This window comes from Nocardiopsis sp. iso_237 (assembly GCF_056173345.1).
The window spans coordinates 2,971,663-3,873,465 of sequence record NZ_CM149669.1 but is presented as its reverse complement, the minus strand read 5'-3'; the positions used below and the strand labels follow the sequence as shown (position 1 = coordinate 3,873,465).

General features: G+C 71.4%; 835 protein-coding genes, 8 pseudogenes and 4 CRISPR repeat arrays (2 of these 847 cut by a window edge). Of the genes and pseudogenes, 429 read left to right on the top strand and 414 right to left on the bottom strand.

Annotated features, from left to right (window positions below; genetic code table 11):
* On the top strand, positions 1-368 hold the 3' portion of the coding sequence (locus AC0VYM_RS17800; protein ID WP_475463093.1) for a TetR/AcrR family transcriptional regulator. Its footprint begins 199 nt before the window's first position; the window shows 368 of its 567 coding nt (coding positions 200-567); its start codon lies beyond the left edge, outside the window; its stop codon occupies positions 366-368.
* Positions 369-374: 6 nt separating this feature from the next.
* Here the strand turns inward: AC0VYM_RS17800 and AC0VYM_RS17795 are convergent, their stop codons facing one another.
* From AC0VYM_RS17795 to AC0VYM_RS17780, 4 genes are all read right to left on the bottom strand, one after another.
* Positions 375-602: a hypothetical protein gene (locus AC0VYM_RS17795; RefSeq protein ID WP_475453572.1), complete on the bottom strand. Its 228-nt coding sequence runs from the start codon at positions 600-602 to the stop codon at positions 375-377.
* A 293-nt stretch (positions 603-895) separates the two neighbouring features.
* Positions 896-2,653, bottom strand: coding sequence for a hypothetical protein (locus AC0VYM_RS17790; protein WP_475453570.1), 1,758 nt, complete (start codon positions 2,651-2,653; stop codon positions 896-898).
* Positions 2,654-3,376: 723 nt separating this feature from the next.
* Positions 3,377-5,068 carry an SLC13 family permease gene (locus AC0VYM_RS17785; protein ID WP_475453568.1) on the bottom strand — a complete coding sequence of 564 codons (1,692 nt, stop codon included), beginning with the start codon at positions 5,066-5,068 and terminating at the stop codon, positions 3,377-3,379.
* A gap of 173 nt (positions 5,069-5,241) precedes the next feature.
* Positions 5,242-6,408, bottom strand: a complete 1,167-nt coding sequence (locus AC0VYM_RS17780; protein ID WP_475453566.1) for an enolase C-terminal domain-like protein — start codon at positions 6,406-6,408, stop codon at positions 5,242-5,244.
* A gap of 117 nt (positions 6,409-6,525) precedes the next feature.
* Here AC0VYM_RS17780 and AC0VYM_RS17775 point away from each other — a divergent pair, with 117 nt between their 5' ends.
* Positions 6,526-7,227 carry a GntR family transcriptional regulator gene (locus AC0VYM_RS17775; protein WP_475453564.1) on the top strand — a complete coding sequence of 234 codons (702 nt, stop codon included), beginning with the start codon at positions 6,526-6,528 and terminating at the stop codon, positions 7,225-7,227.
* 138 nt (positions 7,228-7,365) lie between these two features.
* On the opposite strand, the gene AC0VYM_RS17770 is transcribed toward AC0VYM_RS17775, so the two are convergent.
* Together AC0VYM_RS17770 and AC0VYM_RS17765 are read right to left on the bottom strand one after the other, a co-directional pair.
* Positions 7,366-8,340 carry a phosphatidylinositol-specific phospholipase C gene (locus tag AC0VYM_RS17770; RefSeq protein ID WP_475453561.1) on the bottom strand — a complete coding sequence of 325 codons (975 nt, stop codon included), beginning with the start codon at positions 8,338-8,340 and terminating at the stop codon, positions 7,366-7,368.
* A 422-nt stretch (positions 8,341-8,762) separates the two neighbouring features.
* Positions 8,763-9,536 carry a nucleotidyltransferase domain-containing protein gene (locus tag AC0VYM_RS17765; protein WP_475453559.1) on the bottom strand — a complete coding sequence of 258 codons (774 nt, stop codon included), beginning with the start codon at positions 9,534-9,536 and terminating at the stop codon, positions 8,763-8,765.
* Positions 9,537-9,788: 252 nt separating this feature from the next.
* Here AC0VYM_RS17765 and AC0VYM_RS17760 point away from each other — a divergent pair, with 252 nt between their 5' ends.
* Both AC0VYM_RS17760 and AC0VYM_RS17755 read left to right on the top strand, forming a co-directional pair.
* Entirely contained in the window at positions 9,789-10,592 is an 804-nt protein-coding gene (locus tag AC0VYM_RS17760) for an SAM-dependent methyltransferase (RefSeq protein ID WP_475453557.1), read from the top strand.
* Between the two features lie 28 nt (positions 10,593-10,620).
* Positions 10,621-12,048, top strand: coding sequence for a serine hydrolase domain-containing protein (locus AC0VYM_RS17755; RefSeq protein ID WP_475453555.1), 1,428 nt, complete (start codon positions 10,621-10,623; stop codon positions 12,046-12,048).
* A gap of 50 nt (positions 12,049-12,098) precedes the next feature.
* Here AC0VYM_RS17755 and AC0VYM_RS17750 read toward each other — a convergent pair whose 3' ends face one another.
* Positions 12,099-12,905, bottom strand: a complete 807-nt coding sequence (locus tag AC0VYM_RS17750) for a sulfite exporter TauE/SafE family protein (RefSeq protein WP_475453553.1) — start codon at positions 12,903-12,905, stop codon at positions 12,099-12,101.
* 89 nt (positions 12,906-12,994) lie between these two features.
* Between AC0VYM_RS17750 and AC0VYM_RS17745 the strand changes: the two genes are divergently transcribed.
* On the top strand, positions 12,995-13,768 hold the full coding sequence (locus AC0VYM_RS17745; RefSeq protein WP_475463091.1) for an AraC family transcriptional regulator: 774 nt from the start codon (positions 12,995-12,997) through the stop codon (positions 13,766-13,768).
* Between the two features lie 62 nt (positions 13,769-13,830).
* On the opposite strand, the gene paaK is transcribed toward AC0VYM_RS17745, so the two are convergent.
* Positions 13,831-15,189, bottom strand: coding sequence for a phenylacetate--CoA ligase PaaK (gene paaK, locus AC0VYM_RS17740; RefSeq protein ID WP_475453551.1), 1,359 nt, complete (start codon positions 15,187-15,189; stop codon positions 13,831-13,833).
* A gap of 289 nt (positions 15,190-15,478) precedes the next feature.
* On the opposite strand from paaK, the gene AC0VYM_RS17735 reads away from it, so the two are divergent.
* From AC0VYM_RS17735 to paaI, 10 genes are all read left to right on the top strand, one after another.
* A complete protein-coding gene (locus AC0VYM_RS17735) occupies positions 15,479-16,714 on the top strand; it encodes a thiolase family protein (RefSeq protein WP_475453549.1) in 1,236 nt (411 codons plus the stop codon).
* 86 nt (positions 16,715-16,800) lie between these two features.
* A complete protein-coding gene (locus AC0VYM_RS17730) occupies positions 16,801-17,538 on the top strand; it encodes an enoyl-CoA hydratase/isomerase family protein (protein WP_475463089.1) in 738 nt (245 codons plus the stop codon).
* The gene (locus AC0VYM_RS17725) at positions 17,535-18,419 is read left to right on the top strand and encodes a 3-hydroxyacyl-CoA dehydrogenase family protein (RefSeq protein WP_475453547.1); all 885 of its coding nucleotides are present in this window, start codon (positions 17,535-17,537) and stop codon (positions 18,417-18,419) included. Before AC0VYM_RS17730 ends, AC0VYM_RS17725 begins: the two co-directional genes overlap by 4 nt.
* Entirely contained in the window at positions 18,416-19,204 is a 789-nt protein-coding gene (locus AC0VYM_RS17720) for an enoyl-CoA hydratase/isomerase family protein (RefSeq protein WP_475453545.1), read from the top strand. The genes AC0VYM_RS17725 and AC0VYM_RS17720 overlap by 4 nt, the downstream gene beginning before the upstream one ends.
* A gap of 107 nt (positions 19,205-19,311) precedes the next feature.
* Positions 19,312-20,277: a 1,2-phenylacetyl-CoA epoxidase subunit PaaA gene (paaA, locus tag AC0VYM_RS17715; RefSeq protein WP_475453543.1), complete on the top strand. Its 966-nt coding sequence runs from the start codon at positions 19,312-19,314 to the stop codon at positions 20,275-20,277.
* Entirely contained in the window at positions 20,274-20,585 is a 312-nt protein-coding gene (paaB, locus tag AC0VYM_RS17710; protein WP_049568999.1) for a 1,2-phenylacetyl-CoA epoxidase subunit PaaB, read from the top strand. The genes paaA and paaB overlap by 4 nt, the downstream gene beginning before the upstream one ends.
* A 36-nt stretch (positions 20,586-20,621) precedes the next feature.
* On the top strand, positions 20,622-21,500 hold the full coding sequence (paaC, locus tag AC0VYM_RS17705; RefSeq protein WP_475453540.1) for a 1,2-phenylacetyl-CoA epoxidase subunit PaaC: 879 nt from the start codon (positions 20,622-20,624) through the stop codon (positions 21,498-21,500).
* On the top strand, positions 21,494-22,000 hold the full coding sequence (paaD, locus tag AC0VYM_RS17700) for a 1,2-phenylacetyl-CoA epoxidase subunit PaaD (RefSeq protein WP_475453538.1): 507 nt from the start codon (positions 21,494-21,496) through the stop codon (positions 21,998-22,000). Before paaC ends, paaD begins: the two co-directional genes overlap by 7 nt.
* Before the next feature lie 2 nt (positions 22,001-22,002).
* Positions 22,003-23,106, top strand: a complete 1,104-nt coding sequence (paaE, locus tag AC0VYM_RS17695; protein WP_475453536.1) for a 1,2-phenylacetyl-CoA epoxidase subunit PaaE — start codon at positions 22,003-22,005, stop codon at positions 23,104-23,106.
* A gap of 41 nt (positions 23,107-23,147) precedes the next feature.
* Complete coding sequence (gene paaI / locus AC0VYM_RS17690; protein ID WP_475463088.1) at positions 23,148-23,525, top strand: hydroxyphenylacetyl-CoA thioesterase PaaI; 378 nt, start codon at positions 23,148-23,150, stop codon at positions 23,523-23,525.
* Positions 23,526-23,630: 105 nt separating this feature from the next.
* Positions 23,631-24,635: direct repeats of the CRISPR family, unit length 29 nt; unit sequence GTGAGCCCCGCGCACGCGGGGATGGACCG.
* Between the two features lie 131 nt (positions 24,636-24,766).
* Here the strand turns inward: paaI and AC0VYM_RS17685 are convergent.
* Positions 24,767-25,585, bottom strand: coding sequence for a peptidoglycan recognition protein family protein (locus AC0VYM_RS17685; protein ID WP_475453534.1), 819 nt, complete (start codon positions 25,583-25,585; stop codon positions 24,767-24,769).
* 599 nt (positions 25,586-26,184) lie between these two features.
* Between AC0VYM_RS17685 and AC0VYM_RS17680 the strand changes: the two genes are divergently transcribed.
* The gene (locus AC0VYM_RS17680; protein ID WP_475453532.1) at positions 26,185-27,201 is read left to right on the top strand and encodes a LacI family DNA-binding transcriptional regulator; all 1,017 of its coding nucleotides are present in this window, start codon (positions 26,185-26,187) and stop codon (positions 27,199-27,201) included.
* Here AC0VYM_RS17680 and mmsB read toward each other — a convergent pair.
* The 8 genes from mmsB to AC0VYM_RS17640 form a co-directional block, all read right to left on the bottom strand.
* A complete protein-coding gene (mmsB, locus tag AC0VYM_RS17675) occupies positions 27,173-28,336 on the bottom strand; it encodes a multiple monosaccharide ABC transporter permease (RefSeq protein ID WP_475463086.1) in 1,164 nt (387 codons plus the stop codon). The genes AC0VYM_RS17680 and mmsB overlap by 29 nt on opposite strands.
* A 47-nt stretch (positions 28,337-28,383) precedes the next feature.
* Entirely contained in the window at positions 28,384-29,949 is a 1,566-nt protein-coding gene (locus tag AC0VYM_RS17670) for an ATP-binding cassette domain-containing protein (protein WP_475453530.1), read from the bottom strand.
* On the bottom strand, positions 29,946-31,037 hold the full coding sequence (chvE, locus tag AC0VYM_RS17665; protein WP_475453528.1) for a multiple monosaccharide ABC transporter substrate-binding protein: 1,092 nt from the start codon (positions 31,035-31,037) through the stop codon (positions 29,946-29,948). The genes AC0VYM_RS17670 and chvE overlap by 4 nt, the downstream gene beginning before the upstream one ends.
* Before the next feature lie 36 nt (positions 31,038-31,073).
* A complete protein-coding gene (locus AC0VYM_RS17660; RefSeq protein WP_475453526.1) occupies positions 31,074-32,510 on the bottom strand; it encodes an L-fucose/L-arabinose isomerase family protein in 1,437 nt (478 codons plus the stop codon).
* A 9-nt stretch (positions 32,511-32,519) separates the two neighbouring features.
* Positions 32,520-33,227 carry an L-ribulose-5-phosphate 4-epimerase gene (locus AC0VYM_RS17655; protein WP_475453524.1) on the bottom strand — a complete coding sequence of 236 codons (708 nt, stop codon included), beginning with the start codon at positions 33,225-33,227 and terminating at the stop codon, positions 32,520-32,522.
* The gene (gene araB / locus AC0VYM_RS17650) at positions 33,224-34,969 is read right to left on the bottom strand and encodes a ribulokinase (RefSeq protein ID WP_475463084.1); all 1,746 of its coding nucleotides are present in this window, start codon (positions 34,967-34,969) and stop codon (positions 33,224-33,226) included. Before araB ends, AC0VYM_RS17655 begins: the two co-directional genes overlap by 4 nt.
* A 266-nt stretch (positions 34,970-35,235) precedes the next feature.
* Positions 35,236-36,453 carry an MFS transporter gene (locus tag AC0VYM_RS17645; protein ID WP_475453522.1) on the bottom strand — a complete coding sequence of 406 codons (1,218 nt, stop codon included), beginning with the start codon at positions 36,451-36,453 and terminating at the stop codon, positions 35,236-35,238.
* Positions 36,454-36,866: 413 nt separating this feature from the next.
* A complete protein-coding gene (locus AC0VYM_RS17640) occupies positions 36,867-37,850 on the bottom strand; it encodes a LacI family DNA-binding transcriptional regulator (protein ID WP_475463083.1) in 984 nt (327 codons plus the stop codon).
* Between the two features lie 147 nt (positions 37,851-37,997).
* On the opposite strand from AC0VYM_RS17640, the gene AC0VYM_RS17635 reads away from it, so the two are divergent.
* From AC0VYM_RS17635 to AC0VYM_RS17580, 12 genes and pseudogenes are all read left to right on the top strand, one after another.
* Positions 37,998-40,394: a serine/threonine protein kinase gene (locus AC0VYM_RS17635; protein WP_475453519.1), complete on the top strand. Its 2,397-nt coding sequence runs from the start codon at positions 37,998-38,000 to the stop codon at positions 40,392-40,394.
* 398 nt (positions 40,395-40,792) lie between these two features.
* Complete coding sequence (locus AC0VYM_RS17630) at positions 40,793-40,987, top strand: hypothetical protein (protein WP_475453517.1); 195 nt, start codon at positions 40,793-40,795, stop codon at positions 40,985-40,987.
* A gap of 228 nt (positions 40,988-41,215) precedes the next feature.
* Entirely contained in the window at positions 41,216-42,319 is a 1,104-nt protein-coding gene (locus AC0VYM_RS17625; RefSeq protein WP_475453514.1) for an LLM class flavin-dependent oxidoreductase, read from the top strand.
* Entirely contained in the window at positions 42,316-42,933 is a 618-nt protein-coding gene (locus AC0VYM_RS17620) for an FMN reductase (RefSeq protein WP_475453512.1), read from the top strand. Before AC0VYM_RS17625 ends, AC0VYM_RS17620 begins: the two co-directional genes overlap by 4 nt.
* 187 nt (positions 42,934-43,120) lie before the next feature.
* Positions 43,121-44,419, top strand: coding sequence for an extracellular solute-binding protein (locus AC0VYM_RS17615; RefSeq protein ID WP_475453509.1), 1,299 nt, complete (start codon positions 43,121-43,123; stop codon positions 44,417-44,419).
* A 95-nt stretch (positions 44,420-44,514) separates the two neighbouring features.
* Positions 44,515-45,384, top strand: a complete 870-nt coding sequence (locus tag AC0VYM_RS17610; protein ID WP_475463081.1) for a carbohydrate ABC transporter permease — start codon at positions 44,515-44,517, stop codon at positions 45,382-45,384.
* Complete coding sequence (locus AC0VYM_RS17605) at positions 45,381-46,220, top strand: carbohydrate ABC transporter permease (RefSeq protein ID WP_475453507.1); 840 nt, start codon at positions 45,381-45,383, stop codon at positions 46,218-46,220. Before AC0VYM_RS17610 ends, AC0VYM_RS17605 begins: the two co-directional genes overlap by 4 nt.
* Positions 46,217-47,038, top strand: a complete 822-nt coding sequence (locus tag AC0VYM_RS17600) for an IclR family transcriptional regulator (protein WP_475453504.1) — start codon at positions 46,217-46,219, stop codon at positions 47,036-47,038. The genes AC0VYM_RS17605 and AC0VYM_RS17600 overlap by 4 nt, the downstream gene beginning before the upstream one ends.
* 458 nt (positions 47,039-47,496) lie before the next feature.
* Positions 47,497-48,767, top strand: a pseudogene (locus tag AC0VYM_RS17595) (glycoside hydrolase family 6 protein); the annotation flags it as partial.
* A gap of 79 nt (positions 48,768-48,846) precedes the next feature.
* Positions 48,847-49,866 carry a glycoside hydrolase family 5 protein gene (locus AC0VYM_RS17590; protein WP_475453502.1) on the top strand — a complete coding sequence of 340 codons (1,020 nt, stop codon included), beginning with the start codon at positions 48,847-48,849 and terminating at the stop codon, positions 49,864-49,866.
* Between the two features lie 58 nt (positions 49,867-49,924).
* Positions 49,925-50,584, top strand: a pseudogene (locus AC0VYM_RS17585) (lytic polysaccharide monooxygenase auxiliary activity family 9 protein); the annotation flags it as partial.
* Between the two features lie 76 nt (positions 50,585-50,660).
* A complete protein-coding gene (locus tag AC0VYM_RS17580) occupies positions 50,661-51,332 on the top strand; it encodes a maleylpyruvate isomerase family mycothiol-dependent enzyme (RefSeq protein WP_475453499.1) in 672 nt (223 codons plus the stop codon).
* Positions 51,333-51,357: 25 nt separating this feature from the next.
* On the opposite strand, the gene AC0VYM_RS17575 is transcribed toward AC0VYM_RS17580, so the two are convergent.
* The 3 genes from AC0VYM_RS17575 to AC0VYM_RS17565 form a co-directional block, all read right to left on the bottom strand.
* The gene (locus AC0VYM_RS17575) at positions 51,358-51,930 is read right to left on the bottom strand and encodes a hypothetical protein (RefSeq protein ID WP_475453497.1); all 573 of its coding nucleotides are present in this window, start codon (positions 51,928-51,930) and stop codon (positions 51,358-51,360) included.
* Positions 51,931-52,075: 145 nt separating this feature from the next.
* Positions 52,076-53,938, bottom strand: a complete 1,863-nt coding sequence (locus AC0VYM_RS17570; RefSeq protein ID WP_475453495.1) for a hypothetical protein — start codon at positions 53,936-53,938, stop codon at positions 52,076-52,078.
* Positions 53,939-54,347: 409 nt separating this feature from the next.
* On the bottom strand, positions 54,348-54,941 hold the full coding sequence (locus AC0VYM_RS17565; protein WP_475453492.1) for a flavin reductase family protein: 594 nt from the start codon (positions 54,939-54,941) through the stop codon (positions 54,348-54,350).
* Positions 54,942-54,991: 50 nt separating this feature from the next.
* Here AC0VYM_RS17565 and AC0VYM_RS17560 point away from each other — a divergent pair, with 50 nt between their 5' ends.
* Positions 54,992-55,948 (top strand): threonine ammonia-lyase, encoded by a 957-nt coding sequence (locus AC0VYM_RS17560; protein ID WP_475453490.1) that lies wholly within the window; start codon positions 54,992-54,994, stop codon positions 55,946-55,948.
* A gap of 6 nt (positions 55,949-55,954) precedes the next feature.
* On the opposite strand, the gene AC0VYM_RS17555 is transcribed toward AC0VYM_RS17560, so the two are convergent.
* Both AC0VYM_RS17555 and AC0VYM_RS17550 read right to left on the bottom strand, forming a co-directional pair.
* Positions 55,955-56,308, bottom strand: a complete 354-nt coding sequence (locus tag AC0VYM_RS17555; protein ID WP_475453487.1) for a hypothetical protein — start codon at positions 56,306-56,308, stop codon at positions 55,955-55,957.
* A 263-nt stretch (positions 56,309-56,571) separates the two neighbouring features.
* On the bottom strand, positions 56,572-56,727 hold the full coding sequence (locus AC0VYM_RS17550) for a hypothetical protein (protein ID WP_475453485.1): 156 nt from the start codon (positions 56,725-56,727) through the stop codon (positions 56,572-56,574).
* A 181-nt stretch (positions 56,728-56,908) separates the two neighbouring features.
* Between AC0VYM_RS17550 and AC0VYM_RS17545 the strand changes: the two genes are divergently transcribed.
* Entirely contained in the window at positions 56,909-57,214 is a 306-nt protein-coding gene (locus tag AC0VYM_RS17545) for a hypothetical protein (RefSeq protein ID WP_475453482.1), read from the top strand.
* 84 nt (positions 57,215-57,298) lie between these two features.
* On the opposite strand, the gene AC0VYM_RS17540 is transcribed toward AC0VYM_RS17545, so the two are convergent.
* Both AC0VYM_RS17540 and AC0VYM_RS17535 read right to left on the bottom strand, forming a co-directional pair.
* Positions 57,299-58,195, bottom strand: coding sequence for a transposase (locus tag AC0VYM_RS17540; RefSeq protein WP_475453480.1), 897 nt, complete (start codon positions 58,193-58,195; stop codon positions 57,299-57,301).
* Between the two features lie 62 nt (positions 58,196-58,257).
* Positions 58,258-59,715 carry an alpha/beta fold hydrolase gene (locus AC0VYM_RS17535; protein ID WP_475453477.1) on the bottom strand — a complete coding sequence of 486 codons (1,458 nt, stop codon included), beginning with the start codon at positions 59,713-59,715 and terminating at the stop codon, positions 58,258-58,260.
* Between the two features lie 278 nt (positions 59,716-59,993).
* Between AC0VYM_RS17535 and AC0VYM_RS17530 the strand changes: the two genes are divergently transcribed.
* Positions 59,994-61,244, top strand: coding sequence for a sensor histidine kinase (locus AC0VYM_RS17530; RefSeq protein WP_475453475.1), 1,251 nt, complete (start codon positions 59,994-59,996; stop codon positions 61,242-61,244).
* Between the two features lie 75 nt (positions 61,245-61,319).
* Here AC0VYM_RS17530 and purB read toward each other — a convergent pair whose 3' ends face one another.
* Positions 61,320-62,750 (bottom strand): adenylosuccinate lyase, encoded by a 1,431-nt coding sequence (gene purB, locus AC0VYM_RS17525; protein ID WP_475453472.1) that lies wholly within the window; start codon positions 62,748-62,750, stop codon positions 61,320-61,322.
* 137 nt (positions 62,751-62,887) lie between these two features.
* On the opposite strand from purB, the gene AC0VYM_RS17520 reads away from it, so the two are divergent.
* Both AC0VYM_RS17520 and AC0VYM_RS17515 read left to right on the top strand, forming a co-directional pair.
* Positions 62,888-64,303 carry a sensor histidine kinase gene (locus tag AC0VYM_RS17520; protein WP_475453470.1) on the top strand — a complete coding sequence of 472 codons (1,416 nt, stop codon included), beginning with the start codon at positions 62,888-62,890 and terminating at the stop codon, positions 64,301-64,303.
* A complete protein-coding gene (locus AC0VYM_RS17515; RefSeq protein WP_475453467.1) occupies positions 64,270-64,959 on the top strand; it encodes a response regulator in 690 nt (229 codons plus the stop codon). Before AC0VYM_RS17520 ends, AC0VYM_RS17515 begins: the two co-directional genes overlap by 34 nt.
* 16 nt (positions 64,960-64,975) lie before the next feature.
* Here AC0VYM_RS17515 and AC0VYM_RS17510 read toward each other — a convergent pair whose 3' ends face one another.
* Positions 64,976-65,689 (bottom strand): nuclear transport factor 2 family protein, encoded by a 714-nt coding sequence (locus AC0VYM_RS17510; RefSeq protein WP_475453464.1) that lies wholly within the window; start codon positions 65,687-65,689, stop codon positions 64,976-64,978.
* 190 nt (positions 65,690-65,879) lie between these two features.
* On the opposite strand from AC0VYM_RS17510, the gene AC0VYM_RS17505 reads away from it, so the two are divergent.
* Together AC0VYM_RS17505 and AC0VYM_RS17500 are read left to right on the top strand one after the other, a co-directional pair.
* Entirely contained in the window at positions 65,880-66,827 is a 948-nt protein-coding gene (locus tag AC0VYM_RS17505) for an oxygenase MpaB family protein (protein WP_475453462.1), read from the top strand.
* 46 nt (positions 66,828-66,873) lie between these two features.
* On the top strand, positions 66,874-67,095 hold the full coding sequence (locus AC0VYM_RS17500) for a DUF3099 domain-containing protein (RefSeq protein ID WP_475453459.1): 222 nt from the start codon (positions 66,874-66,876) through the stop codon (positions 67,093-67,095).
* A 45-nt stretch (positions 67,096-67,140) separates the two neighbouring features.
* On the opposite strand, the gene AC0VYM_RS17495 is transcribed toward AC0VYM_RS17500, so the two are convergent.
* Complete coding sequence (locus tag AC0VYM_RS17495; RefSeq protein ID WP_475453457.1) at positions 67,141-68,238, bottom strand: pyridoxal-phosphate-dependent aminotransferase family protein; 1,098 nt, start codon at positions 68,236-68,238, stop codon at positions 67,141-67,143.
* 162 nt (positions 68,239-68,400) lie between these two features.
* Here AC0VYM_RS17495 and AC0VYM_RS17490 point away from each other — a divergent pair, with 162 nt between their 5' ends.
* The 3 genes from AC0VYM_RS17490 (at position 68,401) to AC0VYM_RS17480 (ending at position 71,913) form a co-directional block, all read left to right on the top strand.
* Positions 68,401-68,934 carry a GNAT family N-acetyltransferase gene (locus AC0VYM_RS17490; RefSeq protein ID WP_475453454.1) on the top strand — a complete coding sequence of 178 codons (534 nt, stop codon included), beginning with the start codon at positions 68,401-68,403 and terminating at the stop codon, positions 68,932-68,934.
* Positions 68,935-69,097: 163 nt separating this feature from the next.
* Positions 69,098-70,591, top strand: coding sequence for an aminopeptidase P family protein (locus AC0VYM_RS17485; RefSeq protein ID WP_475453452.1), 1,494 nt, complete (start codon positions 69,098-69,100; stop codon positions 70,589-70,591).
* A 320-nt stretch (positions 70,592-70,911) separates the two neighbouring features.
* Positions 70,912-71,913 (top strand): hypothetical protein, encoded by a 1,002-nt coding sequence (locus AC0VYM_RS17480; protein WP_475453449.1) that lies wholly within the window; start codon positions 70,912-70,914, stop codon positions 71,911-71,913.
* A 259-nt stretch (positions 71,914-72,172) separates the two neighbouring features.
* On the opposite strand, the gene AC0VYM_RS17475 is transcribed toward AC0VYM_RS17480, so the two are convergent.
* The 3 genes from AC0VYM_RS17475 to AC0VYM_RS17465 are packed head-to-tail and all read right to left on the bottom strand — an operon-like array spanning position 72,173 to position 75,263.
* Positions 72,173-73,093: an LLM class flavin-dependent oxidoreductase gene (locus AC0VYM_RS17475; protein WP_475453447.1), complete on the bottom strand. Its 921-nt coding sequence runs from the start codon at positions 73,091-73,093 to the stop codon at positions 72,173-72,175.
* A gap of 33 nt (positions 73,094-73,126) precedes the next feature.
* Positions 73,127-74,038 carry a patatin-like phospholipase family protein gene (locus tag AC0VYM_RS17470; protein WP_475453444.1) on the bottom strand — a complete coding sequence of 304 codons (912 nt, stop codon included), beginning with the start codon at positions 74,036-74,038 and terminating at the stop codon, positions 73,127-73,129.
* Between the two features lie 46 nt (positions 74,039-74,084).
* Positions 74,085-75,263 (bottom strand): saccharopine dehydrogenase family protein, encoded by a 1,179-nt coding sequence (locus AC0VYM_RS17465; protein WP_475453442.1) that lies wholly within the window; start codon positions 75,261-75,263, stop codon positions 74,085-74,087.
* A 128-nt stretch (positions 75,264-75,391) separates the two neighbouring features.
* Here AC0VYM_RS17465 and AC0VYM_RS17460 point away from each other — a divergent pair, with 128 nt between their 5' ends.
* Positions 75,392-75,958 (top strand): TIGR03086 family metal-binding protein, encoded by a 567-nt coding sequence (locus AC0VYM_RS17460; protein ID WP_475453439.1) that lies wholly within the window; start codon positions 75,392-75,394, stop codon positions 75,956-75,958.
* A 21-nt stretch (positions 75,959-75,979) separates the two neighbouring features.
* On the opposite strand, the gene AC0VYM_RS17455 is transcribed toward AC0VYM_RS17460, so the two are convergent.
* Positions 75,980-77,386: an aminotransferase-like domain-containing protein gene (locus tag AC0VYM_RS17455; protein ID WP_475453437.1), complete on the bottom strand. Its 1,407-nt coding sequence runs from the start codon at positions 77,384-77,386 to the stop codon at positions 75,980-75,982.
* 37 nt (positions 77,387-77,423) lie between these two features.
* On the opposite strand from AC0VYM_RS17455, the gene AC0VYM_RS17450 reads away from it, so the two are divergent.
* On the top strand, positions 77,424-78,362 hold the full coding sequence (locus AC0VYM_RS17450) for a DMT family transporter (protein WP_475453434.1): 939 nt from the start codon (positions 77,424-77,426) through the stop codon (positions 78,360-78,362).
* An 84-nt stretch (positions 78,363-78,446) separates the two neighbouring features.
* On the opposite strand, the gene AC0VYM_RS17445 is transcribed toward AC0VYM_RS17450, so the two are convergent.
* Complete coding sequence (locus AC0VYM_RS17445) at positions 78,447-80,075, bottom strand: BCCT family transporter (RefSeq protein ID WP_475453432.1); 1,629 nt, start codon at positions 80,073-80,075, stop codon at positions 78,447-78,449.
* Between the two features lie 213 nt (positions 80,076-80,288).
* Positions 80,289-81,329 carry a LacI family DNA-binding transcriptional regulator gene (locus tag AC0VYM_RS17440; RefSeq protein ID WP_475453429.1) on the bottom strand — a complete coding sequence of 347 codons (1,041 nt, stop codon included), beginning with the start codon at positions 81,327-81,329 and terminating at the stop codon, positions 80,289-80,291.
* 315 nt (positions 81,330-81,644) lie between these two features.
* Between AC0VYM_RS17440 and AC0VYM_RS17435 the strand changes: the two genes are divergently transcribed.
* The 5 genes from AC0VYM_RS17435 to AC0VYM_RS17415 all read left to right on the top strand — a co-directional run bounded on the left by AC0VYM_RS17435 (position 81,645) and on the right by AC0VYM_RS17415 (position 86,303).
* Positions 81,645-82,688, top strand: a complete 1,044-nt coding sequence (locus AC0VYM_RS17435) for an extracellular solute-binding protein (protein WP_475453427.1) — start codon at positions 81,645-81,647, stop codon at positions 82,686-82,688.
* Positions 82,689-82,768: 80 nt separating this feature from the next.
* Positions 82,769-83,599 (top strand): ABC transporter permease subunit, encoded by an 831-nt coding sequence (locus tag AC0VYM_RS17430; protein WP_475463079.1) that lies wholly within the window; start codon positions 82,769-82,771, stop codon positions 83,597-83,599.
* A complete protein-coding gene (locus AC0VYM_RS17425) occupies positions 83,596-84,357 on the top strand; it encodes an ABC transporter permease (RefSeq protein WP_475453424.1) in 762 nt (253 codons plus the stop codon). The genes AC0VYM_RS17430 and AC0VYM_RS17425 overlap by 4 nt, the downstream gene beginning before the upstream one ends.
* Entirely contained in the window at positions 84,354-85,457 is a 1,104-nt protein-coding gene (locus AC0VYM_RS17420; protein ID WP_475453421.1) for an ABC transporter ATP-binding protein, read from the top strand. Before AC0VYM_RS17425 ends, AC0VYM_RS17420 begins: the two co-directional genes overlap by 4 nt.
* Positions 85,458-85,526: 69 nt before the next feature.
* On the top strand, positions 85,527-86,303 hold the full coding sequence (locus AC0VYM_RS17415) for an MBL fold metallo-hydrolase (RefSeq protein WP_475453419.1): 777 nt from the start codon (positions 85,527-85,529) through the stop codon (positions 86,301-86,303).
* Between the two features lie 82 nt (positions 86,304-86,385).
* On the opposite strand, the gene AC0VYM_RS17410 is transcribed toward AC0VYM_RS17415, so the two are convergent.
* Positions 86,386-86,853, bottom strand: a complete 468-nt coding sequence (locus tag AC0VYM_RS17410; protein ID WP_475453416.1) for a GNAT family N-acetyltransferase — start codon at positions 86,851-86,853, stop codon at positions 86,386-86,388.
* Positions 86,854-87,025: 172 nt separating this feature from the next.
* On the opposite strand from AC0VYM_RS17410, the gene AC0VYM_RS17405 reads away from it, so the two are divergent.
* Positions 87,026-88,378: a carboxylesterase family protein gene (locus AC0VYM_RS17405; RefSeq protein ID WP_475453414.1), complete on the top strand. Its 1,353-nt coding sequence runs from the start codon at positions 87,026-87,028 to the stop codon at positions 88,376-88,378.
* A gap of 62 nt (positions 88,379-88,440) precedes the next feature.
* Here AC0VYM_RS17405 and AC0VYM_RS17400 read toward each other — a convergent pair whose 3' ends face one another.
* Complete coding sequence (locus AC0VYM_RS17400; RefSeq protein ID WP_475453411.1) at positions 88,441-88,701, bottom strand: PLD nuclease N-terminal domain-containing protein; 261 nt, start codon at positions 88,699-88,701, stop codon at positions 88,441-88,443.
* 456 nt (positions 88,702-89,157) lie between these two features.
* Here AC0VYM_RS17400 and AC0VYM_RS17395 point away from each other — a divergent pair, with 456 nt between their 5' ends.
* The gene (locus AC0VYM_RS17395; RefSeq protein ID WP_475463078.1) at positions 89,158-90,933 is read left to right on the top strand and encodes a calcineurin-like phosphoesterase C-terminal domain-containing protein; all 1,776 of its coding nucleotides are present in this window, start codon (positions 89,158-89,160) and stop codon (positions 90,931-90,933) included.
* A gap of 52 nt (positions 90,934-90,985) precedes the next feature.
* Here the strand turns inward: AC0VYM_RS17395 and AC0VYM_RS17390 are convergent, their stop codons facing one another.
* The 3 genes from AC0VYM_RS17390 to AC0VYM_RS17380 form a co-directional block, all read right to left on the bottom strand.
* Positions 90,986-91,549, bottom strand: a complete 564-nt coding sequence (locus AC0VYM_RS17390) for a snapalysin family zinc-dependent metalloprotease (RefSeq protein ID WP_475453409.1) — start codon at positions 91,547-91,549, stop codon at positions 90,986-90,988.
* A 150-nt stretch (positions 91,550-91,699) separates the two neighbouring features.
* Positions 91,700-95,035: a P-loop domain-containing protein gene (locus tag AC0VYM_RS17385; RefSeq protein ID WP_475453407.1), complete on the bottom strand. Its 3,336-nt coding sequence runs from the start codon at positions 95,033-95,035 to the stop codon at positions 91,700-91,702.
* Between the two features lie 188 nt (positions 95,036-95,223).
* Positions 95,224-95,604 (bottom strand): hypothetical protein, encoded by a 381-nt coding sequence (locus AC0VYM_RS17380; RefSeq protein WP_475453405.1) that lies wholly within the window; start codon positions 95,602-95,604, stop codon positions 95,224-95,226.
* 254 nt (positions 95,605-95,858) lie between these two features.
* On the opposite strand from AC0VYM_RS17380, the gene AC0VYM_RS17375 reads away from it, so the two are divergent.
* Together AC0VYM_RS17375 and AC0VYM_RS17370 are read left to right on the top strand one after the other, a co-directional pair.
* Positions 95,859-96,572, top strand: a complete 714-nt coding sequence (locus AC0VYM_RS17375; protein ID WP_475463077.1) for a class I SAM-dependent methyltransferase — start codon at positions 95,859-95,861, stop codon at positions 96,570-96,572.
* Positions 96,573-97,056: 484 nt separating this feature from the next.
* Positions 97,057-97,380: a hypothetical protein gene (locus AC0VYM_RS17370; RefSeq protein ID WP_475453403.1), complete on the top strand. Its 324-nt coding sequence runs from the start codon at positions 97,057-97,059 to the stop codon at positions 97,378-97,380.
* Here AC0VYM_RS17370 and AC0VYM_RS17365 read toward each other — a convergent pair.
* Both AC0VYM_RS17365 and AC0VYM_RS17360 read right to left on the bottom strand, forming a co-directional pair.
* Positions 97,367-97,987: a GNAT family N-acetyltransferase gene (locus AC0VYM_RS17365; protein WP_475453401.1), complete on the bottom strand. Its 621-nt coding sequence runs from the start codon at positions 97,985-97,987 to the stop codon at positions 97,367-97,369. The genes AC0VYM_RS17370 and AC0VYM_RS17365 overlap by 14 nt on opposite strands.
* The gene (locus AC0VYM_RS17360) at positions 97,980-98,603 is read right to left on the bottom strand and encodes a TetR/AcrR family transcriptional regulator (protein ID WP_475453399.1); all 624 of its coding nucleotides are present in this window, start codon (positions 98,601-98,603) and stop codon (positions 97,980-97,982) included. Before AC0VYM_RS17360 ends, AC0VYM_RS17365 begins: the two co-directional genes overlap by 8 nt.
* A gap of 132 nt (positions 98,604-98,735) precedes the next feature.
* Between AC0VYM_RS17360 and AC0VYM_RS17355 the strand changes: the two genes are divergently transcribed.
* Both AC0VYM_RS17355 and AC0VYM_RS17350 read left to right on the top strand, forming a co-directional pair.
* Complete coding sequence (locus tag AC0VYM_RS17355) at positions 98,736-99,662, top strand: UTP--glucose-1-phosphate uridylyltransferase (RefSeq protein ID WP_475453397.1); 927 nt, start codon at positions 98,736-98,738, stop codon at positions 99,660-99,662.
* A gap of 91 nt (positions 99,663-99,753) precedes the next feature.
* Entirely contained in the window at positions 99,754-101,943 is a 2,190-nt protein-coding gene (locus tag AC0VYM_RS17350) for an NB-ARC domain-containing protein (protein ID WP_475453395.1), read from the top strand.
* Positions 101,944-102,007: 64 nt separating this feature from the next.
* On the opposite strand, the gene AC0VYM_RS17345 is transcribed toward AC0VYM_RS17350, so the two are convergent.
* Positions 102,008-103,711, bottom strand: coding sequence for a translation initiation factor IF-2 (locus tag AC0VYM_RS17345; protein ID WP_475453392.1), 1,704 nt, complete (start codon positions 103,709-103,711; stop codon positions 102,008-102,010).
* A gap of 109 nt (positions 103,712-103,820) precedes the next feature.
* On the opposite strand from AC0VYM_RS17345, the gene AC0VYM_RS17340 reads away from it, so the two are divergent.
* A complete protein-coding gene (locus AC0VYM_RS17340) occupies positions 103,821-104,381 on the top strand; it encodes an AAA family ATPase (protein WP_475453390.1) in 561 nt (186 codons plus the stop codon).
* Here the strand turns inward: AC0VYM_RS17340 and AC0VYM_RS17335 are convergent.
* Positions 104,362-105,714 (bottom strand): PepSY-associated TM helix domain-containing protein, encoded by a 1,353-nt coding sequence (locus AC0VYM_RS17335; RefSeq protein ID WP_475453388.1) that lies wholly within the window; start codon positions 105,712-105,714, stop codon positions 104,362-104,364. The genes AC0VYM_RS17340 and AC0VYM_RS17335 overlap by 20 nt on opposite strands.
* A gap of 150 nt (positions 105,715-105,864) precedes the next feature.
* Entirely contained in the window at positions 105,865-108,126 is a 2,262-nt protein-coding gene (locus AC0VYM_RS17330; protein WP_475453386.1) for an ATP-binding cassette domain-containing protein, read from the bottom strand.
* Between the two features lie 71 nt (positions 108,127-108,197).
* On the opposite strand from AC0VYM_RS17330, the gene AC0VYM_RS17325 reads away from it, so the two are divergent.
* Positions 108,198-109,280, top strand: coding sequence for a helix-turn-helix transcriptional regulator (locus AC0VYM_RS17325; protein WP_475453384.1), 1,083 nt, complete (start codon positions 108,198-108,200; stop codon positions 109,278-109,280).
* Here AC0VYM_RS17325 and AC0VYM_RS17320 read toward each other — a convergent pair.
* Positions 109,174-111,474 (bottom strand): penicillin acylase family protein, encoded by a 2,301-nt coding sequence (locus AC0VYM_RS17320; protein WP_475453382.1) that lies wholly within the window; start codon positions 111,472-111,474, stop codon positions 109,174-109,176. The genes AC0VYM_RS17325 and AC0VYM_RS17320 overlap by 107 nt on opposite strands.
* 264 nt (positions 111,475-111,738) lie before the next feature.
* Here AC0VYM_RS17320 and AC0VYM_RS17315 point away from each other — a divergent pair, with 264 nt between their 5' ends.
* On the top strand, positions 111,739-112,485 hold the full coding sequence (locus tag AC0VYM_RS17315) for a thioesterase II family protein (RefSeq protein WP_475453379.1): 747 nt from the start codon (positions 111,739-111,741) through the stop codon (positions 112,483-112,485).
* A 52-nt stretch (positions 112,486-112,537) separates the two neighbouring features.
* On the opposite strand, the gene AC0VYM_RS17310 is transcribed toward AC0VYM_RS17315, so the two are convergent.
* On the bottom strand, positions 112,538-114,367 hold the full coding sequence (locus tag AC0VYM_RS17310) for a glycoside hydrolase family 13 protein (RefSeq protein ID WP_475453377.1): 1,830 nt from the start codon (positions 114,365-114,367) through the stop codon (positions 112,538-112,540).
* A gap of 214 nt (positions 114,368-114,581) precedes the next feature.
* On the opposite strand from AC0VYM_RS17310, the gene AC0VYM_RS17305 reads away from it, so the two are divergent.
* The gene (locus AC0VYM_RS17305) at positions 114,582-115,103 is read left to right on the top strand and encodes a GNAT family N-acetyltransferase (protein ID WP_475453375.1); all 522 of its coding nucleotides are present in this window, start codon (positions 114,582-114,584) and stop codon (positions 115,101-115,103) included.
* A 91-nt stretch (positions 115,104-115,194) separates the two neighbouring features.
* Here the strand turns inward: AC0VYM_RS17305 and AC0VYM_RS17300 are convergent, their stop codons facing one another.
* Positions 115,195-116,073 carry an aldo/keto reductase gene (locus tag AC0VYM_RS17300; protein ID WP_475453373.1) on the bottom strand — a complete coding sequence of 293 codons (879 nt, stop codon included), beginning with the start codon at positions 116,071-116,073 and terminating at the stop codon, positions 115,195-115,197.
* Between the two features lie 158 nt (positions 116,074-116,231).
* Entirely contained in the window at positions 116,232-117,089 is an 858-nt protein-coding gene (locus tag AC0VYM_RS17295; protein ID WP_475453371.1) for an NAD(P)H-binding protein, read from the bottom strand.
* Between the two features lie 113 nt (positions 117,090-117,202).
* Here AC0VYM_RS17295 and AC0VYM_RS17290 point away from each other — a divergent pair, with 113 nt between their 5' ends.
* A complete protein-coding gene (locus tag AC0VYM_RS17290) occupies positions 117,203-117,781 on the top strand; it encodes a TetR/AcrR family transcriptional regulator (RefSeq protein ID WP_475453369.1) in 579 nt (192 codons plus the stop codon).
* Here AC0VYM_RS17290 and AC0VYM_RS17285 read toward each other — a convergent pair whose 3' ends face one another.
* A complete protein-coding gene (locus AC0VYM_RS17285; RefSeq protein WP_475453367.1) occupies positions 117,782-117,940 on the bottom strand; it encodes a hypothetical protein in 159 nt (52 codons plus the stop codon).
* Between the two features lie 26 nt (positions 117,941-117,966).
* Between AC0VYM_RS17285 and AC0VYM_RS17280 the strand changes: the two genes are divergently transcribed.
* The 5 genes from AC0VYM_RS17280 to AC0VYM_RS17260 all read left to right on the top strand — a co-directional run bounded on the left by AC0VYM_RS17280 (position 117,967) and on the right by AC0VYM_RS17260 (position 123,690).
* Positions 117,967-118,515: a CGNR zinc finger domain-containing protein gene (locus tag AC0VYM_RS17280; protein ID WP_475453365.1), complete on the top strand. Its 549-nt coding sequence runs from the start codon at positions 117,967-117,969 to the stop codon at positions 118,513-118,515.
* Positions 118,516-118,574: 59 nt separating this feature from the next.
* The gene (locus tag AC0VYM_RS17275; RefSeq protein ID WP_475453363.1) at positions 118,575-120,467 is read left to right on the top strand and encodes a helix-turn-helix domain-containing protein; all 1,893 of its coding nucleotides are present in this window, start codon (positions 118,575-118,577) and stop codon (positions 120,465-120,467) included.
* Between the two features lie 120 nt (positions 120,468-120,587).
* Entirely contained in the window at positions 120,588-121,856 is a 1,269-nt protein-coding gene (locus tag AC0VYM_RS17270) for a hydroxymethylglutaryl-CoA reductase, degradative (RefSeq protein WP_475453361.1), read from the top strand.
* Positions 121,856-122,305, top strand: coding sequence for a hypothetical protein (locus tag AC0VYM_RS17265; protein WP_475453359.1), 450 nt, complete (start codon positions 121,856-121,858; stop codon positions 122,303-122,305). The genes AC0VYM_RS17270 and AC0VYM_RS17265 overlap by 1 nt, the downstream gene beginning before the upstream one ends.
* Positions 122,302-123,690 (top strand): tripartite tricarboxylate transporter permease, encoded by a 1,389-nt coding sequence (locus AC0VYM_RS17260; protein WP_475453357.1) that lies wholly within the window; start codon positions 122,302-122,304, stop codon positions 123,688-123,690. The genes AC0VYM_RS17265 and AC0VYM_RS17260 overlap by 4 nt, the downstream gene beginning before the upstream one ends.
* Positions 123,691-123,753: 63 nt before the next feature.
* Here the strand turns inward: AC0VYM_RS17260 and AC0VYM_RS17255 are convergent, their stop codons facing one another.
* A complete protein-coding gene (locus tag AC0VYM_RS17255) occupies positions 123,754-124,557 on the bottom strand; it encodes an IclR family transcriptional regulator domain-containing protein (protein ID WP_475453355.1) in 804 nt (267 codons plus the stop codon).
* A 179-nt stretch (positions 124,558-124,736) separates the two neighbouring features.
* Between AC0VYM_RS17255 and AC0VYM_RS17250 the strand changes: the two genes are divergently transcribed.
* From AC0VYM_RS17250 to AC0VYM_RS17215, 8 genes are all read left to right on the top strand, one after another.
* Positions 124,737-125,603: a CoA transferase subunit A gene (locus AC0VYM_RS17250; RefSeq protein ID WP_475453353.1), complete on the top strand. Its 867-nt coding sequence runs from the start codon at positions 124,737-124,739 to the stop codon at positions 125,601-125,603.
* Complete coding sequence (locus AC0VYM_RS17245; RefSeq protein ID WP_475453351.1) at positions 125,600-126,355, top strand: CoA-transferase subunit beta; 756 nt, start codon at positions 125,600-125,602, stop codon at positions 126,353-126,355. Before AC0VYM_RS17250 ends, AC0VYM_RS17245 begins: the two co-directional genes overlap by 4 nt.
* A gap of 39 nt (positions 126,356-126,394) precedes the next feature.
* The gene (locus AC0VYM_RS17240; RefSeq protein ID WP_475453349.1) at positions 126,395-126,583 is read left to right on the top strand and encodes a hypothetical protein; all 189 of its coding nucleotides are present in this window, start codon (positions 126,395-126,397) and stop codon (positions 126,581-126,583) included.
* A 50-nt stretch (positions 126,584-126,633) separates the two neighbouring features.
* On the top strand, positions 126,634-127,386 hold the full coding sequence (pcaH, locus tag AC0VYM_RS17235) for a protocatechuate 3,4-dioxygenase subunit beta (protein WP_475453347.1): 753 nt from the start codon (positions 126,634-126,636) through the stop codon (positions 127,384-127,386).
* The gene (pcaG, locus tag AC0VYM_RS17230) at positions 127,383-127,964 is read left to right on the top strand and encodes a protocatechuate 3,4-dioxygenase subunit alpha (RefSeq protein WP_475453345.1); all 582 of its coding nucleotides are present in this window, start codon (positions 127,383-127,385) and stop codon (positions 127,962-127,964) included. The genes pcaH and pcaG overlap by 4 nt, the downstream gene beginning before the upstream one ends.
* A 34-nt stretch (positions 127,965-127,998) precedes the next feature.
* Positions 127,999-129,372, top strand: a complete 1,374-nt coding sequence (gene pcaB, locus AC0VYM_RS17225; protein WP_475453343.1) for a 3-carboxy-cis,cis-muconate cycloisomerase — start codon at positions 127,999-128,001, stop codon at positions 129,370-129,372.
* Positions 129,362-130,501, top strand: a complete 1,140-nt coding sequence (gene pcaDC, locus AC0VYM_RS17220; RefSeq protein ID WP_475453341.1) for a bifunctional 3-oxoadipate enol-lactonase/4-carboxymuconolactone decarboxylase PcaDC — start codon at positions 129,362-129,364, stop codon at positions 130,499-130,501. The genes pcaB and pcaDC overlap by 11 nt, the downstream gene beginning before the upstream one ends.
* A 97-nt stretch (positions 130,502-130,598) precedes the next feature.
* Positions 130,599-131,432, top strand: coding sequence for an isocitrate lyase/PEP mutase family protein (locus AC0VYM_RS17215; RefSeq protein WP_475453339.1), 834 nt, complete (start codon positions 130,599-130,601; stop codon positions 131,430-131,432).
* Between the two features lie 18 nt (positions 131,433-131,450).
* Here the strand turns inward: AC0VYM_RS17215 and AC0VYM_RS17210 are convergent, their stop codons facing one another.
* The 5 genes from AC0VYM_RS17210 to AC0VYM_RS17190 form a co-directional block, all read right to left on the bottom strand.
* Positions 131,451-132,287, bottom strand: coding sequence for an SAM-dependent methyltransferase (locus AC0VYM_RS17210; protein ID WP_475453337.1), 837 nt, complete (start codon positions 132,285-132,287; stop codon positions 131,451-131,453).
* A gap of 109 nt (positions 132,288-132,396) precedes the next feature.
* Positions 132,397-133,140 carry a hypothetical protein gene (locus tag AC0VYM_RS17205; protein WP_475453335.1) on the bottom strand — a complete coding sequence of 248 codons (744 nt, stop codon included), beginning with the start codon at positions 133,138-133,140 and terminating at the stop codon, positions 132,397-132,399.
* A complete protein-coding gene (locus AC0VYM_RS17200) occupies positions 133,137-136,145 on the bottom strand; it encodes a DEAD/DEAH box helicase (RefSeq protein WP_475463075.1) in 3,009 nt (1,002 codons plus the stop codon). The genes AC0VYM_RS17205 and AC0VYM_RS17200 overlap by 4 nt, the downstream gene beginning before the upstream one ends.
* Positions 136,146-136,218: 73 nt before the next feature.
* Complete coding sequence (locus AC0VYM_RS17195; protein WP_475453333.1) at positions 136,219-137,616, bottom strand: MFS transporter; 1,398 nt, start codon at positions 137,614-137,616, stop codon at positions 136,219-136,221.
* Positions 137,617-137,625: 9 nt separating this feature from the next.
* Entirely contained in the window at positions 137,626-138,441 is an 816-nt protein-coding gene (locus AC0VYM_RS17190; protein WP_475453331.1) for a glycerophosphodiester phosphodiesterase family protein, read from the bottom strand.
* Between the two features lie 158 nt (positions 138,442-138,599).
* Here AC0VYM_RS17190 and AC0VYM_RS17185 point away from each other — a divergent pair, with 158 nt between their 5' ends.
* Entirely contained in the window at positions 138,600-139,061 is a 462-nt protein-coding gene (locus AC0VYM_RS17185) for an Rv3235 family protein (RefSeq protein WP_475453329.1), read from the top strand.
* A 34-nt stretch (positions 139,062-139,095) separates the two neighbouring features.
* Here AC0VYM_RS17185 and AC0VYM_RS17180 read toward each other — a convergent pair whose 3' ends face one another.
* Positions 139,096-139,719 (bottom strand): YdcF family protein, encoded by a 624-nt coding sequence (locus AC0VYM_RS17180; protein ID WP_475453327.1) that lies wholly within the window; start codon positions 139,717-139,719, stop codon positions 139,096-139,098.
* A 244-nt stretch (positions 139,720-139,963) separates the two neighbouring features.
* Between AC0VYM_RS17180 and AC0VYM_RS17175 the strand changes: the two genes are divergently transcribed.
* From AC0VYM_RS17175 to AC0VYM_RS17160, 4 genes are all read left to right on the top strand, one after another.
* Positions 139,964-141,862, top strand: a complete 1,899-nt coding sequence (locus AC0VYM_RS17175; protein ID WP_475453325.1) for a S9 family peptidase — start codon at positions 139,964-139,966, stop codon at positions 141,860-141,862.
* Between the two features lie 477 nt (positions 141,863-142,339).
* A complete protein-coding gene (locus AC0VYM_RS17170) occupies positions 142,340-143,347 on the top strand; it encodes a C40 family peptidase (protein WP_475453323.1) in 1,008 nt (335 codons plus the stop codon).
* Positions 143,348-143,430: 83 nt separating this feature from the next.
* Positions 143,431-143,607, top strand: a complete 177-nt coding sequence (locus tag AC0VYM_RS17165; protein WP_475453321.1) for a hypothetical protein — start codon at positions 143,431-143,433, stop codon at positions 143,605-143,607.
* Between the two features lie 181 nt (positions 143,608-143,788).
* The gene (locus AC0VYM_RS17160; protein ID WP_475453319.1) at positions 143,789-145,468 is read left to right on the top strand and encodes a glycosyltransferase family 2 protein; all 1,680 of its coding nucleotides are present in this window, start codon (positions 143,789-143,791) and stop codon (positions 145,466-145,468) included.
* A gap of 162 nt (positions 145,469-145,630) precedes the next feature.
* Here the strand turns inward: AC0VYM_RS17160 and pstS are convergent, their stop codons facing one another.
* Positions 145,631-146,770, bottom strand: a complete 1,140-nt coding sequence (pstS, locus tag AC0VYM_RS17155) for a phosphate ABC transporter substrate-binding protein PstS (protein WP_475453317.1) — start codon at positions 146,768-146,770, stop codon at positions 145,631-145,633.
* A gap of 301 nt (positions 146,771-147,071) precedes the next feature.
* Between pstS and treY the strand changes: the two genes are divergently transcribed.
* The 7 genes from treY to treZ all read left to right on the top strand — a co-directional run bounded on the left by treY (position 147,072) and on the right by treZ (position 155,736).
* Positions 147,072-149,441: a malto-oligosyltrehalose synthase gene (treY, locus tag AC0VYM_RS17150; protein WP_475453315.1), complete on the top strand. Its 2,370-nt coding sequence runs from the start codon at positions 147,072-147,074 to the stop codon at positions 149,439-149,441.
* A gap of 167 nt (positions 149,442-149,608) precedes the next feature.
* Positions 149,609-150,490, top strand: coding sequence for a TetR/AcrR family transcriptional regulator (locus AC0VYM_RS17145; protein WP_475453313.1), 882 nt, complete (start codon positions 149,609-149,611; stop codon positions 150,488-150,490).
* Between the two features lie 49 nt (positions 150,491-150,539).
* On the top strand, positions 150,540-151,439 hold the full coding sequence (locus AC0VYM_RS17140; protein ID WP_475453311.1) for a beta-keto acid cleavage family enzyme: 900 nt from the start codon (positions 150,540-150,542) through the stop codon (positions 151,437-151,439).
* A 30-nt stretch (positions 151,440-151,469) separates the two neighbouring features.
* Positions 151,470-152,459 (top strand): 3-hydroxyacyl-CoA dehydrogenase NAD-binding domain-containing protein, encoded by a 990-nt coding sequence (locus tag AC0VYM_RS17135; RefSeq protein ID WP_475453309.1) that lies wholly within the window; start codon positions 151,470-151,472, stop codon positions 152,457-152,459.
* Positions 152,456-152,908, top strand: a complete 453-nt coding sequence (locus tag AC0VYM_RS17130) for a thioesterase family protein (RefSeq protein ID WP_475453307.1) — start codon at positions 152,456-152,458, stop codon at positions 152,906-152,908. Before AC0VYM_RS17135 ends, AC0VYM_RS17130 begins: the two co-directional genes overlap by 4 nt.
* A gap of 94 nt (positions 152,909-153,002) precedes the next feature.
* Positions 153,003-153,851, top strand: a complete 849-nt coding sequence (locus AC0VYM_RS17125; protein ID WP_475453305.1) for a putative RNA methyltransferase — start codon at positions 153,003-153,005, stop codon at positions 153,849-153,851.
* A 67-nt stretch (positions 153,852-153,918) separates the two neighbouring features.
* Positions 153,919-155,736 carry a malto-oligosyltrehalose trehalohydrolase gene (gene treZ / locus AC0VYM_RS17120; protein ID WP_475453303.1) on the top strand — a complete coding sequence of 606 codons (1,818 nt, stop codon included), beginning with the start codon at positions 153,919-153,921 and terminating at the stop codon, positions 155,734-155,736.
* 408 nt (positions 155,737-156,144) lie between these two features.
* Here treZ and AC0VYM_RS17115 read toward each other — a convergent pair whose 3' ends face one another.
* Positions 156,145-156,729: a hypothetical protein gene (locus AC0VYM_RS17115; protein WP_475453301.1), complete on the bottom strand. Its 585-nt coding sequence runs from the start codon at positions 156,727-156,729 to the stop codon at positions 156,145-156,147.
* A 30-nt stretch (positions 156,730-156,759) separates the two neighbouring features.
* On the bottom strand, positions 156,760-157,635 hold the full coding sequence (gene erm / locus AC0VYM_RS17110) for an ErmE/ErmH/ErmO/ErmR family 23S rRNA (adenine(2058)-N(6))-methyltransferase (RefSeq protein WP_475453299.1): 876 nt from the start codon (positions 157,633-157,635) through the stop codon (positions 156,760-156,762).
* A gap of 532 nt (positions 157,636-158,167) precedes the next feature.
* Between erm and AC0VYM_RS17105 the strand changes: the two genes are divergently transcribed.
* Positions 158,168-158,869 (top strand): class I SAM-dependent DNA methyltransferase, encoded by a 702-nt coding sequence (locus AC0VYM_RS17105; RefSeq protein ID WP_475453297.1) that lies wholly within the window; start codon positions 158,168-158,170, stop codon positions 158,867-158,869.
* Positions 158,870-158,885: 16 nt separating this feature from the next.
* On the opposite strand, the gene AC0VYM_RS17100 is transcribed toward AC0VYM_RS17105, so the two are convergent.
* On the bottom strand, positions 158,886-159,713 hold the full coding sequence (locus AC0VYM_RS17100; RefSeq protein WP_475453295.1) for a phosphotransferase enzyme family protein: 828 nt from the start codon (positions 159,711-159,713) through the stop codon (positions 158,886-158,888).
* Between the two features lie 69 nt (positions 159,714-159,782).
* A complete protein-coding gene (locus AC0VYM_RS17095) occupies positions 159,783-161,060 on the bottom strand; it encodes an MFS transporter (protein ID WP_475453293.1) in 1,278 nt (425 codons plus the stop codon).
* 90 nt (positions 161,061-161,150) lie between these two features.
* On the opposite strand from AC0VYM_RS17095, the gene AC0VYM_RS17090 reads away from it, so the two are divergent.
* Positions 161,151-161,699, top strand: coding sequence for a helix-turn-helix domain-containing protein (locus AC0VYM_RS17090; protein ID WP_475453291.1), 549 nt, complete (start codon positions 161,151-161,153; stop codon positions 161,697-161,699).
* Between the two features lie 33 nt (positions 161,700-161,732).
* On the opposite strand, the gene AC0VYM_RS17085 is transcribed toward AC0VYM_RS17090, so the two are convergent.
* Positions 161,733-163,982 (bottom strand): DUF6351 family protein, encoded by a 2,250-nt coding sequence (locus AC0VYM_RS17085; protein ID WP_475453289.1) that lies wholly within the window; start codon positions 163,980-163,982, stop codon positions 161,733-161,735.
* A gap of 240 nt (positions 163,983-164,222) precedes the next feature.
* Positions 164,223-164,783: a pyridoxamine 5'-phosphate oxidase family protein gene (locus AC0VYM_RS17080; protein WP_475453287.1), complete on the bottom strand. Its 561-nt coding sequence runs from the start codon at positions 164,781-164,783 to the stop codon at positions 164,223-164,225.
* A gap of 279 nt (positions 164,784-165,062) precedes the next feature.
* Between AC0VYM_RS17080 and AC0VYM_RS17075 the strand changes: the two genes are divergently transcribed.
* On the top strand, positions 165,063-165,719 hold the full coding sequence (locus tag AC0VYM_RS17075; RefSeq protein WP_475453285.1) for a response regulator: 657 nt from the start codon (positions 165,063-165,065) through the stop codon (positions 165,717-165,719).
* A gap of 16 nt (positions 165,720-165,735) precedes the next feature.
* Here the strand turns inward: AC0VYM_RS17075 and AC0VYM_RS17070 are convergent, their stop codons facing one another.
* The 6 genes from AC0VYM_RS17070 to AC0VYM_RS17045 form a co-directional block, all read right to left on the bottom strand.
* The gene (locus AC0VYM_RS17070) at positions 165,736-167,508 is read right to left on the bottom strand and encodes a sensor histidine kinase (protein WP_475453283.1); all 1,773 of its coding nucleotides are present in this window, start codon (positions 167,506-167,508) and stop codon (positions 165,736-165,738) included.
* 222 nt (positions 167,509-167,730) lie between these two features.
* Positions 167,731-171,012 (bottom strand): NACHT domain-containing protein, encoded by a 3,282-nt coding sequence (locus AC0VYM_RS17065; protein ID WP_475453281.1) that lies wholly within the window; start codon positions 171,010-171,012, stop codon positions 167,731-167,733.
* Between the two features lie 130 nt (positions 171,013-171,142).
* Positions 171,143-172,444, bottom strand: a complete 1,302-nt coding sequence (locus tag AC0VYM_RS17060; protein ID WP_475453279.1) for an FG-GAP repeat domain-containing protein — start codon at positions 172,442-172,444, stop codon at positions 171,143-171,145.
* Positions 172,445-172,807: 363 nt separating this feature from the next.
* Positions 172,808-174,169 carry an MFS transporter gene (locus AC0VYM_RS17055; RefSeq protein WP_475453277.1) on the bottom strand — a complete coding sequence of 454 codons (1,362 nt, stop codon included), beginning with the start codon at positions 174,167-174,169 and terminating at the stop codon, positions 172,808-172,810.
* Between the two features lie 702 nt (positions 174,170-174,871).
* On the bottom strand, positions 174,872-175,555 hold the full coding sequence (locus AC0VYM_RS17050) for a nucleoside/nucleotide kinase family protein (protein ID WP_475453275.1): 684 nt from the start codon (positions 175,553-175,555) through the stop codon (positions 174,872-174,874).
* Between the two features lie 140 nt (positions 175,556-175,695).
* Positions 175,696-176,232 carry an NUDIX hydrolase family protein gene (locus AC0VYM_RS17045; RefSeq protein WP_475453273.1) on the bottom strand — a complete coding sequence of 179 codons (537 nt, stop codon included), beginning with the start codon at positions 176,230-176,232 and terminating at the stop codon, positions 175,696-175,698.
* A 459-nt stretch (positions 176,233-176,691) separates the two neighbouring features.
* Here AC0VYM_RS17045 and AC0VYM_RS17040 point away from each other — a divergent pair, with 459 nt between their 5' ends.
* Positions 176,692-177,045: an STAS domain-containing protein gene (locus AC0VYM_RS17040; protein ID WP_475463073.1), complete on the top strand. Its 354-nt coding sequence runs from the start codon at positions 176,692-176,694 to the stop codon at positions 177,043-177,045.
* A gap of 132 nt (positions 177,046-177,177) precedes the next feature.
* Here the strand turns inward: AC0VYM_RS17040 and AC0VYM_RS17035 are convergent, their stop codons facing one another.
* Complete coding sequence (locus tag AC0VYM_RS17035; protein ID WP_475453271.1) at positions 177,178-178,980, bottom strand: PH domain-containing protein; 1,803 nt, start codon at positions 178,978-178,980, stop codon at positions 177,178-177,180.
* Positions 178,977-179,474 (bottom strand): PH domain-containing protein, encoded by a 498-nt coding sequence (locus tag AC0VYM_RS17030; protein WP_475453269.1) that lies wholly within the window; start codon positions 179,472-179,474, stop codon positions 178,977-178,979. The genes AC0VYM_RS17035 and AC0VYM_RS17030 overlap by 4 nt, the downstream gene beginning before the upstream one ends.
* 120 nt (positions 179,475-179,594) lie before the next feature.
* Between AC0VYM_RS17030 and AC0VYM_RS17025 the strand changes: the two genes are divergently transcribed.
* Both AC0VYM_RS17025 and AC0VYM_RS17020 read left to right on the top strand, forming a co-directional pair.
* Complete coding sequence (locus tag AC0VYM_RS17025; RefSeq protein WP_475453267.1) at positions 179,595-180,503, top strand: SPFH domain-containing protein; 909 nt, start codon at positions 179,595-179,597, stop codon at positions 180,501-180,503.
* A gap of 16 nt (positions 180,504-180,519) precedes the next feature.
* Positions 180,520-180,768, top strand: a complete 249-nt coding sequence (locus AC0VYM_RS17020) for a type II toxin-antitoxin system antitoxin (RefSeq protein ID WP_475453265.1) — start codon at positions 180,520-180,522, stop codon at positions 180,766-180,768.
* A 53-nt stretch (positions 180,769-180,821) separates the two neighbouring features.
* On the opposite strand, the gene AC0VYM_RS17015 is transcribed toward AC0VYM_RS17020, so the two are convergent.
* Both AC0VYM_RS17015 and AC0VYM_RS17010 read right to left on the bottom strand, forming a co-directional pair.
* Positions 180,822-181,481, bottom strand: coding sequence for a Uma2 family endonuclease (locus tag AC0VYM_RS17015; RefSeq protein ID WP_475453263.1), 660 nt, complete (start codon positions 181,479-181,481; stop codon positions 180,822-180,824).
* A gap of 158 nt (positions 181,482-181,639) precedes the next feature.
* Entirely contained in the window at positions 181,640-183,304 is a 1,665-nt protein-coding gene (locus AC0VYM_RS17010) for an FAD-binding dehydrogenase (RefSeq protein WP_475453261.1), read from the bottom strand.
* 239 nt (positions 183,305-183,543) lie between these two features.
* On the opposite strand from AC0VYM_RS17010, the gene AC0VYM_RS17005 reads away from it, so the two are divergent.
* The gene (locus AC0VYM_RS17005; RefSeq protein ID WP_475453259.1) at positions 183,544-184,410 is read left to right on the top strand and encodes a hypothetical protein; all 867 of its coding nucleotides are present in this window, start codon (positions 183,544-183,546) and stop codon (positions 184,408-184,410) included.
* A gap of 43 nt (positions 184,411-184,453) precedes the next feature.
* Here the strand turns inward: AC0VYM_RS17005 and AC0VYM_RS17000 are convergent, their stop codons facing one another.
* Complete coding sequence (locus AC0VYM_RS17000; RefSeq protein WP_475453257.1) at positions 184,454-185,548, bottom strand: alcohol dehydrogenase catalytic domain-containing protein; 1,095 nt, start codon at positions 185,546-185,548, stop codon at positions 184,454-184,456.
* A gap of 246 nt (positions 185,549-185,794) precedes the next feature.
* On the opposite strand from AC0VYM_RS17000, the gene ddaH (AC0VYM_RS16995) reads away from it, so the two are divergent.
* Together ddaH (AC0VYM_RS16995) and AC0VYM_RS16990 are read left to right on the top strand one after the other, a co-directional pair.
* Positions 185,795-186,634, top strand: coding sequence for a dimethylargininase (gene ddaH, locus AC0VYM_RS16995; protein ID WP_475453255.1), 840 nt, complete (start codon positions 185,795-185,797; stop codon positions 186,632-186,634).
* 208 nt (positions 186,635-186,842) lie between these two features.
* A complete protein-coding gene (locus AC0VYM_RS16990) occupies positions 186,843-187,466 on the top strand; it encodes a TetR/AcrR family transcriptional regulator (RefSeq protein WP_475453253.1) in 624 nt (207 codons plus the stop codon).
* 45 nt (positions 187,467-187,511) lie between these two features.
* On the opposite strand, the gene speB is transcribed toward AC0VYM_RS16990, so the two are convergent.
* Entirely contained in the window at positions 187,512-188,471 is a 960-nt protein-coding gene (gene speB, locus AC0VYM_RS16985; protein WP_475453251.1) for an agmatinase, read from the bottom strand.
* A 144-nt stretch (positions 188,472-188,615) separates the two neighbouring features.
* Between speB and AC0VYM_RS16980 the strand changes: the two genes are divergently transcribed.
* On the top strand, positions 188,616-190,178 hold the full coding sequence (locus AC0VYM_RS16980; protein ID WP_475453249.1) for a PucR family transcriptional regulator: 1,563 nt from the start codon (positions 188,616-188,618) through the stop codon (positions 190,176-190,178).
* A 465-nt stretch (positions 190,179-190,643) separates the two neighbouring features.
* On the top strand, positions 190,644-191,939 hold the full coding sequence (locus AC0VYM_RS16975) for a GAF domain-containing protein (RefSeq protein WP_475453247.1): 1,296 nt from the start codon (positions 190,644-190,646) through the stop codon (positions 191,937-191,939).
* A gap of 305 nt (positions 191,940-192,244) precedes the next feature.
* Here the strand turns inward: AC0VYM_RS16975 and AC0VYM_RS16970 are convergent, their stop codons facing one another.
* Complete coding sequence (locus tag AC0VYM_RS16970; protein WP_475453245.1) at positions 192,245-192,859, bottom strand: hypothetical protein; 615 nt, start codon at positions 192,857-192,859, stop codon at positions 192,245-192,247.
* Between the two features lie 556 nt (positions 192,860-193,415).
* Between AC0VYM_RS16970 and AC0VYM_RS16965 the strand changes: the two genes are divergently transcribed.
* A complete protein-coding gene (locus AC0VYM_RS16965; protein WP_475463071.1) occupies positions 193,416-194,648 on the top strand; it encodes an aminotransferase-like domain-containing protein in 1,233 nt (410 codons plus the stop codon).
* 25 nt (positions 194,649-194,673) lie between these two features.
* Positions 194,674-195,654 carry a D-alanine--D-alanine ligase family protein gene (locus AC0VYM_RS16960; protein ID WP_475453243.1) on the top strand — a complete coding sequence of 327 codons (981 nt, stop codon included), beginning with the start codon at positions 194,674-194,676 and terminating at the stop codon, positions 195,652-195,654.
* Between the two features lie 115 nt (positions 195,655-195,769).
* Here AC0VYM_RS16960 and AC0VYM_RS16955 read toward each other — a convergent pair whose 3' ends face one another.
* Positions 195,770-196,513 (bottom strand): SDR family oxidoreductase, encoded by a 744-nt coding sequence (locus AC0VYM_RS16955; protein WP_475453241.1) that lies wholly within the window; start codon positions 196,511-196,513, stop codon positions 195,770-195,772.
* Between the two features lie 56 nt (positions 196,514-196,569).
* On the opposite strand from AC0VYM_RS16955, the gene AC0VYM_RS16950 reads away from it, so the two are divergent.
* Entirely contained in the window at positions 196,570-196,917 is a 348-nt protein-coding gene (locus AC0VYM_RS16950) for a MerR family transcriptional regulator (RefSeq protein WP_475453239.1), read from the top strand.
* 76 nt (positions 196,918-196,993) lie between these two features.
* Here AC0VYM_RS16950 and AC0VYM_RS16945 read toward each other — a convergent pair whose 3' ends face one another.
* On the bottom strand, positions 196,994-198,010 hold the full coding sequence (locus AC0VYM_RS16945) for an FAD binding domain-containing protein (RefSeq protein WP_475453237.1): 1,017 nt from the start codon (positions 198,008-198,010) through the stop codon (positions 196,994-196,996).
* On the bottom strand, positions 198,007-200,616 hold the full coding sequence (locus AC0VYM_RS16940; protein WP_475453235.1) for a molybdopterin-dependent oxidoreductase: 2,610 nt from the start codon (positions 200,614-200,616) through the stop codon (positions 198,007-198,009). Before AC0VYM_RS16940 ends, AC0VYM_RS16945 begins: the two co-directional genes overlap by 4 nt.
* Before the next feature lie 219 nt (positions 200,617-200,835).
* On the opposite strand from AC0VYM_RS16940, the gene dctA reads away from it, so the two are divergent.
* Positions 200,836-202,266: a C4-dicarboxylate transporter DctA gene (dctA, locus tag AC0VYM_RS16935; RefSeq protein ID WP_475463070.1), complete on the top strand. Its 1,431-nt coding sequence runs from the start codon at positions 200,836-200,838 to the stop codon at positions 202,264-202,266.
* Between the two features lie 93 nt (positions 202,267-202,359).
* Here dctA and AC0VYM_RS16930 read toward each other — a convergent pair whose 3' ends face one another.
* The 5 genes from AC0VYM_RS16930 to AC0VYM_RS16910 form a co-directional block, all read right to left on the bottom strand.
* Entirely contained in the window at positions 202,360-203,802 is a 1,443-nt protein-coding gene (locus AC0VYM_RS16930; protein WP_475453233.1) for an NCS2 family permease, read from the bottom strand.
* Positions 203,803-204,018: 216 nt separating this feature from the next.
* Positions 204,019-206,454, bottom strand: a complete 2,436-nt coding sequence (gene pucD / locus AC0VYM_RS16925) for a xanthine dehydrogenase subunit D (protein WP_475453231.1) — start codon at positions 206,452-206,454, stop codon at positions 204,019-204,021.
* A complete protein-coding gene (locus AC0VYM_RS16920) occupies positions 206,454-207,812 on the bottom strand; it encodes an 8-oxoguanine deaminase (RefSeq protein WP_475453229.1) in 1,359 nt (452 codons plus the stop codon). The genes pucD and AC0VYM_RS16920 overlap by 1 nt, the downstream gene beginning before the upstream one ends.
* Positions 207,809-208,327, bottom strand: a complete 519-nt coding sequence (locus tag AC0VYM_RS16915; RefSeq protein WP_475453227.1) for a (2Fe-2S)-binding protein — start codon at positions 208,325-208,327, stop codon at positions 207,809-207,811. Before AC0VYM_RS16915 ends, AC0VYM_RS16920 begins: the two co-directional genes overlap by 4 nt.
* Positions 208,318-209,187 (bottom strand): FAD binding domain-containing protein, encoded by an 870-nt coding sequence (locus AC0VYM_RS16910; RefSeq protein WP_475453225.1) that lies wholly within the window; start codon positions 209,185-209,187, stop codon positions 208,318-208,320. Before AC0VYM_RS16910 ends, AC0VYM_RS16915 begins: the two co-directional genes overlap by 10 nt.
* Before the next feature lie 293 nt (positions 209,188-209,480).
* On the opposite strand from AC0VYM_RS16910, the gene AC0VYM_RS16905 reads away from it, so the two are divergent.
* Complete coding sequence (locus AC0VYM_RS16905; RefSeq protein ID WP_475453223.1) at positions 209,481-211,064, top strand: PucR family transcriptional regulator; 1,584 nt, start codon at positions 209,481-209,483, stop codon at positions 211,062-211,064.
* Positions 211,065-211,266: 202 nt separating this feature from the next.
* Positions 211,267-211,971: a pentapeptide repeat-containing protein gene (locus tag AC0VYM_RS16900; RefSeq protein ID WP_475453221.1), complete on the top strand. Its 705-nt coding sequence runs from the start codon at positions 211,267-211,269 to the stop codon at positions 211,969-211,971.
* Positions 211,972-212,056: 85 nt separating this feature from the next.
* Here the strand turns inward: AC0VYM_RS16900 and AC0VYM_RS16895 are convergent, their stop codons facing one another.
* Both AC0VYM_RS16895 and AC0VYM_RS16890 read right to left on the bottom strand, forming a co-directional pair.
* Entirely contained in the window at positions 212,057-212,917 is an 861-nt protein-coding gene (locus tag AC0VYM_RS16895; RefSeq protein ID WP_475453219.1) for an NAD(P)H-binding protein, read from the bottom strand.
* Positions 212,902-213,765, bottom strand: a complete 864-nt coding sequence (locus tag AC0VYM_RS16890; RefSeq protein WP_475453217.1) for an SDR family oxidoreductase — start codon at positions 213,763-213,765, stop codon at positions 212,902-212,904. The genes AC0VYM_RS16895 and AC0VYM_RS16890 overlap by 16 nt, the downstream gene beginning before the upstream one ends.
* Positions 213,766-213,847: 82 nt before the next feature.
* On the opposite strand from AC0VYM_RS16890, the gene AC0VYM_RS16885 reads away from it, so the two are divergent.
* Positions 213,848-214,855, top strand: a complete 1,008-nt coding sequence (locus tag AC0VYM_RS16885) for an AraC family transcriptional regulator (RefSeq protein WP_475453215.1) — start codon at positions 213,848-213,850, stop codon at positions 214,853-214,855.
* Between the two features lie 50 nt (positions 214,856-214,905).
* Here the strand turns inward: AC0VYM_RS16885 and AC0VYM_RS16880 are convergent.
* From AC0VYM_RS16880 to AC0VYM_RS16870, 3 genes and pseudogenes are all read right to left on the bottom strand, one after another.
* Positions 214,906-215,187: pseudogene (locus tag AC0VYM_RS16880) on the bottom strand (aminoglycoside phosphotransferase family protein); the annotation flags it as partial.
* Between the two features lie 219 nt (positions 215,188-215,406).
* A complete protein-coding gene (locus tag AC0VYM_RS16875) occupies positions 215,407-216,447 on the bottom strand; it encodes an endo-1,4-beta-xylanase (RefSeq protein WP_475453213.1) in 1,041 nt (346 codons plus the stop codon).
* A 90-nt stretch (positions 216,448-216,537) separates the two neighbouring features.
* Positions 216,538-217,791 (bottom strand): cytochrome P450, encoded by a 1,254-nt coding sequence (locus AC0VYM_RS16870; RefSeq protein ID WP_475453211.1) that lies wholly within the window; start codon positions 217,789-217,791, stop codon positions 216,538-216,540.
* A gap of 308 nt (positions 217,792-218,099) precedes the next feature.
* On the opposite strand from AC0VYM_RS16870, the gene AC0VYM_RS16865 reads away from it, so the two are divergent.
* Entirely contained in the window at positions 218,100-219,914 is a 1,815-nt protein-coding gene (locus AC0VYM_RS16865; RefSeq protein ID WP_475453209.1) for a serine/threonine protein kinase, read from the top strand.
* A 69-nt stretch (positions 219,915-219,983) separates the two neighbouring features.
* Here AC0VYM_RS16865 and AC0VYM_RS16860 read toward each other — a convergent pair whose 3' ends face one another.
* From AC0VYM_RS16860 to AC0VYM_RS16840, 5 genes are read right to left on the bottom strand one after another with little or no spacing between them, the layout of a single operon-like run.
* The gene (locus AC0VYM_RS16860; RefSeq protein WP_475453207.1) at positions 219,984-221,312 is read right to left on the bottom strand and encodes a transporter; all 1,329 of its coding nucleotides are present in this window, start codon (positions 221,310-221,312) and stop codon (positions 219,984-219,986) included.
* Complete coding sequence (locus AC0VYM_RS16855; RefSeq protein WP_475453205.1) at positions 221,309-222,004, bottom strand: hypothetical protein; 696 nt, start codon at positions 222,002-222,004, stop codon at positions 221,309-221,311. Before AC0VYM_RS16855 ends, AC0VYM_RS16860 begins: the two co-directional genes overlap by 4 nt.
* The gene (locus tag AC0VYM_RS16850) at positions 222,001-224,181 is read right to left on the bottom strand and encodes a hydantoinase/oxoprolinase family protein (RefSeq protein WP_475453203.1); all 2,181 of its coding nucleotides are present in this window, start codon (positions 224,179-224,181) and stop codon (positions 222,001-222,003) included. The genes AC0VYM_RS16855 and AC0VYM_RS16850 overlap by 4 nt, the downstream gene beginning before the upstream one ends.
* A 53-nt stretch (positions 224,182-224,234) precedes the next feature.
* Positions 224,235-225,857: an FAD-dependent oxidoreductase gene (locus tag AC0VYM_RS16845; protein WP_475453201.1), complete on the bottom strand. Its 1,623-nt coding sequence runs from the start codon at positions 225,855-225,857 to the stop codon at positions 224,235-224,237.
* Between the two features lies 1 nt (position 225,858).
* Complete coding sequence (locus AC0VYM_RS16840; protein WP_475453199.1) at positions 225,859-226,944, bottom strand: LacI family DNA-binding transcriptional regulator; 1,086 nt, start codon at positions 226,942-226,944, stop codon at positions 225,859-225,861.
* A gap of 210 nt (positions 226,945-227,154) precedes the next feature.
* Between AC0VYM_RS16840 and AC0VYM_RS16835 the strand changes: the two genes are divergently transcribed.
* The gene (locus tag AC0VYM_RS16835; RefSeq protein WP_475453197.1) at positions 227,155-228,204 is read left to right on the top strand and encodes a hypothetical protein; all 1,050 of its coding nucleotides are present in this window, start codon (positions 227,155-227,157) and stop codon (positions 228,202-228,204) included.
* Positions 228,205-228,283: 79 nt separating this feature from the next.
* On the opposite strand, the gene AC0VYM_RS16830 is transcribed toward AC0VYM_RS16835, so the two are convergent.
* A complete protein-coding gene (locus AC0VYM_RS16830; RefSeq protein WP_475453195.1) occupies positions 228,284-229,225 on the bottom strand; it encodes a sucrase ferredoxin in 942 nt (313 codons plus the stop codon).
* Positions 229,226-229,667: 442 nt separating this feature from the next.
* Between AC0VYM_RS16830 and AC0VYM_RS16825 the strand changes: the two genes are divergently transcribed.
* Genes AC0VYM_RS16825 through AC0VYM_RS16805 form a run of 5 tightly spaced genes read left to right on the top strand, consistent with a single transcriptional unit; the run spans position 229,668 to position 234,618 of the window.
* Entirely contained in the window at positions 229,668-230,615 is a 948-nt protein-coding gene (locus AC0VYM_RS16825; protein WP_475453193.1) for an ABC transporter substrate-binding protein, read from the top strand.
* Positions 230,612-231,430, top strand: a complete 819-nt coding sequence (locus AC0VYM_RS16820) for an ABC transporter permease (protein WP_475453191.1) — start codon at positions 230,612-230,614, stop codon at positions 231,428-231,430. The genes AC0VYM_RS16825 and AC0VYM_RS16820 overlap by 4 nt, the downstream gene beginning before the upstream one ends.
* Positions 231,427-232,305 carry an ABC transporter permease gene (locus tag AC0VYM_RS16815; protein WP_475453189.1) on the top strand — a complete coding sequence of 293 codons (879 nt, stop codon included), beginning with the start codon at positions 231,427-231,429 and terminating at the stop codon, positions 232,303-232,305. Before AC0VYM_RS16820 ends, AC0VYM_RS16815 begins: the two co-directional genes overlap by 4 nt.
* Positions 232,306-232,347: 42 nt before the next feature.
* Entirely contained in the window at positions 232,348-233,133 is a 786-nt protein-coding gene (locus AC0VYM_RS16810) for an ABC transporter ATP-binding protein (protein ID WP_475463068.1), read from the top strand.
* Positions 233,134-233,157: 24 nt separating this feature from the next.
* A complete protein-coding gene (locus tag AC0VYM_RS16805; protein ID WP_475453187.1) occupies positions 233,158-234,618 on the top strand; it encodes an aldehyde dehydrogenase family protein in 1,461 nt (486 codons plus the stop codon).
* Here AC0VYM_RS16805 and AC0VYM_RS16800 read toward each other — a convergent pair.
* Positions 234,615-235,400, bottom strand: a complete 786-nt coding sequence (locus tag AC0VYM_RS16800) for an SDR family oxidoreductase (RefSeq protein WP_475453185.1) — start codon at positions 235,398-235,400, stop codon at positions 234,615-234,617. The two genes, AC0VYM_RS16805 and AC0VYM_RS16800, sit on opposite strands and share 4 nt — an antisense overlap.
* A 71-nt stretch (positions 235,401-235,471) precedes the next feature.
* Positions 235,472-236,602: a WD40 repeat domain-containing protein gene (locus AC0VYM_RS16795; RefSeq protein ID WP_475453183.1), complete on the bottom strand. Its 1,131-nt coding sequence runs from the start codon at positions 236,600-236,602 to the stop codon at positions 235,472-235,474.
* 138 nt (positions 236,603-236,740) lie between these two features.
* On the opposite strand from AC0VYM_RS16795, the gene AC0VYM_RS16790 reads away from it, so the two are divergent.
* Positions 236,741-237,883: a hypothetical protein gene (locus AC0VYM_RS16790; protein WP_475453181.1), complete on the top strand. Its 1,143-nt coding sequence runs from the start codon at positions 236,741-236,743 to the stop codon at positions 237,881-237,883.
* Positions 237,884-237,900: 17 nt separating this feature from the next.
* Here AC0VYM_RS16790 and AC0VYM_RS16785 read toward each other — a convergent pair whose 3' ends face one another.
* A complete protein-coding gene (locus AC0VYM_RS16785; protein WP_475453179.1) occupies positions 237,901-238,833 on the bottom strand; it encodes a LysR family transcriptional regulator in 933 nt (310 codons plus the stop codon).
* A gap of 69 nt (positions 238,834-238,902) precedes the next feature.
* On the opposite strand from AC0VYM_RS16785, the gene AC0VYM_RS16780 reads away from it, so the two are divergent.
* Positions 238,903-240,135 carry an MFS transporter gene (locus AC0VYM_RS16780; protein WP_475453177.1) on the top strand — a complete coding sequence of 411 codons (1,233 nt, stop codon included), beginning with the start codon at positions 238,903-238,905 and terminating at the stop codon, positions 240,133-240,135.
* A gap of 11 nt (positions 240,136-240,146) precedes the next feature.
* Here AC0VYM_RS16780 and AC0VYM_RS16775 read toward each other — a convergent pair whose 3' ends face one another.
* Positions 240,147-240,923, bottom strand: a complete 777-nt coding sequence (locus AC0VYM_RS16775) for a thioesterase family protein (protein ID WP_475453175.1) — start codon at positions 240,921-240,923, stop codon at positions 240,147-240,149.
* A gap of 202 nt (positions 240,924-241,125) precedes the next feature.
* On the opposite strand from AC0VYM_RS16775, the gene AC0VYM_RS16770 reads away from it, so the two are divergent.
* On the top strand, positions 241,126-241,623 hold the full coding sequence (locus AC0VYM_RS16770; RefSeq protein WP_475453173.1) for a hypothetical protein: 498 nt from the start codon (positions 241,126-241,128) through the stop codon (positions 241,621-241,623).
* A 129-nt stretch (positions 241,624-241,752) separates the two neighbouring features.
* Here AC0VYM_RS16770 and AC0VYM_RS16765 read toward each other — a convergent pair whose 3' ends face one another.
* Entirely contained in the window at positions 241,753-241,956 is a 204-nt protein-coding gene (locus AC0VYM_RS16765) for a hypothetical protein (protein ID WP_475453171.1), read from the bottom strand.
* A gap of 296 nt (positions 241,957-242,252) precedes the next feature.
* Here AC0VYM_RS16765 and AC0VYM_RS16760 point away from each other — a divergent pair, with 296 nt between their 5' ends.
* From AC0VYM_RS16760 to AC0VYM_RS16745, 4 genes are all read left to right on the top strand, one after another.
* On the top strand, positions 242,253-243,203 hold the full coding sequence (locus tag AC0VYM_RS16760) for a ring-cleaving dioxygenase (protein WP_475453169.1): 951 nt from the start codon (positions 242,253-242,255) through the stop codon (positions 243,201-243,203).
* Positions 243,200-243,838, top strand: coding sequence for an alpha/beta hydrolase (locus AC0VYM_RS16755; RefSeq protein ID WP_475453167.1), 639 nt, complete (start codon positions 243,200-243,202; stop codon positions 243,836-243,838). Before AC0VYM_RS16760 ends, AC0VYM_RS16755 begins: the two co-directional genes overlap by 4 nt.
* A 236-nt stretch (positions 243,839-244,074) precedes the next feature.
* On the top strand, positions 244,075-244,842 hold the full coding sequence (locus AC0VYM_RS16750; RefSeq protein ID WP_475453165.1) for a sulfite exporter TauE/SafE family protein: 768 nt from the start codon (positions 244,075-244,077) through the stop codon (positions 244,840-244,842).
* A 207-nt stretch (positions 244,843-245,049) separates the two neighbouring features.
* A complete protein-coding gene (locus AC0VYM_RS16745; RefSeq protein WP_475453163.1) occupies positions 245,050-246,111 on the top strand; it encodes a DUF6924 domain-containing protein in 1,062 nt (353 codons plus the stop codon).
* A gap of 21 nt (positions 246,112-246,132) precedes the next feature.
* On the opposite strand, the gene AC0VYM_RS16740 is transcribed toward AC0VYM_RS16745, so the two are convergent.
* Positions 246,133-247,137 (bottom strand): ABC transporter substrate-binding protein, encoded by a 1,005-nt coding sequence (locus AC0VYM_RS16740; RefSeq protein WP_475453161.1) that lies wholly within the window; start codon positions 247,135-247,137, stop codon positions 246,133-246,135.
* Positions 247,138-247,297: 160 nt separating this feature from the next.
* On the opposite strand from AC0VYM_RS16740, the gene AC0VYM_RS16735 reads away from it, so the two are divergent.
* From AC0VYM_RS16735 to AC0VYM_RS16725, 3 genes are all read left to right on the top strand, one after another.
* On the top strand, positions 247,298-248,332 hold the full coding sequence (locus AC0VYM_RS16735; RefSeq protein WP_475453159.1) for a FecCD family ABC transporter permease: 1,035 nt from the start codon (positions 247,298-247,300) through the stop codon (positions 248,330-248,332).
* A complete protein-coding gene (locus AC0VYM_RS16730) occupies positions 248,329-249,420 on the top strand; it encodes a FecCD family ABC transporter permease (RefSeq protein WP_475453157.1) in 1,092 nt (363 codons plus the stop codon). The genes AC0VYM_RS16735 and AC0VYM_RS16730 overlap by 4 nt, the downstream gene beginning before the upstream one ends.
* A gap of 61 nt (positions 249,421-249,481) precedes the next feature.
* Entirely contained in the window at positions 249,482-250,300 is an 819-nt protein-coding gene (locus AC0VYM_RS16725; protein ID WP_475453155.1) for an ABC transporter ATP-binding protein, read from the top strand.
* Positions 250,301-250,372: 72 nt separating this feature from the next.
* Here AC0VYM_RS16725 and AC0VYM_RS16720 read toward each other — a convergent pair whose 3' ends face one another.
* Positions 250,373-251,251 (bottom strand): alpha/beta fold hydrolase, encoded by an 879-nt coding sequence (locus tag AC0VYM_RS16720; RefSeq protein ID WP_475453153.1) that lies wholly within the window; start codon positions 251,249-251,251, stop codon positions 250,373-250,375.
* Positions 251,252-251,414: 163 nt separating this feature from the next.
* Between AC0VYM_RS16720 and AC0VYM_RS16715 the strand changes: the two genes are divergently transcribed.
* The gene (locus tag AC0VYM_RS16715) at positions 251,415-253,406 is read left to right on the top strand and encodes a BTAD domain-containing putative transcriptional regulator (protein WP_475453151.1); all 1,992 of its coding nucleotides are present in this window, start codon (positions 251,415-251,417) and stop codon (positions 253,404-253,406) included.
* Between the two features lie 149 nt (positions 253,407-253,555).
* Here the strand turns inward: AC0VYM_RS16715 and AC0VYM_RS16710 are convergent, their stop codons facing one another.
* The 4 genes from AC0VYM_RS16710 to AC0VYM_RS16695 are packed head-to-tail and all read right to left on the bottom strand — an operon-like array spanning position 253,556 to position 257,361.
* On the bottom strand, positions 253,556-254,137 hold the full coding sequence (locus AC0VYM_RS16710; protein WP_475463067.1) for a GTP-binding protein: 582 nt from the start codon (positions 254,135-254,137) through the stop codon (positions 253,556-253,558).
* A 7-nt stretch (positions 254,138-254,144) separates the two neighbouring features.
* Entirely contained in the window at positions 254,145-254,513 is a 369-nt protein-coding gene (locus tag AC0VYM_RS16705) for a DUF742 domain-containing protein (RefSeq protein WP_475453149.1), read from the bottom strand.
* Positions 254,510-254,962, bottom strand: a complete 453-nt coding sequence (locus AC0VYM_RS16700) for a roadblock/LC7 domain-containing protein (RefSeq protein WP_475453147.1) — start codon at positions 254,960-254,962, stop codon at positions 254,510-254,512. The genes AC0VYM_RS16705 and AC0VYM_RS16700 overlap by 4 nt, the downstream gene beginning before the upstream one ends.
* Positions 254,962-257,361: a sensor histidine kinase gene (locus AC0VYM_RS16695; RefSeq protein WP_475453145.1), complete on the bottom strand. Its 2,400-nt coding sequence runs from the start codon at positions 257,359-257,361 to the stop codon at positions 254,962-254,964. Before AC0VYM_RS16695 ends, AC0VYM_RS16700 begins: the two co-directional genes overlap by 1 nt.
* Before the next feature lie 634 nt (positions 257,362-257,995).
* Between AC0VYM_RS16695 and AC0VYM_RS16690 the strand changes: the two genes are divergently transcribed.
* Positions 257,996-258,304, top strand: a complete 309-nt coding sequence (locus AC0VYM_RS16690) for a 4a-hydroxytetrahydrobiopterin dehydratase (protein ID WP_475453143.1) — start codon at positions 257,996-257,998, stop codon at positions 258,302-258,304.
* A 158-nt stretch (positions 258,305-258,462) separates the two neighbouring features.
* Here AC0VYM_RS16690 and AC0VYM_RS16685 read toward each other — a convergent pair whose 3' ends face one another.
* On the bottom strand, positions 258,463-260,079 hold the full coding sequence (locus AC0VYM_RS16685) for an AMP-binding protein (protein WP_475453141.1): 1,617 nt from the start codon (positions 260,077-260,079) through the stop codon (positions 258,463-258,465).
* Between the two features lie 192 nt (positions 260,080-260,271).
* Between AC0VYM_RS16685 and AC0VYM_RS16680 the strand changes: the two genes are divergently transcribed.
* On the top strand, positions 260,272-261,282 hold the full coding sequence (locus AC0VYM_RS16680; protein ID WP_475453139.1) for an acyltransferase domain-containing protein: 1,011 nt from the start codon (positions 260,272-260,274) through the stop codon (positions 261,280-261,282).
* A gap of 396 nt (positions 261,283-261,678) precedes the next feature.
* On the opposite strand, the gene AC0VYM_RS16675 is transcribed toward AC0VYM_RS16680, so the two are convergent.
* On the bottom strand, positions 261,679-262,212 hold the full coding sequence (locus AC0VYM_RS16675) for a hypothetical protein (RefSeq protein WP_475453137.1): 534 nt from the start codon (positions 262,210-262,212) through the stop codon (positions 261,679-261,681).
* 170 nt (positions 262,213-262,382) lie between these two features.
* Here AC0VYM_RS16675 and AC0VYM_RS16670 point away from each other — a divergent pair, with 170 nt between their 5' ends.
* A complete protein-coding gene (locus tag AC0VYM_RS16670) occupies positions 262,383-263,432 on the top strand; it encodes a hypothetical protein (RefSeq protein ID WP_475453135.1) in 1,050 nt (349 codons plus the stop codon).
* A gap of 1,868 nt (positions 263,433-265,300) precedes the next feature.
* Here AC0VYM_RS16670 and AC0VYM_RS16665 read toward each other — a convergent pair.
* Complete coding sequence (locus AC0VYM_RS16665) at positions 265,301-266,119, bottom strand: sugar nucleotide-binding protein (RefSeq protein ID WP_475453133.1); 819 nt, start codon at positions 266,117-266,119, stop codon at positions 265,301-265,303.
* A gap of 105 nt (positions 266,120-266,224) precedes the next feature.
* Between AC0VYM_RS16665 and AC0VYM_RS16660 the strand changes: the two genes are divergently transcribed.
* The 3 genes from AC0VYM_RS16660 (at position 266,225) to AC0VYM_RS16650 (ending at position 268,885) form a co-directional block, all read left to right on the top strand.
* On the top strand, positions 266,225-267,223 hold the full coding sequence (locus tag AC0VYM_RS16660) for a tyrosine-type recombinase/integrase (RefSeq protein WP_475453131.1): 999 nt from the start codon (positions 266,225-266,227) through the stop codon (positions 267,221-267,223).
* A gap of 61 nt (positions 267,224-267,284) precedes the next feature.
* The gene (locus AC0VYM_RS16655) at positions 267,285-268,085 is read left to right on the top strand and encodes an exodeoxyribonuclease III (protein WP_475453129.1); all 801 of its coding nucleotides are present in this window, start codon (positions 267,285-267,287) and stop codon (positions 268,083-268,085) included.
* An 8-nt stretch (positions 268,086-268,093) separates the two neighbouring features.
* On the top strand, positions 268,094-268,885 hold the full coding sequence (locus tag AC0VYM_RS16650) for an alpha/beta fold hydrolase (RefSeq protein WP_475453127.1): 792 nt from the start codon (positions 268,094-268,096) through the stop codon (positions 268,883-268,885).
* Between the two features lie 69 nt (positions 268,886-268,954).
* Here AC0VYM_RS16650 and AC0VYM_RS16645 read toward each other — a convergent pair whose 3' ends face one another.
* From AC0VYM_RS16645 to AC0VYM_RS16635, 3 genes are all read right to left on the bottom strand, one after another.
* The gene (locus AC0VYM_RS16645; protein WP_475453125.1) at positions 268,955-269,749 is read right to left on the bottom strand and encodes a class I SAM-dependent methyltransferase; all 795 of its coding nucleotides are present in this window, start codon (positions 269,747-269,749) and stop codon (positions 268,955-268,957) included.
* Positions 269,750-269,827: 78 nt separating this feature from the next.
* Complete coding sequence (locus tag AC0VYM_RS16640; protein WP_475453123.1) at positions 269,828-270,511, bottom strand: response regulator; 684 nt, start codon at positions 270,509-270,511, stop codon at positions 269,828-269,830.
* Complete coding sequence (locus tag AC0VYM_RS16635) at positions 270,508-271,761, bottom strand: sensor histidine kinase (RefSeq protein ID WP_475453121.1); 1,254 nt, start codon at positions 271,759-271,761, stop codon at positions 270,508-270,510. The genes AC0VYM_RS16640 and AC0VYM_RS16635 overlap by 4 nt, the downstream gene beginning before the upstream one ends.
* A gap of 281 nt (positions 271,762-272,042) precedes the next feature.
* Between AC0VYM_RS16635 and AC0VYM_RS16630 the strand changes: the two genes are divergently transcribed.
* Together AC0VYM_RS16630 and AC0VYM_RS16625 are read left to right on the top strand one after the other, a co-directional pair.
* On the top strand, positions 272,043-273,521 hold the full coding sequence (locus AC0VYM_RS16630; RefSeq protein ID WP_475453119.1) for an amino acid permease: 1,479 nt from the start codon (positions 272,043-272,045) through the stop codon (positions 273,519-273,521).
* 220 nt (positions 273,522-273,741) lie between these two features.
* Positions 273,742-274,281, top strand: a complete 540-nt coding sequence (locus AC0VYM_RS16625) for a hypothetical protein (protein WP_475453117.1) — start codon at positions 273,742-273,744, stop codon at positions 274,279-274,281.
* 97 nt (positions 274,282-274,378) lie between these two features.
* On the opposite strand, the gene AC0VYM_RS16620 is transcribed toward AC0VYM_RS16625, so the two are convergent.
* From AC0VYM_RS16620 to AC0VYM_RS16590, 7 genes are all read right to left on the bottom strand, one after another.
* Positions 274,379-276,052 (bottom strand): hypothetical protein, encoded by a 1,674-nt coding sequence (locus AC0VYM_RS16620; protein WP_475453115.1) that lies wholly within the window; start codon positions 276,050-276,052, stop codon positions 274,379-274,381.
* Positions 276,053-276,204: 152 nt separating this feature from the next.
* Positions 276,205-277,452 (bottom strand): tyrosine-type recombinase/integrase, encoded by a 1,248-nt coding sequence (locus AC0VYM_RS16615; RefSeq protein WP_475453113.1) that lies wholly within the window; start codon positions 277,450-277,452, stop codon positions 276,205-276,207.
* A gap of 58 nt (positions 277,453-277,510) precedes the next feature.
* Positions 277,511-278,041 (bottom strand): hypothetical protein, encoded by a 531-nt coding sequence (locus AC0VYM_RS16610; protein ID WP_475453111.1) that lies wholly within the window; start codon positions 278,039-278,041, stop codon positions 277,511-277,513.
* Positions 278,042-278,051: 10 nt separating this feature from the next.
* Positions 278,052-278,375, bottom strand: coding sequence for a hypothetical protein (locus AC0VYM_RS16605; RefSeq protein ID WP_475453109.1), 324 nt, complete (start codon positions 278,373-278,375; stop codon positions 278,052-278,054).
* 328 nt (positions 278,376-278,703) lie between these two features.
* Positions 278,704-282,291, bottom strand: coding sequence for a TM0106 family RecB-like putative nuclease (locus tag AC0VYM_RS16600; protein ID WP_475453107.1), 3,588 nt, complete (start codon positions 282,289-282,291; stop codon positions 278,704-278,706).
* A 260-nt stretch (positions 282,292-282,551) separates the two neighbouring features.
* Positions 282,552-283,292 carry a septal ring lytic transglycosylase RlpA family protein gene (locus AC0VYM_RS16595; RefSeq protein ID WP_475453105.1) on the bottom strand — a complete coding sequence of 247 codons (741 nt, stop codon included), beginning with the start codon at positions 283,290-283,292 and terminating at the stop codon, positions 282,552-282,554.
* 218 nt (positions 283,293-283,510) lie between these two features.
* Complete coding sequence (locus AC0VYM_RS16590) at positions 283,511-284,701, bottom strand: dual specificity protein phosphatase family protein (protein WP_475453103.1); 1,191 nt, start codon at positions 284,699-284,701, stop codon at positions 283,511-283,513.
* A gap of 181 nt (positions 284,702-284,882) precedes the next feature.
* Here AC0VYM_RS16590 and AC0VYM_RS16585 point away from each other — a divergent pair, with 181 nt between their 5' ends.
* Positions 284,883-285,776, top strand: coding sequence for an ADP-ribosylglycohydrolase family protein (locus AC0VYM_RS16585; RefSeq protein WP_475453101.1), 894 nt, complete (start codon positions 284,883-284,885; stop codon positions 285,774-285,776).
* 9 nt (positions 285,777-285,785) lie between these two features.
* Here AC0VYM_RS16585 and AC0VYM_RS16580 read toward each other — a convergent pair whose 3' ends face one another.
* Positions 285,786-286,412 (bottom strand): hypothetical protein, encoded by a 627-nt coding sequence (locus AC0VYM_RS16580; RefSeq protein WP_475453099.1) that lies wholly within the window; start codon positions 286,410-286,412, stop codon positions 285,786-285,788.
* A gap of 63 nt (positions 286,413-286,475) precedes the next feature.
* Between AC0VYM_RS16580 and AC0VYM_RS16575 the strand changes: the two genes are divergently transcribed.
* Both AC0VYM_RS16575 and AC0VYM_RS16570 read left to right on the top strand, forming a co-directional pair.
* The gene (locus AC0VYM_RS16575) at positions 286,476-286,616 is read left to right on the top strand and encodes a hypothetical protein (RefSeq protein ID WP_475453097.1); all 141 of its coding nucleotides are present in this window, start codon (positions 286,476-286,478) and stop codon (positions 286,614-286,616) included.
* Positions 286,617-286,740: 124 nt separating this feature from the next.
* Positions 286,741-287,217, top strand: coding sequence for a DUF6194 family protein (locus AC0VYM_RS16570; protein WP_475453095.1), 477 nt, complete (start codon positions 286,741-286,743; stop codon positions 287,215-287,217).
* Positions 287,218-287,250: 33 nt separating this feature from the next.
* Here the strand turns inward: AC0VYM_RS16570 and AC0VYM_RS16565 are convergent, their stop codons facing one another.
* Positions 287,251-287,646, bottom strand: a complete 396-nt coding sequence (locus AC0VYM_RS16565) for a winged helix-turn-helix transcriptional regulator (RefSeq protein WP_475453093.1) — start codon at positions 287,644-287,646, stop codon at positions 287,251-287,253.
* Between the two features lie 88 nt (positions 287,647-287,734).
* Here AC0VYM_RS16565 and AC0VYM_RS16560 point away from each other — a divergent pair, with 88 nt between their 5' ends.
* From AC0VYM_RS16560 to AC0VYM_RS16550, 3 genes are all read left to right on the top strand, one after another.
* A complete protein-coding gene (locus tag AC0VYM_RS16560; protein ID WP_475453091.1) occupies positions 287,735-287,881 on the top strand; it encodes a hypothetical protein in 147 nt (48 codons plus the stop codon).
* A gap of 11 nt (positions 287,882-287,892) precedes the next feature.
* Complete coding sequence (locus AC0VYM_RS16555; protein WP_475453089.1) at positions 287,893-288,531, top strand: DsbA family oxidoreductase; 639 nt, start codon at positions 287,893-287,895, stop codon at positions 288,529-288,531.
* Positions 288,532-288,654: 123 nt separating this feature from the next.
* Entirely contained in the window at positions 288,655-289,782 is a 1,128-nt protein-coding gene (locus AC0VYM_RS16550) for a hypothetical protein (protein WP_475453087.1), read from the top strand.
* A 64-nt stretch (positions 289,783-289,846) separates the two neighbouring features.
* On the opposite strand, the gene AC0VYM_RS16545 is transcribed toward AC0VYM_RS16550, so the two are convergent.
* From AC0VYM_RS16545 to AC0VYM_RS16535, 3 genes are all read right to left on the bottom strand, one after another.
* On the bottom strand, positions 289,847-291,478 hold the full coding sequence (locus AC0VYM_RS16545; RefSeq protein WP_475453085.1) for an OmpA family protein: 1,632 nt from the start codon (positions 291,476-291,478) through the stop codon (positions 289,847-289,849).
* Between the two features lie 185 nt (positions 291,479-291,663).
* On the bottom strand, positions 291,664-293,427 hold the full coding sequence (locus AC0VYM_RS16540) for a S8 family serine peptidase (RefSeq protein ID WP_475453083.1): 1,764 nt from the start codon (positions 293,425-293,427) through the stop codon (positions 291,664-291,666).
* 95 nt (positions 293,428-293,522) lie between these two features.
* Complete coding sequence (locus tag AC0VYM_RS16535) at positions 293,523-296,447, bottom strand: ATP-binding protein (protein ID WP_475453081.1); 2,925 nt, start codon at positions 296,445-296,447, stop codon at positions 293,523-293,525.
* Between the two features lie 174 nt (positions 296,448-296,621).
* Between AC0VYM_RS16535 and AC0VYM_RS16530 the strand changes: the two genes are divergently transcribed.
* Together AC0VYM_RS16530 and AC0VYM_RS16525 are read left to right on the top strand one after the other, a co-directional pair.
* On the top strand, positions 296,622-297,110 hold the full coding sequence (locus AC0VYM_RS16530) for an anthrone oxygenase family protein (RefSeq protein WP_475453079.1): 489 nt from the start codon (positions 296,622-296,624) through the stop codon (positions 297,108-297,110).
* Between the two features lie 64 nt (positions 297,111-297,174).
* Positions 297,175-298,164, top strand: a complete 990-nt coding sequence (locus tag AC0VYM_RS16525; RefSeq protein WP_475453077.1) for a GNAT family N-acetyltransferase — start codon at positions 297,175-297,177, stop codon at positions 298,162-298,164.
* A gap of 12 nt (positions 298,165-298,176) precedes the next feature.
* On the opposite strand, the gene AC0VYM_RS16520 is transcribed toward AC0VYM_RS16525, so the two are convergent.
* Positions 298,177-298,632, bottom strand: coding sequence for an Lrp/AsnC family transcriptional regulator (locus AC0VYM_RS16520; protein ID WP_475453075.1), 456 nt, complete (start codon positions 298,630-298,632; stop codon positions 298,177-298,179).
* A 110-nt stretch (positions 298,633-298,742) separates the two neighbouring features.
* On the opposite strand from AC0VYM_RS16520, the gene AC0VYM_RS16515 reads away from it, so the two are divergent.
* The gene (locus tag AC0VYM_RS16515) at positions 298,743-299,153 is read left to right on the top strand and encodes a DUF2000 domain-containing protein (protein WP_475463065.1); all 411 of its coding nucleotides are present in this window, start codon (positions 298,743-298,745) and stop codon (positions 299,151-299,153) included.
* A 52-nt stretch (positions 299,154-299,205) separates the two neighbouring features.
* Here AC0VYM_RS16515 and AC0VYM_RS16510 read toward each other — a convergent pair whose 3' ends face one another.
* Positions 299,206-299,727, bottom strand: a complete 522-nt coding sequence (locus AC0VYM_RS16510; RefSeq protein ID WP_475453073.1) for a GNAT family N-acetyltransferase — start codon at positions 299,725-299,727, stop codon at positions 299,206-299,208.
* A gap of 340 nt (positions 299,728-300,067) precedes the next feature.
* Here AC0VYM_RS16510 and AC0VYM_RS16505 point away from each other — a divergent pair, with 340 nt between their 5' ends.
* Entirely contained in the window at positions 300,068-300,553 is a 486-nt protein-coding gene (locus AC0VYM_RS16505; protein ID WP_475453071.1) for a hypothetical protein, read from the top strand.
* Between the two features lie 13 nt (positions 300,554-300,566).
* Positions 300,567-302,843: a tetratricopeptide repeat protein gene (locus AC0VYM_RS16500; RefSeq protein WP_475453069.1), complete on the top strand. Its 2,277-nt coding sequence runs from the start codon at positions 300,567-300,569 to the stop codon at positions 302,841-302,843.
* Here AC0VYM_RS16500 and AC0VYM_RS16495 read toward each other — a convergent pair.
* Together AC0VYM_RS16495 and AC0VYM_RS16490 are read right to left on the bottom strand one after the other, a co-directional pair.
* Positions 302,803-303,501 (bottom strand): GNAT family N-acetyltransferase, encoded by a 699-nt coding sequence (locus tag AC0VYM_RS16495; protein ID WP_475453067.1) that lies wholly within the window; start codon positions 303,499-303,501, stop codon positions 302,803-302,805. The two genes, AC0VYM_RS16500 and AC0VYM_RS16495, sit on opposite strands and share 41 nt — an antisense overlap.
* Before the next feature lie 47 nt (positions 303,502-303,548).
* The gene (locus AC0VYM_RS16490) at positions 303,549-304,859 is read right to left on the bottom strand and encodes a DUF2716 domain-containing protein (protein ID WP_475453065.1); all 1,311 of its coding nucleotides are present in this window, start codon (positions 304,857-304,859) and stop codon (positions 303,549-303,551) included.
* Positions 304,860-305,271: 412 nt separating this feature from the next.
* On the opposite strand from AC0VYM_RS16490, the gene AC0VYM_RS16485 reads away from it, so the two are divergent.
* A complete protein-coding gene (locus tag AC0VYM_RS16485; RefSeq protein WP_475453063.1) occupies positions 305,272-306,081 on the top strand; it encodes a thioesterase family protein in 810 nt (269 codons plus the stop codon).
* 239 nt (positions 306,082-306,320) lie between these two features.
* On the opposite strand, the gene AC0VYM_RS16480 is transcribed toward AC0VYM_RS16485, so the two are convergent.
* The 4 genes from AC0VYM_RS16480 to AC0VYM_RS16465 form a co-directional block, all read right to left on the bottom strand.
* Positions 306,321-306,743, bottom strand: a complete 423-nt coding sequence (locus AC0VYM_RS16480; protein ID WP_475453061.1) for a DNA-binding protein — start codon at positions 306,741-306,743, stop codon at positions 306,321-306,323.
* A 65-nt stretch (positions 306,744-306,808) separates the two neighbouring features.
* The gene (locus AC0VYM_RS16475) at positions 306,809-307,705 is read right to left on the bottom strand and encodes a metal ABC transporter permease (RefSeq protein WP_475453059.1); all 897 of its coding nucleotides are present in this window, start codon (positions 307,703-307,705) and stop codon (positions 306,809-306,811) included.
* Positions 307,693-308,439, bottom strand: a complete 747-nt coding sequence (locus AC0VYM_RS16470) for a metal ABC transporter ATP-binding protein (protein ID WP_475453057.1) — start codon at positions 308,437-308,439, stop codon at positions 307,693-307,695. The genes AC0VYM_RS16475 and AC0VYM_RS16470 overlap by 13 nt, the downstream gene beginning before the upstream one ends.
* Before the next feature lie 13 nt (positions 308,440-308,452).
* The gene (locus AC0VYM_RS16465; RefSeq protein WP_475453055.1) at positions 308,453-309,388 is read right to left on the bottom strand and encodes a metal ABC transporter substrate-binding protein; all 936 of its coding nucleotides are present in this window, start codon (positions 309,386-309,388) and stop codon (positions 308,453-308,455) included.
* A 399-nt stretch (positions 309,389-309,787) separates the two neighbouring features.
* Here AC0VYM_RS16465 and AC0VYM_RS16460 point away from each other — a divergent pair, with 399 nt between their 5' ends.
* The 5 genes from AC0VYM_RS16460 to AC0VYM_RS16440 all read left to right on the top strand — a co-directional run bounded on the left by AC0VYM_RS16460 (position 309,788) and on the right by AC0VYM_RS16440 (position 315,350).
* Positions 309,788-310,261, top strand: coding sequence for a GbsR/MarR family transcriptional regulator (locus tag AC0VYM_RS16460; RefSeq protein ID WP_475453053.1), 474 nt, complete (start codon positions 309,788-309,790; stop codon positions 310,259-310,261).
* Positions 310,258-311,124 carry an alpha/beta fold hydrolase gene (locus tag AC0VYM_RS16455; protein WP_475453051.1) on the top strand — a complete coding sequence of 289 codons (867 nt, stop codon included), beginning with the start codon at positions 310,258-310,260 and terminating at the stop codon, positions 311,122-311,124. Before AC0VYM_RS16460 ends, AC0VYM_RS16455 begins: the two co-directional genes overlap by 4 nt.
* Before the next feature lie 130 nt (positions 311,125-311,254).
* The gene (locus tag AC0VYM_RS16450) at positions 311,255-312,838 is read left to right on the top strand and encodes a serine/threonine-protein kinase (RefSeq protein WP_475453048.1); all 1,584 of its coding nucleotides are present in this window, start codon (positions 311,255-311,257) and stop codon (positions 312,836-312,838) included.
* 67 nt (positions 312,839-312,905) lie between these two features.
* On the top strand, positions 312,906-313,871 hold the full coding sequence (locus AC0VYM_RS16445; RefSeq protein ID WP_475453046.1) for an exonuclease domain-containing protein: 966 nt from the start codon (positions 312,906-312,908) through the stop codon (positions 313,869-313,871).
* A 198-nt stretch (positions 313,872-314,069) separates the two neighbouring features.
* A complete protein-coding gene (locus AC0VYM_RS16440) occupies positions 314,070-315,350 on the top strand; it encodes an aspartate aminotransferase type Ic (RefSeq protein WP_475453044.1) in 1,281 nt (426 codons plus the stop codon).
* A gap of 72 nt (positions 315,351-315,422) precedes the next feature.
* On the opposite strand, the gene AC0VYM_RS16435 is transcribed toward AC0VYM_RS16440, so the two are convergent.
* The 5 genes from AC0VYM_RS16435 to AC0VYM_RS16415 form a co-directional block, all read right to left on the bottom strand.
* On the bottom strand, positions 315,423-316,475 hold the full coding sequence (locus AC0VYM_RS16435; protein WP_475453042.1) for a right-handed parallel beta-helix repeat-containing protein: 1,053 nt from the start codon (positions 316,473-316,475) through the stop codon (positions 315,423-315,425).
* 112 nt (positions 316,476-316,587) lie between these two features.
* The gene (locus AC0VYM_RS16430) at positions 316,588-317,232 is read right to left on the bottom strand and encodes a response regulator (protein WP_475453040.1); all 645 of its coding nucleotides are present in this window, start codon (positions 317,230-317,232) and stop codon (positions 316,588-316,590) included.
* Positions 317,220-318,452, bottom strand: coding sequence for a sensor histidine kinase (locus AC0VYM_RS16425; RefSeq protein ID WP_475453038.1), 1,233 nt, complete (start codon positions 318,450-318,452; stop codon positions 317,220-317,222). The genes AC0VYM_RS16430 and AC0VYM_RS16425 overlap by 13 nt, the downstream gene beginning before the upstream one ends.
* Before the next feature lie 9 nt (positions 318,453-318,461).
* Entirely contained in the window at positions 318,462-319,250 is a 789-nt protein-coding gene (locus tag AC0VYM_RS16420; protein ID WP_475453036.1) for an ABC transporter permease, read from the bottom strand.
* Positions 319,247-320,164 (bottom strand): ATP-binding cassette domain-containing protein, encoded by a 918-nt coding sequence (locus AC0VYM_RS16415; RefSeq protein WP_475453034.1) that lies wholly within the window; start codon positions 320,162-320,164, stop codon positions 319,247-319,249. Before AC0VYM_RS16415 ends, AC0VYM_RS16420 begins: the two co-directional genes overlap by 4 nt.
* 150 nt (positions 320,165-320,314) lie before the next feature.
* Between AC0VYM_RS16415 and AC0VYM_RS16410 the strand changes: the two genes are divergently transcribed.
* A complete protein-coding gene (locus AC0VYM_RS16410) occupies positions 320,315-320,674 on the top strand; it encodes a VOC family protein (protein WP_475453032.1) in 360 nt (119 codons plus the stop codon).
* Positions 320,675-320,732: 58 nt separating this feature from the next.
* Here AC0VYM_RS16410 and AC0VYM_RS16405 read toward each other — a convergent pair whose 3' ends face one another.
* The gene (locus AC0VYM_RS16405; protein ID WP_475453030.1) at positions 320,733-321,896 is read right to left on the bottom strand and encodes a baeRF2 domain-containing protein; all 1,164 of its coding nucleotides are present in this window, start codon (positions 321,894-321,896) and stop codon (positions 320,733-320,735) included.
* 64 nt (positions 321,897-321,960) lie between these two features.
* A complete protein-coding gene (locus AC0VYM_RS16400; protein WP_475453028.1) occupies positions 321,961-323,388 on the bottom strand; it encodes an MFS transporter in 1,428 nt (475 codons plus the stop codon).
* Positions 323,389-323,572: 184 nt separating this feature from the next.
* On the opposite strand from AC0VYM_RS16400, the gene AC0VYM_RS16395 reads away from it, so the two are divergent.
* Positions 323,573-324,442, top strand: a complete 870-nt coding sequence (locus tag AC0VYM_RS16395) for an AraC family transcriptional regulator (RefSeq protein WP_475453026.1) — start codon at positions 323,573-323,575, stop codon at positions 324,440-324,442.
* Positions 324,443-324,466: 24 nt separating this feature from the next.
* Here the strand turns inward: AC0VYM_RS16395 and AC0VYM_RS16390 are convergent, their stop codons facing one another.
* From AC0VYM_RS16390 to AC0VYM_RS16380, 3 genes are all read right to left on the bottom strand, one after another.
* A complete protein-coding gene (locus AC0VYM_RS16390; RefSeq protein WP_475453024.1) occupies positions 324,467-325,321 on the bottom strand; it encodes an alpha/beta fold hydrolase in 855 nt (284 codons plus the stop codon).
* A gap of 267 nt (positions 325,322-325,588) precedes the next feature.
* The gene (locus AC0VYM_RS16385) at positions 325,589-326,827 is read right to left on the bottom strand and encodes an MFS transporter (protein ID WP_475453022.1); all 1,239 of its coding nucleotides are present in this window, start codon (positions 326,825-326,827) and stop codon (positions 325,589-325,591) included.
* A gap of 148 nt (positions 326,828-326,975) precedes the next feature.
* The gene (locus tag AC0VYM_RS16380; protein WP_475453020.1) at positions 326,976-327,614 is read right to left on the bottom strand and encodes a TetR/AcrR family transcriptional regulator; all 639 of its coding nucleotides are present in this window, start codon (positions 327,612-327,614) and stop codon (positions 326,976-326,978) included.
* A gap of 119 nt (positions 327,615-327,733) precedes the next feature.
* Between AC0VYM_RS16380 and AC0VYM_RS16375 the strand changes: the two genes are divergently transcribed.
* Both AC0VYM_RS16375 and AC0VYM_RS16370 read left to right on the top strand, forming a co-directional pair.
* Positions 327,734-328,684: an NAD(P)-dependent alcohol dehydrogenase gene (locus AC0VYM_RS16375; protein ID WP_475463064.1), complete on the top strand. Its 951-nt coding sequence runs from the start codon at positions 327,734-327,736 to the stop codon at positions 328,682-328,684.
* A 389-nt stretch (positions 328,685-329,073) separates the two neighbouring features.
* Positions 329,074-330,672 (top strand): alkaline phosphatase D family protein, encoded by a 1,599-nt coding sequence (locus tag AC0VYM_RS16370; protein ID WP_475453018.1) that lies wholly within the window; start codon positions 329,074-329,076, stop codon positions 330,670-330,672.
* A 48-nt stretch (positions 330,673-330,720) separates the two neighbouring features.
* Here AC0VYM_RS16370 and AC0VYM_RS16365 read toward each other — a convergent pair whose 3' ends face one another.
* On the bottom strand, positions 330,721-331,416 hold the full coding sequence (locus tag AC0VYM_RS16365) for a metal-dependent transcriptional regulator (RefSeq protein ID WP_475453016.1): 696 nt from the start codon (positions 331,414-331,416) through the stop codon (positions 330,721-330,723).
* A 97-nt stretch (positions 331,417-331,513) separates the two neighbouring features.
* Positions 331,514-331,720: a hypothetical protein gene (locus AC0VYM_RS16360; protein WP_475453014.1), complete on the bottom strand. Its 207-nt coding sequence runs from the start codon at positions 331,718-331,720 to the stop codon at positions 331,514-331,516.
* 105 nt (positions 331,721-331,825) lie between these two features.
* On the opposite strand from AC0VYM_RS16360, the gene AC0VYM_RS16355 reads away from it, so the two are divergent.
* The 3 genes from AC0VYM_RS16355 (at position 331,826) to AC0VYM_RS16345 (ending at position 334,757) form a co-directional block, all read left to right on the top strand.
* Positions 331,826-332,737: a LysR family transcriptional regulator gene (locus AC0VYM_RS16355; protein ID WP_475453012.1), complete on the top strand. Its 912-nt coding sequence runs from the start codon at positions 331,826-331,828 to the stop codon at positions 332,735-332,737.
* Positions 332,738-332,813: 76 nt separating this feature from the next.
* The gene (locus AC0VYM_RS16350; RefSeq protein ID WP_475453010.1) at positions 332,814-333,569 is read left to right on the top strand and encodes a class I SAM-dependent methyltransferase; all 756 of its coding nucleotides are present in this window, start codon (positions 332,814-332,816) and stop codon (positions 333,567-333,569) included.
* Between the two features lie 225 nt (positions 333,570-333,794).
* A complete protein-coding gene (locus tag AC0VYM_RS16345) occupies positions 333,795-334,757 on the top strand; it encodes a bacteriocin fulvocin C-related protein (protein WP_475453008.1) in 963 nt (320 codons plus the stop codon).
* A gap of 16 nt (positions 334,758-334,773) precedes the next feature.
* On the opposite strand, the gene AC0VYM_RS16340 is transcribed toward AC0VYM_RS16345, so the two are convergent.
* The 3 genes from AC0VYM_RS16340 to pabB form a co-directional block, all read right to left on the bottom strand.
* A complete protein-coding gene (locus tag AC0VYM_RS16340; RefSeq protein WP_475453006.1) occupies positions 334,774-335,409 on the bottom strand; it encodes a DUF4291 domain-containing protein in 636 nt (211 codons plus the stop codon).
* Between the two features lie 67 nt (positions 335,410-335,476).
* Positions 335,477-336,172 carry a type 1 glutamine amidotransferase domain-containing protein gene (locus tag AC0VYM_RS16335; protein ID WP_475453004.1) on the bottom strand — a complete coding sequence of 232 codons (696 nt, stop codon included), beginning with the start codon at positions 336,170-336,172 and terminating at the stop codon, positions 335,477-335,479.
* A gap of 269 nt (positions 336,173-336,441) precedes the next feature.
* Positions 336,442-336,714: direct repeats of the CRISPR family, unit length 29 nt; unit sequence ATGCTCCCCGCGCACGCGGGGATGGTCCC.
* 60 nt (positions 336,715-336,774) lie between these two features.
* Positions 336,775-338,778, bottom strand: a complete 2,004-nt coding sequence (gene pabB, locus AC0VYM_RS16330) for an aminodeoxychorismate synthase component I (RefSeq protein WP_475453002.1) — start codon at positions 338,776-338,778, stop codon at positions 336,775-336,777.
* Positions 338,779-338,926: 148 nt separating this feature from the next.
* Between pabB and AC0VYM_RS16325 the strand changes: the two genes are divergently transcribed.
* Together AC0VYM_RS16325 and AC0VYM_RS16320 are read left to right on the top strand one after the other, a co-directional pair.
* Positions 338,927-339,154, top strand: a complete 228-nt coding sequence (locus AC0VYM_RS16325) for an SHOCT domain-containing protein (protein ID WP_475453000.1) — start codon at positions 338,927-338,929, stop codon at positions 339,152-339,154.
* A gap of 275 nt (positions 339,155-339,429) precedes the next feature.
* Entirely contained in the window at positions 339,430-341,097 is a 1,668-nt protein-coding gene (locus tag AC0VYM_RS16320; protein WP_475452998.1) for an ABC-F family ATP-binding cassette domain-containing protein, read from the top strand.
* Between the two features lie 25 nt (positions 341,098-341,122).
* Here AC0VYM_RS16320 and AC0VYM_RS16315 read toward each other — a convergent pair whose 3' ends face one another.
* From AC0VYM_RS16315 to AC0VYM_RS16290, 6 genes are all read right to left on the bottom strand, one after another.
* Entirely contained in the window at positions 341,123-341,521 is a 399-nt protein-coding gene (locus AC0VYM_RS16315; RefSeq protein ID WP_475452996.1) for a VOC family protein, read from the bottom strand.
* Positions 341,514-342,401, bottom strand: a complete 888-nt coding sequence (locus AC0VYM_RS16310) for an AraC family transcriptional regulator (protein WP_475452994.1) — start codon at positions 342,399-342,401, stop codon at positions 341,514-341,516. Before AC0VYM_RS16310 ends, AC0VYM_RS16315 begins: the two co-directional genes overlap by 8 nt.
* Before the next feature lie 9 nt (positions 342,402-342,410).
* Complete coding sequence (locus tag AC0VYM_RS16305) at positions 342,411-343,769, bottom strand: sugar porter family MFS transporter (RefSeq protein ID WP_475463063.1); 1,359 nt, start codon at positions 343,767-343,769, stop codon at positions 342,411-342,413.
* A 783-nt stretch (positions 343,770-344,552) separates the two neighbouring features.
* Positions 344,553-346,031 carry a VTT domain-containing protein gene (locus AC0VYM_RS16300; RefSeq protein WP_475452992.1) on the bottom strand — a complete coding sequence of 493 codons (1,479 nt, stop codon included), beginning with the start codon at positions 346,029-346,031 and terminating at the stop codon, positions 344,553-344,555.
* Positions 346,032-346,107: 76 nt separating this feature from the next.
* On the bottom strand, positions 346,108-348,375 hold the full coding sequence (locus tag AC0VYM_RS16295) for an APC family permease (protein WP_475452990.1): 2,268 nt from the start codon (positions 348,373-348,375) through the stop codon (positions 346,108-346,110).
* Between the two features lie 326 nt (positions 348,376-348,701).
* On the bottom strand, positions 348,702-349,250 hold the full coding sequence (locus AC0VYM_RS16290) for a M23 family metallopeptidase (RefSeq protein ID WP_475452988.1): 549 nt from the start codon (positions 349,248-349,250) through the stop codon (positions 348,702-348,704).
* 308 nt (positions 349,251-349,558) lie between these two features.
* Between AC0VYM_RS16290 and AC0VYM_RS16285 the strand changes: the two genes are divergently transcribed.
* Together AC0VYM_RS16285 and bioB are read left to right on the top strand one after the other, a co-directional pair.
* On the top strand, positions 349,559-350,038 hold the full coding sequence (locus AC0VYM_RS16285) for a GNAT family N-acetyltransferase (RefSeq protein ID WP_475452986.1): 480 nt from the start codon (positions 349,559-349,561) through the stop codon (positions 350,036-350,038).
* Between the two features lie 94 nt (positions 350,039-350,132).
* Positions 350,133-351,206: a biotin synthase BioB gene (gene bioB / locus AC0VYM_RS16280; RefSeq protein ID WP_475452984.1), complete on the top strand. Its 1,074-nt coding sequence runs from the start codon at positions 350,133-350,135 to the stop codon at positions 351,204-351,206.
* Positions 351,207-351,266: 60 nt separating this feature from the next.
* Here bioB and AC0VYM_RS16275 read toward each other — a convergent pair whose 3' ends face one another.
* A complete protein-coding gene (locus AC0VYM_RS16275; RefSeq protein ID WP_475452982.1) occupies positions 351,267-352,391 on the bottom strand; it encodes an NAD(P)/FAD-dependent oxidoreductase in 1,125 nt (374 codons plus the stop codon).
* A gap of 140 nt (positions 352,392-352,531) precedes the next feature.
* Here AC0VYM_RS16275 and ddaH (AC0VYM_RS16270) point away from each other — a divergent pair, with 140 nt between their 5' ends.
* The 4 genes from ddaH (AC0VYM_RS16270) (at position 352,532) to AC0VYM_RS16255 (ending at position 355,852) form a co-directional block, all read left to right on the top strand.
* Positions 352,532-353,317: a dimethylargininase gene (ddaH, locus tag AC0VYM_RS16270; protein WP_475452980.1), complete on the top strand. Its 786-nt coding sequence runs from the start codon at positions 352,532-352,534 to the stop codon at positions 353,315-353,317.
* Positions 353,318-353,389: 72 nt separating this feature from the next.
* Positions 353,390-354,367 (top strand): helix-turn-helix transcriptional regulator, encoded by a 978-nt coding sequence (locus AC0VYM_RS16265; protein WP_475452977.1) that lies wholly within the window; start codon positions 353,390-353,392, stop codon positions 354,365-354,367.
* 71 nt (positions 354,368-354,438) lie between these two features.
* Entirely contained in the window at positions 354,439-354,822 is a 384-nt protein-coding gene (locus AC0VYM_RS16260; protein ID WP_475452975.1) for a DUF2784 domain-containing protein, read from the top strand.
* Between the two features lie 103 nt (positions 354,823-354,925).
* Positions 354,926-355,852 (top strand): GNAT family N-acetyltransferase, encoded by a 927-nt coding sequence (locus tag AC0VYM_RS16255; RefSeq protein ID WP_475452973.1) that lies wholly within the window; start codon positions 354,926-354,928, stop codon positions 355,850-355,852.
* Here AC0VYM_RS16255 and AC0VYM_RS16250 read toward each other — a convergent pair.
* Positions 355,830-356,846 (bottom strand): Gfo/Idh/MocA family protein, encoded by a 1,017-nt coding sequence (locus AC0VYM_RS16250; protein ID WP_475452971.1) that lies wholly within the window; start codon positions 356,844-356,846, stop codon positions 355,830-355,832. The genes AC0VYM_RS16255 and AC0VYM_RS16250 overlap by 23 nt on opposite strands.
* 125 nt (positions 356,847-356,971) lie before the next feature.
* Here AC0VYM_RS16250 and AC0VYM_RS16245 point away from each other — a divergent pair, with 125 nt between their 5' ends.
* Positions 356,972-357,361 carry a hypothetical protein gene (locus tag AC0VYM_RS16245; protein WP_475452969.1) on the top strand — a complete coding sequence of 130 codons (390 nt, stop codon included), beginning with the start codon at positions 356,972-356,974 and terminating at the stop codon, positions 357,359-357,361.
* Here AC0VYM_RS16245 and AC0VYM_RS16240 read toward each other — a convergent pair.
* The 3 genes from AC0VYM_RS16240 to AC0VYM_RS16230 are packed head-to-tail and all read right to left on the bottom strand — an operon-like array spanning position 357,358 to position 360,494.
* Positions 357,358-358,329, bottom strand: a complete 972-nt coding sequence (locus AC0VYM_RS16240) for a DUF4097 family beta strand repeat-containing protein (RefSeq protein WP_475452967.1) — start codon at positions 358,327-358,329, stop codon at positions 357,358-357,360. The two genes, AC0VYM_RS16245 and AC0VYM_RS16240, sit on opposite strands and share 4 nt — an antisense overlap.
* A 60-nt stretch (positions 358,330-358,389) precedes the next feature.
* On the bottom strand, positions 358,390-359,097 hold the full coding sequence (locus AC0VYM_RS16235; RefSeq protein WP_475452965.1) for a response regulator: 708 nt from the start codon (positions 359,095-359,097) through the stop codon (positions 358,390-358,392).
* Positions 359,085-360,494, bottom strand: coding sequence for a sensor histidine kinase (locus tag AC0VYM_RS16230; RefSeq protein WP_475452963.1), 1,410 nt, complete (start codon positions 360,492-360,494; stop codon positions 359,085-359,087). The genes AC0VYM_RS16235 and AC0VYM_RS16230 overlap by 13 nt, the downstream gene beginning before the upstream one ends.
* A gap of 104 nt (positions 360,495-360,598) precedes the next feature.
* On the opposite strand from AC0VYM_RS16230, the gene AC0VYM_RS16225 reads away from it, so the two are divergent.
* Positions 360,599-361,357: a (2Fe-2S)-binding protein gene (locus tag AC0VYM_RS16225; RefSeq protein WP_475452961.1), complete on the top strand. Its 759-nt coding sequence runs from the start codon at positions 360,599-360,601 to the stop codon at positions 361,355-361,357.
* A gap of 48 nt (positions 361,358-361,405) precedes the next feature.
* On the opposite strand, the gene AC0VYM_RS16220 is transcribed toward AC0VYM_RS16225, so the two are convergent.
* Positions 361,406-362,005, bottom strand: coding sequence for a TetR/AcrR family transcriptional regulator (locus AC0VYM_RS16220; protein WP_475452959.1), 600 nt, complete (start codon positions 362,003-362,005; stop codon positions 361,406-361,408).
* Positions 362,006-362,162: 157 nt separating this feature from the next.
* On the opposite strand from AC0VYM_RS16220, the gene AC0VYM_RS16215 reads away from it, so the two are divergent.
* A complete protein-coding gene (locus tag AC0VYM_RS16215; RefSeq protein ID WP_475452957.1) occupies positions 362,163-363,020 on the top strand; it encodes an NmrA family NAD(P)-binding protein in 858 nt (285 codons plus the stop codon).
* A 98-nt stretch (positions 363,021-363,118) separates the two neighbouring features.
* On the opposite strand, the gene AC0VYM_RS16210 is transcribed toward AC0VYM_RS16215, so the two are convergent.
* Positions 363,119-363,895: an SDR family oxidoreductase gene (locus AC0VYM_RS16210; RefSeq protein ID WP_475452955.1), complete on the bottom strand. Its 777-nt coding sequence runs from the start codon at positions 363,893-363,895 to the stop codon at positions 363,119-363,121.
* A gap of 200 nt (positions 363,896-364,095) precedes the next feature.
* On the opposite strand from AC0VYM_RS16210, the gene AC0VYM_RS16205 reads away from it, so the two are divergent.
* Entirely contained in the window at positions 364,096-364,965 is an 870-nt protein-coding gene (locus AC0VYM_RS16205) for a helix-turn-helix transcriptional regulator (protein ID WP_475452953.1), read from the top strand.
* Between the two features lie 214 nt (positions 364,966-365,179).
* On the opposite strand, the gene AC0VYM_RS16200 is transcribed toward AC0VYM_RS16205, so the two are convergent.
* Entirely contained in the window at positions 365,180-365,662 is a 483-nt protein-coding gene (locus tag AC0VYM_RS16200; RefSeq protein ID WP_475452951.1) for a VOC family protein, read from the bottom strand.
* Between the two features lie 150 nt (positions 365,663-365,812).
* On the opposite strand from AC0VYM_RS16200, the gene AC0VYM_RS16195 reads away from it, so the two are divergent.
* The 4 genes from AC0VYM_RS16195 to AC0VYM_RS16180 all read left to right on the top strand — a co-directional run bounded on the left by AC0VYM_RS16195 (position 365,813) and on the right by AC0VYM_RS16180 (position 368,193).
* Complete coding sequence (locus AC0VYM_RS16195) at positions 365,813-366,244, top strand: helix-turn-helix domain-containing protein (RefSeq protein ID WP_475452949.1); 432 nt, start codon at positions 365,813-365,815, stop codon at positions 366,242-366,244.
* 26 nt (positions 366,245-366,270) lie between these two features.
* Positions 366,271-366,636 carry a DUF4180 domain-containing protein gene (locus AC0VYM_RS16190; protein ID WP_475452947.1) on the top strand — a complete coding sequence of 122 codons (366 nt, stop codon included), beginning with the start codon at positions 366,271-366,273 and terminating at the stop codon, positions 366,634-366,636.
* A 97-nt stretch (positions 366,637-366,733) separates the two neighbouring features.
* A complete protein-coding gene (locus AC0VYM_RS16185) occupies positions 366,734-367,537 on the top strand; it encodes a class I SAM-dependent methyltransferase (protein ID WP_475452945.1) in 804 nt (267 codons plus the stop codon).
* Positions 367,538-367,785: 248 nt separating this feature from the next.
* On the top strand, positions 367,786-368,193 hold the full coding sequence (locus AC0VYM_RS16180; RefSeq protein WP_475452943.1) for a MarR family winged helix-turn-helix transcriptional regulator: 408 nt from the start codon (positions 367,786-367,788) through the stop codon (positions 368,191-368,193).
* A 4-nt stretch (positions 368,194-368,197) separates the two neighbouring features.
* Here AC0VYM_RS16180 and AC0VYM_RS16175 read toward each other — a convergent pair whose 3' ends face one another.
* The gene (locus AC0VYM_RS16175) at positions 368,198-368,761 is read right to left on the bottom strand and encodes a GNAT family N-acetyltransferase (protein WP_475463061.1); all 564 of its coding nucleotides are present in this window, start codon (positions 368,759-368,761) and stop codon (positions 368,198-368,200) included.
* Between the two features lie 138 nt (positions 368,762-368,899).
* On the bottom strand, positions 368,900-369,517 hold the full coding sequence (locus tag AC0VYM_RS16170) for a TetR/AcrR family transcriptional regulator (RefSeq protein WP_475452940.1): 618 nt from the start codon (positions 369,515-369,517) through the stop codon (positions 368,900-368,902).
* A gap of 69 nt (positions 369,518-369,586) precedes the next feature.
* On the opposite strand from AC0VYM_RS16170, the pseudogene AC0VYM_RS16165 reads away from it, so the two are divergent.
* Positions 369,587-370,275: pseudogene (locus tag AC0VYM_RS16165) on the top strand (GAP family protein).
* A gap of 112 nt (positions 370,276-370,387) precedes the next feature.
* Here the strand turns inward: AC0VYM_RS16165 and AC0VYM_RS16160 are convergent.
* A complete protein-coding gene (locus AC0VYM_RS16160; RefSeq protein ID WP_475452938.1) occupies positions 370,388-371,245 on the bottom strand; it encodes a LysR family transcriptional regulator in 858 nt (285 codons plus the stop codon).
* A gap of 68 nt (positions 371,246-371,313) precedes the next feature.
* On the opposite strand from AC0VYM_RS16160, the gene AC0VYM_RS16155 reads away from it, so the two are divergent.
* A complete protein-coding gene (locus AC0VYM_RS16155; protein ID WP_475452936.1) occupies positions 371,314-372,222 on the top strand; it encodes an EamA family transporter in 909 nt (302 codons plus the stop codon).
* Here the strand turns inward: AC0VYM_RS16155 and AC0VYM_RS16150 are convergent.
* On the bottom strand, positions 372,149-373,018 hold the full coding sequence (locus AC0VYM_RS16150; RefSeq protein WP_475452934.1) for an alpha/beta fold hydrolase: 870 nt from the start codon (positions 373,016-373,018) through the stop codon (positions 372,149-372,151). The two genes, AC0VYM_RS16155 and AC0VYM_RS16150, sit on opposite strands and share 74 nt — an antisense overlap.
* 157 nt (positions 373,019-373,175) lie before the next feature.
* Here AC0VYM_RS16150 and AC0VYM_RS16145 point away from each other — a divergent pair, with 157 nt between their 5' ends.
* Positions 373,176-375,062, top strand: coding sequence for an ABC transporter ATP-binding protein (locus tag AC0VYM_RS16145; RefSeq protein WP_475452932.1), 1,887 nt, complete (start codon positions 373,176-373,178; stop codon positions 375,060-375,062).
* Positions 375,063-375,348: 286 nt separating this feature from the next.
* On the opposite strand, the gene AC0VYM_RS16140 is transcribed toward AC0VYM_RS16145, so the two are convergent.
* Both AC0VYM_RS16140 and AC0VYM_RS16135 read right to left on the bottom strand, forming a co-directional pair.
* Positions 375,349-375,690: an MmcQ/YjbR family DNA-binding protein gene (locus AC0VYM_RS16140; protein WP_475452930.1), complete on the bottom strand. Its 342-nt coding sequence runs from the start codon at positions 375,688-375,690 to the stop codon at positions 375,349-375,351.
* Between the two features lie 28 nt (positions 375,691-375,718).
* Positions 375,719-376,252: a sugar O-acetyltransferase gene (locus AC0VYM_RS16135; RefSeq protein WP_475463059.1), complete on the bottom strand. Its 534-nt coding sequence runs from the start codon at positions 376,250-376,252 to the stop codon at positions 375,719-375,721.
* Between the two features lie 266 nt (positions 376,253-376,518).
* On the opposite strand from AC0VYM_RS16135, the gene AC0VYM_RS16130 reads away from it, so the two are divergent.
* The 5 genes from AC0VYM_RS16130 (at position 376,519) to AC0VYM_RS16110 (ending at position 379,572) form a co-directional block, all read left to right on the top strand.
* Positions 376,519-376,944: a fluoride efflux transporter FluC gene (locus AC0VYM_RS16130; RefSeq protein ID WP_475452928.1), complete on the top strand. Its 426-nt coding sequence runs from the start codon at positions 376,519-376,521 to the stop codon at positions 376,942-376,944.
* On the top strand, positions 376,941-377,303 hold the full coding sequence (gene crcB, locus AC0VYM_RS16125; protein WP_475452926.1) for a fluoride efflux transporter CrcB: 363 nt from the start codon (positions 376,941-376,943) through the stop codon (positions 377,301-377,303). The genes AC0VYM_RS16130 and crcB overlap by 4 nt, the downstream gene beginning before the upstream one ends.
* Before the next feature lie 22 nt (positions 377,304-377,325).
* The gene (locus AC0VYM_RS16120) at positions 377,326-377,985 is read left to right on the top strand and encodes a class I SAM-dependent methyltransferase (RefSeq protein ID WP_475452924.1); all 660 of its coding nucleotides are present in this window, start codon (positions 377,326-377,328) and stop codon (positions 377,983-377,985) included.
* 108 nt (positions 377,986-378,093) lie between these two features.
* Entirely contained in the window at positions 378,094-378,693 is a 600-nt protein-coding gene (locus AC0VYM_RS16115) for a class I SAM-dependent methyltransferase (protein ID WP_475452922.1), read from the top strand.
* 207 nt (positions 378,694-378,900) lie between these two features.
* Positions 378,901-379,572 carry an SRPBCC domain-containing protein gene (locus tag AC0VYM_RS16110; protein ID WP_475452920.1) on the top strand — a complete coding sequence of 224 codons (672 nt, stop codon included), beginning with the start codon at positions 378,901-378,903 and terminating at the stop codon, positions 379,570-379,572.
* Here AC0VYM_RS16110 and AC0VYM_RS16105 read toward each other — a convergent pair.
* Positions 379,569-380,108, bottom strand: coding sequence for an NUDIX hydrolase (locus AC0VYM_RS16105; RefSeq protein ID WP_475452918.1), 540 nt, complete (start codon positions 380,106-380,108; stop codon positions 379,569-379,571). The genes AC0VYM_RS16110 and AC0VYM_RS16105 overlap by 4 nt on opposite strands.
* Positions 380,109-380,382: 274 nt before the next feature.
* On the opposite strand from AC0VYM_RS16105, the gene AC0VYM_RS16100 reads away from it, so the two are divergent.
* Positions 380,383-381,369, top strand: a complete 987-nt coding sequence (locus AC0VYM_RS16100) for a hypothetical protein (protein WP_475452916.1) — start codon at positions 380,383-380,385, stop codon at positions 381,367-381,369.
* Positions 381,370-381,385: 16 nt separating this feature from the next.
* Positions 381,386-381,640 carry a hypothetical protein gene (locus AC0VYM_RS16095; RefSeq protein WP_475452914.1) on the top strand — a complete coding sequence of 85 codons (255 nt, stop codon included), beginning with the start codon at positions 381,386-381,388 and terminating at the stop codon, positions 381,638-381,640.
* Positions 381,641-381,704: 64 nt separating this feature from the next.
* Here the strand turns inward: AC0VYM_RS16095 and AC0VYM_RS16090 are convergent, their stop codons facing one another.
* A complete protein-coding gene (locus AC0VYM_RS16090; protein WP_475452912.1) occupies positions 381,705-382,115 on the bottom strand; it encodes a RidA family protein in 411 nt (136 codons plus the stop codon).
* An 81-nt stretch (positions 382,116-382,196) separates the two neighbouring features.
* Here AC0VYM_RS16090 and AC0VYM_RS16085 point away from each other — a divergent pair, with 81 nt between their 5' ends.
* Positions 382,197-382,568 (top strand): winged helix-turn-helix transcriptional regulator, encoded by a 372-nt coding sequence (locus AC0VYM_RS16085; RefSeq protein WP_475452910.1) that lies wholly within the window; start codon positions 382,197-382,199, stop codon positions 382,566-382,568.
* A gap of 32 nt (positions 382,569-382,600) precedes the next feature.
* Here AC0VYM_RS16085 and AC0VYM_RS16080 read toward each other — a convergent pair whose 3' ends face one another.
* Positions 382,601-383,263: a helix-turn-helix domain-containing protein gene (locus AC0VYM_RS16080; RefSeq protein ID WP_475452907.1), complete on the bottom strand. Its 663-nt coding sequence runs from the start codon at positions 383,261-383,263 to the stop codon at positions 382,601-382,603.
* A gap of 111 nt (positions 383,264-383,374) precedes the next feature.
* Between AC0VYM_RS16080 and AC0VYM_RS16075 the strand changes: the two genes are divergently transcribed.
* The 3 genes from AC0VYM_RS16075 to AC0VYM_RS16065 are packed head-to-tail and all read left to right on the top strand — an operon-like array spanning position 383,375 to position 387,180.
* Positions 383,375-384,121: an aspartate/glutamate racemase family protein gene (locus AC0VYM_RS16075; RefSeq protein ID WP_475452905.1), complete on the top strand. Its 747-nt coding sequence runs from the start codon at positions 383,375-383,377 to the stop codon at positions 384,119-384,121.
* 25 nt (positions 384,122-384,146) lie between these two features.
* Complete coding sequence (locus AC0VYM_RS16070; RefSeq protein ID WP_475452903.1) at positions 384,147-385,649, top strand: NCS1 family transporter; 1,503 nt, start codon at positions 384,147-384,149, stop codon at positions 385,647-385,649.
* Between the two features lie 34 nt (positions 385,650-385,683).
* Positions 385,684-387,180, top strand: a complete 1,497-nt coding sequence (locus tag AC0VYM_RS16065) for an NCS1 family nucleobase:cation symporter-1 (protein WP_475452901.1) — start codon at positions 385,684-385,686, stop codon at positions 387,178-387,180.
* 76 nt (positions 387,181-387,256) lie between these two features.
* Here AC0VYM_RS16065 and AC0VYM_RS16060 read toward each other — a convergent pair whose 3' ends face one another.
* On the bottom strand, positions 387,257-389,536 hold the full coding sequence (locus tag AC0VYM_RS16060; protein WP_475452899.1) for an ATP-binding cassette domain-containing protein: 2,280 nt from the start codon (positions 389,534-389,536) through the stop codon (positions 387,257-387,259).
* Positions 389,537-389,618: 82 nt separating this feature from the next.
* Between AC0VYM_RS16060 and AC0VYM_RS16055 the strand changes: the two genes are divergently transcribed.
* Both AC0VYM_RS16055 and AC0VYM_RS16050 read left to right on the top strand, forming a co-directional pair.
* Entirely contained in the window at positions 389,619-390,464 is an 846-nt protein-coding gene (locus AC0VYM_RS16055; RefSeq protein ID WP_475452897.1) for a TetR/AcrR family transcriptional regulator, read from the top strand.
* Positions 390,461-391,084 carry a nucleotidyltransferase domain-containing protein gene (locus AC0VYM_RS16050; RefSeq protein ID WP_475452895.1) on the top strand — a complete coding sequence of 208 codons (624 nt, stop codon included), beginning with the start codon at positions 390,461-390,463 and terminating at the stop codon, positions 391,082-391,084. Before AC0VYM_RS16055 ends, AC0VYM_RS16050 begins: the two co-directional genes overlap by 4 nt.
* A gap of 13 nt (positions 391,085-391,097) precedes the next feature.
* On the opposite strand, the gene AC0VYM_RS16045 is transcribed toward AC0VYM_RS16050, so the two are convergent.
* Positions 391,098-391,226, bottom strand: coding sequence for a hypothetical protein (locus AC0VYM_RS16045; protein ID WP_475452893.1), 129 nt, complete (start codon positions 391,224-391,226; stop codon positions 391,098-391,100).
* Positions 391,227-391,330: 104 nt separating this feature from the next.
* Positions 391,331-392,095 (bottom strand): class I SAM-dependent methyltransferase, encoded by a 765-nt coding sequence (locus AC0VYM_RS16040; protein ID WP_475452891.1) that lies wholly within the window; start codon positions 392,093-392,095, stop codon positions 391,331-391,333.
* Between the two features lie 77 nt (positions 392,096-392,172).
* On the opposite strand from AC0VYM_RS16040, the gene AC0VYM_RS16035 reads away from it, so the two are divergent.
* Positions 392,173-393,132 (top strand): phosphotransferase, encoded by a 960-nt coding sequence (locus AC0VYM_RS16035; RefSeq protein WP_475452889.1) that lies wholly within the window; start codon positions 392,173-392,175, stop codon positions 393,130-393,132.
* Positions 393,133-393,181: 49 nt separating this feature from the next.
* On the top strand, positions 393,182-393,970 hold the full coding sequence (locus tag AC0VYM_RS16030; protein ID WP_475452887.1) for a phosphodiesterase: 789 nt from the start codon (positions 393,182-393,184) through the stop codon (positions 393,968-393,970).
* A 10-nt stretch (positions 393,971-393,980) separates the two neighbouring features.
* Here the strand turns inward: AC0VYM_RS16030 and AC0VYM_RS16025 are convergent, their stop codons facing one another.
* Entirely contained in the window at positions 393,981-394,175 is a 195-nt protein-coding gene (locus tag AC0VYM_RS16025; RefSeq protein ID WP_475452885.1) for a hypothetical protein, read from the bottom strand.
* 128 nt (positions 394,176-394,303) lie between these two features.
* Here AC0VYM_RS16025 and AC0VYM_RS16020 point away from each other — a divergent pair, with 128 nt between their 5' ends.
* A complete protein-coding gene (locus AC0VYM_RS16020) occupies positions 394,304-394,747 on the top strand; it encodes a pyridoxamine 5'-phosphate oxidase family protein (protein WP_475452883.1) in 444 nt (147 codons plus the stop codon).
* 45 nt (positions 394,748-394,792) lie between these two features.
* Complete coding sequence (locus AC0VYM_RS16015) at positions 394,793-395,449, top strand: CatB-related O-acetyltransferase (protein WP_475452881.1); 657 nt, start codon at positions 394,793-394,795, stop codon at positions 395,447-395,449.
* A 3-nt stretch (positions 395,450-395,452) separates the two neighbouring features.
* On the opposite strand, the gene AC0VYM_RS16010 is transcribed toward AC0VYM_RS16015, so the two are convergent.
* The 3 genes from AC0VYM_RS16010 to AC0VYM_RS16000 form a co-directional block, all read right to left on the bottom strand.
* Positions 395,453-395,959 carry a DinB family protein gene (locus AC0VYM_RS16010; RefSeq protein ID WP_475452879.1) on the bottom strand — a complete coding sequence of 169 codons (507 nt, stop codon included), beginning with the start codon at positions 395,957-395,959 and terminating at the stop codon, positions 395,453-395,455.
* A 111-nt stretch (positions 395,960-396,070) separates the two neighbouring features.
* Complete coding sequence (locus AC0VYM_RS16005) at positions 396,071-397,315, bottom strand: DNA sulfur modification protein DndB (RefSeq protein ID WP_475452877.1); 1,245 nt, start codon at positions 397,313-397,315, stop codon at positions 396,071-396,073.
* 359 nt (positions 397,316-397,674) lie between these two features.
* Complete coding sequence (locus tag AC0VYM_RS16000; RefSeq protein ID WP_475452875.1) at positions 397,675-398,886, bottom strand: FAD-dependent monooxygenase; 1,212 nt, start codon at positions 398,884-398,886, stop codon at positions 397,675-397,677.
* Between the two features lie 92 nt (positions 398,887-398,978).
* Here AC0VYM_RS16000 and AC0VYM_RS15995 point away from each other — a divergent pair, with 92 nt between their 5' ends.
* Together AC0VYM_RS15995 and AC0VYM_RS15990 are read left to right on the top strand one after the other, a co-directional pair.
* On the top strand, positions 398,979-399,572 hold the full coding sequence (locus AC0VYM_RS15995) for a TetR/AcrR family transcriptional regulator (protein ID WP_475452873.1): 594 nt from the start codon (positions 398,979-398,981) through the stop codon (positions 399,570-399,572).
* A gap of 116 nt (positions 399,573-399,688) precedes the next feature.
* Positions 399,689-400,663: an aldo/keto reductase gene (locus AC0VYM_RS15990; RefSeq protein ID WP_475452872.1), complete on the top strand. Its 975-nt coding sequence runs from the start codon at positions 399,689-399,691 to the stop codon at positions 400,661-400,663.
* 71 nt (positions 400,664-400,734) lie between these two features.
* Here the strand turns inward: AC0VYM_RS15990 and AC0VYM_RS15985 are convergent, their stop codons facing one another.
* Positions 400,735-401,343 carry a TetR/AcrR family transcriptional regulator gene (locus AC0VYM_RS15985; protein WP_475452870.1) on the bottom strand — a complete coding sequence of 203 codons (609 nt, stop codon included), beginning with the start codon at positions 401,341-401,343 and terminating at the stop codon, positions 400,735-400,737.
* A 112-nt stretch (positions 401,344-401,455) separates the two neighbouring features.
* Between AC0VYM_RS15985 and AC0VYM_RS15980 the strand changes: the two genes are divergently transcribed.
* Together AC0VYM_RS15980 and AC0VYM_RS15975 are read left to right on the top strand one after the other, a co-directional pair.
* Positions 401,456-402,106 (top strand): hypothetical protein, encoded by a 651-nt coding sequence (locus tag AC0VYM_RS15980; RefSeq protein WP_475452868.1) that lies wholly within the window; start codon positions 401,456-401,458, stop codon positions 402,104-402,106.
* A gap of 23 nt (positions 402,107-402,129) precedes the next feature.
* Complete coding sequence (locus AC0VYM_RS15975) at positions 402,130-403,362, top strand: DUF418 domain-containing protein (RefSeq protein WP_475452866.1); 1,233 nt, start codon at positions 402,130-402,132, stop codon at positions 403,360-403,362.
* A 76-nt stretch (positions 403,363-403,438) separates the two neighbouring features.
* On the opposite strand, the gene gdhA is transcribed toward AC0VYM_RS15975, so the two are convergent.
* Complete coding sequence (gene gdhA / locus AC0VYM_RS15970) at positions 403,439-404,809, bottom strand: NADP-specific glutamate dehydrogenase (protein ID WP_475452864.1); 1,371 nt, start codon at positions 404,807-404,809, stop codon at positions 403,439-403,441.
* Between the two features lie 103 nt (positions 404,810-404,912).
* Positions 404,913-405,662, bottom strand: coding sequence for a hypothetical protein (locus tag AC0VYM_RS15965; RefSeq protein WP_475452862.1), 750 nt, complete (start codon positions 405,660-405,662; stop codon positions 404,913-404,915).
* 65 nt (positions 405,663-405,727) lie between these two features.
* On the opposite strand from AC0VYM_RS15965, the gene AC0VYM_RS15960 reads away from it, so the two are divergent.
* Positions 405,728-406,807 (top strand): Gfo/Idh/MocA family protein, encoded by a 1,080-nt coding sequence (locus AC0VYM_RS15960; RefSeq protein WP_475452860.1) that lies wholly within the window; start codon positions 405,728-405,730, stop codon positions 406,805-406,807.
* Between the two features lie 14 nt (positions 406,808-406,821).
* On the opposite strand, the gene AC0VYM_RS15955 is transcribed toward AC0VYM_RS15960, so the two are convergent.
* The gene (locus AC0VYM_RS15955) at positions 406,822-407,223 is read right to left on the bottom strand and encodes a hypothetical protein (protein ID WP_475452858.1); all 402 of its coding nucleotides are present in this window, start codon (positions 407,221-407,223) and stop codon (positions 406,822-406,824) included.
* A 122-nt stretch (positions 407,224-407,345) separates the two neighbouring features.
* On the opposite strand from AC0VYM_RS15955, the gene AC0VYM_RS15950 reads away from it, so the two are divergent.
* Positions 407,346-408,182, top strand: a complete 837-nt coding sequence (locus tag AC0VYM_RS15950; RefSeq protein WP_475452856.1) for an aminoglycoside phosphotransferase family protein — start codon at positions 407,346-407,348, stop codon at positions 408,180-408,182.
* A 4-nt stretch (positions 408,183-408,186) separates the two neighbouring features.
* On the opposite strand, the gene AC0VYM_RS15945 is transcribed toward AC0VYM_RS15950, so the two are convergent.
* Positions 408,187-408,747: a helix-turn-helix domain-containing protein gene (locus AC0VYM_RS15945; protein WP_475452854.1), complete on the bottom strand. Its 561-nt coding sequence runs from the start codon at positions 408,745-408,747 to the stop codon at positions 408,187-408,189.
* A gap of 41 nt (positions 408,748-408,788) precedes the next feature.
* Between AC0VYM_RS15945 and AC0VYM_RS15940 the strand changes: the two genes are divergently transcribed.
* Both AC0VYM_RS15940 and AC0VYM_RS15935 read left to right on the top strand, forming a co-directional pair.
* The gene (locus tag AC0VYM_RS15940; protein WP_475452852.1) at positions 408,789-409,301 is read left to right on the top strand and encodes an N-acetyltransferase family protein; all 513 of its coding nucleotides are present in this window, start codon (positions 408,789-408,791) and stop codon (positions 409,299-409,301) included.
* A gap of 71 nt (positions 409,302-409,372) precedes the next feature.
* Complete coding sequence (locus tag AC0VYM_RS15935; RefSeq protein ID WP_475452850.1) at positions 409,373-410,344, top strand: EamA family transporter; 972 nt, start codon at positions 409,373-409,375, stop codon at positions 410,342-410,344.
* A gap of 74 nt (positions 410,345-410,418) precedes the next feature.
* Here AC0VYM_RS15935 and AC0VYM_RS15930 read toward each other — a convergent pair whose 3' ends face one another.
* Positions 410,419-411,348, bottom strand: a complete 930-nt coding sequence (locus tag AC0VYM_RS15930) for a ribonuclease Z (RefSeq protein WP_475452848.1) — start codon at positions 411,346-411,348, stop codon at positions 410,419-410,421.
* 38 nt (positions 411,349-411,386) lie between these two features.
* On the bottom strand, positions 411,387-412,148 hold the full coding sequence (locus AC0VYM_RS15925; protein WP_475452846.1) for an MBL fold metallo-hydrolase: 762 nt from the start codon (positions 412,146-412,148) through the stop codon (positions 411,387-411,389).
* Positions 412,149-412,306: 158 nt separating this feature from the next.
* Here AC0VYM_RS15925 and AC0VYM_RS15920 point away from each other — a divergent pair, with 158 nt between their 5' ends.
* The 3 genes from AC0VYM_RS15920 to AC0VYM_RS15910 all read left to right on the top strand — a co-directional run bounded on the left by AC0VYM_RS15920 (position 412,307) and on the right by AC0VYM_RS15910 (position 415,259).
* A complete protein-coding gene (locus tag AC0VYM_RS15920) occupies positions 412,307-413,311 on the top strand; it encodes a pirin family protein (RefSeq protein WP_475452844.1) in 1,005 nt (334 codons plus the stop codon).
* A gap of 212 nt (positions 413,312-413,523) precedes the next feature.
* Complete coding sequence (locus AC0VYM_RS15915; RefSeq protein ID WP_475452842.1) at positions 413,524-415,146, top strand: sodium-dependent transporter; 1,623 nt, start codon at positions 413,524-413,526, stop codon at positions 415,144-415,146.
* Positions 415,146-415,259, top strand: coding sequence for a methionine/alanine import family NSS transporter small subunit (locus AC0VYM_RS15910; RefSeq protein ID WP_475452841.1), 114 nt, complete (start codon positions 415,146-415,148; stop codon positions 415,257-415,259). The genes AC0VYM_RS15915 and AC0VYM_RS15910 overlap by 1 nt, the downstream gene beginning before the upstream one ends.
* Before the next feature lie 90 nt (positions 415,260-415,349).
* Here the strand turns inward: AC0VYM_RS15910 and AC0VYM_RS15905 are convergent, their stop codons facing one another.
* The gene (locus AC0VYM_RS15905) at positions 415,350-415,892 is read right to left on the bottom strand and encodes a type 1 glutamine amidotransferase domain-containing protein (RefSeq protein ID WP_475452839.1); all 543 of its coding nucleotides are present in this window, start codon (positions 415,890-415,892) and stop codon (positions 415,350-415,352) included.
* Between the two features lie 233 nt (positions 415,893-416,125).
* Here AC0VYM_RS15905 and AC0VYM_RS15900 point away from each other — a divergent pair, with 233 nt between their 5' ends.
* Complete coding sequence (locus tag AC0VYM_RS15900; protein WP_475452837.1) at positions 416,126-416,737, top strand: histidine phosphatase family protein; 612 nt, start codon at positions 416,126-416,128, stop codon at positions 416,735-416,737.
* A 2-nt stretch (positions 416,738-416,739) separates the two neighbouring features.
* On the opposite strand, the gene AC0VYM_RS15895 is transcribed toward AC0VYM_RS15900, so the two are convergent.
* Together AC0VYM_RS15895 and AC0VYM_RS15890 are read right to left on the bottom strand one after the other, a co-directional pair.
* Positions 416,740-417,423 carry a hypothetical protein gene (locus tag AC0VYM_RS15895; protein ID WP_475452835.1) on the bottom strand — a complete coding sequence of 228 codons (684 nt, stop codon included), beginning with the start codon at positions 417,421-417,423 and terminating at the stop codon, positions 416,740-416,742.
* A gap of 47 nt (positions 417,424-417,470) precedes the next feature.
* A complete protein-coding gene (locus AC0VYM_RS15890) occupies positions 417,471-418,100 on the bottom strand; it encodes a helix-turn-helix domain-containing protein (RefSeq protein ID WP_475463057.1) in 630 nt (209 codons plus the stop codon).
* 230 nt (positions 418,101-418,330) lie between these two features.
* Between AC0VYM_RS15890 and AC0VYM_RS15885 the strand changes: the two genes are divergently transcribed.
* From AC0VYM_RS15885 to AC0VYM_RS15875, 3 genes are all read left to right on the top strand, one after another.
* Positions 418,331-419,566, top strand: a complete 1,236-nt coding sequence (locus AC0VYM_RS15885; RefSeq protein ID WP_475452834.1) for a sensor histidine kinase — start codon at positions 418,331-418,333, stop codon at positions 419,564-419,566.
* The gene (locus AC0VYM_RS15880; RefSeq protein WP_475452832.1) at positions 419,563-420,228 is read left to right on the top strand and encodes a response regulator; all 666 of its coding nucleotides are present in this window, start codon (positions 419,563-419,565) and stop codon (positions 420,226-420,228) included. Before AC0VYM_RS15885 ends, AC0VYM_RS15880 begins: the two co-directional genes overlap by 4 nt.
* A gap of 117 nt (positions 420,229-420,345) precedes the next feature.
* Positions 420,346-421,059, top strand: coding sequence for a MerR family transcriptional regulator (locus AC0VYM_RS15875; RefSeq protein WP_475452830.1), 714 nt, complete (start codon positions 420,346-420,348; stop codon positions 421,057-421,059).
* A gap of 91 nt (positions 421,060-421,150) precedes the next feature.
* Here the strand turns inward: AC0VYM_RS15875 and AC0VYM_RS15870 are convergent, their stop codons facing one another.
* A complete protein-coding gene (locus tag AC0VYM_RS15870; protein ID WP_475452828.1) occupies positions 421,151-422,542 on the bottom strand; it encodes an FAD-binding oxidoreductase in 1,392 nt (463 codons plus the stop codon).
* 239 nt (positions 422,543-422,781) lie between these two features.
* Between AC0VYM_RS15870 and AC0VYM_RS15865 the strand changes: the two genes are divergently transcribed.
* Positions 422,782-423,546: an SDR family oxidoreductase gene (locus tag AC0VYM_RS15865; RefSeq protein ID WP_475452826.1), complete on the top strand. Its 765-nt coding sequence runs from the start codon at positions 422,782-422,784 to the stop codon at positions 423,544-423,546.
* 66 nt (positions 423,547-423,612) lie between these two features.
* Here the strand turns inward: AC0VYM_RS15865 and AC0VYM_RS15860 are convergent, their stop codons facing one another.
* Positions 423,613-424,848: an erythromycin esterase family protein gene (locus AC0VYM_RS15860; RefSeq protein ID WP_475452824.1), complete on the bottom strand. Its 1,236-nt coding sequence runs from the start codon at positions 424,846-424,848 to the stop codon at positions 423,613-423,615.
* A 58-nt stretch (positions 424,849-424,906) separates the two neighbouring features.
* On the opposite strand from AC0VYM_RS15860, the gene AC0VYM_RS15855 reads away from it, so the two are divergent.
* Positions 424,907-425,671, top strand: coding sequence for a TioE family transcriptional regulator (locus AC0VYM_RS15855; RefSeq protein ID WP_475452822.1), 765 nt, complete (start codon positions 424,907-424,909; stop codon positions 425,669-425,671).
* A gap of 205 nt (positions 425,672-425,876) precedes the next feature.
* On the opposite strand, the gene AC0VYM_RS15850 is transcribed toward AC0VYM_RS15855, so the two are convergent.
* From AC0VYM_RS15850 to AC0VYM_RS15840, 3 genes are read right to left on the bottom strand one after another with little or no spacing between them, the layout of a single operon-like run.
* Complete coding sequence (locus tag AC0VYM_RS15850) at positions 425,877-426,752, bottom strand: ABC transporter permease (RefSeq protein ID WP_475452820.1); 876 nt, start codon at positions 426,750-426,752, stop codon at positions 425,877-425,879.
* Positions 426,749-427,744, bottom strand: a complete 996-nt coding sequence (locus AC0VYM_RS15845; protein WP_475452818.1) for an ATP-binding cassette domain-containing protein — start codon at positions 427,742-427,744, stop codon at positions 426,749-426,751. The genes AC0VYM_RS15850 and AC0VYM_RS15845 overlap by 4 nt, the downstream gene beginning before the upstream one ends.
* A complete protein-coding gene (locus tag AC0VYM_RS15840) occupies positions 427,741-428,577 on the bottom strand; it encodes an alpha/beta hydrolase (protein ID WP_475452816.1) in 837 nt (278 codons plus the stop codon). The genes AC0VYM_RS15845 and AC0VYM_RS15840 overlap by 4 nt, the downstream gene beginning before the upstream one ends.
* A 212-nt stretch (positions 428,578-428,789) precedes the next feature.
* Here AC0VYM_RS15840 and AC0VYM_RS15835 point away from each other — a divergent pair, with 212 nt between their 5' ends.
* Complete coding sequence (locus tag AC0VYM_RS15835; RefSeq protein ID WP_475452814.1) at positions 428,790-429,530, top strand: hypothetical protein; 741 nt, start codon at positions 428,790-428,792, stop codon at positions 429,528-429,530.
* Positions 429,531-429,545: 15 nt separating this feature from the next.
* Positions 429,546-430,370, top strand: a complete 825-nt coding sequence (locus AC0VYM_RS15830) for a nucleotidyltransferase family protein (RefSeq protein ID WP_475452812.1) — start codon at positions 429,546-429,548, stop codon at positions 430,368-430,370.
* Between the two features lie 193 nt (positions 430,371-430,563).
* Here AC0VYM_RS15830 and AC0VYM_RS15825 read toward each other — a convergent pair whose 3' ends face one another.
* Positions 430,564-431,412, bottom strand: a complete 849-nt coding sequence (locus AC0VYM_RS15825; protein ID WP_475452810.1) for a helix-turn-helix domain-containing protein — start codon at positions 431,410-431,412, stop codon at positions 430,564-430,566.
* Between the two features lie 101 nt (positions 431,413-431,513).
* On the opposite strand from AC0VYM_RS15825, the gene AC0VYM_RS15820 reads away from it, so the two are divergent.
* A complete protein-coding gene (locus AC0VYM_RS15820) occupies positions 431,514-432,527 on the top strand; it encodes an aldo/keto reductase (protein WP_475452808.1) in 1,014 nt (337 codons plus the stop codon).
* A gap of 137 nt (positions 432,528-432,664) precedes the next feature.
* On the opposite strand, the gene AC0VYM_RS15815 is transcribed toward AC0VYM_RS15820, so the two are convergent.
* From AC0VYM_RS15815 to AC0VYM_RS15805, 3 genes are all read right to left on the bottom strand, one after another.
* Positions 432,665-433,873 carry an FAD-dependent oxidoreductase gene (locus tag AC0VYM_RS15815; RefSeq protein WP_475452806.1) on the bottom strand — a complete coding sequence of 403 codons (1,209 nt, stop codon included), beginning with the start codon at positions 433,871-433,873 and terminating at the stop codon, positions 432,665-432,667.
* Positions 433,870-434,448, bottom strand: a complete 579-nt coding sequence (locus AC0VYM_RS15810; protein WP_475452804.1) for a TetR/AcrR family transcriptional regulator — start codon at positions 434,446-434,448, stop codon at positions 433,870-433,872. Before AC0VYM_RS15810 ends, AC0VYM_RS15815 begins: the two co-directional genes overlap by 4 nt.
* Positions 434,449-434,682: 234 nt before the next feature.
* Complete coding sequence (locus tag AC0VYM_RS15805; protein WP_475452802.1) at positions 434,683-435,231, bottom strand: DUF1062 domain-containing protein; 549 nt, start codon at positions 435,229-435,231, stop codon at positions 434,683-434,685.
* A gap of 208 nt (positions 435,232-435,439) precedes the next feature.
* Between AC0VYM_RS15805 and AC0VYM_RS15800 the strand changes: the two genes are divergently transcribed.
* Entirely contained in the window at positions 435,440-436,303 is an 864-nt protein-coding gene (locus AC0VYM_RS15800) for a helix-turn-helix transcriptional regulator (RefSeq protein ID WP_475452800.1), read from the top strand.
* A 129-nt stretch (positions 436,304-436,432) separates the two neighbouring features.
* Positions 436,433-437,080, top strand: coding sequence for a dioxygenase family protein (locus AC0VYM_RS15795; protein WP_475452798.1), 648 nt, complete (start codon positions 436,433-436,435; stop codon positions 437,078-437,080).
* 47 nt (positions 437,081-437,127) lie between these two features.
* On the opposite strand, the gene AC0VYM_RS15790 is transcribed toward AC0VYM_RS15795, so the two are convergent.
* The 3 genes from AC0VYM_RS15790 to AC0VYM_RS15780 are packed head-to-tail and all read right to left on the bottom strand — an operon-like array spanning position 437,128 to position 439,433.
* Entirely contained in the window at positions 437,128-438,369 is a 1,242-nt protein-coding gene (locus AC0VYM_RS15790) for an RNA polymerase sigma factor (protein ID WP_475452796.1), read from the bottom strand.
* Positions 438,370-438,394: 25 nt separating this feature from the next.
* The gene (locus AC0VYM_RS15785; RefSeq protein WP_475452794.1) at positions 438,395-438,766 is read right to left on the bottom strand and encodes a YciI family protein; all 372 of its coding nucleotides are present in this window, start codon (positions 438,764-438,766) and stop codon (positions 438,395-438,397) included.
* Between the two features lie 37 nt (positions 438,767-438,803).
* On the bottom strand, positions 438,804-439,433 hold the full coding sequence (locus tag AC0VYM_RS15780; RefSeq protein ID WP_475452792.1) for a DUF998 domain-containing protein: 630 nt from the start codon (positions 439,431-439,433) through the stop codon (positions 438,804-438,806).
* A gap of 159 nt (positions 439,434-439,592) precedes the next feature.
* Between AC0VYM_RS15780 and AC0VYM_RS15775 the strand changes: the two genes are divergently transcribed.
* Positions 439,593-440,027 (top strand): hypothetical protein, encoded by a 435-nt coding sequence (locus AC0VYM_RS15775; RefSeq protein WP_475452790.1) that lies wholly within the window; start codon positions 439,593-439,595, stop codon positions 440,025-440,027.
* Positions 440,028-440,068: 41 nt separating this feature from the next.
* Here the strand turns inward: AC0VYM_RS15775 and AC0VYM_RS15770 are convergent, their stop codons facing one another.
* On the bottom strand, positions 440,069-441,325 hold the full coding sequence (locus AC0VYM_RS15770; RefSeq protein ID WP_475452788.1) for an FAD-dependent oxidoreductase: 1,257 nt from the start codon (positions 441,323-441,325) through the stop codon (positions 440,069-440,071).
* A 93-nt stretch (positions 441,326-441,418) separates the two neighbouring features.
* On the opposite strand from AC0VYM_RS15770, the gene AC0VYM_RS15765 reads away from it, so the two are divergent.
* On the top strand, positions 441,419-442,414 hold the full coding sequence (locus tag AC0VYM_RS15765; RefSeq protein WP_475452786.1) for a helix-turn-helix transcriptional regulator: 996 nt from the start codon (positions 441,419-441,421) through the stop codon (positions 442,412-442,414).
* Between the two features lie 129 nt (positions 442,415-442,543).
* On the opposite strand, the gene AC0VYM_RS15760 is transcribed toward AC0VYM_RS15765, so the two are convergent.
* Positions 442,544-443,176 carry a TetR/AcrR family transcriptional regulator gene (locus AC0VYM_RS15760; protein WP_475452784.1) on the bottom strand — a complete coding sequence of 211 codons (633 nt, stop codon included), beginning with the start codon at positions 443,174-443,176 and terminating at the stop codon, positions 442,544-442,546.
* A 165-nt stretch (positions 443,177-443,341) separates the two neighbouring features.
* Between AC0VYM_RS15760 and AC0VYM_RS15755 the strand changes: the two genes are divergently transcribed.
* A complete protein-coding gene (locus tag AC0VYM_RS15755; protein WP_475452782.1) occupies positions 443,342-444,298 on the top strand; it encodes a saccharopine dehydrogenase family protein in 957 nt (318 codons plus the stop codon).
* A 249-nt stretch (positions 444,299-444,547) separates the two neighbouring features.
* Here the strand turns inward: AC0VYM_RS15755 and AC0VYM_RS15750 are convergent, their stop codons facing one another.
* Positions 444,548-445,492 carry a LysR family transcriptional regulator gene (locus tag AC0VYM_RS15750; RefSeq protein WP_475452780.1) on the bottom strand — a complete coding sequence of 315 codons (945 nt, stop codon included), beginning with the start codon at positions 445,490-445,492 and terminating at the stop codon, positions 444,548-444,550.
* A 102-nt stretch (positions 445,493-445,594) separates the two neighbouring features.
* On the opposite strand from AC0VYM_RS15750, the gene AC0VYM_RS15745 reads away from it, so the two are divergent.
* Positions 445,595-446,053: a PACE efflux transporter gene (locus AC0VYM_RS15745; protein WP_475452778.1), complete on the top strand. Its 459-nt coding sequence runs from the start codon at positions 445,595-445,597 to the stop codon at positions 446,051-446,053.
* On the opposite strand, the gene AC0VYM_RS15740 is transcribed toward AC0VYM_RS15745, so the two are convergent.
* Entirely contained in the window at positions 445,963-446,262 is a 300-nt protein-coding gene (locus AC0VYM_RS15740) for an nSTAND1 domain-containing NTPase (protein WP_475452776.1), read from the bottom strand. The genes AC0VYM_RS15745 and AC0VYM_RS15740 overlap by 91 nt on opposite strands.
* Before the next feature lie 660 nt (positions 446,263-446,922).
* Here AC0VYM_RS15740 and AC0VYM_RS15735 point away from each other — a divergent pair.
* Together AC0VYM_RS15735 and AC0VYM_RS15730 are read left to right on the top strand one after the other, a co-directional pair.
* A complete protein-coding gene (locus AC0VYM_RS15735) occupies positions 446,923-447,522 on the top strand; it encodes a hypothetical protein (protein ID WP_475452774.1) in 600 nt (199 codons plus the stop codon).
* A 109-nt stretch (positions 447,523-447,631) separates the two neighbouring features.
* Positions 447,632-448,663, top strand: a complete 1,032-nt coding sequence (locus AC0VYM_RS15730; protein WP_475452772.1) for a PrsW family glutamic-type intramembrane protease — start codon at positions 447,632-447,634, stop codon at positions 448,661-448,663.
* 510 nt (positions 448,664-449,173) lie between these two features.
* Here the strand turns inward: AC0VYM_RS15730 and AC0VYM_RS15725 are convergent.
* Positions 449,174-450,124 carry an NADP-dependent oxidoreductase gene (locus AC0VYM_RS15725; RefSeq protein WP_475452770.1) on the bottom strand — a complete coding sequence of 317 codons (951 nt, stop codon included), beginning with the start codon at positions 450,122-450,124 and terminating at the stop codon, positions 449,174-449,176.
* A 127-nt stretch (positions 450,125-450,251) separates the two neighbouring features.
* Here AC0VYM_RS15725 and AC0VYM_RS15720 point away from each other — a divergent pair, with 127 nt between their 5' ends.
* Positions 450,252-450,848 (top strand): TetR/AcrR family transcriptional regulator, encoded by a 597-nt coding sequence (locus AC0VYM_RS15720; RefSeq protein WP_475452768.1) that lies wholly within the window; start codon positions 450,252-450,254, stop codon positions 450,846-450,848.
* A 92-nt stretch (positions 450,849-450,940) separates the two neighbouring features.
* Here the strand turns inward: AC0VYM_RS15720 and AC0VYM_RS15715 are convergent, their stop codons facing one another.
* The 3 genes from AC0VYM_RS15715 to AC0VYM_RS15705 form a co-directional block, all read right to left on the bottom strand.
* Entirely contained in the window at positions 450,941-451,243 is a 303-nt protein-coding gene (locus tag AC0VYM_RS15715; protein ID WP_475452766.1) for a winged helix-turn-helix domain-containing protein, read from the bottom strand.
* On the bottom strand, positions 451,240-451,731 hold the full coding sequence (locus AC0VYM_RS15710) for a hypothetical protein (RefSeq protein ID WP_475452764.1): 492 nt from the start codon (positions 451,729-451,731) through the stop codon (positions 451,240-451,242). Before AC0VYM_RS15710 ends, AC0VYM_RS15715 begins: the two co-directional genes overlap by 4 nt.
* A gap of 575 nt (positions 451,732-452,306) precedes the next feature.
* Positions 452,307-453,089 carry an SDR family NAD(P)-dependent oxidoreductase gene (locus AC0VYM_RS15705; RefSeq protein ID WP_475452762.1) on the bottom strand — a complete coding sequence of 261 codons (783 nt, stop codon included), beginning with the start codon at positions 453,087-453,089 and terminating at the stop codon, positions 452,307-452,309.
* Between the two features lie 286 nt (positions 453,090-453,375).
* Here AC0VYM_RS15705 and AC0VYM_RS15700 point away from each other — a divergent pair, with 286 nt between their 5' ends.
* Entirely contained in the window at positions 453,376-454,284 is a 909-nt protein-coding gene (locus AC0VYM_RS15700; RefSeq protein WP_475452760.1) for a phosphotransferase family protein, read from the top strand.
* Positions 454,285-454,303: 19 nt separating this feature from the next.
* Here the strand turns inward: AC0VYM_RS15700 and AC0VYM_RS15695 are convergent, their stop codons facing one another.
* On the bottom strand, positions 454,304-455,266 hold the full coding sequence (locus tag AC0VYM_RS15695) for a phosphotransferase family protein (protein ID WP_475452758.1): 963 nt from the start codon (positions 455,264-455,266) through the stop codon (positions 454,304-454,306).
* Between the two features lie 164 nt (positions 455,267-455,430).
* Between AC0VYM_RS15695 and AC0VYM_RS15690 the strand changes: the two genes are divergently transcribed.
* Entirely contained in the window at positions 455,431-456,732 is a 1,302-nt protein-coding gene (locus AC0VYM_RS15690) for a purple acid phosphatase family protein (protein WP_475452756.1), read from the top strand.
* Positions 456,733-456,805: 73 nt separating this feature from the next.
* On the opposite strand, the gene AC0VYM_RS15685 is transcribed toward AC0VYM_RS15690, so the two are convergent.
* Complete coding sequence (locus AC0VYM_RS15685; RefSeq protein ID WP_475452754.1) at positions 456,806-457,762, bottom strand: NAD(P)/FAD-dependent oxidoreductase; 957 nt, start codon at positions 457,760-457,762, stop codon at positions 456,806-456,808.
* 136 nt (positions 457,763-457,898) lie between these two features.
* On the opposite strand from AC0VYM_RS15685, the gene AC0VYM_RS15680 reads away from it, so the two are divergent.
* On the top strand, positions 457,899-458,921 hold the full coding sequence (locus tag AC0VYM_RS15680; RefSeq protein WP_475452752.1) for an aminotransferase class V-fold PLP-dependent enzyme: 1,023 nt from the start codon (positions 457,899-457,901) through the stop codon (positions 458,919-458,921).
* A 77-nt stretch (positions 458,922-458,998) separates the two neighbouring features.
* Here AC0VYM_RS15680 and AC0VYM_RS15675 read toward each other — a convergent pair whose 3' ends face one another.
* Entirely contained in the window at positions 458,999-459,409 is a 411-nt protein-coding gene (locus AC0VYM_RS15675) for a pyridoxamine 5'-phosphate oxidase family protein (RefSeq protein ID WP_475452750.1), read from the bottom strand.
* Between the two features lie 127 nt (positions 459,410-459,536).
* Between AC0VYM_RS15675 and pip the strand changes: the two genes are divergently transcribed.
* Entirely contained in the window at positions 459,537-460,490 is a 954-nt protein-coding gene (gene pip / locus AC0VYM_RS15670; RefSeq protein ID WP_475452748.1) for a prolyl aminopeptidase, read from the top strand.
* Positions 460,491-460,544: 54 nt separating this feature from the next.
* Here pip and AC0VYM_RS15665 read toward each other — a convergent pair whose 3' ends face one another.
* On the bottom strand, positions 460,545-461,708 hold the full coding sequence (locus AC0VYM_RS15665; RefSeq protein WP_475463055.1) for an aminotransferase class V-fold PLP-dependent enzyme: 1,164 nt from the start codon (positions 461,706-461,708) through the stop codon (positions 460,545-460,547).
* Between the two features lie 187 nt (positions 461,709-461,895).
* On the opposite strand from AC0VYM_RS15665, the gene AC0VYM_RS15660 reads away from it, so the two are divergent.
* The gene (locus tag AC0VYM_RS15660; protein WP_475452746.1) at positions 461,896-462,879 is read left to right on the top strand and encodes an adenosine deaminase; all 984 of its coding nucleotides are present in this window, start codon (positions 461,896-461,898) and stop codon (positions 462,877-462,879) included.
* Between the two features lie 70 nt (positions 462,880-462,949).
* Here the strand turns inward: AC0VYM_RS15660 and AC0VYM_RS15655 are convergent, their stop codons facing one another.
* Positions 462,950-463,939 (bottom strand): DUF2332 domain-containing protein, encoded by a 990-nt coding sequence (locus AC0VYM_RS15655; protein WP_475452744.1) that lies wholly within the window; start codon positions 463,937-463,939, stop codon positions 462,950-462,952.
* Between the two features lie 291 nt (positions 463,940-464,230).
* On the opposite strand from AC0VYM_RS15655, the gene AC0VYM_RS15650 reads away from it, so the two are divergent.
* On the top strand, positions 464,231-464,908 hold the full coding sequence (locus tag AC0VYM_RS15650) for an ABC transporter ATP-binding protein (protein ID WP_475452742.1): 678 nt from the start codon (positions 464,231-464,233) through the stop codon (positions 464,906-464,908).
* A 9-nt stretch (positions 464,909-464,917) separates the two neighbouring features.
* Entirely contained in the window at positions 464,918-465,382 is a 465-nt protein-coding gene (gene soxR, locus AC0VYM_RS15645; RefSeq protein WP_475452740.1) for a redox-sensitive transcriptional activator SoxR, read from the top strand.
* A gap of 69 nt (positions 465,383-465,451) precedes the next feature.
* Here the strand turns inward: soxR and rnhA are convergent, their stop codons facing one another.
* The 4 genes from rnhA to AC0VYM_RS15625 form a co-directional block, all read right to left on the bottom strand.
* On the bottom strand, positions 465,452-465,925 hold the full coding sequence (gene rnhA / locus AC0VYM_RS15640; RefSeq protein ID WP_475452738.1) for a ribonuclease HI: 474 nt from the start codon (positions 465,923-465,925) through the stop codon (positions 465,452-465,454).
* Positions 465,926-466,088: 163 nt separating this feature from the next.
* Positions 466,089-467,486, bottom strand: a complete 1,398-nt coding sequence (locus tag AC0VYM_RS15635) for an outer membrane protein assembly factor BamB family protein (RefSeq protein ID WP_475452736.1) — start codon at positions 467,484-467,486, stop codon at positions 466,089-466,091.
* A gap of 182 nt (positions 467,487-467,668) precedes the next feature.
* Entirely contained in the window at positions 467,669-468,334 is a 666-nt protein-coding gene (gene def / locus AC0VYM_RS15630; protein ID WP_475452734.1) for a peptide deformylase, read from the bottom strand.
* Positions 468,335-468,436: 102 nt separating this feature from the next.
* Positions 468,437-468,880: an SMI1/KNR4 family protein gene (locus tag AC0VYM_RS15625; protein WP_049579761.1), complete on the bottom strand. Its 444-nt coding sequence runs from the start codon at positions 468,878-468,880 to the stop codon at positions 468,437-468,439.
* Between the two features lie 249 nt (positions 468,881-469,129).
* Here AC0VYM_RS15625 and AC0VYM_RS15620 point away from each other — a divergent pair, with 249 nt between their 5' ends.
* From AC0VYM_RS15620 to AC0VYM_RS15610, 3 genes are all read left to right on the top strand, one after another.
* Positions 469,130-470,092: a hypothetical protein gene (locus AC0VYM_RS15620; protein WP_475452732.1), complete on the top strand. Its 963-nt coding sequence runs from the start codon at positions 469,130-469,132 to the stop codon at positions 470,090-470,092.
* A 147-nt stretch (positions 470,093-470,239) separates the two neighbouring features.
* Positions 470,240-471,508 carry a sensor histidine kinase gene (locus AC0VYM_RS15615; protein ID WP_475452730.1) on the top strand — a complete coding sequence of 423 codons (1,269 nt, stop codon included), beginning with the start codon at positions 470,240-470,242 and terminating at the stop codon, positions 471,506-471,508.
* Positions 471,460-472,107 (top strand): LuxR C-terminal-related transcriptional regulator, encoded by a 648-nt coding sequence (locus tag AC0VYM_RS15610; RefSeq protein ID WP_475452728.1) that lies wholly within the window; start codon positions 471,460-471,462, stop codon positions 472,105-472,107. Before AC0VYM_RS15615 ends, AC0VYM_RS15610 begins: the two co-directional genes overlap by 49 nt.
* Positions 472,108-472,157: 50 nt before the next feature.
* Here AC0VYM_RS15610 and AC0VYM_RS15605 read toward each other — a convergent pair whose 3' ends face one another.
* From AC0VYM_RS15605 to AC0VYM_RS15585, 5 genes are all read right to left on the bottom strand, one after another.
* Positions 472,158-474,170 (bottom strand): AMP-binding protein, encoded by a 2,013-nt coding sequence (locus AC0VYM_RS15605; protein WP_475452726.1) that lies wholly within the window; start codon positions 474,168-474,170, stop codon positions 472,158-472,160.
* A gap of 142 nt (positions 474,171-474,312) precedes the next feature.
* Positions 474,313-475,569 (bottom strand): multidrug effflux MFS transporter, encoded by a 1,257-nt coding sequence (locus tag AC0VYM_RS15600; protein WP_475452724.1) that lies wholly within the window; start codon positions 475,567-475,569, stop codon positions 474,313-474,315.
* 206 nt (positions 475,570-475,775) lie between these two features.
* Positions 475,776-476,204 carry a DUF3037 domain-containing protein gene (locus AC0VYM_RS15595; RefSeq protein ID WP_352387824.1) on the bottom strand — a complete coding sequence of 143 codons (429 nt, stop codon included), beginning with the start codon at positions 476,202-476,204 and terminating at the stop codon, positions 475,776-475,778.
* Positions 476,201-476,968 carry a HipA family kinase gene (locus AC0VYM_RS15590; protein ID WP_475452722.1) on the bottom strand — a complete coding sequence of 256 codons (768 nt, stop codon included), beginning with the start codon at positions 476,966-476,968 and terminating at the stop codon, positions 476,201-476,203. The genes AC0VYM_RS15595 and AC0VYM_RS15590 overlap by 4 nt, the downstream gene beginning before the upstream one ends.
* Positions 476,969-477,412: 444 nt before the next feature.
* Positions 477,413-478,129, bottom strand: a complete 717-nt coding sequence (locus AC0VYM_RS15585; protein WP_475452720.1) for a hypothetical protein — start codon at positions 478,127-478,129, stop codon at positions 477,413-477,415.
* A 184-nt stretch (positions 478,130-478,313) separates the two neighbouring features.
* On the opposite strand from AC0VYM_RS15585, the gene AC0VYM_RS15580 reads away from it, so the two are divergent.
* The 5 genes from AC0VYM_RS15580 to AC0VYM_RS15560 all read left to right on the top strand — a co-directional run bounded on the left by AC0VYM_RS15580 (position 478,314) and on the right by AC0VYM_RS15560 (position 483,047).
* Positions 478,314-479,381: an AAA family ATPase gene (locus AC0VYM_RS15580; protein WP_475452718.1), complete on the top strand. Its 1,068-nt coding sequence runs from the start codon at positions 478,314-478,316 to the stop codon at positions 479,379-479,381.
* Positions 479,382-479,402: 21 nt separating this feature from the next.
* Complete coding sequence (locus AC0VYM_RS15575; RefSeq protein ID WP_475452716.1) at positions 479,403-480,371, top strand: DUF58 domain-containing protein; 969 nt, start codon at positions 479,403-479,405, stop codon at positions 480,369-480,371.
* 88 nt (positions 480,372-480,459) lie between these two features.
* Complete coding sequence (locus tag AC0VYM_RS15570; protein ID WP_475452714.1) at positions 480,460-481,407, top strand: VWA domain-containing protein; 948 nt, start codon at positions 480,460-480,462, stop codon at positions 481,405-481,407.
* A gap of 129 nt (positions 481,408-481,536) precedes the next feature.
* Positions 481,537-482,271, top strand: a complete 735-nt coding sequence (locus AC0VYM_RS15565) for an HAD family hydrolase (RefSeq protein WP_475452712.1) — start codon at positions 481,537-481,539, stop codon at positions 482,269-482,271.
* Positions 482,268-483,047 (top strand): NUDIX hydrolase, encoded by a 780-nt coding sequence (locus tag AC0VYM_RS15560; protein WP_475452709.1) that lies wholly within the window; start codon positions 482,268-482,270, stop codon positions 483,045-483,047. Before AC0VYM_RS15565 ends, AC0VYM_RS15560 begins: the two co-directional genes overlap by 4 nt.
* An 81-nt stretch (positions 483,048-483,128) precedes the next feature.
* Here AC0VYM_RS15560 and AC0VYM_RS15555 read toward each other — a convergent pair whose 3' ends face one another.
* Positions 483,129-484,391, bottom strand: a complete 1,263-nt coding sequence (locus tag AC0VYM_RS15555; protein ID WP_475452707.1) for an APC family permease — start codon at positions 484,389-484,391, stop codon at positions 483,129-483,131.
* A gap of 290 nt (positions 484,392-484,681) precedes the next feature.
* Positions 484,682-485,188: a dsRBD fold-containing protein gene (locus AC0VYM_RS15550; RefSeq protein ID WP_475452705.1), complete on the bottom strand. Its 507-nt coding sequence runs from the start codon at positions 485,186-485,188 to the stop codon at positions 484,682-484,684.
* Positions 485,189-485,326: 138 nt separating this feature from the next.
* On the opposite strand from AC0VYM_RS15550, the gene AC0VYM_RS15545 reads away from it, so the two are divergent.
* The 4 genes from AC0VYM_RS15545 (at position 485,327) to AC0VYM_RS15530 (ending at position 489,349) form a co-directional block, all read left to right on the top strand.
* Positions 485,327-485,974: a class I SAM-dependent methyltransferase gene (locus AC0VYM_RS15545; RefSeq protein WP_475452703.1), complete on the top strand. Its 648-nt coding sequence runs from the start codon at positions 485,327-485,329 to the stop codon at positions 485,972-485,974.
* Positions 485,975-486,168: 194 nt separating this feature from the next.
* Entirely contained in the window at positions 486,169-486,729 is a 561-nt protein-coding gene (locus AC0VYM_RS15540; RefSeq protein ID WP_475452701.1) for a TrmH family RNA methyltransferase, read from the top strand.
* Between the two features lie 230 nt (positions 486,730-486,959).
* Positions 486,960-488,342, top strand: coding sequence for a hemolysin family protein (locus tag AC0VYM_RS15535; protein WP_475452699.1), 1,383 nt, complete (start codon positions 486,960-486,962; stop codon positions 488,340-488,342).
* Positions 488,339-489,349: a hemolysin family protein gene (locus AC0VYM_RS15530; protein WP_475452697.1), complete on the top strand. Its 1,011-nt coding sequence runs from the start codon at positions 488,339-488,341 to the stop codon at positions 489,347-489,349. The genes AC0VYM_RS15535 and AC0VYM_RS15530 overlap by 4 nt, the downstream gene beginning before the upstream one ends.
* Before the next feature lie 85 nt (positions 489,350-489,434).
* Here the strand turns inward: AC0VYM_RS15530 and AC0VYM_RS15525 are convergent, their stop codons facing one another.
* The 3 genes from AC0VYM_RS15525 to amaB form a co-directional block, all read right to left on the bottom strand.
* Complete coding sequence (locus AC0VYM_RS15525) at positions 489,435-489,863, bottom strand: organic hydroperoxide resistance protein (RefSeq protein ID WP_475452695.1); 429 nt, start codon at positions 489,861-489,863, stop codon at positions 489,435-489,437.
* A gap of 70 nt (positions 489,864-489,933) precedes the next feature.
* The gene (locus AC0VYM_RS15520; protein WP_475452693.1) at positions 489,934-490,419 is read right to left on the bottom strand and encodes a MarR family winged helix-turn-helix transcriptional regulator; all 486 of its coding nucleotides are present in this window, start codon (positions 490,417-490,419) and stop codon (positions 489,934-489,936) included.
* 152 nt (positions 490,420-490,571) lie between these two features.
* A complete protein-coding gene (amaB, locus tag AC0VYM_RS15515; RefSeq protein ID WP_475452691.1) occupies positions 490,572-492,119 on the bottom strand; it encodes an L-piperidine-6-carboxylate dehydrogenase in 1,548 nt (515 codons plus the stop codon).
* Positions 492,120-492,342: 223 nt separating this feature from the next.
* Here amaB and AC0VYM_RS15510 point away from each other — a divergent pair, with 223 nt between their 5' ends.
* The 3 genes from AC0VYM_RS15510 to AC0VYM_RS15500 all read left to right on the top strand — a co-directional run bounded on the left by AC0VYM_RS15510 (position 492,343) and on the right by AC0VYM_RS15500 (position 496,116).
* Positions 492,343-493,455: a pyroglutamyl peptidase gene (locus AC0VYM_RS15510; protein ID WP_475452689.1), complete on the top strand. Its 1,113-nt coding sequence runs from the start codon at positions 492,343-492,345 to the stop codon at positions 493,453-493,455.
* A 178-nt stretch (positions 493,456-493,633) separates the two neighbouring features.
* Positions 493,634-495,247 (top strand): polysaccharide deacetylase family protein, encoded by a 1,614-nt coding sequence (locus tag AC0VYM_RS15505; RefSeq protein WP_475452687.1) that lies wholly within the window; start codon positions 493,634-493,636, stop codon positions 495,245-495,247.
* A gap of 140 nt (positions 495,248-495,387) precedes the next feature.
* Complete coding sequence (locus AC0VYM_RS15500) at positions 495,388-496,116, top strand: polysaccharide deacetylase family protein (protein WP_475452685.1); 729 nt, start codon at positions 495,388-495,390, stop codon at positions 496,114-496,116.
* Between the two features lie 5 nt (positions 496,117-496,121).
* Here the strand turns inward: AC0VYM_RS15500 and AC0VYM_RS15495 are convergent, their stop codons facing one another.
* The gene (locus AC0VYM_RS15495) at positions 496,122-497,531 is read right to left on the bottom strand and encodes an aldehyde dehydrogenase family protein (protein WP_475452683.1); all 1,410 of its coding nucleotides are present in this window, start codon (positions 497,529-497,531) and stop codon (positions 496,122-496,124) included.
* 59 nt (positions 497,532-497,590) lie between these two features.
* Between AC0VYM_RS15495 and AC0VYM_RS15490 the strand changes: the two genes are divergently transcribed.
* Entirely contained in the window at positions 497,591-498,232 is a 642-nt protein-coding gene (locus AC0VYM_RS15490) for a TetR/AcrR family transcriptional regulator (protein WP_475452681.1), read from the top strand.
* On the opposite strand, the gene AC0VYM_RS15485 is transcribed toward AC0VYM_RS15490, so the two are convergent.
* Positions 498,204-498,545: a DUF1801 domain-containing protein gene (locus AC0VYM_RS15485; protein WP_475452679.1), complete on the bottom strand. Its 342-nt coding sequence runs from the start codon at positions 498,543-498,545 to the stop codon at positions 498,204-498,206. The genes AC0VYM_RS15490 and AC0VYM_RS15485 overlap by 29 nt on opposite strands.
* 342 nt (positions 498,546-498,887) lie before the next feature.
* Between AC0VYM_RS15485 and AC0VYM_RS15480 the strand changes: the two genes are divergently transcribed.
* From AC0VYM_RS15480 to AC0VYM_RS15470, 3 genes are all read left to right on the top strand, one after another.
* Complete coding sequence (locus tag AC0VYM_RS15480; RefSeq protein ID WP_475452677.1) at positions 498,888-499,661, top strand: VOC family protein; 774 nt, start codon at positions 498,888-498,890, stop codon at positions 499,659-499,661.
* A gap of 335 nt (positions 499,662-499,996) precedes the next feature.
* Entirely contained in the window at positions 499,997-501,268 is a 1,272-nt protein-coding gene (gene glsA, locus AC0VYM_RS15475; RefSeq protein WP_475452675.1) for a glutaminase A, read from the top strand.
* A 78-nt stretch (positions 501,269-501,346) separates the two neighbouring features.
* Positions 501,347-502,417 carry an Rv2578c family radical SAM protein gene (locus AC0VYM_RS15470; protein WP_475452673.1) on the top strand — a complete coding sequence of 357 codons (1,071 nt, stop codon included), beginning with the start codon at positions 501,347-501,349 and terminating at the stop codon, positions 502,415-502,417.
* Positions 502,418-502,456: 39 nt separating this feature from the next.
* On the opposite strand, the gene AC0VYM_RS15465 is transcribed toward AC0VYM_RS15470, so the two are convergent.
* Positions 502,457-503,695: an MFS transporter gene (locus AC0VYM_RS15465; protein ID WP_475452671.1), complete on the bottom strand. Its 1,239-nt coding sequence runs from the start codon at positions 503,693-503,695 to the stop codon at positions 502,457-502,459.
* A gap of 124 nt (positions 503,696-503,819) precedes the next feature.
* On the opposite strand from AC0VYM_RS15465, the gene AC0VYM_RS15460 reads away from it, so the two are divergent.
* Positions 503,820-504,365 carry a CGNR zinc finger domain-containing protein gene (locus tag AC0VYM_RS15460; protein WP_475452669.1) on the top strand — a complete coding sequence of 182 codons (546 nt, stop codon included), beginning with the start codon at positions 503,820-503,822 and terminating at the stop codon, positions 504,363-504,365.
* A gap of 103 nt (positions 504,366-504,468) precedes the next feature.
* On the opposite strand, the gene AC0VYM_RS15455 is transcribed toward AC0VYM_RS15460, so the two are convergent.
* Positions 504,469-505,125 (bottom strand): DNA alkylation repair protein, encoded by a 657-nt coding sequence (locus AC0VYM_RS15455; protein WP_475463054.1) that lies wholly within the window; start codon positions 505,123-505,125, stop codon positions 504,469-504,471.
* Between the two features lie 274 nt (positions 505,126-505,399).
* Between AC0VYM_RS15455 and AC0VYM_RS15450 the strand changes: the two genes are divergently transcribed.
* Together AC0VYM_RS15450 and AC0VYM_RS15445 are read left to right on the top strand one after the other, a co-directional pair.
* On the top strand, positions 505,400-506,224 hold the full coding sequence (locus AC0VYM_RS15450) for an SDR family oxidoreductase (RefSeq protein WP_475452667.1): 825 nt from the start codon (positions 505,400-505,402) through the stop codon (positions 506,222-506,224).
* 193 nt (positions 506,225-506,417) lie between these two features.
* Positions 506,418-507,221, top strand: coding sequence for an alpha/beta fold hydrolase (locus AC0VYM_RS15445; protein ID WP_475452665.1), 804 nt, complete (start codon positions 506,418-506,420; stop codon positions 507,219-507,221).
* A gap of 162 nt (positions 507,222-507,383) precedes the next feature.
* Here the strand turns inward: AC0VYM_RS15445 and AC0VYM_RS15440 are convergent, their stop codons facing one another.
* Positions 507,384-508,061 (bottom strand): GntR family transcriptional regulator, encoded by a 678-nt coding sequence (locus AC0VYM_RS15440; RefSeq protein ID WP_475452663.1) that lies wholly within the window; start codon positions 508,059-508,061, stop codon positions 507,384-507,386.
* 119 nt (positions 508,062-508,180) lie between these two features.
* On the opposite strand from AC0VYM_RS15440, the gene AC0VYM_RS15435 reads away from it, so the two are divergent.
* The 4 genes from AC0VYM_RS15435 (at position 508,181) to madM (ending at position 512,336) form a co-directional block, all read left to right on the top strand.
* Complete coding sequence (locus tag AC0VYM_RS15435) at positions 508,181-509,533, top strand: malonyl-CoA decarboxylase domain-containing protein (protein ID WP_475452661.1); 1,353 nt, start codon at positions 508,181-508,183, stop codon at positions 509,531-509,533.
* Between the two features lie 41 nt (positions 509,534-509,574).
* Positions 509,575-511,095: a malonate--CoA ligase gene (locus AC0VYM_RS15430; RefSeq protein WP_475452659.1), complete on the top strand. Its 1,521-nt coding sequence runs from the start codon at positions 509,575-509,577 to the stop codon at positions 511,093-511,095.
* Positions 511,096-511,171: 76 nt separating this feature from the next.
* A complete protein-coding gene (gene madL / locus AC0VYM_RS15425) occupies positions 511,172-511,570 on the top strand; it encodes a malonate transporter subunit MadL (RefSeq protein ID WP_475452657.1) in 399 nt (132 codons plus the stop codon).
* A 1-nt stretch (position 511,571) separates the two neighbouring features.
* Positions 511,572-512,336, top strand: coding sequence for a malonate transporter subunit MadM (gene madM, locus AC0VYM_RS15420; protein WP_475452655.1), 765 nt, complete (start codon positions 511,572-511,574; stop codon positions 512,334-512,336).
* A gap of 35 nt (positions 512,337-512,371) precedes the next feature.
* Here the strand turns inward: madM and AC0VYM_RS15415 are convergent, their stop codons facing one another.
* The 6 genes from AC0VYM_RS15415 to AC0VYM_RS15390 all read right to left on the bottom strand — a co-directional run bounded on the left by AC0VYM_RS15415 (position 512,372) and on the right by AC0VYM_RS15390 (position 520,318).
* The gene (locus AC0VYM_RS15415) at positions 512,372-513,916 is read right to left on the bottom strand and encodes a trypsin-like serine protease (RefSeq protein WP_475452653.1); all 1,545 of its coding nucleotides are present in this window, start codon (positions 513,914-513,916) and stop codon (positions 512,372-512,374) included.
* Positions 513,917-514,316: 400 nt separating this feature from the next.
* Positions 514,317-515,531, bottom strand: coding sequence for a fumarylacetoacetase (gene fahA / locus AC0VYM_RS15410; RefSeq protein WP_475452651.1), 1,215 nt, complete (start codon positions 515,529-515,531; stop codon positions 514,317-514,319).
* A 27-nt stretch (positions 515,532-515,558) separates the two neighbouring features.
* Entirely contained in the window at positions 515,559-516,401 is an 843-nt protein-coding gene (locus tag AC0VYM_RS15405) for a hypothetical protein (RefSeq protein ID WP_475452649.1), read from the bottom strand.
* On the bottom strand, positions 516,398-517,615 hold the full coding sequence (locus AC0VYM_RS15400) for a cupin domain-containing protein (protein WP_475452647.1): 1,218 nt from the start codon (positions 517,613-517,615) through the stop codon (positions 516,398-516,400). Before AC0VYM_RS15400 ends, AC0VYM_RS15405 begins: the two co-directional genes overlap by 4 nt.
* 41 nt (positions 517,616-517,656) lie before the next feature.
* Positions 517,657-519,297 (bottom strand): FAD-dependent monooxygenase, encoded by a 1,641-nt coding sequence (locus AC0VYM_RS15395; protein ID WP_475452645.1) that lies wholly within the window; start codon positions 519,295-519,297, stop codon positions 517,657-517,659.
* Positions 519,298-519,355: 58 nt separating this feature from the next.
* On the bottom strand, positions 519,356-520,318 hold the full coding sequence (locus tag AC0VYM_RS15390) for an MBL fold metallo-hydrolase (RefSeq protein ID WP_475452643.1): 963 nt from the start codon (positions 520,316-520,318) through the stop codon (positions 519,356-519,358).
* Positions 520,319-520,525: 207 nt separating this feature from the next.
* Here AC0VYM_RS15390 and AC0VYM_RS15385 point away from each other — a divergent pair, with 207 nt between their 5' ends.
* Genes AC0VYM_RS15385 through AC0VYM_RS15375 form a run of 3 tightly spaced genes read left to right on the top strand, consistent with a single transcriptional unit; the run spans position 520,526 to position 522,973 of the window.
* The gene (locus tag AC0VYM_RS15385; RefSeq protein WP_475452641.1) at positions 520,526-521,065 is read left to right on the top strand and encodes a MarR family winged helix-turn-helix transcriptional regulator; all 540 of its coding nucleotides are present in this window, start codon (positions 520,526-520,528) and stop codon (positions 521,063-521,065) included.
* 10 nt (positions 521,066-521,075) lie between these two features.
* Entirely contained in the window at positions 521,076-521,909 is an 834-nt protein-coding gene (locus AC0VYM_RS15380) for a phosphotransferase enzyme family protein (RefSeq protein WP_475452639.1), read from the top strand.
* A gap of 23 nt (positions 521,910-521,932) precedes the next feature.
* Positions 521,933-522,973: an aminotransferase class V-fold PLP-dependent enzyme gene (locus tag AC0VYM_RS15375; protein WP_475452637.1), complete on the top strand. Its 1,041-nt coding sequence runs from the start codon at positions 521,933-521,935 to the stop codon at positions 522,971-522,973.
* Between the two features lie 30 nt (positions 522,974-523,003).
* Here the strand turns inward: AC0VYM_RS15375 and AC0VYM_RS15370 are convergent, their stop codons facing one another.
* On the bottom strand, positions 523,004-523,459 hold the full coding sequence (locus tag AC0VYM_RS15370) for a nitroreductase family deazaflavin-dependent oxidoreductase (RefSeq protein ID WP_475452635.1): 456 nt from the start codon (positions 523,457-523,459) through the stop codon (positions 523,004-523,006).
* Between the two features lie 281 nt (positions 523,460-523,740).
* The gene (locus AC0VYM_RS15365) at positions 523,741-524,367 is read right to left on the bottom strand and encodes a TetR/AcrR family transcriptional regulator (protein WP_475452633.1); all 627 of its coding nucleotides are present in this window, start codon (positions 524,365-524,367) and stop codon (positions 523,741-523,743) included.
* A gap of 70 nt (positions 524,368-524,437) precedes the next feature.
* Between AC0VYM_RS15365 and AC0VYM_RS15360 the strand changes: the two genes are divergently transcribed.
* Complete coding sequence (locus tag AC0VYM_RS15360) at positions 524,438-525,310, top strand: ketopantoate reductase family protein (protein WP_475452631.1); 873 nt, start codon at positions 524,438-524,440, stop codon at positions 525,308-525,310.
* A gap of 91 nt (positions 525,311-525,401) precedes the next feature.
* Here the strand turns inward: AC0VYM_RS15360 and AC0VYM_RS15355 are convergent, their stop codons facing one another.
* Both AC0VYM_RS15355 and AC0VYM_RS15350 read right to left on the bottom strand, forming a co-directional pair.
* Positions 525,402-526,148, bottom strand: a complete 747-nt coding sequence (locus AC0VYM_RS15355; RefSeq protein ID WP_475452629.1) for a metal-dependent hydrolase — start codon at positions 526,146-526,148, stop codon at positions 525,402-525,404.
* Between the two features lie 91 nt (positions 526,149-526,239).
* Positions 526,240-527,523, bottom strand: a complete 1,284-nt coding sequence (locus AC0VYM_RS15350; RefSeq protein ID WP_475452627.1) for a GNAT family N-acetyltransferase — start codon at positions 527,521-527,523, stop codon at positions 526,240-526,242.
* A 164-nt stretch (positions 527,524-527,687) separates the two neighbouring features.
* Here AC0VYM_RS15350 and AC0VYM_RS15345 point away from each other — a divergent pair, with 164 nt between their 5' ends.
* Together AC0VYM_RS15345 and AC0VYM_RS15340 are read left to right on the top strand one after the other, a co-directional pair.
* Complete coding sequence (locus AC0VYM_RS15345) at positions 527,688-528,665, top strand: N-acetylglucosamine kinase (protein ID WP_475463053.1); 978 nt, start codon at positions 527,688-527,690, stop codon at positions 528,663-528,665.
* Between the two features lie 72 nt (positions 528,666-528,737).
* A complete protein-coding gene (locus AC0VYM_RS15340) occupies positions 528,738-529,580 on the top strand; it encodes a siderophore-interacting protein (protein WP_475452625.1) in 843 nt (280 codons plus the stop codon).
* Position 529,581: 1 nt separating this feature from the next.
* Here the strand turns inward: AC0VYM_RS15340 and AC0VYM_RS15335 are convergent, their stop codons facing one another.
* The gene (locus tag AC0VYM_RS15335; RefSeq protein ID WP_475452623.1) at positions 529,582-530,940 is read right to left on the bottom strand and encodes a dihydrolipoyl dehydrogenase family protein; all 1,359 of its coding nucleotides are present in this window, start codon (positions 530,938-530,940) and stop codon (positions 529,582-529,584) included.
* Positions 530,941-531,281: 341 nt separating this feature from the next.
* Here AC0VYM_RS15335 and AC0VYM_RS15330 point away from each other — a divergent pair, with 341 nt between their 5' ends.
* Entirely contained in the window at positions 531,282-531,914 is a 633-nt protein-coding gene (locus AC0VYM_RS15330) for a trimeric intracellular cation channel family protein (protein ID WP_475452621.1), read from the top strand.
* 9 nt (positions 531,915-531,923) lie between these two features.
* On the opposite strand, the gene AC0VYM_RS15325 is transcribed toward AC0VYM_RS15330, so the two are convergent.
* Together AC0VYM_RS15325 and AC0VYM_RS15320 are read right to left on the bottom strand one after the other, a co-directional pair.
* Positions 531,924-532,328, bottom strand: a complete 405-nt coding sequence (locus AC0VYM_RS15325) for a VOC family protein (RefSeq protein ID WP_475452619.1) — start codon at positions 532,326-532,328, stop codon at positions 531,924-531,926.
* Positions 532,329-532,445: 117 nt separating this feature from the next.
* Entirely contained in the window at positions 532,446-533,351 is a 906-nt protein-coding gene (locus AC0VYM_RS15320; RefSeq protein ID WP_475452617.1) for a LysR family transcriptional regulator, read from the bottom strand.
* A 120-nt stretch (positions 533,352-533,471) separates the two neighbouring features.
* Here AC0VYM_RS15320 and AC0VYM_RS15315 point away from each other — a divergent pair, with 120 nt between their 5' ends.
* Together AC0VYM_RS15315 and AC0VYM_RS15310 are read left to right on the top strand one after the other, a co-directional pair.
* Complete coding sequence (locus AC0VYM_RS15315) at positions 533,472-534,395, top strand: serine/threonine dehydratase (RefSeq protein ID WP_475452615.1); 924 nt, start codon at positions 533,472-533,474, stop codon at positions 534,393-534,395.
* Positions 534,396-534,535: 140 nt separating this feature from the next.
* Positions 534,536-535,207 (top strand): lysophospholipid acyltransferase family protein, encoded by a 672-nt coding sequence (locus AC0VYM_RS15310; RefSeq protein ID WP_475452613.1) that lies wholly within the window; start codon positions 534,536-534,538, stop codon positions 535,205-535,207.
* Positions 535,208-535,265: 58 nt separating this feature from the next.
* Here AC0VYM_RS15310 and AC0VYM_RS15305 read toward each other — a convergent pair whose 3' ends face one another.
* Positions 535,266-536,522 carry an MFS transporter gene (locus tag AC0VYM_RS15305; protein ID WP_475452611.1) on the bottom strand — a complete coding sequence of 419 codons (1,257 nt, stop codon included), beginning with the start codon at positions 536,520-536,522 and terminating at the stop codon, positions 535,266-535,268.
* A gap of 75 nt (positions 536,523-536,597) precedes the next feature.
* Here AC0VYM_RS15305 and AC0VYM_RS15300 point away from each other — a divergent pair, with 75 nt between their 5' ends.
* The 3 genes from AC0VYM_RS15300 (at position 536,598) to AC0VYM_RS15290 (ending at position 538,293) form a co-directional block, all read left to right on the top strand.
* Positions 536,598-537,527 carry a LysR family transcriptional regulator gene (locus tag AC0VYM_RS15300; protein WP_475452609.1) on the top strand — a complete coding sequence of 310 codons (930 nt, stop codon included), beginning with the start codon at positions 536,598-536,600 and terminating at the stop codon, positions 537,525-537,527.
* Positions 537,528-537,604: 77 nt separating this feature from the next.
* Positions 537,605-537,898 carry an ArsR/SmtB family transcription factor gene (locus tag AC0VYM_RS15295; protein WP_475452607.1) on the top strand — a complete coding sequence of 98 codons (294 nt, stop codon included), beginning with the start codon at positions 537,605-537,607 and terminating at the stop codon, positions 537,896-537,898.
* Positions 537,895-538,293 carry a VOC family protein gene (locus tag AC0VYM_RS15290; protein WP_475452605.1) on the top strand — a complete coding sequence of 133 codons (399 nt, stop codon included), beginning with the start codon at positions 537,895-537,897 and terminating at the stop codon, positions 538,291-538,293. The genes AC0VYM_RS15295 and AC0VYM_RS15290 overlap by 4 nt, the downstream gene beginning before the upstream one ends.
* Positions 538,294-538,308: 15 nt before the next feature.
* Here AC0VYM_RS15290 and AC0VYM_RS15285 read toward each other — a convergent pair whose 3' ends face one another.
* The 5 genes from AC0VYM_RS15285 to AC0VYM_RS15265 form a co-directional block, all read right to left on the bottom strand.
* Entirely contained in the window at positions 538,309-538,839 is a 531-nt protein-coding gene (locus tag AC0VYM_RS15285; protein ID WP_475452603.1) for a copper chaperone PCu(A)C, read from the bottom strand.
* Positions 538,840-538,868: 29 nt separating this feature from the next.
* A complete protein-coding gene (locus AC0VYM_RS15280; protein WP_475452601.1) occupies positions 538,869-540,101 on the bottom strand; it encodes a Dyp-type peroxidase in 1,233 nt (410 codons plus the stop codon).
* On the bottom strand, positions 540,098-540,703 hold the full coding sequence (locus tag AC0VYM_RS15275; RefSeq protein ID WP_475452599.1) for an SCO family protein: 606 nt from the start codon (positions 540,701-540,703) through the stop codon (positions 540,098-540,100). Before AC0VYM_RS15275 ends, AC0VYM_RS15280 begins: the two co-directional genes overlap by 4 nt.
* A 62-nt stretch (positions 540,704-540,765) precedes the next feature.
* A complete protein-coding gene (locus AC0VYM_RS15270) occupies positions 540,766-541,332 on the bottom strand; it encodes an RNA polymerase sigma factor (protein ID WP_475452597.1) in 567 nt (188 codons plus the stop codon).
* A 165-nt stretch (positions 541,333-541,497) separates the two neighbouring features.
* Positions 541,498-542,064, bottom strand: coding sequence for a hypothetical protein (locus tag AC0VYM_RS15265; protein WP_475452595.1), 567 nt, complete (start codon positions 542,062-542,064; stop codon positions 541,498-541,500).
* 115 nt (positions 542,065-542,179) lie between these two features.
* Here AC0VYM_RS15265 and AC0VYM_RS15260 point away from each other — a divergent pair, with 115 nt between their 5' ends.
* Both AC0VYM_RS15260 and AC0VYM_RS15255 read left to right on the top strand, forming a co-directional pair.
* Positions 542,180-543,547 (top strand): hypothetical protein, encoded by a 1,368-nt coding sequence (locus AC0VYM_RS15260; protein WP_475452593.1) that lies wholly within the window; start codon positions 542,180-542,182, stop codon positions 543,545-543,547.
* 186 nt (positions 543,548-543,733) lie between these two features.
* Positions 543,734-544,699, top strand: coding sequence for an SDR family oxidoreductase (locus AC0VYM_RS15255; RefSeq protein WP_475452591.1), 966 nt, complete (start codon positions 543,734-543,736; stop codon positions 544,697-544,699).
* 13 nt (positions 544,700-544,712) lie between these two features.
* Here AC0VYM_RS15255 and AC0VYM_RS15250 read toward each other — a convergent pair whose 3' ends face one another.
* Positions 544,713-545,000 (bottom strand): hypothetical protein, encoded by a 288-nt coding sequence (locus AC0VYM_RS15250; RefSeq protein ID WP_475463051.1) that lies wholly within the window; start codon positions 544,998-545,000, stop codon positions 544,713-544,715.
* Between the two features lie 57 nt (positions 545,001-545,057).
* On the opposite strand from AC0VYM_RS15250, the gene AC0VYM_RS15245 reads away from it, so the two are divergent.
* From AC0VYM_RS15245 to AC0VYM_RS15200, 10 genes and pseudogenes are all read left to right on the top strand, one after another.
* Entirely contained in the window at positions 545,058-545,675 is a 618-nt protein-coding gene (locus AC0VYM_RS15245; RefSeq protein WP_475463050.1) for a hypothetical protein, read from the top strand.
* Between the two features lie 72 nt (positions 545,676-545,747).
* A complete protein-coding gene (locus AC0VYM_RS15240) occupies positions 545,748-546,389 on the top strand; it encodes a GTP cyclohydrolase II (RefSeq protein WP_475452589.1) in 642 nt (213 codons plus the stop codon).
* Positions 546,382-547,029, top strand: a complete 648-nt coding sequence (locus tag AC0VYM_RS15235; protein WP_475452587.1) for a CDP-alcohol phosphatidyltransferase family protein — start codon at positions 546,382-546,384, stop codon at positions 547,027-547,029. The genes AC0VYM_RS15240 and AC0VYM_RS15235 overlap by 8 nt, the downstream gene beginning before the upstream one ends.
* A gap of 3 nt (positions 547,030-547,032) precedes the next feature.
* Complete coding sequence (locus tag AC0VYM_RS15230) at positions 547,033-548,010, top strand: zinc-dependent alcohol dehydrogenase (RefSeq protein WP_475452585.1); 978 nt, start codon at positions 547,033-547,035, stop codon at positions 548,008-548,010.
* A gap of 35 nt (positions 548,011-548,045) precedes the next feature.
* The gene (locus AC0VYM_RS15225) at positions 548,046-548,444 is read left to right on the top strand and encodes a 6-pyruvoyl trahydropterin synthase family protein (RefSeq protein WP_475452583.1); all 399 of its coding nucleotides are present in this window, start codon (positions 548,046-548,048) and stop codon (positions 548,442-548,444) included.
* Between the two features lie 8 nt (positions 548,445-548,452).
* Positions 548,453-549,529, top strand: a complete 1,077-nt coding sequence (locus AC0VYM_RS15220) for a glycosyltransferase family 4 protein (RefSeq protein ID WP_475452581.1) — start codon at positions 548,453-548,455, stop codon at positions 549,527-549,529.
* A gap of 222 nt (positions 549,530-549,751) precedes the next feature.
* Positions 549,752-551,290 carry an MFS transporter gene (locus tag AC0VYM_RS15215; RefSeq protein WP_475463049.1) on the top strand — a complete coding sequence of 513 codons (1,539 nt, stop codon included), beginning with the start codon at positions 549,752-549,754 and terminating at the stop codon, positions 551,288-551,290.
* Between the two features lie 114 nt (positions 551,291-551,404).
* Entirely contained in the window at positions 551,405-552,205 is an 801-nt protein-coding gene (locus AC0VYM_RS15210; RefSeq protein WP_475452579.1) for an SAM-dependent methyltransferase, read from the top strand.
* A 152-nt stretch (positions 552,206-552,357) separates the two neighbouring features.
* Entirely contained in the window at positions 552,358-553,221 is an 864-nt protein-coding gene (locus tag AC0VYM_RS15205) for a class I SAM-dependent methyltransferase (RefSeq protein WP_475463047.1), read from the top strand.
* Positions 553,218-554,045 (top strand): annotated as a pseudogene (locus AC0VYM_RS15200) (lysylphosphatidylglycerol synthase domain-containing protein); the annotation flags it as partial. The gene AC0VYM_RS15205 and the pseudogene AC0VYM_RS15200, both read left to right, overlap by 4 nt.
* Before the next feature lie 18 nt (positions 554,046-554,063).
* Here the strand turns inward: AC0VYM_RS15200 and AC0VYM_RS15195 are convergent.
* Both AC0VYM_RS15195 and AC0VYM_RS15190 read right to left on the bottom strand, forming a co-directional pair.
* Positions 554,064-554,843 (bottom strand): creatininase family protein, encoded by a 780-nt coding sequence (locus tag AC0VYM_RS15195; protein WP_475452577.1) that lies wholly within the window; start codon positions 554,841-554,843, stop codon positions 554,064-554,066.
* Between the two features lie 113 nt (positions 554,844-554,956).
* Positions 554,957-555,829, bottom strand: coding sequence for a MurR/RpiR family transcriptional regulator (locus AC0VYM_RS15190; RefSeq protein WP_475452575.1), 873 nt, complete (start codon positions 555,827-555,829; stop codon positions 554,957-554,959).
* Between the two features lie 111 nt (positions 555,830-555,940).
* Here AC0VYM_RS15190 and AC0VYM_RS15185 point away from each other — a divergent pair, with 111 nt between their 5' ends.
* The 6 genes from AC0VYM_RS15185 to AC0VYM_RS15160 are packed head-to-tail and all read left to right on the top strand — an operon-like array spanning position 555,941 to position 562,445.
* Positions 555,941-557,119 carry a C45 family autoproteolytic acyltransferase/hydolase gene (locus AC0VYM_RS15185; protein ID WP_475452573.1) on the top strand — a complete coding sequence of 393 codons (1,179 nt, stop codon included), beginning with the start codon at positions 555,941-555,943 and terminating at the stop codon, positions 557,117-557,119.
* Between the two features lie 39 nt (positions 557,120-557,158).
* Positions 557,159-558,793 carry an ABC transporter substrate-binding protein gene (locus AC0VYM_RS15180; protein WP_475452571.1) on the top strand — a complete coding sequence of 545 codons (1,635 nt, stop codon included), beginning with the start codon at positions 557,159-557,161 and terminating at the stop codon, positions 558,791-558,793.
* Entirely contained in the window at positions 558,790-559,743 is a 954-nt protein-coding gene (locus AC0VYM_RS15175) for an ABC transporter permease (RefSeq protein WP_475452569.1), read from the top strand. Before AC0VYM_RS15180 ends, AC0VYM_RS15175 begins: the two co-directional genes overlap by 4 nt.
* Entirely contained in the window at positions 559,740-560,606 is an 867-nt protein-coding gene (locus AC0VYM_RS15170; RefSeq protein ID WP_475452567.1) for an ABC transporter permease, read from the top strand. Before AC0VYM_RS15175 ends, AC0VYM_RS15170 begins: the two co-directional genes overlap by 4 nt.
* Before the next feature lie 4 nt (positions 560,607-560,610).
* Positions 560,611-561,606, top strand: coding sequence for an ABC transporter ATP-binding protein (locus AC0VYM_RS15165; protein ID WP_475452565.1), 996 nt, complete (start codon positions 560,611-560,613; stop codon positions 561,604-561,606).
* Positions 561,603-562,445 (top strand): ABC transporter ATP-binding protein, encoded by an 843-nt coding sequence (locus AC0VYM_RS15160; RefSeq protein WP_475452563.1) that lies wholly within the window; start codon positions 561,603-561,605, stop codon positions 562,443-562,445. The genes AC0VYM_RS15165 and AC0VYM_RS15160 overlap by 4 nt, the downstream gene beginning before the upstream one ends.
* 79 nt (positions 562,446-562,524) lie before the next feature.
* Here the strand turns inward: AC0VYM_RS15160 and AC0VYM_RS15155 are convergent, their stop codons facing one another.
* Positions 562,525-563,910: a flavin monoamine oxidase family protein gene (locus AC0VYM_RS15155; protein ID WP_475452561.1), complete on the bottom strand. Its 1,386-nt coding sequence runs from the start codon at positions 563,908-563,910 to the stop codon at positions 562,525-562,527.
* 164 nt (positions 563,911-564,074) lie between these two features.
* Between AC0VYM_RS15155 and AC0VYM_RS15150 the strand changes: the two genes are divergently transcribed.
* The gene (locus AC0VYM_RS15150) at positions 564,075-564,731 is read left to right on the top strand and encodes a TetR/AcrR family transcriptional regulator (RefSeq protein WP_475452559.1); all 657 of its coding nucleotides are present in this window, start codon (positions 564,075-564,077) and stop codon (positions 564,729-564,731) included.
* A 13-nt stretch (positions 564,732-564,744) separates the two neighbouring features.
* On the opposite strand, the gene AC0VYM_RS15145 is transcribed toward AC0VYM_RS15150, so the two are convergent.
* The gene (locus AC0VYM_RS15145; RefSeq protein WP_475452557.1) at positions 564,745-566,175 is read right to left on the bottom strand and encodes a gamma-aminobutyraldehyde dehydrogenase; all 1,431 of its coding nucleotides are present in this window, start codon (positions 566,173-566,175) and stop codon (positions 564,745-564,747) included.
* Between the two features lie 192 nt (positions 566,176-566,367).
* On the opposite strand from AC0VYM_RS15145, the gene AC0VYM_RS15140 reads away from it, so the two are divergent.
* On the top strand, positions 566,368-567,018 hold the full coding sequence (locus AC0VYM_RS15140) for a maleylpyruvate isomerase family mycothiol-dependent enzyme (protein WP_475452555.1): 651 nt from the start codon (positions 566,368-566,370) through the stop codon (positions 567,016-567,018).
* Positions 567,019-567,042: 24 nt separating this feature from the next.
* On the opposite strand, the gene AC0VYM_RS15135 is transcribed toward AC0VYM_RS15140, so the two are convergent.
* Entirely contained in the window at positions 567,043-568,047 is a 1,005-nt protein-coding gene (locus AC0VYM_RS15135; protein ID WP_475452553.1) for an alpha/beta hydrolase, read from the bottom strand.
* A gap of 92 nt (positions 568,048-568,139) precedes the next feature.
* On the opposite strand from AC0VYM_RS15135, the gene AC0VYM_RS15130 reads away from it, so the two are divergent.
* From AC0VYM_RS15130 to AC0VYM_RS15115, 4 genes are all read left to right on the top strand, one after another.
* Positions 568,140-568,706: a TetR/AcrR family transcriptional regulator gene (locus AC0VYM_RS15130; protein WP_475452551.1), complete on the top strand. Its 567-nt coding sequence runs from the start codon at positions 568,140-568,142 to the stop codon at positions 568,704-568,706.
* A gap of 50 nt (positions 568,707-568,756) precedes the next feature.
* Positions 568,757-569,698, top strand: coding sequence for an SDR family NAD(P)-dependent oxidoreductase (locus AC0VYM_RS15125; RefSeq protein ID WP_475452549.1), 942 nt, complete (start codon positions 568,757-568,759; stop codon positions 569,696-569,698).
* A 234-nt stretch (positions 569,699-569,932) separates the two neighbouring features.
* A complete protein-coding gene (locus AC0VYM_RS15120) occupies positions 569,933-571,399 on the top strand; it encodes an MDR family MFS transporter (RefSeq protein WP_475452547.1) in 1,467 nt (488 codons plus the stop codon).
* 36 nt (positions 571,400-571,435) lie between these two features.
* Positions 571,436-572,311, top strand: a complete 876-nt coding sequence (locus AC0VYM_RS15115; RefSeq protein ID WP_475452544.1) for an aminoglycoside phosphotransferase family protein — start codon at positions 571,436-571,438, stop codon at positions 572,309-572,311.
* A gap of 58 nt (positions 572,312-572,369) precedes the next feature.
* A CRISPR array of direct repeats spans positions 572,370-573,007; the repeat unit is 29 nt; unit sequence GGGTCCATCCCCGCGTGCGCGGGGAGCAG.
* A 570-nt stretch (positions 573,008-573,577) separates the two neighbouring features.
* Here AC0VYM_RS15115 and AC0VYM_RS15110 read toward each other — a convergent pair.
* The 3 genes from AC0VYM_RS15110 to AC0VYM_RS15100 all read right to left on the bottom strand — a co-directional run bounded on the left by AC0VYM_RS15110 (position 573,578) and on the right by AC0VYM_RS15100 (position 576,495).
* Positions 573,578-574,870 carry an HNH endonuclease signature motif containing protein gene (locus tag AC0VYM_RS15110; protein ID WP_475452542.1) on the bottom strand — a complete coding sequence of 431 codons (1,293 nt, stop codon included), beginning with the start codon at positions 574,868-574,870 and terminating at the stop codon, positions 573,578-573,580.
* 421 nt (positions 574,871-575,291) lie between these two features.
* Positions 575,292-575,684 carry a GNAT family N-acetyltransferase gene (locus AC0VYM_RS15105; RefSeq protein WP_475452540.1) on the bottom strand — a complete coding sequence of 131 codons (393 nt, stop codon included), beginning with the start codon at positions 575,682-575,684 and terminating at the stop codon, positions 575,292-575,294.
* A gap of 7 nt (positions 575,685-575,691) precedes the next feature.
* Positions 575,692-576,495, bottom strand: a complete 804-nt coding sequence (locus AC0VYM_RS15100) for a siderophore-interacting protein (protein ID WP_475452538.1) — start codon at positions 576,493-576,495, stop codon at positions 575,692-575,694.
* Positions 576,496-576,836: 341 nt separating this feature from the next.
* On the opposite strand from AC0VYM_RS15100, the gene AC0VYM_RS15095 reads away from it, so the two are divergent.
* The 3 genes from AC0VYM_RS15095 (at position 576,837) to AC0VYM_RS15085 (ending at position 579,228) form a co-directional block, all read left to right on the top strand.
* Positions 576,837-577,205, top strand: coding sequence for a DUF3817 domain-containing protein (locus tag AC0VYM_RS15095; protein WP_475452536.1), 369 nt, complete (start codon positions 576,837-576,839; stop codon positions 577,203-577,205).
* Between the two features lie 208 nt (positions 577,206-577,413).
* A complete protein-coding gene (locus AC0VYM_RS15090) occupies positions 577,414-578,220 on the top strand; it encodes a peptidoglycan recognition protein family protein (protein ID WP_475452534.1) in 807 nt (268 codons plus the stop codon).
* 186 nt (positions 578,221-578,406) lie between these two features.
* Positions 578,407-579,228, top strand: coding sequence for an alpha/beta fold hydrolase (locus tag AC0VYM_RS15085; RefSeq protein ID WP_475452532.1), 822 nt, complete (start codon positions 578,407-578,409; stop codon positions 579,226-579,228).
* A gap of 10 nt (positions 579,229-579,238) precedes the next feature.
* Here AC0VYM_RS15085 and AC0VYM_RS15080 read toward each other — a convergent pair whose 3' ends face one another.
* Positions 579,239-580,294 (bottom strand): medium chain dehydrogenase/reductase family protein, encoded by a 1,056-nt coding sequence (locus AC0VYM_RS15080; RefSeq protein WP_475452530.1) that lies wholly within the window; start codon positions 580,292-580,294, stop codon positions 579,239-579,241.
* A 266-nt stretch (positions 580,295-580,560) separates the two neighbouring features.
* On the opposite strand from AC0VYM_RS15080, the gene AC0VYM_RS15075 reads away from it, so the two are divergent.
* Positions 580,561-581,646: an S-(hydroxymethyl)mycothiol dehydrogenase gene (locus AC0VYM_RS15075; protein ID WP_475452528.1), complete on the top strand. Its 1,086-nt coding sequence runs from the start codon at positions 580,561-580,563 to the stop codon at positions 581,644-581,646.
* Positions 581,643-582,275, top strand: coding sequence for an MBL fold metallo-hydrolase (locus AC0VYM_RS15070; RefSeq protein ID WP_475452526.1), 633 nt, complete (start codon positions 581,643-581,645; stop codon positions 582,273-582,275). Before AC0VYM_RS15075 ends, AC0VYM_RS15070 begins: the two co-directional genes overlap by 4 nt.
* 187 nt (positions 582,276-582,462) lie before the next feature.
* Here AC0VYM_RS15070 and AC0VYM_RS15065 read toward each other — a convergent pair whose 3' ends face one another.
* Together AC0VYM_RS15065 and AC0VYM_RS15060 are read right to left on the bottom strand one after the other, a co-directional pair.
* The gene (locus AC0VYM_RS15065; protein WP_475452524.1) at positions 582,463-582,939 is read right to left on the bottom strand and encodes a GNAT family N-acetyltransferase; all 477 of its coding nucleotides are present in this window, start codon (positions 582,937-582,939) and stop codon (positions 582,463-582,465) included.
* Between the two features lie 115 nt (positions 582,940-583,054).
* Positions 583,055-584,485 carry an outer membrane protein assembly factor BamB family protein gene (locus AC0VYM_RS15060; protein ID WP_475452522.1) on the bottom strand — a complete coding sequence of 477 codons (1,431 nt, stop codon included), beginning with the start codon at positions 584,483-584,485 and terminating at the stop codon, positions 583,055-583,057.
* 101 nt (positions 584,486-584,586) lie between these two features.
* Here AC0VYM_RS15060 and AC0VYM_RS15055 point away from each other — a divergent pair, with 101 nt between their 5' ends.
* Positions 584,587-586,845, top strand: a complete 2,259-nt coding sequence (locus AC0VYM_RS15055; RefSeq protein ID WP_475452520.1) for a hypothetical protein — start codon at positions 584,587-584,589, stop codon at positions 586,843-586,845.
* Positions 586,846-586,866: 21 nt separating this feature from the next.
* Here the strand turns inward: AC0VYM_RS15055 and AC0VYM_RS15050 are convergent, their stop codons facing one another.
* Together AC0VYM_RS15050 and AC0VYM_RS15045 are read right to left on the bottom strand one after the other, a co-directional pair.
* Positions 586,867-588,324: an outer membrane protein assembly factor BamB family protein gene (locus tag AC0VYM_RS15050; RefSeq protein ID WP_475452518.1), complete on the bottom strand. Its 1,458-nt coding sequence runs from the start codon at positions 588,322-588,324 to the stop codon at positions 586,867-586,869.
* A 41-nt stretch (positions 588,325-588,365) separates the two neighbouring features.
* Complete coding sequence (locus AC0VYM_RS15045) at positions 588,366-590,687, bottom strand: FdhF/YdeP family oxidoreductase (protein ID WP_475452516.1); 2,322 nt, start codon at positions 590,685-590,687, stop codon at positions 588,366-588,368.
* A gap of 341 nt (positions 590,688-591,028) precedes the next feature.
* Here AC0VYM_RS15045 and AC0VYM_RS15040 point away from each other — a divergent pair, with 341 nt between their 5' ends.
* A complete protein-coding gene (locus tag AC0VYM_RS15040; protein WP_475452514.1) occupies positions 591,029-591,964 on the top strand; it encodes a Dyp-type peroxidase in 936 nt (311 codons plus the stop codon).
* A 185-nt stretch (positions 591,965-592,149) separates the two neighbouring features.
* Positions 592,150-593,406, top strand: a complete 1,257-nt coding sequence (locus AC0VYM_RS15035; RefSeq protein ID WP_475452512.1) for an AI-2E family transporter — start codon at positions 592,150-592,152, stop codon at positions 593,404-593,406.
* Positions 593,407-593,419: 13 nt separating this feature from the next.
* Here the strand turns inward: AC0VYM_RS15035 and AC0VYM_RS15030 are convergent, their stop codons facing one another.
* Positions 593,420-594,646 carry an aromatic amino acid transaminase gene (locus tag AC0VYM_RS15030; protein WP_475452510.1) on the bottom strand — a complete coding sequence of 409 codons (1,227 nt, stop codon included), beginning with the start codon at positions 594,644-594,646 and terminating at the stop codon, positions 593,420-593,422.
* Positions 594,640-595,602 carry a DMT family transporter gene (locus AC0VYM_RS15025; protein WP_475452508.1) on the bottom strand — a complete coding sequence of 321 codons (963 nt, stop codon included), beginning with the start codon at positions 595,600-595,602 and terminating at the stop codon, positions 594,640-594,642. Before AC0VYM_RS15025 ends, AC0VYM_RS15030 begins: the two co-directional genes overlap by 7 nt.
* Before the next feature lie 82 nt (positions 595,603-595,684).
* On the opposite strand from AC0VYM_RS15025, the gene AC0VYM_RS15020 reads away from it, so the two are divergent.
* The 7 genes from AC0VYM_RS15020 (at position 595,685) to AC0VYM_RS14990 (ending at position 605,027) form a co-directional block, all read left to right on the top strand.
* On the top strand, positions 595,685-596,149 hold the full coding sequence (locus AC0VYM_RS15020) for an Lrp/AsnC family transcriptional regulator (RefSeq protein WP_475452506.1): 465 nt from the start codon (positions 595,685-595,687) through the stop codon (positions 596,147-596,149).
* A 764-nt stretch (positions 596,150-596,913) separates the two neighbouring features.
* Positions 596,914-597,732 (top strand): phytanoyl-CoA dioxygenase family protein, encoded by an 819-nt coding sequence (locus AC0VYM_RS15015; RefSeq protein ID WP_475452504.1) that lies wholly within the window; start codon positions 596,914-596,916, stop codon positions 597,730-597,732.
* On the top strand, positions 597,729-598,265 hold the full coding sequence (locus tag AC0VYM_RS15010) for a DUF6309 family protein (RefSeq protein WP_475452502.1): 537 nt from the start codon (positions 597,729-597,731) through the stop codon (positions 598,263-598,265). The genes AC0VYM_RS15015 and AC0VYM_RS15010 overlap by 4 nt, the downstream gene beginning before the upstream one ends.
* Before the next feature lie 82 nt (positions 598,266-598,347).
* Positions 598,348-602,634, top strand: a complete 4,287-nt coding sequence (locus tag AC0VYM_RS15005; protein ID WP_475452500.1) for an AMP-binding protein — start codon at positions 598,348-598,350, stop codon at positions 602,632-602,634.
* Positions 602,635-602,663: 29 nt separating this feature from the next.
* Positions 602,664-603,524: a TauD/TfdA family dioxygenase gene (locus tag AC0VYM_RS15000; protein ID WP_475452498.1), complete on the top strand. Its 861-nt coding sequence runs from the start codon at positions 602,664-602,666 to the stop codon at positions 603,522-603,524.
* On the top strand, positions 603,521-604,285 hold the full coding sequence (locus tag AC0VYM_RS14995; protein WP_475452496.1) for an SDR family oxidoreductase: 765 nt from the start codon (positions 603,521-603,523) through the stop codon (positions 604,283-604,285). The genes AC0VYM_RS15000 and AC0VYM_RS14995 overlap by 4 nt, the downstream gene beginning before the upstream one ends.
* A 4-nt stretch (positions 604,286-604,289) precedes the next feature.
* Positions 604,290-605,027, top strand: a complete 738-nt coding sequence (locus AC0VYM_RS14990) for a methyltransferase domain-containing protein (RefSeq protein WP_475452494.1) — start codon at positions 604,290-604,292, stop codon at positions 605,025-605,027.
* Positions 605,028-605,089: 62 nt separating this feature from the next.
* Here AC0VYM_RS14990 and AC0VYM_RS14985 read toward each other — a convergent pair whose 3' ends face one another.
* On the bottom strand, positions 605,090-605,911 hold the full coding sequence (locus tag AC0VYM_RS14985; protein WP_475452492.1) for an SAM-dependent methyltransferase: 822 nt from the start codon (positions 605,909-605,911) through the stop codon (positions 605,090-605,092).
* A 755-nt stretch (positions 605,912-606,666) separates the two neighbouring features.
* Here AC0VYM_RS14985 and AC0VYM_RS14980 point away from each other — a divergent pair.
* The 8 genes from AC0VYM_RS14980 to AC0VYM_RS14945 all read left to right on the top strand — a co-directional run bounded on the left by AC0VYM_RS14980 (position 606,667) and on the right by AC0VYM_RS14945 (position 615,097).
* Complete coding sequence (locus AC0VYM_RS14980; RefSeq protein ID WP_475452490.1) at positions 606,667-607,674, top strand: class I SAM-dependent methyltransferase; 1,008 nt, start codon at positions 606,667-606,669, stop codon at positions 607,672-607,674.
* A gap of 42 nt (positions 607,675-607,716) precedes the next feature.
* Positions 607,717-608,649, top strand: coding sequence for an alpha/beta hydrolase (locus tag AC0VYM_RS14975; protein ID WP_475452488.1), 933 nt, complete (start codon positions 607,717-607,719; stop codon positions 608,647-608,649).
* Positions 608,650-608,671: 22 nt separating this feature from the next.
* The gene (locus AC0VYM_RS14970; protein ID WP_475452486.1) at positions 608,672-609,460 is read left to right on the top strand and encodes a class I SAM-dependent methyltransferase; all 789 of its coding nucleotides are present in this window, start codon (positions 608,672-608,674) and stop codon (positions 609,458-609,460) included.
* A gap of 23 nt (positions 609,461-609,483) precedes the next feature.
* Positions 609,484-610,275 (top strand): class I SAM-dependent DNA methyltransferase, encoded by a 792-nt coding sequence (locus tag AC0VYM_RS14965; RefSeq protein WP_475452484.1) that lies wholly within the window; start codon positions 609,484-609,486, stop codon positions 610,273-610,275.
* A 4-nt stretch (positions 610,276-610,279) separates the two neighbouring features.
* Positions 610,280-611,950, top strand: a complete 1,671-nt coding sequence (locus AC0VYM_RS14960; protein ID WP_475452482.1) for a carbamoyltransferase N-terminal domain-containing protein — start codon at positions 610,280-610,282, stop codon at positions 611,948-611,950.
* Between the two features lie 143 nt (positions 611,951-612,093).
* Positions 612,094-613,266 (top strand): hypothetical protein, encoded by a 1,173-nt coding sequence (locus AC0VYM_RS14955; protein WP_475462891.1) that lies wholly within the window; start codon positions 612,094-612,096, stop codon positions 613,264-613,266.
* Positions 613,263-614,687, top strand: a complete 1,425-nt coding sequence (locus tag AC0VYM_RS14950) for a pyridoxal-dependent decarboxylase (RefSeq protein ID WP_475462890.1) — start codon at positions 613,263-613,265, stop codon at positions 614,685-614,687. Before AC0VYM_RS14955 ends, AC0VYM_RS14950 begins: the two co-directional genes overlap by 4 nt.
* 149 nt (positions 614,688-614,836) lie before the next feature.
* Positions 614,837-615,097: a hypothetical protein gene (locus tag AC0VYM_RS14945; RefSeq protein ID WP_475462889.1), complete on the top strand. Its 261-nt coding sequence runs from the start codon at positions 614,837-614,839 to the stop codon at positions 615,095-615,097.
* A gap of 24 nt (positions 615,098-615,121) precedes the next feature.
* On the opposite strand, the gene AC0VYM_RS14940 is transcribed toward AC0VYM_RS14945, so the two are convergent.
* Together AC0VYM_RS14940 and AC0VYM_RS14935 are read right to left on the bottom strand one after the other, a co-directional pair.
* Positions 615,122-616,111, bottom strand: coding sequence for a pentapeptide repeat-containing protein (locus AC0VYM_RS14940; RefSeq protein ID WP_475462888.1), 990 nt, complete (start codon positions 616,109-616,111; stop codon positions 615,122-615,124).
* Between the two features lie 108 nt (positions 616,112-616,219).
* Positions 616,220-617,758 carry a fatty acyl-CoA synthetase gene (locus AC0VYM_RS14935; RefSeq protein ID WP_475462887.1) on the bottom strand — a complete coding sequence of 513 codons (1,539 nt, stop codon included), beginning with the start codon at positions 617,756-617,758 and terminating at the stop codon, positions 616,220-616,222.
* Between the two features lie 264 nt (positions 617,759-618,022).
* Here AC0VYM_RS14935 and AC0VYM_RS14930 point away from each other — a divergent pair, with 264 nt between their 5' ends.
* The 7 genes from AC0VYM_RS14930 (at position 618,023) to AC0VYM_RS14900 (ending at position 625,057) form a co-directional block, all read left to right on the top strand.
* Positions 618,023-618,640: a M15 family metallopeptidase gene (locus tag AC0VYM_RS14930; RefSeq protein ID WP_475462886.1), complete on the top strand. Its 618-nt coding sequence runs from the start codon at positions 618,023-618,025 to the stop codon at positions 618,638-618,640.
* Complete coding sequence (gene alr / locus AC0VYM_RS14925) at positions 618,637-619,779, top strand: alanine racemase (RefSeq protein WP_475462885.1); 1,143 nt, start codon at positions 618,637-618,639, stop codon at positions 619,777-619,779. The genes AC0VYM_RS14930 and alr overlap by 4 nt, the downstream gene beginning before the upstream one ends.
* Positions 619,776-620,783: a D-alanine--D-alanine ligase family protein gene (locus AC0VYM_RS14920; protein ID WP_475462884.1), complete on the top strand. Its 1,008-nt coding sequence runs from the start codon at positions 619,776-619,778 to the stop codon at positions 620,781-620,783. The genes alr and AC0VYM_RS14920 overlap by 4 nt, the downstream gene beginning before the upstream one ends.
* A 56-nt stretch (positions 620,784-620,839) precedes the next feature.
* The gene (locus tag AC0VYM_RS14915) at positions 620,840-622,156 is read left to right on the top strand and encodes a sensor histidine kinase (protein WP_475462883.1); all 1,317 of its coding nucleotides are present in this window, start codon (positions 620,840-620,842) and stop codon (positions 622,154-622,156) included.
* Positions 622,153-622,827 (top strand): response regulator, encoded by a 675-nt coding sequence (locus AC0VYM_RS14910; RefSeq protein ID WP_475462882.1) that lies wholly within the window; start codon positions 622,153-622,155, stop codon positions 622,825-622,827. Before AC0VYM_RS14915 ends, AC0VYM_RS14910 begins: the two co-directional genes overlap by 4 nt.
* 307 nt (positions 622,828-623,134) lie before the next feature.
* Positions 623,135-624,130: an NADP-dependent oxidoreductase gene (locus tag AC0VYM_RS14905; RefSeq protein WP_475462881.1), complete on the top strand. Its 996-nt coding sequence runs from the start codon at positions 623,135-623,137 to the stop codon at positions 624,128-624,130.
* 66 nt (positions 624,131-624,196) lie between these two features.
* Positions 624,197-625,057 carry an alpha/beta fold hydrolase gene (locus AC0VYM_RS14900; RefSeq protein ID WP_475462880.1) on the top strand — a complete coding sequence of 287 codons (861 nt, stop codon included), beginning with the start codon at positions 624,197-624,199 and terminating at the stop codon, positions 625,055-625,057.
* 52 nt (positions 625,058-625,109) lie between these two features.
* On the opposite strand, the gene AC0VYM_RS14895 is transcribed toward AC0VYM_RS14900, so the two are convergent.
* Positions 625,110-625,823, bottom strand: a complete 714-nt coding sequence (locus tag AC0VYM_RS14895; RefSeq protein ID WP_475462879.1) for an SDR family oxidoreductase — start codon at positions 625,821-625,823, stop codon at positions 625,110-625,112.
* 298 nt (positions 625,824-626,121) lie between these two features.
* Here AC0VYM_RS14895 and AC0VYM_RS14890 point away from each other — a divergent pair, with 298 nt between their 5' ends.
* Both AC0VYM_RS14890 and AC0VYM_RS14885 read left to right on the top strand, forming a co-directional pair.
* A complete protein-coding gene (locus AC0VYM_RS14890; RefSeq protein ID WP_475462878.1) occupies positions 626,122-626,742 on the top strand; it encodes a TetR/AcrR family transcriptional regulator in 621 nt (206 codons plus the stop codon).
* Between the two features lie 52 nt (positions 626,743-626,794).
* Positions 626,795-627,202: a hypothetical protein gene (locus AC0VYM_RS14885; RefSeq protein WP_475462877.1), complete on the top strand. Its 408-nt coding sequence runs from the start codon at positions 626,795-626,797 to the stop codon at positions 627,200-627,202.
* A 118-nt stretch (positions 627,203-627,320) separates the two neighbouring features.
* Here AC0VYM_RS14885 and AC0VYM_RS14880 read toward each other — a convergent pair whose 3' ends face one another.
* From AC0VYM_RS14880 to AC0VYM_RS14865, 4 genes are all read right to left on the bottom strand, one after another.
* Positions 627,321-628,487 (bottom strand): calcium:cation antiporter, encoded by a 1,167-nt coding sequence (locus tag AC0VYM_RS14880; protein WP_475462876.1) that lies wholly within the window; start codon positions 628,485-628,487, stop codon positions 627,321-627,323.
* Between the two features lie 209 nt (positions 628,488-628,696).
* Entirely contained in the window at positions 628,697-628,825 is a 129-nt protein-coding gene (locus AC0VYM_RS14875; protein WP_475462875.1) for a hypothetical protein, read from the bottom strand.
* A gap of 62 nt (positions 628,826-628,887) precedes the next feature.
* Positions 628,888-629,754: an LptM family lipoprotein gene (locus tag AC0VYM_RS14870; RefSeq protein WP_475462874.1), complete on the bottom strand. Its 867-nt coding sequence runs from the start codon at positions 629,752-629,754 to the stop codon at positions 628,888-628,890.
* A gap of 57 nt (positions 629,755-629,811) precedes the next feature.
* Positions 629,812-630,213 (bottom strand): peptidase inhibitor family I36 protein, encoded by a 402-nt coding sequence (locus AC0VYM_RS14865; RefSeq protein WP_475462873.1) that lies wholly within the window; start codon positions 630,211-630,213, stop codon positions 629,812-629,814.
* A 260-nt stretch (positions 630,214-630,473) separates the two neighbouring features.
* Between AC0VYM_RS14865 and AC0VYM_RS14860 the strand changes: the two genes are divergently transcribed.
* Together AC0VYM_RS14860 and AC0VYM_RS14855 are read left to right on the top strand one after the other, a co-directional pair.
* A complete protein-coding gene (locus tag AC0VYM_RS14860; RefSeq protein ID WP_475462872.1) occupies positions 630,474-630,686 on the top strand; it encodes a hypothetical protein in 213 nt (70 codons plus the stop codon).
* A gap of 138 nt (positions 630,687-630,824) precedes the next feature.
* Positions 630,825-631,700, top strand: coding sequence for an aldo/keto reductase (locus AC0VYM_RS14855; RefSeq protein WP_475462871.1), 876 nt, complete (start codon positions 630,825-630,827; stop codon positions 631,698-631,700).
* 6 nt (positions 631,701-631,706) lie between these two features.
* On the opposite strand, the gene AC0VYM_RS14850 is transcribed toward AC0VYM_RS14855, so the two are convergent.
* Both AC0VYM_RS14850 and AC0VYM_RS14845 read right to left on the bottom strand, forming a co-directional pair.
* Positions 631,707-632,150 carry a (R)-mandelonitrile lyase gene (locus AC0VYM_RS14850; protein WP_475462870.1) on the bottom strand — a complete coding sequence of 148 codons (444 nt, stop codon included), beginning with the start codon at positions 632,148-632,150 and terminating at the stop codon, positions 631,707-631,709.
* An 85-nt stretch (positions 632,151-632,235) separates the two neighbouring features.
* A complete protein-coding gene (locus AC0VYM_RS14845) occupies positions 632,236-633,117 on the bottom strand; it encodes a helix-turn-helix transcriptional regulator (RefSeq protein WP_475462869.1) in 882 nt (293 codons plus the stop codon).
* A 443-nt stretch (positions 633,118-633,560) separates the two neighbouring features.
* Between AC0VYM_RS14845 and AC0VYM_RS14840 the strand changes: the two genes are divergently transcribed.
* Positions 633,561-634,481 (top strand): ketopantoate reductase family protein, encoded by a 921-nt coding sequence (locus AC0VYM_RS14840; RefSeq protein ID WP_475462868.1) that lies wholly within the window; start codon positions 633,561-633,563, stop codon positions 634,479-634,481.
* 38 nt (positions 634,482-634,519) lie between these two features.
* On the opposite strand, the gene AC0VYM_RS14835 is transcribed toward AC0VYM_RS14840, so the two are convergent.
* Genes AC0VYM_RS14835 through AC0VYM_RS14825 form a run of 3 tightly spaced genes read right to left on the bottom strand, consistent with a single transcriptional unit; the run spans position 634,520 to position 637,643 of the window.
* A complete protein-coding gene (locus AC0VYM_RS14835) occupies positions 634,520-635,389 on the bottom strand; it encodes a carbohydrate ABC transporter permease (RefSeq protein WP_475462867.1) in 870 nt (289 codons plus the stop codon).
* Positions 635,386-636,384 carry a carbohydrate ABC transporter permease gene (locus AC0VYM_RS14830; RefSeq protein WP_475462866.1) on the bottom strand — a complete coding sequence of 333 codons (999 nt, stop codon included), beginning with the start codon at positions 636,382-636,384 and terminating at the stop codon, positions 635,386-635,388. Before AC0VYM_RS14830 ends, AC0VYM_RS14835 begins: the two co-directional genes overlap by 4 nt.
* On the bottom strand, positions 636,381-637,643 hold the full coding sequence (locus AC0VYM_RS14825) for an ABC transporter substrate-binding protein (protein ID WP_475462865.1): 1,263 nt from the start codon (positions 637,641-637,643) through the stop codon (positions 636,381-636,383). The genes AC0VYM_RS14830 and AC0VYM_RS14825 overlap by 4 nt, the downstream gene beginning before the upstream one ends.
* Positions 637,644-637,930: 287 nt before the next feature.
* On the opposite strand from AC0VYM_RS14825, the gene AC0VYM_RS14820 reads away from it, so the two are divergent.
* Positions 637,931-638,452, top strand: coding sequence for a hypothetical protein (locus AC0VYM_RS14820; RefSeq protein WP_475462864.1), 522 nt, complete (start codon positions 637,931-637,933; stop codon positions 638,450-638,452).
* A 4-nt stretch (positions 638,453-638,456) separates the two neighbouring features.
* Here the strand turns inward: AC0VYM_RS14820 and AC0VYM_RS14815 are convergent, their stop codons facing one another.
* From AC0VYM_RS14815 to AC0VYM_RS14795, 5 genes are all read right to left on the bottom strand, one after another.
* Positions 638,457-639,710, bottom strand: a complete 1,254-nt coding sequence (locus AC0VYM_RS14815; RefSeq protein ID WP_475462863.1) for an MFS transporter — start codon at positions 639,708-639,710, stop codon at positions 638,457-638,459.
* 62 nt (positions 639,711-639,772) lie between these two features.
* Positions 639,773-640,456 carry a GntR family transcriptional regulator gene (locus AC0VYM_RS14810; RefSeq protein ID WP_475462862.1) on the bottom strand — a complete coding sequence of 228 codons (684 nt, stop codon included), beginning with the start codon at positions 640,454-640,456 and terminating at the stop codon, positions 639,773-639,775.
* A gap of 151 nt (positions 640,457-640,607) precedes the next feature.
* The gene (locus AC0VYM_RS14805) at positions 640,608-642,641 is read right to left on the bottom strand and encodes a hypothetical protein (protein ID WP_475462861.1); all 2,034 of its coding nucleotides are present in this window, start codon (positions 642,639-642,641) and stop codon (positions 640,608-640,610) included.
* Positions 642,642-642,846: 205 nt separating this feature from the next.
* Positions 642,847-644,655 carry an ABC transporter ATP-binding protein gene (locus AC0VYM_RS14800; RefSeq protein ID WP_475462860.1) on the bottom strand — a complete coding sequence of 603 codons (1,809 nt, stop codon included), beginning with the start codon at positions 644,653-644,655 and terminating at the stop codon, positions 642,847-642,849.
* Positions 644,652-646,400 (bottom strand): ABC transporter ATP-binding protein, encoded by a 1,749-nt coding sequence (locus AC0VYM_RS14795; RefSeq protein ID WP_475462859.1) that lies wholly within the window; start codon positions 646,398-646,400, stop codon positions 644,652-644,654. Before AC0VYM_RS14795 ends, AC0VYM_RS14800 begins: the two co-directional genes overlap by 4 nt.
* Positions 646,401-646,630: 230 nt before the next feature.
* Here AC0VYM_RS14795 and AC0VYM_RS14790 point away from each other — a divergent pair, with 230 nt between their 5' ends.
* The 9 genes from AC0VYM_RS14790 to AC0VYM_RS14750 all read left to right on the top strand — a co-directional run bounded on the left by AC0VYM_RS14790 (position 646,631) and on the right by AC0VYM_RS14750 (position 655,122).
* Positions 646,631-647,398: a siderophore-interacting protein gene (locus tag AC0VYM_RS14790; RefSeq protein WP_475463045.1), complete on the top strand. Its 768-nt coding sequence runs from the start codon at positions 646,631-646,633 to the stop codon at positions 647,396-647,398.
* A 130-nt stretch (positions 647,399-647,528) separates the two neighbouring features.
* Positions 647,529-648,530, top strand: a complete 1,002-nt coding sequence (locus AC0VYM_RS14785) for an ABC transporter substrate-binding protein (RefSeq protein WP_475462858.1) — start codon at positions 647,529-647,531, stop codon at positions 648,528-648,530.
* Between the two features lie 78 nt (positions 648,531-648,608).
* Positions 648,609-649,355: a class I SAM-dependent methyltransferase gene (locus tag AC0VYM_RS14780; protein WP_475462857.1), complete on the top strand. Its 747-nt coding sequence runs from the start codon at positions 648,609-648,611 to the stop codon at positions 649,353-649,355.
* Positions 649,356-649,441: 86 nt separating this feature from the next.
* A complete protein-coding gene (locus AC0VYM_RS14775; protein ID WP_475462856.1) occupies positions 649,442-650,023 on the top strand; it encodes a TetR/AcrR family transcriptional regulator in 582 nt (193 codons plus the stop codon).
* A 9-nt stretch (positions 650,024-650,032) separates the two neighbouring features.
* Entirely contained in the window at positions 650,033-651,217 is a 1,185-nt protein-coding gene (locus AC0VYM_RS14770) for a GDSL-type esterase/lipase family protein (RefSeq protein WP_475462855.1), read from the top strand.
* 141 nt (positions 651,218-651,358) lie between these two features.
* The gene (locus AC0VYM_RS14765; RefSeq protein ID WP_475462854.1) at positions 651,359-652,051 is read left to right on the top strand and encodes a haloacid dehalogenase type II; all 693 of its coding nucleotides are present in this window, start codon (positions 651,359-651,361) and stop codon (positions 652,049-652,051) included.
* A 172-nt stretch (positions 652,052-652,223) separates the two neighbouring features.
* Positions 652,224-653,342 carry a FecCD family ABC transporter permease gene (locus AC0VYM_RS14760; RefSeq protein ID WP_475462853.1) on the top strand — a complete coding sequence of 373 codons (1,119 nt, stop codon included), beginning with the start codon at positions 652,224-652,226 and terminating at the stop codon, positions 653,340-653,342.
* Positions 653,342-654,127 carry an ABC transporter ATP-binding protein gene (locus AC0VYM_RS14755; protein ID WP_475462852.1) on the top strand — a complete coding sequence of 262 codons (786 nt, stop codon included), beginning with the start codon at positions 653,342-653,344 and terminating at the stop codon, positions 654,125-654,127. Before AC0VYM_RS14760 ends, AC0VYM_RS14755 begins: the two co-directional genes overlap by 1 nt.
* Positions 654,124-655,122 (top strand): ABC transporter substrate-binding protein, encoded by a 999-nt coding sequence (locus AC0VYM_RS14750; RefSeq protein WP_475462851.1) that lies wholly within the window; start codon positions 654,124-654,126, stop codon positions 655,120-655,122. Before AC0VYM_RS14755 ends, AC0VYM_RS14750 begins: the two co-directional genes overlap by 4 nt.
* A 91-nt stretch (positions 655,123-655,213) precedes the next feature.
* On the opposite strand, the gene AC0VYM_RS14745 is transcribed toward AC0VYM_RS14750, so the two are convergent.
* Positions 655,214-655,588, bottom strand: a complete 375-nt coding sequence (locus AC0VYM_RS14745) for a hypothetical protein (protein WP_475462850.1) — start codon at positions 655,586-655,588, stop codon at positions 655,214-655,216.
* A 201-nt stretch (positions 655,589-655,789) separates the two neighbouring features.
* Here AC0VYM_RS14745 and AC0VYM_RS14740 point away from each other — a divergent pair, with 201 nt between their 5' ends.
* The 4 genes from AC0VYM_RS14740 (at position 655,790) to AC0VYM_RS14725 (ending at position 658,976) form a co-directional block, all read left to right on the top strand.
* On the top strand, positions 655,790-656,644 hold the full coding sequence (locus tag AC0VYM_RS14740) for a helix-turn-helix domain-containing protein (RefSeq protein WP_017547134.1): 855 nt from the start codon (positions 655,790-655,792) through the stop codon (positions 656,642-656,644).
* Entirely contained in the window at positions 656,641-656,895 is a 255-nt protein-coding gene (locus AC0VYM_RS14735) for a DUF397 domain-containing protein (protein WP_475462849.1), read from the top strand. Before AC0VYM_RS14740 ends, AC0VYM_RS14735 begins: the two co-directional genes overlap by 4 nt.
* Positions 656,896-657,044: 149 nt before the next feature.
* Complete coding sequence (locus AC0VYM_RS14730) at positions 657,045-657,506, top strand: NUDIX domain-containing protein (RefSeq protein WP_475462848.1); 462 nt, start codon at positions 657,045-657,047, stop codon at positions 657,504-657,506.
* A 150-nt stretch (positions 657,507-657,656) separates the two neighbouring features.
* Positions 657,657-658,976: a YjiH family protein gene (locus tag AC0VYM_RS14725; RefSeq protein ID WP_475462847.1), complete on the top strand. Its 1,320-nt coding sequence runs from the start codon at positions 657,657-657,659 to the stop codon at positions 658,974-658,976.
* Positions 658,977-659,135: 159 nt separating this feature from the next.
* Here the strand turns inward: AC0VYM_RS14725 and AC0VYM_RS14720 are convergent, their stop codons facing one another.
* On the bottom strand, positions 659,136-661,520 hold the full coding sequence (locus AC0VYM_RS14720; RefSeq protein ID WP_475462846.1) for an ATP-binding protein: 2,385 nt from the start codon (positions 661,518-661,520) through the stop codon (positions 659,136-659,138).
* A gap of 322 nt (positions 661,521-661,842) precedes the next feature.
* Here AC0VYM_RS14720 and AC0VYM_RS14715 point away from each other — a divergent pair, with 322 nt between their 5' ends.
* The 3 genes from AC0VYM_RS14715 to AC0VYM_RS14705 are packed head-to-tail and all read left to right on the top strand — an operon-like array spanning position 661,843 to position 663,479.
* Positions 661,843-662,058 carry a hypothetical protein gene (locus tag AC0VYM_RS14715; RefSeq protein WP_475462845.1) on the top strand — a complete coding sequence of 72 codons (216 nt, stop codon included), beginning with the start codon at positions 661,843-661,845 and terminating at the stop codon, positions 662,056-662,058.
* Positions 662,045-662,572 (top strand): DUF6879 family protein, encoded by a 528-nt coding sequence (locus AC0VYM_RS14710; RefSeq protein ID WP_475462844.1) that lies wholly within the window; start codon positions 662,045-662,047, stop codon positions 662,570-662,572. The genes AC0VYM_RS14715 and AC0VYM_RS14710 overlap by 14 nt, the downstream gene beginning before the upstream one ends.
* Before the next feature lie 46 nt (positions 662,573-662,618).
* Complete coding sequence (locus AC0VYM_RS14705) at positions 662,619-663,479, top strand: methionyl-tRNA formyltransferase (RefSeq protein ID WP_475462843.1); 861 nt, start codon at positions 662,619-662,621, stop codon at positions 663,477-663,479.
* A gap of 526 nt (positions 663,480-664,005) precedes the next feature.
* Here the strand turns inward: AC0VYM_RS14705 and AC0VYM_RS14700 are convergent.
* From AC0VYM_RS14700 to AC0VYM_RS14685, 4 genes are read right to left on the bottom strand one after another with little or no spacing between them, the layout of a single operon-like run.
* Complete coding sequence (locus tag AC0VYM_RS14700; RefSeq protein WP_475462842.1) at positions 664,006-665,025, bottom strand: pyridoxal-phosphate dependent enzyme; 1,020 nt, start codon at positions 665,023-665,025, stop codon at positions 664,006-664,008.
* On the bottom strand, positions 664,983-666,029 hold the full coding sequence (locus tag AC0VYM_RS14695) for a GHMP family kinase ATP-binding protein (protein WP_475462841.1): 1,047 nt from the start codon (positions 666,027-666,029) through the stop codon (positions 664,983-664,985). The genes AC0VYM_RS14700 and AC0VYM_RS14695 overlap by 43 nt, the downstream gene beginning before the upstream one ends.
* Positions 666,026-666,832 carry a Rossmann-like domain-containing protein gene (locus AC0VYM_RS14690; RefSeq protein WP_475462840.1) on the bottom strand — a complete coding sequence of 269 codons (807 nt, stop codon included), beginning with the start codon at positions 666,830-666,832 and terminating at the stop codon, positions 666,026-666,028. The genes AC0VYM_RS14695 and AC0VYM_RS14690 overlap by 4 nt, the downstream gene beginning before the upstream one ends.
* The gene (locus AC0VYM_RS14685) at positions 666,829-667,551 is read right to left on the bottom strand and encodes a class I SAM-dependent methyltransferase (RefSeq protein WP_475462839.1); all 723 of its coding nucleotides are present in this window, start codon (positions 667,549-667,551) and stop codon (positions 666,829-666,831) included. The genes AC0VYM_RS14690 and AC0VYM_RS14685 overlap by 4 nt, the downstream gene beginning before the upstream one ends.
* 281 nt (positions 667,552-667,832) lie before the next feature.
* Here AC0VYM_RS14685 and AC0VYM_RS14680 point away from each other — a divergent pair, with 281 nt between their 5' ends.
* Positions 667,833-669,065: an MFS transporter gene (locus tag AC0VYM_RS14680; RefSeq protein ID WP_475462838.1), complete on the top strand. Its 1,233-nt coding sequence runs from the start codon at positions 667,833-667,835 to the stop codon at positions 669,063-669,065.
* Here the strand turns inward: AC0VYM_RS14680 and AC0VYM_RS14675 are convergent.
* Positions 668,980-669,246, bottom strand: a complete 267-nt coding sequence (locus tag AC0VYM_RS14675; protein ID WP_475463044.1) for a hypothetical protein — start codon at positions 669,244-669,246, stop codon at positions 668,980-668,982. The two genes, AC0VYM_RS14680 and AC0VYM_RS14675, sit on opposite strands and share 86 nt — an antisense overlap.
* Positions 669,247-669,454: 208 nt before the next feature.
* A complete protein-coding gene (locus tag AC0VYM_RS14670; protein ID WP_475462837.1) occupies positions 669,455-670,264 on the bottom strand; it encodes a DeoR/GlpR family DNA-binding transcription regulator in 810 nt (269 codons plus the stop codon).
* Positions 670,265-670,426: 162 nt separating this feature from the next.
* Between AC0VYM_RS14670 and AC0VYM_RS14665 the strand changes: the two genes are divergently transcribed.
* The 4 genes from AC0VYM_RS14665 to AC0VYM_RS14650 all read left to right on the top strand — a co-directional run bounded on the left by AC0VYM_RS14665 (position 670,427) and on the right by AC0VYM_RS14650 (position 675,200).
* Positions 670,427-671,818, top strand: a complete 1,392-nt coding sequence (locus tag AC0VYM_RS14665; protein WP_475462836.1) for a homoserine dehydrogenase — start codon at positions 670,427-670,429, stop codon at positions 671,816-671,818.
* Between the two features lies 1 nt (position 671,819).
* On the top strand, positions 671,820-673,214 hold the full coding sequence (locus AC0VYM_RS14660) for a GntP family permease (RefSeq protein WP_475462835.1): 1,395 nt from the start codon (positions 671,820-671,822) through the stop codon (positions 673,212-673,214).
* Between the two features lie 91 nt (positions 673,215-673,305).
* Positions 673,306-674,553, top strand: coding sequence for a 3-oxo-tetronate kinase (gene otnK / locus AC0VYM_RS14655; RefSeq protein WP_475462834.1), 1,248 nt, complete (start codon positions 673,306-673,308; stop codon positions 674,551-674,553).
* Positions 674,550-675,200: a class II aldolase/adducin family protein gene (locus tag AC0VYM_RS14650; protein WP_475462833.1), complete on the top strand. Its 651-nt coding sequence runs from the start codon at positions 674,550-674,552 to the stop codon at positions 675,198-675,200. The genes otnK and AC0VYM_RS14650 overlap by 4 nt, the downstream gene beginning before the upstream one ends.
* A 44-nt stretch (positions 675,201-675,244) precedes the next feature.
* Here the strand turns inward: AC0VYM_RS14650 and AC0VYM_RS14645 are convergent, their stop codons facing one another.
* Positions 675,245-676,267: a zinc-binding dehydrogenase gene (locus AC0VYM_RS14645; protein WP_475462832.1), complete on the bottom strand. Its 1,023-nt coding sequence runs from the start codon at positions 676,265-676,267 to the stop codon at positions 675,245-675,247.
* A 163-nt stretch (positions 676,268-676,430) separates the two neighbouring features.
* Between AC0VYM_RS14645 and AC0VYM_RS14640 the strand changes: the two genes are divergently transcribed.
* From AC0VYM_RS14640 to AC0VYM_RS14630, 3 genes are read left to right on the top strand one after another with little or no spacing between them, the layout of a single operon-like run.
* A complete protein-coding gene (locus AC0VYM_RS14640) occupies positions 676,431-676,883 on the top strand; it encodes a helix-turn-helix transcriptional regulator (protein WP_475462831.1) in 453 nt (150 codons plus the stop codon).
* Between the two features lie 10 nt (positions 676,884-676,893).
* Complete coding sequence (locus tag AC0VYM_RS14635; RefSeq protein ID WP_475462830.1) at positions 676,894-677,304, top strand: VOC family protein; 411 nt, start codon at positions 676,894-676,896, stop codon at positions 677,302-677,304.
* Positions 677,301-679,691, top strand: coding sequence for an ATP-binding cassette domain-containing protein (locus AC0VYM_RS14630; RefSeq protein WP_475462829.1), 2,391 nt, complete (start codon positions 677,301-677,303; stop codon positions 679,689-679,691). The genes AC0VYM_RS14635 and AC0VYM_RS14630 overlap by 4 nt, the downstream gene beginning before the upstream one ends.
* 37 nt (positions 679,692-679,728) lie before the next feature.
* On the opposite strand, the gene AC0VYM_RS14625 is transcribed toward AC0VYM_RS14630, so the two are convergent.
* From AC0VYM_RS14625 to AC0VYM_RS14590, 8 genes are all read right to left on the bottom strand, one after another.
* Entirely contained in the window at positions 679,729-681,099 is a 1,371-nt protein-coding gene (locus tag AC0VYM_RS14625; protein ID WP_475462828.1) for a multicopper oxidase family protein, read from the bottom strand.
* On the bottom strand, positions 681,089-681,943 hold the full coding sequence (locus tag AC0VYM_RS14620; protein ID WP_475462827.1) for a cupredoxin domain-containing protein: 855 nt from the start codon (positions 681,941-681,943) through the stop codon (positions 681,089-681,091). The genes AC0VYM_RS14625 and AC0VYM_RS14620 overlap by 11 nt, the downstream gene beginning before the upstream one ends.
* A 194-nt stretch (positions 681,944-682,137) precedes the next feature.
* Positions 682,138-682,713, bottom strand: coding sequence for a TetR/AcrR family transcriptional regulator (locus tag AC0VYM_RS14615; RefSeq protein ID WP_475462826.1), 576 nt, complete (start codon positions 682,711-682,713; stop codon positions 682,138-682,140).
* A gap of 106 nt (positions 682,714-682,819) precedes the next feature.
* A complete protein-coding gene (locus AC0VYM_RS14610; RefSeq protein ID WP_475462825.1) occupies positions 682,820-683,500 on the bottom strand; it encodes an O-methyltransferase in 681 nt (226 codons plus the stop codon).
* A 69-nt stretch (positions 683,501-683,569) separates the two neighbouring features.
* Positions 683,570-684,505 (bottom strand): NADP-dependent oxidoreductase, encoded by a 936-nt coding sequence (locus AC0VYM_RS14605; protein ID WP_475462824.1) that lies wholly within the window; start codon positions 684,503-684,505, stop codon positions 683,570-683,572.
* 149 nt (positions 684,506-684,654) lie between these two features.
* Positions 684,655-685,431 carry an SDR family oxidoreductase gene (locus AC0VYM_RS14600; protein ID WP_475462823.1) on the bottom strand — a complete coding sequence of 259 codons (777 nt, stop codon included), beginning with the start codon at positions 685,429-685,431 and terminating at the stop codon, positions 684,655-684,657.
* A gap of 17 nt (positions 685,432-685,448) precedes the next feature.
* Positions 685,449-686,690, bottom strand: a complete 1,242-nt coding sequence (locus AC0VYM_RS14595) for a cytochrome P450 family protein (protein ID WP_475462822.1) — start codon at positions 686,688-686,690, stop codon at positions 685,449-685,451.
* A 12-nt stretch (positions 686,691-686,702) separates the two neighbouring features.
* Entirely contained in the window at positions 686,703-687,773 is a 1,071-nt protein-coding gene (locus tag AC0VYM_RS14590) for a methyltransferase (protein ID WP_475462821.1), read from the bottom strand.
* Positions 687,774-688,294: 521 nt separating this feature from the next.
* Between AC0VYM_RS14590 and AC0VYM_RS14585 the strand changes: the two genes are divergently transcribed.
* On the top strand, positions 688,295-689,332 hold the full coding sequence (locus AC0VYM_RS14585) for a ParB/RepB/Spo0J family partition protein (protein WP_475462820.1): 1,038 nt from the start codon (positions 688,295-688,297) through the stop codon (positions 689,330-689,332).
* A gap of 109 nt (positions 689,333-689,441) precedes the next feature.
* Entirely contained in the window at positions 689,442-690,365 is a 924-nt protein-coding gene (locus tag AC0VYM_RS14580; protein WP_475463042.1) for an AfsR/SARP family transcriptional regulator, read from the top strand.
* Between the two features lie 35 nt (positions 690,366-690,400).
* On the opposite strand, the gene AC0VYM_RS14575 is transcribed toward AC0VYM_RS14580, so the two are convergent.
* Positions 690,401-691,195 (bottom strand): AfsR/SARP family transcriptional regulator, encoded by a 795-nt coding sequence (locus tag AC0VYM_RS14575; RefSeq protein WP_475462819.1) that lies wholly within the window; start codon positions 691,193-691,195, stop codon positions 690,401-690,403.
* A gap of 213 nt (positions 691,196-691,408) precedes the next feature.
* Between AC0VYM_RS14575 and AC0VYM_RS14570 the strand changes: the two genes are divergently transcribed.
* Genes AC0VYM_RS14570 through AC0VYM_RS14560 form a run of 3 tightly spaced genes read left to right on the top strand, consistent with a single transcriptional unit; the run spans position 691,409 to position 693,395 of the window.
* Positions 691,409-692,248 (top strand): aromatase/cyclase, encoded by an 840-nt coding sequence (locus tag AC0VYM_RS14570; RefSeq protein ID WP_475462818.1) that lies wholly within the window; start codon positions 691,409-691,411, stop codon positions 692,246-692,248.
* Positions 692,245-692,997 carry a cyclase family protein gene (locus AC0VYM_RS14565; RefSeq protein ID WP_475462817.1) on the top strand — a complete coding sequence of 251 codons (753 nt, stop codon included), beginning with the start codon at positions 692,245-692,247 and terminating at the stop codon, positions 692,995-692,997. The genes AC0VYM_RS14570 and AC0VYM_RS14565 overlap by 4 nt, the downstream gene beginning before the upstream one ends.
* A 14-nt stretch (positions 692,998-693,011) precedes the next feature.
* Complete coding sequence (locus AC0VYM_RS14560; protein ID WP_475462816.1) at positions 693,012-693,395, top strand: lipocalin-like domain-containing protein; 384 nt, start codon at positions 693,012-693,014, stop codon at positions 693,393-693,395.
* A gap of 56 nt (positions 693,396-693,451) precedes the next feature.
* On the opposite strand, the gene AC0VYM_RS14555 is transcribed toward AC0VYM_RS14560, so the two are convergent.
* Genes AC0VYM_RS14555 through accD form a run of 3 tightly spaced genes read right to left on the bottom strand, consistent with a single transcriptional unit; the run spans position 693,452 to position 697,050 of the window.
* Entirely contained in the window at positions 693,452-694,813 is a 1,362-nt protein-coding gene (locus tag AC0VYM_RS14555) for an acetyl-CoA carboxylase biotin carboxylase subunit (RefSeq protein WP_475462815.1), read from the bottom strand.
* 12 nt (positions 694,814-694,825) lie between these two features.
* A complete protein-coding gene (locus AC0VYM_RS14550) occupies positions 694,826-695,323 on the bottom strand; it encodes an acetyl-CoA carboxylase biotin carboxyl carrier protein (RefSeq protein WP_475462814.1) in 498 nt (165 codons plus the stop codon).
* On the bottom strand, positions 695,320-697,050 hold the full coding sequence (accD, locus tag AC0VYM_RS14545) for an acetyl-CoA carboxylase, carboxyltransferase subunit beta (RefSeq protein ID WP_475462813.1): 1,731 nt from the start codon (positions 697,048-697,050) through the stop codon (positions 695,320-695,322). Before accD ends, AC0VYM_RS14550 begins: the two co-directional genes overlap by 4 nt.
* A 263-nt stretch (positions 697,051-697,313) precedes the next feature.
* Between accD and AC0VYM_RS14540 the strand changes: the two genes are divergently transcribed.
* Genes AC0VYM_RS14540 through AC0VYM_RS14525 form a run of 4 tightly spaced genes read left to right on the top strand, consistent with a single transcriptional unit; the run spans position 697,314 to position 700,679 of the window.
* A complete protein-coding gene (locus AC0VYM_RS14540; RefSeq protein ID WP_475462812.1) occupies positions 697,314-698,579 on the top strand; it encodes a beta-ketoacyl-[acyl-carrier-protein] synthase family protein in 1,266 nt (421 codons plus the stop codon).
* Entirely contained in the window at positions 698,576-699,799 is a 1,224-nt protein-coding gene (locus AC0VYM_RS14535; RefSeq protein WP_475462811.1) for a ketosynthase chain-length factor, read from the top strand. The genes AC0VYM_RS14540 and AC0VYM_RS14535 overlap by 4 nt, the downstream gene beginning before the upstream one ends.
* A 26-nt stretch (positions 699,800-699,825) precedes the next feature.
* Positions 699,826-700,083 carry an acyl carrier protein gene (locus AC0VYM_RS14530; RefSeq protein ID WP_475462810.1) on the top strand — a complete coding sequence of 86 codons (258 nt, stop codon included), beginning with the start codon at positions 699,826-699,828 and terminating at the stop codon, positions 700,081-700,083.
* A 2-nt stretch (positions 700,084-700,085) separates the two neighbouring features.
* On the top strand, positions 700,086-700,679 hold the full coding sequence (locus AC0VYM_RS14525; RefSeq protein WP_475462809.1) for an NADPH-dependent FMN reductase: 594 nt from the start codon (positions 700,086-700,088) through the stop codon (positions 700,677-700,679).
* Positions 700,680-700,749: 70 nt separating this feature from the next.
* Here the strand turns inward: AC0VYM_RS14525 and AC0VYM_RS14520 are convergent, their stop codons facing one another.
* Together AC0VYM_RS14520 and AC0VYM_RS14515 are read right to left on the bottom strand one after the other, a co-directional pair.
* Entirely contained in the window at positions 700,750-701,880 is a 1,131-nt protein-coding gene (locus tag AC0VYM_RS14520) for an acyl-CoA dehydrogenase family protein (protein ID WP_475462808.1), read from the bottom strand.
* Between the two features lie 127 nt (positions 701,881-702,007).
* Positions 702,008-703,252, bottom strand: a complete 1,245-nt coding sequence (locus AC0VYM_RS14515; protein ID WP_475462807.1) for a cytochrome P450 family protein — start codon at positions 703,250-703,252, stop codon at positions 702,008-702,010.
* Between the two features lie 380 nt (positions 703,253-703,632).
* Between AC0VYM_RS14515 and AC0VYM_RS14510 the strand changes: the two genes are divergently transcribed.
* Positions 703,633-704,925, top strand: coding sequence for a phthiocerol/phthiodiolone dimycocerosyl transferase family protein (locus tag AC0VYM_RS14510; RefSeq protein ID WP_475462806.1), 1,293 nt, complete (start codon positions 703,633-703,635; stop codon positions 704,923-704,925).
* 5 nt (positions 704,926-704,930) lie between these two features.
* Here the strand turns inward: AC0VYM_RS14510 and AC0VYM_RS14505 are convergent, their stop codons facing one another.
* Positions 704,931-706,337, bottom strand: coding sequence for an FAD-binding oxidoreductase (locus AC0VYM_RS14505; RefSeq protein ID WP_475462805.1), 1,407 nt, complete (start codon positions 706,335-706,337; stop codon positions 704,931-704,933).
* A gap of 239 nt (positions 706,338-706,576) precedes the next feature.
* Here AC0VYM_RS14505 and AC0VYM_RS14500 point away from each other — a divergent pair, with 239 nt between their 5' ends.
* On the top strand, positions 706,577-707,035 hold the full coding sequence (locus tag AC0VYM_RS14500; RefSeq protein ID WP_475462804.1) for a MarR family winged helix-turn-helix transcriptional regulator: 459 nt from the start codon (positions 706,577-706,579) through the stop codon (positions 707,033-707,035).
* Positions 707,036-707,044: 9 nt separating this feature from the next.
* Here AC0VYM_RS14500 and AC0VYM_RS14495 read toward each other — a convergent pair whose 3' ends face one another.
* The 7 genes from AC0VYM_RS14495 to aztA form a co-directional block, all read right to left on the bottom strand.
* A complete protein-coding gene (locus AC0VYM_RS14495) occupies positions 707,045-707,857 on the bottom strand; it encodes an ABC transporter ATP-binding protein (protein WP_475462803.1) in 813 nt (270 codons plus the stop codon).
* On the bottom strand, positions 707,854-708,888 hold the full coding sequence (locus tag AC0VYM_RS14490; protein WP_475462802.1) for a FecCD family ABC transporter permease: 1,035 nt from the start codon (positions 708,886-708,888) through the stop codon (positions 707,854-707,856). The genes AC0VYM_RS14495 and AC0VYM_RS14490 overlap by 4 nt, the downstream gene beginning before the upstream one ends.
* Positions 708,885-709,928: a FecCD family ABC transporter permease gene (locus AC0VYM_RS14485; protein ID WP_475462801.1), complete on the bottom strand. Its 1,044-nt coding sequence runs from the start codon at positions 709,926-709,928 to the stop codon at positions 708,885-708,887. Before AC0VYM_RS14485 ends, AC0VYM_RS14490 begins: the two co-directional genes overlap by 4 nt.
* The gene (locus AC0VYM_RS14480) at positions 709,925-710,950 is read right to left on the bottom strand and encodes an iron-siderophore ABC transporter substrate-binding protein (RefSeq protein WP_475462800.1); all 1,026 of its coding nucleotides are present in this window, start codon (positions 710,948-710,950) and stop codon (positions 709,925-709,927) included. Before AC0VYM_RS14480 ends, AC0VYM_RS14485 begins: the two co-directional genes overlap by 4 nt.
* 130 nt (positions 710,951-711,080) lie before the next feature.
* The gene (locus tag AC0VYM_RS14475; protein WP_475462799.1) at positions 711,081-711,890 is read right to left on the bottom strand and encodes a helix-turn-helix domain-containing protein; all 810 of its coding nucleotides are present in this window, start codon (positions 711,888-711,890) and stop codon (positions 711,081-711,083) included.
* 72 nt (positions 711,891-711,962) lie between these two features.
* Positions 711,963-712,187 (bottom strand): hypothetical protein, encoded by a 225-nt coding sequence (locus AC0VYM_RS14470; RefSeq protein ID WP_475462798.1) that lies wholly within the window; start codon positions 712,185-712,187, stop codon positions 711,963-711,965.
* Positions 712,188-712,357: 170 nt separating this feature from the next.
* Complete coding sequence (aztA, locus tag AC0VYM_RS14465; RefSeq protein ID WP_475462797.1) at positions 712,358-712,993, bottom strand: zinc ABC transporter ATP-binding protein AztA; 636 nt, start codon at positions 712,991-712,993, stop codon at positions 712,358-712,360.
* 91 nt (positions 712,994-713,084) lie between these two features.
* Here aztA and aztB point away from each other — a divergent pair, with 91 nt between their 5' ends.
* The 4 genes from aztB (at position 713,085) to aztD (ending at position 717,326) form a co-directional block, all read left to right on the top strand.
* A complete protein-coding gene (gene aztB, locus AC0VYM_RS14460; RefSeq protein ID WP_475462796.1) occupies positions 713,085-713,975 on the top strand; it encodes a zinc ABC transporter permease AztB in 891 nt (296 codons plus the stop codon).
* Complete coding sequence (locus AC0VYM_RS14455; RefSeq protein WP_475462795.1) at positions 713,972-715,150, top strand: YncE family protein; 1,179 nt, start codon at positions 713,972-713,974, stop codon at positions 715,148-715,150. Before aztB ends, AC0VYM_RS14455 begins: the two co-directional genes overlap by 4 nt.
* Before the next feature lie 5 nt (positions 715,151-715,155).
* Entirely contained in the window at positions 715,156-716,073 is a 918-nt protein-coding gene (aztC, locus tag AC0VYM_RS14450; protein ID WP_475462794.1) for a zinc ABC transporter substrate-binding protein AztC, read from the top strand.
* Positions 716,074-716,138: 65 nt separating this feature from the next.
* Complete coding sequence (gene aztD / locus AC0VYM_RS14445; protein WP_475462793.1) at positions 716,139-717,326, top strand: zinc metallochaperone AztD; 1,188 nt, start codon at positions 716,139-716,141, stop codon at positions 717,324-717,326.
* Positions 717,327-717,480: 154 nt separating this feature from the next.
* Here the strand turns inward: aztD and AC0VYM_RS14440 are convergent, their stop codons facing one another.
* On the bottom strand, positions 717,481-718,482 hold the full coding sequence (locus AC0VYM_RS14440; protein WP_475462792.1) for a LacI family DNA-binding transcriptional regulator: 1,002 nt from the start codon (positions 718,480-718,482) through the stop codon (positions 717,481-717,483).
* A 152-nt stretch (positions 718,483-718,634) separates the two neighbouring features.
* On the opposite strand from AC0VYM_RS14440, the gene AC0VYM_RS14435 reads away from it, so the two are divergent.
* The 5 genes from AC0VYM_RS14435 (at position 718,635) to AC0VYM_RS14415 (ending at position 724,462) form a co-directional block, all read left to right on the top strand.
* Positions 718,635-719,174, top strand: a complete 540-nt coding sequence (locus tag AC0VYM_RS14435) for a TRAP transporter small permease (RefSeq protein ID WP_475462791.1) — start codon at positions 718,635-718,637, stop codon at positions 719,172-719,174.
* Positions 719,171-720,445: a TRAP transporter large permease gene (locus AC0VYM_RS14430; protein ID WP_475462790.1), complete on the top strand. Its 1,275-nt coding sequence runs from the start codon at positions 719,171-719,173 to the stop codon at positions 720,443-720,445. The genes AC0VYM_RS14435 and AC0VYM_RS14430 overlap by 4 nt, the downstream gene beginning before the upstream one ends.
* A 78-nt stretch (positions 720,446-720,523) precedes the next feature.
* Complete coding sequence (locus AC0VYM_RS14425; RefSeq protein ID WP_475462789.1) at positions 720,524-721,516, top strand: DctP family TRAP transporter solute-binding subunit; 993 nt, start codon at positions 720,524-720,526, stop codon at positions 721,514-721,516.
* A gap of 121 nt (positions 721,517-721,637) precedes the next feature.
* The gene (locus AC0VYM_RS14420; RefSeq protein WP_475462788.1) at positions 721,638-723,554 is read left to right on the top strand and encodes a TIM barrel protein; all 1,917 of its coding nucleotides are present in this window, start codon (positions 721,638-721,640) and stop codon (positions 723,552-723,554) included.
* Positions 723,545-724,462 carry a shikimate dehydrogenase gene (locus AC0VYM_RS14415; RefSeq protein WP_475462787.1) on the top strand — a complete coding sequence of 306 codons (918 nt, stop codon included), beginning with the start codon at positions 723,545-723,547 and terminating at the stop codon, positions 724,460-724,462. Before AC0VYM_RS14420 ends, AC0VYM_RS14415 begins: the two co-directional genes overlap by 10 nt.
* Positions 724,463-724,523: 61 nt before the next feature.
* Here the strand turns inward: AC0VYM_RS14415 and AC0VYM_RS14410 are convergent, their stop codons facing one another.
* Positions 724,524-726,122 carry an OmpA family protein gene (locus tag AC0VYM_RS14410; RefSeq protein WP_475462786.1) on the bottom strand — a complete coding sequence of 533 codons (1,599 nt, stop codon included), beginning with the start codon at positions 726,120-726,122 and terminating at the stop codon, positions 724,524-724,526.
* A gap of 149 nt (positions 726,123-726,271) precedes the next feature.
* Here AC0VYM_RS14410 and AC0VYM_RS14405 point away from each other — a divergent pair, with 149 nt between their 5' ends.
* Positions 726,272-726,730 carry a hypothetical protein gene (locus AC0VYM_RS14405; protein WP_475462785.1) on the top strand — a complete coding sequence of 153 codons (459 nt, stop codon included), beginning with the start codon at positions 726,272-726,274 and terminating at the stop codon, positions 726,728-726,730.
* On the opposite strand, the gene AC0VYM_RS14400 is transcribed toward AC0VYM_RS14405, so the two are convergent.
* The 3 genes from AC0VYM_RS14400 to AC0VYM_RS14390 all read right to left on the bottom strand — a co-directional run bounded on the left by AC0VYM_RS14400 (position 726,669) and on the right by AC0VYM_RS14390 (position 732,366).
* Complete coding sequence (locus tag AC0VYM_RS14400) at positions 726,669-727,517, bottom strand: transporter substrate-binding domain-containing protein (protein ID WP_475462784.1); 849 nt, start codon at positions 727,515-727,517, stop codon at positions 726,669-726,671. The two genes, AC0VYM_RS14405 and AC0VYM_RS14400, sit on opposite strands and share 62 nt — an antisense overlap.
* Positions 727,518-727,648: 131 nt before the next feature.
* A complete protein-coding gene (locus AC0VYM_RS14395) occupies positions 727,649-731,671 on the bottom strand; it encodes an MMPL family transporter (protein WP_475462783.1) in 4,023 nt (1,340 codons plus the stop codon).
* Positions 731,668-732,366 carry a response regulator transcription factor gene (locus AC0VYM_RS14390; RefSeq protein ID WP_475462782.1) on the bottom strand — a complete coding sequence of 233 codons (699 nt, stop codon included), beginning with the start codon at positions 732,364-732,366 and terminating at the stop codon, positions 731,668-731,670. Before AC0VYM_RS14390 ends, AC0VYM_RS14395 begins: the two co-directional genes overlap by 4 nt.
* A 188-nt stretch (positions 732,367-732,554) precedes the next feature.
* On the opposite strand from AC0VYM_RS14390, the gene AC0VYM_RS14385 reads away from it, so the two are divergent.
* The 6 genes from AC0VYM_RS14385 (at position 732,555) to AC0VYM_RS14360 (ending at position 738,239) form a co-directional block, all read left to right on the top strand.
* Positions 732,555-733,385 carry a class I SAM-dependent methyltransferase gene (locus AC0VYM_RS14385; protein ID WP_475462781.1) on the top strand — a complete coding sequence of 277 codons (831 nt, stop codon included), beginning with the start codon at positions 732,555-732,557 and terminating at the stop codon, positions 733,383-733,385.
* Positions 733,386-733,607: 222 nt separating this feature from the next.
* On the top strand, positions 733,608-734,483 hold the full coding sequence (locus AC0VYM_RS14380) for a glycoside hydrolase family 16 protein (protein ID WP_475462780.1): 876 nt from the start codon (positions 733,608-733,610) through the stop codon (positions 734,481-734,483).
* Between the two features lie 75 nt (positions 734,484-734,558).
* Positions 734,559-735,188 (top strand): TetR/AcrR family transcriptional regulator, encoded by a 630-nt coding sequence (locus AC0VYM_RS14375; RefSeq protein WP_475462779.1) that lies wholly within the window; start codon positions 734,559-734,561, stop codon positions 735,186-735,188.
* Positions 735,185-735,922 carry a DUF4097 family beta strand repeat-containing protein gene (locus tag AC0VYM_RS14370; protein ID WP_475462778.1) on the top strand — a complete coding sequence of 246 codons (738 nt, stop codon included), beginning with the start codon at positions 735,185-735,187 and terminating at the stop codon, positions 735,920-735,922. Before AC0VYM_RS14375 ends, AC0VYM_RS14370 begins: the two co-directional genes overlap by 4 nt.
* A 283-nt stretch (positions 735,923-736,205) precedes the next feature.
* A complete protein-coding gene (locus tag AC0VYM_RS14365; RefSeq protein ID WP_475462777.1) occupies positions 736,206-737,504 on the top strand; it encodes a YeeE/YedE family protein in 1,299 nt (432 codons plus the stop codon).
* A gap of 57 nt (positions 737,505-737,561) precedes the next feature.
* Positions 737,562-738,239 carry a YdcF family protein gene (locus AC0VYM_RS14360; RefSeq protein WP_475462776.1) on the top strand — a complete coding sequence of 226 codons (678 nt, stop codon included), beginning with the start codon at positions 737,562-737,564 and terminating at the stop codon, positions 738,237-738,239.
* A 126-nt stretch (positions 738,240-738,365) separates the two neighbouring features.
* On the opposite strand, the gene AC0VYM_RS14355 is transcribed toward AC0VYM_RS14360, so the two are convergent.
* Entirely contained in the window at positions 738,366-739,151 is a 786-nt protein-coding gene (locus AC0VYM_RS14355) for a sporulation protein (protein ID WP_475462775.1), read from the bottom strand.
* Between the two features lie 368 nt (positions 739,152-739,519).
* Between AC0VYM_RS14355 and AC0VYM_RS14350 the strand changes: the two genes are divergently transcribed.
* Positions 739,520-740,002, top strand: coding sequence for a YbaK/EbsC family protein (locus AC0VYM_RS14350; protein ID WP_475462774.1), 483 nt, complete (start codon positions 739,520-739,522; stop codon positions 740,000-740,002).
* Between the two features lie 30 nt (positions 740,003-740,032).
* Here the strand turns inward: AC0VYM_RS14350 and AC0VYM_RS14345 are convergent, their stop codons facing one another.
* Positions 740,033-740,515 carry a hypothetical protein gene (locus AC0VYM_RS14345; protein ID WP_475462773.1) on the bottom strand — a complete coding sequence of 161 codons (483 nt, stop codon included), beginning with the start codon at positions 740,513-740,515 and terminating at the stop codon, positions 740,033-740,035.
* 186 nt (positions 740,516-740,701) lie between these two features.
* Here AC0VYM_RS14345 and AC0VYM_RS14340 point away from each other — a divergent pair, with 186 nt between their 5' ends.
* Positions 740,702-741,295 (top strand): hypothetical protein, encoded by a 594-nt coding sequence (locus AC0VYM_RS14340; RefSeq protein ID WP_475462772.1) that lies wholly within the window; start codon positions 740,702-740,704, stop codon positions 741,293-741,295.
* 17 nt (positions 741,296-741,312) lie between these two features.
* Here AC0VYM_RS14340 and AC0VYM_RS14335 read toward each other — a convergent pair whose 3' ends face one another.
* The 3 genes from AC0VYM_RS14335 to AC0VYM_RS14325 all read right to left on the bottom strand — a co-directional run bounded on the left by AC0VYM_RS14335 (position 741,313) and on the right by AC0VYM_RS14325 (position 743,990).
* Entirely contained in the window at positions 741,313-741,441 is a 129-nt protein-coding gene (locus AC0VYM_RS14335) for an MFS transporter small subunit (protein WP_475462771.1), read from the bottom strand.
* Between the two features lie 74 nt (positions 741,442-741,515).
* A complete protein-coding gene (locus tag AC0VYM_RS14330) occupies positions 741,516-742,874 on the bottom strand; it encodes an L-lactate MFS transporter (RefSeq protein ID WP_475462770.1) in 1,359 nt (452 codons plus the stop codon).
* Positions 742,875-743,051: 177 nt separating this feature from the next.
* The gene (locus AC0VYM_RS14325) at positions 743,052-743,990 is read right to left on the bottom strand and encodes a LysR family transcriptional regulator (protein ID WP_475462769.1); all 939 of its coding nucleotides are present in this window, start codon (positions 743,988-743,990) and stop codon (positions 743,052-743,054) included.
* A 151-nt stretch (positions 743,991-744,141) separates the two neighbouring features.
* Here AC0VYM_RS14325 and AC0VYM_RS14320 point away from each other — a divergent pair, with 151 nt between their 5' ends.
* On the top strand, positions 744,142-746,427 hold the full coding sequence (locus tag AC0VYM_RS14320) for an FdhF/YdeP family oxidoreductase (protein ID WP_475463040.1): 2,286 nt from the start codon (positions 744,142-744,144) through the stop codon (positions 746,425-746,427).
* Positions 746,428-746,535: 108 nt separating this feature from the next.
* Complete coding sequence (locus AC0VYM_RS14315; protein ID WP_475462768.1) at positions 746,536-746,865, top strand: SCO4225 family membrane protein; 330 nt, start codon at positions 746,536-746,538, stop codon at positions 746,863-746,865.
* Here the strand turns inward: AC0VYM_RS14315 and AC0VYM_RS14310 are convergent.
* Complete coding sequence (locus tag AC0VYM_RS14310; protein ID WP_475462767.1) at positions 746,859-748,076, bottom strand: FUSC family protein; 1,218 nt, start codon at positions 748,074-748,076, stop codon at positions 746,859-746,861. The genes AC0VYM_RS14315 and AC0VYM_RS14310 overlap by 7 nt on opposite strands.
* Positions 748,077-748,236: 160 nt before the next feature.
* Here AC0VYM_RS14310 and AC0VYM_RS14305 point away from each other — a divergent pair, with 160 nt between their 5' ends.
* Positions 748,237-748,866: a histidine phosphatase family protein gene (locus tag AC0VYM_RS14305; protein ID WP_475462766.1), complete on the top strand. Its 630-nt coding sequence runs from the start codon at positions 748,237-748,239 to the stop codon at positions 748,864-748,866.
* A gap of 96 nt (positions 748,867-748,962) precedes the next feature.
* A complete protein-coding gene (locus AC0VYM_RS14300) occupies positions 748,963-749,367 on the top strand; it encodes a hypothetical protein (RefSeq protein ID WP_475462765.1) in 405 nt (134 codons plus the stop codon).
* A gap of 4 nt (positions 749,368-749,371) precedes the next feature.
* Here AC0VYM_RS14300 and aroQ read toward each other — a convergent pair whose 3' ends face one another.
* Positions 749,372-749,833 carry a type II 3-dehydroquinate dehydratase gene (gene aroQ, locus AC0VYM_RS14295; protein WP_475462764.1) on the bottom strand — a complete coding sequence of 154 codons (462 nt, stop codon included), beginning with the start codon at positions 749,831-749,833 and terminating at the stop codon, positions 749,372-749,374.
* Positions 749,834-749,951: 118 nt separating this feature from the next.
* Here aroQ and AC0VYM_RS14290 point away from each other — a divergent pair, with 118 nt between their 5' ends.
* Positions 749,952-751,715, top strand: coding sequence for an acyl-CoA dehydrogenase (locus AC0VYM_RS14290; RefSeq protein WP_475462763.1), 1,764 nt, complete (start codon positions 749,952-749,954; stop codon positions 751,713-751,715).
* Here AC0VYM_RS14290 and AC0VYM_RS14285 read toward each other — a convergent pair.
* The 3 genes from AC0VYM_RS14285 to AC0VYM_RS14275 all read right to left on the bottom strand — a co-directional run bounded on the left by AC0VYM_RS14285 (position 751,635) and on the right by AC0VYM_RS14275 (position 753,118).
* On the bottom strand, positions 751,635-752,048 hold the full coding sequence (locus tag AC0VYM_RS14285; protein WP_475462762.1) for a hypothetical protein: 414 nt from the start codon (positions 752,046-752,048) through the stop codon (positions 751,635-751,637). The genes AC0VYM_RS14290 and AC0VYM_RS14285 overlap by 81 nt on opposite strands.
* Complete coding sequence (locus tag AC0VYM_RS14280; protein WP_475462761.1) at positions 752,045-752,782, bottom strand: MerR family transcriptional regulator; 738 nt, start codon at positions 752,780-752,782, stop codon at positions 752,045-752,047. The genes AC0VYM_RS14285 and AC0VYM_RS14280 overlap by 4 nt, the downstream gene beginning before the upstream one ends.
* Before the next feature lie 132 nt (positions 752,783-752,914).
* The gene (locus AC0VYM_RS14275; protein ID WP_475462760.1) at positions 752,915-753,118 is read right to left on the bottom strand and encodes a hypothetical protein; all 204 of its coding nucleotides are present in this window, start codon (positions 753,116-753,118) and stop codon (positions 752,915-752,917) included.
* Positions 753,119-753,531: 413 nt separating this feature from the next.
* On the opposite strand from AC0VYM_RS14275, the gene AC0VYM_RS14270 reads away from it, so the two are divergent.
* The gene (locus tag AC0VYM_RS14270) at positions 753,532-753,786 is read left to right on the top strand and encodes a peptidoglycan-binding domain-containing protein (protein WP_475462759.1); all 255 of its coding nucleotides are present in this window, start codon (positions 753,532-753,534) and stop codon (positions 753,784-753,786) included.
* Positions 753,787-754,052: 266 nt separating this feature from the next.
* Positions 754,053-754,508: direct repeats of the CRISPR family, unit length 29 nt; unit sequence CGGTCCATCCCCGCGTGCGCGGGGCTCAC.
* 115 nt (positions 754,509-754,623) lie between these two features.
* Here the strand turns inward: AC0VYM_RS14270 and AC0VYM_RS14265 are convergent.
* From AC0VYM_RS14265 to rpmG, 3 genes are all read right to left on the bottom strand, one after another.
* A complete protein-coding gene (locus AC0VYM_RS14265) occupies positions 754,624-757,023 on the bottom strand; it encodes a lysylphosphatidylglycerol synthase domain-containing protein (protein WP_475462758.1) in 2,400 nt (799 codons plus the stop codon).
* 115 nt (positions 757,024-757,138) lie between these two features.
* Entirely contained in the window at positions 757,139-757,378 is a 240-nt protein-coding gene (locus tag AC0VYM_RS14260) for a type B 50S ribosomal protein L31 (RefSeq protein ID WP_475462757.1), read from the bottom strand.
* Positions 757,379-757,393: 15 nt separating this feature from the next.
* Positions 757,394-757,558, bottom strand: coding sequence for a 50S ribosomal protein L33 (gene rpmG / locus AC0VYM_RS14255; RefSeq protein ID WP_475462756.1), 165 nt, complete (start codon positions 757,556-757,558; stop codon positions 757,394-757,396).
* A 163-nt stretch (positions 757,559-757,721) separates the two neighbouring features.
* Here rpmG and AC0VYM_RS14250 point away from each other — a divergent pair, with 163 nt between their 5' ends.
* The 3 genes from AC0VYM_RS14250 (at position 757,722) to AC0VYM_RS14240 (ending at position 761,605) form a co-directional block, all read left to right on the top strand.
* Complete coding sequence (locus AC0VYM_RS14250; RefSeq protein ID WP_475462755.1) at positions 757,722-759,491, top strand: PhoX family protein; 1,770 nt, start codon at positions 757,722-757,724, stop codon at positions 759,489-759,491.
* 87 nt (positions 759,492-759,578) lie between these two features.
* Positions 759,579-760,961, top strand: a complete 1,383-nt coding sequence (locus AC0VYM_RS14245) for a sensor histidine kinase (RefSeq protein WP_475462754.1) — start codon at positions 759,579-759,581, stop codon at positions 760,959-760,961.
* A complete protein-coding gene (locus AC0VYM_RS14240) occupies positions 760,943-761,605 on the top strand; it encodes a LuxR C-terminal-related transcriptional regulator (RefSeq protein ID WP_475462753.1) in 663 nt (220 codons plus the stop codon). Before AC0VYM_RS14245 ends, AC0VYM_RS14240 begins: the two co-directional genes overlap by 19 nt.
* 9 nt (positions 761,606-761,614) lie before the next feature.
* Here the strand turns inward: AC0VYM_RS14240 and AC0VYM_RS14235 are convergent, their stop codons facing one another.
* The 4 genes from AC0VYM_RS14235 to AC0VYM_RS14220 all read right to left on the bottom strand — a co-directional run bounded on the left by AC0VYM_RS14235 (position 761,615) and on the right by AC0VYM_RS14220 (position 764,162).
* Positions 761,615-762,412: a GNAT family N-acetyltransferase gene (locus AC0VYM_RS14235; protein WP_475462752.1), complete on the bottom strand. Its 798-nt coding sequence runs from the start codon at positions 762,410-762,412 to the stop codon at positions 761,615-761,617.
* Between the two features lie 69 nt (positions 762,413-762,481).
* Positions 762,482-763,069 (bottom strand): histidine phosphatase family protein, encoded by a 588-nt coding sequence (locus AC0VYM_RS14230; protein ID WP_475462751.1) that lies wholly within the window; start codon positions 763,067-763,069, stop codon positions 762,482-762,484.
* A 77-nt stretch (positions 763,070-763,146) separates the two neighbouring features.
* Positions 763,147-763,506, bottom strand: a complete 360-nt coding sequence (locus AC0VYM_RS14225; protein ID WP_475462750.1) for an MmcQ/YjbR family DNA-binding protein — start codon at positions 763,504-763,506, stop codon at positions 763,147-763,149.
* 140 nt (positions 763,507-763,646) lie between these two features.
* The gene (locus AC0VYM_RS14220; RefSeq protein ID WP_475462749.1) at positions 763,647-764,162 is read right to left on the bottom strand and encodes a lytic polysaccharide monooxygenase auxiliary activity family 9 protein; all 516 of its coding nucleotides are present in this window, start codon (positions 764,160-764,162) and stop codon (positions 763,647-763,649) included.
* 573 nt (positions 764,163-764,735) lie between these two features.
* Between AC0VYM_RS14220 and AC0VYM_RS14215 the strand changes: the two genes are divergently transcribed.
* Positions 764,736-765,950, top strand: coding sequence for an MFS transporter (locus AC0VYM_RS14215; protein ID WP_475462748.1), 1,215 nt, complete (start codon positions 764,736-764,738; stop codon positions 765,948-765,950).
* A 9-nt stretch (positions 765,951-765,959) separates the two neighbouring features.
* On the opposite strand, the gene AC0VYM_RS14210 is transcribed toward AC0VYM_RS14215, so the two are convergent.
* The 6 genes from AC0VYM_RS14210 to AC0VYM_RS14185 all read right to left on the bottom strand — a co-directional run bounded on the left by AC0VYM_RS14210 (position 765,960) and on the right by AC0VYM_RS14185 (position 771,074).
* Positions 765,960-766,823, bottom strand: a complete 864-nt coding sequence (locus AC0VYM_RS14210; protein ID WP_475462747.1) for a sulfite exporter TauE/SafE family protein — start codon at positions 766,821-766,823, stop codon at positions 765,960-765,962.
* A 55-nt stretch (positions 766,824-766,878) separates the two neighbouring features.
* Positions 766,879-768,273 carry a rhodanese-like domain-containing protein gene (locus AC0VYM_RS14205; protein ID WP_475462746.1) on the bottom strand — a complete coding sequence of 465 codons (1,395 nt, stop codon included), beginning with the start codon at positions 768,271-768,273 and terminating at the stop codon, positions 766,879-766,881.
* 72 nt (positions 768,274-768,345) lie between these two features.
* A complete protein-coding gene (locus tag AC0VYM_RS14200; RefSeq protein WP_475462745.1) occupies positions 768,346-768,918 on the bottom strand; it encodes a rhodanese-like domain-containing protein in 573 nt (190 codons plus the stop codon).
* Between the two features lie 156 nt (positions 768,919-769,074).
* Positions 769,075-769,326, bottom strand: coding sequence for a metal-sensitive transcriptional regulator (locus AC0VYM_RS14195; protein ID WP_475463038.1), 252 nt, complete (start codon positions 769,324-769,326; stop codon positions 769,075-769,077).
* A 90-nt stretch (positions 769,327-769,416) separates the two neighbouring features.
* On the bottom strand, positions 769,417-770,193 hold the full coding sequence (locus tag AC0VYM_RS14190) for a hypothetical protein (RefSeq protein WP_475462744.1): 777 nt from the start codon (positions 770,191-770,193) through the stop codon (positions 769,417-769,419).
* Between the two features lie 167 nt (positions 770,194-770,360).
* Complete coding sequence (locus AC0VYM_RS14185; protein WP_475462743.1) at positions 770,361-771,074, bottom strand: NUDIX hydrolase; 714 nt, start codon at positions 771,072-771,074, stop codon at positions 770,361-770,363.
* An 87-nt stretch (positions 771,075-771,161) separates the two neighbouring features.
* Here AC0VYM_RS14185 and AC0VYM_RS14180 point away from each other — a divergent pair, with 87 nt between their 5' ends.
* The 4 genes from AC0VYM_RS14180 (at position 771,162) to AC0VYM_RS14165 (ending at position 774,541) form a co-directional block, all read left to right on the top strand.
* Positions 771,162-772,139: a hypothetical protein gene (locus tag AC0VYM_RS14180; RefSeq protein WP_475462742.1), complete on the top strand. Its 978-nt coding sequence runs from the start codon at positions 771,162-771,164 to the stop codon at positions 772,137-772,139.
* Positions 772,140-772,441: 302 nt separating this feature from the next.
* Positions 772,442-772,903 (top strand): hypothetical protein, encoded by a 462-nt coding sequence (locus AC0VYM_RS14175; protein ID WP_475462741.1) that lies wholly within the window; start codon positions 772,442-772,444, stop codon positions 772,901-772,903.
* 126 nt (positions 772,904-773,029) lie between these two features.
* Complete coding sequence (locus AC0VYM_RS14170; protein WP_475462740.1) at positions 773,030-773,830, top strand: 5'-methylthioadenosine/S-adenosylhomocysteine nucleosidase family protein; 801 nt, start codon at positions 773,030-773,032, stop codon at positions 773,828-773,830.
* A gap of 48 nt (positions 773,831-773,878) precedes the next feature.
* Positions 773,879-774,541 (top strand): hypothetical protein, encoded by a 663-nt coding sequence (locus tag AC0VYM_RS14165; RefSeq protein WP_475462739.1) that lies wholly within the window; start codon positions 773,879-773,881, stop codon positions 774,539-774,541.
* Between the two features lie 423 nt (positions 774,542-774,964).
* Here AC0VYM_RS14165 and AC0VYM_RS14160 read toward each other — a convergent pair whose 3' ends face one another.
* The 7 genes from AC0VYM_RS14160 to AC0VYM_RS14130 form a co-directional block, all read right to left on the bottom strand.
* Positions 774,965-775,153: a hypothetical protein gene (locus tag AC0VYM_RS14160; RefSeq protein WP_475462738.1), complete on the bottom strand. Its 189-nt coding sequence runs from the start codon at positions 775,151-775,153 to the stop codon at positions 774,965-774,967.
* A 172-nt stretch (positions 775,154-775,325) separates the two neighbouring features.
* Complete coding sequence (locus tag AC0VYM_RS14155) at positions 775,326-775,490, bottom strand: hypothetical protein (RefSeq protein ID WP_475462737.1); 165 nt, start codon at positions 775,488-775,490, stop codon at positions 775,326-775,328.
* A gap of 76 nt (positions 775,491-775,566) precedes the next feature.
* Positions 775,567-776,520: a bile acid:sodium symporter family protein gene (locus tag AC0VYM_RS14150; protein ID WP_475462736.1), complete on the bottom strand. Its 954-nt coding sequence runs from the start codon at positions 776,518-776,520 to the stop codon at positions 775,567-775,569.
* A gap of 87 nt (positions 776,521-776,607) precedes the next feature.
* A complete protein-coding gene (locus tag AC0VYM_RS14145) occupies positions 776,608-777,867 on the bottom strand; it encodes a TIGR02679 family protein (protein WP_475462735.1) in 1,260 nt (419 codons plus the stop codon).
* A complete protein-coding gene (locus tag AC0VYM_RS14140) occupies positions 777,864-782,042 on the bottom strand; it encodes a TIGR02680 family protein (protein WP_475462734.1) in 4,179 nt (1,392 codons plus the stop codon). The genes AC0VYM_RS14145 and AC0VYM_RS14140 overlap by 4 nt, the downstream gene beginning before the upstream one ends.
* On the bottom strand, positions 782,039-783,478 hold the full coding sequence (locus AC0VYM_RS14135) for a DUF2398 family protein (RefSeq protein WP_475462733.1): 1,440 nt from the start codon (positions 783,476-783,478) through the stop codon (positions 782,039-782,041). Before AC0VYM_RS14135 ends, AC0VYM_RS14140 begins: the two co-directional genes overlap by 4 nt.
* Entirely contained in the window at positions 783,475-785,049 is a 1,575-nt protein-coding gene (locus AC0VYM_RS14130; RefSeq protein WP_475462732.1) for a TIGR02677 family protein, read from the bottom strand. Before AC0VYM_RS14130 ends, AC0VYM_RS14135 begins: the two co-directional genes overlap by 4 nt.
* Before the next feature lie 204 nt (positions 785,050-785,253).
* Here AC0VYM_RS14130 and AC0VYM_RS14125 point away from each other — a divergent pair, with 204 nt between their 5' ends.
* A complete protein-coding gene (locus tag AC0VYM_RS14125; protein ID WP_475463036.1) occupies positions 785,254-785,865 on the top strand; it encodes a restriction endonuclease in 612 nt (203 codons plus the stop codon).
* A 162-nt stretch (positions 785,866-786,027) separates the two neighbouring features.
* On the opposite strand, the gene AC0VYM_RS14120 is transcribed toward AC0VYM_RS14125, so the two are convergent.
* From AC0VYM_RS14120 to AC0VYM_RS14105, 4 genes are read right to left on the bottom strand one after another with little or no spacing between them, the layout of a single operon-like run.
* On the bottom strand, positions 786,028-786,939 hold the full coding sequence (locus tag AC0VYM_RS14120; RefSeq protein ID WP_475462731.1) for a carbohydrate ABC transporter permease: 912 nt from the start codon (positions 786,937-786,939) through the stop codon (positions 786,028-786,030).
* Positions 786,936-788,312 carry an ABC transporter permease gene (locus AC0VYM_RS14115; RefSeq protein ID WP_475462730.1) on the bottom strand — a complete coding sequence of 459 codons (1,377 nt, stop codon included), beginning with the start codon at positions 788,310-788,312 and terminating at the stop codon, positions 786,936-786,938. The genes AC0VYM_RS14120 and AC0VYM_RS14115 overlap by 4 nt, the downstream gene beginning before the upstream one ends.
* A gap of 15 nt (positions 788,313-788,327) precedes the next feature.
* Positions 788,328-789,659, bottom strand: a complete 1,332-nt coding sequence (locus AC0VYM_RS14110) for an ABC transporter substrate-binding protein (protein ID WP_475462729.1) — start codon at positions 789,657-789,659, stop codon at positions 788,328-788,330.
* A 12-nt stretch (positions 789,660-789,671) separates the two neighbouring features.
* Positions 789,672-790,868 (bottom strand): ABC transporter ATP-binding protein, encoded by a 1,197-nt coding sequence (locus tag AC0VYM_RS14105; RefSeq protein WP_475462728.1) that lies wholly within the window; start codon positions 790,866-790,868, stop codon positions 789,672-789,674.
* Positions 790,869-791,125: 257 nt separating this feature from the next.
* On the opposite strand from AC0VYM_RS14105, the gene AC0VYM_RS14100 reads away from it, so the two are divergent.
* Together AC0VYM_RS14100 and AC0VYM_RS14095 are read left to right on the top strand one after the other, a co-directional pair.
* A complete protein-coding gene (locus AC0VYM_RS14100) occupies positions 791,126-791,821 on the top strand; it encodes a response regulator transcription factor (protein ID WP_475462727.1) in 696 nt (231 codons plus the stop codon).
* Positions 791,818-793,167, top strand: a complete 1,350-nt coding sequence (locus tag AC0VYM_RS14095; protein ID WP_475462726.1) for a sensor histidine kinase — start codon at positions 791,818-791,820, stop codon at positions 793,165-793,167. The genes AC0VYM_RS14100 and AC0VYM_RS14095 overlap by 4 nt, the downstream gene beginning before the upstream one ends.
* A gap of 517 nt (positions 793,168-793,684) precedes the next feature.
* Here AC0VYM_RS14095 and AC0VYM_RS14090 read toward each other — a convergent pair.
* Together AC0VYM_RS14090 and AC0VYM_RS14085 are read right to left on the bottom strand one after the other, a co-directional pair.
* Positions 793,685-794,611, bottom strand: a complete 927-nt coding sequence (locus tag AC0VYM_RS14090) for an NYN domain-containing protein (RefSeq protein WP_475462725.1) — start codon at positions 794,609-794,611, stop codon at positions 793,685-793,687.
* 150 nt (positions 794,612-794,761) lie between these two features.
* Positions 794,762-796,597, bottom strand: a complete 1,836-nt coding sequence (locus tag AC0VYM_RS14085; protein ID WP_475462724.1) for a glycoside hydrolase family 15 protein — start codon at positions 796,595-796,597, stop codon at positions 794,762-794,764.
* 261 nt (positions 796,598-796,858) lie between these two features.
* Here AC0VYM_RS14085 and AC0VYM_RS14080 point away from each other — a divergent pair, with 261 nt between their 5' ends.
* From AC0VYM_RS14080 to AC0VYM_RS14060, 5 genes are all read left to right on the top strand, one after another.
* Positions 796,859-798,544 (top strand): ABC-F family ATP-binding cassette domain-containing protein, encoded by a 1,686-nt coding sequence (locus tag AC0VYM_RS14080; RefSeq protein ID WP_475462723.1) that lies wholly within the window; start codon positions 796,859-796,861, stop codon positions 798,542-798,544.
* An 81-nt stretch (positions 798,545-798,625) separates the two neighbouring features.
* Entirely contained in the window at positions 798,626-799,324 is a 699-nt protein-coding gene (locus AC0VYM_RS14075; protein WP_475462722.1) for a hypothetical protein, read from the top strand.
* The gene (locus tag AC0VYM_RS14070) at positions 799,321-800,544 is read left to right on the top strand and encodes a hypothetical protein (RefSeq protein WP_475462721.1); all 1,224 of its coding nucleotides are present in this window, start codon (positions 799,321-799,323) and stop codon (positions 800,542-800,544) included. Before AC0VYM_RS14075 ends, AC0VYM_RS14070 begins: the two co-directional genes overlap by 4 nt.
* Complete coding sequence (locus tag AC0VYM_RS14065) at positions 800,541-801,746, top strand: hypothetical protein (protein WP_475462720.1); 1,206 nt, start codon at positions 800,541-800,543, stop codon at positions 801,744-801,746. Before AC0VYM_RS14070 ends, AC0VYM_RS14065 begins: the two co-directional genes overlap by 4 nt.
* Before the next feature lie 332 nt (positions 801,747-802,078).
* Entirely contained in the window at positions 802,079-803,455 is a 1,377-nt protein-coding gene (locus AC0VYM_RS14060) for a nucleobase:cation symporter-2 family protein (protein WP_475463035.1), read from the top strand.
* 125 nt (positions 803,456-803,580) lie between these two features.
* On the opposite strand, the gene AC0VYM_RS14055 is transcribed toward AC0VYM_RS14060, so the two are convergent.
* From AC0VYM_RS14055 to AC0VYM_RS14040, 4 genes are all read right to left on the bottom strand, one after another.
* On the bottom strand, positions 803,581-804,810 hold the full coding sequence (locus AC0VYM_RS14055; RefSeq protein ID WP_475462719.1) for a tyrosine-type recombinase/integrase: 1,230 nt from the start codon (positions 804,808-804,810) through the stop codon (positions 803,581-803,583).
* 327 nt (positions 804,811-805,137) lie between these two features.
* Positions 805,138-806,343 (bottom strand): DNA cytosine methyltransferase, encoded by a 1,206-nt coding sequence (locus AC0VYM_RS14050; protein WP_475462718.1) that lies wholly within the window; start codon positions 806,341-806,343, stop codon positions 805,138-805,140.
* Positions 806,340-807,218 carry a hypothetical protein gene (locus tag AC0VYM_RS14045; protein WP_475462717.1) on the bottom strand — a complete coding sequence of 293 codons (879 nt, stop codon included), beginning with the start codon at positions 807,216-807,218 and terminating at the stop codon, positions 806,340-806,342. Before AC0VYM_RS14045 ends, AC0VYM_RS14050 begins: the two co-directional genes overlap by 4 nt.
* Positions 807,215-808,072 carry a hypothetical protein gene (locus AC0VYM_RS14040; RefSeq protein ID WP_475462716.1) on the bottom strand — a complete coding sequence of 286 codons (858 nt, stop codon included), beginning with the start codon at positions 808,070-808,072 and terminating at the stop codon, positions 807,215-807,217. The genes AC0VYM_RS14045 and AC0VYM_RS14040 overlap by 4 nt, the downstream gene beginning before the upstream one ends.
* Positions 808,073-808,365: 293 nt before the next feature.
* Between AC0VYM_RS14040 and AC0VYM_RS14035 the strand changes: the two genes are divergently transcribed.
* The 8 genes from AC0VYM_RS14035 (at position 808,366) to AC0VYM_RS14000 (ending at position 818,107) form a co-directional block, all read left to right on the top strand.
* On the top strand, positions 808,366-809,103 hold the full coding sequence (locus AC0VYM_RS14035) for a hypothetical protein (RefSeq protein WP_475462715.1): 738 nt from the start codon (positions 808,366-808,368) through the stop codon (positions 809,101-809,103).
* Between the two features lie 194 nt (positions 809,104-809,297).
* The gene (locus AC0VYM_RS14030) at positions 809,298-809,648 is read left to right on the top strand and encodes a pilin (RefSeq protein ID WP_475462714.1); all 351 of its coding nucleotides are present in this window, start codon (positions 809,298-809,300) and stop codon (positions 809,646-809,648) included.
* A gap of 20 nt (positions 809,649-809,668) precedes the next feature.
* Positions 809,669-811,093: a TrbL/VirB6 family protein gene (locus tag AC0VYM_RS14025; protein WP_475462713.1), complete on the top strand. Its 1,425-nt coding sequence runs from the start codon at positions 809,669-809,671 to the stop codon at positions 811,091-811,093.
* The gene (locus AC0VYM_RS14020) at positions 811,094-812,023 is read left to right on the top strand and encodes a PrgI family protein (protein WP_475462712.1); all 930 of its coding nucleotides are present in this window, start codon (positions 811,094-811,096) and stop codon (positions 812,021-812,023) included.
* Between the two features lies 1 nt (position 812,024).
* On the top strand, positions 812,025-813,824 hold the full coding sequence (locus tag AC0VYM_RS14015; RefSeq protein ID WP_475462711.1) for a VirB4 family type IV secretion system protein: 1,800 nt from the start codon (positions 812,025-812,027) through the stop codon (positions 813,822-813,824).
* A gap of 62 nt (positions 813,825-813,886) precedes the next feature.
* A complete protein-coding gene (locus AC0VYM_RS14010) occupies positions 813,887-816,139 on the top strand; it encodes a type IV secretory system conjugative DNA transfer family protein (RefSeq protein ID WP_475462710.1) in 2,253 nt (750 codons plus the stop codon).
* A gap of 23 nt (positions 816,140-816,162) precedes the next feature.
* Positions 816,163-817,047 (top strand): replication-relaxation family protein, encoded by an 885-nt coding sequence (locus AC0VYM_RS14005; RefSeq protein WP_475462709.1) that lies wholly within the window; start codon positions 816,163-816,165, stop codon positions 817,045-817,047.
* Positions 817,040-818,107 (top strand): C40 family peptidase, encoded by a 1,068-nt coding sequence (locus AC0VYM_RS14000; RefSeq protein ID WP_475462708.1) that lies wholly within the window; start codon positions 817,040-817,042, stop codon positions 818,105-818,107. Before AC0VYM_RS14005 ends, AC0VYM_RS14000 begins: the two co-directional genes overlap by 8 nt.
* Before the next feature lie 455 nt (positions 818,108-818,562).
* On the opposite strand, the gene AC0VYM_RS13995 is transcribed toward AC0VYM_RS14000, so the two are convergent.
* From AC0VYM_RS13995 to AC0VYM_RS13980, 4 genes are read right to left on the bottom strand one after another with little or no spacing between them, the layout of a single operon-like run.
* Entirely contained in the window at positions 818,563-818,697 is a 135-nt protein-coding gene (locus AC0VYM_RS13995) for a hypothetical protein (protein ID WP_475462707.1), read from the bottom strand.
* Positions 818,694-819,323 (bottom strand): methyltransferase family protein, encoded by a 630-nt coding sequence (locus tag AC0VYM_RS13990; protein ID WP_475462706.1) that lies wholly within the window; start codon positions 819,321-819,323, stop codon positions 818,694-818,696. The genes AC0VYM_RS13995 and AC0VYM_RS13990 overlap by 4 nt, the downstream gene beginning before the upstream one ends.
* Positions 819,320-821,482, bottom strand: a complete 2,163-nt coding sequence (locus AC0VYM_RS13985) for a heavy metal translocating P-type ATPase (RefSeq protein WP_475462705.1) — start codon at positions 821,480-821,482, stop codon at positions 819,320-819,322. The genes AC0VYM_RS13990 and AC0VYM_RS13985 overlap by 4 nt, the downstream gene beginning before the upstream one ends.
* 3 nt (positions 821,483-821,485) lie before the next feature.
* Positions 821,486-821,851, bottom strand: coding sequence for an ArsR/SmtB family transcription factor (locus AC0VYM_RS13980; protein ID WP_475462704.1), 366 nt, complete (start codon positions 821,849-821,851; stop codon positions 821,486-821,488).
* A gap of 282 nt (positions 821,852-822,133) precedes the next feature.
* On the opposite strand from AC0VYM_RS13980, the gene AC0VYM_RS13975 reads away from it, so the two are divergent.
* The 4 genes from AC0VYM_RS13975 to AC0VYM_RS13960 all read left to right on the top strand — a co-directional run bounded on the left by AC0VYM_RS13975 (position 822,134) and on the right by AC0VYM_RS13960 (position 826,520).
* The gene (locus tag AC0VYM_RS13975) at positions 822,134-823,159 is read left to right on the top strand and encodes a permease (RefSeq protein ID WP_475462703.1); all 1,026 of its coding nucleotides are present in this window, start codon (positions 822,134-822,136) and stop codon (positions 823,157-823,159) included.
* Positions 823,156-823,959, top strand: a complete 804-nt coding sequence (locus AC0VYM_RS13970; RefSeq protein WP_475462702.1) for a TIGR03943 family putative permease subunit — start codon at positions 823,156-823,158, stop codon at positions 823,957-823,959. The genes AC0VYM_RS13975 and AC0VYM_RS13970 overlap by 4 nt, the downstream gene beginning before the upstream one ends.
* An 811-nt stretch (positions 823,960-824,770) precedes the next feature.
* Complete coding sequence (locus tag AC0VYM_RS13965) at positions 824,771-825,556, top strand: MerR family transcriptional regulator (RefSeq protein WP_475462701.1); 786 nt, start codon at positions 824,771-824,773, stop codon at positions 825,554-825,556.
* A gap of 4 nt (positions 825,557-825,560) precedes the next feature.
* Entirely contained in the window at positions 825,561-826,520 is a 960-nt protein-coding gene (locus AC0VYM_RS13960; protein WP_475462700.1) for an arsenic resistance protein, read from the top strand.
* Between the two features lie 142 nt (positions 826,521-826,662).
* Here AC0VYM_RS13960 and istB read toward each other — a convergent pair.
* The 25 genes and pseudogenes from istB to AC0VYM_RS13835 all read right to left on the bottom strand — a co-directional run bounded on the left by istB (position 826,663) and on the right by AC0VYM_RS13835 (position 848,681).
* Positions 826,663-827,388: pseudogene (gene istB / locus AC0VYM_RS13955) on the bottom strand (IS21-like element helper ATPase IstB).
* A gap of 65 nt (positions 827,389-827,453) precedes the next feature.
* Entirely contained in the window at positions 827,454-829,103 is a 1,650-nt protein-coding gene (istA, locus tag AC0VYM_RS13950) for an IS21 family transposase (RefSeq protein ID WP_475462699.1), read from the bottom strand.
* Between the two features lie 367 nt (positions 829,104-829,470).
* Positions 829,471-829,989 carry a hypothetical protein gene (locus AC0VYM_RS13945; protein WP_475462698.1) on the bottom strand — a complete coding sequence of 173 codons (519 nt, stop codon included), beginning with the start codon at positions 829,987-829,989 and terminating at the stop codon, positions 829,471-829,473.
* A 14-nt stretch (positions 829,990-830,003) separates the two neighbouring features.
* The gene (locus AC0VYM_RS13940; protein WP_475462697.1) at positions 830,004-830,531 is read right to left on the bottom strand and encodes a hypothetical protein; all 528 of its coding nucleotides are present in this window, start codon (positions 830,529-830,531) and stop codon (positions 830,004-830,006) included.
* Positions 830,532-830,732: 201 nt separating this feature from the next.
* Positions 830,733-831,824 carry a DUF3560 domain-containing protein gene (locus tag AC0VYM_RS13935; RefSeq protein WP_475462696.1) on the bottom strand — a complete coding sequence of 364 codons (1,092 nt, stop codon included), beginning with the start codon at positions 831,822-831,824 and terminating at the stop codon, positions 830,733-830,735.
* A 326-nt stretch (positions 831,825-832,150) separates the two neighbouring features.
* Positions 832,151-832,666 carry a hypothetical protein gene (locus AC0VYM_RS13930; protein WP_475462695.1) on the bottom strand — a complete coding sequence of 172 codons (516 nt, stop codon included), beginning with the start codon at positions 832,664-832,666 and terminating at the stop codon, positions 832,151-832,153.
* A gap of 46 nt (positions 832,667-832,712) precedes the next feature.
* Positions 832,713-832,913, bottom strand: a complete 201-nt coding sequence (locus AC0VYM_RS13925) for a hypothetical protein (RefSeq protein WP_475462694.1) — start codon at positions 832,911-832,913, stop codon at positions 832,713-832,715.
* A 129-nt stretch (positions 832,914-833,042) separates the two neighbouring features.
* Positions 833,043-833,576 (bottom strand): hypothetical protein, encoded by a 534-nt coding sequence (locus tag AC0VYM_RS13920; protein WP_475462693.1) that lies wholly within the window; start codon positions 833,574-833,576, stop codon positions 833,043-833,045.
* A 53-nt stretch (positions 833,577-833,629) separates the two neighbouring features.
* Entirely contained in the window at positions 833,630-833,962 is a 333-nt protein-coding gene (locus AC0VYM_RS13915) for a hypothetical protein (protein WP_475462692.1), read from the bottom strand.
* A gap of 63 nt (positions 833,963-834,025) precedes the next feature.
* Positions 834,026-834,895, bottom strand: coding sequence for an ArdC-like ssDNA-binding domain-containing protein (locus AC0VYM_RS13910; RefSeq protein WP_475462691.1), 870 nt, complete (start codon positions 834,893-834,895; stop codon positions 834,026-834,028).
* A gap of 197 nt (positions 834,896-835,092) precedes the next feature.
* The gene (locus AC0VYM_RS13905; RefSeq protein ID WP_475462690.1) at positions 835,093-836,322 is read right to left on the bottom strand and encodes a DNA polymerase III subunit beta; all 1,230 of its coding nucleotides are present in this window, start codon (positions 836,320-836,322) and stop codon (positions 835,093-835,095) included.
* A 103-nt stretch (positions 836,323-836,425) separates the two neighbouring features.
* Positions 836,426-836,776: a hypothetical protein gene (locus AC0VYM_RS13900; protein WP_475462689.1), complete on the bottom strand. Its 351-nt coding sequence runs from the start codon at positions 836,774-836,776 to the stop codon at positions 836,426-836,428.
* A gap of 86 nt (positions 836,777-836,862) precedes the next feature.
* Positions 836,863-837,159 (bottom strand): DUF8033 domain-containing protein, encoded by a 297-nt coding sequence (locus AC0VYM_RS13895; protein WP_475462688.1) that lies wholly within the window; start codon positions 837,157-837,159, stop codon positions 836,863-836,865.
* Positions 837,160-837,679: 520 nt separating this feature from the next.
* On the bottom strand, positions 837,680-839,971 hold the full coding sequence (locus tag AC0VYM_RS13890) for an OmpA family protein (protein WP_475462687.1): 2,292 nt from the start codon (positions 839,969-839,971) through the stop codon (positions 837,680-837,682).
* 178 nt (positions 839,972-840,149) lie between these two features.
* Complete coding sequence (locus AC0VYM_RS13885; protein ID WP_475462686.1) at positions 840,150-840,566, bottom strand: pilus assembly protein TadG-related protein; 417 nt, start codon at positions 840,564-840,566, stop codon at positions 840,150-840,152.
* A complete protein-coding gene (locus AC0VYM_RS13880; protein WP_475462685.1) occupies positions 840,563-840,985 on the bottom strand; it encodes a TadE/TadG family type IV pilus assembly protein in 423 nt (140 codons plus the stop codon). The genes AC0VYM_RS13885 and AC0VYM_RS13880 overlap by 4 nt, the downstream gene beginning before the upstream one ends.
* Complete coding sequence (locus AC0VYM_RS13875; protein WP_475462684.1) at positions 840,982-841,389, bottom strand: pilus assembly protein; 408 nt, start codon at positions 841,387-841,389, stop codon at positions 840,982-840,984. Before AC0VYM_RS13875 ends, AC0VYM_RS13880 begins: the two co-directional genes overlap by 4 nt.
* Before the next feature lie 7 nt (positions 841,390-841,396).
* Positions 841,397-841,564 (bottom strand): hypothetical protein, encoded by a 168-nt coding sequence (locus AC0VYM_RS13870; protein WP_475462683.1) that lies wholly within the window; start codon positions 841,562-841,564, stop codon positions 841,397-841,399.
* A 29-nt stretch (positions 841,565-841,593) separates the two neighbouring features.
* The gene (locus AC0VYM_RS13865; protein WP_475462682.1) at positions 841,594-842,499 is read right to left on the bottom strand and encodes a type II secretion system F family protein; all 906 of its coding nucleotides are present in this window, start codon (positions 842,497-842,499) and stop codon (positions 841,594-841,596) included.
* A complete protein-coding gene (locus tag AC0VYM_RS13860) occupies positions 842,496-843,368 on the bottom strand; it encodes a type II secretion system F family protein (RefSeq protein ID WP_475462681.1) in 873 nt (290 codons plus the stop codon). Before AC0VYM_RS13860 ends, AC0VYM_RS13865 begins: the two co-directional genes overlap by 4 nt.
* Positions 843,365-844,672 (bottom strand): CpaF family protein, encoded by a 1,308-nt coding sequence (locus tag AC0VYM_RS13855; RefSeq protein ID WP_475462680.1) that lies wholly within the window; start codon positions 844,670-844,672, stop codon positions 843,365-843,367. The genes AC0VYM_RS13860 and AC0VYM_RS13855 overlap by 4 nt, the downstream gene beginning before the upstream one ends.
* Positions 844,669-845,421 carry a P-loop NTPase family protein gene (locus AC0VYM_RS13850; RefSeq protein WP_475462679.1) on the bottom strand — a complete coding sequence of 251 codons (753 nt, stop codon included), beginning with the start codon at positions 845,419-845,421 and terminating at the stop codon, positions 844,669-844,671. The genes AC0VYM_RS13855 and AC0VYM_RS13850 overlap by 4 nt, the downstream gene beginning before the upstream one ends.
* Positions 845,418-846,047, bottom strand: a complete 630-nt coding sequence (locus tag AC0VYM_RS13845) for an SAF domain-containing protein (RefSeq protein ID WP_475462678.1) — start codon at positions 846,045-846,047, stop codon at positions 845,418-845,420. Before AC0VYM_RS13845 ends, AC0VYM_RS13850 begins: the two co-directional genes overlap by 4 nt.
* 783 nt (positions 846,048-846,830) lie before the next feature.
* Entirely contained in the window at positions 846,831-847,202 is a 372-nt protein-coding gene (locus AC0VYM_RS13840) for a hypothetical protein (protein WP_475462677.1), read from the bottom strand.
* Between the two features lie 900 nt (positions 847,203-848,102).
* The gene (locus AC0VYM_RS13835) at positions 848,103-848,681 is read right to left on the bottom strand and encodes an ATP-binding protein (RefSeq protein WP_475462676.1); all 579 of its coding nucleotides are present in this window, start codon (positions 848,679-848,681) and stop codon (positions 848,103-848,105) included.
* A gap of 429 nt (positions 848,682-849,110) precedes the next feature.
* Between AC0VYM_RS13835 and AC0VYM_RS13830 the strand changes: the two genes are divergently transcribed.
* Together AC0VYM_RS13830 and AC0VYM_RS13825 are read left to right on the top strand one after the other, a co-directional pair.
* Positions 849,111-849,977 (top strand): helix-turn-helix domain-containing protein, encoded by an 867-nt coding sequence (locus AC0VYM_RS13830; protein ID WP_475462675.1) that lies wholly within the window; start codon positions 849,111-849,113, stop codon positions 849,975-849,977.
* Positions 849,974-850,165 carry a DUF397 domain-containing protein gene (locus tag AC0VYM_RS13825; RefSeq protein WP_475462674.1) on the top strand — a complete coding sequence of 64 codons (192 nt, stop codon included), beginning with the start codon at positions 849,974-849,976 and terminating at the stop codon, positions 850,163-850,165. The genes AC0VYM_RS13830 and AC0VYM_RS13825 overlap by 4 nt, the downstream gene beginning before the upstream one ends.
* An 83-nt stretch (positions 850,166-850,248) precedes the next feature.
* Here AC0VYM_RS13825 and AC0VYM_RS13820 read toward each other — a convergent pair whose 3' ends face one another.
* Genes AC0VYM_RS13820 through AC0VYM_RS13780 form a run of 9 tightly spaced genes read right to left on the bottom strand, consistent with a single transcriptional unit; the run spans position 850,249 to position 859,087 of the window.
* Positions 850,249-851,250: a sulfotransferase gene (locus AC0VYM_RS13820; protein WP_475462673.1), complete on the bottom strand. Its 1,002-nt coding sequence runs from the start codon at positions 851,248-851,250 to the stop codon at positions 850,249-850,251.
* Positions 851,247-852,017 carry a phosphotransferase gene (locus AC0VYM_RS13815; protein WP_475462672.1) on the bottom strand — a complete coding sequence of 257 codons (771 nt, stop codon included), beginning with the start codon at positions 852,015-852,017 and terminating at the stop codon, positions 851,247-851,249. Before AC0VYM_RS13815 ends, AC0VYM_RS13820 begins: the two co-directional genes overlap by 4 nt.
* Positions 852,010-852,831 (bottom strand): class I SAM-dependent methyltransferase, encoded by an 822-nt coding sequence (locus AC0VYM_RS13810; RefSeq protein ID WP_475462671.1) that lies wholly within the window; start codon positions 852,829-852,831, stop codon positions 852,010-852,012. Before AC0VYM_RS13810 ends, AC0VYM_RS13815 begins: the two co-directional genes overlap by 8 nt.
* A gap of 18 nt (positions 852,832-852,849) precedes the next feature.
* Entirely contained in the window at positions 852,850-853,368 is a 519-nt protein-coding gene (locus tag AC0VYM_RS13805; RefSeq protein ID WP_475462670.1) for a P-loop NTPase family protein, read from the bottom strand.
* Between the two features lie 56 nt (positions 853,369-853,424).
* Positions 853,425-854,285, bottom strand: coding sequence for a radical SAM protein (locus AC0VYM_RS13800; protein ID WP_475462669.1), 861 nt, complete (start codon positions 854,283-854,285; stop codon positions 853,425-853,427).
* Between the two features lie 12 nt (positions 854,286-854,297).
* Complete coding sequence (locus tag AC0VYM_RS13795) at positions 854,298-855,326, bottom strand: hypothetical protein (protein ID WP_475462668.1); 1,029 nt, start codon at positions 855,324-855,326, stop codon at positions 854,298-854,300.
* Positions 855,323-857,035: a carbamoyltransferase family protein gene (locus tag AC0VYM_RS13790; protein ID WP_475462667.1), complete on the bottom strand. Its 1,713-nt coding sequence runs from the start codon at positions 857,033-857,035 to the stop codon at positions 855,323-855,325. Before AC0VYM_RS13790 ends, AC0VYM_RS13795 begins: the two co-directional genes overlap by 4 nt.
* The gene (locus tag AC0VYM_RS13785) at positions 856,992-857,915 is read right to left on the bottom strand and encodes a thymidylate synthase (RefSeq protein WP_475462666.1); all 924 of its coding nucleotides are present in this window, start codon (positions 857,913-857,915) and stop codon (positions 856,992-856,994) included. Before AC0VYM_RS13785 ends, AC0VYM_RS13790 begins: the two co-directional genes overlap by 44 nt.
* A gap of 53 nt (positions 857,916-857,968) precedes the next feature.
* Positions 857,969-859,087: an NAD-dependent epimerase/dehydratase family protein gene (locus AC0VYM_RS13780; RefSeq protein WP_475462665.1), complete on the bottom strand. Its 1,119-nt coding sequence runs from the start codon at positions 859,085-859,087 to the stop codon at positions 857,969-857,971.
* Between the two features lie 53 nt (positions 859,088-859,140).
* Here AC0VYM_RS13780 and AC0VYM_RS13775 point away from each other — a divergent pair, with 53 nt between their 5' ends.
* Positions 859,141-860,106, top strand: coding sequence for a phosphotransferase enzyme family protein (locus tag AC0VYM_RS13775; protein ID WP_475462664.1), 966 nt, complete (start codon positions 859,141-859,143; stop codon positions 860,104-860,106).
* Between the two features lie 2 nt (positions 860,107-860,108).
* Here AC0VYM_RS13775 and AC0VYM_RS13770 read toward each other — a convergent pair whose 3' ends face one another.
* The 5 genes and pseudogenes from AC0VYM_RS13770 to AC0VYM_RS13750 all read right to left on the bottom strand — a co-directional run.
* On the bottom strand, positions 860,109-861,437 hold the full coding sequence (locus AC0VYM_RS13770; protein WP_475462663.1) for a helix-turn-helix domain-containing protein: 1,329 nt from the start codon (positions 861,435-861,437) through the stop codon (positions 860,109-860,111).
* A 119-nt stretch (positions 861,438-861,556) separates the two neighbouring features.
* A complete protein-coding gene (locus AC0VYM_RS13765; protein ID WP_475462662.1) occupies positions 861,557-862,117 on the bottom strand; it encodes a flavoprotein in 561 nt (186 codons plus the stop codon).
* Positions 862,117-862,848, bottom strand: a complete 732-nt coding sequence (locus AC0VYM_RS13760; protein WP_475462661.1) for a 5-formyltetrahydrofolate cyclo-ligase — start codon at positions 862,846-862,848, stop codon at positions 862,117-862,119. Before AC0VYM_RS13760 ends, AC0VYM_RS13765 begins: the two co-directional genes overlap by 1 nt.
* A gap of 7 nt (positions 862,849-862,855) precedes the next feature.
* The gene (locus AC0VYM_RS13755) at positions 862,856-863,692 is read right to left on the bottom strand and encodes a hypothetical protein (RefSeq protein WP_475463314.1); all 837 of its coding nucleotides are present in this window, start codon (positions 863,690-863,692) and stop codon (positions 862,856-862,858) included.
* 129 nt (positions 863,693-863,821) lie between these two features.
* Positions 863,822-864,091: pseudogene (locus tag AC0VYM_RS13750) on the bottom strand (helix-turn-helix domain-containing protein); the annotation flags it as partial.
* Between the two features lie 205 nt (positions 864,092-864,296).
* Between AC0VYM_RS13750 and AC0VYM_RS13745 the strand changes: the two are divergent.
* The 9 genes and pseudogenes from AC0VYM_RS13745 to AC0VYM_RS13705 all read left to right on the top strand — a co-directional run bounded on the left by AC0VYM_RS13745 (position 864,297) and on the right by AC0VYM_RS13705 (position 874,440).
* A complete protein-coding gene (locus tag AC0VYM_RS13745) occupies positions 864,297-864,755 on the top strand; it encodes a roadblock/LC7 domain-containing protein (protein WP_475462660.1) in 459 nt (152 codons plus the stop codon).
* Complete coding sequence (locus AC0VYM_RS13740; RefSeq protein WP_475462659.1) at positions 864,752-865,552, top strand: DUF742 domain-containing protein; 801 nt, start codon at positions 864,752-864,754, stop codon at positions 865,550-865,552. Before AC0VYM_RS13745 ends, AC0VYM_RS13740 begins: the two co-directional genes overlap by 4 nt.
* On the top strand, positions 865,549-866,874 hold the full coding sequence (locus AC0VYM_RS13735; protein ID WP_475462658.1) for a hypothetical protein: 1,326 nt from the start codon (positions 865,549-865,551) through the stop codon (positions 866,872-866,874). The genes AC0VYM_RS13740 and AC0VYM_RS13735 overlap by 4 nt, the downstream gene beginning before the upstream one ends.
* A 39-nt stretch (positions 866,875-866,913) precedes the next feature.
* Positions 866,914-867,627, top strand: coding sequence for a methyltransferase (locus tag AC0VYM_RS13730; protein WP_475462657.1), 714 nt, complete (start codon positions 866,914-866,916; stop codon positions 867,625-867,627).
* A complete protein-coding gene (locus AC0VYM_RS13725) occupies positions 867,624-870,488 on the top strand; it encodes a type I polyketide synthase (protein WP_475462656.1) in 2,865 nt (954 codons plus the stop codon). Before AC0VYM_RS13730 ends, AC0VYM_RS13725 begins: the two co-directional genes overlap by 4 nt.
* A 131-nt stretch (positions 870,489-870,619) precedes the next feature.
* Positions 870,620-871,225, top strand: a pseudogene (locus AC0VYM_RS13720) (DEAD/DEAH box helicase family protein); the annotation flags it as partial.
* Positions 871,226-871,598: 373 nt separating this feature from the next.
* Positions 871,599-873,344: a helicase-related protein gene (locus AC0VYM_RS13715; RefSeq protein ID WP_475463034.1), complete on the top strand. Its 1,746-nt coding sequence runs from the start codon at positions 871,599-871,601 to the stop codon at positions 873,342-873,344.
* Between the two features lie 63 nt (positions 873,345-873,407).
* Positions 873,408-873,986 carry a hypothetical protein gene (locus AC0VYM_RS13710; protein WP_475462655.1) on the top strand — a complete coding sequence of 193 codons (579 nt, stop codon included), beginning with the start codon at positions 873,408-873,410 and terminating at the stop codon, positions 873,984-873,986.
* Between the two features lie 121 nt (positions 873,987-874,107).
* A complete protein-coding gene (locus AC0VYM_RS13705) occupies positions 874,108-874,440 on the top strand; it encodes a hypothetical protein (protein WP_475462654.1) in 333 nt (110 codons plus the stop codon).
* On the opposite strand, the gene AC0VYM_RS13700 is transcribed toward AC0VYM_RS13705, so the two are convergent.
* Positions 874,422-875,396: an AraC family transcriptional regulator gene (locus AC0VYM_RS13700; protein WP_475462653.1), complete on the bottom strand. Its 975-nt coding sequence runs from the start codon at positions 875,394-875,396 to the stop codon at positions 874,422-874,424. The genes AC0VYM_RS13705 and AC0VYM_RS13700 overlap by 19 nt on opposite strands.
* A gap of 80 nt (positions 875,397-875,476) precedes the next feature.
* Between AC0VYM_RS13700 and AC0VYM_RS13695 the strand changes: the two genes are divergently transcribed.
* Positions 875,477-876,310, top strand: a complete 834-nt coding sequence (locus AC0VYM_RS13695; protein ID WP_475462652.1) for an NmrA family NAD(P)-binding protein — start codon at positions 875,477-875,479, stop codon at positions 876,308-876,310.
* Positions 876,311-876,475: 165 nt separating this feature from the next.
* On the opposite strand, the gene AC0VYM_RS13690 is transcribed toward AC0VYM_RS13695, so the two are convergent.
* Both AC0VYM_RS13690 and AC0VYM_RS13685 read right to left on the bottom strand, forming a co-directional pair.
* The gene (locus tag AC0VYM_RS13690; RefSeq protein WP_475462651.1) at positions 876,476-878,017 is read right to left on the bottom strand and encodes an MFS transporter; all 1,542 of its coding nucleotides are present in this window, start codon (positions 878,015-878,017) and stop codon (positions 876,476-876,478) included.
* Positions 878,014-878,583 (bottom strand): TetR/AcrR family transcriptional regulator, encoded by a 570-nt coding sequence (locus AC0VYM_RS13685; RefSeq protein ID WP_475462650.1) that lies wholly within the window; start codon positions 878,581-878,583, stop codon positions 878,014-878,016. The genes AC0VYM_RS13690 and AC0VYM_RS13685 overlap by 4 nt, the downstream gene beginning before the upstream one ends.
* Before the next feature lie 491 nt (positions 878,584-879,074).
* Here AC0VYM_RS13685 and AC0VYM_RS13680 point away from each other — a divergent pair, with 491 nt between their 5' ends.
* The 3 genes from AC0VYM_RS13680 (at position 879,075) to AC0VYM_RS13670 (ending at position 882,424) form a co-directional block, all read left to right on the top strand.
* A complete protein-coding gene (locus AC0VYM_RS13680) occupies positions 879,075-879,746 on the top strand; it encodes a pentapeptide repeat-containing protein (protein WP_475462649.1) in 672 nt (223 codons plus the stop codon).
* A gap of 425 nt (positions 879,747-880,171) precedes the next feature.
* Positions 880,172-881,473, top strand: coding sequence for a Rieske 2Fe-2S domain-containing protein (locus AC0VYM_RS13675; RefSeq protein WP_475462648.1), 1,302 nt, complete (start codon positions 880,172-880,174; stop codon positions 881,471-881,473).
* 9 nt (positions 881,474-881,482) lie between these two features.
* A complete protein-coding gene (locus AC0VYM_RS13670) occupies positions 881,483-882,424 on the top strand; it encodes a PDR/VanB family oxidoreductase (protein WP_475463032.1) in 942 nt (313 codons plus the stop codon).
* A gap of 147 nt (positions 882,425-882,571) precedes the next feature.
* On the opposite strand, the gene AC0VYM_RS13665 is transcribed toward AC0VYM_RS13670, so the two are convergent.
* From AC0VYM_RS13665 to AC0VYM_RS13630, 8 genes are all read right to left on the bottom strand, one after another.
* Entirely contained in the window at positions 882,572-883,204 is a 633-nt protein-coding gene (locus tag AC0VYM_RS13665) for a TetR/AcrR family transcriptional regulator (protein ID WP_475462647.1), read from the bottom strand.
* Positions 883,205-883,729: 525 nt separating this feature from the next.
* On the bottom strand, positions 883,730-884,527 hold the full coding sequence (locus AC0VYM_RS13660; protein WP_475462646.1) for an SDR family NAD(P)-dependent oxidoreductase: 798 nt from the start codon (positions 884,525-884,527) through the stop codon (positions 883,730-883,732).
* A 45-nt stretch (positions 884,528-884,572) separates the two neighbouring features.
* Positions 884,573-885,463: an amidohydrolase family protein gene (locus AC0VYM_RS13655; protein WP_475462645.1), complete on the bottom strand. Its 891-nt coding sequence runs from the start codon at positions 885,461-885,463 to the stop codon at positions 884,573-884,575.
* Complete coding sequence (locus AC0VYM_RS13650; protein WP_475462644.1) at positions 885,450-886,007, bottom strand: carboxymuconolactone decarboxylase family protein; 558 nt, start codon at positions 886,005-886,007, stop codon at positions 885,450-885,452. The genes AC0VYM_RS13655 and AC0VYM_RS13650 overlap by 14 nt, the downstream gene beginning before the upstream one ends.
* 38 nt (positions 886,008-886,045) lie before the next feature.
* A complete protein-coding gene (locus tag AC0VYM_RS13645; protein WP_475462643.1) occupies positions 886,046-886,846 on the bottom strand; it encodes an alpha/beta fold hydrolase in 801 nt (266 codons plus the stop codon).
* A 165-nt stretch (positions 886,847-887,011) separates the two neighbouring features.
* Entirely contained in the window at positions 887,012-888,436 is a 1,425-nt protein-coding gene (locus AC0VYM_RS13640) for an SLC13 family permease (protein ID WP_475462642.1), read from the bottom strand.
* Positions 888,437-889,189: 753 nt separating this feature from the next.
* Complete coding sequence (locus AC0VYM_RS13635; protein WP_475462641.1) at positions 889,190-889,960, bottom strand: IclR family transcriptional regulator domain-containing protein; 771 nt, start codon at positions 889,958-889,960, stop codon at positions 889,190-889,192.
* 96 nt (positions 889,961-890,056) lie between these two features.
* Positions 890,057-890,746, bottom strand: coding sequence for a GntR family transcriptional regulator (locus AC0VYM_RS13630; protein ID WP_475462640.1), 690 nt, complete (start codon positions 890,744-890,746; stop codon positions 890,057-890,059).
* A gap of 197 nt (positions 890,747-890,943) precedes the next feature.
* Between AC0VYM_RS13630 and AC0VYM_RS13625 the strand changes: the two genes are divergently transcribed.
* The 6 genes from AC0VYM_RS13625 to AC0VYM_RS13600 are packed head-to-tail and all read left to right on the top strand — an operon-like array spanning position 890,944 to position 899,646.
* A complete protein-coding gene (locus tag AC0VYM_RS13625; RefSeq protein WP_475462639.1) occupies positions 890,944-892,344 on the top strand; it encodes an MmgE/PrpD family protein in 1,401 nt (466 codons plus the stop codon).
* 31 nt (positions 892,345-892,375) lie between these two features.
* On the top strand, positions 892,376-893,506 hold the full coding sequence (locus AC0VYM_RS13620) for an ABC transporter ATP-binding protein (RefSeq protein ID WP_475462638.1): 1,131 nt from the start codon (positions 892,376-892,378) through the stop codon (positions 893,504-893,506).
* The gene (locus AC0VYM_RS13615; RefSeq protein ID WP_475462637.1) at positions 893,503-895,260 is read left to right on the top strand and encodes an ABC transporter permease; all 1,758 of its coding nucleotides are present in this window, start codon (positions 893,503-893,505) and stop codon (positions 895,258-895,260) included. The genes AC0VYM_RS13620 and AC0VYM_RS13615 overlap by 4 nt, the downstream gene beginning before the upstream one ends.
* Positions 895,261-895,312: 52 nt before the next feature.
* On the top strand, positions 895,313-896,395 hold the full coding sequence (locus AC0VYM_RS13610) for an ABC transporter substrate-binding protein (protein WP_475462636.1): 1,083 nt from the start codon (positions 895,313-895,315) through the stop codon (positions 896,393-896,395).
* Between the two features lie 45 nt (positions 896,396-896,440).
* A complete protein-coding gene (locus AC0VYM_RS13605; RefSeq protein WP_475462635.1) occupies positions 896,441-897,568 on the top strand; it encodes an acyl-CoA dehydrogenase family protein in 1,128 nt (375 codons plus the stop codon).
* Positions 897,569-897,570: 2 nt separating this feature from the next.
* A complete protein-coding gene (locus AC0VYM_RS13600) occupies positions 897,571-899,646 on the top strand; it encodes a 3-hydroxyacyl-CoA dehydrogenase NAD-binding domain-containing protein (protein WP_475462634.1) in 2,076 nt (691 codons plus the stop codon).
* A 50-nt stretch (positions 899,647-899,696) separates the two neighbouring features.
* Here AC0VYM_RS13600 and AC0VYM_RS13595 read toward each other — a convergent pair whose 3' ends face one another.
* Entirely contained in the window at positions 899,697-900,509 is an 813-nt protein-coding gene (locus tag AC0VYM_RS13595; protein WP_475462633.1) for an acyl-CoA thioesterase, read from the bottom strand.
* A gap of 227 nt (positions 900,510-900,736) precedes the next feature.
* Between AC0VYM_RS13595 and AC0VYM_RS13590 the strand changes: the two genes are divergently transcribed.
* A protein-coding gene (locus tag AC0VYM_RS13590; protein WP_475462632.1) for an acetate--CoA ligase family protein crosses the window boundary here: on the top strand, positions 900,737-901,803 show its 5' portion. Its footprint extends 1,021 nt past the window's final position; the window shows 1,067 of its 2,088 coding nt (coding positions 1-1,067); its start codon is at positions 900,737-900,739; its stop codon lies beyond the right edge, outside the window.

The window sequence follows — 901,803 nt, the reverse complement described above, 5'->3', positions numbered from 1 at the left end:
GCCGTATGGAGTCCATCGACGGCTACATGGGCCGCCTGGTGGACGCCTGGACGGGGCTGTGGGTGGAGTCGGGCGCCCTGCTCGCCGCCGCCTCGGGCCTGGGCGCGGAGCCGGGGGAGCAGCGCCGGTGGTGGCGCGAGCGGACCGAACCCTGGATCGAGGCGGTCCGCGAGGCGATCGAGGTGGGCCGCTTCGTCGAAGAGCTGCCCAAGGACGGGCGCCCCGCGCTGCCGCTGGCCGAGATGACGGTGGGGCTGTGCCTGTCCACCTTCAACAACGAACTCACGGTGCGGCACACCCCCGAGCACCGGGAAATGGTGCGGGACCTCCTGCTCGACGCGATCCTGCGCACGATGGGCCGCAGGTAGGAGGCGTCAGGCCGGCTGTCGGGCCAGTTTGCCGAAGGAGCCGACGACCGCTCCGAAAGCGAACATGGAGGCCTCGTCCTCGTCCATGTGCACGATCCCCGCGGGGACGCGCACCCGGTAGGGCTTCTCCTCGGCGGGCAGGATCTCCAGCCCGTCGATGATGCCCTGGCCCTCCAGCATCAGGAGGGCCTCCCCGACACGCCCCGTACGGTCTCCCCGCGCCCAAATCGACATGCGTTCACCCTAACTACAGCGCGTGGCCGACAGCGGATCCGATCCGGCTCCAGGACGGCCGCGCCGTGGGATCCCGGGAGGTTCGCGGCAAAGCGAACCCGACCTGGAACACCCGGTTCGCGACCCCCTGGCTACCCGTCCGGATTGGGGGACTCTGTACCCAGTGATATCACCGACGGTGCAGTTGCACGTGCATACGCATGTGAGTGTGGCCAGAAGCGGCCACAGGCCGGGGATGTGACTCATGACCCGTTGTTCGGAGCCCGAATCCGGGTACGAGGCGGCGTTCGGCCTCAGCGTGACAGGACGGTCATCTCCCCGCCGTGCGCGTCGAGGGCGGTCAGTTCGACCTCCGCGCCCGGAGGCTCCTCCGAACGCGGGCCCCTGACCGCCAGCACGCTCTCACCGTCCCCGGCCGCGCCCTCGGCGCCGCCCTCCACCGTGAGGGAGGCGGCCTCGCGGGAGGCGGCGGCGAGGTAGTGCCACCGGCTGTCGTCGTCCCGCCACCACGTGCCCGCGGCCACCTGGCGGTTGAGGTTGCTGCAGTCCCAGCCACCCTCGCGTTCCCCGGCCACCACGGCTCCGGTGCCCTCGTCGGTCCGCGTGACCAGTACGGCGCGGGCCAGCCCGCCGCCGTCGTGTCCGCCGAAGCGCACGCAGGTCCAGCGGCCCTCGCCGCCGCCGGGCAGTTCCTGGACCGCGAACTCCCACGCGGTCGCGGTGCGTACCGGCTCCTCCGGAGCCCCACCGGCACAGGCCAGGTCGCCCCACAGGTCGAAGCCGCGCTCCGCGTCCAGCACCTCGTGCGGGCCCAGCCGCCTGATCTCCGCGGGCGGGGGCGGCATGTACCCCAGGTGGGCGGTGTCCAGCCCGCCCAGGTCGATGGCCGAGTACGGTTCGCCGTGCGCCACCTCGGGGGCGCGCAGGCGCAGCACCGGGCCGACGCCGCAGTACCCGCCGGTGGGCAGGGCCTCCGTCACCCCGTCCTGGAGACGCACGTCGGACCAGTCGGCGTCGGTGTTCCCGAGCGGGGCGGTGGCGGCCTCCGTCACCCACGGCGGGAGCAGGTAGTGGGTTCCCTCGCCGGTGTCGGCGAGGCGCAGGGCGGGCCAGTTGGCCACTCCGTTCGCGGGTTCCGCGAAGACCTCGACCAGCTCCGTTCCCGCCCCGTCCCGTCGCGTGTAGCGCGCGACCCGCGGGCCGTCGTGCAGAAGGACGACCTCGCGGTCGGCCACCGCGCCCGCGAACAGCACCCGGGGCGCACCGGGCGGCAGTCCCCGTTCGTGGGACTCCTGCTCCGACCAGGCCGTCAGCGCCCGTCGGAGGAGCGCGTCGTCCTCCACGGCAGCGCCCCGGGGGTGCCAGGCGTTCAGGTCCAGCCGGAAGCTCTCCCGCCAGGTGTCCGGTGCGGTGGCGGAGGCGAGGCGGGGCGGGGCGGCCGTGAGGGTGGCGGAGCTCGTCCCACCGCCGGGATCGGCGGTGGTGAGTCCCAGGGCGGCCACCACCAGGACCAGGGCGCCTGTACCAGCCACCAGTCCGCGCCGGTGCAGCCACGATCCCCGGCCGCTCACCCGCACCACCGTGGGGTCGGGCAGGAGCGGGGCGGACGGTGCCCGCCGGGCGCGTTCCACGGCGGCGGCCGGGTCCCGGACCCCGACGGACCTGAGGAGGCCGGTGGCGGCCCGCGTGTCCAGTGACTCCAGCCGCATCAGGGTGTAGGCGGCGCGGGCGGGCGCGTCCAGCCCGTCGAGCGCCTCCAGGGAGCGTGTCTCACCGCCGACCCCGTCCACCGGGGAGACCCGTAGCCCCGCCTGGCCGCGGGGGTGCCAGCTCCGGGGGCGGAGAGACCTGCGCAGAACCCGGCGGCGGGTCCTCGCGTACTCGTGGGGACGCGGATGGCGGCGGCCGCGGGGCAGAGCCCCGGTCACCAGCCGGTGGGCGTCCTCCAGCAGGCCGGGGGAGTCGCCGTGCCCGGAGAGCGTGGCCAGGGCGAGCAGGACCAGGTTCCGGTAGGGGTTGCGCGGGAGAGCGGTCTCCGGTGTCGGGGGCATGACACTCCTAGGCGGAAGGGGAGCTTCCTCAGACAGGGGGTATTTCGGAGCGAGCCTAGGGAAAGCGTCGCGGCGGGTTCACCCGAACGAGAATTCGTGTCCGATAGGCCGGAAATATTCACCGATCAACGACGGGGATTCCGAACTTCAGGTAGACAAGCCGCGCAAACAAGAAATCTACGACATAAAGGTGCGGCTCTCGGGTGTGTGATCCACCCGAGAAACTTGCCGAATTCACGCACGAGGACGGGGGACGAGTCCGTACTCTGGACCCGCGTGACCGCCGGTGCGGAACGCGGTGGACGGGTGATCCGCACCGGCGACCACCCGAGTCGTGCCCGGAAACGGCCCCCCCCGGCCGCGGATCACACGGGCACGCGCGGTGGTGGAGCGGTCGGCGGATGGTCGAGCCCCGGGAGCGGCACGGTGTTCGTCACCGCCAGCGGCCCGCACGGCCCGCGCCCAGGTGTGCGGTCGGCCGGGTCCCCGCCGTACTGCGGGGTGGAAGGTCCTCGTGGACGGGAGTCCACACCCTTCGGGGACGTGTCCGCGGCCTTCCGAGCGTGGTCGAAGGAGCCCGGAAAGGGCGGTCGAGCACGCTCGGAAGGCCGTCGTGTCGTGTCCGACGCGGCCTCGACCACGGCGGGGACGACGGTGTCGGTCAGAGGACCGTTCGTGGCCACGGTGTCCTGGCCGTTCGGACCAGGGAGAGGGCCCGCCCGGTCACTGGAACGCGGGGGGAAGGGTCATCAGGTCGATTCCCCACAGCCACGGCAGTACATAGAGGGCGCCCCCGACGATGAGGGCGAGGGCGACCCAGTTCACCCAGAAACCGACCCTGACCATTTCCATGATCGACAGTTTCCCCGTGCCGAACATGATCGCGTTCGGCGGGGTTCCCACCGGGAGCATGAACGCGCAGTTCGCGGCCATCGCGCAGGGGACCATCAACGCGTACGGGTGAATGTTCAGCGAGATCGCGAAGGCGGCCATGACCGGGAGGATCATCGTCGCCGTCGCGGCGTTCGAGGTGATCTCCGTGAGGAACAGCACGAGCGCGGTGGCGATGACGATGATCAGCACCACGCTGATCCCGTCGAGCGTGCGCAGTTGCGTCCCGATCCATGAGGAGAGGCCGGTCTCGACGAACCCGGCCGCGATGGCCAGGCCGCCGCCGAACAGCAGGAGGATGCCCCAGGGGATCCTCTTCGAGTCCTCCCACTGGAGGATCCTCTTGTCCCTGCCGCCGCTGGTCGGCAGCGTGAACAGGGCCACCGTGGCGGCGATCGCGATCACACCGTCGCTGATGCCCGGGAGGAGGTCCTCCCAGAGGAAGGTGCGGGTCACCCACATGAACGCCGCGGCGAGGAAGACGGCGAACACGATCCGCTCCTCGGTGGACGTCCTGCCGAGGGCCCTCCTCTCCCTCCGGATGATCTCCTTTCCGCCGGGAAGGTGTTTGAACCGGACCCTGAACTGGACGCCGGTCAGGTAGAACCAGGTGAAGGCGAGGAGGGCGACGGCGATCGGGACGCCGAACAACATCCATCCGCCGAACGAGACGCTCTGCCCGAAGAGTTCACTGGAGGTCGCCGCGAGGATGGCGAGCGGTGGTGTGCCGATCAGCGTCCCGAGGCCTCCGATGGTGGCCGCGTATCCGATGCCGAAGACCATGGACTTCTCGAACTTCGGCAGGTCGTCGGCGTACTCCCCGCCCCGCAGCGAACGGGCGGCCTGGTAGGCGACCGCCAGCCCGACCGGGATCATCATCATCGTGGCGGCCGTGTTGGAGACCCACATCGACAGGAAGCCCGTCGCGACCATGAAGCCGAGGACGATGCGGCGCGGACTCGTACCGATGGCCGAGACGATCGTGAGGGCGATGCGTTGGTGGAGGTTCCACTTCTCCATGGCGATCGCGATGGAGAACCCGCCTAGGAAGAGGAAGATGATGTCGTTGCCGTAGGCCGAGACCACGGCGTCCCCGTCCAGCGCGCCGGACAGCGGCAGCAGCACGATGGGGAGCAGGGACGTGACCGGGATGGGAATCGCCTCGGTGATCCACCACGTCGCGACCCAGAGAGTCGTGGCGAGGACCGCCCGACCCTCCGGGGAGAGCCCCTCGGGGTGGAAGAACAGCAGCGTCAGCACGAACAGCAGCGGCCCGAGGACCAGGCCGATGACCCGGGCGGGCGTGTACCCGGGATCGGAGCCGTCGGGCCCTTCGGCCGCTTCCGAGGCCTCGGCCCCTCCCTCGGCCTCGGCGGGACCGCTGTCCCCGCCCGCGCCCGCGGTTGACGCCACCAGCTCCGTCCGCCGAGGCGTCCCGCGCCTCGAGAACGTCAGTAGCTCCTTGATCTGCCGGTGTGAATCCCACAGGCTTCCCCACAGGGAATGCGGATGGGAGTGTGCCATTGCTGCACCTTCTCTGGTCTTCGGCTCGGCTCGACCTGCCGCAGGAGGTCGGTTCGGGGGTTCGGACGGTCATCGGTGGTGCGGGGGACCGGGGCCCTGGCACGTCGCCTCGGAGCAGCCGGGCGTGCTGGCGGGAACGGGCGCCCGTGTCCCGTGCGCCATCGGTCGGACGGCTAGTCGTGCAGGCCCCGGAGGACCTCGTGGAACTTCGCCTTGCCCTCCAGCCCGATGCCCGGGAGGTCGCCCGGCGCCACACGGCCGCGGGTGATCACCGCGTCGTCGGTGAAGCCGCCCGTGGGCTGGAACTCCCCGGGGTAGGACTCGTTGCCGCCGAGTTTGAGGGCCGAGGCGATGTGCAGCGAGAACTGGTGCCCGCCGTGCGGGACGCAGCGGCGGGAGGACCAGCCGTGCAGGGAGAGCATGTCCAGGACCCGGCGGTACTCCGTGAGTCCGTAGCTCAGCGCCGGGTCGACCTGGAGGAAGTCGCGGTCCGGGCGCATGCCCCCGTAGCGGATCAGGTTCCGGGCGTCCTGCAACGAGAACAGGTTCTCCCCGGTCGCGATGGGATTGCGGTAGTGCTCCGACAGCGTCGCGTTCAGTCCGTAGTCCAGCGGGTCCCCGACCTCCTCGTACCAGAAGAGGCCGTACGGCTCGATGGCCCGGCCGTAGTCCAGGGCGGTGCGCAGGTCGAACTTCCCGTTGACGTCCACCATCAGGCGGGACCCGTCACCGCCCAGGACGTCGATGACCGCCTCGATGCGCCTGAGGTCCTCGGCCAGGTCGGCGCCGCCGATCTTCATCTTGACGATCTCGTACCCGGCGTCGAGGAAGCCGCGCATCTCGTCCTGCAGGTCCCCCAGGGTCTTGCCGGGAGCGTAGTAGCCACCGGCGGCGTAGACGAAGACGTCCTGGTCCGGGTCGCCGTCACCGTAGTGATCGGAGATCCACCGGTACAGCGGCACCCCCGCGGCCTTGGCGGCGAGGTCGTGCAGCGCCATGTCCACCACGCCGACGGCGACGGAGCGTTCACCGTGTCCACCGGGCTTCTCGTTGCGCATCATGACGTCCCACGCACGGGCGGGTGAGAGTTCACCGTGCTCGTCCAGCAGTTCGTCCGCCGTGGCGTTCCGCAACCGCGGGAGCACACGCTCGTTCAGGATGGCCGTGGCGTTGTAGCGCCCGTTGGAGTTGAAGCCGTAGCCCACCAGGGGCCTGCCGTCGACCACCACGTCACTGACCAGGGCCAGGATCGTGCAGTCCATCTTGCTGAAGTCGATGTACGCGTTGCGCATCGACGAGCTGATGGGGATGGTGCCGACGTGGGCGGAAACGATTCTCATGAACTTCCTTCTGCCGTACAACGACTTATAAGACCCTTATAAGTACGGGGCGGAGTCTAAGCTGCATGAGACGGGGGTCACAAGCCCGTGAGGGAAATTTCTGTGAGAGAGGTCACGATGACCAGCGAGAACGCCTTCTCCAGCAAGGGCGGGCTGGCCTATACCGAACTGCGCCGCCGGATCACCTCCGGCGAGCTCGCCCCGGGGTCGCGCCTGTCGCAGTACGCACTGGCCGAGGAGCTGGGGATGAGCATCACTCCGCTGCGTGAGGCGATCAGACGACTGGTCAGCGAGGAATGGGTCGTGATGGACGCTCACCGTGACGTGCGCGTGGCGCCCATGAGCGCCTCCGAAGCGCGCGAACTGCTGGAGGTCCGCTTCTCACTGGAACCGTCGGCCACGGAGCTCGCCGCTCTCCGCAGGACGGAGAGGGAGATCGCCGCGATGCGGGCGGCCGCCGACGAACTCCTGCCGGTCACCCGCACCTGGGGCGAGGACGCCATCACGGCGCACCGGGCCTTCCACCGGGCGATCTACGCCGCCTCCCACAACAACGTGATGGTCAGACAGCTGGACGACCTGTGGGACAAGGCCGACCGGTACCGGCGGATCGGCCTGGAGCTGCCCGCGGGCGCGGAGCCGCGCACCATCGACCTGAAACAGCACCACAGAATCCTGGAGCTCGTCATCGCCGGCGACGGCGCGGCCGCCGCCGCCCTGGTGCGCTCGCACATCCGCAACAGCCTCGGGGCCGTGGTCACGGACGTCCTCGGGGGACTGGAACGCGCCTACCACCCCATCGCCGCGCGATCGACCTGAGATCCCCCCTTCGGGAAGTCGTTCGCCCGACGGGCCGTCGACGCGGACCGCGCCCGGGTCGCTCGGCACGAACGACCCGGGCACGACCGGGTGGGCACCCACGGGGGGATCCGCATCGGCGGCCCCTCCGCGAACGGCTCAGCCCGGGTTGTGCGCGATGACCAGGTCGGTCAGTTCCTGGCTGGGGAAGTCCATGACCACCACACCCGTGCGGGGAGCCGCCACCGGACGCAGGTGGTCCACCGCGCGGGGGTTCACGCCCCGGATGCCCAACGCGCCCCACGCGACCTCACGCGGGTTGGCCCAGGGGGCGCCGCTGCCGCTGAGGTGGTTGACGAACAGGACGTCGTCGGCGCCCGCGGCGGTCCGCTCGAAGTGGTCGCGGGCCTTCTCCCACTTGGCGGGGACGTCGAAGAGCGTGGGCACCCGGTAGTCGTCCTGGATGTCCAGGGAGGAGCCGTTCCAGTGCACGCCGTAGTCCCGGGACGCGGAGAAGTCCTGCACGATGACGATGCGGCCCCGGACCTCACCGAGGTCGGGGACGCGGTCCGCGCCCTGCTCCGGCACCCACAGGCGTTCGGTCAGGACGTCCCGGGTGTCCGGGTTCTCCTCGATGTAGTGGTTCAGCGTCTCCTCGTAGCTCCGGGTGTTCTCCTCCTCGGTGTGCTCCTTCTTCATCCGCATGAGCACGGTCTCGGAGGGGTTCGCGTCGAGGAAGGCGCCGACGTCGGTGACCACGTCGGTGAAGTTGAGGTTCAGGTACTCGACACCGTGGTGGATGGGGAAGGCGTCCCGGTAGTGGCGGGTGCGCACGTCGAGGAAGCGCACCCCGGAACCGAGCTGCTCGGAGAGGGTCAGGTCCTGCGTGCGCGAGAACACGGAGCCGGTCCAGGCCCCGGTGTCGTGGGTGCCGGGGACGGACAGCGCCGCCAGGTTGGTGCCGTCGGGGATCGGGGCCATCCACGCGGCGCGCGACGCCGACGGGTTCTCCTCGGCGGCGGCAGGGGCGGCGGGCGAGAGCGCGGACAGGAGCGAACCGGTGAGGAGGAGGGCCGCCAGGACCGGCCCGGAACGTCGGGGGAGCGCCACGGCGGCGGTGGGGAGGGTGAGCATGGGGGTCCTTCGTGAGCGGGGGTGCGGCCCCGGGAACGGGCCGCCTTCACCCTGCCACGCGGCGGCTCCGTTGGCATCCCCCCTTCCCCGCGCCGTCGGCGGAGGGCGGGTGACGGGCGCCCGTACGGCGCACCCGTCAACCCGGTGCTGGGACGTCCGGCCCTAGCGCGTCTTCACGAGGGTCGCGATGAGACCGGAGATGATCATCATGGACAGGCTGACGATCATGAGCACGAACGCGATCGTTCCGATCATGGTGTTTCCTTCACTGTGTCGTCCCCCGGGCACCGTGGCCGTTTCCCCGGCGCCCGGCACACCGGGACACCCGGAGTCTCGGGCGCGGCATGTTACCTCTTCGGTGCATCACCCTATCTCTCCGTCGCGGGGACGCCGCGTCGGGTGGCCGCTCTGACCAGCGTGGTTCAGCTCTCGTTCCAGAACCGCTGGTAGGTCCGGACCAGCCAGCGGTCCGCCCAGCCCGTGTCGGGTGCCGCGGGCAGGTGGGAGGCCCGGCACAGGTCCTCCAGGCGGCTCTCCAGCTCCCCGGCCCGTTCCAGGGCCTCATCACGGGTGTGCTCGCCCCGGCGCAGTCCCAGCAGCCAGCTCCGGTCGGGTTCGGGCATGGGCAGGGTGATGCCGCCGGACTCCATCAGTTCCACGCCCTGGAGGCCCAACCGGACCATGTGGTAGGCGTACTTGGTGTCGAAGCCGTGCCTCTCGACCAGCTCCGGACGGTTGGTGTGCCTGCCGCCCCGGGTGCCCGCCATGCGATCGCGCTGGGCGCGCAGGTAGCCGAGGAAGCGCTCGCCCGCGCGCCGGGACAGGAAGCGGTGGGCGTTGGCGCGCAGGTCGCGGCCGACGGGGGTGAGGGTGACGATCTCGTCCTCGGGGACGAAGAGCGGCAGCAGGACGGTGGGGTTGCCCTCCAGCGCCAGGCGGGTCCACTTGCGCAGGGAGTAGACGGTGAGGTCCAGGTCGCCGGGACCGGAGCGGACATGTTCGCCCTGGTCGCGGAGGATGAACTGCTCGAAGGCGCGCAGGCCGATGACGTACTCGGGCGGCTCGACGCAGATGCCCATCTCGTCGCGGTCGTTCTGCCCCTCCAGGTTCAGGCCGTGGACGACGGAGCCGACCTGGCACCGCAGGACGGTGCCCCGTGCGGCGATACGGGCGAACTCCTCGCTGGAGTGCTTCACCTGGGCCTCCCGGTTCGGTGGGTCGTGCTGCGCAACCTATCGGGGCGGCGGAGGGGACCACGAACCGTTTTCGGTGCCTGTCACCCGATGCGAGCCCGCATCAGAGGGCTCATGGGCGTACTGGAGACAACAAAACACCGATTTCCCGCCAAACCAGGGCCCAAGGTTCTTGCCGGGCACGCCCGGCGTCCGTTTAGCTGGTCCCGTACCCCGCCCGGCACCGGCCGGGCCCGGCAGTGGAGAGCAGGACCCGTGCCCCCCGAGAACACCGAAGCCAGGATCGACACCACCGTCCCCCACAACGCCAGGATCTGGAACTACTGGCTCGGCGGCAAGGACAACTACCCCGTCGACCGCGAGATGGGCGAACAGATCCGCTCGTTCTTCCCCGAGATCGTCGACAACGCGATCGCCGACCGCGCCTTCCTCGTCCGCGCCGTCACCCACCTGGCACGCGAGGAGGGGATCCGGCAGTTCCTGGACGTGGGCACGGGTCTGCCCACCCACAACAACACCCACGAGGTGGCGCAGTCGGTGGCGCCCGACTCCCGCGTGGTCTACGTGGACAACGACCCGCTGGTGCTCACCCACGCCCGAGCCCTGCTCACCGGCTCCGACCAGGGCGTGACCGACTACGTCGACGCCGACCTGCGCGACCCGGACTCCATCCTGGCCACGGCCGCCAAGACCCTGGACCTCGACCAGCCGGTGGCCCTGTTGCTGCTCGGCGTGGTCAACTTCGTGGCCGACGACGCCGAGGTGCGCGCGATCCTGGACCGGCTGCTGGACGCGCTCGCCCCCGGCAGCTACCTGGTGGTCTCGCACCCCACCGACGACATCGACCACGAACGCGCCCACCAGGTGGCCGCCGCGTGGAACGAGAAGGGCACCCCCAAGATCACCATCCGCACGGCGGCGGAGATCGAGGGGCTCTTCGACGGCCTGGAACTGCTGGAGCCGGGCGTGGTGTCCTGCTCGCTGTGGCGGCCGGGACCGACCGAGGTGGGCACGCTCCGCCCGGTCGCCGAGTACGGCGGTGTGGCCCGCAAGGCCTGACCGACCCACCCCACCCCCGGAGGATCCCGTGGCCGACCGACCGCGCACACCGATCGACACCGAGCGCTGGCGTGCGCGGCTGGCCGCCCTCTGCGAACGCCACGGGGTCCCCGGGGCCCAGCTCGGCCTCCTGCGGACCGGAGCCGACGCGGCGGACGATGAGGCGGTCGAGGTCGCCCACGGGGTCCTCAACGCCACGACCGGGCACTCCGTGGACACGGGATCGGTCTTCCAGATCGGGTCCGTCACCAAGGTGTTGACCGCCACCGTGGTCATGGGACTCGTGGACGAGGGCCTGCTCACCCCGGACACGCCGGTGACCGATCCGCTGCCCGAACTCCGGCTGCCCGACCCGACCCGGCGGGTGACCGTGCGGCACCTGCTCAACCACACGAGCGGGATCAACGGGGACGTCTTCACCGACACCGGGCGCGGTGACGACGCACTGGAGCGTTACGTCGCCCTGCTGGGAGACACGGAGCTAGTGCACCCCCTGGGCGCCGCCTTCTCCTACTGCAACGCCGGGTACGTGCTGCTGGGCCGGATCGTCGAGAGGCTCACCGGCCTCACCTGGGACCAGGCGGTACGAGCGCGGCTCTTCGCCCCCCTGGGCATGACCCGCGCCTGCACTCTTCCGGAGGAGGCCCTGCTCCACGGGGCGGCCGTCGGGCACGTGGAGGGTCTGCCCGCCCCCGAGACGGCCCCGGTGTGGGGCATCCCCAGATCGATGGGACCCGCCGGAACCGTCCTGGCCAACGCCGGGGACGTCCTGCGCTTCGCCGCCGCCCACCTGCGCGGCGGGCTCGGCGCCGAGGGGGACCGGGTGCTCTCCGAGGCCTCGGCCCGAGCGATGGGCGGTCACGAGGTGACCCTGCCCGATCCGCACACCCTGGGGGACTCCTGGGGGCTGGGCTGGATCCGCTTCGGCTGGGACGGGCGGCGGCTGCTGGGCCACGACGGCAACACCGTCGGTCAGTCGGCGTTCCTGCGGCTTCTTCCCGAGGCCGGGTTCGCGGTGGTGCTCCTGACCAACGGCGGCCGGACGCGCGACCTCTACCAGGAGCTGTACGGGGAGGTGTTCCGCGAACTCACGGACGTGCGGGTCCCGCCGCCCCTGGCTCCCGACACCGAACCGGACGCCGCTTCCGGATCCGGGGACGACGGGGCGCCGGTCTCGGCCGCCTACGAGAACGCGGCCCAGCGCCTGGAGATCCTGGGCGAGGGGGAGCGGCGGACCCTGAGGATGATCGACCGGGCTCCGCTGCCCGGAGTCGGTCCCGATCCGGTCGGGGAGTGGCCGCTCCTGCCCGCCGGGGGCACGGAGGGACAGTTCGCGTTCCGCCCCGAGGGTCGGCGCACCTGGGTGCCGGTACGGATTCACACTCTGGAGACGGGGGAGGAGTACCTGTACCTGGGCGGGAGGGCGGTTCCCCGCGTCCCCGTCGGGAGCGGCTGACGTACCCGTACCCGTGCCCGGGGCCACCGGGAGCCCCCACCCTGGCCCGTTCACAGCACCAGGAACACGACCAGTACCACCGCCAGCAGGACCACGTACGACACGGCGTGCGCGCGGTCGGGGATCCTCCCCACGTGGCGGCGGACCACGGCGATGGTGGGCAGGGACCCGGCCAGCAGCAGCGCCCCGGCCACCAGGTCCACCGAACCCACATGCCCCTGGTCGGTTCCCCCGCCGCCGGTTCCCCACAGCGCGTAGACCAGGGTCCCCGCCAGCGCGACCGGCACCGTGAGCGGGTTGGCCATCGCGGTGGCCTCGCCCATGGGCAGCCCGCGTCGGCGCAGCAGGGGCACGGTCATGACGCTGCCGCCCACTCCCAGGAACCCGGTGACGGCGCCGATGCCCAGCCCCACCGCCCGGGTCGGCCCCGGACGCGGGACCCGGGGCGCGGTCCCCGGCGACGGGGTGAGGAAGCCCCGGCGCAGCACACTGTCGACGATGGTCACCGCCAGGTAGACCACGAACAGGGCGTGCTGGACCGCGCCGCCCGCCGCCGTGGCCGCCAACGCCCCCACGGCGGAGCCGAGCCCGATGTGGGCGGCCAGGGGCCACAGGTGCGCGCGGCGCAGGCGCCCGGCACGGTACTGGGCCCAGGTGGCGCCCAGGGAGTTGACCACCATGACGGCGGTGGAGGTGGCCACGGCCACCGCCATGGCGTCCACCCCCGGTTCGGCCCGGGCCAGGGTGACGGCGTACACGACCGGAACGGTCACGAAGCCGCCGCCGAAGCCGAACACGACCGTGGTGACTCCGGTCAGGCAGCCCAGGGCCAGGAAAACGAGGATCGAGGTGAGCACCCGCACCACGGTAGGGAGACGGACCGCTGGCGCGCATTCGATGAAAGGACAGGAACGATCGCGTACCGGACAGGGTAGCGTCGGTGTCCGTGCGCAACGTCCCGGTCTCCGAAGTGGACCACATCGACCGTCCTGTGCTGGCCATCGGCACCGACTACCCGCCCGGGTTCGTCCTGGCCCGGCACCGGCACCGCCGTGCGCAGTTCCTGTACGGCGCCACCGGTGTGATGCGGGTGGTGACCGACGACGGCGCGTGGACCGTGCCGCCGCAGCGGGCGGTGCTCGTGCCCGCCGGAACCGACCACGAGGTGACGATGGAGGGGGTGAGCACCCGCAGCCTGTACGTGGAACCGGCCGCCGTGCCGTGGTTCCCCGCCCGGTGCCAGGTGGTGGAGGTGTCCGCGCTGCTGCGCGAGCTGCTGATGGCGGCGGTGGACGTCGACCCCCGCCACGACCGCCACGGGCGGGACGCCGCCCTGGTCGAACTCCTCCTCCACGAACTCCGGGGGCTGGTGCCGCTGCCGCTGGACCTGCCGCTGCCGCGCCACGAGGGGCTGCGCGTCCTGTGCGAGGAGTTCCTGGAGGCTCCCCGCGTCCACGACCCGCTCGCGCGTTGGGCGGCACGGCTGCACGTGAGTGAGCGCACGGTCAACCGGCTGTTCCGGGCAGAGACCGGGATGGGCTTCGCCCGGTGGCGGCAGCGGGCGTGCGTTCTGCGGTCCCTGCCCCCGCTGGCCCGGGGCGCGGCGGTCGCGCGGGTCGCCTCGGACCTCGGTTACGACAGCCCGGCGGCGTTCTCCGCGGTCTTCGCGCGCCTGTTGGGGACCAGTCCCCGGGACTACCGCTCCGCCGCCGCCTCGTAGTCGGGCGGTGCGCACCGCGGGAGTCCCCGTGGCTCCGGGCCCCGGGGACTCCGTGCGGCGGCCTACTCCTTCGGGCGTCGGTCGATGATGCGGCGGAACTTGCCGACCGAACGCTCGATCTGCTCCGGGTCGACCACGTCCACGGTGACGCTGACGCCGACGCGGTCCTTGATCGTCGCGGTGATCTCCCTGCTCAGGACGGTACGCCGGTCGGTGGTGCAGTCCGGGGCGGCCTCCACGCGCACGGACATGCGGTCCAGGCGGCCCTCCTTGGTGAGCACCAGCTGGAAGTGCGGGGCGAGCCCGTCCAGGCCCAGCACGATCTCCTCGATCTGGGTCGGGAAGACGTTGACTCCGCGCAGGATGATCATGTCGTCGCTACGGCCGGTGATCTTGTCCATCCGGCGCATCGGACGGGCCGTGCCCGGGCGCAGGGTGGTCAGGTCACGGGTGCGGTAGCGGATGATCGGCATGGCCTGCTTGGTCAGCGACGTGAAGACCAGCTCACCGTTCTCGCCGTCCGGCAGCACGTCCTGGGTGACGGGGTCGAGCACCTCGGGGAGGAAGTGGTCCTCCCACACGTGCAGACCGTCCTTGGTCTCCGCGCACTCGTTGGCCACACCCGGGCCCATCACCTCGGAGAGGCCGTAGATGTCCACGGCGTTGATGTCGAAGCGCTCCTCGATCTCCAGGCGCATCCGCTCGGTCCACGGTTCGGCGCCGAAGATCCCCACCCTGAGCGAGGTCGTCCGCGGGTCGATGCCCTGGCGCTCGAACTCGTCCAGCAGGGTCAGCATGTAGCTCGGGGTGACCATGATGATCTCGGGCCGGAAGTCCTGGATGAGCTGGACCTGCTTGGCGGTCTGCCCTCCGGAGGCGGGGATGACCGTGCAGCCCAGCTTCTCCGCGCCGTAGTGGGCGCCGAGGCCGCCGGTGAACAGGCCGTAGCCGTAGGAGACGTGCACCTTGTGCCCGGGGCGCCCGCCGGAGGCGCGGATCGAGCGCGCCACCACGGTGGCCCAGGTGTCGATGTCCTCGCGCGTGTAGCCGACCACGGTGGGCTTGCCGGTGGTGCCGCTGGAGGCGTGGATGCGGCTGACCTGTTCCTGGGGCACCGCGAACATCCCGAACGGGTAGTTGTCGCGCAGGTCGGCCTTGGTGGTGTGCGGGAAGAGGGCGATGTCCTCAAGCGATCTGAGGTCCTCGGGGCGTACCCCGGCCTCGTCGAACTTGCGCCGGTACAGGGGCACGTTCGTGTAGGCGTGCTCCAGGGTCCAGCGCAGGCGCTCGAACTGGAGGGAGCGCAGCTCGTCGACACTCATGCGCTCGGCCGCGTCCAGGGAACCGGGCTCCGGGGCCTGCCCGAGGCGCCGCTGGAGGGCAGTACCGGCCGAATGCGTGGTGGTGTCCTGGCTTGCCATGGGCCTCTCCGGGTACTGTGCACGGGGTTTCCGCCGGGCCGGGTTCGGACGGGTCGTCCCCAGAGGAGGGGCGGGGCCGCCGTACGATGCCGCGGCACGCTTTCCGGCGGTCCAACCGCGCTGAGGTGGGTCTTCGTCGGTCCGCGGAGGGAGCCGACTTGCTTACTGACCGAACGTTCGGTTACTAATGCATTTACTCAGTCTCCGCGTGGCCGTGTCAAGGAGACGTGTTGAAGAGTTCACACAGGACGGTGGCACAGGCCACCGTAGCCAACAAGGGAGGCCGTTCGTGAGCGACGTCTACGTGGTCGACGGGGTCCGCACCCCCCAGGGCCGGTACGGGGGCGTCCTCGCGGCCGTCCGTCCCGACGACCTCGCCGCCCGGGCGGTGGCCGAGGCGGTCCGGCGCGCCGGGGTCCCCGGAGAGGACGTGGACGAGGTCATCCTCGGCGCGGCCAACCAGGCGGGTGAGGACAACCGCAACGTCGCCCGGATGGCGACCCTGCTGGCCGGGCTGCCCTCCACGGTCCCCGGCTACACGGTCAACCGGCTGTGCGCCAGCGGACTGACCGCCGTCGCCTCCGCCGCGCAGGCGATCCGGGCGGGCGAGGCCGACCTCGTGGTCGCCGGGGGAGTGGAGTCCATGACCCGCGCCCCCTGGGTGATGGCCAAGCCCGGCACCCCCTGGGCGAAGCCGGGCGAGGTCGCCGACACCTCCCTGGGCTGGCGCTTCACCAACCCCCGCTTCGCCGCCGCCGACGCCGAGACGTCCCCGGACGCCACCCCCGACGAACTGCGCTACACGCTGTCGATGGGCGAGACCGCCGAGGAGGTCGCCGCCCTGGAGGGGACCACCCGCGAGGAGAGCGACGCCTTCGCCCTACGCAGCCACCAGCGGGCCGTGGCCGCCGCCGAGGCGGGCCGGTTCCGGAACGAGATCGTCCCCGTCACGGTCCACGGCCGCAAGGGCCAGACCCACGAGGTCACCGAGGACGAGGGGCCGCGCCCCGGCTCCACCATGGAGAGCCTGGCCAAGCTCCGCCCGGTCTTCCGTCAGGGCGGCATCGTCACCGCGGGCAACTCCTCCTCGCTCTCGGACGGAGCCTCCGCACTGGTCCTGGCCAGTGCCGACGCCGTGCGCCGCTACGACCTGACCCCGCGCGCCCGCGTCGTCGCCTCCGCCTCGGCCGGGGTGGACCCGCAGGTCATGGGGCTCGGTCCGGTCCCGGCCACCCGCAAGGTCCTGCACCGGGCCGGATGGGCACTCGACGAGGTGGGCGCGGTCGAACTCAACGAGGCCTTCGCGGCCCAGTCACTCGGCGTGCTGCGCCAGCTCGACCTGGACGAGTCCCGGGTGAACGCCGACGGCGGCGCGATCGCCCTGGGCCACCCGCTGGGCTCCTCCGGCGCCCGCCTGGTGGTCACGCTGATGAACCGCATGGAGCGCGAGGACGCCCGGCGCGGACTGGCCACCCTGTGTGTGGGTGTGGGTCAGGGCACCGCCCTGCTGGTGGAGCGCCCGTGACCCCCGCCCCTGACCCGTCCGCCCCCCACCCGTCAGGCTCCGAACGGACCGGCGGCGCCCCGACCCCGAACGAGGACGGCCCGAGCATGGACTTCGAGACCCTGCGCGTCGACTGGCGCGAGGACCGCGTGGTGGTCGAGCTGCACCGCCCCGAGGCCCGTAACGCCATCAACGGACGGATGATCGCGGAGCTGCACGAGGTGTGCGCCCGGATCGAGGCCGACCCTCGACCCCTGCTCCTGACCGGCCACGGCACCGTGTTCGCGGGTGGGGCCGACATCTCCGAACTGCGCGAACGCGGCCGTGAGGAGGCACTGGCCGGGATCAACAGCCGCCTGTTCGAACGCCTGCACCGGCTCCGGACCCCCACCGTGGCCGCCGTCGACGGGTTCGCCCTGGGCGGCGGCGCCGAACTGTCCTACGCCTGCGACATCCGGATCGCCACCCCCACCGCCGTGTTCGCCCAGCCCGAGCCGGGTCTGGGCATCATCGCGGGGGCGGGGGCCTGCTGGCGGCTCAAGGAGCTCGTGGGCGCCTCGGTGGCCAAGCAGGTGCTGCTGGGCGGGTTCCGCCTGGACGCCGACGCCGCGCTGCGCCACGGTCTGGTGGCCGAGATCGCCCCCTCCGAGGAGCTGCGCGAGCGCGCGCACGCCGTGATCGACCGGATGGCCGCTTCCTCGGCCACGGCGCTGCGGATGACCAAGCTGGTGCTGGACGCCCAGGGCGTGCACCCCCTGGCCGACGACCTCACGCAGGCGGTCCTGTTCGAGAGCGCCGACAAGCACGACCGCATGACCCGTTTCCTGGAGAGGAAGAAGCGTTGAGCGAGATCACCCCGCAGGGCGTTCCCGGCACCGTCGCCGTCATCGGCGGCGGCACCATGGGAGCCGGGATCGTCCAGCAGTTCCTCACGGCCGGGGCGAGCGTGGTGCTGGTCGAGGCCACCTCAGAGGCCGCCGAGGCCGGGCTCGGGCGGGTCGCCGCCGGGCTCGACCGGGCCCGTGACCGCCGTCGGATCGACGCCGAGCCCGCCGCCTACCTGGCCCGCCTGAGCGCCGTCACCGACGCCTCGGACCTCCCAGCCGACACCGGGCTGGTCGTCGAGGCCGTCCCGGAGAAGCCCGCGCTGAAGATCGCGGTGCTCACCGCCGCTGAGGCCGCCGTCAGCGAGGACACCGTCCTGGCCTCCAACACCAGCTCGCTGTCGGTCACCGACCTGGCCGCCGCGCTCAGGCGCCCCGGCCGGTTCCTGGGCACGCACTTCTTCAACCCCGTCCCCGCCTCCAAGCTGGTGGAGATCGTGACCGCGCCCGAGACCGACCCCGCCGTCCTGGAGACGGTGCGCGGCTGGGTCGCCGCGCTCGGGAAGACGGAGATCGTGGTCCGGGACTCTCCCGGGTTCGCCACGAGCCGCCTCGGCGTGATGCTGGGCCTGGAGGCCATCCGCATGGTCGAGGAGGGCGTGGCCTCGCCCGCCGACATCGACACCGCGATGGAACTCGGTTACCGCCACCCCATGGGCCCGCTCAGGCTCACCGACCTGGTCGGACTCGACGTGCGCCTGGCCATCGCGGAGCACCTGGCGAGCGAACTGGGGGACCGGTTCTCGCCCCCGGACCTCCTGCGCCGTAAGGTCGCCGAGGGCAGACTCGGCCGCAAGAGCGGCGAGGGATTCCACCTCTGGGACAAGGGAGACAAGGCGTGAGCGAGGACAGGGCCGCGGAGTTCGTCGAGGTCGACGGGGTCGCCACCGTCAGGCTGCACCGTCCGGGGCTGACCCGGCGGGCCAAGGAGGAGCTGCTGGAGGCGGTGACCCGGGCGGCGGAGTCGACCACTGCCCGCGCGGTGCTGTTCCTGGGGTCGGACCGGGCGTTCTGCCTGGGCCAGGACCTGGCGGAACACGCGCGGATCCTGGAGGAGACCCCGGGCCAGGCGCTGAGCACGGTGCGCGAGCACTACAACCGGATCGTGCTGGCCCTGGAGAGCATCCAGGTGCCGGTGGTGGTCGGGATCGGTGGCGCCTGCGTGGGCGCCGGCCTGGGGTTCGCCCTCGCCGGTGACGTGCGCGTGGCGGCCGGCAGGGCCAAGTTCGGCACCGCGTTCACCGGGATCGGCCTGGCCTCGGACTCCGGTCTGGCCCACCGGCTGGTGCGCTCGCTGGGACAGGCGCGCGCGATGGAGCTGATGCTCCTGGGCACGGTGTTCGGCGCCGAGCGGGCCCTGGAACTCGGCCTGGTCACCGAGGTCGTGGCCGACGAGGACTGGGAGGCGCGCGCCCGCGAGGTCGCCGTCGGGCTGGCCTCGGGGCCCACCGCGGCGTTCGTGGCGGCCAAGCACGAGGTGCGCTCGGCGGCTGACGGCCAGAGCGACCTGCCCGAGCTGCTGGAGGAGGAGGCCGACCTCCAGAACCAGCTCGGGGTGACCGCCGACCACGTCGGTGCGGTCTCGTCCTTCCTGAACAAGCAGAAGCCCACCTTCACCGGTCAGTAGCGGGCCCCGCCCAGCTGATCGCGGGGGTCCGGGGACTTGCGCCCGGCCCCCGCGTCCGGGGATACTAATTACTGACCGAACGTTCGGTTATGAATGGGGATGGATCAATGCCGACCACGGCCCAGGAAGCGCCCCCCGGCGCCGACGAGGCGCTCCAGGCGGAGTTCGACGCCCGGATCGCCGCCAACCAGCGCGTCGAGCCGCGCGACTGGATGCCCGAGGCCTACCGCAGGACCCTCGTCCGCCAGGTCTCCCAGCACGCGCACTCCGAGATCATCGGCATGCAGCCGGAGGGTGACTGGATCGCCTCCGCGCCCAGCCTGCGCCGCAAGGCCATCCTCCTGGCCAAGGTCCAGGACGAGGCCGGGCACGGCCTCTACCTGTACGCGGCCGCCGAGACCCTCGGCGTGGACCGCAACGACCTCACCGAGCGGCTCATCGAGGGCCGCCAGAAGTACTCCTCGATCTTCAACTACCCCTCGCTGAGCTTCGCCGACGTCGGCGTCATCGGGTGGCTGGTGGACGGCGCCGCCATCTGCAACCAGGTCCCGCTGTGCCGCACCTCCTTCGGTCCCTACGCCCGCGCCATGGTGCGGATCTGCAAGGAGGAGTCCTTCCACCAGCGGCAGGGCTACGAACTCCTCATGCGCATGATGGAGGGCACCGAGGGCCAGCGCCGCATGGTCCAGGACGCCGTCGACCGCTGGTGGTGGCCGTCCCTGATGATGTTCGGCCCGCCCGACGCCGACTCGCCCAACACGCAGCAGTCCATGACCTGGGGCATCAAGATCGACACCAACGACGACCTGCGCCAGAGGTTCGTCGACATGACCGTTCCGCAGGCCGAGAAGCTGGGCGTCACCCTGCCCGACCCCGAACTGGTCTGGAACTCCGAACGCGGTCACCACGACTTCGGCACCCCGGACTGGGACGAGCTCAAGCAGGTCATCAAGGGCGACGGCCCCAAGAACGCCGAACGCGTCTCCCGCAGACGCGCCGCGCACGAGAAGGGCGCGTGGGTCCGCGAGGCCGCCACCGCCTACGCCAGGAAGCAGCAGGAGGCCACGGTATGAGCAGGAACGACGACGCCACCCCGGCCCGCCCCGAGTGGCCCCTCTACGAGGTCTTCGTCCGAGGCAAGCGCGGCCTCAACCACGTGCACGTGGGTTCGCTGCACGCCCCCGACGCGACCATGGCCCTGCACAACGCCCGCAACCTCTACACCCGCCGCAACGAGGGGGTGAGCATCTGGGTGGTGCTCGCGGAGGACGTCACGGCCTCCAGCCCGGACGAGAAGGACCCCTACTTCGAGCCCAGCGGTGACAAGGTCTACCGCCACCCGACCTTCTACCCCATCCCCGAGGACGTCCCGCACATCTAGGGGGACCACGGTCGGCACGACTCTTCAAGGACAAGCATGAGTGGCGAGAACATTTTCACCGGACTCACCGAGGAGCACGACGGCGACGCCCGCTGGGCCTTCGGCACCGGCTTCACCGAGGCGCTCGCGGGCGTGGACACCACCCTGCCCGCCGGGGTCGACGGCGCGGACCTGGCGGCCTACTGCGAGATGCTCGGCGACGACGCACTCATCCAGTCGCAGCGCCTCGTCCAGTGGGTGACCGACGCCCCCGAACTGGAGGAGGAGGTCGCGCTGGCCAACATCGCCCTCGACCTGCTCGGCCAGGCCCGCCTCCTGCTGGCCCGCGCCGGACAGGCCGACGGCACCGGCCGCGACGAGGACGCCTTCGCCTACCACCGGGACGCCGCGCGGTTCCGCAACGTGCACCTCACCGAGGCCCCGCGCGGCGACTTCGCCCGCGCCGTCGCCACACTCCTCGTCCTCTCCTCCTGGCGGTTGGCCGTGTTCACCCGGCTCGCTGACAGCGCCGACCCGGTACTGGCCGCCATCGCCGCCAAGGGCGTCAACGAGCTGGCCTACCACCGCGAGTACGCCGTGGCGTGGGCCCTGCGCCTGGGGGACGGCACCCCGTACTCCCACGAACGCCTGCGCACCGCCGTGTCCGACGTGTGGCCGCTCACCGGCGAACTGTTCGCCACCCACCCCCTCGAAGCGGCGTTGACCGCCCAGGGCGTCGCCGTGGACCCGGCCGCCGTGCGCGACGAGGTCCACGAGGTCCTCACCCAGGTCCTGACCGCCGCCACCCTGCCCGCCCCCGGACCCTTCCCCCGTCAGGGAGTGGCCGGACGCGACGGCGAGCACACCGAACACCTCGCCCCGCTGCTGGAGGAGCTCCAGCGCGTGGCCCGGGAGCACCCGGAGGCGACATGGTAGGCACCCGACAGCGCCTGTGGGAGGCGGCCGCCTCGGTCACCGACCCCGAACTCCCCATGCTCACCCTCTCTGACCTCGGCATCCTGCGCGAGGTCGCCATCCAGGAGGACGGCACCGCCGCCGTGTGGATCACCCCCACCTACTCGGGGTGCCCCGCTCTGACGGAGATGCGCGTGGACGTGGACCGCGCCGTCCGCGCCGCCGGGTTCGACCAGGTGGAGGTGCGTACCGCGCTCTCCCCGGCCTGGACCACCGACTGGATCACCGACGAGGGCAGGCGCAAACTCACCGAGCACGGCATCTCGCCCCCCGGTGGGGCACCCAGGCGTCCGGCGGGGCCCGTCCCGCTCACCCTGATGCCCACCCGTACCGTCCCAAGCTGCCCGCTGTGCGGTGCGGCCGACACCGAGGAACTGTCCCGGTTCGGCGCGACCTCGTGCAGGTCGTTGCACCGCTGCCGGTCCTGCCTCGAACCGTTCGAGCACGTCAAGGAGATCTGACCGTGTCCACACCCGTCACCGAGACCGCCGGGGTGCCGCTGCGCGGCCGCGCAGCGTTCCACCGGCTGCGCGTGGCCGACGTCGAGCGCCTGTGCGACGACGCCGTCGCGGTCACCTTCGACGTCCCCGACCACCTCGTCGAGGAGTTCGCCTTCGCACCGGGCCAGTCCCTGACCCTGCGCCGCGAGGTCGACGGCGTCGAGGAGAGGCGCAGCTACTCCATCTGCTCCGCCGTGGGGGAGAAGCCCCGCGTGGGCGTGCGCCTGGTCGCCGGGGGGCTCTTCTCCAGCTGGCTGGTCCGCGAGGTCGAGCCGGGCCAGGAGATCGAGGTGGGAGTGCCCACCGGAAGGTTCAGCCCCGACCTCACCCGGGCCGCCCGCCACGTGCTCGTGGCCGCCGGTTCGGGGATCACGCCGGTCCTGTCCATGGCCGCTTCGCTGCTGCGACGGACCGGCTCCCACGTCACCCTCCTCTACGGCAACCGCCGCAGTGACACGGTGATGTTCGCCGACGAGATCGCTGATCTCAAGGACTCCTTCGGGCCCCGCTTCGAGCTGGTGCACGTGCTCTCCCGCGAACCCCGTGAGTCGGAGCTGTTCACCGGCCGTCTCGACGGTGCGAAGCTGGAGGCGCTGCTGTCCACCGTCATCGCGGCCGACGCGGTCGACCACTGGTGGCTGTGCGGCCCCTACGGCATGGTCACCGACGCCCAGGAGGTACTGGCGCGCCACGGGGTCGAGGGCGAGCGCGTGCACCAGGAGCTGTTCTTCGTCGAAGGGGCCGAACCGCCGCCCCAGGCCCGCCACGAGGACCCCGAGGTCGAGGGCCCGGCCAGCGAGGTCACCGTCGTGCTGGACGGGCGCACCACCACGCTGACCCTGCCCCAGGGCGTGCCGGTGCTGGACTCCGCGCAGCGCTATCGTCCCGATCTGCCGTTCGCCTGCAAGGGCGGCGTGTGCGGGACCTGCCGGGTCAAGGTCTGTGACGGTGAGGTGAGGATGCGCCGGAACTACGCGCTCACCCCCGCCGAGGTGGAGGCGGGATACGCGCTGGCGTGCCAGTCGCTGCCGCAGACCGACACCGTCACCGTGGACTTCGACTCGTGAGCGGCGCCGCGTCCGAGGGGCGCAACGAGACCGCGTGGCGGATGTTCGAAGCCGACCGGGCCTCCAAGGGACTGGGGATGCGCCTGGTCGAGGCCCGAGACGGGTACGCGGTGGTGGAGATGGTCGTGGGGCCCCTGATGCTCAACGGCTACGACATCACCCATGGCGGGTTCGTGTTCGCGCTCGCTGACACCGCCTTCGCCTGCGCGTGCAACCTGGACGGCGGCGACGTCACGGTGGCTTCGGGCGCGGACGTGACCTTCGTGGCCCCCACCAAGGAGGGGGATCTGCTGGTGGCGACCGCCGTCGAACGCGTGCGGTTCGGCCGCAGCGGCGTCTACGACGTCACCGTCCGCCGAGGAGATCAGGTGGTCGCGGAGTTCCGTGGCCGCAGCCGCAGCCTGCCCCAGAAGAGTTGAAGTTCGGGGAGGATTCAGGAGCTGGGTCTCTGCCATCATGTGACCAACGTGCGCCTGCGAAGGTCAAGCGGAGATAACGGCCCGCGTCGTTGCAGGTCGTTAAGTGTGAGCCCCGCGCACGCGGGGATGGACCGCTGGGGGAGGACGTGGTCCTCTTCGACGCGGAGTGAGCCCCGCGCACGCGGGGATGGACCGTTTTTCCAGACCGGTGAATGCCCTTCTACGTCGTGAGCCCCGCGCACGCGGGGATGGACCCACGTCGGGGGCGGTGAACGGCAGATTCTCGAAGTGAGCCCCGCGCACGCGGGGATGGACCGAGGCGCTTCCGTGACGAACTCCCCCTCGATCTGTGAGCCCCGCGCACGCGGGGATGGACCGGTGGTCGCTGCGGCGATCGCCAGCATCTTGACGTGAGCCCCGCGCACGCGGGGATGGACCGCGGCAGCTACGTACGGGAGGTGATTTCAGTGCGTGAGCCCCGCGCACGCGGGGATGGACCGCCGAAGCGGGCGCCGGTGGGGTCGTAGAAACGGTGAGCCCCGCACACGCGGGGATGGACCGCGCCCCCGCAGGGACCTGACCACGGCCACCAGGTGAGCCCCGCGCACGCGGGGATGGACCGGCGTGCGTCATCGTCGCGACCCCCCGCCGGGTGTGAGCCCCGCACACGCGGGGATGGACCGTAGGTGGTGCCCCGGCCGAGCATCAGACGACGGTGAGCCCCGCACACGCGGGGATGGACCGCATTGAGGCCACGTACGGCGAGAACGGGTGGCGTGAGCCCCGCACACGCGGGGATGGACCGCCGAGGTGACGTGCGCGATCTACGAGCACGTCGTGAGCCCCGCACACGCGGGGATGGACCGAACCAGAGCCCGAGCGTCACGGGCTCACCGGGGTGAGCCCCGCACACGCGGGGATGGACCGACGGCAGCGGCCCGCGGTGGTGGCTGTGGCGCGTGAGCCCCGCACACGCGGGGATGGACCGCTCGCGGACCACCCCGAGGCGCCCACCCGCTCGTGAGCCCCGCACACGCGGGGATGGACCGCTGGCCCCAGGAGTCTCGGTGCTTCGCCAGAAGTGAGCCCCGCGCACGCGGGGATGGGCCTTAGGAACAAGGTGAGCCCTGCGGGCGCGGGGGCGCAGACCCCGGTCTGGGGGTCTGCGCCCGAACCGGGCTTCGTGGATGGTCACGACCCCACCGGGGGCGGTGACCGTCACGGTCTCCGGTGCGGGGAGATCAGACGTCCAGGCTACCGACGGCGCGCTCGGCTTCCCGGCGTGCGCAGGCCCGGATCAGTTGTGCGTAGGACTCGCCGGTCATGGACTTGATCGAGGTGACGCCCGAACCGACGTACTTGCGGGCCTGGAGGAGACCCTCCGAGGTGGCCGGGCCCCACCGGCCGTCGACGCCGTCCGGGTCGAGGGTCGAGCCGAACCCGGCGGCCACGATCAGTCGCTGAACAGCCTTCACGCCTTCTACCGGGGCGCCGGGCTTGAGGCCGTCGCCTTCCTTGAGTCCGAGCAACGAACCTTCTCCTCCTGTGATGGGCCCGGGGGCCTGGGTGAACGTGCCGTCGCGCACCATGGAGTACGCCCGGTCGCCGGGGCACGAGGTGGCGATAAAGTCGCGGTGCCCGAGCACGGTGCCCGTGTTGGTGTAGTCGTCCACGAGCCACTGGCGCAGCTCACGGACCGCGTTGATCTGGGCGTCGGTGATGGTGTCGGTGGGGCCGGTCGCCAGCGTCACGCTGTAGTGCGTCCGGTTCCCACCGGGCTGCGCGGCCTGCTCGCGTCGGGGGCCGCGCCCGTCGATGACGTAGCCGTGGGCACAGGCCAGCCAGCTGTAGCCGATGTCCACCCAGCCGCGGGAGGGGCCGGTGTGGAACGCGCGGGTGTTGCGCCAGTAGGTGAGACAGGCGGAGTGGTCCTTGTCGGCGAGGTTCTGGTTGCTGCTGTCGTAGTGGACGACCAGACCGGACCGGGGATCGGCGGACGCTGCTGGGGACGTCCCCCATCCCAGGTCGGACCGGGATACGTACTTGCTGGGTCGGGCCACGGAGGGCCTCCTCCTGGACATGGCGGATACCGACCGGTCGGCGGTCGGGGCTGTGGCGGCTGCGGGGGCTCGGCTACTCGTGGAGTCCACGGGGCAGGGGCGGGAACCGGTCGTACGCACTCGGTCACCTTGATGGAATGGTGCCCGGCGGGCGTGGTGATGAACCTGTCCCGGTCCTCGCAAAGCACCGCACAGTGAGAGTCCGCGCACGCGAGCTCTCGCCTCTGGCGTCTGGGGAAGGCACGTCTGCGGCTGGATGTGACCGCGAGGAGCGCGGCGGGTCCGCTGCCTTCGATGAGGCGCCGACGGCTGCGTTACCGAAGACGGCCAGGTTGAACGCCGTCGCGAGCATGGCGTTCGGGATCTCGGCCCGGGTACTCGACGGGGTTCACGCCGACAGCCTCCACGGCGAGTGCCCCAACGCTCGTCGACGGCATGCTCGCCCCCCGACGGTCCGGAGCGTGAGCGCTAACAAGACGAGAGCAGAAGGGTTTCCCACAGTCCCGTGAACATTGAACCTTTGGGGCGAGTGGGATATGTTAACGCCAACTCAGCGCCCGTACATGACCCCGATCAAGCCAACAGCCAAGGAGCCATGGGTGGACCACACCTCCTCATCCACCCGGACCAACCGCGACCCCGCGATGACGGACGTCGCCCGGCTCGCGGGGGTGTCCCACCAGACGGTGTCCCGCGTGCTCAACGGGCACCCCAACGTGCGCGAACAGACCAGGCTGCGGGTGCGCGCCGCCATCGAACAGCTCGGCTACCGCCCCAACCGCGCGGCCCGCACCCTGGCGACCGGCAGGTCACAACTCCTCGGCGTCGTGGCGCAGAACTCCACCCTGTTCGGCCCGTCCTCGTTGTTGGCCGCCTTCGAGCTGGCCGCCGCCGTCCAGGGATTCGTGGTGAGCGTGCGCCGGGTCCGGGTCCTGGACCGGGGGTCGATCGCCGCGGCGGTGGAACACCACCGCGAACAACGGGCCGCGGGGATCGTGGTCATAGCGCCCACCGCCGCCGCGGACGAGGCCCTGACGGAGGTCCCGACCGACGTGCCCCTGGTGACGGTCGACGGCGACCCCGACCGTGCCGGGGCCGCCCTGGTCACCGTCGACCAGGAGGCCGGAGCCCGGCTGGCCACGCGCCACCTGCTGGACGCGGGGCACGAGACGGTCTGGCACGTGTCCGGCCCCGAGGACTGGTTCGACGCCGCCGGACGCCAACGGGGATGGCGACAGACCCTGGAGGAGGCGGGCGCCGAGGTCCCCCCGGTCAGCCCGGCCGACTGGAGCGCGGCCTCGGGTTACCGCGCGGGGCTGATGCTCGCCCGTATGCCCGAGGTCAGTGCCGTCTTCGCCGCCAACGACCACCTGGCCCTGGGGATCCTGCGCGCCATGTCGGAACGCGGCCGTTCCGTCCCCGGGGACGTCAGCGTGGTCGGGTTCGACGACGTGCCCGAGGCGGGCTACTTCATCCCGCCCCTGACCACCGTGCGCCCCGACTTCGACACCGTGGCCGCCGAAGCACTCAGCCTGCTGCTCTCCGGAATCTCCGGGGAGCAGCAGGCCGAGCGCCGCATCGTCACTCCTACTCTTGTCGAGCGGGAGAGCGCCTAGCCAGCCCCGGCAGGATCGGCGCGGAACCGCCCACACGCTTCTTGTTGTAGATGTCGAAGGCCACCGCCAGCAGCAGGACCAGGCCCTTGATGAACTGCTGCCAGTCCACGCCCAGGCCGATCAGCGACATGCCGTTGTTGAGGACGCCCATGAACAGGGCGCCGATGACCGCGCCGATCACGCTGCCCACACCGCCGGACGCCGAGGCGCCGCCGATGAAGGCGGCCGCGATGGCGTCCAGCTCGAACATGGTCCCGGCGCCCGGGGTGGCCGCGTTCAGCCGGGCGGTGAAGATGAGCCCGGCCAGCGCCGAGAGCACCCCCATGTTCACGAACACCCAGAACGTGACCCTCTTGGTACGGATCCCCGACAGTGCGGCGGCCCGCTCACTGCCTCCCACGGCGTACACGCGCCGTCCCATGGTCGTGGAGCGCATCACGAACGCGTAGCCGCCGATCAGCGCGATCAGCAGCACACCGACGAGGGGCAGTCCGTTGTGCCCGGCCAGCGCGTAGGTGAACGCGACGATGGCCACGGACACCACCACGGAGCTCGCGACGGTCACCGCCACGGGAGGCACCGGCAGGTCGCGCGCTCGGGAGCGGGCCCGCGAACGCCACTGGACCCACACGATGGCCGCCGCCCCGGCCACCCCGATGGCCAGGGTGGGCAGGTGGAGCCCGTCCGACTGACCGGGCAGGAAACCGCTGGCGATCACCCGCAGCGACTGCGGGAGCGGGGCGATGGACTCCCCGCCCAGGGCTGCCAGGGTGGCGCCTCGGAAGATCAGCATCCCCGCCAGGGTGACGATGAACGCGGGCACCCCCACGTAGGCGACCCAGAAGCCCTGCCAGGCGCCGATGGCCGCGCCCAGGAGCAGCGCGATCGGGACCACGACGGGCGTCGGCAGTCCCCACGAGGTGAGCATGATCGCGGACATCGCCCCGGTGAAGGCCACCACCGACCCCACGGAGAGGTCGATGTGGCCGGTGATGATCACCAGCATCATCCCGATCGCGAGGATCAGGATGTAGGAGTTCTGCATGATCAGGTTGGTGATGTTGAGCGGGGTGAGAAGCAGGCCTCCGGTGAGGACCTGGAAGAGGATGATGACGGCCACCAGGGCGATGGCCATGCCGTACTGGCGGGTGTTGCCCCGCAGCAGGGATCGGGTCGGGTGGTTCACGTCGGGTCCCCGGTTCGGGTCATGAGTCTCATCAGGGTTTCCTGGTCGGCTTCGGCCGCCGGGACCTGGCCGGTGACGCGCCCCTCGCACATGGCGTAGACGCGGTCGCTCATGCCGAGGATCTCCGGCAGCTCGGAGGAGATGAGGAGGACGCAGGCGCCCTCGGCCGCCAGTCGGCGCACGATCAGGTAGATCTCGTACTTCGCCCCCACGTCGATACCGCGGGTGGGTTCGTCCAGGATCAGCAGTTCGGGTCGGGTGAACATCCACTTGCCCAGCACGACCTTCTGCTGGTTCCCGCCGCTGAGCGTGCGCACGGTCTGGTCGATCCCGTGGCTGCGCACCCGCATGCGTTCGCTCATGCGCCTGGCCTCCACGGTCTCCAGGCCCGGGTCGAGGACGCCGCGGGTGGAGACCCGGTCCAGGGCGGCGAGGGTGGTGTTGTGCCGGATGTCGTCGTCCAGGACCAGCCCCAGCGACTTGCGGTCCTCCGGCACGTAGGCGACCCCCGCCGCGATGGCGCCGGCCACGTCGTCCACACGCAGCTCGACGCCGTCGCGGAACAGGCCGCCCCGGACGTAGCGGCCGTAGGAGCGCCCGAACAGGCTCATCGCGAACTCGGTACGCCCGGCTCCCATGAGCCCGGCCAGCCCCACGACCTCGCCGCTCCGGAGGGTCAGGTCCACGCCCTCGACCATGCGCCGACCGGCCTGGGTGGGGTGGTCCACGGTCCAGTCGCGTACCTCGAAGCGGACCGGGCCGACCTCGCCGTCGGGGTCGGGGTAGCGCTGGTCCAGGTCCCGGCCGACCATCCCCCGGATGACGCGGTCCTCGTCGATCGAGGCCCCGCCCCGTTCGTCGCGTTCCACGGTCAGGGTCTCCACCGTGCGGCCGTCGCGCAGGATGGTGACCTCGTCGCTCACCCGCATCACCTCTCCGAGCTTGTGCGAGATCAGGACGCACGCCACCCCCTGCTCACGCAGGTCCAGGAGCAGGTCCAGCAGCCGGTCGCTCTCGGCCTCGTTGAGCGCCGAGGTCGGCTCGTCCAGGATCAGCAGCCGCACCTCCTTGGCCAGCGCCTTGGCGATCTCCACCATCTGCTGGGCGCCGATGCTCAGCGCGGAGACGGGGGTGGCGGGGTTCTCGTCCAGCCCCACCCGCACCAGCAGTTCGCGCGCCCGGGCGTGGGTGGCGCCCCAGTCGATGACGCCGTACCGGGTCTCCTCGTGGCCCAGGAGCACGTTCTCGCTGATGGACAGCTGCGGGACGAGGGCGAGTTCCTGGTGGATGATCGCGATCCCGGCCCGCTCGCTGGCCGCGACGTCGGAGAAGGCGCGGGGCTCACCGTCCACCTCGACCAGCCCGGTGAAGGAACCGGCCGGGTGCACGCCGCTGAGCACCTTCATCAGGGTGGACTTGCCCGCGCCGTTCTCACCCATGAGGGCGTGGACGCTTCCATGGGCCACGTCCAGAGAGACCCCGTCCAGGGCCCGCACCCCGGGGAACTCCTTGCGGATGTCCCGCATGCGCAGCAGCGGGAACGCGGGGTTCGGGGCGCTCATTCGAGGTCGGTCTCCTCGTAGTAGCCGCTCTCGACCAGCACCTCGTGGTAGTTGTCCAGGTCCACGGAGACCGGCTCCAGCAGGAAGGAGGGCACGACCCTGGCGCCGTTGTCGTAGGTGTCGGTGTCGTTGACGGGAACCTCGTCGCCCGCCAGGATCGCCTCGGCCATGTCGACGGTCTGCGTGGCGAGCGCGCGCGTGTCCTTGAAGACGGTCTGGGTCTGCTCCCCGGAGATGATGGACCGCACCGAGGACAGGTCGGCGTCCTGACCGGTGACGATCGGCAGGGGACGGGACCCGGAGCCGTAGCCCACGGCCCGCAGCGACTCGATCACCCCGAGGCTGATGCCGTCGAAGGGGGACAGGACCGCGTCCACCTCCTCCCCGGAGTAGTTGGCGCTGAGCAGGTTGTCCATCCGTGACTGGGCCACGGCGCCGTCCCAGCGCGGCGTGGCGATCTGTTCCATGGAGGTCTGGCCGCTGCGCACCTCGAGGGTGCCGTCGTCGATGTGCGGTTGCAGTACCGACATGGCGCCCTCGTTGAAGAAGTAGGCGTTGTTGTCGTCGGGGGAGCCGCCGAACAGTTCGAGGTTGAACGGTCCGTCCTCGTTCTCCAGGTCCAGCGAGTCGACGATGTACTGCCCCTGGAGCACGCCGACCTCGAAGTTGTCGAAGGTGGCGTAGTAGTCGACGTTCTCGCTGCCCATGATGAGCCGGTCGTAGGCGATCACCGGGATGTCGTTGTCGGCGGCGGTGTCGATCACGTCGCCCAGGGCCTCACCGTCGATGGACGCGATGACCAGGAGGTCCACTCCGCGCGTGATCATGTTCTCGATCTGGGAGATCTGGTCCTGGACGACGTCCTCGGCGTACTGGAGGTCGGTGCCGTAGCCGCGCTCCTCGAACTCGGAGACCATGTTGGCGCCGTCGTTGACCCACCGCTCGGACGACTGGGTGGGCATGGCGATACCGATGACGCCGTTCTCCCCCTGGGGGCGGGCCGCGTCGCCGACCCCGTTGCAGGCGGTCAGGGCGAGTGCCGTGCCGACGAGCGCCGCGGCGAGGGGTGGGAGTGGTGGTCGTGACATGGGTCCTGCTTTCCTGGGGTGTGGTGGTCGGTCGTCTCAGACCTGCACGTACTCGATCCCGGCGAGCTCGCACAGGACCTTCCAGTCCCGGGCGAGCCGACCGGAGTTCATGACCATGTGGTGGGTGCCGCCGGCCCGCAGCCAGGCGTCCATGCATCCCCGGACACCCGAAGTGGGGCGGAACTGCCCGTAGGGCATCTCCAGCGCGGGTAGTTCGGGCGCGTCCAGGACCTCGCCCTCGGCCACCACGAGGCGGAAGCGCTCGCCGCCCAGCGAGACCAGCGAGGCCAGGGTCGCGGGCCCCTGGCGGTACCGGAACAGGATGGTCGGCGGGTCGGCCAGGCCCCCGATGCCCAGCGGGCGCTTGATCATCCGGGTCGGCTCGTCCTCGCGGGCCAGCCGCCAGTTGCCCTCGCCCATGTGGCTCATCAGGATGGAGTCGCTGGGGAAGTCCATCGCGTACATCTCGGTGAAGTGGCCGTCCCCCGCGAGTTGGTGCCCGGCGTAGACGATGGAGGCCGCCAGGACGTCGCCCTCTCCGGCGAACCCGTACCCCTGCGCCATCAGGGTGGAGGCGGCCGCCATGGGGAGGCGGGCGAAGCGGCCGTCCTCACCGATGGCGTCGAAGTGGGTGGAGTAGGCGCCGCAGCCCGACTCCTCCAGCAGGTGTTCGATGCCCAGTTGCATGCGGGCGTGGTCCTCGCGTTCCTCCTTGGACAGGCGGTCGTCGACGTCGAACACCTCGTCCTCCCACGTGAGGAGGTCGCTCACGGAGCGCTCGGGCAGGTCGGCCATGGTGCGGTGCAGGGAGCCGGGGGCGATCACGTGCACCTCGGGGCCGAGCTTGCGCAACAGGGCGGCCTCGTCCACCCGGGCGTCCCCCATGCCGTTCATCGGGTAGCCGAACACCCCCACGCGCAGCCGCCGCAGAGCGCTGACGGTGTGCGCGGCGCGGGCCCAGCGGTCCACCCGCTCCGCGAAGTCGGGGCTCCGCCAGTCGCCGGTGATGACGTCGAAGTCGACCCCGGCCCGGACCAGCGCGTTGGCGGTGTCCTGGGCTCCGTGGATCCCCTGGTTGTAGGTCATGTCGGCCATGTCCCAGGAGGCGCTGACCGCCGGGTCCGGCTGGGTGTTGGCGAGGGCGACGGGGAGCCGGGTTCCGGTGAGGGCCCGCGTCACGCGGAGGGAGGGGCCGTAGGTGAGCATGACGACGAGGACCCCGTCCAGGTCCTGGCCCTCGAAGCCGCGGATCGCCGCCTCGGCGTCCTCCCGTCCGCGGACGGGAGGGGCGAGGGTCCACTCGGCCACGTCGGAGAGGCCTTCGGTGAGCCGTTGGGCGTAGGCGGCCTGGTGCTCCGTGATGCCGGGGATCATGGCGTCGTAGAGAGGTTGCATGATGCCGAGCAGGCCGATCCTGGGGCGGCGCGTGCGCACCGCCGGGTTACGGCTCGCGGGGGGCGTGGGTGGGGGCACGGCGTTTCCTTACTGTCCGTAGGCGTTCTGGTAGCGGTGGTAGAGGGCGTCGACGGCCTCCTGGGGAAGGCGTTCGACGGGTCCGCCCTGGCGGGCGATGTGGATGGTGCGGGCCACGTCCTCGCACATCACCGCGGCCTTGACCGCCGCCTTGGCGGAGGCCCCGACGGTGAACACGCCGTGGCCGCGCATGAGGACGGCGGGGGAGCGGTGGCCCTCCAGGGTCGCGACGATCCCCCTGCCGATGGAGTCGTCCCCGATGAGCGCGAACGGGCCCACCGGGATGTCGCCGCCGAACTCGTCGGCCATGGCGGTGACCGCGCAGGGGATGGCCTCGCCCCGGGCGGCCCAGGCCGTGGCGTAGGGGCTGTGGGTGTGCACGACCCCGGCGACGTCGGAACGGACCCGGTAGACGTACGCGTGCGCGTCGGTGTCACTGGAGGGGTTGTGGTCACCCTCGACCAGCCGTCCGTGGAGGTCGCACACGACGACGTCACGGGGGCGCAGGTCGTCGTAGGAGACACCGCTGGGCTTGATCACCATCAGGTCCGTGCCGGGGACACGGGCGGAGACGTTGCCGCTGGTCCAGGTGACCAGGTTCCACCGGGGCAGTTCCGCGTGGAGCTCGCAGACCCTCTGGCGCAGGCGATCCACCTCCGTACGGTGCCGGTCGAGCTGGTGAAGCGGGTCGGGTCGGGGCGGGTCGGTGGCGGTCATCGCTCTCCCTCTGGGGCGGGGGCGGTGGTGGTGTCGCTGGAGGCGGTGGTGGGCGCGCCGGTGGAACCGCCCGAGGCGCCGGTGTCCTTGGGAACGCCGGTGGTGAACGCGGCCCCGCGTAGGGCGCGCAGCCGACGCAGGCTGTCACTGCCGCCCCGGCCGAAGTGGTCGTGGAGCTCGGTGTAGATCGCGAAGAGCGAGTCGTAGGCGGCGGCCCGCGCCGGGTCGGGGTCGACGGTGTCCGCACGGACCCGCCCCATGACCCGGGAGGCCGCGTGGACGTCCGGATGCGCCCCGGCGGCGACCGCCGCGTGGATCGCCGCTCCGACCGCGCAGCTGTGTTCGGTGTCCACCACGTGCAGGGGCCTGTTCAGTACGTCGGCGTAGACCTGGAGGACGAAGGGGTTGCGGACCATCCCGCCGCCGACGGTGAAGTCGTGCACCGGGATCCCCGCGCCGGTGAAGGCCTCGACGATGGTCCGGGTGCCGAAGGCGGTGGCCTCCACCAGGGCCCGGTAGACGTCCTCGGGACGCGTGGCCAGCGTCATGCCCACCAGCACGCCGGACAGGGAGTGGTCGACCAGGACCGAGCGGTTGCCGCTGTGCCAGTCCAGGGCCACCAGGCCGTGTTCGCCCACGGCCGCGCGGGCCGCCCTGTCGGAGAGCAGCTCGTGGACGGACACCCCCTCCGAGGCGGCCTCCTCGTGGTACGCGGGGGGCACGTGGGTGTCGACGAACCAGCCGAAGATGTCGCCCACGCCGCTCTGCCCGGCCTCGTAGCCCCACATGCCCGGGGTGATCCCGCCCAGCGTCATGCCGCACATGCCCGGGACCTCGGCCAGGACCTCGGAGTTCATCACGTGGCAGGTGCTGGTGCCCATGATGGCGAGCATCCGCCCGGGTCCGGTGGTCCGGGCGGTGGCCGCCGTGACGTGCGCGTCGATGTTGCCGACGGCGACGGGGGTGCCCTCCGGCAGCCCCGTCCAGGCGGCGGCGCGCGCGGTGAGCCCGCCCGCGCGCTCGCCCAGCTGGGAGAGCGGGTGGTCGAGCCGGTCGCTGACGAAGTCGGTGAAACGCGGGTCCAGGGCGGCCAGGAAGTCCCGGGAGGGCCACGCGCCGTCCTGGTGGATGCCCTTGTACCCGGCGCTGGACACGTTGCGGGTCTCGCGTCCGCACAGCTCCCAGACGATCCAGTCGGCGCCCTCGATCCAGCGCGCGGTGCGTTCGTACACGCCTGGGTCGTCTCGCAGCACCTGGAGGGCCTTGGCGAACTGCCACTCCGAGGAGATCCTCCCGCCGTACCGGGGCAGCCATGACTCGCCGCGTTCGGCGGCCAGGGCGTTGATCTCGTCGGCCTCGGGCTGGGCGGCGTGATGGCGCCACAGCTTCGGCCAGGCGTGCGGGCGGTCCGCCAGGTCGGCCAGTTCGCACAGCGGGGTGCCGTCGGCGGTCACCGGGAGCACGGTGCAGGAGGTGAAGTCGGTGCCGACGCCGACGACCCGGTCGGGTGCGACCCCCGCGTTCCGCAGGGCGGCGGGGACGGCGCTCCGCAGGACCTCGCGGTAGTCGTCGGGGTCCTGGAGGGCGGTCTCCGGTTCGAGGGGGGCACCACCGCCGGGGAGGTGGTCGGTGATCACCCCGCGCCGGTAGGCGTGCTCGGCCGTGCCCAGTTCGGCCCCGTCGCTGACCCGGACCACGACGGCCCGGCCGGAGAGGGTCCCGAAGTCGATCCCGAGCACCACGGAGTCGGGCGCCGCACGCGGACCCTCTCCTGACTCAGGATTGTGGGCGTTAACATTCGTGGACAACGGGGGGTCCCTTCACGGATGCGCGTGCTGAATGGTTCTCTCTCGCCTTGGTTTCCCGAGGCTCAAGGGGGCCAGTGTGAGCTGGCCAACATTGTTGGCGTTAACAATCCATGAAGTCAACCCCCCGAACGCACTCCGTCGGTGAGCCCACGACAGGGCGCCCGCACCCCAGGGGGTACGGGCGCCCTGTCAGCGTCGGGTCAGCCGTGGGCCACGGGCTCGGAGGCCGAACCGGCCGCCCGGTCCGGGCCCTCCGGGGCGGACGGGGTCCCCGAGCCTTCGCGGTCCACCAGTCCGGCCGTCACGGCGATGCCCAGTCCGACCAGGGCGAGGACCACGCCGATCACGGCCGGGGACACGTAGCCGAGCCCCATGCCGATGCCCAGACCGCCCAGCCAGGCGCCGCCGGCGTTGGCCAGGTTGAACGCCGAGTGGTTGGTGGCGGAGGCGATGGTGGGCGCCGCCTCGGCCTTGCTCATCACCAGGACCTGGAGCGGCGCGGTCACGCCGAAGCCGACGGCGCCCAGCACCACCACGGTGGCGGCGGCGGTCCAGGGATTGTGCACGGTCAGGGTGAACAGCGCCAGGACCCCGGCCAGCGAGGCGAGGGAGACGTAGATGGTCGGACGAAGCCACCGGTCGGCGATCGGTCCCACCACCAGCGAACCCAGTGTCATGCCGACACCGAACAGCGCCAGGACGATCGGGACCCCGGCGCTGGGCATGCCCGCCAGCTCCGTCATCATCGGTGAGATGTAGCTGTAGACGGCGAACACCCCGGCGAAGCCGAAGACCGCCGTGGTCAGCCCGAGGATCACCTGCGGGTGGCGCAGGGCCGAGAGCTCGCCGCGCAGGCCGCCCACACGGGAGGCCGGGGTGTGCGGCACGAAGCGGGCCACCCCGAGGATGGTCAGGGCGGACAGGGCGACCACGACGAGGAACGCCACGCGCCAGCCGAGGAGCTGCCCCAGCAGGGTACCGGCGGGGACCCCGACGATGTTGGCGACGGTCAGACCGAGCATCACCCGTGCCACGGCCGTCGCCCGACGGGTCGGACCGGCCAGGTGCGCCGCCACCAGCGCGGCCAGTCCCAGGTACGCGCCGTGGGGGAGCCCCGCGAGGACACGGGAGGCGAACACCGCGCCGTAGGAGCTTGTCAGCACGGTGGCCAGGTTGCCGACGAGGAACACACCCATGAACACGAGCAGCATGGTCTTGCGCGGCAGCCGGGTGCCCAGGGCGGTGAGCAAAGGAGCCCCGATCACCACGCCGAGCGCGTACGCGGAGATCAGGTATCCGGCGGTGGAGATGGGCACGTCGAGGTCGGCGGCGACCTCGGGGAGCAGACCCATGATCACGAACTCGGTGGTGCCGATGGCGAAGGCCCCGAGGGCCAGGGCGAGGATGGCCAGAGGCATGGCGGTGCCCCCTTCCGGAGGGTGGACGGCGTGCGCACGGGCCAGAGCGGACCTCGCGGCGTGGATCGGGTGGGGCGACGTGGAACCGGTCGCTCGGTGGGGATGGGACGTGGTGACTTGGCACGTGCTAAATCAACAATGACACCCGCGCCGGAGAAATTCCAACGGCCCGGTACGTGATCTGCCTCGCGCGGCCGACCCCGTCAGAGGTCCCGGAGACGCGGGGGTTCGCGTGGGACGGGAGGCGTGTGGGAACACGTCACGGACGCGGGTGGAGATCGCAACCACTGAGGTGGAAGACACAGTTCTGACACGGGGAGTGGCAGGCGAAAGCCCGGGGTGCGCGATGAGCGGGTCTCCGGGCTCCGGCGTCGGATGGCGAGAACAGTTCGCGACGCGGAGACGCCTGGCTCTCACCTCCGTGGGGGAGCGGTGCTCTCGCGCACGGTGAGCGTGGTCGGGAGCAGCACGTGCGTGCTCTCCGTCCGTCCCTCCTCCAGACGCTCCGCGACCGCCCCGAGGGTCAGTTCGGCGATACGGGTCACGTCCTGGCGGACCGAGGTCAGGCTCAGGAACGACAGGCGCGCGGCGCGGCTGTCGTCGTACCCCACCACGGACACCTCGCCCGGCACGGAACGGCCCGCGCGGATCAGGGTCTCCATGAGGCCGCGCGCCGACTGGTCGTTGCAGCACACGACGGCCGTGGGCAGTGCGTCCCGCTCCAGGAGCGCGGACGCGGCCTGGGCTCCCGCCTCCTCGGTGTAGGCGCCCGGGACCAGGTCCACGCACGCCTCCAAACCGTGCGCGCGCATCCCCTCCAGGTAGCCGGTCCGGCGCTCCGGCGCGCTGGGCAGGTCTCCGCCGTACACGTGCGCGATCCGCCGGTGCCCCAGGGCGACCAGGTGGTCGACCGCCTGCCGTACCCCGGACACGGCGTCGGTGCGCACGCTGTCGGTCCCGGCCGCGTTGGTACGCTGACCGATCTCCACCACCGGCACGCGTTCGGCCACCCGGGCCAGGTCCTCCGGCGCCTGCGCGGACATCCCGATCAGGACCAGCGCCTCACAGCGCAGGCCCACGAGCTCGTCGATCGCCTGTCGTTCGGTGCGGTTGGCGAGCATCGCGCTCAGGGCCACGCTGTAGTCGAGCCGGGCCGCCTCCGGGTACAGGGCCTCGACGAGGTCGGCGTCCATCGGGTGCTCCATGGTGAACAGCACCCCCACCTGGCGGCTGCGCGCACGGCGCAGCAGCTGGGCCGCGGTGTCGGCGCGGTATCCCAGCTCCTCGGCGGCGCGCAGCACGCGTTCGCGGGTGGCCGCGCTCGGTCCGGGCCGGTCGCCCAGGACCAGCGAGACCAGTTGCCGGGAGACGCCGAGGTACGCCGCGACGTCCGCCATCGTCGGCCGTCCGCCAGTCGCCATCGTGCCTCCTCCCACGCAGGCGCATCGTACCGTCTGAGGAGCCGTCGACTCGCGAACCGCTCGGGTCACGGACGCATCAGAGTGACCGCACGACGTTCCCCCACCACCGCCTGAAGGGCCCCGATGTCCCCCACCCCTGACACCGTCTCTCCGCCGCACGGACTCTCTCCGCTGGAAGTGGACGACCCGACCACGATCGGCCCGTACCGGGTGGTGGGGAGGATCGGCGCCGGAGGGATGGGCGCGGTCTTCGGAGCCATGGACGACCAGGGTGTGTGCGTGGCGGTCAAGACCGTCCACGCCGACTTCGCCCGTGAGCCCCGGTTCCGGGAGGCCTTCGCCCGGGAGGTCGAGATGCTGGGCCGCGCGGACGGGATCAGCACGGCCCGCCTGCACGCCGCCGACACCGAGGCGACGGTTCCGTGGTTGGCCTTCGACTACGTCGCCGGGCGGGACCTGCGCCGCCACGTGCGCGCGTTCGGCCCACTGGAGGGCGACATGCTGCGTACCTTCGCGCTGGGTACGGCGGAGGGGTTGGCGGCCCTGCACACGGCGGGGATCGCTCACCGTGACATCAAGCCGGGCAACGTGATCCTGTCGCCGGACGGGCCGAAGATCGTCGACTTCGGGATCGCGGTCGACATCGGCACGGAGAGATCCGTGGACGCCTCCGCCTCCTACGGAACACCGGGGTGGAGTGCGCCGGAACGTTACACCGGGGCGAGCGCGGACGCGGCCGCCGACGTCTTCGCCTGGGGCGGGCTGGTCACACTGGCCGCCACCAGGCGCGCCCCGTTCGGGACCGGCGACGCCGGGGAACTGGCGCGCCGGGTGCGCGAGGGCGAGTACGACGTCACCGGTGTGCCCGAGGACCTGCGGGGCCTGGTCGAGGCCGCGCTGTCGGTGGACCCGGAGCGGAGGCCGACCTCGGCGGAGCTGGTCCGCGCACTGCTGCCCGAGGCCGAGCGGGACGGGCGGACCGGCGGGGCCGCGATCGCTGACGGCCTGCGCCGTATGCTGCGCGACTACTGGCGGGGCGTGGACGACGCCGGACACGACCCCGGCCGCTGGGCGGCGGCGCTGGGCGTCGTCTCCGTGGCCGGTCTGGGCGCGAGCGTCGTGGGATCGGGCGCGCTGGGCACGGGTGGCTCGGCGGGAACCGGCGCTGCGGCGTCGGGTGCGGGAGCAGGGGCGGGAGCCGGCGGTTCCGCCGGTATGGGAACGGCCACGGCCACGGCCTCCGCCTCGGCTGGCAGCGGCACCACCGGCGGGCTGCTGAGCGCGGTCGCCACCTCCAAGGTCGGCCTCGCGGGGGCCGGTGTGCTCGCCGTGGCCGCCGTGGCGGCGGGCGGCTACGTCGTCTACGACCAGGTGGTCGACGGTCCCTCGGAGAGGGTCGCCGCTGCCGCGAGCCTGCTGGAGGAGGGGCCGGGATTCACCGCGCAGGTGACCCGGAGCTACACCCGGGCCTACGCGGAGCAGGTCGCAGAGGAGACGGGACAGCCGGTGGAAACCGTGTTGGAGGAGAGCCGGGCCGAGGAGGAGTACCTGTACTCGGCGGCGGACCAGAGCTTCCTCATCCGGGGCGCGGTGATGGGCCCCGACACGTCGGCGGTCGCCAGCCACCAGGGTGAACTGTACGTGTACGCGCCTCGCGAGGAGGCTCCCGGACTGTGGGAGGACTCGCCGCAACAGCTGTCAGTGGCGTCCGGAGGAGTGAGCCTCTCCTTTGGTGAAGAGGGGGATCACGGCCTGTGGCGGCCATCCAGGGATCCCCGGGGACTCAGCTCCGATATGAGTCCTGACTCCGTATCCGCTTCTCTGGTCACCGCGCCGCTCCGAGCTATCGCGGACGCGGGTGGTGCCGAGGCGGTGAAGGGCCAGGATCGGGTCTACGAGGGATCCACGGTCCTCTCGCTCCTGGACGGAGGGGACTTGGCGGAGGAGGACGCGATCGGAAGGACCGGACTCGACAGCGAGGGTGCACCCGTGTGGGTTGAGTACGGCTCGGATCGTTGGGACGTGCGGGTCGACTTCCAGGACGTGGGCGAAGACGTCGAGATGGAAGACCCCCAGGTGTGGGCCGCAGAGAACGACGGCTTCGGTTGGGAAGTGGTGCACGCCCCCGTCTGTGGTTCGGTACGTCTGCCGGAGTGGGCTGACGAGTGGGACACGGCGAAGGTGTGGGATGTCCAGGCCAGTGGTTGGGCAGTGGACTGCGACTACGCGATGGACGTGGCGGAGTTGAGGGAGAACTCGAGTCTCGCTCCGGACCGATCCGAGATGCTGCATGGCCTCCGGGGAACCATGAGCGGAGTCTGGCAGTACGACGACACGATGGCCTGCGGCGTCTACTGGAACGAGTTCGTTCGGCCGGAGAGCTATCCCGCCCCCTCTTATGAGTACGGGCCGTGTCAGGAGTCCACAGTGCTGTCGCGTGATGACAGCGATCCTCTCGACAGGCTTTCGGAGGTCGAGTTCGGTCCGGTGACGCTGATCGACTTCCACGAACGGGCCTGACCCACTGGCTCGGCACAGAAAAAAGGGGGCGCGCCCTGAGGCGCGCCCCCTGAAGCCTGGCCGGGTCCCACGTCCCCCAACGTGGGACCCGACCGCGCGGCCTACGCACTAGGTGCGGTCTGGCCGCTGGGAAGGCGGTTGTAGCGATGGTTTCGTGTCAGAAACCCCCATTGCCGACACGAACGCGTACAACCGCGCATGGTCTTGAGGTGATCTCAGAAGCTTCGCACAGACTCGGTGGGTTTGTTGGGGTCGGGGTCGGTCTGGGGTGCTTCACCTGTGAGAACGCTTCTCTGAGCATAGGTGTTCCCGGCCAGTAGTCCGATTTTCAGTCCGGCCGGTAAAAAGCGGGTGCGGACTCGGGCACGGGCGTCCTAAGCCCCCTCCGATCCAGGCCCGTGAAGGAGGCGGCCGCGCCCGAGAGGACGCCCCCGTGGCGCCCCACCGAGCCCGAGGAACTCGCCCTGGTCAGGGATTCCGGCTGGTGGGAGTGGCCGCCGCCCCTGCCCGCGCCGCCCGTCCTCCATCCCGTCCTGAACGAGGACCACACGACGCGGATCGCCCCCGAAGTGGAACCCGACACGTGTCGGTGAGGGACATGTCACCCGCGACCGCGTGGAGGCCGCGTTCCCCTCGGGTCGGTGCACTCCGGGGCATAGTGGCCCTTGATGGGGCGTCCCCGGTGACGCGGGGTGCGGGGCGTCCGCGAACCCCCGCCCGCATGGTGCGCGGGCGGGAATACCTGGCTCCTGGACGGGGTTCCGCATGATAGTTTCATCGAAAGCATTTTCCTGGGAAGCTATTTGGATCGGGGAACGGCCATGCAGTTCGGAATCTTCTCGGTCAGCGACGTGACGACCGACCCCACGACGGGACGTACGCCGACCGAGGGCGAGCGGATCAAGGCGATGGTGCAGATCGCGCTGAAGGCCGAGGAGGTCGGGCTGGACGTCTTCGCCACGGGCGAGCACCACAACCCGCCCTTCGTGGCCTCCTCGCCCACGACCATGCTCGGTTACGTCGCGGCGAAGACCGAGAAGATCATCCTGTCCACCTCCACCACCCTCATCACCACCAACGACCCGGTCAAGATCGCGGAGGACTTCGCGATGCTCCAGCACCTGGCCGAGGGGCGCGTGGACCTGATGATGGGCCGGGGCAACACCGGGCCGGTCTACCCGTGGTTCGGGCAGGACATCCGCCAGGGCATCCCGCTGGCGCTGGAGAACTACAACCTCCTGCACCGGCTCTGGCGCGAGGACGTCGTCAACTGGGAGGGCAAGTTCCGCACCCCGTTGCAGGGCTTCACCTCCACACCGCGCCCGCTGGACGACGTGCCGCCGTTCGTCTGGCACGGCTCCATCCGCAGCCCGGAGATCGCGGAGCAGGCCGCCTTCTACGGCGACGGCTTCTTCCACAACAACATCTTCTGGCCCGCCACCCACACCAAGAAGCTCATCTCCCTGTACCGGCGCCGCTTCGAGCACTACGGCCACGGCAGGGCCGAACAGGCGATCGTCGGGCTCGGCGGCCAGGTGTTCATGCGGAAGAACTCCCAGGACGCGGTCAGGGAGTTCCGGCCCTACTTCGACAACGCGCCGGTCTACGGCGGCGGCCCCTCCCTGGAGGAGTTCACCCGCGAGACCCCGCTCACCGTGGGCAGCCCGCAGGAGGTCATCGACCGTACCCTGGGCTTCAGGGAGTCCTTCGGCGACTACCAGCGCCAGCTCTTCCTGATGGACCACGCGGGTCTGCCGCTCAAGACCGTCCTGGAGCAGCTGGACATCCTCGGTGAGGAGGTCGTCCCGGTGCTGCGCAGGGAGTTCGCCGCGAAGAAGCCCGCCCACGTGCCCGACGCCCCGAACCACGCCTCGCTCCTGGCCGCGAAGGAGCGCGCCACCACGAACACGGAGGTCCAGGAATGACCCGCAAGCTCGTCACCGTCACGGCCGGGCTCAGCAACCCCTCCTCGACCCGTCTGCTCGCCGACCGGCTGACCGCCGCCGCCGAGGAGGCCCTGGCCGACCGCGACGAGATGGTCGAGGTCCGGGTGGTCGAGCTCCGCGACCTGGCCCACGACATCATGAACGCCATGACCACCCGCGTCCCCACGGGCGACCTGCCCGGGGTCCTGGCGGACGTGGCCGACGCCGACGGGATCATCGCGGTGACCCCGGTCTTCAACGCCTCCTACAGCGGCCTGTTCAAGTCGTTCTTCGACGTCGTCGACACCGAGGCGTTGGACGGCAAGCCGGTCGTGGTGGCCGCCACCGGAGGCAGCCCGCGCCACTCCCTGGTGCTGGAGCACGCCCTGCGCCCCATGTTCACCTACACCCGTTCAGTGGTGGTGCCCACGGGCGTCTACGCCGCCTCGGAGGACTGGGGAGCCGGCGAGAGCGGCGGCCGGGAGCTGTCCGAACGCATCGCGCGGGCGGCGCGTCAGCTGGCGCTGCTCGTCACCGACAGCGCGCCCACGTCGGCCGACCCCTACGAGGAGCCCACGCCCTTCGCGGACCTGATGTCCGGCCTGGGGAGGTGAACCCGACCCCCTGAACCGGGGGAGGGGCTCACCCGCTCCGCAGTCACGTGCCCTGCACTGCGCACCCCGCGTTGTGCAGGGCACAACTTTGTCCCCGCTCCCTTCTGCCTGGTCCGAGCGCGTCCCTAGAGTCATCCCACCGATGGGTCGGTTACCGCTTTCCCTACCTCCGACCTGGGGAGTTTCGATGCGACTCACTACCCCCGCGCTCCTGTGCGCGCTCCTCGGACTCGCGGCCCTGACCACCGCCTGCGCGCCCCTACAGACCACCGGGGCCGCCTCCGGTGTGGACGAACCGGACGGCACCCTGCGCGTCTGGCTCTTCTCCGAGGTCGACCAGGCCCCGAAGGAACGGGTCGTCGACGCGGCCGTCGCGGAGTTCGAGGCCGCGCACGACGGGGTCGACGTCCAGGTCCAGTACATCCCCGTGGAGACCCGGGCCGAGCGCTTCCAGGGCGCCTTCCTTGACCCGGGCTCCGCCCCCGACGTGGCCGAGTACGGCAACACCGACCTGGCCGGATACGTCGAGTCGGCGGGGTTCGTGGACCTCACCGAGGACCTCGCCGACTGGGAGCCGCACGAGGACATCGCCGCCGACGTCGCCGCCACCGCGCAGGTGGACGGTGCCTCCTACGGCGTGCCCTGGTTCCTCGGCGCCCGCGCCCTCTTCTACCGCACCGACGTGCTGGAGGAGCTCGACCTGGAGGTCCCGGAGACCCTGGAGGAGGTCGTGGAGACCGGCCGCGCCGTACGGGAGGCCCACCCCGGCATGCTGGGGATCTCCGCGGGCGGCGCCTACACCTACGCCATGATGCCGTTCGTGTGGGCGCACGGCGGCGACATCGCGGAACCGCGCGGCGACACCTACGCCGCCACCATCGACTCCGCCGAGTCCCGCAGGGGCCTGGAGCTGTACGGGCGGATCCTCTCCGACGACGTCTGCCCGCCCCAGACCTGCTCACAGCTGACCGGTGACGCCTCCGTGCAGAACTTCCTCGCCGGGAACGCGGCCATGACCATCGGCGGCAACTTCAACCTCAACGCGCTGCGCGACAGCGACGTGGCCGAGAACGCCGCGGTCGTCCCCCTGCCCGGAACCGAACCCGGCACCGTCGCCCCCGCCTTCGCCGGGGGCAACAACCTCGGCGTCCTGGCCGGGACCGAGCGCCGCACCCTCGCCGTGGAGTTCGTGAAGCTCCTGGCGGGCAAGGAGTACCAGCTGAAGATGTACGAGGCCATGGGCAACCTGCCCGCCTACACCGACGTCCGCGAGGAGCTGGCCGCCTCCGACGAGGAGATCACCCCGTTCGTCGAGACCATCGACGCCGGGACGCGGTTCGTTCCCGTCACCGGCGCCTGGGCCACGGTGGACGCCGAGGGGATCCTGCCCAGCATGGTGCAGCGGGTGGCGGCCGGGAACACCACCGTGGACCAGGCCACCGACGAGGCCGCGCGCGCCCTCGACGACGCGTTCGGGGGAGAGTGACGCCCGTGGACGCCAGACCCCCCGTCTCCGCCCCCGCCGTACGGCGCCCCACCGGCCGCCCCCCGGGCTCCCGGGGCCGCCGCGTCGAACCCTGGATGTACCTGGTGCCCGCCGCGCTGGTGCTGGGCGTCATGCTCGTCTACCCGCTCTACCAGCTGGTCCTGGTGTCGTTCTTCGACTACCGCCAGCCCCAGGTCACCGGCGCCGAACCCCTGGAGTTCGTCGGCTGGGACAACTACCGCGCACTCCTGGGCGATCCCCAGTTCTGGGAGGTGCTGCTCAACACGGTCGGCTTCGCCGCCGCCTGTGTGCTCGGCACCCTCGCCGTGGGCGGCGCGCTCGCGGTACTGGCCACCCGGCTGACCCCCTGGGTGCGCACGGTGCTCTTCCTGGCGGCCCTGGGCGCGTGGGCCACTCCCGCCGTGACCGGCAGCGCCGTGTGGCTGCACCTGTTCGACCCCACCCTGGGGCCGGTGAACCAGGCCCTGACCTGGCTGGGCCTCGGTGACTTCTCCGGGCACTCGTGGACCTACGACAAGTGGTCCGCGTTCGCCCTGGTCGGCGCCCAGGTGGTGTGGTGCTCGTTCCCGTTCGTCATGGTCACGCTCTACGCGGGGATCCGGGCCATCCCGGAGGAGGTCGTGGAGGCCGCCCGGCTGGACGGAGCCTCCACGTCCCGGATCGCGTGGTCGGTGATGCTGCCGATGCTGCGCCCGGCCGTCACCATCGTCACCATCCAGTCCATCATCTGGGACTTCAAGATCTTCACCCAGATCTACGTCATGACCGGGGGCGGCGGGATCGCCGGACAGAACCTGGTCCTCAACGTGTACGCGTACCAGAAGGCGTTCGCCTCCGGGCAGTACGGCCTGGGATCGGCGATCGGCGTGATCACCACCCTGCTCCTGCTGCTGATCACCCTCGTGTACCTGCGCGCGCTGCGCCGCCAAGGGGAGGTACTGTGACGCTCCGCAGACTCAGGAACGACGTCGCCGGGCTGCTGGTGGCGCTGGTCGTCGCCCTGCCGCTCTACTGGATGCTGCTCTCCGCGCTCAAGCCGAGGGCCGCCCTGGAGGCCGGCGACCCCACCCCCTACACGCTCGAACCGACCCTGGAGTCGTTCCGCAGGGTGCTGTTGATCGACGGTTTCGGGCAGTACCTGCTCAACAGCGTGCTGGTGGCGGTCGTGGTCGTGACCGTGTCCACCCTGTGCGCCTTCCTGGCGGCGGTGGCACTCACCCGATACCGCTTCAGGCTGCGCACGACCCTGCTCGTCATGGTGCTGACGGCGCAGATGGTGCCGGTGGAGGCGCTGACCATCCCGCTGTTCTTCCTGATGCGCACCCTGGGGTACAGCATCCCGGGGATCGGGCTGAACCAGCTGGGTTCGCTCATGCTCGTGCACACCGCGTTCGCGATCCCGCTGGCCGTGTGGATGCTGCGCAGCTTCGTCGCGTCGGTGCCCCGGGAGCTGGAGGAGGCGGCGTGGCTGGACGGCGCGGGCAGCCTCACCTTCGTCACCCGGGTGCTCTTCCCGCTGGTCGCCCCCGGCGTGGTGGCGTGCAGTATCTTCTCGTTCATCATGACGTGGAACGACTTCCTGTTCGCCCGCACCTTCATCATCTCCGCGCAGGAGAACCAGACGCTTCCCATCGCCCTGCTGTCCCTGTTCAAGCCGGACGAGAACGACTGGGGCGGCATTATGGCGGGCTCGGTCCTGATGACCCTGCCCGTCCTGGTGTTCTTCCTGTTCGTGCAGCACCGGCTGGCCAACGGCCTGGGCGGGGCGGTCAAGGGGTGAGCCCCGAGTCCGGCCCCCGGCGCAACTCCTCGGCGTCGCTGCGTCGCGCCCTGGCGGTGGTGGAGCAGGTCCGTTCCACCCCGCCCGAGCGCGGCGGCACCTCCCTGACCGAACTGGCCGAGGGCCTGGGCGTGAACAAGAGCACCGTGCTGCGCCTGTCCGTGCCGCTGGTGGAGTACGGCCTGATCACCCGGGACCGGCGTACCGGGCGGTTCCGTGTGGGCACGGCCGCGCTGCTGCTGTGGCAGTCCTACCTGGACCACATGGACCTGCGCTCGGTCGCCTCTGAGCATCTGCGCGACCTCATGCGCCACACGGGGCACACCTGCCACCTGGTGCTGTTGGACGGTCACGACGTCGTCTACGTCGACAAGGTCGAGAACGCCGCGACCGTGCGGATGGCCTCGCGGATCGGCGCGCGGATGCCCGCCTACCGTACGGCGGTGGGGCGGGCGATCCTCGCGTTCAGCCCGGACGACCTGGTGGCCGACGTGGTGGCGGCGGGGCTGCCCGCCGTCACCACGCGGACGGTGACCGATCCGGAGGTCCTGGCCGAGGAGCTGCGCCGGGTGCGGGAGCGGGGGTACGCGATCGACGACCGTGAGAACGAGCCGGAGGTGCGCTGCGTGGCCGCGCCGGTCTTCGACCACAACCGGGACCCCGTCGCGGCGATCAGTGTGTCCTCGCTGGTCAGTCAGTTGCCCGTGGCGCGGGTGCGCAGGCTGGGGCCGGAGGTCGCCGCCGTGGCCGCGCGGGTGTCGGCGCAGTTGGGCGGCCGGGCTGGGGACGCCGCTGGCGGAGGTCACGGGGCTCCGTAGGCCGACGGCGCGGTGAACATACGCGGCCGAGCGGCGGGACCAGCGCATCCCTGAGGCGGGCGGAAGCTCCGCAGAGTTTTCTGCCCGTCACCCGTTGCAGTGGGTTTTCAATGGTGTTAACTTTCCGGGAAGCGAAGCATGGGAGCGCTCCCGAATACGGGTGGCGCCCTCGGCTCGCGGTCCGGACCGCACTCCGACCGACAGGTGCACGACGGACCGGCGAGGGTTTCCACCCGGCCGAGTCCGCACACCGCGTCGCGCTGCCGCCCCCTTGGCCCGTGCGACGCCCTTCGCAAGCTCACTCCTTGGCACCCCCCTACGCGAGGAAACGAAGATGAGCAGACCCAACCCGCACCCGACCCTGCCGCGGCGCGCACTCGCCACGGCCTCCGCCCTGCTCCTGGGCGTGACCACCGCACTCACCACCGCCCCCGCGACCGCCGACGAGGGCTCCGCCTCCATCGCACGGGTGGACAACCCCTACGTGGGGGCCGACGTCTACGTGAACCCGATCTGGTCCGCCAACGCCGCGGCCGAACCCGGTGGTGAGGCCGTCGCGGACGAGCCCACCGGCGTCTGGATGGACCAGATCAGCGCCATCGAGGGCAACGACAGCCCCACCACCGGTGACATGGGCCTGCGTGACCACCTCGACGAGGCCGTCGCACAGGCCGCCGGAGCACCGCTGGTGTTCCAGCTGGTCGTCTACAACCTGCCGGGACGCGACTGCGCCGCCCTGGCCTCCAACGGTGAGCTCGGACCCGACGAGATCGACCGCTACCAGTCGGAGTACATCGACCCGATCGCGGACATCCTGCGCGACTACGAGGACACCTCCCTGCGGATCGTCACCACGATCGAGATCGACTCGCTGCCCAATCTGATTACCAATGTCTCCCCGCGGGACACCGCCACCCCCGAGTGCGACGTCATGCTGGCCAACGGCAACTACGTCAACGGCGTCGGCTACGCGCTGGCCCAGCTCGGCGCGATCGACAACGTCTACAACTACGTGGACGCCGGCCACCACGGCTGGATCGGCTGGGAGGACAACTTCGCACCCTCCGCGGCCCTGTTCCACGAGGCCGCCAACGCCAACGGGGCCACCCCCGACGACGTGCACGGCTTCATCGCCAACACCGCCAACTACTCGGCCCTGAAGGAGGAGCACTTCGCGATCGGTGAGACCGTCAACGGCACGCCGGTGCGCCAGTCCACCTGGGTGGACTGGAACAACTACGTCGACGAGCTCTCCTTCGCCCAGGCCCTGCGCGCCGAGCTGGTCTCCCAGGGGTTCGACCCCGGCATCGGGATGCTCATCGACACCTCCCGCAACGGCTGGGGCGGTGCCGACCGGCCCGTCAGCGCCGGTCCGACCACCGACGTCGACGCCTACGTCGACGGCGGCCGCTTCGACCGCCGCATCCAGTCCGGGAACTGGTGCAACCAGTCCGGTGCCGGGCTCGGCGAGCGGCCCACCACCGCGCCCGAGCCGGGGATCGACGCCTACGTGTGGATGAAGCCCCCGGGTGAGTCGGACGGCTCCAGCACCGAGATCCCCAACGACGAGGGCAAGGGGTTCGACCGGATGTGCGACCCCACCTATGAGGGGAACCCGCGCAACGGCCACAACATGAGCGGCGCTCTGCCCGACGCGCCCGTCTCCGGCCACTGGTTCTCCGCGCAGTTCCAGGAGCTGCTGGCCAACGCGTACCCGCCCGTCCAGTAGGAGGCCCCGGTGACCGGGCGCCCGCCGCGACCCCCGGCGGCGGGCGCCCGGCAGGGCCACCCTCCCGAACGGAGCCCTCGTGAAGCAACGCCTGACACTCGCCCTCGCCGCGGTCCTCGCGCTCGCGGCCGCGCTGTTCGTCCACACGATCCCCGCCCACGCCGACACCGGGTTCCGCGTCAGCGACGGACGCCTCGTCGACGCGGCCGGGAACGACTTCGTCATCCGCGGGGTCAGCCACCCGCACGCCTGGTACACCCACCAGACCGGAGCCCTCGCCGACATCGGTTCGCTGGGCGCCAACACCGTCCGCGTGGTCCTCAGCAGCGGCGACCGCTGGCAGGAGAACGACGCCGAGGACGTCGCCGCGATCGTCGACGACTGCAAGGAGAACCGACTCATCTGCATGTTGGAGGTGCACGACACCACCGGCTACGGGGAGGACCCCGAGGCCGCGACACTGGACCAGGCCGTCGACTACTGGCTCCGGATCCAGGACGCGATCGCGGGGGAGGAGGACCACGTCCTGGTCAACATCGCCAACGAACCCTTCGGCAACGACGAGGCGACCAACGCGTCCTGGGCCTCCGCGACCTCGGAGGCGATCCAGCGCCTGCGTGCGGCGGGCCTCGACCACACGCTGGTCGTCGACGCCCCCAACTGGGGGCAGGACTGGACGCACACCATGCGCGACGGCGCCCAGGGCGTCTTCGACTCCGACCCCCACGCCAACACCGTGTTCTCCATCCACATGTACGGCGTCTACGAACAGGAGTCGGTGATCGTCGACTACCTGGAGTCCTTCACCGACCGCGGTCTGCCCCTCATCGTCGGTGAGTTCGGGTTCGACCACAGTGACGGCGACCCGGACGAGGACGCGATCATGCGCCACACCGAACGCCTCGGCCTCGGATACGTCGGCTGGTCCTGGAGCGGCAACGGCGACGAGGTCGCCTACCTGGACATGGTCGAGGACTTCGACGTCGACTCCCTGACCCCCTGGGGTGACCGGATCTTCCACGGGCCCGACGGCATCGTCGAGACCTCGCTCCGGGCCCCCGTGTACGGCGCGGAACCCGGATCACGCGCACGTACGTAAGAGCCCCGGCCGCGTACCGCGCGCGGCCGGGTTCCCCCCAACACAGGAGGAGAGACCTGTGCGATCACGTCACACCATCACCACCACCCTGGCGCTCGGAGGCCTGGCCGTCGGCTACGCCGTCGTCGCCGCGCCCAGCCCGGCCGAGGCCCACGGTGCCTTCACCTATCCCGCCTCACGGACCTACGCCTGTTTCCAGGACGCCACCGGCGGCAGCTCCGGGGGCGCCCTCCAGCCCGTCAACGCCGCCTGCGCCGACGCCCTCGACGAGGGCGGCGACTACGCCTTCTGGAACTGGTTCGGCAACCTGATCAGCGACTCCGACGGTCAGCACCGGGAGTTCGTGGCCGACGGGGAACTGTGCGGTCCGACCGAGCAGTTCGCCGCCTTCAACGCGGCCCGTACCGACTGGCCGTCCACCCCGTTGCAGCCGAACACGACGGTGGAGTTCCACCACAACGCGTGGGCTCCCCACCCGGGGACCTTCTTCACCTACGTCACGGTGGACGACTGGGACCCGAACTCCCCGTTGACCTGGGACGACCTTGAGCTGGTCGATGAGGTCGTCGACCCCCCGCTGCGCAGCGGGGGAGAGGCGGGCGCCGAGTACTACTGGGACGTGGACCTCCCCGACCGCGAGGGGCGCCACGTCGTCTACTCGGTCTGGGAACGCTCCGACAGTCCCGAGGCCTTCTACAACTGCTCCGACGTCGTCTTCGGGTGACGACCAGGGGAGGCGGGTCCGGTGCCGGGCCCTCCTCCCCGTTCCTAACGCTGTTAGGTAACCTGGGTCGATGGACTCCGCGCGCATCTACCAGAACTGTCAGGACCGCCTCCTCGACCTGGCCCCCACCCTCGACCGGGAGCAGCTCGCCACCGTCGTGCCCGCCTGCCCGGACTGGACCGTCCAGCAGGTGTACGCCCACGTCACCGGGCTCGGCGCGGACGTGGTGAGCGGTGCCGTCACCCCGCCGGTCGGTGACGAGGTCACCGCGCTCCAGGTCGCGGACCGCGCCCACCTGGACATCGGCGCCATCACCGACCAGTGGCGCGAGGGCGCCCCCGCCCTGTTGGAGCTGCTTCGGACCCAGACGCGCAGGCGCTACGGCCTGCTCGCCCTGGACCTGTGGCACCACGAGAACGACGTGCGGGGAGCCCTGGGGCTGGCCGCCCGGACCGAGGACGCCGACCAGCTCGCGGACTTCCCGCTGGGCGGGCTGGCGAAGGCCTGGTCGGCCGACGGCCCCGGCGTGCTCGTGCTCGCCACCGACACCGGTCAGGAGTGGAGCCTCGGAGCGGACCCGGAACTCACCCTGCGCGGCACGGCCTACGAGCTGGCCCGGGCGGTCACCGGACGGCGCAGCGTCCGGCAGATCCTGGCCATGGACTGGACCGGCGGCGACCCCGCGCCCGTGGCCCCGTTCCTACCCACCCTGCCCGCCCCCGAGGCCGACCTCACCGTCTGACCGGCTCCCTGGGCGGGGTGGGTCGTCAGCCCTCGCGGAGGAACCGCTCGGCCTCGCCACGGAGTGGTTCGGGGGCGACGGCCCAGATCGGGAGAGTCATCAGGGCGCGTAGCCTCACCTCCTTGACCTCACGCGGAGCGTCCCGGCCCAGCCCCACGTGGGACCAGAGCTGCTCCAGGCGGTCGTAGGAGAAGTCCCAGGTCACACCCACGCCGTCCTCGGCCAGGGCCACGGGCGGGACCGACATGACGTGGACCTCGTCCGCGGTCGCCGCCGGAGTGATCTCGACCAACTCCAGCCCGAACCACTCCGTCAACCCGCGGAACAGGGCGCGGTGCGCCTCCACAGTGGCAGCTGAGGGCCGTCCGTCGTCGAAGTACAGGGCGAAGATCCACCCGTCGTCATCCAGTCGGCCGAGGTCAAGGACCAGCTGGTTCCCCGTCTCGTCGGTGAACCGGCGGTGGGCGATACTGGCCGCGGCGCCGTGGCCCTCGGTTCGGGCCGTTCCCCGCTGGAGCTGGAGCATGTCGTGCAGTTGGTTCAGCCGTTCGTCCGTCAGTTCCCCGTGGGAGAGAGCCACCAGTGCGGGCAGAAGCATGGGCGTTCCTTCGTCTGTCAGGTGTTCGTGAGGTGAGGCCTGAGGGAGAGGTGCGTGTTCGACTCGGTGCGTGCAGCGTATAGGCAGGGATTTCGGTGATACTCAGCAGCTACCGGAGGCGGTGATGAGCCGGGTTTCCGACCCGTCATCGGTCCATGTCCTGGTTCCTGTCGGGCCCACTGTTGGGTTGGCCCGGTCTGCGGCCGGTGCTGCCCCAGGGGGACCTGCTGGCCGGAGACCCCTGGGGGCGCTTCGCCAGATTCGCCAGACGGGTGGCCGTGGAGCCTCGTCCGCCCCCGTGGCCCGCACCTGAAGTTTCCCGCTGCGTCTTTCTCTGAACGGGTTTCATGGCCAGCGACGGATGAGGTTGTCCAGGGTTGTGAATGATCCAGTCGGTGTCGCTGTGGTGGCCAGAAATACTGCGCCCCAGTTTTGCAGTGTTGACGGGACCGCTGGATTCGAAGGCGCCCAGGGAGATCTCTCGACCCAGTTGGCCCTCCCACTTCTGCGCCCATTCGGTCAGCGCTGGGAAGGCGTCGTGGACAGCCTGTTTGTCCAGGTAACCGTGGCCGCCCATGAAGTCGCCCGAATATCTGTCCGGATTCTTTTCCTGCCATTTCTTGCGAGCCGATCGGATCATAGCGGTGCTGTTGATGTCGATGTCGAAGTCGCTCGGAACATCTTCCAGGCCAAGCTTGAACATGGCATCATGTGGACGTCTGAGGGGTCGACGATCACTGTCTCCGAACCACTCCTGGTAGCGCCGACTTGCTTCCGGAGTGTTGGCGATCTCCTGCTCCGTCGGAAGCGTTTTGTGTTTTCCGGAGAAGAAGCCGGATCCGGTACCCTTGAGTCGGATGTCGACCTGTCGCGGATCGAATCCGTCCCGGCCCAGTGCTTCCATCATCTCAGCGCCGAAACGGTCGTAGAGTTCCGGGGTCATGCCCATGGGTGCCTCATTCTTGCCCATCCATCTGAGCTGCACCGGGCTGATCCCCAGGAAATCCAAATCACGTTTGGTGACGGAGTATCCGGAGTCATCCTTCGGCCACCATTCTGGCGGTTCGCCCCTGCCGTCAAGGTAGTCGATAACCTGCTTGTCGGACGGGTTGCTGGGATCAAGTTCACCGGTGATCTTCAAAGGGTGCCAGTCCTTGCCGGCTTCCTGGGGCTGACCAGCCGGTCCGGAGTCGTTCGAAGGAGAGGCCGCGGCGTCGTCCCCCAGGGCAGGGGCTCCGACGTTGATGCTGCTCGCCGCGGTCTTTTCGGCGGACAGATCTCGTGATTGACCCGCTGACAACCCGTCCAGAGTGCTCGGCCGGTCCCCGGGGAGGGTGACCCACTCCTTCTGGCCGAAGTAGCCCATACCCGTGGCCGGGACGGAGAGAACATCACCTGCTGGCGTGCGGTCCACGAGAATAACTCCGGGACCACCGCGAGTGTCCAGCCAGTCAGCGACGATCTGGCGGTCGGCGGACCAACTCGCGAGTGGTCTGTGCCGTGCCTCGAAGCTCTCGCCAACCTCCATTCCGGCCCACTCCGGACGTGGAGCGCCCTCCGGCCAGGTCATGGCCCGATAGCCGATGACCTCGGTGATTCCGCGCTCTTGCAGCAGCTCCTGGGTCATCTCGTACTGGGTGCGTACGAAGTCCTTCAGCGCGTCGCGATTGTAGAGGAGCTCCAACTGCACGGCCTTACGATCCTTCGGATCCATTCGCCAGTCCATAGCCTCGGTGAGGCCGAACTCTTCCTTCGTGGCCTCCTGAATGGCCAACACACGAACGTTGTTGTTGGAACCGTAGGACCAGGCGCCCATCACTTCGCTGACCGAGATCTGGCGAACCAGGGTGTCCGCCTCCGATCGGTCCATCCGAATCGCCTTCGACAGAGCCGGATCACGTTGCTCGGGGCTCAGCTCGTCCCGGTGACGGACTTCCGCACCCATCGAGGGGTACTTCTCGTTCTCCGGGACCAGGTAGTAGTCTTCGTCGCCGAGCCTCTCGATCATGTCAGTACCCACCTTGAGACCGAAGGCGGAGAGAGCGAGTTCCCGTGTGGACGATCGCATGCGCCGTGCGAGAGTCTCGATCGCGATCGTCTTGGCCTGAGAGGTGTCTCGGATGCTGCCGTCCAGGCTGAGGAGATCTTCCCCCTTCTGCTGCTGTTCGATCCGCTCCGGTGAATCCTGGAGAGGAGGGGGAGCGTGCTCCGCGAACGCCTGACCGGACTGGTTCTGTGGCTCATTCGACCGGGGGGACACAATGATCCAATCGTTTCTTTGGCGCAGAGGCCAGAGATGGGGGACGAAGTCTGCTTGCAGCTGGTAGATGCCACAGCACTTGCGCCGGTTCGCTTCTTACCGGTCTTTGAGCGGATTTCTCCCGCGGACAACTGCTCGACTTCGCTCCACCGGTTGCTCAGGGCGTGTAGGGGATGCGGTCGACGGCCCGCACCTCGCCCAGGGTGGACCACTCGTTGCGCCCCAGCCGCGCCATCGGACGCAGCAGGGTGACCTCGGGAAGGCCGTCCACCAGGACGGACTCGTCCACGGCCACGTTCTGGACCCGGCCGAACACCACGGTGGAGTCGCCCAGACGCAGCGTGGAGTGCAGGGCGCACTCCAGCGCCACCGGCGACGCCGCCACCCGGGGCGGCCGCACCGTCGTGCTCGCCTCCCGCTCGACGCCCAGCTCGTCGAACTCGCTCAGGTGCGGCGGGTAGTCCGTCGCGGTCGCGTTGACCAGGTCCTGGAGCGGTTCGGTGGCCAGGTTGACCACGAACTCGCCGGTGGCCTCGGCGTTGCGCAGGGAGTCCTTGCGCCCCACCGAGGTGAACTGCACGATCGGCGGTTCCGTGCAGGAGATCGTGAAGAAGGAGTGCGGCGCCAGGTTGTCCACGCCGGACTCGGAGGTGGTGGAGACCCACGCGATCGGGCGGGGGAGGACCACCGACGACATCAGCTTGTAGAAGTCCCGGCCGGGCAGGGCGACGGGGGTGTATTCGGTACGCATCACGGCCGATTATCCCGTGTGCCGGTGGTAGGGGCGGGCATACCCTCCGGATGGAACTGGTCACCGCCGACGACGTCCGCGCCGCAGCCGCCCGGATCCAGGGGCACGTGGTGCGCACCCCCCTCACCGCGGGCCCCCACGGGACGGACCTCCTTCTCAAACCGGAGAGCCTGCAACCCACCGGCGCCTTCAAACTGCGCGGCGCCACCAATGCCGTCGCCCAGCTCACCCCGGTCCAGCGCGAACGCGGGGTGGTCACGCACTCCTCGGGCAACCACGGCCTCGCGCTGGCCCTCGCGTCCGCCCGCCAGGGGGTGCCCTGCACCGTCGTGGTGCCGGAGGGCGCCCCGGCGGTCAAGGTGGACCGGATCCGCGGCTACGGCGCGCGTGTGGTGACCGTGCCGCCCGCCGAACGCCTGGCGACCGCCACCGAGCTTCGCGACCGCGAACTCCGCGCGCTGATCCCGCCCTTCGACGACCCCCGGGTGATCGCCGGTCAGGGCACCGTGGGTCTGGAGATCCTGGAACAGTCGCCCGAGGTCACCACCATCGTGGTGCCGGTCGGTGGGGGAGGTCTGGCCTCGGGCGTGGCCACGGCCGCCTCGGCGGTGCACCCCCGGGTGCGCGTGGTGGGCGTGGAGCCCGAGCTGGCCGCCGACGCCGCCGAGAGTCTGCGTGAGGGGCGCCTGGTCACCTGGGAACCGGAGCGCACGCACCGGACCATGGCCGACGGGGTGCGCGTCTGCCTGTCCGAACGCACCTTCGCGCACCTGTCGGCCCGGTTGGACGAGATCGTCACGGTCTCCGAGGCGGAGATCGCCCGGGCCGTGTCCGAGCTCGCCCACGGGGCCCGGCTGGTCTCCGAACCCAGCGGGGCGCTGGCCACGGCGGCGGTACTGGCGGGGAAGGTGGAGACGGTGCCGGGGCGACCGGAGGCCACGGTCGCGGTGGTCTCGGGCGGCAACGTCGACCCCGCCCTGTTCACACGGCTGACCTCGGCGGACTGACGGGGCTCAGTCGTCCAGACGCACGGTGACGGTGACCCCGCCCCGCCGGTCCGTGCTGGCCACGGCGTGCCCGGACCGCACCCCGTCGGGCAGCTCCAGGGAGAGGGGGCCGCCCTCGCCGGTGAAGTTGCGCCACCACCGCTTGCGTTCGGGCAGGGCGACGCCGATGGTCACCGTCGAACCGCTGAGCCGGTAGGCGACCGGGGTGGAGAACGCGCGCCCCGACCTCCGGCCGGTGTAGGTGACCACCGTCAGGTGTCGACGCAGCGGCCGACCCCAGCGGGGTGAGGCGCGCAGCGCCATCACACACCGGTTGACGGGCCGGACCACACGCTGCGGGATCGGACCTGAGAAGCGCACGGGGACTCCTGCCGTGGGGATGTTCCATGGGCGGGCACGTCGGTGAACGGTGGACGCGTGGTCACCCTAGCCGTGCGGAGGCGGGGAGTGGCCGAAGTGAGAGGCCCGCGCCGCAGGGCCTCTCACCTGGCCCTGGCCTCAGGCGGAGCGCCAACGGGTACACACCCTGGACCGGGGCGGGTGCCGGGCTGAAGTCACCGATCTCCCCGGGGGCAGGTCGGCGGAGACCACGAAGAGCTCGACCTCGAGGGTCCGGGAACGGGTCAGCCGTCGGTGGTGCGCCGGTCGGCGGAGGCCGCGCGGTCCTCGCGTCGGCGCATGGCCATGTCGGACAGGACGGCCAGGCCGAAGGCGATCACCATCGCCGCGATGACCGCCAGCGTGGTCAGGGCGGTGCCGAACGAGGTGGGGTCGGTCATGGGGAGCTCCGGGGGTCGAGGGCGCCAACGCTCGTGCGTCCGGCATGTCGCGCATGCCGACGCCCTCAACCGTAATAGGTGTTAACTTCCAGACCCAGTGTAAGCCCGAGTGAACTGCGTCATACCGATGGGTCGGGAAGTCCTCCGGTTGGTGGCGGCCGGTCGGGGGCAGGTTCCTGGCATGTCGGACGCCGAACCCACCCCCGACGGACGCCACGTCGTCGTCAGGGGCCGAAGGTGGCGGGCCAGCGACCCGGAGCTTCCGGAGCCGGAGCGCCAGCGCCTGGTCGACCTCCTCATGGAGGCCCGCCGGGGCGTGGCCGCCGCCCTGCGCACCGGTGACGCCGAGGCCGAGGGGCAGGCCAGGGCGAACGTGCGGCGCGCCAAGGAGGGGCTGGGGGAGAGGGGCACCCCCTGGTGGGAGATGCCCCTCGACGAACGCCGACGCCGCTGGCAACGCGCGCTGCGCGACCTGGGCGCCGACTGACGCCGGACACCGGCCTGCCCTCCCCGAGAAACGGGAGGGCACACCGGCCGTGCCTAGATCGTTGATGTGAAATGTGTGCCCTGGTCAGTGGTCGTAAGCGATCAGCGACCGCTTGACCGGGGCGCCGATCAGCCAGTTGTGCCAGATCACCGCGTTCAGCGCGCAGACGCGCTGGCACACCCTGGCCCACAAACCCTCAGTGGTGCGTGCCTGGTGGCGTTCCAACCCGAGTTGGTTCTTCAACGTCCAGATCACTGCCTCGATCCGCTGACGCAACCACCCCGGGAAAGCGTGGTCGGGCTCGTCCTTGCGCGAGGGACGGACCAGAACGTGACCCAGACCAGCAGCGGCCTTCTCGATCCCGGCCCCGGCGAACCCTTTGTCGCACACGATCGGCACCGGCCCCGGCCCGGGGGCGCAGCCCTGCACGTGGAGCAGGTGCAGCGCCTGCTTGCGCTCGTCCAGCTCCTTGGGATGGGCCAGGGAGAACGCGCACACCGACCCCTCGGCAGTGGTGATCAGCATGAGCTTGGCGCCCCAGTAGAACGCGTGGTGGGACTGGTCCATCCCATACCCGGCGATCTCGCCCAGGCCGGAGCGGTTGACCGTCACTCGTGAGGCACCGCAGCGCACCGGGGTGCCATCCATCAACCGCAGTTTCTCGTGCCAGGTAGGTGCGACTCGGGCGAGCCACCGAGCTGCTTGGAGCAGGGCCGGGGCCGTCGCACGCAGGTGGCGGTTGTACTCGGACTGGCTGGGCAGACGCGGGAAGAGATGGCCGATGCGTGCTGGTGCGGCGCGCATCCAGTGCCGCTCGGAATCATGGCGCAGCAGGACCTGGGCGATGGCCACACAGACCAGTTCGGCGTCAGTGAGCAGGCGGGGCCGCCCCGCCCGTCGGGGTCGGTTCGCTGAAGGGAGCACCTCATCGTCCAGATGGACGTAGAGTGCTGTCAGAAGGGCGTCAAGGTCTTTGGTCACACTCTGATCCTTGACGCCCTTCGTCATGCCCGCAGCAGGTTCAGCGATTTCCCATCAACGATCTAGGGGGTGGGCGGAGCGGTGCCCGCGCAGGTCTCGGTGACCGCCTCACGGCTCTCGAAGAACTCCACCGCCGTCTCCGCGCACGGCAGGTCGGACAGTGTGCCGTGGCCGTCGTCCTCCACGCTCAGCACCCGGCCGCCGACGACCTCGCGCATGTCCAGGGCCCAGCGGTGGGGGGTGACCATCTCACGGGTGTGGCCGACCAGCTGGAGCGGGCTCTCCCCCTGGCTCAGCTCCGGCGCCCGGCCCGCCGTGGGCCAGCCCACGCACAGGTGCTCGTAGAAGCCCAGGGTGCCCATGGCGGGCAGCCGCTCGGCCCGTTCGGTCCGGTTCTGCCACACCCGGTCGAAGTCGCGCGGGCTCTCGGAGTCGTTGCACAGCAGCGCCATCTGGGCGAAGAAGGTGCCCCCGTCGGTCTCGGTGTCCCACCCGAACCCCTCGGCGCGGGGCTGCCCCAGTTCGGGGACACCCCCGTCCAGCAGGGACACCAGGGCGGCCGCGTTGTCGGGCCACTCGCGCTCGGGCGTGGGCAGCAGCGCCGTCACGGTGTCGTCGTTCACCACCGTTCCGTCGGGTGCGGTCCGGGGGTCCTCCGCCAGCTCGTCGCGGAGCTCCAGCACCCGTTCCCGCACCGCGCCGCCCTCCGTGCCGAGGCCGTACTCCGCGTCGTGCTCGGCCACCCAGTCGGTGAACCGGTGGAAGACCTCCTCACCCGCCTCCGCCTGGCCCTCCTCCAGCCGGGACACGCTGGTGTCCGGGGACACCACCGAGTCCAGGAGCATGGCCTCCACCCGGTCGTCGAACAGGGATCGGTAGGTCGAGCCCAGCAGGATGCCCCACGAGACCCCGTAGTAGCCGATGCTCTCCGCGCCCAGCGCCCGCCGGATCAGTTCCATGTCCCGGGCCACGTTCTCCACGGTCAGGGACTCGACCAGTTCCGGGTCGTTGGCGTGGCACTCCGCGTTGATCCGGGCGTGCTCCTCGGCGAGTGCGCGCGCCCGCTCCTCCGCGTCCTGCTCGGGCGAGGGATCGGTCGCGGCGTAGTCGTCGTCGCACTCCAGCGCCGCGCTGTGGCCGACGCCGCGCGTGTCGAACCCGATGAGGTCGTGCCTCAGGCCCAGGGCCCCCGCCTCACTGTCGAGGATGCGCCCGGGCATGGTCACACCCTGCTGTCCCGGCCCTCCGGGGTTGAACAGCACCGGATAGGTGTTCTCCCCGGCGGCGGGGATCCGGGTGACAGCGATCTCGATGGTGCGGCCTTCGGGATCGTCGTGGTCGAGGGGCACGGTCACGGTCCCGCAGAGTGTGCGTTCGTCGTCCTCGTCCCAACCGGCGGCCACCTCCGAACAGAGCCGCCAGTCCGGTTCCGGGGCGGGCACCGCACCGGCCGGGACCGCTCCGGTCGTGAGCAGCAGTCCCGACAGGGCGGTCAGGGTCGTACTTCGTCCAAGGGGCACGGGGGTCTCCGCTCGTGGGGGTGGGTGGTGGGCCTCCGCGAGGGGCGTGGAGGGAGTGCCGCACGCCCCGGTGTCGCGGAGTCGCCGTCATGCTACGGTCGGCCACCGCCTCCGGGCATGCGTCCGGAGGCGGAACCTCGGTGTCTCCGAAGTACCGGGTGGAGACCACCACCGCGTGTCCATGGTCGGTCCCGCCCCCCACTTTCGTGGGGGGCACGCGCCGAGGGGAACCGTCCCACGGTCCGGACACGGGGGCGGGCGTCCTACACTCAGCCCACATGCGCACCCGGATCCCTCACCCCAGCCGCTGCCTCGCCCGATGGCGCGGCCTGGACCCCCTCCGCCGACGCGAGTGGCGCTGGACCGTCGCCGACTGGCTGTACGCGCTGGGGACCGTGCTCCTGACCCTCCAGTTCCAGATCCAGTCCATGGACGGCTGGGGCCTGGTCGGAGCCTGGACAGGGGAGTTCTTCGAGGCCGAATCCGCCCGCTACGGGCCCGAACTGCCGGGGCTGCTGTACTACGGGCTCCCCGTGCTGGGCGTGACGGCGACCATGCTGGTACGGCGTACCCGGCCCCTGTGGCTGCTGGGGTCGGCGCTCCTGCTGCTCGTGGGGTTCGGCAACGTCATCCCGGTGCTCGTGGCGGTCTACTCCCACGCCGTCCACGCCAGGGGGCCGGTCTCCCCGGTGGCGTGGTCCCTGGCCTACACCGCCGGGATCGTGCTGGCCTTCCGGAACGCCCCCGACATCGTGTTCATGGGCGTGATGGCCGTGCTGCTGCTCCTGGCACTCGGGCTGTACGTGGGCACCCGCCGCGAGCTGGTGGACGGGCTCAGGGAGCGGGCCGCACGGCTCGACCGGGAGCGGCACCTGCTCGCGGAGCGCGCGGTGAGCGCCGAACGCAACCGCATCGCCCGCGAGATGCACGACGTCGTCGCCCACCGGGTCAGCCTCATCGTCCTGCACGCGGGAGGTCTGGAGGTCTCCACCAGCGATCCCCGGGCCCTGGAGACCGCCGGGCTCATCCGGGGGACGGGACGCCAGGCCCTGGGGGAGCTGCGCGACATCCTCGGTGTGCTGCGAGAACAGCCCTCCGGGCCCGCACCCGCGCAGCCGCAGCCCACCCTGGAACGGGTACGGGAACTGCTCGACGAGTGGCGCGAGGCGGGGATGGCCGTCGAACTCCGGGACGGGCTCCCGGGGGTGGACGACCTCCCGCTCGCCGTCCAGCGCGCCGCCTTCCAGGTGGTGAAGGAGGGCGTGACCAACGCCGCCAAGCACGCGCCCGGGGCCGACGTGACCGTCACCCTCCAGCTGGGCGCGGGCACCCTGACCGTGGAGGTCACCAACGCGGAACCGCCGAGCGACCTCGTGCCGCCGCCCGCGAGCGGGTACGGGCTGTCCGGGCTACGGGAGCGGGTGGGCGCGCTGGAGGGCCGACTCACCTCCGAGGTGACCTCGGACGGCGGATGGCGACTGAGCGCCGAACTCCCCACGGCGGTGGACGCCGGGCCCGAACCCGCCTGACGCCCGCGACGGCCCTGGAACCACGAAGGGGCCCGGGGGCGCCACGCGCCACCCGAGCCCCGACGGAGTACGGACCTACAGGATCGAACCGGGCGTGTAGGCGGCGGCCTCCGGACGGGCGGAGGTGATCTCCTCGATCCGCGCCACCACGGCGGCCACCTGGTCGGCGGCGGCCCCCGTGAAGGTGATCCGGTCGGCCAGCAGCGCGTCCAGGGCGGCGCGGTCCAGCGGGAAGCGCTCGTCGGCGGCCAGCCGGTCCAGCAGCTGGTTGCCCACGCCCTCCTGCCGCATGGCCAGAGCCGAGCCCACCGCGTGCTCCTTGATGAGCTCGTGCGCGGTCTCGCGGCCCACCCCGGCGCGCACCGCCGCCATCAGCATCTTGGTGGTGGCCAGGAACGGCAGGTAGCGGTCCAGTTCCGCGGAGACCACGGCGGGGAAGGCACCGAACTCGTCCAGCACCGTCAGCATGGTCTCGACGAGCCCGTCGAAGGCGAAGAACGCGTCCGGCAGCGCGACCCGGCGCACCACCGAGCACGACACGTCGCCCTCGTTCCACTGGTCGCCCGCCAGCTCACCGGTCATCGACGCGTACCCGCGCAGGATCACGGTGAGGCCGTTGACCCGCTCGCACGAACGCGTGTTCATCTTGTGCGGCATCGCGGACGAGCCCACCTGGCCCTCGGCGAAGCCCTCGGTGACCAGTTCGTGCCCGGCCATCAGACGGATCGTCCTGGCCAGCGAGGACGGACCGGCGGCCAGCTGCACCAGCGAGGTCAGCACCTCGAAGTCCAGCGAACGCGGGTACACCTGGCCCACACTGGTGAACCGGTGCTCGAAGCCCAGGTGGGAGGCGACCTCGTCCTCCAGCGCGTCCAGCGCCGCACGGTCGCCGCCGAGCAGGTCCAGCATGTCCTGGGCGGTGCCCACCGGGCCCTTGATCCCGCGCAGCGGGTACCGGGCGATCAGTTCGTCCAGGCGCCCGAGGGCCACCAGCACCTCGTCCGCGATCGACGCGAACCGCTTGCCCAGAGTGGTGGCCTGCGCGGCCACGTTGTGGGAACGGCCCGCCATGACCGTCTCGCCGTACTCGGCGGAGAGCCGGCCGAGCCGGGCCAGCAGCGCCACCACGCGGTCGCGCACCAGCAGCAGGCTGTCGCGGACCTGGAGCTGCTCGACGTTCTCGGTGAGGTCGCGCGAGGTCATGCCCTTGTGGACGTGCTCGTGACCGGCGAGGGCGTTGAACTCCTCGATCCGGGCCTTCACGTCGTGCCGGGTGACCCGCTCGCGCGCGGCGATGGAGGCCAGGTCGACCTGTTCGAGGACCTTCTCGTAGTCCGCCACCACTCCGGCCGGAACGTCCACGCCCAGACGCGCCTGGGCACGGAGCACGGCCAGCCACAGCCGCCTCTCGGCGACCACCTTGTACTCAGGGGACCACAGCCGGGTCAGCTCCGCGGACGCGTAGCGGGCGGCCAGGACATCGGGGATCACAGGTTTCGCGCTCACGTCGTCCCACCCTATCGCCCCCGGACGGGCCGGGCGCGCGTCGGTCCAGCCCCAGTTCACCGGTAGTGCCGTCCCTACCCCGAACCGGTGGGCCCGGCGGATGTCCCCGCCCCGCGCCGCGCCCTAGCGTTGGGGGCATGATCTCCCCGAACGTCCGTCGCAGAGGGCCGAGCACGCTGCTCCAGTCGCTCGCCAGCCCCCGGTACCTGCTCTCGGCCTGGCCGTGGCGGTCCCTGGCCTACTCGCTCACCACCCTGGTCGTCGGGGGAACGCTGGTCGTCGCTGCGATGCCCGTGTACGCGCCCTGGGCCGTGTTCGTGGCGCGGCTGGGGAACGGCCACGACGCCGGCGGGCAGGCGTCGTGGTTCCTGTTCGGGCTGCTCACGGTGCTCTGCTTCGCGCCGCTGGTGGCCATCCCCCTGGGGGCCCTGGAGCGTCGGCGCCTGTACCTGGTGATGCCTGAGGAGAACCGCAGCGGGCACCGGCCCCCTCCAGCGGGGCTGGGGGGCTGGGTGCGCACCCGCTACTCCGAGGCCGCCACCTGGCGCGAGGTCGCCTACGCCGCCGTCATGTTCCCGGTCTTCGGCCTGACCCTGCTGGTGACCGTCACACTGACGGTGGTCACCGCGGTCCTGGCGGCGGCCCCCGTCCTGCTGCTCGACGAGAACGAGGGCCCCATCGCCCTCGGCTGGACCACCCTCACCACGCCGTCCGAGGCCCTTCCCTACGCCTTCGCCGCCCCGTTCACCGCGGCCCTCCTCCTCTACGCCTGCGGGCTCATGTCCTACGGCCACGGAGTGATCGCCCGGGCCCTGCTGGTCGGACCGCCCAAGGAGGTGCTCCGCGCCGAACTCGACCAGGTCACCGAGTCCCGCGCCCGTCTGGTCAACGCCTTCGAGTACGAGCGCCGCCGGATCGAACGCGACCTGCACGACGGCGCCCAGCAGCGTCTCGTGGCGCTCAGCATGGACCTGGGCATGGCCCGCGTGGACCTGGACGAGGGCTCCCCGGCCGATCTCCGTGTGGCGGCCGCACAGACCAAGGTCGACGACCTCATCACCGAGCTCCGCGAACTGGTGCGCGGCATCCACCCGCGCGTGCTCACCGACCGGGGACTGCGCGACGCCCTCCAGGAACTGGCCGACCACTGCCCGGTCCCCGTCACCGTGGAGACCGCGATCCCGCACCGGTTGCCCCCGCACGTGGAGGGCACCGCCTACTTCGTCGTCGCGGAGGCACTGACCAACGTCTACAAGCACGCCCGGGCCGACGCCGTGACCGTGCGCGCTCACCTGGCACCCGGAGACCCCAGGGCCGCGACGGCCGGAGCCCCCGGCACGGCGCGGGGGGACGGAACCGCCGTCCTCACCGTGGAGGTCACCGACGACGGCGTCGGCGGGGCCGACGCCGCCCACGGCAGCGGGCTGACCGGACTCGGTGACCGGGTCGCCGTCATGGGCGGGACAATGGGACTCACGAGCCCCGAAGGCGGGCCGACCCGAATCCGAGTGGAGCTGCCGTGCGGTCCGATCCCCGCGAACCCGACGCCGTGACCCCCGTACCCACCGTGCTCGCGGAGGACGGCGTGCTCCTGCGGGAGGGTCTGGTGGGCGTCCTGGAGCGCTTCGGCTTCCCCGTGGTGGCGGCGGTCGAGGACGGCGACGCCCTGGTCGAGGCGGTCACCGAACACCGGCCCCGACTGGTCGTCACCGACATCCGCATGCCCCCCGACTTCACCGACGAGGGCCTGCGCGCCGCCGTGCGGCTGCGCAAGGACGACCCGGGGCTGGCGGTGGTGGCACTCAGCCAGTACGTGGAGCTCAGCTACGCCACCGACCTGCTCGACTCCGGCGACGGCAAGGGCGTGGGCTACCTGCTCAAGCAGCGGGTGGGGGACGTCCGCGAGTTCGCCTCGGTCCTGCGCAGGGTCGTGGAGGGCGCCACCTTCGTGGACCCCGAGGTGGTCCGGCAGCTGCTGCGCCGCAGTTCCGACCCGCTGGAACGCCTGACCGCCCGGGAGCGGCAGGTGCTGGAGCTGATGGCCGAGGGGCACTCGAACGGGGCCATCGCCCGCAAGCTCGTCGTGAGCGACGCGGCGGTCGGCAAGCACGTGGGCAACATCCTCGCCAAGCTCGACCTGCCGCCCGACGACGACGTGCACCGCCGGGTCCAGGCGGTCCTGGCCTTCCTTCGCGCGCAGGCCGACTGAACCCGGAGGCGGTCGCTCAACCGTCCATGGACCGGTCCACGACGACCACGGTCTCGTCGCCCACGACCCAGGCGTCGTGACCGGGCGGTACGAACGCCACCTGGCCCGCCCGCAGCTCGCTTTCGGAGCCGTCGGAGGTGCGGAACCGCATGGTTCCGCTCAGCAGGGTGAGCGAGTGGGTGGCCATGCACAGGTCCGTGCCCGCGGCGGGGCCGATGTGCTCGCTCCAGCGCCACCCCGGTTCCAGGGTGAGGCGGTTGAGGCTCTGGCCGCCCAGGTGCACGGACTCGGCGTGCCCGTGGTCGAACTCCATGCGTTCGTCGGAGGCGTCGAAGTCACCGATCCGCACGGCGCTCGGGGACTCCTCGTCCCAGGCCTGCACCATGGACTGGTGGACGATCCGGCCGTCCTCCAGGTCCAGCATGGAGATGCTCCTGACGGCGAGGCCGTCCGGGTAGGTGCACAGTTCCGTGTAGGCGGCGTGGTCGCCGTCCGTCACGCACTCCAGGACCTCGTGGTCCAGGTCCATCGAGTAGACCTGGCGGATCTGCTCCTCGATCGACGCGCGTCCGTGCAGGACGGTGGGTGCGCTGGGCGGGGTGCGGCGGTCGACGGTCTCCATGTCCGCGTCCTCCGCGAACTGGCCTACGAGGGTGTCGGTGTCACCGTCCTCGACGGCGCGCCGGAACACGTCGATGTCGAATTCCGTGCCGCTGGTGTTGACAGACATGGTGCGGGCCCCTTTCCGCTGGGAACTTCAGTAGGCACGTCGGACTCACGGGTGCCTCTCCCTCCACTCTCCTCGCCCCCCAGCTCCCGGTTCGACCAATCCCGGGTCAGGCCTGGGTTTGCCCGGGCCGGGGAGGGGGATCGACCGGTGGCGCGGAGGGGAACGCACCGTACCCCCCGAAGGAGGCAGGATGAGGCCCACGGTCGCCGCTCCCGAGAGCGTCACCTGGAGGGTGCACCTGGACCGCTCCATGTGGGTGGCGGGCGTGCGCGCGCTCATGCTCCAGGCGCTGCACCCGATCGCCATGCAGGGGGTCTGGCAGCGCTCCGACTTCCGCTCCGACCCCACCGGGCGCCTGATGCGCACCGCGCACTTCGTGGCGGTCACCACCTACGGCAGCCTGGCCGAGGCCGAGGCCCTCGGGCGGCACGTGCGCCGCGTCCACCGCGCGCTGGGCTTCACCGACCCCGTCAGCGGCCGACTCCACCGTGTCGACCAGCACGACCTGCTCGTGTGGGTGCACTGCGCCGAGGTCAGCTCCTACCTGGAGACCTGCCACCGTGCCGGGGTGGAACTGAGCGCCGCCGACCGCGACCGCTACCTCGACGAACAGGCGCACACCGCCACCCTGGTCGGCCTCTCACCCGGAGACGTCCCCCGCGACGTCGCCGCCATGCGCCGCTACCTGGCGGCGGTCCGGCCCACCCTGCGCGTGACCCCCGAGGCCCGGCGGGCGGTGCGGTTCCTGCTGTGGCCCAGCCTCCCCGAACGGCTCGCCTGGCTCACGCCGCTCAGGCCCCTCTGGTTCCCGGTCGGCGCCCTGTCGTACGCCACCCTGCCCCGGTGGGCGCGCAGGGCCTACGGGACGCTTCCGGAGGTCCCCGGGGCGGACACGGCGGCCACCGTGGGCCTGCGGGCGCTGCGCTCGGGGCTCAACCGGGTGCCCGAGCGCCACTACGACCGGATCTTCGACGAGGCCACCGTGCGCAGCGCGAACGAGGCCAGACGGCGGCTCCTCGCGGCCGGGTACCGGGTGGAGGACGGCCTGCGCGCGGCGCGCCGCACCGCCGACCCCCGGCCGCTCCGGGGTACCGTCCCCGGAACCGGGCCTCGACCCTCCCCGACACCGCGGGGCTAACGTGGACTGAGGGGGGAGACCTCACCATCGGTCCACCGGAGGTGACATGGTCAAACGCAGGAAGATCCGGTACGCGCTCGTCATGGGGACGTGCCTGGTGCTGTTCGTCGGCGCCACCCCCGTGTACTACGTGTTCGGCACGGGCTGGGCGGTGGCGATGTGCCTGGTCGCCATGGTGCTGCCGCCCGTCGCGGTGACGCTCGGGAGCATCTCCGACCCGGACGACCCGCGCGACCACGACAACAGGTACGGGCCCAACGCCGAGTAGGTCGGACGAACACGCCGACCCCCGCGTCGGGACCCGTACCCGGGGTCAGCGCTCCAGGACGCGCCGCAGGGCGCTCAGGGCCAGCTCGGCGCGGTCCAGACGGGCGTTGTGGCCCATCAGACCGATCCGCCACACCGTCGCCGCGTGGGGGCCCACACCGGCGCCGATCTCCAGGCCGTAGTCGCGCAGCAGCCGCTCACGGACCTTGCCCGAGTCCACCCCGTCGGGAACGCGCACCGAGGTCAGCTGCGACAGCCGGTGGCCCTCGGCGGCGAACAGCTCCAGGCCCATCTTCTGCAGGCCCTCGCGCAGGCGCGCACCAGCCGCCTCGTGGCGGGCGGAGACGGAGTCCACGCCCTCCTCCTCGATCCGCGCGAGCGCGGCGTCCAGGGAGGCGACCATCGCGGTCGGGGCGGTGTGGTGGTAGGCGCGCCCGCCCGGGCCGCCGCGCACGTACGCGCCGAGCAGGCCGAGGTCCACGTACCACACGGGCGGGGCCTGCACCCTGCGCTCCCAGGCCCGCTCGGAGAAGGTGAAGGGGGCCAGCCCCGGAGCCACGCCCAGGCATTTCTGGGTGCCGGAGTAGGCGATGTCCACCCGCCACTCGTCCAGGGACATCGGCATGCCGCCCAGCGAGGTGACGCAGTCCGCCAGCAGCAGGGTGTCGTCGGACCGCTCACGCAGGGCCCGGCCCAGGGCGCCGATGTCGCTGACCACGCCGGTGGAGGTCTCCGCGTGCACGGCCGCCACCAGCTTCGGGGCGGGGTGGGCGTCCAGGACGCGCTGGACGTCCACGGGTCGGCCCCACTCGTGGTCGACCCGGACCACCTCGGCGCCGTAGCGCCCGGCGACCTCGCACATCCGCTCACCGAACAGGCCGTTCACCGCCACGACCACGACGTCACCGGGGTGCACGGTGTTGGCGAAGGCGGTCTCCATCCCGAGGGAGCCGGTGCCGGAGAGCGGGAGTGTGAGCGGGTTCTCGGTGCCCCAGAGGGAACGCAGCCGCTCGCAGGTGCGTTCCAGCAGGGTGATGAACTCGGGGTCCAGGTGCCCGAGGAGCGGGGCCGCCAGGCCCAGAGTCGCCTCCGGGTAGGGGTTGCTCGGACCGGGTCCCAGTAGGGTGCGTTCGCTGACTGACATGGTCGAACACTAGCCGGGAAGGGCCGGTCGGGCCCAAACGGGGTGTTCCGGGGCCGTGCGTGCCCGTCCGCCTCGCAACCGTCCCCCGAATGGGCCCGAACAAGGAAGGAGGCGGGCGTCTCCCGCCCAGCCGGAGGCTGGTGCCCGCACGCCCGAGCAACCATGACCGAGACCAACACCGAGACGGCCACCGGAGCCGACACCGACGGCGTGCGCATGCTGCGTGTGGCCCACGACGACCCCCGGGTGGAGGGGCTGCTCGCCGGACTCCTGGAGGAGTACACCGAACGCTACGGCGCCGAGGGCGCCGCGACCGAGCTCAGCCGCTACCCGGTCACCGAGTTCGTCGCCCCGCACGGCTGCCTGGTCCTGGCCGAGCTCGACGGGGAGGTCGTGGCCGGGGGAGCCCTGCGCCCGTACCGCCGGGACCGCGCGAGCCAGGCCGACACCGTCGAGTTCAAGCGTGTGTGGACCAGTGCCCGGCACCGGCGGCGCGGTCTGGGCCGCCGGATCATGAACGCGCTGGAGGGCGCCGCGCGCGACCTCGGCTACTCCCGGGTCGTCCTGTTCACCGGCCCCTCCCAGCCCGAGGCCGTCGCCCTGTACGAGCGGATCGGCTACCGCTGGGTGGACCCCGCCACCGTGGAGGAACTGCCCTACCCGAAGGCCATCCCCTTCGCCCACGACCTGGCCTGACCCCCGGGCGCACGGGCCTGCCTGCGCTGGTCCGGACGTTATGGGGAGCGCTATGTCCGGCGTGCGGACAAGGGTACGAACGCCCCCGTACGATGATGAGGAGGCCGCCACCAGCGGTCCCCGCTCCCCGCACCCTTTCGACGAACACTTGGAGAGTCACAACGTGAGCGAGCAGCAGCGTCCCGAGGCCGAGGTCGACGCCCCCGTGTTCAGGCCGCGCAAGAACGGCCAGGCGCAGTCGGTCTCCGACGAGCTCGCGGCGTGGATGACCACCGGCTGGGCCGACACCGAACTGCGGGACCTCGAACCGGTCGAGCAGGCCGAGCACACGGCCCGCCGCCGGGCCGCGCTCAGCGCCGCCTTCCCCGGCGACCGGCTGGTCATCCCCTCCGGTCAGCTCCTGACCCGCTCCAACGACACCGAGTACCCCTTCCGCGCCGCCACCGACTACGCCTACCTCACCGGTGACACCACCGACGGCAACTGCCTCGTGTTCACCCCGAAGGCCGACGGCGGCCACGACGTGGTCCTCCACCTCAAGCCGCGCTCCAACCGCGACAACGGCGAGTTCTGGCTCGGCGGCTACGGCGAGCTGTGGACCGGCCGCCGCAACAGCCTCGGTGAGGCCGCCGACCTGTTGGGCGTGGCCACCGCCGACGTGCGCCTGCTGCCCGCCGCCCTGCGCGCCGACGCCTCCGTCACCACCCGTGTGGTGCGCGGCCACGACGCCGAGATCGACGCCCTGGTGGACGAGCTGCGCGCCGACGCCGACGACGAGGCCCGCGCCAAGTCCGCGCAGCTGGACGAGGACCTCGGCGTCGCCCTGGCCGACCACCGCCTCGTCAAGGACGAGTGGGAGGTCGCCCAGCTCCAGCTGGCCGTGGACGCCACCGTGCGCGGCTTCGGCGACGTCGCCAAGGCTCTCCCGCAGGCCAGGGACACCTCCGAGCGCTACGTGGAGGGCACCTTCTTCCTGCGCGCCCGCGTGGAGGGCAACGACGTCGGTTACGGCACCATCGCCGCCTCCGGAGCCAACGCCACCACCCTGCACTGGACCCGCAACGACGGCCCGGTCCGCGAGGGCGACCTCCTCCTGCTGGACGCCGGAGTGGAGACCACCACCCTCTACACCGCCGACGTCACCCGCACCATGCCGGTCTCGGGCACCTTCACCGACCTCCAGCGCAAGGTCTACGACCTCGTCTACGAGGCGCAGGAGGCCGGGATCGCGGCCGTGGCCCCGGGTCGGCCCTTCACCGCCTTCCACGAGGCCTCCCAGCGCGCGCTGGCCGAGGGCCTGGTCGAGTGGGGCCTGCTCGAGGGTCCGGTGGACCGCGTCCTGGAGCTGGGCCTCCAGCGCCGGTACACCCTGCACGGCACCGGCCACATGCTCGGCATGGACGTGCACGACTGCGCCGTCTCCCGCCAGGAGAACCACCTGTACGGCGACCTGAAGCCGGGCATGGTCCTCACCGTGGAGCCGGGCCTGTACTTCCAGCCCGACGACCTCACCGTCCCCGAGGAGCTGCGCGGCATCGGCGTGCGCATCGAGGACGACGTCCTGGTGACCGAGGAGGGCCGCACCGTGATGTCGGCCGGGCTCCCGAGGTCCTCCGCCGACGTCGAGGCCTGGCTGGCCGAGCGCCTGCCGCGCTGACCGCGACGCCGCCGAGAGCGCACGGGCCGTCCTCCCTTCGCGGGAGGCGGCCCGTCGCCGTTGGCGCCGTCCTGGGATTCGGTCACCGGCGGGCCGGTCCGCCGGAAGTGGTCGACGGGTTTCGGCTGTCCGTAGCCCGAGCCCGTTCCGGGGTTGGAGTGGGGCATGACCGCCCTGTCCGGATATTCACCGGGGCTGGTGTGGAACCATCAGTGCTGATCCACCTACGGCCTCCCCGATCAGGGGGCGGTCCGATCTGGCACCCGCTACGGTTTTTGTGGCGAGCGGATACGTAAGACAGAACTGGGGGAGGTTCAGGCGTGCGCGCGGAACGGCTGTGGCGCAGGGGGCTGAGGTTTCCCCGCCTGTTCCTGGCGGAGCGGACGGTCCTCGTCCACGGCGACGTCGACCCCAACCCCGACCCCAGGAAGTCGCGGTACGAGGCGCGGGCCTTCGACACCCGCTCACTGCGTCCCCTGGGCACCGCCTTCGAGGCGCAGGGGCCGGTCAACCTGGCGCGGTCACCCGAGGGACAGGAGTGGCCCGGCACGGTCCTGGTGCAGGCCTCCCGGCGTTCGGTGACGGTGCGCGACCCGAGCACCGGCACGTCCCTGCTGGAGACCGACCTCGCGGAGCCCGGAGAGCTGTGGCCCGACGACGTGGCCCTGCGCGTCCTGGACAAGGAGGCGGTGGTCCTCCTCTTCGGTGAGGACGGCGACGGCGGCACCCGGTGGTGGGCGGTGGACCCGTTCACGGGGGCGACCGTCCCCGACCTCACCGACTCCCGGCCCGGCCACGAGGCCCGGGGGGAGCGGATGTCCTTCGCCGGTGACTTCCTGGTCGCACCGGGGCAGGACCCGGGGTTCGACCCGGTCATCCTCGCTGACTACGAACACCCCCGTGAGCGCGTGTACCGGCTGGAGGACGGCGAGTACCTGGGCGAGGTGGAGAGCCACGCCGACTCGGAGACCGTGGCGGCCCGGGTGGGCGGCCGATCCCTGCTGGCGGTCGCGGGCCGCATCCACTCCCTGCCCGACCTGGAACTGGTCGCTGAGCTGGGCGGGCCGCGCACGCTGGTCTCCCTGGCCGAGTGGGAGGGCGAGGCGGTCGCCGTCTACCAGGAGGAGGACGCCCGCCCCGGCGGCCTGGGCTCCTGGTACCTGGACCGGTTGCGCGTCCGGTACCTGGACCGCCCGGGACAGCCGGTCGTGGAGATCCCCGGAACCTGGCCGGGCGAGCTGGAGGACCTGGTCGCCGCCCCGGACCGGGTGGTGGTCCTGGCCACCACCGAGGGCGTCTACGCCCTGCACGTGACGGTTTAGGGAGTGTTTTTTGGATGCTTTCGCGGGTGGCGGCGGAGCCGCCATCGATGCGAGCGGCCTCCAAGCAATCTCTCGCAAGCCGTGGAGCGAGAGGCAGCCCGGGGTTGGCTGTCCGAGCTTCATCGGCGCAGTGAGAGGCAGCCTGGTGGTAACGCGAGGACACAGCGCCGAAGGCGTCCGTTGAGGGTGGTGGCGGGCGACGGGCGGGAGGAATGATCCAAAAAACACGACCTAGCCGAGGCCGGGCGGAACCCGTGGTCTAGCCGGGCAGCAGGGCGCGGGCCTCGGCCACGAAGTCCAACTGCTCCATCCATCCCACGTTGTCCGCGCTCGCGACGACGCGGTCCGCCCCGGCCTCCGCGTACGCCGCGTAGACCTCCGCGAGTTCCTCGGGGGTCCGCGCCGTGATCGGCGCCTGGACGGCCTCCTCCTCGGGGACACCGTGCTCCTCGACGAGTTGCCGGACCAGGGTGTCGTGTGCCTCGCGGGCCGAGGGCCCCTCCCCGAGGATGAGGTGGCCTCCCACGGTCACCGGTGGACGGGGGAGCCCCCGTTCCTCGGCGCGGCCACGCAGGAGTCCCACGGCCGCTTCCAGGACGGCGGGGGAGAGCTGGGAGGGGAACCACCCGGCGCCCAGCCGCAGGATCCGCTCGAAGGCCCGCTCGCCGCCGCCCACGAGGAGCGGCGGCATGGGCGCGGGCGGGGCCAGCCGCAGCGCCGTGTCGGCCGACGCGATACGGACCTCCTCGCCGGTGACCAGTGGCGGCAGGAGGTCGAGCACGGCGTCGGTGGTCCGGCCGCGCCCCGTGGAGGGGACGCCCAGCGCCCGCCACAGGGGTGAGTCGGGGAAGCCGCCGACGCCCACGCCCAGGATGATCCGGTCGGCGGACAGGTGTTGGAGCGTGGCGACCTGCGTGGCCAGCCAGGGGGCGGGTCTGGGCGGTACGGACAGGACCCCGAAGCCCAGCCGGACCCCCCGGGTGACGGAGGCCGCCGCGGCCAGGGCCAGGGTCGGTTCCAGGGCGGGTGTCCCGTCACCCAGGACCAGGTCGGCCACCCACAGTGACTCCAGGTCGCGCTCCTCGACCGCCCTGGCGGCCAGGGCGACTCCCGGGGTCCCGGGATCGGTCAGTTCGTCCATGGCGGTGGGCAGCACCGCGCCGATCTCGATCATGCTCATACCACCACCCTGAACGCTCAACAATGGTTGAGGTCAAGTCGCCCCGGCCCCGGTGAGGTATCCCCGGGACGCCTCGTACGCACGGTCGATCCGACGCCGTACGGTGTCCAGCCTCCGGAACGCCAGCGGCCTGTCGTCGCCCTCCAAGGAACCCCCGCTGGGCAGCACGTGCAGCCGGACGTCCTCGGGCAGTGTCGCCAGGTCCCGGGCGAAGCGGTGGCGGCGTGCGATCTCGAAGGCGACCCGCGCCGTCTCCACCGGGTTGGCCGGTACCGACAGCGGTTCCTCCACCCGTCCCACCTGCAACACGTACACCGTGCGCGCGCCCGCACGCACGGCGGCCTCGATCGGGATGGAGTTGACGATCCCGCCGTCCATGAAGTGCTCACCGTCGATCCGGGTCGGCGGCAGCAGCCCCGGGACGGCCGAGGAGGCCAGCACGGCCTCGATCAGCGGCCCCTCCGAGAACCAGTGCTCGGCGGCGCGTTCGATGCTGGCCGCCACCACCCGCAGCGGTACCGCCAGGTCCTCGAACACGGGATCCGGGCCCAGCATCTTCACCAGCAGGCGGCGCAGCGGCTCGGGCGAGATCAGGTGGGTGCGGGTCGTCACGATGCGGTGCAGCTGACGGCCCACCGCCTCCCCGAAGACCGTGTTGGCCTCCTCGGAGGTCCAGGTCCGGGTCAGCCGCTCCACCGCCTCCCACGAGGGGTCGGCGGCCAGCACCGCGCCGTTGATCGCGCCGATGGAGGTTCCCACCACGAGGTCCGGGGTGATCCCCTCCTCCAGCAGCGCGCGGATCATGCCCACCTCGACGGCACCGCGCACCCCGCCGCCGCCGAGGACGAAGGCCACCGGGCCGGGGTCGCGTGCTCCGGAGGGGGAGGCCGTGGGATCGCTGGGAACGGGCGTGGTGCCACGGGGGGTCTCGGACGCGTCTGTCACCCGGACAGTCTAGGAAGGGGTCCCGGCCGGGCGGGGGTCGCCTCCCTCAGTCCTCGACCGTGCGCAGGACCTCGAAGTCGATCCCGGCCCGGTGCAGCCTCCGGATGAGCGCCCCGCCCATGGCCACGGCGGTGGTCACCTGGCCGGAGGTCGGCGGCAGGTCGTCCTGCCACAGGCACAGCGCCGACTCCGCGAGCATCCCCGAGGTGGCCCCGTACCCGGGCTCGCCGCCCGACACCAGCGTGTGTACCCGCCGACCACCGCCCGAGCCCGCGAAGTGCACGGTGAACCACCCGTTGGCGAGCTGCTCCTCGGTGGGGCCCGCACCGGGCGGACGGAGCGACTTCAGGCGGTCCCGCAACGGCGACACCTGGGCGGCCGCCATCACCCCGGCCGCCGCGCCGACCGCGCCGACGGCGCTGCCGAACCGCCGGAAGGCCGCGTAGTGGCCGTAGGTGAAGTCCGGTCCGTAGCGTTCGAGGGCCGCCGCCGACCGGACCACCACCTGGGGGTCCAGGGTGGGCAGCGGGACGGTCCATCCCCGGGCCAGCCGGGTGCGCGGACGGCCGCGGCGGTCGATCCGGACCCGACGGTCGTGGGGGGCCTCCTCGACCCGGCGCCGCTCCCGGGCCGCCTCCAGCATGCCCGCCGGATCCGCGAAGGCGTCCACGGCCGAGTGCAGGGTGCCACCCGAGACGTTCCCCTGAGCCCGGACGAACCCCTCCACGTGCAACGGCACCCCCTCGGGCAGCCGCTCCACGGTGAACAGCACGCCGAGGTCGTGGGGGATGGAGTCGAATCCGCACGCGTGCACGATCCGCGCCCCGGTGCGCACGGCGGTGGCGTGGTGCCGGACGTACACGAGGTCCACGAAGGCGGGCTCGCCGCACAGGTCCACGTAGTCGGTGCCCTCGGCCGCGCAGGCGGCCACCAGGGGTTCGCCGTGCTCGCCGTAGGGTCCCACCGTGGAGATCACCACCCGAGCCGACGCGGCGAGGGCGCGGATCGAGGCGGTGTCGTCGACGTCGGCCAGCAGCAGCTCCGGCAGCGGCCGGTCCGGGTCGATCTCGGCCAGCTCCGCCCGCACCGCCTCCAGCCGGTCCCGGTCCCGGCCCGCGAGCGCCCACCGCAGACCGCGCGGGGCGTTGGTGGCCAGGTACTCGGCGGTCAGCGCCCCGGTGTAGCCGGTCGCGCCGAACAGGACGATGTCATGACCGCGTTCCACGGGGGTCCAACCTCTCAGATCTGCTCCATGCGCCACCCTCAGTCTCGCACGCCGGGGCGAACCGGTTTGGCGCGCCGGGGGTACCGGGTAGGCAGCCCCGGAACGGAATCCGAACACGGGGAGACACCATGGCCGACCTGGTCGACCTGCACGGCACCGCGATGGCGGAGTTCGACCGCCGCGTGGCGGAGGTGGCCCTGACCGACTGGGCGCGACCCACCCCCTGCACGGAATGGGACGTGCACGACCTGGTCAACCACCTCACCGCCGAACAGATGTGGGTTCCGTCCCTGCTCGACGGGGCGACCATCGAGGAGGTGGGGGACCGCTTCGACGGCGACATGCTCGGCGAGGAACCGGCCACCACGTGGTCCGTGGCCTCCCGTGAGGCCCGCACCGCGTGGCTGGCCCCCTCCGCGCCGGAGCGGACGGTCCACCTGTCCTTCGGTGACGTCCCGGGCCACGTGTACCTGTGGCAGATGACCTTCGACCTCGGGGTCCACGCCTGGGACCTGGCCAGGGCGGTCGGTGCCGACGAACGGCTCGACCCCGGTCTGGTCGCGGAGCTCCTGCCCTGGGCGAGTGAGAACTCCGCGGTCCTGTCCGGGAGTAGCCTGTTCGCGGAGCGGGTGCCCGTCGACGCCGACGCCGACCCCCAGACCCGCCTCCTCGCCCTGACCGGGCGCCGGGCCTAGGCCGGAGTCCCCGGAGCGTCCTCAGCCGTGCGCGAGGGCCCGGCCCAGCACGCGCGCCCCCTCGGGGAAGGCGCCGGGTCGGGGGCCCGCGTAGTTGAGCCGCAGGTGGGGGCCGGTGGGTTCGGCGGGGAACCACTCACCGCCCGGAGCCACGAGGACCCCCGCCTCCTCGCACTCACGGACCACACGGGGCAGGTCGGTGGCGTCCGGCAGGCGCAGCCACAGGTTGAGCCCGCCCCGGGGGACCGCCGCAAGGTAGGCGGTGGGCGCGTGCTCCCGCAGCGCCTCGACCAGCAGGTCGCGGCGGGCGGCCAGCTGCTGGCGCAGCCCCCGCAGGTGGGTGCGCCAGGCGGGCCGGGTCACGACGTCGAGAGCCACCTCCTGCAACACCCCGCTGACATACATGGCCTCGGCCTGCACGTCGGCGAGGATGCGCTCCCTCGCGGGGCCCCGGAGGACCATCCCGGCCACGCGCACGGACGGGGACACGCTCTTGGTGAGAGAGCGCAGGTAGACCACGTGCCCGGCGTCGTCCCGCGCCGCCAGAGGGGTCGGCTCCGCGTCGATCCCGAGGTCGTGCGCCCAGTCGTCCTCCACCAGGAACGCGCCGTGGCGGCGCACGGTCTCCAGCACCCGGTCACCGAGGTCGGTGGACCAACGGGCCCCGGTGGGGTTGGCGAAGTTGGGCTGCGCGTACAGCACCCGTGCCCCGGTCCGCTCGAACGCGCGGTCCAGCACGTCCGGGTCGGGGCCGTCGGTCCCGCTGGGGACCGGGACCGTCTCCACGCCCGCCTGCGCGGCCGCGCGCGTGGCGCCCCAGTAGGTGGGCGACTCGATCAGGAGCGGCCGACCGGCGCCGACCAGGGAGCGGAACACCGAGCCCAGCCCGCTCTGGCTTCCGGGGAGGACGAGCACGTCAGCGGAAGCGGGGGGCGTGACCCCCGCGGGCGTGTGGGCGCCGAGGCCGTGGGCGAACCAGGTCTGGAGGTCCGGCAGCCCGGTGGCCGGAGGCCGACTCACGGTGGCCTCGCCCCGGGCGGCGCGCGCGAAGGCCGCGCGCACCAGGCGCTCCGGAAGCAGGTCCCGGTCCGGGTAACCCGAGTGGAGCGCTATCGCGTCGTTGGGCGGGGTGCGCAGCGCCGTGTTCAGTCCGGGGGAGCGGTGCCGTGGAGTGCCGAGCGCGGCCGTCTGCCAGCCGTAGTCGTGGGGCCGGGCGACCCGGACCGCGCGTACGAAGGTGCCCACGCCCGGACGGCTCTCCACGGTCCCCCGGGCGGCCAGTGTCCGCAGCGCCTTCTGCACCGTGACCGGGCTGGCCGCGTACTCGGCCACCAGCGCGCGGGTGGAGGGCAGACGTGCCCCGGGCGGGGCCTGGGCGATCCACGCGCTCAGCCCTTCGATAATGCGCGCACTGCTATCGTTGGACATGAGGATCAATAGTAGCGCTACTCTCCATCAGACCCAAGTGCTATCCACGCGAACCGGGCTCTGGTGGGGGCTGCTCGGGGTCGCGGCCTTCTCCCTGACGGTGCCGCTCACCCGCGTGGCCGTGGCGGGCGGGACCCTGTCGCCCCTGTTCGTCGGATCGGCTCGCGGCGTGGTCGCCGCCCTGTTGGCGGCCGTCGCGCTCACGCTCACCCGGCAGCGCCCGCCCCGGGGCTCCCAGTGGCTCCGCCTCGCCTTCGTCGCCGGTGGCGTGGTGGCCGGGTTCCCGCTCCTCACCTCGTTCGCCCTCACCACCGCCTCGGCCAGCCACGGCGCGGTCGTGATCGCCCTGCTGCCCGCCGCGACCGCCGTGACGGCGGTGCTGCGCGGCCACGAACGGCCCCCGGCGGTGTTCTGGGCCATGGCGGCGGTGGGCGCGGTCGCTGCGGCGGGCTTCGCGGCCGTCCAGGGAGCGGGAGGCGGTCACGGCCTCGTCTGGTCGGACCTGCTGCTGCTCGGCGCGGTCGTCGCGGCCGCGATCGGCTACGCGGAGGGCGGTCTCCTCGCTCGGGAACTGGGTGCCTGGCAGACGGTGTCCTGGGCGCTGGTGCTCGCCGCGCCGCTCATGATCGCCCTGTGCGGGGTCGCGGTGGCCCAGCAGCCGCCGAGCGGGACCCCGGCCGAGTGGGCCTCGTTCGCCTACCTGGCGGTGGTCAGTATGTACCTGGGCTTCTTCGCCTGGTACCGGGGTCTGGCGATCGGCCCGATGACCCGGGTCAGCCAGATCCAGCTCACCCAGCCGGTGATGACCCTGGCATGGGCCGCGCTGCTGCTCGGGGAGCGGTTGACCTGGCCCACGGTCCTCGGCGGGGCCGCGGTGGTGCTGTGCGCCACGGTCGCCGTCCGGTCCAGGCTGGGCCGGGCGACGGCGGGGGCGCGCCGGTCCGCGACGCGCGGGGGCCGGGACCCGGACCGTTGAGCGCACGAGGGCGCCGAGCCGGTCCCACCACCGGTCCTCGACGCCCCTCGTGCACCCCGTCGCCGGGCTGGGCCCGGCCACGACCTAGCCGACGGTCACCCGCTCCGCCTCGGTCTCCCCGGCCTCGGCGGCGGACCCGGACTCCTCGTCCTCAGTCCCGGTGCGGGAGGCGGGGACGGAGACGATCCCCTGCTCCACCGCCATCTCCTTGATCAGGCGCGGCGCGCTCCACAGCGTGGGCAGCAGGATCAGACCCACCGGCACGGCGGTCACCACGATGAACGACTGGAGGGCCTGCACCCCGTTGTCGCCCACGGTCAGCAGCACGATGGCGGCGGCTCCCATCCCCACGCACCAGAAGGCGCGCACCCACGGGAAGGGCTCGCCGGAGTGCATGCTCGCGGAGGAGATCGAGTACGACATCGCGTCGAGCGTGGCCGCGAAGAAGATGAGCGTCACGACCACCATGACCAGCGCCAGCACTGCGCTCAGCGGCAGGGCCTGCACGATCGCCAGTGCCGCGGCGGGCAGGCCGTGCTCCTCGTAGGGGCCGGAGATGGCCCCCGGGTCGCGCTGTTCGAGCCAGAGGCCGCTGCCGCCCAGGGCCGTGAACCACACGGAGGTGACCAGGGCGGGCAGCACGGTGGCGCCCAGGTAGATCTGGCGGACCGTGCGGCCCTTCGAGATGCGCGCGATGAAGATGGCCATGATCGGGCCGTAGCCGATGAACCAGCCGAAGAAGAAGACGGTCCAGTAGCCGAGCCACTCGGTGTCGCCCCGGAACAGCGTCATCGGCACGAACTCACGGACGTGCACGGCGCTGGCCTGGAGGAACAGGTCGACGACGAAGGGCAGGGAGGACAGGCCGACGACGCACACGACCAGGGCCAGCGCGGCCCAGACGTTGATCCGGCTGAGCAGCTGGATGCCCCGGTCGAGACCGCTGAGCACCGAGATGGTCGCCACGACCGTCAGACCGACGATGATCGCGACCTGGGTGCCGAACCCGGAGCCCACGCCGAACATCTCGCCGCCGATGTAGGACATCTGGAGGCCGAGGAAGCCGATCGGGCCGACCGTTCCGGCGACCACCGCGACCACACAGCTGACGTCCGCGACGGTGCCGACCCAGTGCGTGCGGATCCGCTCGCCCATGACCGGCCACAGCAGCGTGCGGGGCCGCAGCGGCAGACCCTTCTCCACGCCGCGCATCATCACCAGCGTGGCCAGCGAACCGCCGATCGCCCACGCCGGGAAGCCCCAGTGGACGAAGGTCTGCGCGAGGGCGACCGAGGCGCCCTCCATTCCGCCGGACATGTCGGCGTACTGCGGCGGCGGGTCCACGTAGTGGGCGAGCGGCTCGGCGGCGGCCCAGAAGACACCGCCGGCGGCGAGCAGGGTGGTCAGGACCATGGCGACCCAACGGAACCAGGTGAACCCGGGGGTGTCGGTCCCGCCCATCCGCACCCGCCCGTAGCGGGAGAAGGCCAGGACCGTGGCGACGCCGACGGTGGCCAGGAGCAGGACCTGCCAGTAGGCGCCGAACCAGCGCGCCGACCACGCGAACGCCGCGTCGACGGCGGCGTTGACCCCTGTGGGGGCTATGAGCGCGGCCAGGACGAACACGATCAGCAGGCCGCCGGAGACTCCGACCACCCAGGGGTCGGGTCGTCGGCCGGTTTCGGGCACGCGTGTGCTCGGGGTGGAAGACATGGAGAAGAGGTTGCCCCTCAATCGGAAGCGCCCACCGGAGGCCCCGGTAGACCGGCCGAGTCTACGTGCGTTTGTCCTGGTTGGGGCTGAGATGTCGGGGTGCGACACGCCACGCTTGTGTGTGGCCGCGAACGCTCTCACCGTGTCCCCACGGCGCGGGGACCCCTGCGCGGTTTCTGTTCGCGGCGCGGTCGCGGCCGGGGGAGCGGTGGGTCAGCCGTCGAGGAAGGCCACCGAGTCCCGTTCCACCAGGTGCACGGGAAGCCGTACACGGCGGCCCTCGGGGACCTCGGCAGGGGAGATCAGCAGGCGCATGGCGTGGTCGCCCAACAGCTCGCGGTCCAGCCCCACGGTGGTCAGGCCGGGGTCGAGCAGCTCCGAGGTGGCCAGGTCGTCGTGCCCGACCACACTCAGGTCCCGGCCCACCCGGACCCCCAGTGAGCGGGCGGCGGCGTACACGGCCGTGCCCAGGTAGTCGGAGTTGACCACGAACGCCTCGTGTCCGGCCGCCCCGCCACCGGCTCCGGCGCGGACCCGTTCCACGACCATGCGGGCCACACTGTCGTGGTCCAGTGGGCAGCGCACGACGGTCCCCACCAGGCCCCACTCCTCACAGAGGCGGACGAACGCCTCCTCGCGTCCCCAGTCCGCCGCCAGCCCCTCGGGCGCCATGACCAGCGTGGCCCTCCGGTGCCCCCGGACGCGCAGGTGCTCCAGCGCCAGGGCGACGGCGGCCGCGTCGTCCGGCCCCACCGTGGACAGTCGGACGCCCTCGGCCGGAGTGGGATCGGGCGTGCGGTTGAAGGCCACCACGGGGACGTCGGGGTGGCGGGCGAGCCAGGCGGCCAGCGGACCGTGGCGGCCGATCGGGCTGATGGCGACACCGCCCACGCCCTCGGCGGCCAGCCTGCGCAGCGCGGCGGCCTCGCGGTCCACGTCGTAGTCGGAACTGAGGATCAGCAGGAAGGCGCCCTCCCGGTGTGCCCGCACCTCCATGCCGCGCAGCACGTCCAGGAAGAACGGGTTGCGCATGTTGCGGATGACCACCCCGTAGGCCGACCTCTGACCGGTGCGCAGCGCCCGCGCCCGGCCGTCCACCTGGTAGTCGAGGTCGGCGGCGGCCCGGCGGACCCGCTCCACCGTCGCGGGGGCCACCCGGCCCTGGCCGTTGAGCGCGAAGCTGGCCTGGGCGACCGAGACCCCCGCCCGGGTGGCGACGTCGCGCAGGGTCACGCGTTTGTGAGAGGCGGGCATGGAGGGTCCTTCCGAAGGGGAGGTGTCCGGCCATGATGCCGGGGCGGCGGCGGGTGCGCCACGGGTGCCGTGGGCGCGTCGGGACGGGTGTCCACCGGGCGAACGCCGCTCGTACCTGGGCTGACACCGGGTCGTCGGCGGGCGGGCCGCCCGGGTCGGGGTGTCGGGGTTGGCCGAGGGTTCCCGGGCCGTTGGCCCACCGGACACCGGGCACGCCAGTGCAGGTCACCCCTCTGGTGAATCGTTTCATCACGAAGCGCCCCCCACCACCCTCGGCCCGCCGACCGGGCCGCCCGACCACCCTTCGGAGCCCTCATGTCCCACCGACGCACGGCGCTCACCGGCGCCGCCGTGACCCTCTCCGTGCTGGCCCTGACCTCGTGCGGGAACGTCGACGCCCCACAGGGATCGGCCTCGGGCGACGGCGAGGTCGTCATCACCTACAACTCGCCCTCCGAGTGGGGGAACTACGGCGAGGTGCTGCGCGCCTTCACCGAGGAGACGGGCGTCAGCGCCCCGAACGACCCCAAGAACTCCGGCCAGGCCCTGGCCGCGCTCCAGGCGGAGAAGGGCTCCCCGGTCGCGGACGTCGCCTACACCGGCATCGCCTTCGGTGAACAGCTGGTGGAGTCCGGGGTCCTCCAGGCGTACGTGCCCGAGGGCGCCGACCAGGTCCCCGACGAGCTCCGTGACCCCGACGGCGCCTGGACCAGCGTCCACACCGGCACCATCGCGTTCATCGTCAACGAGGACCACCTCGACGGCGCGCCCGTTCCGCGCGGCTGGGACGACCTGCTCGACCCCGCGTACGAGGGCAAGGTCGGCTACCTCGACCCCACCCAGGCCGCCGTCGGCTACTCCGCCGCCACCGCCGCCAACGTCGCCCTGGGCGGCGACTTCGACGACTGGGGTCCGGGCCTGGACTACCTCAACGGCCTCAAGGACAACGGGGCCTCCACCTCCGCGCAGACCGCCACCGCCAAGGTGGCCCAGGGCGAGATCCCCATCCTCATCGACACCGACTTCAACGGCTACAAGCTGCGCGACGAGGGCGCCAACGTCTCCGTCGTCATCCCCGAGGAGGGGTCGCTCCAGATCCCCTACATCGTCGGGCTGGTCGAGGGCGCCCCCAACGCGGACCACGGCCGCGAGCTCCTCGACTTCTACTTCTCCGAGCGGGGCCAGGACCTGTTCGCCGCCGGGTACATGCGCCCGGTCGTCGGAGAGATGCCCGACGAGCTGGCCGACAAGGTGCTGCCGCCCGAGGAGTACGAGCGGGCCACCACCGTCGACTACGTCGAGCAGGGCCAGCGCCAGCAGGAGTTCATCGAGCTCTACCAGAACGAGGTCGGCTTCTAGTGCCCTCCCGTACCGCCGCCGGAGGGCGCGCGGCCCCCGTCACCGGAGGGGGCGCCGCCCCGGCCACCCGCCGGAGCGCGGTGGGGGCACCCGCCTGGCTCGCCGCGCTCCCCGCCCTGGCCGTCATCGGCCTGTTCAGCGCCTACCCCGTCCTGGTCATGGTCGCCAACTCCCTCGGACTGGGCCAGCCCCCGGCCGACGGGGGCCCCACACTGGAGCACTACGCGCGGGCGTTCGGATCGGCGGCCGTCCGCGACGCGCTCCTGAACTCCCTGTACATCGCCGTGGGCTCGGTCCTGATCACGCTCTGCGTCGCGGTGCCCGTGGTGCTGCGCCAGGCCGACGACGACCGCGCGGGCCGCAGGGGCGGCGCGGCCACCGACGCCCTGCTCACCCTGCCCATCGCGCTGCCCGGCATCATCATCGGGTTCTTCGCGATCGTCCTCACCGGCCGCACCGGGCTGCTGGGCCTGGCGTGGGACGGCTTCTCCGGCCTGGCCTACACCTTCACCGGACTCCTCATCGCCTACCTCTACTTCTCCCTGCCCCGCGTGCTGGGTCCGCTGCGCGGCGCCGCCGCCACCCTGGACCCCTCACTGACCGAGAGCGCCCGGACCCTGGGTGCCTCCCGCCCGCGCGTGTTCCTCACCGTCACTCTGCCCCTGCTGCTGCCCGCCGCCATCGAGACCAGCGGCACCGCGATCGCGGTCGCCCTGGGCGGGTACGGCACGGTCGCCACCCTGTCCGAGGGAGTGCGGCTCCTGCCGCTCAACGTCGCCAACGAACTCACCACGGGATACCGGCTCGCCGCGTCGTCCACCCTCGCGGTGATCCTCGCCGCGACGGCCGTGCTGGCGCTGGTCCTGGGCCGGGTCCTGGCCCGTGCCGTCCGTCGGGCGGTGGCCTCATGACCCGGATCGTCACGCGCCTGACCGGTGCGTTCGTGGTCATCCCGATCCTGGCCACCCTCGTCGCGGCCACCAGCGTCGACTTCTCGCAGGGGCCCTGGGGCGGTGGCCTCACCCTGGACTGGTTCGCCTACGCCTGGCCGCCGCTGGCCCCGGTGATCGGCCGCAGCCTGGCCGTGGCCGCCCTGGTGGTCGTGCTGAACCTGGCCGTCGGCGGTCCGCTGGCCTGGTGGGTGGCCCGCCACCCCTCGGTCCTGACCCGCCTGACCGGCTACCTGGTGAACGTGCCGCTGGCCGTGCCCGGCATCGCGCTGAGCGTCGCGCTGGTGGGCACCTACCCGATGCTGCGCCCCAGCGGTCTGCTGCTGGTCCTGGGCCACCTCGTCTTCACCCTGCCGTTCACCCTGGCGGCCCTGGCACCCGCCCTGGCCGACGACGAGCTGCGCACCAACGAGAGCGTCGCGCGCAGCCTCGGCGCCGGTTCGGTCCGCGTCCTTCGGACCATCACCGTCCCGGCCTGCCTGGTCGCCGTCACCCAGGCCGTGACGATGGTCTTCGCCCTGTCCTTCGGTGAGTTCAACGTCAGCTTCTTCGTCAACCCGCCCGCCACGCCCACCGCGCCCTTCGCCCTGTTCGACTCCTACTCCACCCAGCGCCTCGAACTCGCGTCGGCACAGTCGATGATCTTCATCGCGTTCGTCGCGCCGGTGCTGACCGCCATCGTCCTGGCCCGGCGCCGGGCCCCGAGGAGGACCCCGTGAGCACCCAAGCCGCCGCACCCGCCACCACCGGATCCGCGCCGACCCCCACACGCGCGGCCGGGCTGACCGTGGACGGCCTCACCGTGCGCTACGGCCCCACCACCGCCGTGGAGCGCGTGTCCCTGGACGTGGCCCCCGCCGAGACGGTCGCCGTCATCGGCCCCTCGGGCTGCGGCAAGAGCACGACGCTGCGCGCCGTGGCCGGGCTGGTCCCGGTCTCGGAGGGGTCCGTCGGCCTGGCCGGGCGGGACCTCACCGGCCTCGTCCCGGCCAGGCGCGACATCGGCCTGGTCCCGCAGAACTACGCGGTCTTCCCACACATGAGCGTGGCCGCCAACATCGGCTACGGGTTGCGTGCCCGCGGCACCGCGGCGGCCCGCCGCGAGGAGCGGGTTCGGGAGATGCTGGAACTGACGCACCTCTCCGACCTCGCCGAACGCCGTCCCGACCAGCTCTCCGGAGGACAGCGGCAACGGGTCGCCCTGGCCCGGGCGCTGGCGATCCAGCCCGACGCCCTGCTGCTGGACGAACCGCTGGCCGCACTGGATCCGCAGCTGCGCGGGGGACTGCGCCGGGAACTGGCCGCCATGCTCGCCGCCACCGATTGCGCCACCCTCATCGTCACCCACGACCAGCGCGAGGCCCTGTCCCTGGGGTCGCGGATCGCCCTGCTGCGTGACGGGGGGCTGGTCCAGTTCGACACGCCCCAGCGGCTCTGGGACGACCCGGCGGACGCGTTCGTCGCGGACTTCCTGGCCGGCGCGGTACTGCTGGACGCCGAACTGGACGACGGGCACGCCGTGGCCCTGGGCGGACGCTGGCGGATCCCGGTCGGTGACCTGGCGGTGCGGCCCACCGCGCACGGGGCCGTCCGGCTGCTGCTGCGCCACGACAGCCTCACGGTGACGGACGACGCGGACGAGACGGCGCTGCTCGCGGAGGTGACGCACTCGGAGTTCACCGGCGACGGCGTGCACCTGACCGTCCGGTCTGGGGAGCACCTCCTGGGGGTCCGGGTGCCACCGGACGCCCGGATCGGCCGGTCCGTGTCGTTGGCGGTGGCCCCGGGGCGGGCCACCCTGCTCTCACCCCGGGCCTGACCCGCGCCCCGCCCCGCACCGACCCGCCCCACTCCACACCTGACGACCACCCGCCACGAGAGGAACACGATGCTGGAACTGGAGATCCTCGGATCGAACGCGACCGCGCCCACCAAGGAGGGGCCCGCCTCCTGCTACCTGCTCCACACGGAGACCGGTCTGGTACTGGTCGACGCCGGGCCCGGTTCGCTGCTCGCCTACTGCTCCCGGTACGGGCTCGACCAGCTCCGGGGGATCGTGGTGACCCACATGCACGCCGACCACAGCCTGGACCTCATGGCCTGGGCCTACCGGTGGACCTTCCCGGAGGTGCTGCCCCGCGTCCCGCTGTTCCTCCCGGAGGGCGAGGCCGAGCGTGTGGCCGCCTTCGACGCGGTCTTCGGCATCCCCACCCTGCCGACCATGAACCAGCCCATCACGCAGTCCTTCGAGATCACCGCGATGCCGAGGGACGGCCGGACCGTGCACGAGGTGGACGGGGTGGCGTTCCGGTCGTTCGCGGCACACCACAGCGTGCCCTCGGCGGCGCTGCGCTTCGAGGCGCCGGACGGCCGCACCGTGGCGTTCTCCTCCGACACCGGCCACTGCGCCCCGGTGGCGGAGGCCGCCCGCGACGCCGACCTGTTCGTGTGCGAGGCCACCTACCTGGAGGCGGACGAGCAGGCCCTGCACGGCCACGGGCACCTCACGGCGCGGATGGCGGGGGAGCTGGCCGCCGAGGCCGACGCGCGCCACCTGGTGCTCACCCACTTCGCCAGCCCCGCCGACTGGGACGAGGGCCGCCGACACGCGCGGGAGGCCTTCGGAGGGCAGGTCAGCGTGGCCGTGCCCGGGAGCCGGTTCTGAGCCGACACCGTTCCCGGCCCGGGGCGCCGCCACTCCTCCCGATCAGGGGAACCGGCCGCGCCCCGGACCGCACCTGGCCTCCTCACGTCGCCAGCGGTCGCGACCACGCGACCTCGCGGTCCAACTGTCCGGAGTCCCGAAACAGTCGTACCTGGTACGTCTCGTGCAGGAGGTTCGCGAGTTCGTCCCGGTCAGCGGGTACGAACCCGAGTTTCCGCCAGAAGGCGCCGGAGCGCCGGCTGAACAACCAGGCCGTCGAGGCGCCCTCCTCCGCGGCACGCTCCAGGGCGAAGCGGGCCAGACCGACGCCCCTGCCCGTCGAACGACGGGTCGGGGCGACGGCCACGCTCCTGATGAGGGCGTGCCCGCGGTCGGCGCTGATCTCGTAGCCCGTGCTCCCGACGATCCCGCCGTCGACACCGCGCTCGACCCAGAGGCGGACGCACGGCGCGTCGAGACCGCTGAGGGTCAGGTCGACGGTCCGCAGGAAGTCCGTCAACGAGGGAACGTCCCTCACGTCCACCCGGGACAGGCCATCACTCGTACTCATGGGGTCGAGGAAACCAGAGGGCGGGATCCGAGCTGGGAGGAGGGTCGACCGGAGAGCCCGACGCGCGACCGCCGTGCCCGACCCCGGACGGCCGTGTGGACTATCCTCGCCTCGGGTGGCGCCCTCTCCGAACGCGGTACCGGCGGCGCGACCCCGCACCAGGATGGGAACCATGACTGAACAGACCTCCGTCGCCCGGGACGAGCTCCGCCGCGTCGACACCCCCACCGGAACCGTCGTCGGCGCGGTCCGGGGAGCGGTGGTCCGCGCGCTCGGCATCCCCTACGCGCGCGCCGAGCGGTTCGCCCCGCCCCGGCCCGCGCCGCCGTTCACCGAACCCTTCCAGGCCACCCGGCCCGGACCCGCATCACCGCAGCTCACCTCCAAGGTGGTGTCGACGGCGGTCGACGGGGTCTCGGTGGGCCGCCACGACGAGGACTGCCAGCGGCTCTCGGTCACCTTCCCCGCCGACCTCACCGAGGACGAGCGCCTTCCCGTCATGGTGTGGATCCACGGTGGTTCGTACGTCACCGGCGCCGGGGACATGGAGATCTTCGACCCGACCCGGCTCGTCACCGAACAGCGCGTCATCGTCGTGGCGGTCACCTACCGGCTCGGGATGCTCGGCTACCTGCGCATCGGTGACACCGCCCCCGCCAACCTCGGTCTCCTCGACCAGATCCAGGCGCTGCGCTGGGTCCGGGCCAACATCGCGGCCTTCGGCGGCGACCCGGACCTGGTCACCCTCTTCGGCCAGTCCGCCGGTGGCGACGCCGTCGCCCACCTCATGATCAGCCAGGGCGCGGAGGGCCTCTTCCGTCGCGCCGTGGTCCAGAGCGCTCCGCTGGGCATCATCACCGGGCGGTCCCGGATGTCCGAGGCCATGGGGCGGGCCGTGGGCGTACCCGACCCCGAGGCCAGCGCGGCCGAACTGGTCGCCCTCGAAGAGCGCGCGGGCGCCGCCGCCAAGGGGCACGGCCTGGCCAGCGCCATGCCGTTCGGTACCCAGTACGGGCACGCGCCCCTGCCCGCCGAGACCCTGCGGCTCCGCGCCTGGGCCGCGGCCGCCCCCGGGATCGACCTGCTGGTCGGCGCGACCAGCGAGGAGACCGGGCTGTTCGCCGAGTTCCTCCCGCCGATCCAGCGCCTGGCCGCCCTGCCCCTGGTCGGCCCGGTCCTGCGCCGGTTCCTGGTGTGGGCCACCACGTACCGCATCTACACGGGCCCGACCAAGCGCTTCGCCCGCCACCACCGCAGGTCCGGGGGCAGGGCCACCCGCTACACCGTCACCTGGCGGCCGGAGGGCAGCCCCTACGGCGCGGCCCACATCGTGGACCTCCCCCTGCTGCTCGGCAACCGGAAGGCCTGGGAGGACACCAGACTCGTCGGCCGCACCAGCTGGGCGGAGCTCGACCGGCGCGGCCGCGCGGTCCGCCGCCTGTGGGCCGACTTCGCCCGCACGGGCGCGGTCTCCGCGAGCAGCGCCGAGGCCGCCTCGGACAGCCTCACCGTGCACCGTTCCTGACCCCCGGCACGGCGACGGGCCCGAGCCGCGGACGGTGGCTCGGGCCCGTGTACGGCCGAGGGTCAGCGGTACCCGTACTGCTGGGCCGGGACCCGGTTCCGTCCGATCAGGAACCACAGGATCGCGCCGATCAGCGGGGCGAGGAAGACCAGGATGATCCAGACGAGCTTCATGGGGACGTCCAGCCGGGAGAACAGGATGCTGAACGCCGCGGCGACGATGAGCACGATCGCCGCCAGGCTCACCAGCAGCGCGCCGATCATGAGGACCAGGGCGATCCCGGTCTCGGGGGTCATCGACTCGAACAGGTTCAGCAGTGTCATCGCGGGACTCCTCAGTCTCTTCCGGGGTCCGGCCGCCCCCGTCGTGGTGCGGAACCGGACCCCCTGGGCTACGTACTCCACGCTAGGTTCGCCGCACCCTCCACGGCATCCACCTGGGGGACGCTCCGTCGTGTCGCCTAAGAAGGCGACAGGACGCCCCGGGCGGACCCTTTGGTGGACGGCCCGCACCGACTTTCGTCGGGGGTGCGCGGTCACGGAGCGGGACCAGTCGTCACCGAACGGTGGTCGTCCGTTGGCTGGGGCCTGTGCCCGCGTTCAGCCGTGTCGAGGAAGGTGGCGTTGGTCCGGTCCCCCGACCGGTCAGGCCCCCTCACGTATCGGAGAGCAAACCGCATGCTCACGACACACACCCCCACCGAACGCACCCGCCGCGGCCTCCGCGCCGCGCTGACCGCCTCGGCGGTCCTCGCCCTCACCGCCTCCCTGACCGTCGCGATGGCCCCGGCCGTGGCGGCGCCCTCGAACGACGGGGACGACTCCGTCTACCGAGGTGCGATCGAGATCGTCCGCACCCCCGACGACGCCCCGGGCACCCCGCTGCTCAACGGCACGGTGTTCGTCGACACCGACCGCGACGGCACCAGCGAGGGCGAGACCGGCCTCGCCGGGGTCGTGGTCACCAACGGCCGCGACGTGGTCCGTACCGACGACCAGGGCCGGTACCAGCTGCCCGCGTTCGACAACATGACCGTGTCGATCACGCAGCCGTCCGGCTACCAGGTGCCGCTGGACGAGTACAACATCCCGCAGTTCCACTACAACCACCTGCCCGAGGGCTCCCCGGAGCTGCGCTACGGCGGGATCGAGCCCACCGGTCCGCTGCCGTCGGAGGTCAACTTCCCGCTCGTCGAGAGCGAGCTGACCGCCGCCGAGGACCAGAGCTGTGTCATCGCCGGTGACCTCCAGACCTACGACAGGCAGGAGATCGAGTACGCGCGTGCCGGGGCGATCAAGGACCTGTCCGAGCGTGACGACTACGCGGGCTGCGGCACGCTCTTCGTCGGTGACGTGGCCGGTGACGACCTGTCGCTCTACCCCGACATCAAGGAACTGGTGGCCGAGACCAACGGCCCGGCGCGGTTCCTGCCCGGCAACCACGACCTCGACTTCGACGCCCCCGGCGCGGAGCACTCCTTCGACACCTTCCGCGCGGCGCTGGCTCCCGCGTACTACTCCTACCAGGTGGGCGACGTGCACGTCGTCGCCCTGAACACCGTCGACTACCCGTGCACGGCGGCCGACGACAGCCCCGAGGGCATCGAGGAGCACTGCGCCCCCGGCGGCAAGGCTGCCTACAACGGTCGGATCAGCGACGACCAGCTCACCTGGCTCGAACAGGACCTGGCCAACGTCGACGAGGACAAGCTGGTCGTCGTGGCGGGGCACATCGGCCTGCTCAACTACGCCGACGAGGGCTCCCCGGTCCACCAGGTCGACCAGGTGGCGCGCGTCCACGAACTCCTGGAGGGCCGTGAGGCCGTGGCGGTGGCCGGACACAGCCACAGCATCGAGAACCTCAGGACCGGCGACGACGTCGAGGGCTGGCGCGACCTCTTCGGGATCGAGGGGCTTCCGTTCCCGCACCTCACCGTGGGCGCGATCTCGGGTGACTGGTACTCCGGCAAGGTGGGTGAGGACGGCTACCCCACGGCCGTCGGCCGCGACGGCGGGCGTCCCGGCGTGGTGACCCTCGACATCGAGGGCAACCGGTTCCAGGAGCGCTACACCGTCACCGGTGAGCCCGACGAGGTGCAGACCCAGCTCGGTCTGAACAGCCCGACCTACCGCGAGTGGTACACCGAGCGCCGCGAGTGGAACTCCGACCCCGTCGGTGACGCTCCCGAGCTCGCGGAGCCGCTGGAGATCGGCGCCGACGACCTGGCGGGCGGCACCTGGCTGACCACCAACCTCTTCCTCGGCTCCACGGGCGCCACCGTGGAGGTCAGTCTCGACGGAGCCCCCGCTGCGGAGGCCGAGCGCACCCAGCAGCTCCGGGGCGAGGGCGTCCGCGTCGGCGCGGAGTACTCCGACCCCCACGCCGTCGCCCAGCAGCTGGTCCACGGCGGCAGCCTCGCGGACCGCACCATGCACCTGTGGCGGTTCGACCTGCCCGAGGACCTCGCCACCGGAGCGCACACCGCCGAGGTCACCGCAACCGACGCCCACGGGCGCACGTTCACCGACACCCTGGAGTTCGAGGTCGTGGAGTAGCCCCGAACAGCAGGAGGAGGGCCGACGCAGCCGCGTCGGCCCTCCCGTGTCCCTAGTGGCGGTCGACCAGGAGCTGTCCGTCAGCGGCCTGCTGACCGGCCGGTCCGCCGCCGTAGTTGGCCTCGACCCGCGCTCGCTCGGAGGCGTTGGGCTGGGCGTTGGTGCAGCCCACGCCGCCGGTGGAGCCCGACATCAGGGAGGAGCAGGGGCCGGGCTTGGCGTCGGGCAGGCCCAGGCTGTGGCCCAGTTCGTGCGCGGCGATCCGCAGCGGGTCGTGGCCCTCGGCGGTGCCCTGGCGGCCCATCCAGACGGTGACCTGCCCGCCGGGACGCACCGGACCGAGGTGGGCGCGGGGCCAGCCGTCGTCAGCGATGACGCGGATCTCGGCGCGCTGCCCGGCGGAGGCGGGCTCCAGACGGACGTTGTCGACGCTGGAGTTCCACACGTCGACGGCCGAGGCGACGACCGAGGTGAACTCGGCGGCCTGGCTGGAGTCGTAGTAGAGGACGGTGGCGTTCCGGGCCTGCTCGGAGGCGCTCGCCGTGGCGGTGCCCGACAACGTGAGCGCCAGTGCGCTCAGCGCGACCAGGAGGGGTGTGAGGACGCGTCTCAGCATGGGGTCTCCCTGGGGTGAGGGTGCTGATGATCTTCGTGACCCGGTGGGGTCGCGCTGATGCTATGTGTAGTGACAAAGGACCACAAGGAGGGCAGAACGCTAAGATTCCGCAGTGCATTCCCCAGTAGGAGGCCTCCGGGAAGGCCGGGCTCAGGACCGTGCTGCGTCCAGGTGGGCCACGAGGTCGTCCCTCAGCGCGGTCACCACCTCCGGTTCCAGTGCCATGATCGCGGGAAAGGTCTTCACCCAGTACTCGGTGGTCAGCGCCCGGGCTAAGAGACGCCGCCGCTGGTCGACCGGAGCGGTGGTGGCGATCGAGAGGAGCGCTCTTCCCTTGCTACCAGAGTCGGTGACACGGGAGAGGAACCTCTCCGCCCGACTGATCTCGCCGATCCGGCCCAGGGCCTCGGCTATCACCGCCAGAACCCGGTCATGCCAGTATCCGCCATCGATTCCCACGCATCCCTCCTCGATCTCCCCGATCAGTTTCGCTGCCTGTTCGTTTCGGCCGAGCACGGCCAGCCCCTTGGCGGTGCAGGCGAGCAGGTGGAGACGGTGGTACGCGTGATTCCCCTCCGTGGACAAGTTCCGGGCGAGGTCAAGAGCGCCTTCACGGGCGACCTCCAATCCCAGGGCCTCCTGTGGGGAGTCGTGGAACCCGGGATAGGCGAGGGAGAACGCTCCTTGGAGGTCTCCGATGCGAGTGAGGGCGACGACGCGCAGCTGCTCTTCCTCTTCGGAGTGGAGGAACCTGTCCAAGGAGATCTCCTCCAACGCGTCCAGGGCTCTGAGGGCTGCGCGCACTCTGGATGGATCCGCCGCCTCGGAACAGGCCTGTAGGACCTTTAGCAGGTGGGACCGGGCATTACGGAGACTCGTGGGTAGCAGGATCTCCGACACGGTCGGGGAGCCGTCGACGTGGCTCGGCGGAGTCTCAGTGAAAGCGAGAGCGGAGGCCTGTGCAGGGTCCGACGTGGTGCCCTGTGCGGCATTGTGTAGGAAACGCAGGGTGTTTTGGAGGGGAGCGAAGGTCGACCAGGCGAGGCTCTCCGCCTTCGCGGCCATGGATCGGGCCAGCGGTGTCTCCCCTTTGTCATGGAGCGCCGAGGCGATTCGGGTGAGTAAGTCGGCCCGGTCGAAGTCGTTGTGGAACAGGTCCACGATGTTCTCGGCTCGCGTGATGAGGCCGCGTGCGACCAGGTGGTCGAGCACGCCTTGGAGCAGTGCCTCAAGATGCAGCTGCTGGGGTGTCTCGAAATGCAACTCTTCGACCTGTGAGCCCTGAAGGAACTGGCGATCGAGGGCGACTTGTGTCGTGCACAGCGGGAGGACAGTCCACAGGCCGTCGGCACCACTATCCTGGTCCGCCAGAGTACGCAATCGTGCTAGGGCTGACTCCGTCACCTTCTTGTCCGCGTCTGTGTGGGCGACGACGGCTAGGAACTGCCAGACGAAGGCCTGGTCCTCGACGTCCGGAATGTCGCGAGCCACGGCGATCGCCTTGTATAGAGCGTTCTGTCGGACGTAGGCCAGGGCCACGAGGCTCAAGTCGGAACTCAGGCCCTCGTCGGTGGCGCGTGCGGTCGCCTCTGCGCGTTCGAGGTCCTGACTTGAGATGTGGGACCTGACCATCGCGGTTTGCGCCCACGGATTCGTTGCCGTCCCCATGCGTGAATGCAGGGAGTTGGCCGCATCTTGGTCCTGGAGAGTCAGGTGAAGCCCGAGGACGTTGGAGAGCAGTGAGTCACGGTCATCGTTGGAGTGAGGGAGATTCCAGGCAAGAACCTCCGTCTCTCGGGCCAGCTCCCTGGCGCGCTCGCGCCCTGTGAGATTGGGGACGTGGTTCTGCCTGTCGACACCGACGAGTGCCTCCGCCAGTTCGATCATGAGACGGACACGTTCGCTGGGTGTTCTCGCGAGATCCACCAGAGCCTGTGCCTGTTCCTCCGCCTCTACCCCACAGCGCTCTTCGCCGCTCCTGATGAGAGTTGAGGAGATGAGTCCGAGGGCCGTCACCCTTCCCTCCCTATCGCGTGTCTTGTCGAGGAGTGACCGGGCCCGTCCCAGCTCGCCCAGACGGAGGTAGAGGTGGATAGCATCGATATACGAGAGCCCTTGGTCCATGGAGTGCTTCGCGGTGGGCGCGGTGGCCTCGGCTTGGCGGGCGACCCTCCGGGCTCGCTCGCTGTCGCCGTGATCCACCAGAGCGTGCCCGACCCGACCCAGTAGCCGGGTCGGTTCGGTCTCGCTCGTCGCTGACAGGGCCAGGGCGATGGCCCGGTCGGGTTCACCGAGCCGTACCCAGAGGACAGGCAGGTCCAGGGGAACAGTGAGCAGTTGACTGACCTGGTGGAACATGAGGGTCAGCCGGAGCATTGCCACGAGGTCGACGTTCTTCTGGCTCGAGACTCGGCGCTGTGCGGCCAGGACCTCCTCTCTGGCGTCGTGGGTCCCACCGGTGACCCTGATCAGGCGCTCGGACCGTTTCTGGTCTAGCGCTAGCGCGATCATGCGGTCCGTGTCACCGATGGACTCCAGCAGTCGGAAGTAGCCCCGTAGCAGGTAGCCGGGGGTGGCCTTCGGCCACCCCTTCGCGCGCCACTTGTCGGCCCAGAGGTGGAGCCGCTGGCGGTGGTCGGCGAGTCTCCGCTCTCCCAGGTGATCGATGACCGCTGTCTGGAGTTCCTCGTGGGCCAGGATCAGGACGTCGGCCTCGGCACGGTGGACGTGGGAGTGGGAGCGCCGGGCGAAGGAGCGTCCCGTCACGACGGACAGCAGGTCGCGCAGGTGTGCGCGGGGGAGGCCGGTCAGCTCCGCGAGGTCGTCCTCGGACAGGCCGCCGCCAGCGGCAGCGACGAACCCGAGTACGTTCTGTTCGGCCTCGCTCCCGTGCAGCAGGTACTTGAGCTCGCGGAGGGCCTCGTTCTGGATCACCCTGGCGTACGAGGAGGGGCTCAGCGCCCGGACCACGTGGGAGTCCCGCAGGGGGTGGTCGACCGGGACGTCGCTGGGAAGCGGCGGGTTGAGCCGCCCGGCCACGATCACGCACGTCTCGTTCGGGAGCCGGGTGGGCATGACCGACGCGATGCTGTGGGCGTCGGGACCCGTCGTCACCCCACGGTCCTCGTCGAGTCCGTCCAAGGCCAGGACTAGGCGTTCTCCCCGGCTCCGGCAGCGGTCGGCCGCCAGTTCCAGGTACTGGTGCAGATAGGCCTCGCGGTTCCCGGCCGTCACGTGGGTGGGGAACGGCTCGGCCGCGACGTCCGCGAGTTGGTGCAGCACCTCCGTCACGAAGGCTGACCGGTCGCTCTGCCCCTCGAATCTCGCGGTGACGAAGAATGAGACGACGGTGACACCTGGCGGCGGGTTGAGAACGAACCAGGACATCAGGGCGGTCTTCCCCGACCACGCTGGGCCCTGCCACCACAGCCATCGTTCGTGCTCGGGTGCGTCGGAGGGGACCGAACGCACGCAGAACTCGGTCATCAGCCGAAGTTCCCCGTCCCTGTCCTCCAGTGATCGCGGGCAGATCCTGCGTACCTGGTACTGGTAGGGGGACGGTGTGGGAGCGGCGTGCTGGTACACGTCGCCCAGGTGGATTCCGGTGTTCGCGTAGGAACAGGAGGAGGCCGTGGCGTCGCCGGACCGGTTGACGGACAAGCTCGGAGGCACGGTCATGAGCGCGGGGCTTCGTCGCGCGGACCGCCCCGGTCGATGCCGCTCACAGCCCAGCCTCCGTTGGAGGCAGTGGCGTCGCCGCTGCCCCTGACACGGAGGTCACGGGGGTTCGATCCGCCTTGGAGACGGATCCCGCTGTTCGCCCGGCCGATCCCTCTGGCGCGCGCAGCTCCGCTGTCCCGCACCGTGACACAGGAGGACCGGGCGGCGGGGCGCAACGCCGCCCACACCGCGACCCCGACAGCCGCCAGTCCGGCCAGCGCCGAGACCGACGTGGCCAGGCGGTTGGCCTGCTCCCACTGGAGGAGGAACAGGGACGCGGAGAGCGCGGCGACGATCGAACACGTGATGACCAGGACCCAGTGGCCTTTACCCATGCAGCCATCATGGCACCGTCTCCCCATTCCGGAGGCCACTCTGCAGGAGACGCATCCCTTACGTAGCAGGGTTTCTTGAAATTGACCGGGCCGCTGGCCGTGCCCGGTTTCCGGGAAGCCGAGAACTGGGAATCCACCCCCAAATCCTCTGGCGCTCGGAGGCGGACCGGCGTTACCGTGCCCGGATGACTGACGTTGAACCGGCACCGGAGCCCCACGAACCGTCCGCGCCGTCCCCGGTGTGGGACGCCGAGATGGCGAGTTCCTACGACACCCCTGGTGAGGGCATGTTCGCCCCCGGGGAGGTGGATCCCGCCGTGGCGGCGCTGGCCGCGCTCGCGGGTAACGGCGGGGCCCTGGAGTTCGCGGTCGGCACCGGGAGGATCGCGGTGCCCCTGGCCGCCAGGGGTGTCCCCGTCACCGGTGTCGAGCTGTCCCCGGCGATGGTCGAGCGGCTGCGCGCCAAGGCCGACGAGGCGACCATCCCGGTGGTGGTCGGTGACATGGCCACCACGCGGGTCCCCGGCGACTACGCGCTGGTGTACCTGGTCTACAACACGATCTCGAACCTGCTCACCCAGGCCGAACAGGTCGAGTGCTTCCGTAACGCCGCCCGCCACCTCGGGCCCGGCGGACGGTTCGTGGTGGAACTGGGCGTGCCCAGCCTGCGGCGGCTTCCTCCCGGCCAGGACGGCCTGGTGTTCGCCCACCGGGACGGGTACGTGGGGCTGGACACCTTCGACCTCGAACACCAGCACCTGGTCTCGCACCACATCCGGTTCGAGAAGGGCGGTGAGCCCAGCGTGATCCGGGTGAAGCAGCGGTACGTGTGGCCGTCCGAACTCGACCTCATGGCGCAGATGGCCGGCTTCGGGCTGGAGTCCCGGCACGCCGACTGGAAGGGCACCCCGTTCACCGGGGACTCCCACTCGCACGTGTCCGTCTACCGGTTGCCCGAACTGGCCTAAGGCTTCGACGACCACCCCGTCGTACTCCGGGGCGACCACGCCGGTTTGGTCGAGGAAGGGGCCTGACCTTGCCGCCGAACCGGGATGGAGTGCGGCCCTCGGATGGGGAGCCTGCGTGGAGCAGCGGATTCGGGTGCGCAGGGTTCGGGACCGGGGTGCCCCGGCCGGATCGGGACGGGATCGACCACGACCGGCGGCTCCACGAGGGGTACCGGGACCACCTGGGCTTCGACGTCGCCGCGCACACCCTGTTCGTCCGGGGCAGCTCCCGGGCCTTCCGCGAACAGGGTGCCGCGCTGCGTCGGCTCAGCGAGGAGGGGCCTGCCACCGGTACCGGGATCAGCTCACCTCGGGCCCGTGGACTCTCTGAGGGAGTTGTCCACAGCCGGGAACCACCCGCTTGTGGCCGTCGCGCCCGCCGCGCAGACTGGAAACCGGGGTGAACACGCCCCCCCCTCGCACCCTCCGAGCAGTAGGGACGGCCATGCCGGAACCCATCTTCGACACGCACGCCTGCCTCGACTCCATCGTCCTGTACACGTCCAGGGCCGAGGAGTGCCGGGACTTCTACAACGCGCTCGGTCTGGCCTTCGGGGAGGAACCCGACCCGGACGGGCCGAGCCGCTACTCCAGCAGGCTTCCCCTGGGACCCGTCCTGGAGATCCACCCGGCCCCCGACAGTCTGCGGGCCAGCGACCTCCGGCTGAGCCTGGCCCTGGACGTGACCGAGACCGACCCGCCGCTCTCCCGGGGCGAGCACCTGCTGACCGATCCCGACGGCCGCAGGGTGGCCGTCACCGTGCTGTAGTGAGCCTCATGGACACGTACGCGTGGAACCCGCTCCGCCGGGAGTGGCTGACCTCGCGCCGTTTGTACTCGCGGAAGCCGAGGTGTTCGTAGAGCCCGAGGGCGGGCGCGTTGTTGTCCTTGATGTCCTCCAGCGTGTACTCGTCGTACCCGGGCAGGGCGAGCAGGTGGTTCAGGACGGCCTTGGCGGCCCCTCGGCCACGGAAGCGCCGCGCGCTGGCGACGAAGCCGATCTCGGCGCGGCCGGGCCTGGACCTGGTGGCGCCACCCTGGAAGTGCGTCCGGAACACCCGGTCCGCGATGGTCCCCTTGACCAGGCCCAGATGCCCGCGCAGCGTGCGGGCGTCGTGGTCGATCGCCTCCTGGTCGCCCTCGGTGAGGCTGGCCAGCGCCGCGGGTCGCCCGTCGATCAGCGCCACGTGGAAGCGCTCCAGTACCAGCATGTGCTCGACGGCCTCGGTGAGCCGGGCCGGGTCCTTGGCGAAGTACGCCAGATCATCACCGAACCCCTCGACGAACACCTCCGCGATCGCCCTCCGGTACGCCTCGCCCAGCTCGTCGCCGCGCCTGACCTCGATCACCACCGGTTCCCCGGTTCCGTCAACCATCGTTTCCCTCCTTGAGGAGCAGACCCATCACCGTGGACGTACTCGGCAGCACACACCGCTCACCCAGGGCGGACCGCATCGTCACCAGACCGTCCAGCAGGGCGAGGTAGCAGGTCGCCAGCTCGGCGGCGGGGCCGCGGCGCAGCGCGCCGCCGGACTGCCCGCGCTCCACCAGTTCCACGGTCGCGGCGAGCAGTTCCGTGTTCCGGGTGACCAGCGCGAGTACGGCGGGCGTCCCTCCCTCCGGGGAGTTGCCCTGTGTGAACGCCTGGTGCATGAGCTGGAAGAACTCGACGAAGTCCCCGGTTCCGGCCAGGTCCGACAGGAACTCCTCCGTGAACGCCCGCAGGGACTCCACGGGGTCCCCCGGCCCCCGGAACAGCGCCACGACCTCCCCCATCCCGGCGGCGGCCTCGGTGACGAGGTCCTCGAACAGTTCCTCCTTGGTGGTGAAGTGACGGTAGATGGAGCCGGTACTGATGCCCGCCTCCTCCGCGATCCGCCGCATGTTCACCGCCGCGAACCCCTGACGCGCGAACAGCCGAACGGCGGCGGAGCGCACCCGTTCGCGGGTGGCGGCGCGCATCGCCTCGTGCTGTTCCGGACTCCGTGGCATCGAACCTCCGATTTTTGAATGAACACATGTTCATTCTACACCGGGGCGCACCCGGCCCCGTCCTCCGTGCCCGCCGACGATCGCGCGGATACGATCGGCCTCCACCGCACCAGCCACGACCAGGGGAGACACATGACCAGGACGATCCGACGCGCCGTGATCCCCGCGGCCGGTATGGGATCGCGGCTGCTGCCGCTCACCAAGGCCACCCCCAAGGAGATGCTCCCGGTCGGTGACAAGCCGGTCATCGAGCACACCGTCCGCGAACTCGTCTCCTCCGGCATCACCGACATCACGATCGTCGTCTCCGGCGGCAAGTCCCTCATCCAGGACCACTTCCGCCCCGACCCGGCCCTGGTCGCACGCCTGCGCGGCGACGGCAAGCAGGAGTACGCCGACGCCGTGGAGGAGGTCGCGGAGCTGGCCCGCCTGGGGCACATCACCTACCTGGACCAGCACGGCCCCTACGGCAACGGCACCCCGGTCCTGAACGCCTACCGGGACGCCCGCGACGAACCGACGCTCGTCCTGTGGCCCGACGACGTCTTCGTCGCGGACGTCCCCCGCGCCCAGCAGCTCGTGAGTGCCCACGAGCGCACCGGCCACCCCGTTCTCGCCCTCATGCCCATGGACCGCGAGGAGTCCCGCCGCTACGGGGTGCCCCGGGTGGCGGAGGACCTCTCCGAGGGGCTCCTGCGCATCTCGGGGCTGGTCGAGAAGCCCAAGCCCGAGGACGCGCCCTCCGCCTACGCCGCCATCGGGGGCTACGTGGTCACGCCCGACATCGTCGACCAGCTGCGCGCCCAGACCGAACGCTGGTACACCCACCGCACCGGCGAGATCTACCTGACCGACGCCATCAACGCCCACGCCGCCGACCACCCGGTCTTCGGGCAGGTCATCCAGGGGCGCTGGTACGACACCGGCAACCCCGCCGACTACCTGGTCGCCCAGTTCGCCTCCGCCCTGGCCCACCCCGAGTACGGCCCGCTCCTGCGCCGCCTGGCCTCCGACCCCGGAACCCCGTCCGGACGACCGGAAGCGGACACCGTCGGGTGACCGGGCCCCCGCCTGACGGCGGGCCCCTAGGATCGTCGGAGGCCATGACCACCCGTCGCGCCCGCGCGAAACCACCCCCAGGAGGCCAGCGGTGCCGGAATCCCACCGGAACGACCTGTCGGGACACGCGGACGCCGCGGTCCAGGCCCGGAGCGTCGGCAGCGTCCACTTCGGGGAGCCCCGGCCGCCCGCACCGCCCCACCAGGCACCCTCCGCCGACCGCAGGTTCACCAACCGGGTGGACGACCTCGTCCGGCTGGACGCCCTCGCCGCCGAGGTCCGGCGGGACCGCCGGGGCGCGCTGGCCCTGCTCCTGGGGGAGTCCGGGATCGGCAAGAGCGTCACCCTCGCCGAGGTCGGCGCCCGCCTGTCGGACCGTTTCGAGGACGGGGTCCTGTACCGGGACCTCGACACCTGGCGCGACCGTGAGGGCAACCTCGACCTCACCGGAGTCCTGCGCGGCCTCCTCCAGGACCTCCACGTGCGGGACGTGGGCGCGGAGACCGACGTCAACGTCCTCATCGGCCGTCTGCGAGGGGTGACCGCGGGAAGGCACCTCCTGCTGCTCCTGGACGGCGCCGCCAGCGACACCGAGATCGACCACTTCCCGCTCGGGTCGGGGCCGCACCTGGTCGTGGCCGCCTGCGAGGAGGGTTTCGCCGGAGCCGCCGGGCGGATCGCCCGGGGCGCGGAGGCCCTCACCCTGCGCTCCCTGCCCGAGGCCGACTCACTCAGCCTGTTCCGCTCGTTCCACGCGGTCGACCGACGCATGTCCGACCGCGTGGAGTACGAGGCCGCCACCCGACTCGTGCGACTCTGCGGCGGACTGCCCTCGGCCATCCGCATGGCCGCCGGGCACGTGGACGCCCAGGGCCTGAGCATCAGCGCGCTGGTCGACGCCGTGGTCGCCCGTCAGCGGTCCACGGTCCCGCCGCTGGCGGGTGTGGACGCCGTCATCGACGTGGCCCTGTCCGGACTGGGCGCGGACGACCTGGAGTTCCTGAAGTTCCTGTCCGCCTATCCGGGCCGATCCTTCCCCGCCGAACTGGGTCACGCGGCGGCGGGGGAACGGGCCCCTGAGGTCATGGGCAGGCTCACCGACGCCAGCCTGCTCCACCCGGAGACCGGCGCCGGGAGGGGGATCGTCGAACTCGTCCGCGACCGGGTGCGCGAGGGCTCCACGGAGCGCTGGAGGTTGAATGCCGCCGCCGTCCTGCGGTTCTTCACCGTCACCCACCACCTGGCGGACCGGGCCAGCCTCGGCGAACGCCATCGCCTGACCAACGCGCTGGACACCGCCGAACTGACCGTCGCGCCCGCCGACCACCGGCTGCCCTTCGGCCGCAGGAGCGAGGCCGCCGACTGGCAGGACCGGAACCTGGCACACGTCCCCGACCTCATGCGGCTGGCCCACGAACTCGACAACCCCGTCGCCGTCCTGGTCCTGGCCGACGCCGTGTGGCCCGCCTGCCACGGCAGACGCCGCCTGGAGATCGGCACGCGCGTCTACGGACACGCCCTGGACGTGGCCCGCCAGACCGGACAGCGGAGCGCCGTCGCGCGCTGCGCCGTCTACCTGGCCCGCGTCCACGCCGAGCTGGGCCAGGGTGAACGCGCCGCCGCCCTGGTGGCGGAGGCGGCCCGGGCGGCGGAGGGGTCGGAGCCGGACCAGGCCGTGGTGCTGGAGACCCAGGGACTCCTCCGGGGCCGCTTTCCCGAACTGGAGGGGCGGGCCGGTCCGGGGTCGGAACGGAGCCCGGAGGAACTGCTCACCCGGTCCCGGGACATCCACCGGCGCGCGGGTCGTCCGCGCGGTGACGCCCTCCAGACGTATCAGCTGGGAGAGCAGGCCCGGCGCGGGGGAGACGCGACCCTGGCGGAGACGGAGCTGCGGGAGGCCGAGCGGATCGCCGACCACCGGCTGGCCGTGCTCTCCCGCGACGGGGGAGGACGCGAGACGGACTGGGCGATCCACGACTGGGAGCTGCTGCGTGCCCGGGTGCGACTGGCACGGGCCCGCGCACTGACCGACCTGAACCGCCTCGACGAGGCCGAGGTCGGGGCCGACGCGGCCAGGATCGTCTTCGAGGAACTGGCCGAACCGGTCAAGCAGGTCCAGGCGGCGCGGGCCCTGGCCGCTGTCGCAGAGCGGCGGGGAGAGAGCTCCCGGGCCCGCGCGCGGCTCGCCTGGGCACTGAAGATCACCGAGTACTACCACCTCGACGGCGTCGCCCAGCGGATCTCCGAGGACCTCCGGGGCCTCACCGCGCCGGAGGACTGACCCGCACCGACCGGCTGCCCCGTCGCCCGGCTGACCCGCCCGCGCCGGTCAGCCCGGGGCCACCTCAACATCCCCTAAAAAGCCCAGTTCCCGCGGGGGGGGGGTACGCCCTCAGGTGCAGGGTGCGCCCGCCCAGGCGGACCTGGACGCGGTGGTGCCAGCGGTGCCACGGCAGGCCCTCGCGGGCCCAGCCCACGGCGGCGGCCGCGACGACCGACGCGTCGACCCACGGACGGACGCCGTCCGCGTGGCGCACCCGCATCGCGGCGCCGGAACGGTGCATCAGCAGCACGGACCCCTCACCGAGCGCGGCGACGGCCAGCAGGGTCTTCGGGTAGGTGTCGACCCGCTCCTTCAGCCAGGCCACCGCCTCCTCCTCCGTGCGGCCCCGGCGGTTCGACCACGCGTCGGCCGAGCCCCAGCGCGGCATCACCGCGTCCTCGGCGTCCACCACCAGCGGGCGCACGGCCGACCTGCCCGGCCGCGGCAGGGGAGCCCCGGCGGGGTAGCGGCGCAGACACACCTCGGCCCCGCCGGTGGCGGGTTCCGCAACGTCCGGTGAGGGACGGTCCACCCGGAGGTCCACGCGCCAGGCCGTGACGTCGTCGGGGGAGTCGGGCAGGTCCGGCAGGGGCCGGTAGTACGCGGTCCGCTCCGGTTCGGGCAGGTCGAGCAGGGAGTACAGGAGCGACCGCAGCCGGGGAGCGGACTCGGCGCGGTGCTCCATGAGCAGGTCGGAGACCGGGGGCACCGGCATCCGCACGACGTCCTCCACCTGGTCCGCCACGCCCGCCGGGGTCAGCCTCGGCAGCGCCGCGCCGAACTCCAGCAGCGGGGAGCGCGGGTCCAGGTCGCCGGTGGAGAACGCGGCGAGCAGCACCGGCCGTCCCAGGGCCGCGGCGTAGTAGGTCACCGATCCCACGTCACCGACGACCAGGTCGGCGGCGACGAGCGCGGCCCGCCACCCCTCGGCCGGGGGGACCAGCACCAGCCCGGCCTCGATCTCGTCGGCGAACCACAGCTCCAGCTGGGCCCGGCCGTGCTGACTCCACACGTTGGGATGCGCGACCAGCGCCACCCGGTACTCGTCGCAGGGGAGTTCGGCGAGCAGTCGGCGCACGACCTCTCGCCGCGCACCCAGCAGCGACCCCCGGTTCCAGGTGGAGGAGACCACCACGAGCCGACGTCCGTCCAGGTGCAGGGCGGCCCGGTAGCGTTCGCGGCGCCCCAGGGCGGCGAGCATCCGGTCGAAGGCCGGGTCCCCGACGACCGCGCCGCGCCCTTCGGCCTCGGGGCACGACTCGTGCAGGCGGTCCTCCTGCTCCCGGTGGGCCAGCACGAACCGTTCGGCGATCAGCCGTCCCTCGTGTACGAGTTCGGACGCGTCCAGTCCGGAGGCGTTCGACAGTGATCCGGGGCCGTCCCCCACGCGGCGGTTGTGTCCGGCACCGTGCGGCATGAGCACCAGGGGTGCCTTGATCCGGTGCAGGTCGCCCTTGGCGCTGGCGGCCAGGGCCAGGTCGAACCGGTCCGACCCCGCGACCGCCTCGTCCCAGGGCAGCAGGTCGACCCCGGCGGCGCGGAGCAGGGGTTCGATCCCCGCCTGGGACGCCGAACCGGGGGTGACCGTGAAGGTCACGCCCACCCGGTCGTCACCGAACAACCCGACCACGTCCAACAGGCGTCCGGCCGCCGGGACGCTGCGCACGACCGCCAGGACCTCGCGGTCGGGGGTGACGGTCGCCCACACGTCGGTTGGGTGCTTCATGCCAGGTTCTCTAGTCGTCGCGCCCGGATGATCCCGGTTCGGCAGGTCAGCCTACGGGAACCGCGTCCCGGCCCCGAAACCCGACCGTCGCCGCGAGTAGTCTGCGCGCATGCTGCTGCTCATCAACGGTCCCTTCGGCGGCGGGAAGACCACCACCGCCGAACTGCTGGTCGAACGGGTGCCCCACAGCCGTCTCCTGGACCCCGAGGAGATCGGCTTCATGCTCCGCCACCTGCTGCCCGACCACCCCGGAGACTTCCAGGACCTGCCGCCCTGGCGCGCCCTGTTCGCCACCGTCGCCGCCCAGGTGCACGCCTTCACCGGCCAGACCCTCGTCGCCCCGATGAGCGTCCTCCGCCGGGAGTACGCGGAGGAGATCCTCCGCGGCCTGTACGCCGAGGGACTGGAGGTCCGCCGGGTCCTGCTGCGTCCCGACCGCGCCACCCTGGCCGCACGCATCGCGGCCCACGACGTCGCCCCGGGCCACCCCGAGGTCAACGAGGACGCCCGGGCCTTCCGGCGGTCCAGGGTCGACCCGTTCTACCAGGCCGAACAGGAGTGGTTGGGCACGTGGGCGGACCTGGCCGTCGACAACACCGATCTCACCCCGGCCCAGGTGTGCGTCCGGGTGCTGCGGCGGTTCCCCGAACTCACCCCGAACCGGACCTGAGCCGCCCGGTACCCCCGGAGAACCGGCCGACCACGACGTCGACCACCAGGAAGGCCAGCAGCGAAACCCCCAGAACGGGCAGGGCCAGACCGACCCCGGCGCAGCCCAGAACGACCGCGGCCCTCAGGGGCAGGGACAGCGCCAGGAAGGAGCCGCGCGGGTACGGGCGCCCCAGCGCCCAGGCACCGCCGCGCGTCGGCCTGCGCTGCCACCACATGCGGTAGCCCAGGGCGATCACCCAGATCAGCCCGCCGCAGACCGCCGTGAGGACGAGCTGGTTGGGCACGCCGAACAGCAGCCCCATGTGGGCGTCCACACCCCAGCGGCTGAGTTTGGCCATGAGCGGGTGGTCCTCGAAGCGGACGACGTCCACGACCTCACCGGTGTCCTGGGCGACGGCGACCGAGTCCGCCTGGGTCGGCCAGGAGCGTTCGAGCTGGGTGACCACGTAGGGGGAGGTGTGGTCGGCGGGCAGGTCGACGGTGACCCGCCCGTCGAGCCCGGCCTCCCGGGCGCTGGCCAGGACCGCGTCCGGGCCGACGTCCACCCCGGGGCTGGCTGAGGGGACCTGGGTGGAGACCGCCGGAGTGGTCCAGGACATCCGCTCACGCAGATCGGAGACGTTCGACCCCGCGTACTGGGACCAGGTCAACCCGGTGGCGGACAGGAACAGCAGAGCCAGGAGGACCCACGCCCCCGCGGTGGCGTGCAGGGAGACCGAGCGCGTCCGCCCCGCCCGCTGGCGACCGCGTCGGCGCCGGGCGACCCACAGCGCCAGGCCGCCCAGGGCGACCACCCCCAGCCAGCTCGCGGCGAGTTCGCTGTACAGCCGACCGACGTCACCCAGGTGCAGCTCCCGGTGGAGCAGGTCGATCCAGGTGCGCACCGGCAGCGCGCCGCTGGTCCCGTAGCTCTCGGACACCCCCAGGACCTCGCCCGCGTGGGGGTCGACGAACACCGTCGTGCGCGCCCCGGTACCGCTCTCGGCCAGGTCCATCAGCACCCACGTGGAGTCCTCGGGGGCAGTGGCCGGGCGCACCGAGTGCACGGCGGCGTCGGGCACCTCCGCCCGGGCGATCCGCACCTGTTCGGCCAGGGGCAGGGACCCCTCGGCGGCGGGGACCCTCAGCTGGTCGGCGTAGAGCGCCTGTTCGACCTGGGGCGTCCACACGTACAGCAGCCCGGAGACCGTCGCCACCAGGAGGAAGGGCGCCACCAGCACACCCGCGTAGAAGTGCAGCCGCATCACCAGCGGCCTGAGCTGGTTCCACACGCCCGGCCCGGGCGGGGGCGCCCCGTCCTCGGTCACGGGCTTCGTGCTCGCCGGTTCCATGGGTCTCCTCCGCCGTCGCCGTTCCGGTCGACAGTGACGTCGTTCGGAGGGCCCCGGGAGTTCCCGCGACATCCGCATCATTCGGGGGACTCCGGGCCCGGCCGACCGCCCCCGCGGCCGTCGGGCGGCCCGGTCGGAGGGCGCCCGGAGTCATCCGGCCAGGTGGGCGCGCAGGGCGTCCGCGGTCGCCCCCTTCCCTGCGGCGGCCATCCGCGCGGGCGTCCCCTCGAACACCACACGGCCGCCCTCGTGTCCGGCGCCGGGGCCGAGGTCCACCACGTGGTCGGCGGCGGCCACCACGTCCATCCGGTGTTCGACGACCACCACCGTCGCCCCCGCGTCCACCATCCGGTCGAACAGGGCGACGAGCCCGGCCACGTCGCCGCCGTGCAGACCGGTGGTGGGTTCGTCCAGCACGTACAGCCGCGCGGGCTCCGCCAGCTCACGGGCCAGCCGGAGGCGCTGGCGCTCCCCGCCGGAGAGCGTGTCCAGGGACTGCCCCAGCCTCAGGTAGCCCAGCCCGACCCGCTCCATCCGGTCCAGCGACTCCGCGACCGGCCCCTCGAAGACCTCCCGGGCGCGTGCCGCCGTCAGCGCCAGCACGTCCGCGATGGTGCGGCCGTCCAGGGTGTACGACAGCGCCCGGTCGTTGAACCGCAGCCCTCGGCAGTGCTCGCACACCGTCTCGACGTCGTCGAGGAAGGCGAGGTCGGTGACGATCACCCCGCGCCCCCGGCAGGTCGGGCAGGCGCCGGTGGAGTTGGCGCTGAACCAGCCGGATGCCACCCCGTTGGCCCGGGCGAACAGTGTGCGCAGGGTGTCCTGGATCCCCAGGTAGGTCGCGGGAGTGGACCGGGGGCCGCCGTGCAGCGATCCCTGGGTGAGCACCACCGCGTCCGGGCGTACCCGGGGCAGCTCCCCGTGGACGAGTGAGCTCTTGCCCGACCCCGCCACCCCGGTCACCGCCGTCAGTACTCCGGTGGGGACGGACACGTCGATCCCGCGCAGGTTGTGCAGACGGGCGTCGCGGACCTCCACCGATCCGACCGGGGTACGGGTACGGGACCGCACCGAGCGGGGCTGGCGCAGGTAGCGGCCGGTGGGGGTGGGCGCGCGGCGCAGCCCCTCCACCGAGCCCTCGTAGACGACGCGGCCGCCCTCGTGTCCGGCGCCGGGGCCGAGGTCCACCACGTGGTCGGCGGCCGCGATCACGTCCGGGTCGTGTTCCACCACCAGCACCGTGTTGCCCTTGTCTCGTAGGCGGCGCAGCAGGGCGGTGAGCCGGTGCACGTCGGCGGGGTGCAGCCCGGAGCTGGGTTCGTCCAGCACGTAGGTCAGGCCGGTCAGCGCGCCGCCCAGGTGCCGGACGAGTCGCACCCGCTGGGCCTCGCCGCCGGACAGGGTGGCCGAGTGCCGGTCCAGGCTGAGGTATCCAAGTCCGACCTCCTCCAGCCCGCGCAGGCGCTCCAGCAGGGCCGAGGTCACCGGGGCCACGCGCGGGTCGTGGATGGCGGCGATCACCGGGCCGAGCCGGGAGACCGGCAGGGCGGCCAGTTCGGCGATGTTGTGCCGACCGATCCGGCAGGCCAGCGCGGCCCGGTTCAGCCGTGCGCCCCCGCACTCGGGGCAGGGGCCGCGCCACACCACCCGTTCCAGTTCGTCGCGGTCCCGCGGGTTGACAGACTCCGCGTCCAGCAGGCTGCGGGTGATGCGGGGGACCACCCCCTCGAACACCCCGGTGACCGGGAACTCCGGGTCCGGGTCGGTGAGCCTGAGCCCCTCGGCGTGCAACAACAGGTCGCGTTCCCTGGCGGTGTAGCGGCCCACCGGCTTCTCGCGGTCGAACAGCCCGGCGTGCACGTAGCGCTTCCACCGCCAGGTTCCCGGCGCGAAGGTGCGCAGCCGGATGGCACCCTCGTCCAGTGAGAGGGAGTCGTCCAGGAGGGCGTCGGCGTCGATGCGCCGCAGGGTGCCCAGACCCTGGCAGTCCGGGCACATGCCGCTGGGGTCGTTGAACGAGAAGGCGGGTGAGTAGCCCGCCCAGGGCCGGCCGATCCGGGAGAACAGCAGTCGCAGGAGCGGTGCGAGGTCGGTGGCGGTGCCCAGGGTCGAGCGCGCGTTCCCGCCGAACCGCCTCTGGTCCACGGCGAGCGTCACGGTGAGGTTCTCCAACCGGTCCGCGTCGGGCACGCCCAGGTGGGCCATCCGGCTGCGGGTGAAACTGTCGTGGGCCTCGTTGAGCTGGCGCTGGGACTCGGCGGCGATGGTGCCGTACACCAGGGACGACTTGCCCGACCCCGACACTCCGGTGAAGACGACGAGTCGTTCCCTGGGCAGGGTCAGGTCCACCCCGCGCAGGTTGTTCTCACGGGCCCCGGTCACGGTGATGCCTGGTGTGGATGTGGTGCTCATGGCGGTCACACTAGATCGGATTGTGGCCAGAAACCGGCCACAACTGCCTGGTGGTCGGGGAGAATGCTGGTATGGCCGACACCAGTCAGCGCATGCTGCGCCTGCTCTCCCTGCTCCAGAACGGACGGGCCTGGTCCGCCGCCGCCCTCACCGAGGCGCTGGGCACCAGCCCCCGGTCCATGCGGCGCGACATCGACCGCCTGCGCGAGCTCGGCTACCCGGTGGAGAGCCTGCGCGGTCCCGGCGGCCACTACCGGCTGGTGGCGGGCAACGCCGTGCCACCGCTGATGTTCGAGGACGACGAGGTGGTCACCGTGGCACTGGGGCTGCGGATGGTCGCGGGCGGGCTCAGCGGCGTCCAGGGCGCGGAGGAGGGCGCGGAGCGGGCCCTGGGCAAGATCGAACGGGTGCTCCCCTCGCGTCTGTCCCGCAGGGCCAGCACCCTGGCGTCGGCGGTGGAACCCGGGCGGAGCGTGTGGCCCGGAGCGTCGGTCGACGTGCTCACCGGGCTGAGTGAGGCGGTCGCCGCGGGACACCGGATCCGGATGAGCCACCGGGGTCGCGACGGGCGGGAACTCCGCCGCCACGTGGACCCCTACCGGCTGGTCCTGCTGCGACGGCGCTGGTACCTGTTCGCCTGGGACCGCGACCGAGGGGACTGGCGCTCCTTCCGGCTGGACCGCATCACCGACATCACCCCGACCCGCGCCGCGTTCACCCCCAGGGCGCTCCCCGCCGAGGACCTGGCCGCGCACCTGGAGGAGGGGTTCGGTCCGGGCCGGGAGCGGCACTCCGTCACGGTTCTCTTCCACGCCTCGGCGGCGGAGGTGGCCGCCCGTCTCACCCGGGTGGACGGCTCGCTGGAGGCGGTCGGCCCCGACCGCTGCCGGTACGTGGCCCTCGTGGACTCCTACGAGTGGATCGTCATCGTGCTGGCCCTGGCCGGTCTGGACTTCACCCTGGAGGCGCCGGAGGAGTTCGTCGCGCGCACCGCCGAGCTCGCCACCCGGCTCGGGCGGGCGGTGCCACCCGAGGCCCGGGGGCCGCTCACGGCGCGGGCGGGAGCAGGTGGAGGGTCGAGACGCGGTGCCGGTCCACGGCCGCGCGGGAGTAGAGCAGCGGGAAGTGACGGCCCCGAGCCCACAGGTCGGTGAGGTCGTCATGGTGGGGGCTGCGCGGGTCACCGGACTGGCCGGGGGCGTTGACCGCCACGGACCCGTCCCAGGCGCCCACGTCCACCACGATCCGGAAGGACGCGCCGTGGTACTGGCGGCCGGAGGAGTCCGCCGCGGTCAGGTCCACGGTGTCCGCGCTGCCCGGACGCGCGACACGCCGTCCCCGGGCCCACAGCGGAGGGTCCGGAAGCGCGGCGAGGGGGTGGTCCAGCCGGGCGAAGTGGTGCTCTCCCCAGTGCCAGGCCGGACCGGGGGGACCGAGCCGCCCGGTCAGGTCCCGGTGGGCCGCCCCCAAGGAGCGCGCCACCAGCGCGCGTCCCCGCTCACTGAGGACCGCCTCCGCCAGCAGGCGCATGGTCACGCGCGGGTCCGCAGCCCGGTCCGCATCGGGGGTGAGGGCCGCCACCGCCGCCTCGACGCGGTCGGGGGCGACCAGCTCCAGCAGGCGCTCACGCAGCAGTGCGGGACGCAGACGGTGCGCGAACCAGTGCTCGAACAGGGTGGGCTGGGGCAGGTCGACCGCCATGGTCCCGTCCCAGCCGCCGGCCCTCAGCAGTCCCAGGGCCCGCGCGGTCCCCGGGTCGGTGTCCGGTAGTGCGTCGAGCACCCCCAGGGCGGCGCGCGCGACCGGGCTCAGGTGGTCTCCCTGGAGGCGGCAGGCGTCCTCGACGGACCAGTCGGCGCGTGCGGACAGCTCCGCCGCGATGCGTTCGTGACGCAGCGGGGCCGCCCAGTCCCGGGTCACGGTGAACGGGTCCCAGTCCGGGGCCCGGTGCGTGTTGTACTCGTTGGCGGAGGCGAACCACCCCTGTTCGGGCCGGTGCACGGCGGGCAGGCCGGTGTGGAAGCCCGCCCACTCGTGGCTTCCGTCACCGGGTACGGGCAGCGAGCCGTCCCAGTTCGGGCGTACGGGGACCCGGCCCGCCGCGATCCAGCCGATCCCCTCCGCGTCGGCGTACACCTGGTTCTCACCGGGCGCGCCCCACACCCGCAGGGCGTCGCGGAAGTCCCGGCTGTTCCGGGCCCGCATGTACTGGACGCTGCCCAGGTAGGGCGCCATACCGGGACCCAGCCAGGCGGCGCGTACGGCGAAGGCGGCGTTCCGCTCGGGGTCGGAGCGTACAAGCGGTCCGTGCACGGTGAACTCCAGCCGCACCTCGCGGTCGGGGCCGCCCCGCACCGGGACGCGCTCGGTGACCGTATCCAGCTCCCGCCAGCCGCCGCGGTGCCGGTACCGGCCGGGGTCGTCCGGGTGGAGTTCGTAGACGTACAGGTCCTCCTGGTCGATCGGGAAGATGGTGAGACCGAAGGCGACGTGTCCGTTGTGTCCGATGGACACCCCGGGCAGGGCGGGCTCGCCCGCACCGATCACGTCGAACTCCGGGCAGGTCAGGTGGGTGACGTAGCGCAGTGCCGGGGCGCCGACCGCCCGGTGGGGGTCGTTGGCCAGGATCGGGCGGCCGGTGGCGGTGCGCTCGGCGCCGATCACCCAGTTGTTGCTGCCGTCGGGTTCGAGGGGGGCGGTGGACGGCGCGGCGCCCGACAGGTCCAGGGGCGCGCAGGCCAGCCGGTACACGTCCAGGACCCCGGGGTGGAGGACGTCCAGGTCCAGGCCCGCGGGTACGCGCAGGGGCCCTTCGGGTTCGCGGACCGCGCGCAGGTCCTCGGCTCCGGGGCCGAAGTCGCGGAGGGTGAGGGCGCGGGCGAGCTCCTTCTCCACGTTGGCGTAGAGGCCGTGGGAGCGGATCCGGGCCAGGTCCTCGGGAGCCCAGCGGTCGGGGGTGAACCCGAGCTCGGCGAACTCCGGTCCGAGCAGCGCGGGCTCGCGTTCGGTGAGGGCGACGTAGGCGTTGATTCCCGAGGTGAAGAGCTCGGCGGTCCTGCGCACGCCCTCGCCGTAGGCGGCCCACTCGGCCTCCATGTCACCCCGGTAGAGGAAGAGCCGGGCCGCGCGGTCGCGTTCCAAGTACCCGTCGCCCAGGACCTCGGAGAGCAGGCCGAGGCCGCGGCGCCGCCACAGGTCGAGCTGGAACAGCCGGTCCCGGGCGGCGGTGAAGCCTTGGGCGACGAACGCGTCGTCGGCGCTGGCCGCGCGCACGTGGGGGACGCCCCACCGGTCGCACACCACCTCGACCGGTGAGGCGAGCCCGTCGACGACGTGGGTGTGTTCCATGCGGACCTCTCGGTGCGGGGCGTGGGCGGGGCGCCGGAGGCGCGGGTGGTTCGTACCCTTCGTTGGCCTTTGTCACCGCGCGGAGCGGGAAGGTTTCCCTTCACGGCGGAGTCGGGGGACCCGCCGTGGGCGAGGGGCGGCGCCCGGACGCGGGTGTGGCCGTGCTCACGCGGGGGAGCGGGCCGGGTTCTCCGGGTTACCCGAAGCTCATTACCGACTGGTAGGTTCGCGTGGTTACCCATCGGTAGAAAGGAGGGGAGAGCCGTGCACGAGGGCGCCCTGAACCGGCTCAGACCCGTACCCCACAGCCGGTTCCGGCTCTTCGTCCTCCACCACGCGGGCGGCTCCCACCTGGGCTACCGGGGCTGGGTCCGCCACTTCCCCGAGGACTGGGAGATCTGCCTCCTGGACGCGCCCGGACGCGTCCGCAGCGCCCAAGAGCCGCCCCTGCGCGACGCCGACGCCCTGGCCGAGCGCATGCACGAGGTAATCCGCCCCGAGCTCGACCGGCCCTTCGGCCTCTTCGGCCACAGCATGGGCGCACTGGTCGCCTACGAACTCACCCTCCGCCTGACCGACGCCGGGACCCCGCCGGTCTGGCTCGGTGCCTCCGCGTGGAGCCCCTCGCCCGGACCCGAACGCGCCGAACCCCGTCACCTGGTCTCCGCCGACCGCCTACGCGAGACCATCGCCCGCATGGGCGGCACCCCCCGGCGGGCCCTGGACGACCCCGACCTGTGGTCCTTCGTCGAACCCCTGGTCCGCGCCGACCTGCAACTGGTCGACACCTGGAGCCCCGACCCCCGGACCCCGCCCCTGCGGGTCCCGCTCTCGGTCTTCGGCGGCGCGCGGGACCAGGGCATGACACCCGAACGCCTCGCGGGCTGGTCCGACCACGTCGAGGGCGGCTTCGCCCACCACACCCTGCCCGGCGACCACTTCTACTTCACCGGTCGCACCGTGGACGTGGTCACCCGCATCACCCAGGACGTGGAGCCCCTCCTGGGGTGAGGCCCGGCTCCGCCGGTCCGGGCACGGCGCGGGCGCCCCGTGCCCGGACGCGTCAGCCCTGCGAACGGGTGCCGACCGCGAACAGGTAGCCGGGGCCGTCGGCGGACAGCGCCACCGGGTCACCCAGGCGAACCCGCACCGCGCCGTCGCTCTCCACGACCTCCAGCCCCGCCGCGTCCAGATCGCCGGGGGCGGCGACCCGTTCCCCGTGCGGCCCGTCGGTCAGGTGCACCAGCACCACCTGGTCGCCCAGCGTCCGCAGGAACGTCATGTGGTGCTCGCCCGCGTCGAGCCAGCGCAACCCGCCCTCCTGGAGCGCGGGGAGGTTCCGGTGCAGAGTGAGCAGGCGCCGATGGGAGTCCAGGACCCGCCGGTCCCAGTCCTGGGGGCGGTGCCAGGGCATCGTGCGGCGGGAGTTCTCCCCGTCGCGCCCCTCCAGCCCGATCTCGTCCCCCGCGAACACGAACGGCACACCCGGTAGCGCCGCCTGTGCCGCCACGCCGACCGCCTGCCGGAGCGGGTCGCCCACCACGGTGCGGAACCGGGCGGAGTCGTGAGTGCTCAGCGCGTTGACGCTGTGGGTGCGCACCCGCCAGGGCAGCCCCGCGTTGGTGGCCCGTATCGCCCGCACCGCCTCGACCGCCCCGCTGCTGGGCAGCGGCGCCGACGTGTGCGTGGCCGCGTACCGGACCCCCTTCGGCCCGGTGTTCAGCCAGGCCCACACCGGCCGCGTGAACCCGGCGTAGTTCATCACCCCGTGCCAGCCGTCGTGGCGGGTGTCGGGTCCCGCGTCGTAGAAGTGCTCGGCCAGCAGCCAGGCCCGCGGGGCGGCCTCGCGCATCCGTGCGGCGATCTCGCCGGACACCTCGTGGTTGACGTCCTGGCTCCCCAGGCGCCCGGTCATGTTGGCCACGTCGATCCGCCAGCCGTCCAGGCCCTCCTCGCCGCCCAGCCGGTTCACCAGGACGGAGTCGTCGGCACCGTAGACGCGCTCGCGCAGGGCGGCCGAGGAGTAGTCGAGCTTGGGCAGCGAACGCACGCCCAGCCAGCTCACGTAGCTCTCGGGGTGCTCCTCGAAGTAGTAGTACCCGGCCTCCTCCGAGTCCGGGTCGGTCCGGGCGGCCAGGAACCACTCGTGCTCGTCACCGGTGTGGTTGGTGGTGAGGTCGCCCATCACCCGCATGCCGCGCGCGTGCGCCTCGCGGGTCAACGCGAGCAGCGCCTCGTCGCCGCCGAGCAGCGGATCCACGCGGTCGAAGCTGGAGGCGTCGTAGCGGTGGGTGGAGCGGGCCGGGAAGAACGGGGTCAGGTACAGCACCCGGGCTCCGATCTCCTCCAGGTGGTCCAGGTGGCGGCGGACCCCCTCCAGGGTGCCGCCGTAGTACTCGCCGGGCGCGGCCGGGCCGAACCCCGAGGGTTCGTCGTCCCAGGCGCGCGGCACCGCCCACTCCGGGTGCTCGGCGAGGGGTTCCACGGAGTCGTCGTCACGCGCGAAGCGGTCCGGGAAGACCTGGTAGACGGTGGTCCCCGGGACCCAGGAGGGCGGGTTGGGCGCGTTCACCAGCCGGAAGTCGGCGTCGTCGGTGACCTCGTGGTCGTGTGCGCCCTCCTGGTTGAGCCAGGTGTAGCGGCGGTCGCGCACGATCGCGAAACGGTAGGGGGTCGCCACGGGCTGGAGGGGGATCTCCACCGCGAACCAGCCCACCCCGTTCGCGGTGCCCTCCGGTTCCGCCTCGACCAGCCCCGCCTCGCCGTCCTCCACCACGTACGCGTACACGGCGTCGGCGCCGCCGGGCACCCGGACCCGAAGCCGAGCCCGGTCGCCGTCGAGGGTGACGTAGTCGGGGGACCCGTCGTGGTGGGGGTCGTGGCTGAAGAGCATGTGGGACTCCAGGTGCCGGAGGGAAAGTGCACGTCACATGATGGCAAGAAAACGTCGCGAATGCGAAAGTTTTTGCGCACTGTTCTTGCAGGGTGGCGGTGTCGCGCATCCCTCGCGGCCCCAGGCCCCTTCCCCCGTCGCGGTTTCCGTCGCGGGGGCAGTCTCTTGCTCCGCACCCCTGTCCCGCCGGATTCTTCCGGGTTACCGTTGGTATATGAGCCTTGAGCTGCCAACCGAACGACTCCTGATCAGGGAGTGGGAGCTGGGCGATGCCGACGCGGCCCTCCAGATCTACGGGGCCGAGGAGGTCGCGCACTGGCTGACACCGGAATGGCACCCGGTGACCGACATCAGCGCGATGCGCTCCGTGCTCCACGCGTGGATCGAGGCGGGACCGAACCTGATCCCACCCGCCGGGCGCTGGGCCATCGTCAACGAGAAGGACGGACAACTGGTGGGAGGGCTGTCCCTTAAGCTCCTCCCGCCCTTCGAGGAGGACTTCGAACTCTCCTGGGTGCTGCGTCCGGACGTGTGGGGGCGGGGCTACGCCACCGAGGCGAGCCGGGCCATCATCGACTGGGCGTTCAGCCAGGGGATCGAGGAGGTGTTCGCGGTCGCGCGCCCCCACAACGAGCGGGCGATCGCCGTGGCTCGCCGACTCGGGATGGAATGGGTCGGCGAGACCGAGAAGTACTACGACATGCGCCTCCAGGTGTTCCGCATGCGCCCCGGTTGATCCGGGACCCCACGGCCGCCCGTGCGAACGGACGGCCACACGGGCGCGGCCCAGCGAAGGACTCCTCCGCTGGGCCGCGCCCGTGTCCGGATCAGGACAGGAGCTGGCTGATCCGCTCGACCTCCTCCTCGGACAGCCGCACCGCGGCCGCCGCCGTGTTCTCCTCCAGGTGGGACACCCGCGAGGTGCCCGGGATCGGCAGCATCACGGGGGAGCGGTGCAGCAGCCAGGACAGGGCGAGCTGGACCGGGCTCACCCGGTGCTGGGCGGCGATCCCGGCCAGAGGGGAGTCGGTCGCCGCCATCTCGCCCCGGCCGACCGGCGCCCACGGCAGGAAGGCGATCCCGTCCTTCTCGCACTGCTCCAGGACGTCCTCGGACTGGCGGAAGGACGGCGCGTACTGGTTCTGCACCGAGGCGATCGGGGTGATCGCGCGGGCCGCCGACAGTTCGTCCACGCTCACCTCGCTCAGCCCGATGTGCCGGACCTTGCCCTCCCTCTGGAGGTCGGTGAGCACACCGAGCTGGTCGGCCAACGGCACCTCGGGGTCGATCCGGTGCAGCTGCATCAGGTCGATGCGCTCCACCCCCAGGTTGCGCAGGCTCAGCTCCACCTGCTGCCTCAGGTACTCGGGGCGCCCCAGTCGATGCCACTCCGAGGGGCCGGTGCGCACGAAGCCGGCCTTGGTGCCGATGACCAGGTCGTCCGCGTACGGGTAGAGCGCCTCGCGGATCAGCCGCTCACTGATCTGGGGGCCGTAGGAGTCGGCGGTGTCGATGAAGTTCACCCCGAGCTCGGCGGTCCGGCGCAGGACGGCCAGGACCTCGTCCCGGTCGCGGGGCGGTCCCCACACCCCCTCGCCGACGATCCTCATGGCGCCGAACCCCAGGCGGTGGACGGGCAGGTCTCCTCCGAGGAGGAGGGTGCCCGCCTGTTCTGCGACGGGGGGTGTGGTGTGTGCGTCGGTCACGGTCTTCCTTCCACTGCGGCACGACGGCCGGGTTCGTGCCATGGTGCCAGGTCGGCGCGGGTGCGGCTCGTGTCCGCCGCCCCGTGTCGCCCTGGCCGGGGACCGCAGGATTCCAGGTGGCGCGGGGGCGCGCAAGGAGTTCGGGGCCCGGGTGCGGGTCAGCGGAAGGCGTCGAGGTGGTCGTCGACCCACCGGGCGTAGGTGCGCCCGGGGCGGCCCATGACCCGCTCGTAGTCCGGGGACACGCAGTCGCCGGGGGCGGCGTCTCCGTCCCCGTCCGGTTCCCACAGCAGCCAGTCGCAGATCTCCGGCGGGACGCCCCGCACGAGCCACAGGTCGCGGGCCTCGGCCAGGGTCAGTTCCACGAAGGCCACCTCCCGCCCCAGGGCCCCGGCGATCACGGCGGTGCGCCCGGCCGGGGTGACCGGCTCGGGGCCGGTGATCTCGTAGGCGTGGCTGTGGTGGCCGTCCTCCAGCAGCGCGGCCGCCGCCACGTCCGCCATGTCGGCCTCGTGCACGGGAGCCCCGGGCTCGTCTCCCCTCGGAGCGCGCACCACCCCCTCGGTGCGGATGGAGTCGGGGAGGGAGTCGAGGTCGTTCACCATGAACTCGCCCCCGCGCAGGTGGGTCCACTCCAGGCCGGAGCGCTCCACCGCCTCCTCCACGGGGCGGTGGTGCAGGTGACCGTGGTTGTGCTCGGTGTCGGCGTCGGGGTCGGTCTGGACCGAGGCGGAGGACATCAGGACGATCCTGCGCACCCCGGCCCGGCGGATGCGGTCCACGACCTCCTCGGCGGTCTCGGGGTGCGGGTAGAGCATGACCGCGTCCACACCGTCGAAGACTCCGTCCAGGGTCGCGGGGCGTTCCAGGTCGCCCGCGACGGGGTCGACGCCCTCGGGGAAGACCCGGCTGGCGGGGTCGCGGCTGAGCGCGCGGACGGCGGCGCCGCGTTCGAGGAGTCTCGGGACCACCAGGGAGCCGACGGTTCCGCTGGCTCCGGTCACCAGGATGCGCATGGCGGGGGTTCCTCTCCAGGAGGCGATGGGAACTCCACCAATCATAATGGGACATTCATGTCCCATAAAAGGGATCCGGGTTCTCTTTTTGGTGCGGGCGGTAGGTTGGCGCCATGACGAGCACGGAGAACCCGAGGACGGGGGTGCGGGCCCGGACGCGGGGGGCGATCCTGCGCGCCGCCGCCACCGTCCTGGCCCATGACCGCAACGCCCCGCTCTCGGAGGTGGCCGAGGCGGCGCGCGTGGGTCGCAGCACCCTGCACCGCTACTTCCCCGACCGCGACGTGCTGCTGGCCGCCACCTACGCGGAGGCGCTGTCGGAGATCGGACGGGTCATGGACGAGGCGCGCGTGGGCGAGGGGTCGGCCCTGGACGCCATGCGACGCGTGGTCGCCGCCCACGTGGAGGTGGGCGACTGGGTGGTCTTCGCCTTCGGTGACACCGCCAACGAGGTCTTCGACGACAACCCCGACCCCGCCGACCCCGAGCCCGAGGTCCTGACGGGCCTGGTCCGGAGGGGGCAGACGGAGGGTGTCTTCGACCCGGACGCCGATCCGGCCTGGGCGGTCCAGGTCCTGTGGGCGCTGGTCTTCACCGGGCTGGAGCGGGCCGGGCGCGGGCAGATGCCCCGGCACGCGGTGGCCCCGGCGGTCGTGCGCACCCTGGAGCGGGGGATCGGCGTCGGGGCGTGATCAGCGGCCGTGTCGCCCGGAAGTGGCCGTGTGTGCCTGGAGGACCGGTGCGGCCAGGGCCACGCGGTGCCCTCCGCAGCGGCAGCGCTGGTAGATGACCACGCCCTCGCTGGTCGGGTGGGAGGAGTCGGTGGTCCACTGGTGTTCGTGCTCGGTCATGACCCCCAGTCTGGTGTAATGGCATTATGCATCTCAACCCTTACGGCCAGGGTCCGCTCACCCTGGCCGTGGACCTGACCAACCGGCCCTGCTCCGGCACCGCCGACCTGGAACGGCGCTGTGCCGAGGTGGGCTTCCTCCTCGAACGCGCGGTGGGGGAGGACGACCTCTCCGAGGTCCGCGACTTCCTGACCGGATGGGCCGCCGTCGTCGACAGCGCGGACCCGCCCACCCGCGCCGAACGCCTCAACACCCTGCTCACCGAGTACTCCGGCCCACCGAGGCTCACCGACCACGCGGGCACCGGCTGGCACCTGCACTACCGCCCCGACGACCTGCCCGCCCACCGGCAGATCGCCTCCCTCATCGCCGTCGGCACCGCCCTGCACCTGACCGGCCGGGGCATGCACCGCCTCGGCCGTTGCGCGGCCCGGGGGTGCGCCCACGTGTACGCCGACTTCTCCCGCAACGGCCGACAGCGGTACTGCTCCCCCGCCTGCGGCAACCGCGACGCCGTCCGGCGCCACCGAGCCCGCACAGCCGAGGAGGTCGAGGGGGCCGACGCCGGGCTCTGAGCCTGCTGCCGCGGGGGTCGCCCGTGCCGCCTCACCAGCCCGGATGTGAGACTGGTGCGATGGAAGAAGGTCTCCCGCGTTTCGACGCGAGCAGCCAGCGGGCGCTCGCTGAGCTGCTCGTCCGCTTGGAGGAGGGCGAACACCCGTCCACGGACGACGTCACCGACCTCCTGGGGCCCGTGGGCGGCGCACTGGTCGAGCGGGTCAGGAGCCTGTCCTCGCGCCTCACGCGCCTCCGGCGGCGCGAGGGGGAACTCTCCGCGCTGATCGCCAGCACACGCGACCTCGTCGAGGTCCGGGACGTGGAGCCGCTGCTCAGGCGGCTGGTCGACCGCGCGCACGACCTCGTCGGGACGGACGTCACCTACCTGTCCGTCCACGACAGGGACACCGACGAACTCTTCGTCCGGGCCAGCCGGGGCACCGTCTCCCCGCGCTTCCCGGGCCTGCGCGTCCCGGCCGGAGCCGGGATCGCCAGCCGCGTGGTGCGGACCAACACCCCCCAGTGGACCTCCGACTACGGCGTTCGGGACGACTTCGACCGCGACCCCGGAATCGACGCCGCCATCGCCGAGGAACAGCTGCGCTCCCTCGTCGGGGTACCGATGTCCGCGAACGGAGAGATCCTCGGGGTCCTCTTCGCCGCCGACCGCGCCTCGCGTCCCTTCGCCCGTGAGGAGATCGCCCTGCTGTCCGCCTTCGCCGACCAGGCGGCGGTCATCCTGCACACGGCCCGCCTCTTCGCCGCCGCCACGGAGGCGGCGGACCGGGCCGAACGCCACTCCGAGGCGATGGCCGCCGCGGCCCGCGTGCACGAGCGGCTGACCGCCCTGGTCCTGTCCGGCCACGGCCCACACGAGGTGGCCCTGACCCTGGCCGAGTCCCTGGGCCGCCCCGTCGCCGTCGCTGACCGCGACCACCGCACGGTCACCCGCACCTCGGAGGAGGCCGCCGCGTGGTGGCCGGGCGGCCGACTCGCCCCGGCCACCGCGAAGGCCCTCGCCCGCAGCCGCGAGTCCGGTCACTGCGCCCCGGTGGAGGGCCCGGGTCCGGACGTGGTGGTCGCCGTCTCCGCCGGGGCCGAACTGCTGGGCGTACTGCTCGTGGGGCGGGGCGACGGCAACCTGAGCGACGTCGAGCGCCGCACCATCGAACGCTCCGGGCAGATCCTCGCCCTCCTCACGATGCAGAGCGAGGCGGTCACCCACGCGGAGGAACGGGTGCGCGGGGAGCTCGCCCTCGACCTGTTCTCCGGCACCGCGGACACCGACACCCTCCGGCGGAGGGCCTCGGCGCGCGGCATCGTCCTCGACCAGCCCTGGACCGTGGTCGTCGTTCCCGTCCCCGACCGCCACCGGCACGCCCCGCACCGGGCCCTGGCCGTCCACGAAGGGTGGATGGCCGCGGCTCAGGGGGAGGGCGTGAGCGTGCTCGTCCCCGGCCGGGACCCGACCGCCGCCGCCGAACGGGTCGCCCAGCGGGTCGGGGCGGCCACGGAGTCACCCGTCCTGGCGGTGGGCTCCCCCGTCGGTTCCCTCTCCGACCTGCCCGCCGTCCTCACCGAGGCCTGGGAGTGCGCCGCGTTCCTGCCCGCCCTGGGCGTGCGCCACGGAGCCTTCGAGGTGGACGACTACGCGCCCTACCTGGCGATGTTCGGTACCGACGGCGGCCGTGCGCTCTCCTTCGTCGACCGCGTGATCGGCCCCGTCGTGGCCTGGGACGCCCGGCACCACACCGACCTCACCGGAACCATCACGGCGCTCGCCGGAAGCGGCGGGAGCGTGACCCGCGCCGCGCGTGCCCTGTACGTCCACCCCAACACCGTCAAACAGCGGCTGGAGCGGGTGGCCTCGCTGCTGGGTGAGGACTGGCGGTCCGCCGACTCCATGTTCCGGGTGACCGTGGCCACCCGCCTCCACCTGCTCCGACAGGGCGGGAAAGTGACAGGTTGACCGCCGGTTTCCTGTCCGTTTCGGACATGTCGCCGGGGTGAACGGCGCTGCTTGGATGGACCAATCCTCAGTGACGTACCCCACATCGGGGGCGCCCTTCCCTCAGGAGTGAATCCACACGTGGTGCAAACCAGCAGGTTGTCCGGTTTCCGTTCCCTCAGCGTCCAGGAGCGGCGCGCGAGCCTGGCCTCCGTCAGCGGCCTGGACGCGTCCGTGTTCGACGCCCTCGACCAGCACGGACTGAGCGTGGCCGCCGCCGACCACATGATCGAGAACGCCGTCGGAGTGATGGGCGTCCCGGTCGGCGTCGCCACCAACTTCACCGTCAACGGACGCGACGTCCTGGTGCCGATGGCCACCGAGGAACCCTCGGTGGTGGCCGCCGCCAGCAACGCCGCCCGCATCGCCCGGGTCCTGGGCGGCTTCCACACCAGCTCGACCGGCCCGGTCATGCAGGCACAGATCCAGGTCGTGGACGTGGCCGATCCCGAGGCCGCCCGCCTGCGGGTCCTGGAGGCGCGCGCCGAACTCGTCGCGCTGGCCAACGCCCAGGACCCCCGGCTCGTCGAGGTCGGCGGCGGCGCACGCGACCTGACCGCGCGCACGGTCACGGCGTTCGAGGAGACCTACGTCGTCGCCCACCTCGTGGTCGACGTGCGCGACGCCATGGGGGCCAACGCCGTCAACACCATGGCCGAGGCGGTGGCGACGCGTCTGGCCGAGGTGGCCGGGGGCCGTCCGGTCCTGCGCATCCTCACCAACAAGGCCGACCTCCGGCTCAGCCGAGCGCGGGCCGTCCTGGATACCGAGGCCCTCGGGGGCGAGGCCATCGCCACCGACATGATCCACGGTTACCGCCTGGCCGCCGCCGACCCCTACCGCGCCGCCACCCACAACAAGGGCATCATGAACGGCGTCTCCGCCGTCGTGCTGGCCACCGGCAACGACACCCGAGCGGTCGAGGCCGGAGCCCACTCCCACGCGGTCGACGCCGAGGGACGCTACACCTCGCTGTCCACCTTCGAGCGCGACGCCGACGGCAACGTCGTGGCCACGCTGGAACTGCCCACCCCTGTGGGCCTGGTCGGCGGCGCGACCCGCACCCACCCGGCCGCCCAGGCCGCCGTCGCCCTCACCGGGGTCGCCGACGCCACGGAGCTCGGTGAGCTCGTCACCGCCGTGGGGCTGGCCCAGAACATCGCCGCGGTGCGCGCCCTCGCGGGCGAGGGCATCCAGCGCGGCCACATGTCGCTGCACGCCAGGAACATCGCGGTCGCCGCCGGAGCGAGCGGTGACGAGGTGGACCGCGTCGTGGCCGTCCTCGTCCAGGAGAAGGCCATCCGACAGGACCGGGCCGAGGCGGTCCTCGGCCAGCTGAGGGGACGATGATGACCGAACCCACGACGGAGCAGGAGGAGGACGGCGGCCGCCTCCTGGAGATCTGGGGCGACACCGTCGACTCCCGCCACACGATCTGGGCGATCGCCCTGGGCGTCGGTCTGACCGTGCCCCTGTACCTGGGGGCGGAACTGCTGTTCTCCCGCCTGGTCGACGACCAGACCGTCGCCGGGACCTACGCCCTCCTGGTCGGACTCGTCGGCTGTCTGCTGGCCGGGTTCGGTGGGGCGCTGCTGTTCCCGCCCAAGCGCGTGGTCACCGAACACGCACCCACCGAGCAGAGCAGGCGGGCCGCCATGGACGCCGTCGAGGCCGACTACGGCCCGCTCGGCGACCCCACCGAACTGTCCGAACCCGTACAGAGGGAACTGCGTGCGCTCGGACTCTTCGACGACCTGCTGGCGCAGCACCGCCGCCGCAGCGAGGAGCAGAACCCGTGAGTCCCGAACTGCTGACCGACGCCTCCTGGGCCCTGGGCATGGGCCTGATCGGCGCCGTGGTCTTCGCTTTCATCGGCCTGGCCTCCTACACCGACGAGACGGCCACGATCGCGCCGCTGACCCTGCTGGTGGTGCTGCTCGGCGTTCCGCCCGCCGGGGTGTTCACCTTCTTCATGGCGGGGATCGTCGCCAAGCACATCACCCACGCCATCCCCACGGCCCTGTTGGGCATCCCCGGCGACACCCTCGCCGTGCCCATGCTCAGGGACGCCCAGCTACTCCGTGAGCTCGGCGTACCGCACATCGCGCTGCGCAAGGCGATCTCCGGCGGCGTGATCGCCGCCTTCCTGTCGGTGCCCCTGGCCGTGCTGTTCGCGTGGGCGCTGAGCCCCTTCGCTGACGCCATCGGCGAGGCGGCGCCGTGGATCTTCGTGGTCGCGGCCGTGCTCATCGCCTACACGTCCAAGGGCAAGCTGGCGGCGGTACTCGCCCTGGTGCCGTTCGTCCTGCTGGTCGTGGGCATGCAGGCCTTCGTGTCCCAGACGACCGGGGGGACGCTGACCATCAGCTTCTTCCTGGGCATCGCCACCGGGCCGCTGATCGCTGACCTGTTCCTGTCACTGGCGCCCTCGGGGCGGGAGTCGCTGCGGCGCCGCGCGAGGCGACGCTTCGACCTCGCTCCCGACACCCGGACCTGGTCCGGGCGCATCCCCAACCCGCTCAAGGTGCTGGACCGCAAGCAGGTCGCCTACACGAGCGCCGCCGCCGGGGTCTCCAGCGCGACGTTCGTGTTCTCCCCGGTGGCCATGACGGTGCTCATGGGCGAGATCGTCGGTGCCCGGATCAAGAACGGGTACCACCGGCTCACCACGGTGATGTCGGTGCGCAACGGCACCACCGAGTCCACCTACATCGCCGAGACGCTGATCCCGCTGATCGCGCTGGGTCTGCCGCTCTCGCCGATGGCCGCCGGACCGGCCGCGCCGCTGTTCAACGCGCCGCCGGTGCACACGGTCAACACCGAGACCGGGGAGACGCACAACCTGCACGACCTGATGTCCAGCGGCGAGTTCCTCGTCTACGGACTGCTGGGCGTGGTCATCGCGTCCGTCATCGCCTACCCGTTCGCGATGACCTACGCGCACCGGGCGGCCTCGTTCGTCATGCGCCGGATCTCGCACGAGGCGATCATCGGCGCCTTCGCCGGGCTGATCCTGGTGATCTGCCTGTACGAGGGCGGCCTGCTCGCGGTGGGTGTGACCCTCACGGTGGGACTGGTCGGAGGGCTGTTCGGCAAGATGTTCAACATGCACAGCGGCGTGCAGTTCATGGGCTTCTACGTCGCGGTCCTGACCGTTCCCCAGCTGCTCGCGCTGGCGGCCTGAACCCACCCGGACGCTCCGCGGCCCGACCCCGTCCTGGTCGGGCCGCGGAGCCGTGTCCGGTGGTCAGTGCACGGCGTCGCGGCGGGCGACCGCGGCGAGGTCGGCCTCGATGCGCGCGGTGGTCTCCAGCAGGGCGGGGAGCAGGTCGCGGCGCACGTCCTCGATCGAGGAGCGGTTGGCGTGCGCGGACACGTTGGTCGCGGCGATGACGCGACCGCCCGCGTCGCGGATGGGGGCGGCGAGCGAGCGCAGGCCCTCCTCCAGCTCCTGGTCGACGATCGCGTATCCCTGCTCGCGCACGCGCAGGACCTCGGCCCGCAGGTCGGCGGGGCGGGTGAGGGTGTACCTGGTCAGCGGACGCAGTTCGACCCGGTCCAGGTAGGCGTCGAGCTCGGCGTCCCCGTACCCGGCCAACAGGACCCTGCCCATCGAGGTGGTGGAGGCGGGGAAGCGAGTGCCCACGGCGATGGACACGGCCATGATCCGCGAGGTCGCCACGCGGGCGACGTACAGGACGTCGTCCCCTTCGAGCACCGACACCGAGGCGGACTCGCGCACCTTCGCGGACAGGTCCTCCAGGTGCGGCTGGGCCACGTCGGGCAGTCCGGCGGAGGCCACGTAGGCGTACCCCAGCTCCAGCACGCGCGGTGTGAGGGCGAACATGCGACCGTCGGTGCGCACGTACCCGAGGTCCACCAGCGTCAGCAGGAACCGCCGGGCTGCGGCGCGGGTGAGGTCGGTGGCGCGGGCGACCTCACTGAGGGTCATCGACGGGCGCTCGGCCGAGAAGGCGCGGACGACCATGAGTCCCCGCTCCAGGGACTGCACGAAGTGTGCGCCGCGTCCGGGGACGTCTTCGGTGGTCATGGGGCCTTCCAGGTCCGGGTTCGGGGGTCGTTCTGGCGCCGCGTCGGGTCGCGGCCATCGCGATGTTCTCATACCGAACAGCCGGACCGTGCCTTGACCGGCCCTGTGATCGGCGCTACCGTCATACCCAGATGTTCGCACTGTGAACATTTATTCGCTATACGAACGGGAGGGTCGCCATGGCCGTGCCCCTGGACGAGGCGGTCCGGCAGCTCATCCACGACGGCGACACCGTCGCCCTGGAGGGGTTCACCCATCTCATTCCCGTGGCCGCCGGGCACGAGATCATCCGCCAGGGTCTGCGGGACCTGACCCTGGTCCGCATGACGCCCGACATCGTCTACGACCAGCTCATCGGTGCCGGATGCGCGCGCCGCCTGGTCTTCTCCTGGGGCGGCAACCCCGGTGTGGGCTCGCTGCACCGCTTCCGTGACGCGGTCACCCGTTCCTGGCCGGTCCCGCTGGAGATCGAGGAGCACAGCCACGCGGGGATGGCCAACCGCTACGTCGCGGGCGCCTCCGGCCTGCCCTTCGCCGTCCTGCGCGGCTACACCGGCACCGACCTGGTCGAACACAACCCCCACATCAGGACCATCACCTGCCCCTTCACCGGGCAGGAACTGGCCGCGGTCCCCGCGCTCAACCCCGACGTCGCCGTGATCCACGCCCAGCGAGCGGATGCCCGGGGCAACGTGCAGCTGTGGGGCATCACCGGCATCCAGAAGGAGGCCGCCCTGGCCTCCGAGCGGGTCCTGGTCACCGTGGAGGAGGTCGTGGACGCCCTCGATCCCGTCCCGGGCCAGGTGATCCTGCCCAGCCGGGTCGTGGACGCCGTCAGCGTCGTCCCCGGCGGCGCCGCCCCCTCCTACGCCCACGGCTACTACGAGCGGGACAACGCCGCCTACCGGGCCTGGGACGAGATCGGACGCGACCGCGCGGCCTTCACCGCCTGGCTCAGCGACCTCAACGCCGCCCCCCGGACCACCCCCTCCTCGCCCGCCGCCACCGGCGAGGGCGGGACCGCACCCGTTGGGAGAGGCGCGTGACCACCGTGACCTGGACGTCCGACGAGATCATGACCGTGACCGCCGCCCGTTCGCTGCGGAACGGGATGGCCTGCTTCGTCGGCATCGGTCTGCCCAGCACCGCCGCCAACGTGGCCAGCCGTACGCACGCCCCCGACCTGTGGATGATCTACGAGTCCGGCACCCTGGGCGCCTCTCCCGACCACCTGCCGCTGTCCATCGGGGACGGGATCCTGGCCGACACCGCCGACACGGTGGTTCCGGTCCCGGAGGTCTTCAACTACTGGCTCCAGGCCGGGCGCATCGACGCGGGGTTCCTCGGTGCCGCGCAGATCGACCGGTACGCCAACATCAACACCACCGTCATCGGGGACTACGCGAACCCGAAGGTGCGCCTGCCCGGAGCGGGCGGCGCTCCCGAGATCGCCGCGTCCTGCCGCGAGGTCATCGTGATCATGCGCCACAGCCGCCGGGCGTTCGTGGAGAAGGTGGACTTCGTGACCTCGGTGGGCCACGGATCGGGTCCCGGCGACCGCGAACGGTTGGGTCTGACCGGGTCCGGCCCGGTGCGGGTCATCACCGATCTCGGCGTCCTCGAACCCGACCCCGCTACACGCGAACTCACCCTGGTGGGACTGCACCCTGGCGTGGAGCTTCCGGCCGTACGCGAGGCCACCGGCTGGGACCTGCGCGTCTCCGATGACCTCTCCCGCACCCCCGCGCCCACCGACACCGAACTCTCCGTGGTCCGCTCCCTGACCGGCGCCGCCTGAGCCGTACGACGGACCCACCCCCGGCCCTGGAGGTCCACGGTGACCGCAGTCCCCGTCCTCGACGCTGTCCGCGCTGTCCGCACCCCCTTCGGCAGGTACGGCGGCGCCCTCGCCGGAACCCGCCCCGACGACCTCGCCCACGAACCGCGCCGACGCGGTGGGGGAGGGGGCCTGGTCGCCCTGTGCATCGGGGTGGGCCAGGGCCGCGCCGTCGTCCTGCACGTCTGAAGACCCGGGCCCCGGCCGTCCTCCGGGGCCCGTCCGAAAGGAAGGACCGCATGTCCACCACCTCCGACGAAAGCGGGTCCCACGTGCCCGGCTACGTCCGGGACCACGGCTCCCACCCGCCCCTGGACTTCCCCGGCTACGGGAGCACCGCGCTGCGCCACCCCCGGCGCCCGCTCACCCTGCTGCCGCACACGCTCACCGAGATCACCGCACCCGTCCTGGGGGAGGACCGCCTCGGCCCCCACGACCACGACCTCACCCGTCAGCACGACGGCGAACCCCAGGGCCAGCGCGTCATCCTGCACGGCCAGGTGCGCGACAGCGACGGCCTACCCGTCCCGCACACCCTCGTGGAGATCTGGCAGGCCAACGCCGCCGGACGCTACCGCCACGCCGGGGACACCTGGCCCGCCCCGCTCGACCCCAACTTCACCGGGGTGGGGAGGGTCCTCACCGACGCCGGGGGCCGGTACCGGTTCGTCACCGTCCGGCCCGGCGCCTACCCCTGGAAGAACCACCGGAACGCCTGGCGCCCCGCCCACATCCACTTCTCGCTGTTCGGGCGCGCCTTCACCCAGCGCCTGGTCACCCAGATGTACTTCCCCGACGACCCCCTGTTCTTCCAGGACCCCATGTGGCAGTCGGTCCCCGACGAACGGGCGCGCGAACGCATGCTGGCCCGGTACGACCACGACGCCACCGAACCCGAGTGGGCCCTGGCCTACCGGTGGGACATCGTGCTGCGCGGACGCGAGCAGACCCCGTTCGAGTCCGAGGAAGAGGTCCTGGAGGAGGACGAATGACCCCCCGCCCCACCGGCGACGAGGTGCCCACCACCCCGTCGCAGACCGTCGGCCCCTACCTGCACATCGGTCTGCCCTGGCCGGACGGCCCCTTCGCCGTCGCCGAGGGCACGCCCGGCGCGGTCCGGCTGCGCGGCACCGTGTACGACGGTGCGGGAGCCCCGGTCACCGACGCCCTGGTCGAGACCTGGCAGGCCGACCCGGACGGGTGCTTCGACCACCCGGACGATCCGCGCGGGGCCCGCTCCCTGCCCGGCTTCCGGGGGTTCGGCCGGTGTCCCACCGACGCCACCGGCTCCTACGAGATCCTCACCCTCAAACCCGGCCGGGTCCCGGGACCCACCGGCACGCAGGCGCCCCACGTCGACGTCTCCGTCTTCGCGCGCGGCATGCTGCACCGGGTGGTCACCCGCCTGTACTTTCCCGAAGAGGAGACGGCCAACGCGGCCGACCCCGTCCTGGGCTCCATCAAGGACCCGGCGGCCCGCGCCACCCTCGTGGCCGACCGGGAGGAGGACGGCTACCGTCTCGACATCCGCCTCCAGGGGGAGGGGGAGACCGTCTTCTTCGACGTCTGACCCGCCCCGATCCCACCCGACCCAGGGAGCACCCATGACCGGCCTGTTCGACGGTGTCCTCAACCACGGTCCCCTCGGACCGCTCACCGACGACACCGCCTGGATCCAGGCCATGCTCGACGCCGAGGCCGCCCTGGCCCGGGCCCTGGCCGACACCGGCGTCATCACGCGGGGACGGGCCGAGACCATCGCCGCCGCGTGTGTGGCCGCCCGCCACGACCCGGCGGCCCTGGGCCGGGCGGCCGAGGGCGGGGGCAACCCCGTCATCCCACTGGTCAGGCAACTCACCGCGGACGTGCGCGAGACGGACCCCGAGGCCGCCCGCCACGTTCACCAGGGAGCCACCAGCCAGGACGTCATGGACACCGCCGCCATGCTCCTGGTCCGCCGGGCCGGCCGCGCCCTGCGCACCGAACTGACCGCCCTCACCGAGGAGCTGCGGGCCCTGGCCGACCGCCACCGCGCCACCCCCGTGCCCGGCCGCACCCTGCTCCAGCAGGCGCTGCCCACCACCTTCGGAGCCGTCGCCGCGAGCTGGACCTCGGGCCTGGCCGGAGCGGCCGACCGGCTCGACGAGGTGCTGGACCACCACCTGGCCGCCCAGCTCGGCGGAGCCGTGGGCACCCTCGCCTCCCTGCACCCGCACGGTCCGGCGGTGGCGGCCGCCTTCGCCGTCCGCCTCGACCTGCCCGAACCCCTCCTGCCCTGGCACGCCGAACGCGGCCGGATCACCGAGATCGCCGCCGCGCTCGGCCGGGTGGGCGGGGCGGCCGGGAACGTCGCGCAGGACGTCGTGCTGCTGGCCCAGACCGAGGTCGGCGAGGTCACCGAGGAGGGCGGGAGCGGCGTGGGCGGATCCTCCACCATGCCGCACAAGCGCAATCCGGTCGCCGCCGTCAGCTCCCTGGCCGCCGCCCGGCAGACACCCGGGTTGGTGGCCACCCTGTTCGCCGCGCAGATCCAGGAGCACCAGCGCGCCGCCGGGGCCTGGCAGGCCGAGTGGCTGCCCCTGACCGACCTGCTCCGGCGCACCGGCTCCGCCGTCTCCTGGCTGCGCGTGAGCGTCGAACGGCTCCGGGTGCACCCCGAACGCATGGCCGCCAACCTCGACCTCACCGGAGGGCTGGCGCTCAGCGAACGCCTCACCGCCGACCTGACCCCCGAACTCGGCCGCCTGGCGGCCCACCAGCGCGTCACCGCCGCCTGTCGGGCCGCCGTGGACGGGGGCGGCGACCCGGTCGAGGTCCTGGCCGAGCACCTCCACGGCCTGCGCACCCGCGACCGGATCAGGGCCCTGCTCGACCCCGCCGACTACCTCGGCGCCGCACCGGTGTTCACCGACCGGGTGACGGGTAGGACCGGCCGGACGGACCCCACCGACCAAGAAGAAGGAACCGATGAGCGTTGACCTCCACCACGTCGTGAGCGGACCGGCGGACGCACCGCCCCTGGTGCTGGCCGGGTCCCTCGGCACCACCGGGCGGATGTGGGAACCGCAGGTGGACGCGCTCTCCACCGTCTTCCGGGTGATCCGCGTGGACCTGCGCGGACACGGAGGCTCGCCCGCGCCTGAGGGCCCCTACAGCATGGCCGACCTGGGCGGGGACGTCCTGGCCCTGCTCGACCGGCTGGGGATCGGCCGCGCCCACTTCGCGGGCCTGTCCATCGGCGGCATGGTCGGCCAGTGGCTGGCCGTCCACGCCCCCGAACGCGTCGACGGCCTCGTGCTCCTGGCCACCTCACCCCACATGGGGCCCGCGCAGAACTGGCGGGACCGCGCCGCCCTGGCCCGGGAGCGGGGCACCGCCGCCCTGGCAGACGGGGTGGTGCAGCGGTGGTTCACCCCGGCCTTCGCCTCGGAGCGCCCCCACGACGTCACGCTCCTGCGCGACCAGATCGTGGACACCCCCGACGAGGGGTACGCGGGCTGCTGCGGCGCCATCGAGCACCACGACGTGCGCGAGGACCTGCACCGGATCACCGCGCCCACGCTGGTCGTGGCCGGGGCCGACGACCCCTCCACCCCGCCCGAGGGCCACGGGGCACTCATCGCGGAACGCGTGCCCGGGGCGAGGTTCGTGGTGCTGGAGGGCGCCGCCCACCTGCTCTCGTGGTCGCACGCGGACCGGGTCAACACGCTCATCACCCAGCACCTGGCCGGGACCGACCGCCACGGCGCCGGGACGCGGGTGCGCCGGAGCGTGCTCGGTGACGCCCACGTGGACCGGGCCGAGGCCCGCACGACCACGTTCACCGAGCCCTTCCAGGACCTCATCACCCGCTACGCCTGGGGTGAGGTCTGGACCCGGCCCGGCCTGGACCGGCGCACCCGGAGCTGCATGGTGCTCACCGCCCTGGTCGCCCAGGGGCACTGGGGCGAACTGGCCATGCACGTGCGGGCCGCCCTGCGCAACGGTCTGGCCCCCGACGAGATCGGCGAGGTGTTCCTCCAGGCGGCGGTCTACTGCGGTGTCCCGGCCGCCAACAAGGCGTTCGCCATCGCGCAGGAGGTCTTCGAGGAGGACGGGACCGGGTGAACCAGGTGCTGGAGCGGAGGCGGTGAACCGGTGTGGGTGACCGCTCCGTGCACGCCCGTTCCCGGTTCTGTCGGTGGCCGGGTGTACAAGGGAGGGCATGGACCACAACGGACGGGAACTGACGGCGCGGGGCGAACGCCTCCGTGAGCTGCACCGGGGGCCGGAACCCTTCGTGATCGCCAACGTCTGGGACGCCGGGTCGGCCCGGCTGCTCGGCGGTCTCGGCTTCACGGCCCTGGCCACCACCAGCGGAGGGCTCGCGCACGGGCTCGGGCGCCGGGACGGCGCCGGTCTGGTCTCGCGCGAGGAGACCCTGCGCAACGCCTCGGTGATCGCGGCGGCCACGGACCTGCCGGTGTCGGCGGACCTGGAGGACGGGTTCGGACGCTCCCCCGAGGAGGTGGCCCGCACGATCACGGCGGCCGGGGCCACGGGGGTCGTGGGCGGTTCCGTGGAGGACACCACCGCCGACCCCGACGCACCGATCCACGAGTTCGGTCTGGCGGTCGAGCGGGTCCGGGCCGCCGTGGAGGCGGCGCGGACCCTGCCCTTCCCGTTCACGCTCACCGCCCGCGCCGAGAACCACCTCCACGGCCGCCCGGACCTGGAGGACACCATCCGTCGGCTCAGGGCCTTCGAGGAGGCCGGGGCCGACGTGCTGTTCGCCCCGGGGCTGCCGGACGCGGACGCCATCCGTGCGGTGTGCTCCTCGGTGAACCGCCCCGTCAACGTGCTGGCCTCGGGGGCGGCGGCCGGGATGTCCGTGGCGGAGCTGGGTGCCCTGGGGGCCCGGCGGATCAGCCTCGGGTCGGGGCTGTCGCGGTCGGCGCTGGCCGGGGCCCTGGACGCCGCCAGGGAGGTCGCTGAGCGGGGGACCTTCGGACGGATGTCGGCCGCGGTGTCGAAGTCGGAGATCGACGGACTGCTCTGATCGGAGCGGTGCCCGGGGTCAGCGCTTGAAGGCCACCCCGGCGGTCTCCCACCGCTTGACGTCGGCGTCCGCGGGGCGCAGGCGCGGTTCGTGCTCGGGATGGCGCCAGCTGGCGCAGTCCACCAGGCTCGGGGTCTGGTCCCGGCCGTCCGTCCAGGGGCTGACCGGCTCCAGACCGTCGAACACCCGGGAGGCCTCCTCCTGGGTGCGGACCCGCCCCCACGCGGTGCCGAACTCCAGCATCATGCCGTCCATCCATGCGGCGGCCTCGGGGTCGTCGGAGACGACGTGCGAGTAGATGACGGCGGACCCGGGGGCGACCCGCTCCATGAGGGAGCGCACCATGCCGAAGGGATCGCTGTCGTCGGGCAGGCAGTGCAGCAGGGAGACCAGCATGACGCAGAGCGGCCGGTCGAGGTCGATCAGCTTGGCGGCCTCGGGGGAGTTCAGGATCTCGTCGGTCTCGCGGACGTCGGCGTGCAGGAACGCGGTCGACTGGCTGTCACCCAGGAGCGCCCGTCCGTGGGCGAGCACGATGGGGTCGTGGTCGACGTAGAGGACCCGGGCCCCCGGCTCGGTCCGTTGCGCGACCTGGTGGGTGTTGTCGGTGGTGGGAAGCCCCGCGCCCAGGTCGAGGAACTGGTCCACCCCGCTGGAGACGACGTGGTCCACGGCACGACCGAGGAAGGCCCGGTTGTCGTTGGCACAGGCGACGAGCTCGGGCATGTGCTCGGCCAGCGCCTCACAGGCCTTGCGGTCCGGCGCGAAGTTGTCTTTCCCTCCCAGGAGGTAGTCGTACATCCGCGCGATGCTCGGAGTGTCCATGTCGATGTGTGGGGGGAAGCGATCGGCCATAGAGAGAGGTACCAATCAGGACTAGTCGTGCGGGGTCATCTCCAGGCGAATCGTAACCGTGTTTCGGTGTTCTTACCGGCGTTTTCCACAAGAAAATCGATCGGGAACGTCAGGTGTCATCCCCGGTCTCCGAATAGCGCTTCACGGAACGGTCGAAACCGGGCAGGTGATCCGCGACATGCCCTGGGGCCACGGCCCTGACACGGTCTCCGACCCCCTCAGGGAGGGGAGGTGGCGGGGGTGTGACGGGGGAGGACCAGAAGCCCGCCGGGGAAAGGGGATTGGTCGTTCGCGCCTGTGCGGCGCAAACATCGATTCCGGTTTCACGGAGTTCACGGGAATGGTCTCCGTCCCCGCCGTTCCCGAACTCCGTGCCCCCGGAGGCCGTGCCCTTCGCGCCGCCCGGCAGCCCCCGGACCAGTTCCACCAACGCGCGCCGTTCCCGGCCCGCCCACCGGGTGAGGACGAAGGGGTCCCGGTCGGCCTCGGCCCCCAGCGCGGCCGCGGCCGCCACCAGGTGAGCGCACCGTCCGCCCCAGTGGTCACAGGAGCACGTCGCGACGAGACCGGCCCAACCGTCCGGCACCAGGTCCAGGCCGAGCAGCGCGAACACGCGGGCCGCCGCCTCGGGCAGTTCCCCGGCGAGCACACGGGCACGGAACACCGGCTGCGAGGCCAGCGCCGCGCCCACACGGTCCCACTCCGGCCCCTCCCACACGGTCCGGATCAGGCTCACCTCGTGCCCCCGGACCCGGGCGGCCACCTCACCGGGCCGCACCGAGAACCGCTCCACCGCCCCGGCACCGCCGCCGACCGCGCCCAGGGCCCCGCCCACCAGCTCCGACCAGCTCATCCCGAGACCGCCTCCGGAGCCAGCCGCACCACCTCGCGCAGGTCCGCCACCGACAGACCGCCCAGCCAGCCCTCCCCGGTGGCCACGGCGCCGTCGGCCAGCACGCTCTTGCGTTCGATCATCTCGTCCACCCGTTCCTCCACGGTGCCCACGCACACCAGCTTGCGCACCTGCACGTTCCGGCGCTGACCGATCCGGAAGGCCCGGTCGGTGGCCTGGTTCTCCACCGCCGGGTTCCACCACCGATCCACGTGCACCACGTGGTTGGCGGCGGTCAGGTTCAGCCCGGTCCCGGCCGCCTTGAGCGAGAGCAGGAACACCACCGGCCCCGCCACCGTCTGGAAGTGCTCCGTCATCCGCTCGCGGTCGGCGCGGGAGGTCCCGCCGTGCAGCCACAGCACGGGCACCCCCAGCCGCGACCTCAGGTAGGGAGCCAGCCGCTCACCCCAGCGGGCGTACTGCGTGAAGCACAGCGCCTTGTCCCCCTCGGCCACCGCCTCGCCCAGGATCGACTCCAGACGGTCGAGCTTGCCCGAGCGGCCCGCCAGCGCCGATCCGTCCCCGAGGAACTGCGCCGGGTGGTTGCAGATCTGCTTGAGCCGGGACATGGACGACAGCACCAGACCCTTGCGCTCCTTCTCGTCGGCCTCCGCCATCCGCTCGGCCAGGTCGTCCACCACCGCCTTGTACAGCGAGGCCTGCTCCGGGGTGAGCGTGCACCAGGTGCGCATCTCCTGCTTCTCCGGCAGGTCCGCGATGATCGAACGGTCGGTCTTCAGCCGCCGCAGCACGAACGGCCCGGTCAGCCGCCGCACCAGGTCCGTTCCCTCGCCCGCGCCCTCCTCCGCCTCGGCGCGGTCGGCCACCGCGCGCTGGAAGTCGGCCGCCGTCCCCAGCAGTCCGGGGTTGGCGAACTCCATCACCGACCACAGCTCGCCCAGGTTGTTCTCCACCGGGGTCCCGGTGAGCGCGATCCGTGTGGCGGCGGGCAGCGAACGCACCGCCCGCGCCTGCTGGGTGGCGTGGTTCTTCAGCGCCTGGGCCTCGTCGCAGACCACCCGGTGCCAGGGCATGCCCGACAACTCCTCGGTGTCGCGCGCCACCACCCCGTAGGTGGTCACCACCAGGTCGCAGGCGCCCACGATGCGCGCCAGCGCGTTGCCGGTCGGCCGCTCGGGCCCGTGCTGGACGTGGACCCGCAGGCCCGGGGCGAACTTCTCCGCCTCCTTACGCCAGTTGCCGACCAGCGACACCGGGCACACCAGCAGGGTCGGCCCGGGCGCCGGGCCCTCGGCGCGCTCGTCGGTGAGCAGCGCCAGCAGCTGCACGGTCTTGCCGAGCCCCATGTCGTCGGCGAGCACCGCGCCCAGCCCGAGCTCGCCCAGGAACCGCAGCCAGGCCGAACCCCGGTCCTGGTAGGGGCGGAGCGTCCCCTCGAAGCCCGGCGGGGTGCCCATCGGCCGGGGCACGGCCTTGGCCCCGCCGTCCAACAGGGCGCCCAGCGGCCCGTCGGCCACCACGTCCGCCACCGGCAGCGGGGTCGGCTCGGCGCCGATCGCCGTCCGCAGCGCCTCCTCGCGCCGGATCGGTCCCCGCCCGCTCCGCCGCATCAGGTCCAGTGCGGCCTCGACCCGTTCGGGGTCCATCTCCATCCACCGGCCGCGCACCTGGACCAGGGAGCGCTTGAGCCGGGCCAGCTCAGCGAGCTCGTCCAGTTCCGCGTCGTCCAGCGGCTCCTGTGCGCCGGGGCCGCGCAACAGCGCCTCGAAGGAGACGTCCACCAGTTCGGTGGGCCCCACCCCGCCGCGACCGCGCCGTTTCGGTTCCCCACCGACCGTCATGCGCAGCTCGAGGGCGCCGCGACCGCTCCATTCGGGCAGGACCACGCCGAACCCCGCCGAGGTGAGCCGGGCGGCGGCCCCGCCCACGAAGGCCTGCGCCCGTGCGGTGTCCATGGTCAGACGGGCCGGGGCCAGGTCCGCGAGCGCGCGGTGGAGGGCGGGCAGGTGGCGTGCGGCCCGGCGCAGGTCGGCCAGGGCGGTGGTCCCCACGTCCTCGGGCAGCCAGGCGGCGCCCTCGCCCAGCCAGACCCGCTCCAGGGGCAGGCGCAGGCCGGGGTCGGAGGTGGAGCGCACCCAGAACTCCAGTGTCCAGGGGCGCGGGCCGCCGTGCGCGCCCTCGGGCTCGGGTTCGCGCAGGACGAAGAGGAGCTGGGCCCGGCCCCCGCCCCGGACCCGGGAGCGCCACTCCCGCAGGGGGCCGCGCAGCGCGTGGGCGGTGTCGGCGTCCACCCGGGTGCGCTCCCCGGTGAGCGCGGCCGCGAGCCGGGCGGCCGGTGGGGCCGCGGAGTCCGTGCGCGTGTCCGCACCGGCCCCGGGCGCGGCGGTGGCCAGGCGCCGGGCGACGGCGTCGGTGAGCAGTTCGAGCGGGGCCAGCACGCACAGCCGGGCCGCCTCGGTCCGCTCCCCGGGGGACAGGTGCGCGACCGCCGCCGGGGGGAGCGCACGGGTGAGGGCCGACAGGTGCTCCTCGGCGGTGTCCAGGGGGGCGGGGCGCCACCGTGCGCGGGGCGGGTCACCGACGAGGTCGGGCAGGACGCCCCCGGCGCGGACCAGGCTCTCCGCGAGGGCGTGCACCGCGCCCAGGTGGGTCAGGGCGGGCCCGGCCGTCACGGGCAGGGAGTCGAGCGCCGACAGCAGGGTGTCGGCCTCCGCGGCGGTCAGCTCCAGCCCGGGCACCGTCCAGGATCGGAACTCCGCGGGAGCGGGGTCGTCGGTGTCGGACGGGGCGGGGGCCGAGGAGTTCCCTGGCAGCCGCAGGAGCGGAGCGGTGGCGCCGGGGGAGTCGGGGTCGATCCCCGCCTTGGCGGCCACCGCGCGCAGCTCCGCCACCCCGGCGGCACCGGGGTGCGCCCCCGTCCCCGGGGCCGTGGGGCACTCGCGCTCCCCGCCCTCGCCCCAGAGCACCAGCGTGTCCCTGGACCACACCGCGTGCAGAACCCGCACCGCACCCCCCGCACCGAACACGAACGTCGTCGGCACCCAGTATCACCGGGGCCGACGACGTTCCGGGACGCGGTCAGAGGTTGTTCGGCACGGTGTTGCCGACCGACTCGATGCCCTTCCTCAGGTCGGTGCGCCACAGCAGGACGCCGCCGATGACGAAGAAGACCACCAGCGAGAAGATGGCGGTGCGGAATCCGCCGGTCAGGTTGACCACCAGGGTGATCGAGGCCGCGCCCAGCAGCACCGAACCCCGGTCGGCCAGCTGGAACAGGCTGAAGTACTCCGCCTCGCGCCCGCGCGGGATGAGCAGCGAGTACAGGGCCCGGGCGAGCGACTGGGTCCCGCCCAGCACCATGCCGATACCCGCGCCCAGCAGCAGGAACAGCGCCGGGTCGTCGGGCGGCAGGTAGTAGCCGCAGGTGACCAGGGCGCACCAGGCGACCAGGCTCGCCAGGACGGTGTTCTTGGTACCGAACCGGCGGCCGACCCACCCCATGAGCAGCGCGCCCGCGAAGGCGACGAACTGGATGAGCAGGATGGTGGCGCTCAGGACGGCCAGCGACAGGTTGAGGTCCTGGCTGGCGAAGCTGCCCGCGAAGTAGATGACGGCCTGGATGCCGTTGTTGAACAGCACGAACGCGATGAGGAACTTCAGCGTGTTCGGGAAGTGGCGCATCTCCCGCAGCGTGCGCCAGTACTGCTTCAGGGACACGCCCAGCTTCGGGGGACCCGCCTCGGCCGCGAGCCCGCCGTAGCGGTTGCGCAACAGGCGGATGCCGATCACCGAGAAGACGAACCACCACAGGCCCACCGACGCGAAGGCGATGCGGACCGCGTGCCCCTCCGAGACCCCGAGGGAGTCGGCCGAGGCCAGCAGGCCCATGTGCGCGGCGAGCAGGAGCCCGCCGCCCAGGTAGGCCATCGCCCACCCCGTCACGGACACGCGGTTGCGCTCCTCCGAGGTGGCGATCTCCGGCAGGAAGGCGTTGAACACCACCAGGGACATCCCGTAGAAGGTGTTGCCGGTGATGAACAGCAGCGCGGCCACCTGGTAGTCGCTGGTGAGGTACAGCGAGCTGACGCACACCGAACCGGCGGCGGCCAGCCAGAACAGCCAGCGCTTCTTGTGTTGGGTGTGGTCGGCCAGGGCCCCCACGATCGGCAGCATCACCAGGAGGATGAGCCCGGCGACCGTGGTCACCATCGGGTGCAGGGAGTTCGGGTGCATGCTGATCCACTCGACCCCGAGCGGGTAGAGCACCAGGCCCGGCTGTGAGCAGTCACCGGCCGCCCCCGCCTCCGAGCAGGCCAGCCCCGACAGGTAGGGGCCGATGAGCACGGTGACCACCGAGGTGATGAACACCTGGTTGGCCCAGTCGTAGGTGTACCAGCCGCGCTGCTCGCGTCTGCGCTGGGCGGGGTCGGCCGCGGGGGAGTTGTCCGCCGCCGGTGGCGAGGGTGTGGTGGACATGGAGGGGGGCTATCCGTTCTTCGTTGTTCTGGGGCCGGGCTGGTTCCAGCGTCCCCGTCGGACGAGCACCTCGCGCAGGGCGACGGTGTTGTCGGTGATGATGCCGTCCACGCCCGCGTCCAACAGGCGCTCCATCACCTCGGGCTCGTTGACCGTCCACACGTGCACCTGCATGCCGAGCCGGTGCGCGGCGCGGATCACGTCCCGGCTGAGGATGGGGAAGCCGCCGTGGCTCATGGGGATCTGCGCGCAGACCGGGACGCGGCTGGCGGTGGGACGCAGCAGCGGGGAGAGCGAGGCGAGCCGCAGCCGGGCCACGTCGACGGGGCCGCAGGAGGTGGCCACCCGGGGGCCGTAGAGCCGTCGCGCGCGCTCCAGGCGGGCCTGGTCGAAGGAGCCCACGCACACGCGGTCCCAGGCCTGGGTGCGGCGCAGTACCTCCAGCATCGGAAGGACGGCGCCGTCCGACTTGAGGTCGATGTTGAACCGTGCCTCGGGCCAGGCGCCCAGCAGGTCCTCGAGGAGGGGGACCGGTTCCTTGCCCGCCACCCGGGCGCGGGCGACCTCCCGGTGGGGCAGCGCCGAGATGGCGCCGTTCCGGTCGGTGGTGCGGTCCAGGGTGTCGTCGTGGAAGGCCATGAGCACACCGTCGCTGGTGGCGTGCACGTCCGTCTCCAGGTACGTGTAGCCCAGGTCGACGGCGTGTTGGAAGGCCACCGCCGTGTTCTCCAGCTCGGTGCGGCGCACGCCCTGGTCGTCGGTGAGCCATCCGCCCCGGTGGGCGAGGGCGACGGGAACGGGGGAGGAAAGGTACGCGTGAGTCACGTCTAGAAGTATGACGGTTCCCAGGTGGGGGGCGCTCGTCGAGGGGTGGCCGTGTCGACGGTCGTGCGGAACCTGGAATGCCAGGTGGCACGGACCCGCGCCCACACGCTCCTGGAAGGGCGTCAGGGTGTCGTTCCTCCCCCGGAAGGAATCCGTTCATGTCGCACACCTCCCACGGCCACCCCTGCCGACAACGGCTCTGCTCCCGCGCCGCCGCCCATCCCTGGCGGCCGGTGCGGACCCCCGCCCGTTCCCCGCGCCGGGGCATGACGTCGGGCCGGTGCGCCGCGTCCCCGCTGGCGGGCCATCGGACCCCCGGTGACGTGCACCGGCTGGCGCAGCAGATGGCGGAGGTCCTGGTGGGCAGGCGCGCCCCGGAGGTGCTGCGCGACCACGTGACCGTTCCGGTCCGGGAGGAGCTGCGCCGCCTGCGCGGCACGGTCGACTGCGCGATGGCGCCCCGGCTGACCCGGGTGTTCCACCAGCCGCTCGGCGCCGGAGGGATGGAGGCCAGCGCCGTGATCGCCTGCGACAGCCGCACCCGGGTCTTCGCCTTCCGCCTCCGCCGCGAGGGGGACCGCTGGGTCTGCACCCGACTGGAGACCGACCGGATCCGCTGACCGCCGTCGCCGCCACAGGTCCGCCCCGTCCCCGTCACACGGCGGGCCGGGGCGGCCCAGGCGAGATCCTCCGCTCGTCGGCGGTGAGCGCGCGGAGCTTCCACACCCCGTACAGCGCCAGCAGCGGTTTGCCCACCGCCCACTCGCCGGGACGGTAGTCGTCCGCCCGCACGAGCCTCGCGGCGAGGTCCGGCCGCTGCCGCCGCAGGTACGCGCGGGCCTTGAGCGCGTGGGCGGGCTGGGAGACGATCTTGATGCGATCCGCGCCCTCCAGCAGCGGGATCACGTTGGCGACGTTCTCCCACGTCGTCGTGCTCCGCTCCTCCAGGAGCACCGTGCCGTCGAACCCGAGCACCGACCCGGCGTGGTCGGCCATCAACCGGGCCTCCGAGGCGTGGTGGGTGGTCGCGCCGCCGCTGAAGATCACGCGGGTGCCGTGCGTTCCGCCAGCCGTGACGGAGCGGAGGGCGGCGCGGACCCGCCAGCGGTTCACGAGGTTGGCCGTCGGCTGGGGGTTCCGGTACCCGAGCACGACCACGGCCTCGGAGGTCCCCGGGGCGTTCCCGACCAGCGTCCTGGACCAGCGCCAGTTCACCCACTCGCTCCAGGCCAGGACCACGGCGGCCCCGGCCAGCGCCAGACCTGCTCTTCGTCGCATGCGGTGACTCTAGGGCACCGGGGGATACGAAGGCCGTGAGGCCACCGGTCGGACCGGGGAACGGATCGGGGGTCCGGCCCGCGAAGACACACTCATGGTGCGAAAAGTATGGATGTGACGAATCGTGCGTCGATAGGGTCCGTGTGGGATGACCCCCGGACCGGGGGGCGCCTTCGGTCACCGGCATCCCCGTACCCCAAGGGAAGGAGACGGCGGACCGCGCCCGCGCGGCCGCCACTCGTGTATGAAACCCGTTGACATCGCCCGCCTGCACGGCCTCAGCGCACCCTCACTCTCCCCGGACGGCGCCCGCGCCGTCCTCGCCGTGTCCCGCCCCGACCTGGAGGAGGACGCCTACCTCGGTTCCCTCTGGAGCGTGCCCACCGACGGCTCCGCACCCGCCCGCCGGATCACCCGGGGCACGCGCGACGGTGCCCCCGCCTACTCGCCCGACGGCCGCTGGATCGCCTTCCTGCGCCCCGACGAGGACAAGCGCCCCCAGATCCACGTCCTGCCCTCGGACGGCGGTGAGCCGTGGAGGATCACCGACCACCCGCTGGGCGCCGGAGCGTTCACGTGGAGTCCGGACTCCACGCGCCTGGCCTACAACGCGCGGGTGCCCGAGGAGGGCCGCTACGTCGACGGCCCCCCGGACCAGGAGCCCCCGCGCCGGATCACCGCCCTGAAGTACCGGCTCGACGACTTCGGCTTCACCAACGACCGGCGCCAGCACGTGTTCGTGAGCGCCCCCGTCGACCCCTCGGGCGAGGTGGGCGAACCGGTCCGGGTCACCGAGGGCGACGCCGACCACGGGCGCCCGACGTGGACCCCGGACGGCACGGGGCTGGTGTTCGACGCCGCCCTGCACGCGACGCGCGACACGGACCTCGTCGGTGACGTGTGGGTCTGCCGCCCCGAAGCCGGGGCGGAGCCGCGCCGGATCACCCGGGGCGACCTGAAGGTCGGGGCGGTGAGCCTGTCCGAGGACGGCTCCACCGTGTACTTCGTCGGTGACGAGCTCGGCCCGGACCTCGACGACTTCGTGGGCCGGGGGACCGGCCTGTGGTCGGTGCCCTTCGACGGCTCCGAGGCGCCCAAGAGGCTGACCGGGACCGAGGACCCCCGGATGAGCTCGCGTCCCCAGGAGACCGGCGAGGGCGTCCTGGTCGCCGGTGAGAACCGGGGCGCGGTCGAGCTGTACCTGGTCACCCCCGGCGGCGTGCGCACCACGGTGTTCGGCGGGCGCGTCCAGGTGGGGACCTTCGACCACGCGGGCGGTGTCACCGTGGTGACGGCCGCCGGTGAGCGCGACAGCGGCGAGCTGTACGCGGTCACCGAGGACGGAACCCGGGCGCTGACCTCCTTCACGGACCCGGAGCTGGACCCGGTCGCGGTCACCGAGCTGACCGTCCGCACCGAGGACGGCAACGAGGTCCACGGCTGGCTGGCGGTGCCCGGAGGCGAGGGCCCGCACCCGGTCGTGCTGATGATCCACGGCGGCCCGTACGCCCAGTACGGCTGGCAGCTCTTCGACGAGACCCAGGTGTACGCGGCGGCCGGGTACGCGGTGCTCTACTGCAACCCCCGTGGTTCGTCGGGCTACGGCCAGGAGCACGGTCGGGCGGTCATCGGCTCGGTGGGCGCCACCACCTCCGTCGACGTCCTGTCCTTCCTGGACGAGGCGTTGAAGGACGAGCGGCTGGACGCCACCCGGGTGGGGGTCATGGGCGGCTCGCACGGCGGCTTCATGACCACGTGGATCGCGGCCCACCACGGCGAGCGCTTCCGCGCCGCCATCAGTGAGCGCGCGGTCAACGCGATCGACAGCTTCCAGGGATCGTCCGACATCGGTTCGTTCTTTCCGGAGCCGCTGTACGGCCCGGAGGAGACCTGGGCCAAGGAGAGTCCGCTCAGCCACGCGGACCGGATCGACAGGCCGTTCCTGATCATCCACTCCGAGCAGGACTGGCGCTGCCCCGTGGAGCAGGCCCAGCGCCTGTTCGTGGCGCTCAGGAAGCGGGGGCACGAGACCGAGATGCTGCTGTTCCCGGGGGAGGGGCACGAGCTGTCGCGTTCGGGCCTGCCCAGCCACCGGGTGGCCAGGTTCGAGGCGGTCCTCGACTGGTGGGCCCGCCACCTGTGATCCGTCGGGGTCGGGCACCCCGGGTGTCCGACCCCCTTCCCCGTTCGGGTGTGAGACGCGTCATGGTCAAGCCGGGGCTTGGCCCGGTTTTGACTCGGCCTCCCTGGGAAGAACGACGCGCCACCCGCGCCCCCGGCGGGGTTCCGGGGAGGGGCGCGCCCGCTTCGGGCCGGTCGGGTCGCCCATCGGGAGGTAACGAACGGGTCGCGTCCGGTCCAGGGGATGAATTAGTGTTCCCCCAGGTCGGAACGCCCCAGTTCGTCACCACCAGGGTGACAGCGTACGACCTGCCGTTGCACCCCGCTCAGCAGCTGTCCTTGTCCCAGGAGCGGGGGCCGTCACGACGCCCGGCGAGTTCCCGCGACCCTTCCCGTCGCCGCCGGTATCCCTCCGCCACGCATCCCCGCGCCGTCCCTCGGCGCGCCTTCGGGATGCCCCGTGCCGGTAAACGGGTGTGGGAGAAAGGCAGTCGGTGCTTTGACTCGCAACCCCGAACCCACCCGTCGCCTGACGACGGTCGGCTTCGTCGCTCTCGGTGCCGTGGTCCTGTCCTCCGGCGTGGCCCTGGCCGACCAGACCGAGTCGGAGGCCCGTGAGCGCTACGAGGAGCTCCAGGAGGAGCTCTCCGGGCTGAACGCGGACTTCAACGAGGCCAAGGAGGACCACGCCGCGGCCGAGGTCGAGCTGGAGGACCTCCAGGAACGCCTGGAGAACGCGCAGGAGGAGCTGGACGCCAAGTCCGGTCAGGTCTCCGTCATCGTGCAGGGTGCCTACACCGGCGCCACCCACAGCTCGATGGGCGTGCTGTTCGGCAGTGACGCCGACAACGCGCTGCAGAACATCGCCGACCTCGACTACCTGTCCGAGGGGCAGCAGGCGACCCTGGCCGACTACGTCACCGAGGTCGAGAACTCCGAGGAGCTGTACAACTCGGCCGAGGCGACCGAGGAGGCCGCCGCCCAGTCCCTGGAGGCAGCCGAGGAGGCCGTGGCCGCGGGCGAGGCCGCGCTCGACGAGCAGGCCGAGGTCCTGGAGAGCCTGGGCGGTGTCGACCCGACCGTGGGCGAGGCCGTCACGGACGCCGGCGCCGCCGGTGCCTCCGGCGGTACCGCCGCCGTCTCCGGTGACGTCCAGGCCGTCCTGGACTTCGCCCGCGCGCAGATCGGCAAGCCCTACGTCTGGGGCGGTACCGGGCCCGACGGCTACGACTGCTCCGGCCTGACCCAGGCCGCGTGGGCCCAGGCGGGAGTGAGCCTGCCGCGCACCACCTACGACCAGGTCAACGCCGGGACCCCGGTCTCGCGCGACCAGCTCCAGCCCGGTGACCTGATGTTCTTCTACGACGTCTCGGCCCCGAGCCACGTGGGAATCTACTCCGGCAACGGCATGATGATCCACGGCTCGAACCCGTCGAAGCCGCTGGAGGAGGTCTCACTGGCCGCCTACTGGGACGGCGTGTTCACCAGCGCCGTCCGTCCGGGCTAGGACGTGCGGTGCTCCCCGGTCCGCCCTCTCCGGAGGACGGGCCGGGGTTCCGTCGTGCGGGGTGCCCGCGTATCCTTCGGCGCATGGGTCGTCTCGTTCTCAGGGTCGCCGCGGGTGTCGCGGTCGTCGTCGCCCTCTTCTGGTTGTTGTCGGTGATCGTCGGCCTGTTGGTGTGGGGCGTCATGATCGCCCTGGTCGTCGGGGTCGTCCTGCTGGGCGTGCGCATGCTGAGGTCCGAGGGGTCCGCCCCGCGCCGCTGACCGGCCCGGTCCGGTCCTCGCGCGGCCCGGACCACGCCCGCGTCGCGAGCGGGACCCGGCGCGGAGACACATCGACGAGGGGTGACACTCACCCTGTGTGGGGAAACATCGCTATAGTGACTCTGTGTCACTGAATAAGCACGTAGGGTCTCATGTCGACGGGGTGTCGCACCGTGGCCGGGTGGAACGGGTCGCGACCCGCGTCTTCCGCAACGACTGGAGCGCGCTGACACCACCCGCCACCGGCTGCTGGACACCGGAACTCACCGTCAGCGTCATCATCCCCGCGAGGGGCGGCCAGGATCACCTCGACCTGGCGCTGGCCTCCCTGTCCGTCCAGACCTACCCCGAGCACCTCTTCGAGGTCGTGGTGGTCGACGACCACTCCGCCCCACCGCTCACGCTCCCCGACCACCGCCCGCGCCGCTGCCGGGTGGTGGCCGCCCCCGACGGCGGCTGGGGCGCGGGATACGCCCGCGCGTACGGAGCGCACGCCAGCACCGGCGACATCCTCATGTGGATGGACGCCGACATGGTCGCCTGCCCCGAGTTCGTCGAGGCCCAGGCGCGCTGGCACCACACCCACGCCGAGTGCGTCACCCTCGGCCGCGTCCGCTTCACCGACACCGACCCCCACGGTCCCGGGGCGGTCCTGGCCGCCGCCCGCTCCGGCGACCTCCACCGCGACCTCGACACAGGGGGCCGCCACGACTGGATCGAACACCTACTGGACCAGAGCGACGACCTGCGCGACGCCGACCACCTCGGCTTCCACGCCTACCTGGGCGCCGCCGCGGCGGTGCGCCGCAGCCTCTACGAGGCGGCCGGAGGCGTCGACCCCGACCTGGACCTCGGTCAGGACACCGAGTTCGGCTACCGGCTCTGGCAGGCCGGGGCGGTCATGGTCCCCGAGCGCACCGCCACCGCCTGGCACGTCGGCCCGGCCTCCACGGCCCGTACCCGCCTGCCCTCGGAACGCTTCCGCACCGAGGTCCTGGCCGAACTCATGCCGCACCCGCACGCCTACCGGGAACGGGTCCCCGAGGCCCGCCGCCGCACCCCGCTGGTCCACGCCGTGGTGGACGTGGCCGGCGCCCCCTACGACCTCGTCCGGGGGTGTGTGGACCGGCTGCTCAACGGCACCGAGACGGACCTCGCGCTGACCCTGGTCGCTGACTGGGAGGGGGCCGGGTCGGCCACGGGCGGCTTCGACGGGCCCCAGCTGGACCTGCGTCTCATCCAGGCCAACTACCTGCGGGAACCACGGATCTCCTTCGCCGCCACCGCGCCCAGGACCGGATTCCCCTCACCCTTCCTCCTCCAGGTGCCGGTCGCCTGGGGGCTGGGGGAGCTGGCGCTGTCCCGGCTCCTGGCCAGCGCCGAACGCGCCCGCGCCGGGCTCACCGAGCTCTTCCTGGCGGCCTCGCCCACCCGTGACGCCGGGGTCCGGCTCTGGCGGACCCGGGCACTGGCCCGGGCCATGCGGGTGTGCGACGACGAGGAGGACCTGGCCGACGTGGTCGCCGCGCTCCACGGCCGCTACCGCATCCACGGCGGGGAGGGCACCCTCACCGACCTCACCCTGCACCGTTCCGTCCCGCCGCCGCCCCGGGCCGCCGTCGAGTACCCGGGGCCCGTCCCCGGGGGGTTCGTCGACGCGTGTCGGGGCGACGCGGAGCCGGGCGACGCGGAGGGTGACGAGGAGGAGGGGGAACGCAGACGTTGGTGGCGCCGACGTCGGAGTCGGCGCCGGAGGCCACGGGCCCGGCTCCGCTCGCTCTGGTACCGGGCCTGCCGGGCCTGCGGGCGTGAGATGCCCGACGAGGAGGACCCCGGCGGGGGCCCGGCCGCGGCCGGATAGGTGGGGGAAGACACCGACCCGGCCGGACGGGCCCGTCGCACCGCACAGCGCCCGCCCGTGACACCTGACCCAGCGCTACGTGGTCAGTACGTAAGGTACCGGATCAAAGGTGTGGAACGGGCGCGCCACCTTGGTGACGCGCCCCGGGAACCACGGTGTCCGCTAGGAACCGATCGCCTCGATGGAGGCCAGCAGGTCCTCGCGCAGGGACTCGTTGACCGGAGTCGAGTCGGTCTCCTCGGAGGCCGCCTCCTGGCCCTCCGGGCTCACCACGTACCGCAGGAACGCCTTGACCCGCTCGGCCTCGGCCTGGTCCGGGTAGTCCAGGCACACGGTCTCGTAGCTGACCAGCACCAGCGGGTAACTGCCGGGCTCGGTGGTGCCGTAGTCCAGGGCCAGCGCGAGGTCGAACTCGCTGGTGTTCTCCTCGCGGCGGGGGGAGTCAGCCACGACCTGGGCGGCCGCCTCCGGCGAGATGTCGACGAACTCGTCTCCCACACCGATGCTCGCGGCGGGCAGGCCGTGCAGGTGGGACATCTCCACGTACCCGATGGCGCCGTCGGCCCGCGAGACCGTGTCAGCGATACCGCTGTTGCCCTGCGCGGACTCACGCGGGGTGATCGGCCACTGCCCGTCGGCCTCGTGCGGCCACGCGTCGGGGGCGGCCTCGGCCAGGTAACGGGTGAAGTTCTCCGTCGTCCCGGAGTCGTCGGCCCGGTTGACCTGTGTGATCGCCAGGTCCGGCAGGTCGACGCCGGGGTTGTCCTCCGCGATCTGCGGGTCGTTCCAGCGCGTGATGTCCTGGTTGAAGATCTTGGCCAGGGTGTCGGGGCTCAGGTTGAGCTCCTCGATCCCGTCGAGGTTGAACACCACCGCGATCGCCACCACGTACGCGGGCAGGTTGATCGTGTCGGAACCACCGCAGCGCGACACGGCGTCGGCGTTCTCCTCGGCGTCCATCGCCGCGTCGGTCCCGGCGTAGGTCACCGCGCCGTCGATGAACTGGTTGCGGCCACCGCCCGAACCGATCGAGTCGTAGTAGATGCGCGCGTCCTCGCAGGCCGACTGGAAGCCCGCGATCCACGTCGTCATCGCGTTCTCCTGGGCGCTGGACCCGGAGCCGTGCAGGCTCCCCGAGAAGCACTCCAGGTCGTCGGGGACGGCCGGGCCGGCCCCCTGGACGGCGTCGTCACTGCCGCAGGCGGTGGACGCGAGCAGAAGTCCGGCCAGCGCGGCCGAGGCCGCGCCCCGGTAGGCGTTCGATCGGCGCTGGGTGCGGGTGCGCTTGTTGGGCGGGAGCACGCTTCCTCTATCCCCTTCGTCGGAATCGGTGGTCCTCGTCGTCCTGACCACTGGTCGCCGGTGCCCGGCGCGTTGTCGCTGGTGATGGAAGACCGCCGATGAATTTAACCATTGCCGGACCGACTTCCCCAACGCGGGTGTGTGCGGAACCGGACGTGTCCGTGGCGGTACGGGGGACTCTGGGTGGACAGGAGGTGAACGAGGAGTTTTCGACCGGTGAAAGTCGTTCCCTCGGGCCCTTCGGTGTGAGTGGGCGCGGGCATGTATGACACGCCGAACGACCGGGCACGGGTCCTGGGTGATGAGCGCGCACAGTACCGACCCGAACGGGCGGCAGGCACCCACCTCGACCTACCGCGTCCAGCTGAGGCCCGGTTTCGGCCTCGCTGAGGCGACCGCACTCCTGGACCAGCTGCACCGGCTCGGGGTGGGCGCCGTGTACCTGTCACCCCTCCTGGCGGCCACCCCCGGATCGGACCACGGGTACGACGTGGTGGACGCCACACGCGTTTCCGAGGCGCTGGGTGGTGAGGAGGCCCGCGCGGCCCTGGTCGCGCGGGCGCACGCGCTCGGGATGAAGGTGGTCGTCGACATCGTCCCCAACCACATGTCGGTGGCCCGGCCCGACGCGAACCCGTGGTGGTGGGACGTGCTCGAACACGGCCGGGACTCCGTGTACGCCCGCTGCTTCGACCTGGACCACGGCTCCGGGCCGATCCTGGTGCCGGTCCTGGCCGACGACGGCGACGACGGCCGCGCGGCCCTGTCCGAGCTCACCCTCACCGACGGACACCTGGTCCACTTCGACCAGCGCTTCCCGGTGGCCCCGGGCACGTACGCGCCCGGCGACGACCCGGCGGACGTGCACGAACGCCAGCACTACCGGCTGGTCTCCTGGCGGCGCGGAGACAGCGAACTCAACTACCGCCGCTTCTTCGACGTCGACCACCTCGCCGCCGTCCGTGTGGAGGACCCCGGGGTCTTCGACGCCACCCACGCCGAGATCCTGCGCTGGGGCGTCGACGGACTGCGCGTGGACCACGTGGACGGGCTCAGCGACCCGGGCGGCTACCTCCGACGCCTCGCGGAACGCTTCCCCGGGTGGATCGTGGTGGAGAAGATCCTCGCCCCCGGTGAGTCCCTGCCCGCCTCCTGGCCCGTCGCCGGAACCACCGGCTACGACGCCCTGCGCACGGTCTGCGGGGTGTTCGTCGACCCCGACGGCGAACCCGTCCTGACCGCCCTGGCCCGCGAACGCGGAGTGCCCACAGACACCGAGGCCGTCGACCACCAGGCGCGCTCCCACGCCGCCAACGAACTCCTGCGCGCGGAGGTGCGCCGGATCGCCGCGACCCTGCCCGACTCCGAGGGCAACGAGGAGGCCGTCAGTGAGCTCCTCGCCTCCTTCGACGTGTACCGCTCCTACCTGCCCGAGGCCGAACCGGCCTGGGCCCGCGCCGTCCGCGCGGCCGCCGAGCGCCGACCCGACCTCCAACCCGTCCTGAAGACCCTCGACCGCACCGTCCGCGAGAACCCCCACGGCGAGACCGCCCGCCGCGTCCAGCAGACCAGCGGCATGGTCGTGGCGATGGGCACCGAGAACACCGCCTTCTACCGGGGCACCCGCTTCGTCGCCCTCAACGAGGTCGGCGGCGACCCGGCCCGGTTCGGCGTGGGCACCGCCGCCTTCCACGAGGACAACCTGCGCCGTGAGGCCGCCGAACCCCTCACCATGACCACGCTCTCGACCCACGACACCAAGCGCTCCGAGGACGTCCGCGCCCGCCTGGCGGTCCTCTCGGAGATCCCCGCCGAGTTCGCCGACGCCGTCCGCCGCTGGGGCGCCCGCGCCCCGCTGCCCGAACCCGCGCTGGACCTCCTCGGGTGGCAGACCCTGCTCGGCGCCTGGCCCCTGAGTGACGAACGCCTGGTCGAGTACCTGCTCAAGGCCGCCCGCGAGGCCCGCCTCGGCACGTCCTGGACCGCGCCGGACACCGACTTCGAGGACCGCGTCCGCTCCTGGCCCGAGCGGCTGCGAGCCGACGCCGACCTGTACGCCGAGGTCCGGGCCATGGCGGAGTCGCTGCGGGAGCCGGGATGGAGCAACGCGCTCGGGCAGAAGGCGGTCCAGCTGCTCGGCCCGGGCGTGCCCGACCTCTACCAGGGCACCGAACTGTGGGACCTGTCCCTGGTCGATCCGGACAACCGCAGGGCCGTGGACCACGGGGCGCGCGCCGCGCTCCTGGACCGCCTCGAACAGGGGTGGCGCCCGCCCGTGGACGAGACCGGCGCCGTCAAGCTCCATGTGGTCCGCACGTGCCTGCGCGCCCGTGAGGCGCTCCGCCCCACCGGTTACCTGCCGCTGGCCGCCCAGGGGCCGTCCGCCGAGCACGCCCTGGCCTTCGCGCGTACCGTGCGGGGCACCCGCGGGCCCGCGCTGGCGGTGGTGGCCACCCGGCTCCCGGTGACGCTGGCCGACGCCGGGGGGTGGGCCGACACCGTGCTGCCGCTGCCCTCGGGGCCGGGGGAGTGGACCGACCTCCTCACCGGCCGCACGCTCGCGCCGGAGAGGGTGGACGGCCTCACCACCGCCCGCCTGACCGAGGTCCTCGACCACTACCCGGTGGCGGTCCTGGCCAGGGGACGCACCCCTGGTTCGGACACTGACTGATCAATCAGTCAGTTGCGCTTCGCTGCCGAGCGGCATCGGACGACCACCGATGCCCTGTTCGTGTCGGGTATGTCTGGGTTCGTCACGGGTGGATCGACGTCTCCATCGGTGGGGCGATCTTGGCTCTCATGTTGCGATAATCGCCATGGCGTTGTTACGTTCTCATCGTGAACGACAACGTGGCCGACGACGTACGCGGCAGGGCCCGCGAGGCGATCCGCCGATCCGGTCTCTCCCAGCGGCAGTTCGCGACCAGACTCGGTATCGACCCCAGCAAACTCTCCAAATCCCTGACCGGCACCCGGCGGTTCACCGCCCTGGAGCTGGCCGGTATCGCCGACGAGACCGGAGTGACGGTCAACTGGCTCATCAACGGTGAGGACGACGCCGAGACGGTCGCGGCGGCCCCGCGCGACTCGTCGGCGGTCAGACCGCCGTCCGCGAGCCTGGCGGACCACCCGAAGGCCGCCCGGGAGCACAACCGGCGACTCCAGATCATCGAGGCCGCCTGGACCCTCATCGCGGAGCACGGATACCACTCGGTGCGCGTCGCCCAGGTCGCCCAGGCCTGCGGTACCTCCAGCGCCACCGTCCACTACCACTTCCCGACCCTGAACGACCTCCTCGTCGAGGCGCTGCGCCACTCGGTCAAGCAGGCCTTCGACCGCCAGGTCGCGGAGCTGCACACCATCGGGGACCCGTACGAGCGCCTGCTCCGGCTCATCGAGCTCCAGCTGCCCGGCTCGGACCGCCTGCGCCTGGAGTGGTCGGTCTGGCTCCAGGTGTGGACGGCCGCCGCGCTGGACCCCGGCATGCGCGAACTACACGCCGACTCCTACCGCCGCTGGCACGAGACGATCGCCCGCACCCTCCGCGAGGGGAAGGAGAGCGGAACCTTCGTCGACCTCGACGTCGAGGAGACGACCAGACGCCTCACCGCCCTCATCGACGGTCTCGGCATCCAGGTCATGACCGGGATGCCCGGCCGGTCCGTCGACCACATGCGTCACACCCTGCGCTCGGTCATCGACCGTGACGTCCTCGGGTGAGACGCCCCGTACCCGCACCACCCCACACGCCCAGAGACGGAGCCCCGCCTTGAGCGACCTCATGAACCCCACACCTATCCTCACCTGCGCACTCACCGGTGCGGGCGACACCGTCGGCCGGAGCGAGCACGTCCCCGTGACGCCCCGACAGATCGCCGCCGCCGCGGTCGAGGCCGCCGAGGCGGGCGCCAGCGCGGTGCACATCCACGTCCGCGACCCCGAGACCGGCGCCCCCTCCCGCGACAACGCCCTCTACCGGGAGGTCGTCGACCGCATCCGCCAGACCGGGATCGACATCGTCATCAACCTCACGGCGGGGATGGGCGGCGACCTGGTGATCGGCCAGGACGATCCGCTCCAGTTCGAGGAGGGCACCGACCTGGTCAACGGCCTCGACCGCCTCCCGCACGTGGAGGAACTGCTTCCCGACATCTGCACGCTGGACTGCGGCAGCCTCAACTTCGGGGACGGCAGCCAGGTGTACGTCTCCACCCCGGACATGCTGCGCGCGGGCGCCAGGCGCATCCAGGAGCTGGGCGTCCGCCCGGAGCTGGAGATCTTCGACACCGGCCAGCTGTGGTTCGCCAAGACGATGCACGCCGAGGGCCTCATCGACGACCCGACGATGTTCCAGCTGTGCACCGGCATCCCCTACGGGGCGCCCTCGGACCCGGGCGTCCTCCAGTCGATGGTGAACCTGCTCCCGGCGGGCGCGCAGTGGGCCAGCTTCTCCATCGGCCGCAAACAGATGCCGTGGGTGGCGCAGTCGGTGCTGCTCGGCGGGCACGCCCGGGTGGGACTGGAGGACAACCTCTACCTCAGCCGCGGGGTGAAGGCCACCAACGGCCAGCTCACCGAGAAGGCCGTCGCCATCATCGAGCACCTCGGCGCCCGGGTGGCCACACCGGACGAGACCCGCGCCATGCTCGGACTCCGCGGCGCGTCCTAGCCCCGAACCCCCGACCACAGGAGAAGCACGATGACGGAGAACGCGAGAACCACCCCCGAGGCCGTACGGACGGTCGCCTGCGTCGGAGCGGGCGTCATCGGGGGCGGCTGGGTCGCCCACTTCCTGGGGCGCGGCTACCGGGTGGTCGCCTGGGACCCCGCCCCCGACGCCGAGACCAGGCTGCGCGGGCTGGTCGCCTCCGCGTGGCCCGCCCTGGAGGAACTGGGCCTGGCCGAGGGCGCCGCCAAGGAGAACCTGCGGGTCGTGGACACACTGGCTGAGGCCGTGGTCGACGCGGACTTCGTCCAGGAGAGCGCCCCGGAGCGCCTCGACCTGAAGATCGACCTGCTGGCCGAGATCGACGCCGCCACCCCCGAGGGCGTGGTCATCGCCTCGTCCACCTCCGGCTACGGCATGAGCGAGATGCAGACGCGAGCCGCCACACCGGGACGGCTCGTGGTCGGCCACCCGTTCAACCCGCCCTACCTGGTGCCCCTGGTCGAGGTCGTCGGCGGTGAGCGGAGCGAGCAGTGGGCCGTCGACTGGGCCTCGGACTTCTACCGCGCGGCGGGCAAGTCCGTGATCAGCATGGAACGGGAGCTCCCCGGGTTCATCGGCAACCGCATCCAGGAGGCCGCCTGGCGCGAGGCCCTGCACATGGTCGCGGAGGGAGAGGCGACCGTCGAACAGATCGACCTGGCCATGACCAGCGGCCCCGGCCTGCGCTGGGCCTTCTTCGGGCCCTGCCTGACCTTCCACCTGGCCGGGGGAGAGGGCGGCATGGCGCACATGCTCGACCACTTCGGCCCGTCACTGAAGGCCCCGTGGACCCGCCTGGAAGCGCCCGAACTCACCGAGGACCTGCGCGACCGCATGGTCGCGGGCACCGACGAGGTCGTCGCGGGGCGCTCCACCGCCGAACTGATCGCCCAGCGCGACCGCCGCCTGATCGCGGTGGCCCGCGCGCTACAGGAGGTCGAACGCGCGGAGGCCGCCGAGCGGGACGGGGGTGCGGCGTGAGCGCGACCCTCACCCAACGGCTGCGACCCGAGTGGATCGACTACAACGGCCACCTCAGCGAGGCCTACTACGTCCTGGTCTTCGGGTTCGCGACGGACGCGCTGATGGACCGGGTCGGCCTGGGCGCCGACTACCGTGCCGCCTCCGGCTGCTCCCTGTACACGGTGGAGGCGCACGTGCGGTACCTGCACGAGGTCGGCGCGGACGCCGAGGTGGAGGTCAGCACCCGGGTGGTCGGTCCGGACCCGGGCCAGTCCGGTGCCAGGAAGGTGCGGATCTGCCACGAGATGCGGGTCGGGGACGTCCTGGCGGCGACCGAGGAACTGCTGGCGCTCCACGTCGACCAGGCGCTGGGCCGGGCGGTCCCCTTCCCTGAGGAGGTCGCCGCGCGTCTGGCGGCCCTCACCGAGCCCGCACCCGACTACGCGGGCCGGGCCATCGGCTCCTAGACCGTGGCCGGTGGACGGCGCCGGGCCCCGTCGGCGGGAACGCGCGACGGGGCCCGCTCCGACACCCTGGTCAGACGGTAGGCTGACCGCGATCATGACGAACAAGACCGGCCCCGAACTGCGCATGCCCGCCTCCCTGGCGGCCTCCCTCACCTGCCCCGTCTGCGCGCGCCCCCTGGACCAGGGGCTCAGCTGCGCCGACGGCCACAGCTTCGACGTCGCCAGGGAGGGCTACGCGAGCCTGCTCACGGGCGCCACGCCGCCCGGGTCCGGTGACAGCCGGGAGATGGTCGCCGCGCGACGGCGTTTCCAGGAGCGGGGGCACTACGACCCCATCGGTCGGGCCCTGGCCGAGGAACTCGGGGGTCGGCGCGTCATCGTCGACGCCGGCGGCGGCACCGGCCACTACCTCACCCAGATCCTCACCGCCCTCCCGGACGCCGTCGGCCTGACCACCGACGTCTCCAAGTTCGCCGCGCGGCTGGCCGCCAGGGCCCACCCCCGCAGCGGCGCGGTCACCGCCGACTCCTGGCGGCGCCTGCCCCTGGCCGACCACACCGCCGACGCCGTGGTCAACGTCTTCGCCCCCCGCAACGCCCCCGAGTTCCACCGCGTCCTCCAGCCCGGAGGGGTCCTGCTGGTCGTCACGCCCGCCCCCGACCACCTGCGCGAACCCCGAGCGGCCCTGGGCCTGCTCGACGTCGACCCCCGCAAGGACGAACGCCTCGCCGAGAGCCTGGGGGACCACTTCGTCCCCGTCGCCACCCGGGAGCTGCGTTTCACGATGGACCTGGCCCACGAGGAGGTCCTGACCGTCGTGGGCATGGGGCCCAGCGCCCGGCACGTCACCCCCGAGGAACTGAGGGCCCGCGTCGCCGCGCTCCCGGACCCCTTCACCACCACCGCGTCGGTCCTGGTCCGGACCTACCGCAGGTCCGAGTAGCGGACGACCACGCGGGTGGGGGGACCCCTCGGCGTGGCGCACGGACCACCTGGGTAGGCCACCCTCCGTGAACGAACCGGCCACGCACCCCGCACCGTCCAGCTCCGTCGGCACCGCGCCGCCCGCCACCCCCGGACGCGGCGTCCACGGGGACTTCTCCGTCTGGGCGCCCCGGTGCCGCCGCGTGCGCGTGCGCGTGGACGGCGCCGACCACCCCATGGAACGCACCGACGACGGCTGGTGGCACGCCGGGGTGGACGGCGCCGGGCACGGATCCGACTACGCCTACCTTCTCGACGACGACCCCCGGCCCCTGCCCGACCCCCGTTCCCTGTGGCAGCCCGAGGGGGTGCACGCGCCCAGCCGGGTCCACGACCACTCCACCCGCGCCTGGTCCGACACCGCCCGCCCCGCCTGGACGGGCCGACCGCTCGCGGGGGCCGTCGTCTACGAACTCCACGTCGGCACCTTCACCCCCGAAGGAACCCTCACCTCGGCCATCGACCGCCTCGACCACCTGGCCGACCTCGGCGTCACCCACGTCGAACTCCTGCCGCTCAACGCCTTCGACGGAACCCACGGCTGGGGCTACGACGGTGTCCTGTGGGCCGCGGTGCACGAGCCCTACGGAGGTCCCGACGCACTCAAGGCGTTCGTCGACGCCTGCCACGAGCGCGGCCTGGCCGTGCTGCTGGACGTGGTCTACAACCACCTCGGACCCTCCGGCGCGTACCTGCCGCGCTTCGGCCCCTACTTCTCCGGGGAGAACGCCTGGGGCCCCGCCCTCAACCTCGACGGCCCGGACTCCGACCCGGTCCGGCGGCTGGTCATCGACGGCGCCCTGGACTGGCTCCGCCACTACCACCTGGACGGGCTGCGCCTCGACGCGGTCCACGCCCTGCGCGACGACCGCGCCGTGCCCCTGCTCGCGGAACTCTCCGCCGAGGTGGACGCCCTGGCCGCCGGTCTGGGGCGCCCCCTGTCCCTCGTCGCGGAGTCCGACCGCAACGACCCGCGTACGGTCCTGGCCCGGGAGGCCGGGGGCCTCGGTATGGCGGCGCAGTGGTCGGACGACCTCCACCACGCCCTGCACGTCGCCCTGACCGGGGAGAACCACGGCTACTACGCGGACTTCGAGGGTCCACACGTGCTCGCCGAGACGCTGCGCCGGGTCTTCTGGCACGACGGGACCCACTCCACGTTCCGGGGCCGCGACCACGGGGCCCGGGTCGACACCGCGCGGATCCCCGGCAGCAGGTTCCTCGGCTACCTCAGCACCCACGACCAGATCGGCAACCGCGCCCGGGGCGACCGGATGGGTGAGCACGTCTCGCCGGGCCTGCTCGCCTGCGGCGCCGCCCTCGTCCTCTGCTCGCCCTACACCCCGATGATCTTCATGGGCGAGGAGTGGGGGGCCACCACGCCCTGGCCGTTCTTCGCGTCCTTCACCGACCCCGACCTGGTCGAGGGGGTCCGCCGTGGGCGCCGCCGCGAGTTCGCCGCCCTCGGCTGGGCGGAGGAGGACGTCCCCGACCCCATGGACCCGGCCACGCGCGACAGCGCGGTGCTGGACTGGTCCGAGGCGGGCAGGGGGCCGCACGTCCGTGTGCTGGACGCCTACCGGGCCCTGATCGCCCTGCGGCGGGCCGAGCACGAACTCGCGGACCCGCGACTGGACCGGTTCGCAGTCGACGCGAGCGAGGACGGTCGCACGCTGACCCTGGTCCGGGGGTCCCTGCGCCTGGTCTGCAACCTCGGTCCTGGGGAGGCCAAGGTGGACTTGTCTGCGGAGCCGCGCGAGGTGCTGTGGGAGAGCGGGCGGGCGAGGGTGACCGGGAACACGGTCGCCCTTCCGGGGGAGTCCTTCGCGGTCCTGCGGCTCTGAGCGCGGCGGAAGTCAGCCCCCGCCACCTCCGCCACCCCCACCACCGCCTCCTCCACTGTCACCGCCGCCGAAGCCGCCACCTCCGTCACCCCCGAATCCGCCGCCTCCGTCAGCGCCGCCCCAGACACCCCAACCGGAGCCGCCCCTGCCACCGGACCCGTGACGGTGGCGTCCGGTGCCGTGGCCACCTCCACGGGCGCCGCCGCGACGGCGCCAACGGGACACGTGGATGTAGACGAGGAGGATCCAGGTACCGACGAAGAGCAGGAAGGGGAGGAGGGCGAGCGGGCCCCAGAGGGAGGGGAGGGTCAGGAACGGGACAAGGGCTGGAGTGAGGGGCGTCATACCCGTGTGATGACCTCGGGGCACCGACCGGTTCGCGCCCGGGCCCGGTCCCTCCCGCACCACTCACCCCACGGGACCCCGGAAGTCCGCCTCGTCCTCCCCGTTCACCACCGAGACCAGCACGGAGGAAGGGGAGCCCGGCCCCTCGCACGCCATGTCCGCCGCGTGCGTACCGGACTCCAGCTCACCCAGTGGCGCCTCCGAGGTGGCGGGACCCTCGTGCCCCTCGTACGCGCACCGCACGTCCAGGACCCCCGTGCCGAGGACCCGGCCCAGCTCCGGAACCCGCACGGTCAGGGTGAACCCCACCTGACCGGAGGGGGTGAGGGCGACGTCGTCCACCGTGTAGACCACGTCCTCCTCGACCCCCTCCCGGAACTCCTCCTCGTAGGCGCCGACCGGGTACGGGAAGACGGCACCCTCACCGAAGGCGTACTCGGAGCCCCGCACCCCGCCCTCACCCTCGGCGGAGCCGCCGCCCTCCTCGTCCTCCACAGGGTCCACCGCGTCGTGTGACGGGCCCTCGGACGCGTCGGTGGCGGTCGCGGACGGGGTCGGCGGCCCCGCGGAGACCTCCCCTTCCGGGGAACCGCAGCCGGTGAGCAGGAGGATCGGCAGGACCAGGGCACAGGGGAGGATTCTTCGCATCCCCCCACGCTAGGCCAGGGGTGTCCGCCCTCACCGTGTCCGTCGGCCGCCCGTCCGACCGGGACCGGCCAGCGACCAGAAGACCTCCACCCACTGGTCGGGGTGGACCAGCCCCACCGGCGCACCGCCGGCCACCCGCGCCGACCTCAGTGCGGCGGCCACGCGCCCTGCCGGATACTCCCGGGACAGCGACGCCGACAAGGAGCCGCCCACGCCGCCGAAGCCGAGTTCCACCATGCGCCGGTACTCCGCCCGTCGCTCCACGGGCACCAGGGGTTCGGACCGCCTGCCCAGCACCATGATCCCGGCGTCCACCCGGGGCACGGGGTGGAAGCGGTTCCGGTCGATCCGACCGGCCAGCCGCCACGACCACCACGGCCAGCTGAGCACGGTGACCAGACTCCACTTCCCGTAGGCGCCGGTGCGTTTGCGGGCGTACTCCAGCTGCGTCACGAGGGTGGCCGAGCTGAGCCCCGGGGCCTCCAGACACCAGCGGACGATGTCGGAGGTCCGGGAGTAGGGGATGTTGCCGACCACGGAGAACGGCTCACGCGGCGGCCGTGCCCGGGTGAAGTCGCCGTGCACCACCCGCACACCCCGGGAGGGGTCGCGGTAGCGGTCCGCGAGCCGTTCGGCCAGTCGGAGGTCGAGTTCGTGGGCGATCACCCGGTGGGCCGTCCGGGCGAGGAACCGGGTGATGGCGCCGTCGCCGGGGCCGATCTCGACGACCAGGTCGTCGGCGGTCACCCCGGACAGCCGTACGACCCAGCGGGCGGTGCCGGGGTCCGTGAGGAAGTTCTGGGAGAGCCGCCGCCGGTTGTTCGGTCGGGTGCCCCCCGTGCCGGAACCGTCGTTCCGTCCGCTGGGGTTCCGGTAGGCCGGGTTTCTGCGGGAGTGGCGTGCCACGCGTGGTCCGTTCTGCCGCCTCGGAGGGCGGACTGACGTGGACGGGCAGCACGAGGGAACGCCTCACCCGGAGGGAGAGCGCACACCGGAGGAACCGGGGTGATCCGAGGCTGCCCGTCCGAAGGAGAGAAGGACGTCGGCAGGGCCTGGACCGATACGCGGCTGATCTGACACTCGTCCCGTCCGGGGCACGGCGAACTGGGCGACGTGCCCCGACACGGGTGTGACTCCCCTGGCACCGCCGACGTCGCCCCCGGGGAAAACGGGGTGCGGAAACGGCGGTGCGCTCGAAGGGGTTCGGCTACCGGTCCAGTGGGGCGGACCGGTGACGGGTGTGGGAGGGAGCGACCACGGACCAGGCGTACTGGCCCCGAACGATCGCGAAGAAGGCTGACATGGACAGCACGTTAGGGGAGGGGGCGGCCGTGCGGCAACGGGTTTTCCGCCGCGTGCGGACCGTCCGCCCCGCGCGCCCCCGACCCGGTGAAAACACGCTCGCGCGAACCAGAGGGGCCGGGCCATACTCGGCCCCATGCCTGACTTCTCCGACTTCGACACCCGCCACTACCGCACGGTCGACGTGGCCACCGGCTACGACGGCTGGTCCAGCACCTACGAGGACTCGGTGCTCGACGCCATGGACCTCGCCCTCCTCGACGGACTCACCGCCCCCGACTGGTCGGGGGTCCGCCGCGCCGTCGACCTCGGCTGCGGCACGGGCCGCACGGGATCATGGCTGCGCGGCAGGGGAGTGGAGCGTGTGGACGGGGTGGACCTCAGCGCCGGGATGCTCTCCCTCGCGGAGAAGCGGGGCGCCCACGACACGCTCACCCAGGGCGACGTCCGGGCCACCGGTCTGCCGGGTGGCACCTACGACCTGGTGATCGCCTCGCTCATCGACGAGCACCTGTCCGACCTCGCACCCTTCTACGCCGAGGCGTGGCGGCTCACCCGGCCGGGCGGCCGCTGTGTGCTGGTCGCCTACCACCCGCAGTTCATCATGGCCTCCGGCATGCCCACGCACTTCACCGACGCCTCGGGGGAGGAGGTCGCCATCACCACCCACGTGCACCTGATCGGTGACCACACGAGGGCGGCCCTGGCCAGCGGCTGGCGCCTGGAGGAGCTGGACGAGGCGGTCGTGGACGACGGCTGGGTGGCGGCCAAACCCAAGTGGGAACGGTTCCGGGGGTACCCGATCTCGGCCGCGTTCGCGTGGGTCCGGCCCGACTGACCGGGCCGGGGACGGCTCACGGCTCCGTCAGCACCTCGATCCAACGCTCCTGGTGCCGTTCGACGTAGTCAGCGGCCGGGCCCCAGTGGTCGGCGTGACCCTCAGCGTGCAGACGCGACCACGGAAGCCGACCGGTACGCGCGCCCTCCTCCAGGATCTCGAACATCCCGCGCACCCGGCGCAGCGCCGCACCGGGGAGGGTCCGGCGCTGGTCGGCGTCGCAGCCGTAGCCGTCGGCCAGCGCCCGCAGCCTCCGGCCGTCGGCCTCGGGGTCGCCGCCCGCGTGCAGAGGGACGAACCCGTGCGCGGCGTAGCCGAGGTCGCCCATCCGGCTGGCCGGACCGGCGCCGTCCCAGTCGATGAGGCACCAGGACTCGGTCCGTCGCCCGCCCCCGTCGAACGCCTCCTGGACCCCGTCCGGATCACGGACCAGGTTCCACGGGGCGAGGTCGTTGTGGCAGATCACCTCGGGTTCCTCGGGCGGGAAGAGCCGTTCCCACCCGGCGTCCTCCGGAGGCCGGAAGTCGGCGGTGAGGTCGTGCAGCCGCCTGGCCATCGCGCCCAGTTCACGGAGCTCGCCGGTGGTCATGGGCGGCATCCGGTCGGCCGTCGTGCCGGGGACGTGGGCCAGGCTCTGGTAGCCCTCGGGCCGTTGGCCGTGGCTGACCGGGGCACCGGTGAATCCCCGCCGGTGCAGGTGGTCCAGCAGGGAGGTCACCGCCGGGGAGGAGGGCAGCCAGGGCTTGCGCACGGTGGCGCCGATCCGCAGGACCCGGCCGGAGACGTTGCCGCCCTCCAGGACCTCGACGTCGTCCTCAGGGCCGTGGTGGTCGTCGTGTGTCACGCGGCCATCCTCATGCAGGGAGCGGGCGGCGTCCACCGGATATCCCCAGCCGCGTGCGTTGCGGACCCCCTACCCGCCGTCCGCCAGGTCCGCCTCGTCCATCCGCCACAGCGGGACCAGCAGGGTCAGCATGAGCACCCCCGTACCGAGGAACACCGCCCTGAGCCCGAGGAACTCCGCGACCAGCCCGCCCACCACCCCGCCCAGTGGCATGGTGCCCCAGGCCAGCAGGCGGTAGACGCTGTTGACCCGCCCCATCAGGTCGGCCGGGGTCACACGCTGGCGCAGCGACACGGTGATGACGTTCCAGACCGTGATCCCGATCCCGCCGACGCAGAACCCGGCCCCGACCAGCCAGACACTGGGGGTCAGCCCGGGGACCAGCAGCAACAACGCGAAGAGGGGGACGCACAGCCGCAGCGAAAGGGCCCGGCCCAGCACCCGCTCACACCACTCGGCCATGAACGACCCCAGCAGGCTCCCCACGGCCATGGCGGTCAGGAGTGCGCCGTAGGCGGGTTCGGACAACCCCATCGGGGAGCCGGGGCCCACCGCGTACAGCACGATGACCGCGAAGGAGGCGCTGGTGGCGAAGTTGGAGACCCCGACCATCACGGCGAACGAACGCAGGAGGCGGTGGGACCACAGGAACCGCAGTCCCTGTCGGATGTCGGCGCGCACGCTCGTGGGCGGTCCGCCGCGTTCCACCCGGAACCGTCCGCGCACCAGGAGCAGGACGCCCAGGGCGGTCACCCACAGCGCGGCCGGGGTCACGAACGCCAGGGCTGCGCTCACCCCCACCAGCGCGCCGCCCAGGGGCGGGCCGACGAACTGGTGGGAGGTGAACTCCACCGCGTACAGCCGCCCGTTGGCCCGGGAGAGCCGGTCCCGGTGGACCATCTGCGGCAGGATCGACTGCGCGGAGGTGTCGTACAGGGTCTCGGCCGTGCCGATCAGGAACGCGGTCGCGTACAGCAGCCAGATCGACCCCACGTCCAGGGCCAGTCCGACGGCCAGCAGGAGTACGAGGGCGCCGCGCACGGCGTTGGCGCCGACCATCGCCCGCCGCCGGTCCAGGCGGTCGGCCAGGGCTCCGGCGGGCAGGGCGCACAGGAGCCAGGGCAGGCCCAGGGCCACGGTGACACCCGCGACGAGCACGGGGGAGTCGGTGAAGCGCAGGGCCGCCAGGGGCAGGGCGACCTTCAGGACACCGTCCGCCAGGTTGGAGAGTCCGGAGGAGGTCCACACCCTCCAGAAGTCACCGCCCAGGGAGTGGGGCGCGGGTTGGGTCACGGGATCGGGGGACGCGGGGGGCGTGGGGGGCGTGGGCCCCTGGGGGTCGGACATGGATCGAGACTGACAGATCGATTGGGGAAACTCAATCGATTGGTATTAACCAATCGACTCCTGGAGCCGGACTGGCCCTAGGCTTCAGCCATGGCAGAACCGGACCCCGAACAGCCCGCCCGGCGCCAGCGGCGCCCGGCCACCGCCCGCGAGGCCAAGGCCCTCGGTCACCCGCTGCGACTGCGCATCCTGCGCCTGTGCCTGAGCAGGGACCGCACCAACCGGGAGCTCGCGGACCGGCTCGACACCAACCCGGGCACGGTGCTGCACCACGTGCGCACGCTGGTGGACGTCGGCTTCCTCGTCGCCGGGCCGGTGCGCAAGGGTGCCGCCGGAGCCCTGGAGAAGCCCTACCGGGCCACCGGGGAGACCTGGTGGCTGGACGACCCGCTCCGTGGCACGCCCTCGGAGGAACAGTCCTCACCGCTCGCCGCGTTCACCACCGAACTCGACGAGGCCGACCCCGACTCCGTCCGGCTCGTGGGGCGGTTCGCCCTGCACCTGAACGAGGAGGAGGTCTCCGAGTTCAACCGGCGGCTCCTCGCCGTCGTCGACGAGTACGTGACCACCGACCACGAGCGCCGGGACCGGCCCCTGCGCGGCGGGGCGCTCATCCTGCACGACATCCCCGAGGACTGACCGGCGGGCGCGGGTCGGTCACGGGTCCTCGGTTCAGAAGGACTGCCACGGCCCCTTCGGCGGCCGCTGGCCCTCACCCGGCTCCGACCAGTCACAGACCCCGTCCGCGAACACGTCCCGGGCCCGCTCGGCCTGGTCCTCGTCGAACTCCGCCGGGTGCGCCTCTTCGTCGAACTCGGTGAGTCGGCACTTGACGACGTCGGAGGCGAGCGGCCCGCCCGCGCCGATCCTCGGTGAGCCGTACGTGGGGAAGGCGTCGGCGCAGCGGTCGCCCCGCCCCTCCGGCAACGGCAGCTGCGGGGCGACCACGCGCTCGTCCCCGATCCAGCAGGAGTCCGTCAGCCACTCGGGGCGGGACCGGCGCAGGTGCTCGGCGGGTGCTCCCCCGGGCTCGTCCCGGGCGAGCTCGGCGGCGGAGGTCACCCAGGCGTCGAGTTCGGTCAGGGCGCGCCCGGCCACCGGTTGGTCGGCGGAGAAGACGCCGCCGCGGTGCGCCTCCACCAGCATCACGTGGTTGTCGGCGGTGCCGTTGGCGGCCAGCAGGCGTTCGCGGGTGCTGAAGGAGTGGTACCGCATGTGGATGTCCCCCTCCGGCGCGTGGTCCTGGTGGGGGCGGTGGTCCACGACCGGGACGGCGGCCAGCCCGCCGCCCCCGTGGAGCAGCCGCCCGCTGTCGTGGGCGGCCCGGATCGCCGCCGGGTCGCCCACGGTGCGTCCGGGCACCACCGAACCGTCCCGGTCGAACCCGCCGACGTGCTCGTTCAGGTGCAGGAACTGGTCCGCGTCGATGTCGCCGTCGAGCAGCGCGGACAGCCCGTACTGCACCCCCACGTTGTCCAGCGGGAGCCGGGGCCGACCGGTCTCGGGGTCGGTGCCGTAGACGTTGCGGGCGTGGGAGAACACGTCGCAGCGTGCGCCGTCCGGGTTGTCCTCGGGGTGGTAGCGCTCCTCGGCGGGCAGCGCGGACGGACACACGCCCCGGGGGTCGATCCGGGCGGCGGCGTCGGCCATCGCGTTGATCCCCTCCCAGGTCCCGAACCCGGAGACCGCCCGTTGCTGTTCCCCGGTCAGGGCGTCCGGGTGCGCCTCGGCGTAGGTGCGCAGCAGCAGGGCGTCCGAGACGGCGGGAACGGTCGCGAAACCGACGTCCGGGTAGCTCTGGGAGACCACGATCCCGTCGAGCAGCCCGGGATAGTTGTCGGAGATCTGGTGGGATTGGTAGGCGCCGCCGGAGGAACCCCAGCCCAGTGTGTGGTCCGGGACGCCGAGGGAGAGGACGAACCGCTGCTTGACGGCGCTCATGGTCTCGGCGGCCAACAGGTCGTCACAGTTGTGCCCGAACACGTTCAGGGAGGCCGAGGCCACCGCGTACCCCTGGGAGAGCATGCCGTGGTCCACCACCCCGGCGGTGCGGTTCCCCTGCACGAACCAGCCCCCGGGGCAGCCGCCGCCGAACTTGTACACCAGGCGGCGGTTCCAGCCCTCCGGAGCGGTCCACGGGTCGGGATCGGGGTCGCGGGGGTCGTGCAGGACGGCCGTCTCGTACACGGACCGGTTGGCGGTTCCGGTCTCCACCCGGACCGTGTACGGCACCTCCTCACCGGTGGAGGTGGTCGTGCGGGCGACGTCGGCGGGCAGGGAGCCACCCTCCGGGAGCGGGGCGAACCGGCCGTCCGTGGTGCGGTACACGTAGCCCACCACGGTCTCCACCGAGCAGTCGTCGTCCAACGGGTCGCCCAGGGCACCGCCCCAGGCGAGGGCGAACTCCCCGGTCTGGCAGACGAACGGTTCCTGGTGCGGCCCGGCGAACACGGGACCGGACCCGGGGTGGTTGATGACCACCACCCGGGCCTGGGCCAGGGTGCCGGAGGAGGTTGCCGCCTCCTCGGTCAGCGCGGCCACCAGGGCGGACCTTCCCTCGGGCAGGTCCGTGACCAGCCCCTCCAGCACGTGCCCGCCCTCGGGGAGGAGTACGGGGCGCAGCGCGTCCGTGACGTCGGTGCCGTCCGCCTCCAGACGCACCTCGTGCGGTTCGACTCCGGGCGGCGGTTCCACGCGCACCAGCGAGGTCCCGCCTGTGACGGTGTCGGGCCGTGAGGACAGCACGCGCACACGGAGGCCGTCCGGACCGCCGTCCGGGGGTGACACTGTCGGTGCCGCGGACGAGGGCAGCGTCAGCGCCGTGGCGTGGTGGAGCAGCAGCGGCGTACCGGAGACGGTGAGGACGGCGGCGGTGGCCGCGGCGCCCGCACCCAGGGCGACCCGGCTCCACAGGGGCCTCAACGGCCGTCCCCCGCGCGGGTCGACGCGATCGTCCCCGTGCCGGAGCCCGGACCGTGATGGCAGTGGTGGCCGCTGTCGCACGAGGCGATCGTCTCCGTGCGGCACGGGTCGGGGTCAGGGACACACCGGGGGTGAAACGGGCTTTGCGCTCCCATGTGGCCACCGATACCCCGATCGGTGGCGAAACACACCATAGGTACGGGACCCGGGTGTGCGGTTCCCGGGTCCGGCGTACCGCTGTCAGGTGTGGTGGATGTCCCGGCCGGTCACCCGGCCCGGAGTGATCCGTAGGACCTGGTCGCGCGGTCCCGCCGCCCAGGGCTCGGGGAGCCGACCCTGGGGGATGCGCTCCAGTTCGGACTGGTCGCGCACCCAGCGGCAGCGTCCGGAGGCCAGCACGCTCCACCCCTCACGCCGCTCCTCGTCGAAGTGGTCGATCTGGAAGGCGGCGTGCCCCCGCGCGTGGCGCATGATGGTCCCGGCCAGCGTGGACCGGAAGACGATCGTGTCGTGCACCATCGCGTAGTTGACCGGCAGCACCGTCGGGGCGGCGTCCCCCTCGATGGTGAAGGCGACCCTCCCGATGTCGTGTGAGGCCAGGAGGTTGAAGCAGGTCTGGCGCTCCAGGACGGTGAACGCCGAGTGCTGTTCGTCGGCCAGATCGGTCCCGACCGTCATCTGGGCGCTCTCGGAGAGCCGATCGGTGCCCTCCTCGGCGCTCCGCTGTTCCGGAGGCGAGGCCGATCCCGTCACCCAGCTCCGATTCCGAGCGGACGCGTCCGCACCGCCTGATCCAGTCATCACGAACCCCCGAAGTGCCGTGCCCTCAGTTCCAGCCTCCGCCATCATCGCTGGTCGTGCTCCCGAAGGCCGTGGGGCACGAGCCCCCTGTCCGACGGCGAAGGTCCCCACCTGCGGACTACCCGCCAGGACACTCGCCCCAAACAGAAAAGGACGTTTGACTCATATGCCGCTATTCAGAACTGTCTAGGGTGGGAGGCGCACCGTGTCACCCCACACGACCCGAGGCGGCCGCGCCGCCACCGGGCACCGCACTCAGCGCTGAGGAGAACCGCCCCGATGGCCGGCGACGCAACGATCCGGGTGTTCCTGGTGGACGACCACGAGATCGTCCGACGAGGGGTCGGAGCACTCCTCGACGACGAGGACGGCATCGAGGTGGTCGGAGAGGCCGGAACCGCCGCACGGGCCCTGGCGCGGGTTCCCGTCCTCGAACCCGACGTGGTCGTGCTCGACGTCCGCCTCCCGGACGGCGACGGCGTCAGGGTCTGCCGGGACATCCGCTCGGCGCTCCCCGAAACCCGCGTGCTCATGCTCACCTCCTACTCCGACGACGAGGCCCTCTACGGCGCCGTCATGGCCGGGGCCTCCGGCTACATCCTCAAGCAGATCCACGGCACCGACCTGGTCGGCGCAGTCCGCACGGTCGCCGGGGGACGCTCCCTGCTCGACCCCGAGTCGACCACGCGCATGCTCGAACGGCTGCGCGCGGACGCCGTGCGCGAGGACCCGCTGAGCGAACTCACCGACCAGGAACGCAGGGTCCTGGAACTCATCGGTGAGGGACTCACCAACCGGGAGATCGGCACCAGGATGTACCTGGCCGAGAAGACCGTGAAGAACTACGTGTCCCGGGTCCTGGCCAAGCTCGGCATGGCCCGCCGCACCCAGGCGGCCGCCTACGCCGTGCGGCTGTCGATGAACCAGACCGCCTGAGCCGGAGGCGGCCCGGCTAGACCGTCCGCCTCTCGACGCCCTGCCGGGCCGGAACCGACCACTCCACCACGGTGCCCTCCTCCGGACCGGTCACCACCGAGACCGCCCCGCCCAACTCCTCGGCGCGCGAGGCGATGTTGCGCAGACCGCTGCGGTGACCCCCCTCCCGGAAACCCCGGCCGTCGTCGGAGACCCGCAGCACCAGCGCGCCGTCACCGACCGACACCTGGACGTCCACCGACGCGGCCCCGGAGTGCCGGGCGGCGTTGGACAACAGCTCCCGCAGCACGGCGACCAGGTGCTCGCCGGTCCCGTCGTCCACCCCGTTGTCCACCGGGCCCTGGGTGAGCAGGCGCGGCGCGAACCCCAGGGACTCCGTCGCGGAGTTCACCACCGCCAGCACCTGGGAGCGCAGGGACGCGGAGTCGTCACCGGTGGAACTCTGGAGCGCGAAGATCGTGGACCTGATCTGCCGGATCGTGTCGTCCAGGTCGTTGACGGCGGACTGGACCCGCCCCGCCGACGTGGAGTCGTCGATCCGCCGCACGGTCCCCATCAGGGTCAGGGCGGTGGCGTAGAGGCGCTGGATCACCGTGTCGTGCAGGTCCCGGGCGATTCGGTCCCGGTCCTCCAACACACTCAGCCGTTCGGAGTCCAACCGGGCCTCGGCCAGTTCGAGGGCGACCGCCGCCTGGTTCGCGAACGAGGACAGCATGCTCAACCAGTTGCTCTGGAAGGGCTCCCGGTCCTGGTCACGGGCGAGCACCAGGACACCCCGCGCGCCGTCCGGCGGACCGAAGGGCAGCACCAGCACCGGGCCCATCCCCAACCGGCCCAGGAACCCGACCCCGAGGTGGTCGAACTGGGCGACGTCGGTCCGTACCGGGATCCCGCTCAGGTAGACCCGCCCCAACAGGGTGTCGGCCTCCCGGGGCAGGGTGGCGCCCCGCACCCCGTCGGACGGCGGCGCGCACGGGTCGTCCGGACCGTCCCAGACCCGCACGGTGAGGGTCTCGGGCTCCTCCCCGGGCATGGCGATCACGGCGAGGTCGGCGTGGGCCATCACCCGGGCGCGCCGGGCGACCAGCCTCAGGACCTCCTCCGGGGCGGCGCCGGACAGCAGCCGGGTGGTGATCTGCCCGGAGGCGTCCAGCCAGGTCTCCCGGCTCTGGGTCTGCGCGAAGAGCTGCGCGTTCTCGATCGCCGTGCCCGCCGCCGTGGCCAGCGCCCGCAGCAGGAGCTCGTCGTCCCCGGTGAACTCCGCGCCACCGAGCTTGTCGGTCATGTAGAGGTTGCCGAACACCTGGTCCCGGATACGGATCGGCACCCCGAGGAAGGTGTGCATGGGCGGGTGACCGGCGGGGAACCCGCGCGACTCTGGGTGCTCGCGCACGTCCCGCAACCGCAGGGGTCTGGGTTCCTTGATGAGCAGCCCGAGGATGCCCTCGCCCTTGGGCCAGTGCTCGATCTGGTCGATCTCGTCGGGGGCCAGCCCCACGGGGATGAACTGGCTCATGTCACCCTCCGGTCCGATCACCCCGAGCGCGCCGTACCGCGCCTCCACGAGGCTGGTCGCGGTCTCGGTGATCCGCAGCAGGAGGGGTTCGAGCTCCAGGCCCTCCCCGATGGAGACGACGGCCTCCAGCAGCGTGCGGATGCGCTCCTGGGTCCGCGAGATCTCGGTCATCCGGGACCGGACCTCGTCGAGCAGATCGTCCAGCCGTACCTCGGGCAGCGACAGCCGGTCCTGGCCGAGGTGGCGGTGGGAATCGCCGTCTGGCGCGCGCATGGGGGACTCTTTCCGGCAGCTGTCCTGGGGCCGTTCCCGAGTCTAGGCGGGTGTTTCCGGCACCCGTCGCCGCCTCCGAGTCGGACAGGTGTTCCAGGTCACCGGTGATGACCAGGCGGTTCTCCCAGCTGCACCTCTACGGGGCGCAAGTGCCAAAGGCCCCCGCCAGAGAGGACCTTCGCCCCCCAGCCGCCGGGCCTCACACGGTCGGGAGACCCGGTTTCAGGGAAGGTGGTAAGGGGAGTCCCGCACTACGCGGGAACCCTCCCCGAGCAGTTCGGCCCCGGTCACCCTCTGAGAACGAATTGCCGTGACCTCCACCGTGAGGTCCATCATCCCGGCCAAGGGGGTCAGATCCACGGGGCCTCGACCATGCATGCGCAGCGTGCGCAACTGAGGCAGATCACGAATCCATGTGGGTGCCTCCACGGAAGTGTCTCCGTGGTTGAGTTCGAGTCTGCGCAGGCGAGGGAGATTGGCTATGGCGCTTCCGAAGCTCGGATCCACTCTTTGACGCTCGTCGACTTCGAGTTCTTCGAGTGCGCTCAAAAGTCCGATGATCTCAGGAGCGGGATCTTGGAGTTCGGTGCCCCGCCAAGCAAGGCTCGTGAGTGATTCGGACTGACTGAGAAGGCCGTCTGCGGTGCTTGAGTCCAGGAATTCATAAATGTGGATTCGGCTGATTTCATTGGGGGCGGTCGTGAGGTAATCGAGGTTCCCTTTGCTGAAGTGAAACCTGAAGGTGAGTCCGAGGGGGTGCTCATTCTGGGGAATAATTTCGCGTAGCGGTCGTAGGGGGAGTGATTTATTGAACTGAATTTCTCGGAGATCCTGAAAACCAGACAAAAGTTCGATGTCGGGAACACGGTCCGGATTGCTGAGGCTGATCAGGGAAAGAGGGCTTTCCGTCAAGGGTTCGATGCTGACGACTGACGAGTCTCCCAAAAGCAGGAAGCCCCTGAGGCTAGCTGACCCACGCAGGGGCTCGAGGTTGATCTCGTGCCACTGACCGCTGTTCTCCGGGCGGAGGTGCACGCTGGAGAGATGTTGCATCCGAGTGAGGTGTTCCAGGCCGTTGTCCCCACTTCCCTCCACGACGATGTTGTGGGCCCCGGGAGCATGGTCTGCCAAGAGGCTCAGGTCTCGGGCCTGGATAGGTATGGAATACGCGTATTTCGTGTAGGACTCCTCTAACACCTCACGAGCCAGTTCCGGAGATGGGGCCTTTCTCCAGGCCTCGCGTAGTGCCTGGAATACGGCCGCACTGCGGAAACACTGGCATTGTCCGATGATCGGGGCCGATGCGGGGCCGCCGATCAACGAGGCGGCCTCGATGGTCTTCGCTGCCTGTCTCGCGTTCTTCGGTGGGCTTTTCGCGAGCAGGGGCAGTGCGGATTCACCGACCATTCCCAGGGCGTGAACGTGTTCCTTCGTTCTGGGCGGCAGGATGCTCTGGACGCGTTCCTCGACCTCCTCCCGAAGGCGCTCGGCCAACTGGGGTGAGGTCTCCAGACAGGCGAAAGCCACCAACAGCAGCCGGTCGTGGTGCTTCTTCACCTGGTCGGCACGCTCCAGCAGCCCGGTGACCAGCTCCTCCCTCTGCGTCGGGGTTGCGTGCCCGGCGGCCATCACGACCACCTCGTGCCACTGGTCGTCATGCGCCTTGCTGACCAGCAGGGGGAAGCTGTCCTCCTCCACGATCGCCTTGGCCGCCAGGTACTCCTCGAAGGTGCGGTGGAGGAAGCTCACCCGGTCGACGGTCGGGCACTGGAGCAGCCCGCTGCGGACGATGAGGTGGGTGAAGACCTCCTCAGGTTCCTCGTCGACCCGGTGCATGCTCCTCAACACCCTGGTGACCTGGCGCTGTGCGGTCGCTCTTGGAGCATCCGAACTGCCGTTGATGACGAGCCACTTGGCGAGTTCCTGGAGCAGCAGCACCAGTTCACCTCGGGACAGCTCCACCCCCGCGATCCCGCGCTGGTGGTCACGGTCCTTCAGGAGCATCGCCAGGGCGGCCTCGTACACCTCCATGCGGTCTCTGGGCAGCGATGTGTTGCGATCCCGGTGCAGGGCGCACAGCAGCGCGCAGAGGAGGGGCGTCGCCGCGATCGCGCGCAGGTGCCGCTGCCCCAGGACCTTGCGTGTGAGCTCGGTTTCGTAGGTGTTCAGGAGTTCCAGTTCGGTGTCGTCCGCGACCTCACTGCGTACCGCCTCGTGCCAGTGGTGGATGAAGGAGCTGACGTCGTCGTCGGTGAGCGGTTGGAGTTCGGCGCTGACGAACCCGTCCGCCTCCAGCCAGGACTCCTGGGCCGCCCCGGGCCTGGTGGTGACCACGTACCGGCACTCGGGGAAGTCGGTCATGAGCTCCCGTAGCCACCGCCGGGCGGCCTCACGTTGGCTCTGGGGGAGTTCGTCCACCCCGTCGACCAGGACGATCCCTCTGCCCTCGGCCAGCACCCTGGTCACCCACCCCTTCGGTGCCTGATCCGCCAGGTGGCGTCCGGTGTGCCGGACGAAGTCGGCGGGCTCGGGCAGCTTCTCGCCCACGTACTGGCGGAGCGGAACCATGAAGGGGATCAGGCCGTTCCAGGCGGACATCGCCTCAGGGAAGTCACCCCGGCAGGCGCGTACCCCCACCCAGCGCATCAGGGTGGTCTTGCCGGTCCCGGCCGGACCGCGCAGGAAGGTGCGCCGGTGGGAGGCCAGGGCCTGTTCCACTCGTAGATGGCCGGTGTGCACGGTGTCGGCCCACAGGACATCCTGCTCTCGGTCCTCCTGCTCCCAGGACACCCGAAGGCTCAGGTACGCCAGGGTCAGCGGGTACCTCTGGGTCCGCGCGTCCGTGCCGAACAGCTCCAGGACGTCCCACCGCTCCGCGGCGGTCCTGCGGTACGCGGTCACGAAGGCCGCCTCGGCGTTCTCCTCCCGTCCGTGCCCCTTCTGGTCCTCCGCCTCCGGGATGCGGTCCAGCAGCTCGTCCAGCTTCTCCAGGACCAGGCTCTCCCGGCGCAGCAGTTCACCGAACGCTCCGGCCTGGAAACGCGGCAGGGTACCCAGGGCGGCCATCACGTAGGCGCATGACTCCGGGAGGACCCGGTCGTAGAGGGCGACCGCCTGCCCGCCGAGGTCCCTGGTGGCATGGGGGGCCCCGCGCCGCACGTACCGCTCCAGGTACAGGGGGTCCAGGTCCTGCTCGAACAGGACGCGGTCGGTCAGACCGGCCCGCTCGAAGGCGTCCGCGACGGCCAGCACCGCCGCCTCGCGCTCGTTCTCGGCCAGCCCCTGGAACTCGTGGTCGAGGTAGCCGACCACCCGGTCGGCGATGCTCTCCTCGATCTCCGCGAACCTGCGTTCCAGCCTGCGCTGGTCGCGTCTGCCGGTGACCTTCTCCTGGACCAGGTCCACCACCGTGGTCGCCGCGCTCTCCGCGATCGGGTTGCCGATCCAGATGCCACAGGCGGCCTTGACGACCGAGACGCCCAGCTTGAGCGCGGCTTCGTACACGTGCGTACTCCGGGGGGTCGGAGGGTTACGGGGGCAGGATCCACACTAGGACGCGAAGGGCCGGTCCGGGCGTTTTCCACAGCCCGGACCGGCCCCTGGCCGAAGGTGGCCTCCCGTACTCCGACCGCCCCTACAGGGCCTCGGTGGTGAACTCCACCGGCTCCGGGTCGAAGCCGTCGGGGCCGCCGCGGAACAGCGCGTACCCCGCGTTGTCCTCCGGCATGGCCGGGTGCACGGTGCTCAGCAGCAGGTCCGGGTGGCCGTCACCGTCGTAGTCGGTCAGCGAGTGGTGGCGGTAGGAGCCCAGGTCGTTCTCCGGGACCGGGAGCGCCACCGCCCGCTCACCGGTCAGCCCCTCGGGTCCGCCGAACAGCAGGGTGGCGGCCTCGTAGGAGTGGAACGGCCCCGTCATGGCCACCGCGTCGTCGTATCCGTCGCCGTCGACGTCACCCACCAGGAGGCCGTTGCCGAACCCGTCCCCGTCCCCCGCATCGCCGGGAACGCCCTCGCTGTCGAGGGTGAGGCGGGACGGTTCCGCGTCCAGGAAGCCGTCACCGCCCGCGTAGGCGTCCACGTACCCCGGGTGCAGTTCGTCCTCGTGGCCCGGCTCGTTGTTGGGGATACCGCTGACCCCCACGAGCAGGTCCGGGTGGGCGTCACCGTCGAAGTCGCCGTTCGCGTACGCGTGGCTCAGCGCGGTGTCACCGAGGGCCTCCTGCGCGGGGCCGTCCGGGCCCGAGCGGAGCACCAGGTGGGGTGCGGGGGACTCGTCGCGGTTGCGGACCAGCAGCAGGTCCAGCGCCGCGTCACCGTCCGCGTCGATCACGTCGAGCTCGGCGTCCCCGGCGTCGCTGGGCAGGGTCACCTCGCCGCTCTCGGCGGGGGAGCCGTCCCGTTCGAAGGGTCCCTGGTGGAAGGTGGCCTCGTACTCGTCGACCGGGGTGCCCTGGAGGTGGTCCAGGACGGTGACGTCGGTGTTCCCGTCCCCGTCGAAGTCACCGACGACCAGGGACACCGCGTACATGTCGCTCGGGTCGTCCTTCTCCAGCCAGGGCAGCGGCACGGCCTCCCCGGCGGGGCCCTCGGGCCCGCCCCACACCACGTATCCGCTCCCGGCGTCCACGAGCAGGTCGGTGTGGCCGTCGCCGTCGAGGTCACCGGTGCCCAGGACGGTGAGGAGTTCGCCGTCGTCGGCCAGCCCGAGGTCCGCTCGGGTCAGGGTGACGGAGCGGTCGGGGGACAGGCCGTCCGTCCCGCCGAGCAGCACCCCCACGTAGGGCTGGCCGGTCTCGGCGTCTCCGGAGCGCCCGCTGATCGGCACGTCCGAGTACCCGTCGCCGTTGACGTCGTTCGGCGCCGGGGTGGTGCTGCTGGTGGTCTCCGCTTCGTTGAGGTCGGTGCTCGGCGCGCCACAGGCCGTGGCCAGCAGCACGAGTGCCGCGCTCAGGGGGACGGTGGTTCGGTGAACGATGGGGATCTCCCAGGGGTGAGGGGGACGGGAATCCGTCCGGTTCGTGGGCAGTACGGACCTCGGGGCGTTCACCGGTTCAGGGGCGTGGTCCCGGCTCGCTCCGGGGCCGTTCTGGTACACCCCTCCGTGTACTCGCCGGTCGATAAGTTCGGCGTGAAGGTCGCGCGTGCGCCAGACGACGGCCGTGCGGGCCGGGCCGGGACCCCCCGAGGGCCCTGTTTTCCCTTACGCGACGGGCGGTGTGAACGGTTCGGACGCGCGGAAGGGCCGGGGCGCGTGCCGCCCCGGCCCTTCCCGTCCCGGGGGAGATCCCCCGTCACTCCGCTACTTGGTCACCTTCGCGGAGATGGTGTCCAGGTCGTCGTGCCTGGTCTCGCGGCTGACGATCAGCGCGCCCAGGGTGATGGTGCCGACCAGGACCAGGTAACCGCCCACCCAGGCCAGCCCGAAGGTCCCCGCGAGCCAGGTCGCGATGTAGGGCGCGAACGAGGCCCCCAGCAGGCTGGCCAGGTTGTAGGCCGCCGAGGCGCCGGTGTAGCGCACCTTGGTCGGGAACAGCTCTGGCAGCACCGCCGCCATCGGGCCGAAGGTCAGACCCATCAGGGACAGGCCGATGATCAGGAAGGCCATCACGCCGACGGTCCCGCCGCTGCCCATGAGCGGGCCCATGGCGAACCCGAACGCGATGATCGTGCAGGTGACCGTGATCAGGACGGGCCTGCGGCCGAACCGGTCCGCGAGCAGCCCGGAGATCGGTGTGAACAGCGCGAAGAACAGGACGCCGATGAGCAGGAAGACCAGGAAGTCGGTGCGCTCGTACCCCAGTCCGGTCTCCGCGTCCGTGCCGAAGCCCAGGGAGAAGACGGTCATGAGGTAGAAGAGCACGTAGGTCGCCAGCATGATGAGCGTGCCGATGACCACGGCGGGCCAGTTGTGCCGGAAGACCTCGACGATGGGGGTCTTGACCCGCTCTCCGGAGGCGATGACCTTCGCGAAGGCGGGCGTCTCGTGCAGGGTGAGCCGCACCCACAGGCCGACGATGATCAGCACGGTGGACAGCAGGAACGGGATGCGCCAGCCGTAGGCCAGGAAGTCCTCGTCCGACATGGCCTGGCTCAGGATCAGGAAGACGCCGTTGGCCAGGAAGAAGCCGATCGGCGCGCCCAGCTGCGGGAACGTGCCGTAGAAGCCGCGCTTGCCGGGAGGGGCGTTCTCGGTGGCCAGCAGCGCCGCGCCGCCCCACTCGCCGCCCAGGCCCAGACCCTGGCCGAACCGGCACACCGCCAGGAGCAGCGGCGCGGCCACGCCGATCTGCGCGTAGGTCGGCAGCAGCCCGATCGCGATGGTCGCGATGCCCATGGTCAGCAGGGACGCCACCAGGGTCGCCTTGCGACCGATCCGGTCACCGAAGTGGCCGAACAGCCAGGAACCGATGGGGCGGGCCACGAAGGCGATGGCGAAGGTCGCCAGCGACTGCAGGCGCGCCGCCATCATGTCGCCCTCGGGGAAGAACAGGTAGGGGAAGACCAGGACCGCGGCGGTCGCGTAGATGTAGAAGTCGTAGAACTCGATGGACGTGCCCACAAGGCTCGCCGTGAGGACCTTCCGCTTCGGGTTGGTCGGTGGCGCCGCCGTCTCGGCTTGTGGCCGTTCCGGCGCCGGGTTGTCTTCGGCGACGTCCTTCATGAGGAGTTTCTTTCCAGGTCAGTGCGGGTCGATGGTGGGATGCTAGCCGCGGTGGACGATATTTGGAACTTTTGTCTCAACATGTGGACAGTTGGGGTGATGGTCGACGTCCCTTCGCATGTGCGGGCAAAACGGGATCACCCGCCCTGTCGGTCCTCCCGTCCTCCCGGTGATCCACCTCACCGGTGCCCGGTGTCACGCTCCGGGACACCCGGTCCGTCCTGTGGGTCGACCACTCGAAGTGTCGAGGAGGAGGACCGATGACCCCTCAGATCCTGGTGCCCGGCGCGGGCCACGCCGGGCTCGCGGCGGACGGACGGGCCGCGCACGACATCCGCCGGGACGGGCTCGACGCCAGCGTCACCCTCGTCGACGCCGCCCCCACTTCGTCGAACGCGTCCGCCTCCACCAGATCGCCGCGTGGGCGTGGGCGTGGGCGTGGTCGTCGGGAGCGGGCGGTGTCGGCTCCGGCTCCCCGTCGAGCCCGACGAAGGCGCGGACGGGTGGTCGAGCCGCCGTGTGTTCCGGCGGCGACGGGACCCCTTCGCCTCCGGCCCCGGACCTCCGGGGAGACCGGGGCGCTCGGTGCGGGGCGGCGGGGGCAGGTCCGGATCGAGCTCCGGTGCCCTCGGTGCCGCGCGCCACACGGTGTCGCCCGGGCGGTGACTGGTTCCTCCCCGGGGATCGGCCCGGGGGGAGGGGTCAGCGGGCGGAGTAGCGGTCCCTCGACCCGAGCCTGGGGACACCGCTCACCCGCACGACCCGGGTGCAGTGGTCCCGCAGGGTCTTCACGAGTTCTCCGTTGGGCCGGTCGCTGCGCTCGACCCACTCCTGGGCGGCGCTCACGCTCGCGCCGCCGGCCATCTGGCGGCGGCGCAGACGCTTCTCGCGGACCCGGTCCTCGGCCTCCACGTACCAGAGCTCCGCGAACAGTTCGCGCACCCCGGCCCACGGCTCCTCGTCGCTGGCGAGGTAGTTGCCCTCGGTGACGACCAGCCGTGTGCGGGGCCCGATCACGTGCTGGGCGGCGATGGGCTCGTGCAGCCTGCGGTCGTAGTCGGGGACGTACACCGGGTTGCCGGTCTCCGCCAGGAGTCGGCGCACCATCGCCAGGTAGCCGAACGCGTCGAAGGTGTCGGGCGCCCCCTTGCGGTCGCGGCGGCCCAACCGCTCCAGCTGGGCGTTGGACAGGTGGAAGCCGTCCATGGGCAGGTACCCGGCGGTGCCCGCGCCCGCCCGCTCGTCGACCGCGTGCACCAGGTAGCGCGCCAGAGTGGACTTGCCGGCGGCGGGGGCGCCGGTCAGTCCGAGGATCACACGAGCGGGACCCGCGCGCGGGTCCTCAGGTACCAGGGCGAGCGCGTCGGCGACGAGGGATGCGAGCATGGCCTCCAGCCTAGACCCACTCCTCGTAGGAGATTCGGAGGTCGCCTCGCACGCGAGGGGGGAGATCCCGGGCCCCGGGTCCGCGAAGGACCCGGGGCCCGGGGGCCGTCCTCAGCCCTGGCGGGCCTCGGCGAGCGGCGTCACGGCGCGTGCCCCACGTGGGCGAGCGCCTGACGGACCAGGACGCCCTGGCCCCCGGGCATCTCCTCGCGCACCTGCGGGCTGGTGGCCTCCTCGGGGGTGAACCACACCAGGTCCAGGGCGTCCTGACGGGGCTGGCAGTCGCCGCTCACCGGCACCACGTAGGCCATGGCGACCGCGTGCTGGCGGGGGTCGTGGAACGGCGTGACCCCGGGGGTGGGGAAGTACTCCGCGACGGTGAAGGGCTGCGGTGAACTCGGGATACGCGGCAGGGCGACCGGGCCCAGGTCCTTCTCCAGATGGCGCAGGAGCGCGTCCCGCACCCGCTCGTGGTAGAGCACCCGACCGGAGACCACCGAACGGTTGAAGCTGCCGTCGGGGTCGGCGCGCATCAGCAGCCCCACGTGGGTCACCGACCCGGACTCGTCCACCCGAACGGGCACCGCCTGGACGTAGAGCACGGGCATGCTGGCGCGGACGTTCTCCAGCTCCTCGGAGGAGAACCATCCGGGCTGGGTGTCAGCGGTTTCGGTCATTGGGGTCGCGGTCGGCGCACTGCCCGGGGCAGCCGCGTCCCGCTCCCTCCCTTCGCTCTCTTCGTGTCCATGAGGGCGGTCGGGGCCCGTTCCCCAGGGGGAACGCAGCCACCGGCCGACACACGGGTGTCCAAGTACCGCTTTTACCGCACGAAGGCGCGGAAAGCACGGTGCGGGGGTCGGATCGGGAGTGTCCGAGAGAAAGGAATGGGGGTCCTGTGGAACCGGGGCCCGCGCGACGAGGCGACCAAACCCGGGGGACGGTGACACCGGGGTGGCGGTGGGGTCATATCAGCGAGATTCCGGCGGTTTTTCTCATGGAAACCCTCCCGGAAGCTACCTGAAGAGGTTACGATCTCGTACGCGGTTGCGTAGTGGAAAGGTTACGTCCGGTGAGAGGTGGCCCGAGTGGCGAAGGATGGCCCGTTCTCGGCCCAGGAACGTTTTCCCTGCACGGGAGTGACGGTGGTGCGCGTCCACGGTGAGGTGGACCTGGCCACCGCCGAACACCTTCGGGAACGGCTGCTCCAGGCCGCGGAGGCCTCCCGGTGCGACTGCCTGGTCGTGGACATGTCCGGGCTCGGCTTCTTCGACGCCAGCGGAGTACGCGCCCTGGTCGCCGTCTACCAGGTCCTGACCGGGCAGGGCCGACACGTGGTCCTGGCCGAACCCGCGCCCATCGCGGAGCGGGTGCTGGAGGCCCTCGGGATGCGGCGGCTGTTCGAGGTCTACCCCATGGTGGAGATGGCGCTCAGCCACACCAGCGGCCTGCGGGTGGACGGCGAGCCCATCTTCGACAACCCCGTGCCCTGACCCGCCGATCCCCGGGCGCGACCGTGCCCGGCACCCGGCACGTGCGCGGAGGCGGCCGTGTCCCGGCGCCCGGGGAAGTGGGGCACCGGGACACGGTCCCGTACGGTCGCGGCGGGCCCGACCCGCGTACCGCTAGGGCAGCACGGAGGTTCCGGAACCGGGGACCCCGCCGTCGCCCTCCGCACGCACCAGGAAGGGTGCCAGGAGCTCGGGAACGGCCTCGTCGGCCCAGCCCAGGCCCTGCCCCAGGCCCACGTCCAGGGCCGCGTACATCCCCTCGCCGGAGGCGGTGGTCGCCGCCACGTCGGCCAGACCGAGCCGGCGCTGGAACGGCGAGCGCGTGATCCGCCAGCCGATCACCGCTCCCCGCTCCAACGTGACGGTGTCGCGTGAGGCCATCCCCTTGCGCACCACCAGGTACTCCGGGTGCAGACCGTGGCCCAGCCCCCGGTACGAACCGACCGCGTACCAGAACGCCGCCGCCGCGAACAGCAGCGCCACCGCGAACCAGCCCCACCCTGGGGTGGCCTCGACGGTCGGGGTGGCCAGCGGGAACGGCATGAACTGCTCCTCGGCGGTCCGCAGCGCCTCCCACCAGGCCTCGGTGGCCACCTGATGGAGCCAGGCGAGCCCGCCCGCCAGGGCCAGAGCCACCAGCGAACACACCGTCGCCCGGGTGAACCGGCGGCGCAGGGCCGCCATCGGGTGGCGGGCCAGCGGCGCGTCCAGCGCCGAGGTCGGCCCTCCCATGAGGGCGGCGCCCAGCTCACGGGCCCGTCTCCCCGGCATGGCCGGGGACAGTCGGCTCTTGGCCTCGGCCTTTTCCGCGTCACCGGCGGACAGTCCGGTGGCCACCGCACGGACGGAGGCGCCGCCCACCGTCCTCAGCACGAAGGGCTCGTGGAGCACCACGCCGTTGAGGCGGCGGCCCTCCACCGACAGCGAGACGCTGGTCAGCAGTCCCCGCCGCAGCCGGACGGTGCCGTCGGGCTCACGGACGAGCCGGTAGTCCCACCAGGTCTCCACGGCGACCAGGAGCAGGACCGCCACCCCCGACACCAGCAGGGCCAGCAGCAGGCCGGGGACGACCAGCAGCAGCTGCCCCATCACGAAACTCGACATCGCCTCCGCGCTGGGCAGGTCGGCCTGCTCCGCGATCCACTTCCACCCGTGGCCGCCGCTCTGGGCGTTGACACCGACCAGAGCGGCGATCACACCGAGGCCGATGCCGAAGGTGGCCGAGGTGGCGGGCGCGTAGGCGAACCAGCGCGGGTTCAGCCGGGCCAGCTCCGTCTCCTCCCCGTCCGGGGCCTCCCCGGAGCCCTCGGGGCCGCCCGCGGGACCCGTGGCCGGGGCGGCGCGGCGCAGGAGTTCCCGGCGGAGCCGTTCTCCCTGGTCCGCGGTCACGTACTCCAGTTTGAGCTGGTCGCCGCCGCCGGAACCGGCCGACTCACCGGTGCCCACGGTCACCGCGCACAGGCCGAAGATCCTCGTGTAGACCGGGGCCGCCACGTCCACGGTGCGCACGCGTTCACGCGGGATGGACCGGTAGGCCCTGGCGATGATGCCCGAGCGCATCTCCATGCGCTCGGCGGTGACCCGGTAGCGCACCGCGCGGAGCCGCAACATCTCCAGGTAGGTCATCAGGGCGACGAAGGCCAGGGTGGCCGGGACCGGTACCAGCGCCCACCACGGGAGCCCCACGACGAGCAGGACGACGGTGCCGACGACGGCCGCCGGGACGAGGAACACGGAGACGATGACCGCCGAGGCCCACACGCTGAGCGGGCTCAGTCCCTCCCAGCCGTCCTCGGCGTCCGCGGCGACGGGTGGGGTGCCCTCCGTGGGCGGTTCGACGTGCTCCGGGGCGGTCCCGCCGTGGACGTGCTCCACGGGTGGGGCCTCTTCGGGGCGGTGGTCGTCATGGGAGGTCATGTCGCGTCCCCCGGAATCGCCTGGGTGCTGTCGGTGAGCTGGTCGGCCACCTCGGTCGCCAGCTCGTGGTCGAGGCCGCTGATCTCGATCGGACCGGCGGCCGAGGCCGTCGTGACGGTCACGCTCGACAGCCCGAAGACCCTCTGGAGCGGTCCGCGTTCGGTGTCCACGGTCTGGACGCGGGACATCGGGGCCACCCGCCACTCCTGCCAGATCCACCCGCTGGAGGTGTAGACGGCGGTGTCGGTGACCTCCCAGCGGTGCACCCGGTACCGCCACTGCGGCATGACGACCGTGATCAGCAGGCCGATCCCGCCGATGACCCCGGCCGCGACCAGGAACCAGAAGCGCACCGGTTCCCAGATCAGTGCGGGGATGACCGGGATGACGGTGAGCAGGACCGTCACCGCGAGGGAGCGGGTCGTCCACCACCAGATGGCGCGCCGGTCCACGCGGTGGTGCGGCGGTCGCAGGCGCAGAGCGTCGGTGCTCATCGCGTCCACGTCTCCTCTCAGTCAGGGCCCCGGGGGGAGGCCGTCCATAAAAAGTGATATCACAATGCTATGCTCAAGTCATCACACGAGGAACGAGCTCCAAGGAAGGAAGGCCGACAGATGAGCGAGACGTCCAGCGTCGTCAGGCCAGCACCGCAGTACAGGGAACGTGAGGCCTTCGGGTCCGGCGGCATCCCCATGTTCGTGGTGTCGGTCGTGCTGTTCCTGGGCGGAGCCGCGATCGCCGCCCTGCCCCTGCTCGGCCTGCACGGGTCCCTGATCGCCGTCGGCGTCGTGATCGCCGCCGTGGGCGTCGTCCTGGCCATCGGTCTGACGATGGTCGCGCCCAACGAGGCCCAGGTCGTCCAGTTCTTCGGCCGCTACGTCGGGACCATCCGCACCGACGGTCTGCGCTGGGTCAACCCGCTCACCGTGCGCAACGCGATCTCCACGCGCATCCGCAACCACGAGACCTCCGTCATGAAGGTCAACGACGCCTCGGGCAGCCCCATCGAGATCGCCGCCGTCGTCGTCTGGCAGGTGGAGGACACCGCACGCGCCTCCTTCGAGGTCGACGACTTCATCCAGTTCGTCTCCACCCAGACTGAGGCCGCCGTCCGCCACATCGCGGGCAAGTACCCCTACGACTCCTATGGCGACGACGCCGTGCCCTCGCTGCGCGACAGCGCCGACGCCATCACCGAGCAGCTGTCCAAGGAGGTCGCCGAGCGGGTCGACGCGGCGGGCGTGAAGGTCGTGGAGTCCAGGTTCACCCACCTGGCCTACGCCCCGGAGATCGCCCAGGCCATGCTCCAGCGCCAGCAGGCCAGCGCCATGATCGCGGCCCGCGCCGAGATCGTGGAGGGAGCCGTCACCCTGGTCGACCGCGCGCTGGAGCGCCTGTCGGACGAGGACGTCGTGGACCTGGACGAGGAGCGCAAGGCCGCCATGGTCAGCAACCTGCTCGTGGTGCTGTGCTCGGACCGCCCCGCCAGCCCCGTCGTGAACACCGGGACCCTCTACCAGTAGATCCGGGTGAGGTGCCGTGCCCGAGCGCAAGAAGGTGCTGCTGCGGCTCGACCCCGCCGTCCACGACGCGCTCGCGCGCTGGGCCGGGAACGAGCTCCGCAGCACCAACGCCCAGATCGAGTTCCTCCTGCGCCGCGCCCTGGACGAGGCGGGCCGGATGCCCAGGGAGGCCAAGGACATCCCCCGCAGGGGGCGCCCGCGCAAGGGTGCCTCCGAGGACCCGGAGGGTCCGACGGATCCGGAGACGGGAACGGAGCGGACATGACGGAGCCGGGTGCCCGACGGGCACCCGGCTCCTCCCAGTCGTGGGTCGGGCGTCTAGGCGTCGTTCTCCGGCTTCTCCGTCTCCTGCTCCGCGTGCGTCTCATCCGCCTCCCTCGGTCCTCCGACGTGTTCCCGCCAGTCTCCGTCACTGCGGAGCAGCCACTGGGGTGCGACCCGTACCGGGAACGGCAGATCGGTGTCGAGGACGTCCTTACCGAACGCCGCCGCCACCTCCGTGTACTCACCGTCCTTGAGCCGCAGCTCGATGATGCTTGGGGCGTTGGGGTCGGGGGTGATCAGCCAGTACGAGGGGATACCGAAGGCTGCGTACTCGTGCTTCTTGGTGTGGTGGTCCCGAAGGACGCTCTCCGGTGACACCACTTCCACTGCCAAGAGCGGGGGCCTGGTCAGGTACGGACTCTCGGCTTCCTCCGCGCGAATGACCACCAGGTCCGGAATTCGGTGGTGGGTCCGGTCGGCGTTGAAGTTGATGCCGGGCGCGGTCACCACCTCGAAGTCCACCGGTGCCACGGCGCTCAGATGAAAGCCGAGCCGAGATTCGACCCGGCTGTGCAGGAACACGGGAGCGGGAGACACGTCAAGCCTCCCGTCGACCAGCTCGTACCGCCGTCCGTCGTCCGGCGTGCGTTGCAGGTCGTCCACAGTGAGTCGTGTCGGTTGCAGGTCCGTTTCGCCGGTAGTCATGACACTCATGATGCCTCCTTGGTCGCATGGAGACCAGCGTGTCGGACCCTTTGGCCGCTCCGTGCGGGAATAGCGAAATTCGCGAGTAAGTGACCACATCATTCGCTTCTCGGGTCTGCCCATAAACCAGTGGAAGGGGAGGGTACGTACCCGCCCCCTCGCCGCGCCTAGCCCAGGGCGGCCGCGGCGGCCCTGCCCGCCGTGCGGCCGGAGAAGAGGCAGCCGCCCAGGAAGGTGCCCTCCAGGGACCGGTAGCCGTGCACGCCGCCGCCGCCGAACCCCGCCACCTCACCGGCCGCGTACACCCCCGGCAGCGGCGTGCCGTCGGCCCGGAGCACGCGGGCGTCCAGGTCGGTGTGCAGGCCCCCGAGGGTCTTGCGGGTGAGGACGTGCAGGCGCACCGCGATCAGCGGACCGGCCTTGGGATCGAGGATCTGGTGGGGTCTGGCCACACGGGCGAGCCGGTCCCCCCGGTAGTTGCGGGCGCCGTGGATCGCCATGACCTGGAGGTCCTTGGTGAAGGTGTTGACCATCTCCCGGTCGCGGGCCACCACCTCGCGGGTCACCGTGTCGGCGTCGAGGACGTCGTCGCCCGCGACCTCCCTCATCTTCCGGATCAGCTCGGGCAGCCGGTCCGCGACCACGAAGTCGGCCCCGTTCTGCTTGAAGGCCTCCACCGGTCCCGGGGCGCCGGGGAGCACCCGCTGGAGGACCAGCTTCACGTCCCTCCCGGTCAGGTCGGGGTTCTGCTCGGAGCCCGAGAGCCCGAACTCCTTCTCGATGATCTTCTGGGACAGCACGAACCACGTGTACTCGTGGCCGCTCCTCATGATGTGGTCCAGCGTGCCCAGCGTGTCGAACCCGGGGAAGTACGGGGCGGGCAGCCGCCGACCGGTCGCGTCCAGCCACAGCGACGACGGGCCGGGCAGGATACGGATGCCGTGTCCCGCCCAGACCGGGTCCCAGTTCTGGATGCCCTCGGTGTAGTGCCACATCCGGTCCCGGTTGATGATCTCGCCGCCGGCCTCCTCCGTGATGCCGAGCATGCGACCGTCCACGTGGGCGGGCACCCCCGACAGCATGTGCCGGGGCGCGGTGCCCAGCCGCTCCGGCCAGTTCCGGCGGACCAGGTCGTGGTTGGCGCCGATACCCCCCGCGGTCACGATGACGGCCTGCGCGCCGATCTCGAACTCGCCCACGGACTCGCGGCTGCTGGCCCGTCCCCGTTCCACGTCGCTGGGGGCCAGCACCGCGCCGCGCACCCCGGTGACGGTTCCGTCGGTCACGACCAGACCGTCCACCCGGTGGCGGAAGCGCAGCGAGACCAGGCCGCGCTCGGCTGCCGCGCGGACCCGGCGTTCGAAGGGTTCGACCACGCCCGGTCCGGTGCCCCACGTGATGTGGAAGCGCGGTACCGAGTTGCCGTGCCCGTCCGCGAGGTAGCCGCCGCGCTCCGCCCACCCCACCAGCGGGAAGACCTTGAGGCCCTGCTGGCGCAGCCACGAGTACTTCTCCCCGGCGGCGAAGTCCACGTAGGCCTCGGCCCACCTGCGCGGCCACGCGTCCTCGGGGCGGTCGAAGGCGGCGGTCCCCATCCAGTCCTGGAGGGCCAGCTCCTTGGAGTCCCTGATGCCCATGCGCCGTTGTTCGGGGGAGTCGACGAAGAACAGCCCCCCGAACGACCAGAAGGCCTGTCCGCCGAGCGACTGCTCGGGCTCCTGGTCCAGCAGGATCACCCGCTTCCCGGCGTCGGCCAGTTCCGCCGTGGCGGCCAGTCCGGCCAGCCCCGCCCCCACGACGACGACGTCGGCCTGGTCGACTCCGGTACCCATGCGGTTCTCCTCGGGGGTCGTCCGCGCCCCGAGGGCGCGGCGTGCGTGATGGTGTCGACTGTGCACCGGCCTGGATCGTGCGACAAGACCGGTGTGTGTCCGCCGCCACATCCTTTGTCAGAGGGTGACAAGCCCAGGTGTGACAAAAGGTGATTGTTCGGACAGAATCTCGCTGTCGCGCACCCGAGGTTCGTTGCCTCGCACGGGTCATCGAGCGCGTCCTCCCGAGAAGGTTCCCCGTGTACTTCCAACCCCCGACCCTCGATCCCGGCCCGGTGGCCACCGTCGTGGCGCTCGTCCTGCTCGCGTACTCCGTGGTGTCGCCCCCGTTGGCCCGGTCCTGGGCCGCCGCGCGGTGCGAGCGCGGCACGGGTCCGCACACCACCCACCACGCGGACGGCCTCCGCGCCGGTGCCTGGTTCCTGCTCGTCGAGGTCCTGCTGGCGATGGCCTTCGTGGGTACCGCCGACGGGGTGTCCGTCGCGGACCTCGGCTGGTCGGCGCCGGTCCCCGGCGACCTCCCCGAACCGGTCCTCGCCCTGGCGGGCACCGTTCTCGTGGGCGGTTTCCTGGCCTACCTCCTGCACCTGGCCCGGTCGAACCGCGCGCTCCTGCGCCGCGTCCGCTCCGGGAGGCCCCTGCCCGAGGAGGAGTGGTTCCGCGTCCTCCAACTGCCCGGCGACCGGCGCGAGTTCACGGCCCTGGCCGTCGGCCGCGCCCTGGGGGTGCTGTCCGACGTGCTCGTCGTCTACACGGTGCTCCTGCCGGTGATGACGCTCACCTTCGACTCCGTGCCCCTCGTGGTGACGGTGCTGGCCCTGCTCCTGGGCTGGCAGCACGTGGGCGGCGGCGGTGAGACGCTCTGGACGCAGACCCTGCTGGCCGTGCTCGGCCTGCTGCTCTACACGATCGTCCTGCCCGGATCCCTGGTCGGGCCGGTCCTGGTCGGGGCGGCCTACTGGACGGTCGTCCTGGGCACCCAGCGCCCGCTGGTCGGGCTCCCGGTGCCCGGCCGGGCCCGCCCCCTGCCCGAGGTCCAGGTGACCCTGCTGGACGCCCACGGGGAGCCGGTCGAGCGCCCCGGAGGGAGAACGGCCGACCGCTGACCCCCCGAGGGCGCCCGCCGTCCGGGCCCGGCGCCCCGTCCGCTCAGGAGCCGAACCGGATCAGCGACCGTCCGCCCCGCCCCCGGCGCATGCGCTCGAAGGCGCCGGGAACGCCCTCCAGCGGGATCTCGTCGGTGACCATGGCGGCCAGGCGCAGGTCACCGGAGCGGACCGGCTCCGCGAGCAACGGGATGTCCCGGGCCGGGTCGGAGGACCCGTACACACAGCCCTGGAGCGTGCGGGCCTGGTGGAACAGCTCCAGGGCGCTGAAGGACACCTCGTCCCGGTGCGAACCCACACCCACCACCGTCACCGTCCCGCCCCGCCGCGACGAGTTCCACGCGGTGCGCACCACCTCGGCCCGGCCCACCACCTCGAAGGCGTGGTCGACCCCGCGCCCGGCGGTGAGTCCCCGCACGGTCCGGTGGGTGTCCGGGCCCGCGACCAGGAAGTCGGTGGCACCCAGCGAGCGGGCCAGGTCCTCCTTCTCCGGGGAGACGTCCACCGCGATCAGGGGGTCCGCGCCGGCGATCCGGGCCGCCTGGAGGAGCGACAGACCCACCCCGCCCATGCCCAGGACGAGCGCGGACTGGCCCGGGCGCACCTTCGCGGCGTTGTTCACCGCGCCCCAGCCGGTGATCACGGCGCAGCCCAGCACCGCCGCGACCGCCGGGTCGACGCCCTGCGGCAGCGGCACCAGGGCGCTGACCGGCACCACCGTGGCCTCGGCGAAGGCACCCGTGTTCAGCCCCGGGTAGACGGGCGTGCCGTCGGCGAGCTCGGCGTAGGGGGAGAGCGTTCCGTCCAGCGCGCGCTCGCACAGGTGGGGTTCGCCCTGTTCACAGAACCAGCAGACCCGGCAGGCCGGTGCCCAGTTCAGGATCACCTGCTGGCCCGGCACGACCCCGGTCACCCCGGGGCCGACCGCCTCCACGGTGCCCGCGCCCTCGTGGCCGAGCACGGCGGGCCAGGTCTGCGGGAGGGTTCCGTCGGACAGCGAGAGGTCGGAGTGGCACACGCCCGCCGCGACCATCCGGACCCGCGCCTGGCCGGGGCCCGGTTCCGGCAGGACGACGTCGCGGATCTCGGGGGGAGCACCGGTGGCGAGGAAGACGGCTGCCCTGACGGTCGTACTCATGGTGAGCTCTCCAATCGCGGAAGTCCCGCGACCCTAGCAATACCGGCCGGTCGGTCTCCTGCCCGGGTGCGCCTCCCCGAGAGCCGTGTCGCCGTCGGGCGCCGAGGGCCCCCCTTTGCGGAAAGCCTGTGTTGGCGGGGCTTCGGGGCGGGTATCTCCCCTCTGTCCGCCGGAGGCCGCGGTGTGGTCAGGGCTCGGACCAGCGCGCGCCGCTCGGTCTCCGGTACACCTCGACGGGGAGGTTCCATGGCTCGACCCGACGGCCCCGTGGCCGCGCTCCCACGACGGCACTACCTGATGTGCCGTCCCACCTACTTCGCGGTGGAGTACGCGATCAACCCCTGGATGGACCCGGCGGCCGGGGTGGACCGCCCCCGCGCCATCCGCCAGTGGGAGGGCCTGCGGGACCTCTACCGGTCCCTCGGCCACCGGGTCAGCGAGATCGCGCCGATCGAGGGGCTGCCCGACATGGTCTTCGCCGCCAACGGCGCCCTGGTCGTGAACGGCCGCGTCTACGGCGCCCGGTTCGCCAGCGCCGAACGCACACCGGAGGGTCCGGCCTACCTGGACTGGTTCCGCCAGGAGGGGTACACCGAGACCCTGGAGCCCAAGTACGTCAACGAGGGCGAGGGCGACTTCATCACCCTCGACGACGTCATCCTGGCCGCCACCGGGTTCCGCACCGAGGCCGCCGCGCACCAGGAGGCCGAACGCCTGCTCGGCCGCCCGGTCGTCACCCTGCAACTGGTCGACCCGCGCTTCTACCACCTGGACACCGCGCTGTTCGCCCTGTCGGGCGACCGGATCGCCTACTACCCCGGCGCCTTCTCCGAGGGCAGTCTCAGGGTGCTGCGCTCGCTCTTCCCGAACGCGCTCATCGCCACGGAGGAGGACGCCTCGGTCCTCGGGCTCAACGCCGTCTGCGACGGCCGTGACGTGGTCATCGCCGCCGAGGCCGTCGGGCTCGCGGACCGCCTGCGGGCGGAGGGCCTCACGGTCCACCCGGTCGAGCTGGACGAGCTGCGCAAGGCCGGTGGCGGGGCCAAGTGCTGCACCCTCGAACTGAGGGACGCGCTCACGCGGTGACCCGCCCGGGGACCGGCGCCGGGCGGGCACCGCGGGTACGCGGTGTCCGCCCCGGCCTCCGCGCTGTGGGATGCGCCACGTGCCCGACCCGGCGTGGCCGAGGCCGCACAGGTCACGCCCGCCCCGCACCTCCGTGCCGGAGCCGGTCCGGCGGCCCCGGACCAACGACCCGCGGCCGTGACCACCGACCCCCTTAGGCTCGGTTCACGTGACGACCAAACAACGCAGACTTCCGCGCGGTGTCAGGGAACAGCAGCTGATCGACGCCGCCGTCTCCGTGTTCTCGCGCGGCGACTACCGCACGGTCAGCGTGGACGAGATCGCGGCGGCCGCCGGGACCTCCAAGCCGACCGTGTACCACTACCTGGGGTCCAAGGAGGGCATCTTCGTCGCCTGCGTCCGCCGGGAGATGGAGCGGCTGGTCGAGGCGGTCCGATCCGCCGTCCACGACCCCGGCGCGCCCGAGGGCGACGACCCGCTGCGCCGGGGGATCCAGGCCTTCTTCACCTTCGTCGTGGACAACCGTGAGAGCTGGACCGTCCTCTACCGGCGCGCCGCCGTCCAGGGCGAGCCCTTCGCCGGCGAGACCACCCGGATGCGTGACCGCGTCACCTCCGAGGTGGCCGAGCTCATCACCTCCTGTACCCGGGACGGCTACGGCACCCTCGAACCCCGCGACGCCCAACTGCTCGCGCGCGTCGCGGTGAGCACGGCCGACGCCTTCGCGGACTGGCTGCTGGACCACCCCGACGAGACGCCCGACACCATGGCCGGGCACGTCACCGCGCTCACCTGGTCGCACCTGCGCGAACGCCACCCCGCGGGCTCCTGAGCGGGGCCGCCGCCGGTCGCGCGCGGAATGATCCAAGAACACGACCTAGCCCTCGGACCTCCGCTGGTGGTTCAGGGCCAGCAGACCGACCAGGTCGTAGGCCACGTGCGAGGCGGCCGTCGAGGTGATCTGGGCGTGGTCGTAGGCGGGGGCGACCTCGACCACGTCGGCGCCGACCAGGTTCAGGTCGGCCAGCCCGCGCAGGATCTCCAGGAGCTCGCGGCTGGTCAGGCCACCGGCCTCGGGCGTGCCGGTGCCGGGGGCGTGCGCCGGGTCCAGGACGTCGATGTCCACGGACACGTACAGCGGACGGTTCCCGATGCGCTGGCGCAGGGCGTCGGCGACCTCGTCCACACCCTTGCGCATGACGTCGGCGGCGGTGACGATCCCGAATCCGAAGCGGCGGTCCTCCTCCAGGTCGCGCTTGCCGTACAGCGGTCCCCGCGTGCCCACGTGCGCGATCGCCTCGGTGTCGAGGAGCCCCTCCTCCACGGCCCGGCGGAACGGGGTGCCGTGTGTGTAGGGCTCGCCGAAGTAGGTGTCCCAGGTGTCCAGGTGGGCGTCGAAGTGCAGCAGGGCGATCGGACCGTGCTTGCGGTACAGCGAACGCAGCAGCGGCAGCGCGATGGTGTGGTCGCCGCCCAGGGTGACCAGCCGGGTCCCGGCGTCGACGAACGCGGAGGCGCCCTGGTCCAGGGTCTCCACTGCGTCCCCGACGGAGAACGGGTTCACGGCGATGTCCCCGCCGTCCACCACCTGGAGGCGCTCGAAGGGGGCCACGTCCAGGCCCGGGTTGTACGGGCGCAGCAGGCGGCTGGCCTCGCGGATCGCGGACGGCCCGAAGCGGGCCCCGGGCCGGTAGGACACCCCGGTGTCGAAGGGGACTCCCACGACGGCCACGTCGGCGTGTTCGACCTGGTCGATCCGGGGCAGCCGCGCGAAGGTCGCCGGGCCCGCGAAGCGGGGGACGAGGCTGGAGTCAATGGGTCCGATCGGGCTGTTCATCTGGTCCGTTCCTGTCGCGGGCTCGGTCACGGCCAGCGTAGGGAGCGGCTAGGCTCCGCTCCAGTGGCCGAACCGTACGAGGCGGCTCTGTTCTTTGGATGAACCATCCAAAGGACGCGCGTGGTGCGCGGGGGAGGGGGACACATGGTCGGTGCTACGGGTGCGGCGGACAGCCACGACGTGCCCCTGAGCGTGGTCACGGGCCGCCGCGACCTCGCCCTGACCACCGTGGTCGAGGCGGGCGACCCGGGCGTCACCTGGGCCGTGGCCAGCGAGATGGTCGAACCCGCCGCCTACCTGCGCGGCGGTGAACTCCTTCTCACCGCCGGGGTCAACCTGCCCGACACCCGGGAGGAGGCGCGCGCGTACGTGGCCTCCCTGGTGCGCGCGGGGGTCGCCGCCGTCGGCTTCGGGGTCGCCCCGGTCCACGCCACCGTGCCCGTGCTCCTGGTCGAGGAGTGCCGTGCCCAGCGGCTGCCGCTGGTGGAGGTGCCTGGCTCCACCGCCTTCGCGGCGGTCAGCCGGGCGGTCGGTGAGGAACTGGCCGAACGCCACCTGCGCGACGTGCGCCGACTCGGTGAGGCCCACCAGGGGCTGGCCCGCGCGGCCACCGCCGCCGCCCCCGTGGAACGGGTCCTCGCCGTGCTGGCCGACGCCCTCGGCGGCTGGGCGGCCCTGGAACCCACGGACCCCGCCGCACCCGCCCACCGCACCCCCGGCGCGCCCCGCACCGTCGACCCCGACCTGCGCCCCCTGCTGGACCGGCTCACCGCACCGGCGGGGCCGCGCGGCGCCAAGGCCCCCAGCGGTCCCGACGAGGTCTTCCTCCACACCGTCGGCTCCCCGCCCTGGGGCGTGGTCCTCGTGGGCCGCCCCGAACCCCTGGGCATCACCGACCGCGCCGTCCTGCGCACCGCCACGGCCCTGCTCGACCTGCTCGCCCGCACGGTCGACGACACCTCCGCCGTCCCCGGCAGGCTGCTCACCGGCCTCCTCCTGGACGGTGAGTTGGACGAGGCGGCACTGCCCCTGCTCACCGGGCTCACCGCCCCCGGGGGACCAACGAACGCGACCGGACTCCACCGCGTGCTGCGGGCCCGGCCCCCGGCGGCCGACGGCACCGGGGCGGCGGGCCCGTCGCTGGGCACACACCTGGTCGACCGCGTACGCGCGTCCGACGGCGGCACGCACCCGGAGGACACCATGCGCGCGGTGCTCGCGGACCGGGGCGAGGAGGCCCACAGGGAGCACCTGGACCTGCTCGGGTCCCGTGGGTGGATCGCCGCCCTCAGCCCGCCCGTGCCGCCGCGCGAACTGCCCCGGGCCGACCGCCAGGCGGCGGCACTACTGGTCCGCGCCCGCGTCCTGGGGGCTTCGCTGCTCTGGGGTGAGGGCGCCGACCCCTTCGACACCCTCCTGGATCCGGCCGGGGCCGAGGATCTCAGCCGCGCGCTCCTGGGGCCGCTGGCCCGGGACACCGCGGCCGCCCGGACACTGCGGGAGACCCTGCGCACCTGGTTGGCCCGCCACGGCAACTGGGACCGCGCCGCCGCCGACCTGGGAGTGCACCGCAACAGCGTCCGCTACCGGATCGGTCGCATCGAACGGGACCTGGACGTGGACCTGGCCGACGCCGAACAGCGCATGCGCCTGTGGTTCGCCCTCACCCGCCATACCGGTTCCGAGCCCGACGGGCGACCCCTATAGCAGAAGAACTCCGCCCAGTGGAGCGGGTGGCCGCTTCCGGCCACGCCCACGCCCGGGTCGCGTGTTCGAGAACTCCGGTGGTGCGATGCCTTCCCGTGGAGGAACCGTGGTGAACAGCGAGGCTCAGTCGCCGCTGATCCCCACAGGAATCGGAAGGAGCCGCCCGAAAGACCCTCCGAATAGAACGCGTCTCGCGGTTCCGTTGGCCCCGCCCGACCCGAACCAGGAAACTGGGGTTCTCCTTGACGAACCTGAGGACCTGGGGGCCCACATGATCGCTAGTGACCAGCTGAGTGGGTTCCGGTCCACGGGCGGGCGCGGGGTGGTCGGGCCCGAGGCCCCACCCGACTGGTGGCGCCACGTCGCCGGGGACCGCCTCCGCGGCGCGACCGCGCTCCGCCGGAGTCCGCTGTGAGTGGGCGGGGCCAGTCCCTGGGCCGTGGCCCGGGCGTACGTTTCCCCCGGTTGGACACCGCGCTGCCCTCCGGGGCGAACGCCCGCGAGCACGCCGTCCTGCTCCGACGTGTCCACGACGCGCTGCTCACCGGGAGGCCGCAACCCGCGCCCCTGCGCCCGGTGATCGAGGACTCCTGGGGGCGCATGCGCCAGTTCGGTATCGACCCGGACAGCGCGCCGCCGCCCAGGATGGCCCGGCTGGACGAACTCCAACGCTACCGGGACGCCTCACCCATCTCCGAGGTGCTCCCGTTGATCCGCCGCTCCCTGGTGTCGGTGGCCGACGAGGCCGAGCACATCATGCTGGTGACGGACGCGTCCGGGCAGGTGCTGTGGCGGGAGGGCTCGCGCCGGATGCGCACGGTCGGGGACCGGGTCGGCCTGGTGGAGGGCGCCTTCTGGAACGAGGGCAGCGTGGGCACCAACGCCATCGGTACCGCGCTCGTGGTGGGGCGCCCGCTCCAGGTCTACTCCGCCGAGCACTACGTGCGAAGCCTGCACGCCCTCACCTGCGCCTGTGCCCCCGTGCACGACCCCCGTGACGGGCGCCTGCTCGGTGCCATCGACGTCACCGGCCCGGTCTCCACCGTCCACCCCACCACCCTGGCCCTGGTCAACGCGGTCGCCCAGCTGGCCGAGGCGCACCTCCAGGGCCTGCACCACAGCCACCTGGAGCGGCTGCGCTCGGTGGCCGCGCCGCTGCTGGCGGGGCTCTCCCGGCCCGCGCTGGTGGTGGACGACACCGGCTGGACCGCCGCGGCCGTCCACATGGAGCCGGTCCGGCGGGTGCTGCTGCCCAAACACTGCGAGGGCGGGATCGCGTGGCTTCCGGCGTTGGGGGAGTGCGCCCTGGAACCGCTGCCCGGTGGTTGGCTGATCCGTCCCAGCCCGGGGGACCGGGCCGTGCCCTCCACCGTCACCCTGGACCTGACCCGGTCCGGCTCCGCCACCGTGTCGGTGGCGGGGGACAGCGGCGAGTGGTCGCAGCGCCTGTCCCCGCGCCACACCGAGCTCCTCCTCCTGCTGGCCGTCCACCGCGACGGACGTACCGGGACACAGCTCTCCCATGACGTGTTCGGATCCGACCAGCACGTGGTGACCGTACGGGCCGAGCTCTCCCGGGTGCGGCGCAACCTGGGCGGGGTGATCGAGAGCCGCCCCTACCGCTTCTCCGACGACGTGCGGGTCCGGGTGCTCTCCCCGGAGTCGTCGGTGGACCTGCTGCCCGGTTCGTCGGCGCCGGGTGTGCGGGAACTACGGGAGCGCGTGCGCAGGGAGGACCTGTTCGATCGCTCTGGGCGATGACGTCGCAACCTGTTGCAACCGTTGCCGACGCCGTGGGAATGGGATCAACTGTTCCTGCGCGGCCCGCACACCGGTGGGCGGCCTCCGGGCAAGAGAGGGCACGGCGGGCTGTTCACCGGTGCGGGACGCGTCCGCGTCCTTCGCGCCTTGAGGGGGGTGACGGGGGCTCACAGCGGACGCGCCGACGGGCTGGTGCCCCGGGAGTGTCGGGGGAGACTCCGGGGCCACCGCGCACACGAAGGTACGGCCCGGGGATGTGTGCATCCCCGGGCCGTACCATCACGCGTCGGAGCCGGGCGTGGGAACTACTCCGTCTCGGCGGGCGGCTCGGCCGCCTCGGGCGACCCGGAGGCCGCCGCGTCCTTCTCCGGTGGCTCCGCGTTCGAGGGCGAGCACTGGAAGCAGTCCATCGTGAAGACCTCCTCTTCACCGACCAGGCCGGTGAAGTCCCCGCGCAGGCTGTCGTCACCGACCTCGCGCTCGGCCAACGCCTCGCGCAGCAGCCGCCCCTCGAAGAGGACCTGCTCGCCGTCCCGGCTCTGCCCCGTGCACAGCACCTCCAGTCGGCCCCCACGCGCCTGCTCGCCCGACGCCCCCTCCTGGTCCCCGGCCGCGGCCTCCTGGTCGCCGCCCGCCGTGACGGCGTCCTCGTCCAGGTCCTCGGAGGGCCCGGCGGAGGGTCCGCCCTCGGGTACGGCGGTGCACTCGAGCGGCGCGGCCACGGGGTGGCCCTTGCGGGCGAAGGCGCGCTCGGCTCCGGGGCGCAGGATCGACACGGACAGGGCGTCGGCGGCTCGCTCCAGCTCCAGCAGCGCGGCGTCGGGGCTCTGCTCCGGTGCCTCGTCGGCGGTGCACGAGGTGAGCGGTGCGCACAGGAGCAGCGCCAGTGACGCGGTGACGGTGGTCGAGCGGACTCCCATGACTTCCCCCTGGGGTCGGTGGCGCCGTGCCCGGCGCGCTGGTCCACCGAACCAATGTCGCTGATGTGGCTTAAGTGCCCTATGTCCGACTCAGGATATAAGGGTGAAAAGTGCGCCATGATCGAGTCAACCCGGTGTGAGTCGGGACACGCGTGTGGGTACCGTGCCCGGTGAGACGACGGAACCACCCGGTGGGGGCGACGACGGGAAAGGGCAGGCCACACACCGCGCGAACGCGCGGACACCGCCGCTGGGCTAGACTCGGGACATTTCCCGAACCGTGTTCCACCACGGTTCACTCCAGCCGAACACCGCACCGCCAGGCTCCCCACGGCCCGAACGCCACAGGGGGCCAACGGTGAACCAACGGGCCGTGACCGGCGTCGAACCAGGGGATCAACGACGATCCCCTGATCGTCCCGCACCGACGGCCGCCCACAGACCGTCCTTCCTTCGGAGGTGGATCGTGTCCGCTGACCACCGAGAGCAGCAGCCCAGCCAACAGGGTTCGCGTATCGACCCGCACGTCGGCCGCTACGCACTCCGAGCACAGGGCATGGTCGCATCGGAGGTCCGGGCACTCTTCGCGGTCGCCTCACGGCCGGAGATCGTCTCCCTGGCGGGCGGTATGCCCAACGTGGCCGCCCTGCCCCTCGAACAGCTCGGTGACCTCGTCAAGGACGTCGTCTCCGAGGAGGGCGCCACCGCGCTCCAGTACGGCTCCGCCCAGGGCGACCCCGTCCTGCGCGAGCAGATCTGCGAGTACATGACCCTGGAGGGCGTCCAGGCCAGCCCCGACGACGTCATCGTCACCGTCGGATCCCAGCAGGCCCTGGACCTGGTCACCCGGGTCTTCGTCGACCCCGGTGACGTCGTCCTCACCGAGGCCCCCACCTACGTCACCGCGATCAACACCTTCGCCGCCTTCCAGGCCGACATCCGCCACGTGGGCATGGACGACGAGGGCGTGGTCCCCGAGGAGCTGGAGGAGGCGTTGGTCCGCGCCGAGCTCGACGGGCGGCCGGTCAAGTTCTTCTACACGATCCCCAACTTCCAGAACCCCGCCGGGATCACCATGAGCGCCGAGCGCCGCGCCCGGGTCATGGAGGCCTGTGAGCGCCACGACGTGCTCGTGGTCGAGGACAATCCCTACGGCCTGCTCCGCTACGACGGCGAACCCGAACCCACCCTGTACTCCCAGGGCAGCGGCAACGTCATCTACCTCGGCTCCCTCTCCAAGACCCTCTCCCCGGGCCTGCGCATCGGCTGGGCCCTGGCCCCGGCCGCCGTGCGCGCCAAACTGGTCCTGGCCGCCGAGTCCGCGATGCTCAGCCACTCCACGTTCAACCAGCTCGTGGTGCGCCGCTACCTGAACACCTTCCCCTGGAAGGAACAGATCAAGGCGTTCAACTCCATGTACAGCGAGCGCCGCGACGCGATGCTCGGTTCCCTGGAGGCGATGATGCCGGCCGGATGCACGTGGACCCGCCCCGAGGGCGGGTTCTTCGTGTGGGCCACCCTGCCCGAGGGCATCGACGCCAAGGCCATGCTGCCGCGCGCCCTCAACGAGCGCGTGGCCTACGTGCCGGGCACCGGCTTCTACGCCGACGGGCGCGGCCGGGACAGCATGCGCCTCAGCTTCTGCTACCCCACCCCCGAACAGATCCGCGAGGGCGTCCGCCGCCTCGTGGCCGCGATCGAGGGCGAGATCGACCTGCGCGACACCTTCGGTCCCGCGATCTCCACGCCCACCGAAGGCAGCCAGGCACCCACCCCTGACCTGCCCTGACATCCTCTCGTAAGGGCACAGCACCATGACCGCAGCACAGAAGGAGGTCCGCGCCGTGGCCGACCTTGACCGGGTCCTCGTCCTCGCCGGAGGGCTGTCCCCCGAACACGAGGTGAGCGTCCACTCCGGCCGCAGCGTCGCGGAGGCCCTGCGCCGCCTCGACGTCGAGGTCCAGGTCGCCGACGTCGACGCCGGGCTGTTGAACCGGCTCGCCGCCGACCCGCCCCAGGTGGTCTTCCCCGTCCTGCACGGGGCGGCGGGGGAGGACGGCGCGATCCGCGAGGTCCTGGAGCTGGTCGGCGTGCCCTACGTGGGCGCCCGGCCCGACGCCTGCCGCCTGGCCTACACCAAGCCCGCCGCCAAGGCCCTGCTCGCCGCGAAGGGCGTGCGGGTGCCGCGCGGCGCCACCCTGCCCAAGTCGGCCTTCCACGACTTGGGCGCCCCGGCCCTGCTGCACCGTCTGACCGACCGCCTGGGCCTGCCGCTGTTCGTCAAGCCCGACCGCGGCGGCTCGGCCTTCGGTGCCACACCGGTCACCTCGGTCACCGACCTGTCGACCGCTCTGGTCTCCTGCTTCGCCTACAGCGACTCCGCGCTCGTGGAGGAGCAGGTCCAGGGCACCGAACTGGCCATCGGCGTCCTCGACACCGGCGACGGCCCCGTGGCCCTGCCCCCGGTGGAGATCGTCCCGGACGGCGGGGTCTACGACTACGCCGCGCGCTACACCGCCGGGCGCACCGAGTTCTTCTGCCCGGCCCGGCTGGACGAGGACGTGGTCGCCGCCGCCACGGAGGTGGCCCTGACCGCCCACCGCACCCTGGGTCTGCGCGACTTCTCCCGGACCGACCTCATCGTGGACGCCGACGGCGAGGCCATCTTCCTGGAGACCAACGTCGCCCCCGGCCTGACCGAGACCTCGACGTTCCCGATGGCGGCGGCCGCCGCCGGACTGGACTTCGCGGTCGTGTGCCGCGAGCTCGCCCACCAGGCGCTCCTGCGCGGCTGACCCGGACCAGACCGAACACCGGCCCCGAGGGCCCGCCGTGCTGGCGGGCCCTCGGTGTGTGTCGGGTCGGCCCGCCGGGTCGGACCGGGCGTTCACGCGGCCCGACGGGCGCGGTTCACACGGCTCCGCCGCTGATCTCCGCGGCCAGGCGCGTCGGATCGTCGGCCAGAGAACGCTTCACGTGGGCGCTCCACTCGTCGGCGAGCACCTCGACGGCGCCACGGGTCAGACCGTCGAGCCCGGCTCGGACCGAGTCGCCGGGGTTTCCCTTGGGGCCGTCGTAGGCGGCGCTGAAATCGGTGTCGACGGCGCCGAGGTGCAGCCCCGTCACCAGGGTGCCCTGGTCAGCGAGTTCCAGCCGGACGCCGTTGGTCAGGGCCCACTGCGCGGCCTTGGTCGCGTGGTAGCCGTTGGTCCCGGGGAAGGCGAACCACGACTGCGCCGACAGGACGTTCAGGATCGCGCCGCCGCCGTTCGCGCCCAGCACCGGGGCGAAGGCGCGGACCATGGCGAGCGTGCCCCAGAAGTTGGTGTCCATCTCCTGCCGGAGCACGGCGAGGTCGCTCGTCACGAGGTTGGTCCAGTTGCTGATGCCCGCGTTGTTCACGAGCAGGGTGACGTCCCCCGCCCGTGCCAGGGCCGATCCCACGGAGGCGTCGTCGGTGATGTCGAGTTCGAGGGGCACGACCCCGGGGAGATCGATCTCCGCCGGGCGGCGGGCGGCGGCGTACACGCGCGCCGCGCCGCGTTCCACGAGCTGCTTGGCGAAGAGTCGGCCGAGACCGCGGTTGGCGCCGGTGACGAGGGCGACGGAGCCCTCGACGGCGAAGTGCTGGGTGCGGGTTGACGAAGTGTCCATGTCCGGGACACTAGGACCTGACGTCAACGTCAGGTTCAAGGGTCGGGGAGGGATTCGTGCGCATCGGTGAGGTCGCCAGGCGTTCCGGAGTCAGCGTGCGGGCGCTGCGGTACTACGAGGAGCAGGGCATTCTCCGCTCCGAGCGGGGTCCGGGCGGGCAGCGCGAGTTCGACGAGGGGGCCGTCGACCGGGTCCGCCTGTTCCAGCAGTTCTACGCGGCGGGCCTGTCCAGCCGCCGGATCGCCGAGCTCCTCCCGTGTGTCGAGACCGGGGCCACCAACGCCGAACAGCGGGCCATGCTGGTGCACGAGCGCGGCCGCATCGTCGAACGGATCGACGCCCTGGACGCGGCCCTGGCCCGCATGGACGACCTGATCCTCGCCGCGGCGGACCACTCCGACTGAACCACGGGCCGGGTGGGCCGCCACGCCACGGCGGCCCACCCGGCCCCCACCCCGGATCACGTGCCTCCGGCCGGTGTCATCCGGCCGGTGCGTCCAGGGCCCGTTCGAGGACGTCCCGCACGGTCTCCTGGAGCAGGTGGACCTTGTACCCGGTGTCGGGCAGCGGGGAACAGAGATCCACGATCCCCTCCAGAGCCCGGTCCACGGCCCCGTCCAGGGCCCGGCCGGGCACCGCGCCCACCAGGGCGCGCTCCACGCCGGGTAGCCGCAGCGGGGTGCGGGCCACCCCGCCCACCGCCACCGACGCGCGGGTCACCGGCCCCCGGCCCTCCTCCGCGCACTCCAGGCGGACCACCGCCTCGACCAGCGGCCACTCCGCCCGTGCGCGCCCCGCGACGCGCAGGTGGGCCGCGCGCCCGCCCCGCACCGGGGCGGGCAGGGCCACCGCGACCAGCAGGTCGTCGGGGGCGAGCACGTGGTCCCGGGTGGGGTCGCCGCCGTCGTACAGCTCGGCCAGGCCCCGCTCGACCTCCGCCTCCGACCCCCGCTCCAGCACCACCACGGACGCGTCGTAGGCCAGCAGCGCCACCGCCAGCGACGACGGGTGCGGGGCCACGCACGGGCCCTGGTCCACCACCACGGCGCGCAGGTGGTCACCGGAACGGGCCGGGCACGAGTCCCCGCCGGTCTGGAAGCAGTCGAAGGCCGGGTTGCGCAGGTAGGGGCAGCGGTTGCGCTGGAGCAGGTTGCCGCCCACCGTCGCCGTCCCCCGGACCTGCGGGGTGGCCAGCGCCCGTGCCGCGGCGGCCAGACCCGGGTAGGCCTCGGCCAGGAGCGGGTCGGCTCCCAGCTCCGCGACGCTGGTCATCGCGCCGATCCGCACCGCTCCCTCGGCGTCCCACCGGGGTCCGCGCAACTCGGGTACGCCCCACAGGTCCACCAGGGGGCCGGGCGCGATCACCCCGGCCTCCACGCAGGTCGCGAGGTCGGTGCCCCCGGCGCGCGGCCGCGCGCCCGCGACGACCTCCCGGACGGCTCCGGCCACGCTCGTGGAACGGGTGACGGTCGTGGTGGTTCCTCGCGGCGTGCTCAACGCAGTCCTCCGATCAGTCGGTCCGGGCGCAGCGGCAGGTCGTGCGGGCGCCAGCCGGTGGCGTCGTACACGGCGTTGCCCAGGGCAGCCGCCACACCCACCACCGAGACCTCGCCCAGGCCGATCCCGCCGCCCGCCACGTGCTCGAACCCCTCCTCGTGGAAGTACACCTCGGTCTCGGGCACGTCGCCCATGCCGGGGAGGCGGTAGTCCTCCAGGTCGTCGGAGAGCACCACCCCCGTGGCGAGGTCGTCGCGCCGCTCCTCGAAGAGCGCGTAGCCCACGCCCTGGACCACCGCCCCCTCGCACTGGTTGCGCGCCAGCCGCTCGTCGTAGACGCGACCGGCGGCGATCCCCGCCCAGCAGCGGGTGGGGCGCACTCGACCGAGCCGGGTGTCCACCTCGACCTCCATCACGTGGACGGCGCCGCTCATCCCGCGTCCGACGGCCAGGTCGCCCAAGTTCGGGGTCAGCTGCCCCCAGCGGTCACGGCGGCGCTCCCCGACCACGCTCACACCCTCGGCGGCGGCCAGCGCCTCCTTGAACACGTGCTCGGGGACGGGTCCCGAGGCGGGCACGTCGGGGGAGTGCTCGCGCAGGGCCGCGCGCAGCCGGTCGGCGGCGTCGGCGGCGGCCGGTCCCATGGAGGTGGTCGTGCGGCTGCCGAAGGAGCCGGTGCCGTGCACCGACGAGCTCCGGCCGATCTCCACCCGCAGGTCCGCCGCGTCCACGCCGAGCCGGTCCGCGACCACGCCCCCGAGTACGGCGCGGATGCCGGTACCGATGTCCTGGGTGGCCGAGCGCACCACCAGGGCGCCGCCCTCCACCGCCAGCTCCACCCGGGCGTCGGGCGCCAGCAGGTACGGCCAGCCGGCGGCGGCCAGTCCCACCCCGCGGCGATACCTCCCGGTGCGCGACCCGCGCCGCCGGTCCCGCCACAGGGGGAGTTCGGAGACGCGTTCGTACAGGGCCCGACGCTTCGGGTTGCCGTCCCAGCGGCGGCGCAGGGCCAGCGGGTCCTCGCCCAGTCGCAGTGCCATGGTGTCCACGGCCTGTTCCAGCGCCCAGGCCATCGGCGGCCCGCCGGGACCCCGCATGGGCGCCGCCGGAGGCCGGTTGGTCACCACGTCGTAGTCGCGGACCCGGCGGGGCGAGCGGCCGTACATCAGCGCGGCCAGGACGGCCGCGTTGGAGCCCACCGACACCCCGCCGTCGCCGTGGGAGTCCACGCTCAGCGCCCGCAGGGAACCGTCCCCTCCGGCCAGCAGGGCCACCCGGGTACGGGTGGCGGGCCGGTGCCCGGCGTCGGTCAGCTCCTCGGAGCGGTCCAGGCACACCCGCACCGGGTGGCCGGTCAGCCGGGCCAGCTCCACGGCGGCCACCACGTCGGGGGAGAGCGAGTTCTTGGCTCCGAACCCGCCGCCGACGTACTCGGCCACCAGGTGCACGCGCTCCCGGGGCAGGTTCCAGCGCAGGGCCGCCATGTCGGCGATCTTGCTGACCGACTGGGTGGACACGTGCAGGAACAGGTCCCCGTCCACCCACGAGGCCACGCTCACGTGCGGCTCCAGCGGGCTGTGCACCTGGGTGGCGGTGGTGTACTCCTCGGCCACCAGCAGCGGGTCCCGGCGACGCGCGGCGGCTCGGAGCCGGGCCACGGCGGTGGGTCCGCGCCAGCTGAGCACCCCCGGGCCGCGCACGTTCCCGTTCCAGGGGGCCGGGGGAGTGGGGGCCTCGCCGTAGGAGGGCGCGGCCTCGCGCTCCTCCTTGGTGCCGTAGAGCACCGGGGCGCCAGGGGCGGCCGCGGCGCGGGGGTCGGTCACCGAGGGCAGGGGGTCGAGATCCACCCGCACGGCCTCCGCGAGCTCCCGGGCGAGCGACCGGGTGGGGGCGGCCACCGCGGCGATCGGCTGGCCGACGTAGCGCACCACCCGGTCCTCCCCGAGCAGGTCCACCAGCGGCGACGGGGCTCCGTCGGGGCCGGGGGCGGCGCTCACCTTCCGGACCCGCGCGTGCGGCGCCGCCGAGCGCACGATCACGCCCTCCCAGGTGCCGGGCGGGGCGTGGTCGGCGCTGAACCTCGCGCGCCCGGTGACCTTGTCGGGGGCGTCGGAGCGCGGTGGCGCCTGGTCGGGTTCGGTGTCGAACTCCCCGGCGCAGGCGGCGGCCACGGCCGCGAAGATCCCTTCGTAGGCACCGCACCGGCACAGGTGTCCGGCGAGCGCGTCCGCGACGGCTGCGCGGTCGGGGCGGGTGTCCCCGTGTTCGGCGCGCCAGGCGTCCACGAACACGGAGGCCTCGACGGCGAAGCCGGGCGTGCAGTAGCCGCACTGGAGTCCGTCGTGGGCGGCGAGGGCGCGCTGTACGGGGTGGACGCCGTCCAGGCCCTCCACGGTGGTGACCGACCGTCCGGTGAGGTGGTCGGCGGGCAGCAGGCAGGAGGCGGTGGGAGCGCCGTCCACCAGGATCGTGCAGGCCCCGCACACGCCGGAGCCGCAGGCGATCTTGGTGCCGGTCAGTCCGAGCCGGTCGCGCAGGTGGTCGGCGGCGCTCAGGCCGGGGTCGTCGGGGGCGGGGGAGGGTGCGCCGTTGACGCTGGTGTCCATGGGCGGCTTCCCTGGGAGGTTCGGAAGTTGACATTGACAACTTAAGGCGGCGAAAAGTCCGGTGTCAAAGGCCCTGGGTGTGGCCACCGTTGTTACCTGCCGGTTTGTGCTGATGTGCCTTGCGTGGCCAATGTGACGCCCGTTACTCTGTCGGAATCTCTATTCCGCCATGAGGAATAGAGATTCCGAATGTCAAAGAACCCCCTGTGGAGGGCCCGCATGGCAGCAGCCACGGAAACCGAAGCACCCGACCGCCCCCGCCCCCGCTTCTACCGGTCCCTGTTCTTCCAGGTGATCGTCGCCGTCGTGGTGGGTGTGCTGATCGGACACCTGTGGCCCTCGTTCGGAGAGAGCCTGCGCCCCCTGGGCGACGGCTTCATCCGACTGATCAAGATGCTCATCGCCCCGCTGATCTTCTGCGTGATCGTCACGGGCATCGCCAAGGTCGGGGACCTGGGCGCCGTGGGCCGGATCGGGATCAAGGCGCTGGTGTACTTCCAGGTCGTCACCGCCTTCGCCCTGCTCTACGGCATGGTCGTGGCCAACCTCCTCAAGCCCGGCGTGGGCTTCGAGGTCAACCCCGCCGACCTCGACACCGGCGCGCTGGAGGAGGTGACCCAGGGCGGTGAGATCCCCGGGTTCGCCCAGTTCCTCCTGGACGTGATCCCCGAGAGCGTCGTGGGCGCCTTCGCCGAGAACTCGCTGCTCCAGGTGCTGTTCTTCGCCGTGTTCGTCGCCCTGGCGCTGTCCAAGTTGGGGGAGCGGGGCAAGCCGATCCTCGACCTCATCGACCGCTTCACCGACGTCATCTTCACCTGCATCGGCTGGATCATGCGCGTCGCCCCGCTGGGCGCCCTGGGAGCCATGGCCTTCGTCATCGGCGCCTACGGCCTGTCCTCGCTCAGCAGCTTCGGCATGCTCATCATCGCCTGCTACTCCGCCGCCGGGGTCTTCCTGCTGGCCCTCGCGGTCATCGCCCGCGTCCTGGCCGGGGTCAACCTCTGGAAGTTCCTGCGCTACACCAAGGAGGAGTTCGCCCTCGCCATCGGTGCCGCCTCCTCCGAGGCGGTCATGCCGCGCATCATGCAGAAGCTCACCAACGCGGGCTGTTCCAAGGCCACCACCGGCCTGGTGGTGCCCACCGGGTACTCCTTCAACCTCGACGGCGCGGCCATCTACCTGCCCATCGCCGCGCTCTTCCTCGCCCAGGCCTTCGGCGCGGACCTGAGCATCGCGGACCAGCTGATGATGGTGCTCATCCTCCTGCTGACCTCGAAGGGCATGGCCGGGGTCCCCGGATCGGCCTTCCTCGCCCTGTCGGCCACCGCCACCGCGCTCGGCGCCTTCCCGGCCGCGGGCGTGGCCCTGCTCCTGGGCGCCGACCGCCTGATGGACACCATGCGCGTGTCCATCAACCTGCTCGGCAACTGCGTGGCCACCTTCGTCATCGCCAGGTGGGAGGGGCAGCTCGACATGGAGCGCATGCGCGCCGTCCTCGACGGCAGGGAGCCGCCCGCCCGCCAGGAGGACACCGAGGCCGAGGACACCCCGGAGCGCGCGGAGGAGGCGGGGGACGCGGAGCCCGTCACGGTGTCCGCCCCCGCGGCCGAGGAGCGGCGGAGCGAACCCGAGCCGGGGCCGGAACGGTAGCCGCGACGGCGACGGCCGGGCCGCCCGTCGGATGACGGCGGCCCGGCCGTGCCGGGTGGAGGCGGGGCCGTGTGCGGACGGCTCCCGCCCGGCCTAGAGCCCCAGGGCGTGCATCGCGAAGTGGAAGGCGAACACCGCGCTCAGGATCCACATGAGCCAGCCGACCTCACCGAACCGCCCCTGCGCCGACCTGATCACGGTGTGCGCGATGATCCCGATGCCGATCCCGCTCGCGATGTCGTAGGCGAACGGCATGATCGCGATGGTCAGGAACGCGGGGATGGCCACCGAGACGTCCGTCCACGCGATCTGCCCCACGTGCATCATCATCATGGCGCCGACCAGCACCATCGCCACGGACGCCGCCTCGGCGGGCACCATGCCGAACACCGGGGCGAAGAAGACCGCGCTCAGGAACAGCAGCCCCGTGACCACGCTGGCCAGACCGGTCCGGGCGCCCTCGCTCACGCCCGCCGTGGACTCCACGAACACCAGGGTCGCCGAGGAGCTGGTCAGGCCACCGGTCACGGCGCCGGCGCCGTCGGTCACCAGGATCTGGTTGACCCGGGGCATCTGCCCGTCCTGGTCGGCGATGTTGGCCTTGGTGCCGATCGCCAGGATCGTGCCCAGGGCGTCGAAGAAGCCGGCCAGCACCAGAGTGAACAGGATGACCCCGGCGGTGGTCGGTCCGGCCGTGGTCCACGCGCCGAACATGTCCACCTGGAACAGCAGGCCGAAGTCGGGCGTGGACACCGGGCTGGAGGGCAGCGCGGGCACGCCGCCGCCCCAGGAGTCGGGGTCCAGCCGCAGGGCGGAGTGCAGGACGACGGCGAGCACGGTCGCGCCGATGATCCCGTAGAAGATCGCCCCGGGCACCTTGCGCGCCAGCAGCACGCTGGCCAGGACGAGCCCGACCACGAACACCACGACGGGCCAGCCGTCGAGGTGCCCGCCGCCGCCCGCAGCCCCGATCTGGAGCAGACTGCCGCCGTCGCTCGCGCTGACGAACCCGGCGTTGGTGAGGCCGATCAGTGAGACGAAGAGGCCGATGCCGACCCCGATGGCGAGCTTGAGGTCGTGCGGGAGGGCGTTCATCACGGCGGTGCGGACGCCGGTGACGACCATCAGGATGATGGCGACGCCCTGCCAGACGACCAGGCCCATCACCTCGGGCCAGGCCATCTGCGGGGCCGCCTGGTAGGCGACCACGGCCATCACGCCCAGGGCCGCCGCACAGGCGATCGGGGCGCGGCCGACCACGCCCATCATGATGGTGACCAGCCCGGCGGCCAGGGCGGTCATCGTGGTGAGTTGTCCTGCGGAGAGGTGGTCGCCGTTCACGTCGGCCACACCGCTGAGGATGATCGGGTTCAGGACGATGATGTAGGCCATCGCCATGAACGTGGTCAGTCCGCCGCGGACCTCCTGCCCGAAGGTGGAGTTCCGCTCAGAGACGAAGAAGAACCGGTCGAGCCAGGATCGATCCGTACCCGAGCGCGGGCCGGGCCGCGCTCCGGTGTCGTTGGATTCGGTCACGTCCCCTCCTGGAGGGATATGAGCACGGTGGATATCACCATGGGTGGGGGGTTTGCTACTTCGAGTAGTCAACCTTGGGTCGGGTCAGGGCGTTTCCGTCCTGACGACCCGCCCCGGGGCCGAGGGCGTCGGAGATCCGGGGCGGGCGACTGAGGGGGAGGGGCGACGGGCGCCGTCACCCCTCCGGGTGCGGCCGCCGCACGCGGCGGCCGCGGGTCACAGCTCGATGCCCACGATGTCCTCCGGACGCACCGGCGCGTGCGTCAGCGGACGCCCGGTGGCGGCGCGCACGGCGGCCACGATCGCCGGGGTCGACGACAGCGTCGGCGGCTCACCCGCGCCCCGCAGTCCGTAGGGGGCGTGCGGGTCCGGGTGCTCCAGCACGTCGATGCGCATCGGCGGCATGTCCAGGATGGTCGGGATCAGGTAGTCGGTGAAGGACGGGTTGCGGATCTCGCTGTCCTTGACCTGGATCTCCTCCATCAGCGCCAACCCCAGCCCCTGGGCCGAACCGCCCTGGATCTGACCGGCCAGCTGCTGCGGGTGGAGCACCTTGCCCACGTCCTGGACCGCGTCCAGGGCCACCACCTTCACCAGGCCCAGATCGACGTCCACGTCCACCACGGCACGGTGCACGCACATTCCGAACTGCGTGTGCGAGGCCCCCTGCCCCAGGGTCGGGTCGAGCACCTCGGTGGGCCGGTGGTGGTGCTCGCGGGTCTCCTCCACGACCGTCCCGCCGCTGGCGGACTCGCCCAGGAGGTCGGCCAGGGACACCAGGACCCCGGCGCTCTCCGAGACGACCTTGCCACCGACCAGCGACAGCTCGGCGTCGGCGACCTCCGGCGGGACGATCCCGCGCTCACGGGCCAGCGCGAACACGGACTCCCGGACCGCCTCGCAGGCCATCTTCACCGCGCCGCCGGTCATGTACGACTGCCGGGAGGCCGAGGACGAACCCGCCGAACCCACCTGGGTGTCGGAGGGGGCGATCGCCACCCGCTCCACCCCCAGCTCGGTCCGGGCGATCTGTCCCTTGATCGTCACCAGTCCCTGGCCGACCTCGGCTGCGGCCGTGTGCACCAGCACCACCGGCTCACCGCCCACGATCTCCATGCGCACCCGCGCCGTGGAGTAGTCGTCGAAGCCCTCCGAGAAGCACAGGTTCTTCAGACCGACCCCGTACCCCACGCCGCGCACCACACCCTCGCCGCGCGTGGTCCCGGCCACGCCGCCCGGAAGGGTGCGCTGGTCGGAGGGGTCCTCCAACGCGGTCCGCTCCACCGGCATCGGCAGGTCGCGGGCGCGCTCCAGCATCTCCACCATGGGCAGTGGCATGTCGATCTCCTGGCCGGTGATGATCCGGGAGCCCTGCGCCATCGCGTTCTTGACCCGCAGCGCCACCGGGTGCATGCCCAGCTCCGACGCGAGCTTGTCCATCTGCGACTCGTAGCCGAAGCAGGCCTGCACCGCGCCGAAGCCGCGCATGGCGCCGCACGGCGGGTTGGTGGTGTACACGCCGTAGGCGTCCACCATCACGTGCGGCACCTCGTAGGGGCCGATGCCCAGCGAGGAGGCCACACCCACCACCGCGGGGGTGGCCGACGCGTACGCGCCGCCGTCCACGACGATCTCCAACGTGGCGTACACCAGCGTGCCGTCGGCCCTCGCGCCGTGCTCGAACCGCATCCTGGCCGGGTGCCGGTGCACGTGGCCGTAGAAGGACTCCTCGCGGTTGTACACGAACTTCACCGGCTTGCCGGTGCGCAGCGCCAGCATCGCCGCGTGGATCTGCATCGACAGGTCCTCGCGGGCACCGAACGCGCCGCCCACCCCGGCCAGGGTGAGCCGCACCTTCTCCTGGGGCAGGCCCAGGGCCGGGGCGATCTGCTTCTGGTCCACGTGCAGCCACTGCGTGGCCACGTACAGGTCCACGCCGCCGTCCTCGGCGGGCACCGCCATCCCCGACTCCGGGCCGAGGAAGGCCTGGTCCTGCATGCCGACCTCGTACTCGGTCTCCACGACCGCGTCGGCCTCGGCGCGCAGGCGCTCCAGCACCCGGGTCCGCTGCTCCTCCGACTCCGCCGCCGCCACGAAGTCACCGGTGCGGATGGGCTGGTGGCGCACCCGGTTGCCGCTCTGCCGGTACTCCTCGTGGACCGGGAGGGTGCCCTCCTCGTGGACGAGCGGGTACCCGGGATCGTGGGCGGCCCGCAGCGGGTCGCTCACCGGGGGCAGCACCTCGTAGTCCACCCGGACGCGCTCCATCGCCCGGCGCGCGGTCTCCGGGTGGTCGGCGGCCACCACGGCCACCGCCTCGCCCTTGTAGCGCACCTTGTCGAAGGCGAGCACCGGCTGGTCCTGGTACTCCAGGCCGTAGCGCTTCGCGCCGGGCACGTCCTCGTGGGTGAGCACCGCCTCCACACCCGGCAGCTTCAGCGCCTCGGTGACGTCGATGCCCAGGATGCGGGCGTGCGGGTGCGGGCTGCGCAGGGTCGCGCCCCACAGCATGCCCTCCATCCACAGGTCCGAGGAGTAGGCGAACTCGCCGGTGACCTTCAGCGTGCCGTCGGGGCGGCGCGGGCTGGCGCCCAGGCCGTCCTTGGTGGTGCTGGACAGGTCCGTGGTCACGGTCTTGGTCGTCGCCGTCATCAGCGGTTCGCCTCCTGCATGAGGGATCGGTGCGCCGCACGACCCCGCGCGGCGGCGGTCTCGGCGGACAGGGTGCGCAGCTCGCCCCGGTCGACGACGGTGTTCCCGCCGACCAGGAGCCGCTCCAGGGGAGGGACGGGACCGAAGGTCAGCGCCACCACCGGGTCGGCGATCACGTCGGGGCCGAAGCCGTCCACCCGCCACAGCGCGACGTCGGCCTGTTTGCCGACCGTCAGCGAGCCCAGCTCCGCGTCGCGGCCCAGCACCCGGGCGCCGCCCAGGGTGGCCAGCTCCAGGGACTGGCGCGCGGTCAGCGCCTGCGGGCCCTTGCGGGCCCGGGCCATCAGCAGGGCCTGGTGCATCTCACCGGCCAGCCCCGTCAGCTCGCTGGACGCCGGACCGTCCACGCCCAGCCCCACCTTCGCCCCGGCCTCCAGCAGCTCCGGCACCCGGCAGATACCGGCGCCGAGGCGGGCGTTGGAGGTCGGGCAGTGCGCGACACCGGTACCGGTGGCCGCGATCCGGCCGATCGCCGCGTCCGACAGGTGTACGGCGTGCGCGAACCACACGTCCTCACCCAGCCAGCCGAGCCTCTCCGCGTACTCCACGGGGGTGCACCCGAACTCGGCCAGGCACTGCTCCTCCTCGTCGAGGGTCTCCGCGAGGTGGGTGTGCAGGCGCACGCCCCGGTCCCGGGCCAGATCGGCGGCGCCGGTCATCAGCTCACGGGAGACCGAGAACGGCGAGCACGGCGCCACCGCGACCCGCGTCATGGACCCGGCGGAGGGGTCGTGGTGGGCGTCGATCGCCGCGGCCGTACCGGCCAGGGCACCCTCCAGGGTCTCCACCACGCTGTCCGGCGGCAGTCCTCCCTGGCTGTGACCCCGGTCCATGGAACCGCGCGCCAGGTCCAGGCGGACCCCCACCTCGCGGGCGGCCTCCACCTCGGCCGCGACGATGTCGCCGCGCCCCGCGGGGTAGATGTAGTGGTGGTCGGAGGCGGTGGTGCACCCCGACAGCGCCAGGTGGGCCAGACCGGCCGAGGTCGTCCCCGAGACCACGTCGGCGTCCAGCCGGTGCCAGATCTCGTAGGAGCCCACCAACCACTCGAAGAGCGTGCCGTCCGCGAACAGGCCCTGGGTGGCCCACTGGTACAGGTGGTGGTGGGTGTTGACCAGACCCGGCGTGGCCACGCAGCCCCGCCCGTCGATCCGCTCGACCCCACCCTCCAGCCGGGGGGCCGGTCCCGCGCCCACGGCGGTGATCACACCGTCCCGGGACACCACGTGCCCGTCGGCGTACTCGGCGCCGTCCACGGTGACGACGTGGGCGCCCTCGATGACCACGGTCCGGCTCATGAGCCGCTCCCGGCTTCCTCGGCACGACGCTCGGCCGCCAGGTGCACGGCGTCGATGATCTTCTCGTACCCGGTGCAGCGGCACAGGTTGCCCGCCAGCGCCTCGCGGATCTCGGCGTCGCCGGGAGCTCCCCGGCCCGCGCCCACCGTGCGCTCCAGCAGGTCGTCGGTCTGCACCAGCAGACCCGGCGTGCAGAAACCGCACTGGACGGCTCCCGCCTCCACGAACGCCTCCTGCACCACGCCCAGGGTCCGGTCTCCGCCCTTGCCGGGCCCCTCGGCCAGACCCTCGACGGTGCGCACCTCGCGGCCCTCGGCCTGTCCGGCGGCGATCATGCACGAACACGCGGTCACGCCGTCGAAGTAGACGGTGCACGAGCCGCACTCGCCCTGTTCGCAGGCGTTCTTGCTGCCCGGCAGGCCCAGGCGCTCACGCAGTACGTACAGCAGGCTCTCGCCCGGCCACACGTTGTCGGCGGTGACGTCCTCACCGTTGACGTTCAGATTCACGCGCATCGCGCGGACCCCTTCCGGTAGTCGGTGACGGACCAGCTCAGCGCGCGGCGCGCCATGACCGAGAGGGCGTGCCTGCGGTACTCGGCGGTGCCGCGCTGGTCGTCGATGGGACGGGAGGCGGAGGCCACGAGCTCACCGAAGCGGCGCACCACGGCCTCCGAGAGGGGGCGGCCGTCCTCCCAGTCGAACTCACCCTCCAGGAACTCCTCGGCCGCCTCCGACCGCAGCGGCGTCGGCCCGGCCGAGCCGATCCCGGTGCCGACGGTCCGCCGCTCGGAGTCCAGCGCGAGGCTGAAGGAGGTCACCGCGATCACCATGGCGTTGCGGGTGCCGATCTTGGCGAACTGCTGCGGACCGGTGGCCTCGGGCAGCAGGACCGCCGTGATCAGCTCGTCCGGTCGCAGCGCGGTGGTGCGGAACGACTGGTAGAAGTCGCGGGCCCGGACCCGGCGCGTGCCCCGCACCGAGGCGAGCTCGATCTCGGCGTCGGTGGCCAGCAGCGGCGGGTGCGCCTCCCCGGCGGGGGAGGCCCCGCCCAGGTTGCCGCCGACCGTGCCCCGGTTGCGGATCTGGGGGGAGGCCACCGACCGCGAGGCCTTGGCCAGCGCGGGCGCCCGGCCCGACAGGTGCTCGATGATCCGGGTGTAGGGAACCCCGGCGCCCAGACGCGTGCGGCCCCCGTCCACCCCCCACTCGGTCAGCTCGGGGACCCGGGTCAGGTCGATCAGCGCCGAGGGGCGGCGCTTGTCGAAGTTCAGCTCCACCATCACGTCGGTGCCGCCCATGATGGGCACGCCGTCGGGGTGGGCGCTCCTGGCCTCTAGGGCCTCCACCAGCGTGGATGGCCTCAGGAATTCCATGCTCGTCCTCGTCCTGCGCAGTGCGGTCCGGTCGCGTCGATTCTGCCGCGACCCCTCGTTAGTGGGCGATGCTGTGAAGTAGAGCACTCTGTTCGGACGCCCGACCAGCCGTCGATGACATGAAGAGTCCGCGGAACGAACCACCGGCGTTGGGCGTTTCCTACAAGCGGTGCCGGAGCCACGCCCCGGAACCGCCGGGGATGTCGTCGAACGCCCCGGTTCGGGGGCACACTGTCCTGATACAGGCCGCCACCCGGGGGAAGCCGCCCCACCCGACCAACAGAGGGAAGTCCATGCAGATCAGTGAGCTGCTCGCCGTCAAGCGACTGCACCTGCGGTTCCTGGCGGGCGCCGAGCACGCCCACCGCGACATCCGGTGGGCCTACACCACTGACCTGCTCGAACCCGCCCGCTACCTGCGCGGAGGGGAGTTCGTCCTCACCGGGATGATGTGGCGGACGCGCCCGGAGGACTCCGAGACCTTCGTGTCCTCCGTGGTCGGCGCCGGGGCCCTGGCCGTGGGGGCGGGCACCGCCCTGGGCGAGGTCCCCGACGACCTGGTCGCCGCCTGCACGGCCCATGACATCCCCCTCGTCGAGATCCCCCCGGAGACCTCCTTCGGCGTGGTCACCGAGGAGGTGCTGCGCTCCCTCACCCAGCGTCGCTTCACGACGATCGCGGAGACCCGGGACCGCCAGCGCCGCCTGATGGCCGAGGTGGCCTCGGGCGCGGACTTCCCCGACGCCTTCGCCTCCGCCGCACGACAGGCCGGGATCACCGCGTGGGTGGTCTCCGCCAGTGGCCGCCACGTCGCGTCCTCCGGCGAGCCGCTGACGTCCGAGGAACGCGAGGACCTCGCGGCCAGGGCCCTGACCTGGTCGGCCTTCCCGTACACCACCCGGGGCTCCGCCGGAGGGCAGGGGCGCGCGCTGACGGTCGTCCCCATCCGGACCAAGGAGTCGCACCCGCTCTCCAACTGGCTGCTCGTGTGTACCGGTGACCACGAGTCCTGGAGCGAGGAGGAGCACGAGGCGGTGGCCGAACTCGTCTCCGTCAGCGTCCTGGCGCGGAGTCGCGACGAGGAGCGTTCGCTGACGACCGCGCGCCACCTGGAGGGGTTGCCCCGGCTCTTGGCGGCCCAGCGCTTCGACGAGGTCACCGCGCTGATGCGCGGCACCGGAGAGGAGCGGGCCCCCGAGCCCGACGACCGCGTGAACGTCGTGGTCAGTGCCATGATGCTCCCTGAACCGCGCGTGCCGGACCTGGCGCGCCGCGTGGTCGCGGAACTCGTCGCCGACCACCCGGGGGCCGTGGTCACCGGCGACAACGACGCCCTGGCCGTGATCCCCGTGGAGGGCCCCGAGGACCAGGCCCGGTCCAGGACCGAGGGCATCCGCGCCGAACTGGTCCACCGCGCCCGCGTCCTGGACGGCGGGCTGCTCGACTACCGGCTGGCGGTGGGGCTGAGCTCGGCTTCCCGGGGCGTGGCGGAGCTGCGCGGCGCCGCCGTGGAGGCCCGGCACGCGCGCCGCCTCGCGGAACTGCGCGGCGGACGCTCCCGGGTTATCGCCGGGGCCGAGATCGACTCGCACGAACTCCTGCTGGCCTCGGTGCCCGAGGAGGTGCAGACGTCCTACCGTGAACGTCTGCTGGGGCCGCTCCTGGAGTACGACCGCGACCACCGCTCCGAGCTGGTCGACACACTGGAGCAGTTCCTGGCCCACTCGGGCTCGTGGCAGCGCTGCGCCGCCGCCATGCACGTGCACGTCAACACCCTGCGCTACCGGATCGGCCGGGTCGAGGAGCTCACCGGCCGCGACCTGAGCAGCCTGGAGCACCGGGTCGACCTGTTCCTGGCGCTCAAACTGCGCGACTGATCCCCGACTGTCGGTGGTGGGCGCCAGGGCGTGTTCGGTGGATGCTGCCTGTCGCGAGCGGTGCATCCAGTGGTGCTGGCGCAAGGCCGAAGAAGGAGTCAGCCCGGGTTGGGCTGTCGACTGATGAGAACGCCGTGCGAGTGCCGCTGGGGCGACGCGCAGCAGGGTGTGTGTCCGCCGAACATGCTCTAAGGTCCGGAGCGTGAGCACCGACCTTCTCGCCAAGCCCGAGACCACCGACGCCGACCTGTCCGAGCACGACCTGCGTGAGGCCCTGGCCCAGGACCCGGGAGCCCCGCGCGTCCTGACCCGCTGCGACCTCAGCGGCGCCGACCTGCGCGACGCCCACCTGGTGGACGCCCGGTTCGTCGACTGCCGTCTGGACGGGGCCCGCCTGGACCGCGCGGTCCTGGAGGGGGCGGTGTTCACCGGGGGAGGGGCCCCGGGGGCCTCCTTCGCGCACACCGAGTGCACGGACACCCGGTTCGAGCGCACGGACCTGGCCAACACCCGCTGGCAGGGCGCGCTGCTCACCGACACGGTCTTCACCGGGTGCAGGATGACCGGCGCCGGGCTCAACTCGCTGCGGGGGATCGGCTACTCCTTCTCCCAGTGCAACCTGATGCTGGCCCGGTGCAAGGGGCTGGTCCTGCGCGGCCAGACCCTGGAGGGGCTGCGCCTGGACGAGGCGGACCTGGCCTCGGCCGACCTGCGCGAGACGGTGTGGGTGGAGTCGCGGCTGCGCGGGGCCAACCTGGTCAACGCCCGGTTCACCGGGGCGGACCTGCGCGGGGTGGACCTGGGGGAGCTGGAGCTCCAGCAGGCCGGTTTCCTGCGCGGTGCCACCATCGGCCCCGTCCAGGCCGGGATGATCCTGGGGTCGCTGGGCATCACCGTCAGCGAGTAGGGCACGCGGGCGCGCCCCGCGCAGCCGTTGCTGTGCGGGGCGCGGGGCCGTGTATGAATCTACGACGTAAAGGTGCGGCTTCGTCTCACCGCTCCCACGCCCCGGAGTCCACCGCGTCCGCCACGAACTCCGTGAAGGTGCGCGGATCACGCCCGAGCGCCTCACGGACACCCGTCGAGACGTGGGCGTCCTTGCCCCGGAGGATGGGGGAGAGGGCCGAGGCCACACCGCGCGCCTCCTCCTCCGACCACCCCTGGGCCACGTGTTCGGACACGAACTCCTCGACCGTCACGGGCGCGTGGGTGACCTCGCGGCCCAGACCGCGCGAGATCTCCCGCGCCACCTCGGCCAGGTCCAGAGCCCGTGCCCCGGAGAGCTCGTAGGTGCGCCCGTGGTGCCCCTCCCCGGTGAGCGCGGCCACCGCCACGGCGGCGATGTCCTCGGCGTCGATCCAGGTGGCTGCCCCGTCCCCGGTGGGCAGCCGCATCCGGCCCGACCGCACCACCCGGCTCAGGAACCCCTCGCTGAGGTTCTGGGAGAACCACCCGGGCCGCAGGATCGTCCACCCCAGACCGCTGGCCCTGACGGCCTCCTCGCCGAGCACGTGGGTGGTGACGAGCTCCGGGTCCGTCTCGTAGACCTGGGGGAAGTAGTCCCGGTCGTCGACCCCGCGGCCGGACAGGAGCACGATCCTCTCCAGGCCGTGCGCCACCGCGCGCTTCACGAAGGGCGGGGTGAGCGGTTCGGGGTCGAACGGCGACACGTACACCGCGCGCACCCCGTCCAGGGCCCGGTCCCAGGTCGAGCGGTCCCGCCAGTCGAAGGTCCACTCCGAGGAGCGCGAGGCCGCCCGCACCTGTACGCCCTGCTCGCGCAGGCGTCGCGCCACACGCGATCCGGTCATCCCGGTCGCGCCGAGTACCAGTACCGTCACGGCTGTCCCCATCCCTCGTGGAAGGTCCTGTTCACGTAGTCGGAGAAGTCGCGCGGCTCACGTCCCAGCGCCTCCCGGACACCGGCGGACCGCGTGGACTCCAGGCCGCGCCGGATGGCTGAGAGCGCCACGACCATCTCCCCGGCCTCCGCCTCGGACCAGCCCTCCGCCGTGAGGCCGCTCGCGTACTCCTCCTCGGACACCGGCTCGTAGCGGATGGTGCGGCCCAGTGCCTTCGCGATCTCGGCGGCCGCCTCGCCCACGGTCAGGGCCCGGGGCCCGCCCAGCTCGTAGGTGCGTCCGTGGTGGCCCGGCTCGGTGAGGCCCGCCACCGCCACGGCGGCGATGTCCTCCGTGTCGACCCAGGTGGTCGCTCCGTCGGCGGTGGGGAGCCGCAGCACCCCGGCACGCACTCCGTCCACCAGCAGTCCCTCGCTGAAGTTCTGGGAGAACCACCCGGGCCGCAGGATCGTCCACTCCAGGCCGCTGGCCTTCACCGCCCGCTCTCCCAGCAGATGCGCGGGGGCGTCGTCCCCGTGCTCGAAGTAGGCCGGTCCGTCGACGCCGCGCGCCGACAGCTGGACGATCCGCTCCACCCCGAGTGCGACCGCGCGCTCCACGAACTCCGGAGTGCGGGGGTCCAGGTCGTTCTGCACCAGATAGACCGCGCCGGCGCCGTCCAGCACCCGGTCCCAGGTGGCCGGGTCGCTCCAGTCGAAGGCCCACGCGGAGGAGCGGGAGGCCGCCCGCGCCTCCACGCCCTTCTCCCGCAGCCGGGCCAGGACTCGCCTGCCGGTCATCCCGGTCGCGCCGGTCACCAGGACCGGACGTGTCGGCGTGGTGTTCGTGTTCTCTGTCATGACCCTGATTCAACCCCACCAGTATGAGACGATCCATGGTCCAGAAGCTCAACCGGATATCCCATCGTCTACGCTTGTCGGCATGGACGCACTTTCGGACCTCCTGGACGGGGTCCGCGCCCGAGGGGCGCTCTTCAGCAGGTCAGTCATGAACCCGCCGTGGGCGGTGCGGTTCGACCACAACTCACCGCTGACCCTGGTCACCATGGTGCGCGGACACGCCTGGATCGTCCCCGAGGACGGTGAGCCCCTCACACTGGCGGCCGGGGACACCGCCATCCTGCGCGCCCCCGGGCCGCACACCGTCGCCCACCCCGCCGACGCACCCGTCACCTGCACGGTCCTGGACCGGAACACCTGTCTCGGCCCCGACGGCGGAGTCCTGGCCGAGGAGGCCAGCCAGGGGCTGCGCACCTACGGGGAGTCCTCGGACTCCCCGGACCTCCTGCTGAGCGGCTACTACGACGTCTCCGGCGATCTCAGCCAGCGCCTGGTCTCGGCCCTGCCGCCCGTCCTGGTCGTCCCGGGCGACGAGTGCCAGGACTGGCTCCGCGACCTGATCACCGCGGAGATCGACTGCCCCTCCCCGGGCCAGCAACTGGTCCTGGACCGCCTCCTGGACCTGGCCCTGATCACCGTGCTGCGCGCCTGGTTCGACCGCCCCGGGGCCCGTCCACCCGCCTGGTACACCGCGATGGACGACCCGGTGGTGGGCCAGGCGCTCCGCCTGATGCACAACCGTCCGGCCGACCCCTGGACCGTGGCCGTGCTGGCCGAACGCTGCGGGGTCTCCCGCGCCACCCTGGCCCGTGACTTCCGCGCGCTGGTGGGGGTCCCGCCCATGACCTACCTGGCCGACTGGCGGGTGGGCCGGGCCGCCGACCTGCTCCGCGAGTCCGACACCACCGTGGACGCGGTCGCGCGCAGGGTCGGCTACTCCAACGCCTTCGCCCTGAGCGCCGCCTTCAAGCGGCTGCGCGGCACCACGCCCACCGAACACCGCCGGGGCGTGCCGGACGCGCCCGTACGGCGGGCCGCGCCGAGGGGCGGGGAGGCCCTGGTGGGGGCCGCTCCGGGCCCGGGCGGCTGAGACGCCGCAGGGGCGGCCGCCGCGTCTCCGCGACGGCCGCCCCGAACAGGTCAGGCCTCCAGGGCGCGGGCCACGGCGCCCGCGACCCCGGCGGCGGGGTCCTCCCCGTCCTCGATCTCCCAGAGGGTGTTCTCCAGGACCCGCACCAGGGTCCAGGCGCGGGCCCGGTCCCGGTCGAGCCCCGCCGCCTCGGTGAGCAGGTCGAAGCGGCGCCGGACCTCCCGGAGCGGGTCGCCGGTGGCCTCGGCCTCCTCCCACCGGTTGCGTAGCGCGGGCAGCAGCTCGAAGCCCGTGTCGCCCACCAGCGGCTTGGGGTCGATCGCCAGCCACGGCCCCACCGGTCGCACTGGCGGGCGGCCAGTCCGGGCAGGGACGCGGGCCATCCGGGGCCCAGGATCGTGCTCAGGTGCTCGGTGAACGCGGGCGGCACGGGGATCGGGGGAGTGGGTTCGGTCATGCTCTCGGTCTCCTTCGTCGTCGCTTCAGGGCGTGATGAAGGAGTGGGGGAGGGGCGCGTGCCTAACGCATACGAACACCTCCTCCGTGCCGTCCTACCGCTGGGCGCGGCGGCCTCGGCTGAGCGCCTCGACCATACCGCCCAGCGCGGGCTTGGGCGCGTAGTCGTCGTCGAAGGGCAGCGCGGCCGTGTACCCGGGGAACCAGTCGGGAATCCAGGAGTGGGCGTCGGCCACGCCCCAGACGGTCACCCCCACGCAGCGGGACACCGCCAGGCAGGACTCCAGGACGTGCCGGTACTCGTCGGCCTGGGCCTCCAGGTCCTCGGTGGTGGCCGGTTCGGGGACGCGCACGTCCAGTTCGCTGATCTCCACGTCCAGGCCCAGCTCCGCGAAGCGCCGCATGTTCCCGGCCAGGTCGTCGGGTACGTCGCCGTGCACGAAGTGTCCCTGGAACCCGATCCCGTGCAGCGGCACCCCCTGGTCCAACAGGTCCGAGGCGAGCTCGTACAGGGCGTCGGCCTTCTCCCCGCTGCCCTCCACCCCGAACTCGTTGATGTACAGCCGAGCCTCGGGGTCGGCCTCGTGCGCCGTCCGCAGCGCCTCGGCGACGTAGTCCTCTCCCAGGGTCCGGTACCAGAGGTTCTCGCGCAGTCGGGGGGAGTCGTCCTCGAAGGGTTCGTTGACCACGTCCCAGGAGGTCACCCGACCCTCGTAGCGGCCCATCAGCGCGCCGAAGTGCTCACGCATGACCGACCGCAGCTCCTCGGCGTCGAAGGACCCCCGCGCCAGCCAGTCCGGCAGCTGGTTGTGCCACAGCAGTGTGTGGCCCCGCACCGACAGCCCGTGGTCCTCGGCGTGGCCCACCACCGCGTCGGGGCCGCTCCAGTCGAACGTGCCGCGCTCGGGCTGGACGTACTGCCACTTCATGGTGTTCTCCGCCGTCACCGACGTGTAGTGGTCGGTGACCAGGTCCCGGTACCGGGAGTCGTGGGTCAGGGGGTTCACCGCCACGGCCACGCCCAGCTCGATCCCGTGTGAGCGGGCCAGGGCCGGGAGTTCGCTCGACGGTTCCTCACCCGGGCCCGGAAGGACCAGCGCCAGTACCGCCACCACCAGGGACACGACCACGCACACCGCCCCCGCGGTGAGAAGGACACCCTTCCCGCGCGTGGCCGCCCGCCAGCCGTCCCGGGCGGCCCCCCGAACCCCGTCGGCCCCCACCTTCTACCGGGCCCCGGCGGACACCGGGAACGCGGACAGGGACCGCACCGTCAGCGTGCCCCGTCGGGTGGGCGCGCCGGTGGGCCGCAGCCCCGGTGCCCGCTCCGCGAGCACGCGCAGCGCGATCTCGCCCTCCAACCGGGCCAGCGGGGCGCCCAGGCAGTAGTGGACCCCTCCGGAGAAGGACAGGTGCTCACCGGCGTCGGGCCGGGTGATGTCGAACCGGTCGGGGTCGGTGAAGTGGCCCGGGTCCCGGTTGGCCGATCCGATCAGGCACATGAGCTGCTGACCGGCCCGGACCGGGACCCCCTGGACCTGCGTGTCCGCCTGGGCCCAGCGTCCGGTGAGCTGTACCGGGGAGTCGAAGCGCAGGACCTCCTCCACGGCGCCGGTGGCCAGGGCGGGGTCGGCGGTCAGCCGTTCCCACTGTTCGCGGTGGCGCAGCAGGGCCATCACTCCGTTCCCGATCAGGTTCACCGTGGTCTCGAACCCGGCGACCAGCAGCAGGCGGCACATCGCGGTCAGTTCGGTGGCGGTCAGTTCCCCGCCGTCGGACTGCCGGACCAGGGTGGAGACCACGTCCTCTCGCGGTTCGGCGCGGCGTTCGTCCATCAGACGGGCGAACAACCGGTCCAATTCTGCCGTGGCGTCGCGGATCTCCTTCAGGTGACGCGCCGAGTTGGCGCCGTCGAGCGCGGCGCCGATCACGAAGCCGATCCGCACGAAGTCGGCGTCGTCGCGCTCGGGGACGCCCAGCAGGCGGCTGATCACGGCGATGGGCAGGGGCTGGGCGAAGTCGCGCATGAGGTCGAAGTCGTCGCGGGCCAGGGCCGCGTCCAGGAGTTCGGCGGTGATCTTCTCGATCTCCGCGCGGTACTCGGTCATGCGGCGCGGGCTGAACGCGGGACGGGCGAGTCTGCGCAGCCGGGTGTGGTCGGGCGGGTCCAGTTGGAGGAAGGACAGGTCCACGACGCGGTACTGCTCGGGGATCGCGATTCCCTCGGGCGGTTCGACCCCGAAGTCGCGTGAGCGCAGGACCTCGTCGACGGCGGCGCGGGTGGTGGCGGCCTGGAAGGGGAGCCGGCTGGAGACCACCGGCCCCTGTTCGCGCATCCTGCGGTAGGTCGGGTAGGGGTTCTGCCGCCAGGGCCAGTGCAGGAGGCGGCTGGGGTGGTCTCCGCGCTGCGCGGTGAACCACGACACGCCGTGGGCCAGGCGGAGCTGGGCGTCGGTACGGAGGGTGTCGAGTGTCCGCATGCTGGGTGGCTCCTCTCAGGGACGCCTTCGAGCCTAGGCGTCCGGGCCCTCGCACCCGGGTGGAACGCCGGAGTTGGCCGTCAGTGGCCAGGTGGGAACCGTGTCCGGGGGCCGCTCGTTCGGACCGGTTGCCCTTCCCTCCGGCCCGCTCGCGCACGGGGGTCCCCGGCCCCCTCCTGCGGGTTCGTGCGAACCCCGGGACACCGGGGCGGATCACACGTCGTGTGGGTGGTCCGGGGGGCGCGGCCAACGCCTAGACTGGGGCCCCGTTCGGTAGGAAGACGCCGCAGAGCCGGAGGTTGAGGACGTTGGGGCCGCTAGAGAACTCTGATCCGGAGCGGGTCGGTCGGTACCGGCTGATCGGGCGCCTGGGCGCCGGTGGCATGGGTCAGGTGTTCTTCGGGCGCTCGGCCGGTGGCCGCGCGGTCGCGATCAAGCGCATTCACCCGCACCTGGCCACGGATCCCTCCTTCAGGCAGAGGTTCGCCCGGGAGGTCACCGCGGCGCGCCAGGTCAGCGGGGCGTTCACCGCTCCGGTCATCGACGCGGGGCCCGACGACGAGGTGCCCTGGCTGGTCACCTCCTACGTGCCCTCGCTGCCCCTGGACGAGGCGGTGCAGGCCCACGGTCCGCTGCCCGAGGCGAGCGTGCGGGTCCTGGCGGCGGGTCTGGCCGAGGCGCTGGCCGAGATCCACCGGGTCGGTCTGATCCACCGCGACCTCAAGCCGGGCAACGTGCTCCTGGCGGAGGACGGGCCCCGGGTGATCGACTTCGGTATCGCGCGGGCCACCGACGGCACCGCCGCGACGCAGTCGGTGATCGGCACGCCGGGCTTCATGAGCCCCGAGCAGGTGCAGGGCTCCGAGCTCACGCCCGCCAGCGACCTGTTCGCCTATGGCGCGGTGCTGGCCTTCGCGGCTGCGGGGACGGGGCCGTTCGGCGAGGGCAACATGCCCACGATGGTCATGCGCATCATCAGCCGGGAACCGGACCTGTCCGCCGTCCCCGAGTCGCTGCGCCACCTCATCGCGGCCTGTCTGTCCAAGGACGTGCGGGGACGGCCGGCCCCGGGCGAGATCCTGGACTACCTGGGGGACGTGCACGCCGGGTCCTCCTGGCTCCCCCCGGCGGTGATGATGGGCGTGCAGGAGCAGGTGGCCAAGGTCAACAAGGCCCTGGCGACCTCGGCGGGCGACCCCGGTGCGACCGGCGGCCACCAGCGGACCGAGTTCCTGGGCGCGGGTGGCGCGGCGGCGCTGGGTGGTGCCGCCGGGGCGGTGGCCGGAGCCGCGGCCGCGGGCGCCTTCGGGGACGACCAGTCCACGCAGGTGGCGCCCTCGGGCGGGTACGGGACGCAGGACCCCTCGGCGGGGGCCACCTCGGTGCTGGGCGACCAGCAGGGGTCCTCCCACCAGCCCACGGCGGCCTTCCCGGGCACCCAGGCGCCGGGCCAGCCCGGCCAGGTCCCGCCCACGGCCCAGTACCAGCCGTCCCAGCACCAGTCCACGCAGCAGTACGGTCAGGGCGGCCCCGGTGCGGAGGACCCCTACGCGGACCTCTACGGCGGCCGCCGCGACCAGCGCGCCGCCCCCCGCCAGGAGCAGGAGGGCCAGTACCGCCGGGCGGAGGAACAGCGCCAGCGGCAGATGGAACAGCAGCGTCAGCAGCGCCGCGCCCAGGAACAGCAGGAGGAGCAGCGCCGTCGGCAGGAGGCCGAGCGTGCCCACCGTGACCGGCTGCGCGCCGAGCAGGACGCGGCCCGTCGGGCCCAGGCCGAGGCGCGCCGTGCCGACCAGCCGGGGCTGTGGGGCTTCGTCAAGCTGCTGCCGCTGATGATCATCCCGCTGATCCAGATCCCCCTGGGGTACGGGGCGGCGTTGGCGTGGGCGTGGTTCACGGCCGAGGCCGACATGTGGACCGGGTCGGTCTTCCAGTTCGAGCCGTGGAGCGTGGACGGGTTCGTGCACGCGATGATGCTGGGCTACTTCCTGCTCAACAACATGGTGTCCCTGGAGTACCTGGTGCGTTCGCTGCGGACGTCGTTCGTGGTGGGCGTGGTGCTGGCGCTGGCCGCCATGGCCGCCACCAACTTCCTGTTGTTCAGCTTCGGTTTCTGGGGCTGACCCGGGGTCTTCGGGTGAGGGGGTGGTGGGACCGCGCGGTCCCACCACCCCCTCACCCGTTCCGCGGGTTCAGAGCAGGTAGAGGAAGACCACCAGGACCAGTCCCGCCACGGCGATCACCCACGTGTAGGGCAGGGTGGAGAGCATGGACCGTTCGGGCCGCACCCCCGCGTACTGCGAGGCCCACACCGTCTGCGTGCTGGTGGGGTCGGAGACCCCCAGCACCTGGCCGTAGGAGGCCATGAGGCCCAGCACGGCGGGCGCGGGGTAGACGTTCCCGGTGATGAGGACCCCGGCGACCCCGGCGCCCAGTCCGAAGATGTTCATCGGTCCCCGGTACAGGCTGAGCGGCACCAGGAGGGCGAAGACGAGGACGAACAGCCAGGGGTCGCTCGGGCTGATCACGGTGACCACGGGGCTCAGCGCGGTGACGGCGCCGGGGAGCCCCACGGCGGCCAGCAGCATGCCGATGGCGATGAACAGCACGATGGGTGGCGCCGCCACGTCGAAGGCCCGGTAGAGGGTGCGCAGCGCCGTCGCGGACGCCTCCCGCCAGGGGACCGCCGTGGCGAGGGCGAAGACCACACCGGTCAGCAGCGACGGGATGATGGGCACCTCGAAGCCCAGTGCCAGCACGATCGGGACCAACGGGGTGACCAGCGCGTACCAGGGCGCGTCTCCGCGTCGGCGCCGCCGCTCGGCCGCCCTCTCCCTGCGGCTGGGCGGACGGTCGGGACCGCCGCCCGCCGGGGCGGGGACCCGCACCGACCAGGTGTGCCGGGCGCCCCTGCGGCGCATCTCCACGAGGATGTACGCCAGTCCGCCGACCAGCGCGATCGGGAACAGTCGCAGCTGGAAGTGCTGGACGGTGGAGACGGGCACGCCGATGGCGTCGGACAGGAACTGCCAGTTGATCAGTTCCAGGGGCACCCCGGCGGCGATGCCCACCAGGACGGTCCCGGCCGCGACGGTGGGGGTCACCCCGACCGCGATCATGGCCGGGATGCCGACGACGCCGGCGAGCATCGCCGCCGGTGCGGAGCCGGTGATGCTGCCGCACAGGATCGCGACGAGGAAGACCCCTACGGCCACGACGGAGGGGCGCTCTCCGCCGAACTCCACGATCTTGCGGACCAGCGTCGAGGCGATGCCGGTCTCGGACATCAGGGTGCCCAGCCAGCTGCCCAGCAGGATGGCGATCATCGTGGCCGACAGGCGCGGTGCCCCCTCCTGGAGGACGGTCCCGACCACGCTGCCCTCCTCCCCGGTGAGCGGGGCCCCGGCGATCAGCGCGATGGCCACGGAGAGCAGGACGAGGGCGAAGGCGGTGGGCAGGCGGCGGGTGAGCATGAGGCTGACGCCCACCGCCATGGCGAACAGGATGCCGAAGGCGGTCACGGGTGGTCTCCGGGAGGGGTGTCGGGTCCCGTCCGGTGCGGGCCCGGGTGGGAGAGGGAGGCGGCGATGGCGGCGGTGAGCGCGATCGGGCTGCGGTTCAGGGAACAGCGGTGGTGGGCGTAGGCGTGCGCGGCGATCTCGTCGGCGCCGACCACGTGTCCGCGCAGGCGCAGCGGCCCGATCCGCAGCGCGGTGTGGTCGATCCTCCGGCGCAGGGCCCGGCCGTGCCCGCCGTGCAGCAGGCGGTGGGCCTCCTCGTGGGCGAGGGCGGCCCGGCGCACGGCGGCACGCGGGTAGTCGGCGCCCCAACCGGCGGCGCGGGCCACGCGCCGGGCGTAGTCGAGGGCGTCGTCGTAGACGACCACCAGGGACCCCGAGGAGCGGTGCAGGTACTCCGCGAGCAGGATCTGGTCGGGGCGGACCCCGCCCCGGGCCCGCTCGGCCACCCGGACCTCCGACACGTCGCGGGGGCCGTCGCGGGCGTCGGCCATCTCCCGGCCGAAGGCCAGGGCGTGCCCGGCCCAGGTGAGCAGGTCCGCCCGCTCCCGGCCCTCGTGCGTGGGGGTGAGCGCGAGCAGGTCGGCGGCGAGTTCCGCCTCGGGGGTGCGCGCGATGCGCGCGTACCGCTCACGCAGGCCGGTTCCGGGGCGCGGCTCCGGGCCCTCGCCGGGGCCGCGGGCCGGGGCGGTCACCGGCGCCGCTCCGTCAGGACCACGACCGGTTCGTCGGGGCCGCGCCGGGCGATCTCCGTTCCGGCCAGCGCCAGCAGGTGCCCGGCGTCCATGACCCCGGACAGGTCCGCGAGCTTGGGGCCGAGCAGGAGCCACACGGCGGGCGGCACGGCGCCGCCGTCCCCGTAGACGGTGCGTTCGGTGACCAGGTCCCGTAGCGCGCCCTCGGCCTGACCGGCGACGAGGGTGTCCACCTCGGCGTCGGCGCTGTGCAGCCGTACGACCCCCTCGGCGTCGACGACGCGTACGTGGGTGCGCGGACGGGCGAAGCGGCCGAGGGGGCCGCCGGGCCGCCGGACCAGGCCCAGGACCCGGTACTGGCCGTTGGCGGCGTACTCGGTGAGCTCGTCCGGGCGGACGTCCAGGCTGGCGGCGGCAGCGGCGCGCGCCGTCGACTCGTCCGTGGCGGCGGCGCGGTCCTTGGCGCGCAGCGCTGTGGCGCCGGTGGCCACGGCGGTGACCAGGTTGCGCCGGGGGTCGACGGTGACGTCCACCTCGACGGCGGCCGGATCGGCGCCCTGGGCGAGGACGGCGCGCTCCGCCTCGGCCCGCACGGTGAGGACGTCGGTGTGGGTGGCGTCGGGGATGATGCGCTCCACGGTCTCGCGGACCAGGGCCAGGGCCACGCCCAGGGGGCTGATCACCTCGCTGTGGGCGGCGATGCGCGCGGCCATGCCCGTGCGCTCACCCAGGTAGGGGGTGACGGTGGCGGCGCCCCCGCCGCCCCCGACCAGTGAGCACACGTCGCGGTCCAGGCGGTAGTCGTCCACGAGGGCGTCCACCACCTCGGAGACGCGGTCGGTGGCGGTGCGCAGAACTCGGCGGGCGGCGGTCACCACGTCCGTGCCCAGGGCCTGGGCCAGTGGTTCCAGGGCCAGGCGGGCCGTGGTGGCCTCAGCGCGCGCGTGGTCTCCCTCGGGGACGAGCCCGGCGGCGTTGGCCGCGCAGGTGACGGTGAGGGCGAAGCGCCGTCCACCGGCCGCCAGGACGGCGTGGTCGGCCGGGTCGTCCGCCAGCGGGCTCACCAGGGCGAGGCGGGCGCCCCGCAGTTCCTCGGGGGCGGCGAAGCAGGCGTAGGGGAGCCCGGCGATGTGGGCGCTGCGCGGGCCGACACCGGTCAGGGCCGCCTCGCCGGGGGCGGTGCCGCTGACCCGGACCAGTGACCCGCCGCCGACGCCGACCGTGCGCACGTCCAGGGCGGACAGGTACGTCTCCCGGCCGCCCAGCCGGGTGTGGCGGATCTGTACGCGGCCGCGCCGGACGACGCTGATGTCGGTGGAGGTACCGCCGGTCTCCAGGAAGACGCCCTCGCTGACCCTCTCACCCATCAGCGCCCCGGCGACCCCGGCGGCGGGGCCGGACAACACCGTGAGCAGGGGACGGGAGCGCATCTCGGGCAGGGACATCACGCCGCCGTCGCAGCGCATCACCATCAGCGGAGCACGCACCCCCGCCCGTTGGATGCTGTGTTCGACCAGGTCGGCGGTCTGGAGCATGCGGGGCATCACCCCGGCGTTGAGGGCGGCCGTGCGGGCCCGCTTGCCCAGGCCGTAGAGCCGGGTGATCTCGTGGGTGGCGGTGGCGGGCACTCCGCGCGTGGCGGCGGCGGCCAGCACCGACCGCTCTCCGTCGGGGTCGTCCACGCTGAAGGGTTCGACCGCCACGACCACCTCCGCGCCCTCGGCCAGGACGGCGTCCACGCTGGCCAGCGCGGCCGCACCGTTCTCGGGGGCGCGCAGGGCGGCGTAGCGGACCGGGAGGGCCCGGCCGGAGTCGAGTCGCAGTCTGCCGAGGGAGCGCAGGCGCCGGGTGGCGAGGGCGTCGAAGCCGCTGCCCACCCCCACGATCCCGATGGTGGCGACGTCGCCCTCCAGCAGGGCGTTGGTGGCCTGGGTGGTGCCGTGCGCGAGGAAGCCGACGTCGTCGGCGCTCGCCCCGATGTCGTCGAGCAGCCGTTCCAGCGCGGTCATGATGCCGTGGGCGACGCCGTCGGCGTGGTCGTGGCTGGTGGGGACCTTGACCTGGCCCAGGAGGGCGTAGGTGGTGGCGCTGACGGCGACGGCGTCGGTGAAGGTACCGCCGACGTCGATGCCGACGCGTACGGGGTCGCGGGCCGGGGGCGGGGTCGGGTCGCTCATGGGGGGCCTGTCTGTGCGGTGGTGCCTGGGGCGGGGCCGTCCGGCCGTGGGCGTCAGTAGCCGCGGACGTCGGGCCAGCGGCGTTCGACGCCGGTGCGGTCCAGCAGCGCGGTGAAGTCCCGGAGGAGGTCGGCCTTCTCGCGCACGGCGTGCGGCGTGGTGCCGTGTTCCAGGGCGAAGGCGGCCAGACGCCCGGCGGCCTCACCGACGTTCCACTCCACGGGGTGCAGCCGGAAGCAGCCGTTGGTGATGTGGGTGGTGCCGATGTTCTTCGCGGCGGGCAGGAGGTTGGTCGCCCGCTCGGGCAGGAGCGCTCCCAGGGGGATCTCGAAGGGCACGCTGGCGATGTCGACGTAGTTGTCGCCGCCCGTGGAGGGGTGCAGGTCGATGCGGTAGCTGCCCACCCCCACCGAGTCGTGGCGGTGCGCGATTCCGTGCGGGCCGCGCAGGTCCAGGGAGACGTCGTGCTCGGTGACCGTGGTGACCGCCCGGATCCGCCGGGACTCCCGCACGTAGGCCGCCTTGGCCAGTCCGTACGGGGCGCCCGTGACGTCGGGGCGCGGCCTGAGGCCGGGGAAGCCGGTGCCCCCGTCCGCTCGGGGCGCCTCGGTCTGGAGCCAGTACAGGACCGACAGCGAGAGCTGGCGGGCCTCCTCGTGGGCCCGGCGTACGGTGGCGGCGTCCACCAGCCCCTCGATCTCCAGGGCGGGAGCGAGCCAGTAGTCGTTCAGCGGCCAGTTGGCCAGGGTGATGTCGGAGTCGAAGGCGCCGGGCGTGTGCAGCCCCCGGGCCAGGATCCGGCGGAACCCCCACAGTTCCTTGTCCCCGGCGTCGGCGCTCTGGTCGGCGGCGACGGCGAGCGGATCCGTCGCGGGGTTGGGTACGAAGGTCCGCGCGACCGGTTCCAGGGTGCGCGGGTCGGGCGCGGAGAAGCCCACCAGCGGCCCGGGCCAGAAGTCCGGCCGGTAGGAGCGCCAGAAGTCGTACATGGCCGGACGCTCGATGGTGTGGTCCTCGCCCTCGTGATGGGACACGGCGAAGCAGTAGGTGATGCCCTGAAGGTTGGCGGGGTCGGCGGTCTCGGGCGCGTGCGGTTCGTCGTGCTCGGAGCGGGCCTCGGCCCCGGTGACGTGGGCGATCCCGGCCATGGGCAGAAGGTCGCCGTCCTCGGTGGCGTCCAGGACGTAGTCGGCCGAGACGGTGTGGCGCCCGCCCGCGTGGTCCTCCAGGACCACCGCCCGCACGTGGTCGCCCTCGCTGCGGACCGCCACCGGGCGGTGCCGGGTCAGGACGGTGACGCGTCCCGCCGAGCGGTGCGGAGCCAGCATCTCCTCCAGCACGGCCAGGGCCACTCGCGGCTCGTGGCAGAGCTTGCTCACCCGGCCCGCGCCGGGGTTGAGTTCGCGTCCGGCCGCGGCCTCGGCGCGCAGGGGGTACACCCGCCGGTAGTGGTCGCGGATCCCCTCGCGCAGACGCCGGTAGGAGGCGGTGCATCCGAAGCGTTCGATCCACGGGTGCTCGTCGGGTGGCACGGCCTGCGATGTGAGCTGGCCGCCGATCCAGTCGGTGGGCTCGGTGAGCACCACGCGGCGGCCGGAGTCGGCGGCCGCCAGGGCGGCGGCGACCCCGCCCAGCCCGGCGCCGACGACGAGGATCTCGGTACTGCTCTGGGGCATGTCAGTCCTTTCGGGGGTGGTGCGTCGGGGACGGCACGGGGGCGAGGGTGCCGCCCTCGACCGGTTCGCAGGGCAGGAGCCTCCGGGTGGGTTCGGAGCGGTCGCCCTCGATCAGGCGCAGGAGCAGCCGGACCGCGTCGCGGCCCATCGCGCGCATCGGCACGACGAAACCGCCGAAGTCCGCGCCGCCCGGGGCGGTTCCCCGGGTGCCGGTGGGGGCTCCCAGCAGAGCCAGGGACAGGTCCTCGGGACAGCGCAGCGCCGCCCTGTCGACGGCGGCGGCCAACCCGTCCAGAGCCGCCCCGGTGTCGGTCTGTTCGACCACGACCCCGGTGACGCCCGCCTCGCGCCACTCCCGCAGCCGGGCGTCCAGGTCGCGGCCGTCGGTACGCACCACCAGGTCGGCGGTGTCCAGACCGGCCTCCCGGGCGCCTCTCAGGACCCCCTCCTCGCGGTCCGACGACGCCGGGGCCTGGTCGTGTTCGCGCAGGTAGCGCAGCGTGCGATGGCCCAGCGCGGCGAGCCTGGCCACCACCTCCGCCGAGGCCGAGACGTAGTCCGCGCCGACGTAGGGGACGCCGGGTTCGTCCCGGCGGCCGATGTAGACGAAGGGGAAGCCGTCCTCGGCCAGCCGCCGGACGGGCTCCTCCGGAACGTGCCGCCCGAAGAACAGGCAGCCGTCGGCCACCCGGACCCGGCGGACGGCGGCCGGGTCGTCGGCGCGCCCGGCGGCGCGGGCGGACCCGGTGAACAGGATCAGGTCCTGCCCCTGGGCGGCCGCCTCCTCCTCCACCCCGACCAGGATCGGGTAGTAGGAGTGCGCGACGTCCGTGGGGAAGGTGGCGCTGAAGGTGTACAGGCCGAGCATGGCGTTGGTGGCCGAGGCCAGCCGGGTGGCGACCGGGTCGGGTACGTAACCGAGCTCCTCGGCCGCGTCCATGACGCTCTGCCGGGTCCGCTTGGCCAGCGCCATCCCGGCGGGGGTGCCGCGCAGGACCAGGGAGACGGTGGCCTGGGAGACCCCCGCCAGCCGGGCGATGTCGGACTGGCGGGGTCTGCGCCGTCCGGTCGGCCTGGGATGGTTCACCTGTCACTCCTCCGAGGGGGCGGGCTAATGCGCATTAGTCCATGACTGTGAGCTGGGTCATGCCCGGTGTCAAGGGGAGGAGTGCGGATTTCCCGGTGGAGGGCGGAGTGTTTCGCTAATACGTATTAGACCCTTGACCAGCCCATCGTGGCCGGTGAGACTCGGTGCCCTGGAGTGCGTCCCCCGACCCCGCTCCGGAAGGGATCCGCCATGCCCGACGCCCGCGCGAACCCGGAGAACCAGCCCCCACCGCACCCGTCGCCCGCCGACGGCGGCGTCGACCGCCGCACGGCGCTGCTCGGCACCGGCGCCGCCGCCCTCCTCGCCGCGGGGGCCGTCCCGCCCGCCGCCCGCGCCGCGACCGCCACCACAACGGCCGACGTGCTCCCCGCCTTCACCTACCTGCGCGAGGCGCTGGACACCTCGTCGCTGTCCTACAACCCGACCGGGGAGCTGATCTTCCCCTGCATCCGGGGGACCGGAGGACGGCTGCCCGACGCCCCCGGCCGGTTCCTGCTCTACTACGCCCCGCACGAGGACCCCGGCGGCCTCTGCCTGGCCTACGGCGACGATCTGGAGGGCCCCTTCACCGAGCACCCGGGCAACCCGGTCGTCGCCAACGTGTGGGAGCCGCACTACCGGGTCAGCCACGTGTCCTCACCGCACGCGCTCTGGAACGCCGAACACCGGGAGATGTGGCTGTACTTCCACGGGGAGAACCACACCACCCGCCTGGCCCGTTCGCGCGACGGCGTGAACTTCACCTACGAGGGCGAGGTCCTGACCACGAGCATGGTCCCGGGCACCACCGAGGCCTCCTACGCGCGCGTCTTCGAACACCCCCTGCCCGACCGGGGCGCCCGCTACGTCATGGTGTTCATGCGCAACGGCCCCGGGGACAACCGGTCCATCGGCTGGGGGTGGTCGGCGGACGGCATCACCTTCGACTTCGACCCCGAACCGCTGGTCGGCCACGCCGACGTCGGGCTGGCCAACCTGTCCGGCCCGCACCTGGTCATCAGGGGCGGCAGCACCTACGTCGTCTACCACACCGACCGGGGCGACATCCGGATGACGGAGGTGGGCCGGGACTTCGGGACGCGCCGCCACATGGGCGTGGTGCACACCCCGCTGTCCGGTCCACCGGACTCGGGGCGCTCGGCCGCGCCCTCCTACGCGGTCGACGGAGGCCGGGAGTACATGTTCTACGAGGCGGGGCACCGCCTCGGGGCGACCATCGCCATCGCGCGCTCGGGGTGAGCACCCCGGCGTGACGGGGGACCGGCCCCGCGCCACGGGGCCGGTCCCCGGCTCGCGTCCCCGGCTCCCGTGTCCCGGATCAGACCGGGGCGCCGCTGCGCTCCCCGCTGATGGCGCGCACACGGTGGAAGACCGGACGCGTGGGGGAGAGCGCCGAGCACGTGCTGGGGCACTCCGTGCCCTCCTCGGTCTCCACCTCGACCGCGTACAGGCCGCCGTCGTGGCCCAGGGTGATCCGGGCCCCCGTCTCGGTCTCCTCCTCGGTGAGGTGGGTGAGCGCGTCGACGCCCACCGGCACGCCGAGCCGGGTGCGCAGCGCGGCCTCGGCGGCCTGCGCGGGGGAGGAGTCGGTGCAGCGGCCCCGGTAGTTCTCGGGCAGGACGAGACCGCGCTCGAAGGCCGCGACCGTGTCCTGGGCCCCCTCCGGGGTCAGCCGACCGAAGTAGACACCCTGGGGCAGGGCCACGAGGTTGGCGGCGAAGCGGTCACCGCCCACGTGGGTGGTTTCCCACACCTCGGCCTCCCCACCGGCCAGGGCCGCGGCGACCGGGCGGCCCAGCATCGCGCAGCAGGGGTCCTTCTTGGCGTGGGTGCACACCAGGTAGAGGGTGTGGTCCACGGGGCGGCCGAACGAGGGCGGTTCGGGGCGTTCGGCGGCGGTGACGTCGATGTCCAGGAGCTCCGCGAGGTCGTGGAAGTCCACCCTGCGAACCCAGGGGCGGGTGCGGCTGGTGTGGACGAGGTAGGCGCGCAGGGGGCGGCCGGTACGGGCGCGGTCCCGGGCGCCGGGGCGTTTGATGAGCTGGGGGCGGACGTCGCGCCCGGCGATGCGCTGCGACAGCTCGGCGACGACCGCCCTGTCCAGGCCCTCGCTGGAGAGGGCCGGGTGGCGCCAGGGCCCGTCGTGCTCGATCAGCAGCCATCCGCCGGTACGGCCGGCGGTGCCCGCGATCTGCTCGTCTGTGTAGCGGGCCAGGGCCGAACAGCCTCGTCGGCCGTCCGGGGCGGTGGGTAGCCGCACGGGTCCACGTCCAATCGGATGGTGCTCACTGCCGCGCGCACACGGGGGCGTCGACAGGGGAGGACGCCACACCCGAGTGGCTGTTTGGTTAGGCTACCCTATCCCGCCCGGTCGGTGCGGGTCGGTGCGGGTCGGAGCGGGTGTCGGTGTCCGTGCGTCGGTCGATTCGGCCTTCCGTTGGGGGTGCGCCTCCCCTTTTCCGCGCGTCCGCGCGCTCCCGGTCGAGGGCTCGCGGGGTCCGCCCGGCTCCGGGGCGGGGGCTCCTCAAGGGTCCTGACCAGGCCCGGTCGCCCGGTCCCGTGCCGTTCGTGTGTCCCAAATGTGGCCCGGGCACACCTTGACCCCGTGACGCGGATCACTTAAGTTCACTTTCAGAACACGTGTTCGCTAAGCGTACAGCCTTGGTCGGCCGCGCCCCCACCCCCCCCACACTGGAGTTGCGATGCGTCCCACCCTGGTCGCCCTCACCACGGGAGCGGCGCTGCTGGCCGCGACGGCCTGCGGCACACCCACCGACGACACCGACGGGACGACCACCGTCACCGCCGGGGTGATCCCCATCGTCGACGTGGCCCCCGTCCACCTCGGAGTGGAACAGGGCTTCTTCTCCGACCGGGGCATCGACCTCCAGCTGGAGTCCGGCTCCGGCGGGGCCGCCATCGTCCCCGGAGTGATCAGCGGGGAGTTCGACTTCGCCTTCAGCAACATCGTCTCGCTCATCGTCGCCCGTGAACAGGGACTGCCCCTGACCGCGCTCTCCAACGGGGTCACCAGCGCGGGGGAGCAGGGTGCCGACTTCGGCGGCGTGTTCGTGCTCTCCGACAGCGACGTCACCGGCGCCGCCGACCTGGAGGGCCGCACCGTGGCCGCCAACAACCTCAACAACATCGGTGACACCACCGTGCGCCAGTCCGTGCGCGCGGCGGGCGGCGACCCCGCCGAGGTGGACTTCGTCGAACTGCCCTTCCCGGACATGCCCGCGGCCCTGGAGACCGGACAGATCGACGCGGTCTGGGCGGTCGAACCCTTCGCCTCCACGATTCGCGAGGCGGGCCACCGCGAGATCGCCTCCAACTTCGTCGACACGCATCCGGACCTGTCCGTGGCCGCCTACTTCACCTCCGAGAACCGGATCGCCGAGGACCCCGAGCTCTTCGAGGACATCACCGCCGCGCTCCACGAGTCCCTGGCCTACGCCGAGGCCAACCCCAACGAGGTCCGCCGCATCCTGGCCGAGTACACCGAGATCGACCCCGAACTCATCGAGCGGATGGCCCTGCCCCGCTTCCCCGAGGAGATCAACGAGGAGTCCGTGCGCACCCTCGCGGACCTCATGGTCACCGACGGCCTGGTGGACGACGCCCCGGACCTGGACCCACTGATCCGATGACGACCACGCGCACGGCCCCACCCCGGGGCGGCGGCCGCCGCGCCGCGCCCCACCGGCCCCTCCTGGGGGCTCTGGGCATCGCCGGACTCCTGGCCCTGTGGGAGCTCGCGCCCCGCCTCGGCGCGGTGCCCGAACGCCACTTCCCCCCGGTCTCGGAGGTCCTGGCCACCCTGGCCCAGCGCGCCACCACCGCCCCCTTCTGGGCGGCGGTGGGCCACACCCTCCACGGGTGGGCGCTCGGCCTGGCCATCGCCCTGGCCGCCGCCGTCCTGCTCGGCCTCGCCCTGGGCTCCACCCCCCGACTGCGCGCCTTCACCACCTCCACGGTGGACTTCCTGCGCCCGATCCCCTCGGTGGCGCTCATCCCGCTGGCCGTGCTCATGTACGGCACCGACATCCGCTCCACCCTGCTCCTGGTGGTCTACGCCTGCTTCTGGCTGATCTACGTCCAGGTGCTCTACGGGGTGGCCGACGTGGACCCGGTGGCCGAACAGACCGCGCGCTCCTACGGCCTGGGGCGGCTGGCCCGCATCCGCCACGTGGTCTGGCCCACCACCCTGCCCTACCTGATGACCGGGCTGCGGCTGGCCGCCGCCGTCGGCCTCATCCTGTCCATCACCGCGCAGCTGGTCATCGGCTCCCCGGGCATCGGAGACCAGATCACCAACGCCCAACAGGGCGGCGCCGTCGCCCTCGTCTACGCCTGGATCGTCGCGACCGGCCTCCTCGGCGTGGCCATCAACACCGGCGTGCGCGCCCTGGAACGCCGCGTCCTGCGCTGGCACACGTCCGTCCGCGGGGAGGCCGCAGCATGAGCCAGCCCACCACCGCACCCGGCACCAACGGCGCGGGACACCGGCCCGACCGGCCCTCCCCGGCCCCCACCCGCCGTGCGCGCCGCCGCCACGGAGCCCCCGGTCCGGGACTGCGCCTGCTGCACGTGCTGGCGCTGCCCACCGTCATCGTGGGCGTGTACTGGGCGGTCACCGCCCAACCCGGGGCGAGCTTCTACACGCCCACCCCGCCCGCCATCGCCTCGGCCTTCGTCGAACTGTGGTTCTCCGAACGCTTCTTCGTGGACGTCCTGCCCAGCCTGGGCCGTCTCCTCGTCGGGTTCGCGCTCGCCGCGGTGCTCGGCGTGGGACTGGGGGTCCTCCTCGGCCTGGACGCGCGCGTACGCGCCACGGTCGAACCGGTCCTGGAGTTCCTGCGCGCCATCCCGCCGCCCGTACTCGTCCCACTCATGATCATGCTGGCCGGGATCGACGACTCCATGAAGGTCACGGTGATCGTCTTCGGCTGCGTGTGGCCCGTCCTGCTCAACACCGTCGAGGGCGTGCGCGCGGTGGACCCGGTCCTGTCCGACACCGCCCGCTGCTACGGCCTCTCCGGTCCCACCCGGCTGCGCGTCCTGGTCCTGCGCTCGGCCAGTCCGCAGATCATGGCCGGTCTGCGGCTGGCGCTGGCCCTGGCCATCATCCTCATGGTGATCAGCGAGATGTTCGCCAGCTCCAGCGGCCTGGGGTTCGCCATCGTGCAGTTCCAGCGCACCTTCGCCATCCCCGAGATGTGGGCCGGGATGGTCCTGCTCGGCGTGATCGGCTTCCTGCTCTCGTCCCTGTTCGAACTCGTCGAGGGGCGCGTCCTGGGCTGGTACCGCGGCCTGCGCGCCGCCAGCCGGGGGGAGTGAGCCACCATGCACCACAGCGACCACCAGGGGGAACGACCCGCCATGCTCAAGGTCACCGGCCTACAGAAGACCTACGACGGGGGCTCCTCGGCGGTGGAGGCCGTCCGCGACCTGACCTTCGAACTCACCGAGGGCGAACTGGTCTGCCTCGTGGGCCCCTCCGGCTGCGGCAAGACCACGCTGCTCAAGTGCATCGCCGGACTCATGGCCCCCACCAGCGGCACCGTGGAACTGGCCGACCAGCCCGTGCTGGCCCCGCCGCCCGGCATGGCCGTCGTCTTCCAGGAGTACGGCCGCAGCCTGTTCGCGTGGATGAGCGTGCGCGCCAACGTCGAACTCCCCCTCAAGGAGAAGAAGCTGCCCAGGGGCCGGCGGGCCGCACTCGTCGCGGAGTCACTGGAGGCGGTCGGCCTGACCGCGTTCGCCGACGCCTACCCCTGGCAGCTCTCCGGCGGCATGCAGCAGCGCGTGGCCATCGCCCGGGCCATCGCCTACGAACCCCAGGTGCTGCTCATGGACGAGCCCTTCGCGGCCGTGGACGCCCAGACCCGTGCCGACCTGGAGGACCTGGTCCGCGACCTCTGGCGGCGCCTCGGCGTGACCGTCCTGTTCGTCACCCACGACATCGACGAGGCCGTCTACCTCGGAGAACGCGTGCTGGTGCTGTCTAACTCACCCACCGTGGTCCAGGACGACATCACCGTGGACCTGCCAACCGAACGCGACCAGCTCACCACCCGCCAGGACGAACGCTTCACCGAACTGCGCGCCCGCGTCTACGCGCGGATCCAGCGCGCGAAACGCGGCACCGACCGGACCGCCGCCTGATCCGCCACCCGTAAGGAGTCCACCGTGAGCCTGCTCGCCGCCGAGGACCACGCGTCCGCCGTCTTCACCGGGGCGTGGACCCCGGCCAGGGGCGGGGACGCCGAGGTCGTCTCACCCTCCTCCGGCACCGTCCTGGGCCGCGTCGGCATCGCCGCCGCCGAGGACGTCCGCGACGCCGCCACCCGCGCCGCCAGGGCCCAGACCGCCTGGGCCGCCACCTCCCACGAGCGTCGCGCCGCGGTGCTGCGCCGTGCCGGGGACCTCCTGGAGGAGCACGAGGAGGAGATCATCGGCTGGCTGCGCCGGGAGGGCGGGGCCGCCGCCGGAATGGCCGGGTTCCAGGTGCACGTCGCCTCCGGTGAGTGCTTCGAGGCCGCCGCCCTGGCCTCCCAGCCGCACGGCGAGATCCTGCGCACCGCCCAACCCCGACTCAGCTTCTCCCGTCAGGTCCCGGCGGGGGTGGTCGGCGTCATCGCGCCCTTCAACGTCCCGCTCATCCTGGGCATCCGCTCGGTCGCTCCCGCGCTGGCCCTGGGCAACGCCGTCATCCTCAAGCCCGACCCGCGCACCGCCGTGTGCGGCGGCGCGGTCCTGGCGGAGGTCCTCCGTCGCGCGGGTGTCCCCGAGGGCGTGTTCCAGGTCCTGCCCGGCGGGGCCGAGGCCGGGGAGGCACTGGTCGCGGACCCCCACGTGCGCGTCATCTCCTTCACCGGCTCCACCCCGGCCGGACGGAAGGTGGGCGAGGCGGCGGCCCGCCACCTCAAACGCGCCCACCTGGAGCTGGGCGGAAACTCCCCCCTGGTCGTCCTGGACGACGCCGCCGTGGAGCAGGCCGCGTCCATCGGCGCCTGGGGGTCCTTCCTGCACCAGGGCCAGATCTGCATGACCACCGGACGCCACCTGGTGCACGAGTCGATCGCGGACGCCTACGTGGAACGCCTCGCCGCCAAGGCCGACGCCCTGGTCGTGGGCAGCACCGAGGAGGACGGCGCGGCACTCGGACCGATCATCGACGCCGCCCAGCGGGACAAGATCCACCACCTGGTCACCAGCAGCGTCGAGGCCGGGGCCCGGCTGCGCGCGGGCGGCACCTACCAGGACCTGTACTACCGGCCCACCGTCCTGGACCGGGTGCGCCCGGACACCCCCGCCTACGCGGAGGAGGTGTTCGGTCCGGTCGCCCCGGTGGTGCGCTTCTCCACGGTGGACGAACTGGTGGAGCTGGCCAACTCCACCGAGTACGGCCTGTCCCTGGGGGTGGTCACCACCAACCCGATGCGCGGTATGGAGATCGCCGACCGTATCCCCAGCGGGATCGTGCACATCAACGACCAGACCGTCGACGACGAGGCCGTGGCACCCTTCGGCGGGGTCGGGTTCTCCGGCACGGGCTCACGCTTCGGGGGCACCCGCGCCAACCTGGAGGCCTTCACCGAGACCCAGTGGATCACCATGCGGGCCGATCCCGCCCGCCACCCGTTCTAGGCGGAGATCCCGCCGTCGCTGTTCAGGAGCTGGCCGTTGATCCAGCCGCCCTGCGGTGAACACAGGAAGTCGACCAGGTGCGCGGTGTCGCGCGGGGTGCCCAGGCGCCCCAGCGGGGTCTGCGCGGTGCAGACCCCGCGCACCTCGTCGGGCATCCACCCGGTGTCCACGGGGCCCGGGTTGATCACGTTCGCGGTCACTCCCAGGTGCGCGAGTTCGCGTGCCGAGGCCAGCACGATCCGGTCCAGCGCGCCCTTGCTCGCCCCGTAGGGGAGGTTGTGCACCACGTGGTCGCTGGTCAGGGCGATGATCCGGCCGCTGCCGTGCTCACCGTGGAAGCGTCGACCGTACTCGCGTACCAGCAGCCAGGAGGCGCGGGTGTTCACCGCGAAGTGCCGGTCGAAGCTCTCCACGGTGGTGTCCAGCAGGCCCGAGTCCACCGACTCGCAGTGGCACATCACCAGGGCGCGCACGGGCCCGAGGCGCCCCTCGACCTCGTCGAAGACGCGCGTGGGCGCCCCGGGGTCGGACAGGTCGGCCTCGACCGCGACCGTGGCCGCGCCGAGCCCGGCCAGTTCGGCGCCCACCGTGTCCGTGGCGCCGTCCTCAACGCCCCAGGGCATGCGGTCGTCGTAGGGGGTCCACTGGGTGCGGGCCACGTCCCAGCCGGAGGCGGCCAACCGCCGGGCGATCCCCGCGCCGATGCCGACGGTGCGGCCCACACCGGTGACGAGGGCGACGGGGCGGGCGGGGGCCTCGGAGGGGCCCTGGTGAGCGTTCATGGTGCCCCATCCTGCTCCCCGGGCACGGGCCCCACAAAGGGTTTTCGTCCCCGGGCCGGTGGGCGCCGTCGTCAGGAGACGGGAGTGGCGAGCCACAGCCGCACGTCGAAGGACGTGGCGTCCTCCGGGGTTCGCTCGGGGTCCTCCATGAGCCCGAAGAGGAAGGACCGGCTGCCCGGGACGGCTCGGACCGTCCACACCACGTACCCCGGGACGGTGTGCTCCCAGAGGGTGCGACCGCTCTCCACGTCCCAGACCTCCAACCCGTCGAGGGCGGTCACGGCCCTTTCCCTGTCTCCGAGGACGGTGAAGGACTCCAGGACGCCGTCGGGGTTGGTCTGTCTGTCCACGAGTGTCCGGCCCGTCGCGAGGTCGATCAGGACGGCGCGCCCGTCCTCGGTGGCGACGTTGACGAGGGCGCCCTCCGGGTCGAACACCGCCCGGTAGCAGGCGCACGTGATCGGCTCGGCGCGGTTCCCGGTCTCCAGGTCCCAGGTCTCGACGAGGCCGGTGGAGACCGCGCGGACCAGCCCGCCGCGGGTGATGACCCAGTCCTGGAAACCCGACTGGCCTCCGTCTCCCGGGGGCGGCCTGCGCAGGAGCAAGGTCTCCCCGGTCTCCACGTCCAGCACGGTGAGGTCGAAGTCGCCGGAGACGAAGTGTCGGCCGTCGGGTGACAGGGCGCCCTCCCTGGCCTCGGTGGCGAACTCGGCGGTGGAGCCGTCCGCGAGGTCCACCACCCACAGGGTGTTCTCCGTCACGCGCTCCCCGTAGCTCACGACGGCCGCCGTTCCACCGTCCGCCGAGACCGTCACGCTGTGCGCGGACCCCGGAACCGTGGCCAGCAGCTCGTGAGTGGCCGGTTCGTCGGCCAGGTCCACGGAGTAGACGTGGGATCGGGCGTCGGCGAAGGCCGCGAACCCGTGCTCGGTCACGGCTCCCGGTGCCACACCCTCGGTGGGGGCCAGGACGACGCGTGCGTCGCCGACACCCGCGCCGACCATGGTCGTGGAACCGTCGGGGAGCAGCACCTCGGTGAGGGTGAAGTCGAGGTCACGGGGGACGGGCGCGCTCGGAGCGTCAGAGGTCGCTTCGGGGGAGGGGGAGCGGTCCGAGGACCAGCGCGCCAGACCGACGCCGACGACCATCGCGACGGCGCAGACGACGCAGAGGACCACCAGCGGGAGGCCGCGTACACGCATGCCGCCATTGTGCGGGTTGCCCCCCCGTCCACCGCGGCCGGAGGCCGATACCGGCCAACGGCCGCCGCGTCTCCGGCTCCGGAACTACCTTTGCCTCACCCGTGCCCCGTACACGACGACGTGAGGAGGACCCCGCCCATGAGTCAGCGTGAGGAGAGGGAGCACCCGGACGGCGACCGGACCGCGCCCGGCCCTCCCTCCCGGCTGTCGCCGAGACGACTGTTACCCGCGGCCCTCCGGCGGACCCGGGCCCTGCGGACGCGCCTGAGGCGGCGGGCCCGAGCACGGCCGCGGACCGAAGGGCCCTCGGTCTCCGGCATCCTCCGGGAGCGCTACTTCCCCGAGGGCGGGGGAGCCCCGTGGCACGTGCGCGCGCGGGCCTGGGCGGTCTACGTCGCGCTGACCCTCCTCGCGGGCCTGGCCGGGTTCGCGGGCACCTACGTCTACGACCTGTGGTCCACGGAGGCGCGGCTCCGCGAGCAGAGGGAGGCGGAGCGGGCCCTCGACCGGGACGACGCGCCCTTCACCAGCGCCGTCACCTACGACACCACGTCGTTCGAGTCGTTCAGCGTCGTCCTGGACCGCCCGCTGACAGCCGAGGAGGGCCGCACGCTCCAGGCCACCCCCGCCTCGGAGGTCTGGGACTTCCTCCGTCCCCTCGGCGGGCGGATGATCCCCATCCCCACGGGGTCCGGGTCCGCTCCCGACCGGGAGGGCTGGACGGGCGGAACGGGAGGGTACGGCACGGCGGTGTTCACGATGAACCTCATGTCCGCGCGCACCTCCCAGCTCAGCATCGTGGACATGAGCCCCGTGAACGTGTCCTGCTCGGACCCCACCGCCGTCACCGTCGTCCACCAACCACCGGCCGGGGCCGAGTCCTACCCGGGCGTGGTCGTGGACCTGAACCACCACGACCCGATGCTGTACATCACCGACGAGGGGCCGGACCAAGGCGAGCCCTTCTTCAACCGCAGGAGGATCGACCTCGGGGGCGGACTGGAACCGGGCGGACTCCGGGTGGAGGCACAGGTGACGGGAAAGTCCTGCGAGTGGGAGATCGAGGCGCGCTACCTCGACGCCCGGCAGAACGGTGGCGAGGTCATCCTCCGCGACGGCGATCGCCCTTTCCTCGTCGACGTCCCGCCGAGCCGACCGGTGCAGTACTGGCTGGCGGGCTACGCCTTCCCCGACGCGGGGGGCCGGACCTTCGTGCCGTGCCACGAGACACCGGAGGAGTTCGGCTGCGCGACCGGCCTGGGGGTCGAGGCGGCGGACTGACCCGAACCGGGGCACCCTCACCCCGTGAGGTCGGGGATGACCCTCGGCCCCACCCGGCGCACGTAGTCGCGGAACAACGCCACCGCCGGGGGTTCGTAGCCACCGCCCGACCCCGCCTCGGGCCAGACCACCCCCACCGGACGCTCCGCCCGCCCGTCCCGGATCTCCAACTCCACCGTCCCCACCAGTGCCCCCTTCGGCCGGGCGGGCAGGACCGACACCCCCAGACCCGCCGCCACCAGGCCCCTGGCCGTCGCGATGTCGTCGGCCTCGAACGCCACCCGTGGCGTGAACCCCGCCTGGTCGCTGAGCCGGTCCGTCAGGTGCCGGACCCCGCGCCCCGGCTTGAGCAGGATGAACTCGTCGCGGACCGCGGCCAGGGACACGGCGCCCCCGCCCGCCAGCGCATGGTGCTCGGGCACCACCAACCGCAGGTACTGCGTGTGCAGCACCGCCGAGACCAGCCCCGGCCCCGACGGCAGCGGAGAGGTCAGCGCCAGGTCCGCGCCGCCCGAGGCCACCCGGCGCAACGACTCCGCCCACGCCTCCTGGGTCAGGGTGAACCGCACCCCCGGATGCTCGGCGCGGAACCCCCGCAACAGCACCGGCACCACCTCCACCCCCAGCGTGGGCAGGAAGGTCAGCGCCACCCGGCCCTCCTCCGCGCCCGTGAGTTCGGCCACTCCCTGCCGAAGATCGTCCAGGGCGCGCTCCACGTGCGGCAGGAGCAACCGGCCGGCCCGCGTCAACCGGACGCCCCGACCCGTGCGCTCCACCAGCGCCATCCCCAGCTCCTCCTGCAAACGGGACAAGGCCCTGCTCAGCGTGGGTTGGGGCATGTCCAACGCCTCGGCCGCGTGGGTGATGTGCTCGGTCCGGGCGACCGCCGAGATCATCCGCAACCGGGGTACCAGGGTCCGGGTCAACGCCTCCACATCCGGATCATTCATACGCATCAGTATGCAACAACGTGAAACCATGCATTGGACGTATGAAAGCGGTCTTCCTAGCGTTGAGGCATGACCGTGACCAGCAGTTCCCCCACGAACCTCGACCCGCGCCCCCGCGCGGGCACGGCCGCCTACCGGCGCACGGTCATCGCCCTGGTGGCGGCCGCCGTGGCCACCTTCGCCCAGCTGTGGTCCGTCCAACCGATCCTGCCCGCCATCGCGGACGGCTTCGACACCTCCGCAGGGCAGGCCGCCCTCGCCGTCTCCCTGTCCACGGGCGGCCTGGCCGGGTTCACCCTGATCTGGAGCGGTGCCGCCGACCGCGTCGGCCGCGCCCGCGTCATCGCGCTCTCCCTGCTGCTGGCCACCCTCCTGGGCGCCGCCGTGCCCTTCTCCACCGACCTCTGGACGCTCCTGCTCCTGCGCACCCTCCAGGGCGCCGCCCTCGGTGGAGTCTCGGCCGCGGCCGTGGCCTACCTGGCGGAGGAGATCCACCCCCGCGACGCACCCAAGGCCACCGGCCTGTACATCGCCGGGAACCCGCTCGGCGGTATGGGCGGCCGCCTCCTCGCCGGGTTCGCCGCCGACCTCGGCGGATGGCAGTGGGGGGTCGCCGCCAACACCCTCCTGGGCCTGCTCGCCCTCCTGGTGTTCGTCCTGGTGCTGCCCCGCCAGCAGTCCGGAGTGCGCACCCGGCCCAGCGCGACCGGTGACCGGATGGGGGCACGCCTCAAGGCGGCCATGACCACACGGGGACTCATCCCCATGTACGCCCAGGCCCTCCTGCTCATGGGCGCGTTCATGGCCGTGTACAACGTCCTCGGGTTCCGCCTCACCGACCAGCCCTTCGGCCTGTCGCAGGCGGTCGCGTCCCTGCTCTTCCTGTCCTACACGGCGGGGATGCTCGGCTCGGGCCTGGCGGGCTCGGCCACCCAGCGCTGGGGCCGGTACGGGGTCCTCACCACCGCCACACTGCTCCTGCTCGTCGGCCTGGGCGGGCTGTTCACCACCTCGGTGCTCCTGCTCCTGCTGGCCCTGCTCGTGCTGACCTTCGCCTTCTTCTGCGCCCACGCCACCGCCTCGGCCTGGGTGGGCTCCCACGCGCAACGGGGCCGCGCGCAGGCGGCTGCCGTCTACACGCTCGCCTACTACCTGGGCGCCAGCCTCTTCGGCTGGCTCGGCGGCGTCGTCTACGACGCGGTCGGCTGGAACGGCACCGTGGCCCTCGCGCTCACCCTCACCGCACTGGCGGGCCTGATCGCCCTGCGCCTGCGCCGCCTCCCCGCCCCCGACCACGCCTGAGCGGCACCGCGTCAGCCCAGGGGGCGCACCGTGAGGCACTGCTCAGCGGTCCCGACCTCACCGAGCCGGTCGTGCAGCACCGTGCTGGTCAGCCCCAGACCGGTGGGCCCGAACACCACCCGGGTGTCCAGGCCCACCCAGGGGCCCCGCGGCTGGCGGTGCAGGTGCACGGTGAGGTCCACGTTCGGGAACATCCACTCCGTGGGCGCCTGCCGCACGGCGACGCCGTTCGCGGTGTCCACCAGGGCCACGTAGGAGGCCACGGGACCGGCGTCCTCACCCTCGACGAGCTCCACCTCGGTCGTGAGCCAGGCCGTCCCACGGCCGCGCTCGGGCTCCCCGACCGGCCGGACGTCCAACGAGGCGATGTAGCCGCCCGGCCAGAGCGAGCTCATGTGCCGCCGTTCGAGGCCCTCCGGGTCCGGCAGCGGCGCGGCGGCCCCGCCCGCGACCTCCCGGGTGTCCCCCGGGGCGAGGAGCCAGGCCCGGGCCCGCACCAGCGTGCGGTCCCCGGCGTGGAGGCGGGCCTCCACCAGTTCGATGGTGCGCCCCGGACGCAGGGTCTCCACCTCCACGCGGCACTCGACCATCGGGAGCCTGCCCAGGATGTCGAAGGAGATCCGCGAGAGCAGCAGCCCCCTCCCCGCCGAGTGCGCCTCGATCACGTGCGTGATCAGCCCGCCCAGGGGGCTGAAGTGCTGTTCTGTGGTGTTCCAGGCGCCACTGACGTGTTCGGTGGGCAGGTACCGGTCCGTGTCCACCCGAACGAAGTACGCGTTCTGGCCCAAGGTGCTCTCCTGTACGACGGGTTCGTGCCACCAGCATCATCCACCACCGCCCGGACGCGCCCCTCCACGGAGGTGGGTTCCGGGCCATCCGAGGTGTCGGACCGTGGCCTCTGCCAAGGTGAGAACTTGGGCAAGCGCCTGCGAGCTGGGGCGTGAGTGGTTACTGTGGCCCCACTCGTCCCTGCGATCGTGAGGTAGCCCGATGGTTCACGAGTCGTTGTTCGGTCTTCCCGAACTCTCCCCGGTGCCGGTGGTGATGAGCCTCGACACCCAGGGGTACGAGCGGATGTGGAGCGGCAGAAGGACCCATGAGTTCCGGCGCCGGTTCCCCACCGGTGCGCCCGCCCAGTGGTTCGTGTACGTCACCGGGCCCGAGGCCCGGCTGTGCGCGGTGATCGACCTGGGAACCGCGATCGAGGGGTCCCCTCGGGAGATCGCGCGGATCGCGGAGCGGACGAGTCCGGGGGAGGGCGCCCTCGTGGAGGAGTACCTGGCCGGGGACGGCCGCGAGGTGGGGTACGCGATGCCCGTCCTCCGGGTGCGGGAGTTCCCGGGCTTCACCGACGCGGACCTGGACCGGATGCTCGACGGCTTCCGGCCGCCGGAGGAGCACGTGCTGGTCGAGGGGCACGTCGGCTGGCGGGCCGTGTGCGACAAACTGCTGTCCGGCGCCGTGGTGCGCGAGACCACCGCGTACTGACGCCCTCCGGTGGGGTAGATCCTCCTGGAAACGAGGAGGATCAATGCCGACGTGCGATCACGACTGGACTCCGGGGCCGAACGACGGGACCGAGCAGTGCTCGAACTGCGGAGCCATCCGGTCCCGGAACTACTGAGTTCCCACCGCCTGGACGGCGACGCGCTCGCAGTCCGTGCAGTCGTTCCGGCACGGGGCGCCGAAGTTGTTCATGCTCATGGACTTGCAACGGGCGCACACCAGACGTCTGCCTCCCGGCGGGTCGTGGCGCCACTCGTGATGTCCGCGGCGGCAGATCCCTGAGGGGAGGATACGGGTGGGGTCGCTCGTGCTCATGAGGACACCGTAACCGTGGAGCACACGGACCGGAAGGGCAGCTCCGGAACGTCACGGAATGCGCCGCATTCGAGGGTTGGGGAGATGTGCCCCACCGGCGGTCGCGGGACGGGACCGGAGTCCGGAACCCGTCCGCGCTGGTCGGAGCGGTTCCGCGGCGGGCGTGTCCGCACGTTCCTTTGCCCCGTGATGGCGACGACCCGCCCCTTGGAGGGAAAGGGTAGGAGAGACAGCCGAGTGCAAGTAGTTTAAGATTCAACTTGTTGTGGCCAGCCGGACGAGAAAGGGTGAAGGACATGGACGTGCGCCCCTCGGGGATTCACCACGTGACCGCGATCGCGAGCGACCCCCAGGCCAACGCCGACTTCTACCTGAACGCGCTGGGCATGCGCATGGTCAAGAGGACGGTCAACTTCGACGCCCCCGAGACCTACCACTTCTACTACGGTGACCGCGCGGGCAACCCGGGCACCATCATGACCTTCTTCCCCTGGCCCGACGCGCCCAAGGGCAGGATCGGCGCGGGCCAGGCCACCACCACGACCTTCTCCGTGCCCGAGGGCTCCCTGGGCTGGTGGGCCGACCACCTGGCCGCGTTGAACGTCCCCACCTCCCGCCCCGCCGAACGCGGCGAGGAGGACGTCCTCACCCTGCGCGACCCCGACGGCCTCCTCATCGAACTGGCGGCCAGCGCCGACCACCACGACACCGACCCCTGGGACGGGGGAGCGGTCCCCGTCGACCACGCCATCCGGGGCATCCGCGCCGTCACCCTGACCGAACACGACGCCGACGCCACGGCCCTGATGCTCGGTGACCAGCTCGGCTTCCACCTGGATGGCGAGGACGGCAACCGGATGCGGTTCCGGACCAACGACACCGGCGAGGGCGTCGGCACGATCGTGGACGTCCTGGCCGACCCGAAGGCCGAGCGCGGCATGGTCGCCGCCGGAACCGTCCACCATGTGGCCTACCGTGCCCCGGACACCCCCGTGCAGGAGTCCTGGCGCCAGCGCCTGGAGGACGACGGCGTGGGGGTCACCGAGATCCGCGACCGCACGTACTTCACCTCGATCTACTTCCGTGAGCCCGGCGGCGTGCTGCTGGAGATCGCCACCGACGGTCCCGGGTTCGACTACGACGAACCGCTCCTGGAACTGGGCCGCTCGCTGAAGCTGCCGCCGTGGCTGGAGCCCAGCCACGAGCAGATCGCCGCCCGCCTGCCGCGCGTGGAGGTCGACCAGTGACCCCGACCTCGGTCGACGACTTCGTCCACGTCTTCGAGCCGGCCACCGCTCCGGACGGGCCGACCCTGTTGCTCCTGCACGGGACCGGTGCCGACGAACACGACCTGCTGCCCCTGGGCCGCGCCCTGGCGCCCGGAGCCGCGCTGCTCTCCCCGCGTGGCAAGGTCGACGAGAACGGCATGAACCGCTGGTTCCGGCGGCTGCGGGAGGGCGTCTTCGACGTCGACGACCTCATCGAGCGCACCGCCGAGCTGGCGGGGTTCGTCGAGGCCGCCACCGCCGCCTACGACCTCGACCCCGAGCGGATCGTGGTGAGCGGCTTCTCGAACGGGGCCAACACCGGTGCGGGCCTGTTGCTGCTCAACCCCGGGTTGTTCGTGGGCGCGGCGCTGTTCGCGGGCGGTGCCCCGCTCCAGGGTCGTGAACCCGGGCCGGTGGACCTGTCGGGAACGCGCGTGTTCCTGGGCAACGGCGTGGCCGACCCCATCACCACCGTCGACCAGTCCCGGCTGCTCGCCTCCCAGCTGGGGGAGCGGGGCGCCGAGGTCCTGGTCCGCGAGCACCCCGGGGGACACCAGCTGACCCCGGAGGTGCTGGCCGAAGCCGGGGACTGGTTCGCCCGCGCGGGGTTCTGAGCCCGGGGGCCCTCGGGTCCCCGTATCGCAGCGGTGGCGCTCCCTGAACCCGGGCGTCACCGCTTCTCTTCGCCCGGGGTGAATCCACGCAGGCTGCTGCGGCGTTTCCATGTAAGGGGACCAACGCGCCGGGTCCGTACCAAAACGGTACACATCGGTGGCTAGATTGGCTCGCGCCCCGTTCCCCGTCATGGAAGACCGCTGATGAGCCACTCCCACACTGCGCAGATCCGGTGATGGACCCCGAAATCCTCGGACTGCTGTTGCTCGCCGCCGTCGCCGCGGGCTGGATCGACGCCGTCGTCGGAGGAGGGGGCCTGCTGCTGCTCCCCGCCCTCATGGTCGCCGCCCCCAACACGCCCCTGGCCACGCTGTTGGGCACCAACAAGCTCGGCGCCGTCTTCGGCACGACCTCCGCCGCCATCGCCTACGCCCGCAAGGTGCGGATCGACCGCCGGGTCGTGGTCCCCACCGCCGGGCTCGCCCTGCTGGGTTCCGGGCTGGGCGCCGCACTGGCCACCGCGCTCACCGCCGACGTGCTCAAGCCGATCATCATGGTCGTCCTGGCCGGGGTGGCCCTGATGGTGGTCTTCCGACCCGCCATGGGCACCTCACCCGACCCGGCCCTGCGCACCCGCAACCGGATCCTGGCCGTCCTGGCCCTGGCGGGGCTCGGTGTGAGCTTCTACGACGGCATCATCGGCCCCGGCACGGGCGTGTTCCTGATCGTCGCCTTCACCGCCGTGCTCGGCCTGGACTTCCTCCAGGCCTCGGCCTCGGCCAAGATCGTCAACGTGTGCACGAACATCGGCGCCCTGGTGGTCTTCGGGCTCGGTGGCCACGTGGACTGGCTGCTCGGCCTGGGATTGGCGGTCTGCACGATCCTGGGCGCCCAGGTCGGCGCCCGCATGGCCCTGCAACGGGGGTCGGGGTTCGTCCGCGCGGTGCTGCTCGTCGTGGTGCTCGCCCTGCTCGCCCGCATGGCCTGGGACGTCTTCGCCTGAGTTCCCGCCCGGACACGCCCCGGGGCCCGTTCGGCCACGGCCGCTCGGAGACTGTTCCGGGCGGCCGCCGCCATGTGGGGGTCCCCGACCCGGCGGAGCGGGAGCGGGTCCTCCTCGCCTCCCCGCGTAGCCGGGGCGGCGCCGGTGTGTCGGTGACGCCCTGTACAACGGAACGGACCGCACGCCGTGACCGTGAAGAGGCCCCCCGTGAACTTCCCCGCCCCGCCCCCGCCGCCCCACGACGAGACCGGGCGTGTGCCCGGCGCGCTGCTGATCCGTGGCGACTGCGACGACCAGGCCTGGAACGACGTGCTCGTCCGTATGGGCGAACTGCCCGGCATGGTCGCCCATGTCCCCGGGCAGCCCCTGCCCCCGGCCCAGGGGCCCATCCCCCGGCGCCTGCTCGTGGCCCAGGACCCCGCCAGGCGGGGTGTCGTCCCCGCGGAGGTGTTCCAGACCCTGAGCGGTGAGGGCGCCTGGCTTCCCGACCTGGTCCTGATCGCCGACGGCGGCACCACCCGCGATCCCGGCCTGCGCCCGCTCACGGCCTTTCTCCCCAGTGACGACGACCTCCACCGTTTCCGCGTCACGCCCCGCCAGGCGGCCATGACCTACCTGGTCACGCACCGCCCCAGCATCGAGGACACCCTGGATCACCACAGGGACCGCGGCGCCGCCGAGGTCGACCTCGAACCCGGCGAGTCCTACGAGGACTGGTCGGACGGCTCACCCCACCTGATGGGTGATGTCCTGGAGACGTCGGCCCGTCCACCCCACTACCGGCCGCCCGCCGCACCCCTGCCCGTGATCACCCAGAACAACTCGGGGCTGCTCGTGCGCACCGACTTCAGCGACGACCGCGCCTGGGCCGCGCTCGCGGCGAACGCGGACCGCCCCGACCCCCGGGTCGAGACCCCCGAGGACCACGTCCCCTACGTGCAGATCGTGGACGACCCGGCCTTCGCGGGGGCCACACCGGAACAGGTGATGGCGACCGTCCGCCAGAACGAGGACGACGAGGAGCCGGGCGAGGAGGTGGTGGTGATCGCCGACCGGGCCTCCATGGGCGGTTCCGAGCGCACCGTCCTGGTCGTCCCCCTGGGGGACAACGTCGGGTGGTCCTTCCGCCTGCCTCCGGAGGAGGTGCGGAGCATGGTCGCGAACCTCTTCGTCGGCAACAACGACCTCTCGGACTGGATGAACCAGGGCTCGCCGGACGGGCCGGCGGTCATGACGGAGAGGGAGAGGCGGTCCTGGCGGGGTTGGTGATCGAACCACCTCGTTCCCGGACTACACCGCCGGGTCCGTCCCACCGGTCAGGGCCGTGGTGACGTCCTCGATGATCCGGTGGGCGCCGTGGTAGTTGGCCGAGCCCCAGAAGTCGTGGTCCACCCGGTACAGCCGTTCTTCCTCGACCGCGTCCAGGTTGGCCCACAGGCCGTCGGAGAAGGTTCTGGGGGCGTCCGGGTACCCGGAACCGGCCATGACGAACACCGCGTCCCCGTCGGCCTGGTCGAGGTTCTCGTAGCTGTGCGGGACGAAGTCGGTGTCGCCCTCGCCCTCCAGCTGGGTGTCGGGGCGGGCGAAGCCCAGGTCCGCCACGATCTGCCCCGGGAACGACTCCGGTGTCTCCAGGCGGATCTCCGTGTCGCTCTGCAACCGCACCAGGGACAGCTCGGTACCGGCCGGGTCCACACCGGCCCCGGCCAGGTCGGCGCGGGCCCGTTCGATCGCGGTGTCGTAGGCGGCCACCGCCTCCTCGGACTCCGCCTCGGCGTCCAGGATCCGGGCGACCTGCTCCAGGTGGCCGCGCCAGGAACCGGTGCCCTCCCACTCCAGCAGTACCGTGGGCGCGATCGCCTCCAGGTTGTCCAGCATCCCGGCCTGGGTGCCGTTGGGCGTGCTCACCCCGATGATGAGGTCGGGCGCCGCCGTGGCCAGCTCCTCGATGTTGACGTCGTCCTCGACCGGTGAACTCGTGACCAGGGTCAGTTCGGCGCCGTCCACGTCATCGGGTAGGAAGGGAGCGAGTCCCTGGTCGGCCTCTCCGGGGGTGCCCATGGTGCCGACCGCGTCGTGGCCCAGCAGGGTGAGGGCCGCGAGGGTGGGGCGCCAGAGCACGGCGATGCGCTCGGGGGAGTCGGGGATCTCCACGGTGCCGTTGGCTCCCTCGACCGTCCGGGTGTCCCCGCCCCCGCCGGGGCTACCGCCGTCGGTGCCGCAGGCGGTCAGGGCCAGGGTCCCGACGAGGGCGAACACGCTCAAGGGACGTAGCGGGCGTGTGAGTTCGGGCATCTGAGGGGACCCTTCCGTGCGAACGTGAGGTAGGTAAGGCTAACCTGTCCGGGTGGGTTTTGGCCGATTCCGACCAGGACCTCCGCGACGCTCCGCCGGTTCCACCACGGGCGAGCCTCATCACCACCCACCAGCACCCAGTAAGACGAACGGGGAACCCGTGGCCCTGCGCGCGACCGCACCAACGCGCCCCACCCTCACCAGACGCGTCATTCGCCCCATCGGCCTCCTGGCCGCCCTGGGCGTCCTCGCCCTGTGCGCGCTCCTCAGCGTCACCGTCGGGGCCAAACCCATCCCCGCCGCCGACGTGTGGGCCGCCCTGACCTCCTACGACGGCTCCTACGACCACGACGTGATCCGCACCCTGCGGGTTCCCCGGACGATCATCGGGATCTTCGTCGGCGCCGCCCTCGGCCTCGCCGGGGCCCTGATGCAGGCCCTGACCCGCAACCCCCTGGCCGAACCCGGCATCCTCGGCATCAACTCCGGTGCCGCCGCGGCCGTGGTCGTGGCCGTCTTCGTGTTCGGCGCCAGCGGCTCCGCCCTGGTCTGGCCCGCCTTCCTCGGCGCGGCCCTGGCGGCGATCGCCGTCTACGCCCTGGGGTCACGCGGTCGCGCCAGCGCCACCCCCGTGCGCCTGGCCCTGGCCGGGACGGCGCTGGCCGCCGTCCTCCAGGGCATCATCTACGGCGTCATCGTCCTCAACGACTTCGTGTTCGACCGCATCCGGTTCTGGCAGGTCGGATCGCTGACCGGACGCGACCTCGACCTCTTCCTCCAGGTCGCCCCCTTCCTGGTCGTCGGCATCCTGGTCACCCTGGCCCTGGGCCCCTCGCTGAACGCCATGGCCCTGGGAGACGACCTGGCCGCCACCCTGGGCGCCAAGATCCCCCTGATCCGGGCCGGCACCGCCGTGGGCGTCATCCTGCTGTGCGGCGCCGCCACCGCCGCCGCCGGACCCATCTGGTTCGTGGGCCTGATCATCCCCCACGCCGCCCGTGTGATCACCGGCCCCGACCAGCGCTGGCTCCTGCCCTACGCGGCGGTCCTGGGCGCCATCCTGCTCACCGCCGCCGACACCGTGGGACGCGTCATCCTGCCCAGCTCCGAACTCGAGGTCGGCATCATCACCGCACTCGTCGGGGCGCCCCTGTTCATCGCCCTGGTCCGCAGCAGAAAGATGGCCCAGCTGTGAGTGACACCCTGACATCCCGACCGCAGACCGCGTCCGCGCGCCTCACCCCGCGCGGGACCCGCGCCTGGCGCTCGCGCGGCGGCCGGATCTCCCTCCTGGTGCGCCCGCGCACCCTCGTGATCAGCCTGGCGCTGATCGCCGTCACCCTGGCGACCCTGGTGGTGTCGGTCGCGGTCGGTGACTACGAGATCCCGCTCTCGGCGGTGCCCGGCGCCCTCCTGGGGTACGGCGAGCGCCTGGACGTGTTCTTCGTGCAGGGTGTGCGCCTGCCCCGGGCCCTGACCGCGATCGGTGTGGGCGCCGCCCTGGGTATCGCCGGAGCCGTCTTCCAGAGCCTGTCCCGCAACGCGCTGGGCAGCCCCGACATCATCGGGTTCACCTCCGGAGCCGCCACCGGTGCCGTGGCCGCCATCCTCATCCTGGGCGCCGGTCGGCTGGTGGTCTCCCTGGGGGCGATCGCGGGCGGGCTGATCACCGCCGGGGTGGTCTACCTGCTGGCCATGAAGAACGGGGTCCAGGGGTACCGGCTGGTCCTGGTTGGCATCGGCATCAGCGCCATGCTCGCCTCGGTGCGCGACTACCTCATGACCCGCGCCGACCTCACCGACGCCCTGGGCGCGCAGATCTGGATGATCGGCAGCCTCAACGGCCGGGGGTGGAGCGAGACGGCGGCGGTGTGGATCGGCCTGGTCGTGCTCGCCCCGATCATCTTCGCCGTCGGACAGCGCCTACGCTTCCTGGAACTGGGCGAGGACACCGCCCGGGGACTGGGCGTGAACGCGCAGTCCACCCAGATCATCGCCCTGGCCGCCGCCAGCGCCCTGACCGGCGCGGCCATCGCCGTCGCCGGACCCATCGGGTTCGTGGCCCTGGCCGCGCCCCAGCTGGCCCGGCGCCTGACCCGTACCGGCGGCACCACCCTGGTCGGGGCCGCCCTGATGGGCGCCGCGCTGCTGGTCCTGGCCGACCTCGTCGCCATGCGCCTGATGGCCCCCACCCAGTTGCCCGTGGGTGTCGTCACCGCCGTCATCGGCGGCAGCTACCTCATCTGGCTGCTCTACACCGAATGGCGCGGCGGCCGGGCCTGACCGGCCGCGCACCGCATCCTGTTCCGAGCAGCCACCGCCCAGCCCCACCCGAAAGAGAACGATGACCGACGACGCCAGCAACCGCCTCTCGGGCCAGGACCTCACCCTGTCCTACGACCAGCGCGTCATCTCCCGCGACCTGGCCGTGCGCATCCCCGACAACTCCTTCACGGTCATCGTCGGACCCAACGCGTGCGGCAAGTCCACGCTGCTGCGGGCCCTGTCGCGCACGCTCAGGCCCGCGCAGGGCAACGTGCTCCTGGACGGGCAGGCGATCAGCTCCTACCCGGCCAAGGAGGTCGCGCGCCGTCTGGGCCTGCTGCCGCAGTCGTCCATCGCCCCGGACGGTATCGGTGTGGCCGACCTCGTGGCCCGGGGCCGCTTCCCGCACCAGAGCTTCCTGCGTCAGTGGTCGGCGCAGGACGAGGCCGTGGTCACCGAGGCGATGGCCGCCACCGGGGTCGGCGCGCTGGCCGACCGGTCCGTGGACGAACTCTCCGGCGGTCAGCGCCAGCGGGTGTGGCTGGCCATGGTCCTGGCCCAGCAGACGCCGTTGCTGCTGCTGGACGAGCCCACCACGTACCTGGACATCGCCCACCAGATGGACATGCTCGACCTGTGCGCCGACCTGCACGCCGAGCAGGGGCACACGCTGGTCGCGGTCCTGCACGACCTCAACCACGCCTGCCGCTACGCCACGCACCTGATCGTGATGAAGGACGGTGAGATCGTGGCCGAGGGGGATCCCGCGACGGTGGTCACCGCCGACCTGGTGGAGAAGGTGTTCGGGCTGCCGGTGCGGATCATCCCCGACCCCGAGACCCACACGCCGATGATCGTCCCGGTCGACCGCCGGGGGAAGGCCCGCGACCACCACTGAGCGGCAGCCCGGGGACCCTCCGCCGCCGGGTGAGGGGCCGGGACCCCTCACCCGCCCCGGGACCGCGTCCGTTCAGCGCTTCAGCAGGCTCCGCAGCTCAGCCACCACCCCGGCCGGGTCCTGTTCGGCCATGAAGTGCCCGCTGTCCACCGTCGTGTGCCGCAGGTCGTCGGCCCACGCCCCCCACAGCGCGGCGGCGTCGTACCCCAGGGCCGCGCCCCAGTCCTGCTGGAGCACCGTCACCGGCATCTCCAGGCGCCGCCCGGCGGCCCGGTCGGCCTCGTCGTGCTCGACGTCGATCCCGGCCGAGGCGCGGTAGTCGGCCACGATCGAGTCCACCGCCCCGGCGCTGGCGTCCAGGTAGGCGCGGCGCACCTCCTCGGGGACGGCCCCCGGCTCGGTGGCCCACGCGTCCAGGAAGTACCCGAAGAACTCCTCCGCGCTGGCGGCGATCATCCGCTCGGGCAGCCCCGGCGGCTGGGCCATCAGGTACAGGTGGAAGCCGACCGCGCCGCGCACCCCGTGCAGCGCCTCCCACATGTCCAGGGTCGGCAGCACGTCCAGGCTGGCCAGGTGCGAGACCGTCCCGGGGTGGTCCAGGCCCGTGCGTACGGCCACCAGCGCCCCGCGGTCGTGCCCGGCCAGCGCGAACCGCTCGTGCCCCAGGACCCGGGCCAGCTCGACCACGTCCGCGCCCATGGTCCGCTTGGAGTACACCTCGGGCCCGGTCGCCTCGGGCTTGTCGCTGTCGCCGTAGCCGCGCAGGTCGGGGCAGATCACCGTGTGGTCCGCCGCCAGGTCGGCGGCCACGTGCCGCCACATCAGGTGGGTCTGCGGGAACCCGTGCAGCAGCACCAGGGGCGGCCCCGACCCCCCGACCGCCGCGTTCAACGACACCTCGGGGGCCACCCGCACCCGCTCGTACTCGAATCCCTCGATGACCGGAGCCATGGGTCAACCTCTCACTCGTTTTCGGGAACCCACCCAGCCTGTCGCCCACCGATGAGCAACGGATGAGTGAACGCCCCGGGCTCCGCACGGCACGGGGCCGCCGCATCGGTGACCAGGCGGTACGTTGACCTCGGACCACACGACCGACGGGGGAGGCACACCGGTGCGGGTCAGCTTCGGGGTACTCGGCCCCGTCACCGCCTGGGACGGGGCCGGAGACGAGCTCGCCCTGCGCGGACCACGTCATCGCGCGGTCCTGGCCCGGCTGATCGTCGCCCGACGACGCGTCGTACCCGTCGAACTCCTCGTCGACGACCTGTGGGAGGGCGCCCCGCCCGCCGGTGCCACCAGCGCCGTGCGCACCTTCGTCGCCGCGCTCCGCCGCTCCCTGGAACCCGACCGCCCACCACGCGCCCCCGCCGCCCTGCTGACCACCCGGGGTCCCGGCTACGCCTTGGACGCCGCCCCGGACACCGTCGACGCCTGGCTGTTCGAGGACCGCCTCCGCCGCGCCGCCACCCTCCCGCCCGAACCGGCCCTGACACTCCTCCAGCAGGCCCTGGAGCCCTGGCGCGGGCCCGCCTACGCCGACTTCCCCGAAGCCCCCTGGGCCCGCACCGAACGCGCCCGCCTGGCCGAACTGCGGCTGGGCGCCCTCGAACACCTCGCCCGGGTCCGGCTCGACCTCGGCCGGGCGGCCCAGGCCGTCCCCGACCTGGACGCCCACGTGGCCGAACACCCCTGGCGGGAGGACGCCTGGCGTCTGCTCGCCCTGGCCCTGTACCGCACCGGACGCCAGGGGGACGCCCTCGCCGTGCTCCGCCGGGCCCGCACCCTGCTGGTGGAGACTCTGGGCGTGGACCCCGGCCCCGCCCTGCGCCGTCTGGAACAGGACATCCTGCGCCAGGACGCCGTCCTCGAACCCGATCCCCCCGGAGAGCCGCGCCCCGACGCGGGCTCCGCCCCCGGCGACCAGCTGTGGAACCGGGCGGCCGACGCCTACCAGCGCGTCACTCCCGGCGTGCGGGGCCGGCTCGAATCCACCGTCAACCTGCTGCGGGACCTCGCCGTCACCGGCCCCGAAGGACTCCAGAGCGCCCGAGCGCAGCGCCTGGCCGCCGTCACCGCCGCTGAGGAGCTCGGAGACCCCCTCCTGACCGCGAGGGTGATCGGCGCCTACGACGTCCCCGCCAACTGGACGCGGGTGGACGACCCCGAACAGTCCGCCCGGGTGGTCGCCGCCGCCGAACGCACCCTGGCGGCGCTGCCCGACACCGGACACGACGGCGCCCGCGCCCGACTGTCGGCCACCGTCGCGCTGGAGTCACGCGGCACCCGTGGTTCCCGCGGGCCCGAGGCGGCCGCCGAGGCCGAGCGGCTCGCCCGGGACCTGGGCGAGCCCACCCTGTTGGCCTTCGCCCTGAACGCCCGCTACATGCAGACCTTCCACCGGACCGGACTGGCACCCGAGCGCGACGCCCTGGGCGCCGAGCTCGTCACCCTGGCCACCCGGCACGACCTGGTCACCTTCCGGATCCTGGGCCACCTGATCCGGGTGCAGTCCCTCGCCGCGCTGTCCGACTGGACGGGGGCGGACCACCACGCCCACACCGCGTGGGAGCTGGGGGAGCGGCACGAACGCCCGCTGACCGGGGTCTTCGTGCGCTGGTACCGGGCGTTGCGCGCCGCCGCCGACCCCGATGTCCCCTTCGAGAGCGCGTCCGGCGCCCTGCGTGACGCCGCGTCCGCGCTGCGGGGTTCGGGCATGCCGGGCCTCGAACACGGGTGGGAACCGCTGGCTCGGTTGTGTCTGCGTCTGCGGCACGGTCTGCCCGCCCCCACGGACGCGGGTGTCGACTACGGACCCCACGCACCCTGGGTGCGCCCTCACGTGCTGCTCGCCCGTCACCGGTACGACGAGGCCGCCGCCGCGCTCGCGCGCCTGCCGGAGTCGCCGCGCGACCTCCTGCTGGAGGCCAGGTGGGCGCTGGTGGCCCGGGCCGCGGTGGCACTGGGGGACCGGCCCGCCATGCGGCGGGCCCTGAGGGCGCTCACCCCGGCCGTCGCGGAGGGGGCGGGGGCCCAGACCGGCATGCTCACCCTGGGCCCGGTCGCGGAGCACCTGGACGACCTCCGGCGCGCCCTGAACACCTGATGCGGATATTCGGTGCATTTGGGACTTCTTGGCTCCATCCCCGGGGGCTGAACACCAAAACCCTCAACCTTTGACTTGAAGATCCAAGTCGAAGGACACCGCGCGGGAGCACCACCCGGGTGGCGGGGGCCGAAGCCCCCGCCACCCGGCTAGGCCCCCGACAACTCCAGACGCAACACCAACGACACCAGCTCCACCACGACCTCCTTGACCGACTCCCGGTCACGGGCGTCACACAGCAGCACCGGAACACCGTCGGCCACGTCCAACGCCACCCGCACGTCCTCCGCGCGGTGCGTGCGCTGACCGTCGAAACAGTTCACCGCCACCACGAACGGCACCCCACGCGACTCGAAGAAGTCGATCGCGTCGAAGGAGTCGGCCAACCGGCGCGTGTCCGTCAGCACCACCGCACCCAACGCCCCCTGCGCCAACTCCTCCCACATGAACGAGAACCGCCGCTGACCCGGCGTCCCGAACAGGTACACCACCGTCGACCCGTCCAACGTGATCCGACCGAAGTCCAACGCCACCGTCGTCGTGGTCTTGCCCTCCACACCGTCCAGATCGTCCACACCCACGCTCTCGGAGGTCATCACCTCCTCGGTGTGCAACGACTCCACCTCACTCAACGCCGAGACCAGCGTCGTCTTGCCCGCCCCGAAACCACCCGCGACCACGATCTTCAACGTGTCCGGAACGGGACCACCCTGGGCCACCGAGCCCTCCATCAACACCTCACAACTCCCGGATGCGTTCCAGCACGGAACGCAACGTCCGCGCGTCCGGCCGCTGCCTCTCCCAGTCCGAGGTGTGCACCACCACCAGACCCTGATCCAACAGATCCGCCAACAGAACCCGCAACACCCCCAACGCGAACCCCGAACGCGAAGCCACCTCCGCCACCGACACCGGCCGCGCACACAGCGACAGGATCAGCTCCAACTCCGGGTCCACCTCCCGCCGCTCCACCGACGGAACCGCCACCACCTGCGAAGTCATCGAGAAGTCCGACCGCGAGGGACGCGTGCGACCCCCCGTCAACGAGTACGGGCGAATCAGACTCGACTCGACCGACCACCCCTCCTCCGCAAGCCCCGGACTCATCCCTCACCTCCCCGCCTCCGGGGCAACGCCGACAGGTACGGCCCCACCTGCCGCACCAGACGGTTCACCTCGAAGGCCGCCTGCCCCATGTCGCACGAGGCGTCGGCCACCAACGCCAGCTGAGCCCCCTGCCCGGCGGGCAGCACGAAGAAGAACACGTTGTCCATCTCCACCACGCACTGGCGCACCTCGGCCGCGCCCACCTGCGCACGCGCGCCCCGCGCCAGGCTCGCGAACCCCGACGCGATCGCCGCCAGCCGCTCACCCTCCTCACGCCCCACACCCGCCGAACACGACAACGGCAACCCGTCCGCCGACAACAGCAGCGCCTGCCGCGCCCCCGCCACCCGCTCCACCAGGTCGCCCATCAACCAGTCCAGCCTCTGCCCCGCGGACGCCCCGTCCACGCCGTTCCGACCCTCAGCCGTGGTCCCAGCCGACACCGACATCACCCTTCCGCACTCTCACCGTGGTGCGTCCCCTGCTCGGGCGCACCCTCCGCCAACCCAGCACCGGAGGACTCCGCGCGACCGCGTTCCGTACCGGCCTGGAAGGAGCTCATCATCGACCTGATCTCCGACAGCGACCGCTGCCCCCCGGTGACCTCGGGAGCCCCGGAACCGGCCTCGTCGCCGCTCCCGACCTCGGCCACACCCGGGGCCGGGGGAGGGGCCGCCCGTCGGCGCTGACGCACGGGCAACCCCATGTAGGTCCCACCCGCAGTGGGGGAGGGGACCGGCCCACCCGCTCCCTCCCGCCCGTCCTCACCGCCGAGGCCGCCGTCGTTCCCGGGGCGCACCCGCCGGTCCAGCGCCGGAGCGCCGACGTTCGGCACCACGGAGACCGGCCCCGGGGAGGGAGGTTCCCCGTCCGCCACGGCGTCCCCACCGCTCCTCGGACCCACCAGATCCGCGCGGCGCAGGGGCCCCGTCGGGCCCTCGCGCGCCACCAGCACCCGCTCCGGGAGACGAACCTGCGCCCGCGTGCCCTGGTACGGCGAGGCCCGCAGCTCGACCACGAACCCGTGCCGCGACGCGATGGTCGCCACCACGAACAACCCCAGCTGGGAGTCCTCCCGCATCCGCGCCAGATCGAACCGGGGCGGCTCGGCCAGCAACGCGTTGGCGGACTCCAGCTGGCCGACGGTCATGCCCAACCCCTCGTCCTCGACCTCGACCAGACAGTCGCCGCCCTCCAGCGTCCGACCGCTCACGGACACCTCCGTCCCCGGGGGCGAGAACGACGCCGCGTTCTCCAACAGCTCCGCGACCAACCGCACCAGATCCGACCCCGCCTCACCGGGCAACGACACCCGGGGCAGCGCCAGCACCCGAACCCGGGCGTAGTCCTCGATCTCACCGGCCGCGGCCCGCACCGCCTCGTGCAACCCCACCGACCCGCCCCCAGGACGGGAGGGCCGGTCACCGCTGAGCAGCATCAGGTTCTCGGCGTTGCGGCGCATCTGCGTGCTGAAGTGGTCGATCCGGAACAGGGACTCCAACACCTTGGGGTCGGTCTCGGTCCGCTCCAACCGGTCCAACAGCGACAGCTGACGGTGCACCAACGACTGCGTCCGCCGCGTGATGTTCCGGAACACGTTGCGCACCCCCGCCCGGACCTGCGCCTCCTCCACCGCCGCCACCACAGCGGCCCGTTGCGCGTCGTCGAACGCCTCGGCCACCTGCCCGAGCTCGTCACGGCGCCCACCCTTCAGACGGGGCGCCTCCGCGTCCACGTCCACGCTCTCGCCCGCGCGCAGCCGCGCGGTCACCTGTGGCAGCCGGAACCGGGCGTGGTGCAGGGTGTGCGTGCGCAGGTCCTGGAGCCTGCGCCCCAGGCGCTGCGAACCGGTCACCGCCACCACGACCGAGGCCAGGGCCACCGCCAGGGCGAGGACACTCATGAGCAGCACGCTCAGGAGCAGGTCACGGGAGTGGGCGTGGCCCGTCTCGACGATCTGCGCCATCCGTGCGCGCTCGACCGCGCGCAGGCGCTCCTCCAGGTCTCCGGTGGCGTCGCTCCAGCTGCGGGGGTCGACCGGTACGCGGGCGTCGGGTCCGCCGGGGTTGCCGATGACGATGTCCTGGAGGCTGTACACGGAACGCTTCTGGGAGGAGCCGTTGAGCTCGGTGTAGTCCTGGCTGCGCTGGCTGCCGGTGGCGGGCTCCACCTGGGTCCAGGTGTGGCGCTGGGCGCCCGCGGCGGACGCGAACCGGGTGTGGGCCTGGGCAGTGAAGGAGCCGGTGGCGACGGAGTGGGTCAGGACGGCGTCCTGCTGGCTGAGGTACTCGCGTGAGCGCAGCAGGGACGTGAGGGAGCGCAGGTGGGGGGAGAGGGCGACGTCGGTCCGGTCGACCTGGGCGTCCCAGATCTCCAGTCCCGACTCGATCATGCGGTGGTAGGGCTGGGCGGCCACCTCCAGGGCGTCCACCTCGGGTTCCAGGTCGTCGACCACCTCGGTGCGGTGGCGTTCCAGGAGGTTGAGCTGGCCTTGGAGGGCGAGGACCTCGCGGGGCAGGTCACCGCGGCCGTACCGGCTCAGGGCCCGGTCGAGCTCGCGGGCGCTCCGGTCGGTGGCGTCCCGGGCGGCGTTGAGCTGGTCCAGGGCGCCGCGCGTGGGCCGGTGGGTGGTGGCCATGGTGGCGCGCCGCTCCCACTGGAGGTGGGTGACCACGTCCACGACGGGCTGGCCGACCTCGTCTATGAAGGCCGTGGTGGCGTTCAGGTCCCGGATGTCGGTGGCCAGGACGGTGCTGAGGACCGCCCACAGGGCCAGCAGGGCGGTGCTGGGGATGAGCACCAGGCTGACCATGCGGGCGCGAAGCGAGGAGCGCTTCTCGATGGGCATGGGCTCGCTTCCGGGGGGAGGGGCGCGCGTGGCTGCGGGGGTCAGCCGGTGGGGGGAGAGGGGGTGGGGTTTCCCAGAGCTAACCGCTCTGAGGGGGGATTTGCAAGGTTTGCGGGGTGGCCGGATGCGGATGTGACGGTAAGGACGCAGGTCATCTCGCGGGGCTACCAGAGGCGTGTCGTCACGATCTCTATAAATCTACGTCGTAAAGGTGTCGCGCCCTTTCAGGGAAAAGCAACACCAACACCCCAAAGGAGCGGCTCACGCCGCACCGAACAACCCAGGGTTCGCCGTGTCCGGCGCGTCCTGCGGGAGGCCGCTCGGCGTAGGGGGCGTCCCCCGTTGGTGACGCGCGGGGGAGCGGCCGGTTCCGGCCACTCACCGATTGGCACCGAAACCGGCACCGTCGGTCAGGGATCACTCACGGAGGGGAACGGGCTGTCCGTGAACCGTGCTCGGCGCTCGAACCGCCAACGGTGAACCCGGATTGAGCCCCACGGCTCGCCAGGCCCGGTCACCCGGCCCGGAACTGCCCCCTGCGCCCGTTCTGGGCGGGGCCTTCTCGTGTTGTGGGTGGGGGCGGTGTGGGTAAGGGGGCGGGGACGGAGTTCGTGGTGAGTGAGTTGGGGGAGCGATGGCTGTTCTGAGTGAGGAAGAGATCCGTGACGGGTTGGAGCGGTTGGCGGGTTGGGAGTGGGACTCCGAGGGGGCGGTGATCCGTCGTTCGGTGCGGTTGGTGGGTTTCCTGGAGGCGGTGGCGTTGGTGAACGAGGTGGCGCAGGCGGCCGAGCAGGCGGGGCACCATCCGGACATCGACGTCCGTTACGACACGGTGCGGTTGGCGTTGAGTACGCACGACGAGGGCGGTGTGACGGAGAAGGACATGGCTTTGGCGGCCCGGGTGGACGAGTTGGTGGAGGGTACGGCGCGGGTGGCGGAGTGAGGCGCGCCTCGCGCTGTCGGGCTCACCCTGGTTGACCGCGGTCGCGGGGACGCGTGTGACCGTGCGGCCGGTGTCCTGGCCCACGGTCTCCTGCGGTGCGCCGTCGGGGAGCCCCCGGCCGTGCGGTCCCTGGGGGTCCGGGCGGGGGCGCCGGGCGTTCAGCGTAGGCGGGCTCTGCGCATCTTGCCGGAGGCCGTGCGGGGGAGCTCGTCGATGAAGTCCACGGTGTGGGGTGCGGCGTGGGGGGCGAAGCGGGCGCGGACCCATTCGCGGAGTTCCTCGGCGAGCTCGGGTGTGCCGGTGTGTCCTGGGGCGAGGACGACGCGGGCGCCGACGAGGTGTCCGGCGAGGTCGTCCGGGATGGCGTAGACGCCGCTTTCGTCGACGGCGGGGTGGGTGTTGAGGACGGCTTCGACCTCGGTGGGGCCGATGCGGTAGCTGCGGGTGATGATGGCGCCGTTGTCGCGGGTGGAGAAGTGCAGGTTGCCCTGGCGGTCCATGATGCCGGTGTCGCCGGTGAGGTGGTAGGTGCGTTCGGGGGAGAAGCGGATGTCGGCGGTGTTCTCGTAGCCGAGGTAGCCGTCGAACCAGTCGAGGGGGCTGTGGGCGCGGTCGATGGCGATGCGGCCGTAGGCGCCCAGGGGGGCGGGTTCGTCGGTGATGGCTTCGAGGACCCGGATGTCCCAGCCGGGGAGGGCGGGGCCGATGGCTCCGGGGGGTGCGGTGGTGGCGGGGTCGGGGAGGTCGCCGTTGGGGAGTCCGGCGCACCAGCCGAGTTCGGTCTGGCCGTAGTGGTCGCGGACGGGGACGCCGAAGAGGTCGGTGGCCCAGTCGATGACGTCGGGGGAGAGGGGTTCTCCGGCGCTGGCGAGGCGTTGGACGACGATCTCGGGCGGGAGGGTCTTGGTGGCGGCGCGGAGGGTGCGGTAGGTGGTGGGGTCGGAGGCGAAGTTGGTGACCTGGTGGAGGCCGAGGACGTCGAGGGTGAGTTCGGGGTCGAAGAATCCGGCGCGAAGGGCGAGGGAGTTGTGTCCGGCGAGGAGGGGGGAGATGAGGCCGTGGTAGAGGCCGTAGGCGGAGCCGGGGTCGGCGGTGTTCCAGTAGACGTCGTCGTCGTGTACGCCGAGGCCGAAGTGGTGGTAGGCGTGCATGGCGGACAGGGCGCGGGCGGGGACGCGGACGCCTCGGGGCGGGCCGATGAGGTTGGAGACGTAGACGGTGGCGATGTCGCCGTCGCCGGTGGTGGTGTGGGGGGTGGTGTGTGGGGGGTGTTGGCTGAGGGTGGTGAGGGTGTGGTCGCCGTCGCGGAGTGGTTGGGGTCCGGTGGTGGCGATGGTCCAGGTGGGGTGGGTGGGTGTGTGGGGGGTGGGGTCGAGTTTGGTGCGGTATTCGTCGGCGCAGATGACGAGGCGGGTGCGGGAGTCGGTGAGGCGTTGGGTGATGGCTGAGGGGGCGAAGGAGGAGAGGAGGGGGACGAGGACCGCGCCGAGGCGCCAGGCGGCGAGGGCGGTGATGGTGAGGTCGATGCCCCTGGGGATGAGGGTGGCGATGCGGTCGCCGGGTTGGATGCCGTGGTGGGCGAGTCCGGTGGCGAGGGTTTTGGAGCGTTCGCGGAGTTGGCCGTAGGTGAGGGTGGTGGGTTCGAGGGTGGGGCCGATTTCGGTGGTGGCGATGGTGTGGGGGTCGTGGCGGTCGCAGAGGAGGTGGGCCACCGACGTGGTGGGGGTGTCGTAGGTGGCGATCCAGTCGCGCAGGAGTTGCGCTGGGTCGGACATCGGTGGTGTTCCTCGTTTTCGGTGGGTGTGGTGTTGCTTGGTGGGTTACTACAACACTATGCGCACGCGGTGGCGTGTTGTGGGTCTGGTCTCATCGGGGGTGGGTGAACCGGGGTCGGTTCGGTGGTTTTGGGGTGTTTGGGGTTGGTGTGCTTCTTCCCTTGGGGCGGGTGGGGGCGACAGGATGTGCGCATGGACAGTGCGCGTGTGGTGGAACGGTTCGGGCTCGACGCTGGTGTGCGGGAGTGGTTGGAGGCCTGCGAGGCGTTGCCGGAGCCGGAGGTGGGGTTGAGGGTTCCCTCGGGGGTTGAGGCCGCCGAGGTGTTGGACATGTTCGTCCTGGCCGACGACGACCGTGCGGAGCTGGAGGCGTCGTGGCCGGGCGAGGGGTGGCCCGAGGAGCTGTGGTATCTGGTCGGGTGCATGTACCGGCGGTTGTGGGCGGACGCGGACCTGCCGGTGGGGGTGTGGCGGCCCTGGCCGACGTTGGTGGGTGCCGAGGACGCGCGGGTGCGGGTGGCGTCGTTGTGGGCGTTCGCGGCGATGGTTCCGGAGCAGTTGCGGCGGCACGCCTCGCGGGGGATCGACCGGTCGGTGACGGTGGCGTCCCTGGCTGACGTGGGTGTTCAGGTGCGGCGGTCGCGGTGGTTGTTCGGCCGGTTGAGTCTGGAGACGGCGGCGTGGGTGGCGGCGCAGTTCCGTGGGCGGTTGTTCTGGGTGGGGGGTCTCCAGCTGGAGCCGGCGCTGTTGGGGGACCAGGGGCCGGTGCGTTGGTACTCCGAGGAGGAGGCCGCCGCGCTGGGCGCGGGGTTGGCGCCGGGTGACCCTGTGCTGCGGCTGCACATCCCCTCGGGTGGGTTGGACCCGGACGCGGTGAGCGAGGCGTTGGCGCTGGCGGGGCCGTTCGCGCGGGAGCAGTTGGGGTTGGATCCGTTGGTGGCCACGTGTACGTCGTGGTTGTTGGACCCGTGGTGGGGGCGGGTGTTGGGGGAGGAGTCCAACATCGTGCGGTTCCAGCGCAGGTTCACGTTGGTCGACGAGGGTTCGCCGGGGGAGGGTGACGTGTTCCGGTTCGTGTTCGGGATGCCTCGGGTGGAGGTGGAGCGGGCGCCGCGTCGGACCCGGTTGGAGCGTGCGGCGTTGGAGCGGTTGGAGTCGGGTGCGGGGTTGAGGGTGTGCACGGGGTGGTTGCGGCTGCCGTGATCGCGTGAGTGTGGGGGCCTGCCCTGTGGGGGTGGGCCCCTTTTCGTGTTGGTGGAGGTGTGGATCCGTCCTGGGCGGTGTCTGGGGTGGGGGGACGTCAGCACCGTTCGTGGGGAGGCCGCCGGTGTCCCCTGTCCTGTCGGGCGGGCGGGGTGGTTCGTCCGCGGGTGTGCGGGATGGTGCTGCGGCTGCGGGTGGCGGTGCCCACGGGCTTCGCTGGCTCTCCGCTGACGAGGACCTCTGAGGGCGCCGAGATGCGGGAGTGGCCGATGGGGGCGCGCGGTGACGCGGAGCAGGCCCAGCGGGTGGTCGACAGGGTCTGGTCCTCACCGCGACGCGGACTGTTCCGGAGGGACGACCGGGTCGGGTACGGGGGGTCGGCTGCCCCCTCGGGTTTCAGTCCGGGGTGTCCCAGTCGGAGCGGGCCCGCTCGAGGTCGATGTCGCGGCCCAGGGCGGGCAGGGCCCGGTAGGTGCTCACGAGGGCGGCGGTGGTGAGCAGGGCCCACAGGGTGAGGGTGTTGCTCCACGGTGGCAGGGGCGACAGGAGTGGGATGACGCAGGCCAGGAAGGTCAGGGCGGTGGGGGGAGCCCAGTCGTGGCCGGTCGGGGTTCCCTGGGCGGCTCGGGTGGTGGAGACCAGGAAGGGTGTCATGGCGATGGTGCCGGCGAGGAAGGCCGGGGCGGCGGCCAGGGGCGCGGTGAGGGCCAGGGCCCACCAGGGCAGCCAGGGGACCAGGGGCCACAGGGTGGTGGTCGTGGCGGCCAGGGCGATGGCGATGCCCAGTACGAGCAGGCGCAGTGGCAGGCCCCGGGGTGTGTCGGCGGTGTCGTGCGTGAGGGAACGCGCGGCCGTGAGGGTGCGGCGCAGCGAGAGCGTGGCGAGGTACCGGTGACCGGGTGAGGGGTGGGGGTGGTGGCTGTCGTCCATGACCTGCCAAAGCTCGTGGTGGTGCCCCGGGGGCGGGTGGGGCACGCGGGTTCTGGGGTGCGTCTTCGAGTGTAGGCGTGCGGACGCGGGCGGGGGAGTCGTCCGTGAACCTTGGGCCCGGGTGGGGCATCGGACCCAGGGACGTCCCCCAGTCGTGAGGAGAACCGCTGTTGAGTACCGATCCCGGAGACCAGGGCAACGTGCCGGACCCGGACCCCGTCGGCCCCGGTGCGGTGGGTGAGGAGGCGGTGCCCGGTGAGGGCGCGCCGGAGTTGGTGGGTTTGGGGTGGGTGCTGTGGTTGGCCCCGCTGCTGTCGCTGGTGGTGCCGTTCACGGTACTGCTGGGTGCGTTCGGTGACAGCGACGACGGGCTGACCGCGTTTCTGTTCCTGGTGGGTCTGGTGTTGTCGATGGGATCGGTGTACGGGTTCGGGGCGTGGATGTGGCGCCGGGGGTCGGTGCGGCCGTGGGAGCTTCCACTGGTGGTGTGCGTGGCTGTGGTGGGAGTGCTGTGGGTGGGGTACCTGCGGTTGGAGTGGGTGGTGGCGGAGCGGTTCTCCCTGGTGGGGGTGGTGTTGGGAAGCCTGGTGTCGGCGTTGGCGGGCGCGGCGGTGGTGTGGTCGTTGCGGCCTGGGCGTGCACGGTCGGTGCTCGCTGTGGGTGTGGTGATGGCGTTGTGTTCCGTCGTGTTGGGGGTGTCCTGGGGTCAGAAGCGTGTCGAGGACGTACGTCAGAACCAGGAGCTCTCTGGTGAGGTGGCCGCGCTGGGGCATCCGGTCGCGGTGTTGGAGGCTCCGGGGTGGAAGCCGGTGTCGGTCTACGTACGGGACGACGACGAGGTTCCGGTGGAGATCGCCTACGTACCCGCGCGCGGGGTGGTGGGTGAGAAGGGGTTTCAGTTGAAGGTGCAAACCCTCGTGGAGGACGCGGGGGAGTCGGGAGTTCCGGCGCGGATGGGCTGCGCGGACGGAGAGGGGGACTCGTGTGAGCGGCACGGGTCGGTGACGGTGTACGACGGATCCGACCGCCCGGTGCCGCGGATGAGCGCGTGGGTGGAGGTCGAGGAAGGGCTCGTGGCGTACCTGGTGGCGAATGTGCCCACCGAGAAGGACGGGACTCCGAGGATGGAGATGCCCGACCTGGACATGGTGGGGTTGGCCGAGCAGGTGCGGGCGGTGGAGGGCGAGGATGCGCAGGTGTTGGTGAGGGATGTGCTGTGAGCGGTGTGGGGTGCCTCGTGGATGGGCGCGGCCGGTGTGTTGGTGTGGGGGAGTCCGGGTTCGGCCGTGCCGAGGGCTGAGGGCCGGGGGCCTGGTGATGGTCGGCTGGGCGCGGGCGCGGGCGCTTCGTGAGGTGGTGTGTGATGGGGCGTGGGGGTGGCTGTGCGTGGTCGGGGTGCGGTGTGGATGGGGTCGTCGTGTGCCCGGGGTGACGGTGCGTGATGTTGGTGGTGGGGTGGGAAGCGGGCGTTGGTGACCCGTGGCGGTGTGATGGGCGGGGGGCTTGGTCGGGGCCTCGGGCGGGGTGTGGGGCGCCTGGGCGGATCTGCCCGTTTCTTGGGTGGGACGGGGGGTGTTGGTGGTTGCGGGGAGCCCTCCGAGCACTCTACTTGACATAATGTGCATTATCGGCGGCAAGGGAATGCCTGTGGGGAAGGGGTTCTCGCGCCCTGAGCGGGTTCTGAGGGTCCTGGAAGGCGCCTCCGGGACCTGGCTGGCCGCCGGGAACCGGCGCTGAGGGTGGCCCGGGCGGCCGGGAGCCTTCGGGTGCCTGGGTGCGGAGATCGCGAAGGCATCCGTTGGCGGGTGCTGGGCTGTGCGGCGTCGCTGCGGCGGGACGTGTTGTCCACAGGAGGCTCGTGTGCACTGGCGGGCGTGGGCGTTCTCGGGTTAGCGTCGATTCGGGGGCGCTGTGAGCGTCCGCTGGCGGAGCCTGAAGCCCCCGAATTCGAGCGTGCTCCTCACGGGCCCGCTCTGGCAACTCCTGGGGTTGTCGCCTGTGGACAACGTCGCTCTTCGGTGCGTGGAGCGAACGTCTCGGACCGCTTCAGGGTCCTGATGTGCGTGTTCGCCCTCATGGGCGGCCGTCCGGCAGGTCGGCACGTGGGTGCGTCAGGCGGCGTCCTCGGCGCGTCTCCGGCGAGTTCGAGCTTGCCTGGGCTGTCGCCGTGAATCCCCAGGTCAACGGTCCTGTTGCCGTGGGTGTGTCTGCGAATCCGATCGGATCTGTTGTCCTGGCTCCTGGCAGCCCCTCATGTGCCGGTCCGAGCGCGATCCCCTGCACGTGTCCGTCCAAGGGGTCGTCTGCATGGCCGGGGGTGCTCACGGGTCCGTCCGCTGCCTCAGGGGTGTGCGTCTCTGACCTGCGGTTTTTGCAGGTGGGTATGGTCTGGCTTCAGGGCCCCTTCTGGGTGGCGACCTCTCCATGTTTCATGCATAAACGGTGTTATGCATCCTTTTGCGGTTGTTTGGCGACACATGACCGAGATGACTTGCGGTGTGCTCCGTGTCGGTTTCTGCACCCCGCTCCCTCCGGTGGGCATCGCCCTCGAGGCGGACTCTCCATCGAACACCTGTTCCCCTGGTGGGGTGCGTCAGTCGACCCTTGAACACCCGTACACATCCGCCACCACTCCCCTGTTTTGCGTCCGGACCTCCGCCCTCCAGTGCCAGGGGCATTCCGAAGGCTGGAATCTTCGCAGGTCAGCTAGGGACAACGGGGTGCCACTCCCCCGACGTCGACGCTCTCACCCTCGTGCGGTGCGCACGTCAGATCGTTTGGACGTACGTATACATCAGCAGAAGTGGACACCCTCCCCACCTTCGCGTGGGCGTTGGCCGCTGCCACCCCGTACGCGGCCCGGTACGACGACGTCCCGCCACCGATCCTCCCCGCTCTCCCCCGCCCACCGGCCCGGCCGACGGTGTCCCACAGACGATCTCCCACGGTGGTGCGGAGGCTCCAGTCCAGGACGGCGGGGGCGCCCGTCGTCGGTGGCCGGGACGTTGGGCGGGCACCGGTCCTCGTGGACGATCGCCGGGGTCGGCACAGGCACAGGAGCTGGTCCTGGAGGGTGGTGCGCAGCCGGTCAGGTGAGGAAGTCGCGGGCGCCGCGCAGGGTGGTGGTGATGCGCCGTTGGGTGCGGGTGGAGTCCAGGCGGAGTTCGAGCGGTCCGGGTGGTCCGACCTCGGTGCGGCGTGCGCGCGGCAGGGCGGTGGGCAGGCCCCGGTGGCGTGCGATGAGGACCCCCAGTTCGTGGCGGCTCAGGGCGTGGGGGCCGGCCAGGTGGTGGATGCCGGTGTGGGTGGGGGCGGCGAGCTCCAGTAGGGCGGCGGCGAGGTCGTGGACGTGGACGGGGCAGCGGAGGTCGTCGGTGAACAGGGCGCCCGTGGCGGCGCCGGTGGCCAGGTCGCGGACGCGGTGTTCGTGGGGTGAGTCGTCTCCGAGGATCAGGGAGGTGCGGGCGATGGCGGCGGTGGGGTTCAGGGCGGTGACGGCGGTTTCGGCCGCGGCCTTGGCGGCTCCGTAGGGGGTGAGGGGGTCGGGGTGGGCGGTTTCGTCGTAGCTGGGGGCGCGGCCGGAGAAGACGGCGTCGCTGGAGACGTGGACGAGGTGGGCGCCGGTGGTGGCGGCGGCTCGGGCGAGGTGGGCGGGGCCCTGGGCCGTGGTGGGCCAGTCCTGTTGTCGGGAGGCGGTGTTGATGATGGCGGTGGGTTCGAGGGTGGTGACGAGGGTGTGGACCTGGTGGTGGGAGCGCAGGTCCAGGGGTGTCCAGTGGACGTGGGGGTGGTGGTTGGTCGGTGGGCGCCGGTGGTGGGTGGCGGTGACGGTGTGGCCGGTGCGGGTGGCCTGGGTGAGGAGTCGGGAGCCCAGGTGGCCGGTGGCGCCGACGATGAGGAGGGTCATGGGCGTACGTTACTGCGGCGTCCCCTCCCCCGCGGGGTGGTGGGCTTCGGCGGCCGGGGTGGGTCTGGGGGCGCGGTGGGGGCCGGGATCGGGAATGCTGGGGGCATGAGTGGTGATGCGGTGTCGGTGGAGCGGGCGATCGAGCGGTATCTGGTGGCGCGGCGGGCCGCCAAGCCCTCGCCGCACACGGTGGCGGCCTACCGGCGTGACCTGGTGGGGGTGCTGGGGTGTGTGGGGCGGGCGTTGGGGCGTGATCCGGGCGGGGTGGGGTTGGCCGAGTTGGAGGCGGGGGTGTTGCGGGAGGCGTTCGCGGACTTCGCTGAGGAGCGGGCGGCCTCCAGTGTGTTGCGGGCGTGGTCGACGTGGAACGGGTTCTTCGCGTTCTGGGTGTCGGAGCGGGTGGTGGCGGGGAATCCGATGTCGGCGGTCCCCCGGCCTCGGGTGAGGCCTTCGGGGCCCAAGCCGTTGATGGGTGAGGACACTCCGGAGCGGTTGTTGGAGGCGTTGGCGCGGGGGGCGCGGCGTGCGCGTGATCCGTGGCCGGAGCGGGATCTGGCGGTGTTGGCGTTGGCGTTGCTGACGGGGATGCGGTCGGCGGAGATGTTGTCGTTGCGGGTGGAGTCGTTGGGTGGTCGGCCGGGTGAGCGGCGGATCCGGGTGGTGGGCAAGGGCGGTGGTGAGCGTGTGCTGCCCATCGAGGTGCCGTTGGAGGCGTTGTTGGAGGCCTACCTGGAGTCGCGTCGGGTGCGGTTCGACGCTCCGGTGCGGGGGGCTGATCCGTTGTTGGTGGACAACCGGGGTGAGGGGTTGCGTCGGGGTGGGTTGCAGTACCTGGTGAAGCAGTGTTATCGGCACGCGGGGGTGAACGACCGGGTGGCGCGGGGGACGTTGGTGCACGCGTTGCGGCACACGTTCGCGACGCGGTTGGCGGAGGACGGTGCGTCGGTCACCGAGATCATGCATCTGTTGGGGCATTCGTCGGTGACGTCGTCGCAGGCCTACATCGAGGTGACGGCGCGGGCGCAGCGTGAGGCGGCGGGGTCGAACCGGACGTATGGGGTGTTGCGGCGGTTGGCGCGGGAGGAGGTGGGTGACGCGGGTTGAGGGGCTGGTGTGGGGGGTGGGGGTGGCTACGCTGTGGGGCGTGAACCAGTCGAGTTTTGTTGTGTCCAGCGTCAACGTCAACGGGTTGCGGGCGGCCGCGAAGAAGGATCCGGGGTTCGGGTCGTGGTTGTCCGCCACGGAGGCGGACGTGGTGTGTTTGCAGGAGACCCGGGCGGAGGCCGATCAGCTTCCGGAGGGGGTGGTGGCTCCGCGGGGGTGGCATGTGGTGTTGTGCCCGGCGCAGGCCAAGGGGCGTGCGGGGGTGGCGCTGTACTCGCGTGTGGAGCCGGATGAGGTGCGGGTCGGGTTCGGGGTGGAGGAGTTCGCGGAGTCGGGTCGTTATGTGGAGGCGGACTTCGGTGCGGTGAGTGTGGCGAGTCTGTATCTGCCTTCGGGTGAGGTGGACACGCCGCGTCAGGCGGAGAAGGAGCGTTTCATGGAGGCGTTCCTGCCCTACCTGGTGGAGCGGCGTGCGCGTGTGGAGGAGCAGGGGCGCGGGTTGGTGGTGTGCGGTGACTGGAACATCGCGCACACCGAGGCGGATCTGAAGAACTGGCGGGGGAACCGGAAGAACTCGGGGTTCCTGCCGGAGGAGCGCGCGTGGATGTCGCGGGTGTTCGGGGAGGCGGGGTACGTGGACGTGGTGCGTGCCCTGTATCCGGACCAGGAGGGGCCGTACTCGTGGTGGTCCTATCGTGGTCGTGCCTTCGACAACGACACGGGGTGGCGGATCGACTACCAGGTGGCGACGCCGGGGTTGGCGGCTCGGGCACTGTCGGGGCGGGTGGAGCGTTATCCCAGCCGTGAGGAGCGGTGGTCGGACCATGCTCCGGTGACGGTGTCCTACGGGGCCGGGAAGTAGGTGCGGTGATGGGTGTTCCGATCGTGTTGGCGCACGGTTTGCGTTCGTCGTCGAGTATGTGGCGGCCTCAGGTGGAGTTCCTGCAGGCGCAGGGGCGCACGGTGGTGGCTCCTGATCTTCCGGCTCACGGGTCCCGTCGGGGTGAGGACTTCTCGGTGGGGCGTGCGGTGGACACGTTGTTGGAGGCCATCGACTCGGTGGGTGGTCGGGCCCTGTTGGTGGGGCTGAGTATGGGCGGGATGGTGTCGATCGCTGCCGCGGGGGCGGCGCCGGGGCGGATCGCGGGGTTGGTGGCGGCCAGTTGTACGGCGCAGCCGGATCAGTCGTTGGCGCAGGTGTACCGGATTCCGGCGGTGTTGATGGAGCGGTTGCCGGACAAGGGTGCGGCGGTGAACGAGCGGTTCCATCGGTTGACGTTGCGTGATGGTGCGGCTGACGCGGTGGTGGACGGTGGTCTGGCGGTGGAGTCGGCCACGGCGGTGATCGACGAGTTGGCGAAGATCGACGCGTTGTCGGCGTTGTCGGCGTATCAGGGTCCGGTGTGGTTGGTGAACGGGGCCCGGGACCATTTCCGGATTCATGAGAAGGCGTTCTTCGACGCGTGCGCGGAGGGGCGTTTGGTGAATGTTCCGCGTGCGGGGCACATGGTGAGTCTGGATCAGCCGGTGATCTTCTCGCGGATGGTGTCGGACGCCGCTGATGTGGTGTCGGTGCGGGAGGCGCGGGCCGGGGTGGACTCGGGTGCGCGTGAGGGTGTGGTGGACGCGCCGCCGTCGGAGTTGGAGGCGGACGGGACCTGAGGGTCGTGTGTGAAGGGGGCGGTGGGCCGTGGTGGCCCGCCGCCCCCTTTGTGGTGGGTGGGGTGGGGTTCAGCTGTGGGTGGGGTCATGGGTGGGGTCGTCGTTGTGGGTGCGGGGGCGGGGTGGGCTGGGGATGGCCTGGCCGGGGCGGGGGCGTTCGGGCAGGCGGAAGAAGATCATGGGGTTGTGGGGTGAGTCGCGGACGGGGGTGTCGAGGCCGAGTTCGGTTTTGAGGTCGTTGATGGCCTGGTGGTGGTGGGGTGCGCGGGCGGCGGAGGCGGTGAAGTAGTCGGTGGTGTTGTTGGCGAGCCATTTGAGGACGACGGCGCCTTCGGTGAAGGGCAGTGCGTAGCGCTGGTGGAAGACGTCGTGGACGCTGACGGGGATGTGGGCGGGCAGGGTGGGCAGGAGGTGGTGGATGTACCAGCGGGCGAACCATCCGTTGTGGGCGGCGTCGATGAAGAGGTAGTCGGTGCTGGAGGGGATGTGGGTGATCTTGGCGCGGACGTCGCCTTTGGTGAAGGTCCAGCGGTCGTCGGCGAGTGAGGGTGGGACGTGGGCGGTGGCGTGGTCGACGATGTCGAAGGAGTGGAGGTGGCCGGTGCCGTTGTCGCGGAGGGCGGAGAGGATCCAGGAGGTGGACCAGCCGTAGTAGGTGCCGATCTCGACGACGTTGGCGGGGCGGTGGTGGCGGAGGAGGAGGTAGGTGATCTCGGCTTCGAGGTCGTCGAGTTGGGGGGTCATGGCGGGTTCGGCGTTGGCGTAGTGCTGGCGTTGTTGGTCGCGTACGCGGGCGAGGTCGTCGCGGTGGGTGGTGTAGAGGGTGGTGATGAGGTCGAGGTCGATGGTTGGCGCGGTGGACATGGGTGTGCTCCCCCGGTGTGGTGTGTGTTGTGTCGGACCACCTTTGATTGCCGAAAGTAACAGTGTTGTTGCTGTGTGTTAGTGGTTTCGTGGGTGTGTCGTGGGTTTGGGCGGCGGGCCGCCGGGGCGGATGAGGCCGGAGTCGTAGGCGGCGATGACGGCCTGGGTGCGGTCGCGGACGCCGAGTTTGGTCAGGGTGTGGGATACGTGGGTCTTCACGGTCTGGATTCCCAGGTGGAGGCGGGTGGCGATCTCCGCGTTGGTGAGTCCTTGGGCGATGAGGGTGAGGGTCTGGGCCTCGCGTTGGGTGAGGGTGGCGACGGCTCGGGCGGCGGGTGTGGGGTGGGCGGGTTGGGTGGCGGCCAGGGCGCGCAGGGCGGTGGGGAAGAGCAGGGTGTCGCCCCGGTGGGCCAGGCGGACGGCGGCGAGGATCTCCTCGGGCGGGGTGCGTTTGAGGAGGAAGCCGTGGGCTCCGGCACGTAGGGCTCCCCACACGTGGTCGTCGTTGTCGAAGGTGGTGACGACGATGACGCGGGGCGGGTGGGGGGTGCGTTGGAGGGTGCGGGTGGCCTGGATGCCGTCGAGGCCGGGCATGCGCACGTCCATGAGGATGAGGTCGGGGCGGGTGCGGCGGACGAGGTCGGGGACGTCGGCGCCGTCGGCGGCCTCTCCGGTGACCTCCATGTCGGGTTCGGCGTTGATGAGGGCGGCCAGGCCGGCGCGGATGAGGGGTTCGTCGTCGACGAGGTTGACGGTGATCACGGGTGTTGGTTCCAGTTCAGGTGCAGGGCGAGGTGGAAGTGGGTGGTGGTGGGGGCGGCGGTGAGGGTGCCGCCGATGAGGTGGGCGCGTTCGCGCATGCCCTGGATGCCGTGGCCGGAGTTGCGGCGTCGGGGCAGGCGCGGGGTGGTGGGCGGCAGGGGGTTGGTGATGGTGAGGGTGAGGTCGCCGGGGGTGGTGTCCAGGGTGAGGGTGAGGGGTTGGCGGGGCGCGTGGCGTAGGGCGTTGGTGAGGGCTTCCTGGGCGATGCGGTAGGTCTCGCGGGAGAGCAGGGCGGGGACGCGGGTGGTGTCGCCGTTGATGTGGCAGGTCAGGTCGGTGCCGGTGTGGTGGGTGGCCTGGGTGAGGTGGGTGAGGTCGCCCAGGTCGGGCGGGGGTGTGCGGGGGGTGGCGGTGTCCTCGCGCAGCAGCCCCAGGGCGTGGTCGAGGTCGGCGGTGGCGGTGCGGGCGGTGTCCGCGATGTGGGTGAGGGCCTGGCGGGCGAAGCCGGGGTTGGTGTCGATGAGGCGGGCGGCGGTGGCGGCCTGGAGGGTGACCACGGACAGGGCGTGGCCGAGGGAGTCGTGGAGTTCGCGGGCCAGGCGGTTGCGTTCGGCGAGGCGGTGGGCGTGGGCGTGGGCGGCGTGGAGGCGGTCGGTGGGGGTGGGTCCGAGGAGGTGGGGTGCGGCTTTGGCGAGGAGGTGGCCGGTGAGGGCGAGGGTGTAGATCAGGGCGAGGACCCAGGCCAGGGCGAGGAGGGGTCCCCAGGCGGGGTGGGTGAGGGGGCCGTCGCTGTGGAGGGTGAGGGGGCTCTGGGAGATGGGGTGGGGTGTGGGGTTCAGGGGTGCGGCGGCCAGGAGGGCGGCTTCGGTGAGCAGGGTCATGGTGGCCAGGCTGGCGGCCATGCCGACGACGAGGTGCAGGTGGAGCCAGAGGGCGGTGCGCCAGCGGCTGGTGGTGGGGGTGTTGGGCAGTGGGGTGAGCAGGGCGCGGGCGAGGTGGAGTTGACCGGTGCGTGTGGCGGGTACGAGGGCGGTGGCGGTGATGAGGGTGGTGCCGATGAGGAGGGTGAGGGCGAGGGTGGTGGGGGTGGGTGCGTTGGTGCGGGTGATGAGGGTGCTCAGGACCAGGGAGGCCATGAGGTAGGGCATCAGGAGTGCGCCGCCGATGACGAGGTAGGCCCAGCGTTGGTGGGTGCGGGCGCTGACCAGGGGGTGGAGTGCCCGGGTCAGGGTGGTGGTGAGGTGGCGCATGGGTGGATGGTGGCACGTCGGGGTGGGTGTGCGCTTCCCTCTGTGGTGGGAGTGTGGGGAGGATGTGATGGGGGTGGTGGGTGGCGCGGGTGTGGGATCGGGGATGTGTGGGTGGTCTGCCTCACATTTGTCGGTTCATGGGTTGTTTGGTGGGGTCAGTGAGAAATGTGATGAACCTTGCGTCCTAGGGTGGGGCCGTGACAGGCAGTGAGACGTCGCCCCCGGAGGCGACACAAACAGACGACGGGTCGGGACTGGCGCATTCGCTGCGCCGCCGACACATGACACTGATCGCGATCGGCGGATCGGTGGGTGCGGGGCTCTTCATCGGTTCCGGCGCGGTGATCCAGACCGCGGGTCCGGCGGCGGTGGTGTCCTACGCGCTGGCCGGGGCGCTGGTGTTCCTGACCCTGCGGGCGCTGGGCGAGATGGTCGTGTCGGTGCCGGCCGGGGGGTCGTTCTCCGACTACGCCCGGTTGGCCTTCGGTCCCCGTGCGGGGTTCGCGATCGGCTGGCTGTACTGGTGGATGTACGCGGTCCTGGTGGCCGCGGAGTCGGTGGCGGGGGCCGCGATCCTGAGCCAGTGGGTCGAGGGCGTGCCGCCCTGGGCGCTGGCCCTGATCGTGCTGCTCACCATGACGGTGGCCAACCTGATCTCGGTGCGGGTCTTCGCCGAGACCGAGTCCCTGTTCTCCCTGGTCAAGGTCGCCACGATCGTGGTGTTCCTGCTGGTGGGCGGGTTGTACGCGCTGGGGTTGTGGAGTGGTGCGCAGGGGGCGACCGTCTCCCACCTGTGGGACCTGGGCGGGTTCGCGCCCAACGGCTGGGTGGCGGTGCTCGGTGCCACGGTGGTGGTGCTGTTCGCCTTCGGTGGCGTGGAGATCATCACGATCGCCGCCGGTGAGAGCGCCGAGCCGGAGCGGGGTGTGGCCTCGGCCATCACCAACGTGCTGTGGCGTATCGGCCTGTTCTACGTGGCCTCCATCCTGGTGGTGGTGATGGTCGTGCCGTGGAACTCCACGGATCTGGACCGCAGTCCCTTCGTGGTGGTCATGGAGACGGTGGGCATCCCCGGTGCGGCGCTGATCATGGAGATCGTGGTGCTGATCGCGGTGCTGAGCGTGCTCAACGCCGCCATGTACACCTCCTCGCGGATGCTGTTCATGCTGACCCGTCAGGGGGACGCGCCCCGGGTGCTCCGGGGCACGAGCCGCCGTGGGGTGCCGGTGCGGGCGATCCTGTTGGGCACCGTGGTGGGGTACGCGGCCGTGGTCGCGGACTACCTGTTCCCGGGGCGGGTGTTCGCGTTCCTGGTGGCCTCCATCGGCGCGATCCTGCTGGTGCTGTTCCTGACCATCTGTGCCTCCCAGCTGGTGGTGGGGGCGCGGGTGCGGCGTAACGCGCCCGAGCGGATCACGTTGCGGATGTGGGGTTTCCCCTACCTGACGTGGGTGACGTTGCTGGGGTTGGTGGCGATCTTCGTGGCCATGGCGACCCTGCCCGAGCACCGTCAGGCGCTGTGGGCGACGGTGGCGGCCGTGGTGGTGGCGGTGCTGGCCTACGAGGCGCGCCGCGTGTTCGGTGCCGCCCCGCCCAGCCGTCGGGTGCTGGGCGTGGACGGGCGGGCCACGCCCGAGGAGTTGGACCGGGTGGCCGGAACCGGCGCGGCGGCGGCCGCCGCTGGCGGGTCCGAGGACCGGGAGGGAGCCGGTGGCGGGGACTCCGGGCCCGAGGGTGAGGACCGCTCCCCCGGGCAGTGAGCGGACCGGTTCCGTGCCTGGTCGTCGTGGCGTCGTTCCCCGTGTGGGGGCGGCGCCGCGGCGCGTTCGGGGGTGTGGGAGGGGTGCGGTGGCGTGGGGTCGGGGGGCGGGGAACGGGACGGTGACCACTGCGTGTCCGGGTTGCCGCTCTTGGTGGTTATGGTGCTGAACTTCGTTTTTGTCGCTATGGTGCTGCGCAACCCCTGAGAGGAGCACCCCCGTGCGACATTTCGTCGGCTTCCTGTCGGGCCTGATCCTGGGCCCGGTCCTACTCCTGGTGACTGGATGGGCGTTCGCTCACCTGCGGGGCCTGAACGCGGTCCAGGCCGACGCGCTGCAGGGCACCGGTCCCGTGGCGCTGGCCGGACTGGTGGGCGTGGGCCTGCTGGTGGCCCTGGTCGCGGTCCCGCCGCGCCTGACCCCGATGCTGCCCTTCTCCGCAGCCCTGGTCCTGGGCGGCGCGACCGCCGCCGCCCTGCTGCGCATGCACCTGCTGGAGCGGCTGCCGGTCCTGCCCGGTGTGGAGGGCGCCCTGACTCTGCTGCCCCTGGGCGCGTTCGTGCCCCTGACGTTGGTGTTGGCCGCTCCGGTGTTCGTGGGCGCCCGCTGGGTCCGCGACGACGAGGACGGCCCCACCAAGGAGGAGTACTTCGACGGCCTCTACGACGAGGACGACGACGACCGGCCGCGCTCCAGCGCCACCCGCTCCGAGCCGGTCCCGGCCCACCACCAGCCCCGGCACCGTCTGGAGGACGCCTGAGGGCTGAGGCCGCCCCGAACACGGTGGGGCCCGGGAGAGCGTGCTCTCCCGGGCCCCACGGCGTCGGTGTGCGGGTACGCGGTCCCGTCGGGGGCCCTCAGCGCCAGGCCGGACCCCAGCCCGAGCTCTGGGAGACCCCGCGCGGCATCCGGGGCAGCCCCGTGGGGGTGGTCGCGGGGCGCGCGGGCGCGGGTTCCCGCTCCCCCGGCCCGGCCGTGTTCGGGGCCGACGGGGCGGGCTGGGCCTGCTCGTCGGGCAGGCCGCCCGTGCCCTGCCCCGCGGGGTCGGCGGCGTGCGCGTCCGGTGCCGGGACGGTGTCCCCACGCGGGTCCGGGGTGGCGCTCCCCCGCTGTTCGGGGTGGTGCGCGCCGTCCTCGCCCTCGTACGCCGGGGCGGGATCCCAGGCGGCGGAGGGCGCGGACCGGTCGGGCGGGGCGTCGACGAGGCCGGTGTCCGGGGTGGTGTCCTCGTGCCCGGTGGCGGGCAGGCCGGTCCGTGGCACCGCGGTGTCGGTGAGTCCGGTGACGGCCTGCGGGGTGGCGGGGGTGGTCGCGGGTCCGGGGTCGGGTGCGGAGGGCTGCGCCTCCGGGGCCGGGGGGTCCTCGTCCTCGGTGGTGAGTTGGGGGACGAACCCGCGTACGCGTTGGGCCTCGGAGGCGGGGGTGTGCAGGACCACGGGTTCGGGCAGGGGTGTGTGGTCCTGGGCGTCGGGGTCGGGGATGGCGGGTTCGGCCGGTGCCACCCGCTTCCACCACAGGGTGGCCTCCTCGGCGTCGAGTTCGGAGTCGACCTCGAGCCAGGCGCGTACGTGCGGGAGGCGGCGTCCGGCGTTCCAGGAGCGCGGGTAGGGCTGGTCGTCCAGGACCAGGACGTGTTCGCCGTCGATGGTGGGGATCTCGGCGGGCACGCCCTCGTTCCAGACCCAGGCGCCGTCGTGGGCGACCAGGTTCCACCAGCCCCAGACGGTCTGGGCGGCCGGATCGACGGGGCCGTCGAGGAAGGAGGCGGTCCAGCGCGGGTCGGGGGCGTCGCCGGGCAGTCCCTGGCCGTGGGGGCCGATCAGGGCGTCCGCGAGCAGGGTGTGGAGTTGGAAGTTGTCGCTGATGCCGTCGAAGCGGACGCGGAAGGCGCGGCCGGAGGCGCGGTCCATGACCAGGGCGGAGGAGGTCTCGGCCATGCGGAGCAGGGCGCGTACCTCGTCGAACTCGTCGAGCTGGTCACTGAGCTGGTTGGCGATGGCGACGAGTTCGGCGTGTGTGGAGGGGTCGCGTCGGATGTGGGCGCGGACGCCGGGTTCGCCCAGCATGGTGCGGGCGGCCAGGCCGTGGCGGCGGATGGTCCACCAGCACATGGTGGCGGCGGGGGCGTCGGGGCCCAGGTCGGCGGCCACGCGTGCCTCGGCGTCGGCGGTCACGGCGTCGGGGTCGGGCGGGGGTCCGCCGCCGGTGCGTTCCCAGGCGCGGACGAAGACGATGGCGCCCTTGCCCATGGTGCGCAGGCGGTGGAGGATCTCGACGCCGGCGGGGCCGGGGTCGGTGCCCATCTCGACCAGGGCTCCGGCGACGACGGACAGGTCCGCGATGATGCCGGGGGCCGCGTGGTCTCCGGAGAGGAGCGGCGTGAGGGCCTCCAGGGCCAGTTCCCGTTCCGAGGCGGGGATCTGGGAGGCCAGGAGGTAGACCTTGTGGACGGCGGGTGGGAACTGTTGGGGGTCGGTGGCGACGGAGGCGTCGATCAGTTCTTGGAATGCCGCGCGAAACTCGTCGACCATGGGTCCGTCCCCTTTCTCACGCAACCAACCTAATGTCTCATCAGGGAAGGATCGCACTTTAACGGGTTGTATCAGGCGTTGCTGGTGGGTTTGTTGGTGATTCGAGATGAGCGAGTGTCCGTTGAGTCGCAGCTCACACGCCCTGGGAGGGCTCACAGGCCCAGTCGGGTGACCGCGTTGTCCTCCAGTGGGTTGGCGGTGCGGATGTAGTCGTGGACGGTCTGGGCGTTGGTCCACCGTCCCTGCCGCATGATCTCGCGGTCGTTGGCCCCGCCCAGCGCCGCCTGGGTGGCGAACCCGGCTCTGAGGGAGTGCCCGCCGAAGTCGTCGGGGTCCAGACCGGCCCGTTCCGCGTAGCGCTTGACCAGGTTGCCGACGGCCTTGGGGGTCATCGCCTTCTCCGCCAGGCGCCCGTGCCGGTCCACGGCGGGCAGCAGCGGCCGCCCGGTTCCGTCGGCCAGTTCCAGACGGGTCAGCTCCTGGCAGGAGTGGGCGGGGGCGGCCTCGGGGACCCGGGGGCGTTCGAGCCAGGTACGCACCGCCTCCGCTCCCCCGTCGCGGTGCACCACCACCAGCGCCGACCAGTCGGCCACCGCGCACACCGGGCAGGTCAGGCGGTGGCGCCCCCGGGGCAGCGCCACCCGTTGGTGGGCCCTGCCCTCCTGGTCGGTCTTGGTCGCCCACAGCGACGCCACCAGGGTGGGCGCCCCCGAGGCGGCGTCGGTGCGCAGCTCCAGGTCGTCGAAGCTCAGCCCGGCCAGCTCCGAGCGGCGCAGCGCCCCCGCGAAGCCGGTGAGCAGCAGCACCGCGTCGCGCCTGCGGGCCACGCCCCCGGGGTGTCCCTCGGGCGGGCGCACCGCCAGCATCGACTCCAGGGTGCTCAGCACCACGGGGGCCTTGCGGCGCGGACGGGCCCTGCGGGTGCGGCGGATGCCGCGCAGGGTCATGCGCACCACCTCCGCGCGGGTGGGCGAGTCCAGGCCGTGGGCGCCGTGGACGGCGGCGATGGCCGCCGAGCGGCGCTCCAGGGTGGAGGGGGACAACGCCCAGGTGGTGCCGTCCTCACCGCGCTGTTCGGCGCAGGCGGCCAGGTAGACGGCCACGTCCACGGGATCGGCGGGCAGGGAGGTGCGCTGTTCGGCCAGGCACCAGGCGCCGAAGGAGGTCCAGTCGGCGCGGTAGGCGCGCAGGGTGGCCGGGGACTGCGCGTTGGCCAGGAACCGGCCCAGGGTGTGCGCCTGCTCGGTGTCGAAGCGCTCACGGACCCGTTCCAGGGCGCGGGTGTCCACCAGGACGCCGTGGTCCAGGTGTTCCAGGCGGGCGCGCACGGTGGTGGGCAGGGCGATCTCGGCCCGGGGCTCGGGTGTCTGGGAGGGGTCGGTGGTGTCCACGGGTTCCATTGTGACCCGGGTGGGGGCCCGGAGGTGGCAGGCGGGGCGGGCGTGCGGAGGGCGGGGGTCAGCCGAGCAGGTGGGTGGTGAGCGCTCCCCACAACTCGACCGGGGAGACGGTGAGCAGGAGCAGCCCCACCGACAGGGCCAGCGCGACAGTGAAGGCGATCGCCGCCATCCTACGGCGCAGCACGGCGGCGGTGACGGCTCCCACGGCCGGGACGACCCAGGCCATGACCAGGAACCAGATCAGCGCGGTACCGATGGCGCGCACCGCCTGGGCCTCCTGTTCGGCGAGCAGGCCCGGGTCGGGCACCGCGCCCGGGTCGATCGGGTCGGCGGTCATGTCGAAGGCGTTGAGTCCGGCCAGGAGCAGGGCGAGCAGGGCCAGGGGGCTGCCCAGGGCCCACAGCGACCACAGGACGACCCACAGGGCCGTCACCCTGCGGTCGGGCGGGTCGGCGACCGTGACCGGGGTGCGGCTGACGGAGCGCTTCTCCGGGGTGTGCCCGGGTTCGACGCGGCCCGTCTCGGTGGTCGGGTTCGGCTCGGACGGCCCCTGGAGGGGCTTGCGGCGGTTGCGTTTCTTGGGTGACACCTGCGGGAGCCTACCCGGCCAGCCCGGCCAGGTGGATGACCACCACGAACACCACGGGCCAGATCAGCAGCGCCATCGACCACAGGGCGGCCCTGCGGTCGCCCGCCACAGTGGCCACGGCCGCGGCGAGGAAGGGCAGCCCCACGGCCGCGCCGAAGGCCAGGGTGAACCACTCGGCGGCCGAACCGGCGTGGGAGTCGGCGTCGACGCCCATCAGGTAGCCGAAGGGGCCCAGGGCCAACGCGAGCAGGGCCAGGACGATGACGACGACGCGGATGCCGGTGGGGTGGCGGGTGTTGCGGCCACCGCCGGAGGAGGAGGGACGTTCAGACACGGGGGCCGTGGTGCCTTTCGAGAACGGTGGCGGGCCAGGGCGGCGTGGCCCACCGACGGGTGTGGGGGTGGGCTGGGTCGTGTTCACCGGTGCGGGGGCGAGGCCGGGCTGGCCGTGGCCGTGCCGCGCGACCCGGTGGGCGCGGGCTCGGAGGAGCCTGGCAAAGCATCCGCGGAACACTCCCTCGTGGCGCACGCCGTGGCCCGCGCTCGCGAGGCGACGGGCGCTCGCGGGTCGGGCGTGGTGTGCTCCCTAAAACGTACTCCACCTGGTGGGTGTCCGAAACCCTGGGGCGTCGGCGTGTGGGGTGGTTCTCATGGTGCGGGAGTCACGTGTGGGGCCAGGGTCGGGAGGTGCCGACCAGCCCGGTGAAGGCGGCCAGGAGGCGGAGTTCGTCGATGGTGCGCGGGGCGGTGGTGAGCAGGTCGGGTGAGTGCACCACCAGGGCCAGCACCTGGGCTCGGGACAGGGCGACGTTGAGCCGGTTGCGGTCCAGGACGAAGGAGGGGCCGCGGCTGGTCTCCGCGGCGTCGGAGGTGGTCATGGAGCACAGGACGGCGGCGGCCTCCTGGCCCTGGAACTTGTCGACCGTGCCCACCCGGACCCCTTCGAGCGCGGGGGTGTCCTCCTGGGCGTGGGTCAGGGCCTGGCGCAGGGTGCGCACCTGGAGGTTGTAGGGGGCCACGACGAGGATGTCGTGGCCGGTGAGGGGGCGGGGGCCCTGGTCGGGGTCGGTGGTGACCCGTTCGGTGACCAGGTGGCGGGCGGCGGCCACCACCGCCTCGACCTCCTCGGGGCTGTGGGTGGTGCGGCCGGTGTGGTGGACGGGCAGGGCGTACACGCCCGGGGTGAGTCGGCTGGGGGCGGTGGGGGTGCCCAGCGTGCGGTGGGCGGTGGAGGGGTGGGACTGCAGGCGGCCCTGGTAGGACAGGTCGGAGACGGGCGCGCACACGTGGGGGTGCATGCGGCGGGTCTGGTCGAGGAAGTAGCCCAGGGCGGGGTCGATGATGGCGTCCTCGCCCATGAGGTGTTGCAGGGCGGAGGCGTCGGCGCCCTCGGTGTGCACCCCCTGGACGACCTGGGGTAGTTGCTGGGGGTCTCCGAGCAGGACGAGGTTGTGGGCCGAGGCGGAGACCGCCAGGGTGTCGGCCAGGGCGAACTGTCCGGCCTCGTCGATGATGAGCACGTCGAGCGGGTCCGCGATGGTGTCGGCTCCGGACATGCCCCAGGCGGTGCCGCCGATGAGGACGGGCTGCCCCTGGGCGGCGCGTTTGGCGCGCCAGTTGGCCAGGACCTTCTGGCTGGAGGGCTGTTCCCAGGGGGCGTCGGGGTCCTTCTTGCCGCCGCGCGGGCGTTTGGCTGCCGCCACCTCCAGGCCCTGCTGGTCGGCGGCGCGCAGGGCGGCGGCCATGACGTTCTCCACGGCCTTGTGGCCGGTGGAGCAGACCCCGACGCTGCGGCCCTCCTTGATCAGGTGGGTGATGAGCTGGGCGGCCAGGTAGGTCTTGCCGGCGCCGGGCGGTCCCTGGACGGCCAGGTAGGAGTGGTCCAGGCGGTCCACGGCGGTGATGGCGGCGTTGATGAGGTCGCCCTGTTCGGGTGCGGGCAGCGGGCCCGGGGGGTTCAGTCGCGGGGGCAGGCGGCGCAGGACGTCCAGGCCGGGGTGGTGGGGCCACTCGGGCAGGCCCGCCACGGCGGTGTGGGCGACGCTCTCCAGGGCGCCGTCCTTGGGTTTGGGGTCCACCGGGGAGCCGGGCAGGGCCGCGACGGGGGCGCGGGAGACGGTCTCGTCGGGGTGGGCGGTCTCCACCAGGGTCAGGGAGTCGGGTTCGGCGCGGGTGACGGTGGCGGGGTGGGTGGTGGCTGCCTGGCCGGGGGCGCCGGGGTGGAGCAGGTGGACGCTCTCGCCGGTGGTGAAGGGGTTGGGGTGGGCGCGGTCCAGGCGCATGGACACCTCGCGGCGGGCCTTGGTGCGCCTGCCGGTGGGCTCCTCCCACTCCCCCACGTGCACCCGCCAGGGCACGGCGCAGTTGCTGTCGGTCTCCAGGTCCTGCAGGGGTGCGCTCTGGCGTTGGAAGTGTTCGCGCCAGGGCGGGGTGTTCTCGCGCTGGTAGTAGCCCACCAGGGCGGCCAGGGAGGCGCGGGGCTGGTCCTGGGGGGTGCGCTCCTCGGGGTCGGAGGGCACGTGTTCGAGGAGGGGTTCGGTCAGGGCGGCGTGGCGGGCGGCCTTCTCGGCGCGTTTGCGGGCGCGCTCGGCCTCCTCCTCGGTGAGTTCGAACTGGATGAGGGGCCGGTCGGTGATGCCCTGTTCGGTGCGGTGGCCCTCCAGCCAGTCGCGTAGGCGGGCGGTGGAGTGGCAGTCGTCGCGGTTGTAGGCGGCGATGTCGGCCAGGACCCTGTCCGCCTCGGCGGTGTCCCCGGCCTCCCGGGCGGCCAGGTAGGCGGCGTAGGCGTCGATGCTGGAGGCGGCCGTGGTCACGCCGCCGTCGCGGGCGGAGCCCAGGTAGAGGGGTTCGAGGTACTTGATGGAGTAGGAGCGCTGGGACACGCGCAGGCTCTTGCGGACCACGGTGAACAGGTCCACGAGCCGGTTCTCGCGCAGGAGCCGGTTGACCTCCTCCTCGCGGGTGTCGAACTCCGCGCTCAGGTGTTTGAGCCGGTCCACCTCGTAGGAGGCGTAGTGGTAGACGTGCGCGTTCTCGTCGGCGTCCACGCGGGCGGTGGCGAAGTCGACGAAGTCCTCCAGGGCCCGCTTCTCCTGGGCGCGGTCGTGGGCCCAGAAGGCGTGGAAGGTCTCGTGCCCGTCGGTGTCCTCGGTGGTGGCGCCGAACAGGTACTCCAGGCCGCGTTCGCCCTGGCGGGAGTGGTAGGGGTAGCCCTCCATGTCAAAGAAGACGTCGCCGGGGCTGGGGGCGGGCAGGGTGGCCAGGCCCTCGGGTGAGAACACCTCGGCGGTGACGGTGCCCTGGGGGTTGGCGGGGGTGCGGGTGGTGTCCTGGCGGACCTGGAGGGCGGCCTGGGCGCGCAGTTGGTCGAAGGAGCGGCGCGGCAGGGTGGTGGGGCGGGCGTCGTCGGAGGCGTGGGCCAGGGCGTCGATGGTGTCCAGGCCCGCGTCGCTGAGTTTGGTGGCCTGGTCGGTGCGCAGCCCGGCGACCAGGGACAGGTGGCGGGCGGCGGTGCGTCCCTGGGAGCACCAGGTGTTGTAGCCGCAGCCCTCGCAGGCGGGGCGGGGCTGGCCCCAGGTGGGGGCGGGCAGGGCGGGTTCGGTGGCCAGGTGGGCCAGGAGGCGTTCGGTGATGGTGGTGAGGATGGGGGTGAACTCGGCGGTGGGCAGGGTGTGGGTGTGCTGGTCGCCGGTGAGCAGGTGCATGTGCTGGGGGGTGTGTCCGTGCAGGACGGACACGGCCTGGGCGTAGGCGGCGAGCTGGACCACGGCGGCGGGCCCGGGGCGGCGGGCGAGTTTGGTGTCCCAGGGTTCGTAGGTGTGGGGGGTGGGGGCGTCGGGGCGGGGCTGTCCGGTGGCGGGGTCCAGGTCGGAGCGGATGAGGAAGTCGGCACGTCCGTGGAAGGCGACGGTGTCGGTGAGGGGGTGGTGGAAGGACGCCTGGTAGATGACGGGGGCTCCGGCGGCCATGGCCTCGGCGGTGGCGCGGGCGGCCCGGGCCAGGGAGTGGTCGTCGGCGGTGGGGGGTTCCACGCGTACGAGGTCGTCGCCGAACAGGGTGGTGAGGCGGTCGAGTTCGGCCTTCTCGTGGAGGTCGCCGTGGTGGGCGACCAGGGCGTCGACCTCTTCGGGGCGGGGTGCGCCGGGCACGTGGGCGGCCAGCGCGCTCTTGAGGGCGCTGCGGTGGTCGCACTCCAGTGTGTCGACGAGGTCGGTGGGCGAGACGACCCAGCCGGTGGTGGTGCGGAACAACGCCCGACTCCCCTTGGTGTTGTGGTGCCTGCGGTGGTGGGGATTGTGCCATGCCGTGGCGACGTGCGGGACCCGTGTGCGCTGGTGGGCGGTGTGGGGTGGGGGTGTGTGGTGGCCCCGGTGGTGGGAGTCTACGCGGGGTCGGGGGCGTGCGGGGGTTGATCGGGCCAGGTCAGCGGGGTGCGGTGGGGTGGAGACGGCGATGCGCCCCGCACCGGTGGGGTGCGGGGCGCGTCGGGTGTGCCGTGGGGGGTGTGGGGCTAGCCCACGACCTCCCAGGCGACGGTGCCCACACCGGAGCCGGTGCCGATGATCTCGTCGAAGGCGGCCGTGGACAGGTCCAGGCAGCGTCCGGCGATGAAGGGTCCGCGGTCGTTGATGCGGACCGTGACCGACTTGCCGTTGTTGGGGTTGGTCACCTTCACCATGGTGTTGAACGGCAGCGTCTTGTGCGCGGCCGTCATGCCGTAGGTGTCGAAGGTCTCGCCGTTGGCGGTGGTGGCGCCGTGGAAGCCGTCTCCGTAGAAGGAGGCCTCGCAGGTGCCGCCTTCGCCGGTGCTCTCGCCGCCGCCGGAACCGGAGCCGCCGGAGTCACCGGAGGGCGCCTCGGGTTCGGTGGTCTCCTCCTCTTCGGGCTCCTCGCGGATGTCGGAGCCCGAGGCGGTCAGGGCCTGGGGCGCCGCGGCCTGGGTGCGGTCCTGGTCGTCCTCGGCCTGCGCGGTCTCCTCTGCGGGCTCCTCCACGACCAGCGTCTGGGGCTGGGCCCGCGGGATGCCCGCGGCGTTGGTGGCGGAGTCCGGGTCGGCGCCGGAGGTGAGGACGGCCGCCGCGGCGGTACCTCCCACGACCAGGGTCAGGCCGGCGGCCGAGGCCACGACCAAGGCGCGCTTGCGGCGCGAGCGTGAGCGCGCGGCGGCCTGGCGGGGTCCGACGACGGGTGCGGCCTCGGTGGCCGCCTCATGGTCGTCGGCGGGTGGGATCTGGGGCTCGTTTGTGCCCACAACACAGTCCTTCGAACGGGAACAGGGGCGTGGCGGTGACCTCCCGGCACGGCGGCCGTGGGAGGCGCGGTGCGCCAGGTGGTGCGGGCCCCGGAAGCGGGTGGAGCCGAGCACGGGAGACAGCGGGGACCGCCGGTGGCTTGGCACGGGGTCCGGGCGCAGAGCCTAGGGGTAACGCGAGGGTAACGGCACCGGAAAGGGCCGGTTTGTGGAACTTATCACCCACTGATATGGGATGTCCGCAGTTCCGGTCGACGCGGAGGCAGCCCTCCCGGAAAGAGGCTGGTCAGGGGGTTGGGGAGGTCCAGGCCGCTGAGCTCGGCCACCGCCTGGGACAGGGTGGGGTTGTCCAGATGGCCGCCCACGGTGGGGATGAGGGCGGCCATGGCCTCCAGGGGCGAGGCGCCCAGGGTGGCGACCGCGTAGCGGGCGGCCACCGCCGGGGTGCGCGAGGCGCCCGCCCAGCAGTGCAGCAGCACCCGTTTGCCCTCGGCGCGCAGCGCGGCCACGGCGGAGGCGGCCTCGTCCAGGGTGAAGTGCAGGTTCGGGTTGCGGCCCGGGGTGTCGTGCAGCCACACCCGTACCCAGTCCGGACCGGCCAGGTGGGGAGCGTCCTCGGGGTGGGTGCGGCACAGCGAGACGGCCGCGTCCACCTCCTCGGGGCGGGTGCGCAGGAAGTCCAGGTTGCCGAGCAGGACCTGGGGGTCCAGGGGGTGGGGCACGGCGAAGGGCGGCAGGCGCAGCCCGGGCCGGTCCCGGATGGGCAGCTGGGGCCAGCGGTCGGGGTGGGAGCCGTTGAGGGACACCAGGGCGGCGACGGTCAGCGCGTGCGGGTCGGTGTGTTCGCTGAGCCTGCGCACGGCCTGCAGGGGCAGGGCCGAGGTCCCCCACCGGGCCCCGGCCAGCGCGCCGGTGTACATCGCGGCCAGGTCGCCGTGCGCGTGGTAGGCCGCCCACACCGCGTCCACCAGGTGGGCGCAGGAGAACGCGCCCAGGGCGGGGCCGTCCACCGGGTGGGGGGTGCGGGTCAGGGCCCGCCAGGACGCCCCGAGGGGGTCGTCGTTGGTGGTGTGCTCCAACGAGGGTTCACCGGCGGGCGCCGCGCCGGTGAGGACCAGCGAGCGCAGCGCCCGCGTCCACGCGGTGGACACCGGGTCCCCTCCCGGGGACGACGGGGCCGAGCGCAGGGCGGCGTGGACGAGGTGGGCCAGCCCTTCGGCGCCGGTACCGGCCGGGTCGGTCAGGTAGGCCGGGTCGGCCGGAGAGGTGGCGGCGGTGGCGAAGCGCTGTGAGAGGGCCATGGGCGTGCCGACCAGGGCCGCCGCGGCCACGGCTCCCAGGAGGGAGCCGACGGCGCGGTCGTGTGAGGGTTCCTCGACGGGGCGTGCGTGGGTGGGTGCAGGCGACACGTCTGTCCTGTCCGGGGTGGGGTCGGTGGGCAGCGCCGGACCTCGGTGAGGGCGGTGCTCACCGGGGGTCTTCCCTGGAGAGGTCGCCCCCGCACACGCCTTGCCGGTTGTGGCCATGCCGGTACCCCGGCCCGGACGGGCGTGGACAGGGGGCGCTCGGATGGTCAGGATGGGAGGTGTTATGCACACCATCGACGTCGCGCGCCCGGTGCGCGCCCTGGCCTCCCTGACCGCCCTTGCCGTGGGCGACGCCTTCGGCTCCCAGTTCTTCGTCCGCGACAACCGGCCCCACCTGGTCGACCGGGAGCTGCCGCCCGGTCCGTGGCAGTGGACCGACGACACCGAGATGGCGGCGTCGGTCTACGCCGAGGTGCGGCGCGGTGGGGGGCTGGACGCCGACCGGTTGGCGTCCTCCTTCGCCCACCACCACGACTTCGACCGGGGGTACGGTCCGGCCACGGGGCGGATGCTGCGCCTGGTGCGGGAGGGCGGCGACTGGCGGTCGCTGGCCTCGGAGCTCTTCGAGGGGGCGGGGTCCTTCGGGAACGGGGCCGCGATGCGGGTGGCGCCGCTGGGCGCCTGGTACGCCGAGGACCTGGACGAGGTGGCCGCCCAGGCCGAGGTGAGCGCGCGGGTGACCCACACCCATCCCGAGGCGGTGGACGGGGCCGTGGCGGTGGCGTTGGCGGCGGCCCTGACGGCGCGACGTGAGCCGTTGGGCGCGGGCCCCTACCTGGACCGGGTGGTGGAGCGCCTGCCCCAGGGGCGGGTGCGTGAGGCGGTGCGGGACGCCCGTGCGCTGCTGATCACCACCGACCCGATCGGGGTGGCCCGGGAGTTGGGCAACGGGTCGCGGGTCAGCGCGCTGGACACGGTGCCGTTCGCGCTGTGGGTGACGGCCCGGCACCGGTCGGGGTTGGCGTCGGCGCTGTGGGCGACGGTGGCGCCGGGCGGTGACATGGACACCACGTGCGCGATCGTGGCGGGTGTGCTCGGTGCGGGGCTGCCCGTGGGCGCGCTGCCCCGGGAGTGGGTGGAGCGCACCGAGGCGCTGCCCGCCTGGGCGTTGGGCTGAGTCCTCGGGTCAGGGCCCCTGGGTGGGCGGGTGGAGGAGTCGTTGGAGGTGGCGTGCGCGGCGCACGGCGGTGAGGACGACCAGCGCCAGCCCGCCCGAGACGCCCAGGGCGGGGAGGAAGAGCAGCGATCCCAGCGCTCCGAAGAGTCCGGTCACGAGGGTTCCGGTGCTCCGCGCTCCGGGGGCGATCCCGAAGCGGACGTCGTCGGCGGCCCGGCAGGTGAGGGTGTACTCCCCCGGTTCGGTCAGGGTGACCATGCCGATCATCGCCCAGGACCCGTCCTCGTCCTCCACCTGGTGGTTGAAGGTGGGGTAGGTGAAGGCGGGCCGGTGGCCGTCCGGGGCGGTCAGGGCGCAGGCGGTGTGGTCCACGCCCCGGGGTGAGCCGTAGAGCAGCCAGCCCTGTTCGGTGTGGTCGGGGTCCTCGACGGTGAAGGTGGCGCTCTGGGAGCCGTGGGTGCTGGCGGCGAACTCGGGCAGGGCCACGGCGCGCACGAACAGCAGGGCGAACAGGACCGCCCCCGCGACCAGGGACAGCGGGACGAGTGCTCCGCCCACCCAGTACCAGGCGCGGGAGGGGCGCAGGTCCCGGGGGTCCACGCGGGGCCGTCCGGGGCGCGGGTTCGGTGCGGCCATGCGGTGAGTGTCGCATGGCCGACTCGCGTTTCCCCAGGTGTTTGGCGGGTTCTTGGATATGTGGTGCCCGATTCGTGGGTCCAGGCGGCGGGTGCGTCCTCGGCCGAGGGGCGGTGCCTGGAGGTGGCGTGCGCCGTGGTGGCCCTGGTCTTCCTGAGGTCGGTGGGCGGCCCGGACCCGGACGGCGGTTCACCCGGGATTTGAGGGATGGGGGCCATGTCATCCCTCTGTACTCCGGTCTTCTGGGAGAAAGTCTCACAAAGCAGTTGAATGACACACTTGAAGGCGGGTGGTCGGAGGGACTGCCCGGAATCCTTGAGGGGGCGTGATGGACCACGACGAGGTCATCCGGTACGCGGCCGGGTTGGGCGAGGTGCACGTGGAGACCGCGAGCAGGGAGAGCGGGGCGCCCGAGATCGCCTGGGGCGACTCGTTCCTCCTCTACGACCCGGACGGCCGGGCCCGCGATCGCGACGGCTTCACCCCGTTCGCGACCGTGGTGACCAAGGACTACCCGGGTTTCGACACCGACTCCGACCTGGACCGGCCCGGGGTGTTCCGGGTCAACGTCGCGGTGGGGCGGGCGCTGTTCGAGGAGGTGGTGGGCCACTCCCCCGCCGCGCACGCCGAGCACCGGAGCGGGTTCGACTTCACCGAGCTGGACCGGCTCCTGCCCCATCCGGCCTACGCCGCCCAGGGGTGGGTGTCGGTACTCAACCCGGGGCCCCGCACCGGGGAGCGCACACGTGGGCTGTTGGCCCTGGCCAGGGAACGCGCCGCCGCCCGGTACCGCCCCCGGGGCTGAGGTCCGAACCCCGTCGGCCGCGGCGGGGCGGGGTCAGCCGTTCTCGCGGTCGTGGCGCTCGCGCGCGGCGCGGACGTCCTCGCGGTGTTCGTGGGCCCAGCGGTCCAGTGCGGTGATCGGTTCGAGCAGGGTGTGCCCGAGGCCGGTCAGCGCGTAGTCCACGCGCGGGGGGACACTGGCGTGCGCCGTGCGTTCCACCAGGCCGTCGCGGACCAGGGCGCGCAGGGTGAGGGTGAGCATACGCTGGCTGATCCCGTCGACGGCGCGGTGCAGCTCGCCGTAGCGGTGCGTGCGCTGGCCGAGCAGGACGATGACGAGCACGCTCCACTTGTCCCCGACCCGGTCCAGGACCTCGCGGACCGGGCAGTCCTCGGGGTTCTCGGCGAGAGCGCGCTCGGTCAGGGGCACAGGGGTGTTCGTAGCGGACATGAAAGTTCCTTCTTGAGTCCGGTCTGTCCTACCTGCATACTCACTGATCAGTAGGTTACGCACAAGAAGTATGTGAGGGGTGGTGGGTGTGAGCGAGTCGCGGAGCACGCCCGAGTCGGTGCCGGTGCCGGTGCCCGAACCGGACGCGGAGCAGGGTCCCCTGCCCGTGGTCGGTGGCCTGGTGACGTTGGGTTCCGAGGACGCGCCCGCGTGCTCGGACGGAATCTGCCTCTGAGAGGGACGTTCGTGCAGATCGAAGTGTGGTCCGACATCGTGTGCCCGTGGTGCTACATCGGCAAGCGGCGCCTGGAGCGGGCCCTGGAGGAGTTCGGGTACGCCGACGAGGTCGAGGTCGTCTGGCGCAGCTTCCAGCTCGACCCCGGCTTTCCGCGCGGGGTCAGTGAGCCGGTCCTGGACTCCCTGGCCACGAAGACGAACGCCACCCCCGACCAGGTCAGGGCGATGACCGGGCAGGTGAAGGAGGTCGCCGCCCGGGAGGGGCTGCACTACGAGTTCGACGGCGCGGTCATGGTCAACACCTTCGACGCCCACCGGCTCACCCACCTGGCGAAGGAGCGGGGTCTGGGCGGTCAGGCGCACGAGCGGCTGATGCGCGCCCAGCTGGTGGAGGCCCGCGACCTGGGCGAGGTGGACACCCTGGTGGAGCTGGCGGTGGAGATCGGCCTGGACGCCGGTGCGGCCCGCACGGTCCTGACCGGCGACGCCTACACGGCCGAGGTCGAGGACGACATCCGTACCGCGCGGGCCCTGGGCGCCACCGGGGTGCCGTTCTTCGTGCTGGACCGGGCCTTCGGGATCTCGGGGGCGCAGCCGCTGGAGGTCTTCGCCTCGGCATTGGAGAAGGCCCGCGCCCAGAGGGCCTGAGCCGGTAGGGGGCGCCTCTCCCTCCATCGGGGGAGGGTGTCTCACCCCCGTTGGGGAGGTGCTGACGGGGGTGCGGGAGGAGTGTGGTGGTGAAGGTTCGCCCCACCCCCGAAGGAGCCGGTCATGTCCGTCCCACCCACCCGTACCCACACGCATCCGCCCGGCGCGCCCTACCGGGCCGCGCTGGCCTGGTCGGCCGCCGCCCTGGGCCTGGCACTGGGCTGGCTGGCCGGTGTGGTGCCGCACGGGCTGTCCGAGGCCGGTGCGTTCGGAACACTCTTCACCACCGACAACGCCGGGGTGGCCACCGTCATGACCTGTGTGGTCGGTGCCGTGGGAGTGGCCCTGGCCCTGCTCCTGCCGCGCGGGGCCGCACCGCGCCTGGTGGAGCCGCTGACCTGGGCCCTGGTCGCCGTCCTGCTGCTGTTCTACGTCGAGTCCTCCCTGCTCGTGTGGCTGGGCTACAGCATGATCATGCCGGTGGCGGTGTGGGTGGAACCGGCCCTGGGGTCGGCGTACGTCACCTACACCCTCTCCCCCGAGCTGCTGCACGTGCTGTTCTTCGCGCTGGGCACGGGGATCTGGGTGTGGGCGGCGCTGACCCACCGCCGGGGGCGGCGGGAGGGGTGCACGAGGTGCGGCCGCGCCCCGGCGTGGACCCCGGAGATCGAACGCTCCCTGCGGGTGCGGGCCCTGCGTGTGGGCAGGATCGCGGTGGCCTGCGCGTTCGTGCTGGCCCTGCTCTACCCGGCCCTGCGCCTGCCGTGGCTGTTCGGGTACTCGATGGGGATGGACGCGGACCAGTTCGCGTCCATCTCGGCGGACCCCGGCACGGTCATGATCGGTGTGGGGCTGGGGTCGGCCGGTGTGGCGGGCGCCGTCCTCATGCTGGGCCTGGTCCAGGGGTGGGGGGTGCGCTTCCCCCGTTGGACGGTGTGGCTGTCCGGGCGACGTGTCCCGGTCTCCCTGGCCGTGGTCCCGGCGGGCCTGGTGGCGATGGCGCTGGTCGGGATGGGTCGCGGCATCCTGGTGCGGACCTGGCAGCTGGGCGGGATCGCCCCCGGGTCGGAGACGCACACGTTCGTCTTCGGGACCATGCCCCTGTGGGCCGCCGCCCTGGCGGTGGCCACCGCCGCCTACGCGGTGCGTCGACGCGCCGCGTGCGGGGTGTGCGGGCGGGGTCTGCCGGAGGCCTGGCCCGTGCCGGTCGAGGAGAGGTCGGAGTCCGACTCCGGGACGCCGGTCGGCTGAGACCCGGACGAGGCGCCGCCCCGCCCCCTTCCCGGGAGCGGGGCGGCCGCGGTGCCGGGTCGGGCTACTGGACGGGGACGCCGGGGATCTCCCCGAAGGCGCCCGCGTACAGGTTCATCTCCCGCACGTCCGGGCCCGGGGCGGGGAAGACCGCCAGGGCCAGGTACTCCTCGCCCGGGGAGAGCGTGAGGATCTCGTCGGCGAAGTCCTCGTACTCGCCCTCACCGGCGCGGATGCGGATCACGTAGCGGATCACTCCGGTGCCGGGCTCCTCCAGGCGGAAGCCGCCCATGGTGCCCTCGGTGTACTGCTGGGGGCTGCCGGGCAGGGACGCCTCGTCGCCCTCCAGGTCGGCCTCCAGGTCGGTCAGGGTGGAGTTCTGGAAGCCCACCATCTGGAACAGGTAGGCGCCGTCGCGCACCATCGGGTACACGTTCAGCTCCAGTTCCCCGTGGGCGACGGTGGTGAACGGGTCCAGTTCCTCGAAGTAGGGCGCCGGGGGGCCGACGTGGCGTTTGGCCGTGTCCAGGCCGCCGCCCTCCTCGGTGCCGTTGTCGGCCATGGGGACCTCGTAGGAGAACTCGACGCGCCGGTTGCGGGCGCGGGCCTCCTCGTCGTCGTCCCCGCCCTCCTCGGCGAGCAGCTCCTCGCTGCCCCGGCCCTCGGTGGTCAGGGTGAAGTCCGAACCCAGTTCCTCCTCCAGCAGGGTGCGCACGGCTTCGGCGCGTTCCTCGGACAGGACCTGGTTGTAGCCGTCCGCGCCCTTGCCGTCGGTGTGGCCGACGACGGTGATCTCCACGTCCTCACCGAGGTTCTCGCGCAGGGACTGCGCGGCCTCCCTGATGGTGTCCACGGCGTCGTCGGTGGGGTCGGACTCGTCGAACTCGAACATGTTGTCCGCGTGCAGGGCGATGACCTCCCGGTCGCCCGCGCGGGTGGTGGAGGCGGTGGAGCCGTCCACGAAGCTCTCCATGGACTGGACGAACTCCGTGGTGTCCAGGCCCGGTTCCGGCGCGGTCTCCGGGTAGACGATCTCGTCCTCGGGCAGGTCTCCCTCGATCACCCAGGTCTCGGGGTCGATGTAGTCGTGGACGTCGGGTTCGGGCAGCGCGGTGAACTCGTCCACGTAGCTGACGGGGACGCCGGGCACGTGTCCGGCGGTCAGCCCGGTCAGGGTCAGGAACTCCACGTCCTCGCTGGGTGCGGGGAAGTACCGGCGGATGGGCGAGGGCAGTTGTTCGTGGATGGGGACGAGGTCGCTGCCCTCGATGAAGTAGCTGCCGTAGGGTTCGCCGTGCTCCTCGTCGGTGATGGGCAGCAGGACCTCGCCGGAGACCGGGTCGACCAGGCGCAGGGGCGCGCCCGCGTAGGAGACCTCGTCGTTGTTGATGACCTCCAGGATGTTGCGGCTGAAGTCGATCATCAGGTACTCGCCGTCGTGCTCCAGGGCCTCGACGGTGATCTCCACGGCGACGTCGTTGCCGCCCTCGACGAACATGCGCCCCTGGCGTACGAAGGGCAGTTCGACGTCCGCGGCGGTGACCTGTTCGGTCTCCTCCGTGGCGGCGGGTTCCTCGCCCTCGTCGGAGGTCAGGTCGCGGACCAGGCCGCAGGAGGTGAGGGCCAGGCTCAGGGCGATGACCGCGCCGGTCACGCCCAGGGCTCGTGGGGACGTGCCTGGGGATCGTTGGGACATGGTCGGGGGACTCCCTCGCGGTGGTGCCGTGCTCCGGCCGGGGTGCCGGGCGCGTTGGTCAGCCGGTCAGACGCGCGGCGGGGCCGTCTGGTTGCGGGAGGCCGCTGACCGGTGGGGCACGGACGGGGTGCGGTCCCGCGCCGAGGGGTGGGGCGCGGGACCGCTGGGGGTGGGGTGGTGGGTGGTTAGAGGGTGATCGTCCTGGTGAGGGAACCGGTGGCGCCGGTGGCGTCGGTGACGGTCAGGGTGACGGTGTAGGTGCCCGGGTTGGGGTAGAAGTGCCAGGCCCTGGCCCCGCTGGCGGTGCCGCCGTCGCCGAAGTCCCAGCGGTAGCTGGCGATGGGGGCGTCTCCGGCGCTGGAGCCGGTGGCGTTCATCTCGCAGAGGTGGAAGAAGGCCAGGCAGGAGCTGGTGAAGGCGGCGGTGGGCGCGACGTGGTCGGGGGCGCCGACGGACACGCTGGTGTCGGTGGAGTGCGTGCGGCCCTGGTCGTCGGTGACGGTCAGGGTGACGGTGTAGTCGCCCTCGGCGGCGTAGGTGTGCTCGGTGGAGGCGCCGGTGTCGGTGGTGCCGTCACCGAACTCCCAGGACCAGCCGGTGACCTCGCCTGCGCTGCCGGATCCGTCGAAGGTGCAGGTCAGGGTGGTGTCGTCGCAGGAGTGCGCGACGGAGGCGACCGGTCCCTCGGGCGGGGTGGCGCCGCCGTCGGCGGGGAAGACGGCGGGGTCGCCGACGTCCAGCAGGGGCTCGTGGACGCCGTCGCCGGAGGTGTCGTTCCAGTCGAGGTTGCCAGCGCCGGTGAGGGTGTCGTAGAGGGCCAGGACTCCGGCGCGGTCGGTGGGCTTGGCGTCGCCCACGGCGAGCAGGGCCAGGCCGCCCGCGGCGTGCGGGGAGGCCATGGAGGTGCCGCTCATGGTGCCGTAGCCGCCGCCGGGCATGGTGGAGGTGACGCAGGAGCCGGGTGCGGCGATGTCCACGGTGGCGCCGAAGTTGGAGAACGTGGACAGGGTGTCGTCCTGGTCGGGGCGGCAGGTGAGGGTGCCGCCGTTGCCGCCGGGCGCGCCGTCGGAGTCGGCCATGGAGGAGACGGTGAGCACGTCGGGGTGGTTGGCGGGGAAGAAGTTGGCGGCGTCGCGGGCGCTGTTGCCCGCCGCGACGGCGTAGGCCACCCCGGAGGCGACCGAGTTGGTCAGGGCCTGGCTCAGGGCCTGGTCCGCGCAGCCCTCACAGCCCAGGCTCATGTTGGCCACGCCGATCTGGGCGGCGTTGGCGGTCACGTAGTCCACCCCGGCGGCGATCCCGGAGAGAGTGCCGCTGCCTCCGGAGTTGAGGACCTGTACGTTCCACACGTCGGCGCCGGGGGCCACACCCACCACGCCGAGGTCGTTGTCGATCGCGGCGGTGCTGCCCGCCACGTGGGTGCCGTGGCCGTTGCCGTCGGTGGCGGTGTTGGCCACGCAGGTGCCGCTGGTGCAGTTGACCGAGTCGACGACGTTCAGGTCCGGGTGGGATCCGTCGACGCCGGTGTCCAGGACGGCGACGGCCACGTCGGGGACGTAGTTGGCCTGTCCGTCGATCCGGAGGTTGGGGTTGTCGGGGGCGAAGACCCGGGCGACGCCGTTGGGCACGTCCTGCTCGAAGGCCTCGACGACCTGGTCCTCCTGGAGGTAGGCGACGTCGGAGTCCTGGAGGAGTTCGGCGGCCTCGGCGGCGGTCATCTGCGCCGCGTAGCCGGTCAGGGCGTGTTCGTAGACGCCCAGGGGGTCGTCCCCGTGGCGTTCGGCGACCTCGGCGGGGTCGGCGCTCTCGTCCAGGACGACGATGTAGGTGCGTTCGACGGGGTCGCTGGTGTCGAGGAAGGAGGGCAGGTCGGGTTCTGCCGCGGCGGGCGAGACCGCGAGGATCGGCAGTAAGGCCGCGGCTGCGAGCACGGCACCGAGCTTGCGCATGTGTGCGGGGACCCTTCTGTGGCGGGGGATCGGGGAAGGGTGGCCACCCGAGAGTCATGATCCGTCGCCCGGCCGGGAGCGACCATACGTAGTGGCTACGTAGTTCTCCGGGTGCGCGGGGAGCACGTAGGGGACGACGCGGGGTCGGTGGGGTTCAGGTCGCGGCGCGAGTGCAGACCCAGCTTGGCCAGGGCGTTGGCCATGTGTGTCTCCACGGTGCGCGGCGACAGGTGCAGCAGCGCGGCGATCTCGCGGTTGGTGTGGCCCCGGGCGGCGAGGGCGGTGATCTCGTTCTCCCGGGGTGAGAGGCGGCCGTCTCCCGAGCCCCCTCCCCTGGCGGGCGGCGTACTGACGCCGTGTTCGCGCAGCAGGCGGCGGACGCGGCCGGCGTCCCAGGCCGCCCCGAGTTCGGTGTAGGTACCCAGGGCCGCCTGGAGGGAGGCGATCCCCAGGTCGGGTCCCCGGCCGTTGGCGGCGGCCAGGTGGGTGCGGGCGGAGGCCTCGCGCGCCAGCGCGGCGTCGTAGGGACGGGGCATGTCCCGGTAGGCCTCCTCCGCCTCGGTGTACAGGTGCAGGGCGCGGTCGTGGAGCCCTTGGTGGTGGGCCAGGGCTGCCTCGAAGCGGACGAGGGCGGCCCGGGCCGCCGGGGCGCTGGTGCCGCGCAGCCCGGCCCGGAACCGGGTGCCCAGTTCCCGGGCCACGGCGCCGCGTCCGCTGGCCAGCAGGGCCTCCATACCCGGGACCAGGTCGGCGGCCCACACCCAGATGCCCTTGCTGGCCACGAGGGAGACCAGGTCCTCCACCCCCTTCCATGCGGCGGCGGGGTCGCCCTGGGCCAGGGCGAGCCGGGCCAGCAGACCGGCGGCGAGGGCGCGCACGGGTACGGCGTGGTCGGGGGCGGTGAGGTCCGGTACGGGATGGTCGGGCGCGACGGAGGGCGGCCGGGGTTCGGGGCCCAGGACGCGGCCCAGGTGGGTGCGGGTGGTGGCGGGGTCCCCGTGGGCCAGGGCCAGGGCGGCGCGGACCGCGGTGAGTTCGGCGGTGACCGAGTGCAGGTGGACCAGGCGGCCCGAGCCGAGGTCGAGTTCGGCGCGTTCGGCCAGGTCGGACCAGTGCCCCCGGTTCCAGTCCAGGATCAGGCGCAGCGCCGCCGCGCTCTCGCGTACGTAGGGGTCGCAGGTGCCCGCGGTGTCGGCCAGGTGGCGGTCGGCCCGGTCGTAGTGGCCCAGGATGACGGCGGCGTCGGCCAGGTTGAGTGAGGCGCGGACGAACTCGCGGCGCCGGGCCAGCGTCCGGGGGCCGGTGCGCGGCCAGGGGTCGTCGGGGCGCGGTGGGGCCACGTCCCAGGCGGTGGGGTCCCCGATCTGGGCGAGCAGGGTGGCCTGGTTGACGCGCACGATCTCGTCCACGGCCGGGTCCTGGCTGCGCTGGGCGGCCCGTACGGCCCGTTCCATCCACCGCCGGTGGGTGGCCACGGAGTCGGGGGTGGAGCGGGGCACGGCCAGGGCGCACATGGCGCGGGCCGCCAGGGCGGGACGGGTGGAGAGTTCGGCTGCGGCGCGGACGAGTTCGTCGCGGGCGGACCGGTTCTGGGAGGCCTGGTTGAGCAGGAGCAGCCCGAGTTCCATGCGTAACTCGCCGCGTTCGGCGGCGGACAGCCCGGGGGTGTCCAGGACGTCGCGCAGCAGCCCGATGGTGTGTTCGGCGGAGATGCCGGTCAGGGCGGCCCGGCCGAGTTTGAGGGCGAGGTCGCAGCGGCGCCGGGGCGGCAGGGTGGCGCGGGTGAGGGCGTCGCGCAGCAGGGCGACGGCGGTGGTGTCCTCCCCCTGGGACAGGGCCGTGTCGGCGGCGCGTTCGGCGTTCTCGGTCCAGGCGTCCGGGAGCCCGGCCTCGCGGGCGTGGTGGGCCATGCGGGCGTGCGGTGGTTCGGTCTGTTCACCCAGGACGCGGAGGCTGGCGCGGTGGAGGCGGCGGCGTTTGTCGCGGGGCAGCGCGGTGTAGGCGACCTGGCGCAGCAGTGGGGTGTGCGGGGTGAGGGTGGTCGGCCCCAGGGAGCGCAGCAGTCCGCGTTGGAGGGCCCTGGCCAGGGCCTTCTCGGCGCGGGCGGTGGGCAGCGCGGCCACGCGGGTGAGTTGGGTGTCGGTGGCGGGCTGGTCCAGGACGCAGGCGGCGCGGACCAGGCGCCGGGTGTCGCGGTCCACCGAGCGCAACCGGTCCAGGACCCAGTCGCGCAGGGGCGCGGGTACCGCAGGTGTGACGGGCACCGCTGGCTGGTCCTCCGCTCCGGGCTGGTGTGCCAGGTGGTGCAGGGTCTCGGCCACGGCCAGGGGCAGTCCGCCGGTCCAGGTGTGCAGGCGGAGGGCGTCGGCGTCGGTGACCTCGGAGCGGTGGGGGTCGAGCAGGCGTGCGGCCAGGGTGCGCACGTGCTCCGGGGACAGGGGCCCCAGGGCGAGTTCGCGGTGGCGGGTGCCGGGCGGGGTGCGGGCGGCCAGTGCCGCGACGGGGAAGGAGCGCGGGAGTTCCTCGGGGCGGTGGGTCAGGACCAGGGTGAGGGTGGCGGGCAGCCGGGGAGCCAGGTAGGTGAGCAGGTCACGGGTGGCGGGGTCGATCCACTGCACGTCCTCCAGGACCAGGACGGTCGGGCCGAGGGCGCCCAGGAGCTCGGTGAGGGCGCGGTAGGTGCGGTGGTGTCCGGCGGCCGCGTCCACCGGGGGCGGTGGCGGCGGGAGCCGGTCGCCGTGCTCGGGCATGAGGGGGGTCAGGGTGCCGCACAGCGGGCTGAGTCCGGCGGGGATCGCGGCGGGGCGCAGGGCCTCGATGACGGGGGCGTAGGGGAAGGGGTCGGCGCGGGGCGGGCAGTACCCGGTCAGCACGGTGCCGCTGGTGTCGTGCAGTTCCTGGACCAGGCGGGTCTTGCCCGTTCCGGCCGCCCCGGACAACAGGACGACGCTTCCGGGAACCGCGGCCTCACGCAGCTGCCGTCGTTCCGTGTCGCGCCCGACGAGTGGGGGGAAGCACACGCGGTCACCGTATAGCGACGGAGGGCTTCGCGAAAGGGGGGCTGTGCCGGTGCGGTCCCCGTCCCAGCGACGGGGGCGGCCCCGTACTCCGTGGCGCCGAACACGCGGCGGTGCTTGGATGGGGGTGTCACGTGGCCCGTGGGTGGCCCGGACGAGGAAGGGCGGGCGCGTCCCATGCTGGAGATGGTGTTCGGGGTCGTTCCGGTGCTGGCCGCCGTGCTGACCGGACTGTTCGCGGGTCTGTTCCTGTCCTTCTCGATGGCGGTCATGCCCGGACTGGCCCGTGCCGGGGACCGGGCGATGGTCGAGGCGATGCAGGGCATCAACACGGCCATCCTCAACCCCCTGTTCGCGCTGGTCTTCGTGGGCGCGCCGGTGGCGGCGGCGGGGACGGCCGCGCTGTACGCCTCCGCCGGTTCGGTGGGCCCCCTGGTCTGGTCGGGCGCGGGAGCGGCCCTGCTCCTGGTGGCGGTAGTGGTCACGTTCGCGGTGAACGTGCCGCGCAACAACTCCCTGGACCAGGCCGGAGCGGCCGAACACCTCCAGGACCCGAAGGCGGTGCGGGCCGCGTTCGAGCCGGTGTGGGTGCGGTGGAACCACGTGCGCTCCCTGGTCTCGGTGGCGGCGCTGGTCTGCTCGGTGACGGCCCTGCTCCCGGCCTGACCCGGGCCCTCGGGTCGGCGCGTTCGCCGTCCGCACCCGCCCCCGTGTGTGAAACGGTGGTGGGGTGAGCCCGCACATTGAGTCCTTCGACCCGGCCGCGACCGAGATGACCGACCTCGCGGCCTGGAGTTCGGTGTACACCGACGGGCAGGCCGCCCTCTCGGGCGGTGCGGCACCGGCGGAGGAGCTGGCCACCCGGCTGCGCTCGGGGCGCGCGGGACACGCCTGGCGCTGGTCGGCCCGGATCACCCCCGGTGAGCCCGTCCACGGGGTGGCCGAGCTGCGCCGCCAGCACCATGACGCGCGCATCGGTTTCCTGCGGCTGTTCGTGGCCGAGCACGCGCGGCGCCGGGGTATGGGCGGGCGACTCCGCGAGGCCGTGGTCGAGCGGGCCCGTGCCCAGGGCATGGACCGGCTCCAGAGCACCGTCCTGGCCGGGGAGCCCGGCGAGCACTTCGCTCGGGCCAGCCCCTACCTGCGCACCCTGCTGCGGCTGGAGCTCCAGAAGCAGTACCTGGACGAGCCCACGCTGCGGCGCTGCTGGAGTCTGGCCGCCACCCCGGCGCGCGGGTACCGGCTCACCCACTGGCAGGGGCCCGCGCCCGAACACCTGGCCGCCTCCTTCGGCCGGGTCATGGCCCACCTGCTGGACGCTCCCGGCGCGGCCCTCCAGGTGGAGGCGCGGGCCTGGGACGTGCCCCAGGTCCGTGCGTGGGAGCGCGCGATGACCGAGGACGGCTCGCGGCTCGTGGTGGGTGCCGCCCTGGACCGCACCTCCGACCAGGTGGTCGCGGCCACCGTGAGCACGGTGACCAGCGGCGCCGTCGCCGACCAGCACGACACGGCGGTGTTGCCCGCCCACCGGCGCAAGGGGCTGGCCAGCCGGGTCAAGGCGACCCAGGCGCTGCGTGTGCACGACCTGTTCCCGCACGTGGAGGCGGTGGCGGTGACCATCAACCAGGAGAACCAGGCGATGCTCGCGGTGAACCGTTCCCTGGGCTACCAGCGGGTCCACGAGCGGTTGCTGGTCGAGGAGGGCCTGGACGCGCACTGACCGCGCCCCGGGTCAGGTCAACGGGTCGCTCACGTGCTTGCGGGCGCTGTCGTAGATGATCTGGCTGCGGAAGGAGGCGACCTCGCGGCGTTCGGTGAGCCGGTCGATGAGGAAGCTGTGCAGGGAGTCCAGGTCGGGCACGGACACGTGCACCAGGAAGTCCTGCTCCCCCGCCACCACGTACACCGCGAGCACCTCGGGCAGGGCGAACATCGCCGTCTTGAACCCCTCGATCGCCCGGCGGCTGGGCGGGCGCAGCTCCACGGACACGAACGCCTCCACGCGGCGGTTGAGCGCCGCCGGGTCGACGTCCGCGTGGTAGCCGCGGATCACCCCGCGCCGGTGCAGCAGCCGCACGCGTTCCAGGCAGGTGGAGGGCGCCACACCGAGCTTGTGGGCCAGGGCGCGGTTGGTCTGCCGTGCGTCCTGCTGGAGTTCCCGCACGATCGCCGAATCAAGTTCGTCCATGACGGGAAGTCTAGGTCTGCTGCCGAATAGAGTTCGGTGAATCCCCCAAGGCCTTGTCTCTGTGGCTAGCTTCTGCGTTGTCGACACGACAGATGAACGGGGAGCAGTACATGAACATGTCCACCAAACTGGTCGTCGTCCTGCGCTCGGACCTGGAGTTCGCGGTGGCGGCCAACGCCAGCGCCGTGCTCGGGCTGGCGATGGGGGCGCGGCTGGAGAACTCGCTGGGGGCCGACGGCAAGGACGCGGGCGGCAACGTGCACGCCGGGATCAACACGCACCCGGTACCGACCCTGTCCGCCACCGGCCAGGACCTGCGCCGTATCAAGGCCCTGGCCGACGAGCGCGACCTGACGGTGGTGGGCTTCAACGAGGTGGCCCGCCGCTCACGCGCCTACACGGACTACCTGGACCGGTTGGCGGAGACCGACCCGACGGACATGGAGTACGTGGGGCTGGCGGTGTTCGGGCCCAGGAAGGACGTCAACAAGCTGACCGGGCGGCTGCCGCTGGCCACCTGAACGCACCGGCGCCCCCGCCACGGAACTCCGTGGCGGGGGCGCCGTACGCGGATCAGACGCCGAAGGCGTCCGGGTAGCGGATGGTGCCGCGCGGGGTCTCGCGCGAGGGGTCCAGTGACAGGGCCATCATGGCCTCGTCCGGGACCTCGAACGGGGCGCGCACGCCGAACCCGGAGGCCGGGGTGAACCCGAACCTGGGGTAGTAGTCGGCGTGTCCCAGGACCAGGACGAGGTTCTCGCCCAGGGCACGGGCCGACTCCAGTCCGGCGCGGATGGCGGCCGAACCGGCGCCGGTGCGCTGGAACCCGGGCAGCACCGCGCACGGGGCCAGCGCCAGGGCCGGGTGACCGTCGACGTGGCACCGGGTGAGCAGGGCGTGCCCGACCAGGGTGCCGTCAGTGGACTCGGTGACGATCGACAGACCGTCGATCCAGACGGCGGGGTCGGCGCGCAGGGCGTCGACCAGGTCGGCCTCGGCCGGGGTCTCGAACGCGGCGCTGACGATCGCGTGGATCGCGGTGGCGTCGGCGCCGGTCTCGGGTCGGGTGGACCAGGAGTGGGTGGTGTGGGACAACGTCGAGGACCTTCGTGTTCGGGGGTCCCGTCGTGTGGTCAGGCCGGGACCCGCTGGTTGGAGATGCTGAGTGCGTCGCTGCCGGCGTCGCTGGTCACGGCAGTCATCAATTCACCTCGGTGGGGTCCGCACGGCCGACTCTCGGCGTCGCGGGGACCAACGCTAGCAGGGCGTGCGGTGTTCCCCGTGGTGAAACCGCTCACGGGCCGTCGAGAGCGCGGGGAGGCCGTCCCGGACGCCGGAGCGGAACCGTCCGAGTGGCTAGGGTGTCGTATCCACAGGGCCTTGCGGTGTTGCGCCGGGCCCCGTGACCCAGACGGCGGACGGTGGGAGACGCACGGTGGAGCTGTTCGAAGAAGGCGCCAAGGTCCTGACCCAGGAGATGGTCAGGGGCGGGTGGACCGTGGTCCAGGGCTGGATCACCCGGGTGTTCGGTGGCGACGAGACCAAACGGAACCGGGCCCTGGTGGAGTTGGCGGAGGCCCGCCGGGAGCTGGAGGCCGGGGACGGGGACGCGGTGTCGGCGGAGGAGGTGGAGCAGTCCTGGCGGACCCAGCTGCGCCGCCTGCTGCGTGCGGACCCGGCGGCCGCCTCGGAGCTGCGCGGGCTTCTGGACGAGGTGGCGCCGTCCGGTTCGGGGAACGTCACCAACACCGCCCACGGCGTGTACGGCGGGGTGCTCATCCAGGCGGGCACCATTCACGGCGGTGTGCACCGGAACGAGACCCGCCACGACGGCGACCACGTCGAGATGCGCGGGAACACGGCCGGGCGCGACGTGATCGGCACACAGAACAACCACGGAACCCACCGCCGCGAGGGCTAGGAGCGGGGCCCGAGTGAACAGACACGACTCCCCCGGCGGCGAGCCCGCCAACCGTGCGACCGTCCAGGGATCATGGTCCGCGCGGGACACCGTCGCCGTCCAGAACAACTACGGTGTCGCCCCCGCCCGTGGCGCCGCCCAGACGCTCCTGACCCTGCCCTCGGTGGACGCGGGGTTCACCAGTCGGAGCGGGGAGCTGGAGCGGGTCCTCGCGGTGATCGACCCCGGGGCCGAGGGCGTTCCCGGGGTGGTGGTCTCCCGGGGCATGGGCGGGGTCGGCAAGACCCAGTTGGCCCTGGCCGCCGGACACGAGGCGATCCGTCGGGGGTGGTTCGCCGGGGCGCTCTTCGTCGACCTGCACGGATACACCACCCCGGTCGACGGCGACCGGGCGGTCGAGTCCTTCCTTCACAGCCTGGAGGTGCCCACGGAACGGTGGCCCGCCGACGCGGACGCCCGGCGCGGGTTGTACCGGTCCGCGCTGGAGGAGCGGGCTCTGGAACTGGGCGGGCCGATCCTGGTGGTGGCCGACAACGCCTCCGGGGCGGGGCAGGTCGCGCCCCTGGTGCCCGGTCGGACCCGGCACCGCCTGCTCGCCACCTCGCGCGACCGGCTCACCTCGCACGGCTGGCGGCGCATCCCCATCGACCACCTCCCCGCCGACCGCGCCGTGCGGGTGCTGGTGGGGGCGCTCCGGGTGGGTGATCCGGATGATCCGCGCGTCGTGGAGGAGGAGGGCCTGGCCCGGGTGGCGAAGGCCTGCGCCGGGTTGCCGTTGGCGCTGCGCGTCTGCGCCGCCGTCCTGGGAGCGGCCCCGGACATGACCGCCGACGAGCTGGCGGACACCCTGGAGGCGTCCGAGACCCGGTTGCTCAGGCTGGGGGACGACTCCCGGAGCCTGTACACGGTCTTCGAGCAGTCCCGTGCCCGGTTGGTGCCGGAGGCAGCCGAACTGCTGGCCCTGCTGGGGTTGGCACCCGGGCCGGACATCTCGACGGCGTCAGCGGCGGTCCTGGCGGGGGTCGAGGAGGCCGAGGTCCTGGGGCGCCTGCGCGCCCTGTCGGCCGCGCACCTGGTGTCGGGGAGGGCGGGCCGGTGGCGGATGCACGACCTGACCGCCGGCTACGCGGCCTCCCTGAGTTCCGGGGACGACGCCCCGGACCGGTTCGTCCGCGCCCGGCGGCGGCTGTTCGAGCACTACTCGTCCATGGCCAACGACGCCCGCTTCAACCTGGTGGCGTTGCCGGGCCAGCGGACGCCGGACACGTTCGCGGACCGTGCCGCGGCCACACGGTGGCTGGACGCGGAACGCGCGGTCCTGATCGACACCGTGCACGTGGCCCGCAGGCTGGGTGAGACACGGACCGAGACCGACCTCCCCCGGCACATCAACACCTATCTCAAATGGCGCCGGGACCTCACCGACCTGGAGGACCTGCAGCGGATCGCGTTGAGCGCCGCCCGGCGGAGCGAGGACGAGAACCGGGAGGCCGCCACATGGAACCGCCTGGGGGCGGCGCTGCGCGTGACACGCAGGTTCGAGGAGGCCGTCGACGCCCACGGGCGTGCCCGACACCTCTACGTCAAGCTGCGGGACACCCACGGGGAGGCCGTGTCGCGCAGTGGTCTGGGGGCGGCGTTGAGCGGAGGTCGGCGGTTCGAGGAGGCCATCGACGCCCTCCGGGGGTCACAGGCCGTGTTCGCCCGGATGGACGACGTCCTTCGCGAGGCCAACGCGTGGAATCACCTGGGTGAGGCCCTGCGCGAGGTGGGCCGAACCGCGGAGGCCGTCGACGCCCATCAGCGGGCCCAGGGCTTCTTCCACCAGTTGGGAGACACCCACCGCGAGGCCAGGGTGTGGGACAACCTGGGTGCGGTGCTGAGACGGGAGGAGCGATTCGCGGAGGCGATGGAGGCCTATGAACGGGCCCGGAGCATGTTCCTGGGGTTGGGAGACACCCGTGAGGCGGTGAAGGCGGACATGGGCGTGGCCATCTGCCTTCGGGGCCTTCGACGAACGGAGGAGGCTCTGGCCGAACTCGGTGAGGTGGTCGGGTTCTTCACCGAAGAGCGGGACCTGCACCACGAGGGTCTGTCCCGGCACGAACTCGGTCTGACCTGGGCGGCCGCGGGTCAACCAGCGAAGGCGATCCCTCACCTGGAACGCGCGGTCAGGCTCCTCGGAGAGAACAACGACCCGTTCCAGAGGGACCGGGCCGCCGAAGCGCTGGCCTCGGCCCGGGAGTCCCTCAACCCAGCCGGAGGCTCAGCTGGGCCCCCGTCTCCCTGAACCCCAGGCCAGCGGCCACTCCACGCGAGGCCGCTGAGCGGGCCCGCCACTGGGGCAGACGGCCCTGGGCGAAGGCGTGGCTGACGGCGGCGGACGCGACCGTCCCGGCCAACCCCCTCCCCCGGTGTTCCCGATCAGTGAGCACGCACAGGTGGGCCACGTCCCCGGCCAGCACCCGGAAACCGGCCGCGGCCACGACCTCGGCACGCACTGCCAGCGTGAACAGAGGCGTCTCCACCTCGGAGATCCCGCTCTCCCCCGCCTCCTCCGGTCCGGTCCGCTCCAGCAGGGCCAGGACGGCGGGGTCCCCTGTGGACCGGCGGGTCACCCCGAGCGTGGGGCGCGGACGGAGGTTCTCCCTGGTCAGGTAGGCCAGTGCGGCGAGTCCGAGGGTTTCGGTGACGGGCAGGACGGCACCCAGGGCGCCCGGGTCGACGTGCTCGGCGGGGTCGAGCCGGGACAGGGCCGCGCGAAGGGTGTCAGCGTCCGCTCCGGTGGGGGCGGTCGCCAGGGTGGTCCCGCCCAGGCGGACCACTCCGCACCAGGCCGGAGGACACAGGTCGGAGTCGGGGGCGGCGGCGACGGTCAGCGGACCGGTGGCACGTGTGCGCGCGAGGTGTTCCCACGCGGCCAGGGCGCGGGCGGCGGTTTCGGTCACGCACCGACCCTGGCAGGTCCCGCCGTCCGGGGCCACCCCCGGCCGGGTCAGCGGATCCGTCGGCCGTCCCTGCGTAGAGGTGCGCCCAGCAGCCGGTCGAGGTCCGTCTCCACCTCGGCCAGCAGTTCGCGGCCGAACACGCACAGGGTCCCCTGGTCGTGTTCCCAGGGGTGCCCGAAGGTCCCCAGACGCAGGTCCCCGGCGAGGTTGATGTGGTAGTCGCCGTCGGGGAACGTGTGCGCGGGGTGGCGGGGCTGTTCGTCTCCGCCGACTCTGCGGGGGTCGTACCGGCGCCCGGTGTGCTGCCACCCCAGGGAGTAGAGGTGTTCGCCCTCCGGGACGCTGGCGGCGAGTGCGCGCCGTACCACCCGGTTCAGTTCGGAGAGGTGGTCGGGGTTCCCGGCCACGGCGTGGGCGGACCAGGTCACGGAGGGGGTGGGCTCGACGATGCCGGGGAAGACCGTGGTGCTGGGGGTGAAGAAGAAGCGTTCGGTGAACCGGTCCCACAGGTCGTCGTGTTCGGGGTCGTCGTGGAGCTCGGCGACCGGCCGGGTCGGGGCGGGTGCGCCGGGCGGGGCCCAGGTGTGGGTGCGTACGGTGGCGACCTCCTGGAATCCCGAGGTCAGGAGTAGTTCGTGCAGGTCGGGTTGGGCCTGGGGGTCGGCCTCGGCGGCCATGAGGCGGGCCTCGGCCTGGGTCCACACCCACCACAGGGGCAGGACGCGGCCGGAGCTCGCGTGCCGGGCCCACTCCCCCAGGAACTCGGCGCGGGGCGCCGTCATCCCCTCCAGGACCACGAAGGGGGTCCCGGTGTGCAGGGTGGCCCAGCTGGCGGCGCGTACGTGGGCCTCGTGCACCAGGGTGAGGGTCCGTTTCTCGAAGGCGCTGCCGTCCGCCTCGTGTTCGGTCAGGGAGCGCCGGTGCGGTCCGGAGGCGGCGGCCAGGCGTCGGACGGCCTGGGCGGACACTCGGTCGTTCTCCCGGAGCTGTTCCTCCTGCGGGGGCGGCGCGGAGGGGAGGTCGGTGAGCGCCGCGACCAGGACGGATCTCTCGGGGCCCGGAACGAACCCGGCCGCGTCCAGGGCGCGGGTCAGGGCGGGCGGGTCGTGGGCGTGCACGGGCCAGTGGGCGGGTTCAGTGTGCGCCTCGAACCGGTTCCGCTGGCGGGCGACCAGCGCGGGCAGGTCGGTTCCGCTCGGCAGGGGGCCGTGGTCGACGACGCCGTGGGTGCCGTAGTGGGTGCGGACGAGGCGTCCGCCGTCCACGTGCCGGTCCCGCAGGTGCACCGCACCGGCCTGGGACGGGGAGGGCAGGTGGCCGCGCAGATGGGTGTCGTAGGCATGGCGGAGCTCGTGCAAGGTTGACAGCCAGGAGGGGTGAGGGAGCGGAGGGGGCGGCCCATTCTGCCAGTCTCGGGGTGGGGTGACCCACCGCGCGCGGCTCCGAGGTGGCCGGAAGCCGGGGCGTCGGTGTCCGTTTGTCGGAGCGGGTCCGTAACCTCGCCGGTCGTTCCCGGGCCCGGGCCGCCGGTCGGCCTCGTGTCGGGCTGTGTTGGCGGCGAACACCTCGGGCGGGTACCGGCTCAGGGCTCTTGCCGTAGGCGTCGATGCTGGAGGCGGAGCGCCGTCCGGGAGACCTCTTCCCTGGCCCGGGGGCGTGACGAAGGTGGGGCCCGACGTTGCGTCAGGGGCATCGAGGATCCCGGGACGGAACAGAATCCTGTTCGGTTCTACTGTGGTCACGAGTTCTACCCATCGGTAACATTGTCGTATGAGCCTTGACCACCCCGCCGAGGATTACGAGTTCGACCAGGACACCCGGGTCGAGAAGCGTGCCGACGGCGAGTTCACAGCCACCCTCACCGACGGCTGGACCACGTTCACCTCACACCCCAACGGCGGCTACGTCCTGGGGACGGCCCTCAATGCCTTGGGCCAGACCCTCACCCAACCCGACCCCCTCGTGGTCTCCGCCTTCTTCCTGCGCCCCGCCGCCCCCGGCCCGGCGGTGCTGCGCACCGAGACCGTCCGCGAGGGGCGCCGCACGGCCACCGGCGCGGTCGTCGCGGAACAGGGCGGCAAGGAGATCCTGCGCGCCACCGCCACCTACGGCGACCTCACCGCCGAGGGCCGGGAGCTGCACCTGGAGGGCCCGCCGGACCTGCCCGCCCCGGAGGACTGCTACCTGCCCCCGGAGTTCTCGGGCGCGCACGAGGGCCTGACGATCGCCCAGCGCGTCGACTACCGCTACCCCGAGCGCCCCGGGTGGCTCGACGGGAAGAAGGACGGCCAGCCCCGCACCGACTTCTGGATGCGGTTCGCCGACGGCCGCGACGCCGACGTGCACTCGCTGCCCGCCATGGTTGACTTCGCCGTCCCGGCGGTCCTGGAGATCGGTGAGTTCAGCACGATCACCGTGGAACTGACCACCCACGTGCGCGCCAGGCCCGCCCCCGGCTGGCTGGCCTGCCGGGTCTCCACCAGGCACGTCGCCAACAGCCTCCACGAGGAGGACATGGAGATCTGGGACAGCCGGGGCACCCTGGTCGCCCAGGCCCGCCAGCTCGCCATGCTCCTGTGACCTCCCGCCCCGCGACCGGCCCCGGGCCGGTCGCGGGGCGTGGAACTGCCGTTGGGTCACGGGCGTCCCGGGGCGCGCGCACGTGCGGTCCCGTCCGGCGGGAGTGGCCCGATGCCCTCCGGCGCCCAGGCCCGCCGGTCCGCTGCGCCCTCGCCCGCGCGGTGATCGTGGGCCCGTGACCCTGAGGGTGACGCCCCTGACCGGTCCGGGACGGCCGCGCGCGGCGCCCGGTCAGTCGCCTAGTCCTCCTCGGTGCGCCGGGTCAGGCGCTCCTGGCGCTGCCGGGCGGCCTGCGCCGTGCCCAGCCCCAGGCCGAAGGCGATCTCCTGCCAGGTCATGCCGCGCCCCTTGGCCATGGTGAGCAGCCCCGACTCCAGCTGGTCGAACTCGGCTCGGGCCCAGGGGACCAGGGTCAGCGCGGCGGTGAGGTCGTCCTGGTCCACGGCCGGGGCGCCCTCGTCGGGGAGGGCGCTGCCCGCGGCCAGGTCGCTGACGCGGCGGATGGCCTCGTGGGGGGACATCGGCATGTGCGACCGGGTCCAGCGGGCGCGGTCCTCTCCGGTGGAGTGCCGTTCGGTGATGCGGAAGAGGGCCTCGTGGACGCGTTTGCGCCGGGCCTGTTCCGGGTCGGGTCGGGTGAAGGCGTCGTGTGTGTTCTCCATGGGTCCACTATGTGTTGCCAACATTTGGTTGTCAACAAAGTGTTTTGAACGGATTGTTCATCGGCTCAGTCGAGGACGCGGGTCCCCCTGCCTCGCGCCCGCAGCGCACGGGCGGCACGGCCCTTCCAGATCAGCCCCTGCCGGGGGGAGAACAGGTAGGCGAGGGTGAACGCGATCGCCTGGGAGAGCACGATGCAGCCACCCGTGGACACGTTCAGGTGGAAGCTGGTGAACACCCCCGCCACGGCGGCGACGACGGCGATCCCCGCCGAGATCAGCAGCATCCGCTCGAAGCGGTCGGTGAGCAGGTAGGCGGTGGCGCCGGGGATGATCACCATGGCCACGACCAGGATGATCCCCACCGCCTGGAGCGCCACCACCACCGTCACCGACAGCAGACCCAGCAGCAGGGTCTCCAGCAGGCGCGGGTTGACGCCGATGGCGTGCGCGTGGACCGGGTCGAAGGCGTACATCGTCAGGTCGCGGTGCTTGTACCAGACCACGGCCAGCACCACGGCGGCCAGGATCAGCACCTGGAGGATGTCGGCGTCGGAGACCCCCAGCACGTTGCCGAACAGGATGTGGCTGAGGTCGGTCTGGCTGGGCACCCGCGAGATCATCACCAGCCCCAGGGCGAACATGGCGGTGAAGACCACGCCGATCACCGCGTCCTCCTTGACCCGGGAGGTGCGGTTGACCACGCCGATCAGCGCCACCGAACCCCCGCCGAAGACCAGGGCGCCCAGCGCGAAGGGCATCCCGAACATGTAGGAGAGCACCACGCCGGGCAGCACCGCGTGCGAGACCGCGTCGCCCATCAGAGACCAGCCCACCAGGGTCATCCAGCAGGAGAGCACCGCGCAGACCACGCCCGCGACCACGCTCACCAGCAGTGCGCGCTGCACGAACTCGAACCGCATCGGCACCGCGAACCATTCCACGACCGCCATCAGGACGTCCACGAGCGTCGCTCCTCACTGGGGTGGATGCCGAACGCCTCCAGGAGCACGTCCGGTCGCAGGACCTCCTCGGGCGGACCGTGGGCGATCACGCGCTGTTGGAGCAGGACGGCCTCGTCGCACAGCACCGGTACCTGGGCGAGGTCGTGGGTCGACACCAGCAGGGTGTGCCCGGTCTGGCGCAGTTGCAGGAGCAGGTCGGTGATGGTGGCCTCCGAGCGCCTGTCCACGCCCGCGAAGGGTTCGTCCAGGAGCAGCACGTCGGCCTCCTGGGCGATGGCGCGCGCGACGAAGGCGCGTTTGCGCTGGCCCCCGGAGAGCGCCCCGATCTGGCGGTCCGCCAGATCGGTGAGGTCCGTGCGCGCCAGGGCGTGGTCCACGGCCTCGCGGTCGGCGGGCCGGGCGCGGCGTCTGCGGCCCATGTGCCCGTAGCGGCCCATCATGACCACGTCGCGCACCCGCACGGGGAAGGCCCAGTCCACCTGTTCGGACTGGGGGACGTAGCCGACCAGGCCCTTGCGGCGGGCGGCGGTGCTGCCCATGCCCAGCAGGCGGACCCGGCCCTGGTCGACGGGGACCAGGCCGAGGACGGTCTTGAACAGGGTGGACTTGCCCGAGCCGTTCATGCCCAGCAGCCCGCACACCCGGCCGGGCTCCACGGACAGGTGGACGTCGTCCAGGGCGAGGACGTCGCCGTAGCGCACGGTGGCCCCGGTGACCTCGATGGCGGCGGTCACGGCGTCTCCTTCCTCACGGGCCGGTCAGTCCGGCGACGATGGCCTCCGCGTCGTGGCGGAGCAGGTCGAGGTAGGTGGGGACGGGGCCGTCGGCCTCGGAGAGCGAGTCGACGTAGAGGGTCTGCCCCATGGCGGCCCCGGTCTCGCGGATCACGGAGCGCTGGGCGCTGTCGTTGACGGTGCTCTCACAGAACACGGTGGGCACGTCGTTGTCCCGGACGAACTCGGAGACGGCGGCGATCTGCTGGGGGGTGCCCTCGCGTTCGGCGTTGACCGGCCACAGGTAGCGCTCGGTCAGTCCGGCGTCGCGGGCCAGGTAGGAGAAGGCGCCCTCGCAGGTGACCAGGGCTCGGGAGGACTCGGGGACCTCGGAGAGCTCGGTGTCCAGGTAGGTGCCGACCTCGGAGATCTCCTCCTTGTAGGCCTCGGCGGCCTCGGCGTAGGCCGCCTCGCCCTCGGGGTCGAGTTCGGTGAGGGCGTCGCGGATGTTGTCGACGTAGACGAGGGCGTTGTCGGGGGACATCCAGGCGTGCGGGTTGGGTTCTCCCTCGTAGCCGCCGGAGGAGACGGGGATGGTGTCGATGCCCTCGCTCAGCACGGCGGTGGGGGCGTCCACGCGGTCGGTGAACTGCTGGAACCAGGCCTCCAGGCCCAGGCCGTTCTCCAGGATGAGGTCGGCGTCCTGGCCGCGCACGAGGTCGTCGGGGGTGGGTTCGTAACCGTGGATCTCCGCGCCGGGCCGGGTGAGGGAGGCGACCTCGACCCGACCGGCGGCGACGTTCTCGGCCATGTCCGCGATGACGGTGAAGGTGGTCAGGACGAGGAGGCGGCCGTCGTCGCGGTCGGTACCGGCGGTGGTGGAGCAGGCGCTGAGGGCCAGGGTGAGGGCAACCCCGGGGATCATGGTCGACCAGGCGTTTGAAGAGAACCCATCTCTAAAGTTCGGCACGCCTAACTTTTACCACAAGCGGGCCAAACCTCGCATCCGGGCGCCGAGGCCGACCTGCTGGGGGCGGGGGGTCCGGTGCACGTGGCCGTAGCCGGACGCCCCTCCCCCCGCCCGTCGCGCGAAGCGTCCCGTCCGCCGCCACGGGGCCCCAGGTGACCGCTGCCACCTCCCCGGCGCACTCGCGGCCTCGGGCGGCGACCGTGCCCGGCTGCGAGGCGTGGCGGATCCCGGCTGCGGGACGGTCGCGCCGCACCTCGGCCGTCGCCGTGACGTTCGCGTTCTTCAGATGGACATCCTCGGCGGGAACCGGCTGGCAGCGCCCCTTCGGAGTGGACCACGCCTCCATTGCAGTCATTGCAGTCATTGCAGTCATGACTGCAATGACTGTAATCTGCTCGTATGAGTGAACCCGCCGAGGAGGAACTGGCCTTCGTCGACGACGTCGCCGTGTTCTTCGAAGACGAGGGCCTGCCGCTGATCTCCGGCCGGGTCATCGGCTGGCTGCTGATCAGCGATCCGCCCGAACAGAGCGCCGCGCGCCTGGCCGAGGTGCTCCAGGTCAGCCGCAGCTCCATCAGCACCGCCACCCGCATGCTCACCCCCAGCGGACTGGTCGAGGGGGTACGCAAGCGCGGCGAGCGGCAGGAGTACTTCCGGATCGCCGCCGACGGCTGGAGCCGCATGCTGGAGCGCCGCTACGCCCTGGCCACCAGCTTCCGCCGGGTCACCGAACGCGGACTGGAGACCCTGCGGGACGCCCCGCCCGAACGCCGCGAGCGCCTGGCCAACGTCCACGAGCTCTACGGGTTCCTGGAGACCGAACTCCCCGCCATGCTCCAGCGCTGGCGGGACCGACGGGAGGACCACGGATGAGCGCACCCGACTTCCACCGCGAGCACGTACGGCTGCCCGAGGGGCGCCTGAGCGTCGTCGTGGAGGGCCCCGAACACGCGCCGCCCGTGCTGCTGCTGAGCGGCGCGGGCGTGGACAGCGCCACGATGAGCTGGCGCCACCTCATCCCCGACCTCGCCCGGGACCACCGCGTCATCGCCCCGGACTGGCCCAAACAGGGCCTGAGCACCCCGTGGAACGGCCGGGCCGACCACGGCGCCCTCCAACGCTGCGTGACCGCGACCCTGGACCGCTTCGGTGTCGACCGCGCCGCCGTCGTCGGCCTGTCCCAGGGCGGGGCGATGACCCTGGCCACCGCCATCGACCACCCCGACCGCGTGGAACGCCTCGTCGCCATGGCGCCCGCGGGCATCCTGTCCTTCCCGCCCGTCTACCACCAGCTCCTGTGGCTCGTCTCCCGGAGCCGCCTGCTCAACACCACCCTGCCCGGGATGATGGTCGGTGACCGGAGGAGGGTCGAGGCCTTCGTCCGCGCGGGGCTGTTCGCCGGGCCCGCCCCCGACCAGGACCAGGTCGTCGACGAGGTGATGGCCGAGATGGCGGCCCACGGCGCGGGCTCCTCCGACTGGCAGAACGCCTCCATCGGCCCGTGGCGGATGAACGTGGACCTGCGACCCCGCCTGGGCGAGATCCGCTGCCCGGCGCTCTTCGTCCAGGGGGACCAGGACCGGGGCGTGCGGCCCGCCACCACCGTCGCCGCCGCCCACGCGGTGCCCGGGGCCCGCCTGGAACTCCTCGCGGGTCAGGGGCACTGGGTCAACCGACAGTCGCCCCAGGTGGTGAACCGACTGGTCAGGGACTTCCTGGCGGAGGGCGAGTCCTGACCCGACGACCGAAGTGCGCCCCGGGGTCCGTTCCTTCCTACAATGGGCGCCCTGACGTGTGAACTCCCGCCCCGCCCCCGCGGCCAGCACGTCGCCCTCACGTTCGGCCCCGTCCCCACAGGAGTCCCTGGTGGTCCTTCCCCACCGCACACTGCGCGAGCGCTACGAACTGCACTCCGAGGTCGGGCGGGGAGGCATGGGCCGCGTGTGGCGAGCACACGACAACGGGCTCAACCGCCCCGTGGCGGTGAAGGAGATCCTCCTGGGGCCGGGCCTGGACGAGGAGGAGCGGGCCCGGGTGACCGCCCGCGCGCGCCGCGAGGCCCAGGCCACCGCCATGGGCCAGCACCCCAACATCGTGACCGTGTTCGACATCGTCGAGGACGACGGCCGACCGTGGATCGTCATGGAGCTCCTGGACGGCGACTCCCTGCTGCGCCTGGTGCGCGAGCGGGGCCCGGTCCCCCCGGAGCGGGCCGCCGCCTGGGCGCTGGGCCTGCTCGACGCGTTGGAGACCGCCCACGGTCAGGGCATCACCCACCGCGACGTCAAACCCGAGAACGTCATGGTCACCGCCTCCGGCCGGGTGGTGCTCACCGACTTCGGGATCGCCACCATCGTGGACACCGCCTCCGTCACCCAGACATCCGGGGTGATGGGCTCCGCCGCCTACGTGGCCCCCGAACGGCTCGACTCCCAGCCCGCCACCCCCGCCAGCGACCTGTGGTCACTCGGAGCCACCCTGTACCACGCGGTCACGGGGGTGTCGCCGTTCCTGCGCGAGGGCGTCCCGGCGACCCTGCACGCCGTCCTCACCTCGGACCCGGCCGAGTCCCTGCCCGGACCGCTGGGCGAGGCGATCCGGGGGTTGCTGGTCAAGGACCCCGCCCACCGTCTGGACGGTCCCGGCTGCCGGGCGCTGCTGAGCGCCGCCGCCCGGGGCGAGAGCGGCACCTCGACCCTGACCGTGGCCCACCTTCCCCCGCCCGCCCCCGGCGTGAACGAGGCCTCCGGCCCGCTGGGAGCGACCGGCCTCGTGGGCGGGACCGCTCCCCTCGCGCCGACCACCCCCGCACCAGCGGACCCCGCGCCCCGAAGCACCCGGCGCCTGACCTGGCCCGTGGTGGTGCTCACCCTGGGCCTGGCCGCCCTGCTGATCGCCGCCTCCCTGGTGGTGGTCGACCGCTGGGCCGGGAGCGGTCGGGCGGACGCCGACCCCCGGGTACCCGGGGCCAGCGCCACGGTGGAGGAGCCGGGTTCGCACCCCTCCGCCGAGGGCATGACCTGGACCGAGGACCCCGACGGGTTCGCCCTGCTGGTCCCCGACGGCTGGGTGCGGCGCGCGAACGGCGCCAGCGTGTACTACGACTCCACCACCTCCAACGCCTACCTCCAGATCGACCGCACCCCCCACTCGGTCGACGACGAGTACGAGCACGTGCTGGAGCAGGAGGCCGACTCCGTCGCGGAGAACCGGCTGCCCGGTTACGAGCGGATCAGGGTGGAGGACGTCACCTCCGAGACCTCCTTCGTCTCGGCCGCCGACTGGGAGTTCAGCTGGGACCGGGGCGAGGGCGCCTGGCGCCTGCTGGCCCGCAACATCAACGCCGCCGAGGGCGAGTACTACACGTTGGCCTGGACCTCCGGCGAGGCCTTCTGGGACGAGGACGCGCCACTGCGCGAGCAGGCGATCTCCTCCTTCGACCCGTTCTGACTCCGGTGGTGCACCGGCCCCGGTACGCTCGACCCGTTCCGACGCGAGTACAAGGGAGGTAGCGGGGGTGTCCCACACCTGGACCGCGATCGACTTCGAGACCGCCAACCAGGACCGCGGCAGCGTGTGCGCCGTGGGCCTGGTCCGGGTGAGTGAGGGGCGGGTGGTCGATCGGTTCACCAGCCTCATCCGGCCGCCGGAACCGGTGTCGTTCTTCTCCCGGCACAACACCGCGGTCCACGGCATCACCGCCGCCGACGTCGCCCACGCCCCCACCTGGGAGAAGGTGCGCGACCAGGTGGTCGAGTTCGCCCAGGGCGGCGCGCTGGTGGCGCACAACGCCCCCTTCGACATGGGGGCGCTGCGCCAGGCCTGCGCCCACATCGGGCTGGCGCTGCCCGCCTTCGACTACGCCTGCACCCTGGCGCTGTCCCGGCGCACCTGGGACCTGCCCGACCACCGTCTGCCCACGGTGTCCGCGCACGTGGGCCACACCATCACCCGGCACCACCGGGCCGACGCCGACGCCGAGGCGGCCGCGCACATCATGATCGCGGCCATGCGGCGCCACGGCACCGGCACGCTGTCCGAGCTCAGCCGGGTCAGCGGGCTGCGTCTGGGCCGTCTGGAGGCCTTCGCGGCGGCACCGGTCCCGATGGCGGTCCCCACCGTGGTGGACGCGCCCGCCCGCGAGGACCGGTTCGGTCGGTGGCAGCGGGCCGCGCAGACCCCGCTCCCCGAACCCTCCCCCGACGCCGACCCGGCCGGTCCCCTCCACGGCCGCACGGTGTGCGTCTCCGGGGACCTGCGCTCCATGGACAAGCCCGAGGTGTGGAAGCGCATCGCGGAGGCCGGGGGCCAGCCCGCCAAGAACGTGACCAAGAAGACCGACGTCCTGGTGGTGGCCGACAGCGACCACGGCGGCAAGACGTCCAAGCACAGGCAGGCCGAGGCCTACATCGCCAAGGGCCAGAGCATCGACATCATCACCGAGCCCGAACTCATGGGCCGTCTCGGGGTCACCGCCCCGTGAACCCTCCGGAGGGCTCCTCGCGGTCGAAGGAGACGAACCGGACCCGACCTGGCGGCCCCGCGCGCCCGCCGGACACGGGGATGACGACCTGACCGGGACGTCGCGCCCGCGATCTGGGACAATTCCTGTGCGAATCCCCGTGCGCCCCGTTCCACGACGTGCGGCGCACCGGGGGCGTCCCATTGGAAGGAACATCCCGTGACCACCGCAAGCAGCCCCACACCGCCCTCCGAGCTCCTGGAGTCGGCCCGGCGCGACCACGCCGCCCTGGTCGAGCGTGGACTCTCCCTGAACCTGACCCGGGGCAAGCCGTCCGCCCGCCAGCTGGACCTGTCCGCGGAACTGCTCGAACTGCCCCGCGGCCGTTACACCGCCGCCGACGGCACCGACTGCCGCAACTACGCGGGCGCGCCCCAGGGCCTCCTCGAACTGCGGGAGATCTTCGCGGACCTCCTCCAGGTCCCGGTCGAGCAGCTGATCGCGGGGGGCAACGCCAGCCTGGAGCTCATGCACGACAGCCTGGCCAACGCCTTCCTGGGCACGGTGCCCGGCGGGACCGGTCGCTGGGCGGACGCCGAGCGGATCGCGTTCCTGTGCCCGGTCCCCGGCTACGACCGGCACTTCGCCCTGTGCGAGCGCTTCGGCATCGAGATGATCCCCGTCCCGATGACCGACCAGGGACCCGACATGGACGTGGTCGAGCGCCTGGTGAGCGCCGACGCCGACATCAAGGGCATCTGGTGTGTGCCCAAGTACAGCAACCCCGACGGTGTCTCCTACTCCGACGAGGTCGTGCGGCGTCTGGCCGCCATGCCCACCGCCGCCCCGGACTTCCGGATCTTCTGGGACAACGCCTACGCGGTGCACCACCTGACCGACGAGGAGGTGGAGATCGCCGACGTCCTCGCCGCCTGCGCCGAGAGCGGCAACCCCGACCGCGTCCTGGTCTTCGGGTCCACCTCCAAGGTCACCTTCGCCGGTGCCGGGGTCGCGTTCCTGGGTTCCTCCCCCGCCAACGTGAGCTGGTTCCAGGGGCTCGCCGGCAAGCGGACCATCGGCCCGGACAAGGTCAACCAGCTCCGGCACGCCATGTTCCTGGGCGACGCCGACGGCGTGCGCGCCCACATGCGCCGCCACCGCGAGCTGCTGGAGCCCAAGTTCGAGACGGTGGAGCGCGTCCTCACCAAGAGCCTCGGCGGCACCGGTCTGGCGACCTGGTCCACCCCCAAGGGCGGTTACTTCGTGCGCCTGGACGTCCTGGACGGCTGCGCGCGCGAGGTCGTGCGCCGGGCGGCCGAGGCCGGGATCGCGCTCACCCCCGCCGGGGCCACCCACCCCTACGGTGACGACCCGCAGGACCGCACCATCCGCATCGCGCCCTCCTTCCCGGAGCTGGACGCGCTGGAGGAGGCCATCGAGGGTCTGGCCGTGTGCGTGCGCCTGGTCGGCGCCGAGAAGCTGGTCGCTGAGCAGGGCTGATCCCGCGGCGGTCACGGAGACCGCGAGGCGCCCCCGACCGAGTTCGGTCGGGGGCGCCTCGCGTGCGAGGGGTCAGGGGGTGACGTCGACGTTGGTCAGCCCCCGGGTCGCGTTCGTGACGGTGTTGGAGGCGTGCACCACGTTGGGCTCGTCCGCGCAGTCGGACTGGCTCCACAGGGCGATCGCGAAGCCGCCGACCCCGCCCAGGTCGGAGTGGTTGTCACTGAACACGTTGCCGCAGCCCGCACCGTCGACCTGCTGCGTGCTGGTGTAGCCGTGCGCGAACACTCCGGGCCGCTCGAAGGTGCCGGTGTTGTGCTCGAACAGGTAGCCGTTGCCCTTGACGTCCACCCAGCTGTCCGCGAAGTTCTGGCCGGAGAGGCCGCGACCGTCGAAGGTGTTTCCGGAGACCAGGCCGTCGCGGGTGCCCTCCTTGACGTCGAGGTGCTCGCCCCGGACGTCGGGGCCGAAGTGGTTGCCGGTGACCTCGGTGCGGTCGCTGCGGTCGACCCCGTCGTCGCCCCCGTGGCATCCCCAGTTGCTGTGGGCCGAACCCAGGTAGACCCCCTCACCGAAGCCCGGCTGGACCCGGCCGGTGTCGGAGACGCGGGAGTCGCGGACGGACCCGTCCGAGCTGGAACCACGGAAGTGCACGCCCTCGTCGTCGATGCCCCGCGCCTCCAGGTCGCTCAGGTGGACGTGGTCGGAGCGGTCGATCACGATCCCCTTCTTGGAGTCGGTGACGGTGATGCCCCGGACGTTCCAGTGGTCGGCCTCGTAGAGCCACAGGCCGTAGCCGCTGCTGTGGGTGTCGGGGGCGGGGCAGCCGCTGCCGGAGACGGGTTCGTCGTTGACCAGGACGGCGTCGGAGGGTCCGGTCAGGGTGATGGGGGCGCCGCTGGTCCCGGAGGTGGTGGCGACGAAGGAGCCGACGTACTCTCCGCTGTCCAGGGTGATGGTCTGGCCCGGCTGGGCGCCGGCGAGGGCCTCCTCCAGGGCGGGTCCGTCCGAGACCCGGACGTCGGCCGGGGCGGGACCGGCGAACGCGGGGAGCGCCGGGGCCGTCAGGGCGACCGCTCCGGCGGCGGCCAGGCAGAGGGACAGGCGGGTGCGGGGGGTGGGCACGGGGCAGACCTCCGTGTCGAGGGCGGGGGACCTCACCGTGGGTGAGGGTGTGACCACCGACCCTAGGGCGGGTCCGTTGAGCCTTCAAGGGGGGCGCCGCCGCCCCGCGCCCTCAGGAACCGAGGAACCGCAGGACCGCCAGGACCCGGCGGCTGTACTCGGGGGTGTGCGCCAGCTCCAGCTTGTCGAAGATGGAGTTGATGTGCTTCTCCACCGCGCTCAGCGACACGAACAGCCGCTGCGCGACGGCGGTGTTGCTCAGCCCCTGCGCCATGTTCTCCAGGACGTCGCGTTCCCTCGGGGTCAGCCGGGCGAGCGGGTCGGTCCGCGTGGTCCGGGCCAGCAGCTGGCGGACCACCTCCGGGTCGAACGCGGCTCCCCCGGCGGCCACCCGGTCCAGGGCGTCCAGGAACTCGCCCACCTGCGCCACCCGGTCCTTGAGCAGGTATCCGACGCGTTCGGGGACCCCGGTGAGCAGCTCGGCGGCGTAGCGCTGCTCCACGTACTGCGAGAGCACCAGGACCGCCGTCCCGGGGTGCTCCGCGCGGATGCGCAGCGCCGCCCGAAGCCCCTCGTCGGTGTGGGTGGGCGGCATGCGCACGTCCACCACCGCGGCGTCCGGGCGGTGTTCGGAGACGGCCTCCAGCAGTCCCTCGCCGTCCTCGGCCGCCGCCAGGACCTCGTGTCCCTCCTCCTCCAACAGCCGGATCAGGCCCTCCCGGAGCAGGACCGAGTCGTCGGCGATCACCAGGCGCATGAGGGCTCCGTGTCCGTGGAAAGGGAAGAAGGAGGTCGGTCCAGCGGCAGCGCCGCGCGCACGGTCGTGGGACCGCCCGGCGGGCTGTGCACCTCCAGTGTGCCGTCCAGTGCCCGGACCCGACGGGCCAGCCCGGTCAGACCGTCGCCCCCGGGGTCGGCGCCGCCCCGGCCGTCGTCGGACACGGTCAGCCACACCCGGGAGTCGCGTACGCCGAGGTCGACGATCACCCCGTCGGCCCGCGCGTGCTTGGCGGCGTTGGTCATGGCCTCGCGGGCCACGAAGTACACGGCGGTGGCCAGTTCCTGCGGGAGGGGCGCGGGCAGGTCGCAGCGGACCGCCACCGGGAGCGGGCCGCGCTCGGCCGCCTCGGTCAGGGCCGCCTCCAGCCCCAGGGTGTCCAGGGCCGTCGGGTAGATCCGCCAGGCGACCTCGCGCAGCTCGTCCAGCAGCACCCGTGACTCGGTGTGGGCCTGCCGCACCAGGTCGGCGGCGTGCGCGGGATCGCTGCGGCGCTGGGCCCGGCCCAACAGCATGGCCAGGGCGACCACCCGCTGCTGGACACCGTCGTGCAGGTCGCGTTCGATCCGGCGCCTCTCCTGGTCCACCGCCCGCACGATCCCGGACCGGGTCCGGGTGAGCTCCTCGATACGCCGCCGCATCAGGTCCTCCTCGGTGGGCCCGAGCAGCGTGCGTGCCAGCCAGCGGTCGACCTCGGCCAGGACGGGGACCAGCCACCATGTGACCACCAGGACCGCGAGGGCGGCGGTCAGTCCGAGGGAGATGCTGGAGACGTCGACCCCCACACCGGGCCAGTCCGCGTTCACGTGGGTCGCGGTGCCCGTGACGGCCTGGATCACCACACCGACGACCAGGATCGGGACCAGCGCGGCGACGGAGAGCAGCAGGTACAGGGAGGCCAGGTGCACGGGCAGGCGCAACAGCAGGTGGACCGCCCGGGTGGGGCCGCCCGCCCGCAGCGTGACGGTGGCACCCATCCAGCGGGAGAGCCGTGCCAGGTCCAGCTCGCACAGCCGCGTCGCCCACTCCTCGATCCGCCTCCCCGCGGCTGGCCGCACCGGGACGGCCAGCAGGACCCCCGCCGAGGCCAGCATCCACACCAGGGTCAGCGCACTCACCCGGACGCCCGCCACCAGCCCCACGAACTCACGCCCGCGTCTGCCCGCGCGCGCGGACACCCGCCGCAGTCCCACTCCCACGTCCCCTCCTCAGGCGTCCCGCCGCTGGAGGACCAGCGCCCCGACGGCCAACGCGGCCGCGACCCAGAACATGAGTACCACCAGTCCACCGGTCCAGGAGAGCGAGCGTTCCAGCCCGATGACGTGCGCGTTGTCGAGGAGGGCGATCCCTGCGGTCAGGGGAAGCCGCAGGGAGAGCTCCGATACCCACGGGTTCGGGGAGAAGAGCGTGATGACCGGCAGGCCCAGGACCAGCAGGAACATCGCCGTCAGTGCGGCCGCCGCCGAACGCAGGGCCGTGCCCGCGCCCAGCCCCATCAGTGAGAGGAGCGTCAGGAAGACCGCGCAGCGGAGCACGTCCGCGACGGCCTCCGAGGGGACCAGGGTCCCGTGCCCTCCCATCAGGGGGTGCGCCATCACCAGGTGGGCGGTGAGCGTCCCCACGACCGCGAGTCCCAGGGAGGCCGTGAAGGTCGCCACCGCCACGACGATCGCCTTGGCGGTGAACCACCGCCACCGGGAGGGCACGGCCTGGAGCGAGAGCCGGACCGATCCGTGGGCGTACTCGGACGTGACGAAGGTCAGTGCGGTGCCGACCAGCACGAACTGGACCGCCCAGACGGCGCCGTACAGTGCCATCTCCGACGCGGGCACGCTCCCCCGATCCATACCGGAGGTCGTGTTGACCGCCCCGGCGGCCGACACCAGCACCATCAGGACCAGGGCGGCGGCCAGCCCCCACCAGGTGGAGCGCACCGAACGGAACCGGACCCACTCGGCGGCGACCGCACCCGCCAACGGTCGCGCGCGACGGGTCACGTGCGGCTCCCGTCGAGGGAGCGGTACTGGACGCTGTCCGCGGTGAGCTCGCGGTAGGCCTGCTCCAGCGTGGCGTCACGGTTGCTGAGCTCGTGCAGGGCCACCCCCGACCGGTGGGCCAGCTCGCCCACCCGCTCGATCCGGGCCCCGGTGATCACGAGCTCGTTGGCGGAGGGCCGTTCGACCCGGGCTCCGTCGGTCTCCAACGCGCTGACCAGGTCCTCGGGGTGCGGTGCGCGCACCCTCACCGCGGTCCAGGCGCTGTTGCCCAGAACCTCCGCCAAGGGGGCGTCGGTGATCAGCCGTCCGCGCCCGATCACCACGAGGTGGTCGGCGGTCAGCTGCATCTCGCTCATCAGGTGGCTGGAGACGAACACGGTGCGCCCCTCGTCGGCCAGTGAACGCGTGAGGTCGCGGATCCACCGCACCCCGTCGGGGTCCAGGCCGTTCACCGGCTCGTCCAGGAGGAGCAGTTCGGGATCACCGAGCAGCGCGGCGGCGATCCCCAGGCGCTGGCTCATCCCCAGGGAGAACCCTCCCGCGCGGCGGCGGGCCGCCTCGGCCAGCCCCACGGTGTCGAGCACCTCGTCCACCCGTCGCTTCGGGATGCCGTGGCTCCGGGCGAGGGCCAGCAGGTGCGCGCGGGCGCCACGGCCCGGGTGGACCGCCGCGGCGTCCAGGACCGCGCCCACGGTGTGCAGGGGCCACCGCAGTTCCCGGTAGGGGCGCCCGTTGACCAGCGCCTCCCCCGAGGTGGGACGGTCCAGGCCCAGGACCATCCTCAGGGTGGTGCTCTTGCCCGCGCCGTTCGGCCCGAGAAAGCCGGTGACGCGGCCGGGACGCACCGTGAGGTCCAGGCCGTCGACGGCCAGGGTCCCCCCGTAGCGTTTGGTCAGTCCCCGCAGGGCGATCATGGCGGTCCCGTCGTGTGGTCGGAGGTGTCGGCTCCACGCTAGGAACCGCAGCCCCGGCCGGACCATGGGGCGGACCGCCGAGACGGGGTGTGGTTGACCGCAGGGTGGTGTTCCACGGTTCTGTCGGTCCCGTCGAGGACAATGCGGGGTATGAGTGAACAGCGGCACCACGCCATCGACTACGTGGAACTCCCGGTCACCGATCTGGGGGAGGCCAAGCGGTTCTACACCGAGGCCTTCGGGTGGCGGTTCAACGACTACGGGGGCGCCTACGCGGGTATCCGCTCGCCCGACGGCACCTCCGAGGTGGGCGGGCTCAACCCGGGCGGCGAGGTACGCGGCGGCGGACCCCTCGTCCTGCTCTACTCCGAGGACCTGGACCGCACGGTGGAGGCCGTGGAACGCGCGGGCGGCCGCGTCCTCCAGGGCCCCTACGCGTTCCCCGGTGGGCGGCGCTTCCACTTCGCCGACCCCAGCGGGAACGAGCTGGGGGTGTTCGCGGACTCCTGACCGGGCACGGGTGTGCCCCGCCCCCGCGTGCGCGGGAACGGGGCACACCGACGGGACGCTACTGCTTGGGGAAACGCAGCGTGGCTCCGGCGTCCGAGTCCGGGGTCTCGCGGTCGGTGCGGGTGTCGACGCTCTGTGCGGGCACGGGCAGCTCGGTGAACCCGGCGTCGGACATCACCGCCGCGCGCAGCATGAGCGCGCTGGCCGGTGCCCGGAACCCGGCGTTCGGGTCGTCCAGGCCCTTCGGTGAGGTGTCCACCAGGACCGGCGAGTGGTACGACCCCCACAGCTGGGGCTCGTTCTCCCGGTCGGCGCCCAGCAGAAGCGTTTCCACCCGGGCCTCCGACAGCATCGGCAGGATGGAGGTCGTGCCCTTGACCGCCTGGTCGTGGGCGAGCTTGCGCTGGTAGTCGGAGTAGACCCGGGTCCGCTCCTCGTGGATGAGTTCGCGCAGGCACTCCTCCGCGTTCTCGTGCAGGCGCTCCTCGGCGTCGGTGCCGCCGCGCCCGCCCGGGACCACCTTGATCGGGATGGTGAGCTGACGGGGGCCCAGGTTGTCGCGCAGGTAGGCGATGGCCTCGTCGTCGCCACCGGCGATGATCACGGCCGCGTCCACCTTGCGTACGGCCTCGCGGACGAGGTCCGCCACCTGGGCCGCGTTGCCCCGCCACCGGTCCTGAGCGGTGCCGGTGTCGGCGCGGCGCCCCCCGGCGTCACCGCGTTGACCGGGGAAGATACGGCTCGCCCCGTCGATGTTCTGCATGTTCTCACCCTCGTTGGCGAGCTCCATGACGGGGCCGCGCGTGGGGTGGCTGGGGTAGGCGAACACCTTGGCGTTGACCCGGTCCAGGGCCACGAGGACGTAGGGGAGGCGGCGACCGCGGTCGATCGCCAGGGGGAGCGCGTCGGGGACGGGCAGGAACGAGGCCCGGTCCTGCGAGGGCGGCACGGCGAGGGTGTGCGCCCCCAGGAGCCTGCCCTCGGAGGCGTAGAGCGCCTGTCCGTGGTCACCGAAGGCGCGGGAGTTGCCCTCCCCCACGGCCTCCTCCAGAACGTCGAGGGTGGCCGCGTCGGTGCCGAGCGCCTCCAGTTCCTCGCGCAGGTGCCGCCAGCGCAGTTCGATCTTCTTGTCGGCGTCCGTGGTGTCACGGCTGGTGTCCAGGTGCACCGAGGCCACCGGGCCGTCGCTTTCGTACAGAGGTCGCAGAAAACCAAGGTCCATAGAGTCTGCGGGGCGTGTGTACCCCGCCCCGCCCACCTCCTTCTCGGGGTCGGCCTGCGGGCCATCATGTGGGGCCATGGTGCGGGTTGGAAGGGCGCCGCGTCGATCCAGACACGGATGTTGCCCGAAGATTTCCAGGTTTTTCCCGATCCTCCCGTTCCGGGGGGCAGTCTTTCCGGAAGCCGGACCCGGGCTCGCCCCGCGGTTCGGCGTCGGCCAGGGCGCGGTCGACCCTCCCCGGGGGCAGGACCACGACGGAGACCAGGGAGAGGACCAGACCGATCAGCCCCGCCGTGACGAAGGGGGCCGCCAGCGCCCACTCACGACCCCAGGGACCCTCCAACAAGGAGACCAGGGCCCCGCCCAGGCCCATGCCCACGGACAGCAGTCCCCAGGAGACGGTGCGGTGGGCGCTGAAGACCCGGGACCGCATGCCGTCGGGTGTCAGCCTCTGGATGAGGGAGATCAGGGTGATGTTCCACCAGGTGATGACGAACCCGGTGAGGAAGTAGCAGACCACGAAGGCCGACACGTCGCGGAGCAGCCCCACCGTCAGCGCGGTCGCGCCCAGGACCGCCAGGACCACGGCGATGGAGACGGAGGGGTGGATCCGACCCGAGAAGGAGGGGATGACGAGCGCGCCCGTGACCGCCCCGGCGGCGGTGACGGTCATCAGCAGACCGTAGCCCTGTGGGCCCACGCCCAGCACGTCCTGGGCGAAGAGCACCAGCACGGCCCCGTTCATCGCCGCCGCCAGGTTGGACGCCCCCGAGACCAGGGCGAGCGGCCGCAGGACCGGGTGCCGCCACAGCCACACCAGACCCTCGCGCAGCATCGCTCCGATCGAGGGCCGCTCATGCGGGGTCTCCCCCGACGGGCGGAAGTCACCGCGCAGGCCGACCAGGCAGACCACCGCGAGCAGGACCAGAACGGCCTGGGCACCGAAGGCCCAGGCGGTGGACACCGCCAGCAGCGCCCCCGCCAGCGGCGCGCCCAGGAACTTGTTGAGCACGCGTTCCACGGCCTGGAGGAGCCCGTTGGCCCGCTCCAGCTGGGGGCGTGTCACCACCGAGGGCACCACCGACTGCGCGGTGTTGTCGAAGAACACCTCGCACGCGCCCACCAACAGCGCGATCAGGACCAACACGGGAATCGACCCGACTCCCATAGCCACGACGGCGGTCAGGAGCACCAGCAGGACCGCCTTGACGGCCCCCGCGCCCACCATGAGGCGGCGCCGGTCCATCCGGTCCCCCACCACCCCGGCGACCAGGGCCAGGAACAGCCACGGCAGGCGGGTGGCCGCGCCCACCAACGCGACCAGGAAGGCGTCGTCGGTGAGCGTGGTGGCGTACCAGGGCAGCGCCACCACCGCGATCCCGTCGCCCATGTTGCCCAACCCCACCGCCCCCAGGAGTCGGTGGAACCGTCCGCCCAACGGTGCGCGGCGGCCGTCTTCGTCCGGAGGTGTGTGCTGGACGTTCTGGGACATGCGACCTTCCGAAGGGGGTGGGGGTCTCGGACTGGCACCGTAGAGGGTGGCAGGCGGTGGTGACAGACGGTTCTCCCGCCAGCAGAGGGACGCCTCGCCCGCACCTGACCGGAGGTGAACGGGAACGGTCGGGTCCGGGCGGGGCCCGCGTCCCTAACGTCGGTGGTGAAAGAGGGAGGCACACGTGCTGGACCGGTTGAACGAGGCGCTCGAACGGGTCGAGAGGGACCCCGGCGAACCCGTGGACGTGGCCGCCATGGCGCGGACCGCGCTCACCTCCGAGCACCACTTCCGACGGATGTTCTCGGCGCTGTCCGGGATGCCGCTGTCGGAGTACGTGCGTCGGCGCCGCCTCACCCTGGCCGGAGCGGAGGTGATCGAGGGCCGGGACACCCTGCTCGACATCGCGGTCCGCTACGGCTACGGGTCCGCCGAGGCCTTCGGGCGGGCGTTCCGCGCGATGCACGGGATCGGCCCGGGCGAGGCCCGCCGCACGGGCGCGGCGCTCAACTCCCAGTCACGGCTGGCCTTCCACCTCACCATCGAAGGGAACACCACCATGCGCTACCGCATCGTCGACAAGGGCGCCTTCCGCCTGGTCGGCCCCGGAACCCGGGTTCCGCTCGTCCACGAGGGCGCCAACCAGCCCATGACCGACTTCGTCCTGGGTCTCGGGGACGACGTGTACGAGCGGTTGGCGGAGCTGTCCGACCAGGAACCGCGCGGCGGCGTCTCGGTCACCCTCACCCACGACCCCGACCGGCGTGAGGGCAGCGACGTCGACTACTACGTGGCCGCCGCGACCTCGGCGGCCGGAACCCCGGAGGGGATGCGGGCCCTGGACGTGCCCGAGGGCACCTGGGTCGTCCTCCTCTTCGAGGGGCTCGCCTTCCCGGAGGCGATCCAGCGCCTGTGGGTGTACGCCGCCGCCGAGTGGTTCCCGTCCAACCCCGCCTACCGTTACCGGCACGGCCCCGAACTGCTGAGCGTGGAGTACGACGGTGACCTCGCCTCGGGCGAACTGTGGCTCCCCGTCGAGCGGACCTCCGTGTGAACCGGGGCCCGCTCGACGGGGCGGTCAGCGGTCGCGGGGACGGGTCCGCGCCTGCTCCAGGAAGCGGCGCAGGACCTCGTTGAACCGCCTCGGGCGTTCCAGGTTCGGCAGGTGGCCGGCGCCCTCGATGATCTCCACGACCGAGTCCGCGATGCGGACGTGCATGAGCTCGGCGCCCCCGGGCGGTGTGAAGCCGTCGTGCTGGCCCACCATCAGCAGGGTGGGCGCCGAGATGTGCCGGAGCAGGAGGGTGTGGTCGGGGCGTTCGGCGCGGCCCAGCTGCGCGGCGGCCGCGCCCTCGGGCGGGGCGGCGTACATCATGGCGCGCACGTGGTCAGCGACCGCGGGCTGGTCCCGCACGTTCTCGGCGGTCATCATGCCGACCAGCATCTCGTCGGCGTAGCCGCGCATGCCCTCCTCACGCAGGCGGGCCGCCATCGCCCTGCGCTTGGCCTTGCCCGTCTCGGTCTCGGGCAGCGGGTTCGTCGCGGCCAGGGCCAACGCGTCCACGCGGTCGGGGAAGAGCCGGTACAGCTCCAGGGCGACCTGCCCGCCCATGGACAGGCCGACCACGTTGACCACGTCCAGTCCCAGGTGGTCCAGGAGGGCCGCGAGGTCGCGGGCGAGGGTGTCCAACGAGGTCACCCCGGGCACCACGGTGCTGCGTCCGTAACCGCGCAGGTCGGGGACGATCGTCCGGTATCCGCGCCCGGCCAGTGCTCTGACCTGGGGTTCCCACATGGTCTTGTCGAAGGGGTGACCGTGGACGAACAGGACGGGGCATCCTGCGCCGCGGTCGTCGTAACTGACGCTGATCCCGCGCACGGACGCGAGACGCGGGCCTTCGCTGTTCGCGGTGTCCGTCGTCTGGTGTGTCACAACAAACGATGCTATTCACGGACGCAAGGGGATGAACAGGGGGCGTGGGAAAAGCGGTCGGGCCGCAGGTGGTCCCTCGTCACCTACGGCCCGAACACCGTGACCCGCCGTCCTCGGGCACGGTGCGACGCGGCGGAACGGGTTCCGCCGCACCTGTGCCGGAGCCTCGGGGGCTCCGGCACAGGTGGAGACGCGCTTCCGAGCGGTGGGGTTCGCTCGGACCGCCGGACGGGGCGGGCGGATCTCCCGGAGGGCCGCCCGCCGGGGTCAGACGGAGGCGTCGGCGGGTCGAATCCGCCCGCCGCGCGCGGTCACCACCGCCGCGAACAGGTAGGGGACGGCGAACAACGCGAAGGTCAGAGCGTGCCCCGCCACCAGGAACACCCCGGCGTACAGCAGGTAGGACGCCCCGGTCACCGTCTCCGTCCCGGCCTGGGCCAGGGAGGTGACCGTGGCCCGGCTGGTGCCGGTGATGCTGTCCTGGAGTCGGGCGTCGGCCACCACGTTCGCCATCTGGCACACGCCGAATCCGCAGCCGAGCAGGATCCACCCCGGGGTGCTCCCCAGCAGGGCGCCGGTGGCGATGGCCACGGCCGCCAGGGCCAGGAGCACGCCGACCACGCGCGGTGACAGGCGCGACGCCGGGCCCGCGAGCAGGCCGCCGCCGGTGACGCAGATCCAGACGACGAGGACCACCAGGGGCACGTCCTCGGTGGCGACCCCGGCGGAGGAGGCCAGCAGGGGCAGGTACTCGTCGAGCATCCCCCAGAACGCGGTGACGATCACGACCAGGAGGATCGCCGTGCGCACGGAGCGGCTGCCCCTGGCCTCCGCCAGACCGAGCCGCATGGTCTCCAGGTAGCCGAGCTCGGGTTCGGTCGTACCCGAAGCCTCGTCCTCGGCCCTCCTCGACCGTGGGGGACGACTCTCGGGCAGGGCCAGGCCGGTCAGCGCGCACAGCGCGCAGGCGGCCAGACTGGCCGTTCCGATCATCGCGTAGCCGCCGTGCGCCATGACCGGCACGGCCAGCAGGGTCGCGGTTCCCACCGCCGCGACGCCCAGGGCCCGGGTCACGCCCATGACCGGCGCGTACCGGTCGGCGGCGCCCCGGTGGCCGAGCTCGGTGTGGACCAGCGCCTCCAAAGCGCCGGAGGCCAGTGCGCTGGCCGCGCCCCACAGGACGAAACCCAGCGCGAAGGACGCGTAGGACGGCAGGAGCAGCCAGCAGGCGAACCCGGCACCGGTCAGCAGTGGTGCCAGGGCGAGCAGGTGGTGGCGGGGCACGAGGTCCGCCCAGGCGCCGGTGGGGATCGCCAGGAGCACGCTGGTCAGGGACCACAGGACGAAGAGCGAACTGACCTGGACGACGGACAGCCCGGTCTCGGTGAAGAGCAGGGTGTAGAGGGGGTAGAGGAGGACGAACTCCTCAAGGAAGGCGTACGTGTAGAGCGGCCAGGTCAGCCTGGACAGACGCGTGTCGGGCACACGCGTGGACCGGTTGGTCATGGAGGTCTTTCGGTCGAACGGACTCGGGCACCGGGGGTGGTGGTCCACCGGTGGTGCCCGGGGTCTCGTCTCGGACCGGCCTCGGCCGCGGCCTGGGAACTAATGTCGTCGCTTCACGCCCCCCAGTGTAGGAGACCGCCCCTCGGCGTCAGCGCGGTTCCCGCAGCGCCGGGTGCGGGCCCAGCCTCGGCACGGGTGGCAGGGCCCGGCGGCCGGGTGCGGCCTCGAACGCCTGGATCAGGTAGGCGGCGAGCCTCCGGGAGGCGGCCACGGCGTCCTCTTGGGAGTCGGCGCTGAGGCCGCTGTTGGCCATGATCACCAGGGTGAGGTCGTCGCGGACGAAGTCGGGGCGCAGCTTGCCCGCGGCCTTGGCGCGGCGCGCGAGTTCGGCGAAGGTGTTCTCCGCCCTGATCCGTTCCTCGTCGAAGATCACCCCGCCGACGAAGGCCGCGCGGAAGACCGCGTTGAAGCCCCGGTCGATGACCTGCATGGCGCACAGGTCCTCGATGAACGCGCGGAACCCGCGCCAGGGGTCGGGGTCGGCTGCGGCCTCGTCCAGGCGCTCCAGACAGGTGTCGAGCTTTCCCCGGAACACCTCGTTGACCAGGCTGCCCCTGTCGGGGAAGTGCCGGTAGAGCGTGGCGATGCCGAGCCCGGCACGGCGCGCGATCCGGGTCATCGACACCTCGATCCCGCTCTCCAGGAAGGCCGCCTGGGCGGCGTCGAGGATGCGGCGGCGGTTGTGCAGCGCGTCCGACCGCGGCTTCCGAGAGGGTTCGTTCGGCATGCCTCTCACTTTAGCCCCAACCGGAGTGACCCCTCCGTTTTGGTGGTTGCCTGGGGCGAGGGCGGGGCGTTCGGTCCCCTGCCCCTGGAACGCGACGGACGGAGAAGACCGTGGTGGAGATGCGTGCGGCCCGGTACGACGGGTACGGAGCCCCCGATGTGCTCTATGAGGGCCGCGTCCCCCGCCCCGTGGCGGGCCCCGACGAGATCCTGGTGCGGGTACACGCCAGCAGCGTGAACGGTGGGGAACTGATGGTGCGCTCCGGGAGACTCGCCCTGCTGACCGGGAGGCGGTTCCCCAGGGGCATCGGCACCGACTTCGCGGGGGAGGTCGTGGAGGCGGGGGCGCGGGTGAGGGAGCCCGCCGTGGGCGACCGGGTGTGGGGGTTCCAGGGCCGAGCCGGAGGCAGCGCCACCTCCGAGTACGTGGCCGTGCGCCCCAGTCAGGTCTCCCTCGCTCCCCTCGGGCTCGACGCGGTCGAGGCGGTCTCGCTGCTGGCGGGCGGCACCACCGGGATCACCGCGCTGCGGGACAGGGCACGGGTCGGACCGGGTGAACGCGTCCTCGTGCGCGGCGCCAGCGGTGGGGTGGGCAGCGTGGTCGTCCAGCTCGCCAGGGCCATGGGGGCGCACGTCACCGCGCTGGCCGGGGCGCGCAACCTCGACTTCGTTCGCGGCCTCGGGGCGCACGAGGCGTACGACTACGCCACCACCGGCCCCGCCGAACTGTCCCTGTTGGAGGGCTTCGACGTGATCATCGACATCGTCGCCACCGACCTGCCCGCCTACCACCGACTCCTGACCCCGGCGGGGCGCCTGGTGGCCGTGTCCGTCGGGTCGGTCTCCTCGGCGCTGCGCCTGGCGGGCGCGGCACTGCTGCGCTCCCGCCGGACCGCGTTCTTCAGCGGCAACCCGAGAACGGCGCTGTTCCGGGACCTGGCCGGGTACGTGGAACGCGGAGAGGTGCGCCCGGTCGTCGACACGGTGCACGAACTGGCTGACATCTCCGAGGCCCACCGCGCCCTGGAGACCGGCGGGGTGCGGGGCAAACACGTCATCAGTCTGGGCTGAACCGGGGTGGGGGGTGCGGCTCGGCGCGTGCGGGGTGCCGTCACGGAAGGTGATATCGAGGGCGCCGTGGCCACCCCCGGCGGGGGTACGTGTTCGAAGCCCCGCGTGGAATCGGAGGCGCTCAGCGGCGCCGACCCGCGTTCCGGATCCGCAACGCGGCTCACCGCCGCGCTTAAGGGGGGTGGGAAGGGGACAGTGGCGAACGTAGCATCCCAGAGCCGACGAAACACCCTGGTGGCGACCCTCAGTAACCTTGCCGTCACCGAAACGGAGGTAATGTTCACCGCGTAGGGGTTGGGTCGTACCTCTTTCCATGGCCGGATGGACCACGGTTGCTCCCGTCCCGGGTACTCCGGGGCGGTCCGCCGCTCGAACCCAGGAGACCGTAGATGCCAGGTACACCCACATCCCCCACTTCCCCCGCCCCCTCCCCCACGCTCGCCGCGACACGGCGGCAGGCGTTGGTCGGCGGGGCCGTCACACTGGGCGCCGCCGCACTCGGCACCTCTCTCGGCTCCCCCTCAGCGCTCGCGGCCACCGCGGCCCCACGGAACCCGACCATCTCCGACCCCTTCACCCTGGGCGTCGCCTCCGGTGACCCCCTGCACAACGGGGTCGTGCTGTGGACCCGGCTCGCCCCCGACCCCCTGGCAGAGGACGGTCTGGGCGGGATGCCGAACAGCGCGGTCGAGGTGGAGTGGCAGGTCTCGCACGACGAGAACTTCGGGACCCTCGCCGCCTCCGGAAGCGTCGAGACCCGCCCCGAGCAGGCCCACTCGGTTCACGTGGAGCTGGAGCGCCTGCGGCCCAAGGCCGACTACTTCTACCGCTTCCGGGTCGGCAACGAGATCAGCCCCGTCGGCCGCACCCGCACGGCGCCGGTCCCGGGTACCCGCCTGAACCAGTTCAACTTCGCGTTCGCCAGCTGCCAGAGCTACACCCACGGCCACTTCACCGCCCAGTCGCACCTGGCGGAGGAGGACCTGGACCTGGTCGCCTTCCTCGGCGACTACATCTACGAGACCCCCGACCAGGGCAGTATCGGCCGCGGCCACTTCCCCGAGGTGGAGGTCCGCTCCCTGGCCGAGTACCGGCTGCGGCACGCCCAGTACAAGACCGACAGCGGCCTCCAGGCCGCCCACGCCGCGTTCCCGTGGGCGGTGGTCTTCGACGACCACGAGCTGGAGAACAACTGGGCCGACGACACCTCCTACGAGGAGGACATCCCGCCGGAGGAGTTCCTGCTCCGGCGCGAACACGCGCTCAAGGCCTACTACGAGCACATGCCGCTGCGCGCCGCCCAGCGCCCGGCCGGGCCCGACCTGCACCTGTACCGCAGGCTGACCTTCGGCAACCTGGTCGACCTGCACCTGCTCGACACCCGCCAGTACCGCGACGTGCAGGTGGCGGACTCCGAGCGCGACGACCCCGACCGCACCCTGCTCGGCGCCGACCAGCGCCGGTGGCTGTCCCGGGGGCTGTCGTCCTCCAAGACCAGGTGGAACGTGCTGGCGCAGCAGGTGTTCTTCTCCCAGCGGGACTTCACCGAGGGCGATGCGAGCACCTTCAGTGACGACGCCTGGGACAACTACCAGGTCGAGCGGGACAGCGTCCGGGACGAGATCGCCGGGGTGTCCAACCCGGTCGTGCTCACCGGTGACGTGCACGCCAACTACGTCGTGGACGTCAAGGCCGACTTCGACGACCCGAGATCGAGGACGGTGGCCACCGAACTGGTGGGGACGTCCTTCACGAGCGGCCGGGACGGCGCGGAACAGAACCCGGGCGACGCGGTCCAGCTGGCCGAGAACCCGCACATCAAGTTCATCAACCGCCACCGGGGCTACGTACGCAACACGGTCACGCCCACGGAGTGGACCGCCGACTACCGGGTGGTGGACTACGTGAGCAGGCCGGGCTCGCCCATTCGCGACCGGGCGCGGTTCGTCATCCAGAACGGCCGTCCCGGGGCCCGGCCGCTGGCCTAGACGAGGTGGACCCCCGCCTGGCATCCGCGCCCGTGCGGTGCCGGGCGGCTACTCCTCGGGGCTGAGCCAGAGGGCCTCGGCGGCGACCAGCCCCAGGGCCTGTTCCCGCACCTCGTCGCCCTTCTCCGGGCAGACGGAGAGCTGGATGGAACCGGCGAAGGGCAGCCGCTCCACGACCTCCACGCGCATGCCGATGCCGATGTCGATGTCGGCCAGGTAGCGCAGGAGTTCGGGATCGGTGTCGTTGACCCGGACGATCACACCGGTCGTACCGGCCTCGGCCTCGGAGAGCAGCACGGACTCGCGCTCGACGATGGCGCCCTCGCGGGTGGGGATGGGGTCGCCGTGCGGGTCCACCACCGGGTTGCCCAGGTGGGCGGCGATGCGGTCGACGAACTTGTCCGAGACCACGTGTTCGAGGATCTCGGCCTCGTCGTGCACCTCGTCCCACGAGTAGCCCAGCTCGGCCACCAGGTAGGTCTCCAGCAGCCGGTGGCGGCGCAGGACCGCCAGCGCCGCCTTGGTGCCGGTCTCGGTGAGGCTGACGTTGCCGTACCGCTGGTGCTCCACGAAGCCCAGTTCGTTGAGCTTGCGGAGCATTCCGGACACCGACGAGTTGGACACCGACAGCCGCTCGGCCATCCCGGAGATCGTCACCGGCCCGGTTCCGCGCTCCTGGAGGTCGTAGATGACCTTCACGTAGTCCTCGGCCGAAGTAGACGGTCGCGCCGGTGTGTTCCCCATGCCCGTAACCGTATCGCGGACCTCCCCCTGACCACGATTTCCGCACCGTTCCTGTGGACGAACCCCCGTCACAGTTCCGGCGGTGCCGCGGGGTCGCTCAGGCGTTGCAGCCGGGGGTGCGCGGGGCACCGGTGGGGCGGCCGCGGGAGACGATCCGCGTGCCCGCGAGCCCGATCTCGCGGACCTGGGTCGAGCCGCACACGCAGCGCGACCACACGGTCATCCCCGCGCCGGTCCGATGCTGGGAGAGCACCGCGAAGGGCTGGTCGTCCGGCCATCCGCAGTGGGGGCAGACACTGGTCATCGAGCACCTCTTGTTCGGTGTGGTCTTCCTGCGATCCAGCATCACGCCCCAGAACCCTCGCGGTCCAGGTTGAGTTTCTGGATGGCACTGTGAAGAATTGCCTACATGATTGATCTTCGTCGGCTACGGATCCTCCGGGCCGTGGCCCACCACGGAACGGTGACCGCCGCCGCCGAGGCGCTGCACTTCACGCCTTCGGCGGCCTCACAGCAGATCCGCCAGCTCGCCAAGGAGCTGGAGGTGCCGCTGTTGGAACCCCTGGGCCGCGGTGTGCGGCTGACACCGGCCGCACGGAGTCTGTTGGAACATGCGGACGCGATCCAGGCCCGCTGGGAGCGGGCGGAGATCGAGATGCGCGGGTTGGAGGCGGAACCGGCCGGGCCGCTGCGGGTGGCGGGTTTCCCCGTCGTGTTGACCCGCCTGCTGGCGCCCATGGCCGCCGCTCTGCGCACAGCGTACCCGCGCCTGGACGTACGGATCCTGGAATCGGAGCCAGGTGACAGTCTCGACCTTCTCTTCCGGGGTGACATCGACCTCTCCGTCGTGGAGGCCGCCCCCGGCACACCCGGGCTGGACGACACCCGCTTCGACCAGGCGTTCCTGTTCGAGGACCCCTTCGACCTCCTGGTCGCCAGCGGACACCGCCTCGCCGGGCGGGCGAGCGTGCCGCTGATCGAGACCGCCCGGGAGTCGTGGGTGCTGCCGAGGCCGGGCACGACCTGCCACGCGCACGCCGTCACCGCCTGCGGGGCGGTCGGGTTCACCCCGCAGGGCCGTCACGAGGCGTTGGAGTGGAGTTCCGTGGCGGCGCTGGTCGCCCACGACCTGGGGGTGGCGCTCATCCCGAGGTCGGCGGAGCTGTCCCCCGAGTTGCCGGTCACCCGCCTGCGCCTGGAGGGTTCTCCGGCCCCGGCCCGTTCACTGCTCACCTTCACCCGTGCCGGAGCCCGGGAGCGCCCCTCGGTCGCGGCCGCCGTCACCGAACTGGAGCGCCTGGTCCCCCACATGATGGCCTGACACCTGCGACGCGGGCGTGCCCGGTGGTGGCAGGTTCGCCACGCTCCCCACCGGCTGCCCGCGTAGGGTGCCCACCATGAGCCGCCTCCCCACGCCCTCCCCCTACGACGAGGAGGGGATGTCCGAGCGCTACACCGCCCACCGGCACGCGGGTGCGTCGAGCCCCAACACGGTGATGGAGGAACCCGCCCTCCTGTCCGCGCTGGGCGGCGTGTCCGGTCGGGAGGTGCTCGACCTGGGCTGCGGCGACGCCGACCTGGGGCGGATCCTCCTGGGTGCCGAGTGCCGGAGCTACCTCGGGGTGGACTCCTCCGAGGCAATGACCGCACGCGCCCGGTCCACACTGGAAGGCACCACCGGTCGCGTCGTGCGCGCCGACGTCGCGGACTTCGCCGCCCGTCCGCGCTCCGTGGACCTGGTCGTGTCCCGGATGGCCCTGCACCACCTCGTCGCACTCCCCCAGGTTCTCTCCCGCGCGCGTACCTGGCTGCGCACTGGCGGACGCATCGTGTTCACCGTCCCCCACCCGGTGCTGACCTGCCACGACGCCTCCCGTGGCTCGCCCGGTCCGCGCGGGGACCGGGTCGTGGACCGCTACTTCGAGCCCGGTCCGCGCGAGCGTGCCTGGATGGGTACCCGTGTGGTCTGGCAGCACCGCACCGTGGAGGACTACGTCACCGCCCTGATCGGGGCGGGGTTCGGGCTGACGGCGCTGCGCGAGTGCGCGCCGGACCGGGAACGGTTCGGCGGTGACGTGGACGAGTACAGGCGCCGCCTCCGGGTCCCGCTGTTCCTGCTCCTCTCCGGCGTTCCGTCCGGGGAACCCTCCTGACCTCGAAGAACCGCGCGTCGTCCCGCGTTCCCCGGCCAGGCCGATACGTGTCCCAAGTGACCACCAAAAAAGGGCCCTGACCAGCGGCGCGAGCACGGATACATCCGTGTTCGGTCCGGTATTGCCCCCGTGGACCGTGGATTGGACGTACCAACTTCCGAAAAGCCGACCCATGGCGAAGGACTCCCCTTGACACTGGGACGCGGCGGTGCGGGAAGGGAGATCATGAGGGACATTCGGGTTCGGTACGTGTTGGCCTTCGACTCCTCGTGTGACAGGTGCGCGGACATTTCCACCACGGTGGAGTCCGTGTCGGGCGGCAGGTTGGAGACGCTCCCGCTCACCCACCCCGAGGTGCGCGAGTGGCGGGTCCGGCAGTGGGGCCCCAACGCCCCCTGGGTCCCGACCCTGGTCCGGCACCGGGGCGCCGAGGTCCGGTGCTGGAGCGGGGTCTCCATGGTGCGGCCGCTCCTGCGGGGTCTGGGCGCGCAGGCCGCCCTGCGCGTGGTCGAGGCACTGGGCGAGCTCAGCCGCCAACGCCGCCGGGCCCCCTGGGAACGGCCTCGGGTCCCCTCCTCCGGAACCTCGGTACGGCCGCGACTCCAGAGGCTGCACGCCGGGTGGGTCGTCGTCATGACCCTGGCCCTGGCGGGCCGCACCCCCGCCCTTGCCCGCTCCGACCACGGTCTGGCACGCGAGTGGGTGGAGGCCAACCGCGACCGCCTGCCCAGGGACTACGACGAGTTCACCGCGCACCCCCTCATCCGCCGCCGCCTCGTCTTCGCCGAACTCCCTCCCCGCGCCCGCCGCGACCTGTGGCTGGAGCACCTGCGGCGCTACGAGCGCTCCCACCCCCACCTCAGCCCGGCGCAACGGGAGGTGGTGCACCTGGCCCGCCGCACCCTGTCCGACGCGCTGGTGTTCCGGGACGGCCTCGACGCGGTCCGGGAACGCGAGCTGCGCGGGCTGGCCGTCTCCGCGTTCGGCACGGAGGAGGCCCACGCGCTGCTGGCGACCCTGGGCCCCGACGAACCGGACCCGCACGGAGGGACCACCAGGAAGAAGGAGCGCTGCGGCGCCTGGGTGCCCTGTCTGTCCAAGGGCTGCGCAGAGGTCCCCTTCACCTGCGGCACCGCCTGGATGTACACGCGCGACGGTATGCGCGCCCGGGCCGAACCGGCCGGCTAGCGGCGGTGCTCAGGCCTCAGCGGCCAGGTGGCGCGACGGGCACGGCCTCACCGACCTGAACCGGGCGCAGATGGTCGATGACCCGGTCCGCGATCGGGTAAGGGTGCTCCTGCGGCAACAGCGCGGCGGCCGTGTCCAGCTCGCCCCGGCCCACCAGAGCGTGCACCTCGTGGGCCAGCGGTGTGACGTCGGTGATCGAGACCGTCCACTCGTCCGCGTAGCGACGGGAGGCCTCGCCGGACAGGCCCAGCTGGAGGGAACGGTGCCCGAGCGGGTTCAGGCGCAGATCCCGCTCGGGGTCCCACTGCACACGGGCAGGGGCCGCGCGCAGCTCCCTCTTCCAGGCGTCCCGGTCAGCGTGTACGCCCGACTTGAAGTGCGACAGGGCAGAGCGGCGCAGCGCCCACTCGAACCCCTCGCGGGCGATCTCCACCGCCAGCACCGTCTCCTGGTTCGCCTTCCGACCCCACCCGCACCGGTACATCATCCAGAGGAACGACGGTTTGACCCAGGTCATCCGGTCGCGCTTCCACGACGCCGGGAAGCGGCCCTCGCGCGCGGCGGGGACCCCGATCGCGGGGGCGTAGGCCTGGTAGACGGTGACCGTCGTGTCGGTGTACCTGGCCCTGATCTGGAACGGGGGAATGCTCATGGGAGACCAGGGTGGCGCTGACCAGCGGGCGGAGCAACCGGTTTTCCGCTGGCCAGCGCGGTGGGCCTCATCCGAGCAGCTTGAGCATCTCCTGGGCCAGCGGGGCGGAGGACGCGGGGTTCTGTCCGGTGACCAGGGTGCGGTCCACCACGACCTTGGGCGCCCAGGGCTCGCCCTCCTGGAAGTCCACCCCCGCCTCCACCAGGCGGTCCTGGAGCAGCCACGCCGCGCGGTCGGCCAGCCCGGCCTGCTCCTCCTCGGCGTTGGTGAACGCGCTGACCTGGTACCCGGCGAACGGGTTCGTGCCGTCCGGCCGCTCGGCGGCCAGCAGGGCGGCGGGGGCGTGGCAGACCACGCCGAGGAGCTTGCCCGTGTCGAGCGCGGTGGTGAGTAGATCGCCGGAGACGGTGTCCACCGCCAGGTCCTCCATGGGCCCGTGACCGCCGGGGAGGTACACGGCGTCGTAGTCGCCGAGGTCCACCTCCTCCAGGCTGAGCGGAGAGTGGAGTTCGGTGAAGGAGTCCAGGACGGCGGAGATCCGGTCGGCGTTCTCCTGACCGCCGTTGACGTCCGCCTCCAGGCTGCCCCGGTCCACGGGCGGCACGACCCCGCCGGGGGTGGCGACGACGACCTCGTGTCCAGCGTCCCTGAACGCCTCGTAGGGGGCGACGGCCTCCTCAGCCCAGAAGCCGGTGGGGTGCCGTGTGCCGTCCGCCAGGGTCCAGTGGTCGGCGCCGGTCATCAGGAACAGGATCGTGGACATGCTGGATCACTCCGCAGGTGACTTCCGTAGGCCTGGATGTGCCGCTGACATTAGTTGCCTGGACAACCATGTTCCAACGGAACACCCTGTGTTCCCCCCGTTTCCGAGTCGCATCACCAGCAGGATCGTCCTTGCCTTGGGCCATGATGAGTGGAAGCACCTACGCGTGCCCAGTTAGTCCCTTCGAAAGCGTGGTGTCGGAATTGTCGGCCTTCCGAGAAGTTGGAAAAACGACCCCTTGCCACTGGTAAGTTCGCAGGTGAAAAAGTATGCTCCCCGCGCACGCGGGGATGGTCCCCGCCTGAACCAGAGGCCGACGTATTGGGCTTTATGCTCCCCGCGCACGCGGGGATGGTCCCACCGCGCCGACCGCGGCCAGTAGCGCGCCGAAATGCTCCCCGCGCACGCGGGGATGGTCCCATGGGGAGAACGACCGCGCCGGGGTAAGGCTGATGCTCCCCGCGCACGCGGGGATGGTCCCGTCTCCAGCGCCGTCGTGCGTCTGGCCCTGGAATGCTCCCCGCGCACGCAGGGATGGTCCCGTGGCCACGTGCTCCACCGAGCCGACCCGATGATGCTCCCCGCGTTCGCGGGGATGAGGGCTAGCGGCCTCGGGCGGGGACCTGGGCCTTGAGGAGCATCTCCTCGTACTCGTCCTCGGGGTCGGAGTCCAGCACGATCGCGCCGCCAGCGCCCACGGTGACCTCGCCGTCGGCGTGGACGGCCGTGCGGATGACGATGCTGAGGTCCGCCTCGCCGGTGTGCGAGATGTAGCCCAGCGCCCCGGAGTACACTCCCCGGGCGGAGGACTCCAGCTGGTCGATGAGTTCCATCGTGCGCAGCTTCGGCGCCCCGGTCATCGAGCCGCCGGGGAAGCAGGCGCGGACCGCCTCCACGGTGGACATCTCCGGGCGCAGCCGTCCACGGACGGTGGACACCAGCTGGTGCACGGTCGCGTACGACTCGGTGTACATGAAGGCGGGCACCTCCACGCTGCCGACCTCGCAGACACGGCCGAGGTCGTTGCGGAGCAGGTCCACGATCATGAGGTTCTCGGCGCGGGTCTTGGCACCGGTGCGCAGTTCGGAGGCGATGCGGGCGTCCGTCGCCGGGTCGGGGTGGCGGGGCGCGGTCCCCTTGATGGGGCGGCTCTCCGCGACCCCTTCGGAGTCCACGCGCAGGAAGCGTTCGGGTGAGGCGCTGAGCACCGACACCCCTCCCACGCGGAGGAAGGCGGCGTAGGGGGCGGGGCTGGCCGCACGGAGACGCCGGTAGAAGTCCAGGTCACCGCCGTCTCCGAGGTCGGGCAGCCGGACCCGGTTGGTCAGGCAGATCTCGTAGCTCTCACCGTCGGTGAGGTGGCCCAGGCACGTCTTGACGTCGTTCACGTAGGCGTCGCGGGGCCGTTCGAGCAGTGCGGCCAGGTCGACCGGCGCCCGGGAGGCAGTGGGTTCGGGCAGTGGGGGAAGGCCGCGCAGGGCGGTGAGTGTGTCGCCGATCCAGGCGGGGTCACCGTCGGCGCAGACCACGTAGGTGCGGTCCTCATGGTGGTCGACGGCGACGAAGCGGTCACAGCGCATCCACACGGCGTCCGGGGTGACGGCCGTGTGTGCTCGGGCGGCACCGCAGTCGGCCTTGAGCTCGTAGCCGAAGTAGCCCACGTGGCCGCCGGTGAAGTCGAAGGGCAGCCCGGTCGGGCGGTGTGTGTGGCGGGTGCGGCGCTCCAGCGCCTCGAACACGTCCCCGGGTTCCAGGTGGGTTCCGTGGGCGGTGCGGACGCGCACGGCCGGGTCGCCCACGTCGTAGGTGAGGACCTCGGAGGCGTCTCCGAGGAAGGAGAACCGGGCGGGACCCTCGGGGCGGGAGCTGTCCAGCCAGAACGCGTGGTCGGCGTGGTCGTACAGGTGGGCGAAGGCGCGTTCGGTGTCCACCGCGTAGGGCAGTGTCGCGAAGCGGATCGCGGGGCCGTCGCCCGGGGTGGCCCGTGCGTGGTTCGGAATCCTGTCCTGGTGGTGGGGCTCCCCGATGTGCTCGCGGGCCAGGGCGAGGAAGTTGGCGACGAGGTCGGCTCCGTGCTCACTGGCAACGGACTCGGGGTGGAACTGCACGCCCCAGCGCGGGAGGTCGCGGTGGCGCAACCCCATGACCACGCCGTCCTCGGCCCACGCGGTGGCCACCAGGGACCCGGGCAGGGGCTCGGAGACGGCGAGGGAGTGGTAGCGCACGGCGGTGAAGCCCTGCGGCACCCCGGAGAAGAGCCCTGTGCCGTCGTGCCGGACGCGGCTCAGGTGCCCGTGGCGGGGCTGGGGTGCGGCGTTCACCTCCGCCCCGGCCAGATGGGCGATGGCCTGGTGGCCCAGGCACACCCCCAGGACGGGGAGGTCCGCGCGGGCGAGGAGTTCGGGGACGCGTCCCAGGTCGCGGGGGTTCTGTGGCCGCCCGGGGCCGGGGGACACGACGACGGCGTCGACGGCGGCCGGGTCGAGGTCGGACCATCGCGGGTCGTCGTTGGTCAGGACCAGGGGTTCCGCGCCGAGCACGCCGGCGAGGAGCTGGAACAGGTTGTACGTGTAGGAGTCGTGGTTGTCCACGAGGAGAACGCGCATCCCGCCCTTTCCAGCCCGGCCATCGGGTCGCGATGTCCCAGGTTACGGCGTTCTGGGCGGTTCGCGAATATCCGGGTCCCTGGTGGTGGGGCCGACCAGACGGTAGACAGGGAGGGCCGATCCGCTCACTGTCGAAGGTAGGGACGCCGTGAACGTCTTCATCGCGGGGGTCGTGATCGTGGTCGTGCTGGGCCTGGCCTTCTTCTTCGTGCTCACCGTCACCGAGGTCGGCCAGCTGCTCAGGAGGCGTCACACCGGGCCGGCGATCGAACCGGCGCGGGACGCGGCCACGCAGGAACTGCGCCTGCGCTACGCCCGAGGGGAGATCAGCCGCGAGGAGTACCTCCAGCGCAAGATCGACCTGGAGGAGTTCTGAGAGCCACCTCACAGGAGAAAGGCGATTGACGTCCGGGACTCGGTGGGTAAAGTACTCCTCGTCCTGTTGTCTACGATCGAGGTGGACGTTGCGCATCTGAGGTTCGCGATCATCACGCGGTACGGAGCCGGTATCCGGCCTGTCCGACGCGTGCATGGAACCTCGGTGTAGGAGCCGTCCCTGTCGACCAGGACTCCCCACCCCTCCCGGCGCAACGCCGCGTGGTGCTCGCACACGAAGCCCTTTCCACACCGCTTCTGACTGCGAGAACACCCATGTCAAAGACCAGCACCACCACGAGTGCCGCCGTCGCCTGCTCCGACCTGGCCTTCCAGTGGAAGGACGGCACCGTCGTGCTCGACGGTCTGTCCCTCACCCTCGGCCGGGGACGCACCGGACTGGTCGGCACCAACGGCGCTGGCAAGTCCACCCTGCTCCGCCTCCTGGCCGGTCAGCTGCGCCCCGGACGGGGTTCGGTGACCGTCGGCGGAAGCCTCGCCTACGTGCCGCAGAACGTCACGCTCGACACCGGCATGCGGGTCGACCAGGCGATGGGGATCGACGCCAAGCGGGCCGCCCTGCACGCCATCGAGGCCGGGGACGCCTCCGAACGGCACTTCGAGACGGTCGGTGACGACTGGGACATCGAGGAGCGCACCCTGGCGACCCTGGGCTCGCTCGGTCTGGGCGGGATCGGCCTGGACCGCAGCGTCGGCCAGCTCTCCGGGGGCGAGACCGTCCTGCTGCGCCTGGCCACGGTCCTGTTGGAGCGCCCCGACGTGCTCCTGCTCGACGAACCCACCAACAACCTGGACCTCTTCGCCCGGCGCAGGCTCTACGAGACCGTGGAGACCTGGCGGTCCGGTTCCCTGGTGGTGGTCAGCCACGACCTGGAGCTCCTGGAACGGGTGGACCGGATCGCTGAGCTGCGCACCGGCTCGGTGACCGTCTACGGCGGCGGCTGGACCGCCTATCAGGAGGCGCTGGCCGTACAGCAGGAGGCGGCCGAACGGACCCTGCGCGCGGCCGACGCCGACGTGCGCCGACAGAAACGGGAACTGGAGGAGACCCAGATCAAACTGGCCCGTCGCCAGCGCACCGCCAAGAAGGCGGCCATCGACGGAGGGATCCCGAAGATCGTCCAGGGCGCGCTCAAGCGGGCCGCCCAGGAGTCCGCGGGCAAGCTCCGGGGTACCCACGAGGATCGGCTCGACGAGGCCCGCGAACGCCGTGAGGAGGCGGCCGACGCGGTGCGGGACGACGCCGAGATCCGGGTGGACCTGCCCCACACGGAGGTGCCCAACGGCCGTGACGTGCTGAGCCTGAGCGGGGTGCGCCCCCGGTTCGGCCGTCTGGTCTCGGGTGATCTACTGGTGCGCGGTCCGGAGCGGATCGCGCTGGTGGGCCGCAACGGCGCGGGCAAGACCACGCTGCTGCGCGCCGTCGCCGGGCTGGACACCCCGCTGGAGGGTGAGATCGAGCTGTCCGTGCCCGTGCGGTTCCTGCCGCAGCGGTTGGACGTGCTGGACGAGTCCCTGAGCGTCGCGGAGAACGTCTCCGACGCGGCTCCGGGGGTCAGTGCGCAGCACATCCGCGCCCAACTGGCGCGGTTCCTGTTCAAGGGAAACCGGGCCGCGCAGGTCGCGGGGACGCTGTCCGGGGGCGAGCGCTTCCGGGCGGCCCTGGCGGCGACCATGCTGGCCTCCCCGGCTCCGCAGCTGCTGATGCTGGACGAGCCCACCAACAACCTGGACCTGTCCAGTGTCCGGCAGTTGACCGGCGCCCTGGAGGCCTACCAGGGGGCGTTGCTGGTCGCCAGTCACGACCTGCGCTTCCTGGAGTCCGTCGGGATCACCCGGTGGTTGCTGCTCGACGAGGAGCTGCGGGAGACCACCGCCGAGGAGGTGCGTGAGCTGTTCACCGGCGCACCTGGGGAGCGGTGATCCCCGCCGTCCGCGCGCCCGCTCCTCAGGGGGTGGGCGCGCCCGGGTAGGTGCCGAACGACCAGAGGTTGCCCTCCGGGTCGCGTACCCCGAACTCGCGGGCACCGTAGTCGGTGTCGGAGAGCGGACGCGTGATGTCCGCGCCCCGGGCGGTCACCCGCTCGTACAGGGCGTCCGGGTCGGTGGTGACCACGTAGGTCCCCGCCGTCCCGGGCTCGCGCGACCACTCCCCTCCCGGCTTGTGGGTGCCGAGCATGAGGCCGCCGCTGCCCTCGGGCCACAGCAGCTCGGCGTGGGCGACGGTGTCGCCGTCGTCGTGGCGCGCCGTGAGCACGAATCCGAAGGTCTCGACGTAGTAGTCGATCAGTCTGGGTGCGTCCACGGCCTGGAGCGTGCTCCAGACGGTGGGAGTCGTGTTACTCATGGTGTCCATTCTTCGCGGGGGTGTGCGCCCCGTCTTGGATGTTTCGGAACTCCTCGGCCACCCAGGCCCCTGGGGAGAGTCCGGTGAAGTGGACGAACTCCCTGTTCAGGTGCGCCTGGTCGCTGTATCCGGCCTCAAGGGCCACCTCCGCGAACCGGGCCGGGCCACGACGCCGGAGGTTCTCCGTGATCAGGGCGCGTGCGTGCCCGAAGCGCATGAGGGTCGCCACGGTCTTGGGCGACCGCCCGACCTCGCGGTGGAAGAGGGTGCCCAGGTGGCGCGCGCTCAGCCCGACCTCGCGTGCGAGCTCCCCCACCGGGAAGCGCCCGTGGGTGCGCGCCAGCAGCTCCCACGCGTGTGCGACCTCGCTCCTCGCGGCCCCACGGTCGTGCTCCCGGTGCAGCCCCTCAAGGTAGCGGCTGACCAGTGCGAACGCCGTCTCCCAGTCGGGTGCTCCGGTCAGGCGCTCGCGCACCTCGGTGGCCGAGCGGCCCAACAGGGCGGAGCCGTCGAAGCCGTCCGAGGCGGCGACCGCCAGTTCCGATCCCGGGACGCCGAACAGGGCACGTGCGGCGAGCGGGTGCACCGAGACCTGGACCCCGGTCTGTCCCGGTTTCTGGAGTACGTGCGTCGCGCGGGTGTGGAGCCCGCCCAGGAGCACCGGGTTGGGGCGGGCGTCGGTCAACCGGTCGGGGGTGTCGGCCGCCTCGACCCCGTCGTCCAGGCTGAGGATGAGGGTCAGGGACGCCGACGGCAGGCCGAGGTGGACGGACTCGGGCACGTCGCGGTTCCGGTAGCCGACCATCGCGGCCACCCCGGGGGCGCTGTCGGGGGACGCCACCGCGAAGTCCCAGGTGCGGCCCCGTTCCCTGCCGTCCACCTCTCCAGCCTAACCCCGCATCTCCTCCAGGGTCTTGCCCTTGGTCTCCTGCACGAACTTGAGCACGAAGAAGAAGGACAGCAGGGCGAAGCCCGCGTAGATCGAGTAGGAACCGGGCAGGCTCCAGTCCCGCAGGCTCGGGAAGCTCACGGTGATCAGCCAGTTGGCCAGCCACTGGGTGGCGGTGGCCACGCCCATGGCGGCGGCGCGGATCCGCAGCGGGAACATCTCCCCCAGCAGCACCCAGACGACGGCACCCCAGGACAGGGCGAAGAACAGCACGAAGGAGCTGGCCGAGACCAGGGCCACCACGCCCCACATGAAGGGCAGCGTGACCTCCTCGCCGGAGCCGGTGGCGTGGCTGAACGCGAAGGCGGCCAGGCCCAACGCGACGGTCATGCCCGCGGATCCGGCCAGCAGCAGGGGCTTGCGGCCCACCCGGTCCACCAGCATGATCGCGATCACCGTGCCCACGATGTTCACCAGGGAGGTGAACAGGCTCAGCAGCAGCGAGTCGGTCTCGGCCACACCCACCGACTGCCACAGGGAGCTGGAGTAGTAGAAGATGACGTTGATGCCGACCAGCTGCTGGAAGGCGGAGACCGCCATACCGATCCAGACGATGGGCAGCAGGCCGTACCTCCCGGTCAGGTCACGCAGCCGGGGCCGCACCTCCGAACCCAGGGCCTCCTTGATCTCCCCGATCCGCCGGTCGATCCGGGCCGCCCCGCCGCCCTCGACGTCGCTCAGGATGGTCCGGGCCCGGTCCACGCGTCCGACCCGCACCAGGTACCGGGGCGACTCCGGGATGACCAGGCTCAATCCCAGGTAGACCAGCGCGGGCAGGGCCTCCACGGCCAGCATCCACTGCCACGCCTGCACCGGCCCGAGCATGTTGTGCGCGCTGCCGTCCGCCTCCTGCGCGATCGCGTAGTTCACCAGCTGGGAACAGGCGATCCCCAGCACGATGGCGAGCTGTTGCAGGGAGGCCAGGCGGCCCCGGTAGGCGGCGGGCGAGACCTCCGCGATGTAGGTCGGCGCGATCACCGAGGCCATACCGATCGCCACGCCGCCGATGACGCGCCAGAAGGTGAGGTCCCAGATCGAGAACGGCAGGGCCGAGCCGATCGCGCTCACCGCGAACAGCACACCGGCGATCTGCATGGCCCTGATGCGGCCGAGCCGGTCCGCGAGGTTGCCCGCCGTGGCAGCGCCCACCACGCAGCCCAGCAGGGCGGAGGCGACGGTGAACCCCAGGAGTCCGGCGCCCACGTCGAACTTCTGCTGGATGGCGTCGACCGCGCCGTTGATCACCGCGCTGTCATAGCCGAACAAGAAGCCACCCATCGCGGCCGCCGCCGCGATCATGGTCACGTGGGCCAGGTGGGCTTCTCCCGACCCCGACGACGATGCTCCGGTATCGCTCACATCTGCCTCTTCCCAGGTCACTGGCGTACATGGGTAGTGCGCCAGTGCTCCACAGTGACAGATCGGGGCGCTTCGGTCCCGGAGCGCAACGCGATCCGGGACCGCGTCGGGCCGCGCCTGATCCGCGTCAGGTGGCACCTCGCCAGGCACCGCCCCCCGGATCTCTCCCATCCGATCCCGAGCCGCAGACATCCCCCGGGTGCTCTCGGAGACCAGAGCTCCTCTGGCCTGCTCATCCAACGCGAACGGAGTCGGTGTCCGGCCCAACTCGGCCGCTCCGCTCCGGCGCCGCGCGACACGGAGTGGTTACTGTGAGTATCGACAAGGGTGTCGACAGTGGTGACGCTGGCGTCCCACAGCGGGATTCTGTCAGGTCACGGAGGGGATGAGTCATGCAGGATGACATCACTCGCAGTCAGGTTCCGCCCCAGCGTGTGGGCCGGGTACTCCTCGGAACCCTGGCGGCGACAGCGGTCGCCGTCCTCGCTACGGGATGCCCGGGATCGGGTTCGGACGGCGGTGGCGGTGGCGGGTACGGGTCAGCCAACGGGGAGGCCCACTCCGAACGGTCCGCTCCGACCAATCAGCGGTGAAGGGCCTCCCCCGTCAGCTCCTGGTGAATCGTCACTCCGGCGTACGTGATCCGCTCACTCGTGGGGCAGGGTCCGACATGTCGTCCGGGCGTGAGCGCACCTGGGGAACCTCCCCTCCGGGAGAACGCGTTCAGCTCGTGGATGCGGAGTGGGGCAGGCGTTCCCACCGGGTGGTGGAGGTGACCAGGGCCGCGGACCACAACGCTCCCAGGGCCCAGCCACCCAGAACGTCGGTGGTCCACGCCGTACCGAGGTAGGCGGCGACGGCTCCGGCCGTGCCTGCCCAGAGAACGGCCACGGTCCAGTACGTCACCGCGCGAACCCAGCTGCGTGCCCGCCCGCTCGCAAGACAGGCCAGGACACTGGCCACGGCGGTCGTGGTCGCGACCTCGAACGCGGGGAAGGAACCGCTGGTGGGCGCGGTGGCAAGGGCGTAGGCCGGTGGTGGCCCGGAACGTCCGACCAACGCGGCCACCACCAGAGCGCTGCCCGCAGCACCGCTCCAGGCCGCCAGGGCCAGGACCAGGTTGCGGGGGCGCCCCGGCAACAGGAGTGCTCCCGCGACAGCGACGACCAGGGAGCCCCAGGCGCTCGTGAGGCTGTGAACCGGGACGACGATCGAGGTCAGGGCGTCGTCCCGGTGTGTGGCCAACCAGTGCAGGATCGGTCGGTCGCCCCGGACGGCCTCCTCACCGACGATGACGTCCTGGAGCACCGCGCCGAAGAACCATCCTCCGATCACGATGAACGCCACCCCAGCGGTCAGTTGCAGGCCCAGGGCCGTGTGCGGTTGGAATCTGCGGCCCAGCCACCGGACCTGCCGGTCGTGGCGTGTGAGAACCGTTCGCACGCTGGGCCGCTCCACCTGGCGTTCGACCCAGTGACGAACGCGTTCGGGGTGTCGGGCGATCCACCGGGCGAGGAGCACCGAGAACAGGACCACCGCTCCGGCGAGCAGTACCAGGATCACGGCCGCGCCGAAGATCCGCTCCACATGCTGCCAGGAGTGGCCCGCGAGGTACCCGAGCAGGGTCACGGACGTCGCCCACACCGCACCGCCCAACGCGTTCCAGACGAGGAAACGCCTGTATCCCAGACCGCCGGCGCCCGCCAGCGCTGGCACGAGGGCACGCGCGAACCCCACCCATCGGCCGAGGAACACCGCGTGGCCACCGTAGCGACGCACGAACCCCTCAGCCCGTTCCCAGCGGGCGGTACCGATCATGCGGCCGAGCCTGCCGGTGGTCAGTCGCGGCCCCAGGCGACGACCGATGAGGAAACCGACGGTGTCCCCGGCCACGGCTCCGACGATTCCACAGGCAGCCACCACGAAGGGATCCGCGTGGCCCAGGCCCGCCACCGCTCCGGCGACCAGCAGCGCGGTCTCTCCGGGAACCACCAGTCCGACGAAGACCGCCGACTCGATGAACGGCAACAGGAGGGCGACCGAGTAGATCACGCCGACCGGCACGGTCAGCAGCCACTGTTCCCAGTCCCCCACCCCGCCCCCACCTTCCTCCACGACGGGCACCGGCCGCCACCGGGCGCGGGCCCGCGACCCGGTGCTCGTGTCCGCGACCCACCGGCGTCCGGTGCGTGGTCCGATCACGCAGGACCATGTTCGTCCGCTCCCCGGCCGCCTCGTCCGAGCGACACACAGCGGTCTCAGCGCGCGGAACCCGGTCTCAGACGTGGAACGGCACGGTGGTGACGACGATCTTGGGACGTTCCCGCAGGGCGTGCCTGAGCCGAAACGCCATCCGGTCGTGGAGGACCCGGTGCCACCAGCGCCTGGGCACCACCTCGGGCAGGATCACCGTGATCGTCAGGTCCGACCGCTGTTCGCGCAGCGCCTCGATGTAGTTCACCAACGGCGCGATGATCGTCCGATAGGGGCAGACCACCACTTCCAGGGGCAGATGGTCCCCCCAGTGCAGCCAGTACCCCCGCATCCTCTCCGCCTCTTCCTCGGAGGGGCTGAGGTGGACGGCGAGAACGGGTTGGCGGAGTGACGCCGCGTAGGCCAGGGCACGGATGTTGGCCAGGTCCAGGGTCTCGACGGGAACGACCGACAGGTGGTGGATCTCCTCGGGGGTCTCCTCCGCCTCCTGGTCCCTCGGCCCCTCCGCGCGGCTCGCCTCCACTCTCGTCTCGAGGCCCGCCTCGCCCGCTGTCGTCTCCGCGCCCGGCCGGGTCGCGGGAGCGCGCGCATCGGCCGGACGACGGATCACGCTGATCGGGCCGCCCGGGGACGAGGCCGCGTGGGGTCGCAACCGAAGCGCGCGCCCGACGGTGTCGTAGTGGACGCGGATACGCAGGGCCAGGATGACGAACACGGCCACGGCCAGCAGCGCCACCCACGCTCCCGCGCTGAACTTGACGATCGCGGCGGTGACGAACACCGCCCCGCACATCAGGGCTCCGGTGGCGTTGAACGCGAGGCTCTTGCGCCAGTGCCGGGCGCGTGAGCGCCACCAGTGCACCACCATGCCTGCCTGCGAGAGCGTGAAGGCCAGGAACACCCCGACCGCGTACAGCGGGATCAGGGAGGTGGTGTCGCCGCCGAAGGAGACGAAGATCAGGGCGGCCGCGACCGACAGCAGGAGGATGCCGTTGCTGTAGGCCAGGCGGTCACCCATGCGCATGAACCCGCGGGGGGCGTGGTGGTCGCGTGCCAACAGGGACAGGACCCGTGGAAAGTCGTTGTAGGCGGTGTTGGCGGCCAGGAGGAGGATGGCCGCCGTACTCGCCTGGACGAGCACGTAGACGGCGCCGGTCCCGAAGGAGTGCCGGGCCAGCTGCGAGAGCACGGTCTCTCCCGGGGTCGGCACCGTACCGGTGACCAGGATGAGGGCCATCAGACCGCCGAACAGTGCCAACAGTGTGCCGATCATCCAGGTCAGCGCGGTGCGGGCGTTGCGCCACTCGACGGGCCTGAACGCGGGGACGGCGTTGGTGATGGCCTCGATGCCGGTCAGGGCGGTGGCCCCCGACGTGAAGGCCCGCAGGATGAGGAACAGAGTGACACCCGTGGTGGCGTTGACCTGGGGTGTGGGAGCCGGGGGGAAGCCACGGAGGGCCGCGTCGGCGAGACCGACGACGATCACGGCCCCGACGGAGAGGACGAAGACGTAGGTGGGGGCGGCGAAGAGGATGCCCGCCTGGCGCACGCCGCGCAGGTTTCCGGCCAGGAGCAGGGCGATGACACCCAGACCGATGGGCACGGTCGCTCCGCTGAGCGCGGGCAGCGCGGAGGTGATCGCGGCGATGCCCGCGGCGATCGACACCGCGACGGTGAGGACGTAGTCGACGATGAGGCCGCCCGCCGCCAGGAGCCCCGGTCCCCGCCCGAGGTTGTGGCTGGCCACGATGTAGGAACCGCCGCCGTTGGGGTAGGCGCGGATGGTCTGTCGGTAGGAGAGCCCCACCGCCAGCATCATCAGCATGATCATGAGGGCGATCGGCAGGGACAGGGACAGGCCCGCCAGACCTCCGATGACGAGGATGGTGAGCATCGCCTCGGGGCCGTAGGCGACGGAGGACAGGGCGTCGGAGGACAGCACCGGGAGGGCGACGAGTTTGCGCATGCGCTCGCGGACCAGAGCGGTGCTCTTCAGCGCTGGCCCGAGGACCACACGGCGCAGCCGGTAGCCTGCGCGACCCGCGGGCGTGGACGCTTCGCCAGCGGCTTCTGAGGCCAGCGTCGTTCGTGGATCTCCGCCGAGTTCGGAGACGGTGACGAAGCGTTCGTAGCGCGGCTGACGGACCTGGTGGCGTGCCGGGTAGCTCCCCACGTTCGGCTCCACGGGGAGCGCGCGGCGCCATTCCCTCGGCTCCCCGGCCACCCGGCCCCACTCGCGTCCGATCTGGTGGAGCGCACGGAGTTGCCCGGAGGTGAGATCGGGCAGAAGATCACTCGGGGCAGGTGGTCGAGTGGAGCGGTCCTCCGTCATGCGATCCAGTGTTGTTCATCGAGGCCCCGGAGCCTCGTATTTGTGCGACGTGGTGGAGCTGATGTCTCCTCGCCTGACCTGACGTGGTGTGACCCTCCACCCGTCAGCGCGGCGGTGGCCCCTTGGGGTCTGACCGGCGAGAGCGGTACCAGCGTGTTCACAGTGACAGATCAGTACCCCGGAGCGTGCGGTCAGGCCGGGTCCGGGGCCCGCTCGATCGCGCGGCGGGCCCGGCCCGCCGCCTCGTTGTGTGGCTGGACCCGGCCACGTGAACTGACGGCGGCGCGGGCCCCGGAGGACCCGCGCCGCGCGTGAACCGGGAGGTGTCAGCAGCCCGTGCTGCTGGTGATGGTGGTGTTGCCGTAGTAGCGGATCGACACACCGTTGAGCACCGCGCGGACCACGGTGCCGTTGACGCGCTGTTCGTAGTGCAGGTGGGGGCCGGTCGAACCGCCGGTGCTGCCGACCTTGCCGATGACGGTGCCTGTGCTCACCCGGGTGCCCACGGAGACCGACTGCGAGTTGAGGTGCGCGTAGAGGGTGGTGACGCCGCTGCCGTGGTCGATGACGATGTACTTGCCATAGCTGGTGTTGCCCCGGTCCGCGACCGTGGTCACGGTTCCCGCGGCGCTGGAGCGCACGTTCTGGTTCAGTGCGTTGGAACGCTGGAAGTCGACCGAGAGCTGCGGGTTGTGGTTGGTCCGGGTGTTGGCGTTCCAGACCTGGCCGCAGTCGAAGGGGGTGCGCAGATTGACCGCGGCGACGGCCTGCTCGGCCGATACGGCGCTCACCGGAACGAGCACGGCGGTGACCAGGGCCGTGGCCAGAAGGATGCTCAGACGCCTGAACAGCGCGCCGAAACGGGGGATCTTCATGGGGGTCCTTTCCTCGCGGGAACGGGGGTGCGAGAACTACGGAGGCTCGATACCCATATGGGCGGCGGGGATCACGAAAACAGGCCACATTTCTGTCTTCCTCCGCGCTTGCCCGCTCTCCCTCTCTAAAGGTTCGCCCTTCCTTCGACGCGCGGTCATTGACGGAACCGGGTGCCCGACTTCCCGGCTCAGGAACACACGGAACGCCCGACGATCGGAATGGGGTGCGGGCCGTGAAAGGCGACTCGGGTAGCGCGCCGGGGAATTCACGGCACGGAACGCGGAACCCCTTCCATTACTCTGGGTGAATGATCGTCCGGAACGCCACCGGCCGCGACGGGCCCGCGATCAGCGACCTCATGATCCGCGCCGCGCCGCATTTCGACACGAAGGGTTACCCGGAGCGACTCCTGCCTCCCGGGATGGTGGTCCTCGTCGCGGAGGAGGACGGCCGGGTGGTCGGCTGGCTGGAGGCTGTGCTCGACTGGGCCCACACCGGCCCCGGAGCGCCCGCTCCCCCGCCCCACGGGTATGTGCTCGCGGTCGTCGTGGACCCCGCGTGGCGCAGGCGCGGGATCGGGTGCGCCCTGCTGGACCGGTTCGTGGAGGAGGCGCGCGAGGCCGGGGTCCGGTGGGTGTTCCTCCTGCCCGAGGGCGGCGAGGGGGTCGCGGGGAGGCTGGCTTTCTTCCGCGCCGCCGGGTTCACCCCGCTCGCGGTCGCGGACGATCCCCTGCCGCCCATGGGCCGGTGGACCGGTGCCGGAGCGGTCCACGGGGCACGCCCCTGACCGGCCGTCCCGCGACGGCACACAAGACTTCGACCGGTTTCTTGGTGGGTTCCGGCACTGTGCGGACGCGCCCCCAGCCCCCAGGATCGTGCCCGTGACGACTTTCCACGCTTGCCTCCACGCACTGTCCGAGAAGGCCCTGCGCCGTGAGACCCCCACCCGTGACGAACTCCTGGCCGTGCTGACCAGCTCCGACGACGACCTGATGGACCTGGTCGCCGCGGCCTCCCGCGTCCGCCGTCGCTACTTCGACCGCCGGGTCAAGCTCAACTACCTCGTGAACATGAAGAGCGGTCTGTGCCCGGAGGACTGCTTCTACTGTTCCCAGCGCCTGGGGTCGCGGGCCGAGATCGTCAAGTACACCTGGCTCAAGCCGGACCAGACCCGTGAGGCGGTCGCACACGGGGTGAAGGCCGGGGCCAGCCGCGTGTGCCTGGTGGCGAGCGGGCGCGGCCCCACCGACCGCGACGTGGACCGCCTCGCCCCGGCGGTCGCCGGGATCAAGGAGGAGCACCCCGGAGTGGAGGTGTGCGCCTGCCTCGGGCTGCTCTCCGAAGGCCAGGCCGACCGGCTCCGCGAGGCCGGGGTCGACGCCTACAACCACAACCTCAACACCTCGGAGGAGCGCTACTCCGACATCTGCACCACGCACGAGTTCGCTGACCGGGTCGACACGGTCGAACGGGCCAAGCACGCCGGGCTGTCCCCCTGCTCGGGGCTGATCGCGGGCATGCGGGAGAGCGACGACGACCTCGTCGACGCCCTGTTCGCCCTGCGTGACCTGGGCCCGGACTCGGTGCCGGTCAACTTCCTCATGCCGTTCGAGGGCACGCCCCTGGAGGGCACCTGGGAGCTGACCCCGCAGCGCTGCCTGCGCGTCCTGGCCGCCACCCGGTTCGTCTTCCCCGACGTGGAGGTGCGGCTGGCCGGAGGGCGCGAGATCCACCTGCGCTCCCTTCAGCCCCTCGCGCTGCACATCGCCAACTCCCTCTTCCTCGGTGACTACCTCACCAGTGAGGGCCAGGCGGGAAGGGACGACCTGGAGATGATCGCGGACGCGGGTTTCGTGGTGCAGGGCGCGGGTGAGCCGACACTCCCGGGCGAGCGCCACGACCTGCTGCGGACCCGTCAGCGGGGCGCGGGGACCGACCTGCCGCCCAACGCCTGACCCGGGCCCGGTGGGGCGCCGCGGGAGGAACCCCCGGTTCCCGCGCGGTGCCCCACCGCCTCAGACCACGGTCGGGGTCTGGTCGCGGTCGGGGACGAACGCGGACAGGTCCACCCCGGGGTCCTCCCCCATCGCCAACCGGGCGGCGACCACGCCCTGGTACGGGCCGAAGGTGAGCCCCTGCGACCCCAGCCCCGTGGCGACCAGCACGCCGGGCAGCCGTTCGACGGGGCCGAGCAGCTGTCGGCCGTCGTGGGTGACCGGCCGGAACCCCACTCGGGTCTCGACCACGCTGGCCTCGGCCAGTTCCGGAAGCAGCTCCAGGGCCGTGGACAGGTTGTGCGACAGCCCGCCGGCCGTGACCCTGTGGTCGAACCCCGCCTCCGGCTCGGTCGTGCCGCCGGTGACCACCCGGTTGGGAGCGAAGGCGCTCACGTAGTAGTCGCGCTCACCGAACCGCACCACGGGCCAGGCCCGGGTGTCCTGGCCCGGGAGCGCGAAGTGGGTCATCTGGCCCCGCACGGGGTGCACCCCCAGCTCCACCCCGGCCACCGACAGCAGCCCCGCCGACCACGCCCCGGCCGCCACGATGACCGTCGGGGCCTCCAGGTCCTCCGAGCCCACCCGCACTCCGGTGACGCGGTGGCCGTTCCACAGCAGCCGGGAGTCGCCCTTGTAGTAGCGCAGACCGCGTTCCCCGGCCGCGTTGAAGAGGGCGGACCGGACCCGTCGGCCGTCGATCCGGGCCATCCCCTCGATGTGCACGCCCGCGTAGGGTTCGGGCAGCAGAGGGAAGCGGCGCCGCGGCTCCCCCTCGGCCAGTCGCTCCACCCGGCCCATGGTGGCAAACTCGGGGCGCTCGGAGAGCGTGCGCAGGAGCTCGAAGCCCGCGTCACCGCCCTCGCGGTCCACCGACATCCCGCCGACCACCTCGTACCCGGTGACCTGCCCGTCCTCGGCCAGCTCGGCCATGAGTTCCGGGTAGTGCCCCGCGGCGCGGGCCTTGAAGTCCCACACCGGTGGTTCGTCCCACGGGAACGGCCACGGGAACACGATCCCCGATCCGGCCGCCGAGGCCTGCCCCAGGTGGGAGGCGTCCACCAACGCCGTGGACACGCCCTTCTTCGTCAGGTGGAAGGCCGCACTGGCCCCCACGATCCCGCCGCCGACAACGATCACGTCCATACGTCCAGCCTGCCCCCACCCGCGCCCGCGGACAAGCCGTTCGCCCCGCGTGCCGGTCCGCGAAACGGGGTAGGGAGTCGCGATACGCTGCGGCTTCGCTCGTCGGAGCCCGGCCCTTCCCCTTTCTCCCTGGAGGTCGTATGGACGGCTACACGTACTACGGGGTCGCCCTGATGCGCCGACCCAGCCCCCGGCTGGACGACGGCATCGTCACCCACATCGAGCGGACCCCGGTCGACCCGGTGCTGGCCGCCCGGCAGTACACCATCTACCAGGAGACGGTGGCCTCGGCCGGGTGGCGGGTGCACGAGGTGGACCCCGCCCCGGAGCACCCCGACTCGGTGTTCGTGGAGGACCCGGTGGTGGTGTGCGAGTACCTGGCGGTGCTGACCCGCTCGGGGGCGGCCGAGCGGCGGGGCGAGGTCACGGGGGTGGAGGCCACGGTCCGCGCCCTCGGGTTGGAGGTGGCGCGGATCGAGGACCCCGGGACCCTGGACGGCGGCGACGTCCTCCAGGTCGGGGGGACGGTGTACGTGGGGATCGGTGGGCGGACCAACGAGGACGGCGCCGAACAGCTGGAACGACACCTGGCACCGCTGGGCCGCAAGGTCCACCGGGTACCGCTGGGGCGGGCCCTGCACCTGAAGTCGGCCGTGACCGCGCTGCCGGACGGCACGCTGGTCGGTCTGCCCGACCTGGTCGACACCACCGGCCTGCCGCCGATCCGCCGCGCCGTGGAGGAGCCGGGCGCGCACGTGCTGCCTCTCGGCGGCCGTGACGTGCTGGTCAGCGCCGCCGCGCACGAGACCATCCACCAGCTGACCGCGGACCGCTGGCGGGTGCTGCCGGTGGACATCTCCGAGTTCGAGAAGCTGGAGGCCTGCGTGACCTGCCTGAGCGTGCTGGTTCCCGACCGTCAGGCGTAGCCGTCCGCCTGACCGGCACGTGGTGGCAAGTGGAGGACGGAAACCGACCTCCACTCCTGGCACACTCATGGCATGAAGTCGACATCGGCCCGGCTGCTCCAGCTCCTGTCCCTCCTCCAGACCCGCAAGGACTGGCCGGGGGGCGAGCTGGCGGAGCGCCTCGAGGTCAGTCCGCGCACCGTCCGGCGCGACGTGGACCGACTCCGCGACCTGGGCTATCCCATCCAGGCGACCATGGGCACCGGCGGCGGCTACCAGCTGGGGGCGGGCGCCGCCCTGCCGCCGCTGCTCCTGGACGACGACGAGGCGGTGGCGGTCGCGGTGGGGCTGCGCACCGCCGCGCAGGGCGGGGTCTCGGGGATCGAGGAGACCTCGGTGCGGGCCCTGGCCAAGCTCCTCCAGGTACTCCCCTCCCGGCTGCGCCGCCGCGTGGACGCGCTGGGCACCTTCACCGTCCCGATGCCGGGTGAGGGTCCCACCGTCGACTCCGCGACCCTCACCCTGGTGGCGTCCGCCTGCCGCGACAGCGAACTGCTGCGTTTCGAGTACGAACGCCTCGACGGCTCCACGGGCCGCCGAACCGTGGAGCCGTACCGGCTGGTCTCCCGGGGGCGCCGCTGGTACCTGGTGGCCTGGGACCCCGCCCGGGACGACTGGCGCACCTTCCGGGTGGACCGGATGCGCCCGCTCACCCCCACCGGCCCGCGCGTGCCCCCGCGCGAGCCGCCCGAGCGGGGGGTGACCGGGTACCTGGCCGACCGGATGAACCTGCACATGTGGCCGATCAAGGCGCGTGTGCGCCTGGGCGTCTCCGCCGAGACGGCCCTCGCGGGTCCCGCCGCGCACCACGGCGTCATCGAGGCCGTGGACGAGCACTCCTGCCTGCTGCTGTGCGCCAGCGACGACCTGGTCGGCATGGCCTGCTACCTGGCCATGCTCGACATGGACATGGAGGTGGAGGAGCCCGTGGAGCTGCGCGCGGAGATGGCGCGGTTGGGAGGACGGCTCTCCCGCATGGGCAACGCCTCGGCGGCCGACCGGCGCGCATGAGTACGGGTACTCACCGCGGGTGGGTACGAACGCCGATGCCCGGGAGCCCGCTCCCGGCCTAGGTTCGCGGTATGCCCCTCCTCATCGGCCACACCGCGATGGTCCTCCACTACCTGTTCTTCGCCTACGTCGTCCTCGGCGGCTTCCTCTCCTGGAAGTGGCCGAGGATGTTCTGGCCGCACCTGGCGGTGGCCGTCTACGCGCTGGGGATCGTCGTCATCGGGTGGTCGTGCTTCCTCACCGACATCGAGAACTGGTCGCGTCTGCAGACCGGTCGCGAGGTGATGGAGAACGGGTTCATCGACTTCCACATCACCGGTGTCCTCTACCCGGAGGAGCACCTGATGACCTCGCGGTTCGTCATCGCGGGCATCGTCGTCTGCGCCTACGCCGGCGTCGCGTGGAAGCGGTACCGGCGGCGGGCGTTGACCTCCCCGGAACCGGTGTCCGGGTAGTCCCGGGAACCTCCAGTTGGGTCAAGTCCGCGCGGGAACGCCACAAACCAGCTACGTTAAGGAGTCGTTTACTTTCGTAGAGTAATGAAAGTGGGGCTTCCGCGTGCCCGACCAGACCCGACACCACCCCCTGGACCTGCGCGAACTCAGTGTTCCCCCGACAGTCCGCCCGCTCCGGCCCGGCTACCGTGTCGCCCGCTGGGACGACCCCACCTCCCTGGAACCCGAATGCCGGGAACGCCTCCACCTGGCCCTGCGTGACCTGGCGGCCCGCGCCTTCGGCGCCGACCACTCCGGCTACTGGCACGCCCGGATGTCCTCCGGGTTCTTCGACCAGATCTCCTCGCTCGCGCTGATCCTGGGTCCGGACGGCGTCCCGGTCGGCTGGGGCGGCTACCACCGGCGCCGCTTCGCCGCCCGCCACGCCCTCTACCTGGACGCGGCCGGGGTGGTCCCGGCCCACCGGCGCTCCGGTCTCTCCGCCGCCCTGATGCTGCACTTCCTCAACCGCGAGGTCCTGGCCCACCCCCTGTCCAGCACCTACGTCGTGCTGCGCACCCGCCACCCGGCCGTCTACGCGGGGTGGCGCAAGGGGCTGGGCCGGGCGCGGGTCTTCCCGCGCCAGGACCGCCCCGTGCCCGGCCTGGTCCGCCGGATCGCCTCCGACGCCGCCGACTGGCTCGGTGACGGTCCCGGCCTGGACCCCGACTCCCTGATGGTCCGCGACGCCTACCGGATGTTCGACGGCGAGATCTACGGGGTGGCCCCCCGCAGCGGCGACCCCGAACTGGACGCCCACTTCGCCCGCGAGGTCGGCCCCAAGGACGCGGTCCTGGTCGTGGCCCGCATGGGCGCGCTGCCCCTGGCCAGGCTCGCGCTGGGCCGCGCCCTGAGCCCGCGGTCGCGCCGCTCCGCGCCCACCACCCGGGGCCGGGCCGTCCCCGGGGTGTCGGCCCGCGACGACTTCACCGTGCGCGCCACCCCCACCGGAGCGGGGGCGGGCGGGCTCATCCCCGGGGGACGCTTCTGACGTCGGACGGGCCGCTCACCAGCGCGCCCACGTCCCGGATCTGGTCCGTGACCCCGGCCAGCCGTAGGCTCTCCGCCCAGGTCATGTCGGGGCTCTGGCGTTCACCGGCCGCCAGACACCGCCCGACCTCCTCGATCTCGTACTCGTAGCCGTTGGCCCGGAAGGGCCGGTGGAACCGCTCGGGCGCACGCCCCTCCCTGTGCAGGACGACTTCGGTGGCCGCCCAGAAGCGGGGGATCTCCAGCCAACCGTCCGTCCCGGCCAGCACCGCGCGGTTGGGCAGGACGTTGCGGGAGGCACAGGTCAGGGTGGCGCTCACCCCGTTCTCCCCGTGCACCAGCACCGAGGTCTGGGTGTCCACCATCCGGTCCGGTGACAGCTGCCGGGTGGCCCCCACCACGGTGAGCCCGCCCAGGTACTGCGAGGCGAGCGCCAGCGGGTACACGCCCAGGTCCATGAAGGCACCGCCGCCGAGGTCGACGTTGAAGAGCCGGTGTTCGGGGTCGTAGGGGACGTTGATCCCGAAGTCGGCGGCGACCGTGCACAGTTCCCCGATCGCCCCGTCCGCCACCAGGTCGCGGGCGAGTCGGGAGGCGGGCAGGAAGCGCGTCCACACGGCCTCCATCAGGAAGCGGTCGTTGGCCCGGGCCGCCGCCACCATCTGCGACACCTGGAGCGCGTTCATCGCCATGGGCTTCTCCACGAGCACGTGCTTGCCCGCGTCGAGCATCTGGAGGGTGTTCGGATGGTGCCAGGGGTGCGGGGTGGCCACGTACACCACGTCCACGTCCGGGTCGGCGGCGAGCTCCGCGTAGCTGCCGTGGCGGCGGGGGACGTCCCACTCCCGGCCGAACGCCTCCGCCCGGTCCCGGGTGCGCGAGCCCACCGCCGTGACCCGGGCCGAGGGGACGGCCCGCAGCCCCTCCATGAAGGATCGCGCGATCCCGCCGGTCCCCACCACGCCCCAGCGCGGCCCACCGTTCTCTTGTGTCATGTGGGCATCCTAAAAAGACGGTCATCTCCGGGTCGAGGCGGGGAAGGTCCTCGGTTTCGGCGCACGGGAACCGTACGGTGGCCGAGGAGAGGCCGCGAACGGCGCGACACGTGAACGGAGGAGGAATGTCGGAGACACTCGCCCGGAGGTTGGGGATCGAACCCGGGGACCGGCTGCTCGTCCTCAACGCCCCGGAACGCTACCTGCGGCTGTTGGACCCCCCGCTCGACATCCACATCGACCTCGGCCCGATCGAGGGCGCCGAGTACGACGACGTGCACCTGTTCGCCCTGGACCGGGGCACCGTCGAACGGGAGGGGCCGCGCGTCCTGGAGCTCACCGGCCCGGCCACCCGCCTGTGGGTGTGCTTCCCCCAGCGGGGCGGCACGATCATCACGGACCTGGCGGCGGACAAGGGCTGGGACACCCTCGTGGACGCGGGGTGGCACAGCACCGCCCAGGTGCCGATCGACTCGGACTGGGCGGCGCTGCGCTTCGAACGCCGGAGCTCCTAGGTCCCGACCCGGACGGAGCCACTGGTGGTGTTGACGTCGATCCGACCGTCGGCGCCGTTCCCGGTGTCCACGTCGAACTCACGCTGGCCGGACACCGACGCGCCGGTGACCTCGTACTCCCCGTCCGGGACCGTGGCGACGACACCGCCGCTCACGGTCTCGACCGACAGCAGGTCGAAGGGGTCGGCGGTCCGCAGCCGGACATCGCCGGAGGTCGTGGCGGCCTCCAGCGTGGTGAACCCGCCGCCGAGCTCCAGCGAACCGCTCACCGACTCGGCCCGGACCTCGTCGGCGCTGAAGTCCTCGGTGAGGATCTCGCCCGAGGTGCTGGAGGCGTCCAGCAGGGCGCCCTCACCGGAGGCCGTGATCCGGCCGCTGACGGTGTGCGCCTCCACGGAGCCCGCGACGCCGTCGAGCACGACCTCGCCCGAGACGGTCTCCACCTCGACGGCACCGGCCTGCTCGGTCACGTCCACGGAGCCGCTGGTGGTCTCCACGCTCAGGTCGCCCTCCAGGTTCTCCACGGAGACCCGACCGCTGATGGTCTGCAACGTCACCCGGGTCCCGGCGGGGACGGTGACCTCGTAGTCCACCGAGCAGGAGCTGAAGAACGGCAGCCCCGAACACTCGGTGTCGATCTCCAGCGTGTCGCCCTCGGCCTCGATGTCCTCGTCCGGCTCCGACAGCGGGCTCCCCCGCAGCTTGCGGTCCACCGTGATCCCGTCGCCGGTTCCGCCCCGGAGCAGGACCTCGCCGCCGGTGGAGTTGTCGATCTCCAGCGCGCCCACCCCGTCGAAGGAGTCCGCGCGGTCCGACTGGTTCACGGTCATGTTCCCCAGTACGGAGAGCGCGGTGAGGACCACCAGGGCCAGCACGAGCACCCCGCCCAGGAACATCCACGGTCCCCTGCGGAAGCCCCCGCGTTCCTTGCTTGAGGAGGCGTACAGGCCTCGTGCCCTGAAAGTCATGTTCTTCCCTTCCTGGAAGGCTCGGCGCCCTCCTCTGGTGTGTCCTGGCGTGGTCGCCGGTCAGTCCCGGTCGTTGCCGCGCAGGTAGCGCAGCACCGCCTGGACCCTGCGGTGGTCGTGGTCGTCCTGGCCGAGGTCGAGCTTGGTGAAGATCGACCTGATGTGCTTCTCCACGGCGCGGTCGGTGATGGTGAGCCGGTCGGCGATCCCGGCGTTGTTCAGGCCCTGGGCCATCACCTCCAGGACCTCGCCCTCGCGCGGGGTGAGGCTCTCCAGGGCCCGGTCCCGGTGTCTGCTCAGCAGCTGGGAGACCACCTCGGGGTCGATCGCCGCGCCGCCCCCGGCCACCCGGCGCAGCACGCTGAGGAACTCCTCGATGTCGGCCACACGGTCCTTGAGCAGGTAGCCGACCTTCTCGGCCCCGCCGCCGAGGAGGTCGGCGGCGTAGCGGCTGACCACGTGCTGTGAGAGCAGCAGCACCGCCACGTCGGGGTGGGTCCGCCGGATCCGCACGGCCGCCTGGATGCCCTCCTCGGAGTAGGTGGGCGGCATCCGGATGTCGATCAGGCACAGGTCGACGTCGGGGTGCTCGACGACGGCGGCGTTCAGCGCCTCGGCGTCGCCCACCGCCGCGACGACCTCCACCCCGGAGTCCTCCAGCAGCCGGACCATGCCGCTGCGCAGCAGCACGGAGTCCTCCGCGATGATGACGCGCGGCCCCGGCCGTACGTCCTGTCTGTGGGCCGTGCTCACGGTCACGCCTTCCATGGGATGTTCGCGGTGAGGACGGTGCCCCCACCGGTCGGGCTGTGGACTGTCAGCACCCCGTCGACGGCGTCCACCCGGTCCCACAGCCCGTAGAGACCGGTGCCCGCCTCGGGGTCGGCTCCCCCGACCCCGTCGTCGGTCACGGTGACGCACAGCAGTTCGCCCCCGCGCCCCGAGGACGCGACGCGCTCGACGGACACCGCGACCTGCTCGGCGTCGGCGTGCTTGGCGATGTTGGTCAGCGCCTCGCAAACCACGTAGTAGGCCACGCCCTCGGCCCGGGCCGAGGGGCGCCCGTCCAGCTCCACGTCGAGCCGGACCGGGACCGGGGAGCGGCCCACAGCCACCGGCAGGGCCGCGCCGAGCCCGTGGTCGGTCAGGACCCTGGGGTGCAGGCCGCGCGCGACCTGGCGGAGGTCGGTCATGACCTCCCGGGACTCCGCCTGCGCCTCGGCGATCAGCTCGCGGGCGCCCTCGGGATCGTGGGCGAGCCGGGCGCGCGCCCGGGTGAGGGTCATGGTGAGCGCGAGCAGCCGCTGCTGCGCGCCGTCGTGCAGGTCGCGTTCGATCCTGCGGCGTTCGGCCTCGGCCTCGTCCACCATGCGGAGCCGACTGTCCTGGACGTGCAGGAGGCGGCGCCGCATCCGGACCTCGGGGGCCTCGAAGAGCAGCAGGCGGTGCAGGAGGACCTCGGTGGAGATCATGTGCGGGGCCAGGCGCAGTCCGACCACGGCGGCCAGCGGCCCCACCACGACCAGCACCAGCGGGGCCAGCAGATCTCCCGGAGAGCCCTGGGCCACGATGTAGGTGACGCCGAGGAACGCGCCGATCGCTGCGGCCCCGCCGCACACCACGAAGACCACGACCAGTCCGGCGGCGAACAGGCCGTGCAGTCCGGCGGCGGTGCTGTAGACCACCATGGTCCACGCCTCGCGGCCGAAGACGAACCGCCAGGCCCGGGTCCAGGGAAGGTCGTCGGCCATGGGATCGGGCGGGTCGGTCTCCACGATCCCGAACACGTTGGCGAGCCGGTCGCGCTGGACCCGGCAGGCCAGCCGGGCCAGCAGGGTGGCGGCGACGGGCAGTGCCACGACGAACGCCGCGGAGTCCAGGGCGATCCGGGTGACGGGCAGGTCCGCGGCGGCCTCGGTCCAGGGCAGGTACAGGCCCATGCCGATCCAGGTGGCCACCGTCACCAGCAGGGACACGGGGATGAGGTAGAACAGGGCCAGGGTCAGGGAGGTCATCAGGTGCAGGACCTGGACCAGGAGCAGCCGCCATCCGGTGCCGTGCGGACCGGAGACGAAGGGAACACCGGCCAGGGCGGTCAGTCGGGCCCCGGCCCGTCCGCCGCTCCGCTCCGCGCTCCGCGCCCGTTGTTCTCGTGTGCCGCTCACAGGACCAATCTAGGATTCCCGGGGACCCGAGCACGAGGTCAGCAGCACGAGGAACGCGGGTGGTGCCAGCACTACCCGGCGGGTCGGGGCGGACGGAGGGTCGGATGACGCGGGGCGGGAGCACGGTGCTGGAACGGGTGCTGGAGGACGTCGGGGGCGTCAACACGTTCTTCGCGGTGGGGAGCGCTCCGCGTGCCGGGGGCTGGGAGCAGGTCACCGCGTTGGCCGGGCGGGACCGGGCTTCCGCCGAGGTCGACCGGGTACGGGCCCAGCTCGGGACGGTCGCGGGAGACGGCCCCGAGGAGGTGGAGTGGCGGGTGGGCGCCTCGCTCTTCCATCAGGGTCTGGCCTCCCGGCTGATCTCGCCCGTGCTGGCGGCGGGGCTGTGTCACGGGGTGGGTCTGCGCCCCGACCTGCTGCTCTTCGACCCGGGGCGCCCCGGGTCGATGGAACTGCGCACGACGCAGGCGGGGCCCGAGCCGCTGTCCCGGGAACCCCTGGAGGTCGCCGCGTGGGTGGAGGAGACCGTGGTGGAGGGCGTGCTGCTCCGCGTGGAGGAGACGCTGACCGGGATCGGCCGGATCTCCCCGGGGCTGCTGCGGGGCAACACCGGCGCGGCGCTGGCGGGGGCGGCGCGTGCCCTGGGCGGAGCCCGGCGCGAGCATCTCGCGGGCGCCGAGGAGGCGGTCCGCGTACTGACGGGGCGCCGCACCCTCGCGGGCACCGGTTCCCACACCGGGGTGGACCGCGCCGGGCTGGCCGTCTTCCGCAGGACCACCTGCTGCCTGTACTACCGGCTTCCCGGGGGCGGTCTGTGCGGCGACTGCGCACTGCGCCGTCCGTCGGGTACCCGTTCCGGTTGATCCGTGGCCCCGGGGCTCGCCGTCGACCGATGAGCGGGGCGAGGCTGGTCAGGCTCGGGACGGTCCCTGCGGACCGCGAATGCCGCTGAGGAGGAAGGCGGTGCGGCGGTCATAGGCGTCCCGGGGCGGCAGTGCGCCGTGTTTGAGGGCGAGAGCGTTGTCGACGACGAGCGCGTGCAGGTCGTCCGCCGTGAACTCGGGCCGCAGGGACGCCGAGGCGTGCCCGGCCTCGACGAGTTCCTCGTAGATCTCGCCCGCGGCGCGGCAGATGTCCATGAGCTGCCGCGAATGGGGATAGTCCTGCAGCAGGACGTCATTGGTGGTGGGTTGGCGGTACTGGAGGTCGCGGATCGCGGTGAGGTAGTGGTCCACCCGTTCCCCGGCGTCGTCGAGGGACCGGTTGTGGTCGATGACGGCGTGGAGCTCGTCGGCGACGACCTCCTGGATGACGGCCTCGATGAGGCCGACCCGGCCGCCGAACCGGTTGAAGATCGTCGCCTTGCTCACTCCCGCCGCTCGGGCCACCTCCTCCAACGGCACGCTCAGACCCCGCCCCTGGAAGGCGGCGATCGCCGCTCGGCGTATCTGCTCCGCGTTGCGACGAGCGTCGGCGCGCAGTCGGGGGTTCGTGGGTGTCGCACCGGTCATGGTCCCTGCCGCCTCTCGCCACCGCAGTAATTTGACTCGTTGGGTCAGTTTATCTACGGTCGTTGGCGACAGCGAAACTGACCGGGCTGGTCAACTTATCTGACCCCACCCCACCAGGCCGGACACCAGTACGGGCACACGAGGCAAGGACAGGATCATGATCGTCGTCACCGGCGCCACCGGCGTCCTCAACGGGGCCACCGTCGAGCACCTGCTCAAGCGCCTGCCAGCCGAACGGATCGGCGTCAGCGTGCGGGACACCGCCAGGGCCCGGCACTTCGCTGAACGCGGAGTGCGCGTGCGGCAGGGCTCCTACGAGGACCCGGCCGCTCTGCGCGAGTCCTTCGCCGGCGCCGACCAGGTGCTCCTGGTGTCCGGAAACGATCCGACGGCCGACATGGTGGGCCTCCACCGCAACGCGATCGAGGCGGCGGTCGCGGCCGGGGCCCGGCGGGTCCTGTACACGAGCCAACAGGGAGCCGCGTTCGGTGGGCCGTACCCACCGGCGGCCATCCACGCGGCCACCGAGGAGATCCTCGCCGGTTCGGGGGTCGCGTGGACCTCCCTGCGCTACGGCTTCTTCGGCCACGGCTTCGATGCCCTGCTCGGTCCGTGGCGGGAGACCGGGGTGATCGCGGCTCCGGCCGACGGCCCCGTCCCGTGGACGGCCCCCGCCGACCTGTCCGAGGCCACGGCTGCCGTCCTCTCCGGCGACCGCTCCTTCGACGGGCCCGTCACCCTGATCTCCGGGGAGGCCGTCACCCTCGACGACTTCGCCGGGATCGTCTCCGAACTCAGTGGACGCTCCGTCGAACGCGTCGTCGTCGACGACGAGCAGTGGGTCGCGGACCAGAAGGCGGGCGGTGTGCCGGAGCAGGCGGCCCGCTTCATGCTCACCATGTTCCGCGCGACCCGGGAGGGGTACTTCGCCGAACGGGACCCGCTGCTGGCCGAACTCCTGGGTCGCGCTCCCCTGAGCACGGCAGACCAGCTCGCGGCACACATGAGGCCCTGAGAGGACGCGGAGCACCAGCCACGGCGCCCTCGGCCCCCGGGGCCACCCTGACCCGGGCCGTCATGGCATCCGGGCCGGGGTGGACGGGCAGGGAACGGTCAGCTGGCCTGGGCGGTCGGCATGATGGTGACCTGCTGGAGGTTGACCCGCGGCGGGAGGGACGCGACGAACCCGACGCTCCGCGCGATGTCCTCGGGCGTGAGCCACTCCACGGTCTCCTTCGTGCCCTCCAGCCACGCAAGGGCACCGTCGTCGGTGACGTGGCCCTGAAGCTCGGTGCTGACGATGCCGGGCTCGATCGCCGAGACACGCACCTTCTTCGCGCCCAACTCGCCCCGCAGGTGCCGGGAGAGGTGGGTGACGTACGCCTTCGTCGCGGAGTAGACGGCGAAGTTCGGGAAGATGTTCTGCGCCGCGACCGACGACGTGTTGATCAGGTCCGCGACACCGCGCTCCTCAGCGGCCTTCACCAGCTGCGGAGTGAACGCGCCGATGACGTTCATCAGGCCGGTGATGTTGAGGTCGATCTGGTGCTGCCACTGGTTGGTCGCCCGCTCCTCGATCGGGGCGGGCAGCATCACGCCCGCGTTGTTGAACAACAGGTCAGCACCACCGAACTCGGCCGCGACCCGGTCCGCCGCCGCCCGTACCGCCGACACGTCGGTCACGTCGACGGCCAGGGCCAGGGCCTGGCCGCCGTTCTTCCTGATCCGGGCCACCAGCCGCTCCAGCCGGTCCGCACGCCGGGCCAGGACCACGACACGGCCGCCGAGTCCGGCCAGGTGCTCAGCCGACGCCTCACCGATACCGCTGGAGGCACCGGTGACGACCGCGACACGGCCGGAGAGGGGACGGGGGGAAGTCTGCGTGGTCATGGGGCACACCTTTCGAAGCGGGTGGGACGAAGGTTCGGGACCGCGGCCTGTCGCCGTCGGCTCCTCCACAAGAACACCACCCGCGGACGCCTCACGGGGCGCCGGAAGAGGCCCTGACCAGGGAGGTATCCACAAGGAAGGTACTGGCGATACCACCCGGCCCGTCGCATGGCCCGCTCTCGCTTGCCACACTGGGGGATATGGATGACCGTGGTAGCGAGCTCGCCGACTTCCTGCGCACCCGCCGTGCCCGGGTCACCCCCGACCAGGCGGGGCTGCCCGATGACGGCCGGGCCCGACGCGTGCCCGGCCTGCGCCGCGACGAGGTCGCCAGACTGGCCGGAGTCAGTACCGAGTACTACACCCGCATCGAGCAGGGCCGGGCGCAGAACCCCTCCCCCGAAGTCCTCGAAGCCCTCGCCAGCACCCTGCGGCTGGACTCCTCCGAGCGCGAGCACCTCACTGACCTCCTGGCACGGCCCACACCGGCCCGCCGCGCTCCTCACAGCCCCCAGCGCGTGCGACCCGGACTGCACCTGATGCTGCAGACCCTCGACCACGTGCCCGCGTTCATCCTCGGCCGTCGGACCGACGTCCTGGCATCCAACCGCCTGGCCCGCGAGGTCCTCACCGACTTCGAGGCGCTGCCCGCGACCCGTCGGAACCTGGCCCGCTACTACCTCCTGGACCCCGACGCCCGCGAACGGGTCGGCAGCTGGGAGCAGATCGCCGCCGAAACCGTCGCCATGCTCCGCCTGGAGGCCGGCCGAAGCCCCCAGGACCGGCAGCTCGCCGACCTCGTCGGTGAACTCACTCTGAAGTCACCGGAGTTCTCCACCTGGTGGAACGACCACCGTGTGCTGCGCCGGACGCACGGCGCCAAGCGCTACCACCACCCCCTCGTCGGTGACCTGTACTTCTCCTACGAGTCCTTCCAAGTGCCTGGTGACACGGACCAGACGCTGTGCGTCTACAACGTCGAACCCGGCTCCGACACCTCCCAGGCACTGCGGCTCCTCTCCAATTGGACGGCGCCGCAGCCGACGGGGACGCCGGAACGGGGTGCGTAGGGCCCGGGCGGTCATCGCCCGGGCGTTGGGGTTCCACGACAGGATCACCACACCGGTCCTCACGGCGGTCGGAGGGAGTGGGAAGTCCCCACGCCTCCGGCGACCGCACGCTGTGACCGGTGGGCGAGGGGCCGTGGGGGCACACGGATCACTCGGTCAACGGCTCCTACCGGTCTCGCCCCGGTGTCCTCGGTAGCGGGTCGAGTCCGGAGTCTCAGAGGCCGTCGGCCGCCCGGCGCACCGCCTCCAGGTCGATCCGGCGCATCCTCAGCATGGCCTGGGTGGCCCGGTTGGCCCGAGCGGGGTCGGGGTCCCACACCAGGGAGTCCAGCTCCTCCGGGTAGACCTGCCAGGACAGGCCGAAGCGGTCCTTGAGCCAGCCGCACTGGCTCTCCTGACCGCCGTCGGTGAGCGCGTCCCAGTAGTGGTCCGACTCCGCCTGGTCGCGGCAGATGACCTGGAAGGACACCGCCTCGTCGAAGGTGAACCCGCCTCCGCCGTTGAGCGCGGTGAAGCGTGCCCCGTCCAGCTCGAACTCGATGGTCAGCACGGTGCCCTCGGCCACGGGCATGTCGGGGCCGTAGTACGTCGTGCCGAGCACCCGCGAGTTGTCGAAGACGCGGGTGTAGAACTCCACCGCCTGCTCGGCCTGGTCGTTGAACCACAGACACGGCCTGATCTTGTGCAGGAGCGCCATGGTCTCCCCCTCTCCCCCGGTGTTTCCCTCTCCCCTCTGGTACCCGGTTCTCCCCTGCCGCACCACACTCCCCAAACTTCCCTAAAATCCCGAGAAATCGAGTAGCATGAGGGAAGTTTTCGGAAGACCGAACCATCAGCGAGGAGAACCGTGCCGCAGCAGTACTACTCCGTGGACCAGGTCGCGGACCTCCTGGGTCTGCACGTCAAGACGGTGCGCGCCTACGTCCGCGAGGGGCGCCTGGCCGCCACCCGGATCGGGAAGCAGTACCGGGTGCGCCGCCGCGACCTGGAGGAGTTCACCGGAGGTCCGCTGGCCGAGGAGGAGGGCCCCGAGGCCCCGCTCGACCTGCACGCGGAGGCCTCCACCGTCGTCCAGGTCGACGGGATCGACCGTGCCACGGTCGACCGCGTCACCACCCTGCTCTCGGTCACCGGACGCCCCGAGGACCGCGGGCGCGCGCACGTCCAGGTGGTTCACGACCCGGAGCGCGCCCGCCTGAAGGTGGTCATCGTGGGCGACCTGGCCTCCACCGCGACCCTGCTGGGCTACGTCGACTCCCTCACCGGTGACCAGCGGTGAACGCCTCGGGAAGGGACGCGGAGCCGGTGCCCGAGACCGCCCCGGAGGTCCACAGGCTGGGCGGCCGCCCGGTCATGCTCTGCCCCGAGCGGGGTGCGCCCCTGCGTGAGGCCGCCGACGTGATCGGGGACGCCTTCCACCACGGCGTCACCTGGGTCGCGGTGCCCGCCGAACGCCTCGACGCCGACTTCTTCCGGCTGCGCACGGGCGTGGCGGGAGAGTTCCTCCAGAAGTTCGCCAACTACAGGCTCCGCCTGGCCGTGGTCGGGGACGTCTCCCGGTACGTGGCGGCCAGCGACGCCTTCCGGGACCTGGTCCGGGAGTGCGACCGCGGCACCCAGTGCTGGTTCGTCTCCGACCTGGAGGCCCTGGGAGGGCGGCTGTCGGCCTGATCCGCCAGAATGCGTCTCACATCATGAGAAACGCATCTCACTTTCAGAGACGCGAGGGTAGGGTCGACCGGAGCCCCCGAGACGAAGGCGGAACGCGATGGCCCGGTACACCCACGGACAGCACCCGATCGTGACCACCTCCTACCTGTGGCGCGACGCCGAGAACTCCGCCGCCTACGCGCTCTCGGAGGTCCGGCCCGGCCGATCCCTGCTGGACGTGGGTTGCGGTCCGGGCAGCATCACCGTCGACCTCGCCCGCAGGGTCGCCCCCGGTCGCGTCACCGCCGTGGACGCCTCCGCCGAGGCGGTCGAGCGGGCGGGCGCCCACGCGGAGGAGGCGGGCGTGGACAACGTCGACTTCGTGGTCGGTGACGTCCACGCCCTGGACCTGCCCGACGACACCTTCGACGTCGTCCACGCCCACCAGGTCCTCCAGCACGTGGGCGACCCCGTGCGGGCGCTGGCCGAGATGGGCCGCGTCGCCCGCCCGGGCGGGGTGGTGGCCGCCTGCGACAGCGACTACTCCGCGATGCACTGGTACCCGCGTCTGCCCGAACTGGACGCGTGGATGGCGCTGTACCAGCGGGTGGCCCGCGCCAACGGCGGCGAACCCGACGCCGGTCGCCACCTGCTGGCCTGGGCGCACGCGGCCGGGTTCACCGAGGTCAGCTATGTCGCGGAGGTGTGGAACCACTCCGACCCCGATCGCCGTGCCTGGTGGGGCGGGATGTGGTCGCGCCGCATCCTGGAGTCGGCCCTGGGCCGTGACGCCGTCGCCAGGGGCATGGCGAGCCAGGACGACCTGGAGTGGATCTCCGACGGCTGGCGGCGGTGGAGCACGCACCCCGACGGCGTGTTCGTCATCCCCCGGGGCGCGATCCTGTGCCGCGTTCCGGGGTGAGCCACCGGTCCGCGCCCTCTTCGCCGCCGCGGTCGTTGCACACGTGGGCGATCACCTTGGGCCCGGCGGCCTGCGGGCTGGTCGCGTCACCGCGGACGAACCGCCGGCCGGAGGGAGAGTCGGACATGCGCGCAGCCTACGGGCCGGCTCCGACAACTCGCGGGACACGCACCAGCGGAGCACTGGCGACGGCGGCGACGGCCGATATAGCGTCGGTCCATCGGGACCATCGGCCTTCCGGAGGCACCATGTCCGACCTGCCCATCGGATTCTGGCTCAAGCACCTGGACCGACTCATCGAGCACGACTTCGACCGCGCCCTGGCCGAGGACTCCCTCGGTCGACGCGAGTGGCAGGTGCTCAACTCCCTGCACGACGACCCCGGCACCGTCCTCCAGCTGGACCAGCGTCTGGCGCCCTTCCTGGAGGAGGACGAACCCAGTGTCGCCCCGGTGGTGGAGGCCCTGCGCGAGCGCGGTTGGGTGAGCGGCCTGGTGTCCCTGGAGCTGACCACGGAGGGCCAGCGGGCCCACGGAGAGCTCCTCCAGCGCGTCACACGCACCCGGGAACGCCTGTGTGAGGGCGTCAGCGACCAGGAGTACCGTGACACGGTCAACGTCCTGGAGCGGATGTCGGCCAACCTCGAACCGTCCTGACCGGTCAGTCGAAGTCCAGTTCCCTGGTGAGTTCGACGAAGGCCAGGTCGTCCTGCCGGGGCAGCCCGAAGGCCGCGTCGCCGTAGGGGAAGGGCTCGGTCTTGCCGGTGTTGGTGTATCCGCGCCGCTCGTACCAGGCGATCAGCTCGGGGCGCTGTTTGAGGACCTTCATCCGGATGAGGCGGCACCCCCACTCGCGCGCCGCCGTGCGCTCGGCCTCGGCCAGCACGACCCGCCCGAGGCCCGCGCCCTGGAGGTCGGGGCGCACCGAGAACATCCCGAAGTACGCGCCGTTGACGGTCCGCTGGAGTTCGCAGCAGGTGACGATCTCGCCCTCGGACTCACCCACGAGCACCAGGGTGTTGGTGCGGCCGAACAGTTCCGCCAGGGTGTCGGCGTCCACCCGCTGACCGTCGAGGAAGTCGGCCTCGGTGGTCCAGCCGCGTCGTGAGCTGTCGCCCCGGTAGCAGGAGTTGACCAGATCGACCAGCGCGGGGACGTCCTCGACCTCCGCGCGCCTGAACTCGATCTTGGTCCGTTCGTCCGGCACACCCTCGTCGCCGCGCATGGTGGTCACGCTCTTCCCCCTCGAAATCCTTCGGAATCACCCCGAACCGCGCACCCAGTATGTCCAAGCCCGGGGAGTGGCCCGGCCACCCCCTGGTTCGGGCGGGGGTACGCGCCGCCCGGGGAGGAGGCGGCAGGACTACCTCCGGCTGGCCTCCACGTGCGACAGGAAGGAGCGCAGCCGTGCCCGGCCCGCCTCGGCGGGGACCTGCGCCGGGTTGACCATCATCTGGAGCGCCAGCCCGTCGACGAAGGTGTGCAGGAACGCGGCCCAGGTCTCCAGCCAGGGGTCGGGGTGCTCGTGTTCGGGGTCCTCCAAAGGAGGCAGCCCGCCGAGCCCCCCGACCAGCTGGCGGTAGAGGCCGCGCTGGCGGGCCCAGCGCTCCTCCAGGCGGGGGTCGAGTTCCCCGAGGTGTCCGGCGGCCTCCCAGACCCGGAACTCGGCGCTGCGAACGGAGTCCAGGGGGAGCATGTGTTCGGCGAACCCGGCGGCGCGCTCGACCATGGACTCCTCGGGGTCCATGGTGAGCGACTGCTCCCGCATCCGCGCGACCACGCGGTCCTCGGACAGGTCCATGGCGAAGACCAGGAGTTCCTCGCGGGTCTGGAAGTAGTGGCGCAGCGCCCCGGCGGAGAGCCCCGCCTCGGCGGCGACGGTACGGATGGACACGGCCTGGGGGCCGGAGTGGGCGATCACCCTCCATAGGGCCTCGGCCAGCTCCCGACGGCGTACTTCGTGATCAACGATCTTGGGCACTCCCCCTTTCTAGCACAGGTGTGTTATTTTATTTAGCACAGTCGAGTTAAAACAGACGTGGAGAGTCGCATGCCTCCCCTGGACGTACTCCTGCCGGTCGCCGGACTGGCACTCCTGGACACCCTGAGCCCCACGACCCTCGGCGTCACCCTGTTCGTACTGCTCAGCGGCGCGACCTCCGTGGCCCGCCCCCTCTTCGCCTACCTCGGCACGGTGGCACTGTTCTACTTCGCCCTCGGGTGCGCGCTCATGCTGGGGCTGGGGGCGGCCCTCAGCAGCCTGTCCCACCTGGCGGACAGCCCCGTCTTCGGCTGGGCCCTGCTGGTCCTGGGCGGGGGCCTGTTCGCCTACTCCTGGGTGATGCCGACCAGGAGACGCGCCCCTCGCCGCCCGGCCTCGTTCCGCACCGTCAGCATGATCGGCCTCGGTCTGGCGACCGGCCTGCTGGAGGCCGGGACCGCCCTGCCCTACCTCGCCGCCATCGGCATCATGGCGCCGCGGGACTCACCGCACCCACCTGGGTCCCCGTGCTCGCCGCCTACAACCTCGTGATGGTCCTGCCGCCGGTCCTGCTCTACCTGGGCCACCGTCTGTTCGGCGAACGCCTGCGCCCCAGGCTGGACCGCTGGCGCGAGAAGATCGACGCGGGCTCGCGGGAGACCCTGTCCTGGATCGTCGGCATCGCGGGGCTGATCCTCCTCGTGAACGGTCTCCAACAGGTGGGGATCATCGACGTCATCGACTCCCTGAACCCCTGAGCCGTCGGCGGCCTCCTGTCCCGCGACCGTGTGGAGACCCCCGGCGCGCCTTCCCTCGGTCCGGGTACCGCCCGCCCGTCCCCGGCGTGGCGCACCGGGGACGGGCGGGCGGTCAGCGCCCCTGGCGATAGAGCTCCGAGAGCAGCGCCACCGCCGCGTGCGTGGCCGGGTGCGGGTCGTGCCGCCGCCAGACCAGCCGTACCGGGATCAGCGGCGCGTCCCGCAGGGGTCGGAAGACGATCCCGTCGCGCCGGTACTGCGTGGCGGTGCTCTCCGGGGTGATGCCGACCGCTCGGCCGGTGGCGATCTCGGCCAGCCAGTCGTCGATGTCGCGGGTGGGTTCCATCTCCGGGCGCGCGCCCTCCGGCCACAGGTCCGCGGTGGTGGTCCCGGTGCGCCGGTCGAACAACAGGACCCGGTCCGTCAGCTCGTCCAGGCGCAGCGAGCGCCGCCGGGCCCAGGGGTCGTCGGAGGCCATCGCGCAGTGCCGCCGTTCGTGCCCCACCACGGCGCTGTCGAAACGCTTGCCGTCGAAGGCCGCCCTGACCACCGCCAGGTCGCACAGCCCCTCGGCCAGTCCGCCGGTGGGGGTGTTGGTGCGGATCAGGTGCAGGTCCACGCCCGGGTACAGGTCGGCCCAACGGCGCTGGAACTCGGCCGTGTGGCGGCCCACCGCCGACCACGCGTGCCCCACCCGCAGGCGGGTGTGGCCGGTGGTGGCCTCGCTCACCAGGTTGTCCGCCTCGGCCAGCAGGTGGCGGGCGCGGGCCAGCACCTGGACCCCCGCCGTGGTGGGCGTGACGTTGCGGCTGGTGCGGTGGAGCAGGCGCACGCCGAGGATGCCCTCCAGGGCGGCCAGGGTCCGGGATGCCGCCGCCTGTGAGACACCCATGTCCAGGGCGGCGTCGCTGAAGCTGCCGGTGTCCACGATCGCGACCAGGCAGCGCAGGTGACGGAGTTCGAGATCCATGACTCCAGCGTATAGATGATCCCTCGTATGCATTTTGCGTATGTGAACGGTCGGTGGATGCTCCCGGTATGACGACTTCCACCGACACCCGGACGGGCGCCGAGCGCTGGCGGGGCATGGCCGTGATGCTGGTCGGCGGCGCCTCCAACCAGGTCGGCGCGGCCACCGCCGCCCTCGCCTTCCCGGTGATCGGGCCGGTCGGGGTGGTCGCGATCCGACAGTGGGTGGCGGGCACCGTGCTGATGCTCGTGGGACGCCCCAGGCTGCGCTCCTTCACCTGGCACCAGTGGTGGCCGGTACTGGCGATGGCGCTGGTGTTCGGCTCCATGAACCTGACCCTGTACCTGGCCGTCGACCGCATCGGGCTGGGGCTGGCGGTCACCCTGGAGTTCCTCGGCCCGCTGGCGGTGGCCCTCGCCGCCTCACGCCGCTGGACCGACCTGGCCTGCGCACTGGTGGCGGGCGGGGCGGTCGCGGTCCTCATGCGACCGCAGCCCTCCACCGACTACGCGGGGATCGCCCTGGCCCTGGTCGCGGCGGCCTGTTGGGCGGCCTACATCCTGCTCAACCGGACGGTGGGACGGCGGCTCCCCGGGATCGAGGGGTCGGCGACCGCCGCCGGGATCTCCGCGCTCGTGTTCGTGCCCGTGGGGATCACCGTGCTCCTCCTGCACCCGCCCACACCGGCCGCCGTCCTCTGTGCGGCGGTGGCGGGGGTGCTCTCCTCGATGGTCCCGTTCCTGGGCGACCTGTACGCGTTGCGCCGGGTCCCGGCCCGCTTCTTCGGCCTGTTCATGAGCGTGCACCCGGTGATGGCCGCCCTCGCGGGCTGGCTGGTGCTGGGTCAGGCCCTGGACCGGGTGGAGGGTGCGGCGATCCTCGCGATCGTGGCCGCCAACGCGGTCAGCGCCGGGACGGTCGGCCGGGGTCGGCCCCGCCTCGAAGGAACTCCAGGGCGGGCCCGGTCTGGCTCGTGAGGGCGTGGCCCACCCCCGGCAGCATCCGCACCCGGGCGTGCGGAACACACGTTCGCACGCGCCGGGCGGTCTCCTCGGAGTCGAACATCCGGTCCCGGTCGCCCACGGTCACCTGGAGCGGGAGGGCCAGCGCGCGCAGCGCCTCGTCCGGGAAGACCGGCAGGGTCTCGGTGCGCGGGCGGAACCGGGTGAAGACCCCGATGATCTCGTCCAGCACCGCCTCGTCCCCGGAACGGCCGAGCCCGACCAGGTAGCGGACCGAGCGCTCCCGGGCACCCGATCCGAACAACATGAGCAGACCCGCCCCCAGGATGCTCCACCGGCGTTGGGCGCCCAGTCCGCCCGGGCAGCCCAGAGCGAGGCGGGTGACGCGGCCGGGGCGGCGGATGGCGTAGTCGAGCGCCGTCCATCCTCCCAGGGACATTCCGGCCATGGCGGTGTCGCTCAGGTCGAGCGCGGCGAACACGTCGTCCAGCCACAGCGCGCTGGCCTCGGTGGACAGGTCGGGGCGGGAGGGCGCGCTCAGTCCGGGCTCACCGACCAGGTCCACCGAGTACACCCGGAAGTGCTCCGACCACGCGGGCAGGTCCGCGAACCAGTGGCTGCCGTTGGCCCCCGAGCCGTGCAGCAGGACCAGCGGCGGGGCCTCCTCGGGGCCGCAGGCGAGTACGAAGGTCTCCCCCTCGCGGGTCGGGACGGTCAGTCGCCGGGTCGGGACCGGGGCGTCGTCGAGGGTCCGGAGGTACCGCTGCCGGAGCCACCGCCCGTCGTCCTCGGTTCGGTAGATCGTACTCATGACACACGTCCTCTCTTTTCTTCCTCAAAGTATCCTAACCTTCCCTATAGATGAGCATTGAAAGGAAGAAAAGGGAACATCTGTCTCTGGTTTGACCTCAAGTATTGTTCAGGTTCTACGGTTCAGGGGTAGCCAACGACACGGACCGGTGGACCCCATGAGTATGGAAATGGCCGCGTGGAACTCGATCTACCACGCGATGCACGCCCACGAGGATCAGCGCCCCTTCTCCCGCCCGGTCCTACGCAGGATCGCCTCCTTCGCCCGACCCCACGCACGCCCCCTGGCCTGGTTCCTCGGTCTCAGCGTGCTCATCGCCGCGCTGGCGGTGGCCGCGCCGCTGCTGGCCGGTGAGGTCGTCAACGAGATCGTGGCCGGATCCGCACTCGGACCGGTCCTCCTCCTGGCCGGGCTCATCGCCCTGGTCGCGACGGCCGAGGCCGCCCTGTCCCTGGTCGTGCGCTGGCTCTCCTCCCGGGTCGGTGAGGGGCTCATCCTGGACCTGCGCACCACCGTCTACGACCACGTCCAGCGCATGCCGGTCGCCTTCTTCACCCGTACACGCACCGGAGCCCTGGTCAGCCGCCTCAACAACGACGTCATCGGTGCCCAGCGCGCCTTCAGCGACGTCCTGTCCGGGGTGATCAGCAACGTCGTCACCCTCGTGCTGGCGCTGGTCGTCATGGCGACCCTGTCCTGGCAGATCACCCTGCTCTCACTGCTGCTCCTGCCCGTCTTCGTGCTGCCCGCCCGCCGCATGGGCGCCCGACTGGCCAGGATCGAACGCGAACGCACCATCCACAACTCGGCCATGAGCACCCAGATGACCGAGCGCTTCTCGGCGCCCGGCGCCACCCTGGTCAAGCTCTTCGGACGCCCCGACGACGAGTCCGCGGAGTTCGCCCGCCGCGCCCGCCGGGTCCGCGACATCGGGGTGCGCACCGCTATGGTCCAGGAGGTCTTCTTCACCGCCCTGACTCTGGTCTCCGCGCTCGCCCTCGCCCTGGTCTACGGCCTCGGCGGCTTCTACGCGCTGCGCGGCCAGCTCGACGCCGGAACGGTCGTGGCGATGGGCATGCTGCTGACCCGCCTGTACGCGCCGCTGACCGCGCTGGCCAGCGCCCGCGTGGAGGTCATGAGCGCCCTGGTCAGCTTCAGCAGGGTGTTCGAGGTCCTGGACCTGAAGCCGCTGGTGGACGAGAGGCCGGATGCGCGCCCGGTCCCCGCCGGGCCGGTCTCCCTGGAGTTCGACGACGTCACCTTCGGCTACCCCACCGCCGACCGGGTCTCCCTCGCCTCACTGGAGGAGGTCGCCACCCTGGACCCCACCGACAACGGTCCGGTCCTGCACGGGGTGTCCTTCCGCGTCGAACCCGGCCAGACGGTGGCGCTGGTCGGCTCCTCCGGAGCGGGCAAGTCCACCATCGCCCAGCTCACCCCGCGCCTGTACGACGTGGACGAGGGCACCGTCCGCCTGGCCGGGACCGACGTCCGCGACCTGACCTTCGCGTCCGTGCGCGCCACCCTGGGCATGGTCACCCAGGACGGTCACCTGTTCCACGAGTCCATTCGCGCCAACCTCACCCTGGGCGCCCCCGACGCCACCGACGAACAGGTCTGGGACGCCCTGCGCCGCGCCCGCCTGGACACCCTCGTCGCCGGTCTCCCCGACGGGCTGGACACGGTGGTGGGCGAACGCGGCTACCGCTTCTCCGGAGGGGAGCGCCAGCGGCTCACCATCGCCCGCCTCCTCCTGACCGGGCCCGAGGTGGTCATCCTCGACGAGGCCACCTCCGCGCTGGACTCCACCTCCGAGGCGGCGGTCCAGGCCGCGCTGGCCGAGGCCCTGGAGGGACGGACCGCGCTGGTCATCGCGCACCGGCTCTCCACGATCCGCGCGGCCGACGCCATCCTGGTGGTCGAGGCCGGCCGGATCGTGGAACGCGGCACCCACACCGAGCTGCTCGCCCGGGGCGGTCGCTACGCCGAGCTGTACCGGACCCAGTTCTCCCACGGCGACCCCGAACCGGCGGCGGCCGGATAGGCCCACGAACCCCGTCCCCCGGTGGCGCCACACCGGGGGACGGCCACGGTGACGCCCGGGATCGCGAGTAAGGATCCCGGGCGTCACACGTGTCATCGCACCGGACCCGCGCCCGCACCATGGACGGCGCTCGAAGAAGCCGAGCGAACTCGTCGAAGACGGCCCGGTCGCCGCTGTGATACCGCAGGGTGCCGGGCAGGCCCACGGGTTCACCGGAGGGCTGAGCCCGGTCGTGGAGCGACGAGGGGGCGGAACGCACGGTGCGTTCCGCCCCCTCAGTCCGCTTTCAGCCCCGCGCGTCCGGACCTGACGGGCGGCGCGGGGCGCGCACCCGCCAGGCCTCGTCCAGGAGTTCGGCCAGCTCCTCGGCGCCGACCAGGTCCAGGCGCACCAGCACACTGGCGTGCCCCCGGTAGTGGTCGGTCGTGAAGAACCGTTCCGGATCGCTCTCCCTCAGCTCCCGGCCCTGCTCCGCACTGGCCCGCCACAGCACCAGGACGCCCGGTGTGTCGTGCAGGCGGGCGAAGATCCTCCCTGAGGCGTAGAAGGCGGGTCGGCCGTAACAGGGGCGCTCGCTCACCCCGGGCAGTTCCAGCGCGATCCGCCGGACGTCGTCCTCGTCGCTCACACGCGTCCTCCCCCACCGTTCCGGGGACTCAGATCTCCTTGATGACCCTGGCCGGGTTCCCGACCGCCACCACGTTCGCGGGCAGGTCCTTGGTGACCACCGCGCCCGCGCCCACCACGGTGTTCTCACCGATGGTCACACCAGGGCAGACGATGACCCCGCCGCCCAGCCACACGTTGTCCCCGATGGTGATGGGCTCGGCCGCCTCCCACTTGGCGCGGCGCAGCTCCGGGTCGAGGGGGTGCGTGGGGGTGAGCAGCTGGACACCGGGTCCGATCAGGACGTCCGCGCCGATCGTGATGGGGGCGACGTCGAGCATGACCGCGTCGAAGTTGACGAAGGAACGCGGCCCGATGGTGATCCGGTACCCGAGGTCCACGCGCAGCGGCGGACGGACCTCGCTGCCCTCACCGAGTTCACCGACGAGGTCGGTGAGGGCCTTGAACCGTCCCTCGGCGTCCTCTGCCGCGCTGTTGTTGAACGCCTCGGAGCGCAGCCGGGCCCGGGCCACGTCCGCGTCGATCTCGGGGTCGTCGGCGAGGTAGAGCTCACCGGCCAGCATGCGTTCCTTCTGAGTGCCCACGGGGGTGGTCCTTCCTTCGGGAGTCCTGGTCCGACCCTAACCCCGGGGGTCCGGGGATCACACGGCACTTCAGAGGATGGCCGGCCCCCGGCAGGGCCCGGACGGCGGCGGCCACGACCCAGATCAGCGGCACCGCGAGCACCGCCATCCCGGCGAACTTCGCGAAGGCCACCGCCTCCCGCGCACCACGGGCCAGGAATCCATGGGGGACGGCCCTGAGGGGCGGGCGGGTGGAGAATGGCCCCATGTCCACTTCCGAACGGGGGTCCCTGCTGCCCCTGGTGGCCACCGTCTCCGCCGGTGGGGCCCTGGGGGCGCTGAGTCGCCACGCGCTGGACGTGCTCTGGCCGCCCGCGGCCTCCGGTGTCTCCTGGACGATCCTGGCGGTCAACGTCACCGGCAGCCTGCTGATCGGCCTGCTCATGGAGCTGGTCGTGCACCGCTGGCCCGGGAACCGTCTCGTCCGCCCCTTCTGGGGTGTGGGGTTCCTCGGCGGCTACACCACCTTCTCCGCCTACGCCACCGACGTGGTCACCGCCGTCGAACGGGGCGCCCCACAGGTCGCGCTGGTCTATCTCCTCCTCACCCTGGCCGGTGCGCTCACCGCGGCCTGGGCGGCCTCGTCGCTGGCCCACCGGTTCCTCACGCACGGAGGAGGGCGCAACCCGTGAGCGCGCTGATGGTCGTCCTGGGCGCGGCCGTGGGAGCCCCCGCCCGCTTCCTCGTGGACCTGGAACTCAAGCGCCGGTTCGGTGAGGGCTTCCCATGGGGGACCCTGGTGGTGAACGCGGTCGGCAGCCTGCTCCTGGGGGCGCTGCTGGCGCTTCCCCTGCCCCCGGAGGTGATGTCTCTGCTGGGAGTGGGGCTGTGCGGGGCGCTGACCACCTACTCCACGTTCGCCTACGAGACGGTCCAGCTCTCCCGGACCGGTTCGCGCGGCCGCGCCCTGGTGAACGTGCTGGCGCACCTGAGCCTGGGTGTGGGCTCCGCCTGGCTCGGACTGACCATGGCCGGGGCGTTGCTGGGCTGAGGCACGTCACTACTGTGTCGGTATGCCTTCCCTGACGCCGGTGACCAGCTGGCTGGACCGCCTCAACCAGCGGCATCCGTGGAGCCACAACGACCGCCTGGGCCCCTGGGTGGTGCGTCGCGTCGCGGCCAGCGGGGCGCGCGACGTCCTGGACGTGGGGTGCGGCACCGGCAACCTCCTGGCCCGCCTGAACCGGCGTGTGGACGAGGTCGTGGGGCTGGAGCCCGATCCGGCCACCGCGGCACGCGCCGGGGAGCGCTTCGCGGACGTTCCCGGCGTCACCGTCATCCGGGCGGGTTTCGCTGGGCGCGACCCTGACCGGCTCTGGGACGCGGTCACCCTGGTGGCGGTCCTGCACCACCTGCCGTTGGAGGCGACCCTGCGGGAGCTGCGTGCCTGTCTGGCCCCGGGCGGTCGTCTGGTGATCGTGGGCTGCCACCGTGGCGAGGGCTGGGCCGACCTCCTCGTCGGACTGGTCTCCGCCGCACTGAACCCGCTGGTGGGACTGGTCAGACACCCGCGCGTCGCCGCCGGACCGCCCCCGCACATGAGCGCCCCCACCAGCGAACCGGAGTGGACCCTGGACCGGATCCGCGCGGTGGCCGCCCGGGAACTGCCCGGGGCCCGCGTGCGCGGACGCCTCTTCTGGCGCCACACCCTCGTGTACGACCACCCGTCCTGAGGTTTGCCGTTCCCGCAAGAAAGCTTGCCGCACGTCTCGCGCTGGGGCACCTTGGTGGCGGAGGAGACCAGCGGGCCCCTCCGAACCCCACCACCAAGGAGCACGAACATGGACGCGCGGTTCTGGGACGACAGGTACGGCAGCCGGGAACAGCTCTTCAGCGGCGACCCCAACGGTGTCCTCGTCACCGAACTGGCCGACCTCCCACCCGGCCAGGCGCTCGACGTGGGCTGCGGTGAGGGCGGGGACGCCCTCTGGCTGGCCCGCAGGGGGTGGATGGTCACCGGGGTCGACATCTCGCGCGTGGCCCTCGACCGCGCGGCGGCCGCGAGCACGGACGTCCGGGGCCGGGTCTCGTGGAAGCAGGGCGACCTGACCTCCGCGCCGCCCCCGGCCGACGCCTTCGACCTGGTGACCGTGCACTACTTCCCGCTCCCGCGCGAGCCCGAGCACACCGCACTGCGCGCCCTGCTCGCCTCGGTCGCACCGGGAGGCACCCTCCTCTTCGTCGGCCACGACATCACCCCGCTGCCCGAGCGGTTGGACGACGGTCACGCTCCCGCCGACTACTACCAGCCCGCCGAGGTGGCCGAGCTCCTCGGAGCCGACTGGACCGTGACCGTCAACGAGACCCGCGCCCGGGTGGTCCCCGCTCCCACGGGATCGCACCACACCCACGACACCGTCCTGCGGGCCCACCGGGCATGATCTGGAAAGGGTGGTGACGGAGCGTCAGCCGGGGTAACGTGGAGGGCGGCGCGGTCCCGCGCCCAACCTCCGGCCCCGGCGCCCACGCCGTCGGCACCGCGGGGGCAAAGGGGACCCTGGAGTCCTCGGGACGCCGGTCTGACGAACACAGCCCTTCCGGCGGGCGACGGGGGCGTGGGCTCCGCCGTGTGCCGCCGAGGAGCCGTCATGACCAGCCAGAAGTCCTTCAAGCAGAACGTGCGCGCCCGCATGGAGAAGACCGGCGAGAGCTACACCGCCGCCCGGTCCCACCTGATCTCCGACCCCGCGCCCTCGGGCCCCGCCCAGGGGACGGGAGCCGCCACCATCCGTGACCGCGTCTCCGGTGCCAAGGTCGCCGACGCGACCGGCCGCGACTACGACGCGTGGTTCGCGCTGCTGGACGCCTGGGGCGCCACCTCCCGGACCCACACCGAGATCGCCGCGTGGCTGGTCGGGGAGCAGGACGTGCCCGGTTGGTGGGCGCAGACCGTCACCGTCGCCTACGAGCAGGAGCGCGGACTCCGCGTGCCCGGCCAGAAGAAGGACGGGTTCGCCTCCAGCGCCAGCAAGACCGTGAACGTCCCGGTCGAGCAGCTGTTCGAGGCCTTCAGCGACCCGGACCTGCGCACCCGCTGGCTCCCGGTCGAGGCAGCCGAGCGCACCTCGAAGCCGGGCAGGCGCTTCACCGCGGACCTTCCCGAGGACACCCGCATCGCCGTCACCTTCCAGTCCAAGGGCGACGGCAAGTCCTCGGTGGGGATCGAGCACACCCGCATCGCCACCGCCGAACGCGCCGCCGAGTGGAAGGCCGACTGGCGCTCCTGGCTGGCCGACCTCAAGAAGGTCCTGGAGGGCTAGACCCACACGTAGTCGTCGTCGGTGACCGCTGGCAGGGCGGCGTCGGCGACGACCGCGCGCGGGTGCGGCAAGGCCGCGAGTGCCGGGCCGATCAGCGGGAAGATCGGCAGGTCAGCGGCGCTCCGGTAGTCGACCCACTCCACGAATCCGATCTCGTGCCCGCCACCGGGCTGCTCGTCGTACTCCTCCACCGCCAGCACGTCGCGTACCTCGGGCGTGACGTGCAGGCGGTGGATCAGGTGGAGCTTGCGCGGTGGCGGCGTGGTTCCCGGGCGGCTGACGCGCTGGTCCACCACCCACAGCAGCTGCGGCGCGGTGGCCTGGTGCGGGCGCAGGTCCAGTTCCTCGGCCAGTTCGCGCCGGAGCGCGACGTCCAGGTCCTCGCCCGGCTCGACGTTCCCGCCGGGCGGTGTGTAGTGGACCGACCCGGGACGGTCGCGCCGGATGAGTGCCACCTCGTCTCCGCAGAACACCAGTGCCCCCACACGGATCTTGATACGGGAGAACGGCACGGGACCGGAAGGTTGAGTCGTCATGCGGGCCAGTATCGCGCGGCGCCCGGGCACGGCTGGGGAACCCCGGTGTCCAACAGCCCTCCCATTCGGCTGAAACCAGCTCTGAGCAGGAGGAACAGTTTCCCGACGCTGGCGTCGGGTACATGGGGCGCACACGCTCTCATCGACTCCCACAACGGCGACCGACGGAACACTCCACACCGGAGTCCGTGACCGAGGCCGACCGTACGAAGACACCCCCGGAGGGCGTTGGGACCGCTGGGTGTGCCCAGCCGCGTGGAAGGTTGTGGGAAAGGTGGAAGACACTCCGAAGACCGGAGGAATCACACACGAGGACAACGGGAGGACCTCGCAGGACCTCGAACCGGAGGGTGTGGGTGCGGAGGCGGTTCCTGAGCCCCGCCGCGAATCCGACGGCGGCCCGGCAGCGAGCAGCGACACGGACGTCCTCCTCGAAGTCCCGAACCTGAAGGTCGACGAGATCGACCTCGAGGTCGACAACCTGGTCGCCTCCGTTTCACTCCAGGCCGAGGTCCTGGACCTGCTCAAGTTGAAGGTGGGAGCGGACGTCGGACTCGGCCGCGTCCACCTGAACATCAAGGGTGTCGAGGCCGAGGCCCTGCTCAAGGTCAGGCTCGACAACGTTCGGGAGATCATCGCGCGGGTCCTGCACACCGTCGACACGAACCCGGAGGTCCTGGAACACGTGGCCCGCGGTGTGGAGTCCAGCCTCGAAGAGGTGGGCAGCGGCACGGGTCGGGCCGTCGGAGCCCTGGGCGAGGGTGCCGGCGGCGCCGTCAGGGACGTCGGGTCAGGTGCTGGAAGTGCGGTCGAGGACGTCGGGTCAGGCGCCCAAAGTGCGGTGGAGGACGTCGGATCGGGCGCCCAAAGTGCGGTGGGGGACGTGGGCCAGGTCGCGGGAGACACCGCGCGGGACGTCGGCTCAGGCGCTGCGAGCACGGTCGAGGACGCCCTCCCCGGGACCGGGGACACCGCACAGGACGACACGTCGGACACGGGGGCGACGGACGAACCCGACCCGGACATCGATGACGAGGCGCCCGACGACGCTCCAGGGGCTGACGACACGGACGCCCCGGCTGAGGACGCCGACTCGCTCCCCGACGACGCGGTGAGATCCGTGGAGGCCGCCGCGAAGAGGGCGGAGGCCGCCGCGAAGAGCGCGGGGGAAGCCGCGAGGACCGCCGCGAACGTGTTGAGCAGTGCCGCGAAGTGGGCGGGAGACACGGTGCGGCGTTCCGGTGGCGAGGGCGACCGGTGAATCGGGGGTGATCACCATGGGCACCCGGAAGGAACCCGAGTACGACGTGGAGATCGGAGCGTCCGTCACCGCGAGAGAACTGACGTTCCGCGAGGTGCCGGAGGTCGAATCCCGACACCGGGGAAGCCCCCGGTCGGAGGGTGTCGCGGGCAGCGAGCGATCGGGCGTTCCCAGGCCCGTCGAGACCGGGACGGTCTACGAGGACGTTCGCGTCGACTACCGGCTCGCCAGCAGGGTTCGGCCTGTCGACGAGGCACCCGAGGAGGACTGACCGGAATCCCGTCGGGGTGCCCCCGCTCCACGGAGCGGGGGCCACTGACCGGGGTCTGGCGGGGTCAGTCCAGGACGGCGAAGGCCTCCAGCTCGACGAGGACGTCGGGCTCCCAGAGGTAGTCCACGCCGATCAGCGACGTGGGCGGAAGCGGGGTCGGAAGGTCCAGCTCCTCGGTGACGTTCTCGATGCCCTTCATGAAGGCGTCGGCCTTCTCCGGCTTCCAGTCGACGGCGAAGAACCGCAGGCGCACGACGTCGGAGAACGTCGCCCCCGCACCGGCCAGAGCGCGAGCGGTGTGGCGCAGGACGATCTCGACCTGGCCGGTGAGGTCCCCGGTGGCCAGACGGTTCGCGTCGCCGTCGCGGGCGATCTGACCGGCCACGTGCACCTGGCGGCTGCCGGTGCCGATCGAGACGTGGTGGTACGGAACAGGCTGGAACAGGCCTTCGGGAGAGAGCAGCTGCACGGACATGGAAGGTACCTCCGGTTGGCGTTCTGCAGGTATCCCATGTCTACTAGGTGGCCAAAGGGAACCTCAACGAGACCAGGTATCATGCACGAAACCGCCACCGGCCAGCCCGCCCCCCAGATCACCGCCGAACACCGCGAGCTCCTCGACCAGACGCTCGACAAGTGGTCCCTCCAGGTGCTGGACTGCCTGTGCGAACAACCCCTGCGCTTCAACGGGCTGCGCCGCGCGATCCCCGTCGTCACCCAGAAGTCCCTCACCGCGACCCTGCGCCGCCTGGAGCGCAACGGGATGGTCGACCGGGTCATCGTGAGCACGCGGCCGCTGGCCGTGGAGTACCGCATCTCCACCCTGGGCAGGACCCTCCAGGACCTCGTCGACGCGCTCCTGCGCTGGACCACCGAGACCATGCCCGACGTCGAGCGCGCCCGGGCGAGGTTCGACGCACTGCCCTGAGAACCGCGGGCGGAACGACGCGCCGCCCGGGCTCAGTCCAGGTTGAGCCAGATGGCGACGGCGTCGCTGTCGCCCTGGTTCGAGATGCGGTGCGGGGTGGTGGAGGGGTACGTGATCGAGTCGCCCGGTCGGAGCTCGTAGGTGTCGAACCCGACGTCCACGGTGAGCGCCCCGCTGACGACGTTGCCGATCTCGTGGCCCCGGTGGCGCACGTACTCGGCGTTCTGGCTGGAGTAGGAGCCGGGCGGGTACACGGACTCGAAGTAGTTCATCCCCGGGACCGGGCCCGGGGTCAGGCGGCGGTAGCGCACCCCGTGGCCGAGTTCCAGGGTGGCCGCCTCGTCCCGCCGGGTCACCGCGACGCGGCCCATGGCGGTGTCGCCGGGTTCCCAGCGCGGACCGGGCGCCTCCCCCATGGGGGTCGTGTACGCGTCGGGCGCGGCCGGGGTGCTCTCGTCGGGGCCGAACACTGCGGCCATGGGCACGTTCAGCTCACCCATGATCTGGTACAGCCGGGTGACCGAGGGGCGCATCTTGCCCCGTTCGATCTGGGAGAGCGCGCTCGCGCTGATCTCCAACCGTCCGGACAGCTCACGCAGGGACAGGCCGCGCGCGGTGCGCAGTTCGCGGATGCGCTCACCGATCCTGCGCTCGTCGAACCGTGGGGGCGCGGGGTTCTCGGTGAAGTCAGCCATGGCGTGTTAAGTATAGATGCCGGTCTTGTGAAGTGATGGCTTTAGCGATATTGAAGTAATAGCTTCAATTGTGGGCGGGGTCACCCCCGCACGGCCTCACGAAGGGACCGCATGCGCCTCCTGATCGTCAACGTCAACACCTCGACGGCCATCACCCGCGCCCTGGCCGAACGGGCCCGCGCCGTCGCCCGGCCCGGTACGGAGGTCGAGGGGCTCACCCCGCGCTTCGGCCCCGCGTCGGTGGAGGGCAACTTCGAGAGCCACCTGGCGGCCGTGGCCGTCATGGACCGCGTCATGACCTACGACCGCCCCTACGACGCCGTCATCCAGGCGGGCTTCGGCGACCACGGCAAGGAGGGCCTCCAGGAGCTCTGCCCCACCCCGGTCATCGACATCACCGAGGCCGCGGCCCACACCGCCTGCCTGCTCGGCCACCGCTACTCCGTGGTCACCAGCCTGGACCGGACCGTCCCCATGATCCGGGACCGCCTCACCCTGGCCGGTCTCCACACCCGATGCGCCTCGGTGCGCGCCAGCGGCCTGGGCGTCCTCGAACTGGAGAGCGACCCCACCGCCGCCGCGCGCGCCGTGGCCCACCAGGCCCGGGCCGCCGTCGAACACGACGGAGCCGAGGTGATCGTCCTCGGCTGCGGCGGCATGGCCGGGATGGAACTCACCCCCGAGGACACGGCGGGAGCGCCGGTCGTGGACGGCCTCACCAGCGCTGTCGCCCTGGCCGAGTCACTGGTGGGCCTCGGCCTCACCACCAGCCGGGTCCGCACCTTCGCCGCTCCCCGCCCCAAGGCCGTCACCCACTGGCCGCTGAGCCCCGCGCTCGAAGCACCCCATCACCCCTGACCCCCTTCCGGAGGAGCACAGGCCCATGGACACCTCCACCCCCCGTCAGAACAGCCAGCAGCCCCACAACCACCTGCTCGAAGAGTCGATCCTGCCCACCTGGCTCAACCAGCGCCCGATCTCGCTGTTGGGCTTCGTCTGGATGTGGGTGGCCCTGGCCATCGTCATCGTCACCTTCCAGTACGGCGCCAACGGCGTCGAGGGCGGGCTCTCCCTGCCCGTGGTCATGCTCGTGGTGCTCACCGCGACCATGGCCCTCGCCGTCGTCATGACCCTCACCGCCGACATCGGCACCGAGCACGGCCTGTCCTTCGCGGTGTTCCTGCGCGCCCCCTTCGGCACCATCGGCACCCACATCCCCTCGGTCTCGCGCGGGGTGGTCGCCGCCTGCTGGTTCGGCATCCAGACCTACATCGGCGCCCTGGCCATCAACGGCCTCGTGGAGTACTGGACCGGGTTCTCCTCCTGGCCGCTCTGGTACGCCCTGTTCCTGGTCGTGCAGATCGCTAACGTCGCCCTCGGCATCAAGGCGGTCGAACGGCTGGCCTCCGTCGCCGCCCCGTGCATCCTGGTCATCTCGATCTGGATGTACTACACGCTCGACGGGGTGGCCGACCTGGAGGGCACCAACATCTGGACCTTCGCCTCCGGCGGCGACCTGTCCCTGGTGGCGTTCTTCCTGATCAACATGGTCGTGTGGGCGCCGCTGGCCGTGGACATCCCGAGCATCACCCGCTTCGTGCGCACCGCCCCCGGCGAACGCCGCTTCCTGCGCCGCAACCGCGCGGTCCTCACCGCCCACTTCGTGGCCCTGCCGATGATGCAGGCCTGGATCTCCTTCATCGGCGCGGTCTCCTTCATCGTCACCGGGGAGTGGAACCCCGTCGACGTCATCCAGGGCCAGAGCACCGGCTTCGTCCTCGGAGTCCTGCTGCTGATGATCGTCCTGGCCCAGTGGTCCACCAACACCGCCGCCAACGTCGTGCCCGCGGCGCTCAACTTCGTCAACGCGGCCGCGCCCCACCTGTCCTACCGGTCGGGGGTGGTGCTCGCCGGGGTGGTCGGCACCGCCGTGATGCCCTGGCTGCTGCTGGACAACCTCTTCACCTTCCTGAGCTACTACGGCGGCTTCATCGCGGCCATCGCCGGGATCATGATCTGCGACTACTACGTGCTGCGCCGGCGTCGCCTCAACGTGCCCGCCCTGTACGACCCCCACGGCCAGTACCGGTACGCGAGGGGGGTCAACCCGGCCGCGCTCATCGCCTGGTTCGGCGCCTCGGGCGTGTCCCTGTGGCAGCCCGACCACGCCTACGTCATCGGCTTCCCGGTCGCCTTCGTTCTCTACCTGGTCCTGATGCGCGCCTGGATCCTGCGCCGCCACCCTCAGGCCGAGATCGACGACCCCAGCGACGCCTACCTGGCCACCAGCGTGGGGCGCAGCTGGGTCCACGACGCCGACTCGGGCACCTTCCGCCGCCTGACCGTGGAGGAACTGCCGGAGAGGGGCCGTCGCGCCGACATCTGACCCCGCCCAGCCCCATCCCCCCGTGAGGACCCCCATGAGCGACACCGCGCACCCACCGTCCACCGACTCCGCGGTCGGCCCCGACGGCACCGACCTGACCGTCCACTCCCCCGACCCCTCGCTGCACAACGACGACCTCGCCCCCGTGCCCCGGAGCAGGCGCAGCTGGGGCGCGTTCGAGATCTTCAACGTCTGGACCAACGACATCCAGAGCCTGTTCGGCTACACGCTGGCCGCCACGCTCTTCATCTCCTACGGCCTCAACGGCTGGGCGGTGTTCGCCGGGATCATCCTGGCCGGGCTCATCGTCATGTTCCTCTGCGACCTCGTCGGCCGCCCGAGCGTGCGCTACGGCATCCCCTACGCCGTCATGGCGCGCGCCAGCATGGGCGTGCACGGCACCCAGTTCCCCACACTCATCCGGGGCATCACCGCCATGTTCTGGTACGGGGCCCAGACCTACTTCGCCTCCACGGCGATGGCGCTGCTCATCACGGCCCTGTTCGGCCCGGGCCCCGACGGCACCTTCCTCGGCCTGTCCGCCGTGGGCTGGATCTCCTACGTGATCGTGGCCGTGGTCCAGCTGGCCCTGTTCAGCCGGGGGATCAGGTCGATCGGCGTGTTCCTGAACTGGGCCGGACCAGCGGTGTACGCGGTCATGATCGCCATGATGATCGCGCTGTGGGCCATGGCCGGGGGCGACCTCCTCTCCGAGCTCGGCACCGTGTTCGCCGGGGACGGCGACTACCCGGGCGGCACGATCGCGGCCTTCTCCGCCGTGGTGGGCACGATGGTCGCCTACTTCGCGGCGGTGGTCGTCAACTACGGCGACTTCGCCCGGTTCACCCGCTCCGAGCGCGCCATGCGGCGCGGCAACCTGTGGGGGCTGCCGGTCAGCCTGGCCCTGTTCTCGTTCCTCACCCTGGTCATCACCGCCGGGAGCTCGGTGCTGTACGGGGAGGCGCTCACCAACCCGGCCGACATCGTCGCGCGCGTGGACAACATCTGGCTGACCGTGGTGGCGGCGCTGACCTTCTTCGTCGCCACCGTGGGCATCAACCTGGTCGCCAACTTCATCCCGCCCGCGTACGGCCTGGCCAACCTGGCGCCCTCGGTCATCAGCGCCCGCACCGGAGGGCTCATCACCGCCTCGGTGGGCTTCGTGGTGGGCGCCCTGTGGGTGGCCTACATCGACAACATCGGCATCGCGTCGTTCGTGGACACCCTCGGCGCGGTCCTGGCCCCGCTGTACGGCATCATCGTCGCCGACCACTACCTGCTGCGACGCCAGCGGCTGAACCTGGAGGCCCTGTACTCGGCCGACCCCGGATCGGAGTACCACTTCACCCGGGGCTGGAACCTGCGCGCGCTGTCCGCCTTCTGCCTGGCCTCGGTGTTCTCGGTGACGGCGGTGTGGCTGCCCGCCCTCGCGTCCTGGTCCGGGTTCGTGTGGATCTTCGGCGCCCTGCTGGGCGGCGTCCTGCACTACGTGATCGCCCGCGCCCGCAGGGGCGCCCCCGTGGCGCCCTGACCCCGGGAGCGGGAACGTGGTCGGGCCCACCACCGGAGGTTCTCCGGCGGCGGGCCCGACCCTTCACGGTCGCCGGCTATCCCTCGCGGCCCAGGTAGGCGCGCAGGTGGCGGGCGGTGAGGGTCTCCCCCTTCTCGACCAGCTCGGCCGGGGTGCCCTCGAAGACCACCCGGCCGCCGTCGTGCCCGGCCCCCGGGCCGAGGTCGATCACGTGGTCGGCGTGGGCCATGACGGCCTGGTGGTGCTCGATCACCACCACCGTGTTGCCGTCGTCCACCAGGCGGTCCAGCAGCGCCAGCAGCCGGTCCACGTCGGCCAGGTGCAGACCGGTGGTCGGCTCGTCCAGCACGTACACCGCACCGTTCCTGGCCATGGAGATCGCCAGCTTCAGCCGCTGGCGCTCACCGCCGGACAGGGTCGTGAGCGGCTGCCCCAGGCCCAGGTACCCCAGACCGACGTCGTACATCCGGTCCAGGATGACGCGGGCGTTGCCCGAGGCGAAGAAGTCGCGCGCCTCCACCACGGACATGGCCAGCACCTGGCTGATGTCCTTGCCCCGCAGCCTGTGTTCGAGGACCTCGGCCTTGAACCGGCGCCCCTCGCACTTCTCGCACGTGGTGGCCACCCCGGCCATCATGGCCAGGTCGGTGTAGATCACCCCGGCGCCCTTGCACTCCGGGCAGGCGCCCTCGGAGTTGGCGCTGAACAGGGACGGCTTCACGCCGTTGGCGCGGGCGAAGGCGGTGCGGATCGGGTCGAGCAGTCCGGTGTAGGTGGCCGGGTTGGAGCGCCGCGACCCGCGGATCGCGGACTGGTCCACGACCACGACGCCCTCGCGGCCGGGCAGCGCCCCGTGGATGAGCGAGCTCTTGCCCGAGCCCGCCACGCCGGTGACCACGGTGAGTACGCCCAGCGGGACGTCCACGGACACGTCCCGGAGGTTGTGGGTGCTGGCCCCGCGGATGGGGATGGTCCCGTTCGGGGTCCGCACCTCCTCCCGCAGCCGCGCCCGGTGGTCCAGGTGGCGCCCGGTGAGCGTGCCGGAGGCGCGCAGTCCGGCAACGTCACCGCTGTAGGTGACGGTGCCGCCGGTGGGTCCGGCGCCCGGCCCCAGGTCCACGACGTGGTCCGCGATGGCGATGGTCTCGGGCTTGTGCTCGACCACCAGCACGGTGTTGCCCTTGTCACGCAGGCCGAGCAGGAGGGTGTTCATCCGCTCGATGTCGTGCGGGTGCAGGCCCACGGTGGGCTCGTCGAAGACGTAGGTGATGTCGCTGAGGCTGGAGCCCAGATGGCGGACCATCTTGACCCGCTGGGCCTCCCCTCCGGACAGGGTGCCCGACTCCCGGTCCAGGCTCAGGTACCCGAGGCCGACCTCCACCAGCGAGTCCAGGGTGTGGCCGAGGGTGTCCGCGAGCGGCTTCACCGAGGGGTCGTCGATCTCGCGTACGAACTCCGCGAGATCGCTGATCTGCATGGACGCGCACTCGGTGATGGTGCGTCCGTTGACCTTCACCTCGCGGGCCGCGGCGTTGAGCCGGGTACCCTCGCACTCGGGGCAGATCGAGAAGACCACGGCCCGGTCCACGAACGCGCGGATGCCGGTCTGCATCTTCTCCCGCTCCTTGGCCAGGTAGGTCCGCTTGATCTTGGGGACCAGGCCCTCGTAGGTCAGGTTGCTGCTCCCGACCTTCACCTTGGTGACAGGCTGGTGGAGGAGGCTGTGCCACTCCTCCTCGGTGTAGTCGCGCAGCTTCCGGTCCGGGTCCAGCAGGCCCGAGGTCGCGAAGATCTGCCAGTACCAGCTGTCCACGGCGAAACCGGGGACGGTGATGGCGCCCTCGTTCAGGGACAGGTCGCGGTCGTAGAGCTCCTCGACGTTGATCTGGTTGGTGCGGCCCAGCCCCTCGCACTCGGGGCACATGCCCTCGGAGTTGTTGAAGCTGAACACGCTCGCGGGCTCCAGGCGGGGGGTGCCCACCCGGCTGAACACGATGCGCAGCATGGCGTGGGCGTCGGTGGCGGTGCCCACCGTCGAGCGCGCGTTGGCGCCCATGCGCTCCTGGTCCACGATGATCGCGGCGCTGAGGTTGCGCAGCGCGTCCACGTCCGGGCGGCCCACGCTCGGCATGAAGGACTGGAGGAAGGCGGTGTAGGTCTCGTTGATCAACCGCTGGGACTCGGCGGCGATGGTCCCGAAGACGAGGGAGGACTTCCCCGAGCCGGAGAGTCCGGTGAACACGCTCAGTCTTCGCTTGGGGATGTCGACGGAGACGTTGTCGAGGTTGTTCTCCCTGGCCCCTCGGACCTGGATGGTGTCGTGGGTGTCCGCCAGGGTGGTGGGTTCGGAAGACAAGCTGCTCCTCAGGATCCTCGGAAAGCCTTATGCGGTAAACTAACAGCCAGCGAACGTTAGTTTATTCCATAAGGAGATGCAAGTGGTTGTCTACGCCGGGCAGGGTGACCCCCGTCGCTCCATGCAGCTGCTGTGGCGCGACCACGAACCGGCCGAGCGCACCGGGCCCGGCCCCCGCGCCCAGTTGAGCGTGGACCTGGTGGTGGAGACCGCCATCGAGGTCGCTGACGCCGAGGGCATGCAGGCCCTGTCGATGCGGGCCGTGGGCGAACGCCTGGGCCGCACCGCCATGTCCCTCTACACCTACGTGGCCAGCAAGAACGAACTCATCGACCTCATGTACGACCACTCCTTCGCCGAGCTGGTCCGTGAGTGGGAGGACACCACCGGTCCCGCACCCGCGAGCCTAGGAGGGGGTACCGACAGAACGGACTGGCGCGAGGAGGTCCTGGCCTGGTCCGGTCAGCTGTGGCGCTTCCACCTGCGCCACCCCTGGACCCTGGAGATCTCCGCCGCCCGGCCGGTCCTGGGCCCCAACGAGTACCGGCTCTTCGAGTCCCTGGCCGCCGTCCTGCATGGCGCCGGACTCCCCGCGAAGGCCGTCGGGGGCGCCTACAACAGCATCGTCAACCTGGTCCGGGGCACGGTCCGCACCGCCGCCGAGGCCCGCCAGGCCGAGGCCGTCACCGGACAGCCCGAGGACCAGTGGTGGTTCGCCCGCTCCGCGCAGCTGGAGGAGATCGTCGAGGACTTCTCCGAGCGCTTCCCCACCCTGACGGTGATGACCGAGCAGGGAGCCTTCGACAACGCCGACCCCGATGAGCCCTACCTCGAACAGGAGTCCTGGGAGAGCTTCCAGTTCGGCCTCAACGCCCTGTTGGACGGGGTGGGGAGCCAGATCGGCGCCGCCTCGGACGTGCCGACGTGAGCGACAGCGCGGACCCGGGTGCTCCCTGGGACCCGCTGTCTCCCGAGGAAGTCGCCGCGCGGTTCGCCCGGGCGAGGGTCCCGTGGTGGATCGCGGGCGGGCACGCCATCGCGCTGGCGGTCGGCCACCGGTTCCGAGAGCACGCCGACACCGACGTGCTGCTGCTCCGCCGGGACCAGCACACCGTCCAGAAGGTGCTCCCTGACTGGGAGTGGTGGGCAGCCGACCCACCCGGCACACTCCGCCCCTGGCGGGCGGGCGAGACCCTGCCCACCGGTGTCCACGACGTCTGGTGCCGCTCCGGTCCGGCCGAACCCTGGCGGCTCCAGTTCATGCTGGACGAATCCGAGGGGGACGCGTGGGTCTCCCGCAGGGACGCCCGGATCAGACTCCCCCTCGACCAGCTGGGACGGCGCACGCCGGAGGGCCTGCCCTACCTGACCCCCGAGGTCCAACTGCTGTACAAGGCCACGGGACTGCGGCCCAAGGACGAGGCGGACTTCGCGGCGGCGCTGGCGGTACTGGACGCCGACCAGCGGTGGTGGCTGGCGGAGGCGCTCGCACTGGTCCACGGGGCCCACCATCCGTGGCTGCCGCGCCTGGGCCGGGAGGGCCCGTGAGGGGTGGGAAGTCCTAGATCCAGCCGAGCAGGTAGAGCACCAGCAGGGTCAGCCCGGCCGAGAGCAGCAGGGAGGTCACGCAGCCCAGACGGCTGCTGTAGAAGAAGAACACGGACGCCTCCTCGTGGGATTGCTCGACCACCAGTATCCCGCCCCGCCGAGGGCCCGTGAGGGGCACCCTCCGCCCCAGGCGGCCTCCACGCCGTCGAACACGGCGTTCATCGCCGCCCCGATGCCGTGGCCCGCTCAGGCGGGACGGGCGAAGGTGATGATCTCCATGCTGGCGTCGGTGAGCGGGCTCCGGTCCCAGTAGCCGTACTGCGCGGTCACCTCGAACCCGGCCTCGGCCAGGAAGCCGTTGAGGCGGTCGGCGTCCAGGAACCGCAGCGTGCTCCGACTGACCAGCGGTTCCGGCCACCCCTCGACCCGGTAGTCGGAGGTGAAGGTGACCAGCTCGCCGTCCACCCCGCGCAGGCGGTGCGTGCAGGTCGCGTCCCGGCCCTCCGGTCCGCGTACGGTCCGCACCCGCTCGGGAACCCAGGCCTCCCAGACCCGGAAGGCGGGGTTGCGGGTCTCGAACACGAACCGCCCGTCAGGGGTGAGCGCCCGCCGGACGGCGGTCAGGTTGGCGCGCAGGTCCTCGTCGGTGGTGAACACCTGGAAGGCGTGCCCGGACATGAGGACCAGGTCGAACTCGTCCTCGAAGGGGCCGTCCGCCGCACCGTCGTAGGGCCCGGAGACCAGGTCGCCCAGGGTCCACTCGACGTCGTCGCGGTCCCGGCGGCCCACCTCCAGCATCGCGTCGGCCGGGTCCAGCCCCACCAGACGGCCGGTGTGCCCGCGCTCGCGCGCGACCCGTTGGATCTTGCCGGTCCCGCAACCCACGTCCAGGACGGTACGGGCGTCCATCACGAGGTCGAGGTAGAAGTCGTCCTGCGGGCTGCTCCGCCAGGGGTTGAAGTGGTCGTAGAGCTCGGCGAGGTCCGGGGCGGAGAAGTGTCGGTCGACCATCCCACCATTGTGGAGGGGCGGCCCCGGGCAACAAAAAGGTTTTCCAACCCGGCGCCCTGACGTGGCATGATCGGCCCGTGACCGCATTCCTCACCCCCGAACAGCTGGCCCAACGCACCTCCGACGCCGTGAACGCGGTCGTCGGGGCCGGGCGCGCCCTCGGGCTCACCGTGACCGACCCGCGCGTGCTGCACGACCTCTTCTCCGTGGTCGTCCACCTGGCGCCGGCGCCGGTCGTGGCCCGTGTCCCCACCGTCCTGCCGGACTCGGTGACCCCGGACTCCGTCAGCGCCCGCCAACGCGCGGAACTCGACGTCACCCGGTGGCTGTACGAACAGGGCACCCCGGTGCTCCGCCCCAGCCCGCTGGTGCCGTGCGCGCCCGTCCAGCGCGACGGCTTCTCGATCACGTTCTGGGAGTACGTGGAGGAGCGGCGCGGCGGCGAGCCCGACTACGTCGCCAACGCCGAGAGCGTCCCCGCGCTGCACGCCGCCCTGCGCGACTATCCGGGGGAGCTGGAGTTCCTGGGCGCGGCCGAACCGCACTCCCTCTCCGCCGCACTGGAGCGGCTGGAGGAGAGCCCCGACCTCATCTCCGCGCGCGACCTGGAGCGGGCCCGCGCCGAATGGGGGTTCCTGGAGCCGATCGCCTCCTCACGGGAGGTGTTCGAGCGGGCCTACCCCGGGGTCGGGCTCCAGCCGGTCCACGGTGACTCCCCGCCCGCGAACATCTTCTCCGCCCTGGACGGGGACCGCTACGCCGACTTCGAACTGGTCTCGCTCGGACCGGTGGAGTGGGACCTGGCCGCGCTCGGCCCCGAGTTGGAGGCCGCCTACGACCGAGGGGCCCGCCGCGCCGGCACGCGTGAGCTCGACCGGGACGTGCTGGCCTTCGTGAACGCCGTGGGGGCCCTGCGGGTGATCGCCGCCCTCGAACTCGTCCCGAAGCTGCCCACGCTGGCCGAGTACCTGAACCCGGCCGTCGACCAGTGGCGGGCCACACCGTTCACCGTCGCCCCGCCCGGGCTGGACGGCTGACCGCGAACCCTGTTGCCCGAGGGGCACCCGCTGGGGCACTGTGTCCGTCATGACCCCTTCCTCCGGATCCACCTCCGTCTCCGTCGCGCACCTGAGCGACCCCCACCTGGTGACGGGCGCCGCCGAACCCGCCGCCGGTCTGCGCCGGGCCCTCGCCCAGGTACTGACCCTGGACCCGCCGCCCACCTGCGTGGTCGTCTCCGGGGACCTGGCCGACCACGGCGCCCCGGAGGAGTACGAACTCCTCCGCGAGATCGTCGACGGCTTCCCGCTCCCCCTGTTCCTGGTGACCGGAAACCACGACGACCGCGAGAACCTGGTCGCCGCCTTCGGGGGCGGTGCCCACCTCGGCGGGGGTGCGAGCGCCCACTACGCGGTGGAGTACCCCGAGCTCACCCTCGTGGTCCTGGACTCCCTCGTCCCAGGTGCCCCCGGAGGGCTGCTGGGAGCCGAGCAGTTGGACTGGTTGGACACGGTCCTGGCCCGTCGGCCAGACGTCCCGGCCCTCGTGTGCGTCCACCACCCGCCGGTGCCCCTCGGCCTCCCGTTCCAGGACGGGATGCGGCTGGACGACGGCGCGGAGCTGGAGGCGGTGGTGGCCCACCACCCGAACGTCGCGCGGGTCATGGCCGGACACGTACACCGGCAGACCACCACCGGCTTCGGTGGGAGCGTGCTCTCCACCGCTCCCAGCACGTACCGGCAGAGCGTCCTCAAGAGGGACGGGGACGGCCCGCCGGGGTTCGAGACCGGGCCCACCGCGTTCCTGCTGCACCAGCGGACCGACCACGGATGGGTGACCCACACCGCCCAGGTCAGCCACTCCGTGACCCCCTGACCTCCCGGTGTCACTCCCAGCGGACCATGCGGCCGGTCGCGTCGTAGTCGTTGTTCAGCTCCTGCGCGGTGGTGTGTTCGTCGTGGACCACCCGGAACCGTCCGGGCAGGGCGAACTCGCAGAGCCCCCACAGCGCGTTGGCGAACTTCCGGTACCGCTGGGGGGAGTCGTCATCCCACTCGATGGTGAGTCGTCGCTTCGTCATGGAGCCAGCCTGGCACGGGTTCGGCTGGCTCCCGACGGCACGCGGGTCGGCCATGGGGCCACCGGGACTCGTCCACAACCGAACACCCGGTACTGTCGCCGGGCCGACCGGAAACCTAGTCTGGAAGCATGACCGGCACCCCTCAGCCAGAGCACCCCTTCGACGTCGACGCCTTCCTCTCCCAGCCGCTGGTGGCCCGCGTGGCCACCGTCAACGCCTCCGGAGCGCCCACCGTCCGGCCGGTCTGGTTCCTGTGGGAGGGAGGGGTCCTCTGGTGGATCACCGGGGAGTACGCGGTGATGTCCCGGCACCTGGCAAGAGACCCGCGCACAGCCGTGGTGGTGGACACCTGCGACCTGGAACGCCACGAGTTCCTCCAGGTGATCATGCGCGGCGTCGCGGAGGTGGTGCCCTTCGACCCGGCGCTGAGCAGACGCAAGCTCCGGAGGTACCTGGGCGACGACGAGCGCAGGTGGCACCCGGACTTCCGGTACTACGCCGACGACGCCCGCCTGGTCCGCTTCGTACCCGAGCGCACCGTGGTCAAGGACCTGTCCAAGTCCTTCTCCTGAGCCCCGGCCCGCCACCGAACCGACCGCCCGTGAACGAGGAGCCCCGTGCCCGCGCCCGACCCGAACCGCCTCCACCCCACGACCCGCCCGGACCTGACCAACGTCGTCTTCCTCCGGGCGCAGGTCACCTCCGACCTGATCGAGGTGGGCGAGTACACCTACTACGACGACGAGGGCGGCGGCGTGCCCTTCGAGGAGGCGTGCGTCCTGTACAACTACGGGCCGCAGCGCCTGGTGATCGGCCGGTTCAGCGCGATCGCGCCCGGGGTCACCCTGCTCATGCCCGCGGGCAACCACCCCACGGTCGGCCCATCGACGTACCCGTTCACCATGTTCGGCGGAGAGTGGGCCGAACGGACCCTGGACACCTACCTGTCGATCCCGGCACCGCCGGACACACGGATCGGCAACGACGTGTGGCTCGGCCGAGGCGCCACGGTCATGCCGGGGGTGAGCATCGGTGACGGCGCGGTCGTGGCCGCGCACAGCGTGGTCACCAGGGACGTGGAGCCCTACGCGCTGGTGGGCGGGAACCCCGCGCGCCACATCCGGTCCCGCTTCCCGGAGCCGGACGTGGCGCTGCTGCTGGAGGCGCGCTGGTGGGACTGGCCGATCGAGGCCGTCACCGAACACGCCGCCCTCATCATGGGCGGCAGTCCCGCCGATCTCGCGGCGGTCTCCCGGGACGTCCTCCGAGGCTGAGGGCTACTCCCCCGTGGCCCCGTCGACGCGCTCGCGAATGAGGTCGGCGTGGCCGTTGTGGCGGGCGTACTCCTCGATCATGTGGACGAGGATCCACCGGAGCGAACAGTCCTCGCCGTGCCGCTGGCGCTTCCCGACGGAGTCGAGGGAGAGCCCGTCCGACGCCCTACGGGCGCCGTCGATCTCGGAGCGCCACACCGCGAAGGACTCCTCGACCGAGGCGGTGTCGACGTCCAGGAAGTCACCGTCCGGGTTGTCGAGCTCCTTGATCGGTGAGTGGTACTCCTCCCCTTCCAGGACCACGCGGAACCACATGTGCTCCACGTAGGCCATATGCCGCACCAGTCCCAGCAGGCTCATCGGTGAGGGCGGAGTGGAGCGTTCGCGCAGCTGCTCGTCGGTGAGGCCCTGGCACTTGACCGCGAGGGTCTGTCGGTGCCACTCCAGCCAGTTCTCCAGCATGGTGCGTTCGTCGGTGACGTAGGGCGGGTCAACGCGGGGATCTGTCATGAACCGCGACCCTAGGCTGGGCAGCGCCCTCCTGGCAACGGAATTGACCCGTCGACCCTACACACGAACGCCTTGCATCCTGCTGTCGAAGGATGAGTCCTCCATCAGAGGCTAAGCGTGACCGCGAATCTTCTTGCCGGGAATCGTTCGAGGATAGAGAATCGCGTCGGCGACCCGGCCGCCAGAATCCTTCACACCGCCAGCGAAGCTGATGCCGTCGTCACTCCCCGTAGCTCTGCCAGCGATTCCATCCCAGTAGGAGGCCCTTCTCTCCCACTGGATTCCTGCAAGCAGCTCGCGGAACCTGTCAGGGTCGATCCTGTCGCCATCTGCCCACGGCATGGCCTGGTGGCCAGCGACACCGAGCCCAGCGAGCACAGCCGGGGTGGAAACCGCCGAACGGTCCAGGAAGTGGGGGAACAGATCGCTGATCATCGAGCTGATCAACTCGATGACTGCATCACGAGCTTCGCTCTCCATCACGCCGTTGGGGATGTCGCTCTCATCCACATTGCTGGACGTCATCTGAATTCCGCTGCGTCCAAAGAGGGTGGTAATGACCAGGGCGCGAAGGCCAGACAAGGTGATCACTTCGGGATCGTTCTTCCCGAGCTGGCGCTTCCGCGCCTGTACCAGTTTGGAAAAAGCGATGCGCTCACCCTCATGTTCGACAGTGAGCTTGGCGGCGATGCGATGGGCGATCTGAGTGCCGAGGTCACGCTGGTCCATGCTCATGGCCAGGTTCTTGGCCACAGGCACGCCCTTCACGTTGCGGTCGTAGAAAACTTGGCGTGCATCCTCCACCGTGAGCCCCCAGTACAGCTCGAAGGGGATACGGACAGCGCGGAGCTGTCCCATGGTGAGGCCGTGTGCGTTGGGAGAGTCGTAGAGCTCGTGCAGCGCGGTTACCTGAGTCTCCCCGTCGATCGCCACGACCGGAGTGCCGCTGAGAACGGTGATGTTGCGAATGCCGGTGCCTTCGACAAGTTCATGGTCCCCGACAAGAACGGAATCACCATCCGAATCTGCGGGAATCCACAGCGTGACCGGAGGTGTGGACCAACCCTCACCGTACTCGCCCTTGATTCCGGAAGCGATGTACTCGGCGTACTCAGGGACGTTCTTCCCCTTGTTCGTGGACTTGATCATGCGCTGCACGAGGGCGCGGATCTCCGCATGACGTCGGGTGGCTCCACTCTGGTATTTCATGGCACGAGGGTCCTCCTCTCGCTTGGGCGAGTGGACCATCTGGAGCAGCGTGGGCAGGCCTATGGTCCCCACTACAGCAGTCTCGCGAAACGGCATCACGGGCAGCGTGATTCCTTCGACCACCGCTGTCGGCATCAACATGGACATGCGCGTCCTCATTCTGTGATCTGCGGGTCTGATTACCTCTAACTTGACAGTGAATTTACCTCATGATCACTGACCGCAAATCGGAAAATCGATCTGCGGGCTGGTCAGGTGAAGATTCCTTACGCCGCGGCCTCGGTGCGCATGAGTGCGGCATGCCCGCAGCCTGCAATGTTGCTGTCTTGTGGGCTCAATGTTCTCTGAAGGGTGAAACTGACAAACTTTCCTCGGCAGGGCCGATTCGGTGTCCTTGGACGGGATGTCGCGGGTGTCATCAGTCCCACGTGATCGGGTTCGGTGTCGTCGGTGCCGCTCCCCCGACGATGGCTCGCCGGTGGCACCGGGTCCTGCCGGAGAGGTACTCAGGCGGGGCGCAGGGGTTCGGGCGGGGACCACTCCACGGCTCCCATGGCGGAAGTGACCAGGGCACCGGCCGGGATCAGCCGGAGGGTCGCGTTGCGTAGCCCCTGCCTCCAACCGCCACCCAGGTCCGCGCCCACACGGGCGATGAGGCGGGCCTGCTTCGCGATGGCCCGGCACCGGGGGCGCCGGAGGGCGTCGAACTCGGCCAGGGCCCGCCGCAGATCCCCCTCACGGGCGGGTCCGGCCAGTCGTCCCAGGGTGGCGCCGTCCTCCATCGCGGTGGCGGCACCCTGGCCCATCGTGGGCAGGGCACCGTGGGCGGCGTCCCCCACCAGCACCACCCGCCCGTGGTCGTAGCGTTCCGGGCCGTCCGGCAGATGGTGGACGTCGTGCCGCATGAGCTGGTCGGGCGCGGTGGCGTCGATCAGGGAGACCACCTCGGGAGCCCAGTCCGCGAAGTACTCCCGAGCCGCGGCGTGCTCGTCGTCGAAGACGGTCCGCTCGGGTTGGCGTACGTACCCGTACCAGTACACATGCTCAGCGCTGACCCGCATCACCCCGAACTCCGATCCCGGCCCCCAGTACTCGACGAGGCGGCCGTCCAGCCCGGTCCCCTCCAGGGCGCTCACGGGCAGCAGGGCGCGCCAGCTGGTGCTTCCGCTGTAGCGGGGGCGCACCTCGGGCCGGAGTGCTCCCCGCACCGCGCTCCACATGCCGTCCGCGCCCACCACCAGACCGGCCTCGGTCTCGTGCTCGCCGCCGTCCCGCTGCCAGCGGACCACGGCGGGCTCACCTCCGGGCCGCCCCGCCGACACGTGCGTCACCCGGGCGCCGTCCACCGGTTCCACGCCCTCCCGGAGCGCGGCCCGGTACAGCAGGGCGTGCAGTGCCTGGCGGTGGAACCCCCAGATGGTCGTGGCCCGCCGCACCCGGGGGTCGGTGTCGGGAAGGGTCAGGATCCGGCGTCCGAGGGTGTCCACGAACCCCGTGGCCAGCGTGCGGTGGCCCGCCTGGTCGACGGCCTCCTCCTCGATTCCCAGGGCGTTCAGGGCCCCGACGCCGTTGCGCGGCAGGGCGAGCCCCGCCCCCACCTCGCCCACCGCGGGGCGGCGTTCCACCACCCGTACGCGCCACCCGGACCGGGCCAGCCCCACCGCCGAGGCCAGGCCCGCGAGTCCTCCGCCGACGACGGTCGCTGTGCGTTCACTCATCGCTCTCCCACTCCCTGCCTCGGGCGACGCGGTCGCGCCGACCTCTTTCAATACGATGGTAGTGGTATGGTCCCGAGTCCTATAATCGCCCCATGCCTCGCCCCAACCCGCACCGCCGCCGCGCCCTGGCCGACGCGGCCATCACCCTCCTGGCGGAGCAGGGGGCGCACGGGCTCACCCACCGTGCCGTCGAGTCACGAGCGGGCGTGCCCTCGGGAACGGCCACCAACTACTTCCGCAGCCGGGAGGGCCTCCTGGTCACGGCGGCCGAGCGGATCGTGGAGCTCCACCTGGACGAGGCCGCGCGCGCCACCGCCGAAGCGGGAGCGGTCGAGGCCCCGGACACCGTCCACACCCTGGTCGACCTGATCACGGACTCCCTCTGGACCGCCGTGACCACCCTGCGCGACCGCTACCTGGCGATCCTGGAGCTCCAGCTGGAGGCGCGCCGCCGCCCCGCGCTGGCCTCCGTCCTCGCCCGACTCGAGGGTTCCGCGCTGGCCGGCACCGTCCAGCTGCACGACGACCTCGGCACCCTGGCCTCGGAGAGAACGGTCTCCACGCTGATCACCCTGTACGGCGGCGCCCTGTTCACACTGACCACGCGCCCCGTCGAACTCCTCGACCGGGAATCCGTGCGCACCCTCACCGAAGCCATGGTGCTCGGTGCCCTCGCTCTGGACTGAGCCCGCGCGATACGACGCCGCAAACCGGACCCCCAGGCGGAATTCGGGTCCGACGCCGCCCGACCTGGGCCCTAAGCCCCGTGTGGGAGCGATTCCACAGGACTTAGGATCACGCCATGGACACACGTGAACTCGGTACCGTCGCCCGCGTCGGCGCCGTCGGATTCGGCGCCTGGCAGATCGGCTCCGCCTGGGGCGAGGTCAGCGAGGCGGACGCCATGAGCGCCCTCAACACGGCGGTGGAGGAGGGCGTCACCTTCGTCGACACCGCGGACGTCTACGGCGACGGGCGCAGTGAACGGCTGGTCGGCCGGTTGCTCAAGGACCACCCGCAGCTGACGGTGGCCACCAAGATGGGCCGCCGCATGGCCCAGGACCCCGCCCACTACAACTCGGGCAACTTCCGCGCCTGGAACGACGACTCCCGCCGCAACCTGGGCGTGGACACCGTCGACCTGGTCCAGTTGCACTGCCCGCCCTCGACGGTGATCGACAGCGACGCCGTGTTCGACGACCTGGACGCGATGGTGGACGAGGGGCGCATGCGCGCCTACGGGGTCTCGGTGGAGACCTGTGACCAGGCCCTGGCCGCCATCGCCCGGCCGAACGTGGCCAGCGTGCAGATCATCCTCAACGCCTTCCGCCACAAGCCCCTGGAGCGTGTCCTTCCCGCCGCCAAAGAGGCCGGAGTGGGGATCATCGCGAGGGTCCCCCTGGCCAGCGGGCTGTTGTCGGGCCGGTTCACCGCCGCGAGCAGCTTCGGGGAGGACGACCACCGCAACTTCAACCGCGGGGGCGAGGCCTTCGACCGGGGCGAGACCTTCTCCGGCGTCGACTACGCGAGCGGCCTGGAGGCCGTCGAACGCCTGCGTCCCCTGGTGCCCGAGGGCGCCACCATGGCGCAGTTCGCGCTGCGTTGGATCCTCGACCAGGAGGGTGTCAGCGTGGTCATCCCCGGCGCCCGCAACGCCGACCAGGCCCGGGGCAACGCGGCCGCCGCGCAGCTGTCGCCGCTCGACGCCAAGACCCACGAGCAGGTCCGCGAGGTCTACGACGAACTCGTCCGCCCCCAGGTCCACCACCTGTGGTGACGCCGGTCGGGGCCGGGCGCTGACGAGTCCTTCCAGCGCCCGGCCCCGTCGGGCTCACGCCCCGTCCCCGCCTACACGCAGCCGCCCAGGACACCGTCGACCGCGGCGAACAGGGTGGCGGCCTCGGACTCCAGCAGGGACTCCGCGGCGGGCAACGCCCTTTCGAGCGTGACGCCGTTGACCACGGTGAGCAGGAACTTCGCGCGCCTGCTGTTGTCCCCCTCGGCGAGCGCACCCTCCTCGACGAGCACGGAGAGCCAGTGCTCGACTCGGTGCTGCATCTGCCCCTCGACCACCAGGTAGGTCCTGCGGGCCTCCTCGGTCGGTTCGGGGGCGATGAAGGTCTCGTAGGTCCTGCGCAGGGCCTCCCTCGCCTCGTTCCCGGTCCCGGCGTGCGCGAGGATCTGCCGTAGACAGCCGACCAGGCGCTCCCGCGCGGGAAGCGCCGTGTCGTGGATGGGCTCACCTGGAGCGATGTGCGCGTAGATCCCCGCGAGCACCGCGTCCATCAGGGCGCGCTGCGTGGGGAAGTGGTGCCGCAGCGAGCCGGTGCTCACTCCGGCCCTGGCCGCCACCGCCCGCACACTCGGTCGTTCCGCCGGGTTCTCGCTCACCATGGTCGCCGCCGCGATGAGGATCCTGTCGCGCGAGCTCCGCTGAGCCTCGTCTGCTTCCGTCATCAGTACCTCCTTCCCCCATCGTACTAGTACACCGTACTAGCACGGTGTGTTAGTGTCTCTCGTGTCACCAACACACCGTGTTGGACGTGGATCGGTGAGAGGCGGAGGAGACATGCTCGACCAGTGGCGCCGCCAACGCGCGGCACGCCGTGTCAAGGCCGGAGACGGCCGCCGCCTGAAGGGATTCCGCTGGTGGCAGCTGTTCAGCCGTTCCCTGTTCCACCTCCCCCTCCGCCAGGACGACGGTCGCACCGCGCTCTACTCGGTCGACGTCCGCCACTGGGGCAGGAAGGAGGACGGTGAGGTCGCGGCCGACCTGTACCTCGACGGCACACGGCGGGCCCACTCCACGATGCCCGCGCTCTTCCCCGTCCCCGGCGGACACGTCGAGGTCGCCATGAGCTCCTTCGGGCTCCGACGCTGCCACCACGTCCCCGAGGACGGCCCGGACCGACAACTCGTTCCGGACCCCCGCTCAGCCGAGGGACGCCGCGCCCGCCTCGACCGCGCACACCCGGCCCTGAGCCGCTGGATCGGCGCGGTGTCGGTGGCCCTGCTCGTGGTCGGGCTCGGCCTCAACCTGCTCCAGGCCCTCGAACCCCTCTCACAGATCCCCCCGGTCAACGACGTGACCGGAACCTTCACCTCGCCCGTTCTCCTGCCGCTCTGGCTCAACGTCACGCTCGGCGTCGGCGCCGCCCTGGGCAGCGCCGAGCGCGCCCTCCGCCTGCGCTACTCCTGGCTCGACGACGCGGGCAACTGAACCGCCCCCTCAGAAAGGACGACATGACCACCCGCACCCCTGATCATGTACCGCCCCCCGCCGGGGGTCCGATCCGCTCGACCCCGCTGTCCGAACGCTCCCTGGCGCCCGACCTCGCACGGGGAATGATGCTCCTGCTCATCGCCCTCGCGCACACCCCGTACTTCCTGTACACGGCACAGGCGGGATCCGTGGGTCTGCACCCGGTGGAGGGCGGCCTGGCCGACCGGATCGCCCAGGCGCTGACCCTCGTCGTGGTGGACGCGCGGGTCCACACGATGTTCGGCTTCCTGTTCGCCTACGGCATCGGCCAGATGTACGCGCGCCAGACGGCCAAGGGGACCGGCCCCGTCCAGGCCCGACGGCTCCTGCGACGCCGCCACCTGTGGATGCTCGCCTTCGGCGCCGTGCACGCGCTGCTGCTGTGGCAGGGCGACATCATCGGGGTCTACGGCCTGATCGGCCTCCTCATGGTGCCGCTGTTCTTCGGACGCACGGATCGCACCCTCAAGGTCTGGATCGGCGTCCTGCTGGGTCTGGGCGCCCTGATCGCCGTGGCGGGGATGCTGGTCCCGGCCGACGCGGGCACGGCCGCCGCCGACATGCAGCGCGCCAGCATCGCTGAGCAGTCCTACCTGGCCTCGGCGGCGGTCCGGTTCACCACCTGGTCGTTCCAGCTGGTCGCGGGCATCGCGACGCTCGCACTGCCCGCCGCCTTCCTCATGGGCGTGCTCGCCGCGCGGCACCGGATCCTGGACGAGCCCGGCCGACACCTCGTGCTGCTGCGACGGCTCGCCCTGTGGGGCATCGCCGCCGGGTGGACCACCGGCGCCGTCCTGGCCCTCCAGCACACCGGCGTCACCGAGTTCGCCCCGGCGTCGGCGCTGACCGGCCTGCACTTCTACGCCGGGATCTTCACCGGTGTCGGCTACGCGGCGCTGTTCGGGCTGCTGGCGCACCGCCTGAGCGGGCGCGCGGCGGCCACGTCCCGGCCGGTGCGATGGCTCGGCGCCCTGGGCCGCCGGTCGATGAGCGGGTACATGGCGCAGTCCGTGGTGTGGGGGCCGGTGATGGCCGCCTGGGGCCTGGGGCTGGGCGCGCACCTGTCGAGCTGGTCGGCCTCAGCGCTGGCCATCCTCACCTGGGCCCTCACGGTGGTCGGCGCGGCCGCCATGGAACGCGCGGGACGGCGCGGCCCGGCGGAGGTCCTGCTGCGCGGGCTGACCTACCGCCCGGCGCGGTCCGTCGACGCCTGACCCGGGTCCCCGCCCTCCACCCCGAACAGGGTGGAGGGCGGTGGAGGGCGGCCCCGTGGGTCCGCCGAACACGTCCCTAGATGAGGCCCTGGGCCAGCATCGCGTCGGCGACCATCTCGAACCCGGCGACGTTGGCGCCGAGCACGTAGTCACCCTTGGCGCCGTGCCGCACGGCCGCCTCCTCGCAGCGGTCGTGGATACCGGCCATGGTCTCGGCCAGCTCCGACTCCGCGTGCTCGAAGGACCACGAGGTGCGCCGTGCGTTCTGGCGCATCTCCAGCACGCTGGTGGCCACACCGCCGGCGTTGGCGGCCTTGCCGGGGGCGAACAGCACACCGGCCTGGCGGAACACCTTGACCGCCTCGGGGGTGGTGGGCATGTTCGCGCCCTCGGCCACCGCCAGCACGCCGTTGGCGACCAGCGCCTGGGCGGCCTTCGCGTCGAGCTCGTTCTGGGTGGCGGAGGGCAGCGCCACCTCACAGGGAACGTCCCACACGCTGCCGCCCTCGACGTACGTCGCGCCGCCGCGCCGCTCGGCGTAGGCGCTGATCCGCGCGCGCTCGACCTCCTTGATCTCCTTGAGAAGGTCGAGGTCGATGCCCTGGTCGTCCACCACGTAACCGCTGGAGTCCGAGCAGGCCACCACGGTGGCGCCCAGCTGTTGGGCCTTCTCCACCGCGTAGATCGCCACGTTGCCCGAACCGGACACCACCATGCGACGACCGGCCAGACCCTTGCCCGCGCGCTCCAGCATCCGCTCGGTGAACATCACCGCTCCGTACCCCGTGGCCTCGGTACGGACCGCCGAACCACCCCAGTCCAGGCCCTTGCCGGTGATGACCCCGGCCTCCCAGCGGTTGCTCAGCCGCCGGTACTGCCCGAACATGTAGCCGATCTCGCGGCCGCCCACACCGATGTCACCGGCGGGAATGTCGGTGTACTCGCCCAGGTGGCGGTGGAGCTCTGTCATGAACGACTGGCAGAAGCGCTCGATCTCCGCGTCGGAGCGACCCTTGGGGTCGAAGTCGCTGCCGCCCTTGCCGCCGCCGATCCCCATGCCGGTGAGCGCGTTCTTGAAGATCTGCTCGAACCCCAGGAACTTGATCACGCCCAGGTTCACGCTGGGGTGGAAGCGCAGACCGCCCTTGTACGGGCCCAGAGCGCTGTTGAACTCCACCCGGAAACCACGGTTGACGTGTACCCGACCCTGGTCGTCCCGCCACGGGACGCGGAAGATGATCTGCCGCTCGGGCTCGCACAGACGCTCCAGCACACGCTGGTCGACGTACTCGGGGTGGCTCGACAGCGCGGGAGAGAGGCTCTCCAGCACCTCCAGGACCGCCTGCTGGAACTCGGGCTCGTCCGGGTTGCGCCGGGCCACGTGCTCGAACGCCGAACGCACGCCCGGGTGGTGGTTCTCCATTTCGGAGTCGATGACGGAGGTCATGTGGGTCTTGGGTCCCTTCGGCGCTGGCGCCCCTCACGGGTCACCGCCCTGGGGGACGTCAACGCGATCAGTGATGCGGCCACGTTCGAGGCCCCCAACGACGTTACACGTCCGGTTCCGTCCCGCTTCGACCGCTCCCCGCTCTGCCCGTGTCGTTCCCTACCCCCGGGCCGCGCGCGACCACCACCGTCGCCCGGGGCCGCCACCCCAGCGAGGCGTACAGACGGTACCCCTGCCGAGTGGAGACCAACAGCCCCTCCCGCGCCCCGAGCCCGCGGGCACGGGAGACCAGGGTCCGCATCACCACCGACCCGAGCCCCCGTCGGCGGTGCCCGGACTCGGTCCCGATGGCGTGGGCGACCATGTCGGTGCCCACCAGCGCGCCGATCCCGCTGCCCGCCCGGACGTGCCCGGGCGCCGACAGGCTGGCTCTGAGCACCGTCTCCTGACCGGGCACCACGCACTCCTCGTCCAGGTGGACGGTGTAGGGGGCGACCGGCGGCGTGGGCGCGGGGTGCGCGGTGAGGTCGACGGTCATGAGGGTCTCGTGCCCGGGGTCCACCTCCAGCCCCGTCCCGGCCAGCAGCCGAACGGTCGCCTCGGGGTCGCGGGTGGGCACGGTGAGCCAGTCCGGATCCGGTGAGGCGGCGACCCGTTCCGCCAGGGCCAGGGTCCGCTCCGGGTACCGGTCGGCGTCGAGGACGATCCGCTCCACCCATCTCCTGGGCCGCTCGAACCGCACGTGCAGGGCGCCGTCGGCCTCCGTGGCGGGGGTGAGCGCGGCGGCCAGTGCCCATCCCCGCTGCCAGCGTCGGACCAGAGGTGCCAGGGAGTCGGGGCGTGTCAGGCTCATACGGACCATCCCACCATCCCGGGACGACGATTCGTGGCCGATCTCCGGCGCCACACGCAATTCGCTTGCGACCCCCACGACTGACCGCCATGATCGGCCCCATGCGCGTGGGAGTGGTGGGACTGGGAATGGGCTCGCATCTGGCGGCCTGGTGCGAACGGCTCGGGATCAGGGTCGAGGCGTTGTGCGACCGCGATCCGGCCGTGCTGGCCCGGGCCGGTGCGGCCCTGCCCGACGCACGAAGGGTGAGCGACTGGCGCGACCTGCTGGACACGGGCCTGGACGGAGTGATCCTGGCCAACGACTTCGACGCCCACGCGCCCCTGGCGATCGCCTTCCTGGACCGGGGCGTGCACGTGCTGTCCGAGACCGCCGCGTGCGCCGACGAGGAACAGGGTCGCCGCCTCGTCGAGGCGGCCGACCGCTCCGGCGCCACCTACTCCCTGGCCGAGAACTACGTGCTGCTGCCGCACGTGCGCCTGATCCGCGAGGCCCTGCCCGAGATCGGCCGGGTCACCCACATCGAGGCCGACTACCTGCACGGCATGTCGCCCCAGGACGTCAACGGCCTCATCGGGGACCCGGGCCACTGGCGGGGCACCATCGCCCCCACGGCCTACTGCACCCACTCCCTCTCCCCGATCCTGGCCCTGACCGGCGCGCGCCCCGTGGAGGTGACGGCCTTCACCGCCGACACCACCGCGCCCCGCCGGGCCAGTGTCATGGCGGTGCGCCTGTCCAGCGGGGCACTGGCCCTCACCCGCAACGGGTTCCTGCAAGGGGAGCCCGACAGCCACTGGAGCTGGGTGTCGGTGCGCGGTGAACGGGGTCTGGCCGAGTCGGTCCGCGCCCGGGGCGACCAGGCCTGGTCCGTGCGGGTGCGCACCGAGGGGTGGACCCAGGTCGACGGCCGGGCCCGGGAGGAGGTGCGCGTTCCCCCGGAGCTGTCCCTGGACGGTGAACCCGTGGAACGGAGCGCGGAGGGCACGGTGCTGCTGCTCCAGGCCTTCCGCGCCACCGTCGAACAGGGCGCGCCACCGGTCACCGGGGTGCGCGAGGCGGTCGCGGCCTCCCTCGTGGGGGTGGCCGGAGCCCGTTCCCTCGAACAGGGCTCGGTCCCCGTCCCCCTGCCCGACCTGGGGTGAGCGCGCCGGACCCGTCAGCTGGCCGGGTCCCTGCGGCGCACCCGCGCGTGCACGCACCGGACCCGCTCCAGGCGTCCGGCGTTGGCACTGTCCTCCCCCTCGGCCTCCACGCGCTCGCCCAGCTTCCCGAGCACGTACTCGGCCAGGGTCTGGTCCCGCCACTTGGACCACACGTGGCGTTCCGCGGGGGCGCGTCGCTCCACCCGCTCCTGGGCCTCGGCTCCGGACTCCGGGTCGAGACCGCCCCGCGTGACCGCCAGGGCCTCAGACGCGCGCCGTCGGGGCACCCGCACCTGTCGGCGCTTGTTGCGGGCGATGTTGCGACGGGAGCTCTTGTCGTTCTCGCCGTAGCCGTTGCGGCGGTCCTTCGCGTAGCTGAGGAGTTTCTTCTCCTGGGGTGATCGGCGGCGCGGCACGGTGCCTCACGCTCCTTCCACGATGGGCTGGGTCGAACGGTGGCACGAGACTAGGTTGGTCGTTCGGGAGACACCACCGGATTTCCCGTACACGCCACGCGTCGAGGCACGGAGGCCCGGACATGGACACCGGACACCACGAACGGGATCAGCCGTTGAGCGGCGGGATGATGAACACCGTCGTCCGTCGGGGCGACCGCGTGGTGCGCGTGGCCCCGCCCCACGTCCCCGCGCTGCACCGCTTCCTCTCCGCCCTGACAGATGGCGGGTTCACCGGGGCTCCCCGGCCGCTGGCCCTGCGCCCTGCCGAGGGAGGCGACGGTCCCGGCGCGGAGGAGCTCACCTTCGTCGAGGGCGACGTGGCCCTTCCGCCCTTCCCGGCCTGGTCCCGTACGGACCGCGTGGTGGCTTCCTGCGCCCGCCTCCTGCGCCGCTACCACGACGCCGCCGAGCACGTCCCGATCGACCCCGGGGCGACCTGGCCCACCGCACTGAGCGACCCCGAGGGCGGCACCCTGCTCTGCCACAACGACCCCTGCCTGGAGAACCTGGTCTTCCGCGACGGCGAGGCCGTCGCCCTGATCGACTTCGACCTCGCCGCCCCGGGCCGCCCCGTCTGGGACCTGGCCGCCCTCGCCTTCTACCTGGGCCCCGCCCTGCCACCGGAGGCCCTGGCCCGCACGGAGTTCGCCGGAACCCGCCTCCCGCACCGGCTGCGCCTGATCGCCGACGGCTACGGCCTGCCAGACGCCGACCGCGGCACCCTTCCCGAGGCCCTGGAGCAGTACGACGAAGTGTCCCGCGACTTCGTCCGGGACATGGTGGAGCAGGGCAACCCCCTCTTCGTCCGGGACGTGGAACGGGCGGGCGGCTGGTCCGCGTGGGAACGGGGGAAGGCCCGTCGCGGTCGTTGGCTGCGCGACCAGCGCCCCGTCCTCCTCGCCGCCCTGACCGACTGAGGTCCTATGCCCGGCGGGTCACGGCCACCAGGTAGCGGCAGGGACTCCCGGTCGGGTTGCGGTACTCGCAGGGCGCGGGGGCGCCGAGCCGGAGGCAGTCCCCACGTTCGAGGAGGTGTTCCGTCGATCCCTCACGGAAGGCGAGCACGCCCTCCAGGACCCAGATCTGGTGGTGGGTGAAGGTGAACACCTCCTCGGGGTAGGGCACCCGGGCGCCCGGCGGGAGTTCCACCTCGACCAGTTCGAGCGATCCGCCGGAGGTGGGCGAGACCGCGCGACGGCGGTAGCCCGTCTCCGGATCGGTCCACAGGGGCTGCTGGTCCCGGCGCGCCAGGCGGCGGTCACCCTGCTCGGCCTGGGCGATGAGTTCGGAGAGCGTCAGACCGAGCGCCCCGGAGAGGCGGCCCAGCAGAGAGGCGGTGGGCTGGGCCTCCCCGTTCTCGATCCGGCTGATCATGGCCCGGGAGACCCCGGACAGGTCCGCCAGGGCGGCGCCGCTGAGCCCCCGGTCGCGGCGGAGGGTCTGGAGGGTCACGGCGAGGGCGGGTCCGAGTTCGTCACTCATGCGTTCACCATAGTGGACACCTTCGCTTATCATCTTCAACTATGGACGCCCTGCTCACGCACGACAGCATCCGCGACGCCACCGTCACCGACGCGGCGGCGTGCGCGGCCATCTACGCCCCCTACGTCACCGACACCTCCATCACCTTCGAACTCGACCCGCCCTCGGAGGAGGAGATGGCCCGGCGCATCACCGAGGCCCAGCGCCACCACGCGTGGATCGTCATGGAGGACGAGGAGGGCGTGCTCGGCTACGCCTACGGCGGCACCTTCCGCACCCGCGCCGCCTACCGCCGGACCTGCGAGGTCAGCGTCTACCTCGAACGCGGGCGCCGCCGCCGGGGCGCGGGACGGGCCCTGTACGCCGCGCTGATGCCGCGCCTGGCCGCACGCGGGATGCACACCGCCATCGCCTGCATGACCCTGCCCAACGACGCCAGCCTGGGCCTGCACCGGGCCATGGGCTTCGAGGACGTGGGGGTCATGCGCCGGGTGGGACACAAGCACGACGCCTGGCACGACGTCGCCTGGGCCCAGCTGGACCTCACCCCTTAGCCGGGCCGCCCCACCCCCGCACCCCTATGCTCGACGAGGTCCCCTCTCCCCGCCATCCCCTGGAGTGACCCGTGTCCGCGACCACCGCCCGCCACCGCCCCTCGGGGCTGGCCTTCGCGCTCGCCGCCGCCCTGGCCTTCGGAGGCGCGGGGGTCTTCGCCCGCCCCCTGTTGGACGCGGGCGTGGACCCGCTCCAGGTCACCTGGCTGCGGGTGGCCGGGGCCGCGCTCATCCTGCTTCCCGTGGCGCTGCGGCACTGGCGCACCGCCCGGAACAGGCCTCTGCTGGTCCTGGCGTACGGGTTCTTCCCCATGGCCGGAGTGCAGGCCCTCTACTTCGCCGCCGTCGCCCGCATCCCGGTGGGGATCGCGCTGCTCGTGGAGTTCCTCGGCCCCGTCCTGGTGCTGCTGTGGGTCCGGGTGGTGCGCCGCGACCGGGTCTCCCCCGCCGCCGTGGTCGGGGTCGTCCTCGCCGTGACCGGGCTCGGCCTGCTCCTGGAGATCTGGGCGGGCCTGAGCCTGGACGCCGTCGGCGTGGGCCTGGCCCTGGGCGCGGCCGCCGCACAGGCCGCCTTCTTCCTGCTCGGGGACGCCATCGGACAGGACACCGACCCCCTGGCCGTGATCGCCTTCGGCGCGCTGATCGCCGCCGTCCTGCTGGGGGTGCTCGCCCAACCCTGGACCCTGCCGTGGGGGGTGCTCGCGGACCCGCTCCCGCTGGGGGCGCTCACCCTGCCGGGCTGGGCCCTGGTGCTGTGGCTGGGCCTGGTGTGCACCGCCGTCGCCTACTTCGCCGGGGTCTCGGCGATCCGACGCCTGTCGCCGCAGGTCGCGGGTGGTGTGGCCTACCTGGAGGTGGTCACCGCGATCGTGCTCGCCTGGGTGCTGCTGGGCGAGGCGCTCAGCCTGGTGCAGGTCGTCGGCGCGGTGGTCATCGTGACCGGGGCCTTCATCGCCCAGACCTCCGTGCCGAGCCCGCCGACGGCCGCCACGGAGGACACCCCCGCCGTCTCCGAGACGGAACCCGCTCCGGACCGGAGCTGACCGGCGGGACGCGGGTGCCCCGCCCGTACCCCGGACCCACCGTTCGGTACCGACGGGAGGCATCGCCGTTCGCGTCAGCGCCGGGAAGGCATCGCGATCCGGTCCAGGTCGGCGGCGAGCACCACCCGCCCGTCGAACTCCTCGCTGGCCTGGGCCGCGAAGAGGCCCTCGTCGGTCTCCTCGTAGCGCTCCGACAGGTGGGTCAGCACCAGCAGTCGCACACCCGCCCGAGCGGCGATCCGCCCGGCCTGACGCGCCGTCAGGTGCCCGTACGCCTCGGCCAGGTGCTCCTCCGAGTCCAGATACGTGGACTCGATGACCAGCATGTCCGCCCCCTGGGCCAGCTCCACCGCCTGCTCGCACACGCCCGTGTCCATCACGAACGCGAACACCTGGCCGGGGCGGGGCACCGCGCAGTCGGACAGCTCCACCACGCGGCCGTCCGCCAGCTCCAGGGACCCCTCCCGCTGGAGCCGGGAGATGTCGGGGCCGCGCACCCCGAGGCTCCGCAGGCGGTCGGGCAGCATCCGCCACCCGTCGGGTTCGGTCAACCGGTACCCGTAGGCGGGCATCGAGTGGCGCAGAGGCAGGGCCGTGACCGTGAACGGCTCGTCCGGGCCCACCACACAGCCGCCGGAGCCGCCCACCGGCTGGGGCACCACCACCTCGGTGTCGCGGAAGGAGGTGGCGTGCCGCAGCCGCCGCCAGTACTCCTCACCGGCGCCCGGGTAGGCCACCCGCACCGTGTGCTGGACCTGGTCGCGGGCGATGCGCTGGATGACCCCGGGCAGCCCCAGACTGTGGTCGCCATGGAAGTGCGTCACGCAGATCCTGGTGATGTCGTTGGCGGCCAGCCCCGCCAGACGCATCTGCCGCTGCGTGCCCTCCCCCGGGTCGAACAGCACCCCCTGGTCACCCCAGCGCAGGAAGTAGCCGTTGTGGTTGCGCCGACGGGTGGGCACCGCGCTGGAGGTCCCCAGGACCACGAGTTCACGTACGGACATGGGCCGTATTGTCCCACCGCGAGCCGCGGGCGGCGCTCTCAGCGGACCCCGGTGGCGCGGGCACGGATCATCGCGGCACGCGGACCGTCAGTGAAGGGGGCGCCGTGTCCCGGCAGCAACACGCTCCGCTCCGGCAGCGCGGCCAGACTCTCCAACGACTCCATCGCGCGGGCGCTGTCGTGCGTGGACATCCGGCTCACGACACGGGGGCCGTCACACCCCGTACTCGGGTCCGTCGTGACCAGGGCGTCCCCGGTGAAGGCCACCCCCCGCTCCTCGAAGACCACCAGCACACTGCCGGGGGTGTGCCCCGGCGCGGGTACCACCCGGGGTCGGCCCGGCACCTCCTCCAGCACCTGGTCGTCACCGAAGACGGAGAACTCGCTCACCCGGTCCGCCGTGAACGCCCCGGCGTGCCCCAGGCGCACCAGGGCCCGCACCGTCGCCGGGTGCCGTGCCAGGTAGGGGAGCAACGGCCGCTCGGGACGGGCGTGGACCATCGCGCTGGTCGGGCCGTCCACCAGGATCGGCGCGTCGGCCTCGTGCACCCACACCCGCGCGCCCGCCTTGTCACGGGCCCGTTCGGCCAACCCCGTGTGGTCCGGATGGGCGTGGGTGAGCACCACCGCCCGCAGCCGACCCCCCACCCAGGCGACCGCGTCCAGGAACCGACCGCTGTGCGAGGGCAGACCGGCGTCCACCATCACCAGCCCCTCCCCGGTCTCCACCAGGTAGAAGTTCACGAGCGGGTCACCGATCCGGTACACACCGGGGGCGACCTCGTCGGGGACATGGGTCATGATTCCTCCCGGATGGGCATGCGTGAGAACCCGAGAACGGACCCCGTCCCCCACTCCTACCCGCGAACTCCCCTTCTAGCGCAGCAGGACTCACCCACCTCACCCGCCACACCCCCGCCCACGTGCGTCAGCACCCCGGCTGGACTAGCGTCGACCGGGTGAGCAACGTCGAACCCCACCCCACCGAACGACAGGTCTGCGAGGCCGACCGCACCGGCCCCGAACCCGACACCGAACTCCTCGAACCACGCGAGGTCCCCCTCGGAGGACCGCGCGCCATGCTCGTCCACCGCGCCCTCCCCGGCAGGAACCGCCGCATGGTCGGTGCCTGGTGCTTCGCCGACGTCTACGGACCCGCCGACGTCAGCACCGGCCCCGGCATGCAGGTGCCGCCCCACCCCCACATCGGCCTGCAGACGGTGAGCTGGCTGGTCCAGGGCACCGTCCACCACCTGGACGGCCTCGGCTCCGACCAGCTGGTCCGCCCCGGCCAGCTCAACCTCATGACCGCCGGCAACGGCATCGCCCACTCCGAACGCACCCCCGAGCAGGCACCCGACCTCCTCCAGGGAGCACAGCTGTGGGTGGCCCTGCCCGGGCACGACCGCCAGGGCCCCGCCCACTTCGAACACCACGCCGACCTGCCCGGGTTCTCCCTGCCCGGCGCCCGGGTCACCGTGATCATGGGCGAACTCGGGGGCCACCGCTCACCCGCGCGCACCCACACACCCCTGATCGGCGCCGAGATCGTCGTCGAGGCGGGCGGGACCGTCACCCTGCCCGTCCAGGCCGGGTTCGAACACGGCCTGCTGCCCCTGGACGCCCCCGTGCACGCCCACGGTCACCGGGTCGTCCCCGGCTCCCTCCTCTACCTGGGCCCCGGCCGGGACGGCGTCGAGTTCCACGCCACCGAGCGCACCCACGTGCTCCTCATCGGCGGCGAACCCTTCTCCGAGGACCTGGTGATGTGGTGGAACTTCGTGGGCCGCGACCACGACGAGATCGTGCGCGCCCGAGCGGACTGGGAGGAGCAGCGCGAAGGGCACGAGCCGGGTGAGGGCTTCCGGTTCGACCCGGTACGCGCCGACGACGGCGCGGCGCTGCCCGCCCCCGACCTGCCCAACGCGCGGCTGCGTCCGCGCCCACGACACCGTGACGCCTGAACCGGCGTCCCCACCCTCCGGGTGAGGGGCGCTGAACGTGAAAGGTAAGCGGGACTTGCCCGGAGTCCCCGGTGCGGGAGCTGGACGATCCCGCACCAAAGGCCGACCGGACGACGACATTCAGCGCGCGGACCTGCTCCAACAATGCTCAAAGGCACAAATCCTGCTACGGTGCGGATCGCGAACTACGGGATGATTTAGGAGACCTGAACATGGGGCAACAGCCTCGCGAGCAGTGGGGGACGCGCGCGGGATTCCTGATGGCCGCGATCGGATCGGCCATCGGACTCGGCAACATCTGGCGATTCCCCTACGTCGCCTACGAAAACGGGGGCGGAGCCTTCCTCATCCCGTACCTCATCGCTCTGCTGACCGCGGGTATCCCGCTGCTCATCCTCGAGTACAGCATCGGACACCGGTACCGTTCCTCGGCTCCGCTGTCCTACCGGCGCGTCTTCCGCCCGGCCGAGGCCATCGGATGGTGGCAGGTGGCCATCTGCTTCGTCATCGCCATCTACTACGCCGTCATCGTGGCCTGGGGTGTGCGCTACACCTGGTTCTCCGTCGGACAGCAGTGGGGGGACGACCCGGACGGGTTCTTCTTCAACGACTTCCTCCAGGTCAGCGACGGCCCCGGCATGGTCTCCGGGTTCGTGGGGGGCGTCGCCTGGCCCCTGGTGGCCGTGTGGATCGTCGTCCTGACCGTGCTCGCCCTGGGCGTGCGCAAGGGCATCGAGAAGGCCAACAAGATCTTCATCCCGCTGCTGGTGGTGCTCTTCCTGCTGCTGGTCGTGCAGGCGCTCACACTGGACGGGGCGGTGGAGGGCCTCAACGCCCTGTTCACCCCGAACTGGTCCGCCATGCTGGACGGCGGTGTGTGGATCGCCGCCTACGGACAGATCTTCTTCTCCCTGTCCATCGGCTTCGCCATCATGGTCACCTACGCCTCCTACCTGAAGCGCAAGGCCAACCTGACCGGTTCCGCCATGGTCGCGGGCTTCGCCAACAGCTCCTTCGAGCTCCTGGCCGGAATCGGCGTGTTCGCCGCCCTGGGCTTCATGGCCACGGCCGCGGGCACCAACGTCGACGAGGTCGCCACCGCCGGAATCGGCCTGGCCTTCGTCGCCTTCCCGCAGATCATCTCCACGCTGCCCCTGGGCGGGGCGTTCTTCGGCGTGCTCTTCTTCGCCAGCCTGGTCATCGCGGGTATCACCTCACTGATCAGCATCGTCCAGGTGATCGTCTCGGCGGTGCAGGACCGCACCGGCCTGGGGCGCGTCCAGACCGTGCTGCTGGTCGGCGGAGCCACCGCGCTGGCCTCGATCCTGCTCTTCCCGACCCCCGAGGGCCTGTACTTCCTCGACACCTTCGACCACTTCATCAACCAGTACGGCATCGCGCTCGCCGGTCTCGTGATGGTCCTGGTGTTCGGGTGGCTGCTGCGCAAGCTGCCCATGTTCGAGCGGCACGCCAACGCCGTGTCCTCGGTCAAGCTCGACTGGTGGTGGAAGATCGCCCTGGGCGGCATCACCCCGATCCTGCTCGGCTTCATGATGTGGGACAGCCTGCGCACCGAGCTCACCTCCAACTACGAGGGCTACCCGGAAGGCTTCCTCCTGGTCGCCGGTTGGGGCGTGGCCATCGGCGCCATCGTCTTCGGCATCGTCATCTCCTGCGTCCCGTGGAAGCGCGCCGACGTGATCGCCAGCCACGACGCGGAGCGCACCGCCGCGGAGGAGGACGGCCACCCCGTCCAACTGGAGGAGCCCAACGACATCACGCCCTCCGGCGCGACCACCCCGGCCTTCGACAAGGACAAGGAAGAGGACCGCTGATGACAACCAGCGCCATCATCATGATGGTCATCTCCATCACCGTGCTCTGGGGCGGCCTCGTCGCGGCCGTCATCCACCTGCGACGCCACCCCGACGATCCCGAGTCGGAGTAGCCACACCAGCCGCAGCCCGAGGGGCCGCGAACCGCACACGCGGATCGCGGCCCCTCGGCCGTGTACGGACGGTCCCCGGACCCGGAAGGGTCAGGCGGCGAACTCCCGGACGATCCGCGCACAGAACGCGGGCAGGTCGTCCGGGTTGCGGCTGGTGGTCACACCGTGGTCCGTGACCACCTCCTCCTCCACCACGGTTCCCCCGGCGTTGCGGATGTCGGTGCGGATGCTGGGGAAGGAGGTGACGGTGCGACCCCGCACCACGTCGGCCTCCACCAGCACCCAGGGCCCGTGGCAGATCGCCGCGACCGGCTTGCCCCGGGCCACGAAGTCGCGCACGAGCCGCACCGCGTCGGCGTCCGACCGCAGGTTGTCCGGATTGATCGTGCCGCCAGGAACCACGAGCGCCTCGTAGTCGTTGACACCGACCTCGGACACCACCCGGTCCACCGTGAACCGGTCGGCGGGTTCGATGTCCCCGTTCATCGCCTGGATCTGCCCTTCACGCAACGAGACCAGATCCACCTGGGCGCCAGCCTCGACCAGCGCCTGGCGCGGTTGGACCAGCTCCACCTGCTCGACCCCGTCCGCGGCGAGAATCGCCACCCGGCGTCCGGTGAGTGGGTCAGCCATCGTGTCCCCCTGTGATCCTCGGGTGCGCGGACCCGAACGGGTCCGCTGACACGTGCGGGCCTACCCGCCCAGCCCCCTCCACTCACGTACCGCCGCCGGTTCGGTCCGCGCGGCGCCCCCACGCCCCGGTGTACGGCTCTCGGAGCGGCACGGACGCCCCGGCACGAACCACGCGCTGCGCCGGGGCGTCCTAGGGAGGACGCCCCCAGCACCTCACCCGGAAAGGGCCTCCCATGGCCGCGACCCGACACCTGTACCTGGCCCGCCACGCCCAGGCCGACCCGGACACCGGAGAGCTCACCGACACCGGACGTCTCCAGGCCGACCTGCTCGGGGCCCGGCTGAGCGGCTTCGCACCCCACACGCTCCGGCACGGCCCGCTGCCGCGTGCCGCGCTCACCGCCCACCTGGTGGCCTCCCACCTGGAGGGCGTGACCCCGGAGGAGCTCCCCGAGGCCGGGGACTACGCCCCCCACCTGCCCGAACGCCGCGAACTACCCGCCACCCACGCCGACGGCGTCCTCGACTTCCTTGACCGCGTCCCACCCGCCGAGCGCTCCCCCGACCTGGGCCGAAGGGCGCTGGAGCTTCTCACCGGCCCCGCGCAGGGCGAGACGGAACGCCGCGAGGTGGTCATCACCCACGCCTACCTCGTGGCCTGGCTGGTCACGGCGGCGCTGGACGCGCCGCCCTGGCGGTGGGTGAGCGTGGGAGCCGCCAACGCCGGACTGACCGTCATCCGCTACGCCCCACACAGCCCGGCCTCGGTGGTCACCCTCAACGACCTCACCCACCTGCCCGACGAGCTGCGATGGACCGGATTCCCGCCCCACCTGCGGCCCTGAGCTCAGCTCGGTGTCCCCTCCCAGGCCTGGGAGGGGACCTTCTCCAGCAGGTCGATCAGGGTGTCGGCGGAGGACACCGCGTCCTCGGGCTCCAGGGTGCCCGTGAACCAGGTCAGGAGGTGGTCGCCGGTGAACCGGAACGGAATCCGCTGCTCGGCGCGTTCCAACAGCCACGCCCGCACCTCCGGTGCCAGCACGGCCAGGGCGAAGGCGCTGTCCTCTGTGGCGATCCAGAAGATGTTGTCGAAGGCCGGGTCGCCCGCCTGGAACTCGTGCATGCCCAACAGCTTCAGCAGGGTTTGCCCGAGGTGTGCGTTCCTGATCTCCATCACGGGGGTGCGCGGCGTGCCCACGGTCACGACACCATAGCTGTGCGCGATGGTGATCGGCTGCTGGCCGTTGTGGCTGGTCGTGGTGTACGAGTACTCGAAGGCCAGGACCCGGTGCCCCCGGTGGTCGGCCGTCAGCACGTGCCGGGCCTTGGCGTTGGAGCGCCCCGACTGGAAGGGGGTCCCGGAGAACCGGTCGACCAGCTCCGGCCGCTCCCGGTCGTACCTCCAGCCCCGCTCCCCGGCCCAGCCTTCCAGGGCCTCCGACCGCCGCCGTTCGGCGGCCGAGGACATCACCACGATCGCGATGATGATGACGACGGCGATCGCCATGATCGCCAGGGTGCCACCAGACATGGGTGATTCTTCCTCTCAGTGCGGCTCTCCACCCACTGAGACGCCGTTCACTCCTCGCCCGGTTCCCCCCTTTTTCCCGAGTCCTGCCGGGGGCGCACCCGCACGTGCGCGCGTTCACCCTGCGGCCCGAACAGGCCCAGGTACTCGACCGGGCCCGGCCCGGGGTTGGCCAGCGCGTGCGGGATACGGGTGTCGAACTCCGCGACCTCCCCGGCCTCCAACACCATGTCGTGGTCGCCCAGGACCAGCCGCAACCGCCCCTCCAGGACGTACAGCCAGTCGTGCCCCTCGTGGGTGCGCTGTTCGAGCTGGTCGGCCGGAACGGTGAGCGGGGCGTTCGGCGTCGGGTTGGTGATCCGGTAGGCCTGGAGTCCGCCCGGCCTGCGGTTGAGGGGGACGTAGGTGACCCCGTGGCGGACGAACGCCCCGCGCTGGACCCGGGGGTCGCGCACCGGGGGCTGTCCCACCAGCCGGTCCAGGGGCACCTCGTACACGCGGGACAGCGGCAGCAGGAGTTCCAGGGTGGGACGCCGTTGCCCCGACTCCAGCCGGGACAGGGTGCTCACCGAGATCCCCGTCTGCTCCGACAACCCTGCCAGCGTGGTGCCCCGTTCCCTGCGCAGGGACCGCAACCGCGGCCCCACCGCCTCCAGCACCGGGGTGAGTTCGTCGTCCATACCCCGAATCTGCCACAGCTCCCCCTCTCCCTCGGACACCGCACGTCCTCAGGGTTCCCCCGGTGTCCGCCCGACCCTTCCAGTCCACCGGACCCGCCCCACGCCCACCAGCGCCGGTCGTCGGGGGACACCCCCGACGAAAGACAGTGGCGCCCCACTCACCCCCGACCTTCGTCGTGATCACCGGCCGAAGCGCGCCCTGCCCACGGCTCCCGCCCTAGGCTGAACCCATGCGACTCGGCCTGCCCACCCCCGACCGGCACACCCTGCCGGACCTGGCCGCCGTCGGGATCAGCGCCGCCATGGGGACCGCCCTGGCCCGCACGGTCCCACCCGACTCCCCCGTCCCGTCCGCAGCGGTCCTGACCGCCTGCCTCCTCCTCTCGGTCACCCTGCTGTGGCGGCGCACGCACCCCCTCGCCGTGCTGTGGGCCGCCACCGCCGCCGGACTCGCCGCCGTCACGGCCAGCCTGTGCACCGGCCCGCTCTTCGGCCCCGACACCGGCCTCGCCCTGGCCTGGTTCCCACCCACCGCGCCCTTCGCCGCCTACGCGGCGGCCCTGCACACCCCGCCCGACCGCCGGTTCTGGCTTCCCTTCGCCGCCCTGGTCCTGGTCAGCCTGCTGGCAGCCGACCCCACCACCATCAGCGGCACCGGCGTACGCACCGTGCTCTTCGTGGACCTGGCCGCCGCCCTGGCCCTCTACCTGTCCACCCACCGCCGGCTGGTCGAGGCGCTGCGGGAACGGGCCCGGCGCGCCGAGAACGAACGGCACCTGCTCGCCCGCCAGGCCCGCGCGGACGAACGCGCCCGCCTGGCCACCGAGATGCACGACGTCGTCACCCACCGGGTCAGCCTCATCGTGCTCCAGGCCGGAGCCCTGCGCGTGACCGCGCCCGATGACGCCGTGCGCACCGCCGCGGAGGAACTGCGTGCCACGGGTCACCGCGCCCTGGCCGAACTCCGCGACCTCACCGGTGTGCTCTCCACCGGACACGACCTCCCCTCCCATGACCTCGCCCCCGACCCCCGCCAGCTCGTGGAGGACGCGCGCGGCGCCGGGACCACCGTGGACCTGGACACCCGAGGCGACCCCGGGCAGGCCTCACCCCTGGTCGCCGCGACCCTGCACCGTGTCGTCCAGGAGGCCCTCACCAACGTGCGCAAACACGCTCCCGGTTCCCGGGTACGGGTCCATCTCGACCACGGCCCCACCACGGTGCTGGTCCGCGTCACCAACACCGCGCCCACCGGCGCCCCCGACCCGGCCCTGGTCTCCTCCGGCTCGGCCCGGGGCCTGTCCGGGCTACGCCGCAGGGTGGAACTCCTCGGCGGGCTCCTCGACTCCGCACCCACGCCCCGGGGCGGGTTCCAGGTGCGCGCCGAACTCCCCTCCCACGTCCCCCTCACCCGCAGACCCCCCGCGCACGCGCCCCCTACGACCGACGAAGGCCAGCACCCTTGAACAGCCAGCCCACCCGACCCGTCCGCGTGCTGATCGTGGACGACGACCCGATCGTCTGCGCCCACCTGGCCACCATCCTGGGCGTGGACCCCCACATCTCCGTCGTCGACCGGGCCCACGACGGCCGCGCCGCCCTCGACGCCGTCCGCCAGCACGAACCCGACCTCGTCCTCATGGACCTGCGCATGCCCGTCCTGGACGGCATCGGCGCCACCCAGGAGATCACCGCCGTGCCCTCGCCCCCGGTCGTGGTCGCCCTGACCACCTTCGACGCGGACGAGTACGTGCTGAAGGCCCTGAACGCGGGCGCCACCGGATTCCTGCTCAAGTCCACCCCGCCCGAGGACCTCGCCTCCCTCGTCCGGGTGGCCGCCCTGGGGCACACCGTCATGTCCCCCGAGGCCACCCGCCGTCTGCTCGGCACCGCCCACACGGCCCGGACCGACCACCTGGACCGCGCCACCCTGGTGGCCTCCCTGACCGAACGCGAGACCGAGGTCCTGACCGGTCTGGGCGAAGGCCTGACCAACGGTCAGATCGCCAGACGCCTGTTCCTGTCCGAGGCCACCGTGAAGGGCCACGTGTCCCGCCTGCTGGAGAAGCTGGGCTGCGACAACCGCACCCAGGCCGGTCTGCTCGCCTACGAGGCGGGCCTGCGTTAGAGGATCCGCCGCTCCCCGCCGACGGCCCGGATCCTCGGGCACACGCGTGACCGCCTCCCCCACCGGACCCGGGACGGCGCCCTATCCTGATCACCCACAGCCCGGGAGGAACCCACCTTGGACGCGCCCACTGACCGCCTCCGCCCCATCGACCTCGCGCGGGCCGCCGGAATCTCCACCCAGCAGGTGCGCAACCACGCCGACGAGGGCGTCCTCCCCCCGACCGGCCGCACCGCCTCCGGCTACCGGATCCTCACCGACCTGCACCGCCGGGCCCTGCTCACCTTCCGAGCCCTGAGCGCCGGGTTCGGCGGCGCCACCGCGCGCGACGTCATGGCCGCCGTGCACGAACACGACCTGCCCGCGGCGCTGGCGCTGATCGACGCCGCCCACCACACCCTGCACGAACAGCGCACCGCCCTGCACGCCACCGGCCGGGCCCTGGCGGCGGTCGCCGATCGCGCCCCCGAGGCACCCGCCGCCCCCGACGGCGATCTGCGCATCGGAGAGCTCGCCGCCCACCTGGGCGTACGCACCTCCACCCTGCGTGTGTGGGAGGACGCCGGGCTGCTCGCCCCTCAGCGCGAACACCCCACCGGGTACCGCCTGTACTCCCCCGCCGACGTGCGCGAGGCCCGCATGGTGCACCTGCTGCGCCAGGTCCGCTACCCGCTCCCGGACATCCCGCCGGTCATCCACGAACTGCGCCGCAGCGGACACAGCCGGGCCCTGCACACCGCCCTGGACCAGCGCGCGGACGAACTCACCCAGCGTTCACGGGCCATGCTCACCGCCGCCGCCCTCCTGGACGACTACGCCCGCACCGTGTGAACCAGGGTCGCCGCCCGCACCCGTGTGCGGGCCGCCCGGGACACCCCGACGACCCGCACCCCCCGTTCTCACCCGGAGTCCGCTCCCGGGCTCAGGCCTCCTCCTCCAGAGCGAAGACCTTGCCCGGGTTGAAGATCCCCCGGGGGTCCAAGGCGCCCTTGACCGCCCGGTGCATCGCCAGCACGTGCGGCCCCAGTTCGTCGGCGGCGCCGCGCATCTTCAGCAGGCCCACCCCGTGCTCGCCGGTGACCGTTCCGCCCACGGCGAGGGCCTCGTCCACGATCACCTCGAACGCCTGCTTGGCCCGCCGCTTGGCCTCCTCGTCACCGGCCGGGACGATGAACAGGGGGTGCAGGTTCCCGTCACCGGCGTGCGCGATGTTGCCGATCCTGGTGTCGAACCGCTCCCCGGCCGCCTCGATCGCCTCCAGCATGTGCGGAACCCGGGCCTTGGGCACGCACACGTCCTCGGTCAGCAACGGACCCAACCGCTCCAGCGCCGGGTAGGCCAGCCGCCGAGCCTGGAAGAGCGCCTCGGCCTCCTCCTCGTCGGTGGAGCGCACCGCGTAGACCGCCTTCTCCCGCTCGAAACACTCCAGGATGCGGTCGGCCTCCTCCTGCCCCGAGGCACCGGGCAGGTCGCTGCGGGCCAGCAGCAGCACCTCGCCCTCGGCGGACAGGCCCATGTTCTTCCACTCGTCCACCGCCTGGAGGCAGAACCGGTCGATGAGCTCCAGCGCCGAGGGCACGATCCCCGCGGCGGACACCGCCGCCACCGCCCGCCCGGCGTCGGTCAGCGAGTCGAAGTAGCCGACCACCGTGTGCTCCACGCCCCGGCGCAGCGGCACCAGACGCAGCGTCACCTCGGTGACCAGGCCCAGCGTGCCCTCCGAACCCACCATGAGTCCGGCCAGGTCGTACCCGGTCACCCCCTTGGCGGTGGTCCGGCCCAGCCGCACCACCTCACCGGCTCCCACCACGGCCTCCATGCCCAGCACGTAGTCCCGGGTGACCCCGTACTTCACGCAGCACAGCCCGCCGGCGTTGGTGGCCACGTTCCCGCCGATCGTCGACCACGGCGCCGAGGCCGGGTCCGGCGGGTACCACAGACCGTCCTGGGCGACCCGCGCCCGCAGGTCGTCGTTGACCACGCCCGGCTGGACCGTGGCCGTCTGCTGGACGGTGTCCACCTCCAGCACCCGGTTCATCCGCTCGAAGGAGACCACCACCCACCCCCGGCCGGAGTTGGCCGCGCCCGACAACCCGGTTCCGGCGCCGCGCCCGACCACCGCGACCCCGTCGCGCGCGCAGATCCGCACCACCTCCGCGACGTCGGAGGTGTCCCGGGGCCGGACCACCGCCGCCGGAGCACCGTAGGGCGCCCACTCGGCCTCGTCATGCGAGTAGCCCTCCATCACGGCGGGATCGGTGACCACCTGTTCGGTCCCGATCGCGGCCACCAGCTCCTCGACGACCCCCGGCATGGGACCCCTCCTTCACCCTGTGTGTCGGCGCTCACTGCGCCGACGCTGCCCAGCACTCTAACCGGACGCCCCATCCCAGGATTCACTCGCGTACCAGGATGAACAGGCACGTTCCCCCACACCATGCCTCGGCAAAGCAGCACGAAATCCCATCAAACCTCCCCAAAGGCGGACCAGTGCGGTGTTAGCTTGGACCTCCGACGCCTCGGACACACGCCAACGGCCGCGGAGGTGGGCACATGAGCACGATCCTGGTCACCGGCGCCACCGGAACCCTCGGCACACCCCTGGTGGAACGACTGCGCGAGACCGACCACCGGATCCTCACGCTCAGCCGCCACCCCGACCCCCAGGACACCAACGCCCACGCCGTCGACCTGCGCACCGGAGACGGACTCGACTCCGCCCTGACCGGCGTCGACACCGTCGTGCACTGCGCCAGCACCCCCAGTCACTGCGCCAGCACCCCCAGCGGCGGCGACATCCCGGCCGCCACCCACCTCCTGCGCGCCGCCAGGGCCAACGGCGTCACCCACCTGGTCTACGTCTCCATCGTCGGCTGCGACCAGGTCCCCCTGGGCTACTACCGGACCAAGCACACCATCGAGGAGGCCCTGCTCGCCTCCGGCCTGGGCGTGACCGTCCTGCGCGCCACCCAGTTCCACCAGCTCGTCGCCGCGGTCTGCGCCCACGCCGCCCGCATGCCCGTGATGCCCTACCCCGACGTCGACGTCCAGCCCGTCGACCCCGCCGAGGTCGCCCTCCGTCTGGCCCGCCTGGCCCAGGAGGAACCCGCCGGACGCGTCCCCGACCTGGGCGGACCCCGGGTGGAGTCCTTCCACGACCTGGCCCGCGCCTACCTGGACGCCACCGGCACCGAGCGCCGCCTGCTTCCGCTGCGCCTGCCCGGAGCGATCTTCGCCGCCTACCGCGCCGGAGCCCACCTGACCCCGGAGCACGCCGTGGGACGCACCACCTTCGCCGAGTACCTGGCCCGCGCCTGAGCAGACGCGCACCGGGACCCGCCCACGGCCACCACGGGTAGGCGCGACCGGCACCCCGTGGCGCGCCTACCCGTCGGAAGGCTCCCCACCGCCCGCGCCCTCCGACGGGGTGACCTCCCGGACGAACACCAGACCGTCACCGCCCGCCAGGTGCGCGGGATCCAACGCGGCGTACCCGAACCACGGCGACACCCGGGGCTCGGGTACGCCCTCACCCAGCACCCGCGCCAACCCGGCGGCGTCCACCACACACCGCTCCGAACCCAGCGCGTACAACGCCCCCTCCACACTCCCCGCAGGCGGCTCCCCGACTCCGTGGTGGCGCAGCGCGCCCAACGCGGTGGGCAGGAACGCGTAGTCACGCCCCAGTCGAGCCGCCACCAGCGCGCCCGCGCTCCACCACTCCATCAGCCCCTGCCACATCCGCATCGAACTCCGCTCCCGTTGCAGGTGGGAGTTGTGCGCGTGCACCAGCACCGGTCCGCGCTCGGCCAGGGCCAGGAGATTGTGCGCCATCATCTGGTCCCGCACCCCCAACAGCCGGTTGACGCGCGCGGCTGAGGTGTCGGCCAGCCAGTGGTGGTAGCGCAACAACCCCACGGCGGTGCGCCCGTACAGCCCGGCCTGCTCCAGTTCCGCGCGCGAGGTCGCCTCCAGCAGGTACGGAGCCTGCGCGTCCAGCAACGCGACGAGGTCGTCGGCGATCAACCGCAGAGCACCGGCCTCGGCCGACCGCCCCACCGACCGCGCCGGGTCCATCATCGTCTCCGGGTCGGCCCACGGTCCGTCCGCGCCGAGCAGCCGGTCGAGGGTTCCGGCGGCACAGGGCAGCATCTCCTCCTCGACCTGCTCAGCGAGGTAGTCGTACAGGGCGCTCAGGGCCTGCCGGGGGCTCTCCGCCCCGGAGATCTCCAACGGACCGTCGAACCCGGCGAAGCGCAGACGGTCACCGGCGGGACGCCCCTCGTTGTACGCGCGCATCCACCGCACCAGCGCGCGGTTGGCGGTGTAGGCGCCGAACCCGTGGCTGAACCCGCGCTCCATGACCTCGTCGAGTGTCCCGTGGCCCGAGGTGACGTACTCGTCCACGACCAGCCCCTTGAGGCAGTCGCTCTCCACGGCGATGGTCCGGTACCCCTCCTGTTCCACGAGTTCTCGGAACAGGTCGTTGCGCGCCCAGAGCAGTGTGCCGTCGTCATGGGTGGGCTCGCCCAGGGCGAGCACGCGCGGCCGTTCGGAGAGCAGCCCCATGACCGAGGCCGCTCCGAACTCGTGGACGGTGTCCTTCATGTGCGTAGCCATACCTTCGACGCTATCGCTGAACCACCGGTGGAGACTTTGCTGAGCTAGCATCGAGAATATGGCGGAGAAGCTTCAAACCGGGGTGCGTCTGAGACCGATCGACCTGGCACGTCGGCACGGCCTCTCCACCCAGGCGGTCAGGAACTACGAGGCGCAGGGCATCCTCCCGCCCGCCGAACGCTCCCCCCACGGATACCGGACCTACACCCCACCGCACGCCTCGGCCCTGCGCGCGTTCCTGGCCCTGCTCCCCGGCCACGGCCACCAGCGGGCGGCGGAGATCATGCGGGCCGTCAACCACGGCAGGGTGGAGGAGGCCCTGCACCAGATCGACCTGAGCCACGCCCAGCTCCTCGACGACCGCCGGACCCTCACCGCCGTCCGGAACGCGCTCCGCGACCTGGACGCCCACCGCGCCGCGGCCCCCCGACCGACCACCACGGTGCTCTCCGGGCTCACCCCCACGGCCCCCGAGCCCCGGGCCACCTTCATCGGGCCGCTCGCGGAGCGCCTCGGTATCCGACCGGCCACCCTGCGCAAGTGGGAGCGGGCCGGACTGGTCCGCCCGCGCCGCGACCCCCGGACCGGCTACCGGGTCTACGACACCGCCGCCGTACGCGACGCCCAGCTGGTCCACCAACTCCGGCGCGGCGGCCACCCGCTGGGACAGATCGCCCCGCTCATCGACCAGGTGCGCTCGGCCGGAGGCCTCCAACCCCTGGAGGAGACCCTGGTCGGATGGCACCGGCGGCTCGACGCACGAGGACGCGCGCTCCTGGCCGGGGCCGCCCGGCTGGAGGACCACCTGTCCACCCACACGTGAACCCCGTCCGCGCCACCGGCCCCTCCCCAACCGGGCCGCACGGTGTCGCTCCGCCATCCCCAACGTCACGGACCGGTGTCCGGACACTCTCACTCCGGCCCACGTCCCGCCCTCCGGAACACCGACGCGCACCGGGTGCACCGCCAACCCCGAAGAGAAAGGGGGGTGCGCGCCCCCGCGCGCACACCCCGACACCGGAACGGGTTCAGCGGCCCAGCTTCCGGTAGCGCCGCGACGCCAACGGAACGAACACCGCCATCAACACCAGCGGCCACACCACCGCCATCAGCAACGCGTTCTGCGCCACCCACGACTCACTCACCACCGCGGTGTTCCCGAACAGCTCACGGCAGGCCAGCACCGTCGCCGACAGCGGGTTCCACTCCGCCACCGGAGCCAACCACGCCGGAATCACCTCCGTGGGCACGAACGTCTCCGCCACCATCGCCAACGGGAACACCAGCGAGAAGAACTTCATCGCCGCCTCGGGACCGCGCACCAGCAACCCCAGGTAGATCCCGATCCACGTGAACGCCAACCTCAGCAGCAACAACAACCCCAGAGCCGCCAACGCCGGTCCCAGACCGTTGTGCCACTGCCACCCGACCAGCAGCCCCATCCCCACGAGGACCGCCAGGTCCACCAGAGCCGAGACCACGTCGGCCATGCTCCGTCCCACCAACAACGCCGAGGGCGCCATCGGCAGCGTCCGGAACCGGTCCACCACGCCCCGGCCCACATCCGTGACCACCGCGATCGTCGTGTTCCCGATCCCGAACGCCATCGTCAGCGCGAACAGCCCCGGCATCAGGAAGTCGCGGTAGTCCTCACCGCCCACCCCCATGGCCGCGCCCATCGCCTCCCCGAAGACGAAACCGAACAGCAGCACCGCCAGCACCGGGATCATCAGCGTCCCGACCACCTCGTCGGGCTTGTACACCAGATGAGCCAGGTAGCGGCGCGCCACGACGGCGGCATCGGCCACCGCCCATCCCGCACGCCCCGCCCAGGCACGCGGCCCACGGGGTCCACGCTCCACCGGCACCGGATCCGCGACCCGCTCCGTACCCGTCACGGTCATGACCGCCCCTCCGCCGCTCCGCGCCCTTCCGCATCTCCGACACCCGCACCGTGCTGCCCGGTCAGCCCCAGGAACACGTCGTCCAACGTCGGCCGCCGCAACGCGATGTCCTCCACGTCCAACCCGGCCTCGTCCAGAGCCCGCACCACCTTGGTCAACCCCGCACCGCCCCCGCACACCGGGGCGCTCACCCGCAACGCGTCCCGATCCACCTCCGGCGGCGCCCCGGCCATCCGGCCCAGCACCTCCACCGCCACCGGCAGCTCCTCGGCGTCGGCCACCACGACCTCCACCCGGCCGCCGCCCACCCGCGCCTTCAGCTCCTCCGGGCCGCCCTCAGCGATCACCCGTCCCCGGTCCAGCACCGACACCCGGTCAGCCAACCGGTCGGCCTCCTCCAGGTACTGGGTGGTCAGCAGCACCGTCGTACCCCCCGCCACCAGCTCCCGCACCGCCCGCCACACCTCGGCCCGGCTGCGCGGGTCCAGGCCGGTCGTGGGCTCGTCCAGGAACAGCACACGGGGATCCAGCACCAACCCCGCCGCCAGATCCAACCGGCGGCGCATCCCACCCGAGTACGTACGCACCGAACGGTCGGCCGCCCCGGTCAGGTCGAACCGCTCCAGCAGTTCCGCGGCCCGCTCGCGCGACCGCCGCCGCCCCAGGTGGTAGAGCCGACCGAACATCTCCAGGTTGCGGCGCCCGCTGAGGATCTCGTCCACCGCCGCGTACTGCCCCACGAACCCGATCCGCGAACGCACCAGCCGGGCCTGCGAGGCGACGTCGGCCCCGGCCACCCGGGCCCGGCCCCCGTCGAACCCCAGGAGGGTCGCCAGCACCCGCACCGACGTCGTCTTTCCCGCGCCGTTGGGCCCCAACAACCCGTGCACGGTGCCCGGCTCCACCGCCAGGTCCACCCCGTCCAGCGCCACCCCGCCTCCCGGGTAGAGCTTGCGCAGCCCCTCGGCCAGGATCACCGGTCCACCGTTCACGAGACCACCGCCTCGGCCACCCGCTCCTCACGCGGCCGACGCGGCCGAGGCGGCCGAGGCACCGCCACGGGCGTCACCTCCTCGTACCGGCCCACCGCGATCCGGGCGATGTTGCGCACCGACTCGCTGCCCGACCGGTAGTACGAGCAGTGCCCCGGGATGTCCCCGGTCTCGAACACGCGCGCCCCGTACCCGCGCCGCATCGGTGAGGGCCCGTGCCCCATCTCGCCCACGTGCCCCCGGGGGAAGAACCTGATCCAGTCGTTGGGGCCCCGCGCCGCCCACAGGTTCCCCGAGAAGCCCAGCTCCTCGCGCGAACGCGTCCCCATACCCGGGCTGCCCAGCGCCACGCAGTCACCGACCCGCCCCCGTCCCAGGGCCAGACCGCACACCACCGTGCCGTAACTGTGCCCCACCAGCGTCACGCGCGCAGAGCCGGGCAGGAACCGGGTCAACCGCACCAGGTCCGCCGCACCCTCGATCGCCGGGCGACGCGAGACCGCCTCCCCGAACCCGCGCGGGGTGCGGTACCCCACCCACACCACCACCGCCACACGCTCCCCCGGCGCCACCTCACGCATCGTGCGCAACAGGGTCTCCCCGTTGGCGCGCGGCCGCGTCGCACGCTTCTGGTTGAAGTAGTTGCCCAGGTAGTTGTCGTTGCCCGGCACCAGGACCGCGACGTGGTCCGCGGTGGCCGCGTCCCCCAACTCCTCCACGATCCGCCCGTCCTCGGTCCCGTCGCAGGCCAACAGACGAACCCCGTACCCCCGGGCCCGCTCGTACCGCAACGGCTCCGGGGCCGGGATGGTGGATGGGCCCGCCGCGATCATGGCTCTCCCCGAGGTTCCTCGTACACCAGGCTTTCTGACACACCCAACGCTAGAACCGTAGGTACGACGGGGACGATGACGCTGACACCCTCTTGCGGGTCCACTCCCACCCACCTCCCGCAGTGGTGCCAGCACTACCGAACCCCCGACCCACCCCCCTGACCGGCGATAATCCGCTTGCCCCACCAGCGGCGCCCTGCCACGATGCACGCATGCCGATCGTGACCCTGGCCCAGCGCCCCGACCTCGTCGAGGTCCTGGAACGCCCCGAGCTCAACCCCGGCCCGGAGGTGATGTTCCACGACACCGTCGCCCACAGGTACTGGGGCCGCCTGGCCCGGGAGTTCGCCGAGTACCAGCTCGCCCTCGTTCGCGGCGACGAGGTCATCGCCCGGGCCAACAGCGTCCCCCTGGCCTGGCACGGCACCCCCGACGAACTTCCCGACGAGGGGTTCGCCTGGGCCCTCGAACAGGCCTTCGCGGACAGGGACGCCGGACGCGCGCCCACCATCGCCTCCGCCCTGTACATCGCGGTCTCCATCCACCACCAGGGCGCCGGGGTCAGCGCCCTCATGGCCCAGGCCCTGCGCGACAACGCCGCCGAACACGGACTGACCGCCCTGGCCGCACCCCTGCGCCCCACGCTCAAACACCGCTACCCGCTGATCCCCATGGCGGAGTACGCCAGCTGGACCCGCGAGGCCGACGGGCTGGCCACGGACCCCTGGCTCCGCACCCACCAACGCCTGGGCGCGCACCTGCTCCACCCCTGCGAGAAGTCGATGCGCGTGGAGGGCACCGTCGCCCAGTGGCGCCAGTGGGCCGGGATGGACTTCCCCGGCAGCGGTCGCCACATCGTGGACGAGGCCCTGGCCCCCGTCACCATCGACCTGGCCGCCGACCGCGGCACCTACCTCGAACCCAACATGTGGGCCTGGCACCCGCTGACCTGACCCGGAGCCCCCACCGTGACACCGCCGCCCCCCGTCCGGGGGCTCCGCCCCGACGGCACCATCGCCCGCGAAGGCTCCCCGGACCGCGTTCCCGCCGCCTTCACCCCCGTGGTCGCGACCCTGAGCACCCGACTCCACGAGGTCTTCGGTGCCCGCATGCACAGCGCCTACCTGTACGGCAGCATCCCCCGGGGCACCGCCGTCCCCGGCGTCTCGGACCTGGACGCCCTGGTGGCCCTGCACGCCGCCCCCGACCCCACCGACCACGACCGGGCCCGCGCGCTCCAGGAGGAGATCGACGCCGACTTCCCCCAGGTCAACGGCGGCGGCATCCTCCTGGACGGGGTTCCCCGCCTGACCAGCGCGCTCGAACGGCACGACGCCGGGTTCTTCGTGGCCTGCCTGTGCACCCCTCTGACCGGCCCCGACCTGGGCGAACGGCTACCCCGGTACCGACCCACCAGCCTCCTGGCCCGCGAGACCAACGGCGACCTGCACCTGACCCGGCCCCGCTGGCGCACCCGACTGGCCGAGGCCACCACCGACGACGACCTCCGCGCCCTGAGCCGGGGCGTGGCCCGCCGACTCACCCGCACCGGACTCACCCTGGTCATGCCGTCCTGGGGCGGATGGACCAGCGACCTCACCCTGGCGGCGGACGTCTTCGGCCACTACCACCCCGACCGCCACCGGCAGATGCGCGCCGCCGCCCACACCGCCCGGAACCCCAGCGCCGACCCCGACCACCTGCGCGAGCTCATCGAGGACCTCGCCCCCTGGCTGGCCCGGGAGTACGCCGCCACCCACGGTCTCAAGGCGCCCCGGCCCCGGACTCCCTGAGACCACGGGTCCCCTCCGGCGGTGGTGATGCCGCGCCCCGGTGCGCACGCCCCACCGGACCCGGCCGAGCCCGCTCCCCCCCCGGGCCGCCGACGCCACCGGGCACACGCTCGGCGTCCTCGCCCAGGAGGCCCCGGATCACCGTGCGCCCGTCCGGTCGGTCGTCGTGAACGAGCTGTACGACCCTCCGGACTCACCCGCCCACCACACGCAGCGGCACGTGGTCGAGCCGGTCCAACGCCGCCGCCGACACCTCGTCGGCGGGCAGGTACACCACCAGGTACTGCCCTTCGGTGTCCCACCGCTCGTACGACAGACGCACCTCACCCGCCACCGGATGCGCCAGCCGCTCCACCCCTGTGCTCGACGGCACCGACGCCGGGGCCGCCAGCCGATCGGTGAAGGGAGCCCCACCCACGATCTCCAACTCCTCCACCAGGTGTGCCAGGTGCGGATCGTCGGGGGCGGCCTCCGCGCGCAGCTCCGCCAACCGCGCGTCGGCCACACTCTCCCAGTCCGGGTACGCCAGCCGGGCCCGGTCGTCAGCGAAGACGAACCACACCCGGTTCGCGGGCTGGTCACCCTCCACGTCCAACAACCCCAGCGGCCCCATCAGGCGCTCGTACCCCGCCGTGTACGCGAGCACCTCCCCCAACCGGTTGAACAACGCCGCCGGGGCGGGCTCCAACCGCTCCAACATCGCCCGCGTGCTCGCCCGCACCCCCCGCTCCGGCGGCATCCCGCCCGGGCACAGCGCACCCGCGCCGGAGGCCGCCTTCGACAGGTTGCGCAGGCGCACACGGGCCCCCACCGACAACCCCATCGCGTCCGCCAACGCCACCAGCACCTGCGGCGAGGGGTTGCGGTCGCGCCCCTGCTCCAGACGGGTCAGGTAGTCCACGCTCACCCCCGCAACGGTGGCCAGTTCCTCCCGGCGCAACCCCGGGGTGCGGCGGCGCCGACCCACCGGCAGGCCCACCCGTCCAGGAGGGGTCGCCTCCCGGCACTCACGAAGGAACGCACCCATCTCACCGTCATCCATACGCCGAGTCTAGGAGCGCGCCCCCTCTCCGATCCTGGCCCTGCCGGGGCCAGGATCACCACGGTCTCCCTCCCGCCCCGCGCACGGCGCACACTCTTCCCATGCGCCACCAACTCCTGGGCCCCTCGGGGCTACGCGTCTCCCAGCTCCTCCTGGGCACCATGACCTTCACCGACCCCGAAGAGAGCCGCCGCACGGTCGACCTCTACCAGGACGCGGGCGGCAACCTCATCGACACCGCCTCCGCCTACGGCGACAGCGAACAGCTCCTGGGAGGACTCCTCCAGGGGCGCCGCGACCGCTTCGTGCTCTCCACCAAGTTCACCCTGCCCCGGGACCCGAGCGACGCCAACTCCGGCGGCAGTCACCGCCGCAACCTCACCCGCTCACTCGAACGGAGCCTGCGCCACCTGCGCACCGACCACGTCGACCTGCTGTGGGTGCACACCTGGGACGAGTACACCCCCCTTGAGGAGACCATGCGCGCCCTGGACGACGCCGTGCGCGCGGGCAAGGTCCTGTACACGGGCGCCTCCAACATGCCCGCCTGGGTCGTGGCCGAGGCCAACACCCTGGCCCGCCACCACGGGTGGACCCCGTTCGTCGCCCTCCAGGTGCCCTACAACCCGCTCCACCGCGACATCGAACGCGACCTGCTGCCCCTGGCCCGCGCCCACGGACTCAGCGTGGCCACCTACAACGGCCTGGCCGCCGGGGTGCTCTCGGGCCGCTACACCGACACCCCCCGTGCCGCCCCGGGGTCGGTCCGGGTCGACCCGGACACCGTCACCGAACGCCAGCACCGGGCCGCCCGCCTCCTGCGCCGCACCGCCCAGGAACTGGGCGCCACCCCCGCCCAGGTGGCCACCGCCTGGGCCCTGCACCGTTCACCGCGCATCCACCCCATCCTGGGCGCCAGCCGCACCGAACAGCTCCGGGACAGTCTCGGCGCCCTCGACCTGGGTCTGCCACCGGAGACCATGGCGGAGCTGGACGCGCTGGCCGACCACACGCCGGGATACCCGCACGACCTCAACGCCGACACCCAGGAGTGGCTCAACGGCGACCGCCACGTCGCCGCCCCGGTGCGGGAGCGGCCCTTCGGACGACGGTGACCCGGACTCCCGGGACGGTCGGCCGGTCCCGAACCGGCCGACCGTGGCGGCTACCGCGGCCCGAGGGCCACCACGGTGACGCCACCGGCACCCCCGCGCCACGCCACCCCGGAACACCGTGGAGTCCCAGACGGCCCTCAGTCCCCCTCGGCGTCCAGCGGCACCAGGTCCTTCACCACCCGGGTGGGCTTGCCCGACAGGGAGGTCGCCACCAGCCGGTCCACGCCCGGCAGTGCGGACAGGCGCAGGAACATCCGGCGCGCACGCAACCGCCCGGCGGTGGTCGGCAGGAACCAGGACGTCCCCGAACGGGCGGTGCGCTGGCGCTCCTCCACGACCGGACGCCAGCGCCGTTCGTAGCGATCCAGCCCCTCACCGACACTGTCCGCCCGGGCCAACTCCTCCCCCAACACGTAGGACCCGCCCACCCCCATCGAGGCGCCCTGGCCCGCGAGCAACGACACCGCCTGACACGCGTCACCCACCAGCACCGTGCGCCCCCGGCTCCACCGGTCCATCTCCACCTGGGCGACGTGGTCGTAGTACACCTTCCCGGGCTCCGGGCACAGCTCCAACGCGCGCGGAACCACCCAGCCCAACCCCGAGCACGCCGCGCGCAACGCCTCCCTGGGGTCCCGGGGCAGACGGGTGTCCCGGCTGCGGTGCACGGTGAAGGCCGCCACCCGGTCCCCCTCCAACGCGTACAGCCCCATCTGCGCCCCCAGGCTGTCGGTGAGCCGGAAACTCCCACGGGTCGCCGCGTGCACACGGGAGTCCTCGAAGGTGAACGCACCGGTGTGGAAGCCCAGGTGCCGCAGGTACCCCTCCTCCTCACCGAAGACCAGCCGCCGCACGGTGGAGTGGATGCCGTCCGCGCCCACCAACAGGTCCGCCTCCAGCACCTCACCGCCGGTCAGACGCACCCGCACCACCTCCCCGTCATCGGTGACCGCCTCGGGGGAGGTGGAGTGGCGCACCTCCACCCGGGAGGGCAGCGACTCCCGAAGGGCCCGTTCCAGGTCGGGGCGCATGATCGAGACCAGCTCCCCGCCCAGGGCCTCGGCGAAGCGCGCGAAGCTGACCGCGGCGCGCTGACGACCGTGCTCGTCCACGAGGGAGGCCTCGGTGAAGTGGTGGCCCAGTTCGCGCAGACGGGGCCCCAACCCCATCCGCTCGGCGGCGTCGTAGCCCGGGCCGAAGAAGTCGATCATGTACCCCTGCGGTCGCGGGCCCGGCGCCCGCTCCACCACGACCACGCGCCACCCGTGCCGGTCCAGGCGCTGGGCCAGGGCCAACCCGGCGATCCCGGCGCCCACGATGACCGCGCGCCCGCGCACGCCGTTCACGCGTCCTCCCCGGTGCTCACGGGGGCGGGGACCAACAGACGGCGCAGGACCGGGCCCACCGCCTCGGCGTCCAGGCGCGGGTCCAGCGTCCGGTGCAGCATGATCCCGTCCAGGGCCGAGGCCAGTACCCGGGCGGTGGCCTCGGGGTCGGGGACCCCGCCCGCCCGCAGCCAGTCGGTGAGCGGGGCGCGGAAGCGTTCCAGGAGTGCGGTGATGCCCCGGCGCAGCTCCTCGTCACGCCCGGCGGCGAGGTAGGCCTCGACGAACAGGGCGGAGACGGGGTCGTCGCCGGGGTAGACGTCCAGCGCCGCCAACATCATCTCCAGCCCCTCATCGGGACCGGTCCCCTGTAGCTGCTCGGCGGTCCGCTCGGCCACGGCACCCATCGTGGCCAGGGCGGCCTCGTTGAGCAGGGCGTTCAACGAGGGGTAGTGGTAGTGCACCAGCCCCGGACCGACCCCGGCGCGCTCGGCCAGCGTCCGTGTGCTCACCGCGCCCCAGCCGACCTCCGCGATCAGTGCGCTGGCCGCGCCGAGCAGGCGCTCGCGCACCTGTCGGCCCCGTTCCGTACTCATCCCGACTCCCCTTCTTCCTCAGTGCGGGCATCCGTTTTGGACGATTGCCTTGGGCAAGTGCCCAATTCCGAGGATGCCACGAATCCCCGCCCGTGTACAGCGCACGTCACTGGCCGCCCTCACCCACCACCGGACCCGCGGCAGGGACACGTGTCACGGGGGCCGTCGGACCGGCCAGCGAGGGCCGGGAGGGAACACCACACGGTTCCCTCCCGACGCCCCGCGGTGTGCCGGTCAGACCAGCACGAAGGAGAACCCTCGTGCGGTCCGCCGGTTCAGTGGCACGTCGGCCTCGACCCGACGCGCCACCTCGCTTCGGCTGAGGCCCAACCCGTGTGCCAGGAGCCGTTCGGGACGGACCGGCACCGGATCCTCGAAGACGACCTCGAACCGCGGGGGCCAGGGACTCTCGGGTGGCTTCGGGGCGCACAGCTCCCAGCGGCCCTCCCACACCAGCGTGAACCGGTTGAGGCGGGCGAACGACGGATCCAACAGGACCGCGGCCACCAGGGCCGACGCGTTGACCGTGTACCCAGCCAGGAGTTCCGGCGCCAGCGAACGCACCGGAACACGGTCGTGGACGGTCAGTTTGCCCGTACGGTCACAGGCCACGCAGTTGACCAGCAGCCACACGTCGAGGAGCTTGCCGTTGGCGTTGACACGGAACCTGCCCGCACCCGTGGTGGCACGCGTACTCGGACAGGCCACGCACGGCAGCGCGATCAGGGGCAGGCGGGAGCGCCGCACGACCCAGGGCAGCACGTTGTGAAGATGTGAGGACATGATCTCTCTGAAGATCTGACGGAAGGCACAGGAAACAGAGCCGACGTCACCGTCGGCCAGCGATGCGCGAATGAGTCAGATCAAAGAGCGGGGGGCGTCATGTACGCACGGTCCTCACGTAGGGGAGGCACCAACCTAGCCACCCCTCCATCTCCCGGACAACCGGTTTCCGCGGAGTAGCGGCCCAGCACCCGGGTAGGGAGCGCCCATGCGCCCCGCCTCCCCCCTGGAACTCCACCGGCTGGAGGTCCCCGCCCCGCGGCACCTGCCCTTCGCCATCGGGACCTTCGACTCCATCGGCCCGCTGTCCCGAGCGGCCTTCCCCCACCGCCACACCTTCCACGAGATCGTCCACGTCACCGCCGGCACCGGCGAACACGTCATCGACCTGCGCCGATGGCCCATCACCCCACCCAACCTCGGCATCCTCACCGCCGGGCAGGTCCACCACTGGGGCCGCGCCCACGGCGTGGAGGGCCACGTCCTGCTCCTGGAGGACGCCTTCCTCCTGGACCGCCCCCAGGACCGCGAACTCCTCCGCCGCCTGGCCGCCGAATGCCCCTGGCACACCCCCACCGCCGAGACCGCCGCGCAGATCAGCGCCCTCCTCGACGAGATGCTGGACGAGTTCCGCTTCCGCCGCACCGGCATGGCCTCGATCCTGCGCGCCTACCTGCACATCCTCCTCACCCGCACCGCCCGCGCCTACGACCGCGACCCCCGGCCCACGCTTCCCGGCACCGACGCCCTCGGGGAACGCTTCCTGCGCCTGCTCGACCGCCCCGACACCACCGCCGGGATGACCGTGGCCCAGGCCGCCACCCACCTCGGAGTGACCCCCGGCCACCTGGCCGACGCGGTCAAACACGCCACCGGACGCACCCCCGGGGAACTCCTGCGCGGCGCGCGCACCCTGGAAGCCCAACGGCTCCTGATCGGCACCGACCTCACCGTGGCCGCCATCGCCCGCACCGTCGGCTTCCACGACCCCGCCTACTTCTGCCGGTTCTTCCGCCGCGAGACCGGCACCACCCCCGGACGGTTCCGCCACGGCTCCCCCACCACCTCCTGAGAAACACACCACGCCCCCCGAGATCCGTCCATCGCCCACCCACGGAACGGACCGTAATCTCGTGCTCACCCGCAGGGAGGTGCGGCCACACCCCCGCCTCCCCCTCTCTTCCCCCACGAGGAGCACCCCATGGTCCAGAGCGACGACCACCCCGACCAGGACGGCCCCACCCGCAAGAGCCTGCTCAGAGCCGCCCTGGTCGCGGCCCCCGCCGCCGCGCTGCTGTCCACCGCCACACCCACACTGGCGCGCGAAGCCGCCGAACACGGCCGCACCCTGGCCCCCACCCCCCAGTGCGACGACGGCGACGACCCCACACCCCCGCAGATGGAGGGCCCCTACTTCAAACCGAACTCCCCGCAGCGCACCGACCTGGTCGTGCCCGGTCACCCCGGACTCGCCCTGGCCGTGTCCGGTTACGTGTTCACCCGCGACTGCCGACCCGTCCCCGGCGCCCTGCTCGACTTCTGGCAGGCCGACGACGCCGGAGGCTACGACAACGTCGGCTACGACTACCGGGGCCACCAGTTCACCGACGCCCAGGGCGCCTTCACCCTCACCACCATCGTCCCGGGCCTCTACCCGGGCCGCACCCGCCACCTGCACGTCAAGGTCCAGGCCCCCCACCAGCCGGTGCTCACCACCCAGCTCTACTTCCCGGGCGAACCGCGCAACGGCACCGACATGCTCTTCGACCCCCGCCTGCTGATGAACGTCACCAACGACGGCACCGGACAGCTCGCCGAGTTCGACTTCGTCCTCAATCTCACCGTCTGAGACCCCGACCGCGGGGGCCGGGCACCACGGTCGACGGTGCCCGGCCCTCACCCCAGAAGATCGGCGCGCCCCCTCAGATACCGCTCCTCCACCCGATTGGCCCCCAGGTCAGCGGCCTCCCGGAACAGATCCGCGGCCGCCCGCACCCGACCGGTCCGCTCCAGTAGATGGGCACGCACGATCCGCTCACGCCTGGCGACCAACGGATCCCCCCGCATCCCGTGACGGCCCTCCAGGTCGTCCAACAGCGCCAACCCCCGCTCCGCCCCATAGGCACGGGAGACCGCCACCACCCGGCTCAACCGCACCGGCGCCGTCGGCATCAACCGCTCCAACCACAGGTACAGCACGGCGATCTGCACCCAGTCCGTCTCCCCCTCCGCCCCGGCCGCCGCGTGCACGGCCGCGATGGCCGCCTGCACCTGGTACGGGCCCGCCTCCCGCTGGTTCCACACCCCGTCGACCAGCGCGGTGCCCTCCGCGATCGCCTCCGCGTCCCACGAGGACCGGTCCCGTTCCTCCCACGACACCAGGGCCCCGTCGGCCCCCACCCGCGACGCACCACGCGCCCCCGTCAACAGCATCAGCGCCAACAACGCCGTCACCTCGGCGTCCCCGGGCAACGACGCGTGCAACATCCGCGCCAACCGAACCGCCTCCGAGGTCAGGTCCACCCGCGAGAGCTCCTCACCGGCCGAGGCCGTGTACCCCTCGTTGAAGACCAGGTACAGCACACGCATGACCACGGCCGTGCGCGCCGCCCGGTCCTCCGCGTCCACCGGCGGGGCGAACCGCGCCCCCGCCCGCACCAACCGCTGCTTCGCCCTGCTGATCCGCGTCCCCATCGTCGCCTCAGCCACCCCATGGGCGTGCGCGATCTCCGCCGTGGTCAGACCACCCACCGCACGCAGCGTCAACGCCACCTGGGACGCCGTGTTCAACGCGGGGTGAGCGCACAGCAACAACAGCGCCAGACTGTCGTCACCGCCCGGGACCGCCGCACGACGCCCCGGATCGAGCAGGTCGGCGTCGGCCGCCGAGGCCCGTTCCTCCCGCCGCGCCCGCGCCTGCTCCGACCGCAGCAGGTCGACCATCCTGCGGTAGCCGACCCGGATCAGCCAGGAGCGCGGATCCTCGGGCACCCCCTGGTCCGCCCACTTCCGGTCAGCGGCCAGCAGGGCCTCCTGCACCGCGTCCTCGGCCAGGTCGAAACGGCCGAACCGCCGCACCAGTGCGCCGAGCACCTGCGGGGCCTCCTCGCGCAGCACCCGCTCGACGTCGGGGTTCATCGTGGGGTCCACCTCCCATGGGGGCTCACGCCGCGAAGTCCGCGCCCATGATCGGGCGGACCTCGATCGGTTCCCCCAACACCTCCACGATCCGGGAGGCGATCTCCACGGCGCGTTCGTGCCCGCTCACGTCGATCACGGCGAAGCTCGCCAACACCTCCTTGAGCTCGGTGAAGGGGCCGTCGGTGGCCAGCACCCCCGCCCCGTCCCGACTGACCGTGGTGCTCACGGCCGGATGCCCCAGCCCCTCGCTGGAGACCAGCTCACCGGACCCGACGAGCTCGCGTTCGATCTCCTGGTAGGCGGCGAAGGCGGCCAACGCCTCGGGGCTGGGGGTATGGGCGCTCTCGGCGTCCCAGGACTCAGCGGGGGTGTAGCCCAACAGCAGGTACTTCACGGGTTCCTCTCGGTCGGTGCGCAGATCCTAGACGGGTTCAGACGGAGCGGCGCAGCCACAGGGCCACCGCGCTCGTCCAGCCGAAGGCGAACAGGCCGTTCACGGCGACCTGCACACTCATGTGCTCCGACGACACGGGCACCAGCAGCACCAGGGCGACCAACCCGCTCAGCACGGCCGGAACCGGAGCCCGACGACGCGCGTGGCGCAGCGCCAGCACCAGCGCGGCCACGGCCAACGCGGTGAAGGCCAGGGCGGCCGCGCCGGAGTGCACCACGCCGTGCCAGGACATCCGGGCGACCGGCCCGTCCGGGGTGCCGACCGGGAACCCGTACTCCGGGTCCATCGGAAACACCCCGGCCACGACCAACCCGAGACCGAAGACCGCCACCAGGACGGGCAGGGCACGCCGACCCCTCCCCTCGGTGAGGGTGCGCGCGATCCCCGCCGCCAGGGCCGTCACACCCAGGCCCGCCAGCACGAACGTGGCCACCTGCACCCAGCCGGCGCCGCCGGTCGCGAGCTGGCTGATCGGGTGGCGGGTGAGGTCGAAGCCCTCCCGGACGAGCATCTGCACGCCGGCCGAGACGAAGAACAACGGTCCGGCGGCGGCTCCGGCGAACAACAGGCGCGCGGTCGTCGGCGCGGTGGTGACGGTGGTGGCCATCTCTTCCTCCGTGGTCAGTGGGTGTTCACCAGCTACCTCGGAACCACGGACCCCACCTCGACACTCTCCATATGTGACCCAGGGCACATCCACGGGTCGTCGAGACGCCGGACCCGGCCACGACGTACCGGCGAACACCCACCCACGAAAGAGGACACCGTGACCGCCTACGACGACCCCACCCCACCCACCGACGACGTCCGCGCCCTGGACCGGCTGACCGGCACCTGGACCGTCAGCGGACAGGCCCAGGGCACCGTGCGCTATGAGTGGATGCCGGGCGGGTTCTTCCTGCTCCAACACGTCCAGCTCACCCAGGACGGACACGACGTCACCGGCATGGAGGTGATCGGCAACCTGCGCCCGTTCGGCGAACCCACCGGCGGCGACGTCGCCTCCCGGTTCTACGACTCCCTCGGCAACACCTTCGACTACGTCTACGAACTCACCGGCGACCAACTGACCATCTGGGCCGGAGCCAAGGGCAGCCCCGCCCACTACCAGGGCACGTTCAGCGCCGACGACTCCACCGTCACCGGCGCCTGGACCTACCCCGGAGGCGGCGGCTACACCTCCACCATGACCCGCGCCTGAGCACCCGGGGTGGCGCCGCGACCGAACCGACGCCACCCCGGTCACACACCACGACGGTGCCGCAACCGGCTGGTGGCCGCCAGCAGCGGAGTGGTGACCGAGGTCGCGGCCGCCCCCAGCACCGTGTCGGCGGCCAGGACCGCGCGGACCGTGGACATCCCCCGGGCGACCACCTCAGCGCCCCGATCCCGCATCCCCTCCTCGAACCGGCCGACCGCCCGGACCAGCGAGAGCTCCCCCGCCGCCACCGCTCCCAGCTCCTCGACCAGGCCCGCCGCGTCCCGGATGGCGGCACCGGCACCCATCCCCGAGGTGGGCGGGGTGGCGTGCACCGCGTCCCCCAGCGCCGTCACCGGACCCGCCGGCCACGGAGCGAGCTCCCGCGCCCGCGAGGACGCGGCATGGAACCGAAACGCGGCCACCGAACGGGGATCGGCGCGCCCCAGGACCTCCAACACGCGCTCACTCCACCCCCGCTCGACGAACAGACCCACCAACGCCGACCGCAGCTCCCCACCCCGCAGACCACGCAACGCCTCGGTGGCACCGGACTCCGGGAACATCGCCCCCCACACGTAGGTGGGACCCCTGGTCACCGACGCGCACAACCCCGGCCGATCCAGAGCGGCATTACCGACCGGATCCAGGAACCCGACGTAGAGCGCCGACCCACGCCTCCCGATCGCCAGCCCCGAACGCGCCCCCAACCGCCGCCGCTCCCCCGACCCCAGCGACGACGCCAAGGTGCGACCGGAGAAACCGACGAGACCCGCCGGAACGTTCGTGGGTCCACCAGCCAGGTACCGGGCCACCAACGAACGCGTACCGTCCGCCCCGACCACCACGTCACCGGAGACCGCGGCACCGTCCTCCAACACCACCCGGGGCGCCGCCCCCTCCTCGTCGAAACCCACCTCGGCCACGGACCGCCCCAGACACAGATCCCCACCGACCGCCTCAGCGAGCAGCGTCCGCAGGGTGATGCGGTCAACGTCGACACTGCCGTCGCCACGCAGGTCCGGTCCCCGCCCCAACAGGCGCCCCCGCCGGTCCCAGAACGCGTCACGCTCCCGCAGCCACACCCCCGAAGCCGACGCCAGCAACCGCTCGAACACCTCCGGCGCCACCAACCCCCGCAGCGCCTCCTGCGCCCTCGGATCCAACGTGATGTGGTACCCGCCCGTCGCCGCCACGTCGGTGTCCCGCTCGAACACCACCACGTCCGTCCCACGACGACGCAGCCCGGCCGCCAACGCCAACCCCCCGATCCCGCCACCGACGACAACCACCCGCACCATGCCGACCCCCGTTCACTCCGGGACCATCCCGGACACCAGGAGCATGGGCCACGTAGTGGACACCGAACGGCCACCACCGTCCATAATGATGCGGTGGCCACCACCTCACGACGAGCACTCCGGTTGCTCTCCCTGCTCATGGCACGACACCAGTGGTCCCTGAGCGAACTCGCGACCCGACTCGGCGTCAGCGAACGCACCACCCGCCGCGACATCGAGACCCTGCGCCAACTCGACTACCCGGTCATCACCGTGCGCGGACCCGACGGCGGCTACCGGCTCGGCACGGGACACACCCTCCCCCCGCTGCTGCTCGACGACGACCAGGCCCTCGCGATCGCGGTGGCACTACAGACCGCACCCAGCACCGTGTTCGGCCTGGCCGACGACACGGCCAGGGCACTGGACACCCTCACCCAGGTCATGCCCGCCCGAACACGTGCCGCCATGGAGGACCTGTGCCTGACCCGCCTGCGGAACTACTGGGAGTTCCCCACACCCCCCATCGACCCGCGCACACTCACCACGGTCGGCGCCGCCGTACGCCACCACCACGTGCTCTCCGTCGAGACCCTGCGCCCCGACGGCTCACGCGCCCAACCCGGCGAGGCGGACTTCCACCCCGCCCGGCCCGTCGAACCCCACCACCTGGTGGTGTGGGCCGCGCGCTGGTACCTGGTCGCCTACGACCCCACCGACGACCAGTGGCGCATCCACCGGGTCGACCGCCTGCGGCCCCGCCCGACCCGACGACCCTTCACCGCCCGCACCCTGCCCGGCGGCGACGTCGCCCAGTACGTCATGACCACCCACGACCGAGGCGACGTCCCCGCCGCCTGGCCCTGTGTGGGAAGCGCGCGCCTGCGCCTGCCCGCCGACGTCGTGGCCCGCTGGGCCCCGGGCGGCTCGGTGACCGAACACATCGACGCGGACCACTGCCGACTCACGCTCGGCGCGTGGTCGTGGGCGGGCGTCGCGGGCATCCTGGCCACCTTCGACACCGAACTCAGCGAGGTGACGCCCACCGAACTCGTCCGGGCCGGTCAGCGCCTGGCCGACCGGTGGTCCACCCCCACGCTCCCCCGCTGAGACACCGCCCCTCGGTCCCCCGCCCGGCCACCGCTCCCCGCCACGGCCAGCGCGCCCACCCGGCGGACGGATACCGGCGCCGGACGGCGCGAGCGCGGACGCGATCGAACCGCCTCGGGGGCCCGTACGTCAGTCGGCCAGGTCAGTGAGCTGGCGCAGGACCGTCTCCGCCGCCCACGCGGTCCACCGCCCCACGGACCAGCCGCAGTGCACCGTGTACAGGGTGAACACCTCGGGGCTGAGCAGCGCCAACGCGGTGTCGGCCGCCTCCTCGACGCCCAGCCCGGAGCGCAGGACTCCACGGGCGGCCAGAGCCCCCGCGAAGACCCGCTGCACCTCGCGGCGCTGATCGACGCTGGCGGCCCACAGCGCGGCGAGGTCGGGATCGGAACCGGCCGCGCCGCGCACGACCTCCGCCAAGGGTGCCACCCGCTCCATGACGGCCGCCGTCCCCGCCACCTGGAGACGAACCTGCTCACGGGCGTCCCCCGAGGCCAGGGCGGCCCGGACCCAGGGCCGGTCCAGGGTGGCGACGGGCTCTGCGTCCCCGGCCACCTTCTGGTCCAGGGCCTCCTTGAGCACCGAGGGCTTGGTCCCGAAGGTGTTGTAGACCGTCTGCGCCGCCACGCCCGCCTCCCTCGCGATGCTCTGCACGCTGGTGGAGGCGTAGCCGTGCGCGACGAACAGACGCGCGGCGGCGCTCGCCACCCGCGCTCGGGTGGCGAGGGAACGCGCCCTGCGCCCGTCGGCGGGTGTGTCCATGACCTCGCTCCTCAAGTAGGTGGAGTACTACTCCACCCAACTTAGCGGAGAGCGCCACGGGATCCAGCATCTCCCCAGACAGAGGGCGATGTCTGCGCCCCGACAGCATCGCATATCCTCGCTCACATATATGTAGTGTCACTCAATATTGAAGGGATCACGGAGATGCGCGTACTCGTCCTGGGCGGCTACGGGGCCGTTGGGGCCCCGACCACCGCCGCACTGCGCCAGGCAGGCCACCACTGCCACACCGCCGGGCGCGACCCGCGCCGGGCCGACGTCCTGGTGGACCTCGCTCACCCCGGACTCGACGACTACCGGTCGGCGGTCGCCGAGGTCGACGCGGTGGTCAACGTCTCCGGCAACGAGAATCCGCGCCTGGCGGAGGTAGCGGCCGACCACGGAGCGGCCTTCGTGGACGCCACCGCCAGCACCGACCACGTCGAACGCCTGGAGGCCCTCGAACTCCGGGTGCCGGTGCTGCTGAGCGTGGGGTTGGCGCCCGGCCTGACCAACCTGCTCGCCGCCGACCTGCACGCGTCGCACCCGGACACCGCCCCGGTGGACCTGGCGGTGGTGCTGGGGGCCGGGGAGGCACACGGCAGGGCCGCCACGGCGTGGACCTTGGGCCTGATGGGGCGTTCCTTCACTGATCCGGCCACCGGGGAGCACGTCCCCAACCTCACCCGGGGGCGCGACTTCGTCCTGCCGGGGATGGGGAGGCGACGCCTGTTCCGGGCCGACTTCAGTGACCAGCACGCCCTCACCCGCGATCTGGGCCGTCCCGTGCGCACGCACCTGGGTCTGGACTCACGTGCGCTGACCCGTGCGTTGTCCCTGATCGCCCGCCTCCCGGGGGCCGGACGTCTCCCGACCGGGGTCCACCTGCCCGGCTCGGACACCTGGACCCTGCTCGCCCGGTCGGGAGACCACCACCGGTGGGCGCGGGGCCGGGGCCAGTCGGCGGCCACCGCCGCCCTGACCGCGTGGGCGGTCGACCTGCTCCCCGACCTGGGGGCGGGCGTCCACCACCTGCACCGCGTGGCGACCCTGGGCGATCTGCCCGCCGGGATGGAGTTCACCGTCGGCGCCTCACCGGAGGCCGACCCGGAACGGTCGTGACCGGAGGTGCGGCGTTGCGTCCCGGTCCCGGGGCAGAGTGTGTGCACCCGCCACCGAGGCCGCATCCGCCGCCTCCGCGGGGCACCGCCCCCAACGCCCGGAGATCCGCAGGGTGGCCGGATCGAGGAGAACCGCTTCAGGATTCAGCGCCAGACCTCCACGTGAGGTCACGACAGCCCCGAGCACAGACCCGTACCCGAGGGCTTCGTCGTACCCGGATCCGTCAGACAGAGTTGACGTACGCCCGACCTAGCAGCGGTGGGTCCCAGGAACTTCGAACTCACCGCTCCCACCCGCTGTGGTCCGGTACGGCCGGTCCGGGCCCATCCGGGCGACCAACTCCCCTGCCGCCTTCCGGAGGGGCCTGCCGCGGAGCCACACCAGCTGCACGGGCACGGCCAGTCCGTTTCGGAGGTTCTCGAACTCCATCACGCGCACGGTCCCCTCGGAGACCTTCCCCCGCACCATGCGCAGCGGCAGGTTGGCCCAGCCGACCCCGCGTTCCACCAGTCCGAGCGCGGTCTCCGCCGAGTTGGTGCGCCAGTGGGCGTCCGAGACCACCAATCGCCGCTCCGTGAGTTCCTGTTCCAGGCTGGACACCGTGATCTGGCGGGCACCGGCGAGGTCCTCCAGGCGCCGCAGGTCCGCGGGCAGCCCGAAGGTCTCCACGGTCGCGGACGCCACCGCCACGAACATCTCCTCCGCCACGTTCAGGAACACCTCCTCCCGGTCGTTCCGGGACTTGGCGAACATCAGCGCCAGGTCCACGGCCCCGGTGTGCAGCATCTCGCGGACGTCGTCCTGCTGGGCGTCGGCGATCTCGACGGGGAGCAGGGGGTGGCGTTCCGCGATCTCCGCCACCGCGCCCAGAAGGGGGCCCCGGTCGACCCCCGCGGCCACTCCCACGGTGAGCGTGCTCTCCAGGTCGTCGGAGAGCTCCATCGCGTGCGCCTGGAGGAGGCGCAGCCTGCTGGCGATCTGCCGGGCGTGCGGGATGAGGGCGTGCGCCTGCGCGGTGGGCGCGGGCTCGCGTCTGGAGCGGTCGAACAGCGGGTAGCCGAGTTCGGCCTCGATGTTGGCGATCCCCATGCTGACCGCCGAGGGGACCCGGTTCAGCGCGCGTGCGGCGGCCGAGAAGGAGCCGTGGTCGACCACGGCGAGGAACAGGTCGATGTTGTCGCTGGACAGGCCCATCAGGGATATCAACCCAACTGAAAGAAGCTGACTTTTTCCATCACCCTAGCTGACGCTAACGTCGACCCCTGCTGCATCCGAAAACGCTGGAAAGAGTGCGACGTGCAAGGTCTGAAGCGCAAGCTGGTCTATGTGAGCGGCTACGAGGTCATCGGATTCCTGGTCGGTACCGCGGTGATGACGGCCCTGACCGGCAGCGGACCTGCGACGACGGCCCCGCTCGCGATCATGATCGCCACGGTGGCGTCGCTGTGGAACGTGGCCTTCAACTACTTGTTCGAGGCGTGGGAGAGACGGCAGGCCAGCCGCGAGCGCACTGTGCGGAGACGGGTCCTGCACGCGGTCTCTTTCCAGCTGACGCTGGTGTGCTTCCTGATCCCGCTCATCGCGTGGTGGCTGGAGATCACACTGCTTCAGGCGCTGCTGCTGGACCTGGTGTTCATCGTCTACATCCCGTTCTACACGTTCGGCTACAACTGGGCCTTCGACAAGGTCTTCGGCTTGCCGTCCTCCGCCATCGCGGACCCGGACCCCGAGGCTGGAGTCAGGGCCGGGCGGTAGCGATGAGGGCGAGCAGTCCGTCCAGGACGGACCAGGGGGCAGCCAGTGCTTTGAGCCCGGCAAGAGGAGCCGTCCGTGAGGGCGGGTAGCGGTCCGCCCTGGATCAGGGACGACGTGCCGCTGCCCGGCGGGCCGAGCAGCAGGACCAGCCGTTGGCGCCGCAACTCGGCCAGCACACGGTCCGCTGCGGCTTCTCGCCGTGGAACCACGCGGTGTCCTCGCGGGCAGGGGTTCGGCCCTGGCTACGGGGACGTTTCCTGGGCATCGGGGCCTCGCCTTCCGACGGGGGACTGGGAGCACGTCGAGGTTCACTTGGGGGTATCCGCCTGGGCGCGGGTTCGCGTACGTGCTCGTGACCCCTGTGGACCCCTTCTTCATTTCGTTTCGTTGGTAACGTTATTTGTTAAACGTTACGTAGTTTTCGTGACGAAACAGATCCCGGAACCATGGAAATCCTGACTTCCGATAAGTCAACCTTCTAGGAAGTCAGCCACCTGGGGGTGCCACGACCCCCTCCAGGGCCCCGATCCGGGCCGCCAACGTTATTGAAGGCACCCCGCGACCCGCGAAAACGCGGTGGATACACCCCGGGCTGTACTGTCCCCTGAGGGTTCCTCGACCTCCTAGGAGGACCAGTCCGAGTTGTGGCGGCACGCCGACCCCTCGCCGCGCCGGGGTCGGACGGGCGTCCGCCGGTGACAGGCTCGTGTTCCACGTCTTCGCGCGCACGCCGATGTCCCCAACCCCCACCCCCGACCAAGCGACTCTCAGAACCGTTCAAATCACAACAAAGTCCCTTGTGTCCTCTTTGTCGTCCTTGCGGCGCCGGGTCTGCTGGCAGGCACACGCTCGGAGGAGGAGGTTCCACGGTGACGGAAACGGAACAGGAGACGGCCGCAGGGCGGGCCGGACCGGGATGGATCGCGGTCGGTGCCGCGGTCGCGATGATCGTCCTGGTGACGGCCGGGTGGTCACTCGTCAACACAGTGATTCCCGGCAGGACCCCGGTGGCGGCCGGGCAGGAACTGGCTTTGGGCGGAGACGGCACGACCCGCGCCGCACTCGTGGTGCCCGAGGACGGCTGGGAGATGGACGTGGCCGCCTCGCACCCGGGGCAGTCCTACCGCCTCGAGCACGGCTCCCTGGTACTTGATGTCGGTCGGCCGGGGGAATCGGAGGCCGACCCCGGCACGGACCGGCGCTGGGAGGGGACACGCAAGGTCCTGCACTCGCAGGCCCCCTCCGCCGAGATCGGAGCGCCCGCGACGGTCGTCTCCGCCGACGGCACGGAGGGGCTCGCGGCGGACGTGAGCCGCTCCCAGGGGTCGGGGTCCGTCGTGCTGTTCCCGGCCCCCGGCGACAGCTACGCGGTCCGGATGGTCCTGCGGGGCACGGACGGCGACCCCGGCCCCTCGCCGGAGGACCTCGCACACATGGTCACTTTCTCCGGGGAGGCCGAACATGGTTAAGGCTGGACACGAATCCGGGGCCACCGGCCGCGCGGCGAGCGGGGTCCCGGCCCCCAGAGGCGGTCCGGGGGTCCGAACCGCCCTGTCCCGCCCGGGAAGAGGGCGCCCGGTGGGGCCTCGGCAGGCCGCACGCGTGCTGATCGCCCTGGTGTGCCTGGTCTCCCTCGGGTCCCTGGCGTACCGCATGTTCGGCGTCGCCGTGGCCTTCCCCGCGGTGTGGGCGGGCGCGTTCCTCCTGGGCGCGCTCACCCTGGTGTTCGGGTACTGGCTGTTGCGCCGTCTCCGGCCCGTGCGTGCTCCCGGGACGGCCGTGTCACTGGCGGCGGTTGCCTGGGGGCTGTTCGCCGTGACCGCGCTGGCCTTGGCCGCCAACGAGGCTCTCGACGCGGTCCTGGCCAAGACGATGGGTCCACAGGCGGCGGACACGTGGGGTGCGGCGGTCTCGGGGCCCATCGACGAGGAGCTGCTCAAGCTCGCCGGGGTCGTCCTGATCGCCGTCGCGTTCCCCTGCGCGGTCAGGGGGCCGGTGGACGGGTTCGTCATCGGGGCGCTCACGGGGCTGGGGTTCCAGGTGACGGAGAACTTCTTCATGGCCGTGCAGGAGGTGACCACGAGTGGCGGACTGGGCGGGGTCGACCTGGTGGTGCAGTCCTCGGCCATGCGTGTGCTGCTCACGGGGATGGGCACGCACTGGGCCCTGTCCGCGGTCGCGGGCACCGCGGTGGGGCTGCTGGTGGCCGCTGGGCGGCGGCCGCCGCCCAGCACCCTTGCGGCGGCCCTCTCGCTGGTGGTGCTCGCCATGGGGATGCACGCGTCCATCAACCTGCCCTTCCTCCAAGGGCCGGCGGTCGTGATCAAGGCGCTGGTGAATTTCGCGCTCGTGATGGCTCTCTACTTCGTGCTGCGCCGAGCGCACCTGCGGCGGTTGCGCGGCGCGCTGGAGGAGGTGGGTGCCGAGCAGGGGTGGGAGCGTGAGGCCTCTCTCGCGCTGGCTACCCGTCGGGGACGGCGCAAGGCCCGGCGGGAGGTTGCCGCAGCCGACCGGGCGGCCCTGCGTGGTGAGCAGGACCGACTGGTGACAGCGGCGGAATCTCGGGCCTTGGGCAGGGGCACCCGGGAGGCCGTGCCGGGCGCGGCGTGACCACTCGGGCCAGAAGGCGTGGGGGGCAGCACCTGGAACCGAGCAGAGGGCTCCGCGCTCATCGCGCTTGAGCCGACTGCACCCTGCCAGCGTGCTGCCCAGCCCGAGTTCACCAACCCCGAGCTCGTGGGTCACGTCCGTGAAGTCACGTGCTCTACCGCACCCACTCTCTGGGACAGGCTGGTGCCGCATCTGGCCAGTTCGTGAGTCCGGGGCCCGCAGGGTGTCACAGCAGGCCTTGACAAGGTCCGGCCCGTTTCCACCCACCGGTGGAGTCGGGCGCAGGAAACTACTCGCGGGCTACTTGTCCTGTTTGTCGGGCGCTCGGGAGAACCACCTCCACCGGGGCAGCGGACCCCAGCCCACCGGAGACCCTGGTCCCGGCGATCGAGTGGGCCGGTGCGGACCGTCAGCGTGACCGTGCCCCGCCGCCGGGCGGCGGGGCACGATGCTGTCAGAGGCCCACCCCAAACACTCAGCGAGGACCCACGCGCCGCGCCCGCCAGCAGGTCAGGGCGTCACGACGATCTTGCCCCGCACCCCGCCGCGTTCGAGCCTGCGGTGCGCCTCGGAGATGTCGTCCATCGCCAACACGGCACTGACCACCGGCGTGACCGTGCCCTTCTCGACCAGAGCGGAGAGCTCCTCCAGTTCCTCCGGGGAGGGATCGTTGCTGAACGCGCCCAGGCGCGTACGCCGGTCCAGGCTGCCCGCGGCCACCCACAGGGCCGCCCGGATCGGACGGCTCGGATCCAAAGCCAGCGGGAACAGCGTGCCACCCCGGACGAGCCTGCCCCGAACCTCAGCCATGTGCGTCCCGACCAGATCGACGATCACGTCGAAACGGCCCAGCTCCTCCACCCGTGTCTCACGGTGGTCCAAGGCCTCGGAGGCACCCAACCCACGCAACCAGGAAAGGTGGGCGGCTCCCGCCAGCGCGGTCACCTGCGCACCGAGCGCGGCGCCGAGTTGCACGGCGACCACCCCCACGCCCCCGGCCGCCCCGCGCACCAACAGCCGTTGCCCCGAACGCAGCCGCACCCGCCGGGTCAGGGCGTGCAACGCCGTCGTGCCCGAGGCCGGCAACGCGGCGGCCTCGGTGGCCGTGACCGAACGCGGAGCGGCGGCGACGCGCTCCTGGGGCACGACCACCGACTCGGCGGCCGAACCGAAGGTCCCGTGCGGCATCACCCCCCACACCACGTCACCGACCCTGGCGCGTGTGACGGCCGAGCCCGTCTGGGCGACGGTCCCCACGAAGTCGACACCCGTCCCGGCGGGCAGGCTCTGGCGCAGCACGCGGCGCAGCCGCCCCGCGCGGATGGGGATCTCACCACCGCCGACGGCCGCCGCCGACACCTCGACCCGCACGTCGGTCGCGCCCACCGGGGGTGTGGTGAGCCCGTCGACGACGGCCAGGACCTCGGGCCCCCCGTAGCGGTCGTAGCGGACTGCGCGCATGGTTCCTCCTCGGGCGGGGAAGCCCCCGCCGTGTCCGTGGGTTCTCACCGGTGATGACCCGGTGCCACTGTGGGCAACCCACCCCCCACCGGCCACCCATCCCGACGACGACGAAGTGAGACAACCCATGGCCCAGGACACGCAGATCCTCCCCGGATCCGAGCCACGGGAGTTGCGGCAGGACGCCCGGCGCAACCGACTCAGCGTGCTGCGGGCCGCTCGGACGGTCTTCCGTGATCGCGGTCTGGAGGCGACGACGCAGAGCGTGGCCCACCACGCCGGAGTCTCGGCCGCCACCGTCCACCGGCGCTTCCCCGGCCGGGACGCGCTCGTGGCCGACCTGGCCGAGCACGCCGCCGAGGAACTGGTGGAGTGCTTCCGGAACCTGGCCCGGACGGTCCCGCCCGATCTGGCGTTGGAACGCGCCCTGCGGATCGTCGCCGCCGAGACGGTCGCCACGCGCGCGTGCGCACCGGAACACCGCGAGCGCTTCGCCGACCGGGCGCGCGACCTCGACGAACGCGTCCACCAGGAACTGCACCGGCTCCTGGTGAGTGCGCAGGAGGGCGGTCGGGTCGCGGCGACGGTCACCGCCCAGGACCTGCGGTTGGTCAGGACCGCCGTCACGGCGGCCGTGGGGGCCGAACCGGACACCGACGGCGCAGCTCGGGCGGCCCAGCGCATGGTGACGCACTTCGTCCGGTCGTTCCGCAGTACGGACTGACCCGGTCTCGCGCACGCCGGGCCCCTCCGCGCGGGTCGCCCCCGCCATCGTCCGGGAGTGTCCCGGGTGGTGGCGGGGGCGCGTGCTCAGGTTCAGGGTTCCTCGTCGGTGGTGGTCGATCCCAGCTCGTTCAGCCAGGCCAGGTGACTCGCCAGGGCCGCACGTCCCTGCGGGGTCAGGCGGAACCAGGTCTTGGGGCGGCGCCCGACGGCTCCCTTGCGGACCTCCAGGTATCCGGCGGCCTCCAGGGTACGGCTGTGTTTGGAGACCATCGGGTCGCTGATGCCGACCAGGTCGCGCACGGTGGCGAAGTCGATCCACTTGGCGCCCTGGAGGAGTGCGCACATCGCCAGGCGGGGGCCGGTCTCCAGTTCCGTGTGGCGTTGGGCGTTCACGCCCGTACCCGGCCGTCCTCGATGTCGCGGCGCATGGCCGCCTGCACCCAGAGGTAGCCGCACAGCGAGGACAGCGCCACCGGACCCAGCACGGCCAGGGCCAGGCCCTCCTGCCCCCGTCCGACCAGGGTGTGGATGGCGATCAGGCCGAGGACCGTGACGATCATGACGACCACGCGCGGGCGCCGGGCGCTGGGGTAGGCGCTGGCCCAGCGGGGCAGGGTGACGCCGGTGCGCCGACGACGAACCCAGCTGAGTCCGGCCGCCGCCACGGCCACCACGACCAGGATCCACTGGAGGTAGGGGCCGTCGAGGGAGAGCAGGGACATCCAGATCGGCAGTCCGGCGACCAACGTGCAGCCGACCGCCTGGATGGCCCAGAAGGAGGCGGGCGGTGCGGTGTGGGCGGCGAGCCTGCGACGGGCCTCGGCAGCCTGGTCGAGCGGGGGTGTGGGGTCGGCGTCCATGTCCATCTCCTGTCCGTTCATCAATTACTTTCTAAAAGGAAAGTAGATTCCATGGCGAGGGTTGTCAACCCCCGGGAACCGCGAGACCCGGCAGTTCCCGGGCCCCGGGGCCGCTGAACCCCACCTCACGCCGCTCGTGGGGGCACCGACAGGCAGATCCGATCGGAGGGCCCTGACCATCCGGGCGGCCGGGCCGTTGGCTCTGGCGCGAAGGCGGGCCCGAACTCTCGACCGGGACGCGGCGGCGGCCGACCCGACGGAGTCGACGTCCGTCACGGGACGGACACCGGCACGGGCTCTTCCCCATCACGGGGACGAGGCGGCCCCCACCATCCGCGCCTCGACCCACACGCAGAGGACCAGGCGGTGGTCGCCGACGCCCGCGCCACGCGCGCCGACGTCGGCCCGGACTCCCCCGGGGTGGCGCCGCGCGATACCGCGGCGACGGGGTCCGGTCTCCTCCCATCACGGGGGAGGAACAGGCGGACACGGACCCGCGCCGCTCGGGTGAGCGCCTTCCGCGTCAGCGAGCGGCCGTCACGGCGCGGGTCCGCCCGCCCCGAGGTGCCGAACGGACCCACCTCCCACCGCCAGGGTCACAGCGCGTGGCCGCCCGCGACCTGCACCACCTGACCGGTCACCCACCGGGCCTGGTCGGAGGCGAGGAACACCACCGCGTCAGCGATGTCCCGCGGCTCACCCACCCGGCCCATCGGCACGATCCCCTCGACCTCGGCCACCAGCTCCTCGTCCATCCATCCCGTCTGCACCGGACCCGGCGCGACGGCGTTCACCCGCACTCCGTCCCCGGCCAGGTCCAACGCGGTGGAACGGGTCAACGCCTCCAAGGCCGCCTTCGACGTCCCGTAGCCGGTCTGGCCAGGGAAGGCCCGCGCGGCGTCGGTGGTGATGTTGACGACGCACAACGGCTCCCGACCCCGACGGCGCCCCACCACCCTGGAGGTTAGGACCGCCGGGGCGATCGCGTTCACCCGGTAGTGGCGCTCCAGCGAGGCGTACGTCAGCGCGTCCACAGTGTCCGGGGTCTCGCAGTGCGCGGCGTTGTTGACCAGGACGTGGACCGCCCCGGCCCGCTCGACGACCTCGTCCACCAACCGGGACGCCCCCTCGGGGGCGGACAGGTCGGCGCCGACCGCGAAGGAGCCGTGCCCCAGCTCGCGCGCCAACCGGTGCGCCTCCCCCGGCGCGGGGGTCACGTGCCCCCACGCGGCGCCCTCCGGCACGGGGGCGTCCCAGGGCAGGTGGTGGACGGCCACACGCGCCCCCTGCGCGGCGAACGCGCGACTGATCGCCGCGCCGATGTTGCCGGATCCGCCCGTGACCAGGACGGTGCGTCCAGCCAGGCCAGTGTCGATCATCAGGTCTCCTTCGTGGGTGTTGGCTCAACGTGGACTCACCCGGACAGGGGGACCACGGGGCAGCGCCCACCAACGAAGGGGAACCACGGGAGAGGGGAGGAAGACGAACACGGACGTCCCGAAGCTGAGCAGGGTGCACCCCGCGGGGCTGGACGCCACGCACACGGGGACCGACGGCTCTCAGGAACGCATGGCCGCATGCTACCCACCACAGGGCCGACCCGACGACCCGTTTCCCCCGAAAGCCACGGGCCAGGACCCACCGGGGGTGTCAGAATCCTCGGCCATGGAACCCGTCCCCGCCGCCGCGTACACGATCGCCGCACGCCACCACATCCCACGCGACCAGGTCCACCCGCTGCCTCCGGGCGGAGCCCACCACGTCCTCGCCCTGGGCCCCGACCTGGTGCTTCGCCTGCCCCGCACCACCACCGACGCCGAAGACCTGCGCAAGGAGGCCACCCTGATCCCCCTGGCCCGCCGCGCCGGAGTACGCACCCCCGCCCTGATCAGCGCCACCCGGCCCGGCGAGGAACTCCCCCACATGCTGCTCGCGCGCGCCCCGGGCACCGACCTGAACACCAGCCACCCCGCACCAGAGCTACTGACCCAGATCGGCCACCAGCTCGCCCTCATCCACCGCGTCCCCACGGCCGACCTGCCCGCACTCCCCCGCCATCCCACCCCGGCCGACCACGACACCGTCCAGCACTCCCTGGAACGGCTGACCCGCGCCGGTCACCTGGACACCGACACCGCCCGTTGGCTCAGCACCTGGATCCACCGCCTGGCCGCCCACCAACCACCCCGAACCGGCACCGTCCTCGTCCACGGCGACCTGGCCCCGCAGAACCTGATGGCCACCGCCGACCACACCGCGCTCACCGCCGTCCTCGATTGGGGCGACGCGGCCCTGGCCGACCCCGCCACCGACTTCGCCAAACTCCCACCGCACTGGCTGCCACCGGTCGTGCACGCCTACCGCAACAGCAGCCACATCCACGACCACCCCTGGGAGGCGCAGGCCCTGTGGCACCACCTGACCTGGGCCCTGGCCCGGCTCCGCCACCCCGTCCCGAAGCCGGGCCAACGCCACTGGAGCGCACCACCCACCAGCCGACTCCTGGCCCTGCTGCGACTGTTCACCACCGACCCGCCCGCGCCCTGGCCCGACCTCGCACCACCCCGCCCCTGACCGAACCCCGTGCTCGCCCTCACTCCCGGACGAGGGCGAGCACCCGCCCCAGGTGGTGCTCCGCGATCCCCACCATCTCCGCAGGGTCGGGGAAGTCCCCGTCCAACAACCGCAGCGGCCCCGCCACCAACGACAGGTGCTCCGCCCACGCGTACAACTCCGTACGCGCCGGATCCAACCCCGGACGCTCCAGGTGCCGGTACAGGTCGCCGAACCGCAACCGCAGGAACGCGTGTTCCCACTCGGCGTCGAAGAACATCAGCCCCTCCACGTCGATCAACACCGGCTCACCCGAGGGCGTCACCAGCACGTGGTCGGGCCCCAGCTCACCGTGCACCAACCCGTGTTCGAACCGGGGGCCCACCCGTTCGAACAACCCGCCCAACCGCACCTCCACGGCACCGGCGACCTCCGCCAGCTCCGGCCTGCGCCGCGCCCCCTCGGCCAGATCCACCAACGCCCGCTCCACCACCAGCTCCGCACAGGAACGATCCCGCACCAGCGGCCGCGACACCTTGCCCACCCCCGACTCCGACCGGGCGCCCATCACGGCCAACGCCTCACCCAACCGGCCCAGCACACCCTCCACGAAGACCGGGTCGCCGTGGGCGATGTGCTCCTCCAGCGTGGGCCCGCGCACGTCCTCCACCAGGGCCACGTCCGCGCCGAGTTCACGGTGGTCGCGCTCCATCCACAGCACGCGCGGGGTACGCACCCCCAACGGCTCCAGCGCCTCGACGGCGCCCACGAACAGGTCCACACCGTCGGCGTGGGAGAAGGGCCCCTCCTCGGCGGGGGCGGCGGGCCAGTAGTTCTCCGCCGCACTCCACACGTAGGCGACCACGCTGGAGTCGTCGGCCGCGACCAGCCGGTACACGCCCTTCTTCGTGCCGCCGCGCAACCGCTCCACCCCCACGACCCGAACACCCAGGGCACGACGGGCCAACTCCTTCAACGAACCGGTGGGGGTCAGGGCACGCACGGAACACTCCCAAGGGGGCTGGGGGGCGGGACCGCCCCAACCTAGACGGCCCGATCGGGGTTGTCGACCCCGCGCAGGCTCTCCGTCCCCCCATGTTCACACTCCGTTACACACCCGCCGCTAACCTCACCAGCGTCCCGCCCCCGCACGAAAGCGAACCCCCCATGACCGCGTCCCCCCGCTCCGCGGCACGCCGCCCGCTGCGCATCCGTCACGCCCTGGCCCTGCTCGGCGTCGGCGCCATGACCCTGGCCCCCACCGTCGCCCTGCCCGCCACCGCCTCCGCGCAGCAGGCCCCCGAGCGGCTCACCCTCTCCCCCACCGCCGACCCCGCCACCTCCCAGACCGTGACCTGGCTCGCCGACCACGGCCGGACCGCCGTCCTGGAGATCGCCCCCACCACCGACCCCGACCAGGTCACCCGGGTCCAGGGGCAGGTCACCGGCGACGCGGGCGGCACCCACTACGCGGCCACCGCCACCGGCCTGACCCCCGACACCACCTACCGGTACCGCGTGGGCGACGGCGACCAGACCGCGGGCGAGTGGCACACCTTCACCACCGCCTCCCACGAAGCCGACCCCTTCAGCTTCCTGTACTTCGGTGACATCCAGAACGACATCACCTCCGGCGCCGCCCCGGTCGTGCGCGCCGCCCTGGCCGCCGAACCCGACGCCGAACTGGCCGTGCACGCCGGCGACCTCATCGACCACGCCAACAGCGACTCCCAGTGGGGCGAGTGGTACGACGCCTTCGGCGCCGACACCACCGGCGGCGTCAACCACGTGACCGCCCCCGGCAACCACGAGTACTCGGGCACCGACCTGAGCGACCACTGGGCCCTGCAGTTCCCCGGCGCGGGCAACGGCCCCACCGACGGCGCCGACCTGAACGAGACCGTCTACCACACCGACTACCAGGGGGTGCGGTTCGTGGTCCTGAACTCCAACTACCGCAACACCACCCCGCTACGCCCCGGAGCGTGGCTGGACACCCAGAGCGACTGGCTCGAGTCGGTGCTGGAGGACAACCCGAACCCGTGGACCGTGGTCACCTTCCACCACCCGGTCTTCTCCAACAGCCCCGGCCGCGACAACGGCCCCCTGCGCGAGTCCTGGCTGCGGACCCTGGAGGACCACGACGTCGACCTCGTCCTCCAGGGCCACGACCACTCCTACAGCCGCGGCAACCTGACCGCGAACCGCACCGAGGACCCCGACACCCACACCGGCCCCGTGTACGCCGTCACCGTCACCGGCCCCAAGATGTACGACGCCCGGGACGACAACTGGACCGACCACGGCGCCGAGGCCCGCGTCCAGCTCACCGACACCCAGACCTACCAGGCCGTGCAGGTGGACGGCCCGACCCTGGAGTACGTGGCCCGCACCGCCGACGGCCGGGTCGTGGACTCCTTCACCATCGTCAAGGACGACCAGGGCAAGCGTGTGACCACCACGTCCTGACCTTCGAGCCCTTCCCCTGGGGGCGCCCGGAGCCGCGTGCGGGCGGCCCGGGCGCCCCACCTTGGCCCCAGCCCTACCGGGCCTGGTCCAGGGCGTGCTGGGCCTCGGCCATGACCAGGTCCGCGTTGATCGCCGCCCCCGCCCGGTTGCCCGCGGCCGCCGAACCGACCACCTGCTCGCTGGGCGAGGCGACGTTGCCCGCCGCCCACACCCCCGGCACCGACGTCGCACCCATCGCGTCGACCTCCACGTGGGTGCCCATGACGTGATCACCCATGCGCAGCTCACTCACCGCGACCCCCAGGTCGGCCAGCAACCGTGAGCGCGCCCGCATGAACGTGGGCACCACCACCGCGCGCACCGGCACGACCGCGCCGTCACGGGTACGCACACCGCTCACCCCCTCGGCGTCGGACTCCACCGCCTCCACCGGGGTCTCGACCACGGTGACCCCGCGCGCCACCAGCTTCTCCCGCCCCTGCGGCCCCAGGTCCCGGGCGGGGTCGGTGAATACCGTCACCCGATCGGTCCACTGCCGCCACAGCAGTCCGGCGTGCACGGCCACCGGCCCGTCGGCCACCACCGCCACCGGTTGGTCACGCACCTCCCACCCGTGGCAGTAGGGGCAGTGCAGCACCCCCGAACCCCAGTGCTCGGCCAACCCGTCGATGTCGGGCAGCTCGTCCACCAACCCGGTGGTCACCAGCAACCGCCGCGCCCCCACCACGGAGCCGTCCGCGAGTTCCACGGCGAACCCCTCCCCGGTCCGCTCCACGGCCACCACCCGGCCCGACTCGACCGCACCCCCGTAGGAGACCACCTCCGCGCGCCCGCGCTCGACCAGCTCACCGGGGGCGACGCCCTCCATCCCCAGCAGGCCGTGCACACCCTCGGCCGGGGCGTTACGCGGCCGCCCCTCGTCCACCACCAGCACCGACCGGCGCGCCCGGGCCAGGGACAGCGCCCCCGCCAACCCGGCGACACCGCCACCGACCACCACGACCTCGACCTCACGTACGGGTTCGTTCATCATCGCTCTCCTTCGCTCCGGCCCCCATCCTCACCCCCACCCCACCAACTGACAACACCCATTGCCAGAACAGCAAAAGACCTGGTGGGAACCTCCCCCACCACGCAACCCCACCCATGCCCTAGGCTCCCCACCCATGAACCGTCCCTGGAACACCGACACCATCTGGCTCAACACCGCCCAGTACGGCATCCCACCCACCACCGCCCACCAAGCCCTCACCCACGCCACCCACACCTGGCACACCGCCACCGCCGACCCCCACCACTGGAACCAGGCCACCGAAACCACCCGCGCCCGCTTCGCCCAACTCCTCCACGCCCCCACCGACGACATCACCCTGGGCGCCAGCACCGCCCAACTCGTCGGCACCATCGCCGCCTCCCTCCCCGACGGCGCCCACATCCTCGTCCCCGAAGGCGAATTCACCTCCACCACCTTCCCCTTCCACACCCACGCCGACCGGGGCATCACCGTGCACACCGCACCCCTGCACGCCCTGGCCGACCACATCACCCCCACCACCCACCTCGTCGCCTACAGCCCCGTCCAATCAGCCAACGGAACCCTGGCCCCCACCGACGACATCCTCACCGCCGCCCGCACCCACCACACCCTCGTCCTGGCCGACGCCACCCAGGCCGCCGGATGGCTCCCCCTGGACGCCACCCGCTTCGACGCCCTCGTCTGCTCCGCCTACAAATGGCTCATGGCACCCCGCGGCCTCGCCATGGCCTACCTCTCCCCCCACCTACGCACCCGACTCCGCCCCACCAACGCCGGACCCATGGCCGACGCCGACCCCACCACCGCCTTCTACCGCGACCACTTCACCCCCTCACCCACCGCCCGCGCCTTCGACCTCTCCCCCAACTGGCTCGCCGCCGTCGCCGCCGCACCCGCCCTGGACACCCTCCTCCACCACGGAATCGACCACGTCCACACCCACAACACCCAGCTCACCGACCGCTTCCGCGCCCACCTGAACCAACCCCCCGCCCACTCCGCCATCACCACCGTCGACCACCCCGGCGCCCTGGCCACCCTGCGCGAAGCCGGCATCATCGCCACCGAACGAGGCGGCCACACCCGCCTGGCCTTCCACCTGTACAACACCGAAGCCGACGCCGACCTGGCCGCCAAGGTCCTCACCACCTGAGCCACACACACCGAAGGGGGCCGGCACACCCACACGGCGCACCAGCCCCCTCCGACGTCCCACCACCCCACCACCGGTCAGGGAACGATCCCCGACCGCTCAGGCCGCACGTTCCCCATCACCCGCTTCACCGCGATCTCGATCACCGCCCGATCCGCACTCGCCCGCGGCTCCCGATACCGCAACGCGTACCGACGCACCGCCTCAGCCACCGCCTCCGGATCACGACTCACCCACGCCTCACCCTCCAACGTCGACCACCGACGCCCCTCCACCTGACACACCGACACCCGCGCCCCCGGCCGCTCCACCAGGTTGCGCACCTTGAAACTGGACGCCGAGGAGATCACCCGCGCCAGATGCCGCTCCGGGTCATAGGTCACCCCCACCGGCACCTGGTGCAGACTCCCGTCCGGACGCGGCGACGCCAACGTGCACAGACGCCGCTCACCCCAGAACACCAGGAACGGATCCGTCTCCTCCAGCACGGACTCCCCCTCCACACCACGCACACCCGACTCCCCCACCACAGGCCCCCTCCACGCTCGAACAACTCCCCCCACCATCCCAGCCCCACCGCCACCCCCCACACCAACCCACACGAAAGGAACCCCCATGTACACCGCCACCACCCCCCACACCAGCGGCCACCTCACCCGCCCCGACGGCCACCGCCTCTTCTGGCAGGAATGCGGCAACCCCCACGGCACACCCCTGCTCGCCGTCCACGGCGGCCCCGGCTCCGGCTCCCACCCCCACTGGTCCGCCCTCACCAACCCCGACCACTACCGCATGATCCTCCTCGACCAACGCGGCACCGGCGCCAGCACACCCGACATCGCCCACCCCACCGCCGACCTCACCACCAACACCACCCCCCACCTCATCGACGACTTCGAAGCCCTACGCACCCACCTCGGCATCACCCGCTGGCACGTCCTGGGCGCCTCCTGGGGCTCCTGCCTCGGCCTGGCCTACGCCCAAGCCCACCCCGACCACGTCATCTCCCTCACCCTGTTCGCCGTCACCACCGGCACCCGCGCCGAAATCACCTGGATCACCCACGACATGCGCCGCGTCTTCCCCGAACAGTGGGAACGCTTCCGCGCCGCCGCCGGACCCGACGCCGACCCACGCGCCCTCCCCGCCGCCTACGCCCACCTCCTCGACGACCCCGACCCCCAGGTCCGCCACGACGCCGCCCTCGCCTGGTGCACATGGGAGGACACCCACGTGGCCACCGTTCCCGGATTCACCCCCGACCCCCGCTACACCGACCCCGCCTTCCGCCTCACCTTCGCCCGCGCCGTCACCCACTACTGGGCCAACGACTGCTTCCTCACCCCCCACCAACTCCTGGACGACCTCCACCGCGTCACCCACATCCCCGCCACCCTCATCAACGGCCGCCTCGACATCAGCGGCCCCGCCGACACCGCCCACGACCTCGCACACAACTGGCCCCACGCCCGACTCGTCATCGTCGACGACGCCGCCCACACCTCCAGCACCACCGGCATCGGCGCCGCCGTCGTCGCCGCCACCGACCGCCACGCCCACCTGGACTGACCCACAAAAAAAGGGGGACCGGCCCCCCGCCGGTCCCCCCACACACACAACCCCCTACGCCAACTCCCGCACCAACCCCACCGTGCGCTCCAACTCCTCCTCGGAGTTGTAGTAGTGCACCGACGCCCGCACCACCGCGTGCCCCGGCCCCGCCGACCACCGCTGATCCAAGGGACGCGCCACACTCGTGCGCACCCCCCGCTCCCGCAACGCCCCCACCACCCACTCCGCCTCACGTCCAGCCACCGAGAACGTCACGATCCCCGACAACTCCCGCCCCCGGTCATGCACCTCGACCCCCGGCACCCCACCCAACGCCGCACGCAACCACCCCGCCAACCCACCGATCCGCTCCCGCGCCCACCCCATCCCCACACGACGCGCGTACGCGGCCGCCACCCCCAACCCGACCTGCGCCGCCACCGCGTGTTCGAACACCTCGAACCCCGCCGCCCCCGGCAACACCCGGTACTCCTGCGGACCACTCCACCGCCCACCCACATGGTTGACCGCCAACGGCTCCCCCAACCGCGCCCCCGCACGCACATACAGAAACCCCGTCCCCCGAGGCGCACGCAGGAACTTACGACCGGTCCCCGACAGCAGATCACACCCGATCCGCTCCACATCGACCTCCCACTGCCCCACCGACTGACAGGCGTCCAACAGGTACGTCACCCCGAACCGCCGACACAACGCCCCCACCGCCTCCGCCGGATTCACCAACCCGCTGTGCGTGGGCATGTGGTTGATCGCCACCAACCCCACGTCCCCCCGCCCCAACTCCCCCTCCAACACCGCCACGTCCACCACCCCGTCGGCGTCATCGGGCACCACCTCCACCCGCACCCCACGCAACGCCGCCAACCGCAACAACCCCACCCCGTTACCCGAGTACTCACTGGTCGTGGTCAACACCCGCTGCCCCGGCTCCAACACCACCGCACCCAACGCCGACGACCACGCCTGCGACGCCCCCTCGAAGAACACCACCTCCCCCGGCGACGCCCCGATCAACCCCGCCACCTGCTCGGTACACCCCTCCACCGCCCCCGCCGCACGCTCCCGCGCCTCGTACCCACCCACCCGCGACTCCAACTCCAGATGCCCCACCACCGCCTCGTGCACCACCGACGGCACCAACGACGACCCCGCGTTGTCCAGGAACACCAAACCCGCACACCCCGGCGTCTGCGCCCGCAACTCCGCCACGTCCACCACGCACCCACTCCTCACCCTCGACGACGACCCACACACGCACCCTGCCCCACCCCCACCCGACCCACCACCCCCGCACCCCACCCGATGTGTCCCACACCGCCCCCACCACAGGCCAACCCACCCCCCGCCATCAGCCACAATGGCCAACAACCCACACCACCCGAAGAAAGGGCGCCCGGCTGCCATGGCCATCCCCAAAGCCGAACTCCACCTCCACATCGAAGGCACCCTGGAGCCCGAACTCGCCTTCCACCTCGCCGACCGCAACGGCATCACCCTGCCCCACACCGACATCCAGGCTCTCCGCGACGCCTACTCCTTCACCGACCTCCAGTCCTTCCTGAACCTCTACTACGAACTCATGGACGTCCTGCGCACCGAAGCCGACTTCCACGACCTCGCGGAGGCCTACCTCACCCGCGCCGCCGCCCAGGGCGTCCGCCACGCCGAGATCTTCTTCGACCCCCAGGCCCACACCAACCGCGGCGTCCCCCTGGCCACCGTCATCAACGGCCTGGCCTCCGCCCTGGACACCAGCCTCCAACGCCACAACATCTCCACCAGCCTCATCCTGTGCTTCCTGCGCGACCTCCCCGCCAACGAAGCCATGGACACCCTCAACGCCGCCCGCCCCCACCTGCACCACATCAACGCCGTCGGCCTCGACTCCGCCGAGGTCGGCAACCCGCCCGAGAAGTTCACCGAGGTCTTCCAGGCCGCCGCCGACCTCGGCCTCCACCGCGTCGCCCACGCCGGAGAGGAAGGCCCCGCCGACTACATCTGGCAGGCCCTCAACCTCCTGGGCGCCGAACGCATCGACCACGGCATCCGCTGCCTCGACGACCCCACCCTCGTCACCCACCTGGCCACCACCCAGACCCCCCTCACCGTCTGCCCCTTCTCCAACGTCCGCCTGCGCGCCGTCGACACCCTCGCCGACCACCCCCTGCCCGCCCTCATGGACGCCGGCCTGCTCGTCACCGTCAACTCCGACGACCCCTCCTACTTCGGCGGCTACGTCCACGACAACTACCTCGGCCTCCAGGAACACCTCGGCCTGGACCACGACCACCTGCGCACCCTGGCCCGCAACTCCTTCACCGCCTCCTTCCTGCCCGAGGACCGCCGCCAAGCCCTGCTCGCCGAAGTCGACGCCTACACCTTCTGACCCCGCACACCACAAACAAGAAGGGGGCCCGCGCACCACACGCGAGGCCCCCTCCTTCTCCTTCCACCACTCACCGCCACGTCAACGACTGACCGTGCTCCCCGGTGTAACCCACCACCCGACCATCCACCGCCAACGTGAAGTCACCCTCCACCCCGGGGCGCGCCCCCTCCCACCCCGGAAAGACCCGCCACCCCTCGTTCGACACCCAGTGCCCCGGCAACCCACCCATCAACCCCTCCAGGTCCGCCCGCTCACCCTCGGACAGATACGCCGCCACCGCACTGTGGAACACCACCAACGTCGCCCCCGACGGCACCCGCGCCGCCAGCTCCGGCAGCGCCTCCAACAGATTCCCCGCCACCATCACCGGCGGATCGGCCGCCGCCACCGACGCCGCCGCACGCAACCGCCCCACCCGCCCGGCCCACTGCTCCCCCGGCCAGACCAGCGACTCCAACCACCGCACGTCGTCCTCGTCCGAGGCGTCCAACGGATTCAGGTCCAGCCCCGCCCGCCACACCACCCGCGGCACCCGATCCGGCACCGGCACCCCACCACGGGTACGACACTCCAACAACACCGGACTCCCCTGCGGCCCCAACGGAGCACCCCCGTCATAGGAGTACCGGTACCGGTCCGGGTACAGACACAACCCCGCCGACGCCCCCACCTCCACCAGCGCCAACGGCCCCTCCATCCGAGCCAGGACCGGCAGCAGCGTGGCGCACCGGCGCACCTCGTTGGTCTGGGTCATCCGCGCCGCCACCACCCGGCGCACCCGCTCCCCGTGCTCCACCACCCACTCCCGGAACCCCTCCCAGGAGTCGGTCGGCCCACCCAGGTACCGCACCGCCCCCAACAACAGGTTCGGCTGGCGCTTGTTCCCCTCGGGCAACGACATCACCAGGTCCAGCACCCACTCGTCCCCGGCCACCCCCAGGGCGACGCGCTCGTACTCGGCCGACCCCCCGCGCGCACAACCGGCCGCGAACCACCGGTACCGCTCCGCGACCCGTGCGCGTTCCCGCTCCACCACAGCGTCCGCACCCACCGTCACACCCTCCTCCGCGAAGACATCAGGTGCGCGGCAACCTACCTCCCCCACCCCCGCGCCCCGAGCGCCGCCCCACCACCGAGCACCCCCTCAGCGACACCACGACAACCCCACACACCCCACCACAACACCTGAAGAACAACCCAACCCCCAGACCCCGCCAAGCTGATGTCCACCTCACCCGCCCGCCCCTACGCTGAACAACGAGACCAAGGACACGAACACATAACGAGAACTCTCACACGCCAGGGACGATCCCAGGCAGGAGACAACCACCCACACGAACGGACACCCGTGAGGCTCTCCACCCGCCACCACCTACGGCGCACCACCCACCACACCACCAACACACCCCTGCTCACCCTCCACGACGTGTCCCTCACCCACCCCACCGGAACCACCCTCCTCCACCACCTCGACCTCACCCTCAACCCCGGCCAACACATCGCCCTCATCGGCCTCACCACCACCGCCACCCAAGCCCTCACCCACCTCCTCAACCACCACACCACCCCCACCACCGGCCGCATCACCACCCACACACCCATCCACACCACCCACCCCAACCCCACCCTCGCCCAAACCATCACTGGCCACACCCACCCCAACCCCCACGACCCCCGCCTCACCGACGCCCTCACCACCACCCACCTCGACCCCCGCCACCTCAACACCCCCACCGCCGACCTCGACCCCACCCTCACCACCCACATCCACCACGCCCGCACCCTCTACGCCCACCACACCGGCGCCCGACTCCTCCTCATCAACCAACCCACCACCCCCACACCCCGCCCCACACCCACCACCGCCCACCTCACCCTCACCAACCACCCCTCCCTCGCCCGCACCGCCGACCGCATCCACCTCCTCCACCACGGACACACCACCGAAACCGGCACCCACCACCAACTCCTCATGCGCGGCGGCGCCTACGCACGCCTGTACGCACTCCAGAGCACCCCCACCTAAACTGACCCCGTGCCACCCATCACCAAGGAACTCACCGTCGGCCAGGTCGCCGAACGCGCCGGAGTCGCCGTCTCCGCCCTGCACTTCTACGAACGCCAGGGCCTCATCCACAGCCGCCGCACCACCGGCAACCAACGCCGCTACCGCCGCGACACCCTCCGCCGCGTCTCCTTCATCCGCATCTCCCAACGCGTGGGCATCCCCCTGGCACGCATCCGCGAAGCCCTCGACCAACTCCCCGAGAACCGCACCCCCACCCGCTCCGACTGGGCCGCCGTCTCCGCGCAGTGGCGCGAGGAACTCGACGCCCGCATCACCCAGCTCATCCGCCTCCGCGACGACCTCACCGGATGCATCGGCTGCGGCTGCCTGTCCCTGGACACCTGCGTACTCTCCAACCCCGACGACGAACTCGCCTCCACCGGCCCCGGCCCCCGCCGCCTCATGGTCGACCCCTTCAAGGACGAGGACTAGAACACCCCGGGCCACACACGACGAAGCGGCGGCACCCCCAGGGCACCGCCGCCACACCCACCACCGCCGCTACAGACCAGCGGCCGCGTCCCGCCCGCGCCGGGCCAGCTCGTCGGCGCGTTCGTTGCCCTCGTCTCCGTTGTGCCCGCGCACCCACTTCCACTCCACGTCGTAGCGCGAGGCCACCTCGTCCAGGCGCTGCCACAGGTCCACGTTCTTCACCGGCTTCTTGTCGGCCGTCTTCCAGCCGCGCTTCTTCCACCCGTGCACCCACGAGGTGATGCCGTTGCTGACGTAGGAGGAGTCGGTGTGCAACAGCACCGGCACGTCGCGCTTGAGGCTCTCCAGTGCCTGGATGGCCGCCATGAGCTCCATGCGGTTGTTGGTGGTCTGCGCGTCACTGCCGAACAGTTCGCGCTCGTGTTCCCCGTAGCGCAGCCACACCCCCCAGCCGCCCGGGCCGGGGTTGCCGCTGCACGCCCCGTCGGTGTAGATGACCACGCGTTCCGTCGACTCCTGGTCGACCTCGTCCCCGTTGTGCATGCCGGGAAATCTACCGCCCTCGCGGGTCACGAAAAGGCCACAACCCCCATGACAAGAGCCACTTTCAGGGCCAATCGGTACCAATGGAACTTCTAAACCAGCCATTACGGACGATCACCCTGACCAAAGGCGCCCCCGACCCCGCACAGCACCAACCACCCGCTCACCGGTAGGACAGCACCGTGTGGGGCCCATCCGTGACGTCCCGGTCCACCTGCACCATCCCGCCCGCGGTCCACCACAGGTCCGAGGCCCGCGGCTGCCGGAGACCGAGCGGACGGCTCAACGGCCCGCCCTCACCCGTGGCGGCCTCCAACGAGTACAACTGCCACTCCCAGGCAGGACCGAACATGAAGCACTCACCGAACGACCCGTCACCGTCCAACATCAACAACAGCCTCCCCTCACGCACGTCGATCACCGACACCCCGGGATCACCGACGGCCGTCTCCCAGACCAGCTCCCCGGAGTCCAGATCGTGCGCGTGGACCTCGTTGGAACAACTGGGATTGTCGGTGCTCGTGTAGATCCGGCCGCCCTCCACCACGTACGGCCTCTCACCACCACCGACCGAGAACAGCCCACGGACGTCGAGCTCGTTCCGCAGACGCCCGTCGTCGTCGAAGGCCAGAACCGGCGCGCCCTCCCGACCGGCGTCAGCGTCCGGGTCATAGCCCTCACTGCCCGCCCCGCCCCTGTGCCCCAGATCGACACGGACGTGGATCGGATCGGCGGCGATCAGAAACGACCGCCCGACGGACTCCGTGCGGGGACCGGACCGGCCCCGGGCGAACTCGAAGGCGCTCACGTCCTCACCCGTCGCGGGCGCGACCACGTGCACGGTGACGGTGCCGTCGATTCCGCAGTCCCCCACGACGACGACCTCCGAGGAGCCGCGGACCAGCAGGTCAGCGACCGGGCATGCAGCCCCGCCGGACCCCAACGCACCACGCCGCCACAGCTCCTCGCCCGAGTCGGCGTCCAGCCCCACGAGCTCGCCGCCCACGCGCACCAGGACCTGCCCACCGGCCCGCGCGGCGTCGGAGCCGTACGAGAAGAGCAGTTCCGACTCCCCGTGGTCCCCGTCCGCCAGCGGACCGGCCCGCCAGACCTCCTCTCCGCTGTCGACGTCCACGAGCAGGACGGTGTCGCAGGATCGCCCACCCTCCTCCCCGCCCGGCCCCTCGGGCTCCTCGATGTCCCCTTCCAGGAGGACCAGGCCCACCCCGCCCCGGGTCTCCGCGCCCATCCCGCACACGGTCTCCGACGGCTCCAACCGCCACAGCTCCTCGCCGTCCCCGACGGCCGTGACCCCGTGCTCGGTTCCGTAGACCACGGACCCACCGGTCCACCACCCCCCGATGACCTCTCCCGACAGTCCCTCAACCTCCCACTGACGATCACCCCGAACCTCGGGGTGGAACACGATGTGTCCCTCACGGATCCCGCTGCGAAGGCTGGCGACCAGGACCAGCGCCAACACCACGCAGACGGGCACGACCAGGCACCCGACGAACCATCCCAGACAGCCCCTCCTCGGGTCGGCACCGGAACCGGCCATGATCACTCCCTGGGTCGCGCGCCACCCCGGCGGGGAGGCATCGAGGGATTCGACGCTCCCGAAGGGCCGGGCGTTCGCGAACACGCGAGAGGGAGGGGACCGGGGCGCTGGCCCAGGGTCACCACATGGCAGTGGGGGCGTACCGGGCAGACCCGGTACGCCCCCACTCTCGACTCAGGGAGTCACTCCGCCAGTTCGTGCTCCAGTTCCCGGGCGCGCTCCTCCCGGCGGGCGAACACGTTGTCGGCCATCTCGTTCATCTTCTTCAGCACCCGCTTGCGCTCACGCAGCGAGAGCCGGTCGACGTAGAGCTTGCCGTAGGTGTGGTCGGTCTCGTGCTGGAGGCACCGCGCGAAGTAGCCGCTGCCGCTGAGCACGACCTCGTTGCCGTCCCTGTCCAGCCCGCGCACCGTGGCGTGCTCGGCCCGACCCAGGTCCGCGTGCGGCCCGGGCACCGACAGGCACCCCTCGCTCTCCACCACCACGGGGTCGTCCAGGTCGCGCTCGTCCAGGACCGGGTTGATCACGTGTCCCACGTGCCGCACCCCGTCGTCGTCGGGGCAGTCGTAGACGAACAGGCGCAGGTCCACCCCGACCTGGTTCCCCGCCAGCCCCACGCCCTCGGCGGCGTACATCGTGACGAACATGTCGTCGATCAGCCGCGCCAGTTCGGCGCCGCCCAGCATGGAGGCGGGGACGTCGGCGTTGGCCCGGTGCAGGACCTCCTCACCGGTGACCGTGACCCTCAGGACACGGCCCCGGGCGGCCTCGGGGGCCAGCTCGGGAAAGTCCGAAACCTCCCGGCCCTGGACAACGGTTACGGGCACGGGCATGGACTGCTCCGACATGGTCCTTCTCTCAAGGCGGGCTCAAGGGGATACGGCGGTCACGACACCGCCAACCACGAAAAATAGCACGAACCGTAAGGTCACGCCGGTGGTGGAGCTCCGTCAGCGGAACCACGCGTTGCCCTGGATGAAGCACCGCGCCAGGTAGTCACGCAACGAGACGACCACCAGCCGCCTGCGGTCGCTCTCATGATCCCACACCACGATCCCCGGACCGTAGTCCGTGTGCACGTAGGCGAACTGCGGGCCCATGTCGGAGTCGCCGAAGAAGATCATCTCGTCGAAGGGCGCGTACAACTCCAGGTAGTCGGGCTCCTGGCGCATCGCCAGGTTGTCCTCCACCAGTCGGCGGGCACTCCACACCACCGCGTCCCCGTACTCGTTGGTCACCCCGTCGGTCTCCCTGAGCAGGGAGGCCAGTTCGAACGGCAGGGGCAGCATCAGGTGCTTCTCGACCTCGGCCAGGGTCACCTCGTCGGCCGGATCGCTCAGATCGGCCTCGGGATACATCTCCAGGATCAGTTCACGCCACACACCCACGATCATCACAGGTCGTGGCAAGACACGGGAAATCGTGGGCGGCGAGTTGCGCCGAAAATCCACCGAATCCCCACCCACATCCGCCACAAAACACCTCTCATCCCCCAAACCACCCACCCCGGGACCAGCAGGTCAACGCCTCGCGAGGCCCTGAACGAAACATCCAGCCGCGCGGCCTATGTCCCAAATGCCGATAAACGCCATGGATGTCACTTAGCGTGTGCACACCGCCACCAAACGCACATAATGAGGGTCATGAAACACACCACGCCACGGCTCCTCGCCACCCTCGCCCTCACCGCCACCGCCCTCCAGTCCCCCACACCCGCACTCGCCGCCGAACACCCCGGCCAGGCCCCCACCTACCCCGGCCACACCACCAGCCAGTACGTCCCCCTCACCAACGCCACCACCCACCACGCCCACCAGTCCGGCTGCACCGAAGCCAAGACCAAGACCCCCGGAGTCCGCGTCCTCTTCTTCGGCACCCAGGAGAAGAACAACCAACTCCGCGAACCCGGCACCAGCGCCGCCACCACCACACCCCGCACCCACACCGACAAGGCCCTCGAATACGCCCAACACTGGGCCCGCGGCTACGCCGAGTGCAACACCACCAACACCCCCACCCACCTCGCCCTCGGCATCAACAACAAGGACGACGGCGGCATCAACGGCACCACCGCCGGACGCCAGTGGGCCACCCTCGTCGACACCGCCCGCAAGGCCACCACACCCCACGTCACCCTCACCGCCGCCATCGACGCCGAACCCTCCTGGTCCACCCCCGCCTGGGCCCGCGACTGGATCAAGGCCTACACCGACGCCACCAGGACCCCCCTCTACGCCGCCAACTCCGCCGACGGCTGCCCCTCCACCACCGACGGAGCATGCAGCAACGGATGGACCCTCAAGGACGTCCACCTCGCCGCCGGAGGCAACCAACCCACCGTCGCCGTCATCCCCCAGATCTACCGAACCGACGGCATCCAGGCCCGCCAATGGGCCAACATCAGCCACTGGGGCCACACCAACACCGGCGACCCCCTCCGCTTCGCCGCCGCCATGTCCCAGAACACCGCCTGCGAACAGCGCACCTGCAACAACACCGACAACACCCCCCAACAGGCCTGGACCCAACTCAAGGACTCCCTCGACACCCGCGCCCACACCCGCGTCACCAACCTCGGCCCCGCCACCGACATGCGCTGGCCCTGACCACCCCACACACGACGACGGCCCGGGTTCACACGAACCCGGGCCGCACCCAACCCAACAGGGGAGCCACCACCCCCGCAACCACACCCACCCACACCCCAGAATAGAAACGGAAGGCGCCCACCACCCACCACCGGAGACACCACCATGGCCACCACCAGCCCCAGAACCGGGCCCCTCACCAACCTGGCCTACACACTCCTCCTCGTCTCCCACAACACCGCCGCCTTCCTCCTCACCCCCCTCGTCCTCGCCTCCTCCCTCCTCACCCTCATCTGGATCGGCCTCCCCTTCACCATCCTCACCGCCACCACCCTCCGCACCATCGCCAACGCACAACGCACCACCCTCACCCACCTCAACCCCCACCAACCCGTCCCCGCCACCTACCGCCCCATGCCCCCCACCGGAGTCCACGCCCGCGTCCGCGTCATCCTCACCGACCCCGCCACCTGGCGCGACATCCTCTGGCTCGCCTCAGCCCCCCTCCTCACCCTCCTCGCACTCCTCAGCTACACCCTCTACGCCCACGCCCTCTACCAAACCCTCTACGCCCTCATCCTCTGGCGCCACACCCCCGACATCTACGGCTTCATCACCCCCCACACCCCCACCGAAGCCCTCCTCATCCTCATCCCCGCCACACTCACCCTCCTCCTCGCCCACTTCCTCCACCCCCTCACCACCACCGCCCACCACAAACTCGCCCGCATCATCCTCGCCCCCTCCGAAAAAGCCCGACTCACCGCACGCGTCGCCCACCTCGCCACCAGCCGCGCCGACACCATCGACACCCAGGCCGCCGAGATCCGCCGCATCGAACGCGACCTCCACGACGGAGCCCAAGCCCGCCTCGTCGCCCTCGGCATGAACCTCGCCATGGCCGAACAGATCGTCGACACCAACCCCCACACCGCCAAACACATGCTCGCCGAAGCCCGCGAAACCACCCGACAGGCCCTCACCGAACTCCGCGACCTCGTCCGCGGCATCCACCCACCCGTCCTCGTCGAACGCGGACTCGACGGAGCAGTCCACGCCCTCGCCCTCACCCACCACCTCCCCATCACCGTCACCACCAACCTCCGCGGCCGCCCCGCCGACCCCGTCGAATCCGCCGCCTACTTCGCCATCGCCGAACTCCTCACCAACACCGCCAAACACGCCCACGCCACCCACGCCTGGGTCCACATCAACCACGGCCGCCAACGACTCGTCACCACCATCACCGACAACGGACAAGGAGGCGCCCAACCCACCCCCGAAAGCGGCCTCACCGGCATCGCGCACCGCCTCGACTCCTTCGATGGCACGATGAACATCACCAGCCCCCCCGGCGGCCCCACCATCGTCACCCTGGAGATCCCATGCGCGTTGTCATCGCAGAAGACCTTGCCCTCCTCCGCGACGGCCTGATCCGACTCCTCGAAGCCCACACCTTCACCGTCGTCGCCGCCGTCGACAACGGCCCCGACCTCCACACCGCCCTCATCGACCACAAACCCGACGTCGCCGTCGTCGACGTCCGCCTACCCCCCACCTTCACCGACGAAGGCCTCCAGGCCGCCATCTCCGCCCGCACACAGATCCCCGGCCTGCCCATCCTCGTCCTCTCCCAACACGTCGAACAGCTCTACGCCCGCGAACTCCTCTCCGACGACGGAGGCGGCGTCGGCTACCTCCTCAAGGACCGCGTCTTCGACATCAACCAGTTCATCGAGGCCATCCGCCGCGTCGCCGACGGCGGCACCGCCATGGACCCCGCCGTCATCTCCCAACTCCTCGCCCGCCAGGACCAGAGCGGCCCCCTCGCCCAACTCACCCCCCGCGAACGCGAAGTCCTCGCGGAAATGGCCGAAGGCCGCTCCAACTCCGCCATCGCCGGACGCCTCTACATCACCGAAAAAGCCATCAGCAAACACATCAACAACATCTTCACCAAACTCGACCTACCCCCCTCCTCCGACGACAGCCGCCGCGTCCTCGCCGTCCTCGCCTACCTCAACGGCCAATGAAAAAGGCCGCGGCCCCCACAGGGACCACGGCCACACACCCACCTCAACCACTACTCACGACGCACCCGGTACAACCCGTCGATCTCCTCCGAGAACGCACGCAACACGGCCTCACGCCGCAACTCCCCCGAAGGACGCACCAACCCCGACTGCACCGTGAACTCCTCAGCCAACACATGGAACGACCGCACCGCCAGATGCCGCGGCACACTCCGGTTGGCCTCATACACCAACCCCTGCACCTCCCGCAGCAGATCACGATCCCCCGCGATCTCCTCCGGCGCCATCGACAACGGCCGCCCGTTCACCAACCGCCAGTACTCCAACTGATCACGCACCAACGTCACCAGCGCACTCGCGAACGGCCGCCCCTCCACGATCACCAACACCTGACTGATCAACGGATGCGACCGCAACCGAGCCTCGAACCCCGCCACCACCTCGGCGTCCCGCGACCCGTCACCCACCGCCGCGAACTCACCCGTCCCAGAACCCGCCGACTCCACCCGAGCCCCCGGCTCCGCACCCCCCGAAGCCACCTCCAACTCACGCGTCGGCGCCTCCACCACCGGAAGCGAAGCCGTGGCCACCACCCCCGGCGCCACCACCTCCTCCTCCGGACCGGCCACCACCTCGATCACGTTCGCCCGAGGCACGAACCGCCCCGGAACCTCCGCCATCGACGCCTGCGGACGCGAACGACCCCGCACCCGGACGAACCCCTCACCGTCCTCCTCGGCCAGCACCCCCGTGGCCAACCAGCCCTCCCGGAACGCCGCCCGCGAACCCTCACCGTCCGCCCAGTACCCCAGGAAGACCGCACCACCGCGCACGAACAACTCACCCTCGCGCGACACCCACACCTCACGCCCCGGCATCGCCTGCCCCACCGTGCCCGTGACCCGCTCACCCGGCGCGTTCGCCACGAACACCCCGGCCGTCTCCGGCACACCGAACACCTGCATCACCGGCACACCCACACCGTTGAAGTAGCTGTCCAACCGATCCGACAACCCACCGCCCCAGCACACCGCCAGATGCACCCGGCCACCCAGCAGGTCCCGGATCTTCGAGAACGACCAGTCGTACATCGACCGCGACAACCGGCGCCAGGCACCCTTCTTCGGCGACTGGTCGAACGACACCGCCGCGTCCATCGCCGCGTTGAACGTCCCCACCGAGTCCCAGTCCGTGGAGTGCGCCGACGCACGCTCCGAACCGTGCACCCGCTCGAACAGGTCCGGTCGGCACACCAGCACCGTCGGCCGGAACCGCTCCAGCTCACGCCGCAACCGCCCCGGAGGCACCAGCCCCACCCGGACCCGGCCCACCACACACGCCACCAACGACGCCAACCCCGGCAGCTGCGACAGCGGCAGATCCAGCACCGCGCTCGCCCGCCCCGGAGCCAGCTCCGACAACCGTGGCCACATCCGGTCAACCAGGTCCGCCGCCGCCGACAGCAGCGCCCCATGGGAGAGCACCACACCCCGCGTCCGCAGCGACACCGTGCTCATCGGGTACAACACCACGGCGGCGTCGTCAGCGACCACCTCGTCGCGACGGAACCGCACCGCCGAGGCGTCCATGTACGTCCCCAGGCCCGCCACCACCGGCAGGCCCTCCTCGTACCGCCACACCCGACCCAGGTCGGGCAGCTCGCGCTGCAACCGCACCGCCGTCCGGTACTGGCGCTCACCCTGGACCACCATGGCCGCCGGACGCGTCTCACGCACCACGTGCGTCACACGCTTGGCGGACGCCGTCGTCGGCAGCGGCACCAACACCGCCCGCACCGACCACACGGCGAACGCGAAACGCGCCCAGTCCAGGTGTGAGTCGACCACCAACAGCACCCGGTCGCCCTCCGCGATACCGGCCGCCACCAGCCCCTTCGCCAGAGCCGTCACCTCGGTGGCGAACTCCCCGGCCGTCCGCCGCTCCCACTCCCAACCCTCCAGCACGGAGAACACGTGCGCGTGCGCGTCCGTGGTCGCCACCTCGTAGATCAGGTCACTCAAGCCGGAGTGTTCTCGAGCCAACGAACCGGGGGTCTCGCCCATACCCACTCATCCTCTGTCGCGTCAGTAGGCGGGCCCGACACGATCCCCACCCGCCTCAGTCGGGGAATTGTGCCCTACTGTGCCCATTTCCCCACCGAACGGCAACCTCGACGTCCGTCCGCAAATCACCCGAGACCTGGGCTCATCGGACCTTCACGCGCGCGGCCCAGACGTACGCCAACAACGACAGCACCGCCACGGAGGCCATCACCACGGCCATGCTGACCAACGAGGCCTCACCCGAAGGCGTCATCCCCGCCATCGCCGCGATCGCACCGCCCAGGGCGAACTGCATCGAACCCATCAGCGCGGAGGCCGTCCCGGCCACCGCCACCGGCTGCCCGTCCAGAGCCGTCACCGTCGCGTTCGGCATGATGAAACCGACGCTGAACATCATCAGCGCCAACAGCCCCGACACCATCCACAGCTCGGCCGCACCGGCCAACGCCAGCACCAACAGCGTCAGCACCGCCCCCAGGGCCAGCAACAGACCCATCAGCAGCCGCCGGGCCGTGTCCACACGACCCACCAGCAGACCGTTGCCCTGGGTGCCCGCCATCGACGCCAACGCGTTCACCGCGAACAACCACCCGTAGGTCTGCGGCGAGATCCCGAACTCGTTCTGCGACACGAACGAGAACGCCGACACGTAGGTGAACAGCATCCCGAAGCTCAGCCCCAGCGTCAGCACCGGACTCACGAACCGGGGGTTGCGCACCAACCCCCACACCGTCGTGGCCAGCTGACGCGGCCCCTGCGACCGCCGGGCCTCCGGCGGCAGACTCTCCGGCAGCCACAGCAGCACCAGCACGAAGCTCAGCGTCGACATCGCCGCCAGCACCCAGAAGCTCAGCTGCCACGGGCCCACCAACAACAGCTGCGCACCCACCAGCGGAGCGAGCAGCGGGGCCAGCATCATCACCAACGCCAGCCGGGAGAAGAACCGCACCGCGTCGTCACCCTGGAACATGTCGCGCACGATGGCCCGGGCCACCACGGCGCCGGCCGCCCCCGCCACGCCCTGGAGGAAGCGCAGCGCGATGAACACCGTCACGTTCGGCACGAACACACACAGCACCGACGTCACCGTGAACAGCGCGACACCCACCAGCAGCGGACCGCGTCGGCCCCAGGCGTCGCTCATCGGCCCGATGACCAGCTGACCCACGGCCATACCGATCATGATCGCCGTCAGGGTCAGCCCGATCTGCCCCTCCGTCGCCCCCAGTTCCCGGGTGATCTGCGGGAAGGCCGGAAGATACATGTCGGTCGCCAGCGGGCCGGTGGCGGTGAGCACACCGAGGACCAGCACCAGCAGCGCGATCGACTTGCGCGACCGCGGCGGACGGAGGGCGACCCCCTGTTCGGGGGCGGTGGAGGGGGACGTTGGGGACTGCACAGGCACTCCAGTTCGCAGACGGGCCGATCCGCGCACGGGCAGACGGCACCGCGACGGACCAGGGGTGGTTGGGAGCGTGTCCACAGGAATGGACCACTCCATACCAACACCGAAGGGGAGGATTTCTCTCCCCACCCAACCACCCCGAGGCCTGTGATGTCCCTTACGTCGGCGTTACGGTCATCTGCACCCCCCGCCGACCCGGGTCACCGCACCAACCGGTCCAGCAGCCTCTCCACCTCGGCCTCCGGGTCCTCCGTGAGTCCGCCGTGGATCGGCCCCGGCTGCACGATGGTGCTCCTGGGCGCGGTCAGCCACCGGAACCGCTGCCCCGGCCGCTCACGACCGGCCAGCCCCGCCTCGGCACCGCCCCGGCACATCACCTCCACCGCCGCGAGGGCCCGCCGCACACCGGCGACGTCCACACCCGCGTCCACGGCCAGCAGACGGGCCTCGTCCAGGTCCGAACGCGACGCCAGGAACGCCCGCTCCTGCGAGTACAGGATGACTCCGGCGTTCACGCACTCACCGCGGTCCAGACGCGGGATCACCCGCAGCAGCGCGTACTCGAACACCGCGCGTTCACGTTCCACACCCACCTGTCCGGTGGTCACCGTGGTGTACCGCTCGCTCACGAGGACACCTCCGGCAGCCAGGAACGGTCCGCCACACGGGCCACCAGGTGCTTCACGTACGCCTCTCGTACTTCCTCCGGCGAGCCGAACCCCGGCTCGTCCTCCAGCCATTCGTCGGGCACCAGGCCCACCACGCCGCGCAGCAGGTCCTCGTCCACGAGCGGGGCCAGGGCCGCGTCGGCCGCGGCGAGGTCGGGTGCGGCCCCCGACAGCACGTGGTCGGAGGCGTCGTAGGCCCGGCCGACGAACCGGTCGGCGTTGGCCCAGCTGTGGTGGAAGATCAGCGTCGCCCCGTGGTCGATCAGGTACGGCCGACCGTGCCACACCAGCATGTTCGGGTTGCGCCAGGACCGGTCCACGTTCCCGGTGAGGGCGTCGAACCACAGCACCCGTCCGGCGAACCCCGGATCGACCTCGAAGGTCAGCGGGTCGAAGCCCAGGGAACCGGGGAGGAAGTCCATCCCCAGGTTCAGCCCGCCGCTCGCCTTGAGGAGTTCCTGGACCTCCGGGTCGGGTTCACCGCGGGCGATGACCGCGTCGAACTCCACCTCGGCCAACTCCGGGACCGGCAGTCCCAGGGCCCGGCCGAGTTCGCCGGTGATGACCTCGGCCACGAGCGTCTTGCGCCCCTGACCGGCACCGATGAACTTGACCACGTACATTCCCAGGTCGTCGGCCTCGACCAACCCCGGGAGCGAACCTCCTTCGCGCAGCGGCAGCACGTACCGCGTCGCGATCACCTTTTTCAGCACGCTGGCCAGCATAGGCACCGGACCCGGCGACCGTGTTCACCGCGGGCCTCCCGGCACCGCCTCGGTCGGAGCGCTCAACCGGACGCAGTCGCGACCTTCGAGCGGACCCACCCGGACACCGACCGACCCTCTCGGGAGCTCTCCTAAACAGGGCTGAACACGTTCTAGATACCGACCCGTGGGCCCTCGACACGCGGCACGCCTCAGGAAGGGGGAGTTGGGAGGCGGGCGGCGTAGCCGCGCGAATTCGGTTTTTCGTAGGGCGGTTCGACAGAACAGCCGCGCCACCTTTACGACGTAGATTTATACAACGAACACCAGAGCCGCGCACCCCTCCGTGGAATCCCCACCGTCGGATCCTCCCGGCGCACCCCACCCCTGAGGACACTGAGCGGGTGGCGGGGCGCTCCGGCCCCACCACCGGGACCGCCTCGGACCCGCGCTCCCCCGGCCGCGTCAGAGGTTGTCCTCGGGCTCCTCCCCCCAGTCGCCCTCGCCCTCGTCCCCCGGTGCGGGGATGGTCGGCACCGGACTGGCCGGGTCCCCCTCCCCCTCCTCCGGGCCCGGCTCCGAACCGGGCTCCTCCGCCGGTTCGGACTGCTCCGCCTCGGGCTCGCTCGGGCCCGGCATCTCGGGTGGGGGGAACTGCATCATCCACAGGTACAGGGCGAAGACCAGCACCAGGAGCAACAACAGCAGGGCGCCCAGGCCGCCGATCAACCACCAGTTGGACTCGCCACGCGCCACCGGGCTGTCCCGGCGCCCCGCCCAGGGGGCCCAGCGCACCGCGGACCCGCCCCGCTCCCCCGCCCAGTGCGGCATCACCACCGGACCGCGCAGTACCAGGGGGCCGCCGCGCCCCGCCTCCTCCAGGAACCGGCCCGCCCCGGCGCCGCCCTCCACGTACGGGACCGCCACCCACAGGGCCGACCTCCCGCTCGTGCGGGCCGCCGCCACCCCCTCGCCGTCCCGCACCGCGCGCGCGAACCTCTCCCGGGTGGGTTCGTCGATCCCCGCCGCGTCGTTGAGCATCGCCACGCTCATGCGCTCGCCGGAGGCGTCGCGCCCCAGGTAGACCACGCCCAGACGTGACTCCTGCAGCCGCCCCAACAGCCGGTATCCGCCCAGCTGGCGCGGGTCGACGTCGTTCAGGCCCCTCGTGGGCGCCGTCATGTCACTTCCCCTCTCCGACACGTCGCGGTACGTCACCCTTCGTCCCGCCGTCCGTCCCGGTCCCAGTGTCGCGTTGTCTACCGGCTCGGGAGCACCTAAACAGGTAGTGTCGCCACAGGTGATCCACAACCTACTCCTTACCGGCGTCCACGCACGGGGGCGCCGAGTCCGGGAAGGACGGGACATGGCAGAAACCTCACCCGGGAACGGCCCCGCGTCCACGCCGGGGCCGGAGAGCGCTCCGGGCGAGCCGACCCGCCTGCTGCGCGCGGCGCTGCACGAGGTGTCCACGGTGATCGTGGGCCAGGAGCGGATGGTGGAGCGCTCCCTCATCGCGCTGGTCGCCCAGGGACACTGCCTCATCGAGGGGGTCCCCGGCATCGCCAAGACACTGGCCGTGTCCACGCTGGCCAAGGTCACCGGCGGCTCGTTCTCCCGCATCCAGTTCACCCCGGACCTGGTGCCCTCGGACATCGTCGGCACACGCATCTACCACCCGTCCACCGAGCGGTTCGACGTCGAGCTGGGGCCGGTCTTCGCCAACTTCGTGCTCGCGGACGAGATCAACCGCGCCCCGGCCAAGGTGCAGTCGGCGCTGCTGGAGGTCATGGCCGAGCGGCAGGTGTCCATCGGCGGCACCACCCATCCGCTGCCCGCCCCCTTCATCGTCATCGCCACGCAGAACCCGGTGGAGTCGGAGGGGGTCTATCCGCTGCCCGAGGCGCAGCGCGACCGCTTCCTGATGAAGGTCAACGTCCACCACCCCAAGGCGCACGAGGAGATGGAGATCCTGCGCCGGATGAGTTCGGCGCCGCCCACCGCCCACCAGGTGCTGGACCCGGTCACCCTGGGCGAGCTCCAGGCCGACGCCGAGCGCGTCCACGTGCACCAGCTGATCGCCGACTACGTCGTGCGCCTGGTCATGGCCACCCGGGAGCCGGAGAACCACCAGATGCCCGACCTGCGCCAGGCGCTGGAGGTGGGGGCGAGCCCGCGCGCGACCCTGGGGCTGGTCGCCGCGGCGCGGGCACTGGCCCTGCTGCGGGGGCGCGACTACGTGCTGCCGGACGACGTGCGGGTCCTGGCCCACGACGTCATCGCGCACCGTCTGGTGCTGACCTTCGACGCCCTGGCCGACGGGGTCACCCCCGACCAGGTGGTCGACCGCATCCTGTCCACCGTTCCCGCGCCGCGGGTGATCTGGGACGAGCCGCCCTCGGGTGAGACCGCCTCCTTCGCCACGCAGCGGTAGGAAGGGACCAGAGGTGATCGTGTGAACACTCCCGCCATCGGTTCCGACCCCCGGCTCAGGGCGGCGCTGCGCCGACTGGACCTGCGCATCGTGCAGCGGCTGGACGGTCTCCTGCACGGCGAGCACCTGGGACTGCGGCTGGGGCCGGGGTCCGAGGCGGCCGAGGCCCGGCTCTACCAGCCGGGCGAGGACGACGTGCGGCACATGGACTGGGCGGTGACCGCGCGGACGGACACCCCGCACGTGCGTGACGTGGTCGCGGACCGTGAGCTGGAGAGCTGGACGCTGCTGGACCTGTCTCCGAGCATGGACTTCGGTACCGGGTTGCGGTCCAAGCGCGACGTCGCGGTGGGCGCCCTGGTGGCGACCAACCTGCTCACGCAGCGGGTGGGTGACCGGTTCGGGGCGCACTTCCTGCACCAGGGGCGGATACGGCGCTGGCCCGCGAGGTCGGGCAAGGAGGCGCTGCTGTCGCTGTTGGCGACGGTCGCCGCCGCTCCGCAGGGGGACGTGCGCACGCCGGAGGAGGACCGGGCCACCCTGGCCGACGCCGTCACCGACCTGGTGCGGGCCCGGCGCAGGCGGGGCCTGCGCGTGGTGATCTCCGACTTCCTGGACACCCCGGCCTTCGGCGGGGAGGTGCCCTGGGAGCGGCCGCTGCGGCAGCTGGGTTCGCGGCACCAGGTACTGGTGGTGGAGGTGCTGGACCCCCGAGAGCTGGACGTGCCCGAGGTGGGGGACGTGGCCCTGCGTGATCCGACCACCGGACGGGTACGTGACGTGCGTCTGACCCGTGCCGTCCGTGAGCGCTACCATCGGGCCGCCATGGCGCAGCGGGAGGCGGTGCGCGGGGCGCTGCGCCGGTGCGGGGTGCACCACCTCGTGTTGCGCACGGACCGGGACTGGGTACTGGACACCGCGCGGTTCGTGATCCACCAGCGCCGGACCGCGCACCACATGGCCCGGCACACGCCGGGGGTGCCCAGGTGAGCGGCTCCGGCGGAGGCCGGTCCGGGCGCGGTGGCGTGGGCGCGGGAGGTTCCCGTGCCCGTACGGGCAGGGGGGACGTGGGGCGGTCATGACCTTTCTGGAGCCGCAGCGGCTGTGGTGGCTGCTGGTCCTGGTGCTGCTCGTGGGCGCGTACGTGTTCACCCAGCGCCAGCGTCGTGAGTACACGGTGCGCTTCACCAACCTGGAGCTGTTGGACCAGGTGGCGCCGCACCGGCCGGACGTGCGCAGGCACGTGCCCGCCGCGCTGTTCACGCTGGCGCTGGGGGTGCTGATCGCCGCGATGGCGGTGCCCGCGATGCCGGTGGAGGCCCCTCGGGAGCGGGCGACGATCATGGTGGCGGTGGACGTGTCGTTGTCGATGGCCGCCAACGACATCGAGCCGGACCGGTTGCACGCGGCCAAGGAGTCGGCCCGGGGCTTCGTGGAGACGCTGCCGGACCGCTTCAACGTGGGGTTGGTGTCGTTCTCCTCCACGGCGACGGTGGTGACGGCTCCCACGCAGGACCATGAGTCGGTGACGTCGTCGATCGAGAGCCTGCGGCTGGGACCGGGGACGGCGATCGGTGAGGGGGTGTTCGCCTCCCTGGAGGCGATCCGGACCTTCGACGAAGACGCTGAGGAGGACCCGCCGCCCGCGGCGATCGTCCTGCTCTCGGACGGTGAGAACACGAGTGGGCGCGACATCCTCCAGGCGTCGGCGGAGGCGGCCGAGGGGGAGGTGCCGGTGTCGACGATCGCCTTCGGCAGCGGGGCCGCGATGATCGAGATCGACGGGTACCAGGTGCCCGCCGACATCGACAAGGAGGCGCTCCAGGGGCTGGCCGAGGACACCGGGGGGCACTTCTACGAGGCCGAGAGCGAGACGGAGCTGGACGAGGTGTACGAGGACATCGGCTCGTCGCTCGGCACGGAGATGGTGCATGAGGAGATCGTCACTCGGTTCGTCATGGTGGCGATCGTCCTGGCGTTCGCGACGGCATTGACCTCGTTGCTGTGGTTCCAACGACTTCCCTGATCGGTGGCACCCCAATCTCGACTCCCAGTGTTGTTGGTCACATCCCTTTAGGTGGGGTTTATACCTTTTCCTGTTCGGCTACGGGTTAGCGTTGGCATGTTTTGTCATGACCACCCACTTCGAGGAACGATGCCGAACACACCCGCTCTCCCGGCCGCGATCTGTTTCGACCTGGATGACACACTCATCGACGACGTCGCCGCCTCGTCCGCGGGTCTGCGCACGGTCATGGAACGACTCGGCCACCCGGACTTCGGTTCGGCCCGCGCCCTATGGGACATCCAGACCGAGATCTCCTTCGGCGCCTACCTGCGCGGCGACCTGAGCCTCGACGAGCAGCGCCGCGAGCGCGTCCGCGCCCTCGCCCTCCAGGCCGGCCACTCCGACCTCGCGGACCAGCACTGCGACGAGCTCTACCGCATGTACCTGGACGGCCACCGCAGCGGCTGGCAGGTCTTCCCCGACACCTACGCGGTGCTGAACGCCCTGGGCTCCGCCGGCTACCGGCTGGCCGTGGTCACCAACGGCGTCGAGTCCCTCCAGCACGCCAAGCTCCAGGCCCTGGAACTCACCCCCTACTTCCACGCCGTGGTCTGCGCCGACACCGTGGGCGCGGGCAAGCCCGACCCCCGGATCTTCCACGCGGCCGCCCAGCGCCTGGGCGTGGAGCCCGGCTCCTGCTGGCACGTGGGCGACCAGATCCAGGCCGACGCCGTGGGCGCCGTCGCCTCGGGCATGCGCCCGGTCGTCGTGGACCGCCAGGCCCGCCAGCCCGTCGAGGGCGTCACCACCCTCCACGACCTGGACGGCCTCCTGCGCATGGTGGGGCTGCCCAGCAGCATGGTCGCGACGGGTCTCCTGTGACCTCGATCGACGACTGGATGGCCCGCCGGGTCACCGTCCACCTCATCACGTCCGGTCCCACGGGACCGGTCCTGGTCGGAGCACGTGTGCTCTTCGGTCAGGACCCCGAGGACGTGGCGCGCGGGCTGGCCGGCCTGCCCGAGCAGGCGCCGCTGGTGGCGCTGGACGTGCTCACCGAGACCGTGAGCCTGCCTCGGGGACGCGCCCTGCACGTGGACCGGATCGTCTTCTCCGAGCCCGACCTCGTCTCGGCCTGGCCCTCGGTCGTGCCCACCGAGGGGCTGACTCCCCCGGCGCCCGCGCTGGCCCCCGAGGAGGACCCCGCCCCGGAGGGATCGCTCCCCCGGATGCGCCGGTTCGCCTCCTACGGGATCGTCACCGACCCGGCCGGACGTGTCCTGCTCAGTCTGATCGCCGACGGCTTCCCCGCCGCCGGGACCTGGCACCTGCCGGGCGGCGGTGTGGACACCGGCGAGGACGTGCGCGCCGCGCTGCGGCGCGAGGTGCTCGAGGAGACCGGTCAGGCCGGTGTGGTGGGTGAGCTGATCACCGTGGCCAGCCACCGCCGGACGCGGAGCGCCGGGACCGACATCTACGCGGTCTGGGTGTTCTCGCACGTGCACGTGGCCGAGCCGACCGTGCCGCGGGTGGTCGAGGTGGAGGGTTCCACCGCCGACTGCGCCTGGTTCACCCCGACCGAGCTGACGGAGCTGCCGCTGTCCACCACGGCGCGGCGCGGCATGGAGTTCCTGGTCCGGCACCGTCGTCGCGGCTGAACGGAACCGTGCGGGCCGGGCCGGTAGCGGCCCGGCGCCCGCCGGGATCAGCCGGACGGCGTCCGGCGGGTCCGCTCCCTACTAGACGAGGACGTGGTGGCGCACCCACCACAGTCCCGCACCGAGCCCCAGGACCAGGACCCCGGTGCCGACCACCGGCAGGGGCAGGCTGGTCGCCAGGACCACGCACCCCACCAGGCCTCCGACCGGGGCGATCAGCGGCGGGCGGTTCTCGTCCGGGCCCAGACGCAGCGCCGAGGCGTTGGTGATGGCGTAGTAGACCAGCACGCCGAAGGCGGAGAAGGCGATCGCGCCGCTCAGGTCGGCCACGAGGATCAGGACGATCACCACGGCGGCCACCACGGCCTCGGCTCTGCGGGGCACCCCGTGGCGTTCGCTCACGGCGGCCAGAGAGCGCGGCAGGTGACCGTCCGAGGCCATCGCGGCGGTCGTGTGCGAGATCCCCATCAGCAGGGGGAGCAGGGCACCCAGGCTGGCCACGGCCGCACCGGCCACCACGAACGGTACGAGGATCGGGAACCCGGCGACCTGGACCGCGTCGGCCATGGGCGCGTGGCTGGTGGTGAGCTTCTCCCGGCCCAACACGATGAGCAGGCCGGTGCCGATCACCAGGTAGACGACCAGGACCGTGCCCAGGGAGAGAGAGATCGCCCGGGGGATGGTGGTGCGGGGGTCGCGGACCTGTCCGCCCAGGGTGGCGATGCGCGCGTACCCGGCGAAGGCGAAGAAGATCATCCCGGCCGCGCCCAGGACGCCGAAGGACCCGGGCCAGGGTCCGAGCCCGTCCACCTCCGCGACCGCGGCCAGGCGTCCGCTCATGAGCATCGCGACGAACACGGCCGCCAGGACGCCCAGCACGAGCAGGAGCAGCACCTTGATGACCAGGGTGGAGCGGCGCACGCCCCGGAGGTTCACCGCCGCCAGGACGACCACGGCGGCCACCGCGACCGGCTTCTGCCACTCAGGCAGTGTGTACGCGGCGAAGGTCATGGCCATGGCCGCGCAGGAGGCGATCTTGCCGACCACGAACGACCAGCCCGCCAGGTAGCCCCAGAGGTCGCCCAGGCGCTCGCGACCGTAGACGTAGGTGCCGCCGTTCTGGGGGTGCCGGGCGGCCAGGCGCGCGGAGGAGACCGCGTTGCAGTAGGCGACCAGCCCCGCGATGAGGATGGCGACGGGCAGCCAGGCCCCGGCGCCCAGCGCGGCGGGGGCGAACACCGTGAACACTCCGGCGCCGAGCATCGCGGCGGCGCCGATGGCGGCCGCGTCGACGGTTCCCAGCGTCCGGGCGGGTCTGGCCTGCGGTCCGGAAGAGGTGGCCAACGGGGTCTCCTTGGGTGGGTGTCTCCGGTCGTCGACCGGCGGACGCGCCCTGTCGGTGGAGGTCACGGCCCGGGGGCCGGGTCCTCTGGAAGCGGGACAAAGGTCGTGTCCGACTTCCGAGTGTGCCCGATACCGGTGACCGACGAGCGCGAACCCCCGGCACGGGGGTGGCCGGTTCCGGACCCCCGTGCCCTCTCACCCGGAGGAGGCGCTGGCGCGGGTCGGGGTCCCCGACCGTGGTCGGGGACCCCTGTGCGGCTGGGTTTCCTCGTCGTTACGGGCGGCCCCGGTCAGGTGGGACGCCAGGGCGAACCCGCGTTGTCGTTGATGTCCTCGGCCGCGACCTGCCTCAGCTGACGTGAGAGGTCTGACAGTGCCCGGGAGACGGCGAGCTCCTCCCCGATCTCCGGCACGTCCAGGTCGGTCGGGTGCTTGCGGGCCATCCCGTGGCCGCGCAGCGCAGTGCCGTCGTCAGCGACCAGGCCGACCTCGGCCCAGGTGCGCGCCGCCGCGCCCTCGCTCTCCTCGGCGACGACCACGTCGACGTTCCAGCGCTTCATCGTCTGCATGGCATTCGCTCCCTCTCCCCCGTCGGCGCCCGGGCCGGGCGGGTGTTCGATGTGGGCGTCGGGTCCCGGGTGGACCAGGGCCTGGTGCCCCGGTTCGGCACCGCTCCAGTGCACCTGGTAGGGCGGTGTCCCCTCCGAGCCCCGGACCCGTGTGACCACCCCCGTGCGACGGTGGGTGTCGGCGTTCGGGCTCTCGATGACCAGTCGGTCTCCTACCTCTGCTCGCATGGGTTCCCCCACAAACCTCGCTTGTCTCCATCATCGGTGCTGTTTCGGCTCTCAGCGGAGGGTTGGTTCTTTCGTTCCCGGTGGTATGCGAGGTTTTTGCCGTCCCGTCACCCGCTCCGTGCCTGGTAGCGTCACGGCGTGGCCCAGCACTACTTCGACTCCGATCCCGGCGCCGCCAGTCGGCCCTCCACCGCCGACCTGGTCCTGCCCGATCTCCACCTGCGCCTGCGCACCGACCGCGGCGTCTTCTCACCCGACAAGGTCGACCTCGGCACCCGGGTGCTGTTGGAGAGCGTGCCGCCGCCGCCCGCCGAGGGCCGTCTGCTCGACCTGGGCTGCGGGTACGGCCCCATCTCCCTGACGATGGCCTCGCGCGCCCCCGGGGCGCGGGTGCTGGGGGTGGACGTCAACTCCAGGGCCGTGGGTCTGGCCCGGCGCAACGCCGACGACCACGGGCTCGGCAACGCCTGGTTCGGCGTGGTCGCCCCCGAGGGCGGTCTGGCCGTGGAGCAGGGCGAGGGGCGCTCCCCCGCCGCCGAGGACCTGCTCGGCCCCTTCGACGCGATCTGGTCCAACCCGCCGATCCGCGTGGGCAAGGACGTGCTGCACGCGATGCTGCGCACCTGGCTGAACCGGCTCACCCCCGAGGGCGTCGCGCACCTGGTGGTCCAGCGCCACCTGGGTTCGGACTCCCTCCAGAAGTGGCTGGACGCCCAGGGGCTGCCCGCCGAGCGCGTGGCCTCCCGGGCCGGTTTCCGCGTCCTGGCCGTACGCCGCGCCGTGTAGCCCCGGCCCCGCCGTTCGGGCCGGAACCCCGTGGGCACCTACGGCCACGGACCCGGAACACGCCCGAAGTGCACTCTCTTTTCCGAACTTACCGGCATGTGTCCCAGGTCACGCGTGCGCGCGCGACCCCCGACCGGTAACCTGTACCGACCACGCCGGACCGCCCGGCCCACACCGCGAGGAACACACCGCAGTTGAGCACGCAGTTGCGTCCCACGGACGTCAAACGCCTGAACCGCCAGTGGCGCAGGCGCACCGAGGGGCGTCTGGCCCTTCTCGTCGAGTCGGTCACCCAGCCCTACAACCTGGGTTCGATCCTGCGCACCTGCGCGACCTTCGGCGTGGACCAGCTCTGGCTCACCGGTAACAGCGCGGACCCCGACGACCCCAAGGTCGGCAAGACCGCCCTGGGTACCGGCGCGAAGGTCCCGCACACCCGCCTGTCCGGCACGGCCGAGGCGCTGGCGGCCGCCCGCGCCGACGGTTACAAGGTCGTCGCCGTGGAGCTGGCCAAGGGCGCCGTGCCCCTGCACGCCGCGCCGTTGGAGCCCGACGTGTGCCTGGCCGTGGGCGCCGAGGACCACGGCTGCTCCCCCGCCCTGCTCTCGGGCGCGGACGCCGTCACCTACATCCCGCAGATCGGCCGGGTCGGATCGCTGAACGTGGCCGTGGCCACGGCGATCGCCCTGGCGGAGGCGCGACGCCGCGAGTGGGCCACCTTCGACGACGAGGCCAACGCGCCCGTCGGAAGCTGAGCCCCGGGGAATCTTTCCTCCCCGCTGGACGTCCCTCCTGTGAAACACAGACCACTCCATTCACACCCGACGCGCAAAGGCGCAGAGAGAGGAACAGTGGACCCGTCCCGAAGTACCAGCAGCATCCCCAAGGGATGCTGTGACCCAGACTCCGACGAGCCCCCTTCTGTGAAGGGCGCGCACCTTCGTAGGACCCCTGCCCACGGGCGGACCCAGGCGGTGTGTGCCCGATGATCAGCACCGTTCTCAGCATCGCCTTCGGTGCCCTGGTGGTCTTCCTGATCACCGTGGCGACGGGTTACTTCGTCGCCCAGGAGTTCGGTTACATGGCCGTGGACCGTTCGCGACTCAAGTCGCGGGCCGCGGCCGGTGACGCCGGCGCGAAACGCGCCCTGGCCATCACCAACCGAACGTCGTTCATGCTCTCCGGTGCCCAGCTGGGCATCACCGTCACCACCCTTCTGGTCGGCTACGTCGCCGAACCGATGATCGGACAGGGTGTCGGGGAGCTTCTCGGTGGCGCGGGCGTGCCGGTCGGTACCGGCCTCGCGATCGGCCTCGTCCTGGCCCTGTTGTTCTCCACCGTCGTCCAGATGGTGTTCGGTGAGCTCTTCGCCAAGAACCTGGCCATCGCCCATCCCGAACCGGTGGCCCGCTGGCTGGCCCTGTCCACGGGGATCTACCTGAAGATCTTCGGACCGGTGATCTGGCTGTTCGACCAGGCGGCGATCTGGTTGCTCAAGCTGGTGAACATCACCCCGGTGGAGGACGTCCAGCACGCGGCGACCCCGCGCGACCTGGAACGCATCATCGCCGAGTCCCGTGAGACCGGCGACCTCCCGGCCGAGGTGTCCACCCTGTTGGACCGCACCCTCGACTTCCACGACCGCACCGCCGGGCACGCGATGATCCCGCGTCCCGAGGTGACCACCGTGGAGGAGGGCGACCCGGTCAGCCGGGTCGTGGAGCTGATGGCCTCCGACCACTCCCGTTTCCCGGTCCTGGGTGAGGGCGTGGACGACATCGTGGGCGTGATCTGCCTGCGCGACGTGCTCGCGCTGGGAGACCGCGACCTGTCCGGTGTCCGGGTCAGCGAGGTGGCGCGGGCGACCGTCATGGTCCCCGCCTCGCTTCCGCTGCCGGGCGTGCTGGACCAGCTGCGCGAGGCGGGCGAGGAGTTCGCCTGCGTGGTGGACGAGTACGGCGGCCTGGCCGGGGTGATCACCACCGAGGACCTGGCCGAGGAGCTGGTCGGTGAGATCGCCGACGAGCACACCCCGGAGGAGGAGGCCCCGGCCCACCTCGACGGGGAGAACGGCTACATCGTTCCGGGCGCGCTGCACATCGACGAGGTCGAGCGGCTGATCGGACACGACCTGCCCGAGGGTGACTACGAGACCATAGGCGGTCTGGTCATCCACGAACTCCACCGGCTGCCACAGGTCGGCGACCGGGTGGAGCTGCCGCTGCCCCGGCCCTCCAGCGCCCATGACGGCGATCCCGACATGGCGCTGACGCTGACCGTGAACGCGGTCCAGCGGCACGTTCCCAACACGGTGGAGCTGAGACTGCGTGAGGTCGTCGAGGACGGTGCACGGGAGGTGCGGGCATGAGTGACATGAACGTGTGGTGGGCCATGGCGCTGACCGTGGTCTTCATCGCGCTGAGCGGCTTCTTCGTGGCGATCGAGTTCGCCCTGGTGGCGGCGCGCCGCTACCGGCTGGAGGAGGCCGCGCACACCAGCGCCTCGGCGCGCGCGGCGCTCAAGAGCGCCCGTGACCTGTCGTTGCTGCTGGCCGGTTCGCAGCTGGGGATCACCCTGGCCACCCTGGCCCTGGGCGCGATCTCCAAGCCCGCGTTCCACCACATGCTGGAGCCGTTGTTCGACGGTCTGCCGGACTCGGTGGGATACGTGCTCTCGTTCACGTTCTCGCTGATCATCGTGACGTTCCTGCACCTGGTGATCGGTGAGATGGCGCCGAAGTCCTGGGCGATCTCGCACCCGGAGAAGTCCGCGACGATGCTGGCGATCCCGATGCGGGCGTTCATGTGGCTGACCCGCCCGCTGATCGTGATGCTCAACGGCATGGCCAACTGGGTGCTGCACCGTTTCGGTGTGCAGGCGGTGGACGAGCTGGTGAGCGGGCACAACCCGGAGGACGTGCGCGAGCTGGTGGAGCACTCCGCCAAGGCGGGTGCCCTGGACTCCGAGCGCCGGGACCAGCTGGCCACGGCCCTGGAGGTCAACTCCCAGCCGTTGGACGAGCACTTCACCCCGCGCGAGGACATCGCCTGGGTGGCGCCGGACGCCGGTGTGGAGGAGGTCAAGCGGGTCTCCCGCGAGTCCACGCACCTGCGGCTGGTGGTGATGGAGTCGGGCGAACCGGTCGGTGTGCTGCACGTGCGTGAGGCGCTGACCAGTCCGGCCGGGACCACCGCCGCCGACCTCATGCGCCCGGTGCTGACGTTGTCGGTGGGCACGCCGATGTACGCGGCGATGGGCATCATGCGGGACAGCCGCAGCCACCTGGCGCTCGTCGAGGACGAGGGTGAGCTGGTGGGTCTGGTGACCCTCCAGGACATCCTGGACCGGTTGCTGCTGCTGGACACGGCGGCCTAGGCCGGGAACGGCGGCGAACACGGCGGGGGCCGGTCACGTACGTGACCGGCCCCCGCTTCGTGTGACTCCTGAGTCCCTACGGGTCTCAGGCGGTCTTCGTGGTCAGCGTGACCTCGATGTTGCCGCGCGTGGCACGGGAGTAGGGGCACATCTGGTGGGCGGCCTCGACCAGCTTCTCGGCCTCGGTCTCCTCCAGGCCGGGGATGGTGACGACGAGCTCGACCGCGATGTCCAGGCCCTCGTCGGACTTGCCGAGGCTCACCTTGGAGTCGACGGTGGAGCCGTCGACCTTGGCCTTGGCCTGGCGGGCGACGTTCTTCAGGGCGCCGTGGAAGCAGGCGGCGTAGCCGATGGCGAAGAGCTGCTCGGGGTTGGTGCCGAGGCCGTCGTCGCCGCCCAGGCCCGCGGGCACGGAGAGGTCGACGCCCAGACGGCCGTCGTCGGTCTTGCCGGTGCCCTTGCGGCCCTCTCCGGTGACACTGGCGTTGGCGGTGTAGAGAACGTTGTAGGCCATGTTCGATCCCTCTCTGTGGTCCGGTCGCACCGGACCCGCGTGTGTCGTTCTGGGGTGGTTCGGGTGCGTCTCAGGTGTCCGGGTCGGGGTCGGACGCGGGCGTGCGGCCCGTGGTCCCGGCCACCGAACGCGTGACGTGGTCGAGCAGGCCCCGGAGCTCCTCGATCCTGGCCACCGGGAGGCCGGTGGCGCGTAGGACCCGGTCGGGGACGCCCTCGGCCCGCTCTCGCAGGCGGCCGCCCTCGTCGGTGACGCTGACGTGCACGATCCGTTCGTCCTCGGGTCCGCGCCTGCGGGTGAGGAGACCGGCGCCCTCCATCCTGCGCAGCAGGGGCGAGAGCGTGCCCGAGTCCAGGCTCAGCGCGGTGCCGAGGTCCTTGACCGGCAGGGTGCCGCGTTCCCACAGCACGAGCATGACCAGGTACTGCGGGTAGGTCAGCCCCAGGTCGGCCAGGATCTCCCGGTAGAGCCCGGTCAGGGCCCGGGAGGCCGTGTAGAGGGAGAAGCACAGCTGCCGGTCCAGGGCGAGGGGGTCGCCCCCGTCGGTTCCCGCCATGTTCGCTCCTCCCCTCGTCGTCCCGATCACCGTAACAGGAAATGGTTGTGCACAACAGTGTTGCCCACAACTGTTTTGGAGACGGCGCCCCGACGCGCCACAGGGCGGGGCCCGGGTCCGCGGACCCGGGCCCCGCACCGACGACCGCGCTCCTACAGGAAGCGCACGCCCTGGGCCAGCGGCAGCTCACCGCCGTAGTTCACCGTGTTGGTGGCCCGGCGCATGTACGCCTTCCAGGAGTCCGAACCCGACTCCCGGCCCCCGCCGGTGTCCTTCTCCCCTCCGAAGGCCCCGCCGATCTCCGCGCCCGAGGTGCCGATGTTGACGTTGACGATGCCGCAGTCGGACCCGGCCGCAGACAGGAAGCGCTCCGCCTCGGCCTGGTCCTGCGTGAAGATGGCCGACGACAGACCCTGCGGAACCCCGTTGTGCAGCTCCACCGCCTCCTCCAGAGAGCGGTAGGTGAGCACGTACAGGATCGGCGCGAAGGTCTCCGTACGCACGACCTCGGTCTGCGCGGGCATGCGCACCACCGCGGGCTCGACGTAGTAGGCGTCCCCGGCGTCCTTCTCCAGGCGCCGCTCACCGCCGACCAGCACGTCGCCGCCGTCGGCCCGCGCCTGCTCCAGCGCCTCGCGCATGGCCGTGTGCCCGCGCTCCCCCACCAGCGGCCCGACCAGGGTCGCGTCGTCGTAGGGGTCACCGATCCGCTCGCGCAGCTGCTGGTAGCCGTCCACGACGCGTTCGACGACCTGGTCGACCACGTCCTCGTGCACGATCAGGCGGCGCAGCGTGGTGCAGCGCTGCCCGGCGGTCCCGGCCGCCGCGAACACGCTGCCGCGCACCACCAGGTCCAGGTCGGCCGAGGGCGCCACGACGGCGGCGTTGTTGCCGCCCAGCTCCAGCAGGTACCGACCCATCCGGGCCGCCACCTTGGGCGCGACCGTCCGGCCCATGGCGGTCGAGCCGGTCGCGGACACCAGCGCCACCCGCTCGTCGTTGACCAGCACGTCCCCGACCTCGGCCCCGCCCAGGACCACCCGGTGGACGTCGGCGGGCGCGCCGACGTCGGCGGCCGCGCGCATGAGCAGACCGTGACAGCCCAGCGCGGTCAGCGGGGTGAGCTCGGAGGGCTTCCACACGACGGTGTCACCGCACACCAGGGCCACACAGGTGTTCCAGGACCACACGGCGACGGGGAAGTTGAAGGCGGTGATGACGCCGACCACGCCCAGCGGGTGCCAGGTCTCCATCAACCGGTGGCCGGGCCGCTCCGAGGGCATGGTCCGTCCGTAGAGCTGGCGCGACAGGCCCACGGCGAAGTCGCAGACGTCGATCATCTCCTGGACCTCGCCCAGGGCCTCGGAACGGATCTTGCCCGCCTCGATGGTGACCAGCTCAGCGAGGTCCGCCTTGTGCTCGCGCAACAGCTCACCGAGCCGGTGGACGAGCTGACCGCGCACCGGGGCGGGGGTGTCCCGCCAGGCGGAGGTGAAGGAGCCGTGGACCTCGGCCACCGCGCGCTCGGCGGAGGCGGGGGTGTCGAACTCGACGGGGAACAGCGTCCCGCCGGTGATCGGAGTGCGGGCCTGACCGGGCGCCCCGAGGGATTCGGGCAGGCGGGTCACGCCGCACCGTTCCAGGGCGGTCCGCGCGCGTCCGGCGAGGACCTCGGTGTCGGGGAGGGCACCAGTGTGCATGTGTGTTCTCTCTCCGTTGAGAGGGGAGGCGGTCATCACACACCTTGCCAACTCCGGGCCCGGCGGTCCACCCCCGGCGCCCGGTCCGCCGGGTGTCGCGCCGGGGACCGGACCCGGCCCTTGGACGGGGACCAGGGCGGGTTCCGATCCCGTACGGAGTGTCATGGGGGACCGTTAGAATCGCGGAGCCGCTCCCCCCGTCCCCGACCCAGACAGCTGGCCCGTGCACCACGACACCACCCCCGAAGAGGCCCGCGCCGACCTTCCGGAGGCGCGCCAGATCCTGGCCCGCTCCGGTTTCGGCGCCGCCGACCCCCTGTTCGCCGCGGACCTGCGCGCGAGCACCGACCTGGGACAGGCCCGGGAGGTGGTCTCCTCCCACGCCTCCCGGTTGTGGACGGAGTCCACCCGCACCGGACCCGACCCGGTCGACGACCGCCCCCTGTACTGGGCGCGGCTGGTCCTGAGTTCCCGCCTGCGCGCCTGGGAGCCCTCCTTCCCCCTGACCGGGGCGGAACGGGGCGCACTGCTCCACCTGTTCGAGACCGCCTCCCGGGGCATCACCGACCTCGACTTCCCGCCGGGCGACCGGTGGGTGCGCGTGGTGGTCACCGGTTTCGACCCCTTCCACCTGGACACGGACCCGGCGTGCTCCAACCCCTCCGGGGCGGCCGCCCTGGACCTGCACGGGTGGACGTTCCCGGTGGGTGAGCGCACCGCCGTGGTGCGCTCCGCCGTGTTCCCGGTGCGCTGGGGCGACTTCGACGCCGGGATCGTGGAGGAGGCGCTGGCCGACCAGTACGGGGTGGCCGACGCGGTGATCACGCTGAGCCGGGGCCGCGACCGGTTCGACCTGGAGGTCTGGAACGGGGTGTGGCGCGGCGGCGGCGAGGACAACCTCGGGGTCTCCCGGACCGGGCGCGCCCCGGTGGCCCCCGAGGCCCCGGAGTGGACCCGCACCTCGCTGCCCGTGGAGCGGATCGTCGCCGACACGACCGGGTCGGACGCGATGGTCGTCAACACCGAGGTCACCGAGGTGCCCGAGGGCGGCGACACTCCGGTGACACGCCCGGGCGGGCCCACCGCGGGGTCGGCGGCCCGAAAAGGAGGCGGTGGCGACTACCTGTCCAACGAGATCGCCTACCGCAACACCCTGCTGAGGGACCGGGCGGACTCGGTCGTGGCGGCCGGCCACGTCCACCTGCCCAGGACCGAACGCCCCGAGGAGCACACCGGCACCCTGGCCCGTACCCGGGCCCTCGTGGCGGTTGTGGCGACGGAGGCCCTGGTGGCCCCGGCTCCCGAGCCCGGTTCGGAGGACCCACGGGACGCCTGAGACGCGACGGGACCCGGTGGTTCCGGGGTGGCCGAAAGGGCCGTGGTGACACGCCCGAGCGCGGGTCGAGTCGGCAAAACGCCCTTTCCGGCCACACAGGGGCATTTGGTCACTCTGTGAGCACGTATCGTCGCTCCATGATCTCCTGGCGTACGTGTGGCTTCGATAAGGTCCCCACGTGGCTGACACCTCACTGCGACGAAAACTCACTGTCAGTGCCGCTCTGGGCCTGCTACTGGTCCCGGGCTGCCACTCCGCGGAACAGAACCTGCCCTACGCCGAGGCGATCCAGTTCTCTCCGGACACTCTGGAGAAGCTGGCCACGCGCACGGTGTCGGTGCGGGTCGACCACAGCACCGTGAGCTACCGCTATCCGATCCTGGGCGAGTCCCATCCACTGACGACGGAGATCCGTACCGGGATGGCCGAACGCCAGACCGCGTTCCTGGAGGAGCTGCCGGACCACGGCAGCCCCGAGCTGGTCCAGGACGTGGAGCTGCTGGCCGCCTCCGAGGACGTGATCGGGGCCAGGACCACCGCCGTGACCTCGGGGGTCCGTGACGGCGGCACCGAGACCTCGACGCTCTGGTACGACTCCGGCACCGGCGAGGTCCTGCCCTGGACCTCGCTCTTCAGGGACGAGGGTTCCCTGGAGGCGGCGCACCTGGCCGTGGCCCAGGTGCTCCAGGACGGCTACCAGATGTCCGTCGACCAACTGCCCGGGCTCCTGGGCGAGATCGCCATGCGAGCGGAGGCCGACCCGGACTCGGTCTCGGCGGCGGCCTCCGAACCGGCCGGGGCACCCGAGGCGGACCCCGGATCCGAGGACCCGGAAACCGGTGGCGCCGAGGAGCCCGGCGGCACGGACGGGGAGGCGCCCACGGCCGGGGCCGCCGACCTGAGCGATCCGGAACAGGCCTGGGAGGCCGCCGAACGCTGGGCCGCCTCCCCGCTGGCCGACCTGGCCTTCAGCACGGCGGGCGGGCTGGCCGTGCGCCTGGACCCGGCGGACGTCCCGAACGCGGGCCGGGTGAGTGAGGTCCTGCTGCCGGTGGAGGCGGAGGAGACCGAGGAGGTCCTCTCCGAGCTGGGCTACCACGCGCGCAGCGCGGCGGTGGCCGCCAACGCCGATCCCGAGGACTTCCCGCTCGACGGCACACTGACCGCCGAGGGCACCAGCCTGAACTGCGAGCGCCTCAAGTGCGTGGCGCTGACCTTCGACGACGGGCCGGGCGAGTACACCGACGAGCTCCTGGACCACCTGGGCGAGTACGACGCCAGGGCCACCTTCTACGTGATGGGCTCCCTCGTGAGCGAGTTCCCGGACGTCGTGGAGCGTACCCACGCCGAGGGCCACGAGATGGGCAACCACACCTGGAAGCACGACGACCTCACCACGCTCTCCGCCGAGGGGGTGGCCGAGGACCTGAAGCGCACGGACGAGGCGATCCAGGAGGTGACCGGGGTGGCACCGCCCACCCTGCGCCCGCCCTACGGTGCGATGAACGGCACCGTGAGCGATGCCACCGAGCATCCCATCATCCTGTGGGACGTGGACACGATGGACTGGCAGAACCGGGACACCGGCGCGGTGGCCAAGCACGCGCTCGACGAGTCCAAGCCGGGCAGCGTGGTCCTGTTCCACGACATCCACAAGTCCACTGTCGACGCCATCCCGGACGTGCTGGAGGGCATGCACGCCGAGGGGTTCCACTTCGTGACCGTGAGCGAGATCTTCGGTGAGGACGGCCTGAAGCCGGGCCAGCCCCACACGGACGCACGGGTCGACTGACCCACCGGTCCCGCACGGGCCCCGGACGCCGCGCTGGCGACCGGGGCCCTCTGACGTGTCGGGGAGCGTCCATCCTCACCCCGGACTCGGAGACGCCCTGAAAGTTGCCCGAAATGCCCGTTTAGTCTAAATTTCGACGCGTGAACGTTACCTCTCTGATACCCAAGGCCGCCGTGGGTGCCGCCGGAGGAATACTGCTCACCTCCGGCCTGCTGATCGGCGCCGCCGCCCCGGTGACGGCCACCCCCGCCGAGGAGGCACCGGACTGCGCCCAGGTGCGGTGTGTGGCCCTGACCTTCGACGACGGCCCAGGCGAGTACACCGACGAGCTCCTGGACACCCTGGCCGAGCACGACGCCAGGGCCACCTTCTACCTGCTCGGCTCACAGGTGGGCGGCCATCGGGAGGAGGTGCGGCGCATGGCCGAGGAGGGGCACGGGATCGGGAACCACACCTGGGCACACGCCGACCTCACCACGCTCTCCGCCGACCGGATCAGGGACGACCTCGCCCGCACCGACCGCGCGGTGGCCGAGGTCACCGGCGAACGGCCCCGGAGCATGCGCCCGCCCTACGGGGCCCTCGACGACACCGCCCGCGAGGCGATCCCCCACCCCATGGTGCTGTGGGACGTGGACACCCTGGACTGGCAGCACCGCGACGGCGACCGGATGCGCGAGATCGCCCTCGACGGGGTCCGGGACGGCAGCGTGATCCTGTTCCACGACATCCACGAGACCACCGTGGAGGCCGTCCCCGAACTCCTGGACGACCTGGCCGGCCAGGGCTACCACTTCGTGACCGTCAGCGAGCTGTTCGGGGACGGCCTCGAACCGGGCACCGCGTACACCGACGCCCGGTCCGAGTAGTCCACTCAGAGCATCCGGCGCAGGATGCGCTCCTTGACCTGGCTGATCGGCGCGTAGGCCACCCGCATGGTGTCCATGAGCAGCGACTTGTCGAGCACCGCCTTGGTGTGCGAGAACGTGTCGACGGAGGCCGCCGAGTGGTAGGCGCCCATCCCGCTCTCCCCCACCCCGCCGAAGGGCAGGTCCGGCACGGCCAGGTGCGCGATCGGCAGGCCGAAGCCCAGGCCGCCCGAGGAGGTCTCGGTGGTCAGGCGTCGCTTGGTGGTCTCGGATTCGGTGAACCCGTACAGCGCCAGCGGCTTGTCGCGTTCGTTGACGAACCGGATCGCCGCGTCGAGGTCGGGCACCCTCAGGACCGGCAGGATCGGGCCGAAGATCTCCTCGGCCATGATCGGCGAGTCCGGACTCACGTCGCCCAGCACGGTGGGGGCGATGTAGAGGTCCTCGCGGTCGGTGTCACCGCCCGCGACGACCTTGCCGCTCTCCAGCAGGGCGCTGAGCCGGTCGAAGTGGCGTTCGTTGACGATGCGACCGTAGTCCGCGCTCCGCGCCGGGTCGGAGCCGAACATCTCGGTGATGGCGGCGGCCAGCTCCTTCTGGAGCCGGTCCGCGGTGTCACCGATGGCCAGCACGTAGTCCGGGGCCACGCAGGTCTGCCCCGCGTTGGTGAACTTCCCCCAGGCCAGGCGGCGTGCCGTGGTGGCCAGGTCCACACCGGGCTCGACCACAGCCGGGCTCTTGCCGCCCAGCTCCAGGGTGACCGGGGTCAGGTGTCTGACCGCCGCCGCCATGACGATCCGGGCCACGGCCGCGTTGCCCGTGTAGAAGATGTGGTCGAAGCGCTGCTCCAGGAGGGCGGTGCTCTCGGCGACGCCGCCCTCGACCACGGCGACGGCCTCGCTGTCCAGGTAGCGCGGGATGAGGTCGGCCAGCGCGGCGGAGGTGGCCGGGGAGAGCTCGGACGGCTTGAGCACGGCCGCGTTGCCCGCGGCGATCGCCCCGACCAGCGGGGCCAGGGCCAGGTTGACGGGGTAGTTCCAGGGGCTGATGATCAGGACCGTGCCCAGGGGTTCACGGACGCGGCGGGCCCTGGCGGGGGCCAGGGCCATCGGAACCGACACCCGCTGGGGCCGCAGCCACGAGGCCAGGTGTCTCAGGGTGTGGTCGATCTCGTTGACCACGAAACCGATCTCGGTGGTGTGCGCCTCCACAGGGGGTTTGCCCAGGTCGGAGCGGAGCGCCTTCTCCAGGGTGGCGCGCTCCTCGGTGAGCAGTCGACGCATCGCGCGCAGCTGGGCGCGACGCCAGGAGAGCGGCTTGGTGCGTCCGCTGTCGAAGGTGGCACGCAGCCGGGCCACGATCTGGGGGATCTCGGTGATGAGCGTGAGCGGTTCGGAGGCGTTGGTGTGAGACATGGCCCCAGAGTAAACGAAAACGTTTCGTTTCCAAGAGCCATCTGGCATACGATTCGGGTATGACGACGGACCATCTGCCGGAGACGTCCGCCGGGACCGCCCCCAGGGGCCGCCCCCGCGACGCCACCCGGGACCGCGCGCTGATGGACGCCACCCTCACCGAGCTCCGACTGCACGGTTACAGCGGACTGACCACCGCCGCCGTGGCACGTCGGGCGGGGGTCTCCACCGCCACCCTGTACCGCCGCTGGCGTTCCAAGGAGGACCTGGTGGTGGGCGCCGCCCAGGCCTGGGCGGAGAACCTGGGCCCCGACCACGACCACGGGAGCCTCCCCGCCGACCTCGGCGTGTTGCTCAGGGACAAGGCCGCCGCGCTGGAGGGCAGCTCCGGCCTCCTGCTGCGCGCCGTCCTGGGCGAGGCCGCCCACAACCGGGCCCTGGCCGACGTGCTCTTCGACGCCTTCGTGATCCCGCTCCAGGGCAGGGTGCTCGCCCTGCTCGACCGGGCGGTGGAGCGAGGGGAGATCCCCGAGGTGGAGGACCCCCTGGTGGTCGCGGAGCTGGTCATCGGCCCGATGGTCAGCCACACCTTCCTGGTCCCGCCGGAGGTGGGCGGCGCGTCCGCCGCCACCCCCGGCTCGGACATCGCCGGGCGCCTGCTCCCCTACCTGCTCAGGGCCCTGGGGGCACGCCCCGAGTGACCGCCCGGTGGCCGGGTCGGCCCACGGCCCTGCGCACGAGGTCGGCGATGGTCCGCTCCGCCCGTTCGTCCAGCCCGGTGACGGCGTAGGCCGTGGGCCACAGGCCTCCCTCGTCATCGAGGTGGGCCTCGGTGGTGAACCCCAGGCTGGAGTAGCGCTCCTTGTCCACCTGCCCGCTGCGGAAGAAGCACACCACCCTGCCCTTCCTCGCGTAGGCGGGCTGCCCGTACCAGAGCCGGGGTGACAGCTCCGGGGCGTGGGCGGTGACGATCGCGTGGACGCGCTCGGCCACCGTACGGTCGGCTGGCTCCATCTCCTCGATCCTCGCCAGCACGTCGAGCTCGGCCGCGGCCGCGCTCGGCCTCCTTCCTCAGCTCGGCGGCGCGCTGCCTCATGGCGGCGCGTTCCTGTTCGGAGAAGCCTCCCGACCCCTCGGTGCCGGTGTCCTCAGCCATGCGCGTCTCCTCTGGTACTGGTGCTTCTCGGTGCCCCTGACGCTAGTCAGGCCCGGTTCCGGGGCGCTTCTCGATTCCTGACCGACAGGCGGCTCGACCGGTCGGTCAGGAATCGAGAAGCGCCGGTCCGGGCACGCGGCCTAGCGTGACCGGGGTCGGGGCCCGGAGGCCACCGACCCACCGAACGAAGGGACCGCGCGATGGCGCTCTCACTGGACACCGTCACCGTCGAGGCAGCACGGGCGGAGGACGCGCACGCCTTCCACACGTCCGTGTTCACCGCCGGGGTACCGTCCGGGGACGCCCCCACCTGTTCCCTCGGCGTGGACCTCAACGGCACCGGCCGGTTCTCCTTCGAGCGGACCGACGCGGTCGGCACGGGGTTCCGGGGCTGTGTTCTGAGCGCGATCGTCGATCGCCCCGCCGAGGTCAGGGCCCTGGTGTCGGCGGCCGCCGCCCACGGCGCCGAGGTGGTCAAGCCACCGAGGAAGGAGCTCTTCGGTGAGTACACCGCCGTCTTCCGGGCACCGGACGGGACGCTCTGGAAACTCGCCGCAGCCACGAGGAAGGACCGGGGCCCCGTCCCCGACCCTCCGGAACCCGTCGAGACCGCCGTCTACCTCGGCGTCGCCAGCCCGAAGGCCTCCAGGGTCTTCTACGAGGCCCTGGGGATGGACACCCGCCACGACTACGGGGACACGTTCGTGGACTTCGCCGCGGCGAGCGGCACGTCCCGTCTGGGCCTGCTGCGACGGGCCGCGCTGGCCAAGGACGTCGGTGTCGACGCGCGCGGAGCGGGCCCGACCGGACTGGTCCTCACCCACGCCGCGGCCTCTCGCGCGGAGCTCGACGCGGTCCTCTCCCGCGCGCACGCGGCGGGCGCTCACGTCACCGCCCCCGAACCGGGGGATGCGCACACCGGCAGCTTCACCGACCCCGACGGACACCGCTGGCGGATCACCGCCACGGCGTGAGGACGCCGGGGCCGGGGGCGCCCCTGGCGGCGCGTCACCCGGCGGACCAGCCGGTTACCGAAGGGTGCGTTCGCGCCGCGGGGACGCGAATCCGAGTGGAGGAATGGCGATTCCCGGACCATAGGAGAATCACTCGGAACGGGAACCGAAAACGCGGAAACACCCCGCCATCAAACCAATGATCGTCCGCTGTCGACGACCATTCCACGGAATGCGCGAAACCGCGTTCACGTTCGGCTCCCAGCGGGAGTACGAGGGTTGTGGCGGGTGTGACCCGGGGAGGATCGGGAGGCGACTCACATCGCGACACCGGCCGAAAGACGGGGGAATCCTTGTTGCGCTCACCGATCCTCGACTACCTGGACGCCATCGTCGACAGCACCGACCACGTGGTTTCCGGCGCCCGGGCCGACTACATCCCGGAACTGGCCACCGCCGATCCGGACCGGGTTGCGGTCGCGCTGTGCACGGTGAACGGAACCGTCTACGCGAGCGGGGACGCCGACCACGAATTCAGTATCCAGTCGATGTCCAAGCCCTTCGCCTACGCGCTGGCGATCGAGGACCACGGCCTGGAGTTCGTCCTCGACCGCGTCGGGGTGGAACCCAGCGGCGAGGCCTTCAACGAACTCTCCCTGGACCCGGAGACCGGCAGACCCCGCAACCCGATGATCAACGCGGGGGCGATCGCCACCCACACCCTCGTCCGCGACGACCGGCGCCCCGCCGTGGACCGTGTCCTGGGTCTCTTCTCCGACCTCGCGCAGCGGCCGGTGGAGATCGACGAGGGGCTGGCCGCCTCCGAACTGGCGACCGGGGACCGCAACCTCGGGCTCGCCTACCTCCTGCACGCCTCCGGGCGCCTGGGCCAGGATCCCGCCGCCGCCGTGGCCGGGTACGTGCGGCAGTGCTCGGCCAACGTCACCGTGCGCGACCTCGCGCTCATGGCCTGCACCCTCGCCAACGGCGGCGTGCAGCCCAACACCGGCCAGCGGCTGTTCAGCAGGCGCACCACCCGGCACCTGCTGAGCGTGATGACCTCCTGCGGCATGTACGACGCGGCCGGGGACTGGCTCACCAGCGTGGGCATCCCCGCCAAAAGCGGCGTGGCGGGGGGCATCCTCGGTGTGCTGCCCGGCCAGGTGGGGGTGGCGGTCTTCTCCCCGCGCCTGGACGCGCACGGCAACAGCGCGCGCGGCGTGGTCATGATGGAGAAGCTGTCAGAGGACCTGGGCCTGCACCTGATGGAGTCGGGACGGCCCGCCCGCTCGTCCCTGCGCGAGACCCGCAAGGAGGTGGTCGACGGCGAACCGGCGACGGTCTACGTGCTCCAGGGCGACATGGTGCTGAGCAGCATCGAGGCCCTGGTGCACGAACTGGTCGGGAACACGCCCTCGACGCACCTGGTGGTGTTCGACATGAGCCGGGTCGACGAGGTGCTGCCGGTGGCCCGCCGCACGTCCGCCGCGATGGCCGCCAAGCTCATCGACACCGGCCACCGGATCATCCTGGTGGACCCGGAGGAGACCGTCCCCGACTTCCAGGACAGCCGAGGTCGCGAGGTGGAGCGCTGGAGCCCCGAGCGCCTCGCCCGGAGCCAGCTCTGACCCGGGGGCGCGCGAGCGGGATCCACAGCCACGCCGCACCACTGGACAGACATTCGAAAACGTGTTCGAATTGACCTCATGCGCTGGGAGAACCTCCGAGAGGGAACCAAGGACACCGGGCAGCAGTCACTGTTCGAGCCCGCCACACAGCCGCCCACGCGCGGCACCGGACGGGCCGGTCTGGGCGCGCCCGCACCCGGGCCGGTCCTGGCGGGCCAGGACGGTGAGGCGGTCGCCATCGAGATCCAGGCCCGCAGCATCATCAACCGCGTGCCCGGCGACGACCCGATGTTCCGGTGGACCATCAACCCCTACCGGGGCTGCTCGCACGCGTGCGTGTACTGCTTCGCCAGGCGCACCCACGAGTACCTCGACCTCGACAGCGGCCGCGACTTCGACACCCGCATCCTGGTCAAGGTCAACGCCGCCGAACGGCTGCGCGCCGAACTGGCCCGGCCCTCCTGGCGCGGCGAGCACATCGCGATGGGCACCAACACCGACCCCTACCAGAGGGCCGAGGGTCGTTACCGGCTGATGCCGGAGATCATCGCGGCGCTCCGCGACACCGCCAACCCCTTCTCGATCCTCACCAAGGGAACCCTGGTCCTGCGCGACCTCCCCCTCCTGGAGCAGGCCGCACGGGTCACCCGGGTCGGGATGGCGGTCTCGGTCGGCTCCGTGGACACCGGTGTCTGGCGCACCGTGGAACCGGGAACCCCGAGCCCCCGCGCCCGCCTGGGCGTGGTCCGCGCGCTGGGCGAGCGCGGACTGGAGTGCTCGGTGCTCATGGCCCCGATCCTGCCGGGGCTGACCGACTCCGCCGAGCAGATCGAGGAGACCGTCGCCGCCATCGCGGAGGCCGGGGCCACCCGCGTCTCCCCGATCGTCCTGCACCTGCGCCCGGGCGCGCGGGAGTGGTACCGGGCGTGGTTGGGCCGGGAGCATCCGCGCCTGCTGCCGCTCTACCGCGAACTCTACGGTCGGGGTTCCTACGCCTCCGACTCCTACCAGCGGATCGTCACCACGGCCGTGCGTGAGATCGCGGCCAGGTACGGCCTGAACAGACCCGGGTCGCCCCGGGACGCGGGCCGCGAGACGCCCGCGGAGGACGAGCAGCTGCGTATCGATCTGCCCGTGGCCCAGGGCTGAACGCGGGGGCGACCGCGGCGCCCCGACAGCACCGCGGTATCAGTGACGGGGCACGGCGGCCAGGGCGGCGGGGGTGACCACGCGCAGGAAGGGGGCGACCGCCAGCAGGGCCGCCACGGCGAAGACCCCGAAGGCCACCCGCACCCCGACCACCTCCGCGAGCACACCCACCAGCGCCGCGCCCAACGGCATCGCACCCCAGCCGAACAGGCGGAACACGGAGCTGAACCGGCCCAGCATCGCACCGGGAACCATCCGCTGGGTGATGGTGCGGGTGTTGACGGTCCACAGGGTCCCTCCCATGCCGCCGAGGAACGCCGCCGCGCCCACCACCCACACGTTCGAGCTCAGCACGGGGGCGGCCATCATCGCGGCGGTGCCCAGCAGGTCCGCGAACATCGCCCAGCGCCGCCCCAGCAGCCGGTTCACCCAGCCCACGGTGAGCGCGCCGACGATGCCGCCGGCACCGAGGGCGCTCATCAGAGCACCGTACTCGGCGGCGCTCAGGTCCAGCAGGTCCGTCGCCACCAGAGGCATGAGGGCCAACCAGGCGCCCCAGCAGGCGCACAGCACGGTGAGCAGCAGGGCCATGCCGCGCAGCATGGGCTGCCGCCACAGGTAAGCCAGCCCCTCACCGATGCGCCCGTGCACCGAGCCGACCGGCCGCTCTCCCCCCGGGTTCGGGGCGAAGCGTCCCACCAGGAACAGCAGCACCAGCATGCCGACCACGTACGCGGCTCCGGTGACCCCCAGGGCCAGCCCGGCGCCCACCGCCACCAGCACTCCGCCGACGAAGGGGCCGGTGAACTCCCCGCACGCGGTCTCGGCTCCGGCCATCCACGCGTTGGCCCGCTCGCGCCCGGGGGGCGTCACGGCCGAGGGGACCAGGGCGACCGACGCGGTGGTCGCCACGACCTCGGCCACCCCCATCAGCGCCGCGGCGGCGTAGAGCAGGGGAAGCGAGAGAGCGCCCGTGAGCAGGGCGGCGACCGCTCCGACCATCGTGGCCACCCGCACGAGGTTGGCCGCCAGCAGCAGCGCGCGCCGGTCGAAGCGGTCCACCAGCACGCCCACGTGCAGCGAGGTGAGCAGCCAGGGCAGCGTGAGCACGGTCGCGACCGCCGCGATCAGCCCGGGCGAGGTGGTCAGGGTGGTGGCGACCATGGGCAGGGCCACCTTGAGCACACCGTCAGCGAGGTTGGTGAGCGCGGTGAAGACGACCAGCACGCCGGTGTTGCGCGCGTCGGTCCGGGGGCGCACAGTGAGGAGCCGCGTCATAACTAACCACCTTAAGCCGTTTGGTGGATAGTAGCCTGGAATGAACGTCCGCGACAGAGAGGTTGGAGGAGAAGGAGGCAACCAACCGCTAACCTTGGCGCACCAGTTACCCACGGGAGGGGCCATGGAACGACCACCCGCCGCTGAGCGCGTCGAGCTGTTCACCAACACCTTCGACCTGGAGAGCGGCCGTGACGAGCTGTCCACCCCCGAGGAGCTGACGCACTGGCTCCGCGATCAGGGGCTGGTCGGCGGCGGAACCCGCGCCGACGAGGCCGACCACCGGGCGTTCCTGGACCTGCGCGCCGGGCTGCGCGCGGCGCTGGACGGGCCCGACGGGGATCCGCACGCGCTCGCCCGGGCCGACACACTCCTCGCCGAACTGCCGCTCCTGGCCAGCCTCTCCCCCGGCCGACGGGAACTCGTTCCGGACCCGAACCTCGGACCGTTGCGCACGGCGTGCGCCGCGCTGGCCCTGGACTGGGTGCGACTGGTGACGACCGGGGACGTGGCACGGCTCAAGAGGTGCGCCGAGCACACCTGCCTGTGGGTGTTCTGGGACGGGTCCCGGAACCAGAGCCGCCGCTGGTGCTCGATGCGGGTGTGCGGGAACCGGACCAAGTCGCGGCGCCACTCCGAGAAGGAGCGCCGAGCGCGCGAAGAGGCCTGACGGAGCGCTCCTCCGGTCGGCGCCTCTGCCTGGTGGTGGGTGTTCGGCCGTGAACCGGACCGACACCTTTACGTTGTAGATTTACATCGCCCACCGCGAGGCGTCACGCCCCCGAGTTCGCCCCCCCGGCTCGGCGCACCATCTCCTCGATCCACACCGGTGCGTACGGGGTCAGGCAGCCCGGCGGGGTCGGATAGTCCCTGAGCACCTCCAGACGCTCCCCGATCCCCACGGCCCGCTCCCGGTACTCCGCGTGGTCGATGCCGATCCGCGCCAGGCAGTTGTTCATCTCCCACTGCAGGCGGTCCGGTGCGGAGGCCATCTCCCCCTCAATGGTCTCCAGCAACCCCGACAGATCCAGGCCCTCGGGTCGCTTCCCCACCCGTTCGGTGGTCAGGGCCCATCCCGCGCTCGCGACCACCGGATCCGGGTCGTCGAACCAGGCCAGGCGCAGCCCCTCGGCGTGCGGGCCCTTCTTGACCACGTAGTTCACGAGCCAGTCGTGCACCTTGGGGGTGCGCGCCTCGCGGAGCATCGTGTCCAGCTGGTCGCGGCCGAACAGCTTCGGTCGGCTGATGAGGATCGCCAGCAGCCGCGCCGCGCCGTCCCCGGTCCGCCAGAGCTCCACCGCGAGGTCCTGCTGCTTCCCGAGCCGTTTGGCCACGGCGCGCAGCTTGCCCAGGTTCACCCCGTGGTCGTCACCGTGCCTCTCGTTGACCGCACGGACCCGGGCGTCCTCCAGCCCGGCCAGCTCGGTCATCACGTCGGTCACCGTCGTCTCGGCCACTTCGGCCTCCCCTCCCCCACTCGACGCGTCCAATCTACGCCGCAGGTCAGACCACTCCTGGCGCCTCCCCGAGCAAGGACCGGGGATCGAACGCGCGCGAGCGAGCGCGTTCCACGGACCCGGTCCGGGCGCGGGGACGGGCCCCGAACCGGGCCCGGAAACGTGGATGGTACGAAGGTGGTCACAGAACCGGCGAACGCCGTGTCGCAGTGGGCGCCGTCCACAGCGCGCGGAAGAGGAGGGCGGCATGGCCGACGACGTGACCGTGGTCATCGGAGCGGGCGGCATGGGCGAGGCGATCGCCACGAGGATCGGGGCGGGGACGCGCCTGCTGCTCGCCGACCGCGACGAGGAGCTCCTGTCAGCGGTCACTGACCGGCTGGCGGGCCAGGGGTACGACGTGACGGGGTGTCCGGTCGACGTCGCCGACCGGGACTCCGTCGCCGGGCTGGCGCGCGCCGCCGCCGCGGCGGGCCCGGTGCGCAAGGTCGTGCACACCGCCGGGGTCTCCCCGGTCCAGGCCCCCGTGCCGGTGATCCTGGCGGTGGACCTGCTCGGCGTGGCCCTCGTACTGGAGGAGTTCGCCGAGGTCGTCGCCCCGGGCGGAGCGGGCCTGGTCATCTCCAGCATGGCCTCCTACGGTCCGGTGGAGCTGTCACCGCGGGAGGCCGTCCAGCTGGCCTCCGCACCGGCCGACCACCTGCTGTCCCTTCCCGTCACCGCGCAGGACCGCTTCCCCGACTCCGGGCGCGCCTACGGGTTCGCCAAGCGCGCCAACCGGCTGCGGGTGCAGGGCGCCAGCGTCGTCTGGGGCACCCGGGGGGCGCGGGTCAACAGCATCAGCCCCGGGTTGGTCTCCACGCCCATGGGCCGCAGTGAGCTGGACGGCGAGCACGGGCGGAGCATTCGGGCGATGGTGGAGGCCTCCAACGCCGGTCGCGTGGGCACCCCCGCCGACATCGCGGCCGCGGCGGAGTTCCTGCTCGGTCCGTCCGCCGGGTTCGTCTCCGGCGCCGACTTGCTGGTGGACGGCGGTGTGATCGCCTCCTCCCTCGGCGGGACCCCCGGCTGACGGGCCGGAGGACTCCGGACCGCCGGTGGACGGCGGGCAGGCTTCCGAGGCGGAGGACGGCGCCCGGCACGGTCCTTGTACCGTGGGGTGCACGGGTCGCCACCGGTTCCCGCCCTCCCCGCCGCGGAGCCCCTCACCGGGTGCGTTCCCACGACGCCGCCCGCGCTCCCGACCCGAGGAACCCGTCGACCCCATGATCGCCCAGACCCCCGTCACGCTGCGCGGACGCGCCTTCAGCTATCTCGACTTCGGCGGGGGCGGTGTCCCGCTGGTCGCCCTGCACGGGACGTTCGGCCGCGCCGTCTCCTTCGCCGGTCTCGCACCGCACCTGGCCCCGGACTTCCGGCTCATCGCCCTCGACCAGCGCGGCCACGGGCTCTCCGAACACGGCGGCGACCTCGGCCGCGACGCCTTCGTCGGGGACGTGGCCGCGTTCCTGGAGCACCTCGACCTCGGCCCGGCGTTCGTCCTCGGCCACTCCCTCGGCGGGGTGAACGCCTACCAGCTGGCGGCACGCCGTCCCGGGCTGGTGCGCGCCCTGGTCGTCGAGGACACCGGAGCGGTCACCGACTCCTCCGAGATCGATCCCCCGGTCTTCGACGTCACCGGCTGGCCCCCCACCTTCCCGAGCCGGGAGGCTCTGGCCGCGTTCCTCGTAGGCGAGGGCGTCCCCTCGCTCGGGTACTTCATGGACAGCGCCCACGAACGGGACGGGGTGTGGCGCATGCGGTTCGACCACCGGGACATGATGGCGGCGCAGCACGGCAACGTCGGGAACTTCTGGGCCGACTGGTTGGGCTCCGCCCATCCGGCCCTGCTCCTGCGCGGCGGGCTCAGCCCGCTGCTGTCCGAGCGGCAGGCCGGGGAGATGGCCGAACGACGGCCCGGCACACGACTGCGCGTGCTGCCGGGCTGCGGTCACTGGGTGCACCGCGACGACCCGTCGGGCCACGCCCTGGCCGTGCGGGACTTCCTGCGCTCGGTCCCTTCCGCCTGACCCGGAGCGGCCCGCGCAGACCTCCGTGATCGCCCGGTTGGCCGGGGTGGGGGGAGGCCACGGCGCCTCGGCCTCCGCCGGGCGAAAGCCTGTGGGTGAGGAGAGGCGTCGGCGGGTGCTGCCGAGCGGTGTCGGCGTCAGGGGCGGCCGACCGCCCGGCCCTCACCCGTCGCCGCGCGCCGCATCGGTGAGGTGCCGCCAGGTCCGTACGAGCTGGCTGAACTCCTTGACCTGCACGAGCACGTGGTCGCGGGCGGCGTTCTCCGCGGCCTCGGCGTCCCCGGCGACGACGGCGTCGGCGATCGCTCGGTGCTCGGCCAGGGAGCGCCGCATGCGGTCCGGCACCCGGAGCTGGAGCCGTCGGTACGGCTGGAGGGCCCGTTTGAGCGCGTGGGCCTGCTGTCGCAGGTATTCGTTGCCGCACGCCTCGTAGACGACGCCGTGGAAATCGGCGTTGGCGTAGTAGTACCCGTCGGCGTCGCCCGCCGTGGCGTACCGCTCGCACGCGCGCAGGGTGTGCTTGAGCCGGTCCATCGACTCCCGCTCGATGCGGCGTGCGCAGAGCCGTGCCGCCATCCCCTCGAGCTCGGCCATGACCTCGAAGCGCTCGGCCAGTTCGGAGACGCCGAGCTCGGTGACGTACGTGCCCTGCTTGGGGCGGATCTGCACCAGCCCGGAGCGCTCCAGGGCCTGGAGCGCCTCTCGGATCGGTGTGCGCGAGCACCCGAACTCGCGTTCGAGCCGCCCCGGGTCCAGGCGCTCACCCGGCCGGTACCGGCCCTCGACGACGGCGTTCTCCAGCGCGTCCCGTACGCGTTGGGATTCCGGAACCCGAGCCATCGACACCTCCGCGCCCAGATTAGCCGACCGGCTGCGGGGGTTGCGCTCCCCTGTTCCATACCCTACGTTCCCTGTTATATATATCACCCCAAGTGATGTATGTTACTTAAGGAGCGGAGATGCGGCCCGACGGAGCGCGCGAGACCGGTCCGGTCCGACCGGCGAAAGAGGGGCACGGCGGTGGCCCCCAGGCGGCCGACACGTCGGGGCCGCCCGCCCTGGACCGCCTGATCACCGCCTGCGAGGTCCTCATGGGCGACGTGGGCGAGGCCTCCGTCCGCGCGGTCGCGGCGCGGGCCCTGGCCGCCTACGGCGAGCTCGACGACTCCGGCAGGACGGCCTTCTTCACCCACGTCATCAAGGACCACGGCGTCGACCCCGACCGGGTCCGCGCCGCCTTCCACCGCTGGGACGAGGCCAGGAACAGCGGATCCGGGGGCGATGAGGAGCTGGTCGGGCTCTTCGACGCGGTCGAGCCGACGCGCCAGCAACTGTTCCGCCGGATGAACCACGCGCCCGACGCCACGCTCGCCCTGGTCGGGATGCGCGCGGACCTGCACCGGCTGATGCGCCGCCATCCGGAGCTGCGGCCCCTGGACCACGACCTCCACCACCTGCTCGCCTCCTGGTTCAACCGCGGTTTCCTCCGCCTGGCGGAGGTCACCCCGGACTCGCCCCGGCGTCTGCACGACCACCTGCTGCGCTACGAGAGGGTCCACCCGATGGCGGACCGCGCCGAACTCCGCCGCCGCCTGGAGCCCGCGGACCGCCGCATCCACGCCTTCTTCCACCCGGCCACCGGCGACGTGCCGCTGATCTTCGTGGAGGTCGCCCTGGTGCGGGGGACGCCGGGCGACATCACCCCCCTGCTGGAGCCCGGCCCCGCCCTGGACCCCCGGGAGGCCGACACGGCGGCGCTCTACTCGATCAACAACGCGCTGGACGGCCTGACCGGGATCTCCTTCGGCAGCCTCCTCATCAAGCAGGTCATCGAGCAGGTGCGCGACCGACTGCCGCACCTGGCGCACTTCGTCACGCTCTCACCGATCCCGGGGTTCCGGCGCTGGCTCGACGAGCGGGCCGGGAGCGAGGCCGACCTGCGGGAACTCGTCCGGGACCTGGGCGCCGCGGACGGCCCGGCCGACCTTGACCCCGCGGACACCGCGCGGATCCGCTCCCGGCTCCTGCCCGTCCTGGCCCGGTACATCGCGGCCGAGACGCGCGACGACGGGCGGCCCCTCGACCCGGTCGCCCGCTTCCACCTGGGCAACGGGGCCGCCGCGTGGAGGCTCAACTGGCCGTCGAACACCTCGGCGCAGGCCTGGAGGCAGTCCTACGGCGCGATGGTCAACTACCGCTACGAGCCGGAGAAGCTCGAACGCCGCCACGAGGACTTCGTCCGCCGCCGCACCGTGGCGCTCGACGGCCCTCTACGGGACGCGCTGCCGGACGCCCCGGGCTCCGACTCGTGAGACACCTCCACCGCACCGAACGAGAAAGAGGAACACCACTGATGGCGCCATTCACGGCCATTCACCGATCCTTCGCCGAGCAGGCGCGGCGGCGACCGGACCGGACCCTGTTCGAGCTGCCCGGCGGCGGGAGCATCACCTACGGGCAGACCGAGGAGACCGTGCGGCGGATCGCCGCCCGCCTCCTCGTCGACGGCGTCACCCCTGGCGACCGGGTCGCGATGCAGGTGGAGAAGTCCCCCGAGGCCGTCGCGCTGTACCTGGCGACCCTGCGCGTCGGCGGGGTCTTCCTCCCGCTCAACACCGCCTACACCGATGCGGAGATGACGTACTTCCTCGGCGACGCCCGGCCCCGCGTGCTCGTCTGCTCACCCGGCCGCCGGGGCGAGCACACCGGTCGCGAAGCCGGGGGGCTCGTCGTCGAGACCCTGGGCACCTCCGGCCACGGCACCCTCCTGGAGGGGGACGGCCGCCACGACGGGGACCACGACGCCTCGGCCGGGGACCCGGCGGCCATCCTGTACACCTCCGGCACCACCGGGCGGTCCAAGGGGGCCGTGCTCACCCACGGCAACCTCGCCTCCAACTGCGAGGCGCTGCTCCGGGCCTGGCGGTTCACCTCCGAGGACCGGCTGATCCACGCCCTGCCGATCTTCCACGTCCACGGGCTCTTCGTCGCGGTCAACATGACGCTGGTGGCGGGCGCCTCCATGCACTACCTGTCCGGGTTCGACGCCGACGCGGTCATCGACCTGCTGCCCCGCGCCACCGTGCTCATGGGCGTCCCCACCTTCTACACCCGCCTGCTGAGGAGCGACCGGCTGACCCCGGGGTCCTGCGCCCCGATGCGGCTGTTCGTCTCCGGCTCGGCCCCGCTGCTCGCGAGCGACGCCGAGGCCTTCCGGGCCCGCACCGGCCACGCCATCCTCGAGCGCTACGGGATGACCGAGACCGGGATGAACACCACCAACCCCTACGAGGGGCCGCGCAGGCCCGGCACGGTCGGGCGGCCGCTCCCCGGCGTCGAGATCCGGGTGGCGGACCGGGAGACCGGACGGGAGCTCCCCGACGGAGAGGTCGGCATCATCGAGGTCCGCGGCCCCAACGTCTTCTCCGGCTACTGGCGGATGCCGGAGAGGACCGCCACCGAGTTCCGCGCGGACGGCTTCTTCGTCACCGGCGACCTGGGCCGCGTCGACGAGGACGGCCACCTGTGCATCGTCGGCCGGGACAAGGACCTCGTGATCTCCGGCGGCTACAACATCTACCCCAAGGAGGTCGAGGAGCTCCTCGACGCGCACCCGGGGGTTCTGGAGTCCGCCGTGATCGGTGTCCCCCACCCGGACCTGGGGGAGGCCGTGGCGGCCGTCGTCGTCCCCCGGCCGGGGCAGGAGCTCCAGGCCGGGGAGCTGCTGGAATCCATCGCCGGAGACCTCGCCCGGTTCAAGCGGCCGCGCACGGTGCGCGTCGTCGCGGCACTGCCCCGCAACGTCATGGGGAAGGTGCAGAAGGCCGAACTGCGCGAGCGCTACGCGGACCTGTTCACCGGCGCGGACGCCTGACCGACGGTCGCTCCCGAACCCCCAGCGGCGATCCCCGGCGCTCCCGCCGGACACCCCCCGAAGCAAGGAGAAATCGATGGTCCTCTACGGAGTGGCAGCCCTGGCGGTGTGCCTGCTCGCGGGCGCGCTCGTGGGCGAACTCCTCGGTGCCGCGGTCGGCGTCGACGCCAATATCGGCGGCGTCGGCTTCGCCATGATCATGCTGGTGCTCGTCTCCGACCGGCTGCGCAGGAACGGGAAACTCCCCGAGGCCACCGAGCAGGGCGTGCTCTTCTGGAGCGCGATGTACATCCCGGTCGTCATCGCCATGGCCTCCACCCAGAACGTGGTCAAGGCGATCGCGGGCGGCCCGATGGCGATCACCGCGGGCCTGGGAGCGCTCGCGGCGGGGGCCGCCCTGGTGCCCGTCCTGTCGCGGATCGGCGAACCCGCGGAACCGCTGCCGCCGCTGGTCGAGGAAGGGCGGGAGGTCTGAGATGGACCGGATCATCGGCGTCTTCGAGAGCAATGACCTGCTCGTGGCCTTCGTGGTGGTCGGCGGGCTGATGGCGGTCTCCGGATGGCTGTCCAAGAAGCTCACCCGCGGCTGGCTGCACGGCTCGGCCATCGCCATCATCCTCGGCCTGGCGCTGGCGTACTGGGGCGGATGGGTCTCCGGCGGCGAGCAGGGACTGGCCGACATCGCGGTCTTCTCCGGGCTGGGCCTCATGGGCGGCGCGATGCTGAGGGACTTCGCGATCGTCTCCACCGCCTACGGCGTGGACCTGCGGGAGATCAAACGCGCCGGACTGGTCGGCGTGCTGTCGATCGTGCTGGGCGTGCTGGTCTCGTTCGCCGTCGGGGCGGCGATCGCCGCCGCCTTCGGCTACACGGACGCCGCGTCGATGGCGACCATCGGCGCCGGCGCGGCCACCTACATCGTCGGTCCGGTGACCGGGACCGCGGTGGGCGCGAGCTCGGAGGTGATCGCGCTGTCCGTGGCCGCCGGGCTCGTCAAGTCCGTGGTGGTGATGGTGGGGACACCGCTGATCGCCCCGCTGATCGGACTGAACAACCCCAAGACCGCGATGGCCTACGGCGGCCTGATGGGCACCACCTCCGGTGTCGCGGGCGGGCTGGCGGCCACCGACAAGCGCCTGGTGCCCTACGGCGCCATGACCGCCACCTTCTACACGGGCGTGGGCTGCCTGCTCGGACCGTCGCTGCTGTACGTGGTACTCAGGGCCCTCGTCGGCGGGTGAGGCGGGGGCGGGTGCGCTTGATCCGGCCGGGTGGTTCAGGAGCGCGCGGCCCCGGTGAGGGTGCAGTCCGGCTGTGCCAGGTCCAGTTCGGACCCGGCGGTCAGGCAGTTCGTGATCATGTGGACCTGCTGGCCGTAGGCGCGACCCTGCTCGAAGGAGAGATCGCCGTCCCCGTCCACCTCACAGGGGTTGTTGTCGGTGCACTCCCCGCCGTCCCGGTTGTGGGTGTTGTGGACCCCCACCACCGTGGAGCCGTCGGGGGCCAGTAGCGCCGAACCGGACATGCCCGGCTGGACAGCGCAGGCCTCGTCCGAGGCATAGCGGATCGCGGCGTCCTGCTCGTAGCCGCCCTCGCGCAGGTGCGGGACCACGGCTTCGGCGGAGCACTCCAGGCGGGTGTGGGGGACGAGCATGGTGAGCGGTTCGCCCGCGCGCACGGGCTCGGAGGCCAGGTCGAGGACCCTGGCCCCCTCCGACTCCAGCTGTCCGTAGGTCGTGTCCAGGCGGTAGAGCGCCACGTCGGTACCGGTCATCGTCGCGTACACCAGGCGCTCCAGACCGGCGGTGGCCCGGGGGTAGCCCTGGGGGCCGCCGACGTGCACCTCGCCGTCGGCCGGGCGGTCGACCAGCGCGCTTCCCGGGGCGGGGCGCTCCTCCTGCACGCAGTGGCCGTTGGTCAGCAGGAGCGCGGGGTCCTCCGTGCCCGAGGACGCGGTCCGCACCACCGAGCCCGCGCAGCCGCCCAGGCGCGCCGCACCCTCCACGTTCGGGATCTCGTCGTCGGCGGGCACGTCGGTGCCGTCGATGATGCCCTCGATCCACTCGGTGTGCAGGGAGGCGTCGGTGAACCAGACCGGCGCGTCGTTCCCGCTCGGACCGCTGACCACGCCAGCCACGGCCCACTCCCCGTCCTCGTGGACCAGAGCGGGCCCACCCGAGTCCATGTTGGCCGCGTTGACGCTGCCGTCGCGGCTGCCGATGCACAGCTCGTCGGTGGGGCCCTCGGACCCGCACGCGGAGACCGGCTGGACCACAGTGTCGGCCTCGTGCAACCGTTCGGGATAGCACGCCGGATCGCCGCTGTCGTCGCAGGTCATGCCCCATCCCAGGAGCCGGGCCGGTGAGCCCTCCGCCGGGGTGCTGCGGGCGATGCGCACGGGTTCGGCCTCGACCGGGTCCGCCAGGTGCATCAGGGCGAGGTCCCTGCCCCAGAAGCCGCCCTCGTCGTTGTTGGTCGCCAGCCGGTAGTAGTGGTCGACCTCGGCCACCTCACCCCCGGAGGTGCTGTCCAGCGACCCGATCCGGACCTTCCAGCCCTCGGGGACCCCCACCTTCGCGTTGGTCGGGTTCTTGCCGGCGCAGTGGCTGGCGGTCAGCACCCACTGGGGGGCCAGGAGCAGGACGCCGCAGCCGTGGCCGTCCTCGCGCGGGGGCGCCGGGTAGGAGGGCTGGAACGAACCCATGAAGGAGTAGGCACCGGTGGACTCGGTACCGCCCACGATCGCCTGCGCCGGGACCGCGGAGAACAGGGGTGCGGTGAGCGCGCACGCGGCACCGAGCAGGAGGAGTTGTCTACGCATGTGCCGGAACCTAGTCGGGCCCGTGTTGCGTAAATGTGTGGTGCCGCGCCGCAGCGGAGGCGCCCTCCGGCCGCCGCCCCGAACGCGTCCTGGGCCAGGTGGTAGCGCGAGAGGTCGGTGGGCTGCGTCTCCGGAATCGTCCGCACCAGCACTCCGTTCTCCACGGTTCGTCCTGGAGCACGGCTTGGACACGTTCGTGCTCGGCCCGGCGGAGAACTCGGCCGCGCAGGTGGAACTGTTCGGTGCGCGCGGCCCGGTCCTGACGCCGAGGTCCCTTCCCTCTGTTCCGGGCGGCCACCCGGAACGGGGAAGGCGGACAATAGTCGGCCGCACGGTGGCCGGTACGAGGAGAAGGGGCGGCGGGCCCCTTCGGACCCGCCGCCCCTCGTCCCGCGCCGTGCTACCTCGCCGGGAGGATACGGCCGGTGACCTCACCGAAGTCGATCCTCGTGCCGTCCGGGCCGGGCGCGGTGGCGGAGATGGTGACCTCGTCGCCGTCCTCCAGGAAGGCGCGTTCGGTGCCGTCGGGCAGCCGCAGCGGCTCCTTCCCCGACCACGTGAGTTCCAGGAGGCTGCCGCGCTGGGCCGCCTCGGGGCCGCTCACGGTCCCGGAGGCGTAGACGTCACCGGTCCGCAGGGACGCGCCGTTGACGGTCATGTGCGCGAGCTGCTGCGCGGCGGTCCAGTACATCTGCGAGAAGGGCGGCGTGGAGACCAGGTGACCGTTGAGCCGCACCTCCAGGCGCAGGTCCAGCCCCCAGGGCTGGGAGCCCTTCAGGTAGGGCAGGGGCTCGGGGTCCTGGGCGGGCTGCTCGACCCGGGCCGACTCCAGCGCGGCGACGGGCACCACCCACGGGGAGACCGACGTGGCGAACGACTTGCCGAGGAACGGGCCGAGCGGCACGTACTCCCAGGCCTGGAGGTCGCGGGAGGACCAGTCGTTGAGCAGGAACACCCCGAACACGTGGTCCGCGAAGTCGTCCACCGCCACGCGCCCACCCATGGGGCTGGGCGTGCCCACGACGAAGCCCACCTCGGCCTCGATGTCCAACCGCGTCGACGGCCCGAACACCGGGGAGGGCTCGGTCGGGGGCTTGCGCTGGCCGGTGGGGCGGACGACGTCGGTGCCCGAGACCACGACGGTGCCCGAACGCCCGTGGTAGCCGATGGGCAGGTGCTTCCAGTTGGGGGTGAGCGGCTCCTGTCCCGGTCGGAAGATGCGGCCCACGTTGGTGGCGTGGTGCTCCGAGGCGTAGAAGTCCACGTAGTCACCGACCGTGAACGGCAGGTGCAGGGTCACCGAGGCGCGGTCCACCAGGTGCGGGCGCACCGCGGTCTCGTGGGCGGGGTCGGTGATCCACGAGGTGAGCGCGGCGCGGACCTGGTCCCACACGGGACGCCCTGCGGCCAGGAGCGCGTCCAGGTCGGGCCCGGAGACGGCGGCGGCGAAGGGGGCGTCGAGGGCGCGGGCGGCGGCACCGAGGTCCAGGACGTGCCCGCCGACGGCCACACCCACGCGGGTGGTGGGGTCGTCCGCCGTGGAGAACACGCCGTAGGGCAGGGTGGCCGGGCCGAACTGCGTGTCCGGGGCGATGTCGAGCCAGCTGTCGGGCATGGAGGAGCTTTCTGCGAGTGGGTGTGGTCAGGCGTGGAGCGCCCCGAGGACGACGAGGTCCTCCAGGGGGTCGCTGATGCTGCACGTGCCGAAGGAACGGAAGTGCGACCGGACCAGGGCGGCCTCGTCGGGGGTGAGCTGTCCGGCGCGTGCGGCCAGGGAGGGTCCGTCCCGGTCGGCGAGGACCTTGGCGGTCTCGGCTTCGTCCCCTCCGGTGAGCAGGGTGTGGGTGGCCAGCAGCACGTTGAGGAAGCCGTGCTGTTCGAAGCCCTCCACGGTGGTGTGGCGGACCGCGTGGTGGAGTCCGGCGGTGCACTTGAAGGGCACCCCGGCGGTGACGGCGGCGCCCAGCAGGGCGGCGAGTTCGACCTCGTCGGGGTGGGCCTCGGGGGTGAGCCCCCCGGTGCGGAACTTGGCGTGGGCACCGGTTCCGGCGAGGGCCGCGATGTCGTCGGCGGCGCCCGGGCCCCGGGCGACCTCCACGTAGCCGTCGGTCCCGGGCCCCAGTGCCCCGGCCACCGCGGCGGCGGTGGTGGCCGCCTGCCCGGGAGCGGACGCCACCTCGACCCCGGCCAGGTTCAGCGCCGGGTCGGAGCGTACGGCGTCGACCGCAGCCGCGACGCCGTCGGCCCCACCGGGGACGGTGACCACCAGCGCGAGCGGAGCGTGGTCGCCGTCGTCCCGGGAGAGCACCGTGCGCAGCTCGGCCAGGCGGGCGTCCGCCACCAGGAACGGCCCCACGTAGGGCGCCCTGCGGGAGTCCCGGTGCGCCCGGTGGGCGGGGATCGCCTCACCCATGGGCGCGTTGCCGGGCGGGAACAGCGCGGCGTCGTCGAACAGGGCCCGGTAGAGGCTCCGGTTGTCGCTCACGCCTGCTCCCGCCGTGCGCGCTGGCCCTTGGCCCAGGTCCAGGCGTAGCTGCCGTCGTCGACGGCGGCGCCGCCCTCACCCAGGTCCAGCGGACGGAAGGTGTCGACCATGACCGCGAGCTCGTCGAAGGCCTCCGCGCCCACGCTGCGCTCGTAGGCGCCGGGCTGCGGGCCGTGGGAGTGGCCTCCGGGGTGCAGGGAGATGGAGCCCTGACCGATCCCGGAGCCCTTACGGGCCTCGTAGTCGCCGCCGCAGTAGAACATGACCTCGTCGGAGTCCACGTTGGAGTGGTAGTACGGCACCGGGATGGCGCCCGGGTGGTAGTCCACCTTGCGCGGCACGAAGTTGCAGATGACGAAGTTGTGGCCCTCGAACACCTGGTGGACGGGCGGCGGCTGGTGGACGCGGCCGGTGATGGGCTGGAAGTCGTCGACGTTGAACACGTACGGGTAGAGGCAGCCGTCCCAGCCGACCACGTCGAAGGGGTGGGTGGGGTAGGTGTAGCGGGTGCCGGAGATCCCGCCCGGGCCGTCGCCCCGGTGCTTGATGAGCACGTCCACGTTCTCGCCCTCGACCAGCAGGGGCCCGTCGGGGCCGCGCAGGTCGCGCTCGCAGTACGGGGCGTGTTCGAGCAGCTGGCCGTAGCGGGACAGGTAGCGCCGGGGCGGGGCGATGTGGCTGTTGGCCTCGACCACGTAGGCGCGCAGCGGCTCGTCGCCGGTGGGCACCCAGCGGTGCGTGGTCGCGCGCGGCAGGATGACGTAGTCGCCCCGGCCGACCTCCAGCAGGCCGAAGACCGTCTCCACCCGGGCGGTGCCGGACTCGACGTACACGCACTCGTCACCGATGCCGTTGCGGTACAGCTCCGAGGGGGCTCCGGCGACGACGTAGGAGATGCGCACGTCACCGTTGCCCAGCACGAGGCGGCGGGACTCGACGACGTCGTCGGTGCGCCACTCCTCGCCCTGGAACAGGTCGTGGAGTTTGAGGTGGCGCGGCACCATCGGGGCGTTGCGGCGCAGGGACTGGTCGGGGACCTCCCACTCGGCGGCGTCGACGATCGCCGAGGGGATGGCCCGGTGGTACAGCAGCGAGGAGTCGGCGGAGAAGCCCTCCTCCCCCATCAGCTCCTCGTAGTACAGCCCGCCGTCCGGGTTGTGGTGCTGGGTGTGGCGGGTGCGGGGCACCTCACCGACCTTGCGGTAGTACGCCATGTCCGGTCTTCCTCCTTGGTTGGGTGGTCGGGGAACCGCGTCTACGCGGGGACGGTGTCGGTGGCCGGGTGTCCGAGGGCCGTGCGGACCGCAGCCCGCACGGCGTCGGTGTCGTCACCGGGGACGACGGCGGCGACGTGGGCGTCGGGCCGTACGAGCCAGACCTGTCCGGGCAGGGGTTCCAGGGCGCGGCGCAGGGCTCCGGTGGTGTCGATCTCGTCGATGAGCAGCGTGGTGACGGGTGCCCGGGTGGCGCCGGTCGCGGTGGCGTGCACGGCGGAGCGCGCCGCGCCCTCACCGAGCAGCAGTGTGAGCCCCTCCCGCAGGAGGGGGCGCAGGCGGGTGAGTTCGGGGCGGCCGGGCACGGTCACGGGGGCGTCGGGCAGGATCACGCCGGGGCAGGGTGCGGGGGCCAGCCCGCGCGGCGGACGGCCTCCGAAGGGGCGCTCGGGACACGCGGTGGTCAGCGCTGAGTCGGTGTACCAGAAGGGTTCGGCCAGGCGCCCCGAGTCCACGTTCGGGTGGGCCCCGGGGTCGGTGACCGCGCGTTCGAGGACGCTGACGCGCCGGTCGTGCTCGGCGTCGTCCTGGGGGACGAGGAAGCGCATGGTGGCGCTGGTGACGTCGGCGTTCTCCAGGGCGGCCGCGTGGCGTTCGGTGTGGTAGCTCTCCAGGAGGTCCTCCCCCGCCCAGCCGTCGCGGACGTAGGCGAGCTTCCAGGCGGCGTTCTCGGCGTCCTGGACCCCGGAGTTGAGGCCGCGCGCGCCGAAGGGCGCGACCAGGTGGGCGTTGTCCCCGGCCAGCAGGACGCGTCCGGCGCGCATGCGGTCGGTGACCCGGGTGTGGAAGCGGTAGACCGAGTGCCACACGATCTCGTAGGGGGTGTCCCCGATGATCTGCCGGATGCGGGCGTCGAGGCGCCCGCTGGACTCCTCGGCCGACAGGTCGAAGTCGGAGGGCACCTGCCAGTCGATGCGGAAGACCGAGCCGGGGCACGGGTGGATGAGGACCTGGCGGCCGGGGTTCCACTCGGGGTCGAAGTAGAAGCGGCGTTCGCGGGCCCAGTCACCGAGGTCGGCGCGGATGTCGCAGATGAGGAAGCGGTCGTCGAAGCTGGTGCCGGAGAAGTCCAGCCCCAGGTCGTGGCGGACCACACCGCCGTGGGCCCCCAGGCAGGACAGGGCGTGGGTGCCGCGCAGGCGTACCGGCCCCCTCGGGGTGGCGCACTCGACGGTGACCCCGTCGGCGTCCTGGTCGATCCCGGTGACCTCGTGGCCCCAGCTGACCGCCACCCCCGCCTCCGCCAGGAGCTCGTCGAGGACCTCCTCGGTACGGGACTGGGAGATGTTGACGAAGGAGGGCAGGGAGGAGGCGCCGGGGTCGGGCAGGCGCACGCTGAACAGCTCGTGCCGACGGTAGAAGGTACGGGCCGTGTCCCAGGTCAGGCCCTCCTCGATGATCCGTCCGCCGCCGAGCCAGTCCCAGACGTCGAGGACGTCGCGTTGCTGGCAGATGGCCTTGGAACCGACGGCGTCGCGCTCGGGGCGGGCGTCGACGACCCGTACGGGGACCCCACGGCGGGCCAGCAGCAGGGCCGCGGTCTGTCCGACCGGCCCCGCGCCGAGCACGAGCACGGGGTCGGTGCCGGTGTCGGCCGGGGTGCGGGGCGCAGGGGGGCGCATGGTGGGCTCCGTTCGTGGGGCGCCCCGTACGGGCGCGTGGGGAGGGAGGGGTTCGGGGTCAGCCCTGGAGCTGGGCCCAGACCTCGCGGTCGCGCTCGGCGGTCCAGATGACGGGGCGCTCGACGCCGGAGAACTCGTCCCACAGGCGCGAGACGTCGAAGGGCAGGCAGTGCTCGAAGATCGGCCAGTGGCCGTAGTCGTCGACCAGGGCCGCGTGGGTGGCGGTGAAGGCCTCCTTGAGGGTGCCGCCGCGCTCGTGGACGGCGCCGACCTCGCGGATCATCACGTCGAGGAAGGTGCGGGTCTGCTCGATGGCGGCGTCGACCTCCTCGCGGCCGCGGCTGACGGCGCCGCGCCCGCCCACGAGCATCTCGGCGCCGAGGGCCTTGACCCGGTCGAGGGTGGTTCCGGCCCAGTCCCTGTGGAAGGCGTCGCCGGTGTACAGGGCGGCCTGGGCCTCGACGAGGTCTCCGGCGAAGAGGATCTTCTGCTTGGGCAGCCAGGCGACGATGTCGCCCTCGGTGTGGCCCCGGCCGAAGTACTCCAGGACCAGTTCGCCCCGGTCGCCGCCGAGGTCGATGGTGGTGCGGTCGGCGAAGGTCTGGGTGGGCCAGGTCAGGCCGGGGACGGAGTCGGCGTCCTTGGCCAGGCGGGGCATGCGGCCGAACTCGCTGGCCCAGTCCTCCTTGCCGCGCTCGCGGATGAGCTCGTGGGTCAGTTCGTGGGTGAGGATGACGGTGGCGTCGAAGGCGCTGGCGCCCAGGACGCGGACCGCGTGGTAGTGCGAGAGCACCAGGTAGCGGATGGGCTTGTCGGTGTGCTCGCGGAGTTGGGTGAGCCACTCCCTGGCGGCGGTGGGGGTGGCCAGTGCCTCGAAGGCCACCACGAAGTCCTCGCCCTCGATGGCGCCCACGTTGGGGTCCCCCTCGGCGGTGAGGGCGTAGACGCCGTCGGCCAGGACCTCCAGGGTCTGCTCCTTGGCCTCGGTGTCGGCGGATGAGGCGAACGGCTTGGCTGCCATGGTCGAAGGGCCCTTCACTCGTCGCGGGCGACTGCCGCCCAAATGATCAAACATTTGATGAAACAGACCCTAACGTGCTCCACGCCACAGGACCAAGAGGCCCACGACCACCACTCCAGTGATGCAGATCACGCCCCCAGGCTACCCACCGTGCTCCCCCTGTCACGGACGACGGGACCGAACCCGCCCCGTACTAGGCTGGTCGGCGTGACTCACGACACGGCACCCCCCGACGAGCTCACCTTCTGGTCGTTCGTGGATTACGCGGTGCACAAGGCCGAACGCGAGCTTCCCTCGGTCAACTCCGAGGCCATGCGCATGGTGCTGACCCTCAACCGGGCGACGAGCATGGTCGTCTACGACCTGGAGTCCTCCGTCCACCGCCCCCGGGGATGGACCTGGCCGGGGTTCCGCGTGCTCTTCGCCCTGTGGCTGGCGGGGCCCATGGAGGCCAAGACCACCGCCGAGATCTCCGGTATGAGCCGCGCCGCGCTGTCCGCCCTGCTCAACACCCTCGAACGCGACGGCCTCCTGAGCCGCGAACGTGCCACGCACGACCGCCGCGCCCTCCAGCTCAGCCTCACCGACGACGGATACGGGGCGATCCTGGGCGTCTTCCGCGCCCACAACCGCCGGGAGAGCGCGTGGGCCGAGGCGCTCGAACCCGAGGAGCGCCACGAGCTGGTCCGGCTGCTCAACAAACTGATGGCCGGGTCCACCGACGCCCAGGCCAAGTTCCGCAACTGAGAGGGGCCCGATGCGGGAGCTCCAACGCGCCGTGGCCTCGGCCACCGCCGTCGCCACGTCCCTCGGTCTGAGGACCGACGACGCGGTCGTCCTCCACCGCTCGAACCGGCTCACCCTGCACCTGTTGCCCTGCGACGTCCTGGCCCGGGTGGCTCCCGAGGGCCACGGAGTCGCGCGGTTCGAGGTCGACCTCGCCCTCGTGCTCTCCGCCACCGCGAGCCCCGTGGCCGCACTCGACCCCCGCGTGACACCGGACGTCCACCGACACGACGGGTTCGAGGTCACGCTGTGGACCCACCACGCGGGCCCACCGGAGGTCCCCGCGCCCGACTACGCCGACGCGCTCGCCCGGCTGCACCTCGGCATGCGCGCGGTCGACCACCCCACACCGCACTTCACGGACCGCGTCGACCAGGCCCGGCAGCTCGTGTCCGACCCCGACCGCAGCCCGGAACTGACCGCCCCGGACCGGACGCTGCTCGCGGACACACTGGACGAGCTCGAACGAGGGATCGTCGGCCGCGCCCCGGACCAGCTCCTGCACGGTGAGCCGCACCCCGGCAACCTGCTCGCCACCGCGCGGGGACCACTCTTCGTCGACCTGGAGACCTGCTGCCGGGGGCCGGTGGAGTTCGACCTCGCGCACGCCCCCGACGAGGTCGCCGCGCACTACCCGGGCGCCGACCCGGACCTTCTGCGCGACTGCCGGCTCCTCGTGCTGGCGATGATCACGGCCTGGCGCTGGGACCGGGACGACCGGTTCCCCGACGGGCGCCGGGTGGGTACCGCGTGGCTGGATCGTCTGCGGACCGAAAGGGTCCAATCCCGGCGAAATGGCCCTTGAACGAGCCCACCGCGCCTGTGAGCATGCGACCCATGACCGCAACCCGCCTCAAGCAGGCCCAGAGCCAGTTCTCGCCCGAGGGCACCTACCTCAACACCGCCACCCACGGCCTGTTGACCCGCCGGGCACGGCTGGACCTGGAACAGAACCTCCGGGAGGTGAGCGCCGGACGGTTCTCCCCCGGTTCCGTCGACGGCGTCGTGGACGCCGCCCGCGCCACCTACGCACGGCTGACCGGTGTCGACACCGACCGGGTCGCGGTGGGTACCCACACCTCGCAGTTCGTCGGAACGGTCGCCGCGAGCCTGCCGCCCGGCTCCGAGGTCCTGCTCGCTGAGGGAGAGTTCACCTCGGTGGCCTTCCCCCTGATGGCCCGGGACCTCCGCGTCCGCGAGGTGCCCCTGGACCGCCTGCCCGACGAGGTCGGCCCGGGCACCGCGCTGGTGGCGGTCGCCGCCGTGCAGTCGGCCACCGGGCGGATCGCCCCGTTCGAGGCCCTGCGCGCCGCGTGCACCGACCACGGCGCCCGCCTGCTGCTCGACACCAGCCAGTCAGCGGGATGGCTGCCGACCCCGCTCGCGGACTACGTCGTGTCCAGCACCTACAAGTGGCTCCTGGGCCCGCGCGGCGCGGCCTTCCTGACCGGAACCGACGAAGCCCTGGCCGAGCTCTCCCCGCTCGCCCCCGGCTGGTACGCGGGTGCCGAACCGTGGAACTCCCTCTACGGCGGACCGCTGCGACTGGCCGAGGGGGCGCGCCGCCTGGACCTGGCCCCGGTGTGGCCCGCGTGGATCGGCCTGGCCCGAGGCCTCGAACTGCTCGAACAGGTCGGGCTGGAGACGGTCCACGCGCACGACGTGGCCCTGGCCGACAGGTTCCGGAACGCGCTGGGACTCGAAGCCACGGGCTCGGCGATCGTCTCCCTCGCCGTTCCGGACGGAACCGCCGAACGCCTCCATGAGGCGGGGATCCTCGCGGCGCTCCGCGACGGACGGCTGAGGGTGGGTTTCCACCTGTACAACACCGAAGAGGACGTGGACCGTCTGGTCACGGCGCTGACCTAGGCCGGTCCCCGGGGGGACCGGCCGCGCGCCTCAGGTGCGTTCCACCACGAACACGGGGATGAGCCGGTCCGTCTTCTCCTGGTAGTCCGCGTAGGGCGGGTAGGCCTCCACGGCACGGTCCCACCACCGCTGACGCTCCTCGCCCCGGACCTCCCGGGCGCGGGCGGCGAAGGGAGTGGGGCCGTCCTGGAGCGCGACCTCGTCGGGGGCGGCGCGGAGGTTGCCCACCCACGCGGGGTCCTCGGGTGCTCCGCCCTGGGAGCCGATCACCGCGTAGGCGCCGTCGTGCTCCACGCGCATGAGGGCGGACTTGCGAACCTTGCCGCTGCTGTGCCCGCGTGTGGTCAGGATGATCACCGGCATGCCGGTGTCCATGAGCGTGTTGCCCTCCCGGCCCCCGGTGCGTTCGTACAGCTCCACCTGGTCTCGGACGAACTTCGACGGACTCGGCTCGTACTCGCCCTGGAGTACGCCACTGGCGGTCATCGCTCTCCCCGGTGTTCGGCTACGGAATCCACCCCGATCGTGCCATGGCGGCCCGGCGCGGCGGAGCCCGACTCGCCTTCCCGCTCGCCAGCCCCCGTCAGAAGCTCTGGTCGCGGAAGGGGGCCCCGGGGACCGTGCACCACCGGAGCCCTGCGGAGACCCTTTTCCGCACGGTCGTCGGGGGTGTCCGAGGGTGCGCTCCCGGAACGCCGACTCCCGTGATTCCGGCGACCGGCCTGGAACCGCCTGAGACCCTCGCCAGTGTCTGTCCCGGGTCGTCGTCAGATCCGGGTCGGAGGAGCGCTCATCGCCGCCGCGAGGAACGTGATCGCCCACCGCCGGGCCGCTTCGCCCGGTCCTGGGGAGCCGCAGCCAGGCGTGGGCTGCTGGTGGACCTCCAGGCGATCGACGGCCGTCACGGCGAGGCTCCCCCGCATCCGGAACCACAGTTCCTCCGGGGGGAGGCCGGGCAGTGCGCGCGTGAAGGCGGCGAGGTAGCGCTCGCGGACCGAGTCCTCGGCCGGGCCGGTCCAGCTGCGTACCTCCTCGGCGGGGTCGCTGAGGATCGTCACGATCAGCCGGGACGTCCGGGCGCCCTCGTCACCGGCCCGCATCCCGTCGAACATCGGCCCCACGAACGCCTCCACCAGGTCGGCGACCGACGGGTCGGGGGTCCGGGCGAGCAGTCGGTCGAGCCCGGCGTACTGGGCGGCGTTGATGGGCTCGATCACGCGGCGGGCGACCGCCGCCATCAGCTCCGCCTTCGAGCCGAAGTGGTAGCCGACGGCGGCCAGGTTGGCTCCCGCGAGTGTGGTGATCGCGCGCACTGAGGTGCCGCGGTATCCGTGCTCAGCGAAGAGGTGCTCGGCCGCGTCGAGGATCTGGGTCCGGGTGTCTGGGGTCGCCACACAAGCGACTATACATATGTATGATTCAAACAAACGTATGATTCAAACGATCGTGTGAAAGAGGACTGCCATGAAACTGCTCGTGTACGGCGCCGGGGTGTGCGGCAGCCTGTTCGCCGCCCACATGCATGAGGCCGGCCACGATGTCTCGCTCCTCGCCCGGGGCGAGCGTCTGACAGCTCTGCGCCGACACGGCGTGCGGCTCGCCGAGGAGGACGGCCCCGTGGTCAAGCGGGTGCCGGTGCCGGTGGTCGAGCGCCCGGAGGGCGGGTACGACCTGATCACCGTCTTCGTCCGCGCCCACCAGGCGGACACGGTGCTGGAACCACTCGCCGGTGTCCGGGGGGACGTGCTCTTCATGCTCAACTGGGCGGGCGGACCGGAGGCGCTGAGCGCGGGGATCGGCCACGAGCGTTTGCTGCTCGGTTTCCCCACGACCGGCGGCACGATGGACGGGGACGTGGTCCGCTACCGCAGGAGCAACGTCGTCACCCGCCGGGTCGCGATTCCGATCGGCGAACCCGACGGCCGCACCACACCTCGGCTGGAACGGATCGTGGAGACGTTCCGCACCGCCGGGCTCAACGCCAGGGCCGAGCCGCGGATGGATGCCTGGCTCAGGACGCACGCGGCGTTCTCGGTACCGCTCGGGCGGGCGGCGTACGAGGCGGGCGGCCCTGTGGCGCTGGCCGACGACCCGGACGCGGTCCGCGGCGTGGTGCACGTCATGCGGCAGAACCTCGCCGGGTTGGAGACACCGCCTGTGCCTCGCGCGTTCGCGGTGTTGGGGGCTCTCCCGGAGGGGCTCCTCGTGGCCGTGTTCCGACGGTTCCTGAGGAGCCCGACGGCCGTGCACAGCGGACTCGACGACTCCTCGTCCGCCACGGCGGCCGAACTCGACCGGCTGGCCGAACAGCTCCGTGGCCCCGCGGGAGCCCGCTGAGCGGCCACCACGCGGCGTTGCCTTCACTGAAAGATCCACCGTGGTCAGCCCCGCGCACGTGGGTACGGGCCGACGTGTGGCCCGTGTGTCCCTAGCCTGCGGGGGCGGCGGGGACCGCAGCGAGCAGCATCAGTGGGGCGGCGAGGAGCGAGGCCCATCTGATCCCGACCTCCACCGGCGACCTACCGGTGTGGAACGCGAGCGGCGACCTGAACATCCACCACCTCTTCCCCCTGACCCTGAGCGGCCACGCCAGCGGCACCCCCGACCGGGTCATCCAGTCCCCCAGGACGTGCGTCAACGCCCCCACGGCCACCGTCAGGCCGATCAGCCACGGGGCCCCGCCCGGGGCGTACACCGCCGTCGTCGCGCACACCAACGCGAGGATCGCCACCGCGACCCCCCGCTCCCGTCCGGGCCCCCTCAGCGACCGGGCGACCGTGCCCGTTCCCAGGGCGGCCATCGCGAACACCACCACCCCGGTCCCCAGGGGCGCGACGGCGGCCACCAGATATCCGAGCAGGCCGAACACCACCACTGCGGGCAGCGTGTGGGTGAGGTGGCGGTGCCCGCCGTCCTTGCCCGCCTCCAGCTCGTAGCGGGTGCCCGAAGCGGTGTACACGCGCCGTGACAGCGCCCGCAGGCCCGTCGACGTCTTCTCCGACAGCAGTCCCAGGGACCGGCCCACGGACGATCCCGGCTCGTCGAGATCGGGGAGGAGGGCGGCACCCGCGCCGACAGCGGCGCACACGAGGACGTCGGTGACCTCCGAACCGGCGAGGGCGCCGACCGCCGCACCGGCGAGCACACCGGTCGCGGCGTGCGAAGAGCCCATCATGGAAGACCTCCGGGGGTAGGGGGAACTCTCACCCGAAAGCTTCCCAGGACCTCCGGTGGGCGGGTGCCCCGGCGGGGCACCCGCTCGCGGTCTAGAAGATGACCCCGCAGAAGGGCGCGTCGACGCGGTGCAGGGCCGCGTCCAGACGGGCCACGGTGCCCGGGGTGTGCTCGGTGATCAGACCCGCGCGCTGGAAGCCGGTGAGCGTGGTCTGGCCCAGGTGGGCGGCGCCGAGGTGGGACACGTCCAGGGACAGGTCGGGGGCCGCGTCGGTGAGCTCCACCCGGGCGCCGTCCGTGTCGGCCTTGATCCGCCACCGTCCGGCGTTCCACGGCGCGTGGCGGTCGGTGACGGCCACGACCCCCTCGAAGGGGGCGGCGTAGGGGCGCTCGGTGAGGGCACCGGCCACGTCGACCAGGCGCACCCACAGGGAGGGGAAGTGCCTGGCCACCGCGCGGCCCCGGTCCGGGAGGAGGTGGTGGAGCGGGCAGTCGGCGGGCAGGAACGGGAAGAAGACCTTGGCGACCAGGTCCCGGCTGAACAGGTGGTCGAACAGGGCGGCCCAGGCGGCGGGGGTGGTGGCGGTGATCTCCTGGACGTGCGCCTCACCCTGGGCGCCGTCGTCCTCCCACTTGGCCTTGACCCGGTACAGGGCGTAGCCGAGGGGGCCGTCCGCGTTGCCCACGACGGCCGCCACCAGCGGCCCCTTGTCGCCGCGCCGGGAGGGGGCGTCGAACAGCGCCCGGTCCCACCAGGGCTTCGTGCGGCGGAACTGGCCGACCTGGACCGCGCAGACGGCCTCGTGCACGGTTTCGAGGTCGGTGCGGACCCGCTCCGGTTCGCGCAGGACCACGCGCAGGTCCGGGTCGCGGGGCGCGTCGGCGCGCAGCGCGCCGTGGGGGCGGCTGAGGATCGTGTCCAGTTCCGTACAGGCGTTGCCGTAGCCGAAGCGCTCGTAGATGGAGCCCTCGGAGGCCCACAGGGCGGCGTAGCGCACGCCCGCGGCGTGGACGTCCGCGAGCTGGCGGCGCATGAGGGAGCTGAGCACGCCCCGGCGGCGGTGGGTGGGCCACACTCCGACACCGGTCACCCCGGCCACGGGCACGCGCCCGGAGGGCATCGTCATCTCGAAGGGGAAGTGGTTGGCGGTGCCGATGACCTCGCCCTCGGCCTCGTCCACGGCGACCAGGGCCCGCTCGTAGCCGACCTCGTCGTGCAGCGGTCTCATCCGCTCCAACAGGCCGTCGACGTCCTCGGGGAACAGCAGGCTCTGTCCGAACACTCTGGCCGCCTGCGCGAATTCGTCCGCGTCGGTGTGGCGCACGGTCCAGCCCTGCTTCGGCGGGTTGAAGTCCGCCTTCTTGATGTCGGTCATACGGTCAGGCTTACCAGTGACGACGAAGCGGCGGCCAGTGGTTTTGGGCGTGCTCTGGGCCTCCCTTCGGGCGGGCCGCGTGAGTAAGGCGGGCCGGGGTGGGGCACGCTCTGGTCGTGACGACACGACGAATCCCCTCCCTCTCCCCCACGCTGGTCGTCGGGGTGGACGCGGGAGGCACCACCACCCGTGCCCTGGTGACCACACTGACCGGCGAACGGCGGGGAGAGGCCAGGTCCGGGGGTGCCAACCCCAACACACACGGCCCCGAGGTGGCCGCGGAGCGGCTGACCGAGGCGATCGGCGCGGCGCTGGACCGGGCGGGGCCCGGGGCGCGCGACGCCGTGGCCGCCACGGTGGTCGGGCTGGCCGGGTACTCCGGGCTGCGCGACGCGGGTGTGCGCGCCCGGCTGGACAGGGCGCTGGCCAAGGCCGGGTTGAGCCCCACGGGTGAGGAGTTCTCCGGCGACGACACGGTCGCCTTCGCCTCGGGGACCTCCGAGCGCGACGGCACGGTCCTCATCGCGGGGACCGGGGCGATCGCCACCCGGATCGAGGGCCGTGAGCGGGGACGGTCGGCGGACGGCATGGGCTGGTTGATCGGGGACGAGGGCTCGGCGTTCTGGATCGGCCACCAGGCGGCCCGGGAGACCGCGCGCCAGTTGAGCCGGGGCGGCGATCTCAGCCCCCTGGCCCGGACGGTGGCCAAGCGGGTCATCCCCGGTCAGCGGCCCAGCGGCCCTGAGCGGTGGCCCGAGGAGCACGCCCGCAACTTCGCGCGCACCCTGACCTCCGCCCCGCCGATCCGTCTCGCGGCCCTGGCTCCGCTGGTCTCGGAAGCGTACGAGCACGACCCTGCGGCCGTGGTGATCGTGAACGCCGCCGCGGGCCACCTGGCGCAGTCGGTGCACCAGGTGCGGGTGCCCGGGGAGCACCTGCCGGTGGTCCTGTCCGGCGGGGTGCTCACCGGGTCCGCTCCGGTCCGGGAGGCGCTCACCCACAAGCTCACCATGGGGACCGGCGCGCCGGTACTCATGGCCGGGAGCACGTCGGGCGGCGCGGCCTGGCTGGCGGCCCTGCGCGCGGGTGCGGACGAGCGCGACGTAGACCTGCACGGCGTGTTCACGGAGGGCGTCTCCTGAGGCGCCCCGGTTTGCCCGGCGCGACCACGGCCCCCTAGTGTTAGGTTTACCTAACCTAATGGAGGGGGAGTCGTGACGGAGCGGCAGCAGCGTCCGAAGAGGACCGTGCACACCGGCCGGGTCGAGCGCGTGGAGCGCCTGACCCCGCACATGGTCCGGGTGGTCCTGGGCGGCGAGGGGTTGTCCGACTTCGCCACGGACGGCTCGACCGACAGCTACGTGAAGCTGCTGTTCCCGCCCACGGCGCACGACGACCCCGAGGACTTCGACCTCGACGCGGTCCGCGCCGAGCGGCCCCGTTCGGAGTGGCCGGCCACCCGCACCTTCACCGTGCGTTCCTGGGACGCGGGTGAGCTGACCATCGACTTCGTGTACCACGGCGAGGTCGGCCTGGCCGGGGTCTGGGCCGCGGCGGCCCGGCCCGGTGACCGGCTGCGCCTCCTCGGCCCCGGCGGCGGTTTCGCGCCGGACGCCGAGGCCGACTGGCACCTGTTGGCCGGAGACGAGAGCGCGCTGCCCGCCATCGCCGCGAGTGTCGAGGCCCTTCCCGAGGGCCGCCCGGCGCACGTGTTCGTCGAGGTCGACGGCGCGGCCGAGGAGCAGCACCTCACCGATCGCCCGGACGTCCACGTGACCTGGCTGCACCGCGACGGCGGCGTCCCGGGGTCCCTGCTGGTCCCGGCCGTGCGTTCGCTGGAGTTCCCGTCCGGCGAGGTGCGGGCCTTCGTGCACGGTGAGGCCAACTTCGTCCGCGACCTGCGCCGCCTGCTGCGCGTCGAGCTCGCCCTGCCCAAGGAGCACCTGTCGGTCTCCGGGTACTGGCGGCTGGGCCGCGACGAGGACGGCTGGCAGGCCTCCAAGCCGGAGTGGAACCGGAGCGTGGAGGCCGAGGAGGCCGCCGCCCTCGCCTCCTGACTCACAGGTCCAGGGCGTCCAGCGCGATCAGGTAGCCCTCGTTGAAGGTCGGGAACTGGGGCACGGAGTCGCGCAGGTCGGTGATCGGCAGACCCAGGCGGATCGCCAGGGCCGCGGTGTGGATCCACTCCGAGGCCTGCGCCCCGAAGGCCCAGGCCCCCACCAGCACCCCTCGGTCGCGGTCGGCCACCAGCCCCAGCGTTCCGCGCGGGTCGGTCTCCATGGTCCACGGGCGGGCCAGCACCGAGGTCAGGTCGGTCTCGGAGGTGGCCGTGTCCAGACCCTGCTCCCGGGCCTGCTCCGAGGTCAGCCCCACGGCGGCGATCTCCGGGTAGGAGAACACCACCCGGGGGACCCCGGTGTAGTCGGCCGTCTGGTCGCCGCCGAGGATGTTCGCGCTGACCACCCTCCCCTGGTACTTGGCCACGTGGGTGAACATCGCCCGGGCGGTGACGTCCCCGACGGCCCACAGGCCGGGGGCGACCCGGCAGTGGTCGTCCACCGGCAGGGCCCCGCGGTCCGGTTCGACTCCGAGCTCGGCCAGGCCGAGCCGGTCACCCCGTGGCACCCGCCCGGTGGCCAGGACCATCACGTCGGCGCGGACGCGTTCACCGCCGGACAGCACGGCGAGGACACCGTCACCGTCCCTGGTCACCGAGTTCACCTGGCTGCTCAGGTGGACGGTGGTCCCGTCCCGGTCGAACTGGTCGCTGATCAGCTCGCACAGCCGGGGCTCCTCGCGGTCCAGCAGCCGGGGCCCGCGCTGGACGACGGTGACCCGGGTGCCCGCGCGCGCCAGGAACTGGCCCAGCTCGACGCCGACCGCGCTCCCCCCGACCACCAGCGCGGTCCGGGGGATCTCCGTGAGCGTGGTGGCCTCACGGTTGGTCCACAGCACGTCCGGGCCCAGCTCCTCCAGTCCCTCGATCGGTGGGACCAGCACGCTGGCGCCCGTGGCGACCACCACGTGGTCGGCGGTGTACTCGGTGGTGCCGACCGCCACCCGCCACGGGTCACGGCCCACCACCCGCGCGTCGCCGCGCAGGACCAGGGCACCGCGTTCCCGGTAGCCCTCGGCCTGTCGGGAGTCGTCCAGGTGCCGGATCATCTGGTCCCGGTAGGCGCGCAGCGCGGGCCACTCCAGGGCGGCCTCACCGACCCCGGCGGCCCCGGCGGCCTCGGCGCGCACCTCGGGCGCACGCAGCAGGGTCTTGGTGGGGACACAGGCCCAGTAGGCGCACTCACCGCCGACGAGGTCGCGTTCGACCACCGCCACCCGCCGCCCGGCGGTCAGCAGACGGTCCGCGACCGTCTCACCGCCCGGCCCCATGCCGATCACGATCGCGTCCAGGTGTTCCATGTGCCTCGCTCCGCCCGTGGTCCGGTGGTTCACCCCCGATGGTGTCCGGCGTCGGCGGGACACCGGGGAACCGACACGCGTGACGGTTCCCCGGCTGGCGCCGTCTCACGCCCGGTCGCACCGCCGGATCCGCGAGGTCCCCTCCTTGGCCAGGTCACGCCCGCGCGGCGAACGCGCGGCCGGGCTCCGTCCGCGGGTGTGGAGAAGCCGCGACCCGCTGACCGGGCCCGGGGGCCGACACGGGCGACCGTGTCGGCCCCCGGTCGTCCGGGGCGTGATGGAATGGCCGGTCAGTGGACCCCTCCACACTCGTCGCTGCGCACAAGGGACCCCCCACGGCCATGTCCACGCTCGATCTGCTCCTCCTCCTGGACCTCCTCGGCATCCTGGCGTTCTCGCTGGACGGGGCACTGACCGCCATCCGCACCGCGCGGGTGGACCTCGTCGGTGTCATGGTGCTGGGGATGGTGACCGCCCTGGGCGGCGGCATCCTCCGCGACGTCCTGCTGGGCCAGACCCCGGCCACCTTCCAGGACTGGCGGTACCTGGCCACGGCGCTGGCCGGGGGGACCCTGGCGTTCTTCCTCAGCCGTCAGCTCACCCACCTGACCCGGCCCATCCTGGTGTTCGACGCCGCCGGGCTCAGCCTGTTCGCCGTGATCGGGGCGACCAAGGCGCTGGAGTTCGGCTTCGGGCCGCTCCAGGCGGTGCTGCTGGGCGTCATCACGGGTGTGGGCGGCGGCACCATCAGGGACGTGCTGCTCAGCCGGGTGCCGACGGTGCTCAGCGCCAACTCGCACCTGTACGCCATACCCGCGATGATCGGGGCGCTGTTCGTGGTGGTCGTGGACCTGACCGGCTTCGGTCCGGGTTGGATCGCGGTGATCGGCTCGCTGCTGTGCTTCACCCTGCGCGTCCTGGCCCTGCGCTACCGCTGGAACGCCCCGAACCCGCCCGGGGCACCGCCCCTGTAGGGGTTCCGGTCAGGGTTCGACGGTGATCTGCCACAGGTGGCCGTCCGGATCGGCACACGTTCCCGAGTAGCCCCAGGGCTGCCGCTCGGCCGCGCCGACCACCTCTCCCCCGGCCTCCCGGACCCGTCCCAGGAGCTCGTCGACGGCCGCCTCGGTGGAGAACGTCCTGGTCAGCAGGCACTCGCTGGTGCCGGGCGGAGCGAGTCGGCGGGTCTCACCCAGGACCCAGGCGAGTCCGTCGGCGGGAACGAGCGTCAGCACGGCGTGGTCGTTGACCCGCAGCCGCAGCGGTTCGGGCACCCCGTCCTCGGCGGGCTCGCCCAGGGCCTCGAACCCGAAGGCGTCCCGGTAGAAGACCATCGCGCGCCACCGGTCGGCGATGGGGAGGGCGATCTCGAAGGGTGCCTCGGTCATGGTGGTCCTCTCGTCGGGGCTCGGCGCCGTGGGACACGGCGCTCCGTTCGTCCGTACCGACCCCCGGAGTCGGCGGAACTCATCGGTCCCGGACCCTCCGAACGGATCGGCGCCGGTTCAGGTCCGGAGGCTGCGGGCCGCGGTGCGGCGCAGGGTGGCGACCATGTCGGGGACCGGCTCCGGCGGTCGGAGCCGGTGCACGGTGTAGATCTCCCTGGCCAGCCGGGTGCCGCGCAGGGGTCGGCTGACCCACCCCCCGCCGTGTGCGGCGTCGAGGATGCTCTGGGGGATGAGGGCGATCCCCACCCCGGCGGTGATGAGCGCCAGGGCGACCTCGTAGTCGCGCGTCTCGTAGGCGACGCTCAGGCGCACCCCGGCGGCCGCGGCGGCGGTGTCCAGGCTGATCCGGTTGTGGATGCCGGGGGCGCCGCAGATCCACTCCTCGTCGGCCAGGTCCACCAAGGAGAGTTCGGTGTCGCTGATGGAATGGCCGGTGGGCGCCACCACCAGGAGCGGGTCCACCAGGAGGCGTTCGCGGTGCAGGCCGCCAGCGCGGGGCAGCGGCACCCCCGGGTAGCGGTGGGTGATGAGCAGGTCGAGATCGCCGGAGGTGACCAGGCCGAGGCCGCCGGGCGGTTCGATGTCGGACAGCGACAGCCGCACATGGGGGTGTTCGTGGCCGAAGGCGGCGAGCGCCCCGGGGAGCAGGACCTTGCCCGCGCTGGCGAAGGCACCCAGGGACAGGCGGTCGGCGCGGTCTCCCGCGAAGGCGCGGACGGCGGACTCGGCGTCGCGGAGTTCGCCCAGGACCCGTTCGCCGTGTTCGAGCAGGACCTCCCCGGCCCTGGTCAGGGTCGCCCCGGTGCGGCCGCGTTCCACCAGGCGGCAGCCGACCTCGCGTTCCAGTTTGGTGAGCTGCTGGGACAGGGCGGGCGGGGTGAAGGAGAGGCGGTCGGCGGCGGCCGCGATCGACCCGGCGTGCGCGATCTCCACGAGCACGCGCAGACGGTTGGCGTCGAGCACACGATCACCCCCTCCTGGCACGACACGGTCCTTTAGGACAAAGCATGACACAAAGTTCTTCTTAACATTCTTTAGCAGACCCAACTTTAAGTTAATGGTCAGTAGCGGCAGAGTGGGACCATGAGCACCACGACCGCGCCCGCCGTGCCCACGGCCACCGACGTCCGCGCCGCAGCCGAGCGCATCGCACCGTACGCCCGCCGGACCCCGGTCCTGCGTGCCGAGATCGACGGGCGACCCCTCACCCTGAAGCTGGAGCACCTCCAGCGCACGGGCGCGTTCAAGCTCCGCGGCGCCCTCAACGCCCTGCTCGGCGGCGAGCCCACCGACCGGGTGATCACCGCCTCCGGGGGCAACCACGGCCTCGGCGTGGCCACCGCCGCGGGCATGCTGGGGGTGCACGCCACGGTGTACGTGCCCGAGACGGTGCCCGAGGCCAAGGCCGCTCCCCTGGCGGCCACCGGCGCGGAGATCGTCCGGGTCGGTGAGGAGTTCGCGGTGGCGGCCGAGGCGGCGCTGGCCCGCGCGGAGTCCGAGGGCGTCCGCTACCTGCACGCCTACGACGACGCGCTGGTGGTCGCGGGCCAGGGCACCCTCGGCCTGGAGATCGCCGCCGACGCGCCCGAGTGCGACTCGATCGTGGTCGCGGTGGGCGGTGGCGGTCTGGTCGCCGGGGTACGCCTGGGCGCCGAGGGGCGTCAGGTGGTCGGAGTCGAGCCCGAGGGCTGCCGGAGCCTGGGCGCCGCGCTGGAGGCCGGTCACCCGGTCCGCACCCCGGTGGACTCGGTCGCCTCGTCCGCGCTGGGCGCGTCCACCTTCGGCCGGGTGCCCTTCGAGGTCCTGCGCGCGAACCCGGTGACGACGGTGCTGGTCAGCGACGCCGAGATCATCAGCGCGCAGACCCGACTGTGGCAGGAGTTCCGCATCGCCGCCGAGCCCGCCGCCGCCGTTCCCTTCGCCGCCTGGCTGGCCGGGCGCGTGCCGGGCGACAACCCGTGCCTGGTGGTGTGCGGGGCCAACGCCGACTGGCGCCCGCACAGCTGACCTCCCCCGCTCCGACGGGCCCGACCTCCCTGTTTCCGCCGGTACGTGACGTGCGGCACTCTGTGTGCGGCAGGTCATCATTACCGGTGAGTCACCCTTACATTGAGGTCGGCTCCGTCCGACAACACAAGGGAGAACACGTGCTCTACGGTGCGTTGCGGCATACCGCGGCGGTCCTCGCCCGGACCCTGTGCCGACCGACCATCGAGGGCCGTGAGAACGTCCCCGCCACGGGTGCGGTCCTGCTCGCCAGCAACCACCTGTCGTTCGTGGACAGCGTCGTCATCCCCCTGTCGGTCACCCAGCGCCCCGTGCGGTTCCTCGCCAAGTCGGACTACTTCGAGGGCACCGGGATCAGGGGGCGCGTCACCAAGACGGTGTTCGGGTCCCTGGGCGCCATGCCGGTCCAGCGCGGCAACGCCCGCGACGCCATGGTGTCGCTGGAGATGATGCTGGACCGCCTGAACGAGGGTGAGGCCTGCGTGGTCTACCCCGAGGGCACCCGTTCCCGTGACGGCCGCCTGTACCGGGGCCGCACCGGCGTCGCCCACCTGGCCCTGGAGTCCAAGGCGCCCATCGTGCCGGTCGCGGTCTCGGGCACCCAGCAGGTGCAGCCCATCGGCGCCAGCATGCCGCGCCCCCGACCCTTCACCGTGCGCTTCGGCGAGCCGATGGACTTCTCGACCGGCTTCGACGGCATGGCCCCCGGCAAGGCCCGCAGGGTGATCACCGACGAGGTCATGGACGCCATCCACGCGCTGTCCGGCCAGGAGCGGGCCGACGAGTACAACAGCTTCGGCGGCGACGAGTAGGACGGGCGCGTGCGGGGTGGGCCCCGTGCGGGACCCGCCCGCATCCACGTCGGCGGACTCAGCCGCGTCGCGGCTCCTCGTCGCGCTCGGCTCCGCGCGGGTGGGGGCCCGGACCCAGGAGACCGACGGCCAGGGCGGCCCAAGCCAGGGCCGCGGCGCCCCACAGCAGCCAGGTGACGCCCGCGAGCTCCACCACCCCGCCGCCGACCAGCGCGCCCAGGGCGATCGAGGCGGTGAAGGCGCCCACGTAGAGTCCGGTGACGTGCTCGACGCGGTCCGGTGCGGCACGGGTCATCCAGATCTGCCCGGCCACCGACACCCCTCCGTAGGCCACGCCCCACAGGGCGATCCCGGCACCGGCGGCCAGGGGGACCGTGCCGAGCAGGGCCAGCACGGCGACGGCGGTGCCGACACCGGCCGCCAGCCCCAGGACGGTGGCCCTGGTGCGGTGGGCGGCCACCGCCCCGGCGGCGAAGTTCCCCACCAGGCCGAACACCCCGTACACCAGCAGGAGCAGGGCGATGGCCGAGGGATCCAGACCGGCGCGTTCCTCCAGGACCGGACGTACGTAGGTGTAGGCGGCGAAGTGCGCGGTGACCAGCAGGACCACGACGCCCAGCCCGACCAGGACCGGTGGGGTGAACAGGGTCGGCGCGGGGCCCGCCGCGGGGTGCGCGGCGGTGGGACGGGGCAGGCGGGGCAGGAACAGCGGCAGGGCGACCGCCAGGACCACGGCGGCCATCGCCAGGGCGGCGAAGGCGGCCCGCCAGCCGAGGGCGTTCCCGATCACGGTGCCCAGCGGCACTCCGACCACCGAGGCGGCGGCGACCCCGCTGACCGCGAAGGACACCGCCAGCGCCGCCCTCGCCGGGGTGACGAGGCGGATCGCCACCGCCGCCGCCAGCCCCCAGACAGCGCCCATACCGACCCCGAGGATCACGCGGGCCGCGACGAGCACGGCGAAGCCCGGGGCGAGGGTGGTCAGGACGTTGCCGAGGGCGAGCACCACCATGGCGGCGGCCAGCACCGCGCGCCGGTCGAGGGCGCCGAGCAGGCGCGGGACCAGCGCGGCGGTGACGGCCGCGACCAGACCGGTGACGGTGAGGCTGGATCCGGCCGCCCCGGCCGTGATGCCCAGTCCCTCCGCCATGGGAGTCAGGACGCCGACCGGCAGCATCTCGGAGGTGACGACCACGAAGGTGCTCAGGGACAGCACGGCGACCGCCGTCCACTGCCGGAGCGCGGTGCGGCCCGCCCCGGGCGGTTCGGCGGGTGTACGGGTGGGGGTCGTCGGGGACGACGCGGTGGGACTCATGGATCCAGCCAAGCGGCCGCGAGGGCGGCGAACAACAGCGATCCGCTCAGCGATCGTTGAGCTAGGCTCAACGATATGGCGAGCACGAGCGCACCCGTGGACGGCGCGTTGAACCAGGTCCACGTCCAGCAGATCGAGTGCCTGATCGTGCTGGCGGAGGAGCTGCACTTCGGCCGCACCGCCGAACGGTTGGGGTTCTCCCCCAGCCGGGCCAGTCAACTCGTCTCCGCGCTCGAACGCCGCGTCGGGGCGCGCCTGGTGGAGCGCACCAGCAGGCGGGTGTCGCTCACCCGGTTCGGATCGCAGTTCGTGGAGGAGGTGCGGCCCGCCTACGAGAACCTGGCCGCCACGTTCCTGCGCGCCCGCGACAGGGCGATGCGCGGATCGTTGCGGGAGCTGCGGATCGGCTTCAACGGGAGTGTCCACGTGCAGGTGGCCGAGGCGTTCCGGCTGCTGCGGGGCGAGCACGGGGTGACGGTCGCGCTGAGCGAGATCCCCCTGGGGTCCCCGTTCTCGGACGTGGTGGCGGGCCGACTGGACGCGGCTCTGGTGGAACTCCCCGTCCACGAGGGTGAACTGACCGTGGGCTTCCGGTTCCCACCGCAGGACCGCCTCCTGGCGGTGTCCGCCGACCATCCGCTGGCGGACGGGGGTCGGCTGCACGTGGAGGAGCTAACCCGGTTCGACCTGCTGCGCCCGGCCGGTGAGGCACCGGACTACTGGATGGCGGCGCGGGTGCCGCCCACCACCCCGGCGGGCGCGCCCCTCCGTTCCGGGACGAGCGTGCACACCATGCAGGAGGGGCTGGCCCTGGTGGCCGCCGGGGCGCACGCCATGCTGGTGTGTCGCCCCCTGGCCGAGGAGATCACCCGGGCCGACCTGCGGTGCCTGGCGGTGGAGGGGCTGACCGAGCCGTCCCAGCTGGGCCTGGTCTGGCGCACCGACCGCGCCACCCCGCAACTGACCGCCCTGGCGGACCTCCTGGCCGGGGTCTACGGAAGCTAGGGTTCCGTGGTTCAAGTCATCGCAAAACACCAGCTCACGGCTTGATAGGCAAGTGATGACTTGCCTATAGTGGTCGGGTGTCCGACGAACTGTTCAAGGCCCTGGCCGACCCGACCCGCCGCGTCATCCTGGACGAGCTCCGCGAACGGTCCGGGCAGACCCTGTTCGAACTCTGCGCCCGGCTGGCGACCAGGCACCAGCTCGGCATCTCGCGCCAGGCGGTCTCCCAGCACCTCGCGGTCCTGGAGAAGGCGGGCCTGGTCGAGAGCAGGCGCGAGGGACGCTACAAGTTCCACGACATGAACCCGGAGCCGCTCGGACACATCGTCGAGCGGTGGCTGGGACCGAACCCGCGGGAGAGCGACTCATGAGAATCCACATCAACAGCGTCTTCGTCGACAGCCAGGTCAAGGCCCTGGACTTCTACACGAACGTGTTGGGCTTCGTGAAGAAGCACGACGTGCCCATCGGTGAGCCCGAGGGTGAGAACCGCTGGCTGACCGTGGTCTCCCCGGAGGACCCGGAGGGGGCCGAGCTGCTGCTGGAGCCCTCGGGGCACCTCGCCGTGGCCCCCTACCGCGCGGCGCTGAACGACGACGGCATCCCGGCGACCCAGTTCCAGGTGGACGACGTCCACGCCGAGTACGAGCGGCTGCGCGCCCTCGGGGTCACCTTCACCCAGGCCCCGCTGACCATGGGCCCGGTCACCACCGCCGTGCTGGACGACACCTGCGGCAACCTCATCCAGATCGTCACCCCCGTCTAGTCCCGGGCGGATCGCTCAGTGGTGGGCGCCGTGGTCCGCCTCGTCCGGGGTCGGGCCGGTCATCTCCTGCACGGGGACGTCCAGTGCGATCTCGGTTCCGCTGGCGAAGCCCAGGGTGACGGCCACGGAGTCACCGACGGCGAGGGGTTCGGGGATGTCGTTGACCATGACGTGGTAGCCGCCGTCGACGAAGGTGGTGGTGCCACCCGCGGGGACGGGGATCTCGTCGAGGGTCGTCATGACGGCCGCGCCCGACTCCGTGGTCTCGGTGGTGCACAGCTCGGCCTCGGGCGACGCGTCGGTGCGCACCTCGACCACGGCGTCGGCGGCGGAGGCGTCGGTGTTGGTGATCGCGAGGTAGACCACGCCCACCTCGGGGTTGGCCGGTTCGGGGATCCAGGCGTCCTCGACGATGATCGCGTCGGCCTCGGCGCCGCCCCGTGCGGGGGTCTCCACGGCGGCCTCCTGGACGGGGGCGTCGGACGAACAGCCCGTGGCGAGCAGGGCCAGGGCCAGCAGTGTCGCGGTCGCGGTGTGTGTCTTCATGTTCGTGTCCTGTGGGTCGGTCGGCCCGGTCACCAGAGGGTGTGGGCCGGATGGGGATCGAGCGCGGGGGGCACCGCGAAGACGGCGCTCCCCTCATGGCGGACGAAGGTGTTGAGGGCGTCGCCGCCCCGGTCGAGCTCCCGCTGCACGGCGGTGAATCCGGCGCGGGGGTCGGCCTGCCAGGCGGTGAACAGCAGCCCGGCCTCGCGGTGGCCGTCCTTCCAGCCGAGGTCGTAGTTGAACCCGCGCCGCAGCATGCGGGCGCCGAGGGTGCGTTCCGGGCTGGCCAGGCGGATGTGGGCGTCGTCGGGGACCATGGGCCCTCCGTCGGCGTCCCTGGCCGCGAGGTCGGGGAGGTCGTCCTCACGGTCCCCGCCCAACGGCGCGCCGTCCGACAGACGGCGGCCGATCACCCGTTCCCGGTCCTCGGGCGCCAGGTCGAACCAGTCGTCCAGCAGCATGCGGATGCGCCGCACCACCACGTAGGTGCCGCCGTCCATCCAGGCCGTGCCGGGCTCGGGGTGCGCGGCCAGGACCTGCGGGCCGAACCGTGCGTCCGCTGGTGCGGGGTTGACCGTGCCGTCGACCTGTCCCATGAGGTTGCGCGGGGTGGCCGAGGCGTCCTCGGCCGTGGCGGCGGCGCGCTGGAACCCGGGCAGGGACCAGCGCACGCTGGCCTGTTCCCGGACCAGGCCGAGCAGGTGCTCCACGGCGGCGCTGACCACGAGGGGGTCCTCGGCGCCCACGTGGAGCATCAGGTCGCCCCCGCACAGCGCGGGGTCGAGCCGGTCCGCGGCGAAGTCCGGCAGGTCCTCCAGGGGCTCGGGGCGACGGTCGCCCAGACCGGCCCGGTCCAGGAGGGCGCCGCCCAGGCCGAGGGTGATCCCCAGGGAGGCCGGGTGCAGTCCCTCGGTGGGCGCACCGGGCGCGAGCGCGGCCAGTCCGCTCTCGTGGAGTTCCCGGGCCCGCTCGCCCCAGACGGCCAGGACCTCGCGGGCCCGGGCGGAGACCTCCGCCGGTTCGTCCGCCCGCAGGTCCACCGCGACCACGTGGACGTGGGCCGGGGTGGGCGTGAGCAGCGCGGGCGGACGCCCCTCCTCGGGGCCGCTCCGGGACAGCGTCAGGTCCCGGGCGGGGTCCTCCCCTCCGAGCACGCGCGCCGCCCCCGTGCCCAGCAGTCCCCCGGTGGTCAGGCCCACCGCCCCGGCGGCTCCCACCCCCGCGAACAGGCCGCGCCGGGAGACCCCGGTCCCGGAGCTCACAGCAGTTCCGACCGCAGCACCGGCAGGAGCGGGGCGATGTCGTCGGCGCCCACGCCCTCGTCGAACATGCCCGCGGCCTCACCGTCGGGGGTGAGCACCAGGATGCGGCCGCCGTGCGAGACCAGGTACTCGCCCTCGGTGACCTCGGGCGCCTCGATCGGGACGCCGTAGTCCAGGGCGGCCTGGACGGTGTCGTCCACGTCCCCGCGCACACCCTGGAAGTCCGGGTCGAACCGGTCCAGCCAGGAGCGCAGCTGTTCGTCGGTGTCCCGCTCGGGGTCGCTGCTCACCATCACCACGTCGAACCCGTCCGCGTCCTCTCCGGCCTGGTCCAGGGCGAGGTTGATCTCGGCCATGGTCATGGGGCACACGTCCGGACAGCTCGTGTAGCCGAAGAACAGCAGGGTGAGCCGGTCGTCGGCCACGTCGGTGAACCCCCAGGGCTCTCCGTCGACGGTGGCGAGCTCGATCTCCGAGGCGGCCATGGGCTGGTCGGAGAGGTCGAGGTAGTGCTCGGCCTCGGCCAGGTCGGGCCCCCCGCAGGCGGTGACGGCCAGCAGCGCGGCGGCGGCGACAGCCAGGGAGCGGATCGGATGTCTCATCGGGTGCTTCCTCACGGGACGGTGCTTCCAGGGGTGACTCGGGGGGTGCGCGGGCGGGGCGTTCACGCCGCCTCCCGCACCAGGCGGGCGAGGTCGCGGCGGCACCGGGCCACACGCGAGCGGACCGTGCCGATCGGGACACCGGTCAGCGCGGCGGCCTCGGCGTAGGGCACGCGGTGGACCTGGGTGAGGACGAAGGCGGTACGCCGGTCCTCGGGCAGGTCCTCCAGAAGGGAGGTCAGGGCCAGGTACTCGTCGAACCGCCCCGGCTCCGCCGCACCGGGGCCGAGCGCGCGCTCCCAGTCCTCGACCGGTTCCGTACGCGGTGAGCGCGCACGGCTGCGGTAGCGGTCGGCGACGGTGTGGCGGGCCACGGACAGCAGCCAGGCCCGTACCGGGGACCGTCCCGCGTACCCGGGCAGGCCGCGCATGGCGCGGTGGAAGGTCTCCTGGGTGAGGTCCTCGACCCACGAGGGTTCGACCCGGCGGGCGATGTAGCGGGCCACGTCGGCTCGGGTCAGGGTGAACAGGGCATCCATCGCCCCGGGGACGCCGGCCCCGGCGCGCTGGGCCAGTCGGGCCAGGTCGGACTGTGTGTGGGCCACACCGGACCCATCACTCCATGTCATGCGGATCGTGCTTTCTGTCACCGCCCGCGCGGCCGCCCCGCCACCTGCGGGCGGTGGGGGACCACGGGGTGTCCTGGGCAGGCGGTGCCGACGGGGCGGCACCACGGGGACACGGGAGGGCGGCCTGACGACGCGGGGGATGCCCCGGTGCGGAGAGGACTCCGGTCAGGCGGCCGGGACGGGCGGTGGGCCGCGCAGCACACGCGAGTGGCGCAGATAGGGCGGCCGCGTGCGGGAGTGCTGGTCGGTGGCGGCGAACCGGGCGGAGACCGCGGCCCGGGCCGTCGGGACGGCGCCGACCACCAGCAGGAGGGGGATCAGCGAGAGCGCCATGAACCGCAGGAAGGCGAACAGGGCGTTCTCACCGAGGTGCAACCACCACGCGCTGACCAGCGCCATCGCCACGTGCATCGAGATCATCGCCCACGCGGGCACCGGGTCCTGGGCCAGCACCGCGCCGGTGTGGTCCGTGTGAGGGGCGCCCTGGGCGTAGGAGAAGGTCACGTGCAGGGCGAGCTGGCCCCACAGCATCCACGCGGTGAGCATCCCGGGGCCGTACCTGCGGCCCGCCAGCGCCCACGCGACGGCGAAGACCACGGCGACGCCCAGCAGGAGGCCGACCAGGGGGACGTCGTGCCCCGAGCTCACGGAGTGGCCGATCGCGGACAGGCTCGCGCACACCAGGGTGAACACCCCGGCGCGCAGCGGTCGGCACTGTTCGCTCTCGGTCATGGTGTTCACATCGTCGCACCCCCCGCCGCGTGTCCGCCACGGGGGTATCGCGGGGACCCGCCGCCGCGCTCCGTTATGCTCGCTAGCGTCCCCGGTGTGAGAACAGAGGTCGCCCGTGTCCGTCTCCCCGCTCGCCCTGCTGCACGAGTGGAACGCCCGTACCGACGGTGCTCCGCTACGCGAGTTCCTGCTGGTGGGGACGGTGATGGATCTCTCCGCCCTGGAGGACGGCCTGGTCCCCGTCGCCCAGGGCCTGGGCGCGGCCGTCACCGTGCTCGGCACCGCGTCCGAGGAGGCCTCCGTGGGGCGCCCGGACCGCACGTACGCGCTGATCGACCGCTCCGTCCCGGACCTGGCCCTGCTGCTGGGTGACGAACACGTCGTGGCCGCCTTCGGCTCCGGTTCCCCCACCGCCGAGGACCGGGTCTGGACGGTGGTGCGCGGCGGCCCCGACGGGGTCCCGTGGGCGCTCGCGGAACTGGGCGCGTGGCTCTCCTCCTGCGCGACCGGGATCACGCTGCCCGCGTCCCTGGCCGAGCGGCTGTCCTCCCTGGCCGACCGGTTGGAGGACCTCCTGCTGACCAACCCGACGGAGTCGGCCGCCCGGGTGGTGCACAACCTGGACGCGCCGCTCCTCGCCCACCTGCCCGAGGGACCGGTCAGCGAACTCACCCTGCACGCTCCCCTGCGCGGGTACGACGCTCCGGCGCTGGCCGCCCTCACCCGGCGGCTGTCCCCCGCCCACGTGCGCCTGGGCGTCCCCGGATCGTGGCCGGAACAGGACCGCGAGGACGCCGCCCGAGCCCTGGCCGAGGCGGGGGTGGAGGCCTCCGTACACCCCGTCGCGGCGGGGTTCCCCGAGCACGGCGGTCTCGTCGAGTGGCAGCGGGGCGACCAGCGTTCCGCCCTGACCTGCGGCGCGAACCTTGCGGCGCTCACCGGCGCCGCCGCCACCGGGGCGGGCCTGGAACTGGGCCTGATCCTCCCTGCCGCCCCCTCCCCCGAACCGGCCGAGGCGGCCCCTCCCGAGGGCGACGACCGCCTCGCCCGGGTGGCCGCCGAGCTGGAGGCCTCGGGGTGGAGTCTGGAGTACGACTCCGGCACACACCGGGTCCGCGGCGCGTTCACCAACCCCGTCCCGGTCGCCGCGCAGGTGGTCGAACTGCTGGAGGGGCACGCGGACCCCGTCATCGTGCACGCCGAGGGCCCCAAGGGCTGGGCGCTGATCGTGTGGAAGCGGCCCACACTCCTGCTGGCCTCCGCTCCCCGGGGCAGCGCCTGGCGGCTGTACCGGGTGGACCCGCCCGCCACCCCGGCCTCCCGGCTGGGCGGCGGTGAGGGCCTGTCCCGCGTCGGCCTGTCACGGACCAGCGCCCCTCTGCACAGGGTTCCGCACCGGGACGTGATCGCCTTCCTGGAGTCCCTGGGCACGGACCACATCTCCCTGCTGGAGTCCGTCGGCCACCTCACCAGGCCGCTCTGACCGACCGTCCGGCCCGGGTCCGTTCCGCTGGGAAGGGATTTGGGGTCATCCGAGAAGGAACCTCCGGAATCGTCGCCCCGATGGGCCGCATCCCCACTGTGGCGTCGGTCCTGGCCCACCGGTCGCCCCGTTCGACGCTGTGACGGTGCTCGAAGCTGGTGGGAACGGGCGCTAGGCTCTGGGCTCATGCGGATTCTCGTGTTGGGCGGTACCTCGTTCGTCGGCCGGGCGATCGTCGACGACGCGCTGCGGCGCGGACACGAGGTCACGCTCTTCAACCGGGGACGGACCGCGCGGGGTCTCTTCCCCCGGGCCGGGCTCCTGGTGGGGGACCGCGAGGAGGGCGACCACTCCGCCCTCGCCGAGGGCTCCTGGGACACGGTCGTCGACGTCAGCGGGTTCGTGCCCAGGCACGTGCGGCAGTCCCATGAGGCGCTGGGCGACCGTGTGGGCCGGTACCTGTTCGTGTCCAGCAACGCCGTCTACGCTCCCGGCTCCGGCCCCGGAGCGGACGAGTCGGCGCCCCTCCACGCTCCCGAGTGGGACACCGAGGAGGTCGGCCGGGACACCTACGGTCCGCTCAAGGTCGCCTGCGAGCGGGAACTGCACTCCCGGTACGGCGGGCGCGCCACCGTGGTGCGGCCCGGGATGCTCGCCGGACCGCACGACAACGTCAACCAGTTCACGTACTGGGTGCGCCGGGCCGCGCGCGGCGGCAAGGTCGTCCTGCCCGCGGACCCCGGGCAGCCGGTGCAACTCCTCGACGTGCGGGACCTGGCCCGACTCGTCGTGTTGTTGGCTGAGGACGACCGCGGGGGCGTGTTCAACGCCATGGGACCGGCCGAACCGCTCACCCTGATGGAGATGCTGCGCACCTGCGCCCGCGCGGCCGGGAGCGAGGTCGAACCGGTCCTGGTGCCGCCGGAGACGATCAAGGCCCGCTTCCCGCTGGTACGGCCCGACCCGGTGTGGGAACAGACCTTCCAGCGTGACTTCGGCCGAGCGCGGGAGGCCGGGCTGCCCTCGACCCCGCTGGCCACCACCGCCGCCGACGTGCTGGCCTGGGACCGTGAACGGGGCGAGCCGCCGCTGGGCGTGGGCCCCTCGGAGGAGGTCGAACGCATCCTGCTCTCCTACGTGCAGGGCGCCTGACCGGAGTCAGCGCCTACCCCCGACGCGCCTCGCGATCGCGGTGGCCGGTTGTGGCCACCGGCCGGAGGCTCCGGAGCCGGGTCCGGAGCCGGGACAGTCCCGCGCGCACCGCGCCGAGCGGGACGCGCGACGGCGCGGACACGGGCTCGGGGTCGCCCACGGGGCCGCGAGCAGCGCGGTCGACCTCCGCCACGCGCTCGCGCAGTCGGTCCCTGACCTGCTCGGGGGTGTAGGCGCGGCGCTCCCGTTCGGCCCGCGCGATCGCCACTCCGGTGGCCGCCACACCCACGAAGGCGGCCACTCCCAAGGCCTTCCACCACTTCATGCTCATAGGCTAGTGCCTGTGGCAGAGACGAGCATGGACCTGGACACGGCGGTCGATCTGACCAGAACCGGTGACGTGTGGGTGTTCCGGGGCACGAGCGTGCCGGACCGGGCCATCCAGCTCACCACCAACAGCCCGGTCAACCACGTCGGCATGGCCGTCGTGGTGGACGACCTACCCCCGTTGATGTGGCACGCGGAGCTGGGCAGGTCCCTGGTGGACATGTGGACCGGCACCCACCAGCGCGGCGTCCAGTTGCACGACCTGCGTGACGCCGTCCTGGTGTGGGGGCACCGCTACGGTCAGCGGGCCTGGCTGCGCCAGCTGGACCCGCTGGCCGACCGCGCGATGGAGGACGCCGCGCTGCGGATGGTCGCCCGGCTCGACGGCACCCCCTTCCCCTCGACCGCCCAACTGGCCGGGCGGTGGGCGCTGGGCCGGATGCCGTTCCGGGGCAGGGCTCGCGAACGCCGGTTGGAGACCGCCTACTGCGCGGAGGTCATGGCGCTGACCTACGAGGAGATGGGGCTGCTGGCCCCGGGCAGGCGGCCCGGCTACTACGATCCGGGGCGGTTCTGGAGCGGGGACTCCCTGGAGCTGGAGGGCGGCTTCGCCCTGGGCGACGAGATCCGGGTGGACCTGCCGGAATAGTCGTCCGACCCGTGTATCCGACCGGTGGGATGGGCACGCACCTGGTCAGGTCGCATCCGCATCGGAGGACACATGACGGAGCACTCTCTTGACGGCGCGGAGGTCGCCGAGTCGGACCTGGTGGTGCGCAGGGGCACGTTCCGCTGTGTGGCCTTCCGGGACCCGGTCGACGGCCAGGAGCACATGGCCCTGGTCCTGGGCGCGCTGGGTGACGGCGAGGAGGTCCTGGTCCGGGTGCACTCCGAGTGCGTCACCGGGGACGTGTTCGGCGCGCTGCGCTGCGAGTGCGGCGACCAGCTCGACGCCGCCCTGGGCACGATCCTGACCGAGGGCCGCGGCGTACTGGTGTACCTGCGCGGCCACGAGGGGCGCGGGATCGGGCTCGTGAACAAGGTCCGCACCCAGGTGCTCCAGGACGAGCGCGGGCTGGACACCGTGGACTCCGCGACGCACCTGGGCCTGCCGGTGGACGTGCGCGACTACGGCCCTGCGGCGCGGGTGCTGCGGTACCGGGGCGTGCGTTCGGTGCGGCTGCTCTCCAACAACCCGGACAAGGTGCTGGCGCTGGAGGGCTACGGGGTCAAGGTGGCCGCCCGGGTTCCTCTGCTGGTGCCCCCGCACGAGAACAACTCCCGCTACCTGGTCGCCAAACGGGACCGCCTGGGCCACGACCTGCCGCACCTGAACGGCGACCCGGGGCTGGCGGGTGGCTGACCCGGCCTCCTGGCTCGGTATCCGGGGCTGGGTCGCCGCGCCGCTGTACGCCGTGCTGGTGACGCTGGCGCTGGTGGTGGCGATCCGCCGCTACGAGCGGTGGCCGCTGGGCCCGGCCGATCTGGTGACCCTGGTGCGCGTCGTTCTGATCGGCGTGGTGACGGCGCTGGTCGCCGAGGGTGGCCCCGCCGGGCCGTTGGTGGCGGTGGCGGCCGTGGCCCTGGTCCTGGACTGGGTGGACGGGCTGGTGGCCCGCGGTACGCGCACGGAGTCGGACTTCGGCGCCCGGTTCGACATGGAGGCCGACGCGTTCCTGATCCTGGCCCTGAGTGTGTACGTCTCCGGGGTGCTGGGACCCTGGGTCCTGGCGATCGGCGCGATGCGGTACCTCTTCTGGGTCGCCGCCCGCGCGGCACCGTGGCTCAGGGGCCCGTTGCCGCCGAGCGTGGCGCGCAAGGCCGTGGCCGCCGCCCAGGGGATCGTGTTGACGGTGGCCGCCTCGGGGGTCCTCCCCCTGCCGGTGGGTGACGTGGTGGTGGGACTGGCGCTGGTCGCCCTGCTGTGGTCGTTCGGACGTGACGTGGTGGGACTGTGGCGGGCGCGTGCCCTCGGGCCCGGTCCCGTGGAGAGGAAGAGGTGAGGGATGGCGAGGACGGCTCGGGCGTTCTGGGTGCGCTCCCCCGGCGTGGGTGAGGTCCGGGAGGTGGAGCTGCCCGAACCAGGCCCCGGTGAGGTGGTGGTGCGCGCCCTGAACTCGGGGATCAGCCGGGGCACGGAGACCCTGGTGTTCGGCGGCGGGGTGCCGCCCAACCAGTACGGGGTGATGCGCGCCCCCTTCCAGGAGGGCGACTTCCCCGGCCCGCTGAAGTACGGGTACCTGAACGTGGGCGTGGTCGAGGAGGGCCCCGGAGAGCTGGTGGGGCGGACGGTGTTCAGCCTGTTCCCGCACCAGACCCGGTTCGTGGTGCCCGCTTCGGCGGTGTCGGTGGTCCCCGAGGGCGTTCCTGCCTCCCGCGCGGTCCTGGCCGGCACGGTGGAGACCGCGATCAACGCCCTGTGGGACGCCGCCCCGATGGTGGGCGACCGGGTGACGGTGGTGGGCGCGGGCATGGTGGGCTGCTGCGTGGCGCGCCTGCTGTCCCAGATACCGGGGGCGCGGGTCCAGCTGGTGGACGTGGATCCCGGGCGCGCCGCGATCGCCGACCGCCTCGGGGTGGACTTCGCCCCTCCCGAGCGGGCCGAGGGCGACCGCGACCTGGTCTTCCACACCAGCGCCACCGAGGCGGGGCTGGTCTCCTCGCTGCGGCTGCTGCACGTGGAGGGCGAGGTCGTGGAGCTCAGCTGGTACGGGGACCGGCGGGTGATCCTGCCGCTGGGCGAGGACTTCCACTCCCACCGGCTGACGGTGCGTGCCAGCCAGGTCGGCATGATCTCCCCGGCCCGCCGTTCGCGCTACGACCACGCCGAGCGCCTCGCACTGGCGCTGCGCCTGCTGGAGGACCCCGCCTTCGACGCCCTGCTCACCGGGGAGAGCCCGTTCGAGGAGCTGCCCTCGGTCCTGCCGAGGCTGGCCAGCGGCGAGCTGTCGGCCCTGTGCCATCGCGTCGTGTACGAGACCTGACCGCACCGACCGCACCCGACACCCTGGGAGTCCGCATGTTCAGTGTCACCGTCCGGGACCACCTGATGGTCGCGCACAGCTTCCGGGGGGAGGTCTTCGGCCCCGCCCAGGCCCTGCACGGGGCGACGTTCGTGGTGGACGCCACCCTGCGCCGACCGGAGCTGGACCCCGACGGCATCGTGGTGGACATCGGCGCGGCCACCCGGGAGCTGGGCGCGGTGGTGGCCGAACTCAACTACCGCAACCTGGACGAGGTCCCCGAGTTCGCGGGGGTGAACACCTCCACCGAGTTCCTGGCCCGGGTGGTCGCGGACCGGCTGGCCGGGCGGGTCGCGGCCGGGGCCCTGGGACCGCACGCCGACGGTCTGGCCTCGATCGCGGTGACCCTGCACGAGTCCCACGTGGCCTGGGCCTCCTACGAACGCGAGCTGTGACCGGGGCCGTGCGGACACCGACGCTGTTCGTCGTTCCGGAGGCGTCGGTGCCCAGCGGCGGGCACACCTACGACCGGCGGATCGCGGACGCGCTGGGCGGGCTGGACACACCGAGCGGTCCCGCCGGGCCGCTGCGGCCGGTGCGGACGGTGGCGGTTCCCGGCTCGTGGCCGCGTCCGGGGCGGGTCGGGACCGAGGCGCTCTCCTCGGTGCTGGCCGGTGCGCCCGACGGCGCCTCCGTGCTGGTGGACGGTCTGGTGGCCTGCGGAGTCCCCGAGGTGGTCGTGCCGCACGCGCGGCGGCTCCGGCTCCACGTGCTGGTGCACCTGCCGCTGGCCGACGAGTCGGGGCTGTCGGAAGCGGAGGCCCGGGACCTGGACGACCGTGAACGGACCGTGCTGCGGTGCGGGGTGTCGGTGGTGGCGACCAGCGCGTGGGCGGCGCGGCGGCTGGCCGGGCACCACGGTCTGACGGAGGCGGGCGTACCCGTGGCCGCGGTGCGGCCGGGGGTGGACGCGGCGCCGCTGGCGCGCGGGAGCGGCTTCGAGGAGGAGGCGGGCCGGGTGCCCCGGCTGGTGTGCGTGGCCTCCCTGACCCCGCGCAAGGGCCACGACCTGCTGCTGGGCGCCCTCCGTGGCCTGGTCGGGCTGCCGTGGGAGTGCGTGTGCGCGGGGCCGGGCGCCCCTCCCCCGCTCGCGGACGCGTTGGCGGGCCGGGTGCGGTTCACCGGACCGCTGGTCGGCGCGGAGCTGGAGGGTGTGTACGACTCCGCCGACCTGGTGGTGCTGGCCTCCCGCGCGGAGACCTACGGGATGGTCGTGACCGAGGCCCTGGCCCGGGGGGTTCCCGTGGTGGCGTCCGAGGTGGGTGGGGTCCCCGAGGCGTTGGGCCGGGCCTCCGACGGGCGCGTGCCCGGGTTGCTGGTGCCCCCCGGTGACGCGGCGGCGCTGGAGCGGGCGCTGCGGGACTGGCTGACCGACCCGGGACTGCGGGAGACGCTGCGCGGGGCGGCGCGGCGGCGCCGCGAGGAGCTGGACGGATGGTCCGGGGCGGCCCGCGAGATGGCGCGCGCGCTCGGCATCTGAGCGCTCCGTGAACGGCCCGGTCGCATGTGACGGGGTTCTCCGAGGCGCGCATGTCCCGGCACCGAGGCCGGTGGTATCGTGCATAGGGTGCAAAAATTCTTAGTATGCATTTTTGCCGCCTCAGCAGACCTCCTCCACCTGCGCGCCTTCACCCGTTTCTCTCTTCACCAGAGGCCAGCCTTGAGTACTCCTCAGTCCCAGGGCACCGCACGTACACCGATCATGCGCACCCTGAGCGGGCTGCTGATCGTCCTCGGCGTGACGATGCTCAGCGGCACGATCGTCTCGGTCGCCCTGCCCCAGATCCTCGGATCCCTCCAAGGAACCCAGTCCCAGTACACCTGGGTGGTGACCGCGACGCTGCTGGCGTCCACGGCCTCCACCCCCGTCTGGGGCAAGCTCGCCGACCTCTTCCCGAAGAAGCGGCTGCTCCAGATCTCGATCGTGCTGTTCATCGTGGCCTCGCTGCTCAGCGGGTTCGCCCAGAACACCGAACAGCTCATCGCCTTCCGCGCCCTCCAGGGACTCGGCATGGGCGCCTCCCAGGTCCTGGTCCAGGCCACCATCGCCGCCCTGGTCAGCCCCAAGGAACGCGGCCGCTTCAACGGGATCATCGGCGCCATCATGGCCGTGGCCACCGTCGGGGGCCCGCTGATCGGCGGGGCGCTCACGGACGCCTCCTGGCTGGGCTGGCGCTGGTGCTTCTTCATCGGCGTGCCGTTCATGCTGGTCGCGCTGGTGGTGCTCACCCGCACGCTGCACCTCGTCGAGGAGCACCGCACCGACGTGCGCGTGGACTACGTCGGCGCCACACTCATCGCCGCCGGTGTCAGCACCATCCTGCTGTGGGTGACCTTCGTCGGCGGCAGCTTCGCGTGGATCTCCTGGCAGACCGGCGCCATGGTCACCGGAGGCCTCGCGCTGCTGGCCGTGGCCGTGTGGGTGGAGAACCGGGTCGCCGAGCCGGTCATCCCGCTGCACCTGGTGCTTCGCCGCGAACCCCTGATCGCGATCGTCGCCAGCGTCGCGGTCGGCATGGCGATGTTCGGCGGGGCGGTCTTCCTCGGCCAGTACTTCCAGCTGGCCCGGGGCTACTCACCGACCGCCGCCGGTCTGCTCACCACCCCGCTGATGCTCGGCATGATGCTCTCCTCCACCGTGTCCGGGTGGCTGGTCTCCCGCTCCGGCCGGGTCAAGGCCTACGTCGTCACCGGTCTGGTGTTCCTCTCCCTCGGATTCCTGCTGCTGTCCACCATCGACGCGACCACCTCCCTGTACGTGGTGTCCCTGGGCATGCTGGGGGTCGGTGTGGGCGTGGGCATGTCCATGCAGAACCTCGTGCTGGTCGTGCAGAACTCGGTCCCGCTGCGCGAGCTCGGGGCGGCCAGCGGAGCGATCACGTTCTTCCGGTCGCTCGGCGGCACCATCGGCGTGTCCGTGCTCGGGGCGATCCTCGCCAACCGGGTGAGCACGAACGTCACCGACGGCCTGGCGGCCTCGGGTGTGGAGGTCCCCCCGGGGGGCGCCGACGGCACCACCCTGGACCTGGCGGGTATGCCGCCGTTCCTCCGCGAGATCGTCGAGGGAGCCTACGGCTCCTCCACCGGCGACATCTTCCTGGTCGCCACCGGTATCGCCGTGGTCGGCCTGGTCGTGGCGCTCTTCCTCCCCCGGGTTCAGCTGCGGGACACCGTGGACATGAAGCGGCCCGACGAGGAGGCGCGGCCCGGGCCCGAGGAACCGGCGGCGCTGTCCTCCTGAACCGCGAAGCCCTGGGGCACAGGGCTTCGCGGCTTGCGCCCGGGCGGATCGGGGAAGGAGACTGCGGGGGTGGTTCCCCCGAGCCCCCCGAGACCCACAGGAACGCGAGGCACCATGCCGGACACCCCGATCGACAGCACCGTCGCCCACACCGCGCGCGTGTGGAACTACTGGTTGGGCGGGAAGGACAACTACCCCGTCGACCGCGAGGTCGGTGACCGCGTCCGGGCCCTGTTCCCCGCGGTCGCGGAGGCGGCGCAGGGAGACCGGCTCTTCCTGCGCCGCGCCGTCGGCCACCTGGTCGAGGAGGAGGGCCTCACCCAGTTCCTCGACATCGGCACCGGGCTGCCCACCGCCGACAACACCCACGAGGTGGCCCAGGCGCTCGACCCCTCGGCCCGGGTGGTCTACGTGGACAACGACCCCCTCGTCCTGGCCCACGCCCGCGCGCTCCTCGTGGGCACCGACGCGGGCAGGACCCAGTACGTGGACCAGGACCTGCGCGATGTGGAGAAGGTCCTGGAGGCGGCCGGACGGACACTGGACCTGGAGCGGCCCGTCGGGCTGACCCTGATGGGCACCATGGGCCACTTCGAGATCGAGGAGGCGGTCCGTCTCGTGCGCGCCTACGTCGACCGTCTGGCCCCGGGCAGCTTCTTCGCGGTGTGCGACGGCGTGCTGGCCCACATGGAGGTCGAGGACACCGAGCGCGCCGCCGAGGGCATGCGCGTCTGGGAGCGGCACGTCGCCCAGAAGTACCACATGCGCACCGTGGAGGAGTTCCACAGCTTCTTCGACGGCTACGAGCTCGTGGAGCCGGGCGTGGTCCCGGTGTTCCACTGGCGCCCCGGACCCACCGAGGTGGGCACCGTCCGCCCCGTCCCCCAGTACGCGGGTCTGGCCCGGAAGGTCTGACCGGTCCGGGTCCGACCGAGGGCACCCGGGAGACAGATCCGGGCAAAGGCTTCCTGGAACGGACCTCCCGGACGCGCCTGAGCTGGCACTCTGGGAGGAGGCTGCCGTCCGCTGGCGGTCGCACTCCACCGGGAGGGGTCCCGTTGAGCTCTGTGTCCGAGAACCCGCCGCCCGCCTTCGATCCGGGCTGGTTGGCCCTGCGGGAGGGTGCCGACTCCCAGGCCCGTGCCACGGCGACGCTCCCACCGCTCCGGGCCTTCCTCCGTGGGCGCGGCGGCGGATCCCGCGAGCGCCCGGTCCGGATCGCCGACCTCGGATGCGGGTCCGGTTCCCAGGGTCGCTGGCTGGCGCCCCGGCTGGCCGGGGTCCAGCGCTGGACGCTCTACGACGTGGATCCCGGCCTGCTGTCGATGGCCGGGGCGTACCTGCCCGCCGCCTCGGAGGACGGCTCACCGGTGAGTGCTCGGATGTGTCTACGGGACGTGGGTACGATCACCGCGCGGGACCTGTCCGGGGTCGACCTGGTCACCGGGTCCGCTCTGCTCGACCTGCTCACGCGGACGGAGCTGGAGCGCATCGTCCGGGCGGTGGCCGGTGCGGGCTGCGCGGCCCTGTTCACGCTGTCGGTGGTGGGCCGGGTGGAGCTCTTCCCGGGTGACCGGGACGACCCGGCGCTGACGGAGGCGTTCAACGCCCACCAGCGCCGGGGCGGGCGTCGCGGGCCGGAGGCCGCCGAGGAGGCCGAGGGGGCGTTCGGTGCGCTGGGGTACCGGACCCTGTCCCACCCGAGTCCCTGGCGGCTGGGTCCGGAGCGCGTTCCGCTCGTCCGCTCCTGGCTGCGGGGATGGGCGGAGGCCGCCTTCGAGGAGGACCCGGGGGCGGCGGTCGGCGGGTACCTGGAACGACGGCTCGGCCAGTGTGAACGGGGGGAGTTGGGCGTGCTGGTACACCACACCGACCTGCTGGCGCTGCCCGGCGAGCCGCCGCCACCCGGTGAGGGCGTGCCGCTCCCATGAACGGCACCGAAGGACGGTGGACCAGGATCGCGCGCCCGCTGGTCGGGGTCGCGATCCTGGCCGGGGTGGTGTGGTGGTTCCCGTTGGGGGCCTTCACCGCCGCGTTCGGAGCGGTCGACCCGGCGACGGTGACGACGGCACTGGGGATCGGTCTGGTCACGACCCTGCTGTGCGCGGGCCGATGGGTCCTGGTGGCGCGCGGGGTGGGGCTGCGTCTGCCCTGGGTGCGCGCGGTGGCCGACTACTACCGGGCCCTGTTCCTGAACGCCGTGCTGCCCGCCGGAGTGCTGGGGGACGTGCACCGGGCGGTCAGCCACGGCCGCTACGCCGGTGACGTGGCCCGGGGTGTGCGCGCCGTGCTGCTGGAGCGCATGGCCGGGCAGGTGGTGCTCGCCGCGACCTGCGCGGTGCTGCTGTTCACCCTGCCCGCCGCGCTCCTGGGGCCGGGGCTGCTGGCGGTGGCCGCCTCCCTGGCCGTGTTCGCGCTGATGGCGCTGGTGGTGGCGCTCGGCTGGGTGCTCGGGCGCCGACGGGGTTCGGCCTGGTGGCGGGCCTTGTCCGCGACGGTCGCGGACACCCGGGCCGGTCTGTTCACGGTGACGACCGGCCCGGGCGTGGTGCTGCTGTCGGCGGCCGCGCTGGCCGGGCACCTCACGCTGTTCCTGGTCGCGGCGCGGGCGGTCGGGGTCGCCGTGCCCGCACCGGCCCTGCTCCCGCTGCTGGTGCTCGCCCTGGTGGCCATGAGTGTCCCGGCCAACCTCGGCGGTTGGGGTCCGCGTGAGGCGGTGACGGCCCTGGCCTTCGGGGCGGCCGGGCTGGGGGCTGACCTGGGGCTGACGGTGTCAGTGGCGTACGGGCTCCTGGCCCTGGTCGCCTCCCTTCCCGGCGGGCTGGTGCTGCTGTGGCGGCTGCTGCGGGTCGAGCACGTTGAGGTACCCGGTGAACACCTTCACCAGGTGCGCCAGAAGATCACGGCCCTCGGTGGCCGTGGCGCGTGAGGGCTGTCCCACCACCCCGGAGCGGGTGTAGCGGGACAGCCCGGTGGTGAGCATGTGGTCGCGCCGGTCCGCGAGGTGGTCGGCCTCCTGGTAGCCGGGGCGGACCAGGTCGGGGCGCACGTGGAGCAGGACCGAGGTCTCCAGCTCCCCCGCGTGCATGTCGCGGTCGTTGGTGGTGCTCATCCTCGCCGCCCCGCGTGCCGCCTCCCAGTCGTCCGGGCCGGGGAAGAGGGCCATGTCGCCGCGCGAGGCCTGCACGAGGTTGGCGAGCACGTGGTTGCCGCCGTGCCCGTTGACCAGGACCAGCTTGGGAGTGCCCGCCGCACGGAGGGACGCGGCGATGTCGGAGGCCATGGCGTACAGGGTGGGCGCGGTGACGCTGACGGTCCCCGGCCAGGCGTCGTGTTCGTGGGAGCAGCCGAAGCTGAGGGGAGGCAGGAGCCGCAGCCCGGGGTGGGCGTCGGCCAGGCTCCGCGCCAGGGCGCAGGCGATGACGGTGTCCGTGGTCAGCGGCAGGTGGGAGCCGTGCTGTTCGAGGCTGCCCACGGGCAGCAGCGCCACCCGGGCGCCGCGCGTGCGCTCGTCCTCGCTGGTGTCACCGGGTAGGGGGTCGGAGAAGTCCATGGGCCCATCCTCCCCTGCCGTGAGGACGGATCGCGGCTCCCCCTCGGCCTCCGGGCGCGCCGGGCCCCGGGAGGGGTGAGGGGGGCCGCCGGGGGCGGGGACGGCCCCGGCGGTCAGTGGCCCAGGCGTCCGCGCCAGGCGGTGAGTTCGTGGGAGGTGCGCACGGCGCGATCCGGGTGGACGGTGGCCACGGCCTGCACGAGGGCGTCGGAGACGATGATCCCGGTCAGGGCCTCCGCGGTCATGCCCGTGGGGGTGTGGGGGGCGGACAGGACGATGTCGACGCTGTCACGCAGTTCCTCGCTGAGTTCGTCGGTCACCAGGACGGAGTGGGCGCCCACCGCGCGGGCGCGTTCGAGCAGCACCTCCACCTCGGGCAGGACGCGCCCGGGGGCGAAGACCACGACGGCGTCCCCTCGGTCGATGCCGAGGAGGTCGTCGGCCAGCCGGAAGCCGTCGGTGTCGACGGTGCGCGCGCGGGCGCCGATGCGGTTGAGTTTGAGGGCCAGGTGTTCGGCGGCGATGTTGGAGGAGCCGACGCCGTAGGTGACGGTCCGCCCCGCCTCGGCCAGGACCTCCACGGCGCGGGTGAGCTCGTCCGGCGAGGTGGCCGTGCGGACGTGTTCGACGCGGTCGCGCGCCTCGTCCACGACCCGGCCCCAGAGCGAGGTGAAGTCGCGTCCCATGCGGTCGATGCGCTCGCGCAGACGGACGTCCGGCGCGACCTCGGAGGTGAAGGGCGCGGCGATCTCCTGTTTGAGGGCGGGGAGCCCGGAGTAGCCGAGGCGGCGCAGGGTGCGGATGACGCTGGCGTTGCTGGTGCCGCTGGCGGTACCGAGCTCCTGGGCGTTGGAGTAGAGGATCTGTTCCACCGGCGAGGCCGTGAGCAGGCGGCACACCGATCGTTCCGCCGGGGAGAGGCTTTCCCAGTGAGTGCGCACCAGGGTGTGGAGGCGTTCCAGTCCCGGATTCGAAGAACTATTCATTACAGCTCTTGACTGTGGCGTAGCACTCATTACACTCCTGAGGAAACAGTCGTTTCAACTATGCGCGTCTTCGTAATGGATGTTACATGACGTGTTCGGGGGACCACCATCATGACCACCAACGCACCGCGAACGCCCTCGGGCCTGCCGCTCATCGAGATCAGCGGCGGTCCGCGTGAACGCGGTGTCGCCTACGGAGAGGCCGCCCGGGACCAGATCGCCGCGGCCATGGGCTTCTACGAACGCGCCTTCACCCAGCAGACCGGTCTGAGCTGGGGCGGCGTCCTCGACCGCGCCCGAGGCTGGCTCGACACCTGCCGCGCCTTCGACGCCGACATGGTGACCGAGATGGAGGGCATCGCCGAGGGCGCGGGGGTCGACCTGCTCGACGTCCTCGCCCTCAACGTGCGCGGGGAGATCATCTACGACTCCTCCTTCCGCTCCATGCCCGCCGCCACCGAGTCCGACGACCGCGACGCCTCGGACGGCTGCACCTCGTTCGCCCTCGCCGAGGGCGCGACCGGCGACGGCCGCGTCTACGCCGGACAGAACTGGGACTGGCGGCACGGCACCGCCGGCACCGTCCTCATGCTCCGCGTGGTCCAGCCGCCCCGCCCCACGCTCATCATGCAGGTCGAGGCGGGCCAGATCGGGCGGCACGGCGCCAACTCCGCCGGTGTCGCGCTCAACGCCAACGGCCTCGGCGGGCGCTTCGGATCCGCCGTCGGCGTCCCGCAGACCCTCGTCCGCCGCCGGGTCCTGGACTCCTCCAGGCTCACCGACGCCCTGAACGCGCTGGTCAAGACGCGGGCGCACATCGCCAGCAACGCGCTGCTGACCCACCGCTCCGGTTTCGCGATCGACGTCGAGACCACCCCGGGACCGTGCCAGTGGATGTACCCCGACGACGAGGGCCTGCTCGTCCACGGCAACCACTACCAGGCCGGGATCCCGCCCCAGCTGGCCGAGTCCTACCGCCCGCTCGCCACCGACTCGCTCATCCGTGTTCCCCGTGCCCGGCGCGGACTCGCCGCCGTCCGCACCAGCGACACCCCCGAGAAGGTCCGTGCCGCCGTCCACGAGGCCATGTCCGACCACCTCGGCCACCCCGAGTCCCTGTGCACGCACCCCGACCCCGCCGCGCCCGAGGTGCGCCGCTGGTCCACGCTGCTCTCCAGCCTCGTCGACCTCACCAGCGGCGAGTACCGCGTCGCCGCCGGAAACCCCTGCGAGCACGACTACGAGCTCATGCCCTGGAACCTCTACGACGGCCCGGGCGCCCAGAGCTGACCCACCGTCCGCGTCCCCCTTTCCCTGGAGTAGACCGTTGTGAAGGACAGACCACCACGCCGCGCCGCAGCGGTGATCCCCGCCGCCGTCCTGGCCCTCGCCGTGACCGCGTGCACGGCCCCGCCCGCGGGACCGGAGCTCGAACTGACCGCCACCACCGCCCCGGCCTCGGGTGAGCTGGACTCGGTGACCTGGATGCTGCCGTCCGAGCCCACCTCACTCGACCTGGACGCCAACGGCGGCACCGCGCAGAACACCGTCCTCGCCAACGTCTGCGAGCGGCTCATGCGGGTCGCTCCCGACCTCGGCATCGGGCCCGGACTGGCCGAGTACGCCGAGTGGGAGGACGACTCCACCGTCGTCTTCCGCCTCGCCCCGGGGGCCGCCTTCCGCGACGGCGCCCCGATCACCGCCGACGACGTCGTGTGGAGTATGGAACGGCACGCGGCCGAGGGCGCCGAGGAGTCCGACGAGTACGCGAACGTGGAGCGGATCGAGGCCACCGGAGACCGCGAGGTCACCGTCCACATGGAGCAGCGCGACGCCGTGTTCGTACCCGCCATGGCCGGGAACGGCGGCATCGTCTACGACCGCCGCGTCCTGGAGGCCGACGGCGACGCCTACGGGACCCCTCAGGGCTCGGACGCCTGCACGGGCCCCTACCGGCTGACCGAGTGGAGCTCCGGCAGCCGGGTCGTGCTGGAGCGCGACGACGCTTACTGGAACACCGACCGCGCCGCGCACGTGCGCCGGGTCGAGTTCCGCTGGGCCGTCGAGAACGCCGTGGTCAACACCCTGAACACCGGTGAGTCCGACGGCGCCTACCTCGACACCGCGTCGGCCGCCGTCCCGCTGCTGCGCGACGAGACCGTGCAGGTGTACCAGGGGCCCTCCACCAACGTGTGGTCCCTCATCACCACCGAACGCGGCGGGCTGTCCGACCCCCGGCTGCGGCGGGCCCTGTCCCTGGCGCTGGAGCGGGACGGCATCTCCCGGTCGGCCTTCGGTGGACTGGCCGAACCGTGGTCCGCTCCCCTGGGCCCGGGCGGCTGGGGATACGAACGCGAACGCTTCGAGGAGGCGTACGCGGCGCTCGACGCCGCCCCCGCCGACCCCGGCGAACCGGAGCTGGAGCTGGCTCGCGCCCTGGTCGAGGAGGCCGGAGCCCCCGAGGAACCGCTCGTCATCGCCAACGACGGGGAACCCGCCCGCACCATCATCGCCAACGCCGTCGTGGACGCGGCCGCGAAGATCGGGCTGGAGGCGCGGATCGCCACCGTGCCCCGGCAGCAGTTCGGCAGCTACTACGTGGACCCCGAACTGCGTTCCCAGGTCGACCTCTTCTCCGACGAGTACTGGATCTCGAAGAACGACCCCGTGGGCTTCTACAAGAACGGCGCCTCCGACGCCGGGGTGAACTACTCCGGCTTCGCCGACGAGGAGTACGACGACCTCGTCAGGGAGGCCCAGGCCGCGACCGACGACGCCGAACGGGCCGAGCTCGCCGTGGAGCTCCAGGACCGCTGGACCGAGGCCATGCCGTGGATCCCCGTCGTCCAGGTCCCCACGACCCTCGCCATGGGACCCGGAGTCACGGGGGCGCCCGCCTCCTCCGCGTTCCTCTTCTACCCGTGGGCCGCCGACCTCGGCGCCCGAGAGGACGAAGGACGATGACCACGCACGTGCTGCGCCGCCTCGGCGGCATGCTGCTCACCCTGGCCGTCAGCTCGGCGCTGATCTTCGGGGCCATGTACGCCGCACCGGGTGACCCGGTGTCGTTCCTGGTGGGCGACCCCGAGAACGTCACCCCCGAGCGCATCGCCGCGGTCCGCGCCGAGTACCACCTGGACCAGCCGCTGCTGGTGCAGTACTGGCTGTGGCTCGGTGGTGCCGTCACCGGCGACCTCGGGACGTCGTTCCAGTACAACGCGGCGGTGAGCGACCTCATCCTCACCCGCCTGCCCACCACCGTGTCCCTGGTGGCCTACGCGGCGGTGCTCTTCACCGTCCTGGGCATCGCCCTGGGCGCCCTGTCCGCCGTGCGTCGCGGACGCCGGACCGACGCCGCCGTCACGGCGGGCACCACGCTGGCCGCCTCGGTGCCGTCGTTCGTCCTGGCCATCGCGCTGATCTCCCTGTTCGGGGTCCGGCTGGGCTGGTTCCCGGTGACCGGCCTGGGCGAGGGCTTCCTCAGCCGGGTCCACCACCTCACACTGCCCGCGATCGCCCTGGCCACCGGAGCCCTGGCCATCATCTCCCGGGTCACCCGGCAGACGATGGTGGAGCAGTTCGACCTGGAGCACGTCGCGGCGTCGCGGGCGTCGGGGATCGCGGAACGGCACGTGGTCCGCCGCCACGTGCTGCGCAACTCCCTGGGCCCCGTCGTGACGATGTGCGGCCTCGTCACCGCCAGCATGCTCAGCGGGACCGTGGTGATCGAGTCGGCGTTCGGCCTCAGCGGGATCGGCGCGCTGCTGGTGGACGCGATCAACAACCTCGACTTCCCGGTCGTACAGGCCGTCCTGCTGTGCATGGTGGTCGCCTACATGGGGGTCACGACCCTGATCGACCTCGTCCACCCGCTCCTGGACCCGCGGGTCCGTATCGAAAGGAACAGGGTATGACCGCCCAGACGCCCACCACGGCCGTCACCGTGAGCACCTCGCGCGCGGGCGCGCGGGGGTCCGGAGGAGTGGTCCTCTGGGTCAGCGCGGGGTTCCTCGTCACGGTGGTCCTGGCCGCCCTGTTCGCTCCACTGGTCGCCCCCGCCGACCCGAACGCCATCGACTTCGGCAACATCTGGGCTCCGCCCGGCGCCGACCACTGGCTGGGCACCGACCAGATGGGACGCGACCTGCTGTCCCGGGTCGTCCACGGCGCGCGCGAGAGCCTGCTGGGCCCGCTGGCCCTGCTCCTGCTCGCCTCCGTGCTGGGCGTGGCGATGGGAACCCTGGCCGCCTGGCGACGCGGCTGGGTGGACGTCCTCCTGGCCCGCGTCACCGACGTCATGTACGCCTTCCCCGGGCTGCTGTTCGTGGTCCTCGTCATCGCGGTGTTCGGCAGCGGCATGACCACGGCCGTCGTGGCCCTGGGGCTGGCGTTCACACCGATCATCGCCAAGTTCACCCGCAGCGTCGCGCTGGCGGAGTGTGCCAAGCCCTACATCGACGCCTACCGGGTGCAGGGGGTGAGCGGCCTGGTCATCTGCCTGCGCTACCTCGTCCCCAACATGGCGCCCGCCCTGCTCGGGTACCTGGTGGTGCTCTTCGGGGAGGGCCTGATGAGCCTGGCCACGCTCAGCTTCCTCGGGTTCGGCGCGCAGCCGCCCAGCTCCGAGTGGGGCCTGATGGTCCAGGAGGGGCAGTCCGCGCTGATCCAGGGCGTGCTGTGGCCCGCGCTGGTCCCCGGTGCGGCCATCGCCCTGGTCGTGGTCGCGTTCAACATCGTCGGGGTGCGCGTCGCCGACCGGCTGAACTCACGGAGGTAGGCCCATGCTGCTCGACATCGACAACCTCACCGTCACCCTGCCGGGCGCCGAGACGCGCCGCCCCGTCCTGGACGAGGTCAGTCTCACCGTGAAACCCGGCGAGGTCGTCGGCCTGGTCGGTGAGTCCGGTTCGGGGAAGTCCACCACGGCCCGCGCGGTCCTGCGGCTCCTCCCCGAGGGCTCCGCCGTCAGCGGCCGGGCCAGCGTCGGCGGGACCGACGTGCTCAGCGCCGCTCCGGCGGAGCTCACCGAACTCCGCTCCCGCCGGGTGTCCATGGTCTTCCAGGACCCGCGCTCGGTGCTCAACCCGGTCCGGCGCGTGGGCGACTTCCTCACCGAACGCCTGGTCCTGGCCCTGGGCACGCCCAGGGCCGAGGCCCGCACCAGGGCCCTGGACCTCATGGCGGAGGTGGGCCTGAACCGGCCCGAGGAGCGCTTCCACCAGTTCCCGCACGAGATGTCCGGGGGCATGCTGCAACGGGTCGTGCTCGCCGCGGCGCTGGCCACCGAGCCCGAGCTCCTGCTCGCGGACGAGGCGACCTCCGCCCTGGACGCCACCACGCAGGCGGAGGTGCTGTCGGTCCTGCGCGACCTGCGCGAACGCCGGGGCATGGGCGTCCTGTTCATCACGCACGACCTGCACCTGGCCGCCGCCTACTGCCACCGGGTCCACGTCATGTACGCGGGCCGCGTGGTCGAGTCGCGCGAGGCGTCGGCGCTCTTCGCGGACCCGCGCCACCCCTACACGCGCGGCCTGATCGCGTGCAACCCGGGGCTGGACTCCGACCTGGCCCCCGAGCCCATCCCCGGAGCCCCGCCCTCGCTGTCCACCGCCTTCACCGGCTGCCCCTTCGCGCCCCGGTGCGCCGACGCGACGGAGGCGTGTACGACCTGGCGTCCGGAGACGTTCCCGCTCGACGACGGCGGGGTCGCCTGTGTACGGGCGGAGACGGCGGACCACGGAGCGGGCGCGTCCCGTCCAGAGGAGGAGAACCGATGACCCCGAACGAACCGGCGCTGTCCGTGAGCGGACTGCGCAGGGCCTTCTCCATGGGCCGGGGCGTGCCGGAGCTGGTGGCCGTGGACGACGTCTCCTTCGAGCTCGCGCCCGGCGGTTCCCTGGGCGTGGTCGGTGAGTCCGGGTCCGGCAAGAGCACCGTGGCCCGGATGCTGGTGGGTCTGGAGCGGGCCGACGCCGGGGAGATCCGGGTGGCGGGCCGGGCCCGGGGCGTGCGTGAGCGCGGGCGCGCCGCGCGCCTGCGCCGGGCGCGCGAGGTGCAGCTGGTCTTCCAGAACCCGCTGGAGTCCCTCGACCGCCGCCTCACCGCCGCCCAGTGCCTGTGCCACGTCCTGCGCCTGCACGGCGCCGACCGGGCCACGGCGGACCGGCGCGCCCTGGAACTCCTCGAACAGGTGGGGCTCGGCGCGAGGGAGGCGGAGGCGAGGCCGCACCGGCTCAGCGGGGGACAGCGGCAGCGCCTGGCCATCGCCCGCGCGCTGGCGGCGGATCCGTCCGTGCTCGTGCTCGACGAGGCGGTCTCCGCGCTGGACGTGTCGGTGCAGGCCCAGATCCTGCGGTTGCTCTCCCGTATCCGCGAGGAGTCGGGGGTGTCCCTGGTGTTCGTCTCGCACGACCTGGCCGTGGTCGGGCAGGTCACCGACGAGGTCCTGGTCATGTACCGGGGCCGGGCCGTCGAGCACGGCCCCACCCGGCGCGTGCTGCGTGAGCCCGAGCACCCCTACACGCGCATGCTGGCCTCCAGCGTGCCGGGGCCGGGCTGGGACCCGGCCGAGGTGGTCCGGCTGCGCGCGGAGTTCGCTGCCGCGTCGGGATCGTGACCGGCCGTCCCTGAGACGAGGGGGAGCCCGGACCGCGCACACGAGCGGGTCCGGGCTCCCCCTCGTCGTGGGCGCCGGTTCAGCCGATGTCCGCCAGGGCCTCCTCGGCGGCGCGGCGGCCCTGGCGCAGCGCCCCGTCCACGTGCTGGTAGCCCTCGGCCGCCAGGTCCGAGCAGGCCCAGCCGACGGGCCCCACCGGGTCGCGCTGGTCGGCCCCGTAGCGGTGCAGTCCGCCGAGGTCGTAGCTGGCCGCGTAGGCGCCCCGGGTCCACTCCTCGGAGGCGAAGTCCGACTCGAAGTAGACCAGCGGCTCCAGCGCCTCGTCCCCCAGGTAGTGGGAGAGGGAGCGCAGGATCGCGTCCCGGCGCTCCTCGGCGGGGCGGCGCAGGAGGTCGTCCGCGAGCTCGTCGGAGACGAAGGCGACCAGGGTGCCGCGCTCGTCCCCGTGGTTGGTGTTGTCGTAGACCTCCTGGCAGAGCTCCTTGGCCCCGAAGCCGGTGCCGGAGAGTCCCCGGCCCCGCCAGAAGGGGCGCTCGTAGACCGCGTGGACCTTGATGACCAGGCCCATCGACGTGTGCTGGTGCATCTGCTGCTGGAGCCAGGGCAGGGCGGGCTCGAAGGAGATCCGCGAGTAGAGGGTGGGCGGCACGGCCACGACCACACGGCGGGCGCGCACGGTCACGCGTTCGGAGACGACCGTGGCCCCCTCTTCACTCCAGCGGACGGTCCGTACCGGGCTCTCCAGGTGGACGGTGCCCTCCTCCAGGGCGGCGGCCATGGTCTGCGAGACCGACTGCATGCCCCCGACCACCCGGCGGTCCAGGATGAAGTCCTCGTCCACGAGGTGGGAGAAGGACCCGGCGGAGGCCGCCATGAGGACGGCCTGGAGCGCGGAGAAGGCGTGGGCGGGCTTGGTGAGCATGCCTCCGGCCATGAAGATGCCGATGTTCTCGCGGGCGGCCTCGTCGTCGGTCTGCCGCCGCAGCCACTCGGTGAACGTGACGGTGTCCAGTTCGCGGGCGAGCGGGTGGTCCCAGGGGCGTTCGACGCCGATCTCCTCGACCAGGCCGTCCAGGGTCGCGATGACCCGTGCCATCTCCGCCTCGGTCCGCTCCCCCGCCGGGAACATGTCGCCGGTGTACTCGTGCCGGGTGCCGTCGGGCGCGAGGTAGACGTTGGCGCCCTCACGGTGGCGCGGGTAGGTGCTCATCCCGAGCTCGTCCAGCAGGCCGAGCAGCTCGGTCTGGTCGGGCGAGACCCACTGGCCCCCGACCTCCAGGAAGGCCCCGTCGACCACCCGGGACCAGGTGCGGCCGCCGACGCGGTCGCGCGCCTCCAGGACGGCGACGGTGCGCCCGGCGGCCTGGAGGGTGCGTGCGGCCATCAGCCCGGCCGGGCCGGCGCCCACCACGACGACGTCGCGATAGAGGACCTCGTCGCTGCCGATGACGTGTGTGCCTCGCATGGGTGCGCTCCTTCGAACCATTAAATGAATACCATTCATTAACGGGCACGGATCCCCCGGTGTCAAGCGGGACACTCTCACGAGCAGCGCCGATACGGACGCGGGCGCGCCGCTCCTAGACTGGTGGTGACCGCGACCACGCCTCGATCAGGAAGCAGGCGCCAGTGAGCCAGGGAACGCGCAGTGGGCGGGGCCGGGGCAGACCCTCCTCGCCGGTGCTCTCACGTGAACGCGTCACCCTGGCCGCGATCCGGATCGTCACCGAACAGGGCTACCGGCACCTCACCATGGCCGCCCTGGCCCGGGAGCTCGGGGTGGCGGCCTCCGCGCTGTACAACCACGTCGCCTCCAAGCGCGACGTGCTGATCCTGTTGCAGGAGCGCGTGAACGAGCGGATCGACGACTCCGGGTTCGGCACCGAGCCGTGGGACCGGGCTCTGCGGCGATGGGCGCACTCCTACCGGCGGTGCTTCATGGAGCACACGGCGCTCATCCCGGTCATGGCGGTGCTGCCCGTCGCCGACTCCCCCAGGACGCTGCGCATGTACGAGCGCGTCACCCGTGCCCTGGAGGAGGCCGGGATCGTCGGCGCGGACGCGGTGGACATCATCGTGGGCGTCGAGGCGCTGGTCTTCGGCGCCGCCTACGACGCCTCCGCCCCCGAGGGGATCTTCGACCCGGGCGGCCTGGAGGACCTGGCCCCCACCTTCACCCGGTTCGCGGCCCAGAGGTCGGCGGACCCCCGCGAGGCCGCCGACCGGGCCTTCGAGCTCGCACTCGACGCCCTGGTCAGCGGCCTGCGCCAGAGGTACACGGACTGAGACCCGGTTCCGGTCAGCCCTCCAGTGCGTGCATCACGTGCTTGACGCGGGTGTACTCCTCGACCGAGTACAGGGACAGGTCCTTGCCGTAGCCCGAGGACTTGAAGCCGCCGTGCGGCATCTCCGCCGTGAGCAGCACGTGGGTGTTCACCCAGACGCAGCCGAAGTCCAGGTCCCGGGTGAGACGCATCGCGGCGCCGTGGTCCGAGGTCCAGACGCTGGAGGCCAGGGCGTAGTCGACGTCGTTGGCGAGTTCCACCGCCTCCGCCTCCGAGGCGAAGGTCTGGACGGTGAGGATCGGGCCGAAGGTCTCCTCCTGGACCAGTTCGTCGTCCTGACGGACGCCGGTGACCACGGTCGGCTCCACGAAGTAGCCGTCGCCCTCGACCGCCCGACCGCCGGTGACCACCGTGGCGTGTGCGGGCAGGCGCCCGAGCTTGTCGGTGACCGACGCGAAGTGCCGGGCGTTGTTGAGCGGCCCGTAGTCGTTCTGGGACTCGTCGGCGTTCCCGGTGCGGGTGCCGCGCGCCGCCTCGGCCAACAGCTCCACGAAGCGGTCGTGGGCGCTCTCCTCGACCAGGACCCGGGTGACGGCGGTGCAGTCCTGGCCGGCGTTGAACGTGCCGAACTCGACCAGGGCCCTGGCGGTCGCGGGCAGGTCGGCGTCGGCGAAGACCACCGCCGGGGCCTTGCCGCCCAGCTCCAGGTGGCCGCGCTTGAGCCCCTTGGCGGCCGAGGCCGCGACCTGTCGGCCCGCACGGACCGAACCGGTGATGGAGACCATGGCGGGTTCGGGGTGCTCCACCAGGAGCTGGCCGGTCCCCGCGTCGCCCAGGACCACGTTGAACACGCCCTCCGGGAGGATCTCCCCCATCAGCCGGGCCAGGACCAGGGTGGACTCGGGGGTGGTGTCCGAGGGCTTGAGCACGACGCAGTTGCCCGCCGCCAGGGCGGGGCCGATCTTCCACACCGCCATGAGCAGCGGGTAGTTCCACGGGGTGACCTGGGCGACGACCCCGATCGGCTCGCGGCGGACGTAGGAGGTGTGGCCCTCCATGTACTCGGCCGCGGCGCGGCCCTCCAGGGTGCGGGCGGCACCGGCGAAGAAGCGCAGGTGGTCCACGCCCATGGCGATCTCCTCCTGGGAGATCATCCACCGGGGCTGGCCGGTGTTGCGGTGCTGGGCCTCCACGATCTCGTCCGCGTTGGCCTCCACCGCGTCCGCGATCCTGAGCAGCAGCCGCTGCCGCTCCCCGGGGGTGACGCGCCTCCAGGAGGCGAAGGCGGCCCGCGCGGCGTCGAAGGCGGCGTCGACGTCGACCTGGTCGGAGACGGGCGAGACCGCGACGGTGGTCGCGTCGGTGGGGTTGACGACGTCGATCCGGCCCTGGCCGTGGGCGTCGACGAAGGCTCCGTTGACGAAGTTCCGGAGGGCACTGCTCATGGGGTCTCCTGGGGCGCCGAGTTAATGATCATCGTTCATTTTAGAGGTGCGGAGAGTGAGCGGCAACACAAACCTCGGATTCTCGAAGTGAAGACGACCGGCGCCTGTACGACGTAGATTCACAGCGGGCGAGGGCGGGTGTCGGAGGCCGCCCTTCCGGAAAACGTCGGAACCGGTCCGTAGAGTGCGCGTATGGAGACCTCCGACATCAGGGGGCTGTTCGCCGCCGAACACGCCGCCCTCGTGGCCGACCTGCGGGAACTCACCCCCGAACAGTGGGACCGGGCCTCACTGAGCTCCGAGTGGAACGTGCACGACGTGGTCGCGCACCTGGGCGCGGGCATGACCATCGGCCGGTTCGGCTGGATCGTCTCCATCCTGCGCTCGGGCCTGCGCCCCGCGGTCCACAACCAGCGGCAGATCGCCCGTTTCGCACGGCCCGAACCGACCGCGACACTGGCCAGGTTCGCCGCTCTGGGAACCGAGGACGGCGAACCCGTGCGACTGCCCACCGGCGACCCCTCCCCCTGGCTGGGTGAACTGGTCGTGCACGGCCAGGACGTGCGCCGCCCGCTCGGCGTCGAACGGGAACCGGCACCCGAGGCGGTGGCCGAGGTCGCCCGGTTCCTCGCCTCCCGCGACTTCGCGGTCAACAGCAGGTCCCAGGTCAAGGGGCTGCACCTGCGGGCCACCGACGCGGACTTCACCACGAACGACCCCGGCCTCCCCACCGTGGAGGGACCCCTGCTCGCGCTGGTCATGCTCATGGCCGGCCGCCCCGCCTACCTGGACCGGGTGAGCGGATCCGGCCTGCCGGAACTGCGCCGCAGACTGGAGGGCTGACCGCAGGGTGCTCTTCGGTCGTGTTCAGCCGTCGTGCTCGGCCCAGTAGGCGGGCAGCTCCGAGCCCAGTTCCCCGGCGGCCTGCATGGGCAGCGAGTGGGTGGTGCGCGGCCAGACGGTGACCGGCCCCTTGCCCAGCTCCCGGGCCCGGTCCCCGGCCTCTCCGCCACCGGCCAGGGAGCCGTCGCTGGCCAGGTCGATCCGGATCGGCATCGTCATGGACCGCCACTCCTCGTCGGAGAGGGTGCGCGGCACGAGGGTGACCGAGTCGTAGTGCCGCGACCCCTCGTCGACCATCACCGACATCGGGGTGCGCTCGCGCACCTCCTCGACGGTGACACCGCCGATCTCCGCCATGCCCCGGTCCTTCCACGACTGCGGTACCGGAAGCAGCAGCAGCGAGGACCACAGGTAGGTGGAGGCGGGCAGCCCGCGTAGGACCATCACCGGTTCGAGCAGGGTCAGGGAGGCCACCCGGCCCGGGTGTTCGAGCGCGTGGACGGCGGCGATGGCACCCCCGAAGGAGTGCCCCACCATGTGGACGCGCTCCAGATCCAGCCCGGTGAGCACCTGCTCCACCCAGGCGGCCTGGTCGTCGAAGGAGGAGAAGGGCGTCGACTGCGTGGACATCCCGGCGTCACCGATCGCGTCCATCGCGTAGAGGGTGCGCTGGCCGACCCAGTGGGTGATGTTGTCACCCCACATCGGCGCGCCGGAGCGGATACCGGGCAACAGCACCACCGGCGGAGCGTCCTCCGCCTCCTCGGCGGCGGCCCACTCGTACACGCGCACGGACCCGTACTCGGTAGGGACGTCGTGGGTGCGGGTCGGCTCGGGCAGGGTCGCCATCACGTCCTCGTAGGCCTGGCGGTAGGAGGCGTACCCCTCCGCGCCGCGCCAGTGCCCCACGGTGGGTTCGGGCGCGACGATCGCGGCCGCCTTGTCGATGACCAGCCAGGCCACCGCCAGCACGGCCAGGACCTGGAGCGCTCGGCGCGTTCGGGGACGGTGTTTCTTCTGGTCGGACATGACCCCTCCCGGGAAAATACGATCGTATTGACCGTTCTCCGAGTGTACACCCATCTCAATACGATCGTATTGACGACGGGTAGGATGGGGCCATGAGCAACCCGGAGCCCGACCAGAGACGGACCGAGATCTTCCACGCGGTGTGGCGGGTGATCGCCGAGGACGGCATGGGGGCGGTGTCCATGCGCAACGTCGCCACGGCCGCCGGGGTCTCGGTCGGGCGCATCCAGTACTGGTTCCGCAGCAAGGACGAACTCCTCCAGGCCAGCCTGGAGGCGATGCTGTCGGGCGCCGAACGGCTCCACGACGACGCCACCCGTGGAGCAGACGACCGCGCGGTCCTCTGGGAACTGGTCGCGCACCCCATCCCCCGGGCGGAGACGGCCCGCGTCGGAGTGTCCGTCTTCCACCAGTACGTGGCCGCCGGGTTCCACCACCCGGCCCTCGCCCGCCTGCTGGCCGAGGCCAAGGACGGCGAGGAGGCGGAGGCCGCGCGGCTCCTCACCCGCATCGCGCCCGGCCTCACCGATCCCCGCTCGGCCGCACGGGGACTCATGGCCACCGCCGACGGCCTGTCCATGCGCGTCCTGATCGGCGGCCTGTCCGCGACGGAGGCCGAACGGACCCTGCGCGGGCAACTCGACCGGCTCCTGACGTGACCCCTAGGCTGCCGGGACCCGAGGACCATCCACAGAGGGGAACGGAGCACATGGGCTGGCAGGCGCCGAACCTGGACGGACGCACGATCGCGGTGACGGGCGCGAGCTCGGGGATCGGGCTGTGGATCACCCTGTTCCTGGCCCGGGCCGGAGCCGACGTCGTACTGCTGTGCCGCGACACCCGACGCGGCGAGCGGATCGCCGCGGCCCTGCGCGAGGAGGTCGAGGGGGCCCACACCCGGGTGGTGCGGATCGACACCTCGGACCTGGCCAACGCCAGGGCGGCCGGAGCCGAACTCACCCGGCTCCCCCGACTGGACGCCCTGGTCAACAACGCCGGACTCGTGGGCGGTCCGGCCCGGCGCGAACTCAGCGCGGACGGGCACGAACTCACCCTGGCCACCAACGCGCTCGGCCACCTCGTACTGACCCACGAGGTACTGGAGTCGTTGGAGCGGACCTCCGGTCGCGTCGTCTGGATGGGGTCGATGAGCGCCAAACTGGTGCGCCCCTCCCCCGACGACCTCGAACTGGAACGCGGATACTCACCCTGGCGCGCCTACGCGCAGTCCAAGCTGGTCACCCACGCGCTCGGGTTCGAACTGCACCGGAGGCTGGTCGAACGGGGATCGAGGGCGCGGAGCCTGGTCGCGCACCCCGGCTACGCGCTGCCCGTGCTCTCACCGGGCGTCGGATCGCTCTTCACCCCGCCCCGGCCCACGACCCTGGACCGGCTCCAGTACCCGTGGGCCCAGGGAACCGACCGGGGCGCGCTGCCCGCCGTGTTCGCGGCCACCTCCCCCTCGGCCCTGGGCGGCCAGTTCTACGGGCCCCGTGGCGGTCTGCGCGGCGAACCGGCCCTGTCCGGCGGGGTCGCCGGGGTGGAGGGCGCGGGTTCGCACGGCACCGGCGGCCCGGGACGCAGGAGCGTCGACCCGTTGGTGGGGGCGGCCGTGTGGTCGTTCGCGACACGGGCCTGCGGGCTGACCTGAGCGACGTGGGGAAGGGCACACGACTGGGGCGGAAAGGTGGTTGCACAGCGCGCAAAAATGGGGCGAGACGGCACGTTCCGTCGCCTACCCTGGAAGCCACAGTGGCGTTCGAGGCGGAATATCCCTTCCGCCCCGGAATACTCCCGTGACCAGCGGGGTTGACCGTTCGACGGAACAGCCCGCACCCCCGCTCATCCCCCGGATCCAGGCCATCCCAAGCGCGCAAGGAAGTACGTGACCAGGCAACCCGACGTGACAAACTCCGACGAGGTCGCGGACCAGCGAGCGACCCGACTCGTCATCCCACTCCTCCTGGTCTCGGCGTTCGTCGTCATCCTCAACGAGACGATCATGGGCGTGGCCCTGCCCGCGCTCAACCGCGACCTCGGCATCTCGGTCTCCACCGGGCAGTGGCTGACCTCGGCCTTCATGCTCGTGATGGCCGTGATCATCCCCGTGACCGGGTTCCTGCTGCAGAGGTTCCACCTGCGGCAGGTGTTCATCGCGGCGATGACCCTGTTCAGTCTCGGCACCCTGATCTGCTTCCTCGCCCCGAACTTCACGGTCCTCCTGCTCGGCCGGATCGTGCAGGCCAGCGGAACCGCGATCATGATGCCGCTGCTCATGACGACCATCCTCAACACGGTCCCGTCCGACCGCCGGGGACGCGTGATGGGCAACATCTCCATCGTCATGGCGGTGGCGCCCGCCGTCGGTCCGACTCTGTCCGGGCTCATCCTGAGCATGCTGGACTGGCGCTGGCTGTTCGGGCTCGTGCTGCCGATCGCGCTGCTCGCGCTCGGCCTGGGAGCGGCCTTCATCCGCAACGTCACCGAGCCCCGCGCCGCCCGGATCGACGTGCTCTCGGTGATCGTCTCCGCCCTCGCCTTCGGTGGTCTGGTCTACGGCTTCTCCAGCCTGGGCAAGGCGGCCGACGCCGACGCGCCCGTTCCGCCGTGGGTGGCGCTCTGCGTGGGTGCCGTGGCGCTCGTGCTGTTCGTGTGGCGCCAGATCGGACTCCAGAGGGAGGACCGGGCCCTGCTCGACCTGCGGGTGTTCCAGTCCCGCCAGTTCTCGATCTCGATCGCGCTGGTCCTCGTCAGCTTCATGGCGCTGTTCGGCACGATCATCCTGCTGCCGCTCTACATGCAGAACGTGCTCGGCCACGACACGCTCGCGACCGGCCTCACCCTGCTGCCCGGCGGCCTGGTGATGGGTCTGCTGGCCCCGTTCGTGGGTCGGCTCTACGACCGCTTCGGCCCCCGCCCCCTGGTCACCCCGGGTGCGGGCGTGGTCGCCCTGGTGATGTGGAGCATGACCTTCTTCGGCACCGAGACCCCGCTCGGCTACGTCGTCGCCGCGCACATGGCGCTCAGTGTCGGACTCGGCCTCATGTTCACCCCGCTGCTCACCGGTGCGCTCGGCTCCCTGAGGCCCTCGCTGTACTCCTACGGCAGCGCCGTGGTCGGCACCGTGCAGCAGGTGGCGGGCGCCGCCGGCACCGCGACGTTCATCGCCGTGATGTCGGCCGTCGCCGCCAGCCAGCTGAGCGACGGTGCGGACGCCGTCACCGCCGAGGCGGGCGGGATCCACACGGCGTTCATGCTGGGCGCGGTCATCGCCACCCTGGCGTTCTTCGCGACCTTCCTGGTGCGCCGGTCGGAGGCCGGTCAGGAACCCGAGAGCCTGCCCGTCCACTGATCCCGTGAGGGGGGCGGCGGCTCGCCGCCCCCTACAGTGGGTTCCGTGAACGAGTCGCTCGTACGATCCCTCCTCGAAGAGCAGCACCCGGATCTCGCCAGCCGGGAGCTGCGCCCCGTCGAGGGCGGTTGGGGCAACCAGATGTGGCGCCTGGGCGAGGACCTCGCGGTCCGGATGCCCCGCCAGCCGGACGCGCCCGACCTCCTGCGCAAGGAGCACCGGTGGGTGCCCGCCCTGGCCCCGCGCCTCCCCCTGCCCGTTCCGGTCCCGGTGCGTCTCGGCGCCCCCTCCGAACGCTTCCCGCACACCTGGACGATCACCACCTGGGTCACCGGGGAGCCCGCCGACCTGGCTCCCGTCACCCGAGGGACCCGGGTGTTGGCCGACTTCCTCACCGAGCTCCATCGGACCGCTCCCGACGACGCCCCGGTCAACCCCTGGCGCGGCGCGCACCCGCGCGAGGCCGTCGAGGACTTCGAGGGGTATGCCCGCGAGATCGCGGACCCCGCGCACGTGGACGCGATCCTGGAGGCCTGGCGGGCGGTGGCGGACGCACCCGCCTGGGACCGGCCCCCGGTGTGGGTGCACGCGGACCTGCACCCGGCCAACGCCGTCACCCGGGACGGGACCCTCGCGGGGGTCCTGGACTTCGGTGAGATCTGCGCTGGAGACCCAGCCACCGACCTCGCCGCCGCGTGGGTCCTGCTCCCCGACGGCTCGGCCGACACGTTCTTCACCGCGTACTCAGCCGACGAGGCCACCCTTCTGCGCGCCCGGGGCTGGGCCCTCATCCGAAGCCTCGTCCTCATCCAGATCGGCCGCTCCGGCGACCAGGGCCTCCCCGGCGGCAAACCCTCCTGGCGGCCCGCCGGCGAGAAGGCTCTGACCCGAGTACTCGCGTCATTTTCCTAACCCACCCACCATCCCGCGGGAAGCAGCGCAGGGCGTCTGCGAGCTCCGGGAACCGCTGGGGTCCATCCCCGCGTGCGCGGGGAGCAGGGCCCACAGCCGCATTCCGCCTTGGGCTTGGTGGGTCCATCCCCGCGTGCGCGGGGAGCAGCTTTGCTGAGCGGCAGCTGATGGTCGACCTCGGGGTCCATCCCCGCGTGCGCGGGGAGGCAGGGGGGGCTGGTGCTGCTGGCGCCGCGCCGGGCCCATCCCCGCGTGCGCGGGGAGCAGCGACCACGCATCCGGGATGCTCACCGCCGAAGAGGGTCCATCCCCGCGTGCGCGGGGAGCAGACCGTCGCGGCCCAGTACTCAGGGTCAGCGGCGGGTCCATCCCCGCGTGCGCGGGGAGCAGCCGCAACCGGGCCAACTCCGACCCAAAACTCTGGGTCCATCCCCGCGTGCGCGGGAAGCAGCTGCGCAGCATCAGCGCGGCGGGGGCCGCGATGGGTCCATCCCCGCGTGCGCGGGGAGCAGCGTTCCACGTCACCGCCGTTGCCGACTGGGCCGGGTCCATCCCCGCGTGCGCGGGGAGCAGTCCGCCCTCGTCAACCCCTTGACGCGCCACTGGGGTCCATCCCCGCGTGCGCGGGGAGCAGAGCGGAGGACGGGGCCCGCGCGCTCGTGGCGGAGGGTCCATCCCCGCGTGCGCGGGGAGCAGGCTTTTTCACCTGGGAACTTACCAGTGGCAACGGCCGATTTTTGCAACTTGTCGAGAAACAGACAAATCCGGCACCACTCATCACTGTTGCTGTCTCATGGGTGAGCTTATGTCGAGAGCGACGGGATCCTCCACGCCTGCGCTGACCGGGATTCGTGTCGCGGCTGGTCACGCGTGCCAGCACAACAGCGGCAGCGAAGGAGGGTGGGGCCCCAGGCCTGTGGTGATCGGGTTGCGTGTCGCGGCCGGTCACGCGTGCCAGCACAACAGCGGCAGCGAAGGAGGGTGGGGCCCCAGGCCTGTGGTGATCGGGTTGCGTGTCGCGGCTGGTCACGCGTGCCAGCGGAACGACGGCGGCGAGGGCGGGTGGGGTGCTGGAGTAGGCGGTCTGTACGGGGTGGGTGGGGGTGGAGGCCGACCACGTTCCAGCGGCGGCAGTGACAGGGCCCGTGAGGGCTTCTGCGGTGGTGGGGTGGGGGTGGTTCATGGTCGGCCTCCTTCGTGTGGGTGTGTGGTTGGTGGGGGCTCAAGCGCGGGAGTGTGGGCATGCGGGGGTAGGGCCTTGGCCCTTCATTCGCGGGCAGGTGGGGGTGGTTCCGGTTTCGGGGGTGGGTCCGGGGGTCGGTGGGCGGGGCGGCCCTTCCAGGAGGCGCGGTGGGGGTTGTTCTCGCGACGCCATTTGAGCCGGTTGTGGGTGGAGCACAGCGGCTGGATGTTCCCAGCGCTGGTGTGGCCGCCCTTGGAGTAGCTGGTGATGTGGTCGGCCTCGGTGGCGCTGATCGGGACGTCGCAACCCTGGGGCCAGGCGCAGGTGGTGCGCCCGTGGTGGGCGACGGTGCGGATCTGCTCGGGGGCGTTGCGCATCCCCCGCCCCACGTCCAGGGGCTTGCCGGTGGCGGGGGCGGTGATCACGCGGCGGAGGACACTGCCCGGGGACAGGGAGCGGACGGCCTCCATGCCCAGCACCATCCCGTCCTGAGTCGAAGCACCACCCGTGTTACCGCTGTCACCGGGCTGAACAGGGGCGGGGTTGGTGCGTTGGCCGGTGTAGACGTCCAGGGGGACGGTCACGTTGATCATCGCCAACGGTCCCGGAGGTTTGGTGCACCCCTGGTGTCCCAGTGCGGTCTTGACCATGTGCATGAACGCGTCGTAGGAGCGTTCGGCCTTGGACTGCTCCGGCTGCCCAGGGTTGCGGGGAGCGGTGAACGCCCCCACCGCTTTCTCCAGCAGTTCGGCGTCCACCTCGGGGCCCCAGGCCTGGAGGTAGAAGGAGCCCTCGAAACTACGCACCACGTCCAGACGGCGGGCGTCGAAGGCCTTCTTGTACTCATCCTCGACCAGGGCGGGGTGGAGTTGGGTGGAGATGCGCCGCCCCAGTTGGGCGAGCTGGGCGGCGGACAGTGCGGGGTTGCTGGCTTTGGCGGCCATGAGTCCGGAATCCATCAACGCCCGGAACTCGTCCGCATCGGGGAACTCGGTTTTGTTCCGGGCCGTGGTGGCCGCTTCCACTGCTTTCACTGCGGCAGCGGCTTCGCCCAGGGAAAGCACACCCGCGTCCAGGGCCTTGCGGGTTTCGGGGAGCTTTTCGTTGAAGAGGGCTTCGGCCAGGCAGGCCAGGGAGCGGGCTTCTGCCGGGTGCGTTCCGAGGGCCTGGGTGATCCATCCGGCCAGGGTGCGCTGTCCACCCACTTCGAGGAGGTTGCCGGTGGCCTGGATCTGGGCCAGGCGGAGCAGGATACGCAGTTTGGCCTGGTCCATGTCCTGCCACAGGTGACAGATGTCGTCCAGCACCCCCGCTACCGCACCGGCCGGAGGGGGGTCGGCCAGGGCGTGGGTGACCTGTTCCCTCGCGTGGCGCATCGCGGTAATGGCGGGAGAGTGTCCCGCCATTACCATGCCACACGCAGAGGAGAAGGTCATGCTTCCATTGTATGCGCGAATAAGAAGAAAGGGAATGGAGGGCAAGAGGAAATGCGACCTGGAATACCAGGTTTCTTCCCTTCAATAAGGGGTTGTGGATAACCCTCGAAAGCCGACCGGGTGTGTTATGCAATACGTCTCATACAATGACCGGCCGCGACACGGGCCCCGATGGGCGCGGGCCTGGGGTGCTGTTTTCCTCGCTGCCGCTTTTCGTTCGTGGCATCGACCAGCCGCGACACGAAAGACGGTCGGCGCAGAGCCAGGCGGGTGCGGCCCAGTTGACCACCCCGCCTCCACCCCAGGGGCGAAAACCCGGCCTCTCCTCTCCTGATTACCGCGAAGAGCACCAGCCAACACCTCACTCCGAGAGCCGGAGCAGCCCGGCTCGGGTGCGGCGGAACCCGCAGGCCCCGTAGAAGCCCTCAAGGCGGGGTTCGTGGTCGACGTGCAGCCACTCGACGCCCAGCTCCCGAAGATCGTCGACGAGTGCGGTGACGACACGTGTGCCGATGCCGTGGCGCTGGTGGCCGGGGGCGACGGCGGTGTCGAGAAGGAAGGCGTGCGCTCCCCCGTCCCACACCGCGTGGACGAAACCCACGAGCCGCCCCTCGTCGAAGGCCCCGACCCAGGAGCGGCTGTGGCGTTCCAGCCGTTCGGACCAGGGGACCAGGGCGGGCGCGTGCCCGAAGGCCTCGGCGTGCAGCCGGGAGAGCTCCTCGTCGTCCACGGGGAAGCGCACCTCGATACGCACGTGTTCGCTACTCGTCGTCCTCGTGGTGGTCGAGGTTGGAGGTACCGCGACGCCAGTAGCCGTCGACCTCGCAGGTCTCGTTGCGCACGAAGCCGCGCTCCTTCAGGAGCCTGCGGATGGGCTTGAGGGTCCCCGCCTCGCCCGCCGCGTAGACGAAGCCGTCCCCCTCGGGGAGTTCCAGGGCCTCGAAGGCCCGGAACAGCAGGTCGGTGCTGCCGGGCTCGGCGTCGCCCCGGTGGAGCCAGGTGATCTCGGCGTCCTCGGGGGTACGGATCTCCTGTTCCTCGTCGGCGTCGACGACCTCGAAGAAGGCACGGACCCTGGCGTCCCCGGGCAGCTCCTCGATGTAGCGGGCGGCAGCGGGCAGCGCGGTCTCGTCGACGAGGAGCACGTGGTAGTCGAACTCGCCCGTGATGTGGGCGCTTCCCCGGGGGCCGAGCACACCGAGCCGGTCGCCCTTCTCCGCCCTGGTCGCCCAGCGCCCGGCGGGTCCGTGGTCGTGGGCGACGAAGTCGATGCTCAGACGCCGTGCGTCGTGGTCGAGGTGGCGCACGGTGTAGTCGCGGAAGACGACTCCCTCCGCGCGGAAGTTCAGGCAGCGGTCGTCCTCGACGACCGGGAGCACATGGTCGCCGTCCTCGTTGGGGAACCAGAGCTTCACGTGGTCCGCGAAGCCGTCGCTGCGCAGCCCCTCGAAGTCGGGACCCTCCAGGTGGACGCGGATCATTCGGGGCGTCACCCGCTCGACCTCCGCCACCTCCAGCACACGGCTCTTGAGCGGGTACATCTCGATGCGGCGTTCGTGGCTCACTGCGTCTCCTGCTGCGGTTCGGGGCTGCTGCTCGGACTCCGGTGGCGCGGGTCCGAGGTCAGGTGGGGGCGAGCGCCGCGTCTCCATGGAGCACGGGCATGGATAAGGCTAGCCTTGCCTAAGCAAGATCGGAAATCCGGGGCGGCCCCAGCGGTCCCGTCCGTCCGTCACTCTGCCCCGCGCCCCCGCCCGGCAGGGTTCGCGGCAAGTCTCGGGGCGTCCGGGACGGGGTGTCAACGGGTGGGGGCGGAACCGGGTCCCGTCAGGGGTGACCTAGCCTGGTGGCGGCCCGGGAGTCCCCCGGGACCCTCCCCGCACAGCGACGAGCCCGAGGAACCCCGTTGAGCATCACGACCCTGACCGCCCGAACCTTCCGCGTGGTGGCCGTCTTCGAGGCCTTCACCTGGGCCGGACTCCTCGTCGGCATGTACGTCAAGTACCTCGGCAACGGCAGCGAGCTGGGTGTGCAGATCTTCGGCCCGGTGCACGGCGGCGCGTTCATGGTCTACGTGGCGGTGGCCCTGTTCGCCGCCTACCGCCTGCGCTGGGGCGTGTGGCCGACCCTGGTGGCGCTGGCCGCGTCCATCCCTCCCCTGGGCACGCTTCCCGCCGACTGGTGGCTGCACCGGACCGGTCGTCTGACCGATCCGGCCGAGCGCGGCGACGGGGTGCGGGACACCGGCGCCGAGGAGCCCGCGAAGGTCGCCTGACCGGCGGCCCGGGCCCCACGCGACACACCAGCGACCAGGCTCACCCCTTACCCCGGGGTTCTCTTTCTGAACAGAGGGGTAAGGGGTTTACATTTTGTCCGAAATCGGACAGAGAAATCTGGGAAGTGCCCCCTTGGCGCACGGCGAGCCGTCCATGTTCAGTTGTGAACTGGCAAGTAACCGGCTCCCACGCAGAAGGGTTTCCCCCATGCCACAGCGACACGGACCCGACCGGCGCGCGGTCCTACGAGGCGCGGCCGTCGCCTCCGGCGCGGCGTTGGCCGGAGGCGCGTTCGGCGTCTCCACCGCGTACGCCGACACCTCCTCGGCCGCCGCCGAACCGGCGATGTACTTCCGCGCCGACTGGGGCGCCCGCCCCCCGTCGAGCCCCGTCCAGGTCCTGGCCACCCCGCCCAGCTTCGTGGTCGTGCACCACACCGCGACCCCCAACAGCGCCGACCACTCCGAGGCGCACGCGCTGGCCCTGTCCCGGTCCATCCAGAACTTCCACATGGACAGCAACGGGTGGTCCGACGCGGGCCAGCAGTTCACCATCAGCCGCGGCGGCCACATCATGGAGGGCCGCGACCGCGCCGTCCCGGCCGTACGCGAGGGCCAGCACTGTGTGGGCGCGCACGTCGCCAACAACAACAGCACGTGCGTGGGTATCGAGAACGAGGGCACCTACATGGACGAGGGCCCCACCCAGGCCCTGACCGACTCCCTGGTGGCCACGCTGGCCTGGCTGTGCGGCGCCTACGGTCTCAACCCGCAGGAGGCGATCCTCGGGCACCGGGACTTCAACGCGACCGCCTGCCCCGGTGACGTGCTGTACGCGATGCTGCCCGACCTGCGGAACGCGGTCACCGGCGTCATGTCGTCCCAGGGCCTGGAGATCGGCACTCGCACGGTGCCCGCCCAGGACCGCCCCACCTACCCGCCGGTGCCCGGGGACGAGCCCCTGCGCGAGTTCGACCACGGCCCCGGCCGAGGAGCGGACGACTTCACCCGCTGACCCACCAGTGAGGACGTCTCCCCGTTCGGCGTCACTCAGGAGCAGTCAGCCAGGGGCGGCTCCCGGCCTCCGCCGGGTGCCGCCCCTCCCTCGTGCGCCGGTCACGGCACCCCGGACCGTCCGACCCCCCGGATAGGATCACGGGCGGCTTCGACCGAGGCCCGGGATCACGACGGAGGGACCACCATGGGCGACCAGACGACGCCGGAGACGTACGCGTCGAGCGCGGGCACGGTGCGCTGGGGCGCCGTCGGCTCGGGCGATCCGGTGGTCCTGCTGCACGGGACGCCGTTCTCGTCGTACGTGTGGCGGGACGTGGCCGCCGCGCTGGCACCCCGCCACCGGGTGTACTTCTGGGACATGCCCGGGTACGGGACGTCCGAGATGCGGACCGGCCAGAGCGTGTCCCTGGCCACCCAGGGGCGGGTGTTCACCGAACTCCTCGCGCACTGGGGCCTGGAGTCCCCGAGCGTGGTGGCGCACGACTTCGGCGGCGCGGTGGCGCTGCGGGCGCACCTGCTGCACGGCGCCTCCTACGCGCGGTTGGCCCTGGTCTCGCCGGTGGCGACGGCTCCGTGGGGTTCGCCGTTCTTCCGGCTGGTGGGCGAGCACACCGAGGTGTTCGAGCAGCTGCCACCGGCGCTGCACCGGGCCCTGGTGGCGGAGTACGTGGGTTCCGCCAGTGCGACGGGACTGCTGCCCCGGGTCCTGGACCGGCTGGTGGAGCCGTGGACCGGCGAGGAGGGGCAGGCGGCGTTCTACCGCCAGATCCAACAGGCCGACCAGGTGTACACCGACGAGGTCCAGGGCCTGTATCCGAGTATCGACCTCCCGGTCCTGCTGGCCTGGGGCGAGCGGGACACCTGGATTCCCCCGGAGCGGAACCGCGCCCTGGCCGCGCTGGTCCCCGGCCTGGCCACCTGCCCGATCGAGGGCGCGGGGCACCTCGTCCAGCTGGACGCCCCCGCTCAGCTGACCGCCGCCCTGGTGCCCTTCCTCCAGGGGTGAGCACGCCCGGTCAGGGCTGGTCGGGGACCAGGAGGACCTTGCCGACCACGGTGCCCGACTCGGCGAGTGCCAGCGCCGAGGCCGCCTCGGAGAGTGGCACACGGGCGGCGACGGGTGGGTCGAGGACTCCCTCGGCGTGCAGGGAGAGGACCTCTCCCAGGTCACGGGCGAACCTCCTGCGGAAGTCGGCCGCCCTGCGGTGACCGCTCCAGAGGTTGAAGAAGTGCGCGCCGCGCCCGTTGGGCAGGGCGTTCCACCACAGGAGCCGGGCGAACAGCAGCAACACGGGGAGCATCGCGTTGCCGTCCACGTCCCGGGTGGCGGCGGTGCCGTAGGAGACGAGGGTGCCCCCGCGGGCGAGGAGCCGGAAGGAGTCGACCAGCCCGGAGCCTCCGACGTGGTCGAAGACCGCGTTCACCCCGCCCGGGGCCAGGGCCCGGACCCGGCCGGGGAGATCCGGTGCGCGGTAGTCGAGCGGAAGGGCGCCGAGCGCGCGGACGGCGTCGGCGTTGCGGGCCGAGGCGGTGCCGATGACGGTGGCTCCGGTGTGGCGGGCCAGTTGCACGAGCAGTGAACCCACCCCGCCGTTGGCGCCGTGGACCAGCACCGTGTCACCGGGGCGGACGCGGGCGAGCCGGTGGAGCATGCGGTGGGCGGTCACCCCGTTGACCACCAGGGCCTCGGCCGCCCCGGGGTCGATCCCCTCGGGAACGGGGACGAGGTCGGCGGCGGGCAGGTCGACGTGGCTGCTCCAGGCGCCCACCTTGGTGAGGGCGGCGTGGCGGCGGCCCACCGTGGCGGGGTCCACCCCGGGGCCGACCCGCGTGACGGTGCCGACGAGGTCGTAGCCGGGCACGAACGGGAACGGCGGCTGGTCGAAGTACTTGCCCCGGCGCATCTGCTGTTCCGCGAAGGAGACTCCGGTGGCCTCCATCCGCAGGGTGACCCGGCCGGGCCCGGGCGCGGCGAGGCCGCGGCGGCGGACCACCAGGCCTTCGGGGGCGACGGGACCGGGGAGCCGGATCTCGGTGACCTCCTGGACGGCTGACTCATGGGGCTGACGCATGACCCACTCCTCAATTTTGTGAGCACTCACTTACACTTCCGACCCCAAGAAGACCCGCCCACCCCGAAGAACACCCCCTGCGAGTGCAATTCGAGGCGCTCGAGAACATCCCTGCGGCCTATGTTTGTGAGTACACACTCACATGCCTCCCGTTGTCAACCCCGGAGCCGCGCCCGGATGATGGACACGCGTCCGGACGGTGCGGCAGGGTGACCTGTGACGGTGCCCACCGGCACCGGCGGCCACGAGGTTCAGGGAGTCTTCTCATGTCCCAACAGGTCCAGGGTGTGATCTCGCGTGCGAAGGGCGCACCCGTGGAACTCACCACCATCGTCGTTCCGGACCCCGGCCCCGGTGAGGCCGTGGTCCGGGTCCAGGCGTGCGGGGTCTGCCACACGGACCTGCACTACCGCGAGGGCGGGATCAACGACGAGTACCCCTTCCTGCTCGGCCACGAGGCCGCGGGCGTGGTCGAGTCCGTCGGCGCGAACGTCACCCACCTCGAACCGGGCGACTACGTGATCCTCAACTGGCGGGCGGTGTGCGGTGCCTGCCGCGCGTGTCGGCGGGGGCGGCCCCAGTACTGTTTCGACACCCACAACGCCGACCAGAGGATGACCCTGGAGGACGGCACCGAGCTCTCCCCCGCGCTGGGCATCGGAGCGTTCGCCGAGAAGACGCTGGTCGCCGCGGGACAGTGCACGAAGGTCGACCCGGCCGCCTCACCCGCCGCCGCGGGGCTGCTCGGGTGCGGGATCATGGCCGGGATCGGCGCCGCCATCAACACCGGCGGGGTGACGCGGGGCGACTCCGTCGCGGTGATCGGCTGCGGCGGGGTGGGCAGTGCCGCCGTCGCCGGGGCGCGGCTGGCCGGGGCCGGTCGGATCATCGCCGTGGACCTGGAGGACCGCAAGCTGGAGTGGGCCCGGGGGTTCGGCGCCACACACACCGTGAACGCCCGGGAGGCCGACACGGTGGAGGCGATCCGGGCGCTCACCGACGGCTTCGGCGCCGACGTGGTGATCGACGCGGTGGGGCTCCCCCAGACCTACGAACAGGCCTTCTACGCCCGCGACCTGGCGGGCACCGTGGTTCTGGTGGGTGTGCCCACCCCCGACATGCGCCTCGAACTGCCCCTGCTGGACGTGTTCGGCTGGGGCGGGGCCCTGAAGTCCAGCTGGTACGGGGACTGCCTGCCCTCGCGGGACTTCCCGATGCTCGTCGACCTGTACACCCAGGGCAGGCTGGACCTGGACGGGTTCGTCACCGAGGAGATCGGGCTCGGTGACGTCGAGGAGGCGTTCGCCCGCATGGAGCGCGGCGAGGTACTGCGATCGGTGGTGCGACTGTGAGTGAAGCGCGAGTGGAACACCTGACCACGTCCGGGGTCTTCGCCCTGGACGGCGGTTCCTGGGAGGTGGACAACAACGTCTGGCTGGTGGGTGACGACGACGAGGTCGTGGTCGTCGACGCCCCGCACGACGCCGAGGCGATCCTCGCGGCGGTGGACGGGCGCCGGGTCGTGGCGGTGCTGTGCACGCACGGCCACAACGACCACGTGAACGCCGCCCCCGCGGTGGCGGACGCGACCGGGGCGCCGATCCTTCTGCACCCCGAGGACCGGGTGCTGTGGGACATGACCCACCCGGACCGGGCCCCGGACGGAGAGCTGGCCGACGGGGAGTCCATCGAGGTCGGCGGCACCGAGCTCACGGTGTTGCACACCCCGGGTCACGCGCCGGGGGCGGTGTGCCTGTACGCGCCGGAGCTGGGTGTGCTGTTCAGCGGCGACACCCTGTTCCAGGGCGGCCCGGGCGCGACCGGGAGGTCGTTCTCGGACTTCCCGACCATCGTGGAGTCGATCCGCACGCGCCTCCTGGCGCTCCCCGCAGGGACCGTGGTCAACACCGGGCACGGCGACTCCACGACCATCGGGGCGGAGGCCCCGCACCTCCAGGAGTGGCTGGACCGGGGCCACTAGTCGCGTCCCGACAAAGACGACCCAGGGCATCCGCCAGCACGCTCACGATCGGTCGCCGTACGCGCGCCCGGACTCCATCCGGACGCGCGTACGGCGTCAACGCACGGAGCGCGGCCTGGGCCACGCACTCGCGGATGCTCCGTGACCCGTGTCCGGTTCCCTCGGGGGAACCCCCGTGACTCCGGGATCAGTCGAGCTCGATGGCGGCGACGATCTCCCCGTCCTCCACCCGTCCGGTCGGGCGGAAGCCCAGGCGGAGGTAGAAGCCCTCCGGGCTCCCCTCTCCCGGCACCCAGGAGACGGTGACCCGGGAGAATCCGCGCCGCCGGGCCTCGTCGAATACGCCCTCCACCGCGAGGCGACCGTACCCCTTCCCCTGCTGTTCCGCTCCGACGTTGAGGCGCCAGACGTCGGCCCGGCAGTCCGGGTCCTCGTCCTCGGGGGCGAAGGTCGCCATGACGAAGCCGACCGCCTCGTCGCCGTCCATGAGCAGACGGGGCCAGGCGGTGTCGCGGTTGGTGTACGCCTGCGCCAGGGAGTACAGGACGGGGGCGACGAACTGCTCCTGCGCCTCGCTCACCTTGATCCGGGTGGCGGCGTCGAAGTTGTCGTCGGTGATCTCCACCAGGCGCGTGGTGGTGGGGGATGTGCGTGTGTCGGTCATGGGTGGGAACCCTACTGAGCCGGACACGGCGTCGCCACGGGTTTTCCGGCGGGAGGGGAACGCGGTACTCGCGCTCCGACACGATCGGGGCACGGTTCGTGACCTGCTCGAAGGTCTATCGCGGAGCGGCACCCGCCACTCCGTGATCGACGGCGAACAGGCGGGGCGCGACGCAGGCTCGCTGAGGGAGGGGGGAACCCGGTGACGCGGCGCGCATGCCGTCGGGGGCGCAGGCCTGGTACACCCCGGCGTACGCTCCGTCCCCGGTCCGGTAGGTGGTCAGGTACCGGGTCCCCGCTCCCAGGGTGATCAGCGGACCCTCCTCCGCCCCGGGGCCGTAGGCCCGCACCGGTGCCCGGTACGCGTCGGAACCCCTCTGGGTGGACTCTTCCTCGTACCAGGGCTGGTAGGCACCGAACAAGTCCTCCCGAGGGTCGGGGACGTCCGTCTCCACGGCCTCCCCGGAGCGGGCCTCCACCACCGCCGTCCGCTCGCCGTTCCGGAGGTGCACAAGCTCGGGGGCGTCCTCGTGGAACCGGGCGCTCCACCCGATCTCGGAGCTGCCGGAGGCGGCCTCCTCATCGTGTGACCACAGGAGTTCCCCGGTCTCGGTGTCCACCACACCACCGTCACCCACCAGGAGGTCACCGTCGGGGCTGGCCGTCAACCGGTGGAGGTTGCTCTGCCTGAGGCCGGAGGGAACCGGGAACTCGTCCGTCACCTCCCCGTCCGCGAGGTCCACCCGTTGGATCAGCTCGGCTCCCCCACCCTGACTCACGGTCATGAACGCGGCGTCCTCCGCAAGGGCGTTCGGGTGGACGTGCCCTTCGAGCTCGACCGACCACTCCGCCTCGCCGGTGGCCGCGTCCACGAGGTGGTGGACGCGGGACCCACCCGGCTCGGGCACCAGGACGTGTGTGTCGTTGGCCGGGAGCAGGTCGGTCCTGGGCGTGTGTGTTCCGACGTCGACGGTCTCCCGTTCCGGACCGTCGCGTCCAGGAGTCAGGAGGTAGAGGAGTCCCGACCACTCACGCTCGTCCTCCGCGAGGACGACGAGCCGGTCCCCCACCCACTGGAGGCCCCGCACGCGGATCGCCCGGTCGGGGTCGAGTTCGGCTGCCCACAGCTGGTCCATGGTGTCCAGGTCGATCGCCCGGAACCGTTCGTTTTCGTGGAAGTAGAGGACCCCGTCACGAACGGTGGCTCCGGCGTGGTCGAACTCCTCGGGGGCCACGAGGTCGACGGGGAAGATCCTCGCCGTGTGGTGGACTCCCGGGAAGCTCTCCGGTACGTGCATCACGTACTCCCCTTCCAAGGGCAGGGACCAGCGGAGCGAGCCCGCCTCGCCGCAGTCGCCATCGTCCTCGCAGGTGACCAGTGTGTCCGGGCTGATCGCGGTGGCCTCCTGGCTCACCGGGTCCGGCTCCTCCCCTTCCGTGGCCGAGCACGCGGTCAGCGTGAGGGCGCCGACCAGCCCGAGGACCGGTAGCGGTCGGCGGAGGGTGGAGGACACGGAGAGAGGGGGCGCCGAAGCCTGGGAGGACATGCGCGCATCGTAGCGATTCCGCCGACCACCCCCGGTCACGGGATGCGCCTGGTCGCTCACTATCCTGCCCGGGCACCGGAAGTCGCGTCGGAGAGGGAGTCATGGGGTCGGACAGCAGGCCGGAGGACGACGGGTCACGCACCGTTGAGGGCGCGCCGCCGGACGCGCCGGAGGGGTCCGTCCCCGAACTCCGTGCCCACGGTGGCCTGCGGCTGGTCAGGAGCCTGCCCGCCGCGTTCCTGGCGGTGGCCGCCGCCTACTGGCGCCACCTGTGGTCGCTGCTGGTCGTGGTGGCGCTCCCCGCGCTGCCCGTGGCGCTGTTCGGCGCGGCGGTGACCCTGTGGCGGTCCGGGGACGCCGTGGTGGTCAACGGGGCCCTGGAGACGTACGGGAGCCCCGAGTGGGTGCTCCTGGGACTGACACTGTTCGTGGCCCTCGCCACCGCCCCCGTCACCCTGGGCGCTGCGGTGCTGGTCGGCGCGGGTGCCCTACTGGGCCGCCCCGTTCCGGTGGGTGCCGCCTGGCGAGGGGCGCTCCGACGGTACCGGACCACCCTCGGCTGGCTCCTTCTCCTGCTGCTGTGGGCGGCGGTGGTCCTGGGACTCCTGTTCACCGCACTGTCCGTCCTGGAGTTCACGTTGTGGCCGGTGCTGGCAGTGCTGGTACCGCTCGTGCTGTCCTCACTGCCCGCTCTGACGGTGGCACTCCCGGTCGCCCTGTTGGAGGGGCGCGGGACGCTCCGGGCGCTGGCGGTCTCCTGGACGATGGGGCGGTACCGCCGCGCCTCGCACCTGGTGTTCGTGGCCTTGGCCTTCGGCGGCGGCTCCCTGGTGCTCCTGTCCTCGGACCGCCTGGCGTCGTGGGCGGCGGTCCTGTCCGCGGACCCGTTCCCGTCCATGTTCGCCCTCGCGCTGCTCTCGACCCTCGCGGCACCGCTGGCGGTACTGCTGGTCACCGCTCCCGTGACCCTGGACAGCACGGGGCGGCCGTGGTCGACCCACCGGGACCTGGACCTCGCGGCGACGGACCGGGAGCTGCCCCGTCCCTCGCCCGCCCCCCGGGGCCGGGCTGTCCCCGCACTGTTGGCGTTGGCCGTGCTCGTGCCGCCGACCCTCACGCCGGTCGCTCTGTGGGTCACGGACACCACCAGGCTCTTCACCAGCCCGGCTCCCGGTATCGACGTCCCCGAGGTGGCGCTCCACATGACCGCGAGGGGTGACCGGGCCCTGATCGCGAACTCGGGCCGCTCCACCAGGGTGCTGGACTGCGACCCCGAGTGCGCTCCGGTGGGAGAGGGTGAGGGCAACCGGGAGGGCCGGACCGCGCTGCACACGGACTCCGGCTTCGTGTTCACCAGCTGGCGCGGCGACAGGTTCGGTGACGCGGCCCCGGAGCCCTCCGACGAGGAGCCCGGCCTCTACCTGGCGGAGTGTTCGGAGCCCGACCCCAGGGCATGCGTCGAGGAGGACCCGGGCACCCTGGTCCGCCCGTTCGGGGGCCGCCAGGACGGCCTCCACAGCGCGATGGCGCCCCTTGGGGAGGGGCTGGTCGTCGCCTCCCGTGTCCACCCCGACCCGGACGCGGACACCCAGGACGAGGGCGGGCTCGGCGTGCACGTGTGCGCGGACACCTCCTGCGCGGACCCCGTCCCCGTGGACGTGCCCGAAGACGCCCCGGTGGGGGGCTACGTCGAGGGTGCGACACACCTGGACACGGCCTCCTCTCCGGAGGGCGGGTTCGCGGTCACCCTCTACGACGGGTCCTTCGGCGGGGTGACCCTCATGTACTGCGCCGACACCGCGTGCGCCGATCCAGGGGTCACCGAAGTGGTCCCGGCCTCCTTCCTCAGCGAGTACGAGGGGAAGTTCGAGGGAGAACTGACGTCCAGGTTCGGCGCACGGGTCGAGTACCGCCCCGACGGCACCCCGGTGATCGCCTACCGGGTCGCGCAGGGCGGCGCGGCACACGTGGTGGACTGTCACGACGCGGCCTGTACCGAGTTCACCGACCGGGCCGTCACCGGTGCGGGCTGGGCCCGCCCCGTACCCGGGCTCGCCGTCGACTCCCGGGGCAACCCCCAACTGGTCACCTTCGACATGGGCGCCGAGCGGGTCGTGCTCGTGTCCTGCCGGGACGCGGGCTGCGCCGAGACCGTGACGGTGCCGCTCCGTCCGTTCGAGGAGAAACCCGCGCTGACGGCCCTGACACTCGACGAGGCCGACCGCCCGCACCTGGTGTGGGCCGAGGAGGAGCCCTCCCTGTTGTCGGAGGGTGAACAGGTCGCCTCCGAGTACGTACGCTGCCTCGAACCCCGCTGCGGCGCGGACCTCGGGCCGCCGAACGCGCCTCCGACGGTCTGACCCCCGCTCCCGGCGGGGGTGTCAGATCCCGAAGTCGACGGCGAACAGGCGGGGTTCGGCGCACGCGGCCTCGGGGCTGCCCGAGTCCCAGGAGGGTGGCCGGACCCCGTCGGGCGCGCATCCCGAGAAGACCCCGACCACTCGACCGTCCCCGTCCAGGTGGGTGGTCAGGTGCCGGGCGCCGGCCGCCAGCCCGTCGAGGACGACGGTCCGCTCCATGCCGGGCCCGCGAAGCTCGGTCGGGAGCAGGTCCAGGGCCTCCTGCGGCCGGGCCTCGCCGTCCTCGTCCGGGTCCTCCTCGGTGAGCTCCGGCGGCAGGGTGTTCGCGGGGGTCGCGGGCTCCCCGCTGAAGGCGCGCAACAACGCCTCGGTCTCCCCTGCGGCCTCGGCCCCCTCCGCCACCACCTCGCCGGTGCGCGCGTCCACGGTCCGGTAGCCACCGCTCTCCACGATGTGCAGGTGCGTCGTGGTGCCGTCCGTGGTCAGTGACGCGATCGACCCGGTGTCGTCCCTGTTCCACAGGGTCCGTCCGGTCTCCGCCTCCAGGGCGGTGATCCCGCGCGAGTTGCACCCGAGGGCGCTCTCCTTGCACCAGTCGGTGTTGATCAGGAGCTCTCCGGTCTCGGTCACCTGGAAGCGGTAGCCCTCGCGCAGTTCCTCCGGCCGGTCGAACACGAGGTCCTCCCGCCCGTCCACGACACGGGCGATCCCGGACGGTCCGTCCTCGGTGTCCGCTGGTACCGACACGTACAGCGCGTTGTCGGCGGCGAGGTTCTCGTTGAGCAGGCTGCCCGCGGCCTCGTGGGACCACTCCACGTCGCCCGTGGCGGCGTCGACCAGGAGGAAGAGGTCGCGGTCGTCCTCCGGTGCGGCGCCGTGGGGACGACCGGACAGGGCCACGTGGGTGTCGTTGGTGAGGCGCCGGAGGTTCAGCAGTTCGTCGGGGACCTCCGTGCCGACGTGCTCGACACCGTCACCCTCCGGTCGGAGCAGGTGTACCCGGCCGCCGTCCTCCGCGGGGTCACGTGTGCGCACCACCGTGGTCTCCCCGGACGTGGTGACGCTCGTGACCAGTCCATCGAACTCCTCCGCCCACAGTTCGGCGCCGGTGTCGGCGTCCAGCGCCGTGACCCGGTGGTCACGGTGGTGGTGGAGCACCCCGTCACGGACCACCGCGCCGGGGTCGGGCCGGTCACTGTCCATCCACTGCTCCGGCGTCACCAGTGCCGACGCTTGGTCCGGTGAACGGGACATCCGGTAGTCGCCCTCCAGGGGCACCGACCAGCGCACCGCGCCCGCCTCACCGCAGTCGCCCCGGTCTTCACAGCTGACCAGCGCGTCCGGGCTGATCACGGAGGGGGCGGGACCGCCATCCCCCTCCGTGGAGCAGGCGGAGAGCACGAGGGCGCCCACCATGCCGAGGACGGGCAGGGAACGGCGCACGGGCGGAGTCGGGGGTGACTGAACAGGGGTGGGCATGCGCGCATCGTAGCGAGTGCCCGTTCCGCCCGTTCGGCGGCCTAGTGGGACCGGGTCCCCTCGGTCTCCTCCTCGCGACCGGTCCCGTCTCCGGTGTCCGTGGACAGCACCACCCGGACCAGGACGTTCTTCATCAGCGGCTGGTCGCTCTGGGTGCTGTAGTCGGCGGAGCCGACGAGGACGTTCATCTCCGGCATGTACCCGGCGGCGCTGCCGCGCGGCATGTCGTAGGCGAGCGCCCGGTAGCGGCTGAGGCGGCGGCGGGTGCCGTCCCGGGAGGTCGACTCCACGTCCACCAGGTCCCCCTCGGCGATCCCCCGGTCCCGCATGTCCCCGGCGTTCATGAGGACGAGGGTGCGCAGGTTGCGCACCCCTCGGTAGCGGTCGTCGTCCGAGTAGACGGTGGTGTTCCACTGGTCGTGGGAACGCATGGTCTGGAGGACCAGCACGTCGTCGTCGGCGGGCACCACGTCGGGCAGCTCGGCCAGGGAGAACTCCGCGCGCCCGGAAGGGGTGAGGAAGACCAGTTCGCGGGCGGGCTGGACCAGCCGGAAGCCCAGGGGCAGGCGCACCCGGCGGTTGAAGTCCTCGAACCCGGTCAGGGCCCGGGCCATGGTGTCGCGGACCCGGTCGTAGTCCTCCACGTAGCGCTCCCACGGGGTGGGGCTGTCGGGCAGCGTGGCCCGGGCGATTCCCGCGATGATCGCCGGTTCGGAGAGCAGGTGCGGTGAGGCGGGGCGCTTCATGCCCACGGAGAGGTGCACCATGCTCATGGAGTCCTCGACCGAGGTGGACTGCACCCCGCCGCGCTGGTGGTCCCTCTCCGTGCGGCCCAGGCAGGGCAGGATGAGCGCGGCCCTGCCGTGTTCCAGGTGACTGTGGTTGAGCTTGGTGCTGACGTGCACCGTGAGGTCGCAGTTACGCAGCCCGGCCGCCGTGTACGGGGTGTCCGGCGCGGCCTTGGCGAAGTTCCCGCCCATGCCGACGAACACCTTCACGGTGCCCTCGTTCATGGCGCGGACGGTCGCCACGGTGTCCAGACCGGGCTCGCGCGGCGGGTCGATCCCGCACGCCGCGGCCAGGCGGTCCAGGAACTCCGGGGTGGGACGGTGGTCGATCCCGCAGGTCCGGTTGCCCTGTACGTTGCTGTGTCCGCGCACCGGGGAGGGTCCCGCGCCCTCCCGGCCGAGGTTGCCGCGCAGGAGCAGCACGTTGACGATCTCGCGGACGGTGTCCACGCCGTGTTCGTGCTGGGTGATCCCCAGGCACCAGCTGATCAGGGTGCGGTCGGAGAGCGCGTAGACCTGCGCCGCGTCCATGATCCGTTCGCGGGCCAGGCCGGACTGCCGTTCCAGTTCCTCCCAGGTGGTGGCCGCGCACAGCGCCCGGTACTCCTCGAACCCGGTGGTGTGCCGCTCGACGAACTCGGGGTCCAGGGCCCGGGGGTCGTGCTCGGCCTTCTCCAGCAGCACCTTGGCGATGCCGCGCATGAGCGCCATGTCGCCGCCGGGGCGGACCTGGAGGTTGAGGTCGCTGGTGCGGGTGGAGCGCATCAGCCCCATGTCGAGGAAGTCGTGCGGGACGATGGTCCTGGTGGCGGCGGCCTCCACCAGCGGGTTGACGTGGACGATGCGCGTTCCGCGCCGGTGCGCGGCGGCCAGGGCGGTGAGCATGCGGGGGGCGTTGGAGGCGGCGTTGACCCCCATGACGAAGATGGCGTCGGCGGCCTCCCAGTCCTTGAGGTCGGCGGTCCCCTTTCCGGTCCCCAAGGAGGCCTTCAGCGCGCGGCCCGACGCCTCGTGGCACATGTTGGAGCAGTCGGGCAGGTTGTTGGTGCCGTACTCACGCGCCATGAGCTGGTAGAGGAAGGTGGCCTCGTTGCCGAGTCGGCCGGAGGTGTAGAAGGCCGCCCGGTGGGGCGAGTCCAGGGCACGCAGGTGCGATCCGACCAGGTCGAACGCCTCCTGCCAGGTGATGGGCGTGTACCGGTCGGTCCCGGGGTCGTAGACCATGGGTTCGGTGAGCCGCCCCTGGTCCTCCAGCTCGAACGCGCTCCACCCGCGCAGCTCGCTGACGGTGTGCCGGGCGAAGAAGTCGCGGTCCACCCGCTTGCGGGTCATCTCCCAGGTGACGTGCTTGATCCCGTTCTCACAGATGTCGAGTCTGAGACCCTTGAGGTCGTCCGGCCAGGCGCAGCCGGGGCAGTCGAAACCGCCGTTCTCGTGGTTCATCCGGAGGATCGCGCGGCTGCCCTCGACCCACTCGCCCTCTCCCGCGATGACTCCCAGCACCGACCTGGCCGCACCCCACCCGGCCGCGGGGTGGTGGTAGTCGCGCTGTGACCACTTCTTCTCGTCCGACACGCCGCCGTCCCCCTCACCGGTTCACACTGTTCCCCGGTGATGAGAACGGAACCGGGCCGTGGGTGGGGCGCCGCCGTTCCGGACTTTGCCAAAGGGTTTCCTTGGACGAGGAGCGGACCGGCGGCCGACGTCCTCGCGTACCACCAGGTCAAGCGCCCGGAAAGGGGACCGGGCGACCGGCGGGGAACGGTGGTTTCGCACCGCTGTGAACGGTGGGTCGAATGTTAGCGTTGCCCGCCTACGGGCCGTCCGGAACCGCAGGGACGCGGGCGGAGATCCCACCGGAACAGCGGACGGAAGTGATGCGCGTGGTCCACCGGAGCACACCGCAGAGGGTCGTCGTGACGTCCCCGAGGGCTGCGGTCTTCCTGGTCGTGACGGTCCGTGACGGCGGCGAGGGCCCGGTGTTGGACCTGCTGTCCGACATCGCCGGGCTGCGACGCGCCGTGGGGTTCCGCTCCCCCCGGGACGACCTCAGCTGCGCGGTGGGGATCGGATCGCACCTGTGGGACCGCCTGTACGAGGGTGCGCGACCGGTGGGGCTGCACCCGTTCCGCGAACTGAACGGCGCCCGACACAAGGCCGTCTCCACCCCGGGTGACCTGCTGTTCCATCTGCGTTCCGAGCGCGCCGACCTGTGCTTCGAACTGGCCCGGCAGATCATGGTGCGTCTGGAGGGGCACGTTGACATCGCCGACGAGGTGCACGGCTTCCGCTACTTCGACGAACGGGACCTGCTGGGGTTCGTCGATGGAACCGAGAATCCCGAGGGCGCGCTGGCGACCTCCTCGGTCCTGGTGGGGGACGAGGACCCGGGGTTCGCCGGTGGCAGCTACGTGATCGTGCAGAAGTACCTGCACGACCTGGCCTCCTGGAACGCGCTGATGGTCGAGGAGCAGGAGACGGCGATGGGCCGCCACAAGCTCAGCGACGTGGAGATCCCCGACGACGACAAGGCCGCCGACTCCCACCTGGCGCTGAACACCATCACCGACGCGAACGGCGTCGAGCTCAAGATCGTGCGGGAGAACATGGCCTTCGGCTCCGTCGCCAGCGGCGAGTCGGGCACCTACTTCGTCGGGTACTCCGCGACCCCCGACGTCACCGAGCGGATGCTGCGGAACATGTTCATCGGTGACCCTCCGGGCAACCACGACCGCGTCCTGGACTTCTCCACGGCGGTGACGGGCGGCCTGTTCCACGTGCCCACGGAGGAGTTCCTGGAGGACCCGCCGCACGCGCGCGTGTTCGGGGACGGGGCCGACAGCGGCGGGTGAGTGGGGCACTCCGGGCGACACGCCCATCCGGTGATCCGGCACGCGCCTCCCCGCCCGTGGCGCGTGCGGACGCCAGACTCGTTCCCACCCCGCGTCACATCGCACTCACGGCTGGTTCGGAGGGCTGGTCGACGCGGTTCGTGGCGCGTGACGACGGTCCGCGCCGACCGGAGAACGGAGCGCATGTGCAAGCCCAGTGGCCGGGTGTCGGGGCCCTCGTGAACAAGTGGAACGCCACCCGCAGGGCCCGTGTCGAGCGGGAACGGGAGCGAGTCGAGGTCGAGGACGCGGGTTCCGGCGCACCGGACCCGGACGACGGCAGGCGCGCCGGCGACCTCCTGCGGGTGGCCGCCGACGCCTCCTGGCGCATCCTGGTGATCGGTGTGCTGGCGGGGCTGTTGGTCTACGCGCTCACCCGCCTGTCGGTGGTCACGCTCCCGTTGATCATCGCGGTGTTCCTCACCGCGCTGCTGATGCCCCTGGCGAACTGGCTGCGCCGCCCCAACCTGGTCAAACGACGGGGGTTCGGCCGGGGGGCCTCCACGGCGATCACCATGCTGATCGCTTTCGCGGTCTACAGCGGCGTCGTCACCCTGATCGTGACCCCCGCCGTCGCGAGCTTCGACGACCTCGTGGCCAGCGTCAACAGCGCCGTCGTCCAGCTCCAGAACGTTCCCCTGCCCTTCGGTCTGGACCCGGGGCTGCTCAGGGAGGCGATCGACAACGCCTGGGTACAGGTCCAGTCCCTGATCACCGAGAACAGCAACCAGGTCCTGAGCGGCGCGTGGACGGCGACCACCGCCGTCACGCGGGTCGTGCTGGGGATCGTGCTGATCATCGTCCTGACCATCTACTTCGTGCACTCGGGCGACAAGCTCATGGACTGGATCGCCAGCCTGCTGCCGGTCGGGTCCCGCCCGGTCCTGCGCCACTCGTCCCGGGTCTCCTACGAGGTGATGGGGAACTACGTGCGCGGGGTGGCGCTGGTGGGCGTGATAGACGCGATCGGCATCGGCATCGCGCTGCTCCTGCTCATCGACACGAGTCTGGCCATCCCGCTGATCGTGCTCACCTTCGTGGGCGCCTTCCTGCCGATCATCGGCGCCTTCCTGAGCGGGCTGCTGGCGGTCCTCGTGGCCCTGGTGACCGAGAACTGGGTGGTGGCGCTGATCGTGCTCGGCGCGGTGATCCTCGTGCAGCAGCTGGAGAGCAACGTGTTCGCGCCGCGCATCTACGGCCGCGCCCTGGAGCTGCCCTCCGCCGTGGTCCTGATCGTCGTCACGGTCGGCGGCATCCTCGGCGGGGTCGCGGGCCTGTTCCTGGCCACCCCGATCGCGGCGGTCCTCGCGGCGCTGCTGCGTAACCGGGCGGCCTCCCCCGAGCCCTCGGTGGAGGAGGAGCCCGCGGACGACGGTTCCGAGAAGGCCGGAACCACCGACTGACCCCCGGCGGGGCTCACCCCCGGGCGACCAGGCCTTCCGGCCGAACCGCCCCGGTCCCGCCGTGGACCCGGGCGATCGCGTCCGCGACCCGGTCGAGCAGGTGGACGGGGACCCCGGCCAGGTTGATCCGCCCCGAGGGGAGGCCGTGGATCGCGTGCTCGTCGCGGAGCCGCCCCATCTGGTCGGCGGTGAGGGGCAGCCGCAGGAACATGCCCCGCTGCTCCCGCAGCGCCTCGAACTCCGTGGCGGGGGTGCGCGTGGCCAGGGCGTCGGTGAGCCCGTCACGCAGGCGGCCCAGGCGCCGACGCATGGAGTCGAGCTCGTCCGTCCAGCGCGTGCGCAGCTCGGCTCGGGTGAGGATCTCGTGGACGATCCTGGCGCCGTGGTCCGGCGGCTGCGAGTACCCGGCGCGGGCGGTGGTCTCCAGGACGCCGTAGGCGAGGGCGCGGCGGGCGGGGTCGTCGGAGACCACGATCGCGCATCCGGTGCGTTCGTTGTACAGGCCCCAGGCCTTGGAGGCGCTGACCGCGACCACGGCTTCGGGGAGGACGTCCAGCATGCGGCGCACGCCCTCCAGGTCCGCGTCGAGCCCGTCCCCCAGACCGAAGTAGGCGTGGTCGACGAAGGGCACCACACCCCGCACGGACATCGCGTGGGCGAGCTCGTCCCAGTTCCGCGTGGGCATCGCGGCGCCGGTGGGGTTGTGGCAGCACCCCTGGATCAGGAGCACGTCTCCGGGTGCGGCGGTGGCGACGGCCGCGAGGGCGGCGTCCGGGTCCGGGCGGCCGTCGGGGAGCAGCATCGGGTACTCGCGCACGCGCAGTCCCGCGGTGGTGAGGATGGTGCGGTGGTTGAGGTAGGCGGGGGTGCCCAGGTGCACGGTCCGGTCGGGTCCGGTGACGGCCAGGAGTTCGGCCAGGAGCCGCAGCGCCCCGGTCCCCGCGACCGACTGCACCGCCAGGGTGCGGGAGCGGACGTCCTCCGAGGGGAACAGCATGCGGGTGAGCGCGTCGGTGAAGTCGCGGTTCCCGGCGGGGCCCAGGTACTCCTTGGAGGGCGAGCGCGCGGCGAGGTTCCGTTCGGCCTCGGCCACGGCGCCGAGGACCGGCGAGGAACCCGTGTCGTCACGGTAGACGCCGACCAGGAGGTCGAGGCGGTCGGGGCGGGGGTCGGTGTCGCAGGCGGCGGTGAGCTGCCAGAGGGGGTCGGTGCGCGGCGGGAGCATGGTCGGCATCAGCATGAGGTCTCCAGTTCGGGGCGGCGGTCCACGGCTCGGGCGGGGCTCGGGGCGGCGGGCCGGGGCCGCCGGGCACCGAGGAGGTTGAAGGCGACCACGCCGGTCAGGACCAGCAGCAGGGTGACCGTGGTCGCGGGGGTGACGGGCTCGCCGAACAGCGGGACCGCCACGACCAGCGTGACGACGGGGCTGAGCGCGCCCAGGGTGGCGGCGACCGGGCCGCCGAGTCCGCGGATGGCGGTGGCGTAGCACAGGGCGGCGAGCACGCCCACGCCGACGCCCTGGACGGCGACGTAGACCAGGACGTCGCGCGGCGCGGCGCCCCCGAACAGCGCGGAGGGGGCCAGGCCGAGCAGGAGGGGCACCCCGGCCAGCAGGGCCGAGGGGGCGCAGAGCACGATCGCGGCGCTGACCGGGTCGAGCGTGGTCTCCCGGAGCGCCAGGGTGTACACCGACCACACCAGTCCCGCGCAGAGCAGGACCGCGACCCCGGTGGCGTGGTCCGGTGTGACGGCGGCGGCCACGGGCACCGCCGCGCCCAGGACGATCAGCACGAGCGCGCCGAGCTGCGCGGGGCGGGCCCGGGTGCGCCACAGCGCGAACGCGAGCGCGGTGACGAACAGCGGCACGGTCCCGGGGATCACGATCCCCACGAGGGCGGCGCTGGTCAGGGAGCCGCCCCAGGCGGCGAGGAGGAAGTAGGGGAGCCCGGCGCCGACGCAGAGCGCCAGCAGGACGCCGGGGCGCTCGTGCCGCACGCGCCGGACGGCCCGGGGGATCCACGGGGCCAGCACCACCAGCGGGGTGAGGAACCGGAGGAGGGCGGCGTCCAGGGCGGTGAGGTCGGAGGCGCCGATCCCTCGGATGCTCAGGGCGAACCCGGCCCACAGCACCACGGTCGCGGCCATCGCGGCCAGTCCGACGGTGAGCGAGGGGGTCGCACCGGTGGGTCTGCTCATGGGAGTGAAGGTACGGGGAGCGGCGGGACCGGCGATTGCTCATTATTGCCCAAACAGGGGTGGTTTTGGCAGGATCTGCCCCATGCATCGTTTGGACGAGATCGATCTGCGGATTCTGCACGAGCTCCAGAGCGACGGGCGGATCAGCAACCAGGACCTGGCCGACCGCGTGGGGCTGTCCCCCTCCCCCTGTCTGCGCAGGGTGCGCAGACTGGAGGAGTCCGGCGTGGTCGCCGGGTACACGGCGGTGGTCGACCCGGCCTCGGTGGGGCTGGACATCACGGCGTTCGTGCGGCTGCGCCTGGACTCCCACGGCACGGGCGTGGTGGAGCGGGTGGAGGAGGCCATCCGGGGGATCCCGGAGGTGACCGAGGCCTTCCTCCTGGCGGGTGACCACGACTACCTGCTCAAGGTGGCCGCCCGCTCCTTCCCCGCCTACGAGGAGCTGATGCGCGCCAAGCTGCGCGCCATCCCGGCCGTCTCCTCGATCGAGACGACCTTCGCCATCAGCGTCACCAAGCCCAGTGCGCCCCTGCCCATCGACTGAGGACGGCGGGGCCGGGGCGTGGGGGACCCGGGCACCCCGTGGCAGGCCCGTGCCGCAGGGCGGACGCGTTCGCGAAACGTGTCGCGTGGGACACCGCCCTAAAGCGGGTTTCTCGATATCACGAAGGAACCCCCGGGGTCAGCACCCGATCGGGCCATTCCGGCGTCCGGAATCGGCCACCCTCCGAAACGGTAAAACGATCCCCTGACCGACCACGGAGAGACGGGGTCCCATTTCTGTGACCGCATTCATCGTTCGCCCCAAATGCCCGAATCGACCTGGGAAAAGCGGGACGCCACCCTCCAGGAGACCGCCGGGCCGAAGGACCGGCGGCGCGCCCCGCCTTCGGGTACACGGAGGGAACCCAGGTGGCACATGCGGCCTGAGCTGGCAGAACACGGATCACCCCGGAAGCGCGTGACCGCCGCACCCTCCCTTACCCCTCCCCCGCCGAATTCATACTCCTTACTTGCCATGAATTCCCCGATCCCGCTTCGAAGACGTCGAAGTTCCAGGCCAGCATCGTGTTCTCCCGATTCTCTTGACAACGATCCGGACAAAGTGAAACTAATACTGTCGACCCTCCGGGCACTCCACCACACAGGGCCACGGACAGCCACACCAATGGCCCCTCACCTCCTGTCCAGGCGCACTGCCCACCGCACCCGGGCCCACCGCCTTTCCCACGATGGATTCCTCCGGGAGGGAATCCGTCGCGCCCCGGAGTAACGACCGACACCCGAGCACGAACAAGGGGCGAAGACTTGACCCACACGATTCCCCCGGAACTCGACGACGCCACCGAGCGGCGGAGACAGTTCACGGAGTCCGGCTACCTCGTCCTCCCCGGTTTCCTGCCCGCGTCCCTCGTCGGCCGCCTCCTGCCCGAGGTGGACCGGTGGGTGGACGAGGGGCTGCGCGAGCGTTCCATCGCCGCCTGCCTCGACCCGGAGACCCACGGCACGCCCCCGGTCCTGGAGCTGGAGCTGCCCGCACACGGCGAGCTCCTCACCCACGAACCGTTGATGGGGGTGGTCTCCGAACTCATGGGGCCCTCCTTCGTCTTCCACCACCTGCACAGCGACCGGCACGGCGAGGCGACCGGCGGCAAGGCCTGGCACCACGACCACGAGCCCAACGACCGCGAGGACCCGAGCCTCCTCATGGTCCACGCGTTGCACTACCTCGGCGGCCTCGATCCGAGCGTCGGCCACCTCGCCGTCCTGCCCGGATCCCACCTGGAGCACGCATCCAAGCAGGCCCGCGCCCACCTGGGCACCAAGGAGCTCCCGGGCGAGGCCGTCATCGACCGGCTCCCCCCGGGCTCGACCGTCCTGATGAACTCCGCCCTGTTCCACGCGCGCAGGCCCGCCCCCGAGGGGGAGGGCGCCCCGGGCCCCCGCTACTTCGTGGACGCCTCGTACTGCCAGACCAGCGCCCGCTGGCACCCGGTGAAGCCGTACTGGCGGCATATGCTCTCCCGGGCGCGCGAGCTCGACCTCGGCGGCGGACGCTGGCCCGAGCTGTTCGCGGAACGGCACTTCACCGAGTACACGACGACGGGACGGGGCTCCACCACATGAAACTGATCGGCACGGTGCCGTTCTCACGGGTCCTGGAGGTCTACCGGGCCGATCACCCCGTCGACCGCCCCCACGAGTCCAACACCAACCAGGACGGTGAGGACGTCCTGCACATGGCCGACGACCTCCTCGGCGTCTGGCACCGTGTCCTGTTGTCCAGGGAGGAGGTCCTCGGCGTCGTCCTGCCCTGGCACCTCAGCGAGGGGGGCGCGCGTGAGCTCGTCCCCCGGTCCGGTCGGACCGTGGGCGAGGCCGCGGACCTGGTCCGCTCCGGCGGCGCGGAGATGGCCGAGGCCAACCCGGTCTGCGCGAAGAAGCTGGACCTGTTCCGGGAGGCGCCCCTGACCCCCGTCTACCTGAGCACCGTCCCGGTGCCCCACTCCGACTACTCGGACCTGAGGGTGCGGACCGGCCTCATCCACCTGGACGGCCTGCACCGGACCGTCGCCTGGGCCCTGTCCGGGCGCCTCTCCCCCGACGAGGAGACCGAGGCGTTCGTGGCGGGCACCCCGGACACCGCACCGGCCGGGTGAGACGGGTCCTGTCCCCCGGCTCCAGGGGGACAGGTGCCGGGCCGTCCCAAGCAGACACCGCCTGAACTGGAGACCCACCCCCTTGACAGGTACGACGATCCCGGACCTCTCACTCTCCGACCTGTTGGCGCGCGGGGCGCGCTCCCACCCGGACCGACCGGCGCTCACCGACGGGGTCCGCTCCCTCGACTACGCCGGACTGCTCGCCGCCGCCGACCGGGTGGCGGCCCGTCTCGGCGCACTCGGTGTGGGCCGGGGTGACCGGGTCGCGGTCCTGGGCCCGCGCGACATCCGCGTGTGCGCCCTGTTGTACGGGGTGCTGCGCTCGGGCGCGGCCGCCGTGGTCGTCGACCCCGCCTGGAGCGGGCCCGACGTCCGCAGGCGCCTGGACGCGATCGCCGTGCGGCACGTGCTCAGCTCCGACCCCGGCCACGCAGCGCCCGGGGACCGCCGGACCGAGGTCGTGGACCCGACCGCGTCGGTCGCGGATCCCGTCCCGCCCGGCGCGGTTCCGCCTCGGGTACACGCCACGGACCCCGCCTACCTCTCCTTCACCTCCGGGTCGAGCGGGGAACCGAAGGCGGTCACCGTCACCCACGCCAACACCGTGCACTACGCCCTCTCCCTGCGCGACCGCCTCGGCCTCACCCGCGACGACGTCCCGTGCGTCGCGCACGTCACCACGCTCGCCGCCGACCTGGGCCACACCTCCTGGCTGCTCGCGCTCGCGACGGGCGGGTCGGTCCACGTGGTGCCCGACGAGCGGACCCGCGACCCCGAGGCCTTCTGGTCCGGCCTGGCCGCGGCGGGGGTGTCGGTGCTCAAGACCACGCCCTCCCATCTGACCGCGCTGCTGGAGGGGCGGCCGGTCCGGGCCCCGAGGCTGCACACCCTGCTGTTGGGCGGTGAGGCACTGCCCCGTTCCCTGGCCGCCGGACTCCTCGACGACGGTGTGGCCGGTCGGGTGGTCAACCACTACGGCCCGACCGAGGCCACCATCGGCGCGAGCTGCTTCGTGGCCTCCTCCCCCGCCGACCTGCCCGAGGACGAGGCCACGGTGCCCATCGGTACGGCGATCGGTCGCAACTCCCTCCACCTGGTCGACGCGGAGGGGGCGCCGGTGCCGGACGGTACGGACGGCGAGCTGCTCATCGGCGGCCCCGGTGTGGCTGCCGGGTACTTCGGGCGCCCCGAGGAGACCGCGCGCCGCTTCCTCCCGCACGACGACGGGCCGAGGTACCGGACCGGCGACCGGTGCCGCCGCCGACCGGACGGCGCCCTCGTCTTCGCGGGGCGGACCGACCGACAGGTCAAGATCCGGGGCTACCGGGTCGACCCGGACGACGTGGAACGCGTGATGGACGACTTCCCCGGGGTGGCGCGTTCCTCGGTCGTCGTACGGCACAACCCGGCGGGCGCCCAGCTCCTCGCGGCGGTCCGACCGGCCGGCGGCGACCCCGACGAGGCCGCCCTGCTCACCTCCCTGCGCTCGTACCTGCTGGACCGGCTCCCCGCGTACTCGGTGCCGCAACCGGTGGTCGTGGTGCCGGAGTTCCCGACCGGCCCGAACGGCAAGCTCGACCGGGAGGGCCTGTCCGTCCTGGTGGACCGGGTCCTGGAAGACGGCGGCAGCCGCCCCGGAGGTGACGCCGCCGCACCCCCCGACACGGGCGACGACCGGACCGGGGACCCGCTCGTGAGGACCGTCGCGGACCTGTGGGCGGGCGCTCTGGGCCTACCCCTGGTCGCCCCGCACGCCGACGTGCTGGAGCTGGGCGGCGACTCGATCCTGGCGATGCGCACGGTGACGGCGCTGCGCCGCTCCGGGTACCGGGTCACGTTCGAGGACTTCTACCTGAACCCCACACCCGCGCTGCTGGCGGCGGCAGCCGCCCCGATGACGGAGGAGACCGCCGACCCGGTCCACAGCGGGGACGCGGACACCGCCGGGACCGGGAGGCTGGCACCGGCCCAGCGCTGGCTGTTCCGGCAGCGGGTGCGGGACCCCCGGCACTGGAACCAGTCGGCGGTCCTGCGGTGCGGGGTTCCGGTGGACCCGGCCGCCCTCTCCTCCGCCGTCGTGGGGGTGCTGCACCGCCACACCGCGCTGCGCCAGCCGGTGGCGGCGGGCGGTCCGGGCGTCCCGCGCCCCTCCGGGGAGGTGGGCGCCGTGACCTTCTCCCGGCTCCCCGACGACCCCGGCTCGGTGGCGGAGGCGATCGAGGCCACCTGCTCGGAGCTGCACCGGGCGCTGGACCCCGAGTCCGGCCGTCTGGTCCGCGTCCACCTGTTCTCCGGCGGCGCCGGGACCGACGACCGGCTCGCCGTGATCGTGCACCACCTGGCCATCGACGGCCTCTCCTGGCGGGTCCTGTTCGACGACCTCGCCCACGCCTACCGGGCGGCGCTCACGGGGAGCCCGGGCCCCATGCCCGTGACCGCCGACTTCTACCGGTGGGCGGCGACCGCCGCGCCCCCGGCGCCGGAACGGCCGACTCCGCTCCCCACGTGGACACCGACCGACCCCGCCGTGGAACCGGCCGCCCTGACCTGGGCCCTGGACGAGGACGCCACCGCACGACTGGTCCGCCGCCACGGTCGCTCCCAACGGCTGGAGGCGTTCCTGCTGTCGGCCTTCACCGAGGCCGTCCTGGGCTGGAACGGTCGGCCCCGGCTCACCGTCGAGGTGGAGACCCACGGTCGCGACACCACGAGCCGCGGCGACGCGTACATGGACACCATCGGCTGGTTCACGGCGGTCAAACACGTCACCGTGGCGGCCCCCGGCACCGACACGGCGTCCGTCACCGACTCCGGAGGCTCCGTGGACGTGCGGACCGTGGTCCGCGCCGCCTCCGCCGAGACCACGGCGCGGATCGAGCGCCTGGTGCGGGAGGCCCCGCAGCTGCCCATGGACGCCGACCTGCCGCGTCCTGAGGCCGGGTTCAACTTCCTGGGCACCTTCGAGCTCCCGGACGAGCCGACGCTGGCCTGGTCGGTCGCCCCCGAGACCGGCGGAGCGGCGCGCTGCCCCAGCGCCGACCCGCACCACCCCCTGCGGCTCACCACCCGCATCGTCGAGGGCAGGCTGGTGGCCGACCTCGTCCACGCCCGGCCGTGGGTGTCCCACGAGGACGCCGACGCGGTCGTCTCCGCCTTCGGCGGGGCGGTGGCCGCCGAGGTCGGGGGCACGCCCCCACCTCCGCGCAGGAGCGCCGTCTCCACCTCGGGCCAGCTCCTGCTCACCGGCACGGCGGCGCCCCGGACCTCCCGCCTGAGCGTCCGGGAGCCGGTCCGTGTGCTGCTCACCGGCGCCACCGGCTACCTGGGCCGACACCTGCTGACCGCCCTGCTGGAACGCGACGCGCGGGTCACCTGCCTGGTGCGGGGTGACGACGACGCCCACGCGGCCCAGCGACTCGTCTCCGCGACCGACGGCCCGGACCCTCGGGTCGGCGGGTTCGACGTGGTCGCCGGTGACATCAACGGCGCGGGCCTGGGGCTGACCCCGGAGGGTCTGGAGCGGGTCAGGGACACCCACGCGGTGGTCCACGCGGCGGCGGACGTGCGGTTGGTCGCACCCCCCTCCGACCTGGAACGCACCAACGTCGAGGGGGTCCGCCGCCTGCTCGCGTGGATCGACGCAGAGGTGCCCGGCGCCCGCCTGCACCACCTGTCGACGCTCGCGGTCGCGGGGGGCGTCGACGGTGTCCCGCGCCGGTTCAGCGAGGCCGACCTGCGGATCGGACAGCGGTTCCGCACCCCCTACGAGCGGACGAAGTTCACTGCGGAGGAGGAGGTCCGCGCCTGGGCCGCCTCGGGCCGCCAGTGCTACGTCCACCGCAGCGGCCACGTCGCGGCGCACAGTCGGACGGGTGCCTTCCAGCGCAACGTGGAGGACAACCGGATCTACCAGCTGGTGCGCGGCTACGTGCTGGCCGGGGCGGCGCCGAGCCGCCCCTCGGAGTCGTTCGCGTTCTCCCACGTGGACACGGTGGCGGCCGGGATCGCGGCGATGGTGACGCACGCCCACGCGGCGCCGGGCGTGTACCACGTGGAGTCCCCCTACACGGTGCCGCACGACGAGCTGGTGGCCTGGCTGGTCGCCCTCGGCCACCCGGTCGAACTCACCGACGACCACGCGTTCGGCGCGGCGCTGTCCCGGGTGGAGCGGACCCATCCGACCGCCGCCCGGCTGGCCTCCGCCTGGTCCCAGCTGGGATCCCGCAACGTGGTGGTCGACAGCTCGCACACGACGTCCGCGCTCGACCGCGTCGGTGTGCGCTTCGCGCCGCCGACCCGCGAGTGGTGGTCGGCGGCCATGGCCTGGGCCACGGACGTCGGGTTCCTCCCCGAACCGCCCCAGTGAATCCCACGACGAAGGGAACGGACCACGAGATGACCGAGAACACCACGACCGAGATCGGTTGGGGAAGCACGACCCTGGACACCCGTCGCGACCTGTGGTCGATGCCGATCACCGACCAGGAGCGCGGACTGTTGTGGCGGGACGCCCGGGCCGAGCGGTGGGAGGCGGCCTCCCCGGTGCGCGAGCGGCTGCGCTCGTTCAGCGCGGAGAGCATCCGGTCGGTGGGTTTCGCCCACGTGCCGAACCTGATCGACCCGGCGGCGGACGAGGACGACATCATCGCCGCCCTCTCCTTCGTGCTGCGGGACTTCGGTGAGATCATCCCCCAGAACGCCGAGGGCGCCCTGTGGCGGGTGCTCCGGGACCAGGACGGTGACGGCAACACCGAGCTCGGGTTCCACTGCGACACCTGTGACCTCCTTGTGCTGCTGTGCCTTCAGCCGGCCGTCCGGGGCGGCGGGTACACCAAGCTCGCCAGCGCCCGCCACGTGCGGAGCATCATCGGCCAGGAGCGTCCGGACGTGCTCGCCACGCTGGAGGAGGACTGGACCTTCGACCGCACCGGCCGGGCCGGACAGCAGGTGATCGTCTCCCCGATCCTGTTCACCCAGGAGGACGGGACCGTGGGCTGCTACTACCAGACCCGCACCGTGCGCACCTCGCCGGAACGGGGCGGGCCGCCGCTCAGCGAGCGCCAGTGGGAGGCCCTGGACGTCCTCGACGAGGTCCTGTACCGGCCGGAGATCGCCTTCCAGCTCCTGCTCGACGCCGGTGACCTGCTGGTCATCCGCAACTCGCGGGTCCTGCACGGGCGGTCGCCCTACGTGGACGTGTCCGGCCCCGGGAGCCGCCGCGTGCTGCGGGCCTGGATGAGCGCGGGTGCGCGATGAGCGGGACCGCCCCGGAACGCGGGGTCGCCGTGGTCACCGGCGGCGGCAGCGGGCTGGGCCGCGCGGCGGCGCTCGCCCTGCTGTCGGACGGCTGGTCCGTGGCGATCGCCGGGCGCCGCAAGGAGGCGCTGGAGGAGACGGTCTCCCTCGCGGGCGGGGACGGTCACCGGATGCTGACCGTCCCGACCGACATCGGGCGCCCCGAGGAGGTGGCGGCGCTGTTCGCCGCCGTGCGGGAGCGGTTCGGCCGGGTGGACCTGCTGTTCAACAACGCGGGGGCGGCGGTCCCCCGGGTACCGGTGCAGGACATCCGGTTCGAGGACTGGGCCCGGATCATGGACACCACGGTGACCGGTACGTTCCTGTGCGCCCAGGAGGCGTTCCGCGCGATGCGGGAGCAGTCGCCCCGGGGCGGGCGCATCATCAACAACGGAGCGCCCTCCGCCCACGCGCCCAGGCCCAACGCCGTCGCCTACACCACGGCCAAGCACGCGGTCCTCGGTCTGACGAAGGCGCTGTCCCTGGACGGACGCGAGCACGACATCGCCTGCGGACAGATCGACGTCGGCAACGTGGAACCCTCGGACGGAAGAGCGCAGCCCCCGGCCAGACAGGCCGACGGAAGGACAGCCGTGGAACAGACGATCCCCCTGGACCGCTTCGTGGAGGCGGTGCTCTTCATGGCGTCGATGCCGCCGGGAACGAACGTGCAGTACCTGACGGTGCTGCCCACGTCGATGCCCTTCGTCGGGCGGGGGTGAGCGGATGTTCGTCAGCGCGCGGAACTTCGCGGAGTACCGGTCCATGTTCACGCTCTCGGACCACGACCTGTCGTTGCGGATCCTCGACTGTCCGGGCGGTGCCGCGAGCTTCACCGCCGAGGCCCGCGCCCGGGGCGCGGACGTCACGGCGGTGGACCCCGAGTACGGCGTCGACCGGGGCAAACTGGCCGAGCTGGCCCTGTTGGAGAACGAGCACAAACACGCCGACCTCCTCGAACACGAGTCGGACTTCGTGTGGACGTGGTTCGAGGACCCCGAGCAGTACACGCGGCTGCGCTCGGAGTCGGCGCGCCGGTTCGGCGCGGACGTCACCGCGCACCCCGAGCGCTACGTCGAGGGTTCCCTGCCCGATCTGCCCTTCCCCGACAGTTCCTTCGACCTGGTGCTCAGCTCACACCTGCTGTTCTCCTACGGAAGGCAGCTGGACGAGGAGTTCCACCGGGAGGCGCTGCTGGAGCTGGTGCGCCTGTCCCGCTGGGAGGTGCGGCTGTACCCGCTGTTCCAGCACGCCGACTTCACGCGCTACCCGCAGCTGGACCGGACGCGGGAGTTCCTGGCCGAGTGCGGGGTGCCCTCGCGGGTGGAACGGGTGGAGTACGCGTTCGACCCCGGGGACGAGGAGATGCTGGTCCTGGAGTGCGCCGACCGCGGGGACCTGCCCCGGAGCGTCGACCTCCGTGACCAGCGCGACCCGGTCCGCTGGCGGCACCTGACCCCCTGACCCCCGGGGCGCCCCTCCCCGGGGCGCCTCCGGGCGGGCCGGTCACCGGCACCGCCCCGTCCTCAGGGCTTGCGGGCCACGCCGCCGTACTGGTCCAGGCCGCGCCGGGCGCTGAGCTCCCCCGCCAGCGGACGCCACCGGGGGCACGGGACCACACCGGGCTCCAGCAGGTCCAGCCCGTCGAAGCGGGCGGCGAGCGCCTCCGGGCTGCGCAGGAGGTAGGGGTCGTCTCCGTGCTTGTTGCCCGCCTCGATGGCCTCGTTGTAGGCCTCGCTGGTGTTGGTGCCGTCGTAACTGGCCAGGTAGCTGCCGGAGGGCAGCGCGTCCACCAGCGTCCGGACGATCGGCTGGAGGTCCTCGTCCGGGATGTGGCCGAGCACGCCCATCAGCATGAGCGCGACGGGCTGGTCGAAGTCCAGGGTCGCGGCGGCCCGCTCCAGGATCGCCCCGGGGTCGCGCAGATCGGCGTCGACGTAGTCGGTGACGCCCTCGGGGGTCCCCACGAGAAGGGCGCGCGCGTGCGCGAGCACGAGCGGGTCGTTGTCCACGTAGACGACGCGGCACTCGGGAGCGATCCCCTGGGCGACCTCGTGGGTGTTGTTGGCGGTGGGCATGCCGGTCCCGATGTCGAGGAACTGGCGGATCCCCGCCTCCCGCGTCAGGTGGGTGACGACGCGGTTGAGGAACTCCCGGCTGGTGCGGGCCAGGTCGACGATCTCGGGGAAGGACTCCGCCACCTGGTCGCCCGCGACGCGGTCGATCGGGTAGTGGTCCTTGCCTCCCATCCAGTAGTTCCAGATCCGGGCCGAGTGGGTCCGGGTGGTGTCGATGGGGGAAGGCCGGCCGAAGCCGTCGGAGGTGGGCTGGGTGGGGGCGTCGGACATGGGAGCATCTACCTCTACACGCAGGGGGTCGCGCCGTGCGGCCGGGCGGTCTCCGACCGTCTCGGACGGCGATCGCTCCCAGCCAGAAGCCGTTCGCCCCAACCATAGGGGAAATCGCCCCTTAGGGGGTATGCGCGGTATGCGCCCCGGGCCGCGTCGCGCTCCCAGCTCACACCTGGGCTCACCGACACCACCGGGCGGACTCCGTCACATACGCACCACGTTTCCCACGGGCCGTTGTCCACCTCATCTCCCGCGTGCGAAACAGAACCGCACCCAAACAAACTCCGACTCTTTCTTTATCCCAAGAAACATGGGATCACGGGATGACTAGAGACTCGCAGCATAATTCCACTGGTAGGCGCCCCTTTAATCCGCCGCCCCGCCTTGACGACTTGAATCAAATCCGCCAATCCCGACCCCATTGACGCGTTCAACTGGCACTTTCCGTGAGCATCTTGACACCCGCTGAGTTCTTGGTTTAACTGAGGTCCACTCACTCGAGTGTCACACCGCGCACAGTGGGAGTTCACGTTCGGCGAAAGTCGGCCATGAACACCCCTCCCCTCGCGAGTGCTAATGAATGACCCCCTGGGGGGCACATCCCCCTCGGATGATTTCAACAAAGGACACTCAGCGAGTTTTATACTCCGGGCCACGGGAAGGCCCACGGAGCTGCGCAATTTGTTCGTCCCCGCCACCCCCACGCGGGACGGGCTGGTGTTTGTTGCTGTCGATTTCAGGAGAACCTTGTGGTGACGAGTGCGACGCAGCGCCTTTACGAAGACTTCCCTTTCCCCTCACCGGGCGCGGACCGGCCGCTGATCAGCGTCGTCGCGGACGAGCTCCCCCTCGTGGTCGAGGGCGGACTGCGGGACGGGTGGAGCGTCCTCGACGCCGGCTGCGGCACGGGGCACACCCTCGTCGGGCTCGCCAAGGCCCACCCGAGGGTCCGCTTCGTCGGGCTGGAGCCCTCCGGAGCCTCCCGCGCCATCGCCCGGCGCCTGGCCGACGACCACGGCGTCACCAACCTCGACATCGTCGACGGGGCCATGCCCCACACCGCGCTCGACCAGCGCTTCGACCTCATCTACAGCTACGGCGTCGTCCACCACCTGCCGGACCCGCGCGCGGGCCTGGAGTGGCTGTGCCGCCACCTCTCCGAGGACGGTCTGCTGCACCTGTGGTTGTACAACGACGTCGGTGAGGCCCAGCGCATGCGGGACCGCGAGCTCGTCCAGCTCCTCTCCCCCGCCGACGACGGGGCCGCCCGGGGACTGGGTGTGGTGCGTGCCCTGGGCCTCTCGCTGTCCCTCGACGCCTACGGCATGCCGGGGGCGTGGGCGGGATCGACCCTGGACCCCGAGGAACAGGACGTCTTCGACGCGGACGCCTATCTCAATCCGGTCGTGCACACCCTGCGTTTCGGAGACCTTCCGGGACTTCTTGACGGACTCGGTATGGAATGGGTGGCCGCCGATCGTGTTTACGGTCCGCGCGGAGCACCGTACCTGGACCTCGACGGCACGGACGATATCCCCGCCGGTCAGGTCGAGACGGTACGACCCGAGGAACTCTTCGACGACCCGGAACTGCGCAGGAGAATCGTCGACCTCCCTGTGGCGGAGCGGGCGCGCGCCGTGGAACTGTCTTTGCAGCCCACCGGATTCCGGATCCTGGCGGGACGCGGAAACAGTTGGGAGAAACCCACTCGGCGCGTACGCGGCAACCTCCTGACGCGCTTTCCGCGTGCGCCCAGGTAACGCCCGGGTGAATTCTTCCCCCCAAAGAAGAAAGAGTGATCGGTGGCGCTCGACCCACAGGTGAAGCAGTTCTTTCTCGATCCCGTCAACGACTCCCCGTCACCCGACGACCTCACCCTGGCGGAGTTCCGCGCCGCGGTGGAGGCGATGACCTCGTTCTGCGCACCCGCCGCTCGGGACGTCCACACGCGGGACGGCGCGGTCCCTTCGCCCTGGGGCCCGGTGCCCTTCCGCGTCTACCACCCGGAACCCGGGATCCCCCTGCCGCTGGTGGTGTACTTCCACGGAGGCGGCTGGATGTCGGGCGGCATCGACTACATGGAGCCCCCGCTGCGCACCCTCGCCGCCGAGGCGGGTGTCGTGGTGGCGAACGTGGGCTACCGCCTCGCCCCGGAGCACCCCTACCCCGCCGCCCGGCGCGACGCCGAGGCCGTGACCGCCTGGATGTACGAGAACGCCGGGGAGCTGGACGCGGACCCGGAACGGCTCGTGGTCGCGGGCGACAGCGCGGGGGCCAACCTCGCGGCGGTCGTCGCCCTGACCTTCCGGGGCTCCGGCACACGCGTCGGGCACCAGCTGCTGATCAACCCGGCGATCGACCCCCGGATGGACAGCGCGTCCTACCGGGAGTTCGCGGAGGGCCACCAGAACACCGCCTCGATGATGGAGCGGTGCTGGCGCACCTACCTCGACCGGCCGGAGGGCCCGCTGCACGAGGTGCCCTGGCAGGCCGCCCCCGCGTTCGTGGACGACCTGACCGGGGCCCCGCCGACCACCGTCATCACCGTCGAGTACGACCCGCTGCGGGACGAGGGCGAACACTTCGCGGCGCGCACGGCCGCGGCGGGGGTGCCGACCACCCTCGTCCGCTGTCCGGGCCTCATCCACTGCGCCATGCACCTCGACGGAATCGCTCCACGCGCCGCTGACCTGCGGGGCCACGCCGTTCGTGCGCTCCGGGCGGCCTTCGCCTGAGCACGCAGAGAGGACACAACGCATGACTTCACCACACGACTACGCGCCCATGTACGGGTCCATCGCCGACATCTACGACCGCCTGGACGACTGGATCGTCGACAACTGGCACGAGAAACCGGTCCCCGAACGGGTGGCCTTCCTCCGGGACTGGTGGGCGAAGCAGGGCGGGGAGGTCCGGCACGTCCTGGACCTCTGCTGCGGAACCGGCAGCGTCCTCGCGGAACTCGCCCGCGCGGGCTACACCGTGACCGGGCTCGACCAGTCCCCCGAGATGCTCGGCTACGCGCGCCAGCGGCTGGCGGACGAACCCCAGCTGGTGCGGGCCGCGCTGCCGGAGATCCCGCTGCGGCCCGCCAGCGTGGACGCGGTCTGCTCCACGGGAGCGGCCCTGAACTACACGGCCAGCGAGGAGGACCTGAGCGCCGTCTTCGCGGGGGTCCACCGGGTCCTGCGCCCGGGCGGCACCTTCGTCTTCGACATCCTCTCCCGGCACATGCTGACCGAACACGCCGGGCGGCAGGTCTGGGCGGAGGACCAGGACGACTTCGCCTTCGTCTGGGAGTTCACCAACCCCACCGACGAGTACAGCGACGCCTACTACACCCAGTTCCTCCGCCAGGGCGGCCCCGGGTCCGACACGTACGTGCGCACCCGGGAGAGGCACCGTCTGTACGTGCTCGACCCGGCGGTGATCCGCCGCAGCGCCCAACGGGCGGGCCTCACGCACACGGGCACGCTGGACAACTACACCAACGCGCCCGCGCACGAGCGGACTCTGTACGAGACGTGGGCCTTCCTCCGCGACTGACCGGACACCAGGGGAGTTTTGTGATGCAGGGACAACCGCAAGTGGACCTTCCGGAACCGTACGCGGCGACGGCCGACGTGTACGACCGCCTCGTGGACTACGCCATCACCCAGTGGGGCGAGTCACCCAGGCAGCAGATGGCCGACTTCATCGAGGACGTGTGGGTCGAGCGCGCGCAGAGGGTGCGCCGGGTCCTGGAGCTGTGCTGCGGCACGGGGCTCATGACGCGGCAGCTCGTCGAGCGCGGCTACGAGGTGACCGCCGTGGACCGGTCCGAGACGATGCTGGCCCTGGCCAAGGCGCGTCTGGGCGACCGGGCCGACTTCCGGCAGATCGAACTGCCGGACGCGCTGCCCGAGGGCGCCGACGCGGTGGTGTGCACCGCCGCGGCCTTCAACTACCAGCCCGACCCGGAGACGCTGGGCGCGACCTTCCGCGCCGTGGCGGCGGTCCTGCCGCCGGGCGGGGTCTTCGTCTTCGACATCGAGACCGCGGCCCTGCTCAAGGGGCACTGGGGCAACCGCATGTGGGCCGGAGACCAGGGCGACCTGGCGTTCATCTGGGACTTCACCAGCGAACCCGACACCACCTACTGCGACCTGCACTACTCGCAGTTCACCCGTGAGGGCGACGGCTCCTACACGGGGACCCGCGAGGTGCACCGGCTCTACGCGATCGAGGACGACGACATCCGCGCCCAGGCCCACGCCGCCGGGTTCCCCGACGCCCGGGTCTACGAGAACTACTCGCCCCGGCCGGTCAGCGAGTCCACCCGCTACGCGACCTGGGTGCTCACCCGCGCGGGAGAGGAGTGATCGGATGCTCGTCTGCGGACTGAAACTCACCCACGACGGCGGTCTGGCGCTGATCAAGGACGGCAGGCTCGTCACGTCGGTGGAGGCCGAGAAGCTGGACAACAACCGGCGCTTCCAGCCGCTGGACCGGCTGGAGACGGTGGCGGACGTCCTCGCGGAGGAGGGCGTGGCCGTCGCGGACGTCGACCGGTTCGTCGTCGACGGCTGGTTCGCCCCGCTGGGCCAGGACCAGGGCGCCCCCGTCCTGGAGCACGTGACCGACGGCGGCCGCGCCCTGCGGCTGCCCGTCGCCCCCTACATCGAGGGACCCGACACGCACGTGCTCGACGTCCACCGCTTCCGGGGCCTGCCCCTGGGCGGGCGGGAGCACGAGTACACCAGCTACCACCACTCGGCGCAGCACCTCATGGGCGCCTACGCCGCGAGCCCCTTCCCCGGCCGGGGGGAGGACTCCCTGGTGCTGGTCTGGGACGGCGGCATGACCCCGGTGCTCTACCACGTGGAGCCCGAGCCCCTGCGCGTGACCCGTCTGGGCGAGCTGTTCCCGCTCTACGGTTCCGCGTTCGCGGACTTCTGCGCCGCCCTGCCGCCGTTCCACTCACCCGACGACCGGACCGACGCGGCACGGCACGCCATGCCCCGCAACCTGGACGTGGCCGGGAAGGCCATGGCCTACGCCGCCCTGGGCACCGACGAATCCCGGTACGACGACGTGCTGGACCGGATCCTCGGCGGACTCGACCTGTCCTTCACCAACGGGGACGACCTCGCCCGGGCCCTCACGGAGGAGGGCGGCGCGCGCTGGAGCGGCGCGAGCGACGCCGACCTGATCGCCACCTTCCAGGGCTACCTCGGGCGCCGGCTCCGTGGGGCGCTCGCCGCCCGGATGGTCGGGACCGGCCTGCCGCCGCGCCTCGTCCTGGCGGGAGGGTGCGCGCTGAACATCAAGTGGAACAGCCTGTTGCGCTCCTGCGGCCTGTTCGAGCACGTGTGGGTCCCGCCCTTCCCCAACGACTCGGGTGCGGCCCTGGGGGCCGCGAGCGTGGAGTGGGCGCTGCACAGCGGACTCCCGGCCCTGGAGTGGGGCGTCTACCAGGGGCCGCGGGTGCGGCCCGCGGAGGCGGACCCCCCGGGCTACGTCTCCCGTCCCTGCGACGTCGACGAGCTCGCCCGGATCCTGCACGAACACGGTGAGCCGGTGATCGTGCTCAGCGGCCGGGCCGAACTGGGCCCCCGGGCCCTGGGGCACCGCAGCATCCTCGCGCCCGCCACGGACGCCTCGATGAAGAAGGTGCTCAACCGGATCAAGGACCGCGAGGACTACCGTCCCGTCGCCCCCGTCTGCCTGGAGCACCGGGCGCCGGAGATCTTCTCGCCCGGGACACCGGACCCCTACATGATCTTCGACCACGGCACCCGCCCCGGCTGGGCGGACAAGGTCCCCGCGATCGTGCACCTGGACGGCACCGCCCGCCTCCAGACCGTCAACGAGGAGCAGTCCCCCCTGGTGCACCGGTTGCTGACCGCCTACGAGCGCCTGTCGGGCATCCCCCTGCTCTGCAACACCAGCGCCAACCACAAGGGGCGGGGCTTCTTCCCCGACGTGGCCTCGGCCGCCGCGTGGGGCGGTGTCGCGACCCTCTGGTCCGACGGTCGCCTCTACCAACCGGAGTGAGCGGCGACAGTACCGGGACCAGGCGGACACGCCGAAGCCAGTACGTGGCGGGGCGTGTGGCTCCGCCACGGTTTCCGACCACGTGATCGGGTGCGGACCCCGGAGGAGCCGGGGCCGCACCCCGTCTGGAGAGATCCCCAACCATGACCACCGTCAGTGAGAGCGCGCGGCGCGCCCTGGAGACCTGGGTTCTCCGGGGCCGCCCGTCCGCGTCGTACGAGTTCCCCCACCGGGCCGTCGTCGAGGCGGTCCGCGCACACGGGATCAACCAACTCCCCCACGCACTGAACGACCTGCTGGTCCACGCCTGGGAACAGGGACGCAAGAGGGACCCCGCGCCGGGAGGCCCGGAGTGGGTGACCACCCTGTGGTTGGAGTGCCTGACCAGCCGTGCGCGCGGCGCACCCTCCTACGGCGCCTACACGATGACGACCCTGCTGGAGCGGTGGTGCCGACTGGGCGACCTCCCCGACCGCCTGACCCGGATCTCCGCGCTGCTGGCCGCCGACATGATCCGTCACGAACTCCGGCGCGGCCTGCGCGAGGGCGACGACGGCCGACGGCGCTCGCTCCTGGTCGCCGCGGCGAGGTTCGCGCAGGGCCTGACCCCCGCGCCCGGCTGGACCGGGGCCCACGACAGTGTGCACCTGGAGTCGCCTCCGGAGGCCGTGCGGCGGTGCAACCGGCTGCTGTCGGGAGGCGGCGCGGGGCTGCCCCCGACGCTCGCCCTCCTGGTGGAGGGCACCGTGCCGGTGGCGACCCGGGAGCCGGACGAGCCGCTGTTCATCCGCTCCGTGCAGGTCATGGAACTGCTCGCCGTCCTGGCGGCCGAGTACGCGGACGCGGCCCACGAGGCCGCGCGGGCCAACGAGACGTCCGCCCTGGAGACGCCGCTGGCGGGGATCACCGACGCCCTCGCCCACGCCCGTCGCTGCTTCCGCCTCGTCGCGCTGATCGACCCGGGCCAGTTCGCGACCATCCGCGCGGCCACCGCCGGTACCGGCGCGTTGCAGTCGGAGGGTTTCGCCCGGCTGGAGCGCCGCTGCCGGGGCACGGCCGGGGTGCGCCCGGAGACCGTCGGAGCCGTCGGTCTCGACGCGGTCCCCGCACCGGCCCCCTCCCTGGGGGACACGCTCCGCAAGACCGTGACCGACGAACGACACCTGCGTGGTGTCGAGGCCGTGAACGAGCAGTGGGCGCGGTGGAAGCACACCCACTACGGCGTCGCGAAGAGGATCATCGGTGACGTGCCCGGCACGGGAGGCACCGACGGGGTGCGCTACCTGGCCCGCCATCTCAAGGAGCCGCTGCTGTGAACGACCCGCACATGAGCCCGCAGGAGTTCCGCGAGCACGGGTACCGGACGATCGACTGGATCGCCGACTACTGGGAGAGCCTGGAGAGCCGACCGGTCGCCGCTCAGGTGGAGCCCGGCTCCGTGCGGGAGCGGCTCCCCCAGGACCCGCCCGAGTCGGGTGAGCCCTTCGACCGCTTCCTCCGTGACATGGAGGACGTGGTCGCACCGGCGCTCCTGCACTGGCAGCACCCGCGGTTCTTCGGCTACTTCCCGGCCAACGCCTCCGGCCCCGCCGTCCTGGGGGACCTCCTCGCCTCGGGTCTCGGCGTGCAGGGCATGAACTGGAACACCAGTCCGGCGTGCACCGAGGTCGAACAGCACATGCTGGAGTGGATGCGGCGGACCCTCGGACTGCCGGAACGGTTCCGCGACGGGGGCGTCATCCAGGACACCGCCTCCAGCGCCGTGCTGGTGGCGGTCCTGGCCGCGTTGCAGCGGGCCACCGGGGGTCGCAGCCGTGAGGTCGGGACCGGCGGTCAGCGCTACGCGGTGTACCTCACGAGCGAGACCCACTCCGCCGCCACGAAGGCGGCCGTCATCGCGGGCCTGGGCCTGGGGTCGGTGCGCACCGTCGCCACCGGTGCGGACGGCGCCATGCTCCCGGAGGAGCTGCGCGCTCGGATCGAGGCGGACCTGGGCAACGGGGTCACTCCGCTGATGGCCGTGGCCACACGCGGTACGACCTCCGCCCTGGCCTTCGACCCGCTGGAGGAGGTCGGGGCCGTCTGCCGGAACCACGACGTGTGGCTGCACGTCGACGCCGCGTACGCCGGGGTGGCCGGGGTGTGCGAGGACCTGCGCTGGGTCAACGCCGGGGTGGAGTACGCGGACTCGTACTGCACGAACCCGCACAAGTGGCTGCTGACCAACTTCGACTGCGACCTGTTCTGGGTGGCCGACCACGACGCCCTCACCGGCGCGCTCAGCGTGCTACCGGAGTACCTGCGCAACACCGCGTCGGACTCCGGACGGGTGACCGACTTCCGGCACTGGCAGATCCCGCTCGGGCGGCGCTTCCGCGCCCTGAAGCTGTGGTCGGTGCTGCGCTGGTACGGCGTCGAGGGCCTCCGGGGCCACGTGCGCGTCGGCGTCGAACACGCCCGGATGTTCGCGGACCTGGTCCGCGCCGACGACCGGTTCGAGCTGACCCGGGACCCGTGTCTGGGGCTCGTGTGCTTCCGTCTGACGGCGGACGGCGCGACCAACGAGGCACAGCACCGGCTCATGGAGACCGTCAACACCGAGGGGACGACGTTCCTGACCCACTCCGAACGGGACGGGCAGGTGTTCCTCCGCTTCGCCACGGGAGGGACGTTCACCCGCGACCACCACGTGGTCGAGGCGTGGAAAGCCCTCCAGGGAGCGGTCACGGAGGGGTGACCGAAGGGCCGTGGGAACCAGGCACCGTCCGCCCGGTCCCACGGCCCCGAAGCACGCCGGGAGGATCCTGCCACACCACGCGGAACCGCTGCGCCCCTCCCCCGGCTGGCCACACGTGGAGTGGTGGGCACCGCTCTCATGGTGGCGAGTTGGACGCTCCAACGCGCTCCGCCGATTCGACGCACTGGCGGTTGAAGGCCCTGAACCCGGTCGCCGTCCAGCTGGTCCCCGCCTCAGCGTCCGCCGTCGTGACGTGGGAACGGCTCGGCGGTCGCGGTACGGCGAACGCCCGCGCCCCTCCCTTCGGGCGAGGAGAGGGCCGGTGCCCCGACTGGATCGCGGACCGCGTCCGATCAGCCCTGGCGGGACGGCCCGACCAGCCCGCCCTCCTGGTCGAACCACCCCGCTGACCGGCGGGGGCGCGGGCATCCCCCTCACTCCGGGAGGTCCACCTCTTCGTCCATGGGCAGGATGTACCCCTCACCCTGGTGTTCCCGCAGGGCCCATCCCAGGGGAACCCGGTGGTGCAGGTACGCGGGCAGCGTGGCCTGGGAGAAGTAGAACCCCCTGGATCCGTCCACTCCGGTGAAGTCGGCCAGATCATGGAAGACCGCTCGCTCGAACGAGACCTCCGATCGGAAGTCCACGTTCGCGAAGACCGCCTCAAGCCTGAACTCGGCCGTCTCGAACTGGGCGTCCCGGTGGAAGACCGCACGGGTGAAGCGTGCGTCCCCCGCAAAGGAAGCGGACAGGTACGTCGCGTATCCATGGAAGCTTGCCGTCTCGAAGTCGGCCGTACCCCGGAACACGGACCTGTGCAGGTACAGGACATCCTCGAAGGTCGCTCCGGTGAAGGCGACCGTCTGCTCGAAGCTCGCGTTCTCCAGGAACACCGGCCCCTGGAAGACGGCACCGTCGAACCGGGCGTGGTTCCAGACCCGCATCCCCGACATCGTCGTGTCCCCGTGGAACTCGACCTCGCTGAAGTCGGCCTGGTCGAGCTCGGCGTCCATGAAGGAGAAGTCCCGAAGCAGCGCACCCCTCAGGTCGAGTCGCACGTCCCGCCACAGTTCCAGTTCGTCGCGCGAACACCGCCCCTGGTGGAAGTCATGTGCGGACAGCCTCCGGCTCAGGATCTCCTGGGCCTTCCCGCATGCCTGCCCAGCGTCCGTCCTCGACCAGTCACGCAGGAACGCGCACAGGGCGTCCACGACCGCCTGCCTGAGATCAGGGAAACCGCATCCCAAGGCCTCAAGCTCGTCGAGGGCTCCGGTCCGGAGTACCGACGGGCCGTCGAACAGTTGCAGCACGACCTCCGCCAGCCTCCTACGGGCCTGGTGCACCTCGTTGTTCGCCATGTCCAGGCGGACGTTCTGAGCCTGAATGAGGTAGCCGCTGTTGTCTCCGGAAAAGGAGTTACGCACTCCTTCACCCATTGCCGATCCTTCCCTTCTGCCTGGAAGACCTGGGCGGTGTGTGCGGCTCACCGTCTGTCCACCGCCCGATTCTCACCAGGGAGGTGATCACCGGTGCTACGCCGTCGAGGCCGGGCGGTCGCGGAGTTCGCGCTTGAGGATCTTGCCCGAGGCGTTGCGGGGCAGCTCGCTGACCAACCGCACCGTCTTGGGCACCTTGAACGGCGCCAGGTGCTGGCGCACGTGCTTCACCAGGAGCTCTGGCAGCGCCTCGGTGTCGGCGTCCGCCGCGGGCACCACGTAGGCCGTCACCGCCTCGATCCACTTCTCGTCGGCCGTCCCGACCACCGCGGCCTCGGCCACCCCGGGGTGCGCGAACAACACGTCCTCGATCTCCCGCGAGGCCACCAGCACCCCGCCGGTGTTGATGACGTCCTTGATCCGGTCGACCACCTCGATGTACCCCTCGGCGTCGGCGCGCACCAGGTCACCGGAGTGGAACCACCCGTCCCGGAAGGCCTCCTCGGTCTCCTCGGGCTTGTCCCAGTACCCGAGGCACAGCTGCGGCGACCGGTAGACCACCTCACCGAGTTCGCCCGGCGCGACCTCCACACCGTGCTCGTCCACCACGCGCAGCTCCACGAACAGGGTGGAGCGTCCGGCCGAGGCGGGCCGGTCGGCGTGGTCCTCGGGGCGGAGCACCGTGGCCAGCGGGCCGATCTCACTCTGCCCGAAGCAGTTGTAGAAGCCCAGGTCGGGCAGGGCGGAGCGGAGCCGGTCCAGGACCGGCCCGGGCATGATGGAGGCCCCGTAGTAGGCCTTGCGCAGGCTGGACAGGTCGCGGCCGTCGAACGAGGGGTGGTTGGCCATCGCCACCCACAGTGTGGGGGCGGCGAAGAAGGCCCCGTGCCCGTCGGCCTCGATCCGGTTCAGCAGGTCCGCGGGGTCGGGCGCCTCCACCAGGGTGTTGCGGGCGCCCACCGCCAGCCACGGCATCAGGAACACGTGCAGCTGCGCCGAATGGTAGAGGGGCATGGCGTGCAGGGGGTTGTCCCCGGCGTCGAGGTCCAGCCCCACCAGGCACGACAGGTACTCGTGTACCAGGGCGCGGTGGGTCATCATGGCGCCCTTGGGTCTGGACGTGGTGCCGGAGGTGTACAGGAGCTGGACGAGGTCGGTGTCGGCCACCTCCGCGTCCAGTTCGGGCACCGGCCCCGCCGAGGCCTCCTCCAGCAGTGAGCCGGGGGCGTCGCGCAGCTCCAGCACCTGCTCCACCCCGGTCTCGGTGCGCAGGGCGTCCACCGCCGCCCGCAGCGAGGGGTCCACCAGGGCCACCGTGCTGCCGGACTGCTCCAGCAGGTAGGCCAGCTCCACGCCCTGGAGGGCGAAGTTGATGGGCACGTGCACCAGGCCGACCCGCGCGCAGGCCAGGAACCCGATCAGGTAGGCGTCGGAGTTCCTTCCGTAGGCCGCGACGCGGTCGCCCTTGACCGCGCCCGTCGCCAGCAGGCGCGCGGCGGCCCGGGTGACCGCGTCGTCGAGCCCGGCGTAGGTCCACTCACGGTCGGCGAAGACCAGGGCGGTGTTCGCGGGGGTTCTGGCCGCGCTCCGCCGGAGGATGTCGTCCACGCGGCTGGAGGTCGTCAATGCGGTCATGGCACCTGTCTCTTCCCGTTGGTACGGCCCGGTGGGAGCCGGGCCGCGCACACAGGGACCCATCCTCGGGCCCCGCGAGGCGGCCCGGCAAGTCCGCACGGGCCGGGAACTCCCGCCGCCTCGGGACACCACCCCCTGATCACCGGGGAGGCGGAGCGGGTGTCGTCGAACGTCCGGGGGTCTGACCGCTCCGGTACCTGAGGCGGTTCGACCGGTACCTCAGGGGGAGGCCCGGCCGCACCGCGCGTTCCTAGTGTCGTGGCCATGACGATTCTTCTCTCCGATCCCCGAGTCGCGGGCGTCCCGGTGCGCGACGACGGCAGCGACCTGGTCGCGGTCGAATTCGCACCCCTGGTCCTGGTGAGGCGTCCCCTGGCCGAGCGGCTCGTGCGGGCCCGCCGGAACCTGCCCGCGGGTGTCGACCTGAAGCTGGTCGAGGGCCACCGCAGCCTCGCCGACCAGCAGGAGATCATCGACAGGTACACCACGCAGGTGCGCGAGAGCCATCCGGACGCGGACGCGGACGAGGCCGAGGTGCGCCGACTGTCGAGCCGCTTCGTGTCCCCGATCGGGGTCGCCCCGCACGTGGCCGGGGCCGCTGTCGATCTCACACTCGTCGACGCGCACGGCCGCGAACTGCCCCTGGGGTCGCCGGTCGACGCCACACCTGAGGAGAGCGCGGGCGCCTGCTGGTTCGACGCGGACGTCGACGAACGGGCTCGGGCCAACCGGTCCCTGCTCGCCGCCGTCCTGGGCCGGGAAGGGCTGGTGAACTACCCGACCGAGTGGTGGCACTGGTCCTACGGCGACCGCTACTGGGCGTTGACGACCGGGGCACCGCACGCTCTGTTCGGGCCGGTCGAGCGCCCGGTGGCCACGTGACCGCCGCGACGGTCCCGCGCACCGCCGCGGTTTCGGGCACCGTGACGCGTCCGCACCTCGAGACCGACACCGACGCCGTGGCGGCCAACACCAGGCTCTTCTCCGAGCGCACGAACGCGGACCTCATGGCGGTGGTGAAGGCCGACGGCTTCGGCCACGGTTCGGTCGCGGTGGCCCGCACCGCGCTCGCCCATGGCGCCCGGTGGCTGGGGGTGACCTCGCTGGACGAGGCCCTGGTGCTGCGTCGTGCCGGGATCAGCGCGCCGGTCCTGAGCTGGCTCAACCCCGTGGACCTCGACGCCTCCGCGGCCGCCCGGCACAGCGTCGACCTGGGGGTCGCGAGTCGCGAGCACCTGAACCGCGTGGTGTCCGGCGCCACCCGGGCCGGTCGGCGGGTGCGTGTCCACCTGCACCTGGACACCGGGATGGCGCGCGACGGAGCCGCACCGGGCGACTGGCCGGAGCTCTGCGCCCGGGCCCGTGACGCGGAACGCGCCGGGCTGATCGAGGTCCTGGCGGTCATGGGGCACCTGCCGTGCGCCGACCGGCCCGGTGATCCGACCACGCTGTCGGGGCGCCGCGCCCTGCTCCACGGCCTGGACGTCGCCCGGGCCGCCGGGTTGCGTCCGGTACTGCGGCACCTGGCGTCGACCGCCGCCGCTCTGACCGACGCGACCACCCACCTGGACCTCGTGCGGGTGGGCGCCGGGCTGGTCGGGATCGACCCTTCGGGAACCACGGACCTGAACCCCGCGCTGCGGCTGACCGCCCCGGTGGTCCAGGTCCGCCGGGTCCCGGCCGGAGCCGGCATCGGTTACGGGCACTCCGACGTCACCGACCGACCCACCCACCTCGGGCTGATCCCGATCGGCTACGCCGACGGCCTGCCCCGTGTCGCCAGCGGGCGAGCCGAGGTCCTGGTCGGGGGGCGCCGCCGCAGACTGCGCGGACGGATCTCCATGGACCAGGCGGTCGTCGACCTCGGTGACGACCCGGTGCGGCCGGGCACGGGCGCCGTGGTCTTCGGTCCCGGCCGCGAAGGAGAGCCCACCGTCGAGGACTGGGCCCGTTGGAGCGACACCATCCCCCACGAAATCGTCACCGGCCTGGGGCCGCGACTGCTGAGGAGCACACTGTGAACTCTCCCGTGAACACCCCGCTCAGGGTCGCCGTGATCGGCGGCGGCCGCAACAGCGAACACGAGGTCTCCCTGGCCTCCGCCGCCTCAGTGGCCGCCACCCTGGACGGCGGGGACCGGTACGAGGTGGTCCCGCTGACCATCCGCCGGGACGGTCTCTGGTCCGGCCCGGGCGGCGCCGAGCTGGGCACGTCGGTCGCCCGGAGCCTGGCCGGGGCGGTGGGGATCCTGGCCGACTGCGACGTCGTCCTGCCGGTCGTGCACGGCCCCCGCGGCGAGGACGGTGCCCTGGCCGCGCTCTGTGACCTCGCCGGGGTCCCGTACGCGGGCTCACCGCTGCGCGCCGGTGCCCTGGGGATGGACAAGTGGGCGACCAAGCTCGTCGCCGAGGCCGTCGGTGTCGCGACCGCTCCGGGCCGGCTGGTCACGCGCGCCGACCCGGACGCCCCGGTCTTCGACCGCCCGGTGGTGGTCAAGCCGGTCGCCGCCGGTTCGAGCCACGGCGTGTCCCTGGCACGCGACGCCGCCGGGCTCCGTACGGCGCTGGCGCAGGCCCTGGAACTGGACGACCGCGCCTTGGTCGAGGACGTCGTCACCGGCCGCGAGATCGACCTGGCCGTCGCCGAACTCCCAGGTGGCGACCTGCGGATCAGCCCGCCGTTGGAGATCCTCCTCGACCACGGGCTCTTCGACACGACCACCAAGTACGACGGGTCCGCCCGGTTCGTGGTCTCCCCCGCGATGAAGGACGACGAGCACGCGGCGTTGCGGGAGGCCGCCGAACGGCTCTACCGGGCCCTGGGCTGCCGGGGCCTGGCCCGGGTGGACTTCTTCCTCACCGAGGACGGCCCCGTGCTGAACGAGGTGAACACCATGCCCGGGATGACCGACCAGTCGCAGGTGCCGAAGATGTTCGGGGCCGAGGGCTGGGGATACCGCGCTCTGTTGGAGACGTGGATCGACGCCGCGCTGGGCGAGGTGGCCGTCCGCGACACGTTTGTGTGACCACCGACCGGGCGATGAACTCGCCATCGCCTACCGGAACGAGCACCATGATCGGTGTGAAACGTATTCGCCGCTACGCGCCCGACCTGGCGCTGGCCCTGCCCGTCCTCGCTGCCGCGGCCCTGGAGCTCGTCGCCCGTCTTCAGGGTGCGCCGACGCTGCTGGAGATGGTCGTGTACTCGGGGGTGGGCGTCCCCCTCCGCAGCATCCCCCTGGATCCGGGCACGTACCAGCAGTACGCGCGGGTGTCGATGGTCACCGCGGCGGCCGTCATCGCGGCGGGTTCGGCACTGGCGTGCGCGTTGGCGCGCCACCAGGGCGCCTCCGCGCTGGTGGTCGTCTGGTTGACGGGCCTGGCACAGCTGTGGCTGGGCGGCGACATCCTGGCCGCCCAGCTCTCCGTCGTCTACGTGGCGTTCGCCCTCGCCCGCTGGGGCAGCCGGTCCGTGCTCTGGGCGAGCCTGGCCTCGATCCCGATCGGTACCGTGCTCGTGACCAACCACGTGCTCGACCAGCTGGGGCTGGTCTCGCTGAACGGGCGGGGTGCCCTGTCCGTGGTGGTCGCGAACTACCTCTTCGTCGCTCCGGTCGCCGCTCTGCTCCTGGGGGTGCCCTGGCTGACCGGGCTGGCCGTACGCACCACGCGCTCGGCGCGGGCCTCACAGCGGGCGCGTGTGGAGGCGGAGAGGGAGACCGCCCGTTCCGACGAGATCGCCAGGCTGCGTTCCGAGCAGACCAGGCTCGCCCGGGACGTGCACGACGTGGTGGGCCACTCCCTCGCGGTGATCCTGGCCCAGGCCGAGTCGGCCCAGTTCCGCGATCTCAAGGACGAGCGGATGATCCAGGAGACGCTCGCCAACATCGCCGCCACCTCACGCCGTTCCCTGAACGACGTGCGCTCGGTGCTCAGCTCGACCAGTGACGGTTCGGGAGCCGAGGAGCCGGGGAGCACCGACCTCAACGACCTGATCGAGGGGGTCCGGAGCGCGGGCAACGACATCGAGTCCTCCGTCAGCGGAACCCCCCGTCCGCTGCCGCCGGAGATCCACGTGGTCGCCTACCGCGCACTCCAGGAGATGCTGACCAACGCCCTGAAACACGGCCGACGCGGAACCCGGGTGCGGGTCGGGCAGTGCTGGGACGACGGCCTGCACCTGGAGGTCGAGAACGCGGTCGGCACTGCGGCCCCGGACGGCCGGGACGCCCCGGGCGGCCCCGGTGGCCCCGGCGGCCCCGGACTGGGACAACAAGGTATGGTCCGACGATTGGAGTCCGTGGGCGGTCGACTGAGCTTCGGCCGGGCGACCGTCGACGGAGAGGAACGCTATGTCGCCCGGGCGTGGCTCCCCGTCCGAGCTGTGAGGAAGAGTTGAACGAGTCCGCACCGCCCATCCGGGTCCTGATCGTCGACGACCAGGACCTGTTCCGCACCGGCGTGGCGGTCATCATCGACTCCCAGCCCGACCTCGACGTGGTCGGACAGGCCGCGGACGGCCGCGAGGCGGTGCTGGCCGTCGACCGGCTCCAGCCGGACATCGTCCTGATGGACCTGCGGATGCCCGAACTCGACGGTGTCTCCGCGACCCGGGAGATCTTCGCCCCGGCGCGGGTGGCGCGCCGCCAGCACCCGGTACGGGTCGTGGTGCTCACCACCTTCGACCTCGACGAACGCGCCACCGCGGCGATCCGCTACGGAGCGAGCGGTTTCCTGCTCAAGGGCACCACCCCGGCGATGCTCTGCGACGCGATCCGTACGGTCCACCGTGGGAACGCCGTGCTGGCACCCAACGACCTCGCGACCCTCCTCGACGGTGACTACCGGCCCCGCACACCCCTGCCCAAGGAGTTCGAACAGCTCACGGAGAAGGAACGCGAGGTTCTCGACGCGGTCGCACGCGGCCTGAGCAACGCGGAGATCTCCGCTCGCGTCCACTCCAGCGAGTCCACGATCAAGACCCACGTGGGCTCGATCCTGCGCAAGCTCCGGCTGCGCGACCGGGTGCAGATCGCCGTCTTCGCCCACGAACACGACCTCGTCCGCTGACACCGCTGGTCACGACCGGCCGTGACCAGGCTGGTCGTGGTGGTGGCCCTGACCTGACCATAAAATGAGTACACTCATTATTGATAACACTCATTAAGGTGGCGTGGGTCAGGGGCCGGGAGAGACCGGCTCGTTGCGCACCGCACGGCTACGGAACTCGTGACCGCAACCGCCCCGACCTACACGGCGTCCGTGCTGACGAGACGCCACTCCACTCCGAACCTCACGGGTTCCATGCGGCGGGACGGACCTCTCGCAGGGTGCGCGGAGATTCGCGCCACCACGTCACGGAGAAGGGGCGACACCGATGAAGGCTTTCGTCATCACCAGGTACAAGGACAAGCTGCGGGAGGCCGAGGTCCCCGAACCGGTGGTGGGGGATCGCGACGTGCTCGTGCGGGTGGAGGCCGCCGGGGTGAACCAGCTGGACGAGAAGATCCGCGCCAGTGAGTTCAAGCAGATCCTGCCCTACGGGTTCCCGTTGATCCTGGGCAACGACGTCGCCGGGACGGTCGTCGGCGTCGGAGCCGACGTCCGGGGCTTCACGACCGGCGACCGGGTGTACGCCCGGCCCGGCAAGGACCGGATCGGCACCTTCGCCGAACGCATCGCCGTCGCCGAGACCGACCTGGCCCCCGCACCCTCGTCGCTGTCCTTCGTGGAGGCGGGGTCACTACCCCTGGTCGCGCTCACCGCCTGGCAGGCACTCGTCGAACGCGGCGACGTGGGGCCGGGGCAGAGGGTCCTCATCCACGCGGGCGCCGGCGGTGTCGGGTCGATCGCCGTCCAGCTCGCCAAACACCTCGGCGCGCACGTGGCGACGACCGCCAGCGCCGCCAACGCCGACTTCGTCCGGGAGCTGGGCGCGGACACCGTCATCGACTACCGCAGCCAGGACTTCGAGCAGGTGCTCAACGGCTACGACCTTGTCCTGGACAGCCTGGGCGGCAGGAACCTGGAGAGGTCGCTGCGTGTGCTCCGTCCCGGGGGGAAGGCGATCGGGATCTCCGGACCACCGGACCCTGACTTCGCCCGCGAGATCGGTCTGAACCCACTGCTGCGCCTGGCGATCACCGGCCTGAGCGCGAGGATCCGCCGCCAGGCGAGGAAACTCGGTGTGACGTACGAGTTCCTGTTCATGCGCGCCGACGGTGACCAGCTGCGCCGGATCAGCGCCCTCGTCGACGCCGGAGAGCTGCGCCCCGTCGTGGGGAGGGTGTTCCCCTTCGAAAGGACCCCCCAGGCCCTCCAGGAGCTGGCCGCGGGAGGAGTCCGGGGCAAGGCGGTGATCAGCCGCACCTGACCCTCCCCTCCACAACGTCGTCCACCTCGTCGAGAACCGCGTGCCCGTACACCATCAGGGGTCATCATGAGCAACACCAGCAACGAGCCGGTCAACACCTCGTACGCGAAGGCACCGACCCGCACGGTCACCGCGAGCGGGGTGACCTACGCCTACCGGGAGCTCGGGCCGAGAGGGGGCGTCCCCGTCGTGTTCTTCGTGCACCTGGCCGCGACCCTGGACAACTGGGACCCGCGCGTCGTCGATCCCATCGCCGGGGAACGACACGTCATCGCCTTCGACAACCGTGGCGTCGGGGCCTCGACCGGTGAGGTCCCCGACACCGTGGAGGCGATGGCCGCCGACGCGGCCACCTTCGTCGAGGCCCTCGGGTTCGAGGAGATCGACGTCTTCTCCTTCTCCCTCGGCGGCATGATCGCCCAGGCCCTGGTGGTCGAGCGCCCCGGACTCGTCCGCAGGCTGATCCTCACCGGTACCGGTCCCGCTGGGGGCAAGGGCATCGACAAGGTCGCCGGGACCACCTACTACGACATGGCACGGGCCGCCCTGACCCGGTCGGACCCGAAGGAGTACCTGTTCTTCAACCGGAACGCCACCGGCAGGAAGGCGGGGAAGGCGTTCGTGGAGCGGCTCGGGGAACGCACCTCGGATCGCGACGCGCCTATCAGGGTCAGGGCCTTCCAGAAGCAGTTGAAGGCGATCAAGCGGTGGGGACGCTCGACACCCGCCGACCTCTCGGTGATCACCCAGCCCACCCTGATCGCCAACGGGGACAACGACCGCATGGTGCCCTCTGTGCTCTCCGAGGACCTGCACCGGCGCATCCCCGGCTCCGAACTGGTCATCTACCCGGATTCGGGCCACGGGGGCATCTTCCAGTACCACCGGGAGTTCTCCCCCGTCGCCGTGGAGTTCCTCACCCGTTGACGCCGGGCGCCGCGGCCGTGTACGTGGCACACGGCCGCGGCGCCCGGTCGGCTCAGTCGCTCATGGCGCCGAGCTGCGGGTAGACCACCTCGACCGGAGCGCTGAGACCGGCCTTGGCCTGGACCGAGCTCTCGTCGGCGAGGACTTCGTACTGCCCGGCCTCGGTGGCGTCGAACACGGTGCGCACCAGGTCGGCGGGGTCGGTCTTCGGATCGGTGGTGTGAGCGGCCATCGGGGTGTCGACGTAGCCCACGTGTACTCCGAGGACGTGTACCCCCCGGGGTGCGAGCTCCAGGCGCAGGGAGTTGGTCGCCGACCACAGGGCGGCCTTGGTGGCACTGTAGATTCCGGCCACGGCGTACCAGCTCAGCGCCGAGTGGAGGTCGATGAGGGCCGACGCCTCCTTCGCTGACAGGACGGGGGCGAAGGCACGGGCGAGGAAGAGCGGGCCCAGGAAGTTGGTCTCGACGTTGGCGCGGATCTCCTCGTCGGTGTGGGTGAGGATGCCCGGGCTGGACACCGAGGTCCCGGCGTTGTTGACCAGCACGGTCACGTCTCCGGCGGCTTCGACGGCCTCCTGGATGGAGGCCGGGTCGGTGACGTCGAGGCGCAGGGGGACGATGCGCTCGTCATCCCAGGTTCGGGGCCTGCGTGCGGTGGCGTAGACCTTGGTGGCGCCGCGCGCCAGTGCCTCGTGGACGAACTGCGTACCGATTCCGCCGTTGGCTCCGGTGACCAGGACGACGGATCCATCGATTCCGGGCATGTTCTGTCTCCTCGACTGTTCGCTGTGTGGGATCCGGGTGGGCTGGCGGGGTCCGTCAGCGTGGCCGGGGTGGGGTGGGTGTCGGTGCGGAGGTTCCACCCGTCCGGGGGTGAAGGGCGGTCGGAGCGAGGAACTGCTCATGGGCCGTCTGCTCCGTGGATCGGTCGATCGTGCACGCCGCCTGGAAGGAGCGCTCCACGCCCGCGTGGAAGAATGAACCCGGACATATCCGAGCCCACACATTACTGACTATGCTCATAACTGAGCACGGTCGGATTCCATTCCCGAGGAGGGCACGATGCCATCCGCCTCCCGGCCGCAGGGGCGACGCGAGCGCAACAAGCAGGAGAAGCTCGAACGCATCACCGCCGCGGCGAGTGAACTCTTCACCGAGCACGGGGCCGACGAGGTCACGACCCAGCAGATCGCGGACCGTGCCGACATCGGCGCCGGCACGCTGTTCCTCTATGCCAGGAGCAAGGGCGAACTCCTCCTGCTGGTGCAGAACTCCCACTACTCCGAGTCGCTGGAGCGGGGGATCAGGGACGCCGAGGGCGTCGCCGACGTACTGGATGCCGTGATGGCCATCGTGCGCGCGGTCGTGGAGTGCAACCGTGCGCAGGTCGAGAACGGGCGCACCTACCTGCGCGAGATGGTGTTCGGTGACCCCGAGGAACCCCGCCATCGGGACGCACTCGCGATCACGGCCCGGACCGAGGCGGCCATCGCCGCCGTGCTCGTCCGCCGCGCTGGGATCGGTGAACACGAGGCCGCGACACTCGCGCACATCGTGTCGGCCGTCATGTTCCTCAGCATGGCGGCGTCGGTGAACGTCACGGCGAGCGTGGAGGAGATCGTCCGGGACATCCGCGGCCAGATCGCCGTCATGCTCCCCCGCCGGGCCGGTGACCGCGCCTGAGCGCCCTCCCCGAAGCGGCCAGTCACAGGAAGCCGACCTTGAAGGAGAGGACATGCCGTCTCTACAGGTGGACGCACCCGTCGAGCTCGCAGGGACCACCAAACGCGAGTTGGCGCGCAGGCTGGGCGCCGCCTACAGCCGGATCATGGACACCGTTCCCGACATCGTCACCGTGGTGGTCAACGGTCACGGGTCCGAGAGTGTGTGGCGTTGCACCGGTGAAGAGCCCGTCGTGGCCGGACTCGTCATGGCCGATGTCCGCTCGGGTCGTGACCGTGCCGTACGTGAGCGGGTCGCCCGCGCGATGATCGGGATCTGCGCGGATCTGACAGGAGTCGGGCCGGAGCACTGGAAGGTCGAATTCACACAGCACACCGGTGACGAGATGTTCCATGGCCACCTCGGTGGCTTCAACACCGACTGGAGCCCCGGAGAGAGCCGTGGTCCGGACCCGTCGTGAGGCCACGCGGACCAGGAGGGGCGGCCCGGCAAGGCGGAGGTGCCGTGATTCCGGGCGCGTGGCCCCGGAGCGGAGCGGGTGCGTGGCCTCGCGACGGTCGCCGCGAGGCCACGCCGGGTCAGGCGAACACGGTCATGCCGTAGAGCACGAAGACCATGAGGTGTGCGGCTCCGTGCAGGGCCGTCACCCGTTTGCCGGAGAAGGTCGCCATGGTCAGCAGCAGGGTGACCCCGAGTAGCAGCAGGTTGGTCGGGTCCTCCGCGAGGATGACGGTCTGTCCGGTGAGCAGCCCGATGATGAGCACCGCGGGGATCGTGAGTCCGACAGTGGAGACGAGCGCCCCGTGGCAGAGGTTGCTCACCCGCTGGATCTCGCCGCCGAGGGCGGCGCGGATCGCGGTCAGGGTCTCGGGCAGGAACACGATCATCGCGATGAGGATGCCCGACAGCGCGATCGGAGCGCCCGCGCGGTCGAGACCGTCGTCGAGGAGGCTGGCCATGTCGTGGGACAGCAGCACGATCGGGATGACGGTCAGCACGAGCACGAGCGCGCGGGCGACCACCTCCGACCGGTGTTCGGAGATGACGGCGAGGACCGAGGAACGCTCCTGCTCCACCTCCTGGGATCCCGCTTCCGTGGCCAGCGGGGTGCCCGCCACGGAGACGACCTCCTTGAAGTCGTCGCGCTGGGCCCCCATCTGCCGCGTGAGGAAGGCGACGTAGAGGATCACCGTGAGGATGATGATCGGGATCTCCTGCCCGGCCGTGTAGGCACCGCCCTCACCGATGAGGCCGGGCAGCGCGAACGCGACGGTGCCGAGAACCACGAGCAGCGACAGGTAGGTGGACACGCCGGTGCTGTTGGCGCGGATGTCCCTGTGGCGCAGCCCGCCGATGAGCAGGGACGCGCCGATCACGAGGTTGAGGATGATCATCGTCACGGCCATGACGGAGTCACGGGCGATCGTGGCGTGTTCGCCGGGACCGAGCATGACCGCGGAGATGAGGATGACCTCGATCAGCACGATCGAGAGTGTGAGGATGAGCGTGCCGTAGGGGTCACCGAGGCGGTGTGCCAGGTGTTCGGCCTCGACGACGACGCCGAAGGCACACACGATGATGACGGCGACGATGGCGCCCAGGACCGCGACCAGGGCCGGGGTCGGCAGGTGCGCGGCCAGGAACGGCTGGGCGACGAGGGCCACGATGAACGCGCCCCAGCCCAGGACCAGTCGGATGATCACCGCAGGGGTCAGGACGCTGCGGAGCATGTGCTGAGTTCGCACGGGTGGGTACCCGTTTCTGCTGGGCCGTCCCTGCTCGTGTGCTCGTCCGACGGGCCGTCCCGTCGGGATCCTTCGTCCCGTATTTTACCGTTCCGGATGAGCGGTTCGCCTGGATGCGCCCCTGAGCGACGGGACTCACCCGGCGTGGGAACGCTCGACGGCGGCACGGAGCAGCGCGACGGCGGGGTGCGGGCGTTCGGGATGGGTGTCTAGGTGCGGGGCGACCAGGAGGCGACCGGCGGGGCGACACCGTGTTCCCGGCCCTCCCGGGCGTCGGGGAGGGTCGCCGCCGCCGTCGCGCACGTCGGGGACCCGGAGCGATCGGTTGGTTCAGTCATGCCGTCGACTATTCCACGTTCCGTGCCCGTGGTGTCGCTCTGCGCGACGGTCGGCGGGCCCGCTAGCCTCCGAGGCGTTCGAGCACCGTGCGCGCCGTCTCCAGTCTGACCTCTTTCACCTGGGCGAAGAGCGCGAAGTCCTCGGGGTGTTCCTGGATCAGGTCCTCCTGCTCCGCCGCCTCGGCGTCGCGCCAGACCCGGACCACCGAGGCGTGCTCCTTGCAGGCCACGTCCGCCGTCGCCACCTCGGCCTCCTCCGTTGACGGGCCTTCCTCCCCGCCCGTCCAACGCGCGTCGTCCGACGCCTCGGACGGTGTGGGGTAGTCGAAGCCCCGGTCCGTCATGCACGCGCTCCAGGCGGAGAAGGCGTCGGCCACCGCGGGTGCGTTCCGGGAGGCCTCGAAGCCCGCGTGGATGTAGGAGTTCAGCAGGCCGTGGTCCATGTCCGGGACACCCGCCATGGCGTCCCCGCCCGCCTCCTCGAGGCACCCCGCTCCACTCTCGCTCCCGTAGGCCGCCCGGTGCTCGGTGGCCAGGAGGGTGAGCCGGTCCTCCCGCGTCTCCTCCACGAGGACCTCGTCCGCCGACCCGGGCGGCGCGCCGTAACCGTACCGCTCGGCCACCTCCGCCTCGATCACGCCGTAGCGCCGTCGGTGCGCGGGGTCCGTTCCCTCCTCCTCCGGGGCGGGAAGCACCCGCCAGTCCATACCGCGTCCCCGCATGCAGTCGCGCACGAGCAGGTCCTCGGCGTAGTCGAGCGTTCTCATCTCGAAGGGGGAGAGCGTGTACGCGTCGAAGGGCAGGGTCAGCGACCGCACATTCTCCCCCGCGGGAAGATAGCGGTCTCCGTCGGCCTCGTCCTGGACGCCGCAGGCGGCGAGACCAACGGCGAAGCACAGCGCTCCGGCCACCGTGAGAATTCGTTTCATCGGTTCTCCAGCGGAAGGGTGCCGGGAAGGCCGCGCACGGCTTTCCCGGCACACCGGTCACCAGACCCGGATCGAGCTGATCTTGTTGTCGAATCCGTTGTTGGTCAGGTCCTTGTCGGACGAGTTCCTCTGCGCGTAGTAGGAGGGCCCCTTGTACTCCGCGTGCTCGTGGAAGGAGGCGTCGCTGGACTTCTGGTTCTTCATCGAACTGGCGTTGTCGTTGACGATACGGCAGCCCGATCCGCTCCAACAGTTGCCGGAGAGGTTGCGGTCACTCCCGGAGGTCCGCCAGGACCCGCCCTTGTAGTCGTCGTGTTCGTAGAGGTAGATGTAGGTGGCCTGCGCCTCGACCAGGGGGACGCTCGCGGCCGAGGCCGTCGCGGCCGTGCCGAGCACACCGGCGACGGCGACGGCGGCCACCGTCGCGGCGGCGGCGAACAATCGCTTCTTGGCAGACATGGATTCCCTCATTCGATCGGGGACACCGGTTACCGCCACGACCGGAATGGATCGGTCGCGCGTCACCGCGTCCACCCACGACGTTAGGCGAGGAGGTCGGGCAGGAAAAGGGAATTTCCTGGCCACATCAGGCCGCCCCTGCTCGAACATTCCATGAATTAAAGCCCATAGTGGGGCAATTACCGATATACATTGATACGCCCCACTGCAATACCGAATTCGTTGGTTGCTCATATCCGACAGGGAGCTCAGGGACGGGTGTGGCCTCCGTTCACCCGATCCGGCGTCACGCGCCTCCACCACCCCGCCGTCGGGACCTGGAGCTCACCCACGAGGCGCTGGACCTGCCCGCGAACCCGGACTGGTTCGTGTTCGCCTTCACCGCCGAGCCCGGCGGCCCGTCCGAGGAACGCCTGGGGCTGCTCGGAAGCCTCGCGGCCTCCCCCGCGCAGAACCGGGCGAGCGGACACTGACCCGGCGACACACCGACCCCCGACCGCTCGGGCGGATCCCCGCGTTCCTTCGACATCATGAACGGGCACCGGCCATCACGGAGAGTGTCGAGGCGTGCACCGAACTTCCCTGATCCGACGACCCAAGGAAGCACGAACATGAACCTGACCCTGAACAACGGCGTGGAGATGCCCGCGCTGGGCTTCGGTGTCTTCCAGAACCCGCCCGAGGCCACCGCCGAGTCCGTCGCCGAGGCCCTCCGCGTCGGGTACCGGCTCATCGACACCGCCGCCGCGTACTTCAACGAGCGCGAGGTCGGTGAGGGCATCCGTCGTTCGGGGCTGGACCGGTCCGAGGTGTTCATCGAGACGAAGGTCTGGATCAGTGACTACGGCTACGACCAGACCCTGCACGCCTTCGAGAAGAGCGCGGGCAAGCTCGGTGTGGAGCAGATCGACCTCCTCCTGCTCCACCAGCCCGTTCCGACGCGGTTCGACCTGACCGTCGAGGCGTACAAGGCGTTGGAGACCCTGCTGGACGGCGGACGCGTCCGGGCGGTCGGCGTCAGCAACTTCATGCCCGGGCCCCTGGCCGACCTGCTGGAGCGGACCGACGTCGTTCCTGCGGTGAACCAGATCGAGGTGCACCCCTACTTCACCCAGACCGACGCCCAGGCGGCCGACGCCGATCAGGACGTCCTGACCCAGGCCTGGTCACCGATGGGCGGCATCACCAGCTACCGGGGCCACGGTGAGCGGTCCACCTTCGACGACCCGGTGATCCGGGAGATCGCGGCGGCCCACGAACGGACGCCCGCCCAGGTCATGCTCCGCTGGCACCTGCAGGAGGGCCGCTCCGCGATCCCGAAGTCGGTCCGGCCCGAACGGATCGCCGCGAACTTCGACGTCTTCGACTTCGAGCTCACCACCGACCAGCTCACCGCGATCGACGCGCTCGACACCGGTGTCCGGGGAGGTCCCGACCCCGAGTCGGTCACCCCCGAGGCCTTCGGCCGTGACATCCCCGAGGCCTGAAGGCGGTCAGCGGCCGGAGGCCAGGGCCTCGGCGTACTGCCCGTCCGTGACCGGCTCCAGCCAGGTGGTGCCGTCCCCGCCGCCGTCCCCGACGACCAGGGCGAGGTGGGACATGAACGCAGCGTCGGTGGCGCCGTGCCAGTGCTCCTCACCGGGCGGGCACCGGACGGTCTGCCCTGCGGCGGCCCGCACGACGGTGCCGTCGCGGGTGCCCACGAGCGCGACCCCGTCGGTGACGTGCAGAACCTGGCCCAGGGCGTGGGAGTGCCAGTTCGTGCGCGCGCCGGGCGTGAAGCGCACCAGCGCGGCGGCCAGGCGGGCCGGTTCGGCGGGCGCCTCGATCATGGTGAGGTAGACGTCGCCGGTGAAGCGTTCGGCGGGACCCCTGAGGGTCGCGGTGTCGGTGACGAGTTCCATGGCGGTCCTCCCGTGCGGTGGTGTCGTGCCCATGATGGCTCCGGCGCCTCCCGGGACCCTTCGCGAGGCGCCGGGGTTGTCCGCGTCCTGGCCCCGGTTTTACCCCCGGCGCCGGTCCTCACGGTGAGTCGCTGACAGCCCGCTCCGCGTCGTACTCACCGGCTCCCCAGGAGGCGAGCAGGCTCATCCGCTCAGCGGAGGGCGATCCGGGCTCGGCGGTGTAGACGGTGAGCGTCAGCCCCGGCTCGGCGGCCAGCGCCAACCCCTCGTAGGCCAGGGTCATCTCACCGACGACGGGGTGGTCGAAGGTCTTGAACCCGGTGCCGTGGTGACGGACGTCGTGCGCGCCCCAGAGGTGGCGGAACTCGTCGCTGCGGGTGCAGAGTTCACCGATCAGGTCGTGCAGCTCCTTGTTGTGCGGGTCCCGACCCGCCTCCGTGCGCAGGATCGCGACCGTGACCTCCGCGAACAGGTCCCAGTCGGGGAAGAAGGTCCGGGAGCGGTCGTCGAGGAAGGTGAACCGGGCGACGTTGGGCGGCTGTCCCGGCATGGCGTACACGTCCTTGTAGAACGCCCGCGCCAGCGCGTTGACCGCCAGCAGGTCCATGCGCCCGTTGCGGACGAACGCGGGCCCGGCGGTGATCGCGTCGAGCGTCCACTGAAGGCTGTCGTGCGGGGTCCAGGTCCTCGCGCTCCGCCGTTTGGGCGGTCGGGCCACCGGGCTCGACGCGTGCGCGAGGTCGAACAGGTGCGCCCGCTCGGCGTCGTCCAGCCGCAGGGCCCTGGCGAGGCTGTTGAGCACCTCCGGGGACGCGCCGCTGATCGCGCCGCGTTCCATCCGGGTGTAGTACTCCACGCTCACACCGGCCAGGGTCGCGACCTCGCTGCGGCGCAGGCCCTGCACCCGACGCTTCACACCGGTCGGCAGGCCGACCTCCTCGGGCGTGATCCGGGCGCGCCGCGACATGAGGAACGCACGCACTTCGGCTCGCTTGTCCATGCCACCCAGGGTAGATCGGAGCTCGGCCGCCAGGGAGGCCCTGGCAGTACCCCCACCAGCCAGGACCTCCGGGAAGAGGTGAGCCCGGCGCCGAGCACCGGGCTCGGATCACTCCATGCGTGGTTCCCGTCTGCCTCCCCTGTGGCTCCTCCCCCTCGTGCTGGCCGCCTTCGCGGTCCAGGCTGACGACTTCTCATCATCGGCGTGCTCCCGGCGATCGCCTCCGCGGCCTCGGACGTGGATCAGAGCCCAGTGGAACTGGAGGCCGCCTTCGTGTTCCGCGGGCTCCTGGGCCCGGCCGCGCTGGCCCTGGCCGTCCGTACCCTGCCCTCGTCACCCGAGCTCCGGACCGGGTTGTCCACAGGCACCAGGGGCGCCCCTTGCGGTGCCGTGTCCCACCGTCATACGTTTTGCCTGATCCATCGGGCTGAACCAGGAGAGACATGAAGATCCTTGTCGTGGGTGCGGGAGCGGTCGGCGGCTACTTCGGCGGGCGGCTCGTCCAGGCAGGTCGCGACGTCGACTTCCTGGTCCGGCCCGCGCGCGCCGAGCTCCTGCGGGAGCACGGCCTCAACATCCACTCCCTGGACGGCCGCACCGAGAACATCCCCGTCCGGCCGGTGACCCGGGACGAGCTCACCGACGACTACGACCTGGTCCTGCTCTCGGTCAAGTCCTACGGCCTCGAGGGAGCCGTCGAGGACCTCGCCCCGGCGGTGGGCCCCGGGACGGTGGTGGTCCCCTTCCTCAACGGCATGCGGCACCTGGACGTCCTGGTGGAGCGGTTCGGCCGGGACCGGGTGTACGGCGGGGTGTGCATGGTGATGACCCGCCTGGACGAGGACGGCGGCATCGTGGAGGTGGGCCGGATGGGCGAGCTGGTCTACGGCCCGCTCTCCGACTCCCCCGTGGTGGACCTGGACCGGGTCCACGGCGCCCTGGAGGAGGCCGGGTTCACCGCCCGCCCCACCAAGGACATCCGGCAGGAGATGTGGGACAAGTGGGTCTTCCTGGCCAGTCTGGGCGCCGTCACCTGCCTCATGCGCGCCCCCATCGGCAGGGTCAACCGCGCCCCGGGCGGTTCCGAGTTCAGCGCGGGGATGTTCGCCGAGGCGATCGCCGTGGCCACCGCCGCCGGGTACCCGCCCAGCGACCGGATCCGGGGGTTCGCAGACCGGGTCATCTCCGACACCGAACGCGACACGTCCACGTCCATGTACTGGGACCTGACCCACGACAACCCGGTGGAGGGCGACCACATCGTCGGGGACCTGGTCGCCAGAGGCCGCGAGCTCGGGGTGCCCACCCCGCTGTTCTCCCTGGCCCACACACACCTGAGCGTCTATTCGGCGGCCCGGGGCTGACGGGTGCGGCCGCCGGGGCGCGCCCCGGCGGCCGCGGTTCAGCCCTTGAGGGCACCCGCCATGAGGCCCCGCATGAAGTACCGCCCCAGCACCAGGTAGATGAGGAGCGTCGGCAGCGAGGCCAGCACCGCCGCCGCCATCTGCTGGTTGTAGGGCACCACCATGGACCCGGCCACGTTGTTCAGCTGCACCGTCACCGGCCAGCTGTTGGGCCCGGTCAGGAACACCGCGAAGAGGAAGTCATTCCACGCGGAGGTGAACTGCCAGATCAGCGTGACCGCGAACGCCGGTGCCGACACCGGCAGCACCACGTGGGCGTACGTGCGCAGCAGACCGGCGCCGTCCACCCGCGCCGCCTCGATGAGGGACCCCGGGATGCTCGCGTAGTAGTTGCGGAAGATGAGCGTGCAGATCGGGATGCCGTACACCGTGTGCGCCAGGATGAGCGGGAACAGCCCGCCCATGAGGTCGGCGCCCACCAGCATCTGTTGGAGGGGGATCATCACCGCCTGGTAGGGGATGAACATCCCGAACAGGAACAGCGTGAACACCGTGTCCGCGCCGGGGAAGCGCCAGCGCGCCAGCACGTAGCCGTTCATGGAGCCGAGCACGGCGGAGATGACCGCGCTCGGCACGGCCATGCGCACGCTGTTCCACAGCCCGGGGGCCAGCGCCGACCAGGCCGTGGACCACCCCTCCAGGCTCCACTCGCGCGGCAGGAGCCACGCCCGTGCCGCGGTGGCCTCCGAGAAGGGCTTGAACCCGGTCACCGCCAGCACGTACATGGGCAGCAGGAACAGCGCCGCCAGGACCAGCAGGACGGTGAACCGGACCGCCCGTCCGCGCGGACTGCTTCCGGCGCCCACGCCCGTGTGGGCGCTCACGCGCCCGGGTGCGCTCTGGGTCATCGGCCCTCGCTCCGTTCCTTGCGCACGGTCCAGACCAGGTAGGGGATCACGAACACCGCCACGGCGAGCAGCAGGTAGGACGCGATGGTGGCCCCCTTGGCCGGGTCCCGGACCTCGAAGACCATCGCCCACATGTACACGGCGGGGACGTCCGCGACGATCTGCTGCCCCGCCACCGCGATGATCAGGTCGAACACCTTCAGGGACATGTGGCCCAGGATGATGACGGCGCTCAGGGTGACCGGGCGCAGCTGCGGCATGACCACCCGCCAGTACACGCCCCACTCCGAGCAACCGTCCACCCGGGCCGCCTCGCGCAGTTCCTCGGGAACCCCGCGGAACCCGGCCAGGAACAGCGCCATGACGTACCCGGCCAGCTGCCACACGGCGGGCAGCGCCATCGCAGCCATGCCGAGGTCGGGCGCGGTCCACCAGTCGTTGACCAGGAAGTCCAGATTGAAGTGGACGAACAGGGCGTTGAGTCCGGTGGCGCGCTCGGCCGGCGCCGGGTTCATCAGCCAGCGCCACACGACACCGGTGGCGATGAAGGACACGGCCATCGGGGCGAGGAAGAGGGTCCGGAACACCGCCTCGCCCCGGATGCCCTTGTCCAGCAGCAGGCCCAGGAGCCAGCCGAGGAACAGCGCTCCGCCGACGAACACCACGGTGAACACCACCGCGTTGGTCACGGCGGCGGGCCAGCGGGCCTCCTGCCACAGCTGGACGAAGTTGGTCAGCCCCACGAAGGAGCCGTCCTGGATCGGGGCGTGTTTGTCGCTCAGCGCCAGCTGGGTGTTCCAGCCGATCATGCCGTAGACGAACACGCCGATGAGCAGGATCGACGGGGAGACCAGCAGCAGGCCCGGGAGCCACGTGCGGGACCTGGTCAGTGCCCGGCGGAGCCGGGTCGGGCGCGCGCGGGGTCCCGTGGCGGGACGCTTCGGATGGCCGGGGCCGCCGTGCGCGGCGGCCCCGGGCTCGGTGGACGTGCTCATTCGGACTGGGCGGCCTCGTGCAGGGCCGCGTTGAGCGCTTCCAGGTCCTCGTTCTGGAGGTAGAGGCCGACCGCGGTGTCGATGTCGTTCTTCCACCGGTTGCCCACGGTCACGCCGTGCCAGAACGAGCCCGCCAGCTGCGGTCCGGCCTGCCACTCGGCCAGGGCGGACTCCAGGTAGGGGCTGTCCGCGTACTTGGCCGGGTCCGCGTCGGAGCGGGCCGGGATGGAGCCCTTGAGGGGGTTGAACAGGTCCTGGCCCTCCTGGCTGGCGACCAGTTCGAGCCAGGCGCGGGCGTTCTCCTCGTTGGGGGCGCCCGCCGGGAGGGTGAAGCTGTCCGACAGCCACATGTACGTGCCGTCCGTGCCGGGTGAGGGCGCCCAGTCGTAGTCCTCCTGGGGGAGCGCTCCCAGTTCGTCGAAGTACCCGGCGGCCCAGTCACCCATGATGTTGAAGGCGGCCTCGCCCTCGGACACCCGGCGGGAGGCCTCCTGCCAGTCCTCGGCGGCGGATTCCTCCTGTGTGTGGGACATGATGGTCTCGAAGGTCTCCAGCGCCTCGGCCACCTCCGGGGTGTCCCAGTCGGCGCCCGGCTCCCACAGGGAGTTGTAGGCGTCGGTGCCGAGTGAGCCCAGCAGCACCGACTCCAGCAGGTGGTCGACGGTCCACTGGGCGCCCACCGCCATGGGGATGGCGTCGGTCTCGGCGGCCACGGCCTCCAAGGCCTCGACCAGCTCGTCCAGGGTCTCCGGTGGCCCGTCCACCCCGGCCTCCTCCAGCAGCGAGGGGTTGAACCACATCACGTTGGACCGGTGGATGTTCACCGGGACCGAGTAGACGCTGTCCTCGTAGGAGATCTGCTCGACCAGCTGGTCGGGGTAGGCCTCGCGCAGTCCCTGCTCGTCGAAGAAGTCGTCCAGCGGAGCCAGGTAGCCCGCCTCCACGTAGTCCTGGAGGGAGGCCCCCGCGTGCCCCTGGAAGGAGTCGGGTGGATCCTGGCTCTGGAGACGCCCCTCCAGCACGGCCTGGGCGTTGGTGCCCGATCCCCCTGCCACGGCGGCGTTGACGAACTCGATCCCCTCGTTCTGCTCCTCGAAGCGTTCGATGAGGGCGTTCAGCCCGGCCTCCTCGCCGCCGCCGGTCCACCAGGAGAACACCTCCACCTGGTCTGCGGCACCGCCTCCGCCGCCCCCGCACGCCGTGGCCATGAGCGTCAGCCCCAGTCCCGCGGCCGCGATCGACCACCGCCGTGAACGCATACGCATACCTCTCCGGGCGGCCGACCCGTCGCGCGGTGACGTACCGCCCCATGTGTCACATGTCACCGAAAACCGACGTCGCCATCCTTCGCAACCCCGGAGACCTAGGTCAAGGGCGGGGCGTGTCACGAATCGGAGACGCACCCACGCCGTCGGGACACGCCGAAGCGGCACGGCGCGCGGGATTTCCCGGAGGCCTGACGTGACCTGTGGTGATCCCGTGCACCCGCTCCCGGACCCGCCGCACACGCCGCACGGCACGCGACAGAGGTTGGCACAATCGCGGCATGTCAGTCCTCGACCGCGCCACCCTGCGACACCTGGCGCTCCTCCCCCCGGCCTGTCTGCTCCTGTCCGCCTGCGCGCCCGACGGCGGGGCGGTGGGCGCCGTCGCCACCGGACACTTCTCCGCGCGCCACCAGTTCCCCGTGGTCCTGGTGACCTGGTGCGGTGAGAGCCCGCCCGCGCGGATCGACCTGGCCTCGGAGGAGCACGGGTGGCGGCTGAACGCCACCCGTGAGTTCGAGGGCGACCGGATCGAGGTGGACCTGGCCGCCCCCGGGGAGGACTGGACCATCACCGACATGGACGGCGCCCCGGCCTACCGGGTGGTGCCCGCCTCCCCGGAGACCGAGTACACCCTGGGGGTGACCTCCGCCGCCGGGTTGGCGGACGACGCCGAGCACGACATCGCCACGCTGGGCTTCGACACCGAGCTCCTCGCCGCCGACGACGGCGTGTACCTGGGTACGCACACCAGCGGCGAGGGGGCCCTGGTGGGCACCGACGAGTTCCCGCCGGAGTGCTGAGGGGTCAGCGTGCGGGCAGGTGGCGGCGCCAGGACAGGGTGACGGCCAGGACGCACAGCAGCGCGAGTCCGGTTCCGACCGCGAACATGGTCGGGTAGCCGAACCAACCGGTCAGCGCCGCGAGGGTCGCGGGGACGAAGAACCCCAGGTAGGCCAGCGAGTAGTAGACGGCGGTCAGCCCGGCCAGGCGGTCGGGTCCCGCGATGCGCTGGACCTCCTGGAGGCCGGACACCAGCAACAGGCCGTAGGCGGCGCCCAGCACCGCGGCCGCCACCAGTGCGGCCGGGATCGTGAGGACGGCCGAGGCCCACACCGCCAGGGCCATGCCGACGGCGGCGGTGGCCAGCGCCGCCACGACGGCGCGTGCGGAGTGCGGGCTGTCCACGCGCTTGGCCACCTGCTGGCTGAGGACACCGCTGGCCAGCGCCACCATGCACAGCAGCCCGGAGAAGCCGACCTCGTAGCCGGGGACCTCGGGGGCGAGCAGGTTGGGCAGGATCGCGTAGGCGCTGGCGGACGTCCCGAAGATCCACGGCGCCATGGGCACGACCACCAGCAGGAACCGGCGGTGCAGCGCGGCCGGTACCCGCAGGTCGTCCAGGAGCCTGCCGGGAACCGTCCCCCGCTCGTGGGTCTCGGGGACCCGCAGCAGGGCCACCGCGAGCAGCACGGTGATCACGATGTTGACCGCGTAGGGCAGGACGGCGGACATCGGCGCGAACTGGGCGATGGTGGCCGCGACCACCGCGCCCAGGAGGAAGCCGAGGGTGAGCGCGAGCGAGGCGCGCGCCGCCCCGGACCCCGCTGTGGCACGGAGGTCGTGGGGTGGCTGGGACAGCTCCTTGACCCAGCTGGTGCCCACCGCCATCACGAGGCCGAGCGCCATTCCGGAGAACACGCGCCCGGCGAACAGCAGGGCGACCGAGTCCGACCCCAGGGCCAGCAGACCGCTGCCGATCACGCACAGCACCGGCGCGGGGAACATGAGGGGGCGGCGCCCGTGGCGGTCGGAGAGCGGACCGCCCACGAGCAGCGCGGGCACGATGCCCAGCACGTAGGCGCCGAGCAGGATGTTGACGACCTGCACGCTCATGCCGCTGTCCAGGCGGTACATGACCAGCAGCGGGGTGAACTCGTTGCCGCCCCACGCGACGGCGAAGAGGGTGCCGCAGACGGCGAGCCAACCGGGCAGGGCCCGGCGGCGCCCGCTCCTGGACGGTGCGTCCCCGCGTGGTCTGTGGGCCTCGATGGTGGCCATGGGTCGGGCTTCCTTCTCAGGTTCGGGGTCAGGGAAGGGGGGCGCGGGGGGCGGGTGGGGTGTCAGACGGTGAAGCCGTGGATGTCGTTGAGGTGCTCGGCGATGGCCCGGGCGAAGCCCTCGGCGTCACCCTCCTCGATGAGCCGGGCCAGCCCGGAGTGCTGGTCGAGCACGAGCTGGGCCCGGGTGGTGTCGTCGCTGACCGACTGGGTGGTCATGCGGCGGTGGCGGTCCTGGAGGAGCTGGTGGAAGCCCTGGAGGATCGAGTTGCCGCCCGCGGCGACCACCTCCCGGTGGAACTCGACGTCGGCCAGGGTGAAGGCGGCGAGGTCGTCCTCCTCCCAGGCGCGCCGCTGGTCCTCGGTCACCTCGCGCAGGCGGCGCACCAGCCGCTCGGAGCCGCCGCGGGACGCGCACACGGTGCGCACCGCCGCGGACTCGATGATCTGGCGGGCCTGGAGGACCTCACGGAACTCGTGCGGCGGGACCGGGCGCACCATCGCGCCGCGTTTGGGGTACAGGCGCATCCACCCCTCCGCCTGGAGTTGGAGGAAGGCCTCGCGTACCGGGGTGCGGCTCATGCCGAGCTCGGTGGCGATCCGGCCCTCGCTGAGCATGCTGCCGTCCTCGAACTCACCGTCCAGGATCCGGTTCCGTACGACGGTGTAGGCACGCCCCGCCGCCGACTCCGGCTCCGTGGCGGCCGCGACCACCGGTTCCCGCCCGCCGACGCCACTCGCGTTCACTCGACCTCCCACGTTGGATACGACATAGATACTAGTTGCACACATGGGATGAATCGGCCGAGATCCCCTGTTCGGCGCATCACACGGGGCGGGTCACCCGTCAGACGAGGCCTCTGAAGGCCACTCCTGCATTACGCGACCAACCCTTCCTCTATTCGGCGAGTCCCCGCCCTTGACCTGCCCGGTGGATCATGTCGTGGAGTGCAAGGACGGCGGCCTGGTTCTCGTCCGCCAGTTCAGCGTTCCCAGCGCACCAGAGGCTCACGGCTCTGTTCGTGGTCACTGTCCGACGAGTGATCTCCGCCCGCGTGCTCCGATCCCCTCCCTGGATAGCTGACGTGAGGAGTTCCCTGAAGACTTCTCCCTGAGCACACCTTCGAACGGCCAGGGGAATCCATTTCTCTGCAGCACGGGCTACCAGCTCCTCATCCGACGTGTCCAGCAGAGCACTCCACATCCAGACAATCGCCACACCCATGCGATCCGCTTCCACTGAAGATTCAGCACGATTCAAGAGCCGAAGCGAGCCGTTTTCTTCTAGCGAATTCAGTTCACGAACCACGAAACTGCAGGCCACATTCTCTCTGTTCTTATCAGATCCTCCAATCCATCCAACCACTTCCAGAACAAGTGGATACCATGCGGAATCAAAGCCCGCCAAAGTCACAAGCGAATTTTCAACCTGAGCTCGCACGGTTACGTCTGTCGCACCCGCCAGGTGCCTGAGGCGAACCAGAGCAGAGGTGATATTCACCCTACCAAATCGCTCACACACGAGCGCAACAGCCTTTGCCTGCATGGGAATCACAGGATTCTTCGCGATCGCATAGAGGCGAGCCCTCATGCGCTTGCCAAATGTCGGCACCGATGCCACGTGTGCAGCAAATGCCACTGCCATGGACAAGGTTCCGGATTTCTCCATCCAGAACTTGAAGACTCGCACATCCCATTCTTCAGATTCATTTCTAATGAGCAACTTGGCCCACCTAGCAGCCAATTCCTCTGCCTGCTCCAGAGATATCTCAGTGCGCTGGCGAGTGGACCATTCGAGGAGCTCCTTTCGCATTCTTGGATGCTGTACCCAAACGTAGTCAAGCACTGCGGAACCATATTGGTATCCGTCGAAACCGACTGCGCCGTCAGCCGAACAGGTCGCACCGACCATACGGAGGGCAGCTGCGACACCCGCCCCAGCCAGTCCTCCGGCATCACCGCAGGATCGCCCCAGGTCCTCGGCCATACGATCAGCGGAGGAGAGCACGGTCACGGCATCAAAACCCTCGAACATGGCACAAGAGATCAGGACGATGCGAGACCATACCCCGCCCTCACCCCGGTGGCTTTCGAACCAGTTCTCAATTTCCTGACCCCACCTCCCGTGCGCGGCCAGCGATGAGGAGACCCAAGCGTCGAGATCCGCTTCGAAACGAGGATGGCACTCGGCGGAGATCCGGGCCAGTCGCACGGCTGACTCAGGCGTCGCGCATTCCAGGACCTCGACTACATCGCGCCGAGACACCCAGGCGCTCGCCGACTCCCCGGTCAGGTGTTCCAGGTGGGAGGCGAACACCCGAACACCGGACACGGGCTGTATCACTAGCGGCGAACTCTCGAAGCCCTCCTTACTACGCTGCCCAGGCCTCAGAACCACCAGTACGACGCAGCCCATACTCTTGGCCTGGATCCAGAAATTCATGATCTTTCTCTTGGCGTCATCGAAATATTCACCCAAGCTGGAAAGATCAATAATGTATCCCAAGCCCGACTGGTGCGGGATACGCGAAAGCTGCCCCAGCTCTTCAGCCTCCAACAAGAGGTAGCGCACTGAGAACCCGTTACGAACCAGTAGGGTCACGGCGGTGATCTCTCTACCGCTCCCCGGATTTCCGACGATGTAGCCATAGTGCCGCTTGGAGATTCCCCGACTCGCCCGCTCGAATTCGGGCTCGCTCTCGACCACATGGACGCTCGCCAGGTAGTCCAAATACTCCTCAGGGTATCTTGAGGGTTCCAGGTGTTTGACGTCTCCGAAGTATATATTCCCGTAGATGTCCCTAGCTTGGAGAAGCTGTGCGATGTACGCGGCGTCGTGGACCTCGTTCCAGACAGCACCGCTGCCTTTCACGAAGAACTCCTGTTTTCCGTTTTCTTCCACACGATGGGGGTCTCGCGGTTCAGCGCTCATCTTTCCCGTCCGCTCACGGTTCACGCACTCTGATCCGGTGCACGACAGGCAATCCCTACCACGGTCATTCCCATCAAGGTTGAGCGTTGGCCACACCAGGACAGTTTCCGTGATCCTGTGGCTAGCTCCGGGTCTCTTGAACACACGAAACAGGAGGGGGCGCCCACGCGCGTGGACGCCCCCTCCCTCCCGACCCGGGAGCGGGTCAGCCCTGCCAGCTGTGCCAGAGCCTCGCGTAGCGGCCGCCGTCCGCGACGAGCCGGTCGTGGGTGCCCTCCTCCACGATCCGGCCCTGGTCCATGACGACGACGCGGTCGGCCGTCTGCGCCTGGGTGAGGCGGTGCGCGACCACCAGGGTGGTGCGGCCCTTCGTGGCGGCGACCGCCGCGTTCTCCAGACGGCGCGCGCCCGAGCTCCCCGCCTCGGCGGTGGCCTCGTCGAGCACCGCCAGGTCCGGGTCGGCCAGGACCAGGCGGGCCAGGGCCAGGTGCTGGGCCTGCTCGGCGGTGAGCGCGTGCCCGCCCTCACCGACGACCGTCTCCAGACCCTCGGGCAGGGCGCGCACCCAGTCGAGGGCACCCACGGTCTCCAGAGCGCCCTCCACCTCGCTGGGGTCGGCCTCGGCGCGCGCCAGGCGCAGGTCGTCCAGGAGGGTCCCCGCGAACACGTGGGTCTCCTGGCTGACCAGGAAGACGTGCTCGCGGACGCGCTGTTCACCGAGCTCGTCCAGCGGGACCCCGCCCAGGAGCACCGTTCCGGAGGTGGGGGCGCGCAGGCCGCTGACCACGGCGGCCAGGGTGGTCTTGCCCGCCCCGCTGGCGCCCACGAGCGCGACCCGCTCACCGGCGGCGACCCTGAGGGTGACGCCGTCCAGCGCTTTGGGCGCCCGCGGCGCGTAGGCGTGGCTGACGGCCTCCACCTGCAGGGAGGAGCCGGCGGGGCCCTCCTCGGCGCGCGGGTCCTCGGCCACGGGCAGGTCGATGACCCCGGCCAGCCGGGCCAGGCTCGCCCCGGCCTGCTGGACGTCGTTGAAGTTCATCACCAGGAACCCGATGGGGCCGAAGAGCCGGTGGAAGAACAGGGCGGCGGCGGTGACCATGCCGACGGTGGCGAGTTCGCCGCGCACCAGGAAGAAGCCCACGACCAGGACGGCGCCCAGCCCGACGAACTCCGAACCGTTCATCCGCGCACCGAGCCGCGTGAAGAGGTAGAACACGTCGATGGTGAGCCGCATCGCGGTGCGGGAGCGGTCCGCGATGACCTCTTCGTGCTCCTCCTCCAGGCGGTAGGCGCGGACGGTGCCCCGGCCGCGCAGGGCGCCCATGAGCGCGTGCGAGCGCTCCCCCATGGCGATCCGTTCGCGCGCGTAGTAGGGGCCCGAGCGGGGCATGTACCACCGCACCGCCCACACGTAGAAGGGCAGGGCCGCGAGTCCGGCCAGGCCCAGGCGCCAGTCCAGGGCGGCCATCCCGGCGGTGGTGAGCACGACCATGGCCAGGGCGGTGACGACCTCCGGGCCGTTGCGCGCGATGGCGTTGGTGACCACGGCGACGTCGTCACCGACCCGGGAGAGCAGGTCACCGATGCGGACCCGCTCCAGCCGGGCGGCGGGCATGTGCAGGACGCGTTCCATCACGCGTTCGCGCAGCCGGGCGAGGACGGTCTCCCCGACCCGGCTGACCTGCCAGGCGCCGAGCCCCGCCAGGACTCCCCCGACCACGGCGGCCCCGGCGATGAGCCCGGCCGATCGCAGGATCGCGTCCAGGCCCGCCCCCGCGGAGATGTCGTCGACCATCGAACCGAGCACCCAGGGGGCGACCAGTCCGGCGGTGCTGCCCCCGAGGACGGTGAGCAGGGCCAGGGCGGTCGCCCAGGGGATGGACCTGAGGCCGTCACCGAGGACGGCCCAGGTGCGCCCGGCGTCGGCGGTGGGCAGGAGTTCGGGGCCGGGCGCCGCCGGGGCCTGGGGTTCGGCCTCCGGGGGCTCGGTCCTGGTGATGGGTTCCGTGCTCAACGCAGCACCGCCTCGCGGTAGTGGGGGTCGTCCTCGGCCAGTCGTGCGTGGGTGCCCTCGGCGTGCACCCGGCCCTCCCGCAGGACCACCACGCGGTCGGCGCGGGCCAGCAGCGCGGGGCTGCTGGCGATGACCAGGGTGGCGCCGCCGGGGGCCCTGCGGGCGCGCAGGTCGGCGGTGCCCTGGGCGATGGCGGCCTCCGTGACGGCGTCGACCGCCGTGGTGGGGTCGTGCAGGACCAGTACGGGCGGGTCCGCGACGAGGGCGCGGGCCAGGGCGACGCGTTGGCGCTGGCCACCGGAGAGATTGGCGGCGCGGTCGGTGACGGGCCGGTCGAGGCCGTCGGGGTGGCCGGTCACCAGGTCCTCTGCGGCGGCCGCCGTCAGCGCGGCGGACAGGGCGGGTTCGTCGGCGCGGCCGACGGCGAGGTTGGAGCGGAGCGTGCCCTCGAACAGGACGCTGCCGTGCTCCTCGACCAGGACGGTGCGGCGCAGTGAGGTGAGGTCGAGTTCGGGGACCGGCACGCCTCCCACGAGGGCGGTGCCCCCGGCCCCGTCGGCCCGTCCGGCCAGGAGGTCCACGAGGGCCTCGGCGTCGCGGGGGTCGGTGGTGAGCACGGCGACCAGTTCGCCCTGGGCCAGGGTCAGGTCGACCCCGTCGAGCGTGCGGTGGGTGACGTCCCGGAGCTCCACCGCGTGGGGGACCTCGGGGAGCGTGTCCGGCAGGATCCGGTCGCCGGGGCTGACGGCGTCGGGCGCGTTCAGGAGGCGGACCATGCGCTGGGCGGAGGCACGGGCGATGGCGAACATCTGGCCGACCAGGCCGAGGGCCTGGACGGGTTCGGCGAGGAACTGGGCGAGGCCGACCACGATGACGAGTTCACCGATGGTCAGGTGCCCCTGGAGCGCCATCCATCCGGCGGTTCCCGCGACACAGGCGAGGAAGACCGCCCCGGTGGCGGTGACCAGGCCCTTGTAGAGGCCGTTGGTGGCGGCGGCGCCCACGGAGGCGGTCAGGGCGGTGTCGCTGACCCCGTGGTAGCGCAGGGAGGCGTTGTGCCGGGCGCCGATGCCCATGAGCACGCGCAGGCCGCCGACGAGGTCGGTGGCCATCGCGGTGGCGCGGGCGGCGGTGGCCTGTTTGGCCTCGGTGCGGCGGGTGATGCGGGCTGCGGGGATCCGCAGCAGGAGGAGCATCAGCGGGACGCCGAGGAGCACGCCGAGGCCGAGGGGGAGGTTGATGGTGAGCAGGACCACGGTGGTGACGGCGATCGCGGTGACCTGGGCGATGCCCACGGACCACGCGCGTACGTAGGAGGCGGCCTGTTCGGCGTCGGAGGTGGCCACGGCCAGGACCTCTCCGGAGCGCAGGCCGCTGCGCTCGCCCCGGGGGTGCAGCACGCGGCGGGCGGACTCCAGGCGCAGCAGGTGGGCCTCGCGTTCGACGGAGCTCAGGGTGAGGCGGGCGCCGGAGCGGTAGGCGAGGGCCAGGCAGGTGAAGAGCAGGGCCAGGCCGCCCACGCACCAGAGAAGCGCGGTGAGGTCGCCGGTGGAGACGGCGAGGTCGATGGTGAGGCCGATCGCGACCGGGACGAGGACCTCGCAGACCTGGTGGAGGGAGAGCAGGAGGACGCCGAGGGTCACCCGGCCCCGGTGGCGGCGCAGGGTGCGTGAGCGCAGTTCCTTCGCGGTGGTGGGGACCGGTTCGGCGGCGGCCGGGGTGGCGTTGGCGGGGGCCGCGGTCACGGGGCGACTCCGTTCGGGCTGGGGACGTGGAGGTGAGGGGACCGAGGGTCGTCTCGACTGGCCCAGCGTAGTCACCGCTCGCACGACCTCCGACCAAGGGATGACCCCTTTGTCGCTGATGCGGGCATTGCCGAGTGGCCATGATATTGGTTAGCCTAACCTCACCACCTGCCCACTCTCCTCCGCGAAGGGTCACCCGCTTGCGTATCCAGCCCCCGCGTCACCGCCAGATGATCCGCGCCCGGGTCGTACGCGCCGAGCGGACCACCGACCACTTCATCACCGTCACCGTCAGCGGTCCGGAGCTGGCGAGGTTCGAGTTCCTCGGCCGCGACCAGTGCGTGCGGGTCTTCCTCCGCCGCCCCGGGCAGGAGCGACTGGTCCTGCCGGACGCCGACGACGACGGCTGGTACCCGCAGTACCGCGACATGGGTGACGACACCCGCCCCTACGTCCGCAACTACACCATCCGCCGGTTCGACCCCGAGGCCCTGGAGCTCGACATCGAGTTCGTGGCGCACGGGGACGGCGGCCCCGCCTCGACCTGGGCGATCTCCGCCAGCGAGGGCGACGAGGTGGGCCTGTTCCCCGAGGGCATCTACTACCTGCCCCCGGCCGAGGCCGACTGGCACCTGCTCGTCGGCGACGAGAGCGCCGTGCCCGCCCTGCTGTCGATCGTCGAACAGGCCCCGCACGACCTGCGCGCCAAGGTCTACCTGGAGGTTCCCTCCCCCCGGGACGTCCGGCCGCTGAACGCCCCGCCCGGGGTGGAGGTGCACTGGCTGCCGCGCGAGGACGCCCACGCCACCCCCGGGCGCCTGGCCCTGGAGACGGTGAGCGCGGCGGACCTGCCCGAGGGCCGCCCCTACTGCTGGGTCGCCGGAGAGAACGCGCTGCCCACCGGGCTGCGGCGCGCCCTGGTACGCGACCGCGCGGTGTCCAAGGACGACATCACGTTCGTGGGCTACTGGCGCGCGGGCGTGGCCGGGGTCGACTGAGGACGCCCGGGCCGCCGGAGCACGTGTTTCACACCACTCCCACCCCACTGATCACACCATCCCCAAGCCGCGCTAACCTGGAGAAATCCGGCTTAGGCAAGGCTAAGCTCATCTTCGCCAGCGAGGTCCCATGAACCCCGGTCCGTCCGCCCGTCTCGGCCTGGTCGCCGCCGGTGCCGCGTCCGCCGTCCTGCTCTCCGCGTGCGGTGGCCCCGGCACCTCCTCCGAGCCCTCGGGCGAGGCCGCCGAGGGCTACCCCGTCACCGTCGAGACGCTCTTCGGTGACGTGGAGATCGAGGACCGCCCCCGGAACGTGGCCGCGCTCGGCTGGTCCGACGCCGAGACCGCCCTCGCCCTGGGCGTGCAGCCGGTGGGCGTGGCCGACTGGCAGGACTACGGCGGCACCGGTGTGGGCCCCTGGGCCGCGGACCTGTTCGACTCCGAGCCCACCCAGCTGGGCACCATGGAGCCCAACATCGAGGCGATCGCCTCCCTGGAGCCCGACGTCATCCTGGACACGCGCTCGGACAACTCCCAGGAGCGCCACAACCTCCTCCCCCCGGTCGCGCCCGTCGTGGGTCCGCCGCCGGGGGTCGAGGTCACCTACGGCACCACCTGGCAGCAGCAGACCCGCCAGGTCGCCCAGGTGGTGGGTGAGGAGGAGCGCGGCGAAGAGCTGGTCACCGAGCTGGAGACCCGCTTCGAGGAGCTGCGCGGGGACAACCCCGAGTTCGCCGACCTCACCATCGCGGTGGGCGCCTACTTCGACGGCCAGTACGGGGCCTACGTTCCCGGTGACACCCGGGTGGACGTCCTCACCGAGCTGGGCTTCGAGTACGAGCCGGACCTGGTCGAGAGGGCGGACGGCGCCTTCTACACGGACCTGAGCTCCGAGCTCGTGGAGGAGCTGGACGCCGACCTCACCATCGTCTTCCCGATCGGTGACGCCGACACCGCCGCGTTCCTGAACGAGGACCCGGTCCTCCAGGGCATCCCCTCGGCCGAGGCCGGGCGGCTGATCGTCCTGGACGACCCGGAACTGGCCAACGCCTTCTCCAGCGGCTCCACCCTGGGCATCCACCACGCGCTGGACGAGATCGTCCCGATCATCCAGGACACCCTGGAGGGCTAGCCCACGGGCCAGGGCCGCCGGGCTACGGTGGCCGTCTCTCCCTCGTCGGACACGGAGTCCGACGGAAAGGCGGCCACCATGGACCTCCCCCGCATCTTCACCATCCGCGAGAGCGGCCACCGCATCCACAACCCGCTGACGCCGCACAAGTTCGCCGTACTGGGCGAGGCGCTCCGTCTGCCTCCCGGAACACGGGTGCTCGACCTGGCCAGCGGCTCGGGCGAGATGCTGTGCACCTGGGCGCGCGACCTGGGGTTCACGGGCACGGGCGTGGACGTCAGCACCGTCTTCACCGAGCAGGCCCGGGCCCGCGCCGTCGAGCTCGGCGTCGAGGACCGGGTGGAGTTCGTCCACGGCGACGCCACCGGGTACGTCGCGGACACCCCCGTCGACCTCGCCGCCTGCGTCGGCGCCACCTGGATCGGGGACGGCGTCGCCGGAACGGCCGCGCTGCTCGGCCGGAGCCTCCGCCCCGGAGGTCTGATGCTCATCGGTGAGCCCTACTGGCGCCGGACCCCGCCGGACCAGGAGACCGCCGAGGGGTGCCACGCCACCGGCCCGTCCGACTTCCTGTCACTCCCCGAGCTGATCGAACAGTTCGGCGGCCTCGGGTACGACGTCGTCGAGATGGTGCTGGCCGACCAGGACAGCTGGGACCGGTACCGGGCGGCGCAGTGGCTCAGCCTCCGCCGCTGGCTCGACCGGAACCCGCAGGACGAGCTGGCGCCCGAGGTACGGGCCGAGCTCTCCTCCGAGCCCGCGCGCTACGCGCGCTACATGCGTGAGTACCTCGGCTGGGGCGTCTTCGCGCTGATGCGACGCTGACCCCTCCCCCTCCCTCAAAGGAGCCCTCGTTTGCCTAAACCCTTTAGGCAAACATAGGATGTGCTTCGGAAACGAGGAGGATCCTGATGGCACGAGCCGGACTGACCCCGGAACGCCTCACCCGGGAGGGCGCGGCGCTGGCCGACGAGGTCGGCTTCGACCAGGTGACCGTCTCGGCCCTGGCCCGGCGCTTCGACGTGCGGGTCGCGAGCCTGTACTCACACGTGCGCAACTCCCGGGACCTCAGGACCAGGATCGCGCTGCTCGCTCTGGAGGAGATGGCCGACCGGGCCGCCGACGCCCTCGCGGGCCGGTCCGGGAAGGACGCCCTGGTCGCCCTCGCCAACGTGTACCGCGACTACGCCCGCGCACACCCCGGCCGCTACGCCGCCGCCCAGCTCCGGCTCGACCCGGAGACGGCGGCGGCCAGCGCCGGGGTCCGGCACGCGCGGATGACGCGGGCGCTCCTGCGCGGCTACGACCTCGACGAACCCGACCAGACCCACGCGGTACGCCTCCTGGGCAGCACCTTCCACGGCTACGTCACGACGGAGTCCGGTGGCGGGTTCGACCACAGCGAGCCCGGTTCCCAGGAGAGCTGGTCGCGGACGCTGGACGCCCTCGACCACCTGCTGCGGACCTGGCCCGCCCCGACCGAGACGCCCTAGGGGGCTACCGTGCGCACCGAACAGCACTGGACCACCACACCTCTGACCCCGGACCTCCTGCTCGGGGCGGTGGAGTGGGAGGACACGGCGCGGGGCCTGCTGCCGCACCGGCTGCCCGCGCGGGCCCGCGCCCAGAACAACGACCCGCTGCTGGCCATGGCCGAGACCCAGCCCTCGGGGGTCCGGCTGCTCCTGCGCACCCGCGCGACCGCGATCGAGTTGGACACGCTGCCCACCAAGCGGGTCTACACGGGGCTCCCCCAGCGCCCGGACGGGGTGTACGACCTGCTCGTGGACGGTCGGCTGACCGCCCAGACCACCGTCGTCGGCGGCGACACCCTGACCTTCGACACGGCCACCGGCGCCGTGGAGCACCAGGAGGGGCCGGTGGGCACCGCCCGCTTCACCGGACTGCCCGACCGGACCAAGGACGTGGAGATCTGGCTGCCGCACGACGAGGCCACACGGCTCGTCTCCCTGCGCGCCGACGCCCCCGTCGAACCCGTCCCCGAGCGAGGACGCCGGGTGTGGCTGCACCACGGCAGCTCCGTCAGCCACGGTTCCGACGCCACGAGTCCCACCGCGACCTGGCCCGCCGTCGCGGCCGCGCACGAGCCCGTCGACCTCGTCAACCTGGGGCTGAGCGGCAGCGCCGTGCTCGACCCGTTCACCGCCCGGGCCATGCGGGACGCCCCGGCCGACCTCATCAGCGTGAAGATCGGCATCAACCTGGTCAACGGGGACCTGATGCGGATGCGCGCCCTGACACCGGCGGTGCACGGCTTCCTGGACACCATCCGCGAGGGCCACCCGGACACCCCGCTGCTGGTCGTCTCCCCGATCCTGTGTCCCATCCAGGAGGACACCCCCGGTCCCGCCGCCTTCGACACCGAAGCCCTGCGCGCGGGTCGGAAGCTGTTCCGGGCCACCGGCGACCCGCGGGAACGCGCCGCCGGAAAGCTCACCCTCACGTCCATCAGGGAGGAGCTGTCCCGGATCGTGCGGGAGCGCGCGGCCGAGGACCCGCACCTGTCCCATCTGGACGGCCGTGAGCTCTACGGCGAGGCGGACCACGCCGAGCTGCCGCTGCCCGACCGCCTCCACCCGGACACGGCGGCGCACCACCGCATCGGCACCCGGTTCGCCGCGTTCGCCTTCGGCCCCGACGGCCCCTTCGCCACGGCCGCCCGCTGAGACCGGAACCGGCCGCAGGGGAGGCGGACCCGGCGGGCTATGCTCGCTGGGCCCGGCGGACACACGGTCGTCCGACCCCGTCTCCGAGAACCCGGCCCGCGCGGTCCGGGCGGCGCGGCCGCTGACACCAGGAGTCGCCACGTGACCTCAGCCCCCGACATCGACGTGATCTTCTTCGACGTCCTCGGAACCATGGTCGACGAGCCCGGCGGGATCAGGCGGGGCATCCGCGCACTGCTGCCCGGGGCCGACGACGCCAGGGTGGCGGAACTCCTCCGGACGTGGTCCGGGCACGTCGAGGAGCGCCAGCGCGCGATCCTCGCCGACGGGCTCCCCTACGCCAGCAGCACCGAGCTCGACCTCGAGGCCGCGACGCGCGTGGCGGCCGAGGCCGGGATCGACGACGAGGAGGCGGTCCTCGAACTGGCGGACGCCACGCGGCGCCTGGAGCCGTGGCCCGACTCCGTGCGGGCGCTGGACCGGATCGCCTCCCGCTACCCGGTGGTCGGCCTGTCCAACGCCAGCGGCCCCGCGCTCACCCGGATCAGCGCGCACGCCGGACTGCGCTGGCACCAGGCGCTGTCCGGCGAGGACGCGCGTGCGTACAAGCCCCACCCGGACGTCTACCGGCTGGCGCTCGCCCACGCGGGCCTCGCGCCGGAACGCCTGCTGATGGTCGCCGCGCACGCCTGGGACCTGCGTGGCGCGCAGGCGCTCGGGATGCGGACCGCGTACGTGGAACGTCCCGTCGGGGACCCGCCCGGTGCGGCGGACTCCTTCGACTTCACCGCGAGGAGTCTTGACGCCCTGGCGATCCAGCTCAACGCCGTCTGACCCCTGCTTCCAGGGCTGACCAGCCCGTCGGTGGCCAAGTTCGCGCGGACCGCCGGCGGGCTCCTTCGTGTGCCCCTTCTCCGAAAGTGGACGCGAGTGGCCAAGTCTGCGCTTAGAATGAAAATCGTTTTCATATCCACTCGTATCTCGTCCTCACAGGAAGGGAGGCCGGATGCGGCACGCCCCCGCTCCCCCCGCTCCCCTCACCGCTCCCCCGGACCCCGGCCGCGAACCCGCCCCCCGGGTCCGCTGGCTGACCACCCCGGCGGGGACCGCGACCGCCGCCCTGGCCCTCACCCTGGCGCTGGTCGTCTCCACGGTCCTGGCGATCGGCCTCGGCTCGGCGGTCATCCCCCCGAAGGAGACCGTCCGCTACCTGTGGGCCGCGCTCAGCGGCGGCGTGATCCAGGCCGACGAGCTCACGCAGTACCAGGTCATCTGGCAGATCCGCACCCCGCGCGTCCTGCTCGCCGCCGTCGTGGGCGCCGGGCTCGGCACGGTCGGCGTCGCCGTCCAGGCGATGGTGCGCAACCCCCTCGCGGACCCCTACAACCTCGGGGTCTCCTCCGGGGCCTCCGTGGGCGCGGTCCTGGTCGGCGTCCTGGGCGTCTCGGCCCTCGGTGTCCACGCCGTCTCGGCCGGTGCCTTCGCCGGGGCCCTCGTCGCGACCGTGCTGGTCTACGCCGTCTCGTACTCGCGGATGGGCGTCACCCCGCTCCGGTTGGTCCTGACCGGCGTGGCGCTGTCCTTCGGCTTCCAGGCGGTCATGAGCGTGATCGTCTACCTGGCCCCCAGCAACGAGGCCACCAGCACCGTCCTGTTCTGGACCATGGGGAGCTTCGGCGCCGCCACCTGGGCCTCCCTGCCCGTGGTCGCGGCCGCCGTGCTGCTCGGGGCGCTCCTGCTGCGTTCCCGGGCCCGCTCCCTCGACGTGACGGCGCTGGGCGACGAGACCGCCGCCAGCCTGGGCGTGGACGCGGACCGCCTGCGCCGCTGGCTGTTCGTCCTGACCGCCGTGATGACCGGCGCGATGGTGGCGGTCAGCGGCGCGATCGGGTTCGTCGGGCTGGTCATACCGCACGTCGTGCGCATCCTCGTGGGCGCCGACCACCGCCGGGTGCTCACCGTGGCGCCTCTGGCGGGCGCGGTGCTCATGGTCTGGGTGGACCTGGCCTCCCGGGTGGTCGTGGCCCCGCGCGAACTCCCCCTCGGGGTGATCACGGCGCTGATCGGCGTCCCGGTGTTCATCGTGCTGATGCGCCGCCGCGGCTACCTGTTCGGAGGACGCTGATGGACCTGCGACTCGACGACCTCTCGGTGGACCTGGGCGGCACGCGGATCGTCCGGCGGCTCACCCTGGACGTCCCGGCCGGTCAGGTGGTCGGCCTCGTCGGCCCGAACGGCTCCGGCAAGTCCACGGCCCTGCGCTGCGTGTACCGGGCCCTGGGACCCAGCGCGGGGCGCGTCCTGCTCGACGGCGAGGACCTGACCTCGATGAGCCCGCGTTCGAGCGCCCAGCGCGTCGCGGCCCTCACGCAGGAGAACGGGAGCGACCTCGACTTCACGGTCGAGGAGCTGGTCGCGCTGGGGCGCACACCCCACCTGCGCGGGAACCAGCCGCTGAGCGCCAGGGAGCGCGCTCTGTGCCGGAGTTCGATGGAGCTGCTGGACGTGGCGCACCTGGCCGGTCGCGGCGTGCTCGAACTCTCCGGCGGTGAACGCCAGCGGGTCCTCGTGGCCCGCGCCCTGGTGCAGGAGCCGCGTGTGCTGGTGCTGGACGAGCCCACCAACCACCTGGATGTGCGCCACCAGCTGGACCTGCTCTCGCTGCTGCGGGACGTGGGCGTGACGGTGCTGGTGGTCCTGCACGACCTCAACCTGGCCGCCTCGGCCTGCGACGTGGTCGGTGTGCTCTCCGAGGGCGCGCTGGTGGACGCGGGAACCCCCGAGAAGGTGCTCACCCCCGCCCTGCTCCGGGAGGTCTTCGGTGTGGAGGCCACCGTGGTGCCCCACCCCCTCACCGGCGGCCCCCAGCTGCTGTACCGGCTCCCACCCTCAAGGAAGGATCCCCGATGAATCCCCGAATCCCGCTCCGTCCCCTCTCCCTGGTCCCCCTCGTGGCGGTCTCGGTCCTGCTCGCCGGTTGCGGCGCACGGGTCGAGGGCGTCTCCGAGGCCGGGGCCGGGCCGGTCACCGTCCAGCGCTGCGGTGAGGAGGTGGAGTACACGACGCCTCAGCGGGTGGTCGCCTACGAGGGCGGCAGCGCGGACAAGCTGTTCGCGCTCGGGCTGGTCGACCACGTGCACGGCTACGTGATGCCCCCGGCCAACCCGCCGGTCGAGGAGTCCCCGTGGGCCGAGGACTACGCGGCGGTGGAGTTCCTCAGCGACGACCTGCTCAACCGGGAGCTGGTGGTGGACGCGGAGGCGGACCTGGTGGTCGCGGGCTGGAACTCGGGCTTCAGCGACCAGCGGGGCATCACCCCGGAGATCCTCGACGGCATCGGCGTCCAGAGCTTCATGCACGCCGAGTCCTGCTTCAACTACCCCGGGCACCCTGAGCGGGTGACGCCGTTCGAGGGGCTGTACACGGACCTGGAGCGCATGGGGCGGATCTTCGGCGTGGAGGAGCGTGCCACCGAGCTGGTCGAGGACTACCGGGAACGGGTCGCGGCGGTGGAGGAGCAGGTGCCCGAGGGTGACCCGGCCTCCGTCTTCCTCTACGACTCCGGCACCGACCAGCCCTTCACGGCGGGCAACCAGGTCCCGCCGCACGACATCATCGAGCACGCCGGGGGCGCCAACATCTTCGGTGACCTGGAGCAGCGCTGGACCCAGGTGGGCTGGGAGTCCGTGGTGGAGGCGGAGCCGGAGGTGATCATCATCCTGGACTACGGCGACCAGCCCGCCCAGGAGAAGATCGACTTCCTCACCTCCTCCCCCGCGATGGCCGGGGTCCCGGCCGTGACCGAGGAGAACTTCTTCGTGCTGGACTACAACGAGGGCATCTCGGGGCCGAGGAACATCGACGGCCTGGAGAAGTTCGCGGAGTACCTGCGCGAACTGGACTGAGGACCCGACGGGGCCGCCCGGAGGAGTCCGGAGCGGCCCCCTCAGTCAGGTTCCGGAGGAGGAGACGGCGGGGTGACGCGGCGCTCCGAGGTCAGAGGCTTGCGGTGCTCTCGTCGCGGAACCTCCGACCCAGCTCGAAAAGGCGGATGAGGTGGCTGGCGAACCGCACGGTGTTGAACGCCTCCGCCATGTCCTCGCTGAGGGTGATCTCGACGTTCGCCAGACGATCGGGGCTCAAGCGGACCTGCATTCCCAGTTCCTCGTCGTCGATCACCAGGAACTCCGGCGTCTCCCGGTCGAAGTCCTGAACCGGCAGGCCAGCGGCACGCAGCAGGTCCCGGATGGTGGCGCAGTAGCGGGCGTACTGCTCCGAGGACAGAAGCTGGGGCTCCTCGTTGTCGACGGAGGTGTCGATCTTGTCCCACTCCTGGGCAACAATGGGGGTGGGGATGTGGACGTCGTTCATCGGCGTTCCCTCCTCGAAGGCCGCCCGAGGTGGGATGGCGAGGCTGCAATCTCAGTACCCCACCCCGGGCGGCTGTCTTTTTGAACGGCCCAGTCGGTAGCTCTCTGCGATCTACCCTGGACATGTTGTCAACAGTGACACGGCTCACGTAAGCTACGCAAGAAGTTGAGGCATATATGCGCGAACTTTTGCGAGGAACCCGTGGCAGCGAAGAGACAGGTCACCCTCCGAGCCCAATGGATCGGTAAGACCTTCAAGGAGCTGCGTCAGCGCAACGGCATGACCATGCAGGAGGTCGCCGAGTACCTGGGACGCGATCAATCGTCGCTGAGCAGGTTCGAGGCAGGCATACATCCACCGCGCAAGGACGATGTGGTCGCGCTCATGGACCTGTTTGGAGTGGATGAGGAATCCCAGCGCCAGGCCACCCTCCACATGGTGGGTGAGGTCTCCAAGACAGGCTGGTGGGAGAAGCATGCCAAGGATATCGGCGGCGGCTGGTTCGTCGACCTCCTCTGGCTTGAGGAGCGTGCCGAACACATGCAATTGTTCGGCGTCGCCGCGGTGCCTGGGCTACTTCAGACATCTGGCTATGCGGAAGCGTTGATCAAGGCGGATGATCCCAAGGCTGCGAAGCAGCAGGTGAAGCGCTGGGTGGATCTCCGAATTCAGCGTCAGCAAGTGCTCGATCGTGAGAGCCTGACGATTTCCGTTGTCATTGACGAGGCCGTGTTGAGACGTCCAGTCGGTGGACCCCAGGCCATGGTGAGCCAGGTGGCCCACCTCGCCAACCAAGCCCAGCGGGACAACATCGACATCAGAGTCCTGCCTTTCGCTGCTGGAGCGCACTGTGGTGGTGCGGGGTCCTTCAGGGTCATTCGTATGGCTGAACCATTTCCCACGGTTGCTCACATCGAGACCCCTGCCGGTGTTCTCTTCGCTGAATCAGAAGGCGCTGAGGAACTGGTTGACCGATACGATCGCCTGCACCAGGGGAGTCTTGACGCGGAAGCATCAATGGACTTCCTACACATGCTGGAACGGGAGTTGCGATGAATCGGGACACGTCGGCCGTTGTTGGTTGGCGCACAAGCAGCTACAGCTCTGACACTGGTGGGCAGTGCGTCGAGGTGGGCTGGCACATCAGCAGCCACAGCCCCAACGGAGACCGCAGCTGCGTCGAAGCGGGTCCCTTCCTGGACGAACCCCAACGCTTCGCGGTGCGCGACTCCACCCAGCGCGAACTGGGCTACCTCTCCTTCCCCTCCTCGGAATGGTCCGCGCTGCTGCGCGTTTCCTCCTTCTGAGTCCCGCCCCCCTCCGTCAGAGCCCGAGCCTTCCCCCGGGCGACCCACTCGATCAGGCCCGGAGAGTGACGGGCGCGACGGGACGGGCCACCCGGGATCGGAGCGAGCCGAAGCTCTCCTCGTCCTGGGACGAACCGAAGCGGGGACACATGACCGGCATCGTCAAGCAGAGCGCTCGCGCCCTCCTCTTCGACAGCGAGCGGCGCCTCGTGCTCATCAAGCGCACCAGACCCGGCCGGGAGCCCTATTGGGTTTCCGTCGGAGGCGGTCGTGAAGCGGACGACATCAGCGTCGAAGCGACCCTGCGCCGTGAGGTCCTGGAGGAACTCGGAGGCCGGATCGACCGGGTCCGCCAGGTCCTCGTCATCACCGACGACCTCCCCGGAGGCACGGGTGTCCAGCACGTCTTCGTCGCGCGGTTGACCTCCATGGACCTCGCCGACCGCACCGGAGCCGAGTTCACCGAACCCGGGCGCGGCACCTACGAGGTGGCCCGTCTCCCCGCCTCACGGGAGGCCCTCTCGGGCATCCGCCTCCTGCCGCCCCAGCTCTCCGCGTTCCTGCGGGCGAACATCCACGTCCTCCTCGCTCTGGTGGAGGAGGAGGGCTGAGCCGGACACCCGGGGGAAACGCTCGGACCCCCGGACGAAACCGGATGTCCGAGATCTCGGACGCTTTCTCCTCTCAGGCCCGGGTGTCCCGCGTCACTTTCTGCTTCGATTCCGGGAATACTCCCATTTCAGAGGCAGGAGGAGCCCCCCGTGAGCGACAACGCGACCGCTTCGAAGGCGGCCGGGACGTGGCGCCTGGTCGTCTACAGCGGTATCGGCATCTTCATGTTCTTCGTTCCCGTGACCTTCGGGGACCGGAACGCCATCCCCCTCGACCATCTGGTCACCCTCCTCCAAGCCGGACTCGGGCCCGCCCTTCCCTACGTGATTTGGTTGGTCATCGCGGCCGGAACCGTGGTCCCGTTCGTCACCGGAGCGTGGCGGCACAGCAGGGTGAAGCTGGTGTTCGCCCTCCTGAACATCGTGGGCCTGGCCGTGGCCTCCATGGTCGTCCTGGACATCGGCCCCGCGTGGTTCATGGGCGACGACCTCGCCCCCTTCCTGTTCAACGCCGTCGCCATCAACGTCGGACTCCTGGTCCCGGTCGGCGCGGTCTTCCTGGCCATGCTGGTCGGATACGGGCTCATGGAGTTCGTCGGCGTCCTGCTGCAACGCGTGATGCGGCCCGTGTGGCGCGTCCCCGGGCGCTCGGCCGTGGACGCCGCCGCCTCCTTCGTGGGCAGCTACTCGCTGGGCCTGCTCATCACCGACCGCGTCTACCAGTCCGGGCGGTACACGGGCCGTGAGGCGGCGATCATCGCGGTCGGGTTCTCCACGGTCTCGGTCACGTTCATGGTGGTCATCGCCAACACCCTCGACCTGATGGGTATCTGGCTGACCTACTTCTTCCTGACGTTCTTCGTCACCTACGCGGTCACCGCGATCCTCGTGCGCGTCCCACCACTGAGCCGTATCCCGGACGCCCCCTTCCCTGGGGCGACACCGCAGCCCGAGGAGGAGGTCACCGGGAACCGCGTCGGCCACGCCTGGCGGGAGGCGAGGAAGGCCCTGATCGCGGCGCCCTCCCTGCCGCGCAACATGTGGGTGAACTTCGTCGACGGGGTCCGGATGAGCATGTCCATCCTCCCGTCGATCATGTCCGTGGGCACCATCGGCCTGGTCGTGGCGCACTCCACCCCGGTCTTCGACCTGCTGGCCTACGTGTTCGTCCCCTTCACCTGGGTGGTGGGGCTCTCCGACCCGATGCTGGCCGCCAAGGCGCTCTCGGTGGGGATCGCGGAGGTGTTCCTGCCCGCGACCGTGGCCGCCGGTTCCGAGGACCTCGTGCTGCGGCTGGTGGTGGGGGTCGTGTCGGTGTCGTCGATCATCTTCTTCTCCGCGCTCGTCCCCTGTGTCCTGGCCACGCGCATCCCGTTGACGGTGGGGCAGCTCGTGGTGATCTGGTTCCAGCGGGTGGTCCTCAGCGTCCTCATCGCGGGCCCGCTGGCCTACCTACTGGTCGGTCTCTGACCGCAGGAAAGCGGGTTCCCTGACCGCGAGGGCACCGGGTCTTCTGGTGGATTTCGCTCGGTTTCGGCACCACCTGTGATGATCCCGTGCCCATCGCGGTTGGGGCACCCCTCCCCGTCCGCGACCGAGGCTGTCTGCCCTGAGGACCTAGGACGAAGGTCAGCGAGGGGCTTCGGCCTGCGCCTGGATTTCGGACCGTCGCGCCCCCGCCGCTGGCCCGGGGAACGACTGGAGCAACCCCAAGGCCTCACCGCGGCGTTCCCCCGCCTCGTCGAAGTTCCCCTGCCTCGTGAGCGCTGTCGCGAGGTGGGCCAGGGAGAGGGCCTGGGACCACTGATCTCCCCTACCGTGAAAGACCGCGATCGCCTGACGGTGGAACGTCTCGGCGTCCTCCGCACGGCCGAGCGACAGGTAGGCCTCGCCGGTAGCGCCCCAGGCGGCGGCCTGAAGATCCGGGCGGCCCGCCCGTGGGAACAGAACGGCGGCCTGCTGAAGGTGACCGAGCGCTTCGGTTCCCTGCCCACGTGCCAGAAGAATCCGCCCCAGTTCCAGGAGAGCGAGTCCTTCGAAGAGTTTCCCGTCCGCCGTCCCCGCGATGGCCAACGCCCGCTCCACCGTCTCCTGAGCCGAGGCGTGGCGCCCCGCCTGTCGATGGACCGCCGCCAGAAGGGTCAGTGCCTCGGCCTGTTCCAGGGGTTCGTTCGCTTCGGCCAGAACGGTGGCAGCGCGGTTCAGTAGCTCCTCGGCCCGGCTGAGTCCTTCAGGAGCCCCGTGTTCGAGGAGCACCCAGCCGAGGTTACGGGTGAAGGCCCCCACGTACACCGGATCGTCGAGTTGGACCGCCTGTTCCAGCGCCTGCTCGAAGCAGGATTCGGCTTCTTCGAAGCGGTGCGCGAACAGATGCACCACACCCAGCCCGTTGGCCGCCCTGGCCTGGCCGAAGGCGTCACCCAGTTCTCGGAAGGCCACCAACGCGGCGGAGAAGCACTCGACGGCCTCATCCAGGCGATACAGGTGCCGGAAGGCGATCCCCAGGTTGTCGAGGGTGATCGCCTCGCCATACCGATCACCCGCCGAGCGTGCGGAGGACAGGGCCTGCCGTTGGGCGGGCAGCCACGTGTCCGCCGGTTCCCGGTCGGCGATGAGCATGGTCACGGTCGCGGGGATCTGCCAGGCGATCCTGTGCATGCCGTGACTGTCGGCGACACGTACGGAGCTGATGAGGTTGTCGCGTTCGGCTTCGTACCAGGCGATCGCCGCCTTGGCCTCGTGGAACTCCACCGCCTCCACCGCCTCCACCAGCTCGTCCCGGGGTCCGGAAGCCAGGGGTTCGAGGTCCAGGGCCATGCTGTAGGCGGCTGATCCGGTGCGGGCGGCCGCGGCGGCCGAGTGCAGGTACCAACCCAGGACGCGCCGCAGCGCTTCCTTTCGGGCGTCCTCCGGTTCCCCGTTCCTGGCCTGGTCAGCGGCGTAGGCACGCAGCAGGTCGTGGAACTGGTAGCGGTCGTGACCGCACTCCTCCAACAGGTGCGCCCCGGTCAGGACGTCGAGGTACCTTCGCGCGCGTACCGGAGTGGTGGCTGTCAGGGCCGCGGCGGCCTCGACGGAGAACTCGGGGCCCGGATGCAATCCCAGCAGATGGAACATGCGGGCAACAGGTGGCGAGAGTGCGCGGTAGGACCAGGCGAAGACCGTGCGCACCGCGTCCGCCTCATCGGCCTCACCCTCTCCGGGCACCGACAGCGCGTCCCAGAGCCCGGACTCGTCGCGCAGCTCGGTGATCAGGTCGCGCAGTGGCATGTACGGTCGTGCGGCGGCCCGCTCGGCCACGATTCTCAGGGCCAGTGGCAGTCCGGCACACAGCTGGGCGAGTTCGACGAGGTCGGATTCGTCTTCGTCGTTGCGGTGTCCGGCGATGACGGTGCGCAGTAACCGCACCGACTCTGCTGGTGACAACGTCTCCACACTCACGCGGTGCGCCCCTTCTCGTATGACCAAACCAGACATGCGCGTACGGCTCGTGATCGCGACCAGGCAGTTCGCGGATCCGGGGAGGAGCGGTCTGACGTCCTCGACTCCCGCGGCGTTGTCCAGGACGATGAGCACGTGCCGGTCCGCCGTAACGGAGCGGAACAGTTCGGCGCGCGGTTCCTCTCCTACGGGGATGCGATCCAGCGGCACGTCCAGGGCCCGCAGGAAGCGGCCGAGTACGTCCGAGGTCGCGACTCGTGGTCCCGGATCGTATCCGTGCAGGTTGACGTATAACTGACCGTCGGGAAAGTGGTCCCTGATCCGATGCGCCCAGTGAACGGCGAGAGATGACTTACCCGCTCCCGGCGTACCCACGACGAGAGCGATCCGCAGAGCTCCACGCCCCGGGGCCGCGGTGGAGGCGTCCCCCAACAGGGAATCCAGACGCCGTACCTCATCGGTTCGGTTGACGAATCCGCGCAGCTCACCGGGGAGTTGGGCCGGACGAAGCGCGGAGGCCGGTGCCGAGGTGTGGAAGTGCACGCCGCCGCCGATGTCACGCGCTTGAACCACACCGCTACCGGTCGATTTGAAAAGCGCGTTACGGACTTTCGGATCAGGCACCGGATCATGGTCGTGGTGGCTCTGCCCTTGAGTCACATCCGCTCCTGTTTCGCCTCCGCCTGAACCGCCTGGCAGACCTACCCTGACCCCCCAGGCCGAAACCCGCAAGCCGAATTTTCCAATTCTTCAGATACAATCACCATACGCCCCATTATGCCCATCAGGAACGAGCGCTACGAAACTTCTCCTTAGGACCCACTGCGGATGCTATTATCCTTGCGACTGATCGAGCATTCCCCCAGGTTCATGACGTTGAGATATGCGAGGCCTCATGAGAATCGAGTTCGTCGGTGGCACGACCGGGCAGGGCGGTTCACCCCGGTTGTACCGGGACGAGGAGAGCGGCGATTTCATCGTTCAGGGATACGTCATCAGTGATCCGAACGATGTGGATCAGATGAAGATCCCCAGCGGCGAAACTGTTGTCCGGGTCCCGGCCAGCCTGTTCGACCACCTGCCGAAGGACGGTACGAGTGGAGTCTCTTGACGCTGCGGGTTGGGCACGGATCTTCGATGAGTGCCGGGAATCCGCCTACCACCTGGAGATGCGCGACCACTACGCGGTGGCGGAGGAGCAGGCCGACGTCGAGAGGTGGCGGGCCGGCGACTGGGGTCCGGAACAGGACGCGCGGAGCAAAGCCGGCTGGCTCGACCTGATGCGGGCCACCGCCGCGCGGAACGTGCGCCTGCGTCGAGTGCGCGTCGTCTCCGAACCGGTGAGCGAGTACATCCGTTTCGAGCACGAGGGCACACCCCAGAACCTCGGAGCCGGAGAGGATATTCGCTGGCTGCCGCGCACGCGCGCCTCCGGATTGGCGCTACCCGGAAACGACTGCTGGATCTTCGACGGAACAAAGGTTCTGTTCAACCATTTCACCGGGGACGGTGGATGGGTGGGCAACGAGGTCAGCACCGACCAGGACGTGGTGAAGCTGTGCGCTCAGGCGTTCGATTCAGCCTGGAATTGCGCTGTCCCACACGCTGAGTTCATCCTGAAGTGACCGCACATCAGATGACCAGAGTCGCCATTCAAGAAGAAACAGGGAGATGTCGACCTCTCTCCGCATTTGCGTGATCTCGTCCGGAGCCGACGAGTTCCGGACCATTCACGCTGCCTGCGCGGACTCAGGCCACCTTTCGGTCGCCTACTTCTACGGACGTTCTCTGCGCTCCGGCGGCCCCAACCTCGACGACGCCGGAGAAACGACCACGGCGATCCTCGGCGCCCTTCCACGGGGAATGGACCTGCTTCTCCCAGGCAGTGTCGAGGGCCTGACTCGGGCGCTGGAAAGCTACCGTCCCGACCTGGTGATCGTCTTCGGTTTCGCGTGGAAACTTCCCCGTTCCGTGCTGGATATCCCCCGACACGGCGTGATCAACGTCCACGTGTCGATGCTGCCGAAGTACCGAGGTCCGGCGCCGCTGCTCTGGGCCATTCGCAACGGCGATCGCACCGGGGGTGTCACCGTGCACCGGATGGACGAGGAGTTCGACACGGGCAACGTCCTCGCCCAAAAGGACGGCGTGCCCTTGGCCGACGACATCACCTGGACGAACTACTGCGCGGACGCCATGCCGGTGACCTACGCGCTGCTTCGCACGGCTCTGGCCCGCGTCGTGTCCGGGGACCCCGGTGATCCACAAGAGCACTCCCTGGCCTCCTACGCGGGGTTCATGGAGGAGGATTTCGCCCGCATCCGCTGGTCCGGCGACGCCCGCACGATTCACGACCAGGTCAGAACCCACCGCTTCATGCGCTCGCGCGAGCACCCGGTAGCCGAGGTCGCCGGTGCTCGGCTCGTGGTGAAGCGCACCAGTATGGAGCCCGCCGAGGGGACGCGGGTCGTGTGCGGAGACGGCGAACCGCTCTGGATCACCGAGTCCCACGAGGCCCCGCCCGTTCCGTGACGCGACGGACCCGTGGATGATCGGGACGAGGTTGGGTTCGGGGATCGCGGAGGCCTCCCCCGGTAGGAAGCGCTGGAGGCACCGCACCTCGCACGTACCCGGGGGCCGGTGCGCGGCAGCACGTTCAGCAACGGATGGCGGGAGCCAACTGCAAGTCAGCGGGGGTCGCGCCCCAGGAGGAGCACCGGAAAGCAGTGTCCCGAACCTCCCCTGTGGTGTCGCCGTCCGCACCCCCCCGGCGCCTCCGAAGGCAGGCGCTCGCCTTTCCCGCGTCCGAGTGAGCCGGTTCCTCCGAACCGCCCTCCAGTGACTGCCCGGGCTCTGCCTGCGGTGGGGGCTTCCCCCACCGCAGGCACGTCCTGGAAGGGCTGGTCCTTGAGAACCTTTGTCCGGGCAGGCCTTCCACGGTGTCGTCCACCGTCTCCGGACTCACCGTCACGATCCGCCCCGGGAGGTCGCCAACGTAGCGGGCTCCTCCGACCAGTCATTCTCCGCAAGCTCGAGCCCGCGCCTTCCCTGGTCCCGTTCAGTCGTCCCGGTGGACGGCCTGATCCGGGGCGGGCTGGCGTCCCCAGGCCATCCGGCACCAGGGCGGCGACAGCTCCTTGAGGTCGCCGACCTCCCGGGGAGCGAGGTCGGTGACGTCGGCGGCCTCCTCGTGCCGCGCGAAGACCGTGTCCACGTACCGGTGTCCGGTGTCGGGGGCCACGAACACCACCCGCCGGTCCGGGGCGGCCGCCGCCTCCCAGCGCGCCACCAGGTAGGCGGCGCCCGTGGAGAGCCCCGCGAAGACCGCGTGGCGGCGGAGCAGGTCCGTGCTCCCGGCCAGGGCCGCGTCGAAACCGGTCCAGTGCACCGTGTCGTACAGGGTGTGGTCGACGTTGCCGAAGGGGATGGAGCTCCCGATCCCCGCGATGATGATCTGCGGGTCGGTGACGTGGTCGCTGCCGAAGGTGACGCTGCCGAACGGCTGGACCCCCACGAGCGGGGTGTCCGGGGCGCTCTCCCGCAGGTAGCGGGCGAGCGCCCCGGTGGAGGCTCCCGAGCCGACCCCGCCCACCAGGGTGAGCGGGCCGTCACCGGTCTCCTTGCGGATCTGGTCGGCCACCGCCCGGTAGCCGAGACCGTGGACGACGTCGTGGTACTGCCGCATCCAGTGGTAGTCCGGGTGCTCGCGGAGCACCTGGCCGACCCGCCGCACCCGGCGGTCCTGGTCCAGTCGGAGGTCGTCCGAGGGCGGCATCTGCTCCAGGGTGGCGCCCAGGACCGCCAGCTGGATGCGGAGGGGTTCGTCGATGGTGGTGGAACCGATGATGTGGCAGCGCAGGCCGAACCGGTGGGCGGCCAGGGCCAGCCCGTAGGCGTAGATGCCGCTGGAGCTGTCCATCAGGGTGTCACCGGGGCGGACCACCCCGGTGTCGAGCAGGTGGCGTACGGCCGCGAGTGCGGAGGCCACCTTCATCGACTCGAAGCGCAGGCACAGCAGGCCCCCGCCGAGGTCGATCAGGTCGGGTCTGGCGATGGCTTCGGAAACGTGCTCGTCCAAGGGGGCTCCGCGGTGGTCGAGGGTGGAGGGGCCGGAGTGGGAGGGGTCGAGGCGACCCCGGTGAGGACGGGCCGCGCGGAGGGGGCCGGCGGGGTGCCGGACCGCGTGGACGTGGAGAACACGCGGTGGGGGGTGAGCCCCGCCGCGTCGAGGCGGTCGTTGGCGGCCTCAAGGCGTTCCGCGAGGCCGGGGACGGCCGCGTCGAAGAGCACACCGGCCACGTTGCCGCTGTGCGCCACCTGGATGCCCACCGCACCGCACTCGCGGGCGACCTCCCGCAGCGTGCCCAGCTCCTCCTTGGGCAGCACACGCTGGTTGAGGATGGCGCTCTCGGTGCTGACGTGCCCGACCCCGGCCACGTCCTCCTCGGTGATCGCGGTACGCAGCGCGGCACGCAACCTCTCGTAGACGGCGATGTCCCCCCGTCGTGCGTTCCCCCTCAGGGAGAGGGTGTCGACGGGTTGGCCACTTCCGGTCAGACAGCCCACGACCGCCATCTCCGGTAGCGCGGGGCCCAGCTCCTCCAGGACGCGCCCCTCACGCTGGGCGAACAGCAGGGGGCGGTCACCGAACATCACCGGGTCGCTGGCGCCCTCCGCCGCGACCGCGACGCGGGCCACGGACTCCGGGGACAGCTCCACACCGAGCCCCGCCGCGACCGCGCGCACCGCCGCCGTCACGTCGCTGGTGGACGACCCCATGCCGAGGCCGGGCCAGGCCCCGCCCCGGACGCTGAGGTAGCCGCCCACCGGCGGTACCCCGGCCACGCGCGCGCACTCCTCCACGGCGAGTTCGGCGGCGCGGGCCGCCTTCGCCCGGTCGGGAGGGTCGACGACGACGTGGCGGGGCACCTTCGCGGAGAACGGGGTGAACAGCGCGCGGGTGCGGGGTTCGGCCATCGGCAGGGTGACCAGACCACGGGTGGGGCGTCCCCGCTCGTCCAGGAACACGCCCTGGAGGATCTCGCCGTGGTGGCAGGTCGCCTGTCCAGTTCCTACGGTCACTCTCGGGTTCCTTCTCGGTAGCGGTAGAGGTGGGTGGGTTCGGCGCTGAACTGCGAGAACGGGAAGGGTTCGGCGGAGACCGCGGTGACGCCGGCGCCGAGGAAGGCCCGGGCGACCGCGCTGCCGCTCTGGGCGTAGAGGACCAGCGGCAGGTCCCGTTCGCGGCAGCGCTCCAGGATGCGGTCGAAGCTGCCGTTGCCCAGGGTCATGCCGGTGGCCACGACCGCGTCGGCCTCGGCCAGGACCTCCTCCATATCCGGGCTGACCTCGTCGCCCCACTGGGTGCGGCGGAGGTTGAGGTCGCAGGGCAGGCACCGGCCGCCCCGCTCCCGGATCGCGGCCACGAGGGGGTTGACCACGCCGATCAGGGCGATCCGCCGCCCGTCGGGGTCGGGGAGGAGCCCGGCGATGGCGCGGTCGCGGGCGACGGCGCGCTCCTCGGGGGTGCCGTACGGGAGGGTGACGCGTTCGGCGCGGGGGTCCTCGGAGTGGGGGTGGGCCTGGCCCAGGTAGGCGTCCAACGCGGCGAGCCGTACCGGGGCCGGGCCTCTCAGGAGGTCGGCCAGGGGTCTACCGGACAGGTCCGCGCACACGTCGGGGTCCAGCTGGCCCGGCTCGAAGGAGCAGGCGCCGAAGGCCCGGCCGATCCGGACCAGGACGTACTGGTTGAGGTAGGTGACGTCGCCCCCGGCCAGGCGGGTGCCGTGGTGCACCCAGAACACGCTGGTGGCGACGGGGAGGTCGGGGGTGTCGAGCACCGACTGGTGGAGGGTCGCGAGGTCGAGGGGCTGGGGGTGGCTCACTTGACGCTCTCCCGGGTGAGGCGGAACAGGTAGGTCAGGACCCCGTCGTTCCAGTCGTGCAGGTGGTGGACGTGCGCGGTGAACCCCTGGTCGACGGCGTGGCCGATGATCCCCCGCAGGTCGGCGGTGTTGGAGGCGACGAAGTAGACCTGACCGCCGGGGGCCAGGAGGTCGCGTTCGGCGAGCTGGGTGAAGAAGGCGTCGGTGACGGGTCGGCCCGCGCAGACGTTGCGGACGATGTCGGGGTCGTCGCTGACGGGCTGGCTGACCGCCGGAGGGTTGAAGGTGACGACGTCGAGGCGCGGTTCGGGTGGGAATCCGGTGAACAGGTCGGAGACCAACGGGACGAGCTCGGTCCCCTCCCCCGCGCCGACGACGCGCCGGTAGTTGTGCTCGGTGGCCGCCACGCTGGCGGGGTGGACGTCGGCCGCGATGATCCGGGCGGCGCCGCGCAGTCCGGCCACGGCCGCCTCGACCCCGAGCCCGACGCCCATGGCGGCGTAGACGCGTCCCCGCACGTCGATGTCGTCGTCGAGGACGCGCTGGTGGATCATGCGGCTGGTCGCGCCGGGGAGGAACACCTCGGGCGGGACGTCGAACTCCCACCCGTTCCAGGCGTAGGAGCGCAGGGTGTGCAGGTCGACCTTGGGCTGGTTGAGGCCGATGATCCGTTCGGCCGGCAGGGGCGGGGGCAGCTGGGCGATCCGTGAGGGGTCCACGCGTGGCCTTTCGGGGCAGGGTGCGGCGGTCGGTACGCCCTGGGGGCGCCGGTTCCGACGACCATAGCGAAAACGATTATCGTTGTCACGAGAAGCTCTTCACTCCACGGAGTCGCTGCCCCCTCGGCGCGAGCGCCAACCCCCGCAGAAGCGGACATCCGCCCCGCCGCAGGCCAACCACCCCCAACCCTGGAACCCAGTTTCGCGAAGGGCGGCGCAACTGATAATCGTTTTCAATAGAGTGAGACCCTACACACCCCGAACCGAGATGAGTACTCCTCGTGTCCACGACGCCGAACACGACCCGCCCCCAGGAGCACCGTGGCGCACCGCTGCTCCGGCCGACCTTCGTCCGCCTGTGGTGCGCGACCACCGCGTCCGGCCTGGCCACCTGGGCCATGCCGTTCATCCTGGGTCTCGCGGTCCTACACGGAACGCTGAGCGCGGTGGGGCTCGGACTGGTCCTGGCCGCCCGCACCGCCGGGTTCCTGGTCGCGGTCCCCCTGGGCGGCCTGTTCGCCGACCGCCACTCGCGTCGGGCGGTGGTCCTGTGGTCCGGGCTGGCGGCGGCCGCCGCCAGCCCCGTCCTCGCGGCGGGGCTGGGCGGTTCGATCGCGCTCATGACCGCGGCCGCCGCCGTCGTGGGGGTCGGCCAGGGGGCCTGCCGCCCCGCCTTCCAGGCGCTCACCGCCGAGGTGGTGCCCACCGAGGACCGCCAGCAGGCCAACGCGGCCCTGACCTTCTCGGTGCGCGGGGTGACGTTCCTGGCCCCCGGGCTGACCGCCCTGCTGGCCACCGTGACCGGACCCCAGGTGCTCCTGCTGGTCACGGCGGCCCTCTGGCTGGTGGCGGCCCTGCTGCCCCGTGGCGGCGACGCCGCCCCCGCCGAGCGCCCCGCCCGGGCGCCCTTCCACGTGGAGTTCACCGAGGGGCTCACCGAGGCGCGCCGCCACACCTGGTTCCTCGCGGGTCTGGGCGCCCTGACCGTGGTCATCGCCCTGGGCTACTCCGCGACCAACGTCCTGCTCCCCCTGGCCAGCCGCGACCACTACGGGACCGAGGCCGTGCTGGCCGGCGCGCTGACCGCGTACACCGCCGGGGCCCTGGTCGGGGCGGTGCTGGTGGCCCGCTGGAAGCCGCGCGCCCAGGGCTGGTGGGCCCTGTTCGGGCTGGGCCTGTACGCCCTCGCCCCGCTGAGCCTGGTGTTCCCCGTCGGCGGGCTGTGGGTGTTCGCCGCCTACGCCGTGGTGGGCCTGGGTGTGGAGCTGTTCAACGTCCCGTGGTTCACGGCCGCCCAGCGCGAGGTCGCCCCGGACAAGCTGGCGAGGGTGTCGTCGCTGGACTTCCTGTTCGCCTACGGGTTCGCCCCGGTGGGTCTGGCGCTGATCGCCCCCGCCGCCCAGGCCTTCGGGGCGCAGAACGTCCTGCTCACCTGCGCGGTCCTGTGCGTCCTGGCCCCGGCCCTGGCCGCCCTGGCCCCCGGCTCCCGCGACTTCCGCACCCCCCGCCCCTGACCGCGAGACCCGAGACGGGGCGGGGCCCGGGGCACCTCACGACCGCCTCGGCGGGTCGGCGCTCCGTCAGCGACGGCACCAGGTGGCCCAGAGTCGTCCCGGCGTCAAGGCAGACGGTGTGGCCGTCCTCGACCAGGGCGGCGGCGGCCTGGGCCATGGCGCGCTTCTCGTCGGCGGTCACTCGCGCGGTTCCGGGCACCGGGGGCTTGGCGGACCGCCGTTCCGTGACCGGGCCGTCCAGAAGGGCCGTCCCGGCCCCCGTGCGGGCCCGTCCGGTCACCCGCGCGGACCGGGGGCCGGGAGGCGCGGTGGCCGTCCTCGCCGTGGCCGGGGCGGGCGGCGGGCCGTTGTCGCCGTGGCCGGGGGTGTTCCCCCGGCCACGGCGGGGGTCAGACGGTGGGGTCGAGCCGCGCCATCTCGTCGGGGACGCTCTGAGGGATCACGATCTCCAGGCTGACCCCGACCTCCTGTATCGCGCGCGCGGACGACTCGGCCAGACGGTCGTCCGTGATCACCGTGGAGAAGCTCTCCAGCGCGGCGACCTTGAAGGTGCCGAACGCACCGTACTTGTCGGCCCCGGCGACCAGAACCGACGAGGACGCGGCCGCCATCGCGGCGCGTTTGACGGCGACCTTGGACCGTGAGGGCGTGGTCGATCCGCGCCCGATGTCCCAGGAACTGGTCGACATGAAGGCCACGTCGATGTTGAACTCCGCGACGGTCGCGGCGGCCATGTCGCCCACCGCCGAACGGTTCTCACGGTCGATCTGCCCTCCGACGAAGTACAGGGACAGGTCGGGGTGGTCGGACAGGGAGGCCGCCGTGGTGAGGTCGTTCGTGATGACGGTGAGGCCGGTGACGCCCCACAGCGACGGCACCAGGTGGCCCAGGGTCGTCCCGGCGTCGAGGTAGACGGTGTGGCCGTCCTCGACCAGGGCGGCGGCGGCCTGGGCCATCGCGCGCTTCTCGTCCAGGTCCACACGGGACTTGTCCAGGTAGGAGGGCTCGGTGCGGACCTGGGAGGCGAGCTCCACGCCGCCGGGGACCGACCGGACCCGCCCCTCCTCCTCCAGGTTCATGATGTCGCGGCGGACCGTCATGTGCGAGACACCGAGGATGTCGCAGAGCTCCTTCACGCTCAGCACACCCGTGCCGCGCAGTTCTCTCAGGAGCAGTTCGCGCCGTTGCGCCGGGATCATCGTCCTCCTTCGAGTGCGTTCACAGGACCATGGTAGCGAGTGTTACCAGATGATACGAGGCGTGATAATTGTTGACTCGCATGTTCCTCTCCTGTTAAACAGGGCGTGTTGCCGTTACGGATGAGGACAGCGTGTCCACCGTGACGTGAGAGAAGGAGAACCATGCAAGCCACCAGCACCACGGGTCCGCCCCCGCCGACCGTGCGCTACGCGATCACCGGGGCACGGGGCGGCTTCGCCCGCACACTGCTCGCCCAGACGCCGCGCATGGACCGGCTGCGTCCCTCGGTCCTGTGCGACCTGGACACCGAGGGGACCGTCGCCCTGTGCGTCGAACTCGGGTACCCGGCCTCCGCGTTGAGGGCGTGTTCCACCCCCGGCGACCTGGCCGCGCTGTCCGGTGACGAGATCGCCGTCATCGACGACGCCGCCCTGCTCGAACACGCCGACTACGACGTGCTCGTCGAGGCCACCGGCAGCCCGGCGGCGGGCACCGACGCCGCACGGCTGGCCATCGGGACCGGACGCCACGTGGTGATGGTCTCCAAGGAGGTCGACTCCGTCTCCGGCGTCGCCCTGGCCGAACTGGCCGCCGAGCGGGGCGTGGTCTACACGCCCGGCATCGGCGACCAGCCCGCCAACCTCATCGAGTGGTACGAGCGCACACGGCTCCTCGGGCTCGACGTCGTCGCCATCGGCAAGTCCGGCGAGTACGACCTCGTCTTCGACCCCGCCACCGGCCGTGTACGCCAGCTGGACCAGGAGGTCCACGCTCCCGAGATGGCCTCCCTGCTCACCCTGGGCGAGGACGTGCCCGCCACCCTCGCCTCCCGGGCCCTGGCCGTCTCCGACATCAAGCGCTCGGCCGCCGCCGACTACTGCGAGATGGGCGTGGTCGCCAACTTCACCGGCCTGGTGCCCGACGTGGAGGCCCTGCACTACCCCGTCGCCCGCACGGCCGAGCTGGCCGACATCTACGCACTCGCGGAGGACGGGGGCATCCTGACCCGGTCGGGTGTCGTGGACGTCTTCAGTGTCCTGCGGCTGCCGGAGGAGGCCTCCTTCGCGGGCGGCGTCTTCGCCGTGGTCCGCACCGGTGACGACGTGTCCTGGTCACTCCTGGCGCAGAAGGGCCACGTCGTCTCGCGTTCGGGACGCTACGCCTGCCTGTACCTGCCCTACCACCTCATGGGCGTGGAGACCCCGCTGAGCGTGCTGGCCGCCGCGGACCACCACCGGGCCGCCGGTTCGCGCCCTCCGGCCCCGCACGCGGTCCTGGCCGGACGGGCCCGCACCGCGCTCCGCGCCGGAACCCGGCTCGACATGGGCGGGCACCACCACGACGTGACCGGCGTGGACCCCGTCCTGCTGGACTCCGCCGACGCCCCCGGCGACGTCGCGCCCCTCTACCTGGCGGCGCACACCACCCTGGCCCGCGACGTGGCCGCCGGTGAGCTGCTGCGCCTGGGCGACCTGGCCGACCCCGAGGACACGCTCCTCGACACCTGGAACCAGGCGCGCACACGCTCGCCCCTGAACACCGGAGAGCAGTGACATGTCAGACGTCTTCACCCTCCTCGCGTTCCTGGGCGCCATCGTCGTCCTCGTGGTCTTCATCGCGCGGTTCAAGGTCCACCCCGTGGCCACGCTGTTCATCGTGGTCGTCGCCCTGGGACTCGTCCTGGGCATGGGCGGCACCGGAACCATCGAACTCGTCAAGGACGGGTTCGGGAACACCCTGGCCAACGTCGGCCTCCTGGTCATCTTCGGCTGCGTCCTGGGCAAGATGCTCGAACTGAGCGGCGCGGCCATGAAGATCACCGAGACGGCCCTGCGGCTGTTCTCGGAGAACAAGGTGCCCTGGGCGATCGCCCTGGCCTCCACGGTGCTCGGCATCCCGCTCATCGCGGACACCGCCGTCGTCATGCTCATCCCCATCGTCTCCGCCCTGGCCTACCGCACGGGCATCTCGATGATGAAGCTCGGCCCGATCCTCTACATCGGCGCCTACGTCATGACCTCGGTCATCCCGCCGGGCCCCGGCCCGCTCGCCTCGGCGTCCCTGCTGGACGTGAGCATGGGCGAGGCCATCCTCTACGGCCTGGCCGTGGGTGTCCCCGGTGTCCTGGCGGCCACCCTCTACCTCTCGCGGATCAAGACGTACGTTCCGCCCAAGCCCGAGTTCGTCGCGCACCTGGCCGACGCCTCCGAGGGCGGGGCCTCGGGGTCGACCGGGTCCGCCGGGACGTCCTCCGACGCCGCCACCGGTGCTCCCGAAGCGCCCCAGGTGGGCCTCTTCGGCTCCCTGCTCCCGATCCTGGCGCCCATCGTCCTCATCGTGGTCGCCTCCCTGACCGCCCCGGTCCTGACGGAGGGCAACTGGTTCACCGCGGTCGTACTCTTCGTCGGTGAGCCGACGGTGGCACTGTTCCTCGCCTGCGTCCTGGCCCTCCCGCTGTTCCGCGGGCGCTGGCGGGACAAGGCCACGCTCAACGACCTGTTCGAGTCCGGGCTGCGCATCGCCGCGATGCCCCTGGCACTGACCGGTGTCGGCGGCGCCCTGGCCACCATCGTCCGGGAGACCGGGGTGGCCGAGAACGTCGCGACGGCCATCGAGAGCACGGGGATGTCCGCGGTCATCATCCCGTTCCTCATCGCGGCGGCCGTGTGCACCATCACCGGCTCCAACATCCTGGGCGTCATGACCTCGGCCGCGATCATGCAGCCGCTCCTGCCCGCCCTCGACCTCTCACCGTTGGTGGTGTACCTGGCCTGCGCGACCGGCGCGCAGATCATGAAGCACGCGAACTCCTCCGGTTTCTGGGTCACCACGACGCTGTCGAACATGACCGTCGGGCAGGGCATCCGCTCCATCGGGGTGGCCTCGGTCATCTCCGGTCTCACCGGGTTCGCCGTCCTGAACGTCATGATCGCGACCGGCCTCGTCTAGAGGGGTGTTCCGTGGGGGTTCCCCTCCACGGAACACCCTTCCCCGCCGTCTCCCCCCGTCCGTCCACCACCATCGATCCACAGGAGAACCCATGGCGACCCTCGGCGCGATCGCCGACGATCTCACCGGAGCCACCGACCTCGCCATCACGCTCACGTCCGCGGGCTTCCGCACCACCGTCGTCCTGGGAGCGGACGACCACGGTGAGCGGCACACGCTCGACGCCGCGAACGGCGCCGACGCCGTGGTCGTGGCCCTGAAGTCGCGCACGATGCCCGTCGACGAGGCCGTCGCGGTGTCGCTGGACGCGCTGGCGTGGCTGCGCCGGGCCGGGTGTGAACGGTTCTACGTCAAGTACTGCTCCACCTTCGACTCCACCCCGGAGGGGAACATCGGTCCGGTCTCCGAGGCGGTCCTGGAGGCCCTGGGCGAGGAGGTCACGGTCATCGCCCCGGCCTTCCCCGCGAACCGGCGCACCGTCTACCGGGGCCACCTGTTCGTCGGCGACGAGCCGCTCGACGAGTCGCCCATGCGCCACCACCCGCTCACGCCCATGACCGACTCGAACCTGCTCCGCCTGCTCGAACCCCAGCTCAGCCGGGGCGCGGACGACGTGGCCCTGGTGCCGTGGCCGGTGGTGTCCCAGGGCGCCGACGCGGTGCGCGCCGCCATCGGCGCGGCCCGGGAGGCCGGCGCCCGGTTCGTGGTCGTGGACGCCCTGCGCGACGCCGACCTCCGGGTGCTGGCCGCCGCGACGGACGACCTGCGTCTGCTGACCGGCGGCAGCGCGCTCGCCCAGGGCCTCTCCGGTCCCCGGGCCGACGAGCGCTCGGACTTCACCTTGCCCGACGGTCCGCGCGTGGTGCTCTCGGGCAGCGCCTCCCGGGCCACCCAGGGGCAGGTGCGGCACGCCCTCTCCTCGGGCGCCGGGGTCCGGATCCGCGCCGCCGAGCTGCGGTCGGACTTCGAGGCCGTGGTGTCCGACGCCGTCGCGGAGGCGCTGGCCAGCGAGGCCACCCCGTTCGTCGTGTACGCGACCGCGTCGCCGGAGGACGTCGTGGACACGGCGGACGCTCCGGTGATCGAGCGGGCCCTCGCGGAGATCGCGGAACGCCTGGTGGCCGCCGGGACGCACGCGCTCCTGGTGGCGGGCGGTGAGACCAGCGGAGCGGTGGTGCGTCGGCTCGGCGTCGGCTCGCTGACCCTGGGCCCCGAGGTCGACCCCGGTGTGGCGTGGATGCTCGGTCACCGCGACGGTGAGGACATCCACCTGATGCTGAAGTCCGGGAACTTCGGCGCCGAGGACCTGTTCGTGCGGGCGTGGGAGGAGGGCGCGTGAACGAGCAGACACGGCGCGCCGCCGAAGAGCTGTGCGCGGCGGGACGCCGAGCCGTGGACCTGGGGCTGAGCCCGGGGTCCTCGGGCAACGTCTCGGTCCGGATCGGCGGCACCGTCCTGATGAGCCCGACCGGGGTCTCCCTGGGGGATCTGGAGCCCGAGGGCCTGTCCGTGCTGGACGACGCGGGGACGCACACCGACGGTCCCGCCCCGTCGAAGGAGTTCCCGCTCCATCTGGAGATGTACCGCAGGTCCGGGTCGGCGCGCGCCGTCGTGCACCTGCACTCGCCGCACTCCACGGCGGCCTCCTGCCTGCCCGCGTGGTCGGCCTCGTCGGCGCTGCCGCCCATCACGCCCTACCTGGTGATGCGTGTGGGACAGGCTCCCCTGGTCCCCTACGCCGCGCCCGGGAGCCACCGGCTGGCCGAGAACCTCGCGAAGCTGCCGGGGAGGTTCGACGCGGCGCTGCTCGCCAACCACGGTTCCCTGGTGGCGGGCGCGGACCCGGGGATCGCCCTGGCCGGGGCGATCGAACTGGAGGAGGCGGCGCGGGTCGTCGTCGCCCTCAGGGGGAGCACGTTCTCGGTGCTCTCCCCCGAGGAGGTCCGGGAACTCACCGACCGCTACGGGACCACCTGGGACGTGTGAGCCCCGGGACGACGGCGGGACGCCCTCGGGGGCGTCCCGCCGTGTCAGGGCTGGACGAGGACCTTGAGGACCTCGCGCCGGTCCATCAGCCGGTAGCCCTCCGGGAGGGCGTCGAGGTCGGAGCCGTGGTCGAAGACCAGGCCCGGGTGGACGTTGCCCTCCAGGATGTCGGGAAGCAGTTCCTCGATGTAGGCGCGCACGGGAGCGGGGCCGCCGGTGAGGGTGACGTTCGCGGCGAACATGGCCGACATCCCGATCGGCCCCTGTTCGTACTGGGGCAGGCCCACGCGGCTGACGGTGCCGCCGGGGCGGACCGCGCCCAGTGCCGTCTCGTAGGCGTCCAGGTGGCCGACGGCCTCGATCACCGTGTGGGTGCCCTCGCCCCGGGTCAGTTCCCGGACCCGCTCCACCCCCTCCTCGCCGCGCTCCGCGACCACCTCGACGGCCCCGAACTCACGGCCCAGGTCGGTACGGTCCTTGTGGCGCCCCATGAGGATGATCTCCTCCGCGCCCCTCCTCCGCGCGGCGAGCACGGACAGCAGGCCCACCGCGCCGTCACCGACGACGGTGACCGAGGTGCCGGGGCCGACCCCGGCGGTCACGGCGGCGTGGTGTCCGGTGGGGTAGACGTCGGCCAGGGTCAGCAGCGAGGGCAGCAGGGCGGACTCCTCCCGCACCGGCAGCCGGACCAGCGTGCCCTGGGCCCGCGGGACGCGGACCACCTCGGCCTGGGCCCCGCTGAGCAGCCCCCCGTCCGCGCAGGAGGTGTGCAGTCCCTCCCGGCACAGTCCGCAGGTGTGGTCGGCGTAGGAGAACGGGGACACCACGAGGTCGCCGGGCCTGACCCAGGTGACCTCGGCGCCGGTCTCCTCCACCACGCCGACGAACTCGTGCCCGGCCCGGACCCCCTCCTCGGAGGCGGCCATGCCCCGGTAGGCGTGCAGGTCGCTGCCGCACACGCAGGTGCGCACCACGCGCACCAGGGCGTCGGTCGGATCGACCAGCTCCGGATCGGGCACGTCCTCCACCCGTACGTCACCGGCGCCGTACATCAGGGCCGCTCGCATCGGTTGCCTCCTTCGGGGTCCGACCCCTCGGCCGTGACCCATCGTGATCCACTGGTTACGACTGGCAAGATAGCGTGTCGGGGCCCGCCTCGGGGCGGCTTCGGCGGGGTCGGGACGCCCGTGCCGCCGGGTCGTCTGGAGTCCGTCGTCCCCCCGTGGCACGATGAGTCGCGTGACCAGTAGATCCACCTCCGAGCAGCACCTGAGCGACCTCGCGCGCCTGCGCCGTGTCCGGGACCGGATCGACCGGGAGTACGCGCGGCCGCTCAACGTCGAGCAGCTGGCCCGGGACGTCCACATGTCGGCGGGACACCTCAGCCGCGCGTTCAGGCGCGCCTACGGCGACTCGCCGTACTCGTACCTCATGACCCGGCGCATCGAGCGCGCCATGGCGCTGCTGCGGCGCGGCGACCTCAGCGTCACCGACGTGTGCTTCGAGGTCGGCTGCTCGTCCCTGGGCACCTTCAGCACCCGCTTCACCGAACTGGTCGGGATGCCGCCCAGCGCCTACCGGAGGCACGCCGTGGGCGAGGCGGAGGGCATGCCCTCGTGCGTGGTCCGTCAGGTCACCAGACCGATCAGGAATCAAGAAGCGCGGCGGCCCGGCCAGTCGTAGTGTGACCAGCATGGACATCAAGATCAACGCCAGTTTCCTGCCGCACACCGACCCGGAGGCCTCGCTGGCCTTCTACCGGGACGTCCTCGGCTTCGAGGTCCGACTGGACGTCGGGTACGAGGGCATGCGCTGGATCACGGTGGGCCCGGTGGGTCAGCCGGACACCTCCGTGGTCCTGGAGCCCCCGGTGTCCGACCCCGGGGTCACCGACGAGGAGCGCCGGGTCATCTCGGAGATGATGGCCAAGGGCACCTACGCGTTCCTGAACCTGGCCACCCCGGACCTGGACGACGCCTTCGAGCGGATCGTGGCCGCGGGGGCCGAGGTCGTGCAGGAGCCCACCGACCAGCCCTACGGCGTCCGTGACTGCGCCTTCCGCGACCCGGCCGGGAACCTGGTCCGGATCAAGGAGGACCGGTGACCGGGGAACACCCCGACGCACCGCATCCGGCTGACGTCCACGAACTGATCCGGGTGCACGGGGCCCGGGAGAACAACCTCCGGGACGTCGGCATCGAGATCCCCAAGCGCCGCCTGACGGTGTTCACCGGGGTCTCCGGTTCGGGCAAGAGCTCGCTGGTGTTCAGCACGATCGCCGCCGAGTCGCAGCGGATGATCAACGAGACCTACAGCAGCTTCGCCCAGGGGTTCATGCCGTCGATGCCCCGGCCCGACGTGGACGTGCTCGACGGGCTGACCACCGCGATCATCGTCGACCAGGAACGGCTGGGCGCCGACCCGCGCTCCACGGTGGGCACCGCCACCGACGCCAACGCGATGCTGCGCATCCTGTTCAGTCGCCTGGGCCAGCCGCACGTCGGTTCCCCGCAGGCGTTCTCCTTCAACGTCGCCTCGGTCAGGGCCAGCGGCGCCATCACGGTGGAACGCGGTGACCGCAAGACGGTGAAGCAGACCTTCACCCGCACCGGCGGCATGTGCACCCACTGCGAGGGCCGGGGCAAGGTCACCGACTTCGACCTGCGTGAGCTCTACGACGACTCCAGGTCGCTGTCGGAGGGGGCGTTCACCATCCCCGGCTGGAAGTCGGACGACTGGTGGACCGTGCGGACCTACAAGGCGTCGGGGTTCTTCGACCCGGACAAGCCGATCCGCGAGTACACCGAGCAGGAGATGCGGGACTTCCTGTACCACGAGCCGGTCAAGGTGAAGGTCGAGAAGTCGAACCTGACCTTCGAGGGTCTGATCCCCAAGCTGCGCAAGTCGTTCCTGTCGAAGGACAAGGAGGCGATGCAGCCGCACATCCGGGCGTTCGTGGAGCGCGCGGTGACCTTCACCGACTGTCCCGTGTGCGGCGGGACCCGCCTCAGCGAGGCGGCCCGGTCGTCGAGGATCGGGGGCGTGAACATCGCCGAGGTGTGCGCGATGCAGATCAGCGACCTCGCCGCGTGGGTGCGGGACCTGGACGAACCGTCCGCCGCTCCCCTGCTGGAGGCGCTGCGGCGCACCCTGGACTCGTTCGTGGAGATCGGGCTGGGCTACCTCTCGCTCGACCGGGCCGCCGGAACGCTGTCGGGCGGTGAGGCCCAGCGCACCAAGATGATCCGCCACCTGGGGTCCTCGCTCACCGACACCACGTACGTCTTCGACGAACCCACCGCCGGGCTGCACCCGCACGACGTGGAGCGGATGAACCGGCTGCTGCTGCGGCTGCGCGACAAGGGCAACACCGTGCTGGTCGTGGAACACGAGCCGGACACCATCGCGATCGCGGACCACGTCGTGGACCTCGGCCCGGGTGCCGGAGCCGCGGGCGGCACCGTCTGCTTCGAGGGCACGGTCGAGGGGTTGCGGAGCAGCGACACCACCACCGGGCGCCACCTCGACGACCGTGCCGCCCTCAAGGAGGAGGTGCGCGTCCCCACCGGCCGCTTCGAGGTCCGTGGCGCGGACACGCACAACCTGCGCGACGTGGACGTGGACATCCCGCTGGGGGTGCTCACGGTGGTCACCGGGGTGGCGGGGTCGGGCAAGAGCTCACTCGTGCAGGGGTCGCTGGTCGAGGCGGCCTCGGCCGTGGCGGCGGGGGTGGTGGCCGTCGACCAGAGCCCCATCCGCGGCTCGCGGCGCAGCAACCCGGCGACCTACACCGGGCTGCTCGAACCGGTCCGCAAGGCGTTCGCGAAGGCCAACGGGGTCAAACCCGCGCTGTTCAGCGCCAACTCCGAGGGCGCCTGCCCGGTCTGCAAGGGCGTCGGGGTGGTCTACACCGACCTCGGGTTCATGGCCAGCATCGCCTCCACCTGCGAGGAGTGCGACGGCAGGCGGTTCGACACCTCGGTGCTGGAGTACCGCCTGGGCGGGCGCGACATCAGCGAGGTGCTCGCGATGTCGGTGTCCGAGGCCGCCGTGTTCTTCAGTGAGGGCGAGGCGCGGACCCCGGCCGCGCAGAGGATCCTGGACCGGCTGACCGACGTGGGGCTGGGGTACCTGAGCCTGGGCCAGCCGCTCACCACGCTGTCCGGCGGCGAGCGCCAGCGACTCAAACTGGCCGTGCACATGGCGGAGAAGGGCGGGGTGTACGTCCTGGACGAGCCGACCACCGGCCTGCACCTGGCCGACGTCGAGCACCTGCTGGGCCTGCTGGACCGGCTGGTGGAGTCCGGGAAGTCGGTGATCGTGATCGAGCACCACCAGGCGGTGATGGCGCACGCCGACTGGATCATCGACCTCGGCCCGGGGGCGGGCCAGGACGGCGGCCGGGTGGTCTTCGAGGGCACTCCGGCGGAGATCGTCGCGGACCGCTCGACGCTCACCGGCCAGCACCTGGCGGACTTCGTCGGGGGCTGACGGCGGGGCCGGGACCGGCGGCGCGCCGGTCCCGGCCTCACGCGGTGACCTCCAGGACGCCCATCATGCCCAGGTCCTCGTGGTTCAGGATGTGGCAGTGGTAGACGGTCCGGCCCGCGCCGTGCCGGAGGGGCACGAGCAGGCGGACGGTCGACCCGGCCGGGACGTTCACGGTGTCCCGCCAGGCCCGGAAGGGCTCGGGCGCCCCGTCGCGGTCCAGCACCTGCACCGGGTAGCTGTGCAGGTGGAAGGGGTGGTCACTGCCGTGGTCGTTGACCACCTCCCAGATCTCCAGGGTGTCCAGCCGCGCCTCGGCGTCCACCCGGTCCATGTCGAAGATCCGACCGTCGATCGTGAAGGAGCCGTCGGGGGTGGCGCCGAAGACCACCTCCCTGGTCCGGACCGCGTCCTCCGGGTCCAGCTCCTCGATCGGCAGCAGGTGGTCCGGCAGGGCCACCGGTTCGTGCCCGGCGGGCACCTCCACGACCAGCAGGGTCCGCTGCTCGTTGGCCTCCCCTCCCGGTCCGTAGACCGAGTAGGGGAGGCGGACCAGGGCGAGGCGCCCCTCCCCCGACGTGTCCACGAGGACCTCGGCGCGCTCGCCTGGGGCGAGCAGGACCTCCTCGACCTCCCGGGGGCGTTCGACGGGGCCGACGTCGGTGGTGACCAGGTGCGTCGGCACCGCGGTGCCGTCCTCACGCCGGCATCCCAGGAGCAGGTGGTCGCCGGCGGTGGCGTTGAGCAGCCGCAGCCGGGTGAGCCCCGAGCGCGCGGTGACCCGGGGCTGGTCCACGCCGTTGGCCACGACCTCACGTCCCGACCGGGTGAACATCACCAGTCGGTCGTCGGCCGCGTCCAGCGCGGGGACCTCCCGGTCCAGGGGTCCCTCCACGACGATCGGCCCGGCCAGCCCGGCCAGGGTCTGGCGTTCCACGTCTCCGTGGGCGTGCGGGTGGTACCAGTGCGTGCCCGCGCAGCCCTCCGCGACCCGGAACTCCTGGGCGTGGGACTCTCCCGGCAGCACGTGGTGCAGCGGCTGGTCGACCTCGGGGGTGAGCGGCAGTCCGTGCAGGTGCAGACTGCTGGGCGCGTCGATGGTGTTCTCGAACTCCACCCGAACGGTGTCACCCTCGCGCACCCTCAGCAGCGGGCCGGGGCTCATGCCGTTGTAGGCCAGTCCGGTGCCGGTCGACTCCGCGGCCAGCCGGGCGACCCGGACCCCGTCGGCGCCGGTGGTCAGGGGGACCTCGGGCAGGTCCGGGAGTTCGGGTCGGTCGGAGGGCAGGTCCGGGCCTTCCGCCCGGAGCAGGACGGGCAGGGCGGCCGCCCCGGCGACCGCCGCCCCGGCGGCGGCGAGGAAGGCCCGGCGGGCGAGCGGGGAGGTCCGGGAGACGGGCTCAGTGCTCATGGCCGGTCCCCCGCGCCTGCTCGGTGTCCGCCGTGTCCTCGCCGCCGGTGGCGTTCCCGCCCGGGCCGACCACGATCAGGCTCCCGACCATCCCGTTCTCCTCGTGGTCGCCCACGGTGCAGACGAAGGGATAGGTACCGGCGTCGGCCTCGACGACCACCGTACGGGTCCGGCCGCTGGGGACGGTGGTGTCGATCCCCAACGCTTCGACAGCGAAGCTGTGCGACTTGTCGGTGTCGTTGGTGAAGCGGAAGGCGACGGGCTGGCCCTCCGCCACCCGGAGCTGGCCGGGCTCGAAGCGGAAGTTCACCATGTCGACGGTGGGCAGGGCGGCGACCTCCGCGTCGGTGAGGTCGCCGGTGTCGTCGGCCTGCGGGCTGGCCAGGACCATGCCGAGTCCGAGCACGGCGCCCAGTGCCGCGCCGAGGAGGACACCGATCGCGGACCGGCGGCGTGAGGGGCTTCCGGTGCGTTCGGACCGGTACAGCACGGCGGTGGTCAGGGCGGTTCCGGCGGCGAGGACGGTCAGCGCGGCCACCGCGAAGGGGACGGCGTCGCCGGGTCGGGTCAGGTCGAAGGAGAGTTCGACCGCACGCGTCGGGAGCAGCGCGAGGACGGCCAGGACGGCGGCGACCGGAGCCCAGCGGGCGCCGCGCCAGTAGCCCAGGGCCGCGGCCAGGGGCAGGAGGGCCAGCGAGGCCTGCACCGGGTTGACTCCCCCGGCGGTGACCAGGGTGGCGACGAGGGTCGTGGTGGTCAGCACCAGGGTGGAGACGAGAGCCGTCCCCGTGGTGGGTCCGGTCCCGCCGGATGCGTCGGCGCGGGTTTCGGGGGTCGCTGTCATGGCGTCGCCTCTCTGGGTCGGGGGTCGTGCACGGGGTTGCGGACCGCTGCGGGGCGAGGCGACGGTGTCGTGAACAGCTATTGTGTGAGCACTCACTCACATACATGAGCCGAATATGTGCCCGCCTCTCAGCGGGCACGAACGAGGAGGGGACGGCTCAGGCGGACGTCAGGGGACGGACCGCTCCGGCCGCGTCACCCCGTGGATCGGGGGTGGTGGGTCATGCCGTTGGCCAGGGTGCGCGCCCACGGGGCGTCCACCTCGTCCAGGTCGAGGGCGGTGATCAGGTGGCACATCAGGCCCATGGCGAAGAAGTACTGGACCTGGTCGCGGGTGCCTCCCGAGAGCGAGTGCGCCAGGGTGACCGCCGAGGCGTAGCCCTTCCTGAACGCCTCGCGGATCTCCGGGACGTCGGTGGCGCTCTGCGCGTGCACCTGGATCATGAGCAGGTCCCGGTCGGCGATCAGCGCGGCGTAGGCGTCGCCCATCCCCTCCAGGACCTGGGCGGCCGAGCCCCCGAGGGAGCCCTCCGCCCCTTCGCGCAGGGCCTGTTCGACGCGCTCGAAGCACAGCTCCAGCGTCGCCGTGAACAGCCCCAGCTTGCTGCCGAACAGGCGGAAGACATAGGCCTGGGAGATCCCGGCCGCGTCAGCGATGTCGGTCACCGGGGTCGCGTGGTAGCCGCTCTTCGCGAAGGCGGACACCGCGTGTTTCAGGATCAGGACCCGGCGCGCCTCCGCCGTGGAACGCCCTCCGTCTTTCGGACTCATGATTGTGAGTACACACTCACATCCGACTTCTGTCAACCCCCACCCCACCACGGCGGGGTCGGCGCGCCCGCGTGGGGCCCGCCGACCCCTGGCCGGATTCGGTCGCTCAGCCGAGCCTGAGGCAGGCCTGGACCCCCTGGTGGACCGGGAGCCGCAGGGACAGGTACCCGCTGGCCGGGTCGTCGACGTGGTCGAGGAAGTCCTTGTTGATGTCCCGGCCGACGTCGAGGTCGATGTCGTCGACGACCACCAGGGAACCGGGCCGCAGCCGGGGCTGGACCAGGTCGAGTACGGGCAGCCTCAGGGTGGGCCACCCGTCCAGGTGCAGGAGGTCGACCTCGTCGGGCAGGTCCGCCAGCGTCTCCAACGCGTCACCGACCCGGAGCTCGACGATGTCGTCCAGTCCTGCGGCGGCGAAGTTCTCGTTCGCCAGCCGTGCCTTGTCCCGCTGGAGTTCGGTCGTGATCACCCGCCCGCCGCCGTTGTCGCGCACGGCGGAGGCCAGGTAGAGCGCCGAGACGCCGAACGACGCGCCGAACTCCACCACGGTGCGGGCCCCGGCCGCCCGGGCGAACAGGTACAGCAGATCCCCGGCCTCCCCGGACACCGGCATGATGATGTCCTTCGCCCGTTCCGCGAGCTCGGCGGGGCTCAGGTCGAGGGGGAAGTCGGCGGTGACGTCCACCCCGGCCTCCGCGAAGGCCTCCGCCATGTTCTGTCGCCCCTCTGCGGCCCGCAGCCGTTCCAGGGTCGAGACGACCGGTTCCGAGTACAGCGTCGATGACATGGGGACACTCCTTGGGTCGTTGGGTCTCCCGGCACCGACCGGTCACGGAACAGTGAGGGAGGGCTCGGTTCAGGGGATGAGGATGGTCCGCCCCTCCAGCTCCCCGTCGTAGGCGAGGTCGTGGACGGCGGCCAGGTCGGAGATCGGCCGCCGCTCGGCGACGTCGATCCGCAGTTCTCCGGCGTCGACGCGCCGGACCAGCTCGGCGAGCTGGTCGGCGTCGTTGCGCGCGAACACCTGCACCGCGCGGACGCCACGGCCGAGGTCCTCCGGCGGTGCGACCGTGGTGCTGACGAAGGCGCCGCCGTCGGCGACCAGTTCCGCCAGCGCCGCCGTCTCCTCGGGGCCGGTGCGCACCAGGTGCAGCACGATGTCGAACCGCTCCCCGGCCGCCGCCTCCGGAACCGGGGTGGCGGTGTAGTCGATGACGCGCTTCGCGCCGTAGGAACCGACGCGGTGACGACTGCGGGCGCTGGCGGTGGCGGTGACGATGGCTCCGGCACGCGAGGCGAGCTGGACGGCGTACCGACCCACCCCGCCGCCCGCGCCGTTGATCAGGATGTTCTGCCCCGGCTTCAGGTCGGCGTGCTCGAAGAGCGACTGCCAGGCGGTCACCCCGACCGAGGGCAGCGCCGCGGCCTCGGCCAGGTCACCGGTCGTATGGGGCGCCGCGGCCAACGTGTCGGCGGGCACGGCCACGTACTCGGCGGCGGCGCCGGGCGCGGTCATCGGCAGGAACGCCACCACGGGGTCCCCGACCTCCCAGCCGACCACGCCCTCGCCCACCTCGTCGACGACTCCGGCGACGTCGTAGTTGGGGATGTGCGGGAACGCCACCGGGAAGACCTCCTTCACCACCCCGGCGCGGATCGGGACGTCCACCGGGTTGAAGGCGGTCGCGGCCACCTGGACCACCACCTGCCCCCGAGCCGCCACGGGGCGTTCCGCCTCTTCGAGGACCAGGACGTCGCTGTCTCCGTAGGAGTGGAAGCGCATCGCCTTCATGATCTCTCTCCTTCTCTCGCGTTACTTCCCGCCAAGCATGGTCAGGCACCTTTATAAGCGACCCTAATCAAACAAGTCAACCAACCTGACTATTCTGCGCGAGGGAGTCCGGGAACGGACCGGTCCCCGCCCCGGTCCGCCCCGAGCGGTCAGTGGAGCGTGCGGGGCCGCAGTGCCAGGCCACCGGTCGCGTCGATGACCTGACCGGTGATCCAGCGCGCGCGGTCGGAGGCGAGGAAGGCGACCACGTCCGCGATGTCGTCGGGCCGCCCGACCCTCCCCAGGGCGGTCGCCGCGCGGACCCCGGCCTGCGCCTCGGGGGACTCCCGGAGTGAGGCGAACACGTCGGTGTCGGTGATCCCCGGGGCCACGGTGTTCACGGTGACGCCCCGGTGACCCAGTTCCACCGCGAGGCTGCGCCCCATGATGTCCAGGGCGCCCTTGCTCATGACGTAGGCGACCGCGGGCACCGCCGTACGGGCCGCCAGGGTCGAGACGCTGACGATCCGCCCTCCGTCGGACAGGACCGGCAGCAGCCGCTTGACGAGGAACAGTGGGGCCTTGGTGTTGACGGCGACGAGTCGGTCGAACTCGGCGGGCTTCAGCTGCTCCAGGGTGCTGAAGCTGACCGTCGCCGCGTTGTTGACCAGGACGTCCAACCGGTCGCGTCCGGCGTGCTCCCGCAGCCCGGAGAGCAGCCCGGCCGCCAGCGTCTCCACGTCGCCGTCCGTCCCGAACTCGGCTCGGACCGCGAACGCCCTACCCCCGTCCTTCTCGATCGCCGTGACCGTCTCCCGCGCGGCCTCGGAGTTGGATCCGTAGTGCACGGCGACGACGGCGCCCTCACCGGCGAGCCGCTGGGCGATGGCTCGCCCGATGCCACGCGAGGCGCCGGTCACCAGCGCCGTCTTCCCGTCGAGTTCCACAGGGGTCCTCCCGTTCGTCATGGGGTCGGGCGCGTGAGGCGCACGGGCAGTCCGGCGTGGGCGTTCATGATGAACGACCCCCGGGGTTCGAGCTCGTCGGGCGCCACGGCCAGGCTCAGGTCCGGGAAGCGCTCGAACAGGGCGGGAAGGGCGATGCCCGCCTCCAGCCGAGCCAGGGAGGAGCCCATACAGAAGTGGGTTCCGAGGCCGAACGAGAGGTGGTCCTTGCGCTCCCGGGTGATGTCGAACGCGTCGGCCGTGGGGCCGTGCAGGTCCGGGTCCCGTCCGGCGGCGGCGTAGGCGATGAGGATGGGCTCCCCGCGAGGGACGACCACGCCGTCGAGTTCGACGTCCTCGACCGCGAACCGGAACGGCAGCTGGGCGATGGGCGACTGGTTCCTGAGCGTCTCCTCCACGACGTCCTCCCAGCCGCGCCGCCCCGTACGGACCAGCTCGTACTGGTCGGGGTGGGTGAGCAGGGCGACGATCGCGTTGCAGAGCAGGTTGGTCACCGTCCCCGAGCCCGCGCTGAGGATCAGGTTCAGCGTGCCGAGCAGTTCGTCCTGGCTGAGCCGGGAGCCGTCCTCCTCGCGTGCCCGGATGAGCGCGCTGGTCAGGTCATCGCCGGGCTCGCGGCGCCTGGCCTCGATGAGGTCCCCGATCGCCCGCTGCCACTGCTCGACGTTGCGCCTGGCCTCCTCGCCGCCGATCCGAGTGTCGGTGTTGGCCTCGCCGCCGCGCAGCACCGCGTCACGGGACTCCTCGGGCACCCCGAAGAGCTCGCACACGACCCGGCCCGGAAGCGGGGTGCCGTACCCGGCCTTGAGGTCGACCGCCTCACCGGCGGGGACGGCGGCGAGGTCGTCCAGGAGGGCGCGGGTGATGCGCTCGACGCGCGGTCGCATGTCCTCGACGCGGCGCCGCGTGAACGCCCGGGAGATCAGGCCGCGCAGCCTGGTGTGGTCGGCGCCGTACGCGGTGGTCATGTTGTCGCCCGCCCAGTCGAGCAGCGGCCAGTCGGGGTCGAGTTGCCCGTTGGCGAAGGCGGTCCAGTGCCGACGCGGGTCCTTGGAGATCCGGGGGTCGGTGAGCACCCGCCGCACGAGGTCGTGGCCGGTGACCGACCATGCCCGGACGTCCCCCGGCAGCACCACCGGGGTCACCGGACCGTGCGACCGGAGCCGCGCCGCCTCCGCGTGGACGTCGGCTCCGGTGCGGTCCAGGACGACGGGGCACCGTCCGGTCGTCTCGGTCGTCATGCCTGCCTCCGGTCAGCTCGCGTCGGCGGTCTTGGTCCCGGAGATCACGATGTGATCCACCAGGTTGCTCACGTAGAAGCGCACGGAGGGCGTGAAGCCGGCCTCGGCCATCCAGCCCTCGTACTCCCTCGGGGTGTAGACCATGCCCTCACCGGACGCGACGGCGTGGAAGTAGGCCGACAGTTCGGCGGCGTGCCGGGGACCGGTCTCGTCGTCGTCCTGGAACGGGGTCACCACGAAGATCCCGGCGTTCGGGCCGACCGCCCGCGCGGCCTTCCGCACGACCGCGCGGATCCGCTCCACGGACCAGATCTCCAGGAAGTGCGCGAAGAGCACGCAGTCGAAGTCACCCTCGGGGAACTCGTCCTCGAAGGCGTCCAGGCCCACCGCGCGCACCCGCTCGTCGAGCCCGGCCTCCGCGACACGCTCGTTGGCCTCCTTCGCCACCGTGGGAAGGTCGACGATGGTGATCCGCAGGTGCGGCCACTTGCGGGCGAGCTTGGTCGCGTTGACACCGGTGCCGCCCCCGATGTCCAGCACGTGGTTGAAGGAGGACAGGTCGAGGCTCTCCGCGAGCTCGTCGGACACCTTCTGGCTGAACCCGCCCATGGCGTTGTGGAAGGCGCGCTCCAGAGCCGGGTCGGTGGTCAGCCGCTCGTAGAGGCTCTTCGTGTCCTCACCGAACTCCCGGCGCAGACCCACGTTGCTGTTCTGCCGCAGCGACTCCAGGAACCAGCCCATGGGGCGGTAGGTGATGTGCTGGTGGTACGGGATGAACGCGGCCGGAACCTGGTCGGTGTCGGTCGTGAGCGGCTCGGTGATCTCGCTGTTGCGGTAGCGGTCGCCGTCCTTGCGCACCAGACCGAAGGCGGTGCAGCCGAGCAGCAGGATGCGGGTCGGTTGGTCCTGCATCTCCAGTCGGCGCGCGATCTCGGCCCTGGTCGCGCCGGGCCGCTCGGCCAGGTACGAGAACAGGCCGGACTCGAAGGCGGCGCTCAGGTACTGGAAACGGTAGTGCGCGATGTAGATCGCGCGGAGTTCGTCCTGCGGGTCGACCGTCGGTGCGTCCTGCGTCTGGGTCATCTCGTGCTTCCTCCTGGGTGCGCTGCCGCCTCGGGTGTCGCGAGTGCGACGGATCGGATGGAACGTTGTCAGCCCCCTCTCAAACTTCGATCGAACGCCGCTAGCGGGGCCCAGGGCGCCGCTCGGGTTCGCGGCGTGTGGGCGGGACGCCCTTTCGGTCCCGGAAGCGAACTGTTCGGGCGCCACCGAACGGCCACAATCGGCCAGTTCGCCATTGACCTCCGCTCCGGGGACACGGAACGGCGCATTTCGTCAGGCCAGGGGCGCTCCGGTGTTGTCACACAACTCCGCAGGAGGCTCGTTTCCATTCCGAGAACAGGGACGAGCTGGGAAAACTCATTTTGTTGACAGGTTCGCGGAAACACTTTTAGTCTCTACCAACTGAGCTGGTAGCCAATTCTTGATCCCGCAGTCACCGGAGAGTCTCTTTTTGTGACGTGGAGGTTACTCAAAGTGGTCAATTCCGCACCCGCCGGGACCGAACCCCCGACGGCACCCGCTCCACGACAGCCCCTCCCCCGGTGACGTTCGACGCCGTCGAACGCCTCCCGGTGCACACGGTGCCGATCGGCTCCCTTCTCGACGGGAACTCACCACGGTCGTCCGGACCGAACCGGCAGCATGTCCGGGCACTCTCCCAGGCAGAGGACCCCCTGCCCCCGATCCTGGTCCACCGCCCCACCATGCGGGTCATCGACGGAGCGCACCGCATGGCGGCGGCGCGGCTGCGCGGCGACGAGGAGATCCGGGCGCGCCTGTTCGACGGGCCGGAGGAGGCCGCCTTCGTCATCGCCGTGCACGCCAACACCACCCACGGACTGCCGCTGTCCCTCGCGGACCGCACCGTGGCGGCCGTGCGCATCCTGGCCCTGCACCCCGAGTGGTCGGACCGGGCCATCGCGCGGACCGCCGGACTCTCCGCGTCCACCGTGGGCTCCCTCCGACAGCGTGCGACTGTCGGCTCCGAGCAGTCGAACACCCGCCTGGGCCGCGACGGCAGGCGGCGGCCGGTCAACGCCGCGCTGGCCCGACGCCGGGCGGCCCGGTTCATCAGGGACCACCCGGACTCCTCGCTCCGGGGCATCGCCGACGCGGCCGGGACTTCCACCGCGACCGCCCGGGACGTGCGGCAACGGCTCAGTGCCGGGATCGACCCCGTTCCACCCCGGCTCCAGAGGGCGGAACAGAAGGCGAAGGTGAGCGCGACGACGGCCAGAGACCGGCCCGGGCGCACCCGACCCGATCGGGCCGCCGACCGGCCTCCCGAGGTGATCGTGCCGCTGCTCCGGCGGGATCCCGCGCTGCGCTCCACTGAGACCGGGCGAGCCCTGCTCCGCAGCTTCACCTCCCACATCCGCTACGCCGGGGCCTCCAGCGCCCACGTCGATCGGCTGCCACCGCACTCGCTCCTGCTCGCGCTGGAGGCCGCGCGCGGACTCGCGCAGCTCTGGAACCGCTTCGCCGACGAACTGGAGGAGCGCGCGCTCGGGCACGGGGAGACGGACGCCGTGAGGACGGAGAACCCTGCGGCGAATTTACCTGAATTAAGGACTCCTTAACACCGACACAACTTTGGCCACGAATCAACAGGGGAATACCACTAACCTTCATAAAGCCCCTTGACGACTTTTCTCAAGGAGCTTGACCACCCTGTGGCCAACGAATACAATGAGCCATGACCAGGTGGCGGAGCAAGAATGGAATCCCCTTGGACACGCCTCCGCTACAAGGACTTCACTCGGAGGCAAAGTGGACATCAAGGTACTTGGACCACTCTCCATCAACCATTCTTCCGGAGAGATTTCACCCAGCGCCCAGAAACCGCGCAAGATGCTCTCCCTGTTACTCCTGAATTATTCTCGGATGGTGCCCAGCGCCTCCCTGATGCGGGAGTTATGGAAGGACTGCCCGCCCAAGACCGCTCCGGCGACCCTCCAGACCTACGTCTTCCGGCTCCGCAAGAAGCTGGCCGAGGCCACGGGCCTGACACCGGCCGAGGTCGCCAACGACGTCCTCCAGACCACCCCGAACGGCTACCGGTTCGTCGCCGCCCTCGGAGACTTCGACCTGCACGCCTACCACCGACTCGGTCAGGCGGGTATCCGGGCCATTGAGGAGCACGACCTCCACGCGGCGGCCGAGGACTTCCGCCTGGCCCTGCGGCTCTGGCGCGGGCCCGCGGTGGCCGACGTGGTGCCGGGTCCGCTGATCCGAGCCGAGGTGGCCGGACTGGAACAGTCCCGGCTGACGATGCTCGACCAGCGCATCGAACTGGAGCTCAGGCTGGGTCGGCACCACGAACTGCTCGGTGAACTGGCGGCCCTGGTGTCCCGCCATCCCTTCCGCGAGGACATGCACGCCCAGTTCATGATCGCGCTGTATCGCTCGGGATACCGCACACGCGCCCTGGAGACCTTCCAGCAGCTCCGTCAGAACATGATCACGGAGCTCGGACTCGAACCCTCCAGCAGGCTCCAGGCCGCCCACCAGGCCGTACTGGCCTCCGACTCCGACCTCGACGGAATGACCGTGATCGCGCTGCCGTGTTCCAGCGGACTGCCGGAGCTTCCGGCGATGGCCAGTTCCTTCTGACCCCCGCGGTCCGGTGAGCCGGGGCCCGTCCCCGGTCACCGGACCGGGACCGGCCCCTCCGACACGGCGGCGTCGCAGACCTGGACCGCGTGCCACCGGTGCCACAGCTCCCGTGAGGGCTCACACCCCAGCTCGGCGGCCATGTTCTCGCGGAGCCGGGCGAAGACCTCCAGCGCACCGGCCCGGTCACCGGACCGGTGCAGTGCCAGCATGAACCGGGAGTGCAGCCCCTCGTTGAGGGGGTGCCGGGCGGCGAGCCGCGCCAGACCGCTCAGCATCTCGCGGTGCCGGCCCATGTGCAGGTGCGCGTCGAAGAGGAGCGTCACCGTGTTCAACCGGGACTCCTCCAGCCGCTCCACCGCCGTCCGCAGCAGCCAGCCGTGCCGGACGTCAACCAGCGCCGGACCGCGCCACAGGTCCAGGGCCCGCGTGAACAGGTAGCTCGACTCCACGAGGTCGCCCGCCCGCAGCAGCTCGGCGCCGCGCGTCTCCAGGGAGCGGTACTCGCGCAGGTCGAAGCCGTCCGGCCCCAGGGTCAGCCGGTATCCGCCCTGGCACGTCCGCAGGACCTCCTCGGCGACCACGGCCGTGGAGTACCCCAACCACTCGGCGATCATCACGCGCAGGCGCAGGATGTGGGTCTGGAGCGTGGTCGTCGCGCTGCGCGGCGGCGACTCGTCCCACAACTCCGTCAGCAGCGCGTGGGTGGGGACGACGCGGGACTCATTGATCAGCAGCAGGGACAGGAGCTGCCTCAGCTTGGGCGCGCTCGGAATGAGGTCGCGCCCCTTCTCGTGGATCGACAAAGAGCCCAGAACCCTGATGTCCATGTTCCCCGTCCCCGTATGGAGTCCGCGATCGCGGACACCGGTTCGCGGCCGACACCCCCGACCGGCCGACCGCAGCGACATTAGCAAGCAGGCGTTCGTGTGTGCGATCAGATCGCGCTGGCCACACACCCGTACAGCGGGGGTTTAGGGGATTTTGAGATCGGACTCGTACGTTCGACGCGCACGGCCGTCAACCAGCACGGAGGTATCGCGGTGATCATCCACACCCTGATCTATCGATTCGCGGAATCGGTGACCGGAGAGGAGCGCGAACAGTTCTTCGCCGAACTGCGCGGGGTCGCCCTGGAATCGGGTCTGGTCACGGGATTCGGCCACGGCGACCACCTCCGGTTGCCCGTGGACGACGACGCCAAGGGCACGACCGCCCACGCCGTGGCCCAGTTCGCCTGTGCCGACCTGGAGACGCTGCGCGCGTTCTCCGAGCTCCCCCACGTGCACGAGCACATCTCCCGCTGGCGGTCGAGGATCGACTACCACGCGGCGTACGCCAACCACGAGGAACTGCTGGGACTGTCGAGCGCCACGGAGGCCAACCCCATGCACCATACCGAGCACACCATCACCGTCGACGCCCCCGCCGACACCGTCTGGGAGGTGCTGGTCGACGTCGAGGGCTACGCCCGGATCTTCCCCCCGACGGAGGACGTGAAGATCCTGGAGGAGTCGCCGGAGCACCAGATCGCCCGACTGGTGGTCGACGTCAACGGCGCGATCCAGTCCTGGGTCTCCCGGCGCGACATCGACTCCGAACGGAGGGTCATCGCCTACCGGCAGCTGGAGAACGCGCCGCTCATGGGCTACATGGGCGGTGAGTGGCGCGCGCTGCCCCTCGGTGAGGCCAGCACCCAGCTGGTGCTGACCCACGACTTCCGGCCCCGCGAACCGGAGAACGGGAAGGTCGCGGGGGTGTACACCTTCGAGGAGGCCGACGCGATGATCAAGGCCGCGGTGGAGCGCAACAGCGTGGCCGACCTCGGCGCGGTGAAGGACGAGGCGGAGCGGCTGTTCGCGGGCGGGGAGCGCGCGGCATGACACGGTTCGTCGATCTGAGCGTGGTGCTGCGGGACACGCCGAGCGAGGCCACCCCGGTGAAGATCGACCTCCTCGACCACCGAGACGGCGCCACCGTGCTCGGCCTGTCACCGACGGACTTCCCGGACGGGATGGCCATCTCCAACGAGACCGTCACGCTGACGACCCACACCGGGACCCACATGGACGCCCCGCTCCACTACGGACCGTTCAGCGGCGGCGCCCCCGCCCGGAGCATCGACCAGGTACCGCTGGAGTGGTGCCACGGTCCCGGGGTCCGGCTGGACCTGCGGCACGTGCCCGCCGGCGAGGGGATCACCGTCGCCCACCTGGAGGAGGCGCTCGACGCGATCGGGCACGAGCTCTCCCCGGGTGACATCGTCCTGCTCTGGACCGGGGCCGACGAGCTGTGGGGCGGCCCGGACTACCTCACCTCGTACGCGGGGCTCACCGGCGAGGGGACCGCCCACCTGGTGGAGCGGGGCGTCCGGGTGATCGGGATCGACGCGTGGGGACTCGACCGCCCCATGCGTTCGATGATCGAGGACTACCGGCGCACCGGCGACCGACGCCACCTGTGGCCCGCGCACATCTACGGCCGGACCCGGGAGTACGTGCAGCTGGAGAAGCTGGCCGGTCTCGGCGGGCTGCCCTCCGCCACCGGTTTCACCACCGTCTGCTTCCCAGTGCCGGTCGGCGGCGCGGGCGCCGGCTGGACGCGTGTCGTGGCCATCGTCGACGAGTCCTGAGCGGGAGGCGAAGGATGGACCCGACCGACCTGGTGGGGACCTGGCGGCTCACGGCGTTCCACGACGTCGACGGGGCCGGGCGGACCGGAGAGGGTCCGCTCGGCCCCGAGCCCTCGGGCCTGCTGATCTACACCGCCGACGGACACGTCTCCGTCAGTATGACCCGGACCGGTTCCGGTCCCGGTCCGCGTTTCATGGGTTACGCCGGACGGTGGTCCCTCAGTGGGGACCACGTCCGGCACCGGATCGAGGTCGCCGCGCGGCCGGACTGGGTCGGCACCGAGCAGAGCCGCCGGGCCGAGCTGGAGGGCGACCGGTTGACGCTGCACGCCGCCACCACCATCGACGGGAGCGAGCGGCGACGCCTGCTGTGCTGGCGGAGGGTCGCCGGGCGCTGAGGCCGCGGCGTCGGCCCGGGCACGTCACGAGGGCCCGGGCCGACGCCGCGCGTGCCTCACGCCGTGGCGGGCTCCGGTCGGGTCATACGGTCCACCAGGTCGGTTCCGTGCTCGGCCGCGACGAACGAGGGATGCCGCAGGACCTCCTGCACGAAGTCCCGGGTGGTCCGCACCTGTTCCCCGGAGACCTGGAACTCGTCCAGCGCCCGGGAAAGGCGCCGGATCGCCCGCTGCCGGTCAGGCGCCCACGCGACGACCTTCGCGATCAGGGAGTCGTACTGGGGCGGGACGCGGTAGCCCGGGTACGCGTGCGTGTCGACCCGTACGAAGGGTCCGCCGGGCGGGACGAACTCGGTGAGCGTTCCCGGCGTGGGCAGGAAGTCGCGCCCGGGGTCCTCGGCGTTGACACGGCACTCGATCGACACGCCCCGCGGCCGGACGTCCTCGGCACCCAGGGCGAGCCGTTCCCCCGACGCGATCCCGATCTGCTCCGCGACGAGGTCGACGCCGGTGACCATCTCGGTGACCGGGTGCTCCACCTGGATCCGGCAGTTGACCTCCATGAAGTAGTGCGCGCCGTCGGGGCCGAGCAGGAACTCGAAGGTGCCCGCCCCCACGTACCCCGCCGCGAGGGCGCCCCGGACCGCGTCCCGACCGATGCGCTCGACCAGATCCTCCGGCAGGCCCGGCGGCGGGGTCTCCTCCACCAGCTTCTGGTGGCGGCGCTGCACGGTGCAGTCCCGAACCCCCAGGTGCACGGCGGAACCGTGGGAGTCGCAGAGCACCTGGACCTCGACGTGCCGGGCGGGTTCGAGGTACCGCTCCAGGTAGATCCGACCGTCACCGAAGAGCATCTGGGCCGTGGCGCGCACCTTCCGGTACACACCGGGCAGGTCCGCACGGTCCCGGACCACCTCCATGCCGCGCCCGCCCCCGCCCGCCGAGGCCTTGAGGATCACCGGGTAGCCGATCTCGTCGGCCAGAGCCCGCGCGCGGTCCGCGTCGAGCGGGTCCAGGCCGCCCGGCAGCAGGGGCAGACCGACGTCGGCCATCAGCCTCCGCGCGGAGATCTTGCTCCCCAACCGCGCCATGACCGACGCGGAGGGGCCGATCAGCGCGACGCCGCTCTCCGCGCACGCGTCGGCGAAGTCGGGGTCCTCGGAGAGGAAGCCGTACCCCGGATGGATCGCCTCCGCTCCGGTGCGCCGGGCCGCCTCCAGGACCGCCAGCGAGTTGAGGTAGCTGGCCCTGGCCTGGGGCGGTCCGATGAGCACCGCCTCGTCGGCCGCACGGACCACCGCGGAGTCGCGGTCCTGGGTCGAGTACACCGCCACCACGCGGACGCCGAGTTCACGGCAGGTCCGCGCGACGCGCAGCGCGATCTCCCCACGGTTGGCGATCAGAATCGTGCCGAACACGTGCGCCTCCGGTCAGTTCACGTCGGGTAGGAGTTCGATGAGCCGGTCGCCGTACTCCACCGGTTCGCCGTCCTTCAGCAGGATCGCGCCGACCCGCCCGGAGTCCTGCGCCTTCACCGGCAGCATCAGCTTCATGGCCTCGACGATGGCCACCTGTCGGCCCGCCTCGACGGTCTCGCCCTCCTCGACGAACGGTCCGGCCCCGGGTTCCGGGGCCCGGTAGAAGACGCCGACGCTGGGCGCGCAGATCCAGCGGGTCCCGTCGTCGACGGCTGCGGGCACCGGTTCCGCCGCCGGGTCAGCCGGGGGCGCCTCCCGAGGCGTGGCCGCGCCCGGGCTCAGCCAGACCACCTCGATGTCCACGTCGCCCGCCCGCACGGACACGCGTTCGGGCCGGTGCGGGAGGGTGTCGAGGAGGTCCCGTACCGCCGTGACGATCTCACCGACGCGGGTGCCCGGCCCACCGGGGGCGCCGCCCGCCTGGTGAGCGGTCTCGTCCGGGGACGTCATCGGACCACCTCCCCGAGGGCCGTGACTGGCGGTTCGGAGGGGGCCCCGAAGCGGCGGAACCGGTCGTGGCGGCCCCGGACCAGCTCCTCTCCGGTCAGCGGGTCAAGCTCCCCGAGCGCCTCCCCCAGCGCCCAGCGGATCCGGTCGGCGGTAAGCAGCGGGTCGGCGGCCGCCCCGCCCGGCGGTTCGGGCACGACCCCGTCCACGACGCCGCTCGCGAGCAGGCTGCGCGGGGTGATCCCCAGCGACCTGGCAGCGGCTGGGGCGGCCGCCGGGTCCTGCCAGAGGATCGCCGCGCAGCCCTCCGGGCTGATCACCGAGTAGACGCTCCCGGACAGACTGAGCACCCGGTCCGCGGTGGCCAGCGCCAGCGCACCGCCGCTCCCGCCCTCTCCGGTGAGCACCGCGACCACCGGGACCGCCAGTGTGGTCAGGCTCCGGATGGTCTCCGCGATGACCAGCGCCTGTCCCTGTTCCTCGGCCTGGGCACCCGGGTGGGCGCCCGCGGTGTCCACCAGCGTGAGGACCGGCAGACCCAGCTTGGCCGCCAGCCGCATCACGCGCTGGGCCTTGCGGTAGCCCGGCGGCGTGGCCATGCCGAAGTTGCGCGCGGCGAGCTCGGCGGGGTCGTGGCCCTTCTGCGTCGCGACGACGGCCACCGGGCGGCCGTTCAACCAGGCGGTCCCGGCCACGATCGCGGGGCAGTCCCCCGAGCACCGGTCGCCGTGCAGCTCCAGGAAGTCCGTGAAGACGGCCGCGATGTACTCCAGCGCCGTCGGCCGGTCCAAGGCCCGCGCGGCGCGGACCAGGTCCCACGGGTCCGGTTCCGTGAGCAGCCCGGGATCGCGGACGACACCTCCCGAACGCGGGAGAGCCGGTACCGGCGCGGGCTCCCCGCCGAACGTGTCCGGCTTGGCCCTGGCCCCGACCCGGAGGAGCTTCGCCAGCACGCCGCGCTGTTCCCTTCGGGGCACGATCAGGTCGATGAACCCTCGTTCGAGCAGGAACTCGGCGGTCTGGAAGTGCTCCGGCAGTCGCTGCCGCACGGTCTGCTCGATCACCCGCCGCCCGGCGAACCCCATCCTCGCGCCGGGTTCGGCGATGATCACGTCGGCCAGGGTCGCGAAGGAGGCGGCGACACCGCCGAAGGTCGGGTCGGTGAGCAGGCAGACAGTCAGCACCCCCGCCTCGTCGAGCCGGGCCATGGCCGCGCTCGTCTTGGCCATCTGCATGAGGGAGACCAGGCCCTCCTGCATCCGAGCCCCGCCCGAGGCGGTCACCAGCAGGAAGGGGGCCCGCTCGGCGGCGGCGGTCTCCGCCGCCCGGGTGACCAGCTCCCCCACCGCTCCGCCGAGGCTGCCGCCCATGAACGCGAAGTCCATCACCGCCGCGACCACCGGACAGCCCTCGACGGTGCCTCTGGCGCAGAGCACGGCCTCGTCCATCCCGGTGCGCGCGCGGGCCTCCCGAAGCCGCTCCGCGTAGGGCCTGCGGTCCACGAAGTCCAGCACGTCCTCCGTGGGCACGTGCTCCTTGATGGGAACGGCGCTGCCCGGGTCGAACAGCGCCTCCAGGCGGGCCCGCGCGCTCAACCGCCCGTGCGCTCCGCAGTCGGCGCACACCCGTGCCTCACGTTCCCACTTGCGGTGGTACACGGGGGCGTCGCAGCCGCCGCACAGCACCCAGCCCGCCGGATCCGCCCCGGCCCTTCTGATCGTTGGAGTCATCGTGCGCAGATCACCTCGTCAGATCTCTTCGCCGCCCTGCCCGGTGGCGGCCGCGGCCCTGGTTCGACTGACGGTGACGCTATGTATCGGCCCTCGACGACCCCTAGCGCGTGACTCGCGTTCGCGCGTTCCATCGCACCGCTACCGGTCTTCAATGGACGCGGTCGATTCTGGCCGACAGCGGGATCAACCGATCGGCGCCACCGGCGACGCGCAGGGTGACGGCGGACCGGTGATCCACATCGACCGAAGGGGCTGTTCCAATGAGACGGCGAGTCGTCATCACCGGGATCGGCGTCCGGGCGCCGGGCGGAGCGGGGACGAAGGAGTTCTGGGAGTTACTGACGGCGGGCCGCACGGCCACCCGTCGGATCTCGTTGTTCGACCCGTCCAACCACCGTTCCCAGGTCGCCGGGGAGTGCGACTTCGACCCCGCGTTCGAGGGCGTGTCACCGCGCGACCAGCGCAGACTGGACCGTGCGGCGCAGTTCGCCGTGGTGTGCGCGCTCGACGCGGTCGCCGACAGCGGACTCGACCCGCGGACCCTCGACCCCGGCCGGCTGGGGGTCAGCGTGGGTAGCGCCGTCGGCGCGGCCACCAGCCTCGAACGGGAGTACCTGGTCCTGTCCGACAGCGGGCGCCACTGGGTCATGGACGAGGACCACCTGTCACCGCACATGTTCGACTACCTGGTGCCCGCCGCGATGCCGCGTGAGGTCGCGTGGCGGGTCGGCGCCGAGGGACCGGTCACCATGATCTCCACCGGCTGCACGTCGGGGATCGACTCGGTGGCCCACGCCGCCGACATCATCCGCGAGGGCACGGCCACGGCGATGGTCGCCGGAGCGGCGGACACGCCGATCTCCCCGATCGTGGTGGCGTGCTTCGACGCCATCAAGGCGACCACGCCGCGCCTGGACGACCCCGAACACGCCTCGCGGCCCTTCGACGCCACCCGGAACGGGTTCGTGCTGGCCGAGGGCTCAGCCATGTTCGTGCTGGAGGAGTACGAGCACGCCCGCCGCCGGGGCGCCCTGATCTACGGGGAGATCTCCGGCTACGCCACGCGGTGCAACGCCCACCACATGACCGGTCTGCGCAAGGACGGCGCCGAGATGGCCGAGGCGATCACCACCGCGCTGGGCGAGGCCCGGCTCAACCCCGACGACATCGACTACGTGAACGCGCACGGGTCCGGCACCCTCCAGAACGACTGGCACGAGACCGCCGCGTTCAAACGCGGTCTCGGGCGGCACGCCTACCGGGTCCCGGTGAGCTCCATCAAGTCGATGGTCGGCCACTCCCTGGGGGCGATCGGGTCGATCGAGATCGCGGCCTCGGTGCTCGCGCTGACCCACGGGGTGGTGCCGCCGACGGCCAACCTGCGTGAACGGGATCCCGAGTGCGATCTGGACTACGTGCCGCTGGAGGCGCGGGACCAGCGGCTCGACGCGGTGCTCACGGTCGGCAGCGGGTTCGGCGGCTTCCAGAGCGCGATGGTGTTGAGCCGCCCGGAGGTGACCCGGTGAACGCGTCCACGGTGGTCGTCGGCATGGGTGCGGTCACCCCCAGCGGGGTCGGCACCGAGGAGCACTGGCTGTCCGTGTTGGAGGGGCGGACGAGCATCGGACCGGTGACCGGCTTCGACGCCGCACACCTCTCCGTGCGGTTGGCGGGGCAGATCCGGGACTTCGACGTGGAGGCCCGCCTGCCGAAGCGGCTGGTGCCGCAGACCGACCGGGTGACCCGGTTGGCGCTGGTCACCGCCGAGGCCGCGCTGGAGGACACCGGGCTCGACAACGCGGAGATGTCGGACTTCGACACGGGGGTGGTGCTGTCCAACGGCCAGGGCGGTTCGGAGTTCACCCACCGCGAGTTCAGCAAGCTGTGGAACCAGGGGCCGAAGCTGGTCAGCGTGTACGAGTCGTTCGCCTGGTTCTACGCGGCGAACACGGGTCAGATCTCCATCCGGCACGGGATGCGCGGACCGTGCGGCGTGCTGGTCGGCGAACAGGCCGGTGGTCTGGACGCGATCGGCCAGGGACGGCGCAACATCCGGCGCGGGGCACGCGTGATCGTCACCGGGGGCTTCGACTCCGCGTTCGACCCGTGGGGGTTCGTCTCCCAGTACTCGCACGGCCTGGTCAGCCGGGGCTCCGACCCTCGGAGCGCGTACCGCCCGTTCGACCGGGACGTGGACGGCTACGTGCCCGGCGAGGGCGGTGCGGCCCTGGTCCTGGAGGACGGACGGTCGGCGCGGGAGCGCGGCGTATCCGTCCTCGGCGAGGTTGCGGGCTACGCCGCCACCTTCGACCCGCGCCCCGGTTCAGACCGCCCGCCCGCTCTGCGCCGCGCGATCGAGTCGGCCCTGGCGGACGCGGGAGTCCCCACGGTGGACGTCGTGTTCGCGGACTCCGCGGGGCTGGCGGGGCCGGACCGGACCGAGGCGGAGGCGATCAGCGCGGTGCTGGGCCCGCGCCGGGTTCCGGTGACGGCGCCCAAAGCGGGCTTCGGCCGCCTCGGGGCGGGCGGCGGTCCGGTGGACGCCGTGACGGCGCTGCTGACCCTCAGGGACTCGGTGATCCCGCCGACGCCGCACACCGAGAACGTGCCCGACGACTACGGGATCGACCTGGTCACGGGCGCGCCCCGGGAGCGGGCCTGCGCGACCGCGCTGGTCATCGCCCGGGGCCACGGCGGCTTCAACTCCGCCCTCGTGCTCCGCCGGGCGGACGAGAACCGATGGTGATACGACATGGACGAGAGGATCCCTCGATGAGCAAGCTGACGGTGGACGACCTGTTCCAGTTCCTGGCGGAGGCGGCGGGCGACAGTGAGTCCGACCTGTCTCCGGGTGAGAGCCTGGACCACTCCTTCGAGGAACTCGGATACGACTCGCTGGCCCTGATGGAGACGGCGGCGCTGATCCAGCGCAGGTTCGGGGTCGTCCTCGACGACGAGCAGATCATGGACCTGCGGACCCCGCGCGCGATGGTCGACCTGGTGAACTCCACCCCGGCCGAGCGGGGGTGACGATGGACGCGCCGCGACCCCTGATCGTGGGCATCGGCGGCACGACGCGCGAGGGTTCCAGCACCGAGCGCGCGCTACGCTACGCCCTCGGTGTGGCCAACGAGCTCGACGCCGAGTCGCTCATGCTGGACGCGGCGGGGATCGACCTGCCCGCGTACCGTCCGGACACCGCGCGACGGGTACCCCGGGCACACCGCCTGATCGAGGCCCTGCGTGCGGCCGACGGCGTGCTGCTCGTCTCCCCCGCCTACCACGGGGGCATGTCCGGCCTGATGAAGAACGCCATGGACTACGCCGAGGACCTGCGCGACGATCCCCGCCCCTACCTCGACGAACGTGCCGTGGGGTGCGTGGCGACCGGGGCGGGCTGGCAGGCCCCGGCCGCCACGCTGGCCCAGATGCGCGCGATGACGCACGCGCTGCGCGCCTGGCCGACCCCGCTGGGCGTGGTCATCAACTCGTCCCTGCCGTGCTTCGACGACGCGGGCGTACCCGTCTCGCCCTATCGCGAACAGCTGGGCATCGTCGCGGGCCAGGTGGTCGGGTTCGCGCGGCGTCGGCTCGGGAGCCCGGTCCCCCACGCGAGCCCGACCTAGGACCCGCGAACGGGCCCGGGCCGCTCGGTGTCACCCGTGTGGCCCGGGCCCGTGGGCCCCTCCGGTCCGGTCACTCGGCGGGCCAGTGGACGCGCTGGGTGTAGGGTCCGGCGGAGAACTCGTGGCGCAGCATCGCGTGGGAGAGCGCCGCGTGCACGTCACGCCAGGTGCGCTGGAAGGGGTGCCCGTCGGCCTGGACGGACGTGCCGCCCTGCTCGAACATCCGGCGGGTGGCGTCCCGCACGAGGTCGGCCGCCTGGGTCGCGTCGCGGGCGGCGCGTACGACGTCCTCGTCGCTGAGGGAACCGGCGTCGGCGACCGCGCTCGTACGTTCGACGACCAGCCGGGCCGCGTCCAGCTCCGCCGACGACTTCGCCAGGACGTCGCGCAGACCGGGGTGCCGGGGAACCGGCAACCCGTCGCGCTTCTTGGGGCGCAGCTCCTCCGCCCACGCGGGCAGGGCCGCCAGGGCGGCGCCGAGCGCGGGGGCCACGAACAGCGGCGGCATGGCGCCCCGGACCGGGACCCGGTACGCGGCCCCCTCCGTGTGCGCGTTGTCGCCCTGGATCACGTTCCTCTGCGGACAGGTGAGGTGGTCGGGGACGAAGACGTCCTCGACCACGATCGTCCGGCTGCCGGTCCCCCGCATGCCCAGGGTGAACCAGGTGTCCTCGATCCGGTACCGGTCCTTCGGAACCGCGCAGAAGATCGGTTCGACGCCGGCCCCCCGCCGGGCCGGGACACAGACCAGGACCCACTGGGCGAAGTCCACGCCACTGACGAACCCCCACCGGCCGCTCACCCGCCAGCCGCCGGCCACCGGCACCGCGTCGCCGGACGGGGGCAGGGCCGACGCGAGCGGGACGTCCGGGCCGTCGGCCCAGAGGGTCCGCTGCCCCTCGTGCGGCAGGAAGGACGCGATCCGTCCGGAGGAGGCGAGGGTCAGCCCGCACCACGACGCGGAGGCGCACCCGCGCGCCACGGCGAGCAACGCTCCCAACAGGTCCGAGAACGAGGCCCCCTCGCCTCCGAAGGCCTTCGGCACCGACTGCCGGGGGAACCCGGCCGCCACCAGCCCCTGGACGACCCGGGGCGACAGGGCCCTGCGTGTGTCCGCCTCGGCGGCGTGCTCCCTCGCGAGGACGGCGAGGTCCTCTCCGGCCCCGGTCAGGCTGGTCGTGTCCTGCGCCCGCTCCAGCATTCCTGCCTCCCGTTCACGGTCTCTCCCGATGTGGGACGACGTTCGCACGGGGTCCTTGAAACGCGGTGGCGTCTCACTGCAACGCGCCTGTCCCGCCACGGCACCTCGGAGGCGGTCCGTTCCGGGGTCAGTCGGCCGACGGCCCGAGGCGGACCGGCAGGCCGCTCAGGGAGTTGGAGACGAACGACGGGACCGGGGTCAGTTCGTCCGGGTCGACAGCGAGCCGCAGGCCGGGGTGGCGGGCGAACAGGGCGGGCAGGGCCACGGCCGCCTCCATCCGGGCCAGGCGGGCGCCGAGGCAGAAGTGCGGTCCGCCGCCGAACGCCAGGTGTCTGCCGGGCGGACGCGTGACGTCGAACCGGTCGGCGCCCGGGCCGAACCGGGCCGGGTCACGGTTGACCCCGCTGAAAGGCGCCAGGATGGCCTCCCCGGCGGGGATCGTGACGCCGCCGACGGTGACGTCCTCCAGGGGGTACCGGGCCGGGAAGTTCCCGATGGGGGCGTCCCAGCGCAGGGTCTCCTCGATGGCCTCGGCCCAGAGCGCCCCGCCACGGACCAGGGCCAATTGCTCCGGGTGGGTGAGCAGCGCCTTGGTCGCGTTGACGATCAGCCCGAGCGTGGTCTCGTGGCCCGCGCCGATGAGCATCCACAGCGTGTCCTCCAGCTCCTCGTCGGTCAGGGCCGCGCCGTCCTCGGCGTTGACGGCGAGCAGCGCGCTGGTGAGATCGTCCGCGGGTTCGGCGCGCCGCATGCCGATGAGTCGGCCCCACAGCTCGTGGCGTTCGCGCTGGAGCGCCTCGGTCTCCTCTGCGGTCGTGTCGGCGCGCAGGACGCCGTCGACGAGCTCGCGGAACCGGGGCCACCACGGTTCGGGAACCCCGATCAGCTCGCAGATCACCCGCATGGGGAACGGGTAGGCGAAGTGCCGTCGCAGGTCGACCGAACCGTCGGGGTCGACCCGGCCGGGCAGGTCGTCCAGGAGTTCGGCCACGACCCGTTCGACGCGGGGTCGCAGGCGCGCCACCCGGCGCGGGGTGAAGGTGCGGGTCAGCGGTCGGCGCAGGCGCCTGTGCTCGGCGCCCTCGCGCGACATCACGCTGTTGATCCGGATCATGTTGAGCAGGGGCCAGTCCTCGGGGACCTCACCGTCCCGCAGCGCGCGCCAGTGGCGCCAGTCGCGGCTCACCCTGGGGTCGGTGACCAGGTCGGCGAGGAGGGCGTACTCGGTGACCAGCCACATGTGCACGCCGCCGGGGAGCACGGCGCGGACGACCGGCCCGAGCGCGCGTGTCCGCGCCGCCTCGCCGTGGTGGTCCTGACCCGAGGGGTCGATGCGGACAAGGGGAACGTCGGTGGCCGTCGCATCGGTCACGGTGGCATACCTCCTGGGGTCGGGGGCGCGCGGTGCGGCGCGCCTCGCGGAACGCGCTTCCGCGGCCGGCCCCTTCAGGCCGACTTCAACCCGGAATGCTCCTGCCCGACCCTTGAGGAACGGTAGCGCGAGAATGGAATTCGTCCTTTTCGACGCCATGATCCACGTCACCGAGAATTCCTGGTCATTCTGCCGAACCCACCCGCGTGACCTCGCGTCAGAACCCGTGTTCCCCGCCTTTCAGCATGCCCGGATATCCGCAACTGTCAATATTCAGAGCGATACAGCGCGTAGCGACGGGATCCTTTCTCATGAATTCCTCTCCCTTCCCCTCCGCCCCGGCGGACACCACTGGTACGCGGGTGGAGGTGACCCGGGCGTTGAGCCCCACCGAACGCTGGTACTGGGTCGCGGACCAGCTCTCCACCCTCAACGTCTGCGCCCGGGTCCGCGTCGAGGGCGACGTGGACCCCTCCGCCCTGCGCGGTGCGTTGGCCTCACTCCAGGCATGGCACCCCCTGCTCCGTGTGGCCGTCGCGACGGATCGGTCCGGGAACAACCCGCGCTTCCGGCCGACCGGCCGCCCCGTCCCGCTGCGCGAGGTACGCCCCTCCGGCGACGACGAGGACACGCGATGGCTGCAGGAGCTGGACGGGCACGAGCTCACCGCGCCGATCGACTGGCGCTCGGGGCCGCTCGCACGCGCCGTCGTCATCAGCCTGCCGAACGGGGTCCACGACCTGGTCATGACCGTCGCGCACTGCGTCGCGGACGGAACGACCCCGCTCGCACTGCTGCGTCGGTGGGTCCGGCTCGCCCTCGACCCGGCGGAGTCCGCCGCGACCGTCACGAGTCGCCCCGCCCCTCCCCCGGTGGAGTCCCTGTTCCCGGCGCACGGCGTCGGCATCTCCTCCGACGGCGTTCCGGTGGACGGAGCGGACCCGGGCGTACTCCAGCGCGCCGGGGGACGGTTGGAAGCCGAGCGCTTCGTACCGTTCGACCGCCGCCGGACCCGCCTGTCGCACCGGTCCCTGTCGGGCGAGGCGCTCACGGGCCTGACCCGGGCCTGTCGGCGGGAGGGCGTCACGGTGCACGGGGTGCTGGCGGCGGCGATGGTGTCCGCCGTGGCCCGCGACACAGCGGAACCCGCACCCGGGTACTTCACCATCGGCTCACCGATCGGGTTCCGGGACGACCTCGACCCGCCGGTGTCCGAGGACGAGGTCGGCGCCTACGTGTCGGCGCTTCCCTCGTCGGTCCGCTACGAGCCGGACTGCCTGTGGGAGATGGCCCGGACCATCAGCGGGGACCTCGCGGAGCGCAGGCGGCGCGGCGAGCACTTCGCCTCGGCCACCCTCCTGGAACACGGACCGGCCGGGGTCGCGGACAGCGAGCCCTTCGTCCGGTTCCTGGAGGAACACGGGCCGTTCAACTACTTCGTCTCCAACATCGGGAGATTCGACTTCCCCGACAGGGTGGGGGCGTGCCGGATCTCGGGGGCGCAGTTCGTCGGGGGCATCTCGGTGGTCGGCCACTTCGGCGCCTCGGTCAGCACGAGCCATGGCCGACTCACCATGAACTTCACCCACGTGGAGGGCGCGGTCTCCGCCGCGCGGGCCGAGCGCCTCGCCGACGACAGTGTCGACGCCGTGCTGGCGGCGGCGCTCGGCTGACGACCTCAGGGGGTGGCGGGAGGGAGGTTGTGGTTGTGCCGGAAGAGGTTGTCCGGGTCGTGGACGGCCTTGATCTCGGTGAGGCGCTGGTGGTCCTTCGGATCGTAGGCGGAGCTCACCCGCGCGGCGCCCTTCTCCCCGTTCATGAAGTTGAGGAACCCGCCCCCGGTGCCCCACGGGGCCACCGCCTCCAGCAGGCGCTCGTGAGCGGGTCGGATCTCCGTGATGTCGGCCCGCTCCAGCCGGGAGGCGACGTTGAGCAGGTAGCGCGCGTCACGGTTGCCGACGGCGTTGGCGACCTCCGGCGCCTGGGCGAGCCTTCCGCCCAGGTGGCGGAGCTCGACGATGTGCGGCACCGGCGCGTGCGGCCCGGCGAGGTCGAGCACCGCGCGCACCGCCGTGGCGTCGAGTTCGCCCAGCAGGGCGTTGCCCGCCTCGAAGGAGCCGGGGACGACGGGGTCGTTGTGGATCGACGCCCCTTCGGAGTAGGGCAGCTGGCGCAGGTTGTCGATCATCGGGCCGAGCGCGCGCAACGGCGCCACGATGAGCTCTCCGGCGTCGAGGTCGTCGTCGGAGTAGGCGACACGGACGTGGACGACGTGGCGGCCGCGCAGCGGTGCGGGGAGCGCGGGCACGTCGGGGAACGAGATCAGCGCGATGGAGGAGTTCATCGCGTCGGGCACGGTGGCGGTCCAGCGCAGGTAGGCCTCGAAGACCTCCGTGGCCGACTCCCCGGCGAAGAAGAGGCCGCCGCCGTAGATCGTGGAGACCGGGAAGAGGTCGATCTCCATGCCGGTCACCACGCCGAAGTTGTCCCGCCCGCCGCGCAGCGCCCAGAACAGGTCGGGGTCGGAGTCCGCGGTGACGTGGCGGAACCGGCCGTCAGCGGTGACGACGTCGAGGGCGCGTACGTGGTCCGCGGCGTAGCCGAAGCGTCTGGACAACAGGCCGATCCCGCCGCCGAGGGTGTAGGCCACCGCGTTCAACGCCGGGAGGGAACCGGACAGGGGCGCCAGTCCGACGGCGGCCGCCTCGTGGATGACCTGGTCCCACCGTGTCCCCGCGGCCACCCACGCGGTACCGGCTCCGGTGTCCACCCGGACACCGCTGATCCGCGTGGTGGTGATCAGCAGGCCGCCCTCGGCGGCGACGGCGGCCGAGGCGTGTCCGGTGCCCTGGACCGCGACCCCGAGCCCGTGGTCTCGCGCGAAGGACACCGCCGCCTGGACGTCCGCGGGTCCGGTCGCGCCCACGACCAGGTCGGGGCGGTGCTGGCGGGCCAGTTGGGAGCCGGCGCGCTCCTCGTCGTACCGGTCGTCCCCGGGGGCGAGCACCGGCCCGGCGACACGAGCAGTCAGGGCGTCGATCTCGGCGGGGTCGAGGGTGGTGGGCTGCGGGTCGGGACGAGTCATGTTCTTCCCTGCTGTGGGTGGTCGGTGCTCAGGATCGGCGCACGGGTCCGACCGCGCCGAACGCGACGTGCCGGGGGACGGACCCGCGGCGACTCCTACGACTCACGCTTTTCGGGGGGTGTCGGCCCCTCCCTTCAGGAGGGGACGCCTGAGCGAATTGGTAAGATCACCGTACTATCGGCACACCCAAGATTGTCAAGCACCTTGACTATATTGTCGGAGCGGGAGGGCCACCCGGAATGACGACGCGATCCGGGCAACCGGACGAGGAGACCGAGGCCCTGCCTCCACTTCCCAGCCTGCTCACGCGGGCCAAGGACGTAACGGTCGAACAACTCCACCGACGCCTCAACGAGCAGGGGTTCGAGGGCGTGCGCTACCGGCACGGCTCCGTCTTCCGGTTCATCGACCCGGAGGGATCACGGCTGACCTCGCTCGCCGAGCGCTCCGGCCTCACCAAACAGGCCATCGGCGAGATCGTCGCGGAACTCGAACGGGACGGCTACGTCGAGCGGACGGCCGACCCCGCCGACCGTCGGGCCAAGATCATCCGTCTGACCGAACGGGGCCGCCGGGGGCAGGCCGCCGCCGCCGACATCCTCCGGGACCTGGAGGAGCGGTGGGCGCACCGGCTCGGCCAGGAGCGGATCACGGCGCTGCGCCGGACGCTCGCGGAGATCATCGACCTCGACTCCTGACCCCCGCGCTCAGTCCACCGGCACCGCGCGGTGGTGGCGGCCGATGGGGAGCATCAACGGCTTCCCCGAGGTGGGGTCCGTGATGATCTGGCTCTCCATGCCGAACACCACCCGCACCGTCTCCGGGGTGAGCACCCGCTCCGGCGGACCCGCCGCGTGGAGCGAGCCCCCGGCCAGCGCGATCAGGTGGTCGGCGTAGCGCGCCGCCAGGTTGAGGTCGTGCAGGACCAGCACGACCGTGGTCCCGCGCGAGGCGTTGAGGTCGGTGAGCAGGTCCAGAACCTCCACCTGGTGGCTGACGTCCAGGAACGTGGTCGGTTCGTCCAACAGGAGCAGGTCCGTGCGCTGGGCCAGCGCCATGGCGATCCACACCCGCTGGCGCTGTCCGCCGGAGAGCTCGTCCACGGGCCGGTCCGCGAGCTCCACCGTCCTCGTCGCCTCCAGGGCCTCCGCGACCGCCTCGTCGTCCTCCCTGCTCCAGCGGGTGAACAACCGCTGGTGGGGGTGGCGTCCCCGGCCCACGAGGTCGCTCACCGTGATGCCCTCCGGGGCCACCGGTGACTGCGGGAGCAGGCCCAGGGTCCGGGCGACCTCCTTGGGCTGCATGCGGTGGACCTCCCGGCCGTCCAGCAGGACCCGGCCGGAGCGCGGCGCCAGCAGCCGCGACATCGAGCGCAGCAGGGTGGACTTGCCGCAGGCGTTGGCGCCGACGATCGCGGTGATCCGGCCGGGCGGCACGGCCAGGTCCAGGGAGTCGATGACGTCGCGGTCCTTGTACCCGAGCGTCAGGTCCTCGACGAGGAGCGAGTGGTCCGTGGTCACAGGGAGCCTCCCACGCGGTTGCTGCGGATGATGAGGTAGACGAGGTAGGGGGCACCGAGCACACCGGTGACGACCCCGACCGGGAAGCGGGTCCCGAAGGCGAACTGGCCGCAGAAGTCCGCGACCAGGACCAGGAGCGCGCCCACCAGGGCGGAGGGCACCAGCAGGGAGCCGTCCGAACCCACCAGGCGGGCGGCGATCGGCCCGGCCAGGAAGGCCACGAAGGCGATCGGCCCGGACGCGGCGGTGGCGAAGGCGATGAGCCCGACCGCTCCGACCACCGCCAGGAGCCGGGTGCGGTCCACCCGTACACCCAGGGCCGAGGCGGTGTCGTCACCCAGCTGGAGGGCGGACAGGTTCCCGGCCTGACCCAGGAGCACCGGCGCGATGAGCACCAGCGCGACGACGACCGGCACCGTCGCTCCCCACCCGGCGCCGTTGAGGCTGCCGGTGAGCCAGCGCATCGCCTCCTGGTGGTCCCAGGTGGCCGCGCGGTCGAGGATGTAGGAGGTGATGCTGTGGAGCATGGCCGCGACGCCGATACCGATGAGGATGAGCCGGGTGCCCGAGACCCCGTCCTTGTACGACAGCAGGTAGATGACCATGGCCACGCCGAGTCCGGCGACGATCGCGAAGACGGACACTCCGGCCCCGTCCAGGGAGAGCACCACGATCGCGAAGGTCGCTGCCGCGCTCGCCCCGGCGCTGATACCGATGATGTCCGGGCTGGCCAGGGGGTTGCGGAGCATGGTCTGGAAGGTGACCCCGGCCAGCCCGAAGCACGCCCCGGCGGCGATCGCGAGCACGGCGCGGGGCAGGCGGAGCCGACCGACCGTGAACGAGGCGCCGGGGACGTCCTGGCCGAGCACGACCCGCGCGACGTCACCGGGCGGGTAGAAGGTCTGCCCCACCATGAGGGTGACGGCGAAGCCGACCACGAGCAGGACGGCGAGGACGACGATCACGGTGTGCCGTCGGCGCGCCCGGCGCGCGCGACCGCGCGTGACGGTCTCGACGGTGGAGATGGTCACAGGGAACGAACCTTCTGACGTCGGACGATGTAGATGAAGAAGGGGGCGCCGACCAGCGCGGTCACGATCCCCACATCGATCTGTCCCGGGCGGGCCACGACGCGGCCGACGACGTCGGCGGCGGTCAGCAGGGCGGCGCCGGTCAGGGCCGAGAACGGCAGCAGCCAGCGGTGGTCGACCCCCACGAGGAGGCGGCACACGTGGGGGATCACCAGTCCGACGAACCCGATCGGACCGGTGACGGCGGTGCTGGCGCCGCACAGCACGACGGAGCCGACCGAGGCGGTGACCCGCGAGATCGCGACGCGTTCACCCAGGCCCGCCGCGAGGTCGTCGCCCAGTGCCAGCAGGTTGAGGCCACGGGCGGAGAGCAGACACACGACGAACCCGACCACGAGGAAGGGCAGCACGTGGGAGAGGGTCGCGAACGTGCCACCGCCCACGCCGCCGATCTGCCAGGAGCGGACCCCGTCGGCGATGTCGTTGCGGGGCAGCACGACGGCGCTGATGAACGAGGACAGCGCGGCGGAGGTGGCCGCACCGGCCAGGGCCAGCTTCAGCGGACTCGCTCCGCCCCGGCCCAGAGAGCCGATGACGTGCACGAACAGGGCCGTGACGGCCGCGCCGACGATTCCGGCCCAGATGAATCCGGTGGCCGTGGCCAGGCCGAGGTAGGCCATACCGATGACGACGGCCAGCGAGGCGCCCATGTTCACGCCCAGGATCCCGGGGTCGGCCAGGGGGTTGCGGGTCACGCCCTGCATGACCGCGCCGGAGACCCCGAGCGCCGCGCCCACGAGCACGGCGAGCAGGGTCCGGGGGATGCGCTTGGCCACGGCGGCCTCGTTGAAGCCCTCGGCCGATCCGCCGAAGGCCGCCACGATGTCGGCCCACTGGACGTCGCGCGATCCGACCGAGACTGAGAGGAACATCAGGACCAGCAGGACCGCGAGGACCACGAGGAGCCAGAGGGGCCTGCCCCGGCGTGGGGGCCGCACGGTGGCGGCCCCCACATCGGTGGGTGACTGTTGGGTGATCACTGCGCCCCGTCAGCGGCCTCGGCCAGGAGCGACAGGTAGTCGTCGAGGATCCACGAGATCGACAGCGGGGTCGGGTTCGCGGCGGTGCCGAGCGGGCTGTCGCCGGGCAGGTTGACCACGGCCGAGTTCTCGACGGCGGGCATCTGCGACAGCAGCGGGTCGCCCTCCAGCGCCTCGACCAGCTCCTCGCCGCCGTAGGTGACGATGACCTCGACGTCGTCGAAGGCGTCGGCCTGCTCGGCGCTGTGGGTGAGGGAGAACTGGTCGGTCTCGGCGGAGGCGGTGGCCACGCTCTCCGGGGTGGCCATCCCGATGTCCTCGAAGAACAGCGCGCGGGTGTCGTGGGTGGTGTAGAAGCTGACCTCGCTGAGGTCGGTGGTGTCCACGTGCGTCATGAACATCGCCGCAGCGCCCTCGATCTGCGGGTACTCGGCGACCGCGGCGTCGATCTCGGCCTCCAGGTCCGCGATGAGCTCGGTGCCCTCGTCGGCCTTGCCGATGGCGGCGCTGTTGAGCTCGATGGTGTCGCGCCAGGAGGTGCCCCATGCGGTCTCCGGGTAAGCGACGACGGGGGCGATCTCGCTGAGGGTGTCGTAGTCCTCCTGGGTCAGGCCGGAGTACGCGGCGAGGATGACGTCGGGCTGGGTGTCGGCGACGGCCTCGAAGTCGATGCCGTCGGTCTCGTCGAAGAGGACGGGGGTCTCGGCGTCCAGTTCCTCGAGCTTCTCCTCGACCCACGGGAGCACGCCGTTGTCGTCGTCGTCACCGAAGGTGGCGGCGGCCATGCCGACCGGGACGACGCCCAGGGCGAGCGGGACCTCGTGGTTGGCCCAGTTGACCGTGGCGACCCGTTCCGGCTCGGAGTCGATGGTGGTCGTACCGAGGGCGTGCTCGACGGTGACGGGGGTCCAGTCACCGGAGGAGGCCTCGCTCTCCCCGGAGGGCGAGGAGGAGCACGCGGCGAGGGTGAGGGGGATGAGTGCGGCGGTGGCGATCGCGGCCAGCCGTGGGGCGCGGGTCATGGTGTCCTTCCGGTGGTGACCAACCCCGGAAACCGGGAGTTAGGTTTGCCTAACCGAATTTAGGGTGCACTCAGTTGGTTCGCAATCGCTCGAAAGGGACATCGAACCTCGCGGAACGGACATTCCGCCGTCACTGGACACGGAACCGCCCGGGGCTCATGCCCGTCACCCTCCGGAAGACCGCGCCGAACGCGCTCGCGGAGTGGTAGCCGACCCTCTCGGCCACCTCCTCGATCTCCTCCCCCACGGAGAGCAGCGTGATCGCGTGCTGCACGCGCGCGGCCGCCGACCACTGGCTGAACCCGAGACCGGTCTGCGCGCGGAAGGCCCGCGTGATCGTACGGGAGCTCACGCCGAGTCGCGCGGCCCACGACGCGAGGGTCGTGTCGTCGGCGGGGTCGGCGCGAACGGCGGCGACGATGGGTTCCAGGAGGGTGGACTCGGGGATCTTCAGCAGCAGCTCGACCGGGGCCGGGGCCAGCAGGTCGAGCACCACCGCCTCGGTCCTGGCGCGCGACTCCCGGTCCAGCCCGTCGGAGTTGAGCCGTTCGAGCAGCAGGCGCAGGAGCGGGGTGACCTCCACCGCGACGGTGGTGTCCGCGATGGCCGGTACCGCGTGCACGCTGAACTGGGCCGCGTGGTGCCAGGTCCCCGCCGGGGTCCACCCGGAGTGGGGCGTCCCGGCCGGGATCCACAGGCCGACCGACGGGGTGATGGTCCACACCCGCGCGCCGGTGGTGGCGGTGGAGGCCCCGCGCAGGTTCCAGAGCAGCTCGTGTGTGGGGTGCGAGTGCTCCTCCCAGTAGGTGTCGCGCGCGATCACCTCGTCGGTACCGTGCACCACGTAGGGAACGTCGATCTCACCCGCCCCGTACGAGGGGAGACTGCGGTTCTCCACCGCACCCGCGCGCCCGCGCACCGCCCTGCCTTGTATGCCCACGTCACCCAGGCTATGCCGGGGCACCCCGCGAGGACCAAACCGGTCGCCGGGAGCCGCGCGCGGCCCCGGGTGTCAGAACCGGGGTCGGGTGTCGTACCCGGGTCCGGCGTCCGAGCCGTACCGGGGCCCGGGGCGGGTACCCGCGTGGAACGCGGCCCCGCCCTCGCCGGTGCCGCGCCCGCGCGAGACGGAGCGGCCCGAGGCGCGCGCCCTGGACAGGAGGAAGCCCAGCACCGCGATCACCAGGGCGACCCCGCCCACGATGATGAGCAGACCCACCACGATCCCGATCCCCATGCCCGGCCCCTCTCCGTGGCTCGCGTCCGATACCACGGTATCCGGGCCCCGCCGACCGTACGTTCCGGCGCCAGCGGCTCCGGACGGTCCGGTGGCCGGAGCTCCGACGCGCGGTGCCCGGACCTACCCGCCGCCGCAGGGAAGCCGCAGGGGTACCGCCGTCGCGAAGGTCACACGGCGGAGGTCGGGGTGACCACGCGGCCCGATTCCAGGGCGAGGACGTGGTCCGCGTCCCGCGCCTCCTCCGTGAAGTGGGTGGCGTGCACCACGGTGACGCCCTCGGCGGCGACCTCGGTGACCAGCTCCCGGATCCGGCCCGTGGAGTGCTGGTCCAGCCCGGCCGAGGGTTCGTCCAGCAGCAACAGACCCGCCTCCTGGGCCAGGCCCTGGGCGATGAGGGCGCGTTGGCGCTGCCCCCCGGAGAGCTCCCCCAGCCTCCGGCCGGCCAGGTCCGCGACACCTGCCTGTTCCATGCACTTGTCGACCACGCGGCGGTCGTGCCGGGTGAGCGGGCGCCACCACCCCCGCTGCGCCCAGCGGCCCATGGTCACGGTGGCGCGCACGGTGAGCGGCAGGGTGTCCGGGACCGCGCTGCGCTGCACGACGAACGCGGGGCGGCCGGGCCGCGCCGGGACGACGCTTCCGCTCCGGGGCGCGACCGTTCCCGCCAGGACCCCGAGCAGGGTGGACTTGCCCGCGCCGTTGGCCCCGACCAGGGCGGTGACCGCCCCTTCGGGGATCTCGGCGGTGACACCCCGGAGGACGTCCGTCCCGTCGTAACCCGCGTACACGTGGTCGATCCTCATCCCTCGTGACCCCCGTTTCTGCTGTGTCCGGGTTCGTCTGACCCGACCCGATGTGAAAACGATAATGGTTATCGTTGTAGAGTCTCCCACTATGGAAGCACTGATCGAACCCTTCGGGGTCACGTTCGTCCAGCGTGCGCTCTGGGCGGGGCTCCTCGTCTCCGCCGTCTGCGCGATCGCGGGCACCTGGGTGGTCCTGCGGGGCATGGCCTTCCTCGGGGACGCGATGTCGCACGGCATGCTGCCCGGGGTCGCCCTGGCCGCGCTGTTCGGACAGAGCCTGTTCGTGGGCGCCGCCCTCGCGGCCGGGGCCATGGCCGCCGGGGTCACCGCCCTGAGCCGCTCCCGTCGGCTGTCGCAGGACACGAGCATCGGCCTGCTGTTCGTGGGGATGCTCTCGGTCGGCGTGATCCTCGTGTCGCACTCGGCCTCCTTCGCGGTCGACCTCACCGCCTTCCTCTTCGGGGACGTCCTGGGAGTGCGCGAGCGGGACCTGCTCCACCTGGGGCTCTCCCTCGCGGCCGCACTGGTGGTCGCGGTCGTCGGCCACCGGGCGTTCGTCGCGCTGGCCTTCGACCCCCGCAAGGCGCACACCCTGGGCCTGGCGCCGCGCGCCGCGCACGCCGCCCTGTTGGGCCTGGTCACCCTCGCCGTGGTCGCCTCGTTCCACGTGGTCGGCACGCTGCTGGTGTTCGGCCTGCTCATCGCCCCGCCCGCCACCGCGCTGCTCTGGGCCAGGAGCATCCCGGGGATCATGCTCACCGCCGCGCTGCTGGGCGGCGCCGCCACCTATGTCGGGCTGCTCGTCTCCTGGCACTGGGAGACGGCGGCCGGAGCGAGCATCGCGGCCACGGCGGTGGCGTTCTTCTTCGTCTCGGCCCTGGCCTCCGGCCTGCGCTCACGCGGGCTCGCCAGACGACCGGCAGACCCGGAACGCCCCGCACCCCAGCCCTCTGACCTGGAAGGAACGGTGACACCGTGAACCGTCGACACCGCACCGCCGCCCTGGGAGCGGCGGCCCTGATCACCCTGCTGAGTGCCTGCTCTGGCACCACCGAACCCGAGGCCGCCGAGGAGGAGACGCCCCACGGGTACGTCGAGGGCGCCGAGGAGACCGCCGAACCGCAGCTCCGGCTGGTCGTGGCCGACACCGGCACCGGCCAGGTGCGGCTCCTGGACCTGATCACCGAGGAGGTCACGGAACTGGGCGAGGTCCCGGCGGTGGACGGCCTCACCGGAGACGGCCGCTTCGCCTATCTAAGCTCATCCGATGAAGGGACCACCGAGGTCTTCGACAGCGGCGTGTGGACCGTGGACCACGGAGACCACAACCACTACTACCGAACCGGCTCCGGAGACGTCGGTGCCCTGGACCTCCCCGACCCCGCGCACGTCGTCACCGACACCGCGCTGACCTCGGTCACCACTGACCAGGGAGCATCGTTGCTGCTGGAGAGGGCGGAGCTGGAGGACGGGACGGTCGCCACCACGGACGTCCCGGTCGACGAGGAGACCACGGTCCTGCCCTACCAGGGGGCCCTGGTCGCCGTCGACGCCGAGGGGACGGTCCGCGTACTCGACCGCGACGGCACACCCCAGGCGGACCCGGAGGCGACCTGCACCGACCCCGACGCTGCCGCCGTCACCCGCCGGGGCCTGGTGGTCGGTTGCGCGGAGGGCACCCTCCACGTCACCGAGGAGGACGGCGAACTGAGCGCCGCGACCCTCCCCCACCCCGGCGAGGAACGCGGTGGCCCCTTCCATCACCGATCCGGATCCGCCGTCCTGGCCGCGCTTCCCGACGACGACACCCTGTGGGTCCTGGACCTGGCTGTCCCCGAGTGGCGGGCCCACGAGCAGCCCGGCACCGTGGCCGCGACGGCGACCGGCGAGGAGGGGCCGGTCCTGGTCCTGGCCGACGACGGGACCCTGCGCGCACTCGACCCGGAGACCGGCGAGGAGGAGGCCACCACCGACCTGCTGGACACGGTGGACCCCGAACACCCGCCCACACTCACGGCCGACACCTCCCGCGCCTACGTCAGCGACCCCGAGGCCGGGGTCGTCCACGAGATCGACTACGCCGACGACCTCCGTGTGGCCCGCACCCTCGACCCGGGGATCGCGCCGCACCTGATGATCCAGACCGGACGGTGACCGCCATGCTGCCCCGACGCCCCCTCGCCGCGATCGCGGCCGCCTCACTCACCCTCACGCTGGCCTCCTGTTCCTCGGAGGGAGACGGCACCGGGGTCGTGGTGACCACCAACATCCTCGGTGACGTCACCGCTCGGATCGTCGGTGACCAGGCTCCGGTCACCGTGCTGATGCCGCCCGACACCGACCCGCACTCCTTCGCGATCTCCGCCCGCGAGGCCGCGACCCTGGAGAACGCCGACCTCGTCGTCCACAACGGCCTCGGCCTGGAGGAGGGCGTCGCCCGCAACGTGACCGCCGCCGAGGAGGCCGGGGTACCCGCCCTGGAGGTGGGTCCGGGCGTCGATCCGCTCCCCTACACCTCGGACGCGAGCGAGGGCGAGCCGGATCCGCACTTCTGGACCGACCCGGCCCGGGTCGGGCTGGCCGTCGAGCTGATCGCGGAGCGCGTGATCGAGGAGGTCGACGGGGTCGACGCGGACACCGTGCGCGCCAACGCCGAGACCTACGCGGCCGAGCTGGACGAACTCGACGCGTGGATGGGCGAGGAGTTCGCCGCCCTGCCCGCCGAGAACCGCAGGCTCGTCACCAACCACCACGTCTTCGGCTACCTCGCGGACCGCTACGACTTCGAGGTGATCGGGGCCGTGATCCCCAGCGGGACCACCCTGGCCTCGCCCAGCACCTCCGACCTCAAGGACCTCTCCGACGCCGTCGCGGAGGCGGGGGTCTCCGCCGTCTTCGCGGACTCCTCCCAGCCCGACCGCCTGGCCACCGTGATGGCCGAGGAGGCCGGGGTGGAGATCGAGGTGGTCCCGCTCTTCTCGGAGTCCCTGAGCCGTGAGGGCGGGGGCGCCGCGACCTACCTGGAGATGATGCGCGCCAACACCGAGGCGATCACCGCCGGACTCCGCGACGACTGAGTCCCGCCCCTTCGACCCGCCCCCCAGCCACCCCCCGCACCACCCATCCCCGAGAGAGAAGAAGCATGCGTTCGAACCGCACCACCCGAGCGGCGGCCCTGCCCGCCCTGTTGTCCGCCGGTCTCCTCCTGACCGCCTGCGGAAACGGAACCGACGACGGCGCCGCGGGCGCCGACGAGGAGGGGACCCCGGCCGAGGCCGTGGCCACGGAGCCCCTCGTCACCACCTACGACGGCGGCCTGTACGTCCTGGACGGCCAGTCCCTGGAGGTGGTGGCCGACATCGAGCTGGACGGCTTCAACCGGGTCAACCCCGCCGGGGACGACCGGCACGTGTTCGTCTCCACCTCCGAGGGCTTCCAGGTCCTCGACGCCGCCGGCGCCGAGCTCACCGACACCCTCTTCCCGGCCGACACCCCCGGTCACGTGGTGCGCCACGACGGCCGGACCGTCCTGTTCGCGGACGGGACCGGGGAGGTCACCGCCTTCGACACCGACGCGCTGGGCGCGGGTCTGCCCGAGGAGACCGACGTCCACACCGCCGAGGAGGCCCACCACGGGGTGGCGGTCGAGCTGGAGAACGGCGAGCTGCTGCTCACCCTCGGCAACGAGGAGGAGCGGGTCGGCGCGCTGGTCCTGGACGCCGACGGGGAGGAGATCGCCCGCAGCGAGGACTGCCCGGGCGTGCACGGGGAGAGCGCGGCCCAGGGCGGGGCCGTGGCCATCGGATGCCAGGACGGCGCGCTGGTCTACCAGGACGGCGCCTTCACCAAGATCGAGAGCCCCGACGACTACGGGCGGATCGGCAACCAGGCCGGTTCGGACGAGTCACCGGTCATCCTGGGCGACTACAAGACCGACCCCGACGCCGAACTGGAGCGCCCCGAGCGGATCGCCCTGGTCGACACCGCCGAGGGCGACCTGGAACTGGTCGACCTGCCCTCCAGCTACACCTTCCGTTCCCTGGGCCGGGGCCCGGCAGGTGAGGCCCTGGTGCTGGGCACCGACGGCGCGCTGCACGAGATCGACCCGGACTCGGGCGAGCTCACCCGGAGCATCGAGCTGATCGACGCGTGGGAGGAGCCGGTGGAGTGGCAGGACCCCCGGCCCGCGCTGTTCGTGCGCGGCGGCACCGCCTACGTGAGCGACCCGGCCACCAGCCAGGTGCACGCGGTGGACCTGGCCTCCGGTGAGGTCACCGGCTCGGCCACCCTGGACGAGGCCCCCAACGAGCTGAGCGGCGTCGCCCACTAGGGATCGTCCGTCCCACCGGTCGGTGGGACGGCCTTCCCTGCGGCCCGGGTGCCCCAGGCGCGAACGCGCGGGGCTGCCCGGGCCGTCCCCGTCTCGCCGGTTCCGCGTCCCGGTCCGGGCCCGGTCGCCTCGGCCGGATCCGGCCGAGGCGGGCTCAGAGGGCCGCGGGGCCCGTGGAGTCCCGGATCACCAGATGGGTGGGCAGGACCACGCGCTGCGGGGCCGGGTGCGCCGTGGAGAGCGAGCCCTTCCTCAGCAGGAGCTCCACCGCGACCCTGCCCGCCTCGTCCTCCGGACCGGCGAGGGTGGTCAGGGCGGGAACGCACAGGTCGGCGCCGAAGATGTCGTCGTAGCCGACCACGCTGATCCGCCCGGGGACAGCCACCCCCCGTTCGGACAGACGGCGCAGGACACCGATGGCGAGAAGGTCGTTGTGGGCCACCAGCGCGGTCGCCCCGGACACCAGGGCGGCGTCGGCGGCGGCTCCGCCCCCGCTGACCCTGGGCGGGAACGGGCCGAGTCGGGCGACGGTGAGCCCGCGCCGCTCCGCCGCCCCCCTGAGCGCCTTCCACCGTTCGCTGGCGAGCCAGGACTGGTGCGGTCCGGAGAGGTAGACGATCGACCGGTGCCCCAGCGAGGCCAGGTGTTCGATGATCTGCCAGCTCCCCGGGCCGCTGTCGACCACCACGCCGGGAAGGCCGTCGACCTCGCGGTTGACCAGCGCCAGGTTGTGGCTCTGGGCGATCCCCACGGTCGTCTCGTCGCTCATGCGGCTGGCCGCCAGCACGAAGCCGTCCACCGAATGGTCCAGCCGTTCGATCTGGTTGCGCTCGTTGGCCGCCGACTCCTCGGTGTTGCCGAGGATGAAGGTGACTCCCGCCTCGCTGGCCCGGCGTTCCGCGCCCCGGATCGTACCGAAGAAGTGCGGGTTGGTGATGTCGGGGACCAGCATCGCGATGGTCGCCTTGTGCCCGGACTGGAGGGCCGTGGCCAGGGGGTTGGGCCGGTACCCGAGGCGTTCGGCGACCCGGAGCACGTGCTCGCGCGTGGTCGCGTTCACCCGGCGGGGGTTGCCGAAGGTCCGGGAGACCGTGGAGGCCGCCACGCCCGCCTCGGCCGCGACGTCGTAGATGGTCGTGCGCCTCGGAGTGTTCATCTCGCCCCCTTCCTACCGGAATACGACAACTTTTGGCAATCGCTTGCCACAGCTGTGAACGGATACCTAGAGTTCACAAAAATGTGACACCCACCACGTCCACGGTCGCTGATCAGCGCGAAGCCGTGTCCTCCCGACTGGAGCCGACTGGGATGACCCAACCCCCCGAACCGAACGACACCGGGCCCCCGGGCCCCGTACGGACGGTGGTCCGCTACCTGGAGAGGGCCGAACTCGTCGTCGGAGCCCTCCTGCTCACCCTCGTCTTCACCCTGATGCTCGTCCAGGCGACCCAGCGCCACCTTCCGGTCGCCGGCTGGGTCTGGACCGGCGAACTGGCCAGGTTCGGCCTGGTGTGGCTGACCTTCTCCCTGGCCGGATACCTGGTGGGCCGGGACGAGCACATCACCCTGAAGCTCGTCGACCACGTCGCCCGCGGGCGGTTCCTGCGCGGGGTCTGGGTCCTGGCCAACGTCGTCGTCGCCGCGGTCGCCGCGGGGTTCGTGTTCGAGGCGGCCGAACTGGTCTTCGGTGGTTCCCCGCAGACCACCCCGGCCCTGAACCTCCCCCTGTCCTGGACCTACGTGATCCCCATGATCGGGCTGTCCCTCGCGGCGCTGCGCGCCCTGGCCAACACCCTCCTTCCCGCGCCCCCGGCCCTGGAGTCCACCCCCGAGGAGCGTGCCGAATGAGCGCCGCACTGGTCGTCACCGGCATTCTCGTCCTCCTGGTGCTGCGGGTCCCCGTGGCCTTCGCGATCCTCGGGCCGACCCTCCTCTACATGGTCGTCACGGACCAGTCGACGGGGCTGAGCCTGCGCACGGCGGCGCAGGAGGTCAACAGCTTCCCGCTGCTCGCGGTCCCGCTGTTCGTCCTGCTGGGAGTGGTCGCCAACCGCACGGGGATCGCGGACCGCATCTTCGCCTTCGCCCAGGTGCTGTTCGGCCGGGTGCGCGCCAGCCTGGGCTACGTGAACATCGGCGTCAGCGTCGGCTTCTCGTGGATCAGCGGCACGGCCCTGGCCGACGTCGCGGGCATGGGCAAGATGCTCGTCCCGGCCATGACCAGCCGGGGGTACCCCAGGCGCTTCGCCCTGGGGCTGACCGCCTCCTCCAGCCTCATCAGCCCGGTGATGCCGCCGAGCATCCCCGCGATCGTCTACGCGTCGGTGGCGGCGGTCTCGACCGCCGCGCTGTTCGCCGCCGCCGTGGTCCCGGCCCTGCTCATCGCGGGCGGCCTCGCACTGTACGTCTTCGTCTGGAGCCGCAAACAGCCCCAGCTCGCCGGACGGCGCTCGGCCCCCGGAGAGTTCCGGTCCGCCGCTCTCCGCGTCATCGGTCCCCTGGGGGCGCCGGTCCTGCTGCTCGGGGGCATCCTCAGCGGTCTGTTCACCCCGACCGAGGCCGCCGCCGTCGGCGTCGCCTACGTCCTCGTCCTCGGGTTCTGTTACCGGCGCCTGACCCTTCGCTCCCTGTGGGGCATCGCCGTCGAGACCGCCACCACGGCGGCGTCGATCACCCTGATCCTCGCCGCGTCGGGGCTGCTGGGCTGGGTCCTGGCCCGCGAGCGGGTGCCGCAGGACATCGCCTCGTTCCTGCTCGGCTTCACGGACAGCCCCGTCGTGTTCCTCCTGCTGGTGAACGTGGCGCTCATCCTGATCGGCACCATCCTGGAGCCCATCGCGGCCCTGGTCATCACGGTGCCGGTCCTCCTGCCGATCGCCGTGCAGTTCGGCGTCGACCCGGTCCACTTCGGGGTGATCGCCATCGTGAACCTGATGATCGGCCTGCTCACCCCACCCATCGGCGGCGTGCTCTTCGTCCTGGGGTCGGCGACCCGAACCCCCATGCACGAGGTGTTCCGCGGTACCGCTCCGTTCCTGATCCCGCTCCTGGCGGTCCTCGGCCTGCTCACCGTGGCCCCCGAACTCGTCCTGTTCCTCCCCGGCCGACTCGGCCTCTAGCGACGCCGTCCGCCGGACGCCGCCACCCACGGCACCCCGTCCAAGCCCACTCCCCGCGCCCCACCGAAAGGCCCCACCATGAACACCGGTCTCCGCGTCGCCGCGCTCCTGCCAGCCGCGGCCCTCGTCCTCACCGCCTGCGGTTCCGGCGACGACACCGACGGCACCGTCCTCACCTTCTCCAACAGCTACACCGAGGACCACCCGCACACCCGATGCGGCATCGACCTGGTGGCCGAACACGTGGCCGAGGCCGACGCCGGCATCCGTGTGGACACCTTCCCCGGCAGCCAGCTGGGCGACAACACCGAGACCTTCGCGTCCGTGATGTCCGGCGACATCGACATGGACGTGCAGGGCTCGGCGGCCCTGGGCTCCGCCCACCCGCCGATCGGCGTCTTCGACGCCGCGTACGCCTTCGACGACGCCGACCACATGTTCTCCTTCTTCGACTCCGAGGCCGCCGACGCCGCCAAGCAGGGGTTCGAGGAGGCCACCGGGGCCAAGATCCTCGACGTCTGGTACTTCGGGGACCGGCACTTCACCGCCAACCAGCCGATCCGCACCCCCGCCGACCTCTCCGGCCTGCGGATGCGGTTCCCCGACTCCCCCATCTACCTGGCCAACGCCGAGGCGATGGGGGCCAGCCCGACCACGGTCGCCTTCGAGGAGGTCTACATGGCCCTCCAGCAGGGGACCGTCGACGGCCAGGAGAACCCGATCGCGACCGTCGACGCCGACAACTACTCCGAGGTGCAGTCCCATGTCAGCCTCTCCGGGCACCAGATCGGCTCCCAGATGATCGTGGTCTCGGGGCAGACCTGGGAAGGGCTCTCCGAGGGGCAGCGGGAGGTGCTCCAGGAGGCGGTCAGCCAGGTCCGGGAGGAGAACCGCGCCTGCATCGAGGAGGCGGAGGCGGAGGTCCTCGCCGAGTGGGAGGCCGGCGGCGCCATGGAGGTCGTCGACGACGTGGACGTGGAGGCCTTCCGCACGCAGGTCCACGAGCACTTCCTGTCCACGCTCGAGGGCGAGGAGCTGGAGCTCTACGAGGCCTTCCGGGAGTCGGCCTGACCACGGGGGCCGTCAGGGCCCCGAACGCCACCGGCCCCGTCCCCTCCCCTCCCCGCACCGCCCGACACCGGTGCGGCGTGAGCACCCCCTGCCCCGAGAACGGAAACGGAGTCTGACGGACATGCGGCGATCCATCGCCACGGTCTCCCTCAGCGGAACCCTGGAAGAGAAACTGAGCGCGGCCGCCAAGGTCGGCTTCGACGGCGTGGAGATCTTCGAGAACGACCTCGTCTCCTCCCCCCTGACTCCGCGCGAGATCCGCGCCCTGGCCGGGGAGCTCGGCCTGACCATCGACCTCTACCAGCCCTTCCGGGACTTCGAGGGCGTGGATGACACCCGGCTGGCGGCCAACCTGAGGCGGGCCGAGGCCAAGTTCGCGCTCATGGTCGAACTCGGGGTGGACACCCTGCTGGTCTGCTCCAACGCGACGGCGTCGGCCATCGACGACGACGCCCTGGCCGCCGCCCAGCTGCGTTCCCTGGCCGAGACCGCCGAACCCTACGGGGTGCGCGTCGCCTACGAGGCGCTCGCCTGGGGGCGCCGCGTCTCGACCTACGAGCACTCGTGGCGGATCGTCGAAGCCGCCGACCACCCCTCACTCGGCCTGTGTCTGGACAGCTTCCACATCCTCTCCAGGGGTGACGACCCCTCGGGTGTCCGGGACATCCCCGCGGAGAAGATCCTCTTCCTCCAGCTGGCCGACGCTCCGCGCATGGACATGGACGTGCTCCAGTGGAGCCGCCACCACCGCTGCTTCCCCGGGCAGGGCGGCTTCGACCTGGCGGAGTTCACCGGCCACGTGATCGCCGCGGGCTACCGGGGCCCGCTGTCCCTGGAGGTGTTCAACGACGTCTTCCGCGCCTCCGACCCGGACCGGACGGCCGCGGACGCCCTGCGCTCGCTGTCCGCCCTGGAGGACACGGTGGCACGGGCCCGGGAGTCCGACGGTCCGGGGCGCGCCCCGGACCCGCACCGGGACGGCCCCGTTCACCTGAACCGGCTCCCGGACCTCGCGCCACCCGGGAACCTGGCGTTCGTCGAGGTCGCGGCCGCTGAACCAGCCGCCGGACGCACCCGCTCGGTGTTGTCGGCGCTGGGTTTCGCACACACCCGCGACCACCGGTCCAAGCCCGTCGAACTCTGGGAGCACGGGCGCGCGCGGGTGCTGCTGAACTCCGCCGACCCGCGACTCGGGCACACCTGGACCGGCGACGCGGCGGTGACGGCGCTGGGAGTCGAGGTCTCCGATCCCGCCCTGGCCTCGGCCAGGGCGGAAGCCCTCTCGGCTCCGGCCCTGACCCGCCGCCGCGACCCCTCGGAGGCGCGGATACGCGCGGTCGCCGCCCCCGACGGCACCGCCGTCTTCCTGTGCCCGCCCGAGTCGTCCGGTGGGGCGGACTGGACGGAGGACTTCTCGGCGCCCGCGGTCGACCACCGGAGCGACGGAGCGCCGACCCCGGTCACCGGAATCGACCACGTCGGTCTGCACCAGCCGTTCGACCACTTCGACGAGGCCTCCCTGTTCTACCGGACCCTGTTCGGGCTCTCCCCGTCGGAGAACACCGACCTGTCCTCTCCCGACGGGCTGGTCCGGAGCCGGGTCCTGACGCGGCCGGACGACCCGGGGGCGGGGCCCCGCGTCGCGCTGAACGTGTCCGTGCTGGGGCGCGGCCCCCAGGCGGACGCCACCGGCGGATCCCAGCACATCGCCCTGGCCTGTGACGACATCGTCGCGGTCGCCCGCGCGATGGTCGCCGCCGGGGAGCCTCCGATCCGGGTCCCCGACAACCACTACGACGACCTCGCCGCCAGGACGGACCTGTCCCCGGCGCGGCTCGCCCTCATGCGCGGCCTGGGCATCCTCCACGACACGGACGGCGCGGGCGAGTTCTGGCACCTCTACACACCCCTGTTGGGCGGCCGGTTGTTCCTTGAGGTCGTGCAGCGCGTGAACGGCTACGAGGGGTACGGGGCGGCCAACACCCCGGTGCGGATGGCGGCGCACCGCGCGCGGCACCGTTCGGAGCAGTGGACGTGAGGGGCCCGACGAGCGGCGACGGGACCGTGCGGGCACCGGCCCCCGCCCCCGACGTACCCTCCTTCCTGGTGGGACTGATCGGTTCGGGGATCGGCCCCTCCCTGACCCCGGCCATGCACGAGACGGAGGCCGCCGAGCTCGGGCGCCGCCTGGTCTACCGCCGGATCGACCTGGACACCTGGGGCCTGTCGGCGTCGTCGGTCGGTGAGCTCGTCCGCTCGGCCCCCCGGTACGGGTTCGACGGACTGAACATCACCCACCCCTGCAAGCAGCTCGTCCTCCCCCACCTGGACGGACTCACGCCCGACGCGGCCGCTCTGGGAGCGGTGAACACCGTGGTGTTCGACGGCGCACGGGCGGTCGGGCACAACACGGACTGGTCGGCGTTCGCGCTCTCCCTGGAGCTGGGGCTGCCCGCGGCGCCCAGGCGGAGCGTGGTCCTCCTGGGCGCGGGCGGGGCCGGTGCGGCGGTCGCCCACGCCCTCATGACCTCCGGGGTGCGGGACCTGGCGGTGGTGGACACCGACCGGGGCCGGGCCAGCGGTCTCGCCCGGGACCTGACGGAACGGTTTCCCGGGAGGCGGTGCCGGGCGGTGCCGCCCTCGGAGGTGGCCGGGCTCCTGACCGAGGCGGACGGGCTGGTGAACGCCACCCCGGCCGGGATGGCCCACCACCCGGACCCGCCGGTGGCCCCGGAGGTCCTGCGCCCGCACCTGTGGGTGGCCGACGTGGTCTACCGGCCGTTGCGCACCGCGCTGCTCACCGAGGCCGAGCGGATCGGGTGCGCCACCCTGGACGGCGGCGGCATGGCGGTGTTCCAGGCCGCTCAGGCGTTGGAGCTGATCACGGGCCTGGTTCCCGACCACGGCCGGATGGTGGCGCACTTCGCCGCCGTCGCGCGGAGCTGACCGGGGCGGCGTGCCCGGGGCCCGGGGCACGAGCCCCCGGACCCCGGGGGCGGTCCCGCCGTCACTCCTCGATCGGGATCCCCTCCAGCGTCCCGAACGGGCCCGCGTTGAACGTGAGCTCGGTGGTCTCCGCCGGGGGCGCGGTCAGGTAGAGGTAGCCGTACTGGGTGGAGCCGGGTGCGGTGGCGGCGGGCCACAGGGGGGACCCCACCCGGTCGATGAAGGACAGGTGGTCGCCGTCGAAGGCCTGGGTGTAGACGATCCCGGTGTCGGGGTCGAAGGCGTTGAACTCGAAGTACGAGCCGATGCCGAAGGGGTTGGTGGTGTTGGGGACGGTGTCGCCCTGGTGGGTGGCCGCGAACCGGGCGACGAGGAACGCGCCGTCGCGGTAGAAGGGGAAGACATCCAGTTCCCAGGAGTGCCGGAGGTCCCCGCCGTAGAAGTACTCCTGCTCCGCCGTGGCGGTGGCGGCGGGCTCGGTCCCCTCGACGTCCCTGAAGGCGGCCGGTTCCCCGGCGTCCTCCGGGGCGATGTCGAGGGTGTCGACCTCGGTCTCCGCCTCCCCGGCCTCCTCGGAGGCGAACTCCTCCTTGAAGCTGTAGGAGATCTCCACCCGCCGGTTCTGTGAGCGGGCCCACGCGTCGTCGTCGCCGCCCTCGGCCTCCACCGGCTCGGCGGCGCCCACCCCCTCCGTCTCGTACTCGTACCCGGACCCCAGTTCGCCCTCCAGCACGTCCCGGACCGCCTGGGCGCGCTCCTCGGACAGGGTCTGGTTGTAGTCGTCCTCCCCCACGCCGTCGGTGTGCCCGGTGACGGTGATCGGGGGCTTCTCCGGGTCGGCGCGCTCCCGGGTCTCCTCGATGACGTCGGTGAGGATGGTCGCGGCATCGGAGGTGAGCGTCGCCTCGTCGAAGTCGAAGAGGACGTCCGCGCGCAGGGCCACCGTCTCCTGTTCGGAGTCGCTCTCACGGCCGCTGACGACCGTCTCCACCTGGGAGACCACATCATTGACGGTGCCCTCCTCCTCCGGCTGACCTCCGGTGACCGGCACGGTCACCGTCTCCCCCTCCTGGGGCCATCCCTCCTCGCGTTCCTCCGGCAGTCCGGACGGGTCGTCGCGCGGTTCGCCGTCGACCACCGGGACCCCGGCGAACTCCCCGATGCCGCCGGGTCCCTCGACGGTCAGCCGCTCCGGGTCGCCCTCCAGTTCGGGGTAGAAGACGACCAGCTCGTAGGTCACGCCCGGCTGCCACAGCTCCTCGCGGTAGAAGTCGGAGATGTCGGCCCCGATGTCGCCGTGGGGAGCGTAGCGGAGCTGCCGGACGGGGTCCAGGATCCGGAACCAGTGGGCGCTCATGGGGTTGTCGTAGGCGCCGCCCTCGATGGTGCGGTCCTCCAGGTTCGTGTACTCGATCGTCAGCCGGGTCATCCCGTCCACGTTGGCGAGTTCGGTGACCTCGACGCGGGCGTCGAGGTAGTCGTCCCAGGTGCCGACGAAACCCTCTCTGACGAAGCCGCCCTCCGGGTCGGCTCCCGGTCCCGGAGGCTCTCCGCCGCCCGGACCGTCACCGCCCGGGTCGTCGCCGCCCAGGCCGCAGCCGGTGGCCAGCAGGGCGGTCGCCACGAGCGCCGCCGTCATGGACGTGGTGTGGTGTCGCATGGGGGGGTACTTCCTTCCGTCGCGGTCCCTCCACCCTTCGACACGGGAAAGGCGTTGCTGGTTCACAACAACGTGTTGGCTTTTTTCGACATGGGTTCCTCCTGCCGGTGAACGTCCGCTCGCGCTGAGCCGCCGCCACCGGGCGGCGCGTGGTGGAGCGCCATGGGATGACCGAGACCCTCATGAACACCAGCGTCCGTCCGGGTGACCCGACCGCGCCCGGCACCGTGGGCGTCCCGCTGGACGGGGTGGAGCTGCGCCTGGTCGACGACGACGGCGCCGAGGTGATGGACGGCACCTGGTTCCGGACCGGGGACACGGCCGTGCTCGCCCCTGAGGGACGGGTGCGGCTGGTCGGCCGCAGGGGCACCGACCTCGTCAAGAGCGGCGGGTACGCGATCGGCGCCGGGGAGATCGAGAACACGCCGCTCGCCCACCCGGGGGTGGCGGAGGCGCTGCCCCGCAACGACATGGGCAAGGTCCCAAGCGGGAGCTCGGGGCCTGCCGCCGGGTCCGGGTACGGCGCGCCCGGAACCCGTCACCCGCTCAGAGCTCGACGTCCTCCCCGAACCAGGGCTCGACGATCCGGTCGTAGGTGCCGTCGTTGAGCGCCATGTTCAGCCACTGGTCCACGTAGTGCTTGAACACGTCGTCGCCCCGGGGCAGCATGAACGCCTTCTCGAAGAAGTCGAAGGGCTCCTCGGGGTTGACGGCGCACAGCTCCTCGTACTCGTTGGCCACCCACAGCACCTCGGAGGCGTCGGTGGTCATCACGTCGGCGCGGCCCGCGACGATCTCGTCGAAGATCGTGTTGTTGTCGTGCGTGATGAGTTCGCCGTCCGGGTAGTGCTCCTCGGCGAACACCTGGTTGGTGCCGCCGCTGGGCATGATGGAGCGCACCCCGGGCTGGTTGATCTGCTCGATCGTGCGGTAGTCGTCCACGTTCTCGCACAGGGTGATGGGGGTCTTGCCGTCCTCCATGAGCGGGGCGGAGAAGTACACCTGCTGGGATCGCTCGGTGTTGACCGAGATGCCGCCGACCGCGACGTCGCACCCGTCGAGGAAGTCCTCCATCAGGTCGTCCCAGGTGGTCCGGGTCCACTCGATCTCCACGCCGAGGTCGTCGGCCAGGTCCCGGGCCATGTCGACGTCGATGCCGGTGAACTCGTCCGGGTCGGAGTCGAGGAAGGTGAACGGCCGGTAGTCGCCCGTCGTGCACACGTGGAGCGAGCCCCGGTCCAGGATCTCGTCGAGCCTGCTCCCCTCCATGGCCGACGTCTCGGGGTGGGCCGAACCGTCGGAGTCCGTCCCCGAGCAACCGGCGGCGAGGACCACGGCCAGCGAGGCGGCGGAGGCGGTGAGGACGAGGCGCGGCTTGGCTTGCGTCACTGGCACGTGCGGACTCCCGGCTGCTGTCGAGTGATCCGGGTCATACTAGCCACGGCCCGTGACAGCCCTCGGAGCCGGGTCCCCGGGTACGGGAACGGCCCCGCCGGGCGTGGCGGGGCCGTTCCTCGGAGCGTCCGTTACCGGGACGATCCGGCCGGGGCACCGGCCTCCCGGGGGTCGCCGTCGTCCGCGCCGGGCTCGGAGCCCGCGCCTTCAGCGGTCGCCGCACCGCCGACGGGCCCGGCCGGGGCGAGCCGGTCACCCTCGATGTCCACGTTGGGGAGCAGGCGGTCCAGCCACTTCGGCAGCCACCAGGTAGCCCGGCCGAACAGCGCCATGACCGCCGGGCCGAGCGTCATCCGGACCAGGAAGGCGTCGATGAGGATGCCCACGGCGAGGACGAACGCGATCGGCTTCAACATCTCCACGTGGCCGAAGACGAAGGACGCGAAGACGCTGATCATGATGGCCGCGGCCGCCGTGACCACGCGCGCCCCCTGGGTGAAGCCGGTGGAGATCGCCGCCATCGGTTCGGCGCCGTGGACGTGGTCCTCCCGCATGCGGGAGACCAGGAACACCTCGTAGTCCATGGCGAGGCCGAAGAGGATGCCGATCATCAGGGTCGGCATGAACGCCAGGAGCGGGCCGGGTTCCACACCGAACAGCCCGGCGCCGTAGCCCCACTGGAAGACCACCACGGTCAGGCCCAGGGAGGCGCCCGCGCTGAGCACGAACCCCAGCGCCGCCTTGACCGGCACCAGGATCGAGCGGAACACGACCGTCATCAGCACCAGGGCCAGGCCGATCACCACGGCGGCGAACACCGGCAGCGCGTCCGCGAGGCGTTCGGAGACGTCGATGGCCATGGCGGCGGCACCGGCCACCACGATCTTCGCACCGATCTCGTCCTCGATCTCGCCCTGGAGTCCGCGCACGTCGTGCAGCACGTCCTCGGTGGCGGTGTCCGAGGGTCCGGTCTCGGGGATGACCACGATGATCGCCGTGTCCCGCACCTCGCTGAGCTGGGGCGGGAACACCTCCGCGACCCCGTCGACACCCTCCATGCGCTCGGCCACCTCGTCGGCGGCGGCGGGCATGTCCGGCAGACCGGTCAGGTCGGCCACCACGGCGAGCTGGGCGGTGTGCCCGGGGCCGAACTCGTCGCTGATGATCTCGAAGGCCTGGCGCTGTGTGGTGTCCGTCGAGCTGGTCTCGTCGCTGGGCAGGCCCAGGTGCATGCTGCCCAGGGGAAGCAGGAGCGTCCCCAGGACGGCGGTCACGCCGACGATCGCGATGACCGGGCGCTTGATGACCATGCCGATCCACCGCGCGCTCATGGTGCGCTCGGAGACCATCGCCCTCTCGGCCCGGCGGCCCAGCACCGGCAGCCGACCGGCGGTGACCCGGTGGCCGATGAACCCGAGCAGGGCCGGGAGCAGCGTGATCGCGACGAGCACCGCCACCGCGACCGTGACCATCGCGGCCACACCCATGAGGGTCAGGAACGGGATCTGGACCACGGACAACCCGAGCAGGGCGATGATGACCGTGATCCCCGCGAAGACCACGGCGCTGCCCGCGGTGCCGATGGCGCGGGCGGCCGACTCCGCCGGGTCCCAGCCCTGCGCCACCTGCTTGCGGTGGCGGGAGAGCACGAACAGCGAGTAGTCGATGCCCACGGCGATGCCCAGCATGAGCGCCAGGATCGGGGCCGTGCTGGTGAGTTCGATCAGGCTGGACGAGGCGTAGAGCAGGAGCATGCCCACGCCCACGCCGATCAGCGCGAGCAGGATGGGCAGACCGGCGGTGACCAGGGCGCCGAAGTTGATGATGAGCACCACGAGGGCGGCGACCAGGCCGACGACCTCGCTCGGGCCCATGATGGCGGGCACCTGCTGGGTGATGGAGGGGCCGCTGAACTCGACGTCCATCCCGGCCGCCCGCGCCTCGTCACCGGTGGCGAGGATGGCCTCGACGGTCTCGACCGGGACCTCGCCGTTGCGGAACTCCAGCTGGACCTGGACCATCACGCTGTCGCGGTCGTCGGAGAGCTGCGGAACCTGGTCGAGGACCTCGTCGTCGTCGAAGTCGGGGGCCTCCTCGGCGACGGCGGCGAGCGCCTGCGCCTCGGCCTCGACCATCAGTTCCTCGACGGCCTGCTCGCGGTCGGGGGTCTCCGGCGGAACCATCGCCTCGACCTGTTCGCGCGCGATCTCCAGGGCCTGTTCCTCGCCCTCCGCGATCCCGTCGTCATACTGCTGGCGGGCGTCCTCCAGGATGCCGTGCGGGCTGAAGACCTCGTCGACCCCGGGGATCTCCGCCAGTTCGTCGGCGGTGGCGCGCACCGCGTCGGCGTACTGTTCGTCCTCGATGACGTCGGTGCCGTCGGGTGCGCGCAGCACGGCGGTGACGGACTCACCGGTGGTGGAGAACCGCGCCTCCATCAGGTCGGTGGCCTGTTCCGACTCGGTGCCGGGGATGCTGAGCGCGTCGTTGAGCGGGGCGCGGAACATCAGCGCCGCACCGCCCGCGAGCACCAGGACCAGCAGCCACGAGAACACGACCAGCCATCGTCGTCGGTAGGCGAACCCACCCAGACGATAGAGCAGCCCAGCCATACTCATTCCTCTCAACCCCGACTTACGCTTGCCTTCCAGCTCATACGACGCCGATGAGGCGAACTGCCGAGGATCATGAGAGTTCGATGAGAAGGCCGCTCCACCAGTGAGATCGTCGTCACGTCCGGCGGTCGCGGAGCCCGTGTCGGGGTCCGGCGGTGACGGGAACCGCAGGGTGACCGTGGTGCCCTCGGCGGCGGTGGAGGTGAACTCCGCCTCTCCTCCGTGGGCCCGCATGACGGCGCGGACGATGGGAAGCCCGAGCCCGCTGCCGGGGCGGCCGGACGCGGCGGAGGCCCGGTAGAAACGCTCGAACACGAAGGCCGCGTTCTCCTCGGCCACGCCGGGGCCCTCGTCGGAGACCCCGAGGACCACGCGGCCGTCGCGGCGGTGCAGCCGGACCGTCGCCGGACTGCTGGCCGGGGTGTGCACGCGCACGTTGGCCAGCAGGTTGGAGACGGCCTGGCGCAGTTCCTGTTCGTCCCCGACCACGAGGCCGTCGGCGGTGACCTCGGTCCGCCAGTCCCGTTCGGGCTGGGCGGCGCGGGCGTCGGAGACGCTGTCGGCCACGATCCTGCTGAGGGCGACCACCTCGTGCCGGGGCACGGGGCGTTCGTCCAGGCGTGCGAGGTAGAGGAGGTTGTCCACGATGGCCGCCATGCGCTCGGACTCCTGCTGGGAGCGGGTGATGACGTCCGGGCGCCGGGCGACGTCGACGACCCCCTGGGCCACGAGTTGCAGGTAGCCGCGGATCGAGGTCAGCGGGGTGCGCAGTTCGTGGGAGGCGTCCGAGACGAACCGGCGCAGCCGTTCCTCGGACTGCTCGTGGGCGTACAGGGCGCCGCGCAGGCGGGCGAGCATGCGGTTGATGGACAGGGTGAGGCGGCTGACCTCGTCGGCGGCGCCCGGCGCGGGTTCGGGGACACGGCGTTCCAGGTCGCCCCGGGCGATGGCCTCCGCCGTCTCCACGACGTCGTCCAGGGGGCGCAGGCCCCGGCGGATGACCGCTGTTCCGGCGACCAGCGCGATCCCGAGCATGGCGAGGCCGCCCAGCACCTGGATGGCGATCAGCCGGTGGACGGTGGCGGTGACCGGTCGCAGGGGCTCCCCGAGCAGGACCACGGTGTCCTGGTCGGGCAGGTCCAACACCTTGACCCGGTACTCGGCGCCGTCGTGCTCGACCGTGAACACGCCCTCCGGGGCGCCGTCGGTGTCGATGTCGCGCACCAGGGTGGGGCCCGACCCCTGGAGCCGGTGCACCTTGGGGTGGCTGTCCCCCGGGACCTGGGTGACGAACTCCGCGACGAAGTCGCTCGGAGCGCGGATCTGCTCGACCAGCTGGTCGGGGCTCTTGGCGAAGATGTCGTCCTGGTTGGCGCGGACGAACGAGGCGCTGGTCTCGATGCGTTCGTCCAGCCGGTCCACCAGGTAGGTGCCGAGGAACATGGAGCTGGCCACCGCCACCACGCTCAGGGCGAGGAACATCAGGACGGCGTTGACCACCACCATCCGTCCGCGCAGGGTGCGCCACGGGGCCCTCATTCGGGGTCGCCCTCACGCAGCGCGTAGCCGAACCCCCGCTGGGTCCGGATGAGGTTGGGGCCGTGGGCGCCGAGCTTGCGGCGCAGGTAGCCGACGTAGGTGTCGACGATGTTGGAGCCGCCCGAGTAGCCGTCGCTCCAGACCTCGTCGATGATCTGCGGGCGGGAGAGCACGCGCCCGCTGTTGAGCATCAGGTAGCGGAGCAGGTCGAACTCGGTGCGCGACAACGGCACCGGGTTCCCGGCCCGCCGCACCACGCAGGCGCGCTCGTCCAGTTCCACGTCGGCGAAGCGCAGGACCCCGTCCGCCGCTTCCGGCCCGTTCCCGGGCCGCGTCCTGCGCAGGACGGCGCGCACCCGGGCCACCAGTTCGTCGGTGTTGAACGGTTTGGTGACGTAGTCGTCGCCGCCGTAGGTGAGCCCGGCGATCCGCTCGCTGTGGGCGTCCTTGGCGGTGAGGAAGACGATGCCGAGGTCGGGCCGTGAACGGCGCAGAGCGCGGCACACGTCGAACCCGTCCCCGTCGGGGAGCATGACGTCCAGGACGACCAGGTCGGGCCCGAACGCGTGCGCGGCGGTGTGGGCCTCGGCGGCGGTGGCGGCGGTGCGCACGTCGAATCCGTGGAACTCCAGCACGGTGGCGACCACGTCGAGGATGTTGGGTTCGTCGTCGACGACGAGGATCTTGGCTTGCATGGTCCGTCCATCACAGCCGAAAGGGATGAGAGAGCGATGAGAGCCCAGGTCACGGAGGCGTGGTGGCCTCGAACCCCGGCCCGATGGTAACCCCGCCGCTCCACCCGGACGGCCCGCCGGGGCTCCCCTGGCCGCGGACGCGAAAAACCAGGGGACGCGATCCGGGTTCCCTGTTAGCTTCCAGCACCATGAGCACTCCCACCCCGACGGACTGGCGTTCGGCCAACCGCGCCCACTGGGACGAGCGGGTCCCCCTGCACGTCGCCAGCGACTTCTACGACCTGGACGGCTTCCGTGCCGGAACGGACGCCCTGCGCGACTTCGAGATCGAGGAGGTCGGTGACGTCACCGGCCGCACCCTGCTGCACCTCCAGTGCCACATCGGCCTGGACACCCTGTCGTGGGCACGCGACCACGGCGCGGCGCGCGTGGTCGGTCTGGACTTCTCGGGCCCGGCCGTGCGCAAGGCGCGGGAGCTGGCCGGGGAGATCGGGCTCTCCCCCGAGCGGGCGGCCTTCGTGGAGTCCGACGTCTACGACGCCCCCTCGGTGGTGCCCGAGGAGACCTACGACATCGTCTACACCGGGACCGGCGCGCTGTGCTGGCTCCCGGACATCGAGCGCTGGGCCCGGACGGCGGCGTCGCTGCTGTCCCCCGGCGGCTTCCTGTACCTGGCCGAGTTCCACCCGCTCACGGACGTCCTCGACGACGCGACCGGGACGCGGGTGGTCCGCGACTACTTCGCGAAGGACGCCCAGGAGTCGGAGATGACGGGGACGTACGCGGACCTGGAGGCCGAGACCGTCCACAACCGCAGCGTCGAGTGGCAGCACCCGCTCGGTGCGGTGGTCTCCGCGCTGGCGGCGGCCGGGCTGCGCCTGGACTTCCTCCACGAACACGACGCCTCGCTCTTCCCCCGGTTCGGTTCCTTCGAGCGTTCGGCGGGCGGCTACTACCGCTTCCCGGACACGCACGCCCGCGTCCCGCTGATGTACTCGCTGCGGGCGAGCAGGCCCTGACCGCCGGGGCCGACGGGCGCGGACCCGTAGGCCCCTTTTCCCGCCCTCGATGGGAGCGTTCCCATTTTTCTCCCGACACCCCCTTGTAACACCACGGAGCGCAACCGTACAGTCGCTTAACACTCGTTCAGCAGAGTGCGCCGGTCCCCTCGCATCCGCGCGAGACCCGCTGCCCCGCGCGTACCGAGGCCCGGCCCCGCCCCCGACCCCCGGAGGACCACCATGGGCCACCCATCGAACGCGAAACCACGGAGCGGCGGCACCGTGCGCCGCACCGTCACCACCACCGTTGGCCTGGGAGCCGCCTTCGCTCTCACCGCCACCGCCCTGACCTGGACCGGAAGCGACGTGACCGACAACAGCGAACTGACCTCGACCGACGCCGCGCTGGTGTGGTCCGACGAGTTCGACGGCGCGGCGGGCGACGCCCCCGACCCGGCGAACTGGAACCACGAGACCGGCGACCACGGCTGGGGCAACGAGGAGCTCCAGAACTACACCACCAGCCGGGACAACTCCGCCCTGGACGGCGACGGCAACCTCGTCATCACGGCGCGCCAGGAAGCCGACGGCGGCTACACCTCCGCGCGGATGACCACCCAGCACAACGTCGAGCACGCCCACGGCCGGATCGAGGCCAGGATCAAGGTGCCGACCGGCCAGGGCGTCTGGCCCGCCTTCTGGATGCTCGGCTCCGACTTCCCGGACACGCCGTGGCCGGACTCGGGCGAGATCGACATCATGGAGCACATCGGCAGCGAGCCCGGGACCGTCCACGGCACCGTGCACGGCCCCGGCTACTCCGGCGGCGAGGGCGTGGGCGCCTCCTACGACCACCCCGACGGCGGGGCCTTCCCCGACGACTTCCACGTGTACGCGGTGGACTGGACCCCCGACTCCATCACCTGGTCGGTCGACGGCGTGCCCTTCAACACCGTCACCCCCTCCGACGTGAGCGGTGACTGGGTGTTCGACCAGGAGTTCTTCATGATCCTCAACGTCGCCGTGGGCGGCCAGTGGCCCGGGTACCCGGACGAGACCACCCAGTTCCCGCAGGAGATGGTCGTCGACTACGTCCGCGTCTACGACACGGAGTAGCCCTCCCCCTGACACCGGCCGGTGACCGTGATACCCATGGGTATCCGGTACCGGCCGGTATGTTAGGTTCGCCGCATGGACGGCCCACCGGAACCCGCACCCCGCGTGCCCCGCGCGGAGGTGCGCCGCCGCCTGCTCGCCGCCGCCGCGCGCGTGTTCGCGGAGCGCGGGTACGCCGACAGCCGCCTGGACGACGTGGCGCGTGCCGCCGGGTTCACCAAGGGAGCCGTCTACTCCAACTTCGGCGGCAAACAGGACCTCTTCGCCGCCGTGCTCAGCGATCGCTCCGACCACGAGTTCGCCTCCGCCGCCCTGGAGCGGTCCGCCGCGCCCGAGGACGCCGTGGTCGCGATCGCCCGCAGGATCGCCCGGCGCGTCACCGAGGACACCCAGCGCGGCCGTCTCGCGCTGGAGTTCGCCGCGCACGCCACCCGCCACGGGCCCACCGCCGTCGCCGTCAGGCGGATGCGCCGCACCCAGCGCGAGACGGTGACCGCGCTGGTCACCGAGCTCACCGAGCGGTACGGGGTCCGGCTGACCGCCAGGCCCGAGACCGTCGCCCTGACCCTGCACTGCCTCACCAACGGCCTGTCCATGGAGCACCTGGCCGACCCCGAGGCCGTGGACGCGCGGACCGTCGAGGCCACCCTGACCACCGCCCTGGCCGGGTTCACGGCCCGCCCCGAACACGAGGAGACCCCATGAACCCGCCGACCACCCGCGTCGCACTCGCCACCGGTGGAGCGCTCCTGTCCCTGGGGCTGCTCGCCGGGTGCGGTGAGGTCGCCGAACTCGGCGAACCGGAGGAGAAGACCTACGAGGACGTGCCCGAACTCCTCATCGTCGAGGTCGACAACGCCGCCCTGGAGATCGTCCCCGACGACACCGACCAGGTCCGGGTGGTCCGCGAGGCCTCGGGCGACGCGGACGGGGACTGGGAGCTGGTCGGAGACACACTCACCCTGGAGACGAGGTGCGGCGCCATCTCCGACTGCCGGGTCGGATACCGGGTGTTCGTCCCGGCCGACACCGCGCTGTCGGTGGAGACCGACAACGGCTCCGTCGGCGTCTCCGGGTTCACCGCCCCGATCGAACTCGCCTCGGCCAACGGGACCGTCGACGTCGCGGACGTCACCGGACCGCTCACCCTGACCTCCGACAACGGCGACATGAACCTCAGCGGGATCGGCTCCGACTCCGTGAGCATCGCCACGGACAACGGCGGCATCGACGCCGTCTTCTCCGAGGCCCCCACGGAGGTGGAGGTGAGCACCAACAACGGCGTCGCGACGGTCGCGATGCCCGGCGGCCCCTACGCGGTGTTCGAGACCTTCGACAACGGCGAGGTCGTCAACGAACTCCCCACGGACGCATCCAGCGCCAGCACGGTCACCGCGCGGACCGACAACGGCACGATCACCCTGGTTCCGACCGACTGAACCCGTTCCACCAGCTCCCCGCCCGACCCTCCCCCGCCCCGACTCCGGGGACGTTCGGGACCATGCCCTACAATCACCCCCATGTCCGGTCCCACACGTTTTCTGCGCATGGCTCTGATCTCCATGTCGCTCACGAGCACCGATGACGGCCTCTGTCGCCGCCGGTGCCGTCTCCGCGTGCGCTGACCCGACCCGTCTCCCGCGCTCCGACGCGGCACCGGTGTGCCCCTGGCGTCCCCGCGACCCCGTGTCGCCCCACCCCGTCACGTTTGGACACATCCCTGTGACCGCAACACCCACCAAGCCGACCGGAAAATCCGGTTCGGACGTCTCTCCCGCCCTGGCCCTGAAGTGGAACCCCACCCTCTCGGCCCCACCGCCCCAGGCACCCGCCGCCGAACCCGTCCGCTGGTGGCCACTGGGGATCGCGCTGCTCGGCGCCCTCGGCCTGGCCGCCTTCGTCTGGTCCGAACACGGCGCCCTGCCCGCCGTACTGCTGCTCCTGGGCACCGGTCTGGGCTTCACGCTGTTCCACTCACGGTTCGGCTTCACCTCGGCCTGGCGCCAGTTCCTCGCCGTGGGCAACGGCACCGGCCTGCGCGCCCACGCGGTCCTGCTCGGCACCACCGCCACCCTGTTCGCGCTGGTCATCGGTACCGGGACCGGCCTGTTCGGAAACGAACCCGCTCCTTCGGCCGGGCCGATCGGCATCGCCCTGTTCGCGGGGGCGTTCCTGTTCGGGATCGGCATGCAGCTCGGCGGCGCCTGCGCCTCGGGCACGCTCTTCGCCGTCGGCTCCGGCCAGTCCGCCATCCTCATCACGCTCTTCGGCTTCATCGTCGGTTCGCAGATCTACAGCCTCGCCTGGCCGCTGGTCTCCGACCTGCCCGCGATCCCGCCCGTGCTGCTCTCCGACCACGTCGGCTGGGGCGGTTCCTGGCTCGTCACCATCGCGGCCCTGGTCGCGATCGTGGTCGTCACGCGCCTGGTCCAGAACCGGCGCGTCCCGCCGCCCGTGGGCGCCCCGCCGTCCGCTGAGGGAGTGGCGCGGATCGTGCGGGGCAGCTGGCCCCTGGTGGCCGGCGCCCTGGTGCTGGCCGCGCTGGGCACCGCCGTCCTCGTGGTCTCCGGGGGCGCCTGGGGCATCACCTCGGCCTTCAACCTGTGGGGCGCCAAGGCGCTCCAGCTGGTCGGGCTCCAGCCCGAGACCTGGGCGTTCTGGTCCCAGCCGGGCCAGGCCGAACAGCTGGCCGGCCCGGTCCTCCAGGACAAGAACAGTCTGACCAACATCGGCATCATCCTGGGCGCGGCGGTGGCTGCCGGGGCCGCTGGCACCTGGAAGTGGCACACCGGTCTGAGCTGGAACCTGGTGGCCGCCGGTCTGGTCGGCGGGATCCTGATGGGCGTGGGCGCCCGGCTCGCGGGCGGCTGCAACATCGGCGCCTACCTGGCCGGGATCGGTTCGGGCAGCCTGCACGGCTGGCTGTGGGCGGTCTTCGCCCTGGCCGGGACGTGGGCGGGTCTGCGGGCCCGCACGCTCTTCGGGCTCGGAGTGCCCAAGCCCGGCGACAGCGTCTGCTGACCGCCCCGCCGCCGTTCTAGGGTGCCAGGGACACGGAACGGCGGCGGAGGGAACGGTGTGGGAGCGAACGCGGAGCTGACCGAGGAGCTGACCGAGGAGGTCCGTCAGCGGGCCCGGATCGTCTGGGACTACCAGCGCATGGGCCAGGAACCGCGCCGGTGCGACGTGGCGGTGGTCCTGGGCAGTCACGACCTCGGTGTGGCCACGAGCGCCGCCGACCTGTACCGGCGCGGGTTCTTCCCCCGCATGGTGATCACGGGCGCGAACAGCCCCTCCACCCTCGCACGGTTCCCCCGGGGCGAGGCGGTGCACTACCGCGAGCACGTCCTCGGACTGGGGGTCCCGGACGCGGCGGTCCTCATGGAGACCCGGGCCACCAACACCGGGGAGAACCTCCGGTACTCCCGCGCCCTGCTTGAGGACCGCGGGATCACCGTCTCCTCGGTGATGCTCGTGAGCAAGCCGTACATGGAACGGCGCGCGCACGCGACCACACGCAGGCTCTGGCCCGAGGTGGACACCGTGTGCGCCTCGGACCGGGCCGGGTTCGACGACTACCTGGGCACCGTGGGCGACGACCGGCTCGTCATGGACACCATGGTGGGCGACCTGCAACGGGTGATGGAGTACCCGGCTCGGGGGTTCTCGGTTCCGCAGGAGGTCCCCGACCGGGTCCGTGAGGCCTACGCGTACCTGGTCGCGGCCGGGTTCGACGGCCACCTGATCACGCCCTGAGCCGAGGGTTCCGTCCGGACACCGGGTCCGGGGCCTTGCCACGGGCTCCGGGTCGGGGCGCAGATTCGTCCTCGTCACCGGAGTGCCCACGCGGGGGCGGGGTCAACGGCCCCCGCCCCACCGGTCTCAGAACAGGCTTCTGCTGCCAGCCAGGGAGTCGATCCACTGGTGCAGGTGACCCGTCCAGTCCCGCCCGGCACCGTCGTGGTGGTTCACGGTGAAGCGGTGGAAGGTGTCACGGCCCTCGGAGAAGAGCAGGCCCGGCTTCTTGTCCAGCTCCAGCACCACGTCCACACCGTGCTCGTCGGTGACCATGGACAGTTCCAGCTCGTTCAGGCCCCGGTAGCGGCTGGGAGAGTGGAACTCGAGCTCCTGGTAGAAGGGCAGCCGCTGCCGGGTCCGCGCGATGTGGCCCCGTTCGAGGTCGGCGTGCTTGAAGGTGAACCCGAGGGAGAGCAGCGAGTCCAGGACCGCGGCCTGGGCCGGGAGGGGCTCGATGCCCACCGGGTCCAGGTCGCCGGGGTCGACCGCGTTCGCCACGTGCAGACGGGTGTTCACGCCGATGTTCATGCGGTGCAGGTGGCGGCCGCGGTGGGTGGTGACGGGGGTCTCCCAAGGCACGAGGAGCTCGAAGGGCACCTGGAACCGCTGTCCGGGGGCCAGGAGCACGCCCTCGCCCAGGCGTACACGGTGGAACTCCATGTCGTTGTTGACCTCGTGGTCCCCGACCTCGGTCTCGACCCGGGCCTGGAGGCCGACGGTGAGCTGTTCGACCCGCTGCTCGACGTCGCCGCCCTCGATGACGACGGTCCCTCGCAGGGAGCCCCCAGGGGTGGTCACGGCCGAGACCAGGGAGGTTTCCACCGAGGCTCCGCCGAATCCGATTCCGGCGAGCAGACGCTTGATGACCACGGATACTTCCTTTTCGTTTCTTCCCGGAGCCTGGGGGCGGGCGCGGGTTCAGGGGCGCTCGGGCGGTTGCCCGAGCGGCGCCGGGGGTGTGAACGGTGGGATTCATGAGAAATCCGGCGCTCTGGGTGGGACGCGGCAGTGGTGGTGCCGGTTCCCCACCGCTGCGGGGTTTCGCGGCCGGGTTCGACCGCCGCGCGCGGACGGCCCCACGGAACCGGTGCGCTCGTCCGTCCCACCCCTCAGCGGCCTTCGGGACCTCGTCCGGGTCCTCAACCGACGGCGGTCGCCTCGACGACGAGCAACCCGGTCCGGTCCCCGCGGTCGGCCGTGCTTGGATACCCTGCTCCGAAAGCGACGAAGGGATCGAGATGGACCAGGTCCAGGACCTACCCGAACGCAGCCGCGAGGTGGCGCGGACGCTCGACGCGCTGGGAGTCGGCGGACGGGTGCGCGCGCTGCCCGCGTCCACCCGGACCGCCGCCGAGGCGGCCGAGGCCCTGGGCTGCGAGGTCGGCGCGATCGCCAACAGCCTGGTGTTCATGGCCGACGGCGCACCCCTGCTGGTGATGACCAGCGGACGGCACAGGGTGGACGTCACCCTGCTGGCCGAACGCCTGGGCAAGGAGAGGATCACACGCGCCGCCCCGGAACAGGTCCGGGAGGCCACCGGCCAGGCCATCGGCGGGGTGGCGCCGATCGGACACCCCGCCCCGGTGGAGACCGTGGTGGATCCGGCCCTGGCGGACTACCCGAGGCTGTGGGCGGCGGGCGGCACCCCCAACACCGTCTTCCCCACCGACCACGCCGAACTGCTCCGCATCACCGGTGGCACCCCCGTCGCGGTCAACTGACCCACCGCCCCTCTCACCGGGCGGCGCGGCTCAGGCGGCGGTGGTCCGCGCTCCCCGGTGGAGCACCCTGCCGGCGCCCCAGGCGAGGAGTCCGCAGACCGCCCCGACCAGGGTGCCGGTGACGATACTGCTCAGCGCCGCGAAGCCGCGTGTGATCACCGCGTGGGCGAGGGGCGGGAGCCCGCTGAGGTTGCCGCCGAGGGTCGGCGGGGCGCCGTCCCAGGCCGTGGTCCACAGGATCTGGTGCCCGAGCATCAGGAACACCCCGTACAGCAACCCCACCGCGAGGAGCGTCAGGAAGGGGTTCGGGACCCGGCGCCAGAGCACCACGGCGATCCACACCGTCGGCGGGACGAACACGAACAGGGCGTTGACGAGGGTGCCCTCCTGGATGACCCCGAGATCGTGCAGGACCACCCGGGGAGCGGCCAACAGGGCCAGGGCGACGACGACGGGGAACGGGAGCCCCAACCCGCTCCGGCGGGGCGGGGTGGAACTGTGTGCTGGGTTCATGGCTCCACGCTAGGAGGACCGGACCCCGCGCGCGTCGTCCCCGGGTCTCGACCGCCTACGTCCGCGGGCGTCACCGCTCACCCGCCCGGGCGTACCCCCGCGCACGTCCTCCCCGGCAGGTCGGGGTGCGGTACGGTCGCCCTGAGCCCCGGGCCCGCGGGCCCACCCCGGGAAGGACGCCCCCACATGACCAGAACCGGCTGGATCGTGACCGCGATCAGTACCGTGGTCGCCCTGATCGTCGGGTTCGGCGCGGGGTGGTGGGTCCAGGGCTCCTCGGCGGAACCGGACCCGCCCGCGCCGCCCTCCCCTCGGAGCACCCACCCCGACGACGTCGAGGAGCGACCCGAGACCGGGTTCGAGCCGGTCGTCGTCGACCTGGACCAGACCCACGACTTCGGTGACGGGTTCTCCATCGGGTTGAGCGCGTTCGAGCGCCGTGTCGAGGAGGGCGGCGTCGATCCGGCCACCGGCGAGGAGGGCGACCTGCCCTACCTGACCTGGACCGTGGAGGTCACCAACGAGGGTTCCACGGCCGTGCCGAGCGGCCTGGTGACCAGGTCGTGCTCGGTGGGCGACCCGCTCCGCGAATCCGGCTCGCCCGCGCTGGGCGACAGCGCGAACCCGCCGGAGAGCCTGGAGCCCGGCCAGTCCGGCAGCTGGGACGAGGACTGCTGGGCCGACGAGGACGACCACCAGATCCAGTACACGGTCGAGTTCCACGACCAGGACTTCGTCCCGCTGTACCCGCCGGTCACCTTCGCGGGAAACGTCGACTGAGACCGGCGGGCGGCGTCCTACCCGGTGAACAGGGCGGCCGCCTGGATCGCGGTGCTCACCACGCCGTAGCCCAGGGCGATGACCACGACCGCCCACAGGAAGAGCGCGGCGCCCTTCGACACCTGGTCACGTGTCCGCTGTTCCATCGGATCCTCCTTCACCGACCCCGACGGGGTCCCTCGGTCTGCTCGGTGGTCCACGGCTCCGTGGCCTCCGGCACTCACACGGGCTCCCGGGACGTGTCGGTGTCCTGCGGCGCCGCCACGGGTGCGGCCTTGGGCAGGGGGCGCACCAGTGCGTTGGCCACGAATCCGACCACCATCACACCCACCATGAGGTAGAGCGAGAAGGTGTACAGGTCGGCTCCGGAGCGGCCCGCGGCCATCTGCTGGTCGGCGATCACGTTGACGATCAGCGGCCCGGCGATGCCCGCGCACGACCAGGCCGTGAGCAGGCGGCCGTGGATGGCGCCGACATTGAAGGAGCCGAACAGGTCCTTGAGGTAGGCGGGGATGGTCGCGAAACCGCCGCCGTAGAAGGACAGGATGACCCCGGTGACCGCCACGAAGAGCACCACCGAGCTGGTGCCGGCCACGGCGATCAGCACGTAGAGCAGGCTGCCGAGCCCCAGGTAGCCGATGTAGGTGCGCTTGCGGCCGAGGAGGTCGGAGGTGGAGGACCACACGAACCGGCCGAGCATGTTGCACAGGGACAGGAAGCCGACGTAGCCCGCGGCCTCGGCGGGGCCGACCCCGGTGAAGAAGTCCTGGACCATCGGCGCGGCCTGTTCGAGGATGCCGATGCCCGCGGTGACGTTGCAGAACAGCACGATCCACAGCAGCCAGAACTGGCGGGTGCGGAAGGCCCGCTCCACGCTGACGCCCTCGGTGGCGGGGTCCACGGCGGGGGTGCCCGCGGTGTCCGTCGGCGGCTGCCAACCGTCCGGTCGCCACCCGGGCGCCGGGACCTTGACCGTCATCGCGCCGAGCATCATGGCGACGAAGTAGACGGCGCCGAGGATGAGGAACGCGGGGACGATCGCGTCGGCGGGGGTCTCACCGAAGCGGTCGAGGAGGGCGGCGGACAGCGGCGAGGCGATCAGCGCGCCGCCGCCGAAGCCCATGATCGCCAGGCCGGTGGCCATGCCGGGCCGGTCCGGGAACCACTTGATCAGGGTGGACACCGGGGAGATGTACCCGATACCGAGGCCGATCCCGCCGATCACGCCGTAGCCGAGGTAGAGCAGCCACAGCTGGCCGGTGGCCACACCGAGGGCGCCGACCAGGAAGCCGGTGCCCCAGCAGAGACCGGCCACGAACATGGCCTTGCGGGGACCGTTGCGCTCCACCCACTTGCCGCCGAAGGCCGCCGAGAGGCCCAGCATCACGATGGAGATGCTGAAGACCACGCCGATCGCGGTCAGCGTCGTGTCGAAGCGTTCGACCAGCGGGGTCTTGAAGACGCTGAAGGCGTACACCTGGCCGATGGACAGGTGCACGGCGAGCGCGGCGGGCGGGATGAACCAGCGGCTGTATCCGGGCGGCGCGACGCTCTTGTCACGATCGAGAAACGACAGCACTACTCATCCTCATGATTGATTTCCGACCGGAATGCGCTTCCGCTTTCCCGGCTATTCCGGGGAAGCGGCACAAGCATGCGCCATCGTCACACCTTGTGTGACGAGAATCAAATACACGTTCATTGTCGAACGATAGGTTCTGGTTATCGAGGGCCCGGAACGGGCCCCTGGCGGGGATCAGAGGGCGATCCCGGGGACGAGACCCTCCGGGTGGTAGTGGTCCAGCCGCGCCTGGAGGTCGGCGTCGGCGACGGTGTCCAGGAGGGCGCGGGCCAGCACGGGTTCGGGGTCCCGGTCCGCGACGACCAGCCCGATCTGCTTGCTGACCTCGGGTTCCACCAGGGGGATGGCGCGCATACCCTCCGGCACCGCGTGCAGGGACAGCCAGGCGTGCGGCATGACCGCTGACCAGCGGGTCTCGTTGACGAACGAGCACAGGGCGCTCACCGAGTTGGTCTCCACCCTGGGTACCGCCTCGACCCCCGCCCTGCGAAACGCCTGGTCGACGATGCGGCGGTTCTGCATGTCCGGGGACAGCAGGCACAGCGGCACCTCGGCGGCCTCGGCCCAGGTGATGGTCTCGCGGCCGTTGAGCAGCCCCTGCTCGTCGGTGAGCAGGGCGTAGCGCTCCCGGTAGACGGGCTGCTGACGCACGTTCTCCAGGGGCTCGTTGTCGACGTAGGTCAGCCCGACGTCGATCTGGTAGTCGGCCAGGGCCCGCTCGATCTCCTTCGAGGTCATGGAGACCACCGACAGCGTGACCAGCGGGTGGAGCTCGCAGAAGGCGCTGGTGATGAGGGAGATGGAGCTCAGGGTGGTCGGTATGGCACCGATCCGCAGACGGCCGCTCAACCCCTCCCGCAGGCTCCTGACGTTCTCCACCAGGATGTCGTGCTCAGCCAGGACGCGCTGCGCCCAGGCGACGATCCGCTCCCCCTCGTGGGTGAACCCGATGAACCGGTTGCTCCGCCTCACGATGGGGACGCGGAACTCGGCCTCGAGCTTGCGGATGGCGGCGGACAGGGCGGGCTGGGACACGTGGCACGCCTGGGCCGCACGGGCGAAATGCCGTTCCTTGGCCAGCGCGGTCAGGTACTTCAGCTGGCTCAGCAACATCGCGCAAGAATACATGTGCGAGGACCCCGGGAACAACAACGCCCCGGTCCTTGATATCGTTCGGCCCATTCAGCGCCATAACTATTCGGGACCTCTGGACAGAGGGCGACTCGGTGAGAGAATTCGAACTGTGACACACCACGACTCGGACATGCCCGACCCCGCCCAGGACGCGCCGGAGGTCGGGCCTCCCAAGGAGAGCGCGGCGGGCATCCCGGCCGTGCTCAACAGCGTGCGCCACGTCAACGACCAGGCCGGCGTGCTGCGCGGGCTGCCCGCGATGCTCGCGGTCAACCAGAAGAAGGGCTTCGACTGCCCCGGCTGCGCCTGGCCGGAGCCGGGCAAGCGGCACAAGGCGGAGTTCTGCGAGAACGGCGCCAAGGCGGTCGCGGAGGAGGCCACCCGCCGGACCGTGGGGCCGGACTTCTTCGCCCGGCACCCGGTCACGGACCTGTTCGAGCGCTCCGGCTACTGGCTGGGGCAGCAGGGCCGCCTGACCGAGCCGATGTACCTGGCCGAGGGCGCCACGCACTACGAGCCCGTCTCCTGGGACCGTGCCCTAGACATGATCGCGGAGGAGCTGCGCGGGCTGGACACGCCCGACGGCGCGGTGTTCTACACCTCGGGCCGCACCAGCAACGAGGCGGCCTTCGCCTACCAGCTGTTCGCCCGCCAGCTCGGTACCAACAACATGCCCGACTGCTCGAACATGTGCCACGAGTCGTCCGGGTCGGCGCTCACCGAGACGCTGGGCGTGGGCAAGGGCAGCGTGTCCCTGGAGGACATGTACGAGGCCGACCTCATCATCGTCGCGGGGCAGAACCCGGGCACCAACCACCCCCGGATGCTGTCCGCGCTGGAGAAGGCCAAGCGGCGCGGCACGCGGATCGTCACGGTGAACCCGCTGCCCGAGGCGGGCATGAAGGCGTTCCGCAACCCGCAGTACGCGCGGGGCCTGGTGGGGCGCGGGACCGAGCTCACCGACCTGTTCGCGCAGATCAGGGTGGGTGGCGACCTGGCGCTGTTCACGGCGGTGAACCGGCTGCTGCTGGAGGCCGACCAGCGTGGTGAGAAGGTCCTCGACCACGGGTTCGTGAACTCGTTCACGCACGGGTTCGAGGAGTTCTCCGAGGCTCTGCTGGCCGAGCCCGAGGACGAGTTCTGGGCCCGGACCGAACGCGACACCGGGCTCTCCCGTTCGCTGGTCGAGGAGCTCACCGCCATGGTGGTGGCCTCGGAGCGGATCGTGGTGTGCTGGGCGATGGGACTGACCCAGCACAAGCACTCGGTGCCGACCATCCGCGAGGTGGTCAACTTCCTGCTGCTGCGCGGCAACGTGGGGCGGCCGGGCGCGGGTGTGTGTCCGGTGCGCGGACACTCCAACGTGCAGGGCGACCGCACGATGGGCATCTTCGAGCGGCCCGCCGACTCCTTCCTGGACGCGCTGGGCGCGGAGTTCGGGATCGAACCGCCGCGCGAGCACGGACACGACGTGGTCAACGCGATCCGGGCGATGGCGCGCGGTGAGGTGGGCGTGTTCTTCGCCATGGGCGGCAACTTCGTGGCCGCCTCCCCGGACACCGAGGTGACCGAGGAAGCCATGCGCCGGGTGGGCCTGACGGTGCACGTGTCCACCAAGCTGAACCGATCGCACGTGGTGACCGGCACCCGTGCCCTCATCCTGCCCGCCCTGGCCCGCAGCGACCGCGACCAGCGCGACGGTGAGCAGCGGTGGGTGACGGTGGAGGACTCGATGGGCCTGGTACACGCCTCCCACGGCGTGCTCGCACCGCTGTCGGAGGGGATGCGCTCGGAGGTGGACATCGTCCGCGAGCTGGGCCGCAGGGTGTTCGGGAACGACCCGGTGGACTGGGACCGGATGGCCGACTACGACCGGGTGCGCGACCACGTGGCCCGGGTCGTGCCGGGGTTCGAGGACTTCAACGCGAAGGCCCGGCGGCGCGGAGGGTTCGCGCTGCCGCACGCCCCGCGCGACGACCGGCGGTTCCCGACCGCGACGGGGCTGGCCAACTTCACGGTCAACGGCACCTACGCGCCCGAGGTCCCCGAGGGGCGGCTGCTGCTGCAGACGCTGCGCTCGCACGACCAGTACAACACCACGATCTACGGCCTGGACGACCGGTACCGGGGCATCACGGACGGCCGCCGGGTCGTGCTGGTCAACGCCGAGGACGCCGCCGAGCTGGGCCTGGAGGACGGGGCGTACACGGACCTGGTGGGTGAGTGGTCGGACGGCCGTGAGCGGCGGGCGCCGCACTTCCGGGTGGTGCACTACCCCACCGCCCGTGGCAGCGCGGCCGCGTACTACCCGGAGACCAACGTGCTGGTGCCGCTGGACTCCACCGCGGACGTGAGCAACACGCCCACGTCGAAGTCGGTGGTGGTGCGTTTCGAGCCGTCCTCCCAGGTCGGCTGAGCCGGGCGGGCTTTGAGTCCCCGGTGTCCGAGGGCCCCTGAGTATCCGTACTCAGGGGCCCTCCGCCGTGCTGCGGCACCCTGGTGGGACCCGGAACCAAGGAGCACCGTGCGCCACCTCCTCGCCGCCTCGACGGACAACCGTCCCTCGCGCGTGTACCTCGCGCTCGCCGCGGCCGTCCTCGTGGGGACGGTCGTCGTCCATCTCGGCCCGGGTTTCGGCTCGGGGATGCCGGAGCTGGCCCTGGCCGTGTGGCTGCTGCCGTGCGGCGTGTTCTCGGTGCTGGCCTTCTCGCTGCTCGACATGGCCGGGATGCCCGTCGACGCGCAGGCGCCCGTGTTCCTCGTCCTGTTCGTCCTGGGCGCGCTCGGCAACGCGCTCCTCATCGGGCTGGCGGTCCGGTCCCTGGCACGGCGGCGCCGGAGCGCGGGTCACTGACCCCCGGAGCGACGCCACGGGAGGCGGCCCCGGAGCCGCCAGCGGGGACGCCAGCGGGGGCGCCAGCTCAGCCACGGCAGCCACGGTTCACCCGGCGGGTGCGGGACGGTGGGATCCTCCAGGTCTCCCTGGAGGACGTCCTCGATCTCCTCGAACCTGATCCCCGCGAACACCATGATGTCGGCGGCGACCATCTCCACGGCGAGGTGGGTGGCGTGGGTGACCGGGTCGTCCTCGGGGGCGCCGGTCCCGTAGGCGCGCGCGGCCGTTAGTGCCCGTTCCACCGCCTCCTCCCGGGCCTCACGGCTGCTGAGGTCGTCGGAGAGGATGGTGAGCACGTCGGCCATGTCGGTGACGATGGGTGCCAGCTCCCGTTGTTCCTCCACGCCCATGGCGGTGGTGGTCCGGGCCAGGAAGAGGCAGCTCTCACCGAGCAGGATCAGCCGTTCGATGACCTCGTCCTCCTCCAGCACGGGCTGCGGGTCGCCCCAGCGGATGGTGGAGAGCCGGATCGTGGCCTTGCTGCTCTCGCGTGCCCGGCTGAGTTCGGCCATGGGCCGGCTCAGGTCCCCGAGCCGGTTGACCACCTGTTCGCTGGAGGTCTCCCCGTCCTCCAGGGACCGGCCGACCAGGGCGAGCATGGTGGCCATCTCGTTGAGCGCGTCCTCCTCGATCCGGCGGAGCAGGGCCACCAGCCGCGCCGGGAAGAACAGCTGGCTGAAGGCGAGCGCCACACCCGCGCCGATGAGCGCGTCCACGAGCCGGTCGATGCCGGGGCTGGCGCCGCCGACGAAGATCGTCGTCAGGATGGCGCTGGCGGCGGCCTGGCCGATGATGATCCGTTCGGCGTTGATCGCGGCGGCCACCGTCATGGCGCACGCGGTGGCCAGCACCATGGCCACCTCGTTGAGGTCGGTGACCAGCAGGCTGAGCTCGCCCGCGAGGATGCCGATGAACACGCCCATGAGCAGGCGCAGGGCCTGGGCACCGCGTTCCCCTCCGGAGGCGTTGAGCGCGATGACGGCGGCGATGGGCGCGAAGAAGGGCCGGTGGTCCTGGACGAGGCCACCCGCGATGGTCCAGGCCAGCGTGGCGGCGATGACCGCGAGGACGATCAGGGAGGCGTTGGCCGACAGGCGCGCACGGACCTCCGTCGCCACGGCCCTGATCCTGCTCCGCGGGGTGTGGCCCTCAAGGGGCAGCTCTCCCATGTTCTCCTCACCGACGAAGGGACACGCCTTCGGGGGTGGGGGGCCGCCGGTTCCATTGATACCGGCCGGGAGGCGAGAAGTGTGGTTACCGTGCCCGGTGTTTCGCGTCGGAGCGGACCCGGGGCGTCCCTCCGCGCGGGACCGCCCGTACTGTGTCGCCATGCCGACGATCTACCTGATCCGCCACGGTAAGGCCTCCCCCGAGGCGGCGGACTACGACGAACTGAGCCCCACCGGACACGAACAGTCCCGTCTGGTCGGGGCCGAACTGGCCCGACGCGGGCTGGACCTCGGGCCCGTGGTGAGCGGGACCCTGCGCCGCCAGCGACAGACCGCCGCCACCGCGCTGGCCGGGCTGGGCGTGGAACCCGTGCCGGACCCCCGGTGGAACGAGTACGACCACCTGCGTCTGCTGGAGCGCCACACGACCGGGACCGGCACCCTCCAGGAACGGCTGGACGCCTCGCTGCACGCGTGGACGGCGTCCGAGGCGACGGGCGAGGGTTCCTGGACCGCCTTCCGTAACGGGGTACGGACGGCGTTGGACGAGCTCGCGTCCTCGCTCGGCAGTGGCAGGACGGCGCTGGTGTTCACCTCGGCCGGGGTGATCGCGACCGCCTGCGCCTCCCTGATGCGGGCGCCGGATCCGGTGTTCGTCGCGATGAACCGGGTGGTGGTCAACGGGTCGGTGACCAAGCTGGTGCACGGGCGCGGCGGGACCCGGCTGCTCTCCTTCAACGACCACGCGCATCTGGAACACGGCGGACCGGAGCTGATGACCTTCCGCTGAGCGGCGCTCCCTCGTCCCCGTCCCGTACCGACCAGTCGGTTCCGAGCTCCGCGCGCCCGTGTGCGAGGTCGGGCCCGGCAGGGCATCCTGGAGGGCATGACCGAACACCCCGCCTCCGACGCCGTCCCCATCCCGGGTTCCGTCCCCCTCCCGGGCTTCGGCCCCGTCCCACGGGTCCGGCCCGCCCCGCAGGCCGAACCCGCCCAGGAGCCCGCTCAGGAGCCCGCCCCCGAGGTCCGGCACCTCGCCGCCACGCTGCGCCGCCGCCGGTCCGAACTGGCCGACGCGAAGGCGGCCCGGATCGGTGACGGCAGCATCGTCCACGAGCTGACCACCCGGGTCTGGGTGGGCGTGGAGATCCCGGCGGTGGTGTGCGCGGCCGCCGACGACCCCATGCGGCTGCGCCCGTCCACCAGCCCGGTGACGTGCCTGCGGTGCAGGTCGAGGCGGTCGGGCTCCGGGGGCGAACAGGTCCCCGGCCAGGAACTGCTGTGGAACTGAGGGGTCAGCCCCGGGCGGCCCGTTCCGCCGCGCGGGACAGGACCGCGCGCAGACCGAGTTCGTAGCCGAGGATCCCGCACCCCGCCACGTACCCGGCGGCGACCGGCGCGGTGACGGAGGTGTGGCGGAACTCCTCGCGGGCGTAGACGTTGGAGATGTGCACCTCGACCACGGGTGCCTCGATCGCGTCCACGGCGTCGCGCAGGGCGATGCTGTAGTGGGCGTAGGCGCCGGGGTTCATCACCACACCGGCGTAGTGCCGGGCCGCGTGGACGTGGTCGACCATGCCGCCCTCGCTGTTGGACTGCGCGCAGACGACCTCCACACCCAGTTCCCTTCCCAGGGCGGTCACCCGTTCCTCGACCTCCGCGAGGGTGGTGGTTCCGTACTGCCCGGGGTCTCGAGTACCCAGCAGGTTGAGGTTGGGGCCGTTCAGCAACAGCACGGTGGGCGTGTTCTCGGGCATGCTCGGATTCCTGGCCTCGACTCCGGTTGGTGGGACCAGCGTAGACCCCGACCACCCGGACGGGAAGCCGGACCGATAGCATACCGACCAGTCGGTTGATCACTCTGGGAGGCAACCCGTGGCGTCCACCCTGCTGTCCAGGCGCGACCTGCAGTTCCTGCTCTACGAATGGCTCGACGCCGAGGCCCTCACGGAGCGGCCCCGGTACGCCGACCACTCGCGGGAGACCCTCGACGGCGCCCTCGAACTGGCGGAACGCGTGGCCACCGACCACTTCGCCCCGCACAACAAGACCAGCGACGCCCACGAACCCCGCTTCGACGGTGAACGGGTGCACGTCATCCCCGAGGTCGGCCGGGCCCTGAAGGTGCACGCCGAGACCGGGCTCTCCTCCCTGGCGATGGACGCCGCCGTGGGCGGCGGCCAGCTCCCCCGGGTGGTCTCCAGCGCCTGCGACGCCTACTTCCAGGCAGCCAACCCGGGTACGGCCGCCTACCCCTTCCTCACCTCGGGCAACGCCTCTCTGCTCCTGGCCCACGGCTCCCCCGAGCAGATCGACACGTTCGTCCGGCCCATGGTGGAGGGGCGCTTCACGGGCACGATGTGCCTGTCCGAGCCGCACGCGGGAAGCTCCCTGGCCGACATCACCACCCGCGCCGAACCCGACGGCGACGGCGCGTACCGGCTGTTCGGCAACAAGATGTGGATCTCCGCGGGCGACCACGAGCTGACCGAGAACATCGTCCACCTCGTCCTGGCCAGGATCCCCGGCGGACCGCCCGGGGTCAGGGGCATCTCGCTGTTCGTCGTGCCCAAGTACCTGGCCGACGGGGAGCGCAACGACGTCGTCACCGCGGGGCTCAACCACAAGATGGGCTACCGGGGCACCGTCAACGCCCTCCTCAACTTCGGGGAGGGCCGCCACACCCCCGGCGGGGCACCCGGAGCGGTCGGTTCCCTGGTGGGCGAACCGCACCAGGGGCTGCGGTACATGTTCCACATGATGAACCACGCCCGGATCGGTGTGGGCGCCGGGGCGACGGCGGTCGGCTACACCGGCTACCTGAAGTCCCTCGCCTACGCCCGTGAACGGCTCCAGGGCCGCCCCCTCGGCGCGAAGGACCCCGGGCAGCCCCAGGTGCCCATCATCGAGCACACCGACGTCCGCCGGATGCTCCTGGCACAGAAGAGTTACGTGGAGGGCGCGCTGGCCCTGGTCCTGTACTGCGCCCGGCTGGTCGACGAGGAGACCAGCGGCGAACCCGGGTCCGCACGGAGGGCGCACCTGCTCCTGGACGTGCTCACCCCGATCGTGAAGAGCTGGCCCTCGCAGTGGTGCCTGGAGGCCAACAGCCTGGCCATCCAGGTGCACGGCGGGTACGGCTACACCCGCGAGTACGACGTGGAGCAGCACTACCGGGACAACCGGCTCAACGCCATCCACGAGGGCACGCACGGCATCCAGGCCCTGGACCTGCTGGGCCGCAAGGCCGTCCTGGACGACGGGGCCCGCCTCTCCCTCCTGGTGGAGACGGCCCGCGCCGCCGTGGACGAGAGCACCGAGACCGAGTACGCCGAGCTCCTTTCCTCCGTTCTGGACCGCATGACCGAGGCCACCGCCGCCGCCTGGTCCGACGGGGACCCGGCGGCGGCGCTGGCCAACGCGACCCCCTACCTGGAAGCGGTCGGCCACGTCGTGGTGGCCTGGATGTGGCTGGAACAGCTCACGGCCGCCCACGGCAAGGAGGGCGCCTTCTACGAGGGCAAGCGCGCCGCAGCCGCGTACTTCTTCCGCCACGAGCTACCCCGCACCGAGGCCTGGTTCACCCTGGTCGCCTCCCGTGACCGCACGGTCCTGGACACCTCCCCGGACGTTCTGTAGACGCGCGGGGACGTCGAGAACGAACACGTGGCCGATGTCGGCTTCCTCGAACCCGTAGTCGGCGTTGGCCACGCGCATGCGCTCCGGGGTGACCTCGACGATCCGCACCGTCACCGGTTCCGCCCGCCCCGGCAGGGTCATGTACCAGAGCTCGGCCAGGGAGGCCAGGCCCACGTCGTCCAGAACGGCCCGTGCGTCGTGTTCCGGAGCCGCGCGACCCACGGGGTGGCCGAACGGGTTGACCGGCACGAAACCATCGCCCTCGGGTCTCAGGTATCCCAGGACCTCTCCGTCCTCCTCCCGGTGGTGGGCCGTCCAGTGCGCGGGGATCACGTGCCCTCCCCCAGGTGCTCGGCGAAGACCTCCATGGCCTCGCGCTGGTAGTCGGCCAGTCCGGGCTCGACGCTCTCGTACACCTCACGCCACGGGCCGTCCTCCGCGTAGACCCGCCCCAAGTGGGCGAAGGCCTCCGCGTCGGGTGTCCACATCACGCACACCCGCCGGTAGTGCACCTCGACCTCCGCCTGGACCGGTGGCGCCGCCACCGGCGTACCCGCCCTCAGGAAGGCGGCCATCCGGCCCATCGCCTCCGCCGTCTCCGCGCGCATCCGCTCACCGTCGACGGAGGTCATGGCCTCCCGGGCCTGTTCCCACTGCTGCGGCCACTCCACCCGGGCCCGCTCGGAGTAGTGGGCGGTGTCGAAGCCCTCGAAGAGCTCCTCAGGTCTGCTGGTCACGTCGTTCTCCAAGGCGTCGACCGTGCGACGCACGGTGTCGACGAGGACGCTGAGACGGTCCCGCTCGGCTTCGAGGTCGCACAGGTGCTGCCGGAGCGCCTCCGCCTCGTCCTGCTCGGAGTCCAGGACCCGGCGGATGTCCGCCAGTCCCAGACCGAGCTCACGCATGACCAGGACTCGTTGGAGCCTGCGCAGTTCGCGCTCGCCGTACCGGCGCAGCCCGCCCGGCCCGGTGTCCTCCGGGATCAGCAGACCGACATGGTGGTAGTGGCGCAGCGTCCGGGAGGTCACTCCGCTCATCCGGCAGACCTCACCCATCGACCACGACATCCGTCTCCCCTCGTCCGACCAGACCCTCCGGCCACAAGAACGAAGCTAGACGTTGACGTCACGTCAACCGCAACCCTCTGTCCACAACGAGGGGCACCCGTGCATCGCGGACGCCCCGCCCCCCCGTGACGGTCAGCTCTTCTTCAGGGTCCTGCCGCCCAGAAGGAAGGCACTCACCACCAGCGCCACGCTGAGCACGATCATCAGGGGCGAGCGCAACGTGGGCAGGGGGTCCTCGAACTTGATCAGCATGAGAAGCAGGAACAGGACGCCGACCAGCACCATGTGGAGGTAGGGCAGGCCGGCGCTTCTCTCGGAGCGGGGTTCCTCGGTCATGCACATCTTTCAGGGTGAGGGGGAAGGGGTCCCGGACCACCTCTCCCCGCGCGGGACGGTTCGTGCGCCATCCCTGGGGCAGGGGCCGACGCACCCGGGAGGAAGGGTACATGCCACCCTCACCCAGGCCTCCGGAAGCGACGCCGCCCCGTTCCCCGTGCGCAGAGCTCCCGAGCCACGCGGACATCCGCCCACTGCCGCCCTCGTCGCCGGGCTCCGCAACCAGGCCACCCGGTTCGGGCAACTCGCGGACCTTGATTCGGATATGCCTTCCAGCCTCCACGTCTTCGCAGGTCACATGGGTTTCCGCGCCTGGGAGGCCGGGGACTTTCGGGGTCGTGGACATCCGATCACGGGGCGGCACTCTGGCGTTCGAGGCTTCTCCCGCCCCACGCGTAGGAACGGAGACGGACATGATTGGGCTCAAGCAGGGTGACGAGGGCGAGAAGGTGGCCTACCTTCAGGAACTGCTCATCGCCTCGGGGCATCTGGGCACGCCTCCCAACGAGCACCTGGAGGCTGACGGCAAGTACGGCTCCAAGACGGTCGCGGCGGTTCGCAAGGCCAGGGAGGAGCAGGGGTCTCCCAACCCCGGAACGCCGATCACCGGCACAGCTGGAGCCCAGGTCATGACCGAGTTCGTGCAGAAGGTGTCAGGGGTGAAGTAGAGCGCCCGTCCCGTTCCGGGCACGTCGCACCTCGTGCAGCCGAGCGTTGCGCGAGGTGCCTTGTTACAGCTCCTGGTTCCAGGCGCTCGTACTCCCAGGCCACACCACCGGCTCCGTCTTCGACGCCCGCACCCCTGGCGACCGTCGCAGCGACCGAACCGGTCACGCAGCCACCCCGCACACGGGCAGAGGAGTACGCCGCCGAAGCAGTTCGCACAGATGAGGGCGCTCAGCTACGGAGCCGGATCCTTCTCAGCGGCCCATGCTGGTCCATCCCCGCGTGCGCGGGGCTCACCCCGTGATGATGATCAACCCGGTACGGGGCACCGGTCCATCCCCGCGTGCGCGGAGCTCACGAAGAAGCCCGCGTCCGAGGCTGGGATCTCACCGGTCCATCCCCGCGTGCGCCGGGCTCACGTCGGTTCGGCCGTACAGCAGCCGGTGAACCGCGGTCCATCCCCGCGTGCGCGGGGCTCACGGTGCGGGACTCCCAGAACCCGGAATTCGTAGAGGTCCATCCCCGCGTGCGCGGGGCTCACTGCGCGTCGGCGCGGGCCTCGGCGGTCGCGGCCGGTCCATCCCCGCGTGCGCGGGGCTCACGAGACGTCCACCCCGACCCAGAACCTCGCAGACGGTCCATCCCCGCGTGCGCGGGGCTCACTCCCCCTGGCCGGGGAAATGCACCCGCCCCAGCGGTCCATCCCCGCGTGCGCGGGGCTCACAGTAAACGACCTGGGAAAACGCGGGCCGTTATCTCCGCTTGATAATTCGCCCGACGTCCTCTTGTGCACATCCTGGCAGACACCAGGGCCGCGATACCAGCGGTCTTGGTGGTCATCAGATCGCCTCGCGGCGTTGCAGGTAGCTGAAGGCCGCCCATCCGGGCAGCACCGGGAACCAGAAGGTGAGCACCCGGAACAGCAGCACCGCGGGCAGGGCCACGTCGGCGGGCATCGCGGTGACCGTGGTGAGCCCACCGATCAGGGCCGCCTCGACCGCGCCGAGCCCGCCCGGGGTGGGCGCGGCCGAGCCGATGGCGTTGCCCGCGAGGAAGACCACCGCGACCGCGACCAGGCCCACTTCGAGTTCGGGCCCCGCGAAGGCCAGGACCGAGAAGTGCAGGGACAGCACGAAGGCCACAGTCAGCAGCAGTGTGCCGCCCACCCCCAGAACGAGGCTGGCGGGGCGTTGGAACAGGTCCAGCAGCTGCGGCAGCACCCCGTTGAGGTACGGGCGCAGGCTGGAACCCACGGCCCTGCGCAGGCGGGGGTGCAGCAGGACGGAACCCACGCTGACGGTTCCGATGATGACGATCACCGTGACGGTCGGGGACGGCGTGAAGCCCGTCCAGTACGAGGTACCGGTGAGGTACGCGCAGACCAGGAGCAGCGGCACATGGACCAGGAACCCCACCAACTGGGTGAGGCCCACGGCGGACAGGGACAGCGAGGTGGGCACTCCGGCCTTGATCACGTACCGGCTGTTGATCGCGATCGAGCCCAGCCCGGCGGGGGCGGCGATGCGCACGAAGGACGCCGCGTACTGCACCAGCACCGTTCGCCAGAAGGGCAGACGTGCCGGAACGAAGCCGATCAGCACCATGGCGGCGGCGACCATGCAGACGGTGGCCATGGCCAGGGCCGCCAGGGTCCACGCCGGGTCGGCGTAGCGGATGGTGCCCAGTTCGACCCCGGAGAGCTGGTAGACCAGCACGAGTCCGACCAGGGTGACCACCACGAAGCTCACGATGGTGCGCGGGCGCATCCGCTCCAGGCGGGCGGGTTCGGTGGGGGCCTCGGGAGCGACGGCCGCGATGTGCCGCCGCAGGTCCCCCATGAGCGAGCGGTCGGCGCGGCGCAGTGCGGCGCGGAGTCCGTGGGGCAGGCCCGCGGGTTGCAGCAGGGGGAGGATGTTGGCGGTGGCGGACACGCCCAGGGCCCTTACCGCGGAGGACACCGCACGGTCGGCGCCCACGTGCAGTGCCAACAGGGTGACCATCGCGGCGGTGTCCAGGGCGGTACGGATCGGGGGCGCCGCCACGACGCCTCGGTCGACCCCGGTGAGCGAGGCGGTGACCGGCCGGGGTTCGGCATGCGAAAGCACGCCCACCGTGGTGCCGTTGAGGTCGCCGTGGGCGACGCGGCGCCGGTGCAGCAGACCGAGTTGGCGCCAGAGATCGTCCAGCAGGGCGTCGCTGGTCCGGTCCGGGTCCAGCGTGTCCAACCCCTGGAGGCGGGAGCGTTCGCGGGCCAGGAAGATCGTGCCGGGGGTGAGTTCTCCCAGCGCCAGGACACGGGGGGCGTCCACCCCCGCCTCGCGGGCGGCGGTGCTCATGAGCGCGGCGTGCTCGGCGCGTCTGCGCGCTCCGTAGAGCATGCGCGGGGCGACGGGGCCCCGTAGGAGGAGGAGGTCGCGCAGACGCAGCCAGAACCCGCTGGTGTTCTCGGAGTTGAGCACGGAGAGCTCGATCTGGCGCCCGTCCGCGAGGTCGGCCAGGTAGAGGGAGTCTCCCTCCCGGTCGGTTCCGGCGGGGGTGATCCGGTCCGCGGTCATGTCGAAGCGGCGGAGCTCGGCCTGGATGAGCCCGGTGGCGGGAGGTGGCACGCTGGCGCCGATGGCGTAGCGGCTCAGGGCGGCGCAGGTGAGGCCGACGAGGATGGTGAACAGGACCGCGAGGATGCTGGTGACCCCGGCCATCACCGAGGTGACCGCGATCGCGGCGTTGGTGCCCCACAGCAGGGAGCGCACCCGGGGCTGTCCGGTGGGCATGGTCCGGGCGAACGCGATTCCGGCGGCGACGTAGCCGAGGGTGGCGGCGGTCAGGACCTCGTCGGGCACCCCGGGCAGCGACTCGGCGCTGTAGGTGGCGTTCTTCAGGACGGAGTTGACGTAGGACGTCATCGCGTAGGCCGCCACCGCGGCGACGATCGCGCGGGTCAGGTCGCGTAGCTCTCCGACGAACAGCGTGCGCAGGACGACGTAGGCGATCAGGACGATGAGCAGCAGGTTGGCGCCGAGCGCCGCGCCGAACAGCAGCCACGACGGGATCACCGCGCGGAGCTGGGTGGCGTCGTCGGTCGGGGCGCCGTCCGAGATGGCGTTGCTCACGAGGAACAGGACCACGCAGACCAGGAGCAGTCCGGCGACGCCGACGAGGAGGTCGACGGGGCTGCGCGGGGCCTTCGCGGTGGTACGGCCGGGGGTGGGGGCCGGTGTTTCGGTCGGGGTTGTCGTCACGGAACAAGCCTGCCGGACCCGTGCGGATTCGGACGGCAGGGGTGAGGGTGTTTCGTCCTGCCCGTTCCACGCGACGACGCCGCCGGGGTGGTCCCCGGCGGCGCCGTGTGCTGGGTCAGCCGCGCTGGTAGCGGCGCTGGAAGCGCTCCACCCGCCCCGCGGTGTCCACCACGCGGGCGTTGCCCGTGTAGAAGGGGTGGCTGGCGCTGGAGATGTCGACGTCGATCACCGGGTAGGTGCGGCCGTCCTCCCACTCGACGGTGTTCGCGCTGCTCCGCGTGGACCGGGTGAGGAAGGAGAAGTCGGCCGCCTTGTCGCGGAAGACGACGTGACCGTACTGGATGTTCTTCTGCATGGAGCCCTCCCTGCGTCAGCGTTCCTCTCGGAACCGGGTGTGGCGGTGGAGCCGGGGGTCGTACTTGCTGAGGACCAGGCGGTCCGGGGTGTTGCGGCGGCTCTTCCGGGTCACGTAGGTGGTCCCGGTGCCCTCCGTGGACCTGAGCCGGATGACGGGCCGGACGTCGTTGCGTGCCATGGGCGCCTCCTTGGGGTGACAGGCCTTCCAACCAAGCGATAACCGTTTTCATTCCCACGAAAACACGACACCGCCACGGGGCACCACATACCCGAATACGCAGGAAAAACTACGTATTGTAATTACCTCAATACAAAGAGTGCTCGCCGGTCGGAGGAGAACCATGGAACACGGACCCAACCGTCGTCAGGTCCTGCGCGGCGGAGCGGGGCTCGGGGTCCTGACCACGGCCGCCCTGTTCGGCGGCTCCTTCCACCCCGCCCTGGCCGCCCCCGACACCGGATCGGCCCCCGCCTTCACCGAGGTTCCGGTCTCCCACGCCGACGGCGTCACCGTCCCGCCCGGGTACACCGCCCGTGTCCTGCTCCCGTGGGGCGCGCCGCTGCACCGGGGCACCCCGTACTGGAGGGCCGACGCCTCCGACACCGCGACGCAGGCCGCCCGGCAGGTGGGCACCGGCCACAGCGGACTGACCTACGTGCCCCTGCACCCCGGCCACGACGGAGGGCGGCGGGGACTGCTCGTGATCAACCACTCCTGGGCCGACCCCGTCCTGCTGCACGCGGACGGAGGGCGTTCGGCCACCTCGGAGCGGACCGACAAGGAGATGGCATCCCTCGGGGTGACCGTGGCCCGCGTCGAACTGACGGACGGTCGCTGGAGGGTGATCGACGACGAACTCAACCGGCGGCTCACCGCCACCTCCCCCACCGTCCTGTCCGGGCCGCTCACCGGACACCGGAGCCTGGAGACCACCACCGACCCGGCCGGGGTCATCGGCGGCACCGCTCACGCCAGCACCCCCTGGGGGACCTACCTGACCGGCGAGGACACACTCACCGACGTGTTCGGGACCCGAACCCAGGGCTGGTCCCCCACCGAGTCGCAGCGCCGCTACGGGCTCACCTCGGGCGAGGCCTCCTACGGCTGGCACACCCACGTGGGACGCTTCGACCTGGCCGGTGGTCCCAACGAGGCGCACCGGTTCGGCTGGACCGTGGAGATCGACCCCCTGGACCCGTCGGCGGTCCCGGTGAAGCACACCGCGATGGGCAGGATCGCGCACGGAGGCGCGGCCGTCACCGAGTCACGCGGCCGGGCGGTGGTCTACATGAGCGATCCCACCCACCTGTACAAGTTCGTGGCCGAGCACCCCTGGCGCACCGTGAACGGCCGGAGCCCGGGCCCCCTGGACGAGGGCGTCCTCCACGCCGCCCGTCTGGACTCCGACGGGCTGGGCACCTGGCTCCCGCTGGTGCACGGACGCTCCGGGCTAACCACGGGCGACGGCTTCGCCGACCAGGCCGACGTGCTGTTGAGGGCCCGTGAGGCCGCCGACGCGGTGGGCGCCACCGAGCTCCGGGGGCCGGGGACACCGGCCGTGCACCCCGTGACCGGGACGGTCTACCTCTCGGAGGCCTCCGCGGACGGCGGCCGCGTACTGTCCTGGACCGAGGGCGCCAGCGACCACGGTGCGACCCTCTTCTCCTGGCAGGAGTTCGCACGGGCGGGCGGGACCGCCTCCGACCAGGAGCGGGGCGCGGTCTTCGCCTCCCCGGGCGGGGTCCACTGCGGTGAGGACGGCCGTCTGTGGATCCGGACCGACGTAGTCCGGCTCGGGGACGACTCCGGGGACGCGCGCGAACTCGTGGGCAACAGCGCCCTGCTGTGCGCCGATCCGGAGAGCGGCGAGGTGCGACGGTTCCTCACCGGCCCGCCCGGTTGCGGCATCGCGGGGACGGCGGCCAGCCCCGACCAGCGGACCCTGTTCGTGACGGTGCAGGGACCCGGGTCGGCCGCGCCCGGGCTGGGGGAGCCCACGGTGGAGGACCCCCGCGCGCTGAGCAACTGGCCGGGGTTCGATCCTGCGGGCCGACCCCGGTCCGCGGTCGTGGTGGTGCGCAAGGACGACGGCGGGATCATCGGGACCTGATCCGGTCACCGGGGTGGGGCAGGCACGTAGCCGGGGGTGGGGCGTCCCGTCTGTCCGCCACCGAGCGGTCAGGCGTACGTTGGGCCCGTGAGCGAGCAGACCGACACCCCGGCGCCCGGCCCGCCGGATCCGCGACGGGCGGGCCCGGCGCGCACCCCGCTGGAGGCGGTGCGCTCGCGGCGCTTCCCGCTCTCGTCCTGGCCGTGGCGGAGCCTGGGGTACCTGGCCTCGACCGTGCTCGTCGGAACGGTGCTCGCGGCACTGATCTCCCCCATCACCTTCCCCCTCCTCGCGTTGGGCACGGCCGTGGAGGAGATGGCGGTGGGCCGGGACCACCCGACCTGGCTCCTGATCGCCCTGCTGGCCGCCGGTCTCGCGCTCCTGCTGGCCTTCGGCCCCCTGGTCGCGGTGCCCGTGGCACGTCTGGAGAGGTGGCGGCTGCGTCTGGTCCACCCTCCGGTAGCGAGCGCGCCCCGGCCCACCGGGCGGGGCGTGCTCGTCTGGGTCCGCGCACGGTACACCGAGCCCGCCACCTGGCGCGCGTTCGCCTACCTGCTCCTGCTGGTCACGGTGGTGGACGCGGTCAGCTGGAGCGTGCTGTACCTGTTCCCCGCCCTGGGCGCCTACCTGATCGCCACCCCGGCGACCACCGCTCTGGGACGGACCGTCACCCTCTTCCCCTGGGCGTTCGACGATCCGAGGAGCACCCTTCCGCTGGTCCTGGCCGGAGGGGTCCTTCTGCTGGTCACGCCGTACGTCGCCGCCCTCACCGCGCACGCGCACGCCGTGCTGGCGCGCCTGCTGCTGGAGGACCGCGGCGCCGAGGAGCTGCGGTCGGAACTGGTCGAGGTCACCCGGTCCCGCGCCCGCCTGGTGGACGCCTTCGAGACCGAGCGCCGACGCATCGAACGCGACCTGCACGACGGAGCCCAACAGCAGCTCATCTCCCTGGCCATGCAGATCGGGCTGGCCCGGATGGACGCCCCGCCCGGAAGCGACATGGAACGCGCCCTCACCTCCCTGCACGGACAGGCCAAGGAGATCATCGGCTCCCTGCGGGAGATCGTCCACGGCATCCACCCCAAGGTCCTCAGCGACCGGGGACTGCCCGCGGCCCTCCCGGAACTGGCCGACCGCTCCCCCGTCCCGGTGCGCGTCCGCGTGGACCTGCCCCGACGTCTGCCCGCCCATCTGGAGAGCACGGCCTACTACGTGGCCGCGGAGTCGCTGGGCAACGTCGCCAAGCACGCCGGTGCCACCACGGTCCGGTTGAACGCCGCTCTGGACGGTGACACGTTGGTGCTGGAGACCGTCGACGACGGCCGGGGCGGGGCCGATCCCGGACGCGGTACGGGGCTGACCGGGCTGGCCGACCGGGTCGCCGTCGTGGGCGGCCGTGTCCTGTTGTCCAGTCCGGCCGGTGGACCCACGCGGCTGAGAGCGGAGATCCCTTGTCCCCCATCCGGGTAGTACTGGCCGAGGACGGCGCCCTGCTGCGTGAGGGCCTGGCCGGTCTTCTGTACAGGTTCGGGTTCGAGGTGGCCGAGGCGGTGGGTGACGCCGAGGCCCTGGTGGAGGCGGTCGCCGCGCACGGGCCGGACCTCGTGGTCACCGACATCCGCATGCCGCCGGACTTCGGTGACGAGGGCCTGCGCGCCGCCGTCCGGTTGCGCCGCGACCGCCCCGGCCTGCCGGTCGTCGCGCTCAGCCAGTACGTGGAGTCCAGCTACGCGGCGGAACTCCTCGACTCCCACGACGGCCGGGGCATCGGCTACGTCCTCAAGGAGAGGGTGGTGGACGTGGCCGACTTCGCGGACACCCTGCGCAGGGTGCACGGCGGCGGGACGGTGATCGACCCCGCCGTCGTGCGCCAGCTGGTGCGGCGCCGCAGCACACCCCTGGAACGCCTCTCCGAGCGCGAACGCGAGGTCCTGGCGCTGCTCGCGGAGGGCCGCTCCAACACCCGGATCGCCCGGGACCTGGTGATCTCCGAGCCCACCGTGGGCAAGCACATCGGCAACATCCTCGCCAAACTGGACCTGCCGCCGGAGGGCACCGACGTCGACCGCCGCGTCATGGCCGTGCTCACCTACCTGCGGGAACGGCCCGAGTGACGCGGCGGTTCAGGGGGTGAGGACGTGTTCGGTGAACCGGCCGCAGGAGCGGAACCCCAGGCGGCGGTAGACGGGCTCGCCGTCGGCGGACGCCTGGAGGACCGCCACGCGGTGTCCCTCCCTGCGGGCGGTGTGGAGCGCGGCGAGTGTCATGGCGCCGCCGTGGCCGCGTCGGCGGTGGGCGGCCAGGGTGCAGATGTTGTAGAGCCCCGCGACCCCGGCGTGGAGGAACACCTCGGCCGAGCAGACCGGGCGGCCGTCCGCGTACCCCACCAGGTAGCGGGCCGGGGACCGCTCCCCCAGGGCATGCGGTGCGGCCAGGGCGAAGAAGCGGCGTACGGTCTCGGCCGGTGGGGTCCAGTTCGCGGCGAGGACGGCGGCGTGATCGGCGAGCTCCTCGGGTGTCCGCGCCCGGCGGATGTCCAGTCCCGTGTCGGGAACCGCCGGTACGGAGTCCAGCTCGGCCCACATCGCCGTGTCGTGATCGGACGTCGGCAGCCCGGCCGCCGCCAGTCGCTCGGAGAGGTCCGTCGGCCGCGAGGCGGGCCCCACCCACCAGGAGAAGGGGCGGCCGGTGCGGGTCAGGGACCGGACGGTGTCGGTGATCCTGGCCCCGGCGTCGGCGTCGGTGAAGCGGGCCGAGGCGACGATGTTGAAGGTGTCGTCGTCCAGACCGCTGTCCGCGACCCGGAGGTCGCCGGGCTCCGCGACGGTGGCTCCGTCCAGGTCCCGGTGCAGGTGGCAGGCGTGCTCTGCCAGGTTCCGCTCCATCCGGTCCAGCAGGTCGATCTCGTGGGAGTGCTCCATGACTCACGATCCCAGCACGGATCCACGCGGATCGCACCTGGTTTCCGCTTCCAGGGGGAGCCCTTCCGCTCATGGCCTGACGCCGGGCCCGAACCCCGTCCAGCGCAGCTCGGGAGGCAGGTGCCCCATGTCGTTGTAGTGCAGGAGTGTCGGCGCCACCCCGTCCCGGTGGTCGATCGCCGTGACCCCGGTGTTGGCGCAGTTCAGCCCCAGCCACCGTACCGGCGGCGCGTCGAGGGCGTGGCGTACCAGCCAGGCCACGGGGTAGGCGTGCGTGACCAGGACCTCGTGGGTGACGGTCGCGGACGGGCACGCGAACCTCCTGGTCAGCGCGTCGGCGCGGGCCGCCCCTTCAGCGGCCTCGGCCTCCTCGAAGCCGTCGAAGAACCCGGCCCACTCCGGCGGTACCTCCTTCGGCACGTGGGGGATGTGGTCGATCAGTTCCTCCGCCACCCGCACGGGAACCCCGGGAAGTCGCTCCCCGATGATCCCGGCGCAGCGCTCGGCCCGGGGCAGGGGCGAGTGCCACACCGTGTCGATCGGTAGCCCGGCCAGGCGCTCCCCCACCAGCTCCGACTGTCGCACGCCCGTCTCGGTCAGTTCTCCGAACGGGTCCGCCGCTCCGTGCCGCACCGCGTACACGTGCCGAGTCGCCATCGCCACCCCTCCCAGGAAAGGGGTTCAGGATACTCACATCATCCAGATGTCATCAACATGTGAATTCGGCGTCCGCGTCAGGCGCGCACCAGTGACTCCGGGGAAGGCGGTGCGGCGAGCAGCTCCTCGGGCGCGGTCAGGTACCAGGCCTCCAGGGTGAGTTCGCTGAGCTCCGCCAGGTCGATCCCGTCCAGGTGGACCACCACCCAGCCGAACCCGCCCGCCGTGAACTGCTCCTCGAACACCTCGGGCCGCTCGGCGACCAGCGCCGCCTGCTCGATCAGGGTCTGCTTCAACCCCACCGTGGCGGTGCGCGGCCACAGGTAGCCGAAGGGCCGCCCTCGCACACGGAACGTCGTGTAACGCTCCGAGTCCTGACCCTCACACTCCGGAAGCGCGTGCACCAACCGCAGGAACCGCTCGATCTCAACAGCCATGAGACGAGAGAACCACACCCCACCGACATCACCGCACCGGCCCGCACCGCCACCCTGGGGGAGTCGCGTCCACCGAACAGGAGGCGCCCCGGCCCGGGGAATGCTCGGGCCGGGGCGCGTCGTGTCTCAGCGCGCGCTCATCAGCGGATGTTGACGTCGACGCAGGCGTAGAAGGCGTTGCCGGTGTCCGCCACGTTCCAGCGGGCCAGAACGGTCTGGCGTCCGCTGTAGCCGGAGAGGTTGACGTTGTGGCTGAAGTTCGCCGGCGGCCGGGCGCCGTTGTCGTTGAAGCTGGCGATGCGGTTGCCGTTGATGAAGTACTCCCACGTGGAGGTGGAGTGACGGGCGGTGATCGTCCAGTTGAAGGTGGCGTTGGTGCCGACGTCGGCCACGCGCCAGCCGTAGTTGTTGTCGTCCAGCTCGGCGAAGCGCGAGTTGCCGCCGGAACAGCTCATCAGGCCCTTGGGGCCCTCGACGCTCTGCGGCTCCCAGCGGATCTGGCCGCAGTCCACCACACCGGCGGCGCACTGGGCCTGGCGGCTCTGGGGGTTGGAGATGTATCCGTGGGCGCTCGCGGTCCCGGCGGGCATGAGGGTGAAGAGGAGGGCGGTGGCGGCGGCCACGGCGGCGGTGTTGCGGAGCTTGGGGAACTTCATGAGGTCTCGCCCTTCTGGGGGTCACGAACCCGGAACACACCCGGGGTCGTAGCGGGGGACCCGGACGGTCGTCCGGCCCAGGACTGCTCGGTTCGCGTCCATGGGGGTCGAACAATTCCCTGTGTTCGCGAGTGTCGGTGCCTACAGGAATTCGGAAATTCTCGGTCATTCCTCAACCTGTTGCCGAGCAGAGTAAGCAGCCCCCAATTCCCTCGTCAAGGCCCGTTTCGACCTTGGAACCGGGTACCACAACGGACGCACGTCGCTGGTACTGCCAGGGCTTCGGCCGGACGAACCCCCAAACTGGAAAGACTCTTATCAGATCCTCGACTGGTCTACTGAAAGCCCTGCGGTATTCTCTTCCCGAACGTCTTCGAGAACAGTGAGAACTGTCCTCGAAGACAGATTCCCTTCCCTTCGCCGGAAGCGTCGCACCTCGACACCACCGGCACCGGGCGGCGTGGAGGGCCACACGACCCCCAGGCCGCCGCGGCCTCTTCTGGAGAACGCCGCACGGCCGCGCCCCACCTCCCGCGCGAGGTCCACCCACGTCGACGCGAGAAGGAACGCGCCATGTCCCACTCCACGGGCACCCGGAGGTCGACGCCCCCTCCCCGTCACCTCCTCGTCCTCCTGGCCGCGGTCTCGGTGCTCCCGGTGACGCCGCACCTTCCCGCCCTGCCGGAGATCGCCGCCGCCTTCGGCACCAGCTTCGCCCTGGTCAACCTCTCGATCGCCGGATACGCGATCGCCACCGTCACAGCCGAGGCGGTCTCCGGGGCCCTGTCCGACCGGTACGGTCGCCGCCCCGTCGTACTGGTCTCCCTCACGGTCTTCACGCTCGCCTCCCTCGGCTGCGCGCTGTCGCCCACCATCGAGGTCTTCCTCTTCTGCCGGATGTCCCAGGCTGCCGTCGCCGCCTGTTTCTCGGTCGCGATGGTCGCCCTCAAGGAGACGTCGGACGGGGGCGACGCCGTCCGGAACATCGGATTCGCCGGAACGGGGTGGGCGCTCGCCCCCGTGCTCGGCACCACCCTGGGCGGAACCCTGGGCGACCTCTTCGGTTGGCGTTCGATCTTCCTCGCTCTCGCGGTCATCGGAGGAGGGCTTCTCCTGGTGTCAGTGCGACACATGAGGGAGACCTCCGTCAGGGCGAACCGGCCCCGGAACGACGCCCGGTCCACCCTCCGGAGCGTTCTCCGCTCGCCCCGTTTCTGGGCCTACTCCCTCTGTATGGCCTGCTCCACGGGAACCCTCTACGTCTTCCTGGGCGGCGCGCCCCTCGTGATGGACCGGTGGTTCGGCGGCTCGGGGGTCGCCCTGGGCCTGTACATGGCCCTGGTCCCGATCGGGTTCGTCCTGGGCAGCCACCTCGCGGGAACCCTCGGCACCCGAATACCCCGAGGCCGACTGCTCGTCCTCGCGCGGGCCCTGACCTGTGTGGGCCTGGTGGGCGGTCTCGTGATGGCGGCGTCCTGGGACATCCGGCCGCTGGTCCTCTTCACGGCCTGCGCGTTCGTCGGCGTGGGCAACGGATTGACCATGCCCGTCGTCAACACCGGGGTGATGTCCGAGCACGAGGACCTGGCCGGGACCGCGCTCGGCCTGTCCGCGGCGACCTCCATCGGCGGCGGAGCACTGATCTCCTCCGCGGTCGGCCCGGCCCTCGCCGGCACCGACTCCGCCGGGGACCTCCTGCTCCTGCTTCTGGCACCGGCGACCCTCGCCCTGGTCGCCGCGCTCCTCGCGGCGCGGGTGGACCGGACCCCCGTCGCACACCACGAGTGAAGCGGTACGTCAGGTCTGCGGCCGCAGCGGCAGCGGGCAGGCGTCCCCGATCAGGCGGCACACCAGGACCAGGGCGGCCAGGGCCGCCGCCGCCACCATCAGGATCTGGCCGAAGGGCGCGGGAAGCTCCTGGGTGAGCACGAACACGCCCATGACCAGGACGAAGATCCCGAAGCCCCGGCGCAGGGCGGCCTCGGGGACCCGGGGTGTCAGGAGCGCGCCGAGGAGCGAACCGGCCACCGCGACCGCGCTGATCGCGGCGACCAGGGCCCAGTCCGGGCTCACCGTCGTCAGGTAGCCGGTGAGCCCGGCGAAGGACTTCATCGCGATCACCAACAGGGAGGTGCCCACGGCCGCCGGCATGGCCAGACCGCCGAGCAGCACGAGGGCGGGCACGACGAGGAAGCCTCCCCCCGCCCCGACCAGCCCGGTGACCGCGCCGACCACCAGACCGTCGAGGAGGATCCGCCGCAGGGGGAGCGCCCCGGGTGCGGCGCTCCCCTCCCCGCCCCGCCGCCCACGGACCATGGTCACGGCGGTCGCGACCATCATGAGCGCGAACGCGACCATCAGCAGGGTGCCCGGCAGGTGTCCGCCGACCAGCCCGCCCAGCAGGGCCCCGGCCATGCCCGCCGCCCCGAAGACCAGCCCGGTCCGCCAGTGGACGTTCCCCGCCCTGGCGTGGGCGACCGTGCTGACCAGCGAGGTCACGCCCACCACGAACAGGGACGCGGCGATGGCCTCCTTCGGTTCCATGCCCGCGACGTAGGTGAGCAGGGGAACCATCAGGATGGACCCGCCGCCTCCCAACAGCCCGAGGGCGAGCCCCACCACCACGGCGAGGGCCAGGGTCAGGACGATCTGGTACTCCATGTTGACTCTTCCTTCGTGATCCGGCGCCCAGCGCGTCGACCCCGACCCGTTCCGGTCAGGCCGTGGGCTTCCCGTCGCTCGCCCAGTCCGCGTATCCGCGGTCGAGTTCGGCCACGTCGTAACCGGCACGTCTCAGGGCGGAGGAGACCACGGAGCTCCGGAGGCCCGACCCGCAGTAGCTGACGATGGTGGTGTCACGCGGCAGCGCGTCGAGGTTCCACAACACACGTCCCGCGCTGAGCCGCGTGGAGCCCGGAATGTGCCCCTCCGCGTACTCACCCCTACTGCGCACGTCCAGCAGGAACCCGGCGTCGAAGTCGTCGAGCTCCTGCGGGGTGACGCGCGACGGCACGCTCTCCGGCAGTCCCTCCCTGGTGGTGGTGTAGCCGTGGACCCCGTCCACGCCCACGCGCAGCAGGTGGTCACGCACCTCTCGGGCGGTGTCCGCGTCGGGAGCGAGGAGGACCAGCGGCCGGGTCTCGGTCTCGGGGTCCAGCGCCCAGGCTCCGAAGGTCGCCGCCTTGGCCGGGCCGGGGATGTTGAGGGCCCCGGTGACGGTGCCCCGGTGCACGTCGGAGTGGGAACGGGTGTCCACGAACACGACCGAGTCCGCCGCCAGGGATCGCGCGATCTCCTCGTTGGGGAGGGCGGGCAGAGGGTTCCGCGCCCCCAGGACCCGCGGCCCCTCCCTGTTCTGGCGCTTCATCCGCGCGAAGTACGCGTGGGCGTCGGGCTGGCCGTCGAGCAGTTCCTCGACGAACCCCGCCATGTCGTCGTCGCGCAGGTACGCGGACCACCAGGCGTTCAGGCGTTCGTAGCCGACGGTGGTCCCCGGGAGCGCGCCGAGGGCCTTGCCGCAGGCGCTGCCCGCGCCGTGTCCGGGCAGGACCTGGACGTGGTCCGGCAGGGTCAGGAAGACGTCCCGCAGGCTGGCGAACAGTTGGCGGGCTCCCTCGAACCGGGTGTCGCTGCCGCCCGCCGCCTCGTCGAGCAGATCGGGGCGGCCCACGTCTCCGGCGAAGACGAAGTCGCCGGTGATCATGTATCCCGGGTCCCGGCTGAAGGCTCCGTCGGTGATGAGGAACGCCAGGTGTTCGGGGGTGTGCCCCGGGGTGTGGCGGGCCCGGACGGTGATGTTGCCGATGGTGACGGCGTCACCGTCCCGGAGGCGTTCGGCGTCGAAGCCGTACTGCCAGTCCTCGCCGCCCTCGCCGGAGACGTAGACCGTGGCCCCGGTGGCGGCGGCGAGCTCGCGGGTGCCGGAGAGGTAGTCGGCGTGGATGTGGGTCTCGGTGACGGCCACGATCCGCATGCCGTGGTCGCGGGCGAGGTCGAGGTAGTCGTCGATGTCCCGTCGGGCGTCGAAGACGATCGCCTCTCCCCTGGCCTGGCAGCCGACGAAGTAGCTGGCCTGGGCGAGGTCGTGGTCGTAGAGGCGTTCCAGCAACATGTTCTGCTCCTTGGGTTGCATACTCCGGGGAGTATCCGTGTTCGAGAGGGCGGCCACGTGGAAGGTCCGGTGTCAGCCGCGAACGGTGATCCGGGCGAGGGAGTCCTCGATGTCGACGTCGTTGCGCGGCTGGTTGTAGGGCAGGCGGGTCAGGGCCATGCCCATGGCACAGGTGTCGGTGACGGCCGCGAACACCAGCCCCGCGCCCACCAGGCCCGCGACCGCCACGGCGGGCGGCCAGACCAGGGAGGCGAGCACGGAGGTCAGGACGATGCCTCCGGCCACCAGTCGGACCTGGCGCTCCAGTGCCCAGCGGCGGGGACCGCGTTCGAGGGGCGCCCCCTGCGCCTCCCAGGCGTTCATGCCGCCGTCCATGACGACCGTGTCCGTGAGCCCGGCGGCGGCCAGCATGTCCTGGCACCGGGTGGCCCGGCCACCCGACTGACAGATCAGGACGAGGCGTCCCCCGGCGTCGGTGACGATGCGTTCCAGGTGGGCGTCGACCCGGCCCAGGGGCAGGTTGACGGACCCGGGGACGTGCGCGCTCTCGTACTCGGCGGGGGTGCGCACGTCGACCAACAGGGTGTGCGGGTCACGCTCGGTCAGGTCGCGTACGGCGCGTACGCCGATACTGCGGTCGTTCATGTGTCTCCTCCGTGGTGTTCGATACTCCGGGGGGCATCCGGGGAACAGAAGGGCCTCCGGATCCCCGATACTGGGGGGAGTATCCGATTGGCGTGGGTCGGCGCAGGACGGACAACCGAGGCGGGGCGCCGGGTTCACACCAGCGCCCGCGAACCCTCAGGCCAGGGCCAGGAAGAGCTTCTCCAGCTCCTCCTCGGTGAGCTCGGGCTCCTCGCCCTGCTCACGAGCGGTGTTGCAGTGCCGCATCCCGCTCGCGACGATCTTGAACCCCGCCCGGTCCAGGGCGCGGGAGACCGCGGCCAGCTGCTGGAGCACGGCGGCGCAGTCCTCTCCCTCCTCCATCATGGAGATGACCCCGGAGAGCTGCCCCTGGGCGCGCTTCAGACGTGTGATGGCGTCGCCCACCATTTCAGGCTTCATCTGGTCTCCTTTCGACCCACAGGCCCCAACATACCCCCGGGTGTATCCACTTCGCTCGTCGGATACGTCACAACCGTCCTACGGGTGCCGCAGGCTCTGGTGGAGCAGCATCGTGGTCGTGTCCTGGAGGACGCCCCGCCCCAGGGGCAGCAGGCACAGACGCACGACCTCCGGGTGACTCCCCGGATCAGGGCAGACGAAGACCGCCAGGACACGCATGACCACGAGGAGTTCCTCAGGGCGCCTCAGGCCCAGAAGCCCCAGGGCACACTCCCACACCACCTCCAGGGCGGTGTCGACGACCAGTTCCCGCGCTGGCCCCCAGTCCGGTGGAGGTGACTCCTGGATGAGTTCGCGTGCCTGCTGCGGGATCTTCTCCACGGCCCGGTCGAGCCGGTCCGCGGCTCCGGCCAACGCGGCCAGCAGCGCGCACCAGAAGTGCCCCGGCAGGGACGCGGCGACACCGCCCAGCGGAGGCCGCGCGGTGTCACGCCCCCGCGCCTCGGCCTCGAGCCGCCGCAGGGCCTCCGTGTGGAGGAGGTTCCCGAGCTGCCCGATCCTGCGTGCTCTGGCCGGTCGCGCCGCGAGGTGGTCGGTGACGTCGACCCTGGCCATCGTGGCCGCCAGACGGAGCATCCGTTCGGTGGGCGCGGACAGACGCCGGTACCTGATCCGGTCGTCGGTCCCCACCTCCGCGCACCAGTCATCGTGCGCGCGGGCCCGGCGGTCCGCCCTCACCTCGGGAGGGTCGTTGGCCTGGCCCAGGAGTCCGGGCCAACCGTGCATGCTCCCGCCGCAGCCGGAGCACGAGCAGCCGGGGTTGCTGGCGTTGGCACAGGCCTGGTTGTGCGCCACGGGGCCTCCATGGGAAGGGACGCCCGCCGGAAGGTGACGGACCGTGTCCACGATGACCGCTCCTCCCGGCACGGGGTATCACCCGACAGGTGACTTGCCACCCTCCGTCACGTGAGGTGAATGTGGCCGACCGGTCGAAGCGCTCCTCCCCTGCCCCCCTGCCCGGTTCAGCTGGCGGAGCGGAGAAACGGTGGGCTGAGCAGGCTCGCCTCTCCCTTGCGGTAGAGGGCGGCCGGTCGGCCGGTGGCCTGGGGGCGCTGGTCGCCCGTGGCTTCCAGGAACCCCTCGGCTCTGGTGGCCCTGCGTCTGAAGTTGCTGGGATCCAGGACCCGGTCCCACACGACCTCGTAGACGTTGCGCAGCTCGGGCAGGGTGAACGGCTCACGGCAGAAGGTCGTGGCCACGGTGGTGTACTCCAGCGTTCTCCTCGTGCGCTCCAGTGCGTCGGCGACGATGCGCGCGTGGTCGAAGGCCAGCGCGTCGGGCGCGTCGAGGAGGTCGGGCAGCGGCGCCCAGTAGGCATGGGCGGCGTCGGTTCCACCCTCGGGAGTCGGGAGGTTCGGCCCCAGGGCGAGGTAGGCGACCGTGACGACCCTGCCGCGTGGATCCCTGCCAGGGTCTCCGTAGGCGCCGAGCTGTTCCAGGTGGAGCAGTCCGCCGTCGATGGCGGTCTCCTCCAGGAGTTCCCGGTGAGCGCCCTCGTCCAGGGTCTCGTCCGCCCGGACCCTCCCTCCGGGCAGGGCCGCGCGCCCCCGAAAGGGTTCCGTTCCTCGTTCCACGAGCAGCACCATGAGTCGGTCCTCCCTGATGGTGAAGATGGTCAGGTCCACCGTCACCAGCGACAGCTCGACCCCCGTGGAACCCTTCAGCCGGCCATCCACCGCGTCCTCATTAAAAGTCATCTTGACTTTAACTCGCTTTCTACTTAAGGTCACTGTGACCATTATCCCCCAGAGGCAGGGATCCGCATGACCGCTGTCCACGCAGAACCCGACAGGGACGTGCCGACACAGGCACCCACCGGAGCCACCCGTCACCTGTGCACCGGTGTCTACGTCGACGAGAAGTTCCGCGATCTCGTCATCAACGAGATCTGCACGACCCCCTACCGTCGCGTGGCCCCTTCCTACGGCTTCGACCACGTCCCCGTCATGCGCCACGCCTGGTGGGCCACCCACCTGCACGCGCTCCTTCGGCTGACCATGCTGGCATCGGTCGTCGCCCCCTTCCTCCTGGGCCACACCGTGGCGTCCGCGCTGACGGCGGGCGGGATCACGCTCCTGATGCTCCTGGACCTGGCGATCGCCCTGTCCACCACGATCGCCCGGACCGAGGACCCGCTGGCGCCCCGCCGCAGGAACAAGAAGTGGAAACCCACCCTGCGGATTCCCCCGGCGCGTGACCTCAGGATCATGCGCGAGGTCCGCACTCTCAAGAGGGCCGGGCTCGCGGCCCTGGCCGTCGGGGGCACCATGACTGCCCTGACCCTCACTTTCCCCGCGCAGGCCGTCATCGCGGGGTACGCGGGAGCCGCCGTCCTGGGTGTCGCGGTGTTCGTGGGCGTCGTCAGTCAGCTACGCGTCAACCGCGTCCACAGGCCCGGGGTCGGCCTGCGACCGAGGCGTCTCACGAAGCGGGAGACGGTCGTCGCCGAGCAGCAGAAGCATCCCTGCGTCGTCTACCGCCGTCCGGCGCACCAGGGGAAGGAGGAGAAGGAGGACAGCCCCCTCTTCACGCTCTTCGGTGACGAGTCACCCTTCGTCGGCGCGGGCGAGCTCATCCACCAGTGGAACCCACCGATGGGCATCCAGCTCCTGCGCCCGGGAGGTGACAGCCAACCACTCCATGAGCGGGAACACCGCCATCCGCCCTTCCGGACCGACGAACTCGTCGATCACCTGCGCGAGGCGGTCCTCCAGCTCCGCGACGACGAGGAGGACGTCTGACTCCCCGTGGACGTGCGGGACCGGGTCTTCGTCGCGTCGTCGGACGTCTCCACCGACCGCTCCCTGATCGGCAGGGTCGACCCGCTGAAGATGCGGCGCCTCATCAACGAGCAGAGCCCCACCCACCATCACTTCCTCGAAGTGAGCGTCCCGGACGCTGGTTCCGAGCTGGTGGCCACGGTCCTCCTGCATGCCACCCTGCGGGGGCGCACCCTCAATCTCTTCTTCGCCGCCTGCGCCCTGACCCGGACCCGGACAGTTTCCGGAAGGCCGAGGAGTTCGGCCAGCACGGCAAGCGGGCAGTGGCGTGGGCCGCGTTCAGGGCCCTGCGCGGGCTCCCGCGTGAGACCACCGACCTCTGGCGCGTGGTGCGCTACCCCGCCCTCCTGACCAAGGCCCTCTTCATGTACCGGCGAGAACTCACCCTCTCCCCCATCCGCAACGTCTGCATCGGCAGCCGTCTCAGCATCCGTCAGGAGCGCGCTCAGGAGTGGAGCAAGGTCCAGCTGGACAAGACCCAGGTCCTCAGCCACGTAAAGAACGTCGAGCTGCGACTGCTCAAGGCCACCAGCGACTTCCTCCACTCTCGGGGGGTCGACATCTCCGAGTTCGACGACCGCGCGATGCAGATCATCAACAGCGGCATCGTCAATCTCGGCGGCACCAACGACATCAGCAACAACAACCTCGGTGACGGAACACAGGTCAACAACCACGGACCCCAGCAGGGGCCGGGCACTTCGCAGAACGGAGACCAGGCGTGAGCAACCTCCCGAACAACAGCGGCATCGTCAACTTCGGTGGCACCAACGACATCAGCGGTAACAACCTGGGTGGCGGAACACAGGTCAACAACCACGGGGGGGTCGCCCGCCTCTCTCCTCTCCACCGTGGGCGCCGAGTCCGTTGAGGAGAATCAGCAGAGCTGTGACGTCGGGGTCGTCACCTTTCTGGCCAAGGAGATGCGGGCGGTCACCGAGCAGCTCGACCTGAGGACCAGGAAGAAGATCGACGGGCTGTTCTTCTCCACCGGGGAGGTCGCCACCGACGGCGGCACCGTCTCCGTGGTCGCCACGATGACCCACAGCCCCGGCCAGCGATCCGTGATGTCCGCCCTGGACCACCTGCGGCGACACTTCTCCCCTCGCCTGTGGATTCTCGTCGGTATCGGAGGCGGGCTGCACCCCGAGTACGCCCGCATCGGCAACGTGATCGTCTCCACCCGGATCGTCTACTACGACTCACGCAAGATCAGGGCCGGGGGCGATGTCCAGCCGAGGGGCGAGGAACGCCAGGCTCCGGCGCGGATCGGGCACGCGGTGAACGTCTACTTCACCGACCGGGGCGAACCGGCGATGATCCGCAGCCAGGCGGACGGCCACAGGAAGCGGACCTTCGAGGTGCACCCGGGACTCATCGGTTCCGGAGAGGCGGTCATCGCGAACGGTGACAGCGACATCCACCGCTTCCTGGAGGGCTACAACGACAAGATCCTGGCGGTGGACATGGAGTCCGGCGGGCTCAGCCAGTACTGGCAGGAGAACTCCGTGGGCGAGGCACCCAACCCCGACTGGGTGGTGGTCCGGGGCATCTCGGACAACGCCGACCAGGAGAAGAACGACGACGCCCATGACCTGGCCGCCCGCAACGCGGCGCACGTGGTGAAGGAGCTGCTCCCCTACCTGTGCTGAACCGCGCGGCTTAGCCCACCGGCCCGCCCCGCGACGAAGGGATTCCCCATGACCGCCTTCCTTCTCGGAGTGCTCAGTTCGCTGCTGGCCACCGCGCTCGTGTTCGTCGCGGGGTGGTTCCGCACGGGTCGTCCCCGCTGGTGGCTGGTGGGGGTGCTCTCGCGGCTCACCGGAACCGGCATCACCCGGCTGTACCGCCAGCAGAGGTCCTCCGAGGTGGATCTGGCCCGGGACCTGGCCCGGGCCAGATGGGTGAAGGTCATGGTGGGGCGGGGGAACGTGCTCACCCGGGACGCCTTCGCCCCTCTGTGGTCGGGAGCCCCCAGGCCCGTTCAGGTGCTGCTGCCCGACCCGGATTCGGACTCGGCCACCTGGTTGTCCCGTCGGGGTACGGACCTGGCCCGCACCGACCCCGGTTTCGGTCCGGAACTGTTACAGGCACAGGTCAGAGCCAACACCGACTACATGGAGCGGGTGAGGGACCGGAGTCCCGCCGTCGATCTGCGTCGGTTCGATCTGCCCAACACGTTCCGGATCATCGCCACGGACGCGGGGGCCTACCTCACCTTCTACGGTCGGCACGAACACGGTCGCCACTCCCCCTGCTTCCGTCTGGCCGCTTCGGGAGCGCTGTACCACGCGGCCCTCGGACTGTTCGAGTTCGCCTGGGCCAACAGCTCGATCCAGCGTGGCCGGAGGGGCAGCGGGTGAGATGACGTTGGGCCCGCGCCGCAGAACCCTGAGCGGTGGGGACGGCTGGTCAGGGTCGTTTCCAGGGGTTGAAACCCTGGAAACGACCCTTTTCTAATGGATTGCGTCCGAGTTCGTTGTTCTGTGATCTTGGTTCAGCAGGGTTCGGAAATGGTTCTGGAAATTTTCAGGATCATGGTCCGAAACCCTTGGGGTACTCCAACCACGGGAGTCCTTGCGATTCTCGGGGAAGTCCCAGCCTCCCACTCGCTTCTCGCGACACGGGGGTTGGAACGCACGGGGCGCCTGTTGGCTCGGGTTCCCCGTGGGGTCCCGATCCAGGCGGGACCCGTCCGGTCCTTGAGCCCCGAGTTTCTCCCGCAGATTCCCGAGTTGGTACCCCCGTCGCCCCGCGACGGGGGTCAGCGGTTTTCAGGGGCCTGTTCACTTGTAGCCGCAGCGCGGAGGCGTGCGCGGGCGCGGCACCCTCAGGCGGCCCGAGCACTTGAAGGGCACACCGACACTCGGTGGGTTCGGAGGTGGCGAGGAGGCGACGAGGCGTTCGGTGAACTGGTCGGGGGTCGAGAGCAGGGCGAGCACGAGCAGGCCGGAACAGGGGGCGAAGTGTCGCATGGGACCAGCTTCACAGCCGAGACGTGCTCGCGCGACTACTTCCCGTGACCACGGGTGGCCGGATCAGGTCAGGAACCACAGGTGTGGAATCGGATATCCGTGGAACCAACCATCGCTCTGACGTGCGATTTTACGAATGATCCGGCTGCTATCGGGAGGAAACGCCGCCGCTCTAGCCGAGCAGCTCCAGCACCAGGACGACCAGGCCGATGGCCAGCATCGCGATCAGCATGAAGTAACAGCCCACGTTTCCCGTGGGGCCGGGGTCGCGCGTGGGCCCCCGGCGGATGTCGTTCCTGCCGCGTCCGGGCCTGCGCTTCTTCTTTCGGGCGGCCACGTGTTCCGTCCTCGGTCTGGGGGATACCGGAGGCAGAGCCTGTCACGCGGACCCGGGACGGGGCAAGCCTCGCCGGTCAGGCCGGTTCGCGTTCCTCGGCGTCCTTGGGAGCCCGCCGGGCCCAGAAGGTGGCCACCGCGGCTCCGGACAGGTTGTGCCAGACCGAGAAGAGGGCGCCGGGCAGCGCGGCGAGGGGTTCGAAGTGCGTGGTGGCCAGGCTGGCGGCCAGGCCCGAGTTCTGCATGCCGACCTCCACGCTGACCGCGCGGCGGGCGGAGTCCGGCAGACGTCCGAAGTACCCGACGAGATAGCCGAGGAGCAGGCCCAGGGTGTTGTGCAGGATGACGGCCAGCGCCAGGAGCAGGCCGGTGGTCAGCACCGCGTCGGAGTTGGCCCCGACCACACCCGAGACGACCAGGACGATGCCGGTCACCGACACCAACGGCATCAGCGGCAGGAGCGGGACCACGAAGCGGTCGGCGAACAGGCGCAGCAGCAGACCGCCGACGACGGGGAGCAGCACGACCTGGAGGATGGACAGGAAGAGGTCGCCGGCGGAGATCGGCAGGGTCGAACCGGCCAGGCCCAGGACGATCAGGGGCGTGATGAACGGCGCCAACATCGTGGAGATCGACGTCATCGCGACGGACAGTGCCACGTCGCCCCGGGCGAGGTAGACGATCACGTTCGACGCGGTGCCGCCGGGCGAGGCCCCGACCAGGATCATGCCGACCACGAGCAGCGGCGGCAGCCCGAACGCGTGGGCGATACCCCAGCCCAGCAGTGGCATGACGGTGTACTGGGCGGCGACGCCGAGGAGGACCGCCTTGGGGTGCCTGGCGACGACGGCGAAGTCCTGGGGCCTCATGGTGAGGCCCATGCAGAACATGATCACACCGAGCAGCAGGGACACGTGCGGGGTGATGAGGGTGGTCTGCTCCGGGACGAGCAACCCCACGACGGCCCCGGCGAGCACCAGGACCGCGAACCACCTGCCGACGAAGTCAGCGACCTTCTTGACGACCGTCATCGTGTACTTCTCCCCCACGTTCGCCCACGTCGCGGGCGCGATGACGGAACACTACTCCCCCGTGCCGCCCGTTTTGTCCACCGGGGGTCACCGCACCCTCAGGTCCCCCAGCAGGGCGGAGTCCACCGACTCCTCGAAGACCACCCGGCCGCGCTCGCACATGGCCACGGCGAGGGCGGGGTCCCAGGGGGTGGCGCGTTCCCTCCCCCTGAGCTCGGGGGACTCGGTACGGACGTGGCCGAGGTAGTCGGCGGCGGACATGCGCCAGGGCTGCGCTTGGTAGCGCTCGATCACGCGTTGGGCGATGTGCGTCCCGTCCCAGTCGAAGTCCCCGTGGTAGCGCAGGCGGGCTCCGGCCGCGACCGCGGCGGCGGCCAACCGGTGGAAGGCGGCCGAGGGCCACCCCTCCGTGCAGATCAGCGGCGCCGACGCCGCCCCCAGCGCTTCGGCGGCCTTCCGGAGCACCGCCGGGTTCTCGCACACGTGGATCACCGGCGAGGTGGGGACCGGCGGGAAGCGGGCGAGCTGGTGCAGTGTCACCTGGAAGGGGACCCCGTGGTCGGCCGCCTCGGTCAGCCACGACCCGAGGACGGGCCCTTCGGCGGGGAGGTTGAGGACCAGCACGCGGCTGGCGAGGTCGTCCTGGACGACGTCGTTCTCCTCCCACAGGGCCCGGCACTCCTCCGCGTCTCCCTCGTCGGGGCGGGTGACCCCGCAACGCGCGGCGAGGGCGGGGAGCACGAGCCTGGACAGCGGGGTCCTGTTGTTGAGCGCCTTGGTGTCTCCGGTGACCTTCACGGCCAGGTGCTGGAGCAGCAGCGGCGAGGCGCCCGAACCGGCGGTCAGTGAGCCGTGTTCCTCCACCGCCTCCAGGACCTGGACGGCGTGCGCGAAACTCTCGGTGTCCTTGGCGGTGACCCGTTGGGAGACGGCGGACTGCGTGTTCCGGTGTTCGAGCCAGGCGCGGAACCAGGCCTGTTCGTGAAGCGGGCTGGCCAGGGCGGGAGCGAGGATCCGCTCACGCAGGTCCTCGGCCTCCCGTCGCAGCTGGCTCCGGAAGCGCACCGGTTCCCCCAGGGCGTCGAAGAGCTCCAGCAGGCCGATCCCGTAGCCCCGGCGAACGACGGTGTCGAGGTGCTCCAGTTGGACCTTCACCTGGTCCGGCCGACGGCCCGGTTCCCTGCCGAGGAAGCTCCGGATGTTCTGGGCGTCATGGGCGTTCAGGTCCTTGAGCGTGAAACTCCCAGAGATCTCTCCGTCGCGTTTGGCCAGCTCCTTGTGGGACCTCGTCAGCAACGTCCTCAACCGGGAGCTTCGGAAGACCGCCAGGTCCTCGTGCGTGCTCACGCCGGTTCCTCCAGGAGGGTGCCCTCGGTGGGTTGGGGGACGTAGCGGGTCGGGGTGATACCGAGGAGTTCGGCGGCGAGTTCCTCGTTCCCGGCGAAGCCCGCGTCCGCGTCCAGGGTCTGTTCCCCGTCCCAGAGCATGAGCAGGGCCGAGACGGTGTGGCTGGCCTTGTCGTGGTGCATGTCGTAGTGCGCGGCCATGGGGACGGTGTCGTAGTGCACCCACAGGTCGTGGCCGGTCATGAACATGTCCAGGTCGAAGGTGACCGTCAGGCCCATGAGTTCGGGCTTGTAGCGGTCGTCGATGCCCGCGAAGGCCTCGTCCAGCGCGACCACCCGGGGGCAGGTCGGCGCCGCCGAGGAGTACAGGGCGTTGGCCGCCGCGAACAGGGGCAGGTGGATGGCGGCGGACTTCTCGCCGCCGGACATCTGCTCGTGCTTGTTCTTGGTGAGGGTGACCTCGTCCTTGCCGGGCTCGGCCAGGCGCAGCTCGAACCGGTACCAGTCGCGGTAGTCCAGGACCGCCGCCAGGACCTGCTTGTGGCTGGCCCGGGGGTGGGTGGCGTGGTAGTCGCGGATCATGCGCCGCAGCACGGCGCGGAGTTCGCCCAGCCCTCGGGGGCCGAGTCCGGCGCCGTCACGCCGCACGAGTTCGGTGGCCAGCCGCTGCGGCTCGGAGAGGCCGTCCGACCGCGACCACCGGATACCCACCCGGGTTCCGGAGGACATGGGCCGGGCGCGGGTGTCGCGGTCCATGGCGCGGACCAGCTGCTTGGCGGCGCGGACGCGGTCGTGGACCTGCTGGGCGATCCCGCCGAGGAGTTCGTCCTCCAGGACCCCCTGTTCCTCCTCGCGCAGGAGCGCGCCCTGTTCCTCGACGCGTTCGGCCACGGAGCGGGCGAAGGAGGAGACCGGGTTGCGGCCGTTCTCGTCGTTGACGTGCACGGTCACCAGACCGCTGGGGCCCACCTCGTGGTCCACCCGGTAGCCCTCGGCGTCTCCCCCGAGCGCCTCCTGGAAGGTGCGCAGGGCCTGGGACATGCGGTTGCCGACGGTGCGCAGCTCGGTGTCCCCCACGTCCCTGCCGCCGACCGCCTCGGTGAAGGCGTCGAGCAGGGCGGCGGCCGCGCCGGGCAGGACCTCGCGGACGCTGGAGGCCTCGCCGGTGAGGAGGCGGCGGGCGGCCTCCTCGGGGTGAGGCCACTGGTCGGGGAGGGGCCAGGTGCCGGTCGTTCGGACTCCGACGATCTCGCGCACGGTGGGCTGGGTGAGTCCGGAGAAGGCGGCGGCGTGCTCGAAGAGGGTGGTCAGCTCCCGGGCGAGGGAGTCCCGACCGCTGTCGCGGAGGGTTTCGGAGCGCACGGCGTTGTCGTGTTCCTGAGAGGCCTCCTCGGTGGCCTCGGCCCCGCGCGCCCGGACCTCGCGGAGCTCCTCCCGGGCCCGCTCCAACTGGGCGAGGAGTTCTCGTGCCGGGGCGTCGACGGACGCCTCCAGGGTGGCCAGTTCCTCGGCCTCGCGCTGGTGGTCGCCGCGGCTCCGTTCGAGCTCGGCGCGGTCGCCCTCCAGCGCCTCGGTCAGCCGGGCGACGGTGTCCTGGCGCCCGGTGAGGTCGTGTTCGTACTCGGTGATGTCGGCGCGGGTGGCGTGCAGCTTCCGCGCGGTGTCCTGGAACGTCTCCGCCGCGAGAGCGACCGCCTCGACGTCCTCCCTCCGCGTGGGCATGGCGCGTTCGGCGGCCACGGCGCGGACCTGTCGGCGTTCGGCGTCGACCTGGGCGACGGCGGCGTCGAGGTCGCGTCTGGCCTCAGCCCGGGCGGAGCGGGCCGAGGTCAGGAGGGTGGAGTGGCGTTCGAGGGCGCGCAGGGCCCGGACCACCCCGGCGGCGTCGGGCAGGTCAGCGCGGGCGCGGTCGAAGTCCTTGAGGAGTTCGTGGGCTCGGGCGAGCCGTTCACCGAGCTCGGTGTGGCGCGAGGAGAGCTCAGCGATGCGGGCGTCGTGGGCGGCCAGGCGTTCGCGGCGGCGCTGGGCGCGGTTGGTCGCGCCGATGAACTCGGCGGCGGACTTGGGGTGGGCACCGGTGAGCGGCCCCAGCCGGAAGCGGGCTCCGGTGTCCACCCCGGTGTCGCCGGGCAGGTCCCCGTCTCCGAACGGGACCGACGCCAGGAGTCGGGCGATGGTGTCCGTCGGGACGTGGTCCTGGGTCTCGGGGACGAGGACGTCGGCCAGGGTCGTTCCGGTGGTCCCGGCGCCGGGGAGCAGGTAGGCGTCGGCCTCGCCCCGCTCCAGGGCCTGGCGGGTGAGGTCGGGGTCGGGGTGGATCCAGGCGGTGAGCAGCCCGGCGGCGTGCAGGGCGCCCTCGACGGCGGCGCCGTGGTCGTCGGAGAGATGGTCGGCGAAGCGGACCAGCTGCCAGAGCGGTGCGCCGGGGCGCTCGTCGCGGGAGTCGGGGCGCAGGGGTTCGGCGGGTGGCGCGTCGTCGCGTTCGGCGGCGATGTGGTCGCGTTCGCGACGGACGGAGGCCAGCTCCTCGCCCAGGACGGTCCGCTCGGACTCCAGGGTGTTGGCCCGGGTGGCGGCCTGGAGCTGCTGGTCGTGGACGTGTTCGTTGAACACCTGCGCGAGGGTGGGGGTGTCCGCCTCCCCGTAGCGCGCCACGGTGTCCCGCAGGGCCGTCAGGGTGTCCGGACCGACGGTCTCCCAGCGCGCGGACCACGCGTCCAGGGCCTCGGTGGCGGTGCGGCGGAGACCGGCGAGCTCCTCCCCGGCTTCGGCGCACGCCTCCTCCTGCCGGACGAGGGCGTCCTCGGCCCTGGCGGCGGTGGACTCGGCGCGTCCGCGCCCGTCCTCGGCGCGGTCCTGGGCGGCGAGCCGTTCGCGGACGGCCCGCACGTCGTCGAGCCGGGCGCTGGCCCGGGCGCGGGCGGTCTCGGGCAGGTCGTCGCCGGTGTCGGCGTCGCCCTCGGCGTCGTGGACGATGCCGGACCGCTCGGCGGCGGCCACGAGTTCGGTACGCAGCTCCTCGGCGCGGGCGCGCTCGTGCCCGACCCGTTCCGCGACCCGGGCGGCCTCACCGGTGAGGTGGGAGATCTCCTCCTCCTGGGCCCGCACGCGTGCCTGGCCGGTGTCGATCTGACGAGCGAGTTTGTCGTTGCCCTCCCGCCTGACCTGGAGGGCCTGCTGGTCGCGCAGAGTCTCGTGCTGGCGCAGGGCCGTGCACTGGGCGTCCAGTCGCGCGGCCTCCCCGGAGAACCCGGCGGCGCGCTCGCGGGCCCGGTCCCGCGCGTCGGTGGCGCGGTCGAGCTCGACGGCGGCCTCGGCCACGGTCCGCGCGTGGGTATCGGCCTGCTCGGTGGCGGTCGCGACCCTGGACAGGCGGTGGCGGGCGTTGGCGGTCAGGTAGTCGGCGTAGACGCCGGTGAAGGTCCGGGCGGCCTCGTGGGCGGCGGTGGCGCTGGCGAAGCGGCGCTGGACGGCGGCGAGGTTGGCGAAGTCCCGGGCGGCCTGGTCGACGAGGGCGTCGTCCAGGGGGCTGAGCCCGCCGGTGAGGGTGTGTGAGACCTTCTCCGGGTCCAGGTCCTTGGCCAGCAGGGGGCGGCGCAGGGCGAGCAGGAGGTCCAGGAGCTGGACGTACCGCTCCCCCAGCCCGAACAGGCGCGCGTCGACGGCCCGGCGGTAGTCGGCGGCGGTGGGGTGGTGGGCGTCCTCGCCCAGGGCCGCCTTGAGCTGGCGTTCGGTGAGCGGGCGGTTGTCCGCGGAGAGCAGCCCGAAGTCCACGCCGAGGCGCTGGTCGGTGACGAAGAAGGAGGGGTTGACGCCGTCCCGGTGGCGGTGCGCGCGCATGCCGATGACGAGGGTGACGGTCTCGGTGCCCGCGTCGTCGTCGGCGGCGCGGGCGAACTCCATCCACACGTACCCGTGCGCGGACTCGTCCCCCCGGTAGAGGAGGTTGGACTTCATGGTGCGGTTCTGGCCGCTGAACGGGTCGAGCCTGCGGGCGTCGGTGTAGCCGTCCAGGACGAAGGGGAACAGCACCTCCAGCGCCTTGGTCTTGCCCGAACCGTTGTGGCCGCGCAGGACGAGGCGGCCGTCCGCGAAGGCGAACTCCTCGTCGACGTAGTCCCAGACGTTGACGACTCCGGCCCGGCTGGGCCGGAAGCGGTCGCTCCTGCGGGTCATGGCGCGGCTTCCTCGGTTCCTTCGGTCTCGGGCGGGGCGGGGGGCGTGTCGTCGGGGTCGGTCGGGGGCGGTTCGTCGGCCGGTTCGAGGGGCCCGAACGGCAGCAGGCCGGTGTCGGGGCGTTCGGGCAGGGCGCCCCGGATGTTGCGGTACCGCAGGGCGGCGGGGGTGACCAGGACACCGCCCGGGAGCGGTCTGACCAGGTCGAGGTCGGTGAGCAGGGCCAGGGCGGCGTCGAGCAGGCCGTGCGGGTCCTGTTGCCACGTGGCGGTGAAGGACGCGGCGCCGAACTCCTCGAAGAGGTCCGCGACCATGTCCTCCAGGCGTTCGCGCTCCACCAGGGGCAGCGAGGCGGGCTCCCCCACCGTGGGGGTCTGGTCCGTCTCTGCCCAGGCCAGCTCGGTGACCACACCCTCCCGGGGGACCCCCGCGTCGATCCGGGCGACCAGGTCGGGGTGCTCGTGGACCGGGCCGGGCGCGGACAGGTGGGCCAGGGCCGCCCAGGACTCCTCGAAGTGGGTGGCGACCTGGGCCAGCAGCAATCCGGCGGTGCGGGTGACCGCTCCGCCCCGTCCCGGGAAGGCGCGGTCGGTGAAGGCGCCGGAGGCGTCGGCCAGCAGGACCCCCTCGGCGCGGCGTTCCAGCTTGGTCCCGGTGAGGCGGGCCACCTCCTCGGCGGGTCCCTTGCCGCGCAGGGCGGCCGCCACCTCGGGTTCCACGTCCGCGTAGTACACCACCGGGTACTCCAGCAGCAGGCGGCGGGCGCGCTGGGCGGCCCGCTCTCGCGGGGCGTCCGGGCCGAGGGGATCGCTGAGCAGCCCGGAGGCGCTGTTCAGGTGCTGGATGGGGCGCGTGGGCCGGAAGAGGACCTCGCAGGTCTCGTGGTCGATGTCGAAGAGGGCGTCGCCCTGGTCGCCGCCGCGCGCCCACGCCTCGACGGAGCCGTCGGACAGGTGGAGTGCGCCCCGGTCCAGGAGCCAGTGGGCGACGTCGACCAGCGCCGCCTTGTGGGTGGAGTCGGTGGGGTCGTAGCCCAGGCCCTCAATCTCGTTGGCCGAGGGGGTGAACCCCCGGACCAGGTCACCGAGGCTGATCTCCACCTGGGAGCGCTGGAAGGCGGCCAGGAGGAGGCAGAGGTAAGCCAGGCGGCGGCGGTCGAAGGGCCTGCCCTTGCGGGCGAACGCCTGGCGCTGGGTGGGGTCGAGCAGGTCGAGTTCGCGTACCAGGCGGACGTGGTCGGTGGTGGCCACCAGGGTGTATCCGAACAGGGCGCGCAGGTCCTCGGACATCTGGTCGGCCCAGTGGAGGACCTGGTCGAGGACGCCGGGGCGCGGCCGCGACGCGGTGATGACGTCGCAGGTGAGGACCTTGCGCACGGCCTGCTGGTAGGAACCCAGGTCCACGGTCTCGACGCGGGGCCGGGCGTGCCGGGTCATCGGTTCCCCTTCCGGGCGGTCGTCCGGGCGGCGCGGGGGGCCAGTTCCACCCGGAAGCCGGGGAGGTGGATCCGGCCCTGGGAGGTGCGCACGGTACTGCCCCGTTCGTCGGGGAGGAGCCTGATCAGGGTGCCCGCGTCGTCGGCGGTGGCGGACTTCAGCAGTCCGACGAGGGCCGGTGACGTGTCCCGTTTCGTGTACGACACCAACCGCGACTCCAGGGCCTTGGTGACCAGCCGCAGCAGGACCTTGGTGTCGCTGTCGTCGAGGACGCGCTGGTGGGCGCCCTCCCGGATCAGCCGCGCGGCGGAGGCGCGTTCGGCCTCGCGGTCCTCGGTCTGGCGGCGGCGCAGTTCGGAGCGGGCACCGGTGTCCCGGCGGACCGGTTTGGGGACCCCGTGGTTGGGTGAGCGGTCACTGCGGAACAGGGTCACCGACACCTCCACCCCGGCGGCGTCGTGCCAGGAGTCGGTGGGCGCGAACTCGTCGCCGTCCTCGTGGGCCACCCCGAGGTGCCGGGCGGAGCGGCTGTTGAACGCGGCCCCCATGAGGGCGTGCGCGGCGCCGTCGTCGGGGGTGTCGAACACCCACGCGGCCAGGTGGCGCAGCTGGGTGGAGCGGTTGACGCCGCCGCGCTGGGCCTCGGTGATCTGCCGTAGGAGGGCGACCACCCCGGACACCGCGGAACGGGTGGCCTGGCCGAGCTCGGCGGCGCGTGTGGGCGCCCCGCTCTCGGAGGCGAACCAGGCGCGCACGGCCCACCAGCGGCGGGACCAGTCCTCCAGGCGTTCGGTGCGGTGCATGAAGAGGCGTTCGTCGGCCTCGGCGGCGCGGGAGAGCAGGGTGGACAGGCCGGTGGCCTCGACCTCGTGGACGGCCCGGTCCAGGCGGGGCAGGTAGCGGTCCAGCTCCGCCATGAAGTCGGACATGTGGACGAGCAGGGCGTTCTTGTGGCGCAGGAACACCTCGGAGGAGGCCTCGGTGGAGCGCAGGATCTCCCCGAGGGTCACGTGGAACTGTGCGGAGCGCCGTCCCATGTCCTCCATCACCGCGTCCAGGCGGGACAGGCGGCGGTAGACGTCCTCGACCCGGCCGGTGCGGTTGGCCTCCGCGAGCGCGCCGAGGTCCTCCAGGACGTCGGAGAAGACCAGGCGGGAGAGGTTGACGTCCTCCACCCGGGCGCCCAGGAGGTTCTCGACGGCGTGGTAGGCGCGGTAGCCGAGTTCGCTGAACTGGTAGACGGACTGCCGGTTGCGGTAGCTGGCCAGGGTGCCCGCACGGGAGGCGTCGTCGAAGCGGTGCAGCACGCCGTCCGCCGCGAGTTCGTCGAGCCGGTGGCGCAGCCCCTGGGCGGGGACCTCGGGGGCCTCGGCGTGGTGCGCGGTGAGCTCGCGCAGGGTGGACTCGACCTCGTCCGCGCCGACCTGGACCTGGTGGACCTCGCGCAGGCGGTCCACGGAGCGCAGGACCCAGAGGTAGGTGACGTGGTCGTCGCGGCGGGTGAAGTTGAACAGCCGGAAGCGGTCACTGACCGCGAGCGCGTCCAGATCCAGAGCCCTGCGCTCGGCCACCGCCGCACCCCCGTGTTCTCGTGGCCGGTCCCGCACCCCCGTGTGCGAAACCACGACTGGGCCATTGTCGCAGCGACCGGAGACGGTCCGGTCCCGGGTCGTCGGCGTCCAGCGGCCGGGTGAGGTCACCGCGTGGAGGAGGGCCGTCACCGCGTGCAATGATGTGCCCCGGTATGTCCCCCACCCCCTGGGAGAAGCGTGAGTGTGCGACAGCGTCGGCGCGGGCGGCGATGGGTGCGGCGGCTGCGGGGCTCACTCCCGTTGGCGGTGGTGGCGCTCCTCCTCGGCCTGGGGTGGGTGTTCGACAACGCCGACAGCCCGGGCCTGTGGCTCGCCGGGGGCCTGACGACGGCGGCCGCGGTGGCCGCGCTGGGCTGGTGGGCGTGGTCGAGGGCCCGGCTGGCCCGGGAGCGGCGGCTCGTCGCACGGACGGGGATCGCGGGGATCGACACCATGACGGGGACCGAGTTCGAGCACCACGTGGCGCTGCTCCTGCGCACCCACGGCTACACCCGGGTGGCGGTGGTCGGTGGCGCCTCGGACGGGGGCGTGGACCTGCGGGCGCAGACGCCGGACGGCAGACCGCTGGCCGTGCAGTGCAAGCGCTGGCGCAGACCGGTGCCGCCCAACGAGGTGCGGGCCTTCCTCGGGGCGCTCGCTGGAGGACACCAGGGCTACCTGGGGATGTTCGTGGCCTCGAACGGGTTCACCCGGGAGGCCGAGCGGGAGGCCGGTACCGGGATGGTCCTGGTGGACCGGCACACCCTGGGGCTGTGGATGGCCGGGGAACGCTCCCCGGAGCTGCCGCCCCGCTGAACCCGCCCGGCTGAGCCGCCGCTCTGAGCCGCCCGGCCGCGCACGGAAGCGACCCGTTCCGGCCCCCGCGAACACGAAGGGGCCCCGCGGTGGGAGTGAGGGAGTGTTCCGCGGGGCCCGGCGCCACGGGAGGGCGCCATCGTGGGTGGATCGTGGTGCGGGCTACTTGCCGGAGCCCGCGAACACCCCCTGGATGAAGTGGCGCTGGAAGGCGAAGAAGACCAGCAGCGGTACCAGCATGGACAGGAAGGCCCCCGAGGCCAGCACGTCGATGTTGGTGCCGAACTGGCGCAGCTGCGAGCGCAGCGCCACGGTCAGCGGGGCCGAGTCCGGGCTGGTGAACACCAGGGCCACGAGCATGTCGTTCCACACCCACAGGAACTGGAAGACCGCGAGTGAGGCCAGCGCGGGGCGGGCCACCGGCAGCACCACCTTGCGGAAGATCCGCCACTCGCTGGCGCCGTCCATCCGCGCCGCCTCCAGCAGGTCACGCGGGATGTTCACGAAGAAGTTGCGCAGCAGGAACACCGCGAACGGCAGCCCGAAGGCCACATGGAACAGGATCGCGCCGACGATGGACCCGAAGATGCCCAGGGCGCCGTACAGCTGCGAGATGGGGATCAGGGCCGCCTGGATGGGCAGCACGAGCAGCCCGACCACGGCCACCATGATCCAGTCGCGGCCGGGGAAGTCCATCCACACCAGCGCGTACGCGGCCAGCGCCCCGATGCCCACGACCAGCAGGGTCGAGGGGACCGAGATGTAGACGGTGTTGAAGAACGACTGCACGAGGACGTCGTTGTCGACCAACGACCGGTAGTTGTCCAGCGTGAGCTCGGTGGGCTTGAGCAGCGCCGTCCACCAACCGCTGTTGGTGTTGTCGGCCTCCGACCGCAGCGACACCAGCAGCAGGCCGATGACCGGCACCATCCAGAACAGGGCGACCAGGGTCAGCGCCACCTGGAGGGTGCCCGAGCCCAGCTTGGAGACGATCCGGGACGCCAGGCCCCGGCGCGGGGCGCCGGACACCGACACCTCGACGACGGAGGGCGACTTCTGGGGCGTGGCGGTCACGAGCGCTCCCGTCGGAAACGGCGGATGTTGAAGTACATGATCGGCAGGACCAGGACCAGCAGGAGGACCACGAGGGCGCTGCCCAGTCCCTGGTTGCCGCCCGCGCCGAAGGACACCTGCCACATCTGGAGGGCGATCACGCTGGCGTCGGCCTGGACCGATCCCGGGGCGATCACGAACACGAGGTCGAAGATCTTCAGGACGTTGATCATCAGGGTCACGAAGACCACGAGCAGCAGCGGGCCCAGGAGCGGGATGGTGATCTTGCGGAACACCTGCCACTCGGTGGCGCCGTCCACCCGGGCGGCCTCCAGGGCGTCCCTGGGGATGGCGGACAGCCCGGCGGCGATGAACGTGATCGCGAAGCCGGTCATGATCCACACCCACGAGGAGATGATCACGGGGGTGACCAGGGCCGGGCCCAGCCAGGTCAGGCCGCGGAAGGACTCGGTGAAGTTGTCCGCCGCGAGGTGGATCTCGTACTCCCCCGGCTCCAGGCCGGTGAGGGTGAAGCGGCCGTCGTCACCGGCGGTGGCGCTGGCCACCACCTGCCCGTCCCGGAGGGCGTCGACCATCATGCGGGGCAGGCCGTTCTCACCGTCGTCGATGGTCCCGGCGTCGCCGCCGAGGGCCACGTCCAGCCACACCACACCCTCGATGGTGTCCCCTGAGGGCTCGGGAGCGGTGGCCGGGGCCGCCTGTTCGGGAACCTCCCCGGGGCGGATGCCGACCAGGGGCAGCGCCACGGTGTCACCCGGCGCGTACGCCTGGGTGGTGGTGAACCCGCCCAGCGAGGGGTCCGCGTCGAGCTCCTCACCGCGCGGGCGTGCCCCGGGGTACTCCGAGGGCGAGGCGAACGCGTCGTGCACGGTCACCACGGCGGCGTTGACCACGCCCCGGTCGGGGTTCTCGTCGTAGACCAGCCGGAAGATGATGCCGGAGGCGAAGAGGGAGATCGCCATGGGCATGAACAGCAGGATCCGGAAGGCCGTGGCCCAGCGGACGCGCTCGGTGAGCACCGCGAAGACCAGGCCCAGGCCGGTGACCAGGGCGGGGGCGACCAGGACCCAGATACCGGTGTTCCGGATCGCGGTGAGGGTGCGGTCGTCGGTGAACATCCGGGCGTAGTTGTCGAGACCGACGAACTGTGATCCGGAGGCGTCGAAGAAACTGCGCACCACGGAGTACACGGCCGGGTAGGCCAGGAAGACGCCGAGGAAGAGCAGGGCGGGCAGCAGGAACAGGGTGGCGGGGCCGAACAGGCGCCGCCATCCCGGGCGGCTGCCGTCGGGCGGCCCGCTGGACGGCTTCCCCGCCGGGGTCCCGTCCGCGCGGGCCGCGCCGTCGGCGGCCCTGGTGTCGTTGGAGGTCATGTTCGCGGGCTCCGTCTAGTTCCCGTAGGCGCGGGCGGCCTCGGCCTCGAGGCGCTCCATGGTGCCCTCGACGTCGGAGGGGTCGCCCAGGAAGTCCTGGAGGGTCTGCCACATGCCGTCTCCGACGGTGGCGCCGAACGCGGCGGGCTGGAGGTCGGAGAGGTCGAAGCGAACGCTGTCACCGGCGTCGACGACCTGTTCCGCGACCTGGCCCAGGACCGGGTCGGCGTAGTCGTCGGCGGTCAGGTTCTGGTTCGGGGAGATGAACCCGCCGATGGACGCCCACTCGGCCGCGGCCTCCTCGGAGGCGAGGAAGCGCAGGAGCTCCATGGTGGCCTCGCTGTCGCTCATGGCGACGGCGGCGTCACCGGCCACGACCACGGCGTCGCCCTCACCGGCGATGCTGGGGAAGGGGAAGATCTGGGCGGTCTCGCCCACGGTGGAGTTGGTGCTGGCGGAGACGACCCCGCCGATGAAGTCGGCGCCCACCACCATGGCGGCGTCGGGGTCGTCGCTGTAGACGTTGACGACGGAGGTGGGGAAGTCGGTCTGGAGGCTGCCGCTGCCGCCGCCCAGCATGAGCTGCTCCCGGCCCCAGATCTCGGCCAGCGTCTCCAGGGCGACCTCGACGGTCGGGTCCGTCCACGGGATCTCGTGCGAGGCGAGCTGGTCGTACTTCTCCGGTCCCGCCGTCTGCAGGTAGACGTTCTCGAACCAGTCGGTGAGGACCCAGCCGTCGGCACCGGCGACGGACAACGGGCTGATGCCGACGTCGGAGAGGTTCTCGGAGAGTTCGACGAACTCCTCCCAGTTCTCCGGCGGGACGGCGCCGGTCTCGGCGAACAGCTCGTCGTTGTACCAGACCAGGGACTTGTTGGCGACCTTGAGGTAGACGCCGTAGGGGGTGTCGTCGACCGAGCCGATGTCCGCCCAGGCGCCGGCCATGTTCTCGTCGAGGGTCTGGACGACGTCGTCGGAGAGCGGGACCAGGACGTCGTCGGCGGCGAAGTGCTCGATGAGCCCGGCCTGCGGGATGAGCGCGACGTCGGGCTCGTCCCCGCCCTGGATGCGGGTCTGGAGCACGGTCTGGAGGTCGTCACCGGCACCGCTGTAGGAGACCGTGGCGCCGGTCTGCTCCTCGAAGATCGCGAGGACCTGCTCGAAGGCGACCTGCTCGTCACCGGCCCAGGGGCCGACGATCTCCAGGGTCTGGCCGTCGAGGTCGGCGCCGGAGGCCGAGGTGGAGCCCCCGCCGCAGGCGGTGGCGGCCAGGGTGAGGCCGAGCGCGGCGGCGGCCCCGCCGAGGACTCTGGTCCGGTGGGTGCGGTGGGACGTGGGCGCTGTCATGGGGGACGCTCCTCAGGAGTCGTGAATGGCGGTACCGGTGGCGGGGTCGAAGAACTGGAGGCGTTCGGTGTCGACGGCCACGGTGATGGTCTGGCCCTCGTACACGTGGGTGCGGGGGCTGAAGCGGCCGACGAGGACGACGCCGTCGTCGGTCGCGGGAAGGGTCTCGTCAGTCCCGGCGTCGCGGGCGAGTTCGCGGGTGTCCTCGGTGACGACGGGCGCGGCGTCGAGGGGGAAGTGGACGAGGACGTCCGAGCCCATGGCCTCGACCAGGTCCGCGACCGAGGTGAGCGTGGCCCCCTCGGTGCCGCCGACGATCCCGGCGTCCTCCATGTCCTCGGGGCGGATGCCCACGACGACCTTGGCCCCGGCGTAGCCGCGCAGGGCGGGACGGCGGTGCAGGAGGCTGTCGGGCAGGTCGAGGTGCTGGTCACCGATCCGGACGCGGAACCCGCCGTCGTCCTCGTGGAGTTCCACGCAGATGAGGTTCATGCCGGGCGAACCGACGAACCCGGCGACGAAGAGGTTGCGGGGGTGGTCGTACAGCTCCTGGGGCGGGCCGACCTGTTGGAGGACGCCGCGCTTCATGACGGCCACCCGGTCGCCCAGGGTCATCGCCTCGGTCTGGTCGTGGGTGACGTAGACCGTGGTGACGCCGAGGTCGCGCTGGATGCGGGCGATCTGGGCGCGCATCTGCACGCGGAGCTTGGCGTCCAGGTTGGACAGGGGTTCGTCCATCAGGAACGCCCGGGGTTCGCGGACGATGGCCCGGCCCATCGCCACCCGCTGGCGCTGGCCGCCGGAGAGGTTGCCCGGCTTGCGGGTGAGGTGCTCCTCCAGTTCGAGAACGCGGGCGACCTCGCGGACGCGCCGGTCGATCTCGGCCTTGGGCACCTTGCGCAGGCGCAGCCCGAACGCGATGTTCTCGAAGATGTTCAGGTGTGGGTAGAGGGCATAGGACTGGAACACCATCGCGACGTCCCGGTCACGCGCGGGAACATCGTTGACCACCTGGTCACCGATGCGCACGGTGCCCTCGCTGATGGCCTCCAGCCCCGCGACCATCCGCAGCGCGGTGGTCTTGCCGCAGCCGGAGGGTCCGACCAGCACCAGGAACTCGCCGTCCTGGATGTCGAGGGAGAGGTCGTTGACCGCGCGGGTTCCGTCCGCGTAGACCTTGCCCAGGCCGTCGATCACGATTTCCGCCACGACACCTCCGTGGAACGGGCACACTGGTGCCCGGTAGCCGGTCGGGCCGGTGGTCGCGGGCCGCGCCGCTGTGACGCGCACCACCACCGACGATGTGTGACGACAGTAGTGTCGCGCTCCCTAAGGAAGCCTTAACGCAGCGTCTCGTTCGACTTAAACCGCACCGGTCCCGCACCCTCCCGTCACAGCGGTGTTCCGCCTGATCACGGGACGCAGCCGGACTCGTGTGAAGGTGCAACATTCGTTAACGTGTGCGCATGGCAACGGTCTTGCTGGTCGAGGACGACCAGATGGTGCGGGGCGCCCTGGTGCGGGCGCTGAGTGGTCTGGGGCACGTGGTGCTGCCCGTGGGCACCGCCCTGGACGCCCTGCGCGAGGCCGCCCGGCACGAACCCGACCTGGTCATCCTGGATCTGGGGCTCCCCGACCTGGACGGCGCTGCCGCACTGCGGATGCTGCGCGGTCACAGCGACGTGCCGGTGATCGTGGCGACGGCGCGCGGCGACGAACAGTCGATAGTGCGCCTGCTCAACGACGGTGCCGACGACTACGTCGTCAAACCCTTCTCCAGCACCCAGCTGGCCGCGCGGATGAACGCGCTGCTGCGCAGGTCCGGTCGGGTCTCGGCGGGCGCGGCCCACCCCGGCGAGCTGACCGTGGGCGAGTTGTCGATCAGTCTGACACGGCGGCAGGCGTCGCTGGCGGGCATCCCCCTGGAGCTGTCGCGCCGGGAGTTCGACCTGCTGGCGTACCTGGCAGAGCACACGGGCCGGGTGGTGAGCCGCCGCGAGCTCGTGGAGGCGGTGTGGCACCAGCACCCGTTCGTGGGCCACGACCAGACCATCGACGTGCACATGTCGTGGCTGCGCCGCAAGCTCGGGGAGAGCGCGAGCCAACCCCGCTACCTGCACACGGTGCGGGGCGTGGGGCTGAAGCTGGTGGAACCGGTGTGAGGAGGCTGCTGGCCCGCGCCGTCACCCTCGCGACGGTGATGGTCGCCGTGGTGATGATCGGTGTGACCGGCGCGTGGGCCTGGTGGGAGGCGCGCGAACGCGCCCAGGAACAGGTCTGGTCACAGGCCGGGGCGGTGGCCTCGGTGGCCGAGGTGGACCCCGATCCCGCACTGCTGCGGCGCGTGGTGGCCTCGACCTCGGCGGGGGCCCGGGGGCACCTGGCGGTGCACCTGCCCGACGGGACGACCGTCGGCGCCAGCCGGGCCGGTGACACCGACGTGGCGGAGCTGCGGCGCACCGGGGCGGGGACCGGGGCCCGTGCTGAGGTCCCCGTCGAGGAGGGAACCGCGTACCTCCAGGTGGCCGGGGCGGAGTCGGGCGACGACGTGGCCGTGGTGGAGGTGTACCAGCCCCGCGGGGAGGCGGTTCGCGGCCTGGGACCGGTCCTGGGCGGCCTGGTGGTGATCGCGGTGCTCGTGGTGCTGGGCGCGGTGCTGATCACGGACCGGCTGAGCAGACCGGCCCGGCGTGCGCTGCGCGCCCTCGCGGACACCGCCGTGGAGATCGGCGAGGGGCGGCTGAACGCCCGGATACGCGTACACGGCCCCCGTGACCTGGTGGTGCTCGGTGAGTCCATCAACGCCATCGGTGAGCGCGTGCAGGGGTTGCTGACGAAGGAACGGGAGATGGCCGCCGATGTGTCACATCGCTTGCGCACCCCGCTGACGGCGCTGCGGTTGGACGCCGAACCGCTTCCCGGCCCGGAGGGCGAGCGGATCAGGGGCGCGATCGGTGCGTTGGAGCGGGACGTGGACGCCATCATCCGCGACGTGCGCCCACACGAGACGGGTCCGGAGGTCGAACGCGCCTGCGACCTGTCCGAGGCGGTGGTCGACCGCATGGGGTTCTGGTCGATGCTCGCCAACGACCAGGGCCGGGAGGTCACCCTGGAGCTGCCGGACACCCCGTGCCGGGTGGCGCTCTCCGCGCAGGAGTGCGCGGCGGTCCTGGACTCGCTGGTGGGCAACGTCTTCCGCTACACCCCGGCGGACCGCCCGTTCGCGGTGGCGGTGGTGGCGCACGCGGGGTGGGTGACGCTGCTCGTGGAGGACGCGGGGCCGGGGTTCGCGGATCCCACCGCTGCCCTGCGGCGGGGAACGAGCGGCGGCGGGTCGACCGGGCTGGGGCTGGACATCGTCCGGCACGCGGTGGAGGCCACCGGCGGGACGGTCCACCTGGAGCGCGGCAGGCTGGGCGGGGCACGGGTACGGGCGAGGTTCGCCCTGCTGGACGTACCGCACGCGGAGGAGCAGCCCCGAGCCTGGCGCCTGCGGCGATCGGGTTGAGGTTGCGGGGGTTGAGGCGGGAAGCGGATTCTTCGGCCTGGGGTTGAGGCGGGAAAGCAGCTCTACGGTTGTGGTTGCTGTCCCGCAGCCTTTCTACGGCCAACCCGCTTCTCCCGTTAGCTAAAGGTAGTCAGGTGCCGCTCACACCGTACCCCTTGGGGTTTCTCGGTCTATTCAGGGCGGGGTGGGTGGATGGTGCTCTGCCCGCACCGCACTTGGTGGACGAGCGGAACAGTGACACGACTGGCAGGTCAGGGCCAAGTACGGACACGGGCCACCCCCCAGGACAACCGACGTGTTCTAGAGATGCGTGTCCCCACCACTGGCGAAAACCCCCGCCGTCCAAGCGCCGCCCACCGCACTCCCGCCAACCCGCACCACCCAGCAAAGCGCGCACCCTCACCTCTGTACCCCGCCGTGCCTCAGGGGAATGGCGCCGTGCGTCTCACTACCGCACGAAGTTGGACTTCAAACCCCCAAGAGCCTGAGCATGTCGTCTCATCGAGCAAAGGTGCGATTATGCGTGGCGACTCTTCAGCTTCACGTAGAAATCAGACGATTTCTTATTATTGCAACCCGACCGGATCACCTCGAACTCTGGAATCGAGGAAATGAGCTTATGGAGCTGAGAGTGGCCGTAGTCTTGGTGACGAAAATCCGGATCTTGATTTCTGATAAATTTCCCAACCGCCGACAGGGAGGCTTGACCGTCACCCCCGGAGACCGCCACCACAGCGCGATGAATCAAGCCAACCGCAACTTCGTTCCTGCCCGCAGAGAACTTCTTCTTAGGCTTCTGCGGAGCTCCCTTACCGTCAGTCACCGGCGCGCCCGTGGAGCCCTTCCCCACAGGCTTGGGCTTGGGCTTGGGCTTGGGCTTGGGCTTGGGCTTGGGCTTGGGCTTGGGCTTCTCTTCTGCCTTGGTTTTTTTCCTAGCCTTCTGAGAAACACCCTTCATTCCGACCACCAAAGCGCCCTCAATCCCCTTCACCTTAGGCTCGCCAGCGCCTGAAGACTGACCCAGTTCAACAAATACGTCACATTCGCCAACGAAGAGAGACGGCGTCTTAGCCTCTCCGAAGCCGTACACCTCTGCGCCCGACTGGCGAATACGGATGGCAAGGCTAGCGAAGTCGCTGTCGCTGGAGACAAGGCAGAAACCATCGAATCTTTTGGAGTGCAATAGATCCATCGCGTCGATAATCATCACCTTGTCCGCCGAATCTTTACCTTTGACACTGGGAGGGTTCGGGATCGGTTCGATGCCATACTTATCCAGCAAGTCCTTCCACCCCCTCAGCTGGCTACCGTTCCAGTTTCCGTAGGCTCGCTTGACGATCACGGCCCCGTGTTTCGCGACTTCCGCAAACAGAAACTGGGCGTAGGCGGGACTGGTGTTCTCCGCATCGATCTGCATCGAGAGATTCTTGGTGGACGTGGTCATGGGTCACGCTCCGTTCAGGGCTGGGAACGGCGGGCCAGACCCGTTTCCGGGCAACCCGGATGACCAAAGTGGCACAGGAATGGCTGCCGAAGAACGTCCCACGCCGTGAACGGGCAGGGGCGCTCCCCCGGGAACGCCCCTGCTCTCGGGTCAGTGTTGGTCGAGGAGTTGGGCGCAGCGGATCAGGCCCAGGTGCGAGTAGGCCTGGGGGTGGTTGCCCAGAGCGCGCTCGGTGACCGGGTCGAACTCCTCGGGGATCAGACCGGTGGGTCCGGCGCTGTCCACCAGGTGCTTGAACAGCTCCTCGGCCTCGGCCCGCCTGCCGGTGAGCAGGTAGGCCTCGATCAGCCAGGTCGTGCACAGGTGGAAACCGCCCTCGCCGCCGGGCAGGCCGTCGTCGCGGTGGTACCGGTACACGGTGGGCCCGGAGCGCAGCTCGGCCTCCACGGCGGTGACGGTGGCCTGGAAACGCTCGTCGGCGGGGTCGATCAGCCCGGACAGGCCGATGTGCAGGGACGCGGCGTCCAGGTCGGTGCCGTCGTAGGCGGTGGTGTAGGCCTGGGCCTGCTCGTTCCAGCCCTTCTCCAGCACCTCCTGGGCGATGTCGGTGCGCAGGTCGGGCCAGGTGGGGTCCACCGTGCGCCCGTAGGTCTGGGCCAGGGTGATGGCGCGGTCCAGGGTGAGCCAGCACATGACCTTGGAGTAGACGCGCTGGCGGGGTTCGTCGCGTTCCTCCCAGATGCCGTGGTCGGCCTCGTGCCAGCGGCGGGCCACGGCCTGGGCCATGGAGCGGACCAGGTCCCAGTCGCGGTCGGTGAGTTCCCCGCGGGCGCGGCACAGGTGGGTGATGAGTTCGACGACGGGGCCGAACACGTCGAGTTGGACCTGGTGGTCGGCGAGGTTGCCGATGCGCACGGGGCGGGATCCGGCGTAGCCGGACAGGGACTCGATGACCTCTTCGGGGCCCAGGTCGGTGCCGCGCAGCGAGTAGAGGGGGCGCAGGAGTTCGGGTGAGGGCAGGGAGTCCACGACGCGGTGGACCCAGTCCAGGAACGCCTCGGCCTCGGTGGTCGAGCCCAGCGAGACCAGGGCCTGCACGGTCAGGGCGCCATCACGCAGCCAGCAGTACCGGTAGTCCCAGTTCCGTACCCCGCCGATCTCCTCGGGCAGGGACGTGGTCGCCGCCGCCATCACCCCGCCGGTCGGGGTGCACAACCCACGCAACGTCAACGCCGAACGCGCCACCAGCTCTCGCTGGGTCTGGGGCAGCCGGACACCGGAGAGCCAGTCGTTCCACCCTCCCTCGGTCCGGGAACGGCGGTCGGTCTCGGGGACGGGGTGCGCGGTCAGGGAGTCGGAGCCGCAGCGCAGCTCCAGCACCACCGGTTCACCCTGGGCCGGTTCGAGGGTGGCCCGGGCGGTGTCCCGGCCGTCCTCGGACACGATGTGCCAGCGCACGCCCGGGGAGCGCAGGACCAGGGGAAAGTCCGCCCCGTGGACGCGCAGTCCGTCGTCCTCCGCGACGATCCGCACCGGGGCGCGGCCGAAGTCGGGACGTGGGGCGAACTCGACGTTCACCGGTGTCGCACCCTCGACGACCCGGACGAGGTCGGTGCGGCCGGGCCCGGAATCGTGGTCGTGGGCGAGGTAGTCGGTCACGGACAGGCGGGACCAGCGGGTGCGCACGGTCATGGTGCCCGGCAGGTAGCGCTGGCCGAGCGGCATCCGTCCGTGGGCGGGCGTGACCGCGAAGACCCCCGCCTGACGGCCGCCCAGGACCTCCGCGAACAGGGCGTTGGAGTCCGGCTCGGGGTGGCAGAACCAGAGCAGGCGCGCGTCCGGCCCCAGCAGCGCCACGGACGCCTGGTTGGAGAGCATCGACATGCGCTCGATCGGGACCGGGCGCTCGCGAGGATCGGCGCAGCAGACCCGATGAGTCGGCTCCGTCGCCTCGTGTGTGCCCGTCGCTCCCTGTGTGAGAGTCACCCCGCCGCCTTTCTCCGCCGCCTTCTGGCCCGGGGACCACGTCGTCCACGGACACCCGGTCACTGACCGGCGCAAAGAACGCTAGAACAGGGGTGAACGGGCACACATCGGGTTTCACCGGACCTTAGGTGTCAGCTAAGGGACTCTTAAGGTCCCGGGCTCGACGGAAAACCGATTGCCCGGCCGTGCCCCCCGTGGAACGCTGACCTTTCGCGCCGCCCGAGCGTGCGCGGGAGTCGTGAGCAGTGGAGAAGAGCGGTCGTGGGCTACGTCGACGTCAACCAGGTGACACACACCCTGCCCGACGGGAGGGTGCTGCTGGACGGGGTGTCCTTCCGGGTCGGCGAGGGGTCCAAGACCGCGCTCGTGGGCGCCAACGGCGCGGGCAAGAGCACCCTGTTGCGCCTGGTGCGCGGCGAGTTCCCGCCCCAGTCGGGCGCGCTCACCGTCGACGGCGAGCTGGGCGTGATGCCGCAGTTCGTGGGGCACGTGCGGGACGCCACCACCGTGCACGAGCTCCTGGTGTCGGTCTCCCCCACGACCGTGCGCCGTGCCCACGCGGACCTGGAGGCGGCCGAGACGGCCATGATGCTCTCCGAGGACGAGGCCACGCAGATGCGCTACGCGGAGGCGATCGCCCGGTACGGCGACGCCGGGGGCTACGAGGCCGAGGTGGTGTGGGACCAGTGCTGCGTGGCCGCCCTGGGGGTCGCCTACGAACGCTGCCGGTGGCGCGAGGTGCGCACACTCTCCGGCGGTGAGCAGAAACGGTTGGTCATCGAGGCCCTGCTGCGCGGCCCCGCGCCGGTGCTGTTGTTGGACGAGCCGGACAACTACCTGGACGTTCCGGGTAAGCGCTGGTTGGAGGAGGCCCTGCGCGCCACCCCCAAGTCGGTCCTGTTCGTCTCCCACGACCGCGAACTGCTCAGCCGGGTCCCGGACCGGATCGTCACGGTGGAGCTGGGCGCGGCGGGCAACGACGTGTGGGTGCACGGCGGTGCCTTCGACACCTACCACGAGGCCCGGCGTGAGCGGTTCGCCCGCCTGGACGAGCTGCGCAAACGCTGGGACGAGGAGCACGCCAAGCTCAGGGCCCTGGTGTCCATGTACAAGCAGAAGGCGTCCTACAACTCGGACATGGCCACCCGGTACCAGTCCGCGCGGACCCGGCTGAACAGGTTCGAGCAGGCGGGTCCGCCCCAGCAGCAGCCCCGGGACCAGAACCTGCGGATGCGGCTGCGCGGCGGGCGTACCGGCAAGCGCGCCCTGGTGTGCGAGAACCTGGAGCTCACCGGACTGATGCGCCCCTTCGACCTGGAGGTCTGGTACGACGAGCGGGTCGCGGTGCTGGGCTCCAACGGTTCGGGCAAATCGCACTTCCTGCGGCTGCTCGCCGGTGGCGGCGACGACCCCGAGTCCTCGCTGGTCCCCGAGGAGGAGCGGGCCCGGATCGAACCGGTGCCGCACACCGGTCGGGCCCGGTTGGGCGCCCGGGTGCTGCCCGGCTGGTTCGCGCAGACCCACGAGCACCCGGAGTTCGTCGGGCGGACACTGCTCGACATCCTGCACAGCGGGCAGGGCAACCGCCGCGGGCTGCCCCGGGACGAGGCGGGCCGGGCCCTGGACCGCTACGAGCTGGCCCTCAGCGCCGAGCAGCCCTTCGACACCCTGTCCGGTGGTCAGCAGGCCCGGTTCCAGGTGCTGCTGCTGGAGCTCTCGGGCACCACGATGCTGCTGCTCGACGAACCCACGGACAACCTGGACGTGGTCTCGGCGGAGGCGCTGGAGGCGGCCCTGGACGCCTACCAGGGGACGGTTCTGGCGGTCACCCACGACCGTTGGTTCGCTCGGGGCTTCGACCGTTTCGTGGTGTTCGGTGCCGACGGCCGGGTGTACGAGTCGGACGAGCCGGTGTGGGACGAGACCCGGGTCCGACGCGCCAGGTAGGCGGTCGGGGCCGGGTCTGGCCGAACGAGGGAGGCGACATAAGGTGGCACAGAACAACAGAACATGAGAAGAAGGCTTCCCATGCCGTATCCCCCAGGCCGTCGGAGTCACCTGCCCCTGCTGTTCTCCCTCGTCGCGGTGCTGCTCGCCGGATTCTCCGCCCCGGCCCACGCCGATCCGACCGAGAACTCCCCCGGCTTCTACGCGGACATGCTGGACCGCCATGGCGGCGTGTTCGTCAGTGAGGAGCTCGCCGGTCGCCTGGACCGGCGGGAGCTCGCCGACGACCTGGGTGCCCGTGTCCGCGAGGAGGGCGTGCCTCTGGACGTCCTGGTGGTCGCCCACCCGACCCACACCGATCTCGGCCGGTTGGCCGACGCGGTGCGCTACGAGAGCGATCGCCCGCTCGTGGTGTTCTCGCCCCACACGAACCACGTGGGCGCCTCACTTCTGAGCGGGGCGGGACTCCCCTCGAAGTCCGCCACCTACACGTCCTACACCGGGGCCTACCCGGAGGATCCGCGCGACCAGCTGGACCGGCTGCTGCGCGCGGCCACCTTCCCGAACCTGGACGAACGGACCGCCCGAGCCGAGACCGAGTACGTCCGGAGCCTCGGAGCCGAGCCGGGTCCGGACTCCGCCGCCGCGGGGTGGCCGACCCAGCGCTGGCTCACCGTCACCTGGCCCGGCACGGCCGTCTTCGCGGTGAGCGCACTGGGCACCGCCCTGGTGGTGGGCGGCGTGACGACGTTCCGCCGGTCTCGGAGGGGCACGGTATGAGGCCCCTCCGCCTCCTGGCGCTCGCGCTGACCGCGCTGTTCGCGTCGATGCTTCTTCCCGGACCCGCGGCCCTGGCGGAGAGTTCCGTCGAGGGCCCGCGCGACGTGGCGGAGATCGACGACCTGACCCGGGTCGTACGCGTGGCCGAGGAACTCGCGCGGGACCCGGTCCACGTGAGCCACCTGTTCCCCGGACAACCCGACGAGAAGGCCCGGCGCGCGATGGCGGCCGAGGTCTCCGAGGCGTTCGACGGCGACGTGCCCCTGTACGTGGTCATGTACGCCGCTCCGCCCACGGACGAGACCGGCGGCCAGCCCACCCTGTTCCTGCACGCCCTGCACGAGGTGAGTGGCGCCGACGGCGTCTACGTGGCGGTGACCACGGACGGCCGGTTGGCCACGGCGGCCTTCGACAGCCCCGTCACCCCCGTACTCGACGGGTCGGACCTCCCGCACGACCTCCGACCCGCGGACTCCGTCTCCAGGATCGTCGCGGTGCTGGACGAGTCACCGAGGACCCACGTGGAGGCCACCCCGCTCACCCGTGACGCCGACCCCGACGTGGAGCAGCGGACCGACCACATCATGTCGCGCGGCGACCTGGCATGGCTGATGGCGATCCCCGGGGTCGTGGTCGGGGTCCTCGTCGCCATCCTGTACCTGAGGTGGTCCGTTCGGTACCTCTCCCCCGCGTCCGACCAGGAGACGGGGGCCTGGTTCACAGTCGCCAGCCGTGGCTCCCGCGGCCGGATCCGGAGCAGGTTGGCCCGTGAACTGCGGGCGCTGCGCCGCGAGTTCGAGGCGACCCCTCCAGGCCACGAGGGGCTGCCGCGTGCACGGGAGGCCTACGACGCGGCGGGGCTCATCGCCTCCTCCTCAGGTCCCCCGGTCACGGCACTGGTCTGCGGGCTGGTCCTGGCGCGGCACGGACGGAGGGCGCTCGTCCATCCGCACGCGGGCGAGGCCGCCCCCTGCCGGAACAACCCCCTGCACGCCCCGGCCACGGAACGGCGGGACTTCCACCTGGACGGCACCCGCCGCCGGTGGAGGGTGTGCGCGGCCTGCGCGTCCACGAGGTCGGTCCGCGGAATGGGCATGTACCTCCGGCATGAGGGGCGCCGTGTGCACGTGTCCGACGTGGACGACCCCTGGGCCGAGGCCGCGCTGAGCGGTCGCGAGCCCTTCGCACAGGTCCGAACACTGCTGGGAGTCCCCTCATGATCCGCGCCCTCACCGCCCTGCTCCTCTGCCTGCCGGTCCTGTGGTCCGCCCCCGCCGCAGCCGCGGCCGCTCCGGCGGATTCCGGCCCGGACCGGATCCTCAGTCCGGTGGTCGTCGCCGAACACCTGGCCGAGGACCCCGTCTACGTCCACCCCGACCGGCACCTCGACGGCGACCGGTCGACGATCCTGTCCCAGGTCCGGGCCGTGGAGCTCAGCGAACGCATCGCTCGGGAGCTGCCGCACGTGTACGTCGCCGTCACTCCCTGGCAGAACGCGCCCCGGTCGATGGCCACCGCGTTGGCCAACCGGGCCGAGACGGAGGGCACCTATCTGGTGGTGGGCACCGGTCACACCGTGGTCGCCGTGCGCTCCGACGGGGACCGGACACCCGGTCCCTCCTCGGACACGGTGCGGATGGCCCTGACCGTGGTCAACGAACGCCCCGACATGGCCCGCGCCGACCTGGACGAACGGCTCGACCTCGCCCTGGACCTGCTGGGTGACGAACGGGCGGCGGCCCGCGAGTACGAGCGGTTGGCGTCCGGCTCCGAGCCGGGCCGCCGCACCGTGTCCCTGGTGGTCGTGCTGGTCGCCTCGCTCCCTCTGGTGGGCCTGGGCCTGTGGGCCCTGCGCCGACGCGCGCTCCGGCCGGTCCGGGTCGTCCCTCTCTCGGAGGCCGTGGTCGACACGGTGGACGCCGCCGCCCAGGAGGAACTGCGCCGGGAACTCACCCGGGACCTGCCCTCCTACGGTCGCAGGGTGGCCCACTTCAAGGGGCCGCGCTCCCGCGCGTCGAAGGCCCTGGCCACCTACGAGGCCGCCGCGCGGGTGCTGGACACCGCCGGTGACATGTCCGACCTGGTCGGGGTACGCGTGCTGCTGGACCACTGCGAGGCAGCGCTGACGGCGGGTCCCTCACCGCGCCACTGCTTCTTCGACCCCCGGCACCAGGGTGTGACGGCCCCGGTCAGCCTGCGGGTACCGGCGAGCCCCCGTGCGACGACGGTTCCGGCCTGTCCCGACTGCCGACGCGACGTGCGCTCCCACGTGCCCCCGAGGGCCGTTCTGGACACCTCCCGGGACCGGCCGTCGCCGTACTACGCGGTGCCCGCGGAGCACAGTGTGTGGGCGGCGACCGGGTACGGCACCACCGCCCCGGACCTGGTCGAGCGGATCCTGGGCGGTGGTGCGCGGGGCTGAGTCCGGAGCGTCCGTCGCGCGTGTGCGCGGCGGACGCCCGGAGGGCGTTCTTCGTCACGTCGGGGCCCGGTCGTGGAGGTGTCCGCGACCGGGCCCCGACGCGTCTCCCGGAACCCCGATCCGCCCTGGAAAGCCGTCGGGCAGGGCGGTGCGGGGCCCGGACGGGTATCCCGTCCGGCAACGCCCGCTCCAGCCCTCATGACGCGTGGTGATCACGCCCGCGCCGTCCGCTTTTGTGTCTTCCTCCAGTCGAACCCCCCGAATTTGCATGTCAATTCGGATCATCCGATGATTTGGTGCGCGATCGATCCACACCGGAAGGCCCCACCACGATGAAGTTCCCCAAGGGCGGCTCGGACACGGTGTCCGAAGACCGGACCCCCGCCGCCACCGAGCGGCCCGAGGACGAGCGTCCGCCCCTGCGGTTCCTGGTCACCTACGGCGTCCAGCACATCCTCGCCCTGTACGCCGGGGTCGTGACCCCGCCGCTCATCATGGCCGCCGCCGTGGGCCTGGACCCGGTGGAGACCGGCCTGATCATCAGCGCGGCCCTGTTGGTCGCCGGTCTGATGACGCTGGTCCAGACACTGGGCGTGTGGCGGTTCGGCATGCGCATGCCGCTGGTGATCGGCGCCTCGTTCATCCCGATCACCGCGATGACCGCGATCGGTGAGTCCAGTGGCCTGCCCGCCGTCTTCGGCGCCTCGATCGTCGCCGGGCTCTTCGGCATCCTCATCGCTCCGGTGATGGCCAGTCTGATCCGCTTCTTCCCCCCGGTGGTCACCGGCAGCGTGATCACCGTCGTCGGCCTCTCCCTGATCCCCGTCGCGATCGGCTGGATCACCGACAACAGCGAGACCGGAACGCCCTCCGACACGAACCTGCTGTTGGGCGGGGGAACCCTGCTCATCATCCTGGCGCTCTCCCGGGTCCTGCGCGGCGTGTGGGGCCGGGCCTCCATCCTCCTCGGCATGGTGCTGGGCACCCTGTTCGCCGCCGTCCTGGGCGAGGTCGACTTCGGCGCGGTGGGTCAGGGGCCGGTGTTCTCCCTGCCCACGCCGTTCCACTTCGGCGCCCCCGAGTTCCAGGTCGCGGCGATCATCACGATGTGCGTCATGATGATCGTGATCCTGTCCGAGGGCATGGCCGACATCCTCGCGGTCAGCGCGGTCGTGGGCAGCAAGGTGGACGGACGCCGCCTGGCCGACGGCCTGCGCGCCGACGCCGCGACGGCGGTCGTCGGACCGCTGTTCAACTCCTTCCCTGGGAGCACGTTCAGCCAGAACATCGGCCTGATCGCCCTCAACAAGGTGCGTAGCCGCTACGTGGTGGCCGCCGGCGCCGTCCTGCTGCTCGTGATGGGCCTCTTCCCGATCCTGGGCCGGGTCGTCGCGATGATCCCCTCGCCCGTCCTGGGCGGCGCCGGTCTGGTGCTGTTCGGCTCGGTGGCGGCCGCCGGGATCCAGACCCTCGGCAAGGTGGACTACGAGGACAACCAGAACCTGGTGATCGTGGCGGTCTCGCTCGGGTTCGGCATCCTGTCGATCGCCTCCCCCGACTTCTTCGCCGCCTTCCCGGACTGGGCCACGATGATCCTGCACTCGGGCATCGTCACCGCGACCGCCTCCGCGCTGGTGCTCAACGTGTTCTTCAACGTCCTGAGCAGCGCCGATGAGCGGCGCCGGGCGGAATCCGCTCCATCGGACTGAGCCGTTTCCTGCACGTGCCCTCAGTCGACTTCGAGCCTGATTCACCAACTTCATCACTGGTCAGAAGGTTGCTCTGATTCTTTTACCTGAAGGGCTGGTCCCCCAGATGGGAGATATCTGGGAGATCAGTCATCAGCGGGCTCTGGAGAGAGCTCATCATTGATGTCTTTACGGTACTGCTCTTCGAGGGTCGGCGCCATCACGAAGAGGCGATCGCGTTCCGCCTCGGTCAGGGTGCTGACACTCACCGCCCACCGGGCTTCGAGCACTCTGAGTACTTGTTCCAGCATCACCGGGGTCACATGCTCATAGACCCGGGCCATCCCCGGGACCTTGTGCCCCAGTCGAGCGGCCCGCGCCACCTCCGGGATCCCGTCTTCAGCCAACCACGTGCGGTGAGTGTGTCGGCCGGCTTCATGGAACGTGATGCCCTCAACGAGCGACTGCCGCATCCATGCCTGCTCGTTTGGGTTCCCATCCCAAGCTGGACGCCAGAACCGGTACTGGAAGTTGGTCCGACGAAGCCACCCTCCACTAAAATTCGTGAACAGGTACTCCTGCTCGCAAGAACGTGCCAAGTCGGTGTAAAGCGCGTCCAGAAAGGGTGGGAGCTGCACCCACCGCTTCCCAGCCGGGGTCTTGGGCTTGTCCGCGATCTCCATCCGGCCACTACCAGTCTCACGCAGCGGAGCGCGCACAGGTACAGCCGGAACGACGTTGTCATAGTCACAGGGACGCAACGTGACCTGCTCAGACCATCGCAGCCCTGTGTAACTGTTGAGTAGTGCCAGAACCATCCCGGCCTTCCCGAAGGTCTTATACAGGCGCATTGCTGCCCGCAGCACCTGCACTGACGTAGCCACCTGATGCTCAGCTTCATACCCGCCAGTCGTCACCCGCACCATTCTGGCAGGATTCCCCGGGAGCTTACGAGCGCGAACCGCTTCTTCCAAGACCTGGGAGAAGTAGTAGTAGATCGAAGCCACCGTTGGTTCAGCCAGTTGAGCATGCAATCTAGTGGCCCAGGCACGAATTTCCAGGTGGCCTCCGAAAATCGCGCCCAGCGTCCAGTTCTCCCACTGAGGCAGAATGTGAGCATTCAGGTGAGACCGGTACCGCTCTCGGGTATTACTGGCCAAGCGCGCTGCGTTGAAAACCCTTTCCGCGAAAGGGCCGAACTGCTCATCAGCGTGCTTCGGGTCGATCCAGGACTGTCGGCGAATATCCGTCTCTTGGTCACCGCCCCAATCCAGCGCTGCCTTCTTGGTCTCGAACCCGGACTCCGAGGCCCAGTTGCCATCGGGCCTCTTGTACTTGACGCGCCAGGACTTGCCTCGCTTTTCTGCATACGCCATGCGTACGAACTCCTTTCAAGGGTTACTCGGTTCTTCTCCGGGGGCGGCCCACAGGTCCGGCCACGGGGTCTCGGTGACCATCGTGGATGATCTGCGCAAGGTCATCGGCGCTGAACCGCAGGTGCTTACCGAGGAAGGTGCAGGGCACCAGCCGGGCAGAGGCCCGCTTACGCAGCCAGGACTCGGGGACCTTGAGCTTTTCGGCGGTCTGGGCCGGAGTGAACAACTCCAGCGGCGCGGCTGCCCCGGAGGAACTCGAATCGTAGGTAGTGCTCAGCTGCTCAGGAAGCTGTTCGCGGCGCCTGTTTGTCGGTCGATGCCGTTCACTCATTCGGCGCTCCCTCGGTCACCGCGGTTGCCGCGGCAGCACTGCGGCATGCCGCTGACGTGACGGGGCAAGCAGCAGCGGCCACCAGGTAGGCGAACTTCGTTTGCGACTTCGTCCAACAGGTGCCGCACGGCAACGGTCGCCTGCTGCGGCACCACCCCGTTACCGAGGGCCTGAAGCTGGGCACGGCGCGGCATGCCGAGGTCCAGGGCGGTGACCCACCCTTCGGGAAGGCCCATCATCCACTCGACCAGTTCGGGACTCAATCGGGGTTGTCCCCGGGTGCCGACTTCGGTCGGCGCTGGTGCCGCTCTGCCGAGCACCTTCTCCCAGTGCCGGATCGCCGGTTCGTAGGTGCCCCATGCGTACGCGAACGGCGCCGGGGTGTGCTGTCGCCGGTGTGGGTACCGATGGCCGCGGAGGGCAGCGTGGGGTGCCCGCGTGAATCCCGCTGCCTCGGGCTGCCTTTGGTGGCATCGCTGGCCAGGGGTGTGGGCAGCAGAGGCCCGGGGGTGCGCGTGCGAGCGGTGGTGTGCGCAGTGCGGGTGCGTGCGTACGCGGGTGTGTGGGGCGGATGGCACAGCACATCGCCGACCCGCACCTGGCGTCCGCGCCGCGTACGCCGTTTCGGATCGGACGGGCCCCGGGCCCCGTCGCTCGCGCACGGGGTGGGCAGTAACGAACACGCGCTCGCGCCTGTGGGGCGCACCGATGTCGGAGGCGCGTACGCAACACCAGCGTGCGTCATACCCTGCACGGGCCAGGTCTGCGAGTACGCGGTCGAAGCCGCGTCCTCGCCAGCGGAGGGCGGCCACGTTCTCCAGCACGAGGAGTGATGGTCGTAGATGGCGAACGGCGTCCATGACTCGGAACCAGACACCAGAACGTTCTCCTTTCTCGATTCCAGCGCCTGCCCCAGCCGCGCTGACGTCCTGGCAGGGGAACCCGGCAGTGATCACATCAACCCGGTCCGCAGCCGGCCAGTGGACGGTTGCCAGGTCACCGAGATTGGGGGTCCCAGGGAAGCGGTGTTCGAGCAGGCCCGCGACATGAGGGTCGTGATCGGCGACCCAGGCCAGCCGCGTTTCACCTCCCAGAGCTGCGGCAACGCCCATGTCCAGTCCGGCATAGCCGCTGCACAGGGATCCGATTAGAGTCGGCCGCGTTGCCTGAGGGGTCCTGTGGGGTTGCGTTGTGGTCGTCATGAGGCCTCACCGTCGGATGCCGATCCGGTATCGGTATCGCCGCGGCACGACCACGGGGCGCACCCTTCCGGTTCGGGGCCGGAGTCGATGCCGAGGTCGACGTCGGTCAACGGTGTTCGGGAGGCGTGCAGGTAGTAGGTGCCGCGTAGCGGCATGCCGCGCTTTGCCGCTGCGGGGTGGCCGTGCCGGATCTGGGCATCGAAGTCGACGGCGTCGGCGAACTCCGCCGGTGCTGTTGCTCGCAGTTCGGCCCAGGAGGTGTTGGACCGGTAGGGGCAGCCAACGCACGCTGAGCGCGGGGTGTGCCCCCATCCGTGGGCGGTCAGGTAGGCGCGGCAGTCACGGCGGGTCCAGCCCAGGTCCAGCAACGGGAAGGTGTTCTTGAGGTAGCGGACGTCGGCGTCCTTGGCGCGGTGGACCTCGTCCACGCTGATGCCGATGGCCTGGGTGGCGTAGACCCTGGTGGGAACGCGGGTGGGGTGCGGGTAGCCCAGCAGGCGACGGGCTTCGCGCTTGAGAGGGCGGATCTTGTATTCGCTGGTGCACTGTCTCCTGGCCATTCCCCGCTGGCCTTCGGCTCCCAGGACGAACAGCGGCATCGAGGCGAACCGATGCCGCTCGTCCAGGGCGTCGTCGCGGATGTTGCCCGCGCTGACACGGATGATGGGGATGCCCGCTTCGGCTGCGGTGTGTTCCAGACGTTCCAGGTGTCGGTAGACGCTGCGGGGTTCCCATCCGGTGTCGGCGAACAAGGCGTAGTCGAAGGGTTCGATGGCGCCTTGGGCCGCGAGCAGGAGCAGAGTCGTGGACTGAACCCCGGCCCCGAGGGAGAGCAGTCGCAGCGTCGGCGCAGTGGTCGTAGTGGTGGCGCTCATCGGTTGCCGCCTCTCTGCTCCGAGCTGCCGGACCCGTTGCCGCGGCTCGTCCACGGCGTACAGCCGCTGAGCTCAGACCCGCCGGACTGGGTCAGGTCCACCTGGTCCAGGGGCACACGATCGGGATGAAGGAAGAACTGCGTGCCGGGCGGCATGCCGCGCAGTGCCGGGGAAGGGTGGCCGTGCCGGAGCGTGGTGTCCACGGCAACTGCGTCGGCGAACGTTGCCGGGGCGGTTTCGCGGAGGTGCCGCCAGGACCGGTTGGTGCGCAGCGGGCAGGCCACGCATGCCAGGTCGAGTTCTACGGGGAGATCGTGGTGGGCCAGGAATGCCGCACAGTCGCTGCGGGTCCACCCGATCTCGATCAGCGGGTGCCGCAACCGGACGTAGCGCGGACCGGTCGACGGCGGTGCCTGGGCCTGGCCGAGGGTGGTGCCGGTGGCGCACTCGGCCAGGATCCCGTCGGGAACCGGTCTGGGGCGCGGATACCGGAGTAGGTGACGCACGACGCCGACGAGGGCGAAACTTTGGCGGCGTGTGCACCCGTGCGGCAACCGTCCCTGCGCTCCGTCAGGGGTGAGGGTGAACAGCTGCAACGGCACCGCGGAGCCGTCGAGGGCGGCCCGAACCGTGTCGCCGGCCTGGGCCAGGATCCAGTCCATGTCCGCTGTGACGGCCATCCGCCGCAACGCGACCAGCGGGAGGTAGTTAGCGAGGTTCCTGCCGGTGTCGAGCACCACGGCGGCATCGAATCGGGGGATCGCCCCGTGGGCGGCCAGGACGAGCAAGGTCGTCGCCCCCGGACTGCCGTCGATCAGCAGCAGCCGTGTGCGAGGTGATGGATGGTGGGTCATCGGTAAGTGGTCGGCTGGGTGTCGAACGCGCCTCACTATCAAAAGGAACGAGATGGCGATTTTCGCTCATTGCCCAGGTGAGAAACCGTACGCACCACGTACGCACCAGCCCGAGCCGCTGGACTTTCCCTGCACTTGATTTGGGCATAAGTGTGCGCGAAGCACACATCGGATCCGTTTGCGTGAGCAGATAAGACGCAGCTCGTGTGCGCACTTCTGTGCTGATCTTCTGCTCATTTTCTGCGAATCCAGTCGTGCTTCATGGGACTCCCCGAAAGAGATGGGAGTTCGACATGGAACACACCGATCAGCCATTCGAGGTATTGCGGCGCACGCTCGCTCTGCTCACCACAGGGCCTGGCCAGCCCACCCTGCCCACCGCTTCGGTGGAGGGTATCGACGCTGCGGAGCTGACCGCTGCCCAGGTCCTGGACCGGCTGCGTGGGGGGCCGCAGAACCAGACCGATGAGCTCTGGCACCGGGTGTTCGCCCACGCGCGTTCGGGCGAGTCCACGTGGACGGTCATCGCCGCCGGGGCGATGCTGCCGCCCATGGTGACCGCATGCGCCCGGTATGCACGTGTGCCCGCGCAACAGATCCCGGATGTGGAGTCGGAACTACTCACAGCACTGCTGGAGCAGGTGCGATCCCTGCCCGCTGGTGTGGTCGACGTGCAGCATCGGCTCTGGTCAGCGGTGACCAACACTGCCAACAGGTACTGCTACCGCCAGGTGCGCGAAGCGAGCGCGGTGGCGGCCTGGGACCCGAGCTTGGCCGCCGCAGGACGCAGCAGCGGCCGAGGGCCGGTCACGGTATTGGCCGAGGCCATGTCCGCAGGAGTAGTGACCTCGGTGGAGGCCGACCTGGTGGCGCGGACCCGTCTGGAGGGTAAGCCGTTGAGCCAGGTCGCCAAGGATCTGCGGCTGTCCTACATCACCGCGCGTCGGTGGCGGAAAGCTGCCGAGGAACGGCTGGCATCATCCCTGGCCACAGACGAATCTGAGATGCCGATGAGCGATATCACCACCTGAATTCCTTTTGATGGGTGAGGAGAGTTCCTCCTCCCCCGCCAAAAGGGGACACACCAGCCGGGGCGAAGAAGGTGCCGAACGCCCACCACCGAAAGCGCCATTGAGGGAAAGGAGGAGTCGGCGTCTTCGCCCCGGCCCTGGATTCGTGTGTCCCGCTAATTATCGCGGGGCTTCACCGAATCGAGGTGACAGCGATGGAGGCGGTCAAGAACTATCTGCTGCCCACCCTAGTTCTGGGGGTGGCCGTGGGCTTGGTCGTGGTTTTGGGTGAGGTCTCGCCTGTGTGGGCGCAAGAGGCCGAGGAGCCCGGGGTCAGCGAACTGGACGCCGTGATCACCAACGTGCGGAACTGGTTGGTGGGCCTGTTGGTCGTGCTGGCAACGCTGCTGCTAACCATCGGCGGGCTCAGGTACTTGCTAGCCGGCGGCGACCCGGGTGAGGTCAACAAGGCCAAGGACACGTTGAAGTACGCCGCTTTGGGGTATCTGGTGGCGATCCTCGCGCCGATCCTGGTCCAGATCCTGCGCGGGTTCGTGGGGCTGTGATGAGACCATGCGTCAGGTACGTGGTGCTGATCCTGGGTGCCAGTGGCGGACTCCTGTGGGCCCCCACTGAAGTCGGGGCGGCTGTTCTGCCTGCGGACCTGCCTGGGGACTCAACTGAGTCCACCCCCACCGACCCCGAGGAATGCGGGCCAGTCGACTTCGGGTGCCGGGTCACCGTGGGGTTCTACCTCTGGGTGGTCGGGCTCATCGCGGACGCGATCGAGTTCACGGTGACGCTGGCGGCCCTACCCGCGCTGGCCACCCCGCCCCCCACCGAGGGCATCCGCACCATCTGGGGTGAACACCTCGCGGTTGCCAACAGCCTCTACGTGCTGCTGGTCGTCGCAGCGGGAATCCTGCTGATGAGCTACCAGACCGTGCAGACCTCGGTCGGGGTCAAGGAACTGTTCCCCCGAGTGGTGCTCGGGTTCATCGCCGCGAACTCCTCATTTCTGCTCACCGAGATGATGCGCGAGCTGGCCAACGGGATCGCGATCAATTTGCTCGACGGGGCGGCCACCGTCGAGAACGTCACCGAGACCCTCGTGCGCGTCTTCGACAACCCGCGCGGGGAAGCGCTGGTCCTGCTGCTGCTGATGCTGGTCGGCTCGCTGCTCAGTTTCTTCTTCATGCTGGCGGCGATCCTGCGCATCGTGCTGTGGATCCTGCTCACCGCTATCTCCCCCCTGGCTTTGGCCTGCCACGCCCTTCCCCAGACCGAACGACTCGCCCGTCTGTGGTGGCGGGCCATGGGCGCATTAATGATCATCCAGATCGGCCAGGCGATCGTGCTGCGGCTGATGCTCGTGCTGTTCCTCTCGCGCAACGCGGCCCCGACCTTCATCGAGGCCGCCGAGAACGTGATCGATGTCCTGTTGATCATCTGCTGCATGTACGTGCTGGTCAGGATCCCGTTCTGGGCGTTCCGGCAGGTGTTCAACTACCAGAATTCGCCCCTGGTCAAGGGGACCAAGTTGGTCGCCAGCCTGTTGATCTTCCGTGGTCTGGGCAAAGCCTTCGCGGCGAAGAAGGGAGCGTCCACCGCGTCGCATGCGGCAGCGTCGCGGCACACTCCAACCCGTTCCTCGCCCCAGGCTGCGGCGTCCTCCGGATCTTCCACGGGTCCACCACGTCGGTGGCATCAGCCCGAACTACCCAATTTCAGCGCCCGGTTGCCGTACCGGCAGGACGCGCTGCCCGGCATCGACCGGCAGATCGACCGTCGTGCGCAGGCACGTCTGCGCGAGCGCCGCCGCTACTACCAACCCGAGCTGACCCGGCCCTCACCGCCACGCCAGGACCCGCTGCCGGGCTGGCGCGATCCCGAGCCCCGACAGGATCCGCTACCAGGCGCCCGCAACGTCCCTCCCCGGATCCCGCTGCCACGCCAGGATCCACTATTCGATCCACCCACCCCTCGTTCTCGTCCTCGAAGGAGGCGCTGAATGACGCGCGTACGCATGCCCGCCGATGTGGAGCGCGAGGACAAGATCCTCGCCGGTCTCACCGCCCGCCAGCTCGCGATCATCGGGGTGCCCGGGGTAGGTCTCTGGGCCGCCTACAGCAGCCTCGACCACCTGGTGCCGCCGATCGTGTTCGTGGTCGCCGCGGTACCGGTGATGGGGGCGGCAGTGGCCGCCGCGCTGGTCAGGCGCGATGGGCTCAGCCTGGACCGCCTTCTTGTGGCAGCACTGAGATTCCTGCGCTCCCCCAAACCGCGCGCCACCGGAGCACCCACCGCCAACCCGCTTCCCTCGTGGGTGAATGCCACCACTCCACCGCTGCCCAGCCCGCTGGATCTGCCGGTGACGTCGATTTCCGATGAGGGGGTGGTGGACCTGGCCGAACACGGCTGCGCCGTACTGGTGTCGTGCTCCACTGTCTCGTTCGCGCTGCGCACCTCCGCTGAGCAGGCGGGGTTGGTGAACGGGTTCGCCTCCTACCTAAACTCGCTCAACAGCCCTGTGCAGCTGTTGGTGCGGGCCGAGTCCATCAAGTTGGACCCCTTGGTGGACGCCCTGGACCGAGGGGCACCAACGATGCCGCACCCGGCCCTGGAGCGCGCCGCCCGTGGCCATGCCGACTTCCTCTCCGATCTGGCCCAGTCCCGGGACCTGTTGCGGCGCCAGATCGTTCTGGTGCTGCGCGAGAGAGGCGGCGATGCCGCCCATGCCGCGAGCACAGTACGGCGCCGGGCCGAGGACGCCGTGCGCGGACTGTCCGCCGCCGGGTCCCGGGCGCATGTACTCAGCGGCGGGCAGGTCGCCGCAATCCTCGCCTCCGCAGCCGATCCCTCCAGTCGCCATGTGCCTCCCGAAGGGCTCTCCAGCCCCACTTCGGTCATCACCGGCCCCACCGCAACCGAGGAGGTCTGAGGTGCTCACCCGCAAGAAGAACCGTGCCAGGACAGCTGACGGTGAGGGGCCGGTGGCCGCTGAGGTAGAGATCGCGCCCCGGCACCTGCGCGTAGGGGGCGGAGTGAGCGCTTCCTGGGCGGTGACCGGCTACCCCGCCGAGGTGGGTCACGGCTGGGCCGAACCCCTACTCACCTACCCCGGTCGCCTGGACGTGTCTCTGCACATCGACCCGATCCCGCCCCAGACCGCAGCCGACCGGCTCCGGCGGCAGATGTCCAAGCTCGAAGCATCCAGCCGCACCACGGCCGAAAAAGGAAAGCTCGAAGACTTCGAGGCCGAGGTCGCCGCCGAAGACGCACGGGAGATGGCGGCCAGCTTGGCCCGGGGCGAAGGCAAACTCTTCAGAGTCGGTCTGTACCTCACCGTGCACGCGCCCTCACAGGAGGCACTGACCGAAGAGGTCGACCACGTCCGCTCCCTGTGCTCTTCCATGCTTTTGGACGTGCGGCCCGCTTCCTACCGCCAGCTCCAAGGGTGGATCGCCGGCCTGCCCGTGGGCGTGGATCCGCTCGACCAGAAGCGCAGCATGGACACCGCCGCGCTCTCCGCGAGCTTTCCCTTCGCCTCCCCCGACCTGGCCGTGCAAACCACTAACAGAGCCGTGCTGTACGGACTCAACGCCAGCAGCTCCGGGGTGGTGGTGTGGGACCGCTGGTCCGGCGACAACTACAACTCCGTGACGCTGGCCCGCAGCGGCGCCGGAAAGTCGTACCACTGCAAGCTCGACCTGCTCCGAAACCTGTACGCGGGCGTGACCGCTGCCGTTATCGACCCCGAAGACGAATACACCCGCCTCGCCCAGGCCGTGGGCGGCACCGTCCTTCGGCTCGGGGAACCCGGGGTCCACGTGAACCCCCTGGATCTGGCGGCGGACTCCAGATCCCGGCGCGACGCCGTCAGTCGGCGTGCGCTGTTCCTGCACACCCTGATGGCGGTGATGCTGGGCGGTGCCTTGTCCGCCCGTCAGCGCGCCGCGCTCGATCGGGCTCTGGTGTCCACCTACCGGGAGGCCGGGATCACCGGTGAGGCCTCGACCTGGTCCAGGCAGGCCCCGCTCCTGGTGGACCTGGCGGCGACCCTGGCGGCCGACGCCGACGAGCACGCCCAAGATCTGGCCGTCCAGCTCCAGCCGTACGTGTCCGGTTCCTACAACGAACTGTTCCGCGCACCCACCACCCATCGGCCCACTGGGCACCTGGTGTCCTGGTCGCTGCGCCAGCTGCCCGACGAGCTCAAAGCCGTCGGCACCTTGCTGGCGCTGGATTCGATCTGGCGCACCGTCGCCGACGCCACCCCCGACCACCCCCGCATGGTGCTGGTGGACGAGGGCTGGATCCTCATGCAGGAGCCCGAAGGCGCGAAGTTCCTGTTCCGACTGGCCAAGGCGGCGCGTAAGCGGTGGACGGCGTTCGGTCTGGCCACGCAGGACGCCGCGGACGTGCTCGGCTCCGACCTGGGCAAAGCCATTGTGGCCAACGCGAGCACGCAGATCCTCATGCGCCAAGCCCCGCAGGCCATCGACGAGGTCGCATCAGCCTTCAACCTCTCCGAGGGAGAGCAGCAGTACCTGCTCACCGCCGCACCGGGTGATGCCCTGCTGTGCAGCGGCGCGGACCTACGGGTGGCCTACCGGGTGGTGGCCAGCGACGCCGAACATGCCCTGGTCACCACCAACCCCGAAGAGCTCGCTGCCGAGGGGTCCACCGGCCTCTCCCCCGAGTTCGAGGACCTGGACGAAGACGGGGAGGACCTGCTGTGAGCAGCTGGATCGTTGACCTGGGTGCACTGCCTTCCGCGGTCGGAACCTTTGTCGTTGCCCTGGTGGCTTCCCACGGCCTCGTGCTCGCCGTCGCCGCCCCGATCACCGTGCTCGGCCAGATCCTGGTCCGCCATGGTCTGAGCTGGGTACGCCAGCGCAGGTGGCGGCGCGAGGCCCGCCTCGTGGAGATCCTGCCCCCGCCCAAAAGTGACCTGGCCGGGGCCGAGGATCTGTGGCGGCAGATGCTGGGCACCCTGCGCCCCTGGTGGAAACGGATGGTGTTCGGTCAACCGCACCTGGTGTGGGAGTACGCGATGAGCGTGCACGGCCTGCGGATCCGTATGTGGGTGCCCGGGCCCCTGCCCCCCGGCATGGTGGAACGGGCCATCAGCTCAGCCTGGCCGGGCGCATCCGCCACCACCCGCACCGTCTCCCCCGCACACGGAAAGCTCTTCGTACACGGGGGCCGGGTGCGCCTGGCCCGCCCGGACCACTACCCGATCCAGCACCAGTTCGAGGAAGACCCGCTGCGGGCGCTGATCGGCGCCGCTGGCGACCTGACCGGGGACGACCAGGTTTTGGTCCAGGTAGGCGTGCGCCCGGTCACCGGCCGCAGGCTACGTCGTGCCAACAAGGCCGCGTCCTCGTTGCGCTATGACTACTCCCCCAATGGTGGGGTGTTCGACGCTCTCACCCCGGGCGGGCACCGGTCAACGAACCTGTTGGCGTTGCGCCCGGAGGTGGGGCGGGAGATCCAGGCGATCCTGAACAAGTCCACCCAACCCCGCTTGGAGACCCAGGTCCGGTACCTGGTGTTCTCTCCCGGCCGTGACGGTGATGCTCGTCAGCGCCGACGGGGTCGTGCGCACGCGGTGGCAGCCGCGTGGGCGGTGTTCAGCGGCCACAACTACTACCAGCGGCATCGGTTCTGGGTGCGGGCGTGGGCTCGATCCCAACACCGCACCATGGGCTCGGGGGATCTGCTCACCGCCCGCGAGCTGGCGGCCATCGCGCATCTGCCGCTGGATGAGACCGTCCCTGGTCTTCAGCGTGCTCCGGCCCGCCCGGTGCCTCCCCCGCCGCAAGTGGTAGTCGACCTGCCCGAGGCCCGGGTGTTGGGTACGGCCGAGCACAGCGAACGTCGCACCATCGCCCAGCGCACCGCGGACGCGCGCCAGCACACCCACATCATCGGCGGCACCGGCGTCGGCAAAACCACCCTGCTCATGGGCATGGCCCTGGACGACATCGCCAAAGGCCGCGGTTGCGTGATCATCGAACCCAAAGGCGAGTCCGACCTTCTGCTGTCCCGCATGCCCGAATCAGCGTTGGACCGCGTCATCCTCATCGACCCCGACGATGACGCCCCGCCCCCGAGCCTGAACGTGCTGGGCGGCACCGATCCGGTGCGGACGGCCGACATGGTCACCGGGGTGTTCTCGCGCATCTACCGCGACAACTGGGGGCCGCGCACCGACGACATCCTCCGCTCCTGTTGCTTGACGCTGGCGGCCTCCCCACAGGCGTCCCTGTCCAACATCCCCAAGCTGTTGGAAAGCTCCAGCTTCCGCGCACGCACCATCGCCCACCTGGAAGAGGAATCGGTACTGGCCGGATTCTGGCGCTGGTACGACAACCTCTCCGACCAGGCCCGCAGCCACGCCACCGCACCCCTGCTCAACAAGCTCAGGGCCGTCCTGCTGCGCGACTTCGCCCGGGATCTGCTGGCTGCCCGCCCCCGCGAGTCCCTGGACATGTCCGCGCTGCTCGATGACCGAGCGGTGATCATCGCCCGCCTACCCAAAGGCGTGGTCGGAGAAGACACTTCCTCCCTGCTCGGATCGCTGGTGCTGGCCCAGACCTGGAACGGGATCCTGGCCCGCGCCCGCCAGCGCGAAGCCGACCGGGCGGACATCAGCATCTATCTGGACGAGGCACAGAACTTCCTCACGCTCCCCTTCGGGCTGGGCGACATGCTCGCCGAAGCAAGGGCCTACCGGGCGGGATTAACCATCGCCCATCAGGATCTGGCCCAACTCCCTCGGGATCTGCGCGAGGCCACCAGCGCCAACGCCCGCTCGAAGGTGTTCTTCGATCTGAGCCCGGAGGACGCCCACCACCTGGGCCGGCACGTCCACCCCGAGATCACCGAACACGACCTGTCCCACCTGGCCCGGTACCAGGCCGCCGCCCGCCTGGTCACCAACGGCGCCCTCTCCCCCGCTTTCACCCTGCGCACCCGACCCCTGCCCCCACCCATCCCTGACCGGGCCACCGCCGTGCGCAAAGCCGCGCGCGCCAACCGCACCCGCTAACCACCCCTTCTCTGGAGGTTTTCGTGTCCGTGGAGTTTCGTCCCGACCACCGCGCACCCATCCGCCCCCACAGCTCCCCCGAGACCATCAAAACCCTGGCCCGACGCCTGACCGACCGCGACCGCCGCCTCATGCGGCTCATCTGGCGGCACCGGATGTTCACCACCGACCAGCTCGCTGCCCTGGGTTGGAACTCCTACAACACCGCCAAACAGCGCCTTGCGCTGCTGCACCAGCTCCGTGCCCTGGACCGGCTGCGGCCCTGGCAGCCACGCGGGGGATCGCCCTGGCACTACGTCCTGGACCAGCCCGGCGCCGAGATCCTGGCCGCCGAACAAGGACAGACCCTGCGCGAGTTCGGGTACCGGCGCGACCGTGCGCTGGCCAACGTCACCAGCACCCGGCTCGAACACACCATCGGCATCAACCAGGTCTTCACCGACCTGTACGCCCACGCCCGCGACGAAGCCCAGGACGCGCATCTGCGGTGGTGGACCGAGGAGGAGTGCGCTGACCTGTGGGGCGACATCGTGCGCCCCGACGGCGCGGGCACCTGGACCGTGGGCGATGTGTCGGTGTCCTTCTTCTTGGAGTACGACAACGGCACCGAACGCCTGCGCCGTCTGGCCGCCAAGCTCGACGCCTATCACGAGCTGGCCGCCAGCGCCGACACGCGCGGCGTTGTGCTGTTCGTGCTGCCCACCCGGCGGCGTGAGGCCCACGTGCGCCGGGCTCTGGGCGCCAACACCCCGGTGCCAGTGGCCACCGCGCTGCGCGGCGAGCACCCGGCCGGGCGGGTGTGGACGCGTCTGGACGATCCCCATCTGCGTCCCTGGAAGCTGACCGGGCTGGTTGAGGAGGGAGCGCACCAGCCGCCCCTATTCGACTGGAGGGGGAGCGGTGGCTAGCTTCGGCTGTGGAATCGTCCTCGGGGTCGGGGTTCTTCTGGCTTCGGGCCTGGTCATCTCGCTCGCGGGCGCCACGATGAACACCCCCGGTGCCGGGGCACCGGACGAGGTGGAGGGAATCGATCCGACCTTGTTGCAGGCCTACATACAAGGCCCCCAGACCCTGGAGGCCCCCGAGTTCGAGCAGTGCACGGGGCTGCGCTGGCAGGTCCTGGCCGGAATCGGATCCGTGGAGTCCGACCACGGCGCCACCTCCACCATCCATCCCGATGGCACCACCGACCCGCCGTTCATCGGCCCCCGCCTGGACGGCTCCGGCGTCGGCGGTAACCTCACCCCCCACTACGACACCGACGGGGGACGGTGGGACGGCGACAGCGAGTACGACCGTGCGGTGGGGGTGACCCAGCACCTGTCGGCGAACTGGGACCGGTACGGGGTCAACGCGCGAGGGGGATCCGAAGCCGACCCACACAACGTGTTCGACTCGGTGGCCTCGACCGCGGTCGAGCTGTGTCAGAGCGCGCAAGGCGAACCGGTCGATTTCAACGATCGTCAGGACCTTGAGAACGCTCTGTACCGCTACAACCCGGCCTGGTGGTACGTCGAAGAGGTACTAGCCGAAGTCGATCGCTACGACGCTCTGCACCCTGGAACCGGCGGCAGCGTGGCAGGGCCGGGCAGCCCGGAAGGGATCGCCGCCGCGGAATGGGCACTCACCCAGGTAGGAAAGCCCTACGTGTGGGGAGGGACCGGCCCGGACGGGTTCGACTGCTCCGGGCTCACCCAGCAGGCCTGGGCCGCAGCCGGGGTCACTATGCCTCGTGTGACCACCGACCAGTTCAACCACGGCACCCGCGTCGTTTGGGAGGAACTGGCGCCCGGGGATCTGATGTTTTTCAACCGCGGACCCGACCCGCAGCCCGGGCACGTCACCATGTACATCGGTGGAGGTGAGATGGTCAACGCGCCTTCCACCGGGAAGGACGTGAGGATCGACCCGATCGACATGCCCTACTACGCTGAAGCCTTCGCCGGAGCCGTACGTCCCGCCCCCTGACTGTAGGTTCTCATTAGATCTGTCCGATTCTCATCGTTGTGCCATCGACTTGTCCTGGGCGGCGCAACGAGGAGAATTGGAAAGGTCCTTTGCGAACCTGCCGTCTTGCGGTGAGCGGGGCGATTTCCATCCCACCCGCCACTACGGCCGCGTGTGATACAGCGAAGCCTCATCCCTGTCCTCGTTTTTCGGGTTTTCGCCCAGAGCCTGCTCTTCGTGCACTGGTCCGTGGCGGTGGACACCGCCGCCAAGCCCGGAGCCGTCTGCGTGTGGTGGCACAGGCTGGCACAGGAAGCAGTGCCACCAGCACCAGCAGTGACACCACGAAGGTGCGCTGGTGCTGCGGACGGGTGTTCCTGGACATGAGGGGAACTCTAGCGCGCTCGTCGGTGAGGCGTTCCCGGATCACCGAAGGCAGGTCTTCTCACGTTCCGGGGCCCTGCTCCAAGGGCGGGTCACAGAAGGAGGTACGCCACACCGCCGAGCATGATCACGCTGAGAGTGACGATGATGGCCAGCGCGATGCGTGCGGTGCGATCGTCTTCGGGGGTGGGGCTGTGGTCGGACGGGGTACAGCAGTTGCCGCTCACGGGTCTCCTCTCCTGGACGCGGTGGGCTGTATACGGCCCATGCCGGGGACGAACCGACTCGTGCGCGCCGCGTAGTCCGCGTAGGCCGCGTGGTGGGCATCCAGCAGGTAGGGCTCCTCGACCTTACGGACCTGGATCTGGATCGCCGCGACGAACACCGCGAAGGCGAGCAGCGAGAACGTGGTCAGCACGGCGGCCACCATCCCGGCCAGGAGTACGCCCATGCCGGTGAAGACGGGGTTGCGTACCAGGGCGAACACGCCGTCGGTGACCAGGGCGGTGCGCTCGTGGCCGTCGACCCCGATCCGCCAGGAGGGCCCCATCGCCCGCTGGGAGACGAGCACCAGCACCAGCCCGGCGGTCATCGCCGCCACCCCGGCCCAGCCCACGGGAGCGGGGAGTGCCAGGGGAGAGGGCGGCAGGTCGAGCAGGTCTAAGGACGGTGCGGCGATGCCGAGCAGCAGGGCGGCCGTGAACAGGACCGTGCCCCACCAGGGCGCGGTGAACGCGGTCGTGTCGGGTCGGCGGAAGCCGGTGTCGCCCGTGGTCCACCACGCGAGGAGCGTGCGCAGGCCGAAGGCCAGGACCAGGCCGACCAGGTACAGGACCAGCGCCGCCGCTGTCACCGGGCCACCGCCTGGGGTTCGCGGGTCGGGAGTGATCCGGTGGGCCCTGCGGATCTGGCCCGCCGTCCGGCGCGGACGCCGTTGGCGATGACCAGGACCTCAGCCGCCTCGTGGATGAGGATGACCGCCGCGAGCCCCAGGACGCCCACGGCGGCGAGCGGGACCAGCACGAGGAGGATGCCTGCCGACAGCACCAGGCTCTGGAGCATGATGTGGCGGGCGCGGCGGGCGTGGGCCAGCGCGCGCGGAAGGGCGCGCAGGTCCTCGCCCATGAGGGCGACGTCGGCCGTCTCCATGGCCACGTCGGTGCCCATCGCGCCCATGGCCACGCCGGTGTCGGCAGTAGCCAGCGCGGGGGCGTCGTTGACGCCGTCGCCGACCATGGCCACTGGTCCGTGTCGGCGCAGGTCCGTGACCATCTGCGCCTTGTTCTCGGGGCGTAGGTCGGCGTGGACCTCCTCGATGCCCGCCTGTGCGGCCAGGGCTCGGGCGGTGCGGACATTGTCGCCGGTGAGCATCACCGTGCGCATGCCCATGCGGTGGAGTCCGGCGACCGCCTCGGCGGCCTCGGGGCGCAGTTCGTCGCGGATGGCGACCGCGCCGACCACCACCCCGTCCGCCTCGACGAGCACGGTGGTCGCTCCCGCGTCCTGCCAGCGGACGACGGCCGCAGCGAGTGGGCCAGCCTCAACGTAGCCGGGGCGGCCCAGCCTGAGCCGGACGCCGTCCAGGACGCCGGTCAGGCCACTGCCGGGGACCGCCTCGACGTCGCGAGCCGGGACGGGGTCGGGGTGGGCGGCCAGGATCGCGGCGGCCAGGGGGTGCTCGCTGCGGGCTTCCAGCGCGGCCGCCAGGGCGAGCACCTCCTCGCGGGCGCGGCCGGAGACGGGTTCGACTCCGACCACGGTGGGCGCGTTGCGGGTCAGGGTGCCCGTCTTGTCCAGAGCGACCACCCTGACGGTGCCGAAGGCCTCCAGAGCCGCGCCGCCCTTGACCAGGACGCCGGTACGTCCGGCGCCGCCGATGGCGGCGACCACGGTGACGGGGACGGAAATGGCGAACGCACACGGCGAGGCGGCTACCAGCACCACCAGGGCCCGTTCGATCCAGATCGCGGGGTCGCCGAACAGGGCGCCGCCGACGGCGATCACCGCCGCCACGAGTAGGACGCCGGGGACCAGGGGGCGCGCGATGCGGGCGGCCAAGCGCTGGGCGGCGCCCTTGCGTGCCTGTTCGCGTTCGACGATGTGCACGACTCTGGCCAGCGAGTTGTCCGCCACGCGGGCGGTGGCCTCGATCTCCAGCGCCCCGCCGCCGTTGACCGTCCCGGCGAAGACCCCGGTTCCCTCGCAGGCCTCCACGGGGACCGACTCCCCGGTGACGGTGGAGGTGTCCAGGGTGGAGCGGCCGGAACGGACGACGCCGTCGGTGGCGATGCGCTCGCCGGGTCGTACGAGCAGGAGGTCGCCGGGCACCAGGGTGTCCGGAGCGACGGTCTCCTCGCGGCCACCACGCAGTACCGTGGCCCGGGAGGGCACCAGGTCGAGCAGAGCGCGTAGGCCGTGTCGAGTGCGGGCGACGGCGTGGTCCTCCAGGGCCTCGGCCAGCGAGAACAGGAAGGCGAGCATCGCTGCCTCGCCGACCTCGCCCAACAGGACCGCGCCCACCATGGCCACGCTCATCAGCGTGCCCACGCCCAGGCGCCCCCGGGCCAGCGCGCGCAGGGTGCCGGGCACGAACGTCCAACCGCCCGCGCCGATGGCGCCCGCGAAGAGCGCGGTGGCGGCCACGGGCGGGGCCCCGAGCCATCCCGTGACCAGGCCGCCCAGCCACAGGGCTCCGGCCAGAGCCGCCCAGCGCAGAGCGGCCGACCGCCAGAAGGGTGCGGGCCCGACCTCGTGGTCGGCGGCCGGAGAGGAGCAGGTGGGGTCACCGCACCCGTCGCCCTCGGCGTCGGAGGCCGCTTGGGCTCCCGTGCCGCAGCAGTCGTCCGCGGGCTCGGCGTCCGGGGCGGGGGGCGTGGTGATGCGTAGGGGCGTGGTGGCCGTCGGGGCGCAGCACTCGCAGCTGGGCGTGTTGGGCGTGCGCCCTGGCGAGGGCACCGGGGCCGTAGCACTCGGACCGCTTTCCTGGTCGTCTCCGCAGCACAAGTCAGACACGGCTCAGCCCTCCACAGCGGTCGGCTCGGAAACGGGGAGCAGTGCCGACAGCAGGGCGTACCCGGTCTGGGTGAGGCGGTACATCACGAGCTTGCCGTCACGACGGGAGGTGGCCAGCCCAGCAGCGCGCAGCTGCCGGACGTGGTGGGAGACGAGATTCTGAGACGCGGAGCAGACCCAGGCCAGGTCGCACACGCACAGCTCGTCGCCGATCCGCAGGGCGCTGGCGATCCGCAGCCGGGTGGGGTCGGCCAGGGCCCGTGCGCGCTCAGCAGCCTGCCGCGCCGGGTCGTCGCCGGGCACGCGGGCGCGGACCGTCTCGGCTTGGGGCAGGTCGAGGCAGAGGAGTTCACAGGAGTCCGTTGACATACAAACAAACTAACGTTCGTTGATTCGTTGCGTCAACAGGTGATCGGGTGCTGGCGTCACTCATGGACTCAGTCCAGTGGGTCGGGCCGCTCCAGTTGCTACAACGAAACGACGAGCGTTAGTTTGTTGGCCCGATCTGGGATGAATGTCAATCCTTCGCAGAACGTGCTCTCCCACCCTGCGCGCTTGTCGCGGGGCGAGAGGTCAGAAACCACACCACGACAACGGAGAACCAGCGTGCCCGAAAAGCTGTCGGGATCCCCCCATCACGCACGCCCCTCCTTGGGTGCCTCTCTGGTTCAGGGGTGGGATGACCAGGACGACGTTCCACCACCCGGTTGGGGACGGCCGCGCGGCCCACGCCGGATCGCGACGCTGTGGCTGTTCGGACTCTTCCTGACAGGGCTCGCCCTCGCTCACTCCTGGCTGTCCGGCACCTTCACCAACGAGGCACTCCTGGCCTGGGCCACCGTCTTCACCGCGATCAGCCTGCAAGCGGTGCCCTTCCTCGTGATCGGCGTCGCGCTGTCGGCGGCGCTCACCACCTTCGTCCCGACATCGTTCTACCGCAAGCTCTTCCCCGCCAACAGCGCCGCCGCCGTACCGGTCGCGGGCCTGGCCGGGGTCGTACTGCCCGGCTGTGAATGCGCGTCGGTACCGGTCGCCGGAGGACTGATCAAGCGCGGTGTCGCACCCGCCGCCGCGTTGACCTTCCTACTGGCCGCGCCAGCGATCAATCCGGTGGTCATGGTGGCCACCGCCATCGCTTTCGCCGGGCAGCCCGAGATGGTCGCCGCACGATTCGTCGCCTCGCTCGGTGCCTCCGTGGTCGTCGGATGGTGCTGGGCCCGGTTCGGTCGAACCGACTGGATCCGGCCGCTCAGATTCCACCACGCCGCCTCGAACACCAAAGGGCAGGTGTTCAGGGAGTCCATGGTGCACGATCTCATGCAGGCGGGAGGCTTCCTGGTGGTGGGCGCGCTCGCCGCCGCCACACTGAACGTGATCGTGCCGCGCGAGTGGATATCGGCAGTGGCCGACCGGCCGATCGTGTCCGTACTGGTTCTGACGCTCCTGGCGATCCTGCTGTCGATCTGTTCCGAGGCGGACGCGTTCGTCGCCATCAGCCTCACCGAGTTCTCCCCGACCGCGAAACTCGCCTTCCTCGTCGTCGGGCCCATGGTCGACCTCAAACTCATCGCGCTCCAGGGAGGCACCTTCGGCTGGGCTTTCGTCCGCCGCTTCGTCCCGCTCACCCTTGGCGTGGCCCTCCTCTTCGTCTTCCTGATCGGAGGAGTGCTCCTGTGAACCGCATCGCACAGGGGCTGGTGCTTGTCCTGCTCGGCGCCACACTCGTCAGCACTGTGCTGACCGACCTGTATCTCAACTACGTACAAGGCTGGTTCCTACCGTTCCTGATAGTGACCGCAGTGGTGCTGGTGGCTTTGGGACTCACGCTCACTCTCTCGGAGCTACGCGTCGTCGTCCGCGGGGAGCCGGAACCCCCAGAGCGGCATGACGACGACGGGGGCGGTGAAGATGACGACCGGCACGGTCACGCGCGCGCACCCCGCGTGGCGTGGCTGCTTCTGGCTCCCGTGATGTCGGTGTTCGTCATCGCCCCGCCGGCCCTTGGTGCCTACACAGCGCAGAACGCCGCTTCGGACGCCCCGCCCCGTGACTCCGGCGCGAGGGAGTCGTTCAACGAGTTGGGGGATCCCAACTCTGATGCGCCAGTCGAACTGGAGTTGCAGGAGTTCGTCGCCCGCGCCTGGACTGACGAGGAACGGTCGATGGCCGACCTCACCATCGAACTCACCGGCTTCGCCGTACCCGACCCCGAAGGCGAAGGCTGGTACCTCGCGCGGCTGCAGATGACATGCTGCGCCGCCGACACAGTCGTCAACCGCGTGCTGATCACCGAGCACCCGGGTAGCCAGCCAGAACCCGAGAGGGACAGTTGGTGGACCGTGCGCGGAACCTGGGTCGAACCCGAGGGAGACCTACTGGACGTACGCGATCACCGCTTCCGCGTCGAAGAGATGACAGCCGTGGACAACCCGCCCGAACCCTACGAGACAAGGGCGCGCGTCCAGTCGGGTACTTAGTGCCCACGGGTGAGCCGACCGCCGCACGGATTCAGTTCACCGGGGCCAAGAAACCTGACAACGACGCCGCGGTGAGCGGGTTCAACTCCCGTGCTCAGTCGGCTGCCGATCGCCACAGGGTTGAGCGGGAGAGCGATCAGGACCAAGGCAATCACGCGGTACGACGGATGTGAATGGGCTCAGACCGGCACCGGAGCGCGACAACGAGATACCGGTGAAGGCATACCGCTCTCATTGGCGACGATGGGCGTGAACAGGCGCCGAAGAACCGGACAAGACGATGAGACAGATCGATGGACGTCTCGTTGAGACGCGGCGCATCATCCCAGGTGGCGATATCTCTCAGGCGCAAACTCGCTGAGAACCTACACTGACACGGAGGCACGATGCCGCCCTCCCAGAAACGGCCTCTCATACCGCCCAACCCCCTGGTCGACGGCCATGACCTGCTCGGGATTCCCTTCATCTACGTGGGAATGTTGGCCAGCCTGTGGCTGCTGACGGACACTCCCATCACGGTGCTCTCGGCACTGTGGTTGGCCGGACTGGTCGTGTGCGGGTGCGTCATGCTCTTGGGAGTACGCGGCCTGTACAGGATGACTCGACTGATTGCGTCGATCAGCAACAGGAACGCTTGTTCACGGGTTCGAGCAACACCGCCGCCCCTCTCGCCCCCGAAATGTCGATGAGATTTAGCAACAGTTGTTGACGAGCACGGGGATGCCAGTGGAACGAGCGCCAACTGTGAGCAAGAACCAAGGGCCGCGTCGTACTTGACCTTCGAGTCGACTCAAAGGTCTACCGTAGGCACATGGTGTTGATGCGGGTCTCTGAACTGGCCGAACGCTCCGGCGTGGCCGCCACCACCCTGCGCTACTACGAGGAGCGCGGGCTGCTCCCGGCCGAGCGTTCCCCGGCCGGGTACCGCCTCTACGACCAGAGCGCCCTGGACCGGCTAGCGTTCATCACCACCGCCAAACACCTGGGCTTGGACCTGGCCGAGATCGGGGAGCTGACCGCCCTGTGGTCGGCCCACCCCTGCTCGCGCGTCAAGGAAGCCCTAACCCCGCGCCTGGAACAGCGCCTGGAACTGGCCCGCGCCCGAGCCGCCGAACTGGCGGACTTCCAAGCTCTGCTGCGCACCGCCCACACCCGTCTGCGTCAGCTCCCCGACCGTGACGCGCCCTGCGATCCGGGGTGCGCGTTCCTGGCCGACCTGGCACCGCCCGCCCGTGCGGGGCACCCTCGTGCCCTGCCCATGGTCGTCGGCGGCGGCGCCACCTGCCTGCTGGAGCCGGGCGAGCACGAACACCGTATGGACGCCTGGCGCGAACTACTGACCCAGGCCGCCTCGACCCCGCGCGCCCACGGCAGCTCCTGGAGTCTGCCCCTGGAACGGGCGGGGCGGGTCGCCGAACTGGCCGCGGCCGAACAGCAGTGCTGCGCGTTCTTGGACCTGCGCATCGACTTCACCCCCCAACGCGTGCACCTGCACGTGGGCCTCCACCCTGACCACCGCCCCGATCCCAGCTCCCCGGCCGGGCAGGCCGCCCGCCTGCTCGGCGCCCTAGGCGCCGACCCCGTCAAGGAGAACTGACCCGATGTCATTGGCCGAACGCCTCCAGAGCTTGTTCGTGGCCCTGGCCGCCCTGGCAGGTCTGGCTGCGGGCCTGCTGCTGCCCATCGGTCCGGCAGCTGAGCACGTGGTGCTGCCCGCCCTGCTGGTGATGCTCACCGCCGTGTTCGTGCAGATGGACGCCGCCCACGTGGGCGAAGTACGCCGCGCCAAGACCCTGGTCACCGTCAGCCTGGTACTGAACTTCGTGTTCACCCCGGCCCTGGCCTGGGCGCTGGGTGCCGGTCTGCTGGGTGGCGAGCCGGATTTGCGCATCGGTCTGCTGCTGCTCCTGATCACTCCGTGCACGGACTGGTACCTGGTCTTCACCGCCATGGCGCGCGGGCACACCGGCATCGCCGCCGCCCTGCTGCCGGTCAACCTGATCCTCCAGTTGGTGCTGTTGCCGGTGTACGTGCTGCTCCTGGGCGGCCAGGCCGCCATGGTCGATGCAGGCACCCTGGCCGAGTCGGTCCTGCTCGTCCTCGTCGTCCCGCTGGCGCTGGCCCTGCTGGTGCGGTGGGCCTCGACCCGGTTCAAGGGCTCCGATTGGCGCGAGCGCTACGTCACCGCTCCCGCGGGACGCCTGGTGCTGCCGCTGCTGTACGTGGCGGTGCTGGCGATGTTCGCCTGGCAGGCCCGCACCGTCCTGGCCCACGCCGGCGACCTGCTCGCGCTGCTGCTCCCGTTGGCGGTCTTCTTCGTGGTACTGCCCGTGGTCTCGGTCGGCCTGGCCCGCCTGCTGCGACTGCCCTCGGACCAGAGGGTGACCCTGACGATGGTGGCCACGGCCCGCAACTCGCCCATCGCTTTGGCGATCGCGGTCGCGGCCTTCCCTGACCGGCCCCTGATCGCGGTCGCCCTGGTGGTCGGCCCGCTCCTGGAATTGCCGGTGCTGGCCCTGCTTGCCCAGCTGGTGCGTGCTCGGCGACCCGCTCCGGTCTGAGGGCGTTGGGACAGCGAAGTCGAGTGCGAACGTCTTCACGTTCGCACTCGCTGTCATGTTCGTGCTCGTCAACAACCGTCCCACCGGGTGAGAAGCATGATGGAGGGCGGGGTCGTGGCCCCGCCCTCCATCACATCGGTGGTCAGCTTGCCGTGGCCTGCTCGTTCCTGGCCCGGGTCTGCGCCAGACGGTAGGAGTCGGTACCGGTCTCGATGATGGTCCCGCCGAAGGTGAGCCGGTCCACGATCGCCGCGCAGAGCCGGGGGTCGGTGAAGGTCTTGGTCCATCCGCCGAAGGACTCGTTGGAGGCGATGGCCAGGCTGTTCTTCTCCTCGCGTTCGGTCAGGACCTAGAACAGCAGCTCGGCCCCGCGCCGGTCCAGCTCCATGTACCCGAGTTCGTCGATGCAGAGCAGGTCCACCCGCCCGTAGCGGGCGATCGTCTTGGAGAGCTGCTTGTCGTCGGAAGCCTCGATCAACTCGTTGACCAGCTTGGTCGCCAGGGTGTACTTCACCCGGTACCCCGCCATCGCGGCCTCGGTGCCCAACGCGATGAGCAGGTGGGACTTGCCGGTTCCCGAGTCACCGATCAGGCAGAGCGGCTGGCCCTTCTTCACCCATTCGCAGGCCGCCAGGGTGTGGACGGTCGCGGGGTCGATGTTGGGGTTGGCGTCGAAGTCGAACTCGCGCAGCGACTTGTCCCGGGGAAAGGACGCCGCCTTGATCCTGCGCTCGGAGCGCCGCCGGTTGCGCTCGTCGCACTCGGCCATCAACAGCTCGGCGAGGAATCCCCGGTAGGACATCTGGTCGCGGGCGGCGCTCTCCGCGAGTTCACCGAGCTTGGTCCGGATGGTCGGCAGCCGCAGCATCCGGCAGGCCGTGTCCACGGCCGTGTCGGCGGCCTGCTCGGTCAGCCCACGGTTGCGGTGGATCGTCATCGCATCTCTTCCTTGCTGGAGGGGGACTGCCCACCGGAGCGGCGGCGCAGGAGCTGGTCGTAGGGGGCCACCGAGGGCAGGGGCCGCTGGTCCGGGGGAAGCTGGGCCAGACGCCGCTCGGTCAGCGAGGTCACCGTCGCCTGCGCGGGCTCACGCGAGGGCGGGGGCGGCTCCTGCGCGTTTGCGGGCGCTTCGGCTTCGGCCGCTTTGCGAGCTTCGAGCGCCACCGCGTCCGAGGTCAGGGCACCGGCCCGTAACGCGGTGGCGATACCCGCGACGATGTGGTCCTGGGCCATGTGGCGGCTCAGCAACAGCACCTCGACCAGCGCCCTGGTGCCCGCCGAGTCGCCGTGAGCCTTACAGGCCGCGGCCCACCACGCGTCATGAACGGGCGTGAACCGCCCCGCCGCGCGGGCCTGGTCCAACGCCGTCGCCCCGGGCAGCGCCCCGGGCTTGCGCAGGAGCACCTCCAGGTAGTGGTCCAGCTCCAGGCGGACCTGGCCCTTGGCCTTCAACCGCTCATGTCGGGCGACCTCCACTCGCCCGTCGTAGACGACCAGTTCCGAGGCGTGCAGCATCACCCGCACGGTGCGGCCGATCAGGCGCACCGGCACCGAGTAGCGGTTGGTGCGCACGCTGATCTGGCTGTGCCGGTCCACTCGCAGCGAGAAAGGCCGTCCTGTCTCGAAGAGTTCCTCCGGTAGCGGGCCGAGCAGCTCGCGCTCGATGGCGAAGTGCTCGCCGATGGTGCGGGTGCGCGAGCGGATCCGGCGGGACTCGTCCTCTTCGTCCCAGCGCTCCACCATCTGGTTCAACTCGGCCAGGGAGGCGACCTCGGGCACCGGGACGAAGTGGTTGCGGCGAAACCACCCGATCTGGCCCTCCACCCCGCCCTTCTCGTGGGCGCCCTCGATCCCCGGGCGGCAGTAGAAGCTCTCGATGCCGTAGTGGGAGCGAAACGCCGTCCACCTCGCGGTCTCCACTCGCTGGCGGGCGAACCCCAGGATCTGAGCGACCGCGGCCTTGAGGTTGTCGTAGCGGATCTTGCCGAAGGGCACCCCGCCCAACACGGAGAACGCGTGGGCGTGGCCCTCGAAGAACGCCTCCTGACCGCAGGAGAGGAAGACGCGGTGCACCGCCTTGCCGGAGTAGGACAGGCGCAGGCTGAACAGGTAGCAGATGACCTGTTCGCCGTTCAGGCGCACGGTGACGTCACCGAAGTCGACCTCGGCCTCGGCACCGGGCTGATGGGACTGGGTGATGAACGCTTCCACCGGCCCGCGGCCGGCCTCGATGCGGATCTGCGGGCGCCGTTCGGACACGTAGCGGCGCACGATCCCGTAGGACAGGTCGCTGGCCTGGTGTTCGTCCAGGAGGCGGTCGAAGACCCTTTGGGAGGTGTGGCGCTGTTTGCGGGGGGCGTCCAGGTCAGCGCGCAGCATCGCGTCGATCAGCGGTTTGTAGGCGTCGAGCCGGGTCGGGCGCGGAGGCAGCTTCTTGCGTGGCTCGGGCCAGGCCGAGGCGAGCGCCTTGGTGACGGTGGGGTGGGAGACGCCGTGCTTGCGCATCACGCCCCGGATGGTCATGCCCGTTCGCACGTCGCGTCGGATGGCTGCGTACAGCTCGGTCTTGGACTGCGACGGCATGGGGTCCCCTTCACGGCGGGCAGCACATTGATGCTCCCACCGCAAGGGCCCCGGTGTTGCTGAAACTCATCGACACGTTAAGGCGATGAGCAGGGGTGTTGACCAAACTCATCGACAAACGTTGCCGCTAGACACGAACAGAACCACTCGACACAGGCGAGGACTCTAAGCCACGAGCCACCTGACTGTTTGAAGACCGCACCAGCCTCGACCGAGCGTCTCCCCCAGGAAGCCGTAAGTGCCCTGAACGTGTGTTTGGCCCGTCTGCGTACAGACGGGCCAAACACACGTTCAGGGGTTCGCGGCGGTCCTTCCCGCCTGACCGCCGCAGCGCAGCGGTCAAGACGCATCATGCGCGGCGAGCCGATCAGGGGCCCAGTTCTGGGTGAATCTGGGTCCATTGGTCGTCGATCCAGGCCTCCACGCGCTCTACGTTGGGCCCGTAGTCCACATCCAGGCAGGCCAAGCGTTCCCAGCCAGGCAGCACAGGACCGTAGGCTCCGATGCTGTGCAGGGTGACGGCCTCACCGTGGCAGAAGACCCGCGCAAGCACCCGTTGCTCCCGCTGAGCGTCGTCGATGGCCTGTTGGTAGCGGCGTTCGGCCACCAGCAGGTCCCAGACCTCAGCGGCGGGCAGGGGGTGGCCCTCACAGTCTCGGCACCGTTCGGCGAACCGCTCTAACATGCGTTGGTCCTTGCGGGTGACTTCCAGCTGTACACGCGTGAAGCCGCCGAAAATGGTGATCACGCCCAGCGTCCGTGAGCCACAGCGGATCACGGCCGAAAGCCCGTCACCGTTCGGCAGTTCGGTGGTAGAGGTGACGGCGATGTCGGCGTGGGTGGTGGGCACGCGCAGCCCGGTGTGGGGCATCTGGTTGTACTCCATGGTTCTGCTCCTATTCAGGGGGTCTGCTCGGGTTCGGGGAAGATCTGGATCCACCGCTCCCCCGCCCAGAGTTCAGCTCGGGCCGTCTTCGGCGGGAACGGGCGCTGGGCCAGCAGCCGTCGGGCGGCCTCGTAGTCGGGGTAGGGCACGGTGAGCTCCACCGCCCCCGCGCTCAGGGGCAGCCTGTGGGCGTCGATCATCCGGAACAGGTAGCGCTGGGCGGCGTGGGCAGCGCGCACCGTGCCACCCCACTCGTGCTCTCCCACGAGGTGATCGAGGACGCGGGCAGGAGGGGTGTCCCCCAGCTCGGAAACCTCGGCACGGTTGAGGAAGTCCTCCATCACCAACGCCGCGCGGGGCCCGGTGGGGACGAAGGCGGTGGGGTGCGTGTAGGCAGTGACGGCGTAGCCAAGCAGCGTGTGGTCGTAGTGCACACTCGCCACGCGCACAGCGTTGGCGTGCTCGTCGCCGCTCTCGTGCACTGCGGTGACGGCGATAGTGGGTGTGGGCACCCACAGGCCGGTGTGGGGAAGCTGAATCATGACGGTTTCCTTTCTCGGTGAGATCGAGAGTGTTCGGGGTCGTCAGCATGCGGCGGCCGGTCCGCACCTGGTGAGCAGTGCCCGCCAGGTGCGGAGTCGCGACGCGTGGTGCGTACGCGGTGCGCACGGCAGGGGCCCGTCAGGGAAGCTGTCGGCAACCACCCCCGGGCACCACCCGGTTTGGGGGCCGCACGGCGTGGCTCAGGCTCCGTCGGCGTGGTCGGGGAACATCTGGCGGATGTCCTGCGCGCTGGCGCGGCCGGTGACCTTGTCGTAGGGCAGCGTGTCGGTGTACAGGCGACCGTCGGGGCGGCGTCCCCGGCTGTTGGCTTCGGCGTCGGCACGGGTGTAGACCTTGCGGCCGATCCACATGTGGGCCCACGGCACGGTCACGGACTTGGCGTTGACCCGCAGGACCTCCACCCACGTGCCGTGATGCTGGACGAAGTCGCCTTTGGTGAAGTCGTCTGCGCTCCAGATCTTCACGCCCTGCTCTTCGGCGTGGGCGATGTGCTCACGCCAGTGGGCGATCTCGTCGCTGACCTGAGCCACGTCGGCTTCCAGTCGCTCGCGGCGCTCGCCTGTGGGAGGCAGCCGGTAAGCGATGCCGAAGGGGGTCTCTTCCAGCTTGATCGCGTTCTCCGGTGGCGTGGTGCTTGGTGCGAGCAGCTCCACGGGGCCTTCCAGCTCACGTTCGAGACGACGCTGTTGGGCTTCGAGCCGCTCGATGCGGCGCAGCGTGGTCCGCACGTTCTGGCGCGAGGCCTGATACCGCCCGGCGGTGTCGGCGCGCGAGGACCAGTGGTTCGCCTTGTCCTGCTCGCGTCGGGATCGTTCGTCAGCGGCGATCATGCGGCCGTGCGCGCGGCGAGCCGAATCCGAGATCAGAGGCTGTCCGAGCGGCCAGTGCTCGGACATGGAGCGGTAAGCGGATTCATGGGTCTGAGCCCGTTCGGCCGCGTTGTGGGCCCGGGTGTCGTAGCGATCCGCACGCGCCTGTGCCCGCTCGTTGCGCTCCTGTTCGGCTTCAGCGAAAGCCCGCCCCGGGGTGGTGTCGTCGATCTCGACGGAGACAGTGAACCCGCGCGTACGCAGTGCGTCCGCAGCGGCGTTGATGGCCCACCGGTCAGCGGCCTTGTCGCGCGAGCGGGGCAGGTACCAGTACGCGCCGTCGGGCAGGTTGCGGGAGGGCCGGAACCTGGCCTCCTTCAGTGTGGGGGCGGCGCCGTCGCCCCGGGTGGTGCCGTAGACCAGTGTGCCCGTGGCTCGGGTGTGGCGAATGGTGATGGACATCAGGGTGACCTCCGAACTCATGAGGTGGTGGAAGTGGATCGGGAACGTGGTTCGGGGTGACGTGTGAGCAGGCAGGACCGTGTGCACCGGTACCGGCAGCGGCGTGTGGGGATGGGGCGTGCACGGGCCAAAGCCCTGCGGTCAGGGCAGCGGGTTTCGGGGTGTGCACGCGGCTGCGGGTGCGCTACCGTGAGACCCGGTCGCTCCTTTTGCTAGTCACTCAAGTGCGCGACCAGGGTTGGCCGGACCCAGTCCGGCCAACCCCTTTTTTGTTGTGCCAGCGGCGGGCGGACCCGAAGGGCTGGAGTCGGCGCGGGTGGAACCCGCTACAGGGTCAGGTCGCCGACGTAGGCCAGGGACCCGCGCTGTTCGACCTGCTCCCAGTCCGGTTCGTCTCGGTCCCAGTCCACGAGCGCCACGAGGCGGTGCACGAACGCTTGGCTGGCCCCGGTGCCGGGGTGCCAGGACGTGGCCACGAACATGCCCGTGGCGGTGAGCACGTAGGCCCATTCGATGAACAGCGGGCCGCAACCGGCGGTGTCGTCGGGGCAGCGACAGACCAGCACGTTCTCCAGCTCCGAACGGTCCCCGTGGCAGTAGCACTGGGGATAGTCGAAGTAGTCGGGGTGGTCCCCGCTCCGGAATCCGGCGAGGTCGAAGGCCTCACGCTCGAAGGGTCGGGGTGTGTAGGCCTGCACGATGCTGGACCATCCGGCCGGGTGGTCCTTGATCAGGACCTTCGCCATGTCCTCGTGGTCACGCTCGAAGGCGTCGTGGTAGAGCCGGAACAGCTCCCGCCCCAGCGCTGCCGGGTTGGAGTCGCCTGGTGGTAGCGCCCCCACCAGCCCTTGCCGTCGGGGTTGGGGATGGCGATCGCTCCGCGCGTGCTCACGTCTGCTCGTCCCCTTCCAACTGTTCGGCCAGCGCAGCGGCGTCACTGAGCTGGGCAGCCCACTCCCGGGCACTGGCCGGGGGCAGGGGAATGAGGTGGGCCAGCTGCCGGCCCGGAGAGCAGACCCAGGCCATGACCTGATGGGTGTCGGGTTGGACAGACGCGCCCACCACGGGGGCGCTGGGTAGGCTGGACATCGCCGTACCTCCTGTTGATCGGTCTCGCTGGTTGGGAACGCGGTGGTGCGGTAGGGGCCGACCTGTTGGCTCAGGTCGGCCCCGACCTTGGCGGCGTGCGCGCTGAAAAGCGCGTTCACGCGTGGTTACTCACTCGGGGGTGTGATCGGTGCGGAAGAACTCCACCCAGCCCTGGTCATCTCCCATCCACAGCTGTGCGCGCACAGCCTCCTTCGGCATGTCCAGGTGGGCGGCGGCCTTGAGCCCGGCCTCATAGTTGGGCGGGGCGGACCGCTTGAGCTTGAACGGGAGCAGGCCGGGGATGTCGACGTGGTCGAAGTAGCGCACCGTGTAGGAGTGGCGACGCTCGATCCTGGTGATCGTCTGGGTCAGTTCGTACTCGTCGGTCAGCGCGTTCAGCACGTCGATCTCGTCCATGGGCTCGCCGTGGTGGTCACGGCACTGGGAGACGAAGTAGGCCACGGCGCGTTCGGCTTTGTCGTTCTCGGCGCGGAACTGCGGGTCACCGCCCTGCCCGGTGTCGCCGATGACGCCGAGCTTGACCTTGTCGACGCGCAGCACCGCAGACCAGGCGATACCGCAGCCAACTTCAACCTGTTTGAGGCTGGTGACGCGCACGCGCTTGGAGGGGACTTGCATTCCGGTGTGGATCAGCGTGATCACTGTGTTTCTCCTTCCGTGTGTTGGGTTGGGCCCGGTGTTAGGTCACCGGGCGTCTAGTTGTCGCTGCACAGCACAGCCACGTCTCCGGCTGCCAGCTCCCAGCCAGCGAAGAACTCACCGCCCACGGTCATAGCCGGACGTAGGTGTTGGGCCACAGCGTCCGTGACGTGGTCAGCGGACGGGGCCACGGCGAGCAGGCGAACCACGGCGCCCGTGTCGTAGGGGGTGACCTCACAGCTGATGACCGTCACATCCGGACCGGTGTCCTCGTTGAGCGTGACCAGCGCGGTGGTGAGGCACATGTTGACGGTGAACTGTTGGTCGGGGGTGAGGGTCGTGTCCGTGTCGGTGGGCAGCGCAAAGACGTCCACGGTCAGAACAGCCACGGTTTCCTCCGTTCTCTGGGGTGAGGCCGGGGGCGCGTGTTCGCGCCCCCGGGTGTTCGGTGGTCAGGCCGCAACGTGGGCGCGCTCTACCAGGTGTTCGGTGATCTGGTCGGCAACCGTCATGACTCGGTTCGCGGTAACGTGTGCGACCTTGGCGTCTTCGGCCCATCCGGCGACGTAGGGCACGGAGTACTCCAACGTGTCCAGCCCCATGACCGCGGTGACCAGGCAGGCCACGGACTCGGCTTCGACTTCCGCGTACTGGCGGGTGAGCCCTTCCCTGGTGGGGTGCTCGCACAGGATGTGCGCGAGTTCGTGAACCAGGGTTTTGACCGCTTGGGCGGGGTCGACGTCGGCGCGCACGCGCACGGTGCGGGTGGGGTAGTGGACGTAGCCGTAGGCGTCTTCGCAGTCGCCGCGCTCCAGCGTGTAGCCGTGCGCGGTGACCATCGCGGCGACCTGCTCCCACAGCTGGTCGGGGGCAGCACCTCGCAGTTCCTCGGGCACCGCGTTGACCGCTTCGGGCACGGGTTCCCCGTCGGTCTGGGAGATGTCGAATCGCTTGGAGACGGTGAACCCTCGCACCTCGTGTCCGGGTTCGCTGTCGTCACCGTCCTGCTCGGTATCGTCTGCTTCGGCGCGGTAGCGCAGGGGTTCCCGAATGCGGAGCCCCTGCTCCCCCGCGCGGACGGCGCGGCCAACGTTGAGCCATGCCCCGAACGTGCGCACGTCGGTAGCGTGCGGGCACTGCTTCAGGATCATCAGCACGTTGTTGAGCGAGTAGCGACGCAGCCACGCCCGTGAGGTCATCAGGGAGCGCCAACCCTCGCTGGTGGTCAGCTCTTCGACAGCGGTTTCCAGCAGTTCGCGCGCCTGTTCGAGCCGTTCACGCCGCTGCTCGGGCGTGAGTTTCCTGGACTTACGGGGGGACATCCGGATACCTCCTTGACCTGTGGTGAGGGCTCTCAACTGCACTCGCCGGGCACAGGTGTGGCTGTGGCCGGTGAGCGTGGTTGAGTCGGCGACCAACCAAGGGCGCAGGCACCTACGGATGGCGCCCCTGGTCGGGTGCGGGTTCGCGTGGTGGGCTCTGGTCGCCGCGCCCGTGCCCGGCGACCAGAAGAGACCCGCTAGGACAGCCGTACGGGCTGGACCAGGTGTCGGTACTGGGTGCGGTCGTGCAGCCCGTCCGGGGTGTCGGTAATCAACACCGGCTTGGTCGACCCGTTGATGTGCAGGGTGAGCGTGTCGCCGGTGAAGCACTCCACCGCGTCCGCGAGGAACTTGTGGCCGAACGCGATTCGCATTCCCGTGCCCGGGCCGGTCACCTTGGCGGGAAGTGCCCGCGTGCGCACCTTCCGGGCCTCGTGTCCCAGGTGGGGGGCCACGGTGACCGCGTCCGCGTCGACGTTGAACGTGAGCGGCTGCGCCTTCTCACCCTTGGCGACCAGCACAGCGGCGGAACGCTGGATCTGGGTGAGCAGTTCGGCACGGTCCACCACCACCGTGACCTCGCACTCGGTGGGCAGGAACTCCCGATACTTGATGAACTCGCCATCGTTGTGCTCGCGGGTGATGACGGTGACCGGACCGCTTTCCAACGCGACCAGGCCACCGAAGTCACCGGGCCCGTAGCCGAGTCGGATGTCCTCCCCCACCAGCTTGGGCAGCACCTTGTGCAGGGTCGCGCCGTCGATCAACGCGCCACCGTCGGGAACCGTGTCGGGGAGCAGACCCGCGTGCACGTGTCCCACCGCGATTCGGTAGCGGTCGGTGGCCGCCAGGGTGAGCCCGTGGCTGGACACGTCGATCTTCATGCCGGTCAGTGCGGGAAGGGTGTCGTCTTCCCCGACCGCACGGAGCACCCGCTTGGTTTCGCTGGTGAACTTCTCGCCGTCCACCAGCGCGAAGGTTGGCGGGGTGTCGGGCAGGGTCGGGTAGTCGTCGACGGGCAGCAGCTCCATGGGAATGGTGCTCTCGGCCAGGGTGACCGTGGCGCACTGGTGGTCGTCGTTGCGCACGCTCACCGGCAGTCGGTCGGCTTCCCGCTTGCCCAGACCCTTGGTTAGGGCCTTGATCAGCCTGGACAGCTCACCGTGTGAGACCAGCACGCGCCCGGGCGTCTCCACCGCGTCGGGGATCCGTACGGTCACCGTGGTGTCGTAGTCGTAGCCACGTACCCACAGGTCCGGCCCGTTGCTCTCCAGCAGCACACCGGCCATGCACGGCACGGACGCGCGGGGGGCGATAGCGGCACTCACCGTGGCCAGCGCGTCCACCAGTTCGGCGCGCGTGGTGGTGAACGCGCCAGTCTCCGCGTTGTTGTGGTTGGTTTCTGTCCTTTCCAGAACCTCAGTCATGTTTCCCCCAAGGAAACGGAGTCGATTATGGCTTCCGAGGATTCCTGGCCCCGGTGGCAGGGTCACAGAACGCGCGTGCTGCGACCCGCCATCGCAGTCAGAATCAGAACGACTCGAAACGTGCACCGCCACGCGGACCAATGGTGACCCTGCAATCCGGTTCGGGGTCGACGTAACCCCATCCCTTACAGTCGTTGGGGACGACGCGGTAAAGGTCGATGTAGGCATTTTCGGTGGCGGGCAGGATTTCCGCCCGCTCTTCCCGAACGTGCGTGGCCACCATGTCCTCGTGGCAGACCGGGTAGGCGGACTCACTCCGCCCGGTGCCGGTGACACGATCGCTCAGCTTGCGTCCCGCGTCGGCTCGTGAGGTGAACGCCTCAGCTTCACTGGCAACGTCACCGAAGGAGCAGGACGGACCGTCATGGAAGAATCCGACGTAGAGAACTCGCATTTTTTCATCCCCTTTGCGTTGGCACTTTCTAGGTCGACAATGGACAGTGCGCCCCTAGCAGCAAGGCACACTGCCGGACAATCGACCTAGAGCCACGCGCGGCACATTCCCTGGTGCCTGGTGGTGGTCACCGAATAGCCAACGTCAGGGATGACCGTCTCTCCGTCCGCACGCACCCATGCGATGGGCGTGTTATAGGAGTAGACGACGTAGGAGATTCCGGGGGTTTCCCGGTCCGCCCGGTAGGCGTTCACCCATTCCATGGGCAGTCGGCCGGTACGGTTGGGCGTGTGGTGGTAGGCGGCCATGGCGCCGTGCGACTGAAATGGCTTTCGCTCACTGAGCATTCCGGAAGGGCCGCCCACGTCGCGTCGGATCGACACGGTAGACATATGATCAACTCCTCTTGCTAGTCACCCACAATCATACCCAAAAGGAGTAGGCCAATAAACCCAATCGGCACTCATTTCTGCGATTCTTCACAGGGGCCAGCAAAGCCAAAAAGGGCACCCAACAAGACGCAAGCATGCCAATAAAGAGAAAGGCAACACAGCAGAAACCAATAACAACAGAGAGGATTGCGGAGGAACCAGAGAACCATTCGATAAATAATAGAATAAGGGGCGCATACTCACTCATGGCCGCCACCGTCATAATTTTCTAGGACCGCAGGCGGCACCAGTCCGGGGAGCCGCCGATGGAGTCTCCATACATGCTGAACTGGGGTTTTATGTGCGCATGGGGTAGCCAGCCAGGGCGGCGAGGGGTACGGCGGAGGGTGGGGCTGACCTTGGGGCTGAGCCTTCAAGGCCGCATACACACTGGCGTCCACACAGCAAAACAAGGACGCCAAAGGCATCCTTGCTTCTCGAAACATTGAAAATTAAATGCGCCTGATTTGACCTAGAGAACGGCGTCTGCCCGTTCGAGCGCTTCCTTGTATTCAGATCGGATGCGCTCTGCGGTTTTCTTGTCGCCTTTTTCATCATACCTCGCTGCGAGGGCCTGCGCGGCTTCCGAGGAGGTCGGATTGATCCTCTGGGCTCTTTTCAGCATGGAAATGGCGCGTGCGGGGTTTTCTGATTCTGCGTGTTCAATGAGTGCGGAAACGAGTGGATCACGGACTCGGATACGGACGCCTTCTGCCCACAGGTAGTCGCTGTCGGCGGCGAAACCCTGGTCGAACATCGCTGCGGCGGCGGTGACCGAGGCCGCGTCGTGGGTGTGGGTTGCTTCTTCCAGGAGTTGGTCGATGCGCCACAGGTCGCACGTAACCAGTTCTGGGTTGAGCTGGTAGCGGTCCTCGTCGTGGGTGATGACTGTGGTGGCTGCCTCGCCCAGGTGCTCGCGGCAGGCCGACCGGACTGCGGTGCAGGCGTCGTGGAAGCGCCGGATCCCGCGGTGTGGTGCGTCGTGGGGCCACATGGCGTCCACCGCCGCTTCCAGCCGCACTCCTGCCGGGTGGGCGGCCAGGTAGGCCAGCACCTCGTAGGCGGCACGCCGGTTGGGGCGGACCTGATGGCCGTGCACGGCCAGGGTGATGGGCCCCAGGACGCTCACCGAGACCGCGCCTGTGGGTGAAGCGCCGGTGCCGGCGGGGTCGGTGGAGGACGAAGGGGTGGGGGCAGGGTCGGGTCGGTTCTGCTCGTCCTCTTCGACATCCTCGTCTTCGATGTCGTCGTTCTCGTCGGCTGTGGGTTCGGGTGTGCCCGGGTGGTGGGTCAAGGTCTCCAGAAGCTGCCCGGTGGTGGTCGGGGCCCAGTGGTGGTCGATCACGTCGGTGAAGGGCTCTTCAGCCTCGGTGATGGTGCCGTGTGAGTCGATGGTGCAGGTGGCTCCTTCGCTTCCGGGCCAGGGGCCCAAGAGGAGGGCGCTCAGGGGTGCCTGTCCTGTGTGGGTGAGCAGGGAGGTGACCTCGGCGGCGACCTCCGGCTCGGTGCGGGTGAGCAACACGAACTGAGGGCCTGTCGGTTCATCCTCCGGTCGGGGGTTCTCCTCGTCGGCTGCTTCGTCGGCGGCGCGGTGGCGGGCGAGCACTTGGAGTTGAAGCAGGGTGAGCGCGTCCTCGACCGTTTCGGTGACCATCACTGCGGCGTCTTCGCCCAGTACAGGCAGGCGTCGCGGGTCGTCGAGCAGAACCCGCAGATCCTGTTCGGGCACCACTACGGTCACGTCGTCATCGCTGTTCTCCAGGGCGCGGGCCAGGAGAGTGCGGGCGGCGCCGTGCGCACCGGGGCCGGTGATGCCCAGACCGGGGGCGCGGGCCAGGTCGACCAGCGCCAGCTCCGTGTGCGGTTCTCCGGTCGTGTCCGGGGTGTGCGTCGACGTCGGGCTGTCCGAGGGTGAAGGGTGCTCGGAGGTCTCCTCGACCTCTGCTTCTTTCTGGTCGCTGCGTTTGTGGGGCAGGAGTTCGTGGCGCCGTTCCAGGGCCATCCCGCCCAGGACTCCCAGGCCGGTGGTGGTCATGGCCAGGACCAGCCCTCCGGGCAGGGACAGCCCCAGGCCCGGCCGTTGGCGCACCTCGTCGTCGTCGGCGATGTCGCTCTCTTCAGGTTCTGTGGAAGCGGCCGACTCGCCGGGTGGTGTGAGGACCACGCTGTAACTGATCTCCACACGGCGCTGCTCAGCATCGTCTTTGGTATCGAGGAGGGTTAGGTCCCCCTCACCGTGGACCTCGATCACCGCGTCCTCGCCCAGGTGCGTACGCAACGCATCCGCGACCGCTTGCGCCCTGCGTTCGGACAGGTCGCGGTTGTAGTCGGGATCACCTGCGGCGTCGGTGTGCCCGGTCACCACGATCGGTAGCTCCGGGGCGCCGTGTTGGGCGATGAGGCCGGCGGTGGCTTCCACGTCTTCGGCCATGGCCTCGGTGAGGCCAGCCGAGTCATAGCCGAAGGCATCGATCACCCGGGAACGGTCGACCACCATGGGTTCGGTCACCTCTTGTTCCCCCTCACCCGGCCCGGTTTCGTCGGCCTCAGCTTCTTCCGAGGTGTCGGCCGCGGCGACAACGAGTGGGGCGGCGTGCGCGGCTGGTGGGGCGAGGGTGATAGTGCCCAAGGTGGTGGCGGCCAGGAGCTGCAAGGGGCGAAGCGGCCCCAGATGGACGGTGCGGTGGCGCAGGCCGGCCAGGAGTTCAGCGGCCAGAGTCAGCACGTACAGGGCCCACACCGACCACAGCGCGACGATCAGCACCGCGGTCCCCACCCCGGCGGGCAGACGACCGCTGCGCAGGTGCACTTCCCAGGACAACAGCGACAGGTCCAGGGAAGGCCAGGACAGGGTGGTAGCCAGCCACGGCAACCCGGCGAGCAGGGCGAACGTGGCCGCGAGGGCGGCGAGCTGGCGTAGACGCAGATGTGTCATGAGTGCCTCACAGGGAGAAGGGTGCGGCGTCGGTGATGGGCGTGGCGCTGGCCGAACCGGAGGCGGTGCGCGGGCCCACCGGTAGCAGGCGGAAGGCGTACGTGCTCTGGGCGGTGACGGTGACGACGTCGCCGTCCACGGTGGCCGAGCCCTGGACACCAGCGTCGGTGAGGAAGCCCTGAGCAGCTGCGGTGGCGGCGTTGGGGTCCAGGCGCACGGTGCCATCGGCCCGGTAGGCGGCCATGTCGATCTGCTGCGCCCCGGCTCGCGCGGCTTCCTGGGCGATTTGGAGGTTGCGATTGCGCTCGGCCAACGCTGCGCCGACGTCGAAGACGAACGCGACCAGCAGGAGCAGAGCGGCGGCCATGATGACCAGGAACGCGGTGGCCTGACCGTCGTCGTTGGTGCGGGGATGCTGGGTCATGGGGTGCCTCGGTAGCTGTCGACCACCGAGGCCGCGCTCCCTTGAATGGTGCGGGTGCCGGGCACACCCAGGCCGCTCAGGTCGGACAGGTCGGCGGTGCAGGTGAGCGTGACCCGCACCGTGGCCCCGGGTTGGAGTCCGCCGGTCTCGACGGCCAGGTCGTAGGTGGCGCAACTGAGCTCGTGCGTGCGCACTGCGTTCGCAGCGGCGGTTCCGGCTGCAGTGTGGGCGGCCTCAGGGGTGCGCTCCAAGGTGGCGGCCCGTGCAGCAGCGGCGGCTGCGGCATCGGCCGCCATCCCCGCGGAGACGATGCGGTGAGCCAGCAGCACCAGCAGCGCGATGAGGACCAGCAAAGGGGTGAGGAGCGCGAGTTCAGCGGAGGCCGACCCGCGATCCTGCGCGGTAGGAAGGCGTTTCACGGAGGACCACCGCCGGATGGGCTGTGGTGTTCGGTGGGTCCGGAGACCTGGGTGTGTACGGGCAGGTCCACGCCGATCATGGTGGGCACATGTGCGCTTACCTGAACGACGGTGGTGGTGGCGCCACGTTCCACGGTGATGGACAAGCCTTGGAGGAGGTCACCGCTGAGCTGGTTGCCGACTTCTTCTGCTCGCGTATGCCCCTCGGCTTCGGTGGCATCCAGGGCTCGGGCGGAGGCCTGACCGTGTTGGGCGATGGTCTGAGCGACGTGGGCGGCGTGTGCCCACTGGGCGATGAGGACCGTGAGGACCAGGAGCAGCAGCATCAACGGGGCGGCCACAGCCAGCTCGGCGCTGCCCCGGTCACGGTCGGGGCCGGTGGGGTTCGAGGTGGGGCGGCGCATGGTGGGCCTACCCCAAGGTGATGGACTCGGCCCATCCCAGCACGGTGTTGGAGATCAGGGCCAGGGCGCCCAGGGCCAGGATGACCAACGTGGCGATCACGGCGACCGCTTCGGTGGAGTACCCGTCATCGGCGCAGACGCGCCTACGGGACGGTCTGAGGAGAAAAGTCAGCACGGTCGTCTCCGTTTCTACGAGGTGGTCTTTCACATGCCGGTGAGGACGAGGTGAAGGGCGGGGTAGCCGATGAAGATCAGGAAGCCCGCGAACATCAGCACCACGGGCAGACTCATGCGTTCGGTGGCCGACTGGGCGTCGGCTTCCAGTTCCGCGAGGTGTTGCGTACGCAACGAGGTCGCCTTGGCTGCGAGGCTGGCGCGCACCCGGGCGCCGTCGGCTCCGGCCAGGCGTAGGCTCGCGGCCAGTTCGTTGGCGGCGGGGACGTCGTAGCGCTCCCCGAGGTGGTCCAGGGCGGTCCAGGCGGGTTCGTGGTGGAGGCTGGCGGTGTACAGGCTGGTGCGGATGCGTCGCATGGCCCAGGTGTCGCTGGCGCGGGTGGCATCGCTCAGGGCGCCGGTGACTCCGGCTCCTCCGGCCAAGGCGATGACGACGAGGTCGCACACGGCGGCGATGGTGTGCTTCATCTGCTCCGAGCGCTCTTGAGCTTGGTCGCGGACTTCCAGGTCGGGGGCGATCCACAGCACTAAGGCGAACACGGTCCAGGCGCCCAGGCCCAGCACGGGGGGCAAGGAAACCCTGAGCAGGCCCAGGAGGGTTCCCAGGAGGGGTGGGAGGGTCAGGGCCAGGAGGGCCATGGCGGCCTTTTGGGACAGGTAGCCGGGCACGTCCCGGTCGCATGCGGCCAGGCGGCGTCGGGTGCGGGCCGTGGGCAAACCCAGCAGGGCGAGCAGGGGAACCCCGGGGGCGCCGAGCCTGCGCGACCACCCCCCGGCACTGGTCTGGTCAGCAGCGGAAGCGGGCTCGGTAGGAGCGGGTTGGGGGTCTTGGAGGAGTTCGGTCAGGGACGGGCGTGTCAGGCGAGGGAGAAGCGCGGCGGACACCGCTGCTGCGAGCAGGGCGCCGCCGACTCCGGCGAGTACGAACGGGTTCACGCTCTCACCCCCGGCGCGTCCTCCTGTCTGGTGCGCTCCAGGACGCGGCGTCCCAGGTCGGTGCGGGCCAGTCGGGAGAGCCAGACCAGCCCCACCGCCCACAACACTCCGATGACCGCCAGCATGAGCTGGCCGACGCCGTCGTAAGGGGAAAGGTAGTCGGCGTTGATCAGCATCAGCCCGGCGGCCATGCCCAGGGTGGTGCCGGTGATGATGCGTGCGGAGGTACGGGTGCGGGCCCGGGTGGCGGCCACCCGCACCAGCATGGCGGCCTGTTCCCGAGCGGCCTGGGCGAGCGAGGTCAGAAGTGGCCCCAGGTCGGCCGCCTGGCGGGTGGCCGCGTTCGACAGGGCGGCCACGACCAGGTCGGCGTTGGGCACGTCCACGCGAGCAGCGAACTCGTCGAGTGCCTCAGCCGGAGGCCGACCCTGGTGGAGTTGGTCGGCCAAGCGGGCGACGTCATCGCGGATCGGGGCCGGGGCGGTGGGGACGGTGTGGGCGATGGCCTGGTGCAGCCCGGCGGCTCCGGCCATGAGGTCACGGATCTGCTCGGCCCAGCCCGCGACCGCCTCCACCTTCTGCACCTGGGCGGTGTGCGTGTGGTCGGGCCCCAGCAGGCGGGGCAGCCACCACGTGCCGGCCCCGACCAGCACTGCTGCGACAGCCCATCCCGTGAACGCCCAGGCCACGGCCCCTACTGTCAGGGCGCCCACCACGTGCAGGACATGGTTGCGGTCAAAGCCGGTCGGCCGGGCGAAACGGCTACCCCACGGGGATGGGGTTTGAGCCAGATGCACAACCGTGAGCCCCACGCCCGCCCCCAGGAGGAGACCGCCAGCGGCGGCCAACAGGATCGCGGTGTTCGTCATCGCCGTCTCCCGTTCACCGACGGCGCCACCATCAAGCGTGCGACATCGAACCCGCCCCGGTGCAGAGCCTGAGCTGTGGCTGGGCTCGGGGGTGCGGCTTGAACGGTGGTCCCGTTCTCGTAGTGGTAGATCTCGTTGGACAACACCTGGGGCCCGTCCACTCCCACCACTTCGCGCACGCTGGTGACCCGGCGCTCACCTTGTGGGGTCGCGTCCAGGTGGACCACCAGGTGGACCGCGGCGGAGATGAGCAAACTGGTCGCCTCCAAGGGGAGACGATCGGACAGGGCGGCGTAGGCGCCCAGCTTGGTGAACGCGCCCCCAGAGCTGGAGGCGTGCAACGTCGTCAGTGAGCCGTCGTTGCTCTGCGACATCGCGTTCAACAGCGGGATCGTCTCGCTGCCGCGGGTCTCGCCGACGATGATCCGGTCCGGGCTCATCCGCAGCGCGGCCCGCACCTGGTCGGCCACGGTGATTTCGCCCTGTCCTTCGGTGTTGGGCGGGCGGGCGAACAGCGCCCCCGCGTCCGGGTGAGCGTTGGCGTCCCGTTCCAGCCCCAGTTCGGGGATGTCCTCGATGGTGATCACCCGCTCGTGCGGGGCGAACTCGGTGGCAAGCGCACGCAGCAGCGTCGTCTTGCCGGCACCGGTACCGCCGGTGATGACCAGGTTGCGGCGCGAGCGCACCGCCGCCCGCAGCAGGCCCACAAGGGTGTCATCGAGGGTGCTCAGGCGGCGGAGTTCACCGAGGCTGGTGGTGCGGTAGCGGTGGCGGCGGATGGAGACCATCGGCTGGTGGGACACGTCCATGACGGCGTTGAGTCGGGACCCGTCGGGCAGGGACATGTCCAGGATGGGAGCCGCCGCATCGAACCGTCTCTCCCCTTGCGGGGATTCCGCAGCGATCCTGCGCACCAACGTGACCAACTCTTCTGAGGTCTGCACGATGGGAGGTCGCTGTTCACGGTGGCCATCGGCGTAGCGCACCCACACCTTCGAGCCGTTGAGGTTGATGTTCTCGATCTCGGCATCGGCCAGCAGCTCCTCCAGGGGGCCGAGCCCGCCCACACGGGCCAGCACCTGGCGCAGCACTACCTCCTCGGTGGGGCCATCGAGCACCGGCTGCCCAGTCGCGAGGGCCCGGCTGGCTCGTTCGTGTAGCACTTGACGCGCCACACGACTCACCAGGGACCGGTACTCCTGTCCAGTGAATTCACGTTCTCCCTCACGTGCGGCGGTGCTCAGCCGGTCGGCGACCTCGCTGGCGACCTCGCGCGCCTGGCTGGCGACGTCCGCGCTGTTCACGGCTGGCCTCCCAGGAACGCCTGCACTGGATCCACATCGACCTGCGGTTGTGCTTTCTCGGTTATCATGCTGCCCAGGGACCGGGCGGCCTTGACGAGCGGGCGCCGGTGCGGCCAGCTCACGGTTTCTCTGCGGCCCGTCAGAACATCAGCCGTCTTGCGATCCCAGGGCAGGCGTCCCCATACCGGGACCCCGATGGCCTGTTCGATCTCGCGTGCGCTGCGCGAGGGCCCCATCACAACGACCCCCAGCCGTGAGCCCCTGCGCAAGCTCGGTGCCGTCTCCTCCAGGCGTTTGAGATGGGCCAGATCTCCGGAGGTCACCACCACCGTGACCGCTGCCTCCTCTGTCAGCGCCATGGTCTCCGTCTCCGGGCTCACCCGGCCCAGATCGACCAGCGTCACCCCGGCCCAACGGGACAGGGCCTTGGAGTGCTGGGTGATGAGGTCGAGGGCATCAGCAGTGCGTTCGGTGCTGGCCGGGGCCACGCACACCCGCACCCCTCCGGGCAGGACCTGCACGAACCGCTGCTCGTCATCGTGGTCGTGGTCCTGTCCAGGACGGCTCGCCGCGGCCAGGTCCAGGAGACCGTTCCACACGGGCAGGTGCCACCAGGCGGCGATGTCACCACCACTGGCATCGGCCTCGACCACACGCGCCACTTCCTCGGTGGGCCAAGTGCTCGCCAGGGCCAGGGCCGCTGTGGTGACGCCGGGTGCGCCCGAGAGCGAACAGAGGGTCACCATCATGAGCCGTCTCCCGGGGTGTGCACGAGGGTGATGTCCCCTTCGGCTGCCGCGCGAGCGATGATGGAGGCGTGGGAGGCGTCGACCACCAGATCCAACTGTGTGCCGCCGGCCTCAGAGGTGGTCAGGGACGTCACCTGAGCGGGGTAGGACACATCCCCCGGGTCTTCGCCGGTGATGATCACTGACACCGTTGAACCCACCCCAACCGAAGAGGGCACCCGTCCCGGTTGGAGCACGCTGCTTACCGTGACCTGATTCTCGGCCAGATGATCACCCTCGCCACCCAGCAGGCCTTCAGCAAGCAGGCCGCCCTCGGTCACCGGCATGGTCAACACCGAACCCACCGCCTGAGCGGGGTCGGAGACCGTCGAGAGGCTGTCGGCACCAGCCAGGTCCACCACCTGCACGTCAGCCGCGGTGAGCTTGTGTCCGGCCGGAAGGTCCGAGGCAGCCACCAGGACCGGCTCGCGTTGATCCACCTGGGTCAGGGCGAGGACTCCGACAGTTGCACCCGCCACCATCAGGGCGGTGATGAGAAACAGTGATCGCCAGCGGCGACGTGTGCGGGGGAGACGCAGCGGAGCGGGCTCCGTTTCTCTTCCGACCCGGGGTTCAGCGGCTACCATGGCGCTCCTCTCACGTGACGACCCCCGAGGACTCGATCACCCGAACCCCCTCCGACGAGGTGGTCGTCAAGGCAGGCAGGACCCCACTGTCACCGTCGGTGCTGGACCAGGACACCTCCCACGACAACGAAGTCGTAACCTCACGCTCACCCGTGGAGGTGTAGGTGTGCCCGCAGTCCGGGGACTCCCCCGCCGGGTCGTGAACGCGAGGGCTGTAGGCGGTGCCGGCTCCGTCACAGGAGACGGTGGTGCCGTCCCCCATATGCCAGTCCACCGAAGCAGGAGCAGCCGTCACCGTCACCGACCCACCGGGGACCGAAGCCGTGGCGCTCTGGGCCTGCCACTCCGTGGAAGGAACCCACATCCACACCGGGACCCGCACCAGGATCGGCGCGCTGGCCGACGGCGACATCGACACCTGCGGAGCAGAGAGACGCAGCGATGCCCGCGCTTCATGCGCCACGGCCTCGACGTCAACTTCCTCTGCTTCTTCTTCACCGGAGCTAGCCGAACCAGCTGAGGTGGAGCACGAGGCGGTGAGATCGCTTACCTCGCACTCAGCCTCAACCGGCTCTGTCGACTCACTCGCGCCCTCCGTCCCGGATTCGGGTCGTGGAGTAGTTGCGGGGGGAGCACTTCCGCCTCCGCTGGATCCTGAGGACGCCGTGACATCACATCCCGCACCGCCTGAGGATCCACACTCAACACGCCCACCGAAATCGTCACCGAGGACTGGAGAGGCAAACGCAAATAACACGAAGGCCGCAATGAGCCCTGCTCTCCTCAGCATGTTCCTAGCTCCCAGACACGGATTTCATCTACTTTCCAGGTAAGCCCGTCATAGACGACGGTTGCATCCACCTGCCGAAACCCATCAACCTCATCTGCATCCTCTTGATGGACTGGCTGTTCCAGCCACCCGGTGCTGTCCATACAATCGAGAATTGTCACTTCTTCTGTAGCAACATCCACCGCCTCAGGATCAAGCTGTGGCTCGCCCTCCACCACAGCCTCGTCCTCAGCGGCGCCCTCCAACGCATGCTCCATCAGCGCCAAGGCGTCCCCAGACGCATACACTTCAAGCTCTGACGGATTCGGGTCCCCTGCCTGAGATGCCTCCGCCACCACGCCCCACATCGCCTCGTACGCGGCCAATGCTGCTTCCTCCGCTGACTGCGTTGGAGAAGCCGGGGGGTGGGACGGGGCAGGGGAATCACTAGAACGATCGTCCGGCGCGGCGCATCCAGCAGCGGCCAACCCGACCAGGATCGCTCCTGCCGTCCCACCAAGCTTCCAGTTCACCACCATCACCAATCCTTACGTGGAGTGACGAGGCTAGTATCGGGAAAGCCGGATCTCCAATAGGGTCGTTTGTCCTATCTCGAAAAAGTTAGACATCACTGGCGAACAAGTAAGGTTTCCTCGTGAAACCCATCGGCGCGAGTCTCACATTCAGGCGACTTCTCCAGAGAGGATCGACAAGAAGAGCGCCTCATCTTCCCTTCCGGAACAGACGAGACGCTCAGCTTGTTGCACATATTGTCTGCCTAGGTCAGGCGCTTATTTAGGGAGAAGCCCCGACCGGGCTGGGAAGTCATCTAAGTGCGAGAGCTCAGGATGATCAGGTCAGATTCCCCCGGGTCCTGGCTTGCCGCACTGACCAGCGCGGAAAGCACCGCGACGTTTTCGGCTTCGACCAGCCCCCAGGCAGTGGCGACCCAATAGGACTGTGTGCTTTCCCCATACCAGGCCAGCACACGAGGGTTTCGGGCCTGAACAAGCGCCGCTTCGGCGTGCTCGACGGCGAACTCCGCCCGCTGCCCTCCCAGACGCGGCTGCACCTCTGCTCGGCGCGTCCGGCATGAGCGATGCGTGCAGGCCGCACAGGCAGGCCCGGAGAGCGGGGAGGGCCGGTAGCCGAGCGAAACGGGGGTTGGCTGGCGGGTGAGGGTACGATGCGTCATCGGTCCTGCTCTTTCTCACATGGGGTGCGGGACGAAGGGTCCGGGCGAGCGTTGCAGCGCTCTCCCGGGCCTGCTGTGTGAGCGGGAGCGCTCAGAGGGCGTTCCAACTGCTGCCGGTCAGGTCGAAACCCAGGTAGAACCACACCTGCCTGGCTGCGGAGGATCCGTTGTCCCCCCAAGCCGTGGCAAGCAGGTTGATCATGGCCAGGCCTCGCCCGCTCTCGGCTTCCAGGGACAGACCTTCGGGAGCGTGAGTGAGGTGGTCGACGTGTGTCACGTGATCGGTTGAGCCAGCGTCGGTGCAGGCCAGGTGGAGGCCGTTGGGGAAGCGCTGGCAGGTGAGGGTGTAGCGGCCTCGGGGCTGTCCTGAACGTGAGTGGCGCAAGGCGTTGGCCGCCAGCTCCGCCCCCAACAGCGTGAAGACGTACTGGTAGTCGTCTCCCCGACCAGCGGCACAGGTGTGCAGGAAGGCCCGCGCGAGCGGGAGGAGCTGCATCGAGGAGCCGAACTCATAACTCCGGTTGGAGAACCTCGCTGCGGGTTGGTGGTCGAAGTAGTGCTGGTGTTCGACCGGGACCAGGTCCCACAGTGGGAGCGTGGCCGTCGGCAGTGAAGGTACCGGCGTGTCGGTGGTGCTCTGATCACAGGTGGGAGCGTCCATGGTGTCCATGACGCGCGTCCTCTCCTCGGAGGTTCAACGGGTTGTTCCCGACGGGAGGGACTGCTCGCCCCTGGGCTGGGGCCTCGACCATCGGGAGGGTCCGAACTCTGCGTCACGCCGCACGACGTGCTCACAGGAGTTGGACTTGTGAATGCGTGTCCACCTGGCGAACAACCGACCATGACCTGCGATTGCCCACAGGTCAGAGGCGTTCGCCGGCTGTCGAAACGTGGAGCCTCGGACGATGACGTAATCGGTGGACTTCGGGCCTTCACCTCAGGCACCTCCAAACCGAGCTTGGGGCCTCCGTGCATAGGAACTGACCACCACTATCCATGGATCATCCCCCCATGGCAATACCCTTAGGCAATATTGCCATAGGATTGCGGCAGCGCTCCGACCCGTGGAAGATGGCGGGTGAAGAAGAGAGGGACACCTGTGCCATCACAGACACCGACGTTCAGGCGCCTGCTGCTAGGGCACCGGCTACGTGAGTTGCGCACCTCGGTAGGGCTCACCGCCAAAGCTGTCAGCGACACTCTAGAAGTCGCCGCATCGTGGGTCACCCGTATCGAGAACGGTGAACGAGGCATCCAGCTCCGAGACCTCAGACGCCTGTGTGACCTGTATGGGGTCCAGGATCCACAGGTCAGAGAACTTCTGCTCGACCTAGCCCGCCAGGCCAAGACCCCCGGATGGTGGGCCCCCTACCAGAGTTCGCTACCGCCCAAGTACACCGACTACATCGGGTTGGAATCAGCAGCATCACGCGTACGCAATGCCGAACTGGTCGTCACGCCAGGCCTGTTGCAAACCGAAGGCTACGCTCGGGCGCTCCTGCTGCACGGGATGCACGCTTTCACTCCAGAAGAGGTGGAAAGTCGTGTCGCTGTCCGGTTGCAGCGCCAGCAGCGCCTGCTCAATCGCTCTGATGTCCAACTGGACGTGATCCTCGACGAATCGGTGTTGCACCGCGTGGTGGGCGACCCCGCAGTCATGTGTAAGCAGATAGCTCACATGCTGGCATGCGCAGAACGCGACAACGTGAGCATCCGAGTCCTGCCTCTCGCTGACGGCGTCCATGCCGGTTCCAGCGGGTCCTTCGTCATCCTAGATTTCGCTGCTGAAGCCATGGCACCTGTCCCCTACGTCGAGACCGTGGCTGGGGACCTCTACCTGGAGAAGGGCAGCGATATCGAGGTCTGCACCGAAGTTTGGAGCTACATGGACGAACGTGCCCTCAGCGTCCCCGAGTCGACCACGTTGCTCACCCAGATCATGCACGCACACGAGAAGAGAACATGATGATCACCGCAGACAACGTTTGGCGCACGTCCAGCTACTCAAAGAACCAGGGGCAGTGCGTCGAAGTCAGAGTTGCCGCGCCGACCACGATTCACGTCCGGGACTCCCAGAACCCAGGGCCGGAGTTGGAATTCGCTGCTGAAGTGTGGCAGAAGATGATCGACCGAGTGAAGAACTCAACCCCGTAGGGCAGGAGCGGGCGAGATGCGTGACGATGGCGGAGGAATCCAGTATCACCAAAACCCCACGCACATCCGCAGCCGCCATGACCTCAGGCCAGCCATGCCATGAGATCAGCGATGGTTCGTGAAGGTTCTGCTCGAAGCTCCCTCAGTGACACGGACCTGGTTCGATCAGAGGGCGCTTCGGCCTGGATCGCGGAGGTGAACAAGTCGTACGCCTGTTCAGGCGACAGCTCGCGGCCACCGTGATGAAACACGAAGCGGTTCCGGGCAAGCGACGCAGCCACCTGCTCACGGGGCCGGTCGATGTGGATGTACCGCGTGACAGGACCGAGGGTTTGTTCGATCTGGCGGATCCTCAAGGCATTGAAGGGCGACTTGGTGAGGAACCGTTGTCTGCCGAATGCCTCCGTGTGGGCGCCGATGGCGTGGCTGAGGAGGTGTACGTCGCTGATGGTGGCGGGAACGATGTCGTAGGTGTGCCCCTGGCGGTGCCGGTAGACCGGGATCGCTCTGGCGTAGATGTCCTCGGCCTCGTAGGGCATCACCAGCCCCGGGATGATCCGGGTGGCTTTGTTGTCGACGAGCAGGACATCATCGGGCATCGACTCGAACAGCTGCCTTTGGGGAACCCTGAGGTTGCGTGCGGGCCAGGCCCAGCACGTGACGGTCGTGAAGTACGCGAAGCTGCCGGTACGCGCCAGAAGGTTGTGCAGGTGGCTGGTGCCCGAACGAGGGGCGCCGAGAATGCAGACGATCTGGACCGGCCGTGAAGGGTTCTGTGCCCGTTTTGGCGTGAACGGGCTTCTAGTGCGGAGTTCTGCGTCGATGTCGATGTTCTCTGCCGCTACGAGGGCAGGAGCGAACGGGAGAGGTTTTCCGGAATTCCTGATGCTGTTCAGGTTCGCGGAGATGTGGTCCAGCATGGCCTTCGAGGGTGGCCGCCCATCGATGAAGCGCTCCTCCAGGACTTCGGCCAACGCGTAGTGGCGTGGGTCATCGCTGAAGCGGTACATCCGAGTACGGAACAGGGCCAGGTCAATCCCGGTGGGGTCCGGGTGGTGGAGCTCGTCCATGAGTGCGGTGGTCATGCCCATCGCCTTCCTGCATCCCTGGGCGACATTCGGCGCCATGGTTCGGGCTTCCTCCAGCTGTGCCGATAACCGTTGCGTCCGAGGTAGTCGCCGGTGAGTAGGGCGTGTAGCTCCAACCAGTTGTTGAAGTCCTCCCACGTGCAAGAAATCGATGGTCCTCCCCTGTCCTCGACGGCCCTCTCGTATGCCGCCAGCGCTTGGCGGTAGGTCGAATGCGGGAGAGACCCGTACGTCATGGCCGCGCTGACCAGGAGCTTGGCCAGGTCGTAGCCGAAAGGTGCCAGGGTGAGATCGTCGAAGTCGACGAGGACGGGGCTCTCACCGATGAGCACGTTGCGGATGTTGCTGTCCTTGTAGAAGGCCACCGGGCATTCGGATGCCTGGAGGATCACCGCTGTCGCGAAGTCGTCCCGTTCTTGGCTGATGAGTCCGTTCTGCCTGCGTCTTCTCAACCAGCTGATACGGGATTCCGTGAACCCGGGCAGGAGCACACCGCCCGCTGTGGGAAACGGAACGTTCAGGTTGGCAGCATGCAGTTCACAGGCGAACGCCTTGGCGTGGAGATTCCCCATGAGCGCTGCCACGGCAGGGATGTCGGCGACGTGGCAGTGTTCGCCCTCGGCCTGCGCGAAGACCAGTTGGACGGGTGTGGCTTCAACGAGGTCAGGGACCGGGGCTCCCAGGGAGCTGAGCCAGCGGTGGTGTTCGGCTGCTGCTCGGGCCCGGCCGGGCTCTGGGTATGTCTTGGTGAAGCTCCTACCCATGCGATGTCCCCACGACGTAGGTGACGGTGGAGGAGGTCTCCACTGGAGTCGGGCATCCTCGGCTTCGTAGTTCCTGGGCCATCTCGCTCGCGGACTCGCTGAACGGGTACTTGGGAATCGTCACTAAGTACTGGGCCAGATGTTCGGGGGTCTCGAACCGGAAGACGTGCTCTTCGTGCAGGAGGTGTCGAACGTCGAGTACAGGGCTTGCGAGGTCGGCGATGTTGGCGCTGTGCGCGGCCGAGTAGAGGCTGGCATGCTCCGGGCTGGCAGGGACCAGGCTGAGGTCGGTGAGCAACTGGTCGAGTTCGGCGTAGCTGTCCGCTGACTTCGTGATCCCGATGAAGAGGCCCTCGCGGCGCAGGCAGCGGCTGATCTCACCGATGGCGCTGGTCGGGTCAGGTGAGTGGTAGAGGCAGAAGGCGGCTACGGCAGCGTCGAAGGTGTGGTCGCCGAACGGTAGGTGATGAAAGTCGGCGGACAGGGCAGCGTACATCCGACCCTCGGGCAAGCGATCTTGGGCCGTGGCGGCCAGGGTCGGCGACAGGTCCAGGGCGACCAACGCGGCTGGGTTCAGTTCCGCTATCGCGCGGCTGGTGGTGCCTCGCCCGCACCCCACGTCAAGTACGCGTCCGTGGCGGAGTGGCACGGTGAGTTTGTCCTTGAGCAGGCGCGTGAGGACATCCACGACCGGTGTGCCACGGACGCGTGTGGCCATGAGGGAGCCGGTGCGTGAGGCCAACCTCGCCGGCCGGGTGTACAGGTCACCGCGGATGCGTGTGGGGTCGAGGAACGGGTGTTCAGCGGGAGGCACAGTTGGCCTCCCCTTCGATCAGTCCTCGCCGTCCGCGGTGCGGATGATCTGCTCGACCAGCCGGTTGGCGGCTCGGCGGGAACGGACGATGTGCACGTCCGCGTGGGTGCCGTGTTCGAGGATGAGGCTGCGGACCCGCGGCCCCATCGTTTTGCGGTAGCCCCACACGTACTTGATAAACCCCCAGTGGATGCGGTCGTAGACCCCGGTCGCGTCGTTCTGTCCCCCGCCGTGCTTGATCCGTCGCTGGACGATACCGGCCAGGCAGGTCAAGGGATGGAGGTCGAGGAAGATCACTTTGGTGGCGCGTTGGAGCCTGATCGACAGGGTGGACGCGAAGTTGCCGTCGATGACCCAGCGGTCCTGGGCGACCAGCTCTTCCTGCACGGCGGCGAACTTGTCCTTTGGCAGGGTGTTCCACTCGTCGTCGTAGTACAGGACGTCCAGATGGGTGAGCGGAGCATCCAGGCTGGTGGAGAGCTGCCGTCCGAGGGTGGTCTTGCCACTTCCGCCGCAGCCGATGATCGCGATCCTCATAGGTCTGAACGCTACTCCACATAGGTCGGTTGAGTGGGGTGATCATGGCCAGCCCTTCACGCCGTCGTGGGTGAGGAGGAGGCGTGCACCAGCTGCCGCTGGTCGAAGTCGAAGCGCACGTCACGTCCGTCTCCTGCTACCTCGGCGCAGGAGAGGTAGACGCGACCGTCGGGTGCGATCTCCAGTTTCTCGACGACCTCCTCCGAAGCGGGCTCTCGGTCGGGAAGGAGGATGTGCCGGTTGATGTCCATACCGGTCAGGTTCATCACGGCGAGGTCGTCGTACAGGCGTTGGGTCTGTTCCCAGGTGACCGGGTCCAGAGCGCTGCCGCGGGCGTTGCCCACGGCACGCACTCGGTGCAGGACCAGCTCGTGTGCCCCCATGGCATGGAGGTCGTGGGCGAGCTGAGGAACGGTGTCGATGTTGTCCGCTGTCAGGGTGCAGGTCGCACCGAAGGGGAGTCGCACGCTGTTGGCCCACGCGATGGTGTCGAAAGCGGCCTCGAAGGAGCCGGGGCGGCGGATCAGGTCATGGGTTTGTGCGGTTCCGCCGTCCAGGGAGACCCTGAGCAGGTCCAGGTACGGGCGCGACTCGATGAGTACCTGGCGGCGTTTGTAGGCGTTGGTGCAGATCTGGGTGGTGAATCCCAACTCCTTGGCGGCGGCAAGCAGAGCAGGCAGGTGCGGGTAGAGGAGGGGTTCTCCACCGAGGAAGCACACCTGGCGGCAGGAGAAGTGGGTGGCGAAGTACTCCAGGGCGCCGACCGCCTGGGGCAAGCTCAGGGATTCCGGACGGTCGAGGTCACCGCCGTGGTAGCAGTGGGCGCACCGGAAGTTACAGCGGAACAGTAGCTCCAGGTACAGCTTGTCGACGCGCCGTACCTGTGGAAGGGGTGCGGCCGGGGAACGTGTGCTCATCCTTGGGCTCCTTCAGCGGAGGTTCGAGGGGGCGAGGCAGGATTCGATGACCGGTATCTGTTGGGAGAGCCGGTAGGGCTCCAAACGCTCCACGCAGTCAGCGATGAGTCGTGCGTGGTGAGCGGTGCCCGAAACCTGGGCAATGTGGTTGACCAACTGGGTCGCCTCAGCGCCATCGGTGACGATGAGGTCTGACGGAAGCACCCGGTCGATGCCGCGGATGTCCGCTGGGCCGATGGGCAGGCACCCGGCGAGTACGGCCTCGAAGAGGCGCTGGGTCAACTGCCCTTGTGCCCGGTACCGCTCGGGGGTCAGGAGCACGGTGGCGAGTGATCGCCGGTGCAGGACCTCGACCTCGCTGAAGGGGCGACGTCCGACGAAGGTGACGTGGGGCCAGGCCTTCGTGCGGGTCCATTTGCCCGCGACCACGTGGCGATGCTGTTGGGCGGCTGGGGCGAAGAACTGGGTGAAGGCCCCGTCACGGTCGTACTGGTTGCCCGCGTAGACCAACGGCAGATCCCGGTGGGACCGGGCGAGGCGTTCGGGGTCCGCCGTGTCCAGTGCGTCGTCGTGGACAGGGAAGAGGAGCTGGCGTGCTCCCGTGGTGGGGAACAGGGCGGCTTCGCACACCGTGATCGCCCGGTGTGTGCGAAGCGGATCGTGTGCGGGCAGACGCAGGTCCTTGTCCCACAGCAGTGTCGGCACATCGTGTCCGTACACGTAGGTCTCGATGAGGTCCGCCTGGCGGTGCAGGTCACAGGTGTGCCCTGGGACGCCGCAGGGTGTGGTGTTCCGCCCGGGGATGGGCCAGCGCCATTCGAGAAGGAGGGCGTCGATCTGAGGGAACCCGTCGTTCCAGGTGTAGGCGTGGGTGAAATCCTCGCCCGCCTCCGTGAGGTCGCGGTTGGGCTGGAGGAAGACGACATGGTGTCCGCGCTCGGCCAAGGCCTCGATGAGCACGCGACGGTGGCTGCGTCCGCCGTCGGGCGTGTCGGTGATCCCGTTGCCGAGGAAGCCCCAGAAGCTGTAGCCGATCCTCATGTCTTTTCCACCCACCACTGTTCGAGCAGCAGGGCATCCAGCCCGGAGGCCTGAAGGCAGTCCAGAGCCATTTCGGGAGTGCCGCAGATGGGTTTGCCCTTGATGTTCAGGCTGGTGTTGATCAGCACGGGCACACCGGTCAACTCGGCGAAAGCGGTCAGGACCTCCGCGAGGAACGGGTTGTGCTTTTGCGTGAGCGTCTGGACTCGCGCAGTGCCGTTGGTGTGCACGACGGCAGGGATGGTCTCTCGGGCCAACGGAGTGACGCCGCTGGCGATGGACATGAAGGGGGAGGGCTGGTCGAGCGTGAAGTAGTCCGCGGCCTTGTCCTCCAGCACGACGGGGGCGAAGGGCCGGAACTCCTCGCGGAACTTCACGGTCGCGTTGAGGCGATCGACCACCTCGGGCTGGAGTGGTGAGGCGAGGATGGACCGGTTACCCAAGGCGCGCGGTCCGGCTTCCAGGCGGCCCTGGAACAGGCCCACGATCCGACCGTCCGCGAGCTGGCAGGCCAGATGCCGTGCCGGGTCAAGAATCCGCCGTGCGGTGAGTCCTTCGCGTGGTCGTCTGTTCAGCGTGAAGTCTGGGAAGTGCGGTCCGAGGTAGCAGCGGCGTGCGGTTCCGCTGGCCAGGGTTCCGGTGGTGTCGGCGTGGAGCGACAGTGCGGCGCCGGCTGCGGTTCCCGCGTCTCCGGGGGCCGGTGGGACCGCGACTTCATGGAACCGGCGATCACGCACGATGGCCCCGATGGAGACGCAGTTCATCGCCACGCCGCCGCCGACACACAGCAGCTTTTCTCCGGTCAGGTCCTGTGCTCTGCGTGCCAGGTGGACCATAACCTGCTCGGTGCGCTCTTGCAGGGCCGCAGCGAGGTCGGCATGCACGTCCAGGAGTGGGGATTCCTGGGGCCGGGGAGGGCAGGTGGCCTCAACGAAGGCGGGTGAGAGCCGGGGGTATCGGCTGGAGATGACCCGCAAGGGGAAGAGCCGAGGGTCGAGAGTGAAACCGTTCTCGGTCAAGCGGATGGCCTGCTGAAACAGGTCCCGGAATCGTGCGGGGTCTCCTAGCGCGGCCAGTGCCATGACCGTGCCTTCTTCGTCTCCGCGGCGCCACCCCAGGTGTTGGGTGATGGCGCCGTAGGCGTAACCGAGGGAGGCGGGATCGGCGATCTGGGTGAGCGGCGTGTATCGAATGCGACCTCCGTCGAGGCTCGCTCGGGCCGTGGAGGTGGTCGTGGTCTCCCCAAGGGAGTCCACGATCAGCACCGCGGCACTCTCGTACCCGGAAGCAGCGAACGCGTAGATGCCGTGGGCGCGGTGGTGTTCTACCCCCGTGACGCGGGCCTTGGGAAAGGTGCTCGCGAGGAGGGCGAGGCGTTCAGTAGCCCGTTGGTGGACCTTCGCGAAGCTGACCGCCCGGGACAGTGCCCTACGCCGGGTTGTGGTCCGGAGAAGGTGGCGCAGGCTGGTCGGGATCGCGTTCCGGTACAGGGCTGGGTCGAAGTTGTAGGCGATGGCGGTGACGTCGTCGGGCCTGAGGTCGACGCAGGTGAGCAGGTAGTCGATGGCGCGGTGGGGGTAGGCGCGGGTGTGCTTGTCTCCGTTGAGCCGTTCCTCCTCCACCAGGCCGACGAGTTTGCCGTCTCTGATGAGGGCGGCGGATGAGTCATGCGTTCCCGAACACAGCCCGAGGATCACGGGTGAGGCCACTGTTCCTCCTTTCGGATGCACGTTCCGCGAGGTACGCGTACCAGGCAGTTAGCGACTCCCCCAGGTCACCCTGAATCGTGTGCGCAGCTTGCCGAGCCTGGGACTTGTGGCCCGTCTTCCAGATCCGGTAGCTGTTCATGATCTGGGAGAACTGATGCCAACCGGGGTGCGTGGAACCGTCCGTCCGAATGTGGTTCAGAGTCGTGTCGAAGTCCTCCCAGGCCAGACCGAGCGGGAGACTCGGTGGGCTGGGAGAGGGCTCGCTGGCAAGCGCGGTGGCGCTCTCCCAGTGCTCGGCGTACAGGTGCAGGGAATCGACGTAGTGGTGGTACTCCCCCAGGCCCGCGCCGATCCAGTGGGCCATCAGTTCGTGCAGGACGGTGAAGGTAAAAAGGTCGTAGCAGAACCCCAGCCACAGGTCCTGGCTGCGCATGGTGGTGTGCATCTGCAACCGCCCCTCGCGCAGGAAGAAGCGGAAGTTGAGCGTGCAGGGGATGTCCTTGCCAGGTGTCGCGTCCAGGGCCGGGTCGTAGAGCTGGATCACTGCTCGACGGGTATCGGGGTCCTCCAGGAGCAAGCGACGCACCCGGTCCAACTGATCGACGGAACGTCCCCACTTGCGCATCCGAGGGCCATAGGCCCCGCGGAGCACCCCGTGGTCCGCGAACTCGGCCAGACGGCGGTTGTAGTCGAAGATCCATCCCTCGTCGCTACCGGAGAGAATCCACACGGCTTCCGCGACCGCGAAGGCCGGATTGAGCAGTCTGACCGGAGGCAGCGACACGAACCTGCGGCGAGGCTCGGTGAGGACCAGGTGCGCCCCCAGGATCTCTCTGGTCTCGGATCCGCGGGGAGAAACCGGCGCTCCCTGCTTCAGCACGGTGTGTGCCGCAAAGGTGAACACCTCGTTCGCCGAGGCCCCACGGATCGAGATCACTGGGCACCCCCAGCCGCTGTCAGCGAGGCACGAGGACCCGAGTTCTGTGTGATCGAGGCGCGATACCAGTCCCTGTGGTGGGCGAGCCCTTCGGTCAGGTCCACCCTCGGCCGATAGCCCAACAGTACGGATGCCTCGCTGAGGTCTGCCTGGGAGGCGACGACGTCTCCCGCCCAGTTGGTCCGGTGACGGACCGTGATGGGTGTACCGAGCACGGCTTCAGCCGTGGCGAGGACTTCAGAGACGCTGATGCTCCGTGAACCCGCCACGTTGATCACGTGCGTCCCCGACAGCGGTCGAGAGCCAGCCAGGACCGTCGCTTCGACGGCGTCGTCCACATAAGTGAAGTGCCGCCTTTGAGAGCCGTCTCCGTACACCGTCATCGGAGAGCCTGTATGCGCGGCGTGCAGGACGCGGGACATAAGCATCGTCGGGCGTTGCCGGGGCCCGTACACGGTGAAGTAGCGCAGGACGCACACCTCGAAGGGCCGGTCCTGGGCATAGGCCAAAGCCAGCTGTTCGGCGGCGAGTTTGGAGACTCCGTAGGGTGATAGAGGCCGGGGCAGATCGTCAACACGTGAGGGGCGCTCCGCTGACCCGTAGACGCTGGATGACGAGGCGATGACGACTCGTTCCACGCCGACTTCGCTGCATGCCTCCAGCAGTCGTTGTGTTCCCAGGACGTTCGCGTACACGTAGTCGGCGTAGCGGTCGCCCCAGGACTCACGGACCCCGCTCACACCCGCCAGGTGGAAGACCCTCGAAGTACCTCGCAGGAGCGGAGCCAAGTCACTGACGGCCAAGTCACACTGCCGGAACGAGAAATCACCCGCCCTGGTCGTGATGGGCTCACCGCATCCGGCATCCACGTCCGAAAAGGTCGGGTTTCTATCGAGACCGACCACCCGATGCCCCTCCCGAAGCAGGCGTTCCACGAGGTGGGAGCCCACGAACCCACTGGCTCCCGTGACAACGCTTGTGCGAGGTCCTCGCTGGCCCGTCACTGGATACACCTCATCGGTGTTCTCACACGGTCTCCCATGGCAGTCGTTCGATCGTTCACCAACAGCAGCAGTGTTCCGGGGCAGAGCACGGAGACCTATGCGCACGCGCATAACCTCAGCGTTCGATTTATGCGCGGTGTTCGAATCACCGGCTTTGAACTCGCATGACGCTTCCTCATAAGGATTTCAGCCTGGGAAACTTCCACTCAGCGAACCCGTACAGTGGCTTCGTGGCCGAATCGTCTCCACTTCTGACGTCCGAGACCGCCCTACGAATCGCGGCTGAGAGCGAAACGGAGTTCGCCTGGTCGGGCCGGGGAGCTCGGGTTCTCGGCCCGGTAGGAGAGAACGCGACGGTCCTCCTACCTGGACCGCGGCTGGTCCTGCGCATCTGCGCGAGTTCCGAGACGCAGCGGGTGAATCGTGAGTTGTCAGTGGCCCGCTGGCTGCAAGAGCACGCTGTTCCCGCTGTCCGGGTGGCCGAAGAGTTTCCCGCTCCTGTGATGTTTCAGGGTTGGGTGATCACCGTCTGGAGGTACATCCCTGGGATCGAGCCCGGGAGGCCGGGCACCATCGGCACGGCTCTTCGGCAGCTCCACCGGTTGGACAGGCCTATGTCACTCCGGCTGCCGAAGTTGGACCCCCTCAACGGGGTCGCGGGGTACATCAGGCAGGCATCATTGGATCGCCCAGAGACAGCGTTCCTACGTGCTCGGTTGGACGAGCTGCGCGATGACTACGCGCGTTTGAGGTTCGCCCTCCCCCTGGGGCCAGTGCACGGGGACGCCCACCGCAAGAACATCGTGCGTGACTGCCATGGGGATCCGGTCGTCCTGGACCTAGAGCGCTTCAGCACCGGTCCGCGCGAATGGGACCTGGTCGTGGCCGCCGTCTACCAGCGCGTGGGCTGGTACACGAGTGCGGAGTACGAGGCGTTCACTGCGGCCTACGGGTGGGATGTGCGGACCTGGTCGGGGTACGAGACCCTGGCTGCGGTCAGGGAACTGCGCATGACCGCGTGGCTGTGCGCCCGCACCGGACGCGAGCCCCGGCTCCTGCCCGAAGCACGCCTTCGCATCGCTTCGTTGAAGCGGTCCGAGACTCCCAAACGCTGGCAGCCGGGTACCTGAGCTCACTCCGGCAGCAGAGCTGCGTCGGCAAGGGCAGCACCGAACTCCCGGACCGGGCGGGCTTTGGCGTACGGTGCGAGGCTCTCCTGGAACCGCCCGGTGTAGGAGCGTACGCGGGCCGAACGCAGTCGACTGGCGTTGCCGATGGTTTGCTCAGCTATCGCGCAGGCAGCTTCCAGGTCGCGGTCTCCGCCCATCAGGTAGGCGCCAGCCTGGACAAGGCCCGCGAAGGTACGACTGCGCCGGAAGGCGGCTGGTGCCATTTCGACGGAGCGCTGGGCGTGCTCGATGGCCAGTGCTCCTCGTCCGAGGTCGTGAAAGCAGTGAGCGAGCTCGTCGGCGACCTCTGAGCCGTCGAAGTACCCCATCCAGAGGGGCTCCTGGTCGACATCGCTACGGTCGAAGGCCTCTTCCATCTCAGTGAGCGCGCGCGTGCAGGCGCGTTCTTCCCCGAGTGAGGCCAGGCCTCGGGCTTCCATGGCGGCGAGCATGGCCTGGATCTTTGGTGTGGCTTGGGAGCCGACACCTCTTTTGGCTGTGCGAGCGAAGTCGACTGCGTTACGGAAGTCTCCGAGGAAGTTGGCCTGGTGGCTAAGCAAGGCCAGGGCCTTGGCCCCAAACAGTCGATCCGCGCCCAGATGAGCCAGGTTCAAGGACTGGAAGAAGTAGCGGCGCCCCAGATCGTGCAGGCCCGCGTCGTAGGCCATGGCTCCGGTCTTGGCAGCGAAGCGCGCGCTCGCGGAGAAGAGGGGGCGACCGACTGTTGGTGTGAATCGTCCTCGAAGCAGGGGCGCGATTTCACTGTTCAGGTACTGAACGGCCGCCGTGCGCGCATGGCCGCCGCCGAATTCGTGGTCCAAGGTCTCGAAGAGGTCGCACGCCCTGGTGATGGCGTGCACGTCATCCTCGGTGACGTTGACCGGAGAGTCCGGGTTGGGTTCGAGGACGGACGGTGGTGCGATCAACCATCGTAAGAGGGGCGTGCTCAGTTGCTCGGCTGGTGTACGGACTGAGTGTTCAGAGAGGTGCCGTCCGAGATCCGCATCCCACAGTTTGCTGGCCTGCTCAACTGCATGTTGTGGCGACTCCAAGAACAGGTCCGAGGCGATATCGGCAAGAGGCAGTCGAGAGGTGCTGCTCTGGACCACGGCAACGGGCTGGGGCGGAGTCAAAGGCGCTCCGAGCCCGTGGAGGGCCTCGTGGATTCTGCGTCGGTCAGTGAGGCCACGGCCGGCTTCAGCACGGACGATGGTGCTCTGCGCGACCCCGCACATCCGTGCCAAGGCCTCCTGGGACAGGTTCTTCACCCGCCGCCGGAGGAACTGGATCACCCTCCGCGCGTCGCGCTCACGGACGGCGGAGACCACCTCGGGGTCACGCCACACCCACGAGGGGATGCACTCACAGGACTTGGCCAGGCCGCTCCGGTCCCGCCCGCAGTTGCCGCACCTCACGCCGCACCATTCCCGTAGTTCTTGATCCGCTCCTCCACATCCTCCAAGGCAGCCTTCCAGGGGAAGCGGTCGAAGGCATCCGAACCCTGGCCCGCCGGGTGAGGAACGAATCCGCCTTCCCCCAGGAGCACCCCCACGCCCTCCTCTTCAAGCGCGGCCACACTTCTCCGGAAAGGGCCTCGACCCGCGTAGGCAGCGTTCACGAAGGGCAGGACCGTGACCGGCATGCCCAGTCCGATGGTCTCGTTCAGCACGTCCAGGGCGTAGTTGTCGGCGATGCCTGCGGCGAGCTTGTTGATCGTGTTGAAGCTGGCCGGAGCGACGACAACGGCGTCGGCCTTGGGGGAACGCGGGTCGCCCGGTTCACGGTGTTGGCTGCGCACGGGAAGGCCCGTCAGTTCCTCGATCATGCCGGTGTCGAAGAAGGCCACAGCAGCGGGCGTGGCGACTACCTGAACCGTCCACCCCTGAGCCTGCGCGGCACGGACGAGTCGGTGTACACCTCCAGCTGGCCCTGCCGCACACACGACGACGTAAAGCGTGGTGGAAGCGAGCATCAGCTTGCCGTGGTCTTGCGTAGTTCCTGGAGGATAGGAATGGCGGCGATCTTCTTCTCAGGTAGGTCCGTCCAGGAGATGCCCGATGGGCGACGTCGAGGCGGACAGGTGATGGCCCCGTCTGGCGTGACGATCAAGTCGACACTGACGTCGTGCTCCGTCTCCGGAATCGGCTCGTCCAAGACTTGGAGGGTGTGGACGGTGGTGACGATCAGGGTGTCCGCGCGTACGAGACCGGCGTGGGCGAGCAAGCCCATCTCGATATCGGAGTAGCCCAATCCTTTCCCGATGCGGACCCCTTCCCGGTTGACGGCAACGCTTCCGCAGACGATCACGTCGACCGGTCGCATCCGGTCAGGCCGGGTGCGCGGCGCATGGTCGGCCGCTCCTGCGGTTGTGATGGCAAGGTCTGGGGGCACGGCGAGGTCGTCGGGGTTGAGGAGGTAGAAAGGGTCGGCCCCCGCGATTCTCGGCACCGCCATGTACAGGAGCTTGCCGTCTTGTAGCGCAGCGAAGCGAATGGCGTCCTGGGCCTTGTCGGGGTTGGATTTGACGACTCGGGCCGCCTGCCACCGCGGGTGTGCGGCCAGGTGTTCGGCAGCCTTGTCCGCGCCGAGGAAGTTCGGGATCTTTCCTGTCACGCGGCCAGAACGACCAATGTCCGCAGCGTCGAGGCGTTCCCACACCTGCTGGCGAAGTCGGGTCTTGGCTTCGATGAGATCTGAAGGCATCGGGCTCCTATCGGGTGAGCAGGTCGATGAATCGGTCCTGAACGGCGAGGACGACCTCTTCGGTCCGCCAGGGGGCGAGTTCCTTGACCACGGTGGCGATCAGGGACGTCGCTCCGCCCGCGTGCGTGGCTTGGGTGAGGTCCATGGCGTGGTGAAGTGTGCTTGCCGCGCCCTCGATTTCGCGCTGGCGAACGTGAGCGAGAGCGAGGTTCGCCAGGGCGATCCCACAGGTCTTCGGCCGATCGGTGAGGGCGGGCACTGCCTGTTCAAGCATCTGTTGGGCCTGGACCGGTTGCTCCAGCTCCAGGTAGACCGACCCGGCGATCCGAAGTCGGCGCCCTTCCCAGTCGATCTCGTGTGCTTCGCCGGCTGCCGCATCGGCCTGTTCAAGCATCTGCTGCGCCTCGCGACCGTTGCGGAGACGTGCGTAGGCCTCGCTGATGTGGAGAGCGGCAAGAGCGCGAAGGTTTGGGCTCTCGCGTGCGGAGATCATGGCGCGGTGAGCGGTGACGAGCGCCTGTTGGGGATCTGGGGCAGGGCCGTAGAGGGGAATGTAGGAGCTGCGCAGAAGGGCTTGGGCGAGGACTTCGTGGTCTCCAACGGTCTGCGCGATGACCGCCGCCTCGGTGAGATGGCTGGTAGCGGCATGAGTCTCACGGCGTTGGGAAGCATCCCACAGCACCTGGCCCATGAGCAGGTTCGATCGAGCGCGCAGACGGTGAGCATCGGGATGAGACTGCGACAGCTGTCCGTGGAGTGGTCCGATTTGGGCCAGTACGGACATGGAGGATGTGGACGCGTAGTCCTGTTCGAGCCCCGCCAGAGCGTGCGCGAACTCTTCCAAGCTGAGGTCGTCTCTTGCGGTCCATGGAGAAGGCGGCAGGTGCGGATCGGTTCGTGAGGGGACTCGCCTCGGCCGGAGACGCTTCGGTGTCGCTTGTCGGCGAGGAGCATCGGTTGCAAGGGGGGCTCCGAGTCCTTGAAGTGCTTCGTAGGCCCGTCGACGGTCTGTGAGTCCCTGCCCGGCTTCGGCCCGGTTGATGGTGCTCTGCGCGACCCCGCACATTCGTGCCAGGGCTTCCTGCGACAGGCCCTTCACCCGCCGCCGGAGAAACCGAACCACCCTTTGGGCGTCGCGCTCACGAACTGCGGTCACCACTTCTGGATCGCGCCACACCCACGCCGGAACACACCCACAGCCACGTTGGCTGCCGCGGTCCCGCCCGCAGTTTCCACAACGCATGGGTCCTCCGTCACCTGGGGGTGTAACGAGATGCCCACCGTAGCGGTGAATCCCCCATGTGGTGGTGGCCTATGTAGGCCGGAAGCCTCTATCGAGGCATTTCTGCTGGCCGTGGCCAAGGAATCGAACAGAGCACATAAATCGAACACAGAGAATATCCGCGCGCGCATAGGTTCCACGTTGTCGTGGCTGAACACTGCTGAACATGTCGACCACATCCGCCCCACCTCGTCTGCCGAACACGGCCATGCCCGAACCCGACGACCTTGTGGCGCTCCAACGGGCGCTGGATGAGCTGGCCCAGGACACGGATGCTTCCTACGTGGTGGTGTTCGGAACCCATGGGCTCCACCTGTTGCGCTCGGGTGAGCTGGAGCAGGTCGAGGCGGAGCGAGCCACCGCGATCATGACCAACGTGCTCCTCCTCGCACGCGGAGCCGGGAAGCTCACCGACCGGGGAGAACCCGAGACGATCGTGGTGCGCTACGAGTCGGGAGCTCTCGTCCTCGCGCCCCTGGGGGGATCGTTCGGCCTGGGCCTGCTGACGAACAACGTGGAGGGCTTGGCGAAGATCGCCTACGCGATCGTCGGATTCATCACCCGAACTCGCCATCTACTACCCCAGGAACACCTGGTCGCGAAGACTGAACGGGTGATCCCGTGATCGCCCCAACGGCTCCGTTCTGGGTTCGCCCGTCCACGGGGGTGGCCATGCACTCTCTGGTCGAAGCCAACCCGGACGTCCCGGCCTCCTACCAACCTGAGCTCCCGGACGCCCTCGGACGCTGCCTCCAGGTTCTCCGGGAGGTGGACCGGACCGTGACTGTGGCCGAAGTGGCTGCCCGCACCGGTCACCCCTTGGCGGTGACCGCCGTGGTGGTCACCGAACTGGCCACTCTGGATCTGGTCCGCGTGGTACGTGCCCCAGCCTGGGCACACCGGCTGCGTGCTTGGGCCGCGGGCTCACCAGCAGCACCGGTCGTAGCTGCCGTGATCAAGGTGCTCATCGTCTGCGAGCACGAAGAAGTCGCTCACCAGGCGTCAATGAGCTTGGCCGGAGATGGAACCTGGCTCTTGCGGGGCCAACCCCGGATCGAGATCACCACCACCCGCGTGGCCGAGGATCTGAACCTTCTCGCCCTGGGTGTGAGCGGCCTGGAGAGCGCGAGCCCGCTGTGGAGTGATCTGCGTCGTGACTCCTTCGGCGCGGTGATCATTACCGGCACCAGACCACAGGATCTGAAGGTCGCCCACGAGAGCCTGACGGCGGTGACCCCTGACGTGACAGCCGTACTGCTGGTCCACGAGGCGGACGAGACCACGGTGGACACCGACGTGGTCCGGGCCTCGGTGGGCCTGTCGACACGCACACCACTGGTGGTGGGGGATGCCCGTGGTCACGGAGTGCGCGAGGCGATCATGGACCTGTGCTCGGCTCGGATGAACGGAGTTGAGCGATGAGCGCGCCCCCACGAGCCGTGGTGTTCGGCTCCGGCCACTCCGCCCTGACCCTGGCCACTGGGCTACTGGAGGACGGGTGGAAGGTCGATCTGTTCACCCGTCACTCCACCCCCGAGATCATGGGAAGCCCTGCCGGGCTCACCCAGCTCACCTTGCCCTCGGTGCATCAGAGCGAGCTCTCGCTCGGGCTGGGACTGTGGCAGCACACCGCTCCCCCCGCTCACCAGGTGCGCATGCGCATGGCCCCTCCAGACGGTGAGGGCTTCGAGTTCACCGCGCCGCTACCGGGTCCAGCGGTGGCGGTCGATCACCGGCTCAAGAGCGCCTACTGGCTCCAGCACGTGGCCGAACGCGGTGGCCGCGTTCACGAACGCACCTGCACCGCCGACGATGTCGCAGGGTTCGCGGCATCGCGCATGCACGACCTGGTGGTCGTCGCACCTGGAGCCGATTCCGACCTGCGCAAGTTGTTCCCCACCGACCCCGATCGCGCCGGTGGAGCCACCGACCGTGTGGTGGTCCAGGTCCACCTGGCCGTTCCCGAGCTCCTCCTTCCGATGCACGCGGAGGTGCTGACCTGCCCTTGGGGCGAGGTGATGGTCTATCCCGTCCTGACCGTCGATGAGCTTTCCACCGCTCAGGTTCGAGCCCTGTCCGCGCTGGACGCCCCTCCCATGCACGTCACCCCCTATGCAGCGGTGTGTGTGCAGGTGATGGCCCGCCCCGGAAGTCCGTGGGATCCGACGCCTCTCCTCTTCCCCGAGGAGCAGGCCGGGCAGACGGAGGCGGGTCTGCCGCGTCGTCACGGCGCGCACGCCCGGACCGCTTGGTCCCACGTGCTCCGCCACCTCGATGCCGTGGCCCCGGAAATGGCCGAGCGGTGGTCGTGGGAGGCGGTGATCCCGGGGTCGGAGCTGGTCCGCGAGGTCCACCCTCAGGTGCGGCGCCCAGTCATCACCATCGCTGGAACGCCGGTGGTGGGGGTTGGGGACGCCACGGTGACCGTCGAGCACGCCTCCGGTCAGGGGGCCGGTGCCTCGGTCTGGGTGGCCACGACGCTGCGCGACCAGATCCGACAGCAACGCCAGTCCAGCGCGGCCTTGGACGCGCCGTTCCTGGCCGGGGCGTGGGAGGCCTACTGGGCTCGGCACGGCCAGTACACCTCGGCGTTCGGCGGGTTCGTCACCGCCTACTGGAGCGGTGACCTGCCCGATCACGTACTGGCCGCGTTCACCCAGACCGTCTCCACCCCCGAAGGAGCTGCGGCCTGGGCGGCCGGGCTGGACGACCCCGCCCGGATGAACCACCTCCTCACCCTCTAGCCGCACCCCCTTCTCCTCCAGCCGAAAGGCCCCGTCACCATGCCTGACGAATCCCCCCGCACCAACACCACATGGATTTCCCAGCCCAACCCGAAGCTGTACAGCCCCAAGAACATCGCACGTTACGGCGACCTCATCGTCGACAAGGCGCACCGCTGGGCGTGGAAGCTCGACAACGACTACCTCCAGGACCTGTACCTGCTCCACGTCTCCGACCGGCACCTGGAGATCGGGCCGGGCGACCTCCACTTCCTGAACCACACCCCGGCTCCGGCCCTGGAAGATCAGTGGCAGGTCGATGTGCTCGACATCAACCGGGCCCCGCTGGAGACGGCTGAGCAGAAACTCTCCGGCCGAGCTCACGTGAAGACTCACGAGCACGACATCCTCGCCCTGCCGTGGCCCACGCAGAAGCATCACTTCCGCTCGCTGGCGATCGGAAACGTGCTCCACTGCCTCCCCGGCGCCGGGTTCGACGCGAAGAAGGCGGCCATCCGGGGGATGGCCGACGCCCTGGACGATGACGGGGTGGCCTGGGGCTACACCCTGCCGGACGCCCAGGACCCTGCGACCCGGACCAACCTGCTGGCCCGGGTCCTGATGTGGCAGTACAACCGCGCCGACAACGTCTTCTGCAACGGCACTGACCGCTACGCGGACCTTGAACGTGTCCTGGGCACGTACTTCGCCTGGGTGAGGATGACGATCATGGGCAGCGGTGTGGCGTTTGTCGTGCGGGAGCCCATCCGATGACCGATCACCCGACTCAGGAACACGCTCCCCTGGCGATCATCGGTATGGGCTGCCGCCTGCCGGATGCGATCGACTCTCCGGACCTGCTGTGGAAGACCCTCCTCTCGGGCCGGGACTGCGTAACCCGCATCCCCCAAGAGCGGTGGCAGACGATGATCGACCGTCTGCACCCTGACCAGGTGCCCGCCGCCCCCTACCCCGCAGGCGTCGTCGACCACGCCTTCGACCACGCCGCCTTCGGGATCAGCTCCGACGAAGCCGCCGAGATGGACCCCCAGCAGGGGTGGCTTTTGGAGGTCGCTCACGAGGCTCTGGCCGACGCTGGAATCGCCCCGGCGTCGCTGGCAGGGTCAGCGGCCGGGGTGTACGTCGGAGCAGCCAGCACCGACCAGGCCGCGAAGAACTTCGCCCGGGGCCACCGTGCCGGGCTCTTCACCGGGTCCGGTGCCGGGATGGCGATCCTCGCCAACCGCCTCTCCCACGTCCTGGACCTGGACGGCCCCTCCCTCACGATCGACACCGCCTGCTCCTCCTCGTTGACGGCCCTGCACTACGCCGTCCGAGGCCTGCGCTCCAGAGAGATCGACCTCGCCTTGGTGGCCGGAACCAACATCCTCTCCAGCCCGCAGATCACCGCCGGGTTCACCGAGGCCGGTGTCCTCTCGCGCGAGGGCCGAAGCGCCCCCTTCGATGGCGCCGCCGACGGTTACGTGCGAAGCGAAGGGGCCGTGGTACTGGTCCTGGTCCGCGCCGAAGTGGCGGTCGACCGTAGTCACCGTGTGTGGGCGCACGTCGCCGGGACCGGGATCAGCCACGGCGGGAAGTCCCCGCACCTGCTCGCCCCGCGCGCTTCTCGGCAGGCCGACGCCATCACCCGAGCCCTGACCGACTCCGGGATCAGCGCCGACCAGCTGGGGTGGGTGCAGGCCCACGGCACCGGCACCCGTGCTGGGGACCGTGTGGAGGCCGAAGGCATCGCCCAGGCACTGAGCCGACAGGAGCCGGTCCCGGTGGGGTCGGTCAAAAGCACCCTGGGCCACCTCGAAGGTGCCGCCGGGGCACTGGGGGTGATGGTCGCCGCGCTCGCGGTTCATCACGGGCAGATCCCGCCCACCCTGCACCACCAGCGCCTCCGCCCGGGGCTGATGAAGAAGGTTCGGGTTCCCACCCGAGTCGAACCGTGGCCCGAAAGCGAACGGGTGGCTGGGGTGTCGTCATACGGGTTCGGTGGGGCCAACGCCCACGCCATCGTCACCAACACCAACACCAACACCAACACCAACGCTCCAACAGTGGAGCTGCCTCCCGCCGTAGATCCGATGCCGCTCCCCGAAACCGTGGTGGTCTCCGGCCACACCCCGCAGGCACTCGCCCACGCCGCCGGACGCCTTGCCGAACGTGCCCCCGGCGCGGGATCCGTGGGAGCGGTAGCCGACCAGGCCATCTCTCACGGTTCCCACCACCGGCACCGGGCAGCCGCCGTAGCCAGTGACCTGGGAGGACTCGTCCAAGGACTCCGCAGTATCCAGGACCGGGCGCCCAACGCCGACGTGGTCGGGCCTGCCGTCGCGATGTCCCGCCCCCCGGTGGTGTTCGTCTACTCCGGGCACGGAGGCCACCACCAGAACGCGGCCAGGGAATTGATGCTGCTGCCGGTGTTCGCCACAGCGGTGAACGAGGCGCGGGCCGAGCTGACCCGCCGCGTTGGGTACGAGGTGTGGGGCCCAGGAGCACCCGTCACCGGGTTCGTGGACGCCCAGCACTGCACCTTCCTTGTCCAGATCGGGCTGACCGCGCTGCTGGCTGAACGCGGCATCCAACCCGCCCTGGTGCTGGGCCACTCCGTAGGGGAGATCGTCGCCGCCCACTCGGCGGGGGTGCTTCCCCTGGCAGCCGCCAGTCGGGTGCTGGCCGACCGATCCCGGATCCTCAGCGGCCTGGCCGACCAGGGCGGGCTTCTGGCGATCCGCACCTCCGCCGTGCAGGCCCTGGAGCACACCGCCGCCTTCGACCACCGGGTGAGCATCGCCTCCTACAGCGCCCCCCAGCTCCAGGTCGTGGCGGGCCCTCACGCCGACCTTCGACGCTTGCGCGCGACCCTGGACGCCGCGGGGGTGTGGTCCCGTCCGGTACCCGACGTCATCCCCGCCCATTCCTCGGCCGTGGACCGGGTCGCCCCTGAACTGGAACTCGCCCTAGGCGGGCTGATCTCCCATCCTGCGCGGACACCGATCGTCTCCACCGCCTACCCGCACGAGACCGACAGCGAGGGGATGTGGGGGCCGGCGTACTGGGCTGCCCAGGCCCGGCAGCCGGTGCACTTCACCGACGCCCTCCATCGGGCGACCAGGGCCTTCAAGGAGGGCGAGGAGGTGGTGTTCGTGGAGATCGGGCCGCGCGCGCTGCTAGTCGAGCACGTCGCCCACACTCGGCCCGAGTCCCCGGTCACCGCGATCACCAGTGACCCCAGTCAGCTGGCGCACGGTATCGGGGAGCTCTACGTCTCCGGCATCACCCCGACCGGCCCCACACACCGGGCACACCCCCACCTGGTCATCCCGCCGGGGTGGGACCACACCCGCCCCACAACTGAGGACATCGAGACGACGGAGCTTGCCCCTGCACCAGATCAGGTGTGGGCGCACGTGACCTCCGAGGTGTCCCGGCTGGTTCACCTACCCGAGGGTCTGAACGCCGCCACCTCGTGGGCCGAGACCGGGCTCACCAGCCACGGCCTGCTCCAGCTCACCTCACGGCTACGCCGGGTTCCACGGTGGGCCGACGTCGATGTCCAGCTGTTTCTCCCTGACCGGCCCTGGCGAGACGTCGTCGTCGATCTCGCTGACCGCCTCAGCCAGTAGCCAGACCTTCTCCCAGGCGCCGACCGTCCTCCTCCCCAGGGAACGGCGCCCGGTTCTCGGCCCCGCGCCCGATCTGCGCGGGGCCGAGGACCCACCACCCTTTCCTCGCACCCCTGACAAGAAGAACCTCGATGACTCTTCGCGAAGTACTGGCTCCCTCAGCACCCACGCTTGTCGACGTCGACACCCGAACTCCGCCAGTATCGGACCTCGCGCTCCGCCCCCACCAGGTAGAAGCGGTTCGCGCGATCTGCGACGGACTCACACGTGAGGGCCGCGGAAAGCTGATCATGGCCTGCGGTGGCGGCAAGACCATCACGTCGGCAGCGGTCGCGGCCGAGATGCATGTCCGCCTGGTCCTGGTGGTGGTCCCCAGCCTGCCCCTGCTCCAGCAGACCGCCAGGGAATGGGAGCGGGTGCTGGGGAGCCGTCTGCACCAGATCATCGGAGTGTGCAGCTCCGCCAGAGCCTCCCTGCGAGGCTGCGTCACCGCCCGCACCACGATCTCCACTGATCCCGATCGACTGGCGGCTCTGGACTTGGCGCAAGGTACGACCCTGGTCCTGACGACCTACCACAGTGTGCCCACGCTCGCTGAGGCCCACCGCCGAGGCCTGGGACGCTTCGACCTCGTCGTGGTCGACGAAGCCCACCGCAGCGCCTCCGACCACGACACGCAGTGGACACAGATCCATGACGACGACAACATCCCGGCACGCCACCGGCTGTACGCGACCGCCACCCCCATCATCTACAAACCCCGCCCCACCGTCGAGGGGACGGCGACCCGATCCACCCCCTCAGTGCTGTCGATGGACGACCCGCGCGTGTTCGGCCGTGACCTGTACACCCTGGCCTGCGGCCGGGCGATCGATCTGGGGCTGCTGAGCGACCACCTCACGGTCATCAGCGTCGTGAGCTCGTCCGAGGTCGCCGCACTGATCGGTGAGCAGGCGCTCCTGCAGGTGGGCGGCCACAGCGTGCCCGCCTCCATGCTCGCCGCCCAGCTGTCCTTGCTGCGCGCCATCACCAAGTACGACCTGCGCTCGACCATGACGTTCCACGCCAGCATCGACGCGGCAAGGCGCTTCGCGGGGACCCTGGCCGCCGCTGCGGAACTGCTGCCCGACCACGAGCGCCCCCCCAAGGCCGGTCTCAGCCCACTACGTCACCGGCGAGACCCACACCCGCGCACGGGAAAGCATCCTCGCCCGTCTGGGAGACCCACAGGAATGCTCGGTGGTGGTCTCCAGCGCACGCGTACTGTCGGAAGGGGTGGACGTCCCCAGTGTGGACTGTGTGATGTTGGTCGACCCCGGCAGCTCCATGGTGCAGACCACACAACGGCTGGGGCGCGGGCTGCGCCTGAACCCCCGCCGCTCCGACCCGACCGTCATCCTGGTCCCGGTCCTGGCCGACCCCGGCACCTCCACGGTGCAACGCGATGCCCTGTCGCCGTTCACCCACGTGTGGGAGGTCATCTCCAGCCTGCGCTCCCACGACACGCGTGTGGCGGCCCACCTGGACACCAGCTACGCCTACGCCTACCAGTCCAGTCATGGCACCCGCGCGCCCGAGGACAACCCACCGGGGGGCGCCGGGGCACTGCGCGGCACACAGCGGATTCCGACGTGGTTGACGATCACCGGCTCTGAGGTCGACAAGGCGTTCGCCGAAGCGATCATGGTGCGGGCCGTGGAAGCGACGGCCTCGCCGTGGTGGGCCGCCTTCGCACTCGCCCGCGACTTCTTCGCCGAGCACGGCCACTGCTACCCGCCCGCGGACTACCCGATCCGTCTCCCCTCCGGCCGGCCGCTTTTCGACTGGCTGACCAAGAACCGGCATCTGTACCGCCGGGGTACGGGCCATGACCCCCGGCAGCGCCAGGCACTGGAATCCATCGATATCACGGACCCGTCCCCGAACACGTCGCTGTGGGCGCGCGCGAAGACGGCCCTTGACCGGGCGGACGGTGCGGAGCTGCCGTCTGAACTCGTGAAGGCGTTGAAAAAGGCCTACCTCGAAAAGCGGTTGAGCGAGGAACAGGCGTCGTGGCTGCGCGAGAAGGGCGTGCCCCTTGCACGCCCACCCCGGAAGCACGACACCACGATCGAACGCCTGGTCACCGAATACAACAAAGGCGGCCTACCAAAACCCTACAGCGGCAAGAAAACGAAGGAAGAACTCTCCATCATGAGCGCCATCAGCCGCATGGGGTCAGCGTGGGGCGGGGACGAGCTCGAAGACGACCAGAAAGAAACACTCCGGACCATCGGCTTGGATTTCGACACCAGCAAGTTCGAGACCACATGCCTGACCATCCAGGAATCCCTGGACATGGGCAAGGACTTCTCCGACCTGCCCTTGGAGCACCGCACATGGATTTGCCAGAGAATCCATGACTGGAAAACCGGACATGCCTCCAAACAGCGCATAGAACACCTCAAGGACCTGGGGCTCTCTCCCGACTTCACCTTCATCGAGCATGCGTGGTGGAAGAGAGTGCGAGAAATAGCCGCACTACCCGACTCAGCGGTCAGGGGCAGCAAAAACCCTCATTACAAGTTCCTGGATTCACATCGGAGGAAATGGGATCGCCTGAACTCGAACCAGAAAAATTACCTGAAGAGCATGGGTGTGGAACCCGGGAAGCCGATGCCACCACGTTTCCAGAACCCCCGGGTCTACACCTCCAAAAAGACTTCGAGGGATACGCACCCTCCCCCACCTGCGCGGAGTGATCGCCTTCCCCCTCCCTCGACCAGCAGCCCCCTTCGACCCCGACTAGGTGTTCTGAGACCGCTGACCTTCAGCGTGCTGACCCCCATGCTCAGCAGCGCTACGGCCAACGCCTGACAGGCAGAGCACACGCCACCTCCACGACCGCGCCGTCCCCAACGACCAGATCAAGGCCGCCCCATGACCACTTCCGCAGCATTCCAGCACCAGCTCGCCCACGCTTCTCGAACACGTCTGGCCCGGGACACCTACCGAGACGAAGTCGCCTTCCTACGGTCCCTGCCCACCACACGCGGAGACGCCTGGCGAGTCGACGACCTGTCCGGGCGTCTGCGCGATGACGCGGCGTTGGCGGCCTACACGGCCGGGGATCGGAGCAGGGCCCGCAAGCTCCTGGCCGCCGATGTCGCGGCGATGCGCTCTCGGCTTCGGGTGTGGAGGCAGGACGGAATCATCCTGCGCCGTCTCGTCGTTCTGCCCGACCCCGACCGTATGACTCCCTACCAGGAGTTCGCCATGGAGTCAGCCCGTCTTTTCGCCGGGGACCATCTGCGTGTGACCCGCGAACTTCTTCCAGGGATGACGGTCTACGGGGAGAACACGTACCTGCTGTACGTCGACGAGGACCAGTTCGCGGCCGGGGCCGACCGCCTGGACCCCACCGTCACCCCGACCGTTCGCACCGAACTCAGCAGGGCGTGGTCCCAGGCCCTGGAACTCAGCAGCAGCGGCAGCACCCCTCATCCTCCACTGCGCTAGATCCCTGGAGCCCTCGTTGACGACCCCCCGTTGGGCTGACTCTTTGAGCTGGTACATAACTCCCACCCTCGCCGTGGTCGAGCAGATCGTGCTCGCCAGGAGGGCCGACCTCTAAGTCGAGGTGCACCTGCCCAAGGTCCTCCCCGAGACGGTCCGGGCAGCCTTGGACGTCCACCGTGTACGGGTCGCCGCGGCGACCGGCCTCCTGCCCGGCTCGGTGCTCCGCCAATCCCTCGCCTTCGACGACGTGCGGACCCTGGCGACCATCGCGGCCGAGTACGGCGTCGCCCTCGCCGTGGAAGGTCTGACCACACACCAGGGACACTACCCCCTTCACGGTTCCGGGCCCAGCCCTGGGATCCGCAGCCTGCTCGACGTCGACGGTCTCCTCGACGTGGTGAACAGCGACCTGGGAGTGGAGGCGGGCGGAGGCTCTCATCCTTCCCAAGTTTGAGAGCCTCCATCACACCCGGCACGAAACAGAAGCGTGCCCGTGCGGTAGTCGCGCGGGCTGGTTCCGCGTTCGCGTTTGAACGCCGCGCTCAACCCGAAGGCGTTGGCGAACCCGACCCGCGCGGCTACGGCCTGGACGGTCATGCCTGGGTCACGCAGCAGGTCTGCGGCGAGAGTGAGCCGCCACTGGCGCAGATAGGTCATCGGCGGCAGCTCGACCAGGGAACTGAAACGCCTGGACAGGCCCGCCCGTGACACTCCGACCTCGGCGGCCAGCGAGGCCACCGTCCACGGGTGGGCCGGGCCGGCGTGCAGTAGGCGAAGTGCCGCACCCACGACCGGATCGCCGTGCGCCCGGTACCAACCTGGGACCTGCGCGCCGGGGCGGGTGAACCAGGCTCGCAGGGCGGTGATGAGCATCAGATCCAGAGTCCGGTCCAGCAAGGCCTGTTGGCCAGGTAAGGGGCGGGAGAACTCCTCGAAGAACCCGCTGCTCACCGGGCAGGTTCCAGTTCCCGCCTCCACCAGTGCCAAAGGTGGCAGCGCAGCGAGTAAACGCCCGGAGGGGCCGCCACCGTCCATGGTGAACAAGCCGTTCACCAGGACTGTGTGATCACCGTCGGCCGTGGCGAGGGGAAAGGGCAGCGCGGTCTCCCGTGCCAAGCCGTCCGGTCCGCTGCACCGACCTCCGGAGCGGACCACGGTGTCCGGTGTGGTCGCCGGGTCGTCGGCGGCGATGTAGGAGGCGCCCCCGCTCAGGACCGCTACGTCACCGGCTCCGAGCCGCACCGGGTCGCCAGCCTGCGGGACGATCCAACAGAAGCCCTCCAGCACCACGGCCAGGCTCAGCGGGGATCCGTGCTCGAAGCTCACCGCCCACGAACCAGACAGAGACGACCGGTGCAGGACCGCCCCATGGGTGCGGAGACCGTTCAACAAGTCTGTCAGGGGCTCCATACGGTTAGCGTAGACGAACAGGTATGGAGTTGAGCTTGTGGTTGCTGGTGACGCAGGGGCACGGGTGATTGGCTCGATCCATGGGTAACGAAAAGATTCTTGTAACAGGGGCTACGGGCAAGAGCGGGCGCCGCGTGGTGCGCCTCCTCCAGGAGAGGGGCTTCCCTGTCCGCGCGGCCTCTCGTTCGACCGAGGAACGCTTCGACTGGGCAGATCGGGGCACCTGGGAGGCGGCTTTGCACGACGTGGGGGCGGTGTACCTGCTTCATCCCGGTATGGAGGGCCAGAAGACCGCGGACGAGATCGTCGACTTCGCACGCCTGGCCGCGCGGTCCGGGGTCCGACGCGCGGTGGCGCTGACCGCGGGCGCCGGTGACGGAGAGAACGAGCAGTTCCCGTCCGGGGAGTCCCTCCTGGGGGCAGCGGGGCTGGAGTGGACCGAGCTGCGACCCCGCTGGTACGACCAGAACTTCAGCGAGGACTTCCTGTACGAGCCGGTCATGAGCGGCGAGCTGCGCCTCCCCGCCGGGGACGGGCACGAGGCGTTCATCGATGCCGAGGACATCGCCGAGGTAGCGGTGGCCGCCCTGACCGAGAAGGGTCACGCGGGGCAGAGCTACGAGCTGGCCGGCCCGAGGCTGATGAGCTTCGCCGACGCGGCCACCGAGATCTCCCGGGCCACCGGGCGCGACATCGGCTATGTGGCGCTGACCTCCGAGGAGTACGCCGCCGAGCAGCGCGGGCTGGGCGTTCCCGAGGAGTGGGTGCAGGTATCGGGCTGGCTGTACGAGCATGTGGCTTCCGGGGCGCTGGCCACGCTCACCGACGACGTGCAGAGGGTACTGGGCCGACCTCCTCGGGACTTCGCCGACTTCGCCCGCAAGGCGGCCGAGGAAGGGGCCTGGCAGGCCTGAGCACCGACTGGCCACACCGGAGACAGCCGCACCCCGGGTCCGCGGACGACCTCTGCCCCGGGGTGCGGCCTGTGCGGTCCCCGTAGGGTCGTTTCCCCTTCAACGACTTCTGGCCGGAAGGGTCGCACATGAAGGCGGCGTAGGAGGACGACCCGCATGCAACCGCTATGCGTGTGATCGGGCTCCGGTGGCGGCCGTCTTGTCACTTTCCGAAAGGTTCCGGCGCTTGTAGAGGGCGCTGAACACACCAGCGGCCAACAGTACTGCGGCGGCGATCGCCAGGGTGAGGCGGTAGGCGTTGTCGAAGGCCACCGTGGCGGCTTCCACCAGCGACGCCGCTTCGGCCGAGCCCATCCGGGCGGCCTCGGCCAGCGCCTGGTCGAAGCCGTCCGCGGACGAGGGTTGGGCCCCGGCAGGCAGGGAGACGGTGCTGGTGTAAACCGCACCTAGGACACTGCCCAGCACCGCCACGCCGGTCAGACTGCCGAGTTCGTAGGAGACCTCCTCCACCGAGGAGGCCATACCCGCCCGATGGACCGGGGCATTGCCCACGATCGCGACCGAGGCGGCGGTCGCCGCCGCACCAGCCCCCGCACCGATCACGAGCAGACCCGCCACCGTCCAGCCCATGGGTGCAGAGGTTGACAGGAGCACGCCCACCGTGCCCAAGCCTGCGGCCACGAGACCGGTTGCGATCACCGAGCGCGTCCCGGTGCGATGAAGCTGGGCGCCGACCACCACGCCTACGGGCAGTGACCCAGCGGCAAACGCGGCCACGACCAGGCCCGCGTGGAGGGGCGTCAGCTCCAGGACCAGCTGGAGGCGCTGCGTGAGTACCAGCTGCACCCCGGCGGTAGCAAGCATCGCCATTCCGGCGGCCAGGACGCCGATGACGATGCGCGGGTCGCGGAAAAGCGCGAAGTCGATCAACGGATAGTCCTGCCGCTGTTGCCGACGCGTGAAGAGCCAGAAACCAGCAGCTGCGGCCGTTCCTGCAGCCGCGACCGCGAACCAGGACGGCGAGGGGCTGGTGGCCTCCTTGATCATGTAGACCACGCCGACGAGCCCCACCATGATCTGGACCGAGGCCCATAGATCCCAGGGTCTGTCGGAGCTGCCCGAGCCGCCGGGAGCGACCAGGGCGGCCATCACCAGCGCTGCCAGGACCACGGGAACGTTCACCAGGAAGACCGATCCCCACCAGAAGTACTCCAGCAGCAGACCGCCCACGATCGGTCCGAGGGCGGCGCCGACCATCGCCACCGTCCCCCACACGCCGATGGCGATACCGCGCTCGCGCTCGTCCGTGAAGGTCACACGGATGAGGGACAGTGTCGCGGGCATCATCGCCGCCGCACCCACGGCCAGGAAGGCCCGCGCGGCGATCAACACCGCGGGTGCAGGGGCGTAGGCGGCCACGACCGAGGCCGTTCCGAACAGCACCAGCCCGATCAGGTACATGCGTTTGTGCCCCACGCGGTCGCCCAGGGTTCCCGCGCCCAGCAACAGTCCGGCCATCACCAGGGGATAGGCGTTGATGATCCAGAGCTTCTGGGAGGTGCTGGCACCGAGATCGGCAGTCAGGGTGGGCAGGGCGGTGTAGAGCACCGTCATGTCCACCGCGATGAGCAGAAGTCCGGCGGAGACGGCGACCAGGACCAGCCAGCGCCGGGCCTTGCTCGGAGTCGGTTGCATAGTGCCGCTCATGCGGATTCCTCCTGTGCGGACGCGGTTTCCTGTGACGTGTGCGTGAGTGCGGTCATGCGTTCATCCAGGGCCTGCCTGACGTCCTCAGGAATCGCAACGCCGGTGGTGACCTCGAAGAGCCAGAACCCGTCAGCGGCCAACCGGGCCAGGAACAGGTCAAGCTCGGCGGGGTCGATGGAACGGGGCTCAGGAGCCCAACGCTCCATCAGCTCGTTCCAGGGCCGGGCAAGCTCGGGGTGGGCAGCGGACTCCACCATCAGGGCCAGGTCCGCCTGGTGCGCGCCTTCGCGCATGGTGACACGTGTGTACGCGGCGCCGCGTTCCGCCGTGGTGGCTTCTTCCCACGGTTTGCCAAGCTCCGCTCGAAGGCTCTCCTCCAAGGTCCGGGTGACGTGTCTCTGGATCGCCAGCAGCAGTTCCTCACGTGAGCGGAAGTGGTAGAGGAGGCCTCCCTTGGTCAGGCCGGCCTCCTCGGCGGTGGATTCGAAGGTCAGGCCGGTGATGCCCTCGCGCTCGATCACACGGACCGCGGCTTCCAGGATCAGGTTTCTCGAACTCGGTCGCATGCCATAACTGTACCTTCCGAAAAGTATAGTTACTGCCTGGGCTCAGCCCGGAGAGGGACAGTCACGCATGACAGGGCGCATCTACGAGTCCGGACTCGAAGTCCCGAACCCGGAGCCTTCGTGCCGGCAGCGCCCGTGGGAGTACCCCTCTCCTGCTCACACCATCGCTCCACAGGTCAACGCGACGTTCCCCATAGTCCGAAACGCGTGGTTTCAACCCGGGGCACCTGCCGCGCGGGTGCTAGTTTTCCCGTGGCTCGGCAGTGAGTGCCCGTCCCGCTCACCTTCAGACGGCGGTCAAAGCCACTCCTGGGGGCAGCGGTACCCCTGCTCGGACCAGTCTGTCCGAGGCTGCGCATACCCCCGGATCGCTTGCACACCCCTGTCGGGAGGCGGGCGCGTGCGAACACCCCCCCGGGGGGGCGGGATCGCGTTCGAACACCACCGCAGGCGCGCCAAAAGCGCTGAAACGCCCGCCACGAAAGGATGAGATGAAGCGCTTCACCACTACAGCCCACGTGCCCGCCACCTTGGACGATCTGGCCCACTCCGAAGCCCTGGAACCCTTCCGGGGCAGGCAACTCGACCCCGGTGTTCACGAGGTCGTCCACTTCGACGGCACACTCTTCGACGACATCGAAGCCAGCGGATCGCGGTTCCTGGAGTGTGCCTTCACCGGGGTGCGGTTCGACCACGGTCGGCTACGCCGCTCCCGGTTCAGCGACGTGTGGATGCACACCGCGCGCATGACTGGCACCGATTTGGCCGAGTCCACCTGGGCCGACAGCTATGTCCTCGCGAGCCTGCTGGCCGGCGCCGTGGCTTTCGGGGGTGAACTCCAACGGGTTGTCTTCTCCTCCTGCAAGCTCAACGCGGTCAACTTCCGAGCGGCGGAGCTGGTCGACGTCGTCTTCGAGGACTGTGTCCTGACCGACGTGGACTTCGGCGAAGCCACGCTGACGAGGGTGCGGTTTCCCGGCTCCAGTGTCGAGGGCGTACACCTGGCCAAGGCCACGCTGAAGGACGTGGACCTGCGCGGTGCCACCGAACTGGAACTCGCCTCGGGGTACGAGTCACTGAGGGGAGCAACCATCAGCCAGGCCCAGTTGGCTGGGGTCGCGCCCGCCCTGGCCACCACGCTGGGCATCACCGTCCAAGACTGAGAGACCCACTCCGGACAATGGCCCCCGCGGCCGATCACGTGGGGCTGGCCCCTCAGGCCGAGCCCGTTGTCATCGTCCAAAGCCGTCAGGCGCAGTCGGCTTCGTCAGCGGCGCCTTGGTCACCCTTGGTCACGAGAATCTCCTCGATGCTGACGTGCGGTTCGGTGTGCCATCAGCTGGACCGGGTTCTCGTTCGGCCGACGACCTAGCACCTTCTGCTGCTCGACCCACACTGAACGCCTTCGACCAGGGTTGATGAATATTCATTGACAAATATTCATCAGGAACAGTACAACTGTCCGGGCCAGGACCCGCATTTCACCGGGCCGCCCGTCCAAGGAGTAAGACGGAAGGCCCACGACCGGCCGTCACCCAACGGCGGACCGCCCATCGCGAACACATCTCCACATGAGGAGCCAGAAGGCATGACCGAACCACTGACCGTGGACACCGGGACCGGCTACGGCCGCAAGCGACCGTCCCATGACGCCCGACTCACCGAGGTCGGCGCCGGAACGCCGATGGGTGAGGCACTGCGCCGCTACTGGCATCCCATCGCCACCGCATCGGCGCTCACCAGTGAACAACCGCACCGCACCCGCGTCCTGGGGGAGGACCTGGTCGTCTTCCGTGACGGGCAGGGGCGCGCCGGCGTGGTCTTCGAACGATGCGCCCACCGCGGCAGCAGCCTGTACTACGGCCGTATCGAGGACGACGGCATCCGCTGCTGCTATCACGGGTGGAAGTTCGATGTCCGCGGCCACTGCCTGGACCAGGCGTGTGAACCCGGCGGCGGGCGCCGTCGCGAGGTCGCGAGGCAGCCGTGGTACCCGGTCGAGGAGCGCTACGGCCTCGTCTTCGTCTACATGGGCCCGCCCGATCTCAAGCCTGCCCTGCCGCGCTGGGACAACCTGGATCCCGTTGAGGAGGGGGACCAGTACTACGCGGGCTGGCCCGTCCCCGGAGCCGAGGTGACGGGGATGGAACAGGACTTCAACTGGTTGCAGATCTGGGAGAACGCGATCGACAACGCGCACGTCACCTGGCTGCACTACAAGCACTCCGGTGCCCAGCTCACGGGGACCGGTACCTCTGAGGGCCTGCCGGAGAGCTTCTATGACCCGTCGCGCGTCGCGGAGACGACCAGCTATCACAGGACCGAGTACGGAGCCAAATACCACCAGCGCTACGAGACGACCGGTCCCGACGGGGAAGAGACCAAGTTGGAGTGGCGTCTGGAACAGCAGCTCCCCAACATCATCGCGCTTCCGGACTTCACACAGGTGGCCCCCGACACACGCCACAACCTGCTGATCTGGATCGTCCCCAGCGACGACACCCACCACCGTGTCTTCTTCTCGATCCGGTCCGGCGACCCGGGTCGCATGGAGCGCCTGGTCTTCGGTATCAAGCAGAACGGCAAAATGTTCTGGGAGATGACCGAGGAGGACCTCCGGCGCTACCCCAGCGACATCGAGGCCCAAGGTTCACAGGGGCCGATCACTCTCCATTCGGAGGAGACGCTGGCCTCTTCCGACCGCGGGGTGGTGATGGTCCGCCGGATGCTGCGAACCATGGTCGAGGACGTCGAGGCCGGCCGGGACCCGGTGGGTGTGAGCCGGGTCGACGGCTCCCCGCGGCACGTTGAGTCCGGCGTGTTCACCCTGTCCGCCATCTCCCAGGGAGGAACCCAGACCGAAACGTCCGCGACCACGACTGGGGCATGAGTGGCGAACATGTGGATGGACGCGGTCGTCCTATCGCGGACGGTCGCCGCAGCCGACATCATCCTGCTCGACCTCGTCGCGGGAGACGGCGCTGACCTTCCCGCCTACACCGCCGGAGCCCACATCGACGTACTGTTGGACGGAGTCGGCCTGGTTCGTCAGTACTCGTTGTGTGATCCGCCCGGGAGCGGACGTTACCGGCTGGCCGTGCTGCACACCCCGAACTCCCGTGGCGGCTCCCGCGCGATGCACGCACTCCGGTCAGGCGACCGGCTGCGAATCTCCGCGCCTCGCAACCGGTTCCCCCTCGCCCCAGCCCGCCGGCACCTGCTTCTGGCGGGAGGTATCGGCATCACGCCACTGCTGTCCATGGCGAGGTCACTGGATGCTGAGGGGGGCGAGTACGCGCTGTACTACTGCGCGCGGAGCCGTGCCGACGCGGCGTTCGTGTCCGACCTGGCGGAGAACCCCAGGGTTACCTTCCGCTTCGACGACAGTGATCGGGACCCGCTCGACATCGTCGGCGTCCTGGGAGAACCCACGCCGGACACCGCGGTCTACGTCTGCGGTCCCGGCGGCTTCATGGACCATGTGCTGAGCCGGGCCGAGGCGATGGGCTGGCCTCCCACCGCGCTACACAAGGAGAGTTTCAACAGCGGCGTCACGAGTCTCGAGACCGGGTGGCCGGGCGCCTTCACGGTGAAACTGGCGTCCGAGGGCGTCGAATACCACGTCCCCCAGGACCGGAGCGTCCTCGACGTCCTCCTGGAGAACGGCGTCGATGCGCCGTCCTCATGTCAGCAGGGCATCTGCGGGGAGTGCGTCGTGCGGGTCCTGGCGGGAGAGCCCGATCATCGCGACGATGTGCTCACGACCGACGAGCACGACAACGGATTCTTCGCGACCTGTTCGTCCCGGGCGCTGTCACGGGTCCTGGAGCTGGACCTGTGACGAAGGCGGGAACACAGAGGAGACCCCGAGGGTTCGCCTGACGGGCTATCGGTCCTGGTGAAGGCGCGGCGGCTGTGCTCGCGGTCTGCCTGCGCACGTGTGGGCGTCGGTCGGTGCTCGCCTCGAGCACCGACCGGCCCGGGTCCCTCAACCCTCTGGCCGCCCGGGCGGGGTCCCGGTGGCGAGCGCGGACATCAGGTGGGCCAGCTGATCAGCGTAATGGTCCACGAAGGCCTCCGAGGAGGGATCCTCCCCGGTGAACGTACGCGCCACGTCCGGCATGATCACCGGGGCGATCGCGGCGGCGAAGAAGGCCAGCGTCAACGCACCGGCGTCCAGGTCGTCACGGATCTCTCCGCTGGCCTGCCGTTGTCTGGTCTGCTCGACGAAGTCGGCCACGCGTCGCAGGCCGGCGGGCGAACCACCGTCCAACTCCTCGCGTACCAGGAGCTGCGCCCACGCGCGCTCCTGGTGCGCGTCGCGCACATAGGTGCGGATGAGCTCGGCGTACGGTTCCGGCCCGCCGATCATCTCCGTGCTCGTCCTGTGCCAGCTCTCCTGGAGCGCGTCGTAGAGGCCTTGTTTGCCACCGAAGTGGTAGGTGATCAACTGGTGGCTCACCCCCGCGGCGGTGGCGATGCGCATGATCCGAGCCCCAGCGAAACCGTTTCGGCCAAACTCCTCGCGCGCGGCTTCCAGGATCGCTCTGCGATTGCCTTCCGGATCCCTGCGTCGCTGGGGGTCAGAAGAGCGACGACGACGCTGCCCCGTGTTCGCCACCTTTCGCGCCTCCCTTGCCCGTACCAATCAGAACAGGAGGCCCATGCTAGCGCCGGCCGACTGCTGCCCTGCGGCTCGTGCGCCGCACCGAGTCTACTGACCTGACGGCGAACGACGAGAGCTACAACAGCAACCGGCCTCGCCACTCACCGACAGTGACACCCTTCGGGCCTCGAACTGATCGTCACCTCCCGCGTAACAATCGGCAGCCCGAACTGGCAAACACCACCGTGGAGCGATAACCACGACGTCGGCTTCAACGAGAGAGAACGCATTGGCGGCACCACCTACAAGCCCACCATCGTCAGCCGCAGACCCAGGCGGGCCCGCCTTGCAGCGGACCCGGTCGCCGGTGCCTGCCGTGGGATAACCAGTCGCATTGATGCCCTTGTCGTAGTGAACCCAGTAGTTCCTTTGGCTCGTCGGAAGGCTTGAGTAGCGCGAGCAGGGCCCGCTCGGCATCGCGGCAGGCACATTCGAAAGCTGCCCGGGCAGACCCTGATCCGCTCCAGCTCCCGAAAGTGCCTAGTCGCACCGGGCGGTCATACCGCCGTCCACCACGATCTCGGTGCCGGTCACGAACCGGGCCTCGTCCGAAGCCAGGTACAGGGCGGCGTACGCCGTGTCCCGACCATCTCCCATGAACCCGAGCGGAATGCGTGACTGGCGCTGCTCGAGCAGCTTCTCCACGTCACCGCCCGTGCGCTGGCCCGCGAGGCGCGCCTCGACCATGGGCGTGTGCAGCTGCCCTGGGACCACGGTGTTGACCCGTACCCCCTGCGACCCGTACTGGGCGGCGGAGACCTTGGAGAACTGGATCACGCCCGCCTTCGTCGATGCGTAGGCGACCTGCGGAGAACCAGTGAAGCGCATGCCGGAGGTGGAGGCGATGTTGATGATCGACCCCGCTCGCTGGCGCAACATGTGCGGGAGCACTTCGTGGCAGGTGCGGTAGACGCTCGAGAGGTTGAGGTCGATCTGGCGTTGCCAGTCCTCCTCGCTGAGCTCGGCGGCACCACCGTGGCGCGAGCCTCCGACGACGTTGACGAGGACGTCGATGCGTCCTTCCCGTTCGACGGTGGCCTCCACAAGGCGGTTTACCGAAGCCGCGTCCGTCACGTCACAGGTGTCGGGTGTCACGGTCCCACCCTCGCCCCGGATGAGCTCCACTGTCGGTTCCAGTGCCTCGGGGCTGATGTCGGCGGCCGTGACCCGGGCTCCCTCCCCGGCGAAGATCGCCGCACAGGCCCTTCCGTTCCCCCATCCGGGGGCGACGCTCCCGGCACCGACGATGAGTGCCACCTTGTCCTGTAGTCGAGCCATGGCGGCTTGTCTCCTGTTCTTCTCGTTGGTGATGGTCGTTGACCGCTACGCGGTCGTGGGCTCGAAACCGAAGAGGGTCTCCGGATTCCTGACGAGCAGACCGAGTCGCTCTTCGGGGGTGGGCGCGATGGCTGTGATGCCCTTGACGAGGTCGTGGTCCCAGGGCATGTACCCATGGGTGTTCGGGTGTGGGAAGTCGGTGCCCCACACGCAGCGGTCCGGGTGTCGTTGGGCGAGTCGGCGCGCGAAGGCCAGGCCGTCCGCCATCGAGGGTGTGCGCCGTGAGATCCGGTCCGCGCCGCTGAGCTTGACCCAGGTGTCGTCACGTTCGAGGAGCTGGTCGAGCAGGGAGACGCGCGGGTCCTCGTTCTCTGGGGTGGGGTCGACGCGTCCCATGTGGTCGATGACGATGGGGATGGCGATGTCGTCCACGATCTCGGTGAACTCGGCCAGCCCGTCCTCCATCACGTGGACCTCGAGGTGCCATCCGTGGGGGCCGATCCGGTCCACCAGGGCCTTGATCTGGTCATGGGAGGGTGACCTTCCGAGGTGGGGCGCGAAGTGGACCCGCGCCCCGCAGAAACCGGCGGAGTCGAGTCGTTCCACCTCTGCCGCGGGTGTCGCGGGGTCTAGGAGCGCGACAGCTCGGTAGGCGCCCTCACCGCGTTCGAGCGCGTCGAGCAGGACCGAGTGGTCGTTGCCGTGGGTGGCGGACTGGACCAGGACGGAGCGTTCGAATCCCATCGTCGCGTGGAGTTCACGCAGCAGTTCCAAGGGCGCGTCCTGCGGGGTGAAGGTGCGTTCCGGAGCGAAGGGAAAGACGCGGTGGGGCCCGAATACGTGGACGTGCGCGTCACAACTGCCCGGGGGAAGGGAGATCCCCGGGTTCTGGAACTCGCGGTGCGGTCCGGGCGTGGTCACCTCAAGATCGTGCATGGCCGAACACCTCTTCGGGAGCGGTGGTCACGGCGTCCCTGTCGTGCGGGTGGACGTCCAGGGCCACCAGGAAGCGGCTGACCATGTTGTAGGCGGCCACGGTCGCGGTGATCTCGGCGACCTGTTGGTCGGTGAACTCCGCCGCCAAAGCGGCGAAGGTCGCCTCTTCGACCGTGACGTGCCGAGTCATCTCGTCGGTGTAGCGCAGGATCACGTCGTAGACGGGGTTGCCCGTCTGCGCGGAGTCGGACGCGATGACCTCCAACACTTCCTGCGTGAGGCCGGCGCGTCTGCCGACGTCGACGTGCGCGTGCCATTCGTAGGCGGCCCCGTTCACGTGACCGACGCGAAGGATGATGAGTTCCCGCAGGTCGTCACCGAGGGTGAAACGGCTGCGGACGGCGCCCAGCAGGGCGTTCCACCCCTGCGCCAGGGGGTCGTTGTGCAGGAGCAGCAGATCGAGCGGGGTCAGCGTGCCGCCACGGCGGGCACGCATCTCAGCCTCGGCAGGCCCCGCGGGGGAACCGTACGCGATGCGTGGCATGGAAGCTCCAGTGTCTGTGGTGTGCGGGCGGGGGGCTGTCAGGACCGGCGGGGCGGAACCGAGGCCGCGAACCGGATGATCGCGTCCGCGCACTCCGCCGGACGCTCGGGGAGCAGGGCGTGGCCCGCGCCCTGGATGACCTCCTCGGTCACGCGGTCCGCGCCGAGCAGCGGCAGGTAGAGGTTGGGGATGACGACCGCGTCGTGTTCGGCCTGGAGGTCGAGGATGGGAACGCCACCCGCGGGGAAGTACTCATCGACCGGCGTGTTCTCACGCGCGTGCGCCTGCATCAGGTGTGTGGGCCAGCTCCATCCCTCGAGCCAGACCCGGGGGTCGTGGCCGGGGGCGAAGAACGCCGCCCGCAGGCACCGGATGCGCTCCTCCTCGCTGAGGTCGGGGTTGCCCGCGCCGTCGATTTCCTTGCGGAGTCGGCCGTAGGGGCGTTCGGTGAGCGTGGGCGGAACCTTGCCGGCCGACGCTGCGGCAAGGACCAGGCCCCTGACGAGTTCCGGACGGGAGTGGGCGAGCATGCGGGCGGGCTGGCTACCGAAGGCGTGGCCAACGACGATCGCGTCGCGCACGCCCGCTTCCTCGACGGCGGCGGCCACGTCGGACGCCAGGTCGTGCAGGGTCAGGTTTTCGGTGGGGCCCTGGCTCTGACCGAAGCCGCGGGGCTGAGGCCGCACCACCAGGTGTCCGGCCCGTTCGAGCAGGCGGGCGACCTCGTCGAAGTCGGCCGCTCCGCGTCCCAGCGACGGGAGGAGGACCACGGGGTCCCCCGAGCCCTGGATGAAGACCTCGACGGTGACGTCGCCGCGCCTGACGATCAGCTGCCTCACGGCGTCCTGCTGGCGAGTACCTGCTGGATCCACGTTCCATCCCTCATTCTGTACGCATCACGTACTTTTGTACGTCTTATGAACATCAGTCTGTTGCGAAAGCTCGTGTGAGTCAAGGAGGCGCTCGTCCGATCGGACAAGGTTCCGCCCGCGGCGCCTCGTGGCCTAACCGAACGTGAAGATGAACGGCGCCCAGGCGTACATCGCCAGGACGATGAGCGCTGAACCCAGCATGGTGACGGCGAACCCCGCCTTGATCATGTCGCCGATGGTGATGAGCCCGGTTCCATAGATCACGCTGTTGGGTGGAGTCGCGGCCGGGAGCATGAACGCGCAGTTCACGGCGAGGGTGGCGGCGAGCATGACGAAGAGCGGGTCATGTCCCAGGGCGATGGCCACAGTGCCCATGAGCGGCACGAAGAGGATGGCCGTGGCTCCGGTGGAGGTGAACTCGGTCAGCATCGCGAGCGAGACGACCATGATGATGAGGAAGACGACCCCGGGCACGCCCTGGAGTCCGATGAACCGGTCGCCCACCCATTGGGAGAGACCGGAGGAGTCCACCGCGCCGGCCAGGGCGAATCCGCCGCCGAGAAGCAGCAGCACTCCCCAGGGAACCTTCTTGGTGTCGCTCCACTCGAGGAGGCGAGGGGACTCGGCACTGCGGGAGGGCAGCAGGAACAGGAGGATCGCACCGACCACGGCGATCATGCCGTCGGTGATCTCGGGCACGAACGGAGCCACGAGCCAGGTCCGGGTGAACCACAGCAGTGAAACGGCCAGCCCGACAACGGTGACGAGCTTCTCCTCGAACGACATGCGCCCCAGCGCACGGTGTTCGTCGTCGATGATCGTCCGGCCCCCGGGGATGGTCTTCATCCGCATTCTGAACCGGATCTTCACCAGGTAGAGCCAGAAACACAGGAGGAAGACGGTCGCGAACGGGACGGCGAAGGCCGCGAACTGCGCGAAGGAGATCTCGACGCCGAGCGACTCGTTGGCGTGGGAGATGAAGAAGGGGATGCTGGTCCCACCCAGGACGGTGCTCATCCCGAAGATGGTGGCCGAGTACCCGACGCCGAAGATGAGCGCCTTCTCGAAGCGACGCGAGTCAGCCGCGTGCGAGTCGCCCTTCTCCGCGTCCTTGACGCTCGTGATGATGGCCAGGGCGATCGGAAGCATCATCATCGTGGCCGCCGTGTTGGTCACGAAGAAGGAGAGGATCGATGTCGCGATCATGAATCCGAGGATCAGGCGAGGCGCCGAATTCCCGAGGAGTCTGATGATGCCGATCGCCATCCGCCTGTGCAGGCCCCATTTCTCCAGGGCGCCAGCCAGAAGGAACCCGCCCATGAACAGGAAGATGATGTTGTTGCTGTAGGCCGAGAAGACACTTCCCGAATCGACCACCCCTGTCAGGGGCAGGACGATGATGGGTAGCAGGGCAGTGGCGGGCAGGGGGATGCATTCACTCACCCACCACAGAGCCATCCAGGCGACGACGCCCAGGACGATCGAACCCTCGGTTGACAGACCCGCGGGCTGGTAGACGAAGCCGAAGAGAGCGAAGGCGAGAGGCCCGAGTGCCATGCACAGACGTCTGAGCGCGACTCCGCCTCCGGGGGTGCTCTTCTTACTCCCGTCACCTCGCGCTTCCTGGTGCCCCTCTCCAGAGACGGGAAAGGACTCAGAGGCACGTCCGGGCTTGATGATTCTTCCGAGAACCCCCTTGGTCCGATCGTGCTCAGACCACAGGAAATTGGACACAGCTGCAATCATTTCTTCCTAACCCCCTGGATGATTCGAACACCGAGCCCTGGCGCGCCGCCCCACCCTCGTCTGGAGTGATCCGCGCCAAGGATCATGGGTGGCTCCAAACCCGTCGGAGCATGGGCCTTGAGCGGGAAAGCCGGAGATCGGGGTCCGCACTTGGAGCGACCGCCTGCCCGGTCCCATGGACGCACCGGCACCCCGCCTCGGCCACACTGTGCCGCCGACGATCGGTGGCCGGGCGGACCGACGTCAGCACGACCGCGGAGGCGGTCATGGTCTGCCGCTGTTCCCGTCAGCGCTAGTTAGGCGTTGTACGGCCTCGTCGAGTAGGCGGGTTTCGCCACTTCAGCATGGGTTGTACGCATTGCGTACCTTTGTACGCAAAGCTCACCGTACAGTGTGCCCCCGGTCACGTCAACGGGATGGGTGAGCAAGCGACCAAGGAGCCGAGGCCAGGCGCACACCGCTAGCCATCGGGGCACACTCGTCCCCGAGGATCCTAGAGACACGGCAGTCAGGCGCCTGACGACACCCGTGAACCAGCAACCCCTCCGACCCAGGGGCGGATGACTACCGGTTCGAGGGAACGAACGCTATTTCCGACGAGATCGTCCTCGCGGTCTCGAGCAGCCTGGGGGCATAGACCTGCATCAGGGCGGCCTCGGAGACCCGAACGGCATTGACCGATATGTTCAGAGCGGCTACCGCGACACCAGAGCGGTCGATCACCGGAGCCGCGATCGAGCGGACACCGATCTCACGCTCCCCCTCGTTGACGGCGAACCCACGATCCCGCGTCTGCTCGAATTCCTTCGCCAACGCGGCGGACTGGGTGATCGTGTTGGGCGTGAGTTCCTCATATGGCGCTCCGGCCAGGAAGCCCTCGACCGTGGCCGAATCAGCGAATGCCAGGAGCGCCTTGCCCAGAGCCGTCGCATGCGCGGGAAGACGGGACCCGACCTGCAACGGGATCATCCCACGACGCACCGGAACACGGGCCAGGTAGACGATCTCGGAACCGTCCAGCGTAGCGAGCGAGCAGGATTCATCAAGCTCTTCGGCCAGCACTCGCATGTGAGGCTGCGCCATTTCCCAGAAAGGAAGCGCGGACAAATACCCGAAGCCGAGACGCATCACCTTCGGCGTGAGCCAGAAGTATTTTCCGTCCGTCGCCATGAATTCTTGGCTGACGCACGTGAGCAGAATCCTACGCGCGGTCGGGCGTGTGTATCCCGTCTTTTCAGCAACCTGCGTGATGGTCGCCTTCGGCAGGGTTTCGGAGAACACTTGGAGGACGTTGAAAGCCTTGACAATGGAACCGATTTCCTCGTCCCTGCCCACCGGCACACTCCACACCTAGGTAGCCCTCCACCGCCTCAACGAGTGTACGCGGAGCCTTCAGCAACTCCGTATGACAGCAGGACCGCGCTGGCACGCCTAGGCCCGTTCGTCGTTCCCCGCCGCCCTGAGCTCCGGCTCCTCATCTCGTATGGACGCGGCCCGGAGGACGTGCGCCGTCGTCAACCTCGCCGCTTCCTCGGCGTCGCCTCGCGTGACCGCGTCAAGGATGTGGTCGTGGTCCTCCTGGAGCTCGCCCGCGTGTTGCGGAGTCCAGATAGTGGTCGACGGCGTGAACCTGACCCACAGTGCCTCGACGTACTGAAGAACCAGAGGCGAGGCCTGGGCATAGAGGGCGAAGTGAAAACGGCGATTCATGATGGAGAGCTCGGACGGTTCCACCGTTCCCGATCGCACCGCCTCGGACAGGAGGCGATGAGCTTCGCGCACCTCGGCGAGACCGGAGGGGCTCATCCTCTCCGTGGCCATGGCGGCGGCGACGGCTTCGGCTGCGGAGCGGAGGCGGTACAGGTCCTGCGCGGTGTCCGGCGTCAGTTCTCTGACCGAGGCGCCCTTGTGCGGCGAGTACGTGATCACCCCGTCGGCTTCAAGAAGCCGGAGCGCCTCACGGACCGGCGTGGGACTCACCCCGTAGCGCTTGGCAAGGACGGTCTGCTTGATCAGCTCCCCTGGGCGCAGGGCGCCGGAGGCCACCTCTTCCCGAATCCGATCTGCGACGTACGCAGTCAGACTCTGCGGCAGCTCCCGCGAGGGCGCACCGTTGACCATGGGGGGTTCCTCCGTGACGCTTCGTCGCGCTACCTAGGACAACTCTTCACTCAACACTCTATGGGATTTCCACATCCCCTGCCGGAAAGCTGATTGAACTCCGTGGTGGACATCACTCTATAGAGTATGTAGTCTCCGTTCGACCGGCTGGTGTGACGCAGGTCCCACTAGTCCAAGCAGGGACAACGGGAGGGCTCATGGACTCACATCTTGGTTTGACCTGGGACGTCGCGGAATGGATCGCCGATCAGAGGCAGCGTCCGCTCACCTCCGAGCTCGAGCACCACGTGCGACGCATGGTCCTGGATCACCTCGCGGGTGTCGTGGCCAGCTCCGGGGGGCCGGTCTCCCACGCAGTCGGGCTCCACGTGGCCCGCACTCATCCTGGAGACACCGCTACCGCCATCGGTCACGGACGCTCCTCGACTTTGGGAGCCGCGCTCCTCAACGGGACCAACGGACACGGGATCGAAGCGGACGAGGGCTACACACCCGGCAGCATGCACCCAACATCCGCGATCCTGCCCGCCGTCTTCGCGACCGCCCAGGAGATCAGCGCTCAGCCAGAGCAAGTCCTGGTAGCTGCCGCGATCGGCATGGAACTCTCGTGCCGCATCGCTGCGGCTGGGCATCCCGCCACCCGCAACAGGCACTTCCACAACACTCCCCTGGCCGGGGTCTTCGGTGCCGCGGCGGCCGTCGCCGCGCTCAGGGAACTCACGGTCGACGAGATCGCCAACGCACTGGGGATCGCCGGATCACACTCGGGCGGACTCTTCGAGTTCCTCAGCGGTTCGGCCGAGATCAAGCGGGTCCACCCAGGCAAAGCTGCTCGCGACGGCATCGTGAGCGCCGACCTCGCCGCGGCCGGCCTGACCGGACCGACCACGGTGTTGGAGGGGCCGGACGGCTACTTCGCAGCCTTCGCCGGGACGGTCGGCCAGGACTGGTTCCCCGAGATCGTCCGCAACGGCCTCGGCGAGCAGTGGGTCCTGCTCGACACCTACGTGAAGCCCTATCCCTGCTGTCGCCATCTACACGGAGCCATCGACGCTGTCCTGGCCCTGAGAGACGAGCACGCGATCGATCCGGACACCGTCACCGGTGTCTCGGTGGGAACCTTCGCCATCGCCGCCAAGCACGCCGGCACCAAGCTGGACACGATCCTGCAAGCACAGCTCAGTCTCCCCTTCACTGTCGCCGTCGCGCTCAGACGGGGCGCGGTCACCCTTACCGACTTCGGACCGCAGACCCGTTCGGACCCCGCGATCGGCCGCCTGATGGAGACGGTCACCGTCGGGATCGACGACGCGGCCGACGCCGACTACCCGCGCAGCGGCCGACCGGCGGAGGTCACGGTGACCTTGGCCGACGGGACCACACTGCGCCACCGGGTCCAGTATCCCTACGGGGAGCCGGCCAACCCACTCGGCGACCGCGCTCTGGAAGACAAGGTGTGCGGGCTCTGTGATCCCGTCATCGGGGCTTCGCAGACCCAGGAGCTCATCGAATCCGTCTGGCGCTTCGACGACCTGTCCTTCCTCGACCACGTCGACACCGCCGTGCGCTCGGGCACCGAGACGCCACGGTCCGCGTAACCCCCTCGGACGACTGATCAAGGAGCCAGCCATGCAGGTCGGCATCAGCCAACTCGAACTCACCTACGGCGACCACCGCGCCATCAGGAAACTCGACCTCACCATCCCCGACGGGCAGTCCGTGGTCCTACTCGGCCAATCCGGCTGTGGGAAGACGAGCACCATGCGGTGCGTCGCCGGTCTGGAATCCCCGAACGGCGGAACCATCACCATCGGTGACACCACGGTCTTCGACGCCAGACGCGGCAAGGTCGTCCCTCCGTACCGGCGCAACGTGGGGATGGTCTTCCAGTCCTACGCGGTCTGGCCGCACAGGACCGTGTTGGAGAACGTCGCGTTCCCGCTGAAGATGAAGGGTCTGCCCCAAAGCAAGCGCCGCGCCCAGGCGCTGGGGGTGCTCGACGTCGTCGGACTCGCCCACCTCGCCGACCGCAGCGCGAGCCTGCTCTCGGGCGGCCAGATGCAACGTGTCGCCCTGGCCCGTTCCATGGCCATGGAACCCGGCGTCCTGCTGTTGGACGAGCCGCTGTCCAACCTCGATGCCCGCCTCAGGGACGACCTGAGGGTCGAGCTGCGCCGCATTCAGGTAGAACGCGGGCTCACGAGCCTCTACGTCACCCACGACCAGCAAGAGGCCCTGGCCCTGGCCGACCAGATCGCCATCATGCAGGACGGACGCATCACCCAGTCCGGGCCACCTGAGGAGATCTACCATTCTCCCGCGAGCGCCTCGATCGCGGAGTTCCTCGGGGTCACGAACATCTTCACCGTCAATCCCTCGCAGGACACGCCAGGTGTCCGTCTGTCGGAACATGACGTGGTGATCGCCAGCGACTCCAGTGTTCCGGCGGGAGCCTCAAGCGTGTGTATCCGACCCGAGGACATCGTGGTCGACGTCGACCCCGCTCCCCTCACGCCTTCCCGAGCCGCGGAGGTCAACGCGTTCACGTGCACGGTCGACGTGGCCGTCTTCCAAGGGGCGTCGATTCGGTGCAAGCTGACCACCGACTTCGGCATGAAGCTGGAAGCCATCTGTCCGCCACCCGCAACCGGGTCCCTCTGCTCGGGCGCACGCGCGGTCGCGCGCGTTCACCCTCGGCACGTGCGCGTGCTCCCCGACCAGGTCGAGGTACCCGCGCCCCTGGAGGCGATCGCGGCATGAGCACCACCCTGACTCGCACCACCCCGTCTCCCCCCCAAGCACCACGACCAGCCAACGCCCCGAAGGGGCGCGCACGACTTCTCAGCCTGCCCCTGCTCGCCCTGGTCGCCTTCTTGGTCCTGGTTCCCGCGGGGTTCATCCTGCTCGCCGCGTTCAGCCGAGACGTTCCACGACCGGGAAGCATCGCGCTCTCTCCCACTCTCCAGAACTTCGCGGTCCTGGCTGAGCCAGGGGTGCTGAGCGCGGCCCTGAACTCCTTGGTCATCGCTTTGCTGGCGACTCTGCTGGCCCTGGCCATCGGTGGGTTCCTTGCGTTCACGGCATCCCGGACGGACGTTCGGTGGAAGGGTTTCGTCTTCCTCATCGGCTTGATGCCGCTGTTCCTGCCGTCCTACGTGGGCGCGCTGGCCTGGTCCATCCTCGGCAGCCCCGGAGCGGGTCTGGTCAACATCGCGGCTCGTGACCTGGGCGCGAGCGGGTTGATCAACATGTACTCCCTGACCGGTGTGGTCGTGGTGATGGCGATGTACTACGCCCCCTACGCCTTCTTGATGATCCACAGTTCCATGACGATGATGAATCCGGATCTGGAGGACGCCGCCGGGGTTCACGGGGCGTCGGCGGGGCGGATGATTCGGTCCGTCACGCTGCCGCTGTCGCTGCCCGCCATTCTCGGTTCGGGTCTGCTCATCTTCATCCTGGTCTTCGAGAACTTCCCCGTCGCTCAGGTCCTGGCCACGCCGGGGGGTATCGAGACGCTCCCGACGTTCATCTACAAGCTGATGAACTCCTCCCCCTCCAGGGGTAACGAGGCCGCCGTGCTCGCCGTGATTCTGGTGGCCATCGTGCTGGTCGTGACGCTGGCTCAGAGGCGGTTCCTGAGCAAGCGCTCGTTCACGACGGTGACCGGCAAGGGCGTCAAGCCTCGGACCTTGGCCCTGGGAGCCTGGCGGACCCCGGTCCTGGCCGCGGCCCTGATCTACTTCACCCTCTCCATCGTCTTGCCGCTGGGAGCCCTGTTGCTCTCCGCTGTGCGCACGTCTCCGTACATGAGTTCCTTCGCCTCCCTCACCGAGCCCGGGGCGTTGAACGCCGGCTCCTTCTCCGAGGTCCTGACCTCCGACACCTTCACCTCCGCCGCCACCAACAGTGTGGTCGTGTCGATCCTGGCAGCGGTCGGTGGAACGGCGCTCGCGTTCGTCGTCGGCTACACGGTCTACCGAACCAAGGCGCCCGCACGAGCCGCCCTGGAATCGATCTCGATGGTTCCGCTCGCCATTCCCGCCGTGGTGCTGGGGATCGGGTTGCTGTGGACCTGGCTGGTCATGCCTGTTCCGGTCTACGGGACGCTCTGGGTGCTGGTGATCGGCTTCATCGCCGTGCAGATGCCGCAGGGGTTCCGTGGTGTGGCCTCCTCGATCCAGGCCACCGACCGCGATCTGGAGGACAGCGCCGTCATGCTCGGCGCCCGCCGCCCCCGCGCGGTCGCCTTCGTCACCCTGCCCCTGATGCGCGTGGCCCTCCTCTCGACCTTCCTGCTCCTACTGATGTTGAGCATGCGCGAGCTGACCGTCCCGCTGTTCCTCTACACGAGCGACACCCAGATTCTGTCCATCGCCATCTACGACCAGTTCGAGAACGGTGGTGCCCTGCGCGAGGCCTCGGCGACCGCGCTCATCTACTGCCTGATCATGTTCCTGCTCAGCTACCTGCCCCGCCGCATCAGCGCGAGGAACGGAGCCACCGGTGCCTGACACACAATCCGGAAGAACGAGTCGGCCGCGCGCCCTGTGTGCCCTCACCGCAATGCTCGTACTACTGGTGTCGGCCTGCGGCCAGCCACCGGAGTCCAAGGCCGACCAGGCGGCCCGCCTTCTGGAGCCCCCCACCGTCGAGACGGACGACGGCCTGCGCATCGACGGAGAGTTGATCGCTGACGCCGAACTCTACGAAGCCGCACTGGACCGCCACGTCGTCCTGTACTCCGCCACCGGCAAGGAGGCCGAGGACCTCACCGTGGCGCGCTTCGAGGAGGAGACCGGTATCAGGGTCCGTCTCACGCGACTGCCCAACAACAAACTGGCCGAGCGCGTCCTGTCCGAACACGGGGCGGACCAACTGACCGCCGACGCCATCCGTCTCACCGACCCGCCGACCGCCCAGCGGTTCGCCGAGGTCGGCGTGTACGCCCCCCACGAAACGGTGTTCGCCCAACTCCTGGAGGAACAGGGCGCACCGCAGAGCGAGGGTTATTTCACCGGCTACTACTTCGTCAACGTGCTGGCCTACAACTCGGCCATGATCACCGAGGACCCGCCCACGGACTGGCAGGCTCTGGCGGACCCTCAGTACGAAGGCCAGACCGGGATGGTCAGCATCTCCACCGGCGGCACCCTGAAGGCCCTGACCCGGTTCCAGCTCGAGACCTACGGCACCGAGTTCCTCCAGGCCCAAGCCGAGCAGGGACCGCGTGTGTTCAACTCGACCTCCACCCAGGTCGACGCCTTGGCGCGCGGGGAGATCGCCGTGGGGCCGGTCAGCTTCAACAACGCCTTCGCCGCCGAACTCGCCGGAGCCCCCATCACGCTTGTCGTGCCCGAGGACGGCGTTTCGGCGTCGCAGGGCCCCCTTGGGCTGACGCCCAAGGGCACGGACAATCCCGCGGCGGAGGTGTTCGCGAACTGGTCGCTCTCCAAGTCCGGGCAGCGCTTCGCGGCCGCCCAGGGATTCGTCCCCGTGCGGACCGACATCGGCACCGTGCCCTCGGGGGACTACCAACTCCCCCTGGCTGACTCACCCCGCTTCCACCTACTGACGGAGGAGGGCTTCGCCGAGCACGCCCGCGAGGACGAACAACTCTGGCAGGAGATCTTCGACGTCCTGATCTGAACCCCCCACACCGATGTACCTACTCGAAGGGCAGCGAGCACGACCATGACCGACAACGCACTCGTGGACTCCGTCCGGGGCTTCGCCCAGAAGCACCTGGCCGAAGGGGCCCTGGAACGAGCCCACGACCCCCGCTACTCCTGGGAGATCGCCGAGCTCCTCGGCAAGCAGGGGCTCCTGGGGCTGACCATCCCCGAAGAGGACGGCGGACAGGGGGCCGGGCTGGCGAACGCCGTCGCCGCCATCCAGACCGTCGCCCAGTACTGCCCCAAGAGCGCCGACATCCTCCAGGCCGGCAACTTCGGCGCCATCCGCACCTTCGCCCAGTTCGGCACGACCGATCAGAAGGACCGATACCTCGGGGATCTCCTCTCGGGCCGGGCCCTGATCGCGTTGGGCATGAGCGAGCCCGAAGCCGGTTCGGCCGCGACCGAGCTCACCACGTCCGCGACCGAGGACGGCGATGATCTCCTCATCAACGGCACCAAGATCTGGTCCACCCACAGTGTCGACGCCACGCTGTTCCTGGTCTACGTCCGGTTCGGTCCCGGCACCAAGAACATCGGCTCAGTCCTGATCGAACGCGACACCCCCGGTTTCACGATCGGCCAGCCCTCCACCTACATGAGCGGAGAGACCTGGGCGCAGCTGTATTTCGACGACTGCCGTATCCCGCGTTCCCACGTCCTCCTGGGGCCAGGCGGGTTCAAGAAGCAGATGAGCGGGTTCAACGTCGAGCGCATCGGCAACGCCTCGCGTTCCCTGGCCCTGGGGCGGCTCGCGTTCTCCATCGCCCGCGACCACGTCAGTCAGCGCACGCAGTTCGGCCGTACGTTGAACGAGTTCCAGGGCCTTCAGTGGAGCTTCGCGGAATCGGCCGTGGCCTTGGACGCCGCCGAGGCCCTGCTCGACAGGGCGGTCTCCAACGCCGAGGAGGGGTTGCCCTCCGCCTACGAGACCTCGGTGGCCAAGCTGGCCGCCAACGAGGCGGGGTTCCGCGCGGCCAACGAGGCCATGCAGGCCATGGGGGCACTCGGCTACAGTACCGACACGCTGGTGGAGTACTGCATGCGGCGCACACGAGGGTGGATGATCGCGGGAGGTTCCACCCAGATCCTCAAGAACCGCATCGCCGAAGAGATCTTCGGCCGTCGGTTCAGCCAGAGGGGATGAGCATGACAACCAGCACCGCACCAGGCCCCGACGTGCCCCCCAAGGAGCCCGGCCCCGTCACCCTCCACCAGCAGAGCACTGTCGCCGTCCTCACCATCGACAACCCCCCTGTCAACGCGAGTACCGCCCAGGTACGCACCGGGCTGCTGGACTGCCTCGCTGAGGCGACCGCGGACACATCGGTCACCGCCGTCGTACTCATCGGCGCGGGACGGCATTTCATCTCGGGTTCGGACCTGCGCGAGTTCGCGGGCGAACTGCCCCGCCCCGAACTGCCCGAGGTGATCGCCGCGGTGGAGGCGTGCCCGAAACCGGTAGTCGCCGCCTTGTCCGGCTCAACGTTGGGTGGAGGGTTCGAACTGGCGCTGGCGTGTGACGCCCGCGTCGCCCTGGCAGGCGGCAGGGTGGGACTGCCCGAGGTCACCCTGGGCATGATCCCCGGAGCGGGCGGGACCCAGCGCCCCCTGCGGTTGCTGCCCCCCTCGCGCGTGCTCGAACTCGTCACTTCCGGACAGACGCTCACGGTGGAGCAGGCGTGCGAGGAGAGGCTGATCGACCTTGTCGTGGAGGGGCAGCTCCGGGATGAGGCCATCGGCTACGCCAGCCGTGCGGGTGACAAACGCACACTGCGTGACATGCCGGTGATCGACAGCGCCCCTGGAAGCCTGGAGGCCGCAGCGTCCCGCGCCCTGAACCGGTACGGGGCGCGGCCTGCGATCACTGCGGCGATCGGAGCCGTGCTCACCGGCCTCGCCCAGCCCGTCGACAAGGCGCTGGCCCACGAGCGGGCGGAGTTCAACAGGCTCAGAACGAGCCACGAAGCAGCCGCTCACCGCCACCTGTTCTTCGCTCGCAACGCCACGACCCGAGGCGCGGGCGGGTCAGGTCGTCCCGCAATCAGCCGAGTGGGCATCGTCGGCGCGGGAACGATGGGGACCGGGATCGCCCGGGCGTTCGCGGACGCCGGTGTGTGCGTCACGGTGGTGGACAACGACCCGGCGGCCACGGAAAGGGCGAAGGCAGTTCTGGAGGGTGCCTACACGCGGTCGGTCTCCAGCGGTGCGCTCACACCGCAGGCAGCGAAGGAGCGTCTGGCGCGGGTGGAGACGAGTGAGGCGCTGGAAGCCCTGACTGGATCCGACCTGGTCATCGAGGCGGTCATCGAGGATCACCGGGTCAAGACCGAGGTCCTGGCCGCGCTGGAGGACGTGGTCGGTAGCGATGTCACTCTGGGCACGAACACTTCGTATTTGGACGTCGACGCTCTGGCGAGTGAACTACGGGATCCCTCCCGCCTGGTGGGTACGCACTTCTTCGGCCCCGCCCACCGCACGAAGGTGGTCGAGGTGGTCAAGGGCGCGCACACCTCATCAGGCGCTCTGGGGCACGCCTTGGCGGCAGCTCGGGTCCTACGCAAAGTTCCGGTCATCGCAGGGGTGTGCGACGGGTTCATCGGCAATCGGATCTACAACGCCTATCGTCGCCAGTGCGAACTGCTGGTTGAGGACGGGGCCAGCCCGGAGGACGTCGACGCGGCGCTGACCGGGTTCGGCTTCGCGATGGGTCCCTTCGCCGTCTCCGACATGTCGGGGCTGGACGTCGCCTGGCACGCGCGCCGCAGACGCGACCCCGACCGGGATCCACGCGAACGCTACCCCGACATGGCGGACCGATTGGTCGAGCTGGGTCGCCTAGGGCAGAAGACCTCAGTCGGCTGGTACCGATACTCGAACGGGTCGAAGGAGCCGCTCCCTGACCCGGCGGTGGCGGACCTCATCAAGGTGTCTCGGCGGAACAAGGGGATCACCCCTCGCGCGGTGGCCGGTGACGAGATCCGGGAAAGGGCTCTGATGGCCATGGCGAACGAGGCCGCCCTGCTCCTGGAGGAGGGGATCGCCGAGCGCGCGTCGGACGTGGATCTGTTGTTCACCCTCGGCTATGGGTTCCCCGCTCATGAAGGGGGGATCTGTTTCTGGGCCGCGCACCGGAGCACGTCGGAACTACGGGCCGCACAGCAGCGACTGGCCGAGGCCACGGGTTGGGGTTTCCGTCCCGGCGATCTGTCCCTCCTGGGGTAGGGGTGTCGGGCCCGGTACCCCCGGGCCCGACACCCGCGCTGGTGCTGCCCTCAACCCTGCGAGAACACACCCTGCTGCATGACGGAGGCGACGACGCCCCCACCGCGTGTGTAGATGAGGCCACGCGCCACTCCCAGGCCGGAGGTGCTGGCCGGGCTGTCCTGGACGTGGAGCAACCAGTCCCCCGGACGTGGAGTCGCGTGGAACCACAAGGCGTGGTCGACACTCGCGACACGACGGTGACCGTGGCCGCTGAGTTCCCCTCGTGTCCTGGAGACCACAGGCAGCATGGAGCGATCGGAAGCGTAGGCGAGGATGGCCCGCCACACGTTCTCGTCCGGCTCCTCGATCGGAGCCGCACGAAACCAGAAGCACCTTGGGGCGTCTTCGGCCGTGTCCACGTACCGCACGTCCAACGGGCGCGAGGCGGTCCGCCAATCGGGCCCGGGCGGCCAGTTGAAACCGTCGGCGGGGAAGTCCCTGAGGCGACGTTCGTGCAGATCGGGGAGATCCTCGGGATCTGGCACTTCGGGCATCCCGATGGGCTCGACCGGGCTGGCTGTCCTGGGCCCGTTGAAGGTCAGGTGGGCCAGGGCCAGGGTTTTGCCGGCTTGCTCGACCGTGACCGAACGAACGGAGAAGGAGCGGCCGTCGCGCACCCTACCCACGTGGTACGAGATCTCTTCCTGGGGTCTCCCCGCTCTCAGAAAGTAGATGTGGAGGGAGTTGACCACTCGCTCCTCGAAGACGGTACGAGCGGCGCCCAGGGTCGCCTGCGCCAGGATGTGACCGCCGAAGAGTCGCTGGTCGAAGCCAGCCGGAGGATGCCCGATGAAAGTGCCGGTTCCCTCGACGGTGGTCACCGCGAGTCGATCGACCAGCGGGGTTTCGTTGGCTGGCCCGGATGTCGATGACTCGTCGCCCCGCCGCTCAACTGCGGTGTGTTCGCTATGGGAGGGCTCTCCGTCTGGTTCTGGTGCACTCATAACTCTGGACAATACTCTATAGAGTATGGAGGATGGTGGGTGCCCGCTCACGGTGAGCGGTCGCCCACGTGGAGTCCGGATTCGCCAACAGAAGGAGCCGACCCATGAGCGATACCAGCAAAACCTTGGCCGCCCCACTCCTCAACCCGTCGAGCATCGCCATCGTCGGCGCCTCGAACAATCCAGCCAAACCCAACGGTCGCCCGCAAAGGTTCCTGACCCAGGCCGGATACCGGGGCAACGTCTATCTGGTGAACCCCACGAGGGAGACCGTCCAGGGCGAGAAGGCGTGGCCCAGTCTCAGCGCGCTCCCGCAGGTACCGGACCACGTCTACGTGATGACCGGCACCGAGCAGGCCATCGAGGCCGTCGGTGAGTGCGCGCGGCTGGGCGTACCCGTCGCGACCGTCCTCTCCGCCGGATTCGCCGAGGAAGGCGAGCAGGGCCGGGAACGCGAGGATCGTCTGCGCGAGGCCGCGGCGGGACGGGTCCGACTCGTCGGCCCCAGCAGTCTGGGTGTGGTCAACCCGCGCTCCGGGGCCATGATCACCGGCAACGCCGCCTTCGGTGAGCCGGACACCCCCCAGGGGGGCACCTTCGTCGCCTCCCAGTCCGGCAGCGTCATCGGCGCTCTCGTCAGCAGGGCTCGCGGCAGAGGAGTGGGCTTCGCCGGGCTGGTGTCCACCGGAGGCGAGGCGGACCTGTCGGTGGGCGAGATCTGCCAAGCGACACTCGACGACCCGGAGATCACTTCCTACGCACTGTTCCTGGAGTCACTGCGTCACTCCCGGGAGCTTGCCTCGTTCGCTCGGGCCGCTCAGGAGGCGGGCAAGCCCGTCGCGGTCTACAAGCTCGGCCGGTCAGATGAAGCGGCTGCGCTGGCCGTGTCACACACCGGTGCTCTCGCGGGTGAGGACTCGGAGTCGGAGGCGTTCTTCAAGGCGTGTGGATTCGCCCGCGTCGGCCACTTCGAGGGGCTGATCGAAGCGCCCGCGCTCCTGAGGCGCATCCCGGCGTCCCCCACACGGCGAGAGCCGCGGATCGGAGTCGTGACGACCACCGGCGGCGGGGCCGCCATCATGGTGGACCAGCTCGCGGTGAAGGGACTGAGCATCGCCGCCCCCAGCACCAAGCTGGTCGACGACCTTACCGCTGCCGGCGCGCCGATCCC

What these genes read in the sequence shown, in the direction of transcription:
- AC0VYM_RS17795 (WP_475453572.1), bottom strand. Translation starts at nt 602, where the DNA reads ATGTCGATTTGGGCGCGGGGAGACCGTACGGGGCGTGTCGGGGAGGCC.
- AC0VYM_RS17790 (WP_475453570.1), bottom strand. Translation starts at nt 2,653, where the DNA reads ATGCCCCCGACACCGGAGACCGCTCTCCCGCGCAACCCCTACCGGAAC.
- AC0VYM_RS17785 (WP_475453568.1), bottom strand. Translation starts at nt 5,068, where the DNA reads ATGGCACACTCCCATCCGCATTCCCTGTGGGGAAGCCTGTGGGATTCA.
- AC0VYM_RS17780 (WP_475453566.1), bottom strand. Translation starts at nt 6,408, where the DNA reads ATGAGAATCGTTTCCGCCCACGTCGGCACCATCCCCATCAGCTCGTCG.
- AC0VYM_RS17775 (WP_475453564.1), top strand. Translation starts at nt 6,526, where the DNA reads ATGACCAGCGAGAACGCCTTCTCCAGCAAGGGCGGGCTGGCCTATACC.
- AC0VYM_RS17770 (WP_475453561.1), bottom strand. Translation starts at nt 8,340, where the DNA reads ATGCTCACCCTCCCCACCGCCGCCGTGGCGCTCCCCCGACGTTCCGGG.
- paaK (WP_475453551.1), bottom strand. Translation starts at nt 15,189, where the DNA reads ATGGCAAGCCAGGACACCACCACGCATTCGGCCGGTACTGCCCTCCAG.
- AC0VYM_RS17730 (WP_475463089.1), top strand. Translation starts at nt 16,801, where the DNA reads ATGGACTTCGAGACCCTGCGCGTCGACTGGCGCGAGGACCGCGTGGTG.
- paaA (WP_475453543.1), top strand. Translation starts at nt 19,312, where the DNA reads ATGCCGACCACGGCCCAGGAAGCGCCCCCCGGCGCCGACGAGGCGCTC.
- paaB (WP_049568999.1), top strand. Translation starts at nt 20,274, where the DNA reads ATGAGCAGGAACGACGACGCCACCCCGGCCCGCCCCGAGTGGCCCCTC.
- paaC (WP_475453540.1), top strand. Translation starts at nt 20,622, where the DNA reads ATGAGTGGCGAGAACATTTTCACCGGACTCACCGAGGAGCACGACGGC.
- paaD (WP_475453538.1), top strand. Translation starts at nt 21,494, where the DNA reads ATGGTAGGCACCCGACAGCGCCTGTGGGAGGCGGCCGCCTCGGTCACC.
- paaI (WP_475463088.1), top strand. Translation starts at nt 23,148, where the DNA reads ATGTTCGAAGCCGACCGGGCCTCCAAGGGACTGGGGATGCGCCTGGTC.
- mmsB (WP_475463086.1), bottom strand. Translation starts at nt 28,336, where the DNA reads ATGGCCATCGCCCTGGTGGCCGTCATCATCCTCTTCCAGGTCCTCACC.
- AC0VYM_RS17670 (WP_475453530.1), bottom strand. Translation starts at nt 29,949, where the DNA reads ATGAGCGCCCCGAACCCCGCGTTCCCGCTGCTGCGCATGCGGGACATC.
- chvE (WP_475453528.1), bottom strand. Translation starts at nt 31,037, where the DNA reads ATGTCACGACCACCACTCCCACCCCTCGCCGCGGCGCTCGTCGGCACG.
- AC0VYM_RS17655 (WP_475453524.1), bottom strand. Translation starts at nt 33,227, where the DNA reads ATGACCGCCACCGACCCGCCCCGACCCGACCCGCTTCACCAGCTCGAC.
- AC0VYM_RS17645 (WP_475453522.1), bottom strand. Translation starts at nt 36,453, where the DNA reads ATGCCTCTGGCCATCCTCGCCCTGGCCCTCGGGGCCTTCGCCATCGGC.
- AC0VYM_RS17640 (WP_475463083.1), bottom strand. Translation starts at nt 37,850, where the DNA reads ATGGCGGACGTCGCGGCGTACCTCGGCGTCTCCCGGCAACTGGTCTCG.
- AC0VYM_RS17635 (WP_475453519.1), top strand. Translation starts at nt 37,998, where the DNA reads ATGTCCCCCACCCCTGACACCGTCTCTCCGCCGCACGGACTCTCTCCG.
- AC0VYM_RS17625 (WP_475453514.1), top strand. Translation starts at nt 41,216, where the DNA reads ATGCAGTTCGGAATCTTCTCGGTCAGCGACGTGACGACCGACCCCACG.
- AC0VYM_RS17620 (WP_475453512.1), top strand. Translation starts at nt 42,316, where the DNA reads ATGACCCGCAAGCTCGTCACCGTCACGGCCGGGCTCAGCAACCCCTCC.
- AC0VYM_RS17615 (WP_475453509.1), top strand. Translation starts at nt 43,121, where the DNA reads ATGCGACTCACTACCCCCGCGCTCCTGTGCGCGCTCCTCGGACTCGCG.
- AC0VYM_RS17610 (WP_475463081.1), top strand. Translation starts at nt 44,515, where the DNA reads ATGTACCTGGTGCCCGCCGCGCTGGTGCTGGGCGTCATGCTCGTCTAC.
- AC0VYM_RS17580 (WP_475453499.1), top strand. Translation starts at nt 50,661, where the DNA reads ATGGACTCCGCGCGCATCTACCAGAACTGTCAGGACCGCCTCCTCGAC.
- AC0VYM_RS17575 (WP_475453497.1), bottom strand. Translation starts at nt 51,930, where the DNA reads ATGCTTCTGCCCGCACTGGTGGCTCTCTCCCACGGGGAACTGACGGAC.
- AC0VYM_RS17570 (WP_475453495.1), bottom strand. Translation starts at nt 53,938, where the DNA reads ATGATCGAGAGGCTCGGCGACGAAGACTACTACCTGGTCCCGGAGAAC.
- AC0VYM_RS17565 (WP_475453492.1), bottom strand. Translation starts at nt 54,941, where the DNA reads ATGCGTACCGAATACACCCCCGTCGCCCTGCCCGGCCGGGACTTCTAC.
- AC0VYM_RS17560 (WP_475453490.1), top strand. Translation starts at nt 54,992, where the DNA reads ATGGAACTGGTCACCGCCGACGACGTCCGCGCCGCAGCCGCCCGGATC.
- AC0VYM_RS17550 (WP_475453485.1), bottom strand. Translation starts at nt 56,727, where the DNA reads ATGACCGACCCCACCTCGTTCGGCACCGCCCTGACCACGCTGGCGGTC.
- AC0VYM_RS17545 (WP_475453482.1), top strand. Translation starts at nt 56,909, where the DNA reads ATGTCGGACGCCGAACCCACCCCCGACGGACGCCACGTCGTCGTCAGG.
- AC0VYM_RS17530 (WP_475453475.1), top strand. Translation starts at nt 59,994, where the DNA reads ATGCGCACCCGGATCCCTCACCCCAGCCGCTGCCTCGCCCGATGGCGC.
- AC0VYM_RS17520 (WP_475453470.1), top strand. Translation starts at nt 62,888, where the DNA reads ATGATCTCCCCGAACGTCCGTCGCAGAGGGCCGAGCACGCTGCTCCAG.
- AC0VYM_RS17510 (WP_475453464.1), bottom strand. Translation starts at nt 65,689, where the DNA reads ATGTCTGTCAACACCAGCGGCACGGAATTCGACATCGACGTGTTCCGG.
- AC0VYM_RS17505 (WP_475453462.1), top strand. Translation starts at nt 65,880, where the DNA reads ATGAGGCCCACGGTCGCCGCTCCCGAGAGCGTCACCTGGAGGGTGCAC.
- AC0VYM_RS17500 (WP_475453459.1), top strand. Translation starts at nt 66,874, where the DNA reads ATGGTCAAACGCAGGAAGATCCGGTACGCGCTCGTCATGGGGACGTGC.
- AC0VYM_RS17495 (WP_475453457.1), bottom strand. Translation starts at nt 68,238, where the DNA reads ATGTCAGTCAGCGAACGCACCCTACTGGGACCCGGTCCGAGCAACCCC.
- AC0VYM_RS17490 (WP_475453454.1), top strand. Translation starts at nt 68,401, where the DNA reads ATGACCGAGACCAACACCGAGACGGCCACCGGAGCCGACACCGACGGC.
- AC0VYM_RS17475 (WP_475453447.1), bottom strand. Translation starts at nt 73,093, where the DNA reads ATGAGCATGATCGAGATCGGCGCGGTGCTGCCCACCGCCATGGACGAA.
- AC0VYM_RS17460 (WP_475453439.1), top strand. Translation starts at nt 75,392, where the DNA reads ATGGCCGACCTGGTCGACCTGCACGGCACCGCGATGGCGGAGTTCGAC.
- AC0VYM_RS17455 (WP_475453437.1), bottom strand. Translation starts at nt 77,386, where the DNA reads ATGTCCAACGATAGCAGTGCGCGCATTATCGAAGGGCTGAGCGCGTGG.
- AC0VYM_RS17445 (WP_475453432.1), bottom strand. Translation starts at nt 80,075, where the DNA reads ATGTCTTCCACCCCGAGCACACGCGTGCCCGAAACCGGCCGACGACCC.
- AC0VYM_RS17440 (WP_475453429.1), bottom strand. Translation starts at nt 81,329, where the DNA reads ATGCCCGCCTCTCACAAACGCGTGACCCTGCGCGACGTCGCCACCCGG.
- AC0VYM_RS17435 (WP_475453427.1), top strand. Translation starts at nt 81,645, where the DNA reads ATGTCCCACCGACGCACGGCGCTCACCGGCGCCGCCGTGACCCTCTCC.
- AC0VYM_RS17425 (WP_475453424.1), top strand. Translation starts at nt 83,596, where the DNA reads ATGACCCGGATCGTCACGCGCCTGACCGGTGCGTTCGTGGTCATCCCG.
- AC0VYM_RS17415 (WP_475453419.1), top strand. Translation starts at nt 85,527, where the DNA reads ATGCTGGAACTGGAGATCCTCGGATCGAACGCGACCGCGCCCACCAAG.
- AC0VYM_RS17410 (WP_475453416.1), bottom strand. Translation starts at nt 86,853, where the DNA reads ATGAGTACGAGTGATGGCCTGTCCCGGGTGGACGTGAGGGACGTTCCC.
- AC0VYM_RS17405 (WP_475453414.1), top strand. Translation starts at nt 87,026, where the DNA reads ATGACTGAACAGACCTCCGTCGCCCGGGACGAGCTCCGCCGCGTCGAC.
- AC0VYM_RS17400 (WP_475453411.1), bottom strand. Translation starts at nt 88,701, where the DNA reads ATGACACTGCTGAACCTGTTCGAGTCGATGACCCCCGAGACCGGGATC.
- AC0VYM_RS17395 (WP_475463078.1), top strand. Translation starts at nt 89,158, where the DNA reads ATGGCCCCGGCCGTGGCGGCGCCCTCGAACGACGGGGACGACTCCGTC.
- AC0VYM_RS17390 (WP_475453409.1), bottom strand. Translation starts at nt 91,549, where the DNA reads ATGCTGAGACGCGTCCTCACACCCCTCCTGGTCGCGCTGAGCGCACTG.
- AC0VYM_RS17385 (WP_475453407.1), bottom strand. Translation starts at nt 95,035, where the DNA reads ATGACCGAGTTCTGCGTGCGTTCGGTCCCCTCCGACGCACCCGAGCAC.
- AC0VYM_RS17380 (WP_475453405.1), bottom strand. Translation starts at nt 95,604, where the DNA reads ATGGGTAAAGGCCACTGGGTCCTGGTCATCACGTGTTCGATCGTCGCC.
- AC0VYM_RS17375 (WP_475463077.1), top strand. Translation starts at nt 95,859, where the DNA reads ATGGCGAGTTCCTACGACACCCCTGGTGAGGGCATGTTCGCCCCCGGG.
- AC0VYM_RS17370 (WP_475453403.1), top strand. Translation starts at nt 97,057, where the DNA reads ATGCCGGAACCCATCTTCGACACGCACGCCTGCCTCGACTCCATCGTC.
- AC0VYM_RS17365 (WP_475453401.1), bottom strand. Translation starts at nt 97,987, where the DNA reads ATGGTTGACGGAACCGGGGAACCGGTGGTGATCGAGGTCAGGCGCGGC.
- AC0VYM_RS17360 (WP_475453399.1), bottom strand. Translation starts at nt 98,603, where the DNA reads ATGCCACGGAGTCCGGAACAGCACGAGGCGATGCGCGCCGCCACCCGC.
- AC0VYM_RS17355 (WP_475453397.1), top strand. Translation starts at nt 98,736, where the DNA reads ATGACCAGGACGATCCGACGCGCCGTGATCCCCGCGGCCGGTATGGGA.
- AC0VYM_RS17345 (WP_475453392.1), bottom strand. Translation starts at nt 103,711, where the DNA reads ATGAAGCACCCAACCGACGTGTGGGCGACCGTCACCCCCGACCGCGAG.
- AC0VYM_RS17340 (WP_475453390.1), top strand. Translation starts at nt 103,821, where the DNA reads ATGCTGCTGCTCATCAACGGTCCCTTCGGCGGCGGGAAGACCACCACC.
- AC0VYM_RS17335 (WP_475453388.1), bottom strand. Translation starts at nt 105,714, where the DNA reads ATGGAACCGGCGAGCACGAAGCCCGTGACCGAGGACGGGGCGCCCCCG.
- AC0VYM_RS17330 (WP_475453386.1), bottom strand. Translation starts at nt 108,126, where the DNA reads ATGAGCACCACATCCACACCAGGCATCACCGTGACCGGGGCCCGTGAG.
- AC0VYM_RS17325 (WP_475453384.1), top strand. Translation starts at nt 108,198, where the DNA reads ATGGCCGACACCAGTCAGCGCATGCTGCGCCTGCTCTCCCTGCTCCAG.
- AC0VYM_RS17320 (WP_475453382.1), bottom strand. Translation starts at nt 111,474, where the DNA reads ATGGAACACACCCACGTCGTCGACGGGCTCGCCTCACCGGTCGAGGTG.
- AC0VYM_RS17310 (WP_475453377.1), bottom strand. Translation starts at nt 114,367, where the DNA reads ATGCTCTTCAGCCACGACCCCCACCACGACGGGTCCCCCGACTACGTC.
- AC0VYM_RS17305 (WP_475453375.1), top strand. Translation starts at nt 114,582, where the DNA reads ATGAGCCTTGAGCTGCCAACCGAACGACTCCTGATCAGGGAGTGGGAG.
- AC0VYM_RS17295 (WP_475453371.1), bottom strand. Translation starts at nt 117,089, where the DNA reads ATGCGCATCCTGGTGACCGGAGCCAGCGGAACCGTCGGCTCCCTGGTG.
- AC0VYM_RS17290 (WP_475453369.1), top strand. Translation starts at nt 117,203, where the DNA reads ATGACGAGCACGGAGAACCCGAGGACGGGGGTGCGGGCCCGGACGCGG.
- AC0VYM_RS17285 (WP_475453367.1), bottom strand. Translation starts at nt 117,940, where the DNA reads ATGACCGAGCACGAACACCAGTGGACCACCGACTCCTCCCACCCGACC.
- AC0VYM_RS17280 (WP_475453365.1), top strand. Translation starts at nt 117,967, where the DNA reads ATGCATCTCAACCCTTACGGCCAGGGTCCGCTCACCCTGGCCGTGGAC.
- AC0VYM_RS17275 (WP_475453363.1), top strand. Translation starts at nt 118,575, where the DNA reads ATGGAAGAAGGTCTCCCGCGTTTCGACGCGAGCAGCCAGCGGGCGCTC.
- AC0VYM_RS17265 (WP_475453359.1), top strand. Translation starts at nt 121,856, where the DNA reads ATGACCGAACCCACGACGGAGCAGGAGGAGGACGGCGGCCGCCTCCTG.
- AC0VYM_RS17255 (WP_475453355.1), bottom strand. Translation starts at nt 124,557, where the DNA reads ATGACCACCGAAGACGTCCCCGGACGCGGCGCACACTTCGTGCAGTCC.
- AC0VYM_RS17250 (WP_475453353.1), top strand. Translation starts at nt 124,737, where the DNA reads ATGGCCGTGCCCCTGGACGAGGCGGTCCGGCAGCTCATCCACGACGGC.
- pcaH (WP_475453347.1), top strand. Translation starts at nt 126,634, where the DNA reads ATGTCCACCACCTCCGACGAAAGCGGGTCCCACGTGCCCGGCTACGTC.
- pcaG (WP_475453345.1), top strand. Translation starts at nt 127,383, where the DNA reads ATGACCCCCCGCCCCACCGGCGACGAGGTGCCCACCACCCCGTCGCAG.
- pcaB (WP_475453343.1), top strand. Translation starts at nt 127,999, where the DNA reads ATGACCGGCCTGTTCGACGGTGTCCTCAACCACGGTCCCCTCGGACCG.
- pcaDC (WP_475453341.1), top strand. Translation starts at nt 129,362, where the DNA reads ATGAGCGTTGACCTCCACCACGTCGTGAGCGGACCGGCGGACGCACCG.
- AC0VYM_RS17215 (WP_475453339.1), top strand. Translation starts at nt 130,599, where the DNA reads ATGGACCACAACGGACGGGAACTGACGGCGCGGGGCGAACGCCTCCGT.
- AC0VYM_RS17210 (WP_475453337.1), bottom strand. Translation starts at nt 132,287, where the DNA reads ATGGCCGATCGCTTCCCCCCACACATCGACATGGACACTCCGAGCATC.
- AC0VYM_RS17205 (WP_475453335.1), bottom strand. Translation starts at nt 133,140, where the DNA reads ATGAGCTGGTCGGAGCTGGTGGGCGGGGCCCTGGGCGCGGTCGGCGGC.
- AC0VYM_RS17195 (WP_475453333.1), bottom strand. Translation starts at nt 137,616, where the DNA reads ATGTCCACCACACCCTCGCCACCGGCGGCGGACAACTCCCCCGCGGCC.
- AC0VYM_RS17185 (WP_475453329.1), top strand. Translation starts at nt 138,600, where the DNA reads ATGTCGCACACCTCCCACGGCCACCCCTGCCGACAACGGCTCTGCTCC.
- AC0VYM_RS17180 (WP_475453327.1), bottom strand. Translation starts at nt 139,719, where the DNA reads ATGCGACGAAGAGCAGGTCTGGCGCTGGCCGGGGCCGCCGTGGTCCTG.
- AC0VYM_RS17175 (WP_475453325.1), top strand. Translation starts at nt 139,964, where the DNA reads ATGAAACCCGTTGACATCGCCCGCCTGCACGGCCTCAGCGCACCCTCA.
- AC0VYM_RS17165 (WP_475453321.1), top strand. Translation starts at nt 143,431, where the DNA reads ATGGGTCGTCTCGTTCTCAGGGTCGCCGCGGGTGTCGCGGTCGTCGTC.
- treY (WP_475453315.1), top strand. Translation starts at nt 147,072, where the DNA reads ATGAGCGCGCACAGTACCGACCCGAACGGGCGGCAGGCACCCACCTCG.
- AC0VYM_RS17135 (WP_475453309.1), top strand. Translation starts at nt 151,470, where the DNA reads ATGACGGAGAACGCGAGAACCACCCCCGAGGCCGTACGGACGGTCGCC.
- AC0VYM_RS17125 (WP_475453305.1), top strand. Translation starts at nt 153,003, where the DNA reads ATGACGAACAAGACCGGCCCCGAACTGCGCATGCCCGCCTCCCTGGCG.
- AC0VYM_RS17115 (WP_475453301.1), bottom strand. Translation starts at nt 156,729, where the DNA reads ATGCGAAGAATCCTCCCCTGTGCCCTGGTCCTGCCGATCCTCCTGCTC.
- AC0VYM_RS17105 (WP_475453297.1), top strand. Translation starts at nt 158,168, where the DNA reads ATGCCTGACTTCTCCGACTTCGACACCCGCCACTACCGCACGGTCGAC.
- AC0VYM_RS17095 (WP_475453293.1), bottom strand. Translation starts at nt 161,060, where the DNA reads ATGTCCGACCCCCAGGGGCCCACGCCCCCCACGCCCCCCGCGTCCCCC.
- AC0VYM_RS17090 (WP_475453291.1), top strand. Translation starts at nt 161,151, where the DNA reads ATGGCAGAACCGGACCCCGAACAGCCCGCCCGGCGCCAGCGGCGCCCG.
- AC0VYM_RS17080 (WP_475453287.1), bottom strand. Translation starts at nt 164,783, where the DNA reads ATGACTGGATCAGGCGGTGCGGACGCGTCCGCTCGGAATCGGAGCTGG.
- AC0VYM_RS17075 (WP_475453285.1), top strand. Translation starts at nt 165,063, where the DNA reads ATGGCCGGCGACGCAACGATCCGGGTGTTCCTGGTGGACGACCACGAG.
- AC0VYM_RS17070 (WP_475453283.1), bottom strand. Translation starts at nt 167,508, where the DNA reads ATGCGCGCGCCAGACGGCGATTCCCACCGCCACCTCGGCCAGGACCGG.
- AC0VYM_RS17055 (WP_475453277.1), bottom strand. Translation starts at nt 174,169, where the DNA reads ATGAAGGACGTCGCCGAAGACAACCCGGCGCCGGAACGGCCACAAGCC.
- AC0VYM_RS17050 (WP_475453275.1), bottom strand. Translation starts at nt 175,555, where the DNA reads ATGCTCGCATCCCTCGTCGCCGACGCGCTCGCCCTGGTACCTGAGGAC.
- AC0VYM_RS17045 (WP_475453273.1), bottom strand. Translation starts at nt 176,232, where the DNA reads ATGACCGAAACCGCTGACACCCAGCCCGGATGGTTCTCCTCCGAGGAG.
- AC0VYM_RS17035 (WP_475453271.1), bottom strand. Translation starts at nt 178,980, where the DNA reads ATGACCTCCCATGACGACCACCGCCCCGAAGAGGCCCCACCCGTGGAG.
- AC0VYM_RS17030 (WP_475453269.1), bottom strand. Translation starts at nt 179,474, where the DNA reads ATGAGCACCGACGCTCTGCGCCTGCGACCGCCGCACCACCGCGTGGAC.
- AC0VYM_RS17025 (WP_475453267.1), top strand. Translation starts at nt 179,595, where the DNA reads ATGAGCGAGACGTCCAGCGTCGTCAGGCCAGCACCGCAGTACAGGGAA.
- AC0VYM_RS17015 (WP_475453263.1), bottom strand. Translation starts at nt 181,481, where the DNA reads ATGAGTGTCATGACTACCGGCGAAACGGACCTGCAACCGACACGACTC.
- AC0VYM_RS17010 (WP_475453261.1), bottom strand. Translation starts at nt 183,304, where the DNA reads ATGGGTACCGGAGTCGACCAGGCCGACGTCGTCGTCGTGGGGGCGGGG.
- AC0VYM_RS17000 (WP_475453257.1), bottom strand. Translation starts at nt 185,548, where the DNA reads ATGAGTACGACCGTCAGGGCAGCCGTCTTCCTCGCCACCGGTGCTCCC.
- ddaH (WP_475453255.1), top strand. Translation starts at nt 185,795, where the DNA reads ATGGCTCGACCCGACGGCCCCGTGGCCGCGCTCCCACGACGGCACTAC.
- speB (WP_475453251.1), bottom strand. Translation starts at nt 188,471, where the DNA reads ATGAACAGCCCGATCGGACCCATTGACTCCAGCCTCGTCCCCCGCTTC.
- AC0VYM_RS16980 (WP_475453249.1), top strand. Translation starts at nt 188,616, where the DNA reads ATGGTCGGTGCTACGGGTGCGGCGGACAGCCACGACGTGCCCCTGAGC.
- AC0VYM_RS16970 (WP_475453245.1), bottom strand. Translation starts at nt 192,859, where the DNA reads ATGGGAGTCCGCTCGACCACCGTCACCGCGTCACTGGCGCTGCTCCTG.
- AC0VYM_RS16965 (WP_475463071.1), top strand. Translation starts at nt 193,416, where the DNA reads ATGGTCGCATCGGAGGTCCGGGCACTCTTCGCGGTCGCCTCACGGCCG.
- AC0VYM_RS16960 (WP_475453243.1), top strand. Translation starts at nt 194,674, where the DNA reads ATGACCGCAGCACAGAAGGAGGTCCGCGCCGTGGCCGACCTTGACCGG.
- AC0VYM_RS16955 (WP_475453241.1), bottom strand. Translation starts at nt 196,513, where the DNA reads ATGGACACTTCGTCAACCCGCACCCAGCACTTCGCCGTCGAGGGCTCC.
- AC0VYM_RS16940 (WP_475453235.1), bottom strand. Translation starts at nt 200,616, where the DNA reads ATGGACACCAGCGTCAACGGCGCACCCTCCCCCGCCCCCGACGACCCC.
- dctA (WP_475463070.1), top strand. Translation starts at nt 200,836, where the DNA reads ATGGCAGCAGCCACGGAAACCGAAGCACCCGACCGCCCCCGCCCCCGC.
- pucD (WP_475453231.1), bottom strand. Translation starts at nt 206,454, where the DNA reads ATGACGGCGACGACCAAGACCGTGACCACGGACCTGTCCAGCACCACC.
- AC0VYM_RS16920 (WP_475453229.1), bottom strand. Translation starts at nt 207,812, where the DNA reads ATGAGCCGGACCGTGGTCATCGAGGGCGCCCACGTCGTCACCGTGGAC.
- AC0VYM_RS16915 (WP_475453227.1), bottom strand. Translation starts at nt 208,327, where the DNA reads ATGCGCGTGAATCTGAACGTCAACGGTGAGGACGTCACCGCCGACAAC.
- AC0VYM_RS16910 (WP_475453225.1), bottom strand. Translation starts at nt 209,187, where the DNA reads ATGGAATTCCTGAGGCCATCCACGCTGGTGGAGGCCCTAGAGGCCAGG.
- AC0VYM_RS16905 (WP_475453223.1), top strand. Translation starts at nt 209,481, where the DNA reads ATGCAGATCAGTGAGCTGCTCGCCGTCAAGCGACTGCACCTGCGGTTC.
- AC0VYM_RS16895 (WP_475453219.1), bottom strand. Translation starts at nt 212,917, where the DNA reads ATGGGGACAGCCGTGACGGTACTGGTACTCGGCGCGACCGGGATGACC.
- AC0VYM_RS16890 (WP_475453217.1), bottom strand. Translation starts at nt 213,765, where the DNA reads ATGACAGAGAACACGAACACCACGCCGACACGTCCGGTCCTGGTGACC.
- AC0VYM_RS16885 (WP_475453215.1), top strand. Translation starts at nt 213,848, where the DNA reads ATGGACGCACTTTCGGACCTCCTGGACGGGGTCCGCGCCCGAGGGGCG.
- AC0VYM_RS16870 (WP_475453211.1), bottom strand. Translation starts at nt 217,791, where the DNA reads ATGCGGACACTCGACACCCTCCGTACCGACGCCCAGCTCCGCCTGGCC.
- AC0VYM_RS16850 (WP_475453203.1), bottom strand. Translation starts at nt 224,181, where the DNA reads ATGAGCGACCCGACCCCGCCCCCGGCCCGCGACCCCGTACGCGTCGGC.
- AC0VYM_RS16845 (WP_475453201.1), bottom strand. Translation starts at nt 225,857, where the DNA reads ATGCCCCAGAGCAGTACCGAGATCCTCGTCGTCGGCGCCGGGCTGGGC.
- AC0VYM_RS16835 (WP_475453197.1), top strand. Translation starts at nt 227,155, where the DNA reads ATGCCCGACGCCCGCGCGAACCCGGAGAACCAGCCCCCACCGCACCCG.
- AC0VYM_RS16825 (WP_475453193.1), top strand. Translation starts at nt 229,668, where the DNA reads ATGCGTCCCACCCTGGTCGCCCTCACCACGGGAGCGGCGCTGCTGGCC.
- AC0VYM_RS16820 (WP_475453191.1), top strand. Translation starts at nt 230,612, where the DNA reads ATGACGACCACGCGCACGGCCCCACCCCGGGGCGGCGGCCGCCGCGCC.
- AC0VYM_RS16815 (WP_475453189.1), top strand. Translation starts at nt 231,427, where the DNA reads ATGAGCCAGCCCACCACCGCACCCGGCACCAACGGCGCGGGACACCGG.
- AC0VYM_RS16810 (WP_475463068.1), top strand. Translation starts at nt 232,348, where the DNA reads ATGCTCAAGGTCACCGGCCTACAGAAGACCTACGACGGGGGCTCCTCG.
- AC0VYM_RS16800 (WP_475453185.1), bottom strand. Translation starts at nt 235,400, where the DNA reads ATGAACGCTCACCAGGGCCCCTCCGAGGCCCCCGCCCGCCCCGTCGCC.
- AC0VYM_RS16795 (WP_475453183.1), bottom strand. Translation starts at nt 236,602, where the DNA reads ATGCGTGTACGCGGCCTCCCGCTGGTGGTCCTCTGCGTCGTCTGCGCC.
- AC0VYM_RS16790 (WP_475453181.1), top strand. Translation starts at nt 236,741, where the DNA reads ATGAGTCAGCGTGAGGAGAGGGAGCACCCGGACGGCGACCGGACCGCG.
- AC0VYM_RS16785 (WP_475453179.1), bottom strand. Translation starts at nt 238,833, where the DNA reads ATGAATGATCCGGATGTGGAGGCGTTGACCCGGACCCTGGTACCCCGG.
- AC0VYM_RS16780 (WP_475453177.1), top strand. Translation starts at nt 238,903, where the DNA reads ATGACCGTGACCAGCAGTTCCCCCACGAACCTCGACCCGCGCCCCCGC.
- AC0VYM_RS16770 (WP_475453173.1), top strand. Translation starts at nt 241,126, where the DNA reads ATGGTTCACGAGTCGTTGTTCGGTCTTCCCGAACTCTCCCCGGTGCCG.
- AC0VYM_RS16765 (WP_475453171.1), bottom strand. Translation starts at nt 241,956, where the DNA reads ATGAGCACGAGCGACCCCACCCGTATCCTCCCCTCAGGGATCTGCCGC.
- AC0VYM_RS16760 (WP_475453169.1), top strand. Translation starts at nt 242,253, where the DNA reads ATGGACGTGCGCCCCTCGGGGATTCACCACGTGACCGCGATCGCGAGC.
- AC0VYM_RS16750 (WP_475453165.1), top strand. Translation starts at nt 244,075, where the DNA reads ATGGACCCCGAAATCCTCGGACTGCTGTTGCTCGCCGCCGTCGCCGCG.
- AC0VYM_RS16740 (WP_475453161.1), bottom strand. Translation starts at nt 247,137, where the DNA reads ATGCCCGAACTCACACGCCCGCTACGTCCCTTGAGCGTGTTCGCCCTC.
- AC0VYM_RS16725 (WP_475453155.1), top strand. Translation starts at nt 249,482, where the DNA reads ATGACCGACGACGCCAGCAACCGCCTCTCGGGCCAGGACCTCACCCTG.
- AC0VYM_RS16720 (WP_475453153.1), bottom strand. Translation starts at nt 251,251, where the DNA reads ATGGCTCCGGTCATCGAGGGATTCGAGTACGAGCGGGTGCGGGTGGCC.
- AC0VYM_RS16710 (WP_475463067.1), bottom strand. Translation starts at nt 254,137, where the DNA reads ATGGAGGGCTCGGTGGCCCAGGGTGGTCCCGTTCCGGACACGTTGAAG.
- AC0VYM_RS16705 (WP_475453149.1), bottom strand. Translation starts at nt 254,513, where the DNA reads ATGAGTCCGGGGCTTGCGGAGGAGGGGTGGTCGGTCGAGTCGAGTCTG.
- AC0VYM_RS16700 (WP_475453147.1), bottom strand. Translation starts at nt 254,962, where the DNA reads ATGTCGGTGTCGGCTGGGACCACGGCTGAGGGTCGGAACGGCGTGGAC.
- AC0VYM_RS16695 (WP_475453145.1), bottom strand. Translation starts at nt 257,361, where the DNA reads ATGCCCATCGAGAAGCGCTCCTCGCTTCGCGCCCGCATGGTCAGCCTG.
- AC0VYM_RS16690 (WP_475453143.1), top strand. Translation starts at nt 257,996, where the DNA reads ATGGCTGTTCTGAGTGAGGAAGAGATCCGTGACGGGTTGGAGCGGTTG.
- AC0VYM_RS16685 (WP_475453141.1), bottom strand. Translation starts at nt 260,079, where the DNA reads ATGTCCGACCCAGCGCAACTCCTGCGCGACTGGATCGCCACCTACGAC.
- AC0VYM_RS16680 (WP_475453139.1), top strand. Translation starts at nt 260,272, where the DNA reads ATGGACAGTGCGCGTGTGGTGGAACGGTTCGGGCTCGACGCTGGTGTG.
- AC0VYM_RS16675 (WP_475453137.1), bottom strand. Translation starts at nt 262,212, where the DNA reads ATGGACGACAGCCACCACCCCCACCCCTCACCCGGTCACCGGTACCTC.
- AC0VYM_RS16665 (WP_475453133.1), bottom strand. Translation starts at nt 266,119, where the DNA reads ATGACCCTCCTCATCGTCGGCGCCACCGGCCACCTGGGCTCCCGACTC.
- AC0VYM_RS16660 (WP_475453131.1), top strand. Translation starts at nt 266,225, where the DNA reads ATGAGTGGTGATGCGGTGTCGGTGGAGCGGGCGATCGAGCGGTATCTG.
- AC0VYM_RS16650 (WP_475453127.1), top strand. Translation starts at nt 268,094, where the DNA reads ATGGGTGTTCCGATCGTGTTGGCGCACGGTTTGCGTTCGTCGTCGAGT.
- AC0VYM_RS16645 (WP_475453125.1), bottom strand. Translation starts at nt 269,749, where the DNA reads ATGTCCACCGCGCCAACCATCGACCTCGACCTCATCACCACCCTCTAC.
- AC0VYM_RS16635 (WP_475453121.1), bottom strand. Translation starts at nt 271,761, where the DNA reads ATGCGCCACCTCACCACCACCCTGACCCGGGCACTCCACCCCCTGGTC.
- AC0VYM_RS16630 (WP_475453119.1), top strand. Translation starts at nt 272,043, where the DNA reads ATGACACTGATCGCGATCGGCGGATCGGTGGGTGCGGGGCTCTTCATC.
- AC0VYM_RS16620 (WP_475453115.1), bottom strand. Translation starts at nt 276,052, where the DNA reads ATGGTCGACGAGTTTCGCGCGGCATTCCAAGAACTGATCGACGCCTCC.
- AC0VYM_RS16615 (WP_475453113.1), bottom strand. Translation starts at nt 277,452, where the DNA reads ATGGAACCCGTGGACACCACCGACCCCTCCCAGACACCCGAGCCCCGG.
- AC0VYM_RS16585 (WP_475453101.1), top strand. Translation starts at nt 284,883, where the DNA reads ATGCACACCATCGACGTCGCGCGCCCGGTGCGCGCCCTGGCCTCCCTG.
- AC0VYM_RS16580 (WP_475453099.1), bottom strand. Translation starts at nt 286,412, where the DNA reads ATGGCCGCACCGAACCCGCGCCCCGGACGGCCCCGCGTGGACCCCCGG.
- AC0VYM_RS16570 (WP_475453095.1), top strand. Translation starts at nt 286,741, where the DNA reads ATGGACCACGACGAGGTCATCCGGTACGCGGCCGGGTTGGGCGAGGTG.
- AC0VYM_RS16565 (WP_475453093.1), bottom strand. Translation starts at nt 287,646, where the DNA reads ATGTCCGCTACGAACACCCCTGTGCCCCTGACCGAGCGCGCTCTCGCC.
- AC0VYM_RS16550 (WP_475453087.1), top strand. Translation starts at nt 288,655, where the DNA reads ATGTCCGTCCCACCCACCCGTACCCACACGCATCCGCCCGGCGCGCCC.
- AC0VYM_RS16545 (WP_475453085.1), bottom strand. Translation starts at nt 291,478, where the DNA reads ATGTCCCAACGATCCCCAGGCACGTCCCCACGAGCCCTGGGCGTGACC.
- AC0VYM_RS16540 (WP_475453083.1), bottom strand. Translation starts at nt 293,427, where the DNA reads ATGCGCAAGCTCGGTGCCGTGCTCGCAGCCGCGGCCTTACTGCCGATC.
- AC0VYM_RS16530 (WP_475453079.1), top strand. Translation starts at nt 296,622, where the DNA reads ATGCTGGAGATGGTGTTCGGGGTCGTTCCGGTGCTGGCCGCCGTGCTG.
- AC0VYM_RS16520 (WP_475453075.1), bottom strand. Translation starts at nt 298,632, where the DNA reads ATGGACGAACTTGATTCGGCGATCGTGCGGGAACTCCAGCAGGACGCA.
- AC0VYM_RS16515 (WP_475463065.1), top strand. Translation starts at nt 298,743, where the DNA reads ATGAACATGTCCACCAAACTGGTCGTCGTCCTGCGCTCGGACCTGGAG.
- AC0VYM_RS16485 (WP_475453063.1), top strand. Translation starts at nt 305,272, where the DNA reads ATGAGCCTTGACCACCCCGCCGAGGATTACGAGTTCGACCAGGACACC.
- AC0VYM_RS16480 (WP_475453061.1), bottom strand. Translation starts at nt 306,743, where the DNA reads ATGGAGAACACACACGACGCCTTCACCCGACCCGACCCGGAACAGGCC.
- AC0VYM_RS16460 (WP_475453053.1), top strand. Translation starts at nt 309,788, where the DNA reads ATGAGTGAACCCGCCGAGGAGGAACTGGCCTTCGTCGACGACGTCGCC.
- AC0VYM_RS16455 (WP_475453051.1), top strand. Translation starts at nt 310,258, where the DNA reads ATGAGCGCACCCGACTTCCACCGCGAGCACGTACGGCTGCCCGAGGGG.
- AC0VYM_RS16430 (WP_475453040.1), bottom strand. Translation starts at nt 317,232, where the DNA reads ATGCGCCTGGTGATCGCCGACGACTCGGTCCTGCTCCGGGAGGGCCTG.
- AC0VYM_RS16415 (WP_475453034.1), bottom strand. Translation starts at nt 320,164, where the DNA reads ATGATCGCCCTGCGGGGACTGACCAAACGCTACGGGGGGACCCTGGCC.
- AC0VYM_RS16410 (WP_475453032.1), top strand. Translation starts at nt 320,315, where the DNA reads ATGAGTGAACAGCGGCACCACGCCATCGACTACGTGGAACTCCCGGTC.
- AC0VYM_RS16405 (WP_475453030.1), bottom strand. Translation starts at nt 321,896, where the DNA reads ATGGACCTTGGTTTTCTGCGACCTCTGTACGAAAGCGACGGCCCGGTG.
- AC0VYM_RS16400 (WP_475453028.1), bottom strand. Translation starts at nt 323,388, where the DNA reads ATGTCCCAGAACGTCCAGCACACACCTCCGGACGAAGACGGCCGCCGC.
- AC0VYM_RS16385 (WP_475453022.1), bottom strand. Translation starts at nt 326,827, where the DNA reads ATGACCAACCGGTCCACGCGTGTGCCCGACACGCGTCTGTCCAGGCTG.
- AC0VYM_RS16380 (WP_475453020.1), bottom strand. Translation starts at nt 327,614, where the DNA reads ATGCCGAACGAACCCTCTCGGAAGCCGCGGTCGGACGCGCTGCACAAC.
- AC0VYM_RS16375 (WP_475463064.1), top strand. Translation starts at nt 327,734, where the DNA reads ATGCGTGCGGCCCGGTACGACGGGTACGGAGCCCCCGATGTGCTCTAT.
- AC0VYM_RS16370 (WP_475453018.1), top strand. Translation starts at nt 329,074, where the DNA reads ATGCCAGGTACACCCACATCCCCCACTTCCCCCGCCCCCTCCCCCACG.
- AC0VYM_RS16365 (WP_475453016.1), bottom strand. Translation starts at nt 331,416, where the DNA reads ATGGGGAACACACCGGCGCGACCGTCTACTTCGGCCGAGGACTACGTG.
- AC0VYM_RS16360 (WP_475453014.1), bottom strand. Translation starts at nt 331,720, where the DNA reads ATGACCAGTGTCTGCCCCCACTGCGGATGGCCGGACGACCAGCCCTTC.
- AC0VYM_RS16355 (WP_475453012.1), top strand. Translation starts at nt 331,826, where the DNA reads ATGATTGATCTTCGTCGGCTACGGATCCTCCGGGCCGTGGCCCACCAC.
- AC0VYM_RS16350 (WP_475453010.1), top strand. Translation starts at nt 332,814, where the DNA reads ATGAGCCGCCTCCCCACGCCCTCCCCCTACGACGAGGAGGGGATGTCC.
- AC0VYM_RS16345 (WP_475453008.1), top strand. Translation starts at nt 333,795, where the DNA reads ATGAGGGACATTCGGGTTCGGTACGTGTTGGCCTTCGACTCCTCGTGT.
- AC0VYM_RS16340 (WP_475453006.1), bottom strand. Translation starts at nt 335,409, where the DNA reads ATGAGCATTCCCCCGTTCCAGATCAGGGCCAGGTACACCGACACGACG.
- AC0VYM_RS16335 (WP_475453004.1), bottom strand. Translation starts at nt 336,172, where the DNA reads ATGTCCACGATCCTGTTCCTGATGACCGGCGCCGACCACTGGACCCTG.
- pabB (WP_475453002.1), bottom strand. Translation starts at nt 338,778, where the DNA reads ATGCGCGTTCTCCTCGTGGACAACCACGACTCCTACACGTACAACCTG.
- AC0VYM_RS16320 (WP_475452998.1), top strand. Translation starts at nt 339,430, where the DNA reads ATGTCAAAGACCAGCACCACCACGAGTGCCGCCGTCGCCTGCTCCGAC.
- AC0VYM_RS16315 (WP_475452996.1), bottom strand. Translation starts at nt 341,521, where the DNA reads ATGAGTAACACGACTCCCACCGTCTGGAGCACGCTCCAGGCCGTGGAC.
- AC0VYM_RS16305 (WP_475463063.1), bottom strand. Translation starts at nt 343,769, where the DNA reads ATGATCGCGGCGGCGGCCGCGATGGGTGGCTTCTTGTTCGGCTATGAC.
- AC0VYM_RS16295 (WP_475452990.1), bottom strand. Translation starts at nt 348,375, where the DNA reads ATGACGGAGGACCGCTCCACTCGACCACCTGCCCCGAGTGATCTTCTG.
- AC0VYM_RS16290 (WP_475452988.1), bottom strand. Translation starts at nt 349,250, where the DNA reads ATGAAGATCCCCCGTTTCGGCGCGCTGTTCAGGCGTCTGAGCATCCTT.
- AC0VYM_RS16285 (WP_475452986.1), top strand. Translation starts at nt 349,559, where the DNA reads ATGATCGTCCGGAACGCCACCGGCCGCGACGGGCCCGCGATCAGCGAC.
- AC0VYM_RS16275 (WP_475452982.1), bottom strand. Translation starts at nt 352,391, where the DNA reads ATGGACGTGATCGTTGTCGGCGGCGGGATCGTGGGGGCCAGTGCGGCC.
- ddaH (WP_475452980.1), top strand. Translation starts at nt 352,532, where the DNA reads ATGGACGGCTACACGTACTACGGGGTCGCCCTGATGCGCCGACCCAGC.
- AC0VYM_RS16265 (WP_475452977.1), top strand. Translation starts at nt 353,390, where the DNA reads ATGAAGTCGACATCGGCCCGGCTGCTCCAGCTCCTGTCCCTCCTCCAG.
- AC0VYM_RS16260 (WP_475452975.1), top strand. Translation starts at nt 354,439, where the DNA reads ATGCCCCTCCTCATCGGCCACACCGCGATGGTCCTCCACTACCTGTTC.
- AC0VYM_RS16250 (WP_475452971.1), bottom strand. Translation starts at nt 356,846, where the DNA reads ATGACACAAGAGAACGGTGGGCCGCGCTGGGGCGTGGTGGGGACCGGC.
- AC0VYM_RS16245 (WP_475452969.1), top strand. Translation starts at nt 356,972, where the DNA reads ATGTCGGAGACACTCGCCCGGAGGTTGGGGATCGAACCCGGGGACCGG.
- AC0VYM_RS16240 (WP_475452967.1), bottom strand. Translation starts at nt 358,329, where the DNA reads ATGACTTTCAGGGCACGAGGCCTGTACGCCTCCTCAAGCAAGGAACGC.
- AC0VYM_RS16235 (WP_475452965.1), bottom strand. Translation starts at nt 359,097, where the DNA reads ATGGAAGGCGTGACCGTGAGCACGGCCCACAGACAGGACGTACGGCCG.
- AC0VYM_RS16225 (WP_475452961.1), top strand. Translation starts at nt 360,599, where the DNA reads ATGACGCGGGGCGGGAGCACGGTGCTGGAACGGGTGCTGGAGGACGTC.
- AC0VYM_RS16220 (WP_475452959.1), bottom strand. Translation starts at nt 362,005, where the DNA reads ATGACCGGTGCGACACCCACGAACCCCCGACTGCGCGCCGACGCTCGT.
- AC0VYM_RS16215 (WP_475452957.1), top strand. Translation starts at nt 362,163, where the DNA reads ATGATCGTCGTCACCGGCGCCACCGGCGTCCTCAACGGGGCCACCGTC.
- AC0VYM_RS16210 (WP_475452955.1), bottom strand. Translation starts at nt 363,895, where the DNA reads ATGACCACGCAGACTTCCCCCCGTCCCCTCTCCGGCCGTGTCGCGGTC.
- AC0VYM_RS16205 (WP_475452953.1), top strand. Translation starts at nt 364,096, where the DNA reads ATGGATGACCGTGGTAGCGAGCTCGCCGACTTCCTGCGCACCCGCCGT.
- AC0VYM_RS16200 (WP_475452951.1), bottom strand. Translation starts at nt 365,662, where the DNA reads ATGGCGCTCCTGCACAAGATCAGGCCGTGTCTGTGGTTCAACGACCAG.
- AC0VYM_RS16185 (WP_475452945.1), top strand. Translation starts at nt 366,734, where the DNA reads ATGGCCCGGTACACCCACGGACAGCACCCGATCGTGACCACCTCCTAC.
- AC0VYM_RS16180 (WP_475452943.1), top strand. Translation starts at nt 367,786, where the DNA reads ATGTCCGACCTGCCCATCGGATTCTGGCTCAAGCACCTGGACCGACTC.
- AC0VYM_RS16175 (WP_475463061.1), bottom strand. Translation starts at nt 368,761, where the DNA reads ATGCGCGGCGACGAGGGTGTGCCGGACGAACGGACCAAGATCGAGTTC.
- AC0VYM_RS16160 (WP_475452938.1), bottom strand. Translation starts at nt 371,245, where the DNA reads ATGGATCTCGAACTCCGTCACCTGCGCTGCCTGGTCGCGATCGTGGAC.
- AC0VYM_RS16155 (WP_475452936.1), top strand. Translation starts at nt 371,314, where the DNA reads ATGACGACTTCCACCGACACCCGGACGGGCGCCGAGCGCTGGCGGGGC.
- AC0VYM_RS16150 (WP_475452934.1), bottom strand. Translation starts at nt 373,018, where the DNA reads ATGAGTACGATCTACCGAACCGAGGACGACGGGCGGTGGCTCCGGCAG.
- AC0VYM_RS16145 (WP_475452932.1), top strand. Translation starts at nt 373,176, where the DNA reads ATGAGTATGGAAATGGCCGCGTGGAACTCGATCTACCACGCGATGCAC.
- AC0VYM_RS16135 (WP_475463059.1), bottom strand. Translation starts at nt 376,252, where the DNA reads ATGCTGGCCGGTGAGCTCTACCTCGCCGACGACCCCGAGATCGACGCG.
- AC0VYM_RS16130 (WP_475452928.1), top strand. Translation starts at nt 376,519, where the DNA reads ATGTCCACTTCCGAACGGGGGTCCCTGCTGCCCCTGGTGGCCACCGTC.
- AC0VYM_RS16120 (WP_475452924.1), top strand. Translation starts at nt 377,326, where the DNA reads ATGCCTTCCCTGACGCCGGTGACCAGCTGGCTGGACCGCCTCAACCAG.
- AC0VYM_RS16115 (WP_475452922.1), top strand. Translation starts at nt 378,094, where the DNA reads ATGGACGCGCGGTTCTGGGACGACAGGTACGGCAGCCGGGAACAGCTC.
- AC0VYM_RS16110 (WP_475452920.1), top strand. Translation starts at nt 378,901, where the DNA reads ATGACCAGCCAGAAGTCCTTCAAGCAGAACGTGCGCGCCCGCATGGAG.
- AC0VYM_RS16105 (WP_475452918.1), bottom strand. Translation starts at nt 380,108, where the DNA reads ATGACGACTCAACCTTCCGGTCCCGTGCCGTTCTCCCGTATCAAGATC.
- AC0VYM_RS16095 (WP_475452914.1), top strand. Translation starts at nt 381,386, where the DNA reads ATGGGCACCCGGAAGGAACCCGAGTACGACGTGGAGATCGGAGCGTCC.
- AC0VYM_RS16090 (WP_475452912.1), bottom strand. Translation starts at nt 382,115, where the DNA reads ATGTCCGTGCAGCTGCTCTCTCCCGAAGGCCTGTTCCAGCCTGTTCCG.
- AC0VYM_RS16085 (WP_475452910.1), top strand. Translation starts at nt 382,197, where the DNA reads ATGCACGAAACCGCCACCGGCCAGCCCGCCCCCCAGATCACCGCCGAA.
- AC0VYM_RS16080 (WP_475452907.1), bottom strand. Translation starts at nt 383,263, where the DNA reads ATGGCTGACTTCACCGAGAACCCCGCGCCCCCACGGTTCGACGAGCGC.
- AC0VYM_RS16075 (WP_475452905.1), top strand. Translation starts at nt 383,375, where the DNA reads ATGCGCCTCCTGATCGTCAACGTCAACACCTCGACGGCCATCACCCGC.
- AC0VYM_RS16070 (WP_475452903.1), top strand. Translation starts at nt 384,147, where the DNA reads ATGGACACCTCCACCCCCCGTCAGAACAGCCAGCAGCCCCACAACCAC.
- AC0VYM_RS16065 (WP_475452901.1), top strand. Translation starts at nt 385,684, where the DNA reads ATGAGCGACACCGCGCACCCACCGTCCACCGACTCCGCGGTCGGCCCC.
- AC0VYM_RS16040 (WP_475452891.1), bottom strand. Translation starts at nt 392,095, where the DNA reads ATGGTCGACCGACACTTCTCCGCCCCGGACCTCGCCGAGCTCTACGAC.
- AC0VYM_RS16030 (WP_475452887.1), top strand. Translation starts at nt 393,182, where the DNA reads ATGACCCCTTCCTCCGGATCCACCTCCGTCTCCGTCGCGCACCTGAGC.
- AC0VYM_RS16025 (WP_475452885.1), bottom strand. Translation starts at nt 394,175, where the DNA reads ATGACGAAGCGACGACTCACCATCGAGTGGGATGACGACTCCCCCCAG.
- AC0VYM_RS16020 (WP_475452883.1), top strand. Translation starts at nt 394,304, where the DNA reads ATGACCGGCACCCCTCAGCCAGAGCACCCCTTCGACGTCGACGCCTTC.
- AC0VYM_RS16010 (WP_475452879.1), bottom strand. Translation starts at nt 395,959, where the DNA reads ATGACAGATCCCCGCGTTGACCCGCCCTACGTCACCGACGAACGCACC.
- AC0VYM_RS16005 (WP_475452877.1), bottom strand. Translation starts at nt 397,315, where the DNA reads ATGTCCATGTTGATGCCGACAGCGGTGGTCGAAGGAATCACGCTGCCC.
- AC0VYM_RS16000 (WP_475452875.1), bottom strand. Translation starts at nt 398,886, where the DNA reads ATGAGTGAACGCACAGCGACCGTCGTCGGCGGAGGACTCGCGGGCCTG.
- AC0VYM_RS15995 (WP_475452873.1), top strand. Translation starts at nt 398,979, where the DNA reads ATGCCTCGCCCCAACCCGCACCGCCGCCGCGCCCTGGCCGACGCGGCC.
- AC0VYM_RS15990 (WP_475452872.1), top strand. Translation starts at nt 399,689, where the DNA reads ATGGACACACGTGAACTCGGTACCGTCGCCCGCGTCGGCGCCGTCGGA.
- AC0VYM_RS15985 (WP_475452870.1), bottom strand. Translation starts at nt 401,343, where the DNA reads ATGACGGAAGCAGACGAGGCTCAGCGGAGCTCGCGCGACAGGATCCTC.
- AC0VYM_RS15980 (WP_475452868.1), top strand. Translation starts at nt 401,456, where the DNA reads ATGCTCGACCAGTGGCGCCGCCAACGCGCGGCACGCCGTGTCAAGGCC.
- AC0VYM_RS15975 (WP_475452866.1), top strand. Translation starts at nt 402,130, where the DNA reads ATGACCACCCGCACCCCTGATCATGTACCGCCCCCCGCCGGGGGTCCG.
- gdhA (WP_475452864.1), bottom strand. Translation starts at nt 404,809, where the DNA reads ATGACCTCCGTCATCGACTCCGAAATGGAGAACCACCACCCGGGCGTG.
- AC0VYM_RS15965 (WP_475452862.1), bottom strand. Translation starts at nt 405,662, where the DNA reads ATGAGCCTGACACGCCCCGACTCCCTGGCACCTCTGGTCCGACGCTGG.
- AC0VYM_RS15950 (WP_475452856.1), top strand. Translation starts at nt 407,346, where the DNA reads ATGGACACCGGACACCACGAACGGGATCAGCCGTTGAGCGGCGGGATG.
- AC0VYM_RS15945 (WP_475452854.1), bottom strand. Translation starts at nt 408,747, where the DNA reads ATGAGTGACGAACTCGGACCCGCCCTCGCCGTGACCCTCCAGACCCTC.
- AC0VYM_RS15940 (WP_475452852.1), top strand. Translation starts at nt 408,789, where the DNA reads ATGGACGCCCTGCTCACGCACGACAGCATCCGCGACGCCACCGTCACC.
- AC0VYM_RS15930 (WP_475452848.1), bottom strand. Translation starts at nt 411,348, where the DNA reads ATGTCCGTACGTGAACTCGTGGTCCTGGGGACCTCCAGCGCGGTGCCC.
- AC0VYM_RS15925 (WP_475452846.1), bottom strand. Translation starts at nt 412,148, where the DNA reads ATGACCCATGTCCCCGACGAGGTCGCCCCCGGTGTGTACCGGATCGGT.
- AC0VYM_RS15915 (WP_475452842.1), top strand. Translation starts at nt 413,524, where the DNA reads ATGGGGCAACAGCCTCGCGAGCAGTGGGGGACGCGCGCGGGATTCCTG.
- AC0VYM_RS15910 (WP_475452841.1), top strand. Translation starts at nt 415,146, where the DNA reads ATGACAACCAGCGCCATCATCATGATGGTCATCTCCATCACCGTGCTC.
- AC0VYM_RS15905 (WP_475452839.1), bottom strand. Translation starts at nt 415,892, where the DNA reads ATGGCTGACCCACTCACCGGACGCCGGGTGGCGATTCTCGCCGCGGAC.
- AC0VYM_RS15900 (WP_475452837.1), top strand. Translation starts at nt 416,126, where the DNA reads ATGGCCGCGACCCGACACCTGTACCTGGCCCGCCACGCCCAGGCCGAC.
- AC0VYM_RS15895 (WP_475452835.1), bottom strand. Translation starts at nt 417,423, where the DNA reads ATGTCTGGTGGCACCCTGGCGATCATGGCGATCGCCGTCGTCATCATC.
- AC0VYM_RS15890 (WP_475463057.1), bottom strand. Translation starts at nt 418,100, where the DNA reads ATGGACGACGAACTCACCCCGGTGCTGGAGGCGGTGGGGCCGCGGTTG.
- AC0VYM_RS15885 (WP_475452834.1), top strand. Translation starts at nt 418,331, where the DNA reads ATGCGACTCGGCCTGCCCACCCCCGACCGGCACACCCTGCCGGACCTG.
- AC0VYM_RS15870 (WP_475452828.1), bottom strand. Translation starts at nt 422,542, where the DNA reads ATGCCGGGGGTCGTCGAGGAGCTGGTGGCCGCGATCGGGACCGAACAG.
- AC0VYM_RS15865 (WP_475452826.1), top strand. Translation starts at nt 422,782, where the DNA reads ATGAGCACGATCCTGGTCACCGGCGCCACCGGAACCCTCGGCACACCC.
- AC0VYM_RS15860 (WP_475452824.1), bottom strand. Translation starts at nt 424,848, where the DNA reads ATGGCTACGCACATGAAGGACACCGTCCACGAGTTCGGAGCGGCCTCG.
- AC0VYM_RS15855 (WP_475452822.1), top strand. Translation starts at nt 424,907, where the DNA reads ATGGCGGAGAAGCTTCAAACCGGGGTGCGTCTGAGACCGATCGACCTG.
- AC0VYM_RS15850 (WP_475452820.1), bottom strand. Translation starts at nt 426,752, where the DNA reads ATGACCGTGACGGGTACGGAGCGGGTCGCGGATCCGGTGCCGGTGGAG.
- AC0VYM_RS15840 (WP_475452816.1), bottom strand. Translation starts at nt 428,577, where the DNA reads ATGATCGCGGCGGGCCCATCCACCATCCCGGCCCCGGAGCCGTTGCGG.
- AC0VYM_RS15835 (WP_475452814.1), top strand. Translation starts at nt 428,790, where the DNA reads ATGCCGATCGTGACCCTGGCCCAGCGCCCCGACCTCGTCGAGGTCCTG.
- AC0VYM_RS15825 (WP_475452810.1), bottom strand. Translation starts at nt 431,412, where the DNA reads ATGGATGACGGTGAGATGGGTGCGTTCCTTCGTGAGTGCCGGGAGGCG.
- AC0VYM_RS15820 (WP_475452808.1), top strand. Translation starts at nt 431,514, where the DNA reads ATGCGCCACCAACTCCTGGGCCCCTCGGGGCTACGCGTCTCCCAGCTC.
- AC0VYM_RS15810 (WP_475452804.1), bottom strand. Translation starts at nt 434,448, where the DNA reads ATGAGTACGGAACGGGGCCGACAGGTGCGCGAGCGCCTGCTCGGCGCG.
- AC0VYM_RS15805 (WP_475452802.1), bottom strand. Translation starts at nt 435,231, where the DNA reads ATGTCCTCACATCTTCACAACGTGCTGCCCTGGGTCGTGCGGCGCTCC.
- AC0VYM_RS15800 (WP_475452800.1), top strand. Translation starts at nt 435,440, where the DNA reads ATGCGCCCCGCCTCCCCCCTGGAACTCCACCGGCTGGAGGTCCCCGCC.
- AC0VYM_RS15795 (WP_475452798.1), top strand. Translation starts at nt 436,433, where the DNA reads ATGGTCCAGAGCGACGACCACCCCGACCAGGACGGCCCCACCCGCAAG.
- AC0VYM_RS15790 (WP_475452796.1), bottom strand. Translation starts at nt 438,369, where the DNA reads ATGAACCCCGACGTCGAGCGGGTGCTGCGCGAGGAGGCCCCGCAGGTG.
- AC0VYM_RS15780 (WP_475452792.1), bottom strand. Translation starts at nt 439,433, where the DNA reads ATGGCCACCACCGTCACCACCGCGCCGACGACCGCGCGCCTGTTGTTC.
- AC0VYM_RS15770 (WP_475452788.1), bottom strand. Translation starts at nt 441,325, where the DNA reads ATGGTGCGGGTGGTTGTCGTCGGTGGCGGGATCGGGGGGTTGGCGTTG.
- AC0VYM_RS15760 (WP_475452784.1), bottom strand. Translation starts at nt 443,176, where the DNA reads ATGGACACACCCGCCGACGGGCGCAGGGCGCGTTCCCTCGCCACCCGA.
- AC0VYM_RS15755 (WP_475452782.1), top strand. Translation starts at nt 443,342, where the DNA reads ATGCGCGTACTCGTCCTGGGCGGCTACGGGGCCGTTGGGGCCCCGACC.
- AC0VYM_RS15750 (WP_475452780.1), bottom strand. Translation starts at nt 445,492, where the DNA reads ATGGGCCTGTCCAGCGACAACATCGACCTGTTCCTCGCCGTGGTCGAC.
- AC0VYM_RS15725 (WP_475452770.1), bottom strand. Translation starts at nt 450,124, where the DNA reads ATGCGCGCAGTCCGCTACGACCGCTACGGGGGGCCCGAGGTCCTGGCC.
- AC0VYM_RS15720 (WP_475452768.1), top strand. Translation starts at nt 450,252, where the DNA reads ATGGCCCAGGACACGCAGATCCTCCCCGGATCCGAGCCACGGGAGTTG.
- AC0VYM_RS15710 (WP_475452764.1), bottom strand. Translation starts at nt 451,731, where the DNA reads ATGAACGGACAGGAGATGGACATGGACGCCGACCCCACACCCCCGCTC.
- AC0VYM_RS15705 (WP_475452762.1), bottom strand. Translation starts at nt 453,089, where the DNA reads ATGATCGACACTGGCCTGGCTGGACGCACCGTCCTGGTCACGGGCGGA.
- AC0VYM_RS15700 (WP_475452760.1), top strand. Translation starts at nt 453,376, where the DNA reads ATGGAACCCGTCCCCGCCGCCGCGTACACGATCGCCGCACGCCACCAC.
- AC0VYM_RS15690 (WP_475452756.1), top strand. Translation starts at nt 455,431, where the DNA reads ATGACCGCGTCCCCCCGCTCCGCGGCACGCCGCCCGCTGCGCATCCGT.
- AC0VYM_RS15685 (WP_475452754.1), bottom strand. Translation starts at nt 457,762, where the DNA reads ATGAACGAACCCGTACGTGAGGTCGAGGTCGTGGTGGTCGGTGGCGGT.
- AC0VYM_RS15680 (WP_475452752.1), top strand. Translation starts at nt 457,899, where the DNA reads ATGAACCGTCCCTGGAACACCGACACCATCTGGCTCAACACCGCCCAG.
- pip (WP_475452748.1), top strand. Translation starts at nt 459,537, where the DNA reads ATGTACACCGCCACCACCCCCCACACCAGCGGCCACCTCACCCGCCCC.
- AC0VYM_RS15660 (WP_475452746.1), top strand. Translation starts at nt 461,896, where the DNA reads ATGGCCATCCCCAAAGCCGAACTCCACCTCCACATCGAAGGCACCCTG.
- rnhA (WP_475452738.1), bottom strand. Translation starts at nt 465,925, where the DNA reads ATGCACAACGGGGACGAGGTCGACCAGGAGTCGACGGAACGCGTGGTC.
- AC0VYM_RS15635 (WP_475452736.1), bottom strand. Translation starts at nt 467,486, where the DNA reads ATGGCCGGTTCCGGTGCCGACCCGAGGAGGGGCTGTCTGGGATGGTTC.
- def (WP_475452734.1), bottom strand. Translation starts at nt 468,334, where the DNA reads ATGTCGGAGCAGTCCATGCCCGTGCCCGTAACCGTTGTCCAGGGCCGG.
- AC0VYM_RS15625 (WP_049579761.1), bottom strand. Translation starts at nt 468,880, where the DNA reads ATGATCGTGGGTGTGTGGCGTGAACTGATCCTGGAGATGTATCCCGAG.
- AC0VYM_RS15620 (WP_475452732.1), top strand. Translation starts at nt 469,130, where the DNA reads ATGAAACACACCACGCCACGGCTCCTCGCCACCCTCGCCCTCACCGCC.
- AC0VYM_RS15615 (WP_475452730.1), top strand. Translation starts at nt 470,240, where the DNA reads ATGGCCACCACCAGCCCCAGAACCGGGCCCCTCACCAACCTGGCCTAC.
- AC0VYM_RS15610 (WP_475452728.1), top strand. Translation starts at nt 471,460, where the DNA reads ATGCGCGTTGTCATCGCAGAAGACCTTGCCCTCCTCCGCGACGGCCTG.
- AC0VYM_RS15605 (WP_475452726.1), bottom strand. Translation starts at nt 474,170, where the DNA reads ATGGGCGAGACCCCCGGTTCGTTGGCTCGAGAACACTCCGGCTTGAGT.
- AC0VYM_RS15590 (WP_475452722.1), bottom strand. Translation starts at nt 476,968, where the DNA reads ATGCTGGCCAGCGTGCTGAAAAAGGTGATCGCGACGCGGTACGTGCTG.
- AC0VYM_RS15585 (WP_475452720.1), bottom strand. Translation starts at nt 478,129, where the DNA reads ATGACGGCGCCCACGAGGGGCCTGAACGACGTCGACCCGCGCCAGCTG.
- AC0VYM_RS15580 (WP_475452718.1), top strand. Translation starts at nt 478,314, where the DNA reads ATGGCAGAAACCTCACCCGGGAACGGCCCCGCGTCCACGCCGGGGCCG.
- AC0VYM_RS15570 (WP_475452714.1), top strand. Translation starts at nt 480,460, where the DNA reads ATGACCTTTCTGGAGCCGCAGCGGCTGTGGTGGCTGCTGGTCCTGGTG.
- AC0VYM_RS15565 (WP_475452712.1), top strand. Translation starts at nt 481,537, where the DNA reads ATGCCGAACACACCCGCTCTCCCGGCCGCGATCTGTTTCGACCTGGAT.
- AC0VYM_RS15550 (WP_475452705.1), bottom strand. Translation starts at nt 485,188, where the DNA reads ATGCGAGCAGAGGTAGGAGACCGACTGGTCATCGAGAGCCCGAACGCC.
- AC0VYM_RS15535 (WP_475452699.1), top strand. Translation starts at nt 486,960, where the DNA reads ATGATCAGCACCGTTCTCAGCATCGCCTTCGGTGCCCTGGTGGTCTTC.
- AC0VYM_RS15530 (WP_475452697.1), top strand. Translation starts at nt 488,339, where the DNA reads ATGAGTGACATGAACGTGTGGTGGGCCATGGCGCTGACCGTGGTCTTC.
- AC0VYM_RS15525 (WP_475452695.1), bottom strand. Translation starts at nt 489,863, where the DNA reads ATGGCCTACAACGTTCTCTACACCGCCAACGCCAGTGTCACCGGAGAG.
- AC0VYM_RS15520 (WP_475452693.1), bottom strand. Translation starts at nt 490,419, where the DNA reads ATGGCGGGAACCGACGGGGGCGACCCCCTCGCCCTGGACCGGCAGCTG.
- amaB (WP_475452691.1), bottom strand. Translation starts at nt 492,119, where the DNA reads ATGCACACTGGTGCCCTCCCCGACACCGAGGTCCTCGCCGGACGCGCG.
- AC0VYM_RS15495 (WP_475452683.1), bottom strand. Translation starts at nt 497,531, where the DNA reads ATGTCTCACACCAACGCCTCCGAACCGCTCACGCTCATCACCGAGATC.
- AC0VYM_RS15490 (WP_475452681.1), top strand. Translation starts at nt 497,591, where the DNA reads ATGACGACGGACCATCTGCCGGAGACGTCCGCCGGGACCGCCCCCAGG.
- AC0VYM_RS15485 (WP_475452679.1), bottom strand. Translation starts at nt 498,545, where the DNA reads ATGGAGCCAGCCGACCGTACGGTGGCCGAGCGCGTCCACGCGATCGTC.
- AC0VYM_RS15480 (WP_475452677.1), top strand. Translation starts at nt 498,888, where the DNA reads ATGGCGCTCTCACTGGACACCGTCACCGTCGAGGCAGCACGGGCGGAG.
- AC0VYM_RS15470 (WP_475452673.1), top strand. Translation starts at nt 501,347, where the DNA reads ATGCGCTGGGAGAACCTCCGAGAGGGAACCAAGGACACCGGGCAGCAG.
- AC0VYM_RS15465 (WP_475452671.1), bottom strand. Translation starts at nt 503,695, where the DNA reads ATGACGCGGCTCCTCACTGTGCGCCCCCGGACCGACGCGCGCAACACC.
- AC0VYM_RS15460 (WP_475452669.1), top strand. Translation starts at nt 503,820, where the DNA reads ATGGAACGACCACCCGCCGCTGAGCGCGTCGAGCTGTTCACCAACACC.
- AC0VYM_RS15455 (WP_475463054.1), bottom strand. Translation starts at nt 505,125, where the DNA reads ATGACCGAGCTGGCCGGGCTGGAGGACGCCCGGGTCCGTGCGGTCAAC.
- AC0VYM_RS15450 (WP_475452667.1), top strand. Translation starts at nt 505,400, where the DNA reads ATGGCCGACGACGTGACCGTGGTCATCGGAGCGGGCGGCATGGGCGAG.
- AC0VYM_RS15445 (WP_475452665.1), top strand. Translation starts at nt 506,418, where the DNA reads ATGATCGCCCAGACCCCCGTCACGCTGCGCGGACGCGCCTTCAGCTAT.
- AC0VYM_RS15440 (WP_475452663.1), bottom strand. Translation starts at nt 508,061, where the DNA reads ATGGCTCGGGTTCCGGAATCCCAACGCGTACGGGACGCGCTGGAGAAC.
- AC0VYM_RS15435 (WP_475452661.1), top strand. Translation starts at nt 508,181, where the DNA reads ATGCGGCCCGACGGAGCGCGCGAGACCGGTCCGGTCCGACCGGCGAAA.
- AC0VYM_RS15430 (WP_475452659.1), top strand. Translation starts at nt 509,575, where the DNA reads ATGGCGCCATTCACGGCCATTCACCGATCCTTCGCCGAGCAGGCGCGG.
- madL (WP_475452657.1), top strand. Translation starts at nt 511,172, where the DNA reads ATGGTCCTCTACGGAGTGGCAGCCCTGGCGGTGTGCCTGCTCGCGGGC.
- madM (WP_475452655.1), top strand. Translation starts at nt 511,572, where the DNA reads ATGGACCGGATCATCGGCGTCTTCGAGAGCAATGACCTGCTCGTGGCC.
- AC0VYM_RS15415 (WP_475452653.1), bottom strand. Translation starts at nt 513,916, where the DNA reads ATGCGTAGACAACTCCTCCTGCTCGGTGCCGCGTGCGCGCTCACCGCA.
- fahA (WP_475452651.1), bottom strand. Translation starts at nt 515,531, where the DNA reads ATGCCCGACAGCTGGCTCGACATCGCCCCGGACACGCAGTTCGGCCCG.
- AC0VYM_RS15400 (WP_475452647.1), bottom strand. Translation starts at nt 517,615, where the DNA reads ATGGCGTACTACCGCAAGGTCGGTGAGGTGCCCCGCACCCGCCACACC.
- AC0VYM_RS15395 (WP_475452645.1), bottom strand. Translation starts at nt 519,297, where the DNA reads ATGCGCCCCCCTGCGCCCCGCACCCCGGCCGACACCGGCACCGACCCC.
- AC0VYM_RS15390 (WP_475452643.1), bottom strand. Translation starts at nt 520,318, where the DNA reads ATGGCAGCCAAGCCGTTCGCCTCATCCGCCGACACCGAGGCCAAGGAG.
- AC0VYM_RS15380 (WP_475452639.1), top strand. Translation starts at nt 521,076, where the DNA reads ATGCGGGAGCTCCAACGCGCCGTGGCCTCGGCCACCGCCGTCGCCACG.
- AC0VYM_RS15375 (WP_475452637.1), top strand. Translation starts at nt 521,933, where the DNA reads ATGCGACCCATGACCGCAACCCGCCTCAAGCAGGCCCAGAGCCAGTTC.
- AC0VYM_RS15370 (WP_475452635.1), bottom strand. Translation starts at nt 523,459, where the DNA reads ATGACCGCCAGTGGCGTACTCCAGGGCGAGTACGAGCCGAGTCCGTCG.
- AC0VYM_RS15360 (WP_475452631.1), top strand. Translation starts at nt 524,438, where the DNA reads ATGAAACTGCTCGTGTACGGCGCCGGGGTGTGCGGCAGCCTGTTCGCC.
- AC0VYM_RS15355 (WP_475452629.1), bottom strand. Translation starts at nt 526,148, where the DNA reads ATGATGGGCTCTTCGCACGCCGCGACCGGTGTGCTCGCCGGTGCGGCG.
- AC0VYM_RS15350 (WP_475452627.1), bottom strand. Translation starts at nt 527,523, where the DNA reads ATGACCGACATCAAGAAGGCGGACTTCAACCCGCCGAAGCAGGGCTGG.
- AC0VYM_RS15335 (WP_475452623.1), bottom strand. Translation starts at nt 530,940, where the DNA reads ATGGAACACCTGGACGCGATCGTGATCGGCATGGGGCCGGGCGGTGAG.
- AC0VYM_RS15330 (WP_475452621.1), top strand. Translation starts at nt 531,282, where the DNA reads ATGTCCACGCTCGATCTGCTCCTCCTCCTGGACCTCCTCGGCATCCTG.
- AC0VYM_RS15325 (WP_475452619.1), bottom strand. Translation starts at nt 532,328, where the DNA reads ATGACCGAGGCACCCTTCGAGATCGCCCTCCCCATCGCCGACCGGTGG.
- AC0VYM_RS15315 (WP_475452615.1), top strand. Translation starts at nt 533,472, where the DNA reads ATGAGCACCACGACCGCGCCCGCCGTGCCCACGGCCACCGACGTCCGC.
- AC0VYM_RS15305 (WP_475452611.1), bottom strand. Translation starts at nt 536,522, where the DNA reads ATGAGTCCCACCGCGTCGTCCCCGACGACCCCCACCCGTACACCCGCC.
- AC0VYM_RS15300 (WP_475452609.1), top strand. Translation starts at nt 536,598, where the DNA reads ATGGCGAGCACGAGCGCACCCGTGGACGGCGCGTTGAACCAGGTCCAC.
- AC0VYM_RS15290 (WP_475452605.1), top strand. Translation starts at nt 537,895, where the DNA reads ATGAGAATCCACATCAACAGCGTCTTCGTCGACAGCCAGGTCAAGGCC.
- AC0VYM_RS15285 (WP_475452603.1), bottom strand. Translation starts at nt 538,839, where the DNA reads ATGAAGACACACACCGCGACCGCGACACTGCTGGCCCTGGCCCTGCTC.
- AC0VYM_RS15275 (WP_475452599.1), bottom strand. Translation starts at nt 540,703, where the DNA reads ATGAGACATCCGATCCGCTCCCTGGCTGTCGCCGCCGCCGCGCTGCTG.
- AC0VYM_RS15270 (WP_475452597.1), bottom strand. Translation starts at nt 541,332, where the DNA reads ATGACATGGAGTGATGGGTCCGGTGTGGCCCACACACAGTCCGACCTG.
- AC0VYM_RS15265 (WP_475452595.1), bottom strand. Translation starts at nt 542,064, where the DNA reads ATGACCGAGAGCGAACAGTGCCGACCGCTGCGCGCCGGGGTGTTCACC.
- AC0VYM_RS15255 (WP_475452591.1), top strand. Translation starts at nt 543,734, where the DNA reads ATGCGGATTCTCGTGTTGGGCGGTACCTCGTTCGTCGGCCGGGCGATC.
- AC0VYM_RS15245 (WP_475463050.1), top strand. Translation starts at nt 545,058, where the DNA reads ATGGACCTGGACACGGCGGTCGATCTGACCAGAACCGGTGACGTGTGG.
- AC0VYM_RS15240 (WP_475452589.1), top strand. Translation starts at nt 545,748, where the DNA reads ATGACGGAGCACTCTCTTGACGGCGCGGAGGTCGCCGAGTCGGACCTG.
- AC0VYM_RS15230 (WP_475452585.1), top strand. Translation starts at nt 547,033, where the DNA reads ATGGCGAGGACGGCTCGGGCGTTCTGGGTGCGCTCCCCCGGCGTGGGT.
- AC0VYM_RS15225 (WP_475452583.1), top strand. Translation starts at nt 548,046, where the DNA reads ATGTTCAGTGTCACCGTCCGGGACCACCTGATGGTCGCGCACAGCTTC.
- AC0VYM_RS15215 (WP_475463049.1), top strand. Translation starts at nt 549,752, where the DNA reads ATGCGCACCCTGAGCGGGCTGCTGATCGTCCTCGGCGTGACGATGCTC.
- AC0VYM_RS15210 (WP_475452579.1), top strand. Translation starts at nt 551,405, where the DNA reads ATGCCGGACACCCCGATCGACAGCACCGTCGCCCACACCGCGCGCGTG.
- AC0VYM_RS15195 (WP_475452577.1), bottom strand. Translation starts at nt 554,843, where the DNA reads ATGGACTTCTCCGACCCCCTACCCGGTGACACCAGCGAGGACGAGCGC.
- AC0VYM_RS15190 (WP_475452575.1), bottom strand. Translation starts at nt 555,829, where the DNA reads ATGAATAGTTCTTCGAATCCGGGACTGGAACGCCTCCACACCCTGGTG.
- AC0VYM_RS15185 (WP_475452573.1), top strand. Translation starts at nt 555,941, where the DNA reads ATGACCACCAACGCACCGCGAACGCCCTCGGGCCTGCCGCTCATCGAG.
- AC0VYM_RS15175 (WP_475452569.1), top strand. Translation starts at nt 558,790, where the DNA reads ATGACCACGCACGTGCTGCGCCGCCTCGGCGGCATGCTGCTCACCCTG.
- AC0VYM_RS15170 (WP_475452567.1), top strand. Translation starts at nt 559,740, where the DNA reads ATGACCGCCCAGACGCCCACCACGGCCGTCACCGTGAGCACCTCGCGC.
- AC0VYM_RS15165 (WP_475452565.1), top strand. Translation starts at nt 560,611, where the DNA reads ATGCTGCTCGACATCGACAACCTCACCGTCACCCTGCCGGGCGCCGAG.
- AC0VYM_RS15160 (WP_475452563.1), top strand. Translation starts at nt 561,603, where the DNA reads ATGACCCCGAACGAACCGGCGCTGTCCGTGAGCGGACTGCGCAGGGCC.
- AC0VYM_RS15155 (WP_475452561.1), bottom strand. Translation starts at nt 563,910, where the DNA reads ATGCGAGGCACACACGTCATCGGCAGCGACGAGGTCCTCTATCGCGAC.
- AC0VYM_RS15145 (WP_475452557.1), bottom strand. Translation starts at nt 566,175, where the DNA reads ATGAGCAGTGCCCTCCGGAACTTCGTCAACGGAGCCTTCGTCGACGCC.
- AC0VYM_RS15140 (WP_475452555.1), top strand. Translation starts at nt 566,368, where the DNA reads ATGGAGACCTCCGACATCAGGGGGCTGTTCGCCGCCGAACACGCCGCC.
- AC0VYM_RS15135 (WP_475452553.1), bottom strand. Translation starts at nt 568,047, where the DNA reads ATGTCCGACCAGAAGAAACACCGTCCCCGAACGCGCCGAGCGCTCCAG.
- AC0VYM_RS15130 (WP_475452551.1), top strand. Translation starts at nt 568,140, where the DNA reads ATGAGCAACCCGGAGCCCGACCAGAGACGGACCGAGATCTTCCACGCG.
- AC0VYM_RS15125 (WP_475452549.1), top strand. Translation starts at nt 568,757, where the DNA reads ATGGGCTGGCAGGCGCCGAACCTGGACGGACGCACGATCGCGGTGACG.
- AC0VYM_RS15110 (WP_475452542.1), bottom strand. Translation starts at nt 574,870, where the DNA reads ATGCGCCACGCGAGGGAACAGGTCACCCACGCCCTGGCCGACCCCCCT.
- AC0VYM_RS15090 (WP_475452534.1), top strand. Translation starts at nt 577,414, where the DNA reads ATGCCACAGCGACACGGACCCGACCGGCGCGCGGTCCTACGAGGCGCG.
- AC0VYM_RS15085 (WP_475452532.1), top strand. Translation starts at nt 578,407, where the DNA reads ATGGGCGACCAGACGACGCCGGAGACGTACGCGTCGAGCGCGGGCACG.
- AC0VYM_RS15080 (WP_475452530.1), bottom strand. Translation starts at nt 580,294, where the DNA reads ATGCGTCAGCCCCATGAGTCAGCCGTCCAGGAGGTCACCGAGATCCGG.
- AC0VYM_RS15075 (WP_475452528.1), top strand. Translation starts at nt 580,561, where the DNA reads ATGTCCCAACAGGTCCAGGGTGTGATCTCGCGTGCGAAGGGCGCACCC.
- AC0VYM_RS15065 (WP_475452524.1), bottom strand. Translation starts at nt 582,939, where the DNA reads ATGACCGACACACGCACATCCCCCACCACCACGCGCCTGGTGGAGATC.
- AC0VYM_RS15060 (WP_475452522.1), bottom strand. Translation starts at nt 584,485, where the DNA reads ATGTCCTCCCAGGCTTCGGCGCCCCCTCTCTCCGTGTCCTCCACCCTC.
- AC0VYM_RS15055 (WP_475452520.1), top strand. Translation starts at nt 584,587, where the DNA reads ATGGGGTCGGACAGCAGGCCGGAGGACGACGGGTCACGCACCGTTGAG.
- AC0VYM_RS15050 (WP_475452518.1), bottom strand. Translation starts at nt 588,324, where the DNA reads ATGCCCACCCCTGTTCAGTCACCCCCGACTCCGCCCGTGCGCCGTTCC.
- AC0VYM_RS15030 (WP_475452510.1), bottom strand. Translation starts at nt 594,646, where the DNA reads ATGCTGATGCCGACCATGCTCCCGCCGCGCACCGACCCCCTCTGGCAG.
- AC0VYM_RS15025 (WP_475452508.1), bottom strand. Translation starts at nt 595,602, where the DNA reads ATGAGCAGACCCACCGGTGCGACCCCCTCGCTCACCGTCGGACTGGCC.
- AC0VYM_RS15020 (WP_475452506.1), top strand. Translation starts at nt 595,685, where the DNA reads ATGCATCGTTTGGACGAGATCGATCTGCGGATTCTGCACGAGCTCCAG.
- AC0VYM_RS15010 (WP_475452502.1), top strand. Translation starts at nt 597,729, where the DNA reads ATGAAACTGATCGGCACGGTGCCGTTCTCACGGGTCCTGGAGGTCTAC.
- AC0VYM_RS15000 (WP_475452498.1), top strand. Translation starts at nt 602,664, where the DNA reads ATGACCGAGAACACCACGACCGAGATCGGTTGGGGAAGCACGACCCTG.
- AC0VYM_RS14995 (WP_475452496.1), top strand. Translation starts at nt 603,521, where the DNA reads ATGAGCGGGACCGCCCCGGAACGCGGGGTCGCCGTGGTCACCGGCGGC.
- AC0VYM_RS14990 (WP_475452494.1), top strand. Translation starts at nt 604,290, where the DNA reads ATGTTCGTCAGCGCGCGGAACTTCGCGGAGTACCGGTCCATGTTCACG.
- AC0VYM_RS14985 (WP_475452492.1), bottom strand. Translation starts at nt 605,911, where the DNA reads ATGTCCGACGCCCCCACCCAGCCCACCTCCGACGGCTTCGGCCGGCCT.
- AC0VYM_RS14970 (WP_475452486.1), top strand. Translation starts at nt 608,672, where the DNA reads ATGACTTCACCACACGACTACGCGCCCATGTACGGGTCCATCGCCGAC.
- AC0VYM_RS14965 (WP_475452484.1), top strand. Translation starts at nt 609,484, where the DNA reads ATGCAGGGACAACCGCAAGTGGACCTTCCGGAACCGTACGCGGCGACG.
- AC0VYM_RS14960 (WP_475452482.1), top strand. Translation starts at nt 610,280, where the DNA reads ATGCTCGTCTGCGGACTGAAACTCACCCACGACGGCGGTCTGGCGCTG.
- AC0VYM_RS14955 (WP_475462891.1), top strand. Translation starts at nt 612,094, where the DNA reads ATGACCACCGTCAGTGAGAGCGCGCGGCGCGCCCTGGAGACCTGGGTT.
- AC0VYM_RS14935 (WP_475462887.1), bottom strand. Translation starts at nt 617,758, where the DNA reads ATGACCGCATTGACGACCTCCAGCCGCGTGGACGACATCCTCCGGCGG.
- AC0VYM_RS14930 (WP_475462886.1), top strand. Translation starts at nt 618,023, where the DNA reads ATGACGATTCTTCTCTCCGATCCCCGAGTCGCGGGCGTCCCGGTGCGC.
- AC0VYM_RS14905 (WP_475462881.1), top strand. Translation starts at nt 623,135, where the DNA reads ATGAAGGCTTTCGTCATCACCAGGTACAAGGACAAGCTGCGGGAGGCC.
- AC0VYM_RS14900 (WP_475462880.1), top strand. Translation starts at nt 624,197, where the DNA reads ATGAGCAACACCAGCAACGAGCCGGTCAACACCTCGTACGCGAAGGCA.
- AC0VYM_RS14895 (WP_475462879.1), bottom strand. Translation starts at nt 625,823, where the DNA reads ATGCCCGGAATCGATGGATCCGTCGTCCTGGTCACCGGAGCCAACGGC.
- AC0VYM_RS14890 (WP_475462878.1), top strand. Translation starts at nt 626,122, where the DNA reads ATGCCATCCGCCTCCCGGCCGCAGGGGCGACGCGAGCGCAACAAGCAG.
- AC0VYM_RS14885 (WP_475462877.1), top strand. Translation starts at nt 626,795, where the DNA reads ATGCCGTCTCTACAGGTGGACGCACCCGTCGAGCTCGCAGGGACCACC.
- AC0VYM_RS14875 (WP_475462875.1), bottom strand. Translation starts at nt 628,825, where the DNA reads ATGACTGAACCAACCGATCGCTCCGGGTCCCCGACGTGCGCGACGGCG.
- AC0VYM_RS14870 (WP_475462874.1), bottom strand. Translation starts at nt 629,754, where the DNA reads ATGAAACGAATTCTCACGGTGGCCGGAGCGCTGTGCTTCGCCGTTGGT.
- AC0VYM_RS14865 (WP_475462873.1), bottom strand. Translation starts at nt 630,213, where the DNA reads ATGTCTGCCAAGAAGCGATTGTTCGCCGCCGCCGCGACGGTGGCCGCC.
- AC0VYM_RS14855 (WP_475462871.1), top strand. Translation starts at nt 630,825, where the DNA reads ATGAACCTGACCCTGAACAACGGCGTGGAGATGCCCGCGCTGGGCTTC.
- AC0VYM_RS14850 (WP_475462870.1), bottom strand. Translation starts at nt 632,150, where the DNA reads ATGGGCACGACACCACCGCACGGGAGGACCGCCATGGAACTCGTCACC.
- AC0VYM_RS14845 (WP_475462869.1), bottom strand. Translation starts at nt 633,117, where the DNA reads ATGGACAAGCGAGCCGAAGTGCGTGCGTTCCTCATGTCGCGGCGCGCC.
- AC0VYM_RS14840 (WP_475462868.1), top strand. Translation starts at nt 633,561, where the DNA reads ATGAAGATCCTTGTCGTGGGTGCGGGAGCGGTCGGCGGCTACTTCGGC.
- AC0VYM_RS14835 (WP_475462867.1), bottom strand. Translation starts at nt 635,389, where the DNA reads ATGACCCAGAGCGCACCCGGGCGCGTGAGCGCCCACACGGGCGTGGGC.
- AC0VYM_RS14830 (WP_475462866.1), bottom strand. Translation starts at nt 636,384, where the DNA reads ATGAGCACGTCCACCGAGCCCGGGGCCGCCGCGCACGGCGGCCCCGGC.
- AC0VYM_RS14825 (WP_475462865.1), bottom strand. Translation starts at nt 637,643, where the DNA reads ATGCGTTCACGGCGGTGGTCGATCGCGGCCGCGGGACTGGGGCTGACG.
- AC0VYM_RS14820 (WP_475462864.1), top strand. Translation starts at nt 637,931, where the DNA reads ATGTCAGTCCTCGACCGCGCCACCCTGCGACACCTGGCGCTCCTCCCC.
- AC0VYM_RS14815 (WP_475462863.1), bottom strand. Translation starts at nt 639,710, where the DNA reads ATGGCCACCATCGAGGCCCACAGACCACGCGGGGACGCACCGTCCAGG.
- AC0VYM_RS14805 (WP_475462861.1), bottom strand. Translation starts at nt 642,641, where the DNA reads ATGAGCGCTGAACCGCGAGACCCCCATCGTGTGGAAGAAAACGGAAAA.
- AC0VYM_RS14790 (WP_475463045.1), top strand. Translation starts at nt 646,631, where the DNA reads ATGATCCGCGCCCGGGTCGTACGCGCCGAGCGGACCACCGACCACTTC.
- AC0VYM_RS14785 (WP_475462858.1), top strand. Translation starts at nt 647,529, where the DNA reads ATGAACCCCGGTCCGTCCGCCCGTCTCGGCCTGGTCGCCGCCGGTGCC.
- AC0VYM_RS14780 (WP_475462857.1), top strand. Translation starts at nt 648,609, where the DNA reads ATGGACCTCCCCCGCATCTTCACCATCCGCGAGAGCGGCCACCGCATC.
- AC0VYM_RS14775 (WP_475462856.1), top strand. Translation starts at nt 649,442, where the DNA reads ATGGCACGAGCCGGACTGACCCCGGAACGCCTCACCCGGGAGGGCGCG.
- AC0VYM_RS14760 (WP_475462853.1), top strand. Translation starts at nt 652,224, where the DNA reads ATGCGGCACGCCCCCGCTCCCCCCGCTCCCCTCACCGCTCCCCCGGAC.
- AC0VYM_RS14755 (WP_475462852.1), top strand. Translation starts at nt 653,342, where the DNA reads ATGGACCTGCGACTCGACGACCTCTCGGTGGACCTGGGCGGCACGCGG.
- AC0VYM_RS14750 (WP_475462851.1), top strand. Translation starts at nt 654,124, where the DNA reads ATGAATCCCCGAATCCCGCTCCGTCCCCTCTCCCTGGTCCCCCTCGTG.
- AC0VYM_RS14745 (WP_475462850.1), bottom strand. Translation starts at nt 655,588, where the DNA reads ATGAACGACGTCCACATCCCCACCCCCATTGTTGCCCAGGAGTGGGAC.
- AC0VYM_RS14735 (WP_475462849.1), top strand. Translation starts at nt 656,641, where the DNA reads ATGAATCGGGACACGTCGGCCGTTGTTGGTTGGCGCACAAGCAGCTAC.
- AC0VYM_RS14730 (WP_475462848.1), top strand. Translation starts at nt 657,045, where the DNA reads ATGACCGGCATCGTCAAGCAGAGCGCTCGCGCCCTCCTCTTCGACAGC.
- AC0VYM_RS14715 (WP_475462845.1), top strand. Translation starts at nt 661,843, where the DNA reads ATGAGAATCGAGTTCGTCGGTGGCACGACCGGGCAGGGCGGTTCACCC.
- AC0VYM_RS14705 (WP_475462843.1), top strand. Translation starts at nt 662,619, where the DNA reads ATGTCGACCTCTCTCCGCATTTGCGTGATCTCGTCCGGAGCCGACGAG.
- AC0VYM_RS14670 (WP_475462837.1), bottom strand. Translation starts at nt 670,264, where the DNA reads ATGATCCCGGCGCAACGGCGCGAACTGCTCCTGAGAGAACTGCGCGGC.
- AC0VYM_RS14665 (WP_475462836.1), top strand. Translation starts at nt 670,427, where the DNA reads ATGCAAGCCACCAGCACCACGGGTCCGCCCCCGCCGACCGTGCGCTAC.
- AC0VYM_RS14660 (WP_475462835.1), top strand. Translation starts at nt 671,820, where the DNA reads ATGTCAGACGTCTTCACCCTCCTCGCGTTCCTGGGCGCCATCGTCGTC.
- otnK (WP_475462834.1), top strand. Translation starts at nt 673,306, where the DNA reads ATGGCGACCCTCGGCGCGATCGCCGACGATCTCACCGGAGCCACCGAC.
- AC0VYM_RS14645 (WP_475462832.1), bottom strand. Translation starts at nt 676,267, where the DNA reads ATGCGAGCGGCCCTGATGTACGGCGCCGGTGACGTACGGGTGGAGGAC.
- AC0VYM_RS14640 (WP_475462831.1), top strand. Translation starts at nt 676,431, where the DNA reads ATGAGTCGCGTGACCAGTAGATCCACCTCCGAGCAGCACCTGAGCGAC.
- AC0VYM_RS14635 (WP_475462830.1), top strand. Translation starts at nt 676,894, where the DNA reads ATGGACATCAAGATCAACGCCAGTTTCCTGCCGCACACCGACCCGGAG.
- AC0VYM_RS14625 (WP_475462828.1), bottom strand. Translation starts at nt 681,099, where the DNA reads ATGAGCACTGAGCCCGTCTCCCGGACCTCCCCGCTCGCCCGCCGGGCC.
- AC0VYM_RS14620 (WP_475462827.1), bottom strand. Translation starts at nt 681,943, where the DNA reads ATGACAGCGACCCCCGAAACCCGCGCCGACGCATCCGGCGGGACCGGA.
- AC0VYM_RS14615 (WP_475462826.1), bottom strand. Translation starts at nt 682,713, where the DNA reads ATGAGTCCGAAAGACGGAGGGCGTTCCACGGCGGAGGCGCGCCGGGTC.
- AC0VYM_RS14610 (WP_475462825.1), bottom strand. Translation starts at nt 683,500, where the DNA reads ATGTCATCGACGCTGTACTCGGAACCGGTCGTCTCGACCCTGGAACGG.
- AC0VYM_RS14605 (WP_475462824.1), bottom strand. Translation starts at nt 684,505, where the DNA reads ATGAAGGCGATGCGCTTCCACTCCTACGGAGACAGCGACGTCCTGGTC.
- AC0VYM_RS14595 (WP_475462822.1), bottom strand. Translation starts at nt 686,690, where the DNA reads ATGACGACCGAGACGACCGGACGGTGCCCCGTCGTCCTGGACCGCACC.
- AC0VYM_RS14590 (WP_475462821.1), bottom strand. Translation starts at nt 687,773, where the DNA reads ATGACCCAGACGCAGGACGCACCGACGGTCGACCCGCAGGACGAACTC.
- AC0VYM_RS14580 (WP_475463042.1), top strand. Translation starts at nt 689,442, where the DNA reads ATGAGCCATGACCAGGTGGCGGAGCAAGAATGGAATCCCCTTGGACAC.
- AC0VYM_RS14575 (WP_475462819.1), bottom strand. Translation starts at nt 691,195, where the DNA reads ATGGACATCAGGGTTCTGGGCTCTTTGTCGATCCACGAGAAGGGGCGC.
- AC0VYM_RS14565 (WP_475462817.1), top strand. Translation starts at nt 692,245, where the DNA reads ATGACACGGTTCGTCGATCTGAGCGTGGTGCTGCGGGACACGCCGAGC.
- AC0VYM_RS14560 (WP_475462816.1), top strand. Translation starts at nt 693,012, where the DNA reads ATGGACCCGACCGACCTGGTGGGGACCTGGCGGCTCACGGCGTTCCAC.
- AC0VYM_RS14550 (WP_475462814.1), bottom strand. Translation starts at nt 695,323, where the DNA reads ATGACGTCCCCGGACGAGACCGCTCACCAGGCGGGCGGCGCCCCCGGT.
- accD (WP_475462813.1), bottom strand. Translation starts at nt 697,050, where the DNA reads ATGACTCCAACGATCAGAAGGGCCGGGGCGGATCCGGCGGGCTGGGTG.
- AC0VYM_RS14540 (WP_475462812.1), top strand. Translation starts at nt 697,314, where the DNA reads ATGAGACGGCGAGTCGTCATCACCGGGATCGGCGTCCGGGCGCCGGGC.
- AC0VYM_RS14530 (WP_475462810.1), top strand. Translation starts at nt 699,826, where the DNA reads ATGAGCAAGCTGACGGTGGACGACCTGTTCCAGTTCCTGGCGGAGGCG.
- AC0VYM_RS14525 (WP_475462809.1), top strand. Translation starts at nt 700,086, where the DNA reads ATGGACGCGCCGCGACCCCTGATCGTGGGCATCGGCGGCACGACGCGC.
- AC0VYM_RS14520 (WP_475462808.1), bottom strand. Translation starts at nt 701,880, where the DNA reads ATGCTGGAGCGGGCGCAGGACACGACCAGCCTGACCGGGGCCGGAGAG.
- AC0VYM_RS14505 (WP_475462805.1), bottom strand. Translation starts at nt 706,337, where the DNA reads ATGACTCGTCCCGACCCGCAGCCCACCACCCTCGACCCCGCCGAGATC.
- AC0VYM_RS14500 (WP_475462804.1), top strand. Translation starts at nt 706,577, where the DNA reads ATGACGACGCGATCCGGGCAACCGGACGAGGAGACCGAGGCCCTGCCT.
- AC0VYM_RS14480 (WP_475462800.1), bottom strand. Translation starts at nt 710,950, where the DNA reads ATGACCCGCGCCCCACGGCTGGCCGCGATCGCCACCGCCGCACTCATC.
- AC0VYM_RS14470 (WP_475462798.1), bottom strand. Translation starts at nt 712,187, where the DNA reads ATGGGGATCGGGATCGTGGTGGGTCTGCTCATCATCGTGGGCGGGGTC.
- aztA (WP_475462797.1), bottom strand. Translation starts at nt 712,993, where the DNA reads ATGAGGATCGACCACGTGTACGCGGGTTACGACGGGACGGACGTCCTC.
- aztB (WP_475462796.1), top strand. Translation starts at nt 713,085, where the DNA reads ATGGAAGCACTGATCGAACCCTTCGGGGTCACGTTCGTCCAGCGTGCG.
- aztC (WP_475462794.1), top strand. Translation starts at nt 715,156, where the DNA reads ATGCTGCCCCGACGCCCCCTCGCCGCGATCGCGGCCGCCTCACTCACC.
- aztD (WP_475462793.1), top strand. Translation starts at nt 716,139, where the DNA reads ATGCGTTCGAACCGCACCACCCGAGCGGCGGCCCTGCCCGCCCTGTTG.
- AC0VYM_RS14440 (WP_475462792.1), bottom strand. Translation starts at nt 718,482, where the DNA reads ATGAACACTCCGAGGCGCACGACCATCTACGACGTCGCGGCCGAGGCG.
- AC0VYM_RS14435 (WP_475462791.1), top strand. Translation starts at nt 718,635, where the DNA reads ATGACCCAACCCCCCGAACCGAACGACACCGGGCCCCCGGGCCCCGTA.
- AC0VYM_RS14430 (WP_475462790.1), top strand. Translation starts at nt 719,171, where the DNA reads ATGAGCGCCGCACTGGTCGTCACCGGCATTCTCGTCCTCCTGGTGCTG.
- AC0VYM_RS14425 (WP_475462789.1), top strand. Translation starts at nt 720,524, where the DNA reads ATGAACACCGGTCTCCGCGTCGCCGCGCTCCTGCCAGCCGCGGCCCTC.
- AC0VYM_RS14420 (WP_475462788.1), top strand. Translation starts at nt 721,638, where the DNA reads ATGCGGCGATCCATCGCCACGGTCTCCCTCAGCGGAACCCTGGAAGAG.
- AC0VYM_RS14410 (WP_475462786.1), bottom strand. Translation starts at nt 726,122, where the DNA reads ATGCGACACCACACCACGTCCATGACGGCGGCGCTCGTGGCGACCGCC.
- AC0VYM_RS14395 (WP_475462783.1), bottom strand. Translation starts at nt 731,671, where the DNA reads ATGAGGGCCCCGTGGCGCACCCTGCGCGGACGGATGGTGGTGGTCAAC.
- AC0VYM_RS14390 (WP_475462782.1), bottom strand. Translation starts at nt 732,366, where the DNA reads ATGCAAGCCAAGATCCTCGTCGTCGACGACGAACCCAACATCCTCGAC.
- AC0VYM_RS14385 (WP_475462781.1), top strand. Translation starts at nt 732,555, where the DNA reads ATGAGCACTCCCACCCCGACGGACTGGCGTTCGGCCAACCGCGCCCAC.
- AC0VYM_RS14380 (WP_475462780.1), top strand. Translation starts at nt 733,608, where the DNA reads ATGGGCCACCCATCGAACGCGAAACCACGGAGCGGCGGCACCGTGCGC.
- AC0VYM_RS14375 (WP_475462779.1), top strand. Translation starts at nt 734,559, where the DNA reads ATGGACGGCCCACCGGAACCCGCACCCCGCGTGCCCCGCGCGGAGGTG.
- AC0VYM_RS14370 (WP_475462778.1), top strand. Translation starts at nt 735,185, where the DNA reads ATGAACCCGCCGACCACCCGCGTCGCACTCGCCACCGGTGGAGCGCTC.
- AC0VYM_RS14350 (WP_475462774.1), top strand. Translation starts at nt 739,520, where the DNA reads ATGGACCAGGTCCAGGACCTACCCGAACGCAGCCGCGAGGTGGCGCGG.
- AC0VYM_RS14345 (WP_475462773.1), bottom strand. Translation starts at nt 740,515, where the DNA reads ATGAACCCAGCACACAGTTCCACCCCGCCCCGCCGGAGCGGGTTGGGG.
- AC0VYM_RS14340 (WP_475462772.1), top strand. Translation starts at nt 740,702, where the DNA reads ATGACCAGAACCGGCTGGATCGTGACCGCGATCAGTACCGTGGTCGCC.
- AC0VYM_RS14335 (WP_475462771.1), bottom strand. Translation starts at nt 741,441, where the DNA reads ATGGAACAGCGGACACGTGACCAGGTGTCGAAGGGCGCCGCGCTCTTC.
- AC0VYM_RS14325 (WP_475462769.1), bottom strand. Translation starts at nt 743,990, where the DNA reads ATGTTGCTGAGCCAGCTGAAGTACCTGACCGCGCTGGCCAAGGAACGG.
- AC0VYM_RS14320 (WP_475463040.1), top strand. Translation starts at nt 744,142, where the DNA reads ATGCCCGACCCCGCCCAGGACGCGCCGGAGGTCGGGCCTCCCAAGGAG.
- AC0VYM_RS14310 (WP_475462767.1), bottom strand. Translation starts at nt 748,076, where the DNA reads ATGGGAGAGCTGCCCCTTGAGGGCCACACCCCGCGGAGCAGGATCAGG.
- AC0VYM_RS14305 (WP_475462766.1), top strand. Translation starts at nt 748,237, where the DNA reads ATGCCGACGATCTACCTGATCCGCCACGGTAAGGCCTCCCCCGAGGCG.
- AC0VYM_RS14300 (WP_475462765.1), top strand. Translation starts at nt 748,963, where the DNA reads ATGACCGAACACCCCGCCTCCGACGCCGTCCCCATCCCGGGTTCCGTC.
- aroQ (WP_475462764.1), bottom strand. Translation starts at nt 749,833, where the DNA reads ATGCCCGAGAACACGCCCACCGTGCTGTTGCTGAACGGCCCCAACCTC.
- AC0VYM_RS14280 (WP_475462761.1), bottom strand. Translation starts at nt 752,782, where the DNA reads ATGTCGTGGTCGATGGGTGAGGTCTGCCGGATGAGCGGAGTGACCTCC.
- AC0VYM_RS14275 (WP_475462760.1), bottom strand. Translation starts at nt 753,118, where the DNA reads ATGACCGAGGAACCCCGCTCCGAGAGAAGCGCCGGCCTGCCCTACCTC.
- AC0VYM_RS14270 (WP_475462759.1), top strand. Translation starts at nt 753,532, where the DNA reads ATGATTGGGCTCAAGCAGGGTGACGAGGGCGAGAAGGTGGCCTACCTT.
- AC0VYM_RS14260 (WP_475462757.1), bottom strand. Translation starts at nt 757,378, where the DNA reads ATGCAGAAGAACATCCAGTACGGTCACGTCGTCTTCCGCGACAAGGCG.
- rpmG (WP_475462756.1), bottom strand. Translation starts at nt 757,558, where the DNA reads ATGGCACGCAACGACGTCCGGCCCGTCATCCGGCTCAGGTCCACGGAG.
- AC0VYM_RS14250 (WP_475462755.1), top strand. Translation starts at nt 757,722, where the DNA reads ATGGAACACGGACCCAACCGTCGTCAGGTCCTGCGCGGCGGAGCGGGG.
- AC0VYM_RS14235 (WP_475462752.1), bottom strand. Translation starts at nt 762,412, where the DNA reads ATGGAGCACTCCCACGAGATCGACCTGCTGGACCGGATGGAGCGGAAC.
- AC0VYM_RS14230 (WP_475462751.1), bottom strand. Translation starts at nt 763,069, where the DNA reads ATGGCGACTCGGCACGTGTACGCGGTGCGGCACGGAGCGGCGGACCCG.
- AC0VYM_RS14225 (WP_475462750.1), bottom strand. Translation starts at nt 763,506, where the DNA reads ATGGCTGTTGAGATCGAGCGGTTCCTGCGGTTGGTGCACGCGCTTCCG.
- AC0VYM_RS14220 (WP_475462749.1), bottom strand. Translation starts at nt 764,162, where the DNA reads ATGAAGTTCCCCAAGCTCCGCAACACCGCCGCCGTGGCCGCCGCCACC.
- AC0VYM_RS14215 (WP_475462748.1), top strand. Translation starts at nt 764,736, where the DNA reads ATGTCCCACTCCACGGGCACCCGGAGGTCGACGCCCCCTCCCCGTCAC.
- AC0VYM_RS14210 (WP_475462747.1), bottom strand. Translation starts at nt 766,823, where the DNA reads ATGGAGTACCAGATCGTCCTGACCCTGGCCCTCGCCGTGGTGGTGGGG.
- AC0VYM_RS14205 (WP_475462746.1), bottom strand. Translation starts at nt 768,273, where the DNA reads ATGTTGCTGGAACGCCTCTACGACCACGACCTCGCCCAGGCCAGCTAC.
- AC0VYM_RS14200 (WP_475462745.1), bottom strand. Translation starts at nt 768,918, where the DNA reads ATGAACGACCGCAGTATCGGCGTACGCGCCGTACGCGACCTGACCGAG.
- AC0VYM_RS14195 (WP_475463038.1), bottom strand. Translation starts at nt 769,326, where the DNA reads ATGGTGGGCGACGCCATCACACGTCTGAAGCGCGCCCAGGGGCAGCTC.
- AC0VYM_RS14180 (WP_475462742.1), top strand. Translation starts at nt 771,162, where the DNA reads ATGACCGCTGTCCACGCAGAACCCGACAGGGACGTGCCGACACAGGCA.
- AC0VYM_RS14165 (WP_475462739.1), top strand. Translation starts at nt 773,879, where the DNA reads ATGACCGCCTTCCTTCTCGGAGTGCTCAGTTCGCTGCTGGCCACCGCG.
- AC0VYM_RS14160 (WP_475462738.1), bottom strand. Translation starts at nt 775,153, where the DNA reads ATGCGACACTTCGCCCCCTGTTCCGGCCTGCTCGTGCTCGCCCTGCTC.
- AC0VYM_RS14150 (WP_475462736.1), bottom strand. Translation starts at nt 776,520, where the DNA reads ATGACGGTCGTCAAGAAGGTCGCTGACTTCGTCGGCAGGTGGTTCGCG.
- AC0VYM_RS14140 (WP_475462734.1), bottom strand. Translation starts at nt 782,042, where the DNA reads ATGACCCGCAGGAGCGACCGCTTCCGGCCCAGCCGGGCCGGAGTCGTC.
- AC0VYM_RS14135 (WP_475462733.1), bottom strand. Translation starts at nt 783,478, where the DNA reads ATGACCCGGCACGCCCGGCCCCGCGTCGAGACCGTGGACCTGGGTTCC.
- AC0VYM_RS14115 (WP_475462730.1), bottom strand. Translation starts at nt 788,312, where the DNA reads ATGACCTCCAACGACACCAGGGCCGCCGACGGCGCGGCCCGCGCGGAC.
- AC0VYM_RS14110 (WP_475462729.1), bottom strand. Translation starts at nt 789,659, where the DNA reads ATGACAGCGCCCACGTCCCACCGCACCCACCGGACCAGAGTCCTCGGC.
- AC0VYM_RS14100 (WP_475462727.1), top strand. Translation starts at nt 791,126, where the DNA reads ATGGCAACGGTCTTGCTGGTCGAGGACGACCAGATGGTGCGGGGCGCC.
- AC0VYM_RS14090 (WP_475462725.1), bottom strand. Translation starts at nt 794,611, where the DNA reads ATGACCACGTCCACCAAGAATCTCTCGATGCAGATCGATGCGGAGAAC.
- AC0VYM_RS14075 (WP_475462722.1), top strand. Translation starts at nt 798,626, where the DNA reads ATGCCGTATCCCCCAGGCCGTCGGAGTCACCTGCCCCTGCTGTTCTCC.
- AC0VYM_RS14070 (WP_475462721.1), top strand. Translation starts at nt 799,321, where the DNA reads ATGAGGCCCCTCCGCCTCCTGGCGCTCGCGCTGACCGCGCTGTTCGCG.
- AC0VYM_RS14065 (WP_475462720.1), top strand. Translation starts at nt 800,541, where the DNA reads ATGATCCGCGCCCTCACCGCCCTGCTCCTCTGCCTGCCGGTCCTGTGG.
- AC0VYM_RS14060 (WP_475463035.1), top strand. Translation starts at nt 802,079, where the DNA reads ATGAAGTTCCCCAAGGGCGGCTCGGACACGGTGTCCGAAGACCGGACC.
- AC0VYM_RS14055 (WP_475462719.1), bottom strand. Translation starts at nt 804,810, where the DNA reads ATGGCGTATGCAGAAAAGCGAGGCAAGTCCTGGCGCGTCAAGTACAAG.
- AC0VYM_RS14050 (WP_475462718.1), bottom strand. Translation starts at nt 806,343, where the DNA reads ATGACGACCACAACGCAACCCCACAGGACCCCTCAGGCAACGCGGCCG.
- AC0VYM_RS14045 (WP_475462717.1), bottom strand. Translation starts at nt 807,218, where the DNA reads ATGAGCGCCACCACTACGACCACTGCGCCGACGCTGCGACTGCTCTCC.
- AC0VYM_RS14040 (WP_475462716.1), bottom strand. Translation starts at nt 808,072, where the DNA reads ATGACCCACCATCCATCACCTCGCACACGGCTGCTGCTGATCGACGGC.
- AC0VYM_RS14035 (WP_475462715.1), top strand. Translation starts at nt 808,366, where the DNA reads ATGGAACACACCGATCAGCCATTCGAGGTATTGCGGCGCACGCTCGCT.
- AC0VYM_RS14030 (WP_475462714.1), top strand. Translation starts at nt 809,298, where the DNA reads ATGGAGGCGGTCAAGAACTATCTGCTGCCCACCCTAGTTCTGGGGGTG.
- AC0VYM_RS14020 (WP_475462712.1), top strand. Translation starts at nt 811,094, where the DNA reads ATGACGCGCGTACGCATGCCCGCCGATGTGGAGCGCGAGGACAAGATC.
- AC0VYM_RS13980 (WP_475462704.1), bottom strand. Translation starts at nt 821,851, where the DNA reads ATGTCAACGGACTCCTGTGAACTCCTCTGCCTCGACCTGCCCCAAGCC.
- AC0VYM_RS13965 (WP_475462701.1), top strand. Translation starts at nt 824,771, where the DNA reads ATGGTGTTGATGCGGGTCTCTGAACTGGCCGAACGCTCCGGCGTGGCC.
- AC0VYM_RS13960 (WP_475462700.1), top strand. Translation starts at nt 825,561, where the DNA reads ATGTCATTGGCCGAACGCCTCCAGAGCTTGTTCGTGGCCCTGGCCGCC.
- istA (WP_475462699.1), bottom strand. Translation starts at nt 829,103, where the DNA reads ATGCCGTCGCAGTCCAAGACCGAGCTGTACGCAGCCATCCGACGCGAC.
- AC0VYM_RS13945 (WP_475462698.1), bottom strand. Translation starts at nt 829,989, where the DNA reads ATGGAGTACAACCAGATGCCCCACACCGGGCTGCGCGTGCCCACCACC.
- AC0VYM_RS13940 (WP_475462697.1), bottom strand. Translation starts at nt 830,531, where the DNA reads ATGATTCAGCTTCCCCACACCGGCCTGTGGGTGCCCACACCCACTATC.
- AC0VYM_RS13935 (WP_475462696.1), bottom strand. Translation starts at nt 831,824, where the DNA reads ATGTCCATCACCATTCGCCACACCCGAGCCACGGGCACACTGGTCTAC.
- AC0VYM_RS13925 (WP_475462694.1), bottom strand. Translation starts at nt 832,913, where the DNA reads ATGTCCAGCCTACCCAGCGCCCCCGTGGTGGGCGCGTCTGTCCAACCC.
- AC0VYM_RS13910 (WP_475462691.1), bottom strand. Translation starts at nt 834,895, where the DNA reads ATGTCCCCCCGTAAGTCCAGGAAACTCACGCCCGAGCAGCGGCGTGAA.
- AC0VYM_RS13905 (WP_475462690.1), bottom strand. Translation starts at nt 836,322, where the DNA reads ATGACTGAGGTTCTGGAAAGGACAGAAACCAACCACAACAACGCGGAG.
- AC0VYM_RS13900 (WP_475462689.1), bottom strand. Translation starts at nt 836,776, where the DNA reads ATGCGAGTTCTCTACGTCGGATTCTTCCATGACGGTCCGTCCTGCTCC.
- AC0VYM_RS13885 (WP_475462686.1), bottom strand. Translation starts at nt 840,566, where the DNA reads ATGACCCAGCATCCCCGCACCAACGACGACGGTCAGGCCACCGCGTTC.
- AC0VYM_RS13875 (WP_475462684.1), bottom strand. Translation starts at nt 841,389, where the DNA reads ATGCGCCGCCCCACCTCGAACCCCACCGGCCCCGACCGTGACCGGGGC.
- AC0VYM_RS13860 (WP_475462681.1), bottom strand. Translation starts at nt 843,368, where the DNA reads ATGACGAACACCGCGATCCTGTTGGCCGCCGCTGGCGGTCTCCTCCTG.
- AC0VYM_RS13850 (WP_475462679.1), bottom strand. Translation starts at nt 845,421, where the DNA reads ATGATGGTGACCCTCTGTTCGCTCTCGGGCGCACCCGGCGTCACCACA.
- AC0VYM_RS13845 (WP_475462678.1), bottom strand. Translation starts at nt 846,047, where the DNA reads ATGGTAGCCGCTGAACCCCGGGTCGGAAGAGAAACGGAGCCCGCTCCG.
- AC0VYM_RS13835 (WP_475462676.1), bottom strand. Translation starts at nt 848,681, where the DNA reads ATGGACACCATGGACGCTCCCACCTGTGATCAGAGCACCACCGACACG.
- AC0VYM_RS13825 (WP_475462674.1), top strand. Translation starts at nt 849,974, where the DNA reads ATGATGATCACCGCAGACAACGTTTGGCGCACGTCCAGCTACTCAAAG.
- AC0VYM_RS13820 (WP_475462673.1), bottom strand. Translation starts at nt 851,250, where the DNA reads ATGACCACCGCACTCATGGACGAGCTCCACCACCCGGACCCCACCGGG.
- AC0VYM_RS13815 (WP_475462672.1), bottom strand. Translation starts at nt 852,017, where the DNA reads ATGGGTAGGAGCTTCACCAAGACATACCCAGAGCCCGGCCGGGCCCGA.
- AC0VYM_RS13805 (WP_475462670.1), bottom strand. Translation starts at nt 853,368, where the DNA reads ATGAGGATCGCGATCATCGGCTGCGGCGGAAGTGGCAAGACCACCCTC.
- AC0VYM_RS13800 (WP_475462669.1), bottom strand. Translation starts at nt 854,285, where the DNA reads ATGAGCACACGTTCCCCGGCCGCACCCCTTCCACAGGTACGGCGCGTC.
- AC0VYM_RS13795 (WP_475462668.1), bottom strand. Translation starts at nt 855,326, where the DNA reads ATGAGGATCGGCTACAGCTTCTGGGGCTTCCTCGGCAACGGGATCACC.
- AC0VYM_RS13780 (WP_475462665.1), bottom strand. Translation starts at nt 859,087, where the DNA reads ATGCGCGTGCGCATAGGTCTCCGTGCTCTGCCCCGGAACACTGCTGCT.
- AC0VYM_RS13775 (WP_475462664.1), top strand. Translation starts at nt 859,141, where the DNA reads ATGACGCTTCCTCATAAGGATTTCAGCCTGGGAAACTTCCACTCAGCG.
- AC0VYM_RS13765 (WP_475462662.1), bottom strand. Translation starts at nt 862,117, where the DNA reads ATGCTCGCTTCCACCACGCTTTACGTCGTCGTGTGTGCGGCAGGGCCA.
- AC0VYM_RS13760 (WP_475462661.1), bottom strand. Translation starts at nt 862,848, where the DNA reads ATGCCTTCAGATCTCATCGAAGCCAAGACCCGACTTCGCCAGCAGGTG.
- AC0VYM_RS13745 (WP_475462660.1), top strand. Translation starts at nt 864,297, where the DNA reads ATGTCGACCACATCCGCCCCACCTCGTCTGCCGAACACGGCCATGCCC.
- AC0VYM_RS13735 (WP_475462658.1), top strand. Translation starts at nt 865,549, where the DNA reads ATGAGCGCGCCCCCACGAGCCGTGGTGTTCGGCTCCGGCCACTCCGCC.
- AC0VYM_RS13730 (WP_475462657.1), top strand. Translation starts at nt 866,914, where the DNA reads ATGCCTGACGAATCCCCCCGCACCAACACCACATGGATTTCCCAGCCC.
- AC0VYM_RS13725 (WP_475462656.1), top strand. Translation starts at nt 867,624, where the DNA reads ATGACCGATCACCCGACTCAGGAACACGCTCCCCTGGCGATCATCGGT.
- AC0VYM_RS13710 (WP_475462655.1), top strand. Translation starts at nt 873,408, where the DNA reads ATGACCACTTCCGCAGCATTCCAGCACCAGCTCGCCCACGCTTCTCGA.
- AC0VYM_RS13700 (WP_475462653.1), bottom strand. Translation starts at nt 875,396, where the DNA reads ATGGAGCCCCTGACAGACTTGTTGAACGGTCTCCGCACCCATGGGGCG.
- AC0VYM_RS13695 (WP_475462652.1), top strand. Translation starts at nt 875,477, where the DNA reads ATGGGTAACGAAAAGATTCTTGTAACAGGGGCTACGGGCAAGAGCGGG.
- AC0VYM_RS13690 (WP_475462651.1), bottom strand. Translation starts at nt 878,017, where the DNA reads ATGAGCGGCACTATGCAACCGACTCCGAGCAAGGCCCGGCGCTGGCTG.
- AC0VYM_RS13685 (WP_475462650.1), bottom strand. Translation starts at nt 878,583, where the DNA reads ATGCGACCGAGTTCGAGAAACCTGATCCTGGAAGCCGCGGTCCGTGTG.
- AC0VYM_RS13680 (WP_475462649.1), top strand. Translation starts at nt 879,075, where the DNA reads ATGAAGCGCTTCACCACTACAGCCCACGTGCCCGCCACCTTGGACGAT.
- AC0VYM_RS13675 (WP_475462648.1), top strand. Translation starts at nt 880,172, where the DNA reads ATGACCGAACCACTGACCGTGGACACCGGGACCGGCTACGGCCGCAAG.
- AC0VYM_RS13670 (WP_475463032.1), top strand. Translation starts at nt 881,483, where the DNA reads ATGTGGATGGACGCGGTCGTCCTATCGCGGACGGTCGCCGCAGCCGAC.
- AC0VYM_RS13660 (WP_475462646.1), bottom strand. Translation starts at nt 884,527, where the DNA reads ATGGCTCGACTACAGGACAAGGTGGCACTCATCGTCGGTGCCGGGAGC.
- AC0VYM_RS13655 (WP_475462645.1), bottom strand. Translation starts at nt 885,463, where the DNA reads ATGCACGATCTTGAGGTGACCACGCCCGGACCGCACCGCGAGTTCCAG.
- AC0VYM_RS13650 (WP_475462644.1), bottom strand. Translation starts at nt 886,007, where the DNA reads ATGCCACGCATCGCGTACGGTTCCCCCGCGGGGCCTGCCGAGGCTGAG.
- AC0VYM_RS13640 (WP_475462642.1), bottom strand. Translation starts at nt 888,436, where the DNA reads ATGGCACTCGGGCCTCTCGCCTTCGCTCTCTTCGGCTTCGTCTACCAG.
- AC0VYM_RS13630 (WP_475462640.1), bottom strand. Translation starts at nt 890,746, where the DNA reads ATGGTCAACGGTGCGCCCTCGCGGGAGCTGCCGCAGAGTCTGACTGCG.
- AC0VYM_RS13625 (WP_475462639.1), top strand. Translation starts at nt 890,944, where the DNA reads ATGGACTCACATCTTGGTTTGACCTGGGACGTCGCGGAATGGATCGCC.
- AC0VYM_RS13620 (WP_475462638.1), top strand. Translation starts at nt 892,376, where the DNA reads ATGCAGGTCGGCATCAGCCAACTCGAACTCACCTACGGCGACCACCGC.
- AC0VYM_RS13615 (WP_475462637.1), top strand. Translation starts at nt 893,503, where the DNA reads ATGAGCACCACCCTGACTCGCACCACCCCGTCTCCCCCCCAAGCACCA.
- AC0VYM_RS13610 (WP_475462636.1), top strand. Translation starts at nt 895,313, where the DNA reads ATGCTCGTACTACTGGTGTCGGCCTGCGGCCAGCCACCGGAGTCCAAG.
- AC0VYM_RS13605 (WP_475462635.1), top strand. Translation starts at nt 896,441, where the DNA reads ATGACCGACAACGCACTCGTGGACTCCGTCCGGGGCTTCGCCCAGAAG.
- AC0VYM_RS13600 (WP_475462634.1), top strand. Translation starts at nt 897,571, where the DNA reads ATGACAACCAGCACCGCACCAGGCCCCGACGTGCCCCCCAAGGAGCCC.